The sequence below is a fragment of the Labrenzia sp. THAF187b genome, assembly GCF_009363375.1.
Classification (GTDB): Bacteria; Pseudomonadota; Alphaproteobacteria; order Rhizobiales; family Stappiaceae; genus Roseibium; species Roseibium algicola.
Genome location: NZ_CP045344.1, coordinates 4760707 through 5683452 on the forward strand (window position 1 = coordinate 4760707; position 922746 = coordinate 5683452).

Genomic DNA, 922746 nt, shown 5'->3' on the forward strand with positions numbered 1-922746 from the left:
GAATATCCGGACTGCCATTTGCAGACCCACATCAACGAAAACCGCAACGAAATCGCCTACACGCTGGAGCTCTACCCGGAAGCGGCGGACTATCTTGGCGTTTACGAAGGGTTTGGCCTGCTCGGCCGAAAGACCTTGCTCGGTCACTGCATACATATGAACGACCGGGAACTTGGCGTCATGCGGGAAACCGGCTCCGTTGCCGTTTTCTGCCCGACGTCAAACCTGTTCCTTGGCAGCGGTCTCTTCAACAAGGCCGGGTTGGAGCAGGCTGGCGTCCGCACGGCCATCGCCACCGACGTTGGCGGCGGCACAAACTATTCCATGCTGCGCACGCTCGATGAAGGCTACAAGGTTCTGCAGCTCCAGCGTCAGCGGCTGCATCCGCTTGCCTGTTTCCACTGGATAACGCTTGGCAATGCCGAAGCGCTTTCACTGCAAGACAGGATCGGCACCCTGGAGCCGGGCACGGATGCAGATCTGGTCGTGCTCGATGCACGCGCGACCCAACCGATGGCCTTGCGGATGGAGACTGCCGAAAGTCTCTCGGAAGAACTTTTCGTGCTGCAAACCCTTGGCGACGATCGTGCAGTCGTTGAAACCTACGCTGCAGGACAGGCCTTGAAGTCCTGACACTTTGCCGGGGCAAGCCTACATGCCCCGGCTTATGGCCGCCTCAGCCTGCGTGCCTTGCCCGGAACGGGCGAAACAGCAACAAGCTGAATCCGGCAGCGGAAAACAGGAACAGCGCCAGCGCCGTTCCACGGTAGACGGCGGCAAAACCGAAGTCCTGAATGGGCATGGTCAGGAGTAGCGGCGAGACGACCTGGCCCAGAAACATCGCCGTTGTCACGATGCCCGAAACACTACCACGGCGTTCTTCCGGAGCCACTTGCAAGGCGAGCAGCAAGAACGACGGTTGAACCAGCGAATAGCCCGCTCCGACCAGAGCGGCACCGCCGAGGATGAGCGGCCAGAGGGCGTCTATCGAAAGAATGGCGAACCCCAGCCCCATCAACACAAAGCCGATGCCAAAAGACGCAGACAGGCCGACAAGGGAGCTGATCCTCTTGTAGGCAATCGCAACCAGGCCTCCGGTCAGTGTCAATGCACCTAGCCCCATTGCCGTTCCAGAAGCGCTATCGATGCCGTTTTCATCCAGATAATACGGCAACTGGCTGGGCATAAGGAAAAAGAACATGACGGTGACCATGGTCAACAGGCCAACAGCCAGTGCGGGAACAAGCCATCCTTTTTGCGGGGCAAGGTCTGCATTTGCGGCTTTGTTGGCCGCACTCTCGCGACGAGTGGTTCTTTCCTGTTGCAGGATCGGCAGCAACAGCGGCACCAGCAGAACAGGCAACAAATAGACCAGGAACGGCAAACGTGGAGACAGACCTGCAAGCCAGCCGGCAAAGCCGATGAACAGGAAACCACTGAAGTTGATCGCCGCCGTCTGCCATCCCATAAAGGCACTTCGGCGCTGACCGGAAAACAGGTCCCCAACCAGCGCAACCTGCGCAGTCATCGTCATGGCGACCGCAACACCCAGCAAAAGACGACTCACCAGGATCGACTGCAGGTCTGGCAGGTAGGCTCCAGCGCTACCGGCAAAGGCAAACAGAAGAACACCAGCCAGCAGTAGCGGACCTCTTCCGAACCTGTCTGCCGCCAGCCCGGCGAACGGTGCGATCAGAACAACGGACAGCGACGGCGCTGCGACCAGGAAGCGGGTCAGATAGGCCGCCGCGGGTTCATCCGGAAAGCTTGCCTCGAGCGCGGGAAGCGCCGGGCTGATGGTCGCATTCGCCATGATTTTCAAGGTTGCCGTCATCAGCAGCGCGATTGCTGCCGTTTCCAGCCAGAGCGGTCGACCTGTTGATCGAGGTTGAGAAGACATAATGGATTTTCCTTGCCTTTTGAAAGCCAGGAGCACAGTCTACAAATTCAAGTCGACTTGAGGTCAATAGATGAAATTAATGGATATTTCCGAAGTATCGAAGCAAACAGGCATCGCTGCATCGGCCATTCGCCACTACGAGGAAAAGGGTTTGATCACGTCCGTCGGTCGCCGGGGGCTGAAGCGCCTGTTCGGACCGGAGGTGCTGGACCAGCTTGCCCTGATCACGCTTGGCAAGACGGGCGGCTTTTCGCTGGAAGAGATCAAGTCAATGTTCGGCTCCGACGGCCGCCCCGCCCTCTCACGGCCAGGCCTTCACATGAGAGCAGATGAACTCGACAGGCAAATCCACACGCTGGAAGCACTTCGCGACATGATCCGTCACGTCGCCGACTGTCCTGCACCGTCACACATGGAATGCCCGAAGTTCCAGCAGCTGATCCGTATCAGTGGCCGGAGAAGCCGAAGTGAGCGCGTCACACACAAGTTGCCTCCGGTCAAACCGGGTCGAATGTGATTGTCCTGCTACCTTCTTGAAAAGAACAGGATGACCTGACGCGCCTGACGCTGAAAGAGCCCCGGTTCTCTCGGTTTCTCATGATGCTGTTCGACGGAGCGAATGACACCACGCACGATGAGGATGGCAGCGACACCGAACAAGACGCCTCCGGCTGCCTGACCGATCAGGACACCAGGCGCTCCGTAAAGTGCTCCGCCGATCCAGACGAAGGGAATCGTACCAACCGTGTGCCGTCCCCAGTTGAGCATGGTTGAATAGAACGGCCGACCCAGATTGTTGAAGCAGGCGTTCGCGACAAAGATGGCACCGTTGAAAAAGAAGGCCAGCGCCAAGGGACCGCAGAAAAGGAAAATCAGGGCCAGGGCAACGCCTTCGGCTTCGAACAGATGCGCGATCGGTTCACGGAGCATGAATAGAACCAGCGCGGCCAGGCCGACCACAAGTGCCGTAAACAGAAGCGCTTCGCGCAACGTGTCACGCACCCGGTCGAACCGTCCCGCCCCATAGTTCTGCCCCACGATGGGTCCCACGGCTCCAGACAACGCAAAGATGGTTGCAAAGGCGAGAGGCGACATTCTCGCGACAACCGCCATGCCGGCCACGGCCTCTTCACCAAATTCGGCCATTGACCGGGTTACCCAGGCCTGCCCCACCGGTGTTGCGAGTTGGGTGAGAATTGCTGGACAAGCAATCGCGGCAATTGGCGACATGTCCCTAAAAAGGGCCTTCGGGCGCGGCAATGTCAGGCCGCCGTGGTAGCGGAAGATCGGTAACAGCGCGAATACGGCAATAGCGACGCGGGACGCTGCGCTGGCTATTGCTGCCCCTGTCAGTTCCAGGTCGAAGCCGAAGATCAAAATCGGATCCAGCACTGCATTCACCAGCCCGCCGACAATGGTCGACATCATCGCCCACCGGGCATCGCCATGCGCTCTCAGAACGGCTCCGCCTGCCATGCCGAGCAACAGGAGAGGCAACGTCGGAACGATGATTGCCAGGTAATGAATCGCGAGATCATGGGTTCGACCGGTTGCGCCGATCAACGTGACAAGCGGCCCCAGCGAAACCCAGACGGCCAGTGCAAAGACCGCGCTGAAAAGGAAACCCGCTGTAAGAGCATTTGAAGCCTGTTGCCGTGCCTCCTCTTTGTCCCCTGCCCCCAGCGCCCTGGCCACCAGCGCACCGGCGGCAATGGCAACACCAATGTTGAACGAGGTGGTGAAGAAAAGGATCGCACCGGCATATCCGACTGCCGCGGCCAGTTCCGCCTTGCCCAGCATGGAAATGAAGATCATGTCGACAAAATCGACAGCAAAGATCGCCATCAGACCGATAGACGCGGTCAGGGACATCACGGTCACATGGCGAAACAGACTTCCAGACAGAAATTTTGCCTGGGTTGCAGATGCCTGATCTTTCACATTCGAACTCAGCGGATTGTCCTCGTCATGCGTGGCTGCAAACGTGCCAAAGCCCTAGCAGGCATTGATGCCAACAAAAAACCCGCCGGATCGCTCCGGCGGGTTTTTCGAACTGGTAACTTCCAGATCCAGCGATTAACGCTTGGAGAACTGGAACGACCGGCGTGCCTTGCGCTTACCGAACTTCTTACGTTCAACAACGCGGCTGTCGCGGGTCAGGAAGCCGTTCTTCTTCAGAACCGCACGCAGTTCCGGCTCATAGTGGGTCAGAGCCTTGGACAGGCCGTGACGCACAGCGCCAGCCTGACCGGAAAGACCACCACCGGTAACCGTTGCGATAACGTCGTACTGGCCTGCACGGTCGGTCAGCATGATCGGCTGCTGAAGGATCATCTGAAGAACCGGGCGAGCGAAATACTCGGTGTAGTCCTTCTTGTTGATCACGATCTTGCCGGTGCCCGGCTTGATCCAGACGCGGGCAATAGCATCTTTACGCTTGCCGGTTGCATATGCACGGCCATTGGCGTCCAGCTTCTGGACATGGACCGGAGCTTCGGGGGCAGCGGTTTCGACCGCACCGCCCAGTTCTTCCAGGGATTGCAGCTCAGCCATCGTTAAGCCCTCTTGCCATCATTCTTTGCGTTGAGGCCCTTGACGTCGACGAGTTCCGGCGACTGAGCTTCATGCGGGTGGGTCGGACCAGCGTAGACCTTGAGGTTCTTCAGCTGCTTGTTGGACAGAGGACCGCCCGGCATCATGCGCTGAACGGCTTTTTCCAGGACGCGCTCCGGGAAACGACCTTCGAGGATTGCACGTGCTGTGCGCTCCTTGATGCCGCCCGGGTGGCCGGTGTGCCAGTAGTACTTCTTGTTGTCGTACTTGCGGCCGGTGAACACAACCTTGTCGGCATTGATGACGATGACGTTGTCACCGGTGTCAATGTGAGGCGTGAAGGTCGGCAGATGCTTGCCACGCAGGTGATTGGCGATGAATGCGGCGAGACGGCCGACAACCATTCCTTCTGCGTCGATCAAGATCCACTTTTTCTCGACCTCAGCCGGCTTGGCAGAGAAGGTCTTCATGAGATTGATCCGTACTGGTCGGTTAAAGAAAAGGCCCGCGCGGCCTGTATCAAGCCAGCGAACGGACCGAAATTTCGTTCGGAGGCGCTTATACGCTCACCCAGAATAAGCGTCAAGCACGATATTTTCGACAGCTCTCTTATTTCTTTATATTTTTCAATGACTTAAAAAAACGGTATTATAATACCGCAAATTAGAACCCATAAATCGGTGCCAAACCTGGTCAGATGCTGATCATCCGGACAACGGTGATGCTTGCATTCCCCGTATCGGCCAATGTCTATCGCCCCAACCAGATCAGGAAAAATGGCCAAAAGCTTCCCGATCTGACTAGATTCGAACAGTTGGCCGGCCCAATGAACCGGGCCTCCATTTCTGCAGTCCCGAAGGAGAAACTCGTAATGCCGTAAGGCGCGGCAGGCAATCAGCCTGACATCGAGGCCGCAAGTCCGGATACTATCAGCGGGGAGGAACGGAATAGGTCGCTGTGGCATGAGCCACGAGTTCTTCCTGTCCATCACCTGCAATTTCGCAATCGACAACGGCAAGTCGCTTGCCGAGTTTCAACAGGCGGCACGTGGCGAGAAGATCTCCTGCCTCAGGTTTCCGCAGAAAGTTGATGTTGAGATTTGTGGTCACGGCAAGCGCAACCGGGCCAATATGAGCCAGGATCACGACATAGGCGGCCAGGTCCGCAAGCGCCATCATGGAAGGACCGGAGACTGTGCCCCCCGGGCGCAGGTGCAGCTCGTTGGCGGAAAGGCGCAGGACCGCTTTCCCGGGTGAGACGCTGTCGATTGCATAAACACGACCACCTGCATGGATTTGCGGAAATTCCTTGTCCAGCATTTCCATGATTTCGGTCTCGGTCATAACCGGTGTCATGTAGCCTCCCCTACCACTTTCTTTTTCAACCCATAATCTGATTTCAACTTACGTTCACGTCAATTCGTTTCTTGGGCAAAAGCGGATCCAGACACACAAGGGCCTCACTTCAGTCCTCTGTCAGGCTTTCGTTTTTCAGATAATGAGGGTCTTCAATTGATCAGACTGATTGCAACCTTGTGCAAAGTATTTTCCGCTCGCAGCCTTCGCCCCTTGCCGTCGCTTGTTGCGGCTGTCTCGATGATGACGTTCCCCGGTATCGCCCTGGCCGACGTCAAACATTACCTCTACACCAGTGCAGGCGCGTTTTCCGAGACACGTGAACTATTGCATAATCCAGCGATTTCCGGCGTTCAGATCCTCTACAACTGGCGAATGCTGGAACCGGAAAAAGGTCGTTATGACTTTTCCGCAATCGAGCGGGACCTCGCTGTAGCCCAAAAATTCGACAAGGCGTTTTTTCTTCAACTTCAGGACCGCTTCTTCTGGGAAGGTGCTCGCTTTGTGCCGGACTATTTGCTGAAGGATCCGCTCTATGCAGGCGGCCTTGCCCGACAGGTGGACGACAGTGAAGCCGAAACCCCGACACCAGAAGGCTGGGTAGCCGTTCAATGGAACGAAGCGGTTCGCACCCGTTACCAGGCTCTATTGACCGCCCTTGCGGACCAGTTCGATGGCCGCATCGAAGGCCTCAACCTGCCGGAAAGCTCGATCGACGTTGACAGACGCAAGGACGAGACGGGCTTCAGTTGCGACGCCTATTTCAACGCGACATTGGAAAACATGGTCCATGCGCGCATTGCGTTCCAGGCATCCCATGTCGTTCAATACGTCAACTTCTGGCCATGCGAGTGGGAAAACAGTGAAGGCTACATGGAGCGCAGCTTCGACAAGGCAGCCGAACTCGGAATCGGTCTGGGCGGTCCCGATATCGTTCCGCATCGAAAGGCACAGATGAAGAATTCCTACCCCTTCTTTCACCAGTTCAAGGACAAATTGCCGGTGATTGCGATGGCGATCCAGGAGCCCACTTTGGAGTACATCAATCCGGAAACGGGCAAGACCTTTGCCCGATCGGAATTTATCAAGTTTGCCACCGATTATCTTGGCGTTGACATCATCTTCTGGAGTGCGTCAGCCCCCTGGCTGCAATAAGCGCCATTCCCGCACGAAGTGGGCTTTCGCAGATCGGAGGCACTATTCTGCTGGCTGTGTCTTTTCGGCGCGGCGTTTTTCGATGGCGTAAATTCCCCGATCCCAGAGCCAGACCGCCAGTCTGCCCAGGCCAATACCGGTTCGCATCTGAAACTCCTCGAAGTGAAACCGGCTGGCTCTCAGGCCTTTCAGCACGAGACTGCTCTTCAGTGTCTTGCGAAGGGGCGCAGGCCCGCAAAAGAAGACATGGGCATTGCGTAAGTCGCCCTTCAGGTCTTCGACAATCCGTTCGGGTGTCAGCCTGACGCCTTCAAGCGAATTGACGATTATCAGCTCAAGCTTGCCGGTTTCTTCGGCCAATTGCTGAAGGTCAACCACATATGGAATGTCGCCACGCTCGCGCACACAATAGTAGAGCTTTACCGGCCCACTCTCCCGGTGTTTCAGGCTCTGCGCAAACGCAAGGAAGGGAGTTATTCCGACACCGGCGGCAACCCACACCTGAGGGTCCCGTCCAGACGGCATCGAGAAATTGCCATAAGGACCGGAAACCATAGCCTCCATACCTTCCTTCAGTTCGCGGTACAGGCGGCTGGTGTAGTCGCCGAGATCCTTGATCGTGAATCGCAGCGACCTGTCATCGCGTGGCGCGGCACTGAGCGTAAACGGATGTTCCTCCGTCAAGCCTCCTCCCTTTACCGAAAGGAACGCGAACTGTCCGGCCACATGTTTCAGCCCTCGCCCCCTGGGCTCCAGGAGCACTTCCGTCAGGCCATTGATGTGACGAACGGAGGCAACCTTGTAGGCGTGGCCACGTGGTGCCAACGGCCGCAGAACTGACATCCAGACATAGGAAACAAGGCCGAGCACACAGAACGCAGAAACGTAAAGCCCGAGCGGGTCTGCGTTCGCGAACGGCTTTTCAATGAAGAAGTAGTGGAATACTCCCATGAAAAAGAAGACGCCGATCAACCGATGGCTCCATTTCCACAAGTGGTAGGGAATGAAGGTGATGACGGATGCCAGCACCAGGATCAGAAGACCGTAAAGGCTCACCTCACCTATGTCTTCAGCAGCATCGGCCAGCGGTCCGCCACGCAAACCGTCCATATCCGCATCGATGATGTCGTGCAGTCCCAGGCCCACCATCGCGATGATACCCAGCCATTTGTGCAAAACGTAGATCCGGTCGAGCGGCCCGAACACCAGTTCCAGCCCCGGCACGCGCGTCGCCAGGAATTGGTTGATCCCCATCACGATCAATGCAGCGGTTCCAAGATACTGGCTGAAAAGCGCCACCGGATCTCGCGACGCAGCCATCGGGGCGAACCAGAAAAGAGGGATCAGGGCAGCGAGAGCAATCAGTGCAAGTCCAACAGGGCGCAAAACATGTGTCCGTTTCTGGCTTCAGGCTCGAAGCGGTTCCGTTAGCTTGCGGATCGGACGGCGCGCAGTTCCTGCTCAAGCATCATCGCGACTTGCCGCCCATCCACAAAACGATCGGGATGCGTTAGAGGGCTTACGTGACAGCTGCAACACTGTTGCAGGACTTTCGACGAAAAAAAGGCGCCGATTGGCGCCTTTTTAAAACCCTGACTTGTGGCTTGAGCGCAAGATCTAGCTGCGCCTGCGCCCCCTGCGCCGACCGGAACCCGAACCGTCGTTTTCTGCGCGGGCGGCATCAGCTTCCTTGTTCGGAGGCGAAACAAGCGGACCGATTTCGGTGATCACCTCGTTCAGTGTCGGCCGGGCACCCGCCTTGTGGGCATCCAAGGCTGCGCGCATTGCAGCCAGATGGATCGGCGACGTACCGCAGCAGCCACCGACAATACGCGCACCTGCATCAAGGGCCATATGTGCGTATTTTGCCATCAGCTCCGGCGTTCCGGTGTAGACCACTTCATCGCCCTTGATCTGAGGGATGCCGCAGTTGGCTTTCGCCACGATTATCGCATCAGGATAGGCTTCGGTGATGTCCATGATCGCTGCCAGCAGATCCGACGCACCGACACCGCAATTGGACCCGATCGCGACGGGCGTGCAGGCAAACTGGCTCTGAAGGTCGCCAAGCCCCTTGGGTGAAAGACCCATCATCGACTTGCCGGCTGTATCGAAACTGGCAGTAATGACCAATGGCAAGTCGAAATTCTGCGCTGCTTCAGCGGCGGCCTTCATTTCTTCGACGGCTGACATGGTTTCGACCCACAAAATGTCGGCACCACCTTCAACAAGGCCTTCCATCTGTTCCTTGAAGGCTGCAACACCCTCTTCATAGCTGAGTGCGCCAAGGGGCTGGAAAAGTTCGCCGGTCGGTCCGACGGAACCTCCGATCAGAACCGTCCGTCCGGAAGCTTCGGCCACATCGCGCGCCAGCTTGACGGCGGCAATGTTGAGTTCCCTGACGCGATCCTCCGCCTTGTGCAACTTCAGCCGATGACGATTGCAGCCGAAGGTATTGGTCAGAATGATGTCGGATCCCGCATCGACAAACGACTTGTGAAGCGCAGTGATCTTTTCCGGTTCGTCCGTGTTCCATAATTCCGGAGCGTCACCGGAAACGAGACCCATTTCGAACAGGTTCGTTCCGGTTGCACCATCGGCAAGCAACGCCCCTTTCTGGGCAAGGAGCTCTTCCAGCTTGGACATTCAGCAGTCTTTCGTCTTGTTGGTGTCGTCTTCGCCCGTTTTCAGGCCTGTTTCTGCAATAGCAGACCGCACCGGGAAATCCATGTGCGCAAATTATCTTCTACGAAGCCCTGGCCTGCGCGGTTAGGCGTAAAGGCGGTCTTTCTGTACGGCAAGGTGACCTCGACCTTCGCTTGGTCGCCAATTCCGAAACCACTTTTCACTGTGCGAAGTCAATGGACTTTCCGGCGAAAATGAAGCAACAAAGCGCCATGACGCTTTTACGGTATTGTGCGACGGTTATGGAGCCGGGTTGTCAGGGCTCCTGATAAAGACTACGCGCAACCAAAATCATCTTGGGAGCATAAGATGTCAGACGCCGCCCCATCTGGCCGTCGAGGAAGAAGCGCCCGCCGCGAGCGCCGGCAAGCCGGACCTGCCAGCCTGGCCATTCCCTACATTTCGCGCAACATTCCGAACTTCGACATTTTGAGCGACGAAGGTGCGGAACGGATCGAAGCCAATACCGACCGCATTCTCGCTGAAATCGGCCTTGAATTCCGTGAGGACCCCGAAGTTATCGGTATCTGGAAAGAAGCCGGTGCAGAAGTCGACGGCGAACGTGTCCGCTTTCCAAAGGGCATGCTTCAGGAGCTGGTAAAGACGGCCCCTTCCCAATTTACCCAGCATGCCCGCAACCCTGCGCGCAACGTTGAAATCGGCGGCAACAATCTTGTCTTTGCTCCTGTCTACGGCCCCCCCTTCGTCACAGATCTCGACAAGGGCCGGCGGTATGGCACGATCGAGGACTTCCGCAACTTCGTGAAGCTCGCCTACATGTCGCCGTGGATGCATCATTCCGGCGGCACCGTCTGTGAGCCTGTCGACCTTCCGGTCAACAAGCGGCACTTCGATATGGTCTATTCCCATATCAAGTATTCCGACAAGCCGTTCATGGGATCGGTCACCGCACCGGAACGCGCCGAAGATTCCGTGAAGATGGCGCAGATCACCTTCGGTGAGGACTTCGTCGATCAGAACTGCGTCATGATCCAGCTGATCAACGCCAATTCACCTCTGGTCTTCGACGCCACCATGCTTGGTGCCCTCAAGGTTTACGCCAAGCACAATCAGGCTTGTATCGTTTCGCCGTTTATCCTGGCAGGCGCCATGAGCCCGGTAACCGTTGCCGGTACGCTGTCGCAGGTGCTGGCCGAGGCTCTGGCCGGCTGCGCCCTGACCCAGTTGATTCGTCCCGGTGCCCCGGTCGTTTTCGGTGCCTTCGTCAGTTCGATCTCCATGCAGTCCGGTGCCCCGACTTTCGGCAGCCCGGAAGGCTCCCTGCTTCTCAACGGGGCAGCAAAACTCGCCCGCAGGCTCAACCTGCCGTTCCGTTCAGGTGGCTCGTTCACCGCATCCAAGAGCCCGGATGCGCAATCTGCGCAGGAATCCGCGCAGACCATTCTGGCCACCTTGCAATCAGGTGTGAATTTCTGCCTTCACGCAGCTGGCTGGCTGGAAGGCGGATTGTGCTCTTCCTACGAAAAGTTCGTCATGGATGCCGACCAGCTCGGCATGATGCATGTACTTGCCAAGGGCATCGAAATCTCTGATGAAACTCTGGCGATGGACGCGCTTCAGGAAGTCGGTCCTGGTGGCCATTTCCTCGGTGCCGCACACACGCAGCGCAATTTCGAGAGCGCTTTCTTCAGGTCCTCGATCGCCGACAATAACTCCTACGAGCAATGGCTCGCAGACGGGCAACTGGATGCCGCACAACGTGCCAATGCCCGCTGGAAGGAACAATTGGCGGGTTACACGGGCCCGGAACTAGACCCGGGCATCGATGAAGCGCTGCTGGCTTTTATGACCGAACGCAAGGCCTCTTTCCCGGACAGCAACGTCTGATCCGCAGCCGAACACCAAAAAAACGCCCCGCCATCGTGTGGGGCGTTTGTTTTTCAAGAGATTTTCAAAATCTGTTCTTGCAACGCATCGACGCTTCTTAAGAACACTCAGAAGAAATACGATTTTTTATGTATCTAGCCTTTTCCAGCATTTCTCCATGGGATAAAGGTTGCCAAACCCTGCGTTTGCAAGGTAGCTGGAAACGCTGTTTGGCATGGGATAAGCTTACGCATGGCAGCACTGAGACTGGGTCGCGCCGGTCTGCGATTTATCTCGAGGGAGCATACGGAAATGACTGTTTATAAACTGTAAGTTTTCTTATGAAAATCAATAGCTTGACTGTACCCAACTAATAAAAACAGGTTGTTCTGTGGCGTCGCTTACATCAAATATCGATATTCTTGGTTATTCTACCCGCCTCCCCGGCGCCAACGATTCTGCCGAATTCTGGTCATTGCTGAAAAACGGCGAATGCGCCGTTACGTCTGTCTCCAAAGACCGCTGGCCGCTGGCCCGCTTCGGACACCCGGTCCAAAGCACGTCAGGAAAGACCTACACCTGGGCTGCCGGACAGCTGGATGATGTGTGGGGATTTGACCCCTCTTTTTTTGGTGTTTCTCCGCGTGAAGCCGTGCAGATGGATCCGCAGCAGCGGCTGCTGCTGCAACTGGTCTGGGAAGCTCTGGAACACGCCAATATCCGCCCCAGTGACCTGGCCGGCTCGAACACCGGCGTTTATGTAGGTGCGTCGTCTCTCGATTACCACCATCGCTTCCTGGTCGATCCGGCCATGGCCGACATGCAGTTCATGACCGGCAACACGCTTTCGATCGTTTCCAACCGCATTTCCTACATCTACGACCTCAGAGGCCCCAGCTTCACGGTCGACACCGCCTGCTCCTCTTCCATCGTCGCACTGCACGAAGCGGTTTCCGCCATCGAGTCCGGCCAGATCGATACCGCGATCGTCTGCGGCGTCAGTCTTCTGCTCAGCCCGTTTGCCTTTGTCGGCTTCTCCCGCGCCACAATGCTGTCGCCGACCGGCCTCTGCCAGGCATTCGACGCCAATGGCGATGGGTACGTGCGCTCCGAAGGCGGTGCTGTGGTCGTTTTGCGCGCCGCGCGTGCAGGCGTTCCGGAAGGTGCAAAGAGCCACGGCAAGCTGCTTGCAACCGGCATCAATGCCGACGGTCGCACTGTTGGCCTGTCGCTTCCGTCCCCGTATGCACAAGCAGACCTCTTACGTGAAATTTACGAAGGCCTGGAAATCAATCCGACGGATCTTGCCTTCGTCGAGGCCCACGGCACCGGTACGCGCGTTGGCGACCCTGCAGAAGCTGACGCGCTTGGCAAGGTTATTGGCCAGAAACGCGACAAGGCGCTGCCCATCGGATCCGTCAAGACCAACGTCGGACACCTTGAGCCTGTTTCCGGTTTGGTCGGACTTCTGAAATCCGTAATGGCGCTGCGAGAAGACCTCCTGCCGCAGTCGCTGCACTTCAGAAATCCCAACCCGGATATTCCGTTTGACGAGCTGAACCTCAAGGTTGCCGGTGAAGCCGTTTCCCTGGAGCGCAATGGCACCCGCAGACTTGCAGGGGTCAATTCCTTCGGTTTCGGTGGCACGAACGCTCACGCCGTCATAGGCGATCCCGATCCCGAAACCGCCGAAGCCTCGACAGCACCGGTTGACGCGCCGCTGGTCATTAGTGCCCGGTCCAAGGAAGCCCTGCAGCAACTAGCCGGCAAGTTCGCCGAACGTCTCGACAACGAGGCGGAGGAAACAGCCGGTAATGTGATTGCCTCGAGTGCCCACGGCCGCGATCTGCTTTCAGAGCGACTTGTTGTTCTCGGCAAGACCAAGGCGGAAAAACTCGACGCGCTGCGTTCATTCGCAGAGAACGGCGATGAAAACGCAGATGTCGTATCAGGCAGTGTCATCAAGTCGAACGCGAAGGTCGGGTTTGTCTTTTCCGGAAACGGGTCTCAGTGGGCCGGTATGGGCCAGGAAGCCTATCAGGCCGATACGGCATTCCGGACCGCCTTTGACAAGGTCGACAAGATCTTCATGGGTCTGAGTGGATGGTCACTCGTCACAACGCTTTTTGCAGAAGACCTTGAAGCAGATCTTGAGCGCTCCGAAATCGCGCAGCCGCTTCTGTTTGCAATACAGGTCGGCATTGTGGAATCGCTGCGCCAGCGCGGCATTACCGCTGCCGGGACCGCAGGCCATTCGGTCGGTGAAGTTGCCGCAGCCTGGTGTGCAGGCGCCCTGAATCTCGAACAAGCAGTCCGCGTCATTCGCGCCCGTTCCAGCGAACAGGAAGTCGTCAGGGATCTCGGGTCCATGGCTGCCTTGCTTCTGCCGGCAGATCAGGCAGTTGCCGCCATCGCAGAAAGCGGACTGCCGAGACTTGAACTCGCTGCCGACAACAGCCCGCGAAGCGTCACAATTTCCGGCGACAGCGAAAGTCTGGATGCCTTTGCGAAGTTTGCCCGCAAGAAAAAGTGGGCCATGCGGCGCCTGAACCTGGCGTATCCGTTCCACAGCGCTCTGGTTGACCCGATCGAAAAGCCTCTTCTTGCTGCATTGGATGGTCTATCGCCGACAGACGTGTCGCTTCCCTTCTATTCGACGGTTACGCCGGATGAACGCGATGTCCGCGTCGATGCAGAATACTGGTGGCACAACGTTCGTCAGCCAGTCCGGTTTGCTGCCGCCATGGAAAACATGGCAGCAGATGATTTCTCTGTCCTGATCGAGATCGGTCCCAAGCCTGTTCTCGGCACCTATGTGAACGACGTCCTGCGGGCCAAAGGCAAGAAGGCCAAGGTTCTTGAAACGCTCAAGGAACCTTCCAAGAAAGCAGCTGCCGCAGCAGGCAACCCGCTTGACAGGATTGCCGCATCCGTTGTGGCACATGGTGGCCAGACCGACCTGATCCGGTTTGTCGGCGAACGCCCGGGGCATCTGGTTCCGCTTCCGTCCTACCCCTGGCAGAACTCCGAGTATCGCCCGGAAAACAGCCCTGAACGCGTCGATTTCATGTTCGGCCAGACCTGGCCGCTGCTGGGATACCGTCTGCGTCAGGATACTGCCGAGTGGTTCAACCACATCGACAGTGGTTCCCTGCCCTTCCTGCAGGATCACAAGGTCGAGGAAAGCATCGTCTATCCGGCCGCGGGCTATATCGAGATGAGCCTGCGCGCCGCGCTCCGGTGGAGCCGGAGCGACCAGATCGAACTGCGCGACTTCGACATTCTTCGCCCGTTGGTGATCGAAGGCGATGAAGTCTGGGAAACCCAGGTCCGTATCTCGCCTGACGATCATGTGGTCGAGATCCTGTCGCGACCGCGCCTGTCCGACAACGACTGGTCCTTGAATGCCCGGGGAACATTCCTGACGCCTTCGACGACTTCCAGAACCCCGTGGGTGAAACCCGGTGATAGCGTTCTGTCGGAACTCGATCACGAAACGCTTTACACGGTCACCAAGAGCTTTGGTCTGAATTACGGTCCGGCTTTCCGCCGTGCTGATAAAGTGGTCAAGCACTCGAATACCAGCGCGACCGTTACGCTGTTGCCGCAGGACGAGAGCCTCGCGGATTACTCGTTCTCGCTCTGCCCGACTTTGGTGGATGCCGGCTTCCATGGCCTGTTCGCGCTCCTGGACGGTGTCGAGGATGTTCCGCAAAACACATCCTTCCTGCCGATCCGCCTTGGCACCTTGCGTCTTCTGGCACCGGAAACCCTGCCGGCTTCCGTGCGTATCGAAGTCACAAAGGCGTCTCCGCGCTCGATCGAAGCAAGCTTCGAGTTCCTGGATGCCGACGGCCTGACGATCGCCCGCTTGACCAAGACCCGGTTCAAGGCGGTTACTCTTGGACAGGACACGCGTCCCGACGATCTGGTTTACCGCCAGATTGCGACGCTTCTTCCTGCGCAGGACCGTATCTCGCCGCTTCAGGAAACCTTCGATGGATTGCCTTCATTGGCAGGCAATCTGGACCTTCTGGGCGCCGACGACCAGGAACTCGACGACAGCCGTGTTCTGATCGAAGCGCTGGGTCGCACGATTGCGCACAAGACACTTTTCGATCTATTCGCAGATCGGAAAATTGAACTGGCGTCGCTTGTCGCAGCCGGCGATTTGCATGAAACGGCAGTGCCGCTTGCAGCAAGTCTCTTTGGCTGGCTGGCCGAGAGCGGCCTGTGCACGGAAAGCGACGAAGGTTTTGAACTCACGGATCCGTCTGGCAATCCGGATGCATCGGCGCTTCTGCAAGCCCTGACCGATGGCGGAGGCGAACATATCGCCGAGGCAGCGTTGCTGGCACGACTTTGGACGGGTTTGTCCGATATTCTGAAGTTCGGCCTTCAGGAAGCTTCCGGCAAGGAATATTCTTCCAGCCTGTTCGACGCCTACCGTTCCTCCTCTCCTGGCAAGCGGGCCCTGTCGTCGGCCCTGCAGTCTGGTGTACAAAGCCTGATTACCAGCTGGCCAAGTGACCAGGCACTAAGGGTTCTTCTGGTTGGGGCGAACGGTGGTCTCGCTGCGGCGATCGATGCTGCGCTTGATCCCACCTACATGGCGCTGACCGTAACAGATGCAACGTCCTCCGCAGTTGGCAGGGGCGAGCGTCTGTGGCAGGGCAGTTCGGCGACCGAGTTTGTTGAACCAGGCGAAGCATCCTTTACCTTCGACCGGCATTTCGACATCGTGCTGTTCGATACGTCTCTTGCGGAAATCGATGCAGACACGCTGAAGCGGTTCACGAAATCCATGGTTCCAGGCGGGCTGGTGCTTGGCGCAGAACCGCTGCCTCATCCGCTCACCGACCTAATCATGGGCGTCGGCTCGTCCTGGTGGGACGAAGGCGCAACTGCCGAGTTCCCGATTTCCAGGCAACAGGCGGACTGGACCAAGACGCTGGAAGCTGCCGGTTTGGCCGAGGTCCAGACCGTACCGCTGAAGAGCACTTTGATTGAAGCCGATCTCCTGTGCGCGCGTGCGGGTGATCGCGCTGAAGAAGCAACGGACACCGACGAAGAAGCACCGGAAGCTGAAGCCGAGAAGAAAAAGTATCTTCTTCTGACCAGCTCAGAGGGCGCGTCTCACCGACTCGCCGAAGGTCTGAAGGCTTGCCTAACCCGTAAAGGTCACACAGCCACCCTTCTTGTTCCAGGTGAAGTTACCGAACAGCTCGGCGACGACATCTGGAGTGTTGCACTTGGCGACAAAGTTGATGTCCAGGTGGCGGACGAAGCGCTCAACGCGCTTGTTGCCGCACATAACGGCCGGGTCGTTCATCTGCTCGGTGCCTATGCTGCCTCTGCCGACGCTCTCGCATCTGTCGATAGTCGTGCCTTCAGCCTGATGACACTGCTCAAGGCGCTGGGACCAAACGGCGGCGAGTTCACGGTTCTGGCACCAGCCGGCGCGCAGGATATAGCCGGTGGCAAGCCAGCCGCTCCCGAGCAAGCCGGGATCTGGGCGTTTGGCCGTGTGGTCATGAACGAATACCCGGACGCGAACCTGAAGCTGATCGACGTCTCACCGGATCTGGAGCCAGGGATAGCTGCTGCACGTGTGGCCGACGAAATCCTGGTAGCCAATTGCGAACGGGAAATCGTTCTCGACAGCAAAACCCGTTCCGGTATCCGCCTTGTAAAAGGTGGCGTCCTATCAAGCGTCACGTTGCCGGAAGGCGCCAAACCCGCCATGCGGCTGGATATCCTGCGCCAAGGCTCCCTGGACCAGCTCTCCTGGCACGCCGTTGAGCGCAAGCCGCTTGAAGGCAAGGATGTGGAAATCGCCGTTGAAGCCAGCGGTCTCAATTTCCGCGATGTGATGTGGGCACTCGGCCTGTTGCCGGAAGAAGCTCTCGAAGATGGCTTTGCCGGACCGACACTCGGCATGGAGTGCTGTGGACATGTTGTGGGCTGTGGTCCGGACGTGACCCGCTTCCGACCGGGTGACAAGGTCATCACCTTCGCCCCGGCCTGCTTTGCATCTCATGTCACGGTCGACGAAAGCGGCTGTGCGCCGATGCCGAGTACGGTTTCCGCGGAAGAAGCTGCAACGATCCCGGTCACCTTCCTCACTGCCTATTATGCCCTTGTGCATCTGGCTGCTCTCTCTGAAGGGGAAACGGTCCTGATCCACGGAGGCGCCGGTGGCGTCGGCCTGGCCGCCTTGCAGATTGCCAAGTGGCGCGGTGCGAAAATCATTGCGACCGCAGGGTCCGAAGACAAGCGCAACACCCTGAAGCTGCTCGGGGCAGATGTCGTTCTGGACTCCCGAAGTCTGGCGTTCGTTGACGCCGTCATGGAAGAAACTGCCGGCGAAGGCGTCGATGTGGTTCTCAACTCGCTGTTCGGCGAAGCCATGGAACGCAGCATTGAGGTTCTGAAACCGTTCGGCCGCTTCCTGGAACTGGGCAAACGCGACTACTACGGCAACACCCGGATCGGCCTGCGTCCGTTCCGTCAGAACCTGACCTACTTTGGCATCGATGCCGACCAGCTTCTAACCCGCCAGCCAAAGCTGGCCGTCGACCTGTTCGTCAAGCTTGTCGAGCTATTCGAAGCGGGCACGCTACGTCCCTTGCCGCATCGCCTGTTCGAAGCCGCAGATGTGGTCGACGCCTTCAGACTGATGCAGCAGGCGGGCCATATCGGCAAGATCGTGATCCGCCCGCCCGCGGTTCCCGAAAACGTGCCGACCAAGCGCGAGATCTCATTTGACGGTGAGGCTGTTTACGTCGTTGCCGGTGGCTTTGGCGGCTTCGGTGCAGCATTGCTCCACCGCCTTGCCGATCATGGTGCAAAGTCGCTTGCAGTTCTCAGCCGCCGGGGCGCTTCAAGTGAAGACGCCCAGGAGGTTCTCGCGCAACTGACCAAGCGCGGCATCTCGATCAAGGGTTATGCCTGCGACATCACCAACGAAGCAGCAGTGAAGAAGGCGCTTGCAGAGATCCGGTCTGAAGGACATCAGATCAAGGGCGTGTTCCACACGGCGATGGTGCTGAATGACGTGCTGATCGCCAACATGGATCATGACGGCCTGACAAAAGTGCTGGCGCCCAAGGTCCGCGGCGCGGAACTGCTGGACAAACTGACATCCGACGATCCGCTCGATCATTTCGTGTTGTATTCGTCCGCCACGACCCTTGTCGGCAACCCTGGTCAGGCCAACTACGTCGCCGCCAACGGCTACCTGGAAGGCCTTGCACGCAAGCGCCGGGCCAAAGGCCGGCCAGGCCTTGCTGTCGCCTGGGGTGCAATCTCCGACGCCGGTTATCTGGCCCGCAACGAAGATGTCAACGAGATGCTGTCCCGCAAGCTCGGACGCCATGCCCTGACTGCCAAGGAAGCACTCGACGGCCTCATGGCCCTTATGGTGCAGCCTTCGCAGGAAAACGTTGGCCTTGCGGCGCTTGGATATGCGCGTATCGACTGGCAGGCGGCACGCAAGGATCTGGCACTGGTCGGCACACCTCTGGTCGGTCTGCTTGGCCTTGGTGACGAAGACGAAACCGGCGCGGACGGAGCGATAGACCTTGCTGCCATGCTGGAAGGCATGGATCAGGTCACTGCCGCACAGACTGTTGCCAAGCTTCTGGCCGCCGAAATCGGCAAGATCCTGCGGATTGCACCTGAAGAGATCGATCCGCACAAGCCGCTGTCGGACATCGGCATGGATTCCCTGATGGCTCTTGAACTGCGCATGAGTGCGGAACGTCAGCTCGGGATCGATATTCCATTGATGTCTCTCGCAAACGGCGCGACGTTGATCGACCTGTCCAGCCGTGTTGCAAACCGGGTTCTGGGCGAAGAAAATGCCTCCGGAATTTCGGATGAAACGCAGCAGCTCGCCAGCTTGCACGTGGATGACCAGCGTCAGGAAACGGAAGATCTTTCCGACATTGCTGCCGAAGTTGAGAACAAGAGCCGCGAACTTGGTTCCTTCCTGTAAGCGGCATCATAAAAGGATTGACTGGTATGGGCGCTGATGATCGCGCCAAGCTGATGGACAGCTTGAAAGCCAACCGCCGTTCTGCGCGTGGACGGGCGACGTCTTCGTCGGCGCGTCCACAAGCGGCAGCCCCGAAGCGCAAGGTCTATGACTTCAAGGAGCTGCCGCAGGTCAAGCAGTTGCAGATGCACAGAGCTGCGGCAGACATGATGGGGATCGAAAACCCGTTTTTCCGACCTCACGACGGGCTGGCAGCGGGTACAAGCGTCATCAACGGCAGCAACTACGACAATTTCGCTTCCTACAACTACCTCGGCCTGAACGGGCACCCCAAGGTCAACGAGGCCGCAAAGGCCTATGTCGACAAATTCGGCACGAGCGTTTCTGCAAGCCGTATTGTTGCCGGTGAGCGCCCTTTCCACGCAGAACTGGAAGCAGCGCTGGCGAGGATCCACGGTGTGGAATCTTCGATCGTCATGGTGTCCGGTCATGCCACCAACGTCACGACGATCGGCCATTTGGTCCACAAGGGTGATCTGGTCCTGACCGATTCCTTCGTGCACAACTCCATTGCCGAAGGTGTTCGCCTGTCCGGCGCGACCCGCATGAACTTCCCTCATGATGATCTTGATGCTCTGGAAAAGATGCTCGCAGATCATCGGCACAAGTTCGACAAGGTGCTTGTTGTCGTGGAAGGTCTCTATTCGATGGATGGAGATTTCCCGGACCTGAAGCGTGTCGTGAAGCTCAAACAGGCCTATGACGCCTGGTTGATGGTCGACGAAGCACATTCCATCGGTGTCCTCGGCAAGACCGGCAAGGGCATCGCCGAGCATTTCGGGATAGACCCGACTGAAGTCGAAATCTGGATGGGGACGCTGTCCAAGACCTTCTCATCCTGCGGTGGCTATATCGCCGGATCCAAGGTCCTGTGCGACTACCTTAAAGTGTCTGCGCCGGGTTTCGTGTTTTCCGTTGGACTTTCCGCCGCGCTCGCAGGCGCTGCCATTGCGTCTGCAGATCTGCTTGAGCAGGAACCTGAGCGGGTCGCAAAGCTACAGAAGAACGGAGCACTCTTTCTGGAGCTCGCAAAGGAAGCCGGACTGAACACTGGGCCCAGTGCCGGCTACGCGGTGGTTCCCGTCATTGTCGGCGATTCTGCAAGTGCCGCAACGCTTTCCAATCGTTTGCTCGCAAAGGGAATCAATGCCCTGCCGATCATTTTCCCCGCCGTGCCTGAGAAATCAGCGCGCATTCGGTTCTTCATTACAAGCGAACATACCGAAGACCAGATCCGGCGCGCTGTAGAGACAACGGCTTCCGAACTCGACGCAATGCGCGCGGACGGAACTGCCGTCGACCGGCTTATCAAGGCTACGCGCTAACAGATTTGGGCATCATGCCTCCCGCAATTGCCGGACACGAAAATGCTGTCGTGTCCGGATCGGAGGAAGCCTACCTGTCAGAGTTCTCTCGATAACGCGGATCCTGATCAATCGTCACATCAAAGCCGCCCATGAAAAGATCGCCGATCTTCGTCGGCAACAGATTTTGAAGGCGAATACCCCAGGCCAGCAAAAACGGAAACGCATAGAACGGCTTGCGACGGTCGATTGCCCGTCGCATCAATGCGGCTGCTTTTGAAGCCGGCATTTCGAACGGTTTGGCACCGTTGTGGCGCGCTGACATCGGTGAAGTGATGAACCCCGGGCAGATGATCGTCACGGATATGCCGAAGGGCTTCAACCAACCGCGAAGGGAATGCCCGTAGCCAATGAGTGCCGCCTTCGTGGCGCTGTAGCTCGGCATATCCGGCAAGGCACGCATTCCGGCCAGAGACGAGATAAGTACCAGTTGCCCACGCCGGCGTTTTTGCATGTTGTCGACGAGGCCCGTGAGGGTGTTGACCACGCCTCGATAGTTCACATCGATCTGCCGATCGCTGTCCGCATTCGTTTCGCGCGTTCGGTTGGGGCCGAGCCCGGCAGTCACACCAGCATTTGCAATGACCAGATCGACTGGATGCCGTGCATCCAGATTGCTCAGATAGCCATGCAGTGCTTCGCGATCACGAATATCGATGGCACTGATTTCACCGTCAGCACCAAGCTCGCGGATTTCCGTCAGCAAAGCTTCCAGCCGCGCCTCATCCCGGGCAATAAGGGCGAAATAGATGCCAGGACCAGCGTATTCACGAGCAAGCGCCTGCCCTATGCCGCCGCTGGCACCGGTCAACACGATGACCTTTTGTGTTTCGCCTGCCATTCTTGCCTCTCCCATGAGGGTTAGATTCCAAGTTTTCTGCCTAGCCAGGACGAGTGCCGCTTGATCGCGGTCACCAGAAGGTGCCGCTTGTCTGTCCGTTGCTCCGCAAGCCGCGCAACCAGAAACTCCGGTGAGCATGGCAACAAGGAAACCGGGTCAATTGTGCGGGCATACTTCACGAGAGCCAGATAGACCAGCTCCGGCAAGGTGCGGCTTGTGCCTCTGCCCTCAATCTGGGTCAAGTCCTCACAAAGACCCCAGCCGGCATAAAAGGGCGCTCCATGGACACATACCTTCTTGCCCCGCAGCAAAGCTTCGAACCCCGATAACGAAGAAAAAGTCTCGACACCATCGACTGCTTCTATGAGGTCGATGATATTCGCATCTTCGGCAATTTCATCGGCGTATTCCAACGCGGTTTCACGAGGCACCTTGCCTTTGCGCAAACCGGTCTCAACATCGGGATGCGGCTTGAAAACCAGGAACGCCTCGGGATGACGGGCACGGGCGAGGCGAAGCAGATCGAGATTCACGTTCGGTGTGTTGGCGCAATCGATCGTCGCAGATCTGGATTTTCTGATTGCCGCATCGTCCGCAACCTGCCCCGGTACGAGGATCTTTTCCTTGTTGGCCGGATAGGCAAATGAACGCGTCTTGCCGAAATTGTATTTGGAGACCCTGGCGCGAATGATCAGGTCGATCAAAACTTCGCCCCGGTTCCGTTCTTCCGGTGAAAGCTCGTACCCTTTCAGTAGAACCTCAAGCCGGCTGGGCCGAGAGGGGTCGTAGTAGATGCCGAGGTCATCGACGGCAAGCATAGCCCCTCTTGCAAGGCCTGCACCAAGACCGACGGAGCGCAAGAAACCGTCTTCTATGCGCGACAACTGAATCCCGTTTTGTATGCAAATCTGCTCGAACGCGGGATCGGTACGTCCCGCCCAGGAATATATCCGCCCGCCGTCACTCCGTGCGGCTGAGACTGCATCCTCTTGGGATTCGTGAAACGTGACCGCCCCGCCTTTTCCGGAAAAGGTAGCGTTGATCGAAGGATGGTTCCAATACTGCGCGCCGTAGCAATGGCCAGGCATGGCGTTGTCCTGCCACTGCTCCTGCATGAGCGAGTGGATCTCCAGCGCTTCACCGGGGTGCAGAAGATCGCCTGTATAAGGTGAGAACCAGGCAGTCCGGCAAGACAATATCCAGTTCAGCAGGTCGTCGATGGCTAGCTGCTCAAGAGCAGCCTTGTTCTTGAGTTCGGCCCAGAACAAGGCGCCCTCTTGTCGGACCTCGTCTCCGGCCAAAAGCCTCTGAAGCGAAAGACCTTCGGCTCCAGCAACCGCAGTTTCGCCCGCCGCGGAACAGGAGAGCAACTTCTCACGCCAAGTGCCCGTAAAATCGCAAACCGACGCATTGTTTCGGCCATGTCGGACGAACTGCCGGATTAGCGCGTCAAAGGCGACGCTCATCAAAGAACGTTCTTTCAGCTCGGAGCGGCTCACTGGCAAAAGAATTAAACTGGAGGGCAGCCGCCGGGCTTGTGCAGGTGTCGGTCCTTCCAGGACTAGAAGAAGGCTACCTGTGGCAGGCTTCATTCTGCTGAACGCATTGGCATTTTTCAGCCAAACTGCCTGATAAGGACTGGTATCTGAACTCTCAAGGATCCCGCCCTCGAGAGCCGCTTGAAGCCGGGCCTCCAACGGCCGAAGCTCCGGGTCGACAATCTTCAACGCCGACTTATGCCCCTTCAACCAACCGATCACAACGGCACTCCGAGCGCACGTGCCCTGGCGAGCCTGGGAGGAGGATCGACATAGGCTCCGAAGGCGTTCAAGTCTCTATTGGCAATCTTTTCGGCAATGTTTTTTGCCGCGACTGCGACACCTTCCGAATTGTGAATCGACCCTCGTACCTGCGTTGAAGCTGCCAGCGCCTGAACGTAAATGAGAAGAAGGTCACGATCCGGCTGATCCGGCTCATTCCAGAAACTCGCCAGATCACCCTGGTGGGTCAGGCCGGCAATATCGTAGTGGGCCGGCACCAGCGTCTTCACCGGCACGCCAGCTTGCAAGGCTTCCAGCCCGGCAGTGGAATTCAGCGTCACGACCCCGAGCGCCTTTTCGAACGGCTTCGCAAGGCCGCCGCCATCGAGAAAATGCACCCTGTGTTGCAAGCCGAAGCGGTCTGCAAGTTGATCTGCAACACCCGGCCAGTCTTCGAAGCCGACATCGAGAGGGTGGCTCTTCAAGACCAGGTGAACGTCGTCATCTGCCACTTCTGCCAAGGATCGAAAAACGACCTCCAGAACCTCTTCAAAACTGTGGAATGGAGAATGTCTGCGCAACTGGAAATCTCCCTCCAGCTGCAATGGCAGCACGTAATAGCGAACCGCCTTCTCCTGCAATTCCGCAAGCTGGCGTTCAGCTGCCCTGTTCCTCCGCTTTTCCTTCAACAGCCTGACTGCTCCGCGCAGATATTCAGCAACCGGGGAATAGATCGTGTGCCGCTGATAGGCAGGATAGAGCGGCTTCAGGAAGACATTCGTCAGGTTATAAACCACGTCAGGCGCTGTCTGGAGCCAGAAGCTGGAGGGATACCGCGGGGTGAGATCCACCGCCCCCGCAGTCTCGGCTATGCGCCTTATCGCAGCCGGGTCGGAAGGAAAGTGACTGAGCGTGGACAAACCGGTTCGCTCCAGCGTCATCCAGCCGGGCCGCAACGCCCCGAGTTCTGTCACGGCAACATAAACGCCTAGCCGGACTGCCTTTTCGATTGCAAGGCGATGGTAAAGGCGCTGATCCCCATGAAGAACGAGATCTGTAATCTCGTGTTTGCGCAAATAGTCTTCTATGTAGGCCGGCCATTCGGATGGCTGCCCCTTGAAACTGATACAGCCCTTTCCGTGCCAATGCAGCCAGTCACCAGCGCAGAAATTGATCCGATGAACCTCAAACCCGAGGGCTTTGAGGCAATCACCCGTTTGCTTGTAGAGCGGAGATAGCGGTCCCTGCAGAAATAAGACCCGTCTTACGACATTTGGGCGAGTTTCCGTTGCCAGGGTCGGCTCAACCGCGCCAGACATGTGTCCACCGTTCGGTTTTGCCACGCCGTTCCAGTTGTTCGGAAAAGGTCGTCGCGATCCCTCTCGCCTGCGCCTTTTGCAAACGAGGCGGCATTTCACAGAAGGCTTGCGGCAAATTAACCGTGTCCGCAATCATCCGTTCCGCCATCATGTCGGCAGCCGCCTCTCTGCCTTCCTTGGTATAGAAACATCCCTTGACCTGAATGGACGCTGCAAGCAACCGTTCAAGCGCATCCAGCAGATCCTGATCCGGCATCGTCGGGTTCCGCCAGAAATCATCAAGAGGGTTCTGGCACGTCAGCCCTGCGATATCATAAAGTGCGATGCCGAGAACCTTCGTGGGGCAATTCGCCCTGAGGGCATGCAGACCGGTGGTGCTGTTTATCGTCAAAGAGCCTGCTGCGTGTTCCAGTAGCCGGTTCAGGTTGCCACCATCCACCAGAACCACACGCTTCTTGACCCGGTATTTCTTGGCGAGCGTCCGCAGGATTCGCCCCCAGGGCTCCATGCCATTGTCCAGAGGGTGGACCTTGAAGACAAGGCGCGCCGCGACAGGTGCGTTTTCTGCAAACGACTTGATGACCTCCTCCGCAGCATCCGCAATATGGTCATACTGGGAGTTATAGCGCAGCTGATAGTCGCTCTGAAGCTGAAGGGGAAAGACGTAGTATGGCAGGCCAGTCGCAATAATGTCGTCAATCACGTGGTGGGCGTGCCTGTTGCGGCTTTTGGCGAGCGAGAATCGCGGAATATTGCTCAGGTAGTCGATCAGCGGATGATAAAGCTTGTCACGGACATACCTGGGATATGACAACGCGAAGATCACGTTGGACATATTGTAGGTTACCTCGTTCACCGCTTCGTTGATGAACGGGTACTTGTAGAGAGCCTGCCGGTCGATATCCGGAAGGCTGCTGCCTACCTTCATGATGAGTTCCGGATCATCCGGAAACCGGGAGTGCGCGGACATTCCGCAATGTTCAAGCGTTATCCAGTCCGGACGCAGATAGCCGTTTTCAAAGGTCAGACACGTTATGCCGAGTTCAGCCCCCACTTCCGCCGCTGCGACATGATAAGGCACACGATCCGCGTAATAGACGATGTGGGTAATCTTCTGGTCGAGACAGTAGGCTCGAAGCCATTTGGGCCAGTTTCGCAAGGAGCCGCGATAGGATGTACATCTGCGGTCGTGCCAACCGATCCAGTCGCCGGCACACAGGTTCACCCGGCGTGTGGACGCCCCTGCTTTTTCAAGGCTGTCGGCAATGGTTCGCGCAAAAACGCCAGGCGGCCCTTGCAGAAACAGCACCACCATTGAACTGACTGAAACCATGCAATCTGCCAACCTACCGGCTTTAACGGCCCACCATGTTTATCTGAGCCGTTAAATCTTCGTACGGCAACTGTTAATCCGTGATGTTACTTACCACAGAGTAGTTGCTGATGAGCGGAGCGATGATTTGCAGGAACTTGCCAAGCTCAGCAGTCGGATGGTTCGAAACGAACAGGATGTCCTTGTCCCGCATTTCGAATTTCTGCGACATGAAAAAGCCCTTCGGATCGCGAAGGCTCAGTTTGTAGACAAGAGGAACACTCTGACCGGTCAGCTTGTCCGCGAGAAGAGGCTTGAGCTTTCGCACGAGCGCAGCATCCTCAAAGCGGAACAGGAAGACACCGTTTGCATCCGCACGGTCATCCCGCAAACCACCCACCGTCGCCAGAGCCTCGGCCATCGTGACGGTTTTCGTCTTGAACGGAACGAGCTGGTTTGCCTTGAGGGCACCGAAAGCAGAGAAAGTACGCGGGCGATGCGACAGAAGAATGTTGTCGTTGGGCGCGATCAGAACGTTGTTTTCCGGGTAATCGATCAGGTCTTCCAGACGGGTGGTACCGGCGCGGTTGCCGCGCTTCAGCGTAACCACGGTCTCATAGGTCGCGTCGCGCGCGCCACCTGCCTGCGCAACGAGGTCGAGCAAGCGGGTATTTCGCAGCGGCAACGGATAAACGCCCGGCTTGGCGACATCGCCGACGACAACCGCGGTTGAGCTCAGCTTGTCTCTGAGGGAAATCAGAACCTGCGGCTCAACGGCCTTGCCGACGAGTTTCTGCTGCACCGACTGGCGCAAGCCCTCAATACTGAGGCCTGCTGCCCGTATACGGCCAGCGTACGGCACGAAGATATAGCCGCTCTCGTCAACAACGGACGGAATGTTGCTCGACCCGCCACCGCCACTGCTGAACAGGCCGTCTGGCGACGCCTCCCAGATAGTGACATTCAGCGTGTCGCCAACACCGAGGAGCGTTGAAGACCCGCCACTTCCAACTCCGTGGAACTGGTTGGCGAAAGCAAGCGGACGGTAATTCTTGATGGTGTCAATGTTGGACGGTTCGACAACGACGACGGTGTAATCACCCGTCTGTGCACTGTTTTCGACATCTTGCGACGAAATATTTATCGCAGCCGGACCCTCGCCCGGCAGGGCGGAGCACCCAAACAGAACTCCGGCAGCCGCCAATACTGACAAAAAACGCATTAGTACCCAATCCACCCAAATTGCTGCCAAGTCTGGTAACACCCTCTTGCAAGGTTGTCCAAGACGCATCGCAGCTTTCCCCGGGAGAAACCTCCCAGCTGTGACTTTGCTGTAACACTACACCGTCTTTTCCTAGTGAATTGATAAATTTCCAATTTATCGTCTTCTGTTCGGCATGTGAGCGTCGATAATCGAATTCAGCGTCAGAGCTTCCAACATCTGTCTTCGGGGTATCTTATGACCGCCAGCAACCGGCATAACGACATTAAAAACATTAAAATTCTCTCGTCAGAATTAACAATCTGGCTGCGGGATTCGGCCTTGCCGCTCTGGTCAACTGCCGGTATCGACCCGCAAACAAAAACCAGTCTTGACGTTATCGACCTCAAAACAGGTGCCGGCCTTCCGGTCACGCGGCGCGCGCGGGTCGTGAGCAGGCAGATCTATTCCTTTCTGGAAGGCAAGAAGCTCGGGTGGACGGGACCAGCCGAGGAATTAGCGACCGGACTTTATGGCTGGTACACGAGCACATTCCTGATGCCGGACGGACACTACGCCTCTTGCGTTGACATGAATAACACCGTCACAGACACGAGTTTCGACCTCTACAATCAGTCTTTTTCCCTCTTTGGCTTCGCCAAGCTGGCAGCGGATCTTCCTGCCTGTAAAACCAGCGCAAGCGAACAGGCCGACAAGCTGCTGGATCATCTGATGACGGCCTATCGTCATCCGGAAGCAGGATTTCAAGAAGCCTCTCCCGCGAAGGCACCGCTTTGCTCCAATCCGCACATGCACATGTTCGAAGCGTGCCTCGCATGGGAAAAAGTCTCTTCGGATACGGCCTGGGCGGACCTTGCCGATGAAATCGCCGAACTTGCGCTGACGCGATTCATCGACCCGGTTTCAGGCGGGCTTCGGGAATTCTTCAACAGCAACTGGACCCCGTTTGATGGTGACAAAGGCCGTGTCATGGAGCCCGGTCACCAGTTCGAATGGGCGTGGCTCCTGACAAGATGGGGGCAATCGAGAAAGGATGCCGGTGCCTTGATAGCTGCTCGGCGTCTCTACGACATTGCATGGACCTACGGCATAGACGAAAGCCGCGGTGTTGCCTTCATGGCCTTGAACGACGATTTTTCCGTCCGAGACCCTATGGCACGCCTGTGGGGACAGACGGAATGGATCAAGGCTGCCGTCGCTCTGGCAGAAGTTTCAACAGGCGCGGAAAGGGATGCCTACCTGGCGGATATTCCGGAAGCCGTCCATGCACTGAAAGTCTATTTTGCAGATGTCCCCGCCGGCTTGTGGCGAGACAAGCTCTCTCCAGACGGAACCTTTGTCGATGAGCCTGCACCGGCAAGTTCGCTCTATCACATCGTTTGCGCCATCTCGGAACTTCACGATTTCGCAGAATCACTTTGACCGGGTCGTCGGGGTTAAAAAGGCATGCATGGCGAAACCAGAGCAGTAAAAGACGCATTCGGCCTTTTTCATTTCGATACAGAGCTCTATAGCTTGTCGCCGGTTTAAGAAGACGTGCGACCAATGAGGAGGCCGAATGCCCAAGGCTCAGATCATCGATGGCAAGGCCATCGCGGAAAGTGTCAGGCAAGAAATCACCAACCGGGCAGCCAAGCTGCTGGAAACCAGCGGCAAACGCCCCGGTCTGGCGGTCGTCCTGGTGGGTGAGGATCCTGCCAGCCAGGTCTACGTACGCAACAAGGACAGGGCCGCCGAAGCCTGCGGTTTTCACTCTGTGAAACACACGCTTGCTGCTGACACCAGCGAGGACGCTGTACTGGCACTTGTCGACCAGCTCAACAACGACCCTGATATTCACGGAATTCTGGTACAGCTGCCTTTGCCGGGACATATCGACGAGAGCAAGGTGCTGCGCCTCATCCGCCCGGAAAAGGACGTCGACGGATTCCATCCTGTCAATGTTGGACTGCTGACTGCCGGAGAACGGGACAGTGCGCTGGTGCCCTGCACGCCTGCCGGTAGCCTGGTGCTGTTGAAGCGCACACTCGGCGACACGCTCTCGGGTCTCAACGCAGTCGTGGTGGGCCGGTCCAACATCGTCGGCAAACCCATGGCGAGCCTTCTGCTTCAGGAAAGCTGCACTGTCACGATCGCTCATAGCCGCACCAGAGACCTGCCGGACGTCGTGCGTTCCGCGGACATCGTCGTCGCGGCGGTCGGTCGGCCGGAGATGATCAAGGGCGATTGGATCAAGCCGGGCGCGACCGTTATCGATGTCGGCATCAACCGAATTCCGGCTCCGGACCTGGGTGAAGGCAAGGCTCGCCTGGTTGGCGACGTGAACTTTGCAGAGGCAGCAGAGGTTGCAGGAGCCATTACACCGGTTCCCGGTGGTGTTGGTCCAATGACGATTGCAATGCTGATGGTCAACACCTTGACGGCTGCTCGCCGTCTGCTTGACCTTCCGGAGGAAGAAGCGCTTTTTTGAGTAATAACCGGCCGGCATGAAAGCGCGAGCAAGAATACTCTCGCTCGTTCTTACGGCACATTCACTAAAGTCTTGTGCCACCTTCTCTCTTGAACTCGTTCCGGTGCCATGGTCTATCGTGTTTGTATTCGCTTAACCATGGCCCTTTAAGGTGCGTAACGTAGGGGCTGCAAACGCAGATGGTTGAATTGCGCTGTAATCAGACGCAATTCGGCTGACCAATTAAACAGGCGGCAGTGAGTGAAGGGTCTACCGTCTTGCAAGTCCGGCAGGTTCGCCGGCAGGCGTTTCAACGCATTTTCCTCATTGGCAGCCTGGTTGGCTGGCGGTGTTTCTTTTGTTGCCTTGCGCCCGGCTGGCGCTGGGTTGGCCTGTGCCCTTCTTCTTGCAGCTCCCCTTCCCGCAAATTCCTTTGAAATCTTCGGCTGGAAGTTTTTCGAATCGGCGGAAGACGAAGCCAACGCTGTTCCTGATCCCCTGCCCTATGAGGCAGACCTGACAATCTCCAATGGTGCGGATGATCTCACCAAGGAATTGAAAGACGCCTCGCTGCTGGTGCAGCAACAGGAAAAGCCTCCCTCCGGCGAGGCAGGCCTGCTCGCACGCTCTCTTTCTGATCGCGAACGGCTGATCGCCCAGCTTTATGCCGATGGCCGCTACGGTGGAACTGTCGATATCACGCTTGCAGGCATTCCGCTTGAAACCGCTCTTGAACAAAGTGATTTGCCTGACGCTCGGCCGGTGAAGGTTGAGATCCTGGTCAATCCGGGGCCGGTCTTCACCTTCAGCAATATCGACGTGTCGTCCCAGGACGGCGATCTGTCCACCGACCCGTCCTTCTGGGGCCTCGCGAAAGGCGAGGTCGCTGCTTCCGGCAAGATCCTGACGGCGGAAAAGCGCATGATCGCGGTTCTGCGCGATCGCGGATATCCGAAGGCGCGGATTGCAGAACGCCGGATAACCGCGGACCATAGCACCAACACCCTCGCCGTGGCGCTGATCGCCGATGCCGGCCACCAGGCACGTTTCGGCCCGGTCTCGGTCAAGGGTACGGAAGTCACCGACCCGGATTTCGTCGTCCAGCAGGCAATGCTTCCGGTCGGAGGCGTCTATTCGCCTGAAGACCTGGCCCGTGCACGCAAACGGCTCAACGAACTTGGCATCTTCTCGTCCATCCGGCTCGTGGAAGGGGAAATCGAAGGCCCAGACGGCACCATGCCGGTCACCATCGAGGTGAGCGAGCGCAAGCGCCACGTGATCGGTGCCGGTGCTTCCTGGTCCAGCACCGAGGGCTTTGGTGTCGAATCCTACTGGCGCAGAAGAAACCTCTTCGGCCGCGGCGAATTGCTCTCTGTCGAAGGATCCGTTGGCAGGATCGGCAACGAGAGCGTCCTCGACATGGAGTACTCGGCCCGGATTGCCTTTGAAAAGCCAGGCGTTTTCGGCCCGCTTACCAGCTTTTCGACCAGCCTGCAGGCACGCCAGGAACATCCCGATGCCTACAAAAGCCGGTCGATTACCTATGACGCCTATCTCAACAGGGAGTTTTCCGAGCAGCTGAAAGGCCGCGCGGGCGCGGAGGTCTTTTACGCCAAGGAAGAAGACGCCTTCGGCGAAGGCGACTACCTGCTGGTCGGGTTGCCGGCGGACCTGACCTTCGACAATCGTGATGACAAGCTCAATCCGTCCAAGGGGATTTTCGCTGCCCTGTTTGCAGAGCCCGCTTACGATACCCTGAACAGCAACGCGATGGGTTTCATCAAAGGCACTGTTTCCAGTTACTATGCGCTCGATCAGGCCAAGCGCTTCATTCTTGCGGGCCGTGTCTCCACAGGGTCGATCCTGGCGCCGTCCGTGGAATCGGTTCCCGCCAGCCGGCGGTTCATCGCCGGTGGTGGCGGGTCCATCAGGGGTTACGCCTATCGCAACGTCGGCCCACGCAAGGATGGTGAAGTTACCGGTGGACGCTCAATTATCGAGCTTTCCGGTGAAGTTCGCGTCATGGTAACCGAAACTATTGGAATCGTTGGATTTGTTGATGCAGGTAATGCATACGAAGACAGCATTCCTGATTTTTCCGAGAGCCTGAAGGTGGGCGTTGGTGCTGGTCTGCGCTACTTTACTCCAATAGGCCCGCTTCGAGTCGATGCTGCGGTGCCGCTGGATCCGGGACAGGATGACCCGGACTTCGCCCTTTATGTAGGTTTGAGCCAGGCATTCTAACGCAGATGCGTTTTCTGAAACTTTCCTTGCGAATCTTCGGATTCCTGATCGCGGTTGCGATTGCTGTTCCCGTCCTCGCCCTTTGTGCGCTGCAAGTGCCGGCGGGCCGCACCTTTGTGTCCAGCGTCGTCAGCACGCTTGCCTCGTCCGACAATCAGATCATCACGATCGAAGATTTGTACATCAGCTTTGGGCTGAAGGCTGAAGTCGGAAAGGTCTCCCTGGCCGACAAGGAAGGAACCTGGCTGAACGTCGAGAACGTTGCAGCCGACTGGCATCCCATGCGGCTCCTTGCCGGCACACTCGATATTTCTTCTCTCACCGCATCCCGGATAGATCTGGAAAGAACACCTGTCCAGCCACCGGCTGAAGAGGTTGCCGCGACAGAGGAGAGCAGTTCATCGGGCGGTGTCTCGCTGCCATTTAACGTCACTCTAGAACGTCTGGGCCTTGACGAAATCAACCTCGGAGCTCCCCTACTGGGTGTACCTGTCTCCCTGACGGCCGCAGGATCAGGCTCTTTCGCGCTCGACCCGGCACTTGTCACTGCCGATCTCGACCTGCACAGGATCGACGGGATAGAAGCCGGTCTTGTGGCCAAGGCACAGTTTGAACCCGCCGCCGAAACGCTTGCCTTCGATATTGAAGTGTCCGAACCGCGTGGGGGCCTTGCAGCACGTCTTCTTGAAGTTCCCGACCTGCCCGCGCTGGATTTGTCGCTCAAAGGTGATGGTCCCCTGACCGACTGGGCAGCGAACCTGAGTGTGGCTCTCGATGGCAGGACCACCGTCACTGGTTCGGCAAAAATCGAGGAAAATGCATCCGAACGGCATCTGGCCTTCGATCTGGATGGTGATCTCGCGCCACTTGCACCTCCCGCGGCACAAGCATTTCTGCTCGGAACGACAAATGCCAAAGGAGCTGCCAGGTTCTCTACGGAGTTCGCCCCTCTTTCGGCCAACCTGACTTTGAAAACACAAACGCTTTCCCTGGAAGCAAAAGCTGATCTTGAGAACGATGCCGTCAACGCCACGGCGGATCTTGCCGTAAGTGCCGGGAATGACGCGCTGATTGCGCTCGACCTTGGCGAGAGGCGCATTGCCTTCGGTCCCTTGAGCGGAATGGTACGCGTTTCCGGACAACGTTCCGCGGTCGACTGGCAAACCAAGATTGACCTTAAGTCACTGCAGACAACGGAAGCCAGGACTGGAGCCATCACGCTGACGTCCTTCGGGAATGGAGCGGATCTCTCCGAAGGAAGTCTGACGTCCCCCTTCTCGCTATCGCTCGCCATTGACAGGCTGGAAGGCATTACCCCGCAAACAGAGCCTTTGACCGGTTCGCTTGAATTGAAGGCTACGGGCGCCGTGAACGGCTCAACCCAATCGGCTGAGATCAAGGACCTTACCCTTTCAACCGCTGTCGCCTCGCTAGCTCTGTCGGACACGAACCTGTCAGCCCACGCTGTCAACGGATCGGGCACGCTTTCGCTCGCCGACCTTTCCCGTCTGTCAGGCCTGGCAGGCCGTGATCTGGCCGGTGCTTTGAACGGAACATTTTCACTGGATCTTGATCCAAGCCAACTGTCGGGCACGATCACCAGCGCTCTCGTCACCAGGGATGTCGGAACGGCAATTCCTCAGGCCGACGCGCTTCTTGAGGGTGAAACACGCATCGACGTGTCTGTCGATCTTCAAGGCGTGGACGATATTACCGTCACCAGTCTCGCTGTTTCGAACAAGGCGCTGGATGCGGAAGGGAATGCCCGTTACCGGCAGAACGAACTCAGTTCCAGCCTGACGACCAGCCTTGCCGATCTCGCCAAGGTCAACCCGCAACTTGCCGGCTCGCTGGAACTCGAAGCGAGCACGGAAGGTCCGATCGATGCGCTTGAAGTGCAGGCGGTCGCCTCTTCAAAGCAGATCATGCTCGCAGGCACACCACTGGATGACTTGAAGCTTTCTGCAGAGGCAATGGCCAACCCAGCCGCGCCTACAGCCAAGATTACCAGCAGTGCCAGCCTGAATGGCCAACCCATTGCGGTTGATGTCGAGCTTACCAGCAAGGACGGTGGGGCAAGTGTCAGCCCGCTTTCCGTAAAACTGGCCGGCAACACCGTGACCGGTGAACTTTCTCTGGCAGACCTCGACAAGCCTGTTGAAACGCTCAAGGGCACGTTGAACATCGATGCTCCGGACCTTGCCTCGCTCTCTCCGCTCCTCCTGACGGAAATCGCCGGACGTATTCAAGGTACCGTGACAGCCAATCCGGAAACGCGGCAACTCGCACTTGATGTTTCCGGAAGCGATATCAGCGTGCCCGCAGTCAGTCTCGGCAGCGTGAAGCTCAAGGCCAATCTTACTGCCCCATACGAGCCGGAAACCGTCACTGCGGACATTCAGCTGTCAGACATCCTGACAGACGCGACCCCGGTTCATGCGGTCAGCCTTCAGGCCCAGCCTCAAAATGGCGGCACCGCAATCACGGCGGACGTCAAGCTGGACAAGAACGGCAAGGATGGCGTGACGCTTGCAGCGCAGGTGAACGAACCGGAAGCTGGCTCCTACGTCGTCGCCCTTTCAGAGCTTGCCATGCGATATCAGGGTATCGCCAGCCAGTTGAAGCAGCCGACGACCATTTCCTATGCGGCCGGTGAAGCGACGATCGAACCACTGGAGCTTCAGCTTGGCAATGGCTCGCTTGCGTTGTCAGGCAAGGCCGGCGAGACGCTTGACCTGAACGCCAACCTGACATCCATTCCGCTCAATCTTGCCAACGCCTTTGTTCCCTCGCTTGGTCTCGGCGGTGCTCTGTCCGGGAAGGTGTCTGCGACCGGAAGCTCATCGGCTCCAGAGGCGACCTGGTCGATCTCCGGAACAGGTCTGACGGCAAACGAGTTGCGAAACAACGGTCTGGCCGCGCTCAGTCTGTCGACCTCAGGCACATTGAAGGACAACCGGATCGACCAGACAACCAAGGTCAGCGATCCGAATGGACTGAATCTCACGGCTGCGGGAACGGTCGGGCTGCAGAAACCCAATCCGATTGCTCTTACCCTGAATGGCAACGTGCCGACCGCCGCTCTCAGACGCCCCATGATCGAGGCAGGTTTGCGCGGTGAAGGTACAATCGCCCTGAGCGGCAATGTCGGCGGTTCTGCGGCAACCCCCACTTACCAGATCACTGCCACGCCCAACGGTTTGAAGATCACCAGCCTGTCGACAGGTATCACTGTTCAGAACATTCGCGGCACAGCTTCTGTCAGCCAGAACCAAGCGTCGCTGAACGGCATTGCAGGTGACCTTGCGACGGGCGGTTCCATGTCGGCGTCAGGTACCGTTGGCATGAAGGACGGTTTTCCGGCGGATCTCAGCCTGAAACTGGACAATGGGCGCTATGTCGATCCTGGCCTGGTGACTGCGGAAGTGAATGCAGATCTCAAGGTTTCCGGTCCGCTTGCTTCCACCAGCGCATCAGCCCTTATCAGTGGGCAGGTATCGATCAACAAGGCGGATGTCTCAATTCCCGAGTATCTGCCCGGTGCGATACCTCCCGTTGATGTTCGGCATATCAATGCTTCTAAGGCGATCCAGCAGCAGGTTGCAGAACTTGGTGGCGAAGTCTCCCAAACACAGACGCAGCAAAAGACCTTCCCGCCGCGTCTGGACATCGTCCTGTCCGCACCGGGACGGATCTTCATTCGCGGTCGTGGTCTTGATGCGGAACTACAGGGCGATCTCAAGATCGTCGGTACAACGGCCTCGCCGCAGGCAATCGGTGCTTTCGGACTGAAGCGTGGCCAGCTCGACATTCTCACACGCCGCCTGATTTTCTCTCGCGGCAATGCCACATTCGAGGGCTCATTGACGCCTGTCCTCGACTTTGCGGCAACGACAGTGGTGAGCGACACGACCATCACCGTTACCGTGAGCGGTGAGGCAGACGATCCCCAGATCGCGTTCTCCTCGTCTCCCGAACTTCCGCAAGATGAAGTTCTGGCACTGCTTCTGTTCGGCAAGAGCGTCGGCAACCTGTCGCCCACACAGGTGGCACGGCTTGCGGCGGCCATAGCCACGCTCACCGGGGGCAGCGACAACGGACCGCTTGCCACGATCCGGAAATCTCTGGGCCTGGATGCCATCGACATCAACACGGACGGGGACAACGGCCCTTCTGTCGCTGTCGGCAAATACATCAACGACAACATCTATGTCGGTGTTGAACAAGGCACGGGTACCGGCTCCAGCCGGGTGAAGGTCGACATTGACCTGGACCGCGGGCTGAAGGTCCGTGGTGAAGTTGGTGCGGACGGATCTTCTAAGGCCGGTATCTTTTTTGAACGCGAGTATTGAGCCCACTCCCGTTCCCGGCAAATCTGACAGGGGCGAAGCGTGTAGCCGCCGCTGGAAACCGCGATTGCGACAAATTGCCCGCCAACGGTTGCGGTGCACTCGCGTCTCGTGCGAGTGTGCCTGCCATGACCAAACAATTTATGAGAAATACTCCGTCCCATCCGGAGGAAACCGTTTTTTCGGTGACGGAGACAGCCGTGAATGACGGGGGTGCAATCATGTCGGTGAACAGCAGTGACTACACTCTGGGTGAACGGATCTGCAAGGCGCGCGATGCCTCCAATCTTTCGACCGCCCAGCTTGCACGTCGGCTGGGCATCAAGACATCCACCCTGCAGAGCTGGGAAAGTGACCGGTCCGAACCGCGTTCCAACAAGCTCGTTTTGCTTGCCGGTATCTTGAATGTAAGCCCGACGTGGCTGCTGGTTGGCCGCGGTACGCCGCCGGTTTCGGAAAGCAGCACGACCTCCGATCTCGACAGCATGCGTGTTGCCCTCGACAGGGTCCAGCGCCAGGCTCAGGCACTTGCCGACGAGATTGCCACGCTGCAGGATCGTCTTGAAGGCTGATCCATTTCGCTGACTGACCATTCTTCTTGTGACGGCTGCCAATAGAAAGGTGGCCGTTTTCAAGCGCTTGATTTGCTTGGCGCAAATTTCTGCAAAGCAATGGGACCAGTGTCCTGCGGCGCAGGCGTTAAGTGCATCATCCGGATCCCCGACCGTCTTGGGTCGCCAGACCATGGCCTGACTGCTTGTTTGTCTGCCCGCTATTTTCCGGCACCAGTACGCTTGGCCGGGAAAAGCGCTTGCCAGACCTCACGCCTCCCCCCTATCTCTAGGTCAACGATTTCCTGGTCGGATTCGAGCGAAATCCGAATGCTGGACCCTCCAGCCTTTCTGGCTCCGCTCCTCGCATTCGTCAGAATGCACTCCCTGCCGGGCGATCCGTCAGACCGCCAGCGTCTGCCCCTCTCACGGTTCAGGAAACTACCCATGTCATTGAATGCTGCACTCTTGAAGGAAAAAGTGTTTATCGGCGGAGCATGGAGCGACGCGGACAGCGGACAGACCGTTGCCGTAACCAACCCTGCGACCGGTGAGACGATCGGAACCGTTCCCTTCTGCGGGCGTCCTGAAACCGCAAGGGCGATTGTGGCTGCCGAGGCCGCGCTTCCCGCCTGGAAAGCATTGACGGCAGAGGCGCGGGCCAACCATATGCACGCTCTCTGCGATGCCATCATGGCCGACCTGGACGACCTGGCTGCCCTCCTGACCACGGAGATGGGCAAGCCGCTTGCAGAAGCCAAAGGCGAGATTGCGCTTGGTGTGAAATACATCCGTTTCTTTGCCGAGGAAGGCAAACGGGTTTATGGCGACACCATCCCTTCGCCCTGGGCAGACCGCCGCATTCTGGTGACCAAGGAACCTGTCGGGGTCGTCGGCTCGATCACTCCCTGGAATTTTCCGAATTCGATGATTGCCCGCAAGCTTGGCGCCGCCCTGGCCTCTGGTTGCACGATGGTGATGAAGCCTGCAGAATTTACCCCTTATTCGGCGCTGGTCTACGGCGTGATGGCGGAAAAGGCCGGTCTTCCCAAGGGCGTGATCAACATCATCACAGGTGACGCACCGGCGATTGGCGAGGAGATGTGCGAGAACCCCGTCTTGCGGAAACTGACGTTCACCGGTTCAACCCGAGTCGGCAAGCTGCTGGCCGGGAATGCTGGCCGCAACATGAAGAAGATCTCCATGGAGCTCGGCGGCAACGCGCCCTTTATCGTTTTCGACGATGCCGACCTCGACAAGGCCGTCGAAGGGGCAATTGCCAGCAAGTTCCGCAACTCCGGACAGACCTGTGTCTGTGCCAACAGGCTCTATGTGCAGGCAGGCGTCTACGACGCCTTTGCCCAGAAGCTTAAGGACGCGATGGCAGCGCAGCTGAAGGTCGGCAACGGTCTTGAAGCCGGAACGACCCAAGGCCCGCTGATCAACGAGGCTGCGGTCGAAAAGGTCGCTGATCACGTGCAGGATGCACTGTCCAAGGGTGGTGAATTGATTACTGGCGGACACCGCCCCAACGGACCGGGAACGTTTTTCGAGCCGACACTGATCACCAAGGCGACGTCCGATATGAAAGTGGCGCGCGAAGAAACCTTTGGCCCACTTGCCGTTCTGTTCAAGTTCGACACCGAAGAAGAAGCGGTGCGACTTGCCAATGACACCGAATTCGGTCTCGCCTGCTACTTCTATACCAAGGATCTTGGCCGCACCTTCCGCGTCATGGAACAGCTTCAGTATGGTCTTGTCGGGGTCAACGAAGGTGTCATCACGACGGAGGTTGCTCCCTTTGGCGGCGTCAAGGACAGCGGCATGGGCAACGAAGGCTCGAAGTATGGCCTGGACGATTATCTGAACGTGAAATACAGCTGCATCGGCGGCCTTGGCATGTAGTTGCGTTGCGTCCCGGCCCAACGCCGGGACGCATTACGCCGCGTTGAGCAGTGTCGACTGGAGATTGGCGGAACTCATGGGCCGCCCGAAAAGGTAGCCCTGACCGTACTTGCAGCCCAGTTCGCGAAGCCGCTCGGCCTGTTCAACGGTTTCGATGCCCTCGACGATGACGGACATTCCATAGCCCTTCGCCATATGCAGAACTGCCTCGATCACGGAGATGTCCTGTTTGCTGGCAATCGACTGGCGAACAAACGTCTTGTCGAGCTTGATCTTCGAGAACGGATATTTGGGCAGATAGCCGAGCGAGGAATAGCCGGTTCCGAAGTCGTCCAGTGAGAAGCTGCAGCCGAACGCCCGCATTTCTTCCATGGCGAACTTCAGGTCGAGCGTTTCATCGATGAACAGGGATTCCGTGATCTCGAGATCCAGGCGGTCCGATGGGAATCCGGTTCTTTGCAGCGCCTCGCCGACAGTGGCAACAAGATTGCCGCGGCTGAACTGTATGGCCGACACATTGATGGACAGACGGAGGTGGCTCGACCAGGTCAGCGCTTCCTTCATTCCCCTGTTCAATGCCCAGGCACCCAATTCCACGATATAACCATTCTCCTCGGCAATCGGGACAAACTCGGCGGGTGAGATCGGTCCCAGTTCCCGATGGTCCCATCGCAGCAAGGCTTCAACACCGAAGATCGACCGGTCGGCCAGATTGGTGAGTGGCTGATAGACCATGTGCAACTCGTCGCGGACAATAGCCTTGAAGAGTTCCGTCTCCAGTTGGCGCCGGCGCTGCAGCGCTGCGTCCATCTCCGGCAGAAAACGCAGGACCGGCGACCGGTTGTTTCGCCGGACTTTGGCAAGGGCATTGCCGGATTTCTTCAAGAGATGCTCGGGTGTCATGTCTCCACTGGAAACGATGTATCCGAACTTGAGCTGCACCGAGATCCTGGCGCCTTCGATCTTGTAGTCTTCGCCAATCACTTCCTGGAGTGTCTCGATCAGCGCCAGATCCTGATCCGGCTCACAGCGAAATACGCCTGCAAATACATCTGCTGTAATGGCTGCCCATGTCGTGTGCGCGGAAAGATGGCTTTTCAGACGCATCGCGACCGTTTCACGAAGCTGGTCTCCGTAGGAAAATCCGAGCGAAGCAACGATCTGATCGAAATTGGCGATCGCGAATTGAACCAGACAAACTTCCTGTCCTGTGCCGCGAGCCAGCTTAAGCGTTGCGGCAACTTCTTCTTCAAAACCGTTCCGGTTGAAAAGCCCGGTGCTTGGATCGAACCGTGCGAGATAAGCAAGGCGTTCCGCGGATTCCTTTTCTTCCGTCACATCCCGACATGTCAGACAGGCGACCGCTTCGGTTTCCATATCGCGCAGTTTCTTCGATTTCGCGATCGTGCGTTCAGAGCGCGTGACGACATATTCGATAAACCGGCGTCTACCATCGTCCAGGCGCATGTCCAGGATCTTGGTTACAGGCTGACGGTTTCCGGTGTCGGCAAGCACTGACAGAGCTTCCTCAACCAGTTCCAGCGGCAGTACATTCCTGGCAGGCTTACCGACAAGAGCATCGCTTTGGAACAATGAGCGGGCCATTTGGCTTGCAGCGGAGACACGACCGTCATTCTGAAGGACGACGATTGCATCAAAGCTGTCGTCGAAGACAAGACCGAGCATACGCTCGCTGTTGCGGCGTCTGACGTTGGCGATGTGCGAGAGGAATTTGTGAAAGCCCAGTTCCCGCAGGACGATGCTTGCGGCTGCCAACAGCAGAATGAGATGCGAGCTTGCGGTCGGCACAAGAACGGGAGCCGACTTCTGGATGGCAATGGCACCAATTTCAAACATTAGCGCGCAGAGCGCCAGAATGCTGATCTTGAGGGCCCAGCCTTCGATTTTCGTCAGAAGCAGAGCGAAGAAGACGAGAAGTGCCCACAGGACCGCAATCCCCTCACCCCTGACTTCCATTGCCCTGTTCTGCAACAGCGTTTCGGCCCCGAGTGCCTGAATTATGCTTCCCGGCAAGACATCGTAGACGGGAACAGGAAACAGGTCTCGAAGCTCCTGCGCACTTGCACCGACGATCACCTTCTTGTCCAGAAACAGACCTGGGGCCGCTGACTTGTTCAGGACATCAACAAGCGATACCCGCTCCATCTGTTCCAGTGAGATACTGTAATCAATGCCGAAACTTCCAGCTGCGTCTCCGGTGTACTCGCCCAGGAGAGCCGCAGCAGAGATCTCCGAATTCCCATTGATCTCGAAACCGTACAGATTTCGCCAGATGCGGCTGTCGGTTTCCATCGGAACCATGACGACGACCGGCCAGGCTACATTCAGAAACTGTTCGATCGGCTGGTTGACGACTTGCCCGGCATCCTGTTCAGCCGAAGCAGCTTGCAGGAACGTGGCAAGGCTGACGTTCCCGGCGCGCTCGATCGCGGCTGCAAACAGCGTGTCATCTTCAGGATTGGAAGTTGAGCTGAAATCGATGTCGAATACGATGTCGCGGGCGCCCGCTTCAGCCAGATGATCTGTCAGGTCGGCATAAAGACGGCGCGGCAATGGCCATACGCCAAGTTCATTCAGGCTTCTGGCATCGATATCCACGACCACGATGTCGCCGGAGACCGGTCTTTCGATCGTGTGGAAACGAAACTCCCAGAGAAACCGATCGAAAGCCGTGGTCAGGGCGACCGTGCGCAGAACAGCCACAGCGGCGATCACGCCGACCACGATCAAGACCGCGCTCGCTATCCGTTTCCGCTGTTCAGAGCTTCCGATCAGCACACCCACCGCCCACTTTCTCAGTCCGCACTTCAGGTGTCAGAGGCAAAGCCTCGCACCTGCGGCATCCTGATTACCGTCAATTCTTGTTTTTTCCGTTTCCGTTTCCGGAATTTCCTTTGCCGTTCCCGCCGGCATTGTTGTTGCCGCTTCCGGAATTGCCACTTCCGTTGCCACCGGAATTCCCGTTCCCGTTACCACCGGAATTGCCGTTACCGTTTCCGCCTGCGTTGTTGTTCCCGCTTCCAGAATTGCCATTTCCGTTGCCACCGGAATTCCCGTTGCCGTTGCCACCGGAATTGCCGTTACCATTGCCACCGGAATTTCCGTTGCCATTGCCGCCGGAATTGTTGTTGCCTTTGCCACCGGAATTTCCGTTGCCATTGCCGCCGGAATTGTTGTTGCCTTTGCCGGCATTCCCGTTCGAGTTCGCCGATTTCGCTTCCGCTGCATTTGACGGCACGTTTTTCACGGCCGGTGTTTCAAATGCAGGCGCGCGCTTGGCTCCAGGTTTTACGGTCGGTTTGGTGCGACCGCTTACAGACAGGCCAACCCGGCTCGACGGTGCACTGGCTGCAGCCTGACCGGCTGTCAGGTCCACCCTGTCGCCGGAGGCGAAATCTTCCACAGCGACGACGCCACGTTCGACGGAAACGCGAGCCTGCTTGCCCTGGACATTGACCTCAAATCGCGTGCCTTTGACCACAGCGGCAAAGAACGGGGTTTCGACGGTGAAATGCGGCTGCTGCCGTTTTTCAACATCGATCTCGATCGTCCCTTTTCTCTGCAGCAGTGTGGTCTTTGCTCCATTGCTGCGAAATGCCGACATGGCAAAGGTGGTGTTCGGCCCAACGGCGATGGTTTCGCTGCCTCTGCCTATGAGAGCGCGGGCACCTGCCCTGGTTCCGATGGTGTAGCCTTTTTCAAACACCATGCCCTTTTTGACACGGAAAGCTTCCACGCCAGGCGCAACGAAATAAACGATGCCGGACACACGTTTGACAACCCAGTCCGAAGCATTCGCAGTAGCAGGAAGCAGAACCAGAGCTGCAAGCAAGAGGACCCGCAGAAGTGATCCTGCTTTCCGCTCGACTGAATACATAGCGTCTTTTTTCATCTTGCTCTTCAACACGTTACGACTGACTGTCAATGCCGTGCGCAGAACCCACGGACAGGTTTATTGAGTTCTACACATCCTGTGTAGCATTTCAGCGTTTAACCCAACGTGAAGACAGGCGGAAAATATTGCCTATGCTCGTCACTAGTTGCGATAAACGACTACTTCAAAACAGAAAGGAGCTAGGTAATCTTCCGTAAAATACGGAGTTACCCAGCCCGACCTCCACGACTTGTATCCGCCAATACGGATTGCTTGTCGTCATATTCCTGGAACGTCTTCAGCAGCAGCGAGACTTAATATCCCGAGCGATACCTTTTCGCAGACGGATTGGCGTTACCGACCCTTGCCATTTCCGTTGCCACCGGAATTGCCATTGCCGTTGCCACCGGAATTGCCATTGCCGTTGCCGCCGGAATTGCCGTTGCCGTTGCCACCGGAATTGCCGTTTCCGTTGCCACCGGAATTACCGTTGCCGTTGCCGCCGGAATTACCGTTTCCGTTGCCGCCGGAATTACCGTTTCCGTTGCCACCGGAGTTGCCATTCCCGTTGCCACCGGAGTTGCCGTTGCCATTGCCACCGGAGTTGCCATTGCCGTTGTTCCCCGAGCGGGAATCTCCAGCATTGCCCCGGTTGCCGCCATTGGCAGCTCTTGCTTCAACTTTGGTAGCTGGCACGTTCTTCACGACGCGTGTTTCGAATGAAGGAGCCCGTTTGGGGCCAGAACGCACCGCAGGCTTGTTCTTTCCGCTGACGGATAAACCGACGCGGCGCGAAGGGTTGGTGGCGGCCGCCTGACCGGCGCCTACGTCGGCACGATCTCCGGATGCAAAGTCATGAACACCGACAACGCCCCGCCCCACATTGACCGACGCAGTCCTGTTGCCGACCTTGACCCTGAACTGAGTTCCTTTGACAACAGCGGCAAGGAAAGGGGTTTCCACTTTGAAATGCCGATACCACCGGCGCTTTACGTCCACATCTACCTGACCAAGGTCCTGGTAGACGACCATTCGCTTGATCAGCACGCCCTTCGGCTCAAGCGTCACAACAGAATTTGGAGAAACAACGAATGTTTCTTCACCCCGATTGATGACTACACGCCCACCGCCGGTCTTGATCTTCCATCCCTTGCGCACCGTCATGCCACGCTTGACGGCAAAGGTCTCGCCGGCACGGGTTTGCACCATGACCCGGCCGCTGACGCGTTCGACCGACCAGTGCCACGGCGTGCCACCTGTCTCCGCGTCTTGCGACAATGCCTCTTGAGAAAACCAGAAGGCCATAAGGGCAGCCAGCAGAAGCGACGCTGCCAACCGCATCCGGAGATCCCAGAACTGTCCAACGTCATCAGCTTTTGCTGCCATGCAACTGGCCTGACCTGAGCAATTGACGTTTATTTTGTTGGACATGGGAGCCCTCTCTTGGCCCAGCTTCGGAAGCTCGGCAAGCTATTCCGCCCCCGTTAACAAGACTTGAATTATAATGGGAAACCTTTTTATTTCATTCTTTTAGTAAAAATTGTTCTATCATCTAACGTTTCCAACTTTTTCCCATATTAGATAAAATTTTAATATTAAAACTATTTAAGATTGTGTTTTTGGATAACTAGAGAAAAATCACAATCATAGATACCTGCGATCCCTGATCGAAATGGCGTATGACGCTCAAAATATTTTTTCAATCATTCCAAAACAAAACGGCCAGGAACCCGTAAGTTCCCGGCCACGCCAGTCAATGATTTCCGTCGCAGTGCAATTTGCATCACGCTGGAGCGTCAGACTGTTGCCAAAAGCTCTTTTTCCACGGACTTGAAAATTTCGACCTGGTCGATGTTCATTTGCTCGACGCCGCAGCGCACGGCTTTCTCGAAAACGGCTCGTTCAGACCCGGCGTAGAACATCTGCGTAATCAATCCGGCCTGCTTTGCCTCGTTTATGAGATTCTCTTCCAGGTCATCCTCATGGAATTCCAGGATATGCGCACCCTGGGCAACGGCGCGCTCGACCGAACCAACGTGAGCGTAAAGAACCATGCGCCGCAGGTCCGGTACCTTAGCACGGGCTTCAGCGCGGATTGCCTGATCGAACGAAAACGTCCAGGCGTCACTCAGCATGCCGCGGACTGCCAGCATGTCGCGAATTTCCGCGGGGTCGCCTTCCTTGATCTCAACATAGGTGCCAATACGGCCCTTGCAGGTATCCAGAAACGCATCGAGCCTTGGAACTCGCTCGCCCTTGAAGGTCTCCTTGAACCAGTTTCCTGCATCAAGACGGTCAATTTCGTCGGAAGTCATATCCGAAATTCGGCCACTTCCATCCGTCGTCCGGTCAACAGTTGCATCGTGCATCACGTAGAGGATGCCATCCCTGGACGGTCGAACATCCAACTCGACAACCTCGGCGCCAAGCGCAATTGCTCCCTCGAGCGAGGCAATCGTGTTTTCCGGAGCCTGAAGGCTGGCTCCGCGGTGGCACACAACGACGGCTTGTTTCACGGTTAGGTCTCCTGTGTCTCCAGAGTGATATCCGGAGCTTGGATAGGGCTGGCAAACGGCCACTCTAGAGGGAAGTCGATGAAACAGGTGCCTGAAATTCTTGATGAAATGATGACACTGCAACTTCCCTCGCAATTTCATGTACTTACCGGCTGCGACAACCCATAATTGAATGACTGAACAATTCACTTCAGGCTCGGAACTCTATCGCGATTCTCACCCGATACCGCAGGGTCGACTTTCTATCCCCCTGACGCTTGAAAATCTTTCCAAAGCCACACAGTTAACGGTGAAGAAATCAACTGAATTATTGTTCAGCATTTACGAACAGTCAGTCAAATTGCACCGCACAATTTTCTTCCTATGTTCCAGTCTGCAGCGTTCATGAGCGAACGCTTCTGGTAACATCTATGAGGTTTGATCATGATCCGTCTCGCAGCTTCTGCGCTTGCCCTTTCCCTCGTCGCAGGCACCGCCCTTGCCGAACCGGTGGCCTACGACTTCGACAAGTCCCACGCCAACCTGGCTTTCTCCTATAACCACCTTGGCTACTCCACGACCGAAGGCCGTTTCGGCGAATGGGAAGGCACGCTGCTGATCGACAAGGACACACCTGCCAATTCCTCCATCGAATTCACGATCGACGTCGGCAGCCTCGACACGTTCTGGGCAGAGCGCAACGCGCACTTCCTGAGCGCGGACTTCTTTGACGCAGAAAAATTCCCGAAGGCGACCTTCAAGAGCACCAAGGTCGAAAAGACCGGTGACAACCAGCTGGAAGTGACCGGCGACCTGACCATCAAGGACATCACCAAGCCGGTGACCCTGACCGTTGATGTCACTGCACTTGGTGAGCACCCGATGGCGAAAAAGGAAGCTGCCGGTTTTGCCGTTTCCACAGTTCTGAAGCGTTCCGACTATGGAATGGACATGTATGTTCCCTATGTAGGTGACGACATTACCGTGACCTTCCATTCCGAAGCTCTGAAGTCCGACGCGACCAACTAAGTGAACACCCTCGGAGGCCGGACAGACCGGCCTCCGTTTTCCAGGAGCCGCCATGCTGCGAAACACTTCAACCGGGTATGGAAGGATCGCCATTGCGTTCCATTGGACGATGGCCGTCTTGATCATCGGCATGCTTGGCCTCGGCCTCTACATGCACCAGCTTCCGCCAACCGAACAGGCAACCTTTGAGCTCTATCAGTTGCACAAGTCGATCGGCTTTGTGGTGCTGACGCTTGCCGTGCTCCGTCTTGTCTGGCGCCTTCTCAATCCTTCGCCGAAACTGCCTGACAACATGCACCCGCTGGAAAAGGTCGGGGCGCATCTGGGACATGTCGGCCTATACGCGCTTCTGTTTGCTCTGCCACTGACCGGCTGGTTCATGGTGTCGGCTTCGCCGTGGGGCATTCCGACCATCCTGTTCAACACCTGGCCAGTGCCGCATCTGCCGGTTCCAGGTGTGCTTGGTTCGCAGGAACAGGCGGAAACCTTCTTCAAGCTGCTGCATGAATATGGGGCTTATCTGTTGATCGCGCTGATTGCCGTTCATGTCGCAGCAGCGCTGAAACACCACTTCATCGCCCGCGACACCACGTTGAAACGCATGATTTCAACCGCACCCGCCAAAGCCGATAGCTGACAACACGAACTGGAAATCCGCAGATGACATTGAAGCATTTTACATATGCCGTTGCAGTCCTGTCGGCGACGACCTTCACCGCACCGGCGTTTGCCGACACCTGGAAAGTCGATCCGGACAAGAGCAAGCTCGGCTTTGAAGTGAAACAGGGAGGCGGCACGCTGACTGGCGTCTTCGCGTCCTGGGAAGCAGACATCGATTTTGATCCTGCGACCCCTGAAACCGCCAAGATCAGCGCTGAAATCAAACCCATGAGCGCCACCACCGGCAATGCCCAGTTCGATGGCACCCTGCCTGGCAAGGACTGGTTCAACGCCGGGGACTTCCCGACGGCTGAATTCACGTCCGACACTGTCGAGCTTGTCGAAGGCAACAGCTACCGGGCACAGGGCACGCTCTCCATCAAGGGAATTTCCCAGCCGGTCGAGATGGATTTCACCCTGGACATCGCGGGCGACACCGCCACAGCAAAGGGGACGGCCATCGTCAACAGGCTCGACTATCAGCTTGGCAGCGGCGTCGGTACCGACACGGTCGGAGATATCGTCACCGTTACCCTGGATCTTACGGCGATCCGCTGACATCGCGTTCGGCAAACAAGCCTTCCGGCTCCGACCATTTGATCAGGCTGCGGCACTTGGCGTCCGCAGCCTTTTTGCCGTATGAGAACAGCACTCAACGTTCCAGCGTTTCCCGATGTGACGGGAAGCAGCCAGATCAGGAAAGCCTCCTATGAACGCTCCGCTCACACCTCCAGCTTATCAGCACAGCGCCCTTTTCCCTCAGGGAGAAGACAAGACCCCGTATCGGAAACTGACGTCGGACCACGTCAAGACAGCCGAGTTCAACGGCGAAGAGGTACTGGTTGTCGAAGCTGAAGGTCTACGCCTTCTTGCCGAAGAGGCTTTCAAGGACATCAACCATTTCCTGCGTCCAGGCCACCTGGAACAGCTGAAGAAGATCCTGGAAGATCCGGAAGCGACCGAGAACGACAAATTCGTTGCGTTTGACCTCCTGAAAAACGCGAACATCGCCTCCCACGGTGTTCTGCCGATGTGCCAGGACACGGGCACCGCAATCATCATGGGCAAGAAGGGTCGTCGGGTCTGGACCGACGGGTCGGACGAAGCGGCACTCGGCGAAGGTTCCCGGGACGCCTATTTCAAAAAGAACCTGCGGTATTCCCAGCTTGCGCCGATTTCCATGTTCGAGGAAAAAAACACGAGCAACAACATGCCGGCACAGATCGAGCTCTATGCCGAAGGTGAAGATGCCTACAAGTTCCTGTTCATGGCCAAGGGTGGCGGTTCGGCCAACAAGACCTTCCTGTTCCAGGGCACACCATCACTGCTGACGCATGACCGGCTGGTGGAATTCCTCAAGGAAAAGATCCTCACGCTCGGTACTGCTGCCTGCCCGCCCTATCACCTTGCCATCGTCATCGGCGGCACGTCTGCGGAAATGAACCTCAAGACAGCAAAACTGGCTTCGGCCCGCTATCTTGACGGCCTGCCGACGCAAGGGTCGGAACTCGGACATGCCTTCCGTGACCTTGAGCTGGAAGCCGAGATCCACAAACTGACCCAGGCAACCGGCGTCGGTGCCCAGTTCGGCGGCAAGTATTTCTGCCACGATGTGCGTGTCATCCGCCTGCCGCGTCACGGCGCGTCCTTGCCAATCGGCCTCGCCGTGTCCTGCTCTGCGGACCGGCAGGCCGTCGGCAAGATCACGAAAGACGGGATTTTCCTGGAACAGCTCGAGATGCACCCGGAAAAATACCTGCCGGAGGTCACCGACGACCACCTGTCCGACAATGTGGTCAAGGTCGACCTGACCCGGCCGATGTCCGAAATCCTGGGCGAACTTTCCAAACACCCGATCAAGACCCGGTTGTCGCTTTCCGGACCGCTGATCGTTGCCCGCGACCTTGCCCATTCCAAGCTGCGCGACCGGCTGGAAAGCGGCGAGCCCCTGCCCGACTATTTCAAGAACCATCCGATCTATTACGCTGGCCCGGCCAAGACACCGGAGGGAATGCCTTCAGGTTCGTTCGGTCCGACAACCGCAGGACGCATGGACGCTTACGTCGATCAGTTCCAGGCAGCTGGCGGTTCCATGGTCATGCTGGCCAAAGGCAACCGTTCCGCTCAGGTGCGCCGCGCCTGCCAGGCTCATGGCGGGTTTTATCTCGGCTCCATCGGCGGTCCGGCCGCTCGCCTTGCGCAGGATTGTATCAAAAAGGTGGAAGTGGTCGAGTTCGAGGAACTGGGCATGGAAGCCGTCTGGAGAATCGAAGTCGAGGATTTCCCGGCCTTTATCGTCATTGATGACAAGGGCAACGACTTCTTCAAGGAATTGAACCTCGGCTGAACGCCGCTTCAGTTGAAAACACCAGACCCGCGGTTTTTGCCGCGGGTTCTTTTTTGTCTGTCGACAGACCAACAACAGTAGCCACGCGCCGTTTTGGCGCGATTTGGATCGCGGTCATACGATTCGGAAACAGGCACAGAATCGCCCAATCCGGATCAAAGATAGCTGACGATTTATGCCAAGACGGGCAAATTCCACAATCTCAGCGAGCGAACGCGTCTTCGTCGCGTTTTTCACGAAAAATCCGTTGCAATTTCAGCACAGACCCAGGACATGGTCGGTGGTCACATCAACGTGAGATTTTCCCGAACGCCGTTTTGCGACATAATAATTAAGAGTGCGGCAAGGACATTTTCGTAACGTCACTTTGATTGAGAATCGCATCGTTGAGGCATGAGCCCGATGCTGATGGGGGATCGGAATGAAGAAACTTTTATTTGTAATGGTTGCGGTTCTGGCGGGCGCTTTTGCGCTGACCGCTCAGGCAGCTCCGCGATATGGCTACTTTGACCACAGCACCAACACCTGGGTCACTCCGAAATATCACCCGGGCGGCCCGTCCCCGGTCAAACGCAAGCGCGTGAAATATGATGGCCCGTACCCTGCAGGCACGATCGTCATCGATACCTCCGAGCGCCGTCTTTATCATGTCCTGCCTGGTGGCAAGGCCATGAAGTACGGCGTCGGCGTTGGCAAGGATGGCTTCCAGTGGGCCGGCACGCACCGCATCACCCGCAAGGCTGAATGGCCGAGCTGGACCCCGCCTGCACAGATGCGTGCTCGTGAACGTGCGAAAGGCCGTATCCTTCCGGCTTACATGCCGGGTGGACCGAACAACCCGATGGGTGCTCGCGCGATGTACATCGGCTCGACACTCTACCGCATTCACGGCACGACCGAGCCGTGGACCATCGGTTCGGCTGTCTCTTCCGGCTGTATCCGTCTGGCAAATGAAGACGTGATCCACCTCTACAACAGCGTGACTGTTGGTTCGAAGGTCATCGTGAAGCGCTAAACTGCGGCACCAATTATCAAGAAATAAAGCCGGGCCCTGCCCGGCTTTTTTTTGATGCTCACATCTAGATCCCAGACTTGATCAATTTTCCGGGATGTAGGCATCGATCAGCACCGCTGCCGCGTTCTTTGCCGCGCCTGACGGATCCGGGTCGAACCCCATCTGAGCGGCAACGATTGCCCCCTCCTTGAGAAGGAGGATCTGACGTGCCAGCAGATCCGCCTCGCGAGCCCCCGCCTTTTCCGCAAGGCTCTTGAGTGCCGACAGAAGCAGGCGCTTGTGTTCGGTGGACTGGGCATATGCAGGGTGTACTGGTTCCTGAAACTCAGCCGATGCCTTGATAAACATACATCCCTTGAAACCGGGTTCTTCGAACCACTCTTTCAGAATATCAAAAACTGCGAGCAGCTTTTGCCTTGGCGAAATATCGCGTTCATCCAGCCTGCGCAGGAACCAGTTCCGGAAAGTCTCGTCCCGGTATCTCAACACCGCCAGGATCAAATCATCCTTGGTTCTGAAATGCTTGAACATCGTCGTCTTGGAGATGCCTGTTTCAGCAACAAGCGTATCCATGCCGGTCGCATGGAAACCGTCTCTGTAAAAGACAGCCAGAGACTTGCGTACCAGTTCATCGCGTTTGCTTGGTCGCATGAGCTTCCTTTCTGTACTGACTTGTAAATAGTCAAACATCAGCGATCGTTCAAGATGCCCAAAATAGGTGCTGCCCAAATAGCTGAAACACGACCTCCTCACGTTTTAATGATCTCAAGCACGAAGTTAGCGCCTTGCTATCATGTACAGATCGGTACATATATAACTCGTAACTGAACAGAACGGTACACTTTTATCTGTTTAACACTGCGAGGCAAACCCATGTTCTCACCAAGACCTGCATATCCGCGCGGCTTCTACCTCTTCGGCGCACTTGTTGCCGGGGTACTTGTGATCACATCAGCCTTGACCCCGGCCCCCCAGCCGCTGGACGCCCGCCTTCATGCGGGGTTGGCCTCGTCTCCTCAAATTCAGACCCTGGAGCTTGCGCGATGACAGAACAGCGCCCCCCGCTGCCGCCTTTTACCCTTGAGACCGCCCGCCAGAAGGTGCGTGCTGCGGAAGACGGCTGGAACAGCCGGAACCCGGAGAAGGTCTCGCTAGCCTATACACCGGACACCATTTGGCGGAACCGGTCGGACTTTCCGGTTGGGCGGGAGCAAGTGGTGGAATTCCTCACCAGCAAATGGCAGAGGGAACAGGAGTACCGCCTGATCAAGGAACTGTGGACCTTTGCCGGCAACCGGATTGCTGTTCGCTTTGCCTACGAATGGCACGATGCGGCCGGCCAATGGTACCGCTCCTACGGCAACGAGAATTGGGAGTTCGCACCCAATGGACTGATGCATCGCCGATTTGCCAGCATCAATGATCTCGCCATTTCCGCGAATGATCGCAAGATGCACTGGCCTCAGGGCCCGCGCCTGGCAGACCATCCTGGCCTGAGTGAACTCGGACTTTAGCCAGCCACAACTCTAATTAGCCCGCGAAAACCCAGGACGTTTCAAGACGTGCAAGCAACCGGTGCCCTGCGTTCAGCAGGACACCGGCCGGTGATCCCAAAGACCGGAAGGGCAACTCAATGTCCGGACAGCATCATCTCGCCGTCGTGCAGGAAACAGCCCTTGTCGAAGTGCGATAAATCGACAGGATTGGTTGTGCGGATATCGGAGAACCCTGGCAGTGACCGGATCTCGGGATCAAAGCTTCTATGAACCTGCGACAGGAAGACAAGCGTGATACGCCGCTTGTTTGCAAATTGTCTCAGCTCCTCGATCTGCGCACCGAGCGGAGGTTGCGAGCGATGCTGATCCATGACCTGAAGATAATCGATGACGGCTATGGAGCCCGGCACAACATCAGCCAGCGTCTCTTCAATCTTCTCGGCGCAGACGTTGTCGGAAAGCCTAATCCGGAACGTTCCCGATTTTTCCGGATCGCGGTATCCGCTGGCGGAAAGCTTCATACGAACATCGCGATAAGAACATTCTGACGAGAAGAACACGGACGTTCTGCCGGCCTTGGCCGCTTCTGCAAGCAACTCAAGCCCCAGCACCGTTTTGCCGTGCCCTGGCCGTGCACCAAGGATGACCATGTCGCCTGGTTCAAGCGCTGACAAAAGCCTGACCGACGGTCCTTGGTCGCGTACAGCAGATGCGAGATGGCTCCAGCTTCTGAAACCTTCGCGAACAGCAATTTCGTCCAACGCCCGGCTCAACGCGATGGATTTGCTGCGGGCGAGTGTCCTGGCTTCACGCTTCAGGCGGAAAACGGGTGCAGTAAGTTTCATGGTGCGACCTCCAGATCGAGTGCATCAGCCGCTGTCCCTCCTTATGCGAACGCACGATCGTCTGGTTGCCAGTATGAAACGACCCTGCAGTTCGGCTGCTGCTCCTGATGGAGGGGGATGGCTTGGGTCGAGCCTCGCCCTTTATATCTGATTCCAGCTGGCTTCAGCCAGCTCGGCCTGCTCTCAATCAACGATCCCGTGTCAGGCCCTTGTCCGCCAGTTCCTGCAGGTAGACACCCCAGTGTGCTTCCGGATCTCTGCCTAGCTCGAGGAAATACGTCCAGGTAAAAATCCCAGAATTATGCATGTCGTCAAAATGGATACGGACAGCATAGTTGCCGACAGGTTCGATCTTCATGATCTCGACGTTGCGTTTGCCGGGCACGGTCTGCTTCTGGGATGGATTGTGGCCCTTCACTTCCGCCGAAGGTGAACACACCCGGAGATATTCAGCAGACAATTCGTGCCGTTCACCCGTGTTGAAAGCAACAGTCAGGCTCTTCTTGTCTTTCGATACGCGTAGTTCCGTCGGCCAGGGAGCAGTCGGGTCGGTCATCTCCGGGTCCTTTGATTCCACCCGGCACATGTCGCCGGGACTTGCGCGCGGACGATACCGGTAGCACCGGCACCGTCAAGCGGCGTCTTGTCCCGCCTGCTTCACCGCTTCATAACCGTCGAGCGCTGCCTTGCGTGCCTTGGCATGGTCGACCAGCGGTTTCGGATAGGTCTCGCCAAGCGCGATACCGGCCTTTTTCAGGGTTTCGGCCGGGGCATCAAATGGCGCAAAGAGATAGTGCGTGTCCAGATCGCGCAGCTCTGGAACCCATTTGCGGATGTACACACCTTCCGGATCAAATTTTTCTCCCTGGGTAATCGGGTTGAAGACCCGAAAATAAGGAGCAGCATCAGCACCTGATCCTGCAACCCACTGCCAGCTTGCTGAATTGTTGGCAAGGTCCGCATCCACCAGCGTGTCACGGAACCAGGCCTCGCCATGGTGCCAATGAATACGCAGATGCTTGATCAGGAAACTCGCCACGATCATGCGCACCCGGTTGTGCATGTATCCGGTTTGCCAGAGTTCGCGCATGCCGGCGTCGACAATCGGATATCCCGTTTGTCCTTTCTGCCACTTCTCCAACTCGTCGCCCGGCTCCTGCCAGGGATAGGCATCAAACGTTGAACGCCAGTTGTCCGACGGCAATTTCGGGAAATGGTAGAGCAAGTGGTACGCAAATTCCCGCCAGGCAATCTCGGACAGGAATTTCATACCGTCACCGGCAACCGACGATTTCCGGTCCATTACCTTCTGCGTTGCATGCCAGATCTGTCGGGGTGAGATTTCGCCGAAGTGGAGATGCGGTGACAAGCGCGACACGTTCGGCAGATCCGGGCGATTGCGCAATGTGCCATAGCCCTTCAAGCCTTCCTCGAAGAAGCCGTCCAGCCGCTCCGCAGCACCGGCTTCACCGGGCTGCCAGCAATCCTCCCATCCCTTTGCCCAGTTCGGTTTCGTGGGCAAGAGGTCAAAGCTCTCAAGCGTTTCACCGCCATCGTAGTCCGCAAATTCCAGCTTCTCCGGTGCTGGCAAGGCGTCATCGATGGTCTTTTGCTGAGCAGCCTTCCAGAACGGCGAATACACCTTGAACGGGCCGCCGGATTTTGTCTCCAGTTCCCAGGGTTCGAACAAGAGGGACGCCTTGAAGCTTTTGACCTCAAACCCGTCTTCTTTCAGCACCTTCTTGAGATCGGTGTCCCGCTCGATTGCATGTGGTTCGTAGCATCGATTCCAGAAGACAGCCTCGGCCCCGACTTCCTTTGCGAGCTGTGGGATCAGGTGTCTCGCGCTCCCCTGCAGGAAGGTCAGACCTGGCAGATCCGCCTTCAATGACGCCAGACTGTGATGCAGCCACCAGAGGCTTGCCCCGCCAAGCGGGTGCGTATCACCGGCCTGCTCTGCTGGCTCAAGGATGAAAACCGGAAGGACACGTCCATTGCGGGCCGCCTCGAACAGGGCCGGATTGTCCTTGATGCGCAAATCCTGTCGAAACCAAACAAGTGTTGTCATGCTGCTCCTGCCGCTTGCTACAGCTCAGATACGCCGCAAAACACAATCGGATCAATGGTGTGCCGGATTTATTGGCTCCAATTCCGGGCGAGCGGCCAGTAAGGTGCCGCTCGCTGCATTGTGACCGGGCCATGCACTCGTCAGTGGGCGTTTCGATGCGGGCTCCCGGTCGCGCAGGCGAGCGAATTCCGGCATCTTTCCAATTGATTTGACAAGAGTACACTCACAAGTTTACCTGATGCCGTAAACCGGACATTTGCAGTCCGGTTTCAATTGATCTTGCCCGCATCGACGCCATATGATCTGGATAAGATAAAAATCGAGGGAGAGCGAAACGTGACAGACGGCAAGATTGTGGTCCCGGCACAAGCGGCAATCGGAAAAGCGGAATCACATGGTCCGATGATCGACCCGTTCGGCCGCGCCGTCACCTACCTTCGCGTCTCCGTGACCGATCGTTGCGATTTCCGTTGCGTGTATTGCATGGCGGAAGACATGACCTTCCTGCCCAAACGCGAAGTGCTCAGCCTTGAAGAGCTCGACCGCCTGTGCACTGCCTTCATCGAAAAAGGCGTCCGTAAACTGCGCCTGACCGGCGGTGAGCCGCTGGTCCGCAAGAATATCATGAGCCTTATCCGCAGCCTCGGCCGGCATCTGGACAGTGGCGCTCTGGAAGAGTTGACCCTGACCACCAACGGCTCGCAGCTCGCCCGCTACGCGCAGGAACTTTACGATTGCGGCGTGCGCCGGATCAATGTGTCGATCGATACGCTCGATCCGCAGAAATTCAAGGCAGTCACCCGCTGGGGCGACCTTGGCAAGGTCATGGACGGAATCCGCGCAGCGACTGCCGCTGGCCTCCAGATCAAGATCAATATGGTTGCTCTCAAGGACGTCAACGAGCATGAGATCGTGACAATGCTTGAGTGGTGTCATGAGCACGGTCATGACCTGACCCTGATCGAGACCATGCCTCTTGGCGAGATCGACGGCGACCGCACGGACCAGTATCTGCCACTTTCGACCGTGCGTGCACGCCTGGGCGAGCAGTTCACATTGACGGACATCCCCTACAAGACCGGCGGACCCGCCCGGTATGTGACCATCGAGGAAACCGGTGGTCGTCTCGGCTTCATCACGCCGATGACGCATAACTTCTGTGAAAGCTGCAACCGGGTGCGCGTCACCTGCACCGGCCAGCTATACATGTGCCTTGGACAGGAAGACATGTCGGATCTTCGCGCGCCTCTGCGCGCTTCGGAAGGCAACGACCTTCTGAACGATGCGATTGATGAGGCCATCGGACGGAAGCCAAAAGGGCATGATTTCGTGATCGACCGGAACCGCAACCAGCCTGCAGTTTCCCGGCACATGAGCGTCACCGGCGGTTAAACAGCCAAAACTTCAGTTACCCAGGCAGCGGCAAGTTCAGCGACCTTGAAAACCGGCAAAACTATTCTGCCGGAACGAGGTCGGCGCGCGTGGTGTAGAACCTGATGCAGACGGTCGCGATCAGGCTGCACCCGATGCCCAGTCCCATCATCAGGATCATGCCCCAGGGCGACGAGGCCAGCAGGCCATCGGCATAAAGCGAGGCGACGATGGATCCGGCCAGTGCGCCCATGGCGACCTGAAGTGACGCCGTGAGGCCGGAAGCAGCTCCCGTCAACTCAGGCCGCACACTGACAGCACCGGACAATGCACTTGGCAGGCAGACCCCATTGCCGAGACCAAGAAGGAACATCGGCAGGAAGAGGCTGGGTGCGCTCAACGCTCCGAAATAGGCAAACCCGGAGATAATTGCCACGCAGACAACGCCGATGAGAGTGCCGGACAGTATCATCGGAAACAGGCCAACTCGTTCGGCAAACCGGCCGGAGATGAAGTTTCCTGCGATATAACCGAGCGCCACGAACATGAAGTAGAACCCCATTTCCTGCGCACTCAGGGACAGGAGATCGGCGGCGATAAAGGGAGCCCCTCCCAGATAGGCGAAGTAGGCAAGCGCGTTGGACGCCGCTGTCAGACTGTAGCTCCAGTAGAGCGGCTCACGGCAGAGGGTTGCGTAGGACTTCAGGATCTGCCGCCCCCCGGCCGCTTTTCGGTTCAGGTGCGTTTCAGGCAAAAGCGCAATGCTTGCCCACAGAACCGCTACACCGAACATCAGCAGCAGCACAAACCCGCCCTGCCAGCCATAATATTGATCCAGAATTCCGCCGATTGCGGGTGCCACTGTCGGCATCACTGCCATGCCCATGGTGACATAGCCGATCATGCTGGCCGCCTGCTTGGGGCTGTAGAGATCACGCAGGATCGCACGGCCAAGAACCATTCCCGTACAGCCACCGGCTGCCTGAAGAACCCGGGCGGCGATCAAGGCTTCAATTGTTTGTGCGAACAGACAGAACACGCTGCCGATTACGAACAAAGCCATGCCGAGAATGATTACCGGCCGGCGGCCGAACTGATCCGACAAGGGCCCCCAGAACAACTGGGAAACCGCAACCGCGATGAAATAAGCGGACATCGACAGCTGGATCTCCCCCGCGGTTGCGGAAAAGACCACCATCATCCCTGCCAGGGACGGCAGGTATATCTGCATGGCGAGCGGGCTGACCGATGAAATCGCTACAAGCACCGCCAGGGATGGTTTGGCATCGGTGCTGGAAGTCTGAGTTCGGCTGGTGAGCATGCCCGGGTAGGAACCTTTTGGTTTTCACCCTCGCGGGCGATATATTCATGTTCGAATATATATTGGCCGCGTGATCCGGACGTGAAAACCTGAATTGTTACAGGCCCACCATCGAAAGACGGCGGAAACCGCTAATGTTTCCCCTCATTGGCTTTGAAATTGTTTCAACTTTTCAAGCTTGACCGGAGCCTTCGCAACGGGTGGAAATTGCTGCATTTCACGGATAAATCCGCGATCAACACCGCCAGTCCTGCAGCCAGGTAAACCCGGACGAAAAAAGGCCACAGCTCTCGCCGTGGCCAAAACTTGTCTCGTCGCCTAATCAGGAATTACTCAGGGATCGACCCTGCCCTGTATCAATCGAAGACGATGTTGGGGGCGGCTCGTGTGGGTTCCGCGCTCTCCCGATCAATGCTGTCGAGTACCTTGGCAGCAATGTCCTTGTAGATGCCTGCGACCGAGCCTTCTGGATCAGACACCACGACCGGTGTTCCGGCATCGGAGGTTTCACGGATCTTCATCGTCAAGGGAACTTCGCCCAGGAACGGAACGTTCAGCCGGTCCGCTTCCGCGCGCGCTCCACCATGGCCGAAGATATCATGGCGACCACCGCAATCGGGGCACAGGAAGTAGCTCATGTTCTCAACGATCCCCAGCACGGGAACATCGACACGTTTGAACATGTTGAGACCCTTGCGGGCATCGATCAGGGCAAGGTCCTGCGGTGTCGACACGATCACGGCTCCGGCCAGCGGCACTTGCTGAGCCATGGTGAGCTGGGCGTCGCCGGTTCCCGGTGGCATGTCGACCACAAGAACGTCAAGTTCGCCCCAGGCCACTTCGCGCAGCATCTGGGTAAGCGCGGAAATCACCATCGGTCCACGCCAGATCATTGGCGTTTCCTCTTCCACCATGAAGCCCATGGACATCACCTTGATGCCGTAGCCTTCCATTGGCTTGAGCATCCTGCCCGACAAAGCTTCCGGCCTGCCGGAAACGTTGAACAGCCGCGGCACCGAGGGCCCGTAGATATCAGCATCCAGGACGCCGACTTTCTTGCCGAGGGACGCCATCGCCAACGCAAGGTTCGCCGTGGTGGTGGATTTACCAACACCGCCCTTGCCGGACGCAACCGCGACAATGTGCTTGATGCCCGGCACACCCGGTTTTGCGGGAGCCTGCTCTTCCGCAGGTCGTCGAGGCTGCTGGGGGGCTGGTTTGGGAGCTGATTGTGGCGCCGCATTGCGAGCGCCACCCGCCGCACGTTCGGCAGTCAGCGCGACCATCACGGTTTCGACGCCATCCACTTCCTTGACCACCTTTTCAGCAGCCTGGCGCAGGGGCTCAAGCTCCTGTGCGCGTTCTGCGGGGACGGTGATGGAAAAAACAACACGGCCATCGGACACAAACACGTCCGAGACAAGGCCCAACGAGACGATATCGCCTTCAAGGTCCGGTCCCTTGATCTGCCTCAGTCGTTCCATGACTGCGCTTTTTATGGTGTCGGTCATCTTTCGGTCCTGTTTCGTACACCGGCCACTGTGTTCAACCGGCTATTTCCGGTGCGAACTCTAGTTCGCCGCTCCATTCAGGCAACCTGCCAAAATGAAGCACGGCGCGTTCCGGTTTCAGACCGCGAGTCATAGAAGGGGTGAGAATCCGACACAAGCCCTGCACAGTTGAAAGCTGCAAGCTTCAGAAGCCTTCATTGTTAGCGAAGGTGCCATGGTTGCTGCTGGATCTCCCGATTGTTACCCCTCCTCAAAGGGAGACAATGTTTTCGTTGAACAGCCAGACGGCCCGGTTAATTTGTTACGGCCCTACACAGCGTCCTTCCCAAGACATTCCAGCTTCAGGAATTTGACATGCCAACCTGCCTCATCACCGCAGCCAATCGCGGGATCGGTTATGAACTTGCCCGCGCCGCACTGGACAGTGGTTGGACCGTTTACGGCTCCGTCCGCACGCAGCAGTCCGCTGACGAGACAGCGGAACGGCTCGGCAAAGATTTTCATCCGCTGGTTTTCGACGTGAGAGACCATGCCGCCGTTCGCGCGGTCGCCCGCGACCTCGACACCCCGCTGAACCTTTTGATCAACAACGCGGGCATCATCACTCCGGAACGTCAAAGCGCACTGGATATGGATTTCGAGGGTTTTGCCGATACCCTGGCTGTCAACACCCTTGCACCTTTGGCGGTCTCGCAAGCTTTCCTGCCCCATTTGCGCCGGTCGGGATCCGGTCGAATCCTGACCATCTCCAGCCAGATGGCCTGGATGGGATACCGGAAGTCGGACACCCTCGCCTACCGAGCCTCCAAGGCGGCAGTAAACAAGGTCATGCAGGGGCTGGCGACCGATCTGGAACCGGAAGGCATTCCGGTCGCGCTGATAGATCCGGGCTGGGTGCGTACAGACATGGGTGGCCAGCTGGCAGACAATGACCCGGTGGATGTGGCGCGGGGCATTTTGAAGATTGCCGGTTCCCTGTCTGTTACCGATACCGGAAAGTTCTTCAAATGGAGCGGTGAAGAGCGCCCGTTCTGACCTGCCAATTCGACTGGAGACACATGATGGCCTGGCCTCTCCCCGTAACCCTGAAGGGCGGTACCGGCACACTTGCGCCCTTGAGCCTATCCCACGCCGCTGACCTGGCTGAAGCTGCCGCCGACGGCGAACTGTGGAAGCTTTGGTACACCAGCGTCCCGAAACCGGATGCCGTTCGGGTGGAAATTGAAAGGCGGCTGTCGCTTCAGGAAGCCGGCTCGATGCTTCCGTTCGCCGTGTTGACACCAACTGGCAAGGCCGTCGGCATGACCACCTATATGAATATCGATGCGGCCAACAAGCGCGTCGAAATCGGTTCGACCTGGTATCGCAAGGCGGTGCAGCGCACTCGCCTCAACACGGAATGCAAACGCATGCTGCTGGCACATGCATTTGAGGAACTGGACTGCATCGCGGTCGAATTCCGGACGCACTTCATGAATCGCCAAAGCCGCGCCGCCATCGAAAGACTAGGCGCCAAACTGGATGGTGTTCTGCGATCCCACCAGCGCTCGCCCAACGGAGCGCTCAGGGATACGGCGGTTTATTCGATTCTTCCTCACGAGTGGCCTGCCGTAAGAGCCAGTCTGGATTTCAAGCTCGAAGCTGGTGCCTGACCTCCTTATCCACACAAAGATGTGCGCACGTTGTTTTGCACAGTTTTCTTGTTCTGTTCACCGGGCTGCAAAGCACACTTTTGCGGAGGACTTGGCAACGCTTCGGTAACATGAAAAGCTCTTCTTCGTATTTGATTCAAATTTTAAGCAAATGTGAGGAATTGAAGCGCAGGCTGGTTTCATCGGCAAAAGGATGGACACGCCATGGAACTTTACCGCGCCTGCTACCGAAGCAAGATCAACTGGGGCAAGATGCGTCTGCCTCTGCCCGACGAAATCGACAAGACGTTGCTGCGTATTCGGCGGATCAACAGAAAGGCCGGCGTAACCGGTGCGCTTCTGCTGGTCGATCAGCACATCATCCAGGTTCTGGAAGGCCTGACCGGCCCGGTGCTTGATACCGTCTATTGCGTGATGAACGATCCGCGTCTTGAAGCCATCGAGGGCATCATTCACGAACCGGCGGATTTCCGGCTGTTCCCGAATTCACTGATGTTCTTCCGGGATCTGACCGATGGCCTGGCCGCTTCCAAGCACGACGTGCTGCGCCCCCTGCTTGACCATCCTGCCGACGTAACGCGGGAAGAAGCCTACCGGGCGTTCGGACATTTCGCGCAGGAACTTCAGGAAGGCCGCCTGACCAACGACATGTTGATGATCTGAGCCACTCCGGGTTTTCTGCCGCGGAGCCCCAGCTCATCTCATGTTTCGCAAAATTATCCGGTTCGTGGCCGCAAGGTCCTAGTCCGATTGCCAGGCATGCCGATATTGTGCGCCCTTGTTAACTGGGGGATTGCATCATGTCAGGCAGGTTCGCCGGCCTTCAGCCGGCATCAGCCGGCTTTCTTGCCGCCATTGTCGGCTTTGCAAGTTCATTCGCTATCGTCATTCAAGGGCTGACAGCAGCCGGCGCTTCCCCAGCCGAAGCAACCAGCGGCCTGATGGCGCTATCCATTTCCATGGGCCTTTGCGCGATCGTTGCCTCGCTCGCCACGAAGATCCCCGTTAGCATCGCGTGGTCGACACCCGGTGCCGCGCTCCTTGCGACAGCAGGCCCGCTCGAAGGAGGCTTTTCGGCAGCCGTTGGTGCTTTTCTGGTCTGTGGCGCGCTTATCGTACTTGCGGGCCTGATCAAGCCTTTCGGACGGGCGGTCGCGGCCATTCCGGCACCACTTGCCAACGCGATGCTGGCAGGGGTCCTGTTCGGACTGTGCCTTGCGCCGGTGAGAGCTGTCGCAGAACTGCCTTTCAGCGCGCTAGCCATCATTGCCGTCTGGGCGATCGCCCTGCGCTTTGTCAGGCTCTTCGCGGTTCCCCTTGCCATGGTCATGACATTCGCGATCGGCCTTTCGGGCAGCGGCCCGATCGACCTGAGCAACGTCCAGCCGATCACCGAACCAGTCTGGATCACGCCTTCGTTTTCCCTGGAAGCATTGATCAGTATCGCGTTGCCACTCTTCATCGTGACGATGGCGTCCCAGAACATCCCGGGGGTCGCCGTGCTGTCCGCCTATGGCTACCGCCCCAAAAGTGGACCGCTTTTCACTCTGTCTGGCGTCTTCAGTATGCTGTCCGCCCCATTCGGCGGACATGCGGTCAACCTTGCCGCCATCACGGCTGCAATGTGCGCGGGTGAAGATTCGCACAAGGATCCGGCAAAGCGCTACTGGGCGGCAGTGACCGCAGGTGCGGTCTACGTCCTGTTCGGCCTATTTGCAGGGCTGGTGATGGCCTTTGTCGCTGCCACGCCGACTATCCTGATCGAAGCCGTTGCGGGATTGGCCCTGCTGGGGGCTTTTGCCTTTTCCATCAGCGAAGCCACAAAGGCTCCCGCGGACAGGGACAGTGCCATCATTACCTTCATGGTGACGGCTTCCGGGGTTAGTTTCCTGGGTGTTTCGGGTGCATTCTGGGGGCTGCTGGCCGGCGGTGCCTTCATGGCACTTTCGCGAACCAAAACGGCAAAGTAACACCTTGCCCCGCGGCAATCGCGTCCCATAGTGTTGAGACAATCGAAGCAAATGGAGTCGTTTGCCTGTGTCAGGCTCATATGTGCTGCAACCCGACCCGGAAGATTCGCGTCTTTCGACATCCGTAACCGGTATCGATCAGGACGGACAACCGGTCGAAACGCGTGTCGTGACGGAAAAGCCTCTGACCCTCTACCTGAATTCTCAGGAAGTGGTCACCATGATGACCATTGGCGATCATCCGAACCTTCTCGCCGTCGGTTATCTGAAAAACCAGAACATGCTGGCCGAAGACGATGTCATCACCGGTATCGACCATGACGACGATCTGGATGTTGTGGTGGTTCGCACCGAGCGTGAGACCAATTTCGAGGAAAAGCTGAAGAAGAAGGTGCGCACCTCCGGCTGCGCCCAGGGCACTGTTTTCGGCGATGTCATGGACAGCTTCGATACCGTTCAACTCGCTGAGGACGCCCGTCTCAACACTTCCTGGCTCTATGCGCTGACCAAAACCATCAACACAACGCCTTCCCTCTATCTCGAGGCGGGGGCGATCCATGGCTGTGTTCTGTGCCAGCACGACCGTGCGCTGGTCTACATGGAAGATGTCGGTCGCCACAATGCGGTCGACAAGATCGCAGGCTGGATGGTCCTGAACAACATCCCCGCGCACGACAAGATCTTCTATACCACTGGCAGACTGACCTCCGAAATGGTCATCAAGACCGTGATGATGGGCATTCCGATCCTCGTGTCACGCTCGGGGTTTACCGCGTGGGGCGTCGAACTCGCACGCAAAGCCGGCCTTACGCTGATCGGCCGCGCACGCGGCAAGCGGTTCGTTGCCCTGTCTGGTCACGACAGGATCGTGTTCGACATGTCCGCAAGCGACGTGGAAGACGAGCCGGATACGGCCCGCCGAAAAGGGAGCGTCCCGGCAGAATGACCAGACACAAGAAGTCCCTTGAGAGCAACAAGGTGCTTGGCTGCGTACTTGCCGGCGGCCAATCCCGCAGAATGGGCGGCGGTGACAAGAGCCTGATGGATCTTGGCGGCAAGACGATGCTTGATATGATCCTCGCCCGCCTGAAACCACAGCTGCACGACATAATCCTGAACGCCAATGGTGACCCAGACCGGTTTGCGCGCTTTCAGCTGCCTGTTGCCGCAGATCCGGTAGGCGACTTCGCAGGGCCGCTGGCAGGTGTCCTTGCCGGCATGACTTATGCTCACAACGAGCGACCGGATATCAGCCATGTGATTTCGGTGGCCGGTGACACGCCGTTTTTCCCTACCAGCCTTGTCAGCCGGTTCTGTGCTGCAGTCCCCGGTGACAGACCGGTCATTGCCCTCGCCTCCTCTGAGGACAAGCTCCACCCTGTCTTCGGCCTGTGGCCTGTCAGCCTGAAAGCGGATCTCGAGGACTGGCTGCAATCCGGCAAGACAGGCAAGGTGCTTGCCTTTGTCGACTGTTACGACAGTGTCGAAGTCGCCTTCGATGCGGATCCTGACAGCGGGTTGGACCCCTTCTTCAATGCCAACAAACCTGATGACCTTTCGACTGTCAGAGACGCGCTGAGCTTACATTCCAGATGACCACCCCCCCTGTATTCGGCATCACCGGCTGGAAGAATTCCGGCAAGACACAACTCGTGGCGAGCCTCGTGGCCGAGTTCACCGCGCGGGGCCTGAAGGTTTCGACCGTAAAGCATGCTCATCACGGCTTCGATATCGACAAGCCGGGAACAGACAGTTTCCGGCACCGCGAAGCAGGTGCAGTGGAAGTTGCACTGGTGTCCGGACGCCGTTGGGCCTTGATGCATGAACTGAAAGAGGAAGACGAGCCGCCGCTGGAAGACGTTCTGGAGCGGCTTGCTCCTTGCGACCTGATCCTGATCGAAGGCTACAAGAGCGAACCCCATCCGAAGATCGAGGCACGCAGAACCGAGGCAAGCGAACGCGGCCCCCTTGCCGTTTCCGATCCGAATATTCTGGCCATCGCAACCGATCACGATTTACCGGACGAGGTGTTGCCGGTATTTCATCTGGATGACATTGCCGCCATGGCGAATTTCATCGAGACTCATCTCGGGCTGAAAAGGCCGACAACATGACCGGTAAACAGCTTCTGGATGACTGCTTCCTGCACGACAAGGACCGCTTGCGCCACCACGAGGCGCTGGAGATCCTGAAACAGCGGCTGCATTGCATTGCCGAGACCGAAACCGTGCCCCTGCAGGATGTCGCCGAACGCATCCTTGCAGATACGGTGACCGCTCCCCGCAATGTACCACTGGCCGACAATTCGGCCGTTGACGGTTACGCCTTCCGCAACGCCGATTTCGAGGAAGCCGGAGGGTTCTTCCGTCTGGAACAGAGGATAGCTGCAGGGCACGCGAGCAACGCCGATCTTGGCCCATGGGCTGCAGCCCGGATCTTTACTGGCGCGGTGATGCCACCCGGTGCGGATACGGTCGCCATGCAGGAAGATTGTGAAACGCACCAGCAGGATGGGCAGGACTTCGTGATTGTGCCGCAAGGCCTGAAAACGGGTGCCAACCGCCGCAAGGCGGGAGAAGACGTGGCGGAGGGAACGACGCTGCTGAGCCCCGGTCAGCGCTTGCGCCCGCAAGATATCGCGGCAATCGCGTCCACCGGACAGGCAGACGTTTCCGTTTACCGGAAACTGAAGGTGGCCCTTGTGTCGACAGGCGACGAGCTACGTCGGCCTGGCGACCTCATCACGCTCGGAGACGTTTACGATTCCAACCACTTTCTGCTGCGCAGCCTGTGCGCAACGCTGCCTGTCGAAATCGATGACCTGGGCATTCTGAAAGATGACGCCGACGCACTTGAAGAGGTGCTTTCGACGGCCGCAGCCAGCCATGACGTGATCCTGACCACCGGCGGGGCAAGCCGCGGCGAGGAAGATCACATGCTCAAGGTTCTGGACAAGATCGGAAAACGCCACATGTGGCAGCTTGCGATCAAGCCTGGCCGCCCGATGATGTTCGGAAATATCGGATCCTGCGTTGTCCTCGGACTGCCGGGAAACCCGGTTGCCGCGATGGTCTGTTTTCTGCTTTACGCACGGCCGGTCTTCAGCGTTCTTGGCGGCGGCGCCTTTCTGGAACCGCAGGCCTTTCAGGTTCCGGCAGCCTTCGAAGTTCCCAAGAAAAAGCCGGACCGCCGAGAATTCTACCGTGCCTATCTGAAGCCTCGTCCAGACGGATCACTTGCAGCGCATAAATTCCAGCGCGACGGATCCGGCCTGATCACTGGCCTGCGCGAGGCCGACGGTCTTATCGAAATACCTGAAGACGTGACCTCGATCCGCAAGGGTGAGCTGGTGTCCTTCCTGCCCTTCTCCGGGTTCGGACTGCGCTGACCCGGCAGCGTTGCCGGGCCAGCGAGAGGTTCTTTGTTAGTAGGCGTAGGGCCAGTTGGCCGGGACGAAGCGATAACCCTCGCCGTCCTTCGCAACGCGGCCCATGCCGGGGAACGGAATATGCGCGCCTGCAAAGAACAACTTGTCGGCGGCAGCCTGGTCCAGGAATGTCTTGCGCGTCGACACTGCCTGCCCTGGATCAATGTCGAACCCGATACCCCAGTCCGGCCGGTTGAACTGATAGACGGCCATATGGACGATATCGCCCGCAATCACGAGGGTTTCGCCGTTGCTGTCGAACAGATAGCCGGTATGCCCCGGCGTGTGCCCCGGAAGAGCCATCGGCCGGATGCCGGACAGAATTTCCTTGTCGCCGGAAATCAGGGTCTGGCTGTCCTTGTAGGCATCGGCAGCCTTGCGTGCACCGAGGAAGAACGGTTTGAACTGCTCGGGAGCGCCATTCATTGCCGCATCATCGAACCAGAAGGCCTTGTCCACCTCCGGGAGGATCAGTTCCGCATTCTTGAACACCTTGTTACCGTCACCATCGATCACGCCGAAGAGGTGGTCCGGATGCATGTGGGTGATCAACAGCGCGTCCACCTGATCGGGCGATACACCTGCGGCTGCCAAGGCATCCGGCAGACGCCCCATGGTCGGGCCCAGAGCATCCGAAGTGCCAGCATCGACAAGGATCAGCCGGTCACCGGTGTTGACGAAGTAGGCATTGACGGGAATACGCAACGCCTCACCTTCAACCATGGCTGCATCTCTCAGGCGCTGCCCTTCTGATGCGTCGTAGCCGATCACCAGTTCCGGCGTGACATCGAGATACCCGTCGAGCAAGGCGGTGATTTCAAGATCGCCGACCTTGTAGCGGAGTGCGCCTGCCATCGGCTTTCCGGCCTGATCGACAGCGGCCTCTGCGGGTGCGGAAAGAAAAGTGACACCACCGGCAGCGGCGAGCGCCCCTGCCCCGGCAGCCGCACCGAGCAGCGAACGTCTGGAAACGGAAATCTGTGAAGTGGTCATAATTGGCCTCCCGGCTCGACCTGATGGAAAACTTTGACGCTCGAACCGTTGGACCGGTCCGGCAGCCCTAAAAGTGTTTCATTGGCTTTGTTTTTAAAGCGGCCAATATCTTATATTACTCATAATCCGTGCTTATGTATGAGGTCGCTCCTCACTCGCTCTCCAACCGGTACCGCCATGGACAAGCTTTCCTCCCTTTCCGGCTTTGTGCAGGCCGTCAATCTCGGCAGCTTCTCAGCAGCTGCAAAACTTCTCGGCATCTCGCAACCTGCCGTCAGCCAGCAGGTTCGGGCGCTTGAAGACGATCTGGGCATCAGACTGCTGAACCGGACCACACGTCAACTCAGCCTGACGGAAGCCGGGGAACGCTATTATGCCTATGCAAGGGATATTCTGGAGCGCCTGGATGAGGCCGACCGCTCGGTTCAGAGCGAGGAGGCCCAGATGTCCGGGCCGCTATCGGTGGGGCTGCCTCTTGGCTTCGCGGAAACCATCCTTTCGGACTTCCTGATCCGCTTCAAGAAGGATCACCCCGGTATCCTGCTGGATGTGTCGTTGTCCGACCAGTTTGTCGATGTCATCCAGCAACGACTCGACGTGGCAATCCGCATGGGCGAGATCGAGGACGACCGGCTGATTGTCCGAAGGCTCGGGCTTGCTCAGCGCTGCCTGGTGGCATCACCAGCCTATCTGGATAAGCGTGGACGCCCTGTCCATCCCGACGAGTTGCCCGATCACGATTACTTGCTTTACAAGAATATCGCGACCGGGAACCGGGTTCCGTTCATCAGTCCGATCGGTGAAAAGCTGTCTATCAAGATCACGCCGACAATGCTGGTCAACAACTCTTCGACCCTGCGCCGTGCGGCACTCGCCGGTCTCGGAATTGCGCTCTCCAATCGCTGGCTGATCGAGCCGTACCTGCGAACGGGAGACCTGGAAGTGGTGCTGCCACAATGGCAATACCCGCCGCACCCCGTCCATGCGGTCTATCCTTCCAATCGGTTCATTCCGCTGAAAGTGCGCCGGTTCGTCGACAGCCTTTATAGCTTTTTCGAAGACGAAGGCGCGTTCCAATACGCTGGCAAACCCGCTTCAGGCAGCAGTGATTTTCAGCAAAGTGAGGACACTGCGTTGGCCGGCAACGCGGTTACGGCCTGATGGCCACCCGGCGGCTGACGCCGGGCAGACAGGAACCTCACTCGGTATCGACGACCCAGGTTTCCTTGAGTGCAGCCACTTCCCAGACTTTCCAGGCCTCGGTTGCCTTCATGGCTTCGCTGTATTTGCTCACCACAGGGTCGTTGGTTAGCTGGTAGGTCTCGAAACGGCTGACGACGGGTGCATACATGGCGTCGGCAATCGTGAAATCGCCAAACAGGAAAGGACCTCCTGACGCTTCCAGGCATTCTTTCCAGACGGTCACGATGCGGTTGACCTCACCCTCAACAGCGTCGCTGACGGCATTTGCCGCTACAGGCCGCTGCATGTTCATGGAACATTCGCTGCGAAGAGCGGTAAAACCGGAATGCATCTCCGCCGAGATGGACCGTGCCCAGGCGCGTTTGGCCTTGTCCTCTGGCCACAGGCCTTTGTCCGGAAAGCAGTCGGCGACATATTCCAGGATCGCCAGGCTGTCCCACACCGTCAGGGTGCCATCCTTGAGCACCGGTACTTTTCTGCTTGGTGAAAATGCCGCGAATTCTGGATTTCCATTCTCGAAATCGAAAGGAACCAGGGTCTCCCGGAAGGGAATATCCTTATGCCTGAGAGCGATCCACGGTCTGAATGACCAGGAGGAGTAGTTCTTGTTTCCGATGAAAAGTTCGTAGTCCGACATTGCAGGGCCCTTTTCCGAAACCCGGCAGAAATAACCATGTGTCACCGGGTAGTCTTTTCCTAGGAAGTTCGGCTTCCAGCATCAAATTCAATAAGTTCATGAGATTCATCAGGGTTTTTAATATCTCCTCTCGGCACTATTTTTGCTTGCATATTTGGCAATGCTTGCAGCCAGAAAGAGGATCCGATGACATCTGCTCTGCCGCCCACGCCTTCCGTGTCGCCGCAATCCGCCAGGGCGCTCCAAAAGCAGCCGAGCGAAACCGAAAGCCGGTTTCTGCAATTCCGCAGCATTCTTGCGGAACAATATGCAGATTGGCGTGAATTGCCTGAAGAAGAGCGAATTCGGCACAAGTATCTTGAAGATCACGGGCTGACCGAACTCGGTCTGGACAACCTTTCCCCCAGAAACAGGGCTGTTCACGAAGAAAAGATCGCCGAATTGACGAAGCAGCCGGTTGTTTCGCCGACACCCTATCGTGGGGCCGATGCAGGGGACGCGCTTTCCCGACCGGTGATTACCCTGCAATCCGTTCTCGACGTTCACGACGCTTCCCAGGAAGCTGAAGCAGCAGAAGCAACAGCCGACTCAAAGGCCTGATTTCCGCCCTTCGGCCGACATTCGTTTAAGGGTGGCATGCTTCTACGGCACAAGAAACGGTCTCAGGGAACAGTCAGGTTTCCACAATGACTTGACGCTTCCCCAACGACATGCCGGAAAAATTGAAAATTCGGCGAAATCACGCTGTGTTTTTTTCGTAGGCATGCTTGAAATTTGAACCGAAGTGTATGGAATAGAGCGCTCGGGCAAGAAGGCGGGACGAACCCGCTTGCGCCGCGAAGAAGATATTAGGGGAACAAAATATGCGTGTATTGCGTATGGCTGCGGCCGCAGTAGCAGTACTGGCTGCCGTGAGTGGCGCTGAGGCGAAAGACTGGTCAAAGGTGCGTATCGGCACCGAAGGCGCTTATCCTCCGTTCAACTCCCTGACCGCAGACGGCCAGCTGGTTGGTTTCGACATCGATATTGCCAAGGCACTCTGCGAAGAAATGAAAGTCGAGTGCGAATTCGTTACCCAGGATTGGGACGGCATGATCCCTGCCCTGCAGGCCGGCAAGTTCGACGCCGTGATCGCTTCCATGTCGATCACCGAAGAGCGCAAGGAAAAGGTCGACTTCACCAACAAGTACTACAACACCCCGCCGGCAATTGCCGTGCCGAAGGATTCCGCTCTGACCGGTACGTCGGATGAAGACCTCAAGGGTGTCGCACTTGGTGCACAGTCCTCCACCACCCACTCCAACTATGCTGAAGAAAAGCTGCCGTCCGCAGACCTGAAGCTTTATCCGACGCCGGATGAATACAAGCTCGACGTTGCCAGCGGCCGTGTCGATGCCGTCATTGACGACGTTGTGGTTCTGTCCGATTGGCTCGCGACCGATGACGGTGCCTGCTGCAAGCTGCTGGGCACCCTGACGCCGGACCCGGTGATCAACGGTGAAGGCGCCGGCATTGCCATCCGCAAGGACGACGGCGAGTTGAAGGAAATGTTCAACAAGGCCATCGAAGGCATCCTGGCGAACGGCAAGTACAAGGAAATCAACGACAAGTACTTCACGTTCGACGTTTACGGCGGCTGATTAGCCTCCAGTTGATCGCATTCCGGTGCAGCGCGCCCTGTGCGCTGCACCACCTGCAGGGAAAAATCCCGCAGTACGGCCGGAGGGGCGGCCGGAATAACAACGACAAACAGAAAGAAGCGCCGGCTTATGAATGAAGCTTTGACGCTACTCTCCTTCGGACCAGAGGGTTGGGGAGACGAAATTGCCTGGGGCGTGGTTGTAACCGTCTGCTTGGCAATAGTGACTTTGCCGTTCGGATTGTTTCTGGGATTTCTGATTGCGCTTGCGAAAAAGTCATCGGAACCCAGCTTGCGCCTGGCGGCCAATATCTACACCACTCTTTTCCGGGGCTTGCCGGAACTGCTGACCTTGTTCCTGGTCTACTTCGGACTACAGATCGCGATACAGGTCTTGCTGAAGATGGCCGGCTTCGACTTCTATTTTGAAGTCAATTCGTTTATCGCCGGTGTCATCGCACTCTCCTTCGTCTTTTCTTCCTACGCTTCCGAGGCGTTTCTTTCCGCCTTTCGCGGGATCCCGCAGGGACAATACGAAGGCGGATATGCGCTTGGACTGTCGAAAGGCAAAACCCTTCGACTGGTAGTACTGCCGCAATTGATCCGGCTCGCGCTGCCCGCACTTGGAAACAGCTGGCTCGTCCTTCTCAAGGACACCTCGCTCGTTTCCGTGGTCGGCTTGTCTGACGTGATGCGCCAGTCCGGGATCGCCGCAAGGGTGACCAAAGAACCCTTCATGTTCTTTGGCATCGCCTGCCTGATCTACCTGGTCCTGGCAATGATATCGTCCACCGGTCTCGTGCGCATCGAGCGCTGGAGCAAACGCGGAGATACGGCACGATGATCTCCGCGAACCCCGCCACAGGCATGAAACGGCCGCCCGCACCGCCCCGGGGTTGGACCAAGACACGAATTCTCGGCCATGTCCTCATGGCACTCTGGATCGTCTCTGGTGCCTGGCTGCTCTACTATCTGGCGATAAACGTCGCCAGTCCGTTCGTGCTGAAGTATTGGCCCGAGTACCTCAGCGGTTTTCTGGTCACCCTTCAGATCGTCGGCCTGTCGTTGCTGATTGGTGCGGTGCTGAGCGTTCCCATCGCAGCTGCACGGGCGTCGAAATGGTGGCTTTTGTCGAAGCCGGCCTATTGTTTCGTCTATTTCTTCCGCGGCACACCGCTGCTGGCACAGACCTTCCTTGTCTACTATGGCGCAGGCACCTTCCAGGCACAGCTGGAAGCGGTCGGCCTGTGGGGTCTTTTCCGGGAGGCCTGGTTCTGCGTGATCTTCGCGTTTTCACTGAATACATCCGCGTACCAGGCCGAGATCCTGCGCGGCGCCATTCAAAACGTGCCCAGAGGTCAGTGGGAAGGGGCTGCTGCTCTCGGCCTCAACAAGCAGATTACCTTCTTCAAGATCATCCTGCCGCAGGCACTGATCGTTGCTCTGCGCCCCTATGGCAACGAGATCATTCTCATGCTCAAGGGTTCCGCCATTGCGGCAATCGTGACGGTGTTCGATCTGTTTGGAGAAACCAGACGGGCCTACTCGAGATCGTATGATTTCCAGGCCTACATCTGGGCAGCGGTGATCTACCTGTTCCTGGTGGAGATGCTGCGCCGCCTGTGGGACAAAATCGAAGCACGCCTGACGCGTCACCTGATACGCTGAGCAGACCTTCAGCGTTCGAAATGCTTGGGCCGGGCTTTTTCAAGTTCCGGCCCGTTTTTCTGTTACCTGTCCCGCGTTCTCCTTCTCGATATTCCTTTGGACGCAAGTCGGCACCGCTCTCCGAAATGGTTTGATTTCATTTGATTATCCAAGCGGACGGCGATACCCCCAAGGGACACCCATTCACGGAGCTCTCCCATGCCGAAAACGCCCTCCATTGCCCATGGCCTTCACCTCGACAGCCTGCTGGCCCATGGCGGCGGCGGTTTTGATGCAGCAACAGGCGCCGTCGTGCCGCCGATACAGACTGCAACCACATTCGTGCGTGACGAAAACTATGAGCTGGTCAACCCGGGGCATCTCTACAGCCGTGACGACAATGCGCTTTTCAAGAAGACCGAAAAACTGATCGCCGCTCTTGAAGAGGGAGAAGACAGCCGGCTGTTTCCATCCGGCATGGCTGCCGTCGCCGCCGTTGCCCGCATCGTCAAGCCAGGCGGCACACTGCTTGCCCAGTCCGGCATTTACTGGGGTACCACGTTGTTCCTGCGCAAGATGTGCGCACGCAACAACATTGCTCTCGTAGAAGCTGATGCAAGCGACCTTCAGTCCTTCCAGGACGAGATAGCCGTCACCCGCCCGGATCTTGTCTGGCTTGAAGTACCCAGCAATCCATTCTTGAAGGTTGCCGACATCAAGAGCATTGCCAACCAGTGCAAACAGGCGGACGCCCTGCTTGCCGTCGATGCGACTGCCGCAACACCGCTGATCCTCAAGCCTCTGTCGCTCGGAGCGGACCTGGTGATGCATTCGGCGACCAAGACCCTCAACGGTCATTCAGACCTTCTGGGTGGCGTCGTCACGACCGACAATGCCGGCAGCGAAGCGTGGGCATTTCTGACCGAGGAACGCAAGTTGGCCGGCGCCGTGCTCGGCTCGTTCGAAACCTGGCTTTTGCTCCGGGGCCTCAGGACACTTGCCTTGCGTGTGGAGCGCATGAACAGATCGGCACAGGTTTTCGCGGAACACTTCGAAAACCATCCGAAAGTGGAAGCCGTGCTTTATCCCGGCGTCAAGAGCCACCCGCATCACGAACTTGCAAAAAGCCAGATGACCGGCGGTTTTGGCTCGCTGATGTCCATACAGGTCAAGGGCGACAAAACAGCGGCCTTGAACGTCACCGGTGCGCTTGACCTGTTCCAGCGAGCGACATCCCTCGGTGGCACCGAGAGTCTTGTCGAGCATCGTTTCACCATCGAAGGCGAAGGCTCCGGGATTCCGGAGAATCTGTTGCGGCTGTCCATCGGCATCGAGCATTGCGACGACCTGATTGCGGACATGGAGCAGGCTCTCGCTGCAATCTGACGTCTGCCAAGGCTAATCGGCAAGCTGTTCGGCGCGCATTGCCCGGAGCCAGCTCATGAAGGCCTTGAGCGGTGGACGGTTGACACCGGGGCGGGTCACCAGATGGTATCCCGTCCCCGGATAAACGCCGTCTTCAAAAAGGACCCTGAGGTTACCCGCCTCGATTTCAGGCTCGACAAAGGTCTTGGCGGTGGCTGAAATACCATCGCCGCGTCGCAACCCTTCCAGCACCATGTAGCCGGGCAAATGGGTGATGTTGAGCTTGCCCTTGGGCACGACGCCCTGGCGCTCCAGCCAGATGGTCAATTCGTTGGTGCCGTATTCCTGCAACCAGGGAAACTCCAGAAGGTCCTCGGGACTTTCGATCTTCTTGTCTCCGATCAGGCAATTGGCACCGATCACCGCAAAATTCGTCGGGATAAACAGTTCCGATTCAAGTCCTGTCCAGTTGCCCTTGCCGAAACGGATCGCGAGGTCGACGCCGCCAGGTCTGAGCTCAACCACTTCGGCCGTCGGATTGAGCATCAGTTCGATGTCGGGATGCTTGTGCCGGAAATCGCTGATCCGCGGCATCAGCCAACTTATGGCGAAGGACGGCGTCATGGTGATGTTGAGCGGACGGACCAGATCCTCCCGCGTCAATTCATCGACTGTCTCCCTGATGATTTCAAAGCCTTCACTCAGACCTTCGAAGAGCTGTTTGCCTTCAGGGGTCAGCGCAATGCCCCTGCCCTCGCGAACAATCAGTTTCAACCCCAGAAACTGCTCCAGAGCCTTGACCTGCTGACTGACAGCCGCGTGAGTGACGTTCAATTCTCTTCCGGCGGCCGAGAGACTGCAGGTCTCGGCAACGGCTGTGAAGGTTCTCAGACTGTTGAGGGATGGGAGAGATCGCCAATCCATATGTAATTTCACCTTACATTTTGAAAATCTTCCTGACTGGCATAAGCAGCCGTAAACAGCCACATTACTCTCACACAACGCAGCGAGAGGATGTAAGCAGATGTTTGATATTTACGCACGTAGCTTCCTGGAAGCAACCCGGTTCTCCAGCAACACCCGTCCGGATCCGCGCACCCAGCGGCACCTGGACGCCAAGACGGCGAAGCGGGAACGTCATTTGCGGCTCTGGCAGCGCGGGCCTTACTGGATCTAAGCTGACAGCACGAGGCAAATGGCCTAAAACCATGATGAACCAGTTCAATTAAAGGCCCGGCTCGTTCCGGGCCTTCGCATGCGAAGGGAGTGTCATCATGGCAAAGGTTGCATTTATCGGTCTGGGCGTCATGGGATATCCGATGGCCGGATACCTGAAAACCAAGGGTGGTCACGACGTCACGGTCTATAACCGCACGACCGCGAAGGCCGAGAAATGGGCTGCCGAATATGGCGGCAACTTCGCCAAGACTCCGAAGGAAGCAGCTGAAGGTTGCGATTTCGTCTTTGCCTGCGTCGGAAACGACGATGATCTGCGCTCCGTCACGACCGGCGATGATGGTGCCTTTCATGGATTGAAGGAAGGCGCGATCTTTGTCGACAACACCACCGCGTCTGCCGAAGTTGCCCGTGAACTTTATGCAGCGGCCAAGGACAAGGGCTGCGGCTTCATCGATGCTCCGGTTTCCGGTGGCCAGGCAGGTGCCGAAAACGGTGTCCTGACAGTAATGTGCGGCGGAGATAAGGATGTTTTCGACAAGGCCAAGCCGGTCATCGAATGCTTCGCAAAATTCGTGGGCCTGATGGGAGAAAGCGGTGCAGGGCAATTGACCAAGATGGTCAACCAGATCTGCATTGCCGGCCTGGTGCAGGGCCTCTCCGAAGCCATCCACTTTGCCAAGAAAGCGGATCTCGACGTCGCCAAGGTCATCTCCGCAATCAAGGGCGGGGCTGCCCAATCCTGGCAGATGGAAAACCGGTGGGAGACCATGAATGCCGGCAAGTTCGACTATGGCTTTGCGGTCGACTGGATGCGCAAGGATCTTGGCATCTGCCTGAAGACCGCAAATGATACCGGTGCCCGCCTGCCAGTTACAGCGCTGGTCGATCAGTTCTATGCCGAAGTTCAGGCCATGGGTGGCAAACGCTGGGATACGTCCAGCCTGATTGCCCGCCTGGAAAACGCCGACAAGTCATAAACGGGCACCCACATGCCCCATGTCCCGGACACGACCTTCACACTTGAAAACGTATTGAACGATCTGCGTGAAGCGGGAACGGAGCCGAACCGTGCTGGAATGGCGCGGTTCGGCATCGAAACAGATCGGGCCTTCGGCGTTCCACTCTCTGTGCTGCGTCCTTTGGCCAGATCTATAGGCCCTTCCCCGGACCTTGCACGGGAACTCTGGGCCAGCGGCTTTCACGAAGCACGCCTCTTGGCAATCCTTCTGACCCCACCCAGACACCTGGCACCCGAGCTCGCCCTTCAGTGGCTGAACGACATCAATTCCTGGGATCTGTGCGATCAGCTCATGAATGTTCTGGCCCGGCGTGCCGGTTCAAATGAACTGGTTCCGGCACTTGCCGCAGACGAACGCGAATTCGTCCGGCGGGCCGCCTTTGCACTGATCGCCTGGCGCGCCGTCCACGCCAAGACAGCGCCCGAAACCGAGTTTCTGGACTACTTTCCCTTGATCCGCGCTGCTGCCACGGACGAGCGAAACTTTGTCTGGAAAGCGGTGCACTGGGCCCTCCGCCAGATCGGCAAACGTTCCTTGCCTCTGCATGGTGCCGCTCTCGCGATTGCCGAAGACCTGGCACCATCCGAAAACCGGACAGCGCGCAAGGTCGGCAATGCGGCCGTCCGGGAGCTTTCGTCCGAGAAGGTTCTGAACCGCCTCAACAAGGCTGCGGACATCTAGTCAAATGTAGCTGTCGATCAGTTACGAACTGCCGCTTACTGACCTGCCGCTTCCTTGGCGATGGCATCCAGCAAGGCATTCACTTCGCCGATGGCCGCCTTGGACTCCTCAGAGCCTGTTTCGCCGAGGTGTCGATATCCGACCGTTACGGTGCCAGGCTGGTCCGGCGTTTCGTAGACGAATACCGAATAGGGGCAATAGGCAATGTTGGCAGCGTCAGCCTCCATCACCTTGCGCGAGAGACTTGCCGAGCAGAACAACATGGCCTGCGCCTTGACGAAGATCTGTTTCTGACCACCGACATCTTGTGATGTGCGATCCAGCATGTCGCCTATGTGCGAGACGTAATCGATGACCAGTCCATGATTGACGATGGCATTTTCAAGATCGAAACGCACATCATCAAAGGCTGCTGAAACCTGGTAGGCGGTAACGCCTTCCGGAATTGACTGGGCGCTGGCGGCTACGGTGCCGCAAGCTGCGAGACCCACAAAAGCAATTGCGATCCGAAACGGTTTCCTGAAACTTTCAAACATGCGACGTCCTCCCGAGCATGAAGACCAGAATACTCCGCTCTTCATGCCCGCGCCATTGATACATCGCAAATTTTGAATATTTCCTCGACTATCTCCGGTTCAGATATCGACCTCGACGGTACCGATCGGATTGGAGCAGCAGGCCAGAATGAAACCGGCCTCGATATCTTCATCGCTGATGCCGCCGGAGTGGACCATGTGAACTTCACCGGAAAGTTTCTTCACCTTGCAGGTGCCACACACACCGAACGTACAGCCCGACGGGATATTGAGCCCTGCATCCTTTGCAACCGCCAGAACCGTGTCGGTTTCCGAACACCAGGAAGACACCTTGGAGTTGGCAAAGACGATCTGGGCCTGCACGTCGTCCTGAGGTACGACGTCATCGAACTCTGTCAGTTCAGCCTTGGTTTCTGCGGGCGCCTGGAAGCTTTCCTGGAAATAGTTTTCCATGTTGAAACCAAGCGAGTTCAGGATCTCACGCACGGATTCCATGAAGCCTTCGGGGCCGCAGCAATAGACTTCGCGCTCCAGATAGTCGTTGCACATCAGGCCCAGCATAAGCTGGTTGAAGTGCCCGCGATAACCGGTCCAGACCTCGTAAGGATCGCTCTTCGTGACGACGAAGTGCAGTTGCAAACCGTTGACGCGGCTCGCCATGTACTCAAGCCGCTTGCGGAAGATCAGATCAACAGGCCGTGTTGCGCACTGGATGAAACAAATGTCCGGATCCTCACCGCGCTCGAAGAGCGTCGTCGCCATCGACATCATGGGCGTAACGCCGGAGCCGGCTGAAATGAACAGGTACTTGTTGTCCGGATTGCGCGGCAGATGGAACAGTCCGGCCGGTCCATAAGCCTTGATCTGCATGCCGGGAACAAGGTTCTCCAGCATCCATTTCGTACCGACGCTGTCCTGCTGGACCTTTACCGTTACGGATATATAGGCGTTGGTCACCGGCGACGAGGAAATCGTATAGGTACGTTGAACGTTTCCGCCGGGTACCGGTAGATCGAGCGTGATGAACTGGCCAGCCCGATAGACGAAAGTCGCGCCCGATGGCGGACGGAAGGTGAAGGTTTTCACCCCCGGCGCCTCGGGCAGAACACTCACGCATTCCAGAACTTCACTGTCGGACCAGACCGGCGTATCGCGTCCGGGCATCGGGATCATCGTACTACTCCGCCGCGACACGGAAACGGCCCATCAGACCGTTTTCCAGGGTTCGGGAATACCAGTCGACGAACTGGATGACGCCGCTTTCCTGAGCCGGAGAATACGGCCCCGGTTCATAGGCCGGCGACTTGATGCCGATCTGGTTTTCCTCAACGATCTGACGGTCCTCATCGTTGGTGTGGACCCAGACTTCGGTCAGCCGCTTGAGGTCGTAGTCGACCCCTTCCTGAGCGTCCTTGTGCACCAGCCAGGTGGTTGTCACCTCGGTTTCCATGGGACTGATCGGCAGAACGCGGAATGTCAGCACCTGGTCGGACAGGAAGTGGTTCCAGGTGTTCGGATAATGGAAGAACAGGCAAGACCCTGCGTTGTCGAAAGGCACGGACCCGATACGCTTGGAAACAGCTGCCTTGCCATCCATGGTGTAGCTGACCGCATCTCCCAGGAACGGAATGCGCACGAAACGCCATTGCTCGGACGGCGAAATCAGGAACCTGGACGGAAGCCCTGCGCCTTCGCAGCGTTCCACATGCGCCTTGCCGACGTTGGAAGAGGTTGAATCGTCACCACCCACGAGGTTGGGATCGTCCGGGAATGTCCGGCATAGCGACGGATGAGACCCGGAGCAGTGATAGCACTCGCGGTTGTTCTCCAGAACAAGCTTCCAGTTGCCCTGCTCGACGATGGTCGACTGGTGGGCAACCTTGAGGTTGGAAAGGTCGTGCGGGCCGAGATAGCGTTCAGCCTGCTTTTCCAGTTCCGTGGTGTCGGGTGCAACAGCAGCAAGGCAGATGAACACCATGCCTGAGACGGTCACGCAGTGTACGGTCTTCAGTCCATGGTTTTCCGGCTTGAACTCCGGACCCATTTCGCGCGCCCACAGAAGCTTGCCGTCGAGTTCGTAGGTCCACTGGTGGTACGGACAGACCAGCTTGGGCGCCGAACCTTTGGATGCTGCACAAATGCGGCTGCCGCGGTGACGGCAGGAATTGTGGAATGAGCGAATGACTCCGTCGGCTCCACGCACGATGATGATGTTGTAATCGCCGATCTGAAGCGTGACGTAATTTCCCGACTTCGGCAGCTCGGCAGACGGAATGGCGAAAATCCATTCCTTCTGCCAGATGTTCTTCAGGTCCGCCTGGTAGACGTCGGCATCGGTGTAGAAGGCCTGGGGCAAAGAATACCCGGCTCGTCGGCCCATCAGAAGTGATAGAATTTCCGCATCGCTGAACATGGTGACACATCCTCTTTGGCCGAGTCTCCCGGCCTGTCCTTGCCGGGAACGTTAGGCCCACCAGACCCCACCGCCGTAGCGCAAAAGCGTCATTTGCTTATCCATGTAAGACGCTGCCCAAATTTTCCGCGTGCGGTGCAGCATCACGTCAAATGTCCTTGACCAAACGTAACGCATCATAGATTGCCGCATGGGTGTTGCGAGCCGCAACCGCATCGCCAATGCGGAAAAGCGCGAATGTGCCATCCGGGTTGGCCTCAAGAGGCTGCGGGCGGCCAAAAATCAGCGCTTCCTGCTGAACAGCACCAAGGTTTTTCGACATCGGCTTCAGCTCGAAATAGAGTTCGTCCATCGGTATTGTACCGTGATTGACGACGATTTGGTCGAATTCCCGCTCTTCCGTGTGGCTGGAATAGTCTGTTCCGACGACCGCGGTGATCAAGTTCCCGGAACGTTTTGCAGCTTTCAGTCGGTAGGTGACCGTGAAGCGAACGTCCTTGTCCTGCAGCGATCGCATGTAAGGCACCAGGTTCATTGCCATGACATCCGGGGCGAAGGACCTGTCCGGCGTCATGATCTCCACATGAGCGCCTGATTTTGCGATCATCTCGGCCGCCTGAAGTGCGGGATGATCACCAGCATCGTCGTAGACGAGTACACGCTTGCCCGGTTTGACGTCGCCAGCAATGATATCCCAGGCAGAGACAACAAGATCATTGCCTTCGCTCAGGACTTCCGTATGCGGCAAGCCTCCTGTTGCGACGATCACCACATCCGGGTTTTCTCCCGCGATATCTTCTGCTTCTGCAAAAGTGTTGAAACGGAACTTCACGTCTTTCGCCAGGCACTGGTCCATTCGCCAGTCGATTATGGAGATCATTTCGCGCCTGCGCTCGGACTGCGCTGTCAGCCGGACCTGACCACCGGCATGTGGCGCTGCCTCGAACACGATCACATCGTGCCCCCGTTCACCTGCAACGCGCGCCGCTTCCATGCCGGCAGGCCCTGCGCCAACGACGACCACCTTCTTTTTCGTGCCCGCGAGCGGGATCTCGTGGGGCATGGTCAATTCCCGACCGGTTGCCGGGTTGTGGATGCAAAGTGCATCGCCAGCCTGATAGATGCGGTCGAGGCAATAGGTTGCTCCCACACAGGGGCGGATATCCCCTTCCCGCTTTTCGGCAATTTTCCGAACCACCATCGGGTCGGCCATATGCGCGCGCGTCATGCCGACCATGTCCAGAAGCCCTTCGGCGATCGCATGGCGCGCTGTTGCGACATCGGGGATCTTGGCTGCATGGAAGGTCGGCATGCCGACTTCCTTCTTGATGCGACCGGCGAAATCCAGATGCGGGGCGTTGCGCATGCCCTGAACGGGAATCACGTCTGTCAGGCCAGGGTCGGTGTCAATGTGGCCCCGAATGACATTGAGGAAGTCGACCTGTCCCGTAGCCTTCAGGCGACGGGCAATTTCAAGACCTTCGTCTTCCGTGATGCCTCCGTCCAGATCCTCGTCCGCGGTAAAACGGATGCCCAGAATGAAGTCGTCACCAACCCTCTGCCGAACCGCCTCGATGACTTCGAGCGAAAAGCGCATCCGGTTTTCCAGTGAACCGCCGTACGGTCCATCCAGCGTGTTGGTGACCGGAGACCAGAACTGGTCCATCAGATGACCGTAGGCCTGCAGCTCTATGCCATCCATACCGCCGGCCTTCATGCGTTCCGCCGCGTCGGCATAGTCGGCGATGATGCGGGCGATGTCCCACTCTTCGACCTGCTTGGGAAAGGCCCGGTGCGCCGCTTCACGTTCATGGCTGGACGAAACCGCGGGTAACCAGTCCCCCTTGTTCCAGTGTGTCCGGCGACCAAGATGGGTCAGCTGGATCATCACCGCACAATCGTGTTCGTGGCAGGCATCCGTGAGCCGCTTGATCCACGGCACGACTTCGTCCTTGTAGGCAAGGATATTGTTGAAGACGGGCGGCGAGTTGCGAGAGACGGCCGCGGAGCCGGCGGTCATGGTCAGTGCGACACCGGCCTTTGCCCGGACCTCGTGATAAGCGCGATACCGGTCCTTCGGCATGCCATCCTCAGGATAGGCAGGCTCGTGCGACGTGATCATGATCCGGTTTTTCAGCGTCAAATGTTTCAGCTGATAGGGCTGCAACAACGGATCTTTCGACATCTCTTTCCTCTCCGGGCATTCCACCGCGTCACGGATTTCCTCAGGTTTGCAAAGATTAATTCCCGTCGATCATCTTTGAAAAGTCTGAAAAGCGACATAGGTGTCGCTTTTGTCGACATTGGTGTCAATTTTGATTGTCGGCACGCCGGAGCTTTGTTATCGCAAGCACATGAGCGACCTATTGATCGAAAAAACGTCCGGTTGGCGCGGCACACGTGAAATCTGGATCGAAGCTGCCTACCAGGCGCTGATTGAACATGGCATTGATGCCGTCAAGGTGATGCCCCTGGCCGACAGGCTCGGTCTGTCGCGGACCAGTTTCTATGGCCATTTCTCAGACCGGAACGACCTGCTCGACGCCTTGATCACCCAGTGGCAAACGAAAAACACCGGCAATCTGGTGAAACGGACCGAGGATTACGCCGAGACGATCACCGAGGCGATCCTGAACCTTTTCGATTTATGGCTACTGCCGGAGCTATTCGATTCCCGGCTGGAATTTGCGATGCGCAACTGGGCACATGCGGATCCGGACCTGACGCCCATGCTGGAAGAAGCCGACCGTGTACGCATCGAGGCTTTTACGGCGATGTTCGAACGTTTTGGCTATGAACATGCCTCGGCCGACGTGAGAGCCAACACCATGTATCTTACGCAGATCGGCTATATCTCCATCGTCAAGGATCGGCCGAGCGAGCCGCTTGGCCCCAGGCTTCAGCGCATGCCCCACTACATCGAGATCTTTACCGGGAAAGCCGTATCCGATGCCGAATTCGCCAGGTTTCGCGCGCGTCATCCGCTGGGCCCGGTAAGACTGAATGATTATGGGTGACCACGACCCGAGTTGATCCTATCCTGCCCCGACAAGGAAGGATCATGACCACCTCGCAAGACGCCTCACCGCCCTCCTCCTCGGTTCCCCCCGGAATTGATGCCGGTTTCTGGCGCCGGACAGCACCGCCGGACTTGCGCAGCCTTTTCACCGACATCATCGGCTACGAAGAGCGAAACCCGCAGACAAACAGGCAGGTTGAAACCGCCTCGCTGACCATTCCGCTCATCCTGAGTTTCGGCGATCCGTTTGAAATCGCGCTTGGTCAGCATCCTACCGCTGAAAACGAGCGTCCCACCTTTCTGGCTGGGCTCAGCAGTTCTCCGGTTTTCATTCAGTCAAATGGCCGTGCCAAATGCCTGCAGATAAACTTTACTCCCATCGGTGCCCGACATTTTTTCCGGTTCCCCATGGACCTGCTGACCGACCAGATGTTGCCGTTTGCCGATGTCGCGGAACCGGAACTGGCTGAATTTGTCCGCCGGATCGAGGATCTGGCAAGCTGGAATGCGCGGCTTGATCATGCCCTTGCCTACGTCATCAAACGCCTACGGCAAGACAACGTTCAACGAACGCCGGCGGACCATGTGTTGCGACGGCTACTTGAAACCGGAGGCCAGGTCTCAGTCACATCTTTGGCTAAGGAGATTGGCTGGAGCCGAAAGCACCTGGCACAAAAGTTTCGGAAGGATATCGGCCTTCGGCCCAAGACGGTTGCCCGGGTGATCCGCTTCGGCAAGGTGCTCAAACATGCACAGAACTGCTGCGACATCGATTGGGCCGGCTTGGCGGTTGATTGTGGTTATGCCGATCAGGCCCATCTCATTCGGGACTTTTCCGAGTTTTCCGGTTAGTCACCGGAAGCCTGGCGCACACGGCTGCTGAATGGCACTGCCAACACCTGGTAGGTAACAAAACTTCAATCCCGCAAAATCGCGAAGAGCTATCACCTCCTTCATCAAAGGAGGTACGACATGTCTCATGAAGCAAGTAGAATTTATCCCGTTTTCCGGTTCGGCAATGCCAATGCGATGATCAAGTGGCTCGCAGATTCATTCGGGTTTGTCGAACACGAAGTGCACAGGGACGACAACGGCACTGTGGTGCATGCAGAGCTGGCTTTTGGTTCAGCCATGATCATGGTCGGTCAGGCCCGCGACGACGCTTTTGCAAAGATCATCGGGCATCCGGACGGCCCTTGCGGCAAGGCAATCTATCTGGCGGTGGAGAATGCCGACAAACTGTTCGACCGCGCCACTGCTGCTGGGGCGACAATCCTGGAGGGGTTGACGAACCGGGACTACGGCAGCCGGGAATTCATTTGCCAGGATCCTGAAGGAAACATCTGGAGCATCGGCACCTATTGGCCCAAAACGTCCACGTGAACCAACCAGAAGAATGAATGAACCTGAGGGGTTCGCTGGCCGGAACGGAACGTGTTGCCGGCCAGTTCACTTGTCCCGGTCGGGTTTAGGCTTTTCCGGTGCCACATAGCTGAGAGGCAAGGCCGTGGTGTTCTTGATCTGCTCCATGGCGAAGGTGGTCGAGACATCCGAGATGTCGATCCGGGAAATCAGCTTCTTGTAAAAGGCGTCATAGGCCTCGATGTCCGGTACGGCGACACGCAGCAGATAGTCGACCTGACCTGCCATCCTGTAAAATTCGACCACTTCGGGAAACTCCCGGATGACATCGGCGAATTTCTTCAGCCAGTCTTCGGAGTGCTGGCTCGTGGTAATGGCGACGAAGGCCGTTACCTTCGCATTGACCTTTGCCGGGTCCAGCAAGGCGACGCGGCCGGTGATGACCCCGTCTTCTTCCATTTTCTGGATGCGCCGCCAGCACGGCGTGGTCGACAGCCCCACCCTGCGGCCGATTTCAGCCACCGGAACGGTACAATCTTCCTGGAGAATGGACAGGATGCGACGGTCGATACGATCAATCATGAATTCAAGATCCGGCCAGGAGCAACAGAGATTCCCGACCGCGCAGTCCGCAACATGTTGGGAAATCATTTTCATTGAAGATAAAAACTCGTAACGGAGTTTCAATGAAAATGTCAATTCTCACCGAAATGAGAATTATTTTCGAATTTCAGCAATTAGGGCACCATTGTAAGGCGCTGAACCTCGCCTCTCAGAACCGGTAGCAGCTCGGTTTCAAACCACGGGTTCTTTCTCAGCCACGCATTGTTGCGCCAGGAAGGATGCGGCAACGGCAGGACCGCCGGTTTGCCGTCCATCTGCCGAGCGAAATGCTGACGCCAGTTCGACACTGTCTCGGTAAGGGATTTCTGGCGGTTTGAACCGAGATGATAGGCTTGGGCGTATTGGCCGATAACCAGCACCAGTTCGATCTGCGGCATGGCGGCAAACAAGCGATCATGCCAGGCCTTGCGGCATTCGGTGCGCGGCGGCAGATCGCCCCCTTTTGCGTCCAGTCCAGGAAAACAAAACCCCATCGGCACGATAGCCAGTTTACCGGCGTCGTAGAAAATATCCTCGTCGATGCCCATCCAGTTTCTCAACCGGTCACCTGAGGGATCGGTGAACGGTCTGCCGCTCTGGTGAACGCGTGTGCCTGGCGCTTGTCCGCAGACACAAAGCCTTGCTGTTCCAGACACTTGCAGAACTGGTCTGGGCTCATGCGGCAATGCCGACTTTTCAGGTTTCTCGACGCAGATGCGGCACGACCGAACGTCAGCCGCAAGTCTGTCGAGTGTTTTCGAATTCGTCTTTTCTGACAATGAGTTGCACCTTGGCACAGCCTGTTAACACTTCCCTTACCACGATCTTGAGGACGATCTTAAGGAATGGTGAGTCAGGTTGAATAAACACGCGGCAGCGCGATAACAAAATCAAAACTTTGGGCAGCAAATGGCATCGGTTGCGTCAGAAACCGGCGACGACAAAGTCACCATCAACGAACAGCGCGCCAAGCGCCGTCGTGAGATGGCGCGCTCGGCCAACGATGTGCGCAGCCGCCTTGGTACGCCTGAAAACTGGTACACGTCCTTCGATCTGGAACGACAGCATCTGTTTGCCGACACCCGCATCAACGCGGCCTACGCAGTACCACTTCTCGCCCTGATCGTTGCCGCAATCTCCGTTCTGTGGATCAACCCGCTCTTCATCGGCGCCTGGTTTACGGCGACGCTTTGCACCCACTTCATGATGGTGATCACCAGCCACTCCTACGAGAAGGCTCCGTCCGACCAGAAAGCCCGCATCTACTGGCGGCGCAGGTTCGCCTTTGGTGACTTCGTCTATGGCTGCAGTTGGGCCAGCTTCTTTCTGCTGCCCCAGACCAGCGAATCCGGCGACGGGTTTGTCATCTTTCATTTCGCGACGCTGCTGATCGTGGTTGCCATGAACACGATGCAGTCGGCCACCCTGCCGAAATGTCTGCTTGCCAGCACCTTGCCCATGACACTGATCGTCACCGTCAGCTTCCTGCAGCAGGTGAACCCGATCCACTATACGCTCGCCGCCATGGCGATCGGCGCGCAGGGTTTCTTCCTGATCCTGGGCAACCAGCTTCTGAAGAACGCCAACACGATGCTGGAATACCGGGCCGACAAGGATCACCTGATCGCCGAGCTGGAAACTGCGAACGCGATGTCCGACGAAGCGCGCCGCCGCGCAGAAGCTGCCAACCTTGCCAAGTCCCGCTTCCTGGCCACGATGAGCCATGAACTGCGGACACCGCTCAACGCCATCCTGGGGTTTTCCGAAATCATGAAGGATGAAGTGCTCGGCAAGATGCACAACAAGAACTACCAGTCCTATGCCGAAGACATTCACGGCTCGGGACAACACCTGCTCAACCTGATCAACGAAATTCTGGACCTGTCCCGCATCGAGGCCGGTCGGCACGAATTGCATGAGGAACCGATCTTCCTGGACGATATCGTCGAGGAATGCGGGACCATGATGAAGGTTCGGGCAAAGGCCAAGACGATTTCGCTTCACCACACCCACGAGCCGGACTTGCCGCGCGTTTGGGCGGACGAGCGAGCGCTGCGTCAGGTGGTGCTCAACCTCCTGTCCAACGCCGTGAAGTTCACACCGGTGAACGGCGAAGTCTGGATCAAGGTCGGACCAACGTCAGATGGCGGACAATACGTCTCGATAAAGGATACGGGCCCCGGCATTCCGGAAGACGAAATTCCGACGGTGCTGGAAGCTTTCGGTCAGGGGTCTCATGCTATCAAGACGGCAGAACCCGGGACAGGTCTTGGCCTGTCCATCGTCCAGGCGCTGATCAACATGCACGACGGCAAGTTCTCGCTGAAGTCCAGGCCCGGCGAAGGCACGGAAGTGATCGTCACCCTGCCGAGAGCCAGGATCATGAACTATTCGCCGGATGTCATCTGGGTGGACCCGAACGACAAGGACAGCGGCGTACCGTCCGGCAAGGCAAGATCGGCCTGATCCGCATCAGCGGTTTCAGGCCGCTTCAATTCCTGAAAGAGCTTCAGTCGTCTTTTTCGGACACACCGGCGTCCGCAAAGGTGGCCATGCCGGAGTGCATTTCGGCGGCTGCCTTGGCAATACCTGCAGCGAGCGCAGCACCGGAGCCTTCCCCCAGACGCATGCCAAAATCGAGCAGCGCATCCTTGCCCATGTGCTCGAGCACCTTCGCATGGGCCTGCTCTGCTGAAACATGGGCGAAGAGGCAGTGGTCGAGACCGGCCGGGTCCATCGCATAAACAACAGCGGCAGCAGCCGTCGTGACAAAGCCATCGACAATCACCGGAACGCGCTGCAGGCGTGCGGCAATGATGAGGCCGGTCATGGCTGCAATCTCGCGGCCACCGATGCGACGCAGGATCTCCAGCGGATCACGTTCGCCGTTCAGTCGAGCAACTGCTTTTTCGACAGCATCGCGTTTGCGGGCAAGGCCCTCGTCGTCAACGCCGGTACCGCGCCCGATCCAGTCTTCAGCCTTGCCGCCGAACAGCGCATTGATAACCGCAGCAGCGACTGTGGTGTTGCCGATCCCCATTTCGCCAAGACAGATCAGGTCAATCCCGCCGGCAAGCGCTTCCATGCCGTATGCCATGGTCGCAGCGCAATTGGCTTCGTCCATCGCGTCTTCCCGCGTGATGCTGGGGGTCGGCATGTCGACGGCCAGGTCGAACACCTTTAGGCCGATGTCATAAGCGCGGCAGATCTGGTTGATTGCAGCGCCGCCAGCCGCGAAGTTCTCGACCATCTGCCGGTTGACCGCACTCGGAAATGCGGACACGCCTTCATCCGCAACCCCATGGGCGGTCGCGAAGATGCCGACCATCGGCCGCGTGATCTTGGGCGGAGCCTTGCCGGACCATGCGGCCAGCCATTCGGCAATTTCCTCAAGCCTTCCGAGCGAACCGGCAGGTTTGGTCAACTCCGCATCCCGGGCCTTCACCCTCGCGAGCGCTTCCTCGTCCGGCCCCGGCATGGATTTCACCAGATTACGGATATCGTCAAAGGGCAGCGCGGTCTCGGAGAGGGACATGTTCTTTTGGTTCCGGTTGTTCGCGGCCGTCGAGCGGCCACTTGGTCTCGCTTAGCCGCTGTTCTATAACTTCGCCCGGTAAAAACTCAAGCACGGGACCGGCCTGATGAGCTCTGAAACCGACCAAGGGCCTGATTCACAGGCTGAAACGCGGTCCGGAAAAACCTGGGATCGACACCAGGTCTGGCTGCACGGGGGCAAGGCACTCGCCGCGGACACGGCAGCTTGCGTACGATTCTTCTCCCGGCTTCCCCTGCCTGCAGTCAACACCGAAGACGACCCGATGTCCCCTCCGGACTTTGTTCGGATCGCCCGTGCAGCGCCTCTGGCTGGTGCAATCATTGCCCTGCCTGCGGCCGGCGTTGGTGTTGCGCTCGGTTTTACTCAACTGCCACTTCTGGCCGTTGCAGTTCTCCTGACCGCGGTTCTTGCGGCAACGACCGGAGCCCTTCACGAAGATGGCTTGAGCGACGTAGCCGACGGCTTCTTCGGCGGTGCAACCCGCGAAAGACGGCTCGACATCATGAAGGACAGCCGCATCGGAGCCTTTGGGGCTCTCGCCCTGATGATCTCGGTACTCCTGCGTACCGTCCTGCTTGCAGCGCTATGGCAAAAATTCGGGCCGGCTGATGCAGCGCTGCTTTTTCTGGCGGGAGAAGCCCTCAGCCGGATGCTGCTTGTCTGGCAGTGGCAATGTCTGCCATCAGCAAGACCTGAAGGGCTCGGAGCTCGCTTTGGAAAACCTTCCCGGTCGACCGTGCAACAAGCTTTTCTTGTGACGTTGCCCGTGATGCTGCCTGCGTTCTTCCTGCTCTCCCTGCCGGCCTTGCTGCTGGCTCTTGCCATCGCCACCGCCGCAGCACATGCGACCGGCCGGCTTGCCGTTTCCAAGATTGGCGGAGCCACTGGCGATGTTTTAGGCGCTGTTCAACAACTCACCGCTCTTGGCTTTCTTGCAGGGATGCTTATGGTGCCGTGAGTAGCGGATAGAGGCCTTGGTGGCGGGAATGGCTCACATGTCAGTATCGGGCAATTCAGTTAGACGAGAAGCAACAGGTTTGCGTGCAGCAACCCTGTTGATCGTTTTTGCCATCTTGTCCGCCTGTTCCGGAAGACCGGAAGTCGGAGCGCTCGCGCTCAACGAAGACCCGGTCGTTGGTGCCAGGGTGAATGATATCCTGATCGTCACCACCCGCCAGCGGGACGACCGCCCCGACACCTATTTCAGCGGTGAGCGTTCAGCCGCGGTCAATTACGCGGAAGCCTCGATTTCGGTACCGCCGTCTCACAAACCGGGCCAGATCGAGTGGCCCGAAAGTCTGCCGGGAAACCCCAAGACCGATTTTGTTGCGCGCAAAGCCGACTACATTGCCGACAAGGCCGCCTTCCGGCGTTCCGTCAACGCCAGACTTGCCAGTTTGCCGCGCGGCGAACGCGACATCATGCTGTTCATTCACGGCTACAACACTCGCTTTCCGGAAGGGCTTTACCGGTTCGCGCAGATTGTCAACGACAGTCAGTTCCAGGGGGTACCAGTTCTGTTTACCTGGGCCTCACGCGGCAAGCTTCAGGATTACGTCTACGACCTCAACAGCGCCGCGATTGCTCGCGGAGCCCTTGAAGAAACGCTTGTGGAACTTGCCAAGACCAATGCCGACAACATCACCATCCTCGCCCACTCCATGGGCAATTGGCTGTTGATGGAAACCGCGGTACAGGCACGACCGGAGAACCGCCGGCTTGTCGCAAAGCATGTCAACGACATCGTTCTGGCAGCACCCGACATCGATATCGACCTCTTCAAGTCCCAGCTCAAGCGGATTGGCCCGATGCCCCGGCCCTTTACCGTTATCGTTTCGCGTGATGACAAAGCCCTGCGCATCTCGCGCACCATTGCAGGCGGCAAGGAACGAGTCGGGGCTTTTTCCAACGATCAGGAACTGGCGGAACTCGGTGCGGTCGTTATCGATGTGACCGAGCTTGAATCGCTGGACAGCACGAACCATTCGAAATTTGCGCAGCTCGCACAGCTGCAGCCTGACTTGCGCAAGGCACTAGGCAGCTCCGCTCTCGGGTCCAGTGCCGACCACAACCGTGGCGCCAATCTTGGCGACGACCTGGGGTCCTTTGTGGGCACCACGGCACAGGCAGCTGTTACCTTGCCGATCAAGGTCATCACCGCGCCGTTCACCTATGCGTCAGGCGGCTATTGATCCGGTCGTTTTTCGCTGTTTTCCGCCCATTACAGTCTTGGCAACGCCACAATCAGCGGCCATATGCGCTTCATGAAGTCACCTTGTATCAACATCTGCCAGATCGACGCCAAATCAGGCCTTTGCACAGGCTGCCTGCGCACTCTTGACGAAATCGCGTCCTGGGCGAGTTACACCGAGGCCAAGCGCAACCAGATCCTCGCAGAATTGGCGAACCGGCCTCAGCCGACCACTCCGCCCGGAGTGCGCGGATGAACAATCGCAGAAACTACCGCGGCCTGATGGTCGTCATTCTGGTGCTGGTCATGGCAGTTGCCGCTTTCTATGCGTTTTTTGGTGACCCGACCGACCCGGCGAATGTCAATTTCGATGATACCGGCCCCCGGGTTGTTGCCCTTTCCGCACTCGCCTTCGTTTTTCTGGCCAGTTTCCTGTTCGGCCAGCCGAAAGCCCGCGAAATTCTGCACGGCACGGTTTTCTGGGGTGGGTTCTGTGCCCTGCTCGTTGTCGGCTATGTCTACAAGGCGGAACTGGTTCAGGCGGGTTACCGCGTTCTTGGAGCTCTGGCGCCTGGACTTGCCGTGACCCAGCCCGACGGCACCATTCTGATAGTCCGCGATGCTGGCGGGCATTTTGTGCTGGATGGACGCATCAACGGTGCCCGAGCAGAGTTTCTGCTTGATACAGGCGCCAGTGCCGTTGTCCTGACCTATGAAGACGCGCTGCGTGCCGGCTACCGGCCACAAGACCTGACATTTTCAGTACCGGTTTCCACCGCCAACGGCCGTGCACTGGTCGCGCCGGTAAAGATCGACACGATCACGATCGGCGATCACACACTGCGCAACATCCGCGGTTTCGTCGGGCGTCAGGGGACGCTCGATTCCAGCCTTTTCGGCATGACCGCACTTGATCATCTGCGCAGTTGGCGCATCGAAGGCGACAAGCTGATCATGACGCCTTGAGCGGATCGGGAACCGCGCGATAGTCCTATTCGGCTGCCGCCAGTTCGGCTCCTGCAGGACTGACCGCTGCAAGCGCCTTTTCGACCACTTCCAGACCAGCACCGGGCTTGATCGCCTCCACTGTCAGAATGCGCCGCCAGGACCTAGCCCCCGGACGCCCGTGGAACAAGCCCAGCATGTGCCGCGTCATATGTGCCAGCTTTACGCCCTTGCCCAGTTGATCTTCCAGATAAGCCATATGCGCCTTCACTGCATCCCAGGGCGAGATGTCCGGTCCGCTGGCGCCATAGAGCCGCCGGTCGACCTCTCCCATGATCTGCGGAGTGTGATAGGCAGCACGGCCAAACATCAGGCCGTCCAGGGTCTCCAGGAACGGCTCCGCCTGGTCCAGCGTCTGTAAGCCACCGTTGAGGCCGATGAACCTGTCCGGCAGACGCTGCTTCAGGCGCAGAACCCGCTCATAGTCGAGCGGCGGAATGTCCCTGTTTTCCTTTGGGCTGAGTCCCTTGAGCCAGGCCTTGCGCGCGTGTACCCACAAGGCATCTGCACCCGCAGCAAAAACGGCATCTGCCATGGCGTCAAGCGCCGCTTCAGTGTCCTGTTCGTCGACACCTATCCGGCATTTCACGGTTACGGGAATATCGACGGCGGCCTTCATGGCCTCGACACATGCCGCCACCAACGCCGGTTCTTCCATCAGGCACGCGCCGAAGCGGCCGGACTGAACCCGGTCGGACGGGCAACCCACGTTGATATTGACCTCGTCATAGCCAAAGTCGGCAACAATCCGCGCGGCTTCCGCCATGTCCTTCGGATCAGATCCGCCCAACTGACAGGCAACCGGGTGCTCAATATCGGAAAAGCCTAGCAGATGCTGCCGGTCGCCATGGATCACCGCACCAGTCGTCACCATCTCCGTATAGAGCAGCGCATGCCGCGTCAGTTGCCGATGAAACGCGCGGCAGTGGCGATCCGTCCATTCCATCATGGGGGCGATGGAAAACTTATGCTCTTGATACTTTTGCATTTTTCTTCAACTGCAAGGAACTGGTTCCGGACGTCCACCGTCCAGGCTGGACACGCAGTGAGGTGCGTTATCCAAGCTTGTTCTCATGTCGATCGACTTTAGTAGACGCGAAATAACAAATTTCGGGGCTTTTCAAAAGCTCCGCATTTCACAAAGGGTGATTTCAACGTCCTTAGCGTCTATTCCGCCAAAGACCGCCAGCGCGACACGCCAGTGCCCTGGACGCCGGCGGATCTGGAAGGAACTGGCCGGACGGCGGAGGTCGGGCGGCGCGGAAATTGCGATATCCCGATCGTCAGCCAAGGTGAAGCTGACGGTGGTCAGATCGGCTGAAATGCCTAGGCCGACAGCTTTCAGATACGCCTCTTTCAGGGTCCAGAAATCCAGAAATCTGGAAGTTTTGTCAGCTCCTTCAACCTTCGCCAGCTCTTGTCTTTCTCCCGGTGAACAGACGTCGCGCATCAACATGTCTACTTCGACCGCGCGCTGATCCGTTTCCGCGTCAATGCCGATCACGCCTTCCCTCGTCACGGCGCAGGCAACCAGGCCACGTGTATGCGTCAGGCTGAAGTCGAGTTCCGACCGACCGGCGACTGCCGGCTTTCCCGTAGCCATTGGCGCGAACTGCCAATCGCGCGGTGCCGTACCGGGTTCCAGATCACTCAGGGTTTTCCGCAGCAACGAATGTGCAAGCGCGTAGTCCTTCCGGTCCTGATCGAAATGAAACGCGCGAAACCGCTGAAGTTCGTCCTCCGAGAGAATTTCCAGCGCAGATTCGAGATCCTCGGAGCTGCAGCTGGCCGTCTCCAGAATGATCGCCTTGGTGCCTGGCAAGTTAACTCCCGGATCTTTGGAGATGGTAATCGGAGGGCAGACTGTTTCACCCTGTTGAGAAGTGACCTGGACACTGGCCAGGCTCTACCGTCAAGAACTCAGCCGACGGTTTCATACCGTGGCATCAGCCGGACTGGACACCTTGCTGATCCTGCCTTCTTCCATCCAGACGATCTTGTCTGCAACATCGAAGTACCGGTCGTCATGCGTGATCGCGATGACGGTGCGGCCCTCTTTCTTCAGTTTCATCAGGAAATCGGTATAGAACCAGCGCCGATACTCCGGATCCTGATCGGCGGCCCATTCGTCAAAGAGGTAGACATCCCTGTCTTCCAGCAGGGCAACGACCATGGCGAGCCGCTTTCTCTGGCCGGTGGACAGGTTCGTCGTGCTGAACCGGTTGTTCCGGTAGTGAACCTTGTCGTCCAGCTTCATGTCTTCCAGCAGATCGTAAAGCTTCTGCTCGTCCGACAGATCCACACCATATAGCCGGTCGAAGAGGTGGAAATCGGAGAAGATGACCGAAAACAGACTGCGAAATCGGTCGATGTTTTCAGGTTTGACGACCTTGTCGTCCCACGACAGATAACCACCATCCGGCTCATAGAGACCGGTCAGGATCTTCGCGAGGGTCGACTTGCCGCTGCCGTTGCCACCAACGATGAAGACCATTTCGCCCGATGCAATTTCCAGGTCACACGGCCCGATCGAAAACGGGCGATCGCCATCTTCGCTATGATAGGTGTAGGCGATCTTCTTCAGGGATATGCCTTTGGAAAGCCTTGCCTGCCGCACTTCGCTGCGCTCATCCATGGCTTCGCTGTGTTTTTCCAGAAGCTCTTTCAACTCCTCGATATTGGAGACCGCCAGATTGGCGCGCGAAACCACTGGCAACATGCGGATGATCGAGGTGATCGCACCGCTGGCAAAGACGATCACCGTGACAATCTTGCCCGGGATCGAGAGATCCGACACATAAAACGGTATGGCAAAGACCAGCGTTCCCATGAGCGTGTAGAAGAAGACATCACTGACAGACTGGCCATAGTTGAAGGAGCGGCCGGATTCCACCCGTAGATCCTCGACCTGCTCCGACCGCGGAATGATGTAGTTGTGGAAGAGATCGTCGCTGCGCTGCGCGTTCAGCTTCACTTCCTTGAAGCCGCTGAGAATGTTCTCGAAGCTGTTGTGAAAGGCCTGTTCGCTCAGGCTTGCCTGGCGCATCAGTTCCTCCGCATCGCGGTAGCTCTTGCGATAGAAGAAGATGGCGCCGGCCAGAAACGCCAGCGTGACGACAAAGGCAAGCGGCGAGAGATAGCAGATATAGAGCGCCGACATGACCAACTGCATGACGAAATAGATCAGACCGACAAGCGCCGGGGCGGTTTCCTCGATTGTCTGATGATCACGACCAACTGCTGCCCTGATACGGGTCAGGCCGATTTCTTCGACGGTTGCAAGGTTCAGACTGCGGACTTGCGCGGTCACCCTGATCCGCAAGCGACACAGATAATCGGCGATGATTGCGGTTGCCATGTTGAGGGCGCGATTCATCGTGAAGAGAACGGTCGCGCAGCCCAGCACGAAGAGACCGAGATACTGCCACTGCAGACCGGTGTTCTGCTGATAGTTCGTCACCGCGTTGATGACGGCGATGATCAGCCCCATGACCAGCCCGGGCACCAGGGAAAGCAGCAGGAAGGTGCGTTTGCTGTCGCCTGCTTCACGATACAAAAGACGAAAGAAATTCATCGAAGACCAGGCGCTCCAGGTGGATCATCACCGCTTGAGAAATATGTCAGTTCAGGGCAGCATCCCGAAGGCTTTTCGGGCGGATATCGGTCCAGTTGGCGTTGACATAGTCCACGCAGTCCTGCCGCTTTCCGGGGCCGAAGACCGACCGCCAGCCATCGGGAATCGGCACGAAATCGGGCCAGAGAGAATGCTGTTCCTCGTCATTCACCAGCACATGGAAAATGCCGTCCGGATCGTCGAATGGATTTGTCATCGCCGTCTCTCCCAACCTTGCGCGTCAGTCTTTCCACGCCGTGTTGCACCAGCCGAATTCATCATAATCATCAAGGCACTGGTCAACAAGCGACAGCATCTGGTCCATTGAACCGTCGCGCCGTGCGATTGCAGGAAGCTGCAGTTTCACCTCTTCATGATTGCCGGCATAATTGCGTTCGTAAAGCTCGTGACGCCCTGCAAATTCCGAGCCTGTGGCGTCCCACAGCAGCTTCATCAGCTTGATACGGTCCTTGTAACCGACGCCGTTGGAGCCGCGCACGTACCGTTCCAGATAACCGTCGATTTCAGGGTTCTGGAAATCCTTTGCGGAAGACGGCAGATAGATCAGCGCGGACGCGACGATCTTCTGGACAATCTCCTTCACACGACCGTAGGCATCGGGCGCAAGCGCGCGATAGGCCTGCGCGGCCGATAGTCCCGGCAGGAAAGCGCCGTCCGCAAAGGCTTCGGGTGTCCGGGCCATTGCATCCGACAACGACCAGAACAGGTGACGCAGCGCGATCACCTCCCCTTGCAGAACCTGATTTCCGCGAAACTCGTCACCGCTCGTGATGTGCAACGCCCTGGTCAGAAGACCGGCGAGAAAGTCCAGCTTCACCGCAAACCGGGTGCATCCGTGGAAACAGGTGCCTTGCAGGTAGCCCGTGTCCATCAGGAAATCGATAGGCTTGTGTGCAGGCCCATAGACCAGCACGTTCTCCCAGGGCACGAAAACGTTGTCCAGAACGAGAATGGCATCGTTTTCATCAAAGCGGGAAGACAGCGGACTGTCGAACGGGGTCGAGGATTGGCTCGCCGCATATTCGTAGGAGTTCCGGCAGATCAGCTTGATGCCCGGCGTCGACATGTCGAGAAAGAACATGAACGCTGTAGGTGGCTCGTTGGTTTCCGAGACCGCGTGGTGGCTGAGAAAATTGTAGTGGGTCAGTGCTGCCGAAGTCGCGACGACCTTTGCACCTGAAAGATAAAGCCCCGCGTCTGTTTCCTTGACAACGTGAACCAGAATGTCTTTTGCGTCACTAAAGGGCTTCGCCCGGTCGATGGGTGGATTGGCCACAGCATGGTTCATGAAATAGGTGCGCTGCTGAGCCAGATGATACCAGCAACGCGCGTTGTCAGCGAACGGGCCGTAATAGGCCGCGTTGGCGTCCAGCGTGTTGACGATAGCTGCCTTGTAGTCCGGTGAGCGCCCCATCCAGCCGTAGCTCAGCTTCGCCCATTCCGCGATCGCCTTCTGTTGCCCGAGCAGGTCCTCTGCCGATCTGGCCACCTTGAAATATCGGTGTGTATAGCCGGTTGGATCGGCATCGGCAGGTGCGGTCAGGACATTGGTGCCGCTGTCGTGGTCCTGGTGCAGGGCATCGTAAAGCCGTGCCAGGGATCGTACCGAGTTGCGAAAGGCAGGATGACCCGTCAGGTCGGTCACCCGCTCTCCATTGAAATAGACACAGCGCTGGTCCTGGAGACTGTCGATGAACTCCGCGCCGGTCATGGGCGTCGCGCGCTGCACAGCGTGTTCCAGTTCCACGGGATTGAGGATATCAACCGACATTCTTTAGTCTCCCTTCCGCCACGGCCTGCCTGAACGGCTGATCGCCAAGGTCCATCAAAGCAGTCAGCCGCTTGCCGATTTCGCAAAGGGCCTGCTGCGATGTCATTTCATGGTGTGTGCAGTCGAGTGCATGCGCCTCGAATTGTCCGCTTGTCCGGTTTTCCCAGGGATCGGCCTCAACACCCAGCATACGCTTCGTATCGTTTGAAGCGTAATGCACCAGGGGACAGTTTAACGTCTTGGGCCGATAGCCATGTGCGAGCAGCGCGTTGTTTCGGGCGATCCGCAGCATGTTGTTGAAGTCGACAGGGCTGAGGTCCGCCAGAGGATGGGCACTGTCTTCCAGAAATCTCCGGACATCCTCAAAGGTAATGTCTTCGGGTACTCGTCCCTGCGGATCGAAGCCGATCATTTCAAGGAACGCACCGCGCGCTCCACTATCCGAAAGATCCGGCAATGGGTCTCCTTCGTGCATCGGATAACTGTCCAGAAGCATCAGGAACTCGACATCTCTGCCGCTTTCTTCCAAAAGACGTGCCATTTCGAAGGCAACCAGCCCTCCGAACGACCAACCAAACAACCGAACCGGGCCCGTGCTGGCCACCTTGTTGATACTTGCGACGTAATCGGCCGCCATTTGGTTCAGCGTTGAAGGCAAAACGGCCTCGCCGATGTAGCCGCGCGCCTGAAGGGCGATGATCGGGACATCGGCTGATAGTACGGAAGCAAGACCGGCATACGTCCAACCAAGACCAAAGCCCGGATGAACGCAGAATAGTGGTGCCTGACACCCTGCCCGCCGGATCTGCAGCACCGGCTCCAGCAAACCGGTCTTGCGACCTTGCCGAAGCGACAGCAGACCGCGCACCGTCGGTGTTTCGAAAATATCCCGAAGGCTGACGTCCAGCCCCATGCGTTCCTTCATCAGTGCCTTCAGGCGTGCGGCGAGCAGCGAATGCCCCCCCATATCGAAGAAACTGTCTTCCGGTCCCGGCACTACGCCGGGCAGCAGTTCGGCGAAGAGATTGCACAACAACGTTTCCTGGAGTGTTGCCGGACTTGTTTCTCCCTGTTTCCAGACAGGATCCGGCAGCGCCAGACGGTTGAGCTTTCCATTTGGTGTCAGCGGCAATTCCGGGAGCACGATAAAAGCGGCAGGCACCATGTAGTCAGGCAGGTTTCGCTGGAGCACGGAACGAAGCTCTTCAGTTTTGAGTTCAGCCCCTTCTTCCGGAACAACATAGGCAACGAGCGAAGAACCTCGCTCTCTGTCTGGCCGGTCCAAGACCACCGCCCGCGCAATGTTTGTCATCGATGCGATAGTCGCCTCGATCTCGCCAAGCTCGATACGATGGCCTCGAATCTTGACCTGGCTGTCTCCGCGCCCCAGGAACACAAGCTCACCGTTGGTTCTGCGATAGACCGTGTCCCCGGTCCGGTACATGCGCGCTCCACGGCCTGTAAACGGATCGGCAACAAAGCGTTCGCTCGTCAGGTCCGAACGCCCGTGATAGCCACGTGCGAGCCCAAGCCCGCCGATGTAGAGTTCGCCGGAAATACCGTCGGCGACAGGCTGAAGGGTCTCATCAAGTACGTAGACCTGCGAGTTCCACAAAGGTTGCCCGATAGACGGAATGCCCGAACTTTCAGGGCGAACAGATGCGCTCACGGACCAGATCGTTGTCTCGGTCGGGCCATAGACATTCGTCACCGGCCCTGCGGCTTGCAGCTGCGACGCTAGTCCGCCGTCCAGAGCCTCACCACCCACAAGAACCTGCAATCGCGGCAGTGGTCCAACCTCCAGAAGCGACCGCCAGAGCGATGGCGTTGCCTGCATGACCGTTGGTTTTTCCTGGCCGATCCAGTCATGGAGGCGGTCCGCTTCGCGCTGGTTGCCCTCAAACAGCACTACGCCTGCACCAACCAGCAGCGGGCCGTAGAGCTCAAGCCCGGCAATGTCGAACCCGATCGTGGTCGCGCTGAGCACCTTGTCCTGCGGCAGAAGGCGAAGCTCGGTACTCAGGCAACACAGAAGGTTCTTGAGTCCCTCGCGCGTAACAACGACACCTTTCGGCTTACCGGTGGAACCAGACGTGTAGATGACGTAGGCCGGGTGTGCGGGATCAATCGGCTGTATCCGGTCGGCATCGGTCGGGGCCGAAGCGGACATCGCAGCCAGTTCGACACCGGTCGCCTCGGCGTCCAGCAGCAGAAGCGCCGATGTCGGCGCACCATCCGTCAAGGCGGCTGCTGTTGCCGTCTCGGAGATCACAAGACGCGGCGCGGCATCGTCCAGCATCATCGCAATGCGGGCTGCCGGATAGTCCGGATCCAGCGGCAGATAGGCGGCGCCCGTTTTCAGCACCGCCAGCAGCGCCACGATCATGTCCGGGTTTCTCGGCAAGGCAATCGCAACCCGGTCCTCAGCACCGATGCCGCGCCGGATCAGAAGATGCGCCAGCCGGTTTGCCCGCGCCTCAAGCTCGGCATAGGTCAGCCGCTCTGTGCTGCCGACAACCGCTTCCTGCGAGCCAAACCGGGAAGCCGTTGCAGAGATCAGCTCCGTCAGATCCCCTTCCGGCAAGGCGTGCTGTGTTGCGTTCCACCGGTCCTGCACAGCCTTTCTTTCAGAAGCCGGCAGCATCTCGAGAGACCCGAGCGGCGCTTCCGGACGGGAGGCCATCTGCACCAGCACATTGCACAACTGCCCAAGAAGACTGCGGCCAAGGTCTGCGCCGATCCTCTCTTCCCGGCAATCCAGCCGCAGCAGCAGCCGTTTGCCCGGAACGACCATCAGGCTCAAGGGATAGTGGGTCTGGTCATGCACCTCGACACCGCTGATCCGCAGGCCATCCGGCGAAGCTTCATGGGTCTCGTCGCTGAAGGGATAGTTCTCGAATACCACCAGCGTGTCGAACAGGTCTCCCAGTCCCGCTTCTGCCTGGATCTCCGGCAGCCCCAGATGCTGGTGCGGCAGAAGCGCTGCCTGACGGGGCTGCAGATCCTTCAGGAAGCTGCTGACGGATGTTGCCGGAACAGGCTTTGCCCGTACCGGCACGGTGTTGATGAAGAGACCCGCCATGGTTTCGACGCCGGTCATTTCGGCCGGCCGGCCGGAGACCGTCGTGCCGAAGACCAGATCATCCCGCCCGCAGATGCGGCCAAGCACGACCGACCAGGCGCCCTGGAGCACCGTGTTCAAGGTGATGTCCAGCGTGCAGGCCAGGCCTTCCAAGGACCGTGTTGCGTCCTCGCTCAGGAGATCGTCAAAGCGCAACACCGCACTGCCTTCACCTGACGTGGAGCCGGTGGAAGTTTTTGCAGACTGGCCATAGACAGAGGCCGCCAACCGGGTCGGTTCCTCCAGACCGGACAGAGCTTCTTGCCAGGCCGCTTTCGCAGCCGTCTTGTCCTGCTGCTGCAGCCACCCCAGATACCGGTCAAACGGCGTTACAGGAGGCAGAGCCCCTGCCCCGCCGGCTTCATAAATCTCCTTCAGCTCCCGCATCAGCACCGGCAGCGACCAGCCGTCGAGAAGAATGTGGTGATTGGTCAACACCAGCCAGGCGCCACCGTCCGGACGTGTCACCAGGCAAGCACGCAGCAATGGACCTTGAGCAAGGTCGAAACGGATCTTCCTGTCTTCCAGAAGAAACCGATCCAGCTCCGCGTCCCCGGACAAGTCCACCTGCTCAAGCGGCAGCTCGACCTTCGACAGGATCACCTGGACGGGATCGCTCAGGCCCTCGTGGCAGAAGACAGCCCGCAGGGGTGCGTGCCGGGCAACGAGAGCCTGAAGGCTCGCCTCAAGACGCTGTGCATCCACCGGGCCATCCAGGCTGACAACCGTCTGCACCTTGTAGGAGTCCTCACCCGTCTCAGCGTCCATCAACCCGTGAAACAGCAAACCCGACTGAAGGCCCGTCAACGGCCACACCGTCGATAGCAAACCGCCGTAGCGTTGAACAAGCAAGTCGACATCGTCCTGGGAAACAGCAGCCAGCGGGAAGTCCGAAGGCGACTGACCACCGGCTTTAGACCAGTTGCCGTGTGCTGCCAGCCGGATCAGGGCTTCTTCCCAGAGTGTCCTGAATTCAGCGGTCTCTTTTTCCGAAAGATGTCGGCTGGCAAACCCGAACTCGGTGTGGAGGGAAAAGCCCTTTTCCTCTTCGATCGCCTGACAATCGATGGAAAGCATGTGAGCAAGCGGTGTTGCCGGATCGAAACCACCGCGCATTCCACCAAAGAACGGCGCCGCGCTCCAAGCACCACCAGCGCCCGCCGGAAAACGACCGAGATAGTTGAAGGCGATCTGCGCCTTGTTTTCGCTCGCAAGTTTGGCGGAGGTCTCCTTGTTGAGATACCGCAGCATTCCATAACCAAGGCCATGATCGGGACGTGCCGAGGCTTGCTCCTTGATCTCGATGATGAGCTGCTTCAGGTCCGCGTCGGAGATACCGGAAATTCCATTCCCTGCCTTCGTGACCTCCAGTCGTGCTGGAAAGACGCTAGTGAACCAGCCGACAGTTCGGCTGAGGTCCGCGTCTCCAATCGCTTCGCGTCCATGCCCTTCGACATCGCACAGGATCGGCACCCCCGGTATTCCGGACCTGAAAGTTTTGAAAGCCCCAACGGCAAGGCCAAGTGCCGCCAGAAGCACATCCTGCGGTCCGCAGCTGTAAAGAGCAGGCAGACGGGTCAGGATCTGCTCAGTTTCCTCAGCACCCAGAAGGCTGGCAAGGGACTTCAACGTCTGAACCGTATCTAGCCTGCGATCCAGATCACCTGCCAGAAAGCGCTCAGCGCCGGATGATAGAAGCGCGCTCCAGTACCCCTCTTCAGATACGCGCGCATCGGAGGCCGCATCGGCTTGCAGCAGCCTGCTCCACCCTGGGAAAGAAGTGCTTTCAGGTTCCAGGCTGATCGGGCGGTCGGCTGACCAATCAGCCCAAGCTGTCCGAAAATCGTCGGTCAGAATGCGCCAGGAGACACCATCGATCACCAGATGGTGCGCCACAAGCAGAAGCAGACCCGGCTCCATCTGGCCACGGTCAAACCAGATGGCACTGAATACCTTGCCTCGGGAAAGAGACAAGGCCGCAACTGCGGCGGCATGCTCTTCTTCCAGAAGATCTTTCAGGCCGTTTTCGTTTTCGATCTCACTCAGGCTGATGTGCTTTATAGGGAAAACGTTTGTAAATTCAGCAACCGGAGCAATCTTCATCGCCGACGTAGTCTTGTTCGCTCGAGCCCGCAGCATCCCGTGTCGCTGGACGATTGCCCCCAGAGCTGTTTGCAAGAATTCGGCATTTACCCCTTTGGGAAGCATCAGACTGGTCGACTGGAAAAAGCCGTCGGTGGGACCACCCAACTCAGCAAACCAGCGCAGGATCGGAGTCGGCAAAACGGTATCTGGCTCGAACTCCTTCAGTCCAGTGACTTCCGGTCCTTCAAGCGTCCTTGCCACGCTCGCAAGCTTTGCAACCGTCTTGTGATCGAAGACGTCTTTCGGCGTTGCCTTGAGCCCTTTTCGGCGCAACAGTCCAACTAGCCGGATTGCCGATATGCTGTCTCCGCCGAGACCGAAAAAGCTTTCGTCGAGCGCGGGAGATGAAATGCCGAGCGTTTCGGCAAAAGCGGCGGCTACCGCCTGTTCTGCCGGAGACTGCTGTCTTGTTTCTTCGGTTCTTTGCGGGCGACTTGGTGCCGGCAAGGCTTTCCTGTCGATCTTGCCGTTCGGAAGCCTTGGCAAGTAGGGCAAGAGGTCTATCTGTGCCGGAACCATATAATCCGGCAGACGTTCGGCGCAGTAGCGCTGCAGCTCTTCCGCACTCGGATCCGATTGCTCCTGCCCGATCACATAGGCAACGAGCCGCGAAGCGCCCTTCCGGTCGCTGTAGACGCTCACGAGACATTGGGCGACATCGCTGCGTTCCAGAAGCACACGTTCGATCTCGCCCGGCTCGATACGTCGTCCCCGGACCTTGACCTGCGCATCACTGCGCCCCAGGAAAAAGAGGTTGCCGTCTTCCGCCCGATAGACCAGATCCCCTGTTCGGTACATTCGCCGTCCGGCACCGGCGAACGGGTCGGCGACAAATCTGGAAGAGGTCAGATCCGCAAGGTTCTGATAGCCCCGCGCAAGACCGACACCACCGATGTAAAGTTCTCCAGCCACACCGTTCGGGACGGGCTGAAGCGTTTGATCAAGAACGTAGAGGCCGGAATTCCAGATCGGCAACCCGATGGGCGCGATATCGCCTTCCTGAACAGGTGTCAGCGGCAAGCTCATGGAACCACACACGGTCACTTCTGTAGGGCCGTAAGCATTGACGAGGCAACAACGGTCAGACCATCTGCGAACTTCCGGCACGCTGATGGCTTCACCGGCCGTTACCAGCACACAACCTTCGGGAAGATCTGTCACCGACATCACGCTCAAGAGGCTCGGCGACAACGTGATATGCGTTACCCTTTGAGCGTACATGAATGTCTTCAAGGCTGCGGGATCTGTGAATGCCTGTCTTGGCCAGATCACAAGAGCCGCACCGGAGACCAGTGCCGTGGCGATTTCCGAAAAGGCGGCGTCGAAACTGAAGGATGCGAACTGCGCGACCCGAGACTGTTCCGAAATCGCAAACCGTTCGATCTGGGCATAGGCGAGATTTGAAAGCCCTTCGCGTGTAACGACGACACCTTTCGGCTTACCGGTGGAGCCGGACGTGTAGATGACATAGGCCGGGTGCGCGGGATCAATCGGCTGTTTCCGGTCGGCATCGGTCGGGGCCGAAGCGGACATCGCAGCCAGTTCGGCCCCGGTCGCATCGGCGCCCAGCAGCAGAAGCGCCGATGTCGGCGCACCATCCGTCAAGGCGGCGGCTGTTGCCGTCTCGGAGATCACAAGACGCGGCGCGGCATCGTCCAGCATCATCGCAATGCGGGCTGCCGGATAGTCCGGATCCAGCGGCAGATAGGCGGCGCCCGTTTTCATCACCGCCAGCAGCGCCACGATCATGTCCGGGTTTCTCGGCAAGGCGATCGCGACCCGGTCCTCAGCACCGATGCCGCGCCGGATCAGAAGATGCGCCAGCCGGTTTGCCCGCGCCTCAAGCTCGGCATAGGTCAGCCGCTCCGTGCTGCCGACAACCGCTTCCCGCGTTCCAAACCGGGAAGCCGTTGCAGAGACAAGCTCCGTCAGATCCCCTTCCGGCAAGGCGTGCTGTGTTGCGTTCCACCGGTCCTGCACAGCCTTTCTTTCAGAAGCCGGCAGCATCTCGAGAGATCCGAGCGACGCTTCCGGACGGGAGGCCATCTGCGCCAGTACATTGCACAACTGCCCAAGAAGACTGCGGCCAAGGTCTGCGCCGATCCTCTCTTCCCGGCAATCCAGCCGCAGCAGCAGCCGTTTGCCCGGAACGACCATCAGGCTCAAGGGATAGTGGGTCTGGTCATGCACCTCGACACCGCTGATCCGCAGGCCATCCGGCGAAGCCTCATGGGTCTCGTCGCTGAAGGGATAGTTCTCGAACACCACCAGCGTGTCGAACAGGTCTCCAAGTCCCGCTTCTGCCTGGATCTCCGGCAGCCCCAGATGCTGGTGCGGCAGAAGTGCGGCCTGACGGGACTGCAGCTCCTTCAGGAAGGTGCTGACGGATGATGCCGGAACCGGCTTGGCCCTTACCGGCACGGTGTTGATGAAGAGACCCGCCATGGTTTCGACGCCGGTGATCTCGGCCGGCCGACCGGAGACCGTCGTGCCGAAGACCAGATCATCCCGCCCGCAGATGCGGCCAAGCACGACCGACCAGGCGCCCTGGAGCACCGTGTTCAAGGTGATGTCCAGCTTGCGGGCCAGGCCTTCCAAGGACCGTGTTGCGTCCTCGCTCAGGAGATCGTCAAAGCGCAACACCGCACTGCCTTCACCTGACGTGGAGCCGGTGGAAGTTTTTGCAGACTGGCCATAGACAGAGGCCGCCAACCGGGTCGGTTCCTCCAGACCGGACAGAGCTTCTTGCCAGGCCGCTTTCGCAGCCGTCTTGTCCTGCTGCTGCAGCCACCCCAGATACCGGTCAAACGGCGTTACAGGAGGCAGAGCCCCTGCCCCGCCGGCTTCATAAATCTCCTTCAGCTCCCGCATCAGCACCGGCAGCGACCAGCCATCGAGAAGAATGTGGTGATTGGTCAACACCAGCCAGGCGCCACCGTCCGGACGTGTCACCAGGCAAGCACGCAGCAATGGACCTTGAGCAAGGTCGAAACGGATCTTCCTGTCTTCCAGAAGAAACCGCTCCAGCTCCGCTTCCGGATCTGCGTCACCGGACAAGTCCACCTGCTCAAACGGCAGCTCGACCTTCGACAGGATCACCTGGACGGGATCACTCAGGCCTTCGTGGCAGAAGACGGCCCGCAGGGGTGCGTGCCGGGCAACGAGAGCCTGAAGGCTCGCCTCAAGACGCTGCGCATCCACCGGGCCATCCAGGCTGACCACCGTCTGTACCTTGTAGGCGTCCTCACCCGTCTCAGCGTCCATCAACCCGTGAAACAGCAAACCAGACTGAAGACCCGTCAACGGCCAGACCGTCGATAGCAAACCGCCGTAGCGGCTGCTGACAATGCTCAGATCTTCCTCGCTGATCCATCCTGACTTGAGATCAGTTCCGATCTCCGGCAATTGCTGCCTTTGCGCCACCGTTGCCAGCTCTGCTGGTGTCTTGTTGCTGAAAACATCCCTTGCCGAAAACACCAGTCCTGCTCGCCGTGCTCGGCTGACCAGCTGAATGGAGAGAATACTGTCGCCGCCAAGTGCGAAGAAATTGTCGGCAGGCCCAACGGTTTCCAGACCCAGTACGTCAGCAAACAATGCGCAGATGTCGGTCTCGGTTTGCCCCGCAGGTACCTTCGCTCCATCGCCGTGAATTTTGGGCGAAGGCAGGCGCTTGATGTCCAGCTTGCCATTGGTCGTGAAAGGAAGTTGTTCCAGAAGAACAAAATGGGCTGGCACCATGAATGCAGGAAGTGTCACGGCAAGCCTTTTTTGCAAGCCGGCAAGATCTGGTTCTCCTGTGCCCGTACCTACAATATAGGCAACGAGTTTCTTTTCCCCGGGCCTGTCTTCACGCACGATCACCGTGCACTGGCCGATGTCCGACTGCCTTGCTATGGCATTTTCGACTTCCTGCGGTTCAATACGGAAGCCATTGATCTTGACCTGGTGATCGGCACGTCCGACGAAGGTCAGCAAGCCGTCGCTGCGCCAGCGCACCAGATCCCCGGTGCGATACATTCTGCTGCCTGCGGGCCCCGCGGGATCGGCAACGAAGCGCTCGGCCGTCATACCGGTCCGGTCGAGATAGCCAAGCGTCAGGCAGTCACCGGCCAGGAAAAGCTCGCCCACCATGCCGATACCGACCGGTTGCAGGCGGTCATCCAGAATTCGGACGCTACAATTGTCACGCGGCAACCCGATGGGAACCTTGTGCGCGGATTTCTCCAGCGTGTGCATTGCATGCCAGGTCACGAAGGTCGTGCCCTCTGCCGGGCCGTAGCCATTGACGAACCGCGTCCCAGGCGAAGCTACCGTTGCCCGGCGCAAGGCTTCTGCGGAAGCCGCCTCACCACCAATCAGCACTGACCTCAGAGGTTTGAAAGCTTCGGGTTTTTCACCTGCAATGATGTTGAAAAGACGTGTCGTGATACAGGCCGCAGACACCTTGTGCTCTTCGACCAGCCGCGCAATCGTTTCAGCATCGAGAATGCCAGGCGGCGCGACGAAAAGCTCCTGCCCCAACATGAGCGGTGTCCAGATTTCATAGGTCGAAGCGTCAAATGCATAGGGCGAATGCAGCAAGACCCGCTCATGAGAGCCTTCCGGCCAGCATCCGTCGAGCGCGAGGGCCTGGATATTGCGGTGGCTGATCGCGATCCCCTTCGGCCTGCCTGTGGAGCCGGAAGTGAAGAGAACACAGGCTATCTGTCCGGCGGTGATATTCGGTAAGGTCTCCTTTCCCGTCGCCACTTGCAGGTGGCTGAAAGGAACGCAGGGTGCATCATTGAAACTGACTGATATCGCGTCTTCATCGTCGGTCAGAACGAGGTGGGCCCGGGTGTCGGCAAGGAGTTGTTGAAGCCGGTTGGCAGGATCGTTCCTGTTCAAGGGAACATATGCCCCGCCTGCCTTCACGATCGCGATCGTTGCGACGACAAGATCGATGGAACGATCCATCAGGACCGCGACCCGCGCCCCGGGTGCAACGCCCCGGCGGAGGAGGTTTTGCGCAACCCGGTCCGACAACGCATCAAGCTCAGCGTAGGAAAGTGTGCGGGTCTGGCTGGAGAGAGCGACCTTATCGCCCTTTTCCCTAGCGAACAGACGAAACCGGTCGGGCAAAGACATTTCGATCGCAGCTTTTTCGACCTGCTTGCCTTCGCACAAGGCGGCAAGGCGTGACGCTTCGTCGGGATCGACAATCCTGAGGTCATCAATCCGTTTGTCCGGATTTTCCACGGCTGCGCGAAGTAGATCGATGAAACGCCGGGAAATATTGCCCGCGACCTCCCGATCCAGGAGATCTGTCCGGAATTCGATCCGCCCGTCGATACCGCCTGCGCCTCCGACCTTGTCGCGATGAGCAGTCAGGTCGAAGGAAAGATCGAACTTTGAGGCTTCGACAGGCACGTCTTCAATCTCGCAGACCAACCCCGGCAAGCTAAGAACAGTCTCTCCTGCCATATCGAGCGCCAGAACGGTCTGGAATACCGGATGAAAGGACAGGTCCCTGCGTGGCGCGATCTTGTCGACCACAAGCTCGAACGGCACGTCCCGGCGGGAATAGGCGGCAAGGTTCCGCTGACGCGTATCGGCCAATAACGCGCGAAAGGTCGGCCTGCCGGAAAGATCACTCCGGAGCGCCAGCATGTTGACGAAGAGGCCTATGGTTTCTTCAAAAGAGCTGTCCGGGCGGCCATCGACAGGTGTTCCGATGACGATGTCTTCCCCTGCGCCGAGCCGCGACAAGGTCGCAGCCATCGCAGCCTGCAGTACCATGAACAGGCTGGTCCGAGTGTCCATTGCCAGTCGCTCAAGCTTGCAATGAAGCTCTGGCGGGATTGCGACGGCTACTCCGTCGCCTTGCCAATAGGTATTCTTTCGTTGCCCCTCGGCACAAGGCAGTTCAACACAATCCGGCGCGCCTGCGAGGTCTTCGCTTACTTCGGCAACACGAGCGGCAACTTCCTGTTCTCCGGCCTCGGACAGCCAGGCATGCTGCCAACTTGCGAAGTCGGCATATTGGACTGCCGGCTTTTTCCAGACAGGTTCCTTGCCGCTCTTTCTCGCCTCAAAGGCCGTCGCGAAGTCGGCAAGCAATGGGCGCAGGGCACCACCGTCAATCGCGATATGATGCACGACAATCTGCATCATGCATTGCAGTTCGGGATTGAAATTATCTTCCGAAACGATGGACACCCTCACCGGCAGGTCCTTGCACAGATCGAACGGCCTGGAAGACTGACGGGAGAGTTCTGACCGGCCTACAGCTGCCGGTACTGAAACGATCCGTATGACATCTTCCGAAACGAAACCCGTGCGGATGTCCTGATACGGCTTTCCGGACCCGTCTTGCGGATAAACGGTCCGCAAGACCTCGTGCCTCTCGATAACGTCTGACCAGGCTTGCCCAAGAACGGACGGATCGACAGCGCCGGAAAGCCGAAATCGGTAGGCCAGATTGTAGGAAGTATCTTCCGGGTGAAGCCGCTGCAGGAACCAGAGACGCTTTTGAGCAGAAGACAGCGGAACCTTGTCGGGCCGCGCAACGGATTTCTGTTTCAGGGAACATGGTTTCGCTGCCCCTATCAGACGGGCAAGCGCAGCCGGTGTCGGCGTGTCGAAAATCTCGTCCGGAGCGATCTGCACACCAAAACGGTCTCTCAGTCGATACGCAAGACGCGCGGCCAGCAGTGAATGCCCACCCAGGAGAAAGAAATTATCCTGTACTGAAACCGAGTGGACGCCGAGCAGCTCTGTAAATGCCTCACAGATTGCGGTTTCAAGGTCGCTCTGCGTTCCGCTTGCGCTCCGCCCAGCCGTTGGCACCGGATCCGGCAACGCTGCCCTGTCCAACTTGCCATTGGGTGTGAGCGGAAGCGCATCGAGAGCTACGATTGCAGACGGCAGAAAGGCTGGAGGGAGAGCTTCTGCCAAGGCGGCCATAAGCCTTGCGACATCCCTGTCGGCTCTCACTTCCCAGACAACATAGGCAGCAAGATAGACGCCCGTGTTGTCACGTCGCTTCGCAACGACAGCTGAACGGGCAACTTCCGGCAATCTGTCCAGGGCAGCTGCGACTTCTCCCGGCTCGACGCGGACGCCGCGTACCTTCACCTGATGATCGGACCGCCCCAGATACTCGTAGCCACCGTCAGGCATCCGCCGCGCAACGTCGCCTGTTCTGTAAAGCAAGGCACCAGCGGGCCCGAAAGGCGAAGCTATGAACCGTTCTGCGGTCTTGTCCGGTTGGCGATGATATCCAAGCGCAAGACCTGTGCCGGCTATGTAGAGTTCACCGGTCTCTCCGTCGGATACGGGCTGAAGCAGATCGTCGAGCAGGTAGACGCCTGTTTCCCGTATAGCGTTGCCGATGGCAATTTTTCCGTCTGCATCACACCGCGCCCAGAGGCTGTCCCCCGCAGCTTCTGACGCACCGTAGAAGTTGAACAAACGGGCGTCTGGCAGTTTTTCGCAGAATTTTTGCAAGAGACCTGATGGAAGGGGCTCGCCACTCGTGACCCAGGTCCGGCAGCCCTTCAAGCCTGGCAAACAGTCGTCCTCGAGAAGACTTGCCAGCAGGCTCGGTACAACGGTCAACCGCGTGACGGCAAACGTCGCCACCGCCTCTGCCAGTCGCCTCGGGTCAGCGGAAACATTGCCGGTTGCAAGGACGACCGCGCAGCCGTTGCACAAGGCGCCCAACAGCTCCGTCGACCCGTCAATGAAGTTCAAGGAGGTCTTGAACAGCGTCCGCTCACCTGACGCGAAGGGCAAGGCTTCCGATATCCAGGCCAGCCTGTTGGCAAGAGCGGCCTGCCGCCCCAGAACGCCCTTGGGCCGCCCGGTGGAACCGGACGTGTAGACCAGATAGGCAGGATCATCGCCGGTTAGCCGGCGAACAAGATCACCGCCCACAGGTGCGGTATCAGGCTGTCTGGCGATGTCCCGGCTCAGCGAACCGTTTCCAAGAAAGACCGCCCGTGCTGTCTGACCAGCCGCCTCAACGACGCCGGTGACCGGTTGCTCCGCCAGGATCAGATCCGGTTCTGCGTCTTGAAGCATGTCAATCAGACGCTGTCGAGGATAGGCTGGATCAAGCGGCATGTAGCAAGCACCGGTCTTGATCACCCCCAGCAGGCTTACAACGAGATCCGGTCCGGCAGCACAGCCGAGTGCCACGATCTTGCCAGGCCCGATACCCCGGCCGATGAGGTACCACGCGACACGGTTCGCCTTCCGGTCCAGTTCCTCGAAGGTCAGAACCATATCCGGCAGTATCAGTGCCGTGTCACCAGGTCTCGACTGCACCTGCCTGGCAAAAAGTGCGCGAACAGAAGCGGTCTCATTGTCCAATGCTGCTTCCAACGGCAAACGGCTGGCATCCGGACGCGCAATGCTGCCTGAAGCAGCCTTTGCCCTTGCTGTCTGGAAACCACTTTCGCGGGATGTCATTGAGATCAACTCCGTCGAAGAATTGCCGTTTCTGTTTTGCGCGTCCGGCGGAAACCGAATTGGAATATCGTCAGCCTTGCAGCCCGAGGCGCTGCCTGAGTGTCAAAGGTTCGTGCCCCGCCGGCCGTATGTGCCCTCGTTGGCGGAGAATTGGCACGACAGACCGTGAAAACTCGTCAAAGCTTCCGGGAAAGTGGGTCGGGGTAATCACGAAGCCATCGCAAGCGCCGCTTGTAAAATAGCTCTCAAGCTGATCGGCCACCTGTTCCGGCGTTCCGACAAGACGCGGCGTCGAGGTGCTGCGTGCCATCCGAATGGCGATGTCATGAAGCGTCCAGAGCCTTCCCCTGTCTTCTTCCCGGATCCTCTCCAACCAGGGAAATGCGGCTCCGCCATCGACAGCCGCCTTGTTTGGCGACTTGCCGGAGCTTTCCAACACTTCGTCGATTGGCGTATCAGGATCGAACCCTGTCGCGTCGACGCCGATCATGCCCGACAGAAAGGCGATGGCGACATCCGGATGGATCAGCTCGTCCAGATATTCGGCCCGCGCTTTTGCAATGGCTTCGGTTTCACCGATCACGGGCTGCACCGCTGTCAGCAGGAATATCTTCTCCGGGTCGCGCCCCATCTCTGCAGCCCGGCGGCGAACATCTGCACGCAGTTCCGACATGCCCTCGGCGTCTGCCTGAATGGCGAAAACGACATCAACCCATTTGGCGGAAAAATCACGACCCCGCGGAGAAACACCGACACTCATCAGGATCGGTTCACCGTCCGGTCCGGCGGGAAGTGACAAGGGACCTCGGAGCTTGAAGCGTTCGCCTTCGTGATCAATTGGATGAATCTTGCCGGTGTCCGCGTAAAGCCCGGACGCCTTGTCGCTTACCAGCGCGTCCGGTTCCCAGGACTTCCAGAGCTTGCGGCAGATCTCCAGGATCTCTTCCGCCCTGTCGTAGGCTTCGGGAGAAATAAGCTTTGGGAAATGACCGAAATTGTGCCCGTTGCTCGGACCAGCGGAGGTCACGACGTTCCACGAGATCCGGCCCCTACTGAAATGGTCCAGTGTACTGAGCGTACGGGCCAGATGATAAGGTTCCATGTAGGTCGTCGAAAGCGTGACCGTAAAACCGAGCGACTTCGTTACCGAGGCCATGAGGGAAACCAGCAGGTTCGGGTCATGGCGAATGGCACCAACCGCTCCATGCTTCAGGAAGGTTTCGTAGTTGTCGTTCAGTCCGGTTGTCACGCTGAGCGATTCTGGAATGAATGCGAGATCGAACCCGCCCCGTTCCAATGTGACCGCCGTATCCTTGAAGAGATCGGGATCACAGAAATCCGTTTCGCTGTACGGGTGGCGCCACATGCCGGCGAAATGGCTTCCGGGCACCAGAATATACCCGGCCAGAAACATATGACGATTTGCAACACCAGAACTCAAATCACCCCCCAAGAACGGTTTTTAGCAAAGTATTCGATCGTCTAATTTCGCTACTCACTCACTTTTCAGACTCATGACCTAACGGCAATAAAAAACAATTCACGAATTCTTCGCAGAAGATAAGTTAATTTTTATACACATTCGTCGTTCAACATATCTATTTTCGACGTTTACTAAATTTTTCGAAAAACCCTCAGCGTGTTGCCGTAAAATATCCTCGGTATTTCGAGACTCTCGACCAGTTCGAAGCCCGCAGCCCTTACCTGCTTCTCAACTTCTGCGGTTTTCACCTGCTTCACCCATTCACCGGAAAAAATCAGGTCATCGATATTGTGGGCCAGGCGGCGCCAGAAAGGTGCTTCAACCATATCCTTGAAAAGGAACACTCCTCCGGGACCGACCCGTTTGATCGCCTCTTCAACAGCCGTCATCCGTTCAGGTTCGGCAACATGGTGCAGCACGTCGACCATGGTCACCACATCGAAGCAGTCGTCCGGCAGCTCCGCGAAGCTGCCAATTCGCAGGAAGGTTACATTCGCTGCGTGCCCCGTTCTTCCCGCTGCCTTGCGGGCCGAGGCAAGAGCGCCTTCGTGGACATCGCAGCCGGTTGCTTCGCTTATCCTTCCGGATGCCAACAGAATCGCCAGCAACGCACCGTTGCCGCAGCCAACATCCAGAACCTTTGCATTTGCGGGAACATGCCGCTCCATCTCTTCGAATGGACAGACGTAAGGCCTGGCGGAGATCAGCTTGCGCAAGAGCTTCGGTTCGTAATCGTAAAGGTCAAACAGAAACCGGCGAAGGTCCTTGCGATCGAAACTGAATGACCCTGTGCTGGCTGACACTCACCACTCCCATAGTCTGTTTCGATCTTGGTTTCACAATCCGTGAAATTAACCATAAGTTGAAGTGACGCTGCGCCACACAACACAACTTAAGCAAATTCTTTGGCTCTTGCCTAGCTCAAGAAACACGCTTGCCACAGAGTTGTTTTCTTGCAACTGTGCTGCAATTGACGCAGACAGGACTGCTCAGAAAGCATTGAGAGTTCTTGTTTTTACGCGTTTCTTGGCCACTAGGTCACCTTAACGAGCTGCGGAGCCGTTTCAATTCCTGGGAGCGCTGAATGAGCGTTGCGGAAGACGACGTCGAAGTTGGTAAATCGAAAAAGAAGCCGCGCAAGATCCACAGGATGAGCCGAACCGACAAGGCCATCGCCTATCTGCTGCTGCTCGGTTTCGTCACGATTGTCTTGTGGCCGCTGATGTTCTTCGTTATCGGGCCGGGTGAAGTTGGCGTGCTTTTCAGAACCCTCACCATCGGCACCGAAACCAGGTTTGTTTATCCCGAAGGCGTCAACATCAAATGGCCGTGGAACCGCATCTACCGGTACGAAGTCCGCATCCAGAAACAGGATGAAACGGTCCACGGCCTTGCAGCGGACGGCTTGCGCATCACTTCCGATATTTCGGTTCTGTATCACCCGAAGGCAGATAATGCCGGCAAACTGCACCAGGCGATCGGGCCGGAATACGCCAACCGTTTCGTCCGTCCGACCGCAGTGGAAGCGGTTCGCTCGGTGATCGGCAAATACGACCCTCATGAGCTCTATCAGGTCGACTTGACGCGCCTCGAAAGGGAAGTCATGGACACCATTCGAGCCAACAATCAGGACCTCGTCGCCTTTGACCAGATTCTCATCCGGCGGATCGAGCTGCCGAAGGAAATCAATCAGGCGATCTCACGTAAGCTGACCGAGGAACAGAACGCCCTCGCCTATGAATACGTGCTGGAACAGGCCCGCAAGGAAGCGGAACGCAAGCGGATTGACGCCATCGGCTACCAGACCTTCTACTCGATTGTTGCAGATGCCCTGACGCCGCAGCTGCTGACCTGGCGGGGAATAGAAGCGACCGTCGAACTGTCCAAGTCCAACAACAGCAAGATCGTGATTGTCGGTGGCGGAAAAGACCAGCTTCCGCTCATCCTGGGCAGCGACATTGCAAATCAGCCGAATTTACCGGCGCCCGCTCCGGTCAATCCGCAGCGCTACCGCCTGCCTGATTTTGATAACCTGCCACAGCTTTTCCCGAACGCTCCTACAGCTGAGGCAGATACATCTCAGGATCAGGAGACACAGCTGAGGCCTGACGAAAATTCGACCGGCGACAACACGTCCAGCGATAGCTCTGCGTCAGGTGAAACTGCGCCTGCTTCGAATGATCAAAACACGGCAAAGCCGCAAGCTGAAAATTGATACCGCGCTGATTGCAAGATTGAAATCGGACCACACTCAAGCTACGCTCACGTAGAGTAAGCAGCGGGGAGCTGCGACGCTGAAGGAAGGAAACTGTGAAATGACAACGAAGTCCACTCGCACAAGTTCCGCAAAATCAGAAGCTGAGGACACTGTTGATGCAGCTGAAAAGCTGGCAGATGGCAAGGCTCAGCCCGAAAGTGCTTCGCTGACCCCGCAAGAACGTACGCTGGCAGCAGAAAAAATCATTCGGGACCATGTCATCGTCGGTACAGGTACCGGCCTCATTCCGGTTCCGATCTTCGATCTCGTCGCCGCAATCGGAACGCAGCTCAACCTCATCCGCAAGCTGGCAGCCGTTTATGATGTGCCATTCTCGGAAAATCGCGCAAGAACCGCAGTAACCACTCTTCTGGGAAGTCTCGGCGGTGTCGGTGCAGGAACCTTTATCGCCACCAGCTTCATGAAAACCATTCCCGTGCTCGGCACTGCGCTCGGTATCGTCGGATCAGGCGCTACGCTTGGTGCCTTCACCTTTGCCGTCGGCAAGGTTTTCCAGCAGCATTTTGAAACCGGTGGAGATTTCCTGAGCTTCGACGCGGCTGCCTACAAGGAGCATTTCAAGAAGATGGTGAAGAGGGGCGAAGACATCGCGGAAGAGAAATCGGAAGCCGCCTGATGTTTGTCGCGCCACTGGTCATCTATCTGCTCTTGTGTGTCCTGGTCGGTTACCGCGGTCGGGACACACGGCTTGGTTCCTTCGGCTGCTTCCTGGCAAGCGTGGTGCTGACACCCGTTCTGGTGTTCGTCATCCTATTGTTGACAGAACCTGCCGGTTTTCAGTCGCAGAAGTAATCTGACCGAAAAGCATCGAACCGGGGAAGACTGTTCCCTGTTTCCCTTCGGCTGCCTCAAAAGCCTCATCAGCTTGCGAGCAGCACAATGCTATTGTGGCAATCCAAACAATAACTTAGCAAACTTCCCTGACTTTCTCGAACTCCGAGAGGTCAGGGTACGCGCCCATATGCGTTTACAGCTAATCCTGGACAGTCACGTCGCTCACTTCCAAGGATGACCCATTGTCAGGCCGGCAGGCGGATCACAAAAAGCTTGCGAGTGGTTTCAAGGACTTCCCAGGTTCCGGAGAAACCGGGCTGCAGGACAAAGCTGTCTCCGGGGGCAGCTTCCCGGGTGATGCCGTCCTTGTCGGTCAGCACCGACCTGCCGGAAAGGATCGAACAGAACTCCCATTCGTCATAAGAGATTTTCCAGGCCCCTGGTGTTGCTTCCCACACGCCCGAGAACAGCGTCTCGTTGTCCGTCGTCTCAACCAACCAGGTGGTAAACTTAGGATCACCTGCAATGACCTTTTCCGGTGCTGGCGCATCTTGTTCGGGAACGATGTCGTCTAGATTGAACGGCAGGAAGGCGTGCATGCGAGTCTCTCTGTCAAAGATGGATCGGTCTGAACTACCGGATGCTAGCCTCCGCTAACGATGCTGACCAGATGACCTTGGTCTGCAATTTTCCGGCATCACGCCCGCAACAGCCGAATGTTGCGCCGCATCTGCTCAATCTGTTCGAAACTCAGCACAAAGGGCGTGGTCCGGGGCAGCGTCGCCAGGATGTTCTGCTTGTGCGCCACATGCTCGCTCACACCCCGAGGACTGTCGATCAGATTATGGGCGACCTCATGGGCAAGTGTGCTGGCATCCGCGTTCTTCTTGATTCGAGTGACAGCACCCGTGTGATTGGCCTTGGAGAGGGCCAGGTCCGTGTCGGGATTGAAGCGACGGATATAGAACACCATGATTTCATTCGGACGAATCCTGACGGACGTATGCGCCTCGGCAAGTTCCTTCATCCGGGCAAACAAGAGGCCATGCTGCGAAAACTCCGTCTCCTCGGCAGCGGTCAATGCCAGCGACTGGATGGAAGCAACCTCGAAGTCGATACCGTAATGTCCGTAAAGCTCCTTCGCGGTCGTTTCCGCAGTTGCCACCGGAGCGTCCGGCGTCACCACGACAAAGATGTGCACACGAACCTTGTGAGTGAAGGACGCGAGCGCCCGGTCCAGCTTGGCCATGGTATTTCGTCCGACGGCGCCGTCGTCCTTGATCGGGGCTCCGCCATGCGTTGAAAGCTGGAACTCCTTGACCTTTTGCACGGTTTCACTGCCGTAGACCCCATCCGGACTGAGCCCCGTTCCTCCTACGGATTTTGGCATGGGAAACCCCAGGTCAATCAACCCGAACTGAACCAGATGCACTCCGTGACCGCTTGATCCGCTGCCGAGCCACGGGCTGTTGGTGGACGCTGCGGTGAGCTGCGGCACGTTGCGGAAATAGGGAGACGTCAATGCCATGGGACGGGGCTTCCGGACAGTGGAACTGGGAACGTCGAAAACAATCGATGATTGCACCTTACCGCAAAACACTATCACCCAGAAACGAATTACGTAGCGGCATCAGCAATTTCCGTATTCCAGATTCTCCTGATGTCCGGACAGGCCTGATTTGGTGAAATCGTGCCTTGCCGCCCTGCCTGCCCCGATGCTTCACTGCGCAAAAACCAGGGAGACACGGGAATGGAAACGGCCATGACCGGCGGTCGCAATCAGGTGACCACCGGAATCGGAATGATGTGTGCAGGTGTCGTGTGCCTATGCCTCAACGACGCCATTGCCAAAACACTGACGGCTGACTACAGCCCCATCCAGATCCTGTTTTTGCGCAATTTGATCGCGCTTCCGATTGCGGTTCTGATCGCACTGAAAATGGGTGGAAGATCTGCCTTGATTTCCCACCGCCCGGCAGCCCATCTTCTGCGCGGAGTGCTGTGGCTCTGCGCCGCCACGCTGTTTTTCACCGGGCTGAGCCTTCTTGGCCTCGCCGAAGCAACAGCGCTGATTTTTGTCATGCCTGTTTTTGTCACAGCGCTTTCCGCCCTGGTCTTGCGAGAGCAAGTGGGCTGGCGTCGATGGACGGCAGTCCTCGTGGGATTTCTGGGCGTTCTGGTGGTTGTCCGTCCGGGTTCAGGCACTTTCCAGGCAGCGTCGCTCCTCCCGATCGCAACGGCATTCTTCTATGCCGCGCTGATGCTCAGCGCTCGCCTTGTCGACCCGCGCGAGAGTGTCTGGACCCTGATGCTTTACCTGGTGGGGGCCGGCGCAATCATGAGTGCCCTTGCGATGCCCTTCGTCTGGGTGCAGCCACGCGCGGAGGACATCTGGCTGTTTCTGGGCATCGCTTTATTCGGCACGGCCGGCATCACGCTGATGACGCAGGCCTTCCGCTTTGCCCCGGCAGCCGTTATCGCGCCATTCGATTATACCGCGCTCTTGTGGGCGACCCTGCTCGGCTGGCTCTTGTGGGGGGAAATTCCCGACATTGCGACTTATGTCGGTGCGGCGATCATCATCGCGAGCGGCATCGCGATCGTGCTGCGCGAACGGCAGCTGGAAACCTGAAGCCCCGCCGGTGACCCATGCCACCGGCGGGATCAACTCTGCTTACATGCGCTGGGTGAAAGTGGTCGCCTTCACCAGTGCAGCGTAGTCCTTGGCAAGCTCAAGGAACGCGTCATAGCTTTTCTGCACTTCGGCAAACTTCGGATTGGCGGCAGCGTTTTCCGCCATCACTTCAGCAACAGCCGTCTTCAGCGCAGCCAGGACATCATCCGGGAAGTTGGCAAAGGTAACGCCCTCTTCCTTCAGTTTCTTCATGGCAACCGCGTTGTAATAATCGAACTGTGCGGTGGTCTCGACCGAAGCTGCTTCAGCTGCATAGGCGATGATTGCCTGAAGGTTCGCCGGCAGGCTGTCGTAGGCTTCCTTGTTGACGACGATTTCCAGCGCGGCTGACGGCTCGTGGAAGGCCGGAACATAGCAGTAGTTGGCAACCTTCTGCAGGCCGAATGCCTGGTCCAGCATGGGACCAACCCACTCGGCGGCATCGATGGCACCGGACTGGAAGGCCGGGAAGATTTCCGGAGGCGGCAGCAGCACAGCGTTGACGCCGAGCTTGCGCATGGCTTCGCCGCCGAGACCAGCAATGCGCATGTTGAGGCCGGCGAGATCGTTGAGGCTTTCCACCGGGTTCTTGAACCAGCCGGCTGCCTGTACGCCCGAACTGCCGGAATAAAACGGCATGAGGCCGCGTTCTTCATAAAGGCTGTCCCACAGGTCCTGTCCGCCGCCGTAGCGAAGCCAGGCGGTTGTTTCGACCGCGGTCATGCCGAAAGGAACGGCAGAGAAGAAGTGCATGGCGGTGTTCTTGGACGCGGCATAGTAAGGCGTCGAATGACCGATCTCGGCAGTGCCCTGCTCCACGGCATCTTCAACACCGAACGGCGGTACGAGCTCACCACTGGAATAGACCTTGAAGGTCAGCTGGCCATCGGACATTGCAGCCACGCGGTCGGCAAAGGCGGTCACGTTGGTGCCGACACCCGGCGCCTTCGCCGGAAAGGAGGTCGGCAACTTCCATTCGATCTTGCCTTGCGCAATTGCGGGTGCTGCCAAAAGGCTGGCAGGTGCGGCAACGGCACCAGCCTTCAGAAAATCACGTCTTTTCATGCTTGTGTCTCCCTCGATGTTCAAAACAGGACGTCCGGCAACAGGGTTGCCAGAGCCGGAAAGGCGGCGACCAGACCGAGCGCCAGAAGCTGGATGGCGACAAACGGGATCACCGAAACATAAATGTCAGAGGTGCGGATATCCGCCGGTGCAACCGATCGAAAATAGAAAAGCGCAAACCCGAATGGCGGCGTCAAGAACGAAGTTTGCAGGTTAAGCGCAATCAGGACCGCAAACCAGACCGGGCTTATGTCGCTTTGCAGGATAATCGGCCCGACAATCGGAACAACAATGAAAATGATCTCCACGAATTCCAGAATGAATCCGAGCAGGAAGATCACCAGCATTGTCAGCAACAACATGCCATAGGCGCCGCCCGGCAAGGCGTGCAGCAACTCGGCCACATGTTCATCACCGTTGAACCCCCGGAACACGAGCGACAGGATGCTGGCAGCAATCACGATGCCGAAGATCATTCCGGTGATGGTGACGGTTTCCCGCAGCGCGGACACGAGAACGCCTGCCCGGATCAGAGAAGCTGCTGCGATGGCCAGCATGACAAGGGCAGCGGCCGTCATGGCGACGGAGACGATCGTCAGTGTCGTCCAGCTGATCCGGCCTCCTTCAAACTCCAGACCGAACAGTCCGAGCCTGCGCAGGATCAACAGCAGAATAGCAAAGGCAACGCAGGCCATGGCAACACGCGCCACCTTGCCGTCGCTTCCTGCAGCCGCGATCAGGACAGCCCCTGCGACACCGACACTTGCGGCTTCCGTTGGCGTTGCAATGCCAATCAGGATGCTGCCGAGCACAGCGACGATCAACCCGAGCGTGGGCGCGATATCCCGGAACAATTCCCGGCCTGAGACGCGAGGCTTTGGTGTCGGCGTCTCAGCTTCCTGTCCTTTCGGAGAGGCCCGGCGCAGTCGCAGCAGGACGTATGCCGCATAAAGCGCGACCAGGAGCAGCCCCGGGATCAGCGCACCGGCAAAGAGGTCCCCCACCGTGACCGGGTCCGGCGCGAAGTTGCCGGCTTCCTGCTGCGCTTCGAAGTAGGCATTGGACACCTGATCACCCAGGAGGATCAGAACGATCGACGGCGGAATGATCTGACCGAGCGTGCCGCTGGCGCAAATGAGGCCACTGCTCATGTGCTTGTTCACGCCCGCGGCCAATAGAGCCGGGAGTGTGATCGTGCCCAGCATGACGATGGTTGCCCCGATGATACCGGTCGAGGCGGCAATGAGTGCGCTCACCAGAACCACAGAAAGCGCCAAAGCGGACTGCTGCCCGCCCATTGCGGCCGTCAGGCTCTGCAGCATCCGCTCTGCCTGGCGCGACTTTTCCAGAAGCAACCCCATCAGCACGAACAACGGCACCGCCAACAGGAGCGGATTTGTCATCACGCCATAAACGCGCTGGGGAACAGCCTGAAAGAACACGAGGTCAAAATGCCCGGTGGCGGCGGCGACCAGCGCGACAATCGTCGGTGCACCGGCGATTGCAAGCAGGACCGGCACGCCGGAAAGAATACAGGCAAATACGGACAGGGCCAGAATGATGAGCCAGATGATATCGGCAGTCATGAAAATTTCCGTCGCATCGCGCCGAACAGCTTTTGAAGAATGTAGATCACCACAAGCGCAGGCAGGATCACTAGACAGGTCTTGACCAGAAACAGGCCGGGCAGACCGCCGGTTTCCGGAGAGCCTTCCAAGATCGCCCAGGAGCTTTTGACGAGCGGGAATGCCGTCCAGAGCATGATCGCAAAGACCGGCAGTGCGAGCAGGAGGTCTCCAAGCCAGTCGATACGCCGGTTTGTCCGCTCGCTCCAGTTCTGGCGAAACACATCGACCCGCACGTGCTTGTCTGCATCGAAGGAAACGGCGACAGAAAGGGCCACAAGGACTGCAAAAGCGTAGTTGACCGCGTCCTGGATTTCCAGAAGACCGTAGCCAAGCAGATAGCGCATCAGCACCATGGCCAGCTGGCCGAAAAAGACGATCGCGGCAAACCCCATGCAAAGCATGTGTACCGCCCGAAAGACCCTACGCATTCATCACTCTTGCTGCTGGAAGTCGCATTTCGCTCTGGTCCGGCTTCAAGACCCGACCTTCTGGAGCCCCCTCCTCAGCCCCGCATTGCGCCAAAGGCGAACCACACGGGACTTAGTCAGCTTAATGACCGAAATTGAGCGTGTATACAATGATTTGAGAGCTTTTTCCGGAAAAGGCGGACCACCCACAGAAGTCCGCCAACCGTGCTCCTGGAAATGTCGGCCAGCGGCATATCGCCTCGATTGAGTGCTTCGCACAGGCTTCTTGCTTATTGCGGAGCAAAATGGATTGCGGCATTGCAGCAAATGGGCTAGGCCGAACTTCTCCTCCACTTTCAGGGCGCTTGTGCCCTGCCCGGTTCTCCTCCCGCGGGCAAGGCACGATTTCGGCACTCTGGACAGTTTGCAACCACTCAATTTCTGGAGTTTGCGATGCTCAGCAAAAAAGTTCCGTTCGTTACCTTCCGCACCCGCGTCCGTGATGAATCCATTGAAGGTCCGAACCCGTTCCGCTGGGAAGACAAGACCAGCGACGACTACTTCAAGGGCAAGAAGGTCGTTCTGTTTTCGCTTCCAGGCGCATTCACTCCGACCTGCTCCACCTATCAGCTTCCGGATTTCGAAAAGCTGTTTGAAGAGTTCAAGGCTGAAGGCGTTGATGAAATCTATTGCATCTCCGTCAACGACGCTTTCGTGATGAATGCCTGGGCAAAGGCCCAGGGCGTCGAGAACGTCAAGGTTATTCCGGATGGATCCGGCGAGTTCACCCGCAAGATGGGCATGCTGGTTGCCAAGGACAATCTCGGGTTCGGCATGCGCTCCTGGCGCTATGGCGCGGTCATCAACGACGGCATCGTCGAGCAGTGGTTCGAAGAAGAAGGCTTCTCCGACAACTGCGAAAGCGATCCTTACGGCGTTTCCTCGCCGCAGAACATCCTGGAAAAGCTGCGCGCTGCAAAAGTGCAGGCCGCCTGACCCACCAGGAACTGGTCCAGCAAAAAGCCCCGGAGCAATCCGGGGCTTTTTCATTTTCCAACACGATTTCCAGAAACGCCGGAACTACTTGCGGCCTTCCAGGCGACGGCGTTCGTCCTCCGACCTCAGCTCCAGCCACATCGCGTTCAGGATCGCCATGGCGCAGGCCAAAGGCATTCCGAGGACCCAGGCAAAATACCACATGTTGCAGTCTCCTCAGTAAGCGCTGTGGTTGTCACGTTCGATGGTTTCTTCATCCACCTTGCCCCACAGGACCTTGTACACCCAGGCAGTGTAGACAAGGATGATCGGCAGGAAGATGAGTGTCGCCACCAGCATGTTGAACAAGGTCCGGTGGCTGGAAGATGCGTCCCAAACCGTCAGGCTGGCTTCGGGCTGAATCGATGATGGCAGGATGAACGGGAACATCGAGACACCGACTGTCGAGATGATCCCGAAAATCGCCAGCTTCGAGAAGAGGAAGATCGGCATTTCGAAACGTGTCTGCAAAAGCACGAGCGTTCCGAACAGGCCAAGGAACCCAAGACCGGGGGCCAGCCAGAGGATGGGGTGGACAGTGTAGTTGTACATCCACGCCCCACCTTCGATGACCGCCTGCTTCGCCAGTGGATTGGCTGCCATGTTCGGATCGATTTCGGATGTAATGCGGAAACCTTCCACATAACCGCTGGCAACGAGATACCCGCCGAGAGCAAACAGAGCGATGCTGAGGCCTGCCGTTACTGTGCCGACCCGCCGCGCGCGCGCAGCAATATCACCTGACGCCCGCATCACCAGCCAGACAGAGCCATGCGTGACGAGCATTGCCACCGACAACAGCCCGCACAGCAGTGAGAACGGCGAGAACAGAGCGAAGAACGAACCTTCGTATGTCATGCGCAGATCGTTATCGAGCGAGAACGGGACCCCGAGCAACACATTCCCGACGGCAACACCGAAGACAAGCGCCGGTACGAAAGACCCCGTGAACAGTGCCCAGTCCCAGGCGTTGCGCCAGGAGGGATCCGGCCGCTTGGACCGATACTTGAAGGCCACCGGCCGCAGGATCATCGCGGCCAGTACCACGAACATCGCCAGATAGAACCCCGAGAAGCTGATGGCATAGAGCGGCGGCCAGGCAGCAAAGATCGCCCCGCCCCCCAGGATGAACCAAACCTGGTTTCCTTCCCAGGTCGGGCCGATCGTGTTGATGACGACACGCCGTTCGATATCTGTCTCGGCAACAAAGGGCAGCATCGCGCCAACACCCATGTCGAAACCGTCCATCACCGCAAAGCCGATCAGAAGGACGCCGAGCAGCAGCCACCAGATCATCTTCAGGATGGAGTAGTCGATCATTTCATAGAGGATCATTTTCGATTACTCCGCTGGTACAGAGGCTGCGGCCGGGACCGGCTGCTTCGGCGCGGCCGGAACTGCATCCGGGTTCTCGCCGTCTTCAGGACCGATCTTGATGTATTTGATCATCAGCGTGATCTCGATCACCAGAAGCGTGCTGTAGAGCGCAACAAAGCCGGCGAGCGTCAGCAGGACCTCGGTCACGCTAAGGCTCGAGACACCGGCAGAGGTCGGCAGCATACTTTCGATGATCCAGGGTTGGCGGCCATACTCGGCGACGAACCAGCCCATTTCGCAGGCGATCCACGGCAAAGGGATCGACCAGACCGCGATATGCAACAGCCAACGGCGCTTTTCTCTCAGAACGTCCAGCCGTCCGGACGAAGAATAGTAGAAGAACACCGTGGTCATCAGGATGAAGAAGAAGCCGCACGCCACCATGATCCGGAAGGAATAGAACATCGGCATGACTTCCGGCACGGTGGACCAGGCGGCCGCGTCTACCTGAGCGGTGGTCGCTTCCATCGGATTGTCCGTGAACGGCAGCAGCAGATAGGCGTAACCAAGCGAGTTCTCGTTCTGCAGGAAGGTCTCGCGGACATCCGCACTTGCATTTGCCGGATCCTGCCGGATTTTCTGTAGCGCATCCCAGGCTATCGCACCCTGCCGGATGCGGTCCTTTGTCCGCTCAACCAGATCCTTGATGCCGGGAATGATCGTGTCGAGGGAGCGCGTTGCGATCAGGCCCATGACATAGGGCACTTCAATGGCAAAGACGTTCTCCCGCTTCTCCATATCCGCCCAGGCAATCACGTTGAACGAGGCCGGAGCCGGCTCGGTTTCCCACATGGCTTCGATCGTCGCCAGTTTCATCTTCTGGTTCAGGTTGGCCTCATAGCCGCTTTCATCCCCGAGAACGACAACCGAAAGTGCAGATGCAAAGCCGAAGGCGGACGCGATGGCCATGGATCGTTTGGCGATCGGAATATGGCGGCCTTTCAGCATGTACCAGGCAGAGATACCCAGAACGAACATCGACGCGGTGACGTAACCTGCAGACACGGTGTGCACAAACTTGGCCTGCGCCACCGGATTGAACAGCACTTCATAGAAACTGGTGACTTCCATGCGCATGGTGTCGGGGTTGAATGCGGACCCGACAGGGTGTTGCATCCAGCCGTTGGCGATCAGGATCCAGAGTGCCGACAGGTTTGTTCCAATTGCGACGGCCCAGGTGGCTGCCAGATGCTGGCGCTTGGAGAGCCTGTCCCAGCCGAAGAAAAAGAGCCCAACGAACGTGGCCTCCAGAAAGAAAGCCATCAGGCCCTCGATCGCCAGAGGCGCACCAAAGACATCGCCGACATATTGACTGAAGTAAGCCCAGTTCATGCCGAACTGGAACTCCATCGTCAGACCGGTAGCGACCCCCAGGACGAAGTTGATCCCGAACAAGGTGCCCCAGAACTTGACCATGCGCTTCCAGACCTCACGGCCGGTCATCACATAGACTGTTTCCATGGTGGCCAGCAGGACCGACAGGCCGATGGTCAAAGGCACAAACAGGAAGTGGTAGAGCGCTGTCATGGCAAATTGCAGCCGGGACAGGTCAACGACGTTCAGTTCCATCGCATTCCCCCTTTACGGACCGGAGAGGCCCGAGCATTTCGGCAGTCGTGTCCAACGTTCTATCGAACGGCAACAGGCACGTCTGCACATCAGGACGATCGACGGGTAAATGCCCTGTCGGAGGAGACCGGGCCTGTGTCGATCTTGATTGAAAACCCGGTTTTCGTCCCGATCCGGCAACGGCAATCAACTTCACAGTGAATGCGGATTGCAGCCGCCAATCCCGTCAATGAACCGGCTTAGAAAACGAGTCTTCCTATGGGCTGATCGTGGCCCACCGCCCCACCAAGGTCAATGCGACAGTTAGGACGCGACAACCTCAAGATGCGGAAAACTGCGGGAGAACTCATTGAAATTCGGAAAGAATTATTTCCGGCGACCGAATGCCGCTGCTGCATGGCGCCGTCAGATCCAGCACGCGGTCTGCCCGCTCCAACTCCTGTCGACGGTGCGCAATCATCAAGACGGCCGCATCGCCGCGATAGGACAAAAACCGGTCCAGAACATCCGCAGCGGTTGCGGCGTCCAGTCCCTCGGTCATCTCGTCCAGAACAAACAGGGTCGGCCGCGTCAGAAAGGCACGCGCCAGGGCAAGACGCCTCTGCTCTCCACCGGACAGTCCGAGTCCCCCCTCACCGAGTATGGTCTGCAGGCCTTCCGGATTTTCAGAAATGCGTTCAGCAAGCGCCGCCTGTTCAAGCGCACGCCAAAGTTCCGTATCGTGAGCATCCGGGTTTGCAACACGCAGGTTCTCGGCAACGGTCTCGTTGAAGAGGTAGGCCTTTTGCCCAATGACGGTAACCTTGCGGCGAAGCTCTTTCTCGGTGATGCGGTCGATTTCCAGCCCACCCAGAAGTATCTTCCCCTGCCGTGGCTTTCGTAACCGCGCAGCCAATGCTCCAATCGTCGACTTGCCGCAACCGCTGCGCCCTGCCAATGCGAGAATTTCGCCTTGATCGAGGTGAAAGGAGAGCCCCTCCAGAACGCGTCTGTCAGCACCGGGATAGCCAAAACTGACGCCTTCGAAATCGAGCGCAGGCGCGGCGTCTTGGTGTCCTGTCTCTGCTACGGAAAGGCTTTGCGAAGGCTCGATCTCATCGGGGCGACGCATCAAATGCATGATCCGACCAGCTGCCAACGCGACGCGAGGCAGCCTGGAAAGGCCAGGCAAGCTCATCGAAAATATTTCCGGAAGCCCCATCACCACCAGTATCAGACCAACGCTAAATGCCGCCGTCAGCGAGCCATTCCCGACTTCGTGCAGACAGACAAGAAGCATGACGGCTAGAAACAGCTGCCCAAGGAGCGTAGAGCCCGCTGTCAGCTTGCTGGTACGGCGATCTTCGACCTCCTGGGCTTCCGCCAATCGCGTGTCGGCGACAAGAACCGAGTCGGCAGCCGCGTCCAGACCGCCGTAAATCGCAAGGTCCCGTCGGCCTGCTGCCAGATCCGCAGCTCGAAGCCGCATGGCATCCAGCGCCGCGTCAGAGCGGCGAGCGGTTTTGGTGTCGGACCGTGCAAAGGTCCGGACTGCGAGCCCGAACCAGGCCGAAACGAAGACTGCTCCGGTAAGCAACAAAAGCAGCGATACGCTGCTCCAGACCAGAAGCAGCGAGACCGCAACAACCAGCGACAGCACCAGAGGAACAACCAGACGCAAATAAACCGTATCGAGGACGGCAACGTCGAGTGTCAGACGATTGAGCAGCAATCCGGATCGCTGACCGTCGTTTGTCTTAAGTGCCATCGCCGCAAACAGCCGGTTTCTGAACCCGGTCAGAAACCGGAACGTGGCGTCATGTGTCAGAACCCTTTCACCGTAACGGCCGGCAGTACGGACAATCGCAAAGGCGCGAATGAGTGCGCTTGGCGCAAAGATGTTCAAGAACGCGCCACTCAAACCCGCAATCGCCGCAGCGGTGATGAACCAGCCGGAAACGCCGAGCAGAAGAAGTCCGGCAGCCGCAGGCAGCAACGCCACAAGAATGCCAAGCCAGAAATGGAAGCTGTCGTACCGGTGCTGGGTGCGAATGATATGCCAGACAGACCTCACGCGAAGACCTCCCCTTCGGCGTGGGCGCCGAGCGCCTTCAGGTCAATCCGCCGCGAGGCGATTTTCCGAAGGGCCGGGTCGTGTGTGGCGATGATGGCGGTCCGGCCATCGCAAAGGTTCCGCAATCCCTCGATGACATCTGCCGCCGTTTCTTCATCAAGCGAGGCTGTCGGCTCGTCCGCCAGCAGCAGGACCGCATCCTTGCGCATCGCCGCCCTCGCGAGGGCCACCCGGCGGATCTCCCCGACAGAAAGGCCGAAACCGTCTTCTCCCAAAGGTGTTTCCAGACCACGAGGCAGGCGCTGGACGAGCGCTTCGGCCCCGGCAAGGCGAAGGGCTTGCCAGAGATCGTCCTCCGTAACCGCTGCAGATGTATCAACAGCTCTCAGGAGGTTGGCCTTGAGACTGCCGTGAAACAGCCTGGGCGACTGGCCGAGCCATATAACCTTTCGACGCAGCAATGGTGCAATCGCGGTTGCAGTAAGGTCGTTCACCTGAATTTCGCCGGAATCAGGCTCCTGGAAGCCCAGTATCCCGTCAATCAGTGTGGTCTTGCCGCTGCCGCTCGGCCCCTCGACCAAAAGCGTTTCATCCGGCTCAATCTTCAGATTGAACCCCTTGAAGACACAGCGCTCATCATGGGAGATGTTGACAGACCTGAACAGAATTGCAGGTGGGCCTGAAAGTGAAATGTTACCGACCGGCTCGGCTGATCGATCAGCGCGCTTAGGGTTTTCGGGGGTGTCCTGCGACGGAAAAAGTGTCGCCAGCTTTTTCTGCGCGGCAAGTCCGCCCGCCCGGTCATGATAGGCTGCCGCATAGGCACGCAAGGGGGCAAAGAACTCCGGTGCGAGCAGCAGAATGAACAGGCCCTGCGCAAAGGTCAGGGGCCCGCCCCAGGTTCCAGCCTGGATTTCACCCAATAGCGAGAACCCCACATAGACCGCGCAGAAGGCTATTCCGAGAGCAGAAAAGAGTTCCAGAACGGTTGAGGAGAGGAATGCGATCTTCAGGACGCGCATGGTGCCGGTTCTGAACCGTTCGCCCGCGTCAGCGATTTGCCGCTGGGTACGCTCGATTGCGCCAAACAGGGTCAGTGTTTCCAGGCCCCTGATCCTGTCCAGCAGACTGCCGCTCAGCCGCACAAGTTCTTCCTGTTGCGTCTCGCTCGCAGCCTTGGCACGCATGCCAATCAGCGCCATGAAAACAGGAATGAGCGGCCCGCAGACAACCAGGATCAGCGCGCCGAGCCAACTGAACACGGCAGTGGCGGCAACGATGCCGAGGGGTACAAGACGAAGCCGAACCTTCTGAGGTTCGAAATTCCGATAGTAAGGTCCAAGCAGGTCGACCTGTTCGGTAACATGGGCGGCAAAGGCACCGGAAGATGGAAATTCTGCAGACGGCGACGTTCTGGCGGCAAAGGAAAGCAGCTCTGCACGTGCCCTGCCCTGGATTGCACGAGCGGTTTGTCGAGCAACCGTTTCAGCTCGGTTTTGCAGAAACACTCTCAAAACGGCAACCAGCACGATGCCGGCAGCAGCCTGGAAGGCCAAGCCTGTCAGATCGCCTTCGATAACCTGGCCGTCATCTGCAGCAGAAAACAACATGGGGAGCGATCCGAGCGCCCAGGAAATCAGTCCGGCCTGTGCGATCCACAGCAGATCGGATACGGCAAGCAGCCGACCAGCCCGTTTCAGGCTGCGGCTTTCTCCTTTGTCCGGCCAGCCGAAAGCAGCTGCTGCTCCGCTGTCCTGCCCCTCACCCTCAGCCACCGTCCCGATCTTTTCCCTTTTTATTGTCATCAGCCGTTTAGTGTCGCCCCGTCCGCCCAAATTCAAGAGGCAGATTGCCACGGTGGCAATGGGAATGCCATGCAAGGGCGACCGGTATCGGCGCAGTACTGCGCCTGCAGATGCCTATTTTCTTTCACCGGATGCACAATTCTGCGAATAGGTTTTCAGGAGGTCTGCGAGATCTTTGTTCATGAAATTATCTCCTGAAGCTCCAGAAGACGACTTTGTGCAGGCCCTGTTCCAACAAACGCCCGAAAAAGGCAGCTGCTGTGTCTACCTGACAGTTGCCTTTGGCGGTGGTTCGCGGTGGTTGCTATCGCACGTGTCGATGCTCCAATTCGGAAAGCACCGCGGCAAGAACCGCTTCGGCGCGTTCTTCCGTGCACCTTGGCCTAAGGCGGGCAATCAGAAACGGGTCTCTGAACAGTTGCGTTGCGTCTTCAACCAATTCACACGCCCTTTTCAGTTCGCGTCCTTTAAATAAAGCGCCGAGGATCCCTTCCAGCATTTTCCGCAGTCTGCTCACATGGATGGTGACAGGTTCGGGATGCTCACCAGCCAGTGTCAGATAGGCCCGGAACAGGTCCGGATCGTCGTCGAACCTTTCTGACTTGATTGCGAGCTGCACCCTGACAAAAGCCGCCAGTTTCGATTGCCAGCTTTCCGCAGCTGATATTTCCACCTGAAGCGCAACTTCCACGTCTGCGAACCAGCGTTCCGCCAAGCCTGCCATGAGAGCCGCCTTGTTGGGAAAAAACCGGTAGACATTCGATTGCGACATCCGACAATCGGCCGCCAGATCAGTCACGGAAAAGCGCGGCGAACCTTGCCGCCGCAAGCGGTGTTCCGCAGCCTGCAGCAGGCTGTCCCGGATTTCGGCGTTTTCAACCTTCGGTCTTGCCATTTCTAAAGCCAACGCCTCACATTTTTTCTGTAGTCCAGGTAAGGCTGGCCAAACGTCTTCTCGGCGTTCCGCTCCTCAATCGGGATGTACCAGAACTGCGCGGCCAGAAAAAAGACGATTGCGAAAAGGACGTTCAATGCTTCGTTGGTACAGACAGCGACCCCGAGCAGCATCAACAAAAACCCAAGATACATCGGATTGCGCGAAAGCGCGTAGATGCCGGAGGTAACCAAGCGGGTTGGTTGCCGGAACGTATGGATTTCCGTTTCTTGCGAAATGAACGTGCCATGTCCCTTTTTCAGGAAAAACAACCCCAGAGCGACGACTGCCAAACCGGTCCACTGGAACGGTGCAGGAAGCATCGGCGAACCGGGACACAAGATCGTGACGGGGACCATCGACAACAGGAACAGGCCGAAAAGGACAGGCGGAATTATCTGAGGCATGAGAGGTCTCCAAACGCACTTTATAATAAATAATAAATTTCATCTTTTATCATTTTACAAGGCAAAAAAGAGGCGCTCCAGGCGAAACCGGGAGCGCCAGACCGGACTTGGTCCGGGAGGAATTACTTCATCGTCGGGATCACGAACTCGGCCCCGTCCTTCAGACCTGACGGCCAGCGGGAGGTCACGGTCTTGGTGCGGGTGTAGAACTTGAACCCGTCCGGACCATGCTGGTTGAGATCGCCGAAACCGGACTTCTTCCAGCCGCCGAAGGTGTGGTAGGCGAGCGGCACCGGAATCGGCACGTTGATGCCGACCATGCCGATGTTGATGCGGGACGCGAAGTCGCGGGCGGTGTCGCCGTCACGGGTGAAGATCGCAGTGCCGTTGCCGTATTCGTGGCTGAGCGGCAGATCGAGAGCTTCTTCGTAGTTCTCTGCGCGAACCACGGACAGGACCGGACCGAAGATTTCGGTCTTGTAGATGTCCATGTCCTTGGTGACGTTGTCGAACAGGCAGCCACCCATGAAGAAGCCGTTCTCATAGCCCTGCATGGAGAAATCGCGGCCATCGACAACCAGCTTCGCACCTTCCTTGATGCCCTGATCGACGAGCCCCTTGACGCGGGCAAGCGCTTCCTTGGTCACCAGCGGACCGAAGTCGACGTCGTTGCCGGCCGTGTACGGCCCGATCTTCAGTGCTTCCACCTTCGGCGCAAGCTTCTCGATCAGTGCGTTTGCGGTGCTTTCGCCAACCGGAACGGCAACAGAAACAGCCATGCAACGCTCGCCGGCCGCGCCGTAACCGGCACCGATCAGAGCATCGGCCGCCTGATCGAGGTCGGCATCCGGCATGATGATCATGTGGTTCTTTGCGCCACCGAAACACTGGGCGCGTTTGCCGGATGCTGTTGCACGGGCATAAACATACTGGGCAATCGGCGTGGAACCGACGAAGCCGACAGCCTGGATGGTTTCATCGTCCAGGATTGCATCGACCGCGCTCTTGTCGCCGTTGACAACGTTCAAAACACCTTCCGGCAGACCGGCTTCGATCATCAGTTCAGCAAGCATGATCGGCACGGACGGATCGCGCTCGGACGGCTTCAGGATGAAGGAGTTGCCACAAGCGATCGCCGGGCAGAATTTCCACATCGGGATCATGGCCGGGAAGTTGAACGGCGTGATGCCGGCAACGACGCCAAGCGGCTGGCGCATGGAATACATGTCGATGCCCGGACCGGCGCCTTCGGTGAATTCGCCCTTCAGCAGATGCGGCGCACCAATGCAGAACTCGGCAACTTCCAGACCGCGGATAACGTCGCCCTTGGCGTCCGGAATCGTTTTGCCATGCTCGCGGGAAAGAGCTTCAGCCAGCTTGTCCATGTCGCGGTTGAGAAGATCAACGAACTTCATCATCACGCGAGCGCGACGCTGCGGATTGGTGGCAGCCCAGGCAGGCTGTGCGGCAGCGGCATTGGCAATTGCCGCGTCCATCTCGGCCTGGCTGGCCAGGGCGACCTGCGCCTCGACTTCACCGGTTGCCGGGTTGTAGACATCTGCAAAGCGGCCGGAGGTTCCCTCCACGTGTTTGCCGCCGATAAAATGACCGATCTTCCGCATGTCGCGTTTCTCCCAATATGTCCTGACACCAGCCAAAAGGATTTTGGGCGAGCATCAAAGATGATGTCTTTTTTGACTTTTATTTTTGCTACAAACAAGAACCAGATTTCCGGACCCGTTGTGCGTTTTTTGAAGTTATGCAATAAAATGCCACAGAGCGTTTGAGACAAACGATAGGTCCAATTCCCCTCGGTTGTCATCCCGGCTGAAACTCTACCAAATGCCGGTGCGCAGCAAGACGTGATCTCACCACCATGAACTCGGCGGCCATGGCGCCTGGTATCCGAACATCGGTTGAAAAAAACAAATCAGAGCGGGCTGATTATCGCGGAAAGCAAATCAACATGAACTGGGACGACATCCGCATCTTTCTCGCGATCGCTCGAACAGGACAAATCCTGGCGGCAGCGCGCCGTCTCGGCCTCAACCACGCCACGGTGGCACGCAGGCTGACGAGCCTTGAAGACAGCATCGGCACACGCCTCTTCGACAGATCAACATCCGGCTGCCTTCTGACGGAAGCCGGCAGCCGGTTCTTTGACCGGGCAGAACGGATCGAAGCCGAGGCGGTGGCAGCGGAAGCCGACCTGACAAACAACACGCCGGAAATTTCCGGAACCGTTCGCATCGGTGCGCCCGATGGTTTCGGTGTCGCGTATCTTGCGCCCCGGCTTGGCAAGCTCACGGAAAAACATCCAGGACTGACGGTGCAGCTCGTTCCAGTACCCCGCTCCTTCTCGCTCTCCCGCCGTGAAGCTGATATCGCCGTGACAATAGACAGGCCGGAAACAGGCAGGCTGGTTGCCGGCAAGCTCGTCGACTATTCGCTCGGCCTTTATGCGTCAAAAACCTATCTGGAAAGCCGGGGAACGCCTTCCTCCGCAAGCAATCTGATCGACCACGATCTTATTGGTTACGTGGAAGACCTGCTCTACTCGCCATCGCTGAACTATGGCACCGAGATCCTCAAAGACTGGACCGCACGATTTGAAATCGCCTCCGCACTCGGCCAGACCGAAGCAGTCAGGTCCGGCGCCGGTATCGGCATCCTTCACGATTTCATCGCGCGCGATAATGCCGATCTGGTCGCAGTTCTCCCGGAGATAAAGCTTCACCGGGCTTACTGGATGGTGACACATGAAAGTTCACGCCCTCTCCGCCATGTCGCTGCAGCACAGGACTTTCTGCGCGATCAAGTCGCGCGCGACAAGGCGATATTCGGCTAGCCAGGCCGAAGGTGAAACGCGCTCGACCTACCGCCAGGGATCTGTCGCCATTATCCATTCCCTGGTGCGTGCTTCCGGATCGGCATTGCGGGTGATGTCGGTGACAACGGCTGCGATATCTGCGCCGTTCTCGAACACACCCGGCAGACGCTCCGGATTGAGGCCGCCAATGGCAACAAGCGGCAATTCGCCGATCTGCCGCTTCCACCGACCGACCTTTTCAACGCCTTGAGGCGCCCATTTCATTTCTTTCAGGATCGTCGGATAGACAGGCCCCAGCGCGACATAATCGGGCTCGACAGAAAGCGCTGTTTCCAGTTCCTCACCGTCATGGGTCGAAACGCCAAGTTTCAGCCCCGCCTTGCGAATGGCCGCCACATCGGCGTCAGCAAGGTCTTCCTGACCAAGGTGGACAAAGTCGCAGTCCAGTTCAATCGCGAGCTGCCAATAATCGTTCACGACAAGTTGGCAGCCGTGCTTCTCGCACACGCTCTTGGATGCTGCGATTTCCTTTCGCAGGACTTCATCACTCGCGTCCTTGATGCGCAGTTGAACCAGCTTGACGCCAAGCGGAACCAGTCGCTCGATCCATTCGGAACTGTCGACGATGAGGTAAAAGGGATCGAGCTTCATTCAAACACCGCCATTCCGAGAACCGGGGTAGAAGGAACCGCCATGTCGCGGGGTTCCAGGGGTTGGGCTTTATAGGCCAGGCGACCGGCCTCAATTGCAACTGCAAAGGCTTTGGCCATCGCGACAGGGTCTCCGGCCTTTGCGACAGCCGTATTCAGCAGTACCGCATCGAAACCGAGTTCCAGAACAGCGGCCGCATGGGACGGTCTGCCAAGACCGGCATCGACAACAAGTGGGATGCCTCTGAAGTGACTGCGATAAGCACGAAGGGCATCCGGATTGACCGGCCCCTTCGCCGAACCGATTGGCGCACACCAGGGCATCAACACCTGGCATCCCGCCTCAAGCAACCGGTCGCCGACAACAATATCGTCCGTCGTATATGGAAACACCTTGAATCCGTCATCGCTCAGGATACGTGCGGCTTCCACGAGGCCAAAGACATCCGGCTGCAGGCTGTCGTGATGACCGATCACTTCCAGCTTGATCCAGTCGGTTCCAAATAGGTCGCGCGCCATTTTAGCGGTGGTGACGGCTTCCTTTACCGAATGACATCCGGCAGTGTTGGGCAGCACCTTGACGTTCATTTCACGGATAAGGTCCCAGAACCGGCCGCCTCCGCCACTTCCTGCCGTTTCGCGCCGAAGGGACACCGTCAGAATTTCAGCCCCGGATACCTTCACCGCGTCCGACAGAATTTGGGGTGATGGGTACTGGGCAGTTCCAAGCAGGAAACGCGACGCAACGCTTTCGCCGTAAACTTCAAACATGGGCGTCATCCTCCCTGCATCGGCGACAGGATCTCGATACGGTCGCCCGCCTCAAGGAAGCAAGCGCTTCGTTCTTCAGCACAAACCAGATCGCCGTTGCGTGCCGTTGCAAGAAACTCATGGTCATAGGCCAGTTCGTCCAGAAGCGCAGCCAGCGTCGCGCTGACAACTTCCTGAGGTTCGCCGTTAATGGTTAGCTTCAAGGGACTTCTCCTGAAGGTGTTGCACGATCCTGTCTGCCGCCTCCGTGGCAAAATGCGGAGCAAGCAGGAAGCCATGCCGGTAAAATCCGTTCATTGACAACGTGTTGCCGGTAAACGTGAGACGAGGAAGATTGTTTGGATATGCCGGGCGGAGGCCCACCCCGGTTTCGATGATCTTTGCCTCGGCAAATCCCGGATGCAGGCTGTAGGCGGCATTCAGAAGTTCCATGGTGGACCGAACACTGACGGCCCCCTGGTCGCGACTTTCGATCATGGTCGCACCGACCATGAAGACCCCATTGTCACGAGGCACCACGTAAACCGGAATTCGGGGGTGCAGAAATCGCACCGGCCGCGAAAGCGAGACATCCGGTGCATGCAAGATCAACATTTCACCGCGTACGGGACGCAAGTGCGGATCCGGCGAGGCCATGCCGGTACAGTCTGCAATCAGGTCGGTCGACAAGGTGAAGTCCTGCGCCTCGAACCTGACGTGAGCACCACCTTCTGAAACCTTTGCCTTTAATGTGGTGAGAGCCAGGCGCGGATCGAGATGGGCTTCCCCGACAAAATGGAGCCCCTTTGCAAAACGGCCTGCGAGGTCCGGCTCGAGTGCGCCCAGCGCTGCGCTGTCGAGCCATTCAAAACCGTTGGTCCGAGAAGCGAACCGGCTCAATTCTCCAGTATCGCGCGGCGCAGCAACAACCAGCGTGCCATTTTGCTGAACCTGCCCTGGCAGGACCTTGCGCCACCAGCCAATGGACGCTTGTCCAAGCCGCAAGACCTCTTCTTCTGCGTTTTCCCGCTCACACCAAGGCGCCAGCATGCCACCTGCGAGCCAGGAAGCACTGGCGGACAAATCCCTGCTTTTTTCCACCAGTTCGACTTGCACGCCGCGCAAGACAAGCTCATGCGCCAGCGCCAGACCGGCGACACCTGCTCCCTTTATCCCGACCCTCATTCCGGCCCTCTTCCGGGAAAGACCGCAAGTCCTTCGCCTTTGCGCGATAACCGGTATCCCGCTTGCATAAAACGCATCTCCGTACGGACCGGAAAAGGTCCCGCATTTCGGACATTCGGCTTGGAAAGGTGGCCAAGGGTGGCGCATTGCGGCGGCAATTGCATTTGACCGAGAACACCTTCCCTTCGCCAGCATGACCTGGATCAGGTTCGTCGGGTCCCTGCACTGCGCAAGTGCGCCAGCAGTATCTCAGCCTCTTCTGGAGGCACCCCGGGTGAGCCCCTGTTGTGCCGCCCGTCAGGCGCACCTGTCAAGAGACAGGATGAGCCTTCAGCCCTGTTGCCGAGGGCTCGCCAGAAAGTCGTCGATTTCGGCAAGGGTGCTGAACCGATAGACTTTCAGATGGTCCGGAGGTTCGCGGTAGATGTGCTCCAGCTTGGCTCTGGCGGATTGTCTCGTTCGCCAGATGAACCTCAGGAATTCAACAGTTTGCCAGTTGAACTGCTCCGGGCAGCCCTCGGCCAGATCCGGACGGCTCTGCCCATTGTACTTCACGGACCGTTTCAGCACTCGAAATATGCGGCGCGTTACCGGGACGTCGAGCCAGATGAAAGTGTCGGCACGTTCGACTCGCTCCGCATAGGTGCTTGAATGACCGCCCTCGAAGATCCAGACATCCTTCAGATGGACCTCATGTGTCAGCCGGTCTTTCTCTTCCCGGGACCGTTCATTCCAGCCGGAGCGGTAGTGAATCTTGTCCATGTGGTACACCGGCAGTCCAGTTTTCCGCCCAAGGGCAACGGCAAGCGTGCTTTTGCCCGAGCCCGGGCCGCCAACGATCATCACGCGTTTCATGTCGCACCAAACAAAAGCAAGGAAGGGCTGGTCGTTATACAGATTGTGCAGGGGATGAAAACCCGAAACAGACTGTTCAATGGACACTTCGGCTTCGCAGGCCCTATCTAGTTTGCAAGACAGAATGTTCTTTGATGGAGAGGCAGATGAGCTGGTTGAATTGCCCTGATCCCGTACCGGGAAATGCTGCAAGCTGTGACCCGATTGAAACGATCATCGTACCGCGGACATCCGACCTCGGCGGATTTTCGGTAAGACGAGCCTTGCCGTCCGCCAGGCGGCGGATGGTTGGCCCGTTCATCTTCTTCGACCAGATGGGCCCGGCAGAACTTTTGGTCGGCGGCGGTATCGACGTGCGTCCACATCCTCACATCGGGTTGGCGACAGTTACCTATCTCTTCGAAGGCGAGATGTATCACCGTGACAGCCTTGGAACGGAGATTGCGATTGCCCCCGGTGCTCTGAACTGGATGAGTGCCGGCAAGGGCATCGTGCATTCCGAACGTGAGAGGCCGGAACGCCTGCAGAAAAAACGTCCCCTGTTCGGCCTGCAGAGCTGGGTGGCCCTGCCCAAACACCTGGAAGAGACCGACCCGACCTTCCAGCACCACGGCACTGAGGAACAGCCGGAATTTGCCGACAAGGGCGCTTCAGTCAAACTTATCGCGGGCGAGCTTTATGGCCACAAGGCACCGGTGAAGACAGCGTCCGACATGTTCTATGCCGATATCACGCTGGAACCGGGAGCGAAGATCCCGCTGGATGCCGGATGGGAAGAGCGCGGCCTTTATACGGTCTCGGGCCAGATCACCATTGCCGGCCAGAATTTCGATCCGGCCCAGCTGCTGGTGTTCAAACCGGGTGATCATCTGGTGATCGAAAACACGTCTCCCCTGCCGGCCCGTTTCGTAGTGCTTGGCGGCGAACCGATGGACGGCCGGCGTTATATCTGGTGGAACTTCGTGTCTTCATCGAAAGAGCGCATCGAGCAGGCCAAGGAAGACTGGCGCCTTGGCCGTTTCGATACGGTACCCGGCGATGCGGAAGAGTTCATTCCCTTGCCTGACCGTCCGGGACCCTGACACTCCAGCCGCTTTCCAGTGGTGGTGCTTTTTCAAACCTGTCGGCGGGCCGGATAAGGTCCGGCTCGCCAAAGTCCAGAATGATGTTGAGCCGTTGGCTTGCCAGCGGGTCACCCGTCAGATTTGGATCTTCCGGCGAAACCGACAGCCGCACGCCCCTGTGTGTCGTTTCCAGTTGCCTGAACCCGGAAACCGCCTCGCGAAACACTTCCGGAACCGTCCAGCCATACCGAAGCGACAGGGCGTCGATCACCAGCCAGACCGCATCTAGGCCGATCTGCATCTGGCGTGGATCTTCCACCACCAGCTTCAGCCGAAGATAATCGATGCTTTTTTCCGATGGGCCGCGCAGCAGAAAGAAAAGAGTTGTCGAGCCGTAGTCGACGCTGGGTGTAGTCAAGGGCACCAGGTCGGATGCACATTGCCAGCGGCCTTCGCTGAAAGGCGCCCGACTCCAGCCGGGGTTTCCGAGCCCCAGAGACCGTAATTCGTCGCATAGCTGATCCGGCTGGCCCAGGAAGCTGCGTTTCAGCTCCGCTGACAGTTCCGGTTCCGGAGCCAGCAGCACCTGCTTGGCCGGAGACTGCAGGGAAGAAAGCGGATCAGGCATCAAGGGGGCGGTTGCAACGCTTTCCTCCCCCCCTTGCCCGGCAAGGTGAAGGAACAGGCCGCCAACGGCGAAACCGGCAGCCAGCAACGCCAGGGTTCCCCAGATGTAGTACGGCGTCACCTGAGAACGTTTACGAGATCTGGACGCGCGTGGTGGCAGGCCTGACTTCCTGGGCTCGCCTCCTTCAGACAGAGTTTCCATGTCCGGCTCGGCCCAGCGCGGGCCTTTGGAACGGTGCCCCGGCCTCGACCTGGAATGCGCTCCCCTACCCGTCCGGTCTGCCGACAATGCAGCCGATCCAAGCAATTGCCTGAGCTTGTCTGCGAAACCCGCCATTCAGTCCCTTAACACCGCGATCCTCAACCGAGTGGTCAAGGGCACGGGATTTATCAAACCAATACCTTGAAAAGGCAACCGGATACCTGTCATGTAAGCGCCGCTTCCACGGTCGCGCAGCCAAACTAACGCTCGCACCCGAACCAGAACCAAAGAGGCCCCGAATGCCCACCTTTCCAGGTGACACACCTGACCTGCGCCTTGCGATCATCGAGACAGCCCGTGCCTTGCCTCGTCTCGGACTGACCAAAGGCACCTCAGGAAATGTCAGTGCACGCACCGAATCCGGTTTTTTGGTGACGCCGTCGGGAACGCCTTACGAAAATCTGACTGAAGACAAGATTGTCGCGCTGGACTGGGACGGCTGCTACCGCGGCGAGACACTACCGTCTTCCGAATGGCGGATGCATCTCGACTTCTATCTGGCGAAACCGGAATGCGGCGCAGTGGTGCATTGCCATAGTCCTCGCGCGACCGCCCTGTCCTGTCACCGGCGCGGCATTCCAGCATTTCACTATATGGTGGCGCTTGCCGGTGGCGACCGTATCGAATGCGCCCATTACACCACCTTCGGCACCCGTGGATTGTCCGAGGCAATGATTTCAGCACTTGGTGACAGAAACGCCTGCCTGCTTGCAAATCATGGGCAGATCGCCGGTGGAGCAACCTTGCAGAAGGCGCTTTCGACCGCGGAAGGCGTGGAAGATCTGGCAGACCAGTATCTATCAGCCCTGATCCTGGGTGAACCTGTGATACTGGATGCGGAAGAAATGACCGCGATCTTGAAAAAATTCAAAACCTACGGAAAACAAACAAGCGAACTTGAAGACGGCCAGACAGCTGCCTTCGAACTGCCAAGACGGATGGACTGAAAATGCGGCTGGGAATTGACTGGGGTGGAACCAAGATCGAAATCATCGCTCTTTCCAACGAGGGCGAGGAACTGTTCCGGCAACGGGTCGACACCCCCAGGGACGACTATGAAGGTTGTCTGGAAGCAGTCCGTTTTCTGGTCGAGGCGGCCGAAAAGGCAACCGGACAGACGGGAACGCTCGGTCTTGGCATTCCCGGTTCGCTTTCCCCCAAGACAGGTCTGGTCAAGAACGCCAATTCCACCTGGATGAACGGCAAGCCCCTGGACCAGGACCTGCAGAGGGTACTTGGCCGCCCGGTGCGTATCCAGAATGACGCAAACTGTCTGGCTGTTTCCGAAGCGACCGATGGCGCAGGTGCTGGAGCGCATATCGTTCACGCCATAATCATCGGCACAGGCAGCGGTTCGGGCATTGCCATCGACGCGAAAGCCCATCTTGGTGCCAACGGCATCGGTGGCGAATGGGGAGCGATCACCGTGCCCTGGCTAAAGCCGGAAGAGTATCCGGGTCCCGACAGCTGGATCGGCCACAAGGGCGCCATCGATCGCTGGTGTTCGGGAACGGGCTTTCAGCTCGACTACAAGGACAGGACCGGAACGCTGTTGAAAGGCCATGAAATCATGGCGCTGAAACGCTCCGGCGACACGGTGGCAACTGCCGTCTACGAGGCTTACGTCAGCCGTCTTGCCCGTGCGCTTGCAATGTCGGCTAATCTGCTCGATCCGGATGTATTCGTCCTGGGTGGCGGCATGTCGAATATCGACGAGCTATATGCCGACCTCCCTCCCGCAATGACGCCTTACATCTTCTCCGATACCTTCGAGACACCGATCCGCAAGGCTATGCATGGCGACAGCTCTGGTGTGCGGGGAGCGGCCTGGCTCTGGGGGTGAGAAATCACCTGGAAGCCAAAGACGACAAACCGACCCCGCGAGTTGCGGGATCGGTTCCTGGGGTATGGCAAGACTAGTTTGACTTTTTCGCTACAGCGCCGCGCCCTTTGCTGACGAGCACAATCCCGGCCCCGACAGCTGCGACGGCCGCCAGTTTCGCCAAGTTTGGCACTTCACCAAAGGCGAGATATCCGAGGCCAAGACCAATCACCGCGGCAACGGAGCCTATCTGGCTGAGATAGACAGGCCCGGCTGTGTGCTGCAGGCGAAAATACAGCCCGTACTGAAAAGCGAATATCGTTATTTGGGCTGCCAACAGACCAGTGGCCTCAAGCGACCAGGTGCCGGGCACAACGGGGATACCAGCCGTGGCAGTAAATAGTCCGAGTGCCGCGAACCCGACCAGCATCATGCCGAGAGCAAGATTTACCGGCCGTGCGCCTGCTGGCCACTTGACCGAGCGATAAATGTTACCGGAAGCCAGGAATACAGGGATCGACAGCGCAAACATCGCCCACCAGGAGGCATCCACGGAAAGCTGACGTCCGGACGCCGCCAGCAAGATGCCACCGGCCAGACCGAACAGAACGCCAACCCCACGCAGAACCTGAAACTTCTCCAGGCGCAACAGAACAGCAAATCCATAAGTCAGAACCAGCGGAAATGCGTAGCTCAGCGAAACAAACCCCGCCCCGACCTTTGGCGCAGCAACCACTGCGATCATGTTCGGGGCAATGAACAGGAGACCGCTGACCAGCAGGTAGAAGGCAAACTGGCCCCGGCTGACGTCTGTGTCCCCTTTAGCGGCGATACTTCCTCCGGCTGCAATCCTGCTAATAACGAACAAACCCGCAGCACCGCCAAGGATGGACCACTGCAACAGGGCCAAAGGATGCCACCCGGTCATGGGGGCGGCCTTGGCAATCACCGTGGATACGGCGAGAAAACCACCGACGATCAACAACAGCACCAACGGCTGATCCAAGGGATTTTCACGCCTTTCGCCTGAAAGAGATGCTTGTTGCTGCAGGGAAGCCGCACTTGCGGATGTTCCTAATCTGGTCGTGTCCACCATGGGACTGTCCTTCCTCACAATTTGGCGCTGGCTTGATGCTGCACCGTTGCCAGAACAGATAACGCATATTATCTCGATTTCAAGATACTTAATTTCAAGATTCTTGACATCAGTTGACAGAACCACCCGAAACGGCCAGTATCGAAACAACAAAAACAGTCGATATGTCAGCTAGTTACGCAACCTCTTGCTCCCTCGTGAAAAAGTGCGTCATCTGACTGGAAATGATCTGGAGTTTCCGACCATGACCACCCGGTCAAGCGACACCAAGAAGCCATCGGATCACCTGTTCGGAGATCCGGAAGACCTGCTAATCGACCGTGCGGAGCGCGCGCGCAGGCAATGGCAAAGGGAAATACCCGAGATCGCGGAGCAGCTGTCGCCAATGGTTCTGCTTGGACGATTGAACGAAGCGTCTCAGGTGATGGGTCGCGATTATCTTGCCCCTGCCTACGCGGATATCGGATTGAAGACGGGTGAATTCGATGTTCTGGCAACCCTCGTGCGGTCCGGACCACCCTACAAGCTGACGCCGACGGAATTGTACCGGACCACGATGATGAGCTCGGGCGGCATGACGGCCCGGGTCGATAAGCTGGAGAAAGCAGGTCTGGTTGAACGCTGCCCGCATCCGGACGACAGACGGGCACTCACCGTTTGCCTGACCCCGAAGGGACTGGACCTGATCAAGGGACAAATGCCCGACTACATTGCAACACAGCAGAAGGCTGTGAGCGGCTTAAGCGAAAAAGAACAACAGCAATTGTCAGACCTTCTGGAAAAGCTCATTCGCTCCGTCAACGATCCTCTTGGCAAGACCTGACTGGCGCATACGCTAGCCAGGCGCTTCTGGTCTGGAAACCACAAGCCGCCCCGGCCTTGTGACTTACCGTCACTGTGATCGAAACCCGGATTGTTTTCCTGTCCCAGATGACCAATTCTTGTCCGTAACAACACACCGGGACCACACATCATGCTCAAATTGGTTACGCGCATTTTCGCCATCATGCTTTTCGTCCTGCCGGCACAGGCACAGGAAGAGCTGCAGATCCGGGATATTGAAAAAGGAACCGGCGAAGAAGCAAACGTCGGTGAAACGGTGGTGGTGCACTACACCGGTTGGCTGATGGACGGAACGAAGTTCGACTCCAGCGTCGACCGAGGCACGCCGTTTTCGTTCACACTGGGTGAGCGGCGCGTTATTCCCGGTTGGGAAAAAGGCGTCGAGGGCATGCAGGTCGGCGGCAAGCGCGAGCTCATCATTCCGCCAGACATGGCTTATGGGTCGCAAGGCGCAGGCGGGATCATTCCGCCGGATGCCACATTGAAATTCGAAATCGAACTGCTTGAGGTCAAGGCGAAGAAATTCTCTGATATCGACAACGGCACCCTGAAGGCAAAGCTCGCCTCAGGCACCACGGTCATTGATATCCGGCGTCCTGACGAGTGGAAGCAAACCGGCGTCATTCCGGGCAGCCACCTGGTTACGTTCTTCAATGACAGTGGCCAGGTGAACCCTGCCTTCGGCAGCGAACTTCAGAAGTTGGTTTCCGGCCCCTCGGACGAAGTGGTGTTTATCTGCCAGACGGGGCAACGAAGCCAGGCTCTGTCAGAATATCTCGCCGGACAGGCCGGCTTCACCAACGTGGTCAACGTCGAAAAGGGAATTGCACACTGGATCGAAGATGGCGGCGAAGTCACCCAGGCAGCCTTGCCGGAGAATTGCTGGCTCTGCTGAATTCGGATCGTCCGCCTTATTCCAGTTGATCTGCAAGAGCCCGTCAGACAAGGCCGCCACCGCTGGTTCAGTGATCCAGTGGCGGCATACGGTTCCAGGCATCGAGCGCGGCGATCTTGTAGGCCTCAGCCAGCGTCGGGTAGTTGAAGGTATTTTCGACGAAATACTCCAGCGTACCACGCAGATTGAGCACAGCCTGGCCGATGTGAACCAGTTCGGTCGCGCCCTCGCCCACAATATGACATCCAAGAAGCCGGCGGGTCTTGAGCGAGAAGATCATCTTCAGCATGCCGGTATCGAGACCCATGATGTGGCCGCGTGACGTTTCGCGGAAACGGGCAACGCCGCACTCGTAGGGAATGCCGCGTTCCTTGATCTCCTCCTCGGTCATGCCGACGGTCGAAATTTCCGGAACCGCATAGATGCCATAGGGAAAATACTCGGGCGGATCGTAGGCCTTTTCTCCCAAGGCCTGACAGGCCGCAATGCGCCCCTGCTCCATGGAGGTCGAGGCAAGGCTCGGAAAACCGATGACATCGCCAGCTGCATAGATATGCGGCACGTCGGTCTGGAAAGTCATCGGGTCGACCCTCAGACGACCACGATGGTCCACTTCCAGGCCGCAGCTTTGCAAGTTCAGGTTCGGGGTCGCGCCCATGCGCCCTGCCGCGAACAGGATGACGTTGGACCGGACACTACGGCCACCTTCCAGCGTGATTTCACATTCTGCGGGACCGTGTTTTTCGATCTTCTGGACCTTTGCACCAAAACGCAGCGCAATTCCACGGTCTCGGAGCTGATGCGTGAAATCGGCAACGAGCTCCTTGTCCAGGAAGTCGAGCATCGTGTCGCGCGGCTCGATCAGCGTCACGTGTACATCGAGTGCGGAAAATATCGAGGCATATTCGACACCGATAACACCTGCGCCGATGACAGCGACCGATCGGGGCAATTCGCCAAGCTCGAGGATCTCGTCGCTATCGAGAACATATTCTCCATCAAAGGGAACATAGTCGGGGCGGAAGGGCTTGGTTCCGACGGCGATGATGAACTTGTCCGAGGTGATGAAATGAACTTCCCCGGCATCGCCCTCCACTTCGATCTTGTGCGGCTCGATGAACCTTGCCTCGCCCCGGATCGTATCGACCTTGTTTCGGGCAAACTGATGCTCCAGAACCTCGACCTCGTGATTGAGGGTGATGTGCAACCGCGCGCGAAGGTCCGCAGCCGTCAGGTCTTCCTTCACCCGGTAGGAGCGGCCGTAGAAGCCGCGTTCGCGCCATCCGGTCAGGTTGAGCACGGTCTCACGCAAAGTCTTGGAAGGAATGGTTCCGGTGTGCACCGAAACGCCGCCGACCCGCCGTCCGCGTTCCACCACCAGAACATTGTAGCCGAATTTTGCCGCCTGGATCGCCGCCCGGCGCCCGGCCGGTCCGCTGCCGATCACAACCAGATCGTAGTGTTCCATGTGCCCCTCACTGCCAGTTTTCTGTCAGCCACTTGGCCTCCGTTCGTGCGGAGGCACCTTGTTGAAAATCGCTGCACTGCAAAAACAGCATCTTGGCGGAAGGGTCAAGAAGGCAAGCGGAAAATGAAGGTTTTCCGTGAGCTTTGGTGGAGAAGCCGGTCCTGACCAGAACTTGTATCCAGGTTGCAAGACAAACACGGTCCGTCGTCTATATACTCGCCATCGATGAGATTCTCGGTCTCTGCCGAGCCATTCCCCTCACATTTCATGCGACCTTTCAGGAAGCTGAAGTTCGAGAGCGAAACGTTAATATGAAGCACCTTCACGACAGCCAGGCGTGAACGGGATTCCCAACACTGAAAGGGTCGACCACCGAAATGGGATCATCGCCTTCCCAGACGGCGTGCCGGGCAATGGCATTGCTTGAAAGTATTACAGTCAGGCTGCCGCATGCGTTGGTTCTATTAAGTGCGATGCTGCTTTCGCCGAACGATAGCGCGAAGGCGGAACAATCCGGCCAATGCCCGATGCATGAAGAGATCGTTCTTGCAGCGGAAGATGCCTTTTTTCCCTATTCAGGCCTTCATGAGGGAGAGCTACGCGGCTTTGCAGTGGATCTAGTAACCGCTGCCTTGAGCGCAAAACACTGCGACGTCACGCTCCACGTCATGCCGTACAACAGGTGCATACGCGAGGTCGCCCAGGGCAGGCAGCTTGGCTGCTTCGACACCACCGGCTCGGATGAAAACAAGCGCAATTACATTTTTCACCAGACACCGCTCTTTTTCGGAAAGATCCTGGTTTACAGCCATCCGGACAACACGGCGAAATTTCATCCCGATTTCCTGAAAGACAAGACCTTCTCCGTGGTCAGAGGGTACACCTACACCGACGCCTTCGATGCCGATGAGACGATCTCGAAGGTAGAGGTGGATTCCGATCTGCAGACACTTGCGCTGGTAGCGAAGAGGCGAACCGACTACGCCGTCGCCTACGAAAAGGTTGCCGACTTTCACATCAGCAACAGTCAGGATCTCATTTCCCCAGCCCCCAAGGCCGTCCACGAACTCGCAAGGTTCGGTCTCTTCGTATCATTTTCCAAATTGACGCCCGAGCGCTCAAGCGCGGTAGCAGCCCTTCTCGATGAGGGACTGCACGCCATACAGGAGAATGGGACGTATGATGATATCGATGCAGCCTGGGACGCATGGCTGAAGCACGGTCTGAAGGACGGGCGGCCCGCGCCGCACTGGAAAAGCCGGTAAAACGTCAGGTAGTCTTTTTTCGTTGCCATCCAGAAGCGTATAATCTATCCCTCTTGCCATGAACATGAACCTGAAAGCAGCTTGGTGGTGGCGTCGCGCGAAATAGGCGGCCAGCGATCAGTCATGCTCTGAAGGGATCGAGTATCAAACCAAAGGCCGCCGCGGGACACCGCTGGCGGCCTTGGTTCTTTATAAGGCCGTCACAAAGGCAGCCACCAGAACGGGACCAGAGACATGCCGGTGCTGGCAGACCAGACCTATGAAACCGATTGCGGGATCACCATCCTGCGCACATCGCGCCCTTCCGACTACGAAACCGGAACGTCGGAATGGATCGACCGGCTGGATGCCGAGATGGGGGCGGTCCTTTCCTCCTCCTATGAATATCCCGGACGGTATACTCGCTGGGACATGGCGCTGGTGAACCCGCCCCTGGTGATGGAAGCAACAGACAGAAACGTCGAAATCCGTGCGCTGAACGACCGCGGAGGCCTGCTGCTGCCGGCAATTGCCGAAGTGCTGAAAAAACATGACGATGTGGCCACCTTCAATGCCGACGCCGGCAAGATCCAGCTGACGGTCAAGCGGCCTGACCGGTTGTTCAACGAGGAAGAACGCTCACGCCAGCCGTCTACCTTTTCGATCATCCGAGCCCTGAAGGACATGTTCGCCTGTGGCGATGACCAGCTCGGGCTCTACGGCGCCTTCGGCTATGACGTTGCCTTTCAGTTCGAGCCCATCGAACAGAAGCTCGACCGACCGGACGACCAGCGCGACGTCGTCCTGTTTCTGCCGGATGAGATCCTGATTGTCGATCACCACGGCAAACGCGCCTACGTGCTGGAATATGACTTTGTTGTCGGTGGTCGTACCACCAAGGGCATGGAGCGGACGGGAGCCAAGCAGCAGTATACGCCGGCGAACCGCGACCCGGGCCGCGGTGATCATGAATCTGGCGAATATGCAAAGCTCGTCGAGAAGGCCAAGGACTACTTCCGCAGGGGTGATCTGTTCGAGACCGTGCCCGGCCAGACCTTCTACGAGCCCTGCGCCAATCCACCGTCCGCCGTTTCGCGGCGCCTCGCCCAGATCAACCCTTCCCCCTATTCATTCTTCTTCAATCTCGGCAATCAGGAATATCTCGTCGGCGCTTCGCCGGAAATGTACGTGCGGGTCACCGGTGGTCGCCGGGTGGAAACCTGCCCGATTTCCGGAACGATCCGGCGCGGCAAGAACGCCATTGAAGACGAAGCCCAAATCCGCAAGCTGCTGAACTCCGCCAAGGACGAAGCGGAACTGACCATGTGTTCCGATGTCGACCGCAACGACAAGAGCCGCGTCTGCGTTCCCGGCTCCGTTCGGGTGATCGGGCGGCGGCAGATCGAAATGTACTCCCGCCTGATCCATACGGTGGACCACATAGTAGGCATCCTGCGCGAAGACATGGATGCGCTCGACGCTTTTCTCTCCCACACCTGGGCGGTAACCGTGACAGGCGCACCCAAACGCTGGGCCATGCAGTTTATCGAAGACCATGAAAAGTCCCCACGCGCCTGGTATGGCGGCGCGATTGGTGCCGTGCTCTTCAATGGAGACATGAACACCGGCCTGACGTTGCGCACCGTGCGCATCAAGGACGGCACAGCCCAGATCCGTGCCGGCGCGACCCTGCTGTACGACAGTGTTCCGGAAGACGAGGAAGCCGAAACCGAACTGAAGGCGGAAGCCATGCGGGCAGCCGTTCGCGAGGCCGGTCTTGCCGTCAACGCGCAAGAGAAGCGCGAGGACCGGAAACCCGGCAAAGGTATGAAGATCCTGCTGGTCGATCACGAAGACAGTTTCGTGCACACGCTTGCCAACTATTTCCGACAGACCGGCGCAGATGTCGTTACCTACCGAACCCCGGTGGCAGACCACGTTTTTCACGACGTCAATCCGGATCTGGTGGTCCTGTCTCCCGGCCCAGGCAATCCCAAGGATTTCGACTGTGCCGCCACCATCGGCCGAGCGCGCGCTCGCGCCTTGCCCATCTTCGGGGTCTGCCTCGGGCTGCAGGCGCTCTCCGAATACTTCGGGGCGGAACTGGGCCAGCTTGACGTACCGATGCACGGCAAGCCATCGCCGATTTCCGTTTCCGGAAACTCGTTGCTGTTCGAAGGCCTCAACGCCCCGGTGGTCGTCGGCCGCTACCACTCGCTTTACGCCAAACGGGAAACGGTGCCGGCAGATATCCGCGTGACAGCGGAAACCGAGGACGGGATCGTGATGGCGATAGAACACGAGAAAGAAGCGATCGCGGCGGTGCAATTCCATCCGGAATCGATCATGTCTCTGGATCAGGATGCCGGCCACAAGATTATAGAAAACGTGGTTACACGCCTTGTCGCGTCAAAAGACCAACAGGTGGCAGCAGCTTCCTGATTTGCGAGCATCCGGGCAATGTCAGCCCTCTCCAAACGTTGAAATCACGAACGGCGCCGTTGATGGCGCCGTTTCACTTTTTCCATTCAACGTCTTGTTTCTCAATACCGTTTACCCACGCGCACGAAAAGTGCCTGCCCATTTCGTTCCTGAAACTTGATGTTCCTCATCTGAAAATTTCGTGACTGAAAAATCAGGAACGATACCGGGTGTCATTGCATTTTCTCCCCGACCGCCTCAACGGCACGGACCTCAAGTCAGGTTTCAGCCAGTTGCAGGTGTCTCACGAAGCAAAGGAGAAAACCAATGCTTACCCTTAAGAAGACAATCGTTCCGCTCATGAGCGCATTCATCGCCTCCACGGCAATGGTCGGCTTCGCACAGGCGGAAGACCCTTGCGGCAGCGACGGAAGCGGCGACAAGCCAATCGTTGCATGTCCTGAAGCAAACGCAGCAGCTGCGGCCGATGCACCGGTTGATGCCCCCAAAGCAATGGTGGGCGATCTTGACGGCGACGAACCGTTGACAGCCGAACAGCAGGTTGAAGGCCGTGTTGAAAACCACGCTTCAACCAAAATGGACCTGGACGGCAATCAGGCAACCAACCAGCCGCTCATGGACAAGACCGACGGCAACGATTCCTAATTGAGCCGTCGAAAAACAGTCGCGCCGAACCGGCGCGGCTTTTTTTTTCTTTCAACTCCCGGCACCCTCGTGATTTTTGTCACGATTTTTCCCGCAACCTGAGGTAAAGCTGACGCAGTTTTTTTGAAGGAGATTTTCCTTGCATATTCTGCTTGCAGCTCTTGGCATTTTAGCCGCCGGCGCTTTTTGGATCTATCGAGTTCGCAGGGTCGCCGACAACACCAGGGTGGTGCTTGATGCTGCTCAAGACGTCAAGGCAGCCGCGCGGCGTTTCGGTTTCAGGACACGAGCAAACCAGCACCCGGCAGAAGGTGTCGATGATCCTCGTGTTTCGGCTGCATCTCTACTGGTCCTCGTCGCCGAAACCGATGGCGGCATTTCCAGAGCCGAACAGGATATGATCCTGGAACAGCTTCAGTCGGTGTTTGCAATGCCTGCCGGTGAAGTGGAGGAATTGTTCCAGTTTGCCAAATGGCTCGCCAATCAGAGCAGCAATCCGGACGACATGATCCGGCGCCTCATCAAACGTACGGTAAATCTTGGCGGTCGCGACACTCTGCCAGACTTGATCCGCATGGTCATTGCGGTGGGAAAGGCCGACACCGGAACCCTTACAGACGACACCCAACAAGTGATTGAGCGTCTCAAACAACTGAATGCCTGAGATCTAATTTTACGTTACGTAACTTCAGTATCGAAAGATAAGTTCTGCATCTTCGTTTCGCATGTTTCAGCATGATTTGAAGACTGCTTTGCCAAAAGAAAGTTGATTAACAGATTACAACAGAGTTCTATAGATATACGCAGTCTGGTTTATTCAGCCTTCACTGTTGAAAAGTATAAATACCAAATCCTGTCAAAACAGGTTTCAGGGAGACATGATGGCCGTAAGCGTACCAGAGGCAAGGACACGCAGGGTTCGGTCGTGGGGTGACGCATGCCGACGCCTCGGGGCGGCAGCCATTCTGATGTTTCCCTTTTATGGTGGACCTTCCGCAGCCGAAGATGGCGCGTCGATGAAGAACCACATCCTCGGTCTTGGGACCTGCCCTCCCTGGAACCCGCAATCGGTCGAAATCTGCCGTTACAGCGTTGACAAGGTGATGTCCTCACTGGCCCCGAGGCTCGACGCCGGGCCTGACCGGCAACACTTGCTTGTCAACGAGGGCGCCAGTGCTGCAGCGCTCAAACTCAAGGCAACAGAACTTGCCAACAAGCTCGGACCTGAAGACAGGCTGGTGATCTACGCCAACTTGCCACTTGGTGTTGTCGAGCCAACCGGCAACACTGACCAAACCAACTATGCGCTGGAACTCTGGGCAAGTGCCAGGCCCGAGACAACGCTTCAGGCGATCAGCGACGGAACCTGGATGTCTGCTTCCGCATTTGCGGCACTGATCCACGCCATTCCTGCTGGCGAAGTCATTCTGATACTGGACACCAACAATCCTCAGGCGTTCGACCTTGGCCTTCTTGAACATCATTCGGTCGATAACAAGAACAGGCCGGAAGCGTTGGTCATTTCCTCTGGCCCAGGCCAGTCAGCCAATTATTCCGCAGACCGCACGATATCGCTGTTCGGAAAGCATCTCGCTGTCGCGTTGCACGCTGGCGAAGGCACCCTGCAAGACATAGTGACGACGGCTGTCAACGGCACCCGGCAGGCGGCCATTCCCATTTGCGCGGAACTCAAGGAAAAGCGAGGCGAGACAACCGAACCGCAGCCCGACTGCACCCAGGTGCCGGAAATACACGATCCGGATGCCCTGCTGAACAGGACCATGCTTCTGCCACTGTCGGAATCCAATGTGAACTGACGAGGGCGTCTAGCTGGCTAGGTTCTTCTGGTTGGCCGCTTCAAACACCTGCAGCCCGCCGAACTTCAGCCGATCGAGCGCTTCACTCACTTCTTCCGGGATACTCCGGACAAGTTTGGACGTTGGTGCGGGCATTCCGATCAGATAACCCTGAGCTTCGTGGCATCCGCGCTGTGCCAACAGGCAGAGCTTTTCCGTGTCTTCCACGCCTTCGGCGACGACGCGCATCTTGAGAGCCTTGCCGAGCCTGACCACCGTTTCGATGATCGCCAAAGAACCGTAATTGCGCTGTGCTTCGGAAACGAAGGACCGGTCGATCTTGATGCAATCGAAGGGAAAGCGGCTCAGGTAGCTGAGGGACGAATAACCGACGCCGAAATCGTCCAGCGCTATTTTCACCCCGATTTCCTTTAGGCGTGTCAGCACCGCCAACGCTCTGGCGTCGTCTTCAATCAGGGTGTTTTCGGTGATTTCCAGTTCGATCCGGCCTGCCGGAACACCTGACGTTTCGATGGCTCTGCGAACGTCATCGACAAAATCCCGATCGCGGAACTGAACTGGGCTGACGTTGATACTGATGCTGGCAGTGGTGATTGTCGAGGAGGCTATCCTCAAGGCTTCAGCCAACACATACTTGCCGATCGGAACGATCTGGCCGGAAGCCTCCGCGACGGGAATGAACTCGGCAGGACTGACAAGTCCACGCTCGGGATGGTTCCAGCGGATGAGAGCTTCATAGCTGACGATACGCGCGGATGCCAGGCACATGCGCGGCTGGAAAAACAACTCAAATTCGCCCGCCGAGAGTGCCGTATTCATGTCCTTTTCCAAGGCCCTGCGCTGGCGAACTTCATCCCCCATGCCCGGCTGGAAGACACAATAGGTATGCCGTCCGCCGTTCTTGGCGTTATAAAGCGCGATGTCGGCATTGGAGATGACCTGGTCTTCGGCGTCGTATCCGGTCATCAGTGCAACACCGATGCTTGCTCCCGGTTTCAGAATTAGCCCGTGGCCACAGTCGATCGGCTCCGACAGGGACTTGACCAGACGCATGGCCATATCCTCTGCCTGATTGGCGAATTGAATGCCGTTCTGGATGATCGCAAACTCATCACCGCCGAGGCGTGAAACGGTATCGCCGTGGCGGCACGAGTGGCGCAAACGCTCGGCGGTGACACGGATAACGATGTCACCGACCGGGTGACCGTGCAGATCATTGATATCCTTGAAACGGTCCAGATCGATGATCAGAAGGGCTGCCGACATACCATACTGCTTGCACTTGCCGATGGTCTGTTTGAGCTCGGCATTGAAGACGGCGCGATTGGGCAGGTCCGTCAACGGATCGTGCTGGGCAAGGTGCAGGATCTGTGCCTCAGCCTTCTTGCGCTCCCTGAGGTCAACCAGAGCGGAGACTCGGGTCGGAATGCCGCGATAGGAAATGACACGGGTGCGGATCTCGACGGGTACACGCTCACCGGAGCGGTTGATCAGAGTGACTTCCCTCGGTTCCTTTTCCGCCTTGACCAGATGCTCCTCGAGCGTGCCGGCGAGTTCATTGTCGACAAACTCGTACAATCCACGCATCTCGAGTTCGTCGATCGGATAACCGATGAGATCCTCGAAGGTCTTGTTACCGTCCAGGATCCGTCCGTCGACCGAAATGACGATTGCATCGAAAGTGGCGTTGGCAAGGGCCGACAGGCGTTCGGCCTCTTCGCGTGTGCGCTTGGCATCTGCGGCACGATTGTGAGCCTGTTCCTCGTTCTGAACGGTGTCCATGAGCGCATTGAACAGACGCGTCAGACGCTCTGAATCATCGCCCTTGGCAACTTCCAGCCTCATGGAAAGGTCCGCCTTGCCGGCGATCAGGCGATCAAGAGCATCTTCCACATGTCCGATACCGAGCCGCGTGCCGTGCTCCGCCTCGTTGAGGCCAAGATCCTCGCTGGCAATGTCGAGCCGGATCGGCTGCATCTTGTTCAGGACGGACAGGACGAGCCAGCCGGACCCGAAACTCCAGACAAAACAGGCAAGCGCTCCGGTAAACTGGACCAGAAACTGCGGCAGATGAGCTCCCAGCGGCAACTGGTCTGCTGGTGCCAGAAGCGCCAGGCCCAGCGTACCGGCAACGCCTGAAAATCCGTGTACGCTGATTGCACCGACGGGATCGTCAATCTTCAGGACCCGTTCCAGAAGGATCGCACCGAGAATGGCAACTGCACCACCGGCGGCGCCAATCACCAATGCACCGACCGGGGTCAGAAGATGGCAACCGGCAGTGACGGCAACCAAGCCACCCAATAGCCCCGAGATCGAGTTTTCCGGCAGAATGACCTTGTCTTTCTGACGGCCAAGAAGATACCCCGCCCCGGTGCCAGCGGCGGCGGCAAGAACGGTGTTGGCGAGGATCATCGGCACATGCCAGGAGGCGGCAAGTGTGGAGCCGCCGTTGAAGCCAAGCCAGCCCACAAAAAGGATCAACGCACCAGACGTTGCAAGAACGGAGCTGTGGCCTTGAATGCGATAGGCCCGCCCGTCCACTCCGAAACGGCCGGATCTCGGCCCCAGGATTACACAGGCAGCCAGCGCGATCCATGCGCCCGTGCCATGGACCACCGTTGACCCGGCGAAATCGACAAAGCCGATGTTGGCAAGCATTGCCGTGGCATCTGAAAACAGCGCCTGTCCCCAGGCCCAATGCGCAAACACAGGATAGATCAGCCCGGCAGTCAGCACGGAACACCAGATATACGCCGAAAGGCGCATGCGTTCAGCCACCGCACCGGAAATGATTGTTGCCGCCGTACCGCAGAACATGACCTGAAAGGCGAAGATGGTCAGGCCCCAGGGGTCAAGCTCCGACAGACCGAACAGCCGCGTGTCAAATCCCGCAAACCAGCTTCCGCCGGCGCCGAATGCCAGCGAAAAGCCAAAGACCGCAAAGATCAGAACGGAGACGGCGAGATCGAGAAGGTTCTTCTGGGCAACGTTGATCGAGTTCTTGGAACGGACGAGGCCAGCTTCCAGCAACATGAAACCAACTTGCATCAACAAAACCAGTCCGGCTGCAAACAGCACCCAAACCATGTCCAGGCTCTTCTGGAAAGTCGCCAGCTCCATTGTCTGCGCGGCCACTGCAGGCCCCGCCACCAGAATACCGGCACCGCAGAGAACGGAACCTGTGTATGCCGCCCGGCTCATGATGTATTTGCCCCGTCGTTCGAAAACACAGGCATGATTTCGCCGAGAGGTTAATTCTGTCTTGCTAATTTTGTCAGGTCTTTTACTGCAAAATGGATGCCCATTTCTTCAGCAACCTCACCTAAATTCAAATGAACAAAATCCTAAATTTAACTAACTGAAATAATTGATCAAATTCGCCGCAACCACGCCAGCACCAACGCCGTACCGGGTATATCCCCGCAGAAAACATGCTCAAAATTCAAGCAGCTAACAATCTGTAAAACCTGAATAATTTCTGCCGCCACTTGCCAACAGGCAGTTTCACATCAACTCACACAAGCGGATTGCAGGAGCATCTTTTTCAACGGCCCTGTAGTGTTCTAACCGGTAGTCCCATCAGGGAGCGCACATGCCCGCCCGGCAATGGCCTCTCCAGTTCCAGCAACAGCTGCCTCCGCCTGGCGCACCGCTACCACACCCTTGAGCCGGGCAGTCAGCCACGTCCAGTCTTGCGGATCCACCCTCACCTCTCCCGTTGCGCTTCGTGGAGGGATCTCCCGGAAGCCATCGTCCTGGGCGTCGGCAATCGCAAAGCGGAAAACATAGTTCGGGGTCATGCCCATGCGCAGATCGGAGATGACGAGCTTTCCGTCGTCCAGTTCGGCCCTGTAGTAGCCACGGCTGAACCAGTCCAGTTTCCGGAAGGCCTGCGTATCTTCAACACAGGAAACGAGTTCCGGGTGTCGTGGATGGGTATAGATCTCCGGTTTCCCGCCCTCGTCCAGAAGCGAATAATACAGATTGTCGTAGCGATCTTCCTGAAGGCCGATGACCTTCCAGACGAGAATGTTGAAGGGCGCGGCAATTGCAAAAACCTTGTCTGGAAGAATGCCTTCCTGCCTGAACAGATCCTGCGCTTTCTGCTCGACATGACGCTGAAGGACGACGCTCAGGCCAAGATATCCGGTCGAAACCACCAGCGCAGCCGTTATCCAGGCCTGAAAGCGCCGTGTCCAGTTCTTCCTGAACAGAGCCCAGATCACGACGGCCAGAAGAGGCAGGGTATAGAGCGGATCAATAATAAACACCGACCCGACGCCGACGGGATCCGGATAAAAAGGCCAGAACAGCCGCGTGCCGTAGACCGTCATCGCATCAATGCCTGCATGGGTGGCAAGACACAGGAAGACAGTGAGCCAGGTCAGCCAGCGGCAGTCCCTCAAGCCCTTGAACAGCCTTATGAGCCCCTCGCCCAACAATGGCGCCGCCAATGCATGTACAAAGACCGAATGGGTCCAGCCGCGATGGTAGACGAAACTGTCGATGGGATCGTCATAGGGGATCAGGACATCCAGATCCGGCAACGTCCCGAAGGCCCCGCCGATAAGAGCGGCCTTTCTGGGGCCGAGTTTTTTGCCAAGGAGTGCTGTGGAGACGGCTGCGCCGAGAACAAACTGGGTAAGAGAATCCATCTACTGCCTTGGATCTGAACCGGAAGGTAAGCCGGATATTTGCGGCGGAAGCATGCGAATGACAAGGGTCTTTGGCGAATTGATTTCCCGAACTACCAACAGGCCTTCAGTCTGAAGCGATTGTCTTGCCTTGTCATAACCTTCAAATGACAAACGCCCCGCGGCCTTTCGGGCGCAGGGCGTTGCAGTTTCGGTGCCGAATTTCAGTTCAGCTCGTCGTCAGTCGACCACCCGGAAGGCGCCCTTGGAAGCGCTGGTGGTCAGTTTGGCGTAGGCGCGAAGTGCCGTTGAAACCTTGCGCTTGCGGATCTCGACCGGCTTCCAGGCCTGATCGCCCTTTGCTTCCATTGCAGCGCGGCGTTCGGCAAAGACTGAATCCGGCAGATCGACCTTCAGAACACGGTTCGGAATATCGATCACGATAGGATCGCCTTCCTCGACCAGTCCGATAGCACCGCCTTCGGCAGCTTCCGGAGAAATGTGGCCAATGGACAGGCCCGAAGACCCACCCGAGAAACGGCCATCGGTGATCAACGCGCAGGCTTTGCCGAGACCCTTGGATTTCAGGTAGCTGGTCGGATAGAGCATTTCCTGCATGCCCGGACCGCCGCGCGGACCTTCGTAGCGGATCAGCACCACGTCGCCTTCCTTGACCTTGTTGGTCAGGATCGCGGAGACGGCACTGTCCTGGCTCTCGAAGATCCGAGCCGGACCGGAGAACTTCAGGATGCTTTCGTCAACGCCGGCGGTTTTCACCACACAGCCATCCTCGGCAATGTTGCCGTAAAGCACGGCCAGGCCGCCATCCTTGCTGTAGGCATGTTCCGCCTCGCGGATGACACCGGTCTTGCGGTCGATGTCGAGATCGTCCCAGCGGCGCTCCTGGCTGAAGGCAACCTGTGTCGGCACACCGCCCGGTGCTGCACTGAAGAACTTGTGCACGCTCTCGGAGTTCGTCTGGCGGATATCCCAACGCGAGAGTGCTTCCTTCATCGTGGCCGAATGAACTGTCGGAAGGTCCGTGTGCAGCAGCCCTGCCCGGTCCAGTTCACCGAGAATACCCATGATGCCGCCCGCCCGGTGGACGTCTTCCATGTGGATGTTTTCGACCGCGGGCGCGACCTTGCACAGCACCGGAACCTGTTTCGACAGACGGTCGATGTCATCGATCGTGAAGCCGATTTCGCCTTCATGGGACGCTGCCAGAAGGTGCAGGATCGTGTTGGTGGATCCGCCCATGGAGATATCGAGGCTCATGGCGTTCTCGAACGCCTTGAAGTTCGCAATGTTCCGCGGCAGCACGCTTTCGTCGTCCTGCTCGTAGTAGCGTTTAGCAAGATCGACGATCAGATGCCCTGCTTCCACGAAAAGCCGTTCGCGATCTGCGTGGGTAGCCAGCGTCGAGCCGTTGCCCGGCAAGGCCAGACCAAGGGCTTCCGTCAGGCAGTTCATGGAGTTCGCCGTGAACATGCCCGAGCAGGATCCACATGTCGGGCAGGCATTCTGTTCCATGGTCAGAACGTCTGCATCGGACATCCGGTCGTCGGCAGCGGCAATCATTGCGTCGATCAGGTCGACAGACTTGGCAACGCCATTTTCCAGCACCACCTTGCCGGCTTCCATCGGCCCGCCGGAAACGAAGACAACCGGAATGTTGAGCCGCATGGCAGCGTTCAGCATGCCCGGGGTAATCTTGTCGCAGTTGGAAATACATACCAGCGCATCTGCGCAATGGCCGTTGACCATGTATTCGACCGCATCGGAAATCACTTCGCGCGAGGGCAGCGAATAGAGCATGCCATCGTGACCCATGGCGATACCGTCATCGACCGCGATGGTGTTGAATTCCTTGGCGACACCACCAGCCTTTTCCACTTCTCGGGCAACCAGCTGGCCGAGGTCCTTCAGATGGACGTGGCCCGGCACAAACTGTGTGAAGGAGTTGGCGATGGCGATGATCGGCTTGCCGAAGTCGTCGTCCTTCATGCCGGTCGCGCGCCAAAGGCCGCGCGCACCAGCCATGTTGCGGCCGTGAGTGGATGTTCTGGAACGATACGGGGGCATTTTCGTTTCTCCCTACGTGTGCAGGCCTTTGTCCCTCCGGCGCGACGTGCTGCCGGAGCGGATCAGGTTTCCGCGCCCGAATTAGCTCTGATATGGGTTTGACAGGTTTTTTTGCCGAACGAAAGGCCGGAATGGGAAAAAAGAGTACGCTCCGGTACGGTTACCAGTCACAGCCGCGGCCGATGCTGAAATCACTCCCGATTATTGCCTTCGATATGCCCCCGGCGACGTCCCGACAATCCGTTTGAAGGCCCGTGCAAATGCTGCTTCCGACTCGTAGCCGAGCCCAATGGCAATCTCCGCCAGTGTACGTTTTCCTTCCTTCAGATCCATTTGTGCCAATTGCATGCGCCAATGCAGGGCATACTGCATGACACCTTCCCCGGTCAGTTGCTTGAAGCGCGCGGCAAATGCGGAACGTGACATACCAGCCCTTTCCGCCAACCTGGCAATGGTCCAGCCTTCCTGCGGGGCACGGTGAAAGGCCTGTAGCGCCCGCCCGATCTTCGGATCGCGCAAGGCTGCAAGCCAGCCTGTTTCAAGCGCCTCGTTGCTCTGCAGCCACGCCCGGATCGCCTGTACGACGAGAATATCCGTCAGGCGTGTCAGCACTGTTTCTCCGCCCGGCTGCGGATTGCATGCCTCTTCTGCCAGGTATTTCAGCGTGCTGTAGATCCATGGGCCGGCGTGCTGAGCGAAGGTGTCCAGTCTTATGACCGGGGGCAACAGCTGCTGCAGACGTTCGGCAGCCGCGTGGTCGAGCTTCAACACTCCGCAGGTCATCCGGGTGACGGCCCCTCCCCCACCAAAAATCATGGTTTCGTAGGACGGGCTGTGTCGGATGGCAGGAATGTCGAAGAGAGGCGTTGCGACAGCTTCGGCATCACTACTCATGACAACCGGTTTGCCATGCGGCAACAGCACAAGCTGCCCGGCGGTCAAGGAAATCGTATCGCAGTGCTCCGTCTGCAGCAAACAACTCCCCTCGGTCACCACCAGAAGAACCATCTGTCCACCCATGTCCGGAACATCAATCGCCCAGGGAGCTGACAGTTCGGGATTGCAGTAGAAGGTTCCCGTGAGCCGTAGAAGATGCAACACATCGCCAAGCGGAGCAAAATCCAGCGAGGGGGAGGATTGGTCAGCTTGCAAGACCGGACTTGGCAAGGACATCAGGAACTCCCTCTTGAACGCTGGTCACCGGCCCAGAAATCTGGACGATCTGCAAGTTTTCTTATTCTTTATATCATAGATCATCTGGCGCACGTATCAGATCCTGGCTTCCAGTTCAAACGAACCGGAGACAGCCAATGAACACCCTGAGCAAAAAAGCCGCCCTCGCCCTGTCCGCCCTGACCTTTCTGGCGATCGGCTCCCTGATCGTCTTTGCGCCGCAGCTACTGTTTTCTTCAAACGGAATAACACTCAATCCTTCCGCGGCGATGATGAGCGAGGTTCGCTCGCCCGGCGTCCTCATCTTGCTGGCGTGTTTCGCCGCTTCGATGGGTCTTCTCTACCGTTCGTGGGAGACAATCGGATTGCAGGTGTCCGCCGCCTTGCTGCTTGGCTATGGCACGGGCCGGCTTGTCAGCCTGGCCCTCGACGGCATGCCGCCTGCACCACTTGTCGCCGCTGCCGCAGTGGAGTTGGGACTTGGCTGCTGGTGCACCGCTCACCTGCTTGCCAGCAGGGCAAATACCCTTTCACATGCATAAAAAGAAAGCCGGTGCGGGTCGAAACCCTGCACCGGCTATCCTTCAGACCGCCCCGGAGGGGGTGGATGTCGGGCGGCCCGAAACCTTCTGGATTACTCCGCCGCGACAGACGCTTCTGCCAAGGTGGGATAATCCGTGTAGCCTTTTTCGCTGCCGCCATAGAGCGTATCGGTATCCAGCGCGTTCAGCGGAGCATGCTTCTCCAGCCGCTCGACCAGATCCGGATTGGAAATGAACGGACGGCCAAACGCGACAAGATCGACTGCGCCCGTTTCCACTGCCTCGATTGCGGAAGCACGGTCGTAACCGTTGTTGCCCATATGGGCGCCGTCGAAGAGTGCGTAGAGTGCAGACAAATCGCCACCATCCGGGATATCGCGCGGACCACCGGTCTGGCCTTCAACCAGATGCAGGTAGGCAAGACCATAGCCGTTGAGCAATTTGATCGCGTGCGAGAAGGTCGCTTGCGGATTGCTGTCGGCAATGTCGTTGGCGCTTGAGAACGGGCTCAGCCTGATACCGACCCGGTCAGCACCCAGAACACCAACAACGGCATCCATGACTTCCTTCAGGAAGCGGCTCCGGTTCTCGATGGATCCGCCGTAGGCATCGTCACGCTTGTTGGAGCCATCGCGCAGGAACTGGTCGATCAGATAACCGTTGGCAGCGTGAACCTCGACACCGTCGAATCCCGCTTTCTTCGCGTTCTCGGCGGCTTTTCGATAGTCCTCGACAATGCCCGGGATCTCGCTGGCGTCCAACGCGCGCGGTGTCGGCGTATCGACGAATTGCGTCCCGTCAAACGTCTTGGACTTGGCGGCAATTGCGGAAGGAGCCACCGGATCTGCGCCACCCGGCTGGAGAACCGGATGCGAAATGCGTCCGACATGCCAGAGCTGGATGACGATCTTGCCACCCTTTGCATGAACCGCATCGGTGACCTTCTTCCAGCCCGCGACTTGCGCATCTGAATAGATGCCCGGCGTCCATGCATATCCCTTGCCCTGCGGCGAGATCTGCGAGGCCTCGGTGATGATCAATCCTGCTCCGGCACGCTGATCGTAATATTTCACTGTCAGATCATGCGGTGCATCGTCTTCGTGCCGGGCCCGGTTGCGGGTCAACGGTGCCATCACGATACGGTTCTTCAGTTCGATTGCCCCTGCCTTTGCGGGCGAAAACAGTTTTGCTTCTGACATTTTCTTCTTTCCTTTTGAAGTTTGTCTGCTTCACTATTTCTGGACTAATCAGTCCAATATTATGCGCACAACTCCGTGGTTCTTGATGAACGCTTCCACACCACCCGGGCGATTATGGCATCAGGACGGTCCGTGCTTGCTTCAGGGTTCTGGCAATCCGCTCTGCCGGAACTCCAGCCTTGCGCAGCGCCAGGGTTCCAATGGCAAGCGATGAATAGGCGCTCGCCCTATCCCGGACAGCATCCGGGTTGTCCGGGTCGATCGCCCTGGCAAAGAGGTCTTCGATGTTTTCCAGGTGACGACGACCAATCTCGGCAACCTTGTCGTCATGGGGCGCAAGTTCGGTGATGCAATTGACCAGAAGGCAGCCCCTTGGGCCCCCTTTCGGATCTGACAAAGCCTGCATCATCGCGTCTACCGCGTCATCTTCAGCGGTTTCGGCAACTTCCTTCAGGCCACGGATTCCGTTTTTGGAATAATGCTCCAGCGCTCGCAGAAACAGCGTCTGCTTGCAGCCGAAAGTCGCGTAGAAACTGGAACGGCTAAGCCCCATTGCCTTGGTGAGATCGTCCAGAGAAGTCGCTTCAAAGCCCTTCTGCCAGAAAACATGCATGGCCGCCTCAAGCGCCGCAGCTTCATCAAAGCTGCGCGGCCTGCCCGGACCTGCCGCGCGTTTTTCCGAGCCGGAAATATGGACCTCTGCGTTTCTCATGCCTCTGATATGGACTACGCAGTCCAGAATGCAAGAGGAGCAGGTCTGATTTCTGGACCGATCGTTTCAGATCATCCCGACGTCTGGCCAGTCCAGGATAAGACTACATACGGCACGAACCGGCATAGGCATCGCCGACATCGTCGAAGACCCGGGCAACGGCTTCCATCTCATAGAGCTTGCTGGTGCGCCGGACCCCTTCCACAATATAGAAATCCTGAATGGGAAACTGGTTGGAATTGAAGCGGAAGTCCCCTCGCACGCTTTCGAAGGGCGCTGCACTGATAGCCGAGATCAACGCTTCCTGGTCCTTGACGCCCCCGGTCAGCTCCAGGGCAAAATGGATCATCTTGGCTGCATCATACCCTTGCGCAGCGTAGACCGATGGCTCGTACTTGTAGGCCTTGCTGAACTCCCGCACGAACCTCTTGTTGGCCGGATTATCAAGGTTAGGCGCCCAATGTGATGCGCTGTAAAGTCCTTCCGCCATCTCCGCCGTATAGGGAAGCGTGACGGCATTGACCGTGTCGGACGAGAGGAACGGTACAATACCCTTCAGCCCGGAAGTGTGGAACTGTTTCACCAGTTCCACCCCCATGCCGCCCGGCATGAAGGTGAAAATCGCATCCGGTTCGATTTCCTCGATCTGCCTGAATTCATCCGAGAAATCGGTCTGACCCAGTTTCGGGAACAGTTCGCGGGCGATCTGTCCCTTGAAATGGCGGCGGAACGCGGCAACGGCATCCCGGGCAGCTTCATAGTCCGGGGCGATGGTGACGACATCCTGGTACCCTTTGAGGCTGGCGTAACGCCCCATCGTCTCGTGGACCTGGTCGTCCTGTGACGCGGTGGAGAAGAAATAACGGCTGCAATTGCGACCGGCGATCGGCGCAGGCCCGGAATGCGTTCCGATAAACAAGGTCTTCGACCGCACGATAGGATCGTGCACGGCAAGCATTACCTTGGAGAAATTGACGCCGACGATGAGATCGACGCCATTTTCCTCGATCAGTTTCGTTGCCTGCTCCAGCGCATTGTCCGGGTCCAGCTTGTCATCGACCACGATCACATTGGTGGGCAAGCCACCAAGCGCGCCATTGGATTGCTCGACGGCCAGCATGAAACCGTCGCGCATGTGTTCACCGTAGACGGCCGCCGGGCCGGACAGTGTCGCCAACAGGCCGATCTTCAGTTCCTGCACATCCTGCGCGGCGGCCGACTGGCAGGCGAACGCCAGTCCAGCAGCAAGGCCCGCCGCCAATCCGACCGTGCGAGAGATGAGGTGAGAGATCCAGCGCGTCATGATCTTTTTTGCCTGTCGTTTCTGGCTTCGCCTTTCGCCCTGCCCGGGCGAAACGCCTGCCGTTCATTCTATTGGCAGGCCGTTTGCATTCAGTTTGTCAGAGACAGGTTAGGCTTTTGCAAACGCACATCCATTTGGCCGCGCAAGACCACAGACCCGTCACATTTCATGCAAAATTCCCTACTGCCGCCGCAATCCGGCCTGCGTGCCGACGCATTAACGAAGATTAATGCTCCGGTACCCAGATATGGCAACCGCTCCGAGCGTGCCCGAACCGCAAAACCAGGAGGGCCACATGTATTCCGTCACCGCGCCAGCCAACACTTGCGACTTCCCCGAAGGCCACGATCCGGACAATGCACCTCAAAAGAACGAGCTGAAGCTCGTCGTTCCCAACGATCCTTCCAAGGACGATGAAGTCCCTCTTAGCGAAACCGAAGTTCACACAGTGGCGGCAGACACAGGTTCTGACGCCAGCACACTTGCCGCCAAGATCCTTCAGATGCATGCAACCGCCGACGAACTGAAGCCGACAGCCTCCCGCCGCCCAACGCTGACAGGTGCAACGGACGAAGCCGGCTTTGATATGCCAGGCGTGTTGCGCACTCCGGTACGAGGCTCGCGGAATATCGGCCTTCAGCCTGAACAAGTCCCCGCACCTGCAGCCGCTTCCAAAGCGGCAGCCAATTTCCGGCATGGTCCGAGTTTCAGAACCCTGTTGATCAGTACACTTGTGATTGTCGGCGTCGGCGCAGGAGCAGTCTATTTGAGCCTGAGCGACCTGCTGGCCGGCAAAGAGGCAGACAGCCGTACGGTCCAGACCCAGCTGATCAATACCGAACCGACGATCGAGAGCCTGATTGCAGGCGCAGATCCCGAATACCAGGGCAGGACGGATCTGACCGCAACACCGACCGCGAGCGCAGAGCAGGTAAAATCGGCCAAGGACCGTATCCGCGAGGTATTCGCCTCAAGGTCGATAGCGTCCACTACACCTGAAGACCATTCCAACCCGCTGGGTCATGACACCAACAAGGTTGCCGATGACAAGATCCAGTCGCGACTTGCTCCAGCTCAGCCCGCCCCTGTCAGAACCGATAGCCAATCGGCACGCGGCACCACCAATACCCTCGTTGCCCGCGCTGCTGCAGCAGTGCCGGAGACCGACGAAAATCCGGTATCGGATGCATCGCCTCTGGAAGCTGGCATTGCGGCCGTCTCGGCACCCGGCACCGAAACTGCATCCACCTCTACTTCGGAAACCAGCACCGCTGCTTCGGACTTTCCGCTATCGGCAAAAATCAAGTCATCCGTGAACCTGCGTGAAGCGCAGAACAAGGATGCAACGGTTCTGGCCGTCATTCCGGCTGGAGCCGAGGTTCGTTTCAACACGTGCGGCAACTGGTGGTGTGGCGTCCAGTATGACGGCAAGACCGGCTACGTAGGTGAAAGTTTTCTGGAACCCCAGCAGCAACCATGAGTAAAACCTGCATTTGCCAGGTAGAGCCTTGTTAAGTGTCGAAGCGTAATATCCCGTCGATTTAAGTTTGCCCTGCGGACCGCGGGGACAGTTGCATCGACGGGCGCAATCAGCAGCGCCTGTGTCGATAGCTCTCGATATGTCGCAACACTCTTCCGGCCGGTCTCGGCATTTGGATTGTTGCGCTTTCGCGGTGCATGTCAGGCACTGCAGACAGGAGACGGACCATGGCAAACCGTGCAGCCCTCAGCCTCAGCGCTTCCCTTCTCGTCGGTTTCTCGGCCGCGATCACGCAAGCTCAGGCGGATGGAACCGATTGCACAGTCTATGCGACCGACTATGCCAACGCCCGCATGGGCAGCGGTGATGTCGTCGGAGATGCTGTTTCCGGCGGCATGGCCGGAGCGGTTGTTGGCGGCGAATGGCGCGGGGCATCGGGCGCTTATCGCGGCGCCCGCGCGGGTGCAGCACTTGGCATCCTGAACAACATGGGCTCGATGCCCGGTGGCTGGCAGGCCCTTTACGACATGGCCTACCAGATGTGCCAGCAGCAGACCTCCGGGGTAAACGCCCCCTATTACCAGTCGCCCAGCGTCGGAACTTCTTCCTCCGACTGTCGTTCTTCAGCCAGCGTCAACGCGCCGCTGAAAAGATCCCCGAACGGTGGCATCATGGTCGGCTCTGATTTCGGCAATTGCCGCTAGCACCGCAGCTTGCCGCCAAAGACTTGGTGGAAGAGCCTTCAGCTCGCCCTGCCGACGGGTTGACGTTACAGGCGAAGCACAGTCAACTATGGCCGATTTTTAAAGGCTCCGGCCTGCCTTTGCGCCCAACGACAGGATTTTTCATGACACTCCGCTTCTCCCCGAAAATCGCTGCGACCGCCCTCGCCGGTTTCTGGCTCGCCACCGCGCCTGCTCAGGCGCAACAGTGTGGCGGCGACTTCCGGCAGTTCCTTGCAGGCGTGAAACAGGAAGCGATTGCCAAGGGCCTTTCCGCGAATGCGGCAGACCAGACCCTGGCGGGTGCGCAGGTCGACCGCAAGGTGCTGTCGCGTGATCGGGCGCAGGGTGTCTTCAAGATGACCTTCCTGGACTTTTCCAAGCGGGTCATCTCCGGCTACCGGATGAAAAACGGCGCCGCGAACATGAAGAAATACGCGAGCGTGTTCCAGCGCACCGAATCCGAATATGGCGTTCCGGCACCTGTCATTACAGCTTTCTGGGCGCTTGAAACGGATTTCGGCGCGGTTCAGGGCGATTTCAACACCGTCAATGCGCTGGCCACGCTGGCTCATGATTGCCGCCGCCCGGAACTGTTCCGGCCGCAGCTGATCGCTGCCATCGAGATGGTCCAGCACGGTGATCTTGACCCGCGCAACACCACCGGCGCCTGGGCAGGTGAGATCGGCATGGTTCAGATGTTGCCCGAAGACATCATCAAGTTCGGCCGCGACGGCGATGGTGACGGACACGTGAAGCTGAAGGAAAGTGCCGCCGATGCCATTCTGACCGCCGGTGCCTTCATCCAGAATCTGGGCTGGCGCCGTGGAGAGCCCTGGTTGCAGGAAGTCAAGGTGCCGCAGAACCTCAACTGGGCTGAAACCGGGCTCGACAAGACCAAGACCGGTGCCCAGTGGGCGGCTCTTGGCGTGCAGCCGCGCTGGGGTCAGATTTCCGGCAACCTGCCCGCTTCACTGCTCCTGCCTCAGGGCCGCAAGGGGCCGGCATTCCTCGCCTATCCGAATTACAGCATCTATCTGGAATGGAACCAGTCGTTCGTCTACACGACCACTGCCGCCTATTTCGCGACAAGGCTCGCCGGCGCACCGGTCTACACCGAAGGCAACCCGGACCTTGGCCTGGACGACGCCCAGATGAAGCAGCTCCAGTCGAAGCTATCCAGCATGGGTTATGACGTCGGCAAGATCGACGGCATCCTCGGCTCCGGCACCCGAAATGCCGTGCAGCAGGTACAGCAGAAGCTTGGCATGCCGGCCGATGCCTGGCCGACACCTGAACTGCTGCGCCGTCTCTGAGATCCAAAATCTGAAGACCGCCAATTGCTGCAGTTCTGGACGAGATATTGGCAAATGCGCAAAAAGCCCGGAGCCTCGCAAAGCCCCGGGCTTTTTATTGATGTGACGAGTTAAACTCAGTTGCTGCCGCTCATGCCGGCTTTCAACTTCTCCTCGATCGATGACAGATTGAAGGATCCAGGTGTCTGGCTTGGCGGATAGTCCTGCATTGTCTGCAGGAACCTTGAGGCCAGTGCCTGGATCGGAACGATCACGAACGCACGGTCCAGCAACCAGTCGAAATAGATATTGGCATTGTGCTGGGCCTTTTCGAAAGGATCCCGGCGCAGGTTGAAGACGGCGGGCACACGCAGTTCCGTGAAAGGCTCCTGCCAGACGCCGAAGGCCTGACCGCGGTTTTCCAGGAACACGACCTTCCAGTCGTCGTACCGGGCCGCAACCACCTGACCATCGTCATTCACGTACCAGAACTCATGACGCGGCGATGAATCGGTCTCGCCTTTCAGATAGGCGTTGAGGTCGTAACCGTCGATGTAGTTGCGGTAAGTTCGGCCACCGAGTTCAACACCTTCAAGAAGCTGTTCCTTGATATCCGAAGCCCCTGCAATCGCGGCAAAGGTCGGCAGCCAGTCTTCGTGGGCAACGATACCGTTGAGCGTCACGTTTTCCTGGAAGACGCCGGGCCAGCGAACAAAGGTCGGCACACGATAAGCGCCCTCCCAGTTGGAATTCTTTTCGCTGCGGAACGGCGTCGTGCCGGCATCCGGCCAGGTGTTGAAATGCGGGCCGTTGTCGGTCGAATACATCACCACCGTGTTATCGGCGATGCCGAGCTCGTCCAACAGGTCCAGCAGCTCGCCGACATGCATGTCATGCTCGACCATGCCGTCGTGATAGGTATCCCCGCTCGGGCCGGCAATCCCTGTGTGCTCCTCCTTCACATGTGTGCGGAAATGCATGCGGGTTCCGTTCCACCAGACAAAGAAGGGAACGCCCTCTTCCACCGCTTCGCGGATAAAACGCTTGGCTTCGGCGAGCGACTCCTCATCGACGGTTTCCATGCGCTTCTTCGTAAGTGGACCGGTGTCCTCGATCTTCTGCGTTCCGTCTGCATTGGCCCAGGTATGAAGCACACCGCGCGGACCGAACTGTTCACGGAAGGTCTTGCCGTTCGCCAGAACCATGTCCCCCGGATAGTCCCGGTTTTCCGGCTCTTCTTCAGCATTCAGATGATAGAGATTGCCGAAGAACTCATCGAAACCGTGGTTTGTCGGCAGATGTTCGTCCAGGTCTCCCTGGTGGTTCTTGCCGAACTGGCCGGTCTTGTAACCTTGTGCCTTCAGGACGGTCGCCATGGTGACGTCGGTTTCCTGCCAGCCTTGCTCTGCTCCCGGCAAGCCAACCTTGGTCATGCCTGTGCGCACAGGTACATTGCCCCCGATGAAGGCAGCGCGTCCGGCCGTACAGCTTTGCTGGGCGTAATAGTCGGTAAAGGCAACGCCTTCCTGTGCGATCCGGTCGATGTTGGGCGTGCGGTAGCCCATCATGCCACGGTTGTTGTGGCTGATGTTCCACGTGCCGATATCGTCCCCCCAAATAGCGAGAATATTCGGCTTCTGCGCCTCCTGCGCCAGACTTGTCTGGGACGTTACGGCAAAAGCTGCCGCAAGTCCGAGAACCACCGCGCTCAAACGCGGCAACATGCGAAAATGGCTCATGAAAACTCCCACCTGAATGGTTGTCAGGACTGCGCGCTCAGATTGCAGACACACTTCCGCATCGTCCAGCACGCAACCCCTAATTACCTTAGGTAAGTTTTGTGATCTGGCAAGGAATTTTCAATATTTTACAAAAAGTTCGAATTCCCTAATGTAGGGACAATCGAAATACGCCTTTACAATCAATGGGTGTACAAGGCAGCCAGGCGAGATTTCTCGCCGCTATTCGACCTTGTTCTTGTTTGCACCCGGCTTGTCTTCGGCAACCGTTGCCACACCGTCATCACCGAGCAGGAAAACAGCCAGGATCTTGGCCGGCCCTTCACCGGTGTTCTGCCCTTTGTGCGTGACATCCATCGCTTCAAGAAGACCGTCGCCGGTACGGTAGACCTTCTTGCCAAGTTCCTCGTAAGTGACGGTAATCTCGCCTTCCAGAATGTAGGCAAAAAGCGGCGCGTGATGCTGGTGCCACTGCGTCTCCTCACCCGGCTCCATAGTAATCTCGATGGCCTTTATCGAAGGGTTCGATTGCGGAAAGGCGACCTTTTCACCGGCAACCGTCGTGTCTCCGGAAAACACGTCCCGTACCGTTGCATAAGGCGTTTTGGCGGCAGCTTCTTCGTCCTGCGCGGCTTTGGACCCCGGCTTGGCATGCGGCTTGGACGGCGCGGGCTTGCCGTCAGGCGTGATCGACTTGTCCGCCGACAAGACTGGCGTCGCACAAAGGGCGCCGCTCAGAACCGCAATGAAAGCAAAGCTGGACAGCTTCATGATAAGTCCCCGGTTTGATTTTTATCTCGGCGTTTTCAGGCCCTCAGCAGGGCAACTCGACCGTCGACATGTGGTCGCATTGTGCACGACCTTCCGTGGCACAACAAGATTTTCACAATGACTTGAACCGTTTATCCAAGCAACGATCTGAGCTTCGGTGATATTTCCACCTCGATCACCGTCGTTCCCCTGTAGGCCAGGGCTGCGGAAAGAGCAGCCTTGAATTCGTCGGCGGTTTTCGCCTTCGCAGTCTCTGCGCCGTATCCACGCCCAAGTGCCTCGATATCAAGACCGGGCAGATCCAAACCCGGAACGTTCGGCGTTTCCTCCAGGATCGCAAACTCCTTCAGGATCGCATATTGACTGTTGCGCATGGCAACGAAAACCACATGCGCTTCCTCCTGCACGCCGGTGTAGATGCTCTGCACCGAATACTGGAACGAGCCGTCACCGATCACGGCGATTACCGGCCTGTTGCGTCCGCTCGTTTCCTCGGCAATCGCAAGACCGACAGCGGCCGGCATGTCCCAGCCGAGACCTCCGGAAGCAAAGGTGTAGAACGTATCCGGCTTGTCGATCGGAATTTGCCGCTCCAGCTCGATGACGTTGGATGGAGATTCCTCAACCAGCACGAAATCTGACGGCGCAGCCTCTCGGATCAAGCTGTAGACTGCATCCGGCGTCAATGGCAGGGCCGAGTAGTCGGGTACCGGCGCCGGATCCTTTTTGTAGGGATTAGGCTTTTCCTCACGTCGATCCAGCTGAGGCAGGATTGCCTGAAGAAAAAGCCTGCTGTCCGAGACCAGGCTGTCGCCAACCGGGGCCTTGGCCGCCATGTCCGGATCGTCTGTAATTTGCAGCAGCTTTGTGCCTGCCGGAAGGTAGTCTCCCGCGACATATGGATAGTAGCGAAAAACCGGTGCTCCGACGGCGATGACCAGATCGTGCCCCTCGAGCCGCTTGCAGATCGGGCCGATGGCCGAAGGCAACGTGCCGGCGTGGAGCCGATGACTTTCCGGAAATGGCGTGCGCTCCGCGAAAGGCGCCGTCAGAACCGGGGCAGACAGCGTTTCTGCGAACGCTATCCCTTCGTCCCAGGCTTCTGACCGGGCAATGTCCGAGCCGTAGACCAGAACCGGAGTTTTTGCTGCGTTGATACGCTCAGCGAAATCTTGGATTCTGGCAGGGTCGGCGGCCGAACGCAGAGACACGGACCGAACTTCTGCGGGTCCCTCCATTTCCTTGTCCCAGTCGTCCAGCGGGAGAGACAGGAACACCGGCCCGCTCGGCTGCTGGATCGCTGCCGCGTAGGCCCGCATAAAAGCGGCCGGCACGTCCTGGGCCCTTGCCGGTTCATAACTCCACTTCACCCATGGCTGGGGCAAAAGCGTCGCATTGATGTTGGTAAGAAGCGGCTCGAGCAGCAGCATGTCTCGGGTCTGCTGTCCGGCGGTCAGAATGAGCGGTGTCTTGTTCTGGTAGGCGGTCAGGATGCAGCCCATCGCGTTACCGAGGCCTGCTCCTGTATGGACATTCACAATGACAGGTTTGCGCAGTCCCTGCGCCAGGCCGTCAGCGATGCCGACGACGCTGGCTTCCTGCAATGAAAGCACGTAGCGGAAGTCATCCGGGAAATTCTTCAGAAAGGTTTCTTCAGTGGACCCGGGATTGCCGACGATAGTTGTCAAACCGAGCTTGCGAAGCAGATCGAAGGTAACGTCTTTTACAGTCGGCATATTATCCTCCGCTTGACGCTGAAACCAAAGCTCCCAGCGTCACAAAACAAGAAAACCACCCCTACTTCTTAAATTTCTCGGAAAAAGACTAAACCTCTGCCTCCAAGTGAGACAAGCAAAGATTGCTTCTCTTGAGTGAACCCGTCAGACGTCAATCGGTTCGCCGGGATTTGGCTTTGCCACCTTGTCGCGATCGCCGCCCATTGCCTCAAGGAACGTATCCGCCGTCTGGTCGATGATCGGGAACGAGCCGTAATGGCAGGGAATGATCGTATCGAAGTTGAAGAAACGGGTGCAGGCAAGTGCTGCCGATTTGCCGCCCATCGTGAAGCGGTCACCGATGGGAACAAGCCCGATCTTCGGCTGGTAGATCTCGTCAATCAGGGCCATGTCGGAAAAGATGTCGGTATCTCCCAGATGATAAAGCGTCTTTTCCCCAGGGGCTTCGATGATGACACCATGTGGATTGCCCAGATAGACGGCCTCACCGCCTGCCTGGAAGGACGACGAGTGATCAGCGCGCGTCAGCGCGACGCTGAACGGTCCAACGTTCACCTTGCCGCCGGAATTCATGGGACTGATATTCTCGATCCCCTGCCGGTTGGCCCACATGCAGATTTCGAAATTGGACGTCAGCTGCGCGCCGGTTTTTTTCAGGATGTCGACGGCGTCACCGATATGATCGTTGTGACCATGGGTCAGGATGACATGCGTTACGCCATCTGACGCCTGATCGACTGACAGGCTCTCGGGAAAAGACGGATTTCCGGTAAAGAACGGATCGAACAGGATGGATGCTCCTTCAATCTCGATCTTGAAGGCGGAATGGCCATACCAGGTCAGTTTCATCACGGTCTCCTAATTCGACGACAGATTGCCTGGACCCTATCAGCGGCAGCCGGTCCGCAACAAGCTGAATGCGTTCAATGTGCCTTCCAGGGCACGGTCTCGTTATCGATATTTTTGACAGTGCATCTGTGCAATTATGGCAACGCCTCAATTATTTCAACAACCAGAGCTGGCTTCCTCTTCTGCTTCAACGCAAGATGACGTCGGGGATTCGCGAGACTTTGGAGCTATGCCGATGCGATTGCGTTCGAAACGTGCCTGGCTGCAAGTCATCTGCCCGGCAGCTCTGCTCTTCAGCAGCCTTTCGACATCCGCCCTTGCCGCCAATTGCAAAAATGATGGCGGCTTGCTTTTTCTGGGAACCAACAAGTCTGATAGCCGTTCGATCTGGGTTTCCGGAACAGTCACGGGGGATTACCGGCTGGAGGCCGCCCAGGGCAATCAGACCGTCGACACATGGTCCCGCTCCAGCACAGGCCTCCATCTGTCAACTTCTCCGGTCGTTTCGAGCGGAAACGGTGGAACACACAGGCTTTTTGGCGTCGATGGCGGGTCTGATTGCCTGATCGACACACAAAACCAGAAACGCAACTTCCAGCTTCCCGACAACATAAAGCCGCCAAGCCTGGTAAAGCCTCCGATCGGAAGGCTGTTTCCGGATTTCGGACGGCCGGTTCCTCCGATCGCGGTCCTGCCCCCAAGCGGAGTGCTGCCCGGCCTGCCAGGCCCGATTTCGCCACCCTCTAGCGGCGTCACTCCGCCAATAGGGACACTGCCACCGGCTGGACTTTCACCCGGACGTCCCGGACTTCCCGGACTTCCCGGAACAGCCTCACCACCAATCGGCATTTTGCGGCCTTCAGGCGTTTTGCCAGGGGCACCTGGAGCAGTTACACCTCCCATCGGCACGCTTCCCCCATCCGGCGGACTCCCCGGCTCTCCTGGAGGGCCAGGCACTGTCACGCCACCAATCGGAACCCTGCCGCCCGGCAGCCGCAATCCAAATCAACCGAGCCTTCCGGCTGGCTTTGTGCCGGTCAGGCGCGCTGATGGTCAGGTGATCAGTTACTGCGTCGATCCACGATCAGCCGAGGAGACACGGACTGACAATGCACAGACGTTCTGCACCCGGGAACAACTGCTGGCCGCCGGACGTCTGCAGGCGCAGGACGAAGTTCCAATCACACCGGGCCGGGATCTGATCGAACCGACACTCTGGAATGCCTGGAGCACGGTAACCGGGGTCTACAGCGATGACAGGCGTTTCGGCAGGGACTTTCAGACACTCAGTGGGACCGCGGCATTCGGTGCCGACCGCAAGCTGACAGAAGATATCGTCGGCGGTATATCCGTGACCTTTGAAACCATCGACACCGACGGCTTCAATTCCCACCTGACAATCGACACCCAGGGCTTTGAAATCGGCCCCTATGTTGCCGCACGAATTTCTCAGCACTGGGCAGTTGACGGCTCGCTGAGCTATGGCTTTTCAAACAGCCATTCGGATATCTCGGTTTTGAGCGGCGAATACAATACCCATGAACTCGGCGCGACTTTCAGTGTTCATGGCCAGTATTCGCTGAGCGAGATCCAGGTACGCCCAAAGGCGACCGTAACCTTCAACCGCGTTTTTTCCGATGGTTACGATCTGAACGGGACGATCCTCAACCGGGCCATAAGCGTTCCCATCTCGGGCAATGCAGCCTCTCTGGGGACAATTGAACTTACGACCGAATTCAGCCGTCAATTCACCTTGCAGGACGGTCTTCTGATCCAGCCCTATGTGGAAGCAGGCGCGGTCTACGAATATTTGCGACCGAACGACGGCAAGATCCTCGATGATGAATTGAACTTTGTCACCGCATCGGCCTGGAGCTTTACGTTGCGTGGTGGGGCGACTGCCCTGATTGCGGAGAACGTTACGCTTGATGCAAAGGGAGGCTATCTCAGCCTGGGACAGAACGGGCTGGACGTTTGGGAAGGGCAACTTCGTGTTGCCATCGGGTTCTGAGTGAAAATCGAACTGGTGTTTTCCATGGCTCGCTGGTAAAGCCGCCGAATGGCAAATGACCCCGCACTTTCCCTGGAAGATTTCATGGCCGCCGTGCCCGACCGCACCCGGCTGATCGGCCTGGATCTTGGCACCAAGACCATTGGTCTGGCGCTTTCAGATCTCGGCCGTGGCATCGCCTCTCCCATGGAAACGATCCGGCGCAAGAAATTCACCCTGGATGCGGAACAACTCCTGGCCATCTGCGCCAAGCAGGGCGTTGGCGGCATGGTGCTCGGTCTGCCGCTCAACATGGATGGCTCCGAAGGCCCCCGTGTCCAGGCGACGCGCGCCTTTGTAAGAAACCTTTCGCAGAAAACGGACCTGCCGATCACCTATTGGGACGAGCGGCTGTCGACGGCGGCCGTGACGCGCACGCTGCTGGAAGCCGATACGAGCCGTGCGAAACGGGCCGACGTGGTCGACAAGATGGCCGCTGCCTACATCCTGCAGGGCTTTCTGGACCGACTCGGCTTTATGGGCTTAGATAACGGCTGATCCCACCGCTGCAGGGTACAGGCCCTTGTTTCAAGGCCTGTCGAACGCGAAAGCCGAACACATGCTGACCACACTTGCCGCCCTGATGCCGGTCATCCTCGTGATTGCCTCCGGCTACCTGATCGCCCGCACCGGACTGATTACCGGCGAGCAATGGCGTGGTGTCGAACGGCTTGCCTATTATGTCCTGTTTCCGGCGGTGTTGTTCCGCACGATCTCGCAAGCGGATTTCGCCAGTTTTCCGACGCTCAACATGGGCGGTGCGCTGCTCGCCTCCATCTTGTCCATGGCGCTGCTTCTGCTTCTGGCACGCACGACCATCGAGCGAGCCTGGGGCATTGCCGCGCCGCGTTTTACCTCCATCTTTCAGGGCACCTTGCGCTGGAACGCCATGATCGCGCTCGCGATTGCCGACAATGTGGTCGGCGAAACAGGGCTGGCCATGCTTGCGGTCGCAATGGTGTTCATGATCCCCTTGCTCAATGTCGCCAGCATCCTGGTACTGTCGCATTACGCCAGTGGAACGTCACCAAGTGGCGCCAAGATCCTGAAAGACCTGTTCACCAACCCCTTCATCCTCTCGATCGGCGCAGGCGGCATCATGAACGCAGGCGGCATATCACTGCCTTTCGTGGTCGACGATACCCTGGAGATATTTTCCAGGGCCGCGCTCCCCATCGGCATCATCTGCGTTGGAGCCGGGCTGGACCTTGGCTCACTCCGCCGACCGGGACCGGCGCTCGCCCTCGGCACCTTTCTGCGTCCGATATTCATGCCGTTGCTTGCCTTTGGCTTTGCCAGTCTTTTCGGCGTCACGGGCCCCGCATTGATCGTCGTCATCATTGCCAGTTCAGTGCCCTGCGCCAGCAACTCCTACCTGCTCGCCCGCCAGATGGGTGGCGATGCAAAGCTGATGGCCGAGATCATCACGCTTCAGACCCTGGCAGCGACTCTGACGATCCCGCTCGCCCTGCTGCTGGTCACTTGATCGGGCCCTTTGGCAGCAGATGCTCGCCCAATTGCGTAAAATCGTGCCCGTCATCACTTCGCTTTAGACCGGCACAGTTACCGAGCCATGTGCAACGCCTGGCCGAATCTGAAAATTTTTTATAATTTTCAGAAACTTATCATGCGCGTCTGGCAAGGTTGACTGCAAGCTGCAAGCGGATGGAAACCTGCAGGCTCTTTGCGACTATTGCGACAGTATTCTCGCCAAGATTCGGTCGTGATCTTGGGTGGAACACAATAGATTCAATCCTTTGGCGGCGCCTGTGAGTGCCGCCTTTGAAACTTCTCCCGACTACTGCCGCGCACGCAGCCATATTTTGTCCAGCCGATCAAATATTTAGCAGGTATGTGGACAGCGGGCATGATGTGATTTCCTGACTTGTCGAACCGGGCGTTCCTCCTTATAGGAATGGTCTCGATGACCGCGAGCAACACCCATCGAGACAGCCCTTATCCCCATCGTCATTTGCTGGGCATAGAGGGCCTTCACCCCCACGAAATTCTGGGCCTTCTGGACCGGGCGGAAGAAGCCGTAGAGGTTTCCCGCCAGATCAGCAAACGACGGCTGGTCTTGCAGGGACGAACCCAGATCAACCTCTTTTTCGAGAACTCAACCCGCACCCAAAGTTCTTTTGAACTGGCCGGAAAACGGCTCGGGGCGGATGTGATGAACATGGCAGTGTCCCAGTCGTCGGTGAAGAAGGGCGAAACGCTGATCGATACGGCGGCAACGCTGAACGCCATGCACCCCGATCTTCTGGTGGTTCGCCACCACGCGGCCGGTGCGGTGCATCTTCTGGCGCGCAAGGTCGGCTGCTCCGTGGTCAATGCCGGCGACGGCCCGCATGAACACCCGACACAGGCCCTGCTCGACGCCCTTACCATCCGGCGACACAAGGGAAAGATCGCGCGCCTTACCGTGGCCATCTGCGGTGACATCGCCCATTCTCGCGTTGCCCGGTCCAATATCATTCTTCTGAACGCGCTCGGAGCGCGCGTCCGTGTTGTTGCCCCCACCACCCTCCTGCCGTCCGGCATCGCCAAGATGGGCGTCGAGGTCTTCACCAGCATGAAGGAAGGCCTGGCGGGTACCGACATCGTCATGATGCTGCGCCTGCAGCGCGAGCGCATGAACGGTGCCTTCATTCCATCTGTACGGGAATATTACCGCTACTACGGACTGGACGCGGAAAAGCTCGCCTATGCCAAGGAAGACGCCCTTGTCATGCATCCGGGGCCGATGAACCGCGGTGTCGAGATCGATGCCTCGATTGCAGATGGCACCCAAAGCCTTATTCGCGAACAGGTGGAAATGGGTGTTGCCGTGCGCATGGCCGTGCTTGAAGCCCTTGCCGCCAATCTGCCGAACAACTGATCCAGGGGACAAGACACGTGGCTTACGACACACCCAAACCTCTGGTTCTCTCAAACGCCAGAGTGATTGACCCGGCACGCGGCCTGGATGCTCCAGGTTCCGTCATCATCGCGGACGGCACCATTCTCGCCGCCGGGCCGGAAGCTGCCAACCAGGGCTCTCCCTACGGTGCGGAAATCATCGACTGCAAGGGCGCGATCGCCTGTCCGGGCCTGATCGACTTCTGCGTTTCCGTCGGAGAACCGGGTGCAGAGCACCGGGAAACGCTCGCCAGTGCCTCCCAGGCTGCCGCAAGCGGCGGCGTGACGACAATTTGCACCATGCCCGATACGGATCCGGTGATTGATGATCCCGCACTGGTCGATTTCATCCTGCGCCGGGCGCGTGACACGGCCATTGTCAACGTGTTGCCACTGGCCGCCTTGACCAAGGGCCTCAAGGGTGAGGAGATGGCGGAAATCGGCTTGCTTAAGGAAGCAGGAGCCGTTGCCTTCACCAACGGCCACAAGTCGGTCAAGAATGCCCAGGTCATGCGCCGCATGATGACCTATGCCCGCGATTTCGACGCGCTGGTCATCCACCACACGGAAGACCCGGACCTCGCCGGCGGGGTCATGAACGCAGGGCTGAACGCCAGTTGGAAAGGTCTTTCCGGTGTGCCGCGTGAAGCGGAAATCATCATGCTGGAGCGGGACCTGCGCCTGGTTGCCATGTCCAAGGGCAAGTACCACGCAAACCTCATTTCCACCTCCGACAGCGCAGACGTGGTTCGAGCAGGCAAGGCGAAAGGGCTGGACATCACCGCCGGGGTGTCGATCAATCACCTGACCCACAATGAAAACGACATCGGCGCCTATCGGACGTTCTTCAAGATGTCGCCACCGCTGCGCGACGAAGACGACCGGCAAGCGATGATCGCGGCTGTTGCCGATGGCACAATCGACATCATCTGCTCCAATCATGACCCGCAGGACGTGGAAACCAAACGCCATCCGTGGGCGGAAGCAGAAGACGGTGCTATCGGCCTGGAAACCCTTCTGGCGGCCGCCTTGCGGCTTTATCATTCCGAACAGGTCGACCTTGTCACCCTGCTTGGTGCCATGACCTGCCGCCCGGCGGACCGGCTGGGACTGGAAACCGGACGTCTTTCCAAGGGAGCTCCGGCGGATGTGACCGTGTTCGATCCCGAGCGTCCCTGGGTCCTGGAAAAAAGCGCCATCAAGTCACGTTCGAAGAATTCTCCCTTCGAGGATGCACGGTTCTCGGGGCGGGTGCTGCGCACGGTTGTCGGCGGGAAAACGGTTTTCAGCCACACCTGAACAAGCCCTTGTTTCCGTTCCAACGCTGATCCTGTTCGCGCCACAATTCTCCCTGAATCTGGCGCGAACGGAACTTCCAACGGAACATGCTGATGCGCCTGATCGCCCTTGCCTTTCTGATACCCGCGCTGTTTACCGGCAGCGCTTCGGCGGCTGATCTCTACATAAAGTACAAGCTTTACGCCCTTGGGCTGCCTATCGGCTCCGGCGTCCTGTCACTGGATGTCGACAGCAAGTCCTATTCCGTCAACGCCAACGGCCAGACCGCCGCCTTCGGGCGGCTGGTGTCTGACGGCAAAGGCACAGTTGAAGTCGCTGGAACCGCACAAAAACTCGACCTGGAGCCAGCCCGCTACGCTCTTGACCTCAAGAGTGAAGACGAGACCGGAACCATTACCATGCGGATGCGCAAGGGCAGTATCGACGCTATCGAAGTTCGGCCGCCGCAGGATCGGATGAAGGAACGGGTCAAGGTAACCGCAGAGCATCTTAAGAGTGTTCTCGATCCCCTGACCGCCGCCGTGCTTCCTGCCCCGCAAGGCCTTGCCAAGGAGAGCTGCAACAGGACATTGCGCATCTTCGACGGCAAGGAACGTTACGACGTTCACCTGCAGTACAAATCCCGAAAGGCCACCAGGACATCTGATGGCCGTTTCAAGGGAGACGTCATTGTCTGCGGTGTCCGGTACGAACCCATTTCCGGCCACCGGCCGAAGCGCAAGTCGATCCAGCAACTCGCGGCAAACAAGTCCATGGAGGTCTGGCTCGCACCGGTTGGTGACAAGCCGTATCTCGTCCCGCTCCGGGCGAGTATTTCCCTTCCGTTCGGGTCGCTGCTGGTGGAAGCGGAAAAATATAAGCTGTCGGAATAGACCCCGCGCTATTTCCCTGCAAAGACACTCTTTTCTCAGTTGCCGGACTTGATCCGGGCTGCCATGCCGTTACATTGCGATGGCTATTTATTATGCACGTCATTGGAGTATCGCGTGCCAGAACCGATCAGCTGGGCTTTTGCCTGGCCCTACTATCTCGCCGCCCTCGCCTTCGGCTATCTGCTCGGTTCGATTCCCTTCGGCCTGCTGTTCACGCGCATGGCCGGACTTGGAGACATCCGCCAAATCGGCTCGGGCAATATCGGCACCACCAACGTTCTGCGCACCGGCCGCAAATCTCTGGCAGCCGCCACGTTGCTGGGGGATGGATTGAAGGGCACCGTTGCCGTTCTGATCGTCAATCACTTCTACGGCCAGGAAATGGCTCTTATCGCCGGCCTTGGGGCGTTTCTCGGGCATCTCTTCCCGGTATGGCTGAAGTTCAAGGGCGGCAAGGGTGTTGCAACCTACCTCGGCATTCTGCTTGGCCTCTATTGGCCCATGTTCCTGCTCGCGGCGGGCATCTGGATCGGCATGGCCTTCCTGTTCCGTTATTCGTCTCTGTCCGCACTGACGGCAACCCTGCTGACCCCGATCGTGCTCTATCTCGTTTTCCATCAGGTTCAGATAGCTCAGATGTTTGTCTTGCTGTCGGTGCTGCTATGGGCCAAGCATCACGAGAACATTGGCCGGCTTCTGCGTGGAGAAGAAAGCAAGATCGGCTCGAAATCCAAACCGGCGGCAAATGCTTCGTCTCCGCCCGGCGATGAAAGCGCGTGAACCGCGTCCCTGAAAATATAACTCCCGGCAACCTCTCCGAGGCGGAACGTCTGGCGTGGCTCCGCCTAATACGATCGGAAAACGTCGGTCCCGTTACATTCGCGGAACTTTTGAAACACGCTGGCTCCGCTCAACGAGCGCTGGAGCTGCTTCCCGATCTTGCAAGGCGCGGCGGCAAGGCAAGCCGGATTTGTCCGCTTGAAGACGCCGAAGCCGAGCTGGACGCCCACGGGCGGATCGGGGCCCGTTTGATTGGCCTGCATGAACCCGACTATCCGCAACATCTGCGACACATCGACGGTCCACCGCCGCTCCTGTCCGTAAAGGGCGGCACCAACGCGCTGACCCGGGAGCGGATGATTGCGATCGTCGGAGCCCGCAACGCTTCGCTTTCGGGCAGAAAACTTGCGACACGATTTGCACAGGGGCTTGGAGCGGAAGGCTTTTCAATCGTGTCCGGCCTCGCCCGCGGGATCGATGCTGCCGCCCATGAAGCCTCACTTCAAACAGGCACCATCGCCGTGTTCGCGGGAGGCATCAATGTGCTCTACCCGCCGGAACATGACAGGTTGCTTGCCGCCGTTCTCGACACAGGAGGCGCCGTCATCAGCGAGATGCCTCTTGGCTGGAAACCGCGCAGCCGGGATTTCCCCCGGCGCAACCGGCTGATTTCAGGCATGTCTCTGGGTGTCATCGTTATCGAAGCCGCCAAGGCCTCCGGCTCTCTTCACACCGCTCGTTATGCTCTTGAGCAGAACAGGGACATCTTCGCCGTGCCGGGTTCCCCCCTGGATCCGCGTTCGGAAGGTGCCAACGGCTTGATCCGGCAGGGTGCGGCACTTGTCTCGACCACCGACGATGTGCTGGAAAGCCTTGGTGGTCGACTGGCGCCAACCCTTCCCTTTGGCAGGCAGTTCCGCGAAGAGAGCGAAACCGCCCCTCTTTCCCGCTCCGAACCGGACGGAAAGCTGCGTGACCGCGTCCTTGCGGCGCTTGGTCCAACCCCGGTGGACATGGATGAATTGATACGCTTTGCGGATGGTGATGCGAGGTCGGTTCATGTCGTGCTGCTGGAACTCGAACTTGCCGGGCGCCTCGAAAGACACCGCGGCAACAAAATCTCCGCTTTGATGTAAGGGGCCGTTTTTCCTTGAATCTCAGTGGATAACCCGTATCTGGACCGAACCGCTTGACCCGGAAGGATCAAAGGTCCATTTGACAGGCGGCGCTTGATCCTTGATCGTCTGCGCCACTGAATTAGCACTCAGATCACCTTCTCCACCGGGCGGGGGCTCCGTATCCGGCAAAAATATTTTGGGTAAGAATGAACGTCGTCATTGTCGAATCGCCGGCGAAAGCCAAGACGATCAACAAATATCTCGGTTCCGACTATACGGTGCTGGCTTCCTACGGCCATGTGCGAGATCTGCCGGCCAAGGACGGCTCGGTGCTGCCGGACGACAATTTCGCCATGAGCTGGCAAGTGGATGCGAAGGCGCAGAAACGGCTGAGCGAAATCGCCAATGCGGTCAAGGATGCCGACCGCCTCATTCTCGCGACTGACCCCGACCGCGAAGGGGAAGCAATTTCGTGGCACGTTCTGGAAGTGCTGCAAAAGAAGAAGGTGCTGAAGGACAAGCAGGTCGAGCGCGTTGTTTTCAACGCGATCACCAAGAAGGCGATCCTGGAAGCAATGGACAACCCGCGCCAGCTGGACACACCGCTGGTCGATGCCTATCTCGCCCGCCGAGCACTGGATTACCTGGTCGGTTTCACCCTGTCGCCTGTCTTGTGGCGCAAGCTGCCCGGTGCCCGTTCCGCCGGGCGCGTGCAGTCTGTCGCATTGCGGCTGATCTGCGACCGGGAAATGGAGATCGAAACCTTCAAGCCGCAGGAATACTGGTCGATCTTCGCCAACATGAAGACACCGACCGGGGACATGTTCCAGGCTGGCGTCACCGGGTTTGACGGCAAGAAAATCGGCCGTCTCGACATCAACAACGAAGCCGAAGCCACCGCGATCAAGACCATGCTGGAAAGTGCCAGCTTCAAGGTCGACAGCGTGGCTTCCAAACCTGCGAAGCGCAATCCGGCGGCACCGTTCACCACCTCCACACTGCAGCAGGAAGCCTCACGCAAACTCGGGTTTTCCGCATCGCGCACCATGCAGGTGGCGCAGAAGCTTTATGAAGGCATCTCAATCGGTGGCGAGACTTCCGGTCTCATCACCTACATGCGTACCGACGGCGTTCAGATTGCCGGCGAAGCGATCGCTGCCGCCCGCTCCGTAATCGCCAAGGATTTCGGCGACAACTACGTACCGGCAAGCCCGCGCGTCTATACCTCCAAGGCAAAGAACGCCCAGGAAGCACACGAAGCGATCCGGCCAACGGACCTTTCGCGCCGTCCGAAGGATGTCGCCCGGTTCCTCGATCCGGACCAGGCGAAGCTTTATGAGCTGGTGTGGAAACGGACCATGGCTTCTCAGATGGAGTCGGCCGTTCTGGAACGGACCACCATCGAGATTCTCGCCGACGGTTCCGGTAAACGCGCAAATCTGCGTGCCACTGGTTCCGTCGTCCGCTTCGACGGTTTTCTTGCGCTTTATCAGGAAGGCCGGGACGACGAGGAAGACGAGAACTCCAAGCGCCTGCCGGCCGTTGATGAAGGTGCCGCGCTGACGGCTGCCTCTGTCGACGGAACCGCACAAGCCATCGAAGCCTCGCAGCACTTCACGACACCGCCGCCGCGCTACACCGAAGCGAGCCTGGTCAAGAAGATGGAAGAGCTTGGCATCGGCCGGCCGTCCACCTACGCCTCGACGCTTCAGACCCTGCGCGACCGCGACTATGTCGAACTCGACAAGAAACAGCTTGTTCCGATGGACAAGGGCCGAATTGTTACCGCGTTCCTGGAAAGCTTCTTCCAGCGCTATGTCGAATTCGACTTCACAGCGAGCCTGGAAGAACAGCTCGACAAGATTTCCGCAGGCGAGCTTTCCTGGCTCGACGTGCTGCGTGATTTCTGGACCGGGTTCTCCGGCGCGGTCGATGAAATCAAGGACCTGCGCGTTGCCCATGTCATCGACGCGCTGAACGAGCTGCTCGGGCCGCATATCTTCCCGCCGAAGGAGGATGGCACCGATCCGCGCAAGTGCCCGTCCTGCGACACCGGTCAGCTATCGCTCAAGGTCAGCCGCTGGGGCGCTTTCATCGGCTGCTCCAACTATCCCGAGTGCGGCTTTACACGGCAGCTCGGCAAGCCGAGCGGTGAAGACGGCGAAGGTGACGACGGCCCGAAGGTTCTCGGTACCGATCCGGAAACCGGCCTTGACGTTTCCCTGCGCAACGGCCGCTTCGGCCCCTATGTTCAGCTGGGCGAGGAAGCCAAGCCGAAGCGAGCCTCCCTGCCCCGTGGCTGGTCCGCACCGGACATGGATCTGGAAAAGGCGCTGCAGCTTCTGTCGCTGCCACGCGAGGTGGGGCCACACCCGGAAGACGGCAAGATGATCTCCGCCGGCATCGGTCGCTACGGGCCGTTCGTGCTGCATGAAGGCACCTATGCCAACCTGTCCACGCCAGACGAAGTGTTCTCCGTCGGCATCAACCGTGCTGTTGATGCGCTGGCGCAGAAACGCGCCAAGGGTGGTGGCCGCGGTGGTGCAGCGGCAACGCCGCTGAAGGAGCTTGGCGAGCATCCGTCCGAAGGCGGCCCAATCAATGTCTATGACGGGCGCTACGGGCCTTACGTCAAGCACGGCAAGATCAACGCCACGCTACCGAAGGACACCGACCCCAAGGCCGTGACGATGGAACAGGCGCTGGAGCTGATCGCGGCAAAGGCCTCCAAGGGCGGCACCAAGAAGAAGGCGGCTGCCAAGAAACCTGCTGCGAAGAAAACAGCAACCAAAAAGACGGCCACCAAGAAGACGACGGCAAAGTCATCCGCAAAGGCAAAGGTCGATGCGTCGTCCGAAGAGGTGCCCTGGGATGATGCGAGTTGAGCGCAAAACGGATTAACACGCGCAAGCACACCAATCGAAAACACGCCAAGGTTCCGGGTGAAATGCCATCACGCGAGGATATTCTCGCGTTTGTTGCAGATAACCCGGGGCGTGCGGGCAAGCGTGAGATTGCCCGTCATTTCGGTATTATCGGCGGGGCCCGCATCCATCTGAAAAAGATGTTGAAGGACCTGACCGACGACGGCCTGATGGAAAAGCGCAACAAGCGCATGATCCGTCCTGGCGATCTGCCACCGGTTTTCGTGGCCAATCTCATTGCACGCGACCGGGACGGTGAGCTGATTGCGACCCCTGTCGACTGGGACGACGAGGCTGGCACCCCGCCGAAAATTCTGGTGCTGACCGGCAAGACCAAGGCGACGCAACCCGGCCTGGGTGACCGCGCACTCGTACGCCTGACCGAAGCTGAGAGCGGCCCCGAAACAGAACATGTTGCCCGCGTCATCCGCGTTTTGGAAAAGCGTCAGGGAGCAATCCTCGGAATTCTGCGGATGCGTGACGGCACTCGCCCGCATTATCTTGAACCGATTGACCGCAAGCAGCGGGAACTCGACATTGATCCGCGTGACCTCAAGGGCTCAGAGGACGGGGATCTTGTCAGCGTTCAGGTGACGCGCTCCGGCCGCTACGGCCATCCCGTCGCGTCCGTGGTTGAGCGTTTCGGCTCGATGAATTCGGAAAAGGCGGTTTCAGAGATCGCCCTGCAATCGCATGGCATTCCGCATGTCTTTCCGGCAGCCGTAGAAGCGCAGGCCGAGAGCGCAAAGCCGGTGGAGAAACTCGGCAAGCGCGAGGACTGGCGGCAGGTACCGCTGATCACCATCGACCCGCCCGACGCAAAAGACCACGATGACGCCGTCTACGCCGAAGCGGACGAGGACCCTTCCAACGAAGGCGGCTATATTTGCTATGTGGCGATTGCGGATGTCGCATACTACGTCACCCCCGGCTCTCCGATGGACCGGGAAGCGAACCTGCGTGGCAACTCGGTCTATTTTCCCGACCGGGTAATCCCGATGCTGCCGGAGCGAATTTCCAACCAGCTCTGCTCGCTAAGGGAAAAGGAAGACAAGCCTGCGCTTGGTGTGCGGATGGTGTTCGGCAAGACCGGACGCAAGACCGGGCACACCTTTCACAGGGTGCTGATGCGTTCGGCAGCAAAACTCTCCTATCTGCAGGCTCAGAAGGCGATTGACGGCACGACAGACGAGAAGACCGAAACCCTGCTCGACGGCGTCCTGAAGCCACTATGGGCCGCTTACGCCGTGCTGAAGAAGGGACGCGAGGCGCGCGAACCGCTGGAACTCGATCTGCCGGAACGCAAGATCAAGCTGAAAGCGGATGGCACTGTCGATCATGTCTATGTTCCGGAGCGTCTGGACGCCCACAAGCTGATCGAAGAATTCATGATCCAGGCGAACGTGGCAGCCGCCGAAACACTGGAGCAGAAGAAAACGCCCCTGCTCTACCGGATCCACGATGCCTCGACCCCGGAAAAGCTGGAAAGCCTGAAAGACTTTCTGTCGACGATCAACATCAAGCTGCCGTCCTCCGGTGGTCTTCGCCCCTCCGCCTTCAACGGCATACTTGCCAAGGTGAAGGACACGCCTCAGGCCAACCTCGTCAACGAGGTGGTCTTGCGAAGCCAGGCCCAGGCAGAATATGCACCGCAGAACATCGGCCATTTCGGCTTGAACCTGCGGCGGTACGCGCATTTCACCTCACCGATCCGCCGGTATGCCGATCTGATCGTGCACCGTGGGCTGATATCCGCGCTCGGGCTTGGCAAGGATGGCTTGCCGGAAGGTATCGAGACGAAACTTGAGGCCATCGGCGCTGAAATCTCGGCCGCTGAACGGCGGGCAATGCTTGCCGAACGCGACACAATCGACCGTCTGATCGCCCTTTGGATGAGCGACCAGATCGGCGCGAGTTTTCAGGGCAGAATTGCAGGGGTGGTCAAGTCCGGCATGTTTGTTCGCCTGTCCGATACAGGTGCCGACGGCTTCGTACCGGCCTCCACAATCGGCCTCGATTATTATCGCTATGACGAAGGGTCGCACGCCCTGATAGGTGACAAAACCGGCGAGACCTACCAACTTGGCGATCAAGTGGAGGTCCGGCTGGTGGAAGCAGCCCCCTTTGCCGGTGCACTGACATTCGAGCTGCTGAGCCACGGCAGCATTGCCGGCAAACGCATCCGGAAAGCCGCGCCAAAGGTGCGGCGTGGGCCGCCGAAGGGCGGACGCGGCAAGACCTCACCGAAGAAACAGGGTCGAAGGAGATCTTCGTGACGGTCCGGTATGAAGTGCACGACAAACTGGAAACGCCGGAAACAGCATCCGAAAAACCGCGGCGCAATGTTCTTCAGGCCATGCTGCGCGGTGCCGGCAACCGGTGCATGAACTGCGGAAAAGGCAAGGTGTTCGACGGCTTCCTTCAGCCACACTATGCCTGCTCTGTCTGCGGTGAGGAGTTCCATCACCATCGCGCGGACGACGCACCGCCCTATTTCACAATCACCATTGTCGGCCACATTATCGTTCCCGGCCTTCTGGCCGTGGAGGTGTTGTGGCATCCCGCGCTGTGGATCCATATGTCTCTCTGGGTGCCGCTGACGCTGATCCTGTCGCTGTCGCTTCTGCGACCGATCAAAGGCGCGCTGATCGGCCTGCAGTGGGCGCTCTACATGCATGGTTTTGACCCGGATGCGGAAGACGACACGCCTCCCACTCCGGTGCCTTCCGAAAGGGTTACATGAGCGGTTCGTTCGAAAAGCAGCTGGCAAAAGACGAAAAAGCCGGAAACTACCCGTATATCCGTCCCAAGGATGCCGCGACGCTGCTGATTCTGGACCGTGACGATCGGGGTTCCGTGAAGCTGCTGATGGGCCGTCGTCACATGCGCCATGCCTTCATGCCGGGAAAATTCGTGTTCCCCGGCGGCAGAGTGGATGTCTCCGATTCCCGTGTGACCGACGTGCTTCCCTATCATCCGGACGTCGAGGCGAAGCTTACGCAGGACCTGAAGAACGCCAAGTCGGCCGCACGCGTTCGTGCGCTGGCCCTGGCGGCCATTCGGGAAACCTATGAAGAGGCAGGGCTGTTTATCGGCCGTCAGGCGCACAACAACCACCTGCACCTTGGTACCGGCTTCGAGGCATTTGCCGAGCGCGGCATAAAGCCCGACCTGAGCGGCCTTCGGATGATTGCGAGGGCCATCACCCCACCGCAACGCCCGCGACGCTTCGACACCCGTTTTCTGGCCGTCTGGGCGGACGCCATTGCCGACAGGTTGCCCGACGGAACCGGCCCGTCCGGCGAACTGGAAGACTGTGCCTGGCTGACTTTCGAAGAGGCGAGGCAGAAGGATCTGCCGATGATCACCAACAAGATCCTGACCGACCTGGAAGACAGGCTGGCAAAAGACCCTGAGCTTTCACCGACGACGCCTGTCCCCTACTATTTCTTTCGCAAGGGCGGTTTCGTGAAACAGGAGCTCTGAAGCTACCTGTACCTGGCGGATTGCTGGCCGTTGCAACACACAAAGGCGTGTCCAGGCTTATGCCTTTCCTGATTGCCCTTTCCGGTTTGCCCGGCGTCGGCAAATCGACGATAGCAAAGGCACTGAGCCGGCGTCTGCCCGCATTTCTTTTGCGGGTGGATGCGGTTGAAGCTGCCCTCAAACGCAGTGTCTTGAACATTCATCCGGCTGAAGACGCGGGTTACCTCGCCCTTGCTGCTATCGCTGCCGGAAACCTGGAGTTTGGTCACAACGTCGTTGCCGATACGGTCAACCCGGTTGCCGAATCCAGGCAATTGTGGAGGGAGACCGCTCAATCAACCGGCGCGACACTGCTGAATGTCGAGATTGTCTGCTCGGATGAGCGCGAACACCGCAAGCGCGTTGAAAACAGGGAAACCGAGATTGACGGACTGACCCTGCCCCGCTGGTCTGAGGTACGAAATCATGATTACGAACAATGGACGGAACCATGTCTCCAGTTGGATAGTTCCAGCCTGAACGTGGACCAGTCGGTCGATACGATAACGAAGGCTTTGACAGCACTGCGGCAGAATGGCTGACATGGTCCGAAAAGGCAGCTGAACCATAGCAAGTGCTTGACTTTCGCGCTGCGATGAGTAGTTTGCGCGCTGATTTCAGACATTGGGGCAGATTCATCGCCAGCCATCTGGCCGCAAGAACTCTTTGCCCGACAACAGAGAACAGGATCCAAGGCCATGGCCAAGGCGACAACAATCAAGATCAAGCTCCTCTCCACGGCTGACACCGGCTTCTTCTATGTCACCAAGAAGAACTCCCGTACGATGACCGAGAAGATGGTCAAAAAGAAATACGACCCGGTTGCGAAAAAGCACGTCGAGTTCAAGGAAACCAAGATCAAGTAAGATCTGGTTCCAGATGATTTTTAAAGAACCCGCCGGAAACGGCGGGTTTTTTCATGTCTAAGCGAATGTGTTTTGAAATTTTGTCGGTGCAAGCCAGCGTCGTGAAACCTGTTTCCACTAACGATTACTGCACGGACGCAGAGGCACGACGACGCAGCTTCAGCATTGCTGCTGGTGCTGCTTCTTGATTTTCGGTTGAAAGATTAGTGGTCGGCGGGAACACGGCATTCGAGGAGGCCACTCATCGGCCGGTTCCCTGCCGACCTGCCCCACGGACCCAGGAGATGCGGCGGACCTGAGCACTCCGAGGGGAAACTGTATTGCCTGTTTTGACGCTACGGCATTCTTTACCACGTCATTGAGGCGATCAGGAAAAACACTAATCTGCGGTCACACTACCTGAATGTTGCCTGATTGCAATATTTTCCGCAAAATATGCACAGAAACAATGCCGTTTTAGTAAATCCGTAACCTTAATATGAAGAGCGCGTGAGCGTGAGGTTTTGCGATTCGCAGGAATTGGTTGCAAGCAGCCATGCCAAACAACCGTGAAACCTTGCAGAAATCTTTACCCGCCGCAGTTCTACCGCCGGCGGTGGCCCGTTACGCTTCGCCGAGATATGCCCGAACTGTTTCCAGGAATTTCGCTACGGAGATCGGCTTGGATATGTAAGCTTCGCACCCGCCCTGCCGGATACGCTCCTCATCGCCCTTCATGGCGAAAGCCGTCACGGCGATAACCGGGATGGAAGCGATATCCTCGTCTTCCTTGATCCATTTCGTGACTTCCAGCCCCGACACTTCCGGCAGCTGAATATCCATCAGGATCAGATCGGGATGATGCTCACGGGCCAACTGCAAGGCTTCGATGCCGGTCCGGGTCTGCAATGTATTATAGCCGTGCGCTTCGAGCAGATCATGAAACAGCTTCATGTTCAGCTCGTTGTCTTCGACGATCAACACGGATTTTGCCATATGTCCGGCCCTTTACCCGGCCACTTGCCGGTCCCATTTTATCTTCGCAGCACTTTTTAGTCCGCGGTAGAACCCTTCCCCGGTCCGCATTAAATTTCTTCTAACCCGGAATCGTTTCAGAAAGGCAAAAAAACACAATGAAAAATATACAGAGCAAGTCATTGTCCGTTGAAGAAGCACAAGGAATTGCTACTGAAGCCCTTCTCCAGCTCAGTCGTGACCCTGAACAGATCGGCAGGTTTCTTGCTTTTTCTGGAATTGGACCGGAAATGATTCGAGAAGCGGCGGGAGAACCGGGGTTTCTTGCCGGTGTCCTCGAGTTCTACATGATGGACGAAGCTCTGCTGCTTGCCTTTTGTGAAAATGCCGGAATACGGCCAACGATGATGGCCGCTGCACGCTACGCAATTGCCGGCGGAGACGAAGACCATGCCTGAACCGACGCAGGTGCTGCCCGAAGTTCTTGCGCAGATCCAGGCACTGCCGTTTTCGAACCGTCCTTTGATCATCTGCGATGTGGATGAAGTGATTTTGCATCTGATCGCTCATCTGGAAGACTATCTTCACGCTCGCGACCTGGCTTTCCTGAAGTACGAGTACAGGCTGACCGGCAATATCGGCCGGCGCGACAACCGGGAACCACTGTCGTCCGACGACGTTCGCAAACTGCTTCTGGAGTTCTTCGACGAAGTCAGCCATCGTCAGGACATGGTCCCCGGTGCAGGCGATGCGCTCAATGCACTTGCACAGCAATGGGACGTTATCCTGCTGACCAATCTGCCCGGAGGTCACAACAAGCCAGTGCGGGAAAAGCTGCTCACCGGGCTCGGTATCACCTTTCCGTTGCTGACGAATTCCGGTCCCAAAGGTGGTGCGGTTGCAGCTCTGTCTCGTGGACGTCCGGAGCCGGTTGTCTTCATTGACGACAGTCCGACCAACCACACCTCCGTGAACGCGACCCTGCCGTCCGCTGTCCAGATACAGTTCATCGCAGACGCCAGATTTCTGCAGACCACTGAAAAGGCAGGTTACATCGATCTGTTGAGCAGCGATTGGCAGGAGACGGCCGCCTTTATCGGAGCTATTCTGCAGGGCTCGAACCGAAACCAGCAGAGCGGCTGATTGCCCATCCGCACCGCAGCCGATTGCCAACGCCGTGTCCCAACCCGTTCCGCCCTTACGTGCCCTTTGCCTAGACTGCGGTGCCCGCCTCGCCCCGTCGGCAGCCAGGTGCACCCGCTGCGGCAGCCCGAGGCTGGTCAAGCATCCGGAACTCGACACGCTGGCCATTGCCCACATTGATTGCGACGCCTTTTATGCCTCGATCGAAAAACGCGACAATCCGGAGCTGCAGGACCAGCCGGTAATCGTTGGCGGAGGTCAGCGCGGGGTGGTTTCCACATGCTGTTACATCGCCCGCATCTACGGTGTGCGGTCCGCAATGCCCATGTTCAAGGCGCTTGAGGCATGCCCGCAAGCGATCGTGATCAAGCCTGACATGGCCAAATACGCGAGCGTCGGCAAGGAGATCCGTGAACGAATGCGCGCGCTCACGCCCCTGGTGGAGCCTTTGTCCATCGACGAGGCCTTTCTTGATCTGACGGGCACCGAACGCCTTCACAAGAAGTCTCCGGCGGAAACACTCGCGGGCTTCATACGCGACATGGAAGCCGATATCGGCATATCGGCGTCTGTCGGCCTTGCCCCCAACAAGTTTCTGGCAAAACTTGCGTCCGATCTCGAAAAGCCGCGTGGGTTCTCCGTCATCGGCGCTGAGGAAGCCGAAGATGTGCTGGCGGCCATGCCAGTGGGCCGCATCTGGGGTGTCGGCAAGGTGTTCCAGAAAAAGCTGGAGAAAGACGGTATCCGCACCATTGGGCAACTGCAGGAAATGGAGGCGACGGATCTCGCCCGCCGATACGGCACCATCGGCCTGCGTCTGGCCCGCCTGTCGCATGGCGATGACAGCCGCGAAGTCACTCCTGAACGGGGCGCGAAAAGCGTTTCCGCGGAAACCACCTTCTTCACTGACATCTCGAGTTTCGATACCCTGCGTCCCATTCTCAGGAACCTGGCCGAGAAAGTGTCTGCGAGGCTCAAGAAGGCGGAACTCTCAGGACGCGGTGTGACCTTGAAACTGAAAACCGCCGACTTCAAGACGATCACCCGCGCGAGGCATTTTTCCGATCCGACCCAATTGGCCGACAAGATCTACGCAGCGGGTGAGAACCTTCTTCAGATCGAAGCCGATGGCCGCCGCTTCCGGCTTATCGGCATCGGCGTCAGTGATCTGGAAAACGCGGACCGGGCCGATCCGAGAGACCTGCTCGACCAGTCGGCCGAACGACGGAAGAATGCGGAACTGGCGGTGGATCGGCTTCGGGACAAGTTCGGAACGTCAGCTGTCGAACTCGGCCTCACGCACGCAGCGCGCACTGCGAAGGAAGCCAAGAAGCAGGGTGACAAGTAGTCCGCCTGTCACCCGATCATTTTTATAAACGGTCTTGCCAGGTTACTGCTGCGGGCACTCGGACTCGTCGTAAAGCTCCAGCGACGCCATCTTGCCCTGGATGGTGAAATCGCCGTAGTCGAGCTTCAGGTGTCCGCTGATGCCGTTTTCATACAGCCAGAATGACAGCTGATAGACCGGCAGAAGCTCTCCACTTGCGTCCTCGGCACTCGGGTCGAAGTAAGCGACGGTAACGGGCCAGTAGCTCTTGCCGGACAGCGGTGCATCCACATGGTCAGCATCGGTTTTTGCGTCGTTGACGGCTTTGGCGCCGATCACCGTCGTCGTGGCGTAAACCTTTTCTCCGGTTTCGGCGCCGTCATAGATATCGGCTGCAACAAAATGGACACCCGCCTCGGCTGACTTCAAGATCGTCAGAAGATGCTCGGTCGGAAACAGCACTTCCCGGCCAATCTCCAGCGATTTTTCCGAAGGTTCCTTCAGTTCGACAGTACGTGCTTTCTTTCCGTTCCGTGCCGTTCCACGGGTCGCTTCAACCAGTTTCTGATCGACAAAGGTCTTGGACAGGAACTGGTAGCTCTCGGCACGCGGCTCTTCGAAGGAAGTCGTCTGCAGATCAGTGATCTGTGAACCACCGTCGGTATCCCGAAACTCGGTAACAAAGCGGAAATTGACGCTGTAGCCCTCGCAAGCGCTTCCGGAGAAATCGTAGACCATGCGTCCGTCGAGGCCTGCGATCCCGGCTTGCTCCTCGCTGTCTCCCAGGTTCATGTCGTAAACGGCGCGATGGGGCACGAGTTTAAAGCCGACAGTGCCGCTCGCATCAGCGTCGGTCGCGCCAGACACCGCAAAAGCTGCGGCGGCCATAACGATCGCACCAACGGTCGAGGACACTGACTTCGGAACGCATTGCATCAAAAAAACCTCATTCTCGTCCTGGTGGAAGCGCCACCTGGACCGGTTCCACACATTATGCGGCAAACTGCACATTCCGCCACCGCGAATGTGCAACGATGCCCCAAGCCCCGCCAGCCTGTTATTTCACAATTCGCCTTTCTAAAGTGGTGACCGCGGCAAACGAAACCAAGCTCCTCCACAGTTTCCTTTTACCGTACACGCCCCATTTTGGCCTTGTCACCTGTGACGAATTACGCCAAGACACGCCGGAAGCTCTCAAACTTGGAGACACCCATGAGCAGCGCGATCGAAGCCCGGCTGAACGAACTTGGCATCACCCTTCCGGAAGCGGCGGCACCCGCGGCCAACTATGTGCCTTTCCTGCAGACCGGCAATCAGCTGTTCGTTTCCGGCCAGTTGCCGATGGCAGGTGGCAAGCTTCAGATCTCCGGCAAACTGGGTGACGGTCTGGGCATTGATGAAGGCAAGGCCGCTGCCAAGCTGTGCGCCATCAACCTCCTTGCCCAGGCAAAGGCTGCCACCGGAAATCTCGACAAGGTTGCGCGACTGGTGAAGATCGTCGGCTTCGTGAACTCCACAGCCGAATTCGTCGACCAGCCGCAGGTCATCAACGGCGCATCCGACTTCCTGGTAGAGGCGATGGGCGAAAAGGGCCGCCATGCGCGCTCCGCAGTCAGCGCCGCGTCCCTGCCCTTCGGTGCTGCTGTCGAGATCGAAGCGATTTTCGAAATCGAAGAGTGACTGCTTGCGGGGAGCCTGGCCTCCCCCACACTCTTCCCGAAGCCACACCGGACCGGCCGGTGAGGCATTTTCCTTCCTGACGAGCCCCCGCCATGACACCGGAACTCGAAGCCATCTTCGCCCGCCCGATCGCCCATCGGGGCTATCACGATGCCGACAACGGCGTCATCGAGAACACGCCTACCGCAATTCAGCATGCAATCGACAAGAATTTCGCGATCGAGGTGGATGTACAGGAAACGGCGGACGGCGAAGCTCTGGTGTTCCATGACTACACGCTGGAGCGCCTTGCGGAGGGAACCGGCAGGGTTATCGACCTGGCCGCATCCGAGCTCACCGGCATTCACATGAAGACCGGAACAGACAAGCTCTGGCTCCTGAAGGATCTGTTCGATCTTGTCGACGGCCGCGTACCTCTGGTGGTCGAGATCAAGTCGTTGATGCGCCGTGATGCGCAAATGGACTTTGTCCGTCACGTGACGGACCAGGTGGCGGGCTACAAAGGCTCTGCATGCATCAAGTCATTCGATCCGGACATGTTGTCCATTGCAAAGGCCCGCAACGCCTCGGTGCTGCGCGGTATCGTCGCCGACGGCGCCGAGCCCGGTCCTGACTATGCCCGCTACAGCCGTGTCGACCGGTTCATCCTGCGCCATATCCTGCATGCACCGCGCACGCGCCCGCATTTCATTTCCTACGGCGTCAAGGACCTGCCAAAGGTAGGACCCAGTCTGCTGCGCTCTGTGTTCAAGGTGCCGCTGATGTCCTGGACGGTGAGGACCACCGAACAACGGGAAAAGGCCGATCGCTACGCAGACCAGATCGTTTTCGAGGGCTTTGATCCGGACAGGAGCGCAGCCCGTTCCCTGTAGAAATAACCATTACACGACATCAACCTCTTGCACTGCAAAATACCAGCGCTACATCAAGAGTATGGTTTCAAACTTTGGTTTCTTCTGACGCATGACCTCCTCCCGGTCCACGGACAGCGACTCCCCGGCTACAGATGACGGCGGACAGATAGCGACCTTGCGAATCCTGTCTTCCTTGAAGGATGTCACCGCCTCCAACTGGGATCAGGTGGCCAATCCAGGCTGGCAACTTTCCGGACGGGGGCTCTTGAAGAAGGACCCGAAATGCGAGGCGTTGGCCGAGCTTTCCGGAGCACTTGGCGGCGGTTCCGAATTTGCCGGTGAGGACATTGATTTCAATCCGTTCCTGTCCCACGCTTTTCTGGAGGCTCTGGAGGCTTCCGGATGTGCAACGGAAGCTACAGGCTGGCTGCCCAGACACATGGTGCTGGAAGATGGTGGCGGCGAGGTTCTCGGTGCCGTGCCGGCCTATCTCAAGAGCCATTCGCAAGGCGAATATGTGTTCGACCACGGTTGGGCCGACGCCTTCTACCGTGCAGGCGGTGACTATTATCCGAAACTTCAGATCAGCGTGCCCTTCACGCCGGCAACCGGACGCCGGTTCCTGACAGGTGCCGGTGTCAACCGTGAAGCGGGCCTGCAAGCGCTTGCCGCCGGTCTGGTGCAGGTGTGTCAGCGCTCCGGGGCCTCATCCGTGCATGCCACTTTCCTGACCAAACCGGAATGGGACAGTCTGGGTGAGCTTGGATATCTGCAACGGACCGATCAGCAGTTTCACTGGGAAAACCAAGGTTACGACAATTTCGATGGCTTTCTGGCAGATCTGGCGTCGCGCAAGCGCAAGGCCGTCAAGAAAGAGCGGCGCGAAGCCCTGAGCGCTGAGGGCATTGAGGTGGAATGGGTCACCGGGTCCGATCTGACAGAGGCCCATTGGGACGCCTTCTACAAATTCTACATGGACACGGGTTCACGGAAGTGGGGCCGCCCCTATCTGAACCGGAAATTCTATTCGCTGATCAATGAGAGGCTGGCTGACCGCACCTTGCTGGTTCTCGCCAAACGGCATGGCCAATACATTGCCGGTGCGCTCAACTTCATCGGCTCGCACACCTTGTTCGGGCGCCATTGGGGCTGCACCGAGCACCATCCGTTCCTGCATTTCGAGCTCTGTTACTACCAGGCGATCGATTTTGCCATCGCCAACAAGTTGAAGCGCGTTGAAGCCGGCGCTCAAGGTGCCCACAAGCTGGCGCGCGGCTATCTGCCGACCACCACCTATTCCGCCCACTGGATCGCCCATGAAGGGCTACATCAGGCTGTCGCCGATTTTCTTGAACACGAACGCCTTGCCGTCGAACGCGAGAACGAGACGCTGACCGAACACGCGCCGTTCCGCAAGATTGACCAAGAGACCTGAACCTTGATGTGCACTTAGCAATCAAGCCGCATTTCGTATTGTTGCAGCAGCTCTTCCGCACCTGACAGGCGCAGGAATGCGTTGGCGCTTTGCGCAGCGGTGTCGACGTTGACAAACCGCAGTTCGGATCCGCCCAGGGCCTCCATCAGCCCCTGCAACAAGGCTCGGCCAATGCCTTGGCGACGGTGGTTCTTGTGAACGGCGATCTGCGCGACCGCGCCATCGGCAAAACTCGCCCCCCACCCCAGAATTTCATCATCATGGTGAACAGCCAGAAGATGGATATCCGGGCTCAAACCACGAAGCCCGGCAACACTGTTCTGGGGGGTCGGCAAGGTATCGAAATAGGGGCCGGCATCATCGGGAAGATCGTGCAACCCGATCCGCTCCAGCACCCACTCTCCGACATGCGCCTTGATCGCCTTGCTGTTCACGAGCCGAAAGACACCAAGTGTCCTTTCGCGGCGAAAGCCAAAGGCTTCATAAGCAGCAACCGCCTTTTCGTTTGTCGTGATGACCTCAAGCTGCAGGCCTTTCGCGCCGACCTCCAGCTGTTTTTTGAGGACCGCTGCAAGAAGCTTTTTCGACAAGCCTTTGCGACGATGTTCCGGACTGGTCCCGACGGACAACGTATAGGCCCTGTTGCCATAACTGGAGTTCGGCAAGCTCGAAAACCAGAAGGCTGCAATCTCTTCCCCTGCCATTGCCACGAAGGAATGCTCTGCCGAAAACCCGCGCTGGCGCTGAAACTCACGGAAATCCTTCTCGCTCAGATGCAGTGGCGTGACGTAATCCGAGAAAGCAGTGTTCAAGGCCTCGCACAGCTGGTCAGCACCAAACGAGCGGCAATCGACAATCTGATAGGACATGGAAGTTTCCGAAAAATGCGGGAAGTCTCGCAAGGAACCTCCGGCCCCTGTTCCAGGAGCCCGGAGCGATGCGCAACGCCGGTCGTTCATGACCGGCGCCATCACGATTTCTGTCATGAAGGTGAGGTCAGTCGTAGGCGTCCACGACGTCGTACATCACCGGTTCGAAACTCTTGCACAATGAACTGATACGCCGGTTGCGCTCACGCATTTCCGGTGAACGCAACATGGCCAGGAAATCCTCCCGTCGGCGCCACTGCGAATAATTGGCGATACGGGTTTGAGCATCGTTTACATGCAACCCGGCGCCAATGAAACCCGGCTGATGGCTTATGAAATTCTCGTATGCGTCCTTCAGTTCGTCCAGAAGGTCGTAGCATGTGCCCGGTGTCATTTCGAAAGTGGTAATGACGGTCTGGCAATCGCGGTCGCTTGAAATTTCAGGCATGGGGCTCTCCTCCTCCGCCGGTACCTGCGAGGCTGGCACGTTTTTAGCGGACCGGCAATATGGGGAGGACTACGTGGCACGGGAGACCATCCGTTCCTCTTTTACGGCTTTGCGCTTCCAATTACCTTTGTGAGCCTCTTTCAGGCTGGCTCGACCCCCTCAACTTTCATGCTGTTCACCGCCTGGAGCGCAAGGGACAGAAGGTTTTCGAAATGGGTGGTTCGGGAAGACCCGCATCGCCAGACGAGATACATCGTCCGGCGCATCGGCAAGCCCTCGATCTTCTTCAACAGAAGATCCGGCTCCTTTCCGAACTCGGACGCAATGTAAGCGGCCGGAAAGAGTGCCAACCCCATGCCGATCGAAGCCATCTGGCGCAAGGCATCAAGGCTTGTGCCTTCATAGTCCTGCCGGAAGTCCGCACCCGCGGCATGTGCCAATGCCTGAACATCGTTGTGGAGGCGAAACCCCTGACCGAGTGCAAGCAGCTTCTCGCCGCGCAACATATCCACCGGGATCACTTCGACACCAGCCAAGGGGTGCGTCTTCGGCACGGCAAGTGAAACGCTTTCCCGGCACAGCACCTGTGCCGTCCACTGATCCGATGACGCAAAATCCGGTGTCAGAATGCAGTCGAGTGCACCGGACATCAGTCCCTCTTCCAGGAGATTGGGCCTGTCTTCGCGGATGTAGAGCTCAAGAAGCGGAAATTCGCGTTTCAGGATCGGCAACAGGTAGGGCATGAAATACGGCCCGAATGTGGGCGAGACCCCAAGGCGGATCAGACCGCCGAGATTGGACTGTCCTGCCTGGGCGACAGTCACGATTTCGTCGAGATTTTCGAGGGTACGCCGTGCAAGCGGCAGCAGGCGTTCACCGGACGCCGTCAGACTGATCCCCCCGCTGCCGCGTTCCAGCAAGGTGCAGCCAAGTTGCTCTTCAAGCAGCTTGAATTGCGCCGAAAGTGTCGGCTGCGAGACGTGGCAGCGAGAGGCAGCCCTGCCGAAGTGCAAGGTTTCTGCAAGTGCAACGAAATAGTCCAGCTGCCGTGAAGATGGCCGAAACCGCATGTCGCCTCCCTGTACGATAGATAATTTCTATCAAATCAATCGAAACAATGTATTTCATCTATTCTCTCCTCGTATCCATATCAAGGGTGTCACAGACACAGCCCACGAAAGAGGAGCAGGCGATGTACAACAGACTGAAGTCGCTGCGCAGCCAGCACAACACCCTGGATTCCCTGATCCGCAGAGAGGAAATGCACCCTTATCCGGATACGCAGCACATACGGTCGTTGAAGAAATTCAAGCTTCGGTTACGGGATGAGATTACCCGGATCGAGACCAACTTGAGCTCCTCTCAGCTGGTCTATTGACCGGCAACACAACGCCAATCGGGAGGTTTTGAATGAATCCGTTTCTGCCATTCTTTTCACCCTTTGCAGCCCTGCAGCGCACGCCTTCCAGACAGTCCCGCCTGAAGGATATCGATGCTCGCATGGCCTCGTTCCTGCGCGAGAAACAGACGTCGGGCGCCGCCTGCCCCAAGGTGCTCGACAACGTCAAGACCGCAAGGAGCACAGTCCAGCGCGAGATGGTCTCGGCACGTTAGAACCACGTCCCGAAAAGAGGACGGGTTCTCGGCCCCAACCGGATTTCCGCCATCCGGACCACGCTGACCATCCAGCTGGACATCCCGCCCGCAGGCCTCGCTGGCGGGTTTTCTTTTTCGTTGCCTTCACGTAAGCCGCGCTTTCTAATTCAGCTCGAAACACTGTTTCGGCAACGGTTCAGGGAAACCCGCATGACCTCATCGCCCTACTACTCCCCAAGCGGCGGTCACCCGCCACAAACCCAGCTGCTGACCGACCGGGCTGTCTTCACGGAGGCTTATGCCGTCATCCCGAAGGGAACGATGCGTGACATCGTCACCAGTTATCTGCCGTTCTGGGAAAAGACCCGGCTTTGGGTCCTGTCACGCCCCCTCTCCGGATTTGCAGAGACCTTCTCCCAATACATCATGGAAGTGCAGCCGGGCGGCGGCAGCAAGAACCCGGAGCAGGACGCCGATGCAGAAGCGGTTCTCTTTGTGGTGCAAGGAAAACTGTCGCTGACAATCGAGGGGACTGGGCACGTACTGGAAGACGGCGGATACGCCTATCTACCGGCCGGTTGCGCCTGGACAGTTGAAAATTCGGCCGATGCTCCAGTCCGTTTTCACTGGATCCGAAAAGCCTATGAAGCAGTCGAGGAACTGGCTGCCCCGGATGCATTCGTAACGAACGAAAAACAGATCAAGCCGACCGAAATGCCGGGAACGGACGGCAAGTGGGCAACCACCCGTTTCGTCGTGCCGGACGACCTGCGTCATGACATGCATGTGACCATCGTTACCTTCGAACCGGGAGCCGTTATCCCGTTTGCCGAAACCCATGTGATGGAGCACGGGCTTTACGTGCTGGAGGGCAAAGCCGTCTACAGGCTCAATCAGGACTGGGTCGAGGTTGAAGCCGGTGACTACATGTGGCTGCGCGCCTTCTGCCCGCAAGCCTGTTACGCCGGTGGGCCAGGCAAGTTCCGCTATCTGCTCTACAAGGACGTCAACCGGCACATGAAACTCAGTCGTGGCTGAAAGACAGACTGAGAAAATGAGTCCGGATACGTCGACAAGATATTGATATCATGAGACTAGATGGCTCTAGCGGCCATAGCGAAAACGGGAACGGCATTTCCGTGTTTCCTGCGCTCCCTGGCGTAACGGTTTGGATCCCATGGTCAAGCCATGGGCACCGGTGGTGGTTGGTATTGGGTCGTCATTTGAGAGAAAGACAAAAGGCGGCTCGAAGGCCGCCTTTCAAGTTCGTAAGTGACTGCGTCCGGAGTTACTTGGCCGGAACTGCATCCGCCGGAACTGACGGCTCCGCCTTCGTCTTGTCTTTCTTCGGCGGGCGAACCCGGAAGAACAGGGCATAGAGCACGGGTGCGGCAATCAGGGTCAGCACGGTGGCAAACGCCAGACCGCCCATGATCGTCACTGCCATGCCCCGGAAGAAGGCATCCGACAGAAGCGGTGCCATGCCGAGGATGGTGGTGATCGCAGCCAGCATCACCGGCCGCATACGCGAGACGCTGGCATCGACGATTGCCTGGTATTTGTCCTTGCCCTCGCCAATCAGAAGATCGATCTCTTCCAGAAGCACGATGGCATTCTTGATCAGCATGCCGGAAAGGGACAGGAAGCCGAGCAGCGACATGAAGCCGAAGGCTGTGTCCGTGGCCAGCAAGGCAATGGCAACACCATTGATCGACATGGGCACCATCAGCCAGATGATCAGCGGCTGACGCACGGAGCCGAACAGCAGGATCGAGATGATCAGCATGACCAGGAAACCGAGCGGCAGCTGCGCACCCAGAGATGCCTGCGCATCGTTGGTGCTTTCATATTCACCGCCCCACTCCAGCGCATAGCCCGGCGGCAGCTCGATGGCCTCGATTTGCGGACGGACCCTTGCAAGAGCAGCAGTCGCGGTTTCGCCCGCAGTCGTCTCAGCCTTCACCGTGAGCGTGCGCACGCGATCACGGCGATGGATGAGCGTATCCTGAGGCTCCATCACGAATTCCCGCACAACCTGCTCGATTGGCACATAGCGGCGTTCATTGCTGCTCAGGACCAGGGAGTCCGACACGCTCTCGTTGACGGAGATGCCGTTCTGCTCGGCCTTGCGGGCGACAATCGGAATGCTCTCGTCGACATCGCGGTAGGAACCGACGCGAATACCTTCGGTCGAAAACTGCAAGGCGACCGACAATTCCTCTCGGGTGACGCCGGAAATGCGGGCGCGATCTTCATCGAAGATCGGCCGCACGACAAGTTCGCGCTGGCGCCAGTTCGTGTTGACGTCGGCAAGCTTGTTGTCGGGCATCGCGAAGATCGCCTGCGCCTCGTTGCCGAGCCGCTTGAGCTCATCGGCATCCGGACCGGAGAACCGTGCCTCGATCTTGGCACCGCCACCGGGACCGAACACCAGCCGCTTGGTGATGATCTGAGCAGACGGGAACCGTTCGGCGAACTTCTCCCTCAACTCGAGCGCCAGCATGTCGATTTCTTCACGATCATGCGTCCGGATGATCATGTGGCCATAGGCCGGGTTGGCGTCTTCCGGTGCGTAGGTCAGCATGAAACGCGTCGCACCACCGCCCGCAAAGCTTGTGACGGTTGCCACCCGCTCATCCGAAAGGACGATTTTCTCCATCTCCTTCAGGTCCGCCTCGGTCGACCGGATATCGGTTCCCTGGGGTGACCAGTAATGGACGTAGAAGATCGGCGTGTTGCTGTCCGGAAAGAAGGCCTGTTTCACGTTGCCGAAGGCCATGACACAGACAACCGTGATCCCGACAAGAGCGGCAACGGTCAGCAGCCGTACATGCAGGGAGCCAATCAGAAACGCGCGATAGACCCTGTAGAGGATGCCCTTGTAAGGGTCGTGATCGTCCAGATTGCCGGTGGCGGTTCTGAAGAAGTACTTGCCGAACAGCGGGGTCACAGTGATCGCGAAGACCCACGACAACAGCAGCGATATCCCGATCACGGCAAACAGCGAGAACAGAAACTCACCGGTAGCATCCGGGGACAGGCCGATGCCGGAGAATGCCATGATGCCGATGACGGTTGCCCCCAGCAGGGGCCACATGGTCTGAGCGACGACGCGGCTGGCTGCCTCAATCGCCTTCTGGCCACGCTGCATGTTGATCATCATGCCTTCCGCCACCACGATGGCGTTGTCCACCAACATGCCCATGGCAATGATAAGCGCACCGAGCGAGATGCGCTCCATCTCGATGGCGAAGATGCGCATGAACAGAACGGTGGCCATCACGGTCAACAGAAGAACCGTGCCGACCACAATTGCCGCGCGCCACCCCATGAACAGCGCCAGAACACCGATCACGATGACGACGGAGGCCGCAAGGTTCATGATGAAGCCGTTTACGGATTCATCGACCACGATATTCTGCTCGTAGATGGGATGGATCTGCATGCCGACAGGCAATTGCGCTTCGACGGCGGCAAGCTTTTCGATCACCCGTTCGCCGACTTCGACAATGTTGGTGCCATCGACCTGGGACACGCCGATCGTCACCGCCGCGTGGCCATCATGGCGTATCAACCTGTCCGGCTTCTCCGGTTCGCCCAACTCAAGCGTCGCGATGTCGGACAGGCGGATCATTGCCGTCGACCCTGCCCTGCCGATGACGAGATCCTGAATGCCGCGGAAGTCGTCAAAGGCGGAAGCCGTCATGAGGCGAATGCGTTTGTCACCGGAAACACCCGACCCGTTGGTCTGGATACGGTTTTCCGCATCCAGCACACCGATCACGTCGGTGAAGGTGATGCCGAGCCCGGCCATCTTGTCCTGATTGACATTCAGGTAGATGACATCCTGCGGTTCGCCGGCAACTTCCACCTTGCCGACCCCGGGAACAGTCAGGAGTTCGCGTCGGATACGCTTGACCGTGTCGCGAATGTCCCGGTTGGTATAACCGTCGGCAGTGAAGGCGTAGAAAAGGCCATAAACATCGCCGAAATCGTCATAGACCAGCGGTGTGCCCGCCCCTGTCGGCAGGTTCCGGACCTCGTCATTGACCTTGCGCCTCAATTCGTCCCAGACCTGAGGCAATTCCTCGCCGTCGTAGGTTGGCTTGATTTCGACGCTGATGCGCGACAGGCCGGGCTCCGACACGGATGTGATCAGATCCAGTTGCGGCATCTGCTGGATGGCCGTTTCGAGGTTTTCGGTAATTTCGTTTTCGACTTCAGCCGCGGTTGCGCCTGGATAGCTGGTGATTACCTGAGCCTGCTTGATGGTGAACGCAGGATCTTCCAGCCGCCCCACGGTGGACAGGCCCCAGAGCCCGCCCAGAAGCGACATGATCACGATCATCCAGGTGTTGACCGGCTTTTGAATGGAGTAGCGTGCAATATCCAAGGTTTCTGATCCTCTTGCCTGTCCGGAACCGGATCAGTTCAAACGCCGCACGACCTGGCCGTCGCTGAGATAGGCGACGCCGGCGGAAACGATGTCGTCGCCTTTGTCCAGGCCGGAGCGGACCGGAATGAAGTCGCCCATGACCGTGCCGATTTCGACCGGGTTCTTAGACACGGCGCCTGTATCTGTATCGAATTTCCAGACGTAGGCGCTGCCATCACCGTCGACGGCAATTGCACTTGAAGGCACCAGGAACTGTTCTCCCAGTTCCAGACCTTCCGGCAGAAACTTCACGGTGACAGAAGCCGTCATGCCGGGTGACAGCTGCTCTACGCCGTCGCGAGGCATGGCAAGGGTGATGCGATAGGTTTGCGCCACATCATCGACCTGGCTGGAATGCTCGCGGTAGGTCAGCGGAAACAGCTTGTCGCCGTAGGCCGGGAACCTTGCCTCGATCGAGGCGACTTCGGACTCGGATACCCGTCCGAACAGCGCCTCGGCAACGTTGATGTCCACCTGCACTTCCGACACATCGTGAAGCCGCACAACCGGTGTGCCGACACTGACCGTGGTGAAATTGTCGACCAGGCGTACGGAGACGATCCCGTCGAAAGGTGCTTTCAACGTGGTGTATTCGAGGTTCTGCTTGGCTTCCTTCAACGTCTCAAGCGCAAGGTCGTGCTTGTTCTTCTGCTCGTCGTAGGCGGACTGTGAGATCACGGACCGTTCGCGCAGGGTTTCCAGCCGGTCGAGTTCCCTCTTTGCCTGCTCCGCATTGATCGTCGCCTCGCGAACGGCGCGGTCGTAGTCAGTCGTGTCCAGAGTGGCGATCAGGTCTCCCTCTTTCACGCGCTGGCTTTCCAGAACCGGAAGCGCAACAAGCTTGCCCGGCACCTGAAAGGACAGGTCGACGGTCTTTACCGCCGCAACCCGGCCCGCAAACCGCCGCTCCAGCAGACCTATCTGGTCTGTCACCGTAAAGATTTTCGCCGGCCTCGGCGCAGCGTGAAGCTTTGCTTCTGCTTCGGAAACCGGATCAACTGCGTCTTCCTGGCAGGCTGCGAGCATTCCCGCAGCAAACAGGAGAGCGACCCAACGGCGGATTGGGGCTTTGTGAAGTGCCAGCATTTGGTCTTCCGTTCTAGTCTTGGAGTTGGGTCAGACGCTTGCGCAGTTCCTGAAAAACCAGCGCGCGTTCCTCATCTGTGAAAATCGTGACGCAATGCGCCTCGGAGAAATGCAGACCTTCCAGGCACGCCCAGATTGCCCAGGCTTTGCCGCGGTCGGAAAGTTCGGCTTCGATGGCCGCCTTCATACGGGATTTCACGCCCATGAAGGGTTCACTCAGGTCGGGACGGTCTGCTTTCGTGGCCAGCATGGCCTGCGCAAGATCCCGCTGCTCGCTCAGCCAGCCTTCGGTGACTTCGATCATGGCGCTCAACGTCGGGCATTCGGAAGAAAGGTTCCGCTCCCGCGCAGCAGCCACTTCAGCTTCGAACTGGCCCGCGAGGAATTCCACCATGCCTGTAATCAGCGCGTCCTTGGTGGGAAAGTTATAGAGCACCCCACCTTTCGAAAAGCCGCTTTCCTCGGCCACGGCATCCATGGTGAGGCTTTGCGCTCCCGAGCGTCTCACGACTTCGAGCGCAGCCTTCAGTATTTCCGATTTCGATTCATGCGAGTTGCGTGTAGAACGCGCGGCCATTTCTATACCGTCCAGTCAGTACAGTTTCGCGCTATTTATACCGTCCAGCCGGTACAGACAAGGGGGCACGCTGGCATAAATCCGCCAGCTTTTTCATCCAGCACACACCCGAAACGTGTCCTGGCAGCTGAATACCCCAAACACTGGCACGGGCAAGAGCCTGTGCCAACAGACAGAACCTGATTTTATCGAAATCGATCCGGGTAAAAAAAAGGAGCCAGCCGGAAGGCAGGATCAGGCTGCAGCGTTCTTGCGCATCGCAGCTTCGTTTGCCGCCTGTTCAGCGGCGGCAGCTTCCGCTGCCAGCCGCGAACGCTCATTGGCTTCTTCATCGGTACGTTCTGCAAAGGCGATGAATTCATCGGCCGGCATGGGGGCTGCGAAGAAGTACCCCTGGGCAGCGGTAACGCCAAGTTCAAGCAACCGGTCGATCTGCTCTTCCATCTCGACACCTTCGGCAATGATGCCCATGCCCAGATTGTCGGCCAGTTCAACCATGGAATCGACGATGGTCGTCGAGTTGTCGTCCGACCCGATGGTATCGATGAACATCTTGTCGATCTTGATGATGTCGACGCCCAGTTTCTGCAGGTAAGCCATGCCGCCGTGGCCGGTGCCAACGTCGTCCAGCGCCACACGCACACCCAGGGCCTGCAGTTCCGCGATGATCTTGCGGGCGAGTTCCATATCTTCCAGCGGATGGCGTTCGGTCACTTCCACGACGATCTGCTGGAAGGAAATCCGGGACTTTTCGAAGATCGAGCGGATATCGGAAATGATTTCGCGATCCAGGAAGTGCCCCGCGAAAAGGTTGATCGAGAGCTTCAGGTCCGGATTGTCGCCATAAAGATCCCCGATTTCCTCCGACGATACGCGCATCATGTGGCGGGTCATGTCGAAGATATGGCCGTTGTTTTCGGCATAAGCCATGAACTGGCCCGGTGAAACGATCATGCCGTTTGGACGGCGCCAGCGCATCAGGATCTCGCAGCCGCGCAACCGGCCGCTCTCGATGTCCATGACAGGCTGATAGTAGGGGATGAACTCGCCGTTGCGGATCGCGGCGATGAATTCGTCGTCGGCCTCCCGCTCCGGACGCCAGGACAACCAGACGCCGATGGCAACGAACAGAAGCGCAATGCCGGCACAGGCGGCGGCGGCAACAACCTTCAGATCCTGCACGACATTGCCGGCGGCCGAAATCGGTGCGGTGATCGTCGCGACCAGCGGATAGAGCTGCGAGGAGACCTCGACAGACAGGATTTGCGAAGGATCGGTCGCCTCGGAGTTATAACCGCCGATACTGTACCAGAGCAGATTGTTGCCGAGGCGCAGTTCGGCCCTGCGATAGGAGCGCAGATATTCCGGGCCGGGATCGATGGCAATCACGGCAGGCGTCACTTCCGCGAACAGACGGGTCTGGTCCTTGAGATCCCAGCTGATCACCGCCGCGCGAGCCCCAAGGTAGTTGCGGTCCAGCATGCCGATACCGACCAGCGGGCCGTCTTCGCGCATCGGAGGAAGAACGACCTTTCCGGCCAGATCTCGATCCGGAATGATGCACATGCGTTGACCGGCCGCGTCCGCCAGCCCGATGGCGTCGATCATGCCGTGCTCAACGATCTGTTTTTCGTAGATACCCCGGTCTTCGGCGCTACAGGTTTGCACGTCGTCACGGTCCAGTCGCTGCAGCAGCGAGACGGTCGTGGAAATAGCCTCTTCGGCGCGATGGATAGCCACATTTCCCATGGCTTCCATTTCGACGACGGCGCGGCGTTCCGCATATTGGTTGAGGATGACGTTGATCGCAAAAAGCGGAGCAGTCGCCAGCGCAAGGGCGATCAGCACCGTTTTTACAAAACCAACATAGCGGAAAGACAAGTCGCAGGCCTGTTCGTGAATAAACTCTTTCTGACCATGGCTGATCTGGGTAAACAAGGACTGAAGATTCAGCAGTTTCATTCAGATCAAAGCGACCTGCCTCATTGCCGTGTTAGCTGCAGGACAGACGAGATAAAGCCGGACTTCGGGAGGGTTACATGCAGGCATTGTTTATTGGACAAGCCTATATCGACGTTACGTTTTTGACCGACCAGCTGCCGACGGGCGACGAAAAGACAATTGCCCGGGATTACGCGATCAGTTTCGGCGGCAATGCCGTTACAGCGGCGTTCTGCTGCGCCAAACTGGGTGGCAAGCCGGAACTGTTATGTTCACAGGCGGATGACTGGCTGGCGCGGATGTTCCTGGACATGGCCGCGGCCTACGGCATTTCCATTCACGGGCGCAAGGTGCGCGAGAGTTCGCTCTCCTTCATCATGCCGAAGGGAGGCAAGCGTGCCATCGTGCGCTGCCGCGACAACGAATTCCTGCATCCTTTCCCTCCCCTCACGCTTACCGGCATGAAGGCATTGCATCTGGATGGCCACATGCCGGATGCAGCCCTCCACTATGCGACCACATGCAAGAACCTCGGCATTCTGACGTCTCTCGACGGAGGTGCGGTTCGCGAGAACACGGACGAGCTTCTGAACCAGATCGACATTGCGGTCGTTTCCGAACGGTTCTGCCAGCAGCTTGGCATGTCGACCGGCGAGACCCTGGCGTATTTGCGCACCAAGAACTGTCCTGTCGGCGCTGTCACGCTCGGCGACGAAGGCATGGTCTGGTACGAAGCCGGCGGTCCGGACAAGGTTATGCCGGCCCTGAATGTACCCTTGTCGAAAGTGGTCGATTCCAACGGGGCCGGCGATGTGTTCCATGGCGCCTATGTTGCGTCCTACCTGCAATGGCCGGAAAGAAGCTGGGATCAGCACTTCCGCTTTGCACGTGGTGCCTCGACCCATGCGATCCAGCACCTGGGCAACGAAGCCAGCCTGCCGACACTGGAAGACATCGAACGCGCCAACAGCACCTTCCTTGAAAAGGCAGCTGCCTGACACAATCAGCCCCGGCAAAGCACTGGCTACAACGCCTTCGCGTTTCAACCGGGGAAAGTGTGACGCAGGACATATTTTGTTCGAATAAGCCCGGCTATTGCTTCAACCGGCTTTCGCCTTGCCACACTGTGGAACTTACCCCAGAGTGGGATCACCTCTATTTCGTGGAGATTTTCAATGATGTTTTCCCGTTCGCCCCGGATCGCAGCCGGTCTGACAGCCGCTGTCAGTCTGCTCGCTCTACAAGCCTCTCCGGCTCTTGCCTTCGATCCGTCCGGGAACGAGATTGCCGATGCGTTCCTGTCACTGCTGGACGCTGAAAAAGGCACCGTCGAGAGCTATGGTTCGGTTGACGAAGCAGGTGGCGCCGTCACGCTCAGCGACATCGTCATCAGCAAGGAAGACGAGGAAGGCGCCAGCGTCACCATCGCTTCCACCGTGCTGACTGGTGGCGAAATCCAGGCTGACGGCCGGCTCAAACTGGCAAGTCTCGACATGAGCAACCTTCAGCTCACGGCCGAGGACGGCGGCATGTCGCTGGCAGACCTCAAGGTTACGGAACTTCTCTTGCCCACGCCGGAAGAAGCTGCGTCCGATACGCCGCCGGTCGGGCCCGGCTACAAGACGTTTGAAGCCAACAGCATCCAGATCCGCGATGAAGACAACCAGATTGCCGACATCGCAAAAATCTCGTCTTCGATCGATGCCATGGACGGCGATCTTCCGACGGCCGGCAGTTTCGCCGTGACCGGCGCCACGATTGATGTGAAGGAACTGGAATCGAAGGAAACCAAGTCCCTCACGGATCTCGGTTATGAAACCCTGACTGTTGATGTTGCCGGGTCAGGCAAGTGGGATCCGGAAGCAGCCACGCTTGTGGTCCCGGAACTCAAGATCGATGCCAAGGAAGCCGCCAGCCTGTCGCTTTCCTTCTCCATGGGCGGGGTTACCCGGGAAGTGGTCACCCAGCTCAACGAAAAGTCGGAGAAGCCGGAAGAAGCGATGGCGCTTCTGCAGAACGTGACCATCGAAAATGCCAAGATCCGGCTGGACGACGCCTCTTTGACGGGACGCGTTCTGGATCAGGAATCGAAAAAGGCCGGTGTTGACACGCCAACCTATGTAGCTGGCCTCACCGGCACGCTGCCGATGATGCTTGGCATGCTGCAGAACAAGGAACTGGAAGGCAAGGTCGCTCAGGCTGTGACCCAGTTCCTGAACACCCCGGGCTCGCTGGAACTGACGGCAGCACCTGGTGCGCCGGTTCCCCTGTCCCAGATCATGGGAACGGCGATGTTCGCGCCCCAGATGATCCCGCAGATCCTTTCAGTTGGCATCACCGCCAACCAGTAACTCTGCCTTCAAACAGCAAAAAAGCCCGGACCTTGTCCGGGCTTTTCTTGTTTGTGCGTTCAAGAATGCAGGTTTACTCGGCTGCCTCGTTCCGGCTCTGGAACTGCAGTTCGCACAGGCGCCGATATATGCCGTCGTGCTCGAACAATTCGTCATGCGTGCCGCTTTCAAGGACGCGGCCCCTGTCCAGAACGAGTATCTTGTGCGCGTGGCGAACCGTGCTGAGCCGATGGGCGATCACAAGCGTCGTGCGACCTTCCATCAGTGTTTCGAGCGCGGACTGGATCTTGGCCTCGGATTCCGCGTCGAGAGCAGAGGTCGCCTCGTCCAGCAACAGGATCGGCGCATCAAGCAGCATGGCGCGCGCGATGGCAACCCGCTGACGCTGACCGCCGGACAATCGACCGCCGCCGTCGCCTGCCAACGAGTTGTAGCCTTCAGGCAATTCGAGGATGAAGTCATGGGCGTTTGCCGCCTTTGCCGCCACCTCGATCTCTTCCTGCGTGGCATCGGGCCTGCCGATTGCGATGTTGTCGCGGATGCTGATGTTGAAGAGGTAGGAGTCCTGACTGACGTAGGCAATGTTACGGCGCAGGGAACCCATCGTCACCGATTTGATCGGCTGGCCGTCGACGCAGATCGTACCTTCCTGCGGATCGTAGAAACGCTCGATCAAGGCAAAGACCGTTGATTTCCCGGCGCCGGATGCACCAACCAGTGCCGTTGTCTTGCCGCCCTCAGCGGTCAAGGTCAGCCCGTTCAGGGCAGCACCTTCGCCGTAGGAGAACTTGACGTCCTTCAGTTCGATCTGCCCGCTATCAACCTTGAGGTCCGGGGCATTTTCGACCTGCTCCAGATCCGGCTGCTCGTCGATCAATTCGTACATTAGACGAACCCCGACCAGCGCCTTGCTGAGATTGACATTCAGGCGGGCCAGACGGCGCGCCGGATCATACGCAAGCAGCAGGGCGGTGATGAATGCGAAGAACGCACCGGGGTCCTTGCCCAGTTCCACCACCGAATATCCTCCGTAGAAGATAACCAGTGCAATCGCGAACCCGCCGAGGGATTCCATCAGCGGCGAGGTCCGCGCCGTTAGCGCTGCGATCTTGTTGGACTGGCGCTCGACTTCAGAGACGGATGTCGCCATCCGCTGCTGCATCGTCTGCTCCATTCGGAAAGACTTGACGATGCGAATACCCAGTACGGTTTCCTGCAGGGTGGAGCCAATCTTGGCGTTCGAAACCACCTGCCGCTTGGCGTAGGTCTTCACCCGCTTGACCAGAAAACTGACACCAACGACGATCGGCGGCATGATCACCAGTGCGAGCAGGCTCATCAGGGGATCCTGGACAATCATCACGCCGACGAGACCGATCAGGGTCAGAATATCCCGGCCAAGGCTGAGCACGATCATGTCGATGACCGAACGGGCACTGCCGGCACCCGTGTTCACGCGAATGCCCAGTTCCGGCAGGGACATCCGGTCGTAGTAGGCCTGGTCCTGCATGGTCAGCCGCTTGAACAAGCGGTTCTGAAGGTCGGCAACAATCGCGTTGCCTACCCTTGAGAGAACGACCATCTGACCGTAAGTCGAGGCGCCCTTGAGGGTGAAGATGCAGATGACCGCTCCGGCGATGACATAGATCATCTGCTTGTCGCGGTTGATGAACACCTCGTTGATGACATCCTTCATGATCCAGGCACTTGCGGCGGTCGTCGCCGCTACCATGCCCATGAAAACGAAGGCCACCATGTAGCGTGGTATGTAGGCCCGGAGATTTTCGCTCAACAGGCGCTTGATGACTTGGACCGTGCCATCCGGATCTTTCCAGATCTCCCATTTTGCAGGGTTGAGCACTGTAAGCCGCCTTTCCAAAAACTCGCTAAGCTTAGCACGACTGAGGCCGGCTAGGCCGGCCTCAAGCCTCTGTTGCAGAGGGTTATCCCTATTTAACGGTCACCCGCAAGTAGGTTGTTATCAGGCGTCCGGCAAGTTCAGACGCAAATGCAGATCGCGAAGCTGAGCCGATGTCGGTTCGCTCGGTGCGCCCATCATCAGGTCTTCCGCCTTCTGGTTCATCGGGAAGAGCATGACTTCACGGATGTTGGCTTCATCAGCCATCAGCATGACCATGCGGTCGATGCCGGCCGCGCAGCCGCCGTGCGGAGGAGCGCCATACTGGAATGCATTGACCATGCCGCCGAAGCGCTTGTCGACTTCCTCAGCCGGATAGCCGGCAATTTCGAAGGCCTTGTACATGATCTCCGGCTTGTGGTTCCGGATCGCGCCGGAAACCAGCTCGTGACCGTTGCAGGCCAGATCGTACTGATAACCGCGAACATCCAGAGGATCGCCTTCCAAAGCTTCCATTCCGCCCTGAGGCATGGAGAACGGGTTGTGTTCGAAATCGATCTCGCCGGTTTCCTCATCGCGCTCGTAGATCGGGAAATCCACGATCCAGGCAAATTCGAACCGGTCCTTGTCGGTATGGCCAAGCTCTTCGCCAATGATGACACGGGCCTTGCCTGCGACCGGCTCGAACTGCTTCGGCTTGCCGCCGAGGAAGAAGGCCGCATCACCGACGTCGAGACCCAGCTGGGTGCGGATCGCTTCGGTGCGCTCGGGACCAATGTTCTTGGCCAGCGGACCGGCAGCTTCCATGGAACCGTCTTCAGCCTTGCGCCAGAAGATGTAGCCCATGCCCGGCAGGCCCTGCTCCTGGGCGAACTTGTTCATGCGGTCGCAGAACTTGCGGCTTCCGCCCTTCGGTGCCGGGATGGCGCGGATCTCGGTGCCCGGCTGCTCCAGCAGCTTGGCAAAGATTGCAAAACCGGACCCTGCAAAATGCTCGGAGACGATTTCCATCTTGATCGGGTTTCTGAGGTCCGGCTTGTCGGTGCCGTACCAGAGAGCTGAATCCTTGTAGGAAATCTGCGGCCAGTCGCGGTTGACCGGACGGCCGTTGCCGAAACGCTCGAAACAGCCTGCAATCACCGGCTCGATGGTATCGAACACGTCCTGCTGTGTGACGAAGGACATTTCCATGTCGAGCTGGTAGAAGTCGGTCGGTGAGCGATCGGCACGCGGGTCTTCATCGCGGAAACACGGCGCGATCTGGAAGTACTTGTCGAAGCCGGAGACCATCAGCAGCTGCTTGAACTGCTGCGGTGCCTGCGGCAGGGCGTAGAACTTGCCGGGGTGCAGACGAGACGGAACCAGAAAGTCACGCGCGCCCTCAGGGGAAGATGCCGTGATGATCGGCGTCTGGAATTCGTTGAAGCCGATGTTCCACATGCGGTCACGCAGATCGCGCACCACGTTGGAGCGCAGGATCATGTTCTGGTGCAGCTTCTCGCGGCGCAGATCCAGGAAACGGTACTTCAGACGAACTTCTTCCGGATAGTCCAGATCACCGAAGACCGGCAGCGGCAATTCCTTCGCCGCACCCAGGATTTCCATCTCGCGGATGAAGACTTCAATGTCACCGGTCGGAAGTTCGGCGTTGATGGTTTCGTCGGTGCGCTTCTTCACGTTTCCGTCGATGCGGATACACCATTCGGAGCGCACGGATTCGGCCAGTTTGAAGGCCGCAGAGTCGGGGTCGACCACGCACTGGGTGACACCGTAATGATCGCGCAGATCGATGAACAGCACCCCGCCATGATCGCGGACCCTGTGGACCCAGCCGGAAAGACGGATAGTCTGGCCTTCGTCGGACAGACGGAGGTCACCGCATGTGTGACTACGGTAGGGGTGCATTCTAATTCCTCGACATTTTTCTTGGCATAGAAAATCGTTACGGCCCGCTGGAGGCAGGCCGAGTCCGGCTGCACAATCCATGTTGCGGGACGAAAGTCAAGGGAAAGGCTTGCGGTAGGCTTGCCTCTCCCCTTTTGAACGCGAAACGGTTCGGGAATTTCTCTCAGGCGTCGACTGCTTGCAACAGTGGATGCCACTGGCCGCGGATCTCGTGGGAACTGGCATCGGAATAGTCGAATACGCCAGACCCGGCTGCGGCATGGCGGGCATATATCACCCGATCAGATATCCGGGCAAGCAGCGGATAGCCCTTTTTGGCGAGCAACTGCTCCAGATCGGCAACCTGGTTTGACCGGCGATCGATCCGGTTTGCGACGACGTGAATATCGGCCTTGCCCTTGCGCACGCGCTTGATATCGGAAATGCCGTCGAGAAACTTCAAGGTAGCGTCCCAGTCGAAGGCTGACGCAAGCACCGGAACGATGATATCGGACGACTCCGCGATCAGGTTCTTGGCCAGCTCCGATCGAAGCCCGCCGGGTCCGTCGATGACTATTGCGTCCAGATGCTTGTCCTTGTCACCGATAGCCTCCTCCTTGCTCCAGTTGAGGCCTTCGATCTGTGCGAGGCCCTTTGGGCGGCGCTTGACCCAGGAAAGGCTCGACTTCTGCCGGTCCGCATCGGCAAGTGCAACATCTTCGCCACGGGCGGCGAGCGCAACGGCAAGATTCGTGGCGAGGGTCGTCTTGCCGCAACCGCCCTTTGAATTCACCACCAGTATCTTGCGCATTTCCACTCCCCTGTGTGTTCTTTTGCGGACGCTCGCTTAAGCTTCAACATAGGCGCACAAAATGCGCCTTTTCAAGAGCTTCAAGCGCGAAAATTACCATTTCGTGGCGACAAAGCGGCAGAACTCGGGTATAGCTGTCCGTCACCATGCATGTGATTACAAAAACAAAAGATCTCGCCGCTGCGTGCCAGCGTCTTGCCGCTCATGATTACGTGACTGTCGACACGGAGTTTCTCCGTGAGACAACCTTTTGGCCCAAGCTCTGCGTCATCCAGATGGCAGGGCCTGACATGGCCTTCATCGTCGATGCCCTGTCCGAAGGGCTGGACCTTGAACCCTTTTTCGAGCTTATGCGCGACGGCAATGTGACAAAAGTTTTTCACGCTGCCCGCCAGGATATCGAAATCATCTATCATCTCGGAGAACTTATCCCGGCCCCGCTGTTCGACACTCAAGTCGCGGCCATGGTTTGCGGCTTTGGTGATTCCATTTCCTACGACCAGCTTGTCTACAAGGTGACCGGCGCCCGGATCGACAAGTCGTCCCGCTTTACCGACTGGGCCCGCAGGCCGCTGACGGCAAAGCAACTGGATTATGCGCTGGCGGACGTCACGCATCTGCGCGACGCCTATCAGTTCCTGAAAGCGAATCTCGCCGAACAGGACCGCAGCCACTGGGTTCAGGACGAAATGCAGGTGCTGACATCCATCAACACCTACCGTACGGATCCCGAACAGGCCTGGAAACGGCTGAAGCTTCGGGTGCGCAAGCCGGTTGAACTGGCCGTGATGATGGAAGTTGCAGCCTGGCGCGAACGGGAAGCGCAATCACGCGACGTTCCGCGCAGTCGCGTCATCAAGGACGATGCCATCTACGAGCTCGCAGCTCAGCAGCCCCAGGACGCAGAATCGCTCGCGCGCCTCAGAACCATTCCGCGCGGCTTCGAGCGTTCAAAGTCCGCAGACGAGATCCTGAAAGCCGTCAGACGGGCCGTTTCGCTTCCCAAGAACGAAATGCCGAAGCTGCCGAAAGGTCGACAGGCACCGGATGGTTCAGCGGCCGCTGTCGACCTCCTGAAGGTTCTTCTGAAACTTGTCAGCGAGGCCCATGGCGTTGCTGCCAAGGTCATAGCCACAGTGGATGATCTTGAAAAGATCGCCGCGGATGATGCTGCCGATGTGGCAGCCATGAAGGGCTGGCGGCGCGAGCTTTTCGGCGAAACCGCGCTCAAGCTCAAGCGCGGCGAAGTCGCCCTCGCCTTCCAGGAACGTCAGATCGTCGCGATTGATCAGCCGCGGCAGGCGAACGTTGAATCGGAAGCGGCAGAGTAATCTCTGCCGCCTGCCTCCCCAGCCTCAGTTCCGCAGCCCCCCAGAAATCAGCCGGCGTTTACAGCAACATCGACATCGATGACCTTGCTGAGCTGGTTCGCACGCTTGCGCAGGCGTTCACCGTCGAGATCGGCAAGGTCCTTGCCGAGATCCAGCGACAACCCTGTTTCCGATTTGGTGATGCCGACCTTCGGCAACATGCCGGCAATGGAAGCACTCAAAAGAGACGCCACCCGCATGGTAGCGCCAAGAACCTTGGCGCGGATGCGCAGACGGTCTGTAAACAGCTCCCGGATGACCGGTGAAAGATCGCCCTCGCGCAGACCCTGGTGGCGATAGAAAACGGCTGCCGCAAGATAAGCGCGACTGGCATGATCCAGCCCGACGAAAGATGCGTTCGAAATGATATTGAGGCTCTGCTCGCCGCGATAATCGGGATGGGCGCGCCAGCCGATGTCGGAGAGCAGACACGCCGCGTGGCGAAGCCGTGTCTCGTTGGCGGTTTCCTCGATGCCAAGTTCCTTGAACAGCTTGTCCGTCCAGACAATCAGCTCTTCCGCGTGCGCAGGTGAGCGCGCACGCAGCGTGCACAGTTCGCGTGCAGCTTCAATCACCGGGTCATGTGCCTGCATTTCCAAAGGCAGCTTTTCATGGAGCAGGCCTTCACGAACACCGGTTGCGGAGAAGACCAGGCGCTCCGCCTTCATCGACGTCAGCACCTGCTCCAGCACGACTGCACCGATCGGCACCAGCGGACGGCGCTGTTTGGAAACGATCTCCGCCAGTTCCACCCCTTCAAGGTTGGGAATGGCGATACGCTTGCAGAAGGCAATCGCCTCTTCCGCACTGATTTCATAATTGTGCATCACGTGCAGCGGGTAATTGTTCTGCATCAGATGCAGACGGCCCAGCGACCGCCACGTGCCGCCAACGGCATAGAATGTCCGTTCACCGGGAGCCAGGTCAGGCCACTGAAAGTCCTTGAGAGCCGCTTCGGTGATCTTCTGTGCCTTGGCGATCTTGCCTTCGGCCTCTTCCGAAAGCCGCAGCCCGCCAAGGGGGAACGTCGCTCCCGTGCCGGGCTTGTTGTCGGCAATTTCCACCAGCTCCAGACTGCCGCCCCCCATGTCGCCGACAATGCCGCGCGGCTGCCAGAACCCGGCAATCACACCAAGAGCGGAATAATAGGCCTCTTCATTGCCATCGAGGATGCGAACCGGCGCCTCCAGAAACCGTTCGACCTCGCGCACGAAATCAGGACCGTTTTCCGCATCGCGCGCCGCAGCCGTCGCCACGATATAGATGTCCTGACAGCCGGTATGCTTGATCAGGGTCTTGAAGCGGGTCAGTTCACCGAGAGCCAGGCTGACGGAATCGTCTGCCAGACGGCCGGTCGCCGCAATGCCCTTGCCGAGTCCTGCCAGCAGCTTTTCGTTGAACAGCATGGTCGGAGTGCGGGCCTTGCGCTCGTAAATCACGAGGCGCACGGAGTTGGAACCGATGTCCACGACTGCGACAGGTCCGGACCCGTTGAGCCGGCCACGTGCCGGATGAAACTCAGCAGTCATGCTAACCTCGTTTTTGCCGTTCCAGGAACGGCCTCGGCCGATCGCTCTTCAATGATTTGCCTCTGCCGGAAAGCGAGGGGTTCGTCATGAAATACTGATGCGCATTGAAGGGTTCCTCATTGGCGTTCGGAACGATGCGCTCATGGCTGCCGTCCGACAGAATGCGCCAGCTTTGCTGGTTGTCCTTCAGGTTGGCCACCATGATCTGGTCCAGAACCTGTTCGTGCACGGTCGGTGTCTTGAGCGGTGCCAGGACCTCGACCCGCCGGTCGATGTTACGCGGCATCAGATCGGCCGAGCCGATATAGACGTGTGCCTCGGGAGACGGCAGTCCCTGGCCGTTGCCAAAGCAGTAGATGCGAGAATGCTCCAGGAAACGTCCGACAATGGATTTCACCCGAATGTTGTCGGACAGACCCGGAATGCCCGGACGCAGGCAGCAAATGCCGCGAATGATCAGATCGATCTGAACCCCTGCCTGGCTTGCGCGATAAAGGGCATCGATGATCGCCGGATCCACAAGGGAATTCATCTTCCACCAGATCTGCGCGGGGCGGCCTGCGCGGGCGTGCTCGATCTCGTTCTCGGTCATTTCCAGCATGCGCTGACGCAGGTTGACCGGAGACACCATGAGGTTGTTCAGTTCCGCCGGTTGAGCGTAACCGGTGATGAAGTTGAACACCCGGGCCGCATCCTCGGCAATGCCGGGATCATCAGTGAAGAAGGAAAGATCCTCGTATATCCGCGCCGTGATCGGGTGATAGTTTCCTGTCCCGATGTGGCAATAGGTCTTGAGCTGACCGTGCTCGCGCTTGATGACCATGGAGAGCTTGGAGTGCGTTTTCAGCTCGATGAAGCCGAAGACGACCTGTACCCCTGCCCGCTCCAGATCGCGCGCCCACTTGATATTCGCTTCCTCGTCGAACCTGGCCTTGAGCTCTACCAGTGCGGTAACGGATTTGCCGGCTTCGGCCGCCTCAGCCAAAGCCTTCACGATGGGGCTGTCGTTGGAGGTGCGATAGAGCGTCTGCTTGATCGCCACCACATCCGGATCACGCGCGGCCTGCCGCAGATACTGAACCACCACGTCGAAGGATTCATACGGGTGGTGGACGATGATGTCCTTCTGGTGGATCGCCGCAAGACAATCGCCGCCGTGTTCACGAATGCGCTCCGGAAAGCGGGCGGTATAGGGCTGGAACTTCAGGTCAGGCCGCTCGAGGTCTACGATCTGGGACAGGTTGTTGAGCGCAAGCAACCCGTTTGCAAGGAAGATCTCGCTTTGCCCGACATGCAGCGCTTCGCCCACGAACTCACGCAGCGCCGGTGGTGTGGTTTCCTGGATTTCCAGACGGATCACCGAGCCCCGGCGGCGGCGGCGCAAAGCGCTCTCGAACAGACGAACGAGGTCTTCCGCTTCTTCTTCGATTTCAAGATCGCTGTCCCGAATGACGCGGAACGCCCCCTTGCCCCGGATCTCGTAGCCTGGAAACAAGCGCCCGATGAAGAGGCTGACGACTTTCTCGATTGCGATGAACCGGGCAGCGCCATCTTCGCCGTTTGGCAACTGAACGAAGCGGTCAACCTGGCTCGGAATTCTGAGCAGAGCAATCATGCCGCGCCCACCGGAAGTTGGCGCCAGTTCAAAGACGATGGAAAAGCCAAGGTTCGGAATGAACGGGAACGGATGCGCCGGATCGATGGCAAGCGGCGTCAGAACCGGGAAGACATAAGCAAGGAAATAGTCTTGCAGCCAGGCCTTGTCCGCCTGGTCGAGCGTGTCGCCCTGCGGGATCTCGATCCCCTTGTCGGCAATCTCCCGGCGCAGCTCCACCCAGATCTTCTGCTGGGACGCCTGAAGGTCACGCACGGCATCGCTGATCTTCTGAAGCTGCTCGGTCGGCGTCAGGCCGTCGTCGGACAGATTGGTAACGTCAGCCCGCTGCTGACCACGCAGGCCGGCCACGCGCACCATGAAAAATTCATCGAGATTGTTGGCGGAGATCGACAGGAACCGAACGCGCTCAAGCAGCGGATGGTTCGGGTTCATGGCTTCTTCCAGAACCCGGAGATTGAACTGGAGCCAGGACAGCTCCCGGTTCATGAACCTGGCCGGAGATGTAGCCAGCTCACCTTCCGGTGTCAGTTCCGGCACGGTTCCCTTTGCATCGGAAGCAACTGTGGAGGCAGGCAGAATGTCCGAAAGATCAGGGGCTTCGTTCATGGCATCATCCCTTGTTCCGCGCAGCTTCCGCTTCAATCCGGCAAAACCGGGCACGCCCATTCTGCCTCAACGCCGCCGTGACTAACATGAACTTCTGAGCGGGCAAATGACAGTCCTGTGGCAGCATTGGCGATTATTGGCCTTTATGCACATTTTCCAAGACCCGCCCGGCAAGTGGTTTCGTGATCTTGACACGCCCGGCAAGAGCCTCCTGATCGATCGCCTCGACGGCGCGCATGGCGACCTCGAGCGAACGTTCCATTCGCACCACAAGATAGTCGACGACACCTTGATCGACCGCAATCTGCCGGTCGGCAAACAACTTCACCAGAACACGGCGAAGGAGATCATCGTCCGGCTCCAGAATTTCGACAGGCGTGGCCGCGCGCAGGCGGGACTGCAGGTCCGGAAGGGAAATTTTCCAGCTGGCAGGCCAGGTGCGGCTGGTGATGAGCACCGTCTTGCCCGCCTGACGCGCTGCGTTGAGAAGGTGGAACAGGGCCGTGTTGTCGATGCCCAGGTGCGCATCCTCGATCACGGCAGCGGGTGCGGCAACGAGTGTTTCCACGGACTGCGGATCGAGCTTGGAAGCAGCCAGAACGGCAGCGCCGGTCTCATCCTGAAAAGCCTGGACCAGATGGGTTTTTCCCGCGCCGACGGGGCCTGCAAGTACAACGACCGGAGATGGCCAGTCCGGCCAGCGTTCCAGCAATTCGAACGCAGCCCGGTTGGAGCCTCCAACCAGATAGTCGTCACGGCTCAAGGCCGCTTCATGCGGCAATTCCAAAGGCAACTGGCGCGGTGTTTCCACCATTTTCTACTCTGATACCTGTTCTTCTTGCCCCGATACGGGATGACCGGTTCCCCGATAGACCGGGCTTGCGAGATACTGCTTCAGGGCAAAGCGTGCAAGCACGCCGATCATCGCGGCGGCTGGAACCGCAATCAACATCCCCACAAATCCAAAGAGATATCCAAAGGCAAACAAGGCAAACATGAGCGTAACAGGATGCAGACCCGTGCTTTCGCCAACAAGTTTGGGCTGCAGGATATTGCCCTCCAGAAACTGACCGACGCCAAAGATCGCGGCGACTGCGATAATCCAGGGCCATTCCGGCCAGAATTGGACAAGCGCCACACCGATGGACAGGACTAGCCCCAACCCGGCCCCGACGAAGGGAATGAAACTGACGAGACCAGCCACCATTCCGATCAGGAGACCGAAGTTCAGCCCGATCAGCGCCAGAGAAACAGCGTAAAACGATCCCAGGATAAGACAGACCGACACCTGCCCGCGCACGAAACCGGCAACAGCCTGATCCATTTCCTTTGCAAGACCGCGGATTTCTGCCAGATGATCGCGCGGTAGCCAGCTGTCGATACGCGCGACCATGCGGTCCCAGTCGAGCAAAAGATAGAATGCAACGACCGGCGTAATGACGAAGAGCGACAGGATCGACAGCAACGCCTGACCGCCGCTCCAGAGCGACTGGGCCAGCTTGCCGACGAAAGAAGCCCCCTGCCCGATGAGATTGGACATGGAGGACTGGAGGTCTTCCGCATTGATGCCCGCGACGGACGCCAGGTCGGCCGGAAAGTTATCCGACAGCAATGCCTGCAGCTTGCGGATCAGCTCCGGGAACTTTTCCAGGAAAAGGGCAAGCTGATTGCCCAACAGCGGCAAAAGCAGGATGAAGAACATCACGAGGATGAGGACGAAGGCGAACAGGATTGTCAGCGTCGCCCACATACGCCCCATGCCCAGTTTTTCCAGACGGTCGCAAACCGGGTCCAGCAGATAGGCAACGGCCATCCCCGCCACGAAGGGCAGAAGCACGCTGGAAAAGACGTACAGAAAAAGGCAGAAGACAATGAGAGAGATCAGCCAGAACTGTACCTGACGGCGAAGTGTCATGAATGGCGCTCCTCGGTTGTTCCGGCGCGTGAATATGGCTTTCCTGCGGACATGGGATTAAACCCTGCCTCGGGTCAAGTCCAGAATAGTCAGCCTTGCACGGTCCTGGCCCGGCACGGCGGCCCGCCAGCCTTGCTGTTTGCCGGCAATGCACTTTCTGGTGGTTGAAGGGGCAAGACAGCCAAGAAAGATGCGGAAGTTGCCCCGCCATCTGTTCTTAAGCCCTGCGCATAGCCGCTCGCCTCTTGTGTTCCTTGGCAGCAGACTGTAATCCGCACTGGCACAGCCAACCGCACGCAGTCTCGGAGTGCCCCATGAGCGAATCCTCTGGTCCCAACGGCCTGACCTATGCCGATGCAGGTGTCGATATCGATGCCGGAAACGAACTGGTGAACCGCATCAAGCCGCTGGTCAAGGCAACCTCACGCCCCGGGGCCGACAGCGACATCGGTGGTTTCGGCGGCCTGTTCGATCTGAAGGGCGCAGGGTTTCAGGACCCGATCCTGGTTGCGGCCAATGACGGCGTTGGCACGAAGCTGAAGATTGCCATTGAAACCGGTCAGCACCGCACTGTGGGCATCGACCTCGTGGCCATGTGCGTCAACGATCTGGTGGTTCAGGGCGCAGAACCGCTGTTCTTCCTCGACTACTTCGCAACAGGCGCGCTGGACGTGGCAACCGCAACGGATGTGGTGGCAGGTATTGCGGACGGCTGCAAGATGGCCGGAGCCGCACTGATCGGCGGCGAAACGGCTGAAATGCCGGGCATGTATGTGGAAGGTGACTACGATCTCGCCGGTTTTTCTGTTGGAGCGGTTGAACGTGGCGCGATCCTGCCGCGGCCGGATGTCGCCGAAGGCGATGTGCTGCTTGGCCTTGCCTCTTCCGGTGTCCATTCCAACGGCTATTCCATGGTCCGCAAGATTGTCGAGCTGTCCGGCATGACCTGGTCGGATGCAGCGCCGTTCGCGGCCGGAAAGACACTCGGCGAAGCTCTGATGGAGCCGACCCGCATTTACGTCAAGCCGCTGCTTGCCGCCCTGAAGGAAACATCCGGCATCAAGGCGCTTGCCCATATCACCGGCGGTGGTCTGCCGGAAAACCTGCCGCGCGTCCTGCCGAAAAACTGTTCCGCGCGCATCGACCTCACCCAGATCAACGTTCCACCGGTGTTCGGCTGGCTCGCCAAATCGGGCGGAGTGGCCGAAAAGGAAATGCTGCGCACCTTCAACTGCGGCACCGGCATGGTGATTGTCGTCGCCGCGGATGCGGCGGACGCGGTTGCCGACGTCCTTGCCAAGGCTGGGGAAACGGTTAGCAAGATCGGCGTCATCGAAGCTGAAGGCGCAGCACCGGTGCTGTTTGACGGCAGCCTGGACCTTGGCGCATGAGCCGCAAGAAGACTGCCATCCTGATCTCAGGACGCGGCTCCAACATGAGCGCGCTGATTTCCGCGGCAATGTCTCCCGACTATCCCGCCGAAATCTCGCTAGTCCTGTCCAACCGACCTGACGCCAAGGGGCTGGAACGGGCCGCTGAGCTGGGCATTGCAACGGCAGTTGTCGACCACAAGGACCATGCAGGTGATCGGGAAGCGTTCGAAAAATCGGTAGATGCCGTTTTGAAGGACCACAAGATCGACCTGGTCGCCCTTGCCGGTTTCATGCGTATCCTGACCCCCTACCTGGTAAATACCTGGGCGGGCAGGATGATCAACATCCATCCGGCTCTCCTGCCCTCTTTCAAAGGCCTTGCCACACATGAGCGGGCCTTGCAGGAAGGTGTCAAGTTGCATGGTGCCACCGTGCATTATGTGTCTGCTGAAATGGACGATGGTCCGATCATCATGCAGGGAGCCGTACCGGTTCTGGACAATGACACCCCTGACACGTTGGCTGCCCGTGTGCTGGACGTTGAACACCAGATCTACCCCAAGGCGCTTTCCATGGTTGCCAGCGGCAAGGCCAAGGTGTCGGGAGCACGGGTAACCGGCAGCGGCGACAGCAAAGAGACGGAAACGCTCATCTGGCCGTAGGCCGGACGGCTTTCCTCGCTTGCAGCAAAACGATCGCAATTTTTTCAGACCGATCCTGACGCGCCTAACGGATCTGTTCCCTCCGGCTAGCCTTTCTGAACCTGCTGCTGGAACGACAGGACAATGAATTCCGCCGGCCGCAAGAGCGAAACCTTCACCACCACGTTCATGCAACCGGCCTGAACATCGGCGCCTGTCATGGTCGTCCCAAGGCCGACGTCGACACCGTAGGCATCTTCTGGCGAAGCGCCCGCGAGAGCCCCTTGTTTCCATAGCCCGTTGAGGAAATTTTCGATCATCGATTTCACCGTTTTCCAGGTCGGAGCGGTGTTTGGCTTAAAGACGAAAGGATCCAGCGCCGCCTTGATCGATTGTTCCAGCATGATCGCGGTTCGGCGGATATTCACATAGCGCCATTCCGAGCTGTTACCGTCCAGCGTGCGTGCTCCCCACACCACATTACCTCGCTCGGGAAACGACCGGATCGCGTTCACGGCTTTTCCGTCCAACGGAGTGTTCAGGTCTTCCTGCTCCGCATCGGAAATGGATACGCAAGGCGACACGACTGAATTAAGGCCGAGATTTGCCGGCGCTTTCCAGACACCATGCTGGGCGTCTGTCGCTGCATATGCACCTGCCAGCGCACCTGACGGGGGCATGACATTTATTGCTTTTACAGCTTGCAAGAGAAGCTCGTTGTAGCGCTTTGAAAGGCTCTGCAAGATCTTGTGGGTTTTGAATTTCTCCTCTTCGGAGATGTCGTCGTCCTCAAGTGATTTCACCGCCTTATCGAAAGCGGCTTTCCGGGCCTCATCGGCCTGAATGGAAGTCTCCCGGCCAACATGATCGAAGAAGGCCTTGCGCGTACCAGCCGAAACGTTTTCGAAGGTTATCGACCCCGCACCAAAGTAAGACGTATTCAACCAGGGATAATAGGCAGCAGCAAAGCTCATATCTTCCGCTGCGAGCAAGGTTCGCAGGCCGCTTTTTCCCGAGATTACGTCATTCTCGTCTAAAGTTCGCTCCCTGTCCCCATCGAACACGTCGACTATGGCGAAACGGTTTTGCAAGTCTGTACAATGGGCAAGGCATCTATTGCTGACGGTCTTGTAGTCTTCTGACGACAACAACACCGCGTCGGGTATCACGATGACCGACGGTTCCTGAAGCTTGGCAAGCTCTCGCCAGACAGGTTCACCGAAATCCTCCACGGACTTGATAAGAGCGGGGTCTCCCGCGCCGTAACATCCAACCGACAAGATCCAGCAACCACGTCCTCCATTTTCGAAGAAGAGTCCCATGGCCGCATGCAAATTGAAGCGGCTTGCTTCCTCCAGGTCCAGAGCCGGCTTGCCATCCTGCAGGCTGAAGTCGAAACGAAACATGGGCCCCACGCCGAAACGGGCCTCGAATTCCGACATCGAGGAGATCCGCACCGGAATGCCGGTCACATCCTTGCCATCCACAATTGCCTTTTCCGTGTAGCCGACAAAGACCGCAACGCTCGTCGGGACCTGCACGATCGTGTTTGGGAAGGAGTTCAGCTCGGAGACATAAACACCCGGGGCCTCATACTTCTTCATTGCTCTCTTCCTCGTAGCGCGTCATCCGGCAGGAGCTTGATAAGCCTGACAGGTTCAAGCTCCCACAGTCGCGCCGGCGAACAAAGGACTTTCTGCCTCAAGTTGCAGATGCTCCATGAAGCACCCTTCGCTTTATTCTGAAGCTCAAGGATCGCAAATGCGTAGCGGATAGTATCTTGACTGATTGTGGGCGTTTAACCTGTCGGATAACGTGCCTGCATGTTTTTGAGTTTCATGTCGGCGCTTGGTGGCGTCGGGTTGTTTCTGATCGGTATGCTGCTACTGACCGACGGGTTGAAAGCCCTGGCGGCACAGCGCATGCGCGACGTGTTGTCCAGGTTTACCTCAACGCCCTTGTCGGGCGCCGTGACGGGTGCTCTCACCACCGCAGTCATCCAGTCATCCAGTGCAACCACAGTTGCCGCTGTCGGCTTTGTCGCTTCCGGCCTCCTCACCTTTCCCCAGGCGCTCGGCGTCATCTTCGGTGCCAACGTCGGCACGACCCTGACAGGGTGGCTGGTTGCGGTTCTCGGCTTCAAGCTGGATCTTGGCCAGATTGCCCTGCCCTTCGTGTTTTTTGGCGCGATTGCACGCCTGGCATTTCGTGGCCGGATCGCACTCGCAGGCCAGGCGCTCGCGGGCTTTTGCCTGATCTTTATCGGCATCGAACACATGAAAGACGGTCTGGACGCCTTCAGCGGTGTGGTAACCCCGACCGACTTTCCGCCGGACACACTCTTCGGCCGGCTGCAGCTGGTGTTGATCGGCATGCTGATCACCATCGTGACACAGTCCTCCAGCGCAGGCATTGCAACGGCGCTGGCTGCACTTGGTGCCGGTGCGATCAACTTTCCGCAAGCAGCGGCGCTGGTAATCGGCATGGACGTCGGAACCACATTCACGGCAGCTTTGGCGACCATCGGCGGTGGCACCATGGCCCGACGTACGGGCTACGCGCATGTGATCTACAACGTCATGACCGGTTTCATGGCGTTTTTCCTTCTAGGGCCGTTTCAGCTTGTGGCCGGGGTGTTGACCGGAAACGGCGACAGCCAGATTGCGCTTGTCGCTTTTCACAGTTTCTTCAATGCGCTCGGCGTCGTTTTGGTGCTTCCACTTGCACGGCCATTCGCCCGGTTGATCGAACATCTCGTTCCCGAAAAAGGCTCCGATCTGACCAGCCGTCTGGATCCGCTCGTGTTGCGGGACCCGCACGCAGCCGCGTCCCTGGCAGGGCAGACCGTCACACATCTGGAAACCTTGATCATCGAACGCCTGCGCAATCGGCTGGGCGCAAAGTCATCTGCTTATGAAGAACTGGATCGGGAAGATCTGGCCAAGGCCATCGCGGAAACACGGACATATCTGGACAAGATCATCGTTCCACCGAACGACAGGGCCTTTCAGGAGGAACTGAAAGGCCTGTTTCACATTCTCGACCACTTGAGCCGCCTTCTCTACCGCTGCGACCAGCAGCAGCGGATCGACGAGCTGTCTTTGGATCACCGGCTCAAGCGCCTGGCGGGCCTGCTTCTCGGTGCCACAGACATTTCCACCAGTCAAAAGGACGCCAAGACACAGGAGAAGACGCTGGACCGGTTGCGGCTGCTGATGCGCCGACAACGCCGCCTCAATCGTGACCGGCTGATTGCAATGGCCGCTGCCGATGCGGTCCCGGCGGAAACAGTCTGGCTGAAACTGGATGCCCTGCGTTGGCTGCACAGGGTTTCCTATCACCTGTGGCGGATCCGGTTGCACCAGAATGTACTTCTGGATGCGAACCGGGATCTGGCCTCGACTGTCGAAGAAGCCCGCATAGACGTCGACCAGGATTGATCGGCGTCGGCCTTCGGCCGATCACACGCCGTCAGGCAGCGGACCGGTCGATGATGACGTGATTTTCGCCGCGCGAACAGGCCTCCACGCGTGCCTCCACTCGGTAGATGTCACGCAGCATCGCTGACGTGATGACATCTTCGGACGGGCCGGCTGCGACGAGACGCCCTTCGGCAATCACCATGGTGTTCCGGCAGAACCGCAGGGCATGATTTAGATCGTGCAAGGCAATCAGAACCAGGGTGCCCTGGCGGCGTGCCAGGTCGCGCATGAAGTTCAGAACCTCGACTTGCCGGTAGAGATCCAGCGCGGAGGTCGGTTCGTCCATCATCAAAACTTCCGGACGGCGCACCAGTGCCTGCGCAATCGAAACCAGCTGACGCTGACCGCCGGAGAGTTCGCCAAGGTTCCGGAACGCCAGGCTATCGATCTGAAGCGCTTTCAGGATCTGGTCGATTTCGACGAGTTCCGAGTCCTTTACACGCCAGCCCTCACCCTGTTTGGCAGCCAGCAGAACGGATTCATAAACCGTCAGGACGGCATTGGCGTGGGTATCCTGGGGCATGTAGCGGATGGCATCCCGGGGCGCTGCCCGGTTGCCGGCCAGCACGACATCGCCGGGGCCTTTCAGCAGACCGGAGATGCGCTTGAACAAGGTCGATTTGCCGGCCGCGTTGGGACCGATCACCGCTGTCAGTTCACCGCCGGAGAAGACCGGTGTCGTGACCCCTTCGACCGCAAGAGTGGAGCCATAGCGTGCGCCAACCCCTTTCAGCTGCAACGTTACCATGACTGCCTCCGGTCCGCGAAAATAAGCGCGAAGAAGAATGGAACCCCGACAAGCGCGGTGATGACGCCGATGGGCAGGATCGCCCCTGGAAGAATGATCTTGGAAACGACCGAAGTTGCCGACAGCATCAGGGAACCGCACAAGATGGCCGCAGGCAGGAAGAAACGCTGGTCTTCTCCGACCAGCATCCGGGCAATGTGCGGTCCGACAAGCCCGACGAACCCGATTGTCCCGACAAAGGAGACGGGGATCGCCGCCAGCAGGCTGACGCCGAGCAGCGTTTTCAGCCGCAGCGACCTGATGTTGACGCCGAAACTCGCCGCCTTGACGTCGCCGAGCCGAAGGGCTGTCAGAGCCCAGGAATGCCGCGCGAAGAACGGAACGCAGACAACAAGAATGATGAAGGTCGCCAGAACCTTGCCCCATGTCGCCTTGGTCAGCGACCCCATGGTCCAGAAGACGACCGCAGCCAGCGCCTGTTCGGAAGCAAGATATTCCAGCAGCGACAGCAGCGCGTTGAACGTGAAGACCAGTGCGATCCCCAGAAGAACGATGGTCTGAACAGTCACGCCCCGTACAGTGGACAGCAGATAGATGAACAGCGAAGCCGCCATGGCCATCAGGAAAGCATTGATCGGGACCATGTATTGCACTGCGGCCGGAAAGATCGCGACGCCGGCGACAAGACCCAGGGCCGCGCCGAAACTGGCAGCAGCGGAGATGCCTAGCGTGAAGGGGCTGGCCAGCGGATTGGCAAGGATCGTCTGCATCTGCGCCCCCGCGAGGGACAGGCAGCCCCCAACGGTGATCGCCATCAGCGCGATCGGCATGCGAATGTCCCAAAGGACGACGCGTGTCTGCAGATCGGCGCCGGACGGATTAACCAGGGCGGAAAGCACTTCCGACAGCGGATAGCGGGCCGGTCCGATGGCCAGATCCAAAGAAAAGCTGAACGCCAGAGCGACGATCAGCCCGCAAATAACCAGAATGCGCCTGAACGCAAGGGCGCGGTAAAGACCGCGCCCCTCCTCAGTCGGAACGATTTCCGAAACCGCCATATTATTTACTCGAGTTCAGCGAAACGAAGTAGCCTGGCCGGTAGTCGATCGGCAGGAAGCGGTCGTGCAATTCCTGGAAAGTCGCTTCCGGGTCAAGGTCAGCAAAGAGTTCCGGATGCAGCCATTTTGCGATCTGCTGAACAGCGACGAACTGGTACGGGCTGTTGTAGAACTGGTGCCAGATGGCATGGACATTGTTGTCCCGGACCGCCTTGACGCCAGTAAAGCCCGGACGTTCCATCAGGCCAGCCAGCTTGTCGGCAGATACTTCCGGATCCGCACCGGCACCGACACCAACCCAATTCCCGCCGGGAACATACAGCTCCCAGTTTGCACCGGTCACGATGATCTGGTCCGGATCGGACGCGATGATTTGCTCCGGGTTGACGGTGCCGAAGGTGCCGGGAATGATCTCGGCAGCCATGTTGATGCCGCCGGCCATTTCAACCATTTTGCCAAAATTCTCGTTGCCGAACGACATGCAGCAATCATCGGAATAGCCGCCTGCACGCTCCACGAACACGACGGGTTTCGCGAGGTCTGACTGAGCCGCCAGCTTGTCGGTCACCTTGGCGATCTCGGCTGCCCGGAATTCGATGAATTCCTCGGCCTTGTCTTCCTTGCCGTAGAGCTTGCCGATCAGGCGCATGGACGGCTCGGTGTTTTCCATCGGCTTTTCGCGGAAGTCGACATAGACAACCGGGATGCCGACCTTGCCGAGTTTCTCGATGTAGCCGCCTTCTTCGGTGGCAACCTTGGCGTCGAGGTTCAGGATGATCACGTCAGGCTGGAGCGCAACGGCCTGTTCGACATCGAAAGTGCCGTTCTTCATGCCGCCGAAAGTGGGCAGATCGGCCATTTCCGGATACTTCTCGAGATACTGATGGTACCCGTCGTTGTCCGCCTTCTCGAAATCGTCTCGCCAGCCGACGACACGTTTGAAGGGGTCTTCACCATCCAGCGCGGCGGTGAAATAGATCTGGCGCCCTTCGCCCAGGATGACCTTTTCCACCGGCACTTCGACCTCGACCTCACGGCCGGTAATATCCGTGACCGTTACCACGTCGCCGGCAAGTGCCATTGCCGGAAGAAAAGTAGCCGTTACCAGCAAAGATGCTGCCAAGCTTTTGATTTTGCTCACATCCGCCTCGATTTTTTATTGAGGTTATAAGTTGAGGTTTAAATTCTTGTTTTTGGTATTTTTCCTGAGTATATGAGTCAAGAATTATCTTTTGGAATGGTTCCAAGCAACCGGAGCAATACGCCTGATGAGCGACGCAGACACACTCTCGAATTTCGATCTGCGTGAAGAAATCAAGGAATACTGGGGCAAGCGGGCCGAGACCTTCGACACCCAGCCGGGCCACGAGATTTTTTCCGATGAAGAGCACACCGCCTGGATAAGGCTGTTCGAAAAACATCTGGGCCCGGGCGGCTCCAGGCGCGTTCTTGACCTTGCTTCCGGAACCGGTGTCATCTCGCACCTGCTCGACGATCTCGGCTTTGAGGTGACCGGCATGGACTGGGCGGAACCCATGCTTGCCAAGGCCCGAGAAAAGGCAAGGAAACGCGGGCGCACGATCCGCTTTCTGCTTGGCGATGCCGAACGCACGATGGAAGCGTCCGAAAGCTACGATGCCATAACCTGCCGGCACCTTGTCTGGACCCTGGTCGATCCTGCGGCTGCCTTTACGGAATGGCACCGGGTGCTGAAACCTGGAGGGCAGCTGCTCGTCGTCGACGGAGACTTTGTCAATCCTGGATGGTTCGCGAAGTTGCTTGCAACGTTTTCAAAAACTCGTGCTCGCTTCGGACTGCTCGCGCAACAGGATGCAAAACCGGCAGACATGATGGAAACACATCGCAGCATCCTGTCCCGTGTTCATTTCTCGAAGGGAGCAAGGGCAGAAGCAGTCGTGGAGCTATTGCAACAGGCCGGCTTCACTCAAATCGTTGTCGATACGGATCTGAAAGCCGTGCACCGGGCTCAACGGTGTCACCTGCCTTTCTTCAAGGGCCTGGAAAGAGCAACGCAGCACCGCTACGCAATCTGCGCCAGGAAATGAACCACACCCGACTTGAGTTGCCGATTTGAAAACCAAACCAACTATTCTTGACATGGTGAAAGATTTATTACTCTCATCATAGCAGAAAACATAAAGTCAACTCAAAACACCTAGACAAAACTATTTAAACTTATAATTGCAAGAATAAATTGAACCTTTATTCTTCACCCTACGTTAAGCCGGTATCGATAAGAGTGGATGACAACACAACAATCGAGTATTGCCGATGTACGCCGGCCACGCTGTTTACTGCCTTCCTTTTAACAGCCTTCCGGCTTTGCGCAGGACACTGAAAACTCGTGCTGCAGCTGTTCTGCTGGCTCTGCTGCTTATTCCCCTGTCTGCAGGACTGACAAAAGCTTTTGCAGCTGAATGGGTGATCACACGGATTTCCGGAACGGTTTATCTGGTCGCACCAGGCATTCAGGCGCACCGGGCCCGCAAGGGGATGGCACTTCACAAGGGCCATACCATTGCGACGCGAAAGGGTGCACGCGCCGTGCTTCAACGAGGCAACGACAGCATCACGGTCGGCCCGAATACGGAATTTGCGCTGTCGCAATATCGCAGCAACGACAGCCAGACCACGCTGCTTCAACGCAAGGGAACGATCGATGTCGATGTCGAGACCCGCGGCAGACCGTTTTTCAGGGTTGAAACGCCTTATCTTGCAGCCGTCGTCAAGGGAACCCGCTTTTCGGTAACCGTAACCGGCAACGAAAGCCAGGTTTCGGTTCAGCGCGGCGTCGTTGGTGTTCAGGATCTTGCATCCGGCCAGCAAAGCGACCTGCGTGCAGGCCAAAGCGTCCAAAGCGCACCGGGGAAGTTCAACGGTCTCAAATCCGTCGGCAAGACCCGCGCCGCCATCCAGCAAGGCACACCTGGCAAGCCCAGCTTCGGCGACACCCCGGCAAGCCTGTCACCTGCCAGCTCAAATGCTCAGAACACCGCCACCGGCGGGCGTGACAATGCCGCTAGCGGTAACGGCAACGCAAATGCCTCCTCCGGCAACTCTGGTGATCGCGGGCCGAGTGGCAACGCCAATGGGAACTCAAGCGGAAACTCTGGCGGTAACTCTGGCGGTAACTCTGGCGGAAGCTCTGGTGGCAACGCCGGCTCCGGTTCTGGTAACTCCGGTTCCGCAGGCGCTTCAAACAGCGGCGGGGCAAGCACCGGCGCGTCAGCTGGCGGGGCAAGCGCAGGCGCATCCGCCGGAAACGGTGGCGCAAACGCAAATGCCGGTGGCGCCGGAGCTTCTGCCGGACGCTAACCTTCTCTCGTTCTTTCCGAGTTCCGCTCTTCAGCCGTTGCCGAGCGCTTCTCCCAGAGAGCGGCCGAGAGCTGACTTCTCTCGCAAGTCCAGACCGGAATGTAGATCGACGATATGGCTTTTCTGGATCTTCTCGGCTGCGGCGCCGTCGCGCTTTTCAAAGGCATTCATCAGGGCGTGATGAGAGTGGCTTTCACAGGCAGTGTCTGAGCGCTTCCAGTAAAGAGCGATGATCAGCGAAGAGCGCGAGATCAGCGATCGGATCATGCCGGCGAACACCCGATGGTCGGCGATATCGCCAATCTCCGTATGAAAGCTTCCGGACAGGAACAGCGCCTTGCCCATGTCACCGGCATGAAGAGCTGCATGTTCCGCATCCAGATGTGCGTGCAACTGCGCGAGCTGCCTGTCGGTGATGACATCGGCTGCCAGCCTTGCCACGGCAGGCTCGATCAGGGCACGGGCCTGAAACACCTCGTGAGCTTCGCGGATCGACGGCTTTGCGACGAAGGCACCACGGTTCTTTTCCATGGCAACCAGCCCGGAATGGGCGAGTGCCTGCAACGCGGCGCGCACGACGGTACGGCTGACGCCATAAATTTCGCCCACCTCATCCTCAGACAGTTTCAGCCCCGGTGTCAGTTTGTGTTGCAGAATGGCAGTCTGAAGCTTCAGGCAGATTTCAAGGGCCCGGCCCTGAGGTAGGGCAAAGACTTCATGCAGCTTTCTGCGTTGATCAAGATCGGCTGTGGTCACAGGTTTGGTCATTTTTCTTGAAGTGCCCAATGGGGGTTGAGCGGTGCCTTGATCCTACTCCCCGCCACCCGACGCGGCAATCTATGATCGTATACAATTTTTGTTCATATCGTATTTAATTTGCCAAAATATTGTGCACTTTTACCGATGAGAATTTGCTCATTGCTCCACATTCTCATCAGGATCTCCGGAATTCCGCCAGTTTTTCGCGTTGGCACGGCACTTGCTGTCTCAGGAGCCGAAAACGGTTTTCTGAAGGAGACGTCCGGCCATGGCGAAGTCCCTGGACCTTGAACTGGCAGCCACCACCAAGATCTATGGCGAGACCATTGCGGTCGACGCGATCAATCACAAATTCGCCGCCGGCACATATTCCTGCCTGCTGGGGCCATCGGGCTGCGGCAAGTCTTCAACCCTGCGAATGATCGCCGGCCATGAAAGTGTCTCTACCGGCGACATCGTTCTGGGCGGCACCAACATCACCGATCTTCCACCCGCCCGGCGCGGCACGGCGATGATGTTCCAGAACTATGCGCTGTTTCCGCATCTGTCCGTGGTCGATAACGTCGCCTTTTCCCAGAAGATGAAGGGTGTCGAAAAACCGGTCCGGCTGAAGAAGGCCCGTCAGTTGCTGGAACTGGTGGATATGGCAGCCTATGCGGAACGGCTGCCGTCGCAGCTCTCCGGCGGCCAGCAGCAACGTGTTGCCCTGGCCCGTGCCCTGATCACCGAACCTTCGGTGCTTCTGCTTGACGAACCGCTGTCGGCACTCGATCCGTTCCTGCGTATCAAGATGCGGCTCGAGTTGAAGAAGCTGCAGCGCGAGCTCGGCATTTCCTTCATCCACGTCACGCACAGCCAGGACGAAGCCCTCGCGCTGGCGGACGACATCATCGTCATGAACGGCGGCAAGATCGAGCAGGCAGGCAGCCCGCGCGACGTGTTCAACACGCCAACAACCGAGTTCGTCGCCCGCTTCATCGGCGGCCACAACGTACTGCAGCAGAAAGGCGCTTCGGTCGCGCTGAGGGCAGACAGGTTGAGGGTGAAAAAAGCGGCCGGAGACGACGGCGCCGTTCTGACGGCCTTCGTCAAGGATGTCGAATACCTCGGCTCCACCGTCAATCTGGCTCTCGATGCGGGGGGAGCCGGCGATCTGACGGCCGCTCTTACCGACGAAGCCTTTTTCCAGGACCCGATCGAAATCGGCGCAACCGTCTTCCTGACATGGAAGCCGGAAGACGCACACCAACTGGCTGCCTGAAGGCTGCCGATCGAAGGCCTTCTCCCGAGGCCGAACAAACTCCAGAGGGGAACAGGAGTAAGAACATGACAGATACAGTGGGAAAAACTGAACAGATGACCAAGAAAGGCGTCAGCCGTCGCAGCATCCTGAAAGGCGGCGCCGCTGCGGCCGGTGCGGCCCTGGGTTCCGGAGCCATCACCGGCTTCCCGACCATCTGGGCACAGAACATCAAGGAGGTGACCCTGCGCCAGTTCGGCACCGGCGTGTCCAACCTCAATGAAGTGGCGCAGAAGGTGAAGGAAGATCTCGGCTTCACCCTGGAAATGACCGCTCTGGACAGTGACGCCGTCACCCAGCGTGCGGCGACCCAGCCGGACAGCTTCGACATTGCAGACATCGAATACTGGATCTGCAAGAAGGTCTGGCCGACCGGCAACCTGCAGGCAATGGACACGTCCAAGATCAAGAACTACGACAAGATCGTCGGCATCTTCAAAAGCGGCAAGCTGACGCCGGAATCCGTGATCGCACAGGGCACCGCGCCGCATACGGTCGGCTTCGTCGACGGTCCGGACGGCAAGGCGTTCGCCACCGAAGAAACCGGCTGGATGACACTCATCCCGACCATCTACAATGCCGACACACTCGGCATCCGTCCGGACCTGATCGGCCGCCCGATCGAAAGCTGGACCGAACTGCTGAACCCGGAATTCAAGGGCAAGGCATCGATCCTCGACATCTCTTCCATCGGCATCATGGATGCTGCCATGGTTTGCGAAGCCATGGGCGAAATCCAGTATGGCGACAAGGGCAACATGACCCGCGAAGAGATCGACAAGACCATGGCGATCTTCACCGAAGCCAAGAAGAACGGCCAGTTCCGCGCCTTCTGGAAGACCTTCGACGAAAGCGTCAACCTGATGGCGTCCGGCGAAGTCGTGATCCAGTCCATGTGGTCTCCGGCGATCACCGCCGTGAAGTCCCGCGGCATCGATTGCGTCTACCAGCCGCTGAAGGAAGGCTACCGGTCGTGGGGCGGTGGCATCGGTCTTTCCAAGAGCCTGACCGGCCTCGAACTGGAAGCAGCCTACGAATACATCAACTGGTATCTCGACGGCTGGGTCGGCGGCTTCCTGATGCGCCAGGGCTATTACTCGGCCGTGCCGGAAACCTCCAAGAACCACATGGACGAGAACGAGTGGGGTTACTGGTTCGAAGGCAAGGAAGCCACCGGCGACATCACCAACCCGTTCGGTGACGTTCTGGCGAAAGCCGGCGAAACCCGCGACGGCGGCTCGTTCTACGAGCGCATGGGTGCCGTTGCCTGCTGGAACGCTGTCATGGACGAGAACCAGTACATGGTTCGCAAGTGGAATGAGTTCATCGCCGCCTGAGGCTGAGCCGATACACTGGTGCCCGGGAATCTTTTCCCGGGCACTTCAAGATACCCGGGGCGAGCATGACACCCGCCTTCTCTACTTACCGGACCCGACCTTCATGACGGATCAGACACAGTCCATTTCCAGCGTGGCCCCGGCTGCGAAAGCTCGTGCAAAGGCTCCCTTCAACCTCAGCCGTCTTCCCGATGCCATGACCGGCTGGCTACTGTCGCTGCCTCTGGCGCTGGTGCTGTTCTTCTTCCTGGTTCTGCCGATTGCCATGATCGTCGTGGTGAGTTTCTGGGGGGCGACGGAATTCTCGATCTACCCGGCCTTCCAGTTCGACAACTACGAATTCCTGCTGACGTCTCCGGTAACCTACCAGGTGTTCTTCAACACGGTGAAATACGCGTTGATCACCTGGGCGATCACACTGGTGATCGGGTTTACCGTTGCCTATTTCCTCGCCTTTCACGTGCGTACGCTGACCTGGCAGATCGTTCTGTTTCTGTTGTGCACGATCCCGTTCTGGACATCCAACATCATCCGCATGATTTCCTGGATCCCCTTCCTGGGCCGCAACGGTATCGCCAATTCCACGTTGATCTCGATGGGTGTCATAGACGAGCCGCTGGATTGGCTGCTCTTTTCCGACTTTTCGGTGATCCTGGCGTTTGTCCACCTCTACACGCTGTTCATGGTGGTTCCGATTTTCAACACCATGATGCGTATTGACCGCTCGCTGATCGAGGCAGCCTATGACAATGGCGCTACCGGTCTGCAGACACTCACCAACGTCATCATTCCGCTGACCAAACCCGGCATCATGATCGGTTCGATTTTTGTCGTCACGCTGGTGATGGGCGACTTCATTACCGTGCGCTTCATGTCCGGCAGCCAGAAGGCCAATGTCGGCAGGTTGATCTCCAACGATATCGCGCTTTTGCAATATCCCTCCGCCGCGGCAACAGCGGTCATCCTGCTGATCACGGTGCTTCTGGTGATCTCGATCCTGCTGCGCTTCGTCGACATCCGGAAGGAGCTCTGATCATGGAAAAACGTTCCCGCTCCTTCTATGTGCTTGCCGCGTTCTTTGGCCTTTTCCTGGTCTTTCTCTATGGCCCGACAGTCACCATCGCGATCCTGAGTTTTCAGGGACCGCAGGGCGGGCTGACCTTCCCGATGCGCGGCGTCTCGCTGCACTGGTTCCACGACCTGTTCGAACAACAGGCCGTCGGGGATATCTGGGGCAGTTTCTCGCGCTCGCTCGTGCTTGGCCTCATGGTCATGGTGACAACGGTCGTTGTCTCCGTCATGGGCGGCCTTGCCTTCCGCAAGCGGTTTCCCGGGTCCGGTGCGATCTTCTATCTGATCATCACCTCGCTGGTGATCCCGTCGATCCTGGTTTCGCTTGGCGTCGGTCTGATCTTCTCCCAGTCCGGCCTTGCCGTGCATTGGTCGACCTCGGGCTTCGGCGCGCAGCTGACCTGGACCTTGCCCTTCGGCCTGCTGATCATGTTCGCGGTTTTCAACCGTTTCGACAAATCCTACGAGGAAGCCGCACGCGACCAGGGCGCAAGCGCCTGGCAGACTGTCCGTCATGTCGTGCTGCCGATAATCGCGCCGATGCTGATCGGGGTCGCCCTGTTCGGTTTCACCCTGTCCTATGACGAGTTTGCCCGCACGCTTCTGACGGCCGGCAGCTACAACACGCTGCCGCTGGAAATCTACGGCATGACAACAAACGTCACGACGCCGGTGATCTTTGCTCTCGGCACTCTGACAACCGCCTTCTCCTTCGGCATCATCGGCCTGTTCCTGGCCATTGTCGTCATCCTGAACAAACGCAGGTCACGGCACGGCTCGGATGCCGGAAAGGGCATGGTCTAGGGCCTTACATGCGCGACATACACATCCTCGTCATCAATCCGAATTCCACGGCTTCAATGACGCAGAAGATCGCGGCGGCTGCTCGCGCCGCAGCTGGTCCCTTCAGCCGGATTACGGCCATCAATCCGCTGGAGGGACCGGCAGCCATTCAGGGGCCAGCGGATGGCGAGGCTGCCCTGCCCGGCCTGTTCGATCTCTTCGAGCGCTCGCTGAAGACCGACCCAAGCATAAGCGCGGTCATCATCGCGTGCTTTGACGATACCGGCCTTTGGGAACTGAAGGCGAAATCCCGCGTCCCGGTGGTTGGCATCGGCGAGGCGGCCTACCATGTTGCCTCTGTGGCAGCCGAACGGTTTTCGGTGGTTACCACCTTGTCCGTCTCCGTACCGGTGCTGGAAGAGAACCTGCAGCGCACCGGCCTTGCCGCCCGATGTGTCAGGGTGCGTGCATCGGACGTGCCGGTTCTGGAACTGGAAAACCCCGAGAGCGATGCCCGCCACAAGATCGAAGCGGAAATCCAGGCCGCACTCAGACTGGACGGCATCGGCGCAATCGCACTCGGTTGCGCAGGCATGGCGGATCTGGCCGCCGACCTGACGGCACAATTCAAGGTACCCGTCATCGACGGTGTAGCGTCCGCTGTGCGTCTTGCAGAGGCGATCACCGCCTAGGCGTCCCCTCGCCTGCTAGTGGTCCAGAATGACGTCCGCCTCCGTGCGGAAGCTTTCCACGGCCGAAAAGAAAACGTCGAACAGCATACTGCGCTCGTCGCCGAGCGAGAAAACCACTTCCTCGTATTGGCGTTGCATGTCCGAGACCGGAACCCGGTGAACGACATCGGTTCGCCCGGTTCCGAACCGCCACATGAAACCGACCCCAAGGCCATTGACCACTGCTTCATAGACCGCATCGCGTGTGTCCAGCGTCAACAGCGGCGACGGCTCGAACCCGGCGGAACGAAAGGCCCTGTCGACCACCCGTTGGGTGGAAGATCCCCTTGTCCGGAAAATCAGGGGTTCGGCCATCAGCCGTTCGCAGGTCACGGCCGCCTCCCGGGACAGCGGGCTGTCGGGATGGACGATGGCAACGACATTCTGCCTTGCAAGCAAGGCGCGCCGGAAGCGGCCATCCGCAGGCACATCCGGCAGCACACCGATGTCGACTTCGCGGGTCAGCACTGCCCGCGTGATCCGCTCATGCGAACCTGTTTCCACCGCGATTTCGATGCCCGGATGCCGCTTGAGAAATTGCGCGATCAACGCCATGCCCGGCATCGAATTTCCCAACCCGATTTTCAAACGACCGTTCAGCAAGGTGTTGTGACGGGTCAACAGCCGTGTTGCAGCGCGTTCGGCTTCTGCCATGCGCTCGGCGACGTCACATAGCTCGTTGCACAGCGGTGTTGGCGACAAGACACCGTTTTTCCGGTCGAACAGGCGTACGCCGAATTCCGCTTCAAGATCTTTCACATGACGCGCGACGGCCGGCTGCGAAATCTTCAGCGCCCGTGCCGCTGCAGCATATGAGCCTCCGGACGCGACCGCGTTGACGGCCCGAATGCGCGACAGGGAAAGGGTCATTCCAGGTTTTCTCCGATTAGCAAAGCCAAAGGTTTGATCACCTCAAACCATAGGTTCGCTCTGTTACGGCAGCGTCACAGAGTGACGACAATTTGATTGCGACTTCAGCGGGCCACGCCAACGGAACACGGCCGTTCCTGACCAGAACAATCCGCCTGCCGTACCGGCGGATCTTCAATGTCGATCGGCGGCACCGAAAGGAAACCGGACAGATATGGACTTCGCAATGCGGGCTCGCAAAACAACAACAATTCAATGGCTTGGCGCTGCGGAGATTGACGGTTATGCCGCAATCCTGTGCGATCTGGACGGTTGCCTGATAGCCGCCGGACGAGCATTGCCGGGCGCGGAAGATTTTGTCCGGGGTGCCGGCAAAAGACTATCGATCGTTTCAAACAACTCGGCCGACACAAGCGTCACGCTATCGGCAAAACTGAACGCAATCGGCCTGCCGTTGCCGCAGGAAAGCATCTTTCTTGCAGGTGAGCTGGCTGTTCGCACGATCGCAGCGGAACGTCCGGGCGCGCGCATCCACGTAATTGCCGAACAGCCGCTTCACGCTCTTGCAGCGGAACTCGGCCTTGAGCGCGCAAACGACCGGACAGACGTCGTCCTGCTTGCCCGCGATACAAAGTTCACACTGACCGGACTGGAAAAGGCGTTGCGACTGCTGGAGCAAGGCGCAGAGCTGGTCGTGACCAATCCAGATCTTTCCCATCCGAATGCGGACGGTCGCCCGGTGCCGGAAACCGGCTCCCTGCTTGCAGCCTTCAAGGCCTGCTGCCCGGAGATCGCGCCAAGGGTTATCGGCAAACCTCAACCGTTCCTCATCGGCGCGGCACTTGAAGCTGCGGGCGTTCCGGCGAGCGAGGCTGTCTTTGTGGGCGACAACGCCGCGACCGACGGCGCGGCGGCAACCCTTGCCGGTCTCGATTTCATTCACCTCGTCGCAACGCCCTCGCTGCTCGCGAACGACGCTCCGGTGGAAGACACGTTACCGCTCGCTCACGCGTCGTCAGTGGAGGTGAGCGCATGTTGACCTACGTTCTGCGAACCCTTTTGCGGATGGCAATCACCCTGTTCCTCATCGTGACGCTCGTCTTCTTCGCCACCAGGCTTTCCGGAAATCCGGTCGACTTCGTTCTCGGCGAAGGCATCACCAAGGAAGACCGGGCCCTCCTGATCGCGTACTACGGTCTGGATTCCTCCATCGGCACTCAATACTGGCGCTATCTCAGCTCCGTGTTTTCCGGCGAGTTCGGACTGTCCTTCCTGGAAAGGCGACCGGTTTCGGAAATCGTTCTCGAACGGGCGTGGCCGTCGTTGAAACTTCTGCTCAGCGCGGTGTGCTTCACGCTGATAGTTTCCATACCGCTTGGTATTCTGGCCGCCATCTATCGCACCAGCATCATCGGCAGCGTGGTGATGGTGGTCGCCTTCCTCGGATATGCCGTGCCCTCCTTCATCATCGGCATCCTGCTGGTGCTGATCTTTGCCTACACGCTCAACTGGCTGCCCGTCATTGGCGATGGAACGGCGCTGCATTTCATCATGCCGACGCTTGCCATTTCCGGCACGCTGGTTGCGGCGATCACCCGCTTCACCCGCAACGCCATGCTGGACGTGCTCAGCCAGGACTACATGCGCACAGCCCGTGCCAAGGGCCTGCCGGAGTGGATCGTCATCCTGAAGCACGGACTGCGCAACGCTTCGATCACGCTGCTTTCCGTGGTCGGACTACAGATCGCCAGCCTCGCAGCGGCGGGTAGCGTTGTCGTGGAATCGATCTTCGCATGGCCCGGTATCGGCGACCTCCTCGTCCGGTCCGCCATCCTGCGTGACTACCCTGTCCTCCAGTTCGGTGTCCTGTCCGTCGCTGTCGCGGTCATCGTGATCAACGCTGTGGTCGACATCGCCTACGCCTTCGCGGATCCGCGCATCCGCCTTGCCAAGGGATAAGCGCATGACCGACGCAACGCACAACCTGTCTTCGCCGCGTAATACCGGCACAAGAACATTCCGCATTCCGATCTGGTCGGATGCGAACTGGATTGTCCGGATCGCGCTTCTCATCGGTCTGATCCTGATCTTGACGGCACTCGCCGCCCCCTGGGTTGCCCCCTTCGACCCGAATGCCCAAAGTCTCATTTCCCGGCTGCGTCCGCCAATCGGGTTCGAACGCTACAAGGACGGCTTCTATTTCGGCACCGACGAACTCGGCCGGGACATCTTCTCACGCTGCATCTACGGCCTGCGGCTGACCTTCGCACTCGCCCTTGCGGGAGCCGTCATAGGTCTTCTGATCGGCGGTACATTGGGTCTGATGGCGGGCATCATCGGCGGTGTCTTCGAAGAGGTCATCATGGGCCTGGTCGACGCGCAGATCGCCATTCCCTTCACCTTGATTGCCCTTCTCATTCTGGCAGTCATGGGCTCATCCCTGGACGTAATGATCCTCGTGCTCGGCGTCTACGGCTGGGAGCAATACACGCGGATCGTACGCGGTGAAGTGAAGAAGCTGATCCAGATGCCCTTTGTCGAAGCGGCACGTGCGGCAGGTGCCACGCCGTTCCGGATTGCAGTCAGGCACATCCTGCCCAATGTCGTTTCGCCGATCGTCGTCCAGTTCACGCTGAACTTTTCCAACATCGTCATCCTGGAATCGACCCTGTCCTTCCTCGGTCTCGGCGTTCAACCGCCAACCGCAACGCTCGGATCGATGGTCGGCATCGGCCGCGACTACTTGCCGACGGCCCCCTGGATCGTTCTCGCCCCCGCGATGGTGATCCTGCTCCTCACATTCGCAGTCCAGATCCTTGGTGACTGGCTGCGCGACAAGGCGGATGTCCGTCTCAGGTCCCGCTGACCGACCCCAACCACAGAAGCCGGAACGGCCAACGCTTCACCCTAGCAGCCTTGGAGGCTCGATATGACCAAACTACTGGCAACCACCGCTCTTGCTTCGCTCATGGCGACAAGTGCCTTCGCAACAGAACTCACCGTTGGTGCAGCCAACGTGTCCAGCTACCTCGATCCGGGCCGCGATCACTCGAATGTCGGCTCACAGTTCTACTACAACGCCTTCGATACGCTGATCGCAAAGAACCACGACACCACCGACACTGAATGGCAGCCGGGCCTCGCGACAGAGTGGAAACTTGTCGAACCGACGATCATGGAACTGAAACTGCGTGAAGGCGTGAAGTTCCACAATGGCGCCGACATGACCGCCGACGACGTCGTTTTCTCGCTGAACCGGATGTATCAGGCCGACTTCCCACCCTATCAGGTGCGTGCCCGCGACCGTCTTGAAAACTTCGAGAAGGCCGAGAAGGTCGACGATCTCACCGTGCGCATCCATGCAAAGCGCCCGGAGCCGCTTTGGGAAACACTGCTGAACCTGCAGCAGGTCATGATCATTCCGGAAGCTTACACCAAGAGCCTTGCAGGCGCCCCGGACAAGCTTGAGCATGACGACTTTGAAGCCTTTTCCCTGAAGCCGGTCGGCACAGGCCCATACAAGGTTGCCGAATTCGTACCGGGCGAAACCGTCGTCTGGGAACGTTTTGACGACTTCTGGGGCGAAAAGGCACCGCTCGACAAGGTCACTGTCCGGCATATGCCGGAGACGGCTTCACGCATCACGGCCCTGAAAACCGGTGAAGCCGACATCGTCACCAACATCGCACCTGACCAGCTTCAGCTGATCGAGAACGATCCGGACATGAAGGCCGCCGGCAGCGCCACTGCCCTCTTCCACGTCATGATCATGAATGTGAACCATCCGAAACTGAAGGATGCCCGTATCCGTCAGGCCCTGTCACTCGCCATCGACCGTGACACGCTGAACGAAGCCCTGTGGGGTGGCAAGGCCGTGGTACCGTCCACGCACACGCTTGCGGAATTCGGCGAACTGTACCAGCCGGAACTGACCACCTTCGAATACAATCCGGAGAAAGCCAGGGAACTGCTTAAGGAAGCTGGCTACGACGGTTTCGAAATCACCTACGACACCGCTCCCGGCTACTACACCAACGGCCTTCTGGCGGCCCAGGCCATCATGGAGATGTGGGCGGAAGTCGGTATCAAGGGCAAGGTCAACGTCCAGGACAAATGGAGCGGCAACTCCCCGGACATGATGACCCGCAACTGGTCCAACCCGATGTATTTCGCCGACCCGTTCGGCAGCTTCGGCGTCATGTGGGCTCCGAATGGTCCGTCTGAATCCGAAGGCCGTTTCAACACGGACGAAGACTACGCCAAGAGCTGGGAGCAGTTCCGCTTTAACGGTGATGTCGAGTTGCGTCGCGCGGCCTATGCGGAGCTGATGGAGCGCATCAAGCAGGATCCGCCGGTACTGCCGCTGTATCGCCCCTATGAAAGCTGGGCGATGAAGACCAACGTCAACTGGGCTCCCAAGCCGGGTCACATTCCCTACGTGCTCGACTTCCGAGCCGGCTCCATTTCGTTCAACTAAGCAAATAAAGCGCCGCCGGTACTCCGGCGGCGCTTTCCCTACCCTTTGATCATTTCAGGAAATTCAACGTGTCCGTACGCATTGCTGTTGTCGCCGACATCCACCACGGCAAACCTTCCGCGACCAAGCGCGGTGACACTGCCCTCGACCTGATGGCCGAGTTTGCCCGTTTCGCCAACGATGCCGCCCCCGATTTCGTCGTCGACCTGGGCGATCGGATTTCCGATATGGACCGCGACACGGACCTTCAGCTGGAACGCGAAGTCGCAGAGGCCTTCAAGGCCGTCAATGCTCCGGTCCACCACATCAACGGCAATCACGACCGCGATCACCTGGATGTTTCGGACAACGAGGAAATCCTCGGTCAGTCCCTCGCCAACGCGACCTTCGATGCAGGTGACTGGAGAATTGCGCTTTGGCGCGCAGACAGCAAGATCCATCGGACGCCGGAGCATTCAGGATTCATTCTGCATGAGGCCGATCTCTTGTGGCTGTCACGCGTTGCACAGAACACGGACAAGCCTCTTCTGGTGCTCAGTCACGTTCCCGTTTCCGGTCATGGCCAGATCGGCAACTACTACTTCGAACGCAATCCGTCAGCTTCGACCTACCCGATGGCAGAACGTGCCCGCGCTGCACTGGCGCAGTCCCGGCATCCGGTGGTTTGCCTGTCCGGCCACGTTCACTGGAACACAATCACCACGGTGGACGGCATTACCCATCTGACACAGCAGTCGCTCACCGAAAGCTTCACCACCAGGGGCGAACCTGCCGGTGCCTTCGGTTTGCTTGAGCTTGGCGAAACCGTCTCCTGGCAGGTGCAGGGCCTCGACCCGATTGCCCATTCGTTCAAGCCTCATGCCGACCGCTGGACACCGCCTTTACCAGACTTCAACCAGCATCCGGAATTTGCCGCAAGACGCCGCGGAGACCTCAAATGACCCAGCCGGTACTGGACGTTCAGGACCTCAGGATTTCTTTCGGTGCCCATGAAGCCGTGAAGGGAATTTCCTTTGCAATTCATGCGCGGGAAACACTTGCCCTGGTCGGAGAGTCCGGTTCCGGCAAATCGGCCACGGCACTTTCCATCCTGCGGCTGATCGAACGAGAAGGCGGAACGATTGGTGGAGGCCGCATCGTCCTGAATGACGGCGCGAGCTCCCACGACCTGCGAAGCCTGTCGGCTGCACAGCTGACAGCTTTGCGCGGCAATGCCATTTCCATGGTCTTTCAGGAGCCGATGACTTCTCTCAACCCGGTTCTGAAAATCGGCGACCAGGTTGGCGAGGTCTTCATCCGCCACCGGAAGCTCGACAGACGCAAGGCGATGCAAGCCGCGGAAGAAGCCCTCGATCAGGTGCGCATTCCGGATCCGGCGCGGCGGCTGCAGCAATATCCGCACGAACTTTCCGGCGGCCTGCGTCAGCGGGTGATGATTGCAATGGCGCTCGCCTGCAGACCCAAACTGCTGATCTGCGATGAACCGACAACGGCTCTGGATGTCACCACCCAGGCGGAGATCCTGACGCTCATCAGGAACCTTCAGGCCGAAATCGGCATGGGCGTTCTGTTCATCACCCACGACATGGGCGTCGTTGCCGAGATTGCCGACCGGGTCGTCGTGCTTCGCAACGGCGAAAAGATGGAAGAAGCCAGCGTTCACGATCTCTTCGAACGACCGAAGGCCGCCTACACAAAGGCGCTGATGGCGGCAACGCCGAAACCGGGTTCCGGAACCAGCACGCAGCAGGCCGGGACCGAGACAGTGCTGGATGTTGAGCAACTGTCGACACGATTTGCCGGCAAATCCGGTCTGTTTTCAAGGAAATCCGGCGGCGTTCTGGCCGTGAACCGCGTTTCGCTGAAGGTTGCGCGTGGCGAGACGCTTGGGCTTGTGGGCGAATCCGGTTGCGGCAAGTCGACCCTGGCGCGGTCCATTCTGCACCTGATCGAACCTGAAAGCGGATCTGTCCGGCTTGACGGCAATGTTCTGAACAGCTCCTCCCCGCAGGCGCTCCGCGAGACGCGGAAGGACATGCAGATGGTGTTTCAGGACCCCTACGCGAGCCTCAATCCGCGGCTTCCGGTGCATGAGCTGATCACGGAGCCGGCGCGAATCCACGGCCTTGTCTCGCGTAAGAACCAGAAGGAACTCGCAGCGGATCTGGTTGAAAGGGTTGGACTGGAGCGCGATGCCATCAATCGCTTCGTGCACCAGTTCTCCGGCGGACAACGTCAGCGTCTGTGCATTGCGCGTGCCTTGTCGGTGGAACCGAAACTCATCATCGCGGACGAAGCGGTTTCCGCGCTGGATGTTTCCATTGCCCGGCAGATCACTGATCTCATGCTGGAACTGCAACGTACGGAAGGTCTTTCGTTCCTGTTCATTTCACACGATATCGGCGTGGTGGAGCGGGTCAGTCACCGCATTGCCGTGATGTACAAGGGCGAGATTGTCGAAACCGGTCCAACCGAACAGCTTCTGAAAAACCCGCAGCACCCGTACACGCGCCGATTGTTGTCTGCCGTTCCAGACCCGATGCCGAAGCAACGCCGCAAGTCTGCGGAGGCCTTCACGGCATTTCCACAGGAAAGCACGACACTGGCGGCGATGGCCTAACCAACGTCAGGCCAATTCGATCCGGTGCAATCTGATTAAGGAATATGGGGTCACTTTACTGGCCCCTCACACGGCAACACGCTATATCCTTGCCCCGGACGGACACAGACCTGGAGCTGCCATGAGCGGATTGCTTGCCCTTCTCGACGACGTTGCCGCAATTGCCAAGATTGCCGCGGCCTCCGCGGATGACGTGATCGGCCAGGCGGCCAAGGCGGGCGCGAAGGCGGCGGGAGCCGTAATCGACGACGCAGCCGTCACTCCGAAATACGTCGCCGGATTTTCCCCTGCACGCGAAATTCCGATCGTCTGGCGGATCGCGAAGGGATCAATAAAGAACAAGCTGATCTTCCTGCTTCCTGCCGGCCTCATACTCAATGAGTTTCTACCAGGTATCATCACACCGTTGCTGATGCTGGGTGGCGCCTACCTGTGTTTTGAGGGGGCGGAAAAGATCTATCACATCTTCAAGCCGCATCATCATGACGCCGACGAGCCGGAAGGCTTCGTTGCCGACCCGTTGCATCTGGAAGAACAGAAGGTTTCCGGCGCCATCAAGACCGACTTCATCCTGTCGGCGGAAATCATGACGATCGCCCTCGCCGAGATTCCAGAAAGCACCATCTGGATGGAAGCCGCCACGCTCGCAGTGGTCGCAATCGGCATCACCGTTCTCGTTTATGGCTCCGTTGCCTTGCTGGTAAAGGCAGACGACTTTGGCCTGATGCTGACGCGCAGAGGCCGCCTGTCGCTGACCCGCGCCATTGGCCACGGCATTGTGAAAGCCATGCCCGGCTTCATGAAACTGCTGATGACAGTTGGCACCGCCGCCATGCTTTGGGTCGGTGGCTCCATCGTGCTGCATGGTATGGACGTTCTGGGCTTCGGTCAGATCTACGGCATCATCCACGACATTGCCCACAACGTCGCTCATTCGGTACAGGTCGCTCAAGGCTTCCTCACATGGGTGGTAACGGCAAGCCTGGACGGTCTGTTCGGCCTTGCACTCGGCATGCTGCTGATCCCGGTCACCAGCAAGGTGATCCTGCCGGTCTGGCGGCTCGTCAGAGGCAAGTCAGCCGCAAAGAGCCACTGACCTTCGAGCGGTTGGCTCGGAAAAACAAAGGCAATCGACAGGAGACAGTCGATTGCCTTTTTCGTCAGAGAGCAAAGCGTAGGATTTTCTGTACACCTACGAGACCGGGACATGTCTGGCCGACAGCCTGCTCCCAATCGCTCAAGGCCAGTTCATACAACGTATAGAAGCCGGAGACCGGACCTTCTGGTTGAGCGAGCGTGAGGTCAGGCGCAACGGTGAGTGCCGTACCGACGAAGCCAGACTTCATGATGACATAGGTATAGCCATGTAGGTGTGGTCATAGAGCACCGACGGATGTCTGGTGCTCTTCCAGGAACGCATTTGATTGAAATGATGTGCGGATCGCAGACCCGCCACGCCCTTGAACACCTGCAAGCGCGAGAAGTTCAATTTGGTGTCTATATCGAAATAAAATTCTACCTACGCGAATTCGAGCATTGCTATTGACCGGGCATGGTTGGCACTGCAGATCAGGCTTCGGCGTTACCTGGCAACAGCATCCCGAGATCTTCGCCCGACAGGAACATTGCAAAGAGATCTGCCGCCTTGTTCGCATCAAGAGGCATGGTCTCGATCCGTTTCGGCAGATCAGCGCGCTGCGTGTCGTTCAAAACATATCCGCGCAGCTTCACAATGCCCGCAAGGTAGTCCGGATCTATTTCCGGATGCGGCTGGCATGTCAGGATCCGGCCAGGCAGATGAAGCCCTGCAATCGGGCAACCTGAACTGCTTGCAACAACTTCAAGCCCCTTGGGCGCCATTGTGACTTGGTCCTGATGCCAGGCATTGAGCACCAGTTTTTCGTGACCGAAACCGCGATATGTTTCCGGTCCGGCGGTAAATCCCCTGGGCGACCTCTCCACCTGGCCACCAAGGGCCTGAGCAATGATCTGGTGACCGAAGCAAACACCGATCAGAGGGCGCTCGCTCTGGTGAATAGCGCGGATAAGATCCTCAAGCTGCGGAATCCAGTCGTGGTCTTCGTAGGCTCCGTGGCGGGACCCGGTTATCAACCAGGAATCCGCTGCTTCCGGCCCATCGGGGAACTGGCCCGCCTCGACATCATAGGTCGTGAAGGAAAACCCGCGACCGGCCAGCAACTGCCGAAAGCATGCATCGTAGTCGCCCAATTCCTGTGCCAGTTCGTCGGGGGCATGCCCGGGCTGCAAGATGCCGATATGTCTGGAGTTCATCGAAAGGTCTCGTCTGGCGAATCCGGCTGGCGCCGATCGCTCATGATTGACCGCTCTTTGCAGCATCCGCAAGACACGCGCCAAGTTTGCGCTTCTGCTCTCCGGATGGCTCGAAATTCTCCGCGGCCAACCAGGCTTCATAGCCCTTTTTCAGCGCCGGCCATTCCTTGTCGATCATGGAGAACCACGCCGTATCGCGATTGAGACCCTTGACGACAAGATGCTGCCGGAAGACGCCCTCCTCGCTGAAACCGAAACGCAAGGCGGCCTGTCTGGACGGAATGTTGTCGTTGTTGCACTTCCATTCGAAACGCCGATAACCGAGATCATCGAACACATATTTCATGAACAGATAGAGGGCTTCGGTCGCCCCGCGTTTGCGAGAGATCAGCGGTCCCCAATAGATATTGCCAATTTCGATGACACCGTTGGCCTCGTCGATCCGCATAAGCGTCTGCCGCCCGGCAACTTTACCGGTTTCCTTGTCCACGATGACAAAAAAGAGCGGATCCTTGCTGGCTGCAGCCTTTTCCACCCACCCACGGAAAGCGGCTTCCGTTTCCGGTGGATACTCAGGCAGCCAGCGGAATTTCTGATCGCCGTCCGGCACATCGGAAGCTTCAAATAGTCCGGACGTGTGACGCACCGGGTCAAGCGGCTCCAGAACAACGTAACGGCCCTCAATCGGCTTGTGCTCCGGCCGGGGACGCGCGGTCCAATGGCTAAGGTCTTCAGGCATGATCATCTCCGGAAAGGCCATGGCTAGCATGTGCCGGCAGTTTGCTACCGGCAGGCTCCCACTGTCTACCGCTTCACTGGTACCGCGAGAAGATCCAGTTCCTCGAGACCAACAGAACCAGTTAGGAGGCTCTTTTCCTTTAGGCCGCATCACGCCGTAAAGGAGTAACGAAGCCCATCTGCAACCAACAAAACTCGTGTTAAGCTCGACCGGTTTCTGGAGGAGGCAAACCATGACTTCGGGCGTAACGGTGCTTGTCGGGACCACCAAGGGAGCGTTCCTGCTGAACGGTGGAAGCGACCGTGGAGGCTGGAAGGTAAAGGGACCTTTCTGCGATGGCTGGCCGATCAATCACGTGATCGGCGATCCGGAAAGCGGCACGATCTGGGCCGGCGGCGGCGGCGAATGGTCCGGCGCGGGCGTCTGGCGTTCTGTCGACGGCGGCGAGACATGGGAGGTCACCCGACTAACCAAAGGGACGCTCGACGACTGGGCAGCCAATGACCCCGAGACGGCCAAGTTTCTGAATTGGACACCTCAGGACCTGCCTTTTGCGGACGACTTTTCGCAAATCTGGTCGCTCGGGTACGCCCACGGCACGCTCTACGCCGGCACCAAGCCCGCAAGATTTCTCGCCAGCCGGGATGGCGGCAAGAGCTTCGCGCATCTGGAAGGGCTCGCCAATCATCCGTCCGCAGACAGCTGGAACCCGGGTGCGGCCGGCCTTGTGCTGCACACGATCGTTTCCGACCCGGACAATCCGGAAAAGCTCTGGATAGGCATTTCTGCCGCAGGCGTTTTCGCCAGCGAAGATGGCGGCATGACCTGGGAGCGACGCAACCGGCTGTCCAACGCGGCCGCCTGTGAGGGACATGATCACCCTGCCTCCCCGCGCGACGGCGAGACCGGCCATTGCGTTCACAACATGATGCGTGCACCTGGCGACAATGACCTGCTTTATCAGCAGAACCACCACGGCGTCTGGCGATCCGCAGACGGCGGGCTCAACTGGGACAACATCACCGACGGCCTGCCCTCCACCTTCGGCTTCCCGATCCGCGTTCATCCGCGAGATCCTGACACCATCTGGACGCTCCCGCTGAACGGAGACACCGAAGGCCGGTTTCCCCCCGGTGCGGCGGCAGCCGTCTGGAAGTCCGAAGACGGTGGCCGAACCTGGCGGGACAAGCGTGAGGGCCTTCCGCAGGAAGCCTGCTTCTTCACGGTTCTGCGTCAGGCGATGGGCGGCGACACACGAGACCCCGCCGGGCTCTACTTCGGCACAAACTCAGGCTCGGTTTTCGCCAGCCTGGATGAAGGTGAAACCTGGCAGGAAATTGCCCGCCATTTGCCGACAGTGCTGGCCGTCGAGGTTCTGGACCGAGGATAAATCCAGCTTACTTCGAGAGGGCCCTGCTGCCAGCTCGCTGCCATGCGTTCGCCACGACCACATCTTTCTGAAAACAAAGACCGTTCAGCACGCGCGCTGTTCGCCAGCCGTCCATTGTTCGCAGGTTCCATTGGGTGCCCCACCCCGAAGCGAATGATTGATGACAATCCGGCACGACCTCTGTATACAGTCAATATCCAGTCAATTTGAAAGCAATTCTTCATGACCGAATGGTGTCCGGACCTTTCCGCCAGCAGTGCTCCGCGCTATGCCGCGATCGCGGACGCCATTGAAGAAGATATTCGCACCGGACGCCTTTCGCCTGGAGACCGGCTTCCTGCGCAGCGCCAGTTGGCAGCCCGGCTCGGGCTTGACTTCACCACCGTTGCACGCGGTTACACCGAAGCCCGCAGGCGTGGCGCTATCTCGTCCATGGTTGGCAGCGGCACATTCGTCACCGGCCCCGACAGCGTGCTGGGCGGCGGCGTTGCAACACGTGATGCCAAGCGGCTGTCACCTCCGGACTTTTCCATGAACCTGCCGCCGGAAGTCAGTGACCCCGGCCTGATTGCCCGTATGAAAGAGGGGCTCGGCGCACTTTCGGCCGACCTCATTCCGCTGCTTCGATATCAGACAATTTCTGAAAAAGATCCGGACCGCCAGGCTGCAGCACGCTGGCTTGCCGGAGTTGGCCTCAAACCCGACCCGGAAGATATTCTGTTTGCTCCCGGCGCTCAGGCAGCCCTTGCCGGCATTCTTGCAACGCTGTGCGAGCCGGGTGACAGGATCGCATGCGAAGCCGTCACCTATCCCGGGATCCGCTCCATCTGCGGACAACTCAGACTGGAGCTTTGTGGCTTGCCGAGCGACGAAGAAGGCATTGATCCGGAGGCCTTTCGCAAAGCCTGTCTCGACGGTCGCCTGAAGGCACTCTACCTCAATCCCACCCTGCACAACCCGACCACTCGCACCCTCTCCGAGCAGCGGCGCCGCGACCTTGCCGCCGTCGCGCAGCGCCACGGCGTGCCGATCCTGGAGGATGATCCCTACGGCCAGCTCAGCCGCAAGCAGGTCCCGCCGATAGCCGCTCTTGCTCCGGACATCACCTGGTACCTCGGCTCTCTTTCGAAAAGCGTTGGAGCCGGTCTCCGGCTGGCCCACGTCCTTGCCCCGGACCGGAGCGCTGCATGGCAGTTCGCTCGTTCACAGCGCACGTCCAGCGTCATGATTTCCCCGCTCACGACAGCCCTGGCCACGCGCTGGATCGAAGACGGCACTGCCAGAGCCCTGCTTCGGCACATCCGAAGCGAAAGCGCGGCCCGGCAGGACCTGGCCGCCCGCTATCTGAAAAGCCAGAAGTTTGAAGCCGACCCTGACGGATTTCATATCTGGCTTGCCTTGCCGGAAGGCTGGTCTCGTCCGGCCTTTGTCAGCCAGATGAGGAACCAGGCTGTCGGCGTTGTGGAAAGCGACGCCTTCACGATCGCCGGAAAGGCGGATGAATCCGTGAGGCTCTGCCTGGGCGGACCACATGATCGCGGTCAGATCGATAGCGCGTTCAGGGTCATTTCCGAGGCATTGGCGTCAACGCCGGACAAAACCTCCACCTACTTCTGAACGAAAAGGAAAAGACTGCACACATACGTCTGCCAATCTGCCGCAGGCGATTGGCTTGCCATGCAAACAATTTGCTTTATCTTTGACTGCAAACATATCCATTCATTCAAATATTGACTGGATTAACGTCTCCGGCTCGAACCGGAAGACCTCTCGCAGGAAAAGGTGTTCCATGACCACTCCACAAAGCTGGCCGCAAATTCCGCCGATCCGCACCGGCATCAAGGGCCGCTGCCCGCGTTGCGGCGAAGGCTCCATCTTCGACGGCTTCCTGAAGCTGAAGCCCAAATGCGACCACTGCGGACTTGATTACAGCTTTGCCGACCCTGCGGACGGACCTGCGTTTTTCGTGATCTGCTTCGGCTGCATTCCCGCAGTCGCCTTTGCGATCTGGCTCGAAATCGCCTTCACCGCTCCCTACTGGGTGCATCTGGTAACGACCCTGCCGCTGATCCTGGTGACCTGCATTCCTATGCTGCGACCGCTCAAGGGCTGGCTGGTCTCAAGCCAGTATTTCTACAAGGCGGAAGAAGGCAAGCTGGCCACACCCGTTTCCCAATCCTCGGAAAGCCAGGCCTGACGTTCGGAAGCCCCAAGCCGGACCCATGACCAGACTTTCCCGAGGCAGGCGGTGACATCGGACGGGCGATGCACCGCCTTTTCTTTTCTGAATTTGAGAGGCTATGGAGCAAGTGGCCCATCCTCCGAGACGGTGCTTCGCACCTCCTCAGAATGAGGATGAGTGTGTTGCTCTGCTTGTGCCTGAATGCACGTCCGCCTCATCCTGAGGAGAGAGTTCGCTCGCATCTCGAAGGATGGGCCGCTATTACCTTACAAACCGGCAGTCAGCGTCAGACGGCCCTCACCCACACGGCCGTGTCGTGAAACGCCGCGCCGCCATAGGGCGCCACTGGGTCGGCCCCGGTGAGCGTGTTGATGCCGCGGCCGTCCTCGAATGCATCGTTCGGCCAGATCCCCTCCGAAATCACGGTTCCAGGCGCGACGGTCGCAACATATCGCGCATGAAGTGTCACGACACCGCGCCGGTTGCCCATCTTCACCTTGGCACCGTCTTCGATGCCGAAACGCTCTGCCTCTTCCGGACGCAACCAGACCTCCGGTCGGCCTTCCTTCTTCTTCGAGCTGTCGGTCTCGTTGAACGTGGAATTCAGGAAAGAGCGAGCTGGCGATGTCACCAGTCGGAACGGATGCTGCTCGTCGGCAAGTTCGATGCTGTCCCATTGATCCGGCAACTCCGGCATCGTCTGCCAGGGGCCGAAAATCGTGCCGTCTTCCGGCTTGTTGGGAGCAGACGAACGCCCCCAGTCAGCCTTGAAGTGGAACTTGCCGTCTGCGTGACCGAAACCGTTGAGATAGTGCGCCGTTTCGAAATCAGGCTGCAGATCGATCCACTTTCCAGCTTGAAGGTCTGTGAGCGTTCCATAGTTGGAATTGCGCAACAGCCAGTCGATATGGTCGCGCGCGCTCATATCGAATCCGGGATGAGATTTTGAGTCAACGCGCCTGGCGATCTCGTTGATAACAAATATATTTTCCCTAGGACCTTCCGGCGGCTCAACAGCTTTGGGACCCAGCATCAGATACTGGTGTCCGCCGCCTTTATAAAGGTCGTCATGTTCCAGAAACTGGGTTGCCGGCAGCACAATGTCTGCCATCTGCGCGGTCTCTGTCATGAAATGCTCATGGACAACGGTGAAGAGGTCCTCGCGAGCGAACCCCTGCTTTATCAGGTCCTGCTCAGGTGCCACGGAAACCGGGTTGGTATTCTGAATCAGCATCGCCTTCACAGGCGGACCACCAAGCAACGCCGCCTCGTCGCCGGTCAGAATCCGGCCGACAAGGCTCTGGTCGAGGGCACGCACGGCCGGGTCCTTCAGCGAACCGGCTTCGATCATTTCCTTGTTGAGCTGATAGATCGCACCGTTGTTGTGGAAGGCGCCGCCGCCCTCTTCCTTCCAGCAGCCGGTGACAGCGGCAATGGAACTGGCAGCATGCATGCCAACGGCGCCATTGCGGGACCGGGTGAAGCCGTAGCCGAGCCGGAAATAGGTTTTCTTGACCGAACCGATCAGCTGCGCCAGCTCCTCGATCCTTGAGACATCCAGCCCCGTGATCGAAGCAGCCCACTCCGGTGTCTTCGTTTTCAGATGCGCTTCCAGCTCGGCTGGACAATCCGTGTAGGTTTCCAGGTAGTCCCGGTCGGCATGGCCGTCGCGGAAGAGCACATGCATGACAGCGCAGGCAAGCGCGGCATCCGTGCCGGGTTTCAGGATGATACCGATGTCCGCCTGCTTCATCGTCTCGGTCTCATAGACGTCAACAACAATAATGCGCGCGCCACGTTTCTTGCGGGCGGCAATGGCATGGGTCATCACATTGACCTGGGTCGCAACCGGATTTGTGCCCCAGATGACGATCTGGTCGGAAACCGCCATTTCACGCGGATCGGGTCCGGCCAACTTGCCGGTGCCGGCGACATAGCCTGTCCAGGCCATGTTGGTGCAGAAGCTGTCGAACTGACGTGAGTAGCCCTTGGTATGACGCAGGCGGTGGATACTGTCCCGCTGTACCATCCCCATCGTACCGGCATAGTGATAGGGCCAGACGCTTTCGGCTCCGAATTCGGCTTCGGCAGCCAGGAACTTTTCGGCGATCAGATCCAGCGCCGCATCCCAGGAGATTTCCTCGAAACGGCCTTCACCTTTCTTGCCGGTGCGCCGCAGCGGCTTCAATAGCCGGTCCGGGTGGTAAAGCCGTTCGGGATAACGCGCGACCTTGGCGCAGATAACGCCTGCGGTATAGGCATTGTCCTTGGCACCATTCAGCCGGCGAACGTCGCCATGCGGATAAAAATGCACCTCCAGCGCGCAGGTCGACGGACAATCGTGCGGACAGGCGGAAAAGGTGCTCTTGGGCGGCTGCTGGGTCATGATGCCTTACTGAATTCCTCGAACATGAGCCCGGCAAGGTTCCCCCAGCGCGGCCACCTGTCAAGTCGGATGGCCGCTTTTACCCATTATCCGGGTGGTTCGTTTCACCCGCGTGGGCCGAAATCCGCAACTGTGACGACCCCGTCGCCGTTGCGGTCGATCAATTCGATCCAGGAGGCTGCGTTGTCGAGAAACTCAGCTTCGGAAACCTTGCCGTCGCCGTCGGTGTCATTGACTTCAAGGCGCATGCCGTTTGCCGGGTTTCTTGCACCTTTCCCCATTCCCTTGGGCTCATTCTTTGCCTGATCCTGGGCCCTTGCCTCATCGAAGAGGACATATTCTTCCGCATCCAGAAAACCATCGTCGTTGGCGTCGAAACTGGCAAAGACATTGCCGCGCCGTTCCCGCGCTTCTTCAGTGGTCACTGCACCGTCACCATTCAGATCCCAGTTTTCGATGAAATGCGCCCCAGGCCCTTCTGCGGCAAAACATGTGCCGACGGTTGCCAGAATGAGGGCAGCTCCGAGCGTGATCGATTTCATGTGACTTCCTTTCTTTCCAAGTTTCGAATTTTTGAATGTTTCATTTCCAAAAAAAGTGCGTGGTTGTCACGCACTTTTTCCGTTCAGCTGCCGCTGCAGGGAGACCTCCCCCCACGCCCGGCTTCCGGCCTTCCGCCGGGTGGAGGACCTCCGTTGCGCGGGCCAAAGCCTGGTCCGTGGCCGGACCCAAGGCCCGGGGGCGGTGGGCGACCTCCATGCAGAAAACGTGGCGGGTGTCCGCCCTGCGCCTGAACAAGCGCGACGGCAGCCTCGCGATTGTCCGACAGCGCCGCAAAATCGACCGTGGGAAGATCGCTCTCGTTCTGGATCTCGCCTCTCATACCACCGCGCTTCAAGCGCATGAAGCTGCTGTCGGGGGTGCCCATCCAACAGCGCGGAATGAAAGGAAATGCATCTGTCAGCACATAGTGATACGTGCCGTCCGGATATTCCGGCGTTACCGCAAAACGCCCGTTGCACTGGTCAAGATCGCCGGCGCCGGCAACATAGGCCCAATCCTGTGTGAACTTGCCGTTGTAGCGCCCGCCCGGCCCGCCCGGTCCGCCCGGCCGATTGCCTTTCTTCACCCTGTAGCTGCTGTTCAGCTTCTTGAGACCCGAATTCCGCTTTGGGTCGGAATAGCCGTAAGGGCCGTAGATGGGAAAGCCGTCCGCGGCAAACCCCAACAAGGCGGGCACTGACCTGCCATCCTTGGAGGTCATGACGCCGGTCGGAATGCCATGATAATGGTAGGTGCCATCCGGTTGGACATGGGCGTTGTACCGGTCAAGGCCCAGCTTGCAAGCACCGCCCAGCGCTTCGTAGTTCCATCCCGACCGCCGGTCGTTTTGCCAGAACTCCGCCGTGCCAGGGTCCATGACCACACCGTTTACCGCAATGCCAAAAACCGCCCCCTGCGCCCTGGTTGCGCTGGAGTTCTTGTGCGGCACCAGAGGGACCTTCAGATTGTAGTTCTTTTTCGAAATGGAATGCGGGTTCCCGCGGTTGGGAAATTTTCCGGGTGGTTTCACCGGATAGCCGTCGGCATGAATATGGCGATAGTTGCTGTCGACTGAAATGTCTGCCGACGCTTCGGCCTTCGGCAGCAAGAGGTTCCAGATTTCCTCCATAACATGCGTCTGCTCGACGGCTTGTTCACCTTCCAGTGGCGCCATGCTGTCATGCGCGGCAACCGGTGCTGCAATCAGCACTCCGGCCAGCGCTATGGATATGCGCATCGCTCTCTCCCGATCTCTTCGCCCACGAATTGAGTATGAGGCCTTTGGAAGCAGAACGCTGTCAGACAATCGCATCAAAGTGTAACGCGATGTAACGGCTGGGAAGTGGCACAAACAGAAAAAGCCGGCCCCGACGGGACCGGCTTTTCAGTCAACTCATTGTCCGCAGGTTAGCCGACGAGTTCAACACCGGAGAACCAGAACGCGATTTCTTCAGCAGCGGTTTCAGCTGCATCGGAACCGTGTACGGAGTTTTCGCCGATGGACAGGGCATAGGACTTGCGGATCGTGCCTTCTGCAGCGTCAGCCGGGTTGGTTGCACCCATGACTTCACGGTTCTTGGCAATGGCATTTTCACCTTCCAGAACCTGAACGACGGTCGGGCCAGAGGACATGAATTCGGTCAGTTCGCCGAAGAACGGACGTTCCTTGTGAACCGCATAGAAAGCTTCAGCTTCGCGCAGGGACATCCAAACGCGCTTGGAAGCAACGACGCGCAGGCCGGCTTCTTCAAGCTTGGCGGTGATGGCACCGGTCAGGTTGCGCTTGGTGGCGTCCGGCTTGATCATGGAAAACGTGCGTTCAATCGCCATGGTTTCATCTTTCTCGTTTCAGCAGCGGGCCGGCGGAGTGCCGGTTCCGGATTTTTTAAAATTTCGCGGCCTTAATAACGGGGTGCCGTCACGCCCGCAAGGGGGCCGGGTCATGACATTTTGATGTCGGTAACCGGTTTGTGTCTCAATATGGTGCTGGCCAACATACGAACGGCTGCCTAGTCTGCGCGCAAATGCAAAGGTCGAGCGGACGGTTTGCGGCGCTCCTCTTCGGGAATGACACCATGGTCGAACTCTTCGCCATCCTGCCGACGCTGCTTTATGCGGCCGTCGCATCGCTCTGGCTCAGCCTTGCCGCGCCTTCGGTGGCGGCCAATACACATGAGACCGAAAGCCCGCAAACTTTCCCCACTTTGGCAGGGCAACTTGCCGCCCTTTCGCCGGAACAGCTGGAAGAGCTCTTCGTTTTCGTTGCGGGCAACACGCTGTTCACGCTCTACCACGAGAGCGGACATATGCTTGTCTCGGAACTGGAACTTCCCGTCCTGGCCCAGGAAGAAGATGCCGTCGACAATCTGGCCACCGTTTCCATGCTCGGTGCGGACACCGACGACATGGATGTTTATCTCACACAGGCGATGATCGGTTGGTTCCTGATTGCCGAGGAAGACTACGACGACCTGGTTTTCTACGATGAGCACGATCTGGACCAGCAACGCGGCTACAAGATGCTGTGCCTGATGGTAGGGGCCGACGAAGACGCTTTTCTGGATCTTGCCAGAGACCTGGAGTTGCCGGAGGAGCGGATCGAAAGTTGCGCCTTCGACTATGAACAGGCCTCGGCTTCGTGGGAAATCGTGACCGATCCTTATCTGAGGGACAGCGATACGCCCGGGGGCAAGATCAAGGTCGTCCACGATCCGGCAACAAGAGACCTGGAAGCCATGGCCGTTTTCCTGAAGGAAAGCGGACTGGTGGAGATGGTCGCCAAGGAATTCGACACTTTCTACGAGCTGCCGAAGACAGTCACCTTCCGCTCGACCGCCTGCGGCGAGGAAAACGCCTTCTGGGATCCGCAGACGCGGGAAGTGATCCTCTGCCATGAACTTCTCGCCGGTCTGGCCGAGATCTATCTGAGTGTTCCGGAAGAAGATGAAAAAGCTCAGAGCGAGGACTGAGCATTCTTGCGATAAGCGCCTGGCGCTTCGCCATATGCCTTCTGGAATTCCCTGTAGAAGTTCGAACGGGTCAAAAAGCCGGCCTGCTCCTGTATCCGGCCGACAGGTTCATCCGTCGTGACCAGCAGTCGTTCCGCTTCCGCGAGGCGGACCAGATTGACAAACTGGCTGACATTGACGCCTTCAACTGCGTTGACAGCTCTGGATAGATCCCGATCAGGAACCCCGACCCGCCGGGCCAGCCGCGTAAGTGTGAGCGATGGATCCCGGAAGAACTCCTGGTCAACCAGAACCTCTCGGGCAACATCGACAATCTCTACCCGCTGCGCGTCATTTCCAACGCTCTCTTCAACCTTTGCCCTTGACTGCCCGAAGCGGGCACCCAGAACACCTAAGGCTGCTCCGACTGCGAGGACCAGAAAGAACAGGCTTGCCAGCGAAATCGCAAGCGCGGCAGCAACCTCGCTTTGCTGCGCGAAGAGGTAAGCGACAAAGGCGTCGATCAGCAGTGTTGCCAGCATGATCAATATGGAAAAGCCGAGCAGATTGCGAAGCAGACCACTCTTGTTCGTCGGAGCTTGGCAAAACACATCCGGCCCCTGGCTCCAGAGCCTTGCAAGCGCAAGCGCATAGACCGCGTAGCTTGCGCCGATCAGCCCATCGACGTAACCGGCAACCGGCACAGGCAAATGCATTGCAACTGTCACGATGGCAGCCGCACCAAAATTCAATGCCACGAGTTGCCGGGTTCTTTCCCCCGAAACAGTCAGCGAGACGAAAGCCAGATAAACGGACGGTGCTATCCACACCGGCAACACCCTTTGCACGGTCAGGATTTCGACAACCCCGAAGGCGAAGCGCGCGCCCACGAGGGCAGCTTCCAGCGTCAGCAGACCGAAGAGCCAAACGAACAGCCCTCTCGCGACAGGCGGCAACGAGCGCCAGTTCAGTGCAGCGATGCCGAGTGACAGGAAGACAGCTGCGAGCAGAAAGGAGACGGGAATGCTGATCATGACCGGTAGGCGTTGAGAGGCAGTTTGAACGTCCTGTCCTTTATCACGATTGAGGACAGGACCGGGAGCCTGCGGCGATTGTCAACAGATCTGCCCGCGGACATTTGAAGGGCATCGCAACTTTCAGATGGATTTCCCATGTCTCCTCACCTCGCCGAACGGCACTCTTACACGCGCGCATTCCTGAGCGCAGCAATCCTTGTTGCAGGCCTCATCTACCCGGTCTTTTCACAGGCACAGGACACTTCAGCCCTCCCCTATGGTCCTGGTGTAACCAGTCTGACAGTCGAGGACGATCGGCAGGATCGTCCTCTAGCCGGAGGTCTCTGGTATCCGACACAGACACCTGAGCTCTACAGCCAGGCAGACAAGAGCAAGGTCTGGCAGATGGCTGCTGCCGATCCAGACGGCAAACCAGCGGACGGACGTTTCCCGCTGCTTGTCCTTTCACATGGAATGTATGGCAACACGTTCAATCAGGCCTGGCTGGGTTCAGAGTTGTCGCGACGCGGTTACCTGGTCGCCATGATCAATCATCCGGGAACCAGTACGTTCCTGCGTGATCCGGATCAGGCACGCGAACTCTGGGATCGACCGGTGGATCTGTCGAGGGTGATCACTTTCCTGCTGGAAGACGAGGCAACTTCAAGGCGGATCGACCCGGACCGCATCTACGCGGCGGGGCATTCTCTTGGCGGGTACACCGTGATGCTGTTGGCAGGTGCCAGGTTTGACACTGAACGGCAAACGGCAACCTGCACTGGCGAAAACCAGCCGGTGGTGTGCGGAGTTTTCGCAGGATGGTCCGTTGCCGAGACCGCAGCCGACAGGAAACAGATATCCGTTTCGCGCAAGGATAGCCGCGTCAGGAAGGTTATCAGCATGGACCTCGGTGGCACGCCCCTGTTTTCAGAAGAAAGTCTTCACGCAATAGACATTCCGGTCCTGGTCCTGGGTTCAGAACGTGCGGATATGCTGAACCAGGAAGTCGAATCCCGCGCTCTTGCGGCCGCCTTACCTGCAAACATGGTGCACCATCTTGAACTGGAAGATGCCGGGCATTTCGACTTCATGGGCGTGTGCAAACCGAAGGCCTTCGAAATCCTGAAGGAAGAAGAGCCCGGCGATGAAATTGTTTGTGTCAAAGGTTCCCGGGAGCGCGAGCAGCAACACAGGCGGATAGTCGCCGAGATCCTCGATTTCCTGGAACCTTGATCTTCAAACCGGCGGGCCAACGGTGCAGCGATGCCACAGCCCGCCACCGGATCGTCCCAAGAACAGCTTTCCACTTGCATCCGCATGGGCGCTCCGCCAAACATCCGCCTCATGTTGCAGATTACGGACCTTACATATCGGATCGGAGACCGCCTCCTGATCGACAGAGCCAGCGTTACGCTTCCCGGCAAGGCCAAGACAGGTCTTGTCGGTCGAAACGGTGCGGGCAAATCAACGCTGTTCAAGATCATCACCGGGGATCTTTCCACCGAGACAGGCTCAGTGCAGATCCCGAAGCGCGCGCGCATCGGTCAGGTCGCACAGGAAGCCCCGGGGACGGAAGAAACCCTGATGGAAGTGGTGCTGGCCGCGGACAAGGAACGCAGCCAGCTGCTGGCAGAAGCCGAAACACAGACAGACCCGGCCCGGATTGCGGAGATCCACACCCGGCTCGCCGACATCGGCGCCCACACGGCTGAAGCCAGGGCAGGCTCGATCCTGTCCGGCCTTGGCTTTGATGCCGCCGCGCAGCAAAGGCCGTGTTCGTCGTTTTCGGGCGGATGGCGCATGCGCGTTGCCCTGGCTGCGGTTCTTTTTTCCGAACCCGACCTTCTTCTGCTCGACGAGCCGACGAACTATCTCGATCTTGAAGGCACGATGTGGCTGGAAAACTATGTTGCCCGCTACCCGCATCAGGTGCTTCTGATCTCCCACGACAGAGACCTTCTGAACAAGGCTGTCGACAGCATCGTCCATCTCGACCGGGGCAAGATGACCTACTACTCCGGTGGCTATGACAGTTTCGACAGGCAACGGCGCGAAGCGATGATCCTTGCCGAAAAGGCAAAGGAAAAGCAGGACGCCCAGCGCAAGCACATGCAAACGTTTGTCGACCGGTTCCGCTACAAGGCCAGCAAGGCCCGGCAGGCGCAGTCACGCCTGAAAATGCTTGAAAAGATGCAGCCGATTGCCGCCCTCACGGATGAGAGCAGCAAGCCGATCCATTTCCCCGATCCGGACAGCCAGCTGGCACCGCCCATCCTGAAACTCGAGGGTGTGACAACGGGCTATGGCGATACCAGGATCCTGTCGCGTCTGACGCTGAATATCGACACCGATGACCGGATTGCGCTGCTGGGCGCCAACGGCAACGGCAAGTCGACATTCGCCAAGCTGATTTCCGGACGCCTTGGCGCCATGGATGGTGAGATCACCAAGGCGTCGAAGCTGAAAATCGCCTTCTTCGCGCAGCACCAGCTTGACGAGCTCAAGCCCGCTGAAAGCGCCGTTGCGCATGTGCGTGCCCTCATGCTGGATGCCCCGGAGGCAAAGGTTCGGGCTCGTGTCGCACGCATGGGGCTTCCGACCGATCGGATGGACACGCCCGCGAAAGACCTGTCTGGTGGTGAAAAAGCCCGCCTCCTCCTGGGGCTGGCGACATTTGACGGTCCGCATCTGCTGATCCTCGATGAACCGACCAACCACCTCGACATCGACAGCCGTGAAGCGCTCGTGATGGCGTTGAACGACTTTCAGGGAGCCGTCGTGCTGATCAGCCACGACAGGCATCTCGTCGAGGCTTGCGCCGACCGGCTTTGGCTGGTGGCAGGCGGCAAGGTGGAACCCTATGACGGCGACATGGAAGACTATCGCCGACTGATCCTGCAGGGCCCTGAAGCGGTTCAGAAAGCCCGTGACAAGGCCGCTGCGGAAGCTGACAAGGCAAATGCGCAAGAAAAACGCCGCGATGCTGCCGTTAAACGCGAACTTCTGAAGCCGCTCAGACAGAAGATCGATGCCGCTGAAAAGGAAATGAAGCGCCTGCAGGAGAAGATCATCAAGCTGGATGAAGCCCTTGCCGATCCTGAATTCTTCACGAGGGAACCGGAACGGGCTGCGAAATTCGCCAAGGAACGGGCCTTCTGCGAGAAGAAGCTGATCAATACCGAAGAGGAATGGCTGGAGCTTTCCGCCGAATTCGAGGAGGCTTCCTGATGGCCAAGATCACGACACTCGGCTTCGACGCAGACGATACGCTCTGGCACAACGAACGGGTGTTCAGGCTGACGGAAGAACGGTTCGCCTCATTGCTCGGCGACTACACCGACAAGGATCACCTGGCCGAGCGGCTGCTGGCTGCGGAAAAACGCAATGTCCTGCACTACGGCTACGGCGTTAAGGGCTTTACCCTTTCCATGATCGAGACAGCGATCGAGGTCACCGACAGGCAGGTGCCTGCCGATGTCATCGCCGAAATTCTGGAAGCCGGGCGAGAGATGATGTCCCATCCCGTCGAGCCTCTCCCTTACGTCGAAGAAACGCTGAAAAAGGTGAAGGCGTCATTCAAGCTGGTCCTGATCACCAAGGGGGACCTTTTCGACCAGGAACGCAAGGTGACGGCCTCCGGCCTCGATGTCTATTTCGACGCAATCGAGATTGTCTCGGAAAAGACCGACGAGACATACCGCTCACTGTTTTCGCGTCACGGCAGCGGCCCGGGTGAAGCGCTCATGATCGGCAATTCACTGAAATCGGACATCCTGCCGGCGCTGGACGCAGGAGCATACGGTGCTCACGTGCCCTATGACCTGACCTGGGCACTGGAAGAGGCGGACGAGCCACGTGGCCATGACCGTTTTTACCGATTGGACCACATCGGCAAGGTTCCGCAGCTGCTCGCTCGCCTGAGTTGAATAGTGGTGTTACGGCCGAAAAATTCCTGTCGGAAGTGAAACCAATTAAAGTCTGACGGGTTGTCGTAAGTGAACATTCAGACACTGCGGGCACGTTTGCGGAGTTACCGCGGGCGTTTTCGCAAAGCTCGATTTTTCGCACGCTTCAGACCAGGATACGTAATGTCTCTCTCCAGAACCGTCACCTTATTTCTCGGCGCAACCGCGCTCGTCGTTGCCCCTTCCCTGTCGCCGGATGTGCCTTCACTTTCCTTCCAAGTGGACAAGGCGTTCGCCAAGAATGGCAACGGAAACGGCAATGGTGGTGGCGGCGGCGGAAATTCCGGCGGCAATGGTGGCGGAAACAAGGGCAATTCCGGCAACAAGGGCAATAGCGGTAACTCCAACCGCGGCGGTAACTCCGCTTCCAACGGCAACGGCAACAAGGGCCTTGGGATCTTCAACCGCGGCAATGGTTCCAAGCAGGCCAAGTCGAACAGCGGCAACGGAAATGGAAAAGGCCTCGGTGGCTTTCTGAATTCCGTATTCGGAACCGAAAATTCAAGGAACTCCGGCAAGCGTCAGACCGCCTCCAGAGGCAACAGCGGCACCGCGAGCCACCGGCTTCCAAAGGCTGAACGCGCGACACTGGCAAGCATTGCCGTGACCCCGCAGGCAAGCCCTGCAGGCAAACCGAAGAACTTCAATGCAAAGCTTGGTCGGTTGAATTCCCTCAATCGCAATTACCACGCCTATATCAATTCCAACGACCCGCATCTGGCGGCCATCCAGGCCTATATAAATGACAGCCTTGCCTTCGAGCGGCTTTCCGCAGATCTGCAAGGCCTCGAACAGGACCTCCTGACCGCGCGCACGCTGTTCGACGGGTTGCTTCAGGACGTGGACAGCTATGACGGCTTCGCCTACGAAGGTCTGACCTCGCAACAGCTCGAAGACCGGCTTGCCGAACTTGAAAGCCTTGATACGGCTGAATTGTCAGATGACGAGCTGACCGCTCTTGAAACCGAAAGACTGGCGCTTGAAACTGCTCTTCAGAGCGACGCCTATTCGGATTTCAAAACGGCTGAAACCAACTACGAAACGGAAAAGACCGGCCTGGATGGGCTGGCCGCTGATGTTTCTGACGAAGCGCTGGAAGAAGCACTTCTGGCGATGGCAAACGAGAATCGCGTTCGGGAATATGGCGACGACTACGTCGACGAGGAAATGCTCGACTGGGCCAAGCAGGTTCTCGGGGTCGGCGATTACGACGGCAAGATCGATGAAATCCGCGAAGCAACCGAGACCCCGGACGACGGAACGGACCCGATTGATCCCGAAGAAACCGCCGTCAACGACGATGGAACGGACGGCTCAGACGCCGATCCGGATGAACTGCGCCTGATCTCGACGTCCAACTAGCATCAATCCGGCGGGGCGGTCTGCTTCAGTCCTTTTGCTCGACAGGACCGCCCTTCTCAACCCAGTCTGCAAACCCATCTGTCAGATGGGCAGCTTCAAAGCCCATATCCTGAAGCGTCGCGACAGTGAGTGCAGAGCGCCACCCTGCGGCGCAATGGAAGATGAAGCGTTTTTCCTGCGAGAAGACCTCCTTGTGATAGGGGCTATCCGGATCCACCCAGAACTCGATCATGCCGCGCGGGCAATGAATGCTGCCCGGAATGAACCCGAGCTTCTGACGTTCACGCACGTCTCGCAGGTCTACGAACACCACATCCGGATCTCCTACCAGGGCGATGGCGGCGTCGGTGTCGACTTCCTCGATCCGCGCCTTGGCTTTGGCGACCATGTCGGCCGATGACATCTTCAGCTTCTTCATGAGGCTTTCCTCCATTATCGGCATCGCGCACCGGTGCGCGTCTCACTTTTCAAAGACTGCTCGCCCGTCGCAGGGTCTGTGCCGGCCTAGGCCTTGCGTTCCCAACCGCCTGCTTCGGTCTGTTGCCAGTAAGCGATTTCAAACCCTTCCGCCTTGGCTTCCTGCCAGCGATTGCGCGCCTCCTGAACAGCCTCGGTATCGTTGCCGTCAAACATGTAGATCGCCCGCTTGTAGGCGGTCAGCGGGGGCGGCGCTGCCCTGTCTACCAGGAAGCGCACGTCGGCTTCGTTCGGATTATCCTGTTCGGACGTGAGATATATCGGCTGATGTTCAGCGTAACCGTCTGCCTTGGTGCCGTGTGGCAGAAAACCGTCGTCGGTAAAGGTCCACAAATGGGCATCAAGGGCGCTGCATCGCTCCTCGGTTCCCGTCTGAACGACAACTTTCCAGTCCCGTTCCAGACACTTTTGCAAAAGCTGCGGCAGAGCCATCTCCAGCGGCTTGTGCAAAAGGTGATAAAATACAACTTCAACGCTCATGCCGGACCCTGTCTAGACACATCCTTGTACCTTCGCTTTCCGTTTTCCACCGCCATGCCGGAATGTGGTGCAGGCCTGCAACACTCGACTGTTCAAATTCCCCCGACGGCAAACATGACATGGACAGGCCATAAGACTCGTATCATTAACCCTTCGAAAATGTCGATTGGCTAGGGTTCGTCCCCGGGGACGATCCAATGATCATTTGATTTGGCCATGGATCAAAAAATTTGGCTGGTGAGCGGTTTTCCCGAGCCGGCGCAAAAGGGGATTTGGTGAATGCTTGCGCGTGTCGTTGTGTTTTTCGCATTGGTTGCTGTCGTTGCAGGCGCGACACTTGGCATGGGTCTTCTGGTTGAACCGGCAACGGCCTGCCAGACCTACAAGACCTGCTGATCCAGGGTCGACAGTCAGTTACGAAAAACCCGCCTTCCCGGCGGGTTTTTCTTTGCCCAGCGGCATTCCAGTCCTGGCGCCCTCCACCAGAAGAAAATGCGAAGGACGCCAAGATGGACCTCAGCCTTCGTAGTGATCCGCGACAAGCTGGTTGAGCAGACGCACGCCATAGCCCGAAGCCCAGCTCTGGCAGATATCGTCCTTCGGAGCGCCGAATGCGGTTCCGGCGATGTCCAGATGCGCCCAGGGCACGTCATTCGTGAAACGCTGCAGGAACTGGGCAGCGGTGATGGACCCGGCCCAGCGGCCACCGGTGTTCTTGACGTCTGCGTTGGGCGTGTCGATGATCTTGTCGTATTCCTTCGACAGCGGCAGGCGCCAAAGCGGCTCGCCGCTCGACTTGGCAGATGACAACAGCTTGTCTGCCAGAGCGTCGTTGTTGGAAAAGAGACCGGCATTCAGATTGCCAAGAGCGACAAGCACGGCACCGGTGAGCGTCGCCAGATCGATCATGATCGCCGGTTTGTACTTTTCCTGCGTGTACCAAAGCGCGTCGGCAAGAACCAAACGGCCTTCCGCATCGGTATTCAGGATCTCGATCGTGGTTCCGGACATGGCCGTGACGATGTCACCTGGTCGTTGCGCGTTACCGTCCGGCATGTTTTCGACGAGGCCGATGACACCGATCACGTTTGCCTTGGCCTTGCGCCCCGCGATCGCATGCATGGCGCCGATGACTGCGGCAGCTCCGCCCATGTCGCCTTTCATATCTTCCATGCCCGCGGCCGGCTTGATGGAGATGCCGCCAGTGTCGAACACAACGCCCTTGCCGACGAACGCAACCGGGGCGTCACCCTTCTTGCCTCCGTTCCAGCGCATCACGGCCAGCTGCGGTGGGCGGGTCGAGCCTTGGGACACGCCTAGCAAAGCAGCCATTTTAAGCTTCTTCATTTCCTTTTCGCCGAGAACCTCGACTTCGACACCAAGGGCCGTCAGTTCCTTGGCCTTTTCGGCAAACTCCACCGGACCAAGCACATTCGCCGGTTCGTTCACAAGGTCGCGGGCCAGAATGACGCCGTCGGCAATAGCTTCAGCAGAAGACCATGCCTTCTTTGATGCCTTTGGATCAGCAACGGCCAAGGTCACCTTCATGTTCTTGGGTTTGTCATCGTCTTTCTTGGCAGTCTTGTAGGTGTCGAAGGCATAGGCCCGCAGCTTCACGCCCATCGCGAACTCTGCAGCCAATACTCCGGAGGGATCCGCATCGCCCGGGACATCCAGAAGTACCGTTGCTGCATCTGCCTTGGTCTTCTGCAATTCTGCAAACACCGCGCCGCCAAAAGCTCGCCAATCGTCGCCAGTCAACTCGCCGGCATCGCCAACGCCGAATACGATCAGCCGGTCGAGACCCGACCCGGCGGGAGCGACCAGATCAAGACTTGCCTTCTTCTTTCCCGTGAAACCTGTGATACCGGCCGAACGTTGCAAGCCTCCCTCGAGACCCGAGACAACTTCTGCAGCAACCTGCCCGAGGCTAAGGTCGCTACCGGCCAGGATTACGGCCACCCCACCCTTCGGCGTTTCGGCCTTGGAGAAGTTCAGTTTTGCAAGCTTGGTCATGCTTCGGTCCCGTTGGTTTTTCTGGTTGGAGCGGGTGGGCAGTGGAAAGAAAAGGCGCCCTATCCCGTAGATTGTGATTTTCCTGTCAAATCATGGGGTTTCAACAGCTTTTCGGCAAGGGCGACAAAAATTAATGTATATTTACCATTCTTATTCATGAGCCATTCACCACATTCCGTGTTATTCGGTCTCAGGCCGATTATCGTCATTTTTGCAGGGACATGTACCGGCACCGTTATGAAAACGCTTGAACGTTACATCATCCGCCGGACTGTTTACGCTTTCACCCTCACGATTGCAGCGATGACGGGTGTGGTTTGGGCAACCCAGGCCTTGCGCCAACTGGACCTGGTGACCTCAAAGGGTCAGACCATTGTCCAGTTCATTGGCATAACCATGCTTGCCCTGCCCTTCCTGATCGTCATCGTGGCTCCGTTTGCCCTGATGATCGCGCTGATACTGGTTCTAAACTCCTTGTCCGGCGACAGTGAGCTGATCGTGATCGATGCCAGTGGCGGCTCCAGGTTCCTTGTCTTGAAACCGGTCATGCTCTTTGCCTTCGTGGTCATGTTGCTGACCGCGAGCATGTCACTTTATGTGGCTCCGACGGGACTGGCTCAGTTACGCACCGAGATTACCCGCGTGCGCGCAGACCTTGTTGCCAACATCGTCAAGCCGGGTCGCTTCATCACCGTCGAGGACGGATTGACGTTCCATATCCGCAACCGCTCAGGCAAGGGCACTCTTGACGGTCTTTTGATGCACGACACCCGCGACCCGGAGACGGCCTTTACCTATCAGGCAGACACCGGGCTGATCGTCGAAGCTGCCGATCGCACGCTTCTTGTCATGCAGAACGGAACAATTCAGAGACGTCCAAAGCAGCAGGGCGATATTTCAATCGTTCGCTTCCAGTCCTATGCATTCGATTTGTCGAACCTTATTCCTGAAGCTGGCGAGCCGGTGTTCAAAGCCAGTGAGCGGACCACCCTTAACCTGATGTCGCCAGGCAGGAACGACGAATATGCGCTGAAGAATCCGGACAAGTTGGCGCAGGAACTCCATGAACGCTTCAGCCAGCCGCTTTACTGCCTTTCCTTCGGCCTGATCGTGTTCGCGTTTCTCGGCAAGGCCAGAACGACGCGACAGGGACGTGGGTTCGCCGTGCTCGGGGCAATCTGTTCCTGTGTCCTGTTGAGGACCACGGGCTTCGGCGTAACCGCCATTTCCGGCGGTTCCACCGCGCTTCTCAGCCTGCTTTACATTGTTCCCGTTGCGGGCGCGGTGTTCGCCCTCGTCTCCATCTTCCGCGAACAAGGCGGGTCGCAGCCACGCTGGCTGGTCGATCTGCAGCATTCTGTTCAGGACAGGATCGATGCACTGAGTGATCGCTTGAACGGTCGCAAGCCGGGAGGCGTCGCATGATCCTTGGACGCACCCTGTCGCTGTATTTTTCAGGGCGTTTCCTGAAGGCTATCCTCGGTCTCTTCCTGTTTGCCGCCGTCCTGATCTATTTGTTCGACGTCCTGGAACTGGTTAGACGCGGTGGCGACCGCGAAGGATTTTCCGTCCTGCGCGTTGCCATGATCTCGGCCTTGCGGGTGCCTTTGCTGCTGGAACAGGTCATTCCCTTCACCGTCCTGTTCGGTGCAATTGCGGCCTTCGTTACGCTGAGCCGAGGCCTTGAACTGGTCGTGGCACGGGCTTCCGGCATCTCGGTCTGGCAGTTTTCTCTTCCCGCCATCCTTGTAGGGATCGTTCTCGGAATCCTGTCCATCACTGTCTACAATCCTGCGGCTGTCTGGTTTCAGCAGAAATCGGACGAGGCAGCTGCCGGTTTGTTTGGCTCGGAACAGAGCTTCCTTCTGCAGTCCTCGAACGACGTCTGGGTTCGGCAGGACGGCCTGGACGGAGAATCGGTGTTGCTTGCCAAGCAATTGCTGGAAGGCGGCACGCTGCTGCAGGGCGTCACCATTTTCACGTTCGACAAGGACGGTACCTTCCGCGAGCGGATCGAAGCTGACGAAGCGCGGCTCGGAGACCAGATCTGGTACCTGGACGATGCCATCGTCTACACGACCGAACAGGATCCACAGCCTTACGGGCAATATCAGATCAGCACATTCCTGACAGCGACTGAAGTTCGCGAAAGCATCGGATCCCCCGAATCGATTTCGTTCTGGAATTTGCCTCGTTTCATCGAACTGGCCAGAAACGCTGGGTTACCTGCCTATCGCTACAATTTGCAGTATCAGACTCTCCTCGCCCGCCCGCTTCTTTTGGTCGCTATGATTTTGATCGCAGCGGCGGTTTCCCTTAAAGTTTCGAGGTTTGGCGGTTTGGGAAGTATGATTCTGGGTGGAATCCTTTCCGGGTTCGTGCTTTACGTTCTAACCGAACTTGCCAAGGACTTCGGGGGTGCGGGTATTGTCCCTCCCTTGGTGGCGGCCTGGGCGCCGGGAATATTTGGAGTACTCATGGGTTTGACAATTCTCTTGAATCAGGAAGACGGGTAAAGCGATGACTTTTCCGGTTTTTCTGACAACAGAGACTTGGGCCAAAAAAGGCAGACTGTTAGCTGCGGCGAGCTTGTGCGCCATTGCAGCAACCCTTTGCCATGGGTACGGATCACCAGCCGCGGCACAGGACCTGACAGCAGGTCTGGCCGGTCAAGTCGATCCCGATGCCGAACTCCTGCTTGAATCAAGTGAGATCACCTACGATTTCGACCGCGATCTCATCGTCGCGACAGGCGATGTGCAGGTCTATTACGACGGCAGCACCGTGCAGGCGCATCAGGTTGTCTTCGACCGCAAGAGCCAGCAGCTCAAGGCGTCGGGCAATGTGATCTTCATCGAATCCAACGGCAATGTCGTGCGCACGGAAGAAATGGTCCTGTCCGAGGACTTTTCAGAAGGCTTTGCACGCGCCCTTCAGATCGACACGACGCGGCGCACACGCTTCCTGGCTGAGCAAGCCCGGCGCGAAGGCAACAACATCACGACCATCGATAACGGCGTCTATACGGTCTACACCAAACCGACCAACCCGCCGGACAAGCCGCCGCTCTGGCGCGTGCGGGCCGAGAAGATCATCCACAATCAGCAGGAAAAGATCATCCGGTTCGAGAACGCAGCCTTCGAGGTCTACGGTCAGCCGATTGCCTACCTGCCCTATCTGTCGATGCCGGATCCGTCCGTCACCCGAAAGTCCGGTTTCCTGATGCCGAGCGGCATTGTGTCCGACAAGCTCGGGTATGGCGTAAGCGTTCCCTATTACTGGGCGCTCAGCCCCTATTACGATGTGACGACCATTCTGACGCCGCTCACCAAGCAGGGTGTGTTCAGCGATGTCGAATATCGTCATCGGTTTGCCGCTGGCGAAGTGAGTGTTTCTGCGGCTGGCCTGTTTCAGGCGCAGCCGAGCAACTTCACGACGGACCGCGCTGACGATCGCTTGCGTGGTGCGGTCAATTCGACCGCCTCCTTCAGCATTGCGCGCGACTGGACCCTCGGCTGGAACCTGACCTACAAGAGTGACCGTCAGTTTTTCAAGGACTACTCGTTCACCAGTTTTGGCGATAACGGCGAGACCTCCACGATCTATCTGGAAGGCAAGACCGACCGTAACGCGCTGTCTGTCAAAGCCTATGCGTATCAGATCTCCCAGGAGGACTATACGGACAGCCAGTTCAACGCCAATGGCTTCTCTCCGGTCGGCAGCTCCCTGCAGGACAAGCAGCCGCTCGTTCTGCCTGTGATCGACTATGACTATGTGTTCGCGGATCCGATCCTCGCCGGTGAGTTGGCACTGACTGCCAACTTCACTTCGCTGACACGCGATGAAACGGATGCTTTCTCCATTGATGGCGGCACAACTGCGAAGTTCCGTGGTATCGACGGCACCTTCTCGCGCGTATCCGTCAAGGGGAACTGGCGCCGCACATTCATCGATCCGCTTGGACAGTCGTTCACGCCGTTTGCCTATATGCGCGGTGACCTGTTCTTTCTAGCCTCACCCGATTCTGACGTGACCGCTCTCACGGGCGAAAGTTTCGTCGGCCGTGCGATGCCCGCAATCGGCCTGGAATACCGCTATCCGTTCATTGCAACCTTCGACGGCGGCAACCAGATCCTGGAGCCTGTCGCCCAGATTGTGGCCCGTCCGAACGAGCAACGGATCGGAGAATTGCCGAACGATGACGCGCAAAGCATCGTCTTTGATACGACGACCCTGTTCGACTACGACAAGTTCTCGGGCTTTGACCGCGCCGAAGGCGGCACACGTCTTAACGTCGGCCTGAACTACAAGCTGCAACTGGATAGTGGCTACTATGTCAGCGGTCTGTTCGGCCGGTCCTATCAGCTTGCCGGCGACAACTCCTATGCCATTCCGGACATTCTCGGTGCGACGCAGGATTCTGGTCTGGAAACCTCCTTGTCCGATTACGTCGGCAGCCTCTATCTGGACACGCAATACGGTGTGAAGGTCGGCGCCCAGGCCCGGCTCGACAAGGAAGATTTTTCCGTGAACCGGATACAGGCACAGGCCAGCGGTATCTACGGCCCGGTGGTGTCTTCCCTAGCCTATGCGTTCCTGAACGCGCAGCCGGATGTCGGGATCGATGATCCGCGAGAGGAACTGCTTGGCTCCGCAAGCCTCCGCCTTGAGGAAAACTGGCGCATTTTCGGCTCCATGCGATACGATCTGCAAAACAGCAACATCGTGCAGGACGGACTCGGGATCGGTTATGACGACGAAGGTTTCTCGCTGTCCGTCACATATGCTGAAGACCGCAGCCGCAACGATGGCGATGACGTCAACCGGACGCTTTATTTCCGCATCGGGTTGAGGACCATCGGCACGACACAGGTTTCAAGCGGCGCTCTCAACTAGGCCATCTGACTGACCGTAGGTCATCATGCCGCCATGAAAAAAGGCATGATGCGTGGAACCTTTGAAATTTCGGGCATGATATGCGAAACATCATGTCATAAAACAACGAACTTCGGTTTGGCCTCAAGCCAGCACGGATGGTTATTCAATGCGACTTCGTATCGTTCCGGTATTCTTTGGACTAGCTTTGATCCTGGCAGCGCCGCTGGCAACGCCTTCCCATGCAGCGATCAAGATCATCGTCAACGATGTGCCGATTACCGACTACGACATCAGCCAACGCGCCCGGCTGATTACAATGACCCAGCGCAAGTCCGCATCCATCGCCAAAAAACAGGCGGAAGAGGAACTGGTCGACGACCAGGTCAAACTTGCCGAAGCCGAGCGTGTCGGCGTTGACGTTAGCCAGTCGGAAGTCGACAACGCGTTCAACAATATTGCCCGTAATGTGAAGATGTCTCCGGCCCAGCTTTCCAAGGCGCTTCGCAGTGGCGGTGTTCAGCCGGATACGTTGAAGGAGCGCCTCAAGGCGCAGCTTGCCTGGAACCAGGTGTTGCGGTCCCGTTTCAGTGGCCGGATCGAAGTGGATGAGTCCGACGTGATCGCGGCCCTGAAGAAGACCGACGAGGAAGACCGTCAGAAGTCCGTGGAATATGACCTCAAAAGGGTCATTGTCGTGGTACCGAAGAACTCCTCCGGTGGCTTCAAGTCCAAGCGCAAGAACGAGAGCAACCAGATCCGGGCTGCGTTCAACGGCTGCGATGAATCCGGCGCCATTCTCGGCAAATACAGCGAAGTGGTTGTGCAGCCTATCGGACGCCGGCTCGAAACCGAGCTGCCGGAAGACATGCGCGCCGAAATCGAAAAAATGACACCGGGCAAGTTGACGAAACCGTCCACGACGCCCGTCGGTTATGAAATGATCGCGGTTTGCGGAAAACGCGAAATCGCCTCGGACATTGCCGTTCGCACGGAACTTGAAAACGAGCTGCGACAAAAGGAAGGCGAAAGCCAGTCCCGTCGGTATCTCCTGGAAATCCGCCGTCGTTCCACCATCATTTATCGCTGATCCTACATGCGCTCCAACCAGAAGCCGATCGCCGTCAGTATGGGAGAACCTGCCGGGATCGGCCCGGACCTGGCTCTGATTGCGTGGGCCAATCGCAAAGCCCTTGGATTGCCGCCATTCTACATTCGCGGTGACGAAGCCCTGCTGCACGAACGTGCACAGAAAATGGGCCTGAACGCGCGGCTCAGGCTGGTGGCGCAGGACGAAGCCGTTGCGGCTTTCACAAAAGCTTTGCCCGTTGTACAGACCGGGCCTGCCCTACCCGACCAGCCGGGTGTGGAAGCACCTGAAACGGCAGCTTCCGTTGTTGCTGCTATTGAAGGATGTGTCGACGATATAAAGTCCGGCCTTGCCTGCGCGCTCGTGACCAGTCCGATCAACAAGGCTGCGCTTTACCGAACCGGCTTCGCCTTCCCCGGCCATACGGAATATCTGGGCTCACTTGCAGAAATGCACTGGCCCGGAGAACCGGCAAAACCCGTGATGATGATTGCCGGCCCGGAGTTGATGGTGGTCCCGGTCACCATTCACATTCCAATTCGCGAAGTTCCGACATCTCTCACGACTGAGCTTATCGTTGAAACTGCGGAAATTACCGCACGCGACCTCAAGACCAGGTTTGGCTACACGTCGCCACGATTGGCGATTTGCGGGCTAAACCCTCATGCGGGTGAAAACGGCTCGATGGGAACTGAAGATCGCGACATCATCGAGCCAGCCATTTCTCGCCTGCGAAAGATGGGTATCGAGGCTACAGGTCCGCATCCGGCCGACACTCTGTTTCACCCGCCTGCGCGGCAGCACTATGACTGCGTGCTTGGCATGTACCACGACCAGGTGTTGATACCGGCGAAGACCATCGGTTTCGACGAGAGCGTCAATGTCACGCTGGGTCTGCCTTTCGTGCGCACCTCTCCCGACCATGGCACGGCATACAACCTGGCCGGAACCGGCACCGCCCGGGTCGACAGTTTCGCTGCGTCCTTGCGCATGGCGGATGTACTTGCCAATCCCGAGCGGTTCTAGGGCGACAGCGATCAATGGCTCAGATAGACGACCTGCCCCCGTTGCGCGACGTCATCGCCGCTCATGGTCTCAATGCGAAAAAGTCACTGGGACAGAACTTTCTTCTCGATCTCAATCTCACCTCTCGAATCGCACGATCTGCCGGCAGTCTTGAAGATTGCACCGTTCTGGAAGTCGGCCCTGGTCCCGGTGGGCTGACCCGTGCCCTGCTGGCCGCCGGAGCGAAGCGGGTGATCGCGATTGAAAAGGACAGCCGCTGCCTGCCGGCTCTTGCCGAAATTTCGGCACACTATCCGGGGCGTCTGGAAGTGATCGAAGGCGATGCCCTTGAAATCGATCCGGTAGCCCTGACTGGAGGAGACAAGGTCCGCATTGCCGCGAACCTGCCTTACAACGTCGGCACCCAGCTGCTTATCAATTGGATCACGACACCGCAGTGGCCGCCATTCTGGTCGTCGCTGACGCTGATGTTCCAGAAGGAAGTCGGTGAGCGGATCAGCGCGTCCCCCGCGTCCAAGGCCTATGGCAGGCTTGCAGTTCTGGCAGGCTGGCGCTGCAAGGGCGGGATCCTGTTCGACATCAGCCCAAAGGCGTTCACGCCGCCCCCGAAGGTAACGTCGGCTGTGGTTCATCTGACGCCTAATCCTTCGCCCCTGCCCTGCGACCTGAAAGCCCTTGAAAAGATTACCGCTGCGGCCTTTGGCCAGAGACGCAAGATGCTGCGTGCCAGCCTCAAGTCACTGACACCGGACGCAGAAGACCTCGTCACAAAGGCCGGATTGAAACCGACGGCCCGTGCCGAAGAAATCGATATCGCCGGGTTCGTTGAACTTGCCAACACGTTCAGGGCCGCTCAGGCAGTTTGACGACTGGCAGGATTGTAGAAGGTTCCGATTTACGGCACTTGCCCGCCTGAACGGCTTTCAGGTTGTCCGGGTTATCCAATCCGAGATCGCGCATCATCCAATCCGGCATAAGATCAGTTCGGTCAGCCTTGTCCGGACCGGTGTACCAAACGTTTCGTTTTCTTGAAAACAGGCCCCTTAAAAAGCCGATCATTGTCTCATCTCCCGCTGATGACGGGCAGAAGATGTCAGAACCTTTTCTGAATGTAATTGAATGATGTTGCATGATATCATTCAAAAATGAATGAAACCGATTTTGACTGGGATGCCGTACGCGTCTTTCTTGCCGTTGCCGAGAATCAGAGCCTCAGCAAGGCCGCCCAGGTTCTTTGCCTGTCCCAACCAACCGTCGGCCGCCATATTGCGCGGTTAGAAGAACAGTTGGATGTACAATTGTTCGATCGGCGCCAGACCGGCTACGAACTGACAGGTGGCGGCCGGCGTTTGATCAAGATTGCCAGATCCATGGCACGCGGAGCGGCGGACTTCAGGCGCGCGGTTGATCTGGAAAAGGTCGGTTCAAAAGAGCAGGTCTGCAGGATCACGCTCGGTGAATGGGGGCAGCATTATCTGACACGGCACGTCGACCAGATTACCGATGGTCTTGACGGTGTCCGGATCGAATTTTTCGCGGACGATGCCTTCTGGGATCTCAGCCGGAACTCCGCCGACATCGCCATCGGTAACAGACAGCCTAAACAACCGCACCTGATTGTCCAGAAACTGGGTGAGATCCGGTTTCACGTCTACGCCTCAAAGGACTACTGCCGAAATCGACCGGACGCTGCTGACACCTCGACCTGGCAGGAACAGATCTGGGCGGGATATTGCGGCAGCCGGGCGCGGCTCAAGTCCTCGCAGTTGCTCAACGCCATTCTGATGGGCAAGACATGCCGCTACGCCGTCAACAATTCCGTATCGCTCTGCAATATTCTGAACGCCGGGCACGCCATGGGCGTTCTACCAGACTGGATCGCGGAAACGGAGGGGCTGACACGCCTGACGGCTACCCCACTCGCTCAGGGAGAGTCATGGATGAGCTTTCACGAAAGACTGCGTTTCCACCCGATGCTGTCGGAGGTCAAGGATCGCGTCGCCAAGCTCTTTCGGCAAAGGTTTTCAGAAACAACCTCTCGAGCAGAGCAAAGGGATACAGCTCATGTCGCAGGTGCAGGTTCTTCGTCTTCCTAGCTTCTATTGACGCTGAATGGCCAGTCCAAACAGCGCTTGAGACGTCAGGATTTTTCGGCCAGCTCGTTTTCCAGATCATCGACCATGCCCTGAATGAGTGGACCGATTTTTGGCGAGCGGAACTGCTTCAGTCTTTCTGCTTTCAAGATTGCGCGAACGTTTTCGTAAGCGCGTTCCAGATCGTCATTCACCACAACATAATCGTATTTCGACCAGTGGCGCATTTCACCAACCGCAGTCTTCATCCGCTTGAGGATAACAGTGTCCTCATCTTCAGCACGCCGCTTCAGACGTGATTTCATCTCCGCAATGGACGGCGGCAGAATGAAGATGGAAACGACATCGTCACGCATCTTTTCATAGAGCTGGAAGGTTCCCTGAATATCGATGTCGAACAGGATGTCCTTGCCATTTTCAATAGCATTTTCGACCGGTCCACGCGGTGTGGCGTAGTAGTTGCCATGCACCTCGGCCCACTCCAGCAGCTCATCGTGCTCGCGCATCTGCTCGAACCTGCCGGCATCAATGAAGTGGTAGTGCACGCCGTCAACTTCGCTGGACCTGCGTGGCCGCGTGGTCACGGAGATCGACAGGGCAAGATTGTCTTCGTTCTGCAGCAGGAGGCGCGCGATCGTCGACTTTCCGGCTCCGGACGGTGACGACAGCACCAGCATCAGGCCACGGCGCTGCTGCTCGGCCTGCTCCGCACTGACAGTGGTTCCCGTTGAGGTACCGGCAGGTGCGTCGGTCATGTGGCTCACTCCAGATTCTGTATCTGCTCACGCATTTGATCGATAACGGACTTCAGGTCCAGCCCAATGGCTGTCAGGTCCACGTCGTTGGACTTTGAACACAAAGTGTTGGCTTCCCGGTTAAATTCCTGAGCCAGGAAATCCAGGCGCCTTCCGATTGCTCCACCGGTGTCCATCAATTCACGCACGGCTGCCACATGGGCATGCAGGCGATCCAGCTCCTCACGAATGTCAGCCTTGGTTGCCAGGAAGACAGCTTCCTGATGCACGCGCTGCGGATCCAGTTGACCGTCCGAGGCATCCATCAGCTCTGCGAGCTGTCGCTTCAGCCGTGCCTTTATGGCGTCCGGTTTGCGCGCAGGCAGATCCTCGGCGGCCTGGGTCAGTTCGGCGATTCTGTCGATCTTATCTCGGACCACCTTGCCAATTGCCTGCCCCTCGCTGTGGCGCATGTCGACAAGGTCAATCAGCGCAGCATCCAGGGTCGTCAGAAGAGTGTTGTGAAGCGCTGCCTGAACCGCTTCGTCTTCTTCGGGCTCCTTGAGCTCAAAGACGCCTTTTTGCGCCAGAATGGCGTCAAGCGACGGCGGAGCAAGATCAGGTAGCCGGTTCTTGAGGAGATCGATTGTCGCAAGGACAGCTTCAAGAGCCGATTCATTGACCTGAAGCTGCTGTTCGGACTGGTCTCTCTGCATGGAGAGCCCGACGGAAACATTTCCGCGTCGAAGAAGCTTGCCGCAACGCTCGCGGATCTTCGGTTCAAGCGTCTCCAAACCCGTCGGGATACGGATACGAAGATCAAGGGACTTGCCGTTGACAGATCTCAGTTCCCAGGTCCAGCGAACCGGTCCGGATTCTCCAAGGGCCCGTGCAAAGCCCGTCATGCTGGCAAGTGCCATGTGCCCCCCTTTGCGAATGTGCCGCCACCGGCCCGCCGCAAAGGCGGGCTCCGGTCAATTGGATGTGGCTGGCTGCGTTTCCTGGTTCTGCTCTGCCTGTCGGCGTTCTCTTTCCACCTGACGCCACTTGCGGACGTTTGCCTGGTGCTGCTCGTAGGTCTCGGCAAAGATGTGGCCACCGGTTCCGTCGGCCACGAAATAGAGATCCTGCGTGCGGGAAGGATTGGCGACCGCTTCCATGGCCGCGCGGCCCGGATTACCGATTGGTCCTGGTGGCAAACCGTCGATCTGGTAGGTGTTGTATTTGTTGTCCGCCTTCAGCTCAGATTGCTTGATTGCCGAGCGGTCCTTGAGCCACGCTTCACCGCCATAAAGACCGTAAAGGATCGTAGGGTCGGACTGCAGGCGCATGTTCTTGTTGAGACGGTTCACGAAAACACCGGCGACACGCGGTCGCTCGTCTGCCAGAGCTGTTTCCTTTTCCACGATCGACGCGAGAATAACCAAGTCTTCCGGCGTTTCGACCGGCAGGCCTTCCGTCCGGCGTCCCCAGATTTCGCTCAGCAGCTTGGACTGCGCCGCTTTCATCTGGTTGAGAACTTCCTGGCGCGAGGCACCGCGTGCAAAGGTATAGGTTTCGGGAAGCAGTGCACCTTCTTCCGGAACCTCGGTAATCTCGCCTACAAGCACAGGGTGCTCGCGCACGCGCTCGATGATCTGCGCGGTGGTCCAGCCTTCCGGGATCGTTACCGAATGGGTGACGGCATTGCCTTCCACCAGATCGGTCATGATCTCCTGCATCGAGACGCCGGGCGCAAAAGCGTATTCACCGGCTTTCAGTTTGGTGGCGTTCTTGTAGAAGCGGATGCCCAGGTTGAAGATCCACTCGTCGAGCAGATTGTCGCTGATGACGCCCTGCCCTGAAAGCCTGTCGGTAATACCGGAAAGCCCGGCGCCTGAAGAAATCACCACGGTGGCGTCCTTCTGCAGCGGGCCCTTTTCCTCGAATTTCTGTTTGCCGAAATAAAGCGCGCCCCCGAACGCAGCAAGTCCGAACACGGTCAATGTGATGACCATGTTGATCAGAATGACGAAGGGGTTGCGTACGTGCCTGGAGCGTTGCGGAGGCGCAGGCGCCGGTTCCGGCTGCAAGGCTTCACGCGGGCTTTTGGGCTTAATGCGCATATTGGGTCGCACCTCCAAGATTGAGCCCCCAAATCCCTGACTTAGGCTCAAACGGACCAGTTGTCACAATCAAAGTTTCAGGCCGGCCCGAGAGAATCGGACCGGCCTGAAGAACTTGAATGGGTTATGCGGCAACTTTGCGGAAGACAAGCGAGGCATTTGTGCCGCCGAAACCGAACGAGTTCGAAAGGGCGACATTGATATCCAGCTTCTTCGGCTTGTGCGGCACCAAGTCGATAACCGTCTCGACAGACGGATTATCGAGGTTGATCGTCGGCGGAGCCATACCGTCTCGCATGGCCAGAACCGAGAAAATGGCCTCGACCGCACCAGCAGCACCGAGAAGGTGACCGATGGAGGACTTGGTCGACGACATTGTCAGATCGGCGGCATGTTCTCCCGCAAGCCGGGTGACAGCGCCAAGTTCGATCTCGTCGCCAAGCGGCGTCGAGGTTCCATGAGCATTCACATAGTCGATGTCGGCCGGCGTGACCTGGGCGCGCTTCAGCGCAGCTTCCATGCAACGGTAGGCACCATCGCCATCGGAGGACGGAGCGGTGATGTGATAAGCATCGCCGGACAAGCCGTAACCGATGATCTCACCGTAGATCTTTGCGCCGCGGCGAACTGCATGCTCGTATTCTTCGAGCACGACGACACCGGCACCTTCGCCCATCACAAAGCCGTCGCGGGCGACGTCGTAAGGGCGGGAACCTTTTTCGGGAGTGTCGTTGAAAGCCGTGGAAAGCGCACGGCAGGCAGCAAAGCCCGCGAGTGCAAGACGGCAGACCGGGGATTCCGTACCGCCGGCAACCATGACATCCGCATCACCGAAGGCAATCAGCCGCGATGCATCGCCAATGGCGTGCGCGCCGGTCGAACACGCGGTCACGACAGCGTGGTTCGGGCCCTTCAGGCTGTGACGGATCGAGACATACCCGCCGGCAAGGTTGATAAGACGGCCGGGGATGAAAAACGGAGAAATGCGGCGCGGGCCTTTTTCGGCCAGCAGATTGGCGCCCTGCTCGATGCCCTGAAGACCACCGATGCCGGAGCCGATCAAAACGCCAGAGCGCACCTGTTGTTCGTAAGTCTCGGCCTTGTAGCCGGAATCGGCCATTGCCTGATCGGCAGCCGCCATCGCGTAGACGATGAAATCATCGACCTTGCGCTGTTCCTTGACGTCCATCCAGTCATCCGGATTGAACGCGCCTTCAACGGACGAGTCACGCGGGATCTGACATGCGATCTGGCAGGCCAGATCGTCAACTTTGAAATTCGTGACCTTGTTGGCCCCGCTCTGTCCTTCAAGGATCTTTTTCCAAGTGACATCGACACCACAGCCAAGCGGCGTCACCATGCCCAACCCAGTTACGACAACTCGCCTCATACACCCGCACTTACGTTGGAAGGGCCAGGCGGGGTTTCGCCCCGCCGGCCCGATCTTCAAACATTCACAAGAAGGGGGTAACCCTTACTTGTTGGCTTCCAAGAATTTGACAGCATCGCCAACGGTCAGGATGGTTTCTGCTGCAGTGTCCGGGATTTCTACGCCGAATTCTTCTTCGAACGCCATGACCAGCTCGACCGTGTCAAGGCTGTCTGCGCCCAGGTCGTCGATGAAGCTTGCACCTTCAACAACTTTGTCAGCATCCACGCCGAGGTGCTCAACGACGATTTTCTTTACCCGATCCGCGATATCGCTCATCTTTCACTTCCTTAGTTTTCATCTATTCGTCACTCGCGAAACTGCCCCCATCCGGTTTGCAAACAAGCGGTGGCGCGAACTCGCGGTCTTTAAGATGTCGCCGCACACCAGGCCAGTTTATTTGGCCAACTGTGCAATTCGAAACAATCGGCGGGTTGGTAACACACTTTGTTGACCTTTACCAGCCGATCCAGACCGCTTGTGAGCGGCCCGGATTCTTTTTGCCTGCTCGGCAAAAATTCCTTTTAAATCATAGCCATGCCGCCATTAACGTGCAGGGTCTGCCCGGTCACGTAAGCGGCTTCATCGCTGGCCAGGTAGACGGCGGCTGCGGCAATCTCTGCGGAAGTGCCCAAACGCCCTGCAGGCACGCTCGTCAAAATCGATTCTTTTTGCTTGTCGTTCAGCGCATCGGTCATTGCCGTTTCGATGAAACCGGGCGCAATCGTATTGACCGTGATGTTGCGGCTGGCGACTTCCCGGGCAAGCGACTTGTACATGCCGATCATGCCGGCCTTGGCCGCCGCATAGTTGACCTGACCGGGGTTTCCGGTGACGCCAACCACGGACGTGATGCCGACGATGCGGCCGGACCTACGCTTCATCATGCCCTTGATTGCTGCGCGGCACAGACGGAAGCCGGATGACAGGTTCACTTCCAGAACCTGATCCCACTCTTCATCCTTCATGCGCATGAAGATGTTGTCGCGCGTGATCCCGGCATTGTTCACCAGGATGTCGACAGAGCCCATTTTCTCTTCAGCCGCCGGCAACAAGGCATCAACAGCCGCGCGGTCGGACAGATTAGCCGGCGTCACATAGGCGCGTTCGCCGAGATCAGCAGCAAGCGCTTCCAGTTTTTCAGCCCGCGTGCCGGACAAGGAGACGGTTGCGCCCTGTGCATGGAGCGACCGGGCGATTGCTTCGCCGATCCCACCGGTGGCACCGGTGACAAGCGCGTTTTTCCCTTCCAAGCTGAACATTCGGGATCCTTCCATTGTTCCTGTTTGGGTCCGCGGCGGACCAAATCGTCGCCTTGGCCGATATAAGCCTTATCCGGAGATCTTTTCCATAAGTGCGTCGATGTCTTCCGGAGAATTGACCGCCATGCCGGTGGCTTCCTTGGCGATCCGCTTGACCATGCCGGTCAGCACCTTGCCTGTCCCAACCTCGACAAAGGTATCGACACCGTTTTCGGCAAGCCAGGTGATGCTTTCGCGCCAACGCACGGTACCGGTCACCTGCTGAACAAGACGATCGCGAATTTCATTTGCGTCAGTGATCGGGCGCGCCAGCACGTTAGCGACCAGCGGCACGACAGGAGAGCGAATTTCGGCATTCGCCAGCGCTTCGGCCATCTTGTCGGCAGCCGGGCCCATCAGGGAACAATGGAACGGTGCGCTGACCGGCAGCATCACCGCACGGCGCGCGCCCCTGGCCTTGGCAATCTCGACGGCGCGCTCGACGGCGGCCAGATGCCCGGAAACAACCACCTGCCCCGGCGCGTTGTCGTTCGCGGCCTGGCAGACTTCGCCCTGTGCGGCAGCCTCGGCCACTTCTGCGGCAACATCAAACTCCAGCCCGAGCAACGCAGCCATTGCACCCTGACCGGCCGGAACCGCATCCTGCATGGCATCTCCGCGCACGCGCAGGAGCTTTGCAGCGGTCGCAATATCCAGGCTGCCGGCAGCAGCCAGCGCGGAATATTCACCAAGAGAATGTCCTGCGACAAAGGAAACACTGCCGGCAAGGTCGAGGCCGCGGGCTTCCAGAACGCGCATGGTCGCAAGGCTGACCGCCATAAGTGCAGGCTGAGCATTTGCTGTCAGTGTCAGCGTTTCTTCCGGACCAGTCCACATGACATCGGACAGCTTCTGGCCAAGCGCCTCGTCGACTTCGTCGAAAACGGCTTTTGCTTCCGGGAACGCATCGGCAAGGGCTTTACCCATTCCAACGCCCTGACTGCCCTGGCCGGGAAATGTGAATGCAATGGTCATCTGGAAACGCCTCCGTGACTCGTGAGCGGACCTTGTTGTTCTTATAGCGAAAGGTCGACGGCTTATTAGAAAGCGGAGAAGACAGCCCGTGCAGGCTGAAATCGAACTTGGCGCGAGGCTATGATACGGTCTTGACCGAACTGTCAAGGCCCACAGGGCAATCATTTCCGCATTTCGAGCGGTTTTGCCGGTTTTCCTTTATCCTGATTATCCCTGAAATGCCCGGCAACCCGATGGGCATTGTTTTGCGCGCGAAACCGGTCCTCCCCTTACCTGCTTCGGGAAATCGATATATATAGACAGTCAGGCAATCTTCCAAATCGGCAGCATTCGTATCTTCTCCCGATTTTCGATCCTTTCGGAAGTATGCTGCTTGCAATTTCTGCAAAACAGAGTATAGAGCGCGCTTCATCCGGGGTTTGGCCGGGGGCTGAACGGAAGGGCATGACGCCAGGATCCTTGATCGGATCCGACTTCCCGTGTTCCCGCTCTCGTTAGAATTCTCGTGCCTTTCCGGGGCTACGAGGAGGCTCTGCGCCGATCCCGCGTTGTCAACACGAAGAAAGGCTATTTCCATGCCTCTTTACGAGCACGTATTCCTGGCTCGCCAGGACGTTTCGGCCCAGCAGGTCGAACAACTCGTCGAACAGTACAAGGGCCTCATCGAAGGCGCTGGCGGTACTATCGGCAAGGTGGAAAACTGGGGTCTGCGTTCCCTCGCATACCGCATCAAGAAGAACCGCAAGGCTCACTACACCCTTATGAACATCAACGCTCCGCACGCCGCGGTTGCCGAGATGGAACGTCAGATGGGTCTGAGCGAAGACGTTCTGCGTTTCATGACCTTCAAGGTCGATGAACTCGACGAAGAGCCGTCTGCAATGATGCAGAAGCGCGACCGTGACGACCGCCGTGGTGGCGATCGTGGTGGCCGCTTTGGTGGTGGCGATCGCGGCGGTGACCGCGGTGGACGCGGTGGCGACCGCGGTGAGCGCGCTCCGCGCCGCGCAGAAGGGGAGTAAGATTGATGGTTGATATTGCACAGCTCCCGAGCCGCCGTCCGTTCTTCCGTCGCCGGAAGACCTGCCCGTTCTCCGGCACCAACGCGCCGAAGATCGATTACAAGGACATCCGTCTGCTGCAGCGCTACATTTCCGAGCGCGGCAAGATTGTTCCGAGCCGCATCACCGCGGTTTCCGCGAAGAAGCAGCGTGAACTGGCCCGTGCGATCAAGCGCGCCCGCCTGCTCGGCCTGCTGCCGTTCGTGATCAGCTAAGCGTTTCTCGAAAATCTTGAGACGTTTCTTTCGGGGCTTCCCGGAAGACCCGAATTGGGGCCGCGGGCAAACGGCCTCTAACCATCCTCAACGGGTGGGACAGTAGGAGAAATGACATGCAAGTTATCCTTCTTGAGCGTATCGCGAAGCTCGGCCAGATGGGCGACACCGTTCGCGTACGCGACGGCTATGCCCGTAACTTCCTGCTGCCGCAGGGCAAGGCACTGCGCGCCAACAAGTCGAACCTCGAGCGTTTTGAGCGTGAGCGCGTTCAGCTCGAAGCTCGTAACCTTGAGCGCAAGAACGAAGCTGAAGGCGTTGCCTCCAAGCTCGACGGCGAATCCCTGGTGATGATCCGTTCCGCTGGTGAAACCGGCCAGCTCTACGGTTCCGTTTCCACGCGCGATATTGCTGACGGCCTGACCAATGCCGGCTTCTCCGTTTCCCGCAGCCAGGTTGAACTGCGCAACCCGATCAAGACGATCGGTCTGCACAGCGTTCTGATCCAGCTGCACCCGGAAGTCGAAGTCGCCATCAGCGTCAACGTTGCCCGTTCTGAAGACGAAGCTGTCCGTCAGGCTGCCGGCGAAGATCTCTCCACGCCGGAAATGGACGTCTTCGAATTCGAAGAAGACGAAGAAGCAGAAGACACCGAAGAAGGTGCAGAAGCTTCCGAAGAAGCAGCGGAAGAAGAAGCCTAAGCACTTCGCTTCCCTTGTGGACTTTCGAAAAACGGCGCTGGCTTCAGCGCCGTTTTTTTGTTTGCCGGCAACTTTTTGGAATGATGGCAAGCCACGCCTAATCCTGGCTTTTCAGTTTCCGGTTTAAGGCCTTGAAACTGCTCGAAAATTCATTAACCAGCTATTAATCTTCTCGAAAATATCATAAATTTCAATAACTAAGAGGTAGGCCCTTGAGTCTTCAATCGAGTTCAGAGTCAAGCTGGATTCGATTCTTTCCCCGCTGATTTGTCCAAGCCGGTGGGAATCGAAATCAGCCATTTTTGAACCTTGAGCCCTCCCCCGTCACAGAGTATTCCCAATGAACTTGGGTCAACGGGGGTCGTTATGAAGGGCACGCTACAGAAGGTCGAAACGGAAGAAGACATCCAGCGCTTGGCACCACACAATGCCGAGGCGGAACGTCAGCTTCTGGGGGCGATTCTCGTTAACAACGAGACGTTCTACCGGGTCTCAGACTTTCTGGAACCACATCATTTTTTCGTGCCTGCTCACCAGGATATCTACGAGAAGATCAGCCATCTGATCCGCGCCGGCAAAACCGCGTCGCCGATCACGCTGAAGACCTTCTATCCCGCCAACGCGAAGATTGCGGATCTGTCCGCGACCCAGTTTCTTCTGCGCCTGGCTGGTGATGCCGCCTCGATCATCAACGCCGAAGATTATGGCCGGACCATCTACGACCTGGCGATCCGTCGCAATCTGATCCGCATCGGCGAGGACATGGTCAATATCGCCTTCGACGCCCCGATCGATGTGCCCCCCTCCCAGCAGATCGATGATGCCGAGCGCCGCCTGTTCGAACTTGCAGAAACCGGCCGCAGCGAAGGCGGGTTCGTCGCGTTTGGCGACGCCCTGACCGAAACCATCGAGATGGCGCACGCCGCCTATAACCGTGAAGGTGCCCTTTCCGGTATTTCCACAGGCCTGCGCGAACTGGACCGTTTGATGGGTGGTCTGCAGCATTCGGACTTGATCGTGCTTGCCGGTCGTCCCGCGATGGGCAAGACCTCCCTGGCAACCAACATCGCCTACAACATCGCCCAGTCCTACAAGTCCGAAGAACAACCCGACGGCTCGATCAAGACCGTCAACGGCGGCGTTGTCGGCTTCTTCTCTCTGGAAATGTCGGCCGAACAGCTGGCCACCCGTATCATTTCCGAACAGGCGGAAATCTCGTCCTCGAAAATCCGCCGCGGCGATATCACCGAAGCGGAATTCGAGAAGCTGGCCGCCTGTGCGCAGACCATGCAGGCCGTCCCGCTTCATGTGGACCAGACCGGTGGTATTTCCATCGCCTCGCTGGTTGCCAAGGCACGGCGTCTGAAGCGTCAGCGCGGTCTCGACCTGCTCGTGGTCGACTATATCCAGCTCTTGTCAGGCTCGAACAAGAACTCCGGCAACCGCGTCCAGGAAATCACCGAAATCACAACGGGTCTGAAGGCGCTTGCGAAGGAACTTCACGTCCCGATCATCGCGCTGTCACAGCTCTCCCGTCAGGTGGAATCGCGTGACGACAAACGACCGATGATGTCGGATCTTCGTGAATCAGGCTCCATCGAGCAGGACGCCGACGTGATCCTGTTCGTGTTCCGTGAAGAATATTACCTGTCCAAGACCGAGCCGGAATTCGGAACTGTCGAACACGAAAACTGGCAACGGGACATGGAGCGGCTCAAAGGCAAGGCAGAAGTCATCATCGCCAAGCAGCGTCACGGCCCGACCGGTACGGCGAACCTGCACTTCGAAGGCCAGTACACCCGCTTCTCCGATCTTGCCGAAGAAGATCACCTGCCCGAACGCTACGAATAACAGGCGTCTTCGCGATTTTGGACGGTCCTTGAGACAAGGTGCCCCGATAGCCGCCTGATGCCGCGTTCAAGCTCTCGTCTGCGGCTCACTTGCGGCATTTGGCAATGGACACGCCGTCGCTCACGATTAAGCCACTGTTAAAACTCCTCACTTACTTTAAGTAGAAAGAATTTCGCCTAAAATCTTTTCCAGGTGACCGCATCTTGTATTCGTCGGCACAAAAACTCCTCGAAGAAGCTCGCATCTTTCCGCGCAAAAGATGCAAGTGGTCCGGCCTTTTGAAGCAGGACGCGACCCATCGCCCCTGCGTGGTCGAAGACATCAGCGTCGGTGGTTGCCGCGTTGCGACCAACACCAAGGGTCTTGAACGGCATCAGCGTATCACCATCGAAATCGAAAGCCGGAAATTGCGGTTTTACGGTGAAATTCGGTGGGTGCGCTCCGGCGAAGCCGGCGTCGAATTCCTCTATATGGATTGAGCTTCCGCTCTTCAGCGCACTTCCCGGGTGGAGCGCTGCAGTGCGCTTCACTTGGTCACGGTTTTGGCGGTTTGGCCGTTGGTGCAAATGCGCCCTGGTGCGATAAGCTCACTCTCGAATTTCAGACATTGATTCTGACTGGAGAGATATCCGGACCGTGCCTGCGACGATTGAACAAGCCTTCCCATCCAATCTTTACGGCGGACGACTGACGATCGACCTCGATGCGATCGTGTCGAACTGGTCATTGCTGAAAGGCAAGGTAAGCGACAGCACCGATTGCGCTGCCGTTCTGAAGGCCGATGCCTATGGAACCGGACAGGACAAAACCGCTGCAGCCCTCTACCAGGCGGGGTGCAGGACGTTTTTCGTGGCGGTGCCGACCGAGGCGCTGACGTTGCGTGCAAGTCTTCCGGACGCCGTCATCTACGTGCTCGACGGTCTGTTTCCGGGAACGGCCGACCACTTTCTGACCCATGACATCCGCCCCGTCCTCGGCAGTCTGGAAGAACTCCTGGAATGGGCGGAAGTCTGCAAGGCGTCGGGCAAGAACAATGCCGCCGCTGTCCATGTCGATACCGGCATCCACCGTTTGGGCCTGTCGCCGGCTGAACTCACCCGCGCTCTGAGTGACAACGCCGTTCTGGGGCCGTTCCAGCCATCACTGGTGATGAGCCATCTTGCCTGTGGCTCGACACCCGACCACGACATGAACCGGCGGCAACTCAAACTGTTTACGGAGACAACCGCCCCCTTCCCTCACATTCCGCGGTCATTGGCAAATTCCGCCGGGGTGCTGCTTGGCCCGGACTACCACTTCGACCTTGTCCGTCCCGGGATCGCGCTTTACGGCGGGCTGGCCATCGAATCCGAGCCCAACCCGATGAAACCGGTCGCCAAGGTTGAAGCACGCATCATGATTGTGCGCGACGTTCCACAGGGCGATACGATCGGCTATGGCGCGAAACAAACCGCAAAGCGCCCCTTGCGCAATGCCGTCGTGGCCGCCGGTTATGCCGATGGCATGATCCGTCGTGCCGGTTCCACGGACGACCGCCCGGGTGGCTTCGGGCTGATCGGCGGATACAAGGCGCCGATCCTCGGCCGGATTTCAATGGACATGATCACGCTCGACGTGACGGATGTGCCTGAACACCTGCTTCAGCGCGGCGCGTTTGTGGAAATGCTGGGGCCAGGTGTTGCAGCTTCCGATCTTGCCGCTTATGCGGAAACCATCGACTACGAATATCTGACAAGCCTCGGACGTCGGTTTGAGCGCGTCTATGCGCCCCTGACCTGACCGGAGCCGAGAGCGAAAGGCAATTTGCATGGCACGGCGCTCCACATCCTTCGTCTGCCAGTCCTGCGGCGCGGTTACCGCCAAGTGGGTTGGCCGTTGTGAAAGCTGCGGTGAATGGAACACCATCGTGGAGGAGCAGACCGGCGGCGGCGTCGGTGGTGGCCCCGGCAGGGCTTCCCGCAGCAAGGGCCGTGTCATTCCCCTTGTCGGCCTTTCCGGCGATGCCAAGGAAGCCCCGCGCATCCAGACGAAGGTGCCTGAACTTGACCGGGTGACCGGCGGCGGCTTCGTACGTGGGTCTGCCCTGCTTGTCGGCGGCGATCCCGGTATCGGCAAGTCCACACTGCTGATCCAGGCGGCTGCGCAACTGGCCAACCTCGGGCACAAGACCGTCTATATTTCAGGCGAAGAAGCCATTGGACAGGTTCGGCTTCGGGCCGAAAGGCTGGGTCTCGCCCAGGCACCCGTGGCACTGGCTGCGGAAACAAGCGTCGAAGACATTCTGGCAACGCTGGAAGCCGACACGGCGCCGGCCCTTCTCATCCTCGACTCTATTCAGACGCTCTGGACAGACCAGGTGGAATCTCCTCCCGGCACCGTGACGCAGGTGCGTGCATCCGCCCAGGCAATGGTGCGTTATGCCAAGAAGAACGGCACCACCCTTGTTCTTGTCGGCCATGTGACCAAGGACGGACAGATTGCCGGTCCGCGCGTGGTCGAGCACATGGTCGACGCGGTGCTCTATTTCGAGGGCGACGGCGCTCATCAGTATCGTATCCTGCGCTCGGTCAAGAACCGCTTCGGCGCAACGGATGAAATCGGCGTTTTCGAAATGACGGGAAAGGGGCTGCAGGAAGTCCCCAATCCATCCGCCCTGTTCCTGGGAGACAGAAACACGTCTGCGCCCGGCGCAGCCGTTTTCGCCGGTCTGGAAGGCTCAAGACCTCTCCTGATCGAGATCCAGGCACTGGTGGCGCAGTCTTCTCTGGGAACACCGCGCAGGGCCGTCATCGGCTGGGACAGCGCGCGGCTTTCCATGATCCTGGCCGTGCTTGAGGCACGGTGCGGCGTCCGCTTTTCACAACATGATGTCTATCTGAACGTCGCCGGTGGTCTCAAGATCAACGAGCCTGGAGCCGATCTTGCCGTGGCAGCAGCGTTAATCTCCTCACTCAGCGGACTTGCCCTTCCGGCCAATTGCGTCTATTTCGGCGAAGTCAGCCTGTCGGGGGCCATCAGGCCGGTCGCCCAAGCCCCTTCCAGACTGAAAGAAGCCGAGAAACTCGGCTTCGATCAGGCTTACTGTCCGGAGGGCAATCTCAAGGACGGCACCGTGTCTTCGTTCAGGACGACAGGAGTGCCGGAACTTGGGGACTTTGTTGCCAAACTTTCGGCGGAGGCTAGTGCTACGGGGCAGACCTGACGCAAGATGGTGACGGGTTTGGGCAAAAAGTTTAAGCTCTTGAAAGAGCGCCAGACAGAGGATTTTTCAGGAACATGCCGATAACGCTGCTGGACGGACTGCTCTTGGTCATCATGTTCATCTCGGCGGTCCTTGCGATGATCCGCGGATTTGTCAGGGAAGTTCTTTCCATCGTTTCCTGGGTGGCTGCGGCAGCTGCGGCATTCCTGCTGTACGAACGGGTTCTTCCTTACACCAAGCAGTATATCAACCATGACCTGGTTGCCATGGGCGTATCTGCCGCGGCAGTCTTTCTGGTCACGCTGCTTGTTGTCAGCTATATCACCATGCGGATTTCCGATTTCGTGCTCGACAGCCGGATCGGCGCCCTAGACCGGACCCTCGGGTTCGTGTTCGGAGCTGTGCGCGGTCTGCTGCTGGTCGTCGTCGCGATGATGTTCTTCAACTGGTTCGTCCAGCCGGAACAGCAGCCGAACTGGGTCAAGACCGCCAAGTCGCGGCCGATCCTGCTGTCCATCGGTGAACGGCTGGTGGCTGTGCTGCCAGAAGACCCGGAAAAGGCGATCCTGGACAAGATCCGGCAGAACAACCAGGCCGGAGGGGGAGCAACCCCGACTGATGAACCGGCCTATAGCGATTCAGAACGTCAGGGACTTGAACAGCTGACGACGGATAGTAACTAACAGGCCTTGGGCATAAACCAGGGACACTAACCGAGACTGGGGCAGTAACGGGCACCGATTGAGGTGCAGCGTTGAATGAGGCATCCCGCGCCCAAATATGTGCGGGACGATGTACCATTTGCAAAGCGGCCAATGTTTCGTCCACCTGCGTGACGATGACAGACATTTGACCGCAAGACCCGGCCGGTCCTCCCACCGGCCAGAACGAAGGAGTGTTCGCCATGGCTGGCGGAACCGACGTGCACGAACCGTTCGACATCAATGCAGATACCTTGCGCGAAGAATGCGGTGTTTTCGGCATTCTGGGTCATGAGGATGCCAGCGCGCTGACCGCGCTCGGGCTTCATGCGCTCCAGCACCGCGGGCAGGAAGCAGCGGGGATCGTCACCGTTGACAACGAGCAGTTCCGTGCGGAACGCCATCTCGGCCTTGTGGGCGATCATTTCTCCGACGCCGACACTATCGAACGGCTGAGCGGAAAGGCCGCTGTCGGCCACGTTCGGTACTCGACGACCGGTGAAACCATCCTGCGGAACGTGCAGCCGCTCTTTGCCGAGCTGGACGGTGGCGGCATTGCCGTTTGCCACAACGGCAACTTCACCAACGCCCTCACCCTGCGCCGCCAGTTGATCCGAGACGGAGCAATCTGCCAGTCGACCTCCGATTCCGAGGTGGTCCTGCAGCTCGTTGCCCGCTCGCGCAAGGGCAAGATCGTCGAACGTTTCATCGACGCGATCACCCAGATGGAAGGTGCCTATTCTCTGGTGGCGCTGACTTCGAAGAAACTGATCGGCGCGCGCGACCCGCTCGGCATTCGCCCGCTGGTGCTGGGCGACCTGAACGGTGCTCCGATCCTGGCCTCGGAGACCTGCGCACTCGATATCATCGGGGCAAAGTTCATCCGCGAAGTGGAAAACGGCGAAGTTATCGTCTGCACGTCCACAGGGATTGAATCCTTCTTCCCGTTCGGCAAACGCCCGGCTCGTCCGTGTATCTTCGAATACATCTACTTCTCCCGCCCCGACAGCGTTGTCGGCGGTCGCAGCGTCTACGACGTTCGCCGGGAAATGGGGCGCCAGCTGGCCCGGGAATCCAACGTCGAAGCCGACGTCATCGTTCCGGTGCCGGACAGTGGTGTGCCGGCAGCCATCGGCTTCAGCCAGGAAAGCGGCGTGCCGTTCGAACTCGGCATCATCCGCAACCACTATGTCGGTCGCACGTTCATCGAACCGACCCAGCAGATCCGTGCGCTTGGCGTGAAGATGAAACATTCCGCCAACCGGGCTCAGATCGAAGGCAAGCGCGTCGTGCTTGTGGACGACAGCCTTGTGCGCGGAACAACATCGGTCAAGATCGTGCAGATGATCCGCGAAGCGGGCGCGAAGGAAGTTCACTTCCGCCTGGCCAGCCCGCCGATCAAGTATTCCGACTACTACGGCATCGACACGCCGGTGCGTGAAAAACTGCTGGCTGCCAAATACGGTCTTGAGGAAATGCGCGCCTATATCGGTGCCGACAGCCTGGCCTTCCTGTCCGTCGATGGCATCTACAAGGCCATGGGCTACGATGGCCGCGACGATGCCAATCCGCAGTTCACTGATCATTGTTTCACCGGCGATTATCCGACGCCGCTGACCGATCTTTCCGAGGATCAGGACTTCGTCAGCGCCCCTCGCCTGGTCGAGGTCGGCTAAAGCGCTCAAAACTCTTTGGACCGCTTCAATTTATGCCTTTCGGCGGTACCGCCGGAAGGCAAATTGATCTAAGAGATCACGCATGATCAAAGACTTTGAAGGCCGGGTCGCTCTCGTCACCGGCGCCTCCCGCGGAATTGGCTATCAGATCGCAAAGCAGCTCGGCGAACGTGGTGCGCATGTCATTGCGCTTGCGCGGACTGTCGGCGGCCTGGAAGACCTCGATGACGAGATCCGCTCCGCAGGCGGGGAAACAACGCTCGTCCCGCTTGACCTGACCGACTTCGACGCGCTCGACCGGCTTGGCGCTGCGATCTACGAACGCTGGAAGAAGCTCGATATCTTTGTTGCCAATGCCGGCATGCTGGGTGTTCTGTCACCGATCGGCCACATCAGCCCGAAGGACTTCGAGAAAGTGACGGCCGTGAATGTCGTTGCCAACTGGCGGCTGATCCGCTCTCTGGACCCGCTCCTGCGCCAGTCGGACGCGGGCCGTGCACTGTTCCTGTCTTCCGTTCATGCAAGCACCTGCACACCCTTCTGGGGCCTACAGTCCATCAGCAAGGCTTCCGTGGAAGCCATGGCACGGACCTGGGCGAACGAAAGCCTGCAGACCAAGATGAAGATCAACCTGGCTGACCCGGGCCCAACCCGCACAGGGCTGCGCGCCAAGGCAATGCCGGGTGAGCTTGCCACCAATCTTCCGACGCCGGATGATGTTGCGGCAGATCTTCTGCCTTTGCTGATGCCGGACGTACTGGAAACCGGCCGCCTGTACGACCGCGTCAGCGGAGAATGGATTCAGCCCTAAGGCGGATCCTGTTGGGCAAATCCCATCAAGGGTTGCACAGCCCGTTTTTTCGCTTTACGCCTTCCGGTCGATGATCGGAAGGGAAGCATACCATGCGGTCAGATATCAGTGTCATCGCCTGGGATTTCGACGGCGTTCTAAACCGCAATGTCGTCGACGGCAGGTTCATCTGGGCCGACACGCTGGAGAGCGACCTCGGCATCGCGCTCGATGCATTCGAACGCGGCGTCTTCGATGCCTCCTTCCTGCAAGTCATCTCCGGGAAACGGGACATAAAAACTCACCTGCAAGACTGGCTTGACCGGTGCGGCTACCTCCTGGATGCGGGAGACCTTCTCGACTACTGGTTTGCCAAGGATGATCTGCGGGATCCCTTCACCTGCAGCCTGCTTGAACATCTGACAAGCCATGACGTCGTTCAGGTGATAGCGACGAACAATGAAGATCGCCGCTCCAGCTACATTGAGCACCAGTCCGGCTTCGGCTCGCTCGTCAGCCAGATTTTCTCCTCCGGCCGCATCAAATCAGCCAAGCCGGACACCGCGTTCTTTGCCCATGTCAGTGACACTCTCAAGGTTGCCCCGTCCGAGATCTTGCTGATCGACGACAGCGCCACAAACGTTCGCGTAGCGAAGGCGCTTGGCTGGAAGGGCTTTCATTTTACCGAGAAGACCCGCCTGGAACTTGCTTCCTTTCTGGAACTTTGAAAGCATGCAGGGTATCCAGCGGCGGTCGCTGCAGAGGAGCCAGGAAGATGAAACTCGGCGCGTTCTCGGTCAGTCTGGCCGTCAAGGATCTCGAAAAATCGAAGGCGTTCTACGAAGGTCTTGGCTTCGTGGATATCGGCATCTCGGACGCGGACAACTGGGTGGTCCTGAAGAACGGCGATACCATCATCGGGCTGTTTCAGGGCATGTTCGACAAGAACATACTCACCTTCAATCCCGGCTGGGACCAGGATGCCAGGACACTGGAAGATTTTCAGGATGTGCGGGATATACAAAAGGCGCTGAAGGCGAAGGGATACGCTTTTGTATCCGAAGCTGACGAGGCCGGCAGTGGTCGGGCCAGCTTCATGCTGGTCGACCCGGATGGAAACCCGGTTCTTGTCGACCAGCATGTGTGAGGCTGATTAAGCAGCTTCGAAAGGCGCAAAGGAACTTTCGGCGATTTCCTTCAGGTCGGCAAAAACACCGGGAGCGCCAACAACGACGCGTGCGCCGTTGTAAAGGGACTGGTTGATGTCCTGTTCCAGAACTTCACCACCCGCTTCCTTGGTGATCAGCATGCCTGCAAGGCAGTCCCAGGCGTTCATGTGGGATTCTACATAGCCGATAAGGCGCCCGGAAGCCGCGTAGGCAAGCATCAGACCGCCCGAAGCGTTGCGGAAGAACACACCGCCCTTGGAGACCAGGGCACCGACGACGTTGACCGCATCCGTGACGGCAGTGCGGCCGTTGAAACCAACACCGACTGAGCCGTGAGAGAGGCTTTCGCTGTCGGAAGCACGGATCGGCTTGCCATTGAGGAACGCACCGTGACCGGCGGCAGCCTTGAAGGTTTCCTTGGACACCGGATCATGGATCACACCGACAATCACCTGGCCCTGATGAACGCAGGAGATGATGACGCACCACTGCGGAATCCCGGCAACGAAATTTGCCGTACCGTCGATCGGGTCGGTGACCCAGGTATAGCCCGAAGACCCTTCTTCCATGCCATGCTCTTCGCCCAGGATACCGTCGTCCGGATAGCTCTTTGCGAGTTCCGCGCGGATGAGCGTTTCCACATTGCGGTCCGCTTCCGAGACGAGGTCCTGATGACCCTTCTGCGTAATCGTCAGCGTGTCCAGCTTGTGAAAATAGTCGAGACCGAGCTCGCCAGCCTTTTCGGCAAGGGCGACGGCGAATTCCAGCCGGTCGATGGACATGGTTCAAACTCCCTTAAGTGTCGATAGCGCGGCGGGAAGCTGCTTTCCCGCCAGAAAAGAAGAATACTGGCTGGCAGCCTGGCAAAATGGCAGGCTGCCCTCCCCACTCAGCCCCGTTTTCTCTTCGGGGCGTAAGGGTTTTCGCCTTTGCGATAGGACAGGCGAATGGGAGTTCCGTGTATGTTGAAGGTCTGGCGCAGCGAGTTGACCAGATAGCGCGTGTAGCTTTCCGGCAATTGTTCGGGACGCGAACAAAAAACCACGAAATGTGGCGGCCGCGTCTTGGGCTGGGTCATGTAACGCAGGCGCACCCGGCGTCCGGCAACTGCGGGGGGCGGATGGTTCGCGGTGACTTTGTCCAGCCAACGGTTCAGCTTGGCGGTCGAGACACGCGAGTTCCAGGCCTCGTAGGCGGTAAAAACGCTTTCGATCAGGCGATCGACGCCCTGCCCTTGCTGGCCGGACAAAGTCGCGATCTGAACACCGCGGATCTGGTTGAAATACCGCTCGTTGGCGTCCTTGATTTTCTTCCAGGCTTCTTCCCGGTCTTCGATCAGGTCCCACTTGTTGATCGCGATCACCAGCGCGCGGCCTTCGCGCGCAACCAGATCGATGATCTGCAGGTCCTGCTTCTCGAAGGACATGGTGGCGTCCAGCGTGACAACAACCACTTCGGCGAACTTGATCGCACGCAGAGCGTCGGCCACGGAGAGCTTCTCGAGCTTTTCCTGTACGCGCGCCTTTTTCCGGATACCGGCCGTATCGAACAGCTTGATATGCCTGTCGCGCCAGACCCAGTCTACCGAGATGGAATCGCGCGTGATGCCTGCCTCCGGTCCGGTCAGCATGCGGTCTTCGCCCAGCATGCGGTTGATCAGCGTCGACTTGCCCGCATTCGGGCGGCCGACGATGGCAACACGCAGCGGTCTTTCAATGGTACCGACCGGCTCTTCGTCCTCGACGAATTCACCGTCCTCGTCGACATCCACATTGGTGATCGCCTCTTCGCGCTTTGCCTCTTCTTCTTCCGTGACCCGGTCGACATGAGGTTTCAGAGCGTCATAGAGATCAGCAAGCCCTTCGCCGTGCTCAGCGGAGATTGCAATCGGATCACCGAGCCCAAGCGAATAGGATTCGTAAAGTCCGCTCTCTCCGGCCCGACCTTCCGCCTTATTGGCCAGCAGGATCACCGGACGGGTGGTCTTGCGTGCAACTTCGGCAAAATGGGCATCAAGCGGCGTAACACCGGCACGAGCGTCAATCACGAACAGAACCGCGTCGGCGGTTTCGATCGCCTCCTCGGTCTGCCGGCGCATGCGGCCTTCGAGGGATTCCTTGTCCGCATCTTCGAGACCGGCGGTGTCGATGATCGTGAAGCGCAAGTCGCCCAAACGGGCATCGCCCGGCCGCCGGTCACGCGTCACACCAGGTGTGTCGTCTACCAGCGCCAGGCGCTTGCCCACAAGGCGATTGAACAGGGTGGACTTGCCGACATTCGGCCGTCCGATAATGGCGACAGTAGCGCCCACAGCAGTTTCTCCTGATAGGCGGGCCTCTTCGGGCCCTGCCTCAAATGCTAGTTGAAGGCAGCGACGCCGTCATTGCCTGTCAGCACGATAATCCGGCCTCCGGCGACGATCGGTGTCACATAGACATCCGTATTGGTCCGCTGCGTCAACATGGTTTTTCCGGAAGCGGCATCCACGATTGCGATCTGACCGTCGCTGGAAAAGGCAACCAGTGCCCCATTCGCCAGGATCGGGCCAGCCCAGTTGCGGCGCTTCTTCTTCTTTTCCGGACGCGGCAAGGCCGTTGCCCAGAGGGTTTCCCCGTTTTTCAGATTGAGGGCGACCATACGGTCGTCGAGATCAACCATGAACAACGCGCTGCCGGAGACAACCGGCGTGTGCACGCTGCCGAGATCCTGTTCCCAGCGGCGCTGGCCGGTGCGGGCATCCACTGCAACCGTGCGGCCGGCAACACCTGTGGCGTAAACCGTACTGCCGGAGACAACCGGGCTCGCCGAAACGTCCGCGAGACCTGACAGGGCAAGTGTCCTGAAGCCGCGAGACACGCCGTCGATCCAGGCCGGTTCGCCCGACTTGATGTCGATGGCCATGATTTCACCGGAGGAGAACGGCACGATGACACGGTTGCCGGAAATGGCCGGATTGGCCGCAGACAACAGACCAGCGGTTTCCTCGATACCTGCATAGGTCCAGGCAACGCTGCCGTCAGACTGCTTCAGGGCATAGACTTCGTTGGACTGGGATACGACAATGACATGACCGGCACCGGCAACAGGCGCACCACGAGCCGGCGTGTCGATGTCGACTTTCCAGATTTCCCGACCGGAGCCGGCGTCAAGAGCCGCGACCTGACGGTAGCTGGTGGCTGCGTAGACAACGCCGCCTTCAACGGCGACACCACCACCAGGCCCCACATCCCTTTCGCCTTCCGGACGCAGGTTCTGGGTCCACTGGCGTCCACCGCCCGTCGACAACGCTACGACTTCGCCATTCGGCTTGTAGACGTAAATACGGCTGCCATCACTGACCGGACGGGAAGACACCCGAAGTGCGGATGTTGTCAGCCCGCCGCCGGACGAGCCGACCTGAGCGCGCCAGGCACGATTGCCGGAGACGGATATGGCGACGTTGCCCGGATCGTTGGTCAGGCCACCACCGGCTGTTGACCAGGACTGCCCACCAGTCGCAGAACCGACCTTTGCTGCCTGGCCAAGCGCTTCGGCTGCCGGATCGGCACCGTCGAAAACGGGCTGGCGCTCACCCTTGAGGATTTTCTCGCGAGCAAACGGGTTTATGTTCTCGGTAAATTCGCTGACCGACCCGCAACCGGTGAGGACGAGCGAAAGCGCAATGGCACCAAAAACACCGCGTCTGCGGAAAGAAACGGTTACAAAACTCACTGGTTGTTTCCTTCACTGTCCGCCATGGCTTCGCCGTTGCTGGACCGGATCACGTCACTCAGGATCGACACGCGCCGGCTCACGTCTGCCGGAGTTTCCGCGTCGTCTTCAAGAGCAGAAATCCACTGACGGGCTGTTTCAATATCGCCGGCTTTCCATGCACTTAGGGCAAGAAGTTCGCGTGCAGCTGCACGGAACGGACCGGTATCACCGGTCAGCTTCTCGACCCGGTCGGCAATATCGCCGTAGCCTTGCGTGTCGACGGCAAGATAAGCGGCACGCAGCGCTGCAACATCACGCAGAGCATCCATGATGCTGGTATCGCGCGACAAGGCATCGAATTCGGCCAGGGCTTCTTCAGTCTTGCCGGAATTGGAAAGATCGGTTGCCTGGCGCATTTTCGCCAAGGCCGGGTATCCGCCAAGGGCATTGTCCAGTTCACCGTAAAGAGCTGCTGCTTCTTCGTAGTTCTGGGCTTCGGAAAGCCGCACGGCTTCAAAGAACGTGTCACCCGCGCTCTGGGACTGCTGTTCCTGCCAGTAGAGCCAGCCGCGATAACCGCCGGTTCCAACAATGATCAAGACCGCAACGCCAAGCACCCACGGACCGAAGCGGTCCCAAAGCCGACGGTATTTTTCCTGGCGGATATCTTCATCGACTTCACGAAAAATGTCAGACATGCGTGTCTATTTCCTGCATTCACTTCTTCGGCCCGGCACGTCTGCCCGGGCACGGCCCCTTCATGAGTGGCGCACATTATCCACTTGATCCGGCTCGGGCAATTCCCTGAAGGGGCTTAAATCGGTCCTTCATGGCGCAAGTGGGGCAATCCGGCACGGAATGCCGGATTTCTAACGTAATTTCAAGCTCCGCGACCGCTATCAGGCCACCGGAACGCCGATCAACAAGGCGTGCAGCTTCCACGCGAACAGTCCGTAGAGAACCAAGCCCAACAGAATCACGACAAAATCGGAGTATTTTCCGGGCTTGGCCGTTGCCAGTGCACCAATCTGCCCGGCGCCGGGCCCACGGCGCTTGACCGAAATTCGGTCTGCCACGGCCCAGGCGAGAAAACCGCCAAACAAAAGCACCGAAGCCAGATCGCCATTTGCCAGAAGGTGAGCCAATGCCCACAGCTTTACGGCTACCAGCATCGGATGTTTCAGGACTGTCTTGATCCGCGACGGCACATAGGCAGCGACAAGGAAAATGAAAACAGGAACCATGAACAGCATGGTGACGTGGCGCAGCCAGAACGGCGGATCGTACAGCACCGGCGGGCCTTCAAAACGGGCCACGCCATAACCGTAAACGATCAGCCCCAGACCGACGAACGACAAGAGCGTATATAGCCCCTTGTACGGTGTTTCGCCGAGCCTGGACACCAGCCCATTGCGCGTTGCCGGAAACATCGGCAGCGTGTGAATTCCCAAAAACAGCACAAGGCCGGCGATCAACAAGGCCATTCCCGCTCTCCCTCTTTTGCCCGCAAGCGGCCGGGAGCCCTCAGACCCGGACATCCCTTGCGGCGAAGATAGGTGGCTGGCGGTGCACCTGCAACCAGCTTCAGACGAGCAATTTGACTGCCTCAGTGGCAGCAAGCGCCTGTGGACGGCTGGCCTGGTGTTCGATTTCGACAAACGTTCCAGTTTCGGCGGATTTCAAAATCGACACCATGACATCGACCGCATGCAAGGCCCGTTCGAGCGAACAGCGGAACTCGGTATCGTCTCCACTCAGGATCGACTGGGCCATGTCTGCCAGACCGGCAGCCCGGTAGTTCGCACGCGGCAGGCCGTTGTCATCGACATTCGCCAAACCGAACGGGTGCATCGCATCGTCCAGTGGTTTTGTCGTTCCATCTTCGGTGACCAGGCTTACGTCTCCGCCGAAATAGTTCGGGTCGGCCAGAAAAAGTGTTCCCCGGGTTCCGTAAAGCTCCATAGGCTGGTGCCTGTGTGCCCAGACGTCCCAGCTCGCCGTCAGCGTTACTTTTGCACCGCACAGGAACTCGAGAATCGCATGGATCGTAGTTGGGGTGGAGACATCGATCTTTTCACCATTTCGAGTGCCGCTCCCGATCGTCCGGGTCTTGAACGGCATGGCTGACATGGCGCACACACGCTTTACCGGGCCGATCAGATTGAGCAGAGCGGCAATGTAGTAAGGTCCGAGGTCGAGAACCGGCCCCCCTCCCGGCTTGAAGAAGAAGTCCGGGTTGGGATGCCAATGCTCCATGCCGTGACTCATGACATGGCACGTGCCCCCAACGATTTCTCCGATCAGTCCTTCGTCAACTGCCTTGCGGGCAATCTGATGTGCCCCGCCCAGAAACGTATCCGGTGCACACCCGACCCTCAGATGTTTTTTGCGTGCAAAATCGGCAAGCGCCTGCCCGTCCCTGATCGACAGAGCCAGAGGTTTTTCCGAGTAGACATGCTTCCCGTGCGCCAGGATTTCATGGGAAACGAGATAATGGGCATCGGGAACAGTCAGATTGACGATCAGATCGACATCATCCGCCAGAAGCAGGTCGTGAACGGTGAGTGCGCGCACGCCGTATTCGGATGCGCGCTCTTCCGCAGCATGACGGTTCAGATCCGCACAGGCCCTGATTTCAAGGCCATTGAACTTTGGCGCCAGATCAAAATAGGTCTTTGAGATAGTGCCGCATCCGATGATGCCGATGCCCAGTTTGTCTGTCATGAACCTCTCCGGGGATTCGATGCAGACATCCTAGAACAAAGACAGTGTCTCGGAAATCAAATGGATGCCGGGAAACGCCGCCAGGGTTACATCGGCATGGTGCACTGCCGGCAGGTGCCGCGCAGCTCGATGGTGGTCCGGGACAACTGGAAGCCTTCGCTCTGCGTCCATTCCCTCAGGAGGGAAATGGCCTTGTCCGGCGTGAACTCGCTGACGACACCACATTTTTCACAGATGGCGAAGGCAGCCGTGCCATGGCCGGAGCAGCCCTTGTGGGAACAGGCTACAAAGGCATTGAGGCTTTCCAGCCGGTGGACCATTCCGTATTCCACCAGCTTGTCGAGAGCCCGGTAGACCTGCAGCGGCGCACGGAAACCGCTGTCGCGCAACAGATCGAGAATCGCATAGGCCGTCAAAGGTCCACCCGCGTCCGACAACGAGCCGAACACCAGGGCCTGGTTCTTGGTCAGTTCGGGATGTGTCTCAACGCTCACGGACGATCTCCTTTCGTGCTCGATCTCACCCTTCTCACGATTTGCACGCCCGGGACAAGACTGACGACAAACAGTGCCATCGCCGCAACGACGATGGAGGGGCCGGACGGGGTATCGTAGGCTAGCGAACTATAGAGCCCGCCGACGACGGCGGCGGCTCCGGTCAAGGCTGCAATCACCGCCATCTGTTCCGGCGATGCCGACAGGCGCCGGGCGGCTGCGGCGGGAATGATCAGCAGCGCGGTAATCAGCAGCGCGCCGATGATCTTCAGAGAAATGGCAATGACGATTGCCGTCAGCAGCATGAAGATCAGCTCGGTCCGCTCAGGCTTCAGCCCCTCGCCCGCGGCAAGGTCCGGACTGACCGTTGCCGCGAACAGGCGGCGCCAGATGACTACGAGAACACCGAGCACGATCGCGCCGCCAGCGTATATCATGGCAATGTCCATGGGTGTGACGGCCAGGATGTCGCCGAAGAGCAGCCCCAGCAGATCGACCCGGACCCATGTCATGAAGGCCAGACAGACCAACCCCAGGGCGAGCGCGGAATGGGACAGCAAGCCAAGCAACGCATCGGAAGACAGCGTGTCGCTGCGCCTCAGTGCCATCAGCACGATCGCCAGAAGGATGGAAACGACCCCGACGGCCAACGTGGTGTTGACGTTGAGCAGCAGCGACAGGGCAACGCCCAGCAAGGCTGCGTGCGACAGCGTATCGCCGAAATAGGCCATGCGACGCCAGACGATGAAACAGCCAAGCGGTCCTGCAACAAGTGCCACACCTATGCCGGCAATGAGTGCACGGGTGAAGAAATCATCCAGCATTTCGAATGCCGCCTTCTTTCTCCGCAGCCGCGTCGGCAGATGCGTGATGATGCTCGCCGGAACAGGAGGAACACAGTGAACCGTCCGCGTGACGCACCTTTCCGTCCGGCAGATGCACGTGGTCATGGTGATGTTCATAGACGGCAATCGCCGCATTGCGCCGGTTGCCAAACAGCGCATGATACCGGTCATCACGGCTGACGTCAGAAGGGGTTCCGCGGCAGCAAACGTGACCATTGAGGCAAATCACCTGATCCGCAGCCGCCATCACGACATGAAGATCGTGAGAGATCATCAGGATGCCGCAGCCAAGCGTGTTGCGGATTTCGGAAATGAGGTCGTAGATCGCGATTTCACCGGCATAATCCACGCCTTGCACCGGTTCGTCCAACACCAGCAGCCCGGGATTGCGGGCAATCGCGCGCGCCAGCATGACACGCTGCATTTCCCCTCCGGAGAGCGTGCGCATCTGAGAGGTCATCAGCCTTTCAGCACCTGTGCGCGCCAGCGCCGCGCGGCATTCGGCATCGGACAGGGGGTTCGTCAGCCGCATGAACCTGGCGACCGTCAGCGGCAACGTCCAGTCGATGGCGAGCTTCTGCGGCACATAGCCAATCTTCAGGCCGGGCTTGCGTTCGGCACGGCCTTCGCTCGGGCTCAGGATACCAAGCGCCATCTTGGCCGTTGTCGACTTGCCGGAACCGTTGGGCCCGATAAGCGTCACGATTTCACCCGGAGAAACCGATAGATCTACGCTGCGCACCAGCCATTCACCGCCCTTGCGGATGCCCGCGCGGTCAAGCTGAACAAGCCTGGTATCCGAATTTGTCATAGTCCTGAAGCCTGTTGCGCTCTTTGGGAACCAACGCCCTGGCGTTACGTTATTACGTATGTAGCGTTCAAGCCACTTGCTTGCAACTTGTCCCGGTGCTGATTAACACTCAAAGCAACACCGGTGCGCCCGCAAGCGCCCGAATGTGCCAGCAGAACAGGAAGCAAAGCATGATTTTCCCTTGTATTTTGTCCGGTGGTGTCGGTTCGCGGCTGTGGCCGCTGTCACGCACCGACCGGCCAAAACAGTTTTTGCCACTGTTTGGCGGGGAAAGTCTGTTCCAGAAGACCTGCAAGCGTGTCAATCGGCCGGACTTTGCCGCTCCGATCGTGATCGGCAGCAATGCCCACCGGTTTCTGATCGGCGAGCAGCTCAACGAACTGGGGCTCGAAGCCCAGTCGATCCTGCTTGAGCCTGTCGGCCGCAATACAGCGCCCCCTGCCCTGATGGCAGCGTTGATTGCAGCAGAAACCGACCCGAACGCCCTGATCCTGCTGTTGCCCTCCGACCACCTGATCCGGAAGGAAGATCTTTTCCTGACTGCCGTCCATCAGGCGGAGACGGCTGCTCGCGCAGGAAAGATCGTGACCTTCGGCATCGAACCCAGCGAAGCCAATACCGGATACGGATATATCAAGGTTGCAAGTGGCAGCGAGCCTGTGCGGCCTGTGGAAGCCTTTGTCGAGAAGCCTGACCAGGACCGTGCCGATGCCTTCCTGAGGGACGGCAGTTATGTCTGGAATGCCGGCATCTTTCTTTATGCCGCCAATACGATGATTGATGCTTTCAAGAAGCACCAGCCGGAGCTTTACGAGAACATCGTCGCCGTCATGAAGACACGGCATGGGGATCTGGATTTTACGCGACTGAACCAGGAAGCCTTCGAAGCACTGGACAACATTTCCATCGACTACGCCATCATGGAAAAGGCGGACAACGTCGTCTGCGCCCCCGTTGCACCGGAATGGGACGACCTGGGCTCCTGGTCGGCAATCTGGACGGTCCTGGACAAGGATGCCCAGGGCAATTCCGGATTGGGCGATGCCCGCTTTCTCGATAGCAACAACTGCCTGGCCTATGCTGAACGCGGGCTCGTATCCGTTATCGGCCTTGAGGATGTCATGGTGATCGCCACGACCGACAGCGTTCTTGTTGCCCACAAGGACAAGGCGCAGGACGTCAAGACCGTTGTGGAGCAACTGAAGGCGGAAGGCAGGCATGAGGTGGACCGGCACCCGAGGTCCTACCGTCCCTGGGGCTACACCGAACGCATCAACGCCGGCGAACGTTTCTCCGTTCAGTCGATGATGATCAAGCCGGGCAAGAGGCTCAGCCTGCAAAGCCACCTTCACCGGACGGAGCACTGGGTGGTGGTGTCCGGTACGCTCGAGATCACGATCAACGGCGAAACGCGCCTGCTCAGCGAAAACCAGTCCGCGTATGTGCCGCTTGGAGCGCAGCACACGTTGCATAACCCGGGCAAGATTCCGGTGCGGATGATTGAGGTGCAGTCCGGAACCTACTTGCAGGAAGACGATATCCGGCGCCATCCGGAAACATCACAAAATCCCTAACGAGATCGACTTTCCCGTGATGTGTCCTTGCCCTGCCAGATGATTTCCGGCAAGACTTCACCCCAATTCGCGACAATGCCCCAAAGGCCAACGCCGCGCGACGGAGAGGAAAACGCTCATGCATCATGTCTTCATTTGCGATTATGTCCGCACGCCCATCGGACGCTATGGCGGCATGCTGTCCTCCGTACGCGCTGACGATCTTGGTGCGATCCCCATCAGCGCCCTCATGGAGCGCAATCCGGATACGGACTGGGCCGAGGTAGATGATGTCTTTTATGGCTGTGCCAACCAGGCCGGTGAAGACAATCGAAACGTCGCGCGCATGTCGGCACTGCTGGCAGGCCTGCCGGAGACAGTTCCCGGTCTGACGCTCAACCGGCTTTGTGGCTCGGGAATGGATGCCGTCATGACTGCGGCCAGGGCGATCAAGGCCGGCGAAATCGATCTGGCCATCGCTGGCGGCGTTGAAAGCATGTCCCGCGCACCTTTTGTCATGCCAAAGGCAGACACCGCCTTTTCCCGCTCGGCCGAGATCTTCGACACGACAATCGGCTGGCGCTTCGTCAATCCGCTTCTCAAACGCCAATATGGTATCGATTCCATGCCGGAAACGGCGGAAAACGTTGCCGAACAATTCCAGATCTCGCGACAGGACCAGGATGCCTTCGCGCTGCGCAGCCAGCAGCGAGCCTCCGTCGCTCAGCAATCCGGTCGTTTCGCAGAAGAAATCGTTCCTGTGATGATCCCGCAGCGCAAGGGCGACCCTATACTGGTGGACAAGGACGAACACCCCAGGAACACAACGCTGGAGGCCCTCTCCGCGCTCAAGACGCCGTTCCGTGAAAATGGTTCGGTGACCGCCGGCAACGCGTCCGGTGTCAACGACGGTGCTGCGGCTTTGCTGATCGCGTCGGAAGCTGCGGTGGCCAAGCACAATCTCACGCCGATCGCCCGCGTCGTCGGCGGAGCTACCGCCGGCGTTCCGCCGCGGATCATGGGCATTGGTCCCGCACCGGCGACGCGCAAGCTTTGCGCGCGCCTCGGAATCGCGCTGCCGGAGTTCGACGTGATCGAACTCAACGAAGCTTTCGCAGCCCAGGGCATTGCGGTCATGCGAGACCTTGGCCTGCCCGAAGACAGCGAAATCCTCAATCCGAACGGCGGTGCGATTGCACTCGGTCATCCGTTGGGGATGTCTGGTGCCAGAATCACGGGAACAGCAGCGCTGGAACTGAAAAAGCGAGGAGGAAACCTGGCGCTTGCCACCATGTGCATCGGTGTCGGCCAGGGTATAGCGCTGGCTCTGGCAGCAGCGTGAGGCGTTTCTGATCAGATCGACAGTTTGGCGTGCCGGTATTCACCAGTGCGCCCAAACCGGCTTGGGCCAGCCACCACCGGCACAGGCCGATCTTTTGCGGCAGGTGATGCTGTCTGAGGAAAAGGCCCAGACTGCACCCTCCTCTCCATCGTGTCGCTGACTTCGCCCAGTTCATCCGACAGCCTTTCGAAGAGCAGGCTGGGCATGCGCAGCGTCGCGACATAGTAGGAAATCGCCTCATCTGCCACTTTTTCCAGGTCCAGTTGACCGATCTCGCGCAGAGCATTTTCCGCCATCACATGAAGCTCGACCGCGTCTTCGACCAGCGGCTGTGCAACCTCTACCGCCTGGTCGGAATGGCTAGCAACCCAAAAGGCGGCTGACGCTGAAAGGCTAGCAAAAACAAAAACGTGCAAGTTTCTCAAAAGAAATCGCATTGCAACCCCAATGAATAATTAACAAAACGTTAAACTACCATTGGTCGTACAGGGCGCGCGGACGATCTGCAACCTGTCCTTGCAGTTCGCCCGTTTTTTTCGAACGCCATGGTTAACAGCGGTCTGCGCTGTTCGGAGACTTACCCTTCTTCGCTTCCCGATCCTGGAACGGACGTGTGCGGGACGTGCTGAAAGTCCTTCAGCTACATCACCAGGCGGCCCTTTCTCGGCACTGGAAACGGGGCATTGTCAGATTTGCCTGTAGGTATTTGCAGGTACGTAAAATTTTACATGCCGTATTACCGGGACTTTAGATCCTGCGACTGTATAAGCGCTGCATCAAAACGGAGGACGTCATGATCGAAAGGACCGGTGAGATGAGGCTCTCATCCCTGGGATTGCTGCTACTTTTAGCAGCTGCGGCCATGACCTTGTTTGCTGATTTGGGGCCACAGCCCTCGACTTCCGCCAAGGCCAAGTCAGTTTACCAGCAACTCGCTCATTGACCGTTTACGCAAGGTGCCGAACTGACCGAGAAGGTTCACCGGCGCAGATCGTGTCCGCGATCTGCTCTGGCTGGAACCGGCACCGGTTTCATTTGCCCGGTGAAAGATATCGGCAGTCTGCGCCTTGCGGCCCCACCTCCGCCTTTTCCGCTTCGGCCGGTTTCACCCAACAGCATGATGGCTGAGCCCATGACCACGGACCCGAGCGTGATGAACAGGCCGAATGCCAGCATGACGACCGGCAGCACGGGGTCCTCTGCCGACATGACAAGCACTCTCAGATTACCGATATTGCCGAGGAAAATGCCGCCGAGCACAAGGCCGGCAACTGCCGTTCCCGCCAGGCCGTTGACTGCAAGCAGACGAAACAAGGGATCTCTCGGAAGCTTCAAGCGAACCGGCCCCTTCATCGACCATGCCATGGCGCACACTCCTCGCTCTGCGATTGCTGTTGCGATGCATGATCAGCCTAGCGCCGATCGATACCTGCCAACAACCTGTCAAATAGACCGATTAAGATCATTTTGAAGATCAGCTCATAGTTTGTTCATCCTCGACGCAAGATTTGTGCAGCGCACCCTTGATTACAAAGGCGTGAGCATATATTTGTTCGATATATCGAACCAACATATGACACTTCTTACGATGCCTATAGCGTCATCCGGATCGCAACCGGGCTCGTATGAAGGCCGTCATGCCGGGAGGACGCTCCCAGGCACGGAGTTGTCAATGAGTGTACGCAGTCTCTGCCTCGCAATCCTTTCTTTCGGGGATGCCACCGGATACGAAATCCGGAAGGAGTCGACCGAAGGCCGGTTCAGCTATTTCGATGATGCGAGCTTCGGCTCGATCTATCCGGCGCTGGCGCGTCTGGAATCGGAAGGGCTTGTAACCGTGCGCGAGGAACCGCAGGCAGGCAAACCCGCCCGCAAGGTCTATTCCATCACCGACGCCGGCCGGGAAGACTTCATCCAGTCCCTGTGCGATCCACAGGCACCGGACACTTTCAAATCTCCCTTTCTGTTGATCGCCCTCAACGCCGCGCAACTGCCTCCCGAGGTGATCCGCCGCGCGGTCGAACGGCGCAAGGCGCAGGTGCACGCTGAATTGCGCCTGCTGACAGACAACGAAAAAGACCAGGAATGTTCGCACCCCGGGTCCAACTGGACCCGTGAATACGGAATTGCCTGCATGAATTTCACCCTCGCCTATCTGGAAGAACACGGCGAGGCACTGATCAGGATTGCCGAAGAAGCGGCGCAGCCGGTTGCGGCAGCCGCGGAGTAAGCGCGAGACGTTTCGGAGCTTTAGACAATGCGAGTGAAGTTTTCCTACCTCCTGGCGACCGGCATCGCGGCCGGCATCGGTTTCTGGATGTATAGCGGCACGATGGTGATCGGTGGTGTCGGCGACAGCGAACATGCCACCCCGCCCCCGGCGCTCAGGGTCAGTCAGGCTTCCACCGAGACCTTCCGCGTTCAGGTGGAACGTCTGGTGGCGCAAGACCGCCGAGCCGTTCTGGAAGTGCGCGGGCGCACCGAAGCCGAAGCCACGGTGGCTGTCAGATCCAAGACAACCGATGACGTGGTGGAGCGTCCGGCTCAGGAAGGCGCGCATGTCGCCGCCGGCGATGTGCTTTGCGTTCTCGACAAGGGGTCGCGGCAGTCACGCATCCTGGAAGCCAAGGCAGCCCTGGCACAGGCGGAACTTGATCATGCAGCGGCAACACAGCTGAACAGCAAGGGTTTCACCGCGCAGACACGTGTGGCGGCCCTGCAGGCCCAGCTGGATGCCGCCAAGGCACGTCTGACCGAAGCCGAACAGGAACTGGGACACACGGTAATCCGTTCGCCGATTTCCGGTGTTATCCAGAGCCCCATGGCTGAAATCGGCGCACAGCTTGAACAAGGCGGCATCTGCGCGACGGTGGTTGATGCGGATCCAATGATTGCCATCGGCGAAGTGTCGGAGCTGAATATCTCCCAGATCTCGCTGGACATGCCGGCAACGGTCACGCTTGTGACGGGTGAATCGCTGAACGGCAAGGTGCGCTACATCTCGCCGACGGCGAATCCGGACACGAAAACCTTCCGTATAGAGATTGAACTCCCCAATCCCGACGGCAAGGCCAGGGACGGCGTGACGGCAGTCACCAAACTGGAGCTGGCTGCGGAAAAGGCGCACAAGATTTCACCAGCGATCCTGACGTTGAACGACGCCGGCCAGGTCGGCATTCGCGCAGTGGACGAAAACAACAAGACTGTCTTCTACCCGGTGAAGGTGCTGGGTGGGGAACAGGACGGAATGTGGATCGGCGGGCTTCCGGACGAAGTCGTCGCCATCACCGTGGGGCAGGAATACGTCTCGGATGGAGAACTCGTGCAACCGGTCTTTGAGACGGCAGAGGTGAGTCAATGATAGACATGCTTGAAGGCGTCCTTCGGCGCCCCAAGACGGTATTCGTGATGATGCTGGCGCTGATCGTTGCCGGTGTCGCCACCTATATCTCGATCCCGAAGGAAGCCAGTCCGGACATCGATCTGCCGATCTTCTACATTTCGATCACCCAGCAGGGCATTTCTCCGGAAGATTCCGAGCGCCTGCTCGTGCGGCCGATGGAAACGGAATTGCGCGGCCTTGACGGGTTGAAGGAAATCACCGCGATCGCGTCGGAAAGTCATGCCGGTATCGTGCTGGAGTTCGACATCTCGTTCAACAAGGACGAGGCGCTGGCGGACGTGCGCGACAAGGTCGACCAGGCCAAGAGCAAGCTGCCGGACGAGGCCGAAGAGCCGACGATCACGGAAATGAACTTCGCGCTTGCGCCGACAATGATCATCGCATTGTCGGGCAACGTGCCGGAGCGCACGCTCTACAAGCACGCCCGGCGTCTCAAGGACGAGATCGAGGCCATCGACACAGTCCGGTCGGCGGATCTGACCGGGCATCGCGAAGAGCTGCTGGAAGTCCTGATCGACACCCAGAAACTGGAATCCTACTCGATCACCCAGCAGGAGCTCCTGAACTCGCTGCAGCTCAACAACCAGCTTGTTCCTGCGGGCTTTATCGACGGTGGCAAGGGCCGCTTCAACGTGAAGGTGCCTGGCCTTGTCGAGACGGCCGAGGATGTCTACACGCTGCCGCTGAAACAAAGCGGTGAAGGTGTCGTGACCCTTGCGGATGTCGCCGAGATCCGGCGCACCTTCAAGGATCCCAATGCCTATACGCGCGTCAATGGCAACCGGGCGATTGCACTGCAGGTCGTCAAGCGCATTGGTACCAACATCATCGAGAACAACGCGGCAGTCCGCGAAGTTGTCGAAAATGCCTCCAAGGACTGGCCGGAAACCGTTCGCGTCGACATGATGCTAGACCAGTCCAACAACATCTTCGAAGTGCTCGGCTCGCTGCAATCGTCGATCCTGACCGCGATCTTCCTGGTGATGATCCTGGTTCTGGCGGCGCTTGGCATGCGCTCCGCGCTGCTCGTGGGTCTGGCGATCCCGACCTCCTTCATGGTCGGCTTCCTGATCCTTGGCGGCGTCGGCTACACGGTCAACAACATGGTCATGTTCGGCCTCGTTCTGACCGTTGGTCTGCTCGTCGACGGTGCCATCGTGATGACCGAATATGCCGACCGCAAAATCCATGAAGGCATGGAGGACCGCGAGGCATATATCCGCGCCGCGAAGCTGATGTTCTGGCCGATCGTCTCCTCGACGGCCACCACGCTGGTAGCGTTCCTGCCCATGCTGCTGTGGCCGGGTGTTGCCGGCGAGTTCATGAGCTACCTGCCGATCATGGTGATCATCGTTCTGACCGCGTCGCTGTTCACGGCCATGGTGTTCCTGCCGGTCACAGGCGGAATCCTGGCGCAGGTCTCTCACTTCCTGAACCGGCATGCCGCTGCGCTTCTGGCACTGACGTTTGCCGTGTTGGCCGCCGTCATTGTCGCGTTCGGTCCCTTCGTTCCCATGGCCCTGGAAGGTGTGGTGCCAGCGATGGCTGCAACTGGCGTCGCCATCCTGTGCGGCCTGGTGGCCTTCGTCCTTGTCGGCTTTGTTTCCTACAAGCTGCTGCTACCGTTTGTGCGCTGGTCTCAGGCACGAGCTGCCAAGAGGGCCGAACTGGAACGTGCGGAGGCTGCGGCCCTTTCCGGCTCCGAAGCTTTCGATGTCAAGAAAGTGAGTGGGTTCACCGGCTTTTATGTTCGCATCCTGAAGATGTTTGCGGGCAACCCGATCGGCAACATCGCCGCCATCGTGCTGCTGATCGGCAGTTGCTTTGCGATCGTCGGCGCGTTCATGGCGAACCCGACCGGTGTTCAGTTCTTCATCGATGAAGAACCGGAACAGGCGGTGGTTCTGATCTCCGGGCGCGGTAACATGTCCGCCTCGGAAGCGCGCGATCTCGTTGTGAAGGTTGAAGACAGGATCCTGTCCATTCCGGGCGTCGACAATGTCATCACCAACGCGTTCACACCCGGCGGTTCGTCCGGCGGCCCCTCCGTGGGCGACGTTCAGGACAAGCCTGCCGACGTGATGGGCGAGATCAATATCGAGCTAGCAGACTTCTGCTGCCGCCGGGTGGCGAAGGAGATCTTCGCCGACATCCGTGCCGCGACCAGTGACATCCCCGGCATCAAGGTGGAGACCCGCAAGATCGAAGGCGGTCCGCCAACGGGCAAGGACCTTCAGCTGGAGATCAAGTCCACCGACTACAACGACATGGTTGCTGCTGTCGCCCGCATTCGCGAGCACATCAACGGCATGGATACGCTGATGAACCAGGAGGACGACCGTCCCCTGCCCGGCATCGAATGGCAGATCTCCATCGATCGGGAACAGGCCGGCCGCTACCAAGCAAGCATCGCTTCCGTCGGCAACATGGTCCAGCTGGTCACCAACGGTGTTCTGATCGGTACCTATCGTCCTGGCGACAGCGAGGACGAGGTGGACATTCGCGTGCGCCTGCCGGAGAACGAGCGGACCATCGACCGGTTCGACCAGCTGCGGCTGCAGACCTCGCTTGGACTGGTGCCGCTGGCGAACTTCGTCAGCCGCGAACCGGCCCAGAAGGTGTCGGAAATCGTGCGTCGTGACGGGCTCTATTCCATGTTCGTGAAGGCGGCGGTCAATCCGGAAAGCGGTTCCACACCGACAGAACAGGTTGCGGCTCTCCAGAAGTGGCTGGATACGCAGGAATGGCCTGCCAACGTGTTCCTGAAATTCCGCGGCGCGGATGAGGACCAGCAGGAGTCAGGCGAGTTCCTGATGAAGGCGATGGTGGCATCGCTGTTCCTGATGTTCCTGATCCTGCTGACCCAGTTCAACTCGTTCTACCAGACGATCCTGACACTCTCGACGGTGGTTCTGTCAGTGTTCGGGGTGCTGCTCGGAATGCTCGTCACCAATCAGCCGTTCTCGATCATCATGACCGGGACCGGGGTGGTGGCGCTTGCTGGGATTGTGGTCAACAACGCCATCGTTCTGATCGATACCTACAACAGGTTCCTTCATGACGGCCTTCCTCCACTGGACGCGATCCTGAAAACATCCGCTCAGCGTATCCGGCCGATTCTGCTGACCACCATCACGACCATCGCCGGCCTGGTGCCCATGGCCACCATGATCAACTTCGATTTCTTCAATCAGGTGATCACCTATGGCGGCATCACGGCGGTCTGGTGGGTGCAGCTGGCAACGGCGGTCATATCCGGCCTTGCTTTCTCCACCTTGCTGACACTGCTGATGATCCCGGTCATGATCGCGCTGCCGAGTGTTTGGGCAAGCACCTTCTGGAAAGTGGTGTCCTCCGTCCGGCGCAAACCCGGTACTGCCACCGAGGAGGAAACTCCCGAACCTGTGGCTCTTGGCGATCAGCCAGAACAGCGCCCGGCGGCAAAGGTGGTTTCCATGCCGAAGCCGTCGCAGCCGAAAATCCCCCCGCAGGAGGAACTGCCGCACGCGGCAGAGTGATCCCAAGGACCTCCAAGCAAAAAGGCCGCCGGTTTCCGGCGGCCTTTTTGTTTCCAACCAGCAGCGTGTCTTCACCCGAATTCCAGCCGCCGCCTCTTGAATTCCGGCTCACCAATCAATATAGTTGCAATATACAACTATATAGGTTTTTGCATGTCTCAGCATCCCCCCTCCCTCGTCAACGATATCCGAGCAGCCTCCCGCCAACTGGTCCGGGAATTCGGCTTTCTGGACAAGACCATCGCCGGTACGGATCTGTCCGGTTCAGGTGTCCATGCAATGATGGAAATCGGCTTGAACCCCGGCATAACGGCCAAGGAAATCTCGACGAGACTAAAGCTCGAGAAATCGACCATCAGCCGTTTGCTGAAGTCACTCGAGGCCCGCGGGGAAATCACGCAAACCCGGTCTGACAGCGATGGCCGATCATTCGGACTGACTTTGACCGAAACCGGAAAGGCCACCTTTGCGAAGATCGACAATTTTGGCGACGCCCTTGCCCGGCGGGCGCTCAATCGGATCAACGGGGACAAGGCACAAGAGATTTGCGATGCCATGTCCGCCTATGCGGAAGCGCTCGCCATGCCTCCGGAAACGCCGGCAGATTACCAGCCACAATTCACGGTCGCTGAAGGTTATCAAACCGGGATGATCGGCGACATTGCCGGAATGCATGCCCGCACACACGGCCACATCGTCGGTATGGGGCCAACATTTGAAAGTGTGGTCTCAAGCGCCATGGCCGAATTCATGCCGCGCATCGGCAAACCGATGAACAACAGCTGGAGCGTGCTCGAAAACGGAGCCGTTATCGGATCGATCACCATCGATGGCGAAGACCTTGGCAACAACATCGCACATTTGCGCTGGTTCATTCTGTCCGAACGCCTGCGAGGCAAAGGACTGGGAAAAGTGCTGCTCCAGAAAGCCCTGGAACACTCGGATGCGCTTGGGTTCGATGAAATCCACCTCTGGACGCTCAAGGGGCTTGAAGCCGCACGTGTGCTCTACGAGAGAAACGGGTTCACCCTTGCGGAGGAATATGTCGGCGACCAGTGGGGCAAGGCCGTCACGGAACAGAAATTCATAAGAATTCACCCGAAATAAATTCGCAGCCCCCACAGGCACCCTATCACTGAGCCATATGAGCCTTTCAGCCCAAAAGGAACGGTTCGGGTCTTCGCCAGAACCGTTCCAGTGCTGGCTCATCCCTTGGAGATGGAGTTCCCGCCATCACAGAGCATGGCGGAACCGGTAACGAAAGAACTGGCGTCGGACAGCAGAAACGCAGCCGCCTTGGCGATCTCTTCGGGTTCGGCCATCCGCTTCAACGCGTGGAGGCCGGCGATATACTCGCGGAATGCCGGGTCATCGCCCCCCATCTCGGTCTTCGTGCCACCAGGAAGAAGCGCATTCACCCGGATGTTTTCCGGTCCGTGTTCCACTGCCAGAACCTGTGTCAGGCCGACAAGCCCCGCCTTTGCAGCCGCATAGGCGGCCATGCCCGGAAAACCGATGGTATGGCCAACGAACGACGAGGTGAACACAATCGACCCGCCTCCCCGCTCACGCATGGCCGGGATCTGGTATTTGGCGGCCAGAAAGGCGCTGTAGAGATTGGTGGCGACAACATGGTTCCAGGTTTCCATGCTCATGTCCGGCACCGGCCCCATCTCTCCAAGCGTACCTGCATTATTGAAGGCACCGTCGAGGCCACCGAAGGCGTCGAGCGTCGCTTTCACGGAAGCTTCGGAAAATGTGGTATCGCAGACATCACCAACGAACAGTGCGATCCGATTGGAGGCATGGGGCAATGATGCCCGCAGCTCTTTCAGTCGGTCTTGCCGTCGGGCAGCCAGCATCAGGTTCGCACCGGTGTCGGCCAAAAGGCGTGCGGCAGCCGCTCCGATGCCACTGCTGGCACCGGTAATCAGAATTGTCTTTCCATCAAGCATGAGAAGGCTCCTCATTTGTCGAGGAGGCCTAATTGAACCAGAAAATCGCCTGCTGAAACCCGATTTGCGATCAGTCTCGCGTCAGCCGCCGTGGTCCTTGTCCCTGTCCGCGATATTGTCGAGATCTGTATCGCATTCGTCACCGTCGTCATCGAGGCCCAGCGAGGCGTCTGCGAGCACCAGCTTCCTGTGCGCACGCCAGGCAAACGGAATGGTCAGCAGGTAAAGGACCGCTCCTCCCGCCAACATCCGGAAAGGATAGGAAACGGTCAGCGCCACCACCAGAACCGCAACCAGGAACAACGGCAAGACAAAATCACGGCGCACCCTCGTGCCCAGTGTCTTGCCGGAATAGGTCGGCAAACGGCTGATCAGCAGGAAGGCAATTCCGATTGTGTAGGCTGCAACAAAAGCTGAATCTGCGAACCAGTGCGGAAACAGGCCGAGAAAATCGAGATAAAGCGGCAGGAGCACGGTCAACGCTCCGGCCGGCGCAGGCACGCCCGTAAAGAAACGTGACGCCCAGGCAGGCTTGTTCGGATCGTCCAGGGCCACATTGAAACGCGCCAGACGGAGTGCGGCGGAGATCGCGAAGATAAGGCCTGCGATCCACCCCATGTTGCCTGCATCCTTGAGGATCCAGAGATAGAGCATCAAGGCCGGCGTGACGCCGAAATTGACGAAATCCGAGAGGGAATCCAGTTCCGCGCCAAAACGCGACGTTCCCTTCATCATGCGGGCGACACGGCCATCGAGCCCGTCCAGCACGGCTGCCACGAGAACGGCACCGACCGCGAATTCCCAGCGACCCTCGAAGGCCATGCGCACAGCCGTCAAACCGGAGCACAGCGCCAGCAACGTCACCATGTTCGGAATGATCAGGCGCAAAGGTACGCGCCGGAAGCGCGGTGTCCTGCGGGTGTCGGCCGGTCCTTGGTCGGGTGTCTCGTTCACGTCGGCCTCAGCTTACACGGGTCAGGGACTGAGCCGGGCTTTGCGGTGCCGACAGATCGGCCAGCACGGTCTCGCCGGCAATCATGGTCTGGCCGAGGGAAACCTTTGGCTGGGTTCCAACCGGAAAATAGACATCGAGACGCGACCCGAAACGGATCAGACCAAAGCGCTCGCCAGCAGAAAGATTTTCACCTTCACGAACAAAGCAGACAATACGGCGGGCAACAAGACCGGCAATCTGCACGACACCGATCCGGCCGTTGCCGGTATCGATGACCAGTCCGTTGCGCTCGTTGTCTTCACTGGCCTTGTCCAGTTCCGCGTTCAGAAACTTGCCGGCACGGTAGGCGACGCGCTCTATGCGCCCGCCGACAGGCGCCCGGTTCACATGGCAGTTGAACACGTTCATGAAGATGGAGACCCGCATCAGCGGTTCAGAGCCGAGTTCCAGCTCTGCAGGTGGACGTGCCAGGCCAACAAGGCTGACGACACCATCTGCCGGGGAAATCACCAGCCCTTCGCCGACAGGCGTCACACGCTTGGGATCGCGGAAGAAATAACAGACCCACCCTGTGAGGAAGAGGCCGATCCAGAACAGCGGATCGATGAACCAGCCGATAACGAGGGTCGCCACCAGAGCAATCGCGATGAAGGGCCAGCCTTCACGATGGATCGGCACCATGGCCTTGGAGACGGAATCGACTATCGACATCTTCTTTTCTTCGCTTTCCATTGCTGCCCGGCGGCAGGCGTATTCCCGGCCCGGGACTGAACGCACCCGTTGCGCTTTAGCTTCTGCCCCGCTTCTAGTGGCTTTTCAAGGCAAAGAGAACCTGCTTTTCATGAAAATCACACGGTTTACGACCCGCTTGAGCCTGTGGAAGCCGTCCGATAGTCGCTCTCCCAGTAGGGCGGTCGACCGTACTTTGAAATCAGGAAATCGACAAAGGCTGTCACCTTGGGCGGAACGAACTGACTTGGCGGATAAACGGCCCAGATCGCCCCGGTGCGGGCAATCGTATAGTCTTCCATGACGGCGACCAGACGCCCGTCACGAAGGTCTTCCCAGACATGTGCCAGTGACTTCAGGCTGAGGCCAAGGCCGTGAAGTGCGGCGTCGTAAGTCAGGTCGCCGCTATCGCCCTTGATGACCGGCTTCTGGATTTCGAAGGCGACCTCTCCCTCCGGCCCGTTGAAATACCAGAACGGCATGGAGGCCATGGCGATGCAGTCGTGGTTGGCAAGGTCTTCCGGTGTGTGCGGCACGCCCTTGCGAGCCAGGTAGGCCGGTGATGCACACAGGGCTCTTGGATTGCCGCCCAGCTTGCGGGCCAGAAGAGAGGAATCGGTCAGTGGCGCTCCCCTCACCGCCATGTCATAGCCTTCCTCGATCACATCCACGATCCTGTCGGAAAAGTCCATTTCCAGCCTGATATCCGGGTAGAGTTCGCGGAACTCCACCAGATACGGCAGAATGTGCTTTCTCCCGAAGAATGTGTTGCAGGAAAACCGAAGCGAGCCGCGCGGCGCTTCTGTGGAGGCTTCCAGGATCGAGCGGGCCTGTTCGATCTCACCAACTGCGGTGCGCGCGTGTTGCAGCAAAACACGACCGGCTTCCGTCAACATCGTGCGTCTGGTGGTGCGGGCAAAAAGCTGGGATCCAAAGGACTTCTCAAGTCCGGTCAACCGCGTGCTGGCAGCTGAAGGCGACAAGCCGATTTCCCGGCCGGCTGCAGCCATGCTGCCCAATTCCGCAATGCGGACAAAAAACTGCAGGTCTTCCAGTCTCATTATTCCATTCTTTCGAAGAATTAATTCTACACTAGCCTCATTCTTCGAAGGAACGCAATATGAGACAAATGCTCATCCCAAGCGATGGAGAGCACCATGACACATACAGGAGACGACTACGAAGCCCGCGCCCGCGCTGCCCGCCACCAGGAACTGCGCCGCCTTGCCAAGGCACTCTCAAGACTGTTGTTCAAAAGGGGTGCAGCTGCCCAAAACAACAATCTGCCGACAACAGGCCATGTGGCCTGCGACAATGACCAGGCACCGCACACAATTCGTGCGGCCTGACCTCCGGCAAGTTTCTGCCTCTTTGTCTTGCAGGAAGACCGGTGGTGGAGATCCGGGATCAGTGAGCCCAGATCTCTCATACAAGGGTCAGCGTCATGCCGGGAAAAGGAGCATCCCCTCTCCCGGCCAAAGCTTGGCCATACCGGATGATCAGGAATAGCTGTCGAGACCTATTTCGCCGGTACGTAATCAGCCCTCTGACCACGTGTGACGATACCAAGATCGTCATTTTCCCGCGCGGCACGCAGCCGTTCCTCGGCCTCGTCCGCTTCGCGCTGGCGAGCCCACATGGAGGCGTAAAGACCGTCTCCGGCCAGAAGCTCCTGGTGGGTGCCACGCTCGGCAATCTCGCCGCCTTCCAGAACGATGATCTGGTCCGCATTGACGACGGTCGACAGGCGGTGGGCAATCACCAACGTCGTCCGATCCTGCGAAACTTCATCCAACGCCGACTGGATCTCGCGTTCGGTATGCGTATCAAGCGCCGACGTCGCCTCATCGAGGATGAGGATCGGCGGCGATTTCAGGATGGTGCGGGCAATCGCAACACGCTGCTTTTCACCGCCCGACAGTTTCAATCCGCGCTCGCCGACTTCCGCGTCATAGCCCTGAGGTAGCCTTTCGATGAAGTCGTGGATCTGTGCCATGCGCGCAGCCTCCCGCACTTCCTCGTCGCTGGCGTCCGGGCGGCCATAGCGAATGTTGTAGGCAATGGTATCGTTGAAGAGCACCGTATCCTGCGGAACCATGCCGATGGCCTGACGCACGCTTTCCTGCGTCACGTTTCGGACATCCTGGCCATCGATCTCGACTGAACCGTCGGTGACGTCGTAAAACCGGAACAGGAGACGGGAGATCGTCGATTTGCCCGCACCGGAGGGACCGACGATGGCGACGGTCTTGCCTGCTGGAACCTCAAAGTCGATCCCCTTGAGGATCGGCCGGTCGGGATCGTAGTGAAAGCGGACGTCCTTGAACGCAATCTTTCCTTCGACAGCCTTCAACGGGCTGGCGTCGGGCTTGTCCTCGATTTCGGCGGGAACCATCAGCAGGTCGAACATGGACTCGATATCCGCAAGACCCTGACGAATTTCCCGGTAGAGGAAGCCGATGAAGTTGAGCGGAATGGAAATCTGCATCAGCAGCGCGTTGATCAGGACAAAGTCGCCGATGTTCTGTTCGCCCGCCAGAACGGCCTGCGCAGACAGCCCCATGCAGGCCGCCATGCCAATGCCCAGGATTACCGCCTGACCGAAGTTGAGCCAGGAAAGGGATGTCCAGGTTTTCGTCGCAGCGCTCTCATATTTCGCCATGGAGACATCGAAGCGCGCAGCTTCCATGTTTTCGTTGCCGAAATACTTGACCGTTTCGAAGTTGAGCAGACTGTCGATGGCCTTGGAGTTGGCATCCGTGTCGCTGTCGTTCATTTCGCGGCGAATGCCGATCCGCCAGTTCGAGGTCTTGATGGTGAACCAGACGTAGGCAACGATCATCACCGCGACAATGACAACATAAAGGAAACCGAACTGGTACCAGATCACGGCTGCCATGATGGCAAATTCCAGAACCGTCGGAATGCCGTTCAAGATGGTGAAACGGACAATCGCCTCTATGCCCTTCACCCCGCGCTCAATCACCCGGCTGAGCCCACCCGTCCGCCGGGCAAGGTGGAAACGCAGGGAAAGCTGGTGCAGGTGGCGGAATGTCAGGATTGCGAGCTGGCGAACAGCATGCTGGCCGACCCGGGCGAACAGCGCGTCGCGCAGCTGATTGAAAGCCACGGCCAATACGCGGGCTGCATTGTAGGCGAGCACCAGCATGACCGGAGCGACCAGGAAAGCAGGCAGGTTGGAGCCTTCACCCGTCAGTGCATCCGTCGCCCAGGCAAAGAAATACGGCGACAGGACCGTCACGATCTTGGCGATGACCAAGGTGAAGATAGCCAGAAGAACGCGCTGCTTGAGATCCGGCCGATTGGACGGCCAGATGTAGGGCCACAGATTGGCCAGCGTCGTGAAGGTGCTGCCTTCGTCTGCGTTGACAGGCTTGCGGATGTGCGCTTGAGCGGAATGGCTGCCGGCAGCCGCAGCCGAAGGCTTTTGCGGCGGGGTCGCTGTCTGATCGGTCACACAAAATCTCCAGGCCGCGGAAGGCGGCCACTTGGGTTAGTCTGAAGAGGAAACCACTTGCGCACCGGCCGACTGTCCTGACTGGTCCGGCTGCGCCGCGTTCAGGCGCTCCCAGAAGTCCTTGGTCCGGCACTCTGCCAGACTGAGCACTTGCCAATTGAGCGCGTAGTGGCAATTCCTGCCCCGCGTGTCGCAGCACAAGAGCCCGGCGTCCTTCAAAACCTGCAAATGCTGAGACACGGTCGACTGAGCCAACGGCAGGTGACTGACGATCTCACCGCAGCAGGCGCCCTGACGGCTTGCGAGCTGCTTGATGATTGCCAGCCGGGCCGGATGTCCAAGTGCACGGAAGATAGCCGCGAGTTCCTCGCAACTTGCCAGACCTTCCTTCGAGGTCATGCAATTTCCACCGGCCGGCAGATCCGTCCCGCTCATGGGGCGGTTTCCTCATTCACGATTGTTTGTTTCATCGTTGATATGCGATGAATCATCAAAAAAACAAGGGGCTGACGCAAAAAGGCAGAGGATCATTCCGATCCCCTGCCTTCATTTTTGACGTTCAACCAAGGCGTAACAGACAGAGTTAAACAGCGCCAACAGCCGAGACTTTCCATAAACCCCTGGCCGCTTTCAGAGGTGCCGACAGGGCCGATGTGCCGGCAGGGTCTGGCGTCACTTCAGCCGTTGTTTTCGTCTGGTTTCGGCCAGCTCAGATCGCCTTCTGGTGTCAGGAACACTTGCCCCGGGTAAATCAGGTCGGGATTGCGGATCTGTTGCTGGTTGGCCTTGTAGATCGTCGTATAGCGAACACCCTCTCCATAAAGACGCCGGGAAATACGCCACAGGTTATCACCCTTGCGGATGATCACGACGGGAAGAGATTTTTTCACTTCCGCGCCCTGGCCATCGGCTCCTGCCCCTTCACCGCTTGCGACGACCTTTGTCAGCACAATCTGCTTGTCCTGTTCCTTTTCAAAAGTAACGGCTGCACGAGCGTCGACCGAGCTGCCATCCTCACCGATCAAATCGGCGCGAACCTCGACATTTCCTTCAGAAATATTCTTGCCGCCTTCAATCAGCCACTTCCCGCCCGAACCGACCCTGGCCTCGCCCTGAAACTCGTCGCCGACGTAGACACGGACCGATGACCCAGGTTCGCCGGTACCGGCGACAAAGACCTTGTCCTTTTCGGATTCCACGGCTTCCACGGTCACCGTCGGCGCATCCGGTGCTGCTGCGGGAACATCAGCCGGTTCATTCTGGCCAGCCTGCGCAATGTCTGCGCCACTGTCCTGTGTCGTTACAGCTGCCGGCGCTGCCACTGATGACGTCGAAGCGACTTCGGTTTCTTCAAAAGCCCCTTGTCCCGATGCTTCAACCGTGGAAACGGCGGACCCATTGCCGGCCGTTTCCGGCTCTGCGGTGCCTGTTCCAGACGAAGTCGTGTCGGCAGATGCAACTGCGGTCTGCTCAGAGGCACCCGCGGGCTGTTCGCTCGTCTCCTGCGAAGCCGCCTGCTGGCTTGCAGAGGTCCCTGCGGCGGTTTCCGCAGAAGCAGTTTCAGTTGCGGACGTCGAGCTGGAGGCCTCGGCGGCGGCGCCTTCTGCAGGATTGGTTGTCGCAGCGGTTTGCGAACCTTCGCCAGTTGAAGTGATGGAAGCCACCTGCTGCTCGGCCTCAGGCTTTTGCAAGACGTCCGACGGACCGTCAGGCGTGTTCAGAACCACAAGGGGTTGTTCCTTGCCGCCTTCCGGCAATGAAACGGCAAGCCGTTCTTCGGAGGTGGCAATCGCCTTGCCGGTGTCGTCATGAACTTCCAGGCCAACGTCGTAGTCGCCAGGCTTCAACGGCTCATCCAGAATAATGGTCCATTCACCGACCTCATTGGCAATGCTCTTGCCGACAACCTTGCCGTTGGCAGTCAAGGCAACGATAGCACCTGCGACAGACCGGCCCGCAACAACCGTTTCACCGGTCGGCTCAACGCCGACAACGTCGAAACTCGGGCCAGCGCTTGCCGTTTTTGCGGCTGTAGCCTCATCTGACGCATCAGCCTTATCTGTTTCCGCGGATTGCGTCTTTGTGCCTGTATCAGAGCCTGCAGCCTGTTCGGTCGTGGCAGCATCGCCGGAGACCGATGGCGTGGCGGCAACTTCGGGACCGCTCTGAAAAGGTAGACGCCCCGTATCGCGATAGATGTAGCCCGTCACGAGAGCGGCCAGGCCAACAGGCACGGCTACGATCAAAGTCCAGATGAGTGTCTTGTTATTCATTGTGTGTCCTGCCGGGAAAGCAGCCAGGCGATGCGGCGCTTTCCAAATCCGTTCCCCTGTTTGCGCCCTTTCGGGTGCTGCCTGTCTCAGCCGAACTCCTGACCTTGATGGCCATGTTTCCTTTGCCGTCGGCTCTTCTTCAGATCATGTTTCATGCATAGCCGTCTTTTCCGGGCGCGGCAAGAAAACCCGGTTCAGAACCAAGGCCTTTCAAACAGAATGCTTGACCTTGTGGCAATCTGAATGCCACATCTTTGCGTCATGAATACGGTTTCTCAAAATCAGCTTACAAGCGTCTGTGTTTACTGCGGGTCCAGCTTCGGTTCGGACCCTGCGCACGAGGCATCCGCCACCCGTCTGGGCCAGCTAATTGCCGAGGCTGGCCTTCGACTTGTCTACGGCGGCGGCTCTGTCGGTCTGATGGGAACCGTGGCCAATGCCGCCCTTGAAGCCGGCGGCAAGGTGACGGGAATCATTCCCCGTTTCCTGGAAAAACGCGAGGTGATGCTGGACACCCTCGAAGACCTGATCGTCACACAGGACATGCACGAGCGCAAACACCTGATGTTCGAGAAAGCCGACGCCTTCATCGCGTTGCCCGGCGGTATCGGCACCCTGGAAGAAGCCGTCGAAATGATGACCTGGGCCCAACTCGGACAACACCGCAAGCCGGTGGCACTGGCCAACCTCAACGGCTTCTGGTCGCCTTTGCTTGAACTTCTGGATCATATGCGGGCACAGGGATACATCCGTCCGGACACTGAAGTTCCTTATCTTGTTGCCCGATCCGTGGACGACATCCTGCCCATGCTGCGCCGCGCGATCAACGGTGAGCCCCTGCCGGCACAAGAAGCATGCGCCTCGGTAACAGATCTCTAAAACTCTACTGTGTATAGAGGTTGGGAATACGTTCCCATGACTGTGAATATTGGAACCAAATCGATTTGCAGTCTGAGGAGTTGAATAGTACCGTCGCACGAAACGCAGGAAGAACAGGCCACTAAATGCAAACTACCCTTCTTGTTGAAGATGCGGCGTTTTTCGAGAAGGCAATCGTCAAGAAACTGCATGAGGTCGGACGACACCAGATCATGGTGGCACGTAGCTACGAAGAGGCCGAGAACTGCCTTAATCTGCCGATCGGTGAACCCGATCTTGCTCTTGTCGACCTGACGCTTCCAGACGCCCCCGACGGCGAAATCGTCGATCTTTGCGAGAAGTGGAATATCCCCACGATCGTTTTCACCAGCCGCTTCGACCCGAAAACCCGAAGCAAGTTCCTGGAAAAAGGCGTTATTGACTACGTCCTGAAGGATTCTCCCGGCAGCCTGAACTATGTTGCGGACCTGATCCGGAAACTGGCGCAGAACCCCAAGATCGGCATTCTCATTCTGGACGATTCCGCGGTGGAGCGGGACGTGATCTCCAAGATCGTCGGCAAGCACCTTTACAAGATCTATCAGGCCAGCTCTACGGACGAAGCCCTCCAGACCCTGAAGGATTACAAGGACATCAAACTTGTCCTGGCGGACTATTTCATGCCGGACAAGGACGGCTTTGCCTTTCTGAAAGCCGTACGCAGAGTGCATGACCCGGAGAAAGTCGGCGTCATCGGCATGTCGTCCTACGCCAATCCGGACAACCGGGTGCGGTTCCTGAAATACGGTGCAGCGGATTTCGTCGACAAGAACTGCCCTCCGGAAGAGCTGCTGCTGCGCGTGTCGCAGAACCTCGATTACATCTACCGGATCGAGGAACTCAACAACATGGCGATGCGGGACTCCCTTACGGGTCTCTACAACCGCCGTTACCTTCTGGAACAGGCCACCAAGGCAATCGCGACCTGGCCGGTATCCGAAGGTCGTGCGCACTGGCTCGCGCTCCTCGACCTGGACTCCTTCAAGGCAATCAACGATTCACTCGGCCACGATTTCGGCGACGCGGTTCTGATCAGTTTTGCCCGCCACATGATGAAGCTCGCAAAGGAAGACGATATCGTCTCGCGGCTCGGCGGCGACGAGTTCTGCATCGTGTTCCGGGACAAGGAAGAAGCCGAGGTTGTCGATGGGCTGCAAAACCTTCTGGACAACGTTCTGGCCTCGCCCGTGCGTCACGACGGCGAGGAACATCTGATGAAGACAAGCGTCGGCGTCGCCCCGCTCGAAAGCGGCAGGTTCGGCGATGCCCTGAAGACCGCCGACCACAGGCTTTATGCGGCCAAACGCAGTGGCCGGGGCCAGCTGGTTTCTTCTGACTGACCGCATCTTCCACAGTGTTCCGACTGCAATCGCCCAGCTTCAGCTCCGGTAGCGCCGCCAGCTGTCGTAGGTAAACACCACCAGCGCAGCCCAGATCATGCCGAACGTCATCAGTTTGGTCGGGTCCAGCGGTTCGCCCCAGATATAAATCGCCATCAGGAAGTGCATGGACGGTGCCATGTACTGCATTAGCCCCAGCATGAAGAGCGGCAGCCGCCGAGCGGCTGAGGAAAAACAGATCAGGGGCAAGGCCGTGACAATGCCCGTCCCCACGAGGGCGAGCAGAACCGGCGGATCGTTCAAGACCATTGCGTCGACACCCCAGCTGAGGCTCAACAGCATGTAGCCGGCGGCAAGCGGAAACAGCACAAGCGTTTCCACGAACAGTCCCGGCGTTGCCTTCACGGGCGTCACCTTGCGCACGTAGCCGTAGCCTGCGAAGGAAAACGCCAGCACCAGAGAGACCCACGGCAAACCGCCTGCCAGGATCGCCTGCAGAACCACCGCAATGGCGGCAACGCCGACAGAAATCCCCTGCCAGGTCGTCAGCTTTTCCCTCAACACGAACAGGCCAACCAGAATGCTGACCAGCGGATTGATGAAATAGCCGAGCGAAATATCGAGCACGTGATTGTTGGAAATTGCCCAGACGAAGGTCAGCCAGTTGACGGCAATGAAAGTGGCAGACGCCGTCAGCCCCATGAGCACTTTCGGCTGGCGGAATACCTCGCGCACTTCCTGCCAGCGGCCGCGCGAATAGAGAAACAGACCGACAAACAGCACCGACCAGAGGATCCGGTGAGACACCACAAGATCTGCTGGCACGGTATCGGTCAGTTTGTAATAGGCCGGGAGGAAGCCCCACATGCCGTATGCCGCCAAGCCAAACAGAAGGCCCTGACGGAATTCGGCATTCGCTTCGGTGCTGGTCACCGTCTGCGACATGGCATTGCCTTTCTGGCGCCCGAAAGGCGCGTGACCAGGATCAGGCCACGTTGGCTTTCATCAGCGCGAATGTAATGGAGTCGACCAAGGCTTGGAAAGAGGCGTCGACGATGTTGGAGGATACCCCGATCGTGAACCAGCGCCGGTGCGTGACCGTGTCCTGGCTTTCGATCAGAACGCGCGTGACAGCGCCCGTGCCACCATTGAGGATGCGCACCTTATAGTCAATCAGTTCCAGGCCGTCGATGGCAGACTGGTATTTGCCCAGATCCTTTCGCAGTGCCATGTCCAGCGCGTTGACCGGGCCGTTGCCTTCAGCAACCGACATTCGGGTTTCGCCGTCGATATCGACCTTCACCACGGCTTCCGAAACCGTGACCAGATCACCGATTGCGTTAAACCGGCGTTCCACCATCACGCGGAAGGATTCAACTGCGAAGTAACGCGGCACCTCGCCCAGTTCCCGGCGCGCGAGCAGTTCGAACGACGCGTCGGCAGCCTCGTAGGCATAGCCTTCGGCTTCCCGTTCCTTGACCTTCGCCAACAGTAGGTCAAGACGCGGGTCTGACTTGTCGACTTCGATGCCTACCCGGGCCAGCTCTCCCAGAAGGTTGCTCTTGCCGGCCTGGTCGGACACCAGCACCCGCCGCTGGTTGCCGACACTTTCCGGTGTAACGTGTTCATAGGTCTGCGGATCCTTCAGGATCGCAGAGGCATGAATACCGGCCTTTGTGGCGAAGGCGGTTTCGCCCACGTAGGGAGCCTGCCTGTCCGGCGACCGGTTGAGGATTTCATCGAACGCATGGGAGATTGAGGTGATCTCCTTCAACTGAGCGTCGCTGACACCGATTTCGAAGCGATCCGAGAATGCCGGTTTAAGCTTGAGTGTCGGGATCAGGGTGATGAGGTTGGCGTTGCCGCAGCGCTCACCCAGACCGTTCAAGGTTCCCTGGATCTGCCTTACGCCGGCATCTACTGCCGCCAGTGAGTTGGCGACCGCGTGACCGGTGTCGTCGTGGGTGTGGATGCCGAGATGCGTTCCGGGAACAACCTCCTGCAACTTGGTGACAATGTCGAAGATCTCGTCGGGCAGCGTGCCGCCGTTGGTGTCACACAGAACGATCCACCGAGCACCTGCATGGTATGCCGTGCGGGCACAATTGAGTGCGTATTCCGGATTGGCCTTGAAACCATCGAAGAAATGCTCGCAGTCGATCATCGCTTCCTTGCCGGCCGCGACGGCTGCGGTAACGGTCTCGTAGATCGAATCGAGATTTTCCTCGTTGCTGCAACCAAGCGCGACCCGGACATGGTAGTCCCATGCCTTGGCCACGAAGCAGCAGGCATCGGAACTTGCGGACAGCACGTCCTGAAGCCCCGGATCGTTCGCGGCCGACCGACCTGCGCGCTTGGTCATGCCGAATGCGGTGAAAATTGCCTTGCGCGTCCGCTTCTCACTGAAGAATTCACTGTCGGTCGGGTTGGCACCCGGATAGCCACCTTCGATGTAATCGACGCCAAGCCGCTCCAGAAGTTCGGCAACCACAACCTTCTCGTTGACAGAGAAGTCGACCCCGCTGGTCTGGGCGCCGTCACGCAATGTCGTGTCAAAAAGAAAAAGCCGTTCCTTGGTCATATCCGTATCCTGAGCAGCGTCGGGGCTGTCTTTTATTCGTTGTCATTTGCCCCGGTGCGAACCGGTGGCCAGGTTTCCGTGTCGTGATCGGGGTGCTGGAACGAAACGAGCGACGCCAGAAAAGGCGCTGCCTCCATATCGTCTTCCGTCACCCTTTCGGGAATTTGAGCCATGCTGTCGGCATAAGGCAGCTTTGCCTCGACGCCGAACTGGATGCTGGGCGGGATTTGCGATGGATCGTCAAAGGTCCCGATGGCCAATGCAATGCCATCCGGTGCTTCATAGGTCAGCGGTGTACCGCAATCGGCGCAAAAGCCCCGGGATGCGTGATTGGAACTCTGGAAGTGCTTCAAAGATCCACGTGTCCAGACAAGCCTCGATGTTTCGGGAACACTGACCAGAGGCGCGTAAAAGCCACCAAAGGCCTTCTGGCACATGCGGCAATGACAGATGGAGGCCTCTCCCAATGGCCCTTCCACCTTGAACCGCAAGGCTCCGCACTGACAGCCGCCGGAATGGATCTCCGTCATCCGCCCCTCACTTCCCAATGATCCGTGTCATGATCGGGATGCTGATTGTTGGTTGCCGTGACATCATTGATCCCACCTGGCAGGTCATCCCGGTTTGACTGCGTTTCGTTCAGGTCGAAAAGATGCCTGTAGAACGACACCCGCCCCTCGACACCGGATTGTTCAACCGGCGTGACCGCGGCGACATCGTCCAGGCTGCCATGGGTAAGGGCAATGTGGTCGTCGCCAATCGTATCAAAGGCTAGAGGCGTGCCGCAGGTTCCACAGAACCCCCGGCGGACAGGCTTGGAAGAGTGGAACCAGGAGGGTTCACCGCGGGTCCAAACAAAATCGGACTTCGCAGCCCCGATCAAAGGCAGAAAGAAATTCCCCGAGGCCTTCTGGCACATGCGGCAATGACACAGATGCGGATGACCGACCTCTCCCGTCACCTGATAACGCACCGCGCCGCACTGGCAACCGCCACTCAGCTTTTGAACACTATCGCCCATCAGAAACTCTCCTTGCCACAAGCGTTCAGGATCTTGCGGCAGACACCGTCAAGGTCGTGCGTCACCTCCGCATTCCAGAAGGGCAAGGTCGTCCGGCCGAGAGCCTGAAGCTTGCGGTCGCGCGCGATGTCACGCGCCTGGCCCTGCAGTTCTGCGTGCTGGGATCCGTCCAGTTCCACGATCAAGCGATGAGCAGGTGCCGCGAAATCGACAATGCCCCCTTCGATCGGCATCTGCCTGCGAAAGGAAATCCCCTCCAACCGATGCGCCCGGATCACTTGCCAGAGCTTCTTTTCAGCGTCCGTCATTTGCGAGCGCAGGCGTTTGGCGTTGTATCTGAGTTGCTTGGGAACAGTCTGGTGCAGCATGTAGCGACCTCTTAGCGATAGCCTGAAACCAGTGTTTGTTACACAAGCTGTATACCCCCCTCTGTCCGCTTGCGCGGACATCTCCCCCTCAAGGGGGGAGACCGGAGCATGCGGGCTGATATGAGAAAACTCATACAGCTTTGGAGAGGTCTCCTCCCTGAGCAGAACTCCGGTCTTGCGCCATAGCCGGTTCAAAAATGCATGGCGGCGCGGCATACGCCCCTCTCCCCCCTTGCGGGGGAGATGTCCCCATAGGGGACAGAGGGGGGTATCCCGTCTTTCCGCCTGGCTCCGTCTCACCGCTTGACTTCCCAGGTTGTCACGCGGGCACCGGTTTCTGAGTCTTTTGAATCCTTTAGAAGAATTCCCTGAGACGTCAGTTCATCGCGGATCGCGTCGGCTTCCGACCAGTTCTTGGCATTGAGAGCCTCCAGACGTTTTTCGATGGCCGCCTGAATGCCGGCCTCATCAACGCCAGACAAATCCGCCTTGACCGGATGAACTCCGAGGAGCGCGGCGGATGCCGAGTAAACATCCAGCTTGGCAGGGTCCTTGGAAGCCTCGACAGCGAGCGCGTGGAGCGCCTGAATGGCGCCTGCGGTGTTCAGGTCGTCCAAAAGGGCATCAAGCACCTCGGCGGCAGGGGCCGCATCCGTTTCGACCGGATCCGGCCAACGGGCCAGGAGGTTTTCCGCTTCTTCGAGCTTGCGTTTGGAGAAGTCGATCGGCTCTCGATAGTTGGTCATCAACATGGCAAGGCGCAGCACTTCGCCCGGCCACATGCGGCCGCCGAAACTGTCCGTTTCCAGAAGCTCCTGAATGGTGAAGAAATTGCCCTCGGACTTGGACATCTTCCGGCCTTCCACCTGCAGGAAGCCGTTGTGCATCCAGTAGTTGGCCATGACCTTGGTGCCATGAGCGCAGCGGGACTGGGCGATTTCGTTTTCGTGGTGCGGGAAGATCAGGTCCAGCCCGCCACCGTGAATGTCGAACACTTCACCCAGATGGTGCGCACTCATGACAGAGCACTCGATGTGCCAGCCCGGACGCCCCCTGCCCCACGGGCTGTCCCAGCCGGGCTCTTCTTCAGAAGACAGTTTCCAGAGCACGAAATCGCCGGGATTCTTCTTGTGGGCATCAACCGCAATGCGAGCCCCGGCCAGCTGCTCGTCCAGCTTCCGCTTTGACAGGCCGCCGTAGTCGGGCATGGACTGGGTGTCGAATAGAACTTCACCGCCCGCCTGATAGGCGTGTCCCTTTTCGATCAGCGCCGCGATCATCTCGACCATGCCGCTGATATGCTGTGTCGCCCGAGGCTCGATGCTCGGCTCCAGCACACCCAGAGACCTGATGTCCTTATGGAACTGGTCCGCAGTCTTCTGTGTCACCCGGGCAATGGCTTCATTGAGCGGCAGATCGGGAAAGTCACGAAGTGCGCGTGCGTTGATCTTGTCGTCAACGTCAGTGATGTTGCGCGCATAGGTGACGTGGTCGGCACCATAAAGATGGCGCAGAAGCCGGAAGAGCACGTCGAAGACGATGACCGGTCGCGCATTACCGATGTGGGCAAAGTCATAGACGGTCGGTCCGCAGACGTAGAGACGCACATTCCCGTCATCGATCGCCCGGAAGTCCTCCTTCTGGCGCGTCAATGTGTTGGTGAGCTTCAAGCCCTTGAAAGTGCCGGATTTCTCTGTCTCAGCGGCGCTCATGTCAAACGGTCTCCTGGCCGGCTGGCCGGGCGGTCCGTCTCAAAGGAAATTTTGCCAAGAGGGAACGGCCACAGCCAGCGGTGTCGCTAGCTGCAAATAATGGTGATCGAAATGATGTTCCGTGTGGCCGTCATCATGGAGCGTTTTATGGACCGGAAAACAGAACCCGGTCAAGGCTGCAGTTGCCGCCGAAACGCCAATTTCCGTGCCTTGTGGCCGCAACGCGTCACTCCCACGGGCGATATCGGATCGCGCGCTTTTCCTGTCGCGGCAACAAACGGGATCGGCTTTGCATTGGCAAGGAAGCTTAACGCAGTTCAATTATGCGCAAGATGCACTAGACTTTCCCCGTTGGGAATCAGAGGGGGTATTTCCGATGGGAATATTTTGCACGTGCCGTAACAAACATCTTGGTCTTCTTTTCGCGCTGGCGGCGTTTTTGTCCGGACCACTTGCGGCACCATTTGTCCAGGCACAAACCGCGGCACCGGCGACCAGCGAGACCCAGGTCGTTCCGCCCCCTGTTTTCAAGGAACCGCAGACGCCGATCGCCAGGGCCATTCAGGCGCAAGTTTCTACCAACCTGCCCGAAGGTCTTGCGCTCTATTATGGCGAACGCGCGTTCGCGCCGGTCTGGTTCAACGAGAATGGCCTCACGGAAGATGCTCATCTGACCATTGCCGCCATGGCGGCGGCGAACGACCACGCACTCAATCCCAACAATTACGATCCCCTTGGCTTCATAAAGCGTTCGGAAACTTCCCAGAGCGAGCAGGAGTGGGCCCAGTTCGATCTGGACCTGTCCGTGCAGTTCCTGCGCTATGCGACCCACCTCTCCTCCGGCCGCGTTCAACCCAACAAGGTCAACAAGGCGCTGAACGTCTTTCCGGATCGGCCTGATCCGAAAATGCTTTTTGAAAATGCCGAACAGGCCGTGGACTTCGGGGCCTTTCTGGAAAGCCTCGCACCCCAAACCGACAATTATGCCCGCCTGAAACGGCGCCTTGCCCAATACCGGGAGAAGGCCGCTGCCGGCGGCTTTACCCAGGTTCCGGATGGTGACGTTCTGAAACCGGGGATGAGCGATCCGCGCCTGGAGGTTTTGCGAACCCGGCTCATGGAAGAAGACATTGTCGTTGCCGGAGATCACACCGGTGATGTCTATGACGGCGCCCTGGTGGAAGCCGTCAAGCTGTTCCAGGAGTACCACGGCCTTGAAACCGACGGTGTCATCGGCAAGGCGACAATTGCCCAGCTCAACATTCCGATCCAGGACAAGCTCATCCAGATGGAGCTCAACATGGAGCGGCGGCGCTGGATGCCGGATGATCCGGGACAGTTCTACGTCTTCGTCAATCTGGCAGACCAGAACCTGAAGGTGGTGCGGGACGGAAAGACCATTCACACGGCGCGGGTCGTGGTGGGCAAGCCCTACCACGCAACGCCAGTGTTTTCCGACCGGCTGGAATATGTGGAAATCAACCCCTACTGGAACGTGCCCTACTCTATCGCGACAAAGGAGTATCTGCCGAAACTCAAGCAGAACCCCACGGCGCTCAGCAGCAAGAGCATCCGGATCTTCCAGGAAGGCAACGAGGTCGCGCCGACGCAGGTTGCCTGGAACAGCTATTCCGGTGGCAACTTCCCGTTCCGGCTGCGCCAGGACCCGGGTGAGGACAATGCGCTTGGTCGCATCAAGTTCATGTTCCCAAACCAGTTCAACATCTACATTCACGACACCCCGTCGAAATCCCTGTTCACCAGAGCGGAGCGCGCCTTCAGCCACGGCTGCATTCGCGTATCGGATCCTTTTGCCCTGGCGGATGTTCTTCTGGTCGATTCCGACACCACTCCGGGAAAATGGGAAGCCATTCGCGACAGCGGCGAGCGTACGGTCGTCAAAACCAAGGTCGAAATCGACGTGCACCTCACCTACCTGACCGCGTGGATGAACAAGGACGGATCAACACATTTCAGAAAAGACATCTACGACCGCGACAAGGTGCTGCTGGAAGCGCTTCGCAGCGCAATGACAGAGAACCTCTAGAGGCATAACACACTGTTTTAATTAAACTTTACTTCCGTTTAGATATCTGAACGGTAGCTGAATGCGGCACTCAGCATGGGTTCAAGCCGGCCCCACTAATCTCCAGTCAATCGAAACGGATTGCCATCTGGAGTTACCCATGCTGAACCGCCTCTTCGTCATTTTCTTCCTGGCCCTCATCCTGGGTGGCCCGTTTGCAGCCATCATCGCAATCACCGACGGCACCAAGGCGTTTGGCCAGGAAGCCCAGCAAAAAGGCATGTGCCTGACCACCGGCACCGGCTGCGGCAACGGGAATATCATTGTCACGGTGGCCAGTCGGATATAAAAGCGCGCTCGCAGGCATTGCGGGAACCGGTGAACGTTCACCTGAAAGCGCGTGTACCTTCAAAGTTGTTTCCACTTGAAAAGAGTGGGAATCTTGTCTGAGATTGGTCGCGCACAGGACATTCCAGCCTCTTTGCTTGCAGTTTACTCCGATGTTTGGCAAGGTTGTCCCATGGACTACAAAGCACTTGAAGATAAAGCAGAATCTGCGGCGGAATTCTTAAAGATGATGGCATCCGCGCCGCGATTGCTGTTGATGTGTCTTGTCCTCGACAACGAACGCAGTGTTGGCGAACTTGCGGAAAAAACCGGCATGCGCATGCCGACCGTCTCGCAACAACTCGCCCTTCTGCGTGCGCAGGGTCTCGTCTCGACCCGTCGCGAAGGCACGACCATCTATTACCGGCTCGCAAGCGAACCGGTCAGGGACATCATGTCCGTGCTTTACAAGAACTTTTGCGCGGATGCCGAACTGCCCGGCCCAAAGCAGCTGGAAGCGCTGGACGCGGACTGATCCGCAAGGTCAGGCTTCTTTCAGCTCCAGCAAATCTCTGACTTCTTCCCGGAACGCAGCTGCCCGCTCGATAGCCCAATCGCAGAACCGCCTTTGCTGCGGCCGCATTACACGGCCACTTATCGACAGGAGCCGGTAACGATAGCCTGTCTGAACATGTTTGGCGGGACCAAAGGGCATTATCAAGTGCCCGCCAACCAGGGCGTCAAACGCTTCCGTGACACCGCAAAGCACAAGGCCCTGGCCGGACAGGGCTGCTTGCATTCCCGAACTGATCCTTGAAAAGCGTACCCCTGAAACCTTTTTGCCCGTAGTGACGCTGAAGGCTAGCGACCAGTCATGCCAGCTTGCCCATTTGGGATCAGGTGTCCTGTTGTCCAGATGCACAAGAGGCACTTTAGCCAGGCTTTTCAGCTCTTGCGAAACACCATAATGGTCCGCGAACTGCGGCGTGCAAACCGGGACAACATAGTCGCCGAAGAGATCGATCGCATCCAGTCCCGACTCGGGTGGCGGACTGTAGCGAATTGCGAAATCGAAGCCGTCGGCAGCAAGATCGATCCGCTTGTTTGATGCATTGAGCCTGAGATCAACCGCAGGATTGAGACGATAGAAATCCGAAATACGCGGCGTAAACCAATTTTCGGCGAAGGATTCAGGAAGCGTTACAGAAACCTGGTTGGCTGTGCGCACTCGTCTCATTTCCATCAAGACATCATCGAGAATGGAAAAGCCGCCTGTTAGTCGATCCTTGACGCGCAGTGCTTCATCCGTCGGCTTGGCCCCTGTCGAACTGCGCAAAAACAAGGTTCTGCCCAGATAGGCCTCAAGTCCCCTGATCTGCTGGCCGACCGCTGCTGTTGTGACGCCAAGTTCTTCCGCCGCGGCCCGGAACGTTCCTGTCCTCAGCACGGCCTCGAAAGCTCGTAATGCGTTCAAATGCGATACTTTCATACGCCTAGTACTAAAGATTTTCTTTTCACGTAGCGAGACAAAATGAGCTGACCTTACGGAAAATCGGAGCGATCCTGTCATCTGTAATCCGACTGACATTGTCACGAGGGAAGAAAAAGTTTCGCCCCATCTTCCACGGAAGGACTACCAGGATGAAGAAGTACGTTATCGAACGCGACATTCCCGGTGCCGGCAACATGAGTACCCAGGATCTCGCAGCAGCCTCACGGAAATCCAATGAAGCACTGGCAGAATTGGCGCCATTCATACAGTGGCAACATTCCTACGTTGCCGGGGACAAGACCTTCTGCATTTATCTGGCAAAGGACGAAACCACGATCCTTGAACACGCCCGTCGCAGCGGTTTTCCAGCCAACAGCATCACCGAAGTGACGTGCGAAATCGATCCGACCACTGAAAACTGTAAAGGGGCGTGAACATGCTCGCTCCCTACACCCTCTTCTGGGAACGTTTGTCCGGCGCCATCGCACCACAAGTCATGCTTGAAGAACTGGATGTCAGTCATTGTCTTGTTCATGTTGACATGACGGCAGGCGATCATCGGCAGGAAGCGTACCGGTCACTAAACCCCGTCATGCGCATTCCAGCGCTCCGGTTGCCGGATGGCAAGGTCATTGGCGAAAGTTCCGCAATAATGCTTGTCCTCGGCGAAGCGCATGCAAGCTCCGACCTTGTCCCCGCGCCGGACGATCCCGACAGGCCGGAGTTTCTGTTCTGGCTGACATCCATGGCCGCGAACGGTTACCCGATTTTTTCGCGCGCCTGGCATCCCGAACAATTCACGACCGATGCCGAGGCCAATGAGAGTGTCCGGCGGCGTGCGGAAAGCCATCTAGCGGAGTTTTTCGCTGTCATGGACGGTGCTATTGCCGGCAGTCCCTATTTCCTGGAACGTGGCTTCACCGCACTGGACATCTATCTGGCGATGCTGAGCGAATGGTCTGCGGACCGTCAGGCCTTGTTTGAGGCCAATCCACACGTCGGTGAGCTTTGCAGGGCTGTTCGGGAAAGACCTGCCTACAGAAAGGTGCTGGAAATGCACACTGCTCCCTTGGCCGCCTGACGCCCGAACAACAAAAACCAGTTGGCCTCAGTCCTGGACGAAATCACCGCATTTCGGAGGCTGCTGATCTCCCCAGGGCATCAACGGCACGGTTGAGGTCGAGTTTTTAGGACTGCCTTCAATCAGCTTGTCGGAATAGACCAGATAGACAAGAACGTTTCGCTTGGCATCGCAGCCACGGACGATCCGCATTTTCTTGAACATGAACGAGCGGCGCTGGCGGAACATTTCCTCGCCCTGTTCGAAGTTCTCTTTGATGGTGACCGGGCCAACCTGACGGCACGCCAACGATACGTCAGAGACTTCTTCCGCAACGCCGAGCCAACCGGAAACGCCACCTTTCTCCGGAACGGTGAAGTGGCAGGAGACACCGTCAACAATCGGGTCGTCTATGGCGTAGGTCGCCAACTTGTGGTCGGGCGTCAGGAACTTCCAGACGGTTGATTTCTTGAAGATCAGATCAGGCTCATCCGCCGCAAGAGCAGCGCCCACGCCTTGCAGCAGCAAAGATGCGCCAAGAGCGGCGGCGACCAGAAAACGCATTAGAAATCCTCCAGATTTTCAACCGCCCAACATGTGGGGATCACGAAAGCGCGATCAAGCGTCAGACGAAAAACAAAGCGCGCGCCCATCAGGCGCGCGCCTCATAACTTCATGTTACCGGGTTTTCGACGCGATGTTAGCGGGCGTCTTCAAGAACCTTGTCCGCGGCCGCCTTATCTTCGGGAGCCGGCGTATCTGACGGCTTTTCGTCCTCGACTATGTCTTCGGCCGATAGATCCATGTCTTCGCCGCCTTCCGGCTGCTCCTCTTCAGAGCCGAGTGCAAGCGAGGCAGCAAAATCGCTGTCCGAGACGAGATCGGATGCTTGTGCTTCTCCGCCATTTGCCGAAGCCTCTTCCGAGACTTCCGCTGCGGGTGCATCGGCGACAGCCATTTCCGCAGCAACCTGCTCCGGTGTCCCCTCACTCAGGCCGGCTGTTCCGTCCAGCGCATCGTAAAGATCGGCAATCCGTTCCCGTGTCCATATCTGGGGCTGGTCGAGGCCAAGAGCTTCGTCATAGGCCCGGGCAACGCTTATGGGCAGATGAAATTCAAAGTCGGCCTTCGAGCCGAAACGGGCAGCAAGTGCGTCACGAACAGCCTGGAAAGTATCCTTCAGACCAAGGCTCTGCTCGACACATGCAGCTGCCGCGTCCCGCAAGGTGACGACGAAATCACGGGTGGTTTCAACAGCCGTTGCCACGGCTTGCGCACCGATGGCGGATTTCCCGCGTCCCGGCATCAGCGCAGTCGGACGGAACGCCGTGATGCGGTCGAGCGCGCGCGGCCAGTCGGCCAGATGGGCATCTCCGCAATAAGGAACAGCGGCTTTCTGAACCAGATCTCCCGCGAAGATCACGCCACTTTGCGGAACCCACACGACCAGATCGCCCATTGTATGGGCGCGGCCCAGATGCATCAGCCGGACGTCCAGCCCGCCCAGGTCGATGGTCATTGAAGATGCAATGGTCATGGACGGCATGCTTACACCGGTGTTGCCGGGTAGTCCGGCGAACAGTGCCGCATCCCGCTCCCGGGCCACACGGATTTCCTCGACGCCGCGCGTTTCCATCATCCGCCTGGTCAGATCGGAAGCAATGACCTCGCCCGGTTCGAATGCCAGGGCACCAAGTGTGTTGTCTGAATGGAAGTGCGTCAGAACGACCTGTTTGATCGGCTTGTCCGTGAGCTCGCGAACCTTCTGCAGAACCTTTTCCGCAAGGGCCGGCGTTGCCTGGGCATCGACAATCAGAACACCTTTTTCGCCGATAACCACACCGGTGTTGGAACAACCATCCGCGCTATAGGCATAACAGCCGCGTCCAAGCTCTTCGAACCGTTCGTTTTCACCCGGAACGGCTTCGGACCTGTTTGTCATCTCTACCATAACGGTCTCGCTTTCCTGCCAGATGTCTGACTGCCTGTTTCGGCCTGCGCGAACTTTGCCGCGCTTTTTCCTGTTGACTGAAGCGTCTCAGTTTCGGTGTCTGATTCGCAATTTTTCACGCGCCAATTCCTTAACTATTCTCTCTTTATCAACAGATAGGTCCGCTCTTTCGCCGTATTTTGACTGCACCTGACAAAGCTCTTCGCCATACTTGCTTTCAATCCTGCTACTTTTTCGTAGCTGCCCGGGGTGTCTTTCCGGTGTTATTCAACCGGATATACTTGCTAGTCACAGAAAATGGCCGGATAACGGCATTGTTCATCTGCCTGCTCAATCAGGCTTAACGAATCTCCAAGGCGTCGACTTATCCATGTCCGATCAGCAAGGGTCCAAATCCACTGTTTCCCCAGGCAAGGTACGTTCCAAACCTGTCCTGAAGCTGAGCGCATTCCTGCCTTACAGGCTCAACCATCTGGCCGAGACCGTCAGCAGGTCCTTTTCCAGGATTTATGCCGACACCTACGGTATCGGGATTCCCGAATGGCGAGTGCTTGCCACTCTTGGCGAATACAAGGCCATGACCGCACGAGATATCAGCCAGGCAACCTCCATGCACAAGACCAAGGTCAGCCGGGCTGTCGCCGCCCTGGAAAAGCGCGACCTTATTGTGCGCGACAAGAACAGGGACGATCAGCGGGAACAGACCCTGTGCCTTTCTGACCAGGGCAATGCCATGTACGAAGAAATTGTCCCTCAAGCCCTCGCCTACAGCAAGAGTCTGGAAGACGCCCTGACAGAGGAACAGAAGTCGGTCCTGGACGAGATTTTCGACCGTCTGCACCAGGCCACCCGATCCGGGGAAAGCGACTGAAAACCTGCGTGGTCCTGCCGCTCCGCCATTAACCTAACGTGAGAGCTTTCATTGCTATTGATAGGTCCAGCAGCGATAGTGCCGAGGTCGGTTGAAGACCGATACGGCGTGGCAAAAACGCTGTAGGGGATGGGTGATGAGACGTAGCTGGTCTGCCGGGTCCAAGGTAATGGCACGCGCTGTCGCGTTTGGTGCCGGACTTGTGCTGTGCGCACATACCGCGAGCGCGGCCACCTGCTCCAGCCTGAAAGCCGAACTGCAGCGGCTGGAATCGCGTTCGACGGCACAGTCTCCCGCAGCCCAGAAATGGACCACCGCCAAGTCCCAGCAGCAAAAGGCCATCAATGCCGCAGAACGGGATGCAAACTACTTCGGCTGCGCTTCAAACGCATCCCCCAAATGCAGCGGTCTCAATGACAAGATCAAGCGCATGAAGGCCAACCTCTCTGCGATTGAACGTCAGCTTGCGAAATCCGGTGGCGGATCGTCGAAGAATGCAAAACGTGTAAGGCAGATCCGGGCCTCGCTGGCAAAACAGAAATGTGATGCCCCGACCCGCGAAGCACGCCAACAAAACGCCAGAGGTGAGGACAAGCCGCAATCTCTTCTGGCCCGCATCTTCAACCCGCAGCCGCGCGTCGAACTTGCCTCCGTAACGACGGGCGACCGAGAAATCGCTTCGGTGCGCCGGCAAGCGCGCAGCGAAACCAAGCGATATTCCCTGCCTTCCGGTGGCGCGTTCCGGACCGTATGTGTCAGAACCTGCGACGGCTATTTCTTCCCCGTGAGTTTTTCGACGGGCAAGAGCCAGTTTGCCAATGACGAAGCAAGATGTTCGGAAATCTGTCCGGCTGCGGAAACCGAACTATACGTCTATCGCAACCCGGGTGGCGACCAGGCCCAGATGATGTCTCTTGCCGGCAACCTCTACTCCGAACAGCCCTTCGCCTATCGCTACAAGAGCGAATTCGTTGAAGGCTGCAGTTGCCGTGCAACCCGGCAATCGAAGGCGCAGTCGGCCTGGACGGATCTCAGCACCGGTTCGGGGAACAGGGTATTCTTCACCGACATCAGCGCCGGCCTTCCCAGGCGGACACTTCAACCGAGCCGCGGTGGAACATACGAACACGAAGAAGACCTTCCCTCTCCGCTGGCCAGAACCCCGCTGACCAGAACGCAGCTTCCGCGCTTTGAAGATCCCGACACGCTCATGAACATGGAAAAGGGCTTCGACGTGTCGGCACGGCTTGATCTCGCCGCGACGCGACTTGAGCGCGACGAGGACAAGGTTGCTTCAAGTTCCGGATTCAAGGACGGTTTCCCGGTCCTGTCGATCCATTCTCCCAAGGATGCAGACGACGAGGAACTGGCGGCTTTTTCACCTGTGTTCAAGGCAGAAGACGACGGTTTTAGCGCAGCGCCGGACCGAAAGGCCCCTGTCAGGGTAGTCGGTCCAGAATATTTTGTCGCCCAATAAGCGGCAGCAAGGCCTTCATGTCCGGACCGTGATCCATCCCGGTCAGCACCCTGCGCAACGGCATGAACAGGCCACGACCCTTACGGCCGGTTTCAGCCTTCAGAGCAGACGTCCACTCTCCCCAGGTCTCCAGCGTGATGTCGCCTTCGGGCAGCAAGGCCTTTGCGCCTGAAACGAATTCCTGGTCTTCGTCCTCGATACGGCTTTCCACGGGCCCCGTGACGACCTGCCAATAGGCACGCGCGTCGTCAACTGTTTCACAGTTGCCACGCACGGTATCCCAAAAATCAGCCCCCCCACTGATGCCCATCGCTGCAAGACGGCTCTCCACCGCCTCGAAGGGCAGATCATGTACGAGGCGCGCGTTGAGGGACTTCAGCTCTTCCGGATCGAACTTTGCGGAGGACCGCGAAACACTGGTCAGGTCGAATTTCTCGATCAGGGCATCCATGGACGCAACCGGCTCGACCGCCTGACTGGTCCCGGTCAAAACGGCCAGGGAAGCGACCGCCATTGGCTCAAGCCCGGCCTCGCGCAGCGAACCTATGGACAATGCCCCCTTGCGCTTCGAAAGGCCTTCGCCATCGATCGTCGTCAGGAGGTTGTGATGACCGAATACCGGCGGCTTTGCCCCCATCGCCTCGAAGATGGCAATCTGGACGCCTGTGTTGGAGACGTGATCTTCGCCGCGGATGATGTGGGTCACATCCATGTCGATGTCATCGACAATTGAGGTGAAGGTGTAGAGGTACGAACCGTCCGCACGGATCAGAACCGGATCGGACATGGAGGCCAGATCGATCGTCTGGTCGCCGCGGCACAGATCCGACCAGGCGACATCCGTGCGTCTGGTTTCAAACGGGTCGCCATCGTGGTTCGGCAGGACAAAGCGCCAATGCGGCTTGCGGCCTTCGGCTTCGAATGCCGCTCGCTCTTCCGCGGTCTGCTTCAGGCCTGCACGGTCGTAGACCGGAGGCCTGCCGAGCGCTCGCTGGCGCGACCGGCGGCGTTCCAGTTCATCCGGCGTTTCGTAACACGGGTAAAGAAGGCCCGCATCTTTCAGCTTCTGCGCCGCTGCATCGTAGTTGGCGATCCGGTCCGACTGCCGCTCCTTCAGGTCCGGCTCGATCCCGAGCCAGTGAAGGTCGGTCTCGATGGAATCGGCATATTCCTGCTTCGAGCGGACGAGGTCCGTGTCATCGAAACGCAGAATGAACCTGCCGCCCATCTTCTTGGCAAAAAGCCAGTTGTAGAGCGCAGGACGGATGTTGCCGATGTGGATGTGGCCGGTCGGCGACGGCGCGAAGCGAACAGTGACGGTCATGGCGATGAGTTAGCCGGGGTTGAACCGGACGGCAACCCCAAACTACCGGACCTTACGAAGAATGTTCGGAAGACCGGTAGGTGCGTGACACGAACCCGAGCACACCGCAGAAAACGAGGCAGTAGCCCCCCATTGCCATGACCTGCAGGTCGAACGAGACGCCTTTGTCGATCAGCCAGCCGACGAGACCCGGACCTGCCGCGGAAGCAAACACCATCACCGAAAACGCCACAGACCGAATGGCCCCCATGTGCCGCGTGCCGTAAACCTCCGGCCAAAGCGCGCCCACCAGCGTGCTGTTGAAACCGTTCGAGATGCCGACAAGAAGCATGAAAACGAAAGCGGCTGCTGGCGCGTGGAAATTGGCGAGCACGAAACAGGCCAGTGTCAGGGGAACAAGGGTGAAAGGCAGCAACTGACGCGCGGAAAACCGGTCGATCAACGGACCTATCACCAGGGAAGCACAGACCACCCCGGATGCCATCAGCAAAAAGGCGCTTGCAAACAGCTCCAGCGTCCACCCCCTCAGTTCCACCAGATAGACCTGGTGGAAGAAGATTGCCGTTCCGATAAAGGCCGGCGCGTTGACACCGCAGTTGACCAGCCAGAAGCGGACATCGCGAAGCGCTTCCCCCCGCGTCCACTGGCGGCCTTCCGGTTTGGCAGAGGCAGTTTCGAGCGCGGAAGGGATGCGGTCCTTTGCCAGGAGCGTCAACAAGACCGGCAAGGCGACAACAGCCAGCACGATGGCCGATACCGTCCAGGCACCGCGCCATCCGAAGGCATTGGCCAGGACGACGAAGCACAGCGGAAACAGGGCTTCTGCCGTCGGAAAACCGAGAACGGCGATCGACACCGCCCGGCCCCGCTGTGCGGTGAACCATCGTCCGGCAGCGGTCACCGACGTGTGGGTCATCATGCCCTGCCCGCACAGCCGGAGGCCATAAAAGGCAAGTCCGACCATCCATACGGAAAACGTGTTGGCCATCGCCAGGCAGAACAGGGCGAGACCTGTCATCACCACCGCTGCGATCTTCTGTACCGGGAAGTGATCAAGGCTGCGACCGACATAAGGCAGGGTCAGTGCGCTGCCGAGGGTCGCCACCATGTAAAGCAGGCCAATATCACCGTGACTGAGACCAAACTCCGCCCTGAGGTCCCCCGCCGAGAGCGAGATGAAAAACGTCTGCCCGAAGCCGGAAAAGACCGCGAGCAGGTAACTGGCGGCAAGCCAGCGGGCGTTTTCACGCAGGAACGAGAAATAGGTCATCGAGGCAAAAGCCCACTTTCAACAAACGACTGACGATCCACAAAACAACCCACCCTACGGAAGCGTGTAGCGCTGTCTCGAAGGATGAGGCGATAGCTTTCTGCCACGCCCGTTCAAATTCAAACGATCAGATTCTGCGAAACATCCGCCAGGCAGACGCCTTTCAAGGCACTGCCCCTCAAGAGCGATCGCGGAACCTGTTGGTGATGGGATATCGCCGGTCCTTGCCGAAGTTGCGCTCGGTGATCTTCACCCCTGGAGGCGCCTGCCGGCGTTTGTATTCGGCAATATAAAGAAGATGTTCGATCCGGTGGATCAGTGCCCGGTCGTGACCGCGTTTTTCAATGTCGCCCACCGACATCTCGTCTTCCACCAGACATTCCAGGATGTCGTCGAGAACATCGTAAGGCGGCAGGGAATCCTGGTCTGTCTGGTTTTCACGCAGTTCGGCAGTCGGCACCTTGGTGATGATATTGGACGGGATAACCTCTCCCCCCGGACCAAGCAGCCCTTCCGGCAAGTTGGCATTGCGCCATGCGGCCAGATGATAGACCTGCGTCTTGTAGAGATCCTTGATCGGATTGTAGCCACCGTTCATGTCGCCATAAAGCGTGGCGTAGCCGACCGACATTTCCGACTTGTTGCCGGTGGTCATGACCATCCGCCCGAACTTGTTGGACACCGCCATCAGGATGACACCACGCGCGCGCGATTGAAGGTTTTCTTCGGTCGTGTCTTCGTTCGTGCCGGCAAACAGATCGCTCAGTGCCGATCTGAAGCCTTCAACCGGTTCGGAAATGGGCACGGTGTCATAGCGGATACCCAGCGCGTTGGCGCAGGCGGCCGCATCGGTGATGCTTTCCTCCGAGGTATAGCGATAGGGCAACATGATCGCATGGACCTTGTCGGCACCGAGCGCATCAACCGCCATTGCCGCGCAGATGGCCGAGTCGATACCACCGGAAAGACCCAGTACGACCCCCGGAAAGCCATTCTTGGTGACGTAGTCTCCAAGGCCCATGACGCAGGCACGCCAATTCGCCTCATCGAGTTCCGGAAGCCTTGCAAAAGTGCCGTTCTCGCAAACCCAGGTCTCGCCCTCGCGCTTCCAGTCACTGATACCGAGAGCTGCTTCAAACTGGGGCATCTGGAATGCCAGCGAGCGATCGGCAAGAAGCGCGAAAGAACCGCCGTCGAAAACAAGCTCGTCCTGCCCGCCAAGCTGGTTGCAGTAGATCAGCGGCAATCCGGTCTGGACCACACGCGAAACAACAACCTGCAGACGGTGCTCCGCCCGGTGTTCCCAGTAGGGAGAGCCATTGGGAACCAGCAACAGCTCCGCGCCGGTTTCCTCCAGACACTCGCAAACCTCGTCGTTCCAGATGTCCTCGCAGATCGGCAAGCCGATGCGCACCCCGCGGAAGTCGACAGGTCCGGGCAACGGGCCGGCAGCAAAAACCCGCTTTTCGTCAAAGACGCTATAGTTTGGCAGGTCGTACTTGTAGCGAACGGCCTTGATCTCACCCTGGTCCAGCAGCAGGGCGGCGTTATAGACTTTGCCTTCCTCGCTACGCCATGGAGACCCCAGCACGATGCCCGGACCGCCATCTGCGGTTTCACCGGCAAGGGTTTCGGCCGCCTCCATGCAGCGCCTGACGAAAGCCGGTTTCAGAACAAGGTCTTCCGGCAAGTACCCGGCGAGCATCAGTTCGGAGGTCAAGACAAGGTCTGCCCCTTGAGATGCGGCTTCCTGACGGGCCTTGCGAACGAGCTCTGCGTTGCCGGCCACATCGCCAACAGTCGGGTTTAGCTGCGCGACAGCCAGTCTGAAACGGTCTGAAATCATCGGAAAATTACCAGGAAGTGACATTGCTTTCTGGTGTAGCCGCTAGATCGGCGAACGTCCAATCTGAATTTGCATACGTCCAGAAGTAGATTTGCCGGCCACCTGTCAAAAGCCCGGTCGTGACGGACCATGCCCGAAGGCAGCGTCAGAGCAAGGCGAGCCCGGCTTGATCGGCTGAAGGTTCCGATACTGCCGTGGACGAGATGTCCGTAACATTCAGTTTGCGCAGCGGCTGCTGATGCCCGGGGCCCAGAAGACCTTTCGAGCGCCCATGCATCTCCTGCCGTTCAAGGATTTCGCCGATGTGACGGTATAATATTGCAGGAGCTATCGGTTTGGCGACGAACCCGTGAATACCGATCTCGATGCCTTCAAGGATTGTCGCGCGCTTGGCATGGGCAGTCACGATCAGAACCGGCGTGGTGCTGATCACAAGGTCCCTGTCGGCACGAAGGATGCGAAGAAATTCATTGCCGCCAAAGGGGCTCATCACCCAGTCGCAAAGCACAATGTCCGGCTTGCGGTCGACGACCATTTCCAGGGCTTCCGCACCATCACTGGCTTCATAGGCCGAACGGATGCCGAAACCCGCCAGCACGGAGCGGAGGATCGAGCGCATATGGGGATTGTCTTCCGCAACCAGGCAGGAAACCTTCGTCAGATCCCACTTATCGCGCACAACTCAAACTCCCCACTACACCCGTTTCCCTGAGAAGAAGGTATGCGCGTCGAGCGTTAAGCGAGGCTTACCTCAGGGCACGTTCATCCGGAAAATTCCGGAAAAAACGCAAAAGGGCGGCAAATGCCGCCCTTTCAGATAACGTAACGGAAGAGGCAATTCTCTTTATGCGCTTGCCGCAAGCGGCTCGACCTGCCGACCGTCGCGTTCCTTCTTCAGGTTTTCCGCGATCAGGAATGCAAGCTCCAGCGCCTGATCCGCATTGAGGCGCGGATCGCAATGGGTGTGGTAACGGTCGCCGAGCTGGTCTTCGGTCAGGGCCCGCGCCCCGCCCGTGCACTCGGTCACATTCCGGCCGGTCATTTCGATGTGAACACCACCGGCATGCGTGCCTTCCGCCCGATGAACCGCAAAGAAGGCTTCAACTTCTTTCAGGATCCGATCGAACGGACGGGTCTTGTAACCGCCAGCGGAAATGGTGTTGCCATGCATCGGATCGCAGGACCAGACAACCGTCTTGCCTTCCCGCTCGACGGCGCGAACGAGCTGCGGCAGGTGGTCGAACACCTTGTCGGCGCCGAAGCGGGCGATCAGCGTCAAGCGGCCCGGTTCGTTTTCCGGGTTCAGGATGTCGATCAACTCCAGCAGGCCATCCGGTGACATGGACGGGCCACACTTGAGGCCGATCGGGTTCTTGATACCGCGGAAGAATTCCACATGGGCATGGTCCGGCTGACGTGTCCGGTCGCCGATCCAGATCATGTGGCCGGAGGTCGCATACCAGTCACCCGAGGTGGAATCGACGCGCGTCAGGGCTTCTTCGTAGCCAAGCAGCAGAGCTTCATGGCTGGTGAAGAAATCGGTCGACCGAAGCTGCGGAACGCTATCGGCGTTGATGCCGCAAGCCTTCATGAAGTTCAGCGACTCCGAAATGCGGTCCGCCAGTTCCTTGTAGCGATGGCCTTGCGGGCTATCGGAAATGAAGCCGAGCATCCAGCGATGAACCTGGTCGAGGTTTGCGAAACCACCCTGCGCGAAAGCGCGCAAAAGGTTCAGCGTGGCTGCCGACTGGCGATAAGCCATGGCCATGCGGCCCGGATCCGGGATACGGCTTTCCGGTGTGAAATTGATGTCGTTGATGATGTCGCCGCGGTAGCTCGGCAGCTCGACGTCACCCTTCTTCTCGAAATTGGAAGAACGCGGCTTGGCGAACTGACCGGCGATCCGGCCGACTTTCACAACCGGCTGGCTGGCGGCATAAGTCAGCACGACGGCCATTTGCAGGAAGACGCGGAAGAAATCACGGATGTGGTCGGGGTGATGCTCGGCAAAGCTTTCGGCGCAGTCACCGCCCTGGAGCAGAAAACCGTTGCCCTGCGCGACATTTGCCAGCTGGCTTTTCAGCGCACGTGCCTCACCTGCAAAAACCAGCGGCGGATAAGTCGACAGGCGCTGTTCAACATCCGCCAAAGCCTCTTGATCCGGGTATTCCGGAACCTGCAAGATCGGCTTCGATCTCCAGCTGTCCGGGCTCCACTTCTCCGCCATACTTCCTACTCCTCACTGGACCCGCAGGTTCGTTTCACACCCTAGATCACGCGGTCCGCGACATTTTCGTTCGTTTGGGCCTGCCAATTGAAGGCAAACGTGCGGCCTTATACACTTCATGGGCCGCCAAGGCCACAGGGCAATCCCCCAAAATATACCCTGTTTCAAGGATCATTTTCGCCACTTCTGCGTAGACACGAAATCCTCGCCTTTGAGGCGGATCATTGCGGGTGGTGATCCAGGGATGCATCGTGCGTGAAACCACACAGGATGACCTCATGCCGACACCTCGTCTGGAGCACAGCCACAGGCCCGATGACATCGCGAACCGGCTCGCTTCCGGACCGGACGCAAGCTACCTGAGAGACTGGGTCTACGGCGGCATAGACGGCGCCGTCACCACCTTTGCCATTGTTGCAGGGTCCGTCGGCGCGGATCTTTCTCCGACGATTATCCTCATCCTGGGAGCTGCCAACCTGTTTGCCGACGGATTTTCCATGGCGGCAGCCAACTACACCGGTTCCAAATCCGAAATCGAAGATTACGCGCGCCTCAAGGCGGTCGAGGAAAAGCACATCGCCGTGGCACCAGATGGCGAACGGGAGGAAATCCGGCAGATTTTCCGCGCCAAGGGTTATGACGAACCAGACCTGGAAACTCTGGTCGAGCTGGTTTCCTCCAACAAATCCATCTGGATAGAAACCATGATGCAGGCCGAATACGGTCTGTCGAACACGGCGCGATCGCCAATGAAGGCAGCGCTTTACACCTTCGCCGCCTTCGTTCTGTTCGGCTCGATCCCACTGCTGCCGTTCGTCATTCCGGTGCCAGCCAGTGCAGAAACCGCGACAATCCTCACGATACTCGCCTTTTTCACCATCGGCTCCCTGAGGGCGCGCTGGTCGCAGCGGCATTGGTTTTCCTGCGGGCTGGAAACAAGCGCAATCGGCACCCTGGCCGCGGGCATTGCCTTTGCGGTCGGATACGGCCTGCAAACGCTGCTCGGCTGACGGTTCGATAATGCCTAGGTGGCCGGGGAAAGAAAGTTGACCCCGAGGTCTTTCAGCTTGCTGTCGATCAGCTTCGCCACTTCCGGATCGAGCACAATCTTGCGCGGATAGAGCGGATTTGCCCGGTCCGGCAGTACAGGCACATGCCAGCCGTCAGTCGTTTCCAGAAAATGGTCGATCCCTGCTTCGCCCCAGAAACGGTGGAACCCGGCCAGAACGCAATCCAGGTAACTTTGCAGGATCGGATGTTTGTCCGTGCCCCAGCGGCAATGTTCTGGCGCCGCTCTGAATAGAAACAGTTCGTCGGGCCCCGGCCGCATTGACGCGTCGCAACGAAATGCGCCGCCGACAGCTTCGACCTTCAGGTATCGTTTCTCGCGCAGTTCCAGCTCGGCAAGGCGGGTCTTGGGTTCACGCGCCATCACCCCCATGATGCGTGATCCTTCCTTTTCGCGTACAGTCAGGGCGCAGCGCCCCTGTCCGTCCGGGCTCTCGCCGCACACCTTCCATTCCCGCACCCAACCGTGAAGGGTTCCGGGCGTCACTTCAACGCCAGCAGGAATAGTGTCAATATTGACTAGGGAACCATAACCAAAATATGTGATCGTCATCTGGTGCTTGTCTAGTGCTTGTATGTTTTTCTTAGATTGTTTCCGAGGGTATCATGATCGTTCCGTCTCTTACCCAGCAGGATATCGACCTCATGAGGGACGATACTCCGGGTGTACGTCAGCTCATTCACTTTAACAATGCGGGAACGGGGCTGGCCCCTACGCCTGTTCTTGAAGCAGTTAAACAGCATCTCGATCTTGAAGCGACCCTCGGCGGATATGAAGCCGCGGCGGCTGCCAAGACCGCAATGGACACCTTTTATACGTCTCTGGCAGCCTTGATCGGCAGCAAACCGCAGGAAATCGCCTATATCGAAAATGCCACCCGGGCCTGGGACATGGCTTTTTACGGCATCGACTTCCGCGAAGGAGACCGGGTTGTCACCGGCCGTGCCGAATATGTCTCCAACTACGTTGCCCTGCTGCAGATGAAACGCCGCAAGGGGATCGAGATCGATATTGTCGAGGACGATGAATTCGGCCAGATCGACCTGAAGGCCCTGAGGGCTGCGATTGGCCCGAAGACGCGGCTCATCGCCCTAACGCACGTCCCGACCTTTTCCGGACTGATCAATCCTGCTGAAGAGGTTGGAGAGATCGCGCAGCAAACGGGGGTTCTCTACCTCCTCGACGCGTGTCAGTCCGCAGGGCAGATCCCGCTGAACGTCGACGAGATCGGCTGCCATATCCTGTCCGGCACCGGGCGCAAATATCTGCGCGGTCCGCGCGGCACCGGATTTCTCTATATCAGTGACGCCGTCCTTGACCAGGTGGAACCGCCGTTTGTCGATCTTCAGGCAACGGAGTGGATCGACGAGGATCGTTATGAACTTGTTCCCCACGCACGCCGTTTCGAAACCTGGGAACGCTATGTCGCGGGGCAGATCGGCCTGGGTGTTGCCGTCAGCTATGCCATCGGCTTCGGCATGGAGCGGATCGGCAACAGGATCTGCGGGCTTGGCGCTCAGCTCCGGTCTGAGCTATCTGCACTTCCCGAGGTAACCCTTCACGACAAGGGCCAGCGCAAGGGCGGCATCGTCACGTTCTCGCTGGCCGGTGAAAGCCCGGCACAGACCAAGCTTCGGCTCGGGCAAGCCGGTATCAACGTTTCGGTCAGCCAGGCCAGCTCAGCTCGGATCGACTTGCCGCTCCGGGGTCTTGATGCCGTGGTGCGGGCGTCGGTTCATGCGTTCAATTGCGAAGAGGAAATTGAACGCTTTGTTAAGTGTCTCGGTAGTTTTCGCTAGGTGAGCCCCCAGGAAAAGCGCCTCCCCCACCCGGTGTTAAAGTTCTTCGGCTAAACAGCTGTCGCATCCGGATAAGAGGGGATGGCGGTTTCTTGTTCCGTTTGAAGAAAAAGACATCTGAAGCAACACACCCAGGACTGGAGGCTCCCGAAGCCGGCCGGCGGATCACTGTGTGGATCTACAGCCTTGCCGCGCTCGTGATTTTCCTGTCGACCGCTTCCCTCACCTTCATTGCCCACATGGCCTGGGGCGAGGCCGACAGGCGCGCCCTTGAAGCCGAGCAGATGCGCCTGACCAACACCTTGAAGGACATCCACCGCCAGGTCGCCCGCGACCAGGTGACGATGGCTCAGTGGGACGATACCTTCAACGCCCTTCAGGCCCCTCTGGACCGCGAGTTCATCGAAGACGAACTGATCGGCGACCTTTGGGAAGATTTCAACCTCGACCGGACTTTCGTCGTGATGCCGGACGGGACCTTGATCGCGCAGGCAATCAGGGACGATGTCCTGATTGAAAATCGGCAATTGCCGGCCGAAAATCTTGTTCGGAAGCTTGCCGAACAGACGGCTGCGGCTTTCAGGAAGCGGCAGGACGGTTCCAACTCGGTTTTCGCCGAATGGTACATGCCGCAGTCCGCGTTGCTGGAAACGTCTCAATCCGCCTTTGCCCTGATCGACGGATCCCGAGCATTCCTCAGCGCCATACCGGTTCTACCCGATGAAGGTCATGTCCGGCTGGAGGGCGACTATCCGGCAATCCTGGTCAATGCCGTCTACATAGATCAGGACTGGCTGACCGGACTGAACGAACAACTCGGCTACAGGGATTTCCGGTTTTTTCCCGGTGAACCTGAACGCAAGCACCCAACGAATTACCTTGTGCAGGCGGCAGACGGGTCCACATTCGGCTATTTCAGATGGGACCATTCCAAACCCGGTCGCGAAATCTGGATCATGGCCCTGCCGCTGATCGTCCTGTTGGCATCCATCATCGCAATCGTCGCCTTCGCGCTTGCAACGAAGATCAGCCGTTTGTCGGCCTCGCTTGAAGAAAGCGAACGGAAGAACCGCCACTTTGCGCGACACGACGCTCTGACAGGACTGCCGAACCGGCATCATTTTTCCGACTGCCTCGCTTTCTCGCTGGAAGGCCTGCCGGATCGTGGATTTGCGATATTTGCCTGTGATCTCGACCGCTTCAAACCGGTGAACGACACATACGGGCATGAAGCCGGTGACCGGGTCATCTGTACTGTTGCCGACCGAATGCGGCTTCTGGTCGGCAAGGATGGTGTCGTCAGCCGGATTGGAGGAGACGAATTCATTGTCCTCTTCACCAAGCATACAGACAGGGACAGGCTTGCAGCACTGGCCGACGAAATCCGCCGGTCGATTGCCGAGCCGATAGACATTGGTGAGGGGCAGCAGGTCGACATCGGTGTCAGCATCGGCATTGCCAGCGCGCCAGAGTCCGGCACGAGTGAGAAAGACCTGATCCGCATGGCCGACATGGCGCTTTACCGGGCGAAGGACAAAGGCCGAAATGCCTATGAATTTGCAGGCCCGCACAGTCTCGAGGCTGCCAAGGCCCGCAAGCAGATGGACCTGCAAGCATTTCCGGCTTCGCGCTAACGCGCACTGCCGGAAGCATCAAATTACATTGTCATTAATACTATAAAACACGGAGTCCATCGTGAATATACCTCACTAAAACTCTCAAGTTTTTTAATACTCCCACCTCCTGTTAAGGTATTCGTTGATACAATCACTTTACTCTTTAGTGGCAAGAATTCAGAATAACAGGAAGAGACCCAATCGGGATCGCAACTTGACCGAGTTTCGGCGTAGATATAGCGACCAAGCCGCGAAAATTCCCCGGCAGCATATTTCCCGGCTGGCGTTCCTGCTTGCCGGATTGCTGATTGCCGTGACGTCCGTTTCGTTGCTGTTCGTCGGTTTCGTTGCCTCTCAAGCTTCCCGGCAGCAGGCCATCGCCAACGAGGAACGCCTGTTCCAGAGCACGCTTGCAGATCACCTTCGCACCATCGTTCGCGAGCAGATCGGCATCGCGTCGTCGGACCAGTCGGTGCTCAAGCTGGTGCGCAATTTCGATCCCGACTACGTTCGAAGCAGCTTCGACACCCTCTGGTCAACCTATCGCCACAGCAAGGTAATGCTGATTTCCGGAAACGGAGACGTTCTGGCTGAATCCTTCGCCGATTATACTCATATCATCCGGCGTCCCGTCTCCGAAACGCCGGAGCTTGAAATTGTTCATGAAAAACTGAAGGCGCTTTACCTGCAAAACCGCGTGCGGGTGCCTGGCGGTTTCGGTCACAAGTCCCTGCAAGGAGCAGATCCCGGGGAATATGCTGTCATGGGTTTTGTCCATATCGACGGCAAGCCGGCCATTTTTGGCGCGATGCCGATCATTCCGGACGACTATCAAGAGACCTTGCCCGACGGACCTCCCACCGTGCTGCTGTCAGCCCATTATGTTGACGCCTACCTGCTCGGCCAGCTCAACGCGCAGCTGAATTTCGCCAATTTCGGTTTTGAGGAAAATGCAGGCGTGCCCGGCAAAGGGCCGCGCCATCTTGTCAAGGATCAGAATGACGACCCGCTCGGAACCTTTCGCTGGGACAGCCAGACCGTCGGCGAATCCATCTGGCCAACCATCGTCCCTGTCATCGTGGTGCTGAGTGTCGCCCTTGGCGCCCTCGCCTTCGGCATTGCCTGGCGGATCGGCCAGCTGACCACATCGCTTCAGGCCAGCGAACACCAGAACAGGTACCTGGCTCTGCACGATACGTTAACGGGGCTCGCTAACCGCCTGCAGTTCAACCGTGTCCTGGAATCCTCGGTCAAAACCCTGCCGGACAAGCCCTTTGCCGTCATTCACTGCGATCTGGACAAGTTCAAGGCGGTGAACGACACCTTCGGACATGCCGCGGGCGATATCGTCATCAAGACCATGGCGGAGCGCCTGAGCAAAGCAGTCGGCAAACCCGGTCTGGTCTGCCGTATCGGCGGCGACGAATTCATGGTGATCTATCGTGGAAGTGTTGTGCGGGAAACCTTGAGCACGCTTTGCCGGGCCCTTGTTGCTGCCGGCGAATTGCCCGTACCGATCTCAAGTGGCGATATTGCGCAGATCGGCCTTAGTGTCGGCATCGCGATCGCCCCGGAGGACGGAACAACTTCCGAACAACTCGTCACCCGTTCGGACGCCGCGCTATACCAGTCGAAGAAACTCGGCAGGGGCCGGTATTCCTTCTACTGCGATTCACTCGATCTGGAAGTTGGACCGGACGGCGTGTTGACTGACCCTGAAGACGAGCTGCTGCGCCGGACAGCGTCGGGACCTGCAGAATGAAGCCGCTGCGGGACAAGTTGCCCCGCAGCGGCTCCTGACTTTCTGAATTGCAGCCGAACTACCCGCGCAGACGCTCTGTCGGCTCACGCATCGTGACGAGTTCTTCCGCAGCTGTCGGATGAACGGCGATCGTCCTGTCGAAGTCGGCCTTGGTCGCGCCCATCTGCAAGGTGATGCCGAGGATCTGAGCCAGTTCGCCGGCGTCCGGTCCCATGATGTGGACACCGAGCACTTTCTGCGTGTCTGCATCGACGATCATTTTCATGAGCATCTTTTCATCGCGGCCCGACAAGGTGTGTTTCATCGGACGGAAGCTGGACTTGTAGATATCAAGATTGGGCGTCCGCTGCAGTGCTTCTTCCTGTGTAAGTCCGACTGTGCCCATTTCCGGCTGCGAGAACACGGCGGTGGCGATCAGGCTGTGGTCGACCGTCCAGGGCTTGTTGCCGAAGACCGTGTCTGCAAAGGCATGTCCTTCCCGGATCGCAACCGGCGTCAGGTTGGCCCGGTTGGTGACGTCGCCAACGGCATAGATGGATGCCACATTGGTGCGGGAGTCCGCACCAACCTTGATCGCACCCGCTTCATCCATCTCGACACCGACCTTCTCAAGACCGAGGTCACGGGTATGCGGGTTGCGGCCGATGGCGAACATGATCTGACCTGCTTCCAGCGCCAGCCCACCCTTGGTGTGGCCTGTCAGAGTGCCGTCTGCCGCCTTCTCGATTCTGGAGAAGGTGTCGTTGAGCACCACCTTGATGCCCTTCTTCTCCATTTCCTGGCGAACCGCGGTCCGAAGCTCTCCGTCGAAGCCGCGCAGAATTTCCTCTCCGCGATAGATCAGCGTCGTATCGACCCCCAGGCCGTTGAAGATACCGGCAAACTCGACCGCGATGTAACCACCACCGGCAACCACGATCTTGCTCGGCAGTTCAGCAAGGTGAAAGGCTTCGTTCGAGGTGATGACATGCTCACCGCCCGGCAGACCTTCGTCCACGTTCGGAGACGCGCCGACGGCCACAAGAATGTATTTCGCGCTCAAGGTCTGACCGGTGGACAGTAGGCGGACTGTATGGGCATCTTCGATCACCGCGCGGCTGTCGTGGACTTCCACGTCGGTCCGCTCGAGATTGCGCCGGTAGATGCCTTCAAGGCGCGTGATTTCCTGATCCTTTGCCGCGACAAGCTTGTCCCACGAGAAGGCGCGTTCACCGACCGTCCAGCCAAAGCCTTCCGCATCTTCGAATTCTTCGGAAAACTTCGAGGCATAGACAAACAGCTTCTTGGGCACGCAGCCGCGAATGACGCAGGTACCGCCGTAACGGTACTCCTCGGCGATACCGACCCGGGCGCCGTGTGTCGCGGCAATTCTGGCAGCGCGTACGCCGCCGGAGCCGCCGCCAATAACAAAGAGATCGTAATCGTAGTCGGTCATCAGTGCCTCATCGTGATCAAAAGTCCGCCGGCTGCCATCCGGCAGAGCCTTGCCAGCCCCGCAGATAGGCAACCGAAGCTGCGGTACAAGTCCGGATGCCCGGTAGGGCCAGGCCATCAGGGACAGCCAAAACGGGCCATTTTCAAAAGAATTGGGCCGCTTGCGCGGCCCGAAAGCCGGACATGACCCCGGCCTCACTTATTCGTGTGAAAGGCGTGTTCCCTGCCATCGGCATGGCCGACGCGGGAGCCCTGCCCTTACTGAGCTGCGTTCAGCTTGGCCAGTTCTTCCTGAACCATGGTCACCATTTCGGTGGAAACCTTGTCCTGCCATTCACGGGCAGCACCAACGGAATACTGCGTGATGGTCGGGATCTTTTCGGTCAGCTTCTGGCCAAGTTCCGTGCTGTAGAATTCAGCCAGCTGGTTCAGCTCTTCTTCGGTGAAGGCGTCTGCCCAGGCCTTGTAAACCAGATTGTTGAGCTCGGTCCGCTTCGGCGCCAGCGTCAGCGCGACATTCTGAACGACTTCGGCGATTTCTTCCGCACGGGTCGGGTCGGACTGAATGAAAGCCGTCCGGGTCTGTTCAGCAAGGATCGGAAGAATATCGTCAAATGGTTCCAGAACCTTGGTAACAACGGCAACCTGCTTGGCTGCGGCAAGGTGGCTTTCAGAAACGGCATCCTGTGCGGCTGCGCCCGAGGCGACAAAACCAGCGGCCATCATGGCTGCGCCCAATACAGCTGCCCGCGGGAAAGATTTGATAAGCTTCATTTTTCTACTCCTAGGCGGCTTTCATCTTTAGTCTGGAAAGCCAAATCCACACCACTTAGATGGGCAAGACGGTCTTTACCCCATCTGTGCCGGCCACGTAAGCTTTTGTTGCAAGTTCAATGAAGAGGCCGTGTTCGACAACCCCCGGAATGGCAACCAGCCGGTCGCCCAGGGTCTGGACCTCGGGTATGCTTTCAAGCTGCGCATCCAGGATGAAGTGACCTCCATCCGTGACGAAAGGCTGAGCCGATCCGCCGCGCAAAGACATGTTCAACGGCAGTCCAAGATCCCCAAACACTTTCAGGATCGCGCGCCGCGTTGCTTCCAGACCGAAAGGTACGACTTCGATCGGCAGGGGAAAGCGGCCAAGCGTCGCAACTTCCTTGCTGCCGTCTGCAATGACGATCATGCTGGCCGAGGCTGATGCCACGATCTTCTCGCGCAGCAAGGCTCCTCCACCGCCCTTGATGAGCGACAGATGGGGGTCCAGTTCATCGGCTCCGTCGACGGTCAGATCAAGTTCCGGCAATTCATCAAGCGTGGTCAGGCGAATGCCGAGGCTCGACGCCAGTTCCCGCGTGCGCTCCGAAGTCGGCACACCGATAACGTCCAGGCCATCCTGTACCCGACGGGCAAGTGCATGGACGAAGAATTCCGCGGTCGAACCGGTCCCAATTCCAAGACGCATTCCGGATGTGACATCGTCGGCAGCGCGCTCCGCCGCCAGTTTCTTGTACTGGTCGCTCATTTACCGTTCCTAGGGCCAACCTGTCGGCGGAGAAGACCAAGCAATCATCTCCATCCGGCCGCCGGGTGCTTAACATGGCCGGCGTCCGCCGGTCCAGTGACATTCCCCCTCTTCAACGGGGAAACACCGCCATAGCGCCCATATCCGCGGTTTATTAACCATCATTTCAGACCAACAATAGATAATGCTTTCAATTGTCTAGGGTTTGGAAAGCACAGAATCAAATGAACATTCTTCGACTTAGACCAAGGCAGAAAGACGAATACAATAATTTAAACAACAAGATACCTGCCCCTGAGGAAACTGACAATACTTCCGGAAACCTGCCGGAAGCGCAGCTGGCGGCCAGCCAGATGAGCTTCGTACTGGACAGCCTGGAAGACGATCTGCAAGTCGCGGCCAAGACCATCAACGCCGCGGCCGAGAAGGTGCAGGACCGGCTCGTCAGTCAGATGGACAAGCTGGAGACCATCCGCAGCGACAGTCAGTCGCTTGCGGACCAATCGGCCGTTGCCAACGAGAACGCTTCAGGACTGGCCACGTCCATTCAGGATCTCACCACCTCCAGCAGCGAAATCGGACAGCAGGTCGGTGTGTCCAACCAGTTGGCGCAAGAGGCGCGAGACGTCGCAGCCCAGGTCAACCAGGGTGTTCTGGAGCTCAAGAACGCGATCGATGACATTGCCAATGTCGTCAGCCTGATTTCGGACATTGCCAAGCAAACCAACCTGCTGGCCCTGAACGCCACTATCGAGGCTGCCCGCGCAGGTGAAGCCGGCCGTGGCTTTTCCGTTGTCGCGAGCGAGGTGAAGGCGCTGTCGGTGGAAACCCAGTCGGCAACGGAACAGATCGTCGCCAACATCGACCGCCTCAACCAGTCAGCGGAACTCAGCCTCGGCTCGGTCAACCAGATCATCGATGTTATCGGCAGGATACGGCCCAGCTTTGCCGCGGTCGAAGATGCGGTTCAGACCCAGGTTGAGACAACGAACCGGATCGGTGACCAGGCGCAGCAGACGGCGGACTTCGTTCAGGAAGTGCTGCGCACCGCGCAGACGATTACGGAGTCTGCGGCGGCGGCTGAAGAAGGTGGCATGCTGGCGCGCGAAACCGGTGCGGAAATGAGCACGGCTTCCAAGGCGCTGCAGTCCCGCTTCACCATGATGATCCGGCAGACCGAAATCGGCGATCGTCGTCAGCACGACCGATTGCCGATCAAGATTTCCGGTTCGGTGACGGCTGGCGGAACATCCGCACAGATCGAGACCCACGACATTTCGGAAGGCGGCACGCTGTTCCGGCCCGAAGCTGGCTCCAACCTGAAACAAGGCACGAATGCCCGTCTTGATCTCGCCGGGATCGGCCAGGTGGATGTGCGCGTCGTCGCCGTTTCCGAACATGGTTGCCATGGTTGCTTCGTCAACAAGGATGCCGGGTTCCAGGTGGCCCTGGAGCGCAAGATCGCATCCATTCATGAAAGCCACGCTGCCGAAGTGGAACGCGTGCAAACCGGGGCTTCACGCATTTCCAACGCGATGGAAGATCTCATCGCGCAGCGCCAGCTGACCATGGATGACCTGTTCGATACCAATTACCAGCACATAGCCGGTACCAACCCGCCGCAAGTGTCGACGCGCGCGTTGGCTCATCTGGAAAAGATCCTGCCAACGATCCAGGAAGAAATCCTCGGCAAATGCAAGGGTATGGCCTTTTGCGCCTCGGTCGATCGCAACGGCTATCTGCCGGTACACAATCTGATCTACTCGAAACCGCAAAAACCGGATGATGTGGCCTGGAACACGGCCAACTGCCGCAACAAGCGCATCTTCGATGACCGGGCCGGCCTCAGCGCGGCGCGCAACACGCGCCCCTTCCTGATCCAGTCCTATGCCCGGGACATGGGCGGCGGCAATATCGTCTGGATGAAGGAAATCGACGCGCCGATCATCGTTCAGGGCCGTCACTGGGGTGGTTTCCGGACCGCTTACAAACTCTAGAACAAACCGGCGGAACCGATCCCCACTTGCGGCGGAGCGGCTATGCGGCTAGGCATTGAAGGTGGCCTGCGTTCGGGTGAATGCAGGCCTTTCCCACATTCCGGGGCCGGTTTACCTGCCCGCAATCATGCCTTTCAGCATGGATGCGTTCTTGCCGTCCCGCTCCTGCATTTCAGAGGGTCTCATGTCCGTTCTGGTTTTCGATCTGGATGGCACGCTGGTGTCGTCCATGGAAGATCTCGTCGCCACCTTGAACGTCGTCATGACCTCAGCAGGGCATTCGGCCATTCCCCAGGACAACGTCGCCAACATGGTCGGCCTGGGTGCAAAGGTGCTGATCCAGCGCGGTCTGGAATTCAATGGCATTTCCTGGACCGATGAAACCGTGGCGCCGCTCTATGTGCATTTTCTGGAGCATTATGCCGCCAATATCGCGGTTCACACCAAACCGTTCGACGGCGTTGTCGCGGCGCTGGAAAACTTCCGAAAAGACGGATGGAAACTGGCGGTCTGCACCAACAAGGCCGAGCGGCTGACGCATCCGCTGTTGGCTACACTCGATCTCGCCAGGCATTTCGACGCCGTCGTCGGCGGCGATACGTTTTCCGTGGCAAAGCCGCATGCCGAACCCGTGCATGGTGCCATCCACCGGGCGGGTGGAGAAATCGGCGGCTCCATCATGATCGGAGACAGTGGCACCGACATCGATGCCGCCCGTAACGCCGGCATTCCGGTCATCGCGGTCGATTTCGGATACACGGTCGTGCCGGTCCGGGACCTTTCCCCGGACCGGGTCATCTCGCACTTCGACGAACTGGCTGGTGCCGTCGCTTCGCTCAAGTCCTGAGGCAAGTTCTGTCAGACATCAGAACGTCCTGATGGCATCGCCCAGGGTTTCACGGATTTCTTCCCGTCGCACGGATAGTGCGGCGATTTCCGTATCAACATCCTCGATCCGGGTTTCGCTTTCCTCCAGCTTGCGGGCGGCACGCTTGTAGAGATCGGCACCCGGCTCAAGAGCCGCCAGGTTGGCCCGGTGGCGTTCCTGGTCCCGGCTCTCCTCATCCTTTTCAAGCCGCAAGCGCTGGATCTGGCGCTCGATCTGGGCGATCTCGTTCTGCAGCTCCGACAGTTCCTTCAGCTTTGCAGCGGTTTCCTTGTCCGGCGAGCGCCTGGAGAGATAAAGCAGCTGGTTCGCATCGGTGGAGATCAGCGAATAGGTCTCCGACAAGGTCCGCTCCTGAAGGGCGGAAACCGTTTCCGTTGTTCCTGCAGGCACTTCCACCTTCAAACGGTGGTGCGTTGCGGTGCTGTCCAGTTCCTGTTCGGAGGAAAACTGCCATCCGGAACGTTTGGCATGCTCGATGACGATCGTGCGGTCGCCGTCCGGGGCTCCCTTGATCGCGTATTGCGTCGACGATCGCTCGCGCACCGTCGCGTTCAGAACCCCGTCATTGACCTTGATCGATACGATCTGGCTGTCGGCAGATGTTGACTGTGCAATCCTGACCTTCTTGTCGGTCGCAAAGCTTGCCATGCGGCTTTCGCCCGAGGGCATGCCGCTGATCTGCGCGTCGCCGACATATCCTTCCTTTTCGTCATAAACCGTCAGGATGCCCTGCGGCAGGCTGGTTTCGGTCTCGTTCTTGATCAGGATTGCAGCAATGGGATGCTGCAGGCCGCTTTCCGGCTGGAATACGGAAACCGTTTCGGCTGACACGACCTTGTCGACAATCGGCGCTGACAGAGTTTCACCGCTTTCAAGGTCGACAGGCCAAGGAATTGTAAAGGAAGCGGTGACCGCGCCTTCGCTCACCTCGCCGACATTGGCGGCGGCCATGTTGAGAACCATTTCCGGCGCAACCGCCGAGCCAATGAAGCTGGAACGCGCCGCGCCCGGCATGCGGGCCTCGCTCTCGGCAACCTCGAACTGCGGTTCCGCCCCCATGTCGACAGGAGGCACATAGCCGCTGGACACATCCACCGGCACTTCCTGCCGTTGCTTCCAGTAAAGATCGTGGAGCCGCTGTTTCAGCGTTACCGGAGCGCCGGAGGACAGCGTTATCCTGACATCGTCCCAGTCTTCGCCACTGGCGTTTTCAAGCACGGCCCAGGCTTGCAGCCGGGCCTTGTCATCGGCCATCGTCACGACGCGGTAAGCCGTCTTCCAGATGGGCGCCGGCACGACGTAGGAAACCGCGACCTCGCGTTCGCCCTCGCCTGCCACTTTCAAGGCAACGGTTCGCGCGCCGTCCGACTTGCCGTTGCCAACGGCAGACAAGGCCTTGGCAACCTTCTGCTGAATGTCTTCATCGAGAAACGTGACTTCGGTATCTGCGGACAGGCCCACACCGGTGATGCGACCATCACTGAGAACCGAAATGACAAAGGACTGCCCCCTGTCGCCGTCATCCTGCGCCGACACGCCGAGAACGAGCCCCTCGACCGTAGACCCGGCCTTTTCCAGACGCACTCGGGTTCCTTGCAGTTTTGCCAGAAGGCGTGCGGGCGACTGCAGGTCCTCAACGGTGAACGGCAGGTTCTTGAAGGTTTCCGCCAGCGGGTTCGGGCCGGGAAGAGTAATGCCCTCGACAACGCCTGCCTCATCGAACACGACAATGCTCTTCAGCACATCGTTCACCTGTTCGAGCGGGACCGTCATGTTGATCAGGCCGCTGCTGTCAATATCCGCCTTGCGAACCACTTCGGCGAGACCACCCGAAGACAGCGTGATGCTGGTAATGGGCCCATTGTCGGCGCCAAACGCCCCGGCAGGCAGGAAAAGCCCCACGAGCGCGAGAGAAGAAACGCGTGCAATCATTTAAAAACACTCCAAAAAACAGTCAGTGGAAACGATCGTCCGCTTTAAATACGGCCTTTTCGCGAAGACTGATAACGGCTCCTGACATAATCTGTCACGCGATACGACAGCCTTCAGGATCCGCCCGCTCGGTCAAAACCTCACCAGACGGAAGACCACGCCGACTGGCAGCCGCCCCACATTACGGCACCCCGATATTCCAGACATTGCCGGTCAGACGACAAACATCTTCGCCCGGGAGAGCGGGTCACCTCTTTGCGTGGCATCAACACAAAAAGGCAATTAGCTAGAACCGATGAGTCCCAGCAACAGACGTCGGCTCCAGAAAAAGGGTGTTGCGCAAGCTGTTGATTTGCCCTAGATACGCGCCACCAGCCGCCAAGGCATGGGCGATTAGCTCAGCGGGAGAGCACTCCCTTCACACGGGAGGGGTCACTGGTTCAATCCCAGTATCGCCCACCATCAACCATCTGATATATAACAAGAAATCAGAAACACCCGTTTTACTCAAACTGCAACAAACTGCAGAACAAAGCAGGATTGCACGGGTATTCTGGCACGTTTTTGACACGCGGGTTTTTGGTCTGTTCCTGCGCCGTGCACTGGTCGCGGCAGCAATCGGCTCTTCTGTGCTGACTGCCGGCTGCACATCCACCCGCCATGATCCGCGCGACACACCGCCCGAATTTAGGGACGGCAAGCCGCTGGACCTGACACAATTAGCCGGCCCCATTTAGCAAAGAAACCTAGCTTTTAACGCCATCGCGGAGACGGCTTAAAATGAATCCACAATCGATGATTGTTAGTGCAATATGCCGCCCATGGGGATTGGTAGATTCTACTTCGAAGTTACGAAAAGAGCCTTCAGCGGGCGCTTCTGGCACGCTGAAAAAATCAGCGGTGGCTTTGCCTTATTTTTTGGGATCGTCGCGCACCAAAATCAATGGGAGGCGGCCATGATTTGGGCGCCGTTCGTTGTTTTTGTTGCCGTCTTTTTAGCAATGGTTGTGATTGGCTTGATACTTGCGCCATACAACATATGGCAGGAAGCAAAAGCCGAAGCATGTAAGGTTGAGAGTAGGGAGCATGCTCTTAAAGCGGAGATAGAAACGCTCAAGGACAACAAACCAGACCTGCACCTAGAAGTGATTCAAGTTGCCACAAGCGATGGCCCTCGAGGAAGAGATGAGACGTTGTTTGTATTCTTCCTTCAATTGGTAAATCGAGGACGTGCACCATCCGCCGTTATGGAATGGGCGTCAGCTGCATATAGAGACGACGGTACACGAGTTAAGACACAGCTTGAGCACATTGAATTCATTGAGTGGTCGAGCGACGGCCTCGAATTTAAACTGCTCGGTGCTGATGAGTTGCCAGAGAAGACACAACAACCTGTCCTCCCAGGCGCAGCATTGAGAGGCCACCTGAATGTTTTTATGCGCCGCTCGGAAGTCGAAAAATATCTAAGAGACCTGAAAATCAAAATCAGAATAAAGGACGTTTTCGGTGTGGCAAAGGAAGTTAATTTTAATATGAGGCAAGCACAGCCTCAGCGCATTGTTTACTATAATTTCCTTAAAGCCCAACCTAAAGGTCAAACCTCCGGCAACCCATCACCACCAAACACTGACACATAGAAGCAGCGGTACATTTTACTTTAGAAGGCTTATTGCGGAGGCTCACTATCGACAGGATGGCGAGGCAGCACCCAAAGGCAAACATCAAACCAATAACGATTTCCGAAGCCCGCGAGCTTTGCAACGGCGTACAAGTGCACTGTCTGCGCTGCGCAAACATGACTGTTTTGGATCTGGACGCGTTCGACAATCGGGAAGTGATCGCCGATCTGCCAAAGCGCCGACGGTTCCGGTGCGCCAGGTGCGGAAACAAATGGGTCGAGACACGCCCCAACTTCAAGCAGGCCAGCAGCCCGGTGACCTGGTACGGGCTGACAAAGAAAGAAGATCCCCAGTGATTACGTATTAGCGATCATCGGCACGCCAGACATGGATCGGCGCGGATGCTTTTCACCATTCAATGCGCGAACCGAAGCCGCTGACACGCGAAATGCACTTTGATCTTTCGACCACTCCAGAACACCATCCGGGAGCGTTAGCGCAGCACACAAAAGCTTAGCGCCGACAGTCTGTGGAATGATGTCACCGCGAAGTAGATCTTGACGGCTAATCCAGGCGTTTTCGAAACCAGACTTGAGCGCCTGCTTAGCCAAATGCATCAAAATCTTTTGCCCGTCCGTCGGTGGTTTAATCATCTGCCTCGGCTCCTAGCTTCCAGGTGAGATAAATCGTACCAACATGAAACTTATCGTCATGCCAGCGAGTGCGAAGATGTACAAAGAGCGGTTCTGTCTGCGACCCGCAGCGTATGCAGCTGCAAGAGAAACGAAACCCAACAAGATTGCCGCAAGTTTAAAACTCACCATCTTGACCCCATTAAACACGAAAGGCCGGAACCTGACGGCCCGGCCTTATCAACCGACTGAAACCAGGCTACTTTCCCAGAGCCTTGACGGCTGAAAGCAGTTTTTCCCAGTTGGTGACAACAAGAACTGCCGCAGCGAGGACCCATCCCCCGACCGACAATAAACGCTGCCCGATCCAGCCCGCCGTTTCGGCCTTGATTGTCAGCGTCTGAACCTTGGTCACCGTCGCGTCGTGCTTTTCAAGACGCTCTTCAACGGAACCGAGCCGACGACCTTGCTCGTCTTGCTTTATGGAGACATCGGTTATCTGGGTTTTGACGTCCCGTATTGCATCGTAGGTACGGCGCCGGCCTTCGGAAGATTCCTTGCGATTGCTTTCTACCTGCTCGCGTATCCTTCCCATTTCCTGAAAAATGGTATCGAGAGAAACAGTCTCCCCCATCACGGTGCACCCCCATGCGCCTGTTGAACGTCTCGATAAAAGTCTGACCAGCCGCGGCGCCTGGCTTCACAGTCCGCCAGAGCAAGCCGGTGCCGGATTGCGTCGCGCCCCTTGTCTCCGGTCGTTCCCGGATCACGGCAAGGCGTCTGCAGGTCCGTTTCAGGGTCCGGCAGTTTCGGCTGTTTCAGGTCCAGTGATCCGGATGGATCGCATCGCCCGGCTGTAAGCGTCGTCAGCAGCACAACTGCCAGCGCCGCCCGATGCCAGGGCGTCTTCATAATCATCGACAATCTCCTGCATATTCTGAAGAGCGAAGGCGCGATCCTGCGCCAATTGCATCTGGCGCCGAGCGACGCCCTGATAGCGCTCGCGCTGCGCCGCCTGTTCCGCCGCCACTTTTTGCCAGCGTTCAAGGTCACGCTGCGCTTGTTCAAGTTCCGCCGATCGATCGTGATAAATGCCGGAACCGAGAAACCCGGCGACGGCGAGGCAAGCACCGAAACCGAGTACCAGCAGTTCGCGCGCCGGTGCCGGTACTGCCGGGTGAAAGCGGGCGCCATAGGACACGAAGGCGAGCCCCAGCACACCGCCGGCAACCGCAACCTGCGCGAAGCCCGTGACAGCGCCCCAGATGTCTGACAGGAAGCCGAGCATTACAGCCCCTGCAAGCAAAGCGCACGCTCGCGTGCGCGCCGGTTGACCAGGCCGCGAAGCACCCTTCCGCCAGCCTTGTTCCACCAGGTCAAAGCCTCGCAGCCGCCGCGTATGTCACCCGCGTTTAGCCTGCGTGTTGCGGTGCTGCGACCGATCGCACGAATCCCGCAGTTGAAAGCGGTTGAGGTATAGGCCGCATCCCGCGCAGGCGTCAGCCGCTGATACTTGGTTGTCAGGTTGAAATATTCATGAAGCCCGCGCCTGTACTCCGCCACCTCTTCACGCAGCAGCTGCAGACATTCGGCGTCGGTCATTTTCATGCCGAGCGAAACGCCACGGGTCGAGCCGTAACAGATCGTCGGAACCTTCACGACATCGAGATAGGCTTCGTTACTCTTTCCCTCTTCCTTCGCAATGAACGGCACCGCGACGCGCAGCATTTCAATTTCACTGACCGGCTCAGCCTCGGCGGCACGGGTTGCCAGCAAGGCCAGAAGCACAACGACCAGCAGAACACCGATCACACGCAGCCATTCCCGCCACCAGGAAAGCCCCTGTCGCCAGATCCGGCCGACAACACCGGCAACCAACAGCAACACCCCGAGCCACCAGGCAAGGACCGGGTCATAGTCCTGCCCGGTCCAAGCGTACCAAAGCTCAGGCAGGATCAACACCAGCAGACCGGCAATCTGCATCCAAAAGCTGAGAGAAGACGCAACAACGCTGCGCCAGTCCGAAATCAATCGAGGCATGGTTCACCTTTTCCAGCATTCGCGCCGGTTGTCTGGATAAGAAAAAACCCGCTCGGAGAGCGGGCGGGCCTGGTCGCGTTATGGACGGCTGCCAATGTCTTCGCGACGTTTCACAGCGGGATTATTGATTACCTAAGCAAACACCACCGCATTCAACTAGGTCTGTCCGCTTTTACCATTGATACGCATGGCTTTATTAAAGCCAACGCCAAGTCCAGAAGCCGCTTGAACCGCTTCTGTTCTTCAATTTGATGACACCGGGACGAACAGAAATGTTTAAGTTTCCATCTGTGCCGTCCGATGTTCCGTTAGTCAGATCACCCGTTCCAAGCGTGACGTTAGCCCCAACATGGAGAGCATCGAAATTCAACGAACTGCCTACATCGTAGTAAAACAATGCCGACGAACCAAAAATAGGGCTGCTGTAAGGTGAGTAAGATACGCGCATCCACCCCCCCTTGAATGGCGGAACAATTGAAACGACAGTGTCATCAGCAATTGTCACGCCACCACCGTCAGCACCATATTCTAGTGCGACACCGTTGCCGCCAGATCCGGTAAATTTCGTGTTCCGGCTGACCCATGTCTGGAAGATGCCACCGACAACCTGATCTGCCTGTATGTGACCGAGCGTCTTAGTGCTGTCTGTCGCGATATGACCGTAGGTGATATTCACATAGTCATTCAGGTTGATGTCTGAGCCCGACGAATCCTTCCAGGAAGAGGCGGTAGACGGCCAATCGCCGGTCTCGAACCAGGCGATAGGTGAAAAGACAATTTGTTCAGCATCGCGGATGCGGACACGAAAGGCAGATGACGATGACACACGCATCGTGTCAAAAATCATGTTTCTGACCTGCCCCCTGCCGGAAACGGTTGATCCTGAGTTCCCCGCCCAACCGTCGATATCGATACCCGCAGGGAAAAAGTCAGGCTCGGCCTCCATGTTGGCTCGCGTCAGCGCAGATCCATATCCGGTCGGATCAACCAACCGTCTGCCACTTTGGTGCGCAACGTAGATTGCCCCCCTGCCGGTGAACCTTCCATCACTGTCACCAGACGCCCCCCTTTCGTCCGTTACCGCTCCGGTCGCCTCGTCGTAGTAACTTCCACCAGGATGAATTGGGCCATATTCCGTGAACCCGGACCCCCAACCCCACATCAGAATATTGTGGTGGTTCCAACCGTCACCGCCCGCAAAAGTTTCACCAGAAACGCCGGCCGGCAGAGCCGCACCATCCGGATCAAGAAGTTCGGGAAGGTTCAGAGCGCGCGTGTAATCGTGGAGAAGTTTTGTTTTGCGGAAATGGCCGATGATCGCAAGATTACGCGTCTTGAAGCCCGGTCGACCGGCGCGGAAAACACCGATATCGATATCGTCTCCCAGATTTGTGTGCGAGAGATCTGTGTAGTCACAGTTGAGCCAAACGCAAAAATCCTCAAGGGAGACGCCATCGGCGTGCACTTCGATGATCGCTGACATAGCATCATCGGTCGGGTCGCTTCCGCTCGCCCGGTACTTTCTCCTTGTCAGAACGCGCTTGGCGAATGTGCCCGCCCCGATGATCCGCGACACAGGCTCGAAGTGCCGAGCAAAATAGTCAGGCCGCCCGTAGCCGTAACCCATCCCCTGACCGACAATTCTCTGGCTCGTATTCTTCAAAAGAAGCGGCTCTGTTGTGACGAAATCACCCTTGGTCAGTTCGCACTGGATGCCTTCCGCAATCATCGCCTTCAGCGCCGTAGCGCTATCGTTCGTGCCGGTCGGGTCAGGAGAACCTGGAGCATCCAGGATGCAATAGGTATCAGTCGCGCGCTGCTTAAGCGTGCGAAGCTGACCACTGGTCCAGACAGTCATTTTGATGTCAGCGCCGAAATCATCGTCTGACATTTTGTCAGGCGTGACAGAGCCCGCGCTCAAAATCGTGCTGAAGTCCACGACAGAAAGCCAGGGCGAACCACTTGCCGGGTCTTCATTCGTGGAACTTGCAGCATCCAGGTAATAAAGGACGTTGGATTTTGTGACGAACTGCGCCTGTGTGTATGCCGTTCCGCTGTTCCAGGTGCCTTGAAAGTCCATCGTCGCACCAGGCCTGGAACTGACCATCTGACGCCAGGCGCCACTATCATCTTTGAAAATCTGGGTCGTCACCCCTCCGACCAGATCTCCGGGTGCCAAATCGCCACCAGAGCCGTTCGCAAGCGGCTCATTCCCGTTTCCAAGGTCAATCACCTCCCCGCCACCAAGGGTGTTTGTGTACAGAGGTGTGAAAACGGCCCATTTCAATTCACCAGGCGACACATAGGCGGCAACGTCAGCGGTGATGGCATTCGCCGTACCGCCGATATTCTCAAGAGCGGAAAACGCGATCGGCAGCGCGCCAAGACGCGTCCAAGTCGTCGTCCCCAGATCCCACGAATAGATGCCATCGACAGCCGGGTCGCCTGATGCCCAGATCAGACCGCCTGCCCCATCCTGAGTTGGCGAAAGCGCTTCCAGCGCAGGCAAGCTGTTTACAGCACGCCCGCCAGCGGCTGCAGACGTCAGAACGAAGTTCCAAAGCGCAATGATGTCGTTCGGCCGCGGCTTGTGCGTATCACTGACCGGGCTGCCTTTATAGGCAGCCTTGGGAGATGCAACCATTATCGGCGCTCCTGCGTTCTAGGCTGAGTTTTGAGGTGTTGAGTGGCGTCAGGCGACGTCGACAGTTTGAGGGCCGCTACGCGTGCCCGCACCGCCGGAACCGTTCAGCGGCTCTGCCCAATAGGCGTAGTGACCCGTTGCAAGTCCGCTGTCTTGCCAGGAGTCTGCGGTATCTTTGAAACCAGGCTCGTCGCGGACCTGCGAGGCATCGCCGAAGTCGTAAGGCCCGCTGTATCCGGGCGCATACCCGGCACGGTAAATCCGGGTCGCGAAATAGTTGCTGCTGTCCGGAGAGGTAAAATCGACATCGACCTTTCCCGCTGACGGGGAACTGACGGAAAACGCCTGCAACGTTCCCGGCGAGGTCTGATCGGCAACCGCGACCCTTTCAACAATGCTCGACCAGCTGGAAACGTCGCCACCGATGGACCACACCCGCCACCGGAATTCGTACGTGTCCCCATCGGAGACGACGTCGGAAGCCGCCGCGCCGTCTTCAGCACGAACGGACATTTCCTCCCACGTGCTGGTCGTTTTTTTCCGGTACTGGATCTGCACCAACCGGTCTGCCCGACTCGGTGCCGGAAAGGCGGCCACAAACCGGGCCGCAGCATTGCCGCCACTCACCGCGATGCTGGCTGCCTGAATGGACATGTTGCCGGAACTGATATTCGTCAGCGAATTGTCATTTTCGACGGCAACATTCAGGTTCGGCCGCTCGCCCTCTTCTCCTGCGCCAAGCGTCCACCAATCAGACCCGATCTTGATCAGGGCAAGCGACGAAAACAGCTGGCCTTGTTCACGCTTGAAGCCGGCAACCTCATAGACGCCGTTGATGCCCGGATCGATCGCCGAGACGATGCGCACCGTGCGCCTTTCCTTCAGGCGTCGGGCACGCAGGCCTGCGATGACAGCCAAGCGCCGCTTTTCGTTTTGCCTGCTCGCGGCAACTTTGACGAGTTGCACTGCCTGCCTGTGAAGATAGACCGGGAAGAGCGACACAGACGTCGACTTTACCCGATCGCCTTCCTGCCAGTCCGGATGCACGTATTCGGCCGACGTCTGACCCTTCCAGCCGTATCCGGGTTCGGTGTACTCGGCATAGAAATGCGTGAAGGTGCTTTCGCCGTCGTCAGCCTCGGCGCTGGCAACCTCGATAAGATCATCGTCTGTCAGCGTCACGTCAGGTTCGTAATAGGTCCCGGCAATGATACCTATGCGCCCGTCGCTATCTTCGAACCGCATCCCGTCGAAACTCGATAGAATGCGGTTTTCGGCATCGATGTTCTTTTCTTCGCGCTTGTTGATCGCGATGCCGCATCGATATTGCGGCGCCGAGACGCCGTAGCGGTCAACAATCGCAACGTCGCAGACATCCGCCGCCGTCGCGACGCTGTCCCAATTGATTTCTGCCGCCGAGTTCGCAAAGCGCTCGATATCCATTCGGTGCGCCGCCCAGATCAAGGCAGGGTTGCCGTTGGACGCAGGCCAGGTCGAAGGGTCTTCAGCATCTGACGACGGCACGCGCGGGTCGTGCGCACGCCCCCAATAGGCAGCGCGGGTCAGATCCGGCTCACCCAGACCGAACACGCCCCGGTGCTTGTAGATGTACTGTCGCGCCTCCTGGTTGACCGCATTGATGATCATCAGGCTGTCGGCGACACCGGCCCCGACGTGGCCGGACGTCCATTCCGGAAAGACACTGGTCAGTTGGGATTGCGCTGCCTGCGTGGCGGTTCCTGGCCGTCTGAAGATGCGAATATACTTCGTGCCGTGGAAGACAAATTCTTCCTGGACGACATAGCTGTTGCCGTCCAGGGATACCGGAATGTCATTCAGCCAGAGGCCGATTTCGCTGGTCGCTTCACTGTCGCCATGCGCCGGTTGTTTATAGAGCTTGCCACCCTTAGCCTCGCCAAAGCTTATGCCACCGCCGACCCGGTTCGGTCCCCACAGGACAAACCGCGGCTGGTCGGACAGCGTGAAATTCGACTGAAGCTCCTGCGGCTTCGGGCGCGGGATGTCGGGAACGCCTGGCTGCTTGACGAAAGAATTCAGCGCCAACCCGACTGCCGCATTCAACAGCACCGCACCCAGCGTGGAGCCAAGCACGCCAAGCGCCGCCTGGACGACAAAAGCCCCAGCCGCATAGGCCGACGTTGTCGCCGCAATGCCGCCAAGCACCAGCGGCGCACCGCCAAACAGGGCAGCACCAGCACCCGCGACGAATGCCACCACCGGCGGCATCGCGTGCGCATCGATCGGCGCTGTCACGAAGAAAGTAGAAGCCAGCAGCAGAACGCGAAGACGCTTCATAGCGGCCACCGCCAGGATGCAAGCACGGTACCGCCGCCAGTGGTCAGAACGCCGCTTTCCAGGCTGTAGGCTGCCTTGCCATCGCCGAGGTAGAGCCCGCTTGCCTCATGGCCCCGAACGTCGGCCAGGATGATGTCGCCACGTGCCGGCGCCTGGACACGCTTCCAACCTGCACGCGTCAATGCGGTATCGAGCACGGCGAGCATACCACCCTGCGCATGAACCTCTTCAAGCGTGCGCTCGGCACCACAGCGAAAGCCGCGCCAATGGGCAGCCGGATCAAAGCCCGTCAGACGGCGGGCATAGTCGCCAAGCCGCTTGCCGCAGTTTGCGTCTTCCCACGTAAAAGGGTCTTGCCGCCAGCTTTGCAGCGTGGCGGAAATCGCAATTTCCAGTTGGTTCATGTGAAAAGATCCGGTTGGCCGGTCAGAAGATCTGAATGGTGTAGCCGTTGGCGTACTTGCCGGTGAACTGGCAGTAATCGTCGTCGTCGATGTCGAACAGCTGCTTGGACCGCGCTCGCTGGACGGTGTCGGACATCACGCCGAAGTGCGTCAGGGAACGGCCTTGGTTCAGGTTCTTCGCCAGGACGGTAATCGTGCGCTGGATCTGGGTTTCGCCGCCCTGCCCCATCGGCCGGCTGACAGAAAAGCGCGTGTCCAGCATGCGCAGGCGGTGCGCATCCCCCGGCGGCGTCAACGCACGGGTACCGTTCTTGGGCAGCAGGACGGAATAAAAGAGCACGTCCCGCCCCTTCACCTTGGCCGCCGCCATGTCGCGCAGTTCCAGAAACGTCGCCTCATCCAGGAAGTGCAGCGACATTTCATAAAGAGGCGCCGCACCGTCGCGCACATCCCCCAAGGGTTCGATGTGAAAGAGGCTCTGCACCTCGCCGTTTTCATCTGCCCCCATGAAACCGTGCCAGCGCTGACCGTCTGGCGTGATCATCGACCCGATACCGGCCCACAGCCTGACCGGCGTATCCAGAATATCGAAATAGACCGCGTCCGCCGTCTGTATCTGCCGATCCCCACCGGCCGTCACATCCAGCTGCGCGTCGATCGCGTCATAATAGGTTTGCATCGACGACCTCGCGGAATGTCAACGAACCAGGCGACGCCAGTTGCCCCCGCCTCACTTCGGCAATGAACGCGTCTGGGTTTACCGCCTTGCAAAACAACGTCGGCCGCAGTTCCGCCAGTTCACCGGCAAGGATGTCGCGGCGCGCTGGCGGATCAAACGTTATGGTCGCGACCGTGTCGTCGTACTCGATTTCATGAACCTGATAGACACCGTAACCAAGGCCAAACAGCTTGCCGTGTGTCAGAACACCAGGCCAGCGAACCAGATCTAACGTGACCGTAGTTTCACCTTCCAGGACCGTAGAGACGACATCAGCAGTCGGCTGAAATCGAAAACCATAGCCGGTCGAAAATGGCTGATCGTTGGAAAAGGGAATACCAGTCGGATAACTCGCCGCCGCCGCCTTCATTGCTGCAGACGTTGATACCTGCCCGCTGGTATCCAGCGGCAGCCGGAAAATGTTGCCTTTCAGAACACCGCACAGCCACTGGTACCAGTTGACTTTCGACTTTGGGACGCCCGCAAAACTGGCCTTTGCCATCAGACGCCCACCGGGAACGCGGTAGGTATTGTCCAGCTCAGCAAAAGAGATCCGGCCTTGTTCAAAGGCACCGCCCGACCACAGGATTACGTCAACCGGGAGGATCGCGCAGGGCCATTCATAAAATGTGGTCATGCCAGAGCCCCATCCGATTGGCGGCGCGACTGCCAGGAAGGAAGAGCAGACTTTACCGCTGCGATCGTTTCTCCCTTGTTTTGCTGCATCATTCGCTGAACATCACGATCCGAAACAGTTCCACTGATCGTGAAATATTGCTGGACGCTGACACTTGCGCCGGAAGCCTGGGCGCCGCGCGGAATAACCCTCTCACCTCGCAGCAGAACTGCCGGCACCTCATCAGGTTTGAGCCCGGCACCATCCGTTCCCCCGTGGTAGCGCGGCGCATTCTTCCAGAGGGATGACGAGAAGGCCCGGCCATGGCCGTACCCGTCACGGCCAGCCATGCCCCCGGAATGGAGAATGCCGGGGATGATTGCACCGCCAAGCAAACCCCCGCGCCCCACCCCGCCACCTAGGCCACCGCCGAGTAGCGAAAAGCCTTGGTTCAGGGCCAGATCAAGCAACCGATCCCCAACGCGTGACAATGCATTTGCGAGAGCGTCTGCGCCATCGGTGCCGCTTCGGAGATCGCTGATAAAGCCTTTCAATGCTGACTGACCGGAACTGGCAAACTCCTGCACCATCTGCTGGGCGCTCTGCTGCCCTTCGGCCAGTCGCTGCGCCTCTACATGCGCATTCGCATAGCCGGTTGCCAGCTGGTCAATTTGCGTCTGAAGCTGCGGCGTCACCTCCAAACCCTGCTGTTCGGCCGCGGTCAGTAGCTCGCGCGCCGCACGGGCCTTCTCGATGGCAAACCCATAGTCGGTCTGCAGCGGCCCCATACGTCCAAGGATCTGCGTTTCTGAATTAAGCGCGTCAGTCCGCGCCTTCAGTTGCTCGACCTCGCGCGCGTAGGCATCGGCCCGAGCACGGGACCCTTTTGCGCCACCTGTTGGATCGATCGGGTAGTCGCCGAGCGAAACGGGCGAAACTGCTTTCGACGGCTTCGACCCTGGTACTGGCGCAGCGGAAGAACTGTTACGAGGGCCGACGACGGGCCGTGTTTTTGGACCTGACGAGACAAGACTATTGATTTCCTCAATGCGCCTTTGAACTTCATCCCGCTCTGCAGCCAACGTGTCCGCAAACCCAAGCTTTTTGGCATTGGGCGTCAGCTGCATCGTTTCAAGCTTTTCGATCAGGTCGATCCGCTCTTGCAGCAGTTTGTCGGTTTCGGAAAGCTCCGCAGGGGCAAGGAAATTGCCGATGGCACTGAAGGCCTCATCATTGAGGGAGATCTTGGCCAGCTTTTCAAGAAATGACTTTGCGAGCCGATCAGCCTCGGCAATGCCGGCAATGAAGTCACCCAACGGGCCATCTGCCGCACGCGCGAGGAAGTCGCCGAGCCCTTCCACAGCCGTAGCCATCCGCCCGAGCGCGGCCCCCGCCTTGTTGGACGCTCCTGTCGAATCGTCGAGTTTTCCGACCGTATCAATCAGGACATTCTGCAGACGCACGAAACCCTGACTGACCGTCAATTCGGCACTGGCAACCCGATCTTCCAGGATCTGCGCACCCGCTTCGAAGGCCCGGAAAAAGGCCTGCGAGGAAACCTTGCCATCAACGACCAGGCTGCGAAGCTTGGCAACCGACCCGCCCGCCTCTTCCAGCCCCGCCGCAACCGCCTGGGTGATTGCCGGCGCCCCTTCCAGCAAGGAGTTGAATTCCTCGGCGCGAACGATGCCGGACCCCAACGCCTGGCTAAGCTGCAGCAAGGCACCGCGCGCGGACTCGGCCGATCCACCTTGAGCCCTCAGAGCCAGGGCAACGTTGTCCGTGAACTTCAGCAGCTCTTCGGTGCTGACTTTCAATTCGCCCTGCACCAGCGATGCACGGGAATAAAGCTCTACCAGGGATTCGAGCGGGGCTGCGTTGCGCTGCGCACTCGCGAAAAGCCCGTCATAAACCTGGCGAAGTTTTTCCCCCTCAGCGCCGGTCACCTTCAGGGCGTTCTGCACCCGAGTGCTGGCATCTGCCAACTGCGTCAGGCTGCGCAGCGTCGCAGCGCTCACCAGTCCAGCAGCAGCCGGGCCGACAAAGCGTGACAGGCTAGCGGAAATGTTCTTGTTAGCGCGCTGGAACCGGCGCTCGATGTTACCGAGGCGCCGGTCAGAGTTTCGTTCAGCCCGAGCCATATTCCGCTCGTACTGATTGATCCGTGCTTCCAGGGAGACAATCAGTCTCTGAAGGTCGTCAGCCACCTAAAATCCCTCAATGCCCATTTCGGAAAGTCGCTTGTCACTGATTGGCACGCTGTCTGCGACGCCATTGGCGCGCCGGTATCCGTCGACGGCGCAGCGGAATTCAAAAAGCGTCATGGAGCCCACCGGCTGACCGAGAATACCGGCCCATTGGTAGACGTCAGACCACTTCACTTTCCCTCTTGGAAGTCCGCCCCGTCCGCTTTCGGGGCCATCTGCTCCCCCGGCGCGTCGTCCGTGTCATCGTCGCCGCCATAGACAGCCGCGGCGACGATGACACGCGCCGGCAGTACAAAGGGCGCAAGCGGCGTTTTTACGTGCAGCCGAACCAGCTTTTCAGCCTCTTCCGCGGCCAGGCCGCCGCCCTCAAGTCCAAGCCGGATCGGCTGCACCACGTCGTCAACGAGCCACTGCCCGTTGGTCAGCCTGTGCAGCACCCAATTCGGGCCGGCGTCGCAATACTGCTGCAACGCCCGCAACTGATCGATGTCCAGGACAAAGCGGTGATGACCGCCCGCCCAGGTCAGAGAAACGCCACGCATCAGGCGGCCGCAGTCCGCGCGGGCGTGCCGTCAAACTGAATTTCGATTTCGGCGCTGACCTTCTGACCCTTGGTGCGTGAATTGTTCAGCTGGGACAGCAGCGCCGGGCCGCTTTCGATTTCAGTGTCGCCGCTCGCAGCCTGTGCGTTGGTTACACGAACGTTCAGCGGCTGCCCCGAATAAAGCCAATCCAGCAGCTTGCCGTTGCTGCCGCGCGCCCATACACCGCTAGCCGAAATGGAAACATCAAGGTTCCGCACCGCACGCTCAGTCTGCAATGGCAGGCTTTCGTCGTCGCAGTCCGCCGGAACTTCGGCGGTGTCGATATTCGCGGTGCGCGTTACGGTCGCGTCGACCATGCCGCAGATCTTGGAATAGGTACCCGGCGAACCGTCCGGATCGAATTCCACTTCCAGGACAAGTTCTTCGAATTTTTCAGTGACTGGCGCAGCCATCGCATTTCTCCATGTGAAAAAGGCCGCACGATTGCGGCCACTTGGAAATCAGGGTTTTGGGGTTTCAGACGACTTCTTCGATCTGGCCGCTTAGCGTCATGACGCTTTGATGCGTGATCCCATCGCGGGCCTTACCCGTCACGACACGCTCGACGGTAAGCTGCACCAGGGCGTCGGTAGTAAGCGACAGGTCCGCCCGGTGCAGGAGTCTGCGCAGAAGGCTTGCCAGGTTCTTGCATTCGACACCGCCGACTGCCTTCGACCACACGTTCAGCGTCTGGGTAAATTCAAAGCCGGAAATGCAGTCTGAGTCATCTTCCAGCTGCTCAAATGAACCGAGCGTGACGTAAGCCGATTTTCCCTTGAACGGGTCTTTCGGTGGACGGTCATAGCATCCACCGGCAATCGCCATCACACCCGCGTTGCCTTTGATCGTGTCCACCAGAAGTTTCTGCAATTCAGCTTCAGCGCTCATCCGCGTCCACCCTTGGCAACACCTCGGATCGCCTTGTTAAGCGTCCGCGATATTTGAGTTTTGATGCTGCGCCGTAACAGCCGATAAGCAGGATAAAAGAACGGCTGCGCGGTCGTGCCGGGGTGCTGCGAACCAGCGAAACGGCCTTCGTTGATGTGCGGCGCTGTATCGTATTCGACCAAGTGCGCGTATCGCACTTCGGAATTACCCGCCGTTACCAGCGCTTCTGTCTCGCCGGCGACCCGCGCACCGCCAGGCTGGCTATAGGCTGGCGTCGCTTCGCCTGGCTTGGTGACGACAATGCTTTTGATCAGGTCGCCATCATCTTCAGGAGCAAGTGTCCTTTGGACTGCCGCAAGGCGTTCTGCCTGCTTGACGACGGCCTGCGGCGCAACTTCCCTCGCCGCTTTGCGCATCCGCGCGAGTTTGTGCTGCAGTTCAGCGCGCCCCTGCATCTTTGCCGTCATCAGGTCACGACGCCCTTTTCCGCCAGGAAATCCAGATATCCCGCGTTATCTGCCTCGCGCGGATCTTCCCGCACGTTCCAGACAGCGCCGGAATTGACGTCGACCGCCCGCCACTCCGGAATAATCTGACGCGTTTCGCTGCTATCCCTCACGGTCAGGATTGCGGGTGTCTTGCCGGACAGGCGATCAGCGATCACGCTTTCGCCACCGCGCAGCTCGCGCACCTTCACCCAAACCGTGAATTGCGCAGTCCAGTCTCCGGACTCTTCGTTTCCGTGTCCGTCATCTGCCACCGCACGGACTTCGAAGCGCAGCCGCTTGTCGAGTTTGGCAAACCGGGCCATCAGATACCGCGCCGGTAATTGATCAGCATTGCATCCCAGCTGCTGAAACTGCCCGTCGCACGCGTCTCACGGTTTTCATACCGTTCCGCGATGCGCTCGTAGATCGCCAGGCGCACGTCGAGCGGTAAGGCGTCATAGCCAGCATCGAGGCCGATTGTAATGCGGGAACCGGTCTGGATGCTTGGCCAGGAAAGGCCGTAGACAGGCTTGATTTGCGCCTCAAGCCCTTTCAGGCCAATCAAGCGCAACTCATAGTCTTCGACGGCAACAGTTTGGGCGCTGCCGTCCGGATCGGTATAGTCGATTGAATTTATGCCACCGGCCGGCACAGGTCCGACCGGAAGACGTTCCAGGTCGGCCCAGCAATCGCAGACGATATCGAGCGTCTGCCGGCGCAGGAAAAGATTGCAATAACTTTCCGCTTCCTGCGTGGTTTCCTCAATGAGACCCTGGATGCTGGCATCGTCGTCAGCGGTGTCAACGCGCAGCCGCGTCTTGACATCAGCAACGGCGACGACAAGGCCGGCCGGCGCAGTTGTCACCGTTGCCGCGTACCACATTAGCCGCGAACCTCGGGTGCTGCGGGATCTGAAGTCTCTTCTGTTGCCTTCGCGTCGAATGCCGCTTCAAGCGCGGTCAAAGCATCCTTTGTCGCACGCAGATCGTCCTGCAGAACTTCAACCGTCTTCGTCAGCTTGTCTCGCTCGGCGGTGACTTCGCTCAATTCTTTCTTCAACGATCCGACAGTCACATCACCTTTCGTCGCCTTTTCGGCAATGCCAGCAGCAATCAAACGCTTGGCTTCTGCATCCGAAAAGCGCTCAGTTGTTTCACCGGGGTCAAGGGCGAAGTCTTTGCCTGCCATGCCCGTTTTCATCGTGATTTTCATTCCGTATACCTCCTTCTGCTCACAGAGCGGGCGCCCAAAGGGCGCCCGCCTTAGAAAGCGGAACCAGGCTGGATTAGGCGTTCGCCATTGCCTTGATGGCGTCGGTATCGCCGAGCTCGCCGTCGAAGCGGATCAAACCGGCAATGCCAAGCTGCGGCCAGAAGCGTTCGCGCAGGACGCCGATCACGGGGCTGCCGACCTTGCGGACGAAATACTTGCCGAAGTCGCCGAACACCATCGGACGGTTCCCGGTACCGATGCTCGCCATGTGCTGGTTGATCGAGTACGGCTTGTTATTGAAGAGCGCGGGCGTGCCCTCCTGCACATTGCCTTTCTGCCAGAGGTAGTTCCCCTGACCGTCTTTCAGTTTGCGACAGGCGAGCAGAGTGTTGTCATTGAACATGTAACGGCACTTCGGTGATGCGCGATAAGCGGGATCGACCGAGTGTTCCAGTTCCATGATTTCGTCCCAAGTAATGGCGCTTGCGCCAGCCGTGGTTTTGCCGACCGTTGCAGCAGTAGCAACGCCATGCGGTGCATCTGCGCCGGTTCCGGTCGTCAAACGGCGGTTTGCAATGCGCCCGAGACGCTCACCCAGAAGCGAACCAAGCAGGGTTTCCATGTTGAAAATGGAGTCCATATCCAGCTCCCACGACCAGCGAATGAATTCGGTGTCATAGGAATAGGCGTTCAATGTTTTCTGCCCGAACACGACATCTGCACCGCCATCGTCAGTCAGATCCGCTCCCTCGGTATGTTCGGCAGCTTCGTTGGCAGTGTCGTTGACGGTCGGGATCGGGATCGGATTACCCGAAGCCGTGTTCATCACGGTGCAGATGTTTTCGTCGTACATCGGCCCCCACATCGCCATGCTGCGGATGATTTCATTCGCAAGCTCAGTCGGGACCGTATAGCCGCCACCAGTAGGCGCTGCACCGGTCTGAATGCGCTGTTCAAAATTCGTAGCACCGCGCTGCAGGGTCGCCCTTTCCTCCGACGTCATGTCGACCGGCGACACACCGCAGACCATCTGCGCAAAGACCTCGCGGTAAGTGACACCGTCACCCGGTTCATCACTGCCGCGCCCTTCAGTGTCGTTCACGGGCCGGCGCCGTTCGCGATCCTGCTGCATGCGCTCTTCGTGACGCTTCTCGATGCCTGCCAGGCGCTCTTCGCGCTCGATCTGTTTTTCCAGCCGGTCGTGCTCGGCCATCGCTGCGTCGTGCTGCTCTTCCAGTTCCTTCGCCCGCGCTTCATCGGTTTCGCTAGTGATCTGGTCGAGACGTTCGCGCGCTTCTTCGACAAGGCGCGCCTGCTTTTCCCGCAGCTCCTTGATGCGTTTTGCCATGGAACTAACTCCTGTTCAGTTTTGGGGGGTTGGGCCTTCAGGCGCGCGCCTTAGGCTTTACTCCGGACTCTTGCGTCCAGGTTCACTTTCATCCGCAGACGACGTTGCGCTGCGCTGAAATTTTTCTGCCGACGATCTGCCCGCGCCGCCTCAAGCGAGCGCATGGCGAGGCTTGTACCGTCATAGGCTGGCAAGGACACGGCGGATACTTCGATAAGCTCCACCTCCATTACCGTTCGTTTTGGCACGTCGCCGTTGTCGTCCCACTGCTCTTTCGTCACGTGGAAACCGAACGACATGCCTGAAAGATCGCCGCGCTCGACCAGCGCCTTGACGTCACGCCCGTCCGACGTGTCCGGCAGGTCGATTTCCACGGCAAGCCCCTTGCTGTCTTCCCTCAGGCGCAAGGTGCCGGCTGACTTCCGGCCGAGCACACGACCTCGATCGTGATTAAAGAAAGCCAACACGTCTTTTTCTGAGATGGACCGGGCAAACGCGCCGGGCAGCAACGTTTCAATGAAACAACCGCCGATATCGGCGTCCCGATTGAACACTGCCGCGTAGCCCGCAACAGTCATTCGGCCATCATCGGCTGCCCGCGCTTCAACAGCCCGGACCACGCAACGCGTTTCTGTGTCAGGCTTGCTCGCCATCGTCACCCTCGTTTTCCTGATTGGGTTGATTGGAAACCTGCAACTGCGTCCCGAGCGGAACGGTTGCCCCCTGGATGTGCAACTGATCGGCCGCCGGGTCTTTCACCTTCGGTAACCCGAACCGCTCGCGCGCTTCATTCGGCGTATGCACTGCCCCCTGGACGCCGCGCACAATGCCTTCGATCAGGCTCTTGAAGTCACCGCGCATCAGGCCGTCCAGGTCGTGACGGACATAACGGTTGCCATTCATCCGGCCGAACAGTTTCAGGTTCAGTTCACCTTCAAGCGCCGTGCACCACTGCACGACCAGGTGCTTGACCAGATGCAAGTCGTTCTGCTCGACGTTGGAAAACGTCGCCCGACTAAGATCCTGCAGGAATGTCGGTGGCATCTGATAGACGCGAGCAATCTCTTGCACCTGGAAAAGCCGCGCTTCGGTCATTTGACCCTTTTCCGGGTCAAAGCCGATCTGCGAAATCTTATATCCAGGCGGCATCTGAAACAGCGGCTTACCGCTTTCGCGGGCAACTTCGATTGCGCGTTTGATGTCGTCGATCGCCCGTTTCATCGTTTCGGCGTTTGCGGGCATTGGCCCTTCGACAGCCAGCGGCGGGATGCCGCCACCGGCGAAGAACATCGAGCCATATTCGTTCATTGAAAGCGCAAGCTGGATGGCCTTTTCGCCGAGAGCGATCGGCCCACGATGCTGGACGCCGTTTGGCTTCAACATGAACGGAATGTCGATTATCTCGCTGGCCGGATAGTCTCGACCATCAAAGGTATAGACCAGCCGCAGGCCTGTGCGACGAACGCTGGTGCGCGTCGGGTCCATCGGCCAGATAGCTTCAATGCCATTTCCACGTTTTTCAATCCAGGCAAGGCCGCGCCCGCCGGTGAATACCTGTTCCCAGAAGTATCGCCGAAACTTCGACGTATCCATTTCGTCGTTCGGGTTCTCTTCCAGGACAGTCTGCAGCTTGCCGACGATCCGTTCCGGCCCGTTCTCTGTGCGACGAAACGCTTGCAAGGGAACCGTCGCCAGTGTGCGGCTCAGGAACAGCACGGCGGCCTGCAAGGCTGGCACCTTGAGAGCACTTTCAATGGTGACGGCAGGAACCCCGCCACCATGCAAGCCGAAAAACTCCATGAAGTTTTCCGCGCTTACTTTCACGGTCGGGTTTTCTATGGTCGCGGCGCGGGTTTCACGCTTGCGACCGAATCCGGGAAATCTCATCAGGCCACCAGTGAAAATTCAGGGTCATCCCACGGACAAGCCGCGGCGGTTCCGGCCGCTTCCGGCCCGACTTCCATCAGCTTCACCGCGTTGAAGAGCGCGACAAGCGGGTCGATTTTTGCCTTGCCGGCAGTTTCCTTTGTGATCAGCACGGCATTTCCGCGCTGCTCTGCGCGGGCGTTGCCGACGCACCAGGACATGAGGCCTTGGCCACCGTGCCAAAGCGTCCCGTCTTTCAGCTTACGCTCGATGCCCCAGACGGCTGACGACAGCCGGAAGCCCTGACTGACGCCCGTCACCAGGTCGCCACCGATACCGCAACGGGCAAGTTCGTCGACAAGGGCTGCAACACCCATCGGGTCAAGCCCAACCCCGTATTTTTCCGGCATGAGACCCGAGGCAAAAACCTGCTTACAGACCTCGGCGACACCCTCGATATCGCTTGTCGCGTCGTCGCAGAACGTCAGCTCGCCGGCCTTTTCGAAGTCGGTCAGTTGTTGGGCGATTTCCTTGCGGATCACCAGGACGTCGCGTTGCGCCCAAGCATGCCCCCAGCAAAGCCAGTGCTGGGTTTCGCGATGGCGACCGAGCACGGAAACGCCGAGAAGATCGTCAAGGCCGCCGCCGTCAATACCGACCGTCACGACTTCCGATTTTTCGAGAAGTGCTTCAAGGCCCGCTAACTCGGGCATTTGCTGCTTTGCCCAGAAATGCGATCCACGCCAACCGCCGAGCGACTGACCGACTTCGACATTCAGGTGCTGTGAGGCAAACAGCAGAAGAGCGGCGGTTCCCTTGGCTTCGGCCTTGATCAACTCATCTCGCAGGAACTTTTCGTCAACGGACCTGTTCAGGTTCGGATTGACCATCCCCCACGTTTTCGGATCCCGCCATCCATTGTCGTTCGCCACTTCAAACGGCAGCTCGTACAGGATCGGCAGCAATGGCAAATCCAGTTCGCCGTCGCGCACCTGGCGGGCAATGGTCAGCTCTTCCTTGAAGACACCAGCAGGCGGTGCTTTGCTCTGCGTCGTGATCTGTAGCAGGAAGCCATCAGGCCGAGCCGCCAGCGAGCCGCGTATCTCGACGAAGATGTCGGCCGCTTTGGCTTTCATTGCGAACACGTGCGTTTCATCGATCAGGATAAAGGTTGCCTTCGATCCGGTGATGACGTCGGCCTCTGCTGCTTTGATGATGATCATCGCCCGCGAAACCCGGTGCGTGATTGTCTTCTGGTGGTTTTGAGCCTGAAAGACCGCGTCCAGCTTTTCGTCCAGCCGGATGATGCCAACTGCCTGCTTGAAGGCAATCTCGGCAATTTTCTTGGTCGGCGCGATCAGCAGTAATTCCGCTTCTGGTCGGATATTCAGGATCGCGGCGACCACCATAATCGCCGCCGCGATCGATGACTTGCCGTTCTTCTTCGGTACCAAGAGGAAGAATTCACGCAGCGCTCTGCGTTTGGTCTTGACGTCGAATGATCCGAAGATCACACGTACCAGGTCAAAAACCCATTCGTCGCAAACTTCGCCGTAAGTCGGCGTCCCGATGATGTCCGGCACCCGCAGGCGCTTGAAGATACGCAACGCCCGTTCGGCTTCGTCGTCAAATATTGGCAGATCCGGTATCAGCGACTTGCGGCCGACGATACGTTCCTTCCAGTCCGGACAAGCCGTCGACCAGGACAGGTCCGTTTTCTGCGCAGCGGCCGACATCAGTTGACGGAACCCCGGAAGGCAAGGTCGCCGCCCCAATCGCCCGCGCTTCGCATCGCGCTTTCGGCATCAGCCTGCGCCTGCTCTTTCTTTCCGAGCTTGCGCGGCGCGATTTCGTCTTCCTGCTCATCGTCGCGAGCGTTCTGCATGTCCCGCAAGTCGGCATCGAGCTTCATCATGTCGTTGCGTTCCAGGAGCTTTTCGAATGCCTTGAACGCCCCGACGTTCCCGGCCATTCCAAGTTCCCAAAGCTTCATGGCCTTGGCGGCCGTCATCATGTCGCGCTGATAGTCGCGCAGTTTGAGCACCTGAAAATAATTCCGCCTCAAAGTCGGCTGCGAGACGCCAACCGCGCGGGCAATCCGTTCATTGCTCCAACCGAATGACAGCAACATCTTGATTTTGTTCTCTATTTCCGGCGTCGGCACATGCTTCGGCCGTCCCCGGCCTTTCTGGCCAGTCACAATCGGGTTGCCGAACAGGTCAAATTCTTGGCTCACAGGAAAAAAATCTCCAAATGAGAGGGGCGGTGGTGCAGGGCGGCGACCGGGTTTCAGGATCGACCCACCCCCTCCCCGGTCAGGTCAGGCCAGCGGCACGTGCGCCGCGCGCTTGCGAGGTCTTCTGCTGGTGATGCGCATGGCAGAGCAACTCGATGTTGGATCTATCCAGCGGCGCGCCGCCGTCTTTCAACTCGATGATGTGGTCGGCAATGACACGCTGCGTCGATCCGCAGCGCTCGCACTTGCAGCCGCGTTCGCGCTTGATGCTTGCCACAAGCTTTCGCCACTCAGGCGACTTGTAGAAGCTCGCGGCGATCTTAGGCATCGACCGGACACGCGACGGCGCCCTGCCAAGCATCGGCTTAAGGTTGGTGAGTTTTGCCATGATCCAGACATGAAAAAGGCCCGCATCGCTGCGAGCCGTTGCATTCGCCATAGAAACCCATTGCGCCAACACCGCCTATCTGGCGTTTCAATTGGCTGGGTCCGCCGCCTCAGTCGCTCCGTTTGTGTGGTGAATACTCTCACCCGTGCCCGAGGGGTCCGACGAATCGTCCTGCACTTTGGATACCTCAGGACGTTTCACAGCGTCAACAGGGACGTTCACCAGCACCTTGCCGATTTTGCTGTCTATCGTCCCGTGAACGCGCCTCTTGGCTTCGTCATAGCCGGTAAAGGCAAAGTCAATTCCGGCCCATGCCCCCTTGACCATGCCGAGCATGCAGCCGCTTTCCAGTTCGGCTATCCAGGCAATGAAACCGTCCGGCACCTTCTCGCCTTCATAGGTGCCGTGCGAGACGTCAATCACCCTGCAAAGATCGGCCTTGCTGACACGTGTCGGGACGCCGCTTTCGCTAAAGCAAACAACGCCTTCGACACCGTCGCAGCCGCGCACGTCGTCGACCGTCTGCCCCTTGCTCCGATCGATGCCGGCGAAGAGATACCGGGAAAACATCGGCCGCCTGGTGACATAAGTTCCGCCAGCCTTTTTCTTGGTATTCAGGCCATACTGCCGCTCGATGCATTCCATCGGCAGATAGGCCAAAAGCCCCTTGGCCATCAGCCCGGCTTCTGCCCGTTTCTCGCATTTCGGGTTTGTGTGGATAACCACCCACTCGACCGCGCACCCCATAACCAGCTGCTTGAACAGTTCCAGGTTGTGAACAGTTTCCGGCCGCTTCACCTTTTCCTGTGTCATTCCGCTGCGTCCTTCTGCGTGAGTGCTGCATGTTCGGTTTCAAATCGGGCCATCGCCGCCCGAACGGCTTCCAGAGGGCTGGCGTAGCTGTCCGGCGCATCCGGCGAAGCCGGGAAGTAGACCCACTCGACCCGGCCAAGATCACCCTCGAACCATGGCCAGCCGCGTTCTTCGTGCAGCGCCTGCCAGGCCTTCCAGCCGGCAGAGCCGACAGGCACCTGCACGAAGTCTGCCCCCAGCCGCTCGGCGACAGCGTCGACCTTGCGCCCCTTGTGCCGATGCATGGCGTCGTCCTGCATCATGTTGACCTTCGGCCAGCCGCAGCGTGCCCACTTGCCGCGCATCAGTTCATCCCGATCGTATTTGCCATCAGCGCACAGCCGCTCTTCGACGGAAGTCAACCGCGGCGGCGGGCCGTCAGGCTCGCCCATCAGAACCGACAGCCGCAGCGCACCCCAGGACTTGCCGAACGGCAGAGCGACTTGAACGCCACCGCCGGCAGACCGTGCTTTTTCCGGCAAACGCTCCCAGCGTTTTTCCTTGAGATAGACCGAAAACCGGCAGATTGCCTTGCGTTTCAGGTCGTTCTTGATGTGATGCAGATAGGCCTGCATGTGCTCGACAGCGCTGTTGCGATCCTCTTCCGAAAGCGCGAACCAGGCCTTTTCGGTCTGTTCCGGGCTGTCGTCGGCATAGGTCGGCCACTCGGCATGTGCCTTGCGGAAGCGTCTTGCCCATGCCTCACGGCTCACCGTGGGCGTGTCGTCTTCCTGCCCCTCTTCGCGCTCGCTCGCACGCTCTCTCTCAATTACTGGTTCTCTTACTGGTTCCCTTACAGGGTTAGTGTCGCAATTTGAGACACGGGAATCGTCATTTTTGAGACACGGCTTTTGCGCATTTTGAGACACGGTTTCGGCCTCATTCCCGTGTCTCATTTCGCGACACGGCTTTGCGCCTTCCGCAGGCTCAAAATCCGCTTCAAATCCAAGACGATAGCGTGTGGACAACTGCTTGCGCGTGCGTTCGTCGCGCCGGGCTTCCCGCGCCACCAATCCGCGCTCTTCCAAGGCGTCCAGATGACGGTTCAACGTCGCCCGCGATATCTCGCAATCCCGCGCCAAAGCGTCCTGCGAGGGGAAACAGCCAAAGTCCGGATTGTAGCGGTCGCAAAGGTGCCAAAGCACGATCTTGGCAGCGGGCGGCAAGCCCTTCTGCTTGATCGCCCAATTGGTCGCCTCATGGCTCATTTGGCACCCCCGGCTTTCAGCAAGGCGTCCAGGTCGATGTCGTGCGCGTTCAGGCGCTTCACGAACTCTTCCAGGAACGGAAGAGGCGCGCAGATAGGCCCGGCGCGCAGGGCTGCCCGCAGGCGCTTTCGTTCGTCCGCAGGCCTGTCGGCACACATCCGCCGGTAAGCCCGGAAATTGATCCAGAACCTATCCATTGGCAGCCTCCTTTGTGCTGCCCGGCGACACATGCACATAAGCCGGGTGATCAGTGGGAAAATCGAAGGGAAAGCGAACCGTCATCAGCCCGCCGATGTTGAAGGCCTGCAGGTACTTGGCGCGGTGCAGATCCATAAGCACCTGCCAAAGCACGAACGCGCCCAGGCCGGTGCGCTCGCCCAGCTCCTGCGTTTCAATCCGCAGCGGCCCCGCCGTGTGCGCCTCGGCGAGCGCCATCAGCACCCGGCGACGATGACACGGGTCCGGCAACGCCCTTTCCGCGCCACGCGTGATGACAAAGCGTTCCGCCTGTTCACTCATGCCGCCACCTCGCGCACCACCAGGTCGGGCACGTTGGCGCCGGCAAGAGCCTCGGCGATATCAAGGCAGACGGAATTTCCGCACATGCGCCCCTGCGCCGACTGGCTCAAAGCGACTTCCTGATCGTCCTCGCCGATGCCTGTTTCGATCCGGTAGCTATCCGGAAAGCCCTGCGCCCGGAACCGTTCGCGCGGTGTCAGCATGCGCATGCCGATATCGACGATTGCGTAAGACTGGCCGTCGATTTCCACGGTTACCAGCGACCGGCGGTCGCGCGTGGTATCCGTTCCCATCGGCGCGTCCAGCCCATGGGCTTCGCTGGTGCCGTAGTAGGTATTCAGAAACGCCGCGACGATGGCCGCTTTGCCCGCACCGCCGGCAGTGATCGTGCCGACAGGATCGCCCGCATCAGATCCGACAGAATTGCCGAACTGCCGCGACAGGAACGCAGCCGCGACAGCCTCATGATTGCCGCCAGCCGAATCCGTTCGCGCAGGGGCATCGGCGGGATAGTCCCGCCGGTCACTGCCACGCATCGACAGCATGTGAGCGGACACAAGCCCGACAGGCGCAGCGCCGCCCGGACGCTTCGAAAAACCGTTCGCCGTTATCGTCGGCGCAGGACCGGAGAGCGGCGCCCCTGTCGCGCCCGTGTTGTGCTTTGCCAGGAAGGCGGAAACCAGACACCCGTCCGCCTTTGCGGTTTGGGTGTTCACCGGCATGTCGCCACCCCGCGGCGCGCTTTGCCCGGCCCTGCCACCGCAGCCGACAAGGGACGGCACCAGAAGGCAATTCTGATCTTTCGCGCTGGCCGTCAGCGTATGCAGCGGGGTTTCTGCCGATCGATTTCCGCCGCCCTGCTGTGCATAGGAAACGACGGGTGCCACGGCAGGCATTACCAGCCCGAAGGCATCGCGCGAGGCGGTCAGCGTCGGCATGGGTTCATCCAGCCCCTGCCCCCGGAACCAGTCACCGCCATGATTGCAGACAACCAGAAACGGCTTTTTTGCATCGATCACGTAGCGCATGACGCCGCGCGCGATCCGCCGCAAGGTCGCGTCGGCAAGCGGCCGCTTGGCGCGCACGCCGTGCTTTTGCAAAATCTCTTCCGAGGTATCGAAAATGGACGGGCACGGCAGTGACCAGTCGATGATTTCCGCCGCCGTGCGCCAGGGCTTCTTTTTGCCCGCGATCACCGCCGGGTCATCCGGCGCACCGTGCGTCGGTTCCGGCCAGACAATCGGCTTGCCGTCCCGCCGCGCGATCACGAACAACCGCTTGCGGATCGTCGGCGCGCCATAGTCGCAGGCGCGCAGCTCGCGCCACTCGACGCGGTATCCGTGGCGCTTCAGGTCCTTCACCCACTTGTCGAAGGTTTCGCCCGCACGGTCCTTGCAGGGTTTGTATCCGCCCTCGCCATCCGGCACCACCGGACCCCACGTCAAGAATTCCTCGACGTTCTCAAGAATGATCACGCGCGGCCGGGCACGCTTTGCCCAGGTGACGACAGTCCAGGCAAGGTCGCGAATATTGCGCTTGACCGGCCGCGCGCCTTTCGCCTTGGAGAAGTGCTTGCAGTCGGGCGAGGCCCAGAGCAGGCCAACCGGCCGATTATGGCAAAGGTCCATCGGGTCGACCTGGTAGATGTTCTTGGAAACATGCAGCGTCGACGGATGGTTCGCCCGGTGCATGGCCAGCGCCTCGGCGTCATGGTTCACCGCGATATCCGGATGGCGGCCAAGGGCCTGAAAGATGCCGGTCGACGCCCCGCCACCACCGGCAAAGCAATCGATGATCAGCTCGCGCCCGCCAGGACGCCCGGCAACGGCCGGCAGATCTGTCAGAAGGTCACGCATCAACCCGCACCTCCGGAAACCCGTCGTGCGTCACGCCGTCCAGGACTCGACCAGCGGCAGCTTTTCCGACACGGAACATCGGCATGTCTGCCGCGCCCTCGGAACAAAGGCAGCAATCAATCCACTCGCCGTCCGGTGCGTGAAACTCGCCGAACGGCAGGTCGTTGATTTCGTCGCCAAGATGCGCAGCATGGCTACGTGGCAGCCAGACACCCCACTGCTTGAAAAGAAACGACACCCCAGCGGCCGCGCACTGGTCGCGCAGTGCCCGCGCCCATTGCGGGTTCATTGCCCGTGCATGGTCGCCGCTTTCGCCGCCGACGATGACCCAATCGAGCGTGTCGAACATGGAATAACATTCCCATTCATGTTCGGCGCAGCACCCATGGGTGCAATGCTCCAGACAAGGATCGAGATGCCGCGTCAGGTCCACCGGCCCTAGCAGGGGCTCGGCGGATACAAACCGAACCGCGGCAGGAATTTTCATAAGGTAAGGAATGCGGGTGTCGGCAGTCGGTTGATCTTCGATCGAAACGCCAAGCCAGACATTTGGCAAAAAGCCCTTGTTCGCGAGCCGTTCGAATCCAGCGGCATTCATCGCGTTCGGGTCAAACCCCATCGCCCGCGCTTCACCTTCAATGACCATCCAGCGGGCCGCTTGAACATCGCTGAGGTATCTGCGCATCCGCTCCGGACGCTTTGTCAGCACCTGGAACGTATGCTGCGGACACAGCGCCATGACGGCGAACACCTTGTCGATCCATTCATCTGGCACGTTTTCATGAAACAGGTCCGCATGCGCGCAGACGAATATCCGGCGCGGCTTGCGCCAGTGCAGCGGCTGGTCGACCCATTTTTCGTTGAACCGCACCTCGCCGGTGAACTGCGCCACACCGGCCGCGTTGCGCTTGGCAAGGCCCTTGCGCGACGGATGATTTTTGAGCCGGCTGGCGGCTAGGTCGGCTGCGTAGCAATACCGGCAGCCTTCGGAAACAAGCGAACAACCCGTCACCGGGTTCCAGGTCGCGTCGGTCCATTCGATCTTGGTTTTATCGGCCATGCGTCACCCCCTTGTCGGCGGTGCAGCGCGCGGCATATTTCAGCAGCACGTCGGCGTGGCACGGCGCATCCAGCGCGCACCAGCACGCCAGATCCTTTCCGGCCAGCTCATGCACCGGCAATTCTGGAATCGTGAAAATCTCGAAACACTGGCACGCGTCTTCGGCATCCATCGGCTGGCCCGGCATGCCCGGCAGGTCAGCCCCCACCTTGAACGGGTTTCCCCATTTCGACGTGCGGTCAACGATCACGGCATCCGGCGCGTCGCAGCGCCAAGGCTTTGTTCTGGTCATCTGGATACGTTTCGGCATCACTTGCCCCGCCCCTTCGGCCTGAGTTCAGTGACGACACCGCCAACAGCTGGCGCAGTTTCCACGTGCGGATAATCGTCAAGGGATGTTTCAAGCGGCCACGGCACCGCAGAACAAGCGCGGTCAGCCAGCCCGCGGGACCAAAGCCGCGGCAATCCGGAATCGGGATGCGGCTTTACCGTTTCCAACACGCGCGAAAGCACCGCTTCGCGGTTCATTTCCCACCCCGAGCGCGGCCCTACGACGATCTGCCGTTTGATGTGCTCGCAAAATTGGCGCATGAGGGCGGGGGTGGCCGTTTCCATCGCTTCAGCGAGCGCCGCCAGGGCCATGTCAGGAAGAACAAATGGAGCAAAATAGCGCTGAAGAATTCGCCGCCGTTCACCCTCGCCCGGCGCTTTCAAGTCGATCTGAATTTCAAATCGGCGCCAGACAGCTTCGTCGATCCTGTCCCCGAAATTCGTGGCCGCAACTGCGAACGTTTCCAGACTATCCAAGCTCTTCAGAAGCGCGTTGATCTGGTGATTATGGTCCTGCTCGCCAACTTTGTTATGGCCGCTGCCCATACGTTTCGCAGCGATGCTGTCGAATTCATCGAAGAACAGAAAAATCGGCTCAGGCTGTCCTTGGACGGCCCGAAAAAGAGCACCAATGTTGACCGCGCTCGCACCGACGTACATGGAAACGACACGCTCAGGCCTAACGACCAGCATGCGCAACCCCAGCCGCGCAGCCAGATGATGCGCGAGCGTTGTTTTGCCGGTGCCAGGAATGCCGGTGAAGAGTGCCCGCCGGCGAGGTTTCAGGCCGACCGCCTCCAACTCATCTTTGGCCCAAATCTCTTCAAGCCATTCCATGAGCGCCGACCGCACAGGCGCGGCCAGGATCGGCTCGACCGCCTCTTGCGGTTCCAGGATGTCGCCAAAAGTTTCAAGGTTCTGTGGCACCTGTCGCATCATCAATCACCACCCGGACCCATGCCATCGGTGCCGGATGCATCACGCCAGCCCTTGTCAAAGGCCTGCCTGCGCTTGTCATCCCAGGCGAACGGATTGGAGGTTATCGGCTCATTTGCCTTGTACGCCTCCCGTCCGAGTGCTTCTGCACCCGCCTCATCAACATCAGGGGCGTCACGGCGCGCAGGACGCGGGCGGGCCGCAGGGTCGACCGGCGCAGCTTTAGGTTCACGGTAGTCTTCCGCCTGCGCTTCACCGTCCGCATCGCGGTAAAGCCGCACGGGTTTCTTGCCGATCTTGACGATAATTTCGCCTTTCTTCGGCACCAGCATTTTGAAGGCCTCTATGACCTGATCACGCGCGGCAACGTCCACGTCCATAAGGCCAACCGCCTGAAACAGCGGCGACTCGCGCTCCATACCGAGCGCGTGCAGATACATATCAAGCTCGGATTTTGCTTCGTCGTAATCGCCGGGCTTGGCTGCGCGGATCTTCAGAACATCGCGCACCCGCGCAGGGGTAAAGCCCTCAGCCTTCAATTCGGCGAACACGAGCTTTTCGTCTTCGGCAAGCTGCTTTTTCTCAGCCCGTATACGCTCGATACGGTCCACGAAACTTTGCAAGCGCTCTGCGGAAACAGTATTTCGACCTGGTGAAGTTGCCATTGCTCTCACGCTCCTATGGCTGGGTTGAAAACAGCGGCCCTGCATCAGCAGGGGCATCCGCCTGCCGGGCCTTGACGATTTCGCGTTTGCGCTCTTCCGGGCCGGTGACACAAAGCGCCATGCGGCGGCGAATATCGTCCTGGTATTCCGTCTCGCGCTCGCACAGAACGGCGTTGAAACCTTCGTAAAACGCGGCTTCGCCCGTCGTGCCGGTACCGGCAAAGATGTCCAGCACCGTCCCGCCTGGTGGCGTCACCAGGCGGACCAGGTAACGCATCAATTCCACTGGCTTTACTGTCGGATGCTTGGACGCAATGCGGTCGTTTGCGTCCGCCTTTGCGGAATAGAAGAACCGGGCAGCGGAACCTTTGTCATTGCGCGGCAGACTCGGCTTTCGATCACCGGTCTTGAACGCATAGACATCACCCGAAAAGCCCGCCCCGGTCGGCTCACTACCGGTCACAAGACCCTGCGCACCAGGAGCCTCCGGAAACGCTTCCAGCACGGCTGCACTGCCGTCATGGATGACATTTGCCGGCCACCGACCGTCAGGTGAACCACCGCGCGGACCAGGCTTTGCTGCAAAGTTTGTGGAACCGTTTTTCTGGTACCGCCGATCAGCGCTTTTCTCGCCAGACCGGTAGTGCGACCAAAGTTTGCAGGAACCGGAATTTAGCGGCGCTTCAGACCCAACCCGACACGCGTCGATATTCACCGCGCCCGTGCCGTGCTTAAGAATGTTTTCTGTTCCGTTTTTCTCGCTGAAAGGCTTTTGCCCCATGAACACCGGCTCGATGGCGGGCTTGAGGCTTTGACCGCCATAGCGGAACCCGTCATAGCCTTCTGCCTGGACACGGGTCGCTTTGGGGAAGCCGGAACCGAACAGCCATGCCAACAACCCGCCGTCATGCAGGTCGACGATCCGCGCCAATGCCCGCATCTGCGCTTCCGATAGCGAAGCGAGAAACGCGGAAATGACGGGATCAGGATCGAACAGCTGCGCGATCAGCGGATGCTGCACGAACCCGGCTTCCTCGATCGCGCTGGACATGCGCCCGAAACCCCGCGTCGAAGCGAAGGCCAGCAGGTATGCACCCGGCTTGAGGACACGGAAAACCTCGCACCAGATTTCCGGCCGAAAGGCGATATCGCCGCCGTCCCACTGCTTACCCATGAACCCGGCGGAAGCCCGTTTGTAAGCCCCCGTCTTACCGCTCTTGACCGCTGCCTGGTTTCCGCCAAACCGCTTGACGATGCTCGTCAGGTGATACGGCGCATCGGTCACGCAGGCATCCAGACTGTCCGCCGGAAGGCTTTTGAGAATATCCAGGCTGTCACCGCAGTGCAGAGCTACCCGGCCGCCGAGAAAGGTTTCAGCCATGCCGCCCCCCCTCGCTTGCTTCATGGGTGTGTTCCCGTGAAACACGTTCCACGAAAGCGAGCGGGTCGACGTCCAGCACATGGCAGAGAATGCAGACCGTGTCGGCCCGCGCGAAAACATCCGGGTGCGCCCGTTCGGCCCGCAGGATCGTGCTGTCGCTCACCCCGGTTTTCTGTTCCAGGTCGCGCGCAGTCAGGCCCTGCGCCTCGCGCTCGGCACGCAAGGCCTTCCCCAGCCCCTCCCGGTCCAGGCGCATCATGTCAGCTCTCCGCACCCGCGACCGATCTGGCTGCTATCACCCGGTGCCGTGAAGTCCTGCCAATGCACCCAGCCCTTGGGGCAGTGAAAGCCCCATTCGCGTACGCGCGGGCCTGTGATGAACAGCGTCTCGGCTGGCTGGCCGTCGATCAGTTCCAGGCGATGCGCCATTTCGGGACCGCGATAGATGCAATCACCGGCCAGGACCACGCGCGGCCCATCTTCAAGCACCTCACGCAGCTGCCCTTTGATCATGATGGAAAAGGACGGCCAGGGATGATCATGCAGCGCCCGGTCGTCGTCATCGCGCAGAATGCGATGGTAGTAGACGTTAAAGGTCGGATTGCGCGGCAGCAGCCACCACCGCAGCATGTACGGCGGGTTGCCGATGATGAAATCCGGATCGCGCTCCGGGCGAAGATTGCGGAAATTGGTCGGAAGATCGATCATTGCCCCACCTCTTCAAGATGTTTGGAAATTTCCACCAGCTGTTCGGCCGCAACCCGGCGGGCGAGGCTCGCCGCCTCAAGCGCGCCAGTGAATTCGGCGAGCGTCCGCGACAGGCTTTCCAGCCCCTTCCGCGCTTCGGCGATATGGTCGACCTTGGGGGCAGGCACCGGCCCCAGGAACTGTTCGCGGATGTCTTCCACCCAGCGGCGCGGCATGTTCTGTTCGGTGGCGACGCGGGCATCGTCATAGCCCGCATCAAAACCGGCTTCAGGGCAGAACACGATTTCCAGCGCTTCCAGCAGCGCGCGACTCTGTTCCGGCGTCGGCCGGCGCGGCGGATCGGCCTTCACCAGATCCGGCTTCCAGGCTGCCGCCTTCTGACATGCCGGGCAGCTGTGCTTGCCCTTGCGCGGGCCAACGTGCCATCCGGCGCGCTGGAATTTCTTGCGCAGCGGCTCGGCGGGCAGCGACTTGCCGCTGACACCGGCCCCGGCGAAAACGTCTTCCGTTTTCCCGCAAGCACAAGTGATCGTGGCATACATGCCCGGCCGCTGGCCCTCAGGCGTCTTTGCGGCGACATCAAACAGAGTTTCTGCGCTGCTCCGGGCCATTACGCACACCCCGCTTCCTGAAACAGCCGGTCACCGGCAGCGTGAAGCATTTCGCCAAGGCGAAGGCAGATCCGACGGCGCGCTTCGTCGATCGGCACCGGCGCCACCCCGCCGCCTGGACCACGGTCAAAGCTGGCATCAGGGTCCGCCACCAACACGGGCTTGCCGTGCTTCTGCGCCAGCTTCAAACCGCACCAGGCGGCAAGGCGTTTCTGCGTATCGGAACTGGAAAAGCCACCGGCCAGAACCGCAGCAACCCGGCCCGGCTCGACATCCGTTTCAACGGCGATCAGCAACACCGCGCTGGAAAAACCCGCGCTGTAATCTTTCAGCCGCAACCGATGCTGCGCCCGTGCCCAGCAATAGGTTTTCAGCGTCTGGCGAACGTCGCCAATCTTGGGTTCGAATTTCATTTCCACCGGCGATACCTCCCCTGTTTCGGAAAGGCGTTCCGGGCTTCTGCGGCCCGCTGGTTGCGGCGGCGCTCTTCCGGCGACTGGTAGACAATCTTCCGGCAATCGGCGCACCAGGCACCGCCCTGGGCGCGCCGGTTGCCGCAGTAGAACTGCTGTTCAACCCGCGTTTCGGACTTGTCCCAAAGCGGCCGGCGGCAATGCCAGGGCTTCAACTCGAAAATGGTCAAGCCACCATGGGTCGCGTCCGGATGCGCAATCTGCGGCGCCTCGATGACAGGCAGCGGCTCTGCCTTCACCAGAACCGGCTTCGCATTGTTTGCGCGTGCACGGCGGGCTTTCTTTTCCAGCCGGTTACGGTAGCCCCTCGCGCCGATCACGGCCGGGTCAGCGTCGAAGCCTTCGCGCTCGGCAACGTGCCGCACCTGGTTGACGCCAATGGGGCCATAGGTCAGCGCAAGGGCTGCGGTTGCCTCTTCCGCCGTCCGGCCGCCTGCCAGCTGCCAATAGACAGCCTCGGCCTTTTCTTCGGCCGTCAAGGTGCCCCAGGTCAGCGCACCGCCGTCCCCGGTTTCGTCGACCGCGTGTCGTGTATCTTCGGCAAGGCTCATGAGGATTTTCCTTTCTTCGCGGCAGCCAATTCCAGCAGAAGATCGGAAACGAAAATCAGGTCATTGGCCTCGTTGATCAGGGCACGCACGCCGTCGTGTGCGCGCTCTGTCTGCTCTTCCTCGGCAATCAGGACAGCGAAACGCATCGTCCCCTGCCGGATGCCCGAATAGCCACGCAAACGCTGCGCGAGCGCGGTCAGGTCTTCGGCGGTTGCATTCTCAAACAGGCTCATGCCGCAGCACCCCGCTCGACTTGCGCGCGAAAATTTGCTGTCATGCAGCCTTTCGAACGGGAGATTTTGAATTGAGATTTCGAAGCTTGATTGCTGGGATAGCCCTTTGCGCTACGGTCACCCCTACATCCGCAGCGGTCGACACGCCTCAGGGCTGCAGCAAGATCCCGTACGACGATACGCGCCTTGCTTGCTACGACCGCTTCTTCAAGGTGAAACCCGAAAGCACCCAGGAGACCAAAGCACCGACTGACTGGCAAACGAGCCTTGAAAAATCCAAGATGGATGACAGCACAGCCGTAATCCTGGTCACTCAATCGGAAGAAGTTATTGACTGTGGCTGGAACCGCGGCGACCGTGTGACGCTGCACGTGCGTTGCATTGAAAATACAACGGCCATGGTTTTTTCGACCGGTTGCCACATGACCGGTCACGGTGGTTACGGCGAGGTCACCTACCGCTTGGATGACGATAAACCCAAAACGGCCAGGATGACCGAAAGCACCAATAACCGCTCTCTTGGGCTCTGGACTGGTGCGCGGGCAATTCCGGTCATCAAGCAGATGTTCGGCAAGAGCCAGATGATTGCCCGCATGACGCCCTTCAGCGAAAACAGCTTTACCGCAACCTTTAAGATCGGCGGACTGGAAGAAGCTATCCAACCGCTGCGCGATGCGTGCCACTGGTAGGGTCATCCCTCACCCCCGACCGACCGGGCATAAGTCTGCAGAACGACAAGCGCCTCGATCGCCGATGACAGCTTGTTCAGAATTTCAAGGTCGGTGATTTCTTCCGGCGTTATCTGACCGTCGTCATTCAGTGCGGTGCAGATCGCCTCGGCAGCGTCCGCACCGCGTTTCACCGCAGTTCCAACGGCCGCCGGCCAGTTGGTGATTGCCCCTTGCGTCTTCGGCAGCGGCACGAACACGCCATTGGCAAGGCGGCACATGGCGCGGATCACGTCGGCATCGTCCGTGTCGATGGTCAGATCCATCAGGACGTCCACCGGAACATGTTCGCCGGGATGGTTCGGCGAGCCATAGCGCGAAAGCGCCTGCTGGCCGACGCGCGTTGCCTGCGCGGCTTCCAGCTGCCCGCCACCGCTGCGCACAAGGCGCCGAAAGGCGGACTTCAGCGCAGCGCGGTCGTGGTCCGTGGTTGGTCGGAAGGTCATTGCGTAACCTCGCTGGATTTACGCGGTGACACATTCTCGCCTGTCTCCGAGAATGGCACCGGATAGAGATCCGGTCGGATGATGTGAGGAGGAACGCCAGTGACGTTGGAAACGGAAATCACCCTTTCAGGGGGAACCCTCTTCCACTGGCAGATTGCCTGTGACGTGATGTTGCCAAGCAGGCGCGCGAGATTGGACGGGCCTTCGGCCGCCTCCAAAACCTTCGCCAATCCTTTGAAACTATCGCTTTCCATAGCGACAGATTGAAAGCATTTCTTTCATGAATATTCAAGATTTAATTTCATCGACTGGCGTCATGGTTGGCAGCATGATTGCGGCCATGGAAACTACCGGCGACAGAATTCAGCACATTCGCAAGGCGTTAGGCCTCACACAGGTCGATTTCGCGAGCCGCATAGACGTGACGCGTGGCGCTGTGGGAAACTGGGAGCAGAACAAAGGCATTACGCAGAAGAACCTGCAGAAAATTGCCGACACTTTCGGTTGTAGCCTTGACTGGCTGCTCAGCGGCAAAGGCGCACCGTTTCCGGAATCCCCAGCCGGAACCATGCCGCCGTCAGCCGGCAAAAAGCTCGACAAAACCCTCTATAAGATGGCTCACGACATGGCACGCCGCTTTGAGCAGACGCACCTGGGCGGCTTGGCAGATTTCGAAGACTTCACATTTTTGGTTGAAAATTACTACAATGAGTTGCTTATTAGAAAAACTCAATTTGAGAGCAGTTCTGAGGAGGAGCACTGAGACTGTGCACTTTAGGGGGAAACAAGATTGTCAAAAGGCCATACTGATAAGTTAGAAGAACTCTTAGTAATCCTACGGAAACAAGGCGCAATAATTGGCGCAATCGCTTTTTGCCAGCAACTTTTCGGACACTCACAGATCAATAAACTTTCCGAGACAGAAAGAGACGATCTGACCATCATTCTGCGCGAGAAGATGGTTGAAGCATCCATGAAATCCGGGCACCGCCTTACAGCACCTCGGCACACGACACTGCAATGAAAGAAAATTACGTCCAGAACTTACCGTTGGAACACGTCGAGCAAGGTTGCTCAGACAGCCTCGGCGTGTTCTTCTATCGGATCTGGAAGGAAACCGGCGGCAGAATGCCAGGTGAAAACTCGCCAATCGTCGAATATTTGCCGAAGCTGGTCATTCTGAAAACCATTCACTCACTGGAAGACAGTCCTGACATTCTGTTTGTCGGCGAGGAAAGCTTGTTCGCAAAACTCTTGCCCCAGGCCGCCGACCCTCGGAACGCTCAACCTCGACTGGAAATAGAGCCAGAGTACCGCCGCCAGGTCCGTGAAAGTTACATTCAAGCCTCTAAAGGGGCTGCGCGCTTCGACGTTATCGGCAGTAACTATCTACTGCCTGGCGGCATCGAATGGCTGAACATCGAACGCATTCTGCTACCATTCACCGCCCCAGAAAGTGGCCTCAGGTGGATTTACTGCTATTCAATGCTTCGGGAAGTTCGAAAGACAAAAGATCAACCAAATCAAAAAGATCTGAGCGACTACTCGCCATTATATGCAGGTCTTGATCAATTGTTGCTGGCCCCCGATCCCAGATGATACCGGGATGCATGCTGGTAAATCCGCACTTGAAGGCAAAGCCGCGATCCAGGAAGGCCGGACGCACCCAAGCGTAGGCAACCTGGAACTGCCACTCAAGCAGCGAAAGCAGCAAGATTGCTTTCGAAAAAGGGCCTGACACGCCATTGGTCGCGTGTTGTTTTGCAACCCACATTTCGCCCAAATAGACTACATCCCCTTGAATGTCCTTTGCGAACCTGTACTGCCGGTCTGACATTTGGACTTCCGAACCGTCGTCCGCCGGATAACAGCGCGACCAATACTCCCGCCAGTACTTTTCCAGCGTCCAGGAACCGAGTTGATCAAGCCGGGCAGCCGCCAATCCAACCAGCTCTCCCAGCTGGTTAAACCCACCAAGCCAGAAGGCTTGTTGCGGCGAATAAGTGTTGAGATTTCGGCGAAAGTGTTCAGTTAAGCCCTTCTCAGGAACGTGCTCCAAAAGCCCCTCAAGCAAACCGAAATCGCGGCTCACTTCCAGGCGCACACCCTTTTGCGATGCTTCATCAAATAATCGCGCGATCACTCGACTGACGACCAGTCTATCCAACTCCATTGTCGTTTCACCCCACCTGAAACACTCGCTTATTTAGCAAGGGATTCTAGGCCAGAAAACCAGTTTCGTCTGTCACGCTTGCATTTAGATGAAAGTCATGCTTTCATTCTGGACAGTTTTTGAAAGCAAGCGTCGCACAGAGAAAGTCATATGCCCAACACGCCTCGCAAACCGATCATTCCGGACCAACCATTTTACGGCCCGCCTGGTGCTTTTGCCCTGCGCAGCACCTGGCGGGTGCCGGGTGAACATGTCTATGGCCGCAAGCTGGCCGGAAAGCACGCCCCTAAGCGCGGCGACGTTTCGGCCTACCGGCCGCGCCGCCCGCGGTTCCCGTTCGGGCTTTAGGCGGCGCTCCGATGGCTTTCGCTCAGCCCTCCAGCAGTTTCGTGATTGTGCCGTCAACCAGGCTGGCTATGGCCTGCTCTTGCAACTTGTTCGGCTGCAAGTCGCGTTTGCTGGCGACCTGCGCATCATGGCTGACGATTTCCCGCATGATGCGTTCGTCTTCTGCCCGGTCTTCCGACCTGCTCATGAAGTCCTTCAGAAGGCGTTTGAGCATTGCCGTTTGCACGTGCTGCTTCACCGTCAGGTCAGCCATGAGCTTGCTCAGCGTTTCGACGTCCCGCTGCAGCTTTTCCGCCTGCATTTCGTTCATTCCAGTTCCTTCCGCATGGGTTGGTCATGTGGTTGCGAAGCGGCGCGTCGGGAGTGGTTTCCCGGCGCGCCACCATTTTCCGCCGGTTGAACCGGCATCTAAAACACAATCTGTCCGGGCGCGCATTTCTGCAAGGCCTCGGGTAGCGTTTCCAACCGTGATTCAATCAGGAGACGCAATCATGACTGCAAGCATCCAGAACAGCTGGTCGGCCTTCAAGGTTCTTAAGAACGGCCTGAAGTGGTTTCGCGAGGCAACGCACGAAACCCCGGAATATCGGGTCTGGATGCTGGAAACGCTGGTCGACAGCATTCAGAAGTGCCTTGCCAGCCTGGAAGCGCAGATCCGGTTTTACCAGTCGGCCAAGGGCGTCGGCCGGGCCTACTGGATTGTGCAGCCGGACGGCACGGAAGAGCACGTCAGCGGCCAGCAGCTGCAGACGCTTGTGCTTGAGCTTCCGAACGCAGACCTGGACGCCGTCATTCACGGCAAGCCGGAAGCCCTTGCCGCCGTCGCCGCGGCGCTTGCCGTGGCCGGACACAGCACCCACGGCCCGGCCAACCTTCACGACATCGCAGCCGTGCGCGGCGAAAGCGCTTTCCACAGTGCCAAGGCCCCGCCCACAGGAGAAAGCACCGATGGAAAGCCTGATTGATACCCTGCGCGCCGCCGCCCCCTATCTTCTGTTTTCGGTCATCGCCCTGTCGTTGCTGTTCTGGGTTCTTGCCGTACTCGCATGTCGCAATGCCCATTCCGAGCATCAGGGTGAATTCGGCGACTGGCCGGATGACAGCGCCGCAAGTTCCAAAGCTCCCCTGCCCGTTTCTGAAGTGGTCCAATCGGTCACGGAACGGGCCATCTACGGCCTCGCCCTGAGTATCCTTGTGGGCGAGGCCCTTTTTGCCGCGAACATGAAGGGGCTGCTTTGATGTCTTTCCTTCCCCAGCCCGATCCGCTCACCCGCAGCCGCGCGATCGTGACGAACGCGATCGATGCGCTGGACCGGGAAGTCATCCGCCTGAAGGCGGACAAGCAGGCTGACGTGGCAGCCCACGTCGAAGCCACCATGAACGCGCTCAAGAATGCCTATGACATTCGCCTGAAGGAGCGTGGCAACCGCGAAGGAAAGGAAAGACCGTGCAAAACCCCATCATGAAATATTTCGAGTTCAAGCATCTGCCGGAACATCTGCAGGCGGTCAGCCGGCCGTTTGGTGAACTGGCCGAACAGATGAATGCCGACCTGCCGGACGGCCCCGAAAAGTCTGCCGGACTGCGCAAGCTGCTGGAAGCCAAGGACTGCATGGTCCGCGCTGCCCTCGGCTGATCGAAACCACGCCGCCCCATCGGCACCGGCCCGGCGAACCGCAAAGCGGCGCCGGGCACCTGAAACGGAAACCAGGACCATGACCAGCCATCAAAAGCTTGACCAGAGTCTGCCGATTTACTTCAATGCTGAGGAAGTGGCAGAACGCTTGCGCAAGTCAAAGCGCTGGCTGGAAGGCGTTCTCGCTGAAGACAAACGGCGCCGCCCCTCCGAACAACTGTTTCAGTTTCATCTTCGCCATGGGAGAACGAAAGTTTGGACGCCGGAAGCACTGACAAAACTGCAGGCAGCAGTGGCAAGGGAAAGCGAGCCGGGCGGCGCGCTCGCGGGCTCGCCCCGGTCGACCGTGAAGGCATATGGCACTGTCACGGTACCGTCAGGGCTGGCGGACGCTCAATCCGCATTAGAACAAGTCTTGGCCTTCCAGTCGGACGGACGTCGGAAGACGCAGCCCTTGCCGAATGCCGGCGGATCGAAAGCGAAATCATCGCCGAAGCGACAGGCCAAAGAACGCCGGGTGCTTACGTTTCCGTCGCAGCTGCAGACTACCTAACACGCCCGCGCGAACGCCCGCTCGGCAAAACTACAATCGACATCGTCAAGGAAATCGTCGCAGCCTTCGGCCTGCGCCGGCTTAACGAGATCGCCGAAGAGGACTGGCACCGCCTTGTCGACCGGCGTCAAAAAGGCAATGCGCCGGCCACCCGCGAGCGCTATCTGAATGCCCTTCTCGGCTTCCTGAAGTTCTGCCAGGGCAAGCGCCACCGGCTGGAACAGTTGCCCGACTTCCACCGCGACAAGAAAGCCCGCAACCCGAACCGCCGCGCCCGCCGCCGCGTCCAGGAACTGCGTCCGGATCTGATTGCCAGGCTGCTGAATGCCGCGCATATCACCTTGCGCGCGCAGATGGCCGTCGAGTGGTCGACGGGCGCCCGTGTGTCGTCAGTCCTGCACGGTTGCCGGATCTGCGACCTGATCCTGGCCGAGGGCCGCGAGCAGATCACATTCCACGACACCAAGAACGGCAACCCCGTCAACGCCGCCCTACACCCGAGCGCGGCCGCGATCCTGCGCGAGTATGTGGCTTGGCGCGGCAGGCTTCACGAGCGCGAGGCGCCGCTCTTCCTGACACCCAAGCGCAGACCCTACAAGGACAACGGCCGGGCATGGGGCACGCAGAACAAGAAGGGCTTTAACGGCGCCAAGGAACGCGCTGCGCAAACCCTTCTGGACGACGCAGCGATCGAGGCCGGCAAGATCCGCGACGGGGCAAAGCGCGAGGCGTTCCTGAAGGCGGCTGAGGCCGACGCGCAGCTACTCTTGACCGTGACGCAGCACTGGTTCCGCCACATGCTGGCAAGCCGCATGCTGCGCATGGGCGACCTCAGATCCGCAATGGATCAGGGCGGATGGCTCGACGTGAAATCCGTCATCCCCTACGCCCACGACGTGCCGGATTACCGCCGGTCGGTCGTGTCAAACTTCGACGATTTCGGCAAGTTTCTGACACAGGAAGAAAGTGAAAAGGAGGCAAATACCTGAAAATGAAAAGGAATCTTGAGCGCGCCCCTTCCCTTCACACGGGAGGGGTCACTGGTTCAATCCCAGTATCGCCCACCATTTTCCTTTGTTTACATCCAGATCCGGTCGCCGCAATTTTCACTACTTTGCCGTGATCCGATTCACCACAATTGCAACTCTTGCCAGAAATCTGGGCAAATATCCCTGAAAACCAGCCCTGCAAAAGGTGAGCGTGTATATTGGTCAGATCCGTTCCGTTGAGCGGATCCTGATGATCGGGCGAACCGGAAGTGATCCGGTTTCGTGCTGCCCGCCAGCAAAGCCCTGGCTCCGGCACTGGGCATGGATGACATGTTTCGCTCTGCGACCAACAAAGCTGCGGCAATTCTCCTGTTATTTGCGGTCCTTGCGCCCGCAACGGTCGCTCGCGCGCAGTCCTCGCAGAACATCCAACTGCCATCTGCCCCCCTGCTCACCGACGAGCAACAGCGGCTCAATCAATCGCTTCTGCAGCAGCAGATGTTGATTCTGGAGCTCGAGCGACAACGACTGGCACAGGAAAGGCGTGAACTGGAAGAAGCGCAGCGCGTTCAGCAATTGCGTGAAGAAAGAGTTCGCCTTTTACAACTTGAAAGACAACGCCGGCTGGGCCTGCCGCAAAACAGGTCCTACTATCAGCGCCAGCAATACCAGCGCGAAGACTACCGGCCGCAGCGGGGGCAGCCGCAACAATACCAACGCCAGCAATTCCAGTCACAGCAGTTCCGCCGGCAATGAGCTCTATCGAGCAAGAAATTCAGCTTCAATCCCCAAGGTAATCCGGACAGTTTGGCTTGTCGGCCTGCCTTTGAGACCCCTTCCTGCTATTGTTCTTCAAGTGATTCCCGAAGAGCAGATAGAAGATGGCCACGCAAACCGCTCCAAATCCTTTACGCGAAAAGCTCGTCAAGGGGCTGTCCTATCACCAGTCCGGTGAGATCGAAAAGGCGCAGCGGTGCTACAAGCTGGTCCTGAAAAAGGCGCCGACCAATCCGGATGCGCTCAATCTGCTGGGCGTGACCTACAGGCAATTGGGATCTCCCAAAAAGGCCGTTGAATACATCCAGAAGGCGATTGCCCAGAACCCGAACCAGGCATCGTTCTATGCCAACCTCGCCCGAGCGATGATGGACATCGGAACGGATTCGGAAAGCATGCTCGCCGTTTCGGAAAAAGCCCTGTCGCTCAACCCGAAGGAGCGCGAGGCACTCAACATCAAGGCAATCGCGCTGACCGGACTGCAACGGGTTGAAGAAGCGGAGACGATCTTCAAGAGCCTGCTTGTCTCCAATCCGAACCATGGTGAAGTCTACACGAACTATGGCCTGCTTCTGCGCAAGAACAACCGATTTGAAGAAGCGCTCACCTTCTTCAAACGCGCGGAAATACTCGCACCGGACAACGTCGAGAACTGCATCGAACAGGCCCGTTGCCGCCTTGAACTGAAACAGTTCGACGCCTCGCTCGAGGCGATCGACAAGGCCCTGGAGCGCTTCAAGGACAACCCGCTCCTGCTCCACGAAAAGGCCCGTGTCCTGTTCTCGATCTCCAGGGCACACGAGGGCCTGAAATACGCCGAAGAGGCCGTCAGAGGCACGCCGGGCAACTATCACTGCAAGGTTACGCTCGGGGTTCACTACCTCATGCTCGGCCGCGGACAGGACAGCATCGACATTCTGCAGAAGGCAAAGGAGGAAGCGCCTGGCGGCGTGATTTCCGGCCTCGACTGGAACCTGTCGCTCGCCTATCTGTCGATGGGCAACCTCGAAACGGGTTGGGACATTCACGCGGCCCGCTTTGAAGACAAGAAAGCAACCTCCCAACGACGTGAGTTTCCAAAGCCGGAATGGGAAGGCGAGGATATCTCGGACAAGACGGTGCTGCTTTGGGGCGACCAGGGACTTGGTGACGCGCTCAAGTGCGGCACGATGTTTCTCGATATCCAGGCGCGAGCGAAAAAGCTCATTCTCGAAGTGTCGGCGAAGTCGGTTCCCTTCTTCCAGAATTCGTTTCCGGAGATCCTTGTCAGGCCCGGCACACCAAAGGACGACCAGGCCCCGGAGGATGCGGATTACGACATAACGGCCAACATGGTCGATCTTGCACGCTATTTCCGGCGGGATATCGAGAGCTTCAAGAAGGCCCCCTACCCAGTTTACAAATTCAACCAGGAAAAGGCCCGCGAATATCTCGGCAGGCTGCCGGACGCCGACAAGAAACCGATTATCGGCGTCTCCTGGCGCTCACGGAACCTGGAGAAATACCGCGCGCGCTACTACCTGTCCGCGCCTGATTTTGCACCGATCCTTGATGCTGAAGACGCGATCTACGTCAATCTTCAGTATATGGCCCTGCAAAAGGAGCTCGACTTCCTGGTGGCCCGCTCGGAAGGCAAGTTCACCTATTTCCCGGACGTCGATCTCTTCAACGACCTGATAGCGGCCGCTGACCTGACCGCCATTTGCGATGTTGTGGTTTCGGCAAACACCAGTGTTGCGGACATGGCGGGAATTCTGGGCGTTCCCTGCGTACGCTTCGGCCCGGTGGAACCCGCCCTGTTGCTCGGCCAGGCCAATCCGCCCTGGTATCCAAGCATGAAGTACATCTACATCGACGAGACGCATCCGACGGTGGAGATGGTACCGCAGGTCATTCAGGTCATGCGTGAAGAACTGGCAGCCGGTTATCCTGGCAAACGGAACGAACGGTTGGGCCTGTAGAAAGCTTTGCAGGCGCTGCCAGTGAGCCTGCGGCAAAGCAGTGCGATCATTCGTTGAGCTGGCCGCCCTGCCTTAGCGAGCCTTTCTGGCAATCGCAACAAGCGTATCGGTCGCGTCGATCTTGCGGAGCGCGGCCTCGTAAGCCGACCTGAGTTCCGATGTTTCCAATGCGGACAGGCTTGACTTGTGGCCACCGGGCTTGCCGTTGGCAAGCCATCCGAGATGGTTGGAAAGCGGATACCGCTGCACCCCTTCAGTCACGACATCCGCAAAGCCGGCAGCGACAAGCAGGCGCCTCAGGCTTTCGCGTGTGTGGAGAATAAGGTGCTGGCTCCAGAGGGTGAAATTCTTGAAAGCTTCGTTCTGAAGATTGGACAGCAGGAAATCGGAAGCATGCGGAACCTCGACAACGAGTGTTCCGGTGTCCGTCAGCAGTGCTCGCAAGTCTCGCAAGGTTGAAAGCGGATCGGGAAGATGCTCCAGCACATGAAAGGCAAAGACCGCATCCTGCGTTGCCGGAGCGATCTGGTTTGGATTGTCCACGCAGCGATAGCCATCGGCAACCAGCGCCTCAATGTAGCCCCTGTGTAGCTCGATCCCCGTGACATCGGCACCCCGACTGGCCGCCTCTCTCAGGAAAAGCCCCTTCCAGCATCCAAACTCGGTAACCGTCTTGCCCGTATAAAATTGCTTGTAGGCATCCAGACGCCGGTACTGATCCTGCTGGTATTCGTAGTCCCAGTCGATGCGCTTGTAGAAGTCATCCTTGCGGTGTTCAGCCCCTTCGTAGGTCTCGTCACCGACATAGTAATCATTGATGTAGACAACACCTGAAACCGTGTCGCGATAGACGGTCAACCCCTCCTTGTCGCGGGTTCGGGGTGCAAAAACACTCTGGGTTTCAAGGGACGCAAGGCCGAGCTGCTGCAGTGTATCGAACACCGAAACGTTCTTTTGCAGTGGGTCTACGGCCATATTTCACCTTCTCAGTCGCAAGGTGCCCGGGGAGCGAAGACATTTGCAGATTGCACGTATCGCGATCCCCGAACCCAAATTCTTCCATGTCACCACCTGGAGTGATGCCAGTCCTGTCAGTTGGCAATCATGCCCCGTGCGATCAGCAGCTCGGAGACTTCATTCAGCACACCGGCACCACCGGCACTTTCCAGAACCACCGTTGCCGTTGCCTTCACTTCAGCCGGCGCATTGCGCGGCGCGATGCTCAGACCGCAAGCCTTCATGCAGTCGAGATCCGCAATGTCTGCGCCGATATAGGCAATCTCGGACCACTCCAGCCCCTTTTTGGTGCGCCAGTCCGAAAGGGTTTCCATCTTGTCGAACAGATGATGCTTGTAATCCATGGCAAGCTTGCGGGCGCGCTGGACAGCGAGACTGTCCTCTTCCCGATCCAGCATCAGCAGCATCATGCCGCGGCCAAGCAGACGGTCGAGACCGATTTCGTCATATCGGTTGCATACGATCGATTCCGTGCCGTCTCGATTGACGAAAACCGTATTATCCGTATGCACACCGGCAAAGGCGGTCACCACCGCCCGCAAGGGCTGGGTCTCAGTCTCGGTCAGGAAGCCGGTGAAGGGTTCTGACCGGATGAAAGCCTCGGCCATGTCCCAGTCCTGCGAAGTGTCGATCTCGATCCAGGTCGAATCCACCGGAACCAGGATCGTCTTTCCGCAGTAACGGTTGCCCGCTTCCAGGAATTCGGGAACACGCATTGCGTAAACGGCACCGTTTTCCCTGTATCTTGCAGAGATATCCTGCCGGCGAACGCGTTGTTTGCTCGGATCATGGTTGAGACCGACGCCTTCGCCGCCAGGGCCGACTTCCCAGTAGAAGCCATGGTCATCGACCACCGAGATCGCGCTGGTCGCATTCTTGGCCAGCAGCGCTTCCACAACATGGTCGACATGATGTGCCTGCGTGAAAGGGGCCGTACACTGCAGGAAAACCAGAATGTCCGGCGGTTCGCTGACAAGGCTTGGCTCGTTCTGCAGAAGATGGATCAACGCGGATTCCGAGCTCGCGGTCGGTCCCGAAAGTTCGGTCGGGCGCAAAACGGATTTGGCGCCGTATTTCTCACCGACTGTCAGAATTTCCGCTGAATCGCTCGAGACGAATACTTCGGACACGAAACGCGACCCGCGTGCGGCACGCACGGTCCGGCCGACAAGCGGAATGCCGTTCAAGGGCCGGATGTTTTTGCCCGGAAGACCGACGGAACCGCCTCTGGCAGGAATGGCCGCTACTATTTTCATTTTCTGCTCAACCACCTCGGGGAAGCTGGGGTCACTCTGGTTTGCGCGCGAACACGGTTACGAAAGATCCCCAGAACGCCGGCGACACATCCGCGTCGGCCCGTACCATGCTGTCGAACGTTTCGCGCGTGGCAAAACGCGTTCCGAAATAGGGATATTCGACCATTTCGATGCGGAATCCCGTGTCACGCAGCAGCCTGACAAGAGAATCGTCAGAGAACAGGCTCACATGAGTTGGGTCATGCAGCAACCGGAAACGATCACCGTAGACCCGGGCGGCCGCTGAAGCGAAATTCGGCGTACCACAAATGAAGTCACCACCCGGTTTCAGGATTTCGAAGATCGTTTCAACAAAGGGGATCGGCTCGTCGACATGCTCGATGACATGGTTGGCGGTCACCACATCGAACGTGCTTGAAGGAAACGTCCCCTTCTCCAGAACACCGTGCCGAAGCTCGGCCGAACACCATTGGCGAGCGACCTCTACCGCCTTCTCGGAAGGATCCAGGCCGAAACACTCGTTTTTGCCCGTGAGCTGCTCAAGCAATTCGCCAAGGCCGAAGCCGATATCAAGCACTCGTCCCGGCGACCGTGCGTTGACGTAGTCCGCGATGTAGCGAACATCTTCCTTGCGCTGATCACGCTCGGCTTCAATGTCCCTGACCTTGCCGTCCGGATCCGTCTTTGCTTCCCAATAGTCCTGCGGGAGCGGCCGGGCTGGATAAGCCACGTAGTAGCTCTCCCCCCGGTAAAGATTCAGGCAGCGGTCAATGATGGACATAAATGGCTCTTGAACAAAAAAAGGGCCGACCGGTTCCGGTCAGCCCACCAATACCTCAATTGTCTCACGCCGCCTGCAGCGTGACTTTCCGGCGAAGCTTTTCCGCGATCGGCTTCTCGTCTTCATAGAAGCGCAGAACCCCGTCACCCCGGACCACTTCCACCCGGCGCACCTGCGAAACCAGCTCAGCGACTTCCGGCATTTCAAGCGACGCCTTCTGGTCGGAACCCCAGTCCGAGCGATCCAGCGTGACATGCCGTTCAATGGAACACGCACCAAGAGCGGCGGCACAGACACTTGGCAGGATACCTTCTTCGTGACCGGAAAAACCGATCTTCAGATGGGGGAAAGCGTCCTTCAGGGTCGAAATGCCGAGCAGATTGATCTCGTCATCGCGCGTCGGATAGGTGGAGGTGCAGTGGTACAGGCAGGCGATCTCGCCGCCGGAGCGCTCGATCACGTCAACGAAGCTCTTGACCATTGCCATGTCGCTCATGCCGGTGGAAACCAGCAAGGGCCGGCCACTGCGAGCGCAATACTCCAGAAAATCCCGATCGGTCACCATCGCGGAAGCGACCTTGATATAGGGCGTGTCGTAGTCCAGCAGGAAATCGACGGAGCCTTCGTCCCATGGCGAGGCAAACCAGTCGATGCCCAGTTCTTTCGACAGCTTGTCGATGCGGTCGTAGTCGGCCTTGCCGAATTCCAGACCGCGCTTCAGATCGCCGTTCGTTGCGCCGAAGACGTTTTCACGGGGACGTGCCAGTTCTTCAGCGGAATAGACGACGTCGATCGTACGCTTTTGAAACTTGACTGCGTCGCACCCGGCCTCCTTCGACTTGCGGATCATTTCGAGGGCCTGGTCGATATCGCCATTATGGTTGATACCGATTTCGGCAATCACATAGGTTCGACTGTCGGAGATCATGGCTCAGTACCTTGATGTTTGGCCTGCAGCGTTCAAGTGGCCCTGCTGACTTGCCATTTTTAAGACAGATTCTTGCCACTGCAGGCAATGTCTGTCCACCCGCGAACCCCATATTAGGGTGTATCGACCCTGCTTTCTTTGGAAAACCCAAAATAGATCATTAATAAAGCTGCGGGGGCACGTGTTAAACACGCGCCCCCGGCCAAAGATCTAAGCATTAATAACAGATTAAGCCGTTGCCGACTCAGCCGACAAACGCACGCTCGACAACGAACTCTGCCGGCTTGTTGTTTGCACCTTCGGTGAGGCCTGCTTCTTCCAGAAGCGCCTTGGTGTCCTTCAACATGTCCATGGAACCGCAGATCATGCCGCGGTCAACGGCGGGATCGAGCGGCGGCACGCCGAGGTCTTCGAACAGTTTGCCGGACTTGATCAGATCGGTGATACGGCCCTGACGCGGAAAGTCTTCCCGGGTCACGGAGGTGTAATGGACCAGCTTGTCCTTTGCGAACTCACCGATCAGCGGATCGTTGATGGTTTCCTGCACAAGGTCCTCGCCGTATTTCAGCTCGGAAACTTCGCGGCAGGTATGGGTCAGGATCACCTGGTCGAATTTTTCGTAGGTGTCCGGGTCACGGATCAGGCTCGCAAACGGTGCGATGCCGGTTCCGGTGGAGAACATGTAGACGCGCTTGCCGGGGATGAGCGCATCGTTCACCAGCGTACCGGTCGGTTTCTTCTTCATCAGCACGGCATCACCCGGCTGGATCTTCTGAAGATGAGACGTCAGCGGGCCGTCCGGAACCTTGATGGAGAAAAACTCGAGCTCTTCGTCCCATGCCGGGCTGGCGATGGAATAAGCGCGGTACAGCGGCTTGCCGTCGATCATCAGACCGATCATCACGAATTCCCCGGACCGAAAGCGGAAGCTCGCCGGGCGTGTCATGCGAAAGCGGAACAGGCGGTCCGTGTAATGCTGGACGGATTTCACTTCCTCGACGAAAGCGCCAGCCGGGGCGGCAGCTTCGAGGTCGGCGGGTTTGGCAAGTACGTTCATGTCAATCTTGGTCCGTATGTCAGCGCTCGTATTAGATTGTGCCTCATGTAGCACTAGTCCAGCCTTGACTTGAAGCAACTGCGATCCACTAAACGCACTTAGTTCAAAAAAATCATTCTAAAAATGTTCAAGATTCCAGCCTGCAGGCATTCGCAGGCCTTTCCTGACAGGCCATCCGGCGATGCCGGACGGCCACGCCACTTGCATTATTCGTCAGCGTCTTTCTTCAATTGTCGTCACGGTTTCCCGAAAGAAATCGAGCTTGCCGTTGTCTTCGTGGCTGAGGATATAGGTGATGCTTTCGCATTCGCAGTTCCTGACGGGATAGAAGAACCTTTGCTCGAAGCGGGTCAGGAACCATCCCTGCCCCAATGCCTGGGAAGCGAGAGCAAGAATATGTGTTCCCCTTGGAAAAACGTCCTGTGCAAGGCGTTGTAGGACACCAGCCATTTCCTCCAGCCCGGAGGCCACCTGCCAGGCAACGTCGGTTTCATCGCGGTAGTGGTCGATACGGAAGTCCAACTGTTCCGACAGTTCGCCGAAGAGTTCCGGTGACCCTTTTTCAAAAAGATCAAGCACACGATGAATGGCGATCCGTTCGGTTCGAGGCAGCGGAAAGGTTTCTGACGGAGACAGGGGTATTGCGGAATTCATTCGGGAGTTCCTTCGGTACGGCGTTGCAATTGACCGACCGAGTTTTGCCCTCAGCTTGTTTCGCAGTATACTCCTATGCTTTCTATCATTAATATAGGCAACTCCTATGCTTGAAGTGACCCCGCTTCGCTATTTCGTCAGCGCCTTCGAATTGGGAACGATCAGCGCAGCAGCGATGGGACACGGTATTTCCCAACCGTCCTTGTCCCAGGCCCTGCAAAAACTTGAAGACGCGATTGGAACGTCGCTATTTGTCCGTTCCCGCACCGGGTTACGCCCGACACCGGCTGGCTGCGATTTGTATCACCATGCCCAGTCTATCCTGCGGGCTGTCGGAGACGCCGAGAACCGCTTTCTGAAAGAGCCCCCGCTTCGCCTGAGCCTCTATACGGCGCCCGATATTCTGCTTCCAGCGTTTCAGGGGGCGTTCCATGCCCTGCGGACCACTTATCCGACACTGGAGATGCGTTTCGAGCAGGCAGCGGCGGACGCGGAACTTTCTCTGGTCGACAAGGCCTGTGCCCCCAGGAGCCACAAGTACAGGGAACTCTACAGCGAGCCTTATGTACTTGCCGTTGCAAGGTCTCATCCGCTGGCAGGGCGCAACAGGATTTCCATGAACGACCTTCAGTCCGTTTCCCTGATCTCCCGCAGGTATTGCCCGAATTATGATGCACTGCTGGCTGAATTCGCGCTGGCGGGCCTGCCGTTGAACGTTTCAGCTGAAGCGGTCAACGATCAGCAGGTACTGGAATTGGCCGGATTAGGCTTTGGTGCCGCCATCCTTCCCGCCGGTCATTTGAAGATGAAGGATACTTTGACAGGTGTCCCGCTCGACCATGAAGGCCTGGAGCGGCGCAGCGTCGGCATCGCGGTGAAAAAGACAGCATTTGCCGATGAAATGTTCCGCACCTGGATGACGGGCTGGGCAACGTTGCCAATTCGTTTGTGACATTTACGAGAATATCAGGTCTGCAAGCGTTTTTTATTTGACAGATAAATACAAACTGCAAAACTTGCTGAAAGCCAAAGACAAATGGCAATAATACCTTCCATAGAGGCACAGTAAATGTCCGGACGCGCGCACGATGAATCAGGCCAGAAGATAGCATTCGTGCTCATGGAGCGATTTTCCATGAACGCTTTCGCCAGCGTTATCGAACCTGTCAGAATAGCAAATCGCCTTTTGGGAAGAGAGTACTACCAATGGACAACTTATTCGCTTGACGGGAATCCCGTCACGGCGAGCAACGGCTGCGAAGTCGCGGTCAAAAAATCTATTCGCGACCTGCACGATGCCGACATTACACTTTTGTGCACCGGCATCGACGTCGAGCGCCTGCCGCTGGACACGGAACTCGGCAACAAGCTGCGCCGTCTGAACGCAATGGGCCGCACCTTTGGCGCCATCTGCACCGGTGCCTATCTGCTTGCCCGGTATCATCTTCTCGACGGTCGTCGCTGCACCATCCATTGGGAAAACCTGAGATCCCTGCGGGAAGAATTTCCGGATGTCGAAGTAACGTCCGATATCTTTGCGATCGACCGCAACTGTATCACCTGTGCCGGCGGCATGGCGTCACTCGACATGATGCTGCGCCTGATTGCGATCCAGCATGGTGCCTATCTTGCCCATGAAGTTGCCGAAGTCGCTCTTTACCAGAACATGCGCTCCGGCGAATCTGCACAGCGCCATGACATCGAGGCCCGGACCGGCATTTCGAATGCCAAGATCCTCGACGCGATCCGGATCATGGATTTGCATATCGAGGACCCGCTGAGCTGCCAGCAACTTGCGATGACGGTCAACCTGTCGCCGCGCCAGCTGGAGCGCCTGTTCCGGCGTCATTTCAACTGCACGCCCGGCCAGTACTACTTGCGCCTGCGCCTTGAGACCGCGCGCGACCTGTTGCGCCGGACCAGCCGCCCGGTGCTGGATGTCGCTTTGGCCTGCGGCTTTGCCTCCACCTCGCATTTCACCAAATGCTACCGCGAGCGCTTCTTGTGCACACCGACGGAGGAACGACAGTCCTACCAGTGGGCCAACACCAAGACGACATCCGGGGTCGGCACCGCCACCCCCATGCGGCTGATCGCCAAGTAAGACGCGACCTGAAAAACCAGTTCTCGAACGCCGCGGTCTTCGCGGCGTTTTTTTGTAGCCCGCCATGGTCATCCCGGATGTAGCGCAGCAGAGATTCGGGATTGGTGAACCAAGGTCTGGGGAAGCAAGCCGAAGAAGACAGCGAACACAACGTTGCCTCTGTCCCGGCTCGCGCTTCGCTTGGCCGGAATGACAAGGAAAAGGCAAGTCCTTGGCTGCGCCCCCAAGCGCCACGATTTCCCGCCACGAATTCTGCCGGAAAAGCTAGAGCAAACGCCAGAGACCGAGTGGAATGAGGTAAAGGCCAAGGGCGAGGATGGCTGCCAGCACGAGCCGGCGGAAACCGGCCTCCGACACTTTCTTGCGCGTGCGCTGTCCAAACCAGACGCCGGACAGGGCCGGTACAACCAGCGCAGCAGAGGCCACGGCTTCCTGGCCGCCCATCAGTCCGAAACCGCCAAGCGAAATGCCGAGCGCCGTCGTCGACAGCAGGAACAGGAGACCCATTGCCTGGATAAGTTCGTCTCGTGTGAGCCCCAGCGCCTGCAGATACATGACACCGGGCACCGTGTAGGACCCCGTCAGCCCCGACAGGACACCGTTGACCAGCCCGACAATCACTCCAACCGCGACGACTCGGTTTTCCGGAATTTGCAGCACCAGCCCTGCAAGCATCGGCACCGCGTAGGAAACCATCAGTATCCCCAGAAGCAGATCGGCGGCACCTTCCGGCAACTGGGTGAGGATGAAGGTTCCGGCGGCGAGCATCACCACGGCTGACACCAGAAACGGCCAGAGACGGGGCAAGAGAACGCGCAGGTGACCACCGGACAGGCTTTGCCAGAGGTTGGTCAGGAATGCCGGCCAGAGGATAAGAACCATCGCCTTTTCGACACCGACAAAAACAGTCATCAGGCCAAGCCCGATTGTCGGCAATCCGAAACCCACAAGCCCCTTGATGAACCCTGCGCTCAGAAACACCAGCACGGCAATCAGTATCAGTCCCGGACCGGCTACGCCTAAATCCGTCACGCCTTCACCTGTTGCTGCATGGGGTCTCTTGCTTCTTCTATCCGTCGCCCGTGGGCAGAGTGTAGCCTTCGATCAGCTTGTTCAGCTCACCGGATTCACGGCGACGCTGCAGTTCCTCGTCAAAGGTCTGCAGCATTCTTATACACGGTGTCGCGCGTGAGAACAGGAAATGAACCGTGTTGACAGCCGCAGACCACGGCAGGACTTCGACCTTTCCTTCGACCCCGGCTTCCTTGATCATCATCTCGCCGTCCCGGCGGGCAATGACCAGATAGTCGGCCTTATCCTCCGCCAGCAGGTACATGTTGGTCTTGAAGTCGTCGAAGGGTTGCCGATCGATGGACAGTTTGGCAGCCGCATAGGTCTCGAATTCTTCGCCAAACGATGCCCCGAACGGTGCAACGCCCCTCAGCCCCGCAAGGTCTTCAAGCGATGCAGGGCGGATATCGAGGCTGGAGCGGACAAAGACACCGACATCTTCGTGCATGACCGGCAGACTGACGCCGAATTTGGCGAGCCTTTCGTCAGTCAGATAAGCGCCCGCCAGGACGTCGATCTGCCCATGCTCAAGCAATGTCAAAAGCCGTTTCCACGGCAGATCCGGCCCCATGACCAAAGGCAAATCCAATGCTGAAAAGATTTCAATTGCCAGGTCAGGAAACACACCGTTGAGACCGACATCGGCTTCCTGGCGCATGGAAACCGGGTACCAGACACTAGAACCGTTCAATTTGACGGAGGAACAGTCATTCGTGTCGGCACGGGCTGCAGAGGCCAACGTCAAAGCCAGGCAAGCAAGACCCGAAACCAGTATTCTTTTTCTGAAATGATTGAAAACACTCATCTTATACCGCTCAAACAAAGCCATGAATGAAGTCAGACAAATCAGTGAAACTTCTTTTGACTAATCGGTCAATCAAAAAACACGTTTTACGTGTGCATGCGTTGTATTTGCAGGTTCATTTTGACAACGGCATCTGTCGCTCTTGCAAAAATTTACAATAAGATCCCTGCGGTCATTTTCTTTGAACCCTGGAAGGTGCTAGCCTTGCCGCATGAGTGCCCCCTCCGTGCCCCGGCTGCCGAATCGTATCGCTCGGCACCTCTTCCTCGAAAGACACGGCCTTGCATCCGCTCCCAAGGGAAGCGGAAAAGGCGATGATCTTGCTGCGGTCATAGACCAGATCGGCTTCGTGCAGCTCGACAGCATCAACACTGTCGCCCGCGCGCACCACATGATCCTGGCTGCCCGGCGACCAGCCTACAAGGAAAAGAACCTCAAGCTTCTTGCCGAACGTGACCGGCATCTTTTCGAGCATTGGACGCACGATGCGTCGGTCATACCGACAGAGTTCTTCCGGCATTGGCGCCTGCGATTCAGCCGAGACAAGGAAAACCTCATCAACAGGTGGCGCAACTGGCACCAGAACGAGTTCGAACGGAAATTCGACGAGATTCTGAACAGGATCAGCGACCATGGTCCGGTCACGTCGGCATCTGTCGGTGAAGACGAGCAACGCAGCAATGGCGGCTGGTGGGAGTGGCACCCCTCGAAGGCAGCATTGGAGTTCCTGTGGCGTACCGGCGAATTGTCGGTAACCGGCCGGAACGGGTTTCAGAAAGTCTACGACCTGACGGAACGGGTCATTCCGGCGCAACATCTCAATGCTGCGCATGACCTTGAAGAAACGACAGAATGGGCAGCCCGCTCCGCGCTCGACAGGCTGGGCTTTGCGACCTCCGGCGAGATTGCTGCCTTCTGGGACCTGATCACGCCACAGGAAGCCAAGGACTGGTGCACGGCAGCAAAGGCTGCGGGCACGATTTCCGAAATTGAAGTTGAGTGTGTCGATGGATCCTGGCGGAAGGTGTTCGCCTATCCGGAAACGCTGGATACGCTTTCCGAGCTTCCCGAACCGCCTTCGCGGGTGCGGATCCTGTCGCCGTTCGATCCTGCACTTCGCGACCGCAAAAGGGCTGAGCGCCTGTTCGGATTCTACTACCGGATCGAGATCTTCGTGCCTGAGCCGAAACGCCAATACGGTTACTACGTCTTCCCTGTCATGGAAGGCGACCGTTTGATCGGCCGCATCGACATGAAGGCACTCAGGAGCGAGAATAGGCTTCATGTGCGGGCCTACTGGCCGGAACAAGGCATCAGAGCCTCAAAGGGCCGAGAGGCCAAACTACAGGCGGAGCTGGAACGCACCGCCCGCTTTGCCGGCGTTTCCGACATCACCTACGAACCGGATTGGCAACGGACGGCCCTTTAGCGCCGTCCGCACCGCTGTTTACGGTGCTGGCCGGTCTTCCGGCCAACACCATGGGTCAATCATGAGGTCAGCTCGCCACCCTTTCCAACAGGTGCTTACGGGCCAGACCACGAACCTCTTCGAAAGTCCAGTCCTTCACCAGCACGCCATTGCGGTAGACCGTCTGCAACTGATCGGTTCTGCCGCCAACCGCTTCGAGACGAACCGCGCTCAGCACTCCGTTTCCCAGGACCGTCGCCTGCCGACCGGCCTTGGAGGCCTTGCCGGGATCGGTCGCCGGGTTCTTTGAGACATCGCGCCAGGTACCATCAGCGGTTTTCATCGCATTTGCCTTCATGGCAAAGCGCATCGTGTCCCGGTTGACCTGCTGCAACAGTCCCCCGCCCATTCCGACGGCGATGTTGTCGACCGACCAATTGCGACGCACCAGCTCTTCCACCAGTTGCCTGATTGTGTCGAGCTTCATGCCGTCACCCTGAATAACACGAACCGACGGATGCAATACACGCGCACCCTTGCTGTTTTCCGAGCCGCCGTAGTGCTGCCAAAGGGTTTCCATAACCTTCAACGGCATTTCGACAGGGTCGCCGGAATCCGGGCGGATGACGACCGTTGCCCCCGATTTCAGCACCTCGTCCTTCAACCGGCCGCACCACAGGTTCTCGACAGCATTGCCGAGATCGTAGCTGTCTGAAACGACCGCCACCAGTGCATTGGGACGGCCAAACTGCACCAGCATGTTCCGGTACGCGTCAACTTCCCGCTCACGGCCCCAACTCGTCATGGTCGAGTGTTCAGCTGCCGGGATCGAAAAGCCTGCCACATCCGCGCCGTACCAGGTCATGGCCGCTTCCAGAGCTTCCATGGTGTCGGTGCCGGCAAAGTTGACCAGATGGGCCATGCCGCCAAGAGCGGCGCTTTCAGCAGAAGATACACCGCGCGCGCCAAAATCGTGCAGCTTGAACGGGATCTGACTGTCCGGATCATCGGACGTGTCCAGAAGACCGCGATACAGGATCTCCTTGCACTTGAAAGACAACGTCGCAACCGTCGACGGGTACCAGACCGACCGCAACAAGGCGGTTTCGACCCAGGTCGTCAGCCAGGGCATGCGCTCGTCGGTGTTTTCCACCTGAACCAGCGGCACACCACTCGGTGCCAGTGTTCCTTCCGGCAGCGCCTTGATCTCCAGCGGAAGCAGGCCACCGTGATCTGTCAGGATCTGTTCCCAACCTTCCCGGTTGAAGGGAACGCCATGGGCGGTGCAGATCCGGTCAGCCGCCTCGATGTCCGATGCCGTGATCGGCTTGAGAAGCACGTCCTTCAGGTAGGTTTGCAGCCCGAAGAACAGGACGCTGTCCGAAAACGGATTTGGCCTTGCTTCCAGGTAAGCGGAAATCCTGCGGGCCTCGGGCGGATATTGCTTGAAGTGCGACTGCTTGTAGCTGTCGGTCGCCAGAAGTGGATTTGTCATTGTGAACTCCTCACGTGACAGGTGCGTTTGCCTGCGGGCCTCCCCCGCGGGCGCTGTTACAGGTCCGCCATCAGCTGGATGATGGACCAGTGATCTTCGAAGAACTGCTCGGACTTCAGGTCGCCCAGGCGATGCCAATTGGCTGACCGGGCATCGTCACCACCCGTAACTGAAAACAGTTCGCGCCGTTCAGGCAGACGAAACAGAAACGCGTGGGTGATGATGCGGCCACGCAACGACCGGTCAGGATGGTCGAACACCCTTGTCTTGGTTCCGTCTATGAAAGACGCCAGCATCGCCGGGGGGATTTCTCCCTTGTGGTCGCTGATGGCGGTTTCTTCCTTCAACTCGCGGATCGCGGCATCCTTTATGCTTTCACTGGGATCAAGGAAACCGCCGGGCAGAGCCAGCAACCCCTTGCCGGGAGCCTGGCCGCGCTCGACCAGAAGAATGTTTCCGGACTGGATGACGACGGCATCCACCGTCACGAACGGTCCCCTTCCCCATTGCCCGGGGTAGGCATCCAGGTACTCGGCCTCTTCCAGTAGTGCACGAAAGGTCTCCGTCAGAACGAAGGCTTCCAGCCACTCCACCACGCCGGCCGACAGAACCGACCGCGATATGACCGGGATACGCTGGAACAACTGCCTGCGCACGTCTGTCGACGAGAAGGTGCCGTATTGGCTGGCCAGCTGCACATTGCCCCATTCGGGAAACAGCTTGAGATAGTAGCTCGTGCGGTCCTTGCCATAGCCTGCAAGCGCGATCTCGATATCCTGCAAACCATGCAGAACGACACCGCCCTTGTTGTAATCGGCAAGCACGGTTTCATTGACGGCCCGCTGAACCTCGGCGCACCAGGCAGCATCCGAATAGGGATGATCTGAAACAGGCTTCAGGATCAAACGGCCGGTGGTCAGCTCGTGCTTGAACACCTTTGCAAACATTTCTTCGCGTTCGGTGTACGTGAAGGGATTTCGCGGTGTGCGCGCCTGACCTGAAGACCCGATCAGCACGATCAGCGTATCGACTTGTTCCAGCGCAGATCTGATGACGGCTTCATGGCCGGCATGCAACGGCTGAAAGCGGCCGACAAAAACACCGTAGTGAAATTTGGACATTCGAGCCTCCCTCGAATTTATGGAATGCAGCCGAACTCCTCGGCCGCCATTTACCTAATACTCATTTTGAGCATTAGCAAGATAATAATGCTCAAAATGAGTATTATTATCTTGTCGATCCGTAAATTACCGCGATTACGCCGGTGAGGTCCCTGCCTGGCGATATGTCACGCCGGAACCAGGGACCTGTTCAACGAGGTAAAATAGGCGCATAATTTCTCTGTTTCGAATAAATGAAACTTAGGAGAATACGATGACCGTCGAACGCGCCATTCTTCTCGTTGTCGGCCTGCTGATACTCGCGTCGGTATTGCTGGCTGTCTACGTCAACCTCAATTGGCTTTGGCTCACCGGAATTCTCGGCGCCCATCTCGTCCAGGCGTCCTTTACCGGACTTTGCCCGGTGGTGATGGTCCTGAAAAAGCTGGGTTTGCCGCAGAAATCCGGCTTCGCCTGAAACGGTGCAACGCCGCCAGAAAAGAAACGCGCACGAAAAGATCGCCCTCGATCTGATCGAAGGCGATCTTGCGTCACGTGATTGTTGATATAGCTGCTGAAGCTCCCTTCGCCATTCAGCCGGCTCAGGTCCAGCTGAGGACTACCTTGCCGGCTTCGCCGGACTTCATGGCAGCAAAACCTTTTTCGAATTCATCGACACCAAACCGGTGCGTGATGACATTGCGCACGTCCAGACCGTTCTGCAACATGGCAATCATCTTGTACCAGGTCTCGAAAATTTCCCGGCCGTAAACGCCCTTGATCGTGATGGCCTTGAACACGATGCGTGACCAGTCGACCGGCGACTTTCCGGGTGGGATACCAAGCAGCGCGATCCGTCCGCCCATAACAAGGTTCTCGACCATCTGATCGAGCGCTACCTGACTGCCGGACATTTCCAGGCCGACATCGAAGCCTTCCTTCATGCCGAGTTTCTTCTCGATGCCTTTCAGATCTTCCCGGGCGACATTGACCGGCACCACGTCGGCCACCTTCGTTGCAAGGTCGAGACGGGCCTGATTGATATCGGTGATAACGACATTGCGCGCCCCGACATGGCGGGCAACAGCAGCGGCCATGATGCCGATCGGGCCAGCCCCGGTGATCAGAACATCCTCTCCAACCAGATCGAAACTGAGGGCGGTATGAACCGCATTGCCGAGCGGGTCGAGAATGGCGCCGATCTCATCGTCGATCTCGTCCGGCAAAGGCACAACATTGAAGGCTGGCAGGCGCAGATATTCTGCAAAGGCGCCCTGCTCGTTGACACCTATGCCGCGGGTTTCCGGATCCAGATGAAACTTGCCCGCGCGAGACTGGCGTGAGTGCCGTCCGATCAGGTGCCCCTCGCCTGAGCATCGCTGGCCGATTTCAAGGTCGGTCACGTTCTTGCCGAGTTCGACAATTTCGCCGGCGAATTCGTGACCGGTGATCATCGGCACCGGCACGGTCTTCGACGCCCAGTCGTCCCAGTTCCAGATGTGAATATCCGTGCCGCAAATACCGGTTTTGTGGATCTTGATCAAAACGTCGTCCGGACCGATTTCCGGCACCGGCGCGCGGGTCATCCAGAGGCCCTCCTTCGGCTCGGACTTGGACAGCGCCTTCATTTGGTTGCTGGTCATGACAGAACCCCCGTCGCCTTGCCGGCCTTTTCGAAGGCTTCCAGCGCGCGGTCGAGGTCTGACCGGGTCAATGCCGCGTTCATCTGGGTTCGAATGCGGGCCTGACCGCGCGGCACCACAGGAAAGAAGAAACCGGAGACATAGACGCCTTCCTCAAACAGCTTTGCCGCCATTTCCTGGGCCAACTTTGCCTCGCCCAGCATCACCGGAATGATGGGATGCTCGCCCGGCAGAAGCGTGAAGCCGAGCGCTTCAAGGCCCGCACGCCAATAGCCGGCATTGTCGAAGAGGTTCTTGCGCAGATCGTCCCCCTCTTCCACCAGGCGGATGGCTTCAAGACCGCTCATGACCACTGCCGGTGGCAGAGAGTTGGAGAAGAGATAAGGCCTTGCTCGCTGGCGCAGCAGGTCAATGACCGGCTGAGGCCCGGCAATATAGCCGCCAATACCGCCGCCCAGCGCCTTGCCGAGTGTTCCTGTCAATATATCGACATCGACCCCGAAATGAGCCGGGGTGCCCTTGCCCTTCGGTCCCATGAAGCCGGTCGCATGACAATCGTCGACCATCACCACGGCATCATATTGCCTGGCCAGTTCGGTCACGCCAGGCAAGTTGGCCAGATAGCCGTCCATCGAGAAGACACCGTCGGTCGCGATCATGATGTGGCGGGCACCGGCAGCCCGAGCCTCCTTCAGCTTCGCTTCCAGATCCGCCATATCGGAATTGGCGTAGCGATAGCGCTGGGCCTTGCACAGGCGAATACCGTCTATGATCGACGCGTGATTGAGCGCGTCCGATATGATCGCGTCCTCTGGGCCGAGCAAAGGCTCGAACAAGCCGCCATTTGCATCGAAACAGGCCGCGAACAGAATGGAATCGTCCTTGCCGAGAAACTCGGCCAGACGCTGCTCAAGTTGCCGGTGAATATCCTGGGTTCCACAAATGAAGCGCACGGACGCCATGCCGTAGCCCTTCGGCTCAAGAGCCTTGCGGGCCGCCTCCTCGAGAGCCGGATGATCGGCCAGACCCAGGTAATTGTTTGCACAAAGGTTGATGACCTCGCGCCCGCCAACCGTGATCAAGCCACCCTGCGGCGAGGTGATCAACCGCTCGCGTTTGTAGAGCCCTTCGGCCTCGATTTCTTTGAGCGTCTCGGAAATATGCGACAGAAAGGCATCGGACACTGGGCTTCCTCCGGCAAAATGGATATTTCCTCCACTATGCCGGATATTTGTCCGGAATAAAAGATTCGATTTCCGGTATCACGGATTCTTGCAACCACCCTTCTACCAAATCCAGGTGGTCGCATCAGCCTTTCCGGCCAGGAAATATCCGCAGATACTAACGCATAACAGTGACACCCGCCATTCGGAAACCTGCATAGAGCAAGGCAACCCCGGCGCATTTGTTGACGAGACCTACAACCCAGTTCTTCATCTCGCCACGGGTCAGACGATCCCCCAGAAAGGCATATGCCGTGTAGGATGTCAGGTCGATCAGGAAAGTCGTCATGCCCATGATGAGGATCTGCGGAACAATGGGTGCATTGATGTCGAGAAACTGGGGCAAAATGGCTGCGAAATAGAGCAGTGCCTTCGGATTGGCGAACTCGATCACAAAGCCCTGGGCGAACAACGCCTTCAGGCTCGACTGACGCCCGCACCGTTTGACACGGATTGCGCCCGCCGGCGTGAAGAGTGCGGTCAGACCCAGCCAGACGAGATACCCTACACCAGCCCATTTGATTACCGAGAACACCAGGTTGGAGGCAATGATCAGTGAGGCAATGCCGGTTGCCGAAAGCGCAAAATAAACGGCATTGGCAGACGCAATACCAAAAACGCCACCAAGTGCCCGACGCCCACCATTCGCCGCCCCTTGCGACGCGACGGCCACCGCCGCCGCACCGGGAGAGAAAACCACGACAGCTGTCGTGACAAGAAAGATCAGATACGTATCGAACTGCATTGCTTTCTCCTGCGCTCGCCAGATTTGCCGAGAACTGCTGCTTCGCCTAAGCGGCCGCGACAATTTCGATTTCGATCATCCACTCGGGTGTCAGCGTTCGAACCACAATGGCCGTGGTCGGGACGCGCCGGGCGCCCAGCGCCTCCAGTCGTGCGGCCTGGTTCTTTTCGGCATGGTCCGGATCTGAAAGATAACTGGTGACGCGAACGATATTGTCGGTCGTCATGTCCGCTTCAGTCAGGATCCGGCGCAGATTCGCCCAAACCAGATCGAGCTGCTCTTCCAGGCTCTCCGGAGCCCGGCCGATTACATCAAGCCCCATGGTGCCGCTGACGAAGAGCAACCGCCCTGCACCGGTCACTTCCAGGGCATGCACATAATCCGGTGTTGCCGGGTAAATGCCCTTGTCCGGGTTGATTGTCCGCTCCATCAAGCCGAAGATCCTTCTTCCGAAATCTGTTTCGGACATGACTGTTCAGACGAACACGATTCACCGCAACAAGGATCTGGCCGAATGAAATCAAATAAAGAGACCATTCAGAAAAACAGCACTCCCGGCCGCCCCGTGGATGCATTCGACCGAAGAATATTAGGCGAGCTGGTGCGCAATGCCCGGCAGACCTATGCCGAGATCGGGACCAAGGTCGGGCTGTCCGCACCGGCGGTGCATGACCGGGTAAAGCGGATGATCGCGTCCGGAACCATCTCCTCCACCAACGCCGCCATTGATCCCATGTCTGTCGGCAAACCGTTTCTGGCTTTCGTGCATGTGGATGCCAGCGGATGGGGCAAGAGCGAGCAGATGATGAAGCTGCGGGACTTTCCGGAAGTGGAAGAACTCCATTCGGTCACGGGCGACTGTTGTGTCATCCTGAAGGTGCGGACGGCCAATGCCGACGCGATGGAACGCTTCCTTGCACAGGTCTATGCCCTGCCAGGCGTAAGGGCGACCAGAAGTTATGTTGTGCTGACGACGTATCTCGACCGGCCGGTGCAGGCGGAAGTCACGGAAACCTGGCCTGATGTGCCGCTGCCGGCTGCGTGAAGGTCAAGGAAGCGCGCGCGGCCTTCAGAACTTAATCACCATCAGGATCGCCCGAGCCGGGCCGCCCACGGCTGCAATGCAATGGGGCACGTCGGCGGCGTAGCGAGCCGTGTCCCCTTTTCCGATGACACCTTTGGCCACACCGGACGTGACTTCAAGCTGGCCGTCTTCGGCTATCAGTTGCTCCCGCGTTCCACGTTCGTGCGGTTTGCTGTCGAGCTTTCCATCTGCCGCGAATATCAGCTCATAGATTTCGAACCGGCCAGTGTCCTGCGGTGGTGACAGGATGCGGATCTTGCAACCGTCTCCCGCCCTGTCGAGCGCCGGGGTCTGATGTTCGTGCACGATCTCGACCCGATCCTCGGCCGCCTCCTCCCCCAGAAGACCTGCAAAGTCGACATTCAGGGCCCTGGTCAGATTGAGCAGGGTCGCGACAGTCGGGTTGGACTCCCCGCGCTCGATCTGGCTTACCATGGAGCGCGAAACGCCGGAAAGCTTTTCAACGGCCTCGAGCGAGAGCCCCTGGGCACGCCGCGCTTTCTTCAGGCGGGCTGGCAAACGGGAGAGAATGTCTGAATCTGTCATTGCGGAACTAAAATCCGTTTCGCCAGATATTGCAATTTACTTTTCCTGTCATCCAACTGTCACAAATCATGTAAGCTTTCCCTTGGCCAGGACCTGAAAACAGGATTGGCCATCGTCTTCCGGGGGGAACACATGAAAGCGATACCACGTCTTTATTTTGCCACGGCCGCACTCTTTGCCCTGATCGGCATGGCCTGGGGCATTCACATGTCCGCGACCACTGATCACACGCTTGCGCCAGCGCACGGGCATCTCAACCTGATCGGCTTCGTGATGATGGCCGTCTTTGGTGCCTACTACGCCCTGGCACCAAAGGCAGCCGCCTCGCGCCTTGCACTCATCCACTACGGATTGTCGGTTCTCACCGTCATCGTACTGGTGCCCGGGATCGTATTTGCGATCAACGCCGAAGGGGAAATCATGGCCAAGGCCGGCTCTGTTCTGGCGGTTCTGACCATGCTGGTTTTTCTCGCAACAGTGCTGCGCAACCGCGCCGATTGAGTTGCCGTCGCTTCCGGGGCGCATCCTGTCGCTTTCGGAACATTTGCTGCACCGCCCTCTCCCATAGCGTTCCGGCACAAGTCGGGGCGGTGCAAAACCGCATCCGGAAAACAAGAAATCGGAAACGCTTCGGAGAGAGAGAACCCATGGCCAGCGATATTGAAATTGCCCGTGCAGCCAAGATGAAACCCATTCAGGAGATCGGCACACGGCTGAATATTCCCGAAGACTCTCTCCTGCCCTATGGGCGCACCAAGGCCAAGATTTCTGCCGACTACATTGCCAACCTCAATGGCCGCAAGAACGGCAAGCTGATTCTGGTGACAGCGATCAACCCGACCCCCGCAGGCGAAGGCAAGACGACCACAACGGTCGGTCTTGGCGACGGTCTCAACAGGATCGGCAAGAACGCGATGATCTGCCTGCGTGAACCTTCGCTCGGCCCTTGTTTCGGCATGAAGGGCGGCGCAGCCGGTGGCGGCTATGCCCAGGTCGTCCCGATGGAAGACATCAACCTGCATTTCACCGGTGACTTCCACGCCATCACCTCTGCCCACAACCTGCTCGCAGCCCTGATCGAGAACCACATCTACTGGGGCAACGAACTGGGCATCGACATTCGCCGCGTTGTCTGGCGCCGGGTGATGGACATGAACGATCGCGCACTGCGCTCCATCGTCTGTTCGCTTGGTGGCATTGCCAACGGCTTTCCTCGTGAAGCAGGGTTCGACATCACCGTTGCGTCCGAAATCATGGCCATCCTCTGCCTGGCGACCGATCTCGAAGATCTGCAAAAGCGGCTCGGCGACATCATCGTTGCCTACCGGCGCGACCGCACGGCGATCACCGCGCGCGAACTGGAAGCAGACGGAGCCATGACCGTGCTGCTGAAAGAAGCAATGCAGCCGAACCTGGTGCAGACGCTGGAAAACAACCCCGCATTCATTCACGGTGGCCCCTTCGCCAACATCGCACACGGCTGCAACTCCGTGGTTGCCACCCAGACAGCCCTGAAGCTGGCCGACTATGTGGTGACGGAAGCTGGCTTTGGCGCAGATCTCGGTGCCGAGAAGTTCTTCGACATCAAATGCCGCAAGGCAGGCCTCAGCCCGGATGCGGTTGTCATCGTCGCCACCATCAAGGCCTTGAAGATGAATGGCGGTGTTGCCAAGGAAGACCTCGGCAGCGAGAACGTCGAGGCCGTGAAAAAAGGCTGTGCCAACCTTGGCCGCCACATCGAGAACGTCAAGCAGTTCGGTGTTCCGGCAGTTGTGGCCATCAACCACTTCACTGCAGATACGGAAGCGGAAGTTCAGGCCGTGCGGGATTACTGCGCCGAATTCGGCGTTGAAGCGATCCTGGCGACCCATTGGGCCAACGGCTCCGCAGGCACCGAAGAACTTGCCACCCGTGTGGCAGCCCTTGCCGAAAGCGGCGCGGCGCAGTTCGCACCGCTCTACGACGACAGTCTGTCCCTGTTCGAAAAGATCGAAACCATCGCGAAACGGATCTACCGGGCAGACGAAGTTCTGGCAGACAAGTCCGTGCGCGACCAGCTCAAGCGTTGGGAGGCCGACGGGTTCGGTCATCTGCCGGTCTGCATGGCCAAGACCCAGTATTCCTTCACGACCGACCCGCAGCGCCGGGGCGCACCGACCGGCCACAGCCTGCCGGTCCGCGAAGTCCGCTTGTCGGCAGGGGCCGGTTTCATCGTGGTGATCTGCGGTGAAATCATGACCATGCCCGGCCTGCCGCGCGTGCCGTCAGCCAACCACATCAAACTGGACGAAAAAGGTCAGATCGAAGGTCTGTTCTGATCATTCGGGATTAATGCCTAATACCAGAAAAAGGCGGGTCTCAAGACCTGCCTTTTTTTGTGGCGCTCGGTCCACGGTCTCTCAGCCTGCGGCGGAGTGACATCGCCTCGAACGCTGCACAAGAGGAACTGAAACGGCATGGATGCCATGGTCGAGCCATGGCATGACGAAGATAAGGCAAAGATGGAGCGGTTTGCCTGCCAACAAATTGCATAATCCATCAAAGAAAGTACCAATCCGTCACGTCCTCCGTCATTGCAGGGCTCGACCCTGCAATCCATACCGAAACATCGCCTCGAACGAAGGCCGCACTTGCGTAAGTCAAACAAAGCGAATGCCATGGTCGAGCCACGCATGAAGAAATTTGAGATTGTGGCTAGGCAGTGCGATGTGGGTTTTGGCCAAGCAGAACAAGACCGATTGCAGCCAACAACAGGGAAAGGCCTGAGAAGACAGTCCGTGTCTGGTTCCACACCTGCCAAGGCTCGGAATAGGACCGCCAGAGCATTGCCGCTTCATTCAATTTTTCCGGGATCGCGGCCTCAGCAAGCTCGAGGTTCATGGGCACGTTGACCAGGAACGTCAGCATGATGCCGCCCAGCGCATAGACGATTGCTCCACCTACAAAGGCACCCCCAGCTGCGCGCCGGCCAGACAGCAGGCTGAAGACCCCGGCAAGAGCAAGAACGAAAGGCGTGCCGAAGAAAGCGGGCGCAAAAACAGCGTTGCGAACGGAAGCGTTCATGGCCTGCATGGCTGCTATCGCAATGCGAGGATCAGTGGCATCCAGGCCCCACATGGTTGAGCAGACCCAGGCATAGAAGAAACCGAAGATGGCCCCGGCAAAAACAATCGCCAGGAGACCGGTACCAAGTGCAAGTCGATACATCCCGAACTCCTAAACCGTAATTGAGTGTACGGATTGTAATTTCCGTAACATTGATTACGGTTTTGAGCAAGCGACGGAGAGAACGACATGCGGGCAGAAGCCAGGGAACGACGGAAAGCTGCCATAGAAGCGGCGGCGATCGAATTGCTGCTGGATCAGGGCTATGACAACCTGTCGATGCTGGCAGTCGCAAAAAAAGCAAAGGCCTCCAACGAAACGCTCTACCGCTGGTATGGCGACAAGACCGGGTTGTTCAGCGCCCTGGTGGATCGCAATGCGGAAAACATTCGCCAGTCACTTCGAGAGTGTATCGAAAACGCCTCGTCTCCCACCGAAGCGCTGCGGAACTTCGGCCGACGTCTCCTGGGCGTTCTTTCGAACCCGGCCGCAATCGCTCTCAACCGTGCCGCTGCCGCCGACACGACCGGCACGCTTGGAACTGCCCTCGCGCAAAGCGGTCGCGACGCGATCAGGCCGCTCGTAATGGACCTTGTTGCGCAGGTTCAGGGCGACGGACTGCTGACAGGCCTTGAGACGGAAACCGCGGCGGAAATCTATCTTTCCCTGCTGATCGGCGATCTTCAAATCCGGCTGGTGACACGCGCCGTGGCTGAATGGTCGGAAAACGACATCGACGCCCGTGCGGAAACCGCCTGGCGGGGCGTAAAGCTTCTTTCGGCAGGCAGCGCCACTGCCCTCTCGTAAGTTTAGACAGCTACAAACATTTCCCGTCAGCGCACAAAATTGACGTTGAACGGCCTGGCTTGATTTCCCTGTCGCGTAAACGACTAGCCGTGTCGCTTTGGAGATATCGGCGAATCCGGCTTGAGGCATAAGGTTTTGCACTAAGTTGATGGCCCGTTGTGCCTGGTTGGAGCTGCCCATGTCTGACGAAGACGATATCGATCTCGCCTCCCTTTCTGACGACGAACTTGTCGAGCAGATGCATGACGACCTCTACGACGGTCTTCAGGAAGAAATCACGGATGCCGTGAACATCCTTCTGGAACGTGGCTGGGTACCTTACGACATCCTGACCAAGGCCCTTGTCGAAGGCATGCGGATCGTCGGCGTCGACTTCCGTGATGGCATCCTGTTCGTTCCCGAAGTGCTGCTTTCCGCCAACGCCATGAAAGCCGGCATGGGCATCCTGCGTCCGCTGCTGGCGGAAACCGGTGCACCGAAGGTTGGCAAGATGGTCATTGGCACCGTGAAGGGCGACATCCACGACATCGGCAAGAACCTTGTCTCGATGATGATGGAAGGCGCCGGCTTTGAAGTGATCGACATCGGCATCAACAACCCTGTCGAAAACTACCTTGCGGCCATTGAAGAGCATCAGCCGGACATTCTCGGCATGTCGGCTCTTCTGACCACCACCATGCCTTACATGAAGGTCGTGATCGACGAAATGAAGGCCAAGGGCATCCGGGACGATTATATTGTGCTCGTTGGCGGTGCCCCGCTGAACGAGGAATTCGGCGAAGCCGTCGGTGCTGACGGTTATTGCCGCGACGCGGCCGTTGCTGTGGAAATGGCGAAAGATCTGATCGCTCGCCGCCACAACATGCTGGCCAACAAGGGCTGACGGCAATGTTCAAGGAGGCTGCCGAAATGTTGGTGGGCGAGCCTCTCTTTCCGGTTGAAACGGATGGGAGCGCGGACGACAAGGCCGGCCGCGTTCTTGTTATTGCCTGCGGGGCTCTGGCACGCGAAATCGTCGCCATCCGCGAAAAGAACCGCCTCGATCATCTCGACATCACCTGCCTTCCGGCGAAGCTTCACAACTCGCCGGAAAAGATCCCTGACGAAGTCCGCCGGGCCATCCTCAAGAATGCGGACACCTATTCCGACATTCTGATCGCCTATGGCGATTGCGGAACCGGTGGCCTGCTCGACAAGGTGCTGGAAGAAACCGGCGCGAGACGCATCGATGGCGCGCACTGCTATGCCTTCTTCACGGGGATAGACGAATTCGACCAGATGGAAGACGACCAGCTCGGCACCTTCTACCTGACCGACTTCCTGGCCCGTCACTTCCAGACCATGGTCATCGAACCGCTCGGCCTCGACTGGCACCCGCATTTGCGGGACATGTATTTCGCTCATTACACCCGCGTTCTTTACCTTGCGCAGACCGATGACCCTGCCCTTGAGGATGCGGCCCGGCGCGCGGCGGATCGGCTGGGTCTGCCGTTTGAAATGCGCCGGACCGGGTATGGATTGCTTCAGCCGTTTCTGGGCAAGGGCCCGGCGGACTGAGCGTCGCAAAATAGCATCCGGACAAGTCGGTTTTTCACGTGATGATGCCGCTATCAGGCGTCCTGGATCAGCCAGCTTCCGGCAAACATGTTTCTCAGGAGGAAAGTCCGAGAATGGCGCAGAAAATCATCGTTTATTGGCGGGACATCCCGGCACAGATCCTGGTGAAACAGGGGCGCAAATCCGCCCGACGGGAACTGCCGGCCATGTTCATGGAAGCCATTGATGCCTGCGCGATGAGGATCGGTGCGAAGGACAGCGACGCCTACATGGCGGAGTGGCGCCGGACAGACCCGGTCTCCGTCACGGACGACCTGGAAACGGAAGCGGATGCAGCCCTGACCGACCTGGTCTCGGCCTATCCGAAAGAGAGACTGAAAACCCTGCTCGCAAATGGAGGCTCGGAACATGACTGATCAGCGCCTGTTGGCCAATGGGCGGCTTCCCGCCTCTACCGAAATGTCTCCCAAGCAGGTGGTCGAAAAGACCGAGCTTCTGGAATTTATTCCGGCGGGCACGCAGGTCTATGTCACGGATCTGGGCAACTGCTCGGAAGACATGATCGTCGATGCCGCCCGCATCCTGCGCGACAACAAGCTGACCGCCGTTCCGCATATGGCGGCCCGCCGGTTCGCCAGCCGCGAGGACTTCGAGCGCCGCATCACGCGTCTGACCCAGGAAGCAGGTGCGACCGAGGTTCTGGCCATTGCCGGTGAAGCAGAAAAAGCCGGCCCCCTCACCTCATCTGTCGCCCTTCTGGAGACAGGCCTCTTCGACAAGCTCGGCATCAAGAAGATAGCCGTTGCAGGACACCCGGAAGGCGCACCGGACATCAAGCCGGACGTCATCAAGAGCTTCCTGCAGCGCAAACACGATCTTGCCCGCGAAAGCGATGCGGAATTCCGCATTGTCACCCAGTTCGGTTTCGATCCGCACCGCGTCAGCCTGTGGCTGGACGAGCTGCGCGAATGGGGCAACGAGTTCCCGGTCCATGTCGGCGTTGCCGGTCCGGCAAAGATGACGACCCTGCTGAAATACGCCGCTTTTGCCGGTGTTGAAAATTCCTTCAACTTCCTGAAGAAGCGCGGCGGCGCCGTCGTCTCCATGCTGTCAGGCTACGATCCGGACACGATGGTCGATCCGCTGGAGACCCGCGTCACCAGCCAGCCGAACACCCAATTGGCCCAGATTCACGCCTATCCCTTCGGCGGTGTCCAGAAAACCGCTGAGTGGCTGCACAGCCGCGGGAGCTGGTCTTTTCAAACCTCGTCTTCAATCCTGACTGCCAATGAGAGCGCATAAATGACCCGCACTGTTGTCGCGTCCGCCACCAAGGAAATCATCATCGGTTTCGATCAGCCGTTCTGCGTGATCGGCGAGCGGATTAACCCGACCGGCCGCAAGAAGCTGGCGGCGGAAATGGCCGAAGGCAACTTCGAAACCGTCAAGGCCGATGCTCTGGCCCAGGTGGCTGCCGGCGCGACCATGCTCGACGTCAACGCAGGCGTGACAGCGGTCAACCCGAACGAGACCGAACCACCGCTGCTCGTCAAAACTCTTGAGATAGTTCAAGAACTTGTCGACGTTCCCTTGTCTATCGATTCATCCGTGACCGCCGCCATCGAAGCCGGCCTTGCCGTTGCCAAGGGCCGTCCGCTGGTCAACTCCGTGACCGGTGAAGAAGAGAAGCTGGAAGCGATCCTGCCGCTGATCAAGAAATACAACGTGCCGGTCGTGGCCATCTCGAACGACGAGACCGGTATCTCCGAAGATCCGGACGTTCGTTTCGAAGTCGCCAGGAAGATCGTTCAGCATGCTGCCGACTATGGCATTCCCGCACACGATATTGTCGTGGACCCGCTGGTGATGCCGATCGGCGCCATGGGCACCGCAGGTCAGCAGGTATTCCGGTTGCTGCGCCGTCTGCGTGAAGAGCTGAAGGTCAACACGACCTGCGGCCTTTCCAACATCTCCTTCGGCCTGCCGCATCGCCACGGCATCAATGCCGGTTTCATTCCGATGGTCATCGGTGCCGGCATGACCTCCGCGATCATGAACCCGTGCCGCCCGCAGGAAATGGAAGCCGTACGTGCGGCGAACGTGCTCAACGGCACTGACCCGAACTGCCAGGAATGGATCATGACCTACCGAGATCACCAGCCTGCTGCTGCAGGTGCGGTTGCAGCACCTGGTGAAGGTGGTGCGTCTGCGGGCGGTCGCCGCCGCGGTGGACGCGCGGCCCGTCGGTCCGCCGGCTGAGCCCAGATGTCATAACAAGTTTGCGGTTCTCTCCCCTTCCGCAAACAGGGTGGCTTTTCACCAGTTTCAGGATGGAATCTCCACCCCAATCCCCTCCCTTTAATAGGGAGGGGTTTTGCGTGTCGAGGGGCACGTTTCAAATCGCGGGATCCGCGTCATTTTCACGATGGCTCCGGCTTTCGCAGTTTAGAAAAAAACTCCCTCCTCCTTGTGGGTGAAGGGTCAAGGGTGGGCTTAGTCCCCGTAGTGTTTCAAAACCGGTAGTGGCAGATCGCAGACATGACCGAGACCGTCAAACAAGCCAAAGTCGTTTTCCAACCCAGTGGGCGCCGTGGAACCTTTCCCGTCGGCACGCCCCTGCTCGACGCTGCCCGCTCGCTCGGTGTCTATGTGGAGTCGGTATGTGGCGGGCGCGGCATTTGCGGGCGCTGCCAGATTTCCATTTCGGAAGGCACGTTCGCCAAGGAAAACCTGACCAGCGCAGCTGAAAACCTGGAAGGGGCCACCGAAGCGGAAACCCGCTACGCGACCTTGCGCAAACTGCCCGCCGACCGGCGCCTTTCCTGTCAGGCAAAAATCCTGGGCGACCTGGTCATCGATGTCCCGACCGATGCCCAGACCAACCGTCAGGTCGTGCGCAAGCGCGCGGAAGCCCGCAACATCGAGGCCGACAGCGCGGTCTCGCTGATAACTGTCTCGATTGCCGAGCCGGACATGGAAACGCCACGCGGCGATATCGACCGGCTGCGAGAGGCGCTGATAGCCGAGACCGGTATCGCCGACCTGACAATCGACCCGGTGCTGCTGCCGCGGGTCCAGACGATCCTGCGCAAGGGCAATTGGCAGGTAACCGCGGCAATATACGAAGACAGAGGCGTGCTGCCGACACTCGTGGCGCTCTGGCCCGGAGAAAAACCTGCCGTCTACGGCCTTGCCGTCGACATTGGCTCCACCACCATCGCAGCCCACCTTTGCAACCTACAGAACGGGCGTACAGTCTCGTCCGCAGGCACCTCCAACCCGCAGATCCGCTTTGGCGAGGATCTGATGTCGCGGGTGTCCTATGTCCAGATGAACCCGTCCAAGCTGCCGGATCTGACAAAGGCCGTGCGCGATGCCATCAACGCGCTGATCGGCAAACTGGTCGGCGATGTCGGCGCAGAACGCACGGATGTGCTTGATGCGACCTTTGTCGGCAACCCGGTCATGCATCATCTGTTCCTCGGTATCGACCCAGTGGAACTGGGCGGCGCTCCCTTCGCGCTCGCGGCCTCCGACGCCATGGTTTTGAACGCGCGCGATCTGGACCTGGAACTGAACCCGGGCGCACGTGTCTACATGCTGCCCTGCATCGCCGGCCATGTGGGTGCCGATGCAGCTGCAGCAACGCTTGCAGAAAGCCCTTACAAGCTCGACGAGATAACGCTGCTTGTCGATGTCGGTACCAATGCGGAAATCGTGCTGGGTAACCGGAACCGGCTGTTGGCAGCGTCCTCTCCGACCGGCCCTGCGTTCGAAGGCGCTGAGATCTCGTCCGGCCAGCGCGCGGCACCAGGCGCCATCGAGCGCATCCGCATCAACAAGGAAACACTTGAGCCTCGCTTCAAGGTGATTGGCGTCGACGAATGGTCGGATGAAGAAGGCTTTGCCGAAAAGGTCGACACTGTCGGCGTTACCGGCATTTGTGGCTCCGGCATCATCGAGGCCGTTGCCGAGATGTATCTGGCGGGCCTCATCACGGAAGACGGTGTTATCGACGGCTCGATGGCGGAACGGACATCGCGCGTCAAATCCACCGGCCGGACCTTCTCCTATCTGATTGCTGACGACGGGATCGAAATATCGATCCTGCAGACCGACATTCGCGCGATCCAGCTCGCCAAGGGTGCGCTTTACGCCGGTGTCAAACTTCTGCAGGACAAGCTCGGCACCTATGATCTGGACCGCATTCGCCTTGCGGGGGCCTTCGGCAGCTACATCGACCCAAAGTACGCGATGATCCTTGGCCTTATTCCGGATTGCCCGCTGGAAGGTGTCTCCGGCGTCGGCAATGCTGCCGGGACAGGCGCCCGGATGGCTTTGCTCAACCGCGGCTACAGGCGCGAGATCGAGCAGACGGTGCGCGATATCGAAAAGATCGAGACCGCTCTGGAACCCAAGTTCCAGGAGCATTTCGTCAATGCGATGGCCTTGCCCAACAAGGTCGATCAGTTCCCCAACCTTCGAGCTGCCGTCGAATTGCCGGTACGCAAGGAGGTTGACGCGGGGTCGGATGCAGCCGGTGGAGAGCGCAGGCGCAGACGCCGCCGAGGCTGACAGTGTTGTTCCTTCGGCTAGCAAGCATGAACGGGCGGCAGATTTGCTCTGCCGCTACTGATCCCAGAAATACTGCTCGCGCATGCGCCGCCAGATCTTTTCTCCTACGAGGCAGTCATATGGCTCTTCGAAGGTGAATTGGGCCGGGATGACTTGCGGCTCGGGCGGCTTGACGCCGCCGATCTCGAGGATCAGCTTGCGACGAACGGCTTCGGGAAACTGTTCCCAGTCGTTTACCGGTATGACGAAGCTGGCGGGCCCACCGATGACGCACCGCTGATAATAGACGTCCAGATCCGGAATGTTGAACTGGAAGCCCATGCCACCAGTTGTCATCAGCGGCAATCCATTGATCACGAGCCCGGCCTCCACGGCGGCATCGCGTGCCTGGACGACAGGTGCCCCCTGGTTGTTGGGACCATCCCCGGAAATGTCGATCACGCGGCGGTCTGCCTTGAAAGGTGCGTCGGCAAGCAAAGCCGTGGCATGCCAGATTGCGCCGGAAATCGAGGTTCGCCGCTGACCGTAGGTGCTGTCCGCCAGAACCTTGTCGGCGAACTCCTGAGCATCTTCCACGCCCTCGATCACCGACCACCCGACAATTTCGCGCGCGTGGCTTTCGTTGGCCCATTCGAACATCATGAGAGCGATCCGGCCGTGAGCCCCGTACCCGATCGCCCGCACCACCTCCGGGCTGGAGATGGCGGCAGCATATCCGCGGCGCTGGATCTGTAGTTCTTCAGGCGACATGGAGCGGGAGACATCGACAGCAAGGACCAGAGCGACATCGACCTGTTCCTGCGCAAGCGCGGGACCGAGAGGTGCCAGCAACAGAGCGACTGCACCTGCAAGTGAGCGGACTTCGGAAAGCCTCCACATGCCGAAAGGATAACCGAAACCGAAAGAACCGCCAGCGACTTGACGCATCGTCAGATAAACCATCTGTGATCGGCGGCAGCCACCAGCCGATCGGACACTTTCGCCGCCCTGCCCGCGTCGGCTATAACATCGGCAAAGCAAATCTTCAGGGAGCGTTCCATGTCTGAAACCGCCGCAAATGACGAGATCCAGAAACCGATGCTCGCAACGCTTCTTCATGAAGGCGTTTACCGGATCGTGATGCAGCGGCCGGAGCGGATGAACGCTCTTTCGAGCGAGATGATGACCGCTCTAGCCGGTGAACTGCAGAAGGCGGCAGAGGATCCTGCAGTGCGTGTTGTTCTGCTCGGTGCGGAAGGCAAGGTCTTCTGCGCTGGCCACGACCTGAAGGAACTAACCGCAGCGCGCGGTGAAGCGGATGGTGGCAAGGCAACCTATGAGCGGATCATGCGCCAGTGTTCGGATCTGATGCAGCAGATTGTGCGCCTGCCCAAGCCGGTGATCGCCGTGGTAACAGGTGTTGCGACCGCAGCCGGTTGCCAACTGGTTGCCTCCTGCGACCTTGCCATCGCTACCGACACGGCCACCTTCTGCACACCGGGCGTCAATATCGGCCTCTTCTGCTCCACACCAATGGTTGCGCTCTCGCGCAATGTTGCTCCTAAACAGGCCATGGAGATGCTTCTGACCGGTGAAAGCATCGACGCATCCACCGCGAAGGATTTCGGCCTGATCAACCGCATCGTCCCGCGTGACTACCTGGAGCAGGTTGTCCAGAAATACGCGGAATCGATCGCCTCCAAGTCTGCCAAGACCGTGAAGATCGGCAAGGAAGCCTTCTACCGTCAGCTGGAAATGCCGTTGTCGGAAGCCTATGATTTCGCGGCACAAACCATGGTCGACAACATGATGGCCCGGGATGCGGAAGAAGGCATCAACGCCTTTCTGCAAAAACGCAAACCCGAATGGACGGACAGCTGATCGGCCCTGCCGTTTGGAGACATCAAGGATAAGACATGCCTGAAGCCGGCTATTCCGGACGTCCGCTGTCCGCAAAACTGGGGCTGAAACCGGGAATGATCTGCTGGCGTCGCCAGGTGCCGGAAGACATATCCGCCTTGCTGCAGACACAAGACCCCGGCGCGGTCATTCTCGCTACACCGGAACCGGGTGTTGAATGCGCTCATGTGTTTGTCACCGAACGGGTGGAACTGGCCGGACAACTGGAAACCCTGCGCGGCCTGCTGGATCCAGACGGCATGATCTGGGTTTCCTGGCCCAAGAAGGCCAGCAAGCTACCGACCGACATCACCGAAGACACCATCCGCGAGCTTTGCCTGCCGATGGGTCTTGTGGACGTAAAGGTTTGTGCCGTTGACGGCATCTGGTCCGGTTTGAAACTGATGATCCGCAAGGAACTCAGGAAAGAACAGGCGGCAAAGCTGGCCGAACACTTTGCTGGCAATTGACCTCGCCCTGCGCGGTTTCACAATTCTTCGAGGCGGACCGGTCTGCGGCAGAAGGCCCCTTGCAGGCAGGTGTCATTTCGCATTGGATAGCGCGACAAATCTGAGGATCTCCATTCCATGAATCACGACACTTATCCGGACGCCTACATCAAGGGTATTCTCGACGAGGTGAAAACCGTCGCCATGATCGGCGCGAGTGCCAACAACGTCCGGCCGTCCTATTTCGTGCTGAAATACCTTTTGTCCAAGGGATACGAGGTTTGGCCCATCAATCCCGGTCAGGCGGGCAAGGAGATCCTGGGACAGAAGGTCTATACCTCGCTCGACGAATTGCCTGCGGCTCCCGACATGATCGACATCTTTCGCAATTCCGAAGCGGCAGGCGTTATCGTCGACGATGTAATTGCCAGCGGCAAGTTGCCCAAGGTCATCTGGATGCAATTGACCGTGCGCCATGACGAAGCAGCAGCAAGAGCAGAAGCTGCAGGTATCAAGATGGTGATGAACCGCTGCCCTAAGATAGAGTATGGTCGACTGTCAGGTGAAATCGGATGGGCAGGTGTTAACTCGCGTACGCTTTCCTCCAAGCGCCCTGCCCTGAAAGCAGGGTTTCAGCATCGCGGGCTTTCTGGGGAAAAAGACAGCTAATTTTCCCCATTGCATCAGCTTCGCACAATGCTCGCCGGATAGCTCGTTAGTCGAGATACCGCCGTCCGGAAGCCCACCGGGCGCCATCAGTAGCGTGAGGCAGCATGACCCAGGACCCGACCCTGTTTACCGCATTTGAGTGGGTTTTCATGGCTATGGCAGCTCTGGTTGCCTTGCTGCTGTTCGCATTCGTGCACAAGGCCGAACACGGATCCCCCTTCGCCCACCGTGACGAGACCTGGGCGCGAGAGCAGGCACAGTCCGGCGAACGGGAACAGAAGGGCGGCTGAACCGAAATCAATGTATACACCCCCACTTCTACCCCTGCGTGTTTCTGCTATACTTCAGGACTTCAGGGATGGGGTTTGATCTGCGTTCAGGCGAATTTGCGCCTTTAACGACAGATACATGGGGGCAATACTAATGATATTCGCGCTCGCGACCGTCGCGTTCGTCGTCTGTATCGCGGTACTGATTCATCTGCAGAAACCATCTGCAAACGGCCCGCGCGCAAGCAGGCGCACGAAAGATGATGCAACCGACGAAAGCTGATAATTTTAAGTTCAATTTATAAGAGCTTTCGCTCAATTTGCTCCGAATGCCGATGAATTTCTTTCCACTTTCTCCATAAGAGATCGTTAACCTTTTGCCTCGCATCCAAGTTTTCAAACCGGGAGGAAGGCCGCTGTGTTTGCAGTCTTCGGAGATACGACCTTTCTGGCATGGAGCCTGCCACTGCTGGCAGCAGCACTGCTGTTCGGTGTCTATTTCGGTGTGAAGCTGGAGAACCGGAAGGACCCTTCCGACCAATAGGCAGACATACCCCACCCTGGCAGGAGGCAAAGGCCGACAATCCTGCCTAACGCTTTGACATACATAATTTCCTTTAGATCACAAAACCGCAAAATCGTTCTTTGACCTGCCCTGCTCCTTCGGTCAAACTGGCCGCCAATCCAACAGGGAGGTCTTTTAATGAGCGAAAATATTCCAGGTTTTTCCACTCTCGCGATTCACGCTGGCGCAGCGCCGGATCCTTCGACAGGCGCGCGGGCGACACCGATTTACCAGACGACATCGTTCGTTTTCGACGATGTCGATCATGCTGCTTCCCTGTTCGGGCTACAGGCCTTCGGCAACATTTACACACGCATCACCAATCCGACGACGGCTGTTCTGGAGGAGCGCGTTGCGGCGCTTGAAGGCGGTACCGCCGCACTTGCGACAGCTTCCGGTCATTCCGCTCAGCTTCTGTGCTTCCACACCTTGATGCAGCCCGGCGACAACATCGTGGCCGCAAACAAGCTCTATGGTGGCTCCATCAACCAGCTGAACCACTCCTTCAAGAGCTTCGGCTGGGGCGTGAAGTGGGCCGACCCTGCGGACATGTCGTCCTTCGAAGCGGCGATTGACGACCGCACGCGCGCGATCTTCATCGAGAGCCTGGCCAATCCCGGCGGAATCGTTGTCGACATCGAGGCGATTGCGGCAATTGCAAAGGCAAAGGGTGTGCCGCTGGTGGTCGATAACACCATGGCAACGCCATACCTGTGCCGGCCGATCGAACACGGTGCTGATATCGTTCTGCACTCGCTGACCAAATTCATGGGCGGTCACGGCAATTCCATGGGTGGCATCATCGTCGACGGCGGCAGCTTCGACTGGTCTGCCAGCGGCAACTATCCGCTGCTGTCCCAGCCCCGGCCGGAATACCAGGGCATCGTCCTGCACGAGACATTCGGCAACTTCGCCTTTGCGATTGCCTGCCGTGTGCTTGGTCTGCGCGACCTCGGACCGGCCATCTCGCCCTTCAACGCTTTCATGATCCTGACCGGCATCGAAACCCTGCCGCTGCGCATGCAGCGTCATTCGGACAATGCCAAGAAAGTCGCGCTTCACCTGGCGGCCCACGACAAGGTCAAATGGGTGTCCTACGCAGCCCTGCCGGAAGACAAGCACCACGCCCTGCAACAGAAATACATGCCAAAAGGCGCCGGTGCCGTGTTCACTTTCGGCGTTGAAGGCGGTTATGACACAGGTGTCGCCCTGGTGAGCAAGGTGGAACTGTTCTCGCACCTGGCCAACATCGGTGACACGCGCAGTCTGATCATCCATCCAGCGTCCACCACACACCGCCAGCTTTCGGATGAACAGAAGACCGCGGCCGGCGCGGGCCCGGATGTGGTGCGTATTTCGGTCGGCCTGGAAGATGTCGATGACATCATCGCCGATCTCGATCAGGCCCTTTCCGGATAAGAGGCTCCAGCAGAACAAACGAAAAGCCCGCCGATTGGCGGGCTTTTTTGCCTGTACACTCGATCAGGCCCCGAGGCCGTAAGCGCAGCGGAAATCCAAGACTGGAGCGCCGCAGCGTTCGGAGCAAAGTGCTTCCACGCGGCTGTCCGTTTCCCCAACACGTGAGATTGCCGAAGCCTAGCTGCGAATGGCGAAGGGCCCTTTCAGCATGGCCACATAGTCAACCGCAGCCGCCAGAACAATAACCGCGAAGCCCTGATGCACCAGAGCGATGGACAGCGGCACGTGCCACAGCAACGTCAGAATGCCGAAGATCGCCTGCAGCAACAGGAAGCCCCCGACATGGGCGCCTGCCCGGCGCAGCTCCTTGCGCCGGCTTACGCGGAAGGTACTCCAGGCCAGCGCCACACCGGTGAACACCAGCACATAGGCTGTCATGCGATGCTGGAATTGAACCGTCATCACGTTTTCAAAGAAATTCAGCCAGATAGGCTGGATGGCAAGCATGCCGCGCGGAATGAACTGGCCATCCATGAGTGGCCATGTGTTGAAGGTCAATCCGGCGTTCAGCCCGGCGACGAGACCTCCCAGGAACATCTGAACAAAGACAAGGAAAAGAACCAGTTTGCCCAGCCCTGCGAGCCGCTCCTGTTCCTGAATTTCGGGTTCGGGCAAGGGGCTCAGCCGCCGGGCAATCCAGAAAAGATAGGCAAAAATGAATAGTGCGAGCGTCAGGTGTGTGGCCAGCCGGTACTGACTGACATCCACCCTGTCCACCAGACCGGAAGCCACCATCCACCAGCCGACAAAGCCCTGCAAACCGCCAAGTGCCAGGCCGACAAGCAATCTCGGCTTCAGCCAGGGCTCTATCCTGCCGGTTGCCCAGAACGCCACCATGGGAACAAAAAACGCAACACCAATGAAGCGCCCCAGCAGCCGGTGCGCCCATTCCCACCAGAAGATGAACTTGAACTCGTCAAGGCTCATGCCTTTGTTGATGAGCTGATATTCCGGAATCTGGCGATATTTTTCCAGCTCCTCTTCCCACTCGGCTTCGCTGAGCGGCGGAATGACGCCGTGGATGGGTTTCCACTCGGTGATAGACAGACCGGATTCGGTCAGACGCGTCGCTCCGCCGACGACGACCATGGCCAGGATCAGCGCACAAACGAAGTAGAGCCACCACCGGATCAGGGCCCTGTTCTGTCGCAATCTCTGCAATTTGGCCGGAAGCATCTGTTCGTTCTTCACACCTTCTGCAATCGCAATCATGACCCGCTTCCGGAAATTCTTATCGTGAGTTTGACCTTTGGCTTGCGGAGATATAGGTGCAGGAGCAAGACGGCAAGCGGTCCGGGACGTTTTGCGGCAAAAGGTCCCTCATCGCGCGGATTCACACACGGTCAACGGACACGCCCCACAATGGTTCCCTCGTTTCGCAAGTTTATCGGCATGGTGCTGCTGGTTGTTTTTGTGGTGGTCTACGCCCTCACCGCTATGGTGATCGGCGACCTGACATTGCAGCAGTCCTCAAACCTGGTCCGCTTCATCTACTTCGGCATCGCAGGTCTGGCCTGGGTCATCCCGGCAGGCGCGATTATCTGGTGGATGGAAAGAGGCGGGAAAAGCCGGACCTGACACCAAACCCGTTGGCAGCCCACCGGGCAACCCGGTAAAGCGCAAAGGGCGCCCCCGTCAGGTACTGATCGACGACAGCCGGGTCTTGAAACCGGCCGTTCAGGGAGACGCGTGGCAGCATCATCGGGTCGCGCGCATTGACGGATTGAAGCACACCGGGAAGCGTCGTCACAGACGAGGCGAAGCCGATCTCCCGCAAGATATCCGCATCGCGCGGTGTAACCGCGTGTGATTTTCCATACGGATAGGCAAAGTGCTTCGGCCTGCGGCCGAGTTCTTTCTCCAGCCGCTCAAGGCCCCTGGTCACATCTTCACAGGCGGCATCTGCGTTCAACCGCGCCATGGCGAAATGATCGTGGGTGTGGGCACCGATGGTAACCAGCGGATCACCAGCCAGTTGGCGGGTCTCGTCCCACGTCATCATCTGCCCGTCCGCCAGGGCTTTCAGGTCGACGCCGTATCTTTCAGCAAGCGCCCGGATGATCTTGCGCTGATCTCCTTCGCCAACCTCCAGTGTCAGATGATCGACGATCTTTTCGAAACACGCGTTTTTTTCTGCAAGTGTTATGCACGGGATGCCGGCTGAATTGCCTGCTGCAGTAAAGACCACTTCATCGTTGTCTGCGATGATCTTCTCAAGGGCCAGCCACCACAGTTCGCTGGTCCGGTCGATCAGCCCGGTTGTGACGAACACGGTGAAAGGAGCTTCCAGTTCCTTCAATATCGGATAGGCGACAGACAGATTGTCCCGGTACCCGTCATCGAAGGTCAGAACTGCATAGCGGCGGTGCCCGTAACCGGACTTGAGCAGGTCAACGGCTTCATCCATCGATATGATTTCATAGCCGTTTGCCCTAATCCGCTCGACCGCAAGCTTCAGAAATTCGGGCGTGATTTCCAGGTGACGGTTCGGCTGGAAAGCATCGGAGCGTGCGGACCGGACATGGTGCATCATAAACACGGCACCACAGCCCTGGGTAAACGGTGCCAGCATACGGCCGAGCCCCGTTCCCTTAAGTACACTGAATGCGCGTGTTACCGTCTTGTGCCGCATGCCCATGTGGCCGAAATGCCCACCTTGCTAGAATGTGCCAGTTAGGCACGGTTTCTTTAACAATTATTGCTAAATCTATCGAGACTTAGCTTGATCTGCCAGCGCGACGTCCTGTCTGTCCTTCATGTTCGTTCAAAATGGTTTATCCGATTTTCAATAACCGTTTCAGCCTGTCTTTCACGCGCCATGGCGCGAGGTGAGCACCGTGTCCTCAACAGACCTTGAATTGTCCATATTCACGAGGCTTAGCGAAGCACAGGCTGACTGGCAACAACTAAAGGATGTGCTGCACAGTAATCCATACCAGTCTCCTGCCTGGCTTTGCAGCTGGTTCGAGACAGTCGGCCAGAGCCTGAATTGCACGCCGGTGATAGTTGTCGGACGGCGTCGCGGTCAGGCGGTTTTTCTGCTGCCACTGCAACTTGAACGGTCTGCTGGAATCTCTGCGCTGACGTTTCTCGGCCACCAGAATGGCAACCAGAATACGGGCCTCTGGCATGCAGATTTCTACCGAGATGCCGCCGCAGCCGAGATGAAAAGCCACCTGTCAGCCGTCTGCAAACAGGTCGGAGCTGATCTCCTCAAGCTTGAGAACGTTCCGGAGACCTGGCTAGGGCGCGACCATCCGCTGGTATTCAAAGGAGCGACGTCAAGCCCGAGCCCTGTTTTCGCACGCGCCCTGCCCTCCGATTTCGGACAGTTGTTCAACGACACACACAGCAAATCCGCACGCAAGAACCTGCTTCGCAAGGAACGGCATCTTCAGGCAGCCGGTGACTACACGATTACCAAAGCCGCCTCCCCTGTCGACAGGCAACGTGGCTTTAATGCCTTTCTTGAACAACGCTCAATCAGGGCAAAGGAAGCGGGCATTCCGAATGTTTTTTCGGCGCCCCCAGCGAAGACGTTCCTGTCCTGCGTGCTTGGCCTGGATGCAGCGGGCAGCGCTCAGGATCACGGCGCTCATCCCCTGGATCTCTGGTACCTGGAAACGGGAGACCAGATCAGGGCCACCTATCTGTGCGCCCAGCATGGCAAGACGCTTTATGCCTACAGCAACAGCGTTGCTCATGACGACATGCTGCCCAACAGTCCAGGTCTGGTCCTGATCAAGGAAATCATCGAACGAGCGTGCGGTGATCCGACCATCGACACACTGGACCTCGGCCTTGGCGAGGAACGCTACAAGACCACGTGGGCGGAACCAGTGCCTTTGAAGGACAGCCTTTTGGCGATGACCTGGAAAGGGGCTCTGCGCATGCGCCTGGAAGCAGCAAGACTGAAAGCCAAAACCCACATCCGCAATTCATCGATGCTGTGGCCGCTGATCCGGCGTTTGCGCAAGATGAAAGCGGGTTTCGCCGGCAACAGTTAGACAGTTGGTGACCAACTGTCGCCAACATCTTCCTCAGGCGGCGTGCCCGTCGCCGTTTCTACGCGGCCCCGGTCCGGTTCCACCAGAAATCACGACTTCGACCTTCGCGCCGGTGTTATGTGCCAGAAGATTGGCCGCACTTTGCAGTTCGTGGCCGTGATCAGGAGCGGAAGCCGCAATCAGAACCCTGTCCGCAAAACTCAACATACGGGCACTCGCCAGCGACCCATCGATGGCGCCAAGATCGACAACGACGGTTTCATAGGTCGACTTGATTGCTTCAAGAGCGAGCTTGAAACGTTCCGAGTTTACCATTTCGTCCGTGATCTCAACCCGCCCGGCCTCAATGATATGCGCCTTTGATCCTGCATCACGATAGACCACCTTGGCGAAAGGCGCCGTTCCAGCGACAATGTCGGAGAACCCTTCGGCCCCCTTCAGGTTGGTCTGATCGGGAAAGACTTCCATGATGAGAGAAGACTTGCCACGCCCGGCCGCCTTCCGGATCAGGTCGAAAGCGAGTTCGTGAGACAGGGCCTCATCATCGACGCTGAGCACGACGACGCGCCCCGCCGCTTCAACGTCGTCCGCGTGCGTTGTCTTGAGCTGCTCTTCCCGCTTTGCTTGTCTGCTTGTCTTGCTGGCTGAAACCACAGGAACAGGAGCGACTTCCGCACCTGGAACCTCTGCTTCGGTTTCCTTCGAACCCCGCATGTCCCCCACCCGGTCCGGGCTGACATCGTGATCGTAGCCAGTCTTCATTTTTCGACCACGAAGCTTGCCGGACAGGATCCCGATGCGTCCCTTTGGCCGCTGTGTCTTTTCCAAGGCCTGGGGTTGGGGTTCCGGGGGCTGCTCAGGAACCGTTTCTTCGGCAGGCTCATCAATGCTAGCGGCTGTTTCAGGGACGCTTGGTTCTGCGTCGCGATGCGTGTCGGTTTTGCTCCACTCGCCAGGATCGATCCTGTAGCTGGCAACGGTCTGACCGTAGCCGCCACCCCAGCCTGGGTTTTCAGCCCGCACGGTATCCTGAGGACCTGACTGCGGCCGCTCATCCATGCGCGGTGCGACGCGCTGCCCTTCGGACGAACCATCCTGCATCCGGTAGAGCGCATTGCCGTTCAGAAATTCGCGCATGAGCACAAAGGCACATCCGAGAATAAAAGTAACAAGCGCAGCAATGATGGTGCTGGCAATGATTTTGGGCGAATCCGGTTCTACCGGCACGCTGGAACGGGAGATGATCCTGGCATCGGCAGGCAGAACCTGTGCACGCAAGCGGGAATCAGCTTCCTGGAAACTCAGCAGAAGCTGGTCAAGTTGCGCCGCCTTTGCATTGGCTTCGCGCTCCAGTTCCGCGAGCCTTGCCTGATCGGCGTTGGATTTTGCCGCAGCCGTCTTCAGCTCCTCAAGGCGTGCCCCAAGTGCTTTTGCGCGCTGGTCTTGCACCTTCGCATCGTTTTCCAGCCCCTGCAGGATCTTGCGTGCTTCCGATCGGATTTGCCGGTCGTAATCACCAAGCTGAGATTGAAGCGCCTTCAGTTGCGGGTGGTTGGGCAACAGTGTGATTGAGAGTTCTGCAATATTGGACTGAATTTCGACCTGACGCTCCCGCAGACGCTGAATGAGCGCGGAATTCAGCACATCGCTCGCAGTCTCGAGAGAACCGCCTGAATTCAGCAACTCGCGAATGAGGTCGGCTTTGGCCTGCGCCTCGGCCTTGGAGGACTGGGCGTCGGAGTAAGCGGTACTCGTTTCGGCAAGTTGCTGCTGGTTGAGCGGGATGTTGTCGGCACCGATCAAAAGGTCTGCCCGGGCGCGAAAATCCGATACCGCCTGCCGGGCTGCCTGAACTTCCCGGCGCAATTCGACAATCTGAGGCTCCAGCGCAGCAGAGGCCTGCTCGGTCGTCTGCCGTTTTGCGCTGGATTGAACCGACAGATACTCATCAACAATCGTATTGGCGACCTTGGCCGCCAGAACCGGACTTTCGGCGGTGTAGTCGACCGCGATCACGCGGGATCCCTCCAACCGGTAGATTTCCAGATTCTCGTAGTAATGCTTGAGGACCCGTTCTTCCTCGCTATTGCCATCGGTCTCGTTTCCGAACCCGACCAGAGACAGCAGGAGGTTGACGAGGCTGCCATCGTCTTTCGCATCGAACTCCGGTATCGCAGCAAGGTTGAGCTTGTTCGCGACTCGACGTGCCAGATCAGCGGACTTGAGCAGTTGCACCTGGCTGACAACACCTTCGCTGTCGAGCAGCGCTCGCTCTTCTTCCTGCCCTCGCGATGCACCGGGCAGATTGTCCGTGCTCTCGATGATGAGGCGCGCTTCGCCCTTGTATTTGGGCGCTACGAACTGGAGCCCCAGAAAGACGACAACGGTGACGAAGAGCGTGAGTGGCACAAGCCAGCCCAGGGATCGCCCGATCGTCCGCAACAGACCACCCAGATCCAGCGCCATATCGTCTTCGGAATGTGTCTGCCGCTCAGCATTCATCTTTTGAAACTCCAAAATACCGGCAAACTATGTCGAATTATGGTAAGCGTTCGGTTAAGCTGGTTACAGTCTCCGGGGACGCCCTGTTAATTAATGCATGCGCAAATTTGACAGGGTGCCGGACAGGTCTTTTTTCCTCTTCACCCTCAATTAACCATAAAGCGCGATCCTGTCTCCGAATTGTAGGAGAGTCGTTGATGCGAACGAGAGCGCTTGTTGTCCTGGGCTTGTGCCTGGGCCTTGCTGCATGCAGCGGGTACAGACAGCCGCCGACAGCGTTTCACGAAACACTGACCCAGCCTTATCGCTTGGACTCAAGCGATAGGCTGCGCATTATCGTGTTCGGCCAGGATGACCTGTCCAATACTTATGTCGTTGATCAAGCAGGATATATTTCCTTCCCGCTGGTCGGCAGCGTCGCTGCGCGCGGCAAGACGCAGCAAGGCCTGGCATCCGAAATTTCGGCCAAGCTGCGTCAGGGCTATATCCGCGATCCGGACGTCTCGGTGGAGGTCGATACCTATCGTCCGATCTTCGTCATGGGTGAAGTGCAAAATGCAGGCCAATATAATTACGTTGCCGGCATGACCGTTCAAAACGCCATCGCAACAGCAGGCGGATTCAGTTCGCGGGCGCTGCAGTCAGATGTGGATATCACCCGACAGCTCAACGGTGAAATTCTAAACGGCCGTGTGCCCATTTCGGACCCGGTGCGTCCCGGTGATACAATTTACGTCCGTGAGCGTTTTTTTTAGGGTCCCGCCAAGTTAACTGTGGACTCACCTCCCTTTGTTAGGGTGCAGTTTCAGTGCCCCACAGGTTCGATAAGAGACCTGGGGGTGGCAACAGGGATACTGCATCATGACAACGACCCCCATGCGGATCGTGCATTGCGTGCGCTCGCCCATTGGCGGCATTTTTCGCCATATCCGGGATCTGGCCATCTGCCAGTCGGAAGCGGGACACGATGTCGGCCTCGTATGTGACAGCAACACGGGCAGTGCTTTCGACAATCAGCTTCTTGAAGAGCTGAAACCGAGGCTAGCTCTTGGTATTGCACGCTTTCCCATGCAACGTCAGCTGACCGTACAGGATCTGACGGCAACTGTTTCCCTATACAAGCACATCCGGGACCTGAAACCCGACATCCTGCATGGACACGGGGCAAAAGGTGGCGCTTATGCGCGCCTGATCGGCAGCGTTCTGCGCTTGCGCGGCCAGAAAGCCGCCCGCGTCTATTGCCCCCATGGCGGCAGTCTGCACTATGATCCCAATCGCTTCGAAGGCCGGGTCTACCACACGCTGGAACGGCTCCTTGGCCGCCTGACCGACGGGCTGATCTTTGTGTCCGACTATGAAGCCGCAGCCTACGAAAGCAAGGTCGGTCACACGAAAGCCCGGTCGCGCATTGTCTACAACGGGCTGACACCAGACGAATTCACCCCCGTTCCGGTGGATGAAGCAGCCGCCGATTTCCTCTATATCGGAATGCTGCGAGACCTGAAGGGACCGGACCTTTTCATTGAAGCGCTTTACAACATTCGCCTGAAGAACGGCACTGCGCCCAAGGCTCACATCGTTGGTGAAGGCCCGGACGAAGAGCGGTATCGGAACATGGTGAGGAAGCTGGGGCTCGACGGCGCAATCACGTTCCATGGCGCCCTTCCCGCTCGGGAAGCTTTCAAGCTCGCCAGGAATGTCGTTGTTCCCTCACGCGCCGAAGCCATGCCCTATATCATCCTGGAGACCGTGGCAGCAGAACGTCCGCTGATCGCAACACGGGTCGGCGGCATTCCGGAAATATTTGGCCGCTATGCCAATCGGCTGGTGGAACCAGGCCATATCGGCAAACTGACCACAGCCATGGAAGAAGCACTTGCGGATCCCGCCAAGATGGCTCAACAGGCAAAAAACCTGCGCAGCTGCCTTGCAGAGACTTTCTCGGTCGACCTCATGAACGACAGAATCACCACCCTCTACCAGGAAATCCAGGGCATCACCCCGACCGATAGCTCGACACCGGCCCAAGCTGATAGTGTCTCAGCCGTGCCGCGTGCGCAGACCGTTCTTGCCAGATCGAGCAACCGATAATGAATACCCCATTTTTAAAACCCTCTGATGCGGCCGAACCGAAGCCTGTTCAAGGCGGGACATCCGGTTTGGGGCACAGATTGGAAAAGCATTTCAGACATACCGTTCATGGCGCGACCGGCCAAAGCAACGTCGAGGTTCTGTCCGCAGCCAACACCAGCCTTTCGGCCGATGCCTTTGAAATTGCTCAAGGCTTAGGTGGCAAGGGCGTTTCCGTCACCGTTCTCACCGGCATGGTGCGTCTTACGGACGTACTTCTAATCGCTGGAACGGCTCTGTTCGCGGTCTTTACCAGTCCCGAAGCGGCTGGTTTCGGACTTGGCAACCTGTTTGTCACTGGCGCCGCCATCCTGTTTGCGCTCGCCTTTTTTCAGGCCGCCGACGTCTATCAGGTTCCGGTCATGCGCCAGGGTCTGTCGCAGATCGGACGGGTTGCCGCCGGCTGGACGCTCGTGTTCGCCATGTTCGCGCTTCTGCGCACCACAACAGGCATCGGCACGGAACTGTCAGATGCCTGGATCGGCGCCTGGTTCGCGATAAGCCTGACCGGCCTTTGCCTGTCACGCTTCATTGTCTATCGACTGGTGCGTCACTGGATGAAATCCGGTCGCCTGGAACGGCGCGCGATCATCGTCGGCGGCGGCACGGCCGCCCAGGAGCTGATCCACGACCTGGAAGCCCAGGCGGACAACGACATCCGCATTTGCGGTATTTTCGATGACCGGAACAACGAACGTTCGCCACCAGTGGTGGCCGGTTATCCGAAGCTCGGCAACATCAGCGCGCTGGTCGAATTCGCCCGCCTGGCACGCATCGACATGCTCATTGTGTGCATTCCCCTGCGCGCAGAGCAAAGGGTGCTGGAGCTTTTGAAAAAACTCTGGGTTCTGCCGGTCGACATCCGGCTTTCTGCCCACACCGACAAGGTACGCTTTCGTAACCGCGGATCGAGCTTCATCGGTACGGTTCCATTTGTCGACGTGGTCGAAAAGCCGATAGCCGATTGGGACATGGTCGCAAAGCGGATCTTCGACCTTGTCTTCGCTTCGCTCGCCATCATCACGCTGCTGCCGGTCATGATCGCCGCTGCCATCGCCGTGAAGCTGGACAGCAAGGGGCCGATCCTGTTCAGGCAGAAACGCTACGGCTTCAACAACGAGATCATCGAAGTTCTGAAATTCCGGTCCATGTACACGGAAATGGCCGATCCGGACGCCAAGAAGGTGGTGACCAAGGGCGATCCCCGCGTGACCAGGGTCGGACGTTTCATCCGCAAGACTTCGATCGATGAATTACCGCAGCTTTTCAACGTTCTCGGCGGCAGCCTGTCGCTCGTCGGACCTCGCCCGCATGCCGTCAACGCCCATACCAACAACAAGACCTGGGACGACGTCGTTGACGGTTACTTCGCGCGGCACAAGGTCAAGCCGGGCGTGACCGGCTATGCGCAGATCAACGGCTGGCGCGGTGAAGTCGATACACCGGAAAAGATCCAGAAGCGCGTGGAGTGCGATGTCTACTACATCGAGAACTGGTCGATCCTGTTCGACCTGAAAATCCTGATCCAGACGCCCTTCCGGTTGCTCAATACGGAGAACGCTTATTGAGCCTTGCGACCGACCATTTTGGCGGCACGCCTCATGCGCGCGCGCCTATCGGTCTTCAGGCCAGGAGCCTGGGCAACGCCGCACTGTGGCTTGCAGCCTTTCTGTCCGGGTTCGTAATCGAGGAGCCGGCGCCTTACGAACTCTACATGGCGCTGCTTTCGGTCGTCTGGCTTGCCTGCGGCCTGAAACTTCGCCGTGAATTCGGTCCGCTGATCATCTGTCTGATGCTTTACATTGCAGGCGGCGTCGCCTCCATTCCCATGGCCAAGGAGATGGGCGATGCCATCATGTACATTGCCGTTTCCGGCTTTCTGGCAATCACGGCAATCTTCTATGCCGCCATTATCGCGGAAGACCCCGGCAGGTTCAGGGTCATCCAGAGCGGCTATATCGCCAGCGCCGTGCTCGTGGCTGCCATAGGCATCGCCGGTTACTTTCAGCTTTTCCCCGGCGCGTCCTATTTCACACTCTACGATCGAGCCCGCGGCACCTTCCAGGACCCCAACGTGTTCGGTCCGTTCCTGGTGCTGCCGACGGTGCTTCTGATCCAGAAGCTGCTCCGGCAATCGGTGTTGCGTAACCTGCACCTTTTGGTGCCGCTTGCCGTCCTGCTGCTTGGCGTCTTCCTGAGTTTTTCACGCGGTGCCTGGGGTGTCCTGTCGGCATCGGTGCTGCTCGTCTATTTCCTGGCGCTCGTCACAGAAAAAGCCGGGGCCCGCCGGGCGCGCCTGGTGCTTCTTGGCGTAATCGGCATCCTTGCCGTCTTCGCCCTGATCGGTGCGGCGCTTTCGGTCGATACGGTCGCCGACATGTTCGCAGAACGGGCAAAGCTCGTACAATCCTACGACGGTGCCCGCCTTGGCCGCTTCGCCCGCTACTCGCTCGGCTTTCAGCTGGTGATGGAACACCCGCTCGGACTCGGCCCGCTGGAGTTCAACAAGTATTTCCCGGAAGACGAACACAACGTCTATCTGAAAGGCTACACGACCTACGGCTGGCTCGGCGGCTCGATCTACATTCTGATGGCGCTATGGACGTTCTGCGCGCTGGTGCCGCTCCTGTTCAAAGCCCGCCCGTGGACCGCCTTCACCCAATCCGTCTTCGCGGTGTTTACCGCGCATCTTATCCTGTCGGTGATCATCGACACCGACCACTGGCGGCACATGTATATGCTGTACGGCTTGGCCTGGGGCCTGATTGCCGCTGAAAAGCTCGGCCATGGCCGCCCTGCACGACCGGTTCCCGCCTTCCCTTACCGCAAGTAACAGATGTCTGGAAAAGCCTCCAAAGAAGCGCAACAACCTGCTTGCGCTTGGCATGCGAACAAGCTAGGTAGGGTCCGTTCGGGCAGTAGCGCAGCCTGGTAGCGCACTTCACTGGGGGTGAAGGGGTCGTCGGTTCAAATCCGGCCTGCCCGACCAAACATTTCAATGACTTACGGCTTTTTTAGAATTCCGAGCGCTCATTTATCGCTCAGAAACTACGCTGTAGGCCCCGGCGCTGAGAAACGGATTCGCTCGATCGTGACGGCAACCATTCTCGCGTTTACCGTCACAGCGCACACAGCCACCCCAAAAGATCCAAGCAAACTTCCTCTAGAGTTTCGAGACAGCAAGCCGCTGGACCTGACACAATTCCAGACGCTGAATTGAACGCTTGACGAAACACCCCTGCCCCGCCATTTCGACAGGATGGTGAGGCAGCACCCACCGGCGAACATCAAACAAATCACGATTTCCGAGTCCCCGAGCTTTGCAGCGGCGTACAGGTGCACTTCCCCGCGCTGCGCGAACATGACTGTTTTGGATCTAGATTCGTTCGATGATCGAGAAGTGATCTGAGACCCGATCTTCTTCCACTTCAGCGCGGAGTCCTTTGGTTGATTTTTGGCCTCATGCGGCCCGTGATTGCAAAGTCATTTTCGATGCGAATTCGTAGGCGTGAGATTGCCCAGGGATAAATGGGGTCTGTTGCGGTTGTAGTCTTCCTTCCATGCGGTGATTTGGGATCCGGCTTCGGCGAGGGCAACAAATGCGCGGAATGCCGGTTCATTGCACGCTCCGTCTTGCCAACACAACGCGGTGCGCTAAAGTTGTGCTTTCGCTGGGGAGCGCAACCAAATGGAAAGCCGAGACAAGCCTCTTTTTTTTGTTCTTTGCATCATCGCCGTTTTGCTGGCGGTTCAGATTTTTTTGTTCAATCCACCAATAGCAATCGAATTTAAGACCGGGGCGGAGTGCGAACAGGACGGTTGGCAGTGCGTCGCATACAGATGGCAAACGCTCATAGGCGGCTCTTTTGCGATATTCGCTGCGGCAATTGCCTGGACAAGCCTTGAAATTCAAAACATCAGAGCGGCAAAACAATCGCGTGAAGCAAGAACCAGACGACTTCGTCGAACCTTGATGGACATGGAGTATCTGCGAGATACTGCAAACAACATTCACAAATGCTTCCTGGCCATTTGTCCCAACGACGCAGGGCCATTCAATCTCACTCACAAAAGCATTGGGAATTGCCGCCAAAACCCCCTCCCAATGCCAAGACATCACGAAATAGGAATGGCAGCTAGCTGTAAGCACATGCTTGATACTGTGAATACAGTCCTCACACAGTTCAGACAATCGACTATAAAAATGGTCGAAGATGAAAAACACCCGGCACAGCTACCGCCTAAAGAACTCGACTATATTGTTCGAGGCGCCTTCATCTCTGCGATACAACTTGAACACTTTATTGAAGATCTCGAACGAGACATAAAAATGCTTAAAACGGAAATCCAAATAAGCTAGGCTGCGCGCTCGAATAACTACTGAAGTCATGCCGATAACATCGAACACGGCTTCGGTGTTGTTTCGGGCCATAACGCAGGGCGCCGCGGAACGGAACACCTCGAAGAAGCGTCCGAGCATCCCTATTCCCGATCGCCTCTGCCGCGCACCTGGAACGCTGACAGAGACTGGACGCGGACTGCACGCATGTGATCCACTGCGATGGCCAGCCGCTAAAGAGCGTCAAAAAAGCGTGGGTTAAGATTCGCGAAGCCGCGAACTGGATCCGGAAGTCATTCCGTATGTGCTGCGCCACACGGCGGCAAGCTGGGGCATTCAGAACGTTATCACCACGCAGGAGCTACAGGGCCTCGCCAACTACCTTGGCAAGTCACTGAAGATGCTGCTCGACGTCTACGGACACTTGAACTCAACCCACCACCAAGCGGCGTCCAACGCCATAGGAAAGCGACCAGGCGCATGACACAACAAGGAGAACAAAATGGAATCCGCTCAGAAACCCCGGGACATTCCGTGATTTTCCGAGCACCTTGAAAACCAGAACTCGCAGTTTTCTGTGGTTCTTCACCCGGTCCCACTCGCTGCGGGTGAAGGGGTCGTCGGTTCAAATCCGGCCTGCCCGACCAACACAAACTTCCCCAAATATTTTGCAGATTTTGAACGAGTATGCGGCTGGATTTCCATCCAGCGCCGCATTGCGTTTGCCGTTCAGCATTCCAACGTTTCACGCAGAAGTATCACAGTCTGCCAATTTCGCTTCCCGCAGTTGCTTGCCGGCGGATGCACGCTATGCGTAAACTTACCTACCGTGACAACGTATGGCAGCTTGTGGCCACGGCACGAAACTGGCACCTGATTATGCTGTATTCCGAGTAATCATAGCTACCAGTTTGTATTCGAATATTCCGAGTATTTTTTTTGATGAGAATAGCGACAAAATTTTCGAGAAAGTCGTCTGATGATTTTTACTATTGCTACAGCGTCCTCGCGCGTAATCTGTGTTCTTCGTTCAAAACCATTCCAACGACAGACATCTATTTTCTGAATTCCAACCGCGAGCGGAGCTTGCAGCGCGAAGGCGTCAATTCGTTTTCTACCCGTGATGCCGTTGTTGTCTGCCGTCGTGATCATCCAGGCGTCGTCGAGCGTCTTTTGAATGAAAAGACAAAACGGCTCTATTACGTGATCGATGACAATTTATGGGCAGCAGACCACGATCTGTCGCTGCCTGAACTTTACCGGCAACGTTTGTTGAGCCTTCGCAATGGACAGCACAACAAGCTGGCAACTGCAGCCGACACGATTGTTGTCCCTTCGCCTGCCTTGTTCGAGGTCTACGAGCAACAAGGATTTCAGGTCAAAATGCTCGATCCGTATTGGTCAGAAGCACTTTCGACGGACTGGTGTTTTCAAGACCTGCCGGCAGATGCACCGCTCAGGATCGGCTACCTGGGAACTGCCAGCCACGCCGCCGATCGGAAATTCGTCCTTGAGGTATTTGAAAACCTGTTGGCGACAGGCGCAAATGTCGAACTGACAATAGTTGGAGATCACGACGTACCGCCGCAGCTTTCAACACACCCCAAGCTACGGGTTTTGAGGCACCTCGACTGGTATTTCTATCGCAAGCGCCTTTTCAAACACAGGTTTGACGTTCTTCTCTACCCGGTAATACCTTCCAGCTTCAACGATGCCCGATCCGCGAACAAGCTGGCAGAACATGCCGTTTGTGGAGGCGTTGGTGTGTACAGCGACAGTTGGGCCTATGCTGACTTCGTTCGCATCAACCGCGTGGGCCTGGTCTGGAAAAACAACGTTCGAACCTGGGTGGACAACCTGCTGTCGCTGTCGATTGAACGGAACTTTCAGGATCTCGTCGGATCGCTCACGCCCGTTCATGAGCGAAATGAAATTGCCGGAAGGGAACAGAAAGCCTTCTGGTCGGCGTGTTTGGAAACTCCTCGAGATTCATGCTCTCGAATAACAAAATGAGCGATTACTTGAATACCTAGTCTGCAATACTCTTGTAACCAGGCGATTCTATTTCTTTGGCCAATTTCAACCTAACATCTTCTGATAAATTTACCCCAATTTCTTCAAGCCAAGTTACGAACCGTTCTGACTGCGCTTTCATCTTCTCGAAAGATAACAGATAAACAGGTTGTTCAATCTGATCGAGAACTTTGGCCATTGCGAAATAAAAATGAAATGAATGTTGGATACCCATCTGCAAATCCGACTTATTAAGACCATGGACTGGACTCCTGGACATAATCGTCGAAGCCACATCCAACGGATTGCGTATAACGTAAAGTAATATTGAATTTGGATATTGCGATGTAAGATACGTTAAATGAAAAGAAAAACTTGGAAGTTTGACACCAACAACATCTTTCTCAACAAGCAATCCATCTATGGCGGTTTTGATTTTGTCCTCAGTAAGATCAGGTATCATCAAATCTGGAAGTTCATGATTGTTAACATCAACATCCCCAAAGTATATATTAGCTCGCCGCAATGCATAAGCTAGTGCAGAGGTTCCTCCACGACTTGCTCCAGAAATGAGATACACTTTCTTCTTGCTCGATGAAAACTTTCTCATCTTCTCATCGTTTATTGAAACACCAAGGTCAAATAATCTCATATACTACCGCCTACAAATCCATCCATATAATACCTATCAACGAACTTATAATAATTGATGTTCTGAAAATACTTCAACTTTCATTATACTGAAAATACGCATTATGATGCGAGAAGTTTTCGTTATAATAAGGGTCGCGTTGCATGATATCACCCCAGCGCTTTCTCATGGTCATAGACTCATGCTCGAATCTTGCCACCTTCTCCGGCGAAATATCTTGACCGCGCGAAACAGACTCATGATGAAATAATTGGGCATATGGAGTGTATACATTCTTCAACCCAAGATCTCTTGATAGCCTTAGGCAAAAATCAACATCATTGTACGCAACTTTTAGGTCTTTATCGTCCAAACCTCCACATTTTTGGTATTTTTCCTTTTCAACAACCATGCAAGCGGCGGTAACTGCGAGAAAATATTGCGGAAGCTGTAATCTGTTCTGGTAGCCGATATCGCCGCCTTGATAAAATTGAAAAGCGTGATTTGCGATACCTCCCACGCCCACGATCACACCAGCATGTTGAACCGAACCGTTGGCATAAAGGAGTTTCGCCCCAACAGCCCCGATATGAGGTAGCACTGCATAGGACACCATCTCCCGAAGCCATTCAGAAGAAATGACTTGAGTGTCATTGTTCAAGAGCACAACAACTGAACCGGAAGCATGTTCAACAGCAAAATTATTCATGGCCGAATAATTAAACTCACCTGAATACGGCAAAACAGTTACAGGGTGCTTTTCTGTTACTTCACTCAGATATTCTTTTAACTCCACTTCCACACTGTCATTATCCACGATGATAACGTCAAAACGTGGATAGTCTGTTTTATCAAACAAACTGAAGACACAGGCCTTTACAAATTCTGTGCGGTCACGGGTTGGAATAATGATTGTTACGTGCGGAACCGGGCTCGGAAGCTCCCTAACGATCCTGTTGCACCCTGAAGGGCCATTCGTTACCGACACCGGTGCTTCCGGGTGATTGTCCTTAAAGTATTCACGTACGGCGCGCTGACGCGCTTCTATGGCTTGCTGCATCCAGCGATCGGAAAAAGATCCCGAACCGGAGAAGCATCGCCAATGGTAGAGAATTTTCGGAATATGACGAATATTTTTCTCGTCAATCCGAGCAACCACCCGGAGTGCTAGATCATGGTCCTGACTTCCCTCGAAACCTGGTCGAAAACCTCCAACATCCCTGACTATTGAAGCCCTGTATACACTGAGGTGATTGACGTAGTTCTGGGTTAGAAAAAGTTCCAGATTCCAGTCCGGCTTGAAGTGTGGATCGGTAAGCCAGCCTTCCTTCCGGATTTTATCTTCATCCGAGTAGATGAAATCTGCCTCAGGAAATTGCAGAATTTCTCTGGCAACATAATAAAGGGCATGAACTGGTAGCAGGTCATCATGGTCCATGAATGCAATGTAAGGACCCGACGCTATATCTATAGCAGAATTTGAGGCTCTGCAGATATGTCCGTTTTCGTTCCGGTAAACGACTTTGATGCGCCCGTCGCTTTCTTCAATTTCCTTGAGAGCCTCTTGAATGGCAGGATCCGTTGAGCAGTCGTCAGCAATGCACAACTCCCAATGCGGATATATCTGCTTCTTCACGGATTGGATGGCATCTCGCAACTGAGCCAGATCTGTATTATAGACTGGCATCGCGATTGAGATTACTGGAGGATTATGCCAACCGGCAACTTCCTGCTGCATCTCTTCTCGTTCTGATATAGACGGATTTGCTTGTGCAAAGCAGATATGTGGTCCGACACGAAGATTCTTGCCTTGAATACTTGTAGCGCTGAAAACCAGTCGGAATCGGTTTCGGGAACGCTGCCTTTTACCAACGACGTACCACCAGCAAGCAGCTACAAATATTCGTGGCGAGAGAAAAGCTTCGTATAGCCTTCGACAGAATTTATTAGCCCGTAAATCAAATAGATTATTGTTAGACAAGATTTTCAATTTTCCTCCGCACGGAAATATTAATTTATGAGTTAGAGTGCCCGGAGACTATTTTTTCCAAGTACTTCCCATATCCGCTGCTGGAATATTCTTCGCTCAGCCGTTCCAGATCATTCACAGTAATCCAACCGTTCTTGAACGCAATTTCTTCCGGAACGGCGATGCGGTGGCCCTGTCTTTTCTCGATGGCCTGCACGAAGGTCGCGGATTCTATGAGGCTGTCATGTGTCCCCATGTCGAACCAGGCAAATCCGCGCCCCAGCTGTTCAACTTGCAGGTCTCCGCGCTCCAGGTACCGGGCGTTCACATCCGTGATTTCAAGTTCACCACGCGCACTCGGACGGATATCGGAAGCAATGGCGGCGACGTCCTTGTCGTAGAAATAAAGCCCTGTTACCGCCCAGGACGACCGGGGGGACTTTGGCTTCTCTTCGATTGAAACCGGCGCGCCTGACGGGTCGAACGAGATGACACCATATCGTTCCGGCTCCGCCACCTCGTATCCGAACAGGGTCGCTCCGGATTTGCGCGCTGAAGCTCGCGCAAGAATTTCCGTCAGACCATGTCCGTAATAAAGGTTGTCTCCCAGGATCAGCGCACATTCCTGTCCAGCCAGAAACTCCTCTCCGATCAGGAACGCCTGCGCGATGCCGGCCGGTTCAGGTTGAACAGCATAGCTGATGTTGATGCCCCAGCGCGCGCCGTCTTCCAGAAGGCTCTGAAAAGCCATGGCATCACGTGGTGTTGTGATGATCAGGAGATCTCTTATCCCGGCAAGCATCAGAACACTCAAGGGGTAGTAGATCATCGGCTTGTCGTAGACAGGCAGCAATTGCTTGGAAATACACCTTGTTACCGGGAAGAGACGCGTTCCGCTTCCGCCCGCCAGCACGATGCCTTTCATTGTCCAACTCCAATTCCAATTGCTTGCCCGCAAGATATCAGGCGTTTAGATACAGGCGGTCAAGCATGTCGGACAGTGCCACTTGCCAGTCCCTGGCGGAAAGGCCGTGGACACGTGACAGTTTTGAGCAATCAAGCGCCGAGTTCGCCGGCCGATTTGCAAGCGTTGGAAATTCCGACGCCGGAATGCCAATCAGCTCCGGCTGTTTGCACGATCGTTCCCCGGCCAGTTCGAATATCTTGGATGCGAACCCATGCCAGCTCACCTGCCCCTGTCCGGCACAATGAAATGTTCCGTATCCATCCTTCGGAAAATTGCCCTTCAGGACCTGCACGGATAGCTGCAATGCGATTTCAGCCAGGTCGGCGGCATATGTCGGGCATCCTGTCTGGTCAGTGACCACCCGAATTTCATCCTTCTCCCGTACGAGCCTCAGCATCGTCCGAACAAAGTTCGCACCATGCACGCCGTACACCCAGGACGTGCGCAGGATCAGGTGACGTTCTGAGACTGTGCGGACGGCGGCCTCACCGGCCTCCTTGCTTTCGCCATATACGCCTAACGGGCCGACTGTATCTTCTTCCACATAAGGCTGCGACTTTGCCCCGTCGAATACGTAGTCCGTGGAGAAATGTATCAAGACGGCACCACGCCGTTCGGCAACTTCCGCAAGATTGCGGGCTCCGTCGCGGTTGACCGCAAAGGCGGCCTGCCGGTCGGTCTCGGCACGGTCAACGGCCGTGTATGCAGCCGCATTGATGATCAGGTCGGGTGCCAAGTTCTGGACGATTTCCGCCACGGCTTTGCGATCTGTTATGTCGAGTGTCGACCTGTCGAGAGCCACGACATCAAGATCAAGCGCCCGGGCTTGCCGAATGACTTCATAACCGAGTTGACCGTTCGCTCCCGTAAGCAGAACACGGGTCATGGAACACCGGCAGATGCACTTGAAAAACCATTTGCGCCAAGTCCCAGCCTGTCCCCTCTATATTGACCGCTACGGATCGCCTCCCACCAGCTGCGATTGGCAAGGTACCAATCCAACGTCTGGCGCAATCCGCTTTCGAATGAATAACCGGGGCGCCAGTCGAGTTCGGCAGCGATCCGCGAAATGTCCATCGCATAGCGCGCATCGTGGCCGGGACGGTCTGTCACGAACTCGATCAATTCTCGCCGAGGTTTTCCTTCAGGCACCGCTTCATCCAGCAGATCGCAGATCAAATGGACTACATCGATGTTTCGACGCTCTGCGTCACCGCCGATGTTGTAAACCTGGCCCGGAGTGCCACGCGTCAAGACCAGCCACAACGCATCCGCATGATCTTCGACATGTAGCCAGTCACGGATATTTGCTCCCGCGCCATAGACCGGCAGAGGCTTTTCCTCCAGGCCGTTCAGGATCATCAACGGGATCAGTTTTTCCGGAAACTGGTAAGGCCCGTAATTGTTGGAACAATTGGTGGTGACCACCGGCAACCCATACGTATGGTGCCAAGCCCTGACCAAGTGATCCGACGCAGCCTTTGATGCGGAATAGGGAGAATTCGGCGCGTATGCGGTCGTTTCCTTGAAGGCCCCTGTCGGACCGAGACTGCCATAGACCTCATCGGTGGACACATGATGAAAGCGAAAGGCTTCCTTTCGAGACACTGGCAAGCCGGACCAATACCCCCTCACAGCCTCCAGCAAGGTGTAAGTGCCCACGATATTTGTATCGATAAAGGCAGCCGGGCCATCAATCGACCGGTCGACGTGACTTTCTGCCGCCAGATGCATGACAGCGTCGGGTGCTTCTGCCTCCAGCAGACTGGTCATGACCTCCCCGTCCCGGATATCTGCCTGCACGAACCGGTGGCGGCGATCTTCCATGACCGGAGCCAGGGACGCCAGGTTACCGGCATAAGTCAGGGCATCCACGGTGACGACTTCTGCAAGGCCTTGCAACACCAGCTTTCGCACGACCGCCGAACCGATAAAGCCGGCGCCTCCCGTGACAAGAACCTTCATCGTTCTCTGGCCTCCGGGTATGTGAAACAGCTGGCAGCATCGGCAAGGCGTGGGAGCTTCTGATCCTTTTGCGACAGGATGGCATCGGCTTCAGGTATTCGCCAATCTATGTCCAGATCGGGATCGTTCCACACGATGCCCCGGTCATGCTCCGGAGCATAATAATGCGAGACCTTGTAGAGAACCTCCGTGTGCGCCTCCAGCGTCACCAGCCCGTGGGCAAATCCGATTGGCACCAGGATCTGATTGCCGTTTTCCGCTGAAATGACGGACGAGACGTGTTTGCCGTAAGTCGGAGATCCTTGCCGCAGATCCACAGCGATATCCAGAATCGCTCCGCGCACGACACGCACCAGCTTGTCCTGCGCGAACGGCGGCGTCTGGTAATGCAGACCGCGGACCGTTCCCTTTTCCGCAGAGTAGGCATGATTGTCCTGGACGAAATCGATGTCTATTCCGGCGTCGGAAAAAAGCGCTTTGTTGTAGGTTTCGGAGAAGAAACCACGGCTGTCACCATGCCTCTTCGGCCGGAGAATCTTGACCTCGGGAATGTCCAGTTCAATTACTTCGAGCATGAATCCATTTCGGGTCTCGCGGTCACGTTTCGTGGCAAGCCCCGCTTCAAGGCAGGTCTTGCCGCAAATCTGTATAAGATTTTCAGGTTCCTTCAAGGGCGAAGGAACCACAATCCGACCTCGTTTCCCAAAACGGCTTCGTGTCCGTTTACTGGAGTACCCTCACCTTACAACCGCCGAACGCGGCAGGTCGGAGAGGATTTCCGCGCCGTCTTTCCGCAAGATGACGATTTCCTCAAGACGCAGGCCGAATTGGCCGGGGAGATAGATGCCTGGTTCGATCGAGAACACCATGCCCTCGTCCAGTATGGTTTCGGAGGTCGCCGTCAGATATGGCGGTTCATGTATGTCTATTCCGAGGCCATGGCCGGTCCGGTGTGTGAAAAAGTCACCATAGCCCGCATCTGCAATGACATCCCGAGCCGCCTTGTCGATTGATTTTGCCAAGACCCCAGGCTTTGCAGCGGCAAGCGCTGCTTCCACAGCCTTGTTGACAATGGCGTGGACCTTCTCAAATTCCGCCGTAGGCGTTCCGAAGAAGCCAACACGGGTCATGTCGGACGGGTAACCGTCCAGTCGGCCACCTGTGTCGATCAGCACGGCATCGCCGGATTTCAGCTGAGTTTCGCCGGTGTGATGGTGCGGAAAGGCGCCGTTTCCACCGAAACAGACCGAGGTGAAAACCGGGGTCGCGCCTGCCTGCTTGTAGACGTCCCGGATGACGGCAGCGATCTCAAGTTCCGTGATGCCGGGTGTCAGGGCGTCGAAGCCCGCCATGGCGGCAGTGTCGTTCAGAACGGCACTGGCTTTTAGGCGGCGGTATTCGTCCTCTTCCTTTCGAGCGCGCAGGAAGCCGACCGTGTCATCCGTAAACCGGCGCGAAGCCCCCGGGAGCGCGTCCAGCAACAGAAGCGCAAAATCGGCACGCATGGTTTCGTCGATGACGACACTTGGCGATTGCGGAAGTCCGGAGGCTTCCAGCAATGTGGCAAGCGCGGCATCCGGTCCGTCGTCGTCACGCCAGGGGAAGAAGGGCAAGTGCGTCTTCTGGCGCGAGCTGTCGACATTGAGCGCCGGCATCAGAAAGCCCGCATGGCTCCTGGAAACCAGAAGCATCACCGGCCGTTCGTCGCCATGGGGGTCGAGACCAGCCAGATACATCATGTGACTGGACGGACCGATGGCCACAAGGTCGGTCCCGGTCGCAGACATCCGCTCGCGCAAAGCGGCAAGGCGCTGATCGGAAAGGGAAGACATTTCAGGAAACTCCGGAGGGGTTGGTCAGTCGGTGTGCTGTGTCAGCAAACAAAAAAGCCGCCCCGGAAACCGGGACGGCCTGATATCTGGCGTCAGTTTTTCGTTACCAGACGATAGTAGACGAAGTCGGACGTCGCACCGTTGACGTAACCTTCGACCTTCTGGTCCATGGCGACCTGATAGGCTGCCTGGAACATGATCACGATCGGCGACTTGGCCTGAACTTCCTTCTGCAGTTCGACATACATCCCGTTGCGTTTTTCCGCATCGCTCTCGGCCAAGGCAGCCTTGGTCATGTCGTTCATCTCGGCCGGAACAGCCCAGGCATTCCGCCACGTGGTGGTTGCCTGGTAGTTGTCGTCGGAGTTGTCGCTGTTATAGGCAAAGGCCTTCGCGTTAGAGTGCGGGTCCATGAAGTCCGGGCCCCAATAGAGCAACATCGCTTCATGGCTGCGCTCGCGGTATTTGGTGATGACCTGCGAACCGGTGCCCGGGATGATGTCGAAGTTGATGCCGGCTTCGGCAAAGCTTGCCTGCAGCGACTGGGCCATGTCCGTGAACGGGGTGGAGTTGATCACGTCGAGGGTTACCGTGATCGGCGTTTCGATGCCGGCATCCGCCAGGATCTGCTTCGCCTTTTCCGGGTCGTAGGTGTAAGGCGTCTCGTCGTAGGATCCAGGGAAACCCTTCGGCCAGAATGCCTGATGGATTTCCATCTGGCCTTTCAGGAAGCTGTCGGTCATGCCTTTGTAGTTGACAAGGTAACGAGCAGCATCCCACACCGCTTCAGGCTGCAGCACGTCCTTCTTCTGGTTGAAGGACAGGAAGTGCACGGCTGCCTGCGGATAGGTTTCCACCTTGATGGTGTCGCCTTCCATGCCGGCAATCTGGTCCGGCGTCAGATTGCGGGCCATGTCGACATCACCGGACTGAAGCAGCAACTGCTGGGTTGCGGCTTCGGCCACATGACGGATGATCACGCCTTCAACCTTCGGCGCGCCCTTGAAGTAGTCGGCGTTGGACTTGTAACGCACCAGTTCGCCGGCGCGGTAGGTTTGCAGTTCGAACGGACCGGAACCGGCGGAATTGGCATTGAGCCACTTGTTGCCCATGTCGCCATCTTCCTCGTGCTCCATCACCGTCTTTTCGTCGACGATGGAAGCCGGGCGGGCAGCCAGGACGTTGAGGGCGAACGCCGGAGAGAAGTCTCCTTCGTATTTGACAACGACCTTGTTGCCGTCGGCCGTGACCATGTCCTCGACATTTTCCGCCGTCCAGCCAAGCTGGGCAAGGATAAAGGCCGGGGTGAGGTTCAACTTGATGACACGGGCAAAGGAGAACACCACGTCTTCAGCGCGGACCGGATTGCCGGAATGGAACGTTGCACCGTCGCGCAGGGTGAAGGTGATGGTCTTGGCATCTGCGTCAGCCTGCCATTCGGCAGCAAGGCCCGGTGCCAGAACTGTCGGGTCTTCGGCGTCATATTGCACAAGGCGGTCGTAGACATTGGTCACGAGCTCGCCGGAGGAAAACTCGTAAGCCTGGGCAGGATCGATCGCTACGATATCGTCGATGTTCTGCGCCACCACCAGAATGTTGTCCGGTGTCGCGGCGCCGGCAGGCATTGCCATCGGCATTGCCAGGGCGGCCGCCAGAAGCGCGGTCCTTAAAAGCTTCATTTCTTCGTCTCCGTCTGTCAGGGGGTTAGGATTTGTTCTTGTTTTTGGCGCGGCTCGGCTTCACCGCGCTCTTGTCAGGCGACACCAGCTCGATGCGGCTGGTTTTCTCGTCGCCGGCGTTGAAAATCGTGAGGGTGCCGGTCCACAGAATCTTTGCCGGAGCATCGTTCGGGTTCGACCAGGCATGCGGGGTGTTGCCCCGATAATGCAGGCTGTCGCCAGCGGTCATCACCATCGCCTCCCCGTCGAGGTACTGGGTGATGGACCCTTCCAGGATGTAGATCAGCTCCTCTCCCTCGTGGCTCACCGTTTCCGAGGCATATCCCGGCGGCACGGTGAGAATGAACGAGGAAAGCTGATTGCCTGGAAACTCGGTTGCCAGCCGCTCATAGCTTACGGCGGAACCGGAAATGGAGAAATTGAGCCGGGTGGCGGCACGGGTCAGAGCATCCTGGGCCCGTGGCTGGGCCACGAAATAATCCAGCCCGACACCGAGTGCCCGGGCGATTCCCGCCAGAGATCCGAGTGTCGGTGTCGCGTGATCGCGCTCGACCTGACTGAGATACCCGACCGAGAGGTTCGAAGCGTCGCTCAGCTGTTGCAGGGTGAACCCCAGCTGCCGGCGCCGCGCACGGATCAGCGCGCCAACCTTTGTATCGACATCGGAAGCGGCGCGTGCTGTCGAACTGCTCAAAGATTTTTACTCCCATCAAAATTTTTTTGATGTAACCAGATTTTTTTGTATGCTCCAAGAACTTTTTTAGACAGCTTTGAAAAAAGCGCCTTACGAGCGCTTTCTGAAAGCTGTTTAAAAACAACAACCTGAAGACTCTAATTCAGAAATTGAGTCACATGAGTGTGGAGAACGGACTTGAAGAATCCGGTTGAACAGGGAACGGCGACAAGCCGCTACCGGCATGTCTTTTGAGCCTTCCGAGAGCGTAACCGACGCACGAGAGGGCCTGTTGACGAGACAACTGCTGGGCAGTGCGGCGGCGCTGTTGCGCTTCTGTCTTGTAACGGCCGGAACGTTCCTTGGCCTGCTTGCAATCACGTTTTTCATCGGCCGCGTGGTGCCGATCGATCCGGTTCTGGCAGTAGTCGGCGACAGGGCATCGAACGAAGTCTATGAAGCTGCCCGTCAGGCGATGGGACTGGACAGGCCACTGGTCATCCAGTTTTTCTCCTACGTGGGCGACGTCTTCACCGGCAATCTCGGCATGTCGATTTCCACCGGTCGGCCGGTCGCTGAAGACCTGGGGCGGTTCTTCCCCGCCACCCTGGAAATGGCCACGATCGGCATCCTGATCGGTGTGCTGCTCGGCGTACCCATGGGCGTATTGGCCGCCACCCGCCAGGGAACCTGGATCGACCAGTTGATCCGCGTCCTCGGCCTTCTCGGCTATTCCGTCCCCGCTTTCTGGCTTGGGCTGGTTGGTCTTGCGGTCTTCTACGCCGGCCTCGGCTGGGTTGCCGGTCCGGGCCGTATCGACATCTTCTACGACGGCATCGTTGATCCCGTAACCGGGCTTTACCTGATCGACAGTGTTGTCGCAGGCGAATGGGACATCTTCTGGAACGCGCTCGATCACCTCATGCTGCCGGCTTCGATCCTCGGTTTCTTCAGTCTTGCCTACATTGCCCGCATGACCCGGTCGTTCATGCTGGATCAGCTTGGCCACGAGTATGTGACGACCGCGCGGGTGAAAGGTGTGCCCGAGCGACGCGTCATCTGGCGCCACGCGTTCTACCCGATCCGCATCCAGTTAATCACCGTGATCGGCCTGTCCTATGCCGCTCTTCTGGAAGGCTCCGTGATGATCGAGACCGTGTTCTCCTGGCCCGGTATCGGCAACTACCTGACCAGTGCCCTTCTCAATGCCGACATGAACGCCGTGCTGGGCGCGACGCTCGTCATCGGCGCCGTCTTCATCCTCATCAACAAGATTTCCGACGTGCTCTACCGCATTCTCGATCCGAGGGCCCGCAAATGATCGACTGGCTTCTCGACGATAGCCCCGCCTCGCGCCTGCAGGCCAATCTTGGCCGCGCCTGGCGTGTCTTTGCAGCGCTCCTGCGCAATCCGCTTGCCGTGGTAGGCGGCTTCATCATCCTGGTCCTGATCGTGATGGCGATCTTCGCTCCGCTGATCGCCCCTTATTCTCCCATCGGCCAGGATCTCGCAAATCGCCTGATGCCGCCGTCCGCGGCCCACTGGATGGGAACCGACGAGCTTGGCCGGGACATCTACTCCCGCGTTGTCTACGGTGCGCGCATCACGCTGATGATCGTTACCATGGTGGCCGTCATCGCCGCTCCAATCGGCCTCATCGTCGGCGCGGTCTCCGGATATTTTGGCGGCTGGACCGATAGGGTGCTGATGGGCGTGACGGATATCTTCCTGTCCATGCCGAAACTGATCCTCGCGCTTGCCTTTGTGGCGGCCCTCGGACCCGGCATCGAGAATGCCATCATCGCTATTGCGATCACCGCCTGGCCCGCCTATGCGCGTATCGCCCGTGCGGAAACGATTACCTTCCGCGATGCAGAGTTCATCGCGGCGGTGCGTCTGCAGGGTGCGTCTTCCGCCCGCGTTATCCTCCGTCACGTTCTGCCGCTTTGCGCTTCTTCCACGATCATTCGCGTGACACTGGATATGGCCGGCATCATCCTGACGGCCGCCGGTCTCGGCTTTCTCGGTCTCGGCGCCCAGCCGCCTCTGCCGGAATGGGGGGCGATGATCTCGCGCGGACGGAATTTCATTCTCGATCAGTGGTGGGTCGCCACCATGCCGGGCTTTGCCATCATCCTGGTGAGCCTCGGTTTCTGTTTCCTCGGTGACGGCCTGCGCGACGTGCTCGATCCCAAGCAGGGAGACAAGCAATGAGCGCCCCGCTTCTCGAGGTTGACGGCCTCACCGTCACCTTCCCGACGGCCCGTGGCCCGGTGGATGTCGTCAAGGGCATTTCGTTCACGCTTGGGCGGGAACGGCTCGGAATTGTCGGCGAATCCGGTTCCGGCAAATCCATGACCGGCCGGTCGATCCTGCGCCTGATCCGGAAACCCGGCAAGGTCACCGCCCGGCGCATGGCCTTTGACGGCATGGACCTCCTCAGCCGAAGTGAACGCCAGATGCGCGATCTGCGCGGCGCCCGCATTTCCATGGTCATGCAGGACCCCAAATTCTCGCTCAACCCGGTGATGACCGTAGGCGAGCAGATTGCCGAAGCCCTCGTCACCCACAAGAAGCTGCCACGCCGGGAACTGAAGGAACGGGTGCTCGCCATGCTGGAAGCTGTGCGCATCAACGATCCGGCACGGGTTGCGGGTCTTTATCCGCACGAGGTTTCCGGCGGCATGGGCCAGCGCATCATGATCGCCATGATGCTGATCCCGGAACCTGATCTCCTGATCGCAGATGAACCAACCTCCGCGCTTGATGTTTCCGTGCAGGCACAGGTCCTGGACATTATCGACGATCTGGTCACCGGCAAGGGCATGGGTCTGATCCTGATCAGTCATGACCTCAACCTGGTGTCCCGCTATTGCGACCGCATCCTGGTGATGAATAGCGGCGAGATCGTCGAGCAGTGCAAGGCGAGCGATCTGCACAACGCGCAGCATCCCTACACCCGTGGCCTGATTGCCGCGATGCCGCGCATGAATGAAGACCGTGATGAGCTGCCCGTTCTCGACCGCAGTACCTGGACCACGGGAGCCGGAACATGACCGACGCCGCCATCCATCTTGAAAACCTCACCATCAGCTATGGTGACACGGCTGTCGTTCACGACGTCACCTTCGATGTTGCTGAAGGGGAAAGTTTTGCGCTGGTCGGGGAATCCGGCTCTGGCAAATCGACAATCCTGAAGGCAATCTCCGGACTGGCGCCGGACTGGAACGGCACCATAGCCGTTGAAGGAAAACCTCGCGGACATTCACCGGACAGGACCTTTGCGGAAACCTGCCAGATGGTGTTCCAGGACCCTTACGGCTCGCTTCATCCACGCAAGACCATCGATACCTGCCTTGCAGAGCCGCTCGCCATTCATGGTATTGGCGGTCGGGACGGCCGCGTGAAAGACATGCTTGCCGCCGTCGGTCTGGACCAGCGATTCCGCTTCCGCTTTCCGCATCAGCTTTCCGGTGGTCAGCGCCAGAGGGTCGCGATCGCTCGCGCGTTGATGCTGGAACCACGCGTTCTACTACTGGACGAGCCAACGTCCGCACTGGACGTTTCGGTACAGGCGGAAATCCTGAACCTTCTGAAAAAGCTGCGACGGGAACAGGGGCTGACCTATCTGATGGTCACGCATAACCTTCCGGTTGTCTCGTTCCTGTGCAACCGCCTGGCCGTCATGCGCTATGGCCGCGTGGTGGAAATTGCCGGTGTCGACGCTCTCAAGTCGGGTCAGCTCTCAGATCCTTATTCCCGCGAACTCTATGCCGCCAGTGGCGGCATCTTGCACCCTGCCTAACGTCAACCAGAATTGCTCGAGATTTCGATACATGACCGATTTCACCGGCCCTTTGGCCACGTTTGACCATGCCCTTTCCACCGCGACCACACCGGATGCGCCTTTTGATGCCCTTCTGAAGCTGACGCAGGAAACCATTGGCGTGAAGCTGTTCACCTTCATGACAGCCGACATGAAAACCGAGCTGGCGCAGCGCTCCTACACTTCGCATCCGGAAGACTACCCGGTCTCCGGTACCAAACCGATCACTTTTGACCGCTGGTTTGAAACCGTACACAAGGACCGGAAAAGCTTTGTCGCAAACACGCTTGCCGATATTGCGACCGTCTTTCCCGATTACGAGCTGATAGGCCGGCTTGGCTGCGGCTCCGTCATCAACCTGCCCGTTGTTCTCGGCGATACGCTGGTCGGAACCGTCAACATGCTTCACGAAGAGCATCACTACACGCCGGAACGCATCGCTCAGGCGCAGGCCTGGCTTTCGGTTCCGGCCAAGGCCGCCTATCTGGCAAGCCGCTCACTGTCGACCGCCCTCTAGGACCAAATAGCACACGCAGTCTCTCATAACCCCGCCGTTCTGGCGGGGTTTGTTTTTGCCTGACCTGTCAGTCCTCCCTCACGGTATCGACAGAAGGAGCTACATCGATCGTTTCCGTGGCAAGATCCACAAGCCAGGCAATGCGTGTCTGGTATCTGACGACCACCTTGTAATCCTCTCCCAGAACTTCACGGGCAGCCTCTCTGAACGGATGTTCCTTCATCGCGGCCGGCAGAAAATCGTCGAGTGAGCCGATCTTGTACTGCGCGTCCGATGGCAGGTCGAGAAGTACCCAGATTTCCGCAATCTTGGTGCGGGCGTGAACGTCGACCCTTATGATCTCGACAGGCGTGTTCCCCGCCCACTCCTTGGTGCGCTGTGCCAGAACGGCCTCTGTCCCGGTTTCGATGTAGCGCAGGTAGGTTGCCGCCAGAAGCTGGACCAGAACGACCGACAGGAAGGCAAGCGTGACCGTCATGCCGAGCGTGAACTTGACGCCCCGATGCGCTTTGCGGAAGAGCCGCTCCCGTGGGCCCAGGATGATGTAGACCAGGCTTGCAGAGAAGATGATCGCCCCGAAATTGGTGGCAAAGAGCAATGTGGCCTCATAGGCCGCCTCCTGTTCTCCGAAGTACAACAGGATCCCTGCTGCCGCGAGCGGCGGAACCAGGGACACGCCGATGGCTGCTCCAGGCAAAAGGCTGATTTCCGATTTCCTGATCTGCACATAGGCACCGGCAATGCCCGCGGCGAGCGCAACGACCATGTCTTCCGCCCCGGGATTGCTCCGGCTGAGGACTTCATCCGGCAGCAGCAGCGTTGAAGGCGCATCCGCTATCCAGACAATCAGCCACGAGATCACGATACTGCAGCCGGCGGCGATCCAGACAGTCAGCATCAGGACGAGCGCCCTGCCAACCCATCCCATCACGATCGATGAGGCGATGCCCAGGATGGGGGTCATAAGCGGGGCCACCAGCATGGCCGCAATCACGACAGCGCCCGAGTTTCGCAGCAGGCCCATCGTCGCGATGATCACGGCAAGTGACAGCAGCAAAGCGAACTTGCGCCAATAGGCAGCCTTGTCGGCGCCCTCGAACCTCAGAATTTCCTTGGTGGTGGAGAACTGACTGATGGACATGATACAGCTGCTCCGGACGTTATATCGTCCGAGTATGCTTCACGTCGCGGCGTTCGTCATCTCAATTGCAACGGCTTGGCTCACAATCGTCGATAGGCACGACACCAAATTCCAGGGAAACATTTCTTCCGCCAGAAATGACGCAATCCAGTCAAAAGCTTACCGTCAGGCCGCAGCCTTTTTCGCGCGCTCGATCTTGCCGATGAACTCGGAAAGCCAGGCAATTTCCTTCAGGTAGACTTCCATGGAGAGCGAGGCAAGTTCCATGAGGAGGGCTTGCGGATTGGGGTTGTCCAAGCCCGTCTCCCGCAAGAAGGTCTGGTACTCGTCACTGAAAGCCTTTGGCACACGCATTTCGGCCTCACGCACTCACGGTTCTGCTGGTCTGTGCAAGCAGGCCTCCCAGCCCGCGTTTGGGAATTGTTAAGATTTCCAAACCTCTGCCGATATCGTCAGAAATGTCATTTCCTCACAATCCCCAAGAGCTGAAGGCCTGGCTTGGGATAACTCGCCCAAACACGTCAAAAATGGCCCATAGCTCCCGCTTTTCGCTTGCACTTGGCCAGCCAAATCTTCGACCCTGCCAAGAATCACAATTCTACCCCATCCAACCCGACCTCAAGAGCCCTTCATGAGCCCGTCCACAGACCTTTCCTTCGCGCCTTTGTCCGATGCCTTTGCACAAGACCCCTACCCGTTCTACGCCGCACTGCGTGAACGCAAGGGTCTGACTTACTTCGAGGATTTCGATATCTGGCTGGCAGCGAAGTTCGATGACGTTTCGGAAATCGTGCAGAACGGCAAGATGGTGCGATCCATGGACCACATCGCGAGCGCGGAAGAAATCGCGGACATGAAACGTGCCCAGAACTGGCACGACATGCCGCATCATTCCCGGTTCGTTCAGTTCTCTCTGCTGGACAGCGACGGGGACATTCACGACCGGCTGCGCAAGCAGGTGTTCAGACTGTTCACGCCGGTGATGGTCGGCAAGCTGCGCGATAACATACAGGCCTATGTCGACCGCCTTTTCGACAGTCTGTCAGACCGCTCCGAAATCGACTTTATCGAAGATCTGGCTGCCCATGTTCCAGGTCACATCATCGGCCGCGTTCTCGGCGTTCCCGATGAGGACTGCCCGCAGCTGCGCATCTGGTCGGAAAACATTGTTCAGTACTTCGATATCGACCGGACAGACGAGCGCAAGGAACTGGCTGAACGCAACACGACCGAATTCTATCAATATCTGCAAACGCTGAAGGCAGCGCGCGAACGCGCACCACAGGAGGACCTTCTGTCGCTCATGATCGAGGCTGAACGGGCCGGCCAGATGAACGAGGACGAATTCATCTCGACCGCCATGCTGATCCTGATGGCCGGTCACGGTTCAACCATCGACGTTCTCGGCAGTGGCATGCATGCGCTGCTGAAGTTTCCGAATGAGCTGCAGCGTCTGCATGAAGATCCGTCGCAGATGAAAACGGCCGTGCAGGAAATGTTCCGCTATGAATCTCCCTTGCCGTTCTTCCACCGCTATTCCACTGAGGACATGACGGTTTGCGGCGACACGTATCCGCGCGGGACGAAGTTCGGCGTCCTCTATGGAGCAGCCAACCGCGACCCGGGCCAATTTCCCGACGCTGACCGCTTCGATGTAGGCCGAACGCCGAATTGGCACATTGCCTTTGGCCGGGGCGCACATTTCTGCCTCGGCAATCATCTTGCACGTCTGGACATGGACATCATCTTTTCAACACTGCTGAAAAGGTTCAGCACGATTGAGATGGTTGACGACAACGTCACCTACAAGCGTGGCCTGTCCGTAAGAGGCCCGGAAGCACTCAGACTTGCCTGGCAACCTGCCTAGTTGCAGCTATTGCACTTGCTCCCAGCATGCGTGCCGCTAATTATTGCCCTTCTTGCCACGAAAGCCATTGGATACCTCATGCACCTCAAACAAGTTGTTCTTTGCCTGACCGGGCTGTGTGCCGTCTTGCCTGCACAAGCAGGCACTGTCGAGCTTGGGCCCCGCCCCGCCTACCTTGTGTCCCAGATGGCTGACGGCCAACTGAAGGACACCTTGGAAGCATGTATCGGCAAGCCGGCAAAACGCACTCTGTTTTCCATCAGCCATCGTGGTGCCCCCTTGCAGTTTCCAGAGCACACGGAGGAAGGCTACCGGGCCGCGGCACTCATGGGAGCGGGCATCCTGGAATGCGACGTCACCTTTACCAAGGACAAGGAGCTGGTGTGCCGGCATTCCCAGAACGATCTGCACACGACCACGAATATTCTGACGACCGATCTCGCCGGTAAATGTACCACTGGCTTCACTCCGGCTTCAGGTGAGACGCCGGCTGCGGCCGAATGCCGGACGAGTGATCTGACCCTGGCGGAATTCTCGTCTTTGCAGGGCAAGATGGACAGCGCAGACAAAACGGCGACAACGCCTGAAGCTTACCAGAATGGAACCGCTCCCTGGCGCACGGACCTCTACGCGGGCACGGGAACGCTGCTGACACACGATGCCTCGATCCGCCTCTTCAAAGACCTCGGCGTGAAATTCACTCCGGAGTTGAAGGCCCCTGAAGTCGAGATGCCATTTGATGGCTTTACCCAGGCCGACTACGCCCAGAAACTGATTGACGAATATAAGGCGGCAGGCATTCCGGCAGAAGACGTCTATCCGCAATCCTTCAACCTTGATGACGTGCTCTACTGGATCGAAAACGAACCGGACTTCGGCAAGCAGGCAGTCTTCCTTGAAAGCCGCCGCGATGTCGATCCCATGGATCCGGAAACATTCTCCCCTTCCATGACCGAACTGAAGGCTATGGGCGTCAACTACCTCGCGCCGCCGCTGTTTGTCCTTCTTGCTGAGGAAGACGGCAAGATCGTTCCGTCGGCTTATGCGATTGCAGCAAAGGAAGCCGGTATCGAGCTGATTGCCTGGACGCTTGAAAGGTCGGGACCGCTGTCGTCCGGCGGCGGCTGGTACTATCAGACCGTCAACGATGCCATCGACGGCGACGGCAAGCTTTATGAGGTTGTGGATGTTCTGGCGCGCCAGGTTGGCGTCAAGGGCATCTTTTCGGACTGGCCGGCAACCACGAGCTTTTATGCCTCCTGCCTCGGACTGGAGTGACGTGCAGGAGCCGGTTTTGGCAACCAAGGTGAGAGGCGATAAGGCCTTTTTCACCAAAATTGCCTAACCTCCCGCATTGTTCCGCAAATCAGGTGTGGTCTTACCGTTGAAAACGCATCCGCTTCCAAGCGTCGATTCCCAGATCCTCTACAAGCGCTATCAGCCGCTTGACGGAGAAGCGATCATGGCTGTCATTGTAGCTGTCGCGGAAAAGGCGGGCGTTCCGCGCAGCGCCTGCCAGCTGTTGAACACGTCCGACGAGGTCAACAAGCGTTTTCTGTGCGGTAAGTTCCATGTTCTTGTCACACAGACAGGCCTCTTCGAACACACGCCGCTGATAGATGCTGCGCTTGAAACGGTCTATGCTAGGACCGCTTTTCCGGAAGCGGCCGACCTTTTGAACGAGATCGCGGCCTGCACGCAGATTTCGGTCAGAAAAAGCCTCATCCCCACGGATTCGCTGCCAGAGAACCTGAAGACACTTTCCGGAGTGGAAAGTCTGGCCTTCTGCGAGGCTGAGGAAACCTTGCAAGCCATGGAGATCGCAAGGTTGATCACGGCGATCATCGTGGAAAGATCACGGCCGGACGCCGTCTTTTGGGCTCCAAGCTGCTTCCTGCTGAAGCCGGATGCCTTCTCGGCGCTGGCTCGCGCCTCAAACCACGACGACCTGTACCTCTTGCCCAATCCTTACGGACAACAGGATCCCGCAACCGGCGAGCAATTGATCGGCATGATGGGGATCGGCTCCCAGTGGCTAACCGGGTACAGGGTGGAAGTGCTGCCCTGCAGGTTGCCGCCAGAGTACCTTGCCGAGATCCTCGTCGCGTTTTCAAAGTTCACGAACAAGAGTAGTCGCCTGATCGATGATGGAGACGTTTTTGGCCGTGAGGAAAACGAAAAGATCCAGGTGATCTACCATGAGGAAGACGATGACGGGTTGGGTACGATTGAACTCAAGGTCGTCCACAATCCCAAATTCGGCATCCTCCGTGAAGATGTGCCGACAAAATACGTTCGCTACGATGAAGACCTGAATGAAACCGGGAGTTATTCGGACGGGAGCGAGGACACAGAGCTGGACCCGCACGACCCCGTGGACGCGGCCATCCTGGAACGTTTACAGGAACTGAAGGGAGAGTCTCCCTCTCATGCGCCTCCAGAAGTTCGGAGCGAAGAGGCTTTCGAGCAGGAGATGTCGGCACTGGACCGGCCAGATCAGTCAGCTATACCAGCTTACCCTGAAACTGCTTCCGCCGTTTCACCATCAACTGCATCGCACGTTCATCGGACGATCGCCACCGCAGCCCGACAGCTGGATGACACCCGCATTGCTGGAAAGACTTCTCCCTCATCAAAAAGGATGTCGGTTGCCGAACTGCGAGACTTCGTCAAGCAGGCTCAGGTTTCGAACGAAACTTCGGAAAAGGCCGGCAAAAAACCTGGCTTCCTGGCGAAACTTTTCAAACGCAAGGCAGACCAGTAAGGCCTGGTATGAAGGTCAGCGTGCCTGATCCAGCGTTCGCTTGCATTCCAGCAACTCAAAGAGGGTTGCCTGCAGGCGGCGGATATCCTCCTTCGTCACGGACGAATGGGATCCCGCACCCTGAGCCGGTTTCTCGCCGCGCAGGCGACCAAGAATACTGAAATGCCCATGCCCCTGGGCTGGTGCCGGTTCCGGTGCATTGTCCGCCAGAACGCCGCTTGGCAACGGGCCGTTATGGCTTTCATGCTGGCCATTCTGGGAAATCATCGCAGGGACAGGCGCAGGTTCCGCCTGTACCGGCTCTGCAGAGGCAACGGCCTGCAGGGCCGACATGTCTTCATGCCGGATCTGCATGACGAAGCGTGGCCCCTGTTCTTTCAGGATCCGCTGTACACCCTTGATCGTGTAGCCTTCACCGTAGAGCAGATGACGAATGCCCTTCAGAAGCTCGACATCGTCCGGCCGGTAGTACCGGCGGCCTCCCCCACGCTTCAGCGGCTTGATCTGCGAGAAGCGTGTTTCCCAGAACCGCAGCACGTGCTGCGGCAGGTCAAGATCTTCTGCGACTTCGCTGATAGTACGAAAGGCGTCGGGGCTTTTTTCCTGCGAGCTCATCCGGTCTTATAATTTTCTGGCTATTTGCTGGCCTGTCCTGTCAGCGCATCATTGATCCGCTGTTTCAATACGTTAGACGGTTTGAACACCATCACCCGGCGCGGTGAAATAGGTACTTCCTCGCCGGTCTTCGGATTGCGGCCGATGCGCTCCCCCTTGGAGCGGACCACGAAAGACCCGAAGCTTGATAATTTTACTGATTCTCCGGTCACAAGACAGTCGGAAATTTCAGAAAGTACGCGTTCGACCAATTCAGAAGACTCGGTCCGGGACAGACCAACTTTCTGATAAACGGCCTCACACAGATCAGCGCGGGTAATAGTCCGATTGCCCATAACCCCTCCTCAACGACGCCATCATCTGGCTGATTTTGCACAAGAACTCCGATGCAAGGCCATACGGTACGGCCTTGCGGCGAGCCGGTCAACCGGAACTCTTGGTGGAAATCAGATTTGTCGTAGGAAGTTAGACAGGACTTACCAGCGCAGCAGAACGGAGCCCCAGGTGAATCCGCCCCCCATTGCTTCCAGCATCACGAGATCGTTCTTTTTGACACGTCCGTCCCTGACGGCCGTATCCAGCGCAAGCGGAATGGAGGCGGCAGAGGTGTTGCCGTGATGCTGGACCGTGGTCACGACCTTCTCGGGAGCGATACCGAGTTTCTTGGCGCTGGCATCGATGATGCGCTTGTTGGCCTGATGCGGAATGAACCAGTCGAGATCTTCCGATGTGGTCCCCGTTGCCTTGTAGGCATCTTCAATCACGTCGGTGATCATGCCGACCGCATGTTTGTAGACTTCACGGCCTTCCATCCGGAGATGCCCAACGGTACCAGTGGAGGACGGTCCACCGTCGACGAAGAGCTTTTCCTTGTGTCGGCCGTCGGAGCGAAGGTGCGATGTGAGGACACCCCGGTCAGCCGTCGTGCCTTCGCCTTCCGCTGCTTCCACCACGACAGCGCCAGCGCCGTCGCCGAAGAGAACGCAGGTCGTCCGGTCGGTCCAGTCCAGAATTCGTGAGAACGTCTCTGCACCGATAACAAGGCAGCGCTTCGCCAAGCCTGCCCGAATATAGGCATCGGCCGTCGTCAGGGCATAGACAAAGCCCGAGCAAACGGCGTGCACATCGAATGCGGCACCGTGATAGATGCCCAGGTTGGCCTGGACGGTGACAGCCGTTGCCGGAAAGGTGTTGTCCGGTGTGGCGGTTGCCAGAATGATTGTGTCGATCTCCTGAGCATCCCGGCCGGCGCTTTGCAGCGCCCGCTTGGCAGCTTCCAGAGCAAGATCCGAGGTCATCTGGCCTTCGGCAGCAACATGGCGCTGCTGGATGCCGGTGCGCTGAACGATCCATTCGTCAGACGTGTCGACCATCTTGGAGAGATCGTCGTTGGTCAGGATTTTTTCCGGCAGGAAACTTCCGCAGCCGGTTACGGTCGAACGGATTACGCTCACAAATCACCTTCCGATGTCGGCGCGGCTTCAGCGAAGCGGCCACGATGATAATGCACAAGATCCTGGGCGATCTTGTGTGTCAGTTCGTTTTTGACCATGTCGTAGGCAAGGTCGATCGCCGAGGCATAGCCCTCGGCATCCGTCCCGCCGTGACTCTTGATCACAATGCCATTCAGTCCCAGGAACACGCCGCCGTTGACCTTGCGCGGATCCATTTTCTCGCGCAGCAGATCAAAGGCGCCTTTGGCGAAGAGATAGCCGATTTTGGACATAAAGGTCCGATTCATGGCCGAACGCAAGTAACTGCCGATCTGCTTGGCTGTGCCTTCCGCGGTTTTGAGCGCGATGTTACCGGCAAAGCCTTCGGTCACGACGACATCGACCGTGCCTTTGCCAAGGTCGTCACCCTCGACGAAACCGGCGTAATGCAGCGAGCGCAGCGGCGTTTCGCGCAGAAGCCGGCCGGCGGTGCGAACCTCTTCCAGTCCCTTGACCTCTTCCACGCCGATATTCAGCAGGCCGATGCTCGGCTTCTGGACACCGAACAGGGCCCGCGCCATGGCGCCACCGAGAATGGCGAAATCGATAAGCTGCTGTGCGTCGGCGCCAATCGTTGCGCCGACATCAAGCACCACGGACTCGCCGCGCATGGTCGGCCAGATGGCCGCGATCGCCGGACGTTCGATATTGGCCATTGTCCGCAGGCAGAACTTGGACATGGCCATGAGTGCGCCCGTGTTGCCGGCAGAGACCGCAACGGATGCATCGCCTGTCTTTACCGCCTCGATGGACCGCCACATGGACGAGCGCCAGCGGCCCTGACGCAGGGCCTGGCTGGGTTTGGTGTCCATCGCAATGGAGACGTCGCAATGATGGAACGTCGAAGCGTCGCGAACCCTTGGATACTTTTCCAGGAGCGGCAGCACGACCTTTTCATTGCCGAACAGCAGGAAACGGATGTCAGGATGGCGGACAAGCGCAATTTCCGCCCCGGGAATGACGACGTCAGCCCCATGATCGCCGCCCATGGCATCCAGAGAAATCGGAATAGTTTTCGCCATCTAGAAGGTCTTTTGACGTTTCGCTACCAAGAACAGCACCGAGTGGTGCTTCCAGACAAAGTCCTGCAGGTCCGGCAAGGGCCTAGAACGGGCGCGAACATAACGGTTTTGGCAAGACTGACAACCGTTTTCCTGATCGCGGAGAGTTCTGACGTTGAAAACCTGCATGAAGACCCAGCCCAAATCGTTCCGGCACCTGTGAATACAATGGATATCAGTTATCCGGCTGTTCCTTGAGTGCCTTCAAGGCGGCGAAGGGGGACGGTTTGGCCTCGGGCTCTTCGTCGACGCTGTCGTCGTCGCCATCGCCACCCTCGAACTCCACTCCCGGCTTGCGGGGGAACGGGTCGAGCGTAAGCGCAAGTTCCTCGCAGATCACAGCACCAAGGTCTAGAACACCATCCAGAATGACATCGGGCGGGTCGAGCGTTTCCAGGTCGATTTCAATCTCGCCGTCCTCATTGAGATCGCTGACCTTGCGCGGCCGGCTGGACTGGGGCTCGAAGGTGCGATCGACATCGATCTTCAGCTGGCTTTCGAATGGTTCCAGTGAAACCACACAGGTCTGTTCCAGCGTTGCCGTCAGCGGACCGACCACGCGCAGTCCCGCCTTGCGATACGGTTTCAGAAGGAAATCCGCCTTGAGGTCGCGAATGCCATCGAGCTCATAGGTCTTGGCTATGGCCTTGAGCGCGGCTTCGTCCGGACTGACAGTGACGCGTTCGTCCTTGTCGACAACGCGGGCGGCGTTGACCTTGTACGAATAGGGGAAAGTTTCTTTTGTCATTTTTGTTTTTACCTTGGCACCTTTGTCGCGGCCTCTTGCTCCGCCGGCTTGGCTCTCAGACCGGCAATGCCTTGAATTTTTCAGGATCGGACCAGACGATGCTCCCGTTCATCAGTGCTTCCACCGTCTGCCCCTCGAGGCTTTCGGCAGCTTCCAGCATATAGTACGCCAAACGCTTCTGTGCGACCGGCTCCGGTGCATCCGGATAGATGTTGCGGCCGAGCGCCTCTGCCAGCTCATCAACGTTTTTTGATTCAATCGCCGGAATATAGGCATCGGCACGACCGTAAAAGGCTTCGCCCATGACTTTCACCTTCTTGGGCACGCGCGTGTCGCTGACACCCATTTCACGCAGCGATGCATCCATGTCCAGAAAGAACAGGTCAAAGACGTTCTGCGTAAACTCCGAGACCGACTTCCCCTCCCCGCGCATCCGGCGGAAATACAGCACTGCATGAGCCACGATCATGTCAAAACGGCCGTCGATACTATCGGGCACGTGAAAGTCGGTGTAAAAGACTGGCTGCCGTGCTTGAGCCACGATTTCACAATAGACCTTGTGCTCGGCATCGCGGGTCCGACGGCGGAACAGGCCAAACAACATGGCATCTCCTTTTAAGTCAGGTGTTGCCTTGTGCCCTATCCCACGATAGTGACTTTGCCAAGCAACGAAATTCAAGAGCAGCCAGACCGGTCTGGCGAAACGGGAATTCTTAGATGAACTTCAAGGCAAGCGCCCTGATCCTTCCGCTTCTGGTCACCTTACCGCTCGGCGGCTGTTTTACCTCCACCTATACGCATGGGCACGTGATCACCAGCGACATGCTGAACCAGGTTCAGGTCGGCTCCAGCCGCGAGCAGGTTGAGCTGGTCCTGGGAACCCCGTCGACAACGTCCAGCCTCAACGGCGATGCCTACTATTACATCTCGCAGAAAACCGCCACGACCGCCTTCATGGCTCCGGATATCGTCGAGCAGCGCGTCGTCGCGGTTTACTTCGACAAGGACGGCTACGTCCAGGACCTCGGCAACTACTCGCTTGAAGACGGCAAGATCGTCGACATTGTCACCCGCAAGACCCGTACGGGCGGCGCCGACTATGGCTTCCTGACGCAGATCCTGCGCGGTGCGACCAACCCGAGCCTTGGTCTCTGAGGCAAAAGCCACAACCCAATGCAAAAAGCCCCGGCCATCGGTCGGGGCTTTCTTTTTCCGGGGCGTCAGTGCGCCAGGATCGCCAACAGCAGCAAGGCCACGATGTTGGTGATCTTGATCATCGGGTTCACAGCCGGACCGGCGGTATCCTTGTAGGGATCCCCAACCGTATCGCCTGTCACCGAGGCCTTGTGCGCCTCGCTTCCCTTCTGGTGGGTCACACCGTCCTTGTCGGTGAAGCCGTCCTCGAAGGACTTCTTGGCGTTATCCCAGGCACCGCCACCGGCGGTCATGGAAATGGCCACGAAGAGCCCCGTCACGATCACACCCAGCAGCATCGCTCCAAGCGCCGCGAAGGCGTCGGCCGGTGTTGCCACGGCCTTGACCAGGAAGAACACCACGATGGGCGACAGCACCGGCAGCAGCGAGGGGATGATCATCTCCCGGATCGCCGCCTTTGTGAGCATGTCCACCGCACGACCGTAATCCGGCCGTTCCGTGCCCTGCATGATGCCCGGCTTTTCCTTGAACTGGCGGCGGACTTCCTCCACCACCGCTCCGGCTGCCCTGCCGACGGCGGTCATTGATATGCCGCCGAAGAGATAGGGCAACAGACCGCCGAACAGGAGACCTGCAACCACATAGGGATTGGACAATGTGAACAGGGTGCCGACGTCGATGCCATAGAAGATCGACCCTTCCGCAGCATTGCTGGAGAAGAACTTCAGGTCTTCCGTATAGGCGGCAAAGAGCACCAGCGCACCTAGCCCTGCGGACCCGATGGCGTAACCCTTGGTGACCGCCTTGGTGGTGTTCCCCACCGCATCGAGGGCGTCCGTCGTGGAACGCACTTCCGCCGGAAGATCCGCCATTTCGGCAATCCCCCCGGCGTTATCGGTCACCGGGCCAAAGGCGTCGAGCGCTACCACCATGCCTGCAAGCGCCAGCATGGTCGTTACCGCAATCGCAATCCCGAAGAGGCCCGCGAAAGCGTAGGTGACCAGAATGCCCGCGATGATGATCAGCGCCGGCAGGGCCGTTGCCTCCAGTGACACGGCCAGACCCTGGATCACGTTGGTGCCATGACCGGTCACCGACGCCTGGGCGATGGATCTCACCGGACGATACTCCGTGCCGGTGTAATATTCGGTCACCCAGATGATCAGCCCGGTCACCACGAGACCTACGAGACCACAGACGAACAGATCGAACCCGGTAAAGGTCGTGCCGCCCGATGTCGTGAACTCGGTGCCGGCACCGATCCAGCCGAAGATGATGATCGCGAGGGCTACCGCGGACAGAACCGCCGTGGCAATGAAGCCCTTGTAGAGTGCCCCCATGATCGAGTTGTTGCTGCCGAGCTTGACGAAGAACGTGCCGATGATGGACGTCACCACGCAGCTAGCTCCGATCAGCAACGGCAGGTGCATCAGGTCGATCGCCTGGCTGCTTGTGAAGAAGATCGATGACAGCACCATCGTGGCGACGACCGTCACCGCGTAGGTTTCAAACAAGTCGGCCGCCATGCCCGCACAGTCGCCGACATTGTCGCCGACGTTGTCGGCGATAGTCGCCGGGTTGCGTGGATCATCCTCCGGAATCCCGGCTTCAACCTTGCCGACCAGGTCACCGCCAACGTCAGCACCCTTGGTGAAGATACCGCCGCCGAGACGGGCGAAGATCGATATGAGGGAGGCACCGAAGCCGAGCGCGACCAGCGCGTCGATCACGGTACGATCCGTCGGGTCATACCCCATCATTCCGGTGAGGATGGCGAAATAGACTGCCACGCCAAGCAGCGCGAGCCCGGCAACCAAAAGGCCGGTGACGGCACCGGCCTTGAACGCGATTTCCAGCCCTGCCCCGAGGCTTTGGCTGGCCGCCTGGGCGGTGCGCACATTGGCCCGGACGGAAACCATCATGCCGATGTAACCGGCAGCTCCCGAGAGGACGGCGCCGATGGCAAATCCGATTGCCGCGGTGCCGGAAAGCAATAGCCAGGCGAGCACGAAAACAACGGCCCCCACAATGGCAATAGTCGTATATTGACGATTGAGATAAGCGCTAGCCCCTTCCTGGATCGCCTCGGCGATCTCCTGCATGCGCGCGTTCCCTGCATCCGCTGCCATAACGGACTGGATGGCCCACGCCCCATAGGCAATGGACAAGAGGCCACAAATGATGACGACAAGCTCGATCATACTTCCTCCCAAAGCTGCGGCGGACTGATTTTCTTGTCGTTTTTTGCCGCCTGACGGCCCTTCACATCAATTCCTCGACGTGAGGGAGGGTAACGATAGCAGCAAAGCGGCGCGCCTCGTCAAGCTCTCACATTGTTTAATTCAAAACTTCCGTTACGGTATTGTTTGATGCAGCGCAGTAATTATGCTGCGCTGACGAAATGGAATTTCGAAGGTACTTTAAGCGGTTGTATCCGCTCTTCTTTCCGCAACTGCAAGCCAGATAAGCAAGCCGATGCAGAGCACCACAAACGGAAACACCAGAATGGTGACCGTGTTCCAGCCGTAGACATTCAGCAAAGCGCCGGACGAGAACGAAGCGGCGGCAACAAAGCCGAATACCAGGAAATCGTTGACCGCCTGCACCAGGTTCCGCTCTTCGGGCCGGTAGGTATCCGTCAGCATGGCGGTGGCTCCGATGAAGCCGAAGTTCCAGCCAAGGCCGAGCAGGATTAGGGCGATCCAGAAGTTGGCAAGGTCGACCCCCATCAGCGCGACCACCGAACATCCAGCCAGTAGCAGCAGGCCAATCGAGACGATCCGTTCCTTGCCGAAGCGACCAATGAGATTACCCGTGAAGAAACTCGGACCGAACATGGCAAGCACATGCCACTGAATGCCAAGCGTGGCGTCATTCTGCGACAGGCCGCAGCCGATCATGGCCAGCGGCGTTGCCGTCATCACCATGCTCATGAGCGCATAGGAGCAGATACCGCAGGCTGCCGCGACGATGAAACGGCGTTGTGTCATGATCTGGCGCAGCGGACGTCCACCCGCCTGGGTGTGGGTATGCCGCTGCGGCTTTGGAATTCGGAGAAAAGCCACGAGGAAAAAGGCAATCAGTGACAAGCCCGCCTGCGCCAGATAGGTACCGGCGAACAGGATCGGCGAGAACAGGTCCTTGGTGGCGATAACCGTTTGCGGACCAACCACCCCTGCCAGAACACCACCGGCAAGCACCCATGAAATCGCCTTCGGCTTGAAGGCGTCACTTGCCGTGTCTGCTGCCGCAAAGCGGTATTGCTGCACGAATGCGCCTGCAAAACCGCTGATGCAGCACCCGAGAGCAAACATCAGAAACTCGTCCTGGAAAACCGCGAATGCCGCCAGCAGCCCGGCGATGGCCCCAAGCAAAGCTGCCCCCATGAAACCGGTCCTGCGGCCGTAGCGGCGCATGATCATGCCGGCGGGAATGGTCCCGAAAGCTGTTCCCAGGACCATCGCCGACACGGGCAAGGTCGCCAGGGACTTGTCCGTATCCAGCATCGAATACCCGACCAGCGGCGCCGTTGCGATCACGATCGACGCCGAAGCCCCACCAATAGCCTGAGCCAGAGCCAATAGCAGCGCGTTTCGTTTTGCCAGACTGTCGTCGACAAAGCTATCGGGGGTCGTCACGGTCATTTGGATACTTTCAGGAAGGCAGAAGTTTGCATGGCACATAACACGCCAACAGCCGACCGCGAAAGACCAGAAGTTTCATTTGCAACCGGAGACCAGCCGAGAGCTGTAACGTGCGACACGTCGCGGCCAAGCGGCACGAAAGCGCAACACCGTCGGAGGCAGGCATTCGGGCGAAGGATCCGGCCTGGCAAAATTCCAGCGCCTGTCCTTTGCGACAGCTAGAAGTGACTGAAGCCCACAAAGCGATCGTAGTCGACAGGTTGCCCGGCTTCCTCAAGCCGAATTCGGCCCTCACCCGCCCGGGCATGACCGATTTGCGTGACGGGACAGCCGGCCAGATGAGCAACCCGGCAGAAGGTGCCTGAAAGGTCTTCCGGCACCGCCAGCAGGATTTCGTAATCGTCGCCACCGTTCAGGCAACGGGCAAAGTCCTCTGGTGACTTGATCTTGAGATGGGCGAGCGCCTGTGAAAGCGGCACCTGATCCAGGTCGATCGTGAGGTCCAACGCCGAAGCGCTGGCCATATGCGCGCAGTCGGCGAACAGGCCATCTGACACGTCCATGGCAGCCGAAGCATAATCGGTCACCGCCCCGGCAAGCCTCGTGCGCGGCCTCGGCAGCAGGTAACGGTCGAGAATATGGGCTTCTTCGCTCTCAGTCAGATCATGATCGCGGCAGTAGTCGGGATTGAGGCGCGCCTGAAGACCGGCAGCGGCGTCGCCAATGGTTCCGGTAACGAACAGAAGATCGCCCGGCCGTGCCCCGGACCGCCGAACTGCGTTGCCGGTTTCAACCTCGCCTATTGCCGTGATCGACACTTGCAGACCATTGCCGGAACGGACCGTGTCACCGCCAAGCAAATGGAAATCATAGGCCGCCTGGTCAGCCGCCAGGCCGTTGCAGAACCGCTCAAGCCAGTCGACTGTCCAGTCGGACGGCAAGGACAGCCCCATCAGATAGCCGCGCGGACTTGCGCCCTTCGCCGCAAGGTCCGAGAGGTTGACCCTCAGTGCCTTGGCGGCAATCGCTTCCGGTGCATCTTCAGCAAAGAAATGAATATCGGCCGCCAGCACGTCCTTGGTCAGAACGAGGTCATGGCCTTCCCGCGGTGTCAGCACCGCAGCATCGTCGGTCAGACCGAGACTGCCCGGGTCTTTTGCCAAAGGGGCAAAGAAACGCCGGATCAGCTCGAATTCGCCTGGCCGGTCAGCGCCCATGATCAGGAGGCGCCGTCCGTTTTCTTTTCCTCGAGTTCGCCGCTGCGCAATTCATGCGCAAGACGGTCGAGCACGCCGTTGACAAGGCCGGGCTCATCATCATCGAAGAAGGCCTTGGTAACGTCGATATACTCGGAAATGATCACCTTGGCCGGAACATCCTTGCGGCGCAGCAGCTCGTAGGAGCCCGAGCGGAGGATGGCCCGCAGCAGGCTGTCGATACGCTTCAGAGGCCAGTCTTCGGCCAACGCATTGTGAATGTAGGGATCCAGAAACTTCTGGTCCTCCACAACGCCGGCAAGGATCTGCTTGAACCATTGTTCGTCGGCTTCGCGATACTGCGCACCGTCGATTTCCTTGCCGAGGCGAAAGGCAGTGAATTCGCTGACGACACTGGTCAGCGGCGCACCGCCTACGTCCATCTGATAAAGAGCCTGAACAGCGGCAAGGCGAGCCACGCCGCGTTTGTTTGCAGGGCGCACAGTTTTTCCAGCCGGTTTTTCCGGGTCGGCCTTTCCGGTCATTCTTCTTATACTCCAAGCCGCTCGCGCAGGGCGATCATGTCGAGGGCAGCACGGGCAGCCGCGCCGCCTTTGTCCTTGTCGTCCACCTTCGCGCGGGCCCATGCCTGCTCACCGTTTTCAACGGTCAGGATACCATTTCCGACAGCCAGATCCGCATCGACGATCAAATCCATGATCACCCGGTTCGATTCATTGGCAACAATATCGTAGTGGGTTGTCTCGCCGCGAATGACGACACCCAGCAGAACGAAGCCGTCGTAAAGCTCGCCGTCGTTTTCCATTGCCGTCAGAGCCATGGACAGGGCAGCCGGAATTTCCAGGACGCCCGGAACCGCGATCCGGTCATAGCTTGCGCCGGCAGCCTCAATGGTCTTGATCGCGCCTTCTGCGAGAGCATCGGCCAGATCCTCGTAGAAACGGGCTTCGATGATCAGAAGTTTCGGTGCAGCGCTCATGGGTTTTCGTTCCTATGTAAGGCCGCGACAGGAACCACGTCTGCCCCGGTTTGTCCAGTCTCATTCGTAAAGGACCACGATATCCCGGTGACGAGTTCGTCCCGTGGTTAAGGCGGTAAATGATATTAGCTCTTTTCGAAGGTGTTGGGACCGTCCCCTACCCGGTCTTGGAGAATTCCGCAAGACGGGCGGCGTAGCGGGCCATCATATCCACTTCCAGGTTGATCTTGTCACCGACCTGCCGATCGGACCAGGTCGTGACTTCGAGCGTATGCGGGATCAGGAAGACGGAGAAGAGCAAGCCGTCGACCTCGTTCACCGTGAGGGACGTACCGTCGAGTGCGACCGAGCCTTTCTTGGCGATGAAGGGGGCGGCTTCTTCTGGTGCCTCGAACTGGAAATAGACCGAATCTGGATGGTCTTCACGCTTTGTCACCGTTGTAAGTCCATCGACATGGCCAAGAACCAGGTGCCCGCCCAGCTCCGCACCCATCGTCAGCGAGCGTTCCAGATTGAGTTTCTGCCCCACTTTCCAGGATGCGACGTTGGTCAGCGCCAGGGTTTCGGCTGCCGATTCCACTTCGAACCAGTTGCCATTGGATCCGTTGTCCTTGGCTGTCACCGTGTGGCAGACACCGGAACAGGAAATCGAAGCCCCGATGTCGAAGCCATTCGTATCGTAGGCGGTGCGGATCCGCGTCCGCATTCCGGCAGGGATCTTGTCGATAGCGAGGATCTCGCCGAGGTCGGTCACAATTCCGGTGAACATGTCAGGCTCCGCGCCGTCTGAGATAAACAAAACTGTCCGGACCGAAACGGCCCGCATCGACCCGCTCGAATTTGGGGTCTTTGAGAACATCTGCAAGGTCAAGACCGTGCAGAGCAGGTATGCCACCTTCGCCGATTACGATATCCCCGGTAACGACACAAAGATCATCCACCAGATCCGCCGCCAGGAAAGACGACGCCAGACGGGAACCACCTTCAACCATCACCCGCGTTATGCCGCGTGTTGCCAGCGCACTCAGGATGACAGAGGGCTTGATGCCGGTTTCTTCAGCGGGCACCCGGATGACGTTGACACCAGCAGCCGCCAGGTCCGCCAGCTTGTCAGCATCCGCCGCATTGCCACACACAAGCCAGACAGGCACGTCGACGCAGGTTTGCACCAGTTTGGAAGTCAATGGCAGCCGGGCGCAGCGGTCGATGATGACCCGCACAGGAGAGCGATCCGCGAGGCCCGGAAGTCTGCAGGTCAGTTGCGGGTCATCGGCAAGCGCCGTGCCTGAACCGACCAGGATTGCATCGCATTCGGCGCGAAATCCATGGACCTTGCGCATCGACAGGGCACCGGAGATCTTGACCTGACCTTCGCCTGCCCGACCGATAAATCCATCCCTGGAAACAGCTAGCTTCAGGAACACCACCGGACGCTGCTTCAGTTGCCGGTAGGTGAACCCCCGGTAAAGCGCATGCATGGCCTTTTCGCGCACCCCCACTTCCACCTCGATGCCCGCATCGCGCAGCATGGCGACACCACGGCCAGCGACACGTGGGTTCGGGTCCAGCATGCCGACGACCACGCGTTTCACGCCCGCCTCGATCAGAGCCTTGGCGCAAGGCGGGGTCCGGCCGTAGTGGGAACATGGCTCCAGCGTGACGTAACAGGTCGCCCCTTTCGCCCTGTCCCCTGCCTGGTTCAAGGCGTTGACTTCCGCATGCGCCATGCCTGGACGTGACGTGACGCCTCTGCCCACGAGAACAGCGGCACCTGCGTCGAAACGGACGATGAGCGCAGCCACAGATGGATTGGGCCACACACGGCCGAGACCACGACGGGCAAGGCGTTCGGCGGCCGCCATGAAACGGGCATCAAGATTGGAAAGTTCGGACATCAAGAACCGGGTACTGCAGGTCAGGAGTTTTTGAGCGGCTGTCCGTCCGGATCGCTCAGCTCATCCAGAAGGGCTTCGAAATCCTTCGCCTCTCGGAAATTCTTGTAAACGGAGGCAAAGCGGACATAGGCAACGTCATCGATGCCCTTGAGGCCTTCCATGACGTGGTTGCCGATGGTTTCCGCGGTGATTTCGGTTTCGCCCGAACTTTCGAGCTGGCGAACGATGCCGGAGACCATGCGTTCGATCTTGTCAGGATCCACGGGACGCTTGCGCACCGCGATCTGCACGGACCGCATCAGTTTTTCCCTGTCGAAGGGAACGCGGCGACCGGAGCGTTTGAGCACCAGGAGTTCGCGCAGCTGCACGCGCTCGAAGGTGGTGAACCGGCCGCCGCAGGTATTGCAGATCCTGCGGCGGCGGATGGCTGTATTGTCCTCGGTCGGGCGGGAATCCTTGACCTGGGTTTCCTCACCCCCGCAAAACGGACATCTCATGTCTTAAAGCTCCTGAGCGAGCCCGCGATTAGCCCCCGTAGATCGGGAACCGGGCCGTCAGTGCTTCTACCTTGGCTTTGACCGCCGCTTCAACTGCCGCGTTGCCCTCTTCACTGTTTGCGGCCTTCAAACCGTCCAACACTTCCGTGATCAGCAGACCGACTTCGCGGAATTCCGCAACACCGAAGCCGCGGGTGGTTGCTGCCGGGGTGCCGAGACGAACGCCAGACGTGACAAACGGCTTTTCCGGGTCGAACGGGATACCGTTCTTGTTGCAGGTGATGTTGGCGCGGCCGAGAGATTTTTCAGCCACCTTGCCGGTGGCGTTCTTCGGACGCAGATCCACCAGCATCAGGTGGTTGTCGGTGCCGCCAGATACGATATCCAGACCCTGCTCCTTCAGGACTTCAGCCAGAACCTTGGCGTTTTCCTGAACGGCGCGGGCATAAGCCTTGAACTCCGGCTGCAGTGCTTCCTTAAAGGCAACTGCCTTGGCAGCAATCACATGCATCAGCGGGCCACCCTGAAGACCCGGGAAGACGGCCGAATTGATCTTCTTGGCGATCGCTTCGTCGTTGCTCAGGATCATGCCGCCGCGCGGGCCGCGCAGGGACTTGTGGGTGGTGGTGGTGACGACGTGGGCGTGCGGCACCGGCGACGGGTGGACCCCACCTGCAACCAGACCGGCAATATGCGCCATGTCGACCATGAGATAGGCACCAATGCTGTCGGCGATTTCGCGGAAGCGCTTCCAGTCCCAAATGCGGGAATAGGCGGTGCCGCCGGCCAGGATCAGCTTGGGCTTGTGTTCGTTGGCAAGGCGCTCGACCTCATCCATGTCGAGCAGATGGTCGTCCTCACGCACGCCATAGGAGACGACGTTGAACCACTTGCCTGACATATTGACCGGGGAGCCGTGGGTCAGGTGACCACCGGAGTTGAGATCCAGGCCCATGAAGGTGTCGCCAGGCTGCAGAAGAGCCAGGAACACCGCCTGGTTCATCTGGCTGCCGGAGTTCGGCTGAACGTTGGCAAACTGGCAGCCGAACAATTCCTTCGCGCGCTCGATTGCCAGCGTTTCGGCAATGTCGGCGAACTCACAACCGCCATAGTAGCGCTTGCCCGGATAACCTTCGGCATATTTGTTGGTGAAGATCGAGCCCTGCGCTTCCAGCACTGCGCGGGAAACGATGTTTTCCGAAGCAATCAGCTCGATTTCATGCTGCTGACGGCCGAGTTCCTTGCCGATCGTGTCGAAGATATCCGGATCGGCTTCAGCAAGGCTGCGGGTGAAGAAACCGGACTGCAGGGACTGATCGGAGCTTTCCATCAAAGACATAGCGCCATCCTTGTGTTCTTTTGATAGATCAGGAGCATCGGCGGCCAATGTCCGGAAGGACGCTTTCGACCGTCATGCCTGTGTGAGGCGAGGAATTAACACACCCCCCGACCAGAACCAAGGGGCATACCGACGCGTCCAGTTTGGAAAACGACACAGCTGCCAAATCTTGAACGAAACAAGTTTTCGCAACCTCAGCCCAAATCTAAACTGAGAACCCAACAAGTTACACTTGCAACAGATCCGATCTTCATCGCCGGTCATTTGACCAGCATCAAAACAATACCCGGGCACAATTCAAATCTGCTCTCGCAAATCGATCTGGTGCGCCGTTCTTCTCAAAACGATTTAAATTGATAGTTGTTTTATCGAAACCTGTTGCGGAAGCAGAGACTTAAGACAAACCATCAATAAAGGGTCGGGTCAGGCCTGTTCTGCGCAGTCAAGGCTTCCTGTTCAAGGCGGCGGCGAAGTTTTCGAACGGCAATCCGCTTCAGATCTTCCTGAGCCGCTGAAGCCGGCCCGAAGACCGACACTTCAAAACCGGTCGCCGCGTCAATGGCTGTGACCTTGACCTGCTGACCGATCGGCCGAAACTCAAGATAAATTTCACCAGGCCGCTCTTCGCGACTCATTGCCGTTCTCCTGATCCAGCACCCCGTTGTCGAACAAGCATGCGAATGGAGCTAGAATCCATGAAACGCCGGCCCGATCAAGGCCGACGTTTCTGGACAGGAAACAATTGTTTGACGCTTGGCGACTGCTACAGGCGTGCTTGCTCACCCGTTCCGTAGAGGTCGTCGCGGTCGTAGATATCATCGCGGAAATGCACCACACCGTCGGCGTTTGCCCAGGCGGTGATGTAGGTGAGATAAAGCGGAATCTGCGATTTCAGTTTCACGTCTTCACGATCGCCGGTGCGGATGACACCATCGACACGTCCCCGATCCCAGTCAGGAGTTGTCGACTGCAATAGCCAGGTCACCAGCTCTCGCACATTCTGAACGCGCACGCAGCCCGAAGAATGGAACCGGTTGGCTTCGCCAAACAGGGTCTTGGACGGCGTATCGTGCAGATAGACCTGGTGTTTGTTGTGGAAGTTGATGCGCACCGACCCGAGCGAGTTTTCCGAGCCCGGATCCTGGGTGAAGCGATACTGGGTCGCCTCATCCGTGTTCCAGTCGATCTGTTGCCAGTTCAGCTCGTTGTTGCTCCAGTCGAAGATGCGGATATTGTTCTTCGCAAGGTACTGCGGATCCTCTTTCATCTTCGGGATCAGGTCCTTGCGGATGATCGACTTCGGCACCGTCCAGTACGGATTGAAGTTCAACTCGTAGATCTTGCTGTTGAGGATCGGCGTCTGGCGGTCGATCTTGCCCACAACGGCCGTGTGGCGCGAACGGACCATGCCGTTTTCGACCGCCTCGATCTCTGCTGCCGGAATGTTGACCATCACGTAGCGGTCGCCCAGGAAACCGGACATGGACCGCATACGGATCATGTTGGTTTCGAGTTGGCGCAGACGTACGTCAGCCGAAATGTTCAGCGCAGTCACGGTGCCGTCGCCCATCACGCCGTCCGGAATAAGACCGTGACGAAGCTGAAAACGACGCAGCCCTGCATCCACGTAAGAATCGAAGGTGTCGGAGAGGCCGGCCTGCTGTTCAAGATCGCCGGAAACGATCAAGCGGCGGCGAAGTTCCACGACGCGCGGATCCTTGGCACCGATGCGAAGCGCCTTGCCACCAGCAGACACTGTTCCCCAGCCACCGGCCTGGACAATGCGCTGATAACGATCGATCGCTGCCGCGATATAGTCGGCCGTCTGCGGCGACAACGTCGGAGCAGAGGATTTCACTTCCGTGATGTGGTCCGTCGCGATGTCAAAGTTATCCGCCCATTCAACCTGCTGGTTCTGTGCGAATGTCATCGGGGCCGTCTGTGCCTGCGCACCAGTTGCGATCATGACTGGAGTTACCACGCCCAGCATCATCATGCTCTTGAGCGTTTTTCCAGCAGTCCACTTCCAGTGACGCTTTATCCCGAACGGTCCGGATAAAAGGTTCATCGCCGACCCCATGTTGCAGCGCCATTCGGCGCAAATGTTCTTCAAGTACGCGGGGTTGAGACCAACAAAACAGGCCACCCCGGCGGTTCCTGCTCCCAGTCCTAACGGAAGGGAGTTAACAAATCGCTTGATTTTTTAACCATCTCGGATTCAGGAGCACTGCACAAAGCCATTCCAATGTGACCACAAGATGTCAACTTTGCCTCAGCAGTTGAAACTGCCTGCACCATAGCTTTGATTCTCTGCCGTTCGAGAATTCCGGCTGTGCAAATTTGCGTGAGGTCGGCAACTTGAGGCTGAAAAACAGAAAGCACCGCCCAATGGGCGGTGCCTTGTCATCTGAATGTTCCGCGAATGTCTTACAGGCGGTAAAGGATCTGGTCGGTCCAGAACCGCTCCAGACGGCGCAGGGACTTGTTCAGAGCCACAAAGTCCTGCGGACCGATTTCGCCGACCTGTTCCACGGACAGCATGTGACGCTCATAAAGATCGTTCACGATCTTGGCCACTTCCCGACCCTTTTCCGTCAGGCTGACGCGGACAGACCGACGGTCCATGCGCGAACGCTGATGGTGGATGTAACCGGTCTCGACCAGCTTCTTCAGGTTGTAGGAGACATTCGACCCCAGGTAGTAACCGCGTGTCCGCAGTTCACCGGCAGTCAGTTCGCTGTCGCCGATGTTGAACAGCAGCAGTGCCTGCACGCTGTTTACGTCGGACCGGCCCATGCGGTCGAATTCGTCCTTGATGACGTCGAGCAGACGCCGATGCAGTCGCTCAACGAGCGTAAGAGCCTCTAGGTAAAGCGGCTTGATCTCAAGCTCTTCCCCTTCACTCTGTGCAACAGCGTCGACTGCCCTACTTGCGGTGATCATGTGATTGCGCCTCTTTTAGTACCTGTCGTTGGACGGATATTTTTCCCGCCTTGTTTCGCAATCTAACCGAGCGATTCTAAAATCCGCTTAAGAGACACGCTGAATCATCCGTTAACTTCCAAGGGGCGTTTTAGACTTCCCTTTAACAAGTTGTTTACGATGTTCCGCGGAGGAACTTCACAATCCCTGAGAAATCCTGGGCTTCGCCACCTGTATTACAGAACAGCGAATAGAGCGCCGCTGCTTCCGCGCCCAACGGCGTTGCCGCGCCGGCCGAATTTGCTGCTTCCTGAGCAAGTTTCAGATCCTTGAGCATCATCGCGGCTGCAAACCCAGGTTGATAATCCCGGTTCGCCGGAGACGACGGCAGCGGACCTGGCACCGGGCAGTAGGATGTCAGGGACCAGCACTGACCGGACGCGGTCGAGGAGATGTCAAACAACTTCTGCTTGTCCAGACCCAGCTTCTCGGCGAGCACGAATGCCTCCGACACGGCAATCATGGAAATGCCGAGGATCATGTTGTTGCAGATCTTCGCCGCCTGACCGGTTCCGGCGTCGCCTGCATGCACGATGGTCTTGCCCATGATGTCGAGATAGGTTTTCGCCGCTTCGAATGCCTCGGCGGATCCACCGACCATGAAAGTCAGCGTTCCACCCGCTGCGCCCGCAACACCGCCGGAGACCGGTGCGTCGACCATTTTCATGCCTCTGGCCTCTGCCGCCGCGCTGACCGCACGGGCGCTGTCGACGTCGATGGTCGAGGAATCGATCATGAGAGTGCCGGGCTTGGCGTTGTCGAGAATGCCGCCCTCGCCTTCATAGATCTGGCGGACATGCTTTCCGGCGGGCAGCATGGTGACGATCACGTCGGCAGCAGCAGCCAGGTCAGCGACACTACCTGCCCTTTCACCACCCTCCGCTTCGTGTGCCGCCATGGCCGCTTCGGACAGATCAAAGCCGAGTACCTTGTGCCCTGCCTTGACGAGATTGATCGCCATCGGTCCGCCCATGTTGCCAAGACCGATAAATCCGATAGTGCTCATGATGGTTTCCTCCCAAAGAGATTTCATGTTGATTTTGAATCTGTTGGCTGGCCGTCTTGAACTGCCGTTCCAGGCACTTCAAAAACTGATTCAACCGCCGTCAGCCGGCATTGGCCTTGTTTTCCCTGTCCATCAGGAAGGCCAGTCCGGCATAGATTGCGATTGTCAGCAGGTAGAAGGCGATTTCATATGGCCGGCGGCCGTAGAGATCGGAAAAGGCTGTGTGCATGACGATCTGGCAGAAGCAGCGGAAAATCCACATCACCGTGCCCCAGGACACGGTCAGCCAGAGGCCGGTCGCGGCCACCAGATCCAGGACGGCAAAAAAGACGATGGCTCCCTGCAGCGCCACGGGCATATCCCAGAACCACAATCCACGCCATTCGACGATGCCGATAATGCGGGCCCAGTAGATGACGCCGCCGCCGATGAGAATGATCGCAATGCCGCGCAGATACCAGATCAGCAGCGTGCTCCAGGGTGGGCGGGAATCGATCAGGTCCTGAAAGCTGGTAATCATGTGCTGTCCGGGTCAGGTTGAGCTCAGCTGAGCGGCAGATCTCCGTCAGCAGGTTCCTCGAAATACGACGCCAGCTCGGCGCTGTCCACTTGGCCAAACTGGGCAGGCGACCATTTTGGCGTCTGATCCTTGTCGACCAGCACAGCACGAATGCCTTCGTAGAACTCCGTCCCCTGCAGAATGCGCGAGACGATGCGATATTCAAGCTTCATGCATTCATTGAAGGAAAGCTTGCGGCCTCGCTTCATTTGCTCGAAAGCAATCAGAACGCTTGTCGGTGATTTTTGCCGGATCGCGGCAGCGGCCTTCCCGGCAAATTCACTCTGTGAAGCATCCAGACGCGACAGAATGTCTTCCACCGATGCAGCCGAAAAGATCTCGTCGATAACGTCGAGACTTTCGCAGACGGGCCCCTTCTCCGGCGTCGTCAGATACGGCGCAAGCACTGCGCCGATATCGTCTGCTGTTTCAAGGTCCTGTTCCAGGTCAGCAAGGCTTTCTTCCGAAACGGCGTGGGTCAGGACGCCGGTAGCCAGAGCATCGCCCTGTTTCAGCCTGCCGGAGCTAAGTGCACAGTAGACGCCGCTGTTCCTGGGCATGCGCGGCAGGAAGAATGTCCCGCCGACATCCGGGAAAAAGCCAATTCCGGTTTCAGGCATCGCAAACAAAGTCTTTTCCGTGCCGATGCGATAGCTGCCATGAACCGACACCCCGACACCGCCTCCCATGACAATCCCGTTGACGAGAGCGATGTAAGGCTTCGGATAGGCCTTGATCTGTGCGTTGAGCATGTACTCGTCACGGAAGAAGGCGCTCAGGCCATCGGTCTGCCCGCTCATTCGGGCATCATAGATGCTGCGAATGTCGCCACCTGCGCAGAACGCCTTGTCGCCAGCACCCGTAACGACGATGTGTGCGATTTCCGGATCTTCCGCCCAGCGCGACAATTGCTCGGCCATTGCCAGGACCATGGCGTGGTTGATCGCATTCAGTGCCTTCGGCCGGTTCAGGATGACAAACCCGGCCTTGCCGCGCTTCTGGAAAAGAATCTCGTCGCTCACTGGCGCCTCGCAAAAAGAAGAGTCGTTTCAACGGAATGGGACGGAAAACTCGATCAGTCCTTCAGCAGCTGCCGCGCAATGATCAGCCGCATGATCTCGTTGGTGCCTTCCAGGATCTGATGCACCCGCACGTCGCGGAAATAACGCTCGATAGGATAGTCGCGCAGATAGCCGTAGCCGCCATGAAGCTGCAGTGCTTCGTTGACCACCTTGAAGCCGGTGTCGGTGGCAAGCCGCTTGGCCATGGCCGCAAGCTTGGTGGCGTCATGCGATTTCGCATCCACCGCCGAAGCGGCCTTGTGCAAGAGCAGACGGGCTGCTTCCAATTCGGTTGCCATATCCGCCAGGCGGAACTGAAGTGCCTGGAAGTCGGCAATCGGTCGACCAAACTGCTTGCGTTCCTGCACATAGGCCAGGGCGTGATCGAGACAGGCCTGTGCAGCCCCCATCGAGCAGGCGCCGATGTTGAGCCGGCCGCCATCGAGCGCCGCCATCGCAATCTTGAAGCCCTGCCCTTCCGATCCGATCAGATTTGACTTCGGCACCCGGCAATCCTGAAAATTGACCTGGGCCGTCGGCTGGCTCTTCCAGCCGAGCTTCACCTCGTTGGCACCGAAGCTAAGACCGGGTGTCCCTTTTTCGACCAGAAGACAGGAAACGCCGGACGGGCCCTCACCACCTGTGCGGACCATTACCGCATACAGATCACTAACGCCGCCACCGGAGATGAATGCCTTGGAGCCGTTGAGGATATAATGGTCGCCATCATCCTTGGCGCTGGTACGCAGGCTCGCTGCATCCGAACCCGAGCCCGGTTCGGTGAGACAGTAGCTTGTGAGCAGGTCCATGGTGCAGAGCCTGGGCAGATACTTCTGGCGCAGGTCCTCCGAGCCATATGTATCGATGATCCAGGCGACCATGTTGTGAATGGATATATAGGCCGCCGTCGACGTACAGCCCCTGGACAGTTCCTCGAAGATCAGCGTTGCATCCAGCCGGGTGAGCGCGGAACCGCCGACATCTTCCTTCACATAGATGCCACCGAACCCAAGCTCGGCTGCCTTGCGCAGGGTGGGAATCGGAAAGTGGCTTTCCTCGTCCCATTCCTTGGCAAATGGCGCCAGTTCATCCCGCGAGAAACTTGCCGCCATGTCCTGAAAGGCGCGCTGATCTTCGTTCAGTGAAAAGTCCACGGGTTATCCTCCCTCAAGCGGTGGCGGCGCGCTTCCTCCTCCGGAAAGGTCTGCGCCCTGTCTTCGCGGCAGCACTAAAGCACATTTGACGCGAACGTCAAACAATCTCTTTTTCTTTATTAAATTCAGTTATTTTACAGAATGTTGGATTGCGTCAATCTGCGTGATAGATTGGCGGCTCACTTCGATCAGAATACGCTTTCCAACATCTCCTAGCGAACAGTCAGGGCCGATGCCGTCAAAATCTCCCCTCCCGCCGATCACCTCCGACCATATGGACACACTTCTGGCCGGCACCCGCATGCGCCGCAACCGCCAGAGCGACTGGTCACGCCGTCTGGTGCGCGAGAACAGCCTTACGGTCGATGACCTGATCTGGCCGATTTTCCTGGTGGACGGCGAGAATATCCGTCAGTCCGTTCCGTCCATGCCGGATGTTGTGCGCCTGTCCGTGGATGAAGCCGTCCGCGACGCCGAGAAGGCAGCGAAGTTGAACATTCCGGCACTGGCACTGTTTCCCTACACCGATCCTGGTCTTCGTGATGAAACAGGTTCCGAGGCTCTCAATCCTGAAAACCTGACCTGTCGCGCCTTGCGCGCAATCAAGGCGGAAGGCCTGAACCTGGGACTGATGACGGACGTCGCCCTTGATCCATACACCAGCCACGGTCATGACGGGTTGATGGAAGGCGAGACGATCCTGAACGACGAGACAGTGGATCAGCTCTGCCGGCAGGCCCTGGTGCAGGCGGAAGCCGGATCAGACGTGATCGCCCCGTCCGACATGATGGACGGACGTATCGGCGCCATTCGACAGGCTCTCGATTCTCAAGGTCATCGCGGAACGCAGATCATGGCCTATTCGGCGAAATACGCCTCCGCCTTCTATGGTCCGTTCCGGGACGCCGTCGGCTCGTCGGGGACCCTGGTTGGCGATAAGCGCACATACCAGATGGATCCGGCCAATACGAACGAAGCCCTTCGGGAAGCCGAACTGGACATTGCCGAAGGCGCCGACATGGTGATGGTCAAGCCAGGCATGCCCTACCTCGACATTGTCCGGCGGATAAAGGACGAGTTCCAGGTTCCGACCTACGCGTATCAGGTGTCAGGCGAATACGCGATGATCAAGGCCGCGGCCGCAAACGGCTGGCTGGACGGAGACAAGGCGATGCTGGAAAGTCTGCTCGCCTTCAAGCGCGCCGGCGCCGACGGCATCCTGACCTATTTCGCACCGAAGGTGGCCGAAATGCTGGCAGCCGGGAAATGACCTCCACCGGGGCAACCACCGCTGACAGCGTCACATTCGACAAGGTTCAGGAAGCGGCTGCGCTTTTGAAGGGCGCCGTAATCGAGACCCCGTGCCTGCCCGCTCCGCGGCTTTCGCAGCTCACAGGGGCGGATGTCTTTGTAAAATACGAAAACATGCAGGTCACCGGCGCCTTCAAGGAACGTGGTGCGCTGGTGAAGCTCTCCAGCCTGACGGCGGATGAAAAGAAGCGCGGCGTGATTGCTGTTTCGGCCGGCAACCACGCCCAGGGTGTTGCCTACCACGCCGGACGGCTTGGCATACCGGCAACCATCGTCATGCCGGTTCTGACGCCATTCGTGAAGATCTCCGCGACCCGCAACCACGGTGCAGAGGTGGTCCTGGCGGGAAACACGCTGGCCGAGGCGAAGGAAGAAGCCGACAGGCTGGCCGAACAGAACAATCTCGTCTGGGTTCACCCATACGACGATGCCCATGTCATTCACGGCCAGGGCACGATCGGCATCGAGATGCTGGCGCAGCAGCCGGATCTCGATGTTCTCGTCGTGCCGATCGGCGGTGGCGGCCTCATCGCCGGCATCGCCACGGCGGCAAAAGCTCTCAAACCTTCCGTCGAAGTGATTGGCGTTGAGACGACGCTTTACCCCGGCATGTGGGGCGCCTTCTATGGCAAGGACGTGCGCTGCGAAGGGGCGACCATCGCAGAAGGTATCGCTGTGCGCGACATCGGCGTCCTGACGACCGAAGTCGTCAAAAGGGCCGTCGATGATATCCTGCTTGTTTCGGAAAGCAGCATCGAGCGGGCGATCAACGCCTATCTGACCTTGCAACGGACCATTGCGGAAGGCGCAGGCGCTGCCGGTCTCGCGGCCTTGCTGACCGAACCCGAGCGATTTGCCGGCAAGAGGGTTGGCCTGGTTCTTTGCGGCGGCAATATCGATCCGAGACTGCTGTCCAAGATCGTGGTTCGCGAACTTGCACGCGATGGCAAACTGGTCTCGATCCGGATCGACACGCCGGACCGCCCCGGCGTTCTGGGTGAAATCGCAACCGTGATCGGTGACATGCAGGGCAACGTGGTCGACGTTGAACACCATCGCCTGTTCCTCAATGTTCCCGCGAAAGGAGCAACGCTGGACGTCACCTTCGAGGCCTTTGACCGTCCACATGGCGAGCGTATCGTCGCCGCTCTGCGCGAACGCGCCTTCGTGGTGCGCTACCTGGAAATCGGCGAGCGGATGGACTGAAGGGCTGCCACCTCAGTCCTTCATTACACGGCTATTGATGCGGACACTCCACACACCGACCTCATCCTGAGGAGGACCGGAGGACCGTCTCGAAGGATGGACTCCTTGCTCCGGCGTATGCCGCCCATCCTTCGAGACAGAGCTCCGCGCTTCCTCAGGATGAGGGGGTGGCGTGGATTACCCGCGGAACGGTTCGGCTTCACCCGGCAAATGATTTGCGAAACCCGCTCCAAATCACCACATGTTGATCATCGAACCCAAGGGAGCCGAACCATGTCAGCTGAAACCACCTCCGAATATGCCCGTCAGGACGTTTTCGATCCTGTGAGCAATCCGGAGCTGTTTTCCGGCGTGCGCAGCCGGCGCATCTTTGCCTTCTTCATCGATCTGATCGTGATCACGTTGTTAACCTTCGGTGCCGGCATCGTGGTGTTCTTCCTGGGTGTCTTTACGCTGGGACTCGGCTTCCTGCTTTACGGCATCCTGCCGACGGCGGTTGCGCTGCTCTATGTCGCCTTCACCCTTGGTGGCTCGCAGGCGTCAACCCTGGGCATGCGTGCGATGGGACTGGAAATGCGCCTCTGGTATGGCGCAAAGCCCTACCCGCTTCTGGCAGCCGTCCATGTCATCCTGTTCTGGTTTTCGGTCTCTTTGCTGACGCCGCTCGTTTTGCTGGTGTCACTGTTTTCCGACCGTAAACGCCTGCTGCACGACCTCGTACTGGGAACGGTGGTGATCAACTCGGCCTCCCATCAAGGCTATGTGCGCGGCCAGGTGTAAGGTCAGTTCAAGAGAGCCAGCGACAGGTTCAATACTCCGGCAAAGCAGGTCCAGAGCGCGTAGGGTATGAACAGCTGCGCCGACAAACGATCCGTTTGCCAGCTTCCACCGATAAAGTTCAGGATCAGGTAGAGCATCACCGCGATCACGGCAAAAGCCGTCCACATGAAGTGGAGCGTGAAGAAGAGTGGCGACCAGATCCAGTTGAGAACCATCTGCCCGTACCAGATTTTCATCACGCGGCTATCAGGTGCCCGAAGGAATGTCCGCCAGCCGGCAATCGCTATCAGAATGTAAAGAATGGTCCAGGCAGGCGCGAAGACCCAGTTGGGCGGATTGAACGGCGGCTTCTGCAAGGCCTCGTACCAGGCGCCTGGTGTGTTCAAAACGCCGATCGTGATGCCGACACCCAAGACAACCGCCAGAAACAAGACCAGCGAGAGCAGGTCTTTCGGGAACGAAGGCGAAATTGGGTTATCTGATTTCATGACTTCTTCAACGCGGATCGCCAGTCCGGGTTCCCATTAATCGGATCAAATCGCGGTAACGGCGGATGAACTTTGACAGTGTCATTGCCTCAAAGGAATATATCAACGGCAATATTATCTTAAGGCTCTTCCATTGCCGGGACCGCCTGCTTTAAAGTGCAGGTTCGTGAAATTGGCCAAGGTGGCTTTGGGCAGGTGAATGGACTCAGTTGATATTGCAATGGCGCTGACCTTCGTGGTGATCGCGTCCACTGTCGTCCTGTACGCCGTCGAGCGGTACGCGATTGAAACAATAGCCCTCGGGTCCGTTTCCGCCTTCATTGTCATCTTTTCGGTTTTTCCGGTCGAGCGACCGGACGGTTCGCTTATCACCACCGGCGACTTCCTGTCCGGCTTCTCAAATCCGGCGCTGATAACGGTCATCTGCCTCCTGATCATCGGCCAGGGACTGTTCCAGACGGACGCGCTGGAAGCACCGGCAAAGGCGATCGTCAAAATGACGCGCGGACGGTCGCTGCGGGCTGCAATCCCTGTTCTCCTGACTGTCGCGGCGCTCAGCGCATTCTTGAACAACACCCCTGTTGTGGTGATGTTTCTGCCGATCCTGACTGCTGTTGCCGCAACGGTCGGCCAGTCGCCGGCCCGTGTGCTGATGCCCCTGTCTTTCCTCGCGATCCTTGGCGGCATGACGACGTTGATCGGCTCGTCGACCAACCTGCTGGTAGCAAATTTCGCGGCGCAAAGTTCCGATCTCAAACTGACCTTTTTCAGTTTCACCCCAATCGGACTGATCATCGCCGGTGTCGGCTCGATCTATGTGCTGTTCATCATGCCGAAGCTGCTTCCGGTGCGCAAAACCATGGCGGAAGAGTTCCAGAGCTCCTCCGGCAAGCAGTTTATCGCCCAGATCGAAATCACCTATGGTCATCCGCTGGTGGGCGTGGAATCCGTATCCGGCATGTTCCCGCAATTGAAGGACATGACGGTAAGACTGGTTCAACGAGGCCAGAAGCCAATTCTACCCCCGTTTGAAAACGTGGTGCTCTCTCCCGGCGATACCGTGATCGTGGCGGCCACGCGTGCAGCCCTTGCCAATGCTCTGGCTCGCCGGCAGCCGCTGATGGAAGCAGATTCAGATACCAGCAACTCCGGCCGCGAGACCCAGGCACCTGCCGGTACGATCAGCCTGGCGGAAGTGGTGGTGGCCCCCGCGTCCCGCCTGATGGGACGCACCTTGCCCCAGTCGGGCTTTTACACCGACACCGGCTGTCTGGTGATGGGTATCCAGCGCCGCAGCCGCATGCCGCGCATGGCGATGAACGACATTCGCCTGGAAGCGGGTGACGTGCTTCTCGTGGCCGGCAGTGAAGAGGCGATCGCGCGCCTGCGCGGCAATCGCGACGTGCTGCTGCTGGACTGGTCGATGGCGGAAGTGCCGCGCAAACGCTACGCGCCACGGGCACTTGTCATCTTCGCTCTTGTTGTCGCGCTGGCTGCCAGCGGTCTTGTTCCCATTGTCACCACCGCCGTGGCCGGGACCTTCGCCATGATTGTGTCGGGTTGTCTCAACATCCGCCAGGCCATGCGCGCCATCGACAGCCGCATTTTCATGCTGGTGGGCGCCTCGCTTGCGGCTGCCGTTGCACTGGAGGGTACCGGCGGCGCGAATGCGATTGCCACCGGACTGGTTCATTTGCTCGCCGGGGCATCGCCGACCGTGATGCTGTCGGCCTTGTTCTTCATCGTGATGATCCTGACAAACTTCCTGTCGAACAACGCGGCGGCTGTCCTGTTCACACCGATTGCGATCAATCTGGCAAACCAGATCGGTGCGAGCCCGGAAGCCTTCGTCGTCTGCCTGATCATTGCGGCCAACTCGTCGTTTGCGACGCCGATCGGCTATCAGACCAACCTGATCGTGATGGGTCCGGGTCACTACAAGTTCAACGACTTTGTGCGGGCTGGCACACCGCTTGCGCTCATTTTATGGTTGACCTTCTCTCTGGTCGCGCCATGGTATTACGGACTATAGGACCGGGAATAGAGAACAAATCTAAAGGTTTCGCGGGACAAAACGGTGACACGGCACCCCACAGATCATCCGCAGTTCTACCTTACGGCGCCAGCGCCCTGCCCTTATCTTGAGGGAAAACAAGAGCGCAAGGTCTTTACCCATCTTGTCGGCCATGGCGCTCCCGCCCTCAACGAGGTACTGACGCAGGGCGGTTTCCGGCGCAGTCAGAATATCGCCTACCGCCCGGCCTGCGAACGGTGCCAGGCCTGCATCTCGGTTCGCGTCCGCGTCGATGATTTCAAGTGGAGCAAGTCGTTCAAGCGAGTCTGGAAATCCGGCACGGACATCGTCGGCGCCCGTCTGCCGCCCAGCCCGTCTGCCGAACAATACGATCTCTTCCGCGATTATCTTCAAGCCCGACACGAGAACGGCGGCATGACGGAGATGAGTGTCCTCGACTACGCAATGATGGTCGAAGACACACATGTCGAAACGATTGTCCTGGAGTATCGCCAACGCGGTCCGAACAGCTTCATCACCGGAGCCGGCGAAGGCCCGTTGTTGGGTGTTGCCCTTTCCGATCAGCTCTCGGACGGGTTGTCGATGGTCTATTCCTTCTACGACCCCGACTACACCAGGACCCCGCTCGGCACCTACATGATCCTGGATCACATAGAACGGGCCCGGAAGATGAACCTGCCCTACGTTTATCTTGGCTATTGGGTCAACGGCTCCCAGAAGATGGCCTACAAGGCCCGCTTCAAACCGCAGGAACATCTTGGCCCCAACGGCTGGCTCGTTGTCGACGCTGAGGCGTATCAAACGGAACCGCATTCAGAGGAATGACCGTGTGGAAGGCGGCGCACGCCTGCCCCTGCCCTCTCCTCTACATTGCGGCAGCTCCCACCCCAACACCTCATCCTGAGGAAGCGCGTCAGCGCTGTCTCGAAGGATGGGCGACACACTCTTGAGCAAGTGGCCCATCCTTCGAGACGGACCTGACGGTCCTCCTCAGGATGAGGTTGGAAGGGGGGGCTGCGCTCGGGAAAGGGCTGATAATTTTATCGACATCACCGAACTGCGACGAGAGCGTTACACCGTCGTGTTCCTAAGGAATAAACGAGCGGATCTGCCTGAAGACCGAGTGGAACATTTCCTCGGTGAGGCGGCCTGTGTTGGTGTTGTAGCGAGAGCAGTGATAACTGTCGAAAAGCGTCAGTCCCGTTCCGGGAAGCTCGTGCCGTGCGCCGTGGGCAAAGGCGAAAGATGCCCGACGCTGATCCAGGGCCGACAGAAAAGTCTCATGCGCGATCCGGCCGAGAGCAAGCACAGCCTTGATCGACGGATTGGCGTCCAGCGTCGACAAAAGATACGGGCGGCAGGTCTTGATTTCCGCGCCGGTTGGCTTGTTCTGCAGCGGCAGGCAGCGCACCGCGTTGGTGATCATCGCATCCTTCAACTGCAGACCGTCGTCCGGCCGGGCCTTATAGGTCCCTTCGGCAAAACCGAATTCGATCATGGTCTGGTAGAGGAGATCTCCCGCATAGTCCCCTGTAAAGGGGCGGCCCGTACAGTTCGCCCCTTTCATGCCCGGCGCCAGGCCGATGATCAGAAGACGCGGCGCGTCGGCTCCGAATGACGGAACCGGCGCGTTGTGCCAGTCGGGATAGGCAACTTTCAGCTCTTCACGCAGGGCAACAAGGCGGGGACAGGCCGGACAATCTGATGGGGGATCGACTGGCCCATGGTCTGCGATATAGTCGGACATTGCCCGATCAAGCCTCAGTAGTCGTCGTCCTCGTCGTCTTCATCGACTTGAGCGGGGGTCTGCGGACGGGCAGGACGTTCGGACGGATCACGGCCGATCTTGTTGGCAAGGCTGGCCAGATCGATGAAGTGGTCGGCCTGGCGACGCAGGTCGTCAGCGATCATCGGCGGCTGGGTCTTCAAGGTCGAAACCACGCTCACCTTGCGGCCCTTGCGCTGCAGCGCCTCGACCAGAGAGCGGAAATCGCCGTCGCCTGAGAACAGCACCACGTGATCAACGGACTCGACCAGTTCCATGGCATCAACGGCAAGTTCAATGTCCATGTTGCCTTTCACCTTGCGGCGGCCGGCACTGTCGACAAATTCCTTCACCGGTTTGGTGATGACCTTGTAGCCGTTATAGTCAAGCCAATCGATCAGCGGACGGATGGAGGAATACTCCTGATCTTCGATCAGCGCGGTGTAATAGTACGCCCGCAGGAGATACGCCTGTCCCTGGAACTCTTTCAGCAAACGTTTGTAGTCGATGTCAAAACCAATTGCCTTGGCCGTTGAGTACAAGTTCGCTCCATCAATGAACAAAGCAACTTTTTCTCGAGCGTCAAACATCTTATTTGAAACCTTTCCGAGTCATACACGTCGCTCTTGCAATTTGGCGTAGAAGGAACCGGCTTCCCGCGACCAATTCCAGGCGCACTCTATAAGGCGACGTATATTTTGCTGTAAGTTTACCGCGTATTCCGTGGCGTCACACAGCTTATCGTTTTGTTTTGTCAACGGCCTTCTGATTCTGAAAAGGGCCGTTACTAGTGGCCTACACCATTATATTGGAGTGCCGCAATGCAAAAGCGAGTAGCCTGCACCAAATCAGACAAAAAAACAGCGGATTCTTTGCCTATGCGTTCCGGGATCTGACCTCCTCCTCTCAAATTTGACAAGGGGTTGCTTTTTGGAAACGTGAACACTATACGCTGGTTCTTCAAGTTCCTTAAGCCTATGGAGACGTCGAATGGCGCGCGTGACCGTCGAGGACTGCATCGACAAGGTCGAAAACCGGTTTGAGCTGGTGCTGCTTGCTGCGCATCGCGCTCGCATGATCTCGAGCGGCTCGCCGCTGACCATTGACCGTGACAACGACAAGAACCCCGTTGTTGCGCTTCGCGAGATTGCCGAGCAGACCGTCAGCCCGGAAGACATGAAAGAGGACCTGATCCACTCGCTGCAGAAATATGTGGAAGTGGATGAGCCCGAGGCCGAAGCCGTGCCGATGGTTCCGTCCTCGAACCAGCATCAGATGACGCAGGTCAACAACGTTGACGACAGCGCGGTCGAATTCGACCGCATGTCCGAAGAAGACCTTCTGCGCGGCCTCGAAGGCCTCGTTCCGCCGGAGCGGACCGACGACGTCTGATTTGAGTTCACAAGTTCGTCTGAAGCGCGACGGGGTTTCCCCGGCGCTTCGGGCGACTTTTGTCTGTCCCGCTGATGTCTCAGCCGTTTGCCAGGGTCGGTTGCGGCCATGATGCGTCAATACGAACTCGTTGAACGAGTTACGCGCTACAATCCGGACGCCGACGAAGCCTTGCTCAACAAGGCTTACGTCTATGCCATGCAAAAGCATGGTACCCAGACGCGTGCGTCTGGCGACCCCTATTTCTCCCATCCGCTTGAAGTTGCCGCGATCCTCACGGACCTGCGCCTGGACGACGCCACCATCGCCGTTGCCTTGCTGCATGACACGATCGAGGACACCGACGCGACCCGGGCCGAGATCGACTCCCTGTTCGGCGAGGAAATCGGCAAGCTGGTTGAAGGCCTGACAAAGATCAAGCGCCTGGACCTGGTTTCCCAGAAGGCCAAGCAGGCAGAAAACTTCCGCAAGCTTCTGCTTGCGATTGCCGATGACGTCCGCGTGCTTCTGGTCAAGCTGGCTGACCGTCTGCACAACATGCGCACGCTCCACCACATGCCGGAGCACAAGCGTGGACGGATCGCGGAAGAAACGATGGAAATCTATGCGCCGCTCGCCGGACGCATGGGCATGCACGACATGCGCGAAGAGCTGGAAGACATTGCCTTCCATACGCTCAACCCCGAAGCTTATGAAACCATCACCGATCGTCTGGTCGATCTGCGCGAACGCAACCGCGATCTGATCCTGGACATCGAGACAACGCTGACCGAACGCCTTAGCGAACGGGGAATGGCCGCCCTCGTGAAGGGCCGTGAAAAACGTCCCTACTCCATCTTTCGCAAGATGCAGCGAAAGGCTATCGGCTTCGAGCAGCTGTCCGATATATACGGGTTCCGCGTCACCGTCGGCACCGTGGAAGCCTGCTACCGCGTTCTGGGTGTCATTCACACGACCTGGCCGACCGTTCCCGGCCGGTTCAAGGACTATATCTCCACGCCCAAACAGAACGACTACAAGTCGATCCACACCACGATTGTGGGACCATCCCGCCAGCGTGTGGAACTGCAGATCCGGACCATTTCCATGGATCGGGTGGCCGAATACGGTATTGCCGCACACGCGCTTTACAAGGACGGCGAATTCGGCGGACGCAATATCGCCCGGCATACGGAAGACTGCCGTGCCTTCGAATGGCTCCGCCGCACGACCGAACTGCTGGCTCAGGGCGACACGCCGGAAGAATTCCTGGAAAACACCAAGCTGGAACTTTTCCATGACCAGGTCTTCTGCTTCAGCCCAAAAGGCCGTTTGATCGCCCTGCCCCGCGGTGCAACGCCGATCGATTTCGCCTATGCGGTTCATACCGGTATCGGCAACACATGTGTCGGCTGCAAGATCAACGGCAAGATCATGCCGCTGGTGACCGAGCTGCATAACGGCGACGAGGTCGAAATCATCCGTTCGCCCGCGCAGACCCCGCCACCGGCCTGGGAAGCGATTGCCGTTACCGGCAAGGCCCGCGCCGCGATCCGCCGCGCCACCAGAGAATCCGTGCGCAAGCAATATGGAGCCCTTGGCGAACATATTCTGAAGCGCGCATTCGCCAGAGCTGAAAAAGCCTATTCGGAAGACCTGCTGGAAGCGATCCTCGATCTCCTGCACCAGGCCAGCGTCGCCGACTTGCTGGCTGCCGTCGGACGGGGGGATCTATCCGCCCAACTGGTTCTGAAATCGGCTCACCCGGACTATCAGGACGAGCGCGTTGCCATTTCCGGCCCGCCCCTGGAAGAAGGCTGGTTCGGCCTGAAACAGGGTCATGGCCTGAAGTTCCGCATTCCGCCCGGCGAACTGGATGCAGACAAGGCAACCGCCAGCGAGAGTGGCGAGCCAGAAGAAGGCCCGGCGCTTCCCATTCGTGGTCTGTCCGGCGACATCCCGGTTACTTTTGCTCCCGATGGCGGTGCTGTTCCCGGCGACCGTATCGTCGGCATCTTGACCCCGTCCGAAGGACTGACCATCTATCCAATACAATCGCCGTCCCTGAAGGAATTCGACGACCAGACAGAGCGCTGGGTCGACGTTCGCTGGGACATCGACGTCAACAATCCGGAACGGTTCCCAGCACGTCTGGACATTTCGGCTGCAAACGAACCTGGTTCCCTGGCGACCATCGCGCAGGTGATCGGCGAAAACAGCGGCAACATCGACAACGTCAAGATGATGCAGCGAGCCTCGGACTTTCATCAGATGATCATCGATCTTGAAGTCTGGGACCTGAAGCACCTGAACAGGATCATAAATCAGCTGCGAACCAAGCCTAATGTTTCCAGCGTCAGCCGTGTGAATGGCTAGATTACAAACGGTAGCAGGCACATAAGGACAAGGCGGCTTGCCGGTGAGTGACACATCCGCTTGGCCATTGAAGGCCCGCCGCCGCCAAAGAATTTGAGGGGATCTGATAATGACACGCGATGAAGTTCTGGCCGTATTCCGCGAGGCCGGCGCCTTTCTGGAAGGTCACTTCATTCTGACCTCCGGTCTGCGCAGCCCGGTATTTCTGCAGAAGGCCCGCGTGTTCATGTACCCGGACAAGACGGAAAAGCTCTGCAAGGCACTCGCCGACAAGATCCGCGCCTCCGGCCTTGGCCAGATCGACTACATCGTATCGCCGGCGCTCGGTGGCCTTATTCCGGGCTACGAAACCGCCCGCCATCTTGGCGTTCCCGCCATGTGGGTGGAGCGTGAGGACGGGGAGTTTCGGCTGCGCCGCTTCGAAATGCCGCAAGGCGCCCGTGTCATTGTTGTAGAGGATATCGTCACGACCGGCCTATCGAGTCGGGAAACGGTAACCTCGTTGAAAGCTCTTGGTGCTGAAGTCCTCGGTGTTGCCTGCCTGATCGACCGCTCCGGCGGCGAGGCTGACGCCTCGGTTCCGGTGATTGCTCTGGCAGAATACAAGGTTCCGGCCTATGAACCTGACAACCTGCCGCCGGAACTTGCCGCCTTGCCAGCTGTCAAACCTGGCAGCCGCGGACTGAGCTGAACGATAAAAGACGGGAACGAACCTTAGACCATGCTGTTTCGCCGGAGAAATAGGCCAACACGGATTGAGCGACTGCGCGTTGCCGTCTGGCCCCGGAACAGCTGGGCGCGTTCGACCCGCTATTTCGGCAAGCGCGTCTTGCGCCTCACGGCGACACCCCACGCGATTGCCCTTGGCTTTGCCGCGGGTGCCTTCGCTTCATGCACGCCTCTTGTCGGCTTCCATTTCCTGACCGCTTTCGCACTTGCCTACCTGGTGCGCGGCAACATGATAGCAGCAGCGCTTGGAACGTCCGTCGGCAATCCACTGACGTTCCCGTTCATTTGGGCCTTCACCTTCAAAATCGGACAGTGGATCATCCACGGGCGCGCTCCAAAGGCGGACCCGCATCAGGTTCACCAGCAGTTTCAGCAAGGCCTTTTCGAAAAATCTCTCGACGCGCTCTGGCCAATGCTCAAACCGATGTTCATCGGTGCGGTTCCTCTTGGATTGGTCGTTGGAACGGTCTCCTATGTGGTCGTTTACAAGAGCGTCGAGGTATACCAGCGCCGCCGCAGAAACAAGCTGGCCGACAAGGGCGCCGGCAAACATGGCCGTTTGTTCCCCCCACCGGGCAACACAGTCGAAGAAGACGGCAGCGCTTGATTTTCGTGAACGACCGATCCAACTAAGATCGGAACCAAGAACCCATCCCGCCGCAATCTGGAAAGCAAGGCCATGATCCTTGGAATTGGCAGCGATCTGATCGATATCCGCCGGATCGAGAAAACACTCGAAAGATTCGGCGAGCGCTTTACCAACCGGGTCTTCACCGAAATCGAGCGGACAAAATCCGACAGGCGCGCCGAGCGAGCCGCATCCTATGCAAAACGATTTGCGGCCAAGGAAGCCTGCTCGAAGGCACTTGGAAGCGGCATTCGCATGGGGGTCGCCTGGCGGGAAATGGGCGTCGTCAACCTTCCTTCCGGCAAACCCACCATTGCCCTGACCGGTGGCGCTGCCGAACGATTGCAGGCAATGGCGCCTGCCGGTTTCAGGACCACCATTGATCTGACCATTACGGATGATTATCCGCTAGCACAGGCGTTTGTCGTCATTTCGGCGTGGCCGACCGACTGGCCCGAACCGCCAAGGGCGGATTCCCCCTGAAAGCCCAGCCTCAAGGGCCTTCCTCTCATTGCGTTGACAGGCGCTAGCGGATAAGAGTCCGGCTGTACGCGGCGATGCAGACCATAACGCCGGACAAATTTGATCAAGGGACAAAATGAGCGTGACGGAAAACAAGAAGGATAAGGACAGCGGCCTCGCCGAAACCATCAAGGTTGTTGTCCAGGCGCTGTTGCTTGCCCTGATCGTGCGAACATTCCTGTTCCAGCCGTTTAACATTCCATCCGGCTCGATGAAGGATACCTTGCTGATCGGGGACTATCTGTTCGTCTCCAAATTCAGCTATGGATATTCCCGCTATTCCTTCCCTTTCGGCCTCGGCCCGTTCAGCGGCCGCATCTGGTCTTCCGAACCGGAACGCGGTGACGTCGCTGTTTTCAAGCTGCCGACCGACACGTCCGTTGACTACATCAAGCGCGTGATCGGACTGCCTGGCGATACCATTCAGGTGATCGACGGCGTGGTGCATATCAATGGCGAACCGGTCAAACGCGAAAAGATCGATGATTTCATCGAACAGTCTCCATCCGGTATCGTACGCCGGGTTCCGCGCTATCGGGAAACCCTGCCGAACGGCGTTTCTTATGAAACCCTGGACCTGACGACACGCGGAGAGGTGGACAACACCCGCGAGTACAAGGTGCCCGAAGGCCATTACTTCATGATGGGCGACAACCGCGATAACTCCGTCGACAGCCGTTATCTGAACAGGGTCGGCTACGTTCCGTTCGAAAACTTCATGGGCCGTGCCGAAATCCTGTTCTTCTCCGTCAAGGACGGAACTCCTGCCTGGCATATCTGGTCCTGGCCGTGGAGCGTTCGCTGGGAACGGATTGGCCGGACACTCTAACCGGGGCTTTGGCGGAACGCCGCCGAAGCAGGCTGCATGAAAAGACAACTGCATCAACCAGGTCCGATTTCGGCCCTGAAAATGGCACTGCAATACGAGTTTCAGGACCTGGAACTCCTGCGGGTCGCGCTGACCCATGCCAGTGCCCTTGCACCGTCTGAAACAGTGTCGGGCAGTTATCAGCGTCTGGAGTTCCTTGGCGACCGGGTTCTCGGCCTCGTGATAGCTTCCATGCTGCACAAGCATTTTCCCAAGGCTGACGAAGGTGAGTTGGCGCGGCGCTTCAACCACATGGTCAAGCGCGAGACCTGCGCGGAAATCGCCCAGGAACTTGGTGTCGGCGATGCGATGCGCATCGGGCTTGCAGAAGCACAGACCGGGGGCCGGAAGAAAACCGCCCTGCTCGCCGATATTTGCGAGTCGGTCATTGCCGCGATTTACCTGGACGGCGGGTTTGAGGCAGCCGAAAGCTTCATTACGCGCCTTTGGGAGCCGCGTATGCTATCCTGGTCGGGTCCACTGCGCGACGCCAAGACAACGCTGCAGGAATGGGCACAATCGAAGAGCCTGCCGACACCGCGATATGATGTAACAGGCCGGGACGGACCGGACCACGCACCGAATTTCACCGTGTCGGTGACCGTTCAGGGGCTGCCGCCAGGCGAAGGCAAGGGTGGTTCCAAACGGATTGCGGAACAGAATGCGGCAGAGGCCGTATTGCGCCGGGAAGGCGTCTGGAAGGAATAAGACAGCTTGAACGAAAACACGACCAACGATGGTCCGATGGACGAAGATGACGACAACGGCTTTCAGGCCCCCACCGGCCGTTTCGACATGCCGCTGCCCGAGCCGCTGCCGGAGATGCCTGCTGATACCAGGGCGGGTTTCATTGCCCTGATAGGCGCGCCTAACGCCGGCAAATCGACGCTGATCAATCAGCTTGTCGGTACCAAGGTCTCCATCGTTACCCACAAGGTGCAGACAACACGCACGATTGTGCGCGGCGTGGCCATGCACGGCGCGGCACAGCTTGTGTTCATCGACACGCCGGGCATCTTCAAACCCAAGCGCCGGCTCGATCGCGCCATGGTCGACACAGCCTGGGGCGGTGCGCGCGATGCCGACCTGATCGCGCTTCTGGTCGATGCCCGCAAAGGCCTGACCGAGGAAGTGGAAAACATCCTCAAGCGCCTGTCCAGCCAGCAGGCACCGAAGGTTCTGATCCTCAACAAGACCGATGTCGCCAAGCGTGAAAAACTTCTGCAGCTGGCGCAGAAGATCAACGAATTCGTGCCTTTTGAAGAAACCTTCATGGTATCGGCTCTGACCGGCGACGGCACCGAAACCATCCTGGACTATTTCGCGTCCAAGGTTCCGGACGGCCCCTGGCTCTTTCCGGAGGACCAGCCGTCTGACCTGCCCCTGCGCATTCTTGCGGCCGAAATCACCCGCGAAAAGCTGTTCGAGCGCCTGCATGAGGAACTGCCCTATATCTCCACCGTGGAGACGGAACAGTGGCAGACCCGCAAGGACGGGTCGGCCCGGATCGAACAGACCATCTACGTGGAGCGGGACAGCCAGAAGTCCATCGTGCTCGGCAAACGCGGACAGACGATCAAGGCGATTTCACAGGCAGCGCGCGAAGAGCTCTCGGAAATCATCGAAGCTCCCGTCCACCTTTTCCTGTTCGTGAAGGTTCGGGAGAACTGGGCCGACGATCCGGAGCGTTACCGGGAAATGGGACTGGAATTTCCGAAATAATTTGCGCGGATCGCCGAATCCGCCAAACTCCCGGCCTGACATGAAACGGGAAACGGCCCTTGGAATGGAGCGGACGCGGCGTGGTGCTGACCACCCGCAAACACGGCGAAAACGATGTCATTCTGGAGGCCATGACGCTGGATCATGGCCGCCACCTCGGTCTTGTCCGTGGTGGCCGCTCGCGGCGGCACCGGCCTGTCCTGCAGCCCGGCAATGAGCTCACCCTTACCTGGAAGGCGCGCCTTTCCGACCATCTCGGTCAGTATCACATAGAGCCGGAAACCCTGCGGGCGGGTGACCTCATGACCAGTAGCCTCGGTCTGGCCGCGCTCCAGCATCTGGCTTTTTTGCTCCGTCTCCTGCCCGAGCGCCACGCCTACCCGAGACTGTTCAATGCGCTAACGGTGGTTCTGGATCATCTGGAGGCTTCGGACGCGGCAGCCGCGCTTCTGGTCCGTTTCGAGCTTGAGGTATTGCGCGACCTCGGCATCGGTCTCGATCTTTCGTCCTGCGCCGCCACAGGCAGCAACGAAGACCTGGCTTACGTGTCGCCGAAATCCGCCCGTGCGGTCTGCCGGGAAGCCGGCACGCCCTATCATGACCGCCTGCTGCCCCTGCCCGGCTTTCTTCTTGAGGGGCAACGGCAGGCCGGCAGTGAGCTGACCTGGGCTGATGTCACCCAGGGGTTCGACCTGACAAGCTTTTTTCTGAACAGGTACCTGCAGGAACATGGCACCAGGGACGGAGGCACGCGCGCCCAGGTGCTGACCGCCCTTGAAAAGCGTTACCGAACCGAATTTCCCTGGAATTTCTGACCGTTCAAGGTCACATGCTAGTTTGACTCCGGCTGCTGCCGCTGCCACAGCGAACTGCCCTCGCCTTTCGGAAGAAGGATCATCTCAACGACACCGGAGACCCCACTCAGCGGTACATACCCGATGTAATCCGTGTAACGCCTGTCGACCGAATTGTCCCGATTGTCGCCCATTACGAACAGATGACCGTCGGGCACGACATATTCTCTTGTCGTGTCCATTTGTCCTTGCGGATCGAGATCCAGAACTTCGTAACTTCTGCCGTTCGGCAAAGTTTCCCTGAAACGCGGAGCAGAGCTCTCTGAGCCGTCTCGATCCTCGTAGCGATAGTCTGCAAGGGCCTGACGTGGAACAGGCACATCATTGATCAGCACCACGCCGTCCTGAAGCCGTATGCGCTCGCCAGGCAAGCCGATGACCCTTTTCATATAATCGTTCGCTCTTTTGGCGGCGATAGTGAAAACGATTACGTCTCCGCGGACTGGCTCATAGTGCTCGCCCATTGAGGGGAAGATTTTTGTCGCAAGAACAACTTCATCGACCTCCAGGGTCGGACGCATGTTGCTTGAAGGATTGGAATAGGTTTTCAGGCGCAGCAGGTAAAAATCGTTCCAGGACACCGCGACCACGACCAGAACCAGCGCTAGCAAACCGACCAAGAGCCAGCGAAAAGATTTGCGTTTGGAAGCCATGCCCCCCCAGCAAAGGAACCACACGATTGGCAGTGCGGCTGAATTAACCTTTCGACGGTCTAAGGGACGGTGCTGATTCCTACAATCCTTTCCTGCAACCAAAGGTATTTAGACGACGCGCCTTCATCCTGCCTGGGCAGCCTCCAAAGCAACCGGAGGGTCGTCCGATTGCATAGTGCCGCTGGAAAGGGTCATGCCCTTGGCAAACAGGCGTCCAAGATCCGCTTCGGAAAGCGGCCTGGAAAACAGGTAGCCCTGCACTTCGCTTGTGCCGAGACTTTTTAGAACGGACAGTTCCTCTTCCGTTTCAACGCCTTCGACAACGCAGGCAATGCCCATGTCGCGGCTGAGGGCCAACAGCGACTTGACGATGCCATATCCGGCTGTATCCGGCCGAATACCGTGGACGAAACTGCGATCGACCTTGATGCAGTCGAGGGGCAACTTGTGAACATGGGAAAGGCTCGAATAACCGGTGCCGAAATCGTCGAGTGACAGACGGATCCCGGTTTCCTTCAAGGCCAGGATCGCCCGGCTCGCTTCCTTGAAATCCCACATCACGGAAGTTTCCGTCACTTCGCAATGCAGTCGCCCTGGCGCAAATCCGAAGCTCTCCAACAGGTCGAGTATCTCCTGCACGAAACCACGGGACGACAGGTTGCTTGCCGACAGGTTGAAAGACAGCTTCAGATCGGCTGGCCAGTGACGAGCGGCTTCAAGCGCCTTGCGCAACAAGACCAGCGTCAGCCTGTTGATCACTCCGCAACGTTCGGCAATGGGGATGAACTCACCTGGCGGCACATTGCCCAGCAACGGACTGTGCCAACGGGCAAGACATTCCACACCCGTAATCCGATTGTGTGCCACATCCACGATCGGTTGAAAGGCAACCGACAATTCGGCTTCAATGTCCGCCGACTGCAGCGCCTGGGTAACTCTGGCGTGGGACAGCATCTGTTCGCTGTGGCGCGGTCCGAAGACGGCAACCGGCTCGTTCCGATTGAGTTTTGCTTCCTGGAGAACGTAGACGGCGTGTTCCAGCAGGTCCGTCGGTGACAGAACGCTTTCATCCAGATGAGCTATACCGGCGGCATAGTTCAGCTTCATGCTGGCTTCCGGCAGTTGGCAACTCTCTGAAAACAGTTCGTCAAAGAAACTGCTGACGTCCGAAAAGGCTACTTCGTCCCCAACGGCTAATAGTGCGAATTCTTCACCGGCAATCCGGGCCACGAACATTTGCGGTGCAAGTTTGGATTTCAGCCGCCGCACGACCTCAAGAAGGATCTGATCTCCGGTGTTGAGCCCATAGATGTTGTTGATGGCCCTGAGGCCTCCCAGATCGAATACACATAACGACAGCGGTTCTCCCGACTGGCGAGCCGACCTGAAGCTTTGGTCCAGTTCCAGAAGAAAGCAACGCCGGTTCGGCAGACCGGTCATGTGATCGTGGTTCGCGATGTAGTAGTTCAGATCACTCAGTTTCTGGGTTTCATCCTGCTTGTGTTCCAGTTCCTCGGAATGACGTTTCAGATCCCTGCCTGTGCGGATCAGTTTGATGAAGCCACGATAGTGGTTGTTCAGGATGAAGAAGGCCCCCATGGAAGCCGCTATTCCATAGAGCGCGAAATAGGTGAAGACATGCTCACCTGCGATGGCAAAGTATATAAAATACAAGGTGTTGGCGCAGAAGGCGTTGATGAGGGCAACCGCGCGAAAATGGATCAGGCAGAAAAGCAGCACCAGATTGGCGACGGCAATCGTGAAGACCACCTGAACCTGCAGGTATGGCCCGCCATAGGGAAAAAGCGACAGAACCCAGATCGAGAAAATCGCAGGCGAAACCACCGCCAGGACCTTGGCCTGCTTCTGCCAGGCAAGAATTTCGGCGTGGCTCGGCGTTTCTTTCTGACGCCTGCGAACCGTCACGATCCGCTGCACGGCGAAGGCGGACACGAGTAGCGGCACCACAAGCGTCAGAGCGATCGGAGCAACCGACCAGTGCGTCACCGATAAACCCCAGCCGCCAGCCAGGCTCATCATGTAGAGAAACGGTGTCTGGCGCTGGATGAACTGATATTGCGCAAGGGCAACGTCCGGATCGCCACTATCACCAGCAACCCACGTTTTGAAAGCCGTCAAGGCCGACGTCAACCAGTTTGAACCCATTCAGGCATGTTCCAAAGTTTAACCGGGCATCGGTAAAATCCGCAGCCTTTCTTGGATTAATACCGCTCTCTCCTTGACATGACATTAAGGAAGATTCGCAGTTTTCGATATTTTACTTCGAGTTTTTCTTTGAATGGACTTCTTGCTCGCACGCCTTCCGTACTCTCCTGCCCTCGCCTGCGGTGGATAGAAATTCACCCACAGACGTGTGAAATCCGTTGAAAATCCGCTGTTCCCGGCCATTCGAGGCAGTTAGCGAATTGCACCTCGTGCCTGAAACAGCTAGCAAGCAAGTATGGGAAAAGAGACGACACCGCCGCCAAGCGGCATTGAGAGCATCAATCTCAAGAATGCGCTGGAAGAGCGCTATCTGGCCTATGCACTGTCGACCATCATGCACCGGGCCTTGCCGGATGTGCGCGACGGTTTGAAACCGGTGCACAGGCGCCTGCTTTACGCAATGCGCCTTTTGAAACTGGACCCTGGGTCCGGCTTCAAGAAATGTGCCCGTGTTGTTGGTGACGTGATCGGTAAATACCACCCGCACGGCGACCAGGCAGTTTACGATGCCCTCGTTCGTCTCGCCCAGGACTTCGCGCAGCGCTATCCGCTGATCGACGGACAGGGCAACTTCGGCAACGTTGACGGCGATAACGCGGCAGCCATGCGTTACACCGAAGCACGAATGACCGACACGGCCAAACGGCTGCTGGACGGCCTGGACGAGAACGCCGTTGATTTCCGCGAGACCTATGACGGTGAGGACAAGGAGCCGATCGTTCTGCCGGGCGGCTTTCCGAACCTTCTCGGCAACGGTTCGTCGGGCATTGCCGTTGGCATGGCGACCTCCATTCCGCCGCACAATGCGTTCGAGCTCTGTGAGGCGTGCCAGCACCTGATCAAGAACCCGAATGCGGAAACCGGCGAGCTGCTGGAGTACATCAAGGGCCCGGATTTCCCGACCGGCGGCCTTCTGGTGTCGGACCAGGGGTCCATTCGCGAGGCCTATGAAACCGGACGCGGCAGTTTCCGCGTTCGCGCACGTTGGGAAGTGGAAGATCTCGGCCGCGGGCAATGGGCGATCGTCGTCACCGAGATCCCCTACCAGGTGCAGAAATCACGCCTGATCGAAAAGATCGCCGAACTGCTGACGGCGCGCAAGCTGCCGCTTCTGGACGATATCCGCGATGAATCTGCCGAAGATATCCGCATCGTCCTGGTACCGCGTTCGCGCAATGTCGACGCAAACATCCTCATGGAATCCCTGTTCAAGCTGACGGACCTGGAAAATCGGTTCTCCTTGAACATGAATGTCCTTTCCATGGGCAAGGTGCCGATGGTCATGGGCCTGAAACAGGTCCTGCGCGAATGGCTTGATCACCGCAAGGAAGTGCTGATCCGCCGTTCCGAATACCGTCTCGGCCAGATCAACCATCGTCTGGAAGTTCTGGAAGGCTATCTCGTCGCCTATCTGAACCTGGACGAGGTCATTCGCATCATCCGCGAAGAGGACGAACCCAAAGCCGAACTGATGCAGACTTTCGAGCTGTCGGACGTTCAGGCGGAAGCCATCCTCAACATGCGCCTGCGCTCCTTGCGCAAGCTTGAAGAAATGGAAATCCGCAAGGAACACGACAAGCTGTCGGCCGAGAAGGACGACCTGACCAAGCTGCTCGGTTCCGATGCGCGTCAGTGGACCAAGATCTCCAAGGAAATTGCGGAAATCTCCAAGGTCTATGGCCCTGAAACCGAAATCGGCAAGCGGCGGACCGACAAGTCCGAAGCTCCGGAAACGGACCTGATCGACATCCAGCAGGCAATGATCGAAAAGGAACCGATCACCGTGATCATTTCCGAAAAAGGCTGGATCCGGGCGATGAAAGGTCACCAGACGGACCTTTCCGGTGTTGCGTTCAAGCAAGGCGACAAACTGAAACTGTCACTCCACGCCGAGACGACGGACAAGATCCTGCTGTTTTCCACCGGAGGCAAGTTCTTCACGCTTGGTGCCGACCGCCTGCCTGGTGGACGAGGCCATGGCGAGCCGATACGTCTGATGGTGGAAATGGACGAAGCACAGGACGTGGTGAATGCCTTCGTTCACAAGCCTGGCCGAAACCTGCTCCTGGCAACCACCGAAGCGCGTGGTTTTGTCGTTAGCGAGGACGACGTCGTTGCCAACACGCGCAAGGGCAAGCAGGTTCTCAACCTCAGCGCTCCGGCGGAAGCCTCGATCTGTGTCGAGGCATCGGGTGACCAGGTGGCCATCATCGGTGAAAACCGGAAGCTGCTGGTATTCCCGATGGCACAGATCCCGCAAATGGGTCGCGGCCGCGGCGTGCGCCTGCAGCGCTACCGGGACGGCAACATCTCGGACATTCGGGTCTTCAAGGGCGAAGACGGCCTGACCTGGACCGACAGTTCCGGCCGCAGTTTTACCCGGACAATGGAAGAGCTTGCGGACTGGCGCGGCGAACGCGGTCAGGCCGGTCGCCTGCCGCCCACGGGCTTCCCGCGGTCGAACAAGTTCGGGCCAAGCAAGCTTTAAGGCAAAGCCCCGGTCGTTTTCCGATCGGGCTAAGCCATGCTGGCGGCGCAAAGCTGCCGCCAGTGACCGGGTGTCATCCCGAATGTTCGCTTGAAGTGACGTGTCAGATGACTTTGATCCGCAAAGCCGCTGGCAAAGGCCGCGTCGGCAAGTGACGCTCCCTGATGCAACTCCGTCTTGGCCTTCTCAAGACGCCGCATGACGAGATACCGGTGCGGGCTCGTTCCAAAGACCTTTCGAAACTGCCGCGACAGGGAAAACCTGTCCATCTGCGCCAGGTCCTCCAGTTCCTCCATGGCTACACGGTCTGCACAGCCTTCCCTCAAGTACTCGGCGCAGGCCTTGAGGGACGGCCAGTTCAATGAGGAGACACCTGCCATGCGGTCATCGGCATGACGAGCCAGGCAAGCTGCCAGATCCGCAATCAGGCAGTCACGCCGGAAAGGACCCATTTCGTGATCGATATCGGTCAGGGCGTCCGCCAGATCTTTCCTGAAGCCTGCATCGGAGATGACGGGTGAGCCGATAAACGGCAGGCGCGCGTTGCCCGAGACAGCCAGGGTTTCACAAATCAGCTCCGGTGGAATGTAGATCATGCGGTAGCGGAGCCCGCGTTCAGTCCCAGCACCACCATCATGCAGTTCGTCCGGATGAATGACGATCACCTGCCCCGGCAGCGAAGCACGTTTCTCACCGCGATAACTGAAGGTCTGTACGCCACTCATGGTCAAACCGATGGCGTAGGTGTCGTGCCGGTGAGGTGTAAAGCCATTGCCGTGAAACCGGGCATCAATGCGCTCGATCCCCTCTTCCGGTGGCCCTACCTGGATCCTGTCCGCTTTCACTTCGCACAAACGTTCAAGACCACTCGGCTTCGGCTCCGCTAGGTCCTTGCTTTCGCCTTCAAGATGAAATCCCCGCGTGGAGTTGAAAGTCATGTTCGAAACCAAGTTCGTCGTTGTTGTCCGAGAAGATCTCGCTGTCTGGCAGAAGCTGAATGTGACTGCTTTCCTGTCAACCGGCGTTGCCGCTGCAAAGCCCGGCATAATCGGCGAACCCTATAGCGATGCGGCGACCAATGTCTATCACCCGATGAGTGTTCAGCCGATCATCGTCCTGAGTGCCGACGCAGAAACACTCGGCAAGATCCACAAGCGGACGCTGGACCGTTCGGTTCCGGCAAGTCTTTACATCGAGGAAATGTTCACCACGGGCCATGACAGTGCGAACCGGGAGGTCTTTTCGCGGTTTGGCCCGGACGACGCGAAAGTGGTCGGCATTGCCTTTCATGCGGACAAGAAGGTCGCAGACAAAATTTCCAAGGGCGCGAAGATGCATGCCTGAACACCTTCTAACTTTGCCGGCCTCGAAAATTCCCTCCCTCCCGCCTTCTTCAAAAGTCGGATCAATCTTCACTCGACTGCGCATGTCTTTTCCGGGCACTGTGGGGCAAAGAAAACCCGGGAGGACTCATGATAGGGGCGTTCACGTTCAACACCAGTCAGCGCATCGTCTTCGAAAATGGAGCAGCTGCAAACCTGGCAAGCCACGCGGCTTCCTTTCTGGGGCCGCGCCCCTTTCTGGTAACGGATCCCGGCATTGTTTCCCTCGGCCTGCAGGCGTCCTGCGAGGCATCCCTGGTCGGAGCGGGGCATGAAATCGCCCGGTTCAGCGACGTCGTCGCCGATCCGCCACGGTCCCTGGTCGATGCCGCCGTGGACGCGGCCCGCTCGCACGGCGCAACGTCGATCATCGGGTACGGTGGAGGTTCCTCCCTGGATGTCGCAAAGCTTGTTGCGCTGCTGCTGGGCAGCAACGAGGATCTGGACGAAGCCTGGGGCATAGGAAACGCCAAGGGGCCACGACTGCCCCTGATCCTCGTTCCGACCACAGCAGGAACCGGCTCCGAGGTCACTCCGATCTCGATCATTACAGTGGGGGATGAGGAAAAGCGCGGCGTCGTTTCTCCTTTCCTTCTTCCCGACCTTGCGATCCTCGACCCGCTGCTGACGCTTGGCCTGCCAGGCCCGGTCACTGCGGCGACAGGGATAGATGCCATGGTCCACGCGATCGAGGGATACGCCTCGAAATCCGTGAACAACAACCCCGTCTCCCGAACGCTTGCCGTTGAAGCCTTGAAGCTGCTTGGCGCCAACATTGAAAAGGCCGTATTCACACCGGACGACAGGGACGCACGTGGCGCAATGTTGCTCGGCTCCATGCTTGCCGGCATGGCCTTTGCCAATTCACCGGTGGCCGCGGTTCATGCGCTTGCCTATCCCATCGGCGGCACGTTTCATGTCCCTCACGGGCTATCCAACGCGCTGGTTCTGCCCCATGTCCTGAAGTTCAATAACACCGTTGCTTCAGAAACTTATGCCGAGATTGCGCCAATTGTTTTCCCTGCACTTGCCGAGGTAAGCGACGCCAGGGCGCGCTCTGATCTGTTCGCAGATAACCTGGCAGACCTGGCAGTAAAACTGGGCCTTCAAACACGCCTGCGCGATGTCGGCATCAGCGAGACCGATCTGCCCAAAATGGCGAGCGACGCCATGAAGCAAACCCGCCTGCTGGTCAACAACCCGCGGGAACTTGGCGAAACGGACGCGCTTGAAATCTACAGGGCGGCGCTATGAACTTCACAGCTCCTCCACAAGCGGCCAGACCGGAACCTCTAAACAGGTCCGAATTCAAAGCTTTTCAACATATCCCCACAAGGTGGATGGATGTGGACATCTACGGGCACGTCAACAACGTTCAGTATTTGAGCTTTTTCGATACGGCTGTTAACAGCTGGTACGTTGATAAGAAACTGCTCGACCCGCTAAAGAGCCCCGAGATCTTTCTGGTGGTGGAAACCGGCTGCCATTACTTCGCCGAACTAACCTTTCCCGCCATCATATCCGCAGGACTGAAGGTTGAAAAACTTGGCTCAACTTCTGTAATTTTCAGGGTTGGATTGTTTGCCGGCGAAAGCGAGACGACAGCAGCTCACGGCCGCTTTGTCCATGTCCACGTGGCCCGTGAAACTCGCAGACCGTGCCCTATTCCCGACTGGAAACGGGAAATCCTGGAAGGTTTGACGGCTTAGATACCGGACAAGTCTGTCGAGACGGTTACACTGCGAATGCTCACAGGCAATCCACGGGAAAAGTCCGGGATGGGCGTTTCCACTACCCACAGGCACTGCACAGCTCTTCCACACGTTATGCGCAAGCTTTCAACAGGTTACGCACAGTCATGGAATTGTCACGCAGCGCCGCTGTGGATAGCAGTAATCAGCTGAAGTTCTTCATCAAGCGGGACTTTTCGCGCTGCCAATCGCGTTTCTTCTCAGTCTCGCGCTTGTCATGCAGCTTTTTACCCCGGGCAAGGGCCAATTCCAGCTTCGCCCGGCCCTGCTCATTGAAATAGAGCTTGAGCGGGACAATCGTCTTGCCGTCCTTCTGGACGGCACCAGCCAACTTGCCGATCTCGCGCTTGTGCAACAGCAATTTTCGCGGACGGCGCGGTTCGTGATTGAACCGATTGGCCTGCAGGTATTCCGGAATATAGACGTTGTAGATCCAGATCTCGCCCTTATGTTCGGCGGCGTAGGATTCTGCAATATTCGCCTTGCCGTTGCGCAGGGATTTGACCTCCGTGCCTTTCAGCTCGATGCCTGCTTCCAGCGTATCTTCGATTTCGAAATTGAACCGGGCTTTCCGGTTGTCGGAAATGATTGTCCGCCCCGGATCGCCCCCTTTTCTCGGAGCCATTTTTTTCCTTCCGGCGCCAGCGCCTTGAAGTTCGGTTCGTCTCGAAAAGGCAAACAATCGAGACGAACGTCAGTTCCCGGCAGCCAGTGCCATTCCTTTTCCGGTCAGTTGATCAGCCCTGCGTGTGCCATTGCAGCGCGGATCTCGGCTTGTGCTGCTTCCGTCACCGGCAGAAGAGGCAGCCGCAGCTCTTCGTCCACCTTGCCAAGCAGGGAAAGCGCATATTTTGCGCCGCCCGGGCTCGGTTCCAGGAACATGGCCCGGTGTAGCGGCGCAAGGCGGTCCTGGTATTCCAGCGCCTTCTTGTAGTCACCGGCAAGCGTGGCAGCCTGGAATTCGGCACACAGGCGCGGTGCAACGTTTGCGGTCACCGAAATGCAACCGACACCACCATGAGCATTGAAGGCAAGTGCGGAGATATCTTCACCGGAAAGCTGGACGAAATCCGGTCCACACAGATGGCGCTGACGGCTGGCCTTTGCCATGTCAGCCGTTGCATCCTTGACGCCCTTGATGTTCTCGCAGGTTTCAAACAGCTCTGCCATCGTTTCCGGCAGCATGTCGACAATCGACCGGCCTGGAATGTTGTAGATGAAGATCGGGATGCCGACGGCATCGTTGACGGCCTTGAAATGGGCCTTCATGCCAGCCTGGTTCGGCTTGTTGTAGTAAGGCGTCACGACCAGCAGGGCATTGGCGCCTGCCTTTTCGGCGTGTTGTGCGAAGTCGATTGCTTCGATCGTATTGTTGGAACCTGCGCCCGCCATGACAGGAACGCGGCCCGCGGCCGCTTCTACACACAGTTCGACAACCCGCTTGTGTTCATCATGGGTCAGCGTCGGGCTTTCGCCGGTCGTGCCCACGGGCACGAGACCGGAGGAGCCTTCAGCGATCTGCCAGTCCACGAACTCCTGAAACCGTTTCTCATCGAGCGCTCCGTCCTTAAACGGGGTAATCAGCGCTGGAATTGAACCTTTAAACATCTCGGTTTCCTCTTGGATGACTGTCGTGGTTCCGACGGGCGGAAGGGCATCTGTTTCAGATGGAGGCGCAACATACTCATCTGCCGAACAAGGAGCAATGGTTCCAATGCTATAGAACTGCTGCTTTTCGACTTTTCTTGCCTTAACTGCGCTCTTCCAGAGACACCTGGTCTCATCTTTTCAATGCCTGATACGAAGTCTTCCTATTGGCACCCGCCCGCAATCCACTCTATCTTTGAAAAAAACAACTTTTGGATGGAAACGTTACGGGAGACACCCATGACTTCTGCGCCGCAAGAAGCGCTTGTCAGCTCCAGCACCGCCCCGATGCCCCCAGTTGTAGACTTTACCTGGAAAAGTCCGGATGGCCTTACTTTGTCAGGCTGCGAGTGGCCGTCTGCCAAACCGGCACCAGAAGGGACAGCGTCGCCAATTCCCGTTCTCTGCCTGCCGGGACTTTCCAGAAATACGCGAGATTTCAATGAGATCGCGCGTTTCCTTCAAACGTACGGCCACAGGGTCATCGCCCTCGACTACAGGGGACGGGGCAAGAGCGACTGGGATCCCGATTGGCGCAACTACGCCTTGACCGTTGAAGACAAGGACATCGATGCTGCCATTGCGGAACTTGGACTGGACCGTTTTGCCGTTCTTGGAACCTCACGTGGTGGCTTGCATGCCCTGGCAATGGGCTTGCGTTATCCCGCATCCCGTATGGCAGCCGTGATCTTCAATGACATCGGTCCGCATATCGAGATGCGCGCGATCCACCGGATTGCCGCAACACTCGGCCACCATATGAAATGCGCCTCCCATGAAGACGTCGCAGCCAACCTGGAACACACGCTCGGATATCAATTCCCTGCCTTCGGGAAGGCCGACTGGCTCAAACTGGCCGGTCAGCTTGCGAGCGAGCAGGACGGACATGTGATGATGGACTACGACCCTGCCCTCGCCCATCAATTGGCAAGTCTCGATGATGCCACGCCCACACCCGACCTCTGGCCTCTTTACGAAAAGCTGACCGACAGACCGGTTCTGGTGCTTCGCGGCGAACATTCGGATCTGCTGAGCCCGGAAACATGTCGGCGTATGACGGACAACCACCCGAATGCCACAGCAAAAACCATTCCCGGCCAAGGGCATGCCCCTGTTCTGTGGGATGGCGAGACGCACAAGACGATTTCGGATTTTCTGAAAAGCGTTTGAACCTGGTGGCCACCTGGCCTTGTTCCGCTTAGCTCTTCTGAGCTTCTGAGCTTCTGAGCTTCTGAGCTTCTGAGCTTCTGAGCTGTAGCCGACACTATATGCGTCGCATTTTACAGATCTTTTTGCCCGACAAGACAAAAGAAAACCCGGCGTTTCCGCCGGGTTTCCCATCAAACCTCGATTGAGGATTGATTAGAAGGTGCGCTGCATACGAACACCGAAGAGGAGTTCGTCAACGTCAGACGCAGAGCTCGGGTCGGTGTTGGCGTAACCAACGTCAGCACCCATTACGAAGCCAGAGACCGGCTCCCACTGTACGGAACCGTCGATTGCCCAACGGGTCAGGTCGGTTGCACCAGCCGGCTGATCGATGTCCATGTAGGAACCGTCAAGTGCCAGACCGATCGTGGAAGTTGCCTGGATGTAAGCACCAGCCGACAGGGAGTAGCCGGTGGAGGTGCCGCTGGTCGGGCCGTAATCGGAGACTGCTACGCCGCCAACGGTGCTGCCTGCGCCGATGTAGGACAGAGCGCCGTCTGCGTAGAAGCCCTGGAAGAAGATGTTGGAGCCCGGGGAAGCCATCGGGATGTTGACAGCAACACCACCGCCGATTGCCCAACCGAAGGAGTCGTCAGCACCGTTGTTGGTTGCGCCGGTCTGGTGTGCGTTTGCACGATCCGGGTAAACCTGGTGCAGAGCACCGGACAGCTGTGCAGAACCCCAACCCTGGGAAACGCCGAGAGCAGCGACCAGGTCCGGTGCACGAGTGCCGCCGTAGGTGCCAACTTCACGATGCGAACGATCTTCCAGAGCGATCGTAGCGGAGAAGCCGTTGCCGAAAGCTGCGGTGTAAGCGATCTGGTTGACCGTCTGGTCGGACCAGTTACGGGTAACAACACCCATGAAGGTCTGACCGGTGAAGATGTCGAAGTTCGAGGTCAGAAGACCTGCGGTCAGGCCGCCCCACTGGATGTAGGCGTTGTCGAGCGTCGAGGAACCAGCACCGTTGGTGACGGTGGAGTACATGGAGACGTATGCACGCAGGGTACCGAATTCGGTTGCAGTGCGAGCGTCCAGGTACAGGTAGCCACGAGACAGCCAGGAGTAGCCGTCAGAATCACGGTTGCCCCAAGCGCCGTTGTCCAGCGTGTTGTTGACGATTACCTGGGTACGAACACGGCCGCCAACGCGGAGGCAGGTTTCGGTGCCCGGGATGTAGTAGAAGCGTGCGCCGTAAGCGTCACAGACGCGAACGTAATCAACCGGCTCCGGAGCAACCGGAAGATCGGCTGCCTGTGCGGTGGTGGCAGCAGCAGCAGCTGCAGCGCCGAGCATCAAGCTCTTGAGTTTCATATCTGACCTCCAATCAGTCATTTCAATTGGCACCAAAGAAAAGCGCCATTGTCCCCGCGAATTGTTTCTGAGTTTGCCACCGACCGGAGGTTGGACGTCCGAGGCAGACAAATCAGTGCGGCCCGAAGCCGCTCGCAAAGATGACCATACGCATCCAATTTCCCGGTTCAACACAGAATACGGTTTGCACCTACCGCAGCGGCTGTTTTCAAAAACCGGTGTTGCGCGAATGTCACAAAATCAGATCGGAAATTTAGAAACTGTTAGGAATCTCGGCAAAAATCGCCGATTTGACCGGCACTTGACCGGGAGGCTACAGGCCTCGCCCCATGCGGATTCTCGGGGAATCAAAATGGGGACGGCCCGGCAGATTGAAGCCTGCCGGGCCGCGTGACTGACTGGAGTTCAGAGGATCACAGCCAGAAATCTAATCAGATGATTAGAAAGTGCGCTGCATACGAACACCGAAGAGGAGTTCGTCAACGTCAGATGCGTTGTCCGGGTCGGTGTTGGCGTAACCAACGTCAGCACCCATTACGAAGCCAGAGACCGGCTCCCACTGTACGGAACCGTCGATTGCCCAACGGGACAGATCGGTTGCGCCGTTCGGCTGATCGATGTCCATGTAGGAACCGTCGAGAGCAAGACCGATCGTGGAAGTTGCCTGGATGTAAGCACCAGCCGACAGGGAGTAGCCGGTGGAGGTGCCGCTGGTCGGGCCGTAATCGGAGACTGCTACGCCGCCAACGGTGCTGCCTGCGCCGATGTAGGACAGAGCGCCGTCTGCGTAGAAGCCCTGGAAGAAGATGTTGGAGCCCGGGGAAGCCATCGGGATGTTGACAGCAACACCACCGCCGATTGCCCAACCGAAGGAGTCGTCAGCACCGTTGTTGGTTGCGCCGGTCTGGTGTGCGTTTGCACGATCCGGGTAAACCTGGTGCAGAGCACCGGACAGCTGTGCAGAACCCCAACCCTGGGAAACGCCGAGAGCAGCGACCAGGTCCGGTGCACGAGTGCCGCCGTAGGTGCCAACTTCACGATGCGAACGATCTTCCAGAGCGATCGTAGCGGAGAAGCCGTTGCCGAAAGCTGCGGTGTAAGCGATCTGGTTGACCGTCTGGTCGGACCAGTTACGGCTAACAACACCCATGAAGGTCTGACCGGTGAAGATGTCGAAGTTCGAGGTCAGAAGACCTGCGGTCAGGCCGCCCCACTGGATGTAGGCGTTGTCGAGCGTCGAGGAACCAGCACCGTTGGTGACGGTGGAGTACATGGAGACGTATGCACGCAGGGTACCGAATTCGGTTGCGGTGCGAGCGTCCAGGTACAGGTAGCCGCGAGACAGCCAGGAGTAGCCGTCAGAATCACGGTTGCCCCAAGCGCCGTTGTCCAGCGTGTTGTTGACGATTACCTGGGTACGAACACGGCCGCCAACGCGGAGGCAGGTTTCGGTGCCCGGGATGTAGTAGAAGCGTGCGCCGTAAGCGTCACAGACGCGAACGTAATCAACCGGCTCCGGAGCAACCGGAAGATCGGCTGCCTGTGCGGTGGTGGCAGCAGCAGCAGCTGCAGCGCCGAGCATCAAGCTCTTGAGTTTCATATCTGACCTCCAAAAGTCAATTTTCATTGGAACCGAACCTGATCCTCAAGGACCTGGCGGGCTCCATCCCCGCGATTTCGTACAAAAACAATTCAGTCGAAAAAGTCCGAACTATTTTTTCTGGCGATTACTCGCCGTCGCAGGGCTTAAGAACCAAACTCGAGTTGGCACAGCAAGTCCAAACTGCTGTCTGTCAGCACTGTCAGGCAGCTGTGTGTTTTTTCTGCAACATGCTGTTTTGCAACCAGTTTTTCATTACCCAAGGGAACCACCAAACAAAAACTCGCGTAAAATCCCGGGAAAATCACTATTTCGCGATGAGACACCCCAACCCCACGCCTTCAAAACGCAACACAGAAAAACAAAGAACTTCCGTCAAGAAATATAAGACTCAATCAAAAATTAGTTCATACTTTTTATTTCGAATATATATGCCTTTCTTATTTGAGATATTTTCTTAATTTATACTTTGTTAACACGTGAAAACAAGATCAATGGAGAATTTCGACCTCCTTCCCCTGAGGAAGATTCGACACCACTCAGACGAGTGGAGAAAATCCACTAAAACCTCACCAAGGTAGGTGTTTCTTGTCTTCCACATACTTTGTCGCGGGATTCGATGCTGAAAGATTCGCCCCACGGCGATGAAACCGCATGTTTTTCGGAAGATTCGCTCAATCCATGCGAACTCTCGCAAAACAAGCGGATGCGCAGGCAGGTCATGTCGATGCGCGTCTTTGATGAGACCGGACGGCGGGCCTTGACGCGATGCTGACAATAAAGGGGGGCGATTTGGCGCGCTGTTGTGCGATTAGCGCAAGAGAACCGTTATTCCAGCACTGTTGCCGTTGGCATCGAGCACCGTCACATCCGCGAAACCGGGCGTGTCCGGCTGCCAGACAAGTTGCCTTTCCCGCTGCCCTGTGTGGAGAGGGCGTCCGTTCACAAGGAAGGAGAACGGCCCGGCACCGCCCTTGAACTTGACGACCAGCGGCTGCGCCGACTGTTCCAGCGAACTGTCCCGTGCGAACCCGAGATCCAGCTCTGCTCCGTCCGGGGGATAGGATATCTGCAAGGTGTCACCCGTGCGAACCGTGCCGCGGTTTTGTGGCAAGCGGGCGAAGCGAAGCGGTTCGGGAACCTGTTGTCCGGCGATACTCATGGCTTCCGCCGGACCGTCCGGAAGCGGAACCCTGTCGGGTCCCAGGATCTGAAACGTCTCGAAGAGAATAGGTACGGCGACCGAAGCTCCCGTCGCCCCGGGCACTGGTGTGCCATCCGGGCGCCCCGACCAGATCGCCACCACATGACGACCGTCATAACCGACAGCCCAGGCGTCACGATAGCCGTAGGCTGTGCCGGTCTTGTAGGCGACGTGATGAGTTTCTGCACTTTGCGGCTGCGGCAATCCGGAAAGAATATCCCCCACCATCCAGGAGGCCTTTTCCGAAAGGACACGGGCTGAAGACACCGGCGAGGTACCCTCTTCGCAGTCTTTGCGGCAAACGGACAGGGCAACCGGCTCGCCACCTCGAGCCATTGCCGCGTAGGCCTGGGTCAGGTCCCGCAAGGACATGCCGAGACCGCCAAGGCTGATGGCAAGCCCCGGTGCGATGCCTTTCTCCATAACGGGATTGGCACCCGCGCGTTTCAGCCGGGCAATCAGCCGTGCCGGCCCGACTGCTTCCAGCAATTTCACGGCCGGTGTATTGAGCGACAACTGAAGGGCTTCGCGCAGGGTGACTGTGCCCTGGTAGGACTGGTCGAAGTTCGTCGGCTGGTAGCCACCAATGTTGGTCGCCCGGTCTTCAATGAAACTTTCCGGCAGACCGACACCTTCTTCAAAGGCAAGACCATAGATGAACGGCTTCAGCGTTGATCCGGGCGAACGTGTGGCGCGGGTCATGTCGACATGCCCCTGACGGCGCGTGTCCAGAAGGTTCGGCGCGCCAACACTTGCCAGAATTTCTCCGCTCTGGTGATCGGCGACCAGAATGGCCAGCGAAACTGGCGATGGCATCGTCTCGCTCTTCCGTCTCGCCAGGGATTCGATCGCACGCTGAAGCTCAAGGTCGATCGTCAGCCGGTGGACAGGCAAGAGAGGTGCATCGGCACGCGCCTGCCGGCTTTCGTGCGGCGCCAGGAATGGCATTGCATAACGTGTGGTCCGGACCGGTTCATTTGCAGCCGAAGCCGCATCCTCTTTACCAAGGACACCAGCCAGAGCTGCCCGGCGCAAGACACGGTTGCGGGCCTTGCGCGCCTGCTCTGGAAAACGGTCCGGCCGCCGCGCCTCCGGGCTTTGCGGCAATGCCACCAGCAGCGCAGTTTCCGCCGGCGTGAGACGCCCAGGTTCCTTGCCGAACCAGGTAAGGCTTGCCGCCCGAACCCCCTCCAGGTTGCCGCCAAACGGCGCCCTGAGAGCATAAAGCCGCAGGATATCTTCCTTCGAAAACTCCGCTTCCAGCTGAACGGCCCTGAGAAGCTGCTCGTATTTACGCTCAAGCGACTTCGTCGGCTGCTCTTCCAGCAAACGCGCAACCTGCATGGTCAGCGTCGAACCGCCGGAAACTATTCGGCCGCTCCTGAGACTTTGCAGGGCAGAGCGAGCAAGTGCCAGCGCGTCAAACCCGCCGTGTTCGTAAAACCGCTTGTCCTCGAAGGCCAGCAGCATCCGGAAGTAAAGCGGATCGATTTCCGCCAGTTCCACCGGCAAGCGCCACTTGTCGTCCTGGCTGGTGAAAGCCCGCAAAAGGCGGTCGTTCCGGTCCAGAACGACAACCGACAGAGGCAGGTCGCCGACACGGGGCGGTGCGGACAGCGACGCATAGTCGTGCCCGACCTTTGTAATCAGGCAAACAGACAGCGCGGCGGCACCAAGACCGGCGGCAGCGAACCACCGCCGGATCATGAGCCAATTCCGCCGCGCCAACGTTTTCATGGTACGGCCTTATCGTGTCGGGCCGAGAACAACCAACCTGCCGGTTGCCGTGATGGCGCGACGATCCGGACGGTACATATCCTCTACCGACGCCGACGGGTGCGAATAGTCGCCCGGGGTTGCAGCCCTTGCAAGATAGGCAAAGGTCAGTTCCTTGCTGCTCCAACGGGTCTGGTCCACGGCCACTTCGAACCGGTCCCTGTAGAACGCCGAATGTTCCGGCTGATCAACCGTATCGAGGAACGACAGGCCACCGATATCGCCGGAACGCACAAGCCGCGGATTGTCGATCACCAGGCCGGCAGGCAGGCGGTCAACGACCATCAACCGACCTGGATGATCCGTCAGGGCCCGTACTGTGACGACCACAGCAAGCCGGGTGTTGACCGGAACAGCAGCCGGATCGATCGGATTGCCATCAAGGTCGTAGACCGTGCGTTCAACCGCATAGTCCTTGCCACCTGCGGGCTCGGGAACCAGTGGCTGGCCGGCCACGGAGACAAGAAGCTCCGTTCCAGCGTCACCGTTGTTCTTCACCTCCACCGGGAAGTCGGCAACCTCGCGGCCGCCCAGCGACCAGGCCAACCGTCCGGGCGTTACTTCACCACGAACGGTGATCCGGGCGTCTTGCGCGGATTCGTTGAGCGCATTCGCTGCCAGGAGCATCCAGGCCATATCCTGTGTCGACCGGTATGGCTTGTTGGCCTGGGCCGTTTTCAGGAAGTCGATGGCTTCCGTCTTCAGACTGTCTTCCATGGACGCCGAAACGACATAGTCCGTCACGCCCGCGCTGTCGCGCAGGACGGAGCCGTAGTCGTCGCGATAGTACTTCGGAGCCTCCTTCGGCAGAGCGGCAAGAGCCGCCCGGAAACCGGTGGCCGCCCGGTCACGCTCGCCATAAAGGGCAAGCCCGGCGGCAACCTGTGCCTTGGCAAGCGGTGTTGCGAAGTTCTGCAGCTTGGCATCCAGGTAATAGCGAAGATCGCCCATGGAGGCGCGGCCGTTGCGGGCCAGCACGTAGAGCGCATAGGCGATGTCTTCGCCGCCATCCTGGAAGTCGGAGGAATAGGCCAACCTGTTTTCCAGATTGTCCAGTGCCGAAGTGAACGCAAGATCGGGCACCAGATATCCCTTTTCGCGTGCACGGGTCAGGAAGTCGGTGACATAGGCATCCAACCAGGTATCACCGCCGCCATAGCTGTTCCAGAGACCGAAATCGCCGGAAGAGGACTGGTTCGACAGGATCTTGGCAATGGCCTTGACCACCCGTTCCCGAATGGCGCTATCGCCGCCAAGCCCCGCGGCCTCGGCAACTTCGCTGAGATAAAGCAGCGGCAGGGCACGACTGGTCGTCTGCTCGGTGCAGCCATACGGATAGCGGTCAAGTGCCGCCAGCAGGCCGGCGACATCGATGCTTGCAGCACCACCGGCAGACAGGGTGATGTCAACCGTATCCGCCCGCAGGCCGTCGAAGGTGTCCGCATCCAGCGAGAGGCTGTCTCCGGATGCCAGCGACAAGCTGGACTGACGGACAACTTCAGGCTGGGTATCTTCAACCTCGAGGCTGAAACGCTTGACGAAAACTTCGCCCTGCGGCCCGGTCAGCGACGCCACGACTTCCGACTTCGTCAGCATGTCTTCTGCCGAAACAGAAAGCAGCACCAGGGCTTTCTTGCCGTTTTCCAGATCCAGCGTACGCGACTGATCCGTGCTGCCACCTTCCAGCCGAAGGCCGTCAGCGACCGAGACTTCGAGCGCATAAGAACCCGAAGGGCCATCGACGTTGTCGATTTCCAGCGAAATTCGCGACTGGTCTCCCGGTGCAAGGAAGGCGGGTGCGCTTGCCGTCATCACGACTGGTGAACGCACTTCCACTTCCTGGTCGGCATGACCGACGCCATCCCTTGTCCAGGCAACCGCCATCAGTTTGACGGCGCCGTTGAAGGCCGGGATATCGAAGGAGACGGTTGCTTCGCCATTATCGTCCACGGTTACAAGTCCCGAGAACAGGGCAAGCGGTTCTTCATCCGGCGGAGGTGCATCGAGCCGCATGCCTGCGGCATCTCCTCCGGAACGGACACGCCCGCGGGTTCCAGCCATCCGGTCGATCAACTGGCCGTAAAGATCACGGAAATCGGTGCCGAGACGACGCTGGCCGAAGTACCATTTCTCCGGATCCGGTGTCTTGAAGCCGGTCAGGTTCAAAATGCCAACGTCAACCGCGGCAATCGTCAAATACGCCTGGTCTCCCGCTTTCAGGTTCGCGAGTTTTACCGGAACGTCCAGTGTCGTCTCGGGCAGAATCCGGTCAGGTGCAGACAACTGCACGTCAAGCGCCCGGTCCCCCGGGTCGACCTGCAGCCAGGACAGACCGACTGCCCGTGACGGCATTCGCTTCTGGTCCAGGTCCATCGGTCGGTAGAGGCTGGCCGTGATGTAGGCCCCTGCCCCCCAATCGTCGCTGACAGGAATCTCGACCTCGGTTTCCTCGGCAGTCACTTCAACGGTCTTGCTGGCCAGCAATCCGCCGGAAACAACATTGACCACAGCAATACCGGCCATCTGCGGCTTGAGGCGCAGCTTGGCGGTGTCGCCGGGCCGGTAGCTGGTCTTGTCGAGGCCAACGTCCAGATAATCAGGCGTATCGGACGAGGCATCGGCAGAATACCAGCCGGCATTGAAGGTGACGCGCGTCGAGGTCTGCAGCGTTCCGCTGCCTTCAACGTCGAGACGGTACTCACCCCATTCGACCGGAAGGGAAAGCTGTGCCGGCTGTCCGGCGGTCACCTGCACGGTGCCGGTGGCAACACGGCGGGTGGTGGTGATCGGCTCATAGGACCAGTTGCCGTCATAGCGGTACCATTGATACCGGCGATCGACCTTGGACAGGGTCCAGCCGATGTCCGTTCCGTCGACTTCCTTGCCGTCTTCATCGATGACGATTACGGAGAAATCTGCCGGACCGCCTTCATCGACACCGCCGTCGAAGGCGGGTTTCACGCCAATGCGTGGTCCGTCGATGGCAACAGGCAGGTCCATATCCCGTTCAACGTAGCGGCCGCCCGCCTCCACCAGGCGTGCGATCAGCTCGCCTGTATAAAGCATGGTCGTCTCGGGAAGTTCGGGCATGAAGACGTCGAAGGTAAGCTTGCCATCATCATCGGTCTTCAGGCCCGACGACAGGGAGCCGCGCTGTGTATAGGCATCCGCATCGGCAATGCCGAACTGATAGCCCGGGTGGGCTTCAAGCGTGCGGATGGGCCGCACGATGACATCACCTTCCAGCGTCTGGCCGCTGGCCGGCGAGCCATAGAGATACTTGGCGTCCAGCGATACCGCTGTCGGCCCGGTACGGTTGAAGGTCTTTGCATCTGTTTCAAGTTCGAAATCGACTCGCTCGGGCTGATAATCTTCCACCAGGAAGGTCTGCTCGGTGAGCGCCCTGCCCTTCGGATCGGCGAAAACCTGCCAGGACCAGATACCCTGCTGAGCCGACGCCGCCAGCGTCACATCCTGAAGGTGGCCACCAAGCCCGCCGTCGTTCACGGTAAAGCGGGCGTGCTCCACACCGTCAGGCCGATTGAAGATGAAGGTGAGCGGAAAGTCTTCCTGAGCGGTTGCGCTTGCATTGCGCAGCAGAGCCTGTGCGTGAACGGTTTCGCCAGCCTTGTAGATACCACGATCGGTCCAGGCAAAAACGTCTAGCGGTCCCGGTGCTGCACGTCCTTCGACACCCCGGTCGGACAGATCGAACGCCGGTTTGCGCAGGTCGAGGAAGGAATAGTCGCCCTCGGACGTTTCAGCCACGAGGATACCGGGGGCCTGACCGCCTCTGCCGCGGGTAAGGCCGACGGCAAATTCCGCAAAGCCTTCCGCGTTACTGACAGCTTCACCGAGAATGTCGTTGTTGACGGCCAACAGGCGTACGGTCACGCCCTCCAGTGCCTCTGCACTTGTGAGAGACCGCATATTGGCAGCAATGCCGTTATCGCCTGAAAGGGCCGTCAGGCCCAGATCGGACACCAGGAACCATTGCGTTGCCAGCGTGCCCCAGCGGTTCTTCTGATCGAGCTTGGACCGTGCGGTCATGGCATAGACGCCCGGTTTCAGCTCGATGCCGGTTTCCGAAATCGGTATGGCGGTCGTGATGTCCTGGTTCAGGTCGTTGCCGGTCTCGACGATTCCGGACCAGACCTTCTGACCCAGTTCGTCCTCGATCTGGTCTGCCCGCCAACTGTCGAGCTGCCGCAGGAAGCGGTTGTCACGCAGAATGTCGGCGATGGAGCGGTTGCCGATGCGGTAGATCGAGGTCTCGACTTCGGAGGTGTTCACGGAAACGATCGGAATGGTGGGGTCGCCACCAGCAGGAAGAACGTAGGAACGGCTCAAAAAGCTGACGGAAGGAGACCGGTCCTTCACATAGACAGTCAGGTCGGCGGTCTTTTCCAGCTTCTCGCCATCGGCTGCCGGCAAGCCGCTGCGTGCGGTGATCTGATAGCGACCGCCATGCTTGAGACCATCCGCACAGATTTGGCTGCCTTCCGCCTCAATCGCGAAAGTACCCTCGCCGCTTACGCTGACATAAGGGCTCATGTCTTCGCCAAGCGGCAGTTTTTGCGAGAAGACCAGACAGATCCGTGGCGACGCGCTGTCGGAATCGACTTCGTGATCAACGATCCGGAAGCCGTGCTCGGCAACCAGATCCGCGTATTGCCGACGGACGCTGGAATTTTCCTCGACCGCCAACGATGCCCGCAAGGCCTTGATCGCGGTCTTGTATTCGCTGCTGCGGGTCATCGCGCGGCCCACAAGTTCAAGTGCCAAGGCGCGCTCAGGTGCGCTGACCGACCGCAGATAGGCATTGATCGAGGCTGATATCGCGTTCTTGCGCTTGGTTTCCCTGTCCTGCCAGTTGTCTGGATCCTGCAGCAGCAGGGCGGTGGTAAGCTGGGTCCAGGCATCAAATTCACCCGGTTCCAGCTTGATCAGCTGCAGGAAGTCGGCTTCTGCCAGTGCACCGTTACGCTCGCCGAGTGCGTCCTGACCGTTCCGTCGCAGCTGATCCGCAGTCTGCCCGTTCGGGCGCACCGAATTTGCAATGCTGAGGGAATAGGTCTGTGCGCTTTCCAGCTGGGATTTGGGAATAAAAACCAGCTCTGCCTTTCGGTCTGCGCTCTGGTCGGCGCGTGGCGCCTTGACTTCAACGACCCGTCCGGCGATCGCACCGGCAAAACTCTGCAGTTCGCCATAGTCGGTCTTCAGAAAACACCAGCCCGCAGAGGTGTTGAAGGTGAAGGCGCGGCACTGATTGTCGCTGAGGCAGACGGATTTGCACCCGTCCAGATCCACGTCTTTCACGGTGCGATAGTCACCACCGAAGAAATCCGCATCATCGATGGTGACAATACGCCGGTCCTGCGCGACTGCTGCGGTGGCCATGACACCGGCGAAACCGGCGCTTGCCACAAGAAGCAGCGTGCTTTTGGCAACCTTCTTGAAACGATGCTTGAAATTGAGGGAAAGCTTTTGGGAAACAAACGAAAAAACGAACATGGCCAATCCTCCGGGGCCTATAATTTCCCCTATCAAGTCACTGGATCGTGACAAGGACAAGGCAAAATAGTTTTTAGAGTGAACTCTCCTGACACAAGGGCGTGGTCGCACAAATCCAGACGAGACGGTCTGAGAGCTCAGCCGATCCTGCTGACCAGTTCCTCGATCAGCAGCGCAACTTCCTGGGCCGCCTTGCTGGATGGTGCGTCCTCGGTCACGGCGCGGCCTCTGCCCATTGCAGAGGCAAAGACGGTCCGGTTGCCCAGGCGGGCATTGAGCGCGTCATATCCCGAAGCGGCAATGGCGTCCGCCATCTCACCTGTCAGGGACGCGCGGGGCGGCACGCGGTTGAGCACCAGAAGTGCGGGTGTATCTTCACGCGCAGCCATCTCGATCGTCTGCGAGGTTGCCCAGAGATCGACCGGCGTCGGCTGGATCGGAACGATCACGAAGTCAGCGGCGTCGATTGCCGGCTTGGCATCACTGTCAGTCTTGGGCGGTGTATCGATGACAACGTAACCATGGGACTTTGCGAGCGAACGCGCCTCACGCCTTGCGCCCCAGCCTGACGCGGTGCGAAATTCAAGACCGGTATTGTCTTCGCCAAAGTTGTCTTCGCGTGCCTCGAACCAGGTCCCCAAAGAGCCTTGCGGATCCACGTCGAGGATTGCCACCGGTTCGCCGGACTTTTTGGCAAGCGCAACGGCAAGATGGGCCGCAAGGGTTGTCTTCCCCGACCCGCCTTTTTGCTGTGCAACCGTCAGAATCCGCCCGGACATGCCTAAACCTCCAGAATTTCGCCAATATATTGCGCTGATGTTTTTCGCAACGCAACAAATCTATGTCTTATCCAAATGAATTTACGTTGCGTTTCCGGAATTATGGCTATGATCACCAGTGGTATTTTTTAAAAACTGCCGTCAAGGGAGGCGCACCTGAAGGAACTGCAAGAGCGAAGCTGGGCCTTGCGATGGCGCAATCCGGCGTTCTGCAAACGCCTTTTGTATGACGCGCTGAAACGGCAGCCGGAACCGGACCCCGGCAACCGTCCCCTTCAGTTCAATCTTGCATGGCTGGAGCGTTGGTCCGGTCATTTCGATGCGGCGGCAAAGCTTGCCGACAAGGCCTTCTCGATGATGGATCCCAGGCAGGATCCGGAAGGCTGGTCCGAGCTTCTGGTCATCAAGTCGGTTTGCGTCTACAGCCTCGGTGAACTCAGCCAGGCCGATGCCATTCTGGGAGAAAGCCTGGAGATCCTCGGAGCGGCAACTCACGGACGCGCCGGTATCGAGCCGCTGACCGTGCTCGCCAACATGTGCGCCTATTATCATGACTACGAAAAGGCTCAGTCCAAGCTTCAGGAAGCTATGGACATCGCCGATCGGCTGGGCCTTGTTTACGAGCGTTCACACATCCTGCAAACCCTATCGCGCACCGAATTGCGGTGTGGCAGTCCCGAGGCAGCCGTCGAAGCGGCAAAGGCGTGCCTGGAAGATGCCCTGGAGCATCGCAACGCCGTGAACCTGCCTTACGCCTATGAAGTGCTGGGAGCGGCGCTGGTGGAAACCGGCGCATTGAAGGAGACGCGCACCTGCGCCGCCAAGGGCCTGGCAGCGGCACAGTTCAGCCAGGATCACCGGGTTGCCTGCCACCTTTACTACGTGCTCGGATTGAGCCTTTTCGAAGAGAAGCGCTATGACGAAGCGCGCGGCGAACTGGAAAACGGCCTGCTGAATGCTGCCGGTGCCGACTACCACCACTGGACGCGGAACTTCTACCTCAAGCTCTCCCAGACCCACGAAGCCCTGGAAGAGCACCGCAGTGCGCTCGACTATTTGAAGGCCTATGTGAAACTTCAAAAGAAGATGTTCACCGAGGAAACGGAACGCCAGAGCAACGATTTCCGGAACCGGCTGGAATTCCGGCTTGCACACAGCAAGGCTGATTACGAGAGGGAATTGCGTACCAGAACCGAAACCTTGAACACGGAACTGCAGGAGGCAAACACGAGCCTTCTTGAACTCAACGCCCAGATCGAATTCAACGCTCTGCACGACGCGCTGACAGGTGTCGGCAATCGGCGCATGATGTCGAAATTCTTCGAAACGACCCGGCTCAGCGTGGGCCACGGCGTCAAAGTTGCCGCCATTCTGATCGATCTGGACCGGTTCAAGACCGTCAACGATCACCATGGCCATTCAGTCGGTGATCAGGTCATCAAGGCAGTGGCGGAACGGTTGTCGGATCTGCTGCAACAAGATGAGACGATCATCCGGATGGGCGGCGACGAATTCCTGATCCTGTCAACACGGCGCACTGACGCGGACAGTCTATCTGCCCTGGCAGACAGGATCGTTTACGACATCAACCTGCCGATCCCGATCAAAGGGGCGGTGGACAGGACAGTCGGCGCAAGTGTCGGGGTCTCGGTTCAGGCGAACGGCCCGGACCTCGAATATGAGCTTCTCAGGACCGCGGACGAGGCCATGTACCAAGCCAAGAAAACGGGCCGGAACAGAAGCTGCCTTCATTCCAGTGTGCCGCTTTCCATTCCCCAGAACGCTTCCTGAGCGGCACCAGTCAAGCAGGGTTCACCCTATTTCAGCCGGTTGCCCGTGGGCTATTTCCCCCCCAGCACCGAGTAAACATTCCAGGACGGACGTCCTGTTACCGGGAGGCCGTGGCGTGCCTCGGCCTTGCGGATGCCTTCACGTGTGGCCGGGCCGACCTTCCCGTCAGGTTCACCGACGTTGAAGCCGTTGCGGTTGAGGAGTTTCTGCAGCTCCACACGCTGAGCACGGGAAAGACCGGGGTTGTCGGTCGGCCAGGGTGTCTTGAACGGGTCGCCGCCTGATACGAGTTCCGACAAAAGGGCGATCGCCAGACCATAGGACGTTGATGCGTTGTAGGAACGCAGGGCCCGGAAGTTGCGGGTCACCAGGAAGGAAGGCCCCCCCGCTCCTGCCGGCTGGATCAGCGCTGCATCCAGATTACCGGAAAGACCGCCGCCGTCGATTTTGGTGAAGCCTCGTTTGGCCCAGGTCGACAGGGACGAATAGTTCTTCAGACCCGACGGCCCACTGTAACTCTTCGGTGCCTTGACCTCGTATCCCCAGGGCCGGCTGTTGCTCCATCCGGCATTTTTCAGAAAGTTTGCCGTTGAAGCCAGGGCATCGGGGACGGAATTCACCAGATCCTTGCGGCCGTCGCCGTCAAAGTCGACCGCAAGACTGTTGTAGGTGCTCGGCATGAACTGGGTTTGCCCGAAAGCCCCTGCCCAGGAGCCGACGAAGTCTTTGGCCGGCACATCCCCTCGTGAAGCAATCTGCATGGTCTTGATCAGTTCGCCCTGGAAGTATTTCTGGCGCCGTTTGCCGGCGCAAACCAGATTGGCCAGAGCATGTGGGGTGTAGAAATCGCCGCGGAAGTTGCCGTAGTCACTCTCGATGCCCCAGACCGCCAGAACCACGTGCCGGTCGACACCGTACCGCTTTTCGATGGAGGTGAGTGTGCTGTTGTGTTTTTTCAGGTTTGCCTTGCCGTCCTGGATCCGCTGCGCGTCGACCAGAAAGGCCATGTAATCCCAGATTTCGGTCTTGTGCTCGGGCTGGGACGTCGAGAACCGGATGACCTTCTCGTCAAAGGTTGCACCTGACAGCATGCGCTCGGCGATGTCCGGTCGGACGCCTGCGGCAACAGCCTGTTTCTTCAGGGATGCAACACAGCTTTCGATCGCAAAGGCCGATCCTGTCATAGCCATCATGGACAGACCGGTTCCGAACGCAACATTCACAAGATGATTTCGCATGCCCTGGCGCACAGCCCCCTCCGCAGCTTCGAAGCAATTTCCGAACGCTGACACGCTAGCGCGACATAAATGCGGCAAAAAGGGGGTACCTGCAGTTATCAAGATAAACCCGGCGCCGTTACCGCGCCGGGTTTATCACTTTCAGGTCAGACGGACCTATTTGCCTTCAATCAGCTTCCGGCGCAGCCAGCCTGAGGTCTGATCCATCAGGATCACGACAATGATTGTCAGGATGATGATGTAGCTGGTGTTTTCCCAATCACGCGAGGTCTTCATGGTTTCGACCAGCAAGAGACCGATCCCCCCTGCCCCGAGAGCACCGATGACCGTGGCTGACCGGGTGTTCGATTCCAGGTAGTAGAGGACCTGGGACACGAAGACCGGCAGGATCTGCGGGATCACACCGTAGCGATACCGCTGGATCTGATTGGCGCCGGTCGCCCTCACGCCCTCGACCTGCTTGTTGTCGATGTTCTCCAGCGCTTCGGAAAACAGTTTGCCGAGCGAACCGGTATCGGTGAAGGCTATTGCCAGAGCTCCTGTCAGCGGCCCGAGACCGAAGGCGCGAATGAAGATCAGCGACCAGATCAGCATGTCGATGCCACGCAGGAAGTCGAAGAGGCGGCGTGTTCCGAACCGAAGCAGCTTCGACGGCGTGAAGTTGCGAGCTGCAAGAAACGCCAGCGGCAATCCGAAGAATGCGGCCGTGAGAGTGCCGAGAACGGCCATCATGATGGTTTCGAACAAGGCGGTAAGAACCTTGCCGTGCTGCCAGTCAGGGTTTTCCAGAAACTCGTTCACGATGAACCAGATGTTCGACGTTTCCGGATCCATTCGGTCCGAGCTCAACGCCAACGCATAAAGCTGGCTGAAGGACATGCCGTAAAGTGGTGAGCGGAACGGAAACCAGAAGTTCTCCCAACCGCCGAAATAGTTGTGAACCTCGATCTTCGTCTTGGTGACCTGAAGGCGCCGATCAAGGGTCGGGCGCACATCGAGCTTGCGCGGGTCGATCTTGATCCAGTCCGGTGCCGGCCCTGCCGGCAGAACCGTTTCGACACCATCGGCAGTCGCGGTGCCCTCCACCACGCCATAGCCCGGGATGGTGAACAGGGCTGTCCTGCCATCGATCTCGACCTTGTAGCCATCGCCAAGGTCAACCACACCATTTTCGCCGCTAAGCTGCACCCAGTCGGGCACCTTGGCGTTGTCGTAGGTAGCGGTGCGCTCGCCTTCGATCGCAACTTCGAACTCGTTGTCCCGGAAGCTCTTTGTGACGTGAACTTTGTAGGCGACGCTATCCGTTGCCAGGATCACCGCCCGTTCCGGCTGGGCACGAGAGAGCAGTTCCGGCACCCCGAAGGCGAACCACGTGTAAACGAGGTAGGTGAAGATCGCGAGCGGTACGACGACAGTGAGCCATGCGCGCCGGCGGACCTGGTTCCAGACCAGAGCCTGGGTGACGGGTGTTTCGAGCGTATCGACGGTCATGAGATTTCCCCTCAATGCGCCCGGCCGGACCCGACCAGCTTGCCGCGCAGATAGGACGACAGTTGGTCGATGGCCATGATGGTTATGAACAGAAGGACGAAGATAGCGGCGGTTTCATCGCCTGCACCCTTGCCCCAGCCGATCGTGCGGCGAAGTTCCTGGCCGATGCCGCCAGCGCCAACGAAGCCGAGAATGGCAGAAGCACGCACATTGATTTCAAGGCGCAGCAGGAAATAGCTGAGATAGTTCGGCGCCACCTGGGGCAGCACCGCAAACCGGATGCGTTGCAGCCAGCTGGCCCCACAGGCCGACAGGCCCTCGATGGGCTTGCGGTCGATGTTCTCGTTCACTTCGGAAAAGAGTTTGCCGAGCGCACCTGCGGTATGAAACGCAACAGCGATCATGGCTGGTACAGGGCTGGAGCCGAGTACGAAGATCAGGAACAGCGCAATGATCAGTTCGGGGAAGGCACGTGTGATGTCCATGATGCGGCGAACCACCGGGATCAACGGTCCCCAGCTGTCGACATTGCGTGTGGAGGCCATGGCCAGCACCACTGCCATCGCGCCGCCCAGAAGGGTCGCAACCGCGGCAATGTTCAAGGTTTCCAGCATGGCCGGAACGAACTGCAGCATCAGCGAGAAAAAGGCCGGGCCGGCTTCAAAGGCCTCAACGACGATCTCGCCCGGATAGTCGAAGAACTTGGAAAGACCCTGAAGAAATCCGCCGGAATTCATCGAATTGGATTTCGAATAACCGGAGACCAGAACCGCTACGACCAGCAGCAACCCTATCAATGAATAGAGCTGGCGGCGTTTGCGCATGGACAGGATTTCCTGCTCGAGTGCGGCAACAGCCATTGTTTGGGACCTTTACTTGATGCTCACTTCATCCGAAGCGGGGCGGCTTAGCTGGATCAACCCTTCGAAACCTGGCGATCCTGGCCCTGTGGAGCCACTTCTGGCGGAAAGTCGGTTCCGCTGGCCGATACTTGAGAAAACGCGGGCCGGAGACCGGCCCGCGCGGAGATCGGAAATTCCGATTACTCGCTCTTTGCCTTACGGGCAGCGACGATGGATTCGTAAGCCGCATGGGTGATCGGTTCGAAGCCGCGTGCTTCACCGGCCATCACGCCGTAGCCACATTCCTTGTCTTCCTTGACGAGGTTTGCCATCAGCTCGGTCATCTTTGCCTTGATGTCGTCCGGCAGCTTCTTGGACAGGACAACCGGGCCTTCCGGGATCACCGGCGAACGCCAGATTTCCTTGATCTCGGTCATATCGACCAGACCCGCATCGGTTGCCTTGCGCAGAGCGCCGGAATTGTAGCCGTCTTCCCATTCGCCAAGACCGTCAGCCCAGGTCACGCCGCCGGCGATGTCGCCGTTGAATACGGCAACGATGGTCTGCTCGTGACCACCGGTGAAGACAACGTCGGAGAAATACTCACCCGGTTTCATGGAGTAGCCGAGTTTCGGGATTTCGATGGACGGGATCAGGTAACCGGACGTGGAGTTCGGGTCACCGAAGCCGAAAGTCTTGCCCTTCATGTCTTCCAGGGAGTTGATCTCGCTGTCGACGCGGGCAAAACCGATGGAGTAGTAGCCGTAGCTGCCGTCGTTGTTGACCTTGACCAGAACCGGCTCAACGGCTTCCGGGTCGGTCAGGAAGACTTTTGCGTAGCCGGAAGCACCGAGCCAGGCCATGTCGAGGTTACCGCCGAGCAGGCCTTCGATAACGCCGTTGTAGTCTGCCGGAGCAAACAGCTTTGTCGGAACGCCGAGCAGTTCCTCGGTCTTTTCGCGCAGGCATTCGTTGGCACGCAGACGGTCGGAAGCATTTTCGCCGCCGAGCAGGCCGATACGGAATTCCGTGATTTCCGCTGCACCGGCAACAGAAGCGTTCAGAGCGATCATGCTGACGGCAGCAAGCGCAGCAACTTTAGCAACGAGTTTCATTTGGGACACTCCCCGAGAGTTCTCAATTTTGATGACGTTAAGCGGGTGCGCAGCCGGATCAGACCGCTGCTGCCGCCGGGGTCATCGCACCGGCGGATTCTCTGGAACCGGACTGGCCGGCATCGATGGCGGTGGATGTCGCCGCCTCGTTAAAGCTCTCATCGGCACCGTAGATTTCGCGTGCGACAGCCGTGGTCAGCGCTTCCGGCGCCCCGTCGAACACGAGGAAACCGTCGCGCATGCCTATCACCCGGTCGCAATAGGTCCGGGCGGTGTCGAGCGTGTGCAGGTTGCAGATGACGATCTTGTTGTCGCGCTCGTGAATTTCACGCAGCGCATCCATGACGATCTTGGCATTCATCGGATCGAGCGAGGCAATCGGCTCGTCCGCCAGGATCATGTGCGGGTCCTGCATAAGAGCGCGGGCAATCGCAACACGCTGCTGCTGACCACCGGACAACTCCTCGGCCCTCTTGGTGGCTTCCTGGGCAATGCCCAGTCTGTCGAGCGCACCAAGCGCGGAATTGACGTCTTCCTGGCTGAAGATGTTGAAGAGGCTCTTCAAGGTGCCGTGACCGTTGAGGCGCCCCAACATGACGTTGGTGACAACATCCAGGCGCGGCACCAGGTTGAACTGCTGGAACACCATGGCGCAGTCGCGCTGCCAGCGGCGCATCATGCCGCCTTTCAGGCTGAGAATGTCCCGGCCATCGAACAGGATCTGTCCGGCGCTGGCGGGGGTCAGCCGGTTGATCATGCGCAGCAAGGTTGACTTGCCGGCACCGGACCGACCGATGATCCCGACCATCTGCGGTTTTTCGATATTAAAACTTACTTTGTTGACCGCGGTCCGAGACCCGAAGGTCTTGGTGACTTCCTGAAATTGAATCACGCGCCAGCCCTGTCCGTTGTGTTCGTCGTGCTGCGCGACAAGAGCCACCGGACCATTACAGAAAAATGACATTCCTTTGTCGGGGAGCCCAAAATTTTATGACAAATCAATGACATCCCTGCCTGAAGCATTGGCAGAACAACCATCTCCGGCGGGAATTCCGCAGCGCTCTCAGCGCTTTCCGGGCCCCCTCGGCGTCACACATGCCTGGCTGAAATTCACTCGGAAATCAGTGCTCAAATACAAGGCTTCTACCCGCCAAATGCCGTTTTCACCGCTGTGGATGCATGCAAAAAAAGTGACGGGAGTCACGCCAGTGTCATCAAAGCGTCACGACCGGTGCCAGCAACACGGCTACAAACCGTTTCCGCACTCCTTCCAACGCTATATGGAGCATCCATGTCCGCCCCGACCCAGAAGCCTTCCCTGACCGAAGCCCCAAACATTCACCCGGAGGCCAGGGTGCTGAATTGTGATCTCGGCATCTGGACCGAGGTTGGCGCACGCACGGAAATGCGCGAAAGCAGCATGGGGGACTATTCCTATATCGTGCAGGAAGGCGATGTCGTCTGGTCGACTATCGGCAAGTTCTGTTCCATCGCCCGTCGCGTCCGCATCAATCCGGGAAACCACGCAACCTGGCGCGCCTCCCAGCACCACTTCACCTACCGCGCTGCTGCCTATGACCTTGGCGAAGACGACGCGGATTTCTTCCAGTGGCGCAAGGACGACTGGGTCACCATTGGCCATGATGTGTGGATCGGCCACAATGTCACGGTGCTTGCCGGCGTCTCGATCGGCACCGGAGCTATTGTTGCAGCCGGGGCAGTCGTCTCCAAGGATGTCGCCCCCTACACCGTAGTTGGCGGTGTGGCCGCCAGGGAAATCAAACGGCGTTTCACCGAACAGCAGGAACAGGCGCTGATCGATATCTCCTGGTGGGACTGGTCCCATGAAGAGCTGAAGCAACGGCTGCCCGATTTTCGCAAGTTGTCGATCGACGCGTTCATCGAGAAGTACCGCTGATCCCACAGGTGGCGCGGACACCTGCTCAGGTGAGCCGTGCCCTCTTTTCCCGCTGCACAAAATTCCCGGGACGCGTTACACTTGCACAATGCAAACAGAAACCGCCGTTCTTGAAACCAGTCTTGGTCCGTCGCTGCGGCGCTGGCGCGTACTGAACCGGGTCAAGCAGGAAGCCCTGGCACATGAACTCGGCGTCTCGCAGACGAGGATATCGCGCTGGGAGAGCGGCAAGTCGCAGCCGGATGACAGCGACAGGGCGAAGATCACCCGTCTGCTGAGGGCACGTCCGGAGAGCGCCGCCGACAAGGCCCTGCTTGATCTTGTCTCCCGGTCCGCGGTTCCCGTGCATCTGGTCTGCGACCTCACACACAGGCTGCTGGCCATGTCCGTTCCGCGTGCCTGCGAATGGCGCGCGCCGGTGAACGATTTTCTGAACCGGCCCCTGTGGCGTTTTGCGTCCGAAGGCATTCGGGCAACAGAGCACAGACTGACCGACTTTGGCTGGTTCGAGCCGGATGCTCCTGACATTGTCTACCGAACGGAACACGTTGATTTCCCGGAAATGACCATCCCGGAGAGCACCATCCGGATTTCGCGCCTGCCGCTGTCAGACGGACGGTTTGCGCGGCTGGTCCGTGAAGAACAGGATGCCGCATAAATTATGCGGTAACTCGCCTGGCGCGGTGGCCCGCAATAATCTGGCTACCATGACAAAGACGCCCCCTTCCCTCGATCTTCCTGAAATTTCCCACACCAGACTGACGGGCCTGCTGGACTTCCTTCAGGCTGCAGAGCAGCTGAAGGACACGCTTCGCTCGGGAACGACAACCGGCGGCAGGCCGGAGAGCACTGCCGAACATAGCTGGCGACTGGCCTTGATGGTTCTGTTGTTCGAACCAGAGCTGAAAGAAATCGACTTGCTCAAACTCCTGAAGCTGACGCTTGTGCATGACCTGGGCGAAGCCATCTCCGGAGATGTCCCCGCTCCGCTCCAGACGCTGGGCGACGACCGGCAGGAACGCGAGAGGCGGGACTTCCTGACCTTGTGCAAACCGCTGCCGGGTGACGTGGCTGGCGAGCTGCTCTCGCTCTGGGATGAGTATGCAGCGGCACGAACCGCTGAAGCCCGACTTGCCAAGGCGTTCGACAAGCTGGAGACCATGCTTCAGCACGTTCTGATGCCAAGGCAAGCACCTCCATTTTATGAGTTCAACCTGGGTTACGGCCGTGATCGCACCGATTGCAGTGCCCTCACGCGTCAGTTGCGGGACGAAGTCGACGAGATGACCCGCGCCATGATGACGGACGCCGGACGGGAAATCGCCTGATTGCACAATCGACTTTGCCGCTCAAGGGTGCCTGGTGCCTTGCCGGGCGGTCAGCAAAAAAGGTCATGCAGGTTCTTATTTTTCGTGTTTGGGTTTACCCTTCTGGTTGTGCCGTTCAGTCACTGCCGGAGGAACCAGCATGTACACCATTCTGCCCCGCAGCCAGGGTGCCGTTCTCGGTGTCGAGATTTCCGGAAAAATCGATATTGATCAGGAAAAGAACCTGATCGCCAAGGCCGAGGAGATGATTGAAGATCAGGGCAAGATCAGCGTTCTGGTCGTTCTTGGCGATCATGTCGGCGTTTCCTTCGAGGCTGCCAAGACGGACATCCGGTGGGTGCTTGCCAACATGCAGCATCTCAACAAGATCGCCATCGTTACGGACAGCAAGTTGCTTGCCGCCCTCGTTGCGATCGACGCCACGTTTGCACGGATGGTCGGCATTCAGGAAAAACACTTCGACCGGGATGAAATCGATATCGCCTGGCACTGGATCGAAACGCCAGTATGAGCTTATGCCGTTAGCAATTTCCGCCTCTGAGGCTGCTGCCCAGTCTCATCTGGCAATTCAGTTCTGGCAGGTCAGTCCTGGCAGGTCAGTCCGGAACCTCAGGCGTCGGCGAGTTGTTCATCACTCAGGAAGGCAACCTGGTTCACCTTGCCGTCCCTGACCTCGATCATCTGGCCCTGAGGCACTTCCATCCAGCATCCGCGGGCTTCATCCAGCGGTTCGGACACCACCATCACTCCGTCGTCATACACCCGGTAATAGAGCGTCGGCGCCAGGTTGTCCGACGCATAGCGGGCGGCATAGAGCGTTTCACCATCCGACCAGCCGGCAGCAAAACGCATGTGAGGCGTCGTTCCGGCGTATTTGGACAGGGCTTCTGCTTCGAACACAGCTCTCGCCATGGCCGCGCGCGGGTGCAGATTGAGTCCATAGGCGAGCGCGACCAGAAACAGGCTTTCGCTGTCGGTGCCGCCAATGCGGTCGCGGTAAAGGTCGTCCGGGATCATGTTGTCGAGGCGACGCTTCACCTTGTCGTAGCCGCCGACCTGACCGTTATGCATGAAGGTCCAGCGCTGGAACGTGAAAGGATGGCAGTTGTCCCGCGTGGTCGCCGTTCCGGTTGAGGCGCGCACATGTGCCAGGAAGTGGCGAGACCGGATGTGCTTGGAGATCTGCAACAGGTTTGGATCCGACCAGGCGGGCCGGACGTCCTTGTAGACACAAGGGGTGTCCCGGTCGCCGTACCAGGCAACGCCGAACCCGTCGGCATTGACCGATGTCTTGCAGGACAGCGCGTTGCGGCTCTGGTCGATCAGCGAATGCGCCGGATCGCAAATGACTTCTTCCAGGTATTTGGGAGCTCCGCTCCAGGCAGCCCAGCGGCACATGTCGACTTGGTGTCCTTCAAGCAGCGTCTTGCATGGCCTTGAACCGGGCCGTGGTTTCATCGCACGCGTAGTAATCCGCGGCCGGATAAGGATGCAGCGCCAGATCTTCGACGGCGGCAATGATCCTGTCCGCCTTGTCTACTGTCATGAGCACTGAAAAATTGAGCCGTGTCCAGCCGGGTTTCTTCAGTTCTTCACCGGAAAGAATACTGGCCCTCAACGCTTCGGACTGTTCCGGACCGATATCCAGCAACCGATGGGCATAGGGCCCGGCACAGGCGCAGCCACCACGAGCCTGGATGCCATAGATGTCCGACAGCATGCGGGTGACGAGCTGTTGGTGCACATAGCCTCCGCGTTCCAGATCCTTCACACGGAACGAGAACACGGGAAGCGCGTGACGAGCATTGTCGTTTCCGAGGATCTCGATCGCCGGATTGTCACGCCAGACGGCCAGCGCCTTGGCGCGCCAGGCGGCGTTCCGCTCGTCCATGAGCCGCTGCCCGATGGCTTCCTTGACCAGAAAGGCGAGCGCTGCCCGAATATCGCCGATCACGTTCGGTGTTCCGGCTTCCTCACGGGCTGAAAGATTGTCTGAATAGTCGTGAGCCCAGGGCGAGACGAAGCGTACCGTTCCTCCGCCCGGAAAGACCGGCGTCGCCTTGCTGACAGCTTCCTTGCGCACGATCATGACCCCTGACGCGGCTGGACCACCGATGAACTTGTGCGGCGAGACAACAACCGCATCCTTCCGGGCATCCGTGCCGGCTTTCATATCAACCGGCAGGTAAGGGCCGGAACCCGCGCAATCCCAGACGCTGAGCGCGCCGTAACGCTTCAGAATGCGTGTGACCGCCACATCGTCGGTAACGATGCCTGTTACGTTGGACATCAGCGAGAACGCTCCAACAATCAGCCGGCCGGCACCTGCCTTGCGCAAGACATCCTCTAGCTCGGCAAGATCAGGACCACCAGTCTCCGCTTCGTCTATCTCGATCACCTCCGCTCCGCTTTCGCGCCAGGGCAGAATGTCTGAGTGATGTTCATAGGGACCGATCACAACGAGTGGCTGTTCGCCCCGCTCTGCGGCGGCCGAAACACCAAGAAGATGTACAAGCCGGTTAAGGCCCGCGGTTGCCCCCGAGCCGCAAAAGACCGTCGCGTAGCCCTGGTCGGCCCCGCAAATGCGGGCGATTTCAGACCGCGCGGCCTCACGCATCCTCGTCATAGCACTGCCGCAGTAGGAAGCCTCGGTGTGGCTGTTCGCGTAGACCGGCAGGATTTCTTCCAGAACGAATTCCTCGACCTGACGCAGAGCCCGCCCGGAGGCGACGTAGTCGGCATAGATCAGCTCGCGCTCGCCGAACGGACCTGAGATGGCTGCCCCCTCGCCGATCAATCCCGCGCGCAGGCGGGAAATCAGGTCCGGAGATTTCAGTTCTTCGATGAAATGATCGAGTGCCGTGCCTGTTATTTGGATTTGGGTCATCTTGTGCTCCGAAACGCCTTTTTCGGATCATACGACCCCTTTCATTGGGATATCTTCACCTCATTCGATTGTTTTACACTCCAGATCGTGTCAAGTGATCGAACATGGAGAAAAAATTCGATCATATTGATCGCGCGCTGCTGCGCGCCCTGCAACGCGACGCACGTCTTTCGCAAAGAGACCTTGCCGACAAGGTCGGTCTTTCCCAGAACGCCTGCTGGCGCCGGTTGAAAACGTTGTACGACAGCGGATTGATTGAAGGACATACGATCCGGCTGGACCCGGCGCAGCTCGGGTTGAACCTTACAGTCTTCGTGATGATACGAACCCGGCACCATTCCAAGGAGTGGCTGGAAAGGTTCAGGGGGGAAGTGGTGGCGATTCCGAACGTGATCGATTTCTACCGGATTGCCGGAGATTACGACTACATGCTGAAAGTGGTGGCCGAAGACATGAATGCCTTCGACCGGGTGTATCTGCGCCTGATCGAGAAGGTCGACCTGGACACGGTCACGTCGTACATGACCATGGAATCGATCGCGGATGCCCGCGACCTTCCAATCTAGGTTTGCTCAGCGTCGGCGTCCGCCACCTCCCCTGCGCGCACCGCCACCGCCGCCATGACGTTGCGGGCGTGCCTGAGGACGTGAACGCTGAACGTTGCGCTGCCGATTGACCTGCCGGTTGCCTGCCGTTCTCGCCCGGTTGTCCCTGCTCAGGTGTGCTGGCGCCTGGGGTCGTGCCGCCGGACGTGTGGCGGGACGGGTCGCCGGTCGCTGCACATTCGGCTTCTGGATATTCGGTCGTTGCACATTGGGGCGCTGAACATTGGGCCGTTGCGCCGGGCGTTGGACGTTTGGGCGCTCCACATTCGGGCGTTGGACATTGGGACGCTCGATATTCGGGCGCTGGCCTGCAGGCAGGTTGGTCGGGCGCTGAACGTTCGGCCGGTTCTGGATCTTGTCGCCAAGGGGGCGGTTGGCAAGGGCTGCCCCTGCACCGGCGCCGATCGCTCCCCCGGCCAGTCCGGCACGAATGTCACCCACGCGGTCCTGAATTGCCTCGCGGGAGGGCGCAGCGACTTCGCCCCAACGGCCACCCTCGAATTTCTGCCATTTCTCGCCATCGCGGCGATAGACGCTACCATCCCGGCCGGCAAAGACATCTCCACGGCGATCAAGGTTCGCTACACGGCCCAGATTGCCGTCCTGCTTCCAGCGCTGCACGGCGCCAGCCTGAATATCGCGCGTGCGTGACCATTCCGGCCCGCTTACGACCTTGCCGCCCCAGGAGCCGTAAATGCCCCGGGCTCCGCCAACCACGACACGATTGCCGGTTCGCGGATTATAGGCACTGATGAAGCCTGCACTGCCGCGGGGGCCACTGATGGCGGCACCGCGAATGTAGCCGCCCGTACGCGGATTATAGATGCCACCGCCGGCGATGCCGCGCAGCGGACCATAGGCATAGCCATAGCGTCCGAAAGTGCCACGGACCGGATTGTAGAAGGCACCGATCCCGTAGCTCACCGGACGCGGGAAGTAGATCGGGCGCAGTCCCGGACGGTACCAGGGCCGATAATAATAGCCTGTGCCGTAAACGAAGACGCCCCAGGACAGGAACCCAGCCAGATAGCCCATCGTGTAGCCGTACCAGACCGCTCCCGGTTCGCTGTCGTAGATGCGCACATAGGTGGTGTTGTAGACCGGGGAAGACGGCGGAATGGTGTAGATCTCGTCAGGAACCGCCGTGGCAACCGTAAACGGTCCTTCCGGGCTGTCTCCGACAAACCAGACACCGTCCTGCAGCACGTAGTATTTCGCACCGACCTGGATCACCTGGTCGCTGGTATTGACCGCATAGGACATCGACGTGCCGTCGATCTGCTCGAATTCCGGATCGCCGGCATAGGAGACATCCGCACTGACGGAACCGACCTCAACGCGAGCCGTTGTCGGAATGCTGGCTTTCAGCCGTGCCTGCGAGGCTTCAGAAGTGCCTGGAATGGACGAACGGACCGAATAGTAAGGCGCGTCTTCCGGCAGGTTCTGAAAATCGGAGGGCATGTCCGGAGTGGTGAAGGTCCACGGCCCGTCGAGCGAGGTGGACTTGAACCAGCGGCCGGATACCAGAATGTACCAGGTAGACGTGGATTTCAGGAAGAACACGTCGCTTTCGGTGTTGGACGCCCATTCCAGATCGGTGCCATCCACCGGTTCCAGAGCCGGCTCGCCGTCAAAGACGATCATTTCGGCCGGTGTGTCTGAATAGATCACCTTCGGCGGAGTATTGTCCGCAAACGGTTCCCCCGGGATCGCTTCCCGGGTTTCCTTCCAGTTATCGTCATCCGGAAGAGACCCGATCAGATCCGGCAGTTTGTCGACCGCTTCCCACCCTGCCGAGACATCCTTGGTTTTCATCCAGGACTTTTCATCGCGCAGATAGAGTTCGCCACTCTCGTCGATTTTCAGAATGTCCCAGTTGCTGTTGACCACGAAGCTGAGCCCCTGATCACCCTTGACTGGCGCAAAGATCGGCGTGCCTTCTGTCTGCACGAGAATGGACGGCTCGGTGGAGACATAAATAGGCGGTGCTTCCGAACTCAGGCCCTGGACATCCTCCATGCGCTTGTATTCGGCTAGGCCCGCGGTGATCCGATCTTCTTTCACGGTGATCGTGCCGGTCGGCATGATCTTGCCGACCTGGAGCGACAGGTCAGTGAGGGATTCCCGGTCCAAAGCCGAAAAGTTCAGTTCCGTTACCTGGATCTGGTTGATGTCAACCTCGCTCTTGTCGGGGTCGGCCACGGTCGCGCCGCTGACACCGATCACGCCAAAGACAGGCTTGGCATCCTTGTCCTTGATGTATTCCGCTGCCACCATCGCCTTCAGGGTCTTGAAGTTGTCCCACTCGGTGAATTGCGGCTGGTAGAGCACCAGCGTCGCCCCGGCGTCGGTCTGGAAAGACCGCGGCCAGCCGGTCGTCTGTTCCGGTTCGCTAAGCTGAAGATACTGTCCGCTGACAAACCCGTTCTGGCCGTTGTAGCTGATCGAACACCAGGCCCCGCTGTCATCGCAGTTCTCCATTTCCACCTGCGTGCCGGACGGCACCGTGCCCAGTGAGCCGAAGTTCGTTCCCGGGCCTTGCCGGAAATTGACATTGGCGGTCGTCAGGGCCGGGGCGGCAAGCACGCCGTTTACGAAAACCGTTTGCAAAATCAAAGTGGAAGACAAAAGAACGGAAAGTGACTTACGCATTGGGACCTCCCGGGGGCCGGTTCAACCTACCCTGTCGATGTCGGTGCATGTGTCTGTGCACGTGACGGGAACTTGTGCGCTCCCGAGGCAAGCTAAAATTCGTCGTCACGCCTATTCCCTGTGAGGGGCGTCACGGGTAAATCTTACGTGGAGTGATATTCTATCCGCAAGATCACGTTGAAAAAAACTGCATTTCGACCAGGAGTTTAAGGGAATGGTGAAGCGTTACGCTCTGGCAGCCGTATTGGCGGGCTTGGTCTCGATCGGCTCTTTCCCGCTCGTTGCTCCGCAGAAAGCCTGGGCAGAGATATTTTATTGCCAGAGCACGCGCACACCCAACGGCAGCGAGCCCTACTGCAACTTCATGCTTTTCGACAAGGCCTTCACCCGCCACATGCAGGTGATCGTTGCCCAGGGCGCGCGGCGGGACGTGGCCGTGAACGGCCGCTACGACGTCTTCTGCGTCCTGGTGCAAAACCACAGGAACGTGCCGGACAATTTCGCCTACCGGAAACAGCAGTGCAAGAAGTCGGACACGGGCCGAGAATACCAGGTGCCGATCCGCGCTATCAACCTGCGGCGCGGACGGGATGGCTTCAGTTCCAACAACGTGCAGTCCCTGTTGCCGAAGGAACGCTGGTAGCCCTTTCTCGCCTACCGGGTCGGCAAGAAAAAAGCCGGCACGACAAATGTCGTACCGGCCAGGTTTCCAGAGGAAAATCGTCTTGTCAGCAGGCGACGGAGGAAAGCGCCTGAGATCGTAGCGTCACGGCCTGACCCGTACGGGCAGACTGCTGTGCCGCCAGCCCCATTTCCACGGCCCGCCATCCGTCTTCAAGCGTCACTTCAGGTGCCGGCTTTTCACCGCGTACCACAGCCACGAAGCCTTCGTGCTGATAGAATGTCGAGCCGTTGTGGTCGCCTGCATCGAGGATCATCGGGTCAACCGGAATATCGATCTGACGCGGTCCCTTCGGGTACCTGGGCGACACGACTAGCTGGGGCACCGGCGGTTCGCCGAGGTTTTCTGGCCAGAAACGTCCGGGCCCAGGCACAAAGGCTTCGATCTTGCCGTCCGGGCCAACGGCCGACACTTCTTCCTGGTAGCGGGAGCCTTCGGCAAACATGCAAAGTTCCAGCATGGCCCGAGCACCGTTTTCGAAGTCGACGATCACATAGCCATTGTCGAGAATGTCCGGCTGTTCGCCATTGTACACCTCGTCCTTGTGGTTGGCATCCTGGCCGGCCGACGCCATCACGCGGACTGGTTCGCATTGCATGATCAGCCGCATGAGATCGAAGAAATGGCAACACTTTTCAACGAATGTACCACCGGAGTAGCGGTTGAACCGGTTCCATGCGCCGACCTTGTCGAGGAACGGAAAACGGTGCTCGCGGATGGTCAGCATCTTGATGCCGCCTGTGGCTGTTTCCGCCTGCTCGATCAACGCCGCAATCGGCGGCATGTAGCGGTACTCCATCGCCACCCACACCGGCGCCGGATAGGACGCCTTGAAAGCCTCCAGCTCGGCAACATCCTTGGGATCGGTGAAGAGAGGCTTTTCGACGAGAAGCGGCAACGGGCGCTTGCGGCGAATTTCTTCCATCTGCGGTACATGGCAGTGGTTCGGGCTGGCAATCAGGATGCAGTCAAGTTCGTCCACTTCCAGCAGTTCCGAAACGGAATTGGCAAATCGCGCAAGAGGCGCAAATCTCGCTGCCGCTTCCGCCATTCCGGCGTCCGGCTCGAAGATCACCGTTACTTCGGTGTCGGGCAGGAGTGCGATGTTGCGCAGGTGCTCCTGCCCCATCATCCCGCAGCCAATGACACCATATCTTACCTTTGCAGGCATTCAGTCCTCCATGCGCGGTGGCATTTCTCGTCCACCTATTTCAAGCGCTGCACGTAATGCGCCCGGTCCGTGTCGAACCAGGTTCGCGAATATTCGACCGGCTTGGGGCGATCCGCCCAGCTGAACCGTTCGACAAAGCCTGTGAGAGTTCCGGGCGTCTTCTGAAAGAGTTCCGGCGTCCAGTCCGGCAGCGCACGGATGGTCACCCGGTCTTCTGCACGCACGATCCAGAACCCGAGGTGTTTCTGGTAAAAGCGGTAAAGCGAGTCCGACAGGAGCTCGCGCCGGACGAATCCCGCGTCGCCGTCGAGCCAGATTTCCTCCACCGCAATCATCACATCGTTGAGGAACCTCAGCCGGCGGATACGGGTGCCTTCGGCGCTGGTACCGAAAAGCGGCAGATCGTCCGGCTTGTCCAGGCGCTTTACGTCCAGAATATCCGCGCGCGGCAGACCACCTCCGGTCAGGAGTTCCAGACGGAACATGGCGTAGACGCTCTCATGGGTGCCGCCCTGCCGTATGTAGTTTCCCGACCCCTGGATCCGCTCGAGTAAGCCTTTTTGCGTAAGGTCGGCGAGTGCCTTGCGAAGGGTTCCGATGGAGATCCCAAGCTCCTCAGCCATGTCCCTTTCAGGCGGCAGCCGCTCCCCGTCGATCAGCCGCCCGGCCGCGATATCCCTGATCAAAAGCTCGCTTATCTGCACGTATAACGGCAGCGCGGTAGAGGTTTGCGAGGCGGTTGGCATGGCGGTTCGAAGGTCTCGTTTTCAAAATTGATACACTATTGATTTACATCAAAACGGGTGATATGCAAGAAGAAATCGAAGGCAGAATGAAGCCATTCGAAAACAAACGAAAATAGCGAAACCTCAATCGCGCCCATGTCGGCGCATGCGGGTTTCGGTATTCGACAAGATGGTCCAAGGGAGGCACTTCATGACCGTAGTCCCAGTCACGTCACCGGATCTTGATGCAGCGGAGGTATCCTGGTTCGCCGCATTGTGTTCCGACGACTATCAGTTTCTGGGCGTACCCGAAGGCCATCTGCGTTCCTCCTGGGAGCACTGCTCTTCGATCGTGAAAACAGCCGAGCAGCAGGGCTTCCGCAACATCCTGTGCCCGTCGTCCTATCAGGTTGGCCAGGACACCCTGTCCTTCGTCGCCGGCTGTGCGCCGATCACCGACAAGATCAACCTGCTGGCGGCGGTTCGCTGCGGCGAGATGCAGCCGATCATGCTGGCGCGGACCATCGCCACGCTGGACCACATGCTCGAGGGCCGGTTGACGGTCAACATCATCTCGTCCGACTTTCCGGGCGAGCAGGCCGACAGCAGCTATCGTTACCAGCGTTCGCGGGAAGTGGTGGAGATCCTGAAGCAGGCCTGGACGCAGGACGAAATCAATTACGAAGGCCAGGTCTATAACTTCAAGGGCCTGACCACGGACCCCGTCCGGCCTTACCAGACCGGTGGGCCCCTGCTCTATTTCGGAGGTTATTCTCCGGATGCGCTGGACCTTTGCGGTCAACATTGCGACGTCTACCTGATGTGGCCGGAAAAGATCGAGGAACTGGAAGGCCGGATGAAGGCGGTCAACGCGGTCGCCGAGAAATACGACCGCACACTCGACTATGGCCTGCGCGTGCACATGATCGTTCGCGACACGGAAAAGGAAGCGCAGGAATACGCGGACTATATCGTCTCCAAACTTGACGAGACCCAGGGAACCGCCATTCGCGAACGGGCACTGGATGCCAGGTCGCTGGGGGTGAGCCATCAGGCCAAGAACCGCGAGATCGCCGATGAATTCGGTTACATCGAACCGAACCTGTGGACGGGTGTCGGCCGGGCGCGGTCCGGTTGCGGGGCAGCGCTGGTCGGGTCAACCGATCAGGTGATGTCCAAGATCGAGGCCTATCAGAAGATGGGCATTCGCGCCTTCATCTTCTCCGGCTATCCGCACCTGGAAGAAGCCAGGCATTTCGGGTCCAGGGTCCTGCCGAATCTGAAGACATGTTCCCTGCCGCACGCCTATGGTCGTGTGCCGGCTCAAACGCCGGCAACCCCGCTTGGCCAAGGAGTGCGCCGCTAATGGACCGCGTGAAACTTTCTGAAACCCTGGAATTCTCCCGGCTGATCTACGGCATGTGGCGCATCGGCGACGACAGCGACACGTCACCCGCTTACGTGGAACGCAAGATCCAGACCTGTCTCGACCAGGGCATCACGACCTTCGACCAGGCTGACATTTACGGCGGCTATGCCGCGGAAGCCGTGCTTGGTGGGGCGCTGAAGGCCAATCCGGCTCTGCGTGGTCAGATGGAAATCGTCACCAAATGCGACATCGTCGCGCCGATGGGACGGTACTCGGATGCCAGCGTGAAATACTACGACACCTCCCGATCTCACATCGAGAAGTCGGTCGAATTCTCCCTCACGGAGATGGGCATCGAGACCATCGACCTGCTGCTGATCCATCGCCCTGATCCACTGATGGATCATCACGAGACCGGCGCTGCGCTCGATGACCTGGTCAAGAGCGGCAAGGTGCGGAATGTCGGTGTCTCCAACTTCCGCCCCTGGGACTGGGAGCTGCTGCAGTCGGCGATGTCGAACCGGCTTGCGACCAACCAGATCGAGATCTCACTGAAGGAAATCGCGCCGTTCACCAATGGCGACCTCGCATTCCACCAGCGCCTCGGCACCCGGCTGATGGCGTGGTCTCCCCTTGGTGGTGGCTCGCTGATTTCCGAAAGTGGCAAGCTTGGCACCGTGATGGACGAAATCGCTGCAGACGCCGGTGTCGACCGGTCCGCAGTCGCGGTCGCCTTCCTTCTGGCTCATCCGGCGCAACTCTTGCCGGTCATGGGCACGAACAATCTGGAGCGCATTGCCCAGATCTCCGACGCGCTGAAAGTCAGCCTGGATCGCGAAACCTGGTACCGTCTTTACGAAGCGGCGCTTGGAACAGAGGTGCCCTGATGACCATGCAGAATGCCAATCATACCGTGACCTTCGAACCGGACGCCGACAACACCCGCCTCTTGCGGGATGCATTCGGTCGATTTGCCACCGGTGTTACCGTGGTGACCACTGGCTCGGCCGACGGCCCCGTCGGCATTACGGCCAACAGCTTCTCATCCGTCTCCCTGGAACCGGCACTGGTCCTGTGGATGCCGGACAAGGGATCGCGCAGGTTCAGGTATTTCGAAACGGCCGAACATTACGCCATTCACGTGCTCAGCAACGAACAGGCTGAAGTCTGCAACGGTTTCGTGCGCAATGCCCATGCTTTCGATCAGCTCACCTATACGATCGACGACAACGGCGTGCCCCTGATCGAAAACTGTCTCGCCCGCTTCGAGTGCAAGCGCTTCACCGCCTATGAGGGCGGCGATCACCTGATCGTTCTTGGGCAGGTGTTGCAGGCCGAGATGCGTTCAGGCGAGGCCCTGACGTTTTATGCAGGCAAACTCGGACAAATCGCTCCAAAATAAGGGCGGAAAACGGGGCGGCGACCGGCCCGTTCTGGAGGAAAGTGAGAAGCCTTCTGTCTCAGGAGAACGCAGAAGACCGCTTCGCCACTTTTAACATGATCAGCTTCGCGGTTCTCATGTTCGCGCACATGAAGGCCGGTTGATCCAGGGAGGAGCCCGAATGGGCATTTTGCTGGCGGTTCTTGCACCGCTCGACTTCGTCAATTCGCTGCTGTTGCGAATTGGCCGGGGCATCGGCATCGTTGCCGTCGCCCTGATGGTGATCGCGATCCTGGTTCAGGTCGTGTTCCGCTATGTCTTCAACAATGCCCTGCCCTGGCCGGACGAAGCAGCCCGTTTCTGCATGCTCTGGATGACAGGTCTTATGGCACCAACGGCGTTCCGCAGAGGCGGTTTCGTTGCCATCGACATGTTCACCCATTCCCTGCCTCGCCTGCTGGGAAGCGCCATATCCCTGCTCCTTCTGCTTATTTCACTTGTGGTGCTCGTCGTTGCCCTGAAGATCGGCTTTTCGGAAGTCACCGGTTTCGGAGGCCGTTTCGCAACCGCATCGCTTTATGTTCCGGGCAACCTTTCCTTCAGCGAATGGATCCGTGTGCCACGCAGCTGGATGATGGCTTCCATCCTCGTCGGTGTATTCCTGCTGACACTCGTCAACATCGAGCTGATCCTGCGCAACATCATCACCAGCTTCGGTGGCGCCGACCGCATGCCGGTCATTCCCGATCCCGACATGGCAGGAGCTGACTGATGCTGATCTGGTTCCTTCCCGTCTTCCTCGTCTTTCTGCTGATCGGACTGCCCGTCTTCTTCGGCCTTCTGGCGGCCCCTGGCCTGTTGCTCTGGCTGAACGGCCAGGAAAAAGACATCACGCTGCTTTACCGCAACGTCTACAACGGCATGGACAGTTTTCCTCTGATGGCGATTCCGTTTTTCATGCTCGCAGGCGAGCTGATGAACAAGGGTGGCATCACCATGCGGCTGGTCGAGTTCAGCCAGGCCCTGATGGGACATCTGCGCGGCGGCCTTGCTCATGTGAACATCCTGTCGTCGATGCTGTTTGCGGGCTTGTCCGGTTCCGCTGTTGCCGATACCTCCGCTCTTGGATCCATGCTGATCCCGGCAATGGAGAAGCAGGGTTACACAAGGCGCTTTGCTGCGGCGATTACCGCGGCGAGTTCCGTGATCGGGCCGATCATTCCGCCGTCGGGCATCATGATCATCTATGCCTATGTGATGGGCGAGAGCGTTGCCGCGCTGTTCCTGGCCGGTATCGTACCCGGCGTCATGGTCGGCATCGGCCTGATGCTGATGGTCAAGGTCATGGCCAACAAGTACGACCTTCCCAAAGCACAGAGGATCGTCAATCCCGGCCAGACCATGGCACCGGTGGAATACTGGTTCTCCTTGGTCGTGCTGAGGGCAAACCTGGCTGCCCTGTTCACGGTGATCGCGGACCTTGTTATCAACCTGACCGGATTCGCTTCCCTTTCAACGACGACTTCCTTCATCCTGTTCGCGGTCTTCCTGGCGGTTTCCCATGTGCTCTTGTGGAAGCTCAGAAGTGCTGTCTCGGAAGATTTTCGGGTCGTGTGCAAGAAAGCCGTCGCCCCGCTTCAGACGCCGATCATCATTCTCGGCGGCATTCTGCTGGGGGTCTTCACGCCGACGGAAGCGGCCGCGGTCGCAGTTGCCTACGCGCTGGTTATCGGCTTCTTCGTTCTGCACTCCATCAAGGTCTCCGAGATCCCGGGTGTCCTGAACAGGGCCGGCATAACCTCTGCAGTGGTGCTTCTCCTGGTCGGTGCGGCGATGGCCTTCAAGACTGTCGTCAGCCTCAGCCACGCTCCCGAAATCATGGCGGAGTTCGTTCTTACCCTGTCGGAGAACCCGCTGATCCTGCTGTTCCTGATCAACCTGCTGCTCTTCGTTGTCGGCATGTTCCTGGATGCAGGCCCCGCCATCATCATTCTCGGCCCCATTCTCGGACCGATCTTCGTCAACCTTGGCGTCGATCCGATCCATTTCGCCATCATCATGAGCGTCAATCTGACCATCGGGCTGGCAACGCCACCCATGGGACTGGTGCTCTTCGTTGCGGCTTCGGTTTCAAGAGAACGGGTTGAAACCATTGCCAAAGCCATCCTGCCGTTTCTGGCGGTGGAAATCGCGGTGATCTTCCTGATCACCTACATTCCGGCACTTTCGATGACGATCCCGCGTCTGACCGGATTTGCCAACTGATCCTGAGCTTTCTAAGGGAGGAACCTAATGCTCAAAACTGCACTGAAAACGCTCACCGTCGCGGCGATGCTTGCCGGATCGTCGCTGAGCGCGCTTGCCGCGGACTACACGCTGCGCGCAACCGCCAACTCCAACGAAAACGACGAAGACTACGACGGTCTTGTCGTTTTCAAGAACTTCGTTGAATCCGCTTCCAACGGTGCCATCGAAGTCGAACTGTTTATCGGCACGCAGCTTTGCTCCAACGGCGCTGAATGCCTTCAGGGCATTTCCGACGGTGCGATCGACATCTACATCTCCACCTCCGGCGGCGCGGCAGGCATCTTCCCGTATGTCCAGGTTCTCGACCTGCCCTACATGATGAGCGACGACCGGATTGCAGAGCATGTCCTGTCCGGCGAATTCACCCGCACCATGCGCACAATGGCACTGGAAGATTCCGGTGACACCATCCGCCTGATGACCATCGGCAACACCGGCGGCTGGCGCAACTTCGCCAACACAAAGCAACGCGTCGCCAAGCCGGAAGACCTCAAGGGCCTGAAGATCCGCACCGTGGTGGCCGACCTGCCGCAGGAACTGGTCAAGGCACTTGGCGCTGCTCCGACGCCGATCCCGTGGCCGGAACTGTTCACCTCGCTTCAAACCGGCGTTGTCGAAGGTTCCAAGAACGGCATCACCGACATCATGGGCATGAAGTTCCCGGATGCCGGGCTTCAGTATGTCACGCTCGACGGCCATGCCTACATGGGCGCGCTGTGGTGGATGAACAACGAGAAGTTCCTGTCGATGCCGGAAGACCTGCGCCGTGTCGTGGTGGATGGTTTCTACGCCCTGCAGCAGGCAACTTTCGCCTCACCGAAGCGCAAGTCGATCAAGGCTTATGAGGACTTCGTGGCCGGTGGTGGCGATCTCTACGTCCCCACCCCGGAAGAAAAGGCAGCCTTCAAGGAAGCAGCTGCTCCGGTCTATGACTGGTTCAAGGGCAATGTCGGACGCGGCGGAGAGATCTTCGGCGCGCTGGAGGAAGCCGTGGCCGCGGCCGAAGCCGACATCAACGCCAATCGCTCTGCCGATCTGAACTGACGAAACATCGTGTCACGCCTTGCCACTGCAGGGCGTGACACATCCCAGCACCTGCACCGGTCCGGAATCGTGCCTGCCGTAAACTGGACAGAGATCTGCATGCGTCCCATGGTGAAGCCGTGGGAGACCCGGGAAAGCCAGAGTTCAATGGTCTGGTCCGCCCAGCACTCGATCGCACGAGTTCTGCGCCGATCAGGAACGAACCGCAGCTTTCAATTGAACGGATACATCCAGACCTTGTAATCACCGACTAGGATATGCGCCTTCTCAATCTCGTCTTTGGTCATTTTCTTGACCACCTCTTCCAGAGAGATCGCGGCGTCGGGGTCCCCCCCGATGGCGGAGAGCGTGTACCACATGTAAGCCCGCACGAGATCCGGAGCCGGCATGCCCCGGCCAACCTCGTAGTACCAGCCGACACCGGACTGGGCACCCGGATGCCCCTTCATCGCGCTTCTGAGATACCACTCGAATGCCCGCTGGTCGTCGCGCTCGACACCCAGCCCCATGGCGTACATCACGCCGATAAGCTCTTCGGCGTCCGCGTTGCCGGATCGTGCCGCCGGCCAAAGTTCCTTCATCGCCTCTTCGTAGCGATTGGCCTCCATCAGGTCACGCGCGGCTTCGATTTCCGCCTGAGCAGAACTCGTGCACAACACAAGAGCAAAAAGAGCGGCGGTCAGCGTCGTTTTCATGTGTTGCGGTTGCTCCCTCTGGTCTTCGGCTTGTCGGCACCGGCGATTGCTTCCGAATTGCCACCGCCCTTGAAGGAAGACGATTTTATCGCCTTCGACAGAAAGCAGGCAGCCCTCGGCCAGTTGCTTTTTTACGACAAGATCCTCTCCGGCAACAGGAATATTGCTTGCGCCACATGCCACCACCCGACCCTTGGCACCGGGGACCGGTTGTCGCTCGGCATCGGCGAAGGCGGCGAAGGGTTGGGGCTCATGCGGATTGCCGGAACCGGTGACAGCCGCATTAAGAAACGGATTCCGCGAAACGCTCCAGGTCTTTGGAACTTGGGAGCAAAAGAGCTCCACGTCCTGTTTCATGACGGTCGCCTGTCGATTGCCGATACCTTCGAAAACGGCTTCAATTCGCCGGCGGAAGAACGGTTACCCACGGGCTTCAATTCACTGCTCGCCGCCCAGGCTGTCTTTCCGGTGACCGCCCAGTTCGAGATGGCGGGCAATCCGAAGGAAAACGAAGTCGCCGGGGCCATTTACGATCGCATCGACAACGCCTGGCCGATCCTCGCCAAACGCGTCCGCATCAATCCGGAATATGGCCGCCTGTTTGTCGAGGCGTTCGATCATGTCGACGCCCCTGAAGAGGTCACGATCGTTGAAATCGCAAATGCGCTGGCAGCTTTCCAGGCAATTGAATGGCAGAGCTTCGACAGCCCGTTCGACGCGTATCTCGCCGGTGACGAAAGCGCTCTGCTTCCGGCCCAGAAGCGTGGTCTCGATCTCTTCTACGGCAAGGCCGGGTGCTCCTCGTGTCATTCGGGCAAACTGCTCAGCGATCAGAAGTTCCACGCCCTGGGCCTGCCTCCCTTTGGTCCTGGCCGCACCCGCAGCTTCGATCCGATGGTGCGCGATGTCGGCGTGATGGGAGAAACCGACCGCCTGGAAGATGCATACCGGTTCAGGACCCCGATGCTGCGCAATGTCGAGCTGACCGCCCCTTACGGCCACAATGGCGCCTACCCCACGCTGGAGGGGATCATCCGGCATCATCTCGACCCCGATGGAATGCTGAAAGCCTGGACACCGGAAATCGCAGCCCTTCCACAAGCGCCCTGGCTGCAGGCGATCGATTTTGTGGTCTGGAATGACGCTCGTGAGATGGCGCGTCAGGCCCGATTCAGGGATATTGAACCTCTCCCCCTTTCGGATGCGGAGATTGCCGATCTGGAGGCTTTCCTGAAAAGCCTGACCGGCACGCAGTCCGTCACAGCTCCGCCCTTCGGCATCCCTGCCACTGTCCCGAGCGGCCTTCCCGTCGACCGGTAAACATCAACAAGGACAAAGAACGTTTCATGGTTGCTCCATTGAAAGACCGGGCTAACCGGCTGTTCCCGGGTATTGCGATTGCCGGGCTTGTCGCCATCGCCGCGCAATTCCTCAACGAGCACTACGGGGCACCGGCCATGTTGATGGCCATCCTGCTTGGCATGCCGCTGAACTTCCTGTCGGAGGAACAGCGCACGGGCGAAGGCATCGCCTTTGCAGCCCGCACGCTGCTTCGTGTCGGCGTTGCCCTGCTCGGCGTGCGCATCAGCGTGGAAATGGTGCAGCAGCTGGGTCTGCCGTTTCTGCTTCTGGTGATCCTCGGGGTCCTGGTTACCATCGGCTTTTCCCTCTTGATCGGCGGGCTGTTCGGAAGAGACAGGTTGTTTTCGTTTCTGACCGGCGGCGCGGTCGCCATTTGCGGTGCCTCCGCGGCCATGGCCATCGGCTCCATCCTGCCGAAGCGCGAACATGCCGAACGCGATCTCGCCTTTACGGTGATTACCGTGACCGTCCTGTCCACACTGGCGATGATCTTCTACCCGATCCTCACCTCCTCCCTCGGCCTTTCCATGGACGCGACCGGTGTCTTCCTTGGCGGCACGATCCACGATGTTGCCCAGGTTGTCGGGGCCGGTTTTTCGATCTCCGAGGAAACCGGAGACCTCTCGACGCTGGTGAAACTGATCCGCGTCACCATGCTGGCGCCCATCGTTCTGGTCGCGGCGCTCATCCTGCGCAAGAGTTCGGAGCCGGGAAGCGCCCGTCCTCCGATCATGCCGGCGTTTGTTGTCGCCTTCCTGGTGCTTGCCGCACTCAATTCCTTCGGCCTTATTCCGGACGTTGCCAAGGAGGCGGCCGGACACGTTTCCCGCTGGGCGTTGCTGGCCGCCATTGCGGCAGTCGGCATGAAAACCTCGATCCCGAAACTGCTGGAAGTTGGCGGCCCGGCCATCTGGATGCTGGTCACGCAGACAGCGTTTCTGGCTCTCTTCGTTCTGGGCGGCATCTGGCTGATCGGCTGACCTTACAATCGGCCTTGCCGCACCCCATATAACGAAGCAGAACCCCGGTCTTTTCAAAGGCCGGGGCTTTTCTTGTGCGGGCGAGTATGGAATATAGCTCGCACCTCTTTAGGCGGAACGGCAGATGCGCCGCAACAGGCCGGACCGGACTTGTTTCCGCCCAAACATTTCGAAAGCGTTTGGATGAAAAGCTACATCACCACCCCGATCTACTACGTCAACGGTTCTCCGCATATCGGTCACGCCTTCACCTCCGTGATGGCCGATATCCTGAAACGCAACCGACAGGCGCTGGGGTATGACATGATGCTGTCCACCGGCGTGGACGAGCACGGACAGAAGAACCAGGAAGCAGCGGAAAAAGAGGGAATGTCTGTTGAAGACTACCTCAACATGCGCTGTGCAGAATTCCGCGATGTCTTCGACCGTCTGGACGTGGCTTACGACTATTTCGTGCGCACCAGCCGCGAGGGCCACAAGACGGCTGTCGCTGGAATGGAGCAATCGATCTTCGACAAGGATCTGATCGTCAAGAAGAACTACACCGGCACCTACTGCAAGGGCTGCGAGGAGTTCAAGAAGGAATCCGATCTGACCGAAGAGGGCCAGTGCCCGCTGCACCCGACAATGAAGGTGGAGCAGACGGAGGAGACCAACTACTTCCTGAAGATGGAACCGTTCCGCGAGCGCCTTCTGCAGCACATCGCCGAAAATCCGGACTTCGTGCAGCCCGAAACGTTCAAGAACGAACTGAAGCAGATGCTGTCCGAACCGCTGGAAGATCTCTGCATCTCCCGGCCGAAGGCCCGTGTAACCCTGGGTATCGAACTGCCTTTCGACACCGACTTCGTCACCTATGTCTGGTTCGATGCGCTGGCGAACTACCTCACCAACATCAACTGGCCGGACGCAGGCTACGAGAGCTGGTGGGCGGAATGCGAGCATCTGATCGGCAAGGATATCCTCAAGCCGCATGGCGTCTACTGGCCGATCATGCTGATGGCCGCCGGACTCCCGCTGCCGAAGAAGCTGTCTGTTCACAGCCACTGGGTTGGTGCGGGCGGCGTCAAGATGTCGAAGTCCATCGGCAACGTTGTTGATCCGATCGAGGTCATCGAGAAGCTGGGCGTCGACGCCTTGCGCTGGTACCTCGCCCGGCACATGCGTGCGGACAGCGACAGCCAGATTTCGGTCGATTTCATCACCCAGTCCTACAACACGGAACTGGGCAACAAGATCGGCAACCTGCTGTCGCGGGCAGCCAAGTTCTCCAAGGCCCGTTTTGACGGCAAACTGCCGGCACCGGGTCCGCTGTCAGCCGAGGACGAAGCAATCCGCAAGTCCGTGCTTGAAGCCACCAAGGGCATGGGCGAATGGGTCAACCTTGCTGAAATCCCGGCTCGCATGCAGTCGATCATCACCGTCGCCGACGAGATGAACAACTACTTCGCCGAACAGGCTCCCTGGGATCTCATCAAGAACGAGGAGACCCGCGAGCGTTGCCAGACGGTGATCTACGTGACGCTGGACTGCCTGCGCGTCGTCATGGAAGCGCTGACACAGGTCATCCCTGCATCTGCCGGGAAGGCTCTTGCCATGCTGAACGCACCGGCTGTCGCCTGCCCGTGGAAGCCGGAACTTGACCGGCTGGAAGGCAATAGCGATCTCGGCGAAATCGAGACGCTTTATCCGCGTGTTCAGTAAGCCCGACACGGCTTGATCAAAAAAATGAAGCGCCCCGAGCAGGGGCGCTTCAGATATCCAATCGCACGGAAAGCGATTTGCAGCCACAGAGTGTACGGCGAATGAGCTGGGGCTCTAGAGCAGACCGGCGAATTCCATGGCTTTGTCGATCTCGCGACGGGTTGCCTCGGTCACCGGGGTCAGCGGCAAGCGGACATCTTCGCGGCAAAGCCCCAGCCTGGACAGGCCGTATTTGGCGCAGGCTGCGGGTGGCTCGAGGAACATCGCGGAGTGGAGCGGCAACAGGCGGTCCTGATACTCCCGGGCAAGTTCGAGGTTTTCTGCAAGTGATGCGCTCTGGAAGTCGGCACAAAGGCCTGGAGCCACGTTTGCGGTCACTGAAATGCACCCCTGCCCGCCATGGGCGTTGAAACCCAGTGCGGCGGCGTCCTCTGCACTGAACTGCATGAAAGCCTTGCCGCAAAGTGCCCTTTGCTTGCTGACCCGCTCCATGCTGCCGGTGGCATCCTTCACGCCGATAATCCGCGGCCAGCGTGCCATCTCGGCCATGGCTTCCGGCAATATGTCGATCACACACCGGCCCGGAATATTGTAGAGGATGATCGGGATCGCGCTGTTGTCGTGGAGAACCTGGTAGTGGCTGAGCAGGCCTGCCTGGTTGGGCTTGTTGTAATAGGGCGTCACGACCAGCGCCGCATCTGCGCCAACGGCTTCAGCGTGCTGAAGCATGTCGAGGGATTGTGCCGTTGCGTTGGAGCCAGTGCCGGCAACAACCGGAATGCGGCCGGCCACGAGATCGACGACCCGCTTGATGACGTCCTTATGCTCGATCTTGGAGACAGTCGGGCTTTCGCCCGTCGTCCCGACAGCAACCAGCCCGTCGCTGCCCTGGGCAATGTGCCACTCAACGAGGCGTTCCAGCGCTTCGATGTCAACGCTTCCGTCCCTGAACGGTGTGACAAGGGCGGGAATGGATCCCTTGAGTTCGAGCATGTGGCGTCCTCCCGGATCCGCGCTGTCTGAAAGCGCGGTCCCATGTCCATCGATAGTCATTCCAGATCGATGTGCCACCAAAAACCCGTCACTGGCAACCTGCCCCGTCCCTCATGAACATCTAACTGCATCGTGATCCGCGATCAGGCAGCCAAAAACTCCAAACGGTCATCAAGCCGCGCAGGTGTTATTTCCAGAATTTCGGCGGTCACGACACCTTCAGCAACGAAAGGGTCTTCAGCAACAAACCCTTCAAGTTTTTCCAGGTTAGCGCCGTGCGCAAGGATCCCGCCGCCGCGGTTCGGCTGCAGGCTGCCGACCATCAGGAAATATCCTTGCTCGAACCCGCGTTGGATCCAGGCCTTGTGGCCCTCCATGAATTCGCCTGCCCGGGATTTGTCAGCAAAGGTGAGTGTCACGACAAACATGTCATTCTCCATGTAGGTTTTTAAGAAAGGCAAAGGCGAGTTACTGGATCTTGTTCTGCTGTATTCCGGCAATGACACCGTCCAGCCAGCTCAGGATTTTCGAGACTTCACGCTCGACATAGGCCTTGTCCTTGAATGCCTGGGCGAGTGTCGCGACACCCTGGCTCCAGCCAAGGACATGCATGGCATTGTCCCGCGAATTCTCACCGCAGCCGAGTTCGTTAAACTGTGACTCAAGCCAGTCGCCGAACAAGGCCATGATCTCGTTGGCCTTGTCCCATGAGGGATGATCGATCTTTGCCAGCTCCGTCGTCAGCGTACCGACGGGACAGCCGTAAGCCATGATCTTCGCCTGGTTGACGATGACAATCCGGATAAAACATTCAATCCGTTTCCGTGCTTCATCCGCCGTCTCGTTCCATTTGGCGAGCAGCTCTCTTCGATCCGACAAACGCTTGTCGATCACGGCATCGAGGATCTCGTCCTTGGTCTTGAAATGGTAATAGAAGTTGCCGCGTGAGATTTTGACCGCTGCGGCAATGTCCGCGAAGGACGTCTGCGTAAAACCCTGGGCATAGAAAAGGCTGTCCGCCGCATCCACGATCTGACGCCGTGTCTCGCCTGCCGCAACCATATCCATCTCCCTTCGTATTTCCGCATCATTCGTTAGGACAAGTGACCTATCGACGAATTAGGACGATCGTCCGAATATGTCAAGTTAAGTTCATCAGGAAAACACCCAGGCCGCCCGAGGCAGGCAGTGCGGCACTGCTGCGACGGGTCATTTCAAGCTGACGCGAAACGATTTTCGCTTCCCTCACATCAATGTGAACTCTGGTTGCAGCAACTCCTGACACACCCTGTCAGTAGCTGTTTTTTAGGATGGGTCTCGACGGTCACACCTGATCTGCGGGAGGGAAAAACGCAAAACTTCCATCACTCTCAACGACTTGGTGACTTTCCGCACCCGATCCAACCGATTGAAGATCAATCTCAACAATGTTCTTTTTTATCAACAGCACGCAACCAAGTGCCTTGATCGCGCATTTGTGCACAGGACCGGTGCAATTTCCGACATTGGAATGCCCCGTTCGCTGCCTACCTAGAAGTCGCTTGGTGGCAGACACAGGTCCGGCTGGAGGCACAGCAGCCGGTTCCCGCGTGGAGGGATTGACATGACATTGCTGGATGAGCGGACGCATGAAGCGCCTCTTTCCGCCGTTACCGACCTGTTCGATCGGGTCAGGGCACAGACACTTGCTCTCGCCGCCCCCCTCAGTCCGGAGGATATGGGGTTGCAATCCATGGAGGATGCCAGCCCGCCCAAGTGGCACATGGCACATACCACTTGGTTCTTCGAAGAATTCATCCTGAAGCCTTCGCTACCTGGCTATCAGCCACGCGATGATCGTTTCGCCGTGCTCTTCAATTCGTACTACGTACAAGCCGGCCCAAGGCATACCCGGTCGAGACGGGGCCTGCTTTCGCGGCCCAGCGCCACCGACGTGCTTGACTACCGCTCACATGTCGAAGACGCCCTGCGTGAAGGAGTTGCCCGAAACGCCTTTTCGCTCGAACAGGACAAGCTTGAAGAGCTGATCACCCTCGGCTGTCATCATGAGATGCAGCATCAGGAACTGCTGGTCACCGATCTCCTCCATGCGTTTTCCTTCAATCCGCTGCTGCCTGCCTATATCGAGCCAAAACCGGCACCGGTCAGCGCGGTTGAAACCGCCGAATGGGTTTCCTACGACGGCGGTCTTCTCGAAATCGGCCACGACGGGACCGGCTTTGCTTATGACTGCGAAGGGCCACGTCACAAGGTCTGGCTGGAGCCCTACCGTCTTGCGGATCGTCCCGTAACAAACGGCGAGTGGATTGCCTTCATGGAAGATGGTGGTTACTCAACCCAAACGCTCTGGCTGATGGAAGGCTGGGCCGTGCGAGAGAAGAACGGTTGGGATAGCCCCCTCTACTGGTGGCAACAGGACGGTCAATGGTGGACCTATACCTTGCAGGGACCGCGACCGGTTGATCTTGCGGCACCGGTCGTCCACGTCAGTTACTACGAAGCGGAAGCCTTTGCCCGCTGGGCAGGTCGCCGGTTGCCGACGGAAGCAGAGTGGGAAGCCGCTGCAGAGCCAACCCCGATCGAAGGCAATTTCCTGGAAAGCGGAGCCTTTCAGCCTGTTGGCCGCAGACCCGGCCTTTGGGGCGATGTCTGGCAATGGACCAGCAGCGCTTTCAGCCCCTATCCGGGTTTCAGACCACCCGAGGGGGCCATTGGCGAATACAATGGCAAGTTCATGGTCAACCAGATGGTGCTGCGCGGCGGCTCCTGCGCGACCCCGAAGGACCAGTTGCGGTCGTCGTACCGCACCTTCTTCTATCCACACCAACGCTGGCAGATGCTCGGCCTGAGGCTGGCGGGAGATCAATGATGACCAAGCATGTTTCTCCCGAGAACCAAACGGACGAGATCCAGTCGGATATGTTTCGCGACGACATTCTCTCCGGTCTCCGCCAGGACCGGAAAGCGATCAGCAGCAAATGGCTCTACGACGATGTGGGGTCACATCTGTTCGAAGCGATCACGGAGCTGGATGCCTATTACCCGACCCGAACGGAGATTTCGATCCTCGCCCGGAATGCCAGGAAATATCGCCGTCTACCGGGCGCACGCGGAGCGATGGTGGAACTGGGCAGCGGGTCCAGCCGCAAGACAGACCTGTTGCTGGATGCCTTTCCGGACCTGTCCGTCTACATGCCGATCGACATTTCGGCCAATCACCTGAAAGCTGCCGCCGAAAGGGTTCGCCGCGCATACCCGTCATTGGCGGTAATCCCGGTTGCCGCCGATTTCACACAGCCTTTCGGACAACTGCCCTTGCTGCCCGAGTTGCCAGTGCTGATCTTCTTTCCCGGTTCCACGATCGGCAACTTCGAAAAATCCGAAGCGGCCGCGCTCCTGGCAAACATTCGCTCGGCCATGCCGGAGGCCAGCCTGGTTATCGGTGTCGACCGGCCAAAGGATGCAAAAGTCCTGCAGGAAGCCTATGACGATCCAGCCGGGATCACAGCAGCCTTCAACCAGAACCTTTTGCAGCGGATCAACAGGGAACTGGATGGCGATTTCGATATCGCCGCCTTCGCACACAAAGCCGTCTGGAACGTGAGCGAAAGCCGTATCGAGATGCATCTGGAAAGCCTGGTTCAGCAGCAGGTCTCCATCGCCGGGGAAACCGTCACATTCGCAAAGGGCGAGACAATCCACACGGAAAACTCGCACAAATACAGTGAGGAGGCGTTCGAAGGCATCGCCAGCGATGGCGGATGGCAGATCACCGACGTCGACAGCGACGAGAACTACTGGTTCTCGGTCTATACGTTGCAGGCTGCTTAAGCCCTTCGACTTGGGTCACCAAACAGATGCGGGTGTGGCAACGTTTCAAGGCCTCACCCGCCACTTACTCAATTAGAGCCTGGCGCTTATTCGATCTGTGCGATGAAACCGGCCAGCACCCTGTTGAACCGGTCCGGATACTCCCAGAACATCATATGGCCGCCAAAGGCCTGAACCGAGCTGTTGGGCGTATGGACGGCGAGATAGGCCCTGGCACTGTCGGACCAGTGATCGGCGATCACGAAGGCCGACGGCAGCTTCGCATCGACCTCCTTGGCCGTCTCTAGGTAATTGCTGAAATTTCCGGCCGCCAGATAAACCGCGGCCACGAAAGGTGGCGACTTGGTCGACTGGTCGACAATCCAGCGGGACAGTTCCGGCGTGTAGTCCTGTTCGATCATGACCTCGTCGGCATACCAGTTGATGACGTTGCGTTGGCCTTCAGCTGACTGAATGCCGCTGTAAAGTTCCGCAATTTCCGCGACACTTCCCTCAGCCCAGTCGCCGTCGTTGCCGGTTAGCGGTGTCGGCGAAAGATCGATGCACATATGGGCGGATGCAGCATCCACAGACCTTGTCTTGATGAATTCCCACGTGGTCAGGCAACCGAATGACCAACCCACCAGCACCGGCTTTTCGACCTTGAGATGATCGAGCAACCTTGCAAGGTCGGCCCCCTGGGTAACGTAGTTGTTGCCTTCCAAAGTCAGCGTCGAGCGGCCGTGGCTGCGAGGATCGAAGGTGATGACCCGGTGGTCTTTCGCGAAGGCCTCGATCTGATGTTCGAACACCTGCGTGGTGAAAGTCCAACCGGGAACAAACACGATCGGAAGACCCGAACCGTGATCCTCGTAATAGAGATCGACCCCGGGCTCGACTTCAAAGAAGTCTCCGGCGACTGCCGGAGCTGCCATTGCAAGTGTCAACAGCACCGACCGGCCACATTCGGCCAAAGTTCTCGATGTGTATTCAGTCATGTCTCTCTCCCCTTATGGTCACAGGAAAAGTGCAATGCCCCCAATGGATTATATCATTAACAAAACCTTAACGTGTAATAAAATTTCAAAAATCAATTTATGCGTGTATTTTTATCAGTGACGTTTTGAGCAGTTTCCGAGAACCGTCATCGCCGTGCCAAACCAACTTGGACAGGGACATTTGACTGCCTTGCCAGTGCGGGCAAGACGGGCAAAACCGTAGGGATTTCCGGTAGAAAGGGAGGGATCGTTTTCAACGCGAAACATTTGTTTCACAAATTGACAATGTAAAAAACAAATGGAACAGTAACCGGATGGAAACCATTTCGCCGCCCCATCTTCGCACCGCAATTTCGGCCAATTATGCCGACCTGAGCGATGCATTGCGTACGGCAGCGGATTACATTGCGGAAAACCAGGTGGAAATCGCCACCCGCAGCCTGAGGTCGGTCGCATCGGCCAGTGGTGTTTCGCCGGCGAGCTACACCCGACTTGCAAGGGCACTGGGTTTTTCTGATTACGAAGCGTTGCGCGAACAGGCCCGGAACGAGTTGAGCCACCGTGGGCGGGACACGTTTCAGGACAAGGCCAGGAAACTGCGCTCGGATGCCGACCTGCCTTTGCTGCCACGTCAGGTCTCCGCTTGCATCGACAACATCAAGGCACTGGTGGACGACATTGATCCGGCCGTACTGGATGCTGCTGTCGACCGGCTCAGCCAGTCCCGCAAGATCATACTGATAGGTGCCCTCGCCTCAGCAGGTTTTACCGACTATTTCGCCTATCTGGCCAAGTGGTTCGATGACAGGTGGGTCGTTGCCGGGCGCAATGGCGCCACTCTGGGCAGCACGCTTGCCGGCATTACATCGGCCGACACGGTCATCGTCTTGTCCAAGCACCCATATGCCCACCGTTCGGTGCGCGCGGCAAAAGTGGCGGCAGGAAATGGTGCACAGGTGATCGTCCTGACCGACAGCCACGCCTTTCCAGGGTTGCAATTCGCGAATTACCACTTCATACAACGCACTGAAAGTCCACACTTTTTCTCGTCTTACGCAGCCACGCTTGTGCTTATCGAAACCATTACAGGCATGCTGGTTGCGCGGGCCGGAGCCGAGGCGGAAGCCCGGATCCAGGAGGTCGACAGACACAATCGTCTGCTCGACGAATTTGAAAACGTCTAGCGTGGATCGCCATGCCGGACACAAGAATTCAAACAAAGGGAAGCCAAGTCAAATGATGATGAAACTGAACCTTGCGGGCGCCGTTATGGCGACCAGCATCGCATTCACCGGCGCAGCCTCTGCAGAGCAATTCATCACCATCGGCACTGGTGGTGTGACTGGCGTTTACTATCCGACCGGCGGAGCCATTTGCCGGCTCGTCAACAAGGGCCGCAAGGACCATGGCATTCGCTGCTCCGTGGAGTCCACCGGCGGTTCCGTCTACAACATCAACACGGTGCGTGAAGGCGAACTGGAGTTTGGTGTTGCCCAGTCCGATTGGCAGTATCACGCTTACAACGGCACCTCGCAGTTCGAGGAAAAAGGCCCGTTCGAAGACCTGCGAGCCGTCTTCTCCGTGCACCCCGAGCCGTTCACCGTCGTTGCCCGTGCCGATAGCGGCGTCACGTCCTTCGAGGACCTGAAAGGCAAGCGTGTCAACATCGGCAACCCGGGTTCTGGTCAGCGCGGCACCATGGAAGTTCTGATGGAAGCGATGGGCTGGTCCACGGATGACTTCGCGCAGGCGACCGAGCTGAAGGCTGCAGAACAGTCTGCCGCCCTCTGCGACAACCAGATCGATGCCATGGTTTACACGGTCGGCCACCCGTCCGGTTCCATTCAGGAAGCAACCACGGCGTGCGATTCCAAACTCGTGAACGTTGACGGCCCGGTTGTCGGAAAGCTGATCGAAGACAACAGCTACTACCGCAAGGCCACCATCCCGGGCGGCATGTATCGCGGCAATGACGAAGACGTCACCACCTTCGGTGTCGGCGCGACCTTCATCACGTCCGCCAAGGTGGATGATGAAGTCGTCTACACGCTGGTCAAGTCAGTGTTCGAGAACTTCGATGCCTTCAAGAAGCTGCATCCTGCCTTTGCAAACCTGAAGCCGGAAGAAATGGTGAAGGACGGCCTGTCCGCACCGCTTCATCCGGGTGCTGCGAAGTACTACCAGGAACAGGGCTGGATCAACTAATCCTTGCCAACATTTCGGGTCCGGACCATGTCCGGGCCCGTTTCTCTGCTGCGGCCCATTGAACGACATTTTGGCCAAGGCATTTCTTGATTGAATTAACAGATGCCACGGGCTGCGTGGCTGTCGGGTGCCAGCCGAGCGCAACGCCAATGTTGTGCTTCAGCCGGAAGACCGGGGGAACTTGATGTCTGAACAGAACCAGCCGAACGGACGGGACCAACGACAGGGACTATCCGAAGAAGAACTTCAGGAACTCGTCGCCTCCTCCGATTCCGGGTCCAGGAACCCTGCCGGATCCGTCGGGATGATGATCGCCACCGTGGCCCTGATCTGGTCCTGCTTCCAGGTTCTGCTAGCCTCCCCCATCGTCTACTACGTACTGCCGTCGGACATCATCAACAACAGCCGACAGGTGCATCTGGCGTTTGCGATGTTCCTGGCATTCATGGCCTACCCCGCACTGTCGAGCAGTCCGAGACACCGCGTCCCGATCCAGGACTGGGCCCTGGCGTTTTTCGGCGCCTTCATTTCGCTTTACGGCTTCTTCTTCTACGACAAGATCGTTGCCAACGGTGGTCTGGCCGACGACACCGACAAGTGGTTTGCCCTTGCCGGTATCGTTGTCCTGTTTGAAGCTGCACGCAGGGCACTCGGCCCGGCCATGGCCATCGTCGCAACCGTATTCCTGCTCTACGTCTTCTTCGGCTCCTCAGAATGGGTCCCGGAGGTCATCCGCTGGAAGGGCGCTTCGCTGCAAAAGGCGATGAGCCACATGTGGATCACGTCGGAGGGTGTCTTCGGTATCGCGCTCGGTGTCTCCACCAAGTTCGTCTTCCTGTTCGTGCTCTTTGGCGCATTGCTGGACAAGGCTGGTGCGGGCAACTACTTCATCAAGATGGCCTTCGGCGCGCTCGGTCACCTGAAGGGTGGCCCTGCCAAGGCAGCCGTTGTCGGCTCTGCAGCCACCGGCCTCATCTCCGGCTCGTCAATCGCAAACGTCGTTACCACGGGCACATTCACCATTCCGCTGATGAAGCGCGTCGGCTTCACATCCGAGCAGGCCGGATCGGTTGAGGTCGCATCATCCGTGAACGGCCAGATCATGCCGCCGGTGATGGGCGCCGCCGCCTTTCTGATGGTCGAATATGTCGGCATTTCCTATGTCGACGTGATCACTCACGCCTTTCTGCCGGCCGTGATTTCCTACATCGCGCTGGTCTATATCGTGCACCTTGAAGCCGTTAAGCGGAACATGCCCACCATCGGGCACAAGACCGTTTCAACTCTGCGCACGATCATTGGAATGTTCGTGTTTTTCGCCGCCTTTGCCGCTCTTTGCTATGGCGTGCAATACCCGGTTGGCTGGATTGTCGCCCTGGTACCGGAAGGCGCGTCGTGGATCCTCGCGCTACTGGTGTTCGTTGCCTATATCGCGCTTTTGAAACTGGCCGCCAGCGTTGACGACCTTCATCCGGACGATCCCAACGCCAAGGAGATCACGCTTCCGGATATTTCCCAGATCTACAAGGCTGGTCTCTACTACCTGCTCCCGATCGTCGTGCTGGTCTACTTCCTGATGATCGAGCAGAAGTCACCGGGTCTTTCAGCCTTCTGGGCAACAGCTCTGCTCTTCGCGATCCTTTTGACCCAGCGTCCGATCAAGGCGATCTTCCGGGGCGAGAACGAGACAGTCGAAGCTTTCAAGGCAGGCGTCAACGACCTCGTCCACGGCATGATCGACGGTGCCCGCAACATGATCGGCATCGGTCTTGCAACTGCGACAGCCGGCATCATCGTCGGCACGGTCACCCTGACCGGTATCGGCCAGGTGATGGCCGATCTCGTTGAGTTCGTATCCGGTGGCAATCTGGTGCTGATGCTGGTCTTCGTCGGCGTCCTGTCGCTGATTCTTGGCATGGGTCTGCCGACAACAGCCAACTACATCGTCGTGTCATCACTGATGGCCGGGGTTGTGGTCGAACTTGGCGCGCAATCCGGACTGATAGTTCCGCTCATTGCCGTGCACCTGTTCGTCTTCTACTTCGGCATCATGGCGGACGTAACGCCACCCGTGGGTCTAGCCTCCTTTGCCGCGGCAGCGGTGTCAGGAGGCGATGCCATCAAGACCGGGTTCACGGCTTTCTTCTATTCGCTGCGGACGGTCGCCCTGCCCTTCGTCTTCATCTTCAACACCGATCTTCTCCTGATCGACGTCACGGTGACCCAGGGCATACTCGTCTTCATCATGGCGACGATCGCCATCCTCGTGTTTACCGCAGGTACCATGGGCTACTTCGTGACCAAGAACAGGATCTACGAGAGTGTCGCCCTGGTGCTGATCGCCTTCGTGCTGTTCCGTCCGGATTTCTTCATGAACCGGATCCAGCCTCCGTTCGAGATCGTCTCGCCGGACCGTTTCGTCCAGGCAGTTGGCGATGCACCTGCAGGCAGCGAGATCCGTCTGGTGCTGAGTGGACCGGATTTCGACACCGGCAACACGATGGAGACGCGCATTGCGATCATGCCCGGAAGTGAAGACGGCGGTGAAGCGAGGCTCCAGGCGCTTGGCCTGACGACCCTCGAAGAAGACGGTGTTCTGAAGCTGGAGGAACCCTTCCCGGGGACGCCCTACTTCGAACAGCTCGGAACGTTCGACTTCTACGGCGACGAACCCGTGGTCGTGAAGGAAGCCCGCCTCGAAGCAGATCAATTGCCGAAGGAACTGATCTATATTCCGGGGCTTCTGCTTCTGGCCCTTGTCTTCCTGCTCCAGCGCGCCCGCGCTGGCCGGACCAACCGTGAAGAAGGAGTAGCGGCATGACGAAATCCATTTTGTGTGCCGTCGACGTCCAGCAGGATAACGACACCAAGGTTCTGGAAACGGCCGACAAGCTCGCCCGACTGGACGGTGCCCAGCTCGATGTGATCACGGTCGTCCCGAGCGCCGGCATCAATCTTGTCGCGTCCTATTTTGACGAGAACTTCCAGGGCCAGATGGTGACGGAAACCCAGAAGAAGCTGGTCGAGAAGGTCTCAAGCATCCTCGGGGCGGAAAGAAACAGCGAAATCCGGCATCTGGTCGCCACCGGCTCCATTTACGAGGAAATCCTGGAAGTCGCGAAAAAGATCGGGGCAGACCTCATTGTCATTGGCGCCCACCAGCCGCATCTGAGCGAATTCCTGCTTGGACCAAACGCAGCGCGGGTCGTGCGTCACTCGAAATGCTCGGTCTATGTGGTGAGGAACTGAGGCCTCAGCCGGCATCCAGCAGCGCGGATTTCAGTCGCTCGGCCTCCGTGCCGAGCGGCCGCATGTTTGGCCAGGCGATGTAATAGCCCATTCCCGTCTTGAGCGTAGCGCCGTCCAGCGGCACGAGCCTTCCCGAAGAAATCTCTTCCCGCAACAATGGCAAGGCGCCAAGCGCAATGCCGAGCCCCTTCAAGGCCCGCCCTATAGACTGATTGTAGCTTGCACATGACTGAACAGGCCAATCTTTCAGATCCAATCTCCCTGACCGCTGGATCCAGCCAGTCCAGTCGATCCAGTTCGGAGCAAGACGCGGGTAGTTGAGAAGCGCCGGCTGTTTACCGCCACCTCCTGACCGCAGGGCGTCAATAATTTCCGGCATGCCGACAGGTGTCAGGACCTCCTGAAACAACAATTCCGACTGCCAGCCCGGAAACCGGCCGTCCCCGTGCAGGATGACAAGGTCGTGCTCTGGTTTGAGCAGGTCTCCCAGATCGTCTGCTGTTGCCAGATTGAACAGGCAGGCTTCGTCTGACAGTGCAAATTCCTTGAGCTTCGGCTGGAGCCAGAAGGCAGCAAGTGCCGTCACTGACGCAATCCGCACGACGGGCCTCTCCGGCACTTTCAGCGCGCTCAGCGCCTGAGTCAGATAATCCAGTGTCATGCCGGTCTTCTCGGCAAGATATGTTCCTGCCTCAGTCGGCTGAAGCCTGCGACCGGACCGCTCGAACAGGTCGACGCCCAGCCAGTCTTCCAGCTGCCGGATGCGTTTGGAAACGGCCGCTTGTGTCACAAAGAGTTCTTCTGCAGCCTCTGTAAAGTTCAGATGACGCATGGCGGCTTCAAAGAAGACCAATGTGTCGAGCGGCGGGAGTGATTTCCGATAAGCTTGCATTACTGCAGGTTATCCAATGAACTGATTTTTTCCAGTCTTTTAAGAATTCAAAACCCGCCCGATATTCCAACCAGTTGAACTGGAGACGATAACAGATGGCGGAACTGGACTGGCACGCGGAGCGCAGCGACCTTCAGGGACTGGCGCAGCTTGACCGCGCACCCGAGGTGGAAGGGATCGATCTGGTGGCCGTGCGCACATACCGGCAGCAGCGCGTGCGGCAGAAGATGGCCGAATATGATGTTGATGCGGTAATCCTTTCCGACCCGGTCAACATCCGCTATGCGACCGGCACGCGGAACATGCAGGTTTTTTCCATGCGCAATGCCCCGTCGCGCTACCTGCTGCTGACCCAGAACCGCTCCATTCTTTTCGAGTTCACCGGCTGTCTTCATCTTGGAGAGGGGTACGAAACCGTCGATGAGGTCCGCCCTTCGAAGACTGCGAGCTTTGTCGCTGCCGGTCCTCATATTGCAGAGCGCGAACGCGTATGGGCAGCGGAGATGGCAGATACCATCCATGAGCTGACAGGCTTGAAGGAAGCCACGGTGGGGCTGGAACGTCTTAATGCTGGAACGGCCATTGCGCTGAAAGAAGCCGGGCTCAACGTGGTCGACGCGCAGCAACCCGTGGAGATGGCGCGCGCGATCAAATCGCCGGAAGAAATGAAATGCGTGATTGCTTCGTTGCGCGCGACGGAAATAGGCGTCGGCAAGCTGCGTGAAGCAATTCGCCCGGGGCTTACCGAAGCCGAACTCTGGTCAGTGCTGCACAAGTCGATCATCGCGCAGAACGGCGACTATGTCGAAACGAGACTGCTGAATGCAGGTGCGCGCACCAATCCATGGTTCCAGGAAACTTCTGACAACGTCATCGGCGCCAACGAGCTGATAGCCCTCGATACGGATGTTGTCGGCTGCCACGGTTATTATGCCGACTTTTCACGCACCTTCCACTCCGGCCCGGACCGGCCGACGGACACCCAGCGCGAACTTTACAAGGTCGCCTACGAGCAGGTTCACTACAACATGGGCATTCTGATGCCCGGAATGAGCTTCCGGGAATATGCCGACCGGGCGTGGAACATCCCCGACCGCTACTATGCCAACCGCTACTATCTGTCTGCCCATGGCTGTGGCATGACCGGCGAATACCCCTACCTCTATCACCATGGCGACTTTCCGGACGCCGGATATGACGGCGTCGTGGAACCGGGCATGACACTGTGTGTCGAAAGCTACATTGGCGAGGATGGTGCCAAGGAAGGCGTCAAGCTGGAGCAGCAGGTCTTGATCACCGAAACCGGCATCGAGACACTGTCGATGTTTCCGTTCGAGGCACATCTGCTGACCTGATGAGCAGCTCAGCTCCGGAGCGCCAGGACAAGGGCAAACAAACCGACGAAAACGAGGCTGGCTGCCCAGACCCTGTCCAGGTTGAACCACGCCTTTTGCAGGAACCGCAGGCCCAGCCAGAAATAGACGCCGATGGCCAGAAGGCCACCGGCAAGCGCCATGGCGAGCGTGTGGACCGCGGCCACGAGCAACGCCATCCTCAAATCTGCCCCCATGAGTGTTCCGGCCGCCGCGTGGCCTGCCTCCTGCTCCATTGCGCAGATGCCCAGGTAGATTGGCACCAGCATGAGCCCTGCCCCATGGGCAATCGCCACCAGAAAGGACCAGAGGCCGAGCTTCGCTGGTGAAATACGGGCCAGAAAGCGTGGATGGCGATCAGCGATCAGCAGGTACAGCCCCATGCCGATCACCAGACAGGCAGCGCCAATGCGGATTTCCCGTTCCAGGGAAACCAGCGTGATCATTGCCGAAAAAGGCAAGAGAATAACCAGCATCGCCGCCAGATGCCCGACCGCCAGCAGCAACAACGCACGCGGCAGGGCCAGCGTGCGTTGTTCCATCAAGGCAGCCGACACCGCCAGCGGCCAACCCATGCCCGGGTTCACGCCGTGATAGAGACCAGACGCAACGACGGCCCACCAGAGAGCCGACAAACTCGCCTCTTCCAAAACCTAGACCGACGGGAAGCAGAAACTGTCGGTAGAGCAGTCCCCGCCTTCAAGCCGGATCTGGTGCGACCTGTAGCCCGCCGGAAACTCGACCCAGAAATCCGGATCGAGCGTCAATCCGCCACCGGCTCCTACACGAGCCATCACCATCGCGGCGCCGCGCTCTCCCGGATAGAACTGTTCGTCCCAGGTGGAATAGAGCGAGTTGGTCCAATAGACGCGCTGACCATCCCGGCTGATCTCGACCATTTGCGGTCCGTAACCGAAGTCCTTGCCGTTCGGGTGTTTCGTCTTCTTCACGATCCCGCCGATCTCGACCTTGCCGGCGAGCGTCGGGTTCATTGGGTCGGAGACATTATACTGATGCATTTCACCGGTGCCCCAGCATGCGACGTAGAGATATTTGTCATCGAGGCTCAGGTCGATGTCGGTCACCAGCGGTGGAACAGCGGAAAACCCCTTCAGCATTTCAGGCAGGTCTGCGGGATCGGCCGGCTGCGGGTCGATGGTGATGGTCTTCTTGGCTTCAAACGTGCCATCGTCCTTGCGCCACCAGGTGAAGATAGCCCCTTGCAGGTTGGTTGTGTCGACGACAACGCCACAAAAGCCGTATTGTTTGGCGGGATCGTGGGCAGGGCGAACCTCTAGCGCCATCTGGTGGTTTTCGCCCAGATCGATGGTCTGGATGTTCTTTCGCCCGCGCAGATCCCAGAAATGCAGGCTGTGGCCGTATTTATTGGACAGAAGGTCTTCCGCGACGAGACCGTTCTCGAACTGTGGCGGCAGTCCCCACTCCGACGACACCATGTAGTCGCGCGGCAGGTTCCACCAGAAATCATAGTGTTTGTCCTGGATGCCACGATCCATTTCATACCGGCCGAGAATGTCGAAGGTCTCGCAGTCCATGATAAAGATGCCCGGAGGCCCGTCGGTGCCATCCGCACCGCCTCCCCCAAGAGTCGAGACATAGATGCCCTCCGGCCCGCAATGGATGGTGTGCGGGCGGGAATAACCAGTCTTGGCGAAGACTTCTTCCGGTTCGATGATCTTGTGAATTTTCGCTTGAAGCGGCTCTTTCACGTCAACGACGTAGATGCGTGACGACCGGATGCCCGGGATGATCAGGTAACGGCGCTCTAGAAAGGCATGCCCTGTCAGTGGCGACAATGCCGAAGAACAGGCGTTCCACCCGAAATGGTGGAATTCGTCTCCCTTGTTCGGCATGAAGACGGTATGCACGATCTTGCCGTAGTCAGGACTTTGCGGATCGACATTGACGACAGCCAGACCATCGGGTTGAGAGAAATCTGGACTGAGCATCAGGGTGAAAGCCAGCTTCTCAACCGGCGCTTCCATTGCCATGCGCGGCGTCGGATAAAAACTCGGATCGGGCCTTAAATTCATGTCGTCCTCCCTAAACGTGATGACATTCAAGACGGGATGTCCGCATTCCTCTTCTTGTTGTTACCGACCTCCCGAATTCATCTCCTGTGCTGCTTGTCCTGCGTTTTGCAGCCGGGCCGCGCCAAAGATCACCGTGCCGACCAATGGCATTTCCGATTGCGACTTTAGTACAATGCCCGAAATACGTTCAGGGGTCGATGACGAAAACGCATCCTAACTTTGACGAAGAAGAAAGAACAGAAAACCTCAAAACTGGAACTTATCGCGACCGGGTTTCACTGAGGTCCAATTTTGCGCAATAATTTGCCTCAGAACAAAAATCGACCCTAGGCAATCCTGCCATTGCCGCCTATTTAATCGTAAGATTGCGATGGATCGAACAAACCTTGGCTCGATCCACGCCTTCCTTTACTGCCCGACCCGTTCCGGAGACCCTTTCACATGAGTGACCCGACCTACACCCCGCCCAAAGTCTGGACCTGGGAACAGCCGAGCGGCGGCCAGTTCGCCAATATCAACCGGCCTATTTCCGGTTCAACCCACGAGAAGGACCGGCCTGTCGGCAAGCATCCGCTTCAGCTTTATTCTCTGGCAACCCCGAACGGCGTCAAGGTGACGGTGATGCTCGAGGAGTTGCTCGCGCTCGGTCACAAGGATGCTGAATATGATGCCTGGCTGATCAAGATCAACGAAGGCGACCAATTCTCCAGCGGTTTCGTGGAAGCCAATCCCAATTCCAAGATCCCGGCGCTTGTCGACCACTCGACCGAGACCCCGACGCGCGTGTTCGAATCCGGCTCCATTCTGCTGTATCTGGCCGAGAAATTCGGTGAATTCCTGCCCAAGGATCCGGCGAAGCGCACCGAAACGCTGAACTGGCTGTTCTGGCAGATGGGATCCGCCCCTTATCTTGGCGGCGGCTTTGGCCATTTCTACGCCTATGCGCCGGAAAAGTACCAATACCCCATCGATCGCTTCGCAATGGAAGCCAAGCGCCAGCTTGACGTCCTCGACAAGGCGCTGGCTGATCGCCCCTACATCGCCGGTGACGACTATACCATCGCCGATATGGCGATCTTCCCCTGGTATGGCGGAATGGTTCTTGGCCGCGCCTATGATGCGGCGGAATTCCTCTCCGTTCACGAATACAAGAATCTCCTGGCCTGGGCCCAGAAGATCGATGCCCGCCCGGCGGTTGTTCGCGGGCGCAAGGTGAACCGGACCTGGGGAGAAGATCACGAGCAGCTTCCGGAGCGTCATGATGCCGCGGATCTGGACGCAAAAGCCGCGCTGGACCCTGCTGCAGAATAAATTTTCGTCCGGCAGCGGCTCTTTCCCCAGGAACCGCTACCGGGGTTTTACGCACGACCAGTCTTTGGTCATTTTGCCTTGATATGTGTATAGGGCCGGGAAAATTTACTAATTCCGGGCCCTATTTGAGTATTCCGACTGCCGAATGCCCTCTCCCACAGTTTCCGATACCCCTATTTTGTAAATCCCGTGAAATTTATATCGCGCTGCTCTCACTGTGCAGTGCGGTAATACCCTCCAAATTCAATCGCAAGACACCTTGTCATAAGTAATATTTTCGTTTCTAAATTCGCAGCACGTTTGTGAGGGACAGGACGCACGGGGGGAGTTTGTTAGTCAATCCGGCCAACTTGCCCTTACCAGAGGCCAATTCCTCGACACTTGCTGGAGAGACGTATGCCAGAAGCCCTAAAGATCGGCACACCAAAGGAAACCTTCCCCGGGGAGAACCGTGTGGCGATGACACCCGAATCCGCAAAGCAGCTGCAGAAGCTTGGCTTCTCCTGCCTTGTGCAAAGCGGAGCCGGGACCGCCGCAGGATTTTCCGACCAGGCTTATGAAGAAGCCGGCGTTGAAATCGTCAAGACTGCCGCAAGTCTTTGGAAGAAATCGGACATCGTAACCAAGGTCCGGCAGCCCGATGACAAGGAATTGGGCTATCTGACAAAGGACAAGACCCTGATTTCCTTCTTCAACCCGGGTGGGAACACCGACGGGCTGGAAAAGGCGAAGGAATCGGGCGCCAGCGTCATTGCCATGGAGATGGTGCCGCGTATCTCGCGTGCCCAGAAGATGGATGCTCTCAGCTCCATGGCCAACATCGCCGGATATCGCGCCGTTATCGAGGCGGGCAACAATTTCGGCCGTTTCTTCACCGGCCAGATCACTGCTGCCGGCAAGGTACCGCCTGCGAAGGTACTGGTCGTGGGAGCAGGCGTCGCGGGTCTTGCGGCCATCGGCACATCCACGTCGCTCGGCGCGATCACCTATGCATTCGACGTGCGCCCGGAAGTGGCCGAGCAGGTCGAATCGATGGGCGCCGAATTCGTTTATCTGGATTTTGAAGAAGAACAGCAGGATGGCGCTGCGACCGGCGGTTATGCCAGCGTTTCCTCGCCAGAGTTCCGCGAAGCCCAGCTTGCAAAATTCCGGGAACTGGCTCCGGAGATGGACATTGTCATCACCACGGCTCTGATCCCGAACAGGGACGCACCAAAGCTGTGGCTGGAAGACATGGTCAAGGCCATGAAGCCGGGCTCGGTCATCGTCGATCTTGCCGCTGAACGCGGCGGCAACGCGGAAGGAACGGTCAAGGACGAGAAGGTCGTCACCGAAAATGGTGTCACGATCATCGGCTATACCGACTTCCCCTCGCGCATGGCCGCTCAATCGTCCACGCTTTATGCCACCAACATCCGCCATATGCTGACCGACCTGACGCCAGAGAAGGATGGTCAGATCGTTCACAACATGGAAGACGACGTCATCCGTGGCGCGACCGTGACCCATGAAGGCGAGATCACCTTCCCGCCGCCGCCTCCCAAGGTGCAGGCAATTGCGGCGAAATCGAAGGAAAAGCCGAAGGAACTGACGGCGGAAGAAAAGCGTGCGCAGGAAACTGCCGCCTTCAAGGCACAGACCAAGCAGCAGGTGACCCTGCTGGCGGTCGGTGGTCTGCTTCTGCTGCTGGTGGGCCTCATCGCCCCGGCCAGCTTCATGCAGCATTTCATCGTTTTCGTGCTCTCGGTATTCGTCGGTTTCCAGGTGATCTGGAACGTCAGTCACTCGCTGCACACGCCGCTGATGGCTGTCACCAACGCCATTTCGTCGATCATCATTCTCGGCGCGCTGATGCAGATCGGATCCGGATCGTTCCTGGTCATCTTGCTGGCAGGCCTGTCCGTCTTCATGGCCGGGATCAACATCTTCGGCGGTTTCCTCGTCACCCGGCGCATGCTCGCCATGTTCCAGAAATCCTAAGGAGGCCGGCAGATGGAATTCGGTTTCACGACCGCCGTTTACGTTGTTGCGGCTGTTCTGTTCATCCTGTCTCTGGGAGGCCTTTCCGGCCAGGAAAGCGCCAAGCGCGCCATCTGGTACGGTATCGCCGGCATGGGACTGGCCGTTGTCGCCACCCTGATCGGTCCGGGCTCCGGCCTGTGGCTCCTCTCCCTCATCCTGATCGCTGCCGGCGGCATTATCGGTTATTTCGTGGCGCAGCGCGTCCAGATGACCGAAATGCCCCAGCTGGTTGCAGCCATGCACTCGCTCGTGGGTCTGGCCGCCGTGTTCGTCGGCTACAATGCCTATATCGAGCTCGGCAACGTACTGGCGATGGGCGAGGAGGAGCGCAATGCGCTTGAGGGCTTCGCCGCCATCCTGGCGCACAAGACCCCGATCGAACAGTCGATCCTGAAGGTTGAAGTGTTCCTTGGCGTCTTCATCGGTGCCGTCACGTTCACCGGCTCTGTCGTCGCTTTCGGCAAGCTGGCCGGCAAGCTGACCTCCAAGGCGGAAAAACTGCCTGGTGGCCACATGCTGAACGCCGGTGCGGCTGCACTCAGCGTCATCTTGTTGCTGATGTTCCTGAACGGGGCCGGCATCTGGACGCTGGTTCTGATGACGCTGCTGGCGTTCTTCATCGGTTACCACCTGATCATGGGCATCGGCGGCGCCGACATGCCTGTGGTGGTGTCTATGCTGAACTCCTATTCGGGCTGGGCCGCGGCCGCCATCGGCTTCTCGCTTGGCAACGATCTGCTGATCGTCGTCGGCGCGCTCGTCGGTTCTTCCGGTGCGATCCTGTCCTACATCATGTGCAAGGCGATGAACCGCTCGTTTGTCTCCGTTATCCTCGGCGGCTTCGGCAACACCACCGGTCCGGCCATGGAAGTGGAAGGCGAACAGATTGCCATCGACAGCGATGGTGTTGTTGCGGCTCTTGAAGATGCCGACAGCGTCATCATCGTTCCGGGCTATGGCATGGCAGTTGCCCAGGCACAGCAGTCGGTCAGCGAACTGACCAAGCGCCTGCGCTCCAAGGGCAAGGAAGTGCGCTTCGCGATCCACCCGGTCGCAGGCCGCCTTCCCGGCCACATGAACGTGCTCCTGGCCGAAGCCAAGGTGCCGTATGACATCGTTCTGGAAATGGACGAGATCAACGAGGACTTCCCGTCAACGGATGTCGTGATCGTCATTGGTTCCAACGACATCGTCAATCCGGCTGCCCAGGAAGACCCGAACTCGCCTATCGCCGGCATGCCGGTTCTGGAAGTCTGGAAAGCGAAGCAGGTCTTCGTTTCCAAGCGCGGCCAGGGCACCGGTTACTCCGGCATCGAGAACCCGCTGTTCTACAAGGAGAACACCCGGATGTTCTATGGCGACGCCAAGGCCAGCCTCGACAAGCTGCTGACCCAGATCGGCTAAGGCTGAACGACGAGATATCGAGAAGCCGTCCCGGGAGACCGGGGCGGCTTTTTTAATGGCAGAGCCCCGCCCCTCCACCGTCATTCCGGACAAGTGCAACCGCTGTTGCACGCAGATCCGGAATCCAGATATCAGCGTGAGCGCAGCGAACACCGTTGCTCTTCAATTTCGGTTCGGTGTGCCTTCGGCACGAGTATCTCTGGATTCCGGATCGGCGACCGGCTTCGCCTTACTTGTCCGGAATGACGGCCCTAAAAACAAAGGCCACCTGAATATCTCCAGGTGGCCTTTGTGTTGTTTCTAAAAGAAGTGTGCTACCCGCGCAGGCGGGCGCCGTCCTTGTCGAAATAGAACGACTTGCCTTCCGCGATTCCGAAACTCAACTCAGCACCCGGCTTGATCTCGTGCTGGCCGAAGAGCCGTGCAGTGATCTGCTGGTCTTGCACCTTCGCGATCACGTTGGTGTCGCCGCCGAGCTGTTCCACATGCTGCACAGATGCTTTCAGTTGCCCCTGGTCACTCAGGAACAGGTCTTCCGGGCGCACTCCCAACGTGCGGGCATCGCCTTCACTGACCAGGCTTGCGGGCATGAAATTCATGGCCGGCGAACCGAGGAATCCAGCCACGAACTGGTTGACCGGATTGTTGTAAAGCTCCATCGGGCTGCCGATCTGCTCGACGCGGCCAGCGCGCAGGACCACAATCTTGTCGGCCAGCGTCATGGCTTCGGACTGGTCGTGCGTCACATAGATCATCGACGTCTTGAGCTGCTGGTGCAGGTTGGCAATCTCCAGCCTTGTGTTCATGCGCAGCGCTGCATCCAGGTTGGACAGCGGTTCATCGAACAGGAACAGTTTCGGATGGCGCACGATGGCCCGGCCGATCGCAACACGCTGGCGCTGGCCACCAGAGAGTTCCGACGGATAGCGGTCGAGATAGTCCTCCAGGTTCAGCATGCGGGTCGCCTCGGCAACGCGCTGGTCGATCACCTGCTTGCTCTGCTTTTCCTGCTTGAGCGCCAGTGTCATGTTGTTGCGCACGTTCAAATGCGGATAAAGCGCGTAGCTCTGGAACACCATGGCAATGCCGCGTTTGGACGGCGGCGTCGTGTTCACGATCTCCCCGCCGATGCTGACCTCACCGGAGGAGACGTCTTCAAGGCCTGCGATCACCCGCAACAAGGTGGACTTGCCACACCCTGACGGTCCGACGAAGACGACAAACTCGCCGTCTTCCACTTCGAGATTGATGTCCCTCAGGACATGGACGTTGCCGAACGACTTGTTGACGTTGGTCAGGGTTAGCGCCGTCATGGCGTTAGCTCCTTTAGCATGACTGAGTGACCGGTGCGGATGCTCTCGTCGGCGGCAAGGCAAATTGCCAGCGACCGGACGGCATCCAGCATGTGCCGGTTGAGATCGATGTTTTCCGAAATCGCACGAAGCATGAAAGCCTGCTCGGCGTCGCAAAGTTCCTGATGGCCGGGTTCACCCGGCAGATCGATGCGCCGGTCACCTTCCGGGCGATGGACCAGAAGCCCGCCGACCCTGGTGTGGCCGTCAACATCAGCGGATGCGCCCTTGTCGTCCTCGACTATCGAAACGGAGCCTGCGGGCGAAACGACATCCTTCACGAAGAAGGCGGTCTCGGACATCATCGGCCCCCACCCGGCCTCGTACCAGCCGACCGAGCCATCGTCGAAGAAGACCTGAAACTGGCCGTAGTTGTACATGTCCGGGCCGATTTCGTCGGACAGCCGCAGCCCCATGCCGTGCACCTTCACGGGTTCGGCATCGGTAATCTGGCACCAGACATCGACATAATGCACACCGCAATCGACGATGGGAGCAGTCGTCTGCATCAGGGCCTTGTGGGTTTCCCACTCCGCTCCCGAGCTCTGCTGATTGAGGTTCATGCGGAAGACGTATGGTCCGCCGAGCCCCCGCGCCTCCTCAATCAGCCGTACCCAGGACGGATGATGCCGCAGGATATAGCCGACCGCGAGTTTGCGGCCGGTTTCCCCGGCGCAAGCGACCACCCGCTTTGCATCAGCCACGGTTGTCGCCAGCGGTTTTTCGACAAATACATGAGCGCCTGCCTGCATCGCCGCAACCGCATAATCCGCATGGGTGTCGGAATAGGTGGAGATCACCACCAGCTCCGGTCTGGTCGTGTCCAGCGCCTGCGCGTAATCCGTGAACACCGGATAGCCGGCAAGATCCGGATGGGTCACCTGGCCGGAACGGTTGACGAGACCGACGATCTCGGCGTCCGCATGATTGTGGTGAGCCAGGGCGTGGGAAAGTCCCATGTTGCCAAGGCCGACGATCAGAACCCGGATCATTTGACAGCTCCCGAGGTGATGCCGCGAATGAGCTGGCGTGAGAAGATGACGTAAAGAACGAGCACCGGCAGGATCGCCATCGAAAGCGCGGACAGGACCGCATTCCAGTCGGTAACGAACTGGCCGATGAACACCTGACTGCCCAGGGTCAGGGTCTTGGTTTCTTCAGCAGGCGCCAGGATCAGCGGGAACCACAGATCATTCCAGATCGGGATCATGTTGAAGACGGCGACCGTCGCCATCGCCGGGCGCACGAGCGGCAGCACAAGGCGGAAGAAGATCGTGTATTCCGAAAGCCCGTCGATACGTCCGGCGTTCTTCAGGTCATCTGACACCTGCCGCATGAACTCGCTCAGGATAAAGACAGCCAGCGGCAGCCCCTGCGCCGTATAGACCAGGATCAGCGCCATCAGCGAGTTGACCAGACCGGTGGCAACCATCATTTCCAGAATGGCCACGGTGCCGATCCGGATCGGGATCATGATGCCGAGTGCCAGATAAAGGCCCATCAGCATGTTGCCCTTGAAGCGGTATTCGCTCAGGGCAAAGGCCGCCATTGCCCCGAACAGCAGGATGAAGGTCAAGGACACCACAGTGACGATCATGGAGTTCTGGAAGTAGAGGAAAAAATCCCCCTGCTTCATGACCGTCTGGTAGCCGATCATCGAGAAGCTTTCGGCGTCCGGCAGCGCCAGCGGTTCCCTGAAGATCGCCTTGCGGGTCTTGAAACTGTTGACCAGGATCACGAAGACCGGGAACAGCGCGATCAGCGTATAGAGGATCAGGGCGCCATGCATGGCGGCGGTGTTGAGCGGGTTGGTACGCGCCTTGTTCATGTGACGACCTCCCTTACAGCTGATATCTGCGCATCCGGGTCTGGATGCCGAAGAGGTAGAGACAGACGCCGATCAGGATGATCGCGAACATGGCGCTTGCGATTGCCGAACCCATGTAGGGATCGCCCAGCTGAAGCTGGAATCCGAAGAACGTGCGGTACATGAAGGTGCCGAGAATATCGGTCGAGAAGTCCGGTCCGGCCAGTGCTCCCTGTGCCGTATAGATCAGATCGAAGGCGTTGAAATTGCCGACGAAGGTCAGGATCGAAATGATGCCGATGGACGGCAGGATCAGCGGCAGCTTGATCTTCCAGAAGGCCGACATGCCGGTGATGCCGTCAATTTCGCCAGCTTCCAGTATCTCTTCGGGAATGGACAGCAGCGCGGCATAGATGAGCATCATCGGGATGCCCACGAACTGCCAGACCGAAATAAGCGACAACGTGGTCAGTGCGTACTCTTCCTTGCCGAGCCAGGGCGCGAACAGGAACTTCAGACCGACGGCATCCAGCATGGACGGAGCGATGCCCCAGATCGGCGACAGGATCAGTTTCCAGGCGAAACCGACAATCACGAAGGACAGAATTGTGGGAATGAAGATCGCCGAGCGGTAGAAGGCCGCAAAGCGCAGTCGCGGATGGCTGAGAATGGCCGCCAGGGCGATGCCGATCGGGTTCTGAACCAGCATATGAATGATGAAGAACCAGAAATTGTTCCCCAACGCGTTCCAGAACTGATCCGACCAGAGCGGATCGCCAAGAAGCGTGGTGAAATTCTGCAGCCCCACGAAGACGCGCTCCTGGTCAATCTTGCTGTAGAGGGCAAGACGAAGCGTGTTGAAGAGGGGAAAGATCATCACGGCCGTGTATACAAGGACCGCTGGGGCCAGGAACACGACGATATGCCAGCGGAAGCGAGGCCTGCTCATAAAAAGCTCCGGTCAAATGCCCCGGGCAAGCAGACGCCTGCCCGGGATATAGACGTCCCTGGGGCAGGCAGAAGTCTGCCCGGGATATAGACTTCCCTTGGGCAGACAGAGGCCTGTCCAGGTCCAGAGTTCCCGGGCGATGCGAACACCGCCAGGGAACCGTTTGTCATTCGTGCAGATTACTTCTGCGGCTCGTACCAGCTCGCCAGACCGTCCTGCAGCTTCTTGCCAAGTGCCTCAGGCGTTTCCGTACCCTTGATAGCGGCAGCGGATGCGCCCCAGGTTTCGTTTTCCAGGTTCGGCGTGCCGCGGGACAGGATCTGGTAGGTGGACCTGATGGTGCTTTCACACTCGCCGCGCCAGCTGGCGAATTCCTTCGCAAGCGGATCTTCCAGTTCAACCGGCGTCTTGGACAGCGGGAAGAAGCCCGGCAGAGCGTTGCCGAAGATGGTGGCGAATTCAGGAGAAGCCACCCAAGCCAGGAATTCCTTGGCCTGTTCGGGATGTTCGGTCTTGGCGTTCATGCCGATGCCGATGTCGGTATGATCGGAGATGTAGCACTTGTCGCCAGCGTTGCGGAGCGGCGGCTTGAAAGCACCCATTTCGAAATCGGCCTGGGTGTTGAAGCCCGAAATTTCCCAGCTGCCGGCCGGATAGACCGCTGCACGGCCAAGCGTGAAGATGTTCTGACTGTCCGGATAGGTCTGGGCCTCGTAGCCATCGCCAAGGTAAGGTGCCCATTTTGCCAGCGTGGCGTAAGGAGCAACCCACTGCTCGTCAGTGAGCTTCTGCTCGCCGGCGATCAGAGCCTTGCGGCCTTCCTCACCCTTCCAGTAGTTCGGGCCGATGTTGTTGTAGCCCATGGTGGCCGCTTCCCACTGGTCATTGGTGCCCATGGCCATCGGGATATAGGTGCCGTCTTCCTTGATCTTGTCGAGAGCGGCGAAGAACTCTTCCTCGGTCGTCGGGACTTCGATGCCCAGTTCGTTGAAAGCATCCTTGTTGTAGATGAAGCCGTGGATCACGGCAGCCATCGGCACACAGAAGCTTGCCGAGCCGTCGTCCGTCTGCCAGGCAGCCTTGGCAACGTCTGAGAAGTTGTTCATGGCGTCCATGTCGGACAGATCCGCCAGGTGTCCGGCATCATAAAGCGCCAGGGAGGCGTCGAACGGACGGCAGGTGATCAGGTCGCCCGCGGAGCCGGCATCAAGCTTGGAGTTCAGTACGGCATTGTATTCTGTCGGTGCGGACGGGGTGAATTTCACCTTGATGCCCGGATGCGAGGCTTCAAAAGCCGGAATGATCTTTTCCTGCCACAGCGCCAGATCGTCGTTGCGCCAGCTTTCGATCGTCAGCGTGACATCTTCAGCAAAAGCCGTCGACGTAAAGAGCGCAGTGCTGGCCATCGCCAGAGCTAGAATATTGCGTTTCATAAGACACCTCCGAAAAGTTCCATCCATTGCTGGACGTTCAAAATTGTCCGCTCACGGCGTTGGAGCCCGTCCCGCTTCCCGGCGCGGCCGGCCCTAATGGGACCTTCCGTTGCCATTCGCGTTTTTGTTTTACCGCCAGATACAGAACAATATGCGCCGGAGAGCTTCAGCCCTCCTGCTCATTTCATATAATACCTATTTGATACCACTTGTCGACCTATTAGTTTGAAATCGTGAAAATCATTTTTCACAGGCCGAATCGCCCATTCGCGCAGCTTATTGGTATTATATTGGATTTATTTTTTCGACCTTTCAGGCTCAGAGGTATTGTTTCGCCACGTTCAGCAAACGCCGAAACCCGGCGGATTTCCGCCTGTCCGGTATTGTCTTGTAAATAACTGGCATTACTCCAGCCGGAACAAATGTTTTGGCCCTCGTGCGAGCTGGTTTCCACACATGCCTGTCCTGCACGGTCGCGGGAGCTGTTCAGTCGAGGCCCCGCTTCAGAGATCAGGCATAACAATCTGTTTTTTAAAAGAAATCAGAACCTGCCACTTGAAACTGGCCTCTACACCCAGACCCGTTTTCCGAAACCGACCCGGGCAACAGCGCACTTGAATGGTTGCGATTGAAAAAGAAATGGCGGATGCCGCCTGTACCGCTGCGTCTTCCACAGTACAGCCCAAACAACTCGCTCTTCCCGGAGCGCAACAGTCGCACCGGCTCACGCCACCACGTTACCACCTGCCCTAACTGCCATCCTTTGCCGATCAGGGCAGCGCCCCAACCGGGCAGGCCTAATCCTTGTCGAACAGGAAATAGTCGGGCCACAGATCCTGAAAGGTGTCGATATCGATCTGCAGCTTGTTGAGATGGTTGTTCATATTGGCAACCGCCGCATCTGCATCGCCATTTTCGATCGCTTCCAGAACAGCGGCATGTTCGCCGACGATCAGCTGCATCCGGCCTTCCTGCGGCAGCGTCAGCCTGCGATAGCGCTCCACCTGCAGCCTGATCTTCTCGATCATATTCCAGATGCCCGGGTAACCGCTGGCTGCGGCGATACCGGAATGAAAGGCATTGTCCGCCTCATGGAAGGCCTGTTCGTCGCCTTTGTCGGCCAGTTCCTGCTCGCGCTGGACTATCGCCCGCAGCCCCATCAACTGGCTCTTGCTCGCCTTCATCGTGGCTTCGCGAACGCAGACTTCCTCCAGCGCTTTCCTCGCGACGATGGCCTCGCGCAATTCGGAAACGGGGATCCTGGCAACGAAAGTGCCGGACTTCGGGAAAACGTCGACAAGGTTCTCTTCCGCCAGCCGCAAGATCGCCTCGCGAACCGGTGTTCGGCTGATGCCGTATTTTTCGGTCAGGTCTTTTTCCGCCAGCGGCGATCCGGGTGGCAGCGTGACATTTATGATCGCGTTGCGCAGGTCCTGGTAGACGATTTCCGAGTTGCGGGCCGCCCGTCTGGCGGTCCCGGAAGCAGCACCGCGTGGGGGTGCATTTTTCGCTCTCGGCTTGCGCGTCTTGCCTCCGGCAGAAGGCGTTTCATCCAGTGATACGGCCATCGTCTTTCCTGAAACCAAGAGGTTCGAAGATGCAGCTTAACGGAGCCTATCTGCTTCGAATCTCTACAGTTTCTCCCCCTCTTTTCCGGTTTACTAGCAATCCAGCAAAGGGATGACCAGCCGAATTCGTTTGCATTCTTACAATATGTCATATACGTAAAATAACTTGTATACCAGTTATACAAGATAGGCCGATTGAGTGGAGGAGCTCGACCCCGGCCGACGGGAGGACAGACATGATTGGAAGAACGATGAAGCGCGGCCTTCTGGCCGCCGCGATGACACTTGCCCTGGCTGGACATTCCTGGGCCGCGGACCTGAAATGGGCGCATGTCTATGAGGAAGGATCCAGCTACCACAAATGGGCGCTGTGGGCCGCAGACCAGATCAAGGAAAAAACGGATGGCCGCGTGACCATCTCGGTCTACCCGGCCTCGTCACTTGGCAAGGAAGCAGAGATCAATGAAGGCCTGACCATCGGGTCCGTCGACATGATCTATACCGGGCCCAACTTCGCCGAACGCGACTACGGTCCGATCGCCATTTCCGACTATCCCTTCATGCTGAAGAACTATGATCACTGGAAGGCCTATCGGGACAGTGACCTCTTCAGCGACCTTTCCAATGGCTACAAGGAAGCGACCGGTCACACGGTGATGGCCATCACCTGGTATGGCTACCGCCATGTGACATCCAAGTTCCCGATCACCAAACCGGACGACATGAAGGGTCTGAAGATCCGCGTGCCGGATTCGCCGCTGATGGTGCTGTTCCCGAATGCGGTTGGCGCCAACCCGACACCGATCGCCTTTTCCGAAGTGTATCTGGCGTTGCAGCAGGGCGTTGTCGACGCCCAGGAAAACCCTCTGCCGACGATCAAGTTCAAGAAGTTCTACGAGGTCCAGTCCAACATCAATCTGACCGGCCATATCGGCAATTCGCTGATCATCGTCGTTTCCGAAAACGCGATGGGGCAGCTTGGTGACGATGCGGCCACCGTGGACGCTGTTCTGAAGGAAGCCGCCGCGCAGAATGCGGACGAGATCTATCAGTCGGAACAGGATCTTGTGCAGTGGTTCGTTGATCAGGGCATCCAGATAAACGAAGTCGACAAGGCCGCTTTTCAGGCTGCTGTCGAGCCGATCCTGACCGATGAATCCAAGGTTCCCTATACCCAGGAACACTACGAGCGGATGCAGGCTCTCGCTCAATGACGCAAAGCAACGATGCCGTGGCTGACCAAACGAAACAGGCCACCGCACAAACGGAGCAAGGGCGCGCAGACGGCGCGCCCGAACTGCTTCACTTTGACGAGACCGAAACCGACCTCAGCGCGCTCAAATGGATCGATGCCCCCGGCATTCTGGTCTTCTGGGTCCTTGCCGTGGTCGTTTTCCTCCAGTTCTTCACTCGCTATGTGCTGAACGATTCCCTCGCGTGGACCGAGGAAGTGGCCCGTTATCTGCTGATCCTGGTCTGCTTTCTTGGCGCAATCACCGCGACCCGGCGTGGTGCGCATATCACGCTCGAGTTTCTGATGCGCATGGTGCCGCCGCGTCTTGCGAAAGCTCTGACTGTTCTGTCCCAGACGATCACGCTCGGCTTTTTCGCTTCCATGACCTGGATCGGTATCGAACTGACCCAGAAAACCCGGCAGAAGATGATTTCCCTGCCAATCCCGAAGGCATGGATCTACACGATCTGCGTCGTCGCTCTCGGACTGATGGCGTTCTACTCGGCCATCTGGCTGTGGCGCCGCCTTCGCCAAAGCCCCGAAGACCTCGTCCGCTCGCTGGACGACCACCTGCCAACCGATTGAAGAGTTTTCGCCGATGGCCGTCCTGTTCATGATGATGCTGCTGTTCGCCCTGATGATCATCGGGGTGCCGGTTGCAGCCGCCCTCGCCCTTGCCTCGCTCGCCTTCGTGCTGATGGAAGGCCTGCCGCCGATGATCGTGCTGGCAAACATGGTCAACGGCATTAATTCGTTTCCGCTTATCGCGGTTCCCTTCTTCATTCTTGCAGGCAACCTGATGAACTCTGCAGGCATCACGACCCGCATCTTTGCCTTCGCCCGCGCGGCGGTCGGCTGGATGCACGGCGGACTGGGTCACGTGAATGTCGGCGCGAGTGTCATCTTTGCCGGCATGTCAGGGGCCGCCGTGGCGGACGCGGGCGGTCTCGGCAACATCGAGATCAAGGCCATGCGGGACAGTGGCTACGATACGGATTTTGCGGTCGGCATCACAGCTGCCTCTTCCACTATCGGGCCGATCATTCCTCCGTCTTTGCCGCTGGTTATCTACGGCGTCATCGCGGACGCTTCCATCGGACAGCTTTTCATGGCCGGCATCGTTCCCGGCCTGATGATGGCACTGGCCCTGATGGTGATGGTTGCCTGGTACTCCCGGCAGAGGAATTATCCGCGCGATCTCAATTTCCGCTTTTCGCGGCTTGGCCAGACCTTTCTCCATGCCCTGCTTCCCCTCATGACACCGACGATCATTATCGGCGGCATCATGTTCGGTATTTTCACTCCGACGGAAGCGGCGATCGCCGCCGTCGCTTGGTGCATTTTTCTGGGTGTCGGCGTCTATCGGACGCTGAATTTCAGAAAGATCCTCAAGGTTTCCTTCGAGACGGTGGAGACTACCGCAGCCATCATGCTGATCGTGGCCGCCTCCACGATTTTCGCCTGGATCCTGACGGCCAATCAGACAGCACGCCACTTTTCCGAGCTGATGGTGGCATTGACGGACAACAAGGTCGTTCTGCTACTGATCATCACGCTGATCGTGCTGGTGATCGGCCTGTTCATGGAAACAATCGCCGCCATCACCATTCTGACGCCGGTGCTGCTTCCGGTAGCTGTCGGCCTGGGTATCGATCCGGTGCATTTCGGGATCATCATGATCCTGAACCTGATGATCGGCCTTCTGACGCCGCCTGTCGGCATGGTGCTTTACGTGCTTTCAAAAGTGGCGCAAGTGCCTTTCGAGCGATGCGTGACGGCAACGGCTCCCTTCCTCGTCCCGCTGATCACGGTGCTGCTGCTGCTGACCTTCGTTCCGGCCTTTTCGATGTGGCTGCCGACACTGGTCTTTCGGTAGGCGCAAATCGGCTCAATTTTCGGAAGTGCGGTTCACATCCATTTACCGGTGCCGTGTTTGACTGTGCCAATATTCCGCGAGGGAATTTGTGGCACAGCTAGGGGGCCGGAATGTTCGACAGGTTGGCTTTTTCTTTTGCGGCATTCGCAGCCGTCACTTTGACGCTCGACGGCGTTTGCGCCCAGTCCACGGAACCGGTGTTCTACCCGGGAACGAACGAGGGTCTGTTTCTGATCGTCACCGACATCCACTTCGACCCGTTCAGTGATCCAGCCCTCGTGCCGGCCCTGGACAAGAGCCCAGTCTCCGGGTGGACAGATATTTTCAAGGGGGCTGCCGAAAGCATCAAGAGTTACGGCAATGATGCCACCTACTCGCTGATGGTCTCCGCCCTGGATGCGGCGGCGGCCCAAGGCATGTCCTACGACTACGTGCTTTATACCGGCGACTACCTGAGCCACCACTTCAATGACGCCTACCAGAAGACAGCGGGCGACAGTCCGCAGGGTGTGACCTTGTTTGCCATCAAGACCACGCAATATGTTTCCCAGCTTCTGGGCGACACCTTCGGCGACATCCCGGTCTATGGCGTTCTGGGCAACGAGGATTCAGCCTGCGGTGACTACCAGCTCGCCCCCGACAGTGCATTTCTTGAAGGTGTCGGCGAGCAGTGGGCGAAGCTGAGCCGTCAACCGGGCGGATTCCAGGCGTTCAAGCACGACGGTTTCTACAAAGTTACCCATCCAACGGTGCCGGATCAGGACATCATCGCCCTCAGCAACGTCTACTGGGCAAAACACTATTCGGATGCCTGCAATACCAATGGTGGCGATCCCGGAAAGGACGTCATGACCTGGCTGGATGAGCAGCTTGCCGTGACGCAGCAGGCCGGCCGCAAGGCCCAGCTACTGATGCATGTTCCACCAGGCGCCGATGCCCGCGACACGGCGCGCCATGCAGACAAGGGGATGTGTGAGGCAAGTATCCATCTCTTCTGGCAAGAGCATTACCTCACGGAGTTTCTGGAGCTGATGTACAAATATGCGGGCACCGTCGACTACACATTTTCCGGCCACACGCATATGGACGGCTTCACTGTCATCAACGATGCATCGGGCGAACCGCTGATTGCGAACCAGATAACGGCATCGGTCAGCCCTGTCTTCGGCAACAACCCGGCCTTTGCAGTCTTTCTATACGACAAGACCAGCGGCACGGTGAAGGACTCGGCGACGTTCTATCTGACGAACCTCGAAGCTGCCGCCGCCGGTGCAAAGCCGGACTGGCAGCTTGAATATGGCTACCGCTCCACCTATGCGGTTCCGGACCTTTCCGCCGCCAGCCGGGCCTCGCTGGCCAAGACGCTTCAGAACGACGAACCACTGCGCCAGCGGTTCAGCGATCTCTATGCCGTCCAATCAGCGACCCCGGAAATCGATCCTGTCAATTGGCAGGCATATGGCTGCGCGCTCGATGCCACCAGCCCTGAAGCCTACAAAGCCTGCCTCTGCAGCAGCAACTGACCGTGCGAGTACCTTTTACTCAGCCTGAGCAAGCGAGGGGTTGAGTTCCCCACGCACTCAGGCTGCCAGGCGCCGGCCTTCAGCATCGAACAGATGTGTCTTGTCCAGATCCAGCGCGATGCCGACCGGATCACCGGATTTCAGCGCGAAATGTCCGTGCTCGCGCACCAGGACCTGACCGATACCCGGCACACTTGCGTGAATGTTGGTGTCCGAGCCCAGGTGTTCGACCAGTTCGGCCGTTCCGGAAATATGAGCGACGTCCTGGGCGACGATGTTGAGATGTTCCGGACGGACCCCCAACTCCCTTGCAGCTGCTTGCCCGTTGCTCAACCCAAGGCCGAGGCTGGCGCCGTTCTTCAGCGCAACGCCACCTTCCTTCGGTTCGATATCGAGGATGTTCATGGTCGGAGACCCGATGAACTGGGCAACGAACTTGTTGGCAGGGGTGTCGTACAGCTCCAGCGGCGTGCCGACCTGCTGGATGTCGCCCGCATTCAGGACCACGATCCTGTCAGCCAATGTCAGGGCTTCCACCTGGTCGTGGGTCACATAGATCATCGTCGACTTCAGACGCTGGTGCAGCCGGGCGATTTCCAGGCGCATTTCGACACGCAGTGCCGCATCGAGATTGGAAAGCGGTTCATCGAACAGGAAGGCGCTGGGATCACGGACGATTGCTCGCCCCATGGCGACACGCTGGCGCTGTCCGCCTGAAAGTTGCTTGGGCAGGCGTGCAGTCAGATTGCTCAGGCCGAGTGTCCTGGCAGCTTCCTGCACCTTGTTTACCCGCTCCTCGTTTGCCGCTTTGCGGATTTCCAGCGAGAAGCCCATGTTCCGCGCCACATCCATATGCGGATAAAGCGCATAGGACTGGAAAACCATGGCCATGTCACGGTCACGGGGCGGCACTTCGTTCATGCGTTTGCCGTCTACCGTGAAGTCGCCTCCGGAAATCGGTTCCAGGCCGGCAATCATGCGCAGCAGCGTGGACTTGCCGCAGCCGGACGGGCCGACCAGCACGATGAATTCGCCATCATCGATGGAGAGATTGATATCGCGCATCACCTCGACGGAGCCATAGGCCTTGGCGATGTTCTTGAGTTCGATACGAGCCATGGTCTGGGTCTCCTACCCTTTGACGGCGCCAGAGGTGAGCCCCTGGACCAGATAGCGCTGGATGAAGATGAAGAACAGACAGGACGGCACCAGTGCGAGCACGCCGGCGGCCATCATCTGCCCCCAGTCGACAGAGAACTTCGAAACGAAAGTCAGAAGCCCGACGGGGAAGGTCATGGTGTCGTTGGAGTTGATCAGCATGAGCGCGAAGAGCAGCTCGCTCCAGGCGGCGGTAAAGACGAACCCTAGCGTCGCCCCAAGCCCCGGAAGCGTCAGCGGCAGGATGATTTTCCTGAGCGCTTCGAAGCGGCTGCAACCGTCAATCATGCCGGCCTCCTCCAGATCCTTCGGAATGCCGTCAAAGAAGGACTGCATCAGGAAGGTGGCGAAGGGAATGTTGAAGGCCGTGTAGACGATGATCAGGCTGGTAAGCGAGTTCAGCAGACCGATCGCCGCAACGATCTTGTAGATCGGGGCAATGATCATCAGAAGCGGAAACATCTGGGTGATCAGCATCAGGGCGATGATCAGCCGTTTGCCGCGAAAATCGAACCGCGAGAAAGCGTATCCGGCAGCCGCCGCAATCGCCGTGGTGATGGCCGCGGTGCCAATGGACACGATCACACTGTTCTTGAAATAGGACAGGAAATCCGTTGCGATCAGAACAGTCTGGAAATTCTCGAAGGTAAACTCGCTCGGAAAGAGCGCCGTCCCTTCCGTGAAGATCAGCTTGTCCGGCGTGATCGCGATCTTGACGAGCCAGTAGAGCGGGAAAAGCGCAAAGGCGACGTAAAACCCCAGAGCCAGATATTTTCCAGTAACCGCCAGAGGCGAGCTATTACGAAGCGCACTCATCGAAGCACCTCAGATCTTGACCAGTTTCCGGCGCAGCACCAGCAGGATTGCCGCATAGATCAGCAGCAGGCCCAGGAGCGCGACCGCGATTGCGGAGGCATAGCCGAAATCGAGTTTCCGGAAGGCTGTTGTGAAAATGTAGGTCGACAGGATCTGCGTCGAGTTTGCAGGTCCGCCGCCGGTCATGACGAAGATGAGATCGGCGAAATTCGCGATCCAGATCGTCCTCAGCATGACGGTGATTGCGATCATCGGTGCCAGGAACGGCAGCGTGATCTTGGTGAAGGTCTGCCAGGCGGTCGCGCCGTCGATTTCCGCAGCCTCGTAAAGTTCGCCCGGGATGGACTGCAGCGCAGCCAGCAGCGTGATGGCGAAGAAGGGAATGCCGAACCAGACGTTTGCGGTCACAGGTCCCCACATGGCGAGGTCCTTGTCACCCAGGATGTTGAAAGGCTCCGAAAGGATTCCGAGAGCAGCCAGCCAGTGTGGCAGTGGTCCGATGGTCGGGTTGAAGAGCCAGGCCCAGGTGAGAGCCGACAGGAACGTCGGTACGGCCCAGGGCAGAAAAACCAGTGCCTGAACAATGCGCTTGCCGTGGAACTGTGTGTTCAGCAGCATCGCGAGGCCAAGACCCAGGAAGAACTGGAAGAAAATCGACCCGAGTGTCCACCAGAACGTGTTGGTGAGCGCCAGCCAGAACTTCCGGTCAGACCACAGGGCCTCGAAGTTGGCAAAGCCGACCCAGCCCGACTGGAACGGGCGCAGCAGGTTGACAGCCTGGAAGGCATAGGAAACGCCGATCACCAGTGGCACCAGCATCACCAGGGCAATCAGCACGATTGCCGGGGTCAGGTAGAGATAAGGCTCCACCATGTAACGGAAGTAGAAGGTGGGCCGAGCCCGGGATTTTTTCCCGGGCACGGCAGTGTCGATCGTGGTCATTGCGCGGCTTTCCAGCGGCCATATTCTTCCGTCAGGAACTCGGCCCATTTGTCGGCCACTTCCTGAGCGGAGATTTCACCCAGGAGGGCTTCCTGGCTGGATTCCAGGGCGATGGAGTCCGCGAAGTAACCGAACTGCTCCAGATAGGTCGGCATGACCGTCGGGATGTACTGGTCGCCGTTCAGGGTGTCGAACCAGCCCTTGAACTGCTCGGTCTTGAAGTACGGATCCTGCTCGGCACCTTCATGGATCGGAATGACGCCAACGCGCTTCGCCCATTCCTTGTTGGTTTCCGGGCTGGACAGATGCGCAATCAGTTTCCAGGAAAGGTCTTCGTTGCTGGTCGTGTCGAACATCGCCCAACCGGCGAAACCGATTGTCGGGAAGGCCTTGCCGGCCGGACCGACAGGCATCGGAACCACAGCGAAGTCTTCCGGCGCCATACGCTCGGCAACCGCGATCAGCGCATCCGGGTCCTGATCGAGGAACGCACAGGTTCCCGAATAGAAGCCGGCCACGATCTCGTTGAAGCCCCAGCTGACGGAATCCTTCGGGGCATAGCCCTTCTGGTACATGTCGATCAGGAACTGGATGCCTTCGACGGAACCCGGCTGGTTGAGCGTGCTCTTGCCATCCGCGTCAAAGAAGGTGTTGTCCCCGTTCATGGTGGCGGCCATCATGATCCAGCCGTTGAGCCCACCAGGTCCGCCCCGGAGACAATATCCGTATTTTCCGTCCAGTTCGGAAACGGCCTTGGCCGCATCCATGAATTCCGCCATCGTGCTCGGCGGATTTTCGACACCGGCTTCGGCCAGCAGTTTCTTGTTGTAGAACATGGCACGCAGATAGAAGCCGTAAGGGATCAACCGTGCGGTCTTGCCGTCAGTCTGACGGCCCATGTCCAGGGTCTTCTGGGTCAGCGTACCGCCATATTCCCAACCGGCGATCTTGTCGTTCAGATCGACCAGCCTGTCCTTGTAGATCCCCGCCCAGCGGTCCGGCATTTCAACGACATCGGGAATGTCGCCACCGGCCACCATGGTTGCCAGCTTTTCAAAGGCCTGGCCCCAGGGCAGCGAGACGATTTCAACTTCCGTGCCCGGGTTGGCAGCCTCGAAGGCGTCCACTTGCTTCTGTAGTACTTCCGTGCGCTCCGGGCTGGTGATCACTTCCACCAGCTTCAGGGTTTCCGCGCTCGCTGCCGAGCCTGCCAGAAACGCCAATGCGCTAATTGCTCCTATCAGTCCCCTCATGGTTCAACTCCGCTTCTTTCAGGTTTGGTTTGAATTGCGCCGTCTTATGTCCGGGCGCTTTTGCTCAGGGCCGCCTCGAAGTCGGCCCAAAGATCGTTGGGGTCTTCCAACCCCAGGCTGAGGCGTACGATCCGGTCGGATACGCCAAAGCGTTGCATTGAATTCTGCTCACCGGCCTGGTTGAGGCCGATGCGTGTCGGCAGGATCAGGCTTTCGAAACCACCCCAGCTGACACCAAGGCGGAACAGCTTCAGGCTGTCGGCAAGGTTCGGGATGTCGACGTTGTCGTTCAGCGCAACGGACAACAGGCCCGAGCGGCCAGTCAGACCGGGCACGATGTTCGGACCGGGCGAATGCACCGCGCTGACATGCGGGTGGCTCGCCAGCCGGTCAACAAACAGGTTCGCGGTCGCCTGATGCTGGCGCATGCGCGGGCCGAGGGTGCGCAGTCCCCGGGTCAGCAGGAAAGCCTCGAATGGCGCAAGCTTGCCGCCGAGCAACGGCAGGGTCAGGTCCCGGATCCGGTCGATCAGGTCCTGGCGTGCCACCACCACACCGGCAACCGTGTCGGAATGGCCGGACAGGTACTTGGAGGCAGAATGCAGAACGATGTCGATGCCGAGGGTCAGTGGACGCTGGAAAAGCGGTGTTGCCCAGGAGTTGTCGATAACGGTGATCGTGCCGTGCTTTTTGGCATGTGAGGCGACAACTCCGAGATCCAGCGTCTTGAAGACGACGGAGGTCGGGCTTTCCAGATAGGCGAGCTTCACGCCCTTGAGCAGATCCGGATCCGACTGGAACTCCTCAATTGAATGATAGGTAACCCCGACGCCAAACGGGCGCAGCATACGCTCGAACAGGCGATACGCGTCCGGATAAACATGTTCGATGCAGGCAATGCGGTCACCCGGCTTGACGAAGGCAAGAACGGTGGAGGAGACCGCTGCCATGCCGGACGCAAAACCGACAGCAGCTTCGCCCTCTTCCGCCTGGGCCATCAGCTTTTCAAAGGCAGCCACAGTGGGGTTCTGAACCCGTGTGTAAAGCGGCTCGTTGGAGCGGCCCGCCATTCGGTCTTCGAAAGCCTTGTAGTTGTCGAAGGTGAAGAGAGACGTCTGCACGATCGGCGGCGCCACAGCCCCCCCTGTCTCGGCAGCAGCCGCCAGCAGCGTCTCGATCGAATATCCACCCGGCACAGCGTCAGCCATCGTGTTCCTCTGAAATTTTCTGGGTTTCGGCGCAGACCATGTCGATGATCATCTCGGTCAGTTCCGCTGCCTTGTCCTCGTCACCGGCGATGATCGCGTCGGCAAGCGGGCGGTGCAGCGGGATGGTGTCTTGGCCGAGATGCGGCTTGCCGAACGGTGTTTCGTAAATGTCGTGAAAGGCTTTCTGGATCTGTTCGATGAACTGTCTGAACAGGGGATTGCCGGTCGCATCGTGAACGGCGTTGTGAAACCGGTGGTCGGCCGGGCGCCAGTCTTCACCGGCTTCGAACACAGCCATCAGTTCCGCCGCCCGGGCATTGATGATGCGGCGCTGTTCCGGCGTTGCGGATCTCGTTGCGATACGCACCGACTCGATTTCCAGAGGCCGTCGAACCTGCTGCATTCGCAACAGGCTCTCGGCTTCATGTTTGATGGTGAGGGCCACGCGCAGTGTATTGGTTGATATTTCCGCGATGAGCCTTGTGCCGGCTCCTTTGTTGCGGCTGACGACACCCATGCTTTCCCAGGTCTTGAGCGTCTCGCGAATGGTCGACCTGCCAAAGCCGAGACGGCGCACAAGCTCCAGTTCCGGCGGCAGACGATCTCCGATCTTGAGGCCTTCCTGCTCGATGAGGCTGATCAGGGCTCGCGGCACATCCCGCGGCTCACTCGCTGCTGCAGACCCCGTTTCCGGTTTCGGCTGTTGTGCATTTTCCGGCATGGACAGATGTCGACCTTCTTTGTTTGCCATCTCACGTTACCACTTTGTCTGACATTGTAAACACTTTGTCTGACATAATTTTCAGTCAAAGCGCTATCCCGTTTAAACAATTGTTTTATTGAGTGAATTTATAATCTCGCGAAGAACATCAGCCACCGCAGCTCCACGCCTCTCACAACAATCACACTCACCATCGTCATCCCGGCCAAGCAACGCGCGAGCCGGGATCGGGGAGCCGCTGGCGACGGCGGTGGCCCGCCTCCTATCGACAGGCCTCAGCTTCCCCGATCCAGGGTCTGCGCTACGCTTCGTACGGGAAGACGAAATCGAGGTGGGAGATTGTCCCGGAGACGGCCTGTCGCGGAGGCTGTAAACAAAAGCCCGGCACGAGGTGCCGGGCTATAGATAGCGCAACAGAAATATTCTCTGCCGGTCAGCCGACCTGGGCGGTTGCCTCGATCTCGATCAATGCATCGTCCTCGATGAGCCCGGCCACCACGACGACCGACATGGCCGGGAAGTGCCGCCCCATCACCCTGCGGTAGGCTTCACCGACTTCTCTCTGCCGGGCAAGATATTCGCGTTTGTCTGTAATGAACCATGTCAGGCGAGCGATGTCGGTCACGGCTCCACCGGCAGCCTCGACAATGGCCACAATGTTGGCAAGCGTCTGTTCCATCTGGCCGACGAAGTCACTGGTTTCAAAGACCTGGTCCTTGTTCCAGCCGATCTGGCCGCCGATATGGAGCGTCTTGCCCTCCGTCAACATGCCGTTTGCATAGCCTTTTGCCGGGGCCCAGCCGTCGGGTTGAATGCTTTTGACCGTCATTGATCCTGACTTTCCTTGTCTTCCGGATCAGCTGAAAATCAATCCGACTGGATTGAACTCTCAAGGCTGATCGCTCCCTACCTGTTGAACCGGTGGGCGCTCAAGCGAGTGCCGACTGGTCCAGAAATCGTTGTTTTACCTGTTCCGGCCATGGCTCCGGTTTGCCACTGCTGTCCACGTTGACGATGGTCAGTTCGGTCTGGAAGCGCACCTCGCCATCGCATTGCGCGCTGATTGCGATGCCGCAACTGGTCCGGCCAACCTTGGTCACGTTCAAGCCGAGCACCAGAAGATCGCCTAGTTTGCTCGGAGCCATGAAACGCGTGCGGATTTCCGCAGTCGGTACGGCTCCCACCTTGTGAATGTCCTTGAACGGCCATTCGACGACCTTGTCGAAAAAGGCTTCGACACAATCGTTCATCATCTCGAAATAGCGGGGATAGAAGACAATTCCCGCCGGATCGCAATGCTTGAACAAGATGGATTGCTCGAACCGGAACATCACTTAAACCCCGATATACTTGGCAGTGACGTCGTCGGTCAGGGCATCAATGCCGCCAGTCCAGACGGATGTGCCGCGTTCCAGGATCGTCGCCCGGTCGCAAACCTGGCGCAGTTCCTTGATCGACTTGTCGATGACGAGGATCGCGAGCCCCGTATCCGCCTTCAGCTGACGGACTACCGCCCAGATTTCCTGGCGGATGACAGGGGCCAGGCCTTCGGTCGCTTCGTCCAGAATCAGCAGCTTCGGGTTGGTCATCAGGGCTCGGCCAATAGCAAGCATCTGCTGTTCGCCACCCGACAGCGAACCCGCTCGCTGGCCGCGCCGTTCACCAAGCCGCGGAAACATGCCGATGACGCGTTCGAAGGTCCAGTCGCCGCGCCGTGCCGCCGCGATCAGGTTTTCCTGAACGCTCAAGGTGCTGAAACAGCGACGGCCTTCCGGAACAAGGCCCAGTCCCAACCTGGCAGCCTTGTGGCTCGGCAGGCGGGCAAGGTCATGACCGGCAAATGTTAGCGAGCCTTGCGCGGAGAGCATCCGGCAAATGCATTTGACTGTGGTCGACTTGCCCATGCCGTTGCGGCCGAGCAGTGCCAGCACTTCGCCCTCGCCGATTTCCAGATCCACGCCGAAAAGTGCCTGGCTGGCGCCATAGGAGGCCGTCACGTTGGACAGTGTCAGAAGACTGCTCATGCTTCGTCTCCCAGGTAAGCTTCCTTGACGGCGGCGTTGGATCGGATTTCATCGACCGTGCCGGTGGCGATCACCTCGCCGTACACCAGCACACTGATACGGTCTGCCAGCGAAAAGACCGCGTCCATGTCGTGTTCGACGAGAAGGATCGGCGCTTCGTGCCGGAGCTGATCGAGAAAACCGGTAAGCAGCTTGGAGCCTTCAGAGCCCATGCCTGCCATGGGTTCATCCATGACAAGTGCCTTTGGTTTCTGCGTCAGCGCAACGGCCACTTCCAGTTGACGGCGCTGACCGTGACTAAGCTCCGCAGTACGCATGCGTGCCTGGTCCAACAGACCGACACGGTCGAGCGCTTCCTCGGCGGTTTCACGCAAGGAGGTGTCCCTGGTCACGTTGGAGAAGAACCTCCAGGGCCGGCCGCTGGCGCCCAGTGCCCCGAGCAGAACGTTCTGGAGAACCGTGTCTTCCATGGCCAGCGAGGAGATCTGGAAGGTTCGCCCAAGGCCGGCACGGGCACGGGCGCGTGTCGGCTGATGCGTGACATCCCTGCCCAGCAGGCGAACCGACCCGGCATCAGGCCGCAGGGTTCCGCAAATCTGCCCGATCAGGGTGGACTTGCCCGCACCATTGGGACCGATGATCGCGTGGATCTCTCCAGGCTTCAGGTCGATGGAAATGTCACGGCTGGCTCGCAAGGCGCCAAAGCTCTTGGAAATGCCGTTTGTTTGCAGGACAGCATCAGTCATGAACAGCCTCCCGTCCGCAAATCATGCCGATCACACCGCCCTTGCCGAAGAGCACGATGACCAGAAGCAACAGCCCCAGATAGATGTGCCAGAAGTCGCTCAAGGCTCCGAGCCAATGCTCCAGCGCGACGAAGACCAGCGCGCCGACCACAGGCCCGAAAAGCCGGCCGACGCCACCGATGATGATGAAGATCATGATCTCGCCACTGGTCTGCCAGCTGAACATCGTCGGACTGACGAAGCGGTTCAGGTCGGCAAACAATGCTCCCGCGAGACCCGTGATGGCGCCGGAAACAACGAAGGCAACGAGCTTCAGCCGCACCGGGTCCAGACCCGCAGTCTCCACACGAACGGGAACCTGCCGGGCAGCATTGAGAGCAAGGCCAAAGGGAGACCCCGACAGCCGCCATGCAAACAGCAGCACAAGGCACAAAAGCCCCAGGCAAAGCCCGTAGAACTGGATTGGGTCCAGCGTATTGAGCCCCGGAAACCCGTTGCGGACATAGATCGACAGTCCGTCCTCTCCGCCATATTCCGCCCAGGAAATGGCAAAGAAGAAGAACATCTGACCAAAGGCCAGCGTGATCATGATGAAGTAGACCCCTGCCGTTCTCAAGGACAGGATCCCGATCACCAGCGCAGCCAGGGAAGACACCACGACGGCCACAAGCCAGATCACCGGCATGGACTTCGTGCCTTCGATCAGGAACGGCCATTCGGTGAGCGCGGTATAGTTCTGGGCATGGTAGGCGAGGATACCCATGGCATAACCGCCGAGGCCGAAGAACACCGCGTGACCGAGACTGACCAGCCCGCCAAGGCCGAGCGCGATGTTGAGGCCAACGGCCGCGATCGCAAAGACGACGGCACGCGTCATCAGGGTGATGGTGAAGGGTTCTTCCGCCGAGATCGCCCAGAACGGGATAGCGACGAAGAGCGCCAGCGTCAGCGCATTGAGATAGCGTTCCCGGATCATGCGCGCGCTCCGAACAGACCGGCAGGACGCAGGATCAGCACCGCAGCCATGAGGATATAGATCGCCATGGAGGCGAGCGAGGATCCGACGGACGTGGCTGTCGACGGATCGAGGAACAACTTCAGGATTTCCGGCAGGAAGATGCCACCGAGCGTATCGGTCAGTCCGACCAGGATCGCGCCCACAAGCGCCCCCTTGATGGAGCCGATGCCGCCGATGACGATGACGACGAAAGCCAGGATCAACACCGGTTCCCCCATGCCGACCTGCACCGACTGGATGGCACCGACCAGGGCGCCGGCAAGACCTGCCAGAGCAGCGCCAAGCGCGAAAACGATGGTATAGAGCCGCGCAATGTCGATGCCGAGGGCCGCGATCATCTCGCGGTCATTTTCCCCTGCCCTGATCTGGACACCGAGACGCGTTCTGGAAATCAGCATCCAGAGACCAAGCGCCACGGCAAGCCCGACGGCAATCAACGTCAGCCGGTAGAGAGGATATTCGATGCCGCCCGGCAACGTGACCGGACCGGACAGGAATTCCGGCACGTCGAGAAACAGCGGAAAGGAACCGAAGATCCAGCGCGTTCCTTCGGAGAAGATCAGGATCAGCGCAAATGTCGCCAGCACCTGATCCAGATGATCCTTGGCGTAAAGCCGGCGGATGACCACCAACTCGACCAAGGCGCCCGCGATGGCAGCACCGGCAAGTGCCGCCACGAGGCCCAGCAGAAACGATCCGGTTGCAGCCGCAACAGCCGCCGCGCAGAACGCCCCGATCATGTAAAGCGAACCATGGGCAAGGTTGATCAAACCCATGACGCCGAAGATCAAGGTCAGCCCGGCGGCCATCAGAAACAGCATGATGCCGAATTGCAGGCCGTTCAGAACCTGCTCTATGAGCAATATCAGTGACATGAGTACCCCGCCCCTTTGGCCGGCGCGGTTTCCCGCACCGGCTTTTGGGTCAATACCTTACATGTTGCACTCGGACCAGTAGGCATCCGCATGGCTGGTCAAAGCCTTGCCGATGATCTTGTTGGTGTAGACGTCACCTTCCTTGATGACTTCGCGGACGTAGATGTCCTGGATCGGGTGATGGTTCGGGCCGAACTTGAAGCCGCCACGGGTGGAAGCGAAATCAGCTTCTTCCAGCGCCGTGCGGAAAGCGTCGGCGTCCTTCACGTCAGCCTTGGCCATGGCCGACAGCAGCAGGTTGGCGGTATCAAAGCCCTGCGAAGCGTAAAGCGACGGCAGGCGGCCGTACTCGGCCTGGAAGCTCTCAACAAAGGCCTTGTTGGCCGGGGCGTCGATGTCCTTGCTCCACTGGCTGGTGTTCTTGACGCCGAGCGCCGCATCGCCAACAGCCTGCAGAATGCCCTGATCAAAGGAGAAAGCAGGTCCGATTACCGGCAGGTCGACACCGGAATCCTTGTACTGCTTCAGGAAGGAGATCCCCATGCCGCCCGGCAGGAAGAAATAGACACTGTCTGCACCGGAAGCACGGATCTGCGCGATTTCAGCCGCGTAGTCGGTCTGACCCAGCTTGGTGTAGATTTCGCCCGCGAACTCGCCCTTGTACATGCGCTTGTAGCCGGTCAGCGCGTCCTTGCCGGCCGGGTAGTTCGGCGCAAGCAGGAAGCTGTTCTTCAGGCCTTCGAAATTGGCATAGGCGCCGGCAGCTTCATGCAGGTTGTCGTTCTGCCAGGCGACGTTGAAATAGTTCGGGTGGCAGCCCTTGCCGGCCAGTGCGGACGGGCCTGCGTTCGGCGACAGGTAGAACTTGCCCTGCGCGGTTGCGGACGGCACCACGGCCATCGCGAGGTTCGACCAGATGATACCGGTCAGGACGTCCACCTTTTCCGACTGGATCATCTTGTCGGCCAGCTGCACGGCGATGTCCGGCTTCTGCTGATCATCCTCGATTACCACTTCCAGATCCGTGTTGCCGGCCTGTTTAACAGCCAGCATGAAACCGTCGCGCACATCGATGCCAAGGCCTGCACCACCACCAGACAGCGTGGTAATCATGCCGACCTTCACCGGTTCCGCGTTGGCGCTGGAAAGGCCGAGTGCGAGAGCGGCTGCGGCCGCCATTGTTACAAATTTCATATGCTGCTCCTCTTGGTCTTGTGACCTGCTATTCCCATTCGGTTTTTTAGTTTGGACCGCCGTGCTTCGTTTTTGCGGCACGGTCAGCAAGGGGCTTGTCGTTTTAGTGTCCCGCGTGCCCCACGCGAGGGTCTGGTCAGGCGTCCGGACGCAGCCGGAAGCGCTGGATCTTGCCGGTTTCTGTTTTCGGCAAGGCATCTGCAAAGATGATCGAGCGTGGATACTTGTAAGGTGCGATCGTCGCTTTAACGTGATCTTTCAATGCCTTGGAAAGGTCGTCTGAGGCTTCGTGCCCAGCTGCAAGAACCACATGGGCCTGCACGATGGAGCCGCGCTCCTCATCCGGCGCACCGATGACGGCACATTCCTGGACAGCAGGGTGCGCAAGCAGTGCCGCTTCCACTTCCGGGCCGGCAATGTTGTAGCCGGCGGAGATGATCATGTCGTCATTGCGGGCGGCAAAGTGCAGGTGGCCGTCCTCGCTCATGGAAAAGCTGTCACCGGTGATGTTCCAGCCATCCATCACGTACTGCCCCTGGCGATCGTCCGCCAGATAGCGACATCCGGTAGGACCGCGAACCGCAAGACGCCCCACTTCACCCGGAGCGACGTCCTTGCCGTCCTGATCGAGGATCCTGACTTCGTATCCGGAAACGGGTTTTCCGGTGCAGGCAGGCTTGTGGTCGTCGAAGCGGTTGGAAATGAAGATATGCAACATCTCCGTGGCGCCGATCCCGTCCAGCATGGGCTTGCCGGTCTTGGCCATCCAGGCGTCATAAACGGGACCCGGCAGAGTTTCACCGGCGGAGACCGCAGCGCGCAGCGAGGAAAGGTCAGCCCCCTCCTCCATGGCCTGCAGCATCACGCGATAGGCGGTCGGTGCGGTGAAGCAGACGGTTGCCTTATATTTCTCGATGATCTCGATCATGTTCGGCGGCGTCGCGCTTTCCAGTAGCGTGGCTGCAGCGCCGAACCGCAGCGGGAAGATTGCAAGCCCCCCAAGACCGAAAGTGAAGGCCAAGGGAGGTGAGCCGACGAAGACATCCTCCGGTGTGACACCCAGAACTTCCTTGGCATAGCCGTCGGCAATGATCAGCAAATCCCGGTGGAAGTGCATCGTGGCCTTGGGCGTGCCAGTGGAGCCGGACGTGAAGCCCAGCAGGGCGACGTCATCGCGTCCGGTCGGGACAGCGTCATAGAGCACGGATTTTTCCAGCGCGAGCCGGTCCAGCTCCGCATCATGGTTCGACGTGCCGTCGAAGCCGATCACCTTCTTCAGGAAGGATGATGTCTTGGCACAGGCGACCATCTCGTCCATGAGACGCGTATCGCACAGTGCGAACTCGATTTCCGCCTTGTCGACGATCTTGGAAAGTTCGCCCGCGCGCAGCATGGGCATCGTGTTGACGACAACGGCACCGGCCTTGGTTGCGGCGAGCCAGCAGGCGACCATTGCCGGGTTGTTGGCGGAACGGATAAGCACCCGGTTGCCCGGCTTCACACCAAGATCTTCGGTGAGTGCATGCGCCAGCCGGTTGGTCCAGTCCGCAAGTTCCTTGTAGGTTCGGCGGCGGCCATTTCCGATCAGAGCGGTGTGATCCCCCAGTCCCTGTTCCACCATCCTGTCGGTAAGCTCAACGCCTGCATTGAGACGTTCGGGATACTGAAACCCATCGAGCAGGAAATCGGGCCAGCTGTCTTCCGGCGGCAGGTTGTCCCGGGTAAAGGTATCGACGTGTGCGGAGGGACCAAGCATGGATCAGTCTCCCTGAAAGGCGCCAAGGGTCTGGCGCGCGATGATGATCTTCTGAACGTCCGACGCACCCTCGTAGATGCGCAAGGCACGGATTTCTCGATAGAGTTTTTCGACCTGCATGCCCGAGCGAACACCATCGCCGCCGTGAAGCTGCACGGCCTTGTCGATGACCTTCTGTGCCTGGTCGGTGGCAAAGAGTTTTGCCATGGCGGCTTCCCGCGTCACGCGGGGGGCGCCGCTGTCCTTGGTCCAGGCGGCACGGTAAATCAGCAGGGCTGCGGCATCGACATCCAGCGCCATGTCCGCGATATGCCCCTGCACCAGCTGCAGGTCGAACAGCGGCGAGCCCTGGATTTCGCGTGTCGTCACCCGCGAAAGCGCTTCATCCAGCGCCCGGCGGGCAAAGCCCAGGGCGGCGGCGGCGACGGTCGAGCGGAAAATGTCCAGGACAGACATCGCAATCCTGAACCCTGCGCCCGGCGTGCCGATCATGTTCTTTTTCGGAATGCGGCAGCCGGTGAAACGCAGTGTGGCAAGCGGATGGGGCGCAATTGTTTCGAGGCGTTCGACAACCTCGAAACCCTCAAGGTCAGGCGTCACGATGAAGGCCGACAAACCCTTTGCGCCGGGTGCTTCGCCGGTTCTTGCAAAAAGCGTGTAGACGTCGGCGATACCACCGTTGGAAATCCAGGTCTTTTCGCCGTCGAGCACATAGGCATCACCATCGTCGGTGGCGGTCATGGTCGAATTGGCAACGTCGGAACCGGACTGAGGTTCGGTCAACGCGAAGGCGGAGATCGCCTTGCCGGTGCGCGTCTGCGGAAGCCACTCGGCTTTCTGCTCGTCCGTTCCGAACAGGGAAATTGCGCCGGTTCCGAGGCCTTGCATGGCAAAGGCAAAATCCGCCAGGCCGTCATGGCGGGCCAGCGTTTCGCGAATGAGGCAGAGGCTGCGCACATCCAGCTTGCCGTCCGGGGCACCGCTGTGCTGCAGGAAGCCTGCATCACCGAGCGCTGTCACCAGATGACGGCAGGCTGCGTCCGTGTCCGAATGGTCAACATGAGCCAGATGCGACCCTGCCCAGATCTCCAGTTCTTCAGCGAGACGCCAGTGCTTTTCTTCGAAGAACGGCCAGTGGAGGAAAGATTTATCCGACATCAGTCGCCCTCGAACACCGGCTTTTCTTTTTTCACGAAGGCTTCGTAAGCCCGGCGGAAGTCGTTGCCCTGCATACAGATTGCCTGCGCCTGGGCTTCCGCCTCGATGGCCTGATCCAGGCCCATGGACCACTCCTGCGCCAGCATGGTCTTGGTCATGGAATTGGAGAAGGTCGGTCCGGCAACAATACGGCTGGCCATATCCATGGCCGTCTGGTCCAGCTCACCCGCCGGCACCACCGCGTTGAAGAACCCCCACGCATGACCTTCCTCGGCCTTCATCGAGCGGCCGAGATAAAGCAGCTCCGCCGCACGGCCCTGCCCGATGATACGTGGCAGGATCGCGCAAGCGCCCATGTCGCAGCCGGCAAGACCGACCTTGTTGAACAGGAAGGCAACCTTGGCTTCCGGTGTCGCAACGCGCAGATCGGACGCCATGGCCATGATGGCACCAGCACCGGCGCAAATGCCGTCGACCGCGGATATGATCGGCTTGCCGCAGTTGAGCATGGCTTTCACCAGATCACCGGTCATGCGGGTGAAGGCCAGAAGCTCCTTCATGTTCATCTTCGTCAGCGGACCGATGATATCATGCACGTCGCCACCGGAGCTGAAGTTGCCGCCGTTCGGCAGGATCACCACTGCATGGACATCGTCCGAATAAACGAGATCCCGGAACCAGTCGCGCAGCTCGGCGTAGCTTTCGAACGTCAGCGGGTTCTTGCGTTCAGGGCGGTCGAGCGCGATCCGCGCAATGCCGTTCGCGATCTCACATTTGAAATGCGTCACGTCACTTCGCATTGCCGCTCTCCTCTTGGCTTTGACGTTTCAGGACCAGATCGAGGCGGCTCGAAAGCGCCGCGATGTCTTCCGCCGACCAGCCGTCCAGCAGTTCGTCGATCCAGGTTTCGTGATGGGTTGCAAGTTCCTCGAAGGCGGCTCTGCCCTTCGGCGTCAGCCGGGCCACCTGGGCTCGCCGGTCACCTGGAACGGCGACACGCAGGGCCAGACCTTCCTCGGTCAGCTTGTCGACAATGCCGGTCACATTGCCGTTCGACACCTTCAGGAACGTGGACAATTCCGACATTTTCAATCCGTCAGGAAAGCGGGCGAGCGCCGACATGACGTCGAACCGCGGCAGGGTCGTGCCATGCTGGTCACGCAGGTTCCGGCGGATCTCGGCTTCGATGCCATTGACGGATTTCAACAGCTTCAGCCACAGGCGCAAACGCGTCTTGGACAGGGCTTCCTGTTTCGCTGCGGTTTCCGCCATCACAGCTCTCCTCCCGAAAGTGTCAGCGCGTGACCGTTGATGGACACCGCTCCATCAGAACACAGATAAAGCGCAGCTTCGGCCACTTCAGACACCTGGATGAAGCGTCCCTGTGGATTGTCCGCTTTCAGGCTGTCAGCCGCTGCTTCCCGGCTCATGCCGGTCTTTTCGACAATCGTGTCAATGGAGCGATGCAGCATCGGCGTCTCGATGAAGCCGGGGCAAATCGCATTGACGGTGATGCCGGTTCTGGCCAGTTCCCGCGCCAGTGAGCGCGTCAGCCCGACGACGGCATGTTTGGCGGCGCTATAAGCGCTCACATAGGGATAGCCGCGCAGACCTGCTGTGGAGGCAATCGCGATCATCCTGCCCCAGCCGCTCGCCTTCATGTCCGGCAGGACAGCCTGCCAGACATTCGACACGCCGAAGAGATTGACCGCCAGCATGGCCTGAAAGTCTTCCGCGGAGGTGCGGGCAAAGGGTTTGCTGCTGGCAGCCCCTGCGTTGGCGACCACGACATCAACCGGACCATTGACCGTCCGGGCGGCAGCAACGGCTGCCTGGACGGCCTGCGCATCGGTTACATCGCATACCTGGTACGGCAGCTTCTGTTCGGCAAGGCTTGCTTCCGTCCTGCCGAGAATGGTGACCTTTGCGCCTTTTTCAGCGAAGAGGTGGGCACAGGCGGCACCGACGCCACTGCCGCCACCGGTAACAAGGATATGGCGGCAAGCGACACTCATACCTTCAACATCTCCGCTTCCCGATCGGCCAGACGCCACATCTGGTCGCGGCCCGCGAGATATGGCAACGGCCAGTCGGTGGCGTTCCGGTCACCGATCTTGGCTGCTTCATGCAGCGTCCAATACGGATCCGCCAGATGTGGACGGCCGACGGCAACAAGATCCGCCCGGCCCGCCATAAGGATCGAGTTGGCGTGGTCTGCCTCGTAGATGTTGCCGACAGCCATGGTCGGCAGCCCGCCCTCGTTGCGGATACGGTCGGAGAACGGCGTCTGGAACATGCGGCCATAGACCGGACGCGCCTTCGGGGTTGTCTGACCTGCGGAAACGTCGACCAGATCGACGCCGGCATCACGGAAGCGGCGAGCTATCTCGACCGCGTCGTCCGGCGTGATGCCTTCCTCGCCCACCCAGTCGCAGGCAGAAATGCGAACAGACATCGGCTTGTGATCAGGCCAGACAGCGCGCATGGCGTTGAAGACCTCCAGCGGCCAGCGCATGCGGTTATCCAGTGAGCCGCCGTATTCGTCCGTCCGTGCGTTGGACACCGGAGAAATGAAAGACGACAGCAGGTAGCCGTGAGCCGCATGAAGCTCGATCATGTCGAAGCCGGCGCGCTCAGCCATTTCCGCTGCAGCAACGAACTCCGCCTTGATCGCGTCCATCTCGGCAAGTGTGATCTCGCGTGGCACGGCATTGCCGTCGGACCAGGGGATCGCGGACGCGGAAACAAGTTCCCAGTTGCCGTCGTGAAGCGGCTTGTCCATGCCTTCCCAGCCGATCCGCGTAGACCCCTTGCGGCCGGAATGGCCGATCTGGCAGCAGATCCTGGCGTCGGTTTCGGCATGTACGAAATCAGTCAGCCGTTTCCAGGCCGCCTCGTGTTCAGGCGCATAGAGCCCCGGACAACCTGGCGTGATCCGACCCTCGGCACTGACGCAAGTCATTTCGACAAAGACGAGACCTGCCCCACCCTTGGCACGCTCGGCGTAATGGACCATGTGCCAGTCGGTCGGCGAACCATCAACGGCCTTGTACTGCGCCATGGGCGAGACAACGATGCGGTTCTTCAACTCCATCTCGCGCAGTTTGAAAGGCGTGAACATGGGTGCCCTTACGGGAGAATTCGGGGAAACGCCAGCCTGGTTCATGAACCAGCGCTCGGCAGATTCCAGCCATTTCGGATCCCGCAGACGCAGGTTCTCGTGACTGATGCGCTGGGAACGGGTCAGCATGGAATAGTTGAACTGGACCGGATCGAGATGGAGATAACGCTCGACGTGTTCGAACCATTCCAACGAGTTGCGTGCTGCCGACTGCAGACGCAGCACCTCCAGGCGCCGGTCTTCCTCGTAGCGCTTGAAAGCAGCGGCCATATCCGCTTCGGTGTGCAGGTACTCCGCAAGAGCAATTGCCGATTCAAAGGCAAGCTTGGTGCCGGAACCGATGGAAAAATGCGCCGTCGCGGCAGCATCGCCGAGCAGCACCACATTCTCAAAGCTCCACTTCTCGCACAGGACACGCGGGAAGCGGATCCAGGCGGAGCCCCGGATGTGTTTGGCGTTGGTCATCAGCGGATGGCCGCCAAGGTGATCCTTGAAGATTTCCTCGCAGGTCCGGATGCTGTCTTCCTGGCTCATTTCGCCAAAGCCGAAAGCGTCAAAGGTTTCCTGCGTGCACTCCACGATGAAGGTCGCCGTTTCATCGTCGAACTGGTAGGCGTGCGCCCAGACCCAGCCGTGTTCGGTTTCCTCGAAGATGAAGGTGAAGGCATCGGCAAATTTCTGATGCGTGCCGAGCCAGACGAACTGGCAAAGGCGCTGATCGATGTCAGGTTTGAACGTGTCCTGATAGAGCGTGCGGGTCTTGGAATTCAGACCGTCGCTGGCCACTACGAGATCGTAGTCCTTGCGATAATCCTCGGCGCTGTCGACTTCGGTTTCGAACTTCAGGTTGATGCCGAGCTCGCGGGCGCGCTCCTGAAGGAGCAGCAGCAATTTCATGCGACCGATGCCGCAGAAACCATGCCCGGTGGAGACGAGACGCTCTCCACGCATATGAAGGGCAATGTCGTCCCAATAAGCGAAATTCTCGCCGATGGCCTTGGCGCTGACGGCGTCGTTCACCGCAAGGTTCTGAAGGGTCTCATCGGAGAGTACTACGCCCCAGCCGAACGTATCGTCGGCGCGGTTGCGCTCGATCACGTCGATCTCGTGGGATGGGTCTCGCAGTTTCATCGAGATGGCGAAATAGAGACCGGCAGGTCCCCCGCCCAGACAAGCAATCCGCATACGAACCTCCCCTGCTGTGGTATGATCAGCGAACCACAGGGAGATATTTATTTCAAGCCTAAAATTTCAAGCTTGAAATAAATGACGGTATCGATCTGCAAATCGTCTTTTATGTCGGGCTGGACACGGGTCCGGAACCGATCAATGCGTCTCAGGAATTCGGGATATTGCCAGTCGATTCCCGCACCACAATCTCCCCGGCAATCGCTTCGTCGGCCGCAGCCTCCCCGGCAAAGATCCTTGCAACCGCTGACCCGGCCAGCTGTTCAATGGGCTGACGCAAGGTGGTGAGACGCGGGACCACGAGAGCTGCCAGTGCAATGTCATCGAAGCCCGTGACGGAAAGATCCGCCGGAATGGCGATCTTCAGATCGCGGGCGCAGCGCAAGACACCGATTGCCTGCTGGTCACTTGCGGCGGCAATGGCTGTCGGGCGGGTCTCCTGGGAGGTGTCTTTCAGGATTGACCGGCCGATGTCTTCGCCGCTGTCGTAATCGAAATGACCTTCGTGGACAGTAAGCGTGATCGGATCTTCCGGCGTTGACAGGGCCTTGATCCGGGCAACAAAGCCTTCCCGCCGCTGGCGGGCCACTTCCATGGACTGTGGGCCGGCGATATAGGCGATGCGGCGATGGCCGAGGCCGACGAGATGATCGGCGATCTTCGCCGAGCCGTCGAAATGGTCAGTTGCGACCAGCGGATAGGGACCGAAGCGGCGGTCGAGCGAAACGATCGGCACGTCGGCCTTGTGTGTCTGGCCACCGTCGGAGGTTGCCACCACGATGACCCCGCACACGGCCCTGTCCAGCAACGCCGCTATCTGGGTCTGTTCGGCTTCTGCATCGTCATGGGAATTTGCGAGCATAACGGAGTGGCCCCGCTTGGCGGCTTCCATTTCGATGTTCTTGGCGAGCTGGGAAAAGAAAGGGTTGGTGATATCCGGCACCACGAGGCCGATCACGTCGATGCTGTTGGTGCGCAATGCCCTGGCAGCCAGGTTGGGCTTGTAGTCCAGCTCCTTCATAGCCGCGAGCACGCGCTCCTTCAGGGGCTGCTTGACCGACTCGTTTTTGGACAGAACGCGGGAGACAGTACCAACGGACACACCAGCTTTGCGTGCGACGTCTTTGATTGTTGGCATGTTTTGCGTTTCTCCCCGCGCCCCAAGCGTTGCCCCCTTGAACCATTCCTCGGTGATCTGATCAAGCAAATGAATGCATTCAGGCAATGCGTTGGGCGGGGAAAGCCTCCATCTCGTCCAGACGTGGCAACGATGTTGCCGCTCCCTTGCGGGTTGTTGCCAAAGCCGCCGCCTGCATGGCGAACGAAATTGCATCCTCAATCGACTTACCCGAGGCTATTCTTGCCGCAAAAGCACCGTTGAAACAGTCACCGGCGGCAACCGTATCGATGCTGCGAACCCTGGGCGCAGGCAAGGCGCCGGTACTGCCGTCGATTGACCAGGCAACTCCGTCTGCCCCCATGGTGACGACGGCCCCGCGCAAGCCCAAGCTGCGCAACGCACCTGCCGCCTCGCGCGCATCGGCCAGTGTTTGCGGTTCTGTTCCCAACAGGCCGCCCGCCTCACCCGCATTTGGCGTCAGGATATCAAAGCTGGACAGAACTTCAGCGGGCCAGGCAGGGTCCGGCGCGGGTGCCGGATCCATGATGACCAGCGCACCCGCCTCACGGGCAATCCGCGCGGCGGCCAGCGATGTTTCCAGACCAATCTCGTTCTGCAAAAGCAGGACGCGGCTCTTGCGGAGGATATCTGCATATTTCGAGACATTTTCCGGTGACAACCTGCCATTTGCACCGGCCGAGAGGCGGATAATGTTCTGCCCATCGGGATCGACATCGATGAAGGCAAGACCGGTTGCGGTGTTGGTCATTTCCTCCAGAAGGATCGCAACCCCTTCTGGCCTGAGGGCTGCGGCGGCTTCCGCACCAAAGCCATCTCTGCCGACGGCACCGATGAAGTTGACACTGGCGCCCAGACGGGCGGCAGCGACGGCCTGGTTGGCCCCCTTCCCGCCCAACGAGGTGACGGTTTCGCGAACGGAAATCGTCTCACCAATTTTCGGCCAGCGGTCGAGATAGCTGGTGAGATCGATATTGATGCTGCCGACAACGGTAACGGACGTCAAAACGCAACTCCGCTGATGAGAATGATGTTGGCGTAGGGGGTCACCTCGCCGGTGCGGATCACGGCCCTGGCCGTTTGCGTCCGGTGCTTGAAAGCCTCGTGCGTAAGCCTTGAAACAGTAATCGCCTTACCCGTCTCCTCCGCCCAGGAAGCCACTTCATGCTGCATCAGCGAGGTCAGCTCCGCAGATGCCTCCTCCGCCCAGACGGCACCTTCAATGACAAGTTCGGACTTCAGTGCGGTCAGCAGTTCGCGAAAGCTCGGCACCCCTGCAGTGACGGCAAGGTCGATCACCTTCACACCGGCCGGGACAGGCAGACCGGCATCGGCAACAACGATTTCGTCCAGATGCCCGAGAGAAGCAACAAGCAAACTCAGGTGGCAGTTCAAAAGGGCTGTGCGTTTCATTTGGATGCGTACTTTGCACGGTAGTAGTCGAGGATGACGGCAACGATGATGACGACACCGGTGATCATCTGGCGCATGAAATCGCTGAGGCCGATCAGGATGAGCCCGTTGGCGAGGACACCGATGATGAAGGCCCCCAGCAGCGTCCCGATGACCGATCCGCGCCCGCCGCTGAGGCTGGTGCCGCCGATGATGACGGCAGCAATGGCGTTGAGTTCAAAGCCGATGCCGGCAATCGGGCTGGAGATGTTGAGGCGTGCCATATAGACGACCGCGGCAATCCCAGCGGTCAGACCGCAGATGGTGAAGGCGGCGATCTTGTAGCGAGCCACCGAATGACCGGCCAGCCGGACAGCTTCTTCGTTGTTGCCGATACCGTAGATCAGACGGCCGAAGACCGTGAAGTTCAGCACGAACCAGGCAATGAACACCAGCACAAGCGCCACCAGGAACACTACCGGCACACCGTAGACCATGGCGGACCCGAATTCCTCGAACGCGAAAGGGAAGGAATAGATGGTCTGTGCCTCGGAAACCTGCAGCGCCGCACCGCGGGCAATGTTCAGCATGCCGAGCGTGATGATGAAGGACGGCAGCGACCAATAGGCACTGATGGCACCGTTGAGAAAGCCGCAGAAGACGCCGGTCAAGGTGGCTGCGACAACGGCTAGTGCGATCGCCTCGGCCGGGCCAAAGCCGGGCAAGGTAATCGCCTTGCCGGCAACAACGGCAGCAAAGGCCATGACGGATCCGACAGACAGATCGATGCCGCCGATCAGGATCACGAAGGTCATGCCGACGGCCAGCACAAGGTTGATGGTGATCTGGGTCAGAATATTGGTGATGTTGTTCGGCGTCAGAAAGTGCTCGGTGAAGAGCGAGAAAAAGACGATCAGCGCCAGCAGGGCCAGGCCGATACCCGCGTTGTGCAACACCGTCCGGATGGAGAACTTCGGTGCGGCGGCGGCCGTTTCACTCAAGGTTTCGGTTGTCATTTGTCGTTTTCCCCGGCGCTCGGCGTTTGCCCGTAGGCCAGTTTCAGAATGTTTTCTTCAGAGAAATCCGGGCGTTTCACTTCGCCCTGGATCTCATGTTCGGCAAGCACCAGAATGCGATCGGCCAGTGTCATCAGCTCCGGCATTTCCGAAGAGACGACAAGCAAGGCAACCCCTTCTCGGGCCAGGTCTTTCAGAATGGCGTAGATTTCGGCCTTGGCGCCGACGTCCACACCGCGTGTCGGCTCGTCGAGCAGCAACACCTTCGGATTGCGCGCAAGCCATTTGGCCAGAACAACCTTCTGCTGGTTGCCGCCGGAGAGGCTCGAGGCAGGATCCGAGGCCCGTCCGTATTTGAGGGTCAGCCGAGCCGCGCTTGCGATGGCCTGACGCGTTTCCTCGGCCAGCTTCAAAAGCCCCTTGCGCGAGACCGAGCCCATGTTGGCCAGCGATATGTTGGCAGCAATGGGCATGTCCAGAATGAGGCCTTCGTCCTTGCGATCTTCGGTGACGAAACCGATGCCCGCAGCAATGGCGTCACGCGGCCCCTTGAAGCGCACTTCCGCGCCATCACGGTAGATCTTGCCGGACTTGAGCGGATCGATCCCGAAGATGCCGCGCAGGATTTCGGTACGCCCTGCCCCGACAAGTCCGGATATCCCGACGATCTCGCCGTAACGCAAATCAAGCGAAACACCGTTTGTCCCGGGATTTGCAACGGTCAGAAGGTCTTCCAGCCTCAATGCACTTGCGCCAAGCGCATGGCCATCGGGCTGTTCGTCCTGTTCGGCGGCAAGCTTGCGCCCCACCATCCGCTGCACAACACCTTCCGGAGTGGTCTCGCTGATCAGATCGGTCGCAATGGTCTTGCCGTTTCGAAACACGGTGACACGGTCACAGATGGCAAACACCTCATCGAGGTGGTGCGAGACGAATACCACGGTGACCCCGTCCGCCTTGATACCGGCAACGATGTCAAACAGGCGTCTGGTCTCGCGTTCCGTCAGGGTTGCGGTCGGCTCGTCCAGGATCAGGATCCGGCTTTTCGACTGCAACGCCCGGGCAATTTCGACCAGCTGGCGATGGGCAATCCCGAGAGAGCGGACTGGAGCGGTGACGTCCACATCCGTTAGTCCGATTGCATCCAGTGCCTTTCGCGCGCGCCGGTTCATTTCCTTGCGGTCCAACAGACCGAGGCTGTTCTTCGGCAGATGTTCTATGGAGATATTTTCGGCGATGGTGAGGTGTTCAAGCAGGTTGAATTCCTGATGAACCACCTGAACGCCATGATCCTTGGCGTCATGCGGGCTCATGGGGCGGTAAGGTTCGCCAGCCAGGGCTATCTGACCCTCGTCGTAGGGAAACACGCCTGAAAGGATCTTGATGAGGGTGGATTTGCCGGCGCCGTTTTCTCCGACGAGCGCATGAACCTCGCCTTCATCCAGGGAGAAACTGACCCCGTCCAGTGCCTTGACGCCACCGAAATGCTTTTTCAGACCCTCGACCGTCAGGAAAGCACGGTCCGGTGCAGCGGCGGGCGCTGCGGCAAGCGATGCTGCTGCCATGGTGCGTCCAGTCGTTTTTTGATGGATAAACAGCTCCCGCCCTGAAGCTGACCGGGCGGGAGCGTTCTTGAGACTGCTTACTTCGCAGTCACCAATTCGATCGGCGTCTTGACCCAGCCCTGAAGCTGTTCACCGGTCGAAACGACGTCGAGCGCCATGTCGATGGCATTGGCCGCCATGTCGGTGCCGAACTGGTCGACGGTAGCCAGCATCCGGCCGTCTTCGATCATCGGGCCGACTGCAGGAATGTTGTCAAAACCGATGACTTCAATGTCGGTGCGGCCGGCGCTTTCCAGTGCCTTTACAACGCCAATCGCCATGGAGTCGTTGGCCGCCATCACGCCCTGAACGTCGGGATGCGCTGTCAGCATTGTGGCGAAGACCTGGTTGGCTTCTTCGGTTTCCCAATGCGCTGTCCGGCTGTCCAGCAGGTCCAGCTTGTACTCGGCAACAGAGTCTTCAAAGCCCAGGCGGCGCTGCGTGGCATTGTCTGCACCCGGGTTGCCCTCGATGATGACAACCTTTGCGCCCTCACCCAGCTTCTTGCCCAGTGCATCACCCGCAAGCTTGGCACCGCCCCGGTTGTCCGGGCCGACGAACGCGAGTTCTACGCCCTGCTGCTTCTTGGCTTCCTCGTCAAGCGCCACATCGAAGTTGACCACGACGATACCGGCTTCCATCGCCTTTTTCAGCGGACGGACCATGGCGCGGCTGTCGGCCGGAGCGACAACGATGGCGTCAACACCCTGCGTGATGAAGTTTTCGACCGCGTTGATCTGGGATTCAAAGTCGGTCTCGTTCTGCATGCCGACGGCCATGAGCTCATAGTCGCCACGGCGCTTCTGGTGCTCCTCGGCACCAACCATCATGTTCTGAAAGAACTCGTTGGCCAGTGATTTCATGATCAGGCCCACCACCGGCTTCTCGTCGGCAAGAGCGGTTCCACCAAGCAAAGCGAGGCCGGTCGCTGCCGCGGCAGCGATTTTCAATAACTTCATGATTTTCCTCCCAAAAAGGCTGCACCTCTCACGCCATTCCAAGGGCGCTATCAGGCTGCACAATTGAAAGCACGGCCGAATTACAACGTCAATATGAAACGTTTCATTTTTTTGAATGCATTCATTTCATGCGTAGAAATAGCGAGTGATTTCAGGATCTTTCACCTGAATTTAAACGTGAAAAAATTTGCTCGGGAGCGTTATGGCGCAGCAAAAAAGGGGCCGAATCCAGCCCCCTGACTTCCTGTCTGACTGCAAAGATACAACCGGCTGCAGATGCTAAAACCGGCAATCGGAGCGCGCGAATTCTTACAGGTTTCGAGGTGTCAGCGAACGAAATCCGGAGGTGTGATGGGCAAATCAGGGTCTACTCGCCATCCACTTGGCACCCGGCCCTGGTTTGAAGACCTCTACTCCTCGCGCCCCTCGTTTTCCCGATCGCGCTCGTAGTGTCTGGAAATCGGAAATTCCGGCAGCCAGGCTTCGCGGCGGATGGTCCAGAGTTCGTAGGTCGGGGTCATCTGGTCGGGTGCGTCCAGCGCTCCCAGATGCACCTCGGTTTCATCACCTGTTTGCGAAAAAACGGACGATCCGCACCGAGGACAGAAAGACCGCCCCCGATACTCGCCCGTTTCACCTTCGTGGCTAACGGCATCCTGCGGAAAGACAGCAGAGGCGTGGAAGAGCGCCCCGTGATGCTTACGGCAGTCAAGACAATGGCAAAGGCCGACCCGATACGGTTCGCCTTCTGCCACGAACCGGACATTCCCGCACAGGCAGCCACCGGTGTATCGCTTCATGATCTCGTCGTCCTTCGGCCGTCTGGATGTCGCGCAACTCTGTTCGGACCTGTCGATACATGATCCGGCCAAGGCTGATCAATCCTCAGATGCAGCGTCCGCCGTCAACTTCCATCGCAACCCCGGTAATCATGCCCGCCTCATCCGAGCACAGGAAACAGGCTGCGTTGCCCATGTCTTCCGGTGTCGAAAAACGGCCGATGGGAATGGTAGAGAGGAACTTGGCACGCATTTCCGGCGTGTCTTCACCCATGAAGCTTTTCAGAAGCGGCGTTTCGCCGGCCACCGGGCAAATTGCGTTGACCCGCACGCCCGACGGGGCGAGTTCGACCGCCATCGTCTTTGTCGCGGTGATCATCCACCCCTTGGAGGCGTTGTACCAGTTGAGCCTGGGACGCGGGCTGAGGCCTGCTGTGGAAGCCACATTCAGGATCGCCCCCTTGCCGGCTTCCGTCATGGCCGGGACGAAGTGCTTCGCGGTCAGATAGACCGACTTGCAATTGACCGCGAGGACCCGGTCGAACTCTTCTTCCGTGACGTCCTGCATCAGTTTGGGCAAATGCGTGATGCCGGCATTGTTGACCAGGATATCGACCCCGCCGAGCAGCGAGGAGGCAACATCGGCCAAGTGGCTGACGCTGTCATTGCTGGAGACATCCGTCTTGATGGCCAGTCCGCCAACTTCCGCGGCAATTTCCTCTGCAAGGTCCAGGTTCAGGTCGGCGACCATGACCTTCGCGCCTTCTGCTGCGAACTTGCGCACGATGCCGGCGCCAAAGCCCGAGGCCCCACCCGTGACAATCGCCTTCTTTCCTTCAAGTCTCATGCAAACCTCCCGATCTTGGTTCCTTGCTCTCCAGCGTCATCCCGGCCGAGCGAAGCGCGAGCCGGGTTCGGGGAGCTACAATCAATTGTTCTTTGTACGCGCATCGAATTGAGCGTCCGGACGTTCACCCGTGAAACGCCGCAACGGTCTTCAGCGTGGTGAAGCCGTAAAGCGCCTCGAACCCCTTTTCCCGGCCGTGACCGGACTTGCCCATGCCGCCGAACGGCAGCTCGACACCGCCACCGGCACCGTAGTTGTTGATGAAAACCTGGCCGGTCCGGATCTTTTTGGCGAGCCGCATTTGGCGGGCACCGTCGCGGGTCCACAGGCTCGCGACAAGGCCGTAGTCCGTGCCATTGGCAATCGAGATTGCTTCTTCCTCGTCGTCAAAGGGAATGATCACCTGCACCGGGCCGAATATCTCGTCCCGTGCCAGCACGTGGCTGGGCGAAACGCCGGCAAAAAGGGTTGGACAGACGTAGTTCCCGCCGTCCGGTGCGTCCTGCAACACACCTTCCGCCACCTTTTGAAGATCCGCGCCCCTATCCAGAAAACTTGAGACGATGTCTTTCTGCTTGGCCGAGATCAGCGGTCCGACATCGAGATCGTTCAGTGCAGGCCCGACCGTAAGCGAACCATAGCGAGCCGCCATGCGCTCGGTCACCTGATCGGACACAGACCTGTGCACCAGAATGCGTGAGGAAGCCGAGCAGGTCTGCCCGGCGTTCTGGATGCCTGCGTTCACCAGGAATGGCAGGGCAGCATCCAGATCGGCATCCTCGAACACAAGCTGAGGCGACTTGCCGCCGAGCTCCAGCGTTACCGGCACGACATTCCGGGCTGCCGCCGTCTGCACCTGAACACCGGTTGCAACCGAACCGGTGAAAGAGATGTGATGGACACGCGGATGTGCGGTCAAGGCCGCACCGGCTTCCGACCCGAGACCCGGAACCACGTTCAGCGCACCGTCAGGCAAACCGGCCTGGCGGGCGAGATCGGCAAAGGCAAGCGCCGTCAGGCAGGCGTCTTCCGCCGGTTTCAGCACACAGGCATTGCCTGTTGCCAGCGCCGCGCCAACTGAGCGGCCGATGATCTGCATCGGGTAGTTCCAGGGCACGATATGCCCGGTAACGCCATGCGGTTCGCGCAAGGTGTAGACCGTGTACCCATCGAGATAGGGAATTGTCTCGCCATGGAGCTTGTCTGCAGCCCCGCCATAAAATTCCAGATATCGGGCAAGAGCGACAGCGTCTGCGCGTGCCTGTTTCAACGGCTTGCCGACATCGATGGATTCGATCCGCGCCAGATGGTCCACCTTTTCCAGCACCAGCTCGCGCAGGCGAAACAGGAACCGGCCGCGCTCGGCGGCGTTGGTCCGCCCCCACTCGCCTGCCATGGCGGCTTCGGCCGCATCCACCGCTGCATCGATATCGGCCGCTCCACCGCGGGCAATCGCGCCGATGCGTGCCCCGGTCGAGGGATCGTTGAGCGGCAGTTCTCCGCCTCCTGCCGGATCCACCCATTTTCCGCCGATCAGGCATTTGGCCGGATCGAACCAAAGGTCCAGTTCCTGGGTCATGGGTTCCTCCCCTAAAGGATGCCGGCCGGAAGGACCGGTGCGGCAGCAACAAGTTGTTGTGTATATGGATGGTTCGGCCGGTCGAAGACCGTGTCCGTCGGCCCTTGCTCGACAATCTTGCCGGATTTCATCACCAGCACCCGATCCGTTATCGAACGGACCACGCTGAGATCGTGACTGATGAAGAGGTAGGTCAGGCCAAACCTGTCGGCCAGATCCGCCAGTAGATCGAGCACCTGGGCGCGAACGGACACATCGAGCGCCGAAACTGCTTCGTCGAGAATGATCAGGTCCGGCTTGATGATGAGCGCACGTGCGATTGCGATGCGCTGACGCTGGCCACCGGAGAACTCGTGTATGTACTTGTGGGCATCCGCCGCGCTAAGACCGACGCTTTCAAGAGCTTCGGCAATTGCCGCGTCTCGCTCGGCCCCTTTGGGCGGGTCAGAGAGCAGATGGAAAGGCTCCGTGATCAGCCTGTCCACCCGCCAGCGCGGATTAAAGCTTCCATAGGGGTCCTGAAAGACCACCTGCATGCGCCTGCGCACGACCTGGTTGGCGTGGTGATGGGTGAAGACAGGCAGACCGTCGAACAGAATTTCGCCGTCCTGCACTTCTTCCAGACCCAGGATAGCCCGCGTCAGTGTGGACTTGCCGCAACCCGATTCACCGACAAGGCCGAGGCTCTCGCCCTTTCGGATCTCGAAGCTGACGCCATCAACAGCACGAAACTGCGTGGTCTTGCCCCACCATCCGTGTGTATGTCCGGTATAATCGCGCACGACATCACGCACCTGCAGCAGGGGCTGCTCCAGCGTTTCGTTGCCGCGTTCTGGCACATGGGCGGAGGCTTCCAGCAGCGCACGCGAATAGGGATGCTGCAGATTGCCGAAGAGCGTCTTGGCCGGACCGCTTTCGACCACCTCGCCCTGACGCATGATCACCAGATCGTCGGCCAGGTCGGCCACGACCGCGAGGTCGTGGCTGATCAGCATCAGCCCCATGCCGTCCTCGGCGACGAGACGCTTCAGAAGTTCCAGGATCTGTGCCTGGGTCGTGACATCCAGAGCGGTGGTCGGTTCGTCGGCAATCAGCAGCTTGGGCTTGAGAGCAATGGCCATGGCGATGACCACTCTCTGGCGCTGACCGCCGGAGAGTTCGTGCGGATAACGGCTTAACGGAAACCGTTCCTGCGGCAGTTCCGCGCGTTGCAGGGCATCCGCTGCGCGAGCCATTGCTTCGGCTTTCGAAACCCGCTCGTGGATCAGGATTGTCTCGGCAACCTGGTCGCCGATGGTCTTCAGCGGATTGAGCGCAGTCATCGGCTCCTGGAAGACCATGCCGACGTCCCGCCCGCGCAGGCCACACATTTCGGCTTCGCTGAGCGACAGGATATCCTTGCCCGACAGATTGATCGAACCGGTGCAGGAAGCGCCGCCCGGCAACAGCTGCAGCACGGAAAAGGCCGTGATCGACTTGCCGGACCCACTCTCGCCGATCACCCCGAGAATACGGCCCGGCGCCACTTCCATTGAGACATTCCGGAGGATCTGAAGACCGTGAATGGAAAGCGACAGGTTCCTTATGGTCAGAAGGCTCATGTCCGGGCCCTCCTGAGTTTCGGATCGAGACTGTCCCGCAGGCCATCGCCAAGCAGGTTCAGTCCAAGCACCGTCAGAAGGATGGCAAGGCCCGGAAACAGCGCCAGATGAGGCGCGAGCGATATCATCGTCTGGCTGTCGGCCAGCATCCGCCCCCAACTGGCAGTCGGCGGCTGTGCTCCAAGGCCGACATAGCTGAGCCCCGCTTCGGCGAGAATGCCCAGCGAGAACTGGATCGTGCCCTGAACGATCAGGAGATTGGCGACGTTGGGCAGGATGTGTTCCAGCGAAATACGCGCCGAGCCTTTGCCCGCGACCCGCGCCGCCAGAATGTATTCCCGGTTCCAGAGCGACAGCGCAGCGCCGCGCGTCAGGCGGGCGAAGACCGGGATATTGAAGATGCCGATGGCGATGATGGCGTTGAGTGCCGACGCCCCGAAGACGGCAGTGATCATGACCGCGATCAGAAGGCTTGGAAACGCAAACACAAGGTCATTGGCGCGCATGATGATCTCGTCCATCAGGCCGCCTTTCCTGGCAGCAGCAGCAAGACCGAGCGGCACACCAACAGCCATGCCGATGCCGACAGCAACCAGGGCGACGGCAATGGATGTGCGCGCACCGACCATGATCATGCTGAGAATGTCCCGCCCAAACTGATCGGTTCCGAAGAGGTGCAGCCAGCTTGGCGGCTTCATGCGGTTGGCGATATCCAGCACTGTCGTGTCATACGGTACCCAGACGAGGCTGATGAACGCGGCGGCTGTGAACAGAAGCGTCAGAATGGCGCCTGGCAGCAGTGTGCGGCTGTGGAACAGGACGCTCATCAACGTCGCCTCCGCAGTCTCGGATCGACCCAGGCATAGGCCATGTCGACAGTGAAGTTGACGACGATGACCGCAAAGACCAGCAGCATCACGACGCTTTCGACCACGATCAGGTCGCGCGCGCTGATAGACTGAAAGACCAGCCTGCCGAGGCCCGGCAGAAAGAAGACGTTTTCAATGATGATTGCGCCCGCCAGCAGGAAGGAGAATTGCAGCCCGAGGATCGTCAGCACCGGAATAAGGGCGTTTCGCACCGCATGACGCCAGAGTGCCTGTCCCTTGCTGAGGCCCTTGGCACGGGCAGTGCGGATGAAGTCCTCTCCCAGCGTGTCCAGCAGGCTGGAGCGCATCACCCGTGTCAGGATGCTCGCCTGCGGCAGGGCCAGGGCGATGGCCGGCAGCGTCAACGCTTTCATGGCGGCGAAGAATCCCGCGTCCCACCCGGGAAACCCGCCGGCGGAAAACCAGCGCAGATTGATTGCAAAAACCAGCACCATCAGCATCGCGAACCAGAAATTGGGGATGGCGATGCCGAGCTGGGTCACGCCCATGACGGCGCCATCGGCGTGGGAGCCCCGGCGCGAGGCAGCCCAGATACCGGCAGGAAAGGCGATCAGGGTGCTCAGTACCAGCGCATAGACTGCCAGCGGCAGAGACACCCAAAGCCTGTCGGCGATCATGCCCGCAACGGGTGTGCGATATGTGTAGGACGTGCCGAAATCGCCGACCAGAAGACCACCTGCCCAGGCTGCATAGCGCTCGAGGATGCTGCCGCCAAGGCCCAGTTCCTCGCGCAGGGCTGCAAGCGTGTCTTCCTGGGCGTTGAGGCCAAGCATGTAGGACGCCGGATCACCCGGCACCACTTCCAGCGCCAGGAAGATTATCACCGACGCGGCCACGAGGCTGAGCCCCAGGGACAGAAGGCGTTTCAGGAAATATTGCAGCATGAACGCGTCGCGTGCCTATCGGCAGTCAGATACCGGCAAAAGGAAAGGAGTGAAGGTGGATGCCCGCACACCGGGCGCGAGCATCCGCTTTGCGGTATGGGTCAGTCTTCCCAATAGACCGCCGTCAGATCCGTTGCCTGGGTCGGCTGGTTTTCCCAGAGCCCCTTGATCTTGGCGTCGGCGATGGTCGGGAATGCGAGCTGGAACAGGTAGGTGTTGACGTAGTCTCCGGAGATCGTCTCCTGAGCCTGTTTCAGAAGGTCGGAGCGTTTTGCCGGATCGTTCTCCGCCGTCAGATCGGCAATGAGCTTCTGGAAGTCCGCATTGTCATACTGGAAATAGTAATCCGGCCGGGCATAGATGCCGATATCCATCGGCTCGGTATGGCTGACGATTGTCAGGCCGAAATCCTTGCCCTTGAAGACCTGCTCCAGCCACTGCGCCCATTCCAGGTTGGTGATTTCCGTTTCGATACCGACGGCGCGGAGTTGTGCGGCGATGATCTCCCCGCCCCGGCGGGCATAGGATGGCGGCGGCAGCTTGAGCGTGGTGGTGAAACCATCCGCATAGCCGGCCTCGGCCAGCAGCTTCTTGGCGAGGTCCGGATCGTACTGGCTGCTCCCCGTCAGATCGACGTAATCGGGGTTATGCGGTGCAAAATGCGTTCCGATCGGCGTGCCGTAGCCGAACATCGCGCCATCGATGATCGCCTGCCGGTCAACCGCGTGGGCAATCGCTTCGCGCACCTTGATGTTGTCGAGCGGCGGCAACTTGTTGTTGGCTGCAAGAATGGTCTCGCCTTCGGTAGAGCCGACCAGCACCTGGAAGCGGGCGTCGGCCTCAAACTGCGGCAGGTTTTCCGGCGCCGGAAAACCGACGAAGGCGTTGACGTCTTCCGCCATCACGGCCGCGAAGGCTGCCGTCGGATCGGAAATGAACTTGAAGGTGACCTTGTCGAGCTTGGCCGGTTCACCCCAGTAGTCTGCGTTCTTTTCCAGATCGATCCGGTCGCCCTGCACCCAGTCGGTGAACTTGAACGCGCCCGTTCCAACCGGCTTGCTCTTGATATCGCCAATGGATTCGGGAGCGACAATAACCGCATCGCCCCAGGCCATGTTGAACAGGAAACTGCCGTTCGGCTCCTTGAGCGTTACCTTCACGGTCAGCGGATCCACGACTTCCACGCTCTCGATACCGGCAAACAGAGCTTTCTGGGCGTTCTGACTGTCGTCTGCGCGGGCACGATCGAGGCTGAACTTTACGTCGTCCGCCGTCAGATCAGATCCATCGTGAAATTTCACGCCGTTGTGCAGCTTGAAGGTATAGGTCTTGCCGTCCTCGGAAATCTCCCAGCTTTCGGCCAGCCCGGGATTGACCGAGCCATCGGGACCGAAGCGGGTCAGACCTTCGAAGACGTTGGAGTAAAGGACGGAATCAATCGCGCCTGCAGCGGCACCAGTCGGGTCCAGATGTGGCGGTTCCAGTTGCATGGCAACCACGATATCGCTTTTTGCATGGGCCATTCCCATGCTCGCTGCCAGCGCCAAAGCACTGACCAGACCCAATCCAAACTTACGCAAACGCATGACTTCCCCCTTTATTGAGGCTGCTTTCGCAAGGCCTTGCCAACAGCTCGATCAGCGAACGGCCCATGACCTTCGCAGAATCGAGCATGTCATCCACTCCCACATATTCGTCCGGTTTATGTGCCAGATCCAGAATGCCCGGGCCATAGGCGATACAATTTTTCAGTTTGCCGATACGATCGATATGCTTCTGGTCGTAGGTACCCGGGCTGACGACATATTCAGCTTCACGGCCCATGGTTTCGGCAATGGCCTTGGCGACGGTCCGCACGACGGGCGCATCCTTTTCGGTCATGGTGGGCAGCACCCTGTGCAGTTCCCGCAAGTCGTAGCGGAACTTGTCGCGCCGTCCTTCAACCGTCTTCAGAACTTCCAGAACTTCCGCCTGCACGTCGTCGATATTCTCTTCCAGCAGGAACCGGCGGTCGATCACCATCCGGCAACTGTCCGGCACGCAGGGGCTCGGAAGCCCGGTAAAGTCCGCATCGCCTTCCGATTGACCACCGTGGATGGAATTGATGTTGAGCGTCGACTGTTTCGCGCCTTCCGGCACCACCGGCATTTCGGTGCGCTTTTGCGCGAGCGCCGGAAACAGGCTCTGCTCCATCTCGTCGATCACCGCTCCCATGTGACGGACGGCACAATCGCCGAGGAACGGCATAGAGCCATGAGCGATCTCTCCGAATGTCTCCAGCTCGGCCCACCAGACACCTCGGTGACCGAGGCAGATCCGATCCTTGTTCAGCGGCTCGGGAATGATGACGTGCTGAACCCGGTCCGGACTGAAATAGCCCTTGCCTGCAAGATAGGCGACGCCGCCGTAGCCCCCCGATTCCTCGTCGGCCGTTCCGCTGATCTCGATAGCTCCGGCAAAGTCCGGACAGACCGCAAGGAAAGCCTCGGCTGCAACGATGCTGGCAGCAAGGCCGCCCTTCATGTCGCAGGCGCCTCGGCCGTAAATCTTGCCGTCGACAAGTTCCCCGCCGAACGGATCCTTTGTCCAGCCGTGGCCGACGTCGACAACGTCGATATGACTGTTGAAGTGCACGCATTCGCCCGGTCGGTCGCCATCCCGGCGCGCGACGATGTTCCAGCGCGGATACTTGTCGCTGTCGCCTGGCGTTCCATGCGCCCGGATCAGTTCGATGTCGAAGCCGGACCTGGACAGACGCTTCTGCAGATAATCGCAGATATCGCGGTAGTTCTCGCCGGGCGGGTTGAGCGTGGGAATGCGCAGAAGGTCCTGGGTCAACGCGATCAGATCCTCGCGCCTTCCGTCGATCTCCCGGATCAGGTCGTCTGCTAGCGCCATCCCGTCTCAGCCTCCCCTTGGTAAAAGCAACGAGAACTATGCTACCGTCAAACTACGGTGCCAATACCGTAGGAACACGGTGGAACATGACAGACCTCGACCAACTGGCCTTCGAAAACGCGCCCATGGGTTTGGCGCTGACCGAAAACCGGATCATTCGTGCCTGCAATCAGACATTCGTTGAGATGTTCGGGTTCAAGAAGTCTCAGCTGATCGGGCAGAGTTTCCGGTTGCTCTACGGCACGGATCAGGAATTTCACCAGATCCGCGACATTGGCCTGGAGCCCTTGCGCCGGTCCCTGCCCTACACGGACGAGCGGTTGATGCGCCGGTCTGATGGAACGCCTATCTGGTGCCGGTTCCGGGCAAGAACCCTGACGCCGGAAACACCGCTGGCGCGGATCGTCCTGAGTTTCGCCCTGATCGACAATGCTGCCGCCGGGCCGAAGCTGACACCGCGCGAACGCGATGTCCTGCTGCTTCTTTCCCAGGGGCAGACCAGCAAGGAGATGGGCCGCATTCTGGGACTCTCGCCCAGAACCGTCGAAGACGTGCGCGCGCGGCTCCTGAAGAAGTTTCAGGTCAAAAGCGTTGCCGTGCTGCTGTCCCGGCTTTCTGGACAATAGATGGCACGCTTCTGTTCGCTTGTTACTCGCCTGGTTTCAAACCATTGGGCTTGAAGGCCCCGCCGAAGGGAGACGGATTGGCTTTCACCGGCGCTTCAAGCGGCGCCGTGGACGCAGGTGCCTGGTTCTGCTGTTGCGCTTCCATCTTCCGGCGCTGCTCCTCCAGAAGTTCCTGCTGACGAGCGCGCTTGTCATCGAGGATCTGCTGTTTGCAAACGCCAGCATCGTGCTGCGAACCCTGATAGGTGGCAAAGCCTGCAACACCCAGAAGGATCACGAAGATCGTCAGCGGGTGGACCAGTGTCCGCAGAACCGGATTGCCGTAAATGCGGGAACGCGCAGCAGTGCCGGTCCGCATCACTTCCTTCCGCCGCATGTGGGCTTCGTGGACCACTGCCCCGATCAGCGTAACCCCGATGATGATGACCGCGAGCGCCGACAAGGAAGGGTCTGTCCCATGACGAACCTTGGAAGCCAGTGCCGTGGTGAACGTATTGCCGGAGAGGATCGTGAAGACAGTGGTGTTGTAGTTCTCGAAAGATGCCAGGAAGGTCAGAAACGCGGCAGAGCCGATGGCCGGCCACAGGAACGGCAACAGGATCTTGCGGAAGGCCTGTCCCGGCGTCGCGCCGAGATCGAGTGCGGCTTCCGTCAGGATCGGATCGAAGCGCTGCAGTCTTGCGAGAAACACCAGCATCGCATAGGCGGAAATGAAGGTGACCTGACCGGCAAGTGTCAGAAACATGCCTTTGTAGAAGATCGAACCGTAGTCCGCGCCAACGGACCTGCCGAAAGCGCCCCAGAAGACAATGGTCGAGATGCCCAGAACGACGCCTGGAATGAGGATAGGCGTGATCAGCACCGTGTAGAGCGCCGCACGCAGGCGCGGTCCGAGCTCCGAGAGCGCAAGCGCTCCCGCCAGCCCGATCGGCACGGCAATGACCACCACACTGATGGCGATCACCAAGCTGTTGGCCAGCCCGCTCATAAGACGGTCATTGGCGAAGAGAACGCCAAACCAATCCGTCGTGAAGCATTCCCATGGCGTGATCCGCGGGAAGGAGGACGAATTGAACGCCGTGATCACCATGATGATCAGCGGCCCGAACAGGAAGGTGAAGAAAAGCAGGGAGAAGCCTGCCGCGACCACGCCGCCACCTGTGCCCCGGTTCATCGGCCGATCTCCCCGATGGAGACCTTGAAGATCCGCATCAGCATCATGACGAAGGAGATGCAGACAATCAGCAGGATCACCGCATAGGCCGAACCGCGTTGCCAGTTGGCGCTCTCGTTGAACCACTGGTAGATGAGCTGGGTGAACCAGAGATTGGAAGGACCGCCGAGGATCTGGGGGGCTGCAAGCGCACCTGCCGTCAGCATGAACACCATGGTTGCCCCGGAGGCGATGCCCGGCTTGGCAACCGGCAGCACCACCCGCCAATGCACCCGCCACCAGCTGGCCCCCATGTCCCTTGCCGCTTCGATCTGGTTGCGGTCGAGCGCCTCGACGGCATTGAAGATCGGGAAAACCATCAGGAGGATGTAGGCATAGGTCAGCCCGGAATAGAGCGCGACGTCAGCCCGGATGAAATCGACAGGCTGATCCCACAGCCCCACCGACATGCCGATGCCGTTGATGAGGCCCGTTGAACCGAACAGGACACGGAAGGCGAAGGCACGCAGGATCTCGTTGACCCAGAAGGGCACGATCAGGCCGATGACCATCATCCGCGCCGCAACGCCGGTGGCCGAATGAGCGAGAATGAAGGCGATCGGGTAGCAGAGCAGAATGTCGATACAGGTGACGAACACCGCCGCGATCAGGGTCTTGAACAGGATACCGATATCGAGCGTGTTGACCGTGCCGTCGTTGCCTTGGAAAAAATACGAATAGTTTTCAAGAGTATAGACATCTTGCGGTCCACCGACTTCAGCTGCCGGCAGGTTGAACCGGAAGGAATAGTCGAGCATTGCCACCTGCGGCAGCGTGATCAGGCAGATGACCCAGAACAGGACTGCCACGGCGACGAACGATGCAGCGCCAAGACCATGCTTGCCGGAAATTTCCCTGAATACGTTTTGAAGCGCTTTCATCCTCACGCTCCCGCAAGTGCGCCATGTGGCAGGACAATTGCCTGCTCTGGCGTGAAGCCGAGCGAAACGGCACCACCGGAGAGATTGTCCGGCGCTCCGCCAAGGCTGACCCGGGTGAGCCGAAGCTGGACACCGTTCGCTTCCAGGAACATCTGCCGCGAATTGCCTTCGAACTCTTCCTTCACCCAGTTCGCTGTCAGGCTGTTGGGGGCACCATCACCAAGGCTCAGTTGCTCGGGTCGAATGAACAGGATGCAGTCTTCGCCCGCCTTGTATTGGCGCCCGCCTGCTGCCCTTCCCTGCAGGCGGCCGAGTGGCGTTTCAACGGAAACCAGCGCTTCCGACTGCTGGGCAACCTTGCCTTCGATGGCATTGGTCTCGCCCACGAATGAGGCGACAAACGAAGTCTTCGGCCGATTGTAGATGGTTTCCGGCGGGTCGACCTGCTCGATAACGCCGGAGTTCATGACCGCGACGCGGTCCGACATGGTCAGGGCCTCGCCCTGATCGTGGGTGATATAGATGAAGGTCAACCCGACGCGCTGCTGGATGGCGCGCAGTTCGGTGCGCATGTGGTGGCGCAGTTTCAGATCGAGCGCGGACAGCGGCTCATCAAGAAGCAGAATATCCGGCTCGACCGCCAGCGCACGGGCAATCGCCACACGCTGTCGCTGACCGCCGGAAAGCTCGTGCACCTTTTTGTCGCCGACACCGGGAAGCGCGATCATGTCCAGAAGTTCGTCTGCCCGCTTGCGCCGGTCCTTGCGGCCGATGCCCCGGACCTCCAACGGAAAGGCGATGTTGTCGGCAACGCTCATCAGCGGAAAGAGAGCAAGGTTCTGGAAGATCAGCGCTGTCGGGCGCTTGTTCGGGCCGATGCCCTTCATGTCCTGCCCGCCGATCAACACCCGGCCTTCGGACGGATCGGAGAAGCCGGAAATACACCGCAGCAAGGTGGTCTTGCCACAGCCGGATGGCCCCAGGAAGGAGAAGAACTCGCCGCCCTTGATGACGAGATGTGCATTGTCGACCGCGGTATAGGCCCCAAAACGAATGGAAACGTGATCCAGAACAATATCTTTTGTGGCCATGGCGCTCTCAGAAGGACGGCGGGAAAGGGAGACGGAAAAAGGGCGGCTTGGCGCCGGACGCATTGCGCCCGGCACCCGCCATTGAGAAAGCCGGAGAGGCCTTAAGCGGACAGGAACTTGTTGGTGTATTCGGTCCGTTTTTCCGAGTACCAGGGGGCTTCCGCCGGCCAGGCATTCAGGTTGTCCAGCGCTTCGCCCGGATAAGCATCGGCAAAGTTCTTGGCATAGATTTCGCCGCCGAATTCGGCCGCGCCGATTACCGGTGAATTGTAACCGTGGGTCTTGATGGCTTCGCCGGCGAGCTTGGCGTCGTAAGCCGTCTCGATGAAGGCATAGATCTGGTCAATGTTCTTCGCTCCGGTCGGCATGGCCAGTCCATCGACCCAGGCCATCGCACCTTCCTTCGGCGCCCGGTACATGACCGGCTCACCAGCCGTTTTCAGGGCAAGCGGAGGTCCGTCCCAGGTCTGGCCGACGATCACGCCTTCGTTCAGGAGACCGTTCTTCTGGGTATCCGCATCGTTCCAGATCAGCTTGATGTTCGGCTTCTTGGCGATGGCGGCCTCAACGACCTTGGTCCAGACCTCGTCCATCTTTTCCGGGCTCTCGTAAGCAGCCCACATGGAACCCGGCTCCAGTTCGCCGCGGCCTTCAAGGCCGAGACCGAGGCCAAGCAGCATGGAATGTCCACGGCCCATTGTCTTGCCGGCATTGGCTTCATCCCAGACATCGTAATAGCTCGGGAATTCGCCACCGGGAACAAAGGCGTCCGTCCGCCAGGCAATGCCTTCCGTGCCCCAGATATGCGGCAGCCAGAAGACGCCCTTGCCGTCGAAGTTCCAGTGGGTTTCGCCAAGAGCCATTGAAGGGTTGACCTTGTCGAGCGCGACCTTCGACATATCGAACGGCTGCAAGAGGCCAAGTTCTGCCCACAGAAGGTTGCGGTTCACGGTCGGTGAAACGATGTCGAAGCCTTCGCCGTTGGTGGCCTTCAGCTTGTTGATGATCTCCTCGTTGGAGCCGATGCCGGTGAAGTTGATCTTGATGCCGGTCTTGTCCGTGAAGCCGTTGACGAAGCTTTCCGGCAGATAGTCCGACCACATCATGATGTTGATTTCACCGGACGAGGCCAGCACGCTGGAGCTGACGATTGCCGGCATGGACAGCCCTGCGCCTGCCGCGGCTGCGGTTTTCAGGAAATCGCGCCGCGTTGCGGATGCTCCCTTTTTAAAACTGATCATGACTTCCCCTTCACTGTTGGTCTCACCAAACTGTTCCTCGTTCTGGCGCGTTACAGGCCGCATTTTTCTGGAAAGGGTCGCATTGCCCGGACGATCCTGCGCCGCGTTGCAAGAAAGGATATTGCGGTGCAATATTCACCCTTAGAGCCAGAGAGTGAAAACTATGGAGCCAGAGGAATTGCCGGGCTTTGCAGGTTCGGGAAACAGCTTCAAACTACCGCCTTCGGGCCAACCGAATTCAGGGACGACCACAAAGTTCAAATGCTTGCGACCTATTTCGATACGCCCTTCGATCCGGGCAGACGACTGCAGCACCAGATTCAGGAACGGCTTATAGAGGCCATTCTGGACGGCGTGTGGCCCCTGCACGAACCGCTGCCGGCAACCCGTGTCTTTTCCAGCGAGATAAAGGTTTCCAGAAACACGGTTGCCATCGTCTATGAGAGACTGGTTGAGGACGGTTATCTGAAGTCGGTCAGCCGGCGCGGGTATTTCATCAACGAACGGCACATCCGCGAGCAGCTCAACATCCGGGTCGATGATCACGCCAAGGACATCCTGCCCACCGCCGAACAGCCCTTCAATCCGCAAGCCTTTCTGACCTACAGCTACGCGGCCCAGGAAAACATTTCAAAACCGGCCGACTGGCAGTCCTATCCCTACCCTTTCATCTATGGCCAGCTTGCTCCGGACAAGACATCCGTCGCGCGCTGGCGCGATTGTGTCCGGTTGGCAGGCACTGCCCAGCACGCCCCGACCTGGATCGGCGATCTGGTCGATCAGGACGACCCGATGCTGGTCAACCAGATTATCCGCCGAATGCTGCCGCAACGGGGCTTCCGGGCAGAGCCGGACGAGATTCTGGTAACAGTCGGCGCCCAGAATGCCCTCTTCCTGGTGGCGCAGCTCTTTTGCCGACCCGGGGTCAGGACGGACATGGAAGAGCCCGGCTATGTGGACACCCGCAACATCTTCCAATCCTTCGGGGCAGAGCTGAAGTATCACCCGGTCGATTCAAACGGCATGCGGGTTGGAGACGAGCTGAAGGGGGCACGGCTTGTTTACGTAACACCCGGCCATCAGTCCCCAACCAACGTCACCATGTCGATGGAGCGGCGTCTGCGGTTGCTGGCCCATGCCGAAACGCATGATTTCATCGTTCTGGAAGACGATTATGAGCATGAGCTGAATTTCATCGGAGCACAGAAACCGTCCTTGCGCAGTTTCGACCGTACCGGACGTGTGATCCACGTTGCCAGTCTTTCCAAGGCCCTGTTTCCGGGATTGCGGCTCGGTTTCATCGCTGCGGACAGGCGCATTATCAAAGAGCTTCGAGCCCTTCGCCGATTGATGTATCGGCACACCTCAGCGCTCGACCAGCGGGCGATGGCGATCTTTCTGTCCGAGGGCCATTACGATTCCCATATCCGACGTCAGCGAAAGGTGCTGTCGCAGAAATGGAAGAAGATCTTCAGGCTCATCGAAACGCATCTGCCGACCTGCCAGGCAACAGTCACGACGGGTGGGTCAGGCGTGTGGATCAGGCTACCGGAGAGTATCCGCGCTGCGGAACTGCAATCGAGAGCCGCGCGGCAAGGACTCCTGATCGAGGCAGGAGACGACAGGTATTTCTCCCCGAATAGTCCGCGAAACCGGATCCGCCTGGGCTTCGGTGCGATTGCCGAAGAAAAGATGGAGCCGGGCATCAAGCTGCTCGGCCAACTTCTGGCAGACAGCAGGTAGCGATCCCGGCTCAAAGCCGGGATACCCCGCGACAGGCAGCTTACAGCTCTGCCTTGCCCAACACCTTCTGGAGGACATCAATCATCATCGAGAGATCTTCTTCCGATGTGGTGAGTGCCGGGGCGAAGATCAGCGCATCGCCGGTTGCTTTCACATGCAGGCCTTCGTCGAAAAGCTTCCGCTGCACCAGAGATCCCTTGGCTCCGGGCGTTTCGCCCGGTGTCAGCTGAATGCCGGACATCATGCCGTGACCACGCAGGTCGTGGACATGTGGCAGATTGCGAAGGCTGAAAACACCGTCGAGGAATGTTGACGAGAGGCTTGCCGCCCGCTCGAAAAGACCTTCGGTCTTGTAGATGTCAAGTGTTGCCAGCGCCGCGGCGCAGGCAACCGGGTGGGCGGAGTAGGTATAACCGTGCATAAGTTCCGGCCGATCCGCGGTGATGGAATCAATGACGGCTTTCTGGATCTCCGTCTTTACCGCGACAGCGCTCATGGGGATCGCGCCGTTGGTAATCGCCTTCGCCATCGTCATGACATCCGGTGTGACGCCGAATTCCTGTGCCGCGAAGGCTGAGCCCGTCCGGCCGAAACCGGTGATGACTTCGTCGAACACCAGCAGAATGCCGTATTTGTCGGCGATCTCGCGCAGCTTCTGCAAATACCCGAGGGGAGGCACGATAGTGCCGATAGAGCCGGCAATCGGCTCGACAAAGACCGCGGCAATGGTCTCGCCGCCGTAGGTCTTGCAGATCTCTTCCAGATCTTCGGCAATCCCCGCGCCGTCTTGCGGTTGCCCTCTCGTGAAGCGCTGATCCTCGTTCCAGGTGTGGCGCATGTGAACGACGTCGCAGGTAACACCGGAAAAATCCCGCCGGTTGTTGACCATGCCCGCCAGCGATGTGCCGCCGAGGTTGACCCCGTGATAGGCCCAGGCCCGCGAAACAAAACGGGTGCGCTGAGGCTCGCCTTTGGCCTTGTGATAGGCAAGGCAGATCTTGATGGCGGAATCGACGGCTTCAGACCCGGAAGACCCGAAAAAGATGCGGTCGAGTCCTTCCGGCAGAATTCCGCTGAGCGCCTCGGCAAGTTCGAAGGAGATCGGCGCTGCGCGCTGGAAGTGCGGGGAATAATCCAGAACCTGAAGCTGCTTGTAGACGGCTTCGGCAATCTCCTTGCGGCCATGCCCCGCTGCACAGGTGAACAGGCCTGACGATCCGTCCAGGATTTCCCGCCCCTCGGGCGTCCAATACCGCACGCCCTCCGCCCGCGCGAACATCTGCGGTTCCTTGTGGAAGAGACGGTTGTTGGTGAACGGAAGCCAGTGGTGATCCATGTTGATCGGCATCTGGGTCATGGCGCAGGGTCCTTCAGATCGGAGCATTCCCATCACTCCTAGGACCAGTCGCAAACCCGCCGTAGAGCCAGCGCTTGAATTCATAGGAGCCAGAGGCCCAAAGCCTGCTTTTGGCGTTGTGCTGGCGGGGCAGCTGCCTATGGTCCGGTCAAGCGACTGTTTCAGATACATCAGAAAGGCAGGCTCATGAGCGGCACAATCCTCATTACCGGGACGACCTCCGGCTTCGGTCAGGCGATGGCCCGGCTGTTCGTGCAAAACGGATGGAAGGTTATCGGCACCGGCCGGCGCGCGGATCGGCTGGAAAAGCTGAAGACGGATCTCGGCGAGGCATTTCACGCGCTTGTCTTCGACATCATGGACGAAGCTGCAACAACTGCGGCCCTCGCCGGCCTGCCGGAGGACTTTCAGGAGATCGACATCCTCGTCAACAATGCCGGTCTTGCCCTCGGCACGGCTTCGGCACCGGCGACGAAACTCTCCGACTGGAAGACCATGATCGATACCAACATCACCGGTCTCGTCACCATCACCGACCAGCTTCTGCCGAAGCTGATCGAGCGCAAGGGCATGGTCGTGAACATCTCCTCCATTGCCGCCAACTGGCCCTATCCGGGCGGAAACGTCTATGCGGGTACCAAGGCATTCCTGCGCCAGTTCTCGCTTGGCCTGCGGTCGGATCTTCACGGCAAGGGGGTGCGGGTTACCTCCATCGAACCGGGCCTATGCGAAAGCGAATTCACGCTGGTGCGTACCGGAGGCAACCAGGAAAGCTACGATGCTCTTTATGGCGGCGCCAACGCGATCCAGCCGGAAGATATCGCCAGCACGGTCTATTGGGTCGCGACACAGCCCCCGCATCTCAACATCAACTCGCTGGAACTGATGCCCGTCAGCCAGTCCTGGGCCGGCTGGCAGATCGCCAGAGAGGGCTGAGGTGAACCTGTGGCGGCGCTGCTCGTCCACGGACAAAGCGGATTTCTATCAATCTGTTCACATGCGCCTCACCAGCCACATAGGATACTGGATCCCGGTCTTGACGCTGACGCGACAAACCGGGACGACAAGCAGGAGATGCAGAGCGTCCCTTCCTCAAAAACGTCAACGGCCGCACGCGTCACCGCGTCCGGCCGTGACTGTTCATACAAGATCCCGAACGATCAGGCCTTGGTCACCTTCTGGGTCTGGCTGCCCAGCTTGTCGATGCCAAGCGTCATGACTTCACCGCCCTTCAGGTAGACCGGCGGCTTCTGCCCCATGCCAACACCCGGAGGCGTGCCGGTGGAGATGACGTCGCCAGGCTGCAGGCTCATGAAGCGGCTGAGATAGGAGATCAGGAACGGTACCCGGTAGACCATCGTCTTGGTGGAGCCGTTCTGGTAGCGCTTGCCGTCCACTTCCAGCCACATGCCGAGATCGTCGAAGTCGCCGACTTCATCCGGCGTTACCAGCCAGGGGCCGATCGGGCCGAAGGTATCGCAACCCTTGCCCTTGTCCCAGGTGCCGGACCGTTCGATCTGGAATTCGCGTTCGGAGACATCGTTGATCACGCAGAAACCGGCGACATGGTTCATCGCATCGGCTTCCTCGATATAGGCACCGCCCTTGCCGATAACGACGCCGAGTTCAACTTCCCAGTCGGTTTTCTGCGAGCCGCGCGGGATCTTCACGTCGTCATCCGGACCGACAATGGCCGAGGTCCACTTGTTGAAGACCACCGGTTCCGGCGGCACATCCATGCCGGATTCCGCAGCGTGGTCGGCATAGTTGAGGCCGATGCAGATGAACTTGCCGATATTGCCGACGCAAGGTCCGACGCGCAGATCCTGCTGCGGAGCGCCCTCCACCAGTGGCAGCGAAGCGACGTCGAGCCCCTGCAGGTGTTGAATGCTTTCAGGCAGGAGAGCATCGCCGGCGATATCCGCGACAACGGAAGAAAGATCACGAACGCGGTTGTCGGCATCGAGAACACCGGGTTTTTCCTGTCCCGGAGCGCCAAATCTCAGCAATTTCATAAAGGATCGTCCTTGAGTGGTTGGAGCCCGGTTGCGCGTGCAACTGGGCTCGATGGAGTTGGTTACGACAAAATCGATCAGTCGTACAAGACAGCAGCGATCTTCGGATCGTCAATGTTGGATTTGTCGTAGTAGTAGAAGCCGGTGTCGATATGTGCCGGAACTTCCTTGCCCTGTGATGCTTCGAGGGCTGCTTTCACGGTTTCATAGCCGATGCCGACCGGGTTCTGGGTGATCGCACCGGCCATAACGCCGTTGCGGATCGCATCCTTCTGGGCCTTGCCACTGTCGTAGCCGATGATGACCACATCGGACTTGCCCATTTCGGAGACACCGTTCACCACACCAAGGGCAGACCCTTCGTTGGCACCGAAGATGCCCTTCAGATCCGGATTGGCTGTCAGGATGGCCTTGGTGAGTTCTGTCGACTTCAGATGGTCACCGCCGCCATATTGAACGGTGACGACCTCGATATCCGGATGATTTGCCTTCATCTGGTTGACGAAACCGTCGACACGGTCAATGCCGGTCCGGCTCGTCTGGTCATGTGCCACCACGGCAACCTGGCCAGCACCGCCGATCAGCTCTGCCATCTTGTCGGCAGCCAGTGCTGCTGCAGCAATGTTATCGGTCGACGCTGTCGACACCGGAATATCGCTATCGACACCACTGTCGAACGCGATGACCGGAATGCCCTTTTCCTGAGCCTGCTTCAGAAGCGGAATGGCAGCCTGACTGTCGAGAGCGGCAAAGCCGATTGCCGTCGGGTTCTTGGCAAGGGCAGCGGCCAGCATGTCGATCTGGCGGTCGACCATGGTCTCGTTGTCCGGGCCTTCAAAGGTGATGGTGACACCCAGCTCCGAGGCGGCCTGATCGGCTCCAGCCTTCACGGCCTGCCAGAACTGGTGCTGGAAACCTTTGGAGATGAGCGGAATGTAGGTTTCCTGGGCGAAGGCAAAGTTCCCGGAAAGCATCAGGGCAGCGGCACTTGCAGCTCCGATAAGAGTACGTCTGTTCAGCATATTCCTCTCCTGTGGTTGGGTTGGACGGAAGGTCCGGTACCGGGGTGTGACCACCCTCTTGTGTGTTGATGAAACTCAGGCTTTGCGCCTGCGCACCATGTCCGCGTAAACGGCCAGGATGATGATTGCGCCGGTCACCACCGTCTGCCACTCCTGGGCGACGGACAGGACCCGCAAACCGTTGGTCAGGACGGCCATGATCAGGGCACCGATCAGGGTCCCGAGAACCGTGCCCCGCCCACCGGAAAGCGACGTGCCACCAATCACGACAGCCGCGATGGCTTCCAGCTCGTAGCCGAGACCCAGCGCCGGCTGGGCGGAGTTCAGGCGCGAGGCGATCAGGATCCCGGCAATGCCGCAGATCGCACCGGCCAGCGCATAGACCGACATTTTCCAGAAGTCGGTGTTGACGCCGGAAAGGCGAACCGCCTCTTCGTTGGAGCCCAGCGCGAACGTGTAGCGGCCAAGCACCGTACGGCCGAGAATGTAGGATGCTGCCCCTGCCACCAGGAAAAGGATCAAGACACCGTTCGGGATCGGCAGAGCCGGGAAAATGTCGCCTATCAGCGAGCCGCGGGAAATCAGGTCGAAGCCGGGCGTGTCGTTGAAATAGATCGGTCGGGTTCCGGAAATCACCAGCGACAGGCCTTTCAGGATCAGCATCATGCCGAGGGTCGCGATGAACGGCGGGATTTTCATCTTGGCGATGAAGGTGCCCGAACACAGGCCGCAGAGCGCACCGGTCGCGATGGCGGCAATCACACCGAGCGGCAGCGGCATGCCGAGGTTTGTCAGAACGACGCCTGCGATGACCGCGCAGAACGTCATCAAGGTTCCGACGGAAAGATCGATCCCGCCGGTGATGATCACCAGGGTCGCCGCAACAGCCAAGACGCCATTGACCGAGGTCGCCTGCAGGATCGCGATCATGTTGGAGGTTTGCATGAAGTTGGGTGAAGCGATCGAGAAACCGATCAGCAGAAGAACCAGGCTGGCAAAGGCCAGCAGCTTCTGGTGCGCCCCAGTCTCGATCAGACGTGCAACGAGCGACGGCGAGGAGGACGGGTTGACGGCGGTCATTGCTGGTATCCTTCTGGCTGCATGGATGGCGCCCGAAGCGTCGCCAGATGCATGATGTCTTCCTGCGTGGTGGTTTCACCGCCCGGCAGGATGCCGGTGAGACGGCCTTCGCACATCACGGCAATGCGATGGCTGAGACGCATGATCTCCGGCAATTCCGAGGAGATGACGATGATCGCCCTGCCCTCGTTGGCCAATGCCTTCAGCAGTTTGTAGATTTCCGACTTGGCACCGACGTCGATACCGCGGGTCGGCTCGTCGAAGATCAGGATGTCGCAATCCCGGTAGAGCCACTTGGCGATGACGACCTTCTGCTGGTTGCCACCGGAAAGCAGGCGGACTTCCTGCCGGTCGGACGGCGTGCGGATTTCCAGTTTGGCGATATAGTCCTGCGCCGTCTTGCGCATGGCATCGTCATTCAGGACGCCAAACCGGCTGGAAAAGCGATCGAGGCTGGCCAGCGCCACATTGGTCCGGACATCCATACCGGTGGCCAGACCGAAATGCTTGCGATCTTCCGAAAGGTATCCGATCCCCGCCTTCACGGCGTCGGAAGGTTTCGATATCGAACGGGGCTTGCCGTGAACCCGGATCTCGCCGCTGTCGCGCGGATCAGCTCCGAAAATCGCCCGTGCCACTTCCGTCCGCCCTGCTCCCATCAAGCCGGCAAAGCCGAGGATCTCGCCTTTCTTGACGGAAAAGCTGACGTCGCGGATCTCGCGCCCCCTGTTCAATCCGCGTATGTCCAGTACCGTCTCGGCGTCGGACAGGTCGGGGATGACGATGGCCTCGCTGGTTAGTTCCCTGCCCACCATCATGGAGATGATCTTGGAAACAGGCGTCTGCGCTGCATCAACGGTGCCGACATAGGAGCCGTCACGCATGACCGTCACCCGGTCGGCGATCTGTTTCAGCTCGTCCATCTTGTGGCTGATGTAGATGATGCCCACGCCATCGGCTTTCAGCCGGCGGATGATGGTGAAGAGTTCGGCGATTTCCGCATCATTCAGGGCGGCGGTCGGCTCGTCCATGATGAGGACGCGTGACCGGTAGGACAGTGCCTTGGCGATCTCGACCATCTGCTGACGGGCAATGGTGAGTTCACCGACGATCGTCTTCGGGTTCATCTTCAGGTTCATGGACTTGAAGATTTCGAGCGCCTGTGCGTTGAGCGCCGTCTCATCCAGACGGCCGAAACGCTTGCGCGGTTCCCGGCCGATAAAGATGTTCTGCGCGACCGACAGATCATTCATCAGGCTGAGTTCCTGGTGAATGATACCGATGCCCAGCGCCTGGGCGGCCCGTGGACCATCGATCTCCACTGCCTGACCGTTGACCAGCAGCTCGCCGCCGTCCCTGGGGTAAATGCCGGACAGGATCTTCATCAGCGTCGACTTGCCAGCGCCGTTTTCACCCATCAGGGCATGCACTTCGCCGCTGTTCAGGTCGAAGCTGACATTCTTGAGGGCGTGCACACCGGGGAAGCGTTTTTCGATCCCCGTCATCCTCACCAGATTTGTCATGGTGCGGTCCTCCCAAACCGCGACGAAGACGCCACCGTCAGATGGTGACACCTCCGTCGACCAGAAGTGCCTGACCGGAAACGAACTTGCTTTCGTCGGAAAGCAGGTAAACGACCATCGGCGTCATATCGTCGACGGTTGCCAGACGGCCCATGGGCTGGCGGGCAATGAAATTCTTCTCCGCTTCCACCGGATCCGGCGCCGAGGCGATCCGGCCGCGCAAGGACGGGGTATCGACGGTGCCCGGGCACAGCGCGTTGCAACGGATGCCTTCCTTGACGAAATCCGCGGCAACGCCCTTGGTCAGGCCGATCACCGCCGCCTTGGTGGCACCGTAGGCCGTGCGCATCGGAAAGCCCTTGATGGACGATGCCATCGACGACATGTTCAGGATCGATGCCGTACCGGTTGTCTTGGCGCGTTCGCGCATGCCCGGCAGGAAAGCTTGCGTCATCCGGTACATGGAGGTGACGTTCAGCTCGAAGCTGAAGGCCCAGTCGTCTTCGGTGATATCGAGGACAGAGCCGTTGTGAACGAAGCCCGCACAGTTGAAGAGCCCATCGAGCGCCGGAAGTTTTTTGGCCAGGGCGTCAACGGCTGCGCGATCACAGACATCCAGTTTGCGGATCTCGATACCGGGGCATTCGCCGGGAAGCGTCGACAGCGTTTCCTCGTTGATGTCCGCGGCGTAGACCTTTGCGCCTTCCCTGGCACAGGCAATCGCGCTTGCACGGCCGATACCCTGCCCGGCTGCCGTCACCAAAATTGTTTTATCTTTCAAGCGCACTGAAATCCTCCCGAAAGTCCGCGCATTGTCACCACGTTCTGCCGGATGCGGCTACATCACCGCACCGATCTGCCACGGCACGAACTCCACTCCGCCGAAGCCGAGTTCCTCGCTTTTGGATTGTTTTCCGGAGGCAACGGCGATGATCATTTCGAAGATCTCCTCACCCTTGGCTTCCAGACTGACATTGTCGGAGATCACGTCACCGCAATTGATGTCCATGTCTTCCGACATCCGGCCATACATCTCGCTGTTTGTGGCAAGTTTGATGCAAGGGGTCGGCATGTAACCGGAAACGGAGCCCCGTCCGGTCGTGAAGACGATGATATTGGCACCCGAGGCGATCTGACCGGTCACCGAACACGGATCGAAGCCTGGGCTGTCCATGAAGACGAAACCCTTCTTGTCGACGGGTTCGCCAAACTTGTAGACGTCCACAAGAGGGGCTGAGCCTCCCTTGGCCGCTGCACCAAGAGACTTTTCCAGGATTGTGGTCAATCCGCCGCGCTTGTTGCCGGGCGATGGATTGTTGTCCATCTCGCCGCCATTGCGGGCAGTGTAGTCTTCCCACCAGCGCACACGCTCGATCAGCTTCTTGCCGACATCGACGGAAACCGCCCGGCGGGTCAGAAGGTGCTCCGCGCCGTAGATCTCCGACGTTTCGGACAGGATCGTGGTACCGCCGTGACGGACCAGAAGATCGGAGGCAATCCCGAGTGCCGGATTGGCAGTGATGCCGGAATATCCGTCCGAGCCGCCGCACTGCATTCCGACGGTGATTTCGGAAATCGGCACCGGCGTGCGCTCGGCCTTGTTGGCAAGTTCGGCAAGCGCCCGCAACTCTTTCAGCCCGGCCTCGATGGTCTTGCGCGTGCCGCCGGTCTGCTGAATGGTCATGTAGCGCAAGTCGCCATCAGGGCGGATCTTGCGGTCACCGACGAGGTCGGCAATCTGCATGACCTCACAGCCAAGACCAATCAGCAGGATGGCCGCGAAATTCGGATGCTGGGCATAACCGGAAAGCGTCCGGAACAGCGTTGCGTAGCCTTCGTCCTTGCCGGACATGCCGCAGCCGGTTCCGTGAACGATTGGCACGATGCCGTCGACATTCGGAAACTCGTCCAGCAGACCGGACTTCTCGGCAGCTTCCGCAATGAATTTTGCGACAGACCCCGAGCAGTTCACCGAGGTCAGAATGCCGATGTAATTGCGCGTGCCTGCTCGCCCCGTTTGCCGGCGGTACCCGAGAAAGGTGCGCTCTTCAGTTGCGGGCTCAAGCGGGATCGAGGCTTCGGCGTGCTGATAGTCCTGGCTGTGATCGCCCATGCCGAGGTTATGAACATGGACATGCTCCCCCGGCTTGATGTCTGCCTTCGCCTGGCCGATGATTTGACCGTACCGAATGACGTTTTCGCCAGCGGAGATCGGTTTGCGGGCAATCTTGTGGCCGCGCATGACCTGCCCGGGCAGCGGACAGTCAACATGGGCAACGCTTGCGCCGGCCGCAATATCCTGAAGGGCGATGACCACATTGTCATCGGCATTCAGAAGGATCGAATTGGCATGAGGCTGCAACACGTCTCTCTCCCCTTTACGGCCGCCACGGTTGGTCCGCCTTGTCACTCCAAGATGACAAGACCCTTCTCAACCTGCTGACAAAAATCAGCTTTTTACGCTTCTCCGAGCACTCTCCATGGAGCATCGGCACGGCCGGTCTTTCTTCACGATTAGCTTGACAGGGTAACTGTGTCAACTAACATGTTAGCATTCAATAGAGTTGACAATGTCCCTGACCAACGAACAAGATTTTCCCGAGATCACCCTGCCCGACATTGGCAAACTGTCCGGCTCGCTGGCACAGCGTGTCTATGAGGCGCTGCGCTCGTCCATCCTGGCGATGGACCTGCCCCCGGGCACCCTCCTCAGGAAACAAGTCATCTGCGAGCAGCTTGGTGTCTCCCGCTCGCCGGTGACGGAGGCGATCACCCGGCTTGCAGGCGAAGGCCTTGTCGAAGTCATTCCTCAGTCCGGCTCCCGTGTGACCAAATTCTCCATGTCGGAAATCCGCGAGGGCGCCTTCCTGCGGGAAGCCATCGAACTGGCGGCGGTTTCCAAGGTGGCGGCGGAGCGCACCGAAGAGCAGTTGACGGAGTTGAACCGCAATTTGCGGCTGCAGGCTCTTTGCCTGGAAGATCACGACGAAACCGGCTTCTACCGGGAAGACGAGCGCATGCACGAGCTTATCTTCTCCTTCACCGGCTACCCGAAGCTCCACAACCTGTCTGCCACCGGGTGGATGCAGGTCAACCGGGCACGGCAACTGCTGCTCCCCATGCGCGGCAGGGCCTTTGAAGCCTATGACGAGCACCGGGTCATCGTGGAAGCAATCCGCGACCGCGATCCGGAACGGGCACGCCAGGCAATGCAAAAGCACCTGAGCGAACTTGTCACGCGCCTGGAACCGCTCGCCGAGACCAGGCCAGACCTGTTCGACTGAAAACCTGGCCCCTGGCCCGACACCAGACCGCAGATCATGCGGCGTTAAAGCAGCTCCTGAGGAAACATCCAGAGGAAACACATGACCGCTCTAAGAACACAGCGGCTGAACAGCAGAACCGCTAGGCCGATCGATCTGACGGAGATGGGTTTCGGCGGCGCGCCGCTCGGCAATCTCTACCGCAAGGTTTCGGAAGAAGATGCCCAGGCAGCCCTTCAGGCGGCCTATGACAACGGCATCCGCTACTTTGACACGGCGCCGCAATACGGCCTCGGCCGATCGGAAATGCGCTTTGCCACTGCCATCAAGCGTTTTGGCCGCGAGAACATTCAGCTTTCCACCAAGATCGGCCGCCTGCTGCTGGATTGCGAGCCGCACGAGGTGACGCCGGAAGCCTTTGTCGATGTGCCGCAAAAGCGGATCGTCTTCGACTACAGCTATGACGGCGTCATGCGCAGCTACGAGGCAAGCCGACAGCGACTGGAGGTCGCCAACGCGGACATCCTTTTCGTACATGACGTCTGCGCCTTTTCGCAGGGCTCTCAGGAAGCCAGCGATGCCCGCGTCCGCGAGCTTTTCGAATTCGGCGGCTACAAGGCGCTTACCGAGTTGAAAGAGGCCGGGGACGTTGCGGCCATCGGCGCAGGGGTAAACGAATGGCAGGTTTGCGAAAAGCTGCTGGGCCTTGCCGATTTCGACTGTTTCCTGCTTGCCGGCCGCTACACGCTTCTGGAACAGGACGCCCTTGAGAGCTTCCTGCCGCTTTGCGAGCAACGGGACGTCGGCATCATTCTGGGCGGGCCGTATAACTCCGGCATTCTGGCAACCGGGGCCGTTCCCGGTGCGAAATACAACTACGCCGATGCACCGCCGGAGATCCTTGAGCGCGTGCGCAGGATCGAGGATGTCTGCCGCAGCCATTCAGTGCCGCTGATCGCGGCCGCACTGCAGTTCGTGCTTGGGCATCCAAGTGTGAAGACCGTCATCCCCGGCGCGGTGAACGCGGCCGAGGTTGAAGCCAATATTGCTCTCTTGAAGACCGATATCCCTGCCGCACTCTGGTCAGACCTCAGGTCTGCTGGCCTGATCCGCCCCGATGCCCCCTTGCCGAGCGAGACCACCCATGTTGCGTAACCTTCCCCCCATCCTGAACCCTTCGCTGCTTTATGCCCTCAGAGCCATGGGGCACGGCGACGAGATCGCCATTGTCGACGCCAATTTCCCGGCGGAAAGCTCCGGTCCCGATTGTGTTCGTCTCGATGGCATTTCGGCAACAGACACGCTGAAGGCGATCCTGTCAGTGATGCCGCTCGACACGTTCGTCGCCACCCCCGCCCGGACGATGCAGGTGGTCGGTGATCCGGACGCGGTGCCGGAGATTGTCACCGAGTTCCAGACCATCATCGATGACACCGCCGACAAGCCGGCCAGGATTTCAACGCTGGAACGCCACGCCTTTTATGACGCAGCCAGCCATGCCTTTGCCGTGGTGCAGACAGGCGAGACCCGCCTCTACGGCAACATCATTCTGACCAAAGGCATTATCGAGCCATGACCCGCAGATATCATGTGATATCCAACCCCTGCCTTTAGCTTCAGTCGCCCTTAGACTCGCCGCCCCGGCGTCAATCCATTCACCTTCTCGATGATCGACGCGGCATCGATACCGAAATGGCGGTAGAGATCGCCAATCGTACCGGTCTGGCCGAAATGTTCGACACCGAGCGGGATGGTCTGTTGACCGGCGACGCCGCCAAGCCAGGCGAGCGTTGCCGGGTGGCCGTCGATCACGGTGATCAGTTTGCAATGGCCGGGCAGATCGCCCAGCAGTTGCTCGATATGGGACCTGGCAGCCGCATTGCCACGAGACCTTGCTCTTTGCGCCGCCGTCCAGCCCGCGTTGAGGCGGTCGGCGGACGTGACAGCTAGAACACCGACATCCCGCCGGTTACCGGCGAGTTCGCCCGCCGCCTTGATGGCTTCAGGCGCAATGACGCCCTGATAGGCGATCACAACTTCGCAGTTGGGGCCGGGTTTGCGAAGCCAGTAGGCACCGTCAATGGCGCCCTGGCGGAAGGCATCGTCGGCCCGTTTGACCGGCTGTTCGATCGGGTTGGTCGACAGGCGCAGATAGACGGAGCCACCGGTCTCGTCGCGCAGCCAGGTGCGTTCGTCCGGATCGCCCTCGCCGTCGCGCTGCAGGTAATCGAAGGCCCATTCCATGATCACGGCCAGTTCGTCGGCAAAGGCGGGTTCGAATGCGGCCAGTCCATCCTGGCTCATGCCGATCAGCGGTGTGCCGATGGACTGATGCGCACCGCCTTCCGGCGACAGGGTCACACCGGATGGCGTGCCGACAATCATGAAGCGGGCATCCTGATAACAGGCATAGTTGAGCGCATCGAGCCCCCGGCAAACAAAGGGATCATAGACTGTGCCGATGGGGATCAACCTTTCGCCAAAAAGCGAATGAGAAAGACCGGCAGCCCCCAGCAGCAGGAACAGGTTCATCTCGGCGATGCCGAGTTCGATATGCTGGCCTTCCGGCGTGAACTCCCACTTCGCAGTCGAGGGAATCCTGTGCTCGATAAAGGCATCCGCCATGGCCTTGCGGGCGAAAAGCTTGCGCCGGTTGACCCAGGGACCAAGGTTGGTGGTGCCGGTGACATCCGGTGAGGTCGTAACGATACGCTCGGCCAGTTTGCTGTCGCCCTTGGAGAGATCGTCCAGCACCTTGCCGAAGGCCATCTGGGTGGAAATATCCCGGTCGGAGGCAAGCTCGATGGCAGGTACGGCGATCTTGTCGTCAGAGAACCGGCGGGTGCCTTTGGCAAAGAACGGCACCTGATCCAGAAATGCCTTCAGCGCTCCAACGTCCGGTACTGTCGCGAAAGGTTCCCATTCCTCGCCTTCCGCAACGCCCATGTGTTTCTGCCATTCGGCCATCTGGGTCTTGTTCATCAGGCCGCCGTGATTGTCCTTGTGGCCGGCAATCGGCGTGCCCCACCCCTTGATGGTATAGGCAAGGAAGCAGGTCGGCTTGTCGTGATCGATGGCGGCAAAGGCTTCCGCCATGGTCTCGGTGCAATTGCCGCCGAGATTTTCCATGAGATCCGCCAGTTCATCATCCGAACGGCGGTCGATCAGCGCGGTGACATCGCCCTGGTCGCCCAGGTCGTCCATCAGGCGTTTGCGCCAGACGGCTCCCCCCATGAAGGTGAGCGCGGAATAATCCTGGTTAGAGCAATCGTCGATCCACTGGCGCAGCTTGTCGCCGCCGGGTTCGGCAAAGGCGGCGCGCTGCAAGACCCCGTATTTGACCCGGACCACCTGCCAGCCGAAGGCATCGAAGATTTTCTCGACCCGATCAAAGAGCCCCTCACGAACGATACCGTCGAGCGACTGGCGGTTATAATCGATGATCCACCAGCAGTTCCTGAGATCGTTCTTCCAGCCCTCCTGAAGGGCTTCATACACATTGCCTTCGTCGAGTTCAGCATCGCCGACCAGAGCGATCATGCGGCCGAGCGGCTTGTCGCCCGACCAGCTCTTGGCCGCGATATAGTCCTGTACCAGCGACGCGAAGGAGGTAATCGCGACACCGAGCCCAACCGAACCGGTGGAGAAATCGACATCATCGATGTCCTTGGTACGCGAAGGATAGGACTGAACGCCGCCGTAACCGCGGAAGTTTTCCATCTTTTCGCGCGTCTGATTACCCATCAGGTACTGGATCGCATGGAAGATCGGCGAGGCATGCGGCTTGACCGCCACCCGGTCTTCCGGCCGGAGAACAGAGAAGTAGAGCGCTGTCATGATCGAAACCATGGAAGCCGAACTTGCCTGATGCCCGCCGATCTTGATGCCATCCACCTTCGGACGCACGTGGTTGGCGTGATGGATCATCCAGTGCGACAGCCACAACAGGCGCTGTTCGATGGTCTTCAGGTGTTCGGTGCTCATGGAGGCGTTCCCGTTAAGTGCGTACTTGCCGTTACTCTAGCTTCGGGCAAGAACTGGTTTCTTGCTATTTCCTAATCTTTTCGGCTAAGTCTTGGAGAGTTTCACCAAGATTGAGGCCTTCCTTGGCGATTTCCGACACGCTCGACACATTTGATATCCAGATCCTGCGGGAGCTGCGCCAGAACGGCAGAATTTCAATTCAGGATCTTTCCGAACGCATCGGCCTGAGTGCGACACCGGCAGCCCGCCGCCTGAGGCACCTGGAAGACCGCGGCATCGTGACAGGATATTGCGCGCTGATCGACGAGGTGAAGCTCGGCTACGAGGTTTCGGTCTTCGTGTCCGTTCAGCTCGACAAGCAGATCGACGTCACCCTGGACCAGTTCGAAGCCGCCATTCAGGCGTTTCCGGAAGTCGTCGACTGCTGGCTGATGACCGGCAACCGGGACTATCTCCTGCGCGTGGCAACCACCGGGCTCGCCGCCTTCGAAACCTTCCTGACCGGAAAGCTGACCAAGGTGCCCGGTGTCGCCAACATCGAAAGCTCCATTCCGCTGCGGCGCGTGAAATCCGGTGTCGCACGGACGCCCTGATTTGGGCTGTCCGCCACGTTCCCCGACTCTCATTTCCACCGCTCCATCATCCTGAGGAGCGCGTTCGCGCGCGTCTCGAAGGATGGGCCGCTTGCTCTGAGTATGCCGCCCATCCTTCGAGACAGCGCTTCGCGCTTCCTCAGGATGAGGTTGAGAGGAGGAGAAGCTCTGGAGATCCGTGGAAAGACCTGGGCGTTGACTGAGCTCAGGCCGCCGCCGCAACAGGCACCTGCGGCATGGCCTGCGCCATGTCTTCCAGGATGTCATCTAAGTCTTCCAGGCCCACGGACAGGCGCACGAGGCCGTCGCTGATGCCGTGGGCGGCGCGCTCTTCCGGGGTGTAGGTGGAATGGGTCATGGACGCAGGGTGCTGGATCAGCGTCTCGGCATCGCCCAGGGACACGGCCCGCTGGATCATCTTCAGGCCATTCATCATGGAAATACCGGCTTCCAGACCACCCTTCAGTTCAAAGGCAATCATGCCGCCCGGCTGGCTCATCTGCCTGTTTGCCAGTTCGTGCTGCTCGAAGCTCTCAAGTCCCGGGAAATGGACCTTTGAGACCGCCGGATGGCCTTCCAGCCATTCGGCGACCTTCTGCGCGGACGCACAGTGCCTGTCCATGCGCAGGGCAAGCGTCTTCAAACCGCGCAGGATCAGCATGGCACTGAACGGGGCCATCACCGCGCCGGTCATGTCCTTCATGCCGACGAGACGGATCTCCTGGATCTGGTCGGCCCGTCCGGCAACCAGACCGGCCACGACGTCACCATGACCACCCAGATACTTGGTGGCCGAATGCAGAACGAGGTCGGCGCCAAGTTCGATCGGGCGGGTGAGATAAGGCGTTGCATAGGTGTTGTCGACGATTACCGTCGCGCCGGCCTCATGTGCGATTTCCGAAACGTGGCTGATGTCGACAAGGCGCATGTTCGGGTTGGCCGGGGTCTCGAAATAGACAACCCGGGTCTTGTCGGAAATGACGCTGCGCAGGTTTTCAGGATCGGTCAGGTCCACATGGGTGATCTTGATGCCGAACTTGGTCAGGCCATGGCGCATATAGGCAAAGGTGCAGCCGTAAAGGGTTTCGTCGACGATGATCTCGTCCCCCGGTGCCACGAGCGTCCAAAGGGTCGCGGTGATCGCGCCCATGCCGGAAGAAAGCGCGAGACCGGCTTCCGCTCCTTCCAGATCCGCAATGCGGCGTTCCAGAAGATCCAGCGTCGGATTGGAAATGCGGCTGTAGATATGCCCTGCCCGCTCGCCCGCGAACATCTCGCCGCCGGCTTCCGCCGTCTCGAACACGAAGGTGGAGGTCAGATGCAGCGGCGGTGTCAGAGACCCCTCGTTTTCAAGCGGATTGTAAGCGAGGTGGATCGCACGGCTGGCAAAACCCTTGTAGGCACTCATGGCTGTCTCCCTGATTTCAGCCTGAGCAATATGATCCAATCATGAGGGTGATAGATTTCAAAATCTGTCAGTGATAGCCTTTAGATTAGCATAATCTGCCAATCGAGCTTCAAATGGACAAGAAAGACCGACAGATCATCCGCGCGCTGCAGCGGGATGGCCGCATGACCAACCAGGACCTGGCGGAAGCGGTCAACCTGTCGCCCTCGCCCTGCTTGCGCCGGCTCCGGAACCTGGAAGCCTCCGGGGCAATCAAGGGGTTTTCGGTGGATGTGGATGCTGCCGCCTACGGTCTGCCGATCACCGTCTTCGTCCGCATCCGGCTGGAGCGCCACAACGAGGAAGATGTGCGCCGGTTCGAAAGCCGGATGCAGACCATCGAGGAGGTTCTGGAATGCCACGTGCTGACCGGCGCGATGGATTATCAGCTGCGCGTGGTGGTGTCGGATCTTGAAGCCTATGAGACCTTCATCCGCAACCGCATTCATCCGATCGGCGGCATTGCGTCGATCGATACCAGTTTCGTTTATGGTACCGTCAAGAAGACGGCGGTGTTTCCACCGCTCGCCTGACCTGACAGCACTGTTGCTATTCCTGCCGGAATTTCACTGGCGGCGATTTCTCCGGCAACAGTCCGGACCGGAAACGCTGCAGCACCACCTGCAGAAGCAGACCCACCAGCAGCATGCGGATGAACGAACTGCGGGTCGCCCATTCCGGCGGCAGGCGGTTGGTGAAGATTTCCGTCACGGACCAAAGCGTCCAGATGGTCAAGGCGCCGAGGATGGCCCCCCTGTTGTTGCCGGAGCCACCGGCCATCAGCATCACCCACACAAGGAAGGTCACCAGCAGCGGATCGGTGGCCGTGGGCGACAGGAAGCGGAAATAATGCGCTGACAGGCCACCGGCGATCCCCATGATGGCGCAACCGATGACGAAGGTCTGGATCCTGAATTTCTCGACGTTCTTGCCGACGGCCGCCGCCGAAGCCTCGTTGTCGCGGATCGCACGCAGGCTGCGGCCCCACGGGCTGTCGTGCAGGCGCGAGGCAGCCAGATAGACCAGCAACACCACGAACCAGACAAAGCCGAGAAACACGATGTCCCCCATGCGCCCGGTGGTGAGGTCCGCCAAAGGCCTTGGAATGCGGGACAGGCCCAGACTGCCGTTTGTGAGCCAGCTTTCGTTGACGATGACGAGCCGCAGGATCTCGGCGATCCCGATGGAGGCCATCGCCAGATAGTCGCTCTTGAGACGCACGCAGATCTTGGCCACCGCCCAGCCGGCAAGCCCGGCGAGTATCGCAGCCCCGATCAATCCAATCGGCACAGGCAGGCCAAAGCCCCCGAGATGCTTGGACGAGGCCGCGGTTGTCAGGATCGCCGAGGTATAGGCCCCAACACCGTAGAACCCGGCGATGCCGGCGTTGAAGAGGCCGCCCATGCCCCATTGTACATTCAGGGCAAGGCACAGGATTGCGTAGATACCGCCCAGGATCAGAAGACTGACCGCATAGAAAAAGAGACCGGTGAGTTCCATCAGAGCAACCTCCCCTTGAAGAGGCCCTGGGGCCGGAAGATGAGCAGGCCGATCATCAGGACGAAAGCGACCGCCGTCTTGTAGGACGGAGAGATGAGCGCATCGTCACCGATCCAGTGGTAGGAGGACAGTTCCTCGGCCAGGCCGATGATGAAACCACCTGCCATGGCGCCCATCGGCTTGCCGATCCCACCCAGAATGGCGGCGGCAAACATAGGCATCAGCAGGTTCCAGCCCAGATTGGGGTGAGCACTGGTGTTCAAGGCGGCAAAGGTTCCGGCGATCGCCGCCAGAGCCGCGCCGATAATCCACGTCCAGCGAATGACCTTGGCGGTATCCAGACCGGAAACTTCGGCCAGTTCCGGATCGTCGGCGACTGCCCGCATGGACCGGCCGGTTCTTGTGACGGTCAGGAAGTAGTGCAGAAGCACGGCAATGATCGCTGTCGAGATCACCGCCTGCAGATGCAGCACCGACACCCGAAAGGTATCGAACAGGACCAGCGGCGGTTTAACGCCTGTCGAAAACACCTGGTTTTGAGAACCCCAGACCAATTGAACGATCGAGCGGAAGACCAGCGCAATGCCGAAGGACGAGATCACCGTGTAAATGGTCGGCAGCTCGCGCAGTGGCTTGTAGAAATAGCGGTCGACCAGAAGCGCCGAGACGATCGTGAGTGCCATGCCGAAGGGGATCAGCAGAAGCGGATTGACCGGGACGATGGCAGCCATGGCCAGCACACCGTAAGTGCCCAGGGTCATCAGATCGCCGTGCGCAAAATGGGCAAAGCGCAGGATGCCGAAGATCATGGAAATCCCGACGGCGCCAAGCGCGTAAATGCTGCCAATGGCCAGCGCCGGGAACAGATAGAAATTCACGAACTCGATCATGCCGCCGCTCCCCCGAGGAAGAGGCGCCGCACGTCTTCATCCGCCAGCAACTCCTTGCCGGTTCCGCTGGCATAGTTTCGCCCGTTCACCAGGATATGGCCGTGATCGGCAATCTGCAGAGCCTGGCGGGCATTCTGTTCCACCATCAATATCGTGATCCCGGTTTTTCGGATGTCGAGAAGCAGGTCGAAGATCCGCTCCAGATAGGCAGGCGACAGACCCGCTGTCGGCTCGTCCAGCAGCACCAGCTTCGGGTCGCTCATCAACGCGCGGCCCATGGCAACCATCTGCCGCTGCCCACCCGAAAGCTCGCCAGCAGGCTGTTTTAACTTGTCCCGCAGGTCGGGAAACAGGGAGAGCACACGTTCGCGCGTCGCCGCTTTATCCTTTGGTGGAGCTGCATAGGTTCCGACATCAAGGTTTTCGTCTACGGACATGGTCGCAAAGACGTTTTTCGTCTGAGGCACTGCCGAAACACCGAGCGGAACAAGAGCGGACGTCTTGCAGCCCGCCAATTCCTTTGCGCCAAGTTTGATCGACCCGGCGGAGACGGTGGTCAGTGCGAAGATGGTTTTGAGCAAGGTCGACTTGCCGGCGCCGTTCGGCCCGAGAATGACCGCGATCTCGCCAGGTTCAACAGTCAACGAGACCTCTTCGATGATGGGCGGACCGCCATAGCCGGCGCTGACGTTTGTGACGGAAAGTCGCTCGGTCATAGCTGCGCCTCGTATTTTCCGCCGCCGAAATAGGCTTCGATCACACGTTCGTCGTTACGCACGTCTTCGACCGAACCTTCTGTCAGGAGCGTGCCCTGCGCCATGACCAGCACGTGGTCGCACAGCTTGGAAACGTAGTCGAGGTCATGCTCGATGAGACAGAAGGTCAGGCCCCGTTCCCGGTTCAGCATCAGGATCTTGTCCGCCAGCTTGGACAGAAGCGTGCGGTTGATGCCGGCACCGATCTCGTCCAGCAGGATGATCTTCGGGTTGCGCATCAAGGCGCGGCCGAGTTCGACCAGCTTCTTCTGACCACCGGAAAGATTGCCTGCCTTCTCGTCGATGACATGGTCCAGTTCAAGCAGGCGGACAGTGTCCCGCGCAGTCTCATAGATTTCCTGCTCCTCGGCCTGGTAGTGGCCGCGGCGGAAGATCACGTTGAAGACATTCTCGCCTTCCGGCGCCGAGGCAGACGCCATCAGGTTTTCGAGAACCGAGAGATGCCCGAATTCGTGAGGTATCTGGAAGGTGCGTGCGAGGCCGGCCTTGGCCCGTTGATGGGGTTTGAGCGCAGTTATGTCCTTCCCGTCCAGAAGCACCCGGCCGGCACTGGGCCGGATTGCACCTGCAATGACGTTGAAGGCGGTTGTTTTTCCCGCACCGTTCGGCCCGATCAGGCCGGTGATGCGGCCTGCGCCGATCTTGAAGCTTGCATGGTCAATAGCCCGCAAACCACCAAAATCGACGCAGATTTTGTCCAGCTCAATCACGCTGTCGCCTTGTCGGCTTATTCGACGATTTCGACTTGCTTGTAGCCGTCGCCGTCCACGACGAACTTGCCGATGTAGCCACCGACATCGCCGTTTTCATCGAACTCCGCGGAGCCGCTGGCACCGTCATAGTCGATGTCCTTGCCTTCCTTGATCAGCGCAATCGCCTTTGCCCATTCACCCGGGCCGACTTTCTCGCCCGGAGCCATGGCGACTTCCTTCAGGGCTTCGGCAATCTTTGCGCGGTCAGTCGAACCGGCCTTTTCAACGGCCAGCAGGGCGAGGAAGGTTGCGTCATAGGTCTGGTCGACAAAAGCCTTGTCGGCACCTTCGCCAAATTCGGCGTTGAAGGCATCATGAAGAGACTGCTGGGCCGGGTTTTCAGCCGGAGACGTCGGTGAGGAGAAGAACGAGGTCTTCAGGGCATCTGCGCCAACGTTCTGGATCAGCAGTTCGTCACGAAGACCATCCGTGCCGATGAATTTGGTGAAGAGGCCACCTTCAATGGCCTGACGGACGATCTTGCCGCCGCTGTCGCCGGCATAGGCGATCACAACCAGCGCCTCGGCATCCCCCTTGGCCAGGCTTGCGAGTTCCGAACGGTAGGAATCCTTCTTTTCTTCGTGCTTCGCCTCGGCGACGATTTCACCGCCGGCTTCGGTGTAGGCGTCGATGAATGTTTCGCCGATACCGACGCCATAGTCATTGTTGACGAAGGTGAGCGCGACTTTCTTGATGCCTTCGTCCATCACCATCTTGGCGAGGATCTCACCCTGATAGTTGTCTGAAGGCACAATGCGGAACACCAGGCCGTTGTCTTCCAGGAAGGTCATGGCCGGAGAGGTCGCGGTTGGCGAGATCTGCGGCACACCCGCCGGAATGATTGCAGCTTCGGCAGCGGCAATGGTGGTGCCAGACATGAGCGAACCCATGATGATCGGCACGTTTTCAACGTTCACCAGTTTCTGGGCAGCGTCGACCGCGCCCTGTGCGGTACCCGTGGTGTCACCGTAGACGGCAACTGCCGTGCCCCCCAGCAGACCGCCCTGCTCGTTCACCTGCTTGACCGCGAGATCGGCTGCATTTTGAAGCGGCGGAATGAAGTTGGCGATCGGACCCGTGATGTCCATCAGGATACCGATCTTGGTGTCGTCCGCCAGTGCGGCGGTGCCCGTGCCCAGCAACGCTGCTGCGGCCACAAATGTCGTCAATTTTCTCATGCTGTCATCCCCTCATGGCTTGACCTTGAACTCCTGCACAGCCTGTTCTTTCCTCCTCGACAGGCTTTGTCATTTCAGTCGCGCAGGACCTCCGTTTCGAACCGGCCCGGCAGGCTGACTTCCAGCAGTTCCAGGTCGGCAGTTGCTTCCGCGTATCGCGTCGCCATGTTCGGCGGGATCACGAAGGCGTCTCCGGCAGACAGGCGGTAAGGATCTTTGCCTTCGCCCTCCAGGGTCATTTCGCCTGCCAGCACAAAGTTGAATAGAATATCGCAGTCATGACGCGTCCAAGGAGAGGCCTCCCCGACCGGACGAGCCACCATAACAGATGCCACGCCTCGGGTGTTGTCACAGATGGTGGTGTCGCGTGCCTCAAAACCCGGAATGCGGAACGGTTCAAAAACGCCGTCCTGTGCCAGGCTGTGCACGAATTTCTGTCCTTGCCACTCCCGGTCCGGTCGCTCATGGGGCGTCGGCAGGGTCATCTCGTGGTCGATCTCGGTAATGTGCTCGGCAGGGACGCCGATCTCGATCACCTCGATCCCTTCGGCGGCATGCATCACGCGGTGACGGATTTCCGGCGGCTGGATGAAACAGTCACCAGCCCTCAGACGGCGCATGCCGCCCTGATCTTCATAAAGAACGTCAACCCAGCCGTGGACACAAAAGATCAGCTGAAACCCGACCTTGTGGAAGTGAACCATGTCCGGAACCGGCCCGTCCGGAACCCGGATATGCGAGGCGATCATGGCGCCGCCAAGCCGTGTAGGCACAAGATCCCGATAGGACATGCCCGCCCGGCCGATCACCCATGGGGCCTGGTCTGCCAGACGGCGCACCACGAAGGCGTGCTCGGTTTCAGGCATTACGAGCGGTGGATTGAGTTCGTCGATCTCGACACGTGTCCCGCTCGGGGAGACCAGCAGGCGCTCACCATCTGCAAATTCATCCGGATTTTCCGTCAGAATTCGCAGCGTGCCCGGTGCTTCACTTGCACCCTTTTCCACCCGCACGCGCAAGCCGTGACCGGAAAACACCGCAATTTCCGGGCTGTCGGCCGGATAGATCATGTCCAGCCGCATGTTCAGCTTCTTGGTGAAGAACGGCAGGTCCTTGGCAAGGTCCTGTGTCGGTAGTCTGACTTCCGCGCGGGTTTCCGTCATGTCCTGTCCATCGCTCCCTGTACCCCCGCTTCAGCCTGCCTGTGCAGAGGATGTTGTGTTCTGATTGCCGGAGTCCTCATGTGCTGCGAGGTAGGCCGCCTCCCCTTCAAAAACGAACCGCAGGATCCGGTCGCTTGCAGCAACCGCGTCCCGGCGGCAGAAAGCCTGATAAAGCTGGGTGTTACCGGCAACGATCAACGGATGGTTCGCCTGATGGGCAAAGGTCATCAGGCGAACGGCCTGCACCTGCGTCATGTAGCGCTGCAGCGCCTTGCGCAACGAAACATTCGGCACGGCGGCAATCCAGCTGTTGCGGAAAATCTCGCAGGCCCGATGCAAATGCTCGGTATCCCCCGCCGCCATGGCCGAACCCGCATCCTTGAGGATGTCGTCCAGTCCCTTCAACTCGTCTGCCGACAGGCTGAGCGCTGCCATGGCGGCTGCCCGCGGCTCGAGAAGACGGCGCAGATCGAAAATTTCCAGAATTTCCTGGTGGTCGAGACGCGGCAGCACAAAGCCCCGCGTTGTCGGTTCCAGATAGCCTTCATGGGCAAGACGCATCAGGGCATCACGAGCCGGCATGCGGGAAACGCCGAATTCGGCCGCCACAGCGGTGTCGACAAGGCGGATATCCTGACCAAGTTCCCCGCGCTGGATGCGCCCCATGAGCAGGTCGTGGATCTGTCCGCTGGTGCTTTGCACGCCCGAAGTGGAGGCAGTTGATTTTCCTGCTGTCACCGGCAAGCCTCCCTCGTCACGAACCGCGCCACCACGGCAAATTCGTATACAGAACAGTTCAAGCCAAAACAGGAACTCAGCCTATTCAACCCACTTTCAGGCATTTTAAAAGTCCTTTAAGCTTGAACTATCTCAAAAACTGTATACGAATATTCCTGTGACGGTCAATAGCGTGTTTGAGACGGAAATGGATCTGTTTCAGCACCCCGGTTGACCGAAGGAAACGACATTTCGGGGGACCGCATGACGACCAGGGAAGACGGCTACTTCCTCTATCATTCCATCGGCCAGTATCCCGGCAAGGAAGCCGGATTGAGCGCCGCAATGGCCGAGCTGGCTGCCGTCTGGAGCGCTCCGAACGATCAGCAGTGGCCCTATCTGCTCGGCAAGCGCGGGGAGTTCATCGATTACTGGCGCGCGATCATCGATGCACCCGCCGGGTCTGCCACGACCTGCGAGAACGTTACCCAGGGCGTCGACATGGTCATGCGTTCGCTGCCGGACGGTTTGCTGCGTGGCCGCAAGGTGCTGGTGGCCGCAGACTGTTTCCCTTCCAATCACTTTCTTCTCACCCGTCTGCAGGAACGGCTCGGCTTCGAGCTGGTAACCGTGCGGGCCCGTCAGGGCGCAAATTTCGTTGCGGACGAAGACATGATCGCCGAATGGGACCGCGATGTCGCGCTCTGCCTGATCACCTGGGTCAGCTCCACTACCTCAAGACGCTCGGATCTGGAAACCCTTGTTGACCATGGCCGCTCGATGGGCAGCATCATCGGCGTGGACATCACCCAGGCCGCAGGTCTCCTGCCCTATTCGGTTGAGGCACCGAACGTGGATTTTGTGGTCTCGACCAGTCTCAAATGGATGTGTGGTACACCAGGAGCAGGTATCTTGTATGTCCACCCGGACCTGATCCGGGATTGCAGGCCGGAGCTGTGCGGCTGGTTCAGTCAGGACAACCCGTTCAACTGGGATATCGACGCCTTCGAATATGCTTCTGACATCCGCCGCTTCGACAACGGCACGCCGTCGATCATGCCCGCGGCCGCCTCCGTACCCGCCCTCAAGTGGCATGCCGACGCCGACAGGGAGTCCATCCTGCGCAGCAACCGGCACCTTTGCGGCATCCTGATCGATGGCGCGGATGACCTTGGCCTGAAGCTGCTCACACCGAGATCAGAAGAAGATCGTGGCGGCAGTCTCATGTTCGGACTTGCTTCGCCAGAACAAGCCGTGCAGGTGCTGACCCATCTGCGTGATGCCGGTTTTTCCGCAGATACCCGTGTCGCAACCCTGCGCCTGTCTCCAGGCATCCAGACGAGCGAAGAGGCCACACGCGAAGTCGTGGCGGAACTGGGGAAGGCACTGGCAGGATGAGCCGGGAGGCCGTTTCGCCGGAGCCAGCACAAGCGGCCCATCCTTCGAGACGGCCTGACGGCCTCCTCAGGATGAGGGTGTGGGTGTAGCAGCCCGGAAAGTTGCCTCTCTGAATCGCAAACTTGCTCCAACCTCATCCTGAGGAAGCGCGGAGCGCTGTCTCGAAGGATGGGCTGCAAACTCGGCACGCGCCTACGCAAATCCGGACCCCACTCGCCTGCTCTCTTCGCCAGGAACGAGGCGAAGACTTGCCTTGAAGCCCGGATACTCTGGAAATAGGTACCCCCGGGTCTCGCTATGCTCGCCAGGGGGTTAATCGAGGGGTATGTCCCGTCATTGAGTTCCGGGACACCCTTCCCTCAAACGAAGCTCTCAACCGTCTTCAGCGCCCCATCGAGATCCGTGCCCTTTTCGTCCTTGAGCGCAGCTTCACGCAGGCGGGCAACCCATTCAGGACCATCGTTCCGGTTTTCCACCATCCTTGCCCCGGCCAGCACCTTGTCGAATTTCGACAGGCCTCTTGCATGGGTGTCGGAATAGCCCTTGATAAGCCTGCGGCAGCGCAGGGTTTCCACGGCCATGGCATAGCGGTCCGGCAGGTAACCGGAGACCATCTTCAGCCAGCTTTCCAAATGATCCTGCTCCATCCGGTGGCGCAGCGTCTTGCGGCGCCAGCCGCGCAAACCACCGAGGAAATAGAGCATTGCAAATCCGCGCAGGCTATCGGTGCGGATCCGGCGGCCGCGGTTGAACCAGCGGTCGATGCGGCTCATCCAGACCGGATCGTTCTCCATCTTCCGGCCCATCTTTTCCGGCAGCAGGCCGACGATTTCTTCCGCACGCGGGTGAAGATAGTCGGTCAGATGCATCAGCTTGCCGTCCTTCACCTGCATTTCCGTTTCGATCCGGTCGAAACGCTGCGACCGCGTCTTCAGGTCAGCAACCCGAATGACATCGTCATAGGCCATTGCATTGGCGATATACTTGGCAGCCTCGCGGGAGAGTTCGTAATCCTTCTCCGCGCTATCCCGGCTGACGAGACTTTCCAGCCTGCCGAGATACTCCGCCCCATAGTCGGTATCCTGGAAATCGACGACTTTCTGCAGTCCCGCCCGCGCCATCTCGCGAACAGGCTCCGGCAGAGCCGCGACCTTTGCCTCCAGAGATGCCCAGGCCTTCTGCGCCATGTCCGGCCCGGCCGGTCTGACAATTTCCTGCCTGGTGGGTTTTGCGGCTTCAACCTTCGGCTCTTCGCCGTTTTTCGCCAGATCGTAACCTGCGGCGAATGCCCTGAGGCTTGCCTCAACACCCTTGCCGCCGGCGCGAATGGCCTCTTCAAAAGCCGCCCGTTCGAAGGGCAAAGCGCCGGAGCCAGCCAGTGCGCCAAAAAGGGAAGCAGAGATCACGGACCCAACTTTCAGGGCAGCCGTATCCATATCAGCAAGAACAAGCTTCTGTGCTGCCAGTTCAGCTGCCGCTTTTACCTCCTCCGAGGACGCCATGCCGTCGCCCGGCACGGTTTTTTCGGAAACCGCAAGCATGCGGTGAGTCGAAGCAATCAACGTGGTGCGATCGGGGGTCACGAAACCGCGAATGATTGCACGCCCGGCCTCCATCATTTCCGCGGCAATGATAATGTCGACATCACCAGAAGATGGTGCGAGCGAAAAGACGGGGGCCGCGACATCGCCCGGCGCCATCTCCATATAGTAGATGGTCGCACCGGTTCTCTGGGCGACACCGGCCACACTCGTTGCCTGACAATGATAGCCTTGTGACCTGGCCAGGCCTTCGATCCAGTTGGTCAGAACGCCGCCGCCCTGACCGCCAACGGCCAGGATGGCGAGTTTGATGATCCCTTCGAGCGCCGGATCTGCCGGTCTGGCATCCAGTGGCAATGCAAGCGACATCACGCGCCCTCCCCGGTAAAGGTCAGACGGGAGCCGGCCCGCCGCGTCTGCAGCCAGTTGATGATCTTTGTGCGAAGCCCCGCATACCAGGCTTCAAAGCCTGTCGGGTTATGAACCACTTTCGCTTCATAGAAGGACGGACACAGGATGGCCGCGTCGGCGACTTCACCGCAGTTGCCACAGCCCACGCAGGACTGGTCGATATGTACCACAGGATCATCCCGCAGCGGGTCATCCAGTTTCTTCAGCGAAAGCGACGGACATCCGGACAGACGGATGCAGGCGTGATCGCCAGTGCAGACGTCCTGATCGACGCCGAACCGCGGCACCTCGACCCGCTCGCCGCCTGCAATCGCCTTGTTGCGCTGGGGCTTTTCCCGGCGCTGGCGGTTGAGCATGCATTCGGAGGACGCGACGATCACCTTCGGACCATCATACTCGGTCGTCAGTGCCTCGCGAATGGTTTCGCGCATCCGGGTGACATCATAGGTCCGGTCGATCTGCCGGATCCACTTGACCCCCGCCCCTTGCAACGCCTTGGTTATCGGGTTGTTGGTCGACTTGGTCTTGTTCTTCGCCCGGCTGGAGGGAATGTCCTGTCCCCCGGTTGCCGCCGAATAATAGTTGTCGACGATGATCGCGACGCTGTCGGACTTGTTGAACACCATGTTGCCGATGGAAGTGCTGAGGCCGTTATGCCAGAAGCCGCCATCGCCGATGATCGAAATTGCACGCCTCTCGCCGCCGCCGTCAAAGGCCGCGTTCGAGGCCGGCCCGAGGCCGTAGCCCATGGTCGATCCGCCAATTTCGAAGGGCGGCAGGCAGGCAAACAAATGGCAGCCGATGTCACCGGTGATCTGATGCTGGCCGACTTCCTGTTCCACCATCTTCAACGAGGCAAAGATCGGGCGTTCCGGACACCCGGTACAAAAGCCCGGCGGACGGATCGGCACGGTCTTGGAAAGATCCGGCAGTTCCGGCTTGGGCGCGTTCGGCGCCAGTACCTTGCCCGGCAGAAGCTCGGGCGCGTACTGGCGAACGAAGGTGTCCAGACCGTCGAGCATGATCTGGCCGGTGTATTCACCCGCACGTGGGAAAATGCCCTTTCCTTCCAGCTTCGTCGTCCGGCCTTCCTTGTAGAGCATCGCCCCGAGCTGCTGCTCGATAAACTCCGGCTGGCCTTCCTCGACCATCAGCACGGCTTCTTTGCCGGCGCAGAATTCAAGCAGTTCGGATTTAACCAGAGGATAGGTGACGTTGAGCACATGAAGCGGGATGGATGTGTTCCCGCTGATATCGGCAAGTCCTAACCGTTGCAGTGCCCGGATGACACTGTTGTAGATGCCGCCGAGGCAGACGATCCCGACCTTGCCCTCTTTCGGGCCGAAATGCTCGTTCAGACGATTTTCCAGAATGAACTTTTCAGCAGCAGGCCAGCGGTTGTCGATCTTGTCATGCTCATGCGCATAGGACATCGGCGGCAGGACAACGCGCTTGAAATCGCGCATCGGACTGGAGAGCGCGTCGCGCACGGACAGCGGCGGCGGAACGTTATCCCGGGTTTCGAACCGGCCAGTGACATGGCAGGAGCGGATGCGCACCATCAGCATGACCGGCGAATTGCTGGCTTCCGACAGGGCAAAGCCGTCGCCAACGGATTTGACGATGGATGCCAGGTTCGGGCGCGGATCGAGCAGCCAGAACTGAGATTTCATGGCAAAGGCGTAGGAACGCTCCTGCATGATGGAGCTGCCTTCGCCGTAATCCTCGCCGACGATGACAAGCGCACCGCCGTTAACGCCGGACGAGGCCAGGTTGGCGAGTGCATCGGAAGCGACATTGACGCCGACAGAACCCTTGAAGGTGACGGCACCACGAATGGGATAATGCACGGAGGCAGCCAGCATGGCGGCGGCAGCGGCTTCCGAGGCATTGGCCTCGAAACGGATGCCGAGTTCGCCCAGAAGATCCTCCGCATCGGCAAGCACATCCATCAGATGGGAGATCGGCGCCCCCTGATAGCCGCCGACATAGCCGACACCGTTTTCCAGGAGTGCCTTGGTGATGGCCAGAATACCTTCACCCGTGAAGGTGTCTCCTGTTCCCTTGCGAAGATGCTCTACCTCAGCCTTGAACGACCTTTCGGCCATCGGCTCCTCCTTACGCGATCAACTCATATCGGGTGCTTGCGCACGTTCTTCAAAATTGCCTGCAGCGTGGCGACGAAGGCCCGCTGGTCCGCGTCGCTGATGCCCTTGAACATCTGCCGGTATGCACCAGCCAGATGCGGCCAGAGCTGCTCATGCGTGTCGCGCCCCTTGGGCGTCAGATGAATGCGGACGGCACGGCTGTCGTCCTTGTCGGCAACGCGCCGGACAAGCCCGTCCCGTTCCAGTGCGTCCAGCGCCCGGCTGAGCGTCGACACTTCGACGACCGCATAAATGGCAAGTTCGCGGATCAGCAGGCCGTCGATCACGGACAAGACGGCAAGCGTACGCATCTTCGGCGTCGTCAGGCCCAGATTGGCCATTTCGTCACGCAGCGCCGCGTTGTAGCGGCCCATGATACGGTTCATCAGATAGGGCGGGAAATTCTCCAGCCCAATTTCGCCAAGCCGCTGCACACGTGCTTCTTCCGTGATGACGTCCGTCCGATCCTCGTTGCTCATGCACCCATCCATTTCGCCAGATTGTAGCCGGACCCGCCACCGAGCCCCGGCCCCGGATGGGTCGAAGCGCCGATCATGTGCAGGTTCCGGATTTGGGTGGCGCTATTAACGGAATGAGCAAAGGGGCGCCAGATGAAAAACTGATCGATGCTGCAGGCCCCGCCATAGGGATCACCACCGACCAGATTGATATTGATGTCGTTCAGATCCGCTGGCGAATAAGCCCGCCGTGCAAGCTTGATCTGATCGAAGTTGCGGATATGCCGCTTCAGGATTTCTTCAAGCCGGTCGGCAAAGGCCTCCCGGGTTGCTTCGGTCCATTCCGGACCGGTCTCGATTTTGCCTGCGGCGTCGCCCTTGATCCTGCGCGGAGCGTCAGGGATCTGAAGCCACAGGACTCCCTTCCCTTCCGGCGCCCTTGAGGGGTCCAGACGATGCGGCTGGCCAACACATATCGTCGGAACTTCAGGCAGAAGACCCCGCTCAGCCTCGTTGGCGGACTTGGAAACACTGTCGATGCCGTCCGCAAGGTGGATCAGCGCAACATCCTCAAGCCCTTCAACGATCCAGTCCGGATCACCGTCCAGAGCATAGTGAAGCTGGAAATTGCCGCGGCCGTAGCGGTATTTCTGCGTGGCTTCCGGGAGTGCTTCCTGTTTCAAAAGCCGCTGATAGAGCTGCGTTGGCGTGACGGAGGCAATTATCGACTGCGCCTTGATGGTTTCACCGCTTGCCGATTCAACGCCGATCGCCTTTCCGTCCTTCACCAGGACACGTTCGACATCGACACCGGTGCGGATCTTGCCCCCCTTGGCCTCAATCAATTTTCGGAACGCCTCCGGCACGGAGCCGGAGCCACCCTTGGCCACCGGAGCGCCGGCAGCTTCCAGCGCAAAAGCAATCACCCGGCCCATCTGACCCGAATAGGTACTTTCCGGCGTCAAACCGGTGTGCAGGACCCAGGGTGCCCAAAGCGCCTGCAGGGTTTCGCTCCGATAGTTCCCTTCCAGCCAGCCGCGAGCCGGCTGCAGGCAGGCACCGAGCCACGCCTTCAATCCGCCAAGGCCACGTTTCCAGGCTTGGGCGAGCATCAGGCGCGCCATCTTGCCAGACCAGAGCGGGCTCCCCAGCAAGGCAAACAGAAACTCCGCGTCGGCTTCGATACCGCCGACGTCGGCCGCATGCTGCTTGCCGTCGCCTGCCGCGAGGGCTTCGAAGGCGGCAATGTTGGCCGCGCGGTCCATCGTCAGCTTCAGCGCCTCCCCTCCCGGCCGTAAAACGGCGGTCGGATGCGGCGTGTGGCAGAATTCAAGACCATGCCGGCCAAGATCTTCCGCCAACTCCGCATAGGCAGGTGAGGTTATGAAAAGAACGAAGGTGGCCGCCATCACATCGTGCCGGAACCCGGGCAGCGTGATTTCCTCTGTCCGCATACAGCCGCCTAGGACGTCTGAGCGTTCCAGAAGCAGAACCGGCTCCCCTCTGCGCGACAGCATTGCTGCCGCGACGAGGGCATTTATACCGGAGCCGACGATTACGTGCGGAGCGGCCATTTCGAGACGCCTCAGGCTTTCGGAACCAGAGCCAGTGCCCGGATGGGGCTACCAGTGCCGCGTTCGATTTTCAGCGGAGCGGCAATCAGGATCGCCCCCTTGGCTGGCAGCTTGTCGAGATTGGCAAGCGATGCCAGACCGAAGCAGTTGTCCCTGTGCAACAGGTTATGCGCCGGGAACGGCGGCTCCATGCCACCGGCCTGACCGGCATCAGTGCCGATGCACTGGCTGCCCCAGCCTACGATCTTCTTCGACAGCAGGTATTCAATGGCATCCGGCGTCGGTCCGGGGCTGTGCGGGCCCGCTTCGTCGGCATTGAGGAACGCGGCTTCATCGCCGGCGCGTTTGTCCCAGTCGGTGCGCATCACGACCCACTCACCTGAACCGATCTCGCCGTGCTCGGCTTCCCAGGCCTTGATCAAATCCGCAGTCAGCAGAAAATCAGGATCTGCAGTGCTTTCCTTGGAGCAGTCGATCACATTGACCGGCGCAATCAGACGCTGCACATCCAGCGTGTCCGTAAAGCCGTCGCTGTAGTCCTTCCCGGTAATCCAGTGATGCGGCGCATCGAAATGCGTACCGGAGTGTTCCCCCAGAACCATCCAGTTCCAGGCGAAGAAAGGACCGTCGGCGTCATATTCACTGATCTTGTGGATCTCGACCTTCGGCGTATTCTTTGCAAAATCAGGCGGAAGTTGCAGGATCGGCGTATTCGGACCCAGAACGCCCGTGCAATCCACCACTTCCACTTCTCCGGACAGGAGTTTAGCTCCAAGCCCGCTGAGCGCGCTCTCTGCAGACATAATCGTTCCCTCTGTACCTCTGTGGCCTGTCGGCTCGTTATCACAATTCAATGCTAGACAGATTTATTTGTATTTGCAATTATCTTCTGCGAACGACGGAGGGGATTGATCGTGACCGAGGTGTTGGACGGCGTCATTATCGGCAGCGGGCATAACAGCCTTGCCTGCGCTGTTCATCTTGCAGCTCAAGGCTGGAAAGTCGGTGTCTTCGAGCGCGCGGGGGAACCTGGCGGTGCGGTCAAATCCGGCGAGTACACGCTTCCCGGCTACCGCCACGACTGGGCGGCCATGAACCTTTCCCTGTTTGCAGGTTCCGCCTTCTTCAAGCAATACTCTGAGGAACTGGGCAGCCACGGTCTGGCTTTCGCGCCAGCATCCAATTGTTTCTCTTCCGTTTTTCCGGACGGCACCTGGCTTGGCGTCAGCAACGATCTGGAAACGACAGCTTCGCGAATCGAAAAGATCTGCCCGGAAGACGCACATGTCTGGCGGGCACTGACATCGGAATTTCCGGGACGCGCAGAGACCTTGTTCGCGCTTCTGGGCAGTCCGGCAAAAAAACGTGCATTTGCATATATATTGTTCAAGGAGTGGCGAAAAAGCGGTTCGGACGGCGTGCTGGACCTTGCCCGCTTTCTGCTATCCTCGCCGCGCGACTGGCTGAACACAACCTTCACATCACCGAAGGTGCGTGCCCTTCTTGCTGCCTGGGGGATGCATCTGGATTTTGCACCCGACATTTCAGGCGGCGCGCTGTTCCCCTACCTGGAAGGCATGGTCAATCAGGCTTTCGGCATGGTCCTGGGTCAGGGCGGTGCGGATACGATCGTCAAGGCCATGGTTTCGCAGATCGAAGCTTCGGGCGGATCGGTGACCTGCAATGCAGAAGTCACGCGCGTGATTGTCGAGAATGGACAGGCACGCGGCATCGAGCTCAAGGACGGTCGGCAGATCATGGCCCGCAAGGCGGTGATCGCCAACGTCGCCCCATCCGCCTTGCTGAAACTTGCGGGCGAAACCGGCAACGCGCGGTATGACCTCGGCCTGAAGAAGTCAGCACATGCGCCGGGCACGATGATGATCCATCTTGCCATGGATGCCCTGCCCGACTGGACCGCAGGTGAAGAGCTGAAAAAATTCGCCTATGTGCACATGGCTCCGGACCTCGATCAGATGGCACGAACCTACGCACAGGCCCAGGCCGGCCTTCTGCCGGAAGAACCGGTGATTGTCTGCGGTCAGCCAACCGTCGTCGATCCGAGCCGGGCACCGGAGGGCAAGCATGTTCTCTGGCTTCAGGTTCGCATGGCACCCGGCACCATCAAGGGCGACGCCGCCGGCAAGATCACGGCCACCGACTGGACCGAAGCGGCGGAACCGTTCGCCGAACGCGCACTCGACATTCTGGAACGTTATGCCCCCGGCACGAGGGCCAAGATCCTCGGCCGCCATATCGTATCGCCCGCCCTGCTGGAGGCGGACAATCCCAACCTGGTCGGAGGAGACCAGGTTTGCGGAAGCCATCATCTGACCCAGCATTTCATGTTCAGGCCCGTACGCGGCTTTGCCGACGGAACGACGCCGGTTGGAAACCTTTACCACACCGGCGCGGCCGTCTGGCCCGGTGCGGGAACCGGCGCAGGGCCCGGATATCTGCTTGCACAAAAACTTGCCGGATAGCGACAAAAACAAACGCACCGGCACCAGAGGTAAAATGGGGAACAGTAACCATGAGAGTTTCAAGACGCACACTGCTTAAAAGTGCGGCCGCCAGCGGATTGCTGACAGCCGTCGGAACACCGGTAGCATTCGCCAGCGATATCGAAGAGCTGGTGATCGCCTATAACGTCAACCTGCCGAGCTGGGACCCGACAGTCGGCCCTTCAGCGGTCAACCCGACCATCCAGGGCATCTACCAGTCCGTGTTCGACATGTTCATTCATCAGAACACGGACCTCAGCTTTGCGCCGGGTATTATCACCGCCTGGGGCTGGAACGACGACAAGTCGAAGATCTGGATGGATGTGCGCGAAGGCGTCACCTGGCACAACGGTGATCCGCTGACACCGGAAGACATCGTCTGGTCGCTGGAACGTGCCGGCAATCCGGACACGGGCAATCCGATCCAGTTCATCTGGGGCAAGGTCGGCAACTTCCAGATCGACGGAAACAAGATCACTGCCGACGTCAAGGAATACGAGCCCACCATCTTCAAGTGGATGAGCTTCCTGACCGGCTATGTGATGCCGAAGAAATACTATGAGGAAGTCGGCGCAGACGGCTTCGAGGCCAAGCCGATCGGCACCGGGCCTTACATGGTCGACAAGTTCGAGCGCAACGCCTTCGTCCGGCTGAAAGCCAACGAGAACTACTGGGGCGGCGCACCGGAGTTCAAGACGGTCACGATCAAGTTCGTCACCGATGCGTCCAGCCGAACCTTCGAGGTGATGTCGGGCAATGCGCATGTCACGCTGGAAATGCCTTACGAGGAATTCGACCGGCTGAAGGAAAACGACGGCATCGTCGGCACCGCAGCCCCGATCTCCGACATCGGCATGATCTTCATCAACGATGTCGATCCGATGCTGGACGAAAACGTGCGCAAGGCGATGGCCTATTCCATCGACAAGAAGACCATCATCGAGCGTCTCCTGTCGGGATACGGCGTGCCCATCGACACGCTGCAGACACCTGACTATTCCGCTTATGATGCTTCGATCACCGTTCCCTACGACCCGGACAAGGCGAAGGAACTGCTGGCGGCCTCCGGCTTCGGTCCGGACAATCCGGTCAAGTTCAAGATCCAGACCACCCGCGGCTTCAAGCCCAAGGATTACGAGATCATTCAGGCCATCGTCGGCTTGTGGCGCAAGATCGGCATCGAGGCGGAAATCGAAGTCTACGAAATCGCCAAGCATTACGAATTGCGCGCGGCCGATACGCTGGCCCCGGCAGCCTTCTACAACTGGGGCAATGCCATTGGCGACCCGACCACCTCGACCGGCTTTGCCATGTTCGGTCCCTCGCCTCACTCCGTCTGGGATGGCGAAGAGTTGATGCAGCAAATCCTGCCGCTTTGGGGCGAGGCTGACGAGGACAAGCGTATCGAAGGCTGGAAGGAAGTCGATCGCCACATTGCAGACAATGCCCTGGTCATTCCGCTCCTGCAGTATGTGCAGCCGATCCTGCACAGCGACAAGGTCAAGGTCACGCCGCACGCTTCCGGCGCGCTGCTGCCTGCGTTGATGACGCGTTCCTAAAAATCCGGAATTTTCGAACCCGCCTTCGCCGCAGCACCCTCCAAAGCTTGCTCCCGGGGTGTTGCGGCGACTTTTTCCGATTTTTGGACCAAATACCGTCATGCAAATCGTGCGCGCGCTGCTGACGCGCCTCATCACAACGCTTATCACCCTGTTCGGGGCCGCGATCATCGTGTTCGTGGTCATCCGGGTCGTCCCTGGCAACCCCATCGCCATGATGCTGCCGCCCGGGGCGACAGATGCCGACATTGACCGGCTGAAAGCGCTTTACGGGCTCGACAAGAGCATCTTCGAACAGTTCGTGATCTGGATCTCCAACGTGATCCAGGGTGATTTCGGCACGTCCATCACCCTGCGCCAACCGGTCTACGACCTGGTGATCGGCCGCCTGCCGGCCACGCTGGAACTCTCGGTCATGGCCTTGCTGATCGCCGTCATCATCGGAGGTGCTGCCGCTCTCACGGCAACGCTCTACCGCGGTTCCAAGGTGGAAGGCGGGATCGACGTTGCCGGCGGCATCGCGCTGTCCCTGCCGGATTTTCTTTGGGGGCTGGCGCTGATCCTGCTGTTCGGCGTGCTGTGGCCCCTGTTTCACATTTCCGGCCGGATATCGCCTTCGCTCGGGTTCGAGTTCAGCTCCAACTTCTATCTCTTCGAAGCGCTCGCCCGGTTCCGGTTCGACGTGGTGCTGGATCTCATGGGGCACATGCTCATGCCGGCGCTTGCACTGGCAATCCCGTTGGCAGCCATCATCCTGCAGCTCCTCAAGCAATCCCTGAAGGAATGCATGCACGACGATTACATCACCCTGGCCCGGACAAAGGGCTATTCGGAAAGCTCGATCATCCTGCGTGATGCCCTGCCGAACGCGATCCTTCCCACGCTGACGCTTATCGGCGTCCAGTTCACATTTCTCATAGGTGGCACGGTCATCATCGAACGCCTGTTTTCCTACGAAGGTCTCGGCAACATGGCGATCGACGCGGTAATCAACCGTGACCTGCCGTTGATCCAGGGCATCGTCCTGATTTTTGCCCTGCTCTTCACGATGGTCAATCTGGTGGTGGACATGGCCTATGCCGCCCTGAACCCGAGGCTGCGCCATGCGTGACGCCCGAGGACATATCCGTCGCCTGCCCGGTCTTCGGCTCTGGCTCAGTGGCGGCTGGCTCACCTTCCTGGTGCTGGCAGCCGTCTTCGCCCCCCTGATCAGCCCGCATGACCCGCTGGCGCAGGATCTTTTCGCCGGACGTCTGCCGCCCTTCTTCGAACAAGGTGCCGACCCGGCCTATTTGCTGGGAACCGACAGCCTCGGCCGCGACGTGCTCAGCCGCATGCTCTACGGCGCAAGACTTGCGCTGATCGTGGCTCTGGTTGCCGGAACGCTTACCTGCCTTATCGGGGCAACACTTGGCCTGATCGCAGGGTACTATCGGGGCTGGGCGGATCTGGTGATCTCCCGTTTCATCGACATCTGGATGGCCTTCCCGCCGGTCCTCTTTGCGATCCTGCTGATTGCGGTTCTGGGAACCGGACTGATGTCCGTCATCATCGCCATCGTCGTCATTGACTGGACCCGCTTTGCGCGCGTCGTCCGGGCCGAAGCGATGAGCCAGGGGGCGATGGACTATGTGGCTTCGGCGCAGGTTGCCGGACGCACCCGTTTCGGCACCGCCCTGACCGAGATCCTGCCGAACGTCCTGCCGACCATCGTCGCCCTCTTGACGCTGGAAATGGGTATCGCGGTGATCGTCGAGGCGATCCTGTCCTTCGTGAACCTCTCCATTTCCACGGACCAGCCGACCTGGGGCGGCATGATTGCCGAAGGCCGTACCTCCATCTATCAGGCCTGGTGGGTTCTCGTGTTTCCCTTGTTCGCGCTTTTCCTGACGGTGCTGAGCTTTTCCCAGCTCGGCGAAGGCCTGAAGGACCATTTCGATCCGGTGCTGCGATGAGCTTTTTGTCCATTCAGGACCTGACGGTCCAGCTGAAGAACGGCATGCCGCTGCTCCGGCATGTCTCACTTGATGTGGAGCCTGGCGAGGTGCGTGCACTTGTCGGGGAAAGTGGCGCAGGCAAGAGCATGATCGGCAAGGCTGTTCTCGGCATTCTGCCGAAGGCCGCAAGGTTGATCGGGGGCAAGATCCTGCTCGACGGGGAAGACCTGCAGACGCTTTCCCAAAAGGCGAGACGCCAGCGGATTGGCGCCCGCGCGGCCCTGATACCACAGGACCCGCTCACCGCGCTCAATCCATCCCGCCGTGTCGGGCCGCAGATCACGGACAGGCTGGTTGACATTCTCGGCTGGAAACGACCAGACGCGGAAAAACGGGCGTTGGAGCTGTTGGAAGAGGTCCACATCCAGTCACCGGAACGGGTGATGAAGGCCTATCCGCACGAACTGTCCGGCGGCATGCGCCAGCGTATCCTGATTGCGTCCGCCTTTGCCGCTGAACCGAAGCTGATCATCGCAGACGAGCCGACGACTGCGCTCGACGTGACCGTTCAAAAGCAGATCCTCAAGCTGATCCGCGAAATGCAGCAGCGCCACGGCACTGCTCTGCTGTTCGTCACCCACGATCTGGGTGTCGTCTCGAAGATAGCCCAGTCACTGACAGTGCTCTATGCGGGCAAGGTGATTGAAGAAACCTCCGTCGAGAACTTCTTTGCCGCGCCTTCGCACGCCTATTCGAAGGCCCTGCTCGCGGCAACGCCGAAATACACGGACCCGCAAGGCTCACTGACACCTGTACCGGAAGGCGTGACGAAAGCGGTGGAAGCTGAAGTGGCTGCCTTCGACGCACAATTGAAGGCAGGAGCCCGGCCATGAGCGACATCATCTACGAGCTGAAAGACCTGCACGTCTCCTTTCCCGACATGTCCCGCAAACCGCTTTTGGGCGCGGCACCGCGGATCGACGTTCTGAAAGGCCTATCCTTCGATATTCCCAAGGGCGAAGTCCTCGGCATTGTCGGAGGGTCCGGATCGGGCAAATCCACGCTCGGCAGGGCACTGATCCGCCTGATCGAACCGGACAGTGGCGCGATCCGGTTTGAAGGCACTGACATCACCCATCTTCATGAGGACAGCCTGCGGCCCCTGCGCCGGCGCTTCCAGATGATCTTTCAGGACCCGATGTCTTCACTCAATCCTCGCCGGCGGGTCGGCGGTATCATCGCCGGGCCACTGCGCCTTCAGGGGCTCGACAACATCAAGGGCCGGGTCGACGAAGCACTCGACATGGTTGGCCTGCCCCTGCATTTCGCGACCCGCTATCCACACGAGTTGTCCGGCGGTCAACGCCAGCGCGTCGGGATAGCAAGGGCAATCGCCCTGAAGCCCGACTTCATCCTGGCCGACGAGATCGTGTCCGGGCTCGATGTGTCCTCCCAGGCCCAGGTGCTCAACCTGCTTGAGAGCCTCGTCAAGGACCTCGGCCTCACCCTGGCCTTCATCAGTCATGATCTCTCGGTGATCCGGCGGCTGTGTACCCGCATCCTGGTGCTCTACAAGGGCGAGATTGTCGAAAACTCCGAAACGGCGGAACTCTTCGCCAATCCGAAAGCGGATTACACACGCACTCTGCTCGACGCAATTCCGCTGCCTGATCCGAAACAGGCCTGGCTCTGAAACAACAATCTGGCACCTGTCCGGATTGCCGGATCGGTGCCACAAGTCCGGTCGGCCCGTGGAATGTGTCTTCGTTTGCCTGGGGTCGAGCCAGTGCGCTTTTCCGGTCGTTGATTTTTACGTTCAGCGCTTGCCATCTTGCCGGATGCTGGTGCTCCGGCCTTTAGCTGTTGGCGATTTTCCTCCATCCGGTCACTTCATTTCTTCCATGGGGTGACCTACTCTATCCTTTTGACAAAGCGCATCATTCCAAGGGGAGACGAAACGATGGCCGCCATTCCGCCTGTTTGCGATTTTGGCTGGAAAGCACCCGATTTCGAATTGCCCGCGACCGACGGCAAGACCTACAAGCTTTCAGACATTGCCGGCCCCAAGGGCACGCTGATCATGTTCATCTGCAACCATTGTCCTTATGTGGTTGCCGTCCGTGACAGGATCCTGCGCGATGCCCGTGACCTGCAGGCAATTGGCATCGGCGTTGCTGCAATCAGTGCCAATGACGTCGAGAGCTATCCCGAAGACAGTTTTGAGAAAATGACTGAACTGGCGAAGCGGGAAAACTTCCCTTTCCCTTACCTCTTTGACGAAAACCAGTCAGTCGCCCGCGCCTATGACGCGGTCTGCACACCGGATTTCTTTGGCTTCAATTCAGCGCTGGAACTTCAATACCGTGGGCGACTTGATGCCTCCCGCAGGGAGACGGGGCCAGCAGACCTTCGGCGTGATCTGTTCGAAGCGATGCGACAGGTTGCAGAAACGGGCAAGGGACCGGACGACCAGATCCCGTCCATGGGATGCTCCATCAAATGGAAGGCGGCATGAGTCCGATTCTGATTTTCGACCTCGATGGCACGCTGATCGACAGCGCCCAGGATCTTCATGCAGCTGCATGCCGCCTTCTGGAAGGCGAAGGCCTGCCGGCGCTGCCGCTTGAAACCATCCGCTCCTTCATCGGCAACGGTATTCCGACGCTGGTTGACCGTATCATCGATGCCACCGGCTTGCAGACGAGAGACCGCACACGTCTCATTTCGAGCTTCCTGGAGGATTACCAGGCGCATGCGACCGATCTGACGGCCCCCTACCCTGACGTCGAAGCCACGCTCAACCACTTGCTGCAGTCCGGACATACGTTGGCGATCTGCACCAACAAACCGCAGCGGCCCGCCGAGAAGATTATCGAAGACCTGGGTTTGTCCCGTTACTTCCAGGGCCTGGTCGGCGGGGACAGCCTGACGGAACGCAAACCGGACCCGGCCGGGCTGCATTACCTGCAATCGTCCCTCGGCGGCGGTCCGGTCGTTTATGTCGGCGACAGCGAGGTCGATGCGGAAACGGCTGTCAATGCGGGCATGCCCTTTGCACTGTTCACCGAAGGCTACCGCAAACGTCCCATTTCCGAGATTCCGCACGCTGTGTCCTTTTCGAGCTTCAAGGACCTGCCCGCACTTGCGCAGAACCTGTTGTCAACGCCTGCCTGACACAGGCTTTCGACATGTTTGCAGCCTTCAGTGCAGACATTGAGCTGGCCTGCCGGGGAAGCTATGATTGCCGCCGCACATGACGTGCGCCTTTCACCCGATTGACGGACCTGCGTTGACCAAGGCACTTCGACATTTTCTCCTCCTTGCGATTGCCGGCACGGCGTGCCTTTCCGGTTTCGGGTCTTCCTACGCAGCGGAGCCTGCGGAAACGGTCATCATGGCACCTGTTCTTGCCGCCCGGGCGGCAGCCGAGACAGTGCGCAAGGAACATGGACCGTTTTACACGGTCCGGGACGAGGCTGCCTTCCTGCAGCAGATGTGCAGCACCATCGAGGCGGCCGCGAATAAACAGGGCCTGCCACCGGGCTTCTTCGCCAAGTTGATCTGGAAGGAAAGCCGTTTCGACCCCAACGCGATCAGCCCGGCCGGGGCGGAAGGCATTGCCCAGTTCATGCCTTACACCGCCGCCAACTGGGGCCTTGAAAACTCATTCGAGCCAGTGGAAGCCATTGAAGCTTCATCCCGCTTGCTGGGATATCTCTTGAAAGGCTACGGCAACCTTGGCCTGGCGGCCGCAGCCTATAATGCCGGGGAAGACCGTGTCGACAACTGGCGCCGTGGGCGCGGGCGCCTTCCTGATGAAACCCGCAATTACGTTTATTCAATCACCGGGTACAAGGCATCGGACTGGAAACAGGGCAAAGGGCCGGACGTCGACTTTACCCTGGACCAGACGCAGGATTTTCAGACGGCTTGTCAGGACTTCCGCCTGATCGAAGCGCCATTGCAACGCCGACTTGCCAATACCTACTACAACCGGGGACTGGCACTGGCGAAGTCGAAAGACTATTCAGCCGCTCTGCTTCGCTACACTGTTGCCATCCGGCTTCGCCCCGAGTTTCCGGAAGCCTACAACAACAGAGGGCTAGTCTACCGCATGATGGGCGATTATGGCGCTGCCATCGCCAATTACGATGTCGCTCTGAAGATGCGGCCCGGATATGCCGCAGCCTACAACAACCGTGGATACGCCAAGCGCAAGCTCGACCAATACCGGGAAGCGATAGCCGACTACGACAAAGCCCTGGCGATCAATACCAATTACGCCGCCGCCCGTTTCAACCGTGGTTTCGCCCAGGCTCAACTTGAAGATTACGCCGCGGCCATTGCCGATTACGACGTGGTCCTGAAGCTTGTCGCCAACCACCCCCTTGCCCTTTACAACCGCGGCAAGGCTCATCTTGCCGCAGGCCATCTGAACAAGGCGGAAGACGACTTCAACTCTGCAATCGCCCACAGCGACGGATTTGCCAAGGCCTACTACAGCCGTGCGAACCTGAGGCTGCAACTGGGTCAACGCGACCAGGCCAAAGAAGACTACCTGAAGTCCGTCTCACTCGACGCCGGCCTGGGGCGCGGCAAATACGCCATTGCTTTCGACTGACACCTGCGACTTGACGATTGCCTGCGGAGCAACCCTGCACCCCGCTACTCCTTCGGCACCTCGGTTCTGACCAGCGGCAGGCTGAATCCGCCCGTGTGATACTGGTGGCAAAGCGTGCATTCCTCTCCAGCCGCACGTTCCGTGTGGCAGGTCGCGCAAGTGGACTTGTCGATCGGGGTGAAGTTCGGAGCGTGGATGGCAGGGTCACCTTGCTCGTAGCTCTTCAGATAGGTGTCCGCCCCCGTGGTGAGCGCGTGGCACGTCACGCATCCTTCCGTTCCGACTGCGCTGATGTGCGGGTCGTGAGAAAAACGTGTGAAACGTGTCGTCACCTGAGCGGGATCGAAGGGGTGCCAGCGCACGGTCTTTTCAACGCCAGCCGTGTCGACGCTGTGGCACTTGGTACAGCGTCCCACCGCGCCCGGGTCACTGAGCGAGGCAAACACGGGGTCCCGCAGGGCCTTTTCCTGATCCGTTGCCGCATGGCTCGAATAATCGAGCCATGTTTTCAGGAAGGGGTCTTCATGTCCCGTCGGACGATACCGGATCGTATGGTCCTGCCGGTACCAGCCGCCGTAAAGAGCCCAGTTTTCCGGATCGAACGGTTCCTCCCGGGTTTGCGCCGAGGGGTCGTCAGGTGAAGTCGATGTGTCGACAGGTTCGGCCGCATCGCTCAACAGGCCCGTTCCGCCTTCGTCTGCCGCAAGGATGTCCTCACCGGCAAGAATATCGTCACCGGCAAGTATTTCCTCACCACCCGCAGGCTGGCCGAGGAGAGCGTCCCCCTCCGAACTGCTCGAAGCGTCCTCCTCCGTCAGGATGTCCAAGCCGTCCGACACGTCGGCGCCCGCGTCATCCTCTATGGCAAGATCGTCTTCAAGCAACGAGCCAACGTCTACAAGAATGTCATCGTCGGTATCTGTCTTGCCGGCCAATGCGTCATCGGTTCCTGCAGGCGCCAGCAACAGGTCTTCGGAAGCCAGCTCTGCGCCATCATCCGTTCCGCCGTCAAGGATGAGGCTTTCCGCACCACTGTCTTCGCTGGCAGCATCGTCTGTCCCGGCCAGAATATCGCTGTCGTCCACCCCGGAAAGGTTGTCCGGTGCGGCCTCTCCGGCTTGTACCGCTTCGTTCTCTTCTAGCGCTTGCCTAGCTTCCTCGAACGCGTTGGTTGGCGTTCCGTCGGCGTGCCGGGCAAGGTCCTCGGCGAGATCCGGCAACCATTCCCGGTTGGCGGCGGCGATCACGTCGTGTGGCATCACGCCGACCATCAGCGCCATTTGCCTGTGGTCCGTCATGGTTTCGCTGTCCGCCGCCCCGGCGCCCATTGCCGCAGGAAGGCCATCACGCTCGATATTCGCGAGCAACCGTTTCACCGCCCAGGCCAGCGTTTGAACCTTTGCCAGAGCGTCCTCATCAGCCTCCCGCAGATCCAGAAGATCCAGGTCCGACACTTCTCCCACGATATCCCGGCCGTCCAGCACCAGCGCCAGAAGCGCTCGCATGAAGGGCGTAATTCCGGCCTCGGACCTTTCCGGCCAGGACCCGATGTCGATCCCCCGTTCCGCAAGCGTTTCCACGTCCAGGCCCGGAACAGAGAGGAAATTCGTGCCCTTCGGTCCGCTCACGATGGTCTGGCCGAGAATGTCGCCACTGTGACAGGTCGCGCACATGCCTTCGAAATCTCGCACCGCCATGTAGCGGCCGTCGTTCCCCGCTTCATGGCAGGTCTCGCACATGGCCGGAACCTTGCCGGCAACATCGGGCTTCTCGGCGGTATCCGGGAAATGCTTTCCGAAATGCGACTTGTGGTCAAAGATGATGCTGGTGCGCTGGTAAAAGGGGTAGCCTGTGAATTGCGGATGGCTGTCCTCGAAACGCCCGAACTTCTCGACATGGCAGGTCTGGCACCTGTCATTGGAAACTTCAGTCAGTTTGCCCAGGCTTCCCTGGTGCTCCTGGTGACAGGTGGCACAATAGATGTTCTGCGATCCGGCATCTGCGCTATTTTGCGTCTGCCCTGCCATCGGCAGTGAGAACTTTATGCGGTTTGTCCAGCTCTGATCACGCCCGGTGCCGGCCTCCGCCGTGCGGGCAAGTGTCATCTGCCGAAGCTGTTCAACCGGCGTCGTGTGTGCCGTGAACGGCTGCGAACCTACATCGTGACAGGTGGTGCAGAGCGCTGCTGTCTGTTTCGGTCCTGCAGCTGTCGCGGCAAGGCCATGAAGCCAGCCAAGGCCTTGTGGACGTGCGTCGGCGTGGCACGACTGGCAATCTGTCAGATTGGCGTGCTGGGCTGCAAGCCGGCCCGGCATCAGATAGTTTTTTGCCACACCGCCGGAGAGGATGATCGCTACGAGCCCGGCAGTCAGCGCCGTGAGCCAGACAGCTGCCCGCCGCCTGCGCTTGCGCAGGCTTGGCTTCGGTACGCAGGGTTCCTGGTTCAGACAGCAGCTTCCGTCCGGCAGCGGACCATCTTCGCAAGGTCCGCCTTCCTGGCTCGAGCGCCGGCAAATCCAGCGGTCGCCGTCCTGTACAGGCTGGCAGGCAGGCCCCGCCCTGCAGTTTCCTTTCCGGTCCGGTCCCAGACGACACGGACACCCGTCGGCAAGATGTCCGCAGACCCAGTCGTCCTGCGGCCGTTCATAGCGGCGTTCCTGAACACCAATTCTGCGTAACAGGCTCATCGTCAGGCAATTCCGCTCGAAAAGGCATAGGCAACAACGACATGCGCCAGGATTGCCAGGATCAGGGCGTAAGTTGGCGGTACATGCACAAACAGCCAGAGTTTCAGCAATCCGCCGTTGGCATACTGGAAATCAAGATCGTTCTTGGCGCGCACCAGCTGGCGCATCCGTTCCAGACGTTCCTTGCCCTTGCCGTCCAGATACCGCTCGATCGATTGCAACTCGCCCATGATCCGCGAGATCGGCAGGCTCGACTGGCGCAAATGCGCGAACACGTACCGCGGCCGCGCAAAGAACCGGCCGAGCTCCCGCTGGTAGACATTGGCAAGGCTGACGGAACTGCCGTCTTCCAACGAGGCCAGCGCCAGAGTTTCCGCCTCGTTTGCGATTTGCGCGCGCAACACGGGAATGCGCTCGAACAGGACCCGGTCACCTCGGCCTTCCAGGCGCACAGGAATGATCCGGGCCAGAAAACCGCCGACACAGCCGCTTGCCGAAACCAGCACGAACAGGATCCACAAAAGCCATTCCAGCGGCGCATTCGGAAACCGAAGATGCGTATGCACCAGAAAGACGCCGATGGTCAGGAACCCGAGGTAATAATGCACCTGCAACCAGTGGCGCACGCGCCCGAGCGGCAACGTGCTCAACTGTTTGCGAAACGTCAGCAGCAACATGCCGGCCATGACCGCCACCAGAACCCAACCGTTGAAGAACTGGCTGTCGCGCAACGAGATCCGGTAAGCCTGGTTTACGGTCATGAAAACCGCCAGCAAAACAGCGGCCGCACCAAGCTTCAACAGGATGTTGCGATTGAGGAGCCAGCTCATTTCAGCCACTCCAGCAGTCTTTCGGTGTCGCGCATGTTGACGCGCGCAAGCGCGTCATGCGGGCAGGACTGGACACAGGCGGGGCCCGTCAGTTGATCGGCGCACAGGTCGCATTTGGTCGCCCGGCTGATGGGCTGCCCTTCGCGATCCGTCACGAACTGCCCGTTCTCGTCACGGATCTCGACCATCCGGATATTGCTGTACGGACAGGAATTGGCGCATGTCGCACAGCCAATGCAGGTGTTGTCGTCGATGACGACAGTTCCGCTGTCCTCGGCCCTGTGAATGGCGCCGGTTGGACAGCCGATCAGGCATACCGGATCGGTGCAATGCATGCAGGCGCTCGCGATCATCGCGTTCTCGAACCGGCTCCCCTGCCTAAGAAAGCGGGGGTTGTTGTCGTGGGCGGTCGCGCAGGCACGCACGCAATCGTCACAGCCGACACAGCGCTCCAGGTTGATCAGCATGGCTTCCTCACCGTTGATGAAACGGTGATCGACGAGGAAGTCCATCATGCCCTGGCGTAGTTCCCCGCGCGTGCCGTCACGATCATCCGGCCTGCCTTGCCGCAGGAAGGAAGGATCGAGCCCCGGCAAAACATGTTTCTGGACCAGATGCGTCGGAATGCGGATGACGTCGACATAGCCGATGGCGCGCAGGCTCGTATCCAGAACCGGAGAAACCTTGTCCCGCGCAAACGCCGCAATCGCATCCAGCCCGAATACGTCGTTTTTCGACAGATGGCCAATGGTCCTGTCGCCGTGATCGATCCGTTCGCTGACCCGGGCAAAGCCGCTGTTGATCAGCAACAAGCCGTCGACGTGACTGCCCTGTTCACAAATCACCGGCTCCTGCTGGATGATGTGCTGTGCACCGTCTTCCTTGGAAATTTCAGTCTTGAAGCGATGGGTCCAGTTGAAATTGCCATAGGTTTCGAACAGGGCCTCTTCTGCGATTTCCGCCAGCGCGGCGCTGTCGACATGGGCAAAGACCGGGCATTCCTGCAAACGGGTCAGCAAACCGCGTTCATGGTATAGCTGGTCGATCTGCTTGCGGAAGCCATCCGACCAGTCTCGAATTTCGCGCAGCCCCTGCCAGCGCAGCTCGAACAGGACTGTGTCGTCCTCAAGGGCAAAGATGGTCGCGCGCCTTGGGCTTCGGGTCAGGGCAGCCAGTTCGCCGAACATCTGCGGGGCTTCCAGCAGGAAAGTCTCATGTTTCGCGATCAGCTCGTCCGCGTCGACACGCAGGGCAGCTTCCACCGTATTTGCTCGTGTGCCTTCACCGGCTGGAGCGGCTGCAGACGAAGGTCTGCGAGACCGCCGCCGCGCAGGGCGGTACTCTGGCGGACGCTTGCGAGCGAACAGCTGGGCAAGCGACCTGCGCCAGGATTTCTGTTGCTTGCGGCCCGAGCCGGCGGTCGGCGCCGACGCAGTCAGGCCGAACACGGATCCGGACAGAATGATGAACAGCGAACTTCCATAGTCACCCTTTCGCAGGACAGTTTCGCCCTTTTGAAAGGTCCTGATCCGGCCGTCATTCGCGATGACGCTTGCAACCGGCAGCCACGAGGGAAAGTCGGCCGGATTGACGTCGGCAAACGCCGGCAGGGCCAGGACACGGTCCACCGTCTCCCGGTCCAGCGGTTCCTTGCCGAATGGCTCGTCCCAGCGCCGGTTTCGCTCGTCGCGAAGCTCCTGATCCAACAGTCCGGCTCCCTACTGCGTCACGGGTCCCTTGAACTTGTCGGCTCCCGGAATGTACTTGTCGACCGCAGCAAACGTCGTCCCGTCGTAGGTGTCGGCAAACTTGAGGCCGAGCACGGAGATCTTTGCCGCGGCATCGGTCAGCTCATCCTGGTTGTTCAGCTTGAGCTTGGCACCGCTTGCGATTTCCTGGATCTCACCCAGTTCGGGCGCCTCGGGCAACAGCTTGGCAAGACTTGCCATGACCTTCGTGGCATTGCTTGCCCGTTTGGCCATCTTCACGGCGTAGTCCTTCTTCTCGGTAGCCTTGCTGACGCCGATCAGCGCCGTTTCCAGCTCGACGATACGCCCGACGAGGAACAGCATCCGCTTGCGTTCGATGGACGCTTCCGGGTTGGACTTGCCCTTGTTGTACCAGGTGTTGTGACGCACCTCGCCCTGGCTCCAGCTAACCAGTTCAAACGCACTGCCGGGCGTGTGACCGCCGACATTCACCAGTTCCTCGTTCGGCACCAGGTGACAGCTGAAACAGTTTTTCGCCAGTGCGTAGGTCATCTTGGGCCGGATCATGCCGGCTGCCTCGGCCTTTTCCCAGCGGGCCGCTATTTCCGCCTCGGTTTCCTGGCCTTCCTTCTTGCCGCTGAAATCCGAATGCACCTTGTACCACTCCTTGGCAGGGCCATGGCAGGACTCGCAGGAATTGCCGGCAATCGCCTTTTCCTTGCCGTCCACCGTCTGCATGGTGAAATGACAGTTGGTGCAGAGGCTTTCCGCCTTAAGTCGCTTCACGCCCATGTTGGCGGCGATCTTTTCGGCATCCTCGCTCTTGGGCAGATCCCTGAAGGTGCTGAAGTGATGCGTATTCTGCCAGATCGAGGTTTCCTTCTTGTGGCATTCCGCACATTCGTTCGGTCCGACAATCATGCTCGGGTCGGCCTGAGCCGGGGCAAGTCCGGCCAGCACGAGATATCCGACAGCGCACACGGCAAGGCAGGACGCCGCCTGGCGCAAGCCCTTCAGTAATCCAGCCATATCCAATCCCTCAATCCTTTGATCCAAAAATGATGGACACCCTCTCGCGTCGTCAGGCGTCCAGAATGACATTGCCTCCCGGGCAAGCGATACACATGAGCACGGACCCTTGCGCCGGGCTGCTGGCGGGCCGCGTGACATAGGTCACGTCGCCTTCCTTGAGCGCTGTCGCGCAGGTTCCGCAGTTGCCCGCCCGGCAGCCGGAAGCGACCCGGATGCCGTTGCGTTCGGCCAGATCCAGCAGCGTTCCGTCCTGCTCGTGCCAGGAAACCTTCTTGCCGGAGCGCGAGAATTCCACCTGCACGCTTTCAGCCGCCTCCCGTGAACTTGCCGGCGACTTGACGGTTTTGACGGACGCAGGCCCGAATGCCTCGAAGTGGATATCGCTGTCCGGTACGCCCCAATCGCGCAGCTGCTCCGTCAACGAAGACATCATCTGCGGAGGGCCGCAAACATAGAACTCGTAGTTGGAAGACGTCAGATACCGCTTCAGCACATCAACTGTCAGGAAACCCGGGCAATCGTAATCCCGTCCCTCAACACAAGCATCGGTCGGTGCGCTGTAGAGCACGCGGTAATGGACGTTGTTCCGCCGCTCGGCAATCTCCCGGATTTCGTCGCACAGCACAATGTCATCGCCGCTACGCGCGGCGTGGAAGAAATGCACTTCGCGGTGGCTGCCGGCATCGTCAAGCGCTTTCAGCATGGACAGCACCGGCGTCAGGCCGACACCACCACCAATCAGGACAACCGGCCGTTCCGATTGCAGGTCCAATACGAAACCGCCCCTGGGCGCTTGCACATCGACGACATCGCCTTCCTTGAGGTTGGCATGGAAATAGGTCGAGGATAGCCCGCCAGGTACGGTTTCACCGGCATCCGGCGGCGGTGACAGTTTCTTGATCGTGACCCGGTACCGGTCCAGACGGGAGGGACTGTCGGACAGGGAATAGCACCGGATAACTGGTGCGGGCTGATCTGAAATCGGCAGTTCGAACGTCAGGAACTGGCCCGGCAGAAACGGTGGAAGCTCGCCTCCGTCATGCGGCTGAAGATAGAACGAGCAGATATCGCCGCATTTGTTTTCGACACGCTTTTCGACAATCCGGAACTTGCGTTTGCCGGACCAGGTCGTTCCGGACTTGAGCCTGTCGACTTGTGCATTGCGCAGGGCAGCCTGTGCCAGATCGTTGAAATGCTGCAGGTGCCTGGCGTCCAGGCGTCTTTCGCGAAAGACGGCCGCCACAGATGAATAAACCCCGAGGCAGAGCTGAAACAGGGCGAGCGCAACAATCGTACCACCGCCGATTTGCAGTGCCAGGATCATGGGCAGGCCGCCTTTCCGACCAGAAATGAGCCGATGTTTCTCATCAGAACCTCGTTCTCAGTTCCATTCGCAGTCCCGTTCCCGCCTTCCGGTCCTGTCCGGCGGAAACAAACCCGTCGACCTGAATGCTGCTCCTGTTGTTGAGGGCATGCAAGAGTTGGCCGCCGAATGCGACCACACCGGCGTCGCTGCCGTCGGTATCCTTGCGACCACCGAGTTCCATAACAAGCTGTGTCTTGTCCTCGTTGAAGAACATCTGGTGGCCGATAGATCCACCGAAGACGCTGTCTGCCCGGTTGGAAAGTGCAGACCCGCCCAGACCAACAGCCGGAGCGGCAAACAGGATGCCAACCTGACCCAGAGGACCACCCGTGAGGCTGTCGCGGGCAGCGGAGGTGTAGTTGCCGATAGCCCAGAAGGCATTGGCATAGACGACGTTTTCGGACGCCGTCACGGTACGCGAAACTTCCGAAAACATCAGCACGCCGTTGTCGACGGCCGGGCCTCGCTTTTCGATCGCGGTCGAGGTGTTGATCCGGAACGCCGTATTGTAAAGTCCGAACCGCTGTACGGCGGACGCCCCGAAATAGAAGCCGTCTCCGCCCTCGTCCTCATCGCTGATGACATAGGCAAGATCCAGATTGGCCGTGCTCTTGCGGAAATCGGCCTCGGTGAACAGGCCGAGAAGGAAGGCACTGTCGTCGAGTTCATTGTCGCCGCGGCGGATATTGTTCCAGCCGAAAACGCCGGTTGCTCTCAGATCCGGCGTCAGGCCGGGAATGACGATCGTGTCGCGCGTGATGCCGAGCGCGTCGACACTGTCGTTGATCATCATGCCTTCCTGAAAGAACAGGGGCTGACGGCCGATGGAAAATCCGAAGTCGAAATTGCGGTTGTCATCCGGGTCGAGGTTCGGGAAAATCTCTCCGAACTCCCCCTCGAAGAACAGTGTCGTCACATAGGGATTGAGCCCGTTGACATATTCAACGCCGCCTTCATCCGTATAGAGAATGCCCGTGTTCCGGCGTTTTTCCGTCAAGGGCGAAAACCCGATGAGGATCCGCTCGGTGGGTGTCAGTTTCAGATTGGCAAAGATGTCGATACGGCTCGCCCAGAACTGGCGCGGATCTTCAACGCCGTTGGCATAGTGGCCAATTGCGGTGCGCGCGTCGCCGAACACCCAAAGCGCCGGTTGCCAGATTGCCCCGGTAGGCAATTCAATACCGGGCGCAAGATTTCCGCTGGCGAGGAATTTCTCGCCGCGCTGGAAGATCGGTGGCGTCGGTTCGGGCTCCTCATCTTCCGCTATGATCGGAACTGCATCGGTGCTCAATTCGCTTGAATGGTGGTCACCGGCAATCAGGGGGGCAGGCCCGCTGTTTTCTGCCTGATGCTTGCGGACTTCCGCTTCCGTGACCATGGGAATGGGTTCGTCGCTCAAGGCACTGCCCGCGGCCCATACCTGCTCGTCCGCCTGAAGCAGAAGCGCAGTCGCAGCGGCCGTTGAAACCGCCCATGCACTGAACCGCCGTCCCCGAGTTTTGCTTGCCTGATACCTCATTTGAGCACGACACTCGCCTTGCGCGTCCAAAGCACGGAGCTGCCCTGAACAACCTTGCGCGCGATACCGGCCGGGCTCATGCCGTAGTCGAAGCCCGCTCCCTGAATGGCAGCGATCAGGTTGACCGGCACCATCTGTGAAATCAGCTTCACCGAGATGGAATAGCGTTCACCGGGCTTGAGGTTTTCGGCGGGAACGGCATAGGTCGCGGTGCGGCTCGCCCCCGGTTCCAGGTTCTGCTTGTGCTTTCTGGCCCCGCGCGGTCGTCCGTAGATGGTGGTTGCCCGGCGTTCCGGCCGAACGAGCGGCAGAACGTCTGTCGAAGTGTTCACCGCCAGCACCTGTTCGCGTTCACCGCCACGCAACAACCGGACCACGAACTTGGATTGCAGGCTGAACAGGTCCTTGTCGAGCTTCAGCTCGCCATTGTGAACGTAAAGCGAGTGGGCATCGCGAACGTCGCCATTGGGGTCCCGGTCACCGGACACATAAACCGTGTTGCCCTTGCTGTCCTTGACCGTCACCTGAAGGAATATCAGCCGTTCGGCGTCAAACCCGGTCGGCACACCGTGTCCGTCCGTGCCGCTGCTGACATCGACGGAGAACTTGAGAGCCCGGCTGGTGTTGTCGACAATGGTGATGTCGCTCAGCTTGAAGCCGTTGCGCAGCACCTGAAGCCGTGCCTGACGCGCCTTTTCCAGCCGCTCGAACTGGGTATCCAGGATCTCGCGGCCATCATAACGATCATCGATGGACGACCAGGCCTCGGGAAACTTGTAGCCGTCCTTGACGTTGTCCTCGAACTTGTCCGTTCCCCAACCGGCGCCGACATTGAACTGCAGCCATTCAGCCAGCGTCTTGAACTCCGCCGCCTCGACGTTGTGCGGGAAAATGCCCGGATGAATGATCGAGTAATCAGGGCCTGCAAACATGTGGTTGGTCAGTTTGCGGTTGCGGGTCGGGACATCACCGACGATTGCGGCGGGGCCATAGTCATAACCGGAGGCAACGCCCTGAACCTTGCCCATATGGCAGTCCTGGCAGGTCTCGCCCCGTTTGGCGGCCGGCGAGCGCTTGTATTCGGCAAAAGCCTCTTCCAGCTTGAAGCCGTTGAACAGCGTCACATCATGACAGGTGCCGCAAAAGCCTGGCTTGGTGAGCGCGAAGAAAGGCTTCGCCTCGGTATGGATGCTGCGTCCCGGATCATCCTTGCTTTGGGAGACCCGGTATTCCTCGGGCGTGTTCAGAACGCGCTTCAGCTCCTCGCCGCCCTTCGGGCCGTAGACCGGCGAGAACACATCCCCTTCTTCCAGCGCGAACCGGCCACTGATCTTGCCGTAGTTCCGGCTGACGCGGTGGCAGGCAACGCAGGTGATGCCTTCCCGTGAGGTCGGGTTGCGCTTCAGGTTTGAGACATAGAGCGACTCGCCGATGTTCATGCCGACCGGGTTGTGACAGCGAATGCAGAAGTCGCCATTGGTCGCGCTGGTCTTCATGTTGATGGTGGTCTGCATCGCCATGTAGATCGGGCTCAGCTGCGCATAGGCATGCTGAGACACGGACCATTGCTCATACTGGCCAGGGTGGCAGGTCGCACAGGTGTTTGCGGAGGGATATTTGCTTTCCAGGAAGAGCTTTTCATGCTCCGCATTGGCTGTTCGCCGGATCGTTTCTTCCTTTTTCTTGCCTTCAACGGTTTCGGTCAGCCCGGTTCCGCCGCCACTCAGCAGGTCGTCATCATCGCCAACTGTCAGAAGCTCATCATCGGAAAGTAGATCGTCGTCTCCGGCCAGAAGGTCGTCACCGGAAACATCGGCCCCGTCGCCCGCAAGCAGGTCATCACCTTCAAGCAAATCATCACCGGCAAGCAAATCATCACCGGCAAGCAGGTCATCGCCAGCCAGAAGGTCATCTCCATCAGCCTTGGGATCATCACCTGCCAGCAGATCGTCACCATCGGAAGCAGAGGCGGCACCGGGTTCCTCTGCGGTCAGCAGATCATCGCTTCCGTCATCGGAAGGCAGCAGGTCGTCACTGCTGTCCGTCAGAATCGTCTCATCCGAAACCGCGTCTTCAGCGGGTGTCAGCAAGTCATCATTCTGTTCGGCCTGCGCCAGGATCAGGCGATCGCCGGCGCCCCTGCCGTTTTCGAGCTGGGACACGAAATCGACCAGCGCCCGTACATCGCCTGACTGGATAAACTGCTGGTGATACTGCCGAAATTCGTCTGAAAAAGCTGCTGCGTGATCAACGCCGCCGGCGCCGGAAAGGATGAGTAATCCGAAAAGAGACTTCGAAAACGGTCGAAAAAAATCCGATAAACGCGACATTCCAGATCCACACAAAACATGTTCTCAGGCCATCGCTTACACCGATCCCCCAACTCAAAATCACACTACGGAAACCTCAGGACAACATCAAAAGAAAACTGTTCACAAATTAGCCGCATTTTCGCCGTGGTAAACCCGCGGCTAACCGCAGGAACAGACAGAGCAACGCAGTGTCGTGGCGCTAACCGGTGGCTTCAAATTCCGGGCAATGGCGTGAATCAATTGCATTGCCGGCAACATTCGACCCGAAGGCCGCAAAGTTGCGGCAACAGTGTTTCCGCCTGCAACAACACACTCTCGCAAAACAATGTTTGCGACACACCAGCATACAGACTGGATTACCTGCAGCGCAGCGAAATAGGACTACGAAGGTGGGAAGAAGGAAAGTGGCGGAGAGGAAGGGATTCGAACCCTCGAGACGGTTGCCCGTCTACTCCCTTAGCAGGGGAGCGCCTTCGACCACTCGGCCACCTCTCCGGTAACGCCCGTGTACGAATAAAAGCCTCACAGTTCAAGGCGTTTTTTACGCCTTGTCACTTTTTCCACCGCGCTTGGCCTCGCAACTTCTGGAAGGTGAAGACAGGCATCGAACGCTGAAATCCGGCATCGTCTTCACAAATCACGGAACCTGACGCTTCGTTCGTTTGAAAATGAACCGCCTCTTTCCACCCGTCGCAGGTCGGGTTGGCAATTCGCTCGCCAGGTTTCGCTATTTTCCTCCCCACCCGGCCACCGTCACATCTTAGAGTTGACTTTTGGCGCGCCACCGGCAAAACGACCCTCTTTCATCAATGAATTTGAATTTGGGTGATACTTGAAAAACGTTTTTGTTTCGCTGGGTGGCGGGTGTGACGCTGCGACAAACCTCAAGAAGCTGGGCCTGAGGCATGAGCAATACCCCTTCGACTGGCTCTGGAACCTTGATGCGGGCCTGGACTACGTCTCGAAAATTATCGCGACAGACTTCAAGGGCCTGACCAGCAAGCACGACTATACTTACGCCTCGCATCAAATAAATCCGGTTGAGAAGTTCCTCATTTTCAAGAACTACCCGAAAATCGCGCATCTGCACTCCAATCCACACGACAACAGTGACGTATTGGCGGACTACAGGGTTCGGATTGACAGGTTCAGAAAACTCATCAAAGACACCGGCGAAAAAACGACCTTCATTTACTATCGCAACGCGGCAGTGGCGGAAGAAAATTCGATAAACGACTTTCATGCAGAAGTTTCGCATCTGAAAAGCGAAACAACCCTTTTTGAGGAGATGATGGCGCGTCTGCATCCAGACAAAACATTTTCTCTGGTCAGTCTCCTTGCAATACCCGCGACCTGTTTTGACAATCACGCCCTCAGGGAAAATTTGCGGCGCACCTGCTCGTGCAACCGGTCTGCAAGAACGACATTCGAAATCGTCCCGATGCGTGACGATCGCTACCCCGAACAGTTCAATGCATGGACGGACGAGTGGACTGCGGCGCTCAGACGAGCCAGGGCTGTTTCGCCACTGGACATAATGCGCGGAAAGATGTCGAAACGGAAAAATCGCACCCGGAAGAAACTGACCAGGCTTCTGCCCAGGGCTTCTGCCAGGCTGTTGGGTTAGGGAACGTTTTTCCAGTGGCGGTTTATCGCGCGACCTGAAAGTCTCAAACCCTTCTCGCATGATAATTGCCTGGCCTGCCGCCCTCCGTAGGAACAGACGCAGTTCCCGCCTTCCCCTTCATAATTCAGCCGCAGTCCTCTGGTGCGATGGACACTCTTCAACTTGGCCGGGTATCGGAGAAATGCCATAGCCGAGCTCGCCCCTCCGACGCATCTGACACGGTTTGTCGCGGAAAGGTTTCCGTGGATCTGTGCGCTCTGGCTGCACCTTGCGCTCTATGCGGTGTTGAGCGATGCGGCGCTGTGGCGGAGTGTCCTGCCAGAGCCGCCCGAGCCTGTCTCCGTTGAGATCATTCCCGAATACCTGCCGCCAAGTCTGCCGGAAACCGCGCTGAAAGAAACCGACGAGAGCCAATCGCAAACTGCGGCAGTCTCCCCGCAATCCACTGCTGATCCGTTGTCAGGTTCGAACGTGTCTTCGGAACCGGTGCCTTCTTCGAATGCCACGTTGCCTGCGCCCACGGCCCCAACTTCTTCGAGGACCAGGCCCGAGCAGGAATGGGTTACTGCAAATGCCTATTTTGCCAATGATGTCCTGAACGACCCACGCTCCGCACAGGCACGCGAGTTTCTGCCAACCTTGACCAGTGAAGATGGACGCGAACAGATTTGCGCGCTGGAGGCAATGGAGCAGGTTCGCCATGCGCGGCCGGGGTTCAAGCCGACACGGCTTGCGCCACATGCTTTCCGCAATTCATTTCAGAAGGAAGATATGATTGTCGTGCCCGCCGGAGCCCTCAGAAGCAACCGGGTCTGGTACGAGATCGCCTATCGATGCCGGCTGGACGCCAGCGGCAAGATCGTCAGCGGGTTCGAATATGCCCTTGGTGCACCAATCGACCGCTCGATCTGGGATGAGTACGGTCTGGCGCCGATCCATTGACTGGAGCGGTCCCGGCAAGGGGCCGGAAACTGGACGCGGCAGAAAACTGTGCTGCCGCGTCAGGTTGTGGATACCGGTTCAGGTGCCGTTCGGCCGGCAGCCTTGATCCGGTTCAATGCATCGACAGCCATTCACGAGCCGATCGCTGAGCTTCGGCGATTTCGGAAGTGGACATTTCACCGGAAATTTCCTTGCGGTAGCGCGCTGCGTCCTTGTTGCCTTTGAGGGCGGCAATGTTGAACCACTTGTGCGCTGTGATCAGATCGGTCATTCCGTGACGGCCGCAAGCGCTATCCAGACCCATCTGGAACAGGATGTCCGCGGTAACCGGCTTTTCGCCCATGATGGCCATATCGGCCGAGTGCATTTCAAAACGAGCCATAACGCTCCCCTTTCGTCTGTCTGACTTCTGCGGAACAGCTCCGATCCTTCTGGATCCACCGTCCCGGTTCCCTACTGCCAACCGGTCACTTTGCTGAACACAATGGCTTGGCAAGGACCGATCTAAGAAACACAAGCTTTCGTGAAGCTTTCCCCGTTGTTTCTTGAGGTCTACTTCATCAGCAGCAGTTAAAAGGGGCGTTAAAAGACAGGTTTAACGTAATGCGAACAAAATTTTAAATAAGTCTGAAATTCATATTGCGGTAAGTATATGGTTGCGATTTTCCCTTTTTAGTCAGTCACATTCTCCGAAAATTTGACAAGGCCCATCAACCTTCTGTTCACCATGGATTCGTTTCCACAATTCTTTGTCCGGTTTTATTTCGTTCCCTTCCTTTCAGAAAACCAGACTTTGCCTCCCTTCGGCGTTCAGGAGGATTTTCGGACGACCTGACGTTGGGTGACGGCTTTTCAGCACGTTTCCCGAGCTATACATTCCCTTTCCGTAAACGGAAGGCATTCCGCTTTGGGAGGAACTTATGCTGAAAACCATTCTGTCGTCCGCACTGCTTGCGGGCGCTCTCATCACCACATCCGCAACAATGTCTTTCGCAGGCGATGCCAAGGGAGACTGGGTCCGCCCGAACGGGGCATCCAAGATCCGGATAAGCTCCTGCGGCAGCTCCTTGTGCGGCAAGCTGATATGGCTGCGGGAGCCGCGAAACGACATCAGGAACCCGGACGCAGCCAAGCGGGACCGCCCGCTGCTGGGAGTACAGATCGTTCAGGCCATGAAACCCACCGACAAGGAAAACCAGTGGAAGGGCAAGGTCTATAACGCCGAGGACGGCAAGACCTATACCGGCTTCATCGAGCTGACGTCCGCCAATGCGTTGAAACTGGAGGGCTGCGTGATGGGTGGCCTCATCTGTAAGGGCGAAACCTGGAAACGGGAACAATAAACGGCTGAACAAAGTCCGAAATCGCCAGATCCTGTCGATTTGGCCTTTCCTCCGTCGCAATTGCCGGTCAGAGATTGTGGCGCAGTCGTCACCAGCATTGCGACGGGGGATAATCGTGGTTCCTGTTTCTTTCTTTGTTTCTGCGTTTCCGACTTCCAGACTGTTATCGAAAGCCGGTCTGTTCGCTCTCCTGCTTGCAGGCACAGGTGGCGAAGCTCTTGCAGCCCCGGACATCAACGGCAAATGGCTGACACCGGCAGGTGCCGTCATCCAGATACAAAAATGCGGCAAGGTGCCCTGTGGCAAGATTGTCCGGTTTCCGGCCCCCAAAGGCTATTCCATGGAAAACACGCCGGATCTCAACAACAAGGACGAAAGCAAGCGCAAACGGAAGGTGCTCGGCCTGACCGTGCTCTGGCGCATGGCACCACAGAAAGATGGTTGGAAAGGCCGGGTCTATGATCCGCGTCGCGGCTTCAGCGCGGATGCCACTCTGCGCCCGAAGAACGCCTCCGCCCTGGAAGTACAGGGCTGCGTCCGCGTCGTTTTCAATGTCTGCGAAAAGGAAACCTGGCGACGGGTCGACTGACATCGCCGGTTTACCAGTTCAGCCCGGATCCATGTCTGACACGTGCCTCACGCCCGACGATATCGAAACGCTCACCAAACTGGAAGAAAGCCTGTGGCGAGCGGAATCGCGTTACGACCCCGTCCTGATGGACCAGATCTTTGCGGATGACTTTTTTGAGTTCGGCCGATCCGGCCGTATCTATCCGCGTGAAGACCTGATCCTGCCCGCGAGTGCCGCACGGCCTATCGACGTACGCCTGCCCCTGCCCTGCCTCAAGTTCACCGTGATCGACACGAATTCGGTTCTCGTGACCTATGTCAGTGAAGTCAGGCGTGAGCTTGGTAACGTTGAAAGAGCAAACCGCAGTTCGATCTGGAGCAGACGAGACGGAGCCTGGCAGTTACGGTTCCATCAAGGCACAGCGCGCCAGACACCAACTGATCAATGATGGCTTAGACGAACATCTTCTTGTAGCCGTGATGGCTCTGGTCGTAGCCAAGCCGCTTGTAAAAGTGATGTGAGCCTTCGCGTTCCTTGTTCGACGTCAGCTGCACCATGCAGGCGTTGCCCTGCCGTGCCAGGTCTTCAGCCCGTGCCATCATCAGCCGCCCGACACCGGTGCCGCGCTGGTCCGCCCGCACGTGAACGCTTTCCAGTTCAACCCTCGGGCGCCCCTGGAAGGCGAGCCCCTTCATGAAATGGATCTGGAACGTACCGACCACTTCTCCGCTTTCGGCAAGCGCGACGTAGATATCGCACTCGGGTGCGGCGACAAGCGCGTCAAATGCCGGGCGGTAGTCCTGCCAGTCGGCAAATTCCCTGTCCTTGCGAACACTGGTCGCCCCAGCATTGATGATGGCAACGATCTCGCGAAGGTGCTCCAGGCGGGCTTTTACGATGGAAACGGTCGAGGCAATTGTGTCCGGCATCTTCGGTTCGCGCCTTTGGTCAGGAAAGATTACGGTCAGCGGCAGATGGGGCTCTCGGGCGGGAGTTTTGCTACGCCCCACCAGCTTGTCCGCCAGCCGGGCGCCTTCCACAAATGCGGCCAAGCGCCGGTGAGATACGTTGCCTCAAGCGCTTCGGCGGCATCCCAGAAGGCGACCTGACTGAAGCGCTCCATTGCAGACGTGTCCGGCTCCTTGTCACCCTCTTCCCAGATGAAGAAGCAGCTTTGTCGCGGCGGCGTTCTGGCCGGAATGGCCTTGGTCACCAGCCGGGCATCGGGAAACAAGACCCTCAGATTACCGCCGGTATAGCCATCATCGGCAATCAGTGTGGCGTCTGCTGCTCCCAGGTCAGCCAGCGGTGCCTTCAGGTCCGCGTAAGGCTTCATGTGCCGGCACTTGCCACCGCACCATGTCTTGTCCGGCGCAACCAACCCGGGCACCCGGGCGAGAAAGGCGACCGCGACAACTGCCAGAACAACGGCCGTCAGCCAGCGCCATTGCCTTTCAAATCCGAAGCGTTCCAGGTCAGCGAACAGCCACACCGGCAGCAGCAGAAGCAGCGGATGCATGTGCCGTTCCTTGACGTAGGTCGCACCGGTGATCGCAATCATCAACGCCGTCAGCAGGATCATCAGGAGAACCGTGCGCCCGCACAGGCGCGCTGCGTCACTCACGGCAGGTATTGCGGGCTTTTTGCGGCCAAGATAGCGCGGCCAGAACAGCAGGAGCAGCAGCGGGACCAGCGGAACCGAGAAACCGACAAGTCCGAAGGCAAGTTTCCCGAGCCCCTCGCCTGCGCGCATCAGATGCGATGTCTCAGCACTGACGCCCATGGTGTCGGAGACAGATGCCAGCAGCTGCAGCCCTTCGCTGAAGATCCAATAGGCATAGGGGCTGTAGATCAGTGCCGCCGCGAAAGGCACCAGCACCAGGCCGACAAGGCGCAACCGGGTGCGCCATGCCGGGTCGCTGGCCGCCGCGAGGATCAGGGCAAGTACAAAAATCGGGTAGGAATGCTTGCCCAGCAGTCCGGCCCCGGCCGCCATGCCAAACAGCACGTAGTAGCCGAGCCGCTGTGTCTCCAGCGCCTTCAGGAAGAAGAAGGCGCTCATGGCACAGGCTGCAGTCAACACCACCGTGTGGGTGACGCCTTCATGAAGGTTCCAGCCGAACTGGTAGAAGAGCGAATAGGAAAAGACACACAGGGCTGCAAGACGCGTGTCGTGAATGGCCTTGCGTGCGATCCGGAACAGAAACAGCGCGGCAATCGAGATCAGGGTGTATTTGACGAAAAGCGCTGCCCAGATTGTAGGGCCGAACATTCGCTGCGCAGACCAGAGCAGCCACTCGTAAAGTGGCGGCTGACGCAGCATGTAACCGGGCTCCAGTGTCTGCACCAGAACGTTCTCGAACATATCGTCCGTACCAAGGACGGGCGTGTTCAACGCCCTCAGCAGGATATGCGTGAGCCCCCAAAGGGCAACGACGCCCCAGACCCCGAGGGGCGTGGCATAAAACGGAGCCGGCCCTGTACCGGCGGTCGAACTGCGAAACATCATGGCAGGGGGATACTAGATTTTCAGAAGTCTGTAACCTCGCATTTTCTCTCGCGAAAACAAAAAACGCGCGGCTCGACGCCGCGCGCTTCAAGCATTCAGCCGACAGGTTTTAAAGTGCCGGCAAAGGCGGTAGCGGCGTCTTCAGCCACTTCTCTGACAGCTCGCCCAGCTTGCCGTTCAGCTTCTTGTGCAGAACGAAAACGTTGACCCATTGCAAAAGGTCGATGTTGCCCGTCTTCACACCGATGAAAGACGGCGAGTTGGCGATGATGAACTTGTTTTCCAGATTGAAGTCCGGGTTGTCATTGGAAATGCCCAAAGCCACCATGTTGCCGGTCACAATAACGTCGGCCTGGCCGGAAACATAAGCCGCAATGGTGGCCGCGTTGTCGCCAAACCTGATGATCTCCGCATCTTCCGGTGCATCCGCCGTGATTGCCAGATCTTCAAGCGTGCCGCTGGTCACGGCGATTTTCTTGCCGGAAAAATCCGCAATGGTGGACACGGCCACGTCAGGCTTGGCAAAGGCTCCGGAAAAGAACGGAGCATAGGCGTGAGAGAACCAGATCGACTTTGCGCGTTCCGGATTGGCACCGAGCGTTGCAATCACGAGATCGGCCTTGTCGGTTTCCAGAAACGGAATGCGCTGCTTGGACGTGACGGGCACCAGCTCCAGTTCGACGCCAAGGTCTTCCGCGATCATCTTTGCGACGTCGATATCGTAGCCTTCATATTCGCCTTCACTGCCCAGCGAGCCAAACGGCGGAAAATTCTCCGGTGTAGCAATCTTGATCTTGCCGGCTTCCAGAATGTCCTTCAGCTCTGCAGATGCAGGACTTGCAATCATCAATGCAGCAGACACTGCCAAGCCTGTCAGCCCCAGAATTTTTTTCAACATTACGCGACCCTCCTTCGGTTGTTCTTGAAGCGCGATTTGTCAGGCGGCGGCGGCAGCCCCGCCCTTGGACGATGTGGATCCGAGGCGCTTTTCAAGGCGCCGCGACCACACAGACAACGGAAAACAAAGAGAAAAATAGATCATCGCCATCAGCGGATAGATGACGAAGGGTTGGGTGCCCGGCACGGGCGCATTCGCCCAGCGCTTGCCGACCGTCATCAGGTCGTGAAAGCCGATGATATAGGCAAGCGACGTGCCCTTGATGATCTGCACCATGAAGCCGACCGTGGGCGCAATGGCCAGGCGAAACGCCTGTGGCAGAATGATCAGGAACATGATCTGGGCGAAGGTCATGCCCAGCGCCTTGCCGCCTTCATGCTGGCCTGCCGGTATGGCCGTCAGTGCCCCGCGCCAGACTTCGGCCAGATAGGCGCTTGTATAAAGCGTCAGGGCAATGCCGGCCGCTCGCCACGGGTCAATCTGGATTTCGAAAAGATGCGGAATACCCAGCCCGAGCAGAAACAGCAGCATCAGCAAGGGCACTGACTGGAACAGCCAGGTGTAGGCCGTGAAGACCTTCCGCAATATCTTGACCGGCGAGACCCGCGAAGCGGTTACGCATGCGCCGATCAAGCCCCCACCGATGAAAGCGATCAGAGACAGATAGATCGTGTATTGGGTGGCTTCCAGAAGCTGGAACAGGACGATGCCGAAAGGTTTGCCAAGGATGGCGACGAAGGCGTCTTTCATCGAACCACCTTCCATTTGAACAACCGGTCATGCAGCAGCGCCAGGAGGGTTTTGAACCCCAGCGACATCAACAGGTAGATCACCGTCAGGGTGAAGAAGATCTCGAACGAACGAAAATTCCGGCTGTCGATGAAAAGACCTGCCCATGTCAGGTCCGTCACGCCGATTTCCGAAATGATGCCGGTCGTCAGGAACAGGAAGATGAACTGGCTGTTGAGCGAAGGATACATGGCGGCAACGGCCTGCGGCAGGCATACCTTCACGAAGCTGAGCCAGCGCGGCAGACCGAGCGCATCGGCGGCTTCTGTTTGCCCTGCACCGAGGGACGCCAGGCCCGCGCGCAGGATCTCCGCAAAATAGGCGGAAAAATTGATGGAGAGTGCCAGCAGCGCATGGGCCCAGAAGGGCCATTGGTACCCAAGAAGCAGCGGTAAACCGAAGGCGACGAAAAACATCTGCACGATCAATGGCGTGTTGCGGATGAATTCGACATAGGCTGCCGCCAGTTGGGCAAGAACCGGCACCCTGTAGTGGCGGACTGCCGCCAGCAGCACGGCGAGGAGAAACCCTAGGATACCGCCGCCGATTGTCAGCGCAGCGCTGATCAATGCGCCCTTGGCGAGCAGCCACAAATATTCCGGATTCCGGTAGATCTCGAAAAATCTAAGATTGGACATTGATACCAACCAGAGAAACAAGGCCGTGCTTCATCAAAAACTTCCAATGGTTCAAACCAGAGTTGGAAGAGCAAGGCTTGTGCCAAAGGAAAGAATTGCAGGCGTTCGCCATGAACCTGCAGCGGAACTTCAAGGATGCGCGAACAACAGAGGCACTTGCCTCGATATTGGGCAAAATTACAAGGCAGTCCGACCTGACAAGCAGGTATGACCGGTGGTCACGCAGATACCGAGCTGCCTGGAACAACTGATCAAGCACCGGGTTCGTGGTGTGCATCGTGCAGCTATCACGACGTCAAGACCCTGGGGATGCCTGGACGTTCAATCTGAAACGCTTGCCCGATAGATACTGACCCTATGGATGCGACTGGCTCGCTGAACCGCTGCTATCGGGGCCGTTTTGCCATCGCCCTGAAGGCTTCAACGCATTGGTCGGCTGCAGCAAGCAAGGCTTCCTCACACACGCCATCACGGGCCAGAACCGACATTCCGGTTTGCATCGAGAAGAGCATCGTTGCCGCGGCTGCGGTATCGAAGTCACCGGGAAGTTCGCCATCCGCCTTTGCCTGCTCGATGCGTGCCTGCAGTTGGAGAAGATTGTTCTTCCGCATCTTGCTCAAGCCCGCCGGAACGGACTGGTCCTCAGTGCAACTGTGTTGTGCTCCCAGTACGACCATGCAGCCAGGTGGTTGACAGGTCATGCAATAGGCTTCTGCAGAGCGTGTCAGGAAGGTCCGGACAGCATCGAAAATCGAGGGCGTTTCGTCCAAACCGGTCCAGATACCGTTGTGATAGTTCTCGACGTAGTGAGCCAAGGCTTCGCGGAAAAGCTCCTGCTTGCTGCCGAAGGCAGCGTAAAGGCTGGGCGTGTTAATTCCCATGGCTGATGTCAGATCGCTCAGCGATGTTCCCTCGTAGGTCTTCGACCAGAAAACACGCATCGCCCGCTCAAGCGCCTCTTCCCGGTCAAATTTTCTCGGACGGCCTCTCGTTGCCATTCAAACCCTTTCTGTATCGATCGATAAATAAATCACTTGACCCTTGAACACAAGCAGTCCATCTAATTTTGTATCAATCACTACAAAATAGGAATCGACGATGACATTGATTGGAAAAACAGCCTTTGTAACAGGGGGAAGCCGGGGCATCGGCGCAGCAATCGCCCGCAAGCTCGCCGAGAATGGCGCTGATGTAGCGATCAGTTATGCGTCAAACGAGGACGCGGCCGCAGGTACCGTTGCCGCGATCGAAAAGACGGGCCGCAAGGCACTGGCCATTCGCGCCGACAACAGCAAGGCAAATGACCTGCAGGACGCGATCAACAAGGCTGCATCCACCTTCGGAAAGATCGATATCCTGGTGAACAACGCCGGCGTTTTTCTCGTTGGCCCGGTCGACCAACTGTCCCTGGAAGACTTCGACACATCCCTGGCGGTCAATCTTCGTGCTGTGTTCGTTGCATCAAAAGCCGCGGTCACGCACATGCCGGACGGAGGCAGGATTATCTCGATCGGCAGTAATCTTGCAGCTCAGGCGCCCATGGCCGGACTGGTGGCCTATAGCGCAACCAAGGCAGGCGTCACCGGATTGACCCATGCGCTTGCGCGTGACCTCGGCTCCCGGCGGATAACGGTAAACGCCGTGCATCCGGGTTCCACAGATACGGACATGAACCCTGCCGACGGTCCGTTTGCCGACGGGCAACGGGCCCTCATGGCACGGCAAGCCTATGCACAGCCTGAAGAAATTGCCAATGTTGTCGCTTTTCTCGCCTCGGACGCTGCACAGTCTGTTACAGGAGCTGACTGGTTGATCGACAATGGTGCCAACGCCTGATGACAAGAGGTTCTTCCAAAGCCACAGCCCTGACGATCGGGCTGTCGGCACTGGTGCTGGTGGCGACGGAGTTCGTCGTCATCGGCCTTGCGCCTGCAATGTCGGCGCAGCTGGACATGACACCCTCGCAATCCGGCTGGCTGGTGACGTGGTTTGCCATTGGCTCCGCCCTCGCCGCGCCGTTTCTTTCCGCGTATCTGTCTGATACATCGCCGGCGAAGGTGCTCGGCTGGATGATGCTGCCCAATTCCGCCAACCTGATATTGATCGTATTGCCGAATTTCGAGCTTGCCGCCGCTCTCCGGGTCGCTCAGGGAGCGGCATTGCCGGTCTACATCAGTTTCGCAAGCTCTCACCTCTCCCAGGTGTATGGCGCTGGCAAAGGCGTCGCGAAAGTTTATATCGGCGTTACGCTCGGTGTCGTCCTGGCGCCGTCTTGCGGAACATTCTTTGCAGAACGGTTTGGCTGGCAAACCCCTGTCGCAGGCCTTGGTTTGCTGTCAGTGGTCCTGCTGTTCGCCAATCTGAGGCTTCATTTGCCACCTTTCCAGGCAAAGACAGCCAGCGCGCTTTCCCTGCTTCGCCGTCCATCGTTTCTCTGTCAGCTTTTTCTGTCTGTCTGCGTTTTCTCGGCAATGTTCGCTGGCTATTCGTATCTCACCAGCCTGTTGGCCAACGCCGGACTTGAAGGAGACCAGATGTCCATCGCGCTGCTGGTTTTCGGTGCAGCCGGCCTCGCCGGGAACTGGGTCGGTGGAAGGACTGCCGACCATGCGTTGGCCGGCGCCATTGTTGTTCCATTGCTTGTTTCAGGCGGAGCCTTGGTCTTCGGCCTTCTGGCGACTGCTCCCGCCCTGCTTCTGACAGTTGTCCTGATTGCCTGGGGCATGGCCCACGCTGCCGGCTTCGTGCTGTCGCAGGTGCGCGTGATGACGGCAGGGCCTGATCACAAGAGTTTCGCGGCATCCATGAACATTGCAGCCGCCAATGTCGGCATTGCACTTGGTACCTTCGTGGGCGGATGGATGCTTGAAACGGGTGGCGTAGCCTCAATGAGCGCAACTGCAGCTCTGTTTGCAATACCGTGTGTCGCGACGGTGATGTTGCTCGCAGCACTGCCCAAACGGTTTCGCTCACCTGCCCAAGAGGCCGCAGACCGGATCTGAACCAAGCGCACCAACAGAACGTCACCGAAAACCTGTTGTCTGCCGAACAGTCATGTCCACTGAGCTTCAGTGGACATTGGCCCGAAAGCTTGAAAGAGGCAGCCGGCAGCGAGGTCTTTCCGCTCAAGGCCGGAATGTAGCCAGTTTGTAGGCTGCGAAGGAAAAGAAGACGCCCAGCGTTGCGCTTATCCAGCGCTGACTGCGCCGATAGAAGCGGATGACGGGTGCGGTTGAAAACGTCACTGCATAGGCGACGTGCCCGATGATGGAAATTGCCGTACTCAGGCCAATCAGCAGCAGACCGACCCACAGTGGCGTATCAGCTCCCAGGCCTATCCCGACAATCGCGATCCAATGCAGTGCGGCCTTCGGGTTGGTCATCTGAATAGCCAGCCCCTGCAGGAACAGATTGGGTCCCCTTGCACCGGTCAAATGCATTGCGTTGGCTGGCCTTGAAGCCGCACGGAATGCCTTGAATGCCAACCACAACAGGTAGGCCGCCCCGAAAATCTTCAGAACGGTAACGGCCTGGGCATAAGCGGCAATCAGGGCAGTCAGTCCGGCAACCGTGAAGGTTGCCCATAGACCGGAGCCTGCGCCTACACCCAACGCGAGCTGGGTGCCGGACTTGCGACCGCGTTCCATCGACGTCCCGATGATGGCGAGGATGTTTGGCCCAATGCTGATGAAACCAAGAGAGAAGATGCCGAGAGCCAGAAAAAGGCTCGCAAGATGCTCGTTCATTGCCCCTCCAAGGTGTGGATGGCATCACGTGCGCAGCAGCGCTTGGGCCCGATCAGAGCACGCTATGTTCCCTCAGTCCAGAAAGGTCCAGGTATCCGCGCCATCGAAGTGACGCAGCCCGATGGCCTCGATGGTTCCAGGAGGTGCAAGCCGGAGGTTAACTGCCAACCGATCGGGAAACTCAGCCGACAGGCTTTGCCAGTGGGTGGTGCAGCCGCAAGTGTTGCAGGTGTGGAAAGCCAGCCCCTTGTCGCCCCAGACGTAGCTGAGCGTTGCTCCGGGTGCCGCCTTGATCTCGATATCGCCAGCTTCGCCATGCCCCCAGATGGTGCCCAGCCGGCGGCAGATGGAGCAGTTGCATTCAACGGCGTGTCGAGGCGGTGTCTTCATTTCGTAAGACACCGCCCCGCAATGGCAGGAACCGGTGATGGGCAGCTCGACTTTCGGTGCTGTCCCCTCACCGCTCATGGTCTTATTCCAGACCGATCTTCTGCTTCAGCATGTCGCTTACGGCCTGCGGGTTGGCCTTGCCCTGGGACTGTTTCATCACCTGTCCGACGAACCAGCCGAGAAGACCCGGCTTGGCGATTGCCTGCTGAACCTTGTCCGGGTTTGCGGCAATGATTTCGTCGACGATGGCTTCAATCGCACCAAGGTCGGTCACCTGCTTCATGCCACGTTCTTCGACGATCTTCGCCGGGTCGCCACCTTCGGTCCACACGATCTCGAACAGGTCCTTGGCGATCTTGCCGGAGATGACGCCGTCCTTGATCAGATCGACGATACCGCCAAGCTGCGCCGCGGAAACCGGGCTGGTCGAAAGGTCCTTGCCTTCCTTGTTCAGGCGGCCAAAGAGCTCGTTGATCACCCAGTTGGCAGCCAGTTTGGCGTCGCGGCCCTTGGCGACTTCCTCGAAGAAATCGGCAGAAGCTTTTTCTGCAATCAGGATCTCGGCGTCATAGGCGGTGAGGCCATAGTCGCCCATGAAGCGGTTCTTCTTGTCGTCCGGCAGTTCCGGCAGGTGCTGTGCCAGTTCGTCGACGAACGCCTGCGTGAACTCCAGCGGCAGCAGGTCGGGATCCGGGAAATAGCGGTAGTCATGCGCTTCTTCCTTGGACCGCATGGACCGTGTTTCGCCCTTCACAGCATCGAACAGGCGGGTTTCCTGATCGACAGAGCCGCCGTCTTCCAGAAGTGCGACCTGGCGGCGGGCTTCATATTCGATAGCCTGACCGACAAAGCGGATCGAGTTGACGTTCTTGATCTCGCAGCGGGTGCCGAATTCACCACCCGGACGGCGGACGGACACGTTGACGTCGGCGCGCATGGAGCCCTGGTCCATGTTGCCGTCGCAGGTGCCGAGATAACGCAGGATCGTGCGCAGCTTGGTCAGATAGGCTTTTGCTTCGTCGGAAGACCGGAGATCCGGCTTGGAGACGATTTCCATCAGCGCCACGCCGGAGCGGTTCAAGTCAACGAATGACATGGTCGGATGCTGGTCGTGCAGAGACTTGCCGGCGTCCTGCTCAAGGTGCAGGCGCTCCACACCGATCTCGACCTGTTCGTCCGGCATGTCGAGAAGGATCTTGCCTTCTCCGACAATCGGCTGCTTGAACTGGGAGATCTGGTAGCCCTGCGGCAAATCCGGATAGAAATAGTTCTTGCGGTCAAACACGGACTTCAGATTGATCTCGGCCTTGAGACCGAGGCCGGTGCGGATCGCCTGACGCACGCATTCCTCGTTGATCACCGGCAGCATGCCCGGCATGGCCGCGTCCACGAGGCTGACGTTATCGTTGGGGTCCTTGCCGAATTCCGTTGAGGCGCCGGAAAAGAGCTTGGCTTCGGACGTGACCTGGGCATGGACTTCCATACCGATCACGATTTCCCAATCGCCCGTCGCGCCCTTGATGAATTTCTTCGGATCGGGTGTGCGTACGTCGACAATCGTCATAGTCGTCAAAAATCCTGTTCGTTTTGATTTCGCGTCTGGTCAACCAGCTGGAAAGACATGCTGCGGCGCGAATTTGTAGCCGTTTGATGACCTAGTCGGGAATTGTCCTGGCTGCAAGGTTTTCCTTGCCTGAAGCGTCAGCTTTCGCACAGCAGGACGCGCCTTTCCTGTCTGTCTGCCTGGCAATCGCGCATTGCGAAGCGTTGCAACAAGCATCCGTGCCGTCGCGGACGAGCGTAATGCCACCCCCGGCCTGATCATTTCCAGAGCCAGGAAGCACGACCAACACGCGTGCAACGGAAGGTCACAGTGGCAATTGCTTTGTCAGCGCGACAACACTCGGCCTTGCGCCATCATTCCTGCGGCGGGTGCTTGGCCTGGCCAGTCCGCATGATGAAGCCGATCAGCACGGCGACCGCCTGATAAAGCTCGATCGGAATTTCCTGGTCGACCTCAATCTGCGACAGGGCCTCAGCCATCATCGGGTTCTGTTCAATCGGCACGCCAGCTTCCCGCGCAAGACGTTCGATCTGTTCAGCCATGGACCCCGCGCCTTTGGCGGTGACAACGGGAGCGCCCTCGTTCTCATATTGCAGTGCGACCGCAAGCTTCTTCCCGGATTTGTCCTTTTCACTCATTGCCGGTTCCGTCTCACGATTGCCTGTCGATCAGGGCGCCGTATTTGGCCGCTGTTCTGGGGGGGAGCCCCCGGATCAGCCGCAGTTCCTGAAGATCCAGCCCCGCATCGGCAAAAGCGGCTTCCATGGTTTCGCGAACGGCGTTCAGACTGTCGAAGGTTTCCTTGCGATCCACCCACAAGCTGGCATAGGTACCGCCGCCGCGCAGACTGATGGCAGCTTCCAGCGGTCCTGTCGCGGTCAGATCGAGTGCAAACCGCAGCCGCCAGGCGGGTTCCCCCTCATCCTCGTCCTGGTTTCCGGCCCCATCGCGACCGACCTGCATTTGCATCACGGCCGTTTCATTGCCAAACGCGAGCGGCAGTTCAACCACAAGATCCATTGGACGGGACGCTGCGCGTGGTCCATCGTCCCTGGACAGTTTCGTATTGCTGAGCTGCGTCAGCCGCAGGCGCGCCAGGGCCGAATCCGTTTCCTTCAGAAGTGCCTGCAGATTTTGCGAAGCAGCTCCTGCCCAGAACCCGCTGCTGGTCTGTTGCGCCTGGCCTTGTGGTGCACCATGCCGGGATGGCGCTGGCGGCTGTCCTGCGGGGTGGGTGATTTCAGAGCGGGCACCCAACTGCTGAAGCAGTGCCTTGAACGACAAAAGGGCGGATTTCAAATCCGGCAGCGCGACTTGACCCTGCGGCTGCGCTCCGGAAGGCAGGGACAATTGTGCCTCGCGAAACTGTCCGGACAATCTTACTGCCTGTTGCAGATCCTGCGCGGTCGGTGCCTGGGCCGACGACAAGCGTAAACCGAGGATCTGCTGCATTGCCTTGACCACGGGATCCGGCAAAGAAACGTTCCCGCTGCTCTGCGCGGACATCAGGCTTCCGATCTGGGCGAACAGGCTCCCCAGGCCGGCCTGCTGCTCACTGAGCGGTTGTTTCAGCAATTCCGCAATCTTATCGGCAGGCTGCTGACCCACCGCTGGAGCCTGCGCAGTTGGATTCGGGGCTCCCGCAGTCGGCACGGATGCACCAACGGATGCAGGATAAGTCTGAGGGATCGCCGTTCTCGTCAGGACTACGGGCTGTCCTCCAACTGTCTGAAATGCGCCGTTTGACTGCCCTGTGGCTTGATTGGGCAAGCCTGTGCCAGGCAGGTTTGCAGCTGGAGGAGAAGCGGAATTGGCACCTGCCCCCGCGGCGGTTGATGCCAATTGCGAGCCCTGGACAGGCGTTGGTCCCGACGATCCTCCCGACTGGAGATTTGCCTGTACCGTGCTTGATACCGGCGCTCCGGTCCCTGCACCTGCCGGAACCTGACCGGGCGCCGTTCCGGGGACTGCACTTTGCACACCAGGGGCGTTTGTGGCAGGTGCAGGCGCGTTTCCTGAAGGAGCCCCGACTGGAGCTGCCGGGTTACCTTGTAAAGGCGGCGATGCTGGCGTAGCCATCGTGCCTGCTGAAAGCGTGGAAGATGGTGCCTGAACAGAAGCACCGGCAGGTGAAATTGCGGAAGTGTTCGCTAGGGGCTGGTTCACCGATGTTCCGGGTTGCGTGGGCATGCCTGTAACCGTTGAGGCAACTGCTGCCGGCTGCGAAACCGGTTGTCCACCGGTCAGGTTCGACAGGCTCGCCGCACCTTGTCCGGGAGCGGCCGTAACAGGTACGCCTCCCCCCGACGGCACTTGCCCGGCCGCAGACCCTGCCGGAGGTGCAGGCTGTCCCGGTTGAGAGATCCCGGAAGATGGTGTGCCCGCCGGTGGCGCGGTAGCGACTTGCGGCTGCACGGGCCCACCCGAAGGGCCATTTGGCGCAGGTGCGGAACCCTGGGACGGGACAGCAGGCTGCGTCGGCGCCGAATTCTGCGGAGAAGCCCCTGACGGAGGTGTCGCTCCTGCGATTGTTTGTCCAGATGCTCCCGTCGGCGGAAGAGGCTGAGCGGTCGCGACGTTTCCTGAAGCCGGAGGCTGCGCGCCGCCGGCCGCCGGTGGAGCGCTGGTTGGCGGAGACGCCCCCGGAAGAGGTGTTTGCGGCAAGGTCTGTGCGTTGCCGGCAGTCTGGACCGGAGCCGTATTGACAGAAAGAACCTGAACCAGATGCGCCAGAACCGGCGACGGCCGCGGATAGGCGGTTGCCCTTGAAGGTTGCGGCTGCAGGGGCGCTCCGGCTTCGGATTGCGCAGGAGCCTGGCCGGTCTGGCCCTTTGACGCCTGTACTTGGGATGCTTGAGCTTGAGCCTGGGAGGGTTGGGCTTGGGATGCCTGACCTTGAGAAGCTGTCGCCGGCGCCGAAGGTTGCTGCTGCGGCTGCTCCTTGCCCACAGTGATCAGGATCGCAGGCTGCTGTTTTGAGCCGCTGACGGTAACCGTAACCTCGCCGCCTTCAGGAAGCGGTGCGGGAACGCGCAGCTCCAGCTTTGCGTCGGCTGTTGCAAGGCGCACCACACCACCCGGCAGGTTTGCCTCAACCTTGGCCTTGAGTTCCGTTCCCGGCTCAAGCCCCTGAGCTACTGTGCCATTGCCGGTTGCCTGGGGCAGCGGCGAGGCGCTTACCGTTTCAACCATCACACCGTCTCCAGGTGTTGCGGCGCTCCGATTTGCAGGAGGCGGCCTGGCAGGGGTTCAGAATCATGAACCTGCAGTATGGCTGGTTTCGCAATGCTTGCCCAGAGTTGACCCTGATCAAGGTAACGCAGGTGTTTCTGCTGCATTGTGTCCTTCATAACCGGTGCCGGAAACCAGAGCGGCATCAAGAGACAGAAGGCCCTGGCAGACGATGTCTGTACATGTCCCGTCGGAAGGAGAAACGGCTTGAACTGGATGGATCGCCTCAACGAGCGCGCGGAACTGATGGGCAGGATGCTGGACACAATCGGCGCGATGAACCACGTCCCGACCGGTGCGCACACAGATGCAGCCTTAAGGTCTGCCGCCTATCGATGCATCAACTGCAGTGAGACCGAAGCCTGTCGTGCCTGGCTTGAAAGCCATCCCGATGGCGCGGATGAAGCCCTGCCGAACTGCCCCAACGCTCCCCTGTTCAACAGCTGGATCGACAGCTGAAAACGCGGCAGCACCGGCCTCAGGCGCGCTTCACGCGGCGGCTGAGCCAATAGGTCACGGCAGACGCAATCAAACCGCCGACAAAGCGGAATGGAAAGACAGCCAGCGCACCGGCGTCATGCGCAAAAGGCTGCGGCACAGGCAGCGCGCCAATCGCCACATCCAGAATGAGCGTCAGCGCTGCCGCCGCAAATCCCGCGATCCAGAGCTTTTGCAGCCGGTCGGCCTTCCACCCCAGATATCCGCCGATCAGCAGCGCAAACGGGTTGAGCAGGCCTGCAAGGCCGAAGAGGTCGTACCAGGTTTCTGAAAGCGTCATCATGGCTTCCTCATAGCCTTGTGCGGGACAAAATGCGAGCCGGTTTCCAAGTTTAAGGACATTCGTCCGGCGGCAAATTGCTGCAGTCTCGTCTCAGCAGTTGGCCGTAAAGCCATGTAATTGAATGAAACAGTCTCATTTTCCTGGCATGACGCCGGGACATGACCCTCAGCTCACCTAAATTTAGACGGTTTTGTACAGCAAAACTCTGTGCTACTTTTGTGAATGCAAGTATTTGACATGCATTGCCTCTGGCAGCTCCCATTCCTTAAAATAAGTTTTAAAGGCCATGACTTTACTCTCATCTATTGAAACAGACGACCCAACAGTCGACACGCTCTTCAAGACCGACCGACGCCTTGCCATATTGTGCAATCACTGTGGCCGGTTCCGTTACATGAACTTTTCACGGTTCACCGGAGACCAGAAAGTCTCGTCCTTGAGCGAAACACTTACTTGCGCTTCCTGCGGCTCGCGGGATGTCGAGGCCATTGCGGTTTCCCGCAACCCGGACAACGGCTACTGGCCGGCTGAACACAGCTGAAGCGTTTTCGCCCGGCCGAACCAGGAAATCGAAATCCTGCGTTTCCAGATCGCAGCAGATTTGCAACAGCCTCTGCAAATCACCCAGCCTCACCGCTGCATTGAGCCTCGACGCGTTGTCGCGTTCGGCAGCGTGTGCTAAGGGCCTTCTCACCAACTGAGAGGTTTTATGCGCGGATTGCAACAGTCCCGGTAGACCCCGGCTGACGTCAGTCGGGGCCAGTCACATCAGCACTGCAGGCGATTAGCTGCGGTGGCTGAAGCTCTGTGCATACTTTCAGGCAAATTCAAATCAATGGACATTTCCAAAGCCGAGCAGCGGGTCCTCCACCTGCTGGCTCAAGGCGGCTATATCCTTCTGGAAAAGGATGAGGATGGCCGTGTCATCAAACATGAAACCGTCACCCGTGAAGGCTGGTTCTGGGGTGGCTGCTCACCACAGCTTTTCCATAAGCTGAAATACAAACGGCTGATCGCCTCCAGGAACAGCGGCCCTTATCGGATCACGCCGCTGGGTCTGAAACGCGTGAGGGCTCAACTGGACAACAGATGAGATCAGGAGCCGGGACAGCCTATTGGCGTCCCGGCAACTTTCCCAACGGCGCCCGGGGGTCAGTCCCTGGCGAATTCCGGACGATCGCCAAGAAGAAAGCGGGGCCCACGTCCCTTGCTGGCAGCGGCGTCTCCTGCGTTGTAGAGCTGGCAAGTCTTCATCGACAGGCATCCGCAGCCGATGCAGCCATCGAGCTTGTTGCGCAAGGCGGTCATCCGCTCGATTTTCCGATCGAGGTGAGATCTGAAATCTCTGCTGATCCTGGTCCAGTCCGCCTTGGTCGGTGCCCGCCCCTCCGGCAACCTTTGGAGCTGCGCCGCGATCTCCGCAATCGAGAACCCGAATTCCTGTGCGACCAGCACAAAGGACAGGCGCCTGATGTCGGCCCTTAAAAATCGCCGCTGGCCGCCAGCGTTCCGGCTTGGGTGCACCAGTCCCTTTTCTTCGTAAAACCGGATCGCCGAAACGGACAGTCCCGTCCGCTCGGAAAGATCCCCGATGGTTAGAAGATCGGTGCCTTTCATAACCTTCGTCAAAATATCGCCTCGCCTCTCTTGACCTCAACTATGGTTGAGGAATTATGTCTGGTGTCCACAAAAGGTCAAACCCTGAAAGGACACCGAGATGAGCAGTGCATTCCTGGAACATGTGAACGTCACGGTCAGTGACCCGGAAGCGACCGCCAAACGTCTGGAAAGCTGGTTCGGCTGGAAGGTTCGCTGGAAAGGTGCAAGCCTTGGCGGCGGCACGACGTATCACATCGGCAACGAAACCAGCTACGTGGCGGCCTATTCACCGCCAGGTGCAACCAGCAAGGTTGCCGGAGACAGCTACAGCCACCACGGTGGGCTCAACCACATCGCGGTCGTCGTCGACGACATCGACGCAACCGAAGCAGTGATCAAGGCCGATGGCTATCACACGCACAATCACGGCGACTACGAGCCGGGCCGCAGGTTCTATTTCGATGATGACGATGGCATCGAGTTTGAAGTGGTAAGCTACAAGAAGTGAATGAGACGAACCCCGGCAGGACGGTTGCCCACCGTCCTGCCGGGATGTTTACGTTCTAGTGCCCCGTCAGCACCAGCGTCTGGATCGGGAACAGCAGCGCCTGAAGCCGAATGATCATCGCATGGACGAGACCGACCGTGTCGACCACGTGCAGGAAGATGAACTCACCGGTTCCAATCGGTTCGCCCGACGACAGGCGATCATGATTGCTGGTGTAGGCGTTGACCGTACAAATTGCGCCCGGCGGCAAGTCAGCCAGACCGTCTTCGTAAAGCGGTTCCAGCAAGGTGGTGATCGTTGCCGGTTTCACACTTTGAGCGGCATCGAAAAGCTGACCTGAGGTTGTTATCTGCCCGGAGGCGATCTGCGACTGCACTTCTGTCACGACCAGCGGAATAATGGTGAAAGGTACGGCCCCGCAGAATGCTTCCGCCACCATTCCTTCCTTGAGAACCTGGGCCTCGATCTGGCCGAAGCCCGCAACGATTCGCTCTCGCTGTGCATCCGTGGGAATTAGCACGCCTGCAGGCCGCATCATCGGATTGACGATATCACCTGGACGCAGGATGAACTGGCTCATGGTGCCGTCCACGCCGGCGTAGACAGTCATCTTCTCCAGCTCCACTTGCGCCTCGTGCAATCTGGCCTCCGCGCTTTTCAGGCGCGCGGGCAGATATACCGTGATCTTGGTCTGGATGAGTTCCTGATTGGACTGCGCCGCGCGCAGTGCGCCGGTTCGCGCATCCACCGCGTTCTGCAGCTTTTCGATGTCCCGTTCACTCACGACATTGGCATTGCGGGTGAAAAGCTCCTGCCTCGTGTCTAGCTCGTCCTGCGCCTGCTTCAGTGCTGCCTGCGCCTGCTCGGTCTGGGCATTGGCAACAGCCAGTTCGCTCTGGGCCAGCGCAAGCTCTCCCTGGATTTCGACCAATTGCTGTTGCGCGGTCACGACATCCGCTTCCTGGCGCGTGCTGTCGAGCTTGAAAATCGGGTCACCTGCCTTGATGTCCACCTCAAGCTCACGCGGCACGAAGGTTTCGACGACCCTGCCGGAACTTTCCGGCAGTATCGGAATTGTCCGGAATGTCGAAACCGCCGTAGTTGCCGTTGGATGAAAATAGAAAATCAGCGTGATCAGGGACACGGTCAGCATCAGGCACAGCACGATGCCGTAGCGCAGCTCGAACCAGACCGAATAGAGCGTTATTTCCCGGCCGATGCGCTTGCCCTGCACATATCTGCGGATCAGATAGTCGGGCAATATGGTGAGAAGGGAACAGAACAGGAGCTCAAACATGTTTGTTCTCCTGTTCGGCTGTCGATGCAGTGGAAAGACCGGTTGGCGTTGACGGTGGTTCGTGAGGCGCTCCCTCCGACGCACTCGTGCCGGTCTCCAGCTCCTGCTCTTCCTGCTCAAGATCATGCTCGACCAAGGTTTCGGACGAAACACCACCCGTTCCGGCCAGACGACTCAGGGAATGGGCCATCGATTCCAGCGGTGTCCAGAAATCGGGAAGCTGAATGAAGGCGAGCAGAAGCGCTGCAACCCAGAAGATGTTGTTGTGTGTGAAAAGAGCCAGAAGGCCGAGGACCGCAACAAGCTCGAACTGCATGCGCCCATGTTTGTGAGCAAGCCGTTCGGGGATCGAATGCAGGTGCAGATAGAACACCCCGACAAGGATCCCGCCGAAAATCAGCACGACCAGCATCACGGTAAAAAGCCAATCACCACCGTCCGCAGCCGGTATGAAAGGCGGCAGATGATGCGGAGCAAGCTCGTGCATATTTTCCGCCATCGGAATTCCCCCTTACGCCCTCGCTCCGCCCGATATGGCGGAAGCAGTAGCGTAACCTTAAAAGGGATTTCCGGTCATGCGTATGAAAAAGTGTGACTTTGGAGGACTTTGACACAACCTATCCGGCCGCAACCCTTCAGCCACCAACCGGATAGATCTGTTCTTCTTGCCGCTCTGGCAGCCCCCCCGCAAATAGCGGTGTTAGCGGGGTGCCATGCGGATCGCGCCGTCGAGACGAATGGTTTCGCCGTTCAGCATGTCGTTTTCGCAGATGGATTTGACCAGCTTCGCATATTCGGTCGCCTTGCCGAGGCGCGAAGGGAACGGAACTTGTTGGCCAAGCGAATCCTGGACCTCCTGTGACAGACCCAACAGCATGGGCGTCTCGAAGATGCCCGGTGCGATCGTCATGACACGAATGCCGGACTTGGAAAGGTCACGGGCGACAGGCAACGTCATTCCTGCAACCCCTGCCTTGGAGGCTGCATAGGCCACCTGACCGATCTGGCCATCGAAGGCAGCAACCGAAGCCGTGGAAACAATCACACCACGTCCACCGTCGGCCGTGACAGGCTCCAGTGCGGCCATGCCCGTTGCTGCAATCGACAGGCACCGGAAAGACCCGATCAGGTTGACGGAAATCACCTTCTCGAACATGTCCATCGGGTGAGGTTCGCCGCGAGACGTCGTCTTCGCCACCGGTGCAATACCCGCGCAATTGACCAGAATCCGCTCCTGGCCGTGAGCTGCGCGCGCCTTTTCGAAACCGGCCTCGACGCTCGCCTGGTCAGTCACATCGACATCGGCAAAGACACCGCCAATTTCTGCGGCGACGTCTTCTCCCTGACCGGCATTGCGATCGAACAGCGTCACCTTGACGCCTTCGGCCGCAAGCATGCGCGCGGTGGCGGCTCCGAGCCCGGATGCACCGCCTGTCACGATGGCTGAAAGTGTTGAGTCCAGTTTCACAGAAACCTCCAAACGGATGCAATTCATTGAAATCAATGAATTTAATCTACTCAATTGACGATTAGGTCAATTTTGAAGGCAAATTGGCCCAGATTGACAGTTCGGTCAAGTGTTTCAGTATTGACCAAAAAGGCAGTTCGGCGGGCCTTCAACGGCCTATCTGGCCAGAACCACCAGGTCGACAGGACGCTTGATACCTTGGACTGCCGCATCCGACCTTGCTTCGATCAAGGGCAGGTCGTGCCCCTGTGCAACGGCCAGATCAAATGTCGCCTTGTCTGTTAGCGCCTTCGTTCCCTGGCTCTTGTTGGCGTCTTCCAGCTTGGCAGCGCAGTTGACGGCATCACCAATCACCGTGAATTCCAGGCGCTCCCTGGAACCGATCACACCGACCGTGACCGGCCCGGCGGCAGCCGCTGTTCCAATGCGCAATTGTCCCGGCCAGCCGGCGTCCCGAAAACGCTGCTGTTCCCGCTCCACGGTTTCCACCAGACGTCTTGCAGCCCGAAGCGCATCGGCGGCGTAGGTCGTGGAGGGATAGACAGCACCGAAGGTTGCCAGGATGCCGTCACCCAGAAACTTGTCTACCCGTCCTCCTTCCTCAACGATCACATCAACAGCCAGGTTCTGGTACTCGGCCAGGACCGCCAGCACAGTTTCCGGAGGCAAAGTGGCGGAGGTGGGCGTAAAGGAACGGATGTCGGCATAAAGAATGGCGGCATCGCGCAAGCTTCCTTCGCCGGCCTGCAACTCCGTGTCCGCTCCGGTGATAGAGGCCGCAACTTCCGGCGAGAAGAAGCGGCTCAGGTCCATTGCAGCCGCGTGGTCTTTCGAAGCCTCGAACAGCATCGACCGTCCCCTGTAGAGGGCAACGGACAGGATTATCGTCACGGCCAGGATGACCATGGTCTTGTCCAGTTCTGCGCCAATCAGGATGGTGTTGCCCGTCAGGTAGTCGACATAATTACGGGTCACGCGCATGTGGTCCATGTCTGCGAACACCGCATAAAACACCAGTCCGAGCCAGCCAGTGACCGCCACAAGGCCTGTGGTCAATACGAAACGAGGATCGAACCGCAAAGCCCTTAGCCCGATGAAGAGGAAGACATACATCAAGGTTGGGGTCTTCAGATAGAACGTCGGATGCTGGCCGTATTGAATGTGAAACGAAAAGATCAGCCCGACCAGGAGCGCCATGTCGACACCGATCGACACAAATAGATACCAGCGCGGCAATTCAAACTTGTACGACAGCACAAGCCGAAGGACGGTGAACAGAAAGTAGGCAGCAAGGGCAATCGGCACGAAGTTGAAACCGGCCGATCCCTCAGCCCTTGGTGCAATGGCGTAAAGCAGAGAGAAAAACAGAACGAGCCCAAGCTGGACCCAGCCTATCAGGCGCTCGGAGGACGCTTCTCGGGCACGGATTTCGGCCCTGACCCGTTCCGGAATGCCGGTATCCGGAGGTCCGCCTTGCAGGATGTAACGCAGTGTCTGGGATATGGTGGTCATCTCGCCGCCGATAAGACGTTGCTCGTGCGCGGATTTTCCACCGGCGCCGCGAATTGCGCAAGCGACCCCGCGGTAAAGTGAGTGGACGTGAGCAGGCCCTTACCGGTTGCCTTGCAAACGCAATTGCTCAACACTGCGCACAAGTTCGGCTTGACGTCGCGACCCGGTCTTGGAGAGCGCAGCCTTGATCTGGTTGCGCACGGTATAAATGCTGATCTCACGGTCCTGGGCTATTTCCGCCGGTGTCCGGCCGTCTGCGAGCTTCAGGACCGTTGCCGCTTCTGCCGGGCTGAGACCAAGCTTCTTCTGCATTTGAGCCAGGAACGTATCGCTGCCGGCTTCGGGCCTGACCGCCAGAAGGACTGCAGAGACCGCCTTGTTCATGAAAACACCGAAGGGCGTCTTGTCCAGATCCCCCAGTTGCAAACCTATTGAGCGACAGGTCCAGTTCCTGCCTCTGCCATCCCTTGCCTGCCAGTTCCGAAACACATCGAAACCACCCATGGATTGAAGCTGCACGAAACCAGCGAACCTGCCTTGATCCTCTTCGGACCGGAAATGCAGACGCCTGTCGAAACCACAACCGACAAGAGAGCCTGAGGCCAGGAGCTTTTGCGCCTCCGCGCAGGCATAGTGGATCCGCATTGCGGTATCGATCACTAAAATCGCCGTTCCAGATCCCATGAGATGCTGTTCAGCAGCCCATTTCTCGAAGGTCAGTCCGGAGATGGTCCGATTGATTTCCAGTGACTGACGGATGACCGGGGCGAGTTGCGCGCACAGGCGAAGCCAGTCGTCTTCGTATTTGTCGCGATCTTTCGAGCGCATGTTGCCACCGAGCAGAAACATGCGATCGCCATCCAGCGCCAACATCGACCCACCGCCACCGGTAATATCTTCAAGCGGCAACAAAAGGTCGGCGTAGAACTGGGTCTTTTTCAGCGTTTCAGGTCGGCACAGCTGATGGGTTGATACGACGTCTCCCACCTTGCAGGTGGCAAAGTTGGCAGCAAACGGGTTCTTGTCCGCGTAGTGCTCGTCGTAGAGTTCCAGAATGTACGGGTCGTATCCGGACGAGAAGGTGAGCGGTGTAGCCTTGGTCAGGTCGTCGTAGCCGATCAGCTGCGTGCATACGCGCGTACCAAGGCTGCAGCTCAGCGTGTCGAGAAAAACCTGCCACCGCCCAGGATCCAGTGCCGCCGATACAGCGAGGTTCGACAGCCTAATCAATTCTTCTGCTGCGACAGCCAACCCTTCCCCCCGGGAGTTCTTGCGGCATCACGCCAGTAAACGAAATCGGGCAGACCAGATTGACGCTTCAGCTGCCGATAAGCGCGCTCCGCCTCGCGAAGCTCCACCTCAATACATATGCAAAAACCGGAGGCAGCGCTTTAACATTGATCAAATTCCGACCATTTCTTCATCACGCCGGTCGTTCAGAGGCCGGCACACTTCCAAATACTGGCCAACTATCCGCCCTTCCCCAGCTGCGGAAAATACATATTTATAGTCCAAATGGACCATGCAAGTAATTCTTACACCCTGTAAAAAACTATTGATCGTATCCGGCAGGCACGTGTGACGGCATTTCAAGTCGCAAGGGTTTGTTTTCCGGCGGCAATCTCGGGATTCCCGCATTCCAGCAACCGGCGATCGATCTATTTTTAAGCCTTATTGATTTTTTGGGCGGCTATTTGAGCCGCCCTTTTTTTATTATTGAAACGAGACTTGTCTGGCAGGGCGCTGTTTACGGCTTGAGAGTCATGCCTTCGCTGGCGACCAGTGTTCCGGGATAAGCGTTTTGAGCGGCGAGACCGATTTCATCGAGCTCGTCGTCGGACCTGCGCGGATCATGATGGAAGAGAACGGGGGTCTTTACGTTGCCGGCCTTTGCCAGCTCGACAGCCTTCTGCCAGGTGGAGTGTCCCCAGCCCTTGTAGGTGTCGTATTCGTCGTCAGTGAACATGGCGTCATAGATCATGACGTCGGAATTACGCACGAAATCAGGTAGAGCTGCATCAATTTCCGGATCGCCATGTTCGTGATCCGTGATGATGCAAATCGATTTGCCCTTGAATTCGAAGCGGTAACCACAAGCTCCGCCGGGGTGGTTAAGCCGCGTGGTGCGGATGACGAGATCATCGGTGCGCGGGATCAGGTCTCCGGCATTGAAGGACTTGAACTCGACCGCCTTCAACGTCTTGGCAGCTACCGGGAAGATCGGCGGCGACATGATCCGGCTGACGATGTCAACGAGGCTGGTTTCGTCCTGAAAGTGTCCGGCCCAGGCAGTGACGGAGAAGCTCGGATCATAGGCAGGTTTGAAAAAGGGAAGACCGCAGATGTGGTCGAGATGGGTGTGGGTGAAGAGCAAATCGAAGGTTCGTGTCTTGCACCTGCAGATTTCCATGCCCAGATTTCGGGCGCCGGAACCGCAATCGACCAGAACCAGTGCGTCACCGGCCCGGATCTCGAAACACGACGTTTCGCCGCCATAGCGGAGTGTGCTCGACCCCGGCGTCGGGGTGGACCCTCTGACGCCCCAGCAACGAAGCGAAAATTCCTCAGCCACGTGTTACTCCCTAACCGCTGGCAGCCCCTCGACGTGCGTCGGCAAGATCCCGGGTCGTCCGTTCAAGCCGCAGCGCCAGTGTCCGCATCACCTCCAGCGAGATATCCGGAAATTCTTTCAATAGTTTCAAGAAATCGTCTTTCGAAACAGTGAGAACATCCATGTCATTCGCTGCGACCAGTGTCGCGGTTCTTGGTACGTCGCACAGAATAGCGATTTCGCCAACAATTGAATTTTCCGAAACCTGCGCTACCTTTTTTTCGCCCTCAGGCGTGTCGACCAGAACATCCGCATCGCCGGACAGGATGATGAAGGCGCAATCGCCTTCTTCTCCCTGAGAGCAAAGACGTTCGCCGGAGGGGTACTCGGTCCGATCACTGATGAAGGCCAGAAGCCTCAACTTGGTCTCGTCGATCCCGCGGAACAATGGCACCTTGCGGAGTGCCTCGACTTCGGTTTCAAGTGTCATCTTCTTCTCCCGCGCCCGTTGTTTTTTCGCTCCGACCGAACCGAATCGCCCGGCCGATCCCCGCAGACCGGTTGCCCACCTATTGTCACACCCACCGTCTTACCCTTTTTCTGAAAGCCGTCCTTGATCCAGAATGAAGCGCTGATCGAATTCAGCTGCTATTTCGGCATTGGACGTGCCGAACAGGAATGTTTTGCCGGACAGGATTTGCCTCAAGCCTTCGCGAAGCGTCTTGTCCTCGTCCGTCATACCGGTGGCGATATCGTCCAATATGGTGATTTTTGCGTTTTTCAGAAGACCGCGGACCAGAGCGATTTTGCGGCGTTGGCCGGCAGACAAGCGCGAACCGGACACTCCGACGTGATATCCGAAGCCCGCATAGATGATCGGGCGCCGTAAACCGGTTTCCTCGACAATGGTGCGGATAACATCGTCGATACGCCGCCGGGCATCCCGGCGGTCGACGCGCGCACGCCCGAACAGAAGGTTGTCCTCGATGGTCAGCGGTGGCAGATAGACATCCGGGTCGAAGGCAACGAAGTTTTCGCTGTTCTTGACGACCTCTTCCAGGAACGTCTGGCGGGCGCTGATGATGTCGCGCTTCAATTCGTCGGTCATGACACCCAGACGATGCCGGGCGGGGACCAGCTTGAAGGCCAGCCCGGTCAGACGTGACCGATCGGCGTCTGTCAGGCCCGGGCGTGGCTGATCGGACTTGGCAATACGGACAATGCGCTCGAAATCCGGAATCTCATCCAGCGTGATGAAAGAGTAAGCCCCGAGCAGACCGCTGTCGCCGGAAACATTGGAGAACAGTTCCAGCATGGTTTCGGCAATCTTGAGGCCGATTTGCTGAAGCTTCTGATCAAAGCCCGTTTCCGCCAGGAAGGCCTTGACCTCATCGAGGTCCGGCACCTGGTCCATTGTGATTTCCGGATCGGCCGGCACGGCAAAGAACAGGTTGTCCGCCAGGCTGGCACTCGCATTGAAGCGATCGCGATGCCACAGCTCGACCAGGCCACCAAGTTCGGGTTCGTGGGCAATGCGCTCGGCGAGTGCCTTGCGCACGTTCAGGATCTTGTCGGCAAAGCCATCGTCCATGGTCGGATCGAACCGAGACTGCAGGCCGAGCCGATAGATGTCCTTGTCGATCTTGACGGTTTCGAGCAGTTCCAGCGCCCTTGTGTCGAGTTCTTTCTCGTTGCTGACACCCGCGGCAGAGAAATCGTCCCAATCGGCGGCAAGGTCATACGTGGGGTTGCGCGTTTCCTTGGCTTCGGAAAGCCGCCGCTTGTAGTTCTTCAGGCTTTCCCCTTCCCGCTGAGGCGGGACGAGCGGACGGTGGCGCAGACCGTAATAGAGGTTGTCCCGGATGGTTCCCGTCCAGACATGCACCGCTCCGCCGACATAAGCGATTTGCCGGCCGAGAGTGGCGTCCGTCAGCTTGTCGAGATCGTGGCTGCCGATGCAGACCTTGCCGGAGACGGCCGCAACGAGCCCGGCAGCAAGCTGCAGGACCTCCGACCTTCCGGATCCGTCCGGACCGACAATCGCGCAAGCACTACCGGCGGGAACGGTCAGCGAAACGTCGACGACCTCCTGCCCGGCCGCACCGCCGGAGAAATTGACATTCTCGAGCTTGACGTCGCCGGAAAGGTCGACCGTATCGTCCGAGGTCAGGCGCTCCTTGTCATAGATATCCGACGGGTCGAAGTTTTCGACAACGGTCTGATACTTGACGCTGACGTCCGCAGTCATCTGATAGAAGGAAAGCAGCTCTTTCCAGGGGCCAGCCAGATCCTTGTAGGCCGCGATGACCGCCAGCAAGGCACCGATGCTCAGATTACCCTGAATGACCAGGTACCCGCCGATCAGGTAGAAGAAGAACGGCGTCAGCTGGTTCATGAAGTTGTTCAGGAACTTGATCAGGAATTTCCGGTTGAAGATGTCATACCGGATCTTGAAGTTCTCGTAGAGGCGGTCGGAGATATCCGCTGAATGCCAGGCCGCCGCGTCGTTGGCATGGATTTCGGCAACGCCCGTGATGCTCTCGCCAACCTTGTCGGCAATGACGCGGATGTTGCGCACCCGCTGCCGGGACAACAACACCACTTTGCGCTGCAGAAGCGGGATCACATAGCCCTGGATGGGATAGGAACTGATGGCCGCAAGACCCAGAAGCGGGTCCTGCATGAAGATGAAGCCGATCTGCACGATCAGCATGCCGCCCTGGTAGGCTGGCAGCGCGAAGGCTTCACCAATGTAACCGCCGACATCCTCCACTTCCGACGTGATCATCGGAATGATTTCGCCTGAACTGACCTTCCTGAAATGCGGCAGGCGGAAGCGCAGCACCCGCTGGAACAGCTCGAACCGCAGGCGCCGGAGCATGCGTTCGCCGAGACGCCCCTTGTAGACGTTGAGATAGAATTTCAGCCCGTTCGAAACGACGACCAGGAACAGAAAGGCAAAACACAGAAGAAGAAGATATGGAACTTGATCGAAATCGACGCCAAGGATCGTCCGCGGAAAATTGTCCCCCTGGACGGCATCATTGACAATCAGTTTTGGCAGTTCGAGAAGGATATAGACCACCGGGTATGTGAGTACGGTGACCATGAGAATGAAGATTTGCTGTCTGGCGCTGTATTTCCAAATAAAACCGAAAAGGCTCTTTTCCATAAGCTCATCCAAACAGACAAGGATCAAATATGTGCAAGCAGATCATATTTGGTATATTAGCGATCCGAGTTAGTTGCGCCAGCCGGGATTAACATTTGCCACAACCGCTTTAAAAAGGTCCGCAGACCGTTCCTTGTCGAAAGTCCCCTGTCAAGAAATATCCGCACGTGACAAGGGCCAATCAATTGAGACATAAGCCTTTCGGGGCAGTTTTACAAATTTAGGGGCAGTATGAGTTCCAAGACGCCGAAGATCCTCATTTACAGCCACGATTCCTTCGGGTTGGGCCATCTCAGACGCTGCCGGGCCATTGCGCAGTCCCTGGTCGGGGACTTTGATACGCTGTCTGTCCTGATCCTGTCCGGCTCCCCCATCATCGGCAGTTTCGAGTTTCGTTCCCGTGTCGATTTCGTTCGCATTCCCGGCGTGATCAAGCTGCGCAACGGCGAGTACACACCGTTGTCGCTGCATATCAACATCGACCAGACGCTGGCGATCAGATCATCGATCATCGAACACACCGCCAAGGTGTTCGATCCGGATATCTTCATCGTCGACAAGGAACCACTTGGCCTGCGCGGGGAAGTGCTGCGGACGCTGGAAGCCCTGAAGGATACCGACACCCAGCTCGTACTCGGCCTGCGCGATGTCATGGACGACCCGAAGGTGCTGAAGGAAGAGTGGGACCGCAAGAACGTCTATCCGGCCCTGCGCGACCTTTACGACGAGATCTGGATCTACGGACCGGAAGATATCTGTGATCCGCTGGAAGGCATCGACCTGCCGCAATCGGTACGCGACAAGCTGCGCTATACCGGTTACCTGCGCCGTGAGCTGCCGAAATCGGCGCTCGAGAATCCCGCACCCGCGCCGTTTGACGAAGAACCCTATATCCTGGTGACGCCAGGCGGCGGCGGTGATGGCGTTGAAATGGTCGACTGGGTGATGCGCGCCTACGAAGCCCGGCAGCGTCCGCTTTTCCCGGCCCTGATCGTGCTTGGCCCCTTCATGCCGGCGGCCGCCGCAACCCAGTTCAGCGAGCGCGCCGAACACCTGCGCGACGTCGAGATCATCCGCTTCACACCGCAGATCGAACCCTATCTTGCCAATGCCACAGCCATTGTCGGCATGGGGGGCTACAATACATTCTGCGAGATCCTGTCCTTCGACAAGCCAACCCTGATGGTACCGCGCGTCATTCCGCGCCGGGAACAGGCTATCCGGGCTGAGCGGGCCGAACAAAGCGGCCTCTTGAAGGTGTTGCCGATCGACCAGTATCCGGATCCCGACCTGATGGCTGCGGCCTTGTCCGAACTTCCGGGCATGGCTTCGCCTTCGGCAGCCGGCGTCGACAATCTGCTTGGCGGTCTGGATGTCATCTCCAACCGCGTTGGAGAAATCTTCGACGAACAACAGGCAGCCAGCCGGAAGCTGGTCAACTTCTGACCATCGCCACCCGCAAATCGCATTCTTTCAAGGGCTGACCGATGTCCCGTATCGCCGTTGTGGTCAAAGGCTATCCTCGCCTGTCCGAAACCTTTATCGCCCAGGAAATGCTTGGTCTGGAGCGGCGAGGTATCGAGATCCTGATCGTCGCCCTGCGCAAGCCGTACGACCCGTACATTCACGATCTGCACCGGCAGATTTCAGCCGAAGTCATGTATCTGCCGGAATACGTGAAAGACGACCCGTCCCGCGTTGCCCGCGCCAAACGCTGGGCGGAGAAACAGCCGACCTTCGAGGCTGCCAAGGCTCTGTTCGATGCCGATTTCGCGCATCAACCCAACGCCGACCGGCGACGCCGGTGGGCCCAGGGTTGCGTCTTCGCCCATGAACTGCCGGAAGACGTGACCTGGATCTACACCCACTATCTGCACACCCCCTGCTCCGCCTCGCGTTATGCGGCGCATCTATCCGGCCGCAAATGGTCTTTCTCCGCACATGCCAAGGACATCTGGACCAGCCCCGACTGGGACCTGAAAACCAAGATCAACGATGCGGCCTGGGGCGTGACCTGTACCGCGGTCAATGCCGAACACCTGAAAGGCCTTGCCGAGGATCCGGACAAGATCGAGCTGCTTTATCACGGCCTCGACTTTTCCGGCTTTCCCGAGCCCAAGACCAAAGCCTCGACACGTGATGGCAGCGGTGAGCCTGTGCGCCTGGTTTCCGTTGGCCGCGCCGTGGAAAAGAAAGGCTATGACGACCTTCTGGATGCTCTTGCAAAGCTGCCTGCGGCTCTCAACTGGCACTTCACCCATATCGGCGGCGGAGACCTTTCCGAGCACCTGAAAGCACAGGCGGATGCGCTTGGAGTGTCGGACAGAATCACCTGGCGGGGGGCACAGCCTCGCGAGGAGGTGATCGCCACCTGCCGCGAGGCTGATCTGTTCGTCCTGCCATCGAAGCTCGCGAAATCCGGTGACCGCGACGGCCTGCCCAATGTCCTGATGGAAGCCCAGTCCATGGGCATCTGCTGCCTGTCCACCAAGGTTTCAGCGATACCCGAACTGATCCTCGACGGTAAAACCGGTGTGCTTGTTACCCCTGGCGCACCAAAGGAACTGGCCGAGGCCATGCAGCGCCTTATTACCGCCCCCGAGACCCGTCACGGTCTCGGCCTTGCCGCGGCCACGAGGGTCAGAACGACGTTCTCGACAGACCCCGGCCTCGACCGCCTTGCAGACAAATTCCGCAAAGTCCTCTAGGCAGAACGCCAGGAAAACCATGAAAATTGCCTTCACTGCCCCGATGAAACCCCTGGATCATCCGGTCCCTTCCGGTGACCGGACCATGGGAAGGTTGATCGTGAAGGCTCTGGAAAGCCTGGGGCACGAAGTGACGATTGCCAGCCGTTTCAGGTCCTGGTGCAAGGATGGCAGCGACGGCATTCAGTCTGAGGTGCGGAATGAGGCGCTGGCAGAGGCAGACCGGATAAGCGCCGACTGGCAACAATCAGGCTATCGGCCGGATCTTTTCCTGACCTATCATCTCTATCACAAGGCGCCGGACTGGATCGGCCCGGCGCTTGCCGACCGGTTCGACCTTCCCTATGCGATCGTTGAAGCCAGCCGTGCGCCGAAACGGCAGCAGGGCGACTGGGCCTTCGGGTTTGCCGCTGCGGATGAAGCCTTGAAGCGCGCCGATGCCGTTGCCGCCATCCACAACGCTGATGCCGAATGCCTTGCGGCGGTCGTGCCGCATCGTTGCCTGTCGGTCCTCCTGCCGTTTCTGGATGCCGATCCCTTTCTCGCCGCATCGACCACTGCCAAGCCGCTTGCGGCAAGTCCTTTGAAACTGCTCTCCGTGGGCATGATGCGCGAAGGCGACAAGCAGCGCTCTTACGAAGTGCTTGCCGCCGCACTGGGCGAACTTCGGGACCTTCCCTGGCATCTGACGCTCATCGGCGACGGCCCGATGCGCGAGCAGGTTCTTGGGCTGTTTCCGCCTGAACGGATTACCTGGCTCGGCGCCCTTGCCGGTGACGACCTTCCAGCCCAATACGCACGGCACGACCTTTTCGTCTGGCCCGCTATCCGGGAAGCATTTGGTCTCGTGTTTCTGGAAGCACAGGCAGCAGGCGTCGGCGTGATTGCCGGTGACACCTTCGGTGTTCCCGACATTGTCCGTGATGGCGAAACCGGTTTGCTGTCCCCCGAAGGCGATGTATCCGCACTTGCCGCCAACCTCAGCCGCGCCATGCGGGAACCGGCGCTTGTGGACAGGCTTGGCCTGGCAGCCCGCCACCACATCCTTCATTTCCACACGCTTTCGGCAGGCGCTGCCCGGCTGGAAGCACTTGCCGAAAAGGCCATGCGGAACCACTTGAGCCGCCGGGAGACGAAAGACGCATGAGCTTCAAGGCCCTCATACATGTTCAGCATCTGCTCGGGACAGGCCATGTCGTGCGGGCCGCTGCCATCGGCAAGGCACTGGCCACCGAAGGCGTTGAGGTGACACTTGCCAGCGGCAACACCATACCGCCCACACTCGACACCGGATCACTGAAGATCGTCGAACTGCCAGCCTGCAGAAGTCCGGATGCGACCTTCAAGCGCCTTGTGACTTTGGACAATGAAGATATTGACGATGCTTGGAAAATCGCTCGCGTTAAAGCATCGATTCAAGTTCTTGAGGCCGACGACTTCGACCTGCTCCTGACCGAGACCTACCCCTTCGGCCGTCGCCAGCTTGACTTCGAACTGGCCCCTCTTCTGGAAACGGCCAAGGCGAGCAGCAAGGTCCCACTGATTGCCACTTCCATTCGCGACATTCTGGTGCGCAAGAAGCAGCTCTGGAAAGAACGCTGGATGGCCGACCAGGCGCTGAAATTCTACGACCGGACCCTGGTCCATTCCGATCCGGGCTTCATCCGCCTTGCAGACAGTTTCCCCTTTGCCGAGGAGGTCGACCACCTGGTTCGCTACACCGGTTATGTCGGCGGCGATCCACGGCCTGCTGTGGAAGGACCGGATGGCGAGGACGAGGTGATCATTTCCTGCGGTGGCGGCGCCGTTGCCGAAAGCCTGCTGTCGGCGGCGCTGGAAGCCAGACCACTGTCGCGCCGCGCGGAAGACACGCCGTGGCGAGTGCTGATCGGTCACGACATTTCCGACGACGCCTTTGCCATTTACCGGCAAAGCGCGGTGGACGGGGTCATCGTAGAGCGCGCCCGGCGCGACTTTCCGGACCTTTTGAAACGGGCGCGCCTTTCCGTAAGCCAGGCGGGCTACAACACCGTGCTCGATATTCTTCAGGCCGGTGTTCCGGCTGTCTTCGTGCCCTTTGCCCAGATCAACGAGACCGAACAGACACAACGCGCGGAAGCGCTCGCCGGCCATGGACGGGCGATCGTTACGCCGGAAGCAGACCTCACACCAGAGCGGCTTGCCGCTGCCATTGACGATGCGCTGGCTCTTCCGCGCAGCAAGCACACCGTCCGCCTGGGTGGTGCGGAGGAAAGCGCCCGTATCCTGCTTCAAGACCTGAAAGACCGGATGTCATGACCACTGACCCGCAGCGCTTCCGGCAAGAACTTACCGATCATCTCGACTGGTTCGCCGAACGCGGCCGCAAGGTCCGCTTCTGGTGGCGCGACGACGACGCTATCGAACCGACACCAGCCCTTGAACGCATGTTGTCGCTTGCCAACAATCATGACGTCGATGTGGCGTTCGCGGTCATCCCGAAGATGGCGACGAAAGCCCTTGCGGAACGGTTCGTCGATCAACCACATGCGCTGGTTCTGCAACACGGCTGGCAGCACAAGAATTTCCAGCGAAAGGACCTCGGCGAAAAAGCAGCCGAGCTTGGTTCCCGGCGGGATCCTGACGACCTGATGGCCGAGCTCAAGGCAGGTCATGACCGCCTGTGGGAACTCTTTGGCGACAAGTTCGTGAAGGCCATGGTGCCGCCCTGGAACCGGATCGACCCTGAAATCTCCCGCCGCCTGCCCGGTATCGGCCTGTCGGGTCTTTCGACCTTCACCTGGCATAACTTTCCGCGGGCGCATCAACTCCAGTCGCACATCGACATCCTGAAATGGAAAAAGCAGGTGCGCTTCATCGGCTGGGAAAGCGCGCGGCTGCGCTTCGACCTGCAGCTCACCCGCCGGCGCAACACCGGCTCCGAGCCGGTTGGCCTCCTGACGCACCATCTGGTGCATGACGATGGCTGCTTCGAGTTTCTGGAGATCTTTCTGGAGATCGCGGCTCATCATGAAGGTGCGGAATGGCCGGACGTGAAAAACCTCTTTGGCGAGAACGGTTCCTGGCCGTTCGGGTGAGAGCATCTGTCTGAGGCAAGAGGCGCCAGACGAGCACAAACTATGCGTCTCCCCGGCCAGGCAGGCTTAGACCCGGAACTTACTCCCTGCGGTCACGCTGGGTCACCTTTTAAGGGTGATCTACTCCTGCCAGATAGTCTTCCTTACCAGAATGGATCAGGAGCTTGCAGCTTGGGCTGGTCTGCCGCATAGCTGCGCCAGATCCAAATCCGGTGAGTCGACGCAAAGGCCCAAGGCATGAAAGACACGCTCTATATTCTCGCGCCGGGCTTCGAAGACCCCGCCTATCCCGGCAAGACCTTCTATTGCTGGCATTGTGCGCTCATGGAAGGCGTGCTTGCCTCGTTTCCGGAGCTTGCGGACCGGCTTGACGTTCGCCGCATTGCCTGGCCGAAACCGCGCAGGGAAGTGGCCGAACTTCTGGGGGAAGACAATCAGTCCCTGCCTGTGCTGGTGCTCGCCGAAGGCGGCTTCATCAATGACAAGGACGCTATCCTTACCGCCCTCACCGAACGCCACGGCTTTCCGCATCCCCATCCCTGACAGACAAACATCAGACCTGTTTACAGTCTTCGTCTATTCCGCTGCTTCCAGTCGTTCCGGCTTCAGAGCAGCAGCAAATTGTTTGCGCAGGAGGGCAAGCTTCGGGTCGATATAGGTCTTGCAGAACGGGCGTTCCGGCCCCTTGGCATAGTAGTTCCGGAACTGTTCGTCGGAGGCCTTGAACTCGGCAAGCGTCATCACCCGCGTCACAAGCGGTTCGTCAAAGCGCTGCTGCAAGGCGCGCATCAGCCTTCCGACCTTCACACCTGTCCCGGCGTCATAGACGTAAACGGCACTGCGATACTTGCCGCGCATCTTGTGGTGGGAGGTGCTGGAGTGGGTGCGCAGATGGATCTCGAGCAGGACCTCCAGCGGCAGCGCGACCGGATCGAAGGTCACCACCACCGCTTCTGACCAGGCATTTTCTGGCGGATCGGAGCGGATGAAGCCCTGTTCCACCTTCGAAATGCCCGCAATTGCCTGAAAGACGGCCTCCGTGCACCAATGGCACCCGCCGCCCAGCCCGATTTTCACCCCGGCCTCCAATGTCATGATCGATGCTCCCAGTGTGACGTCAGGCATTTCGTTTGCAAAACGGCTTGGGGGAGATTCCCCCAGACGAGATCTTATGCCGACAATTGACAGGCAGCGCACAACATAAGATTGTGAGGCATGATCAATCGCGCGACCCTTCATCTAACCGTGGTGCATATCGTCGTTCCCGCAGGGGACGCGAGGGGATCACTGTTGGCTGAAGACATCTAGCCGGATCGCATCGCAACCCTGCTTCGAGGAGCAGGGTTTGTCAGATGCCTGCTCTCTCGATCCAACGAATGAGAGCAAAATGAGCATATCAGACATCCCCGCGGAATATGCACCGGTCTCCAGGGCAGGTAACTGGCCCGAAGGCCTGATTATACGCGCCGAAAGACCGGACGACGTGGACGGTTTGACCGTCCTGCAAGGTCTGCCGAAGTTCCGGGCGGGTACCTTGCGCCTGCCCTACCCACGGCGCAAGGACATCGAGGCCCGTGTGAACCAGTCCTCACCGGACAAGGTGTCCCTTGTCGGCATTTTGGGCGGGACTCTGGTCGCCGCCGCCGGTTTTGCCCGTTCCGCCGGACGGCGTGGACATGCGGCCAGTCTGGGCATGGGCGTACACGACGATTACACCGGACGCGGGATCGGCCGGGCGATGCTGACAGAGCTGATCGAGATTGCGGACAACTGGATGAACATCCGCCGTCTGGAATTGACCGTCTTCACCGACAATGAAGCCGCCGTCAGGCTCTATCAGACACTTGGTTTCGAAATAGAAGGCACCCACAAGGACTTTGCCTTCCGCTCCGGGTCGTTTGTCGACGCCTATGCGATGGCGCGGCTCAGGGTGTGAGTGAAAGGCGCCAGCTTCTGATCTCTTTCCTTGTCGTCCCGGTTTGCCGCGCAAGCGGCAAGACCGGGCCCCGGTATCCGCGAGACCCGGCTGAAAACCACGGCAGGCGCAGCAGATTACTGGATCCCGGCCTTCGCCGGGATGACGAGTTCCTCATGCCCGACGTTGCAGAAAATCAAGGGTTTTGAAGCCATCCGGACAACAGCCACGGCAATGAGATGCACACGTGCTCCAGCACCTTCTGCCTCAGGCCGCTTCCCTTTTCTCTGCCGCCTTCGGATTGGCCGCAAAGTCGATGGCGGCTTTGAGGACATCCGGATCGCCGATCTGGTTGGCGAGGATAAGGATCAGCCTGGCATTCATGCAGTTTGCTTCCTCGTCACTCATATGGCGCTGACTGGAGACCAGATACTCATAAAAGCCGTCCGGATCGGGAAGGTTTCGTGTCAGGTTCAGCTTCAGATTTAGGGCCATGGTTCATGCGCCTCCCATCGCGGTTTTCAAGGCGGCTTCCACCTTGTTGTCGTTGAAATAGCGCCAGCGAGCGGCAACATGCTGGTCCGGGCGGATCAGGTAGACCGTACCGGGAGCCGCATCGTAACGGGCTGCAAGCGTTCCGTCCTTGTCCTGCAGGTCCTTGCCCACACGCAGGACCTGAGCCTTGACGTTGCCGGCTGACACATCTGTTGCAGCTTCATCGCCAAAGACAAGCAAGGTGAACCCGTCGCCGATCTGGTTGAGGAACCAGGCCGCCTCTCCGTTCACGTTTACAGGTGCGTCGGCGCAACAGGTACCCGGGGACATCTTGCCTGCGAAACTGGATTCGTCGGCCGTGTTGAGCGCGCTTTCAACATAAGGTGTCGGCGCCGACAGACGTCCGGAGTTGACCAGCGGCTTGGCAAAGTCGGTCACCTCCGAAAGATCCAGAACCGCGTCCCGGAACCTGCGAGAGGCCTCGTTTTTCGGTGTGATGAAATCGGTGGACCTGGTCGAGTTCAGCAGGTTGTCGTCCGCCGCGAAGGCTCGCTCCGTGTGGTAGCTGTCGATGAGGCTTTCCGGGGCGTCTCCGTCCAGCACCAGTTTCAGCTTCCAGCCCAGATTGTCGATGTCCTGCACCCCTGTGTTGGCGCCGCGTGCGCCGAAGGGTGAAACCTGATGGGCAGCATCACCCGCGAACAGTACCCGGCCATAACGGAAGTTATCGATCCGCCGGCAGGCGAACTGGTAGACGGAGGCCCATTCCAGCTCGAACTCCTTGTCCTCTCCCAGCATCGCCTTGACGCGCGGAATGATGTTTTCCGGCTTTTTCTCCTCTTCCGGATCGGCCTCCCAGCCAAGCTGAAAATCCAGCCGCCAGACATCGTCGCACTGCTTGTGCAGAAGAGCAGACTGCCCCCGGTGGAACGGCGGGTCGAACCAGAACCAGCGCTCGGTCGGAAAATCGGCCTTCATGATGATGTCGGCGATCAGGAACCGATCCTGAAAGAACTGGCCGGAAAAGCCTGCCCCGACCATCTTGCGGGTATCGGAGTTGGCGCCATCGCAGGCAACCACCCAGTCTGCTTCCATCTTGAAGACGCCGTCAGGCGTTTCGACGGTCAGCACGACATGATCGTCCCCCTGCTGCAAGTTCAGGAGCTTGTGCTTCCAGCGCAAGTCGATGAGGTTCGATTTCTGAGCCTCGTCGACCATGTATTCCTCCAGATAATATTGCTGGAGGTTGATGAAGGCCGGGATCTTGTGGCCGTCTTCCGGCAGAAGGTCGAATGTGTAGGCAAGGTCGTCGCGAAAGAAGACCTTGCCGATCTTCCATTCGATACCCTTGTCGATCATGCGCGTGGCGCAGCCGAGCCTGTCCCAGATCTCCAGCGGGCGTTTGGCGTAACAGACCGCGCGCGAACCGATGGAAACGGTGTTGTTGTCATCCAGAACAACGGTGGGGATGCCCCGCTGGGTGAAATCAAGCGCAGCCGTCAGTCCGATCGGCCCAGCTCCGATCACCACCACCTTGTGGCGCTTGACCGTACCTGTCTGCTGCTCCTCCGACTGACGATAACTGTATTGCGGATATTGATAGGTCTGAAACATCGGGCTTTCCTCCCAGATCCGCCAAGGCGGCATCAATCGAACGGCATTTGCCGCACTGGCGGCATGTGTCTTGCTCACACATCGGCCAGCTCTTTGGCGTGCAGCCATTCAGCGTGTTTCGGTGCCCTTTTGGTCTTCGACCATTCTTCCAGCATCTGCCACTTCACCTCGTCCAGACGAGCCAGAAGCTGGTCTTCTTCGGGATCCGGGCAAGCCAGTTCGACACGATGACCGTTGGGGTCGAAGAAATAGATGGAGTGGAAGATAGAGTGGTCGGTCACGCCCAGAACCTCGACACCGTTCTTTTCCAGGTGGTCCTTGAACGCAATCAGCTCGTCCCGATCCTTCACCTTGAAGGCGATATGCTGCACCCAGCGTGGCGTATTCGGGTCAAACCCCATTTCGGGTTTGGTCGGCAGTTCGAAGAACGCCAGGACGTTGCCGTTTCCGGCATCCAGGAAGACGTGCATGTAGGGATCGGGATCGTGGGTAGAGGGCACATGATCTTCGGCGATCGCCAGAACAAAATCCATGTTCAGCATCTTGCCGTACCATTCCACGGTTTCCTTGGCGTCCTTGCAACGATAGGCGACGTGATGCATCTGCTCGATCTTCATGGGACCGCTCCTCCAAATTAGTTACATATGTAACCATATAGCTCCGCAGCCTATCCGCCTTGACCTAAGTCAAATTGGTTACATTCGTAACTAATTTGAAGGCCAAGCCACGCAACACCGTCATCCCGGACAAATGCGACCAGGTCGAACACCGATCCGGGATGACAAACCCTCCTCAAAATCAGGCGACCAACCTCGTGTTGGAATTGACAGGCCATGACCCGCGTTCTCATATGAGGTACCTGCCAGCGAGGAGCTTTCCATGTCCGCTCACGAGCACGATCATTCCCACGATCACGACCATTCCGAATTGAGCGAAATAGAGCTGCGTGTACGCGCTTTGGAAACGCTGCTGACGGAAAAGGGATATATCGATCCCCCTGCCCTGGACGAGTTGATCGAGACTTACGAAACCAGGATCGGACCCAAGAACGGTGCCCGCGTTGTTGCGCGGGCCTGGGCGGATGCGGACTACCGGGACCGGCTCCTGCAAGACGCGACCTCAGCGATTGCCGAGTTCGGTTTCACTGGCCGTCAGGGCGAACACATGGTGGCGGTCGAGAATACCGACCAGACCCACAACATGGTCGTCTGTACACTGTGCTCCTGTTATCCTTGGACTGTGCTGGGCTTGCCGCCTGTCTGGTACAAGTCCGCTCCCTATCGGTCCCGCGCCGTGCGCGACCCGCGAGGTGTTCTGGATGAATTTGGCGTAAAGCTGCCAGATGCCACCGAAGTCCGCGTCTGGGATTCGACCGCTGAAATCCGCTATCTGGTGATCCCCAAACGCCCTGCGGGAACAGACGGATGGAGCGAGGAACGCCTGGCGGATCTCGTCACCCGCAACAGCATGATCGGTACCGGACTTGCGCTCGATCCTTCCGAACTGGAGGATGCGGCATGAACGGCGCCCAAGATCTTGGCGGACAGATGGGCTTTGGTCCCATCGAACTGGAAGAAAACGAACCCAACTTCCATGCCAAATGGGAAGAACGCGCGTTTGCAGTAACGCTAGCCATGGGCGCAACCGGTTCCTGGACGCTTGATGCCTCGCGCTTTGCCCGCGAATCCTTGCCGCAAGTTACCTACCTGACCTCCAGCTATTACGAGATCTGGACCAGGGGCCTAGAAAAACTTGTGCTGGCCAACGGCCTCGTTACGGAAGAGGAACTGAAACAAGGCCGGAAACTTGAAGCCGCGAAGCCGGTCAAGCGCGTGCTCGCGGCAGAGGCTGTTGCCGGAGTTCTGGCCAAGGGTGCACCGGTCGACCGAGAAGAATATCAGCCCGCCCGTTTCCGCGTCGGTGACAAGGTCCATACGCGGCGCATGAACCCCGAACACCACACCCGCCTTCCCCGCTATGCCCGCGATGCTGTCGGCACGATCGAGGCCATTCACGGCGTTCATGTGTTTCCGGATACCAATGCGCACGGCGAAGGCGAACAGCCGACCTGGCTTTATGGTGTCCTCTTCAAGGGGACCGATATCTGGGGGCCTGACAGCGATCCCAAGCTTTCCCTGCGTATCGATCTCTGGGAGCCTTATCTTGACCTTGCCCGATAAGTTTCTCGAAACGCCGCGCCTGCCGCTGGATGAAGACGGCGGGCCGGTGTTCGGCGCTCCCTGGGAAGCCAGGGTTTTCGCCATGACGGTGAAGGCCCATGAAGCCGGAGTGTTTACCTGGGGCGAATGGGCTGAGGCTCTGGGCGCCGAGCTTGCCAAGGACGGCGACGGAAGCGGCGAGACCGAAGGCTACTACGACCGTTGGCTGGCGGCCTTCGAAGGTCTGCTCACAGCCAAGAACGTTGCCGCCGCCGGACAACTTGCAGACCTGCGCAAGGCCTGGGACGACGCGGCCAGGGCCACCCCGCACGGCGCACCAATCGTTCTTCAGAGGTCCTGAGGTGACAATGCGCCTGTTGCTTCCGCCTCCGGTCGTCGTCGGCATCGGACTGCTTCTGCTGTATGCCAGCGCCAGGCTGTTTCCGGCGCTCAACCTCACCTTTTCAGGTCAGACTTCGATCGCCGCGGTGTTCCTCATTGCCGGACTGGCAATTGGCGGACACGCGCTTTTTCGCTTTGTCATGGCGGGAACGACCTTCAACCCCATAACGCCGGATAAAGCCAGAACTCTGGTGACCCATGGTTTCTACAGGGTGTCGCGCAACCCGATGTATGTCGCCGACGTTCTGCTGCTGCTGGCATTCGGCACCTACCTCGGCACGGTGACGGTTTTCGCCGTCGTTCCGGCTTTTGTCTGGTACCTGACCGAATTCCAGATCAGGCCTGAAGAAGAGCATCTGAGGCGCCTGTTCGGTCAGGAGTATCTCGACTATTGCGCGCGCGTTCGCCGCTGGCTCTGACCGCTGGCAACGTCACTCAATTCCCGAGGTAGAGACTGCTCTTTTCCTTGAAGGCGTCGGCCGCAAAGCGAAGAAAGGTTCGTACCCTGGCGACGTTCTTCAGGTCCGGATGGGTCAGGATCCAGATATCGAAGTAACGGCTAGGCTCGACACCCGGCAGGCGGATCAAGTCGGGATCAGGATCCCCCAGAAAGCAGGGCAAACGGCCGATGCCCATGCCGGCCCGTACGGCCGCATGCATCGTGATCATGTCGTCGGTGACCGTTGCCACCTCGCCATTGGGGTACCGATCGCGCATTTCCTTCGGAACCTTGTTGCCCCACCATTTGAAGGCGATGAAAGGCACCGCCTGCGATGTGACCGTTTCGAGCGCCGCTTCCCGGTATCGGCGGGCAAAGTCTCTCGACACGTAGAAACAGCGGTTCTGGCCTGTGGCAAGACGGCCAAACAGGCTTTCATCGGGCTTGTCGGTGACACGCACCGCGATATCGGCCTCGCGCCGGTGCAGGCTCAGAATTTCGTTGGCCGCGTTCATGGTGACGTCGATGCCCGGGTGGCGCTCCTTGAAGCGCGCGACAATCTCGGCCAGTTGCACCTGGAAAACAAGCTGTGCTGCCGTGACGCGCAGCGGGCCTTCGAGTTCATCGTCCTTGGCGGCAATGCGCATGTCCAGCGCAAGCACTTCCAATTCCATCCGGCGGGCGGCTTCAACCGCCTCTTCGCCGGCGGTGGTCGGCGTGAACCCTTCCGGCAGACGGTCGAACAGACGTGCGCCGATTTCCTCTTCCAGCGCAGACAGCCGCCGTGACACTGTAGAATGCGTCACACCAAGGCTACGGGCGGCCTTTGTCAGGCTGCCGGCATTGGCAATGGCGAGCACGAATTTCAGATCATCCCAGCTATACATGGCACGTGCATTTTTGCACAGTTCGATTACGAATTTGAAGAATTTTTCGCATTCGGGCTCTGCGATAGATTTCTGGCATCTCAAGCAAAGGAGACCAAGAGATGTCCATTCAAGCGATTGCCATGATCACGGTGACGGATCGCGAAGCGCTCAGCGCCTATCGTGAAAAAGCTGCAGACGCTCTCGCCCGCCATGGCGGCAGCGTCATCGCCGCGGATCCCGAACCTCTGGTTCTGGAAGCGGCTATCGATGCGCCGAACATGGTTGCCCTGCTGTCCTTCCCCACGCCCGATGCCGCCAAGGCCTGGCATCGCGACCCGGACCTTGCCGATGTGCATGCGCTTCGGAACAAGGGCGGCAAGTCGACGATTGTCGTGCTTCCGGGTTGATCACCTGTCACTTGGCAAATCGTCCTCCCGAGGAGGAACGTCAGGTGCACTCCGGGAACGGCGGTGCCGCTGCCTGAGCACGCCGCCCCCTGGAATCAAAACAGTCCTGCTTCCTCAGACCGAGGAAGCAGGACTGTGTTCGCCAAATTGAATGCTGATTTTCGGGCTCTCCGGCGCTTATCGCACCGGCTTCACCAGCCGCATGCGCCAGGTGACGCCTTTCTTGTCGGAGACGAGACGATAGTCATCCAGCACTTCCCACTTACTGGTATCGTCGGTTGCTTCCCAGAGCTTGTTGATCAGCTTGTTTGCACCTGATTCCGGTTTTTTCGGTGAATACATCGACAGCGCGATGACACCGTTTTCCTTTAGGAACGGGACGTAGCGGGCAACGACGGCAGCTGGGTCATCCGCAAAGTGAAGAACCTCGTTGAAGACAATGGCTGAGAACGTTTCGCCTTCCTGAGCTTCGAAAGTGTGCATGTCGCCTGCCCGCAGGCTGGCGATGGCCGGGTCGACATTGGCGATCTGCAGGGACGCCGGGGAAAGATCCATGCCGACATAGCGCTTGACGCCCATGGGCTGCAAACGCTCGTAGAGCAGGCCTTCGCCGCAGCCGATATCGAGAACGTCGTCCATGGAGCCGGTCAGGCTCAGCCACATGCCGATAATGCCGTATCGGCCGCTTTCAGGCAGCGAGCGCAGGAAGGCCCAGCGACCGGCTTCATATTCCTCGTCCCAGCCAGCGGCGGTGGTGGCATTCTTCGACATTGTGACTTCCTAACAGCAAGACGGGCCAGAACGGCCCGCCGGTTCTTCAGATTTCAGATGCATCACTTATAGGGATCTGCCGCGTCGCGCAAACCATCGCCAAGGAAATTGAACGCCAGGACGACAATGATGATCGGCAGCACCGGAGCCATCAGCCAGGGATAGACGGTCACCACCGAAATGTTCTGCGCTTCGTTCAAGAGAACACCCCAGGAAACCGCCGGCCGACGCAGACCGAGGTTAAGATAGGACAGCGCAGTCTCACCCAGGATCATGGACGGGATCGACAGCGTCGCCGACGCGATGATGTGGCTTGTGAAGCCTGGCAGCAGATGTCGCGTGATCACGCGCTTCGGCTTGGCCCCCATCAGGACCGCCGCCTTGGCGTATTCCTCTTCACGCAGGGACAGCAGCTTCGACCTGACGGCACGCGCTAGCCCGGGCCAATCCAGCAGACCAAGGATGATCGTCAGGCCGAAATAGATCCAGACGGGGCTCCAGGTAACAGGCAGTGCCGCGGAGAGTGCCATCCACAGAGGCAGTTCGGGAAGTGAGCGCAGGATCTCGATCGCGCGCTGGATCAGACTGTCGATCCAGCCGCCGAAATAGCCGGCTATCCCACCGAAGAAGAGCCCGAGAACGATTGAGATCACGACGCCGATCAGACCGACAGTGAGTGACAGCCTGGCCCCGTAGACCAGGCCCGAGAACTGATCGCGGCCAAGTCGGTCCGTCCCGAACAGGAACATCGTGCCGCCTTCCGCCGGACACACAAGGTGGAAGGAAGCGTCCCAGAGCCCCCAGAACTTGTATTTTGCGCCGCTGCAGAAGAAGCGGAGCGGCTGGACATTGTTCGGATCGTCCTTGAACACCCATTGCAGGGTTTCCATGTCGATTTCCGAGGTCATGCCGTAGACGAACGGACCGACAAGCTTGCCTTCGTGAAACAAGTGGATCGGTTGCGGCGGAGCATAAAGATGCATGCTGTCGCGGCTGTTGGCGCCATAGGGCGCAATTACTTCGGCAAAGGGAACGCACAGGTAGAACAGGATCAGGACCACGCCTGACCAGACCGCTATTTTGTGGCGCTTGAATTTCCACCACATGATCTTCCATTGGGAAGCCTGGTAGAAGCGCTCCTGCTCGGCGGTCATCTCCTCGGTGACAGCCGGGTTGAACGGCGTCGGATCGACGTAATGCTCGACTTCGCGCGTGGGCGTGTTCTTCACGTCCATGGTCATGACGAGGCCCTCCCGCCAAGACGAATGCGCGGATCGAGAACCGCCAGCAGCAGATCGGAGATCAGCATGCCGATCAGCGTCAACATGGCAACGAACAGCAGAATGAACCCTGACAGGAACTGGTCCTGCGATTGTAACGCGGACACAAGAACCGGGCCGACTGTCGGAAGGCTCATCACCACCGAAACGATCACCGAGCCAGAAACAAGCGACGGGATCAGGTTGCCGATGTCGGCGATGAACGGGTTGATGGCCATGCGCAGGGGATACTTGACCAGCAGGTGGTTTTCTTTCAGCCCCTTCGCCCGGCCCGTGGTGACATATTGCTTGTGAAGCTCGTCAAGCAGGTTGGCGCGCAAGCGCCGGATCATGGCTGCCGTGCCGGAGGTCCCGATCACGATGGTCGGGACGATCAGATGCGCCAACACCGACATCGCCTTGTCGAAGCTCCAGGGCTGATCGATGTACTGAGGATCCATCAGGCCACCGACGGACAGGCCGAACCAGCGATTGAAGAAATAGAGCAGAATGAGCGCAAGCAGAAAGTTGGGGGTGGCAAGACCGATATAGCCCAGGAAAGTGAACCCGTAGTCCCCCCAGGAATACTGGCGCGTTGCAGAGAAAATACCGATGGGGAATGACACCACGTAGACGAACAGGATCGTCGCGAAGTTCAGGACCACGGTCAAGGGAAGTGTCGGTCCTATGACCTGCTCCACCGGCTTGTCGAATTCGAACGACCAGCCCCAGTTGCCCTGGATCAACCCGTCGAAACCGTGAGGCCCCGGCCAGAGGCCGACCCAGATGAGGTAGCGCTCCATGAAGGGACGATCGAGAGAGAATTCCTTTCGCAGGAACTCGAGCTTGGCAACCGAGGAACTTTCACCGGAGGACTTCAGGGCAGCAATCTGGTTGGAAATGTAATCACCGGACGGCAACTCGATGATGAAGAAAGTCAGCAGACTGATCACCAGCAAGGTGGGACCCATCATCAAAATACGTCGGACAATGTAATAGAGCACCTAAACTCCCCTCAGCCCCGGCACTTTGCGCAAATCAGGCTCTGATTTCTGCACTTAAAGTCAAATTCGGTTTCGATAGTATGACGTTTTTCAACCAAGAGTCAGTCCCCGGAAAAACGTCTGGCGGAACGGGCCGGATCAAGTCAGCCCGTCGCCTTTAAAGCGTTCGGTTCGGATAATCTTCCGAACCGAACGATATCCCTGGCAGCTTCCCCGTCCGGTTGGCGTCAGTACCAGCCGGACCGGAAAACAAGCAGCACTGCTGCTTACTTGGCCATGTAGAATTCATCCATGCGGTGAATTCCGAAATGCGCGCCGGGATCCCAGCCGTAGATACCTTCAAGCGGTACGTTTTCGACGTTCTTGATCACAACCGGCTGACGAACGCCGGAAACCAGACCGATATGAATGGTTTCGTCGGCATGGATCTGGAGCATTTCTTCCCAGATCTCGGTGCGCTCTTCCGGCGTTCTGGAGCTCAACCATGCGGTATAGAGTTCCATCAGACGCTCGGCCGGGGCCCAGTCGGGTTTTTCGCCGCCCTCACCCTGGGTTTCGAAATAGTCACCCCACTTGTGCCAGGAAAACGCGTCACCACGCACAGGGGCAAAGTCTTCCGGCGGCATTTCGGACGTCGGAATGCCGTTCTCGAAGCCGGACCACACAGACATCAGCAGGTCACCGGTAATAGCGCGCTCGCGCATGTTGTCACGCTGGCTCGGCTTGGCAAACAGGGCGACGCCGATCTCTTTCCACATTTCCTTGACCAGTTCCAGGGCATCATCCTGGACCTGCTCCTCGCCAGCGGTCTCCACGATGATTTCCAGCGGACGGCCATCGGACATCAGACGAATGCCGTTTCCGTTGCGCTTGGTGAGGCCGATTTCATCCAGAAGTGCATTCGCCTGTTCCGGATCGTATTCCGCCCATTTGGTGGTGAACTCGGCCTTGTAAAGCGGGCTGGACGCCAGAACCGTGTCGTTGCCCGGTGTTCCCAGCCCGAAGAACAGGACCCGGTTGAGCAGGTTGCGGTCAATCCCGAGCGACAGGGCATGACGGAACTTCGTGTTGCGCATCAGTTCGCGCCAGACCGGATCCTTGACCGTCAGGTTCGGCAGGATCGAGATCTCCGCACCCTTGGTGTTGGACCAGAGCGCAGTGACATAGCCATTGTCCTTTTCGCCCTTCTTCAGGACGGTAATGTCGGCGAAGTTGAGGTTGCGTGCCTGCAGGTTGCTTTCGCCAGCCTGGGCCTTGGCCGGGATCAGCTTGCCGTCGGCAACCGTCATGATGATTTCGTCGACATAGGGAAGCTGCTGACCGGTGCTGTCGACCCGGTGATAGTATGGATTGCGTTCCAGAACGAAGCGCAGGTCGCTGTCATCGCGGTTGCGCACCCAAGGCTGCAACGACGGCATGTCGACGTTCTGCGCGTTGTACATGTCGTCTTTTTTGTTATGGAGCGGTGCCCAGTCCCGCGCCTTCACCTTTGCAGCTTCCTTGGCGATCACATCAGGATCGCCGTATTTCTCGTGGAACTGCTTCAGATAGTGGGCTGGCCGATAGATGAACGGCGGACGGGACTTTGCCAGTTCCGGCAGGAACAGCGGGTTCGGCGAGTCCCAGGTAAAGCGGACGGTGGTTTCGTCCAGGACCTCGAACTTGGGGCCTTTGCCGTTGGCCAGCAGGTACGGCGGCAGACCTGACGGGGTCAGGCTTTCGTTGCTGACAATGTCCTCGAAAAAGTAACGGAAGTCCTCGGCACCGAAGGGATGGCCATCAGACCACTTGTGGCCGGCGCGCGTGTGAAGCGTGAAAATGCGGCCATCTTCAACATCGACGTTCGCCAGAATATCGGGAACCAGTTCCAGTTGCTCGTTGTAGCCAACGAGGCGGGCATAGCCCCAAACGTTGATCAGGCGGACATCCTTTGCCCGGCCGATCAGGGTGTCGATCTTGCCTCCCGGCTTGCCGACGGTTCGACCCTTGGCTTCAAGATCAACGATCAGAGGGTCGGAAGGAACCCGTTCCGCCACGGGTGGCAGAGACGGATCAAGGCCCGGTGTTTCCTTCAACTCCAGCGCGGCCAGTGGCCCCGCTATCAGAGCTACGGTCAGGAAAAGACCGGCCCTTACGGAATTCAAAAACTTCATGCTGCAGTCCCCTCAAGCGCCCCGGCATTCTTCAGGCCAGGTGCGCAGACAAAGTGATCCGGTTCCATTTCCACCAGCGACGGCGCCTGGCCGTCGGTCAATCGGAAAGGTTCCGGCCAAGATTGCGGCTCCGATGCTCTGTTGGCATCTAGGGCGGCAAAATCCAGTGGTGCCGACAAGTCCGGCTCGGGCACGGCCGAAAGCAATGCTTTCGTGTACGGGTGCAGCGGATTGCCGACGACAGTTCGTGTTTCGCCCATCTCGACCAGTCGTCCACGGCACATGACCGCGATCCGGTCGGCAACATAGTCGACCACGGCCAGGTTATGGCTAACAAAGAGATAGGTCAGGTTCAGGTCGCGCTTGAGATCCTGCAGAAGGTTCAGGATCTGCGCCTGTACCGAGACGTCGAGCGCCGAAGTCGGTTCGTCGCACAACAGGAATTCCGGGTTCAGCGCGAGAGCTCGTGCGATCCCGATGCGCTGGCGTTGACCGCCGGAGAACGAATGCGGATAGCGGCGCAGGAAACGCGGGTCGAGCCCCACCAGGTTCATCAGATTGCGTGCGCGCTCGGCCCGCTCCTGAGGGGTGCCGATGCCGTGCACCTCAAGGGGTTCCATCAGCGTGTCGTTGATGGTCATGCGCGGGTTGAGCGAGGAGAACGGATCCTGGAAAATAAGCTGTACGCGGCGGCGATAGTCCATCAGTTCCGCGCCCTTGAGCTTGGAGATGTCTTCCAGCCCCTTGCCGCGATTGTAGAGGACGTTGCCGCCTTCGATACCGATTGCCCTCAGGATGGCCTTTGCTGCGGTGGTCTTGCCGGAACCCGATTCCCCAACGAGGCCGAGACACTCGCCGCGGCGGATCGTCAGGTTGATGCTGTCGAGCGCGGTCATGGTCTTGACCTTGCCACCAAGGAAAGACCCCTTGCGCAGGGTGAACCGCTTGGTGACATCGCGCATTTCGACCAGTGGCTCGCCCGGCTTGACATCGCAATGCGGGCGATTGGCCGTCAGTTCCTCAGAGCGGACCTTGATGGGCCGGATCGGCACCAGCCGCTCGTCCCGGTCCATGTGGAAGCTCGGGACCGCGTTGAGCAGAGCCTTCAGATAGTCGTGCTTGGGATTGGAGAAGAGCTGCTGGGCAGTGCCCTTTTCCATGATGCGGCCATGATAGATCACCGCGATTTCGTCGGCCATGTTGGCAACCACGCCAAAGTCGTGGGTAATCATCAGGACGGACATGCGCAGTTCGGCCTGAACTTCGCGAATGAGTTTCAGGATTTCCGCTTGAATTGTGACGTCGAGCGCGGTGGTAGGCTCGTCCGCGATCAACAGCGCGGGGCGGCAGATCATGGCCATTGCGATCATCGCGCGCTGGCGCAGGCCGCCTGACAGTTCGAACGGATAGGTGTCGAGAGCGCGCTCGGGATCGGGGAACTGGACCAGGCTCAGCATGGTCTTGGTCAGTTCACGTGCCTCGGCACTGGAAACATTGCGGTGAAGAAGTGCGGCTTCGCCGATCTGGTCGCCGATGGTATGCAGCGGCGACAGTGACGTCATCGGCTCCTGGAAAATGATCGCAACCCGGTTGCCGCGCAGGTGCCGCATCTGCGGTCCCTTGCGCTCAAGCGCTGCGATATCGACAGGCGGCTCTGCGCCGGTCGGATCCGCCAGGATCACTTTCCCGGATGTAATGGATGCAGCCTGGGGCAGAAGACCCATGATCGTCTGCGATATGACCGTCTTGCCCGACCCGGATTCGCCCACCAGCGCGACAGTCCGGTTCTCGGGTACGACAAATGACACATTGTCGACCGCTCGGACCTGACCTTCCGCCGTATTAAAATCAACCGTCAGTCCCTCAATCGAGAGAACATTCACCGCGCATTTCCTCCCAGGCAAGGATTGTCTGACAGAGGCTTACTAAGCCCTCATTGCATTTGAAAGACAACCAAATTCGCCAGTGGATAGCAATGCAGGATTCATGAAAACAAACTGTGATGTTCGTCACAGTTTGCAAGAGCAGACCCGTTCCACCACTCGATTAACGGGTGCAACCGAACGTTAAACTGCAATTGTCGAACGAACCTGAAATCATTTTTTCTGCGTTCATCTGAACACGAAACAGACTAGCTGGAAGCTTAGCCGGCGATCCAATGGTCCGGAAGGAATCACTCCGCGGCAGACACCGGCCGCTCCACGGGCCTGTGTACCGGCTTTGACTGCGGAAAGGGATCGAGCCAATAGACTTCCATCTGCCCGCTTCGGCCGCGCAGGTGATGCGCGCCGACCGGCCGCTGGTGTCGCTCACCAGGCAGATGCGCAACGGTGTCCGCACTCGCCAGGATGACGACTTCCGGGTTTTCAGGAACTTCCTTGCCAAGCGTCTGCAGGCGTTCGGCCGCGTTCACGGTGTCGCCGACAACGGTATAGTTCCAGCGATCAAGCGCGCCGACATTGCCGACAACCGCCGGGCCGGTGTGAATACCGATCCGAAGCGCCATCGGCGGACGCCCCTGGGTAACCGCGTTCAGATTCGACTGATGCAGCGCGGCTGCAATCCGGCGTGCGGTTCTGACAGCAGCCTCCGCATGGTCCGGGCGGGCATCAGGCGCGCCCCAGAAGGCCAGCATGCCATCTCCCAGGAACTTGTCGACCGTGCCGCCCTCCCCTTCGACAGCCTCGACCAGGATAGCGAAATGGTCATTCAGCAGGCTGGCGGTCTCTTCCGCACTCAGGTGCTCGGACAAGGCCGTGAACCCGACAATATCGGTAAAGAGGATCGTGAGTTCGGCACCACGCGCCTGGGCAGCATTCCCGCCTCCCAATCGCATCAGCTTGATGAAGAGCGAGCGCGGCACATAGGTGTTCATGGCCTTGAGGCCTTCAACCATGGAATTGAAGGCGAGCGCCACCTGATCGATCTCCGCAACGCGGCTGCGCGGCAGGGGCTCTACTTCGTTGAGCGACAGGCTGCCGATGCGCTTGGACTGAACCGCAAGGTACCGCAACGGGCGAGCGACACGCCGCCCCATCCAGAATGCGATCAGCACCGACACCACCAGTGCGCCGAAGCCGACAAACATGGAGCCTGCAAGACGCCGCAGCTCGCGGGAGACCGTCGCGCTGAGGTAATACTGCCCGACAGTCCAGGGCCGGTCGCTGAAACCATCCAGCTGGGCCTTCATGACGATATATTCTTCGTTGTTTGCATCAACGGTTGAAACGTCGATGCCGAGTTCCGCGGCTTTCTTGAATTCGTCCAGCTTTTCTTCATTTACCATGGCGGCCAGAACGGGGTCGCCGATCGTCTGCCAGGAGCCCGGCAACTTGTCCTGAATGTTGCCACCGGTCTGGAGCCAGGGAGCGTCCGAATGCAGGATCACCTGATCGCCGTCCGCGATGATGAAAACGGTATTGTCGCCACCCTCGTCCTGAGCAGAAACGATGTGGGCAAGTTCTTCCATGGACGTCGCAGCTGTCAGCATGCCGGCAACCTTGCCGTCCCGCACCAACGGCACCGAAACATTCGCGAATAGACCGACCTCGTGTTTGACGAGCGGGCCCCAGGTCGGCGGACTGTCGGCGCTCAACTGCGGCATTTCCTGCATGTTCATGCCGGGTGGTGGCGCGTCGGTTTCAATCCGCCACAGTTTGCCGGTCGGTGCCCGATAGATCCCCAGCTTGCTTCTGTCGGTCGAAGTCACCACCAGTGTGGTGATGTCGTGATTGGATTTCAGCGCAATCGAGAGATCCTGCAGCGTCCTTTCCGTATCGTCGAAGCCGAGCGTGCCGTCGTCGAAATAGGGCTTCAGGCCGATGATCGCGTTTTCGACAGACACGAAATGCGTCCGCAGCTGCGTCTCGAGCGCCTGGGTGCTCAGGATCGTCTTGTCGTTCAACAGGGAAAACGTGTTGCGAAAGTTGGCCGAGACAGACAGGCCCAGGACAAGACCGATCGCAATCGCAACAAACGCACCGAACCCCAGCCCGACGATGGTTGTCAGGGGCAGCATTATACGCCGGCCGGTGCGTTTCGATTTTTTCATTGGGCGGTGACCCTTGTTGCGAACAGGCAGCTTACCTGCATGACAGTTTCCGTCAAATTAAGGCAAGCTTTCGACTTTCCACCGCAAAGGACTGCCACCGCGATGTCTTTTGCCTTTAGCCGGTCAATCGACGCAGGGCCAGTTCCTGCAGCAAGATAATGGTTTTTGCGTCCATGATTTCACCCGAGCGGATCATCTCGAGTGCCTGGTCGAGCGGAACGTGCATCACCTCGATATCTTCGCCCTCGGTTTCCTTGCCGCCACCTTCGGCAACCTTGTCCTTCAGATGGTATGTCCCGCGGAAGAATGCCACATATTCGGTTACGGATCCCGGACTGCTGAAGGCATCGAACAGATGTTCCAGGTCCGAAACCTCAAATCCTGTTTCCTCTATCAGCTCCGCCCGCATGCGATCCTCCGGATGCGCACCTTCCAGAAGACCGGCGGGTGCTTCGATCAGCATCGGATCTCGGCCGGCAGCCCAGACAGGCAGCCGGAACTGGCGCGTCAGCAGCACGCAATTGCGCTCCGGATCGTAGAGCAGGCAGGCTGCGCCATGCCCCCTGTCGTAGACTTCACGCACCTGTTCCTGCCAATCGCCGTCCCGGCGCCTGTACTCGATCCGGTGGCGGGTCAGCGTTCCCCAGGAATTGGACAGAACTTCGCTATCGGAGACCTTGAGGTATTCCGGGGTGCTCATGGCAATGCTTTCTTCGTTCAGGATTTCGGGTCAGACGTGATGCCCAGTTCCTTCAGGACTTCTTCCGTGTGCTCGCCAAGTGCCGGTGCGGCCCGGTCCAGCACAAGTGTCCCGTTCCGAAACCTGATGGGCGTGCGGACGGAGGCAACCGAGCCTCCTTCGACACCGGTCGCCGGCAGGTCGACCTTCATATCCCGGTGCAACACCTGCTTGTCGTTGAAGACATCTTCCACGGAATTGATCGGTCCAGCCGGAACACCCTCGCCTTCAAGCGCGGCAAGGAGATCGTCGCGGGCTCTCGTCGACGTTTCAGCCGTCAGGATCGGCACAAGGTCCGAGCGGGCGGCAACCCGAGCTGCGTTGGTGGCGTAGCGGGGATTGTCGGCAAGTTCCGGCTGGCCAAGAACAGCACACAGGCGTCTGAACTGGCCATCATTGCCGACCGCGATGATCAGATGCCCGTCGCTGGCCGGAAAGACCTGGTAGGGAACGATGTTGGGATGCGCATTGCCCAGACGTTTCGGTGCCTTGCCGGAAACAAAGTAATTGAGCGCCTGATTGGCAAGCACACCGACCTGCGCATCCAGCAATGCCATGTCGACCCATTCGCCTTCGCCGGTTTCATCGCGGCGGCGCAAGGCGGCAAGAACGCCGATGACACCGTAAAGCCCGGTAAAGATGTCCGCGAACGCCACCCCGATCTTCTGCGGGTCGCCTTCCGGGTCTCCGGTCAGATCCATGATGCCGCCCATGCCCTGGATCATGAAGTCGTAGCCGGCCCGATGTGCATAGGGCCCGTCCTGGCCGAACCCGGTGATCGAGCAATAGATCAGCTTCGGGTTGACGTTGGAAAGGCTGTCGTAGTCGAGGCCGTATTTGGCGAGCCCACCGACCTTGAAGTTCTCGACCAGAATGTCGGCATCCGCCACCAGGCGGCGGACGAGGTCCTGACCTTCCTGTGTGCGAAAGTCCACCGCAATGGAACGCTTGCCGCGGTTACAGGCATGAAAATAGGCGGCATCCCGGTCCGCGCCCGCCTCGTCCTTGACGAATGGCGGTCCCCAGCCCCGGGTATCATCGCCTTGCGGACTTTCCACCTTGATGACGTCTGCCCCCAGGTCCGCGAGGGTCTGGCCCGTCCAGGGGCCGGCCAGAATACGGGCCAGTTCGACAACCTTGATGCCTTTGAGCGGCGCGGTCATGTGTCTCTTCCTGAATAGTGCCGACGGTCAGGCTTCTGATGTCTTGCGATAGATATGATAGCGGCCCCGGTGAATGCCATCCGGCTTTTTCAGGGTCTCGTAATTCGGCAGGTTGAGTTCGAGCGCGCACAGGATAATTCCGCCAACGGCCATGTGGGCATCGATTGACGGAGCCAGCCAGGACGCTGTCGCCAGATCATTCGTGGGATCAGCCGAACCGATGTCGATATGGGCGAACGACGCCTTCGCCCCGATCCGCGGCCCGCAAAAAACAAGCGTGTCGCGAATGTTGCCGAGGATCATGTGATGCGCGTCCGGCGCGCAGCTCGGGTGGCAGTCCATGGCGAAATCGAATACGAAAATTTCCTTGTTCGGATAAATCTCGCGCAAGTGGTCATAGGTTCTGCCATTGCCCAACCCGAGTTCGAGGATAGGTCCTTCGACTTCGTTGACCTTTTCGACCAGAAATTCGAGCAATGTTTTCTGGGATGTCATTCGACGAATAAAACTGTCCAAACGGCTCATTAAAAAATTCCCTGCAACTTACGACGCACCTGACATAGACAATGCCCCGGCTGCCGTCAAAACCTCCCGTCCGTATTTAGGTGTTATCAAAGGCTGACGGAATACCGGCCCTTGCGGAAGGTCAAACAGGACTTTGCCGTAATCTGCGATCATGCTAACGCCTTAGCTCATCCTCACATTTCCATGAGGGTGCGGTTGCGGCCTTCAATAAGGGCCTTTCGGCCAGGCACAGGCAGGCAATTGCGCCTAACATCAGCAGGAGAATTCGATGCGTTCAGAAACGGCGCCAGCCATACGGCTGGAAGACTATCAACCGCCACTTTATCGCATCGACAAGGTCGCCCTGAACGTTGAACTCGCCCCCGGCGCAACCCGCGTGACCGCGACGCTTGAGGTCAGCAGGCAACCGGGAACAGAGGCTGGCGCCCCGCTTGTGCTGGATGGTGACGAATTGTCACTTGCGGGCATCAAGCTGAATGGCGAAGCGCTTGCCGAGACTGCCTATGCAGCGACAGCCGACCGTCTCGAACTTGCCTCACCGCCCGCCGATCCGTTCGAGCTGACACTCGTGACCGAACTCGATCCGGACGCGAACACGAAGCTGATGGGGCTCTACCGCTCCTCTGCAACCTACTGCACCCAATGCGAGGCCGAGGGCTTTCGCAGGATCACCTATTTTCTGGACCGACCGGATGTCCTTGCCGTCTACACGACACGTCTGGAGGCCTCGAAGAAAGACTGCCCCGTTCTCCTGGCCAACGGCAATCTGACGGAGACAGGAGATATCGAAGGCACCGGCAGGCATTATGCCGTGTGGCACGACCCGCACCCCAAACCGGCCTATCTGTTCGCACTGGTTGCGGGCGATCTCGCCGAAGTTCCGGACAAGTTCACCACCATGTCCGGCAAGGAGGTCGCACTCAACATCTACGTCGAGCACGGCAAGGAGAGCCTGTGTGACTGGGCCATGGATTCCCTGAAGAGGTCCATGCGCTGGGACGAGGAAGTGTTTGGCCGCGAATACGATCTGGATGTGTTCAACATCGTCGCCGTGTCGGACTTCAATATGGGCGCGATGGAAAACAAGGGCCTCAATATCTTCAACGACAAGTACGTTCTGGCCGACCCGGAAACGGCAACCGACCAGGATTACGCCAACATTGAAGCCGTGATCGCGCACGAATACTTTCACAACTGGACCGGAAACCGCATCACCTGCCGGGACTGGTTCCAGCTGTGCCTGAAGGAAGGCCTGACGGTGTTCCGCGACCAGGAGTTTTCGTCCGATATGCGCTCGCGCGCGGTCAAGCGCATTGCCGATGTGCGCTTGCTGAAATCGCATCAGTTTCCGGAGGATGCAGGCCCGCTCGCACACCCCGTGCGTCCGCGAACCTATCATGAAATCAATAACTTCTATACGGCAACCGTCTATGAAAAAGGCGCCGAGGTTGTTCGCATGCTGCAGACGCTTCTGGGCGAACAGAAGTTCCGGGCCGGACTGGACCTCTATTTCGACCGCCATGACGGCGAAGCAACCACAATCGAGGCATTCCTGTCGTGCTTCGAGGAAGCATCGTCCACCGATCTTGAACAGTTTTCGCTCTGGTACGAGCAGGCAGGAACACCAGTCGTGTCGGTGGAAACGGAATATGATCCCGACCGCAAGTCCTTCACCGTATCATTGTCCCAGGAAATTCCGCCCATTGCCGGCCAGAAGTCCAGCAAACCGGCAGTCATCCCGCTTCGTTTCGGATTGATCGGCCCTAATGGCGAGGACATGGAGACAGGCTCCGTGGAGGGTGCCAACGTCGCCGGCGATGTGCTTGTGCTCGACAAGGCTCACCAGGACGTCGTCTTCCACAATGTCGCCGCCGCTCCCGTTCTGTCTCTCCTGCGCGGTTTCTCCGCGCCCGTCCGTCTGAACGAGCCCCTGCATTCCGAGGAACTCCTGTTTCAGGCAGCACAGGATCGAGACCCGTTCAATCGATGGCAGGCGGTGCAGACGCTGGCGATGCAGGACCTTGTGAGGCTTGCCGGCCTGGTCCGTGACGGCTCGGAAGGCACGCCGTCCGAAGACGTCATTGGTGTGTTCGCGTCTGTTCTGGGTGAAAACCAGCTGGATGAAGCCCTGCGTGCGCAGGCACTCACTTTGCCCAGCGAAGCGGATGTCGCACAGGAAATCGGCAAGGACGTCAACCCGGACGCCATTCATACCGCCCGTCAGATGCTGCGGCGCGCAGTTGCCGCCCGCCTCGGATCTTCCCTCGTCCCGTTCATTACCGACCAGTCCGCAAGTGGGACCTTTTCGCCGGATGCGCAGGCAGCCGGAAAACGAGCGCTCGCAAACCGTTGCCTGCATTATTACGCAGTCTCCGGCGCAGCCGATGCGACTGACCTGGTCTGGTCGCGGTTTGCCTCTGCCGACAACATGACTGACCGCCTCGCGGCCCTCACCCTGCTGGTTCACGATCATATGCCGCGTGAAGAGGAAGCGCTTGCAGCTTACCGCGAGCGGCACACGGACAGCTCTCTGGCCATGGACAAGTGGTTCATGACCCAGGCCACCGCACCCGGCAACGAAACGCTGGACCGGGTCAAGGCATTGATGTCGGACCCTTCCTACGATGCCGGCAACCCGAACCGTGTCCGCTCGCTGCTGCAATCCTTTGCCACCGGCAACCCGACACAATTTGCCCGGATGGATGGTGCCGGATTTGAACTGATCGCCGAATCAGTTCTGGAGATCGACAAGCGAAATCCACAAGTGGCATCGAGACTTCTGACGAGCTTCCGCTCGTGGCGCGCACTTGACCCACAAAGAAGTGCCCTTGCTGAATCTGCCCTCTTGAGGATTTCAGCATGCGAAAATCTGTCGAGAGACAGCCGTGACATCGTCGACAGAACCTTGCAGTAGTCTGCAATACTGAGAAAGGTTAACGAAAGAACGGAAAATCCGGATTTGCGTTAACCATTTTATTCTTTGACGGGTCTGGACAAAAACAGACGATTTGATTCAAATGGAAGTGATTCGGGGCACCCCCGACGCGGCGGTTTTTGAGGCACACTTCCTATGGCGAGAGCATTAGCTGGCGACGCATCTGCGCGGCGCGGCGAGAAGGAGTCTGAGTGGGAGACAGACGCAGGCACAAAACGCCTGCCTCTGCGTACCCTCCTCGGCGCTCTGGCCGAAAGCCTGGCCCGCTCCGATAGCCTGATGCGACGCCTCATTCCCGGCCTCGCCATCATCTTCATCGTCATACTCGCCCTGTTCCGCACAGGCGACCTCGTCAGCGATTACACCCGGACCCAGGAAAACGCCCAGGTCACGCTGAGCCTGATGGCAACTGTCGTCGCAAGCGGCCTGATGTCGTCGGAAAATGATCTGCCTGAAACGGGCTACCGGACAACGTTGAAACGCATCCTTGCCGACAGTCTGCCCACAGGGGCGACCAGCAAGGGCCGCATCTATCTCGTTGCCGACCAATCCGGCACCATCGTTGCCTCGGCACCGCTCCAGCCATCGCTTGAGAGCCGGCCGATCAGCGACCTGCTCGGCCCGTCACAGCCACTCATGGTGTTTGGCGCCCGTGCCGGCGTGATGCCGGTTGCCACCAACCTTGGCACAGGCCGGGGCCAAGAACAGGTTCTTGCAACGGTTCATCACCTCGATGGCCGCCTCGGAATGGTGGCGGTGCTGCAGCCGGAAAACGAGATCTTCAGCCAGTGGCGGGATGACCTTTCGGCAAATGTGACGCTTTTCGTCGGAACTTCGCTGGTGCTGCTAGCGGTCATCTACGGCTTCTTCAGCCAGGCAACCCGCGCGGAAGCGGCCGACGACATGTATGCGGCAACCCGTGCCCGCATCGACACCGCCCTCACCCACGGCCGCTGCGGACTGTTCGACTGGGATCTGTCGCGCGGCAGAATGTTCTGGTCGTCTTCCCTGTACGAGCTCCTCGGACGCGAACCCAAGGACGATATTCTCAGCTTTGCCGATGTCGCCGACATCACCCATCCCGATGATATCGACCTTCTGGGCCTCGCCGAGCACCTGCTGGAAAGCGGTGAAACCCTGGTCGACGAGACCTTCCGCATGCGACACGCCGACGGAAGCTGGATCTGGCTTCGCGCCCGTGGTGAAATCCAGTCGGAACCCGGCCGTGCCGAGCCGCATCTGATCGGTATCTGCATCGACATTACCGAGCAGCACGAGCTTGCCGAACAAAGCCGTATGGCAGATCTTCGCCTGCGTGATGCGATCGAGACAATCTCGGAAGCTTTCGTTCTGTGGAATGCCCGAAACGAGCTTGTGATCTGCAATTCCAACTATCAGTCGCTGCACAGCCTGCCGAACGCCGTGATCAAGCCGGGCACGCCCTACAAGGACGTGATGGCAGCTGCCTCCAACGCCGAAGTAGCACCGCAACCGGTCACTCTTCGCCAGCGTGGCGGTGCTCCTGACGGCTCCTACGAAGCGCAGCTGGAAGACGGTCGCTGGCTGCAGATTTCCGAGCGGCGCACCAAGGACGGCGGTTTCGTGTCTGTCGGGACCGACATCACCCCGCTCAAGAAACACGAAGAAAAGCTGATCGACTCCGAAAAGCGGCTGAGGGCAACCGTTTCCGATCTCCAGAAGTCCCGCCAGACCCTTGAGGTTCAGGCCCGGCAGCTGGTGGAAATGGCAGAGAAGTACCAGGAAGAGAAAACCCGCGCGGAAGCCGCCAACAAGGCCAAGTCCGAATTCCTGGCCAATATTTCTCATGAACTGAGAACGCCGCTCAACGCCATCATCGGCTTCTCCGACATCATGACGCAGGAAATGTTCGGCCCCGTCGGCACCGACAGGTATTCCGACTACTGCAAGGATATCTATTCTTCCGGCACTTACTTGCTGAACGTGATCAACGACATCCTCGACATGTCCAAGATCGAAGCCGGTCGCATGAGTATCGAGACCGAAACGGTCAATGCTTCGGAATCGGCCGAAGATGCCAGCCGGATCGTCACGGGAGCTGCAACCGAGAAGAACATCACCGTCACCACCGATGTCGTTGAAAACGTCTCGGTGCACGCGGACAAGCGGGCGCTCAAACAGATCCTGCTGAACCTGCTGGCCAATGCGGTGAAGTTCACGCCGGACAATGGCACCGTTACGCTCAGGGCACGGCCGCGCGGAGACAAGCTGCATTTCGAAGTGATCGACACAGGCATCGGAATTTCGGAGCGCGATATAGAACGCCTCGCTCAACCCTTCGTGCAGGTGGAAAACCAGTTTACCAAGACCCACCAGGGCTCGGGCCTCGGACTAGCCATCGCCCGCTCACTGGTTGAACTTCATGGCGGAGCGCTGGTAATCAAGTCGGAAGTCAAGAAAGGCACCACTGTCAGCTTCACCTTGCCGCTTGCCGACAAGGAAGCCGCCTGAAGAGCTTTACCCTCCAGGCGAACCAGGCTTGTCCGTAGCCCTAAAGCACAGCAGATCAGTCGTTGCCGCTTGTTGTTGCCAGTTCGCTCAGGATGTCGAGCGAGCGCGTCCACAGCAATGCGCCGCCTTCCTCCGGAAAGAACCGGCGGCTTGCATTGGGCAATCTGCTTGCGAGCGAAAGACCGAAGTCCGGTGAATGAACCGGGCTGGCATCCCTGCCGCCGTACCAAACCGAGGTCGGGCAGTTGATCATGCCAAGGTCGATACACCAGGGCCTGAGCGCTGCAAGCGTATCAAGGACGTATCCTTTCGGCCCCTGCCTGAAGCCTTCCCGAAGTGCGTGCCTGTAGGCCGCGGCGAAAGGTTCGACGCCATATACCGACCTGTCTTCCGGCGAGCTCATCGACAGCACCAGGTCGTAGAAGCCATCCGGCTCGGCGAAGCCTTCCAGCATGGCAGAAAACGCTTCGGGATCTTCCTGTGCATGCCGGGTCATATCCCTCACCTGATCGGGCAAACGATCCGCGAATTCCGGACGGTAGAGTTCATCCTGACCGGAGACGATCACAAGGGAGCTTGCAGTTCCCGACGCTGCAGTGGCGAAAGCGAAGGGCGCTCCTTGTGAAAAGGCGACCACTGGGATGCCGACAAGGCCAAGGTTCGCAACAAGTTCGCCAACGTCACGCGCGACACTTGCCAGTGACTTGTCAGGATCGGGCGATGAAGCGCCGAGGCCCGGCCTGTCCGGTGCAATCAGTCGAAGGTTTAGCTTTTCGAGATGTTCCAGGCCAAAGCCAAGTGTGCCGGCCATGCCGGCGCCTGTCAGAAACAGAACCGGGGTGCCTGTCACCGGCCCCCATTCAGACCAGGCAAACACACGGTTGCCAGCCAGCGCAATTCGGTCGCTCCGGTCCGGACGACGGACCGTTTCGTCGAATGTATAAGTCATGAGGTTTCTCAGAGTATGGAAAAGGGTTCGCTCAAGAGAGCGCGAATGATTTGAAATCGGCCGCCGGCGCGGTCACTCCCTAGCCCAATGAAACCGGCTTGGCAATCCGCGTCTAGCTGCTGACCGTTTCAACCTCGCCAATCAGCCGAACAAACGTCTCGCGCACCTTCACCTGAAGATCTGCGAGCTCTGCTTCCAACCGGGTGAAGGTCGGACTTCCTGAGGCCTGAACCAGGAGATCCAGCACTCCGCGGGGTGCTTCTGCCGGCACGAACTTGCCGGAAAGGGCCAGTCGCAACACCTGGGTCAAACGGTGGTAAAGCCTGAGAGCTTCCAGCAACAGCCCTGCGTCGCCCAGGGTCAGGAAGCCGGCGTCGCGGGCCAGTTCCAAAGCCTGCTCCGTGCTTTGCGCCAGGATTTCCGGGTTTTCCTGAGCGTGTGCAAGCTGCAGAAACTGGGCAAGGAACTCGATATCGACCAGACCGCCGGCCACCTGTTTCAGATCCCAGACATCCTTGGTGCCTTTTTCCTTCTCGATCCGGGCACGCATGGTGCGAACATCGTCGGCCAGCTTCGTCAGATCACGCGTCTGCACCAACGTGCCGCAGATGCTGTCGACGATCTTCTGCTTGAACTCAGGCGTCGTGGACGCGATCACCCGTCCACGCGTCAGAGCCATGTGCTCCCAGGTCCAGGCCTCTTTCTGCTGGTAGGCTATGAAGCCGTCCAGATTGGTCGCGAGCGGGCCTGCATTGCCGGACGGACGAAGCCGGAAATCAACCTCGTAAAGCGAGCCTTCGGCCGTCGGTGCGCTGAGGGCCGTGACCAGCCGCTGGGTCAGACGGGTGTAATACTGGGTGATCGCAAGAGGCCGCTTTCCATCAGACTGCTTGACGTCTTCCGGCGCTTCATAAAGCAGGATCAGGTCCAGATCGGAGGCTGCCGTCATTTCGCGCCCCCCAAGCTTGCCCATGGCCAGGACCGCGATATTGCCACCCGGTACCGTGCCGTTGCTTTCGCCGACATGCACGATCACCTGCTTCAGGATCCGGTCGACGACAACTTCGGCCAACCGTGCCAGTGCAAACCCTACCCGGTCGGCGGACAAGGTATCTGAAATCATCCGCAGGCCGATCAGGAACTGCTGCTCCTGGGTAAATATCCGCGCCCTGTCCAGTGCTTCCTCATAGAAGCGAGCCTGAGACAGGGTTCTGTCGAGCCCGGCGCGGAATTCCTCGACGCTCGGCATGGCGCCAAAAAACGCCGGATCGAGGACTGCATCCAACACATGAACCCGCTTGGAGACCGTTTCGGCCATGCGTGGCGCGGCGCCCATGGTGGTTGCCAGCAACGTCAGGAGCTGTGGATTGGACCTCAGCAGCGAGAACAGCTGCACGCCCGCCGGCAGCTTGGCCAGAAAGTTGTCGAACGCCCGCAGGGCAGCGTCTGCGTTGTCCGTGGCCGCCAGCGCACTGAGGAGCGCAGGATGCATTTCGGTCAGCCGCTCGCGCGCCTTGGTCGAGCGGGTACACGGATAGCGGCCGAAATGCCAGGCCTTGACGATAGCGGCCGCTTCCGCAGGCTGCTTGAAACCAAGACCGGCAAGCGTCTCCAGGGTCCCGGGATCGTGGTCATCGCCGGTAAAGACCAGATTGCCCAGCTCGGACGAGAGTGCCGGTTCATCTTCGAACAGTTCGGCATAATGGTGCTGAACCGTTCGCAAGTGGTCGAGCAGTGCCGTTTCAAAGGCTGCAAGCGTGTCGTAGCCCATCAGCGCGGATACCCGCTTCATGCCGTCTTCATCCTTCGGCAGCAGCTGGGTCTGCTCGTCGTTCAGCATCTGGATGCGATGCTCGACATTGCGCAGGAACCGGTAGGCGGCGGCCATTTCGTCGCGTGTCTTGCCCTTGATCCAGTCTGCATCCACCAGCGCGTCCAGCATGTCGAGTGTGCGACGTCCGCGAAGGGCCGGGTTGCGGCCACCCGCGATCAGCTGCTGGGTCTGGACGAAGAACTCCACTTCCCGGATGCCGCCACGGCCGAGCTTGACGTTATGTCCGGCAACCGCAATGGCCCCGTGCCCCTTGTGCATATGGATCTGGCGCTTGATCGACTGCACGTCTGCAATTGCCGCAAAGTCCAGGTACTTGCGCCAGATGAACGGCACGATTTCATGCAGAAAGGATTCGCCGGCGGGAATGTCGCCCGCGCAGGGCCGCGCCTTGATCAGCGCCGCCCGTTCCCAGTTCTGCCCCAGGGATTCGTAATAGACCAGCGCAGCGGGCACCGACATGGCAAGCGGGGTCGCACCGGGATCGGGGCGCAGGCGAAGATCCGTACGGAAGACGTAACCGTCCGCGGTCCGGTCCTGCATGATCTTGACCAGGCGCCGCGTCAGCCGAACGAATTCCACCGGAGCTTCCGCGGTTCCCGCCATGGGCGCCTTGGCCGGGTCGTAAAGAACGATCAGATCGATATCGGACGAATAGTTCAGCTCGTTTGCGCCGTGCTTGCCCATTGCAAGAACGATGAGACCGCTATCGACTTCCGGCTTCTCCAGGTCATGCGGTGCGAACTTGTTCAGACGGACCAGATCGCCAAGGCAGAACCTGATTGCCGCTGTCAGCGCGGCGTCGGCAAACCCGGCCAGGGCACCGGTAACGCGGTTCAGACCGATCGCACCGGAGATATCGGCGAGGCCAAGCGTCAATGCGAGGTCGTGTTTGAAGTGGCGCAAGGTCCGCATGATACCGGCCTCGTCCTCTGCCCGTGCTTCACGGGCGGCAGACAGCAGGTTTTCAAGACGGCTTTCCGGCGCTTCCTGCAGCAAGCGAAGGAGACGCGGTGGATCGGCAAGCATCAGATCGCGCAGATAAGGCGAGTTTCCAATGACCCCGATCAGGAAACCTTCCAGGTCCGGTTTATCGTGCAGAAGAACGTTGAGGGCCTCGCCGGCTTCGGCATGAGCCAGAAGATCTTTCAGGAACAGGGCTGCATGATCGGGATCCGGTGCCGTTGGGACCACTGCGATCCGGTCGGCCAGAACGCCCGCGCCACCGTCCTGGTCAGTTCCCTTCTCCCGTTTGCCCGGCTGTGCCGCCTTGTTCATGCCCGCTCCTGCTGCTGTCCGGTTTCACCGGCTTGAGATCGATCCGGGCGCTCAGCCCCGGGTCCTCATTCATGAAGCGCAAGTCTCCGCCATGCAAGCGGGCAACCGCCTTGACAAGACTCAATCCAAGGCCTGTTCCAGGTTCGGAACGGCTTTCCTCCAGCCGAACGAAACGTTCCTTCACCCGGTCCTGGTCCTTTTCCGGAATGCCGGGGCCATTGTCGGTGACGCTGAGGACGATGCGGCCGTCGTCCTCCCGCCCGCCAAGGCGAATAAGCAGGTCGCCAGTTTCAGGACGACCGTATTTCAGTGCATTCTCAATGAGATTCACCAGTACCTGGCTGATGAGGTCGCGATTACAGTCTGCCTTCAGCCCTTCGGGCAAATCGGTTTCAAGCTTGCCGCCCTCATCTTCAACCAACGGCTCGTAAAGTTCGGCAACTTCGGCAACCAGCTTGTTGAGATCGGTCGGCTCCATAACGGAGGCTGGTGCCATGGATTCAACACGCGCAATACGCAGCAGCGCGTTGAATATCCTCAGGAGCTGGTCGGATTCCTCCAGTGTCGCTTCCAGGGCGCTGCGGTAGCCCTCCTCCCCCTTCGCTTCCCGCAAGGCGTTTTCGATCCGGGTCTGCAGGCGCGTCAGAGGTGTCTTCAGGTCATGGGCGATGTTGTCTGTCACATCCTTCATCGACTGCATCAACAGTTCGATCCGGTCGAGCATCGTGTTGAGATTGATCGCCAGACGATCGAATTCGTCGTCATTGCCCGCGACCGGCAGACGGCCGGAGAGCTCACCCTGCATGATCGTGCGGCTGGTGGCGGAAATCTCGTCGATGCGCTTCATCACCCTGCGGCTGACAAACAGCCAGGTGATCGCGGCCATGACCACCACAACGACCAGCCACAGGCGCAAGGCGTTGGCCAGAAGGTTGGAGAACCGGAGCTGGTCGCCCAGGTCACGCCCAACCAGCAGACGGAAGCCGCCGCGCAGCTCAAACGTGCGCACCATGGCCTGCCGCTCTACGTCCTCAGCATCCTGGCCAAGGCGCGTGTAACGGACCCGGCGCAATCCGCCATCGGCCTCTTCGAGAACGGTGGTCGGCAGGCGGGCAATATTTCCGACAAGCGCATTGCCGGCGAAATCGACGAGGAGATAAAGGCTGGCATCTGGATGGCGGGAGCGCCTGTCGATGGTTTCGACAAGATCGCGAACACCGCCGCGCACATAGACGTCGGCAAGGGTTTTCAGTTCTGAATCGACGGATTGAACCACCTGCTCGGACATCAGATTGTCCGTGTTGTCCGCGAGATAGAACAGCAGCACACCGGACATCACCGTGAAGACGGCAATGTAGAGCAGCGACAGCTTGAAGGCTGTGGTTCTGGTAAACCTAGTGAGCCGCGTCACGGATCGTATATCCGGCACCCCGGATGGTGTGCAGAAGTGGTGTTTCGAAGCCCTTGTCGATCTTGCCGCGCAGCCGGGAGATATGAACGTCGATCACGTTGGTCTGCGGATCGAAGTGATACTCCCAGACGTTTTCGAGCAACATCGTACGGGTCACAACCTGGCCGGCGTTCTGCATGAGATATTCCAGAAGGCGGAATTCGCGCGGCTGCAGCGGGATTTCCGTTTCGCCGCGGCGGCACGAATGCGCCATCCGGTCCAGCGTCAGGTCGCCGACGGTATAGGTGGTCTCAATCTGGCTGGCCGACTTGGGGCGTCGTGCCAGTGCCTCTATGCGGGCTTGAAGTTCGGTAAAGGCGTAAGGCTTGGGCAGGTAGTCGTCGCCACCGGCCTTCAGGCCCTTGACGCGGTCATCGACCTGACCGAGTGCCGAGAGGATCAGCACCGGTGTGTGATTGCCTTCCCGGCGCAGGTCCTGAATGACCGAAAGGCCGTCCATCTTCGGCAGCATGCGGTCAACAATGAGGATGTCGTAGTCCCTGTCGAGGGCCATATCCAGCCCGGTCCGCCCATCGGCAGCCTGGTCGGCGGTGTGGCCCAGTTCACTCAAACCCTTGACGAGGTAGCTTGCAGCTTCCGGGTCGTCTTCAATGACAAGAATCCTCAACATCTCATCCTTTTAGCTTGAGTTGGCCCTAAAGAAAATGGCTGACGGCGGCGATGGATGTGAGAGTCGCCGCCGCCAGTCAGTCAGGGTTTAGCAGATAAACCCTTGGCAATGACCGGCCCGTCGGGGTTTGGGGGCAGAGGGCAGGCCGGTCTTGCCTCACAGGTCCGGTTCGGGGCAGAACCGGCCCCTGATCAGGCGAGGTTCATGGGCAGGGCCACGAACCGTGTCGTGTCGTTGCTTTCAACCCGGAAGAGAACCGCCTTGCGGCCATCCTTTTCCGCCTTGTCCAGCGCCTTCAGCACGTCGGACGGGCTGTTGACCTTCATGCCGGCCACTTCCAGGATCACGTCACCGGTGTTGAGGCGTTTTTCGGCTGCCGGGCTTTCCGGGTCGATTTCGGCAATAACCACGCCGTCACCTTCCAGGCCAGCTTCGGCTTTCGTCGTCAGGACCAGGCCGAGATCATCCAGGCTGGTCTTGCTTTCGCCGGCCTCCGGCTGAACGGCTGCAACCTGTTCCTGATCCTGCAGGCGGCCCAGTGTCACAGTGACGTCCTCTTTCTGGCCGTCACGCCAGACCGTGATGTCCACCTGGCTGTCGGGCTCGTAAGCTGCAATGATCTTGGACAGCTCGCGCGGGCCCTTCACTTCAGTGCCGTCAACGGCAAGGATGGTGTCGCCCGAGCGCAGGCCAGCCTTCTGTGCCGGGCTGTTTTCCTGCGCTTCCGCGACGATGGCGCCGCGGGCCTCTTCGAGGCCAAGGCTCTCCGCGATGTCATCCGTGACGTTCTGAATCTGAACGCCCAACCAGCCGCGAACGACGGTGCCGTCGTCCTTCAGCTCCATGATGACATCCTGCGCGGTCGAAGCCGGAATTGCGAAGGCGATACCGACGTTGCCACCGGACGGCGAGAAGATCGCCGCATTCACACCGATGACTTCGCCATGCATGTTGAAGGCCGGGCCACCGGAGTTGCCGCGGTTGACCGGGGCATCGATCTGGATGAAGTCGTCATAAGGACCGGCGCCGATGTCGCGGCCACGTGCCGAGACGATACCAGCCGTGACGGAGCCGCCGAGACCGAACGGGTTACCGATTGCGACAGTCCATTCGCCGACCTGCGGTGCTTCCTTGGCGAAATCGACATAGGTGAACGTGTCGTCGCTTTCGACCTTCAGAAGGGCCAGATCCGTCCGTTTGTCTGCGCCGATGAGCTTGGCATCATACTCCTTGCCGTCACGGTCGATCACGGTGAACTCGGTCCCGTTTTCGATCACGTGATGGTTGGTGACGAGGTATCCGTCATCAGAGATGAAGAAGCCGGAGCCCTGGGAAATGCCATACTGGCGCGGGGCACGGCGCTGATTTTGTTGCTGGTCACCGCCACCCTTGCCGCCGAACTCGCGGAAAAAGCGCTGGAACGGATGGCCATCAGGCAGGCCCTTGAAGAAGTCTTCGAAATTGTCGTTGCCGCCACCGAAGTTCATCATGCGCGGTTCTGCGGCCTGCTTGACCTGAACGCTGACAACCGCCGGGCTGACGGCAGTGACGACGTGGGAGAAGTCCAGCGGAGCCGCGGTATCGACACGGACAGCATCAGCCAGAGCCAACTGGCTCGGAACAATGGTCTGTGCCGTCAGAAGTCCGGCTGCGCCGAGCGCGACGACGCCTGCCAACAGTTTGGCGCGACGGGAGCGCAGGGGAGAAACTGAGCGACTGTTTTGCATGTTGTCTTCCTCTTTCGAGATAAGGTTTGAAAACCATTTCCGGGACCGCTTGCGGGGAAAGCGCTCCAGGCTCGAAAGTGAAAGTAGGTGAACCAGTCTTACAGGCGCCTGTCGGCGGCATTACGGTTTTGTAAGGTTGGGAACCCGGGCGTAAAACGTGAGGAAAACCGCCAGCATCGGGCCTCAATTGGCTACGGTTTTTTCCGTCCCGAACATGCACAGAGGTGAAAACCGGTTGCAGGAAGCATGAAACAGCCGGCCAGCGACCTGGGCAGAGCGTTCTCTGCCTCGCGTTACGAGGGGGTCGATTCGCCTGTCAGGGGAAGACGACTGGCGTATCACCCGCCTGCCATCGGTTCCATTTCGACATCACGGATTGGAAGCGGGGAGACATTTCGAAGGCTTCCAGCCAGGCTTTCAGTGACGTCCACTCCTGGCTGTCGAACCAGCTGCGGTCCGAGTTGGCGAACTGACGAACGAACGGCAGGATCGCAAAGTCGGCCAGCGAGGCCTTGTCGCCGAAAAGCCAGGGCGTAGCCGCGAGACGGCTGTCCAGATGCCAAAGGAACTCCGCAGCACCGGCTTGCTCTGTTTCCCTGTCTGTGTCCGGATATCTCGTATCGTACTTGTAGCGATCCAGATGGCGCTTGAACGGGCCATCGCAAACGCCGATCAATTCCAGCATGGCATCGAGATCGCCTTTTTCCGGCTTCAGCCAGTTTTCCGGGTCGGACCGGTCAAGTGCCCAGAGCATGATCTCGAGGCTTTCATCGATCACCGTTTCACCGGTCTTCAGGCAGGGTACCGTTGCCGAGGGAGACGTTTCCAGAAACTCGGGTGCCTTGTCCCTCAGGACGATTTCCCGCAATTCGACCTGCTCGCCACTTGCGGCAATCGAGAGCCTTGCCCTGATGGCATAGGGGCAACGGCGGAAAGAATAGAGGATCGGCATCAAGGTTGCGTTCATGCGCGTGGAATGACCCATCGGTGCCGGAAGGTCAACAGTGCCGAAATCACCTTATTGCAACAAAGCACTTGGTGGTTTTCACAGGTTATAAAGGAAATTTGGCGAAACTTATGCCGATAGGGTACGGACATGAGCGACTCGCTTCTTAAGCTTGCCAGGGACAGTTCTTCAGAGAAAAAACACGAGCTTGCCGAGCACGTGACAGGCCTGCTTGTTGCCCGCGCAGACGACCCCGGCTCCGAAGAGACGCATCTTCTGAACAACATGCTCGAGGGCGTCTACGATTCCCTTGCTCACGACGCCAAGCGCAAGATGTCCGAACGTCTTGCAGATGTGCCGTCAATGTCCTCCAAGCTTGCCGCGGCAATGGCCAGCGACGACCTGCCTGTGGCCCAGGCAGTGCTGGAACGCTCCAAGTCGCTTCGCGAAGAAGACCTGCGCAAGATCGCGGAAACCAAGGACCAGGGTTACCTTCTGGCCCTCGCCAAGCGCGACCACGTCAGCAACGATATCAGCAATATCCTGATCAAGCGCGGCAGCAGGGATGTCAAACACACGCTGGCCGCCAACCTCGGCGCCGAGATCACCATGCCGGTGTTCGAAAGCCTGGTGAAGGACATGCCCAAGCAGCTTGGTGATCGCATCCGTCACTTGCGCAAGTCGAACGAGGAGCTGCTGGAAGATCTGTTCCGTGACGACGGTGAAGTCGCTGCCGGTGCGGAACTGGTGAAAAAGCAATCCAAGATCAGCCCGAAGGCGTGGCTGATGGGCATCCGTCTCGGCAAGACGACCCTGAACAAGGCGGTCTACCAGCTGGCCCAGGAACACAATCTTCTCGATGCGGTCGCCTTGCTCTCGTTCTTCTCCGGCCTCGACATGAAGTATGTGCACAATCTCATGGTCCGTTTCGATTCCACCGGCATCGCCACCGTCTGCCGGGCCACCGGGATCGGCGCGATGGAATTCCAGGCCGTGTGCAAGGAACGCTGCAAGCATCTGAAGTTTCCCGAAAGCACCGGCAGCAAGTGGCTGACGAACTACCACATGCTCGATGACACCGATGCCCGCCGGCTTTTGGCGCTCATGAAAATCAGGTTGAAAGCAGCCAAACACGAGAAGGCTGCCTGATCGCCCTCGGCCCAAGTGCGAAAATCCGTTTCGCGACAGGACCAAAATTGAGTTTCAAAATCCAAGTCAATTCCAGATTTTTCGCCTAGAACTTGTGCAAATGCACATTTTTCAGGCGACTTCATGCATATAGATCCCAAACAAACCTTCAGGACCGCGTTTGCCCCGGCGTTGCCTTGGCCGCAGCCAACCGAAGCGTTTCTGGCCATGACGGGCGGCGCTGTCGGTATCGGCGCATGCGCGCTGATGGTGTGGTTGATGCATGCATATGGCGGCCTGCCGCTTTTTCTGATGGCGCCTCTTGGTGCCTCTGCCGTACTGGTGTTTGCCGTACCAAACAGCCCACTTGCACAGCCTTGGTCCGCAATTCTGGGAAACACCTTGTCGGCGGTGTGCGGTGTGGTGGCGCTTGCCTTGCTGCCGTTGGAAACCGCACCGGTTCTGGCTGTCGCGCTTGCGTTTGCCGCGATGATGCTCGGCCGGGCTCTGCATCCACCTGGCGGAGCTGTCGCCTTGCTGATTGGCTTGTCGCCTGAGCTTCTGACGGAAACAGGCGCGCTGATGATCGTCTTCAATACAGCCGTGATGACTTGTGTACTGGTAGCATCCGGCCTGGTGTTTCATCGTTTCTCCGGTCGGAAATATCCGTTCCGGACAAGCCTTTCGCAAAGTGGGCCACCACCAATGCGGCGTCTTGGCCTGACCGAGGAAAATCTGTCGGATCTGCTGTCGAAGTTTCACCAGTCGACCAACCTCGGCGCTGTCGATCTTGCCCGGCTTGTGGCCGCTGTCGAGGCAGAGTTGATACAGCCTCCCTTCGAAGGGGTATCCTGTGCAGATGCGATCGCCCTGGAACACCTTCATGTTGCTCCAGACGCGCCTCTTCAGGAAATCCTCAGCAAACTGCAGCAGTCCGAAACATCCAAAGTCGCTGTCGTGAATGCTGACGGCCATCTTGCCGGTCTCATCAACCAGCGTGACCTCCTAAGCGTCCTGAGCAAAGGCTCCGGTGACGGATCAAACTTCACCCCTCCCCTCGCTCGGGACCTATTGCATGCTCCGGTGACGTCTTTCGACGGCACCCTGCCGCTTGGTGATGCCCTGCATGTGATGGTTCGCGATAATCTGGATCATGTTCCGGTGTGCCAGAACGGAGTGTTCGAAGGTTTTCTGACCCGCTCACTCCTGCTTGAGGCCCTGGTCTGGCCCGCAACGGACAGAAAGGCCGCCTGACGCGGTAAAAGCACAGGGATGCGAAGGGAGTTTTCCTGAATGAGCCAAGATGACGACCTGCCGGGAGACCCTGTCTGCTACGCCGACATGCTGGTGGGCGGATTTGTCGTTGATCAGGAGACCTTTCGCGATGTCAGCCGGTTCCGCAAATCCGAGCGCAGCCGTCTCTATGAAAAGCGGAAGGGACTGACCAGCACGGAGCGGGCGGTAAAGACCGCTGCGCTGATCGATAAGCTTCGCCCCGTCCTTGAAGCACTCGACTATCAGAGGATTTCGATCTACTGGCCAATCCGCGGTGAACCCGACCTTCGCCCCTTGATGACAGAGCTTTGCAACTCGGGCAGGACAGTTCTTCTACCGGTCGTTCTCGAAAAGCAGACTCCGCTGGTCTTTCGCCCGTGGCAGCCAGGCTGCAAGATGGTGCGAGGCCTCTGGAACATTCCCGTTCCAGAAGAAGGCTCATCGCAGGTGCCCGAGGTCGTGATCGCCCCGCTTGTTGGCGTCGACGCCCACTTTTACCGCCTGGGCAACGGTGGCGGCTACTACGACCGCACGCTGGCATCGCTGCCGGCCAAACCGCTGACCATCGGGATCGGGTTCGCTTTCTGCAGTCTCAACTCCATCTTTCCAATGCCCTGGGATGTGCCAATGGACAAGGTCGTTCTGGACACCGGACCTTTGGAAGTTGAACAGGGAAAATGAACCTTGCTTCAACCAGTAGTTATCCAAAGCAAAGCCGCGCGGGGTCTCCCAGAGACTTTATCAACTAAAGTAAACACGCTCGAGGCACGCATAAGCGCGTAAAATGTCAGCCTTATCCTGTAATTAATACGGATAGCGCGATAGATTTATCCTTTTTTTATCCTGCGCTTTAGACAGTTGTAAACTGTCTCTGCGGTAGTCCTGTTGCAAGAAAAACGGACAGCTAAAAGATGCTCAACGACCTTCTCAATCTCGCTCAGGAAAGCACCCCGGAAAAACGCCACCAACTGGTGGAACACGTTACCGAGCTTTTCGTTCGAGGCGCAAACAGTTACCAGACTGAAGAAATCGCTCTGTTCAACACGGTTCTGGAAAGCATGCTTCCCACCATGGAGCCTGAACAGAAGAAAGCGATTTCCGAACAGCTGGCGCCGATAGACGACACTTCCAACAAGGTCGCCTATGAGCTTGCCCGAGAAGAGATCGACATCGCCAGGCCGATGCTGACGTCCTCAAACGCCCTGAAGACCGAGGATATCCTGCGGCTGGCCAAGACCATGGGCCAGGGGCACCTGCTGGCGATTTCGAAACGCCAGCATCTTGAAGCCAATGTCACCGATGTCCTGCTGGAACGCGGCGAGAACCCGGTCAAGCAATCTGTTGCTGCCAACTCCGGCGCGGAGTTTTCCGAATGGGGCTCCCGCCTGCTGATCAAGCTGGCGGAAAAGGACGAGAAAATCCGCGACGCCATGATGGAGCGCGCGGACATTACCGAGTCCGACTACGACAAACTGATCAACCAGATGCCTGAGGCCCAGCAGGCTAAGATCCGCCAGCTGCGCAAGGAAAACGAAACCCTGATCCAGGATCTTTTCCACAAGGCCAGCAAGGTTGTTGCCAGCTCGAAGCTGGAACGCAAGGCGACCCGCATCAATGCGAAGGTCACCTTGAAGGAAATTCGGGCCGGGCAACGTTCGCTCAGCAAGGCGATCACGCAGCTGTCGCTGTCCAACAATCTGTTCGACATCTGCTTCCTGCTGGCGGAAATGGCCGGGCTGGAGCAGAAATACGTCACCAATGTCATGGTACGTTACGACTCCACCGGCGTGGCGGTTCTTTGCCGTGCCATGGGAGTGGAAAATGCAGACTACAATGCGCTGTGCAAGGCCCGGGCGATGCACAACAAGCAGCCGCAGTCGACGGCGGAAAACTGGGCGAACGACTACCAGTCGCTGTCAGACCGCGACGCGCGCCGTCTGCTGTCCTTCATGAAGATCCGTCTGCAGACCCTGGAAGGCCAGGCGGCCTGAGGCCGCCTCCCCGCTTCCCGTCAGATCACGCCTCTGCTTTGCCGGGCGACACATCCCGCGTCACCACCGCAGCACCCGCCTCCAGGGTGCGATGGACAGGACATTTGTCGGCGATCTCCAGGAGCCTGGTCCGCGTTGTTTCGTCAAGGTTGCCTTCCAGCGTGATCAAGCGCTCGAACCGATCGATCTTGCCGTTCCGCGACTTCACGCTTTCCGAACACTCTTCACAATCGGCCGCGTGCACCTTGCCGTGCAGAACACGGGTGCCGATCCGTTCGATATCCAGCCCCTTGCGTTCCGCATACATGCGCAATGTCATGACCGTGCAGGCCCCGAGTGCGGCGGACAGATATCCATAGGGCGACGGGCCGCTGTCGAACCCACCGACATCCTTGGGTTCGTCGGCAATCATCCGGTGTACGCCGCTCGTGACCATGACCTGAAACTTGCCCTGGCCGGTCTCCACCACTTCAACACCATCCTTTGCTTCGTCGCCGGCCTGCTCCGCGACAGGATCGAGATAACGCCCGACCCAACCGGCAATCACACGTGCCGCATAGGCCGCGTCCTGGCTCTTTGAAAGTAGATGGTCGGCCGTATCGAGCGACACGAAGCTCTTGGGGTGCTTTGCGGCAACGAAAATGCTGGTGGCGTTGTCGATACCGACAACCTCGTCGAGCGGGGCATGCATCACGAGAAGTGCCTTGCCGAGACCCGCGACCTTGTCGCGAACCGACTGGGCTTCCAGATCGTCCAGGAACTCCTTGCGAATGGTAAAGTTGCGCCCTTCGAGAGAAACCTCTCCTTCGCCCTGCTCGCGGATCGTCTCTTCCACCCCCTTGAAGCTTCGGATCACATGATCCGCGTCGGAGGGAGCGCCGATCGTCACGACGGCCCGCACTTCGGGAATGTCGGCGGCAACGGACAGAACCGCGGCCCCGCCGAGCGAATGGCCGATCAGGAGCTGTGGAGCCTGATAGTTCCGGCGTAGATAATCTGCTGCCCGCTTCAGGTCTTCGACGTTGGAGGAAAATCCGGTTGAGGCGAAATCGCCCCCACTGCCGCCGAGGCCGGTGAAATCGAACCGGAGCACGGCAATACCCTCTTGCGAAAGCGCGCTGGCAACGTGGCGGGCGGCGGCGATATCCTTGGAGCAGGTAAAGCAGTGCGCGAACAGGGCGAAAGCCCTGATCTTGCCTGACGGCAGATCCAGCCGGGCCGCCAGACTTGCGTCGTGCGCGCCGTCAAATTCCAGTTTCAGCGGATGCTGTCCCATTCTTCTGCCTCCATGCGTTCACTCGGCCACAGGTAAGCACACCTGCCCGTCATGCAAGTCACGCATTGGTGTGAACACAGTGACCGCAGATCTTGAACGGTATGCAGCTGTTGAGACCGGATACGAACGGGCGGAAGTGTCAGTCGGCCTTGTCCAGCAACGCCTGCAGCCTGCGCTCCTCTTCGGCGGTCAGCTTGGGGGCGGAGACATCGTTTGCAGCAGCGCGATTGCGAGAACGCTTGCGCAGGGCCGCAACAATCGCAATCAGACCCGCAATCAGGGCAACGGGGCCCGCGGCCCACAGAACGATTGTATGCCAGGCGAAGCGGGGCTTCAGCAGTACGAATTCGCCATAGCGGGACACAAGGTAATCGATCACCTGCTCGTCACTGTCGCCGGCGACCAGTCGTTCGCGCACCAGGACGCGCAGATCCTTGGCCAGCGGCGCGTCGCTGTCATCGATGGACTGGTTCTGACAGACCATGCAGCGCAGTTCAGCTGATAGCGCCCGGGCCCGGCCTTCCAGTACCGGATCATCCAGAACTTCGTCGGGTGCAACGGCAAGAGCCGGTGCGGCAAGGAGGCTCACACAAAGTAGCAGGGCAAGGAATAGACGCTGTATCATCCGGTCACTCCGCCGCTGCCACACTTTGCTGACGTTTGCGGGCCGGTTTCGGAGCCCCCACGCGCAGTCGCCTGTCGGCAATGGAGAACACCGCACCCAGGGACATGATCACACAGCCAATCCAGATCAGGGTGATCAGCGGCTTGAAATAGACGCGCACGTCGACAGCGCCATCGCCGCGCCCTTCACCGAGCGAGAGATAGACCTGCGAAAACCCCGTCGTATAGATACCGGCTTCCGTTGTTGGCATCTGGCGCGCCGTGTAGATGCGCTTGGAGGGGTCAAGCTCGGCCACCAGGTTTCCGCCCTGACGGATGGAGAAGTGACCGACTTCTTCAGTGTAGTTCGGACCGCGGCGCGGTGCGGCGCCTTCGAAGGTCATCTGGTATCCGGCAAGTTCGACAACATCGCCCGGACGCATTGTGAGGACGCGTTCTTCCTGAAACGCGGAAGCAGTAACAATGCCGAGGACTGTAAGGCCTATGCCGAAATGGGCAGTGGCCGTTCCCCAGGCTGATCCCGGCAGGCCAACAAGACGGGCAAACCCGCGTTTGAAGCCTATTTCGAAGAATTTGACACGGGTCACGATTTCGGAAATCGCACCCGCCATGACCCAGACCGCCAGCCCAACACCAAGCGGCGCCAGCACCTTGTCCATGCCCCAGGCCCAGTAAGAGACCAGCGTCAGCAACAGGGCAAGGCCGAAAGCCGCATAAAGCCGCTGGCAGGCCGCCCCAAGATCAGCCCGTTTCCAGGACAGGATCGGACCGAAAGGCACTGCCAGAAGCAGCGGCACCATCAAGGGACCGAACGTCAGATTGAAGAAAGGTGCACCGACTGAAATCTTCTCGCCAGTGACGGCATCAAGCACCAGCGGATAGAGCGTGCCTACAAAGACGGCTGCACAGGCAGCGGTCAGGAACAGGTTGTTCAGCACCAGACCGCCTTCCCGGCTGATGGGTGCGAACAAGCCCCCCTGCTTCAACATCGGTGCACGCCAGGCGTAAAGGCTGAGCGATCCGCCGATGAAGATGCACAGAAGGCCGAGAATGAAGACGCCGCGGGCCGGGTCGGTCGCAAAGGCATGAACCGAAGTCAGGACGCCGGAACGCACCAGGAAGGTGCCGAGAAGCGACAGGGAAAAGGTGAAGATCGCCAGCAGTACTGTCCAGACCTTAAGCGCCTCGCGCTTTTCCATGACGATTGCCGAGTGCAGCAGAGCTGTGCCCGCAAGCCAGGGCATGAAGCTGGCATTTTCGACCGGATCCCAGAACCACCAGCCACCCCAGCCAAGTTCGTAGTAGGCCCAGTAGGAGCCCATCGCGATGCCGAGCGTGAGGAAGCACCAGGCAAGCAGTGTCCAGGGCCGCACCCAGCGTGCCCAGGCCGCATCGATACGGCCGAGGATAAGCGCTGCCACCGCGAAGGAGAATGTGATGGAGAAGCCGACATACCCGACGTAAAGCAGAGGCGGGTGAATGGCGAGGCCGATGTCCTGCAGGATCGGGTTCAGGTCAGACCCTTCCAGCGGGGGATTTGCAATCCGGGTGAAAGGGTTGGACGTTGCCAGCAGGAACAGGACAAAACCTGCGGTAACCCAGCCCTGGACGGACAATGTCACCGCTCTCAGGTCGGCCGGCAGGTTGCCCCCGAAGACGCCAACAAGAGCCCCGAAGAAAACCAGGATCAGCACCCACAGAAGCATCGAGCCTTCGTGGTTTCCCCAAACGCCCGTGAACTTGTAGATCAGGGGTTTTGCCGAATGACTGTTCTCGACAACGTTCAGCACTGAAAAATCGGAATTGAGATAAGCCCCCGTCAGCACCACAAAGGACAGAAGGACCAGGAGAAAGAGCATCACCGAAACCGGCGGTGCCACCGCCATCAGGCGCTCATCCTTCTGAAGCGCCCCCCAGATCGGCAGAACGGATTGGACAAGTGTCAGCGCGAAGGCCAGCACAAGTGCGTAGTGTCCGAATTCGACAATCATGTCCGTTCCTCTTCCTCACCGGCACTGCGAACAATCAGTTCGCGTTGCCTTCTTCGCCTTGCCAGTGTCCCTGCGCCTTCAGCGCTTCGGCCACTTCCTTGGGAATGTAGTTCTCATCGTGCTTGGCCAGCACACTGTCCGCAACGAAAACTCCGTCCGAGCCGACGACACCCTCGGTCACCACGCCCTGCCCTTCCCGGAACAGATCCGGCAGGATGCCCTTGTAGGTGACGGCAACCGTATTGGCCGTGTCGGTTACACGGAAGCTGACCTCGGCATTGTCGGAGCGCACGACGGAGCCTTCCTCGACCAGGCCACCGAGCCGGATCCGCTGACCGGGCGCAACGCCGTTCTGGGTGATTTCGGTCGGGCTTTGGAAAAACACGATCTCGCTTCTCAGCGCGATCAGAATCAGCGTCAGGGCAATGGCCAGAACCGCGCCAGCCGAACCGATAAGGGTCAATCGTCTTTGTTTGCGTGTCATCAGCGAAGCGTCCGATTTTCAATTCCCCGGCGCAACTGCGCCGCCTGCGGCAGGTCTGCCGCTCAACCGTCAGTTAGACCAAGCTGGCTGGCAGCGTCCTTGATCATGGACAAGTCCTCCGGCTTGTCCGCATATGCCGACAGCGCCTCCTCAAGAGCCTTTTCCGCATCCTGTTTCTTACCCAGGACCATATAGGCGCGGATCAGCCGGTTCCACTCCTCCACCGATCCGCCTTCCGTGGACAGACGCTCGGCAAGGCCGGCAACCATACCGGCGATCATGGCCTGACGGTCATCCGCGGCCATTTCGCTGGCGGCAGCAACCTCCTCCTGGGACGGCCCCGGCAAACTGTTGCCAACCGGTGCGCCTCCTGTCAGCCGGGCCATTTCCTGGCGTGCAGCCCCAACCCAGGCTGCGGTCTCATCAGCGCCCTGAAGGAGAGCCTGCCAAGCAGCAATCGCGTCTTCCTTGCGGCCTTCCTGGCCAAGCGCCAGTGCGAGAAAGAATCGTGGCTTTACGGCTGCAGGTTCCAGCGACACGGCCTGCTCGAAGGCTGCGCGGGCATCGGCTGTAACCAGACCCTGGTTTGCAATCGTCAGGGCTTCACCCATATCGGTGAGCCAGGCCTGGTTCGGCCCGAGAATGCGGATTGCGTTGGAATAGGCTTTCGCAGAAGCCTGAGGCTGACCGAGTGACAGGTAGACCGGCGCAATGACTGCCCAGCCTTGTCCATCTTCCGGATTTTCCGCCAGATGACGTTCAACACGGGCAACCAGCAGATCGACGGATTGTTCTTCCGCCGGTGCGCTCAGACGGCTCAGCAATGGCTGGTCGGGAAGATCGGGAGAGCCAAGGACAAGATAAAGTCCGAAAGCCGAGGCTGGCAGCGCCAGCAGGGCCAGCCCCTGCGCAAGCTTCAAGCCTCCACCCCTGGAGCCGTCCTGCTTTTTGCTGTCGCCCCTGTCGTGGGCTGCAAGCAGACGGCGCGCGATTTCCGTTCGCGCAGCCTCGGCTGCTTCGGCGTCTATCAGGCCCCGTTCGAGTTCCGTCTCGATCGCCGCAAGCTGCTCGCGATAAACCGCCTCGTCCGCACGTGCCGGTGCATCCTCCTGATGGCGCCGTGTGCGCGATAGGGGAATAAGTACCGACAATGTCGCAACCCCGGTCAACAGGGCAATCAGGATCCAGAACACCATGGCCGCACTATAGACAATTCAATGCGGACAAAAGCAAGGTGGCTGGGATGTGACCGGCGGTCGCGGCGCAAACAAATCAGTGAATGAGGCCAGACCGTCAAATCCATTGCGGCAACCGGCTTTGCGATGCGACGCCTTCGAGGACCTAGCGGGAACCGTCAGCGCCGGCCTAAAGCATTGGCGACAAGTTTGCGTTCCGGACTGGGGCCGGAACTGGCATCGGCCGCGTTCTTGCTCGCCTTTGCATAGGCGGATTGCCGGCTGCGGCGCAGCTGCGCGGCGTAATCCGTGCCGAAATAGATCTCCGACAGCATGATGGCGACGTCGGCTGCGGCAATCTGTGCCTCCAGCGCAGGTCCCTTGGACCTGCCAAGATCGGTGATCAAAGAACGGGTCAGGATTTCAAGCGTCTGTTCGACCGCCTGGCGTGTGCTTTTGCCGATCTCGTTGACGGCAAAGGTCTCGGAGGCGTTCCGAACCATTGCGACCACGCGCAGCGTACGCACAGCGTCATCAATCGCGATCTGGTCGATCTGCAGCTTGCCATCCTTGTCGAACTTCGGCACCTGCAGGGCGCGCCGCACACTGCCGTGGGCGCTGTTCAATTCCCGGGTGACGACGCTGGAAATGCTGCGTTTGGTTTCCGCCAAACGTTTGTGCCACCTGCCGGTGACCGACAGATCCATGTCACGTTCAACGCCGCGGACCAGCAGGTGATACTCCGACAGCGCCTGAGAAAAGGCCACAGGGTCCGGATTGTTGTTGCGATGTTCGAGCGCCAGAATCTGCAGGCGTTCGGCCTCGCTCATGACCACATCAACAAACGGTGCGAACTGGGAATGGGCAATCGCCTTGGGGTCGGGGTCGCCCGCCAGACGTCCGGCGAAGGCACACAAGGCCGAAGGCATGTCCGAGCGATCCACCAGCGCGGCGGCGATCACCGGAACATGGTCGGGAAACCGTGCGGTGCATTTGTCGACGAGGCGCAGTACATCCGTGTCCTGCTTCAGCCGGTGCTCGTTGATGCGGTCCGGTATGTTCTGCAGGAACGGCACCAGCCAGCGTTCTGCCGCGAAGATCTTCTGAATGTCCCTGACTTCGGAGATACCGCGTTCGCCACCAAGTTCGATTGCCATTCGGCGCTTGTCTTTGTCGGACGTTTCCGCGCGGCGCAGCATGTCGCCGATGGCGTCCACGGCACGCGAGCGCAGCGCCTGCACCAGGGCATCCACACGCTCACCACTAACGGCAGAATTTCCGGCCTGTTCCAGCACAAGGCGAATGTCGGCAGCCATGACATCACGACCGAGCCAGTTCCAGACACGGTCGAGAATGCCCCGCTGGATTCGGCCCTCCTGCCGCTGTGGCAGCATCTCGTTGATCAGAAAATCATCCAGCGGCGTGAAGAACATCCGCTGGATCTGATTGCGCCGCTGAGCGCCACCCGGCATGCTCGGCGCAACCGGCTGCGGTTTGCGAATGAGTGCCACGGCTGCGGCAAGAACGAGCTTGATATGCGGATCGGCGTGTTTTTGAACCTTGGCGCGTTCCAAATTCCGGACCAGAGCCTCAACCGCCTTGGGGCTCAGACTACGCAAGTAGGTTTTGATTTTGGTTTCAAGCTGGTCCGAATATGTCATTCACAGCGTCAACATCGCGATCCTAGTTACCACGAGTTTAACGTTAGAAGACTTAAGCAAGTGTTGAGAATAAATACCGGGAACTTAAAGGGCTTCGGACAGCATCACCAGGACACTGTCTCCCCTTGAGCCTTTTCCGCGCCGGCTGGTTCAGCCGATCACCTGCCAGGCACCCTGGTCGGTTTCACACGCCGTGCCGCGTGCCTGCAAGGTACGCCCCTGGAGAACCATCTCGTGCGTAAACTCGCGGCAGCTGGTCTCGTTGACGAAATAGACCGGTCCGGGACGGACTTGACCGCTGCGGCCGGTACGCTCGTTCTGCCAGGCAACAGAAACCCCAAGGCCACGCGCGCGCAATGCCCTGCTCTGGGCATCTTCGGCTGCCTTGCGGTCAGACGGTTCAAGCGCGTCCCCGAACTCGTTGTTCACCAGCACCGATATGGCCGTATTCGCTTCCGAGCCGGAAACATTCGCATTCGGGTCGCCGAAAAAGGACCCCCAAGTATTGCTGTCTCTCGACCCGGACGTCATGGAGCAACCTGCCAAAACAAAGGCAAGAGCAAGACACGAGGCACCGCGAAGACGCATTCTTGAAAGCTCCAAGTTCTTCGAATTTCAACCAGAAGCAGCTGAAATCCGATTGCTGACCATTTTCCAAAGGCTAGCGCAAAATGACTGCACTAGAAGGCGTGAAACCGGCGCAAACCGGTCGATGAATCAGTGTTATTTTCAATTTGTGGCCGAACTTGGCCACAACCGTGTCTTTGTTTCCGCTATTTGCATCACATCCTATCACAGTCCCGCAAGGGCGGCCCAAGCGAACGTTTGGTAAATCCCCTATTCCTTGCTGAGCGCAGGCAGTACCAGACGTGCCTTCAGGCCTCCGAGCGAGGAACCGTCAAGATCGAAAGTGCCGCCGTAAAGGGCAGCGAGATCGGCCACGATCGACAGGCCAAGACCTGTTCCGGGCACGGTTTCATCCAGACGCCGACCGCGCTTGATGGCTTCCGCGCGCTGTTCAGGCGTCAGTCCGGGACCATCATCCTCGACCGTGATCGTGAACATGTCCCGGTTCGTGGCCGGATCGTTCAACGGCGCCACCTGCACCCGCACCTTCGAACCTGCCCATTTGCAGGCATTGTCGATCAGATTGCCGCTCATTTCTTCCAGATCCTGGCTTTCGCCTCGAAAGCGGATCTGGCCGGACTGCGCGAAACCGACATCAACGCCTTTGTCCTGATAGATCTTGCCCATGGCCCGGATGAGACGGGCAAGAACCGGCTCGGTCTCGCATGAAACACCAATGACGCGCCGCTGCGCCGCCATGCGGGCCCGCTCCAGATGATGCTGGATCTGGGTCGACATGATCGTTGCCTGTTCAGACACCTTGTCAGCCAAGGGGCCGCCGGACGCCCTTGCCTCGTTTGAAATGACCGACAGTGGGGTCTTCAGACCGTGTGCAAGGTTGCCGACGTGGGTGCGTGCCCGCTCGACGATTTCCTTGTTCGACACGATGAGCGCGTTGAGTTCCACAGCCAGCGGCGCGATCTCGCGCGGCAGAGCCTCGTCAATGCGTTCGGCCTCACCCTGTCGAACGGCCGAAAGCGACGCACGCAAGCGCGCAAGCGGCCGCAAGCCGAATTTCACCTGCAGGAAGATCGCCAGAATGAGCCCGAGCCCGACAATGCAAAGCGTGATGGCCACAAGCCGAGCGAACTCGAAGATATCCGCCCAGAACCCTGCAGTTGCAGCGCCGATGGCAATCACATAGGCCGCGTCTTCAACGGTAATTCTCTGCTGGAGCACGCGGATTTCATCACCGGTCGGCCCGACGATGAACCCGGCGTTGGCGTCGTCCTGCCCGATCGGCGGCGTGTTCAGCGGATCCCCCACCAGCGACTCCGATGCATAGAGGATCGACGGGCTGTCGGCGCGTCGAACCGTCCAGTACCAGCCGGACAGTGGCAGGGAGAACCGGGGATCGCCGCGGTAGGTCGGCGCAGTCAGGGTTGCGGTTGCCTGATCAGCACTGGCATCTGCATTGGTTGCCAGCATTTCGGCAATCAGTGCCTTGATATGAACCTCGAGCTGGGCGTCAAACGCCCGTTCGCTCGCTCTTTCATAAAGGCTCACCAGGAACACCCCGGCGATGGCGAGCGCGATGGTGGACCATACAGCCGCCACGAACACCAGACGTGCGGCAAGCGACCGCTGAGGCCGGTTCACGGGCCGGCCGTCCCCGTTGGCAGAGGTCTCAGGTGTCACTCGCCGCTCCCAGGCGGTATCCGAGCCCTCGGATGGTTTCGATCATGTCCGAGCCGATTTTCTTGCGCAGACGGCCGACGAAGACTTCCACCGTGTTGGAATCACGATCGAAATCCTGATCGTAGAGATGTTCGGTCAATTCGGTGCGGGAGATCACCTTGCCCTGGTGATGCAGCAGATAGGACAGCAGCCTGTATTCATGCGAAGTCAGCTTGACCGCGCTGCCGTCCACGGTCACACGGCCGGATCTCAGATCCAGACGCACCGCGCCGCAAGTGAGTTCGTTGGAGGCATGCCCGGCGGCCCGGCGCACAAGCGCACGCACACGGGCAAGCACTTCCTCCATGTGGAAAGGCTTTGCCACATAATCATCGGCACCGGCGTCGATCCCCGCAACCTTGTCCGACCAGCGGTCGCGCGCAGTCAGGATGAGGACCGGCATGGTGCGCCCGTCGCGGCGCCAGTTTTCCAGAACGGACAGTCCGTCGAGGGACGGCAGGCCGAGGTCAAGCACCACGGCGTCGTATGGCTCGGTGTCGCCGAGAAAATGCCCGTCCTCGCCGTCCGTCGCACTGTCGACCACATAGCCGGCCTCTTCCAGGGCGGCCACCAGCTGGCGGTTCAGATCGGTATCGTCTTCGACAACAAGAATGCGCATGAAATTCAACTTTATGACTGATGGAGTCGGAACCAGATCAACCAACCGAAAGCCGGCAGGAAGATGTCGCTTCTAGCAATTACCTGTTGGCGTTGACTGTGACAGTTGTCACCTTGCCACCCTTTAGGACCGACAACAGATAGACGTATCCCCCACCCTGCTGGCAAAGCTGGGCCTTGACTATTTCACCGCCTGCCTGCCCTGCAACCGCCCCAAGCGGGGCGGCCTTGCCGCTGGCCACGGCTTCACGGGCCTGCGACTGGGACAAACAAGCGGCTTGCGCCGGCGCAATGACGGCGAATGTCAGGATTAAAAGGGCAAATATCTGTTTCACGTGTCCGATTCCGGTCTGCTCACGAGGTCATGCGCAAGGTGTAATCAATTTCACCTGAACGCAAGCTGAACCGGTTGTTTGGATTTCTTCAGCAGCCCTAATTGCGACGGCTTCCATCCGCCGCCTTGTCAGCCCAGCGCCACTTCGTCCGTCTGCAGGTCGTCGTAACGGCCCTTGAACTGCTCGAACACCTGCAGCGTCCGCCGGGCGATCCCTGTCCAGCCGAACACGCGGCGGGCGAAGCGAGCGCCCTCCACCGAGAGGGTTTCACGCATCCAGGAGTATTGCATCGGCATGTTCAGCATGGCCGCAAACTCTTCTGGTCGCTTGGGATCGGCCACCAGCGCATGTCGCCCAAATTCGATCTGATCGAAAAGGCCGCCGTGAATGGTCACCACAGTCGGCGTTCCGCAGGCCATCGCTTCCACGGCGGTCATGCCGAAAGGCTCATAGCGGGAGGGAAGCGCGAAGATGCCCGGACCGCGATAGAAATCGGCCAGATCTTCATCCGCGACATACCCACGCCAGCTGATGGCATCGGCCACGCCGAGGGAAGAAGCGACTTCCTTCCATTGCGCGAGCAGCGCCTTGTCGCTGTCCGAATTGGCACCGGCGGCAAGCACAAGGCGTGCATCGGGCTGCAATTTCAGGAGGCTCGGCAAGGCTTCAATGATCAGGTCGTAGCCCTTGTTTTCCGCTGCCCTGCCGACGACGTAGATATCCGTTTCCTTGAAGTCGTGCTTCCGGCGCGCTTCCGCGACAACATCCGGTGTTGCGGGCGTAAACCGGCCTTCGTCGATGCCCGGCGGGATCATGGTGATATGCTCGCGCGGCAACTGGTATTGCTCGACGATCAGGTCCGTTTGCTGCTCGGTCGTCGCGATGATGTGGTCGCAGTTGCGGTAAAGAACGAATTCCTTCTGGATACGCTCCTTGAAGCGGTACCCGGCCATCTCTTCTTCACCCGCTCCCACCATGTCGTGTTCTTTCCACCAACCGAGGGAGTGCGGCGTGTGGATGTGCGGGATCTGCAGCTCCTCGGCGATTTTCTGGCCGGCGACGCCCGCATCCCAGTAATGAGAGTTGATCACGTCATATTGCAACTTGCGATGACGGATCATCGCCAGCGCATTGGTGACGAAGTCACCGTACCAGTCGTGCATGTCCTCCTTCCGGATGAAATCGGATCCTCCGAAAGGAACACGCACGACGCGCAGGTTTTCGTTGATGATATCCTCGGCCGGCTGGTCTTCGAACTGGCGCGTCATGACATCGACCCTGTAGCCGAGCCGCGCGAACCTTTTTGCCAGCTCCAGTACGAAGACCACCTGGCCGCCAGTATCCGGTTTACCCAGTTCCGGCGATCCGGCCACGTAACCGTGCAGCGAGATCATCAGAAGGGAACCGATATTTTGCTTGTTCATGTGTCGTTACCTTGTTCGTGTGTCTTGATCTCCATCTACCCAGGCGTTCTTTTGCTCTTTTTGCTCATCAGCCCGCCGACGTTGCAGCAGGCAGCAGCCTCTTGAAAGGCCGGATCAGACTGCCGATTGCGGCAGCAGGCCCATTACCGTCAGCCCTTCCAGCACGCCGGCCGCATGGTGGGCGGATGCCAGATAGGTCTTGTGCCGCGGCAGGGTTGATAGAAGTTCCTGGCGGGCATTGCCGACCGCAATTGCCTTGCCCGCTGCTTCGAACAGCGCAAGGTCGTTGCCGGAATCACCGGCGGCGATCGTTCGCTCCATCGGAATGCCAAGATGGCTTGCCAGATGGCGCATGGCAGCGTCCTTGCCTGCGCCGGGGGCGAAAATGTCCAGATCACTGGTCCCTGAATAGATGTGCCTGAACGGGATGCCCTCGTCCCGGAGTGCGGCAAGAATCGCGTCCACGCCGTCTTTTCCCGGAACGGCGAAGCTCGCCTTTCCGTCCGTCTGGAACTTGTCGTCGTGCGCATCATACCCCAGTTTTCGGACGATTTTGCGAACTTCCTCGTCAGGCCAGTCGATAAACCGGCTTTGCCAGCTTTCCAGAAAGAAACGGTCCAGACGGATTTCGGTTCCCAAACCGGTGATGATCGCGTTCGGTTCGAAGCCTTCGGGGAAGTAGTCGGCAAGTGTCTGGTCGACACTGGCGGCCGGTCGGCTGGAGTTTAGAGCCAGTTTCAGGTGCGACTTGGCGTTCTTCAATTGATGCCAGAGTCGCTCCAGATCGGCCCGGCTACCGGTCAGGGTGTCATCGATGTCGCTGACCAGAAGCCACGTATCACTCTTCCCCGTCTCGCCGGTCACCGGCCCTCCCCTTCCTGATCGGGCGCCCTGTGCGTGACGGAATATGCCGGTTCGACCGTGTGCTCCGTTACCGGACGGCTCAATGTTTCAACAACAAGGTCCTTCAGGCAGACGGCCGCGCTTTCAGTGTAGAAGCCGATACCGCCTTCGATGAAACTGTCGTCAACCAGCGACAGCACCACATAGCCGTCGATGGAAAACTCGAAGTATAGGCCGTGCGCCACAACCTCGATCTGCCAGGGGCCATGATCGCTGCCCCTGAAATGCGCTTCCTGAAGCGGTTCGTAGCGGAAGGCATGTTCGAATTCAGGTGTCGGGTTTGCGCCCCATGCCCGCATCTGGGCAATTCCGTTGACGAGATCCAGAGACAGGTAATAACCGTCACCCTCGTCGTTCATCCTCAGCACAAGACCGGTTTTGCCCAGTCCCTCCAGCATCAGCTGTGCCTTGAGGCGGAAATCCTCATGCTTGCCCGGCAGCATGAAAGCTTCGTACCCGCTCTTGCAGCTCAGATGCAGCCCGTCCGGCCGATCGATCGCCGACGCGTGCGTGTTGGAATACAGTGCCTTGCACTGGTAGGACGCAGTCACGACCTGGCGATGCGTCACCAGATCGTTGAAGTCCGAATTCGATTTCAGCTTGAGCCTGCCGGCGCTGTCGGTCACCAGTTCCTTCGGCGGCGGCAACAGCTTCTTCACGACCTCGCGCCCGTAGACGTATTCCGTTTTGGAAAAGAAATTGAACAGAAGCAAACGGTCGCTGGTTCGGCAAATACGGCCGGCATAATTGCCCGTCGGCAGGATCACGTTGTCGAAGAAGTTCTGGTATGGGCCCTCAATCGTCTCCGCGTACCAGTAGTGGATCTTGGTGTCTTCGCGGATCGATCCCATCAGGTAATAGCGGCCGTCGAGACGAAACAGGTTCGGCACTTCGACGTCGTCATAAAGGCCGGGCCGATAAAGAGGTGGCTCGAACGTGAATTTGTCCGGTTTGGTCTCGCGTGCGAGCCCGACGCAGCCGCGCCGTATGACCGGCCCTTCCTTGACACGGGCAGAGGCCAGCAGCAGGCGTTCGCCTGTGTCTTCATCGACATAGAAGAACGGATCGCGGAAACTGACCCACTTCCGGCCTTCGTCTACCGTGCTCTCGTAAAGCGGGCCAGGCACCTGCAGGGGATAGTTGCCGTGATTGCAGCGTTCCCAGGTGTAGAGATCCCTGGACCGTGCCAGCCCGACCCGCTGCACCCTGCCATATTCCGCGCGCGCAAGGCCGGTGTAGAACATGCGCCACTCGCCCTGCCGGTCCGGATCGGGCGTCACATGCATCGTCCAGAGCATGTCATCATCCCATTCGCCCGGTTCACCGACGAAAAGTGCGTTCTTGACCCGGCGCCACGTCATGCCGTCCGTGCTGACGGCGTGCGCGATGAAATCGTGATTGGGCAGCACCAGATGGAACAGATGATAGATGCCGTCGTGATAAACGACATCGACGTCGCCAATGTCCGACCGCAGAAATCCATGGGATGCATACATGCCCTAACCCTGCCCAGATGTTTCAGCAGGATCAAGAGCCTAAGCCAAAAAATTTGCAGTGCAACATGGCTCGGACGAACAATATCACCCCTTTGCGCATCCCGCCTGATGGCTGGCGGCATTTCTGGAACGATTTGCGGAACGGGCCAGAAACAGCAGGATACCGACCTTTCAAATGGTCCGCTACGATCGGCTTGATGCCTAGAAAATGATCGTTTCTGAGCCAAAAGCGCGTCGTATTCGCATTCCTTTGCCGCCCCTATCCTCTAAAATGGGTTCATGACTGGCTGCTGTTGGACCTCACATACCGACTGCCACCGCGGACAAAGCGCGGTGCGCAAGACCTTGCGCCAGGTCGTCGGTCTTTTCTCGTTTCTTTCCTTGCTGCTCCTGCCAGGTCCTGCAGCCGCGTGTTCCTTATCGCTGGTTCTGGCGATGGACGGTTCGGCCAGCGTCGATGCGCGCGAACACACCTTGCAGCTCAACGGACTGGCAGATGCCTTGAGAGACCCGGACGTCGTTCAGGCAATCGAGGCCGTTGGCGGGATCTGGGTTACAAGTTTCGAATGGAGCGGCCGGTACCAGCAACTGCTCCAGCTTGGGTGGAGCCATCTTTCCGATGCGCAAAGCGCTGCGAATGCGGCCGAAACCCTGCGACGCTCACCACGAGGCTACACCGAATTTCCAACTTCCCTCGGTTATGCACTCGGCCATGCGGCAACCCTGATGCGCAAGGCACCCGCGTCTTGTGTTCGTAAGGTCATAGATGTTGCCGGTGATGGCATCAACAACGACGGTTTCGGCCCGGAAAGCGCCTACAGGGCCTTCGATTTCCAGGACGTTACGGTCAACGGTCTGGTGATTTCAGGCGCCGACGAAGCGCCGGTGCGCTACTACCGGACCCATGTCATCAGGGGTCCGGGTGCCTTTGTCGAGGTTGCAGCCAGCTATGACGACTACGCCGAGGCAATGAAGCGCAAACTGCTGCGGGAAATCTTCGGCAGCGGCTACGCTTCCCTGCGCTGAGATAAACTTCAGGCTTGCCGGCGCTCCGCCCGGGCCAAAAGAGCCGCTTCGAAATCCGCTGCCGGCATTCTGTCCTGCAGGGCCCTAAGGAAAATCTGCTTCTGTGTCTCGGGAGCCAGCCCGCCTACAGGCGGATCCCGATCCAGATTGGTCGGGAAGGAATATCCTTCCGCACACGCGGAAACAGCCGCTTCCAGGCTGGTACCTGACATTGTTTCCTGTCTGGTTTTCGCCAGGAGCACGGGATAGAGCGCCCGGCACATGGCATCCCTGTCCACACTTTCCATGGCGCGCCCGAAGGCCGAGGACACCTGAAGCAGGTTTGCCATGCGCTGGATATCGACACTGGAGTTGTCGCCGGCGGCGTGGAACAGTGCCGGGTTGAAGAACACCGCATCGCCCTTGCGCAGTGGCATCTGCACGTAATGCTGTTCGAAAAACTCCTTGAATGCCTCCAGCCGGTAGGCAGCGTAGCCCGGACGATAAAGCTGTGAAAACGGCAAGAGCTTCGTGGGACCGCTTTCAATCGGCATGTCTGTATGCGCCACCGCCCCTTGCAGGGTCATGACCTGTGACAGGTCGTGCACATGGGCCGGATAACGTGCGCAGTCTTCTTCAGACTGGAAACCAAGGTGGTAATCCCGATGTGCCTGCTGCGCCTTGCCGCCCGGACGTACAAGATTGACCTGGGCCGTCATCTGGTAGTTTGGCCCGAGCCAGGCTTCACAGACGGCATCGATGGCAGGATTGGCAAAATAGTCCGCGAAGACATCGGGGGCTGCCAGGCAGAGTTTCTGCAGTGAGTTCCAGATCCGGTCGTTTGCGCCGGCAGCTGCAAAATGATCCGCACCGCCGCCTGAAGCAGCTTTCTCCTCGGCGATGATCCGGTTATAGACCTGCGTTGCCCGGTCTATCGGGGTGACATCCTTATATGCCTCTTCCAGCACCAGCACACCCGAGTGCAGCCGCATAACCTGCGCCCATTCTGCCATCAACCGGCTACGGCTTTCGCGCCCGGCGAGAACGGTCTCCAGATCGGCAACCCGGTAAACGGGAATACCGGCAACCACCTTGTAGGCGTGCGGCACGATGCCGGCGTCCAGTTTTTGCGACACAAGTTGCCTGAACTCCTCGACATCGCAGCTGGTGGCGTTGAAATACGCCAGATGGTCGACCCGTTTGTCCATGATCCCCTCCCAGGTTTTATTGGCTGCAATGTTAGCAGGATCGGTCTTGATCGGATCGGCATTTTCCATCAAGAATCCATCAAATGACCCATCGCTTCCCGATCAAGGAAATCGCCCTTCAGGCAGGCCTCAGCACTGCCACGGTTGACCGCGTGATGAACGGGCGAGCACATGTCAGCCCGCAGACCCGTCGCAGGGTTGAGGATGCGATTGCGGAACTAGAACAACAGGAAGGTCAGCTGGCTGCCAGGGGGCGGCGGCTTTTCTTCGATGTGGTTATGGAAGCGCCGAACAGGTTCAGCAGAGAAGTGCGTCTCGCCTGTGAAAGCGTGCTGACAGATCTGCATCCAATCGCGATCCGCCCCAGGTTCACTTTCACCGAAACCATGTCGGCTGCCGAATGCAGCGCGATCCTGCAGCGGATCGCAAAGCGAGGCAGCCAGGGCGTCTGCCTCAAGGTGCGCGATACAGAGGAAGTCCGGCATATGATCGCAGGACTGGCAGACCGCAGAATCCCTGTCGTCACCGTCTTTACAGACCTTCCCGCTTCCCGGCGGCTTGCCTACGTTGGCCTGGATAATCGCAGCGCCGGCAAAACCGCTGCCTATCTCATGCACAAGCTCCTGCCGGCAAACGGAACGGTGCTGACGACGCTCAGCCAGCACACCTTTCAGGGCGAGGAGGAGCGCTACGAGGGTTTCAGGCAGGAACTGGATCGTCTACGCCCGGAATGCAGATTGGTGGATGCCAGTGGAGGCGGCGGTCTCAATCCCGAAACACGGCGGGAGGTCGCCGAGAAGCTGGCCTCCTCTCCGCAGATTTCCGGTGTTTACTCCATGGGAGGCGGCAACAGGGCCATTTTGCAGGCCTTGTCCGAGGCGGGTCAGATGCCAGGGGTTTATGTCGCGCACGATCTGGACAAGGACAATCTCGAGCTTCTCCGGCAGGAGCAGCTGACGCTGGTGCTTCACCACGATCTGCAGTCAGACATGAACTCGGCGTTTCGTCATCTCCTGGCATACCACGGCATCGGCACGTCTCCCTCTGGCGAAACGAGCGATATCCAGGTGGTCACCCCCTTGAACATTCCTTCCAGGTTCAATGAACCAGCCTGACCTGGCGGCGCCGACCTCCACAGACGAAGCCTGCTGTTCAGCAGAAAATGCGTCAACGGCTCACTGCCGGCAGTTGATCAACCGTGTTTCAGCTCTGTGCCAACTGCGCGTTCGACAAAAGCCAACATGGATTGCCTGAGCTGTTTTCTGGTCGAAACATCTCTGGAAACGGCATTCTGGCCACTGCGTTCGATCAAACCAAGAACCAGTTCGGCCGACGTGGCAGGGTTTTCTTCAGACATCGGCAGGCAGTTGGCAGCCGCTTGAACGAGACGGGCCCGGGTTTGGACGAACAGGCCGCCGATCTCGGGATTTCTGAAGGCCTCGGCAACGATTTCCGCGCTCAACGCGGCATGTGCCGGCGACGAACAGAGATCGAAATACGCCGCTGCAAATTGCAGCAGTCTTTCCATCCGATTTCGTGACGTGTCTTCAAGCCGCCTCAGCAAGGGATCAAGTTCCACTGTTTCCAGTTCCGAGATGGCTGCAATGATCTCGTTCTTGCCCTTGAAGTGATTATAGAGATTGCTGAGGCTGATCCCCGCCTTTCCCGCGATGTCGCGCATGCCGGTCTGGTGAAACCCCTTTTCGATGAAAAGACCCGCAGCCGTTTCGACGATCATCTGTCGACGCTTGGCGGATTTTTCCAGACGGCTGGTGGATTGAGGCCTGGTTTCGGCCATCGGGAATCTCCTGTGGGACGCTACGAAGAAAGACCGTAGCCCGACTTCTTCTTCTGCGCTGTTCATTTCAGGTTCGTTGCCGTCTTGCAATCCTGGCCCGCGCACCCAATTTAAGAACGAACGTTCGTTCTTTGTGAGGTCGCATGTACTCTGATCTGGAACTTCGCCTTCAGCAGGCGGCTGGACTCTTCAACGGTATTGAAATTCTGGCGCTGGTCTTTCTTCTTGTTTTGGCTTCCGAAACCGTGTGGGACCGGTTTGCCGGCTACCGTCAATCGCTATCGGAAACCGGCGCAAATCTGATTATCGGTCTTGTCTACGGTCTGTTGGAACGAACCGCATACGGACTGATCATCGTGATTGCCGTTTTCCTTGCAGAACCGTTCGCGCTTTGGGACCTGCCCATGAACGGCTTGACATGGGTGCTTGCGATCGTGGTCGCTGATCTGACGTACTACTGGATGCATCGCTGCGAGCACCGGGTACGGCTATTCTGGACCTATCACAGCGTTCATCATTCCTCGCCTGAGTTCAACTTCACGACGGCTCTGCGTCTGGCCTGGACCGAAGCGCTGTTCGAATGGATGTTTTTCATTCCCATGGTGATTGTCGGCTTCGACCCTGTACAGGTGATCGCAGGACTTGCCGTCGTGGTGGCCTATCAATCGTGGATCCATACCGAAAAGGTCAGACGGCTCGGGTGGCTTGAAAGCATTCTGAACACACCGTCGCATCATCGCGTGCACCACGGCAGCAATCCGGAGTATCTCGACAAGAACTATGGCGGCATCCTGATCGTCTGGGACCGGCTCTTTGGAACCTACACACTCGAGCGTGCCAAGGTTGTCTACGGGATCACCGATCCGCTCAACACATCCAATCCGATCACCATCAACTTTCGAGACTTCATTCGCCTTGGCAGAGATGCGCTCAATGCCCCTTCCTTTGCCCAGGCTCTGAAGATGCTCATGAAACCTCCCGGCTGGACACCAACGCGCGATACGGCTCGTCTCGTGGACCAATCCGACACCCCAATGCAGTCGCCTGCAGGATCCAGCCAAGGGGAACACCACGATGAACATTGATCTGCTTCTGGCGACTTTTGCCGGCTATCTGGCGGTCTTCGGACTGAGCGACCGGCCACAGGACCCGAAGGTCCGCGACTACTCCATTGAAACCGTCCGCATCAGAACTGCGTCCGGCACCGCCGTTCTGGATGCCGAGCTGACCTTGCCCAAAGGGAGGGGGCGCGTTCCCGCGGTGGTACTCATCACCGGTTCAGGTCCACAGGACAAGAATGAAGAAATTGCGGGCCACAAACCATTTCTCGTGCTTTCGGATCACCTGACGAAATCCGGCTATGCCGTGCTGCGTTACGACGACCGCGGCGTGGGCCGGAGCACGGGAGACTTTGCGACCGCAACCCCGCAAGATCTCGCGAGCGACGCAGCCGCCGCGCTTGCCTATGTGAAATCTCATCCGCGTGTTCTTTCCGAAAAAACCGGATACATCGGCCACTCGGAAGGCGGCTATCTCGCGCCGATCGCGCAGCAGATCGAACCGGCCGCCTTTCATGTTTATCTTGCAGGCCCTGCCCTGCCGCTTGTTCCCGATGTCATGCGCACTCAGGTTCAGGATATCGGGCGTGCGGAAGGCCTGTCCGATGAAGTCATTGCCGGACAGAGACGCGCGGTGAATGAGATCAGCTACGCTCTTTTGAAATCCGGAACACCGGCAGAATTACGCGAGGACATCACGAAGGCCTTGAAGAACTCGGGGGCGAGCGGTTCCCAGATCAGGCAAAACCTGGCCGTCTGGGCGACGCCCTGGGCTTCCGCCTACGCGCGGCACGATCCGGTTGAGCAGCTGGCAGGCCTGACCATTCCGGTGCTGGCACTTTTCGGCGAGCACGACTTGCAGGTTTCCGCCAGGGAGAATTCACCTGTCATGCGAAGGGCCCTCACCCACCCGCTCTCGAGTGTCAGAACGCTGCCTGGCCTCAATCACCTGTTCCAACCAACGCGAACCGGACGTATCAACGAGTATATCCGGATAGCTACGACCATCGATCCAACCGCATTGCAGGCGATTGCGACATGGCTCGATATGATCGTGCAGGTGCCATAAGCCCGCGGGAATGGTACCCTTCTCCCGCGGCCAAGCCGTCACCCCCGGGTATTGCCGTAGTTTTCCTCCTCCATGCCCCGGTAGAAATCCTTCAGCGTCTTGCCGGGTTCCGGATCGAAGCGGTCTCCCGTCTCCCGCATTTCGGAAATCCGGTCCAGACGGAACATGCGGAAGTCCTGGCGCAATTCGCACCAGGCCACCAGCGTCCAGACCTTGCCCCAGAACCACAGACCGAGAGGGCGGATCGTACGATCAGTCGGCTCCCCCTTGCTGTCGCAATACGCCAAGAACAAACGCTTGCGGCCATCGGCCGCCGCTTCCAGAAAATCGATATGAGCCCGGATTTGCGGTGTCATCTCTGGCGCGAACGCGTGGATCTCGATTTCGTTCTGACGCACCCGCATCTTTTCCGGCAGGACGGCGTCGATCTTGATCATCGCCTCTTCGGCGGCCCGGGCCATGGCGGCCCCGCCCCAGGCGCGGATCAGACGCGCACCGGCGAGTAGAGCGACAATTTCGTCCCGGGTGAACATGAGTGGTGGCAGTTCATAGCCATCGCGCATGATGTAGCCGACACCAGCCGCACCTTCGATCGGCACGCCGGATGCCTGCAAGTCGGCAACATCGCGATAGATGGTGCGTTCGGATACTTCCAGCCATTCGGACAGCTGACGTGCCCGCACGAGCCGGCCGCCGCGCAGATATTGCACGATCTGGAAAAGGCGGTCGGCGCGTCTCATGATGCCGGCTCCTTGCGAAGCCAACATCCTGTCAGTCTAAAATCAGCGTGCGAACATGCCGATGGAATTTCCGTCCGGGTCGATGCCATAGGCAAAGCGCCCCGCCGGAATGGCAGCCGGATCGGAAATGATTTCTCCCCCCTTGGCAGCGAACCGTTCCATCGTTTCTTCCAGGGTGTCCGGGCAGGCGAGATGAATGGTTGGTCCGGTTCCGTTCTGCGCGGGTTTTCCCGGGTAAAGGTGACCTGCAATCCCGCCTTGCTCCTTGGTGGGAAAGATTGCGATCTCATTTGGTCCCATGTCGATGACACGTCTAAGCTCCGTTTTGAAAACGTCGTTATAAAAGCTGACCGCCTTGTCCAGATCGGAGACGGGAATCTCCATCCAGACGTTGAAGTGATCGGGTGCAAAAGTCATGGAAAGTCTCCTCAGGCGCTGTGATGAGGATCACCTTATCAAACCTCTCCTGACAGCATTCTGTCAGGAGAGAGCGACAAACATATATGACGCAAAGGCAAGTAAACACCTGCAAATTTCGGCTCATCGGTGAATTCGGAAAAGAGGCTGATGACAATTTGCCGGCAACACGCCGTCACAGCTAAACTGCATGGGCCGGGACGCAGACCAAGGCGGTGCGACAACCGGAAGGAGAGATCATGAAACACTGGCGGATGATCCTTTTCAGCCTCTTGCTTCTGCTGACAAACTTCGCGCCTGCCTTCGCGCATTTTTCGGAAGGTACCAAGGTGCGCACGCTTCTGGTCTCCCGTGAGGGTGACACTCTGACAGTGTATGTGCGGGTGCCCGCTCCGCTTGTCTTCTCGGATCTCGTCGGTCGCTCGCAGGTCGAACAGGTACCACTGGTCTCGCCGTTTCTTCGCCTGGAGCAAAACCCGGACGGTGAGCGCTACCGGGTTGATCTCGGCGCGGTCGACAGCAATCGATCTGCCTTTGAAGACCGATTGGGCAACGCCCTCGTCTTTTCGCAGGCGGGCCTTGCCCTGCCGGCGGAGATCATCGGATTTACGGTTCACGCCAGTCGACCTGACCAGGACCTCGACACAGCTGTTGCCGCCCGAACCGCATTGAGCCAAGCTTTCCCGAATGAAGACCCGCTCTTCGGTACAGCAGTCATCGACTACGCGCTCAGGCTGGAAAGCAGCGATCCGACCGGTATCCTTCAAGTGCAGTCCGGGTACACTCCCCTGATCCCGGGACCCGGCATAGCCATCGACAATCATCTGGTCGATGCCCGCAACACCCCTCCGGTTTCGACCACGGCTCCCGGGCAACTGGAAGAACCTGCGCGGTTCGACGGATCCCGGCTCAGCACATTTCTGCATTTCATCCACCAGGGCACCCTGCATATTCTGGAGGGCCTCGATCACGTCTTTCTGGTGATCGCGCTGGCTCTGGGCGTCGGGGCAACGCGGAGACTGATTTACCTCGTCACCGCCTTCACGATCGGGCACTCAGTCACGCTGATCGCAACCTTCCTCGGGGCAACACCTTCCTGGCCATGGTTCATCCCGCTGGTGGAGACGGCCATTGCCGCTTCCGTTCTTTATGCTGCCATCGCGGCAATGGTCCGGAAGTCGGGCTCGGTGATTGTCTTCACCGCGATCGGCCTGTTGCACGGCCTCGGCTTTTCCTTCGTTCTTGCGGACATTCTCGGCCGGGGCGCACCGGATCTCATACCCGCGCTGCTGGCATTCAACATCGGCATCGAACTTGGCCAGCTTATCATTCTCGCCGTGACGCTCTCCATTGTTCTGCTTGTGCGAAAGACAGCTGAACCCGCCCTGCAACCCTTGCGGCTCGGCGCGCTGTCGGGAATTGCAATCCTGTCTGCCTGGTGGGTCGTCGAGCGCCTGCCCGGATTGCTGACTTCGGCCTGACTTGAGGACGCCTCATGGCCATTTCGGGCAAAAAACACCCTAAAAAGACACAAAAAGCCGATTAATCTGCCGGGTTAAGCGCCGTTAATTCTAACAATTGACTTGTTCTTAATCCCGGCTGTGCAACTTGGGCGGAATAATAATTGGCAATGAAATGGCTCGTCACGGTACCTCGCCCAATACCCGCCCACTATTAAAAGGCTCTCTTGCAGGCCTCGCGACGGTTGCCGTCATGTTGCTTATAGCCTGGGCCGGTGTCGCCTATGACGGGCAGAGCGAACTGCAGAAACAGACGGCAGACCTTCTTGGCATCTGGCAGTCCAACATAGACCGTGGAAACAAGCTCTACGGAGCCCTGGAAAGACTTCCCGAAGACGATTGCAGCGACGCGCACCTGAAAACGCTTAACACGCTCGTCTACAACGACAATCACATTACCAATGTCTGGTTTTTTCCGAACGGCGACACGAAAGCAGCCTGCTCTTCAAGCTTCGGGCGTTTCGAACCTGCCCACGATTTCGGCCCGCCTGAAAAGGCGCAACTGTTCCGCGATGGCAGGGAGACCTGGTACAGGGTGCCCTTCGACAAGGCCGAGGGTGTCGACAGCGTTACAGTGATTAAGAAGGGCCGCTACGGCGTTTCATTCTACCAGACCGGCAACCTGGCAACGGCCGCCGACGACATGTTTTATGTGTCGAGTGTTCAAGACCCTTACACGGTTCTGTTCCACGCCAATGGAAACGCGGGCCTTCTGAAGCAATACCGCGACAACTACGGCCCGATGTTCGGCAACGTCTATGCACAGGCCTGCGGCGAAGGCGATGTCAGGCTGTGTTACCTGACAATGATCCCTGCCAGCCGGATCGTTCAGCAAAATATCGGCCTGCTCGCGATTTTTGCAATCTTCGGCGTCGTCACCGGCGCGCTCGTTTTCCTGAGGGTGAAACGGATCGTGCGTGACCGCCACAGCCCGGCCGGGCGGATCCGTCACGCGATCGCCAACGGCGGCAAAGGTTTCGAGCCGCACTACCAACCCATCCTGTCGCTCGACACGATGAAATGCGAAGGCTGTGAGGTTCTGGCCCGGTTCGAAGATGCCCAGGGCAAGCTTTTCCCGGATGAATTCGTGAACATAATCCAGCAGGAGAACCTGACCTGGGAGTTTACCGAGATCATCATCGCCAAGGCACTGCGCGACCTGAAACCGCTGCTTGCGGGACGGCCGGGTTTCAAGGTGTCCGTCAATTTCTTCCAGGCGGACCTGGAAGACGAACAGATCCAGTCCGTTATTCAGTCGCCGGTTTTTGCAATGGCGACAGAAGCCGGTCTTTCCCTGTGCTGCGAGATCCTGGAAACCGGGATCCGGTCCGGTACCAGCATTGCAAAATCGCTGGAATACCTGCGCAGCATCGGCTGCCTGATCGCAATTGACGACTTCGGCACCGGCTATTCCAACCTTGCCCAGATCAAGGCGCTCAAGCCCGATCTGGTGAAGATCGACAAGATGTTCGTCGATGATCTCGGCAGCACCACCGACACGGCCCGCGGTGCCTTTGTTCAGGCGATTCTCGGCATTGCTTCGGCGCACGGCATGAAAGTCTGTGCGGAGGGTGTCGAGACGATGGACCAGCTCGCGTCTCTCAGGAACCGAGATGTGGACTACGCCCAGGGCTATTTCTTTGCCAAACCGATGCCCATTCGGGACTTCTCCCTCTACCTTCTGGAACAGACCTTGAAGGAAAAGATGCCGACGAGCGGACGCTTGGCAAAGCTCAAACCCGTCAGCGGCTGACACCCGTTCCAGCGCCGGCCGCCTGCTTTTCCAGGCTTCCAGCCTCGCGCTTGCGCGCAAAACGGCGCCGGCACAAAAACTCCGATGCAATTTCGAGCACGATTGATCTGTCTCAAGGTGAATTGAACAGGTTGGCGGCACCTTGTGGTTCTTACAAGGAGGCAAGAATGAGCCACGTGCCACACGAGTTACATGAAGAATTTCCGGAAGCCGCAGACACTTTGCATGCGTTGAAAACAAGTGATGCCCATTTCGCCCGGCTGGCGGATGAATATCACACCGTCAATCGCGAAGTTCACCGCATCGAGACAGATGTGGAGCCGGCATCCGACGATGTCCTGGAAGACCTGAAAAAGAAGAGACTAAATCTGAAAGACCAGATTGCTGCCATCCTGGCGGCAACGGCTAACACCGTGTCCTGAGCCCCTCCTTTTCAGGCCGGTGTTAAAGCCCGCGCCGTCCCCGTCCGACGGCGCGGGCCACCACATGCAGCTCTCCAGGACAAGGTCCTGGCCCACCAGGAGCGCAGTGGAGCACATTTCCGGTTTTGGCGACCTTGTCGCCCACACGGTCAGCATACCGACAAAGAGTTGAAAAAAGAAGGCGCCGCAGCTTTTCGTAAAAGCCCGGCGCCAGTCTGGGGAGGAACGACCCTCATCGTTCACCCTACGATGTGGGTCTTCCCGCAAATAGTTGCAAGGCAAGCCTGTGTGAGGCTTGCGTGATCCGGAACCAGCGCTCCCCGACACAGCTTGACCCACACGCGGGGCTGTTATCTTCTGAGGCGAGTTCATTTCGGATCAGACCATGACCCTTGTTCGCCTCTGCCTGCTTCTGCCCCTCTTGTTCTCGTCCACAGCATTTGCCGCCGATCATTGCGTAGATGTTCAGGCGAAACGCGGCTGGCAGCAACTGTCTCTGCCCGGCGGCAAGATCACCGGCGTGCAGTATTCCGGCGGCTGGAGCGTGATTGCCGGCATGTACAAGGCCGTCGGCCCGCGTGGCTACACGGGCGAAGACGCCCGCCGGCTAGGCCCGCTCTACGGCTACAAGTTTGACCAATCCTACGCTTTCGGCGAGATGCTTGTGCGAGATCAGGCGGGCCGCATAGTTCCGTTCGCGGAGTTTGCCGCGCTCGCCGTCAACTCGCGCGATCCGGCCGGTGTCTATGCCTTCCGCATCAACGACAAGGATGTCGCGCTGCCGGACAATGCCGGTTCCATTCGCGTCTGTATTTCAATGCGCTGACCTTCTCAACAGGCCCGCCTCCCCTTTCCCTGCCCTGAACGGATCTCCCCCATGACCCAGAAAACCATCCTCATCACCGGTGCTGCCCGGGGCATCGGCCTTGCGACGGCAAAGCTCATGCTCAGCCGCGGCTGGCAGGTTGCCATGCTTGACCGGGATGTCGACGAACTCGCGATTGCGTCCGAAGGTCTGGCAGGTGCCGTTCCGTTTATCTGTGACGTTTCCATCGCAGAGCAGGTCGAGGCAACAATCCCTGCCATCTTGCAGAAATTCGGCCAGCTGGATGCCGTCGTGAACAACGCCGGCGTTGCCGAATTCGGCCCGATCGAGGAGACGGATTTTGCCATGTGGCGACGGGTCATGGAGACCAATCTCGACGGCGTGTTTCTGGTTTCACAGGCCGTCGTTCCCGCCCTGAAGAAAACCCGTGGCGCCATCGTCAACATCGCCTCCATTTCCGGCCTGCGCGCGTCAACGTTGCGGGTTGCCTATGGAACCTCCAAGGCCGCAGTCATCCAGCTCACCAAACAACAGGCAGCGGAACTTGGCGAATACGGCATTCGCGCCAACTGTGTCTGCCCGGGCCCCGTGCGCACCAAGCTGGCGATGGCGGTGCACAGCCAGGACATCATCGATGCCTATCACGACGCGATCCCGCTCAACCGCTATGGCTCGGAAACTGAAATTGGCGAAGTAATCGCCTTTCTATGCTCCGAGCAGGCGAGTTACGTCACCGGGCAGGTGATTGCTTCCGATGGTGGTTTTGAAAGTACGGGGGTTGGCCTTCCGGCACTTCGCAAGTAAGTGAGCGTCACTAGACTTTCAGGAAGACACAACGCTGCATCACGGGCCGGTTTGCGGACTTGCGGGAACAATCTTCTTTGCGGAATGCGCCCTCAGGCCGGTATTTGTCCATGACCGCGTCCAGGCGATCATTGGTGATGGCAGCGTTGGCCCTTTGCAGGCACGGCAGCAGCAGAGCCTTGTTCGCGCGTTGCTGCGCACCGCTGGGATATTTGCCCGGCTCCGGATTGACGGGTTTGAAACACTCGACGAAGACCGCCTCCTCGATACCAAGGTCTGCGGCGATCCTGTCGGTCGGGCGGTTCGGGTCGTTATCGGCAAGAGCGGGACCAGCCAGGAACAGTGCGGCAAGGAAAAGGGTGGTGCGCATCTGACTACCTTCTTGAAACTCAACCGACCTCCGGTTTTCGGAGACGGATTTCCGGACCGTGCAACCAATCTACAGGCTTCAATTTTTCAGGATGTGATAATCGTCACAAATTTTCCGAAAGCGCCTTTTTTCTCAATCACGGTCATCAATCGCGCAGACAAAACATCCGATTAGCTGTCAGACAGAAAATGAGCAGCGATCTGACGCTGATGGGCTCGGGTCCGATGTTCGAACAGATAAATTCCCTGCCAGGTTCCAAGCGCCATGCGCCCTGCCGAGACGGGGATGGAAAGGGAAACCGGCATCATCGCCGCCTTGATGTGGGCAGGCATATCGTCGGGTCCCTCCAGGGTGTGGACCAGATAATTCATGGAAGGATGATCTGCAGGTGGAACCAGACGTTCGAAAAACGCTTTCAGATCGCGCTGCACATCCGGATCCGCATTTTCCTGAATCAGCAGCGAACACGAAGTGTGGCGGACGAACATTGTGAGCAAGCCATCTTCCGCACCCGTTTCTGCAAGCCATTCAGCCACCGACGAGGTGAATTCGTAAAGGCCCTGCCCGCGGGTGCCAATTGCGAATCTGGTTTGCATCGTTTCCTCCGAGGACCATTTGCCGCTTCGCACTGGCTTAGGCGATCCACGCTACGGTTGCAATTGCAGCTGCGGGCCGCCATCTGAGGGAAGCCTACCGAAGCCCCGCCAGTTTTTCCGAACCGAGGCCCTGATGCCAACTCCCCGAAAGAAGATCCTCATTGCCTCTCTGGGCACGCGCGGAGACGTTCAGCCCTATGTTGCCCTGGCACACGACCTGGCAAAGATGGGAGCCGACGTCGTGGTGACGACGGGAGAAGGTTTCGATGACATGATCACTGCCGCCGGTGCCCGGTCACGGCCGGTTCCACTCGATTATCAAGCCCTTCTGCAAAATGAGGACATTCAGGAAGCGCTGTTCACGTTGAAGGGCAAATTCCGTGCAGCCCGCAAGAATATCGATCTGCAGAAGGAGGCAGCCCGGCGCCTCTGGCAGATCGGTACGCAAGAGAAACCGGACCTTATCCTGTTCAATCTCAAGGCAACCGTTCTGACACTTGTGGCGCGTCATCTCGACGTACCCGCCCTGCCGACAGCGCTTCAGCCGGTGAGCGCGGCAACGGGTTCCTTTCCGCTACCGCTTTTCGGGTTGCCCGACCTCGGCCCCTTCCTGAATCGGCAAAGTTTTGCCATAGGCCGCTCCCTGATGCGACTGGGCATCGCGCCGCTCGCAAGGGCCGTTCGCGCGGAAGCAAAGGTCATGGATGCGCCTGCCTATTCGGGCGATCTGATGGACGGCCATATGCCCGGCGGAGGATCGCCGCTGTCCCTTCAGGCTTTTTCCCGGGGTCTCGTGCCGACACCACCAGACTGGCCGGAGAACAACTGGGCCTGCGGCTATTGGCTGACCGAACCTGATCCGAACTACGTTCCGCCGGAAGACCTGGCCTTGTTTCTGGAAAGCGGCCCGGAGCCAATCTATCTGGGCTTTGGCTCCATGCCGAGCAGGAACCCGGCAAAGCTGACAGAAACCGTGCTTGCAGCTCTGGAACAAACCGGCCAACGTGCGATCCTGGCGACAGGCTGGGGAGGATTGTCCGGGCAAAACCTGCCGAGGACACTTTCAGGTCGCGTCTTCCTGCTGGATAAAGCACCTCACAGCTGGCTTTTCCCGCGTTGCGCGGCAATCGTTCACCACGGTGGTGCCGGCACCACCCACGAAGCCCTGCGCTGGGGCAAACCTTCGCTGGTCTGTCCCGTCTTCGGAGATCAGCCCTTCTGGGGGGCGCAGGTTCACAAGATCGGAGCCGGGCCTGCACCGATCCGGCAAAAGTCGCTCACCCCGTCGAAACTCGCCCGGGCGCTGATGCAACTCGAAGATCCTGTGTATCGTGTCGGCGCCAAACGGGTGGCAGACATCATGGCAAGCGAACCGGGTGCGCGAGGTACGGCAGAACGGCTCCTATCGATGATCGAAGCTGACAGGAACTGATTAGACTATGTCGTCTAAAACCAAGCTACGTATCTGAAAAGGCGGCTTCGGCCCCGAAGGCTGTTGCCAGAAACCGCGTCATGCAGGCGACCCGTTCGACAGAGCGAAGGTCGGAATGGGTCAGTACCCAGAGCTCGTTTGCTGGTACGTCATTGGTGAAGGCCAATTTCTGCAAGCCGCCTTGTGCGACATCCACCGGAACGAGGCATATCCCCAACCCCTTGCGCGCCAATGCAGCCATGGTCATCAGATCATCACTTCGGACCACGATCCTGTCGCGATGCGACCTGTCCATCTGTTGGAAACCGGGCCGCTGGGACAGCAGTCCGCTTGCACCAATCAGGTCATGAGTTGTGAGATCGGCCGAATTCGACGGCACGCCTTTGCGCTCCAGATAGGTCTGGCTTGCGAAATAGGCCCAGGGAATATCTGCGACCTTGCGTCCGATCAGATGTTCGGGTGGAGATGACGTGACCCGCAGGGCAATCTCCGCAGCCCTGCTGGACATGTTGATCTCCTCGTTGGAAGTCAGTAGCTCAACGGTGATGTCGGGAAACCGGGCCTTGAAGTCACGCAGATACCCGGGAAGGAAATGGGCTGCGAAACTTGCAGGGGCTGTCAATCGAATTCTCCCCTTCAAAGCCAGATCCGCCCCGGATATCCGCCGGTCGATGTCCTCCATGGCAACGACAACAGACTGCGCCAGATCCAGAATTTCGGCACCAGCCTCGGTGGGTCGGTAACGGCCCTTCACTTTTTCGAACAATCTGGAGCCAAGCTGCTCTTCCAGAGAACGGATGTGCCTGAACGCCGTGGCATGGCTGATTGCGAGCTTTTCAGCAGCCTTGCCGAGACTGCTGGTCTCGGCGACCGCGTGAAACGTTCGAAGGTAGTTCCAATCCATCATATTCTTTCAAATTTGAAAACTCCCACCTTAAATCTGCCTATTCCAAACATTTTTGCAAACACCTAAATCCATCACGCCGGCACCGCACACACCAATTTTCAGGAGAAAATCATGATCGGATATACGTCTTTGGGAACCAACGACCTGAAGCGGTCAGCGGCGTTTTACGACGCATTGCTGGCTGAACTCGGCGCACAGCGGCTGATGGAGTTCGATGACTTCATCGTCTGGGCGAACCAGCCGACCACGTCAGCCTTTTCCGTGCATATTCCTTATGACGGCAAACAGGCGACCGTCGGCAATGGTGTCATGGTCGCCTTGTCGGCCCAGAACCGGGCACAGGTCGACGCGGTCTACCGCAAAGCCATCGAGCTTGGCGCAGCGGACGAAGGCAAGCCCGGCCAGCGCGCCGACAACGGCTTTTATGCCGCCTATTTTCGGGACCTGGACGGCAACAAGCTGAACGTGCACCACATGGTCTGAGCTTAAATCGGTTCCATGCAAGAGCGATCAACACTGTTGATCGCTCTTTCCTTTTTGGCCGCAGCCTGACACAACTAGACAGCCCGCCGAATAGGAGTCACCCGTCCGTGTTTCCCGCCCGCTATACCGTTTTCATTCTTTGTATCGTACTTGCCCTGGTTGCACTTGTCCTGACGTTTGCCCTCAGCGGCTACTTCGTCTGGCCATTTCTGGTTTTTGCTGTGCTCTCAGCGATCGGTTATCTCGATGTCCGCCAGACCCGACATGCGATCCTGCGCAACTATCCTGTTTCCGGTCATTTCCGTTTCCTGTTCGAAGCGATCCGGCCGGAACTGCGCCAGTATTTCTTTGAAAGCAACCAGGACGGCAGACCGTTTTCGCGAGAGCGGCGCTCCATGGTTTACGACCGGGCGAAGGATATCGAGGATGTTCTGCCATTCGGTACAGAACTTGATGTCTACGACACTTCCTATGGCTGGGTGAACCATTCGATCTGTCCCAAACCGCACAACCATGAAGACATGCGCGTGACGATTGGCGGACCGGACTGCAAACAGCCTTATTCGGCTTCCCTCTACAACATTTCGGCCATGAGCTTCGGCTCACTCTCCGGCAATGCCATTCTGGCGCTCAACAAGGGCGCCAAGGCTGGCGGCTTCTATCACGACACCGGGGAAGGCAGCGTTTCGCGCTATCACCGGCAAGGTGGTGGCGACCTGGTCTGGGAGCTTGGCAGTGGCTATTTCGGCTGCCGCGCGGAAGATGGCACTTTCGATGCCGAAAAGTTCGCCAAGCAGGCTGTCGAACCGCAGATCAAGATGATCGAAATCAAGATGAGCCAGGGGGCCAAGCCTGGTCATGGCGGTGTGCTGCCCGGCCCGAAAGTGACGGAAGAAATCGCCGAAGCTCGCGGCGTTCCGATCGGCACCGACTGCATATCACCTGCCTCTCATTCCGCTTTCTCGACCCCGGTTGAACTGCTGCATTTCATCGCTCAGTTGCGGGAGCTCTCAGGTGGCAAGCCGGTCGGCTTCAAGCTGTGCATCGGTCATCGCTGGGAATTCATGGCCATTGTCAAGGCCATGCTGAAAACCGGCATCAAGCCGGATTTCATCGTGGTCGACGGCGCCGAAGGCGGGACAGGCGCCGCACCGGTGGAATTTGCCAACAGGCTGGGAACACCTCTGCGCCAGGGTCTGACCTTCGTTCACAACTGCCTGGTTGGCACGGGTCTTCGCGAAGATATCCGGATCGGTGCCGCCGGCAAGCTGATCAGCGCATTCGACATTGCAGGGGCGCTGGCTCTTGGCGCCGACTGGGTCAATTCTGCGCGCGGCTTCATGTTCGCGGTCGGCTGCATCCAGTCCCAGAGCTGCCACACCAACCGTTGCCCCACCGGCGTCGCCACGCAGGATCCCAAGCGCCAGCAGGCCCTGGTTGTTCCCGACAAGGCACAGCGTGTCGCGAATTTCCATCGCAATACGCTCAAGTCCCTTCGGGATTTTTCCGCCGCTGCCGGGCTCAGCCATCCGCGCGAGTTCAAGCCGGAACATTTCTATCTGCACGAAGGCCTTCGCGAAATCATGCCGGCCAGCGTCGCGCTGTCCTGGTTGAAGAAGGGGGCCCTCCTGGAAAAGTCGCACAACATTCCGGGCTACTCGACCTATTGGGAAATGGCGGAAGCGGAAAGCTTTCATCCAGCCAAGTCGGTGGAAGCCGCAAAGTCCGCCCACGCCTAGGATCAAAGCGCCAACGGGAGCCTTGCGTCGTCCTTCAAGGTGAAGGTTGCCAGGACGCAGGCTTTCTTGAGACGCACACCTGCTGCCGATCGTTCCAACCGGGCCGTGCCTGCGGCTCACATGATATCCATGGCTGCAAGGTGACCATTTCTTGCAGCTAAAAACGAACAGACGTCAGTCGAGCTGACGCGCCAGTTGAACGGCAAAATCACCTGCCTCATGCGAGCGGATGACCGCGTGACGAACGAGATCGTCAAAGTGGCTGGAGAAGAGCTGGACGTGGCGCGTGTTGGAAAACGCCAGGTAGCGCTGCCCGAGGTAGAGTGCCGCCCATTTCTGCCCGAAGACCGTGAAAGGTGCGGAGAAACGGTCGGTCGCGCCGAAGAGGTGCAGACGCAACGAGGGGTAAAGCTCGCTCAAGGTAAGCCCCATGACCTCCAGTTGTTCGCGCCGCAGGTCAACCGGAAGCCCCTGCCATAACCCCTCCCCGCGCGCAAAGCCTTCCAGCGCCTCTTTCGAGAGGGCGATTTCCATATCGGATTCCGCCCGGCTGAGGAGTGCCCTCTGATCCCTTGTGCCGGTTATGGCCTGGTCGGCGGTGCGCAACGTTTCGCCGGAGTATTCGAAAGCCAGAACAGCTTCGGTCTTGAGGACATCCGGCAGGTTGGCAGGCACATGCCGGATCTTCGCCCCGACCGCATCGCGGTACCAGGCAAGCAGATGCTCATCGACCGGGTGCCGCTCGGTCTCGGCCACCTGAACTGCCTGATCCAGGATTTCGGCCGCGGCCCCGCGGTGGGTGGAAAGACCAAGCAACCAATCGGACGAAACGCTGAGCGCGGTCGCAATGGCAGCCAATGCCTGCCCGTTTGGCAGGCGGGGTGCGTCTTCCGACAACAACTGGGAAACAGTGGACCGGTCGAGCCCGGCACCGCGTGCCAGATCCGATCGGTTCATATCCCGGCTGCGCAAGGCATCCGACAGGCGTTCGCGAAAAAGTACGGCGCGGTCTCTCTTGTCCATGAGAGGAGTATTGTCAGCCGGATTTCGGAAAATCAACGCAAGCTGACATTTTCCCGAAGCACCAGCCCGTGGGAAGCTCACACAAGCAAGGAGCTATTCACAAGAACCTATTCAGCAGCATTGAGCGCCAGGAAACCACCTGATTGACGCTCCCAGAGCGCAGCGTAAAGGCCACCGGAGGCAAGCAGCTCGCGGTGTGTACCTTCTTCCGCAATCCGGCCCTGATCCATAACGACAAGCCGGTCCATTGCAGCAATGGTCGACAGGCGGTGGGCAACGGCCAGCGTGGTGCGCCCTTCCATCATGCGGGTGAGGTTCTGCTGAATGGCCAGCTCGGCTTCACTATCAAGAGCAGAGGTTGCCTCGTCGAGGATCAGGATCGGCGCATCTTTCAAAAGCACCCTGGCGATCGTGATGCGTTGACGCTGACCGCCGGAGAGTTTGACACCGCGATCGCCCACATGGGCATCCAGACCCGTCCGGCCCTTGCTGTCTCTTTGCTCCTCAATGAAACCGACCGCTTCGGCAGCGCGGGCAACCGCACGGATCTCGTCGTCGGTGGCTTCCGGCCTGCCATAGCGAATGTTGTCGCGGATCGACCTGTTCAAAAGGGAAATGTCCTGGGTGACAACGCCGATCCGGCTGCGCAGAGATGCCTGGGTGACATCTCGCACGTCCTGCCCGTCGATCGAAATCCGGCCTTCGGTCACGTCCCGCAAGCGCATCAGCAAAGACACAGCGGTCGATTTGCCGGCGCCGGACAGGCCAACCAGACCGACACGCTCGCCCGGCTTGATTGTCAGGTTGAACTTGTCCAGGACCGGCTTGCGGTCGCTCTGATAGGCAAAGGACACGTTGTCGAAGCGGATTTCCCCGGCGCTGACGTCCAACTCGCCGGCGTCCGGCTGGTCGATGATTGCCGGCCGGCTCGTCATGATCGGCATGGCATCGCGGATCGTACCAAGTGTGCTGGTGATCGACTGTCCGATTCCTATGAAACTGGATGAAGCGTGGGACAGCGAGCGTGTGACGGTCAGCCCGGCGACAAAGTCGCCAATCGAGACCCACCCCTTCATCATTCCCCAGAAGCCAATGACAACCACAGCCAGGATCAGCAGCACGTTCAGAAAATAGACGCCGCTGTCGGTCAGGATATAGGACCGGTTCTCGCTGTGCCTGGTGTCGATTGTTTCGCCGATGACCTTGCGAATGGCACCAGCTTCCGAATCTTCCGCCGCAAACAGCTTGACCATGGCGATGTTGGAATAAACGTCTGTCATCGCGCCGGTGGCCTTGGAATTTGCCGCCGCCACCTTGGCAGAGCGCTGCAGATAGGCCGGGATCGCCAACCAGGCGACGAGGATATTCGCGCAGATCCAGAACAATACCGGAATGGCCAGCGGCCAGGCCATGGCCAGAAGCAGCAGGAACGATCCGCCAAACTGAATGACCAGGAACGGAACCGTCTCGATGGACAACATCATCTGACGGTGGACCGACATGGTGACCTGGGCAATGCGGGAGGCAACCTGACCGGCGAATGTATCCTCAAAGAAAGCCATGTCCTGTGCTTCCACGGCCTTGTGCGCCTGCCAGCGCATTGCCGCCGGCAGAAGAATGCGCACGGTCTGGAAGGCAAAGGTCTGGCGCAGGAGAAAGGCGATTGGATCAATAATCACGAAGAGGATGAAGAAACCGGCCAGGATGGTGAGGTTGTCTTTCAGAAACGCCTGCGCACCTGCCTCGGTCACACCGTCGACCACGAAAGCTATCGCCCAGATGCCCGCAAGCCCCAGACCGGAGGAGATCATCGCCAGGCACGAAACGATTACCAGTTGCCAGCGGAACATCATCGCGAAATGCCAGACCAGCTTCAGCGGCCCTTCATCCGGAAGAGGCGTGACAGGCAGTTCCAGCGGTTTGATGTGGGTTTCGAACGGATGGAAATACCGGTCGATGAGCCGCGCAAGCAGCGGCCTGGCGATTGACACGCAAAACACTCCTCGACTGAGACCGACGCCTGATCAGGCCGCGGGCTCAATCCTGTAAACACAGCGACGACCGCCCGAGAGCTGATGTTCGGTACGTTCGACCGAGACACCGGGCCCAAGTACATCCTTGAAAAGATTGAGCTCCGACCTGCAGAACCCCTGACAGGCCGTTGCCGCGGCACAGATCGAACAGTGGTTTTCGATCAGCAGATAGCCTGCCCCTTCGGGAACAAGATCGGCCATGTAGCCTTCTCGGTTGCGCAGATCGGCAAGCACTTCCAGCTTGCCGCGCAGATCCGGCGCCTTGCCAACCGCTTCGGAATAGGATTTCCGGCTTTGCGCTTCACGGTGAGCAATCAGCTTGTCGACACCTTCTTCGCCGAAAATATCGTTCAGGCCGGAAATCAACCCGAGCACCAGGTTGGAATGGTTGTCGGGAAACTGCTTGTGCCCGTCCGGTGTCAGGTCCCAGACCCGCTTGGGCCGGCCAACCGAACCCTTCTGATCATCGAAGTCCACCAGCCCGTCCTGCAACAGGCCGTCCAGATGCTGGCGAACAGCCACTGACGTCACCTTCAACCCGCTGGCAAGATCTGCCGCAGTCTGTGGGCCGGAGGATTTCAGCGCGTTCAAAAGCCGGGTTCGAGTACGATCTGCCATAGCCGTCTATATAGCGTATTTCAAAGATAAAAAAATAGTCTGCTTATCTTATTGTGAAGCGACCAGAGCATTTCCCGCCAACAAGCCTGCCTTGGCAGCCACGTTTATTTGCCAAGCGTGGCGGGAGCATGCAAGAAATGTCGCGAGAATTTCCTGCGCTGAACCGTTGTCCGGTGCCAGTCCAGATTACCTCCTGATCGCTTGATCACGCGGCTTCCGCGTTGAAATATTTCGTAGCCGTCGCGTCAGCATTTCCTATTGGCGCCTTAACTCTTCAAGAACCCCAATGCGACGCAAAGTCAGGGAAGTCGCCCTCATAACAATTCTTTATCTCATTTTGATTAGAAGAAATATCAATGGAGAAAATGATGGAAAAAATCAGGGCTTTCCTGAGATGGATGATGATCGATCCTCGCCATCCGGAAATTGCACAGGCTCAGTACAATGAGCTCAAGACCCAGATTCCGTCACTCTATGCTCTCCTCATGGTCAATGCGGTTGCGGTTGCCTATACCCATTTCGATGTCGCGCCGACTTATCTGACCGTCGGAATTCTTGCGCCGATCCTCTTGATCACGACCTTTCGCATGGTGGCCTGGATACGCGCCCGCAAAGTTGACCCGACACCGCAAGAAGCGATCAGCAAGATGCGGCAGACCGTCATTCTCGGCAGTCTGGTGTCCGTCATCTACATTGCCTGGTCGCTGAGCCTGGACGGCTATGGCGGACCTGCCGAGCGCGGTCATGTGGCGCTTTTCATCGCCATCACCGTCATCGGCTGCATCTTCTGCCTGATGCATCTGCCGCAAGCTGCCCTGATGGTCATGGTGATCGTGACGATCCCTTATCTGGTGCACTATCTCGGCCAGAACCAGGACGTCTACATTGCCATTGGGCTCAATATCTTCCTGGTATGCCTGGTCGTCCTGCAGGTTCTCCTGAACGGCTATCGAGGGTTCTGCAAACTGATTGAATCGCAGTCGGACCTTGCCGCCAAACAGAAAGAAACGGAGCTTCTCAACGCAGAAAACTCCAAGCTTGCCCAGACCGACGCGCTTACCGACCTGCCGAACCGGCGCTATTTCTTCAACCGGCTTGAAGCCTTGATCAGCGAAGTGGAAGGCACGGACCGGCAGTTTGCGGTCGGCGTCGTCGACCTGGACAGGTTCAAGCCCATCAATGACACTTATGGCCACCAGTTGGGCGACCAATTGCTGATGGAAGTCGGCATGCGCCTGAAAAGCCTTGGACTGCCGAGTGTCGAGATCTGCCGTCTCGGCGGCGACGAGTTCGGGTTCCTTTATCTCGGAGACATTTACGAGGCAGCCTCGACGGGGCAGTCTATTTGCGAACTGATCAGCCGCCCCTATCGGATCGGTGAACTGCAGGTTTCTGTCGGCGCGTCCTGCGGCATTGCGTTCTATCCTGACGCCGGCACTTCTGCCCATGTTCTGTTCGACCGGTCCGACTACGCCCTTTACAACTCCAAGACCAGCCTGCGCGGCCGGACGACGGTCTATTCGGCCGAACATGAAGCCCGCATCCGCTCGGAACGGGCCATCGAGGCAGCGCTTCAAAGCGCAGATCTTGCCAGCGAATTCCAGGTCTATTTCCAGCCTGTCGTGCAGTTGCCGGAACGGTTCGTTGTCGGCTTCGAGGCATTGGCGCGCTGGGACAACCCGCAGCTTGGCAGGATTGCACCCGACAAGTTCATTCCCATTGCCGAGCGCGCCGGACTGATCCACAGGCTGACCCTGTCGCTGTTCGAAAAGGCGGTCGAGCAGATCAAGGCCCTGCCCGGGACACTTTCGCTATCCTTCAATCTGTCCGCCCATGACGTCACCTCCGCCGAGACAGTGGCTGCGCTGCTCGAGATCATCCGCCGCGCGGCGATAGACCCGCGGCAGATCACCTTCGAAATTACCGAGACTTCCGTGATCGGCAGTTATGAAGCTGCTGAAACCTGTCTGCAGGTTCTTCGCAATGCCGGTGTCAAACTCGCGCTGGATGACTTCGGCACCGGTTATTCCAGCCTTGGCTACCTGCACCGGCTGCCTATCGACTGCGTCAAGATCGACCGCAGTTTCGTTGCCGGTATCAAGGATCCGATCGCGAGCGGCGTCGTGACCTCCATCGTCAACCTGTGCCGGTCCATGAAGATGCAGTGCGTGGTCGAAGGCGTTGAAGAAAGCAACCAGTTGGAACTTCTGGAAGCGATGCACTGCCGTTTGGTCCAGGGATACCATTTCAGTGCTCCCCTGCCTTTCGAGGACCTTCTTGCCGATGCCATGGAAAACGGAAGGGTTGCAGGGCTTCCCCTGTCCGGCACTGCCGGGGCCAGCAGCTTTCAGTTCTTCCGCGCCTGACCGGCAACCCGGAACAATTCCACCGGACCTCTTCTAATCCGTCCGGGATTTGTTTACCTCTCCGGTCTCAACCACGAAAAACCGGGACCTGTTCATGACCGGCGGCACCAAGCGGCAAAAAGACATGCGCAAGGCCTTGCGGGTCCTGCTGCCGCGCGTTCCCTTTTCAGATGCGGAAGCCATTCTCGAAGTTGCCATCGCCGGACACTTGCGCCATCTGCCGCCCGGCATTGCCCTCTGGCAGGCCACCACCAGTCATGTCCGGCACGCCCTGACCGACTACGACACGTTGCTGGACGAAGGCTATGACCGTGACGCTGCCCGGTTCTTCGTACTGGACGAAATGAATGACGTTCTGAGCTCCTGGGGATGTGCGAAACGCCTGGAAGCTGACGATACCTCCCCAACCGAGGACTGACACCGGTGCGCAAACCGGATCCGTGCCCGTCGCACACAACCCGGGATGTGATTTGCGGGCGGCCTGCCGTCACGGCCGCCGGGCGATCAGATCGATCTCGACCAGCGCATCGACGGCAAGGCCCGACACGCCAATACAGGTACGACCCGGCAATTTACCGGGTTCGAAAAATGACCGGTAGGTGTCGTTCATCGCCTGATAATCGCGCTTGAATTCAGTCAGATAGACACGAATGAAAGTCGTGTTTTCAAGGCCGAGCCCGAGGCCGCCCAGAACGAGCTTCAGGTTTTCCATCACCCGCACAGTCTGCGCCTCTATGCCCTCCGGCAGCGGGGCGTCCGGATCGTCCGGCAGTGTCGGCATCTGGCCGGTTACAAACACCCAGCCGTCAATTTCGACGGCATGGGAGAATGGCGCGACCGGCTGTGGCGCCTGGTCGATCATGTGGTGGATCGGCAGCATGGAGGCTCCTGTTGGAAGGTTCTGACAGAGCATCCAGACTAGAGAATATCGGGCGCCTCGGGAAACAGGTTTCCCTCGCTGCAAGCGTTAAAATCAGATGCGCTCGTAGATCCACTGCTCGGGAACGTGGGCGGTGACCGCCTCGCCCGCCGCAACCTTCCCCGGGATTTCGACATAGCCAACAAGGCCTCGCAGGCGCTTTGCCTTTTGCGGGAACAACAGGCCCAGTCCTTCCCGGCCGGGATTGGCTTCGGCAATCGCCTCGCCTGCGAAACGGCAGGGTTTGTTGTCGCCGTCCACACGAATAACCACACCGCCCTCGAACACCAGCCGGGTGCGCGGCGGCACCATCGTAAGGTTGGGAATGCCGGACAAGGTAATGTTGCCGCCGATCCATTCGGCTTTCAGTTCGGCAATCTCCATGCGAGTGGCAATTAACGAAAGTTCCTCGGCGGACAGGATGGATATCTGGCGCTCGTTGCACATTTCGGTGCCACGCGGATACCAGGGTTCGCGGCCACCGGACCTCCGGGTGTGGCCGCCATGCCGGTCTCCCGAAATGCCTTCGAACGTCATCTCCAAAGCATCCGTTGCAGTGGTCCTGAAGTCTTCCGCAGAGACTGTCCTGAAAACGCCCTCCACCTTGCCGCTTGTCCTGAATGCAGGCGTAACCCGAAAGTCGTCGGCAAGAAGCTGGAGCTGGTCTGTCATGCGGGGCCTCCTGTGGCAGTCGAGAGGCGATGCTACGGCGCAGGCACCTTCCTGACCAACAAATCTCATTGATGTTTTCATAAGCGCGGCAGATCGATCCGCTGCACCCAGGATTTGCAGTGGAGACAGCTGTCTTCAGGCTGGGCCGGAGAGGAATTTCTCCTCGCGCAAGCCGTCCAGGCATCGGACGATTTTCCGCGCGTGATAGAGCATCGCGACCCAACCGGTTTCCAGCGAAAGATTGCCTGTTGCGCCCTCGGGCATGGCTGTCATCCAGTCGTCCTCAAGGCCCGGGACGGTCTGCCTCGGGCGTCCTTCCAGGACAGCCGAGAACTCATCTTCCAGGCGCTTGTCCATGCGAGCGACAAGCGCATCTATCCCCGACTTGGCCTGAGCTTTTACCGTTTCCCGCGTGACGTCCGAACGGGCTTCGCGGTAAAGCACCACGTATTGGGCCAGAACGATCACCAGCACGTTGAGGTCACTTGCGGAGCGTGTGAACGACGACCAGGGAGCTTGCTCGATCCGATAGGACCTGGCGGTGGCGATCAGCGTGCTCGCTGCCGTTCGAAGCCGGGCGAGGTCCTGAAGGTCCGTATCCGCCTTGCCGCCTTCCGCCCGCAGGCAACTTCGGCAGGCGTTGAGGTAATCGGACGCCAGCCCCTTGAAGCTTGCGCCGGTGCGGTTGGGAAACAGCAGCCATGCTGCAGCAAGCCCCACGCCTGCGCCAATCATCGTGTCGTAGAGACGCGACCAGAGTTCGTCGATGGGCAGCCCTTCAAGCGTCTGGAGCCCCATGACCACCAGGAAACTTATGATGCCGGAGGCGATGGCGTAATTGCGGTCGAGAAAAACGATGACCCCGGGAATGGCAATGACAACCAGTACGAGCCTGACGGAGGGAAACTCCGCCAGCGCCGGGTCGACCAGCATGGCCAGAACAACGCCGCCCGCCGTCCCGCCTATCCGCTGTGCGGTTCGGAGCAGCGTCGCCCCGAGGCTGTTCGACAGCACGATGATGATGGTGAGCGTGACCCAATAGGCGTGATTGAGATCGAACGCGAGCCCCAGGGAAAAGCCGATCCCGGCTGCGACACCTGCCTGAAGTGACAGGCGCCAGGAAAGCTTCCGCAACCAGTCGCCCTCGCGGCTGTCATCATCCGTACCGAGGCTCAGGCGAACCGGCTGGTCTTTTGCCGCCAGAAGCCACAGACGCTTGAAAGCCTGGGCGATGCGCAATTCCTGAAACCGGTCATGTGCCGTTACCACCGCATCGGCCTGCAGCCAGCTCGCGGCAGGTGCGCTTGCGCCGGTTTTGCCTTCCCCGACATCGCTCTCTTCCGGAACGCCCTCACCGGTTTCCAGGCGATGGACAAGCCGGTCGACCGCACGGCGAAAGCCGTCATCTTGCGCCAGACGGATGCGTGCGTCCCGGGACAGCTGGGCGCGTGCATCGCCCACCACTTCCAGGGCGAGTTCCACCATGATAGCTGCTTCCGGCGACATGCCCTGCAACTCACCTTCCGGCCTGAGCAGATCGGCACAGACCTGAAGTTCCATGCGCAACTTCGCCAGATCCCTGATCCGAACCGCCGCATCGCCGGACGAACCGGTAGCCTGGCCCGACAGCTGCCTCAGATAAGTTGCCATCGCCTGACGATTTGCAGCTTCGACCCGCAGGTAGGTTCGGTATGTCGAAGGCCGCCAGGGTCCTGCGCGAACCACGAGCGCTGTCACCATTCCAAGCACCGCCATGACCGGAAGCCAGAGGCCGGGCGATCCTCCGACGTTGCCGAGGACCACGAAGAGCCAGCAAATCGCCATGCTGCGTCCTGCGCGTTGCCAGAAAGGACCAAGCCCCTGCATGGCAAAGCCGAGCATGATCGCGGCGATCCAGAGCCCTTGCAGAACGGTTGAGGCGCTTTTCCCCGACACCTCGGCGACAACAGCCCCAAGAGCAAACAGTAACGTCAGCAAAACGCCAAGCTTCAGGATACCGAGGACCTCGGCCTTTCTGGTGGAGACCGGCGTGAACATCAGGCAGTGCCCGCCGCTAGCGGCTGCCAGAACGGCCAGTTTGAAGGCCGACTGACCGGGCACGAAGCTCGCCACGACATTTGCCAGGAAGACCGCTCCGAGCACGGTCAGCATCAGATGAACACCGCGCATCAGCCGCAAGCCGCCGGGGTCCGTGCGCAGGAGACTTGTCTTTATGTCCGAAGCGGCTTGCAGCATCTGTCTGACTTGAACCCGGCTCTTCAGGGCAAAACCCCGACGTTCTGAATAGAAATCTTTTATGCGGACTGCATTGTCTCGTGTCCATGGCGCTTTGACCCGGTGGACGCAGGCTTGCCGCCGAAGATCAGTCGGACGTCTTCCCGTCTGTAACAGTGAATTCGGCAAAGACCGGCCAGTGATCGGAACCGTTGAAGTGTCCGAGTTCGCAGTTTTTGACCGCAAGCCCGCTCCTGACGAAAAAATGGTCGAGTTCGAGACCGATGCCCGGAACAGGAGCAAGCCATGTCGGGGTCCAACGGCTGCCGCAGACAGCCTTGCGCACCCCTGCCGTGTCCTGAAACCGTTTCAGCAGCGGTGCCCAGGAGGCGGCGTTCATGTCGCCGGCAACAAGAACAGGTCCCGGCGTCATCGACACTTCAGATGCAAGCTTCTGAAGAATGTCCGCCTGGTGAAGATAGAAGTCTCGCCTGAAAGGCGGCAATGTGTGAACTGCAAGGACACTCAAACAGGGCTCCGCCTGCACACCGCAGTAGATTGCTTTCGTAATCGCGTATGGGTTCCCGCCTACAGGGATCAGTTCGACGCTGTGCGGCGCAGTGCGCGATAGGATAACTGCGGCGGGACGTCCACCAAGCGCCTGATCGGGCGTTCCTGCCACATGCAGCATGCCTTCAAACCGGTCGAGCAGCCCTTGGTCGGCTGGTACAGGCAGCTCCGTGAGGATCATGAGATCGAAGACGCGGGCGCTGTTTTCCTCGACCAGATTGCCGAGCGCTGCGGCGCTGCCGAAGAGATTTGCGGTGACGACGCTGATCGGCGGTTCTGCCGCGTTGGCGGTTGGAGCAAAGCGTCCGTCGTCGAAGATGCCCATGCGCATGAGAGCGACTACCGACAGGCAGATAGCCAGTGCCGCCATGTTCCAGTTCCGGAAGAAGACGAACCCTGCAGCAAACAGCAGGCCAGCAACAACGTATTGGGTCTGAAAATGAGCCAGCAGATCGACGGGCCAGCCAACTGCCGCCAGAAACGAGGCGAGAACGGCGATGGCGAAGGCCGCAAACAGACAGACGAGAGTTCTGTGGAACATGCCTTGTGCCGCTCGCAAGGACAAAAGTTGCCGGTGGCCGATTTTTACCGCCGGGCAAAAAAGATGCCGGCCCGTTTCCGGGGCCGGCACATTCGGGAAACAGGGGGCACGCCCCCCATTTCAGCTTCCAGGCCGTTCGCTTAGCGCGTAAGCGGCTTGTACTTGATCCGGCGCGGGTCGGCGGCATGTGCGCCAAGGCGGCGGACCTTGTCCTTTTCGTAGTCTTCGAAGTTGCCTTCGAACCATTCCACATGGCTGTCGCCTTCAAAGGCGAGCATGTGTGTGGCCAGACGGTCGAGGAACATACGATCGTGGCTGATGATAACGGCGCAGCCGGCGTAATTTTCCAGCGCGTCTTCCAGAGCTGCCAGCGTCTCGGTGTCGAGGTCGTTGGTCGGCTCATCGAGCAGCAGAACGTTGGCGCCCTTCTTCAGCACCTTGGCCAGATGCACGCGGTTGCGCTGACCGCCGGAAAGATCGCCGACCTTGGCCTGCTGGGCAGCACCCTTGAAGTTGAAGGACGAGCAATAGGCGCGGGAGTTGATTTCCTTGTCGTCGAGGTAGATGACCTCGGCGCCGCCGGAAATTTCTTCCCAGACCGTGTTGTTCGGGTTGAGCGCATCGCGCGACTGGTCAACGTAACCAAGGTGCACACTGTCGCCCACGACGACCTTACCCTTGTCCGGCGTTTCCTGACCGGTGAGCATCTTGAACAGGGTCGTCTTGCCGGCGCCGTTCGGGCCGATCACGCCGACGATGCCACCGCGTGGCAGCTTGAACGACAGGTTGTCGATCAGGAGACGGTCTTCAAAGCCCTTGGAAACGCCATCGACCTCGATGACGTTTGCGCCGAGACGCTCGCCAACCGGGATGAGGATCTGTTCGATGGACGGCTGACGCTCTTCTTGGGCGGTCAAGAGGTCTTCAAAGGCCCGGATACGGGCTTTCGACTTGGTCTGACGGCCTTTCGGGCTCATGCCCATCCACTCGCGCTCACGGGCAATCGCCTTGGAGCGGGCCATGTTCTCGCGGCCTTCCTGCTCCATGCGCTTGGTCTTCTTTTCCAGATAGACCGAGTAGTTGCCTTCGTAAGGGATGCCCTGACCGCGGTCGAGCTCGAGAATCCAGCCCGTGACATTGTCGAGGAAGTAGCGGTCGTGGGTGATGATCAGGACGGAGCCCTTGAACTCACGCAGGTGACGCTCCAGCCAGTGAACGGTTTCAGCGTCCAGGTGGTTGGTCGGCTCATCCAGCAGCAGCAGGTCCGGCTCGGACAGCAGCAGCTTGCAGAGCGCGACGCGGCGGCGCTCACCACCGGAAAGATTGTCGACGGCTGCATCTGATGGCGGGCAGCGCAGGGCTTCCATCGCCATTTCCACCTGGCTTTCCAGGTTCCACAGATCCTGGGCGTCGATCTCGTCCTGAAGCTGTGCGGCTTCCTCGGCGGTTTCGTCCGAGTAGTCCATCATCAACTCGTTGTAGCGGTCGATTTTTGCCTGCTTGTGGGCAACACCTTCCATGACGTTTTCCATCACGGTCTTGGTGTTGTCGAGCTGCGGTTCCTGCGGCAGATAGCCGACCTTCGCGCCTTCGGCCGCCCAGGCCTCACCGGTATATTCCTTGTCGATACCGGCCATGATCTTCAGAAGAGTCGACTTACCCGCACCGTTCGGGCCCAGGATACCGATCTTGGCGTCCGGGTAGAACGAGAGATGGATGTTGTCGAGAACCTTCTTGTCGTTATAGGCCTTGGACAGGCCATGCATGTGATAGATGAACTGGCGCGCCATGGGGCTCCGCTTCTCCGCTTTCAAAATCTGATGGGATTCTCAGGAATTCTGCGGCGTCTTTTAGGGGAAATGGCGCCCGGGGGCAATGGGGGGAATGTGGATTGGTCGGTTGGTTTGCAGTCTTTGCTTTCAGAGACAAGGTTTCGAGTTCAAGCTCATTGACTGAAGCTTCACTGAGCGCAGACCAGTGTTGCGGGACCGGGGCATCTCCCGACAGATCTAGTTGGCACTTTTCATTCCAACTCAGACTTTGCCCACACGGGCAGTAGCGACTAATCACTTGGTAACGTCTGCAACCATGCGGGGATGCCGGGCGCCTTGCCGGGGCAAGTTCCATTTACCGCCAAACCAGGTCGCGGCTCCAATGTACCAGGCGTATTGACTGCCCAGGCAAGCCCAGCCCGCTCCAGCGCCTTTACCAGCCACCAACCCGGATCGGTTTGCCCCGGCAAGAAACCGAGACGTGCGGATTTCGGGAAAGCGTGGTGATTTTCGTGAAAGGCCTCACCGAATGTCACCAGACCGAAACGCGGCAGGTTATAGCCCTGCACGCAGGCCCCCTTCACATAAAGCAGATGGTCCTTTGGCTGGTGGGCATAATAGCCAACGAGCCAGTGCCCTATCAGCGAAATTGAGACCCGGCAACAGACACCCCAAACGACGAATGGCAGCCCACCAAGTAGAAATAGAGGCACGGCGATGACCAACTGCTGCAACATCCAGGTTTTTTCAACGATCCGGTAGAAGGGGTCGTGCCTAACCTCCTCTTCAATTTCGAAGAATGGCTCCTTGTCCAGAACGATGCCACAGCACAATTGCCACCAGGCGTCGTTCCAGAAGCCAGAGCGGTGGGAGAAAAAATCATGGCACTGGGCTTGTCGCTGGCCCCAATCACGAAAGTCATGCAGCCGGATCATGCCGAAAGGGCCAGCCATCCCGACAAGCACGCCAAGATAGACAAGGAACCTTTCGACCAAGGGCACGGTTCGGAAGGAACGATGGATCAGCAGCCGATGCATGCCGACCGAGTGACCACCGCAAATGGTGACAGCGGTCAACACAACAAATACAACGAACGCGTCGGCGGAAAACGTCAAAGGACCTGCGACGAGCGCAGTGAGTGTCATTCCGGCAATCCACGCGGTCTTCACGGGTTTAAGGACAACATTTCCCTCAACAGGATTGGCTCCGCCTCTGGAATCTACGCGTTCCGTGGACACCGGCTCCTGCACAAAATCACTAATTGCGCTTACGGACATGGCAATGGTTCCTCTTCGCTCCGTTCATGACGGCGCGTTCTTCCCGCTCCCCGAGGCAACCCCGGAGATCGATCAGTCAGTTGAAATTTGACCCGCTGTTCTTGCGGACACTTGCCTTTGGGAAATGCATTTACTATTTAGGCTATAAGCTAAATACCATCAATTCGATAATTAGGCAACTACCTAATCGATGACCTTGAGTTTAACGGAGCCAGGAGATCTTCATGAGCGACCAGACAGGCTCTCAAAGCGCGCACGAGCCAGGCGGCATCCAGAAGGTGTTTGAAGCACTTGCCTCTGCGGCACGCCGGAAGATTCTGGCATATCTGGCCCACAGTTCCCTGACTGCCGGCGAGATTGCAGAACGTTTCGACATGTCCAAACCCTCGATCTCACAGCATTTAGGTGTGCTGGAAAGTGCGGGTCTTGTTCGCAAGGAAAAGCGCGGCCAGTACGTGCACTATTCCATAGTGCAGGACAGCCTTGCGAACACGCTGAACAGCTACGTGCAGGAAGTCTGCCCGGTTTCCCGGCCACTGAAAAAGGAAAGCGCGGCGTTGAAAAAATAAACTGCGAAGAAAAAATCTAAATATCGGGCCCTTTCGCCAGCTGCGGCGTGTCGACCAGATCGCCAGACGGGCGTTGCATCGGCGTACCAACTCTGCCCATTCGGCTCTTTTCTCCCCCAACCGAAGACCTTAAGGTCACCTCACCTTTCTTCATCACCCCACCGGACCTGCCATGACCTCCATCGATATTCTGATGCCCCGCCCGATGCTGCCGATCGTTCAGGAGCAGCTGGATGCCGCCTTTACCGTGCACCGGCCCTACGAGGCCGACAATCCGGAAGCGCTGCTGGCGGAAATCGGCGAGAAAATCCGCGGGGTTGCCATGGCATTCGGGCCGGTCAACGCCGAGTTGCTTGCCAAAATCCCGAACGCGGAGATCGTTTCAAGTTTCGGTGTGGGCTATGACCACGTCAACACGGACGATTGCCTGGCGGCGAAGGTGATGGTGACCCATACGCCCGATGTGCTGACGGAAGAAGTTGCCGATACGGCGGTCGGGCTGATGATCATGACCATCCGTGAATTCGGCCAGGCCGAACAGTGGCTTCGCCAGGGCAATTGGGAAAGCAAGGGGCCATACAAGCTGACCGGGGCAACCATGCAGGGGCGCACGCTCGGCATTTTCGGCCTGGGGCGCATCGGCAAGGCGATTGCCAAGCGGGCCGAAGCCTTCGGCATGAAGATCCATTACCATGGACGCAGCAGACAGGACGACCTCTCCTACCCCTATCACGCGACGCCTAAGGCACTGGCGGCGGCCTGCGACACGCTGATGGTGGTGGCGCCTGGCGGCGCGGAAACGAAACATGCGGTCAATGCAGAGGTGCTGGAAGCACTCGGGCCGGATGGCATCGTCATCAATATCGGCCGTGGCACCGTCATCGATGAGGCCGCATTGATCGCGGCCCTTGAAAACGGCACGATCTACGGTGCCGGTCTCGACGTCTTCGAGAACGAGCCGCATGTGCCCGAAGCCCTTCTGAAACTGCCAAGGGTCACCGTACTGCCGCATGTCGGTTCCGCCTCGCAGGCGACCCGCAATGCCATGGGACAACTCGTGGTCGACAACCTGAAAAGCTGGTTCGAAACTGGCGGGGCCATAACGCCAGTGCCGGAAATGCGCTGAGATCGAGGGCATGCAAGGGCAGCTCGGCAGCCCTACCCGATTCTTTTCCCGGCTCAGTATTTGACACGCCCGACTTGCGCCATAGGTTTATGGATCAAGCGCATCCTTTCTACTTGCGATGCGCTTACCCGATAGGCGTGGATCCATCAGACCACATAAACCACGCCGGGATGCCGACTGGGAACGGCTGGTGAACCAAAAGACGAATGCGTTCAGAAGCCTACTCAACACCGGCTGTTCGCCCGGATCCGTCAGCGGGTCCAGTTTGCCTGCGGAAGTGGCCCGTTTGCTCGGGGCGCGTCGCAACGGCAGAAGACGACATCCCAGGTCGCAGAAGGTGGCTGGCGACGTAACCTCCGCCAGCACCCTGGGCCGGCCCCTTCCGGGCCGGTCCGCACCGAAACACCTGTTGCTGAGGCAAGGCCCAAAACTGAACCTTCTCACTTCGCTCCACCGGCCGGGCACCTGAACGGTGTAAAGGTACTGCCCATGTTTGCGCTGACGGTCATCATCGTCAGAATGTCGGCAAAGGCGAATTCGGCGGGTGTTTTCGGGCAAACGGCATTCGCTGCGAAACACCCCCCTTCGATAAAGGCATCATGTTCAGCAACGAAACCAGGCCGCATTTGCGAACGACTAACATTTTCGAACGCCACCCGGACGATCTCCTGATAGTAGGCGCATCTTCTGGCGCGCTTTTGTTCGCGTGTTTCCTCTGCAGATGCCTGGGAGAAAACGGCTAATACCGCGACAAGCGCCAACGGCAGGGCAAACAAGGATCTTGGAACGGACAATGTTGTCTCCGTCGGAAGCGGCAGAATAAATCCAGAAGCAGGGATGCCCGGGCGAATGAAAAGATCCGCCCGGACAAGAACACTCAGTCGTGGAGACTTTCGGCAAGTGCGGCTGCGATATCGGCAATCGCCTTGTTGCGATCGTCGAAGGAAGCGTCGGTCTGCGTGATGTAGACCGCGATCACAACGGGCTCCCTGTCGTCGGGCCAGATCACGCCAATGTTATTGCGCGAGCCATTGGCCCCAGCCCCGGTCTTGTCGGCGACCGGCCATTCTTCCGGCAGCCCGGCACGCAGGGTTGCGTTACCCACCTTGTTGTCCAGCAGCCAGCCTGTCAGCTGGGCTCTGGCGGTGGACGAAAGAGCATCGCCCAGAACCAGTTTCTGCAACGTGGCAACCGCTGCCGCCGGGGTGGTGGTGTCACGGGCATCGCCCGGCCGGCCTTCATTGAGACCCGGCTCCGTCCGGTCCAGCCTGGTGATGGTGTCGCCAATGCCCCGAAGGTAATCCGTCAGTCCTTCCGGGCCACCGACAGCTTCCAGCACGAGATTGGCCGCTGCATTGTCACTGATCGCAACGGCCGCTTCACACAGTTCAAGATAGGTCATGCCACCGGAGCCGACCTTTTTTTCGGTAACCGGCGAATAGGAGACAAGGTCTTGCGAGCGGATCTTCACGCGGCGTTCCAGCTGAACCTCACCCTGCTCGCCCTTTTCCAGGAGCGCAGCACACAGAAAGGCCTTGAAGGTGCTGTTGAGCGGAAAACGCTCGTCGGCGCGGTAGGTCCAGGTCTTGCCGGTTTCCGTATCAAGCACCGCAACCCCGATCCGGGCAGACAGTCGGCTCTCTGCACCGGCAACGGTTTTCTCAAGTGGTGCGGGATCGAACCCGGCGGCGTGCGCCAATCCGGAAATAGCCGGAAACCCGGCAAAAAGGGCAAGCGAAAGCGTCAACGCGTTACGGCGTGTCCAGAGTTTCATCTTCAACTCCAATGATGAATACAAACAGCCCGAACCGGTGTGGTGTGTCGCCCCCCGCACCGTTCGTCTTCGGGACACCGCGACAGTGCCGCTGCCTCAGATATAACGCAAATGATGAATACTGAGGTTAGACATGAGTAAAACTTGGCCTAAGTTGGATCCGGATGGACGTCTCAAAACTTCCGCTCAATGCCTTGAGAGCCTTTGAAGCCTCTGCAAGGCTCTGCAGCTTTACACGCGCCGGCCTGGAACTGCGGGTGTCGCAGACTGCCGTCAGCCACCAGGTGAAGGCGCTGGAGGACGTGTTGCAGGTGTCGCTGTTCGAACGCCTTCCGCGCGGTGTTGCCCTGACGGACGAAGGACTGGCGCTGCTGCCTGTACTGAGCGATGCCTTCCGGCGGATGAGCGATGCGCTCAGCCGGTTCGAGGATGGCAACTATCGGGAGGTGCTAACGGTCGGCGCTGTCGCCACTTTCGCGACCGGCTGGCTGTTGCCCCGCCTTTCCGGCTTTGCCAGGGCCCATCCGCAGATCGATCTGCGGCTGAAAACCAACAACAACCGCGCGGATATTCTGGCAGATGGTCTCGACTGTTTCCTGCGCTTCGGCGACGGGGCCTGGCATGCCACCAACGCGGTCAAGCTGATGGACGCCCCGCTGTCGCCTATCTGTTCACCGGGAACCGCTGCCCGGTTGTCCGAACCGGCAGACCTTGTGAACGAGCCCCTGCTGAGATCCTACAGGATGGATGAATGGGCCATGTGGTTCCAGGCAGCGCAACTGCCGCCGCCGCGAGCGCGTGGCTGGATGTTCGACAGTTCACTTGCGATGGTTGAAGCCGTCACGCAGGGTGCCGGCGTCGCTCTGGTGCCGACAGCGATGTTCAGCCGCCCCCTCGCGTCCGGCGCGATCGTGCAGCCTTTCCAGACCAGCGTCCTGACAGGAAGCTATTGGCTAACCTGGTTGAAGTCGCGGGAGGAGACCAGCGCCATGCAGAAGTTCCGCTTGTGGATGCTGGAGACGGTAGCGGAGTAAAAGGAGGCAATCGACCACCTCAAGGCCTTCGCCCTTTCACCATTTCGCGTTTGCCGGCAAAGCCTTCAGCCTTTTCAATCTCGAACCCGGCAGCCTGAAGATTGCGGCGAACCCAGCCGGCAGCCGTGTAAGTTGCCAGTGTTCCGCCATGGGCCGTCAGGTCAGCCGCCACCTTCAGAAGGTCCGCGTCCCAGAGCTCCGGATTGCGAGCCGGACTGAAACCGTCGAGAAACCAGGCATCAATGGGGGCAATTGCCGGTTCTCCTCCCTCGCCCTCACCTGCCATTCCGGCGTTCAGCTCACCGATCAGCTCACTCGCATCGCCAATGCCGATCTGGAGGTTGGCTCCGGCAATTTTCAAGCTGTTCCAACCCGGCTCAGGCGACCAGGCCTGCAGCAGCTCTTCTGCCAGCGGGGCCAGTTCGGGAAAGGCCGCGAGGGCCCGTGCCAGTTGCTCTCCCGTCATCGGGAACAGTTCGAAGGTCAGGAAGGTCAGTTCCGGCCGATTGGTCCTTTCCTGCCATGCCGCAAGGGTGGTGAGGAAATTGAGGCCTGTCCCGAAGCCGAACTCTGCAATGGTGAAACGCTCGCAGCCATCGAACCGGCCAGGCAAGCCATTTCCTTGCAGAAACACGTGACGCGTTTCTGCAAGCCCCCCAGCCTTGGAAAAATACGTGTCGTTGAAGCCTTCAGCCCGGGGCACATCGCCCTGCAGCCATTCCAGATCTGGTGCCTTGATCGACATGATCTTGAGGTTTCCTTCGGGGCGTACCCATCAGCCTTTGCCATTTGCAACGCGTTCTCATAAGAGAGCCGGCAGGATCAATCAATCTCAAAGGACCCCGCCCCATGGCAGCAACCGACGCCGAAACTTTCGATGTTGCCATTGCCGGAGCCGGTATTTTCGGCCTCGCTGTTGCCCGGGCAGCGATCGCGGCCGGGCTGAAGGTGGTCGTTCTTGAGAAAAGCCACGTCGGCGCCGGGTCCAGTGGAGGTGTACTGGGGGCGTTGATGCCGCATATGCCGGCACGCTGGAACCCCAAGAAGGAATTCCAGTTCCAGGCCCTGCTCTGTCTGGAAGACCGCATCCGCCAACTGGAAAGCCAGACTGGGCTTTCCTGCGGCTATCACCGCTGCGGACGCATCCTGCCGCTGACGACAAACGACAAGTTGGAGCACCATCTGGAGCGGGCGGAAGAAAGCAAGCTGCGCTGGCAACCTCAGGAAACCGGTTTTTCCTATGTGGTTGAACCTGCCGGAAGCCGGTCTGACTGGCTGGACGCGAATGCCGCTCCCTTCGGCATAGTCTATGAAACCCTTGCCGCGCGGATCTCCCCAAGGGCTTATCTGGCAAGCCTTGCCAGCTTCGTCCGCCAGAACGGCAGCCTGCGGGAAGGCGTTGAAGCGATCGGTTATGACGATGCAACGCACACCGTTCTGCTCGCCGACGGACATGCCCCCGTCAAGACACGGCAATTCGTCGTTTCAGGAGGATTTGCCGCTTTCGACCTGATCGAGACGCTGACCGGCGAACGCATCGGGCGTGGAGAGAAAGGCCAGGCCCTTGTGCTGGAAGGCAAGGGACTGGAAGACAGGCCAGCGATCTATTGCGACGGGCTTTACGTCGTGCCGCACGACGACGGTACCGTCGCCATTGGCAGCACATCCGACCGGGAATTCGAAGACGCAGCCCCCTCTCCAGCCCGTTCAGCCGAACTGCTGGAACGCGCCACCGCCTTTTGTCCGCAATTGAAGGGCCGCGAGGTTCTTTCCGACTGGGCCGGCATCCGGCCCCGCAATCACAGGCGAGACCCGCTGGCAGGAAAACTGCCTGGCTTTGACACCGCCTTCGCGGCAACAGGCGGCTTCAAGATATCCTTCGGCATTGCACATCTGATAGCGGATGCCCTGGTGGCGGAGATGACTGGCAGAGAACCTGTTGTTCCCTTGCCAGAGACATTCCGCCCGGCGCACCACTTCGGCAGCGGCAGACTGGACGCAGATCGCTAAAGGAGCTCGCGTTCACGCATTCGCCGACCGCAAAAGGTGACAACCTGATTGCAATGAAGGGTTGTATATGCGATTGCAGATGATGTGCCATGACCGCGAACTTGACGCGGTTCGTTCAAACACAATCGGTTTACGCACCTGCTGCCTAGATGGCAGCAACCACCGCGTAAAGACCGTAAAGGCTGAGCGAAATCGTCCCCCAGAACAGGAGATTTTTCGCCACCAAAAATGGCAAATTCATAGACCCACCCTGATGAGCTGCATAGTCAGCCTGCTTCCTCCTCTCCACCCCAGAGGATTCAACTTCAGTTGCGGCTGTAGCGGCTCTCGCCATTTCGGCAATCCTTGAACGACTTAACCAATGGCCATCTGGAACCCATTTCCATCGGCCACACACAGTACCGTTTACGTCGTAAATGGTTAAAACCCGTTTAAGATTAACATGAATCTTTTCTTAATTTACAGCACAATGAAATTGTTGATATGCACAAATTATGGCCCGGCCCGCGCGGCTCTTGCGCGTCCCTCCCTGCCGGACTTGTTTGATCCGACCTGAAGGAAGTCCTGCAGCATGAGCCTTGAAAGCGTACGCAACCACCTTGCCAGTGCCGCCCCCGAACTTGAAGTCATCGTGACGGAAGACAGCAGTGCCACGGTCGACCTTGCCGCGAAGGCACATGGGGTCGAGCCCGGTCAGATTGCCAAGACGCTGTCGTTTCAGCTCAAGGACAAGATCTTTCTGGTTGTTGCCCGCGGCGATGCCCGCATGGACAACAAGAAGGCGAAAGCAACCTTTGGTGGCAAGGTGAAGATGCTGGGCCTTGATGAAGTGGAAACGCTGACGGGACACCCCGTCGGCGGCGTATGCCCTTTCGGCCTCGCCCAGCCGTTGCCTGTCTACTGTGATGTCTCTCTGAAGGAATATGACGTGGTCATTCCCGCCGCCGGCGCCACCAATGCCGCCGTCAGGATACCGCCGGAGCGCATGGCGGAAATCACCGGTGCAGAATGGGTGGATGTCTGCCAGCCACCGCAGGATGTGTCGCCGCAGGCATAAGAGCCACATGAAGCCAGGCATTCGCCCGGTGCCTGGCAGGCGTTACGCCCGGTAATAGTCCTGGTACCATTCGACGAACCTGGCAACGCCTTCCTGCACTGTGGTCTTCGGTCGGTACCCCGTAAGGCTTTGCAGCAGATCCGCATTGGCCCATGTCGCCGGAACATCGCCGGCCTGGATCGGCATGAGATTGCGTTCGGCGGTCCGGCCCGTAGCCGCCTCAATGGCTTCGATGAACTCGGTCAGCTGAACGCAGGTCGAGTTGCCGATGTTGACCACGCGCCAGGGGGCTACCGGCGAAAGGCTGTCGCCTTCCTTCACCTCTTCTCCCTCGGCCGGGCGAACAGGCACTGCGTCCATCAGCAGCCGGATGCCTTCGACGAGATCTTCCACATAGGTGAAGTCGCGTTTCATGTCGCCGTAGTTATAGACGTCGATCGGCTTGCCTTCGAGAATCGCCTTGGTGAACTTGAAGAGAGCCATGTCGGGCCGTCCCCAGGGCCCGTAGACGGTGAAGAAGCGGAACATCGTCACCGGAAGGTCGTAGAGATGGGCATAGGAATGCGCCATCGACTCCGTTGCCTTCTTCGTCGCCGCGTAGAACGACATCTGGTGGTCGGCCTTGTCGGTCTCCGCATAGGGCATTTCGGTGTTGGCGCCATAGGCGGACGACGTGGACGCCAGCAGCATGTGTTCCGGCGGGAAGGCCCTGGCTGCCTCGAGCAGTTCGAACGTGCCGCAGATGTTGCTTTCCAGGTAGGAGCGTGGCGCTTCGATGGAGTAGCGGACGCCGGCTTGCGCTGCCAGATGAATGACAAAATCCGGCCGCTCGGTACGGAACAGGGACATCAGCAGGTCCGGCGCCTCAACGCGGTCGTTCACCGGCTTGAAATGCTCGTTCTGCATCAGCATCTGCTGCCGGCGTTCCTTCAGGCGGACATCGTAGTAATCCGTCATGGCATCGAGGCCGATCACTCGAAAGCCATCCTTCAGCAGTCGGGTACACAGGTAAAAGCCGATAAACCCCGCAGAGCCGGTCACCAGAACGGTTTTCATGATTTGCCCAAAGCCTTTCGATCAAAAATTCATTTTACAAAACGCGTAAGTAGGTCAGCCAAGTTATTAAAAGGCTTCGAAGGTTCGGGCAATGGCGAAGTCTGTCCGAACCCTCTTGGCCTCCTGGAACTGCGACACTTACAGACGCCACAACACCTAGTACAAAATGAATTACCGCGGCGTGACACGCCAACAGAGCCTCGGAAAGGCCACCGGTCTCCGAACGAAATTCCAGCTCGTCTGGCCGGGATATCGTATCGGTCCCACAAACGAAAAAGCCACCAGCGTCCTTGTAACGCGGATGGCTGTTTTTCGGATGCCAGGGCAGGTCATCAGCCCCGCAAGGTCACCTTCGGCCTCTTGTCAGATGCCGCCACCGTCGGCGGAGAAGCTGTTCAGGAACCCGCGCTTGCGCAGATATTCAACGATCTCCTCGGCAACTTCTTCCGGTTCCCGGCCGACGTTGCGAATATGGAGTTCCGGATTTTCCGGCGCTTCATAGGGGCTGTCGATACCGGTGAAGTTCTTGATCTCGCCCCGGTCGGCCTTGGCATAAAGGCCCTTCGGGTCGCGTTTGCGGCATTCCTCGATGGGCGTATCGACAAAGACCTCGATGAACTCACCGTCCTCCAGGAGATCGCGCGCCATCTGACGCTCCGAGCGGAACGGCGAGATGAAGGATACCAGCGTGATCATGCCCGCATCCGCAAAGAGTTTGGCCACCTCACCGACACGGCGGATGTTTTCCACCCGGTCGGCATCGGTAAAGCCCAGGTCCTTGTTGAGGCCGTGGCGGACGTTGTCGCCGTCGAGCGTATAGGTGTGCCGCCCGTCGACATGCAGTTTCTTTTCGACGATCGACGCGATGGTCGACTTGCCGGACCCGGAGAGGCCGGTGAACCAAAGGACTGCCGGCTTCTGACCGAGTTTTTCAGACCGGGCATTCTTGTCGACGTCGAGGGCCTGCCAGTGAATGTTGCTCGCCCGGCGCAGCGCGAACCAGACCATGCCCGCACCAACCGTCGAGTTGCTCATCCGGTCGATGAGAATGAAGGAACCGGTCGTGTGGTTGGCCTCATAGGGATCGAACGGCACCGCGGAGGACAGTGAGAAATTGCAGAACGCGATTTCGTTCAACGCCAGCGTCTTGCCGGCCACATGCTCGAACGTGTTGACGTTGATCTTGTGCTTGATCTCGGAGACCGTCGCCGTCACCGTGCGAGTGCCGATCTTCAGCAGATAGGGCCTGCCCGGCAGCAGCGGCTCGTCCGACATCCAGATGACATGGGCGGCAAACTGGTCGGCAACATCCGGGCGATGTGCGGTCGAGGTCAGAAGATCGCCGCGGGAGATGTCGATTTCATCTTCCAGCGAAATGGTGACTGCCTCGCCGGCCCGGGCGGAGCTGACTTCGCCGCTTGCGCCGATGATCGACTTCACCCTGGACTGCTTTGCCGGACCGGCAACCACCAGTTCGTCGCCAACCGACACCTGGCCGCTGGCGACCGTACCGGAATAGCCGCGGAAATCGAGGTTGGGCCGGTTGACCCACTGCACCGGGAAGCGGAACGGGGCTTCCAGCACATGCTCGCCCACCTGAACCGTCTCCAGGTGCTCCAGCAGGGTCGGTCCGGAATACCAGTCCATCTTGTCGCTGCGCCCGGTGACGTTGTCGCCATAGCGCGCCGACATCGGAATTGCCTGCAGGGTTTCGAAATCGAAGCCGTTGGCAAAGACCTCGAATTCCTTGCGGATTTCCTCAAATCGTTCCTGGGAATAGCCGACAAGGTCGATCTTGTTGATCGCCAGCACGACGTGGCGGATGCCCAGCAGCGACGCGATGAACGCGTGGCGACGGGTCTGGACCATCAACCCGTTGCGGGCATCAACCAGCAGCACGGCAAGGTCGGCGGTGGAAGCGCCGGTGGCCATGTTGCGGGTGTATTGTTCGTGGCCCGGGGTATCGGCAACGATGAACTTGCGCTTTTCGGTCGCAAAGAACCGGTAGGCAACGTCGATGGTGATGCCCTGCTCGCGCTCTGCCTCAAGACCGTCGACCAGCAGTGCCAGATCGATGTCCTCTCCCACGGTGCCATGCTTTCTGGAATCGCGTTCCAGCGCGGCCAACTGGTCTTCGAAGATCAGCTTGGTGTCGTAAAGCAGGCGGCCGATCAGGGTCGACTTGCCATCGTCAACGGAACCGCAGGTCAGGAAGCGGAGCTGGTCCTTGCTTTCCTGTGCCAGGATATATTCGGTGACGGCTGTCTCTGCAGCTTCCTGTATGTTCTCGATCGTCATCTTAGAAATATCCTTCCCGCTTCTTCTTCTCCATCGACGCGCTTTCATCCTTGTCGATGAGGCGGCCCTGGCGTTCGGATGTACGGGCAATCAGCATTTCGCGGACAATGGCGGGCAGCGTATCGGCATCCGATTCAATGGCGCCGGTCAGCGGGTAGCAGCCGAGCGTGCGGAAGCGGACCATCTTTTCCTCGATCTCTTCGCCGGGCTGCAGTTTCATGCGGTCGTCGTCGACCATGATCAGCATGCCGTCGCGGTTCACGACCGGGCGCTTTGCAGCGAAATAGAGCGGCACCATCGGGATGTCTTCCGTCAGGATGTATTGCCAGATATCCAGCTCGGTCCAGTTGGACAGCGGAAACGCACGGATGCTCTCGCCCTTTGCCACACGGGCATTGTAGAGGTTCCACAGTTCCGGCCGCTGGTTCTTCGGGTCCCAGCCGTGATTGGAGTTGCGGAAGGAGAAGACGCGCTCCTTGGCGCGCGACTTTTCCTCGTCCCTGCGCGCGCCGCCGAAGGCGGCATCGAAGCCGTATTTGTTCAGCGCCTGTTTCAACGCCTCGGTCTTCATGATGTGCGTATGAACCGAGGAGCCGTGGGAAAACGGGCCGATATTCTTTTCAAGCCCTTCCGGATTGGTATGGACGATCAGGTCCATGCCGAGACGCGCGGCGGTCTCGTCACGGAAGGTGATCATGTCCCGGAATTTCCAGGTCGTATCCACATGCAGCAGCGGAAACGGCGGCTTGGACGGATAGAATGCCTTCATCGCCAGGTGCAGCATGACACCGGAGTCCTTGCCGATGGAATAGAGCATCACCGGATTGGAGAATTCGGCCGCGACTTCGCGGATGATGTGGATGCTTTCTGCTTCCAGCCGCTTCAGATTGCTGAGGCGCTCGGGCGAGATCCCGTGAGATTGCATGTTCATGTTCGCTTTTCCGTTTGGCCGGCGAACCGGCCGTATCAATCGTTCGGCACGGGCCAACCGCCCGCGCAATTTTGCAAATCGTCAGGCGGCGGGCGCGACGTCCCGCAGGAGGTTTCTGCACCCGGCTGCCAGAAAAAACGGGTTCCGCAGGTCGTCCTTGCGGGCGTTTTCCGGCACCCGGTAGACAAAGTCCTCGCCGGTTGAAGCCAGAACGACCGCCCCGCCGGCGGCGCGCACAACTGCATCACCGGCGGCAATGTCCCATTGCATCGTGGGCGCAAGACGGGGATAGAAATCGGCCCGGCCGGCGGCCACCCAGCACAGCTTCAGCGACGAGCCGACGTTAAGCTGCTCGGCGACACTCAGCCGTGAAATCAGGGCAGAGGTTTCTTCCGAAAGATGAGAGCGGCTGGCGAGTACGCTGATGCCGTCCACCGGCGGCGTGCGAACGGTGATAGGCGCAACATCGCTGATGCCGCCGTTCGCGATGGTTCCCTTGAAGGCCCTGGTTTCGGTTTTGCCGTTTTCCCGGAATTCCCCACCCCAATAGATCTCTTCGAGGGCTGGTGCGGAAACCACGCCGAACACCGGGCGGCCATCCTCGATCAGGGCGATGTTCACGGTGAACTCACCGTTCTTCTTCAGGAATTCCTTGGTACCGTCGAGCGGGTCGACCAGGAAGTACCGCGCACCTGCCGCAGGCAGCTTGCCGGCTTCGACCGCTTCTTCGGCCACCACCGGAATGTCGGGGAACTTTTCCGCAAGGCCCGCAAGAATGATTTCCTCGGCTGCCGCGTCGGCCTTGGTCACCGGAGACCCGTCGACCTTGTTCTCGACCTCGAAAGGTTCCGCGTAGATTTTGAGGATTTCGTCTCCAGCCCTCAGGGCCAGCCGGTTCAAGAAAGATATCTGGTCTTCAGTCATCGATGCCTCAATTCGCGCCGGGAAATATTGCCCCCCGCGCTGTCCGCCCGCGTGGCTGTCCCGTAAATAGAAAGGTACAGTGTATCAATTCAAGGAATGGTGTTCCACGTTTTCGCCAGAATACAAAAAGCTCAGGTTTCTCTGACCGTCGCAAGGGAGCTTTTGTTTCTCCCAACATGGTCCTATGCAGGGCTTTACCTGACTGATCCATACGTGGATTCACCGATTGGCAAGGGCTTTGCGCCTAAACTTACCCCAAATGGGGGTTAAAGTGCCCTTGGACACCATGAGAATGCGAGAAACCCATGTCGGACGCCAAACCATTTCCGCACACACCTGCGGATGAGAGCGCCAGCGAACAGATGCCGCGGGAGCGGCGGGCACGCGTGTTCAAGAAAGGCAAGATGGTCTTTCAAAACGGGCTGAGATCCATTCCCTGCATGGTGCGCAACATCTCCGAAGGCGGCGCTTTGCTGGAATTCGAGCAGGCCTACATGCTGCCCAAGGAATTCGACCTTCATATCGACCTGGAAGACTATGAAGTCACCTGCGAACGCCGCTGGGAGGAAGGCCTTCGCTGCGGCGTCCAGTTCATCGGCGAGAAACGGCATGTGGCCGCACAGCGCGCGCAAGTGCTGAAAAGCTCCGAAGAAGCGCTGAGAAGCGAACTCGATGAGCGCCGCGACAGCCCGGACAACTTTTTCCAGCGCCGCCACCAGGACGAACCGCATGCCGACGAGCGCACCTCCGTGCGCCGCAACCGGCAGGACGCAAGTGCCGGCGCCGGCAAGCCGACCTTCGGCAAGAGACGCTGATACGCTGCGCGCGGCGAAATACGTCAGATACCCCTGCTCTTCGCGGTGTTCGACAGCCCGCCAGCAAGTGCACCCTGCCGCCCAAGGCAGAATGCCGGCTTCCACACCAGCGCTCAAAATTCCTGGATATGATCCGCCTCCCCGTCGTACCCTTTGAAGATCACGCCAAGGCGTGTTTCGAACCCGGATCATGACCAGGAAACAGCCCGTGGCGACCACCCTCTACGACTTGAGCGTGCCAACCTTCCTGCAAACGGCACGCGCCGTCAGCGGGTTTCTTCAAAAGGCGGCAACCCATTGCCAGCAGACTGGCACCGATCCGGACGACTTCGCGACCGCGCGGCTTTGTCCGGACATGGCTCAGTTCTGGTTTCAGATCGAGTGCGTCGACAATTTTTCCGTCTGGGGCCTGGAAGCAATGAGAACGGGTGCCTTCACCCCGCCGCCGCTTGTCGGACCAGCCCCATATGCGGATCTGCAGGACCGGATCGCGCAGACAGTGACACGCTTGCAGACCTATACGCCTGCCGAGGTAAACGACTGGTCGGGCCGGCCTCTCGACCTTGATCTGGTTCACATCAGCCCTCGGCCGATGCCCCTGACATCGGAAACCTTTCTCCTGTCCTTCCTGCTGCCGAACTTTCATTTCCACGCCGTCACCGCCTACGACATCCTGCGCACGCGCGGCGTGCCGATCGGCAAGCGCGACTATGAAGGCCAGTTGCGGACGAGGCCGGACTGACGGCCCTTGCCCTCACCCTCACCGGCAGAAACGGACGGGCTCGCCAACTGGAAAGCCGCGCAGGCCGTTCATCCAGTTTCAGGGCCGTTTTCAAGACAACTGCGCAAACAGAAATGGCCCACCGGGCAAAACCCGGCAGGCCACAGCGTCAGTGGAGGTTCAAAACCTCTCAGGCCGCTTGGCGTTCACGCTCCAGCGTCCGCACGGTGGCCGGGCGTTCGCTGCACCGCTTCACCCAGTCACGGATCGCCTCGTTGTCCGGCAACATGTCCGGCAGCCACAGGAACGGACCGCTGCACAACAGGTCAACGGCGGAATAGGTTTCGCCCAGCAGGTAAGGCTGCTTTTCCAGCGTTTCCGCCAGCCGCGCGACCATCGTGTCGAAATCGCGCAGGCTTGCCTCCACGGCCGGATGCGTAAACTGGGCGAATTTCAGGATGATGACCGGCTCCATCACGCCCTGATAGTAGAACAGCCAGGACAGATACTCTCCGCGCCCCGGCTGGCCTTCGATCGGCCCAAGCCCGGCTTCGGGAAACTTGTCGGTGAGATAAAGCATGATCGCGCCGCGCTCGCGGATCCCCTCGGCACCATCCACCAGGTAGGGCACCTTCTTTTCCGGATGCGGGTTGGATGCATCTGGCCCGCCCGAGCCATCCTGCCGGCGAACCGTCACTTCCTTCACCTCGACGTCGGCGCCCAGCTCTTCGATCAGGGTCACGATCGCCGAAGACCGGCTGTTGGGAGAATGGTAAAGCGTCAACATGGGAAAGCTCCTTTTCTTTGTGATGCCAAAGGTATAGCTTCCCCCTGCTGACAATTTACGGCAGGAGCAAAAATGGCCCGCATGGACAGGCTGATGCGTCTGATGGATACCCTCAGGCGCCTTCCCCAACCGGTCACCGCCGCGCGCCTTTCCGAAGAGACCGGCGTTTCCCTGCGCCAGCTCTACCGCGATATCGCGACCTTGCGTGCGGGCGGCGCCCTGATCGACGGGGCCGCGGGGGTCGGCTACACTTTGACGGAAGATCCCGTGCTGCCGCCGCAGAGTTTCTCCCGGCTGGAAATCGAGGCGCTGATGCTGGCGCAAAGCGGGCTGGACCAGATCGGCGACGAGACACTGAAAAAGGCCGGCCGCAACGCCATGGCCCGCATCATCGCCACCCTGCCCGACCGGCAGGCGCGCCAGGCCATGCACACGGTGATGCGCAGCTGGCGGCAGCCGGACAAGCGCCCGCCGGTGACGGTGGATCTCGACCTGTTGCGCGAGGCCTGTTGGGAGGAGTTCAGCCTGGTCATCACCTATCGCGACCTGCAGGAGCGAACCACCACCCGGGAAATCTGGCCGATGGGTCTTTCCTACAGCGAAACCTCGCTGCTGCTGCTCGCCCATTGCCGCCTCCGGCAAGACTACCGCCACTTCCACGTCAGCCGGATCGCCTCACTGGCGCGCGGCACCGAAAGCTTCCGCCCCAACCGGGTGGGCCTGATCCGCGACTACATCAAGCAACGGGGGTATGACCGGAACAGGCAAGCTCGACGCGGTGAAGTTGGATAAAGTGCGAATTGGAAACGGACTAACCTCAAAACGGGGAAGTTTCGGGGGAGCAGGTCATACAGTCCTCCACCTTGCCCTTGAATCACTCGTTGAGGCCCCTGTCCGATTACTCCAGGTGTTGGGTGTACATATTCAGTGTAATACCCTTCCGGTTGAGACGGCAGCAGAAAAGGAAAGCCGAGGGCGTCTAGAAAACACGGGGCTATTCAGTGTGATCTGGGTATCACCCGCCAATAGTTCATCGATGGTTTTGCGTCCTCTTTGTAGCATATATTACCCAGAGAGATATTAACTACAGTGGAAAAATGCGCATTTTATCGCCTTTTATTTCTATTGAAACAATATCTCCTGGCTTGCACTCCCACTCTTCACTAAAACCGCCGAGTAAATACCCATCAGGTAGAACTATTGCCACCTCTTTCCTTACCATGCGCACATAGCAAGGACGCCAAACGTCTATTCCTTCGTCTAGCAAACGTACGTATGCTTTCACTCGGCTATTCATAGACATACCCAGGTCCACCTACGCGAAAAATATCTCCTGTGGTGTTGTCTCTAACCACAGATTGTCCAGTTGTCGGGTGTATATCACCAGCAGGAGGGGTCCGGGCGGCGAAGGCCAGATTAGAGACTTACAACATCCTGGCCTATTCGTAGATTGGATAGTGGACCGGGAACACAATGAAAGCCGGGATAAAAATCATCATCCAGTTGGCAGCTTTTCAGCAATTTTTCGGAAGCCGTCAGCATTGAAACCCGTCAAGGTGGGCATCTCCCAATCGAAAAAACGTTTGTCATCAACCGCGTGAAAAATTAGGGATCTGATGCCGGAAAGTTCTGAGTACGTGAGAGCACTATTCGGAACAAATGCACTCACAGCATCATGAAGATATTTTGCAGGCCCCCCGGCAATCTCTGAGCAGACAACAATATCTCCCCTCATTTCAAGATCGGAGAGAGCCTTCTTGATTGCTTGCATTAGAAGATCGTCGATCATCAGTATGGTTCCGTCCTTGTAGGAATTCGAGAAACATAGTCTGAATAGCCCGTGGGTTACTCATTTGGTGCAAAGGGAGTTAGGTGATACCTGACGGAAGCGAAAGGAGCTTGAGCGGCTTATAGAGCTTTTCGATTCTTTCGTCGGGCCAATAGGAACCCACAGCGACCGCTTCCATTTTTTCCATATCAATCCCCGTGGCGACCTGCAAAAAATCGCTGGGACCTGCGTAGATCATGTGCCGGACATCTCCGGTTCGCAGTAAAAGAAATTTAATGGGATCAGAAAAGAAAATACAGCTTTCGAGATAATCTGCTTTGCCATTCTCGTCAAAATTAAAGAAGCTACTCCAGCTCACATCATCAGAGTTATATTTTCTAATGTGCGCTTTTGTAACTTCTAAAGATAGATCATTAATCGGCACCGAATAATACTCAGATATACCTAATTTCATAAGCGCCTCACTGAGACAGCGAACAACGTCGTCACTTACATTATTATCGTCTATTACAACCAACTTCCAGCAATGGCTCTTCACCAGATCTGGAGATATAAGATCTTTATCTTTAATTGCACTCCTCAATAACGTCCAAGTCTTGCAATTAATCACCATATCGAATTTCTCGAGTTGTACCAACGTTCCCGGCGTCGTTAGTCCATTGAAATTCGATGGTCGGTCGCCCATCGTGGCTCGGACGCACAATTACTTTCGTTCCGTGAGGTAGTCTTCCCATACGACGATCAGTATCAATCGTAAGAACATTGGATAGTTTCAAAGCATCAAAATCTGCGTCAGCTTGGGCTCGCGTTCCTCCTGGTATCCGTTCAATACTGCGGACTAACCTCAAAACGGGGAAATTTCAGGGGGGCAGGTCAAATTTGAGACCAATCTAAAGGTGACGCCACAATTGGCGCAGCAGTTATTGCCGACAAAATGAGCGTAACGAAAACTCGGAAAAAGTGGCGCATTGCAGTCAACATAGACCGCTCAAATCCATGCCAAGCGCCTCACCCATCTCCTTAGCCAATGGTGAGCCAGGGCGCGGGAACATATGCGCCTCTACAAAACCAACAAGGATTTCATTTTGAACTTCTGGCGAAGAGTCTTTCACAATTGCAACCACACGATCAAGAACACTTTCACCAAATGCGGATTTAGTGGCAAGTTCAGCATAATCTCGCCCACCGACCGCTCCCCAAAACACAGTTGGAGCTTCTCGGATGAGCTCACCAAATGAGTCATAATAGGAAGGCAAAGAGCTATCTTTCACACTAGGAAAATTCTTTGCTAACCAGCTTACAAAACGAAAGCTTGTATCAATAAGGGACTCACGGTCTTGGGGTAGCAAGTGCATCCTCCATATCAATGATCATGTTCTGCGCTGTCCGAATATCAGGAGTGCTACCCAACGTGCCCTCGAGGTGGGCTAGAGTTTTCCGAGATCAGAGCACGTGAATGCAGTGCCGGTGGCCATCCCATTTGCACCGGTGGCTGTTAGAGCGCGGGCGGTGTTCGCCAGACCGACCGGCGGCGCATTCAATTCCTGCCCATGGCTGGATAGCTTAGCTTCTGCGATATACCTTGTGCGTCGAAAAAATTGCCTTGCCCAAGGACAGTGATAAAGAGCAAGAGGATCTTCGAAAAAACCCTCTGAGCCGCGCAATCATACTTCGATGAACTCGACTTCAGCCCAATTTACGCGCTCATCCGCAAAACGGAACTCTTCTGAGCGGTTCCAAATAAAGCACACAGAGCTAACGCGTTCCCAACCATGACCTAGCCGCTCTATTAGGATTGGAAGCGTCGCGTCCGATATGGCTTCTGCATGTAACTCCATTGAGCACTCATAACATTCCGGGATTTTCCAGTACTTTTTAACCTCAAAGGCAACTATGTTCCCAAGATCTCGAAATGCATCCATAAGGCTCCGTCCAAGCTCTGCGGCTTCATCCTCCGAAGCCACAGAAGAGAGAAACCGTATATTGATATAAGTGGCTTGCGTCATTTGTGTGTAATCTTCCCGTCCAATGATACGTTTGCGTGGGAACCATCCCGAGTAGCCCATCCCAACTGCGACTTCCCCGTATTCGATAGCTGAACATCCCACTCAAATGCTTGACCTTCCGTTCTGGATGGTCCACGCGTCCATTCATTTCCAAATTTGTCGACATACCCCTTGTTCGGACCACGTGGCAAAGGTGTAGTTCCATCCCATTTCTCCGGAGGAACGAATCTTATCTTCCCTGAACTCGGCAACTGAGCCTCTTTGACACGAGCAGACTTCGTCCAGACCTTCCCGGAGCTCAGCGTACCCGGCGGGTACGGTGATTGTTCTGGAGGTACGGAATCAACGTTCGGGCCCTTGTATCCTCCCTTTGTCGCCTTTGTTTTTCCAACAAACTTCGGAGCGAGAGCGAGTCTTACTGTGGTGAAGCTGGTTCCCGGCCCACCGACCGCAGATGCGTCGCTTACATAAGAAATGACTGCCGGATCCCCCACATCCAGCGGATTGGCAAAGAATAAGTCACCTGTAACCGTATTCTTATAGAGGAAACGACCATTGCCGTCTGTCGTTACAAGGTCTTCGCCATCTTCTCCGTAGCCTGTTACATACGGGCCGTTTGACATGGCCGCGATTGCGCCCATTGCCCTGACCGGAGCCGTGAGGTTCCCGTTGCGGAGCAGATCCGCCCAACGACCGGCATCCTCCGGGTTGGCGATCATAGTGCCGAGATAGATCTCAAGGCATTGACGTGTCTCTTCGTCGCTCAGGTTAATGACATACCCATTGGATGTCGTAACGGAGCAAGTTCCTTGTGCGTAGGCAGGTGAAACAAACAATTGCCAGAGATTAAAGCCATGTTGAGGGTTGCAACCAGCAAGCTGTGTCAGGATCGCTTCGTCCGAAAGGTGTCCCGCACGTTTGGCTTGGGCCAGGTCTTTTAAACCTGGGTTTTCATCTCCCATCCTTTCCATGACACTGGAAACGATTGAAGAAGCTGCGTGCCCAACCAGTTTGACGGCTTTGAAAGCATCCCTGACACTCGTATCACTCACATAAAGCTCAAACCCTTCCTGCTTCTGCGAGGTCACTTCCACCACCGCATCCGGATCGCGGTTGAGGTTGGAAAGTTGGGTTTCGGTGGCGGTGGTGTCTTCCGCCGCCTCCAGCTCCGCTTCGGCACGCAGGGCTTCGGCGCGGGCCGTGTCGCCTTCGGCTTCTGCCGCGTCGGCCTCGGCTTCCAGGTCGGCGGCCTTGATGCCGTCGCCGTCGCCGTCGCGCACGGTGATCTCGCCCTCGCCGATGGTGGCGCGGGCAACGCCCTCGGTTTCGGAGTTGGAATAGGCCCCTTCCACCGTGATGCCCGGTTTGGACTTGCCTTCCGGATTGGAACCTATGCTGACGCCGACCGAGCCGGAAACCTGCCGGCCCTTGCGGTGAAGGTCGATATCCGCCGTTTCCAGACGTTCGGTTTCAAGGGTCAGGTCGCCGGAGCGCGAGGCGATCACCCCGCCGGTGATGGAGGTCGTTTCGCCGACGTCGGCATATTATTTGTTTTACTTAACCTGCTCCACTCCATTCAGGAGCTGGAGCCTCCAGCAAACCAGGTGTGGTTCGCCCCAAATACGATAACCGTCAGGCAATACCGTATTTGTAGCATTATGTTGGTGAGCGACTACTCAAACGCTGGATTACCCCCTCCTCAAGCATATCAGCCTCTCTCTCAGGGTCAGCCTTATCGTGACCTGAATCAAAAAACGACGATCTATTGAATAATGGATCGGCTGTATCGTCATCGGCAGGGAATACGAATTCAATGTTTGCATCACGCCTATTCACCGTTTCAGGTACGACTCGAAGCTCGTGCCCTCTGTGAACGAACAAAAAGTGCTGCAACTCCTCCATAGCTTTTTGTGAAGGCTGCCACCCACTTTCTTTATCGCCGCCCAGCATCGAAAAGCCTGTTTTCACATCCGAAATACCATCGTAATGGACGTCAATTGTTTTCCCGAGGAAAATGCTTGAACCACAATCGATACAGGTCAGATAATATGAATAACTCATTGAGGTTTCCATACAATTGGGCCATTGCTGGTAATCACTCTTACCTCGGCAACATTACTTAAGTCACCATTACGAGATAGACGATCTAATTCTGTTCGTATAGACGCCGCGTTATCCCATGTTCCGTTACCACGTGCGTCAATTAAAGCGCGTGTATCAGATCTCCCTAATCCTAGGCCTGCAGCACCATTATTACTAAAATTATTTTTTGCACTGTTGATGGATGACTGTAGTGATCTACGTCCCGTCCCACTCAGCTCTTTAATATCATACCAAAGACCATTGATTTGCGCATCTGGTCCAGGCACATTTTCACCTCGAATGCGAACGTCCAAGCCTTGCTCTGCCAACTCTTGACCTAAACGGGCTTCATGAGCAGTCGGACTTCCATCAAACTTAACTGTGCTGGTGCCGATGCCCGCTTCGGCATCTGTGGCACCAGGTCTGGTACCAGGATTTGGCCCATCGGGCGTCCTATTTGCAGCCTTCACGTTTGCGGAGAAAGCTTCGGCAATCTTAGACCCAAGCCTTCTCGTAATTAAGGCACCAGCTTTTGCAACAGCTTCGCCGACAACGTGCCCACCTGCTTGCGCAATCAATTCCTCGGCCTGAAGAACTGTGATGTACTGCGACCAGGTCATTCCCGTCGTATCGAAGCCCAAAGAGCTCTCGCTCGGTGGTGTCATCTTCAGGAAAGTGGCAAGGTGCAGCTCTTTCTGACCAATGGTATTGTAGAGCTTGAGCACCGTCTGGTTCTTGGTGCTCTTGCAGCTTGGCGCCTGGCAGTGCAAAGCCTCGTTCGCCAGCTCAAGCATCAAGACCGTGTCATAGGAAAGCCCGGATACGCTCTCGATGTCCCATTTGGTGATCGATTTCAGTTGAGCGCGGTCAGCGGCTGGCAAGTCTGCAAAAATGCGCGCTGCCAGAGCAGCCTTTGCATAGGCTTGAACACCGGGATCAAGGCTCTCACAAAATTCTACGAGTTCGGCAAGCGTCTCCCGTTTGATCCCGAACATGATATCTTCAATCGCAGTCTGAGAGCAGTCCGCAGCGTAGGCTGGAGTAACAATCCAGTTCAGCGGGTTGTACCGATTATACCCTTGGCGACCGCCGCAGGCGGCCAAGCGCTTTAGCAGTTCGCGTTGTTGGGGAGACACATCCAGCTTTTCGATGGCTTGCCCAACCGCAGAAAGAACCTTGCCCAGGTCCCGCACCGCCGTATCGCTCACATAAAGCTCAAACCCTTCCTGCTTCTGCGAGGTCACTTCCACCACCGCGTCCGGGTCGCGGTTGAGGTTGGAAAGTTGGGTTTCGGTGGCGGTGGTGTCTTCCGCCGCCTCCAGCTCCGCTTCGGTGCGCAAGGCTTCGGCGCGGGCCGTGTCGCCTTCGGCATCTGCCGCGTCGGCCTCGGCTTCCAGGTCGGCGGCCTTGATGCCGTCGCCATCGCCGTCGCGCACGGTGATCTCGCCCTCGCCAATGGTGGCGCGGGCAACGCCCTCGGTCTCGGAGTTGGAATAGGCCCCTTCCACCGTGATGCCCGGTTTGGACTTGCCTTCCGGATTGGAGCCGATGCTGACGCCGACCGAACCGGAAACCTGCCGGCCCTTGCGGTGAAGGTCGATATCCGCCGTTTCCAGACGCTCTGTTTCAAGGGTCAGGTCGCCGGAGCGCGAGGCGATCACCCCGCCGGTGATGGAGGTCGTTTCGCCGACATCGGCGTTGAGCGCGTTGTCGGTGACGATACCGGAGGGGGCGTTCACCCAGGCCGAGCTGTTGGAGCCCTTGGCCCCGTTGACGCTGGCAGAGGCGCCGAAGGTGGGCCCGGCGCCGTCTGCCCCCAGCCCGATGCCAACGGAAACCCCGGCGCTGTAGCCGCTGCTCTGGTTGGAGCCTTCGGCCGTATCCAGCCGGCTTTCGATGGTGAGGTTGCGGCCGATGTCGAGATCGGCACTGTCGGCTTCAATCCGCGCGCCCTTCAGGGCAAGGTCCCGGCCAGTTGCGACCGACACGTTGCCGCTCGCCGTCACATCCGTATTGGTGTGATAGGTCTGCGACTGGCTGTAGGAACTCTGCTGGCCGGAGACATCCAGCCCCAGGCTGAGGCTGGCGCCGGGGGCACCATTCTTGCCACTGGCGCCGACACCAAGCGTCAGCCCGATGCCCGCGGACATGCTGGAGCTTTCGCCCTCATAAGCGAGATGGTTTTGCGCCGATTCCAGGATGACATCCCGTCCCGCCGCCATGGCAATATCGTTGCCGGCGTCGATCCGGGCGCCCTTGGCGGTGATGTCGCGTCCCGCCTCCAGGGACATGTTGTTGCCCGCCGACAGCGTGGCGGTGCGTGCGATGGCGCTAACCTCCGACGAGCTGCTTTCCTCGTGGGAGATGCCGATGCCGATGCGCACCCCGGCAATGGTGCCACCCTGGCGGATGGCGTTGAGCTGGTTGAGCGCGTCGACCGCCTTCAGCCCGGCAGAGACCGCGGAAAGCGCCTGATAGCCGAGATTGCCCTTGCCCGAGGCTGCCATGCGCGGGGCATCCGCCAGCGATTTCACCGGACCGGAGATGTTTTCGAAGGCGCCGACCGACAGCGCGAAGGTGTCGATCTTGTGGCTTTCCGAATGGGCATAAAGATCGTGGACGCTGTCCAGGACGATGTCGCGCCCGGCGGTTATGCCAAGGTCTTCGTCGGCGGCGACGGAGGCAGCTTCGGAGACCACATCGCGCCCGGCATCAATGGAAACGTTCCGGCCGGACACCGCCGAGGTGACCTGGGTCAACGAGCTGGTGTCGGAGGTATGCCGTTCGGACTTGTAGCCGGCAACCACACCCATGTTGCCGGTTTCTGCAAAGAAGCCGCTTTTCTTGTCGACCCGGCTGTCTTCGGAGGTGTTTTGGGCAGCTTCCAGGCGCACATCGCGGCCGGCCAAAAGGGCAACGTCGCTTTCGGAGGATACGGCGGAGCCCTTGACCACGACATCCCCTGCACCGGCCGAGATCTCCAGATCGCCGAGCGCGGTCACCATGGAGCCCACCTGCGTGGTGCTGCTGCTGTCGCGTTTCCTGGAACTTGAGGTCAGGAAACCGCTTTTGTTGCGCGCGGACCGGTCTTCCCGGCTTTCCTCCGCCGTGCCGATGGTGACGTTTTCACCGGCTGTCAGGCTGGCCGTGCCGTCGCTGGCAATCAGCGAGCCTTCCACGGCAATGTTGCGCCCGGCCTTGAGGTCGGCCGCGTCTGCCGCCTGGATGGTGGAGCCGGACACACGGGTCTGGCTTTCGCGCACATCGTAGCGGTTGCTGCCCGCCTGGCCACTGGCTTCAAAATGGCTGTCGAGCTCGATGGCGGTCACCACCAGGTCACGGCCGGCGTCGATTTCCAGGCTGCCGCCGCTGGCAAGATCGGCCCCGGTGATGCGGGTGTCGTTATCGCTGCGGATGGTCAGCGTGTCTTCCGCCGTCACCGTGCCGCGCTCATAGGCCCAGGAGCCGATGGCCGTGGTGCCGTTGCCGGTCGCCCGGGTTGCAGTTTCGATCGACACAGTCTCGCCGGACAGGGTCACATCCCTGCCGCGGATCGTGCCGGACCTGTTGAGCAGGGCGCCGGCGGCGCTGGCGACCAGGGTTTCGTCGGCCTTGATCGTGCCGCGAACGTTCCTGATTTCCGCTGCCTCCAGCGTCGTGTTGCGCCCGGCGATCACAGCGCCGGTCTTGTTCAGGTCCGTTGTCGAGGCAAGGTAGAGACGGGGCGCGATCACCTCGACACCATCCACCACCGCACGTTCGTACCAGACGATGTCGCTGGTCAGGAGCGCGATCTGCTCCTCGCTCAAGGACACGCCGAACGCCAGGTCCAGCGCCTCGGCCTGTGCGCCCGCGTTGTCGATCAGCGTCTTCATCTGCAGGGCATCGGAGGTCTGGTCGGCGGACAGCCAGCGGCGGCCCGTGGCCCTGCGCACCTGCTCGGCCACATACTGGCTTTCGAAATAGGCATCACCAAGCGAGCGGATGTGCTTGTCGATATCGGGAATGCCGACCGTATCCAGGAAATACTGCGACCCGAAGAATGCGCCAATGTCGACGAACGCGAAGCGGGTTTCGTAAAGGAACGGGCTGCTTTCCGGAGCGCGGCTGAAAAGCTGGCCGTTGAACTTGTAGGACGCGGGGTCGAAGGCCGGGGCCTGGGAGCTGGCGTTGAGCTGAACGATGGACGTGTCCTGTGTGGACTTTTGCAGGTCCTCCGGGGTGGAAGGCTCGCCGGCTTCGTTGGTGAGCGTGCCTGTCAGGTTGCCGATCAGCGATCCGCCGGCGTGGATGGTCGCAGGAACGGCATCGATCGTTTCGGCGCTCAGCGTCTTGCTTTGCACCCCATTGTCCAGAAACTTGTGCGAGGGGGCAAAGCCCAGCGTGCGGGTTTCGTAGCTCGACCAGCTCTGGTGAATAGTGATGACCCGCGTCAGGGTCTTGCCGCCGTTGACGATACTGGTGCCGTCGATGCGCATGTCGCCGGAGGCGACGATGTCGCTGTATTCGTTTTCCAGCGTGCCGACATCCAGCACCATGTTGCCGTTCAGCGCCGCGATGCGCGCGACCGGGTCGACCAGCTCATAGGTGTCTTCGGTGACGAAGATGGTCACCACATCGCCCGACCCCGCTGCGCCGTCCTCGTCGGGGGCGAGCATCAGCCAGTCGTCATAGGTACCGTTGTCCGGGTCGAACTCGGCAATGGATGTCGGTGCGTAGTCCTTCCACCAATTCTGGTCCCAGTCCGCTGCCGTGGCATTTTTGGCCGTGAGGATCTCATCGATCTTTTCCGGGTGCGGCACGAACACATAGCCGCCGGGCCCGCCGCCAGTGTCCCAGAACTGGTCCCAGTCGCCGATGCCGCCGGCCGCCCAGTATTTGGAGAACCCGCCCTTCAGCCAGTCGGGAGGATAGGCCCCGGCGACGACTTCATTGGCATATGCGGTCGTCTTGGTGTCGAAAGTGGCACCGGTGATGTTCTTCAGGCTTTCAGCCCGGATGGTCAGCGTACCGGACCGTGCCTCGATGATCCCGCCCTTGCGGTTGATGATGCTGGCCGCCTTGGTGCCCGCCGTGCGGCCTTCCAGCATCAGACCGTTTTCGGCAACAAGCACGCCGCCATGGTTGTCCAGGTTGACCGAGCGGATGGTCAGGCCGTTGCCGGCGTGAACGCCGCCCCGGTTGGTGAAGCTGTCCAGCCCATCGAACAGGGCAGCATCATTGGCAATGATGTAAGCGTCAGCGGCGACATTGGTGGTTCCGCCGTTGACCGTCAGCCCGCCGGTTGCTTCCAGTTTGCCGGTCACCGACAGCGTGCCGCCAATGGTCAGCTGACCGGTTCCATTCACGCGCAGCAATCCGGCAACGGTCAGATCGTTGACGCTGAGGTCCAGCGCGTTGGTGGCGGTCAGCCCCGGGGCAGCAGCGGCAAGCGTTGCAGTGCCGGTAATGCTGCCGGAGACATCCCGCGCCGCGACCGTCGCACCGGAACCGCTGAGGGAAAGCCCGCCAAGATCGAGCGCCAGCGAACCGACCTCCAGCGCGCCGTGCTGGTTCCAGGTGCCGGCGGTGATCCGTGTCAGGTCGCCGGACTGGAGGCGGGACCCGGCGGCAACGTTGAGCGAACCGGATGCAGTCAGCGTCAACGTGCCCGCGTCCGTTATCGCGGCGCCTTCGCCGGTGACACCGGCAAAAATCTTGCCGCCGGAAATGTCGATCACCGGTGCTGTCAGCGCGACGTGGTCGCGCGCGTTGACCTCGCCCGCCGTTGCCACGGTCAAACGGCCGGCTGCCGAAAGGGCAAGATTTCCGCCGGAATAAAGCACCGATCCGGAGGCGACCGTGACGTCGCCAAGGCTGGAGGCGACATCGATTACACTGGCGATCGACGCGCTTCCAAGGACCACGTCGTTTGATGCCCGCACCGTGTAGGTGTCGGCGGCAACGGTTCCGGATTGCTGAAGCGCGCCGACGTTGAAGGTGATGGCCTCGCCCGCCTGAATGTGGCTGGCGGCGGAAAAATCGGCAAGGCCCGTCGTTGCCACCTTGATGGAACCGACCCCTGCAGCCAGCGTGCCGCCGGGCGCCATGCCCGCCAGGAGCTGCGCCTCGTCAAAATCGATGCCTGCGGCTTCCAGATCCACCTGGTTGCCGGCACCAAGGGTTGCTTCCTTGGCAACCTTGATATCGCCGCCGGCCTTCAGGATCAGCGTTTCCTGGCCATAGAGGGACGCATTTTGCTGAACCTCCACCGAACCGTTGACGGACCGGGCGCGCAAGGTCTTGCGGGCAGACACCGTGCCGCCAAGCACCAGCTTGCCGTCGGCGGTTATCTGAAAATCGCCGGTGGCGGCGGTCGCGCTTTCAGGCGCGCGCACACCGACGCCGCTTTCCGTGCCGATCAGCTTGATGCGGCCGGCATACATGCCGCCAAGCGCGGAGGAATCGATGGCAAATTCCGGCTTGTCCGCCGCCGACCCGGCCTTGGCCGCAACCGAGCGGTTGGCATAGTCGTAGTCGTTGCGACCGGCAAAGACGCCGAGGTTCTCGCCAGCGTGGATCTTGCCGTTGATTTCGACCGCACGCGAGACGATGTCGAAATAGTCGACGCTTTCCGCCGCGACGCCATCCGCACCAATGGTGACGGTGCCCCGGTCGACCGAGAAGCCCTTCAGCGTTCCCGCATCTACCTGCGGCACGCCGGTCGTCAGCGTTGCCCGCGGAATGTTGATGAAGCCGCAGCCATTACAGGTGATGCCATTGGGGTTGGCGAGGATATAGTCCGCCTGCCCGCCGTGCAGCTCCGTCGCGCCCTGCAGCAGCGACCGGTTGGACGAGGTGACCTCGTTCAGGATCACCGTTGCCGGGCCAGAGCCTTGAAGATTGGGGTTGCCGACAATGTAGCCGCCCAGGTTGCTTTGGCCGACATCCTTGGAATTGTTGAGGATCAGGCCGTTCTTGCCGACATTGAAATCGGTGAACTTGTTGTGGGACAGGCCCTGCGCATTTGGGGTGACTATGTTCTGGACCGGCACGCCGTTTGGCGCCGCGATAATCTCCGGCCGGTTGCCGGGCGCAGCAGCGCCATCCGGCGTCAGCCCGCCGGCAAAAGCCGGCAGGGAGGTCTGGACCAGGAAGACGGTACAGAAGAAACCATTTAAAACGGACTTGATCATAAGCCGATCCGCCTAAAACGTTTGAGAAATGCCCAGCCGGAAACGCAAGAAGCCGTTTTCCGCCGGATCCAGAAATGTCGGAAGGGCCAGAGCCCGCTCATAAGCCACTTCACCGGTCACGATGCCGCCGCTCAGGCGCAGGCCGACCGCACCGCCCATCAGCTCTCCGCCTTCCAGCGGATCGTCGGCATCTTCCAGGACGCCGCCGGCATCCAGACCGGCAAACACCTGCGGCAGACCGAATAGCCGCTTCAGGTTGTCCGGAGCTTTACTGGCGAATGCGGGGGTGAAACCAAGCTCAAGCTGGCTGTAGCCACCGGCATCACCCGACAGGCTGACATCGCGGAAGCCGCGAACGGACAGAGGCCCGCCGATGGTTACCCTTTCGGAGGCAAACAGCGTGTCGGGCGAAAAAGCGCCATAGGTGCTGGCCTGGAAGGAAAGCTGGCCGACCGGGTTCTGCCAGACCCGCTGGTAGAACCCCGACAGCGTCACCTGGCTGAACTGGGCCGCCGGCGTCCCATTCAGCTGGCGGCTGTCCTTCTGGGCGGCAAAGCCTTCCAGCCCCTGCTTGAAGGCGATACTGGCCTGTCCGAACCCGCCGGCAATCCGGCCGCTGATCTTCGTGGAAGCTTCCAGAACGGCCAACCGCTGGCTGGAGGCGTCGATGAAGATCTCTTCGATGAAGTTGTTGGCCTCCTTCAGCGAGAACGCGCCGCCGGCACGCCAGACAAAGCGCCCTGTGCGGTGGAGCACCCGGTCCAGTTCCACCCGGCCTTCCCAGCTGGTGCCGTCATAGCTGTAGTCGCCCGACGGGCTTTCCAGGCTGGACAGATAGTCCAGATAGGACCCGCTGATGTTGACGGTCCAATACCGCCAGGGCACGGACAGATAGGCGTTGATCGAGCGCGAATAGATACGCTCGTCCAGCCTATCGAGCGAGCTGCGGGCAGATATCGTCAACAGCTCGTTCAACCCGAGCACGTCCTCAAATCCTGCGATGCCGTTCCACTGATGACGGCCGGTGCTTGTGGCTCCGCCATTGTCCAACGACGCGGACAGTTGCACCGCGTAGGCATCTTTCACCTCGATGGTGACTATGCTCTGGCCAACGCCCGCGCCCGGCTCGATGCGGATGACGGCTTCCTTCGACCCCAGCCGGTTGATCTGCTCCAGCCCCTGCTCGAAATCACGAATATTCATGATCCGGCCAGTACGCTCGCCGAAAAGCTGCGTTGCCCCTCGCCGTGCCTTGCCGTTTTCCTGAAGGCGAACCTCGGACACCGAGCCTTCGACGATGAGGACACGCAATTCGCCGGAGCCGAGATCCTGCGGCACCAGATAGGCGCGCGAGGTGACAAAGCCCTTTTCGACGTAATAATTGGTCGCCATTCTGAGTACGTTCTGAATATCGGTCAGCGTCAGGCAGGCGCCCTGACGGTTGCGGACCAGCAACTCCAGCTGGTTTGCCGGAACGCGCTTTGCGCCTTCGAACCGGATCCTGTCGACATCAACACACGGTCCCTCGCCGCCGGTTGCCTGCGGCAGCAGATCCGGCGAACGCTGGGATGGTTCCGTCGTTCCGCCCAGAAAACGGTCACGCTCCAATCGGCGCTGCTGTTCCTCGCGCTCGATGATCTGCTGCTGCTGGCGCAGCACGTCCTCGATCCCCGCAGGCGTTTGAGCCGCCCCGGGCAGTGCAAACAGCAGTGCCCCTGCAAGCGGAGCCAGGAAACGCGCAAGTGCTCGCATGGTGTCAGTCGGTCGTCTTGCCCGCGGAAAGGTCCTTCAACCGGGCCAATGCGGCAGAGGACCCCTGCAGCGAAAACTCGATGCGGACCTGCTTGTCGTTGGTGGCGGTGACACCGACTGCGGTGAGCCGATTGCCCGTCCGGAGTTTTTCAAGGGCTGCTTCATCCAGCGGCACCGGCACCACGCAGCCTGAGGGAAGGCAGGTCAGGAACTGCGCCTTCGGCAACTCAACGTCATCCACCACAAGTGTGAGACCTTGCGAGAAGGCCAGGCCAAAGGGCGCCAGAACCGTTAGCACCGGCCCCTCCCCGGCCCGTTCCTCGACCAACAATGCGGACAGTCGTTGCCCGGTCTTTTCCTGCACCAGTTCCTGCGTCATCCGGCAGGTGCGTGTTTCGGCCTCCACGCACGTCACCGTCCAAGCCTTGAACCGTTCAGTGAGGGTCTTCTGGTCCGGCTGTTCCGATTGGGCGGAGGCTTGCGTGCACACAGCCAGCAGACTTGCTGCCACCAGCACCGGTTTCCAGTACTTGCGGCGATGTCCAAGCCACAAGGACCTCGCATTGCGATGACCGGAGACGAAATTCGGCGGTACGAAAAATTGGAAAAACATTGTCTGTGCCTGGAGTATCTGTTTTTTGACGGACAGCACGCAGGGCGTGCAGAGGCGTTCTGCCGGGAGAGCCGGCAGGCCAATGATCAGGATCGTAAAAAGGCAGCTATCGTCGCCGGCCCTTCAAATTCAGAACCGGCAAGTTGTTCAAAAAACAGCGAAACTGTTGCGCATTGTCTTTTCCCGCATTGTCTTTTTTGTTAATGCTGCCCTAAGGGTTTAAGCCACAGGTTGCAAGCAATTTTTGCGGGAAAATTGCCTCATATGGTTGAGGATTTTTGTTTAGCAATCGATTTAATTTCAGTTTTATTTCGCAAAACTCTCAATCAAAACGAGCACTTGCTAGTATCTTCCAGTCCGGCAAGCAAGTGGCGCGCAGCCTGATCAAACCACGCTTTTTATCGGGGACGAATGTAAAGATCGGTCTCGAGAGACGGGCCACAACGGCAGCAGGTTGCAGAAGGAGGCCTGAAACGCACAGCTGCAGCAAGGAAGGCAACGGGCATCGCAAGTGCCAATTCGATCAGCCGAGACGGTGGCCTAGGGAAGAAAACGTCGACGCAGGCGTACCAATCGCTGCGGGCGAAAACAGGTCCGCAGGCATTGCAGGTCGCGAGGCGTTCAAATTGGAAGGAAAAAAATGGTCGGAGTGAGAGGATTCGAACCTCCGACCCCCTCGTCCCGAACGAGGTGCGCTACCAGGCTGCGCTACACTCCGACACAGAATATGAGCTTAGAAAGCTAGGCTCATCGGGAACAGCTGGGCAAGCCCTCGCTGCGTGGAGGGTCATTTAGCAAAGCTGGTCTGATCCCGCAAGCGATTTGCATTGCCGAATGTCACTTTTTTGAAACTGTGAACAACCTCGGCAAGGCAGGAGCGAAATACGCCGCTTTCCAGCAGACACACCAAGTCCGGCTTGCCGTTCCGCCACCTTGAAGCGGATTGAAACGGCCTCTGATCATCCCGGCGATGGCCTTGCAACGCACCTGGGGAAAACCGGTCCTTCCCCGTCAAAGTTTGCGCTTGTGGAGACTTGCGCAAAGGATCGAGGCTCGCTATACAGCGTCCCCACGGCCTTGGGGTGTAGCCAAGCGGTAAGGCAGCGGTTTTTGGTACCGCCATGCGAAGGTTCGAATCCTTCCACCCCAGCCAGTTTTTCTTCCCTTAAAAGATATCTTCTAGCCTTGCCCGTTTCGGGCTGTGCTGCCACGTGCCACGACCTCGTAGCCGAGATCGACCACCGGCTGTTCCGGCTCAATTCCGGCAAGGGCCCCCGTCAGCATGCGAAAGGCATCGCGCCCCATGGCCAGGCGGAACGTCCGCACGCTGGTGATCGGCGGGTTGGCGGCGGCCATCATTTCCAGATCGTTGAAACCGCAGATACCCATCTGATCCGGAACCCGGATACCGCGCCGCTGGCACTCGAACAGCGCGCCGAGCGCAAGGTCATCGTTGTTGCACAGGATCGCATCGGTTTCCGGCGCCTTCGACAGAAGGTCGGCGACCAGTTCACAGCCCAGGGTGACGGTTGAAGGACGCGGTGTCGTCACGATCCGGCCCGCATCGAAGACGCCTGCCTTTTCCGCCTCCCCGCGAAACCCCGCAAGGCGGCGCTGGCTGCGCGGATCGAGCCGGGCAGCGATATAGCCCGGTCGCCTGTATCCGGCAGAAAGAAGATGGCGAGTTGCCGCGGCAGAGGCTTCCACGTGGGAAAAGCCGACCATCATGTCATATGGCGCCGGCCCGCACTCCATGATCTGGACGATGCGGCAGTCTGCCCGCTCCAGCAGCCGGGCCGTGTCTTCCGACTGATCGAGACCTGACAGGATCAGGCCAGCGGGACGCTGGCTCAGGAAGGTTCGCACAAGGCTTTCTTCTTCAAGTGGGGAATAGCGGGAATTGCCGAGCTGGATCTGCCATTTCGACCCTTCAGCCGCTTCATAGATGCCTCGCATGACATCGGAAAAGACGTTGTTGGTTACAGACGGCACGATAACGCCGATGACGTTGGTCTTGCCCGCAGCAAGCGCGCTGGCCGCCGGATCCGGCACGTATCCGAGCCTGTCGACCACCTCCCGGATTTTGGTCAGTGTCTTGGCGGAGACCTTGTCAGGATCACGTAGCGCGCGCGACACAGTCATAGCGCTAACACCAGCTTCCCGGGCAACATCGGCGATCGTTATTTTCAAATTATTCAACCATTACAATTGTTTATACCATTTCAAATCAACCCTTCGATAATATCCCAGAAAAAAGTGTTTGACAAATGTTAGCGCTATCATTTTTAATACACCCAACAACGAGATCATTCGGGGACGGAAATGCAGGGTGAATTGCCATCAGCCTCTGGCGAAACGGCCATCGTCGTGATGGGCGTTTGCGGCGCCGGCAAAAGCCTGCTGGCGAACCGCCTCGCGGACAGGCTTGGCGTCGGCATGGTTGAAGCTGACGACTTTCACAGCCCGGAAAACAAGCGCAAGATGGCGGCAGGCAAAGCGCTGACCGATGCCGACCGCATGCCCTGGCTGGACGCAGTTTCACTTGCCGCCAAGCTGCAGATCTACTGTGCCGGTGGCGCGGTGATCGCCTGCTCCAGCCTGAAGCGGGCCTATCGGGACCGTTTGAGGGCTGCCCTGCCCTCGTGCATTTTTGTTCACCTGGCTGGAGAACGCGGCCTGATCGCCGAGCGCCTGGGGGGGCGCCAGGGACACTTTGTCGGTGAAACGCTGCTGGACAGCCAGCTGGCGACGCTGGAACCGCTGCAAGCCGGGGAAGCCGGCTTCAGCCTGGATATTTCAAGGCCTGTCGATGAACTTGTCGACAAAGCCATGAAAGAACTGCGGCCAGCAAGGCCGCCTCGTACCACCATCGCCTCTTGAGCGATGACGTTTCGACTAGGGAGGAAATCATGCTCAAACTCTTGACCAGAACCGCTCTTGCCGCCGTTGCGGCCGGTGCGCTTGCCACGACCGCCATGGCTGCGGACTATTCGTTCCGCTTCCAGTCTTCCGACCCGGCGGGCAACCCGAATTTCGTGCTCCAGCAGGGCTGGGCCGCGAGCGTGAAGGAAAAGACCGGCGGCAAGATCGAGGTCGAGCTGCTGCCTGTGGAGTCGATTGTGGCCCACAGCGAGACCCAGGATGCCATCGCATCCGGCATTCTTGACGGCCATATCACCGACACGTCCTACTTTGCCGGCAAGGACCCGGCTTTCGGCCTGATCGCCAACCCGGTCGGCGCCTGGGCGTCGCCGGACCAGATGTTTGCCTTCATGTACGATGGCGGCGGCAAGGACCTGATGAACGAGCTGGTAGAGCCTTACGGCCTGCACTTCATCGGCGCGACGACACCGGGCCTGGAGGCCTTCGTCTCCAAGGTTCCGCTGAACGGCGTTGACGACCTGAAAGGCCTGAAGATGCGTGCACCGGAAGGCCTGGTGCAGCAGGTGTTTGCAGCGGCTGGCGCTGCTCCGGTCAACCTGCCGGGGTCTGAAGTCTTCACCGCACTCGACAAGGGCGTGATCGACGCAGCCGACTACTCGGTCTTCTCCACCAACCAGGCACAGGGCATGCACGACGTTGCCCCGAACCCGGTCTATCCGGGCTTCCACTCCATGCCGCTGGTGGAAATCTCCATGAACAAGGCCAAGTGGGATGCCTTGCCGGACGATCTCAAGACCGCCCTTGAAGAAAGCGTCAGGGATTTCGCCAACGCGCAGGTGGCAGCTCTCGCCGAAAGCGACCAGAAAGCCGTCGAGGAAGCCAATGCCAGCGGCAAGGTGACCGTCACGGACTGGTCGCCGGAAGAACGCGCGAAATTCCGCTCCATCGCCACCGGCGAATGGGCCAAGGTCGCCGAACGTTCAGAGAATGCCCAGAAGGTCTATGACGTTCTGACCAGCTACCTGAAAGAAAACGGCCTGATGCAGTAAGCTGCCTCAATGTGGTTACCTGGCGGGCGCCTTCGGGCGCCCGTTTTGTAAAAGAAGCTGGAGGAAACCTTGGTGGAACCGAACGAAACCCCGGAGCGGGAAAAGGATCCCGGCGCCATTGCCGAGGCCGGCATGCTCGGGCGCTGGATCGACAGGGGCGGCTTGCTGTTTGCCATCGGCATCGTTGCATCGATGCTGATCCTCATCAACGAAGTGCTTTTGCGCTACGTCTTCAACGCCCCCACAATCTGGGCGCACGAGACCACCATCTTCCTGTGCGGTGCCGCCTTTCTCTATGGCGGGCTCTACTGCACCGCGCGCGACCGCCACATCAGGGTCGTGCTGATCTACGACACGTTGCCGCCACCTCTGCGGCGTGTCCTTGATGTCGTCATCTCGCTCATCTGCATGGTGGCCAGCACCTTTTTTGCCTACGCCAGCTGGCTGATGGTCCAGAAGGCGGCTTTTCGTCCCGATGGCAGCTTCCGTCTGGAACGCTCCGGCAGTGCCTGGGACCCTGTCTTCCCGGGTCTGATCAAGGTTTTCCTTCTGGTTGTCATGACGGTGATGGCCGTCCAGTTCCTCATTCTTGCCTATAATTACGCCAGGGGGCGCAAGTGACAGAGTTCTTCGGCTCCCTTCAAGGGCTCGGCATCGAGACCGGCACGCTGCTCATGTTCGCGATGCTGCTGGTGCTGCTGGTGTCCGGCATCCCGCTTGCCTTCGTCACCCTGCTGGTCGCGCTGATTTTCGCGCTCGGCTGGTTTGGTCCCATGGTCGTGCCGCTGATCACCAGCCGCGTCTACTCCTTCGTCGGTTCCTTCGTCTTCGTCTCCGTGCCGATGTTCGTTCTGATGGCGGCAATCCTTGATCGATCAGGCATCGCCCGAGATCTGTTCGACGCCATGAAGCTGTTGGGCGGACGCCTGCGCGGCGGGGTCGCTATCCAGACCATCGTCGTGGCAGTGATCCTGGCGGCCATGAGCGGCATCATCGGCGGCGAAGTCGTGCTGCTCGGCCTTGTTGCACTGCCCCAGATGCTGCGCCTCGGCTACGACAAGCACCTGGCCATCGGCGTCGTGTGCGCAGGCGGTGCGCTCGGCACCATGGTACCGCCGTCCATCGTACTCATTATCTACGGCCTTACCGCCAACGTCTCGGTCGGCGATCTCTTCACCGCCGCCTTTCTGCCGGGTCTGATGCTGGCTGGTTTTTATGTCGCCTACGTCCTGATCCGGGCTTACCTCAACCCGGCCATCGCACCGGTACAGGACGAAGAACCTGTGCCGATGGCGGAAAAACTCCGTCTCCTGAAAGGGCTGATCCTGCCGCTTACCGTGGTTGCCGGCGTGCTTGGCTCCATTTACGGCGGCATCGCGAGTGTCACCGAGGCATCGGCGGTCGGCGTTGCCGGGGTGCTGCTGTCGACGGTGGTTCGGGGGGAATTTACACTCGAGCTTCTGAAAGGCGCTGCCCTGCAGACGCTTCAGACCGTCGGCATGATCGTGTGGATCGGTATAGGTGCAAGTGCTCTGGTCGGTGTGTTCAACCTGATGGGCGGCATCAAGTTCGTCTCGGCCCTCATTTCCGGCATCTCCGACAATCCGACCATCATCCTGCTGTTCATGATGCTGATCCTGTTCGTGCTCGGCATGTTCCTGGACTGGGTCGGGATCGCGCTGCTGACGATGCCGATCTTCGTGCCGATCATCAAGGATCTCGGCTACGATCCGGTCTGGTTTGGCGTTCTGTTCTGCATGAACATGCAGGTGTCGTTCCTGTCACCGCCGTTCGGGCCTGCCGCCTTCTATCTCAAGAGCGTGGCACCACCGGGCATAACGCTGGCAACGATCTTCCGCTCGCTGCTGCCGTTTATCGCCCTGCAGATACTCGCCGTAGGTATCCTGCTGTTCTTCCCGGCCATCACCGGGCGGTAAGACAAAAACGAAAACCGCCCGTGGACATGCGGGCGGTTTGTTTTTTTTCGCGATGCCTCTGCTCGCCAATCCGACTATGCGTGACGCAAATCAGGATCGGAGCGGCACTGGTCTTTCGGATATCAAGGTACCCGTTTCATCTGCACCGGCACCCCGATCCCGGATCTTCGCTGCGCTGCGTCCGGGATGACAAACTGAAAGGGGAGACTGCGCCGAGAAACCAGAAGGTGGGTGGCAGCCTTTGCTCACTGTCAAAACCAGCCTCCCCATCGTCATCCCGGCCAAGCGCAGCATGAGCCGGGATCGGAGAGGCACTGTCTTTCGATTTTGAAGATACCTAGTTCACCTGCCTCAACTGGCGCGAACCGGCTCTCCAATCCCGGATCTCAGCTGCGCTGCGTCCAAGATGTCTGCGGTTGGGTGAAAGCCAGCTCAAAGCCGGCTTTCCAGTGTTGTCACTCGCCCGGTTGCTGACCTATCGCCCTTGCCGCGTCCATTTCCTTGTGGAGGCGCTCTTCTTCCTGAACGGCCGGTGTGATGAACCGTCCGAGCAGGAGATAGGCAACCGGTGTCAGGAACAGGGTCGAGACAGTCGCAAGGCCCAGACCGCCGACGATGACAAACCCCAGGGCAATTCGCGCTTCTGCCCCTGCCCCGCTTGCCATGATCAGCGGCACGCCGCCGACAATGGTACAGATCATGGTCATCATTACCGGTCTCAGTCGAATGTTCGAGGCATTCTCGATCGCTTCGCGCAATCCCTGTCCGCGATCCCGCAGCTGGTTCGCAAATTCCACGATCAGGATGCCGTTCTTCGCCATGATGCCCACAAGCAGCACGAGGCCGATCTGGGAATAGACGTTGAGTGTCGTCCCGGTCAGCAGCATGGCGAAGACAGCGCAGGCCAGGCCAAGCGGAACCGTCGCCATGATGATGAGCGCACTGATGAAGCTCTCGAACTGGGCCGCCAGCACAAGCAGGATGATGATGATCGCAAAGCCGAAGGTGCGCGCCATGGAGGATGACTGTTCACCCAGCGTTGCCGTTTCCGCCAGCGGCACGATACGGGCACCGGGCGGCAGCAACGGTTCGGCGATCTTCAGCGCTTCCTCATAGGCATTGCCGAGGGCGAAATCGTCCGCAAGACCTGCCGTAACAGCGACGGAGCGCAACTGCTGTTCCCTTGCAAGAGAAGGCGGCACAGCCTTTTCCACCAGGCTGGCAATGGTCGACACGGGTACAAAGCGGCCATCACCTGTCTTGATGAAGATGTTCTCCATGTCCGTCGGATCGTTGATCGGATTGGACGTGGAGACGAATTTCACGTCATAGGCCTGATCGTTGATGAAAACCTGACCGATCTTGCGGCCGTCCAGCATGGCCTGCATGGCCGTGCCCAGTCCGTTGATGTCGATGCCAAGGTCGGAGGCGCGTTCGCGATCGATGGAAACCGAAAGCTGCGGCTGGGTGGCCTCGGTGGACAGGCGCACCTGACGGAACCTTGGGTCCTGCTCCATCGCCGAGATGATCTTGTCCGCCGTAGCGCCGAGCGTCGCATAGTCGTTGCTGCCGGCGACGGCAAACTGAAGGCCGGACCCGGCACCGCGAATGCCGAGGCTGTTGGGCTGGAAGGCGAAGGCCCGCACACCCGGTACATCGCGCACAAGCGCACTGACCTCGGACAGGATCTGCTGTTGCGAGCGCTCGCGCTGGTCCCATGGCGCCAGACGCATGACGATGAAGCCGCTGTTCTTGGAACCGCCTGTTCCCGCAATCGAGAAGGTGCTGTTGATCTCGCCGCTTTCGCGGTAAGGCTCCAGCAGGTTTTCGATCTGGCGCATCTGCTGAGACAGGTAATCGAGGCTGACGCCTTGAGGCGCGGAAATGCGCATGAAGGCAATCGAGCGGTCTTCAGTCGGCGTCAGTTCCGACTTGATGGTGGGAAACAGGACACCTGCGGTGGCTGCAAACAGCAGCGAAATAGCGACAACCACCATCGGTGCATCAAGGCATGCGTGCAGGCAGCGCCGGTAGAGCGCGCTCAACATCCGCCCCAGACCACCGGCACCGCCACCGTGATCATCGGCCTTACCGGCCGGTTTGCTCTTGAGAATGCGCGAGGCCAGCATGGGACAGAGCGACAGCGCCACGATGGAGGACAGGAACACCGCGATGGCGAGTACGAAGCCGAATTCGCGGAACAGCCCGCCGGTCTGCCCCGGCAGGAAGGAGAGCGGTACGAACACGGCAATCAGTGTCGCGGTTGTCGCCAGCACTGCGAAGAAGACCTCTTCGGCCCCCAGAACCGCCGCAGCGCGTGGTCCGATGCCTTCGTTTCGCCTGCGCACGATGTTTTCCAGCACCACGATGGCATCGTCGACGACAAGGCCAGTTGCCAGAACCAGCGCCAGCAGCGTCAGGATGTTGATGGAGAACCCGGCAAGATAGATCGCCGCCAGTGTGCCGATCAGCGCCACCGGCAGGGACACGCCCGGAATGATGGTTGCCCGCCAGTCCCACAGGAAAATGAAGATGATCAGCAGAACGATGCTGACCGAGATGGCAAGGGCAATCTCGACTTCATGAATGGCGCCATTGATGAAGGTGGCGTCATCGCTGGTGACCTCAATGGTCATGCCTTCGGGCAGGTTCTCCTGGATACGGTCGACCGCGGAGCGAACGCCTTCCGAAATCTCGAGCGTGTTCGACTGGGCCGAACGAATGACGCCAAGGCCGATGCCCGACTTGCCGTTGGCGCGCAGCTGTGTCTGGCCCAGGTCCGGCCCAAGTGTCACAGTCACGAAGTCGCGGAGCCTTGCACGGCGATTGATGATGACGCTTTCGAATTCTTCGGGCGTATCAATAGAAGCCGTGGCGCGAACGATCAGATCCTGGTTCTGACTGGTCAGCGAGCCAGCCGGCGTATCGAAGGCCATGGAGGACAGGGCATTGGCCACATCGGCGATGGTCAGATTGAGGCTGGCCATCTTGGCCTGGTCGATGTCGATCCGGAAGATCTTGTCACGGTCACCGTAGACCTGGACGTCCGCGACACCCGGAACAGCGGCAAGGACGTCGGAAATCTCGTCTTCCACCAGCACCGTCATGTCCTCGACCGACATGCGGTCGGAAGTCAGGCCCAGGCGCAATACCGGCTGGGCATTGGCATCAGCCTTGATGATACGGGAAGGCTCGGCGTCCTCGGGCAGATCGTTGGTGATGCGCCCGAGCGCATCGCGCATGTCGGAAGCGGCAACGTCCAGATCGACATCATCGGAAAATTCCACGGTCACACGGCTTCGGCCAAAGGAAGACGATGAAGAGATAGACTTCACGCCGGAGACTCGCGCCACTGCGCCTTCGATGACACCGGTCACTTCACGGTCGATGGTTTCGGCAGCTGCGGCCGGATAATCGGTGCTGACGGTGATGACCGGGCGGTCGACATCGGGCAGTTCGCGCACTTCGATGCCGAAAATTGCCGCGATCCCCGCAACCACGATCAGCATGTTGATCACGAAGGCAAGAACCGGACGCCGCACGAACAGGCCGGTGATGCCAAGTTCCTTCAAACGGTCCATCTGCATGGCAATCTCTCCAAGACCTTCAGGTCAATTCTCAGGAACCGCTTTGGCTGGAAGCAGTTGTCGCCGGAGTGTCCGATGCCGGAGCCTGTTTGCGGTCTGCAACCGTCACGTCGGCTCCGTTGCGAACCAGGTGAATGCCTTCGGTCACGACCTCGTCGTTGACTGTCAGCTCCGCGTCGACCAGCACGCTGTCGGTGTTGCGCTGGATAATGCTGACCGGAACGCGAACGCCCTTGCCTTCACGCACGGCCCAGACGAAGGCACCGTCGGAGCCCCATTGCACGGCAAGCGGATCAACAGCCGGATACTTGTCGCCGGGAAACTTCATCGAAACCTGGAACGACATGCCGGCTCTCAACTTGTCGGCCTTGTTCGGAAAACGGGCACGAACCTGAAGTGTACGGCTGTCGATATCGATGCGGTTGTCAACGGCACTGATGACACCCTCGAAGGTTTCTCCCGGGCGGGCAACAGACGTGGCGGTGATCGGAGATCCCACCGCGATAGCGGAGGCGAACCGCTCCGGAACCCAGAAATCGACGAGAATTTCGCTGCGGTCGTCAATGGTTGCGATGACGGTCTGCGAGGAAACGTAATTGCCTGCGGTAATGGGAAGAATGCCGACCACGCCGGTGATCGGAGTTTCGATGGAGCGGCGGGAAAGCGCCAGTTCGGCTTCGCGAAGTTGCAGCCGCGCATTGTCTACCGAGAGTTCCGCGTCTGTCACCTGAACAGCCGTCGCAGTATTGGTTTTCCGCAGCACCTGCATACGCTGAAGCCGGGCCTCGGCATCCTTCAGAGCATTTGCAGCCCGTTCGACCGCGATCTGTTCGGCGTCCAGATCCAGTTTGGCAATGACGTCGCCGGCCTTCACGGTGGCGCCGGACTTGACCAGCACCTCGGTCATGCGGCCGCTGGTGTAAGGCGTCACGGCAACAGACTGCAGCGCTGTGCTGGTACCTATGGCCGACAGACGATCATTGATCGTGATTTCGACAACCGGTGTTGCAACGACGGCGCCTTGCGGCCCACCCCGGCCACGCCGTGGTTGATCACCTTCGCTTGGCGCTGCATCGGCTACGGCAAAATCCAGCCAGTCGATCCCCCAGGCGGACAGGTGTGCGCCGGCCCCCGGATAATAACGAACCCAGAGCCCTGCCGCCACGATGACAACCAGGAGGGTGAGAACGAGCTGTTTCCAAATTGACAATTGGAACTCCGATCAGAACTTGCCGGCACTGCCGAAAACGGTTGTTTCCTGAAACCAGTTATCTACGGCAATTCCCGTATGCCAACAATCGATAAGGTGTACCAATTTGTAAGCGAAACGACACACTTTCACGCCAATGAGTTGTTCCATCTTTGCAAATTCTACCTATGATATAGAAACTGGCCACCGGAACCGCCGTGAGAGCGTCTTCTGGCCGGGATTTCTATCCAGATAGCGTAGTGATTGCCCGAAACCAGTGCCGAGCGTCCGGCACCGGTTCTCTTTCGGTATGGCCAGATCTGTCCCTATGCGGCGTCGTCAACGCGGCGCAGGGAAGCTTGCCGGGTCAGGATCTGACGGCGGGCAAACGCGGCGATGAAAACCGCTGTCAAAATGAGGACAATGGTGGGGGCTGGCGCGCTGTCCAGAAAGAAGCTGGCATAGGTGCCTGCGACCATTGAAACCATGCAGACCAGCACCGACACGTAAAGCATCGTCTTGAAGGTGCGGACCAACAGGAATGCGATTGCCCCCGGTGCAATGAGCAAGGCAACCGCCAGGATAAGGCCCGCCGCAGAAAGCGTGGCCACGATCGTCAGCGACAGTGCCGCCAGAAGGCCGTAGTGCAACAGTTTTACCGGCAAACCGGAGGCCTGAGCCTGGGCGGGATCGAAACTGTGCAACAGAAGGTCTTTCCACTTCAGCACAAGCGCGCCGCCGACAACAAGAGCGATGATGCCAGCTGTTACAAGCTCGTGCTGCTCCACGCCCAGCATGTTGCCGAACAGGATGTGGTCCAGATGAGCGTTTGTCCGGATCGAGACGTAAAGCACGATGCCGACGCCGAACATGCCGGAAAACACGACCCCCATCACGGTATCCTGCTTCACCCGGCTGTTGCCTGACAGGTAACCCGTCAGCACGGCACAGACCATGCCGGCGGCAAAAGCGCCGACGATCAATGGTATGCCAAAGATGTAAGCCAGTACGATGCCGGGTAAAACCGCGTGGCTGACAGCATCCCCCATCAGGGCCCAACCCTTGATCACCAGGAAGCTCGACAAGAGAGCCGTCGGGATGGACACGATCACGCAGATCAGAAACGCATTCTGCATGAAGGGGAACTTGAACGGCAGAAGCAGTGTCTCGAGGTCCATCAGGCCTGATCTCCCGCTTCTGGTTTCGCAACGTCCGCAGCGTATCCCCGGCGCAGGGCTTCCGCCGACTTGCGTCTGGCGGCCAGAAGGCCGTGCTTTGGCGCCAGAATGAAAGTCAACAGGAAGATCAGGGTCTGCAAGGTGACGATGATACCGCCCGTGGCCCCGTCCAGAAAGTAGCTGATATAGGCCCCGGCAAAGCTGGTGAGCGTGCCAATTGCGATGGAGGTCAGGATCAGGCGCGGGAAGCGGTCGCACAAGAGGTAGGCCGTCGCACCGGGCGTGACCACCATTGCAATAACGAGAAAGGCCCCGACCGTCTGCATGGCCGCAACCACGGAGGCGGACAGAAGCACAAAGAAGATTGCCTTGAGGAGACCGGGCCTCAGACCGATTGTGCGGGCATGGCTTTCGTCGAAGAAAGTGACCATCAGATCCTTCCACTTGAGCGTCAGGATCGCCAACGACACAAAGCCGATGATGGCCAGTTGCAGGGTATCTTCCGGCGTGATGGCCAGAATATTGCCCATGGTGATCGTCTGGACCGAGACCGACATGGGGCTGATGGAAACGATGAAGAGACCAAGGCCGAAGAAGGACGTGAAGATGAGGCCGATGATGACGTCGACCTTGAGGCCCGACCGTTCGGACAGGAACAGCATGGCCCCGGCTGCAAGTCCGCCTGCCAGAAACGCTCCGAGAGAAAACGGCAGGCCCAGGATATAGGCACCGGCCACACCCGGCACGACCGAATGAGACAGGGCATCGCCGATCAGCGACCAACCCTTCAACATCAGGTAGGACGACAGAAAAGCGCAAACCCCGCCAACGAGTGCGGAAACCCACATGGCGTTGGTCATGTAGCCGTATTGAAAGGGTTCGAGAAGATAGGCGAAACTGAAAGGCTCCATCAGTCGCGCGCCTCTCTCGTCTGCACTTCGTCGCCATATTGAACGAACGGGCGCTCGTCGTCGGTCAGGATCGTCACCGTACGCTGATCGCCATCGGTGTGCAGGGTCTGGTCGGAAATGGTGAAATGGCGCAGCACCCCGCCAAAGGCCTTCTCCAGGTTCTGACGGGTGAAGGTTGTCGCGGTTGGCCCGTAGTCGAGCACCGTTCCCTTGACCAGCACCGTCCTGTCGCAGAATTCGGGAACGGAACCGAGGTTATGGGTGGAGACAAGCATCACCCTGCCCTCGGCCTGCAACTCTCGCAGCAACGCCACGATCTGCTCTTCTGTTTTCACGTCGACGCCGGTGAAAGGTTCGTCCAGAAGGATTACCTGACCATCCTGGGCAAGAGCGCGGGCGAGAAAGACGCGCTTGCGCTGACCGCCGGAAAGCTCACCAATCTGCCGATGCCGAAAATCCTGCATGTTCACGCGGGTCAGTGCCTGGTCGACCGCGGCATGGTCCGCAGGCTTTGGCCGTCGCAAAAACCCCATGTGGCCATACCGGCCCATCATCACCACGTCCTCCACCAGAACGGGGAATGACCAGTCGACTTCCTCCGATTGGGGAACGTAGGCAACGAGGTTCTTCTTGAGCGCTTCCCGGACGGTCATATCCAGGATCCGGATGCGCCCCTTGGCTGTGGGCACGAACCCCATGATGGCCTTGAACAGCGTCGACTTGCCCGCGCCATTGACGCCGACAAGAGCCGTGACGGTTCCGCGCGGGATCGAGAAACTGGCATTCCAGAGTGCCGTATGTCCGTTCCGGTAGGTAACCGTAACGTCTTCGGCGGCAATTCCGCCATCGTCCCTGACGTTGGGCATATCCATAACCGGGTCCTTGATGACATTCAGCATGTAGGCTTTCCAGTACAATCCGAAGTTACTGTGACACAATCAAGGGCAGCATCGGGTCATGCTGCCCGGCAGTCTTTATTACGGGCCATCACTGTGAATTGGATTTCAGCCCCTCGACCACCGTGCTCGAGGTGACCTTCAGCAAATCCAGGTAGGTGGGCACCTTGCCGTCCGCCTCGCTCAGGGAGTCGACATAGAGGTCGCCGCCATATCTCGCGCCGGTTTCCCGAGCCACCTGCTTGGCAGGCGAAGTGTTGACCGTGCTCTCGCAGAAGACGACCGGGATGTCGTGCTCTCGCACCCCGTCAATCACCGATCGGACCTGCTGCGGCGTGCCGACCTGATCGGCGTTGATCGGCCAGAGGTACAGTTCCTTCATGCCGAAATCACGAGCGAGATAGCTGAACGCGCCTTCACAGGTCACCAGCCAGCGCTTGTCTTCCGGGATATTGGCAACGGCCTGGCGCAGCGGCTCTATGGTTTCGCGCAGCTTTGCCTTGTAGGCATCCGCGTTGCCGGCATAGACCGCCGCATTCTCCGGGTCGTATTGTGCAAATGCCTTGGAGATGTTGTCGATATAGATCAGCGCGTTGTCCAGGCCCATCCACGCATGCGGGTTCGGTTTTCCTTCATAAGAACCCGACGCGATCGAGATCGGTTCGATCCCGTCTGTAAGTGTTACGGAGGGGATGTCGCCTAGGTTGGACAGAAACTGCTCGAACCAACGCTCAAGGTTCATGCCGTTCCACAGGATCAGGTCCGCGTCGGATGCCCGCACGATGTCCTGCGGTGTCGGCTCATAACCGTGGATTTCGGCACCCGGCTTGGTGATCGACACCACGTCGGCGGTCTCCCCGGCAACATTCTGCGCAATGTCGGCAAGAACGGTGAATGTGGTCACCACCTTCATTTTGTCCTGTGCGGAAGCGCCGTTTACCGGTCCGGCCGCAAGTGCCGCAAGAGAGACCGTCAGAAGCAGTTTTTTCAACATCACCATATCCCGGTTCGAACATCATTTCTGCAAGTGATATTGCAACTCATTCGCAACTGTCAAGCTTGTTGCGAATGAGTTGCAATATCATTCTTGTCTTGATGTGCCTTCGCCGGGCGTACCACCTCAGGAAGAACGCGGCATCACCGGGCAAGCCCACCTTGTTCCTGCATTAAGGTTGAAGCGTGTCACGCCGATGTATCAATCGAATAAAAAACGCCCCACTGGCAGGTAAGCCGGTGGGGCGTCAGATCGGAGGTTTCTCGCACGGCTTCGAGCTGCAACAAAGCAACCGAAGAAGGTCGTGCCCTATCGCTTGGCGGCCTCGAGCAGCCTTTCAAGCACCTGCCGCTCACCGATCTGGTTTGCCATCAACAGGATCAGCCGGGCATTGAACGCATCGCTTTCGGCCTTTGTAAGGCCTTCATGGGCGGTCAACAGATCAGCATAAAACCCGTCGGGCGTTTCAAGGTTCGGTTTGGTGACAATCTCCGCCATTAGGCCTCTCCGCCTTTCCCGAGTGCAATTGCAAATGCATTTTCGACCGCAGTGCGGTCATAGCCTGTCCAGCGCGACGCCACATGCTGGTCTGGCCGGATCAGATAGACAGCCGAAGCCTCGTCACCCAGATAGCGGGCCTTGATCTCCTGACCGGCTGCGGAAGTCGCGATACTGACACCGGTAATTTCGATACCGTCGATCAGAAGCTTCTCGGGTACTTCGGCGCCGATACCAAGCAGATGGAAGCCGCTGCCAAGCCAGTCCAGCAGCCAGCCGTCTGCCAGAGGCGCATCCACAGCCGGGCTTCCCGGTCTTGTGCGCGCGGGCAGGCCTTCCACATCCGGTCCATTGAGCTTCGAACCGTCATAGACGCAAGGAACGGACAGCCTCCCGGAATTGACCAGGGGCCGGGCAAAAGCGTGATGTTCGGAAAGGTCCAGCACCGCATCACGGAAAATACGGCTGATTTCCGATTTCGGAGTAATGAAGTCGGTTGAACGCGAGCTTTGCAGGATATTCTCGTCTGCGGCCATTTCGCGCTCAAAAGCATAGCTGTCCAGAAGGCTTTCCGGAGCCTTGCCGTCAATGACCAGCTTCAGCTTCCAGCCGAGGTTGTCGGCATCCTGGAAACCGGAGTTGGCACCACGCGCACCGAAAGGCGACACCTGGTGAGCGCTGTCACCGGCAAAGATCACCCGGCCATGGCGGAACTTTTCCATGCGGCGGCACTGGAATGTGTAGATCGACACCCACTCCAGATCGAATTCGACATCCGGGCCCAGCATCTGCTTGAGCCGGGGAATGACGTTTTCCGGTTTCTTTTCTTCTTCCTTGTCGATGTCCCAGCCAAGCTGAAGATCGATGCGCCAGACCCCGTCCGGCTGCTTGTGCAGAAGCGCCGACTGGTCCTTGTTGAAAGGCGGATCGAACCAGAACCAGCGCTCGGTCGGGAAATCCGCCTTCATGATAACGTCGGCAATCAGGAAATTGTCTTCAAACACCCGGCCGACGAAATCGAGATCCAGCATCCGGCGGGACGGCGAGCCTGCCCCGTCGCAGGCAATCAGCCATTCCGCTTCCAGATTGTAGGCGCCATCGACCGTTTCAACGGTCACCAGCGTGTGGTCGTCCCGCTGGTTGAGGTTCGCGACCCGGCTGCCCCCGCGGATTTCCACCGGCTTGCCTTCCACCTGCAGAGCGCGAATGCGCTCGACCAGATGAAGTTCACAATAATATTGCTGCAGGTTGATGAAGGCCGGGCGCTTGTGCCCCTGCTCCGGAAGCAGGTTGAAATCGTAGACCTGCCGGTCACCGAAAAACACCTTGCCGACGTTCCAGACGACGCCCTTGTCGACCATCTCGTCGCCGCAACCCAGCCGGTCGAAGATTTCCAGCGAGCGCTTGGAAAAGCAGATTGCCCGTGAGCCCACGCTAACCTTGTCGTTGTCATCGAGAACGACGACCGGCACATCCGCCTGAGCCAGATCGATAGCCGTGGCGAGGCCCACCGGTCCGGCTCCAATGATGACCACCGGATGGCGAACGGGTGCCGCCGCATCCTGATCCTGGGACCGCTTGTACGGATAAAGCGGCGCTTCAAACAACTTGGTCACAGGCGTTTCTCCCAATTTCCGAGGCCTACCGGCATCGTGAACCGGTTCGCCTTTGCCTGTTTCGCGGAACCCGCAGGGGGGCTTGCGCGTTTTCGTTAGACAATCCCCCAAGAAGGAGGTGTGACATGCCAGTCCTGACACGTCAGAACATGTTGACATCCGGCCGACGCTGGACATTCCGGTTGATTGCCGGACTGATGTCCGCGGTCGCCCTTGCGCTTCTCATCGCGGCTCCCGCCACCGTCCTCGCCGACAACTGGAGCATGGTCGGCATCGCCATCGTGGTGAGCGAGATCATAGTTCTTGCAGGTGGCCTCACCTGGCTCGCCCTGCTGATCCTTGCACCGAAGCGCTAGCCGGTTTCCCAGAAACGTTGCGCCGACGGGTGGCGGTCGAACTCCAAAAAGAACTCGTCAAGTTGAGGCGGCGCAACACTGGTTCCTGCCAGCATGGCATGCACCTGCCCCCGGTGATGGATCTGGTGCTGAAAGAGGTGCAGCAACGTGTTGGCGATCGTCTCGTGAAAGACACCGCTCTTGCCCCGGTCCTGAGCGACATTGCGGTCCAGATCTCCTTCCACCATCCGGTCGCAGAATGCGATCAGAGCTCCGTCGGCACTCTCCTGGGCCCGTTTCAGCTCTGCTGCAGAGGCAAGATGCGGCGTGTCGAATACCGACAGCCCCTGCCCCTCTTCCTTCAAGGCATCCAGATAGTAACGGTCCACTTCCCAATTGTGGTTGAGCGTTTCCCGGATCGAGGGAAAGAAACCGGTTCTTTCCGCCTCGAACTCCGCCTGCGACAACCGGCAACAGGCGTCGTAAAGACGTTCGTTCGCGTAAGCGTTGTTGCGGGCCATCAGGCGGAGGTGGTCCAGGACAGTGTTCATGGGTCAGCCCTGCAGATCCGCCCACATCTTGGCGTCGCGTTCCGCCGTCCAGATGCGCGGCGTGTCGATGCCGAGGGCCTCGTCATAGGCCCGGGCAACGTTGAACGGCAGACAGTGTTCGTAGATGGCATAATCCTTGAACTTCGGATCGCATTCGGCACGGCAGGCGTCCCAGGCTTCTTTCAGTGATCCGCCACCCTGGGCGACCCGGGCCACCGGCCGATAGGTCGAGGAGACGAAATCGGCGGTGTTGGTCAGCGCCTTGCCCACCATCTCCTTGCCGACCAGCGCATCGCCGCGGCCTGGCGCGATAGCCTCCACATCGAAGGAACGGATCGCTTCCAACGTTGTCGGCCAGTCGTTGAAATGGCCGTCGCCGCAGTAGCAGGCCGAGTGGTATTCGACGATGTCGCCGGTGAACATGACGTTCGCGTCCGGCACGTGGATAACGATATCCCCGGCCGTGTGGGCGCGACCAAGGAAGCTGAGGTCTACCCGGCGCTTGCCGAGATAGACAGTCATGCGGTCGTTGAAGGTGGTGGTCGGCCAGGTCAGAGGCGGAATGTCGTTGACGTTTTCATAGCCCATGAACAGACGCGGGAAGCGCATGAATTCGGATTCTCTGTCTTCCGCGCCCCGTTCCACGACCATCGAACGGGCCTTCTGGCTCATGATCGCGGTCGGTGCCCGATAAGCGGCAGCCCCCAGCACGCGAACGGCGTGGTAATGCGTCAACACAAGGTGGCTGATCGGCTTGTCGGTGACGGACCGCACCTTCTCAATGACCTTGTTGGCGAGTTCGGGGGTCGCCTGCGCCTCAACGATCATGACGCTGTCGTCGCCGATGATGACGCCGGTGTTCGGGTCACCTTCAGCGGTAAAGGCCCAGAGATCCTTGCCGATCTCGGTGAAGGAGATCTTCTTCTCGGTCATGTCTCCGGCGGATGCGAATTGCTTGCTCATTCAGAGGCTCCGTGTTTGCCTTCGTCCCATGCGGGCATCGCCTTTTTGGCGACGGCAGCCGGATGGGCTTCCATTGTGGTTGCCATGGTGTCATTCCACCGGTTGAGGTAGCCAAAGAGCGCGATCGAAGCGACGATCTCGACAATCTCGGCGTCGTTGAAATGCGGCTTGAGCGCCGCAAAATGAGCTTCGGTCACGTCGTTCGGAACACCGGCAGCCTCGCGGGCCAGCACCAGTGCCGCTTTTTCGGCCTCCGTAAAGAGCGGCGAAGTCTCGCATTCCCATACGGCGGCAATCTTTTCGTCCGGCACATCGTAGACGTGGCTCAGATTGGCCATGTGGCCCTGGCAATAGCGGCAGCCGGTCGCCATGGATGTCATGAGTGCGACCATCATCTTCAGGTCTTCCGGCACCGTGCCTTCATAAAGGATCGCCTGGTTCAGATCCATGAACGCCTTGGCGATATTCGGCCGGCGCGCCATGGTGAGGATCGAGTTCGGCAGAAAGCCGCGAATTGCATCGTAACGCGCGAATTTTTCCTCGAACTGAGGCAGATCCGCCCGGTCAAGCGGGTCGACGTGAGGCATTGCCCTCTCCCTGAAATATTCTGGCGGCGGAAGGGCTCAACCCAACGCAGCACTCTTGTCTTTCTCCGGGATGGAAAACCACACCCCCGAGCCCCTCCCCACAAGGCGGAGAGGCTACTTGCCGAAAACGGTGTCTAGATCCCGGAAAATCCGATCACTACCCTTCGTATTTCTCCACGGTCTGCTCGATGGCGCCGAAGATCGAATGGCCTTCGGTGTCGAGCATCTCGATGCGGACAGTGTCTCCGAACTTCAGGAAAGGTGTCTTCGCTTCGCCCGTGTTGATCGTTTCGATCATGCGGATCTCGGCAACGCAGGAATAACCGACGCCACCGTCTGCCACCGGCTTGCCCGGACCACCGTCCAGCTTGTTGGAGACCGTGCCCGAACCGATGATCGTGCCGGCACTGAGCGGCCGGGTCTTTGCCGCATGGGCAATGAGCTGGCCGAAATCGAAGGTCATGTCGATGCCCGCGTTTGCGCGGCCGAACGGCTGACCGTTGAGGTCGACATGCAGCGGCAGGTGAAGCTTGCCACCCTTCCAGGCATCGCCAAGCGCATCCGGCGTGACGGCAACCGGCGAAAAGGCGGAAGACGGCTTGGACTGGAAGAAGCCGAAACCCTTGCCGAGTTCTGCCGGGATCAGGCCACGCAGGGAAACGTCGTTGACCAGAAGCACAAGAAGGATGTGATCGCGCGCGGCTTCCGCGCTGACACCCATCGGCACATCGCCGGTGACGACAGCAATTTCGCCTTCCATATCGATGCCCCAGGCCTCATCGCGCATGGAGATCGGATCACGCGGGGCGAGGAATGTGTCGGAACCGCCCTGATACATCAGCGGGTCCGTCCAGAAGCTTTCCGGCATCTTCGCACCGCGCGCCTTGCGCACCAGTTCGACGTGGTTGACGTAGGCCGAACCATCCGCCCACTGGTAGGCACGCGGCAGCGGCGAATGAGCGTCGTGTTCATGGAAACGCAGCGTCGGTACGGCTTCGTGAGACAGGCTCTCGGCCAGCAGTTCCAGCTTCGGTGCCACATGTTCCCAGTCATCGAGCGCTGCCTGCAAAGTCGGCGCGATGTGGCTTGCGTCGGTGCAGAAGGTCAGGCGGTCGTTGACCACCACCAGCTTGCCGTCGCGGCTGCCATCCTTGAGCGTTGCCAGTTTCATCGGGTTTTCAGCTCCTAATGTTCGCCAGACCGTGGTGCCCGACGATGGTTTCTCCCGGGAAGCCTCCAGCGGCTTCCTGCCTTTGTTCTTGTCCGCCTCCGGGGGGACCGCCGGAGGTTCAGGGTAACCTACTCGTGCGGATCAATCTGCCGTTTGCGGTTGGTCAAATCCTGGATGGTTTGACTATTTGTTCCACGTCCCTTCGGGCGTGCCATCGAATTTTTTGCCCAGCGAGTCCCAGCAGTCAATGTAATCGTCCTGCAGTGGAGCATCCTTGGCGGCGAATTCCGTAAGGTGCTGCGGGAAACGGGTCTCGAACATGAAGGACATTGTATTGTCGAGCTTTTCCGGCTTCAGGTCGGCATTCGAAGCGCCTTCGAAGGCATTGTTGTCCGGCCCATGCGGCAGCATCATGTTGTGCAGGCTCATGCCACCGGGAATGAAGCCCTGCGGCTTGGCATCGTACTGGCCGTAAATGTTGCCCATCAGCTCCGACATGATGTTCTTGTGATACCAGGGTGGCCGGAAGGTATCTTCCATCACCATCCAGCGCTCGCGGAACAGCACGAAGTCGATGTTGGCGGTGCCCGGAACCCCGGACGGGGCGGTAAGCACCGTGAAGATCGACGGATCGGGATGATCGAACAGGATCGACCCGATCGGGCAATAGTTCCTGAGGTCGTATTTGCAGGGCGCATAGTTGCCATGCCAGGCAACAACGTCGAGAGGCGAGTGACCGATCTTTGTTTCGTGGAACTGGCCGCACCATTTCACAGTCACTGTCGACGGGGCATCGCGATCCTCGTAGTGCGCGACAGGCGTCTTGAAGTCACGGCGGTTTGCCATGCAATTTGCCCCGATCGGCCCCCTGCCCGGCAGTTCGAATTTCTGGCCGTAGTTCTCGCAGATAAACCCGCGTGCCGGCCCCTCCACCAGCTCGACCCGGTAAACGAGGCCGCGCGGAAGGATTGCGATTTCCTTCGGCTCCAGCTCGATCACGCCGAGCTCGGTGCAAAACCTGAGGACACCTTCCTGCGGAACCACCAACAATTCGCTGTCGGCGGAGTAGAAATATTCGTCCTCCATCGACTTGGTGATCAGGTAGATGTGGCTGGCCATGCCAACCTGTGTATTGACGTCGCCTGCCGTCGTCATGGTGCGCATGCCGGTCAGCCAGTTGAGGCCTTCATCCGTATGTGGCACCGGATCCCAGCGGTACTGGCCGAGCGAAACCACGTCGTCGCAGACATTTGGAGCCGATTTCCAGTAAGGCAGGTCGATCTTCCTGAACCGGCTGGTGTGCTTGACCGACGGGCGGATGCGATAGCACCAGGTCCGCTCGTTCTGATGGCTTGGAGCGGTGAAGGCGGTGCCGGACAACTGCTCGCCATAAAGGCCATAGGCACATTTCTGCGGGCTGTTCATGCCCTGCGGCAGGGCGCCCGGCAGAGCCTCGGTTTCAAAATCGTTGCCGAAGCCCGGCATATATTCCAGATCCGCCGTGTTACGGCCGTTTCCAGCTAGATTTTGATTGCTGTCGGTTCTCTGATCCATGACGTCCTCCCGGTTCGGAGATGAATTTAGTTGCATATGTAACCATTTTGATCCCCGGGATCAAGCGGCATGTCGATGCTTTTGCGAACGGGCCGGATTTTCTGCTGCCGCAATGCAAAAAAGCCGCAGAACGTAAGCTTTGCTTTACGTGCGTCTCCTAGGGTTCCCGCAGTCTCACCGTTGGAGCTTTTCATGTCTCTTAGAAATCGAATCTTTTTCGCCTCGAGCGGCGTGTTCCTGGTTGGATTCCTGACGCTTATTCTTGCCGTCACCTTCATGACCCAGGCCACGTCGCAGAAATCGGGTGAAGATCTCATCCGCAAGACTGCCGAGGCACTTGCTCTGGATGCCGGCAAGACGCTGGCACAGGCACAGCTTGCGGCCCGCGCTGCGGCCGATGCCCTGGAAGGAATGCAGCACGCCGGCGTCAGCGATCGCAACGCCTATGCAGCCGTGATGCAGCACCAGATCAGCCAGAACAAACATTTTGTCGGCGGCGGTGCGATCCTGGAACCGGACATGGCCGGCAAGGACGCGGACAATGCAGGCGCCAACTTCTCCGACGAAAAGGGACGCTTCATTCCGTATTTCTATCACGCCGAAACAAAAGTCGCCTGGGAACCGCTCCTGTTCGGTGGCGATAGCGGCTCTGAAGAGTGGTACGACAAGCCGAAGAACCTGGGCCACGACACAGTCACCGAGCCCTATCTCTACCCGGTCAATAATGTCGACGTGCTGATGGCGACGGCCTCCTCGCCGATCATGGATGCTTCCGGACGCGGCATCGGTGGCGCCACCATCGACGTGTCGCTGGAAGGCCTGCAGAAGGCGGTGAGCGCCGGCCAGACCTATGAAAGCGGCTATGTCGGCCTTCTCAGCGAAGCCGGTGTCTGGGTGTCCCATCCGGACGCGGCCCTCCTCGGCCAGAAGGCCGATGCGGCAATGGTCGACAAGATCCAGTCGATCAAGAATGAAGCTGCCTTCACGACCGAAAACGGTACCGTGGAAGCCATCAAGGGCTTCGAACTGGACGGCACCGGCCAACACTGGTTCATCGTTGTCGCCGTTGACGAGAGCGAACTTCTGGCAAGCGCCAATTCCACCATGCAGATGAGCCTGCTGCTCGCCCTCGGCCTGCTGGTAGCCGGCACGTTCCTGATGTGGATGCTTGGTTCCACAATTGCCGGACCGGTGCAGATGCTGACAGCTCGCATGCGCAAGCTTACCGAAGGCGATGTCGATACGCCGGTGGCCTATCTCGACCGCAAGGACGAAATCGGCCAGATGGCCGGTGCGCTTGAAATCTTCGTTGAAAACGAAACCGAACGGCGTTCGCTGCAGAACGACACCGAGCAGGCGCAACACAGCCAGCTGGAGCGCCAGAAGACTGTCGAAGCCTTGATCGAAACCTTCGAGCGCGACGTCCACGCCGTTCTCGACCAGGTCAGCGGCAACAGCAAGCGCATGGAGCAGACCGCGGCGTCTCTCGATGCGATCGCGCGCGACACTTCCGCCAAGGTTTCCTCGGTTGCCGGATCTTCCGAAGTTGCACAGAGCAGCGTCCAGACCGTGGCTTCCGCCGCAGAAGAGCTGTCCGCCTCGATTTCCGAAATCGGTCGCCAGATCGGCCAGACGAAGGAAGTCGTCACGAGTGCAACCCGTGCTGCCAACGACTCCAACGACAAGGTCGGAAGCCTCGACAGCGCCGCGCAGAAGATCGGTGAAGTGGTCAGCCTCATTCAGGCGATCGCCGAACAGACCAACTTGCTGGCGCTGAATGCCACCATCGAAGCCGCTCGCGCCGGAGAAGCCGGCAAGGGCTTTGCGGTGGTTGCCGCGGAAGTGAAGGAACTGGCCACGCAAACCGCCAAGGCGACGGAAGAAATCTCCACGCAGGTCACCGGTATCCAGTCCTCGACACGCAATGCCGTCGGCTCGATCCAGGAAATCGCCAGCACCATGGAAGAGGTCAACCAGTTCACGGCAGCCATTGCCGCGGCGATCTCGCAGCAGGGTGATGCCACCAACGAGATCAGCCACAATGTCCAGCAAGCAGCCAGCTGCACCAGCGACATGAGCAACAGCGTTGGCGACGTGATGCAGGCAGCCGAGGAAACCAGCAGCTCGGCAGCCGACGTCCTGTCGGTGTCCCAGTCGGTTTCCGAACATGCCCAGGGCTTGCAGGCCACCATTGCAGACTTCCTGAGCCGCGTCCGCGCCGCTTAGGTCAGGTACATAACCTCAAGAACCGGGTTCGCGCAAACCCTTGTGCGAGCCCGTTTTTTTGTTTTGTCCGGCATATTTCCCGCTCTCGAAAATGGCTGTTTTGAGATTCCACACTTGAATGAAAATACGAGCTGACGTAAAAAGAACAAAACAGGAACACTGGAGAAGATCGATGCGGCTCGCCGACACTGCTGTTGCGCATTCCTGCGCTGTTTCCTCCGCTGCTGCGTCGACGCCAGGCACGGAACAACTGACCTCCGTCACGCGCGGCGAGGTCCGCACAATGATGCTTTACCTGCGCAAGGCGCGGGAGCGGGCTATCGCGATCCGCGACAGATCTCCCGGTGGCAGTTATCTGGAAGGCGTGCTTACCCGCACGATCGATGGCATTTCGGTGGAGCTTTCACAACTCGACTATCTGCTGGCATCGAAACCGGCGGAAGCAAACCGGCCTGAGCTGGGCCGCAGGATGCGTCCGGCGATTTGATTGTCATTGCCATGCAGACTTTCGGCCCCCAAAGGGCGGACTGCACTTGAAGAGCGTTCAGGTTTCAGTGCCTGCGTGAACAGCGCGAGATCTGGCGGGGAACCACCGCCAGTCACCCTTCCCGCTTCAGTGGCCCGAAGAAGCCGAAGACCGCGCTCAGCTTGCCGCTTTGGTCGTCAATCCAGACGACATCAAGTCCTTCCGGCAGCGCCGTTCCGTCCGCATTGACCATCTGCCACGCAAACCGTGCTGAGCCGTGGTGGCTGTCGATACTGCTGGTCCGAAGGATCTTCGCACCGACCCTTTTGGCCAGGACGCCGGAGATGTGGTCAACCAGCGCAGCGATACCGGTCACATCGGTTTCCGGGTCCGTGTATCTGATGTCTTCCGCTACGGACCTGCCAAGCAGATCCTGCCGATAGGATGGGTCACGTTCAGACCAGGCTGCACAATAGATGTCGATGGTCTCTTCCAGCGTCATGTTTGCCTCCCTTGCAGTCTTCTGCGGAAGCATGCGCGAAAGTTTGCCATCTCGCCAGTCAGTGTGCTGGAAAGGCTGCATCAGGCGGCAGCTTCGTCACCCGGTGCCGTCTGCCAGCCAAGGTCGGTCAGCGTCACGATACGATTGCCGCGCAAGTCGGTGGCGCAGACAAGAAATCCGCGTTCTTCCATATGGCTCAACAGCCAGCGCGCCCTGCCGGGAGACCGTGTGCCGTAGGCGGTGGCAATTTCAATGTTGCCAGGGCACGGCGCCTTCGCGATCGCGGCCTTTGCCAGCAACAGGTACACACCGCGCATGTCTTCCGGCAGTTCGGAGGCGATCAGTTCCGCCTGGGCCCAAGCTCCGTCGTCCATTTCGCCCTTTTCGACGCCCGCACGGGCAACGGAGAGCTTTTCTCGGAAAGTCTGCAGGTCCGGTGCGCCGCCCGCCAGTTTGGAAATGCGGCAGCGGACCTGAAAGTCCTGATAGAGCGTGGCAATCGGCTGGAACGCAGCTTCCTCGTCTTCCAGAATACCTGCAATGATTTCGGAAATTTTCTGCTCGCGTTCGCCGAAATCGAGCAGGCTCTCAGCCTGTGGCACGTCTTCAGCACTAGCTCGTTCTGCACTGCTGAGCTGGTCGAGCACGTCGCCGGTCGAAACCACAGGCTCGACGAAACGCTGGCGCACCGGCTGAACTTCGTCCGCTCCCGGTGTGAAGATCAGATCCTTGGCGTCTTCCTTGGGCTGCTCCGGCAGTGGCAGCAGTTTATGTGTTCCGCCCCGCCCCATGGTCTCCACCGGACCGATCTTGACCGGAACGGGACGGCGTGACATGGCCGGTCCGAGAGCGATGAAGTGACCCCTGTCGAGATTTCTGAAACTTTCGGCCTGGCGCCGCTCCATGCCGAGAAGATCGGCAGCACGCGCCATGTCGATATCCAGGAACGTACGGCCCATCAGGAAGTTGGACGCTTCGGCGGCGACGTTCTTGGCAAGCTTGGCGAGACGCTGGGTGGCAATGACGCCGGCCAGTCCTCGTTTGCGGCCGCGACACATCAGGTTGGTCATGGCCCCGAGGGAACGGCGTCGGGCCTCCTCGGTCACCTCGCCGGCGGCGGCAGGTGCAAACAGCTGTGCTTCATCAACGATGACCAGCATCGGATACCAGAGATCGCGGTCCGCATCGAACAGGCCGTCGAGAAAGGTTGCAGCCGCTTTCATTTGCCGGTCTGCATCAAGACCTTCCAGATTGAGGACCACCGACACCCGGTGCTGACGCACCCGTGCGGCGATCATCTGAAGATCCTTCTCGGTGCCGACCGCATCGACAACGACATGGCCGAACTTGTCTGCCAGAGACACGAAATCGCCTTCAGGATCGATAATGGCCTGCTGGACCCAGCTCGCGGACTGTTCAAGAAGCCGGCGCAGGAGATGCGACTTCCCCGAGCCGGAATTGCCCTGCACCAGAAGGCGCGTTGCCAGCAGTTCTTCCAGATCAAGACCGGCGCGTGCGCCGCCCGTCATTTCCCCGATATCGATTTGTACCGTCATGCGACCACTTTTCTTGCAGCCTCGGCAGCGCTGCGGCTTCTCCGTTTTCTGGATTTCGTGCAGTGCGGTAGTCAGCACGATTCCGTGCCACTTGCAAAGCCAGCCTGCCGGGAAAGCCGGGTTTTCCCAGAATTCCACCGAATAGCAACCTTTAAGTGACAGGCTGCCGCCAGAAGAGGCCGAAAATCCGGTTCGGGCCTGCGTTAAGCAATGTCGGCTTTGCCAGGTGCCAAGCAGGACTTCTGTGCTAAGGTTGGTGGAACGAGAGCTTTTTCAGGGAAATCGCTGTGACAGTCAATGGATTGGCAGGCTCTTCGTGCCGGCTCTTTTTTATACAACTCAAAACGCTGCTCGCCGGCGCTGTGTTGTCGATCCTTGCGCTTTCGGTACATCCCGCCAAAGCCGATATCGTCCGTATCGCCGTTGGTGAGTGGCCTCCTTATTTTTCAGAGAGTAACGAAGGTTACGGAACCTACGCCAAAGTGGTCGCAAAAGCCTTCGAACTTGAAGGCCTTACAGTGGAGTACGGCTTCTTTCCCTGGAAACGTGCCCTGCTGGAAGCCCAGTCCGGCCGCTGGCAGGCCTCCGCAGGTTGGGGCAAAACCGCTGAGCGAGAACCTTTCTTTCATTTCTGCGACGCAGTTCTGGTTGAGCGCGAGCAATTCTTCTTTTCGTCAGACCGACCTGTGAATGCGCAAAATGTGCAGGACCTCAGCGGATTGAGCCTTGGCGCACTTGACGGAGCAGCCCTGGGGGAAGACCTGGATAAACTGGTTACCGCCGATCAGATCACCGTCTATCGCCAAAGTTCCCTGGCAGACCTCTTCAAGATGCTTGATGTAGGGCGTGTCGATGTGGTCATGGGCAACGGAGAGGTGGCTGCCGACGCATTGGCTGACGCTTTTTCTCCCGAGGAAACCGCGCGTTTCAAGTCGTTGGAAAACGTCAACGTCCTTTGGGACTACCGCGTAATCGTTTCCAGGAACATCGAAAGCGGTGAGGAACTGTGCACCCGGTTCAACCAAGGTTTGAGGAAGCTTCGCGACACCGGAGAATATGACCGGCTTTTGTGGCCGGAACGCGATGGCGAGGGTCAGTCCCAGGCCAGCCCGTCCTGAGGCCCGGGCAGCCGCGAGAAATAAGCAGGCTCTGATTTGGCTGGTTCGATTGGTGCAATGCCTGAAAGGCTTCACAACGAGTTCAAATCTGTCCCCTTCCAAATGGGGATATCCTGCCCCATGTGAACATAATAAGAATCATATTGGGATGGACCGGATGAAAATTCATGCAGACCTGACGCAGCCTGCAATTGTCGACAGCGCCACGCTCGACTGGGTGCCCTCACCAATGGCAGGTGTGGAGCGAAGGATGCTGGAGCGCGATGGTGAAGAGGTCGCGCGAGCCACCAGTCTGGTCAGATACGCTCCCGGCTCTGCCTTTTCCGCCCACAAGCATGACATGGGTGAAGAATTTCTGGTTCTGGACGGTGTGTTCTCGGATGAAAGCGGCGATTTTCCCAAAGGCATGTATGTCCGCAATCCTCCGGGCTCCAGCCATGTGCCTTCGAGCGAACCTGGTGCCGTCATCCTTGTGAAATTACGCCAGATGCAGCCTGACGATGATGCCTTTGTCCGGGTGAACACGCTGGATCCCAGCGGCTGGCAGGCTGGCAGACCCGGAGAGAGCATCCTGCCGCTGTTCATCCGGCCGGAAGAGGAAGTGGTGATGCTCGACTGGGAAAGAGGCGCCAGACTGGCTCCGCAGACCTTCCCGGGCGGGGCGGAGTATTTTGTCGTTGAAGGCAGTTTCGAAGACCAGAGCGGCCGTCACGATCAAGGCACCTGGATACGCCTGCCGGCAGGAACCCGGCAGGAAATCACGACAACCCAGGGCGCCCGCGTCTGGAGAAAGACCGGTCACCTGGCGTTCTGAGTTGCCCAGTTCTGGAGGGCAGTCCCCCTGGAAAGCTGGGTTTTGACGATCATCTTGTGCAACGGCAGGATCAACGCAAGATAGGCATGACCGGCAAGGTTATGCCGTTTGCAGCAGGTCGAGACATAGATCCGCGCGGCTCCTCCCCTTTTCCGGAACACGGAGACACGGAAATCCTGGTGCCAGTCGTTCTCGCCCAGAATGATCTCATCTTCTGAAACCGAATAGATCTTGAAGAAACCGATCCGGTCTCCCTCGCCCTTGCAGATGATGTTATCGGCACCTTGTTCCTGTGCCAGGGCCTTCGTTGTCTTCATGCCGACGAGGCCTGCAAGCTTGTCGCGGAACGAGAGAAGCGCAGTCACCCAGCCGATTTCTGCCATCAGGATACGTTCGGCAAGTACGCGCATATCTGCGGTCAAAAGGTCTTCCCGTCCGCGGATCGGGATCGAAAAGGTGTCGAGATAATCGTCGGCTGCCTTATAGGTATTGAGGAGACTTTCTTCCGGCAGTTTGTCGGTCATGGCCATGCCCTGGCTTCCTCCAGCAAATTCGACTTGCCAATCCTATACCTGCCGCCACCGGAAAAACCCCTTGCAGATTGCCGCAGCAAAAAGGCAGCGGAATCAGCCCGCTGCCTTTTTGGGAAAGTGGTTGTGTGCCGACCTCGGCGTTCAGGCCCAGGCACCTGCGAAAGCGATTTCAGCCAGCGGTTTGCGGCTGCTTGGGGTTTCGCGTTCCTGCAAGGTTTCAGGCAGGTCCGCAGTGTCGCCCCGCCGGCCGATGGCAATGGCAATCTGCGGCAGGTAGCGCTCTGGCACACCGAGTTTTTCGTGGATCTCGTCTTTCAGGATCCCGGCCATGCCATGCGCATGAAAACCAAGCGCGGTTGCCTGCAGGGCCGCATGCGCCCAGGCTGAACCGGCATCGAAGGTGTGCAGGCCGTTGGCTCTGTTCGGTTTGCCGTCCTTGCCGTCCACTTCGCTGTCGGAAAACAGATAGACAAGTGCGGAGGCGTGTTGCGCCCAGTCGCGGTTGAACGGGTTGAGAAGATCGACCAGGACCTGCCAGTCGGCATCGCCCCTGCGGGCATAGACGAAACGCCAAGGCTGGATGTTGAAGGCAGACGGCGACCAGCGGGCGGCCTCCAGAATGGTTTTCAGATCCGCTTCCTCGATCGTCGACCGGTCAAAGGCACGCGGTGACCAGCGGTCGACGAACAGGTTTTCAATCGGATGATCGGGTGTACGGGCAGTCATGAGCAGTGTCTCCAGTCTATTCCGGGCATATATCCATCGGGCTGAACAGGAGATAGGTGATTTTTATCTCGATATCAAGATACTTTACTCCAAGATTTTATGTTGTCGGTGCGACTTCCCGATCCAATCGCGGTCCTGCCCCGATGGACGGCGCGATCAGGATTGCCGACAACACCAGAGCTGCGGACAGCAACTCGCTCAAGCCAATCGCTTCGCCGAAGACCAGCCAACCGACCAGAAACATGGTCGGCAGCTCGAAACTTCCTGCAGCCGCGGTGCGAACAGGCCCAACCTTCTGACAGGCGATCGTATAGAGGATTTGTGGAACAAGAGCCGTTCCAAGGCCCATGGCGACGATGAGGCCCCACTGGCCGGTGCTTGCCGGCAGAACTGAGCCCTGCCCTTCATTGATTGCGAGGGGCAACAAACCAATGACGGACCCGGAAAGTCCGCAAGCCGTCCGTTCCAGCGAATTCAATTCGCCTGCCAGCCCGCTGAGGACAACAATCAGAAAGCCGAACGCGATGGGAGCAGGAATGGCCCATAAAAGCGCCTGCAGTGCTTCGGGAGATAGCGACGACGGATCAAGCAGCAGCCCGGCTGCCAGGATAACCAGACCTGCCGAGGCAAATGATCTCCAGGTCAACGCTTGCCTGAGCAGACCCCAGGCAAAGAGGGCCGCGAAAACCGGATAGGACATGTAAACGACCCCGGCAGCGGCAACGGGTGCCACGCGGATCGCCTCCAGATGGCCGATCAGGCTGAGCCCCAGCACCAGACCTGCCCCCGCCATCAACAGGGCGCCGCCTCGTTTGCGCTTTTCAAACGGCAGAAAGGGAAGCAGGAACAGGACGGAAAAGCCGTAACGATATAGCGCGATTGTGGCCGGGCCAGCGCCCAGGCCCTGAAGCTCCCGCACGAAGATCGGCACGAGGCCGAAACAGGCTGCGGAGGCTGCAATGACGAGTGTAGCCCCAGTCGTCCCAAGGCTGATGTGAGGAAAGGTGATGTTGCTCATGTCTTGTCGATACCGCGCAACGATGAGCAAACAAAATTCCTAGTTTTCATTCAGATCATGAAATGCTTTCATAGAAATATGATCCCTCGACTGGCCCTCCATCACCTGACCCTTCTTTCCGCGCTTGGCGAAACCGGCAGCATGACCGCGTCCGCCACCCGTCTCGGCGTGACCCAGTCTGCAGCTTCACACAGGCTGCGGGAAGCAGAGCGCCGCCTGGGGGTGGTTCTGGCACGCCGCGCCGAGAACCGGATTGAACTGACGCCGGAGGGCGAGCGTCTGCGGCATCTGGGCGAGACCTTTCTGGGCGAGTTGTTTCGTCTGGAGCAGGATCTTGAAGCCTCTGCAAGGGACGCCAGGATCCTCGTTCGCCTCGGCCAGGCAACCTACAGCCGCTATCACTGGTTTCCCGCGTTTCTGGAGTATCTGGACACGGCCGACCCGAAACTGTCGGTCGATCTGTCATCGCGTGCGACGGCGCATCCCCTGGCCTCGCTCCTCGACGGTTCCGTGGACGTTTCGCTGGTCTTCGGCCGCGAACCGGCACTTGCCTCGCTGTGCGCAGTGAAGCTGGGCACGGACCCGATTGTCGCGGTGCTGGCGCACAATCACCCGCTTGCCGCAGAGCCCGTCGTCAACAGCGAAAACATGGGCGATGAGCGTTTCTTCGTTTATCCGCTGACAGCAGAACCCGGTTTTGACTGGACAACCCTCCTTGGTGCCCCCACCCAGCCGTTCCGGCGGCTGACCCCGATGCCGACACCGGAAGCCGTGATCGATCTGGTGCGCGCCAAGTTCGGCGTTGCCATCTTCAGCAAGTGGGCTATCGAGCCGGAGCTGGCTGACGGAACACTGGTTTCCCGTCCGATTGCCGAAGGCGGTGTTTCGCTGGACTGGTGGTGTGTGCGCCGCGCCTCGGACCCGCAGGACAGTCCGGCGGCACGCCTATCGTCTGCCTTGACCGCCTGGAGCCACCAGTCCGACAGGGCCTTGTCGACGCTTGCTTTCGGCGGAACGGGTCAAACTGCCGGGTCGGACTTGAAAAAAACCTAGGCGCAAAGCAGTAACCTTCGTAAGCTTTTCAAGGGGAGAAGGGGAAAAGCCGGTAATTTCCGGCGAACGGGGGAGACAGGCAGTGGCTTCACTCTCCGAAAAGGATCGCAAACGCGGGCTTGTTCTGGCCATGGGTACGCTTGGCGGCCTGGTGATGCTGGACGAGACAATCCTTGGCGTTTCACTTCCGGCAATCCGGTCCGAAATGGGGCTTTCGCCGACGCTTACCCACTGGATCATCAACGCCTACATGCTGACGTTCACCTGCTTCGCCGCTATCGGCGGCAAGGCGATCGACCTTTTCGGGTTACGCCCTGCCCTAATTGTCAGCGCCAGTGTGTTTGCGCTCGCCAGTCTTCTGGCCGGTTTTTCAAACGGGCCTGAACTGCTGATCGGCATGCGCATCGTCCAGGGCCTTTGCGCAGCAGTGATGTTCCCGATGACGCTCGCAGCCGCGACCCTCACCTTCGACAAGGCAGAACGGGGCCGTGCAATCGGCATTCTGGCGGGGATGGCAACGATATTCCTGGCCGCGGGACCGCTGCTGGGCGGTGTTCTGACTGATTTTCTTTCCTGGCGCTGGGTATTTTGGGTCAACATCCCCATTGTCGCCGTTGGTACTGTGCTTGCCTGCCTGTTCTGGCAACCGCCACAGCAAACGCCTGCCCGCCCGCTTATAGACCGGATAGGTCTGTTCCTGTTGCTTGTTGGCATGACGGGGATCATTTTCGGCCTGATGGAAGGTCCCGACTTTGGCTGGATGACGCCACTCATCCTGTGCAGCTTGCTGGCTGGAATTGCCGGGATCGTGTTTTTCGTAGCCTATGAAGCCAGGCAACGGATGCCGCTGATCGATGTGCATCTGTTTCGACTGAAGGCGTTTCACGCCAGTGTTCTCGTGATCCTGCTGACACAGATGAACAAGATCGTCGTTGCGATCTTCGTACCCCATTTCCTGCAGCTCGACATGAAATTCTCGGCGCTGGCGGCAGGTCTCGCAACGGTCGTCGCCGTTTTTCCGTTTCCCTTCCTGTCGGCTCCCGCCGGCAAGTTGGGAGACAGGCACGGTTCGCGCAAGCCGGTTCTGGTAGCCCTCGCGGTTCTGGCTCTGGCCAACATTGCTATCGGCACTCTCACCCTTGCGGAAAACTATTTGGCGCTAGCCCCGGCTCTTCTGGTCTGGGGAATTGCCCTTCCCTTTGCGATGATCCCGACCGGGCGGATCACCGCCAACGCGGTCCCTTCGGAAAAGCAGGGAGAGGTCAGTGGCCTGGTCATCACGGCGCGTCTGGTTGGAGGAACACTCGGTGTCACAATGGGCAGCGTGCTGCTGGCCATGGAGGCAGGGTTTGGTTCCATCTTCTGGGTGATGGGTGTTCTGATCGCCCTGTGTTGCGCCTATGGCTTCAGGTCATTCGCCAATGATGCACCAGCTTACCGTTCAGCACCCGGGAGCTGAGTGCTCCCGGGTGCCGGATCAAATGACCTGGCAGGTCACGCCATTTCCGGTTCCTTCTTCCAGGCAAATTGCTTGACCGGTTCATCCAGCTCAGTGTGAGCCAGCGCGTTGGTGAAGTTCGACAAGGTCTTGGCGGTGATGCCGACAAGAACTTCAAGTGCCTGCCGTTTGGAATAACCCGCAGCAAGAAATGCCTTCAACGCATCGTCACCGATATGTCCACGCTGCTCGACGAGGGATCGCGTATAGACGCGAAGCGCTTCCAGTTTCGGGTCGTTCAGGCGCCCTCCAACGCGCAAGGCGGCAATCGCGTCATCCGGCACCTTCACCATCTTCATCAGCATGGTATGGCCTGCCATGCAGTAATGACATTCGTTGAGGTAGTTCACTGTCATCATCACGACCTGCTGCTCGGTTGGCGACAGATCCGTGGCTTGAGTGAAAAGCCGGAACGTTTCCAGATAGGCTTCATAGACGGAAGGGGCTTCGGCCATCACCTGGTGCAGTTTCGGATAGAAGCCGTAATCCTTCTTCGACCTCTCGAGCAGGTCCAGAGATCCTTGCGGTGCAGTTTCAGGGGTGTGGTACTCAAACATGCCTTATGCTCCTTCAAAGCTTGGGCTGAGGAAAAGAAAAGAGGTGGTCTTCAGGGGTGCCAACGCGACTGAAGGGAACCGCACCATGCGTCCCGTCAGTTCGTGACAACGCTTGAACTTGCTACGTTTTGATCATCTGTGTATAAAACTGGAACAAGTGTTTTGTCCACACATGAACAAAACCATCCGCGTAACATGTTCGTGAGACGAGAGCGATGGCACGACCGTCCAAATTCGACAGGGAAGACGCGCTCGATGTGGTGATGAACCAGATCTGGCAGACAGGCTATCGCAACAATTCCGTCAAATCGCTCGCGGAGGTTCTCGGGATAACCCGATCGAGCTTCTACAACGCCTTCGGTTCCCAGGAGCTGTTGTTCAAAGAAGTGCTTGCCCGCTACACCCGGATCTCGCCGGACAGGGTTCTGGCTCACGACAATTCCAACAAGCTGGTGCGTGGCGTAATCACTGAATTCTTTCAGGACATATGCCGCCTGCGGGCCCGCGACCCGGAATGGCGCGGCTGCATGGCTGTCAACGCAATTAGCGAACTCTGCAGCAGCCATCCCGAACTGGGGCCGGTGTTGGCAGAAGTCATCTTCGGAAGCCTGGAACGGTTGGAAAGACTGCTCAAGCTGGGTGTTGAAACCGGCGAACTACCGAAGGACTATGACATTCGCAGCAATGCACTTGCGGTTCAGACGCTGATGATCGGCATCAACACGCTGAGCAAGGTCGTCCATTCAGAGAAATCCTTGTGGCTTGCATGCGAAGCGACGCTGAAAGGTCTCGACCTTCTCGAAAAAAGCGGGACAGGCGAATGAGTGCAAGATGGCGTGATCAGCCGAAATCGCCGCTGAACCGTTCGCGCAGCACGTTTTTCTGGATCTTGCCCATGGTGTTGCGCGGCAAGGCTTCCAGGACGTGGACCTTCTTGGGCTGCTTGAACTTCGCCAGACGATCGTTCAAGGAGGCCTGAACGGCGTCCTGGCCCAGTTCGGCTCCCGGTTTCGGCGCCAGCACGGCGACCACCGCTTCTCCAAAATCGGGATGCGGCACGCCGATGACCGCGCTTTCGGCGACGCCCGGCAGTTCGTCCAGCAGCGCTTCAACCTCGGCCGGATAAACGTTGAAACCACCGCTGATGATCAGATCCTTGGACCTGCCGACGATGGAAACATAACCGTCTTCATCGATACGCCCCATGTCACCGGTGATGAAATAGCCGTCCGCCCGAAATTCCTGCGCCGTCTTTTCCGGCATTCGCCAGTATCCCAGAAAAACGTTGGGCCCCTTGATCTCGATGATGCCGACCTCTCCGTCAGGCAGCTCCCGCCCGGTTCTGGCATCAACGACACGGAACCCCACACCGGGCAAAGGAAATCCAACCGTTCCCGGCCGACGTGCACCATCATAGGGATTGGAAGTGTTCATGTTGGTTTCGGTCATGCCGTAACGCTCCAGGATTGCGTGTCCGGTGCGCTCTCGAAACTCCTTGTGCACCTCTGCCGAGAGCGGGGCTGACCCTGAAATGAACAGGCGCATATGGGCTGCCACATCCCGCGTGAACCGGTCCGATGCCAGCAGGCGCGTATAGAATGTCGGAACGCCCATCATGGCTGTTGCTTTCGGCAGAACGGCAAGAACCTGATCCAGGTCGAACTTCGACAGGAACAGCATGGAACCGCCTGCCATCATCAGACAGTTGGTGGCGACGAACAGCCCGTGGGTGTGGAAAATCGGCAGGGCGTGCAACAGCACATCGTCTTCGGTGAACTGCCAGTATTTCACCATGGTCTGCGAATTCGACGTCAGGTTTCCATGCGTGAGCATCGCTCCCTTGGAACGTCCCGTAGTACCGGACGTATAGAGGATGGCCGCCAGATCGTCGTCTTCACGCGGACGGTTGTCGTAGTCCGTCGGCATCTGGTCTGCGAGTAGACTGAGGCTGCCCTCCCCGTTCTGATCGAGCGTGTGCAATCGCGCGCCGGCCTTTTGCGCCGTTCCGGCCAGCACGTCGGCCCTGGCCGGGTCGCAGACAAAAACAGCCGGTTCCGCATCACCGACGAAATAACCGATTTCGGCAGGGGTATAGGCAGTGTTCAGAGGCAGAAACACGCCACCGGCACGGATCGTGCCGAGATAGAGCATCAGGGCATCAGGCGTCTTTTCCACCTGCACAGCAACGCGGTCTCCCGCCTTGACACCCAGCTTCTGGAGAGCTCCGGCATATTGCGCAGACCGCGCGAACATGTCCGCATAGGTAATCTGCCCGCCGTCAAGTGTTTCGAGAAAGACCTTGGACCGATCCGGTATGAAGGCAGTCAGGGCGTCAAAGAGATGGTTCATCATCGCAGCGTTCCGAAATGGCGGGCAATCAGGAAGGATGTATTTGATACCAGTGGTGCCCAATTTTAAAGCAAGTCTGCGAATTTTGGGCAAGTCCGGGGAAATGCGACCTGCCACCATCAAGCTTTCATAAAACTTTCACGCCATGCTTTAGGGTGTGAGCCCATAAGTTATGCTGAAATGGTTTGAGACCGATTGGCCCTCCTCGGCGTTGCGAATTTGCTTCGTCAAATTATCCGCACGTTCAGCTGAGAGGAGTTGGACCACGCAATCGCGCTCCAAACGACCGAGGGATACTTGATGCCGACAATCAGACCGCAGACCTTTGCAGAATTCGTCGCCGACGGTGCCGTTCATGTGATCGGCATCTGCCTGGGGCTGACGGCAACCATTGTCCTGGCAGCCACGCTCTGGAACGCGGGAGACCCCGCCCGGCAGGTCACTGTCATGATCTATGCCGCCTGCCTGATGGCGATGCTGATCTGTTCAGCGCTCTACAACATGCTGGCGAAAGACCACAAGACAGGGATCTTGAGGCGGCTCGACCACGCGGCCATCTTCCTGATGATCGCGGGCACTTACACCCCTCTGGCGGCAATGATCATCGGCGGATGGACGGGCGGCGTGCTGCTGGCTGTCGTGTGGACCGGTGCGCTGGCCGGGGCCATCGTCAAGCTGGCACATCTGACCGGGCTTGATCGCCTCACCGTCCCCATCTACCTCGCGCTAGGCTGGGTGGTCGTTTTTGCCGTCAATCCGCTGATCGAAAAAGCATCCGCATTCGGGTTCTACATGATCCTGGCGGGCGGACTGCTTTATACGGTTGGAACAGCTTTCTATGCCTGGAAACGCCTGCCATTCCAGAATGCGATCTGGCACGCCTTCGTACTGGCCGCCGCGGTCTGTCATTTCTCCGCCGTCTTCCACGACGTGGCTCTGATCAAAGCCGCCTGAAACCGCTCGACAAAAAAGGCGGCACCGACAGGTACCGCCTTTTTCATTTCCATCAGCGTGACCACTTAGGCGTCCGCGTTGGGATCCTTGCCAAGCACGATCACCTTTGTCTGCAGCGGCACGCGGCTGTACAGGTCGATCACGTCCTGCTGCCACATGCGGATACAGCCCGAAGACACGCTCTTGCCGATGGAGTTCGGCTGGTTGGTGCCGTGGATGCGGTAAAGCGTGTCAGTGGCGCCTTGCCACAGATCCATGGCGCGCGCGCCGAGCGGGTTCTTCAGCCCGGGCGGGTAGCCCTTTTCCCAATAACGCTCCAGAGACGGCTTGCGGGCAATCATTTCGCGTGGAGGGCGCCAGATCGGATGAGGCCGCTTGACGCGGATCTTCGCATCGCCCGACCAGGCGAACCCTGCCTTGCCCACACCGATGCCATAGCGCAGCGCCTTGCCATTGCCGAGCGTCCAGTACAGGAAGTTGTTATAGGGATCGACGATGATGGTTCCGGGCCGCTCGCGGGTTTTGTACTCCACGATCTGCCGCCAGTACTTCTGGTCGAAATTCTTGTAGTTGATTGCCGGCCAGGTGTAATCGCCATCGGGCCATGCCGCATAGGCAGCCGCATAGTCGAACTGCTCGTCCGGCAGATCGGCCTGATCCGGCAGACCAACCAGCCCGGCGGACTGACATCCTGCTAGGCCGGCTGCCGTAAGCACCAGGCCGGCGGTCAGGAAACCACGCCTGTTCATCGCGCCACCTGCTGGCGAACTGTCACCATCGAGCGGCGAATTGGAACGCTTCATGAGACCTCCACAAATTCTGGCTCCTTCTTGAGACAGGTTTTCAACAGTTGCAAGTCACATTCGCCGAACTGCCTTACATTCTTCAGATGAATCCTTAGATTATTCTCAGCCGACCTTCTCCGGCCCACCCCACACTCAAGGTCCTTCCGTGCAGACAAACGTTTCAAAGTCGCCCTTTCCCGTCTTCGATGGTCACAACGACACACTCCTGAAACTCGAGATCGAGGCCATGAAAGGCACCGAGCGCAGTTTCTTTGACCGCTCGACCACAGGCCACATCGACATGGTGCGGGCGCAGGAAGCCGGATTTGCCGGTGGGCTTTTCGCCATGTTCGTACCTTCCAACCCGGAACAGGACTTCACCCGTCCCTTCAACCCGAAGGACCCTGCCAACTATCAGCCCGTACCGCAGAAGAGCGCGTTTGATTTCACAAAACGTATGCTGGAACGGGCCGAGCAGATCGAAGCCCAGTCGGAAGGCAATGTCGTCATTTGCAGAACCCCGGACGAGAACCGTACAGCGATCGAATCCGGTCAGATTGCCATAAGCCTTCACATTGAAGGTGCCGAAGCCATCGATACCAACCTTTATGCGCTGGAGGAGCTCTACGGACGCGGCCTGCGCTCACTTGGCCTGGTGTGGAGCCGAGAGAATGATTTCGGATACGGTGTGCCGATGGCGCACCCGGCTTCACCGGATATCGGCCCCGGCCTGACCGGCGCGGGTCGCGACCTGGTTCGCGCCTGCAACCAGCTCGGGGTGCTGCTTGATGTGTCCCATCTGAACGAAAAGGGGTTCTGGGACCTGGCGCGCATCACAGAACGGCCGATCGTTGCCAGCCACTCCAATGTTCACAAGATTTGCGAAAGCAGCCGCAATCTGACGGACAAGCAGCTTGATGCCATCAAGGAAAGCGGCGGTCTCGTCGGCATCAATTTCCACGTTGCCTTCCTGCGCAAGGATGGCGGTCATTCGCGTGACACGCCGCTTTCGGTCATTGCTGACCATGCAGCCTATCTGGTTGACCGCCTCGGCGAAGACAGCGTGGCTCTCGGCTCGGACTTCGATGGCTGTGTCCTGCCGCGCGACATCGGTGACGTCACCGGTCTGTCCCGTCTGATGGAAGAGCTCGACGCCCGTGGCTTCAATACACCGGTTCTGGAGAAGATCGCCTGGAAAAACTGGATCTCCGCACTGGAGAAAGCTGCCGACTGAACGGGGCCTTTCTCGCCTTTGATCAAGATCACTCCGCCCGCCTCGCAAACTTGTTACCATGCGTAAACAGATAGCGATTGCATTTGTGGCCGGGCGGAGAAACAATGCATTTATTGTTATTTTTTGGCAGCCGTCTAAATATTAGATCCGGAATTCCAACTGAACTGCACGTTCAAGACCCACCCTCTTCGGTGGCACAAGATGCAGGCAGGTTGCAGTATTCAGGCGGTTGTGCGTGGTTGGCACGTCCCATTGACCGTTCCTTCGCACCTGCGGATGGCCGGATGGAGAAAAAAACGCGAGATTGCAGACGGCGATATTTGTCGGCTGTGGTCTTTCTTTGCGTTGCCATTCAGACGCGATGCCAGTGGGGGGCAGCGACGTGAATGTACTACTTACCGCGGACAGACGTTCGCCGGTTCAAGCGGAAAACAGGGGCAAGCGCGCGCGCAAGTCCGATGCAGTCTATCAGGACCTCAAACGCCAGATCCTGACCGGGGAAATGACCTCGGAAAGCCCGATTACAGAACAATCCCTTGCCCAGGACTATGGCTGCTCGCAGAGCACCATCCGTGAAGCGCTCATGCTGCTTCAGGAATGCGGGCTCGTTGTTCGCCGCGGCTATCAAGGCACCTACGTCACAGATCCGAGCCCGCTGGAAGCTCGTCTGATGCTGAAACTGCGCATCGACATTGAATCGACCGGCGTCGTGGAAGCGGTCAAACATGTCACCAAGGACCAGGTGAACGAGCTCTATGACCTTGAAGACCAGTTCGAAGCCTGCCGTGACAAGCGGGACGTGTTCGGCTGTGCGGAAATAGACCGTGCCCTGCACTTGAAACTCTTCAGGATCGCCCGGATGCCCGTTCTGGATCCCATGCTGGTCAGGACCTTCATGATCCTGCAACGGGTCATGCTGTCGAGACCGCGTTCAGAACAGTCATGGACCAGGCCCAATGTGACCCCGCACCGATCCGTCATCGAGGCGCTGGAAGCTCATGATGTCGACGCGACACTGACGGCTCTTCGAGCTCATATCCTGTCGAGCGCCGTTTTGCTGGCCCCACACTTTTACGGTACGGATATCGTGGAATTGCAGGACCAGTTCGACGCGCTGCCTGTTCAGGCATCTGGTTTCAATTGGCGTTAGGGTAAGTTGACCCGACCTCCCCGCTCACACAGGCCGAGAGCCCACAGGTTGCGGGCGGTCAACCGCTTTTGGATTGACCGCCCGCGCACCCGAGATGCTGTTTGAAGGTTCGCCCTCAGGCACTTTCCATCATTTGCTGCTGGGTCAGCATTGCGGCCCCGATCAGCTCCTTGGTGTAATCGCACTTCGGCGCTTCGAAGATCGCGTCGGCGGACCCCGCCTCGACAACCTTGCCACGTTGCATCACCATCACGGTGTCTGACAGCGCGCGCACGACGGCAAGGTCATGACTGATGAACAGATAGGTCAGGTCATGAGCCTTCTGCAGGTCACGCAGCAATTCCACAACCTGCTTCTGGATTGTCCGGTCGAGAGCCGAGGTCGGCTCGTCGAGCACGACCAGTTCCGGCTTCAGAACCATGGTGCGGGCAATCGCGATACGCTGACGCTGGCCGCCCGAAAACTCGTGCGGATAGCGATTGCGCATGACTGGGTCGAGTGACACTTCCTCAAGTGCCTTGCAGGCGCGCTCATCCCGCTGTCGGGCGTTGAGTGAGGGTTCGTGCACCATCAACCCTTCGGAAATGATCTGGCCAACCGTCATACGCGGGGACAGAGACCCGAAAGGGTCCTGGAAGATAAGCTGCATGTCCTTGCGAAGCGCGCGCATTTCGGAGCGGTTCTTGCCGGTGATCTGCTGTCCGTGGAACACCACCCGGCCACCGGCCGGCAACAGGTTCAGCACTGCACGACCGAGGGTGGACTTGCCAGAGCCACTTTCGCCGACGATGCCCAGTGTCTGGCCCTTGCGCAGCGAGAAACTGATGTCGTCAACGGCACGCAACACATGCTTGGGCTTCAGGAAACCGGAATCAAGCTCGAATTCCACTTCGACCTTCTGCGCTTCCAGCAGAACAGGCGCACTGTCCGGCACCGGCAGCTTGTGGCCTGTCGGCTCCGCATCCAGAAGCATCTTTGTGTAGGGATGCGCAGGACGGGTGAAGATCTGCCCGGTCTCGCCGCTTTCCACCACTTCACCGGTCTTCATGACATAGACCCGGTCCGCGATACGGCGAACGATACCCAGATCATGGGTGATGAAGATCACCGCCATGCCGAGCCGCTTTTGCAGATCCGCCAGAAGGTCCAGGATCTGCGCCTGTGTGGTGACATCGAGCGCAGTGGTCGGCTCGTCGGCAATCAGCACGTCTGGATCGTTGGCAAGCGACATGGCGATCATCACGCGCTGGCGCTGGCCACCTGACATCTCGTACGGATAGGCGTTGATCTTGCGTTCCGGCTCGGGAATGTTGACGAGTTTCAGAAGCTCGAGGGCCTTTGCCTTGGCCGCTTTCCACGACAACCCGCCATGAACGACCATGGGCTCGGCCAGTTGCCGTCCGATGGTGTAAAGCGGGTCGAGCGAGGTCATGGGCTCCTGGAAGATCATGGTGATCTTGGCGCCGCGGATCTTGTTGAGCTTGCCCACCGGCAGGCCGAGAATATTCCGGCCTTCATAGATCACCTCGCCGCGTGTGCGCCCGTTGGACGCCAGAAGGCCCATAGCCGCCATCATGGTCTGGCTCTTGCCCGAGCCGCTTTCCCCGACGATCGCGACGGTTTCACCCGCCTCAACGTGAATGTCGACGCCCTGGACCGCATTGACGGTACCCGTCGCGGTTTCAAAGTCGACCTTCAGATCCTTGATGGAGAGGACCGTTTTCTTGGTTTCGCTGGTCATGGTCTTCTCCTCACCGGTCCTTCGGGTCCAGGGCATCGCGCAGGCCGTCGCCGATGAAGTTCAGCGCAAACAGGGTCGATGTCAGGAAGATGGACGGGAAAATCAGCATCCAGGGCGCCCCTTGCAGATTTCGCGCGCCTTCGGAAATCAACACGCCCCAGCTGGTCATCGGCTCCTGAATGCCGAGGCCAAGGAAGGACAGGAAACTTTCCAGCAGGATCACCTTCGGCACCAGAAGGGTCATGTAGACCACGACCGGTCCAAGCGTGTTCGGGATGATGTGCCGGCGCACGATACCGCCATCGGCCACACCGAGTGCTTCCGCCGCCTGCACATATTCCTGGCGTTTGATGGTCAGCGTCTGCCCGCGCACGATGCGCGCCATGTCGAGCCATTCCACGGCACCGACGGCGATGAACATCAGGATGAAGTTCCGGCCGAAGAACACGACCAGCATGATCACGAAGAAGATGAACGGCAGAGAATAGAGGATATCGACGACGCGCATCATCATCTGGTCGACCCGGCCACCGAGATATCCTGAAGTCGCCCCGTAGAGAACACCGATCGATATCGCAACGATGGTTGCCAGAAGACCGATGGTCAGCGACACGCGGCCGGCGATGAAGGTCCGGGTCATCATGTCACGACCATTGGCGTCGGTGCCGAAATAGAAATGCATGAAGTTGATGTCGGCCCTGACCGTTGCAGACTTGTTGTCCGCGGACATGTCCGTCAGCTCGGTATTCTTGAACAGGTCGCTGCGGTCAAAATACAGCACGGACCGGGGATCGATATCCCGGCTGGAGGTGACCTTGGCGACAATCGTGTCGCCTTCGCGCTCAAACGCTTCCACGGTCAGACGCGCCCGTTTGGCGGAAGACATGAAACCGGGCTCGACCTGCTCAGGCTTCGGATAGGCTTCCAGGCTGGCCGGCACCTTCACGTAGTCACGATAGACGGTGTCGTAGTGATGGGGAGACAGGATCGGACCAAGGATCGAGATCAGGCCGATTGTCAGCAGCACGATGATGGAGGCGACCGCCGCACGGTTGGCGAGCAACCGGTCGCGCGCGTCGTCCCACAGGGAACGCCCCTTCGCAGGCGCCCCGGTGGATGATGTTGCAGTGAGGGTCACAGTCGTCTCCTCCTCAGTCGTAGCGCACACGCGGATCGAGCAGCGCATAAAGCAGATCCACGACGAGGTTGAACAGGATAACAAAGCAGGCAACGACAACAACCGTCCCCATGACCAGGGTGTAGTCACGGTTGAGAGCGCCCTGCACGAAGTAGCGGCCGATGCCCGGGATACCGAAAATGGTTTCGATCACGACGGAACCGGTGAGCAGCGCTGCCGCAGCCGGGCCGAGATAGGAAACGACCGGCAGGATCGCCCCTCTGAGCGCATGCACCACCACGATCATGTAGGAGGTCAGCCCATAGGCCCTTGCAGTACGAACATGGTTGGACCTGAGCGCCTCGATCATCGAGCCGCGCGTCAGACGTGCCACGACCGCGATCTGAGGCAGCGCGAGTGTCACGACCGGCAGTACCCGGTTGACGAAAGCCCCGCCATTCCAGCCCCCAACGGGTAGCCAGCCGAGCCACACGCCGAGGATCAGGGTCAGGATCGGCGCAACGACGAAATTGGGGATCGTGACACCGAGCGTTGCCGCAGCCATGATCGAATAGTCTGCCGGTTTGTTCTGGCGCAGCGCCGCTGCCACGCCCAGGAAGCCGCCGACCACCAAGGCGAGGCAGAGAGCGGACAAGCCCAGCTGGATGGAGATGGGAAGACTTTCCGCAAACAGTTCATTGATCGAGAAGTCGCGGAAGTAGAAACTCGGACCGAAATCCAGACGGGCCACGCTCTGCAAGTACAGCAGGTACTGGTTCCACAGGGGCTCGTTGAGATGGTAGATCTTGTTCAGGTTTTCCATCACCTTTGCTTCCAGGGGACGTTCCAGATCGAACGGTCCACCCGGCGCGATGCGGATGAGGAAAAAGGAAATCGTGACAATCAGAAAAAGCGTCGGGATTGCGCCGAGCAATCGTCCGAGGACATATCGGAGCATAGGCTTTGCCTCTGTTTGTTAACGGCGGTCTTTCGGTCAATCTTGATTGATTGATGCCGCCTTGCAAGAACCGGCAGGGAAGCCCTGCCGGTCTCGATGTTGTCAGGTTATTCGGAGATGCTCATCCAGCGGGACGGATGGATGTTGAGGAGGTTGTCCTCAAATCCTGCCATCTTGTCGGAGACCAGGTTCATGGAACCGTAGTACATCATCGGAATGAACGGCAGGTCCCGCATGAAGAGCTCTTCAGCCTTCTTCAGGATGTCCGCACGCTTCTCCAGATCCACCGTGACGGCCGCTTCGTCCATGAGTGCATCATACTCAGGATTGTTGTAGCGGGCGTAGTTGAAGCCGTCGTTGTCGCTCTCGACCATGAACAGGAAGTTCTGCGGGTCGGAGTAGTCGCCAATCCAGCCGGCGCGGGCGACGTCGAAGTCCTGACGGTCACGCAGCATGGCGTAATGCGTCTTGGTGTCGGTGTTGATCAGCTTGACGTTGACGCCGAGAGGTTTCCACATGTCGGCAATCGCGACTGCCGTGTTCTTGTGGTTTTCGGACGTGTTGTAGTTGATCGTCAGTTCGACAGGATTGTCCGGGCCGAAACCGGCATTGGTCAGAAGTTCGATCGCTTTTTCTTCGCGGTCGATCTGGGACATGTCCTTGTAGTCGGCATAGGCCGGATCACCGTAGTTGCCGATGCCCGGCGGCACGAAGGAATAGCCGGCAACCATGGTGGAGCCCCAGATTTCGTCGGCCAGGAACTCACGGTCGATCGCCATGGACAGAGCCTGGCGGACGTCCGGGTTCTTCAGGACTTCGTCTTCGTGATTAAGCGCGTAATAGTAGGTGCCCAGATAAGGCGCCACGCGGAACTGGTCGCCCAGGTTCTCACGCATGAAGGCGACCTGCTCGGTCGGCGCATCGTTGTTGGTGTGCAGCTCGCCGGCCTGGAACCGGCGCAGAGCCGCGCCACGGTCTTCGGTCGGATAGAAGAAGACAGTGTCGATCTTCACCTGATCGGCGTCATGGAAATGCGGGTTCTTGACCGCTTTCACATGTGCGTTCGGCACGAATTCTGCGAGGGTGAAGGCACCGTTGGTGACGATGTTTTCGGCTTTCACGAAATCGGAGCCGAATTTTTCAACAGAAGCCGGATGGACCGGAAGGCCGGTCTGGTGGCCCAGAAGGTCAATGAAATACGGCGTCGGGGACTCCAGAGCGATCTCGAGCGTATGATCGTCGACGGCCTTCACGCCGAGTTCTTCCGGCTTGGCTTCGCCCTTGTTGACCTTTTCGGCGTTCAGGATCGGATACAGAACGTTGGCATATTTCGCGCCCGTTTCCGGGTTCATGATGCGCTGAAGCGAAAAGACGAAATCGCCGGCAACAACCGGATCCCCGTTGGACCACTTGGCATCATCGCGCAGCATGAAGGTGTAGGTCTTGCCGTCGTCGGAAACCTTCCACTCCGAAGCCACGCCTGGAATGATCTGGCCATCGGCGCCATAGGCAACCAGGCCCTCGTAAAGATCACGCAGGATATGCGCTTCATAGACTGTGGAGGTCTTGTGCTGATCCAGGGTTTCCGGGTCGGCAGTGTTGCCGCGGTGGTAGACCACCTCTGCAACCGCAGTGATAGATGTGGCAGCCATCAAGGCAGCCGCAAGCGCTGTCACACGCATGGACTTGAACATATCGCTCTCCCCTCTTGGGTTATAGTTGAAGCAAATGGAACGATAGGTCACAAGATTCCACGCTCTTTGCGAGCAATCAAGCATCCCCCAACGGCACATTTCGACCTTAGTCGCAAAAAGGCGATGTTTTTGCTTGTTTTTAAGCAATACCGGAAAATTTTTCCGTTGCTTTACTCGGCGGTCAAATAATTTGACCTCAACACGCGCAATTATGTTTCAATCCTAGCGGCAAAATCGATATTTTCCACTATGGGCCAGATACATGCCCGTATCAGGGTTGAAAGACTTGAATTTCCGCGCGCAATAGGCCGTCCACTGAGGGGTAAAGGGAGCCAGTCCGGTCTTGGTATAAGGGACACGCTGCGGTTGTCCGCGATACCGCGGCGGGTTCACATAGACCCGCGACCGGTAGGGATAGGCTCTCATGTCGTAGGGATGGTAATAGTAAGGTGCGCCATAGGGACGGTAAGGCGGGCCGTAAAGACCATAAGGTGCGTAGAAGGCGCCGCCGCGATAGCCACGATTGCCGAAACCGAAGCCGATACCGACACCATTGAAATAGATCCCGTCGGCGCGTGCGGGCGATGTGCCGGTCAAGCCGACGAATGCCCCGGCCAGACACATGGCGACAGCGGCAAGACAGATCCGAAACCGCTTGCGGGCAAGAGAGCCCCTTTCGCGTTTCGCCAGGTTCAGGTCAGACATGATGCTCTCTCCTGTCGGCGCACGCCCCGCGCCTGTTGGTCGCCCCTGTCCACACGCTGCCCAGAATAACGCATTCGGGCACCAAAATCTCTCCGATCGCGATCAAAAATGCTGGGCGTTCTTTCCGGGCCGCTTGCGCGGTTCACGCGCGGCCAGTAAACCGGGCGCCGATCCGACATTCCGACCGGGAAAACAAGACCCTCATGGCTCCACCGCTGCTGACACTTCGCGACGTTCATCTGACCTTTGGCGGCACGCCACTTCTTACCGGTGCCGAGCTTTCCGTTTCCGAAGGTGAGCGCATGTGCCTTGTCGGCCGCAACGGTTCCGGCAAGTCGACCCTTTTGAAGATTGCTGCCGGCATGGTGGAGATGGACAAGGGCGAACGCTTCTTCCAGCCCGGCCGCACGGTGCGCTATCTCCCGCAGGATCCGGACCTTTCCGCCTATGCCTCCACACTGGAGTACGTCAACGAAGGCCTGACCGAGGGCGACGATCCCTATCGCGGCGCTTATCTTCTGGAAGTCCTCGGCCTCAGCGGCACGGAAGACCCGAAGTCCCTTTCCGGCGGCGAAGCCCGCAGAGCTGCCCTCGCCCGAACGCTCGCCCCCGAGCCGGATATCCTGTTGCTCGACGAGCCAACCAACCACCTGGACCTTCCCGCCATCGAATGGCTGGAACAGGAGCTCAAGAGCCTGAAGTCCGCCCTGGTGCTGATTTCCCACGACCGTCGCTTCCTGGAGAACCTGTCGCGCACCACTGTCTGGATTGACCGCGGCGTCGCCCGCCGGCTCGACAAGGGCTTTGCCCACTTCGAAGCCTGGCGCGACGAGGTGTTCGAGCAGGAAGAGGTCGACCAGCAGAAGCTGGCGCAGAAGATCAAGCGCGAAGAGCACTGGATGACCTATGGTGTCACCGCCCGGCGTAAGCGCAACATGCGGCGCGTGCGCGAGCTTGCCGACCTTCGCAAACAGAAGCGGGAACATCGCGGACCTCAAGGCACCGCCAAGCTTGCTGCTGCGGATGCTGAAGTCTCTGGCAAGCTGGTGATCGAGGCCAAGGGCATTTCCAAGACCTACGGCGAACGTGCCATCGTCAAGGACTTCTCGACCCGCATCCAGCGTGGTGACAGGATCGGATTCGTCGGCCCGAACGGTGCTGGCAAGACGACGCTCTTGAAGATGTTGACCGGCGAACTGGCACCGGACACGGGCACGACACGGCTCGGCACCAACCTGGAAATGGTCACGCTCGACCAGAAGCGCGAGAACCTGAACCTCAACGACACGCTGTCCTCGGTCCTGACCGGCGGGCGCGGCGATACGGTGGTGATCGGCGACGAGACCAAGCATGTCATGTCCTACATGAAGGACTTCCTGTTCTCGCCGGAACAGGCCCGTACGCCTGTGGGTGTGCTGTCGGGTGGTGAACGCGCCCGCGCCATGCTCGCCCGGGCACTGGCCAACAAGTCGAACCTGATGGTGCTCGACGAGCCGACCAACGACCTCGACCTTGAAACGCTCGACCTGCTGCAGGAACTGCTTGCCGACTATCCCGGCACAGCCCTGATCGTCTCGCACGACCGCGATTTTCTCGACCGGGTGGCAACCTCCGTGATCGTTTCGGAAGGCGACGGCCTTTGGCGTGAATATGCCGGTGGCTACACCGACATGCTGGCACAGCGCGGCGAAGGCGTCACCGCTCGCAAGGCCGACAAGGCAGCGCCCGTGAAGAAGGAAAAGCCTTCCGCTCCAGAGGCTTCGCCGCAAAAGCCTCAGGCAAAATCAAAACTGAGCTTCACCCAGCAGCATCTTCTGAAAACCCTGCCGGACACGATCGAGAAACTTGAAGCGCGTCTCGAAACGCTTCAGGCGGAAATGAACGACCCGCAGCTCTACGTGAAGAACCCTGACAAGTTTGCCAAGATTTCCCAGCAAATTACTGATCTCACGAACGAAAAGGATGCTGCGGAGGAGCAGTGGCTGGAGCTGGAAATGCTGAACGAGGCGGGTTAGGCAAGCTGTTCGGCACATCAACTTCAGAAATTGATTCAACTCCGGGACTGGCCTGCTCTGCACTCCGGCACCGCGATCACATGGTCTCGGGAGCACTGGGCGCCTCACCGGGCACATTGCACCAAATCGGCCCCTATGGCACCCAGTCGGGACACCGTGTTCTGGCGGAACCTGCCGCCACCTGTCGCGTTTCCTTTTCGAGCAAGAAGGAGACGCACAGATGCACAAGGCGACCATTCTCAAGATCGATCAGGTCACTCACGATGTAAAACGCTTCCGTCTTGTCGAGCCTGAAGGGTTCGACTTCAAGGTCGGGGACGCGACAGAGATTGCGCTCGATGAAGACGGTTGGCGGGACGAGACTCGCCCCTTCACCATGACGTCCTTGCCCGAAGAGCGAACTCTCGAATTCACCATCAAGGGATACCCCGATCATGACGGGGTTACGGAGCGCCTTCACAAGCTGAAGGAGGGCGACCACGTGCTGATCGCCGATCCGTTCAAGACCTTCCGCTATGACGAGCCGGGTGTGTTCATTGCCGGCGGCGCCGGCATCACGCCGTTCCTTGCGATTTTCCGGGACCTGGAGAAGAAGGGAAAGCTGAACGGCAACCAGCTGATCTTTGCCAACAAGACCTCGGAGGACATTATCTACCGCAAGGAACTTGAGGCTATGGACGGCCTGAAGATCGATCACGTTCTGTCAGACGAAGACACGGCCGGCAGCCACCACGGCATGATCGACGCGGACATGATCAAGGAATTCGTGCCTGATCTGGACCGCCGCTTCTATCTTTGCGGACCGCCGCCCATGATGGAGGCGGTTCAGGAAGTGCTCGAGGAGCTTGGCGTCAAGCCGGACTCCGTGGAGTTCAGCGACTAACGCAGGCGTGGCAGGCCTGCTTCCTCAGCTGAGCCACCCTGGCGACTGACAAACCAGGCAAAGCCAAGCGGAGACCCGAGCCTCGGGCCTCCGCCGGCTGTACTGCGGAGCAAATCGCTTCCTCTCACCGCAAATCCTTGAAGAACACGGTTGTCGCGTCCAGATGGCCGTGGCTGTTATAGGCGTAGTCCGGAATGACGCCGACCTTCTGGTATCCGCAAGTCGGGTAGAGCTTTTCCGCTCGATCTCCGGTGACCGTATCCAGCACCAGCATCCAGCGGTTCTCGGAACGGGCAAGGCCATCGATGGCCGACATGAGCTTTCTGGCAAGTCCCTTGCGCCGATGATCCGGATGAACCATCAGCTTGGCGACGTCCGCCCGATGGGGCTGGTTGTCGGCTCCTGCCTTCACAAGCATCACCACCCCCGCAATGTCCGCCCCGTGGCGCGCGGCAAGCAGAAATGCCTCCCCACTTTCGATGGCGGGCAACTTGCTCGCCCAGAAGGCTTCCGCCTTGTCCTGCGGCATCGGCAACAGGAAGCCGATCCCGGCACCATCTTCGACGCATGCTTTCAGAAGCTGCCCCAGGGCGGGAAGCGACCTGCGCACCTCATCTGCGGACATCAGATCGACGGGAGCTTCAGGCGTGAACGGCTGGACTTGCAGACGTCCGGTTTCGGTAACGGGAAGTGTCATGGCGTGATCACCGTCAGGAAATAGCGTGCCGGAACAGATCCAGACGCGTGGTAACTGTTGGGGGCGTTGAGACGGAACCGCAGGGCATCACCAGGCTCCAGGTCGTAGGCATCCGGGCCGATGACCATCCGCAGGTTCCCCTCCAGAAGCACAAGTTGATGCTCCAGATCCGGAACCGGTGGAGCGGCATAGGCAACGGTGGCACCGGGGGGAATGCAACCTTCGATCATGGCCCCGCGATACCCGCTTGCTGCCGGCGTTAATGTGCGGCGGACATAGCCTGTCTCCGGGTCCGTCCAGACGGCCTGCGCGTCCCGAGGAACAAGGCGCTCGATCGTAGCGGAGGCCGCTCCGAATAGTTCGGCCATTGAGAGGCCGAATGCCGCGGCAAGTTTTCCGAGAACGCTTGCGGTCGGGCTGGTATCTCCGCGCTCGATCCGCGACAGGGTTGCCCGGCTGATACCGGTGCGTTCGGCCAGATCTTCCAGTGGCCAGTATCTGGCCCGTCGCAGCTCGGTCAGCCGCCGGGCAAGATCTTGATCAAGGTTCGACATCAAAAAATCCCATAAATGAGAATTTTCTCATATATGGGATTCTTGATTTTAAAAAGCTCAAAGAATGAGCAGTGTCTGACGGTCGTTTAGTTTCACACCTTCGAGAACACCGCACTGGCGTTCACACCGCCGAAACCAAAGCCATTGGTGAGGATGTGGTTGACGTCACGAGCAATGGCCTTGCCGGGGATCATTTCAAACCGGCTCATGGCCTCGTCGGCCGCTTCCAGATTGCGGGAGGGCGGCAACAGACCGCTCATCAGGGCCTTGACGCAGGCGATTGCCTCCACGGCTCCGGCAGCTCCCAGCAGGTGGCCGAACATCGACTTTGACGACGACACTGCAAGGTCCTTGCCACGGTTTTCGAAAAGCGTTGTCAGTGCAGCAATTTCTGCAGCATCGCCGACAGGTGTCGATGTGGAGTGCGCATTGACGTAACCGATTTCACCGGGCGAGAGATTGGCCGTCGACAGGGCCTGCCGCATTGCCCGCAGACCGCCCTCACCGTCCGGCGAAGACGCGGTAACGTGATAGGCGTCGGCACTGGTGCCGTAACCGGCCAACTCGGCCAGGATCGTCGCACCACGGGCGGTGGCATGGTCATGGTCTTCCAGGATCAGGATGCCAGCGCCTTCGCCCATGATGAAGCCGTCACGGTCCTGGTCAAATGGCCGGGACGCATGGGCCGGATCGTCATTGCGTTTGGAGGACATGGCCTTCGCGGCACAGAACCCGGCGTAGGAAACCTTGTCGATACAGGCTTCTGACCCGCCTGCCACCATCACGTCGGCTTCTCCCGAACGGATAATACGGGCGGCATCGCCCAGGGCCTGAAGGCTGGCCGCACAGGCAGTCACCGGTGCGCCGATCGGCCCCTTGAGGCCATGTCGGATGGAGACCTGCCCGGCAGCCAGGTTGGCCAGGAACGATGGCACCAGAAAAGGCGACGCGCGGCGAGGGCCTTTTTCGTCCACCAGCCGCGTACCGGCGGTCATGGCCGGAAACCCGCCAACCCCGGTCGCGATGATCGTGCCTGTGCGTTCCTTGTCCCTGTCGGACTTCGGCTCCCAACCCGCATGGGCCAGCGCTTCCTGAACCGCCCCCATGGCAAAGTGGATGAACCGGTCAGAGCGGCGCTGTTCGCGCGGATCCATCACTGCATCGACATCAAAGCCATGCTCGTCTTCTGCTTTGGAACGAACCTCGCCTGCAATCTGGCAAGCCAGCTCGCCTGCATCGAAGTGGGTGATCTGGCGGATGCCGTTGCTCCCGTCTTTCACCCGGTTCCAGAAGGCATCTACCCCGGTGCCCAGCGGGGAAACGATCCCCAGTCCCGTCACGACCACACGTCGCATGTCTTACCTCACATTGGTTTGCCAGCGCCCCCGCCCCGGCAGTTAAGATGTGTCGAGGCGGTTTGCCAGTCCGCCTGGAATGGAAATCCCTTTTGCCCGGCTATAGCTCCGAGAGCCGCTTCAGGGTGTCGATGGCACGCAGAAATTCATCGCTGCCGAGATGTCCCTTCACGTCTGCCTGGGCCTGCCGCCACAATGGGACGGCGGTATCAAGAAGCTCCGCACCCTTCGGGGTCAGCCGATACTGTTTGCTGCGACCGTCCCGGACAGGTTGCGATGCGACCAGCCCCTTGCGCTCCAGAAGAGCGACGTTGCGCACCAGCGTCGTACGTTCCATGGACAGCCGCTTGGCCAGTGCTGCCGTCGTCACGCCTTCGTATTTGCGGATCGAGACAAGAACGGAGAACTGACCTGCCGTCATGCCAACCTGCCGCGCCAGCTTGTCGTAGTGCCGGCTGACGGCACGTGCGGCCTTGCGCGCGTTGTCGAGAACGCAGAGCGAGAAATCGTCTTCTTCCATGCGGGCTTTGTGTGCATATACACATCAAAAGTCAAGTCACAGTCGAACGATCCCCTGCCCGGGCAATTTGTCATCAGGATATTGCGTTTATTTGCAAAGGGGTTACGGTCAACAGCGGCAACCGGAGCGTGAGGAGGTCAAAATGACAGATGCTGTTCAGGCCGTAGAGAATATGAGAAGAAAAATCCAGGACAACTGGGGCTGGTTTCTGGCGCTCGGCGTTGCGCTGGTCATAGGTGGTATCATCCTGATCGCCGCTCCATTGGCAACGTCGGTTGCCGTAACGATCCTGATCGCGGCTGTGCTATTCGTTGGCGGCCTGGTTCAGATCTACAATTCCTTCAAGACCCATGGTACCGCCAGTTTCCTCTGGAACCTGATCACCGGCATTATCGCCGTCATCGGCGGGATCGTGATTTATGTGAACCCGCTCGCGGGAACCATCGCACTGACATTGGTGATTGCCGCAATCTTCGTGGCGCAGGGCATCAGCCAGATCCTGCTGGCCTTCAAACTGAAGCCGCATGACGGCTGGGTCTGGGTGCTGATCGCAGGGCTCGTATCCCTTGTGGCCGGTGCCATGATCTGGCTGGAACTGCCGAGCTCGGCCGCCTGGGCGCTTGGCCTTCTGGCCGGCATTTCCGTGCTGATCAACGGCTGGAGCTACATCGCCATTGCCCTTGCAGCCAAGGCATCCAAGAACTGAACCTGAAATTATTCGACATGACTGGCACCCGGCAGAATTTCGTTTGCCGGGCGCTTTTTTTGATGTAGCGTTTTTCAGGTTCAACAGCAGGCGTCGCCTGCGTTCAGGCTGTTCCGTGGATGGTTTCTGTTCTCGGCCGCAATGGCGGCAATCCGCATAACAAGGCCTATTGGTGGTGGCCGCCCCCCGCCGACCATTGATGTTTGCCGGCTCTTGCCGGCGTCTTTACTCTCCAAGACATCAACGGATTTTCGAAATGACGAACGTGACCTTGCGCGGTGAAGACCGCATGCTTTCTGTCGCCTGGACCGATGGCACCAACACCGACTTTCCCTTCATCTGGCTTCGCGACAACTGCCCGAGCGGGTTTCATACGCAAACGCAGGAACGCCAGTTCGACCTGACCGGCATTGCGATGGATATTTCCATCGCGAAGGCCGAACAGGATGCGGATGAAATTATTCTTACCTGGTCCGGCGACGGCCATGTCAGCCGCTACAGGGCCGACTGGCTGTTCGATCACCGGCCTGGGGTCGGACTTGCCGATCCAGCCGAGATCGAACCTGAGCTGTGGCGCGGTGATCTTGTCCCGGAAAGCCTTCCGCGAGCGGCGGCGGCCGACTTGATGGTCAACGACGATCTCCTTTTTGCTTTCCTGATCGAAGCCAAGAAAACCGGCCTTGCTCTTGTCGACGGCATGGCTGACGACGTGGAGGCAGGTATCGATGTCGCCCGCAGGATCGGTTTTCTTCGGGAGACCAATTTCGGCACGACGTTTGAGGTCATTTCCAAGCCGAACCCGAACAACCTGGCCTATACGTCCCATGCCCTTCCTTTGCATACGGACCTGGCCAATCAGGAATTGCCACCAGGCTTCCAGTTCCTGCATTGTCTTGCCAATGAAGCAGAAGGTGGCGGCTCGACCTTTTGTGACGGCTTCGCGATTGCGGACGATCTCGCCCGGCTCGATCCGGAGGCCTTCCGGCTCCTTGCCGAGACGCCGGTGCCCTTTCGCTTTCACGACGAGGACTACGACATCCGCCGCCATCACACGGTGATCGAACTCGATCTGTTCGCACGCGTGCAGGAGCTCCATTTCAATGCCCATCTTGCCGGGATCTTCGATCTGCCGGCGGATCGAATGGAAGCTTATTACGGGGCGTATCGCACCTTGATGCAGATGACCCGATCAAGGAACTACGTCATCACCACACGGCTGAAGGGCGGAGAAATGGTGATCTTCGACAATCGGCGGGTCCTGCATGGTCGAGCCGCTTTCGACCCCAGCACCGGGTTCCGCCACCTGCGCGGCTGTTATGTCGACCGCGGCGAATTCGATAGCCGCATACGAGTCCTCAGCCGAAAAAGGAACTAAGGATCTCACAGGCAAGAGCGCCCGAACCTGTCCGGGTGCTCTCAAGTTCTTTACACCTTCCGGTGCTTTTCCCACCGATGATCAGCGAGGCTCCCTGGCAAGACCCTTGCCGAGGATGGGGCCGGTCGGCAACCCGGTTGGAGAGCCTCCCGGCTGTTCGAAGGTGATCTCATAAAGCTGGTCAGGCTTGGGAACCGGCAACCCGGCAGCTTGCAGGATCGTTTGTTTGGGCTCATCGAAGATGCCCAGGGAAACCGGCGGCCCATCCGGATCCGGTTTGGTCCAGAGCTGAAGGATTGTGCCTGCCGGGACATCGGTCTGCCCCAGAAGCGTGACCTGGGTTGCGTTGTTCTCAGCCCCTTCGATCATCGCAACAGGCTGCCCGGCATCGTTGACAAGCACGGCTATTACCTGCGGCTCAACTGTCGTCATAAGGTTCCAGACAAGCGCGATGGTAAGTACGAGGCTCGCTGCCAGGCTGGCTGCCGCCGTCCACATCATTGGCCTGTTGCGCTTTTCTCTCTCGGACTTGAGATCCACCGGCGCTTCAACACGGCTGTCTTTCGTCTCGGGAGCGGCAATACTTTCTTCCACGGCGTCCAGACGCCTTTCAACGCGATGCCAAAGGCTCTCCGGCACGGCTTCCCGGGGCGTCGCGGCGTCCAGGGCGGCGAACCGCTGACGGGCAAGTTCCACGAGAACGGCCAATTCCGGCTCCTTCATCAGGCGATCTTCCACTTCGCGCTGTTCTTCTGGGTCGCACAGGCCAATGACGAATTCGTCGGCAAGTTCGGCAAGGTTTCGGCGGGCCGTTCTCATGACATGCACTCCCGCAAGGAAGTCAGGCCACGGCGCACCCACGCCTTTACCGTTCCAAGGGGGGCCGACAGCCGGCCGGCAATTTCACCGTGGGTGTAGCCCCAGATATAGGACATCAGCACGGCACTGCGCTTTTCCGTTTCCAGTCGACCAAGACAACGACGCAACTCGCTGTCATGGCCCAGCATTTCCCAGGCCTCGTTCAGTTCGCTGCCGTCGATCTGGCGTTCCAGCTTGTCGTCATCGGTTGCCGCTTCCCGGGCCCCGTCACGAAGCATGTTCAAGGTCCTGTTCCGCAGGACCGCGTAGATCCACGCGCGTCCGGATCCCTTCGCAGGATCAAACTGGGAAGCCTTGCGCCAGATCAGGACCAACGCATCCTGGAGGGCATCTTCAGCAAGGTCCTGCCGGCGCAACATGCGCTTGGCAATGCCCAGCATCTTGGGGCCTTCCAGTTCCAGGATCTGTCGCAGGGCCTGACGGTCCTTGCGTGCACAGGCGGCCAGAAGGGCCGCGTGATCCACTTCGCTTACGCTTTCCGGCATATCCAGCACGTTGGTCTCACTTGTTCAATCTCACCAGGGCTCCTGACTGCTACGCATCAGAAGCGTTGCCGGACCAGTCGTACCGGTAAGGGACCGGAGCAGCCTGGGGTGGGTGGTCCAGGCTGCTCCGGCAATCGGCTTTGCGAACCAGGTGGGACGGGGCCGCAAAGCCCAGAGCATCCTTGTTCATTCAGCGGGCTGAAGATGCTCTGTCAGTAAGTGCTTTGGATGGGGCTCACATCGCGGTCATGAACGTGATGTCGCGCAGCGGCCATTCCAGGCCACCCAGTTCCCAGCTATCGGTCACCTTGCCGGTTTCCAGCGAAACGGTGTGCAGCCACGTGCCGGTTGCCAGCCAGGCCTTGTTGTTGCCTTCCGCGTCGGTGGCAACATCAAAGGCGTAGGTTTCGGCAGCGTCCACCCCCAGCTTGCCAACGGCCGCAAGGGTGCCATCGTTCGGCGAAGTCTGACGGATGACGGCACCAATGGTCGCGTCGATGTCATACATCGCTGTCGTTTCCGGCTGGCCGTAGGAATTGATGTAGGCAGCAGCAACGATGTTCGGCGCTTCGCCCGCATGCATGTCCTTTTCCTCAAAGGCCAGGCTGCCGTCGACGGTCACCTTGCCGCTTTCGATATCAACCCGGTGGTTGGTCACACCGGTCATGAAGCGCAACTTGTTGGCCTTGGGGTTGAAGTCGACGATGACAGGCTGCCCGTCTTTCAGCGGCAGCATCTTGTCCATCTTGGAAATCACCGTTGCCGCACCGGTCTTCGGATCAATCTCGACAATTTCGTGAGCGCCACTGACGCCGATCAGCTGCCCCGTCGCCGGCCGCAGGTCAATGCCGAGCAGGCTGTCGACACCGGAAACTTCCATCGTGTCGGTTACCTTTCCGGAATTGCTGTCGATGACCACCAGGGTCTTTTCACCGGCAAGACCGATCGCAGGGGTCGCGTGAGCAGCGCCAGCGGCAAGAACAAGGGCGGATGCTGTCAGAAGGCTACGTGCAATAAGGGGCATTTCAGATCTCCGTCTTTCAAAGGCAGGAGGCATCGGATTGGCCTCACTTCCCGGAAACACGGCAGATCGAATTTTGGATGCAGCAGGGGGAAATCTTTTTTGAAATTTTTTAGAAATTGGAGATCAAATTAAATATAAGTATCTGAATTTATTGAACTTAAAAGAAAAACCTCTCATCATAAAAATTTCCTGGTTCGCAGCAGAAACAGGAAACCGTGACCTCATCCACCTTCAAAAATGCGTGTCTTTTCTTCTTCGGACAGCACTTTCCATTTGCCCACTTCGAGACCTTCCAGACCGAGGCCGCCGATGTGACTGCGAGTCAGGTCGGTGACGTGATTGCCCGTTGCCGCGAACATGCGGCGTACCTGGTGATACCGGCCTTCATGCAGGGTAAGCCGAGCATGGGTTTCGTCCAGAACCTGAAGCTCCGCCGGCTTCAGCGGCTTGTCTTCACTTTCCAGCATCATGTCGCCGGAAGCAAACAGCGCGCCTTCGTCGCCCTTCATCGGGCGGTCGAGTGTCACTTCGTAAATCTTGGGAACTTCGGACTTCGGCGAGATGACGCGATGCAGGAATGTGCCGTCGTCGGTAAACAGCAAGGCACCGGACGTTTCCTTGTCCAGCCGACCGATGGTGGACAGAACCGGCTTGCGCATGCGGAAGCGGTCCGGCAAGAGGTCATAGACCAGCCGGCCCTGATCCTTGATGGAGCAGGTGTAGCCAAGCGGCTTGTTCATCAGGATCACCACCCCGTGTGCGGGGTCGAGCGGCTCATCGTCGAAGAGGATGTCCTCGTGAGCGGTCTTGGCATCCGCCTTCAAACGGCTGCCCTCGCGGTCTGTGAGCCACCCGTTGCGGATGGCGACCTGCATTTCCTTCCGGCTGCCATAGCCGAGATTGGCGAGGAGTTTTACAAGACGCATCTTACCGACCTCCCTTGGCTTTGACGGCCCGGATTACCTTGTAGCCACCTTCGTCGGCGAGCTGTCTCACATCGGCGAAGACTTCGCCCAGCGTGTGCTCGTAGGGAAGATGCCGGTTCGCGACCATGAAGAATTCACCACCCGGCCGCAGTCCGCGGGCAGCGGCGCGAATGAAGCCCTGACCGACGTCGGCGCGGTCGGCCTTGCCGGCCTGGTGGAACGGCGGGTTGGAGACGATGAAGTCGTAAGGCCCTTCGATGCCCTGGGTCACATCCGACCAGATGCCGTTCATCGTTCTGAGGCCCTTGAAGGCAGCCAGGTTCTGTTCGGCCAGATCCAGCGCACGCTTTTCCGCCTCGTAGAGATCCATCGAAGTGACCTTCGGAGCCTTCTCGAAAACGGCACGGGTCAGATAACCGAAGCCCGCTCCAAGATCAGCGCCTCTGCCCTTCAGCGTTGCCGGCACAAGGTCTGCCAGAAGTCTGGAGGCCGGGTCGATCCTGTCCCAGGCGAAGATGCCCGGCCGGCTGACGAATGTGCCGTCAAGCACGGTCCGCGGCGCATCCAGTACCAGCCATTCGGCGAGAAGTGCGGTGTTCAGGCTGTCATCGGAAACTTCACTCCAGACAACCCGGCACTTGTTCTTGGTCATTTTCTCGGCGCTGCCCAGAAGCTCCTGAAGATCGCTTTCCAGCGTCTTGGCACCTTCGGTGTTGGGCGCGCAGGCAATCACGGTTCCACCCGGCCGTGTCTTTGAAACCGCACGGGCAAGCTGTGCCCTTGCTTCCTGCCGTTGACGACCAGGAAGAACGAGAACAGCGTCGAAGCTGTTGTCTTCCGTCTCCGCGTCTACCTTCAGCCCTGCCTTTTGCAGCGCATCCCGATCTGGTGCGAAACTCTGTTCGCAAACAAGATCTACGTCCGCAAGCGCTGCAAGCGGACGCCCTGTCCTTGCGCGCAGGAACAGGACGCGGCTCTTGTCGGCAAGCTCGACAGCCCCGGTTTCAAGAGGCAATACGAGTGTATCGAGCGCGGGATCGGACATGGCGGTCTTTCAGACGGGTTTCAGCTGACGCGCTCATACCGCCAGAATGGCCGAAGGTCAAAAGATCGCATCAGACCGGAAAGCTTTTCCATCCACCAGCAGGTTTACGGGCAGCGACCGGCCGTCTTCGGTCAACGAGATTTCAAGAAGAATGCGCGATGTGTCCATGCGTTCGATTTCAAGTCCCTCGCCCTCGGGCAGGAAGAAGGCATCGATACCGTAGTCCACCCGTATTTCGTCACCAAGAACGGAGCGAACGGTACCGGCGATCGCCAGATCACCGGCGTCAGCTCTTTCCTTCGCAATCAGGACCGGCACGGCAGCGCCCGTTCCTTCTGACTTCAGACCGACGAAGATGCTGTCTCCCGACTGGACCTTGTCGGCACCGGGCACCGTATTGGAAACGGTACCGATCGCAAGATTGATCACTACATAGTCGCCACGGAGCAGGTCTCTCGGGTCAACCGGCACCACGGCAAGCGAAACAGCGGTTCCGCTGTGTTGCACGTCCAGCCGGTCGAACAACGGGATTGAGATGAGGCCAAGCTGGATCAGGGCCAGAAGTCCCCAAAGCAGCCATTGGGCGCGGGACTGCGGTTTTGAAACGGGAGTTGCAGTTGCCGTGGTCATTCCTGAACCTCCCCGGTGACGTCACCTTCATCCGGCGTCCGGCCACCGCGCCTCATCAGACGCGCCAGCCAAAGGGCCATTCCCAGCAGCAGAACACCTGCCACCAGGAAGAACAGCGACTGCCCCAGCAAACTGCCGATGGTGACCTGAAGCAGCCAGAGCGCGACCGCAGTCAGGCCGAAATAGGCACAAAGCATCCAGAACCTGTTGTTATACCATGTCCCCAGTGCGCAAAGACCGATCAGTGCCGCCAGAACAAAGGCTGCAAGCACGAGAACGTTGGCCGTCAGAACCGGCATCAGCACGGCCACCAGCGCCAGGCCGGTTGCCCCGAAGAGCGCCCCCGACTTCACGGTCTTGTAGGATAGCAGCAGGCCTGTCACCAGGAGAGCCAGAGCGACGGCCAACGGCACCATAGCAGGGAGTGTTGCAAGGCCGCCCAAAGACGGTTCGTCCGCGACCTCGGGAACAAACACGAGCGCCAGGACGACCAGCACCGACAAGACCAGAATACCGACATCCTGAAGGGACCTTGCCATCAGCCAATGCCCATGACTGCGCGTCGGCCGGTCGCTTGACCACTTCACGAAAAGATCGGCAACGGGATCGAGCAACATCATCGCGGCCGCCATTCCACCGGTTCCGGCTAGGAACATTGCAGTGATGAAATCATCGCTGGAGCTCATCAGTTCCGCTGTTTCGCCAAACCAGCGGCCATAGGTTACCCAGAGCAGCGAAATCGCGGCCCAGCGCGAAAGCCGTGCGGGATGGATGACCGGATGTGCAAACACCGCGACAAGAAGGAGAAGCCCGATCAGATCTTCCATCAGCGGTGCCGAACCGAATTCGGACCGCATGACCTGCCAGGTTATGGCAGCACCGGCAGCGACGATCAGGGATGTTTTCGAACCGGTGAGCCACGCGGCAGCCAGCGCACCGAGACAGACAAGGAAAGCGCCACCGGGCCAGTCGGCGGGCAAGTGGAAGATCTGTCCGACCAGCGCCATGCCGCCGAGAAAAACCAGCGTGGCAAAGCCAGTGGCAAGATCCGCGATACCCTTGCGCCCTCTTGTTGCAGCAAAGGCCGCAAGACCGTTGCTCGCAACGACAAGCAGTGCAATGCCGACGAGCTTCACGGACTTCGGAATAGCTCCCCAGTTTGCCGCTATGAATGCCAGCAGCGCCAAAGCCACGCAGACCATTCCAATTCCGGCAAGGGCCATGGGCAGGCGTGAACGACCGTCGTCCTGATCCTGCTCCTTCAATATGGCCGTTGCACCGGCAGAACTCACCCAGCCCTTCTCGACCCAAAGTTCCAGGTCGTCCTTCAAGCGTTTCTTATAGGCCCAGTCGAACATGCGGCTCCGCCAGTTTTCTCTTCATTGTTCTCTCGCAGCAGGGTTTTCCCTCACCCAGGCACACGGGGCTCCGAACCGCGAGCGGCTCTGCTTCGGACAAGAAGTAGGCATTCGGGTGGCGAATAGGAAGTTTGTCTTTCGCCAGCACGCAGGAGCGTAGCGAAAAATGCAATAAAAACAGAGTTCGAAATTCGGCAGCTCAAATTCCTGCCGGAAGCAGCGTTCCGGCACTTGTGAGCAGCACCGATCTTGCTATGCTTAACGGACAAATCCGGCGGTCGGACATCGGCGCCACCCGTGCCGGATTGCCGGAAACATGTCTTAGCCTGCTAAGCGAAACACCGTTTCAGATCAGAGCCAAACTCCAAAAATAATTCCAGGGGGGCTCTGTGGGGGCGTCCGAGAGGCCCGGACGCCCCCTATTATTATTCAGCCGGTTCCTGCGGTTTTTTCGCACTGCTGCGTGATTTGCGTGGAGCCGTCGCCTTGCGCGCCGCTGCCTTTCGCGTTGCAGTCTTGCGAGGAGACGATTTGCTCGGCACTGCCGCAGCCGAGGCCGCCCTAACGGGAGCTGTCCGCGTTGGCGCCGACTGCGCGGGGGCCTTGCTCGCCGCCTCTTCCTGTGCCGCTCGGGCGTCTTCCTTGCCCGGCTCGACGACGACATCGGTCACGGCAAGGGGATCTTCCGTGATGTCTCCCGAAACAGGCGGCAGACCCAGCACCTTGTGGAACTGCTGCAGCGTTTCCAGTGTATGCGGCGTCATTTCGTCTATTGCGCCGGGAATGAACCGCACAACCTTGGCCGCGAGTTCCCGCTCTTCCGGGGTTTTCAGAAGCTTTGGCAAGGTTTCGATTGCCAGTTCGGGAGCAAATTCGACGATCAGCGTCTGTTCCTGAAGAATGAAACTGCGTTCGTCCGCATTCAGCGATTTGAACGGCTCATCCTGTGTCAGGACACGGGCTGAGCGTTCCAGACGGTCGCGGCGAACATTGCCCCGGCTGTCGGCAAGCAGGATCAGCATACGGATCACCGCTTCGCAGAAACCACCTTCCTCGATATGCATCAGGGCTGCCTGGACCGGCGGCAAGCTGCGCAACTCGTCCTTGCGCTTCAGCGTCCGGCCCGGTTGCTTGGTCCGGCCGAACCAGCGCATGTAGGGCGTGCCCCAGATGGCGTAGAAGAGGTTCTCGTAGGCTGTGTCGCGCAAATCCCGGAAAAGATCCATGGACTGCTCAATCAGGGCCGCATTGACCTTTTCCAGTTCGACAAACGGATTGCCTGCAGCGGCCGGCGACCTTTCGTTCCTTGCACGCTCGGCAATGCCGGGCAACCAGCCGAGAGCCGGATTGAGGCTGGAGAACAGCGCACGCTGCATTCTGAGCGGATGGCTCTTGCGACGCAGATCAGCGCTCTGCTCGGTGACGAAAGCCTGGACGAAAGGCCGTACGCAGACATCGTAGAATTCGGCCTGCTGCTCGGATGCACGGGCAACAGCGGCAAAGGGTATTTCATCGTCCCGGCCGTCATCTATCTTCGTCAGGTCTTCCATCTTGCGCTCATGGAAGCTGACCGTGAATTCCCGCTCCAGCAGCGGGCCTTCATAGTCGTCGATGGTCATTTCGTAGAGGCCTGGCGCCAGCGCCTCGATTGTCTTCAGTGTCGAGGTGACTTCCGTGTGCTCCTTCTTCGCAATCTTGGAGGACACGAAAATGCCGAGATGGCCAACCTGTTCGTGGACCATATAGATGATCCGTTGGCCACGAATGGCGATTTCCCGCTCATCGGTGTAGGTGTCGATGATCCAGTTGAGGGCCTGCTGCGGCGGTGTGATGTTGTCGCCATAGCTGGCGAAAACGATGATCGGCGCACGAATGTGCTTGATGTCGACGTTTCGGCCGGGCTCAAGCTGTGCCTCGTTCTTGGAAAGACGGTTGCCGACGAAGAGCTGCTCGACAATCCACTTCATCTCCGCTTCGTTCAGCAGGAAATACCCACCCCACCAGCGCTCGAACTCCAGGAAGCGCTTTGGCTCGGTGTCGACCTTGGCATAGAGATCGTAGTACTTGCCGAAGTAGTTCCGGGCCGGATTGAGCAGTTCGAAATTCTGCACGATGTCAGCGCCATCGAAGATGCCGTGACCAAGGTCGGAGTAATACATCGCGTTCCAGGTCCCACCCAGAACACCGGCATTGTAGCGCATCGGGTTTTCACCGACCCGGCCGGACCATGTGGACACAGGCGCACCATTGAGGATGACCGGCCCGGTCAGATCCGGGTTCATGGCAGCCAGCAGCAGCGTCGCCCAACCACCCTGGCAATTCCCCGTCACCACCGGGTTCGGAGCTTCGGGATGAAGCTCCATGACCTTGCGCACGAAGGCCGCCTCCGCATGGGTCACGTCCGCCAGTGTCTGGCCTTTCTCCGGCATCCTCTTGAAGGCAACGAAGTAGACCGGGTGACCGTCATGCAGGGCAACGCCCACCTGACTGTCCGGTTTGAAACCGCCGATCCCGGCTCCATGTCCGGCCCGTGGATCGATGATGATATAGGGCCGTTTCCAGGGTTTCGGATCACGGCACGGCAGATCTGCGGGCGGAATGATTTTCAGCAGCATGTAACAGCTGGGGCGCGGCAGATCTGCACCATCCAGAACCACTTCATAGTCATAGATCAGGACAGGTGGACAGCCGGCTTCTTCGTGATCCAGGAAGATGTCGCCGCGCTGGCGAAGCGTGTCCATTGTGAGGACCATGCGCTGGGCCGCATCCTTCCAGTAGTCTTCCCAGGCCTCGTATAAAGACCCTGCTTCCTGCGCACCGCCCATGGCTTCCACGGCTTTGCCGAACTCGGAAATATTCGACTGCCAACGGGTCTTGTGATCGTCCGAGATCCGGGTCAGGTGCTTGGTCAGTCCCCTGCCCATCAGTTCCGCCAGGTTGGACAGCTCCGTCGCCTGGGCCTGCAGTGCCGTAAAACGCTCCGAAGGCCCCCAGGCGGTGGCATCATGCAGCGATTCCAGAAATTCGTTCTGGCCTTTTTCAAGCGCGTCAAAAATGTCCTTCATCAGGACCTCCTATCCAAGAATGCTGTAGCCACCGTCGATCGGGTGCACGGCCCCGGTGACGTTGAACGCCTCCCGGCTGGCAAGAAAGGCGGCATAGGCCCCGACATCGTCGATCGTGGCCAGTTGATGTGTCGGCGCGCGTTCAGCCGCGTCGTTCAGTAATGCGTCGAACTCGGCAATGCCCGATGCGGCGCGGGTCTTGAGCGGACCTGGCGACAGCGCATGGACCGAGATTCCCTTTGATCCGAGCTCGGCTGCCGCATAGCGGGTGGCCGCCTCCAGCGCGGCCTTGACCGGGCCCATGACGCCATAGTTCTCGACGACCTTCTGCGCGCCCATGAAAGATACTGTCATGCAGGTACCGCCATGGGGCATGAGCGGCTCGGCCCTTTTGATAAGCCGCAGGAAGGAGTGGACGGAGACGTCCATGGCCAGCGAAAAGCCGTCCGCGGAACAGTCGATCACACGGCCATGCAGGTCTTCCTTTTTGGAGAACGCGATGGAATGGAGCAAAGTGTCGAGACGGCCCCATTTGGCCTCAATCTCGGAAAACAGCGCGTCCATCTGCTCTGTATCGCGCACGTCGAGCGGGGCAACGATTTCCGCATCGAGCTGTTCGGCCAGAGGCCGCACGTAGGCTTCGGCCCGCTCATTCAGATAAGTGATCGCCAGATCTGCTCCCTGCGCACGGAAGGCCTTGGCGCAGCCATAGGCAATGGACTGATCGTTGGCGACCCCTACAACAAGGGCCTTGTGGCCCGTCAAATCAAACATATGCGCACAGCTCCCGAAACCTTGGGCAGCCAGGACGGAGGGAAACCGGCCGGCCACCACACTTCGCTGTCTCAAGCGCAACCTGAAACTGCTTCGCAGTGCAACATAAACCTTGTGACGGAACAATGACCTTTTCAAGGAGATAAGGGTTTGTGCTGACGAAAATGATCTGCTGCATCGCAAAATCAGCACTGGACAGAAAGCCAGCCCAAAGAAAACGGCGCCCCGGAAAACCCCGGGGCGCCGCCATCTGTCTCAAATTGCAGATACCGTCCTTAGATCAGGTCGAACCGGTCTGCGTTCATGACTTTGGTCCAGGCTTCAACGAAGTCCTTCACGAACTTCTCGTTGTTGTCGTCCTGAGCGTAGACTTCCGCATAGGCCCGCAGGATGGAATTGGAGCCGAAGACCAGGTCTGCGCTGGTCGCGGTCCACTTCAACGTGCCCAGCTGACGGTCGCGCACTTCGTAAGTACCGTCGGCAACCGGATGCCAGCTGTTGGCCATGTCGGTCAGGTTGACGAAGAAGTCCGTGGTCAGGGCACCTTCACGGTCGGTGAAGACACCATGCTTGGAACCACCGTAGTTAGTCCCCAGCACACGCAGGCCGCCCACCAGGACAGTCATTTCACGCGCGGTCAGGCCCAAGAGCTGTGCACGGTCGAGCATCATCTCTTCCGGGCTGACAACGTATTTCTTCTTCTGCCAGTTGCGGAAGCCGTCAGCGAGCGGCTCCAGAACTTCAAAGGACTCTGCATCCGTCTGTTCGTCGGTTGCGTCACCGCGGCCCGGAGCGAACGGAACAGAGACGTTGAAGCCACCTGCCTTGATTGCCTGTTCCACACCAAGATTGCCGGCCAGAACAATGACATCGGCAACCGAAGCACCGGTTTCGGCAGCAATCGGCTCGAGCTTGGCAAGAACCTTGGCGAGGCGTGCCGGTTCATTGCCTTCCCAGTCCTTCTGCGGCGCGAGACGGATGCGCGCGCCATTGGCACCACCACGCTTGTCTGAGCCACGGAAGGTCCGGGCGCTGTCCCATGCGGTTGCGATCATCTCTGCAGCGGTCAGGCCGCTGGCAGCGATTTTCGCTTTCACGGCGTCCACATCGTAGGAGGTGGAACCAGCCGGGACCGGGTCCTGCCAGATCAGGTCTTCAGCCGGAACGTCCGGGCCGAGGTAGTTGACCTTCGGGCCCATGTCGCGGTGGGTCAGCTTGAACCAGGCACGAGCGAAGCAATCGCGGAAATAGGCTTCGTCGGCCATGAACTTCCGGCAGATCTCGTTGTAGACCGGGTCCATCTTCATGCCCATGTCGGCATCGGTCATCATCGGGTTCCGGCGGATGGACGGATCAGATGCATCAACCGGCTTCTTGTCTTCCGGCATGTTGACCGGTTCCCACTGCCAGGCACCAGCCGGGGACTTGCGCAGTTCCCAGTCGTAGTTGAACAGGTAATCGAAGTAGCCCATGTCAAACTGGATCGGGAATTGCGTCCAGGCACCTTCGATACCGGAGGTGAACGCATTGGAAGCCTTGCCACCCTGTTCGGTGTTCGCCCAGCCGAAGCCCTGCGACTCGACGCCGGCGGCTTCCGGCTCGACACCAATTCCTTCAGCAGACCGGTTGCCGTGGGCCTTGCCGACGGTGTGGCCGCCACAAGTCAATGCCGCGGTTTCCTCGTCGTTCATCGCCATGCGCTTGAAGGTTTCGCGAACATGCGCTGCGGTTCTGACCGGATCCGGCTGGCCATTCACGCCTTCCGGGTTGACGTAGATCAGGCCCATGTGGATCGCCGCAAGCGGGTTCTCCAGGGAGGTCGCATCATCGGCGTTTTCAAAACGGTTCTCGACCGGTGCGAGCCATTCCTTTTCCGAGCCCCAGTAGACATCGGTTTCTGGACCCCAGATGTCTTCCCGGCCGAAACCGAAACCGAAGGTTTTGAAACCCATGGATTCGTAAGCCATGTTACCGGCCAGAATGATCAAGTCGGCCCAGGAAAGCGCGTTGCCGTACTTCTTCTTGACGGGCCACAGCAAACGGCGGGCCTTGTCCAGGCTGGCGTTGTCCGGCCAGGAGTTCAGCGGAGCGAACCGGATGTTGCCGGAGCCCGCGCCGCCGCGACCGTCCTGCATGCGGTAGGAACCGGCGGAATGCCATGCCAGGCGGATCATCAGACCGCCGTAGTGACCCCAGTCAGCCGGCCACCAATCCTGGCTTTCAGTCATAAGCGCACGGACGTCGGCCTTGACTGCCTCGTGGTCGAGACCCTTCACGGCTTCACGGTAGTTGAAGTCGGGGTCCATCGGATTGGTGCGTGCACCGCGCTGGTGCAGGATGTCGAGGTTCAACGCATCCGGCCACCATTTCGTTACCGGCTTGTCCATCGCCGTGTTGCCGCCGTGCATTACAGGGCAACCGCCTGTCTTTTCCACCTTAGCGTCCATAACTCTCTCCACTGTCATCTGAAACGTTCGATTATTCGGGCCGCGTGAGACGCCCGTGATATCCGTAAGGCCCGTATGAGCCCCGGACAGATCGGTTTCCTCAAATCTCCCAAAATCTCCGCGCACAAAAATCAGCTGGCATCGCAAGGGGTGTTTGCATGCCACCTGATCTCGTCTGTGCAGATTGACGCTAGCAAAGGCAACCGATCAGAGGAAGTTGAATTTTCTGATAAGTTCGATAAGTTATGCTTATGATCAATATCACCCTCAAACAGTTGCGCTATTTCGAGGCCCTCGCCCGGCACGGTCATTTCGGCAAGGCCGCCGAGGCCTGCGCCATTTCGCAGCCGGCGCTGTCCATGCAGATCAAGGAAATGGAGGAAGTGCTCGGCGCGAGCTTGTTCGAACGCGGGGCCAGACAAATCCGCCTGACACATTTTGGTGAAGTTGCCGCCGAGCGTGCCCGCGACATCCTGCGGGCCACCGAGGAGCTGGGTGACCTTGCCAGGGCATCACGCGAAAGGCTTGTCGGGCGGCTGCGCATCGGCGTCATTCCGACTGTCGCTCCCTACCTCCTGCCGAGCGTTGTCGGAGCATTGACCAGGAGCTACCCGGAGCTGGACATTCATGTGCGCGAAACAGTAACGCCGAACCTGATCGACGAGCTGGAAGAAGGTCGCCTCGACACGGCCATTGTAGCCTTGCCGGTTTCCGAAGGCACACTTGCCGAAACGGCCCTTTTCAGCGAGCGCTTCGTGCTGGTGCGCTCGGCGCGGGAAGCCAACGCGCCAATGCCGAGCGCCGACAGCCTGCGCGAGATGCGGTTGCTTTTGCTGGAGGAAGGCCATTGTTTTCGCGATCAGGCCCTGTCCTTCTGCAACCTGCAATCCGGTCCACCGCGCGAAGTGCTGGACGCAAGTTCCCTTTCAACGCTGGTCCAGATGGTCAGTGCAGGGATGGGCGTCACCCTGATTCCGGAAATGGCCGTTCCTGTGGAAACCCGTTCGGCCTCGGTTGCGATTTCGCGTTTTGAAGCCCCCGAACCGACCCGGACAATCGGCATGGTCTGGCGTAGAAGGAGCCCGCTGGCAGGCCAGCTCGCCGAGATCGCGGATATCGTCAGGCGGTCAGCAGAAGGACTGACGGCCTTGCGAGACCAGCCGGCTATCAGCTGATCTGCCACCCCATGCCACGTGTTACGACTGCGTGGCGGCGCGCCGGAATGTCAAGACGCCCAGCACTGCCATTGCGCCGGCAAGGCCAAGCAGGACAGCCCTTGCGTCGTCTCCGGCTGCGAAGATGGCAACGATGAGGCCAGCGAGCGGCTGCGACAGATTGTTGAGGCAGATAATCACGCCGGTTGTCTTGCCGAATTCCTCCGGCGGTATGATCTCCTTGCGCAAGGTGCGCACATAGATGTTGAACATCTTGTCGAACCCGGCGATCAGCAGGAAACCTGCCGCATAGATCAGCGGATGGGCTCCAAGGCCTGTCAGCACGGCCCCCGCGCAGATCAACCCGTAAGCAGTAACACCGAGGGTCTTCAGGCTGAGCGCGACATGGGCCGTCAGCGTCAGGACGGCAAGTGTCGCCAGGGCTCCACCGACCTGAAGCCAGGCGTAGACCTGTTCGCTTTGACTGAAGAAGCCCGTCATCATGGCGGCAGCCGTTGCCAGCGTCGCACCAATGATCAGGTTGACGCCGGCGGCCTGCAGGATTGCCCGCGTCAGGCCCGGCAATGTCCAGACTAGCTTGAGCGCGTGATTGAGATCCGCCACGGGATGGCGTGAAACACGCCTGCCTGGAGCGTCTTCCATTCGCGCCTGACCTGGCCAGAAGTAAAACGCAAGATCGGCCAACACAAACAGGACTGTTGCCAGCACGACCACTGCCTGCCAGGGCCAGAACGCCATGAGGTAGGCGGCGACCAACGGACCGAGCACGACGCCCATTTGCGAGGCAAGCTGTCCGTAACTCGCCACTTTTTCGAAACGCTGGTCGGAGAAGGCACGAACAAGCACCATCTCCAGCGCCAGCATGCCCTGCGTCGTGAAAATGCCGACGACGGCAGAAAGCCCGATCAGCCACCAGACCCCACCAAATGCAAGCTGACCGACTATACCGACAATACAGGCCACAGCCCGCAGGATGCGGCTGATACGCAGCAGCAGGATCGGCGAGAACCGGTCACTCAGAATGCCTGCGACTGGAAATGTCAGATAGCGCGGCAAGGTTTCGAAGAAGAAGGCAAGGCCGGACCAGGCGACATCGCCGGTTATCTGGAAGATCACCAGCGGCACCAGAAACAGGAGGATCTGGTCGGCCAGAACCGTCAGGAACATGGACGCGAAAAAGGCGCGGTCGCGGACGAGCATTTTCAGCTTTCGAGGGAGCAAGTGTGGCGAGACAGATCACACCTAGCACTCAACAGCCCTCATCTGCAAGTCGCCGCAACCGGCCAATTCAATCGATTTAGTTTATATCCGGGACGCATCTTTTTCTGCGCACCCCCGTCAGAGCTTCCTTGCCACGACAAAGCGGCTGTAGGGTGCAGGATAGGTTCCTGTCTCGATGATTTCGAACCCTGCCGACCGGATGCTGTCTTCCAGTGTGTCGAAGGAAAAGAAACGGACAAAAGGTGCCTTGCCAACCAGTTGCATCACCTTGACGAGGGGAGCAAACAGCCACGCGCGCCTTTTCAGGCAAACGGTCTTGGAAATGTAAAGCCCACCCGGTTTCAGGAGATGATGAATACGGGACAGGGTGTCTTCGGCGTTTTCCACCAGATGCAGGAAGTTGAAGGCAAGGACGGCATCGTAACCGGTTTCACCCGGTTCGACCTTGTCGCTGAAGACATCGGCAACGGCAAACCTCAACCCTTGCGGATGATCTTCCCCGTCCGGTCCATCCTTCAATTTCGCCTGAGCAATCTCGATCATGCCGCTGGCGAAGTCGGTGGCAAGATAAGACCTGACATTGCCGGCCAATAAAAGCGCCGTCGATCCTGTGCCGCAGCCCAGTTCCAGAACACTGTCCTGCGGCCCCAGATGTTCCGTCGTACGCTCCAGCGTCTTTTCATAGGCTTCCTGATTGCGGATTGGAGACGCAGCATATTTGCGCGCAGCCTTGCTCCAGAAACCGGCAGATGACGGCATTTCATTGGTCCATGTTGTCGCCATGGCGAATAGTCCATTTCTAACAGATAAGCTGGAACGGCAGTAACCGGTCGAACCTGGTCCAACTGCAAATATGACAGCCGGCACGCAGTTATCCGTGCTTCGAAACAGCTTCGAAGCACAGGCTGCTTGAAACTCCCGTACCCGCTATTTCTTCTTCTTGCGGCCGCCGCGCAGACCGATCTGATGAAGAATGTCGCGGCCGATGTCGCGGCCGCCAGTGGGTGAAGCCAGGAACTCCAGAACCGAAAGAACGATGTTTGCCAATTGGATCATCAAAGATGACGGGCTCATTGGCGTCTCCTTTCGACAAGAAATCTACTTGCTTCAGAAATGAATGAGAATTGCCGAATTCTGGCTAGTTGATATACATATTTGCATGAACTGGCAGACCATCACATTCGACTGGAACCAGGCCCGTGCGTTCCTCGTAACGGCAGAGGAAGGGTCTCTCTCCGCAGCCGCCCGGGCACTCGGGCTGACCCAACCCACACTCAGCCGGCAGGTGGCCGCGCTTGAGCAGACACTTGGCGTGACCCTGTTCGAGCGTGTGTCGAAGAGCCTGATCCTCACGGAAGCCGGGATCGAACTGGCTGATCACGTGCGCGCCATGGGCGACGCGGCCAGCCGGATATCCCTTGCGGCATCCGGCAAATCACAGCAGGTCGAAGGACTGGTCACCGTTTCCACGACGGATCTGATGGCAGCTCATCTCTTGCCCGATATTTTGCGTGAGCTGCGCAAAAAGGCACCGGGCGTGGAAGTGAAGGTGCTTTGTACCAACAGCCTGAGCGACTTGCGCCGGCGCGAGGCCGATATCGCCATCCGCCATGTGGAGCCGGACCATCCAGACCTTTATGCCCGCAAGCTGCGGGCGGCCCCGGCCCGCATCTTCGGCGCCAGATCACTGGTTGAACAATTCGGCCGCCCCCTGACGAGGGACGATGCGCCAAATCTCGATTTTATCGGCTTCGACAACAACGAAGAGCTCGTCGGCTACCTGCGCGCTTTCGGTCTGAAGGTGACCGAAGCCAATATTCGCCTTGGCTCCCCCAGCGGTGTGGTCGCCTGGGAATTTGTCCGCCAGGGCCTCGGCCTGGCTATCATGGCGGATGAAATCGCTGCCCGGTTCCCCGAGATCGTTCCCGCCTTTTCCGATATCGAACCGGTTTCGTTTCCAATCTGGCTGGTCACCCATCGCGAACTTCACACCAGCCAGAGGATCCGCGTAGTGTTCGATCATCTGGCGGAAGGTTTGCTGAAGGCCAAGCTCACCAAGATTTAGACGCCCGCTCCGGTCCCAGCCACGTGGCACAGGTATCCGGGCTTTTATTGCCGCCTCCAAAACCAGTCGTTGATCTGCCCCAACTCTGCATTCATGCGGCCTTCGCCCGGCAGAGGCAGCTTGCCCGGATCGGAATGTCCGCACGCGCGATGGCCTGGTCGAGCAGAAGCTTGACGTGCGGCAGCTCCACCTTCTCCGAGCGCCTTACCAGACATTCATGCAATCCGTGCAACGCCCAGACATTGCGTGGATGCTGGCTCGGGCGCGGTAGCTTGCCGTCCAATCCGAGATCCGCGCGGTAGACCGCCTCGGCTTCCTCATACTTGCCGGCTTCCATCAGAAGTGCTCCCAAGGCATGGCGCGTTGGCTGTGGCCAGGACCACGGCTCCTCGTATTGAAGCCCGTCGTCCAGGTCGACGGCAGTGCGAAGATGGGCAAGCCCTTCTTCCTTCCGTCCAGCCTTGAAAGCCACCTCCCCCTTCATCATTTCCTCTGCAACGGCAAGGACATCCCTTGCGGTGTTGTTGAAGAGCATCCGGCTATCGGGCACCTGCGCATAAGCCGCGGTGAAATCCGCCATGGCGGACAGCGCTTCGTCATGACGGCCGAGGTTGGCCAGGGCGATGGCCTTCGCGTAGTAGATCAACGCGTTGGTGGTGACATAGAGTTCCTTGTCCGCTGGCTGATCGAGCTCAAGGATTTCAGGCCACATTCCGAACCGGATGTAGACATGCGGCGCGGCGGCCACGAAGGTTTCGAAAACGTCCGGATACGATCGAACAACTTCGTCGGGCACCTCGCCGCGCAATCGCTCGACAGCCTCCACCGCGGCGCCTTTCCTGCCAAGAAACATGGCGCCGTAGAATGCGAAATGCAGATTGTGGATCCGGTACAGCGCATAGAAATTCGCCGGGCCAGCGTAAGCCTTGAATTTGTCGTCGACCTTGGCTGCCGCAAGATTGCGGTAGAGCACATTCTGATAGTCGCCGCACAAGACATCGATATGCGTTCCCATGTGCACGAGATGCCCGGCATCCGGAACCAGATCCTTCAGCCTGTCGCCATGGCGCAAAGCCCTTTCGGGGTGCGGCGACATTTCCATCAGGTGAATGTACATGTGCAAGAGCCCAGGATGATCCCAGGCGCCTGGCAACTTCTCAAATGCATGTTCCAGAACAGCCACGGCCTCGGTGGTGGAACCTTCAGGGTTCGGCACGCCCGTGTGGAAATCCCACAATTGCCAGGGCGTGCGGTTCATCAAGGCCTCTGCATAAATGCACGCGACATCCAGGTCTTCCCTGTTAGCTTCGTAAACGGGTTTCATCGCTTCCGCGAAGCCATCGTTGAAAGGCTGATAGTCTTCGATTTCCGGATCTGTGGGATAACGCGACGCCAGGGCCTCGATCAGCGCACGCTCCACCGGCCTGGCCTCCTTCAGTGCCTTTGCGGTGGCAAGCGCTGCATGTGCACGTGCCAGCGCAGGCCCCTTTTCCTCAGGCGTGAAGATTTCCCAGGCCTTGTTGTAATTCGGACCGATGCCGTAAGCGATACCCCAGTGAGCCAACGCGCAGGCCGGGGCGGCCGCCACAGCCTTTTCGAAACAGACAATCGCCTCTTCATGATTATAGGCAAATAGCCAGACCAGACCGCGGTCAAACCAGACTTGCGCTTCCGGTATTGACGTTACGACACGCGTATAGCGGCCGAGATCAAAATACTCTGACATGATACATCCCCCCTGATACGCGGCACCAACCCGAGGATCGAGGCTGACACGCCGAAAACGGCGGTTTCGAGCCGTCTTCCAGATGACAGGCATTGGTGCCCAGAGGGTAGTTTGAAATTAAAAGTGACGTAAGGGCAACCGCAAAAGCGCTTCAAGTATCATCAGGCGCCGAGCAGGCCGTGTTTCACGAGCCCGTTTTGATCCTCAACAGTGCCGGGCCTTCGCCTAACCCAGCATCCAGTTGAGTATCAGGCGCCAGTCGGTCATGCGGATGGGGGTACCGTGGGTGCCTGTATCGAACAATGTGAACTTGATCGGATAGTTCGGAGCCCTGGTCTTGATCTGCTTGAAGAAGTTCGCCTGATCTTCCCAATTGTAGACTTGGTCGAGCGTCCCCTGCCCCATGTAGATCGGCACGTTGCGCCCGAGTGCACCTGAAGACAGGAAGTTGGGATCCTTCGGTGAGCCAAGCAGCAGGATGCCGGAAAGCATGCTGGCATAATTGGCGTTCTTTACCAGGTTCCAGCAGATGATGCCGCCCATGGAGCCGCAGGCAACCACGACCTTGGCCCGCGGCGACAGCTGCTTCTGATACTGGATCAGGGCTGCCACATCGGCCGTGCCGCGATTGTCGAAGTTCTTTATGTCGACGGTCAGGTAGGCGCCGCCGTTCCTGACCATCAGGTTCTGAACGCGGTTGAAGTTGCCACCGAACGAAACGTCGTTCATGCCCTGAAAGCGGTTGCCGCCCTGCCCGTGAATGTAGATCACGATGGCATTGGCACCGCCCTTCCAGTTGCCGGTACCCATGAATTCGACAACCCGGCCGTTGGCTTTCAGTTCTCCGCTGCCACGGCCCCGCTTCGGTTTGTAGGAGACATAGTTTCCGTAGACCCTGCGTTCGTCGACTTCGTCGCGATCGCGCAGGTCTCTCTGCTTGGAATATTCAACGACGATAAAATCGCCATCATAGAGCGTTTCGGAGACCTTCTTGTATCTGAACAGCCCATCCTTGTAAGGCTTCAGCGCCTCAGCCCACGCCGACCCCGCCGTGCCCGCATATGCCAACACCCCGCAAAGCAGAAGGTTCCGGATCAAGCAGGCCGGGCGGGAGTTGAGAAATCGGTGCAGCATGTGGCGTCCTTCAAGGCGCGGATCAAAGACATAATTCTGACCCCAAAGCATCTGGCGTTCAAATCAACGCGGACAAGTGCCCCGAATACCTTGAGACCGATCAACAGGCGGAAGACCACCGATTCAGGCACCCCTTCCGCACCGACAACCTACGCGGCACCCAAGGCGCATGCAATCGGTGGCGATCCAAAATCCGGCAGGATTTCTCTCCACCCCAGGCAGAAGACACACGAGGTGTTGCTGTTGCCAAATTCGCGTCATGCAGGCTGCCTATTGCGGCTAAACGCAGCTTTTCGCCGGACCCTTGCAAATAGTGCCAAGGCGTTTCGCTGGTCTTTATCCACAAATCCTAACGTTTGTTGAATAAGTCTGCTGCAAATTGCGAATTTAAGGATTTGGTAACCATAAAAATCCAAGACTGCCAGACAGATAGGCCTGCAATGGGTCATCGGCGACACAAGCGGATTTGCAACGGAACACTCGGGAACCCGCTGACAGATCGCCTTCAAGGTGTTGGGGCAGCTTTCGGCATGCGCTCGCAGACGCAAGTTGCTCCAGACAATGCTCGGCAAGGTCAGGAGAAGCCAGATGCCAGTCATTTCCTTCGCAAACGCAAAGGGCGGCGCCGGAAAAACCACGGCGGCTCTGCTGCTGGCGACAGAAGTCGCAGCACGGGGAAAGCGTGTCACCATCTTTGATGCGGACCCGCAGAAATGGATCTCGAAGTGGTACGAACTGCCACGCAAGAGCCCGGGCATCAACGTCGTCAGCGAAATTTCGCCGGCCTCCATTACAGAGCAGATCACACTTGCCACCGAGACGTCCGACTATGTGATTGTCGATCTTGAGGGAACCGAAAACCTCATCGTCGCCAACGCACTTTCAGTGTCCGACCTTGTGGTCGTGCCGATCCAGGGGTCTTCGATGGATGCGCGCGGTGGCGCCAAGATCCTGACCCTGATCAAGAAGCTGGAAAAGATTGTCCGCCACGACATCAAGCATTGCGTGGTTTTGACCCGTACCAATGCCGCGGTGACGACGCGTGCCATGAAGGCGGTCCAGGACTTCCTGTCCGCCCAGAATATCGATGTCTTGATGACCCCGATTGTGGAACGTGCCGCGTTCCGCGATCTCTTCGAATTCGGCGGTGGCCTCTCCGGCCTCGACACGTCGCTGGTCTCCGGCGTCGGCAAGGCCCGGGAAAACGCTTCGCTTTATGCCGCGGAAATCCTCGAACGGGCTATCACCGTTCCCAGGAAGCGCTGGTACAACGTTTTCAAACGGGCGAGTTGACGGCGTTCGTTCCTGTCGTTTTTGCAAGAAAGGCTGCGGCTCAAACCGCGGCCTTTATCGTATCGTTTGCAGAAGACCGGACCTGCGCCCTCCTGCTTGGCATGCACGGTGCTGACGCCCGGCATTGCCCCGAAGACGGCAGGTCCGAACCAGCCTCAACCAGCCATGGCACAGGCCCGCGAAGCAGGTTATGGTGGCGGCAAGGCGATACCCTTCTTGCCGCATACCCTTGATCCATAGGGAGGAATTCATGTCCACACTCCGTCTGCGCAGTGTCCTCGCAGCCACCGTGTGCCTGTTTGCTGCCGGTTGTTACGGTGAAGACGAGAATGTTGCCCTTGGAAACCTCGAGCGAGACAGGGTCGCACTGACCGCAACAGCCAACGAGGTTCTGGTCGAGCTGCCAGTGCCACAGGGAACCTTCGTCAAGAAGGGAACCGTTCTGGCTCAGCTGGACCCGGCCGAACAGCAGGCCATCGTCGCCCAGGCGAAGGCGGAGGTGCAGAAGGCCAAGGCCAATCTCGTGAAGCTTGAAAACGGCGCCCGCGACGAGGAGATTGCCAAGGCCCGCGCAGCCGTTGCGGGTGCGAAGGCGGAGCTGGAAGATGCACAGGCTTCGTTCGGGCGCTACGACGACCTGACCGGGCGCGGCACCACAAGCCAGGCACAGCTCGACAGCGCCAAGGCTGCGCGCGATGCAGCCGACGCGACCCTGAAAAGTGCACAGGAACAACTGAAGGAGCTTGTCGCCGGCACAAGACCGGAAGACCTCGACATAGCCAAGGCCGAACTGGAGGCCGCCCAGGCAAGCCTCGCCACCCAGGAAAAGATCCTGTCCGATCTGACCATCACCGCCTCGCGTGATGGCACGCTCGATAACCTTCCCTGGAACCTTGGAGAACGGGTGACGGTCGGCAGTCCTGTTGTTGTGATGCTGGCCGGCGATGCACCCTATGCCCGCGTCTATGTTCCCGAACCTCACCGGATAAAGGTCAAGCAGGGCGACAAGCTGGAGGTGCGAATTGACGGCCTCGACAAGCCGATCGAAGGCACTGTGCGCTGGATCAGCTCCGAAGCTTCCTTCACGCCCTATTACGCGCTCAATCAATCCGAGCGCGCCCGGTTGATGTATGTCGCCGAAGTGCAGTTGCCTGACAGCGCCAACGACCTGCCAAACGGCGTTCCGGCCCAGGTTGTTCTGCCGTGAGTTCAAACGACGGCGACATCGTGATCCGGGCCGAGGGCCTGGTGAAAAGCTTCAAGGGCTTCCGGGCGGTCGACGGGCTGGACCTGACCATCGAGCGTGGCATGATCTATGGCTTTCTCGGCCCCAACGGCTGCGGCAAGACCACGGCCATGCGCATGCTGACGGGCCTTCTCACACCGACCGAAGGCACCGTTGAAGTGCTGGGGCTTTCCGTTCCCAAGGATGCCGAGACCCTGAAATACAAGATCGGCTACATGACCCAGGCCTTTTCGCTCTACGGCGATCTGACGGTTTTGGAGAACCTCAACTTCATGGCAACGATCTACGGCCTGCCATCGAAGCGGAAGAAGCAACGCATTGCCGAGGTCATGGAGCGATATGAATTGAGCGAGCTGGGTGACCGGTTCGCGGGCAAGATGTCCGGCGGGCAACGCCAGCGCCTCGCGCTGGCAACCGCGGTTCTGCACGAACCGCAGCTTTTGTTTCTGGACGAACCGACCTCTGCCGTTGACCCGGAGTCGCGCCGCCATTTCTGGGAACAGCTTTTCGACCTGGTCGATGGCGGAACGTCCATTGTCGTGACCACGCATTTCATGGACGAGGCAGAACGCTGCCACAAGATTGCGATCATGGAAGCAGGCCAGAAACGTGCTGACGGGGCACCGAAGGACCTGATGGCGGCAATGGGTGCCAATGTCGTGGAAATCGAAGGTCCCAACCTGCGCGAAATCCGCCGGAAACTGCTGGGAACGGAGGGCATCATTACCGCCGCTCAGCTGGGCGCACGCCTGCGTGTTCTGGTGCGGGACGACATTGCCGATCCCGAAGCGTTCCTGAAAAACAAGGACGAGACCAACGGTGCCACGTTGATCGAAAAGGTGCGCCCGAACCTGGAAGATGTCTTCGTGACGGCAACGGGAGAAGGCCGACAATGATCAGACCCCTTTCACGGATATCGGCCATCTTCTTCAAGGAACTCAGCCAGTTGCGCCGGGATCGGATGACCTTCGGCATGGTCATCATGATCCCGTTGATCCAGCTGATCCTGTTCGGCTACGCCATCAACACCAACATTCGTGATATTCCCGTTGCTGTCGTCGATCACAGCCAGACCGGGTTGAGCCGGATCCTGATCCAGATGGTGGAAGCGACCCGTGTCGTAAAGGTGACCGAACGCCTGACCAGCATCGAGGAAGCAGAAACCGCGATCAAGGCTGCCCGCGTGCGCGCCGCCTTCATTCTGCCGGACGACCTCTCCCAGAGGGTCGCCCGCTCGCCCGCCGCCAACCTGGGCACGCCGCCTTCCACCGACGAGGAAACCAGCCGCCCTGTTGCCCAGTGGATCGTCGACGGCTCCGACACCATGATTGCAGGTGCCATCAAATCGCTGCGCAACATGCCGCTGGCCGAATTGAACCGTCAGGCCCCGAACCGGTCGACGCCGACCTTCGAGGTGGCCCTGTTCTTCAATCCGGAACAGCGTACCGCCATCAACATCGTGCCCGGCCTGGTCGGCATCATCCTGACCATGACCATGATCATGTTCACCTCTGCGGCAATCGTGCGCGAACGCGAGCGCGGCAACATGGAAATGCTGATCAACACACCGGTGCGGCCGATCGAGCTGATGATCGGCAAGATCATTCCCTACATCTTCATCGGCCTATTGCAGACGATGATCATCCTCGGGCTCGGACACCTGCTGTTCAACGTGCCTTTCGGCGACAAGATATTCGATCTCTTTGTCGGCACATTGCTCTTCATCGGAGCCAGTCTGTCACTGGGCCTGGTATTGTCGACCATTGCCCAGAGCCAGTTGCAGGCAACCCAGATGACGGTGTTCGTACTGCTGCCGTCCATCCTGCTGTCCGGCTTCATGTTTCCCTACGAAGGCATGCCGGTGATCGCGCAGTATATTGCCGAGGCGTTTCCGGCGACCCATTTCATGCGCATGATCAGAGGGTTCGTCCTGCGGGACGCCGGGCTGCTTGAGCTGCACCGCGACGTGCTCTGGATGTGCGGGTTCTTCGTTCTGGGCATGATCGTCGCCGCTTTCCGCTTCAAGAAACGGCTGGACTGAGGAATGTCTGGCTTGGGGCCAGTTACTTGGCCAACTGCTGTGGTGACCTGGGTTCCTTCCCCCGCCGCCCTCATGACCTCATCCTGAGGAGCGCACTTCTGCGCGTCTCGAAGGATGGGCTGCATACTCAGGAGCAAGTGGCCCATCCTTCGAGACAGCGCTCACGCGCTTCCTCAGGATGAGGTGTCCAATTCGACAAGCCGGCGTGGACACCGAATACCGACGCTCGCACGCCCCTACTTCGGCTGTGGACCGGTATCGAAACGTGGATTGGCGGTTTTCAGGACCGGGGTCTGTACAGAGACATTCTCCCGGCTCTCGCGCCATACGACGAAGATACCCGATGCAATGATGACTGCAGAACCGAGGCCGACGTAGAAATCCGGAGTTTCGGAAAAGAACAACATGCCGAACAGGCTTGCCCAGAGGATCTGGCTGTATTGAAGCGGTGCCACGACCGCGGCCGGCGCGGCCTTGTAGGCGGAGATCGTCAGGAACTGGGCAATGACCGAGAGAAAGCCGATCGCCGCCATAAGTCCGAGGTCGAGAAGCTCCACCGGCACATAGAAGACCGGCAGCGTCATCGACATGGCCATCATGGACAGGATCATCGGGTAGAGGATCAGGACGGCCGGACGTTCCTTGCCGCCGAGTTTACGCACCAGAATGGTGGAAAGCGAATTGGCGAAGGCCGCTGTCAGGGCAGCTGCATGGCCGAGGGTCAACTCCGTCACGCCGGGACGTAAAACGATTAGAACGCCGATCAAACCGACAATCACGGCAGCCCAGCGCTGCGCCCGTACGGTCTCACCAAGCAGTGGTACCGACAAGGCGGTGATCAGAAGCGGCATGGCAAACAGCAATGCATAGACCTCGGCCAGCGGCAGCGCCGTAAAGGCGTAGAACCCGCAGGACATGGCGATAATGGCCAGGCCTGCGCGTGACAGCACCAGCCAGGGGTGTCTTGGACGGAAATTGTCGACCGCCTTGTCCGCCAGCATCATCATCGACATCGGCACGAAGGCAAAAAGCATCGTGAAGAAGATGATCTGAAAGACCGGATAGCTGCCACCGAGTTCCTTGATGATGGCGTCATGCGTGGAAAACAGGGCAAATGCGAGAAGCGCGGCGGCAAGTCCCTTGAGCGATTCAGTCATAGGCCGGGCCTTAATGGTGTGATGGCCGCCCGCAGAAACCGGACGGTTGCTGGGCTGGTTCCGGACGTGACGTCTTGTTTCGTCAGCCGAGCGGTGATGGCAAATCAGCGGTTGGTGGCAATGTCTTGCTTCGATCATCACTGAAACGAAGAAAAGTTCAAGAAAGGCCGCTTCGTTTCAGACGGGTTTCGGACCAAATGACGAAGAGTTTCCACAAAGCAAATGGCGCAGCAGAGGTTTCCCGCTGCCGCGCCATCATTTACAATTTGCCAGAACGGCTTTTCAGTTCGGGCAACCGGTTCCGGCCCTTTTCAGAGGATCTTGCGCCGCAGGTAGGACGATACGACCTCTCCCACCACCACCAGGGCGATGATGGCCAGGAGCACCATGGAGACTTCCTGCCAATTGAAGGTATCGATTGCCCCTTGCAGGATCACACCAATGCCCCCTGCCCCGACCAGCCCGAGAACCGTGGATTCCCGCAGGTTGATGTCCCAGCGCAGGATAGTCACCGCAAAGAAGGTCGGCATGACCTGAGGGACGATGGCATAGAGCACCACCTTGAAATGGCTTGCGCCGCACGCCTTCAGCGCCTCGACCGGTTTCGGATCGATTTCCTCGATGGCTTCGCCCAGCAGTTTGCCCAGGAAGCCGATGGAACGGAACATGATTGCAACGATGCCGGCAACAACACCCGGGCCAAAGATTGCCACGAACAGCAGGGCCCAGATGATCGTGTTCACCGAACGCGACGAGACCAGGATGAACCGGCCGAGCCAGAGCGTCAGTGCGTTCGGCGTGGTGTTCTGCGCGGCGATATAGGCCACCGGCAGAGCCAGCACGACCGCCATTGCCGTGGCGATTGTGGCAAGGTTTACCGTCTCCCACAACGCACTCAGAATCTGGTCGAGGTGGGTCGGGTCTGGAGGCACCATGCGGCTGAAAAGATCGCCCATCTGGGTCGGCGCGTCCCACACCCACGCCCAGATGATGTTGACGCTGCCGAGGGCCCAGGCAACGACAAGTGCGGTCAGGGCAAAGTAGCCGTAGCGCTGAAACCGTTGGGCCGGCGTGTAACGCGCCCAGTCTTGGAGCTGTACCTGTTCCATTATGCGATCCGCTTTCTGATTGCACCGCTGACGGCTTCGGAAATCAGGATGGCACCCACGATGACCATGGTGATGGCCAGGGCGAAGTCGTAGTCGTAGCGCCCGAAGGCATTCGCCAGGGTGGCGCCGATGCCGCCTGCGCCAACGATACCGACGACCGCCGAGGCTCTCAGGTTACTGTCGAGCTGATAGATCCCGAGTCCGATCTGGCGCTGCATGATCTGCGGGAACACCGCGTAAACCAGTGTCGACAGGAACGGTGCGCCCGCTGCCTTCATTGCTTCGACCGGCCCCGGATCGATTTCCTCGATCTTTTCGGCCAGCAGCTTGGCAACAAAGCCGATGGAGTAGACGATCAGCGTCAGGACGCCCGCGAAGGGACCGAATCCGACCGCTTTCACGAAGATGATGGCGACAATTACCGGATGGAAGCTGCGTGCGATGATGATGACTGCCCGGCCAAAATAATAGATCGGGAGCGGCGCGATGTTCCTGGCCGCCATGAAGGCGATCGGGATCGACAGCAGGATGCCGCCGACAGTTGCAAGGATCGCGATCTTCAGGCTTTCCATAAACCCGTCGATGAGCAATTCGCTGCGCTGGAAGCTGGGCGGGAAGGCCCCGCCGAAGATCCGCCCTGCACGGCTCAGGCCTTGCATCATGCGGTCCCAGTCGATCGGCAGCGTCGCAAAGGTGGTCACGATGTAGACCGCTATTGCGGCATAAAGGCCGTAGCGCAATAGCGGGTTGGCGATGAAGGGCTGCTTGCGCCAGGTATCCCTCGCCGTACTCATGCCGCAGCGCCTTCCATCTGCCGGTCCTCATGAGGAACACCGGCATAGATCTCGTGCATTGCGTCCTTCGTCAGGGCATCCGGCAGATCGTCGAAAATGATCCGCCCATAGCGCATGCCGACGATACGGTCGCTGAATTCCTTGGCTTCATTGACGTTGTGAATGTTGATGATCACCGGAAGCTTCAGTTCGCGTGCGAGGTCCCGCAGCAGCGTCATGATCTGTTCCGAGGTCTTCGGGTCGAGAGATGCTGTCGGTTCGTCGGCCAGAAGGATTTCCGGTTGCTGCATCAGCGCCCGGA

837 protein-coding genes, 5 tRNA genes and 1 riboswitch (2 of these 843 cut by a window edge) are annotated in these 922746 nt (G+C 58.7%); of the genes, 351 read left to right on the forward strand and 491 right to left on the reverse strand.

Annotated features, from left to right (window positions below; genetic code table 11):
- A protein-coding gene (gene guaD / locus FIV03_RS21920; protein ID WP_152512028.1) for a guanine deaminase crosses the window boundary here: on the forward strand, positions 1 to 633 show its 3' portion. 663 nt of this gene lie to the left of the window's left edge; only the last 633 of its 1296 coding nucleotides appear in the window; its start codon lies off the left edge, out of view; it ends in the stop codon at positions 631 to 633.
- Between the two features lie 43 nt (positions 634 to 676).
- On the opposite strand, the gene FIV03_RS21925 is transcribed toward guaD, so the two are convergent.
- Positions 677 to 1900 (reverse strand): MFS transporter, encoded by a 1224-nt coding sequence (locus FIV03_RS21925; protein WP_152510965.1) that lies wholly within the window; start codon positions 1898 to 1900, stop codon positions 677 to 679.
- 70 nt (positions 1901 to 1970) lie between these two features.
- Between FIV03_RS21925 and FIV03_RS21930 the strand changes: the two genes are divergently transcribed.
- Complete coding sequence (locus FIV03_RS21930; protein ID WP_051990147.1) at positions 1971 to 2417, forward strand: helix-turn-helix domain-containing protein; 447 nt, start codon at positions 1971 to 1973, stop codon at positions 2415 to 2417.
- 8 nt (positions 2418 to 2425) lie between these two features.
- Here the strand turns inward: FIV03_RS21930 and FIV03_RS21935 are convergent, their stop codons facing one another.
- The 4 genes from FIV03_RS21935 to FIV03_RS21950 form a co-directional block, all read right to left on the reverse strand.
- Entirely contained in the window at positions 2426 to 3841 is a 1416-nt protein-coding gene (locus FIV03_RS21935; protein WP_209009740.1) for an MATE family efflux transporter, read from the reverse strand.
- A gap of 135 nt (positions 3842 to 3976) precedes the next feature.
- Positions 3977 to 4453 carry a 30S ribosomal protein S9 gene (gene rpsI, locus FIV03_RS21940; protein ID WP_022999426.1) on the reverse strand — a complete coding sequence of 159 codons (477 nt, stop codon included), beginning with the start codon at positions 4451 to 4453 and terminating at the stop codon, positions 3977 to 3979.
- Between the two features lie 2 nt (positions 4454 to 4455).
- A complete protein-coding gene (gene rplM / locus FIV03_RS21945) occupies positions 4456 to 4923 on the reverse strand; it encodes a 50S ribosomal protein L13 (protein WP_006935155.1) in 468 nt (155 codons plus the stop codon).
- A 459-nt stretch (positions 4924 to 5382) separates the two neighbouring features.
- Positions 5383 to 5808, reverse strand: coding sequence for a PaaI family thioesterase (locus FIV03_RS21950; RefSeq protein ID WP_152510966.1), 426 nt, complete (start codon positions 5806 to 5808; stop codon positions 5383 to 5385).
- Positions 5809 to 5964: 156 nt separating this feature from the next.
- On the opposite strand from FIV03_RS21950, the gene FIV03_RS21955 reads away from it, so the two are divergent.
- Entirely contained in the window at positions 5965 to 6963 is a 999-nt protein-coding gene (locus tag FIV03_RS21955) for a hypothetical protein (protein ID WP_152510967.1), read from the forward strand.
- 42 nt (positions 6964 to 7005) lie between these two features.
- Here FIV03_RS21955 and FIV03_RS21960 read toward each other — a convergent pair whose 3' ends face one another.
- Positions 7006 to 8283, reverse strand: coding sequence for a ferredoxin reductase family protein (locus FIV03_RS21960; RefSeq protein WP_152512534.1), 1278 nt, complete (start codon positions 8281 to 8283; stop codon positions 7006 to 7008).
- Between the two features lie 297 nt (positions 8284 to 8580).
- Positions 8581 to 9609, reverse strand: coding sequence for a betaine--homocysteine S-methyltransferase (gene bmt, locus FIV03_RS21965; RefSeq protein WP_152510969.1), 1029 nt, complete (start codon positions 9607 to 9609; stop codon positions 8581 to 8583).
- Between the two features lie 348 nt (positions 9610 to 9957).
- Here bmt and FIV03_RS21970 point away from each other — a divergent pair, with 348 nt between their 5' ends.
- The 3 genes from FIV03_RS21970 to FIV03_RS21980 all read left to right on the forward strand — a co-directional run bounded on the left by FIV03_RS21970 (position 9958) and on the right by FIV03_RS21980 (position 20859).
- Positions 9958 to 11496 carry a trimethylamine methyltransferase family protein gene (locus FIV03_RS21970; RefSeq protein WP_152510970.1) on the forward strand — a complete coding sequence of 513 codons (1539 nt, stop codon included), beginning with the start codon at positions 9958 to 9960 and terminating at the stop codon, positions 11494 to 11496.
- Positions 11497 to 11866: 370 nt separating this feature from the next.
- Positions 11867 to 19474: a type I polyketide synthase gene (locus FIV03_RS21975; RefSeq protein WP_209009741.1), complete on the forward strand. Its 7608-nt coding sequence runs from the start codon at positions 11867 to 11869 to the stop codon at positions 19472 to 19474.
- A 26-nt stretch (positions 19475 to 19500) separates the two neighbouring features.
- Complete coding sequence (locus FIV03_RS21980; RefSeq protein WP_152510971.1) at positions 19501 to 20859, forward strand: aminotransferase class I/II-fold pyridoxal phosphate-dependent enzyme; 1359 nt, start codon at positions 19501 to 19503, stop codon at positions 20857 to 20859.
- Between the two features lie 70 nt (positions 20860 to 20929).
- Here FIV03_RS21980 and FIV03_RS21985 read toward each other — a convergent pair whose 3' ends face one another.
- From FIV03_RS21985 to FIV03_RS22005, 5 genes are all read right to left on the reverse strand, one after another.
- A complete protein-coding gene (locus tag FIV03_RS21985; RefSeq protein ID WP_152510972.1) occupies positions 20930 to 21739 on the reverse strand; it encodes an SDR family NAD(P)-dependent oxidoreductase in 810 nt (269 codons plus the stop codon).
- A gap of 20 nt (positions 21740 to 21759) precedes the next feature.
- Positions 21760 to 23007 (reverse strand): hypothetical protein, encoded by a 1248-nt coding sequence (locus FIV03_RS21990; protein ID WP_173013909.1) that lies wholly within the window; start codon positions 23005 to 23007, stop codon positions 21760 to 21762.
- A 488-nt stretch (positions 23008 to 23495) separates the two neighbouring features.
- On the reverse strand, positions 23496 to 24818 hold the full coding sequence (locus FIV03_RS21995; protein ID WP_152510974.1) for a capsular biosynthesis protein: 1323 nt from the start codon (positions 24816 to 24818) through the stop codon (positions 23496 to 23498).
- Positions 24802 to 26151 (reverse strand): capsular biosynthesis protein, encoded by a 1350-nt coding sequence (locus FIV03_RS22000; protein WP_209009742.1) that lies wholly within the window; start codon positions 26149 to 26151, stop codon positions 24802 to 24804. The genes FIV03_RS21995 and FIV03_RS22000 overlap by 17 nt, the downstream gene beginning before the upstream one ends.
- Positions 26152 to 26224: 73 nt before the next feature.
- Entirely contained in the window at positions 26225 to 27352 is a 1128-nt protein-coding gene (locus FIV03_RS22005) for a polysaccharide biosynthesis/export family protein (protein ID WP_031268801.1), read from the reverse strand.
- A gap of 321 nt (positions 27353 to 27673) precedes the next feature.
- Between FIV03_RS22005 and FIV03_RS22010 the strand changes: the two genes are divergently transcribed.
- From FIV03_RS22010 to FIV03_RS22035, 6 genes are all read left to right on the forward strand, one after another.
- A complete protein-coding gene (locus FIV03_RS22010) occupies positions 27674 to 28774 on the forward strand; it encodes an AGE family epimerase/isomerase (RefSeq protein WP_286202220.1) in 1101 nt (366 codons plus the stop codon).
- Between the two features lie 136 nt (positions 28775 to 28910).
- Positions 28911 to 29822 (forward strand): bifunctional methylenetetrahydrofolate dehydrogenase/methenyltetrahydrofolate cyclohydrolase FolD, encoded by a 912-nt coding sequence (gene folD, locus FIV03_RS22015; RefSeq protein ID WP_152510976.1) that lies wholly within the window; start codon positions 28911 to 28913, stop codon positions 29820 to 29822.
- Positions 29823 to 30062: 240 nt separating this feature from the next.
- Positions 30063 to 32045: an autotransporter assembly complex family protein gene (locus tag FIV03_RS22020; RefSeq protein ID WP_209009743.1), complete on the forward strand. Its 1983-nt coding sequence runs from the start codon at positions 30063 to 30065 to the stop codon at positions 32043 to 32045.
- Positions 32046 to 32071: 26 nt separating this feature from the next.
- Positions 32072 to 36397 (forward strand): translocation/assembly module TamB domain-containing protein, encoded by a 4326-nt coding sequence (locus FIV03_RS22025; protein ID WP_209009744.1) that lies wholly within the window; start codon positions 32072 to 32074, stop codon positions 36395 to 36397.
- 197 nt (positions 36398 to 36594) lie between these two features.
- Complete coding sequence (locus FIV03_RS22030; RefSeq protein ID WP_228148044.1) at positions 36595 to 36966, forward strand: helix-turn-helix domain-containing protein; 372 nt, start codon at positions 36595 to 36597, stop codon at positions 36964 to 36966.
- Between the two features lie 426 nt (positions 36967 to 37392).
- On the forward strand, positions 37393 to 38850 hold the full coding sequence (locus FIV03_RS22035) for an NAD-dependent succinate-semialdehyde dehydrogenase (protein WP_152510978.1): 1458 nt from the start codon (positions 37393 to 37395) through the stop codon (positions 38848 to 38850).
- 33 nt (positions 38851 to 38883) lie between these two features.
- Here the strand turns inward: FIV03_RS22035 and FIV03_RS22040 are convergent, their stop codons facing one another.
- From FIV03_RS22040 to FIV03_RS22055, 4 genes are all read right to left on the reverse strand, one after another.
- Positions 38884 to 41649 (reverse strand): EAL domain-containing protein, encoded by a 2766-nt coding sequence (locus FIV03_RS22040; RefSeq protein WP_209010125.1) that lies wholly within the window; start codon positions 41647 to 41649, stop codon positions 38884 to 38886.
- 76 nt (positions 41650 to 41725) lie between these two features.
- Positions 41726 to 42763: a FecR family protein gene (locus tag FIV03_RS22045; protein WP_209009746.1), complete on the reverse strand. Its 1038-nt coding sequence runs from the start codon at positions 42761 to 42763 to the stop codon at positions 41726 to 41728.
- A 336-nt stretch (positions 42764 to 43099) separates the two neighbouring features.
- On the reverse strand, positions 43100 to 44131 hold the full coding sequence (locus FIV03_RS22050; RefSeq protein WP_209009747.1) for a FecR domain-containing protein: 1032 nt from the start codon (positions 44129 to 44131) through the stop codon (positions 43100 to 43102).
- Between the two features lie 410 nt (positions 44132 to 44541).
- A complete protein-coding gene (locus FIV03_RS22055; RefSeq protein WP_077293029.1) occupies positions 44542 to 45261 on the reverse strand; it encodes a glycerophosphodiester phosphodiesterase family protein in 720 nt (239 codons plus the stop codon).
- A 423-nt stretch (positions 45262 to 45684) separates the two neighbouring features.
- Here FIV03_RS22055 and FIV03_RS22060 point away from each other — a divergent pair, with 423 nt between their 5' ends.
- The 5 genes from FIV03_RS22060 (at position 45685) to FIV03_RS22080 (ending at position 50291) form a co-directional block, all read left to right on the forward strand.
- A complete protein-coding gene (locus tag FIV03_RS22060; RefSeq protein WP_022999451.1) occupies positions 45685 to 46269 on the forward strand; it encodes a YceI family protein in 585 nt (194 codons plus the stop codon).
- A gap of 52 nt (positions 46270 to 46321) precedes the next feature.
- Entirely contained in the window at positions 46322 to 46906 is a 585-nt protein-coding gene (locus FIV03_RS22065) for a cytochrome b (RefSeq protein ID WP_152510979.1), read from the forward strand.
- Positions 46907 to 46929: 23 nt separating this feature from the next.
- Positions 46930 to 47487: a YceI family protein gene (locus FIV03_RS22070; protein WP_152510980.1), complete on the forward strand. Its 558-nt coding sequence runs from the start codon at positions 46930 to 46932 to the stop codon at positions 47485 to 47487.
- 151 nt (positions 47488 to 47638) lie between these two features.
- The gene (locus FIV03_RS22075) at positions 47639 to 49276 is read left to right on the forward strand and encodes a fumarate hydratase (protein WP_075283804.1); all 1638 of its coding nucleotides are present in this window, start codon (positions 47639 to 47641) and stop codon (positions 49274 to 49276) included.
- 421 nt (positions 49277 to 49697) lie between these two features.
- A complete protein-coding gene (locus tag FIV03_RS22080; RefSeq protein WP_031268808.1) occupies positions 49698 to 50291 on the forward strand; it encodes a L,D-transpeptidase in 594 nt (197 codons plus the stop codon).
- Positions 50292 to 50372: 81 nt separating this feature from the next.
- Here the strand turns inward: FIV03_RS22080 and FIV03_RS22085 are convergent, their stop codons facing one another.
- Positions 50373 to 50942: a TetR family transcriptional regulator gene (locus FIV03_RS22085; protein ID WP_152510981.1), complete on the reverse strand. Its 570-nt coding sequence runs from the start codon at positions 50940 to 50942 to the stop codon at positions 50373 to 50375.
- 392 nt (positions 50943 to 51334) lie between these two features.
- Between FIV03_RS22085 and FIV03_RS22090 the strand changes: the two genes are divergently transcribed.
- Positions 51335 to 51805: a nuclear transport factor 2 family protein gene (locus FIV03_RS22090; protein WP_152510982.1), complete on the forward strand. Its 471-nt coding sequence runs from the start codon at positions 51335 to 51337 to the stop codon at positions 51803 to 51805.
- Positions 51806 to 51921: 116 nt separating this feature from the next.
- Here the strand turns inward: FIV03_RS22090 and FIV03_RS22095 are convergent, their stop codons facing one another.
- From FIV03_RS22095 to FIV03_RS22105, 3 genes are all read right to left on the reverse strand, one after another.
- Positions 51922 to 52632, reverse strand: a complete 711-nt coding sequence (locus tag FIV03_RS22095) for a DNA helicase (RefSeq protein WP_152510983.1) — start codon at positions 52630 to 52632, stop codon at positions 51922 to 51924.
- 187 nt (positions 52633 to 52819) lie between these two features.
- Positions 52820 to 53188, reverse strand: a complete 369-nt coding sequence (locus tag FIV03_RS22100; protein ID WP_055656473.1) for a DUF971 domain-containing protein — start codon at positions 53186 to 53188, stop codon at positions 52820 to 52822.
- Positions 53189 to 53263: 75 nt separating this feature from the next.
- Complete coding sequence (locus FIV03_RS22105) at positions 53264 to 54700, reverse strand: deoxyribodipyrimidine photo-lyase (RefSeq protein ID WP_152510984.1); 1437 nt, start codon at positions 54698 to 54700, stop codon at positions 53264 to 53266.
- Positions 54701 to 55102: 402 nt separating this feature from the next.
- Between FIV03_RS22105 and moaA the strand changes: the two genes are divergently transcribed.
- On the forward strand, positions 55103 to 56092 hold the full coding sequence (moaA, locus tag FIV03_RS22110; protein WP_031268810.1) for a GTP 3',8-cyclase MoaA: 990 nt from the start codon (positions 55103 to 55105) through the stop codon (positions 56090 to 56092).
- A 61-nt stretch (positions 56093 to 56153) separates the two neighbouring features.
- Here the strand turns inward: moaA and FIV03_RS22115 are convergent, their stop codons facing one another.
- Positions 56154 to 57392: a multidrug effflux MFS transporter gene (locus FIV03_RS22115; RefSeq protein WP_152510985.1), complete on the reverse strand. Its 1239-nt coding sequence runs from the start codon at positions 57390 to 57392 to the stop codon at positions 56154 to 56156.
- A 356-nt stretch (positions 57393 to 57748) separates the two neighbouring features.
- Complete coding sequence (locus FIV03_RS22120) at positions 57749 to 58903, reverse strand: Mrp/NBP35 family ATP-binding protein (protein ID WP_062488941.1); 1155 nt, start codon at positions 58901 to 58903, stop codon at positions 57749 to 57751.
- A 354-nt stretch (positions 58904 to 59257) separates the two neighbouring features.
- Between FIV03_RS22120 and FIV03_RS22125 the strand changes: the two genes are divergently transcribed.
- The 8 genes from FIV03_RS22125 (at position 59258) to glp (ending at position 65913) form a co-directional block, all read left to right on the forward strand.
- A complete protein-coding gene (locus tag FIV03_RS22125; protein WP_152510986.1) occupies positions 59258 to 59938 on the forward strand; it encodes an SDR family oxidoreductase in 681 nt (226 codons plus the stop codon).
- 26 nt (positions 59939 to 59964) lie between these two features.
- On the forward strand, positions 59965 to 60555 hold the full coding sequence (locus tag FIV03_RS22130) for a GNAT family protein (protein ID WP_209009748.1): 591 nt from the start codon (positions 59965 to 59967) through the stop codon (positions 60553 to 60555).
- Between the two features lie 204 nt (positions 60556 to 60759).
- A complete protein-coding gene (locus tag FIV03_RS22135; RefSeq protein ID WP_152506763.1) occupies positions 60760 to 61218 on the forward strand; it encodes a BLUF domain-containing protein in 459 nt (152 codons plus the stop codon).
- 137 nt (positions 61219 to 61355) lie between these two features.
- Positions 61356 to 62525 (forward strand): benzoate/H(+) symporter BenE family transporter, encoded by a 1170-nt coding sequence (locus FIV03_RS22140; protein WP_152510988.1) that lies wholly within the window; start codon positions 61356 to 61358, stop codon positions 62523 to 62525.
- Between the two features lie 67 nt (positions 62526 to 62592).
- Entirely contained in the window at positions 62593 to 63471 is an 879-nt protein-coding gene (gene fdhD / locus FIV03_RS22145; RefSeq protein ID WP_152510989.1) for a formate dehydrogenase accessory sulfurtransferase FdhD, read from the forward strand.
- Positions 63468 to 64121 carry a molybdenum cofactor guanylyltransferase MobA gene (gene mobA, locus FIV03_RS22150; protein ID WP_152510990.1) on the forward strand — a complete coding sequence of 218 codons (654 nt, stop codon included), beginning with the start codon at positions 63468 to 63470 and terminating at the stop codon, positions 64119 to 64121. The genes fdhD and mobA overlap by 4 nt, the downstream gene beginning before the upstream one ends.
- Positions 64118 to 64639, forward strand: coding sequence for a molybdopterin-guanine dinucleotide biosynthesis protein B (gene mobB / locus FIV03_RS22155; protein WP_152510991.1), 522 nt, complete (start codon positions 64118 to 64120; stop codon positions 64637 to 64639). The genes mobA and mobB overlap by 4 nt, the downstream gene beginning before the upstream one ends.
- Positions 64636 to 65913 (forward strand): gephyrin-like molybdotransferase Glp, encoded by a 1278-nt coding sequence (glp, locus tag FIV03_RS22160; protein WP_152510992.1) that lies wholly within the window; start codon positions 64636 to 64638, stop codon positions 65911 to 65913. Before mobB ends, glp begins: the two co-directional genes overlap by 4 nt.
- Before the next feature lie 36 nt (positions 65914 to 65949).
- On the opposite strand, the gene FIV03_RS22165 is transcribed toward glp, so the two are convergent.
- Positions 65950 to 66945 (reverse strand): MBL fold metallo-hydrolase, encoded by a 996-nt coding sequence (locus FIV03_RS22165; RefSeq protein ID WP_152510993.1) that lies wholly within the window; start codon positions 66943 to 66945, stop codon positions 65950 to 65952.
- A gap of 177 nt (positions 66946 to 67122) precedes the next feature.
- Between FIV03_RS22165 and FIV03_RS22170 the strand changes: the two genes are divergently transcribed.
- A complete protein-coding gene (locus FIV03_RS22170) occupies positions 67123 to 68106 on the forward strand; it encodes a LysR family transcriptional regulator (RefSeq protein WP_209009750.1) in 984 nt (327 codons plus the stop codon).
- Between the two features lie 37 nt (positions 68107 to 68143).
- Here the strand turns inward: FIV03_RS22170 and FIV03_RS22175 are convergent, their stop codons facing one another.
- Positions 68144 to 68785 (reverse strand): glutathione S-transferase family protein, encoded by a 642-nt coding sequence (locus FIV03_RS22175; RefSeq protein ID WP_152510994.1) that lies wholly within the window; start codon positions 68783 to 68785, stop codon positions 68144 to 68146.
- Between the two features lie 186 nt (positions 68786 to 68971).
- Between FIV03_RS22175 and FIV03_RS22180 the strand changes: the two genes are divergently transcribed.
- The 5 genes from FIV03_RS22180 (at position 68972) to FIV03_RS22200 (ending at position 73457) form a co-directional block, all read left to right on the forward strand.
- Positions 68972 to 69385, forward strand: coding sequence for a hypothetical protein (locus FIV03_RS22180; RefSeq protein ID WP_152510995.1), 414 nt, complete (start codon positions 68972 to 68974; stop codon positions 69383 to 69385).
- A 263-nt stretch (positions 69386 to 69648) separates the two neighbouring features.
- The gene (locus FIV03_RS22185) at positions 69649 to 70425 is read left to right on the forward strand and encodes an ABC transporter substrate-binding protein (protein WP_152510996.1); all 777 of its coding nucleotides are present in this window, start codon (positions 69649 to 69651) and stop codon (positions 70423 to 70425) included.
- 129 nt (positions 70426 to 70554) lie between these two features.
- Complete coding sequence (locus FIV03_RS22190) at positions 70555 to 71268, forward strand: ABC transporter permease (RefSeq protein WP_152510997.1); 714 nt, start codon at positions 70555 to 70557, stop codon at positions 71266 to 71268.
- A complete protein-coding gene (locus FIV03_RS22195; RefSeq protein WP_152510998.1) occupies positions 71265 to 72092 on the forward strand; it encodes an ABC transporter permease in 828 nt (275 codons plus the stop codon). The genes FIV03_RS22190 and FIV03_RS22195 overlap by 4 nt, the downstream gene beginning before the upstream one ends.
- 198 nt (positions 72093 to 72290) lie before the next feature.
- Positions 72291 to 73457 (forward strand): PLP-dependent aspartate aminotransferase family protein, encoded by a 1167-nt coding sequence (locus tag FIV03_RS22200; protein ID WP_152510999.1) that lies wholly within the window; start codon positions 72291 to 72293, stop codon positions 73455 to 73457.
- A gap of 12 nt (positions 73458 to 73469) precedes the next feature.
- On the opposite strand, the gene FIV03_RS22205 is transcribed toward FIV03_RS22200, so the two are convergent.
- Complete coding sequence (locus FIV03_RS22205; protein WP_022999481.1) at positions 73470 to 74360, reverse strand: LysR substrate-binding domain-containing protein; 891 nt, start codon at positions 74358 to 74360, stop codon at positions 73470 to 73472.
- Between the two features lie 100 nt (positions 74361 to 74460).
- On the opposite strand from FIV03_RS22205, the gene FIV03_RS31650 reads away from it, so the two are divergent.
- From FIV03_RS31650 to FIV03_RS22215, 3 genes are all read left to right on the forward strand, one after another.
- Positions 74461 to 74613 (forward strand): hypothetical protein, encoded by a 153-nt coding sequence (locus FIV03_RS31650; RefSeq protein WP_173013910.1) that lies wholly within the window; start codon positions 74461 to 74463, stop codon positions 74611 to 74613.
- Between the two features lie 97 nt (positions 74614 to 74710).
- On the forward strand, positions 74711 to 75592 hold the full coding sequence (locus FIV03_RS22210) for an NAD(P)-dependent oxidoreductase (protein WP_152511000.1): 882 nt from the start codon (positions 74711 to 74713) through the stop codon (positions 75590 to 75592).
- Positions 75593 to 75604: 12 nt separating this feature from the next.
- Positions 75605 to 76315 (forward strand): DNA alkylation repair protein, encoded by a 711-nt coding sequence (locus FIV03_RS22215; protein ID WP_152511001.1) that lies wholly within the window; start codon positions 75605 to 75607, stop codon positions 76313 to 76315.
- 35 nt (positions 76316 to 76350) lie between these two features.
- Here the strand turns inward: FIV03_RS22215 and FIV03_RS22220 are convergent, their stop codons facing one another.
- From FIV03_RS22220 to FIV03_RS22235, 4 genes are all read right to left on the reverse strand, one after another.
- Entirely contained in the window at positions 76351 to 76851 is a 501-nt protein-coding gene (locus FIV03_RS22220; RefSeq protein WP_152511002.1) for a DUF302 domain-containing protein, read from the reverse strand.
- Between the two features lie 99 nt (positions 76852 to 76950).
- Complete coding sequence (locus FIV03_RS22225; RefSeq protein WP_022999486.1) at positions 76951 to 78024, reverse strand: hybrid-cluster NAD(P)-dependent oxidoreductase; 1074 nt, start codon at positions 78022 to 78024, stop codon at positions 76951 to 76953.
- Between the two features lie 4 nt (positions 78025 to 78028).
- Positions 78029 to 79264, reverse strand: a complete 1236-nt coding sequence (locus FIV03_RS22230) for an aromatic ring-hydroxylating dioxygenase subunit alpha (RefSeq protein ID WP_075283824.1) — start codon at positions 79262 to 79264, stop codon at positions 78029 to 78031.
- 148 nt (positions 79265 to 79412) lie between these two features.
- Entirely contained in the window at positions 79413 to 81449 is a 2037-nt protein-coding gene (locus FIV03_RS22235) for an NADH:flavin oxidoreductase (protein WP_152511003.1), read from the reverse strand.
- 169 nt (positions 81450 to 81618) lie between these two features.
- On the opposite strand from FIV03_RS22235, the gene FIV03_RS22240 reads away from it, so the two are divergent.
- The 3 genes from FIV03_RS22240 to FIV03_RS22250 all read left to right on the forward strand — a co-directional run bounded on the left by FIV03_RS22240 (position 81619) and on the right by FIV03_RS22250 (position 83666).
- The gene (locus FIV03_RS22240) at positions 81619 to 82281 is read left to right on the forward strand and encodes a TetR/AcrR family transcriptional regulator (RefSeq protein WP_152511004.1); all 663 of its coding nucleotides are present in this window, start codon (positions 81619 to 81621) and stop codon (positions 82279 to 82281) included.
- 44 nt (positions 82282 to 82325) lie between these two features.
- Positions 82326 to 83135, forward strand: coding sequence for a helix-turn-helix domain-containing protein (locus FIV03_RS22245; protein ID WP_152511005.1), 810 nt, complete (start codon positions 82326 to 82328; stop codon positions 83133 to 83135).
- Between the two features lie 120 nt (positions 83136 to 83255).
- A complete protein-coding gene (locus tag FIV03_RS22250; protein ID WP_152511006.1) occupies positions 83256 to 83666 on the forward strand; it encodes a VOC family protein in 411 nt (136 codons plus the stop codon).
- Positions 83667 to 83732: 66 nt separating this feature from the next.
- Here FIV03_RS22250 and FIV03_RS22255 read toward each other — a convergent pair whose 3' ends face one another.
- Complete coding sequence (locus tag FIV03_RS22255) at positions 83733 to 84224, reverse strand: Lrp/AsnC family transcriptional regulator (RefSeq protein ID WP_031268819.1); 492 nt, start codon at positions 84222 to 84224, stop codon at positions 83733 to 83735.
- Positions 84225 to 84382: 158 nt separating this feature from the next.
- Positions 84383 to 85027 carry a uracil-DNA glycosylase family protein gene (locus FIV03_RS22260; protein ID WP_055653842.1) on the reverse strand — a complete coding sequence of 215 codons (645 nt, stop codon included), beginning with the start codon at positions 85025 to 85027 and terminating at the stop codon, positions 84383 to 84385.
- Positions 85028 to 85157: 130 nt separating this feature from the next.
- Here FIV03_RS22260 and FIV03_RS22265 point away from each other — a divergent pair, with 130 nt between their 5' ends.
- Positions 85158 to 86714: a HAMP domain-containing sensor histidine kinase gene (locus tag FIV03_RS22265; protein WP_022999494.1), complete on the forward strand. Its 1557-nt coding sequence runs from the start codon at positions 85158 to 85160 to the stop codon at positions 86712 to 86714.
- Positions 86715 to 86757: 43 nt separating this feature from the next.
- Here the strand turns inward: FIV03_RS22265 and cobT are convergent, their stop codons facing one another.
- Positions 86758 to 87783: a nicotinate-nucleotide--dimethylbenzimidazole phosphoribosyltransferase gene (gene cobT / locus FIV03_RS22270; protein ID WP_152511007.1), complete on the reverse strand. Its 1026-nt coding sequence runs from the start codon at positions 87781 to 87783 to the stop codon at positions 86758 to 86760.
- Positions 87784 to 87889: 106 nt separating this feature from the next.
- Between cobT and cobS the strand changes: the two genes are divergently transcribed.
- From cobS to FIV03_RS22290, 4 genes are all read left to right on the forward strand, one after another.
- Positions 87890 to 88762, forward strand: a complete 873-nt coding sequence (cobS, locus tag FIV03_RS22275) for an adenosylcobinamide-GDP ribazoletransferase (protein ID WP_152511008.1) — start codon at positions 87890 to 87892, stop codon at positions 88760 to 88762.
- A gap of 79 nt (positions 88763 to 88841) precedes the next feature.
- Positions 88842 to 89996 (forward strand): alpha/beta hydrolase, encoded by a 1155-nt coding sequence (locus FIV03_RS22280; RefSeq protein ID WP_209009751.1) that lies wholly within the window; start codon positions 88842 to 88844, stop codon positions 89994 to 89996.
- Between the two features lie 72 nt (positions 89997 to 90068).
- Positions 90069 to 90251: a DUF1289 domain-containing protein gene (locus tag FIV03_RS22285; RefSeq protein ID WP_209009752.1), complete on the forward strand. Its 183-nt coding sequence runs from the start codon at positions 90069 to 90071 to the stop codon at positions 90249 to 90251.
- A complete protein-coding gene (locus tag FIV03_RS22290; RefSeq protein WP_152511010.1) occupies positions 90248 to 90961 on the forward strand; it encodes a TIGR02281 family clan AA aspartic protease in 714 nt (237 codons plus the stop codon). Before FIV03_RS22285 ends, FIV03_RS22290 begins: the two co-directional genes overlap by 4 nt.
- Before the next feature lie 25 nt (positions 90962 to 90986).
- Here the strand turns inward: FIV03_RS22290 and dusA are convergent, their stop codons facing one another.
- The 8 genes from dusA to FIV03_RS22330 all read right to left on the reverse strand — a co-directional run bounded on the left by dusA (position 90987) and on the right by FIV03_RS22330 (position 112411).
- Positions 90987 to 91988 carry a tRNA dihydrouridine(20/20a) synthase DusA gene (gene dusA, locus FIV03_RS22295; protein ID WP_152511011.1) on the reverse strand — a complete coding sequence of 334 codons (1002 nt, stop codon included), beginning with the start codon at positions 91986 to 91988 and terminating at the stop codon, positions 90987 to 90989.
- Between the two features lie 132 nt (positions 91989 to 92120).
- A complete protein-coding gene (locus tag FIV03_RS22300) occupies positions 92121 to 92822 on the reverse strand; it encodes a 4'-phosphopantetheinyl transferase superfamily protein (RefSeq protein ID WP_152511012.1) in 702 nt (233 codons plus the stop codon).
- A 111-nt stretch (positions 92823 to 92933) separates the two neighbouring features.
- Entirely contained in the window at positions 92934 to 94574 is a 1641-nt protein-coding gene (locus FIV03_RS22305; protein ID WP_152511013.1) for a cyclic peptide export ABC transporter, read from the reverse strand.
- A gap of 46 nt (positions 94575 to 94620) precedes the next feature.
- Positions 94621 to 94830, reverse strand: coding sequence for an MbtH family protein (locus FIV03_RS22310; protein ID WP_152511014.1), 210 nt, complete (start codon positions 94828 to 94830; stop codon positions 94621 to 94623).
- A gap of 24 nt (positions 94831 to 94854) precedes the next feature.
- On the reverse strand, positions 94855 to 96405 hold the full coding sequence (locus FIV03_RS22315; RefSeq protein WP_152511015.1) for a 4-hydroxyphenylacetate 3-hydroxylase N-terminal domain-containing protein: 1551 nt from the start codon (positions 96403 to 96405) through the stop codon (positions 94855 to 94857).
- Positions 96395 to 110125: a non-ribosomal peptide synthetase gene (locus tag FIV03_RS22320; protein WP_152511016.1), complete on the reverse strand. Its 13731-nt coding sequence runs from the start codon at positions 110123 to 110125 to the stop codon at positions 96395 to 96397. Before FIV03_RS22320 ends, FIV03_RS22315 begins: the two co-directional genes overlap by 11 nt.
- Before the next feature lie 70 nt (positions 110126 to 110195).
- Positions 110196 to 111566, reverse strand: coding sequence for an NtaA/DmoA family FMN-dependent monooxygenase (locus FIV03_RS22325; protein ID WP_286202221.1), 1371 nt, complete (start codon positions 111564 to 111566; stop codon positions 110196 to 110198).
- A gap of 173 nt (positions 111567 to 111739) precedes the next feature.
- Positions 111740 to 112411, reverse strand: coding sequence for a class I SAM-dependent methyltransferase (locus FIV03_RS22330; protein ID WP_152511017.1), 672 nt, complete (start codon positions 112409 to 112411; stop codon positions 111740 to 111742).
- Between the two features lie 281 nt (positions 112412 to 112692).
- Between FIV03_RS22330 and FIV03_RS22335 the strand changes: the two genes are divergently transcribed.
- The 3 genes from FIV03_RS22335 (at position 112693) to FIV03_RS31655 (ending at position 114678) form a co-directional block, all read left to right on the forward strand.
- Positions 112693 to 113823: a prohibitin family protein gene (locus FIV03_RS22335; RefSeq protein WP_152511018.1), complete on the forward strand. Its 1131-nt coding sequence runs from the start codon at positions 112693 to 112695 to the stop codon at positions 113821 to 113823.
- A 100-nt stretch (positions 113824 to 113923) separates the two neighbouring features.
- On the forward strand, positions 113924 to 114502 hold the full coding sequence (locus FIV03_RS22340; protein ID WP_152511019.1) for a DUF697 domain-containing protein: 579 nt from the start codon (positions 113924 to 113926) through the stop codon (positions 114500 to 114502).
- Positions 114502 to 114678, forward strand: a complete 177-nt coding sequence (locus tag FIV03_RS31655) for a hypothetical protein (RefSeq protein WP_023004113.1) — start codon at positions 114502 to 114504, stop codon at positions 114676 to 114678. The genes FIV03_RS22340 and FIV03_RS31655 overlap by 1 nt, the downstream gene beginning before the upstream one ends.
- Positions 114679 to 114905: 227 nt before the next feature.
- Here FIV03_RS31655 and FIV03_RS22345 read toward each other — a convergent pair whose 3' ends face one another.
- Positions 114906 to 115259 carry a cupin domain-containing protein gene (locus FIV03_RS22345; protein ID WP_152511020.1) on the reverse strand — a complete coding sequence of 118 codons (354 nt, stop codon included), beginning with the start codon at positions 115257 to 115259 and terminating at the stop codon, positions 114906 to 114908.
- 98 nt (positions 115260 to 115357) lie between these two features.
- Entirely contained in the window at positions 115358 to 116188 is an 831-nt protein-coding gene (locus FIV03_RS22350; RefSeq protein WP_152511021.1) for a peptidoglycan-binding protein, read from the reverse strand.
- A gap of 222 nt (positions 116189 to 116410) precedes the next feature.
- On the opposite strand from FIV03_RS22350, the gene FIV03_RS22355 reads away from it, so the two are divergent.
- Positions 116411 to 117292 carry a DMT family transporter gene (locus tag FIV03_RS22355; RefSeq protein WP_152511022.1) on the forward strand — a complete coding sequence of 294 codons (882 nt, stop codon included), beginning with the start codon at positions 116411 to 116413 and terminating at the stop codon, positions 117290 to 117292.
- Between the two features lie 42 nt (positions 117293 to 117334).
- On the opposite strand, the gene FIV03_RS22360 is transcribed toward FIV03_RS22355, so the two are convergent.
- From FIV03_RS22360 to FIV03_RS22370, 3 genes are read right to left on the reverse strand one after another with little or no spacing between them, the layout of a single operon-like run.
- Positions 117335 to 118399 (reverse strand): TRAP transporter substrate-binding protein, encoded by a 1065-nt coding sequence (locus FIV03_RS22360; protein ID WP_152511023.1) that lies wholly within the window; start codon positions 118397 to 118399, stop codon positions 117335 to 117337.
- Positions 118400 to 118419: 20 nt separating this feature from the next.
- Positions 118420 to 119985 (reverse strand): TRAP transporter large permease subunit, encoded by a 1566-nt coding sequence (locus FIV03_RS22365; RefSeq protein ID WP_152511024.1) that lies wholly within the window; start codon positions 119983 to 119985, stop codon positions 118420 to 118422.
- Positions 119982 to 120455 carry a TRAP transporter small permease subunit gene (locus FIV03_RS22370; protein WP_209009753.1) on the reverse strand — a complete coding sequence of 158 codons (474 nt, stop codon included), beginning with the start codon at positions 120453 to 120455 and terminating at the stop codon, positions 119982 to 119984. The genes FIV03_RS22365 and FIV03_RS22370 overlap by 4 nt, the downstream gene beginning before the upstream one ends.
- 432 nt (positions 120456 to 120887) lie before the next feature.
- On the opposite strand from FIV03_RS22370, the gene FIV03_RS22375 reads away from it, so the two are divergent.
- Positions 120888 to 121430, forward strand: coding sequence for a peroxiredoxin (locus tag FIV03_RS22375; protein ID WP_055653804.1), 543 nt, complete (start codon positions 120888 to 120890; stop codon positions 121428 to 121430).
- A gap of 84 nt (positions 121431 to 121514) precedes the next feature.
- Here the strand turns inward: FIV03_RS22375 and cydX are convergent, their stop codons facing one another.
- The 8 genes from cydX to FIV03_RS22415 form a co-directional block, all read right to left on the reverse strand.
- Positions 121515 to 121634 (reverse strand): cytochrome bd-I oxidase subunit CydX, encoded by a 120-nt coding sequence (gene cydX / locus FIV03_RS22380; protein ID WP_031270783.1) that lies wholly within the window; start codon positions 121632 to 121634, stop codon positions 121515 to 121517.
- A 12-nt stretch (positions 121635 to 121646) separates the two neighbouring features.
- Positions 121647 to 122804 (reverse strand): cytochrome d ubiquinol oxidase subunit II, encoded by a 1158-nt coding sequence (cydB, locus tag FIV03_RS22385; RefSeq protein ID WP_152511025.1) that lies wholly within the window; start codon positions 122802 to 122804, stop codon positions 121647 to 121649.
- A 6-nt stretch (positions 122805 to 122810) separates the two neighbouring features.
- Positions 122811 to 124415, reverse strand: a complete 1605-nt coding sequence (locus FIV03_RS22390) for a cytochrome ubiquinol oxidase subunit I (protein ID WP_152511026.1) — start codon at positions 124413 to 124415, stop codon at positions 122811 to 122813.
- A 346-nt stretch (positions 124416 to 124761) separates the two neighbouring features.
- Positions 124762 to 126468 carry a thiol reductant ABC exporter subunit CydC gene (gene cydC / locus FIV03_RS22395; protein WP_152511027.1) on the reverse strand — a complete coding sequence of 569 codons (1707 nt, stop codon included), beginning with the start codon at positions 126466 to 126468 and terminating at the stop codon, positions 124762 to 124764.
- Complete coding sequence (gene cydD / locus FIV03_RS22400) at positions 126465 to 128273, reverse strand: thiol reductant ABC exporter subunit CydD (RefSeq protein ID WP_152511028.1); 1809 nt, start codon at positions 128271 to 128273, stop codon at positions 126465 to 126467. Before cydD ends, cydC begins: the two co-directional genes overlap by 4 nt.
- A gap of 304 nt (positions 128274 to 128577) precedes the next feature.
- Positions 128578 to 129168 (reverse strand): TetR family transcriptional regulator, encoded by a 591-nt coding sequence (locus tag FIV03_RS22405; protein ID WP_152511029.1) that lies wholly within the window; start codon positions 129166 to 129168, stop codon positions 128578 to 128580.
- Positions 129169 to 129170: 2 nt separating this feature from the next.
- Entirely contained in the window at positions 129171 to 129614 is a 444-nt protein-coding gene (locus tag FIV03_RS22410) for an isoprenylcysteine carboxylmethyltransferase family protein (protein WP_152511030.1), read from the reverse strand.
- Between the two features lie 122 nt (positions 129615 to 129736).
- Positions 129737 to 131236 (reverse strand): CoA-acylating methylmalonate-semialdehyde dehydrogenase, encoded by a 1500-nt coding sequence (locus tag FIV03_RS22415; RefSeq protein WP_152511031.1) that lies wholly within the window; start codon positions 131234 to 131236, stop codon positions 129737 to 129739.
- A gap of 344 nt (positions 131237 to 131580) precedes the next feature.
- Here FIV03_RS22415 and FIV03_RS22420 point away from each other — a divergent pair, with 344 nt between their 5' ends.
- Positions 131581 to 132462: a LysR family transcriptional regulator gene (locus FIV03_RS22420; RefSeq protein WP_152511032.1), complete on the forward strand. Its 882-nt coding sequence runs from the start codon at positions 131581 to 131583 to the stop codon at positions 132460 to 132462.
- Between the two features lie 27 nt (positions 132463 to 132489).
- Here the strand turns inward: FIV03_RS22420 and FIV03_RS22425 are convergent, their stop codons facing one another.
- From FIV03_RS22425 to FIV03_RS22445, 5 genes are all read right to left on the reverse strand, one after another.
- Positions 132490 to 133095, reverse strand: coding sequence for a thiamine phosphate synthase (locus FIV03_RS22425; protein ID WP_152511033.1), 606 nt, complete (start codon positions 133093 to 133095; stop codon positions 132490 to 132492).
- A complete protein-coding gene (locus FIV03_RS22430) occupies positions 133092 to 133865 on the reverse strand; it encodes a thiazole synthase (RefSeq protein WP_152511034.1) in 774 nt (257 codons plus the stop codon). The genes FIV03_RS22425 and FIV03_RS22430 overlap by 4 nt, the downstream gene beginning before the upstream one ends.
- A gap of 5 nt (positions 133866 to 133870) precedes the next feature.
- Entirely contained in the window at positions 133871 to 134068 is a 198-nt protein-coding gene (gene thiS, locus FIV03_RS22435) for a sulfur carrier protein ThiS (RefSeq protein WP_152511035.1), read from the reverse strand.
- Complete coding sequence (gene thiO, locus FIV03_RS22440; protein WP_152511036.1) at positions 134052 to 135029, reverse strand: glycine oxidase ThiO; 978 nt, start codon at positions 135027 to 135029, stop codon at positions 134052 to 134054. Before thiO ends, thiS begins: the two co-directional genes overlap by 17 nt.
- A 162-nt stretch (positions 135030 to 135191) precedes the next feature.
- A riboswitch (TPP riboswitch) is annotated at positions 135192 to 135312 on the reverse strand.
- A gap of 47 nt (positions 135313 to 135359) precedes the next feature.
- Positions 135360 to 135884, reverse strand: a complete 525-nt coding sequence (locus FIV03_RS22445; RefSeq protein WP_209009754.1) for a DNA topology modulation protein FlaR — start codon at positions 135882 to 135884, stop codon at positions 135360 to 135362.
- Positions 135885 to 136030: 146 nt separating this feature from the next.
- Between FIV03_RS22445 and FIV03_RS22450 the strand changes: the two genes are divergently transcribed.
- Positions 136031 to 136966 (forward strand): pirin family protein, encoded by a 936-nt coding sequence (locus FIV03_RS22450; RefSeq protein WP_152511038.1) that lies wholly within the window; start codon positions 136031 to 136033, stop codon positions 136964 to 136966.
- On the opposite strand, the gene FIV03_RS22455 is transcribed toward FIV03_RS22450, so the two are convergent.
- A complete protein-coding gene (locus FIV03_RS22455) occupies positions 136935 to 137777 on the reverse strand; it encodes a DUF6030 family protein (protein ID WP_152511039.1) in 843 nt (280 codons plus the stop codon). The genes FIV03_RS22450 and FIV03_RS22455 overlap by 32 nt on opposite strands.
- A 299-nt stretch (positions 137778 to 138076) precedes the next feature.
- On the opposite strand from FIV03_RS22455, the gene FIV03_RS22460 reads away from it, so the two are divergent.
- Entirely contained in the window at positions 138077 to 138784 is a 708-nt protein-coding gene (locus FIV03_RS22460; protein ID WP_152511040.1) for a class II aldolase/adducin family protein, read from the forward strand.
- A 2-nt stretch (positions 138785 to 138786) separates the two neighbouring features.
- A complete protein-coding gene (locus FIV03_RS22465; RefSeq protein WP_152511041.1) occupies positions 138787 to 139680 on the forward strand; it encodes an ROK family protein in 894 nt (297 codons plus the stop codon).
- A 73-nt stretch (positions 139681 to 139753) separates the two neighbouring features.
- Here the strand turns inward: FIV03_RS22465 and FIV03_RS22470 are convergent, their stop codons facing one another.
- Positions 139754 to 140881, reverse strand: a complete 1128-nt coding sequence (locus FIV03_RS22470; protein WP_209009755.1) for a DMT family transporter — start codon at positions 140879 to 140881, stop codon at positions 139754 to 139756.
- A gap of 118 nt (positions 140882 to 140999) precedes the next feature.
- Between FIV03_RS22470 and FIV03_RS22475 the strand changes: the two genes are divergently transcribed.
- A complete protein-coding gene (locus FIV03_RS22475) occupies positions 141000 to 141578 on the forward strand; it encodes a MarR family winged helix-turn-helix transcriptional regulator (RefSeq protein WP_152511042.1) in 579 nt (192 codons plus the stop codon).
- A gap of 150 nt (positions 141579 to 141728) precedes the next feature.
- Positions 141729 to 142493, forward strand: coding sequence for an FKBP-type peptidyl-prolyl cis-trans isomerase (locus tag FIV03_RS22480; RefSeq protein WP_152511043.1), 765 nt, complete (start codon positions 141729 to 141731; stop codon positions 142491 to 142493).
- 67 nt (positions 142494 to 142560) lie between these two features.
- Here FIV03_RS22480 and sthA read toward each other — a convergent pair whose 3' ends face one another.
- Positions 142561 to 143961 carry a Si-specific NAD(P)(+) transhydrogenase gene (gene sthA, locus FIV03_RS22485; protein ID WP_152511044.1) on the reverse strand — a complete coding sequence of 467 codons (1401 nt, stop codon included), beginning with the start codon at positions 143959 to 143961 and terminating at the stop codon, positions 142561 to 142563.
- A 413-nt stretch (positions 143962 to 144374) separates the two neighbouring features.
- On the opposite strand from sthA, the gene FIV03_RS22490 reads away from it, so the two are divergent.
- The 5 genes from FIV03_RS22490 to FIV03_RS22510 all read left to right on the forward strand — a co-directional run bounded on the left by FIV03_RS22490 (position 144375) and on the right by FIV03_RS22510 (position 150109).
- Positions 144375 to 145226, forward strand: coding sequence for a transporter substrate-binding domain-containing protein (locus FIV03_RS22490; RefSeq protein ID WP_173013911.1), 852 nt, complete (start codon positions 144375 to 144377; stop codon positions 145224 to 145226).
- 234 nt (positions 145227 to 145460) lie between these two features.
- Positions 145461 to 147647 carry an anthranilate synthase component I gene (locus tag FIV03_RS22495; RefSeq protein WP_152511046.1) on the forward strand — a complete coding sequence of 729 codons (2187 nt, stop codon included), beginning with the start codon at positions 145461 to 145463 and terminating at the stop codon, positions 147645 to 147647.
- A gap of 306 nt (positions 147648 to 147953) precedes the next feature.
- Positions 147954 to 148292, forward strand: a complete 339-nt coding sequence (locus tag FIV03_RS22500; RefSeq protein ID WP_062488992.1) for a hypothetical protein — start codon at positions 147954 to 147956, stop codon at positions 148290 to 148292.
- A gap of 139 nt (positions 148293 to 148431) precedes the next feature.
- Positions 148432 to 148956, forward strand: coding sequence for a TerB family tellurite resistance protein (locus FIV03_RS22505; RefSeq protein ID WP_152511047.1), 525 nt, complete (start codon positions 148432 to 148434; stop codon positions 148954 to 148956).
- Positions 148957 to 149170: 214 nt separating this feature from the next.
- Positions 149171 to 150109, forward strand: coding sequence for a hypothetical protein (locus FIV03_RS22510; protein WP_209009756.1), 939 nt, complete (start codon positions 149171 to 149173; stop codon positions 150107 to 150109).
- A 9-nt stretch (positions 150110 to 150118) separates the two neighbouring features.
- Here the strand turns inward: FIV03_RS22510 and amt are convergent, their stop codons facing one another.
- The 4 genes from amt to FIV03_RS22530 all read right to left on the reverse strand — a co-directional run bounded on the left by amt (position 150119) and on the right by FIV03_RS22530 (position 158004).
- A complete protein-coding gene (amt, locus tag FIV03_RS22515) occupies positions 150119 to 153313 on the reverse strand; it encodes an ammonium transporter (RefSeq protein WP_209009757.1) in 3195 nt (1064 codons plus the stop codon).
- A 362-nt stretch (positions 153314 to 153675) separates the two neighbouring features.
- A complete protein-coding gene (locus FIV03_RS22520; protein WP_152511048.1) occupies positions 153676 to 154767 on the reverse strand; it encodes a metal-dependent hydrolase in 1092 nt (363 codons plus the stop codon).
- Positions 154768 to 154986: 219 nt separating this feature from the next.
- Positions 154987 to 156831 carry a dihydroxy-acid dehydratase gene (ilvD, locus tag FIV03_RS22525; protein ID WP_152511049.1) on the reverse strand — a complete coding sequence of 615 codons (1845 nt, stop codon included), beginning with the start codon at positions 156829 to 156831 and terminating at the stop codon, positions 154987 to 154989.
- Between the two features lie 201 nt (positions 156832 to 157032).
- Positions 157033 to 158004 (reverse strand): AraC family transcriptional regulator, encoded by a 972-nt coding sequence (locus FIV03_RS22530; protein WP_152511050.1) that lies wholly within the window; start codon positions 158002 to 158004, stop codon positions 157033 to 157035.
- 137 nt (positions 158005 to 158141) lie between these two features.
- Here FIV03_RS22530 and FIV03_RS22535 point away from each other — a divergent pair, with 137 nt between their 5' ends.
- Positions 158142 to 158546 carry a DUF4345 domain-containing protein gene (locus tag FIV03_RS22535; RefSeq protein ID WP_152511051.1) on the forward strand — a complete coding sequence of 135 codons (405 nt, stop codon included), beginning with the start codon at positions 158142 to 158144 and terminating at the stop codon, positions 158544 to 158546.
- Positions 158547 to 158638: 92 nt separating this feature from the next.
- Here the strand turns inward: FIV03_RS22535 and FIV03_RS22540 are convergent, their stop codons facing one another.
- From FIV03_RS22540 to FIV03_RS22550, 3 genes are all read right to left on the reverse strand, one after another.
- Positions 158639 to 159745, reverse strand: a complete 1107-nt coding sequence (locus FIV03_RS22540) for an alkene reductase (RefSeq protein ID WP_152511052.1) — start codon at positions 159743 to 159745, stop codon at positions 158639 to 158641.
- Between the two features lie 112 nt (positions 159746 to 159857).
- Positions 159858 to 160457 carry a TetR/AcrR family transcriptional regulator gene (locus tag FIV03_RS22545; protein ID WP_152511053.1) on the reverse strand — a complete coding sequence of 200 codons (600 nt, stop codon included), beginning with the start codon at positions 160455 to 160457 and terminating at the stop codon, positions 159858 to 159860.
- A 103-nt stretch (positions 160458 to 160560) separates the two neighbouring features.
- Positions 160561 to 161760 carry an ABC transporter substrate-binding protein gene (locus tag FIV03_RS22550; protein ID WP_152511054.1) on the reverse strand — a complete coding sequence of 400 codons (1200 nt, stop codon included), beginning with the start codon at positions 161758 to 161760 and terminating at the stop codon, positions 160561 to 160563.
- 295 nt (positions 161761 to 162055) lie between these two features.
- On the opposite strand from FIV03_RS22550, the gene FIV03_RS22555 reads away from it, so the two are divergent.
- The 3 genes from FIV03_RS22555 to FIV03_RS22565 all read left to right on the forward strand — a co-directional run bounded on the left by FIV03_RS22555 (position 162056) and on the right by FIV03_RS22565 (position 165278).
- On the forward strand, positions 162056 to 163240 hold the full coding sequence (locus FIV03_RS22555; RefSeq protein ID WP_173013912.1) for an SH3 domain-containing protein: 1185 nt from the start codon (positions 162056 to 162058) through the stop codon (positions 163238 to 163240).
- Between the two features lie 227 nt (positions 163241 to 163467).
- Positions 163468 to 163944, forward strand: a complete 477-nt coding sequence (locus tag FIV03_RS22560) for a hypothetical protein (RefSeq protein WP_152511056.1) — start codon at positions 163468 to 163470, stop codon at positions 163942 to 163944.
- A 143-nt stretch (positions 163945 to 164087) separates the two neighbouring features.
- The gene (locus tag FIV03_RS22565) at positions 164088 to 165278 is read left to right on the forward strand and encodes a lytic murein transglycosylase (protein WP_152511057.1); all 1191 of its coding nucleotides are present in this window, start codon (positions 164088 to 164090) and stop codon (positions 165276 to 165278) included.
- 116 nt (positions 165279 to 165394) lie between these two features.
- Here the strand turns inward: FIV03_RS22565 and FIV03_RS22570 are convergent, their stop codons facing one another.
- The 4 genes from FIV03_RS22570 to FIV03_RS22585 form a co-directional block, all read right to left on the reverse strand.
- Entirely contained in the window at positions 165395 to 166996 is a 1602-nt protein-coding gene (locus FIV03_RS22570; RefSeq protein ID WP_286202222.1) for an arylsulfatase, read from the reverse strand.
- Positions 166997 to 167218: 222 nt separating this feature from the next.
- Entirely contained in the window at positions 167219 to 167767 is a 549-nt protein-coding gene (locus FIV03_RS22575) for a cupin domain-containing protein (RefSeq protein WP_152511058.1), read from the reverse strand.
- 131 nt (positions 167768 to 167898) lie between these two features.
- Positions 167899 to 169503: a benzoylformate decarboxylase gene (gene mdlC / locus FIV03_RS22580; RefSeq protein ID WP_152511059.1), complete on the reverse strand. Its 1605-nt coding sequence runs from the start codon at positions 169501 to 169503 to the stop codon at positions 167899 to 167901.
- A gap of 144 nt (positions 169504 to 169647) precedes the next feature.
- Complete coding sequence (locus tag FIV03_RS22585; protein WP_152511060.1) at positions 169648 to 170352, reverse strand: metal-dependent hydrolase; 705 nt, start codon at positions 170350 to 170352, stop codon at positions 169648 to 169650.
- Between the two features lie 1057 nt (positions 170353 to 171409).
- On the opposite strand from FIV03_RS22585, the gene FIV03_RS31660 reads away from it, so the two are divergent.
- The 14 genes from FIV03_RS31660 (at position 171410) to rpmG (ending at position 186687) form a co-directional block, all read left to right on the forward strand.
- Positions 171410 to 172363, forward strand: a complete 954-nt coding sequence (locus FIV03_RS31660) for an autotransporter outer membrane beta-barrel domain-containing protein (protein WP_173013913.1) — start codon at positions 171410 to 171412, stop codon at positions 172361 to 172363.
- Between the two features lie 48 nt (positions 172364 to 172411).
- Positions 172412 to 172900 (forward strand): Holliday junction resolvase RuvX, encoded by a 489-nt coding sequence (gene ruvX / locus FIV03_RS22595; RefSeq protein WP_023004059.1) that lies wholly within the window; start codon positions 172412 to 172414, stop codon positions 172898 to 172900.
- A gap of 61 nt (positions 172901 to 172961) precedes the next feature.
- The gene (locus FIV03_RS22600; RefSeq protein WP_055653735.1) at positions 172962 to 173888 is read left to right on the forward strand and encodes an AEC family transporter; all 927 of its coding nucleotides are present in this window, start codon (positions 172962 to 172964) and stop codon (positions 173886 to 173888) included.
- 429 nt (positions 173889 to 174317) lie between these two features.
- The gene (locus FIV03_RS22605) at positions 174318 to 175283 is read left to right on the forward strand and encodes an aspartate carbamoyltransferase catalytic subunit (protein WP_286202223.1); all 966 of its coding nucleotides are present in this window, start codon (positions 174318 to 174320) and stop codon (positions 175281 to 175283) included.
- A gap of 17 nt (positions 175284 to 175300) precedes the next feature.
- Positions 175301 to 176602, forward strand: a complete 1302-nt coding sequence (locus FIV03_RS22610; protein WP_055653733.1) for a dihydroorotase — start codon at positions 175301 to 175303, stop codon at positions 176600 to 176602.
- Positions 176603 to 176694: 92 nt separating this feature from the next.
- A complete protein-coding gene (locus FIV03_RS22615) occupies positions 176695 to 177474 on the forward strand; it encodes a DUF3108 domain-containing protein (protein WP_173013914.1) in 780 nt (259 codons plus the stop codon).
- Between the two features lie 114 nt (positions 177475 to 177588).
- A complete protein-coding gene (plsY, locus tag FIV03_RS22620; protein WP_031270763.1) occupies positions 177589 to 178254 on the forward strand; it encodes a glycerol-3-phosphate 1-O-acyltransferase PlsY in 666 nt (221 codons plus the stop codon).
- Positions 178251 to 179390 (forward strand): DNA-processing protein DprA, encoded by a 1140-nt coding sequence (dprA, locus tag FIV03_RS22625; RefSeq protein WP_152511064.1) that lies wholly within the window; start codon positions 178251 to 178253, stop codon positions 179388 to 179390. Before plsY ends, dprA begins: the two co-directional genes overlap by 4 nt.
- A gap of 188 nt (positions 179391 to 179578) precedes the next feature.
- The gene (gene topA / locus FIV03_RS22630) at positions 179579 to 182257 is read left to right on the forward strand and encodes a type I DNA topoisomerase (protein ID WP_062489010.1); all 2679 of its coding nucleotides are present in this window, start codon (positions 179579 to 179581) and stop codon (positions 182255 to 182257) included.
- Between the two features lie 62 nt (positions 182258 to 182319).
- Positions 182320 to 184572, forward strand: a complete 2253-nt coding sequence (rnr, locus tag FIV03_RS22635; protein WP_152512043.1) for a ribonuclease R — start codon at positions 182320 to 182322, stop codon at positions 184570 to 184572.
- Positions 184569 to 185039: a DUF983 domain-containing protein gene (locus tag FIV03_RS22640; protein ID WP_173013915.1), complete on the forward strand. Its 471-nt coding sequence runs from the start codon at positions 184569 to 184571 to the stop codon at positions 185037 to 185039. The genes rnr and FIV03_RS22640 overlap by 4 nt, the downstream gene beginning before the upstream one ends.
- Positions 185036 to 185782 carry an NUDIX hydrolase gene (locus tag FIV03_RS22645; RefSeq protein WP_152511065.1) on the forward strand — a complete coding sequence of 249 codons (747 nt, stop codon included), beginning with the start codon at positions 185036 to 185038 and terminating at the stop codon, positions 185780 to 185782. Before FIV03_RS22640 ends, FIV03_RS22645 begins: the two co-directional genes overlap by 4 nt.
- A 59-nt stretch (positions 185783 to 185841) precedes the next feature.
- Positions 185842 to 186363 (forward strand): AAA family ATPase, encoded by a 522-nt coding sequence (locus FIV03_RS22650; RefSeq protein ID WP_152511066.1) that lies wholly within the window; start codon positions 185842 to 185844, stop codon positions 186361 to 186363.
- Between the two features lie 156 nt (positions 186364 to 186519).
- On the forward strand, positions 186520 to 186687 hold the full coding sequence (gene rpmG / locus FIV03_RS22655) for a 50S ribosomal protein L33 (RefSeq protein ID WP_023004047.1): 168 nt from the start codon (positions 186520 to 186522) through the stop codon (positions 186685 to 186687).
- A gap of 603 nt (positions 186688 to 187290) precedes the next feature.
- Here the strand turns inward: rpmG and FIV03_RS22660 are convergent.
- A complete protein-coding gene (locus tag FIV03_RS22660; protein ID WP_006934912.1) occupies positions 187291 to 187662 on the reverse strand; it encodes a response regulator in 372 nt (123 codons plus the stop codon).
- A 137-nt stretch (positions 187663 to 187799) separates the two neighbouring features.
- Between FIV03_RS22660 and FIV03_RS22665 the strand changes: the two genes are divergently transcribed.
- From FIV03_RS22665 to FIV03_RS22675, 3 genes are read left to right on the forward strand one after another with little or no spacing between them, the layout of a single operon-like run.
- Positions 187800 to 188099, forward strand: coding sequence for a DUF3572 domain-containing protein (locus FIV03_RS22665; protein ID WP_023004046.1), 300 nt, complete (start codon positions 187800 to 187802; stop codon positions 188097 to 188099).
- Positions 188092 to 188784 carry an HAD family hydrolase gene (locus FIV03_RS22670; protein ID WP_152511067.1) on the forward strand — a complete coding sequence of 231 codons (693 nt, stop codon included), beginning with the start codon at positions 188092 to 188094 and terminating at the stop codon, positions 188782 to 188784. The genes FIV03_RS22665 and FIV03_RS22670 overlap by 8 nt, the downstream gene beginning before the upstream one ends.
- A 34-nt stretch (positions 188785 to 188818) precedes the next feature.
- The gene (locus tag FIV03_RS22675) at positions 188819 to 190132 is read left to right on the forward strand and encodes a DNA polymerase IV (protein WP_152511068.1); all 1314 of its coding nucleotides are present in this window, start codon (positions 188819 to 188821) and stop codon (positions 190130 to 190132) included.
- Between the two features lie 42 nt (positions 190133 to 190174).
- Here the strand turns inward: FIV03_RS22675 and FIV03_RS22680 are convergent, their stop codons facing one another.
- Positions 190175 to 191047: a cell envelope integrity EipB family protein gene (locus FIV03_RS22680; protein WP_209009758.1), complete on the reverse strand. Its 873-nt coding sequence runs from the start codon at positions 191045 to 191047 to the stop codon at positions 190175 to 190177.
- A gap of 276 nt (positions 191048 to 191323) precedes the next feature.
- On the opposite strand from FIV03_RS22680, the gene FIV03_RS22685 reads away from it, so the two are divergent.
- From FIV03_RS22685 to FIV03_RS22695, 3 genes are all read left to right on the forward strand, one after another.
- On the forward strand, positions 191324 to 191791 hold the full coding sequence (locus FIV03_RS22685; RefSeq protein ID WP_152511069.1) for a RidA family protein: 468 nt from the start codon (positions 191324 to 191326) through the stop codon (positions 191789 to 191791).
- Between the two features lie 92 nt (positions 191792 to 191883).
- Entirely contained in the window at positions 191884 to 192663 is a 780-nt protein-coding gene (locus tag FIV03_RS22690; protein WP_152511070.1) for a glycerophosphodiester phosphodiesterase family protein, read from the forward strand.
- Between the two features lie 91 nt (positions 192664 to 192754).
- Positions 192755 to 194080: a GNAT family N-acetyltransferase gene (locus FIV03_RS22695; protein ID WP_173013916.1), complete on the forward strand. Its 1326-nt coding sequence runs from the start codon at positions 192755 to 192757 to the stop codon at positions 194078 to 194080.
- A 14-nt stretch (positions 194081 to 194094) separates the two neighbouring features.
- Here the strand turns inward: FIV03_RS22695 and FIV03_RS22700 are convergent, their stop codons facing one another.
- From FIV03_RS22700 to FIV03_RS22710, 3 genes are all read right to left on the reverse strand, one after another.
- A complete protein-coding gene (locus tag FIV03_RS22700; RefSeq protein WP_173013917.1) occupies positions 194095 to 194949 on the reverse strand; it encodes a GNAT family N-acetyltransferase in 855 nt (284 codons plus the stop codon).
- 127 nt (positions 194950 to 195076) lie between these two features.
- Positions 195077 to 195397: an antibiotic biosynthesis monooxygenase family protein gene (locus FIV03_RS22705; RefSeq protein ID WP_055653719.1), complete on the reverse strand. Its 321-nt coding sequence runs from the start codon at positions 195395 to 195397 to the stop codon at positions 195077 to 195079.
- Positions 195398 to 195537: 140 nt separating this feature from the next.
- A complete protein-coding gene (locus FIV03_RS22710) occupies positions 195538 to 196467 on the reverse strand; it encodes a LysR substrate-binding domain-containing protein (RefSeq protein ID WP_152511072.1) in 930 nt (309 codons plus the stop codon).
- 122 nt (positions 196468 to 196589) lie between these two features.
- Here FIV03_RS22710 and FIV03_RS22715 point away from each other — a divergent pair, with 122 nt between their 5' ends.
- The 3 genes from FIV03_RS22715 to FIV03_RS22725 all read left to right on the forward strand — a co-directional run bounded on the left by FIV03_RS22715 (position 196590) and on the right by FIV03_RS22725 (position 198031).
- Positions 196590 to 196775, forward strand: coding sequence for a YdcH family protein (locus FIV03_RS22715; RefSeq protein WP_031270751.1), 186 nt, complete (start codon positions 196590 to 196592; stop codon positions 196773 to 196775).
- 32 nt (positions 196776 to 196807) lie between these two features.
- The gene (locus FIV03_RS22720) at positions 196808 to 197011 is read left to right on the forward strand and encodes a hypothetical protein (protein ID WP_055653717.1); all 204 of its coding nucleotides are present in this window, start codon (positions 196808 to 196810) and stop codon (positions 197009 to 197011) included.
- 192 nt (positions 197012 to 197203) lie between these two features.
- Positions 197204 to 198031, forward strand: coding sequence for a bifunctional allantoicase/(S)-ureidoglycine aminohydrolase (locus FIV03_RS22725; RefSeq protein WP_152511073.1), 828 nt, complete (start codon positions 197204 to 197206; stop codon positions 198029 to 198031).
- Positions 198032 to 198281: 250 nt separating this feature from the next.
- Here FIV03_RS22725 and FIV03_RS22730 read toward each other — a convergent pair whose 3' ends face one another.
- The 4 genes from FIV03_RS22730 to FIV03_RS22745 form a co-directional block, all read right to left on the reverse strand.
- Complete coding sequence (locus FIV03_RS22730) at positions 198282 to 201386, reverse strand: efflux RND transporter permease subunit (RefSeq protein ID WP_152511074.1); 3105 nt, start codon at positions 201384 to 201386, stop codon at positions 198282 to 198284.
- A gap of 33 nt (positions 201387 to 201419) precedes the next feature.
- On the reverse strand, positions 201420 to 202514 hold the full coding sequence (locus tag FIV03_RS22735; RefSeq protein WP_152511075.1) for an efflux RND transporter periplasmic adaptor subunit: 1095 nt from the start codon (positions 202512 to 202514) through the stop codon (positions 201420 to 201422).
- A gap of 13 nt (positions 202515 to 202527) precedes the next feature.
- Positions 202528 to 203091: a TetR/AcrR family transcriptional regulator gene (locus FIV03_RS22740; protein ID WP_152511076.1), complete on the reverse strand. Its 564-nt coding sequence runs from the start codon at positions 203089 to 203091 to the stop codon at positions 202528 to 202530.
- Between the two features lie 234 nt (positions 203092 to 203325).
- Positions 203326 to 205053, reverse strand: coding sequence for an EAL domain-containing protein (locus FIV03_RS22745; RefSeq protein ID WP_023004030.1), 1728 nt, complete (start codon positions 205051 to 205053; stop codon positions 203326 to 203328).
- Positions 205054 to 205130: 77 nt separating this feature from the next.
- Between FIV03_RS22745 and FIV03_RS22750 the strand changes: the two genes are divergently transcribed.
- Both FIV03_RS22750 and FIV03_RS22755 read left to right on the forward strand, forming a co-directional pair.
- Positions 205131 to 206030, forward strand: coding sequence for a sugar kinase (locus tag FIV03_RS22750; protein WP_023004029.1), 900 nt, complete (start codon positions 205131 to 205133; stop codon positions 206028 to 206030).
- A 177-nt stretch (positions 206031 to 206207) separates the two neighbouring features.
- Complete coding sequence (locus tag FIV03_RS22755; RefSeq protein WP_209009759.1) at positions 206208 to 207383, forward strand: hypothetical protein; 1176 nt, start codon at positions 206208 to 206210, stop codon at positions 207381 to 207383.
- Between the two features lie 73 nt (positions 207384 to 207456).
- On the opposite strand, the gene FIV03_RS22760 is transcribed toward FIV03_RS22755, so the two are convergent.
- From FIV03_RS22760 to FIV03_RS22770, 3 genes are all read right to left on the reverse strand, one after another.
- Positions 207457 to 209244, reverse strand: a complete 1788-nt coding sequence (locus FIV03_RS22760) for an ABC transporter ATP-binding protein (protein ID WP_152511077.1) — start codon at positions 209242 to 209244, stop codon at positions 207457 to 207459.
- A gap of 120 nt (positions 209245 to 209364) precedes the next feature.
- The gene (gene aspS / locus FIV03_RS22765; RefSeq protein WP_152511078.1) at positions 209365 to 211146 is read right to left on the reverse strand and encodes an aspartate--tRNA ligase; all 1782 of its coding nucleotides are present in this window, start codon (positions 211144 to 211146) and stop codon (positions 209365 to 209367) included.
- Positions 211147 to 211309: 163 nt separating this feature from the next.
- The gene (locus FIV03_RS22770) at positions 211310 to 211936 is read right to left on the reverse strand and encodes a ParA family protein (RefSeq protein ID WP_031270746.1); all 627 of its coding nucleotides are present in this window, start codon (positions 211934 to 211936) and stop codon (positions 211310 to 211312) included.
- Between the two features lie 146 nt (positions 211937 to 212082).
- On the opposite strand from FIV03_RS22770, the gene rnd reads away from it, so the two are divergent.
- The gene (gene rnd, locus FIV03_RS22775) at positions 212083 to 213267 is read left to right on the forward strand and encodes a ribonuclease D (protein WP_152511079.1); all 1185 of its coding nucleotides are present in this window, start codon (positions 212083 to 212085) and stop codon (positions 213265 to 213267) included.
- A 47-nt stretch (positions 213268 to 213314) separates the two neighbouring features.
- Here the strand turns inward: rnd and FIV03_RS22780 are convergent, their stop codons facing one another.
- From FIV03_RS22780 to FIV03_RS22795, 4 genes are all read right to left on the reverse strand, one after another.
- The gene (locus FIV03_RS22780) at positions 213315 to 214835 is read right to left on the reverse strand and encodes a Ppx/GppA phosphatase family protein (protein ID WP_077290081.1); all 1521 of its coding nucleotides are present in this window, start codon (positions 214833 to 214835) and stop codon (positions 213315 to 213317) included.
- Position 214836: 1 nt separating this feature from the next.
- Positions 214837 to 217059 carry an RNA degradosome polyphosphate kinase gene (locus FIV03_RS22785; RefSeq protein ID WP_152511080.1) on the reverse strand — a complete coding sequence of 741 codons (2223 nt, stop codon included), beginning with the start codon at positions 217057 to 217059 and terminating at the stop codon, positions 214837 to 214839.
- A 133-nt stretch (positions 217060 to 217192) separates the two neighbouring features.
- Entirely contained in the window at positions 217193 to 217873 is a 681-nt protein-coding gene (locus FIV03_RS22790) for a DnaA/Hda family protein (protein ID WP_055653703.1), read from the reverse strand.
- Between the two features lie 3 nt (positions 217874 to 217876).
- On the reverse strand, positions 217877 to 218974 hold the full coding sequence (locus tag FIV03_RS22795; protein ID WP_152511081.1) for an AI-2E family transporter: 1098 nt from the start codon (positions 218972 to 218974) through the stop codon (positions 217877 to 217879).
- 314 nt (positions 218975 to 219288) lie between these two features.
- Here FIV03_RS22795 and purM point away from each other — a divergent pair, with 314 nt between their 5' ends.
- Both purM and purN read left to right on the forward strand, forming a co-directional pair.
- On the forward strand, positions 219289 to 220365 hold the full coding sequence (purM, locus tag FIV03_RS22800) for a phosphoribosylformylglycinamidine cyclo-ligase (protein ID WP_152511082.1): 1077 nt from the start codon (positions 219289 to 219291) through the stop codon (positions 220363 to 220365).
- The gene (gene purN / locus FIV03_RS22805) at positions 220362 to 221009 is read left to right on the forward strand and encodes a phosphoribosylglycinamide formyltransferase (RefSeq protein WP_152511083.1); all 648 of its coding nucleotides are present in this window, start codon (positions 220362 to 220364) and stop codon (positions 221007 to 221009) included. Before purM ends, purN begins: the two co-directional genes overlap by 4 nt.
- 86 nt (positions 221010 to 221095) lie before the next feature.
- Here purN and FIV03_RS22810 read toward each other — a convergent pair whose 3' ends face one another.
- A complete protein-coding gene (locus FIV03_RS22810; RefSeq protein WP_152511084.1) occupies positions 221096 to 222592 on the reverse strand; it encodes a phage tail sheath C-terminal domain-containing protein in 1497 nt (498 codons plus the stop codon).
- A 219-nt stretch (positions 222593 to 222811) separates the two neighbouring features.
- Here FIV03_RS22810 and FIV03_RS22815 point away from each other — a divergent pair, with 219 nt between their 5' ends.
- Positions 222812 to 224428, forward strand: a complete 1617-nt coding sequence (locus FIV03_RS22815) for a Na/Pi symporter (protein WP_152511085.1) — start codon at positions 222812 to 222814, stop codon at positions 224426 to 224428.
- A 31-nt stretch (positions 224429 to 224459) separates the two neighbouring features.
- On the opposite strand, the gene FIV03_RS22820 is transcribed toward FIV03_RS22815, so the two are convergent.
- From FIV03_RS22820 to FIV03_RS22830, 3 genes are read right to left on the reverse strand one after another with little or no spacing between them, the layout of a single operon-like run.
- On the reverse strand, positions 224460 to 225218 hold the full coding sequence (locus FIV03_RS22820) for an ABC transporter ATP-binding protein (RefSeq protein ID WP_055653694.1): 759 nt from the start codon (positions 225216 to 225218) through the stop codon (positions 224460 to 224462).
- Positions 225212 to 226276: an iron ABC transporter permease gene (locus FIV03_RS22825; protein WP_152511086.1), complete on the reverse strand. Its 1065-nt coding sequence runs from the start codon at positions 226274 to 226276 to the stop codon at positions 225212 to 225214. The genes FIV03_RS22820 and FIV03_RS22825 overlap by 7 nt, the downstream gene beginning before the upstream one ends.
- A gap of 1 nt (position 226277) precedes the next feature.
- Positions 226278 to 227357: an ABC transporter substrate-binding protein gene (locus FIV03_RS22830; RefSeq protein WP_023004013.1), complete on the reverse strand. Its 1080-nt coding sequence runs from the start codon at positions 227355 to 227357 to the stop codon at positions 226278 to 226280.
- 187 nt (positions 227358 to 227544) lie between these two features.
- Here FIV03_RS22830 and FIV03_RS22835 point away from each other — a divergent pair, with 187 nt between their 5' ends.
- Both FIV03_RS22835 and FIV03_RS31665 read left to right on the forward strand, forming a co-directional pair.
- Positions 227545 to 228342, forward strand: coding sequence for a class I SAM-dependent methyltransferase (locus tag FIV03_RS22835; protein WP_152511087.1), 798 nt, complete (start codon positions 227545 to 227547; stop codon positions 228340 to 228342).
- 376 nt (positions 228343 to 228718) lie between these two features.
- Complete coding sequence (locus FIV03_RS31665) at positions 228719 to 229612, forward strand: FecR family protein (protein WP_173013918.1); 894 nt, start codon at positions 228719 to 228721, stop codon at positions 229610 to 229612.
- Between the two features lie 30 nt (positions 229613 to 229642).
- On the opposite strand, the gene FIV03_RS22845 is transcribed toward FIV03_RS31665, so the two are convergent.
- The gene (locus tag FIV03_RS22845; RefSeq protein ID WP_152511088.1) at positions 229643 to 230380 is read right to left on the reverse strand and encodes a GntR family transcriptional regulator; all 738 of its coding nucleotides are present in this window, start codon (positions 230378 to 230380) and stop codon (positions 229643 to 229645) included.
- A 259-nt stretch (positions 230381 to 230639) separates the two neighbouring features.
- On the opposite strand from FIV03_RS22845, the gene FIV03_RS22850 reads away from it, so the two are divergent.
- The 5 genes from FIV03_RS22850 to FIV03_RS22870 all read left to right on the forward strand — a co-directional run bounded on the left by FIV03_RS22850 (position 230640) and on the right by FIV03_RS22870 (position 235554).
- The gene (locus tag FIV03_RS22850; protein WP_152511089.1) at positions 230640 to 231632 is read left to right on the forward strand and encodes an ABC transporter ATP-binding protein; all 993 of its coding nucleotides are present in this window, start codon (positions 230640 to 230642) and stop codon (positions 231630 to 231632) included.
- 65 nt (positions 231633 to 231697) lie between these two features.
- Positions 231698 to 233008, forward strand: coding sequence for an extracellular solute-binding protein (locus tag FIV03_RS22855; protein ID WP_209009760.1), 1311 nt, complete (start codon positions 231698 to 231700; stop codon positions 233006 to 233008).
- A gap of 196 nt (positions 233009 to 233204) precedes the next feature.
- Complete coding sequence (locus FIV03_RS22860; RefSeq protein ID WP_031270739.1) at positions 233205 to 234041, forward strand: ABC transporter permease; 837 nt, start codon at positions 233205 to 233207, stop codon at positions 234039 to 234041.
- Positions 234042 to 234043: 2 nt separating this feature from the next.
- Positions 234044 to 234883, forward strand: coding sequence for an ABC transporter permease (locus FIV03_RS22865; RefSeq protein ID WP_152511090.1), 840 nt, complete (start codon positions 234044 to 234046; stop codon positions 234881 to 234883).
- An 8-nt stretch (positions 234884 to 234891) separates the two neighbouring features.
- Positions 234892 to 235554, forward strand: coding sequence for an aspartate/glutamate racemase family protein (locus FIV03_RS22870; RefSeq protein ID WP_023004005.1), 663 nt, complete (start codon positions 234892 to 234894; stop codon positions 235552 to 235554).
- Positions 235555 to 235569: 15 nt separating this feature from the next.
- On the opposite strand, the gene FIV03_RS22875 is transcribed toward FIV03_RS22870, so the two are convergent.
- Entirely contained in the window at positions 235570 to 236463 is an 894-nt protein-coding gene (locus tag FIV03_RS22875) for a LysR family transcriptional regulator (RefSeq protein ID WP_055653685.1), read from the reverse strand.
- Between the two features lie 226 nt (positions 236464 to 236689).
- Between FIV03_RS22875 and FIV03_RS22880 the strand changes: the two genes are divergently transcribed.
- From FIV03_RS22880 to FIV03_RS22910, 7 genes are all read left to right on the forward strand, one after another.
- A complete protein-coding gene (locus tag FIV03_RS22880; protein ID WP_152511091.1) occupies positions 236690 to 237502 on the forward strand; it encodes an HAD family hydrolase in 813 nt (270 codons plus the stop codon).
- The gene (locus FIV03_RS22885; RefSeq protein ID WP_173013919.1) at positions 237496 to 238422 is read left to right on the forward strand and encodes an ABC transporter permease; all 927 of its coding nucleotides are present in this window, start codon (positions 237496 to 237498) and stop codon (positions 238420 to 238422) included. Before FIV03_RS22880 ends, FIV03_RS22885 begins: the two co-directional genes overlap by 7 nt.
- A 4-nt stretch (positions 238423 to 238426) precedes the next feature.
- Complete coding sequence (locus FIV03_RS22890) at positions 238427 to 239329, forward strand: ABC transporter permease (protein WP_152511092.1); 903 nt, start codon at positions 238427 to 238429, stop codon at positions 239327 to 239329.
- A gap of 63 nt (positions 239330 to 239392) precedes the next feature.
- Positions 239393 to 240940, forward strand: a complete 1548-nt coding sequence (locus tag FIV03_RS22895; protein ID WP_152511093.1) for an ABC transporter substrate-binding protein — start codon at positions 239393 to 239395, stop codon at positions 240938 to 240940.
- 68 nt (positions 240941 to 241008) lie between these two features.
- The gene (locus tag FIV03_RS22900) at positions 241009 to 241881 is read left to right on the forward strand and encodes a metallophosphoesterase (RefSeq protein WP_152511094.1); all 873 of its coding nucleotides are present in this window, start codon (positions 241009 to 241011) and stop codon (positions 241879 to 241881) included.
- Positions 241878 to 243560, forward strand: a complete 1683-nt coding sequence (locus tag FIV03_RS22905; RefSeq protein WP_152511095.1) for an ABC transporter ATP-binding protein — start codon at positions 241878 to 241880, stop codon at positions 243558 to 243560. Before FIV03_RS22900 ends, FIV03_RS22905 begins: the two co-directional genes overlap by 4 nt.
- A gap of 121 nt (positions 243561 to 243681) precedes the next feature.
- Entirely contained in the window at positions 243682 to 244656 is a 975-nt protein-coding gene (locus tag FIV03_RS22910) for a DUF808 domain-containing protein (protein ID WP_152511096.1), read from the forward strand.
- Between the two features lie 64 nt (positions 244657 to 244720).
- On the opposite strand, the gene FIV03_RS22915 is transcribed toward FIV03_RS22910, so the two are convergent.
- The 3 genes from FIV03_RS22915 to FIV03_RS22925 form a co-directional block, all read right to left on the reverse strand.
- A complete protein-coding gene (locus FIV03_RS22915; RefSeq protein WP_152511097.1) occupies positions 244721 to 244906 on the reverse strand; it encodes a hypothetical protein in 186 nt (61 codons plus the stop codon).
- 223 nt (positions 244907 to 245129) lie between these two features.
- Positions 245130 to 245852 (reverse strand): type 1 glutamine amidotransferase, encoded by a 723-nt coding sequence (locus FIV03_RS22920; protein WP_152511098.1) that lies wholly within the window; start codon positions 245850 to 245852, stop codon positions 245130 to 245132.
- Between the two features lie 40 nt (positions 245853 to 245892).
- Positions 245893 to 246591 (reverse strand): GNAT family protein, encoded by a 699-nt coding sequence (locus FIV03_RS22925; RefSeq protein WP_152511099.1) that lies wholly within the window; start codon positions 246589 to 246591, stop codon positions 245893 to 245895.
- Positions 246592 to 246823: 232 nt separating this feature from the next.
- On the opposite strand from FIV03_RS22925, the gene FIV03_RS22930 reads away from it, so the two are divergent.
- The 3 genes from FIV03_RS22930 to FIV03_RS22940 all read left to right on the forward strand — a co-directional run bounded on the left by FIV03_RS22930 (position 246824) and on the right by FIV03_RS22940 (position 250178).
- Complete coding sequence (locus FIV03_RS22930) at positions 246824 to 247981, forward strand: exo-alpha-sialidase (protein WP_152511100.1); 1158 nt, start codon at positions 246824 to 246826, stop codon at positions 247979 to 247981.
- Between the two features lie 222 nt (positions 247982 to 248203).
- Entirely contained in the window at positions 248204 to 249598 is a 1395-nt protein-coding gene (locus FIV03_RS22935; protein ID WP_152511101.1) for a PLP-dependent aminotransferase family protein, read from the forward strand.
- A 172-nt stretch (positions 249599 to 249770) separates the two neighbouring features.
- A complete protein-coding gene (locus FIV03_RS22940) occupies positions 249771 to 250178 on the forward strand; it encodes a DUF983 domain-containing protein (RefSeq protein WP_152511102.1) in 408 nt (135 codons plus the stop codon).
- Positions 250179 to 250449: 271 nt separating this feature from the next.
- On the opposite strand, the gene FIV03_RS22945 is transcribed toward FIV03_RS22940, so the two are convergent.
- From FIV03_RS22945 to ndk, 4 genes are all read right to left on the reverse strand, one after another.
- Positions 250450 to 252549, reverse strand: coding sequence for a molybdopterin oxidoreductase family protein (locus FIV03_RS22945; RefSeq protein WP_152511103.1), 2100 nt, complete (start codon positions 252547 to 252549; stop codon positions 250450 to 250452).
- A gap of 104 nt (positions 252550 to 252653) precedes the next feature.
- The gene (locus FIV03_RS22950; RefSeq protein ID WP_152511104.1) at positions 252654 to 253091 is read right to left on the reverse strand and encodes an EF-hand domain-containing protein; all 438 of its coding nucleotides are present in this window, start codon (positions 253089 to 253091) and stop codon (positions 252654 to 252656) included.
- Between the two features lie 83 nt (positions 253092 to 253174).
- Positions 253175 to 254329 carry a YHYH protein gene (locus FIV03_RS22955; protein WP_152511105.1) on the reverse strand — a complete coding sequence of 385 codons (1155 nt, stop codon included), beginning with the start codon at positions 254327 to 254329 and terminating at the stop codon, positions 253175 to 253177.
- Positions 254330 to 254499: 170 nt separating this feature from the next.
- A complete protein-coding gene (gene ndk, locus FIV03_RS22960; protein WP_031270733.1) occupies positions 254500 to 254922 on the reverse strand; it encodes a nucleoside-diphosphate kinase in 423 nt (140 codons plus the stop codon).
- 245 nt (positions 254923 to 255167) lie between these two features.
- Between ndk and FIV03_RS22965 the strand changes: the two genes are divergently transcribed.
- Complete coding sequence (locus tag FIV03_RS22965) at positions 255168 to 256061, forward strand: DUF4344 domain-containing metallopeptidase (protein ID WP_152511106.1); 894 nt, start codon at positions 255168 to 255170, stop codon at positions 256059 to 256061.
- Here FIV03_RS22965 and FIV03_RS22970 read toward each other — a convergent pair.
- Positions 256046 to 257074, reverse strand: coding sequence for an AraC family transcriptional regulator (locus tag FIV03_RS22970; protein ID WP_152511107.1), 1029 nt, complete (start codon positions 257072 to 257074; stop codon positions 256046 to 256048). The two genes, FIV03_RS22965 and FIV03_RS22970, sit on opposite strands and share 16 nt — an antisense overlap.
- Positions 257075 to 257212: 138 nt before the next feature.
- Between FIV03_RS22970 and FIV03_RS22975 the strand changes: the two genes are divergently transcribed.
- The 4 genes from FIV03_RS22975 (at position 257213) to FIV03_RS22990 (ending at position 262383) form a co-directional block, all read left to right on the forward strand.
- Complete coding sequence (locus FIV03_RS22975) at positions 257213 to 258289, forward strand: lipoprotein signal peptide (protein ID WP_209009762.1); 1077 nt, start codon at positions 257213 to 257215, stop codon at positions 258287 to 258289.
- 111 nt (positions 258290 to 258400) lie between these two features.
- Positions 258401 to 260284: an ABC-F family ATP-binding cassette domain-containing protein gene (locus FIV03_RS22980; protein ID WP_152511108.1), complete on the forward strand. Its 1884-nt coding sequence runs from the start codon at positions 258401 to 258403 to the stop codon at positions 260282 to 260284.
- A complete protein-coding gene (locus FIV03_RS22985) occupies positions 260284 to 260982 on the forward strand; it encodes an HAD family hydrolase (RefSeq protein WP_023003983.1) in 699 nt (232 codons plus the stop codon). Before FIV03_RS22980 ends, FIV03_RS22985 begins: the two co-directional genes overlap by 1 nt.
- Positions 260983 to 261144: 162 nt before the next feature.
- Entirely contained in the window at positions 261145 to 262383 is a 1239-nt protein-coding gene (locus tag FIV03_RS22990) for a hypothetical protein (protein WP_152511109.1), read from the forward strand.
- A 25-nt stretch (positions 262384 to 262408) separates the two neighbouring features.
- Here FIV03_RS22990 and FIV03_RS22995 read toward each other — a convergent pair whose 3' ends face one another.
- The 3 genes from FIV03_RS22995 to FIV03_RS23005 all read right to left on the reverse strand — a co-directional run bounded on the left by FIV03_RS22995 (position 262409) and on the right by FIV03_RS23005 (position 265356).
- A complete protein-coding gene (locus FIV03_RS22995) occupies positions 262409 to 262801 on the reverse strand; it encodes a rhodanese-like domain-containing protein (RefSeq protein WP_152511110.1) in 393 nt (130 codons plus the stop codon).
- An 86-nt stretch (positions 262802 to 262887) separates the two neighbouring features.
- On the reverse strand, positions 262888 to 263340 hold the full coding sequence (locus FIV03_RS23000; protein WP_152511111.1) for a DNA polymerase III subunit chi: 453 nt from the start codon (positions 263338 to 263340) through the stop codon (positions 262888 to 262890).
- A 516-nt stretch (positions 263341 to 263856) separates the two neighbouring features.
- Positions 263857 to 265356, reverse strand: coding sequence for a leucyl aminopeptidase (locus FIV03_RS23005; RefSeq protein ID WP_152511112.1), 1500 nt, complete (start codon positions 265354 to 265356; stop codon positions 263857 to 263859).
- A gap of 237 nt (positions 265357 to 265593) precedes the next feature.
- On the opposite strand from FIV03_RS23005, the gene lptF reads away from it, so the two are divergent.
- The 6 genes from lptF to rsmA all read left to right on the forward strand — a co-directional run bounded on the left by lptF (position 265594) and on the right by rsmA (position 273213).
- Complete coding sequence (gene lptF, locus FIV03_RS23010; protein WP_023003978.1) at positions 265594 to 266781, forward strand: LPS export ABC transporter permease LptF; 1188 nt, start codon at positions 265594 to 265596, stop codon at positions 266779 to 266781.
- A complete protein-coding gene (gene lptG, locus FIV03_RS23015) occupies positions 266778 to 267872 on the forward strand; it encodes an LPS export ABC transporter permease LptG (protein ID WP_152511113.1) in 1095 nt (364 codons plus the stop codon). The genes lptF and lptG overlap by 4 nt, the downstream gene beginning before the upstream one ends.
- 73 nt (positions 267873 to 267945) lie before the next feature.
- Positions 267946 to 270252, forward strand: a complete 2307-nt coding sequence (locus FIV03_RS23020) for an LPS-assembly protein LptD (RefSeq protein WP_209009764.1) — start codon at positions 267946 to 267948, stop codon at positions 270250 to 270252.
- Positions 270253 to 270400: 148 nt separating this feature from the next.
- A complete protein-coding gene (locus FIV03_RS23025; RefSeq protein WP_152511115.1) occupies positions 270401 to 271321 on the forward strand; it encodes a peptidylprolyl isomerase in 921 nt (306 codons plus the stop codon).
- Between the two features lie 6 nt (positions 271322 to 271327).
- Positions 271328 to 272347, forward strand: coding sequence for a 4-hydroxythreonine-4-phosphate dehydrogenase PdxA (gene pdxA, locus FIV03_RS23030; RefSeq protein WP_152511116.1), 1020 nt, complete (start codon positions 271328 to 271330; stop codon positions 272345 to 272347).
- Between the two features lie 14 nt (positions 272348 to 272361).
- Entirely contained in the window at positions 272362 to 273213 is an 852-nt protein-coding gene (gene rsmA, locus FIV03_RS23035) for a 16S rRNA (adenine(1518)-N(6)/adenine(1519)-N(6))-dimethyltransferase RsmA (protein WP_152511117.1), read from the forward strand.
- Here rsmA and FIV03_RS23040 read toward each other — a convergent pair.
- The gene (locus FIV03_RS23040) at positions 273191 to 273478 is read right to left on the reverse strand and encodes a hypothetical protein (protein ID WP_152511118.1); all 288 of its coding nucleotides are present in this window, start codon (positions 273476 to 273478) and stop codon (positions 273191 to 273193) included. The genes rsmA and FIV03_RS23040 overlap by 23 nt on opposite strands.
- A gap of 14 nt (positions 273479 to 273492) precedes the next feature.
- Between FIV03_RS23040 and FIV03_RS23045 the strand changes: the two genes are divergently transcribed.
- Positions 273493 to 274443: a LysR family transcriptional regulator gene (locus FIV03_RS23045; RefSeq protein WP_152511119.1), complete on the forward strand. Its 951-nt coding sequence runs from the start codon at positions 273493 to 273495 to the stop codon at positions 274441 to 274443.
- Positions 274444 to 274487: 44 nt separating this feature from the next.
- Here FIV03_RS23045 and gmk read toward each other — a convergent pair whose 3' ends face one another.
- The 7 genes from gmk to fabD all read right to left on the reverse strand — a co-directional run bounded on the left by gmk (position 274488) and on the right by fabD (position 280984).
- Positions 274488 to 275195 carry a guanylate kinase gene (gene gmk, locus FIV03_RS23050; protein ID WP_023003971.1) on the reverse strand — a complete coding sequence of 236 codons (708 nt, stop codon included), beginning with the start codon at positions 275193 to 275195 and terminating at the stop codon, positions 274488 to 274490.
- A 5-nt stretch (positions 275196 to 275200) separates the two neighbouring features.
- Positions 275201 to 276094: a YicC/YloC family endoribonuclease gene (locus tag FIV03_RS23055; protein ID WP_152511120.1), complete on the reverse strand. Its 894-nt coding sequence runs from the start codon at positions 276092 to 276094 to the stop codon at positions 275201 to 275203.
- A gap of 54 nt (positions 276095 to 276148) precedes the next feature.
- A complete protein-coding gene (gene mltG / locus FIV03_RS23060) occupies positions 276149 to 277279 on the reverse strand; it encodes an endolytic transglycosylase MltG (RefSeq protein ID WP_152511121.1) in 1131 nt (376 codons plus the stop codon).
- Positions 277280 to 277403: 124 nt separating this feature from the next.
- Positions 277404 to 278669, reverse strand: coding sequence for a beta-ketoacyl-ACP synthase II (fabF, locus tag FIV03_RS23065; RefSeq protein ID WP_031270725.1), 1266 nt, complete (start codon positions 278667 to 278669; stop codon positions 277404 to 277406).
- Between the two features lie 84 nt (positions 278670 to 278753).
- Positions 278754 to 278987 carry an acyl carrier protein gene (locus FIV03_RS23070; protein WP_006931822.1) on the reverse strand — a complete coding sequence of 78 codons (234 nt, stop codon included), beginning with the start codon at positions 278985 to 278987 and terminating at the stop codon, positions 278754 to 278756.
- 245 nt (positions 278988 to 279232) lie between these two features.
- Complete coding sequence (gene fabG / locus FIV03_RS23075) at positions 279233 to 279970, reverse strand: 3-oxoacyl-[acyl-carrier-protein] reductase (RefSeq protein ID WP_031270724.1); 738 nt, start codon at positions 279968 to 279970, stop codon at positions 279233 to 279235.
- Positions 279971 to 280039: 69 nt separating this feature from the next.
- A complete protein-coding gene (gene fabD / locus FIV03_RS23080) occupies positions 280040 to 280984 on the reverse strand; it encodes an ACP S-malonyltransferase (protein WP_152511122.1) in 945 nt (314 codons plus the stop codon).
- A gap of 575 nt (positions 280985 to 281559) precedes the next feature.
- Here fabD and rpsF point away from each other — a divergent pair.
- The 12 genes from rpsF (at position 281560) to FIV03_RS23140 (ending at position 292328) form a co-directional block, all read left to right on the forward strand.
- Complete coding sequence (gene rpsF / locus FIV03_RS23085) at positions 281560 to 282006, forward strand: 30S ribosomal protein S6 (RefSeq protein ID WP_023003965.1); 447 nt, start codon at positions 281560 to 281562, stop codon at positions 282004 to 282006.
- Positions 282007 to 282011: 5 nt separating this feature from the next.
- Positions 282012 to 282260 (forward strand): 30S ribosomal protein S18, encoded by a 249-nt coding sequence (gene rpsR / locus FIV03_RS23090; protein ID WP_023003964.1) that lies wholly within the window; start codon positions 282012 to 282014, stop codon positions 282258 to 282260.
- 116 nt (positions 282261 to 282376) lie between these two features.
- On the forward strand, positions 282377 to 282961 hold the full coding sequence (gene rplI / locus FIV03_RS23095; protein WP_023003963.1) for a 50S ribosomal protein L9: 585 nt from the start codon (positions 282377 to 282379) through the stop codon (positions 282959 to 282961).
- 366 nt (positions 282962 to 283327) lie between these two features.
- Entirely contained in the window at positions 283328 to 284812 is a 1485-nt protein-coding gene (locus FIV03_RS23100; RefSeq protein ID WP_023003962.1) for a replicative DNA helicase, read from the forward strand.
- Between the two features lie 203 nt (positions 284813 to 285015).
- Entirely contained in the window at positions 285016 to 285291 is a 276-nt protein-coding gene (locus FIV03_RS23105; protein WP_023003961.1) for a PilZ domain-containing protein, read from the forward strand.
- A 157-nt stretch (positions 285292 to 285448) separates the two neighbouring features.
- Positions 285449 to 286591: an alanine racemase gene (alr, locus tag FIV03_RS23110; protein WP_152511123.1), complete on the forward strand. Its 1143-nt coding sequence runs from the start codon at positions 285449 to 285451 to the stop codon at positions 286589 to 286591.
- Positions 286592 to 286619: 28 nt separating this feature from the next.
- Complete coding sequence (gene radA, locus FIV03_RS23115) at positions 286620 to 288014, forward strand: DNA repair protein RadA (RefSeq protein ID WP_023003959.1); 1395 nt, start codon at positions 286620 to 286622, stop codon at positions 288012 to 288014.
- A gap of 74 nt (positions 288015 to 288088) precedes the next feature.
- Positions 288089 to 288697, forward strand: a complete 609-nt coding sequence (locus FIV03_RS23120; RefSeq protein ID WP_023003958.1) for a CvpA family protein — start codon at positions 288089 to 288091, stop codon at positions 288695 to 288697.
- A gap of 221 nt (positions 288698 to 288918) precedes the next feature.
- Positions 288919 to 290391 carry an amidophosphoribosyltransferase gene (gene purF / locus FIV03_RS23125; protein WP_023003957.1) on the forward strand — a complete coding sequence of 491 codons (1473 nt, stop codon included), beginning with the start codon at positions 288919 to 288921 and terminating at the stop codon, positions 290389 to 290391.
- Between the two features lie 82 nt (positions 290392 to 290473).
- Complete coding sequence (locus FIV03_RS23130; protein WP_152511124.1) at positions 290474 to 291202, forward strand: SDR family NAD(P)-dependent oxidoreductase; 729 nt, start codon at positions 290474 to 290476, stop codon at positions 291200 to 291202.
- Positions 291203 to 291294: 92 nt separating this feature from the next.
- On the forward strand, positions 291295 to 291909 hold the full coding sequence (locus FIV03_RS23135; protein ID WP_152511125.1) for an HAD-IA family hydrolase: 615 nt from the start codon (positions 291295 to 291297) through the stop codon (positions 291907 to 291909).
- 47 nt (positions 291910 to 291956) lie between these two features.
- Entirely contained in the window at positions 291957 to 292328 is a 372-nt protein-coding gene (locus tag FIV03_RS23140) for a VOC family protein (protein WP_152511126.1), read from the forward strand.
- Between the two features lie 6 nt (positions 292329 to 292334).
- Here FIV03_RS23140 and FIV03_RS23145 read toward each other — a convergent pair whose 3' ends face one another.
- The 9 genes from FIV03_RS23145 to FIV03_RS23185 form a co-directional block, all read right to left on the reverse strand.
- Entirely contained in the window at positions 292335 to 293132 is a 798-nt protein-coding gene (locus FIV03_RS23145) for an inositol monophosphatase family protein (protein ID WP_077290117.1), read from the reverse strand.
- 107 nt (positions 293133 to 293239) lie between these two features.
- On the reverse strand, positions 293240 to 294661 hold the full coding sequence (gene der / locus FIV03_RS23150) for a ribosome biogenesis GTPase Der (protein WP_023003952.1): 1422 nt from the start codon (positions 294659 to 294661) through the stop codon (positions 293240 to 293242).
- 47 nt (positions 294662 to 294708) lie between these two features.
- Positions 294709 to 296061, reverse strand: coding sequence for a PQQ-binding-like beta-propeller repeat protein (locus FIV03_RS23155; RefSeq protein WP_152511127.1), 1353 nt, complete (start codon positions 296059 to 296061; stop codon positions 294709 to 294711).
- The gene (locus tag FIV03_RS23160; protein WP_152511128.1) at positions 296058 to 296741 is read right to left on the reverse strand and encodes a tetratricopeptide repeat protein; all 684 of its coding nucleotides are present in this window, start codon (positions 296739 to 296741) and stop codon (positions 296058 to 296060) included. The genes FIV03_RS23155 and FIV03_RS23160 overlap by 4 nt, the downstream gene beginning before the upstream one ends.
- A 201-nt stretch (positions 296742 to 296942) precedes the next feature.
- Positions 296943 to 297527 carry an NnrU family protein gene (locus tag FIV03_RS23165; protein ID WP_062489062.1) on the reverse strand — a complete coding sequence of 195 codons (585 nt, stop codon included), beginning with the start codon at positions 297525 to 297527 and terminating at the stop codon, positions 296943 to 296945.
- A 100-nt stretch (positions 297528 to 297627) separates the two neighbouring features.
- Positions 297628 to 298767 (reverse strand): Gfo/Idh/MocA family oxidoreductase, encoded by a 1140-nt coding sequence (locus FIV03_RS23170; protein ID WP_152511129.1) that lies wholly within the window; start codon positions 298765 to 298767, stop codon positions 297628 to 297630.
- Positions 298768 to 298853: 86 nt separating this feature from the next.
- Positions 298854 to 299261 carry a Fur family transcriptional regulator gene (locus FIV03_RS23175; RefSeq protein ID WP_023003947.1) on the reverse strand — a complete coding sequence of 136 codons (408 nt, stop codon included), beginning with the start codon at positions 299259 to 299261 and terminating at the stop codon, positions 298854 to 298856.
- Entirely contained in the window at positions 299258 to 300085 is an 828-nt protein-coding gene (gene znuB, locus FIV03_RS23180; RefSeq protein ID WP_023003946.1) for a zinc ABC transporter permease subunit ZnuB, read from the reverse strand. The genes FIV03_RS23175 and znuB overlap by 4 nt, the downstream gene beginning before the upstream one ends.
- Positions 300075 to 300917 (reverse strand): metal ABC transporter ATP-binding protein, encoded by an 843-nt coding sequence (locus tag FIV03_RS23185; RefSeq protein WP_152511130.1) that lies wholly within the window; start codon positions 300915 to 300917, stop codon positions 300075 to 300077. Before FIV03_RS23185 ends, znuB begins: the two co-directional genes overlap by 11 nt.
- A gap of 170 nt (positions 300918 to 301087) precedes the next feature.
- Between FIV03_RS23185 and FIV03_RS23190 the strand changes: the two genes are divergently transcribed.
- Positions 301088 to 302491, forward strand: a complete 1404-nt coding sequence (locus FIV03_RS23190; RefSeq protein ID WP_152511131.1) for a mannose-1-phosphate guanylyltransferase/mannose-6-phosphate isomerase — start codon at positions 301088 to 301090, stop codon at positions 302489 to 302491.
- A gap of 118 nt (positions 302492 to 302609) precedes the next feature.
- Positions 302610 to 303812, forward strand: a complete 1203-nt coding sequence (pcaF, locus tag FIV03_RS23195) for a 3-oxoadipyl-CoA thiolase (protein WP_152511132.1) — start codon at positions 302610 to 302612, stop codon at positions 303810 to 303812.
- 11 nt (positions 303813 to 303823) lie between these two features.
- On the opposite strand, the gene FIV03_RS23200 is transcribed toward pcaF, so the two are convergent.
- Both FIV03_RS23200 and FIV03_RS23205 read right to left on the reverse strand, forming a co-directional pair.
- Positions 303824 to 304249, reverse strand: coding sequence for a hypothetical protein (locus FIV03_RS23200; RefSeq protein ID WP_152511133.1), 426 nt, complete (start codon positions 304247 to 304249; stop codon positions 303824 to 303826).
- A 541-nt stretch (positions 304250 to 304790) separates the two neighbouring features.
- Positions 304791 to 305177 (reverse strand): hypothetical protein, encoded by a 387-nt coding sequence (locus tag FIV03_RS23205; protein WP_152511134.1) that lies wholly within the window; start codon positions 305175 to 305177, stop codon positions 304791 to 304793.
- Positions 305178 to 305484: 307 nt separating this feature from the next.
- Here FIV03_RS23205 and FIV03_RS23210 point away from each other — a divergent pair, with 307 nt between their 5' ends.
- From FIV03_RS23210 to FIV03_RS23225, 4 genes are all read left to right on the forward strand, one after another.
- Entirely contained in the window at positions 305485 to 306042 is a 558-nt protein-coding gene (locus FIV03_RS23210; protein WP_023003940.1) for a helix-turn-helix transcriptional regulator, read from the forward strand.
- Positions 306043 to 306069: 27 nt separating this feature from the next.
- Positions 306070 to 307173 carry an efflux RND transporter periplasmic adaptor subunit gene (locus FIV03_RS23215; protein WP_152511135.1) on the forward strand — a complete coding sequence of 368 codons (1104 nt, stop codon included), beginning with the start codon at positions 306070 to 306072 and terminating at the stop codon, positions 307171 to 307173.
- Positions 307170 to 310733 carry an efflux RND transporter permease subunit gene (locus tag FIV03_RS23220; protein WP_152511136.1) on the forward strand — a complete coding sequence of 1188 codons (3564 nt, stop codon included), beginning with the start codon at positions 307170 to 307172 and terminating at the stop codon, positions 310731 to 310733. The genes FIV03_RS23215 and FIV03_RS23220 overlap by 4 nt, the downstream gene beginning before the upstream one ends.
- Before the next feature lie 153 nt (positions 310734 to 310886).
- Positions 310887 to 311840: a helix-turn-helix domain-containing GNAT family N-acetyltransferase gene (locus FIV03_RS23225; protein ID WP_152511137.1), complete on the forward strand. Its 954-nt coding sequence runs from the start codon at positions 310887 to 310889 to the stop codon at positions 311838 to 311840.
- 98 nt (positions 311841 to 311938) lie between these two features.
- Here the strand turns inward: FIV03_RS23225 and FIV03_RS23230 are convergent, their stop codons facing one another.
- The 4 genes from FIV03_RS23230 to FIV03_RS23245 all read right to left on the reverse strand — a co-directional run bounded on the left by FIV03_RS23230 (position 311939) and on the right by FIV03_RS23245 (position 315433).
- Positions 311939 to 312688, reverse strand: a complete 750-nt coding sequence (locus FIV03_RS23230; RefSeq protein ID WP_152511138.1) for an SDR family oxidoreductase — start codon at positions 312686 to 312688, stop codon at positions 311939 to 311941.
- Between the two features lie 81 nt (positions 312689 to 312769).
- Positions 312770 to 313555 carry a phosphatidylcholine/phosphatidylserine synthase gene (locus tag FIV03_RS23235; protein ID WP_152512051.1) on the reverse strand — a complete coding sequence of 262 codons (786 nt, stop codon included), beginning with the start codon at positions 313553 to 313555 and terminating at the stop codon, positions 312770 to 312772.
- Between the two features lie 94 nt (positions 313556 to 313649).
- The gene (locus FIV03_RS23240) at positions 313650 to 314354 is read right to left on the reverse strand and encodes a phosphatidylserine decarboxylase (protein ID WP_286202224.1); all 705 of its coding nucleotides are present in this window, start codon (positions 314352 to 314354) and stop codon (positions 313650 to 313652) included.
- 146 nt (positions 314355 to 314500) lie between these two features.
- A complete protein-coding gene (locus tag FIV03_RS23245) occupies positions 314501 to 315433 on the reverse strand; it encodes a LysR family transcriptional regulator (protein WP_023003933.1) in 933 nt (310 codons plus the stop codon).
- Positions 315434 to 315529: 96 nt separating this feature from the next.
- Between FIV03_RS23245 and FIV03_RS23250 the strand changes: the two genes are divergently transcribed.
- Positions 315530 to 315721 carry a hypothetical protein gene (locus FIV03_RS23250; RefSeq protein ID WP_152511139.1) on the forward strand — a complete coding sequence of 64 codons (192 nt, stop codon included), beginning with the start codon at positions 315530 to 315532 and terminating at the stop codon, positions 315719 to 315721.
- 170 nt (positions 315722 to 315891) lie between these two features.
- Here FIV03_RS23250 and FIV03_RS23255 read toward each other — a convergent pair whose 3' ends face one another.
- The 3 genes from FIV03_RS23255 to FIV03_RS23265 form a co-directional block, all read right to left on the reverse strand.
- Positions 315892 to 317775 carry an ABC transporter ATP-binding protein/permease gene (locus FIV03_RS23255; protein WP_152512053.1) on the reverse strand — a complete coding sequence of 628 codons (1884 nt, stop codon included), beginning with the start codon at positions 317773 to 317775 and terminating at the stop codon, positions 315892 to 315894.
- Between the two features lie 111 nt (positions 317776 to 317886).
- Complete coding sequence (locus FIV03_RS23260; RefSeq protein ID WP_152511140.1) at positions 317887 to 318285, reverse strand: metalloregulator ArsR/SmtB family transcription factor; 399 nt, start codon at positions 318283 to 318285, stop codon at positions 317887 to 317889.
- 242 nt (positions 318286 to 318527) lie between these two features.
- Positions 318528 to 320123, reverse strand: a complete 1596-nt coding sequence (locus FIV03_RS23265; RefSeq protein WP_152511141.1) for a LysM peptidoglycan-binding domain-containing protein — start codon at positions 320121 to 320123, stop codon at positions 318528 to 318530.
- 261 nt (positions 320124 to 320384) lie between these two features.
- Here FIV03_RS23265 and FIV03_RS23270 point away from each other — a divergent pair, with 261 nt between their 5' ends.
- Positions 320385 to 321002, forward strand: a complete 618-nt coding sequence (locus tag FIV03_RS23270; protein WP_031270713.1) for a TIGR00730 family Rossman fold protein — start codon at positions 320385 to 320387, stop codon at positions 321000 to 321002.
- A gap of 125 nt (positions 321003 to 321127) precedes the next feature.
- Positions 321128 to 322381 (forward strand): diguanylate cyclase, encoded by a 1254-nt coding sequence (locus FIV03_RS23275; RefSeq protein WP_055653596.1) that lies wholly within the window; start codon positions 321128 to 321130, stop codon positions 322379 to 322381.
- A 39-nt stretch (positions 322382 to 322420) separates the two neighbouring features.
- Here the strand turns inward: FIV03_RS23275 and rarD are convergent, their stop codons facing one another.
- The 6 genes from rarD to cysS all read right to left on the reverse strand — a co-directional run bounded on the left by rarD (position 322421) and on the right by cysS (position 328063).
- The gene (rarD, locus tag FIV03_RS23280; RefSeq protein ID WP_055653595.1) at positions 322421 to 323326 is read right to left on the reverse strand and encodes an EamA family transporter RarD; all 906 of its coding nucleotides are present in this window, start codon (positions 323324 to 323326) and stop codon (positions 322421 to 322423) included.
- 40 nt (positions 323327 to 323366) lie between these two features.
- Positions 323367 to 324962: a citramalate synthase gene (gene cimA, locus FIV03_RS23285; protein WP_152511142.1), complete on the reverse strand. Its 1596-nt coding sequence runs from the start codon at positions 324960 to 324962 to the stop codon at positions 323367 to 323369.
- Between the two features lie 32 nt (positions 324963 to 324994).
- Positions 324995 to 325492: a GFA family protein gene (locus tag FIV03_RS23290; RefSeq protein ID WP_152511143.1), complete on the reverse strand. Its 498-nt coding sequence runs from the start codon at positions 325490 to 325492 to the stop codon at positions 324995 to 324997.
- Positions 325489 to 325983: a GFA family protein gene (locus tag FIV03_RS23295; RefSeq protein ID WP_152511144.1), complete on the reverse strand. Its 495-nt coding sequence runs from the start codon at positions 325981 to 325983 to the stop codon at positions 325489 to 325491. The genes FIV03_RS23290 and FIV03_RS23295 overlap by 4 nt, the downstream gene beginning before the upstream one ends.
- Positions 325983 to 326351 carry a DUF559 domain-containing protein gene (locus FIV03_RS23300; protein ID WP_152511145.1) on the reverse strand — a complete coding sequence of 123 codons (369 nt, stop codon included), beginning with the start codon at positions 326349 to 326351 and terminating at the stop codon, positions 325983 to 325985. The genes FIV03_RS23295 and FIV03_RS23300 overlap by 1 nt, the downstream gene beginning before the upstream one ends.
- Positions 326352 to 326647: 296 nt before the next feature.
- The gene (cysS, locus tag FIV03_RS23305) at positions 326648 to 328063 is read right to left on the reverse strand and encodes a cysteine--tRNA ligase (RefSeq protein ID WP_152511146.1); all 1416 of its coding nucleotides are present in this window, start codon (positions 328061 to 328063) and stop codon (positions 326648 to 326650) included.
- 439 nt (positions 328064 to 328502) lie between these two features.
- On the opposite strand from cysS, the gene FIV03_RS23310 reads away from it, so the two are divergent.
- From FIV03_RS23310 to FIV03_RS23320, 3 genes are all read left to right on the forward strand, one after another.
- Complete coding sequence (locus FIV03_RS23310) at positions 328503 to 330110, forward strand: L,D-transpeptidase family protein (protein ID WP_152511147.1); 1608 nt, start codon at positions 328503 to 328505, stop codon at positions 330108 to 330110.
- A gap of 139 nt (positions 330111 to 330249) precedes the next feature.
- The gene (locus tag FIV03_RS23315) at positions 330250 to 330438 is read left to right on the forward strand and encodes a hypothetical protein (protein ID WP_023003917.1); all 189 of its coding nucleotides are present in this window, start codon (positions 330250 to 330252) and stop codon (positions 330436 to 330438) included.
- A gap of 225 nt (positions 330439 to 330663) precedes the next feature.
- Positions 330664 to 330951 carry a metalloregulator ArsR/SmtB family transcription factor gene (locus FIV03_RS23320; protein WP_353622180.1) on the forward strand — a complete coding sequence of 96 codons (288 nt, stop codon included), beginning with the start codon at positions 330664 to 330666 and terminating at the stop codon, positions 330949 to 330951.
- A 9-nt stretch (positions 330952 to 330960) separates the two neighbouring features.
- Here FIV03_RS23320 and FIV03_RS23325 read toward each other — a convergent pair whose 3' ends face one another.
- Positions 330961 to 331986 (reverse strand): LysR substrate-binding domain-containing protein, encoded by a 1026-nt coding sequence (locus FIV03_RS23325; protein ID WP_173013921.1) that lies wholly within the window; start codon positions 331984 to 331986, stop codon positions 330961 to 330963.
- Between the two features lie 71 nt (positions 331987 to 332057).
- Between FIV03_RS23325 and FIV03_RS23330 the strand changes: the two genes are divergently transcribed.
- Together FIV03_RS23330 and FIV03_RS23335 are read left to right on the forward strand one after the other, a co-directional pair.
- Positions 332058 to 332342: a DUF4242 domain-containing protein gene (locus FIV03_RS23330; RefSeq protein WP_152511149.1), complete on the forward strand. Its 285-nt coding sequence runs from the start codon at positions 332058 to 332060 to the stop codon at positions 332340 to 332342.
- 2 nt (positions 332343 to 332344) lie between these two features.
- Complete coding sequence (locus tag FIV03_RS23335; protein WP_152511150.1) at positions 332345 to 332989, forward strand: glutathione S-transferase family protein; 645 nt, start codon at positions 332345 to 332347, stop codon at positions 332987 to 332989.
- Positions 332990 to 333016: 27 nt separating this feature from the next.
- On the opposite strand, the gene FIV03_RS23340 is transcribed toward FIV03_RS23335, so the two are convergent.
- Together FIV03_RS23340 and FIV03_RS23345 are read right to left on the reverse strand one after the other, a co-directional pair.
- Positions 333017 to 333532 (reverse strand): CreA family protein, encoded by a 516-nt coding sequence (locus FIV03_RS23340; protein ID WP_023003912.1) that lies wholly within the window; start codon positions 333530 to 333532, stop codon positions 333017 to 333019.
- 136 nt (positions 333533 to 333668) lie between these two features.
- A complete protein-coding gene (locus FIV03_RS23345) occupies positions 333669 to 334919 on the reverse strand; it encodes an MBL fold metallo-hydrolase (protein WP_209009766.1) in 1251 nt (416 codons plus the stop codon).
- Positions 334920 to 335289: 370 nt separating this feature from the next.
- On the opposite strand from FIV03_RS23345, the gene FIV03_RS23350 reads away from it, so the two are divergent.
- Together FIV03_RS23350 and FIV03_RS23355 are read left to right on the forward strand one after the other, a co-directional pair.
- Positions 335290 to 335790, forward strand: a complete 501-nt coding sequence (locus tag FIV03_RS23350) for a MarR family winged helix-turn-helix transcriptional regulator (RefSeq protein ID WP_152511151.1) — start codon at positions 335290 to 335292, stop codon at positions 335788 to 335790.
- Between the two features lie 136 nt (positions 335791 to 335926).
- Positions 335927 to 337267: a DUF2865 domain-containing protein gene (locus FIV03_RS23355; protein ID WP_152511152.1), complete on the forward strand. Its 1341-nt coding sequence runs from the start codon at positions 335927 to 335929 to the stop codon at positions 337265 to 337267.
- On the opposite strand, the gene gltX is transcribed toward FIV03_RS23355, so the two are convergent.
- The 5 genes from gltX to FIV03_RS23380 form a co-directional block, all read right to left on the reverse strand.
- Positions 337230 to 338591: a glutamate--tRNA ligase gene (gltX, locus tag FIV03_RS23360; RefSeq protein ID WP_152511153.1), complete on the reverse strand. Its 1362-nt coding sequence runs from the start codon at positions 338589 to 338591 to the stop codon at positions 337230 to 337232. The genes FIV03_RS23355 and gltX overlap by 38 nt on opposite strands.
- A 52-nt stretch (positions 338592 to 338643) precedes the next feature.
- Complete coding sequence (locus tag FIV03_RS23365; protein ID WP_075281526.1) at positions 338644 to 339861, reverse strand: MFS transporter; 1218 nt, start codon at positions 339859 to 339861, stop codon at positions 338644 to 338646.
- A gap of 178 nt (positions 339862 to 340039) precedes the next feature.
- The gene (locus FIV03_RS23370) at positions 340040 to 341707 is read right to left on the reverse strand and encodes an NAD+ synthase (protein ID WP_152511154.1); all 1668 of its coding nucleotides are present in this window, start codon (positions 341705 to 341707) and stop codon (positions 340040 to 340042) included.
- A gap of 145 nt (positions 341708 to 341852) precedes the next feature.
- Positions 341853 to 342386, reverse strand: coding sequence for a response regulator (locus FIV03_RS23375; protein WP_209009767.1), 534 nt, complete (start codon positions 342384 to 342386; stop codon positions 341853 to 341855).
- Between the two features lie 165 nt (positions 342387 to 342551).
- The gene (locus tag FIV03_RS23380) at positions 342552 to 343934 is read right to left on the reverse strand and encodes a class II 3-deoxy-7-phosphoheptulonate synthase (protein ID WP_023003903.1); all 1383 of its coding nucleotides are present in this window, start codon (positions 343932 to 343934) and stop codon (positions 342552 to 342554) included.
- A 251-nt stretch (positions 343935 to 344185) separates the two neighbouring features.
- Here FIV03_RS23380 and FIV03_RS23385 point away from each other — a divergent pair, with 251 nt between their 5' ends.
- Positions 344186 to 344944: a VIT1/CCC1 transporter family protein gene (locus FIV03_RS23385; protein WP_286202225.1), complete on the forward strand. Its 759-nt coding sequence runs from the start codon at positions 344186 to 344188 to the stop codon at positions 344942 to 344944.
- A gap of 14 nt (positions 344945 to 344958) precedes the next feature.
- On the opposite strand, the gene FIV03_RS23390 is transcribed toward FIV03_RS23385, so the two are convergent.
- Positions 344959 to 345489 (reverse strand): hypothetical protein, encoded by a 531-nt coding sequence (locus FIV03_RS23390; protein WP_209010551.1) that lies wholly within the window; start codon positions 345487 to 345489, stop codon positions 344959 to 344961.
- A gap of 119 nt (positions 345490 to 345608) precedes the next feature.
- Here FIV03_RS23390 and FIV03_RS23395 point away from each other — a divergent pair, with 119 nt between their 5' ends.
- From FIV03_RS23395 to FIV03_RS23405, 3 genes are all read left to right on the forward strand, one after another.
- Positions 345609 to 346802 carry an aminotransferase class V-fold PLP-dependent enzyme gene (locus FIV03_RS23395; RefSeq protein WP_152511156.1) on the forward strand — a complete coding sequence of 398 codons (1194 nt, stop codon included), beginning with the start codon at positions 345609 to 345611 and terminating at the stop codon, positions 346800 to 346802.
- Between the two features lie 92 nt (positions 346803 to 346894).
- Positions 346895 to 348436 carry a diguanylate cyclase gene (locus FIV03_RS23400; RefSeq protein ID WP_152511157.1) on the forward strand — a complete coding sequence of 514 codons (1542 nt, stop codon included), beginning with the start codon at positions 346895 to 346897 and terminating at the stop codon, positions 348434 to 348436.
- Between the two features lie 196 nt (positions 348437 to 348632).
- Positions 348633 to 350180 carry a diguanylate cyclase gene (locus FIV03_RS23405; RefSeq protein WP_209009768.1) on the forward strand — a complete coding sequence of 516 codons (1548 nt, stop codon included), beginning with the start codon at positions 348633 to 348635 and terminating at the stop codon, positions 350178 to 350180.
- 58 nt (positions 350181 to 350238) lie between these two features.
- Here FIV03_RS23405 and gor read toward each other — a convergent pair whose 3' ends face one another.
- The 3 genes from gor to rpiA all read right to left on the reverse strand — a co-directional run bounded on the left by gor (position 350239) and on the right by rpiA (position 353136).
- Positions 350239 to 351615: a glutathione-disulfide reductase gene (gor, locus tag FIV03_RS23410; protein WP_152511158.1), complete on the reverse strand. Its 1377-nt coding sequence runs from the start codon at positions 351613 to 351615 to the stop codon at positions 350239 to 350241.
- Positions 351616 to 351872: 257 nt separating this feature from the next.
- Positions 351873 to 352388, reverse strand: a complete 516-nt coding sequence (locus FIV03_RS23415) for a DUF2059 domain-containing protein (RefSeq protein ID WP_031270696.1) — start codon at positions 352386 to 352388, stop codon at positions 351873 to 351875.
- Positions 352389 to 352443: 55 nt separating this feature from the next.
- The gene (gene rpiA / locus FIV03_RS23420; RefSeq protein ID WP_152511159.1) at positions 352444 to 353136 is read right to left on the reverse strand and encodes a ribose-5-phosphate isomerase RpiA; all 693 of its coding nucleotides are present in this window, start codon (positions 353134 to 353136) and stop codon (positions 352444 to 352446) included.
- 353 nt (positions 353137 to 353489) lie between these two features.
- Between rpiA and FIV03_RS23425 the strand changes: the two genes are divergently transcribed.
- Positions 353490 to 355133 (forward strand): methyl-accepting chemotaxis protein, encoded by a 1644-nt coding sequence (locus FIV03_RS23425; protein ID WP_209009769.1) that lies wholly within the window; start codon positions 353490 to 353492, stop codon positions 355131 to 355133.
- Positions 355134 to 355317: 184 nt separating this feature from the next.
- Positions 355318 to 355980 carry an HAD hydrolase-like protein gene (locus FIV03_RS23430; RefSeq protein WP_031270693.1) on the forward strand — a complete coding sequence of 221 codons (663 nt, stop codon included), beginning with the start codon at positions 355318 to 355320 and terminating at the stop codon, positions 355978 to 355980.
- Positions 355981 to 355998: 18 nt separating this feature from the next.
- Here the strand turns inward: FIV03_RS23430 and FIV03_RS23435 are convergent, their stop codons facing one another.
- Entirely contained in the window at positions 355999 to 357954 is a 1956-nt protein-coding gene (locus FIV03_RS23435; RefSeq protein WP_152511161.1) for a DUF4139 domain-containing protein, read from the reverse strand.
- A 387-nt stretch (positions 357955 to 358341) separates the two neighbouring features.
- Here FIV03_RS23435 and FIV03_RS23440 point away from each other — a divergent pair.
- From FIV03_RS23440 to FIV03_RS23450, 3 genes are all read left to right on the forward strand, one after another.
- Positions 358342 to 358416 (forward strand) — tRNA-Val (locus FIV03_RS23440).
- Between the two features lie 359 nt (positions 358417 to 358775).
- Positions 358776 to 359591, forward strand: a complete 816-nt coding sequence (locus FIV03_RS23445) for a hypothetical protein (protein WP_152511162.1) — start codon at positions 358776 to 358778, stop codon at positions 359589 to 359591.
- A 158-nt stretch (positions 359592 to 359749) separates the two neighbouring features.
- The gene (locus tag FIV03_RS23450) at positions 359750 to 359929 is read left to right on the forward strand and encodes a hypothetical protein (RefSeq protein ID WP_152511163.1); all 180 of its coding nucleotides are present in this window, start codon (positions 359750 to 359752) and stop codon (positions 359927 to 359929) included.
- Here the strand turns inward: FIV03_RS23450 and FIV03_RS23455 are convergent, their stop codons facing one another.
- The 40 genes from FIV03_RS23455 to FIV03_RS31675 all read right to left on the reverse strand — a co-directional run bounded on the left by FIV03_RS23455 (position 359930) and on the right by FIV03_RS31675 (position 391543).
- Positions 359930 to 360226: a hypothetical protein gene (locus tag FIV03_RS23455; protein ID WP_152511164.1), complete on the reverse strand. Its 297-nt coding sequence runs from the start codon at positions 360224 to 360226 to the stop codon at positions 359930 to 359932.
- A gap of 238 nt (positions 360227 to 360464) precedes the next feature.
- Complete coding sequence (locus FIV03_RS23460) at positions 360465 to 360839, reverse strand: hypothetical protein (protein ID WP_152511165.1); 375 nt, start codon at positions 360837 to 360839, stop codon at positions 360465 to 360467.
- Between the two features lie 159 nt (positions 360840 to 360998).
- Positions 360999 to 361493, reverse strand: coding sequence for a hypothetical protein (locus FIV03_RS23465; protein ID WP_152511166.1), 495 nt, complete (start codon positions 361491 to 361493; stop codon positions 360999 to 361001).
- Positions 361493 to 362245: a lysozyme gene (locus FIV03_RS23470; RefSeq protein ID WP_152511167.1), complete on the reverse strand. Its 753-nt coding sequence runs from the start codon at positions 362243 to 362245 to the stop codon at positions 361493 to 361495. The genes FIV03_RS23465 and FIV03_RS23470 overlap by 1 nt, the downstream gene beginning before the upstream one ends.
- 196 nt (positions 362246 to 362441) lie before the next feature.
- Positions 362442 to 364889, reverse strand: coding sequence for a hypothetical protein (locus FIV03_RS23475; RefSeq protein ID WP_152511168.1), 2448 nt, complete (start codon positions 364887 to 364889; stop codon positions 362442 to 362444).
- Between the two features lie 48 nt (positions 364890 to 364937).
- Complete coding sequence (locus FIV03_RS23480) at positions 364938 to 367205, reverse strand: hypothetical protein (protein WP_152511169.1); 2268 nt, start codon at positions 367203 to 367205, stop codon at positions 364938 to 364940.
- Positions 367202 to 367609, reverse strand: coding sequence for a hypothetical protein (locus tag FIV03_RS23485; RefSeq protein ID WP_152511170.1), 408 nt, complete (start codon positions 367607 to 367609; stop codon positions 367202 to 367204). The genes FIV03_RS23480 and FIV03_RS23485 overlap by 4 nt, the downstream gene beginning before the upstream one ends.
- A 22-nt stretch (positions 367610 to 367631) precedes the next feature.
- Positions 367632 to 368288, reverse strand: a complete 657-nt coding sequence (locus FIV03_RS23490) for a hypothetical protein (RefSeq protein ID WP_152511171.1) — start codon at positions 368286 to 368288, stop codon at positions 367632 to 367634.
- Positions 368272 to 368829 carry a hypothetical protein gene (locus tag FIV03_RS23495; RefSeq protein WP_152511172.1) on the reverse strand — a complete coding sequence of 186 codons (558 nt, stop codon included), beginning with the start codon at positions 368827 to 368829 and terminating at the stop codon, positions 368272 to 368274. Before FIV03_RS23495 ends, FIV03_RS23490 begins: the two co-directional genes overlap by 17 nt.
- Positions 368830 to 368960: 131 nt before the next feature.
- A complete protein-coding gene (locus tag FIV03_RS23500; RefSeq protein ID WP_152511173.1) occupies positions 368961 to 371150 on the reverse strand; it encodes a tape measure protein in 2190 nt (729 codons plus the stop codon).
- Positions 371151 to 371324, reverse strand: coding sequence for a hypothetical protein (locus FIV03_RS31670; protein WP_173013922.1), 174 nt, complete (start codon positions 371322 to 371324; stop codon positions 371151 to 371153).
- Complete coding sequence (locus FIV03_RS23505; RefSeq protein ID WP_152511174.1) at positions 371321 to 371692, reverse strand: gene transfer agent family protein; 372 nt, start codon at positions 371690 to 371692, stop codon at positions 371321 to 371323. Before FIV03_RS23505 ends, FIV03_RS31670 begins: the two co-directional genes overlap by 4 nt.
- A complete protein-coding gene (locus tag FIV03_RS23510; RefSeq protein ID WP_152511175.1) occupies positions 371692 to 372147 on the reverse strand; it encodes a phage tail tube protein in 456 nt (151 codons plus the stop codon). Before FIV03_RS23510 ends, FIV03_RS23505 begins: the two co-directional genes overlap by 1 nt.
- Positions 372148 to 372211: 64 nt before the next feature.
- Entirely contained in the window at positions 372212 to 372622 is a 411-nt protein-coding gene (locus tag FIV03_RS23515; RefSeq protein WP_152511176.1) for a DUF3168 domain-containing protein, read from the reverse strand.
- Complete coding sequence (locus FIV03_RS23520) at positions 372619 to 373089, reverse strand: HK97 gp10 family phage protein (protein ID WP_286202226.1); 471 nt, start codon at positions 373087 to 373089, stop codon at positions 372619 to 372621. Before FIV03_RS23520 ends, FIV03_RS23515 begins: the two co-directional genes overlap by 4 nt.
- Positions 373089 to 373433 carry a head-tail adaptor protein gene (locus tag FIV03_RS23525; RefSeq protein WP_152511177.1) on the reverse strand — a complete coding sequence of 115 codons (345 nt, stop codon included), beginning with the start codon at positions 373431 to 373433 and terminating at the stop codon, positions 373089 to 373091. Before FIV03_RS23525 ends, FIV03_RS23520 begins: the two co-directional genes overlap by 1 nt.
- On the reverse strand, positions 373433 to 373975 hold the full coding sequence (locus tag FIV03_RS23530; RefSeq protein WP_173013923.1) for a head-tail connector protein: 543 nt from the start codon (positions 373973 to 373975) through the stop codon (positions 373433 to 373435). Before FIV03_RS23530 ends, FIV03_RS23525 begins: the two co-directional genes overlap by 1 nt.
- 17 nt (positions 373976 to 373992) lie before the next feature.
- Positions 373993 to 374322, reverse strand: coding sequence for a hypothetical protein (locus tag FIV03_RS23535; RefSeq protein WP_152511179.1), 330 nt, complete (start codon positions 374320 to 374322; stop codon positions 373993 to 373995).
- Positions 374323 to 374395: 73 nt separating this feature from the next.
- A complete protein-coding gene (locus FIV03_RS23540; RefSeq protein ID WP_152511180.1) occupies positions 374396 to 375670 on the reverse strand; it encodes a phage major capsid protein in 1275 nt (424 codons plus the stop codon).
- Positions 375671 to 375720: 50 nt separating this feature from the next.
- The gene (locus FIV03_RS23545; protein ID WP_152511181.1) at positions 375721 to 376323 is read right to left on the reverse strand and encodes an HK97 family phage prohead protease; all 603 of its coding nucleotides are present in this window, start codon (positions 376321 to 376323) and stop codon (positions 375721 to 375723) included.
- Positions 376307 to 377557, reverse strand: a complete 1251-nt coding sequence (locus FIV03_RS23550) for a phage portal protein (protein ID WP_209009770.1) — start codon at positions 377555 to 377557, stop codon at positions 376307 to 376309. The genes FIV03_RS23545 and FIV03_RS23550 overlap by 17 nt, the downstream gene beginning before the upstream one ends.
- Entirely contained in the window at positions 377557 to 379272 is a 1716-nt protein-coding gene (locus FIV03_RS23555) for a terminase large subunit (protein WP_152511182.1), read from the reverse strand. Before FIV03_RS23555 ends, FIV03_RS23550 begins: the two co-directional genes overlap by 1 nt.
- Positions 379272 to 379772: a hypothetical protein gene (locus tag FIV03_RS23560; protein WP_209009771.1), complete on the reverse strand. Its 501-nt coding sequence runs from the start codon at positions 379770 to 379772 to the stop codon at positions 379272 to 379274. Before FIV03_RS23560 ends, FIV03_RS23555 begins: the two co-directional genes overlap by 1 nt.
- Before the next feature lie 79 nt (positions 379773 to 379851).
- Positions 379852 to 380211 (reverse strand): HNH endonuclease signature motif containing protein, encoded by a 360-nt coding sequence (locus FIV03_RS23565; protein WP_286202227.1) that lies wholly within the window; start codon positions 380209 to 380211, stop codon positions 379852 to 379854.
- A 36-nt stretch (positions 380212 to 380247) separates the two neighbouring features.
- The gene (locus FIV03_RS23570; RefSeq protein WP_152511183.1) at positions 380248 to 380973 is read right to left on the reverse strand and encodes a transcription termination/antitermination NusG family protein; all 726 of its coding nucleotides are present in this window, start codon (positions 380971 to 380973) and stop codon (positions 380248 to 380250) included.
- The gene (locus tag FIV03_RS23575) at positions 380970 to 382220 is read right to left on the reverse strand and encodes a helix-turn-helix domain-containing protein (protein ID WP_152511184.1); all 1251 of its coding nucleotides are present in this window, start codon (positions 382218 to 382220) and stop codon (positions 380970 to 380972) included. The genes FIV03_RS23570 and FIV03_RS23575 overlap by 4 nt, the downstream gene beginning before the upstream one ends.
- The gene (locus FIV03_RS23580) at positions 382217 to 382417 is read right to left on the reverse strand and encodes a hypothetical protein (protein WP_152511185.1); all 201 of its coding nucleotides are present in this window, start codon (positions 382415 to 382417) and stop codon (positions 382217 to 382219) included. Before FIV03_RS23580 ends, FIV03_RS23575 begins: the two co-directional genes overlap by 4 nt.
- Positions 382410 to 382739 (reverse strand): hypothetical protein, encoded by a 330-nt coding sequence (locus FIV03_RS23585; protein WP_152511186.1) that lies wholly within the window; start codon positions 382737 to 382739, stop codon positions 382410 to 382412. The genes FIV03_RS23580 and FIV03_RS23585 overlap by 8 nt, the downstream gene beginning before the upstream one ends.
- Entirely contained in the window at positions 382736 to 384595 is a 1860-nt protein-coding gene (locus tag FIV03_RS23590) for a DNA cytosine methyltransferase (protein WP_152511187.1), read from the reverse strand. The genes FIV03_RS23585 and FIV03_RS23590 overlap by 4 nt, the downstream gene beginning before the upstream one ends.
- Positions 384588 to 385655, reverse strand: a complete 1068-nt coding sequence (locus FIV03_RS23595) for a phage Gp37/Gp68 family protein (RefSeq protein ID WP_152511188.1) — start codon at positions 385653 to 385655, stop codon at positions 384588 to 384590. The genes FIV03_RS23590 and FIV03_RS23595 overlap by 8 nt, the downstream gene beginning before the upstream one ends.
- Entirely contained in the window at positions 385645 to 385965 is a 321-nt protein-coding gene (locus FIV03_RS23600) for a DUF4326 domain-containing protein (RefSeq protein ID WP_152511189.1), read from the reverse strand. Before FIV03_RS23600 ends, FIV03_RS23595 begins: the two co-directional genes overlap by 11 nt.
- Entirely contained in the window at positions 385965 to 386924 is a 960-nt protein-coding gene (locus tag FIV03_RS23605; RefSeq protein WP_152511190.1) for an ATP-binding protein, read from the reverse strand. The genes FIV03_RS23600 and FIV03_RS23605 overlap by 1 nt, the downstream gene beginning before the upstream one ends.
- Positions 386924 to 387586 carry a DUF2312 domain-containing protein gene (locus FIV03_RS23610; RefSeq protein WP_173013924.1) on the reverse strand — a complete coding sequence of 221 codons (663 nt, stop codon included), beginning with the start codon at positions 387584 to 387586 and terminating at the stop codon, positions 386924 to 386926. The genes FIV03_RS23605 and FIV03_RS23610 overlap by 1 nt, the downstream gene beginning before the upstream one ends.
- Before the next feature lie 13 nt (positions 387587 to 387599).
- Positions 387600 to 388967, reverse strand: a complete 1368-nt coding sequence (locus FIV03_RS23615) for a site-specific DNA-methyltransferase (protein WP_173013925.1) — start codon at positions 388965 to 388967, stop codon at positions 387600 to 387602.
- A complete protein-coding gene (locus FIV03_RS23620; RefSeq protein WP_152511193.1) occupies positions 388960 to 389226 on the reverse strand; it encodes a helix-turn-helix transcriptional regulator in 267 nt (88 codons plus the stop codon). Before FIV03_RS23620 ends, FIV03_RS23615 begins: the two co-directional genes overlap by 8 nt.
- Positions 389223 to 389675, reverse strand: a complete 453-nt coding sequence (locus tag FIV03_RS23625; RefSeq protein ID WP_152511194.1) for a hypothetical protein — start codon at positions 389673 to 389675, stop codon at positions 389223 to 389225. The genes FIV03_RS23620 and FIV03_RS23625 overlap by 4 nt, the downstream gene beginning before the upstream one ends.
- Positions 389672 to 390286 carry a hypothetical protein gene (locus FIV03_RS23630; RefSeq protein ID WP_152511195.1) on the reverse strand — a complete coding sequence of 205 codons (615 nt, stop codon included), beginning with the start codon at positions 390284 to 390286 and terminating at the stop codon, positions 389672 to 389674. Before FIV03_RS23630 ends, FIV03_RS23625 begins: the two co-directional genes overlap by 4 nt.
- Entirely contained in the window at positions 390286 to 390705 is a 420-nt protein-coding gene (locus tag FIV03_RS23635; protein ID WP_152512535.1) for a hypothetical protein, read from the reverse strand. The genes FIV03_RS23630 and FIV03_RS23635 overlap by 1 nt, the downstream gene beginning before the upstream one ends.
- Complete coding sequence (locus FIV03_RS23640) at positions 390696 to 391310, reverse strand: GcrA family cell cycle regulator (protein WP_152511197.1); 615 nt, start codon at positions 391308 to 391310, stop codon at positions 390696 to 390698. The genes FIV03_RS23635 and FIV03_RS23640 overlap by 10 nt, the downstream gene beginning before the upstream one ends.
- The gene (locus FIV03_RS31675) at positions 391307 to 391543 is read right to left on the reverse strand and encodes a hypothetical protein (RefSeq protein ID WP_173013926.1); all 237 of its coding nucleotides are present in this window, start codon (positions 391541 to 391543) and stop codon (positions 391307 to 391309) included. Before FIV03_RS31675 ends, FIV03_RS23640 begins: the two co-directional genes overlap by 4 nt.
- Before the next feature lie 20 nt (positions 391544 to 391563).
- Here FIV03_RS31675 and FIV03_RS23645 point away from each other — a divergent pair, with 20 nt between their 5' ends.
- On the forward strand, positions 391564 to 392232 hold the full coding sequence (locus tag FIV03_RS23645; protein WP_173013927.1) for a type VI secretion system-associated protein TagO: 669 nt from the start codon (positions 391564 to 391566) through the stop codon (positions 392230 to 392232).
- Positions 392233 to 392234: 2 nt separating this feature from the next.
- On the opposite strand, the gene FIV03_RS23650 is transcribed toward FIV03_RS23645, so the two are convergent.
- Together FIV03_RS23650 and FIV03_RS23655 are read right to left on the reverse strand one after the other, a co-directional pair.
- Entirely contained in the window at positions 392235 to 392717 is a 483-nt protein-coding gene (locus FIV03_RS23650; RefSeq protein WP_152511199.1) for a phage regulatory CII family protein, read from the reverse strand.
- Positions 392714 to 392971 (reverse strand): YdaS family helix-turn-helix protein, encoded by a 258-nt coding sequence (locus tag FIV03_RS23655; RefSeq protein ID WP_152511200.1) that lies wholly within the window; start codon positions 392969 to 392971, stop codon positions 392714 to 392716. The genes FIV03_RS23650 and FIV03_RS23655 overlap by 4 nt, the downstream gene beginning before the upstream one ends.
- Before the next feature lie 26 nt (positions 392972 to 392997).
- On the opposite strand from FIV03_RS23655, the gene FIV03_RS23660 reads away from it, so the two are divergent.
- Positions 392998 to 393480 carry a helix-turn-helix transcriptional regulator gene (locus FIV03_RS23660; RefSeq protein WP_152511201.1) on the forward strand — a complete coding sequence of 161 codons (483 nt, stop codon included), beginning with the start codon at positions 392998 to 393000 and terminating at the stop codon, positions 393478 to 393480.
- Between the two features lie 699 nt (positions 393481 to 394179).
- Here the strand turns inward: FIV03_RS23660 and FIV03_RS23665 are convergent.
- Positions 394180 to 394890 carry a hypothetical protein gene (locus FIV03_RS23665; protein WP_152511202.1) on the reverse strand — a complete coding sequence of 237 codons (711 nt, stop codon included), beginning with the start codon at positions 394888 to 394890 and terminating at the stop codon, positions 394180 to 394182.
- 150 nt (positions 394891 to 395040) lie between these two features.
- Here FIV03_RS23665 and FIV03_RS23670 point away from each other — a divergent pair, with 150 nt between their 5' ends.
- Positions 395041 to 395238, forward strand: a complete 198-nt coding sequence (locus FIV03_RS23670) for a hypothetical protein (RefSeq protein ID WP_152511203.1) — start codon at positions 395041 to 395043, stop codon at positions 395236 to 395238.
- A 22-nt stretch (positions 395239 to 395260) separates the two neighbouring features.
- Here the strand turns inward: FIV03_RS23670 and FIV03_RS23675 are convergent, their stop codons facing one another.
- Complete coding sequence (locus FIV03_RS23675) at positions 395261 to 395548, reverse strand: hypothetical protein (protein ID WP_152511204.1); 288 nt, start codon at positions 395546 to 395548, stop codon at positions 395261 to 395263.
- Positions 395549 to 395729: 181 nt separating this feature from the next.
- On the opposite strand from FIV03_RS23675, the gene FIV03_RS23680 reads away from it, so the two are divergent.
- The 7 genes from FIV03_RS23680 (at position 395730) to FIV03_RS23710 (ending at position 401154) form a co-directional block, all read left to right on the forward strand.
- Positions 395730 to 396203: a hypothetical protein gene (locus FIV03_RS23680; RefSeq protein WP_152511205.1), complete on the forward strand. Its 474-nt coding sequence runs from the start codon at positions 395730 to 395732 to the stop codon at positions 396201 to 396203.
- Complete coding sequence (locus tag FIV03_RS23685; RefSeq protein WP_152511206.1) at positions 396187 to 396477, forward strand: hypothetical protein; 291 nt, start codon at positions 396187 to 396189, stop codon at positions 396475 to 396477. The genes FIV03_RS23680 and FIV03_RS23685 overlap by 17 nt, the downstream gene beginning before the upstream one ends.
- Complete coding sequence (locus FIV03_RS23690; RefSeq protein WP_152511207.1) at positions 396477 to 396704, forward strand: hypothetical protein; 228 nt, start codon at positions 396477 to 396479, stop codon at positions 396702 to 396704. The genes FIV03_RS23685 and FIV03_RS23690 overlap by 1 nt, the downstream gene beginning before the upstream one ends.
- Entirely contained in the window at positions 396686 to 396874 is a 189-nt protein-coding gene (locus FIV03_RS23695) for a hypothetical protein (protein WP_152511208.1), read from the forward strand. Before FIV03_RS23690 ends, FIV03_RS23695 begins: the two co-directional genes overlap by 19 nt.
- Before the next feature lie 255 nt (positions 396875 to 397129).
- Positions 397130 to 398416, forward strand: a complete 1287-nt coding sequence (locus tag FIV03_RS23700) for a tyrosine-type recombinase/integrase (protein ID WP_152511209.1) — start codon at positions 397130 to 397132, stop codon at positions 398414 to 398416.
- A 282-nt stretch (positions 398417 to 398698) separates the two neighbouring features.
- On the forward strand, positions 398699 to 399172 hold the full coding sequence (locus FIV03_RS23705) for a hypothetical protein (RefSeq protein ID WP_152511210.1): 474 nt from the start codon (positions 398699 to 398701) through the stop codon (positions 399170 to 399172).
- 125 nt (positions 399173 to 399297) lie between these two features.
- A complete protein-coding gene (locus tag FIV03_RS23710) occupies positions 399298 to 401154 on the forward strand; it encodes a tetratricopeptide repeat protein (RefSeq protein WP_152511211.1) in 1857 nt (618 codons plus the stop codon).
- 72 nt (positions 401155 to 401226) lie between these two features.
- On the opposite strand, the gene FIV03_RS23715 is transcribed toward FIV03_RS23710, so the two are convergent.
- The 6 genes from FIV03_RS23715 to FIV03_RS23740 form a co-directional block, all read right to left on the reverse strand.
- A complete protein-coding gene (locus tag FIV03_RS23715) occupies positions 401227 to 402129 on the reverse strand; it encodes a class I SAM-dependent methyltransferase (RefSeq protein WP_152511212.1) in 903 nt (300 codons plus the stop codon).
- 116 nt (positions 402130 to 402245) lie between these two features.
- Positions 402246 to 403427 (reverse strand): acylneuraminate cytidylyltransferase, encoded by a 1182-nt coding sequence (locus tag FIV03_RS23720; RefSeq protein ID WP_152511213.1) that lies wholly within the window; start codon positions 403425 to 403427, stop codon positions 402246 to 402248.
- Between the two features lie 31 nt (positions 403428 to 403458).
- Positions 403459 to 404208: a class I SAM-dependent methyltransferase gene (locus FIV03_RS23725; RefSeq protein WP_075281515.1), complete on the reverse strand. Its 750-nt coding sequence runs from the start codon at positions 404206 to 404208 to the stop codon at positions 403459 to 403461.
- A 64-nt stretch (positions 404209 to 404272) separates the two neighbouring features.
- On the reverse strand, positions 404273 to 405136 hold the full coding sequence (locus tag FIV03_RS23730; protein WP_023003886.1) for an N-acetylneuraminate synthase family protein: 864 nt from the start codon (positions 405134 to 405136) through the stop codon (positions 404273 to 404275).
- Between the two features lie 244 nt (positions 405137 to 405380).
- Positions 405381 to 406193, reverse strand: coding sequence for a ferredoxin--NADP reductase (locus FIV03_RS23735; RefSeq protein WP_023003885.1), 813 nt, complete (start codon positions 406191 to 406193; stop codon positions 405381 to 405383).
- Between the two features lie 213 nt (positions 406194 to 406406).
- Positions 406407 to 406847, reverse strand: a complete 441-nt coding sequence (locus FIV03_RS23740) for a hypothetical protein (protein WP_152511214.1) — start codon at positions 406845 to 406847, stop codon at positions 406407 to 406409.
- A gap of 106 nt (positions 406848 to 406953) precedes the next feature.
- On the opposite strand from FIV03_RS23740, the gene FIV03_RS23745 reads away from it, so the two are divergent.
- Both FIV03_RS23745 and FIV03_RS23750 read left to right on the forward strand, forming a co-directional pair.
- Positions 406954 to 407799 carry a LysR family transcriptional regulator gene (locus tag FIV03_RS23745; RefSeq protein WP_152511215.1) on the forward strand — a complete coding sequence of 282 codons (846 nt, stop codon included), beginning with the start codon at positions 406954 to 406956 and terminating at the stop codon, positions 407797 to 407799.
- A 117-nt stretch (positions 407800 to 407916) separates the two neighbouring features.
- Positions 407917 to 408951 carry a GlxA family transcriptional regulator gene (locus FIV03_RS23750; protein ID WP_023003882.1) on the forward strand — a complete coding sequence of 345 codons (1035 nt, stop codon included), beginning with the start codon at positions 407917 to 407919 and terminating at the stop codon, positions 408949 to 408951.
- 264 nt (positions 408952 to 409215) lie between these two features.
- Here the strand turns inward: FIV03_RS23750 and FIV03_RS23755 are convergent, their stop codons facing one another.
- A complete protein-coding gene (locus FIV03_RS23755) occupies positions 409216 to 409983 on the reverse strand; it encodes a sulfite exporter TauE/SafE family protein (RefSeq protein ID WP_152511216.1) in 768 nt (255 codons plus the stop codon).
- A 37-nt stretch (positions 409984 to 410020) separates the two neighbouring features.
- Complete coding sequence (locus FIV03_RS23760; protein ID WP_173013928.1) at positions 410021 to 410827, reverse strand: transporter substrate-binding domain-containing protein; 807 nt, start codon at positions 410825 to 410827, stop codon at positions 410021 to 410023.
- Positions 410828 to 411038: 211 nt separating this feature from the next.
- Between FIV03_RS23760 and FIV03_RS23765 the strand changes: the two genes are divergently transcribed.
- Positions 411039 to 412256 (forward strand): crosslink repair DNA glycosylase YcaQ family protein, encoded by a 1218-nt coding sequence (locus FIV03_RS23765; protein WP_152511218.1) that lies wholly within the window; start codon positions 411039 to 411041, stop codon positions 412254 to 412256.
- 67 nt (positions 412257 to 412323) lie between these two features.
- Here the strand turns inward: FIV03_RS23765 and FIV03_RS23770 are convergent, their stop codons facing one another.
- Entirely contained in the window at positions 412324 to 413730 is a 1407-nt protein-coding gene (locus FIV03_RS23770) for a nicotinate phosphoribosyltransferase (protein WP_152511219.1), read from the reverse strand.
- Positions 413731 to 413786: 56 nt separating this feature from the next.
- Positions 413787 to 414851: an NUDIX domain-containing protein gene (locus FIV03_RS23775; RefSeq protein WP_152511220.1), complete on the reverse strand. Its 1065-nt coding sequence runs from the start codon at positions 414849 to 414851 to the stop codon at positions 413787 to 413789.
- A 253-nt stretch (positions 414852 to 415104) separates the two neighbouring features.
- Here FIV03_RS23775 and FIV03_RS23780 point away from each other — a divergent pair, with 253 nt between their 5' ends.
- On the forward strand, positions 415105 to 415308 hold the full coding sequence (locus tag FIV03_RS23780) for a YgaP-like transmembrane domain (RefSeq protein ID WP_031270681.1): 204 nt from the start codon (positions 415105 to 415107) through the stop codon (positions 415306 to 415308).
- Positions 415309 to 415432: 124 nt separating this feature from the next.
- Here the strand turns inward: FIV03_RS23780 and tdh are convergent, their stop codons facing one another.
- From tdh to FIV03_RS23800, 4 genes are all read right to left on the reverse strand, one after another.
- On the reverse strand, positions 415433 to 416458 hold the full coding sequence (gene tdh, locus FIV03_RS23785; RefSeq protein ID WP_209010104.1) for an L-threonine 3-dehydrogenase: 1026 nt from the start codon (positions 416456 to 416458) through the stop codon (positions 415433 to 415435).
- 11 nt (positions 416459 to 416469) lie between these two features.
- Positions 416470 to 417657 carry a glycine C-acetyltransferase gene (locus FIV03_RS23790; RefSeq protein ID WP_152511222.1) on the reverse strand — a complete coding sequence of 396 codons (1188 nt, stop codon included), beginning with the start codon at positions 417655 to 417657 and terminating at the stop codon, positions 416470 to 416472.
- Between the two features lie 157 nt (positions 417658 to 417814).
- A complete protein-coding gene (locus tag FIV03_RS23795) occupies positions 417815 to 418441 on the reverse strand; it encodes a LysE family translocator (RefSeq protein ID WP_152511223.1) in 627 nt (208 codons plus the stop codon).
- Between the two features lie 46 nt (positions 418442 to 418487).
- Positions 418488 to 418871 carry a RidA family protein gene (locus FIV03_RS23800; protein WP_023003872.1) on the reverse strand — a complete coding sequence of 128 codons (384 nt, stop codon included), beginning with the start codon at positions 418869 to 418871 and terminating at the stop codon, positions 418488 to 418490.
- 84 nt (positions 418872 to 418955) lie between these two features.
- Here FIV03_RS23800 and FIV03_RS23805 point away from each other — a divergent pair, with 84 nt between their 5' ends.
- On the forward strand, positions 418956 to 419486 hold the full coding sequence (locus tag FIV03_RS23805; protein ID WP_152511224.1) for an Lrp/AsnC family transcriptional regulator: 531 nt from the start codon (positions 418956 to 418958) through the stop codon (positions 419484 to 419486).
- Between the two features lie 24 nt (positions 419487 to 419510).
- Here the strand turns inward: FIV03_RS23805 and FIV03_RS23810 are convergent, their stop codons facing one another.
- Positions 419511 to 420071: an XRE family transcriptional regulator gene (locus tag FIV03_RS23810; RefSeq protein WP_023003870.1), complete on the reverse strand. Its 561-nt coding sequence runs from the start codon at positions 420069 to 420071 to the stop codon at positions 419511 to 419513.
- A 132-nt stretch (positions 420072 to 420203) separates the two neighbouring features.
- On the opposite strand from FIV03_RS23810, the gene FIV03_RS23815 reads away from it, so the two are divergent.
- Positions 420204 to 420572 carry a hypothetical protein gene (locus tag FIV03_RS23815; protein WP_062491737.1) on the forward strand — a complete coding sequence of 123 codons (369 nt, stop codon included), beginning with the start codon at positions 420204 to 420206 and terminating at the stop codon, positions 420570 to 420572.
- A gap of 146 nt (positions 420573 to 420718) precedes the next feature.
- Positions 420719 to 422389, forward strand: coding sequence for a formate--tetrahydrofolate ligase (locus FIV03_RS23820; protein WP_152511225.1), 1671 nt, complete (start codon positions 420719 to 420721; stop codon positions 422387 to 422389).
- 376 nt (positions 422390 to 422765) lie between these two features.
- Here the strand turns inward: FIV03_RS23820 and FIV03_RS23825 are convergent, their stop codons facing one another.
- Positions 422766 to 423278: an anthrone oxygenase family protein gene (locus FIV03_RS23825; protein WP_152511226.1), complete on the reverse strand. Its 513-nt coding sequence runs from the start codon at positions 423276 to 423278 to the stop codon at positions 422766 to 422768.
- A gap of 87 nt (positions 423279 to 423365) precedes the next feature.
- Here FIV03_RS23825 and FIV03_RS23830 point away from each other — a divergent pair, with 87 nt between their 5' ends.
- The 7 genes from FIV03_RS23830 (at position 423366) to FIV03_RS23860 (ending at position 430115) form a co-directional block, all read left to right on the forward strand.
- Positions 423366 to 423983 (forward strand): TetR/AcrR family transcriptional regulator, encoded by a 618-nt coding sequence (locus FIV03_RS23830; RefSeq protein ID WP_152511227.1) that lies wholly within the window; start codon positions 423366 to 423368, stop codon positions 423981 to 423983.
- Positions 423984 to 424161: 178 nt separating this feature from the next.
- A complete protein-coding gene (locus FIV03_RS23835; RefSeq protein WP_031270674.1) occupies positions 424162 to 424866 on the forward strand; it encodes a B12-binding domain-containing protein in 705 nt (234 codons plus the stop codon).
- Between the two features lie 26 nt (positions 424867 to 424892).
- The gene (locus FIV03_RS23840) at positions 424893 to 425540 is read left to right on the forward strand and encodes a DUF1638 domain-containing protein (protein WP_209009772.1); all 648 of its coding nucleotides are present in this window, start codon (positions 424893 to 424895) and stop codon (positions 425538 to 425540) included.
- A 113-nt stretch (positions 425541 to 425653) separates the two neighbouring features.
- Positions 425654 to 425956 carry a virulence factor gene (locus FIV03_RS23845; RefSeq protein ID WP_031270670.1) on the forward strand — a complete coding sequence of 101 codons (303 nt, stop codon included), beginning with the start codon at positions 425654 to 425656 and terminating at the stop codon, positions 425954 to 425956.
- Entirely contained in the window at positions 425949 to 426842 is an 894-nt protein-coding gene (locus FIV03_RS23850; RefSeq protein WP_152511229.1) for a methylenetetrahydrofolate reductase, read from the forward strand. Before FIV03_RS23845 ends, FIV03_RS23850 begins: the two co-directional genes overlap by 8 nt.
- Positions 426843 to 427799, forward strand: coding sequence for a methyltetrahydrofolate cobalamin methyltransferase (locus FIV03_RS23855; protein WP_152511230.1), 957 nt, complete (start codon positions 426843 to 426845; stop codon positions 427797 to 427799).
- 279 nt (positions 427800 to 428078) lie between these two features.
- Positions 428079 to 430115 (forward strand): ASKHA domain-containing protein, encoded by a 2037-nt coding sequence (locus tag FIV03_RS23860; protein ID WP_152511231.1) that lies wholly within the window; start codon positions 428079 to 428081, stop codon positions 430113 to 430115.
- Positions 430116 to 430169: 54 nt separating this feature from the next.
- On the opposite strand, the gene FIV03_RS23865 is transcribed toward FIV03_RS23860, so the two are convergent.
- Positions 430170 to 431042, reverse strand: coding sequence for a DUF1194 domain-containing protein (locus tag FIV03_RS23865; protein WP_286202228.1), 873 nt, complete (start codon positions 431040 to 431042; stop codon positions 430170 to 430172).
- Between the two features lie 111 nt (positions 431043 to 431153).
- On the opposite strand from FIV03_RS23865, the gene FIV03_RS23870 reads away from it, so the two are divergent.
- The 6 genes from FIV03_RS23870 (at position 431154) to FIV03_RS23890 (ending at position 435364) form a co-directional block, all read left to right on the forward strand.
- A complete protein-coding gene (locus FIV03_RS23870; RefSeq protein WP_152511233.1) occupies positions 431154 to 431975 on the forward strand; it encodes an enoyl-CoA hydratase in 822 nt (273 codons plus the stop codon).
- A gap of 35 nt (positions 431976 to 432010) precedes the next feature.
- The gene (locus FIV03_RS23875) at positions 432011 to 432463 is read left to right on the forward strand and encodes a DUF3052 family protein (protein ID WP_152511234.1); all 453 of its coding nucleotides are present in this window, start codon (positions 432011 to 432013) and stop codon (positions 432461 to 432463) included.
- A gap of 117 nt (positions 432464 to 432580) precedes the next feature.
- Positions 432581 to 433111: a CoA-binding protein gene (locus tag FIV03_RS23880; protein ID WP_152511235.1), complete on the forward strand. Its 531-nt coding sequence runs from the start codon at positions 432581 to 432583 to the stop codon at positions 433109 to 433111.
- A 104-nt stretch (positions 433112 to 433215) separates the two neighbouring features.
- Positions 433216 to 433401: a hypothetical protein gene (locus tag FIV03_RS23885; protein WP_152511236.1), complete on the forward strand. Its 186-nt coding sequence runs from the start codon at positions 433216 to 433218 to the stop codon at positions 433399 to 433401.
- A gap of 397 nt (positions 433402 to 433798) precedes the next feature.
- Positions 433799 to 433924, forward strand: a complete 126-nt coding sequence (locus tag FIV03_RS31935) for a hypothetical protein (protein WP_023003851.1) — start codon at positions 433799 to 433801, stop codon at positions 433922 to 433924.
- Positions 433925 to 434083: 159 nt separating this feature from the next.
- A complete protein-coding gene (locus FIV03_RS23890; protein ID WP_023003850.1) occupies positions 434084 to 435364 on the forward strand; it encodes an O-acetylhomoserine aminocarboxypropyltransferase in 1281 nt (426 codons plus the stop codon).
- 177 nt (positions 435365 to 435541) lie between these two features.
- On the opposite strand, the gene FIV03_RS23895 is transcribed toward FIV03_RS23890, so the two are convergent.
- The gene (locus FIV03_RS23895; RefSeq protein WP_075281493.1) at positions 435542 to 436636 is read right to left on the reverse strand and encodes a COX15/CtaA family protein; all 1095 of its coding nucleotides are present in this window, start codon (positions 436634 to 436636) and stop codon (positions 435542 to 435544) included.
- A 150-nt stretch (positions 436637 to 436786) separates the two neighbouring features.
- Here FIV03_RS23895 and FIV03_RS23900 point away from each other — a divergent pair, with 150 nt between their 5' ends.
- Complete coding sequence (locus tag FIV03_RS23900; RefSeq protein ID WP_023003848.1) at positions 436787 to 437002, forward strand: DUF2842 domain-containing protein; 216 nt, start codon at positions 436787 to 436789, stop codon at positions 437000 to 437002.
- On the opposite strand, the gene FIV03_RS23905 is transcribed toward FIV03_RS23900, so the two are convergent.
- Entirely contained in the window at positions 436962 to 438056 is a 1095-nt protein-coding gene (locus tag FIV03_RS23905) for a polysaccharide deacetylase family protein (RefSeq protein WP_209009773.1), read from the reverse strand. The genes FIV03_RS23900 and FIV03_RS23905 overlap by 41 nt on opposite strands.
- Positions 438057 to 438261: 205 nt before the next feature.
- On the opposite strand from FIV03_RS23905, the gene FIV03_RS23910 reads away from it, so the two are divergent.
- The gene (locus FIV03_RS23910) at positions 438262 to 439431 is read left to right on the forward strand and encodes a GNAT family N-acetyltransferase (RefSeq protein ID WP_152511238.1); all 1170 of its coding nucleotides are present in this window, start codon (positions 438262 to 438264) and stop codon (positions 439429 to 439431) included.
- Positions 439432 to 439464: 33 nt separating this feature from the next.
- On the opposite strand, the gene FIV03_RS23915 is transcribed toward FIV03_RS23910, so the two are convergent.
- The gene (locus tag FIV03_RS23915) at positions 439465 to 441933 is read right to left on the reverse strand and encodes an exopolysaccharide transport family protein (protein WP_152511239.1); all 2469 of its coding nucleotides are present in this window, start codon (positions 441931 to 441933) and stop codon (positions 439465 to 439467) included.
- A 197-nt stretch (positions 441934 to 442130) separates the two neighbouring features.
- On the opposite strand from FIV03_RS23915, the gene FIV03_RS23920 reads away from it, so the two are divergent.
- The 5 genes from FIV03_RS23920 to FIV03_RS23940 all read left to right on the forward strand — a co-directional run bounded on the left by FIV03_RS23920 (position 442131) and on the right by FIV03_RS23940 (position 447052).
- Entirely contained in the window at positions 442131 to 442688 is a 558-nt protein-coding gene (locus FIV03_RS23920) for a polysaccharide biosynthesis/export family protein (protein WP_152511240.1), read from the forward strand.
- A 106-nt stretch (positions 442689 to 442794) separates the two neighbouring features.
- Positions 442795 to 444024, forward strand: a complete 1230-nt coding sequence (locus FIV03_RS23925; RefSeq protein WP_286202229.1) for a glycosyltransferase family 4 protein — start codon at positions 442795 to 442797, stop codon at positions 444022 to 444024.
- Entirely contained in the window at positions 444024 to 445631 is a 1608-nt protein-coding gene (locus FIV03_RS23930; protein ID WP_152511241.1) for an undecaprenyl-phosphate glucose phosphotransferase, read from the forward strand. The genes FIV03_RS23925 and FIV03_RS23930 overlap by 1 nt, the downstream gene beginning before the upstream one ends.
- Entirely contained in the window at positions 445628 to 446896 is a 1269-nt protein-coding gene (locus FIV03_RS23935) for an O-antigen ligase family protein (protein ID WP_152511242.1), read from the forward strand. Before FIV03_RS23930 ends, FIV03_RS23935 begins: the two co-directional genes overlap by 4 nt.
- A gap of 79 nt (positions 446897 to 446975) precedes the next feature.
- Positions 446976 to 447052 (forward strand) — tRNA-Pro (locus FIV03_RS23940).
- A 494-nt stretch (positions 447053 to 447546) separates the two neighbouring features.
- Here the strand turns inward: FIV03_RS23940 and FIV03_RS32075 are convergent.
- A complete protein-coding gene (locus FIV03_RS32075; protein ID WP_152511243.1) occupies positions 447547 to 447708 on the reverse strand; it encodes an integrase core domain-containing protein in 162 nt (53 codons plus the stop codon).
- A 43-nt stretch (positions 447709 to 447751) separates the two neighbouring features.
- Between FIV03_RS32075 and FIV03_RS23950 the strand changes: the two genes are divergently transcribed.
- Together FIV03_RS23950 and FIV03_RS23955 are read left to right on the forward strand one after the other, a co-directional pair.
- A complete protein-coding gene (locus FIV03_RS23950; RefSeq protein WP_152511244.1) occupies positions 447752 to 448423 on the forward strand; it encodes a hypothetical protein in 672 nt (223 codons plus the stop codon).
- 921 nt (positions 448424 to 449344) lie between these two features.
- Complete coding sequence (locus FIV03_RS23955; protein WP_152511245.1) at positions 449345 to 450415, forward strand: hypothetical protein; 1071 nt, start codon at positions 449345 to 449347, stop codon at positions 450413 to 450415.
- Between the two features lie 16 nt (positions 450416 to 450431).
- On the opposite strand, the gene FIV03_RS23960 is transcribed toward FIV03_RS23955, so the two are convergent.
- From FIV03_RS23960 to FIV03_RS24000, 9 genes are all read right to left on the reverse strand, one after another.
- Entirely contained in the window at positions 450432 to 451067 is a 636-nt protein-coding gene (locus tag FIV03_RS23960) for a hypothetical protein (RefSeq protein ID WP_152511246.1), read from the reverse strand.
- Positions 451068 to 451140: 73 nt separating this feature from the next.
- Positions 451141 to 452784 (reverse strand): glycosyltransferase, encoded by a 1644-nt coding sequence (locus tag FIV03_RS23965; protein ID WP_152511247.1) that lies wholly within the window; start codon positions 452782 to 452784, stop codon positions 451141 to 451143.
- A 277-nt stretch (positions 452785 to 453061) separates the two neighbouring features.
- On the reverse strand, positions 453062 to 453940 hold the full coding sequence (rfbA, locus tag FIV03_RS23970; protein WP_152511248.1) for a glucose-1-phosphate thymidylyltransferase RfbA: 879 nt from the start codon (positions 453938 to 453940) through the stop codon (positions 453062 to 453064).
- A 37-nt stretch (positions 453941 to 453977) separates the two neighbouring features.
- The gene (gene rfbD, locus FIV03_RS23975; protein WP_209009774.1) at positions 453978 to 454868 is read right to left on the reverse strand and encodes a dTDP-4-dehydrorhamnose reductase; all 891 of its coding nucleotides are present in this window, start codon (positions 454866 to 454868) and stop codon (positions 453978 to 453980) included.
- Entirely contained in the window at positions 454865 to 455947 is a 1083-nt protein-coding gene (gene rfbB / locus FIV03_RS23980) for a dTDP-glucose 4,6-dehydratase (RefSeq protein WP_152511250.1), read from the reverse strand. The genes rfbD and rfbB overlap by 4 nt, the downstream gene beginning before the upstream one ends.
- Entirely contained in the window at positions 455944 to 456522 is a 579-nt protein-coding gene (gene rfbC, locus FIV03_RS23985; RefSeq protein WP_152511251.1) for a dTDP-4-dehydrorhamnose 3,5-epimerase, read from the reverse strand. The genes rfbB and rfbC overlap by 4 nt, the downstream gene beginning before the upstream one ends.
- A gap of 162 nt (positions 456523 to 456684) precedes the next feature.
- On the reverse strand, positions 456685 to 457779 hold the full coding sequence (locus tag FIV03_RS23990) for a M24 family metallopeptidase (RefSeq protein WP_152511252.1): 1095 nt from the start codon (positions 457777 to 457779) through the stop codon (positions 456685 to 456687).
- Positions 457780 to 457871: 92 nt separating this feature from the next.
- Positions 457872 to 459458, reverse strand: coding sequence for an ABC transporter substrate-binding protein (locus FIV03_RS23995; protein ID WP_077290250.1), 1587 nt, complete (start codon positions 459456 to 459458; stop codon positions 457872 to 457874).
- Between the two features lie 25 nt (positions 459459 to 459483).
- Positions 459484 to 460152: a cupin domain-containing protein gene (locus tag FIV03_RS24000; protein WP_152511253.1), complete on the reverse strand. Its 669-nt coding sequence runs from the start codon at positions 460150 to 460152 to the stop codon at positions 459484 to 459486.
- A 223-nt stretch (positions 460153 to 460375) separates the two neighbouring features.
- Here FIV03_RS24000 and FIV03_RS24005 point away from each other — a divergent pair, with 223 nt between their 5' ends.
- The 5 genes from FIV03_RS24005 to FIV03_RS24025 are packed head-to-tail and all read left to right on the forward strand — an operon-like array spanning position 460376 to position 464474.
- The gene (locus FIV03_RS24005; protein WP_152511254.1) at positions 460376 to 461452 is read left to right on the forward strand and encodes an ABC transporter permease; all 1077 of its coding nucleotides are present in this window, start codon (positions 460376 to 460378) and stop codon (positions 461450 to 461452) included.
- Positions 461449 to 462345 carry an ABC transporter permease gene (locus FIV03_RS24010; protein WP_023003829.1) on the forward strand — a complete coding sequence of 299 codons (897 nt, stop codon included), beginning with the start codon at positions 461449 to 461451 and terminating at the stop codon, positions 462343 to 462345. Before FIV03_RS24005 ends, FIV03_RS24010 begins: the two co-directional genes overlap by 4 nt.
- Complete coding sequence (locus FIV03_RS24015) at positions 462342 to 463187, forward strand: ABC transporter ATP-binding protein (RefSeq protein WP_152511255.1); 846 nt, start codon at positions 462342 to 462344, stop codon at positions 463185 to 463187. Before FIV03_RS24010 ends, FIV03_RS24015 begins: the two co-directional genes overlap by 4 nt.
- Positions 463184 to 463936, forward strand: coding sequence for an ABC transporter ATP-binding protein (locus FIV03_RS24020; RefSeq protein ID WP_152511256.1), 753 nt, complete (start codon positions 463184 to 463186; stop codon positions 463934 to 463936). The genes FIV03_RS24015 and FIV03_RS24020 overlap by 4 nt, the downstream gene beginning before the upstream one ends.
- Positions 463937 to 463967: 31 nt before the next feature.
- Positions 463968 to 464474 carry a GAF domain-containing protein gene (locus FIV03_RS24025; protein WP_152511257.1) on the forward strand — a complete coding sequence of 169 codons (507 nt, stop codon included), beginning with the start codon at positions 463968 to 463970 and terminating at the stop codon, positions 464472 to 464474.
- A gap of 67 nt (positions 464475 to 464541) precedes the next feature.
- On the opposite strand, the gene FIV03_RS24030 is transcribed toward FIV03_RS24025, so the two are convergent.
- Positions 464542 to 465615, reverse strand: coding sequence for a DUF389 domain-containing protein (locus FIV03_RS24030; RefSeq protein WP_152511258.1), 1074 nt, complete (start codon positions 465613 to 465615; stop codon positions 464542 to 464544).
- Between the two features lie 165 nt (positions 465616 to 465780).
- The gene (locus FIV03_RS24035; protein ID WP_031270652.1) at positions 465781 to 465969 is read right to left on the reverse strand and encodes a hypothetical protein; all 189 of its coding nucleotides are present in this window, start codon (positions 465967 to 465969) and stop codon (positions 465781 to 465783) included.
- Between the two features lie 277 nt (positions 465970 to 466246).
- On the opposite strand from FIV03_RS24035, the gene FIV03_RS24040 reads away from it, so the two are divergent.
- Together FIV03_RS24040 and FIV03_RS24045 are read left to right on the forward strand one after the other, a co-directional pair.
- Positions 466247 to 467482, forward strand: a complete 1236-nt coding sequence (locus FIV03_RS24040) for a cytochrome P450 (RefSeq protein WP_152511259.1) — start codon at positions 466247 to 466249, stop codon at positions 467480 to 467482.
- A 78-nt stretch (positions 467483 to 467560) separates the two neighbouring features.
- Positions 467561 to 468760, forward strand: coding sequence for a glycerophosphodiester phosphodiesterase family protein (locus tag FIV03_RS24045; RefSeq protein ID WP_152511260.1), 1200 nt, complete (start codon positions 467561 to 467563; stop codon positions 468758 to 468760).
- Positions 468761 to 468860: 100 nt separating this feature from the next.
- On the opposite strand, the gene FIV03_RS24050 is transcribed toward FIV03_RS24045, so the two are convergent.
- Positions 468861 to 469055 carry a hypothetical protein gene (locus tag FIV03_RS24050; RefSeq protein WP_152511261.1) on the reverse strand — a complete coding sequence of 65 codons (195 nt, stop codon included), beginning with the start codon at positions 469053 to 469055 and terminating at the stop codon, positions 468861 to 468863.
- 102 nt (positions 469056 to 469157) lie between these two features.
- Here FIV03_RS24050 and FIV03_RS24055 point away from each other — a divergent pair, with 102 nt between their 5' ends.
- A complete protein-coding gene (locus FIV03_RS24055) occupies positions 469158 to 470246 on the forward strand; it encodes a hypothetical protein (RefSeq protein ID WP_152511262.1) in 1089 nt (362 codons plus the stop codon).
- A 15-nt stretch (positions 470247 to 470261) separates the two neighbouring features.
- On the opposite strand, the gene FIV03_RS24060 is transcribed toward FIV03_RS24055, so the two are convergent.
- The 6 genes from FIV03_RS24060 to FIV03_RS24085 form a co-directional block, all read right to left on the reverse strand.
- Positions 470262 to 470861 (reverse strand): MerR family transcriptional regulator, encoded by a 600-nt coding sequence (locus FIV03_RS24060; RefSeq protein WP_152511263.1) that lies wholly within the window; start codon positions 470859 to 470861, stop codon positions 470262 to 470264.
- Between the two features lie 20 nt (positions 470862 to 470881).
- Positions 470882 to 471196 (reverse strand): integration host factor subunit alpha, encoded by a 315-nt coding sequence (locus FIV03_RS24065; protein WP_023003819.1) that lies wholly within the window; start codon positions 471194 to 471196, stop codon positions 470882 to 470884.
- 141 nt (positions 471197 to 471337) lie between these two features.
- On the reverse strand, positions 471338 to 472315 hold the full coding sequence (locus FIV03_RS24070) for a beta-ketoacyl-ACP synthase III (protein WP_062489136.1): 978 nt from the start codon (positions 472313 to 472315) through the stop codon (positions 471338 to 471340).
- Complete coding sequence (gene plsX, locus FIV03_RS24075) at positions 472312 to 473376, reverse strand: phosphate acyltransferase PlsX (protein ID WP_152511264.1); 1065 nt, start codon at positions 473374 to 473376, stop codon at positions 472312 to 472314. Before plsX ends, FIV03_RS24070 begins: the two co-directional genes overlap by 4 nt.
- Positions 473377 to 473590: 214 nt before the next feature.
- Complete coding sequence (locus FIV03_RS24080; protein ID WP_055653457.1) at positions 473591 to 474163, reverse strand: DUF177 domain-containing protein; 573 nt, start codon at positions 474161 to 474163, stop codon at positions 473591 to 473593.
- 55 nt (positions 474164 to 474218) lie between these two features.
- A complete protein-coding gene (locus tag FIV03_RS24085; RefSeq protein ID WP_209009775.1) occupies positions 474219 to 474842 on the reverse strand; it encodes a ubiquinol-cytochrome C chaperone family protein in 624 nt (207 codons plus the stop codon).
- Positions 474843 to 474880: 38 nt separating this feature from the next.
- Here FIV03_RS24085 and bamE point away from each other — a divergent pair, with 38 nt between their 5' ends.
- The gene (gene bamE / locus FIV03_RS24090; RefSeq protein WP_006931570.1) at positions 474881 to 475318 is read left to right on the forward strand and encodes an outer membrane protein assembly factor BamE; all 438 of its coding nucleotides are present in this window, start codon (positions 474881 to 474883) and stop codon (positions 475316 to 475318) included.
- Between the two features lie 65 nt (positions 475319 to 475383).
- Here the strand turns inward: bamE and FIV03_RS24095 are convergent, their stop codons facing one another.
- From FIV03_RS24095 to FIV03_RS24170, 16 genes are all read right to left on the reverse strand, one after another.
- On the reverse strand, positions 475384 to 477519 hold the full coding sequence (locus FIV03_RS24095; RefSeq protein WP_152511265.1) for a sodium-translocating pyrophosphatase: 2136 nt from the start codon (positions 477517 to 477519) through the stop codon (positions 475384 to 475386).
- A 219-nt stretch (positions 477520 to 477738) separates the two neighbouring features.
- Positions 477739 to 478962 carry an MFS transporter gene (locus tag FIV03_RS24100; protein ID WP_152511266.1) on the reverse strand — a complete coding sequence of 408 codons (1224 nt, stop codon included), beginning with the start codon at positions 478960 to 478962 and terminating at the stop codon, positions 477739 to 477741.
- Positions 478963 to 479180: 218 nt separating this feature from the next.
- The gene (gene thiL, locus FIV03_RS24105) at positions 479181 to 480179 is read right to left on the reverse strand and encodes a thiamine-phosphate kinase (protein WP_152511267.1); all 999 of its coding nucleotides are present in this window, start codon (positions 480177 to 480179) and stop codon (positions 479181 to 479183) included.
- Positions 480180 to 480181: 2 nt separating this feature from the next.
- Positions 480182 to 480703, reverse strand: a complete 522-nt coding sequence (gene nusB / locus FIV03_RS24110; protein ID WP_152511268.1) for a transcription antitermination factor NusB — start codon at positions 480701 to 480703, stop codon at positions 480182 to 480184.
- A 5-nt stretch (positions 480704 to 480708) separates the two neighbouring features.
- Positions 480709 to 481158 carry a 6,7-dimethyl-8-ribityllumazine synthase gene (gene ribH / locus FIV03_RS24115; RefSeq protein WP_023003809.1) on the reverse strand — a complete coding sequence of 150 codons (450 nt, stop codon included), beginning with the start codon at positions 481156 to 481158 and terminating at the stop codon, positions 480709 to 480711.
- A 157-nt stretch (positions 481159 to 481315) separates the two neighbouring features.
- On the reverse strand, positions 481316 to 481927 hold the full coding sequence (locus FIV03_RS24120) for a riboflavin synthase (protein ID WP_152511269.1): 612 nt from the start codon (positions 481925 to 481927) through the stop codon (positions 481316 to 481318).
- A gap of 1 nt (position 481928) precedes the next feature.
- On the reverse strand, positions 481929 to 483053 hold the full coding sequence (gene ribD / locus FIV03_RS24125) for a bifunctional diaminohydroxyphosphoribosylaminopyrimidine deaminase/5-amino-6-(5-phosphoribosylamino)uracil reductase RibD (protein WP_152511270.1): 1125 nt from the start codon (positions 483051 to 483053) through the stop codon (positions 481929 to 481931).
- A 20-nt stretch (positions 483054 to 483073) separates the two neighbouring features.
- Positions 483074 to 483550: a transcriptional regulator NrdR gene (gene nrdR, locus FIV03_RS24130; RefSeq protein WP_023003806.1), complete on the reverse strand. Its 477-nt coding sequence runs from the start codon at positions 483548 to 483550 to the stop codon at positions 483074 to 483076.
- A 28-nt stretch (positions 483551 to 483578) separates the two neighbouring features.
- Positions 483579 to 484889, reverse strand: coding sequence for a serine hydroxymethyltransferase (gene glyA, locus FIV03_RS24135; RefSeq protein WP_031270645.1), 1311 nt, complete (start codon positions 484887 to 484889; stop codon positions 483579 to 483581).
- Between the two features lie 407 nt (positions 484890 to 485296).
- Positions 485297 to 485524, reverse strand: coding sequence for a serine hydroxymethyltransferase (locus FIV03_RS24140; RefSeq protein ID WP_152507022.1), 228 nt, complete (start codon positions 485522 to 485524; stop codon positions 485297 to 485299).
- A gap of 128 nt (positions 485525 to 485652) precedes the next feature.
- Positions 485653 to 486957 (reverse strand): L,D-transpeptidase family protein, encoded by a 1305-nt coding sequence (locus FIV03_RS24145; protein WP_023003803.1) that lies wholly within the window; start codon positions 486955 to 486957, stop codon positions 485653 to 485655.
- 359 nt (positions 486958 to 487316) lie between these two features.
- Complete coding sequence (locus tag FIV03_RS24150) at positions 487317 to 487832, reverse strand: winged helix DNA-binding protein (RefSeq protein WP_023003802.1); 516 nt, start codon at positions 487830 to 487832, stop codon at positions 487317 to 487319.
- Positions 487833 to 487986: 154 nt separating this feature from the next.
- Positions 487987 to 488877 (reverse strand): 3-hydroxyisobutyrate dehydrogenase, encoded by an 891-nt coding sequence (gene mmsB, locus FIV03_RS24155; protein WP_152511271.1) that lies wholly within the window; start codon positions 488875 to 488877, stop codon positions 487987 to 487989.
- Between the two features lie 100 nt (positions 488878 to 488977).
- A complete protein-coding gene (locus tag FIV03_RS24160) occupies positions 488978 to 489397 on the reverse strand; it encodes a DUF6163 family protein (RefSeq protein WP_023003800.1) in 420 nt (139 codons plus the stop codon).
- 23 nt (positions 489398 to 489420) lie between these two features.
- Complete coding sequence (locus FIV03_RS24165; protein WP_152511272.1) at positions 489421 to 490458, reverse strand: enoyl-CoA hydratase/isomerase family protein; 1038 nt, start codon at positions 490456 to 490458, stop codon at positions 489421 to 489423.
- Positions 490459 to 490511: 53 nt separating this feature from the next.
- Complete coding sequence (locus FIV03_RS24170) at positions 490512 to 491651, reverse strand: isobutyryl-CoA dehydrogenase (protein WP_152511273.1); 1140 nt, start codon at positions 491649 to 491651, stop codon at positions 490512 to 490514.
- A 274-nt stretch (positions 491652 to 491925) separates the two neighbouring features.
- On the opposite strand from FIV03_RS24170, the gene hemB reads away from it, so the two are divergent.
- The 3 genes from hemB to FIV03_RS24185 all read left to right on the forward strand — a co-directional run bounded on the left by hemB (position 491926) and on the right by FIV03_RS24185 (position 494948).
- On the forward strand, positions 491926 to 492921 hold the full coding sequence (gene hemB, locus FIV03_RS24175) for a porphobilinogen synthase (protein ID WP_286202315.1): 996 nt from the start codon (positions 491926 to 491928) through the stop codon (positions 492919 to 492921).
- Positions 492918 to 494168 carry a threonine ammonia-lyase gene (locus FIV03_RS24180; RefSeq protein WP_152511275.1) on the forward strand — a complete coding sequence of 417 codons (1251 nt, stop codon included), beginning with the start codon at positions 492918 to 492920 and terminating at the stop codon, positions 494166 to 494168. The genes hemB and FIV03_RS24180 overlap by 4 nt, the downstream gene beginning before the upstream one ends.
- A gap of 273 nt (positions 494169 to 494441) precedes the next feature.
- Entirely contained in the window at positions 494442 to 494948 is a 507-nt protein-coding gene (locus tag FIV03_RS24185; RefSeq protein WP_152511276.1) for an RDD family protein, read from the forward strand.
- A 2-nt stretch (positions 494949 to 494950) separates the two neighbouring features.
- On the opposite strand, the gene FIV03_RS24190 is transcribed toward FIV03_RS24185, so the two are convergent.
- Positions 494951 to 495436: a TspO/MBR family protein gene (locus FIV03_RS24190; protein ID WP_173013929.1), complete on the reverse strand. Its 486-nt coding sequence runs from the start codon at positions 495434 to 495436 to the stop codon at positions 494951 to 494953.
- 199 nt (positions 495437 to 495635) lie between these two features.
- Here FIV03_RS24190 and FIV03_RS24195 point away from each other — a divergent pair, with 199 nt between their 5' ends.
- Both FIV03_RS24195 and FIV03_RS24200 read left to right on the forward strand, forming a co-directional pair.
- Positions 495636 to 497468: an SLC13 family permease gene (locus tag FIV03_RS24195; RefSeq protein ID WP_152511278.1), complete on the forward strand. Its 1833-nt coding sequence runs from the start codon at positions 495636 to 495638 to the stop codon at positions 497466 to 497468.
- Positions 497469 to 497513: 45 nt separating this feature from the next.
- Entirely contained in the window at positions 497514 to 498296 is a 783-nt protein-coding gene (locus FIV03_RS24200) for an arginyltransferase (RefSeq protein ID WP_152511279.1), read from the forward strand.
- A 262-nt stretch (positions 498297 to 498558) separates the two neighbouring features.
- Here FIV03_RS24200 and FIV03_RS24205 read toward each other — a convergent pair whose 3' ends face one another.
- Positions 498559 to 499218: a uracil-DNA glycosylase gene (locus FIV03_RS24205; protein WP_152511280.1), complete on the reverse strand. Its 660-nt coding sequence runs from the start codon at positions 499216 to 499218 to the stop codon at positions 498559 to 498561.
- A gap of 14 nt (positions 499219 to 499232) precedes the next feature.
- A complete protein-coding gene (locus FIV03_RS24210) occupies positions 499233 to 499826 on the reverse strand; it encodes an NYN domain-containing protein (protein WP_023003790.1) in 594 nt (197 codons plus the stop codon).
- A 400-nt stretch (positions 499827 to 500226) separates the two neighbouring features.
- Between FIV03_RS24210 and rpoZ the strand changes: the two genes are divergently transcribed.
- From rpoZ to recO, 9 genes are all read left to right on the forward strand, one after another.
- The gene (gene rpoZ, locus FIV03_RS24215) at positions 500227 to 500628 is read left to right on the forward strand and encodes a DNA-directed RNA polymerase subunit omega (protein WP_023003789.1); all 402 of its coding nucleotides are present in this window, start codon (positions 500227 to 500229) and stop codon (positions 500626 to 500628) included.
- 108 nt (positions 500629 to 500736) lie between these two features.
- A complete protein-coding gene (locus FIV03_RS24220) occupies positions 500737 to 502983 on the forward strand; it encodes a bifunctional (p)ppGpp synthetase/guanosine-3',5'-bis(diphosphate) 3'-pyrophosphohydrolase (protein ID WP_152511281.1) in 2247 nt (748 codons plus the stop codon).
- Between the two features lie 109 nt (positions 502984 to 503092).
- Positions 503093 to 503674 (forward strand): orotate phosphoribosyltransferase, encoded by a 582-nt coding sequence (pyrE, locus tag FIV03_RS24225; protein WP_023003787.1) that lies wholly within the window; start codon positions 503093 to 503095, stop codon positions 503672 to 503674.
- Positions 503675 to 503704: 30 nt separating this feature from the next.
- Positions 503705 to 504319, forward strand: coding sequence for a DUF2062 domain-containing protein (locus tag FIV03_RS24230; RefSeq protein WP_055653442.1), 615 nt, complete (start codon positions 503705 to 503707; stop codon positions 504317 to 504319).
- 72 nt (positions 504320 to 504391) lie between these two features.
- Complete coding sequence (gene acpS / locus FIV03_RS24235; protein ID WP_055653440.1) at positions 504392 to 504823, forward strand: holo-ACP synthase; 432 nt, start codon at positions 504392 to 504394, stop codon at positions 504821 to 504823.
- Between the two features lie 115 nt (positions 504824 to 504938).
- Complete coding sequence (gene lepB, locus FIV03_RS24240) at positions 504939 to 505691, forward strand: signal peptidase I (protein WP_023003784.1); 753 nt, start codon at positions 504939 to 504941, stop codon at positions 505689 to 505691.
- 36 nt (positions 505692 to 505727) lie between these two features.
- Positions 505728 to 506438, forward strand: a complete 711-nt coding sequence (gene rnc / locus FIV03_RS24245; protein ID WP_152511282.1) for a ribonuclease III — start codon at positions 505728 to 505730, stop codon at positions 506436 to 506438.
- Positions 506439 to 506525: 87 nt separating this feature from the next.
- Positions 506526 to 507452: a GTPase Era gene (gene era / locus FIV03_RS24250; protein WP_209010106.1), complete on the forward strand. Its 927-nt coding sequence runs from the start codon at positions 506526 to 506528 to the stop codon at positions 507450 to 507452.
- A gap of 59 nt (positions 507453 to 507511) precedes the next feature.
- Positions 507512 to 508267, forward strand: coding sequence for a DNA repair protein RecO (recO, locus tag FIV03_RS24255; RefSeq protein WP_152511283.1), 756 nt, complete (start codon positions 507512 to 507514; stop codon positions 508265 to 508267).
- Positions 508268 to 508284: 17 nt separating this feature from the next.
- Here the strand turns inward: recO and lepB (FIV03_RS24260) are convergent, their stop codons facing one another.
- Together lepB (FIV03_RS24260) and FIV03_RS24265 are read right to left on the reverse strand one after the other, a co-directional pair.
- Positions 508285 to 508959 (reverse strand): signal peptidase I, encoded by a 675-nt coding sequence (lepB, locus tag FIV03_RS24260; RefSeq protein ID WP_152511284.1) that lies wholly within the window; start codon positions 508957 to 508959, stop codon positions 508285 to 508287.
- Positions 508960 to 509082: 123 nt separating this feature from the next.
- Positions 509083 to 511098 carry an EAL domain-containing protein gene (locus tag FIV03_RS24265; RefSeq protein WP_173013930.1) on the reverse strand — a complete coding sequence of 672 codons (2016 nt, stop codon included), beginning with the start codon at positions 511096 to 511098 and terminating at the stop codon, positions 509083 to 509085.
- Between the two features lie 322 nt (positions 511099 to 511420).
- On the opposite strand from FIV03_RS24265, the gene parC reads away from it, so the two are divergent.
- Positions 511421 to 513673, forward strand: coding sequence for a DNA topoisomerase IV subunit A (parC, locus tag FIV03_RS24270; RefSeq protein ID WP_055653428.1), 2253 nt, complete (start codon positions 511421 to 511423; stop codon positions 513671 to 513673).
- Between the two features lie 29 nt (positions 513674 to 513702).
- On the opposite strand, the gene FIV03_RS24275 is transcribed toward parC, so the two are convergent.
- Positions 513703 to 514611, reverse strand: a complete 909-nt coding sequence (locus tag FIV03_RS24275) for an AraC family transcriptional regulator (RefSeq protein WP_152511286.1) — start codon at positions 514609 to 514611, stop codon at positions 513703 to 513705.
- Here FIV03_RS24275 and FIV03_RS24280 point away from each other — a divergent pair.
- From FIV03_RS24280 to FIV03_RS24290, 3 genes are all read left to right on the forward strand, one after another.
- Entirely contained in the window at positions 514610 to 515017 is a 408-nt protein-coding gene (locus FIV03_RS24280) for a DUF2000 family protein (protein WP_077290276.1), read from the forward strand. The genes FIV03_RS24275 and FIV03_RS24280 overlap by 2 nt on opposite strands.
- 128 nt (positions 515018 to 515145) lie before the next feature.
- Positions 515146 to 516309 (forward strand): iron-containing alcohol dehydrogenase, encoded by a 1164-nt coding sequence (locus FIV03_RS24285; protein WP_173013931.1) that lies wholly within the window; start codon positions 515146 to 515148, stop codon positions 516307 to 516309.
- A gap of 86 nt (positions 516310 to 516395) precedes the next feature.
- A complete protein-coding gene (locus FIV03_RS24290) occupies positions 516396 to 516764 on the forward strand; it encodes a thioesterase family protein (RefSeq protein WP_023003774.1) in 369 nt (122 codons plus the stop codon).
- 187 nt (positions 516765 to 516951) lie between these two features.
- On the opposite strand, the gene smpB is transcribed toward FIV03_RS24290, so the two are convergent.
- Entirely contained in the window at positions 516952 to 517431 is a 480-nt protein-coding gene (smpB, locus tag FIV03_RS24295; RefSeq protein ID WP_023003773.1) for an SsrA-binding protein SmpB, read from the reverse strand.
- Between the two features lie 104 nt (positions 517432 to 517535).
- The gene (gene dapA, locus FIV03_RS24300; protein ID WP_023003772.1) at positions 517536 to 518414 is read right to left on the reverse strand and encodes a 4-hydroxy-tetrahydrodipicolinate synthase; all 879 of its coding nucleotides are present in this window, start codon (positions 518412 to 518414) and stop codon (positions 517536 to 517538) included.
- 279 nt (positions 518415 to 518693) lie between these two features.
- Here dapA (FIV03_RS24300) and FIV03_RS24305 point away from each other — a divergent pair, with 279 nt between their 5' ends.
- A complete protein-coding gene (locus FIV03_RS24305) occupies positions 518694 to 519623 on the forward strand; it encodes an alpha/beta hydrolase (protein WP_152511288.1) in 930 nt (309 codons plus the stop codon).
- Between the two features lie 192 nt (positions 519624 to 519815).
- Here FIV03_RS24305 and FIV03_RS24310 read toward each other — a convergent pair whose 3' ends face one another.
- The 5 genes from FIV03_RS24310 to parA form a co-directional block, all read right to left on the reverse strand.
- Positions 519816 to 520976, reverse strand: coding sequence for a porin (locus FIV03_RS24310; protein WP_152511289.1), 1161 nt, complete (start codon positions 520974 to 520976; stop codon positions 519816 to 519818).
- Between the two features lie 439 nt (positions 520977 to 521415).
- A complete protein-coding gene (locus FIV03_RS24315) occupies positions 521416 to 522576 on the reverse strand; it encodes a porin (RefSeq protein ID WP_152511290.1) in 1161 nt (386 codons plus the stop codon).
- 811 nt (positions 522577 to 523387) lie between these two features.
- Positions 523388 to 525487 carry a penicillin-binding protein 1C gene (gene pbpC / locus FIV03_RS24320; RefSeq protein ID WP_209009776.1) on the reverse strand — a complete coding sequence of 700 codons (2100 nt, stop codon included), beginning with the start codon at positions 525485 to 525487 and terminating at the stop codon, positions 523388 to 523390.
- A gap of 39 nt (positions 525488 to 525526) precedes the next feature.
- Positions 525527 to 531070, reverse strand: coding sequence for an alpha-2-macroglobulin family protein (locus FIV03_RS24325; protein WP_152511292.1), 5544 nt, complete (start codon positions 531068 to 531070; stop codon positions 525527 to 525529).
- Between the two features lie 137 nt (positions 531071 to 531207).
- Positions 531208 to 531849: a ParA family partition ATPase gene (parA, locus tag FIV03_RS24330; protein ID WP_023000188.1), complete on the reverse strand. Its 642-nt coding sequence runs from the start codon at positions 531847 to 531849 to the stop codon at positions 531208 to 531210.
- Positions 531850 to 532035: 186 nt separating this feature from the next.
- Between parA and FIV03_RS24335 the strand changes: the two genes are divergently transcribed.
- Positions 532036 to 533640, forward strand: coding sequence for a diguanylate cyclase (locus FIV03_RS24335; protein ID WP_152511293.1), 1605 nt, complete (start codon positions 532036 to 532038; stop codon positions 533638 to 533640).
- Positions 533641 to 533690: 50 nt separating this feature from the next.
- On the opposite strand, the gene FIV03_RS24340 is transcribed toward FIV03_RS24335, so the two are convergent.
- The 5 genes from FIV03_RS24340 to phnC (FIV03_RS24360) form a co-directional block, all read right to left on the reverse strand.
- Positions 533691 to 534878, reverse strand: coding sequence for a lytic murein transglycosylase (locus tag FIV03_RS24340; protein WP_173013932.1), 1188 nt, complete (start codon positions 534876 to 534878; stop codon positions 533691 to 533693).
- A gap of 156 nt (positions 534879 to 535034) precedes the next feature.
- The gene (gene phnE / locus FIV03_RS24345) at positions 535035 to 536369 is read right to left on the reverse strand and encodes a phosphonate ABC transporter, permease protein PhnE (RefSeq protein ID WP_152507038.1); all 1335 of its coding nucleotides are present in this window, start codon (positions 536367 to 536369) and stop codon (positions 535035 to 535037) included.
- Positions 536370 to 536380: 11 nt separating this feature from the next.
- Positions 536381 to 537229, reverse strand: coding sequence for a phosphonate ABC transporter, permease protein PhnE (phnE, locus tag FIV03_RS24350; protein WP_152511295.1), 849 nt, complete (start codon positions 537227 to 537229; stop codon positions 536381 to 536383).
- Between the two features lie 182 nt (positions 537230 to 537411).
- Positions 537412 to 538326 (reverse strand): phosphonate ABC transporter substrate-binding protein, encoded by a 915-nt coding sequence (phnD, locus tag FIV03_RS24355; protein WP_023000193.1) that lies wholly within the window; start codon positions 538324 to 538326, stop codon positions 537412 to 537414.
- A gap of 58 nt (positions 538327 to 538384) precedes the next feature.
- On the reverse strand, positions 538385 to 539218 hold the full coding sequence (gene phnC / locus FIV03_RS24360; protein ID WP_055659582.1) for a phosphonate ABC transporter ATP-binding protein: 834 nt from the start codon (positions 539216 to 539218) through the stop codon (positions 538385 to 538387).
- A gap of 399 nt (positions 539219 to 539617) precedes the next feature.
- Here phnC (FIV03_RS24360) and FIV03_RS24365 point away from each other — a divergent pair, with 399 nt between their 5' ends.
- From FIV03_RS24365 to FIV03_RS24380, 4 genes are all read left to right on the forward strand, one after another.
- Positions 539618 to 540244: a DapH/DapD/GlmU-related protein gene (locus FIV03_RS24365; RefSeq protein ID WP_055659209.1), complete on the forward strand. Its 627-nt coding sequence runs from the start codon at positions 539618 to 539620 to the stop codon at positions 540242 to 540244.
- Positions 540245 to 540332: 88 nt separating this feature from the next.
- Positions 540333 to 540902 (forward strand): helix-turn-helix transcriptional regulator, encoded by a 570-nt coding sequence (locus FIV03_RS24370; RefSeq protein ID WP_152511296.1) that lies wholly within the window; start codon positions 540333 to 540335, stop codon positions 540900 to 540902.
- A gap of 49 nt (positions 540903 to 540951) precedes the next feature.
- Positions 540952 to 541572: an HD domain-containing protein gene (locus FIV03_RS24375; RefSeq protein WP_152511297.1), complete on the forward strand. Its 621-nt coding sequence runs from the start codon at positions 540952 to 540954 to the stop codon at positions 541570 to 541572.
- 139 nt (positions 541573 to 541711) lie between these two features.
- Positions 541712 to 542083, forward strand: a complete 372-nt coding sequence (locus tag FIV03_RS24380; protein ID WP_152511298.1) for an STAS/SEC14 domain-containing protein — start codon at positions 541712 to 541714, stop codon at positions 542081 to 542083.
- Between the two features lie 98 nt (positions 542084 to 542181).
- Here FIV03_RS24380 and FIV03_RS24385 read toward each other — a convergent pair whose 3' ends face one another.
- Both FIV03_RS24385 and FIV03_RS24390 read right to left on the reverse strand, forming a co-directional pair.
- Positions 542182 to 542970 (reverse strand): class II glutamine amidotransferase, encoded by a 789-nt coding sequence (locus FIV03_RS24385; protein WP_023000199.1) that lies wholly within the window; start codon positions 542968 to 542970, stop codon positions 542182 to 542184.
- 16 nt (positions 542971 to 542986) lie between these two features.
- Positions 542987 to 544459 carry an aminotransferase class V-fold PLP-dependent enzyme gene (locus tag FIV03_RS24390; RefSeq protein WP_152511299.1) on the reverse strand — a complete coding sequence of 491 codons (1473 nt, stop codon included), beginning with the start codon at positions 544457 to 544459 and terminating at the stop codon, positions 542987 to 542989.
- A 104-nt stretch (positions 544460 to 544563) separates the two neighbouring features.
- Between FIV03_RS24390 and FIV03_RS24395 the strand changes: the two genes are divergently transcribed.
- Entirely contained in the window at positions 544564 to 545025 is a 462-nt protein-coding gene (locus FIV03_RS24395) for an Lrp/AsnC family transcriptional regulator (RefSeq protein WP_152511300.1), read from the forward strand.
- A 6-nt stretch (positions 545026 to 545031) separates the two neighbouring features.
- On the opposite strand, the gene FIV03_RS24400 is transcribed toward FIV03_RS24395, so the two are convergent.
- Entirely contained in the window at positions 545032 to 547716 is a 2685-nt protein-coding gene (locus FIV03_RS24400; RefSeq protein ID WP_152511301.1) for an SH3 domain-containing protein, read from the reverse strand.
- 214 nt (positions 547717 to 547930) lie between these two features.
- On the opposite strand from FIV03_RS24400, the gene FIV03_RS24405 reads away from it, so the two are divergent.
- Positions 547931 to 548359, forward strand: coding sequence for a hypothetical protein (locus FIV03_RS24405; protein WP_152511302.1), 429 nt, complete (start codon positions 547931 to 547933; stop codon positions 548357 to 548359).
- 85 nt (positions 548360 to 548444) lie between these two features.
- Here the strand turns inward: FIV03_RS24405 and FIV03_RS24410 are convergent, their stop codons facing one another.
- Together FIV03_RS24410 and FIV03_RS24415 are read right to left on the reverse strand one after the other, a co-directional pair.
- Entirely contained in the window at positions 548445 to 549569 is a 1125-nt protein-coding gene (locus FIV03_RS24410) for a Gfo/Idh/MocA family oxidoreductase (protein ID WP_152511303.1), read from the reverse strand.
- A 35-nt stretch (positions 549570 to 549604) separates the two neighbouring features.
- The gene (locus FIV03_RS24415) at positions 549605 to 550315 is read right to left on the reverse strand and encodes a GntR family transcriptional regulator (RefSeq protein WP_055659191.1); all 711 of its coding nucleotides are present in this window, start codon (positions 550313 to 550315) and stop codon (positions 549605 to 549607) included.
- Positions 550316 to 550505: 190 nt separating this feature from the next.
- On the opposite strand from FIV03_RS24415, the gene FIV03_RS24420 reads away from it, so the two are divergent.
- The 6 genes from FIV03_RS24420 to dctP all read left to right on the forward strand — a co-directional run bounded on the left by FIV03_RS24420 (position 550506) and on the right by dctP (position 556395).
- Entirely contained in the window at positions 550506 to 551660 is a 1155-nt protein-coding gene (locus FIV03_RS24420) for an LLM class flavin-dependent oxidoreductase (RefSeq protein ID WP_152511304.1), read from the forward strand.
- On the forward strand, positions 551660 to 552550 hold the full coding sequence (locus FIV03_RS24425) for an aldo/keto reductase (RefSeq protein WP_152511305.1): 891 nt from the start codon (positions 551660 to 551662) through the stop codon (positions 552548 to 552550). The genes FIV03_RS24420 and FIV03_RS24425 overlap by 1 nt, the downstream gene beginning before the upstream one ends.
- Positions 552550 to 553065 (forward strand): flavin reductase family protein, encoded by a 516-nt coding sequence (locus FIV03_RS24430; RefSeq protein WP_055659187.1) that lies wholly within the window; start codon positions 552550 to 552552, stop codon positions 553063 to 553065. The genes FIV03_RS24425 and FIV03_RS24430 overlap by 1 nt, the downstream gene beginning before the upstream one ends.
- 160 nt (positions 553066 to 553225) lie before the next feature.
- Positions 553226 to 553816, forward strand: a complete 591-nt coding sequence (locus tag FIV03_RS24435) for a TRAP transporter small permease (protein ID WP_152511306.1) — start codon at positions 553226 to 553228, stop codon at positions 553814 to 553816.
- Positions 553816 to 555309: a TRAP transporter large permease gene (locus tag FIV03_RS24440; RefSeq protein ID WP_152511307.1), complete on the forward strand. Its 1494-nt coding sequence runs from the start codon at positions 553816 to 553818 to the stop codon at positions 555307 to 555309. The genes FIV03_RS24435 and FIV03_RS24440 overlap by 1 nt, the downstream gene beginning before the upstream one ends.
- A 27-nt stretch (positions 555310 to 555336) precedes the next feature.
- Complete coding sequence (dctP, locus tag FIV03_RS24445; RefSeq protein WP_152511308.1) at positions 555337 to 556395, forward strand: TRAP transporter substrate-binding protein DctP; 1059 nt, start codon at positions 555337 to 555339, stop codon at positions 556393 to 556395.
- A gap of 212 nt (positions 556396 to 556607) precedes the next feature.
- Here the strand turns inward: dctP and FIV03_RS24450 are convergent, their stop codons facing one another.
- Positions 556608 to 557090, reverse strand: coding sequence for a tetratricopeptide repeat protein (locus FIV03_RS24450; protein ID WP_023000214.1), 483 nt, complete (start codon positions 557088 to 557090; stop codon positions 556608 to 556610).
- A 9-nt stretch (positions 557091 to 557099) separates the two neighbouring features.
- Between FIV03_RS24450 and FIV03_RS24455 the strand changes: the two genes are divergently transcribed.
- The 3 genes from FIV03_RS24455 (at position 557100) to metG (ending at position 561136) form a co-directional block, all read left to right on the forward strand.
- A complete protein-coding gene (locus FIV03_RS24455; RefSeq protein WP_286202230.1) occupies positions 557100 to 558410 on the forward strand; it encodes a cytochrome c peroxidase in 1311 nt (436 codons plus the stop codon).
- A gap of 26 nt (positions 558411 to 558436) precedes the next feature.
- Complete coding sequence (locus FIV03_RS24460; RefSeq protein ID WP_023000216.1) at positions 558437 to 559432, forward strand: YeiH family protein; 996 nt, start codon at positions 558437 to 558439, stop codon at positions 559430 to 559432.
- A 183-nt stretch (positions 559433 to 559615) separates the two neighbouring features.
- On the forward strand, positions 559616 to 561136 hold the full coding sequence (gene metG / locus FIV03_RS24465; RefSeq protein WP_152511309.1) for a methionine--tRNA ligase: 1521 nt from the start codon (positions 559616 to 559618) through the stop codon (positions 561134 to 561136).
- A gap of 114 nt (positions 561137 to 561250) precedes the next feature.
- Here metG and dapA (FIV03_RS24470) read toward each other — a convergent pair whose 3' ends face one another.
- The 3 genes from dapA (FIV03_RS24470) to FIV03_RS24480 form a co-directional block, all read right to left on the reverse strand.
- Positions 561251 to 562129, reverse strand: coding sequence for a 4-hydroxy-tetrahydrodipicolinate synthase (gene dapA, locus FIV03_RS24470; RefSeq protein ID WP_152511310.1), 879 nt, complete (start codon positions 562127 to 562129; stop codon positions 561251 to 561253).
- 143 nt (positions 562130 to 562272) lie between these two features.
- Positions 562273 to 562557 carry a hypothetical protein gene (locus FIV03_RS24475; protein ID WP_152511311.1) on the reverse strand — a complete coding sequence of 95 codons (285 nt, stop codon included), beginning with the start codon at positions 562555 to 562557 and terminating at the stop codon, positions 562273 to 562275.
- 40 nt (positions 562558 to 562597) lie between these two features.
- On the reverse strand, positions 562598 to 563197 hold the full coding sequence (locus tag FIV03_RS24480; protein WP_353622326.1) for a TetR/AcrR family transcriptional regulator: 600 nt from the start codon (positions 563195 to 563197) through the stop codon (positions 562598 to 562600).
- 535 nt (positions 563198 to 563732) lie between these two features.
- Here FIV03_RS24480 and egtB point away from each other — a divergent pair.
- The gene (egtB, locus tag FIV03_RS24485; protein ID WP_152511313.1) at positions 563733 to 564998 is read left to right on the forward strand and encodes an ergothioneine biosynthesis protein EgtB; all 1266 of its coding nucleotides are present in this window, start codon (positions 563733 to 563735) and stop codon (positions 564996 to 564998) included.
- Complete coding sequence (gene egtD, locus FIV03_RS24490) at positions 564998 to 565960, forward strand: L-histidine N(alpha)-methyltransferase (protein ID WP_173013933.1); 963 nt, start codon at positions 564998 to 565000, stop codon at positions 565958 to 565960. Before egtB ends, egtD begins: the two co-directional genes overlap by 1 nt.
- Before the next feature lie 86 nt (positions 565961 to 566046).
- Here the strand turns inward: egtD and FIV03_RS24495 are convergent, their stop codons facing one another.
- The gene (locus FIV03_RS24495; RefSeq protein WP_152511315.1) at positions 566047 to 566937 is read right to left on the reverse strand and encodes an alpha/beta hydrolase; all 891 of its coding nucleotides are present in this window, start codon (positions 566935 to 566937) and stop codon (positions 566047 to 566049) included.
- A gap of 314 nt (positions 566938 to 567251) precedes the next feature.
- On the opposite strand from FIV03_RS24495, the gene FIV03_RS24500 reads away from it, so the two are divergent.
- The 4 genes from FIV03_RS24500 to FIV03_RS24515 all read left to right on the forward strand — a co-directional run bounded on the left by FIV03_RS24500 (position 567252) and on the right by FIV03_RS24515 (position 572391).
- Positions 567252 to 568121 (forward strand): MurR/RpiR family transcriptional regulator, encoded by an 870-nt coding sequence (locus tag FIV03_RS24500; RefSeq protein ID WP_055659167.1) that lies wholly within the window; start codon positions 567252 to 567254, stop codon positions 568119 to 568121.
- Between the two features lie 52 nt (positions 568122 to 568173).
- Positions 568174 to 569142: a TAXI family TRAP transporter solute-binding subunit gene (locus tag FIV03_RS24505; RefSeq protein ID WP_023000225.1), complete on the forward strand. Its 969-nt coding sequence runs from the start codon at positions 568174 to 568176 to the stop codon at positions 569140 to 569142.
- Positions 569143 to 569326: 184 nt separating this feature from the next.
- Positions 569327 to 571963 carry a TRAP transporter permease gene (locus FIV03_RS24510; RefSeq protein WP_152511316.1) on the forward strand — a complete coding sequence of 879 codons (2637 nt, stop codon included), beginning with the start codon at positions 569327 to 569329 and terminating at the stop codon, positions 571961 to 571963.
- Entirely contained in the window at positions 571960 to 572391 is a 432-nt protein-coding gene (locus tag FIV03_RS24515) for a universal stress protein (protein WP_152511317.1), read from the forward strand. The genes FIV03_RS24510 and FIV03_RS24515 overlap by 4 nt, the downstream gene beginning before the upstream one ends.
- 4 nt (positions 572392 to 572395) lie before the next feature.
- On the opposite strand, the gene FIV03_RS24520 is transcribed toward FIV03_RS24515, so the two are convergent.
- On the reverse strand, positions 572396 to 573283 hold the full coding sequence (locus FIV03_RS24520) for a LysR family transcriptional regulator (protein ID WP_152511318.1): 888 nt from the start codon (positions 573281 to 573283) through the stop codon (positions 572396 to 572398).
- A gap of 95 nt (positions 573284 to 573378) precedes the next feature.
- Here FIV03_RS24520 and FIV03_RS24525 point away from each other — a divergent pair, with 95 nt between their 5' ends.
- A complete protein-coding gene (locus FIV03_RS24525) occupies positions 573379 to 574638 on the forward strand; it encodes a Xaa-Pro peptidase family protein (RefSeq protein WP_152511319.1) in 1260 nt (419 codons plus the stop codon).
- An 8-nt stretch (positions 574639 to 574646) separates the two neighbouring features.
- Here FIV03_RS24525 and FIV03_RS24530 read toward each other — a convergent pair whose 3' ends face one another.
- Entirely contained in the window at positions 574647 to 575231 is a 585-nt protein-coding gene (locus FIV03_RS24530; protein ID WP_286202316.1) for a hypothetical protein, read from the reverse strand.
- A gap of 78 nt (positions 575232 to 575309) precedes the next feature.
- Entirely contained in the window at positions 575310 to 576710 is a 1401-nt protein-coding gene (locus FIV03_RS24535) for a selenium-binding protein SBP56-related protein (protein WP_152511321.1), read from the reverse strand.
- Between the two features lie 441 nt (positions 576711 to 577151).
- Between FIV03_RS24535 and yghU the strand changes: the two genes are divergently transcribed.
- The 3 genes from yghU to FIV03_RS24550 all read left to right on the forward strand — a co-directional run bounded on the left by yghU (position 577152) and on the right by FIV03_RS24550 (position 581447).
- On the forward strand, positions 577152 to 578021 hold the full coding sequence (gene yghU / locus FIV03_RS24540; RefSeq protein WP_152511322.1) for a glutathione-dependent disulfide-bond oxidoreductase: 870 nt from the start codon (positions 577152 to 577154) through the stop codon (positions 578019 to 578021).
- Between the two features lie 396 nt (positions 578022 to 578417).
- Positions 578418 to 580001 (forward strand): Re/Si-specific NAD(P)(+) transhydrogenase subunit alpha, encoded by a 1584-nt coding sequence (locus FIV03_RS24545; protein ID WP_055659157.1) that lies wholly within the window; start codon positions 578418 to 578420, stop codon positions 579999 to 580001.
- A gap of 12 nt (positions 580002 to 580013) precedes the next feature.
- The gene (locus FIV03_RS24550; RefSeq protein WP_023000234.1) at positions 580014 to 581447 is read left to right on the forward strand and encodes an NAD(P)(+) transhydrogenase (Re/Si-specific) subunit beta; all 1434 of its coding nucleotides are present in this window, start codon (positions 580014 to 580016) and stop codon (positions 581445 to 581447) included.
- A gap of 314 nt (positions 581448 to 581761) precedes the next feature.
- Here FIV03_RS24550 and FIV03_RS24555 read toward each other — a convergent pair whose 3' ends face one another.
- From FIV03_RS24555 to FIV03_RS24580, 6 genes are all read right to left on the reverse strand, one after another.
- Positions 581762 to 582760: an ABC transporter ATP-binding protein gene (locus tag FIV03_RS24555; protein WP_062489227.1), complete on the reverse strand. Its 999-nt coding sequence runs from the start codon at positions 582758 to 582760 to the stop codon at positions 581762 to 581764.
- Complete coding sequence (locus FIV03_RS24560) at positions 582757 to 583791, reverse strand: Gfo/Idh/MocA family oxidoreductase (RefSeq protein WP_152511323.1); 1035 nt, start codon at positions 583789 to 583791, stop codon at positions 582757 to 582759. The genes FIV03_RS24555 and FIV03_RS24560 overlap by 4 nt, the downstream gene beginning before the upstream one ends.
- Positions 583788 to 584627, reverse strand: a complete 840-nt coding sequence (locus tag FIV03_RS24565; protein ID WP_023000237.1) for a carbohydrate ABC transporter permease — start codon at positions 584625 to 584627, stop codon at positions 583788 to 583790. The genes FIV03_RS24560 and FIV03_RS24565 overlap by 4 nt, the downstream gene beginning before the upstream one ends.
- A gap of 13 nt (positions 584628 to 584640) precedes the next feature.
- Positions 584641 to 585555, reverse strand: a complete 915-nt coding sequence (locus FIV03_RS24570) for a sugar ABC transporter permease (RefSeq protein WP_023000238.1) — start codon at positions 585553 to 585555, stop codon at positions 584641 to 584643.
- Positions 585556 to 585734: 179 nt separating this feature from the next.
- Complete coding sequence (locus tag FIV03_RS24575; RefSeq protein ID WP_022997635.1) at positions 585735 to 586988, reverse strand: ABC transporter substrate-binding protein; 1254 nt, start codon at positions 586986 to 586988, stop codon at positions 585735 to 585737.
- A gap of 797 nt (positions 586989 to 587785) precedes the next feature.
- Complete coding sequence (locus FIV03_RS24580) at positions 587786 to 588556, reverse strand: GntR family transcriptional regulator (RefSeq protein WP_152511324.1); 771 nt, start codon at positions 588554 to 588556, stop codon at positions 587786 to 587788.
- A 236-nt stretch (positions 588557 to 588792) separates the two neighbouring features.
- Here FIV03_RS24580 and FIV03_RS24585 point away from each other — a divergent pair, with 236 nt between their 5' ends.
- From FIV03_RS24585 to FIV03_RS24600, 4 genes are all read left to right on the forward strand, one after another.
- Positions 588793 to 589770: a sialic acid TRAP transporter substrate-binding protein SiaP gene (locus FIV03_RS24585; RefSeq protein ID WP_152511325.1), complete on the forward strand. Its 978-nt coding sequence runs from the start codon at positions 588793 to 588795 to the stop codon at positions 589768 to 589770.
- A 17-nt stretch (positions 589771 to 589787) separates the two neighbouring features.
- Positions 589788 to 590375 (forward strand): TRAP transporter small permease, encoded by a 588-nt coding sequence (locus FIV03_RS24590; RefSeq protein WP_173013934.1) that lies wholly within the window; start codon positions 589788 to 589790, stop codon positions 590373 to 590375.
- A gap of 13 nt (positions 590376 to 590388) precedes the next feature.
- On the forward strand, positions 590389 to 591666 hold the full coding sequence (locus FIV03_RS24595; protein ID WP_152511326.1) for a TRAP transporter large permease: 1278 nt from the start codon (positions 590389 to 590391) through the stop codon (positions 591664 to 591666).
- Between the two features lie 110 nt (positions 591667 to 591776).
- Positions 591777 to 593189 carry a metallophosphoesterase gene (locus tag FIV03_RS24600; RefSeq protein WP_152511327.1) on the forward strand — a complete coding sequence of 471 codons (1413 nt, stop codon included), beginning with the start codon at positions 591777 to 591779 and terminating at the stop codon, positions 593187 to 593189.
- Positions 593190 to 593246: 57 nt separating this feature from the next.
- Here the strand turns inward: FIV03_RS24600 and ugpC are convergent, their stop codons facing one another.
- From ugpC to FIV03_RS24765, 33 genes are all read right to left on the reverse strand, one after another.
- A complete protein-coding gene (ugpC, locus tag FIV03_RS24605) occupies positions 593247 to 594308 on the reverse strand; it encodes a sn-glycerol-3-phosphate ABC transporter ATP-binding protein UgpC (RefSeq protein ID WP_152511328.1) in 1062 nt (353 codons plus the stop codon).
- Between the two features lie 12 nt (positions 594309 to 594320).
- Positions 594321 to 595163 (reverse strand): carbohydrate ABC transporter permease, encoded by an 843-nt coding sequence (locus FIV03_RS24610; RefSeq protein WP_152511329.1) that lies wholly within the window; start codon positions 595161 to 595163, stop codon positions 594321 to 594323.
- A gap of 9 nt (positions 595164 to 595172) precedes the next feature.
- A complete protein-coding gene (locus FIV03_RS24615; RefSeq protein ID WP_228148102.1) occupies positions 595173 to 596036 on the reverse strand; it encodes a sugar ABC transporter permease in 864 nt (287 codons plus the stop codon).
- 65 nt (positions 596037 to 596101) lie between these two features.
- Complete coding sequence (locus tag FIV03_RS24620) at positions 596102 to 597358, reverse strand: sugar ABC transporter substrate-binding protein (protein WP_152511330.1); 1257 nt, start codon at positions 597356 to 597358, stop codon at positions 596102 to 596104.
- Positions 597359 to 597402: 44 nt separating this feature from the next.
- On the reverse strand, positions 597403 to 598566 hold the full coding sequence (locus FIV03_RS24625; RefSeq protein ID WP_075284477.1) for an aminotransferase class I/II-fold pyridoxal phosphate-dependent enzyme: 1164 nt from the start codon (positions 598564 to 598566) through the stop codon (positions 597403 to 597405).
- On the reverse strand, positions 598559 to 599317 hold the full coding sequence (locus FIV03_RS24630) for an FCD domain-containing protein (protein WP_022997647.1): 759 nt from the start codon (positions 599315 to 599317) through the stop codon (positions 598559 to 598561). Before FIV03_RS24630 ends, FIV03_RS24625 begins: the two co-directional genes overlap by 8 nt.
- 403 nt (positions 599318 to 599720) lie before the next feature.
- Positions 599721 to 600116 carry a RidA family protein gene (locus FIV03_RS24635; protein ID WP_022997649.1) on the reverse strand — a complete coding sequence of 132 codons (396 nt, stop codon included), beginning with the start codon at positions 600114 to 600116 and terminating at the stop codon, positions 599721 to 599723.
- Positions 600117 to 600216: 100 nt separating this feature from the next.
- Positions 600217 to 600618: a thioesterase family protein gene (locus tag FIV03_RS24640; protein WP_152511331.1), complete on the reverse strand. Its 402-nt coding sequence runs from the start codon at positions 600616 to 600618 to the stop codon at positions 600217 to 600219.
- 3 nt (positions 600619 to 600621) lie between these two features.
- Complete coding sequence (locus tag FIV03_RS24645) at positions 600622 to 601311, reverse strand: ABC transporter ATP-binding protein (protein WP_152511332.1); 690 nt, start codon at positions 601309 to 601311, stop codon at positions 600622 to 600624.
- Positions 601308 to 602057 (reverse strand): ABC transporter ATP-binding protein, encoded by a 750-nt coding sequence (locus tag FIV03_RS24650; protein WP_152511333.1) that lies wholly within the window; start codon positions 602055 to 602057, stop codon positions 601308 to 601310. Before FIV03_RS24650 ends, FIV03_RS24645 begins: the two co-directional genes overlap by 4 nt.
- On the reverse strand, positions 602050 to 603033 hold the full coding sequence (locus FIV03_RS24655; protein WP_022997653.1) for a branched-chain amino acid ABC transporter permease: 984 nt from the start codon (positions 603031 to 603033) through the stop codon (positions 602050 to 602052). Before FIV03_RS24655 ends, FIV03_RS24650 begins: the two co-directional genes overlap by 8 nt.
- Positions 603030 to 603950, reverse strand: coding sequence for a branched-chain amino acid ABC transporter permease (locus FIV03_RS24660; protein WP_022997654.1), 921 nt, complete (start codon positions 603948 to 603950; stop codon positions 603030 to 603032). The genes FIV03_RS24655 and FIV03_RS24660 overlap by 4 nt, the downstream gene beginning before the upstream one ends.
- 57 nt (positions 603951 to 604007) lie before the next feature.
- Positions 604008 to 605144 carry an ABC transporter substrate-binding protein gene (locus FIV03_RS24665; protein ID WP_152511334.1) on the reverse strand — a complete coding sequence of 379 codons (1137 nt, stop codon included), beginning with the start codon at positions 605142 to 605144 and terminating at the stop codon, positions 604008 to 604010.
- Positions 605145 to 605280: 136 nt separating this feature from the next.
- Positions 605281 to 606900 (reverse strand): AMP-binding protein, encoded by a 1620-nt coding sequence (locus tag FIV03_RS24670; RefSeq protein ID WP_152511335.1) that lies wholly within the window; start codon positions 606898 to 606900, stop codon positions 605281 to 605283.
- Between the two features lie 3 nt (positions 606901 to 606903).
- Entirely contained in the window at positions 606904 to 608058 is a 1155-nt protein-coding gene (locus FIV03_RS24675; RefSeq protein WP_152511336.1) for an acyl-CoA dehydrogenase family protein, read from the reverse strand.
- Positions 608058 to 608858, reverse strand: a complete 801-nt coding sequence (locus tag FIV03_RS24680) for an enoyl-CoA hydratase family protein (protein ID WP_152511337.1) — start codon at positions 608856 to 608858, stop codon at positions 608058 to 608060. The genes FIV03_RS24675 and FIV03_RS24680 overlap by 1 nt, the downstream gene beginning before the upstream one ends.
- Positions 608848 to 609330, reverse strand: coding sequence for a MarR family transcriptional regulator (locus tag FIV03_RS24685; protein ID WP_055659133.1), 483 nt, complete (start codon positions 609328 to 609330; stop codon positions 608848 to 608850). The genes FIV03_RS24680 and FIV03_RS24685 overlap by 11 nt, the downstream gene beginning before the upstream one ends.
- Positions 609330 to 610073: an SDR family oxidoreductase gene (locus FIV03_RS24690; RefSeq protein ID WP_077290317.1), complete on the reverse strand. Its 744-nt coding sequence runs from the start codon at positions 610071 to 610073 to the stop codon at positions 609330 to 609332. The genes FIV03_RS24685 and FIV03_RS24690 overlap by 1 nt, the downstream gene beginning before the upstream one ends.
- Positions 610070 to 612364 carry a bifunctional salicylyl-CoA 5-hydroxylase/oxidoreductase gene (locus FIV03_RS24695; RefSeq protein WP_152511338.1) on the reverse strand — a complete coding sequence of 765 codons (2295 nt, stop codon included), beginning with the start codon at positions 612362 to 612364 and terminating at the stop codon, positions 610070 to 610072. The genes FIV03_RS24690 and FIV03_RS24695 overlap by 4 nt, the downstream gene beginning before the upstream one ends.
- 151 nt (positions 612365 to 612515) lie before the next feature.
- Positions 612516 to 613505: a LacI family DNA-binding transcriptional regulator gene (locus FIV03_RS24700; protein WP_055659568.1), complete on the reverse strand. Its 990-nt coding sequence runs from the start codon at positions 613503 to 613505 to the stop codon at positions 612516 to 612518.
- A gap of 79 nt (positions 613506 to 613584) precedes the next feature.
- Entirely contained in the window at positions 613585 to 614511 is a 927-nt protein-coding gene (gene rbsK, locus FIV03_RS24705) for a ribokinase (protein WP_152511339.1), read from the reverse strand.
- Positions 614508 to 614918: a D-ribose pyranase gene (gene rbsD, locus FIV03_RS24710; protein ID WP_152511340.1), complete on the reverse strand. Its 411-nt coding sequence runs from the start codon at positions 614916 to 614918 to the stop codon at positions 614508 to 614510. The genes rbsK and rbsD overlap by 4 nt, the downstream gene beginning before the upstream one ends.
- Positions 614915 to 615913 (reverse strand): ABC transporter permease, encoded by a 999-nt coding sequence (locus tag FIV03_RS24715; RefSeq protein WP_062489262.1) that lies wholly within the window; start codon positions 615911 to 615913, stop codon positions 614915 to 614917. Before FIV03_RS24715 ends, rbsD begins: the two co-directional genes overlap by 4 nt.
- Positions 615910 to 617478: a sugar ABC transporter ATP-binding protein gene (locus FIV03_RS24720; protein ID WP_152511341.1), complete on the reverse strand. Its 1569-nt coding sequence runs from the start codon at positions 617476 to 617478 to the stop codon at positions 615910 to 615912. Before FIV03_RS24720 ends, FIV03_RS24715 begins: the two co-directional genes overlap by 4 nt.
- Before the next feature lie 77 nt (positions 617479 to 617555).
- Positions 617556 to 618476, reverse strand: a complete 921-nt coding sequence (locus FIV03_RS24725) for a sugar ABC transporter substrate-binding protein (protein ID WP_152511342.1) — start codon at positions 618474 to 618476, stop codon at positions 617556 to 617558.
- Positions 618477 to 618886: 410 nt separating this feature from the next.
- Complete coding sequence (locus tag FIV03_RS24730) at positions 618887 to 619276, reverse strand: GFA family protein (RefSeq protein ID WP_077290322.1); 390 nt, start codon at positions 619274 to 619276, stop codon at positions 618887 to 618889.
- Positions 619277 to 619361: 85 nt separating this feature from the next.
- Positions 619362 to 620102, reverse strand: coding sequence for an SDR family oxidoreductase (locus tag FIV03_RS24735; RefSeq protein ID WP_022997670.1), 741 nt, complete (start codon positions 620100 to 620102; stop codon positions 619362 to 619364).
- Positions 620103 to 620226: 124 nt separating this feature from the next.
- On the reverse strand, positions 620227 to 621681 hold the full coding sequence (locus FIV03_RS24740; protein ID WP_152511343.1) for an aldehyde dehydrogenase family protein: 1455 nt from the start codon (positions 621679 to 621681) through the stop codon (positions 620227 to 620229).
- A gap of 11 nt (positions 621682 to 621692) precedes the next feature.
- Positions 621693 to 623282, reverse strand: coding sequence for a dipeptide ABC transporter ATP-binding protein (locus FIV03_RS24745; RefSeq protein WP_152511344.1), 1590 nt, complete (start codon positions 623280 to 623282; stop codon positions 621693 to 621695).
- Positions 623279 to 624109 carry an ABC transporter permease gene (locus FIV03_RS24750; RefSeq protein WP_152511345.1) on the reverse strand — a complete coding sequence of 277 codons (831 nt, stop codon included), beginning with the start codon at positions 624107 to 624109 and terminating at the stop codon, positions 623279 to 623281. Before FIV03_RS24750 ends, FIV03_RS24745 begins: the two co-directional genes overlap by 4 nt.
- Complete coding sequence (locus tag FIV03_RS24755; RefSeq protein WP_022997674.1) at positions 624109 to 625056, reverse strand: ABC transporter permease; 948 nt, start codon at positions 625054 to 625056, stop codon at positions 624109 to 624111. The genes FIV03_RS24750 and FIV03_RS24755 overlap by 1 nt, the downstream gene beginning before the upstream one ends.
- A gap of 101 nt (positions 625057 to 625157) precedes the next feature.
- Complete coding sequence (locus tag FIV03_RS24760) at positions 625158 to 626642, reverse strand: ABC transporter substrate-binding protein (RefSeq protein ID WP_152511346.1); 1485 nt, start codon at positions 626640 to 626642, stop codon at positions 625158 to 625160.
- Positions 626629 to 627954, reverse strand: a complete 1326-nt coding sequence (locus tag FIV03_RS24765) for an acetylornithine deacetylase/succinyl-diaminopimelate desuccinylase family protein (protein WP_022997676.1) — start codon at positions 627952 to 627954, stop codon at positions 626629 to 626631. The genes FIV03_RS24760 and FIV03_RS24765 overlap by 14 nt, the downstream gene beginning before the upstream one ends.
- 86 nt (positions 627955 to 628040) lie before the next feature.
- Here FIV03_RS24765 and FIV03_RS31940 point away from each other — a divergent pair, with 86 nt between their 5' ends.
- Positions 628041 to 628580 (forward strand): PAS and helix-turn-helix domain-containing protein, encoded by a 540-nt coding sequence (locus FIV03_RS31940; RefSeq protein WP_077290327.1) that lies wholly within the window; start codon positions 628041 to 628043, stop codon positions 628578 to 628580.
- Between the two features lie 22 nt (positions 628581 to 628602).
- On the opposite strand, the gene FIV03_RS24775 is transcribed toward FIV03_RS31940, so the two are convergent.
- From FIV03_RS24775 to FIV03_RS24790, 4 genes are all read right to left on the reverse strand, one after another.
- Positions 628603 to 629754 carry an ABC transporter permease gene (locus tag FIV03_RS24775; protein WP_152511347.1) on the reverse strand — a complete coding sequence of 384 codons (1152 nt, stop codon included), beginning with the start codon at positions 629752 to 629754 and terminating at the stop codon, positions 628603 to 628605.
- The gene (locus FIV03_RS24780) at positions 629751 to 630674 is read right to left on the reverse strand and encodes an ABC transporter permease (protein WP_022997679.1); all 924 of its coding nucleotides are present in this window, start codon (positions 630672 to 630674) and stop codon (positions 629751 to 629753) included. The genes FIV03_RS24775 and FIV03_RS24780 overlap by 4 nt, the downstream gene beginning before the upstream one ends.
- A gap of 2 nt (positions 630675 to 630676) precedes the next feature.
- The gene (locus tag FIV03_RS24785; RefSeq protein ID WP_152511348.1) at positions 630677 to 631765 is read right to left on the reverse strand and encodes an ABC transporter ATP-binding protein; all 1089 of its coding nucleotides are present in this window, start codon (positions 631763 to 631765) and stop codon (positions 630677 to 630679) included.
- Positions 631766 to 631866: 101 nt separating this feature from the next.
- Positions 631867 to 633006 (reverse strand): substrate-binding domain-containing protein, encoded by a 1140-nt coding sequence (locus FIV03_RS24790; protein WP_075282063.1) that lies wholly within the window; start codon positions 633004 to 633006, stop codon positions 631867 to 631869.
- A 261-nt stretch (positions 633007 to 633267) separates the two neighbouring features.
- Between FIV03_RS24790 and FIV03_RS24795 the strand changes: the two genes are divergently transcribed.
- Positions 633268 to 634749: a PLP-dependent aminotransferase family protein gene (locus tag FIV03_RS24795; protein WP_152511349.1), complete on the forward strand. Its 1482-nt coding sequence runs from the start codon at positions 633268 to 633270 to the stop codon at positions 634747 to 634749.
- 40 nt (positions 634750 to 634789) lie between these two features.
- Here the strand turns inward: FIV03_RS24795 and FIV03_RS24800 are convergent, their stop codons facing one another.
- On the reverse strand, positions 634790 to 636133 hold the full coding sequence (locus FIV03_RS24800) for an aminotransferase class III-fold pyridoxal phosphate-dependent enzyme (protein WP_286202231.1): 1344 nt from the start codon (positions 636131 to 636133) through the stop codon (positions 634790 to 634792).
- Between the two features lie 159 nt (positions 636134 to 636292).
- Between FIV03_RS24800 and FIV03_RS24805 the strand changes: the two genes are divergently transcribed.
- The gene (locus FIV03_RS24805) at positions 636293 to 637042 is read left to right on the forward strand and encodes an SDR family NAD(P)-dependent oxidoreductase (protein ID WP_152511350.1); all 750 of its coding nucleotides are present in this window, start codon (positions 636293 to 636295) and stop codon (positions 637040 to 637042) included.
- A gap of 224 nt (positions 637043 to 637266) precedes the next feature.
- Here FIV03_RS24805 and FIV03_RS24810 read toward each other — a convergent pair whose 3' ends face one another.
- From FIV03_RS24810 to FIV03_RS24835, 6 genes are all read right to left on the reverse strand, one after another.
- Positions 637267 to 638121, reverse strand: coding sequence for a fumarylacetoacetate hydrolase family protein (locus FIV03_RS24810; RefSeq protein ID WP_152511351.1), 855 nt, complete (start codon positions 638119 to 638121; stop codon positions 637267 to 637269).
- A gap of 77 nt (positions 638122 to 638198) precedes the next feature.
- Entirely contained in the window at positions 638199 to 639143 is a 945-nt protein-coding gene (locus tag FIV03_RS24815) for an ABC transporter substrate-binding protein (protein WP_022997686.1), read from the reverse strand.
- Between the two features lie 75 nt (positions 639144 to 639218).
- Positions 639219 to 640223, reverse strand: a complete 1005-nt coding sequence (locus FIV03_RS24820; protein WP_152511352.1) for an ABC transporter permease — start codon at positions 640221 to 640223, stop codon at positions 639219 to 639221.
- A complete protein-coding gene (locus tag FIV03_RS24825; protein ID WP_152511353.1) occupies positions 640220 to 641746 on the reverse strand; it encodes a sugar ABC transporter ATP-binding protein in 1527 nt (508 codons plus the stop codon). Before FIV03_RS24825 ends, FIV03_RS24820 begins: the two co-directional genes overlap by 4 nt.
- A gap of 37 nt (positions 641747 to 641783) precedes the next feature.
- The gene (locus tag FIV03_RS24830; protein ID WP_209010107.1) at positions 641784 to 642539 is read right to left on the reverse strand and encodes an SDR family oxidoreductase; all 756 of its coding nucleotides are present in this window, start codon (positions 642537 to 642539) and stop codon (positions 641784 to 641786) included.
- 45 nt (positions 642540 to 642584) lie between these two features.
- Positions 642585 to 644111, reverse strand: a complete 1527-nt coding sequence (locus FIV03_RS24835; protein ID WP_152511355.1) for an altronate dehydratase family protein — start codon at positions 644109 to 644111, stop codon at positions 642585 to 642587.
- A gap of 205 nt (positions 644112 to 644316) precedes the next feature.
- On the opposite strand from FIV03_RS24835, the gene FIV03_RS24840 reads away from it, so the two are divergent.
- The 3 genes from FIV03_RS24840 to FIV03_RS24850 all read left to right on the forward strand — a co-directional run bounded on the left by FIV03_RS24840 (position 644317) and on the right by FIV03_RS24850 (position 646585).
- Positions 644317 to 645030: a GntR family transcriptional regulator gene (locus FIV03_RS24840; protein ID WP_152511356.1), complete on the forward strand. Its 714-nt coding sequence runs from the start codon at positions 644317 to 644319 to the stop codon at positions 645028 to 645030.
- An 81-nt stretch (positions 645031 to 645111) separates the two neighbouring features.
- On the forward strand, positions 645112 to 646164 hold the full coding sequence (locus FIV03_RS24845; protein ID WP_152511357.1) for an aldo/keto reductase: 1053 nt from the start codon (positions 645112 to 645114) through the stop codon (positions 646162 to 646164).
- The gene (locus tag FIV03_RS24850; RefSeq protein ID WP_152511358.1) at positions 646154 to 646585 is read left to right on the forward strand and encodes an RbsD/FucU domain-containing protein; all 432 of its coding nucleotides are present in this window, start codon (positions 646154 to 646156) and stop codon (positions 646583 to 646585) included. The genes FIV03_RS24845 and FIV03_RS24850 overlap by 11 nt, the downstream gene beginning before the upstream one ends.
- Positions 646586 to 646635: 50 nt before the next feature.
- Here FIV03_RS24850 and FIV03_RS24855 read toward each other — a convergent pair whose 3' ends face one another.
- A complete protein-coding gene (locus tag FIV03_RS24855) occupies positions 646636 to 648993 on the reverse strand; it encodes a 1-deoxy-D-xylulose-5-phosphate synthase N-terminal domain-containing protein (RefSeq protein ID WP_152511359.1) in 2358 nt (785 codons plus the stop codon).
- Positions 648994 to 649121: 128 nt separating this feature from the next.
- Here FIV03_RS24855 and FIV03_RS24860 point away from each other — a divergent pair, with 128 nt between their 5' ends.
- On the forward strand, positions 649122 to 649586 hold the full coding sequence (locus FIV03_RS24860; protein ID WP_173014004.1) for an Lrp/AsnC family transcriptional regulator: 465 nt from the start codon (positions 649122 to 649124) through the stop codon (positions 649584 to 649586).
- A gap of 205 nt (positions 649587 to 649791) precedes the next feature.
- Here FIV03_RS24860 and FIV03_RS24865 read toward each other — a convergent pair whose 3' ends face one another.
- Positions 649792 to 650994 (reverse strand): methionine gamma-lyase, encoded by a 1203-nt coding sequence (locus tag FIV03_RS24865; RefSeq protein ID WP_152511360.1) that lies wholly within the window; start codon positions 650992 to 650994, stop codon positions 649792 to 649794.
- 113 nt (positions 650995 to 651107) lie between these two features.
- On the opposite strand from FIV03_RS24865, the gene FIV03_RS24870 reads away from it, so the two are divergent.
- Positions 651108 to 651566 carry an Lrp/AsnC family transcriptional regulator gene (locus FIV03_RS24870; protein WP_055659083.1) on the forward strand — a complete coding sequence of 153 codons (459 nt, stop codon included), beginning with the start codon at positions 651108 to 651110 and terminating at the stop codon, positions 651564 to 651566.
- Between the two features lie 16 nt (positions 651567 to 651582).
- Here FIV03_RS24870 and FIV03_RS24875 read toward each other — a convergent pair whose 3' ends face one another.
- The 7 genes from FIV03_RS24875 to FIV03_RS24905 all read right to left on the reverse strand — a co-directional run bounded on the left by FIV03_RS24875 (position 651583) and on the right by FIV03_RS24905 (position 658030).
- The gene (locus FIV03_RS24875; protein ID WP_022997697.1) at positions 651583 to 652533 is read right to left on the reverse strand and encodes a branched-chain amino acid ABC transporter permease; all 951 of its coding nucleotides are present in this window, start codon (positions 652531 to 652533) and stop codon (positions 651583 to 651585) included.
- A complete protein-coding gene (locus FIV03_RS24880) occupies positions 652533 to 653423 on the reverse strand; it encodes a branched-chain amino acid ABC transporter permease (RefSeq protein ID WP_022997698.1) in 891 nt (296 codons plus the stop codon). The genes FIV03_RS24875 and FIV03_RS24880 overlap by 1 nt, the downstream gene beginning before the upstream one ends.
- Complete coding sequence (locus FIV03_RS24885; protein ID WP_022997699.1) at positions 653420 to 654139, reverse strand: ABC transporter ATP-binding protein; 720 nt, start codon at positions 654137 to 654139, stop codon at positions 653420 to 653422. Before FIV03_RS24885 ends, FIV03_RS24880 begins: the two co-directional genes overlap by 4 nt.
- Positions 654136 to 654909 carry an ABC transporter ATP-binding protein gene (locus FIV03_RS24890; protein WP_022997700.1) on the reverse strand — a complete coding sequence of 258 codons (774 nt, stop codon included), beginning with the start codon at positions 654907 to 654909 and terminating at the stop codon, positions 654136 to 654138. The genes FIV03_RS24885 and FIV03_RS24890 overlap by 4 nt, the downstream gene beginning before the upstream one ends.
- Positions 654910 to 654926: 17 nt before the next feature.
- Positions 654927 to 656129, reverse strand: coding sequence for an ABC transporter substrate-binding protein (locus FIV03_RS24895; protein ID WP_152511361.1), 1203 nt, complete (start codon positions 656127 to 656129; stop codon positions 654927 to 654929).
- 74 nt (positions 656130 to 656203) lie between these two features.
- Positions 656204 to 657292, reverse strand: coding sequence for a cupin domain-containing protein (locus tag FIV03_RS24900; RefSeq protein WP_022997702.1), 1089 nt, complete (start codon positions 657290 to 657292; stop codon positions 656204 to 656206).
- Between the two features lie 30 nt (positions 657293 to 657322).
- The gene (locus tag FIV03_RS24905) at positions 657323 to 658030 is read right to left on the reverse strand and encodes a GntR family transcriptional regulator (protein ID WP_209009780.1); all 708 of its coding nucleotides are present in this window, start codon (positions 658028 to 658030) and stop codon (positions 657323 to 657325) included.
- A gap of 243 nt (positions 658031 to 658273) precedes the next feature.
- Between FIV03_RS24905 and FIV03_RS24910 the strand changes: the two genes are divergently transcribed.
- Positions 658274 to 659407 carry an aminotransferase class V-fold PLP-dependent enzyme gene (locus FIV03_RS24910; protein ID WP_152511363.1) on the forward strand — a complete coding sequence of 378 codons (1134 nt, stop codon included), beginning with the start codon at positions 658274 to 658276 and terminating at the stop codon, positions 659405 to 659407.
- Between the two features lie 359 nt (positions 659408 to 659766).
- Here the strand turns inward: FIV03_RS24910 and FIV03_RS24915 are convergent, their stop codons facing one another.
- Genes FIV03_RS24915 through FIV03_RS24935 form a run of 5 tightly spaced genes read right to left on the reverse strand, consistent with a single transcriptional unit; the run spans position 659767 to position 666341 of the window.
- On the reverse strand, positions 659767 to 661317 hold the full coding sequence (locus FIV03_RS24915) for an indolepyruvate oxidoreductase subunit beta family protein (protein WP_173013935.1): 1551 nt from the start codon (positions 661315 to 661317) through the stop codon (positions 659767 to 659769).
- Positions 661317 to 663467 (reverse strand): indolepyruvate ferredoxin oxidoreductase subunit alpha, encoded by a 2151-nt coding sequence (locus FIV03_RS24920; protein ID WP_152511364.1) that lies wholly within the window; start codon positions 663465 to 663467, stop codon positions 661317 to 661319. Before FIV03_RS24920 ends, FIV03_RS24915 begins: the two co-directional genes overlap by 1 nt.
- Before the next feature lie 23 nt (positions 663468 to 663490).
- The gene (locus FIV03_RS24925) at positions 663491 to 663985 is read right to left on the reverse strand and encodes a MarR family transcriptional regulator (protein ID WP_022997707.1); all 495 of its coding nucleotides are present in this window, start codon (positions 663983 to 663985) and stop codon (positions 663491 to 663493) included.
- A complete protein-coding gene (locus FIV03_RS24930; protein ID WP_152511365.1) occupies positions 663982 to 665538 on the reverse strand; it encodes an NAD(P)/FAD-dependent oxidoreductase in 1557 nt (518 codons plus the stop codon). Before FIV03_RS24930 ends, FIV03_RS24925 begins: the two co-directional genes overlap by 4 nt.
- A gap of 11 nt (positions 665539 to 665549) precedes the next feature.
- Positions 665550 to 666341: a cyclase family protein gene (locus FIV03_RS24935; RefSeq protein ID WP_152511366.1), complete on the reverse strand. Its 792-nt coding sequence runs from the start codon at positions 666339 to 666341 to the stop codon at positions 665550 to 665552.
- A 120-nt stretch (positions 666342 to 666461) separates the two neighbouring features.
- On the opposite strand from FIV03_RS24935, the gene FIV03_RS24940 reads away from it, so the two are divergent.
- The 9 genes from FIV03_RS24940 to FIV03_RS24980 all read left to right on the forward strand — a co-directional run bounded on the left by FIV03_RS24940 (position 666462) and on the right by FIV03_RS24980 (position 676159).
- Complete coding sequence (locus tag FIV03_RS24940; RefSeq protein WP_152512070.1) at positions 666462 to 668021, forward strand: NAD(P)/FAD-dependent oxidoreductase; 1560 nt, start codon at positions 666462 to 666464, stop codon at positions 668019 to 668021.
- Between the two features lie 50 nt (positions 668022 to 668071).
- Positions 668072 to 669601: an ABC transporter substrate-binding protein gene (locus tag FIV03_RS24945; protein ID WP_152511367.1), complete on the forward strand. Its 1530-nt coding sequence runs from the start codon at positions 668072 to 668074 to the stop codon at positions 669599 to 669601.
- Between the two features lie 100 nt (positions 669602 to 669701).
- On the forward strand, positions 669702 to 670712 hold the full coding sequence (locus tag FIV03_RS24950) for an ABC transporter permease (RefSeq protein WP_152511368.1): 1011 nt from the start codon (positions 669702 to 669704) through the stop codon (positions 670710 to 670712).
- Complete coding sequence (locus FIV03_RS24955) at positions 670705 to 671556, forward strand: ABC transporter permease (RefSeq protein ID WP_022997713.1); 852 nt, start codon at positions 670705 to 670707, stop codon at positions 671554 to 671556. Before FIV03_RS24950 ends, FIV03_RS24955 begins: the two co-directional genes overlap by 8 nt.
- Entirely contained in the window at positions 671553 to 672431 is an 879-nt protein-coding gene (locus FIV03_RS24960; protein ID WP_152511369.1) for an ABC transporter ATP-binding protein, read from the forward strand. The genes FIV03_RS24955 and FIV03_RS24960 overlap by 4 nt, the downstream gene beginning before the upstream one ends.
- Positions 672428 to 673231, forward strand: coding sequence for an ABC transporter ATP-binding protein (locus FIV03_RS24965; RefSeq protein WP_152511370.1), 804 nt, complete (start codon positions 672428 to 672430; stop codon positions 673229 to 673231). The genes FIV03_RS24960 and FIV03_RS24965 overlap by 4 nt, the downstream gene beginning before the upstream one ends.
- A 267-nt stretch (positions 673232 to 673498) precedes the next feature.
- Positions 673499 to 674053 (forward strand): thioredoxin family protein, encoded by a 555-nt coding sequence (locus FIV03_RS24970; RefSeq protein WP_152511371.1) that lies wholly within the window; start codon positions 673499 to 673501, stop codon positions 674051 to 674053.
- Positions 674050 to 674712: a phosphoglycolate phosphatase gene (gph, locus tag FIV03_RS24975; RefSeq protein ID WP_152511372.1), complete on the forward strand. Its 663-nt coding sequence runs from the start codon at positions 674050 to 674052 to the stop codon at positions 674710 to 674712. The genes FIV03_RS24970 and gph overlap by 4 nt, the downstream gene beginning before the upstream one ends.
- Positions 674713 to 674827: 115 nt before the next feature.
- Entirely contained in the window at positions 674828 to 676159 is a 1332-nt protein-coding gene (locus FIV03_RS24980; protein ID WP_152511373.1) for a tetratricopeptide repeat protein, read from the forward strand.
- Positions 676160 to 676203: 44 nt separating this feature from the next.
- Here the strand turns inward: FIV03_RS24980 and FIV03_RS24985 are convergent, their stop codons facing one another.
- The 8 genes from FIV03_RS24985 to FIV03_RS25020 form a co-directional block, all read right to left on the reverse strand.
- Positions 676204 to 678846: a hypothetical protein gene (locus tag FIV03_RS24985; RefSeq protein ID WP_152511374.1), complete on the reverse strand. Its 2643-nt coding sequence runs from the start codon at positions 678844 to 678846 to the stop codon at positions 676204 to 676206.
- Positions 678847 to 678848: 2 nt separating this feature from the next.
- Entirely contained in the window at positions 678849 to 679676 is an 828-nt protein-coding gene (locus FIV03_RS24990) for a hypothetical protein (protein WP_152511375.1), read from the reverse strand.
- On the reverse strand, positions 679673 to 681382 hold the full coding sequence (locus FIV03_RS24995) for a 4Fe-4S dicluster domain-containing protein (RefSeq protein ID WP_152511376.1): 1710 nt from the start codon (positions 681380 to 681382) through the stop codon (positions 679673 to 679675). The genes FIV03_RS24990 and FIV03_RS24995 overlap by 4 nt, the downstream gene beginning before the upstream one ends.
- Positions 681383 to 681394: 12 nt before the next feature.
- Positions 681395 to 682414: a cytochrome c family protein gene (locus FIV03_RS25000; RefSeq protein ID WP_145903753.1), complete on the reverse strand. Its 1020-nt coding sequence runs from the start codon at positions 682412 to 682414 to the stop codon at positions 681395 to 681397.
- Between the two features lie 52 nt (positions 682415 to 682466).
- Positions 682467 to 683741: a 2Fe-2S iron-sulfur cluster-binding protein gene (locus FIV03_RS25005; RefSeq protein ID WP_152511377.1), complete on the reverse strand. Its 1275-nt coding sequence runs from the start codon at positions 683739 to 683741 to the stop codon at positions 682467 to 682469.
- Between the two features lie 43 nt (positions 683742 to 683784).
- A complete protein-coding gene (locus FIV03_RS25010) occupies positions 683785 to 685182 on the reverse strand; it encodes a hypothetical protein (RefSeq protein ID WP_152511378.1) in 1398 nt (465 codons plus the stop codon).
- Positions 685183 to 685298: 116 nt separating this feature from the next.
- Complete coding sequence (locus tag FIV03_RS25015) at positions 685299 to 687632, reverse strand: multiheme c-type cytochrome (protein WP_152511379.1); 2334 nt, start codon at positions 687630 to 687632, stop codon at positions 685299 to 685301.
- Between the two features lie 387 nt (positions 687633 to 688019).
- Positions 688020 to 688109 (reverse strand) — tRNA-Ser (locus FIV03_RS25020).
- Between the two features lie 337 nt (positions 688110 to 688446).
- Between FIV03_RS25020 and FIV03_RS25025 the strand changes: the two genes are divergently transcribed.
- Positions 688447 to 689241, forward strand: coding sequence for a DUF1796 family putative cysteine peptidase (locus FIV03_RS25025; protein ID WP_152511380.1), 795 nt, complete (start codon positions 688447 to 688449; stop codon positions 689239 to 689241).
- Positions 689242 to 689403: 162 nt separating this feature from the next.
- Positions 689404 to 690183, forward strand: coding sequence for a DUF930 domain-containing protein (locus tag FIV03_RS25030; RefSeq protein WP_173013936.1), 780 nt, complete (start codon positions 689404 to 689406; stop codon positions 690181 to 690183).
- Between the two features lie 112 nt (positions 690184 to 690295).
- Here FIV03_RS25030 and FIV03_RS25035 read toward each other — a convergent pair whose 3' ends face one another.
- Complete coding sequence (locus tag FIV03_RS25035; RefSeq protein ID WP_022997753.1) at positions 690296 to 690565, reverse strand: hypothetical protein; 270 nt, start codon at positions 690563 to 690565, stop codon at positions 690296 to 690298.
- Positions 690566 to 691103: 538 nt separating this feature from the next.
- Here FIV03_RS25035 and FIV03_RS25040 point away from each other — a divergent pair.
- The 3 genes from FIV03_RS25040 (at position 691104) to FIV03_RS25050 (ending at position 692545) form a co-directional block, all read left to right on the forward strand.
- On the forward strand, positions 691104 to 691526 hold the full coding sequence (locus tag FIV03_RS25040) for a DUF2147 domain-containing protein (RefSeq protein WP_152511382.1): 423 nt from the start codon (positions 691104 to 691106) through the stop codon (positions 691524 to 691526).
- Positions 691527 to 691641: 115 nt separating this feature from the next.
- Positions 691642 to 692115: a DUF2147 domain-containing protein gene (locus FIV03_RS25045; protein WP_152511383.1), complete on the forward strand. Its 474-nt coding sequence runs from the start codon at positions 691642 to 691644 to the stop codon at positions 692113 to 692115.
- Positions 692116 to 692146: 31 nt separating this feature from the next.
- Positions 692147 to 692545 (forward strand): nuclear transport factor 2 family protein, encoded by a 399-nt coding sequence (locus FIV03_RS25050; protein ID WP_173013937.1) that lies wholly within the window; start codon positions 692147 to 692149, stop codon positions 692543 to 692545.
- A gap of 4 nt (positions 692546 to 692549) precedes the next feature.
- Here the strand turns inward: FIV03_RS25050 and FIV03_RS25055 are convergent, their stop codons facing one another.
- The 6 genes from FIV03_RS25055 to FIV03_RS25080 all read right to left on the reverse strand — a co-directional run bounded on the left by FIV03_RS25055 (position 692550) and on the right by FIV03_RS25080 (position 697929).
- Entirely contained in the window at positions 692550 to 693026 is a 477-nt protein-coding gene (locus FIV03_RS25055; RefSeq protein WP_152511385.1) for a GNAT family N-acetyltransferase, read from the reverse strand.
- A gap of 35 nt (positions 693027 to 693061) precedes the next feature.
- Positions 693062 to 694606, reverse strand: coding sequence for a glycosyltransferase family 39 protein (locus FIV03_RS25060; protein ID WP_152511386.1), 1545 nt, complete (start codon positions 694604 to 694606; stop codon positions 693062 to 693064).
- A 109-nt stretch (positions 694607 to 694715) separates the two neighbouring features.
- The gene (locus FIV03_RS25065; RefSeq protein WP_022997759.1) at positions 694716 to 695504 is read right to left on the reverse strand and encodes a transporter substrate-binding domain-containing protein; all 789 of its coding nucleotides are present in this window, start codon (positions 695502 to 695504) and stop codon (positions 694716 to 694718) included.
- A 39-nt stretch (positions 695505 to 695543) separates the two neighbouring features.
- A complete protein-coding gene (locus FIV03_RS25070) occupies positions 695544 to 696254 on the reverse strand; it encodes an amino acid ABC transporter permease (RefSeq protein WP_173013938.1) in 711 nt (236 codons plus the stop codon).
- Positions 696251 to 696931, reverse strand: a complete 681-nt coding sequence (locus tag FIV03_RS25075) for an amino acid ABC transporter permease (RefSeq protein WP_062489369.1) — start codon at positions 696929 to 696931, stop codon at positions 696251 to 696253. The genes FIV03_RS25070 and FIV03_RS25075 overlap by 4 nt, the downstream gene beginning before the upstream one ends.
- Before the next feature lie 386 nt (positions 696932 to 697317).
- A complete protein-coding gene (locus FIV03_RS25080) occupies positions 697318 to 697929 on the reverse strand; it encodes a TetR/AcrR family transcriptional regulator (protein WP_152511388.1) in 612 nt (203 codons plus the stop codon).
- Between the two features lie 100 nt (positions 697930 to 698029).
- Between FIV03_RS25080 and FIV03_RS25085 the strand changes: the two genes are divergently transcribed.
- Both FIV03_RS25085 and FIV03_RS25090 read left to right on the forward strand, forming a co-directional pair.
- Positions 698030 to 698767 carry an SDR family oxidoreductase gene (locus FIV03_RS25085; RefSeq protein ID WP_152511389.1) on the forward strand — a complete coding sequence of 246 codons (738 nt, stop codon included), beginning with the start codon at positions 698030 to 698032 and terminating at the stop codon, positions 698765 to 698767.
- Positions 698767 to 699933: an MFS transporter gene (locus tag FIV03_RS25090; RefSeq protein ID WP_152511390.1), complete on the forward strand. Its 1167-nt coding sequence runs from the start codon at positions 698767 to 698769 to the stop codon at positions 699931 to 699933. The genes FIV03_RS25085 and FIV03_RS25090 overlap by 1 nt, the downstream gene beginning before the upstream one ends.
- 123 nt (positions 699934 to 700056) lie before the next feature.
- On the opposite strand, the gene FIV03_RS25095 is transcribed toward FIV03_RS25090, so the two are convergent.
- The 5 genes from FIV03_RS25095 to FIV03_RS31680 form a co-directional block, all read right to left on the reverse strand.
- Entirely contained in the window at positions 700057 to 700677 is a 621-nt protein-coding gene (locus FIV03_RS25095) for a LysE family translocator (protein WP_152511391.1), read from the reverse strand.
- 72 nt (positions 700678 to 700749) lie between these two features.
- Positions 700750 to 701145: a GFA family protein gene (locus tag FIV03_RS25100; protein WP_152511392.1), complete on the reverse strand. Its 396-nt coding sequence runs from the start codon at positions 701143 to 701145 to the stop codon at positions 700750 to 700752.
- 4 nt (positions 701146 to 701149) lie between these two features.
- Positions 701150 to 702631 carry an Asp-tRNA(Asn)/Glu-tRNA(Gln) amidotransferase subunit GatB gene (gene gatB / locus FIV03_RS25105; RefSeq protein ID WP_022997767.1) on the reverse strand — a complete coding sequence of 494 codons (1482 nt, stop codon included), beginning with the start codon at positions 702629 to 702631 and terminating at the stop codon, positions 701150 to 701152.
- A 353-nt stretch (positions 702632 to 702984) separates the two neighbouring features.
- Entirely contained in the window at positions 702985 to 703269 is a 285-nt protein-coding gene (locus FIV03_RS25110) for an EscU/YscU/HrcU family type III secretion system export apparatus switch protein (protein ID WP_022997768.1), read from the reverse strand.
- A gap of 13 nt (positions 703270 to 703282) precedes the next feature.
- A complete protein-coding gene (locus tag FIV03_RS31680; protein ID WP_173013939.1) occupies positions 703283 to 704206 on the reverse strand; it encodes a flagellar hook-length control protein FliK in 924 nt (307 codons plus the stop codon).
- A 235-nt stretch (positions 704207 to 704441) separates the two neighbouring features.
- Here FIV03_RS31680 and FIV03_RS31685 point away from each other — a divergent pair, with 235 nt between their 5' ends.
- Together FIV03_RS31685 and FIV03_RS25120 are read left to right on the forward strand one after the other, a co-directional pair.
- The gene (locus FIV03_RS31685) at positions 704442 to 704579 is read left to right on the forward strand and encodes a hypothetical protein (RefSeq protein ID WP_173013940.1); all 138 of its coding nucleotides are present in this window, start codon (positions 704442 to 704444) and stop codon (positions 704577 to 704579) included.
- A gap of 1499 nt (positions 704580 to 706078) precedes the next feature.
- Positions 706079 to 706321 carry a DUF6455 family protein gene (locus tag FIV03_RS25120; protein ID WP_152512071.1) on the forward strand — a complete coding sequence of 81 codons (243 nt, stop codon included), beginning with the start codon at positions 706079 to 706081 and terminating at the stop codon, positions 706319 to 706321.
- A gap of 19 nt (positions 706322 to 706340) precedes the next feature.
- Here FIV03_RS25120 and FIV03_RS25125 read toward each other — a convergent pair whose 3' ends face one another.
- Positions 706341 to 706643, reverse strand: a complete 303-nt coding sequence (locus FIV03_RS25125) for a hypothetical protein (protein WP_022997774.1) — start codon at positions 706641 to 706643, stop codon at positions 706341 to 706343.
- Positions 706644 to 707478: 835 nt separating this feature from the next.
- Here FIV03_RS25125 and FIV03_RS25130 point away from each other — a divergent pair.
- On the forward strand, positions 707479 to 707736 hold the full coding sequence (locus FIV03_RS25130) for a YjhX family toxin (protein ID WP_022997776.1): 258 nt from the start codon (positions 707479 to 707481) through the stop codon (positions 707734 to 707736).
- Positions 707737 to 707795: 59 nt separating this feature from the next.
- Here the strand turns inward: FIV03_RS25130 and soxR are convergent, their stop codons facing one another.
- Positions 707796 to 708260, reverse strand: coding sequence for a redox-sensitive transcriptional activator SoxR (gene soxR, locus FIV03_RS25135; RefSeq protein WP_152512072.1), 465 nt, complete (start codon positions 708258 to 708260; stop codon positions 707796 to 707798).
- A 100-nt stretch (positions 708261 to 708360) separates the two neighbouring features.
- Between soxR and FIV03_RS25140 the strand changes: the two genes are divergently transcribed.
- Positions 708361 to 708750 carry a VOC family protein gene (locus tag FIV03_RS25140; RefSeq protein WP_152511394.1) on the forward strand — a complete coding sequence of 130 codons (390 nt, stop codon included), beginning with the start codon at positions 708361 to 708363 and terminating at the stop codon, positions 708748 to 708750.
- A 55-nt stretch (positions 708751 to 708805) separates the two neighbouring features.
- Here the strand turns inward: FIV03_RS25140 and FIV03_RS25145 are convergent, their stop codons facing one another.
- From FIV03_RS25145 to FIV03_RS25180, 8 genes are all read right to left on the reverse strand, one after another.
- A complete protein-coding gene (locus FIV03_RS25145) occupies positions 708806 to 710047 on the reverse strand; it encodes an HlyD family secretion protein (RefSeq protein ID WP_075282026.1) in 1242 nt (413 codons plus the stop codon).
- Positions 710040 to 710546, reverse strand: coding sequence for a hypothetical protein (locus tag FIV03_RS25150; protein ID WP_152511395.1), 507 nt, complete (start codon positions 710544 to 710546; stop codon positions 710040 to 710042). The genes FIV03_RS25145 and FIV03_RS25150 overlap by 8 nt, the downstream gene beginning before the upstream one ends.
- A gap of 201 nt (positions 710547 to 710747) precedes the next feature.
- Positions 710748 to 711515: an SDR family NAD(P)-dependent oxidoreductase gene (locus tag FIV03_RS25155; RefSeq protein ID WP_152511396.1), complete on the reverse strand. Its 768-nt coding sequence runs from the start codon at positions 711513 to 711515 to the stop codon at positions 710748 to 710750.
- Between the two features lie 156 nt (positions 711516 to 711671).
- Positions 711672 to 713027 carry an adenylate/guanylate cyclase domain-containing protein gene (locus FIV03_RS25160; RefSeq protein ID WP_152511397.1) on the reverse strand — a complete coding sequence of 452 codons (1356 nt, stop codon included), beginning with the start codon at positions 713025 to 713027 and terminating at the stop codon, positions 711672 to 711674.
- Between the two features lie 99 nt (positions 713028 to 713126).
- Complete coding sequence (locus FIV03_RS25165) at positions 713127 to 714278, reverse strand: helix-turn-helix transcriptional regulator (protein WP_152511398.1); 1152 nt, start codon at positions 714276 to 714278, stop codon at positions 713127 to 713129.
- A 496-nt stretch (positions 714279 to 714774) separates the two neighbouring features.
- Positions 714775 to 715599 carry an MBL fold metallo-hydrolase gene (locus tag FIV03_RS25170; protein ID WP_077290368.1) on the reverse strand — a complete coding sequence of 275 codons (825 nt, stop codon included), beginning with the start codon at positions 715597 to 715599 and terminating at the stop codon, positions 714775 to 714777.
- Between the two features lie 10 nt (positions 715600 to 715609).
- Positions 715610 to 716068 (reverse strand): Crp/Fnr family transcriptional regulator, encoded by a 459-nt coding sequence (locus FIV03_RS25175; RefSeq protein ID WP_006931293.1) that lies wholly within the window; start codon positions 716066 to 716068, stop codon positions 715610 to 715612.
- Between the two features lie 99 nt (positions 716069 to 716167).
- Positions 716168 to 718750: an ABC transporter transmembrane domain-containing protein gene (locus FIV03_RS25180; RefSeq protein WP_152511399.1), complete on the reverse strand. Its 2583-nt coding sequence runs from the start codon at positions 718748 to 718750 to the stop codon at positions 716168 to 716170.
- Positions 718751 to 718981: 231 nt separating this feature from the next.
- Between FIV03_RS25180 and FIV03_RS25185 the strand changes: the two genes are divergently transcribed.
- The 6 genes from FIV03_RS25185 to FIV03_RS25210 all read left to right on the forward strand — a co-directional run bounded on the left by FIV03_RS25185 (position 718982) and on the right by FIV03_RS25210 (position 725078).
- A complete protein-coding gene (locus tag FIV03_RS25185; RefSeq protein WP_152511400.1) occupies positions 718982 to 720196 on the forward strand; it encodes a glycosyltransferase in 1215 nt (404 codons plus the stop codon).
- Positions 720197 to 720237: 41 nt separating this feature from the next.
- Complete coding sequence (locus FIV03_RS25190; RefSeq protein WP_152511401.1) at positions 720238 to 721458, forward strand: glycosyltransferase family 4 protein; 1221 nt, start codon at positions 720238 to 720240, stop codon at positions 721456 to 721458.
- A gap of 19 nt (positions 721459 to 721477) precedes the next feature.
- The gene (locus FIV03_RS25195) at positions 721478 to 722605 is read left to right on the forward strand and encodes a glycosyltransferase family 4 protein (protein ID WP_152511402.1); all 1128 of its coding nucleotides are present in this window, start codon (positions 721478 to 721480) and stop codon (positions 722603 to 722605) included.
- On the forward strand, positions 722602 to 723756 hold the full coding sequence (locus FIV03_RS25200) for a glycosyltransferase (protein ID WP_152511403.1): 1155 nt from the start codon (positions 722602 to 722604) through the stop codon (positions 723754 to 723756). Before FIV03_RS25195 ends, FIV03_RS25200 begins: the two co-directional genes overlap by 4 nt.
- Complete coding sequence (locus tag FIV03_RS25205) at positions 723753 to 724535, forward strand: polysaccharide deacetylase family protein (RefSeq protein ID WP_152511404.1); 783 nt, start codon at positions 723753 to 723755, stop codon at positions 724533 to 724535. Before FIV03_RS25200 ends, FIV03_RS25205 begins: the two co-directional genes overlap by 4 nt.
- Positions 724536 to 724772: 237 nt before the next feature.
- Positions 724773 to 725078 carry a DUF3088 domain-containing protein gene (locus FIV03_RS25210; protein WP_152511405.1) on the forward strand — a complete coding sequence of 102 codons (306 nt, stop codon included), beginning with the start codon at positions 724773 to 724775 and terminating at the stop codon, positions 725076 to 725078.
- A 33-nt stretch (positions 725079 to 725111) separates the two neighbouring features.
- Here FIV03_RS25210 and FIV03_RS25215 read toward each other — a convergent pair whose 3' ends face one another.
- The gene (locus tag FIV03_RS25215) at positions 725112 to 725630 is read right to left on the reverse strand and encodes a peptide-methionine (S)-S-oxide reductase (protein WP_055658752.1); all 519 of its coding nucleotides are present in this window, start codon (positions 725628 to 725630) and stop codon (positions 725112 to 725114) included.
- Between the two features lie 292 nt (positions 725631 to 725922).
- On the opposite strand from FIV03_RS25215, the gene FIV03_RS25220 reads away from it, so the two are divergent.
- Complete coding sequence (locus FIV03_RS25220) at positions 725923 to 726471, forward strand: GNAT family N-acetyltransferase (protein ID WP_152511406.1); 549 nt, start codon at positions 725923 to 725925, stop codon at positions 726469 to 726471.
- A gap of 246 nt (positions 726472 to 726717) precedes the next feature.
- On the opposite strand, the gene FIV03_RS25225 is transcribed toward FIV03_RS25220, so the two are convergent.
- The 3 genes from FIV03_RS25225 to FIV03_RS25235 all read right to left on the reverse strand — a co-directional run bounded on the left by FIV03_RS25225 (position 726718) and on the right by FIV03_RS25235 (position 729176).
- A complete protein-coding gene (locus FIV03_RS25225; protein ID WP_075282037.1) occupies positions 726718 to 726945 on the reverse strand; it encodes a DUF2783 domain-containing protein in 228 nt (75 codons plus the stop codon).
- Between the two features lie 3 nt (positions 726946 to 726948).
- On the reverse strand, positions 726949 to 728559 hold the full coding sequence (locus FIV03_RS25230; RefSeq protein WP_152511407.1) for an FAD-dependent oxidoreductase: 1611 nt from the start codon (positions 728557 to 728559) through the stop codon (positions 726949 to 726951).
- Positions 728560 to 728633: 74 nt separating this feature from the next.
- Positions 728634 to 729176, reverse strand: a complete 543-nt coding sequence (locus tag FIV03_RS25235) for a VOC family protein (RefSeq protein ID WP_022997798.1) — start codon at positions 729174 to 729176, stop codon at positions 728634 to 728636.
- A gap of 262 nt (positions 729177 to 729438) precedes the next feature.
- Between FIV03_RS25235 and nthA the strand changes: the two genes are divergently transcribed.
- From nthA to FIV03_RS25255, 4 genes are read left to right on the forward strand one after another with little or no spacing between them, the layout of a single operon-like run.
- Positions 729439 to 730080, forward strand: coding sequence for a nitrile hydratase subunit alpha (nthA, locus tag FIV03_RS25240; protein WP_152511408.1), 642 nt, complete (start codon positions 729439 to 729441; stop codon positions 730078 to 730080).
- Positions 730077 to 730739 (forward strand): nitrile hydratase subunit beta, encoded by a 663-nt coding sequence (gene nthB / locus FIV03_RS25245; RefSeq protein WP_152511409.1) that lies wholly within the window; start codon positions 730077 to 730079, stop codon positions 730737 to 730739. The genes nthA and nthB overlap by 4 nt, the downstream gene beginning before the upstream one ends.
- Positions 730729 to 731079 carry a nitrile hydratase accessory protein gene (locus FIV03_RS25250; protein WP_152512073.1) on the forward strand — a complete coding sequence of 117 codons (351 nt, stop codon included), beginning with the start codon at positions 730729 to 730731 and terminating at the stop codon, positions 731077 to 731079. Before nthB ends, FIV03_RS25250 begins: the two co-directional genes overlap by 11 nt.
- A gap of 7 nt (positions 731080 to 731086) precedes the next feature.
- Positions 731087 to 731539 (forward strand): isoprenylcysteine carboxylmethyltransferase family protein, encoded by a 453-nt coding sequence (locus FIV03_RS25255; protein ID WP_152511410.1) that lies wholly within the window; start codon positions 731087 to 731089, stop codon positions 731537 to 731539.
- A gap of 16 nt (positions 731540 to 731555) precedes the next feature.
- Here the strand turns inward: FIV03_RS25255 and FIV03_RS25260 are convergent, their stop codons facing one another.
- Positions 731556 to 732446 (reverse strand): LysR family transcriptional regulator, encoded by an 891-nt coding sequence (locus FIV03_RS25260; RefSeq protein WP_062491781.1) that lies wholly within the window; start codon positions 732444 to 732446, stop codon positions 731556 to 731558.
- Between the two features lie 101 nt (positions 732447 to 732547).
- On the opposite strand from FIV03_RS25260, the gene FIV03_RS25265 reads away from it, so the two are divergent.
- Positions 732548 to 732835 carry a DUF1330 domain-containing protein gene (locus FIV03_RS25265; RefSeq protein ID WP_152511411.1) on the forward strand — a complete coding sequence of 96 codons (288 nt, stop codon included), beginning with the start codon at positions 732548 to 732550 and terminating at the stop codon, positions 732833 to 732835.
- A gap of 177 nt (positions 732836 to 733012) precedes the next feature.
- On the opposite strand, the gene FIV03_RS25270 is transcribed toward FIV03_RS25265, so the two are convergent.
- The 9 genes from FIV03_RS25270 to FIV03_RS25310 form a co-directional block, all read right to left on the reverse strand.
- Positions 733013 to 733606: a class I SAM-dependent methyltransferase gene (locus tag FIV03_RS25270; RefSeq protein WP_022997805.1), complete on the reverse strand. Its 594-nt coding sequence runs from the start codon at positions 733604 to 733606 to the stop codon at positions 733013 to 733015.
- A 62-nt stretch (positions 733607 to 733668) separates the two neighbouring features.
- Positions 733669 to 734847, reverse strand: a complete 1179-nt coding sequence (locus tag FIV03_RS25275; RefSeq protein ID WP_022997806.1) for an ABC transporter permease — start codon at positions 734845 to 734847, stop codon at positions 733669 to 733671.
- The gene (locus tag FIV03_RS25280; RefSeq protein ID WP_031268102.1) at positions 734844 to 735869 is read right to left on the reverse strand and encodes an ABC transporter permease; all 1026 of its coding nucleotides are present in this window, start codon (positions 735867 to 735869) and stop codon (positions 734844 to 734846) included. The genes FIV03_RS25275 and FIV03_RS25280 overlap by 4 nt, the downstream gene beginning before the upstream one ends.
- 266 nt (positions 735870 to 736135) lie before the next feature.
- Positions 736136 to 738022: an ABC transporter substrate-binding protein gene (locus FIV03_RS25285; RefSeq protein ID WP_152511412.1), complete on the reverse strand. Its 1887-nt coding sequence runs from the start codon at positions 738020 to 738022 to the stop codon at positions 736136 to 736138.
- Complete coding sequence (locus FIV03_RS25290) at positions 738019 to 739905, reverse strand: ABC transporter ATP-binding protein (protein ID WP_055658730.1); 1887 nt, start codon at positions 739903 to 739905, stop codon at positions 738019 to 738021. Before FIV03_RS25290 ends, FIV03_RS25285 begins: the two co-directional genes overlap by 4 nt.
- 290 nt (positions 739906 to 740195) lie before the next feature.
- A complete protein-coding gene (locus FIV03_RS25295; protein WP_152511413.1) occupies positions 740196 to 742040 on the reverse strand; it encodes an adenylate/guanylate cyclase domain-containing protein in 1845 nt (614 codons plus the stop codon).
- A gap of 148 nt (positions 742041 to 742188) precedes the next feature.
- A complete protein-coding gene (locus FIV03_RS25300) occupies positions 742189 to 742773 on the reverse strand; it encodes an NUDIX domain-containing protein (RefSeq protein ID WP_152511414.1) in 585 nt (194 codons plus the stop codon).
- A gap of 17 nt (positions 742774 to 742790) precedes the next feature.
- On the reverse strand, positions 742791 to 743975 hold the full coding sequence (locus tag FIV03_RS25305) for a CaiB/BaiF CoA-transferase family protein (RefSeq protein ID WP_152511415.1): 1185 nt from the start codon (positions 743973 to 743975) through the stop codon (positions 742791 to 742793).
- A gap of 27 nt (positions 743976 to 744002) precedes the next feature.
- Positions 744003 to 744470 (reverse strand): class I SAM-dependent methyltransferase, encoded by a 468-nt coding sequence (locus tag FIV03_RS25310; protein ID WP_209009783.1) that lies wholly within the window; start codon positions 744468 to 744470, stop codon positions 744003 to 744005.
- A 298-nt stretch (positions 744471 to 744768) separates the two neighbouring features.
- Between FIV03_RS25310 and pepN the strand changes: the two genes are divergently transcribed.
- Together pepN and FIV03_RS25320 are read left to right on the forward strand one after the other, a co-directional pair.
- Positions 744769 to 747414 carry an aminopeptidase N gene (gene pepN / locus FIV03_RS25315; protein ID WP_152511417.1) on the forward strand — a complete coding sequence of 882 codons (2646 nt, stop codon included), beginning with the start codon at positions 744769 to 744771 and terminating at the stop codon, positions 747412 to 747414.
- A gap of 156 nt (positions 747415 to 747570) precedes the next feature.
- Positions 747571 to 749925 (forward strand): PAS domain-containing sensor histidine kinase, encoded by a 2355-nt coding sequence (locus tag FIV03_RS25320; protein WP_075282046.1) that lies wholly within the window; start codon positions 747571 to 747573, stop codon positions 749923 to 749925.
- Between the two features lie 55 nt (positions 749926 to 749980).
- Here FIV03_RS25320 and FIV03_RS25325 read toward each other — a convergent pair whose 3' ends face one another.
- The 6 genes from FIV03_RS25325 to FIV03_RS25350 form a co-directional block, all read right to left on the reverse strand.
- Positions 749981 to 750874: an alpha/beta hydrolase gene (locus tag FIV03_RS25325; protein ID WP_152511418.1), complete on the reverse strand. Its 894-nt coding sequence runs from the start codon at positions 750872 to 750874 to the stop codon at positions 749981 to 749983.
- Positions 750875 to 750986: 112 nt separating this feature from the next.
- Complete coding sequence (locus tag FIV03_RS25330; protein ID WP_152511419.1) at positions 750987 to 753983, reverse strand: bifunctional [glutamine synthetase] adenylyltransferase/[glutamine synthetase]-adenylyl-L-tyrosine phosphorylase; 2997 nt, start codon at positions 753981 to 753983, stop codon at positions 750987 to 750989.
- On the reverse strand, positions 753940 to 755394 hold the full coding sequence (locus tag FIV03_RS25335) for a HAMP domain-containing sensor histidine kinase (RefSeq protein ID WP_152511420.1): 1455 nt from the start codon (positions 755392 to 755394) through the stop codon (positions 753940 to 753942). The genes FIV03_RS25330 and FIV03_RS25335 overlap by 44 nt, the downstream gene beginning before the upstream one ends.
- Positions 755378 to 756064, reverse strand: a complete 687-nt coding sequence (locus FIV03_RS25340; RefSeq protein ID WP_022997819.1) for a response regulator transcription factor — start codon at positions 756062 to 756064, stop codon at positions 755378 to 755380. The genes FIV03_RS25335 and FIV03_RS25340 overlap by 17 nt, the downstream gene beginning before the upstream one ends.
- Positions 756065 to 756255: 191 nt before the next feature.
- A complete protein-coding gene (locus tag FIV03_RS25345; RefSeq protein WP_173013942.1) occupies positions 756256 to 757791 on the reverse strand; it encodes a Do family serine endopeptidase in 1536 nt (511 codons plus the stop codon).
- 316 nt (positions 757792 to 758107) lie between these two features.
- Positions 758108 to 758758, reverse strand: a complete 651-nt coding sequence (locus FIV03_RS25350) for a glutathione S-transferase (RefSeq protein ID WP_209009784.1) — start codon at positions 758756 to 758758, stop codon at positions 758108 to 758110.
- A 129-nt stretch (positions 758759 to 758887) separates the two neighbouring features.
- On the opposite strand from FIV03_RS25350, the gene FIV03_RS25355 reads away from it, so the two are divergent.
- The 4 genes from FIV03_RS25355 (at position 758888) to FIV03_RS25370 (ending at position 763131) form a co-directional block, all read left to right on the forward strand.
- Positions 758888 to 759886 carry a DUF2336 domain-containing protein gene (locus FIV03_RS25355; RefSeq protein ID WP_022997823.1) on the forward strand — a complete coding sequence of 333 codons (999 nt, stop codon included), beginning with the start codon at positions 758888 to 758890 and terminating at the stop codon, positions 759884 to 759886.
- A gap of 123 nt (positions 759887 to 760009) precedes the next feature.
- Positions 760010 to 761119, forward strand: coding sequence for an HPP family protein (locus FIV03_RS25360; RefSeq protein ID WP_152511421.1), 1110 nt, complete (start codon positions 760010 to 760012; stop codon positions 761117 to 761119).
- Between the two features lie 39 nt (positions 761120 to 761158).
- The gene (locus FIV03_RS25365) at positions 761159 to 761821 is read left to right on the forward strand and encodes a 5-formyltetrahydrofolate cyclo-ligase (RefSeq protein ID WP_152511422.1); all 663 of its coding nucleotides are present in this window, start codon (positions 761159 to 761161) and stop codon (positions 761819 to 761821) included.
- Positions 761822 to 762051: 230 nt separating this feature from the next.
- Positions 762052 to 763131 (forward strand): DUF2336 domain-containing protein, encoded by a 1080-nt coding sequence (locus FIV03_RS25370; RefSeq protein WP_022997826.1) that lies wholly within the window; start codon positions 762052 to 762054, stop codon positions 763129 to 763131.
- Between the two features lie 25 nt (positions 763132 to 763156).
- On the opposite strand, the gene FIV03_RS25375 is transcribed toward FIV03_RS25370, so the two are convergent.
- The 13 genes from FIV03_RS25375 to FIV03_RS25435 form a co-directional block, all read right to left on the reverse strand.
- Positions 763157 to 764407 carry a bifunctional alpha/beta hydrolase/OsmC family protein gene (locus FIV03_RS25375; protein WP_152511423.1) on the reverse strand — a complete coding sequence of 417 codons (1251 nt, stop codon included), beginning with the start codon at positions 764405 to 764407 and terminating at the stop codon, positions 763157 to 763159.
- 139 nt (positions 764408 to 764546) lie between these two features.
- Positions 764547 to 765032: a cytochrome c-type biogenesis protein gene (locus FIV03_RS25380; RefSeq protein ID WP_152511424.1), complete on the reverse strand. Its 486-nt coding sequence runs from the start codon at positions 765030 to 765032 to the stop codon at positions 764547 to 764549.
- A 4-nt stretch (positions 765033 to 765036) separates the two neighbouring features.
- Positions 765037 to 767022, reverse strand: coding sequence for a heme lyase CcmF/NrfE family subunit (locus FIV03_RS25385; RefSeq protein WP_152511425.1), 1986 nt, complete (start codon positions 767020 to 767022; stop codon positions 765037 to 765039).
- 34 nt (positions 767023 to 767056) lie between these two features.
- Complete coding sequence (ccmE, locus tag FIV03_RS25390) at positions 767057 to 767506, reverse strand: cytochrome c maturation protein CcmE (RefSeq protein WP_055658701.1); 450 nt, start codon at positions 767504 to 767506, stop codon at positions 767057 to 767059.
- Positions 767507 to 767568: 62 nt separating this feature from the next.
- Positions 767569 to 768702 carry a c-type cytochrome biogenesis protein CcmI gene (gene ccmI / locus FIV03_RS25395; protein ID WP_152511426.1) on the reverse strand — a complete coding sequence of 378 codons (1134 nt, stop codon included), beginning with the start codon at positions 768700 to 768702 and terminating at the stop codon, positions 767569 to 767571.
- Positions 768703 to 768860: 158 nt separating this feature from the next.
- A complete protein-coding gene (locus FIV03_RS25400) occupies positions 768861 to 770342 on the reverse strand; it encodes a hypothetical protein (protein WP_152511427.1) in 1482 nt (493 codons plus the stop codon).
- A 150-nt stretch (positions 770343 to 770492) separates the two neighbouring features.
- On the reverse strand, positions 770493 to 770930 hold the full coding sequence (locus tag FIV03_RS25405) for an RT0821/Lpp0805 family surface protein (RefSeq protein ID WP_152511428.1): 438 nt from the start codon (positions 770928 to 770930) through the stop codon (positions 770493 to 770495).
- Positions 770931 to 771179: 249 nt separating this feature from the next.
- Positions 771180 to 772532 carry an ATP-binding protein gene (locus FIV03_RS25410; RefSeq protein WP_152512076.1) on the reverse strand — a complete coding sequence of 451 codons (1353 nt, stop codon included), beginning with the start codon at positions 772530 to 772532 and terminating at the stop codon, positions 771180 to 771182.
- 64 nt (positions 772533 to 772596) lie between these two features.
- Positions 772597 to 773265: a response regulator transcription factor gene (locus tag FIV03_RS25415; protein ID WP_022997835.1), complete on the reverse strand. Its 669-nt coding sequence runs from the start codon at positions 773263 to 773265 to the stop codon at positions 772597 to 772599.
- 79 nt (positions 773266 to 773344) lie between these two features.
- A complete protein-coding gene (locus FIV03_RS25420; RefSeq protein WP_022997836.1) occupies positions 773345 to 773599 on the reverse strand; it encodes a PepSY domain-containing protein in 255 nt (84 codons plus the stop codon).
- A 128-nt stretch (positions 773600 to 773727) separates the two neighbouring features.
- A complete protein-coding gene (locus tag FIV03_RS25425) occupies positions 773728 to 775023 on the reverse strand; it encodes a glycosyltransferase (RefSeq protein WP_152511429.1) in 1296 nt (431 codons plus the stop codon).
- A 114-nt stretch (positions 775024 to 775137) separates the two neighbouring features.
- On the reverse strand, positions 775138 to 775887 hold the full coding sequence (locus tag FIV03_RS25430) for an HAD-IIB family hydrolase (protein ID WP_152511430.1): 750 nt from the start codon (positions 775885 to 775887) through the stop codon (positions 775138 to 775140).
- Positions 775884 to 777422 carry a glycosyl hydrolase gene (locus FIV03_RS25435; protein WP_152511431.1) on the reverse strand — a complete coding sequence of 513 codons (1539 nt, stop codon included), beginning with the start codon at positions 777420 to 777422 and terminating at the stop codon, positions 775884 to 775886. The genes FIV03_RS25430 and FIV03_RS25435 overlap by 4 nt, the downstream gene beginning before the upstream one ends.
- Before the next feature lie 333 nt (positions 777423 to 777755).
- Here FIV03_RS25435 and FIV03_RS25440 point away from each other — a divergent pair, with 333 nt between their 5' ends.
- On the forward strand, positions 777756 to 778448 hold the full coding sequence (locus FIV03_RS25440; protein WP_286202232.1) for a DUF1194 domain-containing protein: 693 nt from the start codon (positions 777756 to 777758) through the stop codon (positions 778446 to 778448).
- An 8-nt stretch (positions 778449 to 778456) separates the two neighbouring features.
- On the opposite strand, the gene FIV03_RS25445 is transcribed toward FIV03_RS25440, so the two are convergent.
- Complete coding sequence (locus tag FIV03_RS25445) at positions 778457 to 779635, reverse strand: phytanoyl-CoA dioxygenase family protein (protein WP_152511432.1); 1179 nt, start codon at positions 779633 to 779635, stop codon at positions 778457 to 778459.
- An 83-nt stretch (positions 779636 to 779718) separates the two neighbouring features.
- On the opposite strand from FIV03_RS25445, the gene FIV03_RS25450 reads away from it, so the two are divergent.
- Complete coding sequence (locus FIV03_RS25450) at positions 779719 to 780750, forward strand: LacI family DNA-binding transcriptional regulator (RefSeq protein WP_152511433.1); 1032 nt, start codon at positions 779719 to 779721, stop codon at positions 780748 to 780750.
- 77 nt (positions 780751 to 780827) lie between these two features.
- On the opposite strand, the gene FIV03_RS25455 is transcribed toward FIV03_RS25450, so the two are convergent.
- On the reverse strand, positions 780828 to 781433 hold the full coding sequence (locus FIV03_RS25455) for a TetR/AcrR family transcriptional regulator (RefSeq protein WP_173013944.1): 606 nt from the start codon (positions 781431 to 781433) through the stop codon (positions 780828 to 780830).
- A gap of 143 nt (positions 781434 to 781576) precedes the next feature.
- On the opposite strand from FIV03_RS25455, the gene FIV03_RS25460 reads away from it, so the two are divergent.
- Together FIV03_RS25460 and FIV03_RS25465 are read left to right on the forward strand one after the other, a co-directional pair.
- Positions 781577 to 782518 (forward strand): sterol desaturase family protein, encoded by a 942-nt coding sequence (locus FIV03_RS25460; RefSeq protein ID WP_152511435.1) that lies wholly within the window; start codon positions 781577 to 781579, stop codon positions 782516 to 782518.
- A complete protein-coding gene (locus FIV03_RS25465; protein ID WP_152511436.1) occupies positions 782508 to 783560 on the forward strand; it encodes an alpha/beta fold hydrolase in 1053 nt (350 codons plus the stop codon). Before FIV03_RS25460 ends, FIV03_RS25465 begins: the two co-directional genes overlap by 11 nt.
- 38 nt (positions 783561 to 783598) lie before the next feature.
- Here FIV03_RS25465 and FIV03_RS25470 read toward each other — a convergent pair whose 3' ends face one another.
- Both FIV03_RS25470 and FIV03_RS25475 read right to left on the reverse strand, forming a co-directional pair.
- Positions 783599 to 784300 carry a YafY family protein gene (locus tag FIV03_RS25470; RefSeq protein ID WP_152511437.1) on the reverse strand — a complete coding sequence of 234 codons (702 nt, stop codon included), beginning with the start codon at positions 784298 to 784300 and terminating at the stop codon, positions 783599 to 783601.
- A 42-nt stretch (positions 784301 to 784342) separates the two neighbouring features.
- Positions 784343 to 784717 (reverse strand): VOC family protein, encoded by a 375-nt coding sequence (locus FIV03_RS25475; protein WP_022997847.1) that lies wholly within the window; start codon positions 784715 to 784717, stop codon positions 784343 to 784345.
- A 239-nt stretch (positions 784718 to 784956) separates the two neighbouring features.
- Between FIV03_RS25475 and FIV03_RS25480 the strand changes: the two genes are divergently transcribed.
- The 5 genes from FIV03_RS25480 to FIV03_RS25500 all read left to right on the forward strand — a co-directional run bounded on the left by FIV03_RS25480 (position 784957) and on the right by FIV03_RS25500 (position 790042).
- Positions 784957 to 786198, forward strand: a complete 1242-nt coding sequence (locus FIV03_RS25480) for a HupE/UreJ family protein (protein WP_152511438.1) — start codon at positions 784957 to 784959, stop codon at positions 786196 to 786198.
- A gap of 232 nt (positions 786199 to 786430) precedes the next feature.
- A complete protein-coding gene (locus tag FIV03_RS25485) occupies positions 786431 to 787990 on the forward strand; it encodes an EAL domain-containing protein (protein WP_173013945.1) in 1560 nt (519 codons plus the stop codon).
- Between the two features lie 167 nt (positions 787991 to 788157).
- The gene (locus FIV03_RS25490; RefSeq protein ID WP_031268132.1) at positions 788158 to 788412 is read left to right on the forward strand and encodes a YdcH family protein; all 255 of its coding nucleotides are present in this window, start codon (positions 788158 to 788160) and stop codon (positions 788410 to 788412) included.
- A gap of 385 nt (positions 788413 to 788797) precedes the next feature.
- Positions 788798 to 789238: a hypothetical protein gene (locus FIV03_RS25495; RefSeq protein ID WP_152511440.1), complete on the forward strand. Its 441-nt coding sequence runs from the start codon at positions 788798 to 788800 to the stop codon at positions 789236 to 789238.
- Positions 789239 to 789289: 51 nt separating this feature from the next.
- Positions 789290 to 790042 (forward strand): SDR family oxidoreductase, encoded by a 753-nt coding sequence (locus tag FIV03_RS25500; RefSeq protein WP_062489479.1) that lies wholly within the window; start codon positions 789290 to 789292, stop codon positions 790040 to 790042.
- Positions 790043 to 790052: 10 nt separating this feature from the next.
- Here FIV03_RS25500 and FIV03_RS25505 read toward each other — a convergent pair whose 3' ends face one another.
- Together FIV03_RS25505 and FIV03_RS25510 are read right to left on the reverse strand one after the other, a co-directional pair.
- Positions 790053 to 790412, reverse strand: a complete 360-nt coding sequence (locus FIV03_RS25505) for a hypothetical protein (protein ID WP_152511441.1) — start codon at positions 790410 to 790412, stop codon at positions 790053 to 790055.
- A 170-nt stretch (positions 790413 to 790582) separates the two neighbouring features.
- Positions 790583 to 791008 (reverse strand): secondary thiamine-phosphate synthase enzyme YjbQ, encoded by a 426-nt coding sequence (locus FIV03_RS25510; protein ID WP_152511442.1) that lies wholly within the window; start codon positions 791006 to 791008, stop codon positions 790583 to 790585.
- Between the two features lie 133 nt (positions 791009 to 791141).
- On the opposite strand from FIV03_RS25510, the gene FIV03_RS25515 reads away from it, so the two are divergent.
- On the forward strand, positions 791142 to 792440 hold the full coding sequence (locus FIV03_RS25515) for a glycosyltransferase (protein WP_152511443.1): 1299 nt from the start codon (positions 791142 to 791144) through the stop codon (positions 792438 to 792440).
- Positions 792441 to 792465: 25 nt separating this feature from the next.
- On the opposite strand, the gene FIV03_RS25520 is transcribed toward FIV03_RS25515, so the two are convergent.
- Positions 792466 to 793347: a LysR family transcriptional regulator gene (locus FIV03_RS25520; RefSeq protein WP_152511444.1), complete on the reverse strand. Its 882-nt coding sequence runs from the start codon at positions 793345 to 793347 to the stop codon at positions 792466 to 792468.
- A gap of 111 nt (positions 793348 to 793458) precedes the next feature.
- On the opposite strand from FIV03_RS25520, the gene FIV03_RS25525 reads away from it, so the two are divergent.
- Positions 793459 to 793830 carry a VOC family protein gene (locus FIV03_RS25525; RefSeq protein ID WP_022997858.1) on the forward strand — a complete coding sequence of 124 codons (372 nt, stop codon included), beginning with the start codon at positions 793459 to 793461 and terminating at the stop codon, positions 793828 to 793830.
- A 107-nt stretch (positions 793831 to 793937) separates the two neighbouring features.
- The gene (locus FIV03_RS25530; RefSeq protein WP_152511445.1) at positions 793938 to 795569 is read left to right on the forward strand and encodes an FMN-binding glutamate synthase family protein; all 1632 of its coding nucleotides are present in this window, start codon (positions 793938 to 793940) and stop codon (positions 795567 to 795569) included.
- Between the two features lie 174 nt (positions 795570 to 795743).
- Here FIV03_RS25530 and FIV03_RS25535 read toward each other — a convergent pair whose 3' ends face one another.
- From FIV03_RS25535 to FIV03_RS25545, 3 genes are all read right to left on the reverse strand, one after another.
- The gene (locus FIV03_RS25535; protein ID WP_022997860.1) at positions 795744 to 796592 is read right to left on the reverse strand and encodes a helix-turn-helix transcriptional regulator; all 849 of its coding nucleotides are present in this window, start codon (positions 796590 to 796592) and stop codon (positions 795744 to 795746) included.
- Positions 796593 to 796699: 107 nt separating this feature from the next.
- The gene (locus FIV03_RS25540; RefSeq protein WP_152511446.1) at positions 796700 to 798583 is read right to left on the reverse strand and encodes an ABC transporter ATP-binding protein; all 1884 of its coding nucleotides are present in this window, start codon (positions 798581 to 798583) and stop codon (positions 796700 to 796702) included.
- Positions 798584 to 798616: 33 nt separating this feature from the next.
- Entirely contained in the window at positions 798617 to 799243 is a 627-nt protein-coding gene (locus FIV03_RS25545; protein ID WP_022997862.1) for a metalloregulator ArsR/SmtB family transcription factor, read from the reverse strand.
- 368 nt (positions 799244 to 799611) lie between these two features.
- Between FIV03_RS25545 and FIV03_RS25550 the strand changes: the two genes are divergently transcribed.
- Complete coding sequence (locus FIV03_RS25550; RefSeq protein ID WP_209009785.1) at positions 799612 to 801609, forward strand: EAL domain-containing protein; 1998 nt, start codon at positions 799612 to 799614, stop codon at positions 801607 to 801609.
- Positions 801610 to 801703: 94 nt separating this feature from the next.
- A complete protein-coding gene (locus FIV03_RS25555) occupies positions 801704 to 802027 on the forward strand; it encodes a DUF2293 domain-containing protein (RefSeq protein ID WP_152511448.1) in 324 nt (107 codons plus the stop codon).
- Positions 802028 to 802096: 69 nt separating this feature from the next.
- On the opposite strand, the gene FIV03_RS25560 is transcribed toward FIV03_RS25555, so the two are convergent.
- From FIV03_RS25560 to FIV03_RS25585, 6 genes are all read right to left on the reverse strand, one after another.
- On the reverse strand, positions 802097 to 802489 hold the full coding sequence (locus FIV03_RS25560; protein ID WP_022997865.1) for a RidA family protein: 393 nt from the start codon (positions 802487 to 802489) through the stop codon (positions 802097 to 802099).
- A 93-nt stretch (positions 802490 to 802582) separates the two neighbouring features.
- Positions 802583 to 803200: a molybdenum cofactor sulfurase gene (locus FIV03_RS25565; protein ID WP_152511449.1), complete on the reverse strand. Its 618-nt coding sequence runs from the start codon at positions 803198 to 803200 to the stop codon at positions 802583 to 802585.
- 135 nt (positions 803201 to 803335) lie between these two features.
- The gene (locus FIV03_RS25570; protein ID WP_152511450.1) at positions 803336 to 805435 is read right to left on the reverse strand and encodes an FUSC family protein; all 2100 of its coding nucleotides are present in this window, start codon (positions 805433 to 805435) and stop codon (positions 803336 to 803338) included.
- Between the two features lie 127 nt (positions 805436 to 805562).
- Positions 805563 to 806525: an endonuclease/exonuclease/phosphatase family protein gene (locus FIV03_RS25575; RefSeq protein WP_152511451.1), complete on the reverse strand. Its 963-nt coding sequence runs from the start codon at positions 806523 to 806525 to the stop codon at positions 805563 to 805565.
- A 140-nt stretch (positions 806526 to 806665) separates the two neighbouring features.
- Positions 806666 to 808315 carry an energy-dependent translational throttle protein EttA gene (gene ettA / locus FIV03_RS25580; protein WP_022997869.1) on the reverse strand — a complete coding sequence of 550 codons (1650 nt, stop codon included), beginning with the start codon at positions 808313 to 808315 and terminating at the stop codon, positions 806666 to 806668.
- Between the two features lie 272 nt (positions 808316 to 808587).
- Complete coding sequence (locus FIV03_RS25585) at positions 808588 to 809574, reverse strand: acyl-CoA desaturase (protein ID WP_209009786.1); 987 nt, start codon at positions 809572 to 809574, stop codon at positions 808588 to 808590.
- A gap of 224 nt (positions 809575 to 809798) precedes the next feature.
- On the opposite strand from FIV03_RS25585, the gene FIV03_RS25590 reads away from it, so the two are divergent.
- Positions 809799 to 810143 carry a metalloregulator ArsR/SmtB family transcription factor gene (locus tag FIV03_RS25590; protein WP_152511452.1) on the forward strand — a complete coding sequence of 115 codons (345 nt, stop codon included), beginning with the start codon at positions 809799 to 809801 and terminating at the stop codon, positions 810141 to 810143.
- A gap of 172 nt (positions 810144 to 810315) precedes the next feature.
- Positions 810316 to 811269 carry a 2-hydroxyacid dehydrogenase gene (locus FIV03_RS25595; protein ID WP_152511453.1) on the forward strand — a complete coding sequence of 318 codons (954 nt, stop codon included), beginning with the start codon at positions 810316 to 810318 and terminating at the stop codon, positions 811267 to 811269.
- A gap of 440 nt (positions 811270 to 811709) precedes the next feature.
- Here FIV03_RS25595 and FIV03_RS25600 read toward each other — a convergent pair whose 3' ends face one another.
- Together FIV03_RS25600 and bla are read right to left on the reverse strand one after the other, a co-directional pair.
- A complete protein-coding gene (locus FIV03_RS25600) occupies positions 811710 to 812045 on the reverse strand; it encodes a hypothetical protein (protein ID WP_152511454.1) in 336 nt (111 codons plus the stop codon).
- Positions 812046 to 812146: 101 nt separating this feature from the next.
- The gene (bla, locus tag FIV03_RS25605) at positions 812147 to 813043 is read right to left on the reverse strand and encodes a class A beta-lactamase (RefSeq protein ID WP_152511455.1); all 897 of its coding nucleotides are present in this window, start codon (positions 813041 to 813043) and stop codon (positions 812147 to 812149) included.
- Positions 813044 to 813207: 164 nt separating this feature from the next.
- Between bla and FIV03_RS25610 the strand changes: the two genes are divergently transcribed.
- Positions 813208 to 814077: a LysR family transcriptional regulator gene (locus tag FIV03_RS25610; protein ID WP_152511456.1), complete on the forward strand. Its 870-nt coding sequence runs from the start codon at positions 813208 to 813210 to the stop codon at positions 814075 to 814077.
- Between the two features lie 19 nt (positions 814078 to 814096).
- Here the strand turns inward: FIV03_RS25610 and mnmD are convergent, their stop codons facing one another.
- Positions 814097 to 814822 carry a tRNA (5-methylaminomethyl-2-thiouridine)(34)-methyltransferase MnmD gene (gene mnmD, locus FIV03_RS25615; RefSeq protein WP_152511457.1) on the reverse strand — a complete coding sequence of 242 codons (726 nt, stop codon included), beginning with the start codon at positions 814820 to 814822 and terminating at the stop codon, positions 814097 to 814099.
- 104 nt (positions 814823 to 814926) lie between these two features.
- Here mnmD and FIV03_RS25620 point away from each other — a divergent pair, with 104 nt between their 5' ends.
- Together FIV03_RS25620 and FIV03_RS25625 are read left to right on the forward strand one after the other, a co-directional pair.
- The gene (locus FIV03_RS25620) at positions 814927 to 816087 is read left to right on the forward strand and encodes an FAD-dependent oxidoreductase (protein WP_152511458.1); all 1161 of its coding nucleotides are present in this window, start codon (positions 814927 to 814929) and stop codon (positions 816085 to 816087) included.
- A 571-nt stretch (positions 816088 to 816658) separates the two neighbouring features.
- On the forward strand, positions 816659 to 817144 hold the full coding sequence (locus FIV03_RS25625; RefSeq protein WP_152511459.1) for a YbaK/EbsC family protein: 486 nt from the start codon (positions 816659 to 816661) through the stop codon (positions 817142 to 817144).
- Between the two features lie 42 nt (positions 817145 to 817186).
- On the opposite strand, the gene FIV03_RS25630 is transcribed toward FIV03_RS25625, so the two are convergent.
- The 4 genes from FIV03_RS25630 to cysQ all read right to left on the reverse strand — a co-directional run bounded on the left by FIV03_RS25630 (position 817187) and on the right by cysQ (position 822353).
- Positions 817187 to 818200, reverse strand: a complete 1014-nt coding sequence (locus FIV03_RS25630; RefSeq protein WP_152511460.1) for an NAD-dependent epimerase/dehydratase family protein — start codon at positions 818198 to 818200, stop codon at positions 817187 to 817189.
- A 363-nt stretch (positions 818201 to 818563) separates the two neighbouring features.
- On the reverse strand, positions 818564 to 820498 hold the full coding sequence (gene cysN, locus FIV03_RS25635) for a sulfate adenylyltransferase subunit CysN (protein WP_055658637.1): 1935 nt from the start codon (positions 820496 to 820498) through the stop codon (positions 818564 to 818566).
- A gap of 1 nt (position 820499) precedes the next feature.
- Entirely contained in the window at positions 820500 to 821429 is a 930-nt protein-coding gene (gene cysD, locus FIV03_RS25640; RefSeq protein WP_022997880.1) for a sulfate adenylyltransferase subunit CysD, read from the reverse strand.
- 81 nt (positions 821430 to 821510) lie between these two features.
- On the reverse strand, positions 821511 to 822353 hold the full coding sequence (gene cysQ / locus FIV03_RS25645; protein WP_152511461.1) for a 3'(2'),5'-bisphosphate nucleotidase CysQ: 843 nt from the start codon (positions 822351 to 822353) through the stop codon (positions 821511 to 821513).
- Between the two features lie 305 nt (positions 822354 to 822658).
- Here cysQ and FIV03_RS25650 point away from each other — a divergent pair, with 305 nt between their 5' ends.
- Both FIV03_RS25650 and FIV03_RS25655 read left to right on the forward strand, forming a co-directional pair.
- Positions 822659 to 823168: a PilZ domain-containing protein gene (locus FIV03_RS25650; RefSeq protein ID WP_152511462.1), complete on the forward strand. Its 510-nt coding sequence runs from the start codon at positions 822659 to 822661 to the stop codon at positions 823166 to 823168.
- 208 nt (positions 823169 to 823376) lie between these two features.
- Entirely contained in the window at positions 823377 to 823910 is a 534-nt protein-coding gene (locus FIV03_RS25655; protein ID WP_152511463.1) for a DUF1993 domain-containing protein, read from the forward strand.
- A gap of 169 nt (positions 823911 to 824079) precedes the next feature.
- Here the strand turns inward: FIV03_RS25655 and FIV03_RS25660 are convergent, their stop codons facing one another.
- On the reverse strand, positions 824080 to 824676 hold the full coding sequence (locus FIV03_RS25660) for a glutathione S-transferase family protein (protein WP_152511464.1): 597 nt from the start codon (positions 824674 to 824676) through the stop codon (positions 824080 to 824082).
- Between the two features lie 102 nt (positions 824677 to 824778).
- Here FIV03_RS25660 and FIV03_RS25665 point away from each other — a divergent pair, with 102 nt between their 5' ends.
- On the forward strand, positions 824779 to 825468 hold the full coding sequence (locus tag FIV03_RS25665) for a YafY family protein (protein WP_286202233.1): 690 nt from the start codon (positions 824779 to 824781) through the stop codon (positions 825466 to 825468).
- A 703-nt stretch (positions 825469 to 826171) separates the two neighbouring features.
- On the opposite strand, the gene FIV03_RS25670 is transcribed toward FIV03_RS25665, so the two are convergent.
- From FIV03_RS25670 to FIV03_RS25715, 10 genes are all read right to left on the reverse strand, one after another.
- Entirely contained in the window at positions 826172 to 826465 is a 294-nt protein-coding gene (locus FIV03_RS25670) for a hypothetical protein (RefSeq protein WP_022997886.1), read from the reverse strand.
- A gap of 79 nt (positions 826466 to 826544) precedes the next feature.
- Positions 826545 to 827150 (reverse strand): hypothetical protein, encoded by a 606-nt coding sequence (locus tag FIV03_RS25675; protein ID WP_152511466.1) that lies wholly within the window; start codon positions 827148 to 827150, stop codon positions 826545 to 826547.
- A 289-nt stretch (positions 827151 to 827439) separates the two neighbouring features.
- The gene (locus FIV03_RS25680; protein WP_152511467.1) at positions 827440 to 827814 is read right to left on the reverse strand and encodes a hypothetical protein; all 375 of its coding nucleotides are present in this window, start codon (positions 827812 to 827814) and stop codon (positions 827440 to 827442) included.
- Positions 827815 to 828129: 315 nt separating this feature from the next.
- Positions 828130 to 828471 carry a hypothetical protein gene (locus tag FIV03_RS25685; protein WP_152511468.1) on the reverse strand — a complete coding sequence of 114 codons (342 nt, stop codon included), beginning with the start codon at positions 828469 to 828471 and terminating at the stop codon, positions 828130 to 828132.
- On the reverse strand, positions 828468 to 829976 hold the full coding sequence (locus FIV03_RS31795; RefSeq protein ID WP_209009787.1) for a polymorphic toxin type 17 domain-containing protein: 1509 nt from the start codon (positions 829974 to 829976) through the stop codon (positions 828468 to 828470). Before FIV03_RS31795 ends, FIV03_RS25685 begins: the two co-directional genes overlap by 4 nt.
- Before the next feature lie 151 nt (positions 829977 to 830127).
- Positions 830128 to 830532, reverse strand: a complete 405-nt coding sequence (locus FIV03_RS25695) for a hypothetical protein (RefSeq protein WP_152511469.1) — start codon at positions 830530 to 830532, stop codon at positions 830128 to 830130.
- A complete protein-coding gene (locus FIV03_RS25700; protein WP_152511470.1) occupies positions 830529 to 837728 on the reverse strand; it encodes a hemagglutinin repeat-containing protein in 7200 nt (2399 codons plus the stop codon). Before FIV03_RS25700 ends, FIV03_RS25695 begins: the two co-directional genes overlap by 4 nt.
- 12 nt (positions 837729 to 837740) lie before the next feature.
- The gene (locus FIV03_RS25705; RefSeq protein ID WP_152511471.1) at positions 837741 to 839480 is read right to left on the reverse strand and encodes a ShlB/FhaC/HecB family hemolysin secretion/activation protein; all 1740 of its coding nucleotides are present in this window, start codon (positions 839478 to 839480) and stop codon (positions 837741 to 837743) included.
- A 4-nt stretch (positions 839481 to 839484) separates the two neighbouring features.
- Positions 839485 to 840093: an invasion associated locus B family protein gene (locus FIV03_RS25710; protein ID WP_152511472.1), complete on the reverse strand. Its 609-nt coding sequence runs from the start codon at positions 840091 to 840093 to the stop codon at positions 839485 to 839487.
- Positions 840094 to 840734: 641 nt separating this feature from the next.
- Positions 840735 to 840811, reverse strand: a tRNA-Pro gene (locus tag FIV03_RS25715).
- Between the two features lie 360 nt (positions 840812 to 841171).
- On the opposite strand from FIV03_RS25715, the gene FIV03_RS25720 reads away from it, so the two are divergent.
- Positions 841172 to 841246 (forward strand) — tRNA-Gln (locus tag FIV03_RS25720).
- A 26-nt stretch (positions 841247 to 841272) separates the two neighbouring features.
- On the opposite strand, the gene FIV03_RS25725 is transcribed toward FIV03_RS25720, so the two are convergent.
- Positions 841273 to 842235 (reverse strand): LacI family DNA-binding transcriptional regulator, encoded by a 963-nt coding sequence (locus FIV03_RS25725; RefSeq protein ID WP_209009788.1) that lies wholly within the window; start codon positions 842233 to 842235, stop codon positions 841273 to 841275.
- Between the two features lie 180 nt (positions 842236 to 842415).
- On the opposite strand from FIV03_RS25725, the gene FIV03_RS25730 reads away from it, so the two are divergent.
- The 4 genes from FIV03_RS25730 to FIV03_RS25745 all read left to right on the forward strand — a co-directional run bounded on the left by FIV03_RS25730 (position 842416) and on the right by FIV03_RS25745 (position 845962).
- Positions 842416 to 842973 carry a gluconokinase gene (locus FIV03_RS25730; protein ID WP_152511474.1) on the forward strand — a complete coding sequence of 186 codons (558 nt, stop codon included), beginning with the start codon at positions 842416 to 842418 and terminating at the stop codon, positions 842971 to 842973.
- 29 nt (positions 842974 to 843002) lie between these two features.
- The gene (locus tag FIV03_RS25735; RefSeq protein ID WP_152511475.1) at positions 843003 to 844025 is read left to right on the forward strand and encodes a TRAP transporter substrate-binding protein; all 1023 of its coding nucleotides are present in this window, start codon (positions 843003 to 843005) and stop codon (positions 844023 to 844025) included.
- A gap of 72 nt (positions 844026 to 844097) precedes the next feature.
- Positions 844098 to 844646, forward strand: coding sequence for a TRAP transporter small permease (locus FIV03_RS25740; RefSeq protein WP_031269566.1), 549 nt, complete (start codon positions 844098 to 844100; stop codon positions 844644 to 844646).
- A gap of 53 nt (positions 844647 to 844699) precedes the next feature.
- Positions 844700 to 845962 carry a TRAP transporter large permease subunit gene (locus FIV03_RS25745; RefSeq protein ID WP_152512079.1) on the forward strand — a complete coding sequence of 421 codons (1263 nt, stop codon included), beginning with the start codon at positions 844700 to 844702 and terminating at the stop codon, positions 845960 to 845962.
- 455 nt (positions 845963 to 846417) lie between these two features.
- Here the strand turns inward: FIV03_RS25745 and FIV03_RS25750 are convergent, their stop codons facing one another.
- The 8 genes from FIV03_RS25750 to FIV03_RS25785 all read right to left on the reverse strand — a co-directional run bounded on the left by FIV03_RS25750 (position 846418) and on the right by FIV03_RS25785 (position 856831).
- On the reverse strand, positions 846418 to 849549 hold the full coding sequence (locus FIV03_RS25750) for an efflux RND transporter permease subunit (protein WP_062489541.1): 3132 nt from the start codon (positions 849547 to 849549) through the stop codon (positions 846418 to 846420).
- A gap of 31 nt (positions 849550 to 849580) precedes the next feature.
- A complete protein-coding gene (locus FIV03_RS25755; RefSeq protein WP_152511476.1) occupies positions 849581 to 850759 on the reverse strand; it encodes an efflux RND transporter periplasmic adaptor subunit in 1179 nt (392 codons plus the stop codon).
- Between the two features lie 305 nt (positions 850760 to 851064).
- Positions 851065 to 851916 (reverse strand): metal ABC transporter permease, encoded by an 852-nt coding sequence (locus FIV03_RS25760; protein WP_152511477.1) that lies wholly within the window; start codon positions 851914 to 851916, stop codon positions 851065 to 851067.
- Positions 851916 to 852827 (reverse strand): metal ABC transporter permease, encoded by a 912-nt coding sequence (locus tag FIV03_RS25765; protein ID WP_152511478.1) that lies wholly within the window; start codon positions 852825 to 852827, stop codon positions 851916 to 851918. Before FIV03_RS25765 ends, FIV03_RS25760 begins: the two co-directional genes overlap by 1 nt.
- Positions 852827 to 853726, reverse strand: a complete 900-nt coding sequence (locus FIV03_RS25770) for a manganese/iron ABC transporter ATP-binding protein (RefSeq protein ID WP_062489545.1) — start codon at positions 853724 to 853726, stop codon at positions 852827 to 852829. Before FIV03_RS25770 ends, FIV03_RS25765 begins: the two co-directional genes overlap by 1 nt.
- 88 nt (positions 853727 to 853814) lie before the next feature.
- Positions 853815 to 854723 carry a metal ABC transporter substrate-binding protein gene (locus tag FIV03_RS25775; RefSeq protein ID WP_209009789.1) on the reverse strand — a complete coding sequence of 303 codons (909 nt, stop codon included), beginning with the start codon at positions 854721 to 854723 and terminating at the stop codon, positions 853815 to 853817.
- Positions 854724 to 855026: 303 nt separating this feature from the next.
- Positions 855027 to 855215, reverse strand: coding sequence for a DUF2783 domain-containing protein (locus tag FIV03_RS25780; protein WP_152511480.1), 189 nt, complete (start codon positions 855213 to 855215; stop codon positions 855027 to 855029).
- Complete coding sequence (locus FIV03_RS25785; protein ID WP_152511481.1) at positions 855215 to 856831, reverse strand: FAD-dependent oxidoreductase; 1617 nt, start codon at positions 856829 to 856831, stop codon at positions 855215 to 855217. The genes FIV03_RS25780 and FIV03_RS25785 overlap by 1 nt, the downstream gene beginning before the upstream one ends.
- Before the next feature lie 125 nt (positions 856832 to 856956).
- Between FIV03_RS25785 and FIV03_RS25790 the strand changes: the two genes are divergently transcribed.
- A complete protein-coding gene (locus FIV03_RS25790; RefSeq protein ID WP_023000078.1) occupies positions 856957 to 857187 on the forward strand; it encodes a hypothetical protein in 231 nt (76 codons plus the stop codon).
- Here FIV03_RS25790 and FIV03_RS25795 read toward each other — a convergent pair.
- The 5 genes from FIV03_RS25795 to hmgA all read right to left on the reverse strand — a co-directional run bounded on the left by FIV03_RS25795 (position 857184) and on the right by hmgA (position 861992).
- Positions 857184 to 857717: a DinB family protein gene (locus tag FIV03_RS25795; RefSeq protein ID WP_152511482.1), complete on the reverse strand. Its 534-nt coding sequence runs from the start codon at positions 857715 to 857717 to the stop codon at positions 857184 to 857186. The genes FIV03_RS25790 and FIV03_RS25795 overlap by 4 nt on opposite strands.
- A gap of 3 nt (positions 857718 to 857720) precedes the next feature.
- The gene (locus FIV03_RS25800; protein ID WP_152511483.1) at positions 857721 to 858680 is read right to left on the reverse strand and encodes an MBL fold metallo-hydrolase; all 960 of its coding nucleotides are present in this window, start codon (positions 858678 to 858680) and stop codon (positions 857721 to 857723) included.
- Positions 858677 to 859267 (reverse strand): carboxymuconolactone decarboxylase family protein, encoded by a 591-nt coding sequence (locus FIV03_RS25805; protein ID WP_152511484.1) that lies wholly within the window; start codon positions 859265 to 859267, stop codon positions 858677 to 858679. The genes FIV03_RS25800 and FIV03_RS25805 overlap by 4 nt, the downstream gene beginning before the upstream one ends.
- A 157-nt stretch (positions 859268 to 859424) precedes the next feature.
- Positions 859425 to 860438: a fumarylacetoacetate hydrolase family protein gene (locus FIV03_RS25810; protein ID WP_077290443.1), complete on the reverse strand. Its 1014-nt coding sequence runs from the start codon at positions 860436 to 860438 to the stop codon at positions 859425 to 859427.
- A gap of 183 nt (positions 860439 to 860621) precedes the next feature.
- On the reverse strand, positions 860622 to 861992 hold the full coding sequence (gene hmgA / locus FIV03_RS25815) for a homogentisate 1,2-dioxygenase (protein WP_152511485.1): 1371 nt from the start codon (positions 861990 to 861992) through the stop codon (positions 860622 to 860624).
- A gap of 192 nt (positions 861993 to 862184) precedes the next feature.
- Between hmgA and FIV03_RS25820 the strand changes: the two genes are divergently transcribed.
- Positions 862185 to 864218 carry a methyl-accepting chemotaxis protein gene (locus tag FIV03_RS25820; RefSeq protein ID WP_173013946.1) on the forward strand — a complete coding sequence of 678 codons (2034 nt, stop codon included), beginning with the start codon at positions 862185 to 862187 and terminating at the stop codon, positions 864216 to 864218.
- A gap of 172 nt (positions 864219 to 864390) precedes the next feature.
- On the forward strand, positions 864391 to 864705 hold the full coding sequence (locus FIV03_RS25825) for a hypothetical protein (RefSeq protein WP_152511487.1): 315 nt from the start codon (positions 864391 to 864393) through the stop codon (positions 864703 to 864705).
- Positions 864706 to 864817: 112 nt separating this feature from the next.
- Here FIV03_RS25825 and FIV03_RS25830 read toward each other — a convergent pair whose 3' ends face one another.
- Together FIV03_RS25830 and FIV03_RS25835 are read right to left on the reverse strand one after the other, a co-directional pair.
- A complete protein-coding gene (locus FIV03_RS25830) occupies positions 864818 to 865186 on the reverse strand; it encodes a nuclear transport factor 2 family protein (RefSeq protein ID WP_152511488.1) in 369 nt (122 codons plus the stop codon).
- An 80-nt stretch (positions 865187 to 865266) separates the two neighbouring features.
- The gene (locus FIV03_RS25835) at positions 865267 to 866742 is read right to left on the reverse strand and encodes an ATP-binding protein (RefSeq protein WP_031268989.1); all 1476 of its coding nucleotides are present in this window, start codon (positions 866740 to 866742) and stop codon (positions 865267 to 865269) included.
- Positions 866743 to 867107: 365 nt separating this feature from the next.
- Here FIV03_RS25835 and FIV03_RS25840 point away from each other — a divergent pair, with 365 nt between their 5' ends.
- Together FIV03_RS25840 and FIV03_RS25845 are read left to right on the forward strand one after the other, a co-directional pair.
- Positions 867108 to 867860, forward strand: a complete 753-nt coding sequence (locus tag FIV03_RS25840) for a transporter substrate-binding domain-containing protein (protein WP_173013947.1) — start codon at positions 867108 to 867110, stop codon at positions 867858 to 867860.
- A gap of 157 nt (positions 867861 to 868017) precedes the next feature.
- Positions 868018 to 868674 carry a cupin domain-containing protein gene (locus tag FIV03_RS25845; protein ID WP_055659505.1) on the forward strand — a complete coding sequence of 219 codons (657 nt, stop codon included), beginning with the start codon at positions 868018 to 868020 and terminating at the stop codon, positions 868672 to 868674.
- On the opposite strand, the gene FIV03_RS25850 is transcribed toward FIV03_RS25845, so the two are convergent.
- The 3 genes from FIV03_RS25850 to FIV03_RS25860 form a co-directional block, all read right to left on the reverse strand.
- Positions 868659 to 869198, reverse strand: coding sequence for a DUF2867 domain-containing protein (locus FIV03_RS25850; protein WP_209009791.1), 540 nt, complete (start codon positions 869196 to 869198; stop codon positions 868659 to 868661). The genes FIV03_RS25845 and FIV03_RS25850 overlap by 16 nt on opposite strands.
- A 150-nt stretch (positions 869199 to 869348) precedes the next feature.
- On the reverse strand, positions 869349 to 869933 hold the full coding sequence (locus tag FIV03_RS25855; RefSeq protein ID WP_023000065.1) for a nitroreductase family protein: 585 nt from the start codon (positions 869931 to 869933) through the stop codon (positions 869349 to 869351).
- A gap of 97 nt (positions 869934 to 870030) precedes the next feature.
- On the reverse strand, positions 870031 to 870951 hold the full coding sequence (locus FIV03_RS25860; RefSeq protein ID WP_152511491.1) for a DMT family transporter: 921 nt from the start codon (positions 870949 to 870951) through the stop codon (positions 870031 to 870033).
- 78 nt (positions 870952 to 871029) lie between these two features.
- Between FIV03_RS25860 and FIV03_RS25865 the strand changes: the two genes are divergently transcribed.
- A complete protein-coding gene (locus FIV03_RS25865) occupies positions 871030 to 872004 on the forward strand; it encodes a LysR family transcriptional regulator (RefSeq protein WP_173013948.1) in 975 nt (324 codons plus the stop codon).
- Positions 872005 to 872086: 82 nt separating this feature from the next.
- Positions 872087 to 873463: a DHA2 family efflux MFS transporter permease subunit gene (locus tag FIV03_RS25870; protein ID WP_152511493.1), complete on the forward strand. Its 1377-nt coding sequence runs from the start codon at positions 872087 to 872089 to the stop codon at positions 873461 to 873463.
- Positions 873464 to 873498: 35 nt separating this feature from the next.
- On the opposite strand, the gene FIV03_RS25875 is transcribed toward FIV03_RS25870, so the two are convergent.
- Positions 873499 to 874059: a carboxymuconolactone decarboxylase family protein gene (locus FIV03_RS25875; RefSeq protein WP_152511494.1), complete on the reverse strand. Its 561-nt coding sequence runs from the start codon at positions 874057 to 874059 to the stop codon at positions 873499 to 873501.
- Positions 874060 to 874274: 215 nt separating this feature from the next.
- On the opposite strand from FIV03_RS25875, the gene FIV03_RS25880 reads away from it, so the two are divergent.
- Positions 874275 to 874883: a TetR/AcrR family transcriptional regulator gene (locus FIV03_RS25880; RefSeq protein ID WP_152511495.1), complete on the forward strand. Its 609-nt coding sequence runs from the start codon at positions 874275 to 874277 to the stop codon at positions 874881 to 874883.
- A 16-nt stretch (positions 874884 to 874899) separates the two neighbouring features.
- Here the strand turns inward: FIV03_RS25880 and FIV03_RS25885 are convergent, their stop codons facing one another.
- Positions 874900 to 876411 carry a malonyl-CoA synthase gene (locus FIV03_RS25885; RefSeq protein ID WP_152511496.1) on the reverse strand — a complete coding sequence of 504 codons (1512 nt, stop codon included), beginning with the start codon at positions 876409 to 876411 and terminating at the stop codon, positions 874900 to 874902.
- A gap of 297 nt (positions 876412 to 876708) precedes the next feature.
- Between FIV03_RS25885 and FIV03_RS25890 the strand changes: the two genes are divergently transcribed.
- Entirely contained in the window at positions 876709 to 877362 is a 654-nt protein-coding gene (locus tag FIV03_RS25890; protein WP_208993375.1) for a hemolysin III family protein, read from the forward strand.
- Positions 877363 to 877427: 65 nt separating this feature from the next.
- Here the strand turns inward: FIV03_RS25890 and FIV03_RS25895 are convergent, their stop codons facing one another.
- Entirely contained in the window at positions 877428 to 878165 is a 738-nt protein-coding gene (locus FIV03_RS25895) for a L,D-transpeptidase (protein WP_173013949.1), read from the reverse strand.
- A 229-nt stretch (positions 878166 to 878394) separates the two neighbouring features.
- Between FIV03_RS25895 and FIV03_RS25900 the strand changes: the two genes are divergently transcribed.
- The gene (locus tag FIV03_RS25900) at positions 878395 to 879381 is read left to right on the forward strand and encodes a dipeptidase (protein ID WP_228932992.1); all 987 of its coding nucleotides are present in this window, start codon (positions 878395 to 878397) and stop codon (positions 879379 to 879381) included.
- A gap of 382 nt (positions 879382 to 879763) precedes the next feature.
- A complete protein-coding gene (locus tag FIV03_RS25905; protein ID WP_173013950.1) occupies positions 879764 to 880531 on the forward strand; it encodes a GntR family transcriptional regulator in 768 nt (255 codons plus the stop codon).
- A gap of 115 nt (positions 880532 to 880646) precedes the next feature.
- Here FIV03_RS25905 and FIV03_RS25910 read toward each other — a convergent pair whose 3' ends face one another.
- The 5 genes from FIV03_RS25910 to FIV03_RS25930 all read right to left on the reverse strand — a co-directional run bounded on the left by FIV03_RS25910 (position 880647) and on the right by FIV03_RS25930 (position 886746).
- The gene (locus FIV03_RS25910; RefSeq protein ID WP_209009792.1) at positions 880647 to 882272 is read right to left on the reverse strand and encodes an ABC transporter ATP-binding protein; all 1626 of its coding nucleotides are present in this window, start codon (positions 882270 to 882272) and stop codon (positions 880647 to 880649) included.
- A 10-nt stretch (positions 882273 to 882282) separates the two neighbouring features.
- Entirely contained in the window at positions 882283 to 883410 is a 1128-nt protein-coding gene (locus tag FIV03_RS25915) for an ABC transporter permease subunit (RefSeq protein ID WP_152511500.1), read from the reverse strand.
- Between the two features lie 13 nt (positions 883411 to 883423).
- A complete protein-coding gene (gene oppB, locus FIV03_RS25920) occupies positions 883424 to 884347 on the reverse strand; it encodes an oligopeptide ABC transporter permease OppB (protein ID WP_031268981.1) in 924 nt (307 codons plus the stop codon).
- Between the two features lie 107 nt (positions 884348 to 884454).
- Positions 884455 to 886041: a peptide ABC transporter substrate-binding protein gene (locus tag FIV03_RS25925; protein ID WP_152511501.1), complete on the reverse strand. Its 1587-nt coding sequence runs from the start codon at positions 886039 to 886041 to the stop codon at positions 884455 to 884457.
- Between the two features lie 222 nt (positions 886042 to 886263).
- Positions 886264 to 886746 carry a BA14K family protein gene (locus FIV03_RS25930; protein ID WP_152511502.1) on the reverse strand — a complete coding sequence of 161 codons (483 nt, stop codon included), beginning with the start codon at positions 886744 to 886746 and terminating at the stop codon, positions 886264 to 886266.
- A gap of 203 nt (positions 886747 to 886949) precedes the next feature.
- Between FIV03_RS25930 and FIV03_RS25935 the strand changes: the two genes are divergently transcribed.
- Positions 886950 to 888761 carry an ATP-binding cassette domain-containing protein gene (locus tag FIV03_RS25935; RefSeq protein WP_152511503.1) on the forward strand — a complete coding sequence of 604 codons (1812 nt, stop codon included), beginning with the start codon at positions 886950 to 886952 and terminating at the stop codon, positions 888759 to 888761.
- A gap of 220 nt (positions 888762 to 888981) precedes the next feature.
- Positions 888982 to 889644 (forward strand): FAD-binding oxidoreductase, encoded by a 663-nt coding sequence (locus tag FIV03_RS25940; RefSeq protein ID WP_152511504.1) that lies wholly within the window; start codon positions 888982 to 888984, stop codon positions 889642 to 889644.
- A 124-nt stretch (positions 889645 to 889768) separates the two neighbouring features.
- On the opposite strand, the gene FIV03_RS25945 is transcribed toward FIV03_RS25940, so the two are convergent.
- The 4 genes from FIV03_RS25945 to FIV03_RS25960 all read right to left on the reverse strand — a co-directional run bounded on the left by FIV03_RS25945 (position 889769) and on the right by FIV03_RS25960 (position 892770).
- The gene (locus tag FIV03_RS25945) at positions 889769 to 890341 is read right to left on the reverse strand and encodes a GNAT family N-acetyltransferase (protein WP_152511505.1); all 573 of its coding nucleotides are present in this window, start codon (positions 890339 to 890341) and stop codon (positions 889769 to 889771) included.
- The gene (locus FIV03_RS25950; protein ID WP_152511506.1) at positions 890338 to 890895 is read right to left on the reverse strand and encodes an XRE family transcriptional regulator; all 558 of its coding nucleotides are present in this window, start codon (positions 890893 to 890895) and stop codon (positions 890338 to 890340) included. Before FIV03_RS25950 ends, FIV03_RS25945 begins: the two co-directional genes overlap by 4 nt.
- 92 nt (positions 890896 to 890987) lie before the next feature.
- The gene (gene fabF / locus FIV03_RS25955; protein ID WP_152511507.1) at positions 890988 to 892250 is read right to left on the reverse strand and encodes a beta-ketoacyl-ACP synthase II; all 1263 of its coding nucleotides are present in this window, start codon (positions 892248 to 892250) and stop codon (positions 890988 to 890990) included.
- Positions 892251 to 892350: 100 nt separating this feature from the next.
- On the reverse strand, positions 892351 to 892770 hold the full coding sequence (locus FIV03_RS25960) for a MarR family winged helix-turn-helix transcriptional regulator (protein ID WP_023000044.1): 420 nt from the start codon (positions 892768 to 892770) through the stop codon (positions 892351 to 892353).
- 142 nt (positions 892771 to 892912) lie between these two features.
- On the opposite strand from FIV03_RS25960, the gene FIV03_RS25965 reads away from it, so the two are divergent.
- Positions 892913 to 893476 (forward strand): HdeD family acid-resistance protein, encoded by a 564-nt coding sequence (locus FIV03_RS25965; protein ID WP_173013951.1) that lies wholly within the window; start codon positions 892913 to 892915, stop codon positions 893474 to 893476.
- A gap of 256 nt (positions 893477 to 893732) precedes the next feature.
- Positions 893733 to 894851: a TauD/TfdA family dioxygenase gene (locus tag FIV03_RS25970; protein WP_152511508.1), complete on the forward strand. Its 1119-nt coding sequence runs from the start codon at positions 893733 to 893735 to the stop codon at positions 894849 to 894851.
- Positions 894852 to 894932: 81 nt separating this feature from the next.
- Here the strand turns inward: FIV03_RS25970 and FIV03_RS25975 are convergent, their stop codons facing one another.
- The 10 genes from FIV03_RS25975 to katG form a co-directional block, all read right to left on the reverse strand.
- Positions 894933 to 895670 (reverse strand): anti-sigma factor, encoded by a 738-nt coding sequence (locus FIV03_RS25975; RefSeq protein WP_152511509.1) that lies wholly within the window; start codon positions 895668 to 895670, stop codon positions 894933 to 894935.
- Positions 895667 to 896215 (reverse strand): sigma-70 family RNA polymerase sigma factor, encoded by a 549-nt coding sequence (locus FIV03_RS25980; RefSeq protein ID WP_152512082.1) that lies wholly within the window; start codon positions 896213 to 896215, stop codon positions 895667 to 895669. The genes FIV03_RS25975 and FIV03_RS25980 overlap by 4 nt, the downstream gene beginning before the upstream one ends.
- 235 nt (positions 896216 to 896450) lie before the next feature.
- Entirely contained in the window at positions 896451 to 897239 is a 789-nt protein-coding gene (locus FIV03_RS25985) for a DUF4394 domain-containing protein (RefSeq protein WP_023000039.1), read from the reverse strand.
- A gap of 221 nt (positions 897240 to 897460) precedes the next feature.
- A complete protein-coding gene (locus FIV03_RS25990; RefSeq protein WP_152511510.1) occupies positions 897461 to 898165 on the reverse strand; it encodes a 16S rRNA pseudouridine(516) synthase in 705 nt (234 codons plus the stop codon).
- 1 nt (position 898166) lies between these two features.
- Complete coding sequence (locus FIV03_RS25995) at positions 898167 to 899210, reverse strand: class I SAM-dependent methyltransferase (protein WP_077290462.1); 1044 nt, start codon at positions 899208 to 899210, stop codon at positions 898167 to 898169.
- A 57-nt stretch (positions 899211 to 899267) separates the two neighbouring features.
- Positions 899268 to 899840, reverse strand: coding sequence for a GDYXXLXY domain-containing protein (locus tag FIV03_RS26000; protein WP_209009793.1), 573 nt, complete (start codon positions 899838 to 899840; stop codon positions 899268 to 899270).
- Positions 899837 to 901198, reverse strand: a complete 1362-nt coding sequence (locus tag FIV03_RS26005) for a DUF2157 domain-containing protein (protein WP_209009794.1) — start codon at positions 901196 to 901198, stop codon at positions 899837 to 899839. Before FIV03_RS26005 ends, FIV03_RS26000 begins: the two co-directional genes overlap by 4 nt.
- 425 nt (positions 901199 to 901623) lie before the next feature.
- Complete coding sequence (locus tag FIV03_RS26010) at positions 901624 to 904263, reverse strand: DUF3141 domain-containing protein (protein ID WP_152511511.1); 2640 nt, start codon at positions 904261 to 904263, stop codon at positions 901624 to 901626.
- Positions 904264 to 904272: 9 nt separating this feature from the next.
- Positions 904273 to 905037 carry an enoyl-ACP reductase FabI gene (gene fabI / locus FIV03_RS26015; protein ID WP_152511512.1) on the reverse strand — a complete coding sequence of 255 codons (765 nt, stop codon included), beginning with the start codon at positions 905035 to 905037 and terminating at the stop codon, positions 904273 to 904275.
- Positions 905038 to 905312: 275 nt separating this feature from the next.
- A complete protein-coding gene (gene katG, locus FIV03_RS26020) occupies positions 905313 to 907484 on the reverse strand; it encodes a catalase/peroxidase HPI (RefSeq protein WP_152511513.1) in 2172 nt (723 codons plus the stop codon).
- 251 nt (positions 907485 to 907735) lie between these two features.
- Between katG and FIV03_RS26025 the strand changes: the two genes are divergently transcribed.
- The gene (locus FIV03_RS26025) at positions 907736 to 908659 is read left to right on the forward strand and encodes a hydrogen peroxide-inducible genes activator (RefSeq protein WP_152511514.1); all 924 of its coding nucleotides are present in this window, start codon (positions 907736 to 907738) and stop codon (positions 908657 to 908659) included.
- Between the two features lie 21 nt (positions 908660 to 908680).
- Here FIV03_RS26025 and FIV03_RS26030 read toward each other — a convergent pair whose 3' ends face one another.
- From FIV03_RS26030 to FIV03_RS31690, 3 genes are all read right to left on the reverse strand, one after another.
- Positions 908681 to 909859, reverse strand: coding sequence for an MFS transporter (locus FIV03_RS26030; RefSeq protein WP_209009795.1), 1179 nt, complete (start codon positions 909857 to 909859; stop codon positions 908681 to 908683).
- 138 nt (positions 909860 to 909997) lie between these two features.
- A complete protein-coding gene (locus FIV03_RS26035; protein WP_152511515.1) occupies positions 909998 to 910663 on the reverse strand; it encodes a class I SAM-dependent methyltransferase in 666 nt (221 codons plus the stop codon).
- A 144-nt stretch (positions 910664 to 910807) separates the two neighbouring features.
- On the reverse strand, positions 910808 to 910954 hold the full coding sequence (locus FIV03_RS31690; RefSeq protein WP_023000028.1) for a hypothetical protein: 147 nt from the start codon (positions 910952 to 910954) through the stop codon (positions 910808 to 910810).
- 85 nt (positions 910955 to 911039) lie between these two features.
- Here FIV03_RS31690 and FIV03_RS26040 point away from each other — a divergent pair, with 85 nt between their 5' ends.
- A complete protein-coding gene (locus tag FIV03_RS26040; protein ID WP_075284258.1) occupies positions 911040 to 911945 on the forward strand; it encodes a LysR family transcriptional regulator in 906 nt (301 codons plus the stop codon).
- A gap of 91 nt (positions 911946 to 912036) precedes the next feature.
- Here the strand turns inward: FIV03_RS26040 and FIV03_RS26045 are convergent, their stop codons facing one another.
- Together FIV03_RS26045 and FIV03_RS26050 are read right to left on the reverse strand one after the other, a co-directional pair.
- On the reverse strand, positions 912037 to 913671 hold the full coding sequence (locus FIV03_RS26045) for a hypothetical protein (RefSeq protein ID WP_152511516.1): 1635 nt from the start codon (positions 913669 to 913671) through the stop codon (positions 912037 to 912039).
- A 225-nt stretch (positions 913672 to 913896) separates the two neighbouring features.
- Positions 913897 to 914805 carry an alpha/beta hydrolase gene (locus FIV03_RS26050; protein WP_152511517.1) on the reverse strand — a complete coding sequence of 303 codons (909 nt, stop codon included), beginning with the start codon at positions 914803 to 914805 and terminating at the stop codon, positions 913897 to 913899.
- Positions 914806 to 915393: 588 nt separating this feature from the next.
- Here FIV03_RS26050 and FIV03_RS26055 point away from each other — a divergent pair.
- The 4 genes from FIV03_RS26055 to FIV03_RS26070 all read left to right on the forward strand — a co-directional run bounded on the left by FIV03_RS26055 (position 915394) and on the right by FIV03_RS26070 (position 919385).
- A complete protein-coding gene (locus FIV03_RS26055; RefSeq protein ID WP_286202234.1) occupies positions 915394 to 916098 on the forward strand; it encodes a ParA family protein in 705 nt (234 codons plus the stop codon).
- A gap of 250 nt (positions 916099 to 916348) precedes the next feature.
- The gene (locus FIV03_RS26060) at positions 916349 to 917305 is read left to right on the forward strand and encodes an HlyD family efflux transporter periplasmic adaptor subunit (RefSeq protein ID WP_152511518.1); all 957 of its coding nucleotides are present in this window, start codon (positions 916349 to 916351) and stop codon (positions 917303 to 917305) included.
- Positions 917302 to 918240: an ABC transporter ATP-binding protein gene (locus tag FIV03_RS26065; RefSeq protein ID WP_209009796.1), complete on the forward strand. Its 939-nt coding sequence runs from the start codon at positions 917302 to 917304 to the stop codon at positions 918238 to 918240. Before FIV03_RS26060 ends, FIV03_RS26065 begins: the two co-directional genes overlap by 4 nt.
- The gene (locus FIV03_RS26070; RefSeq protein ID WP_075284259.1) at positions 918237 to 919385 is read left to right on the forward strand and encodes an ABC transporter permease; all 1149 of its coding nucleotides are present in this window, start codon (positions 918237 to 918239) and stop codon (positions 919383 to 919385) included. The genes FIV03_RS26065 and FIV03_RS26070 overlap by 4 nt, the downstream gene beginning before the upstream one ends.
- Positions 919386 to 919621: 236 nt before the next feature.
- On the opposite strand, the gene FIV03_RS26075 is transcribed toward FIV03_RS26070, so the two are convergent.
- The 4 genes from FIV03_RS26075 to phnC (FIV03_RS26090) all read right to left on the reverse strand — a co-directional run.
- On the reverse strand, positions 919622 to 920542 hold the full coding sequence (locus tag FIV03_RS26075; protein ID WP_023000020.1) for a DMT family transporter: 921 nt from the start codon (positions 920540 to 920542) through the stop codon (positions 919622 to 919624).
- A 311-nt stretch (positions 920543 to 920853) separates the two neighbouring features.
- The gene (gene phnE / locus FIV03_RS26080) at positions 920854 to 921651 is read right to left on the reverse strand and encodes a phosphonate ABC transporter, permease protein PhnE (protein ID WP_023000019.1); all 798 of its coding nucleotides are present in this window, start codon (positions 921649 to 921651) and stop codon (positions 920854 to 920856) included.
- Complete coding sequence (gene phnE, locus FIV03_RS26085) at positions 921651 to 922445, reverse strand: phosphonate ABC transporter, permease protein PhnE (protein WP_055658501.1); 795 nt, start codon at positions 922443 to 922445, stop codon at positions 921651 to 921653. Before phnE (FIV03_RS26085) ends, phnE (FIV03_RS26080) begins: the two co-directional genes overlap by 1 nt.
- Positions 922442 to 922746, reverse strand: the 3' portion of a protein-coding gene (gene phnC / locus FIV03_RS26090) for a phosphonate ABC transporter ATP-binding protein (protein WP_006939395.1). 469 nt of this gene lie beyond the right edge of the window; the window shows 305 of its 774 coding nt (coding positions 470-774); its start codon lies beyond the right edge, outside the window — the gene reads right to left on this strand; the stop codon is at positions 922442 to 922444. The genes phnE (FIV03_RS26085) and phnC (FIV03_RS26090) overlap by 4 nt, the downstream gene beginning before the upstream one ends.

Bases quoted from the DNA above. Each gene is read 5' to 3' on its own strand.
- FIV03_RS22465 (WP_152511041.1), top strand. From the start codon at position 138,787: ATGCGGCTGGGAATTGACTGGGGTGGAACCAAGATCGAAATCATCGCT.
- FIV03_RS22685 (WP_152511069.1), top strand. From the start codon at position 191,324: ATGAGCAGCGCGATCGAAGCCCGGCTGAACGAACTTGGCATCACCCTT.
- FIV03_RS25070 (WP_173013938.1), bottom strand. From the start codon at position 696,254: ATGAAAGACGCCTTCGTCGCCATCCTTGGCAAACCTTTCGGCATCGTC.
- metG (WP_152511309.1), top strand. From the start codon at position 559,616: ATGAAAAGCTACATCACCACCCCGATCTACTACGTCAACGGTTCTCCG.
- FIV03_RS24395 (WP_152511300.1), top strand. From the start codon at position 544,564: ATGGAGAAAAAATTCGATCATATTGATCGCGCGCTGCTGCGCGCCCTG.
- FIV03_RS25415 (WP_022997835.1), bottom strand. From the start codon at position 773,265: ATGCGCATTCTTGTTGTCGAAGACGATACCGATCTGAACCGCCAGCTG.
- FIV03_RS23185 (WP_152511130.1), bottom strand. From the start codon at position 300,917: ATGACAAATTCGGATACCAGGCTTGTTCAGCTTGACCGCGCGGGCATC.
- FIV03_RS23380 (WP_023003903.1), bottom strand. From the start codon at position 343,934: ATGGCGGAGAAGTGGAGCCCGGACAGCTGGAGATCGAAGCCGATCTTG.
- FIV03_RS25310 (WP_209009783.1), bottom strand. From the start codon at position 744,470: ATGACATCCCAGAAAACATTGCTCGAATTTCTGGTCGAAAAGGTCAAC.
- purF (WP_023003957.1), top strand. From the start codon at position 288,919: ATGGCTGGCGGAACCGACGTGCACGAACCGTTCGACATCAATGCAGAT.
- FIV03_RS23435 (WP_152511161.1), bottom strand. From the start codon at position 357,954: ATGATTGCACGCGTTTCTTCTCTCGCGCTCGTGGGGCTTTTCCTGCCT.
- FIV03_RS23660 (WP_152511201.1), top strand. From the start codon at position 392,998: ATGAATATTCAAGATTTAATTTCATCGACTGGCGTCATGGTTGGCAGC.
- FIV03_RS24030 (WP_152511258.1), bottom strand. From the start codon at position 465,615: ATGTCCATCAGTCAGTTCTCCACCACCAAGGAAATTCTGAGGTTCGAG.
- FIV03_RS25385 (WP_152511425.1), bottom strand. From the start codon at position 767,022: ATGATTGTCGAATTCGGACACTACGCACTTGTGCTGGCCTTCGCGCTG.
- FIV03_RS23130 (WP_152511124.1), top strand. From the start codon at position 290,474: ATGATCAAAGACTTTGAAGGCCGGGTCGCTCTCGTCACCGGCGCCTCC.
- FIV03_RS23640 (WP_152511197.1), bottom strand. From the start codon at position 391,310: ATGAGCCTTGCCGAAGATACACGACACGCGGTCGACGAAACCGGGGAC.
- FIV03_RS22060 (WP_022999451.1), top strand. From the start codon at position 45,685: ATGATCCGTCTCGCAGCTTCTGCGCTTGCCCTTTCCCTCGTCGCAGGC.
- FIV03_RS23365 (WP_075281526.1), bottom strand. From the start codon at position 339,861: ATGACCTATTTCTCGTTCCTGCGTGAAAACGCCCGCTGGCTTGCCGCC.
- FIV03_RS22750 (WP_023004029.1), top strand. From the start codon at position 205,131: ATGCAGGCATTGTTTATTGGACAAGCCTATATCGACGTTACGTTTTTG.
- FIV03_RS25130 (WP_022997776.1), top strand. From the start codon at position 707,479: ATGGACATTTCCAAAGCCGAGCAGCGGGTCCTCCACCTGCTGGCTCAA.
- FIV03_RS24415 (WP_055659191.1), bottom strand. From the start codon at position 550,315: ATGCCAACCGCCTCGCAAACCTCTACCGCGCTGCCGTTATACGTGCAG.
- FIV03_RS23725 (WP_075281515.1), bottom strand. From the start codon at position 404,208: ATGTCCATCATTGACCGCTGCCTGAATCTTTACCGGGGGGAGAGCTAC.
- FIV03_RS22105 (WP_152510984.1), bottom strand. From the start codon at position 54,700: ATGACAACACTTGTTTGGTTTCGACAGGATTTGCGCATCAAGGACAAT.
- lptG (WP_152511113.1), top strand. From the start codon at position 266,778: ATGATCCTTGGACGCACCCTGTCGCTGTATTTTTCAGGGCGTTTCCTG.
- FIV03_RS22855 (WP_209009760.1), top strand. From the start codon at position 231,698: ATGACAGATACAGTGGGAAAAACTGAACAGATGACCAAGAAAGGCGTC.
- FIV03_RS23730 (WP_023003886.1), bottom strand. From the start codon at position 405,136: ATGATCTCCGACAGTCGAACCTATGTGATTGCCGAAATCGGTATCAAC.
- FIV03_RS24315 (WP_152511290.1), bottom strand. From the start codon at position 522,576: ATGAAACTCAAGAGCTTGATGCTCGGCGCTGCAGCTGCTGCTGCTGCC.
- FIV03_RS23190 (WP_152511131.1), top strand. From the start codon at position 301,088: ATGATTTTCCCTTGTATTTTGTCCGGTGGTGTCGGTTCGCGGCTGTGG.
- FIV03_RS25820 (WP_173013946.1), top strand. From the start codon at position 862,185: ATGTCTCTTAGAAATCGAATCTTTTTCGCCTCGAGCGGCGTGTTCCTG.
- FIV03_RS25800 (WP_152511483.1), bottom strand. From the start codon at position 858,680: ATGAGCAAGCAATTCGCATCCGCCGGAGACATGACCGAGAAGAAGATC.
- FIV03_RS23230 (WP_152511138.1), bottom strand. From the start codon at position 312,688: ATGCTTGATGGAAAGACAATTCTGATTACCGGTGCCAGCAGTGGCATC.
- FIV03_RS25965 (WP_173013951.1), top strand. From the start codon at position 892,913: ATGACAGATGCTGTTCAGGCCGTAGAGAATATGAGAAGAAAAATCCAG.
- FIV03_RS22200 (WP_152510999.1), top strand. From the start codon at position 72,291: ATGCCGAAAACGCCCTCCATTGCCCATGGCCTTCACCTCGACAGCCTG.
- FIV03_RS23875 (WP_152511234.1), top strand. From the start codon at position 432,011: ATGCCTGAAGCCGGCTATTCCGGACGTCCGCTGTCCGCAAAACTGGGG.
- thiO (WP_152511036.1), bottom strand. From the start codon at position 135,029: ATGAGGGTCGGGATAAAGGGAGCAGGTGTCGCCGGTCTGGCGCTGGCG.
- FIV03_RS22000 (WP_209009742.1), bottom strand. From the start codon at position 26,151: ATGGTTTCAGTCAGTTCAATGGTGGTGCTGTTTCTGCAAGGGCCGCCT.
- FIV03_RS25080 (WP_152511388.1), bottom strand. From the start codon at position 697,929: ATGGCAACGAGAGGCCGTCCGAGAAAATTTGACCGGGAAGAGGCGCTT.
- FIV03_RS25200 (WP_152511403.1), top strand. From the start codon at position 722,602: ATGAGCTTCAAGGCCCTCATACATGTTCAGCATCTGCTCGGGACAGGC.
- FIV03_RS25345 (WP_173013942.1), bottom strand. From the start codon at position 757,791: ATGCAAAACAGTCGCTCAGTTTCTCCCCTGCGCTCCCGTCGCGCCAAA.
- FIV03_RS25630 (WP_152511460.1), bottom strand. From the start codon at position 818,200: ATGAAAACCGTTCTGGTGACCGGCTCTGCGGGGTTTATCGGCTTTTAC.
- FIV03_RS22935 (WP_152511101.1), top strand. From the start codon at position 248,204: ATGACCGAATGGTGTCCGGACCTTTCCGCCAGCAGTGCTCCGCGCTAT.
- FIV03_RS23880 (WP_152511235.1), top strand. From the start codon at position 432,581: ATGAATCACGACACTTATCCGGACGCCTACATCAAGGGTATTCTCGAC.
- FIV03_RS25330 (WP_152511419.1), bottom strand. From the start codon at position 753,983: ATGAACAAGGCGGCACAGCCGGGCAAACGGGAGAAGGGAACTGACCAG.
- dctP (WP_152511308.1), top strand. From the start codon at position 555,337: ATGCTCAAAACTGCACTGAAAACGCTCACCGTCGCGGCGATGCTTGCC.
- FIV03_RS25160 (WP_152511397.1), bottom strand. From the start codon at position 713,027: ATGACCACCATATCCCAGACACTGCGTTACATCCTGCAAGGCGGACCT.
- FIV03_RS23680 (WP_152511205.1), top strand. From the start codon at position 395,730: ATGACTGCAAGCATCCAGAACAGCTGGTCGGCCTTCAAGGTTCTTAAG.
- sthA (WP_152511044.1), bottom strand. From the start codon at position 143,961: ATGGAACACTACGATCTGGTTGTGATCGGCAGCGGACCGGCCGGGCGC.
- FIV03_RS22520 (WP_152511048.1), bottom strand. From the start codon at position 154,767: ATGGATTCTCTTACCCAGTTTGTTCTCGGCGCAGCCGTCTCCACAGCA.
- cobT (WP_152511007.1), bottom strand. From the start codon at position 87,783: ATGTCCCTCTCCGAGACCGCGCTGCCCTTTGACGATATCCGTAATCTG.
- FIV03_RS23920 (WP_152511240.1), top strand. From the start codon at position 442,131: ATGCGAACGAGAGCGCTTGTTGTCCTGGGCTTGTGCCTGGGCCTTGCT.
- FIV03_RS25885 (WP_152511496.1), bottom strand. From the start codon at position 876,411: ATGATGAACCATCTCTTTGACGCCCTGACTGCCTTCATACCGGATCGG.
- mltG (WP_152511121.1), bottom strand. From the start codon at position 277,279: ATGCGCATTAAGCCCAAAAGCCCGCGTGAAGCCTTGCAGCCGGAACCG.
- FIV03_RS23665 (WP_152511202.1), bottom strand. From the start codon at position 394,890: ATGGAGTTGGATAGACTGGTCGTCAGTCGAGTGATCGCGCGATTATTT.
- FIV03_RS23135 (WP_152511125.1), top strand. From the start codon at position 291,295: ATGCGGTCAGATATCAGTGTCATCGCCTGGGATTTCGACGGCGTTCTA.
- FIV03_RS22780 (WP_077290081.1), bottom strand. From the start codon at position 214,835: ATGACTGCTGAGTTTCATCCGGCACGTGGCCGGCTCAACGGGTCCGGA.
- FIV03_RS24310 (WP_152511289.1), bottom strand. From the start codon at position 520,976: ATGAAACTCAAGAGCTTGATGCTCGGCGCTGCAGCTGCTGCTGCTGCC.
- FIV03_RS25610 (WP_152511456.1), top strand. From the start codon at position 813,208: ATGGACGTCTCAAAACTTCCGCTCAATGCCTTGAGAGCCTTTGAAGCC.
- FIV03_RS22190 (WP_152510997.1), top strand. From the start codon at position 70,555: ATGAATGAAGCTTTGACGCTACTCTCCTTCGGACCAGAGGGTTGGGGA.
- FIV03_RS23145 (WP_077290117.1), bottom strand. From the start codon at position 293,132: ATGTCCATCGACCGGCTGGAATTCGCCGTCGCCCTTGCCGAAAAGGCT.
- FIV03_RS24790 (WP_075282063.1), bottom strand. From the start codon at position 633,006: ATGATCAGTTTTAAAAAGGGAGCATCCGCAACGCGGCGCGATTTCCTG.
- FIV03_RS23990 (WP_152511252.1), bottom strand. From the start codon at position 457,779: ATGTCTTCCCTTTCCGATCAGCGCCTTGCCGCTTTGCGCGAGCGGATG.
- FIV03_RS22950 (WP_152511104.1), bottom strand. From the start codon at position 253,091: ATGAAATCGATCACGCTCGGAGCTGCCCTCATTCTGGCAACCGTCGGC.
- FIV03_RS22955 (WP_152511105.1), bottom strand. From the start codon at position 254,329: ATGCGCATATCCATAGCGCTGGCCGGAGTGCTGATTGCAGCACCGGTT.
- znuB (WP_023003946.1), bottom strand. From the start codon at position 300,085: ATGCTGGATGATTTCTTCACCCGTGCACTCATTGCCGGCATAGGTGTG.
- FIV03_RS23865 (WP_286202228.1), bottom strand. From the start codon at position 431,042: ATGCGTCAAGTCGCTGGCGGTTCTTTCGGTTTCGGTTATCCTTTCGGC.
- FIV03_RS24410 (WP_152511303.1), bottom strand. From the start codon at position 549,569: ATGCCTGCAAAGGTAAGATATGGTGTCATTGGCTGCGGGATGATGGGG.
- FIV03_RS24140 (WP_152507022.1), bottom strand. From the start codon at position 485,524: ATGAGTCGCGAAGAGCGGCCTGGTGAAATTTATCTTGAGTTTCGGCCG.
- FIV03_RS23630 (WP_152511195.1), bottom strand. From the start codon at position 390,286: ATGGCCCGGAGCAGCGCAGAAACTCTGTTTGATGTCGCCGCAAAGACG.
- FIV03_RS25285 (WP_152511412.1), bottom strand. From the start codon at position 738,022: ATGAAGTTTTTGAATTCCGTAAGGGCCGGTCTTTTCCTGACCGTAGCT.
- FIV03_RS22770 (WP_031270746.1), bottom strand. From the start codon at position 211,936: ATGCGCAAGATACTGGTGGTGAATTCAAAGGGCGGTTGCGGCAAGACG.
- FIV03_RS25700 (WP_152511470.1), bottom strand. From the start codon at position 837,728: ATGATCAAGTCCGTTTTAAATGGTTTCTTCTGTACCGTCTTCCTGGTC.
- FIV03_RS23215 (WP_152511135.1), top strand. From the start codon at position 306,070: ATGCGAGTGAAGTTTTCCTACCTCCTGGCGACCGGCATCGCGGCCGGC.
- rpiA (WP_152511159.1), bottom strand. From the start codon at position 353,136: ATGAGCGACCAGTACAAGAAACTGGCGGCGGAGCGCGCTGCCGACGAT.
- bla (WP_152511455.1), bottom strand. From the start codon at position 813,043: ATGAAACTCTGGACACGCCGTAACGCGTTGACGCTTTCGCTTGCCCTT.
- FIV03_RS25835 (WP_031268989.1), bottom strand. From the start codon at position 866,742: ATGACGGTACAAATCGATATCGGGGAAATGACGGGCGGCGCACGCGCC.
- FIV03_RS25890 (WP_208993375.1), top strand. From the start codon at position 876,709: ATGCCGACAATCAGACCGCAGACCTTTGCAGAATTCGTCGCCGACGGT.
- FIV03_RS31940 (WP_077290327.1), top strand. From the start codon at position 628,041: ATGACAGACCTCGACCAACTGGCCTTCGAAAACGCGCCCATGGGTTTG.
- FIV03_RS25400 (WP_152511427.1), bottom strand. From the start codon at position 770,342: ATGACATATTCGGACCAGCTTGAAACCAAAATCAAAACCTACTTGCGT.
- FIV03_RS22810 (WP_152511084.1), bottom strand. From the start codon at position 222,592: ATGAAGAAGTATGAGGCCCCGGGTGTTTATGTCTCCGAGCTGAACTCC.
- FIV03_RS22510 (WP_209009756.1), top strand. From the start codon at position 149,171: ATGATGGCCGTAAGCGTACCAGAGGCAAGGACACGCAGGGTTCGGTCG.
- radA (WP_023003959.1), top strand. From the start codon at position 286,620: ATGGCACGGCGCTCCACATCCTTCGTCTGCCAGTCCTGCGGCGCGGTT.
- FIV03_RS24475 (WP_152511311.1), bottom strand. From the start codon at position 562,557: ATGTTTGTCGTGACACTCACCTTTGCTGACAAATCCCGGGCAGGCGAA.
- FIV03_RS23465 (WP_152511166.1), bottom strand. From the start codon at position 361,493: ATGCTCGGCTTCCTGTCAGACATCTGGGGCGCTGTCACGGGCTTCGCG.
- FIV03_RS24185 (WP_152511276.1), top strand. From the start codon at position 494,442: ATGTCAGCTGAAACCACCTCCGAATATGCCCGTCAGGACGTTTTCGAT.
- nthA (WP_152511408.1), top strand. From the start codon at position 729,439: ATGTCCGCTCACGAGCACGATCATTCCCACGATCACGACCATTCCGAA.
- FIV03_RS23850 (WP_152511229.1), top strand. From the start codon at position 425,949: ATGACTGATCAGCGCCTGTTGGCCAATGGGCGGCTTCCCGCCTCTACC.
- FIV03_RS24570 (WP_023000238.1), bottom strand. From the start codon at position 585,555: ATGAGCAGGCCTCGCTTCCGCTGGCATATCGTCGTGTTCCTGGCCCCA.
- FIV03_RS22115 (WP_152510985.1), bottom strand. From the start codon at position 57,392: ATGCTCACCAGCCGAACTCAGACTTCCAGCACCGATGCCAAACCATCC.
- nrdR (WP_023003806.1), bottom strand. From the start codon at position 483,550: ATGAGATGTCCGTTTTGCGGGGGTGAGGAAACCCAGGTCAAGGATTCC.
- FIV03_RS22390 (WP_152511026.1), bottom strand. From the start codon at position 124,415: ATGGAACTGAACGTCGTTGACCTGTCCCGGCTGCAATTTGCCATGACA.
- FIV03_RS22990 (WP_152511109.1), top strand. From the start codon at position 261,145: ATGTCTCTCTCCAGAACCGTCACCTTATTTCTCGGCGCAACCGCGCTC.
- FIV03_RS24450 (WP_023000214.1), bottom strand. From the start codon at position 557,090: ATGAAAACGACGCTGACCGCCGCTCTTTTTGCTCTTGTGTTGTGCACG.
- FIV03_RS24210 (WP_023003790.1), bottom strand. From the start codon at position 499,826: ATGTTTGACGCTCGAGAAAAAGTTGCTTTGTTCATTGATGGAGCGAAC.
- FIV03_RS24660 (WP_022997654.1), bottom strand. From the start codon at position 603,950: ATGTCACTGATATTGCTCATAGAGCAGGTTCTGAACGGCCTGCAATTC.
- FIV03_RS22940 (WP_152511102.1), top strand. From the start codon at position 249,771: ATGACCACTCCACAAAGCTGGCCGCAAATTCCGCCGATCCGCACCGGC.
- FIV03_RS22710 (WP_152511072.1), bottom strand. From the start codon at position 196,467: ATGCGGTTTCGGCCATCTTCACGGCAGCTGGACTATTTCGTTGCACTT.
- FIV03_RS22245 (WP_152511005.1), top strand. From the start codon at position 82,326: ATGACCACCTCGCAAGACGCCTCACCGCCCTCCTCCTCGGTTCCCCCC.
- FIV03_RS23765 (WP_152511218.1), top strand. From the start codon at position 411,039: ATGAGTGCCCCCTCCGTGCCCCGGCTGCCGAATCGTATCGCTCGGCAC.
- FIV03_RS24655 (WP_022997653.1), bottom strand. From the start codon at position 603,033: ATGATCCGGGAACGCTATCTCAATGCGCTGACGCTGGCGCTCTTCGTC.
- FIV03_RS25495 (WP_152511440.1), top strand. From the start codon at position 788,798: ATGACCCTTGTTCGCCTCTGCCTGCTTCTGCCCCTCTTGTTCTCGTCC.
- FIV03_RS22995 (WP_152511110.1), bottom strand. From the start codon at position 262,801: ATGAAGAAGCTGAAGATGTCATCGGCCGACATGGTCGCCAAAGCCAAG.
- FIV03_RS24865 (WP_152511360.1), bottom strand. From the start codon at position 650,994: ATGAGTGCCTACAAGGGTTTTGCCAGCCGTGCGATCCACCTCGCTTAC.
- FIV03_RS22820 (WP_055653694.1), bottom strand. From the start codon at position 225,218: ATGGTAACGTTGCAGCTGAAAGGGGTTGGCGCACGCTATGGCTCCACT.
- FIV03_RS23840 (WP_209009772.1), top strand. From the start codon at position 424,893: ATGTTGGTGGGCGAGCCTCTCTTTCCGGTTGAAACGGATGGGAGCGCG.
- FIV03_RS23330 (WP_152511149.1), top strand. From the start codon at position 332,058: ATGAAGAAGTACGTTATCGAACGCGACATTCCCGGTGCCGGCAACATG.
- FIV03_RS25340 (WP_022997819.1), bottom strand. From the start codon at position 756,064: ATGTTGAGGATTCTTGTCATTGAAGACGACCCGGAAGCTGCAAGCTAC.
- FIV03_RS22095 (WP_152510983.1), bottom strand. From the start codon at position 52,632: ATGAAACTTACTGCACCCGTTTTCCGCCTGAAGCGTGAAGCCAGGACA.
- rsmA (WP_152511117.1), top strand. From the start codon at position 272,362: ATGGCTCAGATAGACGACCTGCCCCCGTTGCGCGACGTCATCGCCGCT.
- FIV03_RS24405 (WP_152511302.1), top strand. From the start codon at position 547,931: ATGGTGAAGCGTTACGCTCTGGCAGCCGTATTGGCGGGCTTGGTCTCG.
- FIV03_RS23040 (WP_152511118.1), bottom strand. From the start codon at position 273,478: ATGCAACATCATTCAATTACATTCAGAAAAGGTTCTGACATCTTCTGC.
- FIV03_RS25145 (WP_075282026.1), bottom strand. From the start codon at position 710,047: ATGTTTGAGCTCCTGTTCTGTTCCCTTCTCACCATATTGCCCGACTAT.
- FIV03_RS22265 (WP_022999494.1), top strand. From the start codon at position 85,158: ATGGCATCGGTTGCGTCAGAAACCGGCGACGACAAAGTCACCATCAAC.
- FIV03_RS25110 (WP_022997768.1), bottom strand. From the start codon at position 703,269: ATGAGTGAAAAGGACAAATCCGGGAAGAAGCTTGCGGTCGCACTGCAA.
- FIV03_RS22540 (WP_152511052.1), bottom strand. From the start codon at position 159,745: ATGTCAGAAGCAAAACTGTTTTCGCCCGCAAAGGCAGGGGCAATCGAA.
- rbsD (WP_152511340.1), bottom strand. From the start codon at position 614,918: ATGAAACGCACAGCCCTTTTGAACTGCCACCTGAGTTTGCTTGTTGCT.
- FIV03_RS23220 (WP_152511136.1), top strand. From the start codon at position 307,170: ATGATAGACATGCTTGAAGGCGTCCTTCGGCGCCCCAAGACGGTATTC.
- FIV03_RS22315 (WP_152511015.1), bottom strand. From the start codon at position 96,405: ATGTCGGTTGATATCCTCAATCCCGTGGAACTGGAACACGCTGTGCAG.
- FIV03_RS23245 (WP_023003933.1), bottom strand. From the start codon at position 315,433: ATGAGACTGGAAGACCTGCAGTTTTTTGTCCGCATTGCGGAATTGGGC.
- FIV03_RS23165 (WP_062489062.1), bottom strand. From the start codon at position 297,527: ATGGCCTTGTTGATCGCCGGCCTTGTGCTGTTTTTGGGAATTCACACG.
- FIV03_RS23750 (WP_023003882.1), top strand. From the start codon at position 407,917: ATGTCCGGACGCGCGCACGATGAATCAGGCCAGAAGATAGCATTCGTG.
- FIV03_RS23070 (WP_006931822.1), bottom strand. From the start codon at position 278,987: ATGAGCGATATCGCGGATCGGGTAAAGAAAATCGTCGTTGAGCACCTC.
- FIV03_RS23715 (WP_152511212.1), bottom strand. From the start codon at position 402,129: ATGGCCGTAGACCCACTGCAAAAGAACGTTTCGGTGTTCGATACACTG.
- mdlC (WP_152511059.1), bottom strand. From the start codon at position 169,503: ATGCCGACTGTAAAAGACGTTACCTTCGATCTGCTTCGCAAGCTCGGT.
- FIV03_RS23495 (WP_152511172.1), bottom strand. From the start codon at position 368,829: ATGGCAAAGGCCAGTTTTGCGGGCGTCCCAAAGTCGAAAGTCAACTGG.
- FIV03_RS22130 (WP_209009748.1), top strand. From the start codon at position 59,965: ATGGCCTGGCCTCTCCCCGTAACCCTGAAGGGCGGTACCGGCACACTT.
- FIV03_RS25900 (WP_228932992.1), top strand. From the start codon at position 878,395: ATGAAAGGCACCGAGCGCAGTTTCTTTGACCGCTCGACCACAGGCCAC.
- FIV03_RS24275 (WP_152511286.1), bottom strand. From the start codon at position 514,611: ATGACTTTCAACTCCACGCGGGGATTTCATCTTGAAGGCGAAAGCAAG.
- gph (WP_152511372.1), top strand. From the start codon at position 674,050: ATGAGTCCGATTCTGATTTTCGACCTCGATGGCACGCTGATCGACAGC.
- FIV03_RS26005 (WP_209009794.1), bottom strand. From the start codon at position 901,198: ATGTTCGACTGGGCCTATAAGAAACGCTTGAAGGACGACCTGGAACTT.
- rpsF (WP_023003965.1), top strand. From the start codon at position 281,560: ATGCCTCTTTACGAGCACGTATTCCTGGCTCGCCAGGACGTTTCGGCC.
- FIV03_RS24495 (WP_152511315.1), bottom strand. From the start codon at position 566,937: ATGACTGAATACACATCGAGAACTTTGGCCGAATGTGGCCGGTCGGTG.
- FIV03_RS25500 (WP_062489479.1), top strand. From the start codon at position 789,290: ATGACCCAGAAAACCATCCTCATCACCGGTGCTGCCCGGGGCATCGGC.
- FIV03_RS23815 (WP_062491737.1), top strand. From the start codon at position 420,204: ATGAAAGCGATACCACGTCTTTATTTTGCCACGGCCGCACTCTTTGCC.
- FIV03_RS24680 (WP_152511337.1), bottom strand. From the start codon at position 608,858: ATGCGAAGTGACGTGACGCATTTCAAATGTGAGATCGCGAACGGCATT.
- FIV03_RS25875 (WP_152511494.1), bottom strand. From the start codon at position 874,059: ATGTTTGAGTACCACACCCCTGAAACTGCACCGCAAGGATCTCTGGAC.
- FIV03_RS24945 (WP_152511367.1), top strand. From the start codon at position 668,072: ATGAGAGTTTCAAGACGCACACTGCTTAAAAGTGCGGCCGCCAGCGGA.
- FIV03_RS23210 (WP_023003940.1), top strand. From the start codon at position 305,485: ATGAGTGTACGCAGTCTCTGCCTCGCAATCCTTTCTTTCGGGGATGCC.
- FIV03_RS23620 (WP_152511193.1), bottom strand. From the start codon at position 389,226: ATGATGCGCCTGGACCGGGAGGGGCTGGGGAAGGCCTTGCGTGCCGAG.
- FIV03_RS25695 (WP_152511469.1), bottom strand. From the start codon at position 830,532: ATGAGTTATTCATATTATCTGACCTGTATCGATTGTGGTTCAAGCATT.
- FIV03_RS24585 (WP_152511325.1), top strand. From the start codon at position 588,793: ATGATTGGAAGAACGATGAAGCGCGGCCTTCTGGCCGCCGCGATGACA.
- smpB (WP_023003773.1), bottom strand. From the start codon at position 517,431: ATGGCTCCGAGAAAAGGGGGCGATCCGGGGCGGACAATCATTTCCGAC.
- FIV03_RS24800 (WP_286202231.1), bottom strand. From the start codon at position 636,133: ATGCTCCGATCTGAAGGACCCTGCGCCATGACCCAGATGCCGATCAAC.
- FIV03_RS25750 (WP_062489541.1), bottom strand. From the start codon at position 849,549: ATGCAGATGGACCGTTTGAAGGAACTTGGCATCACCGGCCTGTTCGTG.
- FIV03_RS23820 (WP_152511225.1), top strand. From the start codon at position 420,719: ATGGCCAGCGATATTGAAATTGCCCGTGCAGCCAAGATGAAACCCATT.
- FIV03_RS22565 (WP_152511057.1), top strand. From the start codon at position 164,088: ATGACACTCCGCTTCTCCCCGAAAATCGCTGCGACCGCCCTCGCCGGT.
- FIV03_RS23860 (WP_152511231.1), top strand. From the start codon at position 428,079: ATGACCGAGACCGTCAAACAAGCCAAAGTCGTTTTCCAACCCAGTGGG.
- FIV03_RS22340 (WP_152511019.1), top strand. From the start codon at position 113,924: ATGACAACGAAGTCCACTCGCACAAGTTCCGCAAAATCAGAAGCTGAG.
- FIV03_RS24120 (WP_152511269.1), bottom strand. From the start codon at position 481,927: ATGTTCACCGGAATTGTGACCGACCTCGGCGAGATCCTCGCTATCGAC.
- FIV03_RS24280 (WP_077290276.1), top strand. From the start codon at position 514,610: ATGTTCGAAACCAAGTTCGTCGTTGTTGTCCGAGAAGATCTCGCTGTC.
- FIV03_RS22845 (WP_152511088.1), bottom strand. From the start codon at position 230,380: ATGACCAAACCTGTGACCACAGCCGATCTTGATCAACGCAGAAAGCTG.
- nusB (WP_152511268.1), bottom strand. From the start codon at position 480,703: ATGACCGGAAAGGCCGACCCGGAAAAACCGGCTGGAAAAACTGTGCGC.
- FIV03_RS23535 (WP_152511179.1), bottom strand. From the start codon at position 374,322: ATGAAAATCACGATGAAAACGGGCATGGCAGGCAAAGACTTCGCCCTT.
- era (WP_209010106.1), top strand. From the start codon at position 506,526: ATGCCGCTGCCCGAGCCGCTGCCGGAGATGCCTGCTGATACCAGGGCG.
- rfbA (WP_152511248.1), bottom strand. From the start codon at position 453,940: ATGAAAGGCATCGTGCTGGCGGGCGGAAGCGGAACGCGTCTCTTCCCG.
- FIV03_RS24815 (WP_022997686.1), bottom strand. From the start codon at position 639,143: ATGCTGAACAGACGTACTCTTATCGGAGCTGCAAGTGCCGCTGCCCTG.
- FIV03_RS23335 (WP_152511150.1), top strand. From the start codon at position 332,345: ATGCTCGCTCCCTACACCCTCTTCTGGGAACGTTTGTCCGGCGCCATC.
- FIV03_RS24480 (WP_353622326.1), bottom strand. From the start codon at position 563,197: ATGGATATGGTTGCGGCAGGCGAGACACGGCGTCAGATCGTGGATGCG.
- FIV03_RS25190 (WP_152511401.1), top strand. From the start codon at position 720,238: ATGTCCCGTATCGCCGTTGTGGTCAAAGGCTATCCTCGCCTGTCCGAA.
- FIV03_RS24565 (WP_023000237.1), bottom strand. From the start codon at position 584,627: ATGAACAAGGCGCGTACCAACCCGCTCAACACCGCCGCCATGCATGGC.
- FIV03_RS24910 (WP_152511363.1), top strand. From the start codon at position 658,274: ATGACGACCAGGGAAGACGGCTACTTCCTCTATCATTCCATCGGCCAG.
- FIV03_RS22405 (WP_152511029.1), bottom strand. From the start codon at position 129,168: ATGGCAAGACCGAAGGTTGAAAACGCCGAAATCCGGGACAGCCTGCTG.
- FIV03_RS24290 (WP_023003774.1), top strand. From the start codon at position 516,396: ATGGATGTGGACATCTACGGGCACGTCAACAACGTTCAGTATTTGAGC.
- FIV03_RS22165 (WP_152510993.1), bottom strand. From the start codon at position 66,945: ATGACCACTTCACAGATTTCCGTTTCCAGACGTTCGCTGCTCGGTGCG.
- pepN (WP_152511417.1), top strand. From the start codon at position 744,769: ATGCGTTCAGAAACGGCGCCAGCCATACGGCTGGAAGACTATCAACCG.
- purM (WP_152511082.1), top strand. From the start codon at position 219,289: ATGAGCGAATCCTCTGGTCCCAACGGCCTGACCTATGCCGATGCAGGT.
- FIV03_RS21980 (WP_152510971.1), top strand. From the start codon at position 19,501: ATGGGCGCTGATGATCGCGCCAAGCTGATGGACAGCTTGAAAGCCAAC.
- FIV03_RS23320 (WP_353622180.1), top strand. From the start codon at position 330,664: ATGATGGCATCCGCGCCGCGATTGCTGTTGATGTGTCTTGTCCTCGAC.
- FIV03_RS23520 (WP_286202226.1), bottom strand. From the start codon at position 373,089: ATGACGGCAAAGATGCAGGGGCGCGCTGAACTGCAGCACAAACTCGCG.
- FIV03_RS22695 (WP_173013916.1), top strand. From the start codon at position 192,755: ATGACCTCCTCCCGGTCCACGGACAGCGACTCCCCGGCTACAGATGAC.
- FIV03_RS24870 (WP_055659083.1), top strand. From the start codon at position 651,108: ATGGACAAGAAAGACCGACAGATCATCCGCGCGCTGCAGCGGGATGGC.
- FIV03_RS22910 (WP_152511096.1), top strand. From the start codon at position 243,682: ATGAGCGGATTGCTTGCCCTTCTCGACGACGTTGCCGCAATTGCCAAG.
- FIV03_RS22345 (WP_152511020.1), bottom strand. From the start codon at position 115,259: ATGCACGCCTTCCTGCCGTTCAATCTAGACGACATCGTTCCCGAACAA.
- FIV03_RS23450 (WP_152511163.1), top strand. From the start codon at position 359,750: ATGACTGTTTTGGATCTGGACGCGTTCGACAATCGGGAAGTGATCGCC.
- oppB (WP_031268981.1), bottom strand. From the start codon at position 884,347: ATGCTCCGATATGTCCTCGGACGATTGCTCGGCGCAATCCCGACGCTT.
- FIV03_RS24615 (WP_228148102.1), bottom strand. From the start codon at position 596,036: ATGGTGGAGCCTTATCTCTACCTGACCCCGGCAATCGTGCTGATTGCC.
- FIV03_RS24555 (WP_062489227.1), bottom strand. From the start codon at position 582,760: ATGACGGCGCTAACCCTGACCAACGTCAACAAGTCGTTCGGCAACGTC.
- FIV03_RS24505 (WP_023000225.1), top strand. From the start codon at position 568,174: ATGATGATGAAACTGAACCTTGCGGGCGCCGTTATGGCGACCAGCATC.
- FIV03_RS25255 (WP_152511410.1), top strand. From the start codon at position 731,087: ATGCGCCTGTTGCTTCCGCCTCCGGTCGTCGTCGGCATCGGACTGCTT.
- FIV03_RS23455 (WP_152511164.1), bottom strand. From the start codon at position 360,226: ATGATTAAACCACCGACGGACGGGCAAAAGATTTTGATGCATTTGGCT.
- FIV03_RS24625 (WP_075284477.1), bottom strand. From the start codon at position 598,566: ATGGCTGACGCTGTGCCGGGTGGATATTCGATCGAGACGCTGCTGGCG.
- mobB (WP_152510991.1), top strand. From the start codon at position 64,118: ATGACCACCCCCCCTGTATTCGGCATCACCGGCTGGAAGAATTCCGGC.
- FIV03_RS23340 (WP_023003912.1), bottom strand. From the start codon at position 333,532: ATGCGTTTTCTGGTCGCCGCCGCTCTTGGCGCATCTTTGCTGCTGCAA.
- FIV03_RS25705 (WP_152511471.1), bottom strand. From the start codon at position 839,480: ATGCGAGCACTTGCGCGTTTCCTGGCTCCGCTTGCAGGGGCACTGCTG.
- plsX (WP_152511264.1), bottom strand. From the start codon at position 473,376: ATGGCGAAAACTATTCCGATTTCTCTGGATGCCATGGGCGGCGATCAT.
- FIV03_RS25780 (WP_152511480.1), bottom strand. From the start codon at position 855,215: ATGGCGGAGATTGTCACCAAACCGAACCTTGAAACGCCCGACGGGTTT.
- pdxA (WP_152511116.1), top strand. From the start codon at position 271,328: ATGCGCTCCAACCAGAAGCCGATCGCCGTCAGTATGGGAGAACCTGCC.
- ugpC (WP_152511328.1), bottom strand. From the start codon at position 594,308: ATGGCTCGTATCGAACTCAAGAACATCGCCAAGGCCTATGGCTCCGTC.
- FIV03_RS24080 (WP_055653457.1), bottom strand. From the start codon at position 474,163: ATGACAAAAGAAACTTTCCCCTATTCGTACAAGGTCAACGCCGCCCGC.
- FIV03_RS23100 (WP_023003962.1), top strand. From the start codon at position 283,328: ATGAAGGGCACGCTACAGAAGGTCGAAACGGAAGAAGACATCCAGCGC.
- FIV03_RS24675 (WP_152511336.1), bottom strand. From the start codon at position 608,058: ATGTCGGATAAATCTTTCCTCCACTGGCCGTTCTTCGAAGAAAAGCAC.
- FIV03_RS25660 (WP_152511464.1), bottom strand. From the start codon at position 824,676: ATGTTGACGCTTTACCATTCTCCCAACAGCCGGTCTTCGGCGATCGTG.
- FIV03_RS22870 (WP_023004005.1), top strand. From the start codon at position 234,892: ATGCGCGACATACACATCCTCGTCATCAATCCGAATTCCACGGCTTCA.
- FIV03_RS25305 (WP_152511415.1), bottom strand. From the start codon at position 743,975: ATGACCGCGCCGCTCAAAGGCATCAAGGTTGTCGAACTGGCCCGTATT.
- FIV03_RS25970 (WP_152511508.1), top strand. From the start codon at position 893,733: ATGACGAACGTGACCTTGCGCGGTGAAGACCGCATGCTTTCTGTCGCC.
- FIV03_RS24035 (WP_031270652.1), bottom strand. From the start codon at position 465,969: ATGCGTGTGCCAAAGGCTTTCAGTGACGAGTACCAGACCTTCTTGCGG.
- FIV03_RS24595 (WP_152511326.1), top strand. From the start codon at position 590,389: ATGGCCGTCCTGTTCATGATGATGCTGCTGTTCGCCCTGATGATCATC.
- FIV03_RS24630 (WP_022997647.1), bottom strand. From the start codon at position 599,317: ATGGCAAACAAAGAAGGTCGACATCTGTCCATGCCGGAAAATGCACAA.
- FIV03_RS24760 (WP_152511346.1), bottom strand. From the start codon at position 626,642: ATGCGTTTGCGTAAGTTTGGATTGGGTCTGGTCAGTGCTTTGGCGCTG.
- FIV03_RS23395 (WP_152511156.1), top strand. From the start codon at position 345,609: ATGATCGTTCCGTCTCTTACCCAGCAGGATATCGACCTCATGAGGGAC.
- FIV03_RS22495 (WP_152511046.1), top strand. From the start codon at position 145,461: ATGCCGGTGCTGGCAGACCAGACCTATGAAACCGATTGCGGGATCACC.
- FIV03_RS22350 (WP_152511021.1), bottom strand. From the start codon at position 116,188: ATGGCATTGACGTCTCCCTATTTCCGCAACGTGCCGCAGCTCACCGCA.
- FIV03_RS23685 (WP_152511206.1), top strand. From the start codon at position 396,187: ATGGAAAGCCTGATTGATACCCTGCGCGCCGCCGCCCCCTATCTTCTG.
- FIV03_RS25590 (WP_152511452.1), top strand. From the start codon at position 809,799: ATGAGCGACCAGACAGGCTCTCAAAGCGCGCACGAGCCAGGCGGCATC.
- FIV03_RS24520 (WP_152511318.1), bottom strand. From the start codon at position 573,283: ATGCAAGCTTATCGGAAATCACTCCCGCCGCTCGACACATTGGTCTTC.
- FIV03_RS25425 (WP_152511429.1), bottom strand. From the start codon at position 775,023: ATGAACAAGCAAAATATCGGTTCCCTTCTGATGATCTCGCTGCACGGT.
- FIV03_RS24650 (WP_152511333.1), bottom strand. From the start codon at position 602,057: ATGACTGATGCTGTCCTGCAAACAAACGGCATTTCCAAGAGCTTTGGC.
- FIV03_RS22310 (WP_152511014.1), bottom strand. From the start codon at position 94,830: ATGACAAATCCATTCGACGATCCGGACGGCATTTTCCATGTGCTGGTG.
- FIV03_RS25595 (WP_152511453.1), top strand. From the start codon at position 810,316: ATGACCTCCATCGATATTCTGATGCCCCGCCCGATGCTGCCGATCGTT.
- cysQ (WP_152511461.1), bottom strand. From the start codon at position 822,353: ATGACTGAAGACCAGATATCTTTCTTGAACCGGCTGGCCCTGAGGGCT.
- FIV03_RS21970 (WP_152510970.1), top strand. From the start codon at position 9,958: ATGTCAGACGCCGCCCCATCTGGCCGTCGAGGAAGAAGCGCCCGCCGC.
- FIV03_RS25535 (WP_022997860.1), bottom strand. From the start codon at position 796,592: ATGGACAAGAGAGACCGCGCCGTACTTTTTCGCGAACGCCTGTCGGAT.
- phnE (WP_023000019.1), bottom strand. From the start codon at position 921,651: ATGGAACAGGTACAGCTCCAAGACTGGGCGCGTTACACGCCGGCCCAA.
- FIV03_RS23120 (WP_023003958.1), top strand. From the start codon at position 288,089: ATGCCGATAACGCTGCTGGACGGACTGCTCTTGGTCATCATGTTCATC.
- FIV03_RS24785 (WP_152511348.1), bottom strand. From the start codon at position 631,765: ATGGCCACAAAAGATATTGTTCTGGATCACGTTTCCATTCGTTTTGGG.
- FIV03_RS23345 (WP_209009766.1), bottom strand. From the start codon at position 334,919: ATGGTAGAGATGACAAACAGGTCCGAAGCCGTTCCGGGTGAAAACGAA.
- FIV03_RS24580 (WP_152511324.1), bottom strand. From the start codon at position 588,556: ATGGCCGTATCACTGGATGAAACGCCTTCTGCCGGAGGCAAGACGCGC.
- dusA (WP_152511011.1), bottom strand. From the start codon at position 91,988: ATGCAAAAGTATCAAGAGCATAAGTTTTCCATCGCCCCCATGATGGAA.
- FIV03_RS23965 (WP_152511247.1), bottom strand. From the start codon at position 452,784: ATGCAGCAGGAAGTTGCCGGTTGGCATAATCCTCCAGTAATCTCAATC.
- FIV03_RS24545 (WP_055659157.1), top strand. From the start codon at position 578,418: ATGCCAGAAGCCCTAAAGATCGGCACACCAAAGGAAACCTTCCCCGGG.
- FIV03_RS22215 (WP_152511001.1), top strand. From the start codon at position 75,605: ATGCCCCATGTCCCGGACACGACCTTCACACTTGAAAACGTATTGAAC.
- FIV03_RS22065 (WP_152510979.1), top strand. From the start codon at position 46,322: ATGCTGCGAAACACTTCAACCGGGTATGGAAGGATCGCCATTGCGTTC.
- FIV03_RS22085 (WP_152510981.1), bottom strand. From the start codon at position 50,942: ATGCGACCAAGCAAACGCGATGAACTGGTACGCAAGTCTCTGGCTGTC.
- FIV03_RS24045 (WP_152511260.1), top strand. From the start codon at position 467,561: ATGCACCTCAAACAAGTTGTTCTTTGCCTGACCGGGCTGTGTGCCGTC.
- FIV03_RS22375 (WP_055653804.1), top strand. From the start codon at position 120,888: ATGCTCAGCAAAAAAGTTCCGTTCGTTACCTTCCGCACCCGCGTCCGT.
- FIV03_RS24020 (WP_152511256.1), top strand. From the start codon at position 463,184: ATGACCGACGCCGCCATCCATCTTGAAAACCTCACCATCAGCTATGGT.
- FIV03_RS22050 (WP_209009747.1), bottom strand. From the start codon at position 44,131: ATGGCAGCAAAAGCTGATGACGTTGGACAGTTCTGGGATCTCCGGATG.
- FIV03_RS22665 (WP_023004046.1), top strand. From the start codon at position 187,800: ATGAAAAATATACAGAGCAAGTCATTGTCCGTTGAAGAAGCACAAGGA.
- rpsR (WP_023003964.1), top strand. From the start codon at position 282,012: ATGGTTGATATTGCACAGCTCCCGAGCCGCCGTCCGTTCTTCCGTCGC.
- FIV03_RS24610 (WP_152511329.1), bottom strand. From the start codon at position 595,163: ATGAGTGCGCTTCGTAATAGCTCGCCTCTGGCGGTTACTGGAAAATAT.
- FIV03_RS22725 (WP_152511073.1), top strand. From the start codon at position 197,204: ATGACCTCATCGCCCTACTACTCCCCAAGCGGCGGTCACCCGCCACAA.
- FIV03_RS22230 (WP_075283824.1), bottom strand. From the start codon at position 79,264: ATGTTCAGCGATGCGGAAATTCTATCACTTCTGATGGGCCGACGAGCC.
- FIV03_RS24600 (WP_152511327.1), top strand. From the start codon at position 591,777: ATGTTCGACAGGTTGGCTTTTTCTTTTGCGGCATTCGCAGCCGTCACT.
- FIV03_RS25005 (WP_152511377.1), bottom strand. From the start codon at position 683,741: ATGATCCTGGCACTGCAAATCGGCGGTGGTACGATTGTTGCGCTCGCC.
- FIV03_RS22880 (WP_152511091.1), top strand. From the start codon at position 236,690: ATGCGGGCTCGCAAAACAACAACAATTCAATGGCTTGGCGCTGCGGAG.
- FIV03_RS23005 (WP_152511112.1), bottom strand. From the start codon at position 265,356: ATGACCAAGCTTGCAAAACTGAACTTCTCCAAGGCCGAAACGCCGAAG.
- FIV03_RS23275 (WP_055653596.1), top strand. From the start codon at position 321,128: ATGCAAACTACCCTTCTTGTTGAAGATGCGGCGTTTTTCGAGAAGGCA.
- FIV03_RS25365 (WP_152511422.1), top strand. From the start codon at position 761,159: ATGAGCCAAGATGACGACCTGCCGGGAGACCCTGTCTGCTACGCCGAC.
- FIV03_RS23270 (WP_031270713.1), top strand. From the start codon at position 320,385: ATGAATACGGTTTCTCAAAATCAGCTTACAAGCGTCTGTGTTTACTGC.
- FIV03_RS25470 (WP_152511437.1), bottom strand. From the start codon at position 784,300: ATGAGACGCGCCGACCGCCTTTTCCAGATCGTGCAATATCTGCGCGGC.
- FIV03_RS25730 (WP_152511474.1), top strand. From the start codon at position 842,416: ATGCAGGGTGAATTGCCATCAGCCTCTGGCGAAACGGCCATCGTCGTG.
- FIV03_RS24435 (WP_152511306.1), top strand. From the start codon at position 553,226: ATGGGCATTTTGCTGGCGGTTCTTGCACCGCTCGACTTCGTCAATTCG.
- FIV03_RS24060 (WP_152511263.1), bottom strand. From the start codon at position 470,861: ATGAGCTCGCAGGAAAAAAGCCCCGACGCCTTTCGTACTATCAGCGAA.
- FIV03_RS22370 (WP_209009753.1), bottom strand. From the start codon at position 120,455: ATGCGTAGGGTCTTTCGGGCGGTACACATGCTTTGCATGGGGTTTGCC.
- FIV03_RS25945 (WP_152511505.1), bottom strand. From the start codon at position 890,341: ATGACACTTCCCGTTACCGAAACCGGACGTCTGCAAGTCCAGCCGTTC.
- FIV03_RS22965 (WP_152511106.1), top strand. From the start codon at position 255,168: ATGGTCGAACTCTTCGCCATCCTGCCGACGCTGCTTTATGCGGCCGTC.
- FIV03_RS25710 (WP_152511472.1), bottom strand. From the start codon at position 840,093: ATGTTTTTCCAATTTTTCGTACCGCCGAATTTCGTCTCCGGTCATCGC.
- FIV03_RS22785 (WP_152511080.1), bottom strand. From the start codon at position 217,059: ATGAACGAAGCCCCTGATCTTTCGGACATTCTGCCTGCCTCCACAGTT.
- hmgA (WP_152511485.1), bottom strand. From the start codon at position 861,992: ATGGATCAGAGAACCGACAGCAATCAAAATCTAGCTGGAAACGGCCGT.
- bamE (WP_006931570.1), top strand. From the start codon at position 474,881: ATGAACTTCAAGGCAAGCGCCCTGATCCTTCCGCTTCTGGTCACCTTA.
- FIV03_RS26055 (WP_286202234.1), top strand. From the start codon at position 915,394: ATGCCAGTCATTTCCTTCGCAAACGCAAAGGGCGGCGCCGGAAAAACC.
- FIV03_RS25180 (WP_152511399.1), bottom strand. From the start codon at position 718,750: ATGGAAAAGAGCCTTTTCGGTTTTATTTGGAAATACAGCGCCAGACAG.
- FIV03_RS25490 (WP_031268132.1), top strand. From the start codon at position 788,158: ATGAGCCACGTGCCACACGAGTTACATGAAGAATTTCCGGAAGCCGCA.
- FIV03_RS22125 (WP_152510986.1), top strand. From the start codon at position 59,258: ATGCCAACCTGCCTCATCACCGCAGCCAATCGCGGGATCGGTTATGAA.
- FIV03_RS25220 (WP_152511406.1), top strand. From the start codon at position 725,923: ATGAGCATATCAGACATCCCCGCGGAATATGCACCGGTCTCCAGGGCA.
- FIV03_RS23485 (WP_152511170.1), bottom strand. From the start codon at position 367,609: ATGAACCAACTGGAAATTGCGATTTCCGCCACGCTGCAAAGCTGGCGG.
- FIV03_RS24390 (WP_152511299.1), bottom strand. From the start codon at position 544,459: ATGACCCAAATCCAAATAACAGGCACGGCACTCGATCATTTCATCGAA.
- FIV03_RS24370 (WP_152511296.1), top strand. From the start codon at position 540,333: ATGCAAACAGAAACCGCCGTTCTTGAAACCAGTCTTGGTCCGTCGCTG.
- FIV03_RS23795 (WP_152511223.1), bottom strand. From the start codon at position 418,441: ATGCAGTTCGATACGTATCTGATCTTTCTTGTCACGACAGCTGTCGTG.
- FIV03_RS23625 (WP_152511194.1), bottom strand. From the start codon at position 389,675: ATGATCGATCTTCCGACCAATTTCCGCAATCTTCGCCCGGAGCGCGAT.
- FIV03_RS25805 (WP_152511484.1), bottom strand. From the start codon at position 859,267: ATGCCTCACGTCGACCCGCTTGACCGGGCGGATCTGCCTCAGTTCGAG.
- ndk (WP_031270733.1), bottom strand. From the start codon at position 254,922: ATGGCGATTGAACGCACGTTTTCCATGATCAAGCCGGACGCCACCAAG.
- FIV03_RS24690 (WP_077290317.1), bottom strand. From the start codon at position 610,073: ATGAGTGTCGCTTGCCGCCATATCCTTGTTACCGGTGGCGGCAGTGGC.
- FIV03_RS24795 (WP_152511349.1), top strand. From the start codon at position 633,268: ATGCTTGCGACCTATTTCGATACGCCCTTCGATCCGGGCAGACGACTG.
- FIV03_RS24620 (WP_152511330.1), bottom strand. From the start codon at position 597,358: ATGAGGGGACTGATAGGAGCAATTAGCGCATTGGCGTTTCTGGCAGGC.
- FIV03_RS22790 (WP_055653703.1), bottom strand. From the start codon at position 217,873: ATGGTGGAAACACCGCGCCAGTTGCCTTTGGAATTGCCGCATGAAGCG.
- rarD (WP_055653595.1), bottom strand. From the start codon at position 323,326: ATGTCGCAGACGGTGACCAGCACCGAAGCGAATGCCGAATTCCGTCAG.
- rpoZ (WP_023003789.1), top strand. From the start codon at position 500,227: ATGGCGCGCGTGACCGTCGAGGACTGCATCGACAAGGTCGAAAACCGG.
- FIV03_RS23550 (WP_209009770.1), bottom strand. From the start codon at position 377,557: ATGAGATTTCCCGGATTCGGTCGCAAGCGTGAAACCCGCGCCGCGACC.
- rpmG (WP_023004047.1), top strand. From the start codon at position 186,520: ATGGCCAAGGCGACAACAATCAAGATCAAGCTCCTCTCCACGGCTGAC.
- FIV03_RS22835 (WP_152511087.1), top strand. From the start codon at position 227,545: ATGAGCGACGCAGACACACTCTCGAATTTCGATCTGCGTGAAGAAATC.
- FIV03_RS24040 (WP_152511259.1), top strand. From the start codon at position 466,247: ATGAGCCCGTCCACAGACCTTTCCTTCGCGCCTTTGTCCGATGCCTTT.
- FIV03_RS23200 (WP_152511133.1), bottom strand. From the start codon at position 304,249: ATGCGATTTCTTTTGAGAAACTTGCACGTTTTTGTTTTTGCTAGCCTT.
- gor (WP_152511158.1), bottom strand. From the start codon at position 351,615: ATGACCGACTACGATTACGATCTCTTTGTTATTGGCGGCGGCTCCGGC.
- FIV03_RS22080 (WP_031268808.1), top strand. From the start codon at position 49,698: ATGAAGAAACTTTTATTTGTAATGGTTGCGGTTCTGGCGGGCGCTTTT.
- FIV03_RS23845 (WP_031270670.1), top strand. From the start codon at position 425,654: ATGGCGCAGAAAATCATCGTTTATTGGCGGGACATCCCGGCACAGATC.
- FIV03_RS25665 (WP_286202233.1), top strand. From the start codon at position 824,779: ATGGATACCCTCAGGCGCCTTCCCCAACCGGTCACCGCCGCGCGCCTT.
- FIV03_RS23735 (WP_023003885.1), bottom strand. From the start codon at position 406,193: ATGAACGTACTTGCCAAACCCGCCGACCTCGAAGCTGCCGCCCCGGCT.
- FIV03_RS25060 (WP_152511386.1), bottom strand. From the start codon at position 694,606: ATGATGTTTCGCAGTTCGACCGCCGGTACAGGGCCGGCTCCGTTTTAT.
- FIV03_RS25475 (WP_022997847.1), bottom strand. From the start codon at position 784,717: ATGACTTTTGCACCCGATCACTTCAACGTCTGGATGGAGATTCCCGTC.
- ccmI (WP_152511426.1), bottom strand. From the start codon at position 768,702: ATGGTGTTCTGGATCCTGATTGCCCTGTTGACCGGGGTTGCGACATTG.
- FIV03_RS25760 (WP_152511477.1), bottom strand. From the start codon at position 851,916: ATGGACCTCGAGACACTGCTTCTGCCGTTCAAGTTCCCCTTCATGCAG.
- FIV03_RS21960 (WP_152512534.1), bottom strand. From the start codon at position 8,283: ATGGCTGCGTCGCGAGATCCGGTGGCGCTTTTCAGCCAGTATCTTGGA.
- FIV03_RS23415 (WP_031270696.1), bottom strand. From the start codon at position 352,388: ATGAAGCTTATCAAATCTTTCCCGCGGGCAGCTGTATTGGGCGCAGCC.
- FIV03_RS25000 (WP_145903753.1), bottom strand. From the start codon at position 682,414: ATGGCTGGATTACTGAAGGGCTTGCGCCAGGCGGCGTCCTGCCTTGCC.
- FIV03_RS24305 (WP_152511288.1), top strand. From the start codon at position 518,694: ATGACTTCTGCGCCGCAAGAAGCGCTTGTCAGCTCCAGCACCGCCCCG.
- FIV03_RS23580 (WP_152511185.1), bottom strand. From the start codon at position 382,417: ATGGATAGGTTCTGGATCAATTTCCGGGCTTACCGGCGGATGTGTGCC.
- FIV03_RS22320 (WP_152511016.1), bottom strand. From the start codon at position 110,125: ATGACATCCCGCGAAAGTGGTTTCCAGACAGCAAGGGCAAAGGCTGCT.
- FIV03_RS22550 (WP_152511054.1), bottom strand. From the start codon at position 161,760: ATGACGCGCTGGATCTCTCACCTCATCTCTCGCACGGTCGGATTGGCG.
- FIV03_RS22500 (WP_062488992.1), top strand. From the start codon at position 147,954: ATGCTTACCCTTAAGAAGACAATCGTTCCGCTCATGAGCGCATTCATC.
- FIV03_RS24810 (WP_152511351.1), bottom strand. From the start codon at position 638,121: ATGAAATTGCTGAGATTTGGCGCTCCGGGACAGGAAAAACCCGGTGTT.
- FIV03_RS23915 (WP_152511239.1), bottom strand. From the start codon at position 441,933: ATGAATGCTGAGCGGCAGACACATTCCGAAGACGATATGGCGCTGGAT.
- FIV03_RS24065 (WP_023003819.1), bottom strand. From the start codon at position 471,196: ATGGGCAATCGGACTATTACCCGCGCTGATCTGTGTGAGGCCGTTTAT.
- FIV03_RS25405 (WP_152511428.1), bottom strand. From the start codon at position 770,930: ATGCGTCTTCGCGGTGCCTCGTGTCTTGCTCTTGCCTTTGTTTTGGCA.
- FIV03_RS23905 (WP_209009773.1), bottom strand. From the start codon at position 438,056: ATGCGGCACAAGACGGTAACACGCGCATTCAGTGTACTTAAGGGAACG.
- FIV03_RS25895 (WP_173013949.1), bottom strand. From the start codon at position 878,165: ATGAAGCGTTCCAATTCGCCGCTCGATGGTGACAGTTCGCCAGCAGGT.
- FIV03_RS22745 (WP_023004030.1), bottom strand. From the start codon at position 205,053: ATGAAACTGCTGAATCTTCAGTCCTTGTTTACCCAGATCAGCCATGGT.
- FIV03_RS25725 (WP_209009788.1), bottom strand. From the start codon at position 842,235: ATGACTGTGTCGCGCGCGCTACGTGATCCTGACAAGGTCTCCGCCAAG.
- fabG (WP_031270724.1), bottom strand. From the start codon at position 279,970: ATGTTCAGCTTGGAAGGGAAAAACGCGCTTGTCACCGGTGCCACCGGT.
- FIV03_RS24365 (WP_055659209.1), top strand. From the start codon at position 539,618: ATGTCCGCCCCGACCCAGAAGCCTTCCCTGACCGAAGCCCCAAACATT.
- FIV03_RS26040 (WP_075284258.1), top strand. From the start codon at position 911,040: ATGAACTGGCAGACCATCACATTCGACTGGAACCAGGCCCGTGCGTTC.
- FIV03_RS23595 (WP_152511188.1), bottom strand. From the start codon at position 385,655: ATGGCCGATAAAACCAAGATCGAATGGACCGACGCGACCTGGAACCCG.
- FIV03_RS24510 (WP_152511316.1), top strand. From the start codon at position 569,327: ATGTCTGAACAGAACCAGCCGAACGGACGGGACCAACGACAGGGACTA.
- FIV03_RS22575 (WP_152511058.1), bottom strand. From the start codon at position 167,767: ATGAAGCTGTCCAGCTTTGCTTTCATTGCGGTTCTGAGCGGCGCCCTT.
- FIV03_RS24775 (WP_152511347.1), bottom strand. From the start codon at position 629,754: ATGAACCGGGGCACAGGTGGCGGCGTGGTCGCGGCAGGCTTCTCCCTG.
- FIV03_RS23235 (WP_152512051.1), bottom strand. From the start codon at position 313,555: ATGGTGACGTTGCTGGCGCTGTGCTCCGGTTTGACGGCTGTGCGCATG.
- FIV03_RS23290 (WP_152511143.1), bottom strand. From the start codon at position 325,492: ATGACGGAGATCCATTCCGGCGGCTGTCAGTGCGGAGCCTTGCGGTTC.
- FIV03_RS25810 (WP_077290443.1), bottom strand. From the start codon at position 860,438: ATGAAACTGGCAACGCTCAAGGATGGCAGCCGCGACGGCAAGCTGGTG.
- FIV03_RS22360 (WP_152511023.1), bottom strand. From the start codon at position 118,399: ATGAAAAGACGTGATTTTCTGAAGGCTGGTGCCGTTGCCGCACCTGCC.
- dapA (WP_023003772.1), bottom strand. From the start codon at position 518,414: ATGTTTAAAGGTTCAATTCCAGCGCTGATTACCCCGTTTAAGGACGGA.
- FIV03_RS25515 (WP_152511443.1), top strand. From the start codon at position 791,142: ATGCCAACTCCCCGAAAGAAGATCCTCATTGCCTCTCTGGGCACGCGC.
- FIV03_RS23745 (WP_152511215.1), top strand. From the start codon at position 406,954: ATGCTTGAAGTGACCCCGCTTCGCTATTTCGTCAGCGCCTTCGAATTG.
- FIV03_RS23490 (WP_152511171.1), bottom strand. From the start codon at position 368,288: ATGCAAACCTATTATGACGCGATCGACGCGCAGCTGGATGTGACGGCC.
- FIV03_RS23835 (WP_031270674.1), top strand. From the start codon at position 424,162: ATGTCTGACGAAGACGATATCGATCTCGCCTCCCTTTCTGACGACGAA.
- folD (WP_152510976.1), top strand. From the start codon at position 28,911: ATGCCCAAGGCTCAGATCATCGATGGCAAGGCCATCGCGGAAAGTGTC.
- FIV03_RS23555 (WP_152511182.1), bottom strand. From the start codon at position 379,272: ATGTCGGCCGCTGCGCAGAAAACGGACCTGTCCTGGTCGACGGCTTGT.
- FIV03_RS24730 (WP_077290322.1), bottom strand. From the start codon at position 619,276: ATGAAGCGATACACCGGTGGCTGCCTGTGCGGGAATGTCCGGTTCGTG.
- FIV03_RS22250 (WP_152511006.1), top strand. From the start codon at position 83,256: ATGTCTCATGAAGCAAGTAGAATTTATCCCGTTTTCCGGTTCGGCAAT.
- FIV03_RS25830 (WP_152511488.1), bottom strand. From the start codon at position 865,186: ATGACGCTGGAAGAGACCATCGACATCTATTGTGCAGCCTGGTCTGAA.
- FIV03_RS24050 (WP_152511261.1), bottom strand. From the start codon at position 469,055: ATGGAACTTACCGCACAGAAAACGCTTGTTGACCTCGTCGGACGTGTT.
- FIV03_RS24095 (WP_152511265.1), bottom strand. From the start codon at position 477,519: ATGATCGAGCTTGTCGTCATCATTTGTGGCCTCTTGTCCATTGCCTAT.
- FIV03_RS24005 (WP_152511254.1), top strand. From the start codon at position 460,376: ATGTCTTTTGAGCCTTCCGAGAGCGTAACCGACGCACGAGAGGGCCTG.
- FIV03_RS25225 (WP_075282037.1), bottom strand. From the start codon at position 726,945: ATGGCCCTAAATCTGAAGCTGAACCTGACACGAAACCTTCCCGATCCG.
- fabF (WP_031270725.1), bottom strand. From the start codon at position 278,669: ATGAGGCGAGTTGTCGTAACTGGGTTGGGCATGGTGACGCCGCTTGGC.
- FIV03_RS23675 (WP_152511204.1), bottom strand. From the start codon at position 395,548: ATGAACGAAATGCAGGCGGAAAAGCTGCAGCGGGACGTCGAAACGCTG.
- FIV03_RS21950 (WP_152510966.1), bottom strand. From the start codon at position 5,808: ATGACACCGGTTATGACCGAGACCGAAATCATGGAAATGCTGGACAAG.
- FIV03_RS25625 (WP_152511459.1), top strand. From the start codon at position 816,659: ATGAGCCTTGAAAGCGTACGCAACCACCTTGCCAGTGCCGCCCCCGAA.
- FIV03_RS24560 (WP_152511323.1), bottom strand. From the start codon at position 583,791: ATGATCCGGGTTCTGATCGTCGGCCTTGGCAACATGGGACTTTCCCAC.
- FIV03_RS22335 (WP_152511018.1), top strand. From the start codon at position 112,693: ATGAGCGTTGCGGAAGACGACGTCGAAGTTGGTAAATCGAAAAAGAAG.
- FIV03_RS21985 (WP_152510972.1), bottom strand. From the start codon at position 21,739: ATGGCAGGCGAAACACAAAAGGTCATCGTGTTGACCGGTGCCAGCGGC.
- parC (WP_055653428.1), top strand. From the start codon at position 511,421: ATGGGAAAAGAGACGACACCGCCGCCAAGCGGCATTGAGAGCATCAAT.
- rnd (WP_152511079.1), top strand. From the start codon at position 212,083: ATGCATGTGATTACAAAAACAAAAGATCTCGCCGCTGCGTGCCAGCGT.
- FIV03_RS25560 (WP_022997865.1), bottom strand. From the start codon at position 802,489: ATGCTGCCGATCCACCACATGATCGACCAGGCGCCACAGCCGGTCGCG.
- FIV03_RS23260 (WP_152511140.1), bottom strand. From the start codon at position 318,285: ATGAGCGGGACGGATCTGCCGGCCGGTGGAAATTGCATGACCTCGAAG.
- FIV03_RS25770 (WP_062489545.1), bottom strand. From the start codon at position 853,726: ATGCTGAATGTCATCAAGGACCCGGTTATGGATATGCCCAACGTCAGG.
- purN (WP_152511083.1), top strand. From the start codon at position 220,362: ATGAGCCGCAAGAAGACTGCCATCCTGATCTCAGGACGCGGCTCCAAC.
- FIV03_RS24685 (WP_055659133.1), bottom strand. From the start codon at position 609,330: ATGGCGGAAACCGCAGCGAAACAGGAAGCCCTGTCCAAGACGCGTTTG.
- phnE (WP_152511295.1), bottom strand. From the start codon at position 537,229: ATGGCTGTTGCCGCACTCGAGCAGGAAATCCTGTCCATGCGCAAACGC.
- FIV03_RS25325 (WP_152511418.1), bottom strand. From the start codon at position 750,874: ATGACTTATACATTCGACGAAACGGTCCGTCGTCCGGACCGGAGCGAC.
- FIV03_RS25550 (WP_209009785.1), top strand. From the start codon at position 799,612: ATGGAAAAAATCAGGGCTTTCCTGAGATGGATGATGATCGATCCTCGC.
- FIV03_RS25040 (WP_152511382.1), top strand. From the start codon at position 691,104: ATGCTGAAAACCATTCTGTCGTCCGCACTGCTTGCGGGCGCTCTCATC.
- cydB (WP_152511025.1), bottom strand. From the start codon at position 122,804: ATGATCCTCTATGAAATGATCGACTACTCCATCCTGAAGATGATCTGG.
- FIV03_RS22970 (WP_152511107.1), bottom strand. From the start codon at position 257,074: ATGATCAGCATTCCCGTCTCCTTTCTGCTCGCAGCTGTCTTCCTGTCA.
- FIV03_RS23475 (WP_152511168.1), bottom strand. From the start codon at position 364,889: ATGGTTGCATCTCCCAAGGCTGCCTATAAAGGCAGCCCGGTCAGTGAT.
- FIV03_RS22705 (WP_055653719.1), bottom strand. From the start codon at position 195,397: ATGCCTGAAATTTCAAGCGACCGCGATTGCCAGACCGTCATTACCACT.
- FIV03_RS25370 (WP_022997826.1), top strand. From the start codon at position 762,052: ATGCTCAACGACCTTCTCAATCTCGCTCAGGAAAGCACCCCGGAAAAA.
- FIV03_RS25570 (WP_152511450.1), bottom strand. From the start codon at position 805,435: ATGCTGCAAGCCGCTTCGGACATAAAGACAAGTCTCCTGCGCACGGAC.
- FIV03_RS21995 (WP_152510974.1), bottom strand. From the start codon at position 24,818: ATGTCTGGCGCGGTTGAGCCGACCCTGGCAACGGAAACTCGCCCAAAT.
- FIV03_RS25260 (WP_062491781.1), bottom strand. From the start codon at position 732,446: ATGTATAGCTGGGATGATCTGAAATTCGTGCTCGCCATTGCCAATGCC.
- FIV03_RS22830 (WP_023004013.1), bottom strand. From the start codon at position 227,357: ATGGCACTTGCCGGCGACGTGGTAACGGTCACGGATATTACCGGCCGT.
- FIV03_RS23775 (WP_152511220.1), bottom strand. From the start codon at position 414,851: ATGTCCAAATTTCACTACGGTGTTTTTGTCGGCCGCTTTCAGCCGTTG.
- FIV03_RS24805 (WP_152511350.1), top strand. From the start codon at position 636,293: ATGAGCGGCACAATCCTCATTACCGGGACGACCTCCGGCTTCGGTCAG.
- FIV03_RS23650 (WP_152511199.1), bottom strand. From the start codon at position 392,717: ATGACCTTCCGACCAACCACGGACCACGACCGCGCTGCGCTGAAGTCC.
- FIV03_RS23960 (WP_152511246.1), bottom strand. From the start codon at position 451,067: ATGAGATTATTTGACCTTGGTGTTTCAATAAACGATGAGAAGATGAGA.
- FIV03_RS24755 (WP_022997674.1), bottom strand. From the start codon at position 625,056: ATGCTGCAATATTTCCTGAAACGCCTTCTGTCCCTGGGGCTCAGCCTC.
- FIV03_RS26045 (WP_152511516.1), bottom strand. From the start codon at position 913,671: ATGTCAGAGTATTTTGATCTCGGCCGCTATACGCGTGTCGTAACGTCA.
- FIV03_RS24440 (WP_152511307.1), top strand. From the start codon at position 553,816: ATGCTGATCTGGTTCCTTCCCGTCTTCCTCGTCTTTCTGCTGATCGGA.
- FIV03_RS26035 (WP_152511515.1), bottom strand. From the start codon at position 910,663: ATGGCGACAACATGGACCAATGAAATGCCGTCATCTGCCGGTTTCTGG.
- FIV03_RS24145 (WP_023003803.1), bottom strand. From the start codon at position 486,957: ATGAACCTTTTATCCGGACCGTTCGGGATAAAGCGTCACTGGAAGTGG.
- FIV03_RS23430 (WP_031270693.1), top strand. From the start codon at position 355,318: ATGTCCGTTCTGGTTTTCGATCTGGATGGCACGCTGGTGTCGTCCATG.
- FIV03_RS25935 (WP_152511503.1), top strand. From the start codon at position 886,950: ATGGCTCCACCGCTGCTGACACTTCGCGACGTTCATCTGACCTTTGGC.
- FIV03_RS23510 (WP_152511175.1), bottom strand. From the start codon at position 372,147: ATGGCTGCGCCAGTCACTGAAAAATTCGAAGAACTTGTCCTGGAAGTG.
- FIV03_RS23925 (WP_286202229.1), top strand. From the start codon at position 442,795: ATGACAACGACCCCCATGCGGATCGTGCATTGCGTGCGCTCGCCCATT.
- FIV03_RS25505 (WP_152511441.1), bottom strand. From the start codon at position 790,412: ATGCGCACCACCCTTTTCCTTGCCGCACTGTTCCTGGCTGGTCCCGCT.
- FIV03_RS24665 (WP_152511334.1), bottom strand. From the start codon at position 605,144: ATGAAATTTGTAACAATGGCGGCCGCAGCCGCTCTCGCACTCGGCCTT.
- pbpC (WP_209009776.1), bottom strand. From the start codon at position 525,487: ATGATCCGGCGGTGGTTCGCTGCCGCCGGTCTTGGTGCCGCCGCGCTG.
- FIV03_RS24525 (WP_152511319.1), top strand. From the start codon at position 573,379: ATGGCGGAACTGGACTGGCACGCGGAGCGCAGCGACCTTCAGGGACTG.
- FIV03_RS24645 (WP_152511332.1), bottom strand. From the start codon at position 601,311: ATGAGCAGTCTTCTGACACTGTCCAACGTGACGGCCTCCTATGGCGCC.
- FIV03_RS22670 (WP_152511067.1), top strand. From the start codon at position 188,092: ATGCCTGAACCGACGCAGGTGCTGCCCGAAGTTCTTGCGCAGATCCAG.
- FIV03_RS24190 (WP_173013929.1), bottom strand. From the start codon at position 495,436: ATGAAATCAGATAACCCAATTTCGCCTTCGTTCCCGAAAGACCTGCTC.
- FIV03_RS22735 (WP_152511075.1), bottom strand. From the start codon at position 202,514: ATGCTGGCACTTCACAAAGCCCCAATCCGCCGTTGGGTCGCTCTCCTG.
- rplM (WP_006935155.1), bottom strand. From the start codon at position 4,923: ATGAAGACCTTCTCTGCCAAGCCGGCTGAGGTCGAGAAAAAGTGGATC.
- lptF (WP_023003978.1), top strand. From the start codon at position 265,594: ATGAAAACGCTTGAACGTTACATCATCCGCCGGACTGTTTACGCTTTC.
- FIV03_RS22460 (WP_152511040.1), top strand. From the start codon at position 138,077: ATGCCCACCTTTCCAGGTGACACACCTGACCTGCGCCTTGCGATCATC.
- FIV03_RS24695 (WP_152511338.1), bottom strand. From the start codon at position 612,364: ATGCGGATTGCTTGTCTGGGCGGGGGACCTGCCGGTCTCTATTTCGCC.
- FIV03_RS23460 (WP_152511165.1), bottom strand. From the start codon at position 360,839: ATGGGGGAGACTGTTTCTCTCGATACCATTTTTCAGGAAATGGGAAGG.
- FIV03_RS24820 (WP_152511352.1), bottom strand. From the start codon at position 640,223: ATGACCGCCGTCAACCCGTCCTCCTCGCCGTCGCTCGTTGCACGTCTG.
- FIV03_RS25990 (WP_152511510.1), bottom strand. From the start codon at position 898,165: ATGCGTCTTGTAAAACTCCTCGCCAATCTCGGCTATGGCAGCCGGAAG.
- rfbD (WP_209009774.1), bottom strand. From the start codon at position 454,868: ATGACCCGTGTTCTGCTTACGGGAGCGAACGGTCAACTCGGTTATGAA.
- FIV03_RS24920 (WP_152511364.1), bottom strand. From the start codon at position 663,467: ATGGCCGAAAGGTCGTTCAAGGCTGAGGTAGAGCATCTTCGCAAGGGA.
- FIV03_RS25745 (WP_152512079.1), top strand. From the start codon at position 844,700: ATGTTCGCGATGCTGCTGGTGCTGCTGGTGTCCGGCATCCCGCTTGCC.
- cysS (WP_152511146.1), bottom strand. From the start codon at position 328,063: ATGAGCGCCGCTGAGACAGAGAAATCCGGCACTTTCAAGGGCTTGAAG.
- FIV03_RS23055 (WP_152511120.1), bottom strand. From the start codon at position 276,094: ATGGCACTTGCCAGCATGACGGGCTTTGCACGGGCCCTTGGAGAATCC.
- FIV03_RS24220 (WP_152511281.1), top strand. From the start codon at position 500,737: ATGATGCGTCAATACGAACTCGTTGAACGAGTTACGCGCTACAATCCG.
- FIV03_RS23740 (WP_152511214.1), bottom strand. From the start codon at position 406,847: ATGAATTCCGCAATACCCCTGTCTCCGTCAGAAACCTTTCCGCTGCCT.
- FIV03_RS24180 (WP_152511275.1), top strand. From the start codon at position 492,918: ATGACCTCCACCGGGGCAACCACCGCTGACAGCGTCACATTCGACAAG.
- FIV03_RS24535 (WP_152511321.1), bottom strand. From the start codon at position 576,710: ATGAATTTAAGGCCCGATCCGAGTTTTTATCCGACGCCGCGCATGGCA.
- thiL (WP_152511267.1), bottom strand. From the start codon at position 480,179: ATGGGCGCTGACCGGCCAGGCGAATTCGAGCTGATCCGGCGTTTCTTT.
- FIV03_RS26025 (WP_152511514.1), top strand. From the start codon at position 907,736: ATGATCAATATCACCCTCAAACAGTTGCGCTATTTCGAGGCCCTCGCC.
- FIV03_RS24895 (WP_152511361.1), bottom strand. From the start codon at position 656,129: ATGAGAAAATTGACGACATTTGTGGCCGCAGCAGCGTTGCTGGGCACG.
- nthB (WP_152511409.1), top strand. From the start codon at position 730,077: ATGAACGGCGCCCAAGATCTTGGCGGACAGATGGGCTTTGGTCCCATC.
- FIV03_RS22545 (WP_152511053.1), bottom strand. From the start codon at position 160,457: ATGAGAAACGCAGAGGTCCATATTTCCGGCTCGGAAAAACGCGCGGCA.
- FIV03_RS23995 (WP_077290250.1), bottom strand. From the start codon at position 459,458: ATGAAGCTTTTAAGGACCGCGCTTCTGGCGGCCGCCCTGGCAATGCCG.
- FIV03_RS25735 (WP_152511475.1), top strand. From the start codon at position 843,003: ATGCTCAAACTCTTGACCAGAACCGCTCTTGCCGCCGTTGCGGCCGGT.
- FIV03_RS25205 (WP_152511404.1), top strand. From the start codon at position 723,753: ATGACCACTGACCCGCAGCGCTTCCGGCAAGAACTTACCGATCATCTC.
- FIV03_RS24010 (WP_023003829.1), top strand. From the start codon at position 461,449: ATGATCGACTGGCTTCTCGACGATAGCCCCGCCTCGCGCCTGCAGGCC.
- FIV03_RS25150 (WP_152511395.1), bottom strand. From the start codon at position 710,546: ATGGCGGAAAATATGCACGAGCTTGCTCCGCATCATCTGCCGCCTTTC.
- FIV03_RS25035 (WP_022997753.1), bottom strand. From the start codon at position 690,565: ATGGCTCGTTTTGAAATGCACTCGGCCGATATGGCCATCATGGGCGAA.
- FIV03_RS22825 (WP_152511086.1), bottom strand. From the start codon at position 226,276: ATGGCGGTTTCGGAAATCGTTCCGACTGAGGAGGGGCGCGGTCTTTAC.
- FIV03_RS23370 (WP_152511154.1), bottom strand. From the start codon at position 341,707: ATGATTTCAGACCGTTTCAGACTGGCTGTCGCGCAGCTAAACCCGACT.
- FIV03_RS22650 (WP_152511066.1), top strand. From the start codon at position 185,842: ATGCCTTTCCTGATTGCCCTTTCCGGTTTGCCCGGCGTCGGCAAATCG.
- FIV03_RS23425 (WP_209009769.1), top strand. From the start codon at position 353,490: ATGAGCTTCGTACTGGACAGCCTGGAAGACGATCTGCAAGTCGCGGCC.
- lepB (WP_023003784.1), top strand. From the start codon at position 504,939: ATGAGCGTGACGGAAAACAAGAAGGATAAGGACAGCGGCCTCGCCGAA.
- FIV03_RS25185 (WP_152511400.1), top strand. From the start codon at position 718,982: ATGAGTTCCAAGACGCCGAAGATCCTCATTTACAGCCACGATTCCTTC.
- FIV03_RS25790 (WP_023000078.1), top strand. From the start codon at position 856,957: ATGCCAGTCCTGACACGTCAGAACATGTTGACATCCGGCCGACGCTGG.
- FIV03_RS31690 (WP_023000028.1), bottom strand. From the start codon at position 910,954: ATGAGCCCGTCATCTTTGATGATCCAATTGGCAAACATCGTTCTTTCG.
- FIV03_RS21930 (WP_051990147.1), top strand. From the start codon at position 1,971: ATGAAATTAATGGATATTTCCGAAGTATCGAAGCAAACAGGCATCGCT.
- FIV03_RS26070 (WP_075284259.1), top strand. From the start codon at position 918,237: ATGATCAGACCCCTTTCACGGATATCGGCCATCTTCTTCAAGGAACTC.
- katG (WP_152511513.1), bottom strand. From the start codon at position 907,484: ATGGACGCTAAGGTGGAAAAGACAGGCGGTTGCCCTGTAATGCACGGC.
- FIV03_RS25265 (WP_152511411.1), top strand. From the start codon at position 732,548: ATGTCCATTCAAGCGATTGCCATGATCACGGTGACGGATCGCGAAGCG.
- FIV03_RS24640 (WP_152511331.1), bottom strand. From the start codon at position 600,618: ATGTTCCGGTTCGAGCAATCCATCTTGTTCAAGCATTGCGATCCGGCG.
- FIV03_RS25485 (WP_173013945.1), top strand. From the start codon at position 786,431: ATGTTGCTTATAGCCTGGGCCGGTGTCGCCTATGACGGGCAGAGCGAA.
- FIV03_RS22740 (WP_152511076.1), bottom strand. From the start codon at position 203,091: ATGGCCGCGCGTTCTACACGCAACTCGCATGAATCGAAATCGGAAATA.
- FIV03_RS25855 (WP_023000065.1), bottom strand. From the start codon at position 869,933: ATGACTGCCCGTACACCCGATCATCCGATTGAAAACCTGTTCGTCGAC.
- FIV03_RS24735 (WP_022997670.1), bottom strand. From the start codon at position 620,102: ATGAGACTTGAAGGAAAGAAGGCGATTGTCACGGGTGGGGCCTCGGGC.
- FIV03_RS23515 (WP_152511176.1), bottom strand. From the start codon at position 372,622: ATGAGCGCTGAAGCTGAATTGCAGAAACTTCTGGTGGACACGATCAAA.
- FIV03_RS23690 (WP_152511207.1), top strand. From the start codon at position 396,477: ATGTCTTTCCTTCCCCAGCCCGATCCGCTCACCCGCAGCCGCGCGATC.
- FIV03_RS24205 (WP_152511280.1), bottom strand. From the start codon at position 499,218: ATGTCCGACTATATCGCAGACCATGGGCCAGTCGATCCCCCATCAGAT.
- FIV03_RS25995 (WP_077290462.1), bottom strand. From the start codon at position 899,210: ATGTCCGATCCCGCGCTCGATACACTCGTATTGCCTCTTGAAACCGGG.
- FIV03_RS22930 (WP_152511100.1), top strand. From the start codon at position 246,824: ATGACTTCGGGCGTAACGGTGCTTGTCGGGACCACCAAGGGAGCGTTC.
- FIV03_RS24900 (WP_022997702.1), bottom strand. From the start codon at position 657,292: ATGACGGAAACCCGCGCGGAAGTCAGACTACCGACACAGGACCTTGCC.
- FIV03_RS24425 (WP_152511305.1), top strand. From the start codon at position 551,660: ATGGACCGCGTGAAACTTTCTGAAACCCTGGAATTCTCCCGGCTGATC.
- FIV03_RS25925 (WP_152511501.1), bottom strand. From the start codon at position 886,041: ATGTTCAAGTCCATGCGTGTGACAGCGCTTGCGGCTGCCTTGATGGCT.
- FIV03_RS24015 (WP_152511255.1), top strand. From the start codon at position 462,342: ATGAGCGCCCCGCTTCTCGAGGTTGACGGCCTCACCGTCACCTTCCCG.
- FIV03_RS22170 (WP_209009750.1), top strand. From the start codon at position 67,123: ATGGACAAGCTTTCCTCCCTTTCCGGCTTTGTGCAGGCCGTCAATCTC.
- FIV03_RS23810 (WP_023003870.1), bottom strand. From the start codon at position 420,071: ATGACAGATTCAGACATTCTCTCCCGTTTGCCAGCCCGCCTGAAGAAA.
- FIV03_RS24700 (WP_055659568.1), bottom strand. From the start codon at position 613,505: ATGCCAACAATCAAAGACGTCGCACGCAAAGCTGGTGTGTCCGTTGGT.
- ribD (WP_152511270.1), bottom strand. From the start codon at position 483,053: ATGTCCGAACTTTCCAATCTTGATGCCCGTTTCATGGCGGCCGCCGAA.
- FIV03_RS23525 (WP_152511177.1), bottom strand. From the start codon at position 373,433: ATGGCCCGGTTTGCCAAACTCGACAAGCGGCTGCGCTTCGAAGTCCGT.
- FIV03_RS23600 (WP_152511189.1), bottom strand. From the start codon at position 385,965: ATGCCGAAACGTATCCAGATGACCAGAACAAAGCCTTGGCGCTGCGAC.
- FIV03_RS23505 (WP_152511174.1), bottom strand. From the start codon at position 371,692: ATGCGTGGCGTTTCTCTGACCTGGGCGGGCGGTCATCACCGCTTTGTC.
- FIV03_RS23770 (WP_152511219.1), bottom strand. From the start codon at position 413,730: ATGACAAATCCACTTCTGGCGACCGACAGCTACAAGCAGTCGCACTTC.
- FIV03_RS23890 (WP_023003850.1), top strand. From the start codon at position 434,084: ATGAGCGAAAATATTCCAGGTTTTTCCACTCTCGCGATTCACGCTGGC.
- FIV03_RS22305 (WP_152511013.1), bottom strand. From the start codon at position 94,574: ATGAATTTCTTTCGTCTTTTGTATCGTGAAGCAGGCGACAGCAAACGC.
- glyA (WP_031270645.1), bottom strand. From the start codon at position 484,889: ATGTCTTTGATGGAAAGCTCCGATCAGTCCCTGCAGTCCGGTTTCTTC.
- FIV03_RS22290 (WP_152511010.1), top strand. From the start codon at position 90,248: ATGAACAATCGCAGAAACTACCGCGGCCTGATGGTCGTCATTCTGGTG.
- FIV03_RS24100 (WP_152511266.1), bottom strand. From the start codon at position 478,962: ATGACCGTGACGACCCCCGATAGCTTTGTCGACGACAGTCTGGCAAAA.
- FIV03_RS24430 (WP_055659187.1), top strand. From the start codon at position 552,550: ATGACCATGCAGAATGCCAATCATACCGTGACCTTCGAACCGGACGCC.
- FIV03_RS22445 (WP_209009754.1), bottom strand. From the start codon at position 135,884: ATGAAACGCGTGATGATCGTTGGCGGCCCGGGCTCGGGCAAAAGCACG.
- FIV03_RS23300 (WP_152511145.1), bottom strand. From the start codon at position 326,351: ATGCTGCACCAGACTGTTCCCAAGCAACTCAGATACAACGCCAAACGC.
- FIV03_RS25860 (WP_152511491.1), bottom strand. From the start codon at position 870,951: ATGAGCAACATCACCTTTCCTCACATCAGCCTTGGGACGACTGGGGCT.
- FIV03_RS24935 (WP_152511366.1), bottom strand. From the start codon at position 666,341: ATGTCTGCAGAGAGCGCGCTCAGCGGGCTTGGAGCTAAACTCCTGTCC.
- FIV03_RS23545 (WP_152511181.1), bottom strand. From the start codon at position 376,323: ATGGCGAGCAAGCCTGACACAGAAACGCGTTGCGTGGTCCGGGCTGTT.
- egtB (WP_152511313.1), top strand. From the start codon at position 563,733: ATGACATTGCTGGATGAGCGGACGCATGAAGCGCCTCTTTCCGCCGTT.
- FIV03_RS23885 (WP_152511236.1), top strand. From the start codon at position 433,216: ATGACCCAGGACCCGACCCTGTTTACCGCATTTGAGTGGGTTTTCATG.
- FIV03_RS24880 (WP_022997698.1), bottom strand. From the start codon at position 653,423: ATGATCGAGTTCGTGAATTTCTATCTGTTCCCGGCGCTGGCCATTGGC.
- FIV03_RS25545 (WP_022997862.1), bottom strand. From the start codon at position 799,243: ATGGCAGATCGTACTCGAACCCGGCTTTTGAACGCGCTGAAATCCTCC.
- FIV03_RS25055 (WP_152511385.1), bottom strand. From the start codon at position 693,026: ATGCCGGACACAATTGCCTCGACCGTTTCCATCGTAAAAGCCCGCCTG.
- FIV03_RS25380 (WP_152511424.1), bottom strand. From the start codon at position 765,032: ATGATACAGCGTCTATTCCTTGCCCTGCTACTTTGTGTGAGCCTCCTT.
- FIV03_RS23585 (WP_152511186.1), bottom strand. From the start codon at position 382,739: ATGAGTGAACAGGCGGAACGCTTTGTCATCACGCGTGGCGCGGAAAGG.
- FIV03_RS25140 (WP_152511394.1), top strand. From the start codon at position 708,361: ATGAGCAGTGCATTCCTGGAACATGTGAACGTCACGGTCAGTGACCCG.
- FIV03_RS22530 (WP_152511050.1), bottom strand. From the start codon at position 158,004: ATGTCCTTGCCAAGTCCGGTCTTGCAAGCTGACCAATCCTCCCCCTCG.
- FIV03_RS24925 (WP_022997707.1), bottom strand. From the start codon at position 663,985: ATGAGCAACGAGGATCGGACGGACGTCATCACGGAAGAAGCACGTGTG.
- FIV03_RS24845 (WP_152511357.1), top strand. From the start codon at position 645,112: ATGACCGCTCTAAGAACACAGCGGCTGAACAGCAGAACCGCTAGGCCG.
- FIV03_RS24150 (WP_023003802.1), bottom strand. From the start codon at position 487,832: ATGATCACCGCAAGTAGGGCAGTCGACGCTGTTGCACAGAGTGAAGGG.
- FIV03_RS22615 (WP_173013914.1), top strand. From the start codon at position 176,695: ATGCGCCTGATCGCCCTTGCCTTTCTGATACCCGCGCTGTTTACCGGC.
- FIV03_RS24420 (WP_152511304.1), top strand. From the start codon at position 550,506: ATGACCGTAGTCCCAGTCACGTCACCGGATCTTGATGCAGCGGAGGTA.
- FIV03_RS26075 (WP_023000020.1), bottom strand. From the start codon at position 920,542: ATGACTGAATCGCTCAAGGGACTTGCCGCCGCGCTTCTCGCATTTGCC.
- FIV03_RS24915 (WP_173013935.1), bottom strand. From the start codon at position 661,317: ATGTCGCTTGCATTGCCACTGGATGCCAGACCGGCAGATCCGGCGCTC.
- FIV03_RS25460 (WP_152511435.1), top strand. From the start codon at position 781,577: ATGTACTCTGATCTGGAACTTCGCCTTCAGCAGGCGGCTGGACTCTTC.
- FIV03_RS24930 (WP_152511365.1), bottom strand. From the start codon at position 665,538: ATGGCCGCTCCGCACGTAATCGTCGGCTCCGGTATAAATGCCCTCGTC.
- FIV03_RS23655 (WP_152511200.1), bottom strand. From the start codon at position 392,971: ATGGAAAGCGATAGTTTCAAAGGATTGGCGAAGGTTTTGGAGGCGGCC.
- FIV03_RS23570 (WP_152511183.1), bottom strand. From the start codon at position 380,973: ATGACACAGGAAAAGGTGAAGCGGCCGGAAACTGTTCACAACCTGGAA.
- FIV03_RS22450 (WP_152511038.1), top strand. From the start codon at position 136,031: ATGAGCTGGTTGAATTGCCCTGATCCCGTACCGGGAAATGCTGCAAGC.
- FIV03_RS26000 (WP_209009793.1), bottom strand. From the start codon at position 899,840: ATGACCACGGCAACTGCAACTCCCGTTTCAAAACCGCAGTCCCGCGCC.
- topA (WP_062489010.1), top strand. From the start codon at position 179,579: ATGAACGTCGTCATTGTCGAATCGCCGGCGAAAGCCAAGACGATCAAC.
- FIV03_RS22890 (WP_152511092.1), top strand. From the start codon at position 238,427: ATGACCGACGCAACGCACAACCTGTCTTCGCCGCGTAATACCGGCACA.
- FIV03_RS22560 (WP_152511056.1), top strand. From the start codon at position 163,468: ATGGCAAACCGTGCAGCCCTCAGCCTCAGCGCTTCCCTTCTCGTCGGT.
- ccmE (WP_055658701.1), bottom strand. From the start codon at position 767,506: ATGACACGCAAACAAAGACGATTGACCCTTATCGGTTCGGCTGGCGCG.
- pyrE (WP_023003787.1), top strand. From the start codon at position 503,093: ATGACACGCGATGAAGTTCTGGCCGTATTCCGCGAGGCCGGCGCCTTT.
- FIV03_RS24885 (WP_022997699.1), bottom strand. From the start codon at position 654,139: ATGACCGAGCGACTTTCCGTCACAAACGTCAGCGCCGGCTATGGCGGT.
- FIV03_RS22690 (WP_152511070.1), top strand. From the start codon at position 191,884: ATGACACCGGAACTCGAAGCCATCTTCGCCCGCCCGATCGCCCATCGG.
- phnE (WP_055658501.1), bottom strand. From the start codon at position 922,445: ATGAGTACGGCGAGGGATACCTGGCGCAAGCAGCCCTTCATCGCCAAC.
- FIV03_RS22860 (WP_031270739.1), top strand. From the start codon at position 233,205: ATGACCGGCTGGCTACTGTCGCTGCCTCTGGCGCTGGTGCTGTTCTTC.
- FIV03_RS26030 (WP_209009795.1), bottom strand. From the start codon at position 909,859: ATGCTCGTCCGCGACCGCGCCTTTTTCGCGTCCATGTTCCTGACGGTT.
- FIV03_RS23225 (WP_152511137.1), top strand. From the start codon at position 310,887: ATGTCTCAGCATCCCCCCTCCCTCGTCAACGATATCCGAGCAGCCTCC.
- FIV03_RS25520 (WP_152511444.1), bottom strand. From the start codon at position 793,347: ATGATGGATTGGAACTACCTTCGAACGTTTCACGCGGTCGCCGAGACC.
- FIV03_RS25465 (WP_152511436.1), top strand. From the start codon at position 782,508: ATGAACATTGATCTGCTTCTGGCGACTTTTGCCGGCTATCTGGCGGTC.
- FIV03_RS26010 (WP_152511511.1), bottom strand. From the start codon at position 904,263: ATGAAGGACATTTTTGACGCGCTTGAAAAAGGCCAGAACGAATTTCTG.
- FIV03_RS22555 (WP_173013912.1), top strand. From the start codon at position 162,056: ATGTATTCCGTCACCGCGCCAGCCAACACTTGCGACTTCCCCGAAGGC.
- FIV03_RS25850 (WP_209009791.1), bottom strand. From the start codon at position 869,198: ATGACCGACAAACTGCCGGAAGAAAGTCTCCTCAATACCTATAAGGCA.
- FIV03_RS22865 (WP_152511090.1), top strand. From the start codon at position 234,044: ATGGAAAAACGTTCCCGCTCCTTCTATGTGCTTGCCGCGTTCTTTGGC.
- FIV03_RS22195 (WP_152510998.1), top strand. From the start codon at position 71,265: ATGATCTCCGCGAACCCCGCCACAGGCATGAAACGGCCGCCCGCACCG.
- FIV03_RS22235 (WP_152511003.1), bottom strand. From the start codon at position 81,449: ATGTCGAAAGATCCGTTGTTGCAGCCCTATCAGCTGAAACATTTGACG.
- FIV03_RS22365 (WP_152511024.1), bottom strand. From the start codon at position 119,985: ATGACTGCCGATATCATCTGGCTCATCATTCTGGCCCTGTCCGTATTT.
- FIV03_RS23670 (WP_152511203.1), top strand. From the start codon at position 395,041: ATGCCCAACACGCCTCGCAAACCGATCATTCCGGACCAACCATTTTAC.
- FIV03_RS23615 (WP_173013925.1), bottom strand. From the start codon at position 388,967: ATGGCTGAAACCTTTCTCGGCGGCCGGGTAGCTCTGCACTGCGGTGAC.
- fabD (WP_152511122.1), bottom strand. From the start codon at position 280,984: ATGACCATTGCATTCACATTTCCCGGCCAGGGCAGTCAGGGCGTTGGA.
- FIV03_RS25350 (WP_209009784.1), bottom strand. From the start codon at position 758,758: ATGAACGCAACCTTGATGCCGATCCTCTATTCTTTCCGCCGTTGCCCC.
- FIV03_RS22415 (WP_152511031.1), bottom strand. From the start codon at position 131,236: ATGCGGAAGATCGGTCATTTTATCGGCGGCAAACACGTGGAGGGAACC.
- FIV03_RS25450 (WP_152511433.1), top strand. From the start codon at position 779,719: ATGACCCATCGCTTCCCGATCAAGGAAATCGCCCTTCAGGCAGGCCTC.
- FIV03_RS31675 (WP_173013926.1), bottom strand. From the start codon at position 391,543: ATGAGCCTGTTTGAGAATGCAACCGCCGAAGACCTGACCGCGCTCGCG.
- FIV03_RS23470 (WP_152511167.1), bottom strand. From the start codon at position 362,245: ATGCCTCGATTGATTTCGGACTGGCGCAGCGTTGTTGCGTCTTCTCTC.
- FIV03_RS25775 (WP_209009789.1), bottom strand. From the start codon at position 854,723: ATGGTGATGTTGAAAAAACTGCTTCTGACGGTCTCTCTTGCGGCACTT.
- rfbC (WP_152511251.1), bottom strand. From the start codon at position 456,522: ATGCTCGAAGTAATTGAACTGGACATTCCCGAGGTCAAGATTCTCCGG.
- FIV03_RS22135 (WP_152506763.1), top strand. From the start codon at position 60,760: ATGGAACTTTACCGCGCCTGCTACCGAAGCAAGATCAACTGGGGCAAG.
- FIV03_RS22700 (WP_173013917.1), bottom strand. From the start codon at position 194,949: ATGTCCTATCAGATTGTCGATTGCCGCTCGTTTGGTGCTGACCAGCTG.
- cysD (WP_022997880.1), bottom strand. From the start codon at position 821,429: ATGAACATGCAATCTCACGGGATCTCGCCCGAGCGCCTCAGCAATCTG.
- gatB (WP_022997767.1), bottom strand. From the start codon at position 702,631: ATGACGATTGTCGACGTACGCACACCCGATCCGAAGAAATTCATCAAG.
- FIV03_RS24715 (WP_062489262.1), bottom strand. From the start codon at position 615,913: ATGACAACCGAAACCTTGAGTGAAACGGCCGCCGCCGCACCGAAGTTC.
- FIV03_RS24750 (WP_152511345.1), bottom strand. From the start codon at position 624,109: ATGAGCGTCCTGTTCCACAGCCGCACACTGCTGCCAGGCGCCATTCTG.
- cydD (WP_152511028.1), bottom strand. From the start codon at position 128,273: ATGACAATAAAAAGGGAAAAGATCGGGACGGTGGCTGAGGGTGAGGGG.
- FIV03_RS24765 (WP_022997676.1), bottom strand. From the start codon at position 627,954: ATGGCGCTAGCAGACGACCTGATCCGGGAGATCGACGGAAGGCGCGAG.
- FIV03_RS25910 (WP_209009792.1), bottom strand. From the start codon at position 882,272: ATGACCAGCGAAACCAAGAAAACGGTCCTCTCCATCAAGGATCTGAAG.
- FIV03_RS24990 (WP_152511375.1), bottom strand. From the start codon at position 679,676: ATGAGCTGGCTCCTCAATCGCAACATCCTGTTGAAGCTTGGTGCGGCC.
- FIV03_RS22905 (WP_152511095.1), top strand. From the start codon at position 241,878: ATGACCCAGCCGGTACTGGACGTTCAGGACCTCAGGATTTCTTTCGGT.
- FIV03_RS24160 (WP_023003800.1), bottom strand. From the start codon at position 489,397: ATGATTACCAGCTTTCAGGACCTGATCGATTCCCGCCCACCCTGGAGC.
- glp (WP_152510992.1), top strand. From the start codon at position 64,636: ATGACCGGTAAACAGCTTCTGGATGACTGCTTCCTGCACGACAAGGAC.
- FIV03_RS22075 (WP_075283804.1), top strand. From the start codon at position 47,639: ATGAACGCTCCGCTCACACCTCCAGCTTATCAGCACAGCGCCCTTTTC.
- FIV03_RS25075 (WP_062489369.1), bottom strand. From the start codon at position 696,931: ATGTCCAATCTTAGATTTTTCGAGATCTACCGGAATCCGGAATATTTG.
- FIV03_RS25230 (WP_152511407.1), bottom strand. From the start codon at position 728,559: ATGTTTCAGACCTATCAATATCCGCAATACAGTTATCGTCAGTCGGAG.
- FIV03_RS24385 (WP_023000199.1), bottom strand. From the start codon at position 542,970: ATGTGCCGCTGGGCTGCCTGGAGCGGAGCTCCCAAATACCTGGAAGAA.
- FIV03_RS25670 (WP_022997886.1), bottom strand. From the start codon at position 826,465: ATGATCGACGATCTTCTAATGCAAGCAATCAAGAAGGCTCTCTCCGAT.
- FIV03_RS22090 (WP_152510982.1), top strand. From the start codon at position 51,335: ATGACAGAACAGCGCCCCCCGCTGCCGCCTTTTACCCTTGAGACCGCC.
- FIV03_RS24230 (WP_055653442.1), top strand. From the start codon at position 503,705: ATGCTGTTTCGCCGGAGAAATAGGCCAACACGGATTGAGCGACTGCGC.
- FIV03_RS24025 (WP_152511257.1), top strand. From the start codon at position 463,968: ATGACCGATTTCACCGGCCCTTTGGCCACGTTTGACCATGCCCTTTCC.
- FIV03_RS26050 (WP_152511517.1), bottom strand. From the start codon at position 914,805: ATGCTGCACCGATTTCTCAACTCCCGCCCGGCCTGCTTGATCCGGAAC.
- FIV03_RS24840 (WP_152511356.1), top strand. From the start codon at position 644,317: ATGTCCCTGACCAACGAACAAGATTTTCCCGAGATCACCCTGCCCGAC.
- ruvX (WP_023004059.1), top strand. From the start codon at position 172,412: ATGGCAAATGACCCCGCACTTTCCCTGGAAGATTTCATGGCCGCCGTG.
- FIV03_RS24850 (WP_152511358.1), top strand. From the start codon at position 646,154: ATGTTGCGTAACCTTCCCCCCATCCTGAACCCTTCGCTGCTTTATGCC.
- FIV03_RS23760 (WP_173013928.1), bottom strand. From the start codon at position 410,827: ATGAGTGTTTTCAATCATTTCAGAAAAAGAATACTGGTTTCGGGTCTT.
- FIV03_RS22720 (WP_055653717.1), top strand. From the start codon at position 196,808: ATGAATCCGTTTCTGCCATTCTTTTCACCCTTTGCAGCCCTGCAGCGC.
- hemB (WP_286202315.1), top strand. From the start codon at position 491,926: ATGGACACACTTCTGGCCGGCACCCGCATGCGCCGCAACCGCCAGAGC.
- FIV03_RS22895 (WP_152511093.1), top strand. From the start codon at position 239,393: ATGACCAAACTACTGGCAACCACCGCTCTTGCTTCGCTCATGGCGACA.
- FIV03_RS25585 (WP_209009786.1), bottom strand. From the start codon at position 809,574: ATGTCCGTAAGCGCAATTAGTGATTTTGTGCAGGAGCCGGTGTCCACG.
- FIV03_RS23720 (WP_152511213.1), bottom strand. From the start codon at position 403,427: ATGAAAATAGTAGCGGCCATTCCTGCCAGAGGCGGTTCCGTCGGTCTT.
- FIV03_RS23565 (WP_286202227.1), bottom strand. From the start codon at position 380,211: ATGGCGAATGCAACGGCTCGCAGCGATGCGGGCCTTTTTCATGTCTGG.
- FIV03_RS23895 (WP_075281493.1), bottom strand. From the start codon at position 436,636: ATGATTGCGATTGCAGAAGGTGTGAAGAACGAACAGATGCTTCCGGCC.
- rfbB (WP_152511250.1), bottom strand. From the start codon at position 455,947: ATGAAGGTTCTTGTCACGGGAGGCGCCGGCTTTATCGGTTCGGCGGTC.
- FIV03_RS24780 (WP_022997679.1), bottom strand. From the start codon at position 630,674: ATGAAAGCGCTTCAAAACGTATTCAGGGAAATTTCCGGCAAGCATGGT.
- FIV03_RS25360 (WP_152511421.1), top strand. From the start codon at position 760,010: ATGCATATAGATCCCAAACAAACCTTCAGGACCGCGTTTGCCCCGGCG.
- phnD (WP_023000193.1), bottom strand. From the start codon at position 538,326: ATGAAACTCGTTGCTAAAGTTGCTGCGCTTGCTGCCGTCAGCATGATC.
- FIV03_RS22225 (WP_022999486.1), bottom strand. From the start codon at position 78,024: ATGATCCCGATGCCCGGACGCGATACGCCGGTCTGGTCCGACAGTGAA.
- FIV03_RS22815 (WP_152511085.1), top strand. From the start codon at position 222,812: ATGTTTTTGAGTTTCATGTCGGCGCTTGGTGGCGTCGGGTTGTTTCTG.
- cimA (WP_152511142.1), bottom strand. From the start codon at position 324,962: ATGACCAAGGAACGGCTTTTTCTTTTTGACACGACATTGCGTGACGGC.
- tdh (WP_209010104.1), bottom strand. From the start codon at position 416,458: ATGAAGGCGCTGTCCAAGTCCGAGCCGAAGGAGGGCCTCTGGATGACC.
- FIV03_RS22045 (WP_209009746.1), bottom strand. From the start codon at position 42,763: ATGAAAAAAGACGCTATGTATTCAGTCGAGCGGAAAGCAGGATCACTT.
- FIV03_RS25095 (WP_152511391.1), bottom strand. From the start codon at position 700,677: ATGAACGAGCATCTTGCGAGCCTTTTTCTGGCTCTCGGCATCTTCTCT.
- FIV03_RS24380 (WP_152511298.1), top strand. From the start codon at position 541,712: ATGTACACCATTCTGCCCCGCAGCCAGGGTGCCGTTCTCGGTGTCGAG.
- FIV03_RS23870 (WP_152511233.1), top strand. From the start codon at position 431,154: ATGTCTGAAACCGCCGCAAATGACGAGATCCAGAAACCGATGCTCGCA.
- aspS (WP_152511078.1), bottom strand. From the start codon at position 211,146: ATGCACCCCTACCGTAGTCACACATGCGGTGACCTCCGTCTGTCCGAC.
- FIV03_RS22490 (WP_173013911.1), top strand. From the start codon at position 144,375: ATGGCATTGCTTGAAAGTATTACAGTCAGGCTGCCGCATGCGTTGGTT.
- FIV03_RS25555 (WP_152511448.1), top strand. From the start codon at position 801,704: ATGACCGGCGGCACCAAGCGGCAAAAAGACATGCGCAAGGCCTTGCGG.
- FIV03_RS26060 (WP_152511518.1), top strand. From the start codon at position 916,349: ATGTCCACACTCCGTCTGCGCAGTGTCCTCGCAGCCACCGTGTGCCTG.
- FIV03_RS25090 (WP_152511390.1), top strand. From the start codon at position 698,767: ATGACAAGAGGTTCTTCCAAAGCCACAGCCCTGACGATCGGGCTGTCG.
- bmt (WP_152510969.1), bottom strand. From the start codon at position 9,609: ATGTCCAAGCTGGAAGAGCTCCTTGCCCAGAAAGGGGCGTTGCTTGCC.
- FIV03_RS24745 (WP_152511344.1), bottom strand. From the start codon at position 623,282: ATGAGCCTTCTGACCATAAGGAACCTGTCGCTTTCCATTCACGGTCTT.
- FIV03_RS23205 (WP_152511134.1), bottom strand. From the start codon at position 305,177: ATGGCATGGTCGATGAAGGGGCCGGTTCGCTTGAAGCTTCCGAGAGAT.
- FIV03_RS23855 (WP_152511230.1), top strand. From the start codon at position 426,843: ATGACCCGCACTGTTGTCGCGTCCGCCACCAAGGAAATCATCATCGGT.
- FIV03_RS22570 (WP_286202222.1), bottom strand. From the start codon at position 166,996: ATGAGCCATTTTCGCATGTTGCCGCGTTTGAGCGCGGTGGTTCTCGGA.
- mmsB (WP_152511271.1), bottom strand. From the start codon at position 488,877: ATGAGCACTATCGGATTTATCGGTCTTGGCAACATGGGCGGACCGATG.
- FIV03_RS22605 (WP_286202223.1), top strand. From the start codon at position 174,318: ATGGTCTCGATGACCGCGAGCAACACCCATCGAGACAGCCCTTATCCC.
- FIV03_RS24875 (WP_022997697.1), bottom strand. From the start codon at position 652,533: ATGGAACTCACCGGTCTCTTTTTCTATGCGGTCAGTCTTCTGATCCTG.
- dapA (WP_152511310.1), bottom strand. From the start codon at position 562,129: ATGCTCGAACTCAAGGGATCCATTCCCGCCCTTGTCACACCGTTCAGG.
- rplI (WP_023003963.1), top strand. From the start codon at position 282,377: ATGCAAGTTATCCTTCTTGAGCGTATCGCGAAGCTCGGCCAGATGGGC.
- FIV03_RS22005 (WP_031268801.1), bottom strand. From the start codon at position 27,352: ATGCGTTTTTTGTCAGTATTGGCGGCTGCCGGAGTTCTGTTTGGGTGC.
- FIV03_RS25320 (WP_075282046.1), top strand. From the start codon at position 747,571: ATGGCGAGAGCATTAGCTGGCGACGCATCTGCGCGGCGCGGCGAGAAG.
- FIV03_RS25175 (WP_006931293.1), bottom strand. From the start codon at position 716,068: ATGACACTTGAAACCGAAGTCGAGGCACTCCGCAAGGTGCCATTGTTC.
- ilvD (WP_152511049.1), bottom strand. From the start codon at position 156,831: ATGCCCCCGTATCGTTCCAGAACATCCACTCACGGCCGCAACATGGCT.
- gltX (WP_152511153.1), bottom strand. From the start codon at position 338,591: ATGACCGTCACTGTTCGCTTCGCGCCGTCGCCGACCGGCCACATCCAC.
- FIV03_RS25880 (WP_152511495.1), top strand. From the start codon at position 874,275: ATGGCACGACCGTCCAAATTCGACAGGGAAGACGCGCTCGATGTGGTG.
- FIV03_RS24965 (WP_152511370.1), top strand. From the start codon at position 672,428: ATGAGCGACATCATCTACGAGCTGAAAGACCTGCACGTCTCCTTTCCC.
- FIV03_RS25275 (WP_022997806.1), bottom strand. From the start codon at position 734,847: ATGACCATGGACGTGAAGAACACGCCCACGCGCGAAGTCGAGCATTAC.
- FIV03_RS25085 (WP_152511389.1), top strand. From the start codon at position 698,030: ATGACATTGATTGGAAAAACAGCCTTTGTAACAGGGGGAAGCCGGGGC.
- FIV03_RS25125 (WP_022997774.1), bottom strand. From the start codon at position 706,643: ATGATGACGCTTTCAGAAACCTGGTACGACCTCTTCGGCCTTGCAGGC.
- FIV03_RS22185 (WP_152510996.1), top strand. From the start codon at position 69,649: ATGCGTGTATTGCGTATGGCTGCGGCCGCAGTAGCAGTACTGGCTGCC.
- FIV03_RS23250 (WP_152511139.1), top strand. From the start codon at position 315,530: ATGACACATACAGGAGACGACTACGAAGCCCGCGCCCGCGCTGCCCGC.
- FIV03_RS22220 (WP_152511002.1), bottom strand. From the start codon at position 76,851: ATGTTTGAAAGTTTCAGGAAACCGTTTCGGATCGCAATTGCTTTTGTG.
- mobA (WP_152510990.1), top strand. From the start codon at position 63,468: ATGACCAGACACAAGAAGTCCCTTGAGAGCAACAAGGTGCTTGGCTGC.
- FIV03_RS24970 (WP_152511371.1), top strand. From the start codon at position 673,499: ATGGCCGCCATTCCGCCTGTTTGCGATTTTGGCTGGAAAGCACCCGAT.
- FIV03_RS24340 (WP_173013932.1), bottom strand. From the start codon at position 534,878: ATGCGAAATCATCTTGTGAATGTTGCGTTCGGAACCGGTCTGTCCATG.
- FIV03_RS25765 (WP_152511478.1), bottom strand. From the start codon at position 852,827: ATGGAGCCTTTCAGTTTCGCCTATCTTCTCGAACCCTTTCAATACGGC.
- FIV03_RS22410 (WP_152511030.1), bottom strand. From the start codon at position 129,614: ATGCCTCAGATAATTCCGCCTGTCCTTTTCGGCCTGTTCCTGTTGTCG.
- FIV03_RS23800 (WP_023003872.1), bottom strand. From the start codon at position 418,871: ATGGAGCGGACAATCAACCCGGACAAGGGCATTTACCCGGCAACACCG.
- ettA (WP_022997869.1), bottom strand. From the start codon at position 808,315: ATGGCGCGCCAGTTCATCTATCACATGCATGGCCTGTCCAAGGCCTAT.
- FIV03_RS25620 (WP_152511458.1), top strand. From the start codon at position 814,927: ATGGCAGCAACCGACGCCGAAACTTTCGATGTTGCCATTGCCGGAGCC.
- FIV03_RS23140 (WP_152511126.1), top strand. From the start codon at position 291,957: ATGAAACTCGGCGCGTTCTCGGTCAGTCTGGCCGTCAAGGATCTCGAA.
- FIV03_RS22915 (WP_152511097.1), bottom strand. From the start codon at position 244,906: ATGAAGTCTGGCTTCGTCGGTACGGCACTCACCGTTGCGCCTGACCTC.
- FIV03_RS23350 (WP_152511151.1), top strand. From the start codon at position 335,290: ATGTCCGATCAGCAAGGGTCCAAATCCACTGTTTCCCCAGGCAAGGTA.
- FIV03_RS22660 (WP_006934912.1), bottom strand. From the start codon at position 187,662: ATGGCAAAATCCGTGTTGATCGTCGAAGACAACGAGCTGAACATGAAG.
- cydX (WP_031270783.1), bottom strand. From the start codon at position 121,634: ATGTGGTATTTTGCCTGGGTCCTCGGAATGCCTTTGGCCTGCGCCATG.
- FIV03_RS22205 (WP_022999481.1), bottom strand. From the start codon at position 74,360: ATGGATTGGCGATCTCTCCCATCCCTCAACAGTCTGAGAACCTTCACA.
- FIV03_RS24460 (WP_023000216.1), top strand. From the start codon at position 558,437: ATGGTTGCTCCATTGAAAGACCGGGCTAACCGGCTGTTCCCGGGTATT.
- FIV03_RS23710 (WP_152511211.1), top strand. From the start codon at position 399,298: ATGGCCACGCAAACCGCTCCAAATCCTTTACGCGAAAAGCTCGTCAAG.
- FIV03_RS22585 (WP_152511060.1), bottom strand. From the start codon at position 170,352: ATGAAACTGACCTGGTATGGCCATTCCGCCTTCAAGATCGAGATTGAA.
- FIV03_RS22980 (WP_152511108.1), top strand. From the start codon at position 258,401: ATGTTGCAGATTACGGACCTTACATATCGGATCGGAGACCGCCTCCTG.
- FIV03_RS23950 (WP_152511244.1), top strand. From the start codon at position 447,752: ATGGAAAGCCGAGACAAGCCTCTTTTTTTTGTTCTTTGCATCATCGCC.
- FIV03_RS25445 (WP_152511432.1), bottom strand. From the start codon at position 779,635: ATGGACAAACGGGTCGACCATCTGGCGTATTTCAACGCCACCAGCTGC.
- FIV03_RS23830 (WP_152511227.1), top strand. From the start codon at position 423,366: ATGCGGGCAGAAGCCAGGGAACGACGGAAAGCTGCCATAGAAGCGGCG.
- FIV03_RS22850 (WP_152511089.1), top strand. From the start codon at position 230,640: ATGGCGAAGTCCCTGGACCTTGAACTGGCAGCCACCACCAAGATCTAT.
- rnc (WP_152511282.1), top strand. From the start codon at position 505,728: ATGAAAAGACAACTGCATCAACCAGGTCCGATTTCGGCCCTGAAAATG.
- FIV03_RS22140 (WP_152510988.1), top strand. From the start codon at position 61,356: ATGTCAGGCAGGTTCGCCGGCCTTCAGCCGGCATCAGCCGGCTTTCTT.
- FIV03_RS25355 (WP_022997823.1), top strand. From the start codon at position 758,888: ATGAGCGACTCGCTTCTTAAGCTTGCCAGGGACAGTTCTTCAGAGAAA.
- FIV03_RS23325 (WP_173013921.1), bottom strand. From the start codon at position 331,986: ATGACAGGATCGCTCCGATTTTCCGTAAGGTCAGCTCATTTTGTCTCG.
- FIV03_RS24725 (WP_152511342.1), bottom strand. From the start codon at position 618,476: ATGAAGTTATTGAAAATCGCTGCCGCGGCAGCGACCGGCCTCGCTTTG.
- FIV03_RS24195 (WP_152511278.1), top strand. From the start codon at position 495,636: ATGGACTCAGTTGATATTGCAATGGCGCTGACCTTCGTGGTGATCGCG.
- FIV03_RS22680 (WP_209009758.1), bottom strand. From the start codon at position 191,047: ATGCAATGCGTTCCGAAGTCAGTGTCCTCGACCGTTGGTGCGATCGTT.
- FIV03_RS25455 (WP_173013944.1), bottom strand. From the start codon at position 781,433: ATGGCCGAAACCAGGCCTCAATCCACCAGCCGTCTGGAAAAATCCGCC.
- FIV03_RS25650 (WP_152511462.1), top strand. From the start codon at position 822,659: ATGTCGGACGCCAAACCATTTCCGCACACACCTGCGGATGAGAGCGCC.
- amt (WP_209009757.1), bottom strand. From the start codon at position 153,313: ATGAGCCGGGCGGCATACACAGGTTCCGTTCTCTGCGGTGCCGGTATT.
- FIV03_RS23575 (WP_152511184.1), bottom strand. From the start codon at position 382,220: ATGAGCCATGAGGCGACCAATTGGGCGATCAAGCAGAAGGGCTTGCCG.
- FIV03_RS22455 (WP_152511039.1), bottom strand. From the start codon at position 137,777: ATGGAAACTCTGTCTGAAGGAGGCGAGCCCAGGAAGTCAGGCCTGCCA.
- FIV03_RS25050 (WP_173013937.1), top strand. From the start codon at position 692,147: ATGTCTGACACGTGCCTCACGCCCGACGATATCGAAACGCTCACCAAA.
- FIV03_RS22920 (WP_152511098.1), bottom strand. From the start codon at position 245,852: ATGAACTCCAGACATATCGGCATCTTGCAGCCCGGGCATGCCCCCGAC.
- FIV03_RS23355 (WP_152511152.1), top strand. From the start codon at position 335,927: ATGAGACGTAGCTGGTCTGCCGGGTCCAAGGTAATGGCACGCGCTGTC.
- FIV03_RS22175 (WP_152510994.1), bottom strand. From the start codon at position 68,785: ATGTCGGACTACGAACTTTTCATCGGAAACAAGAACTACTCCTCCTGG.
- FIV03_RS23825 (WP_152511226.1), bottom strand. From the start codon at position 423,278: ATGTATCGACTTGCACTTGGTACCGGTCTCCTGGCGATTGTTTTTGCC.
- FIV03_RS22715 (WP_031270751.1), top strand. From the start codon at position 196,590: ATGTACAACAGACTGAAGTCGCTGCGCAGCCAGCACAACACCCTGGAT.
- FIV03_RS25685 (WP_152511468.1), bottom strand. From the start codon at position 828,471: ATGACGCAAGCCACTTATATCAATATACGGTTTCTCTCTTCTGTGGCT.
- FIV03_RS31655 (WP_023004113.1), top strand. From the start codon at position 114,502: ATGTTTGTCGCGCCACTGGTCATCTATCTGCTCTTGTGTGTCCTGGTC.
- FIV03_RS22645 (WP_152511065.1), top strand. From the start codon at position 185,036: ATGAGCGGTTCGTTCGAAAAGCAGCTGGCAAAAGACGAAAAAGCCGGA.
- FIV03_RS25235 (WP_022997798.1), bottom strand. From the start codon at position 729,176: ATGAAGATCGAGCAGATGCATCACGTCGCCTATCGTTGCAAGGACGCC.
- FIV03_RS22120 (WP_062488941.1), bottom strand. From the start codon at position 58,903: ATGACCGACACCATAAAAAGCGCAGTCATGGAACGACTGAGGCAGATC.
- FIV03_RS25865 (WP_173013948.1), top strand. From the start codon at position 871,030: ATGATCCCTCGACTGGCCCTCCATCACCTGACCCTTCTTTCCGCGCTT.
- FIV03_RS24530 (WP_286202316.1), bottom strand. From the start codon at position 575,231: ATGGGTTGGCCGCTGGCGGTGTCGGCTGCCTTGATGGAACAACGCACG.
- FIV03_RS25980 (WP_152512082.1), bottom strand. From the start codon at position 896,215: ATGCCGGAAAGCGTAAGCGAAGTGGATCACGCGGCCCTTCTGGCCGCC.
- FIV03_RS22925 (WP_152511099.1), bottom strand. From the start codon at position 246,591: ATGCCTGAAGACCTTAGCCATTGGACCGCGCGTCCCCGGCCGGAGCAC.
- FIV03_RS22425 (WP_152511033.1), bottom strand. From the start codon at position 133,095: ATGAAGCTCGATCCCTTTTACCTCATCGTCGACAGTTCCGAATGGATC.
- FIV03_RS25675 (WP_152511466.1), bottom strand. From the start codon at position 827,150: ATGGGCGACCGACCATCGAATTTCAATGGACTAACGACGCCGGGAACG.
- FIV03_RS31650 (WP_173013910.1), top strand. From the start codon at position 74,461: ATGTTTGATATTTACGCACGTAGCTTCCTGGAAGCAACCCGGTTCTCC.
- FIV03_RS22430 (WP_152511034.1), bottom strand. From the start codon at position 133,865: ATGTTTGAAGTTTACGGCGAAAGCGTTGCGTCGCGTTTCCTGCTTGGA.
- FIV03_RS23610 (WP_173013924.1), bottom strand. From the start codon at position 387,586: ATGGCAACTTCACCAGGTCGAAATACTGTTTCCGCAGAGCGCTTGCAA.
- ribH (WP_023003809.1), bottom strand. From the start codon at position 481,158: ATGAGCGCTGCACCGAAACTTCTGATCATCGAAGCCCGTTTCTACGAG.
- acpS (WP_055653440.1), top strand. From the start codon at position 504,392: ATGATCCTTGGAATTGGCAGCGATCTGATCGATATCCGCCGGATCGAG.
- FIV03_RS22975 (WP_209009762.1), top strand. From the start codon at position 257,213: ATGTCTCCTCACCTCGCCGAACGGCACTCTTACACGCGCGCATTCCTG.
- FIV03_RS25015 (WP_152511379.1), bottom strand. From the start codon at position 687,632: ATGTCGCGTTTATCGGATTTTTTTCGACCGTTTTCGAAGTCTCTTTTC.
- FIV03_RS23900 (WP_023003848.1), top strand. From the start codon at position 436,787: ATGGTTCCCTCGTTTCGCAAGTTTATCGGCATGGTGCTGCTGGTTGTT.
- FIV03_RS25985 (WP_023000039.1), bottom strand. From the start codon at position 897,239: ATGCCCCTTATTGCACGTAGCCTTCTGACAGCATCCGCCCTTGTTCTT.
- FIV03_RS24960 (WP_152511369.1), top strand. From the start codon at position 671,553: ATGAGCTTTTTGTCCATTCAGGACCTGACGGTCCAGCTGAAGAACGGC.
- FIV03_RS25845 (WP_055659505.1), top strand. From the start codon at position 868,018: ATGAAAATTCATGCAGACCTGACGCAGCCTGCAATTGTCGACAGCGCC.
- FIV03_RS22035 (WP_152510978.1), top strand. From the start codon at position 37,393: ATGTCATTGAATGCTGCACTCTTGAAGGAAAAAGTGTTTATCGGCGGA.
- FIV03_RS22755 (WP_209009759.1), top strand. From the start codon at position 206,208: ATGATGTTTTCCCGTTCGCCCCGGATCGCAGCCGGTCTGACAGCCGCT.
- mnmD (WP_152511457.1), bottom strand. From the start codon at position 814,822: ATGTCGATCAAGGCACCAGATCTGGAATGGCTGCAGGGCGATGTGCCC.
- FIV03_RS22285 (WP_209009752.1), top strand. From the start codon at position 90,069: ATGAAGTCACCTTGTATCAACATCTGCCAGATCGACGCCAAATCAGGC.
- FIV03_RS24825 (WP_152511353.1), bottom strand. From the start codon at position 641,746: ATGACAAATCTGGTGAGGATGACGGGGATCGAAAAACGCTTCCCCGGT.
- FIV03_RS23540 (WP_152511180.1), bottom strand. From the start codon at position 375,670: ATGGCAAAACGCATCAAGGAGCTGCGGGAAAAGCAGGCGCGCCTTGTC.
- FIV03_RS23955 (WP_152511245.1), top strand. From the start codon at position 449,345: ATGAGAATAGCGACAAAATTTTCGAGAAAGTCGTCTGATGATTTTTAC.
- FIV03_RS22535 (WP_152511051.1), top strand. From the start codon at position 158,142: ATGAACACCCTGAGCAAAAAAGCCGCCCTCGCCCTGTCCGCCCTGACC.
- FIV03_RS23930 (WP_152511241.1), top strand. From the start codon at position 444,024: ATGAATACCCCATTTTTAAAACCCTCTGATGCGGCCGAACCGAAGCCT.
- FIV03_RS25950 (WP_152511506.1), bottom strand. From the start codon at position 890,895: ATGTCGAACCTTGATCAAGATCTTGCCCGGCGGCTGACCGAGCTGCGA.
- FIV03_RS24855 (WP_152511359.1), bottom strand. From the start codon at position 648,993: ATGAGCACCGAACACCTGAAGACCATCGAACAGCGCCTGTTGTGGCTG.
- moaA (WP_031268810.1), top strand. From the start codon at position 55,103: ATGATCGACCCGTTCGGCCGCGCCGTCACCTACCTTCGCGTCTCCGTG.
- FIV03_RS23805 (WP_152511224.1), top strand. From the start codon at position 418,956: ATGAAATCAAATAAAGAGACCATTCAGAAAAACAGCACTCCCGGCCGC.
- FIV03_RS22475 (WP_152511042.1), top strand. From the start codon at position 141,000: ATGACCACCCGGTCAAGCGACACCAAGAAGCCATCGGATCACCTGTTC.
- FIV03_RS25120 (WP_152512071.1), top strand. From the start codon at position 706,079: ATGGATCGCCTCAACGAGCGCGCGGAACTGATGGGCAGGATGCTGGAC.
- FIV03_RS24635 (WP_022997649.1), bottom strand. From the start codon at position 600,116: ATGACGGTCAAAAGCATTCAACCCGACGGCTGGGCCCCGGCAAAAGGC.
- FIV03_RS24515 (WP_152511317.1), top strand. From the start codon at position 571,960: ATGACGAAATCCATTTTGTGTGCCGTCGACGTCCAGCAGGATAACGAC.
- FIV03_RS24285 (WP_173013931.1), top strand. From the start codon at position 515,146: ATGATAGGGGCGTTCACGTTCAACACCAGTCAGCGCATCGTCTTCGAA.
- FIV03_RS22070 (WP_152510980.1), top strand. From the start codon at position 46,930: ATGACATTGAAGCATTTTACATATGCCGTTGCAGTCCTGTCGGCGACG.
- FIV03_RS22480 (WP_152511043.1), top strand. From the start codon at position 141,729: ATGCTCAAATTGGTTACGCGCATTTTCGCCATCATGCTTTTCGTCCTG.
- FIV03_RS25960 (WP_023000044.1), bottom strand. From the start codon at position 892,770: ATGGAAGAAGACGATTTCTCGCTCTGCGTTCTCGACAACGCGCGCAAG.
- FIV03_RS25270 (WP_022997805.1), bottom strand. From the start codon at position 733,606: ATGTCGAAGAATGCCACCACCGCCGCTGGCTGGGACGAGGAATATGAA.
- pcaF (WP_152511132.1), top strand. From the start codon at position 302,610: ATGCATCATGTCTTCATTTGCGATTATGTCCGCACGCCCATCGGACGC.
- FIV03_RS23000 (WP_152511111.1), bottom strand. From the start codon at position 263,340: ATGAGCGTTGAAGTTGTATTTTATCACCTTTTGCACAAGCCGCTGGAG.
- rpsI (WP_022999426.1), bottom strand. From the start codon at position 4,453: ATGGCTGAGCTGCAATCCCTGGAAGAACTGGGCGGTGCGGTCGAAACC.
- FIV03_RS24985 (WP_152511374.1), bottom strand. From the start codon at position 678,846: ATGAGCCTGTTACGCAGAATTGGTGTTCAGGAACGCCGCTATGAACGG.
- FIV03_RS23265 (WP_152511141.1), bottom strand. From the start codon at position 320,123: ATGAATAACAAGACACTCATCTGGACTTTGATCGTAGCCGTGCCTGTT.
- FIV03_RS22985 (WP_023003983.1), top strand. From the start codon at position 260,284: ATGGCCAAGATCACGACACTCGGCTTCGACGCAGACGATACGCTCTGG.
- FIV03_RS22210 (WP_152511000.1), top strand. From the start codon at position 74,711: ATGGCAAAGGTTGCATTTATCGGTCTGGGCGTCATGGGATATCCGATG.
- parA (WP_023000188.1), bottom strand. From the start codon at position 531,849: ATGTCCGGGCGGATTCTGACGGTTGCACAGCAAAAAGGCGGGTCGGGG.
- FIV03_RS25100 (WP_152511392.1), bottom strand. From the start codon at position 701,145: ATGAGCGGTGAGGGGACAGCACCGAAAGTCGAGCTGCCCATCACCGGT.
- FIV03_RS25575 (WP_152511451.1), bottom strand. From the start codon at position 806,525: ATGTTCCACAGAACTCTCGTCTGTCTGTTTGCGGCCTTCGCCATCGCC.
- FIV03_RS22240 (WP_152511004.1), top strand. From the start codon at position 81,619: ATGAGCGACCTATTGATCGAAAAAACGTCCGGTTGGCGCGGCACACGT.
- FIV03_RS21925 (WP_152510965.1), bottom strand. From the start codon at position 1,900: ATGTCTTCTCAACCTCGATCAACAGGTCGACCGCTCTGGCTGGAAACG.
- FIV03_RS25215 (WP_055658752.1), bottom strand. From the start codon at position 725,630: ATGACATTGGAGGCCGGGGTGAAAATCGGGCTGGGCGGCGGGTGCCAT.
- FIV03_RS22600 (WP_055653735.1), top strand. From the start codon at position 172,962: ATGCTGACCACACTTGCCGCCCTGATGCCGGTCATCCTCGTGATTGCC.
- yghU (WP_152511322.1), top strand. From the start codon at position 577,152: ATGAGTGACCCGACCTACACCCCGCCCAAAGTCTGGACCTGGGAACAG.
- FIV03_RS23170 (WP_152511129.1), bottom strand. From the start codon at position 298,767: ATGACAGACAAACTGGGCATCGGCATCATCGGATGCGGCACTATCTCA.
- FIV03_RS23480 (WP_152511169.1), bottom strand. From the start codon at position 367,205: ATGAAGCGTCTTCGCGTTCTGCTGCTGGCTTCTACTTTCTTCGTGACA.
- FIV03_RS23295 (WP_152511144.1), bottom strand. From the start codon at position 325,983: ATGGGCGATAGTGTTCAAAAGCTGAGTGGCGGTTGCCAGTGCGGCGCG.
- FIV03_RS23590 (WP_152511187.1), bottom strand. From the start codon at position 384,595: ATGCGTGACCTTCTGACAGATCTGCCGGCCGTTGCCGGGCGTCCTGGC.
- FIV03_RS25930 (WP_152511502.1), bottom strand. From the start codon at position 886,746: ATGTCTGACCTGAACCTGGCGAAACGCGAAAGGGGCTCTCTTGCCCGC.
- egtD (WP_173013933.1), top strand. From the start codon at position 564,998: ATGACCAAGCATGTTTCTCCCGAGAACCAAACGGACGAGATCCAGTCG.
- FIV03_RS25525 (WP_022997858.1), top strand. From the start codon at position 793,459: ATGATCGGATATACGTCTTTGGGAACCAACGACCTGAAGCGGTCAGCG.
- FIV03_RS24670 (WP_152511335.1), bottom strand. From the start codon at position 606,900: ATGCTTGGTCCCTCCGCACACGTCGATACCTTTACCCGGGACAACCTG.
- FIV03_RS24575 (WP_022997635.1), bottom strand. From the start codon at position 586,988: ATGAAACGCAATATTCTAGCTCTGGCGATGGCCAGCACTGCGCTCTTT.
- soxR (WP_152512072.1), bottom strand. From the start codon at position 708,260: ATGAAAGGCACCGATCTTCTAACCATCGGGGATCTTTCCGAGCGGACG.
- lepB (WP_152511284.1), bottom strand. From the start codon at position 508,959: ATGGCTTCCAAACGCAAATCTTTTCGCTGGCTCTTGGTCGGTTTGCTA.
- FIV03_RS24550 (WP_023000234.1), top strand. From the start codon at position 580,014: ATGGAATTCGGTTTCACGACCGCCGTTTACGTTGTTGCGGCTGTTCTG.
- FIV03_RS24375 (WP_152511297.1), top strand. From the start codon at position 540,952: ATGACAAAGACGCCCCCTTCCCTCGATCTTCCTGAAATTTCCCACACC.
- FIV03_RS25295 (WP_152511413.1), bottom strand. From the start codon at position 742,040: ATGCTGCCCCTGACAACCATCGTCGGGCTGGGGTTCGGTGCGTTTGTT.
- FIV03_RS24950 (WP_152511368.1), top strand. From the start codon at position 669,702: ATGCAAATCGTGCGCGCGCTGCTGACGCGCCTCATCACAACGCTTATC.
- FIV03_RS25375 (WP_152511423.1), bottom strand. From the start codon at position 764,407: ATGGGACAGCATCCGCTGAAACTGGAATTTGACGGCGCGCACGACGCA.
- FIV03_RS25975 (WP_152511509.1), bottom strand. From the start codon at position 895,670: ATGAGAACGGCCCGCCGAAACCTTGCCGAACTTGCCGACGAATTCGTC.
- FIV03_RS23605 (WP_152511190.1), bottom strand. From the start codon at position 386,924: ATGATGCGACAGGTGCCACAGAACCTTGAAACTTTTGGCGACATCCTG.
- FIV03_RS23045 (WP_152511119.1), top strand. From the start codon at position 273,493: ATGAATGAAACCGATTTTGACTGGGATGCCGTACGCGTCTTTCTTGCC.
- FIV03_RS24400 (WP_152511301.1), bottom strand. From the start codon at position 547,716: ATGCGTAAGTCACTTTCCGTTCTTTTGTCTTCCACTTTGATTTTGCAA.
- FIV03_RS23240 (WP_286202224.1), bottom strand. From the start codon at position 314,354: ATGTCGATAGTCGATTCCGTCTCCAAGGCCATGGTGCCGATCCATCGT.
- FIV03_RS22180 (WP_152510995.1), top strand. From the start codon at position 68,972: ATGACATCTGCTCTGCCGCCCACGCCTTCCGTGTCGCCGCAATCCGCC.
- FIV03_RS25565 (WP_152511449.1), bottom strand. From the start codon at position 803,200: ATGACAGACCAGCTCCAGCTTCTTGCCGACGACTTTCGGGTTACGCCT.
- FIV03_RS24740 (WP_152511343.1), bottom strand. From the start codon at position 621,681: ATGACCCAGGAACTGGACCTTTGGTTCGATCCGGCCAAATGCCTGATC.
- FIV03_RS23160 (WP_152511128.1), bottom strand. From the start codon at position 296,741: ATGTCTGACATTTTTCGTGAAGTCGATGAAGATATCCGCCAGGAAAAA.
- cysN (WP_055658637.1), bottom strand. From the start codon at position 820,498: ATGACGATCGAGAACATACAGGAAGCTGCAGAGACAGCCGTCACCGAA.
- FIV03_RS23445 (WP_152511162.1), top strand. From the start codon at position 358,776: ATGGGGATTGGTAGATTCTACTTCGAAGTTACGAAAAGAGCCTTCAGC.
- FIV03_RS22795 (WP_152511081.1), bottom strand. From the start codon at position 218,974: ATGACACTTCGCCGTCAGGTACAGTTCTGGCTGATCTCTCTCATTGTC.
- FIV03_RS25210 (WP_152511405.1), top strand. From the start codon at position 724,773: ATGAAAGACACGCTCTATATTCTCGCGCCGGGCTTCGAAGACCCCGCC.
- FIV03_RS25480 (WP_152511438.1), top strand. From the start codon at position 784,957: ATGAAACACTGGCGGATGATCCTTTTCAGCCTCTTGCTTCTGCTGACA.
- FIV03_RS25940 (WP_152511504.1), top strand. From the start codon at position 888,982: ATGCACAAGGCGACCATTCTCAAGATCGATCAGGTCACTCACGATGTA.
- FIV03_RS25510 (WP_152511442.1), bottom strand. From the start codon at position 791,008: ATGCAAACCAGATTCGCAATTGGCACCCGCGGGCAGGGCCTTTACGAA.
- FIV03_RS22885 (WP_173013919.1), top strand. From the start codon at position 237,496: ATGTTGACCTACGTTCTGCGAACCCTTTTGCGGATGGCAATCACCCTG.
- gmk (WP_023003971.1), bottom strand. From the start codon at position 275,195: ATGACCGACGCACCTGCCGGTACCTCAACGGGAACCACTGTCAGTGCG.
- FIV03_RS24500 (WP_055659167.1), top strand. From the start codon at position 567,252: ATGGAAACCATTTCGCCGCCCCATCTTCGCACCGCAATTTCGGCCAAT.
- cobS (WP_152511008.1), top strand. From the start codon at position 87,890: ATGAGCTCTGAAACCGACCAAGGGCCTGATTCACAGGCTGAAACGCGG.
- FIV03_RS25065 (WP_022997759.1), bottom strand. From the start codon at position 695,504: ATGTTGAAAAAAATTCTGGGGCTGACAGGCTTGGCAGTGTCTGCTGCA.
- FIV03_RS23025 (WP_152511115.1), top strand. From the start codon at position 270,401: ATGCGACTTCGTATCGTTCCGGTATTCTTTGGACTAGCTTTGATCCTG.
- FIV03_RS22875 (WP_055653685.1), bottom strand. From the start codon at position 236,463: ATGACCCTTTCCCTGTCGCGCATTCGGGCCGTCAACGCGGTCGCGTCC.
- FIV03_RS24720 (WP_152511341.1), bottom strand. From the start codon at position 617,478: ATGGCAGCAGCATCGCTTGCCGCAGCGCCCGCCGCTGCACCGGACCGT.
- FIV03_RS23315 (WP_023003917.1), top strand. From the start codon at position 330,250: ATGCTGAACCGCCTCTTCGTCATTTTCTTCCTGGCCCTCATCCTGGGT.
- FIV03_RS22945 (WP_152511103.1), bottom strand. From the start codon at position 252,549: ATGACCCAGCAGCCGCCCAAGAGCACCTTTTCCGCCTGTCCGCACGAT.
- FIV03_RS22100 (WP_055656473.1), bottom strand. From the start codon at position 53,188: ATGACCGACCCGACTGCTCCCTGGCCGACGGAACTACGCGTATCGAAA.
- FIV03_RS25435 (WP_152511431.1), bottom strand. From the start codon at position 777,422: ATGTATGCATCCCATGGATTTCTGCGGTCGGACATTGGCGACGTCGAT.
- FIV03_RS23780 (WP_031270681.1), top strand. From the start codon at position 415,105: ATGACCGTCGAACGCGCCATTCTTCTCGTTGTCGGCCTGCTGATACTC.
- FIV03_RS25825 (WP_152511487.1), top strand. From the start codon at position 864,391: ATGCGGCTCGCCGACACTGCTGTTGCGCATTCCTGCGCTGTTTCCTCC.
- FIV03_RS22355 (WP_152511022.1), top strand. From the start codon at position 116,411: ATGGAAACGGCCATGACCGGCGGTCGCAATCAGGTGACCACCGGAATC.
- FIV03_RS25300 (WP_152511414.1), bottom strand. From the start codon at position 742,773: ATGAGCACCCCGGAATACCTCAAGGTCTCCGATAGCGAAGTTCTGTCC.
- FIV03_RS25195 (WP_152511402.1), top strand. From the start codon at position 721,478: ATGAAAATTGCCTTCACTGCCCCGATGAAACCCCTGGATCATCCGGTC.
- FIV03_RS24325 (WP_152511292.1), bottom strand. From the start codon at position 531,070: ATGTTCGTTTTTTCGTTTGTTTCCCAAAAGCTTTCCCTCAATTTCAAG.
- FIV03_RS24955 (WP_022997713.1), top strand. From the start codon at position 670,705: ATGCGTGACGCCCGAGGACATATCCGTCGCCTGCCCGGTCTTCGGCTC.
- rnr (WP_152512043.1), top strand. From the start codon at position 182,320: ATGCCATCACGCGAGGATATTCTCGCGTTTGTTGCAGATAACCCGGGG.
- fabI (WP_152511512.1), bottom strand. From the start codon at position 905,037: ATGTTTGATTTGACGGGCCACAAGGCCCTTGTTGTAGGGGTCGCCAAC.
- FIV03_RS22420 (WP_152511032.1), top strand. From the start codon at position 131,581: ATGAACTGGGACGACATCCGCATCTTTCTCGCGATCGCTCGAACAGGA.
- phnE (WP_152507038.1), bottom strand. From the start codon at position 536,369: ATGACCGTCGATACGCTCGAAACACCCGTCACCCAGGCTCTGGTCTGG.
- FIV03_RS25795 (WP_152511482.1), bottom strand. From the start codon at position 857,717: ATGAACACTGTCCTGGACCACCTCCGCCTGATGGCCCGCAACAACGCT.
- fabF (WP_152511507.1), bottom strand. From the start codon at position 892,250: ATGCGACGTGTGGTCGTGACGGGACTGGGGATCGTTTCCCCGCTGGGC.